The 912,538-nt window shown below is 68.8% G+C and carries 858 protein-coding genes, 3 tRNA genes, 3 rRNA genes, 6 pseudogenes and 2 riboswitches (1 of these 872 running past the window's edge); of the genes and pseudogenes, 395 read left to right on the forward strand and 475 right to left on the reverse strand.

The window, feature by feature from the left end; translation table 11 throughout:
• Positions 1–2: 2 nt before the first annotated feature.
• A complete protein-coding gene (glnA, locus tag ACQP06_RS20180; RefSeq protein WP_433666075.1) occupies positions 3–1,439 on the reverse strand; it encodes a type I glutamate--ammonia ligase in 1,437 nt (478 codons plus the stop codon).
• A 331-nt stretch (positions 1,440–1,770) separates the two neighbouring features.
• Here glnA and ACQP06_RS20185 point away from each other — a divergent pair, with 331 nt between their 5' ends.
• The 4 genes from ACQP06_RS20185 (at position 1,771) to ACQP06_RS20200 (ending at position 8,670) form a co-directional block, all read left to right on the forward strand.
• A complete protein-coding gene (locus ACQP06_RS20185) occupies positions 1,771–3,534 on the forward strand; it encodes an AMP-dependent synthetase/ligase (RefSeq protein ID WP_433673377.1) in 1,764 nt (587 codons plus the stop codon).
• Positions 3,535–3,544: 10 nt separating this feature from the next.
• Positions 3,545–4,762, forward strand: coding sequence for a PucR family transcriptional regulator (locus ACQP06_RS20190; RefSeq protein WP_433666076.1), 1,218 nt, complete (start codon positions 3,545–3,547; stop codon positions 4,760–4,762).
• 261 nt (positions 4,763–5,023) lie between these two features.
• Positions 5,024–7,084, forward strand: coding sequence for a CocE/NonD family hydrolase (locus ACQP06_RS20195; protein ID WP_433666077.1), 2,061 nt, complete (start codon positions 5,024–5,026; stop codon positions 7,082–7,084).
• Between the two features lie 101 nt (positions 7,085–7,185).
• Entirely contained in the window at positions 7,186–8,670 is a 1,485-nt protein-coding gene (locus ACQP06_RS20200; RefSeq protein ID WP_433666078.1) for an ABC1 kinase family protein, read from the forward strand.
• Here ACQP06_RS20200 and ACQP06_RS20205 read toward each other — a convergent pair.
• Both ACQP06_RS20205 and ACQP06_RS20210 read right to left on the reverse strand, forming a co-directional pair.
• The gene (locus ACQP06_RS20205) at positions 8,600–10,153 is read right to left on the reverse strand and encodes a glycosyltransferase family 39 protein (protein ID WP_433666079.1); all 1,554 of its coding nucleotides are present in this window, start codon (positions 10,151–10,153) and stop codon (positions 8,600–8,602) included. The two genes, ACQP06_RS20200 and ACQP06_RS20205, sit on opposite strands and share 71 nt — an antisense overlap.
• 231 nt (positions 10,154–10,384) lie before the next feature.
• Positions 10,385–11,623 carry an alpha/beta hydrolase gene (locus ACQP06_RS20210; protein WP_433666080.1) on the reverse strand — a complete coding sequence of 413 codons (1,239 nt, stop codon included), beginning with the start codon at positions 11,621–11,623 and terminating at the stop codon, positions 10,385–10,387.
• Positions 11,624–11,799: 176 nt separating this feature from the next.
• Between ACQP06_RS20210 and ACQP06_RS20215 the strand changes: the two genes are divergently transcribed.
• Entirely contained in the window at positions 11,800–12,303 is a 504-nt protein-coding gene (locus ACQP06_RS20215; RefSeq protein ID WP_433666081.1) for a nitroreductase/quinone reductase family protein, read from the forward strand.
• A gap of 54 nt (positions 12,304–12,357) precedes the next feature.
• Here ACQP06_RS20215 and ACQP06_RS20220 read toward each other — a convergent pair whose 3' ends face one another.
• Positions 12,358–12,741, reverse strand: a complete 384-nt coding sequence (locus tag ACQP06_RS20220) for a nitroreductase family deazaflavin-dependent oxidoreductase (protein WP_433666082.1) — start codon at positions 12,739–12,741, stop codon at positions 12,358–12,360.
• A 197-nt stretch (positions 12,742–12,938) separates the two neighbouring features.
• On the opposite strand from ACQP06_RS20220, the gene ACQP06_RS20225 reads away from it, so the two are divergent.
• On the forward strand, positions 12,939–13,457 hold the full coding sequence (locus tag ACQP06_RS20225; protein WP_433666083.1) for an NUDIX hydrolase: 519 nt from the start codon (positions 12,939–12,941) through the stop codon (positions 13,455–13,457).
• A gap of 7 nt (positions 13,458–13,464) precedes the next feature.
• Here ACQP06_RS20225 and ACQP06_RS20230 read toward each other — a convergent pair whose 3' ends face one another.
• The 4 genes from ACQP06_RS20230 to ACQP06_RS20245 form a co-directional block, all read right to left on the reverse strand.
• Positions 13,465–14,862, reverse strand: coding sequence for a lipase family protein (locus ACQP06_RS20230; RefSeq protein WP_433666084.1), 1,398 nt, complete (start codon positions 14,860–14,862; stop codon positions 13,465–13,467).
• A gap of 403 nt (positions 14,863–15,265) precedes the next feature.
• Positions 15,266–16,300, reverse strand: a complete 1,035-nt coding sequence (locus ACQP06_RS20235) for a TIGR03842 family LLM class F420-dependent oxidoreductase (RefSeq protein WP_433666085.1) — start codon at positions 16,298–16,300, stop codon at positions 15,266–15,268.
• Positions 16,301–16,329: 29 nt separating this feature from the next.
• Positions 16,330–17,751: a dihydropyrimidinase gene (gene hydA, locus ACQP06_RS20240; RefSeq protein ID WP_433666086.1), complete on the reverse strand. Its 1,422-nt coding sequence runs from the start codon at positions 17,749–17,751 to the stop codon at positions 16,330–16,332.
• Complete coding sequence (locus ACQP06_RS20245) at positions 17,748–18,584, reverse strand: nitrilase-related carbon-nitrogen hydrolase (protein WP_433666087.1); 837 nt, start codon at positions 18,582–18,584, stop codon at positions 17,748–17,750. Before ACQP06_RS20245 ends, hydA begins: the two co-directional genes overlap by 4 nt.
• 121 nt (positions 18,585–18,705) lie before the next feature.
• Between ACQP06_RS20245 and ACQP06_RS20250 the strand changes: the two genes are divergently transcribed.
• Together ACQP06_RS20250 and ACQP06_RS20255 are read left to right on the forward strand one after the other, a co-directional pair.
• A complete protein-coding gene (locus ACQP06_RS20250; protein ID WP_433666088.1) occupies positions 18,706–19,137 on the forward strand; it encodes a nuclear transport factor 2 family protein in 432 nt (143 codons plus the stop codon).
• Between the two features lie 43 nt (positions 19,138–19,180).
• Positions 19,181–19,588: a hypothetical protein gene (locus ACQP06_RS20255; RefSeq protein ID WP_433666089.1), complete on the forward strand. Its 408-nt coding sequence runs from the start codon at positions 19,181–19,183 to the stop codon at positions 19,586–19,588.
• A 75-nt stretch (positions 19,589–19,663) separates the two neighbouring features.
• On the opposite strand, the gene arc is transcribed toward ACQP06_RS20255, so the two are convergent.
• On the reverse strand, positions 19,664–21,424 hold the full coding sequence (gene arc, locus ACQP06_RS20260) for a proteasome ATPase (protein WP_357085391.1): 1,761 nt from the start codon (positions 21,422–21,424) through the stop codon (positions 19,664–19,666).
• 332 nt (positions 21,425–21,756) lie between these two features.
• On the opposite strand from arc, the gene ACQP06_RS20265 reads away from it, so the two are divergent.
• Positions 21,757–22,113: a hypothetical protein gene (locus ACQP06_RS20265; RefSeq protein WP_433666090.1), complete on the forward strand. Its 357-nt coding sequence runs from the start codon at positions 21,757–21,759 to the stop codon at positions 22,111–22,113.
• A gap of 78 nt (positions 22,114–22,191) precedes the next feature.
• Here the strand turns inward: ACQP06_RS20265 and ACQP06_RS20270 are convergent, their stop codons facing one another.
• Positions 22,192–23,025 carry a tRNA (adenine-N1)-methyltransferase gene (locus ACQP06_RS20270; RefSeq protein ID WP_433666091.1) on the reverse strand — a complete coding sequence of 278 codons (834 nt, stop codon included), beginning with the start codon at positions 23,023–23,025 and terminating at the stop codon, positions 22,192–22,194.
• Between the two features lie 101 nt (positions 23,026–23,126).
• Here ACQP06_RS20270 and ACQP06_RS20275 point away from each other — a divergent pair, with 101 nt between their 5' ends.
• Positions 23,127–23,984: a RecB family exonuclease gene (locus tag ACQP06_RS20275; protein WP_433666092.1), complete on the forward strand. Its 858-nt coding sequence runs from the start codon at positions 23,127–23,129 to the stop codon at positions 23,982–23,984.
• 13 nt (positions 23,985–23,997) lie between these two features.
• Here the strand turns inward: ACQP06_RS20275 and hisG are convergent, their stop codons facing one another.
• The 6 genes from hisG to ACQP06_RS20305 all read right to left on the reverse strand — a co-directional run bounded on the left by hisG (position 23,998) and on the right by ACQP06_RS20305 (position 30,397).
• The gene (gene hisG, locus ACQP06_RS20280) at positions 23,998–24,849 is read right to left on the reverse strand and encodes an ATP phosphoribosyltransferase (protein WP_433666093.1); all 852 of its coding nucleotides are present in this window, start codon (positions 24,847–24,849) and stop codon (positions 23,998–24,000) included.
• A 91-nt stretch (positions 24,850–24,940) separates the two neighbouring features.
• On the reverse strand, positions 24,941–25,204 hold the full coding sequence (locus tag ACQP06_RS20285) for a phosphoribosyl-ATP diphosphatase (RefSeq protein ID WP_357085381.1): 264 nt from the start codon (positions 25,202–25,204) through the stop codon (positions 24,941–24,943).
• Positions 25,205–25,247: 43 nt separating this feature from the next.
• Positions 25,248–27,050 (reverse strand): choline/carnitine O-acyltransferase, encoded by a 1,803-nt coding sequence (locus ACQP06_RS20290; protein WP_433666094.1) that lies wholly within the window; start codon positions 27,048–27,050, stop codon positions 25,248–25,250.
• Between the two features lie 210 nt (positions 27,051–27,260).
• Entirely contained in the window at positions 27,261–28,628 is a 1,368-nt protein-coding gene (locus ACQP06_RS20295) for an NAD(P)/FAD-dependent oxidoreductase (protein ID WP_433666095.1), read from the reverse strand.
• Between the two features lie 63 nt (positions 28,629–28,691).
• Positions 28,692–29,522 (reverse strand): class I SAM-dependent methyltransferase, encoded by an 831-nt coding sequence (locus ACQP06_RS20300; protein ID WP_433666096.1) that lies wholly within the window; start codon positions 29,520–29,522, stop codon positions 28,692–28,694.
• 14 nt (positions 29,523–29,536) lie between these two features.
• The gene (locus ACQP06_RS20305) at positions 29,537–30,397 is read right to left on the reverse strand and encodes a HalD/BesD family halogenase (RefSeq protein WP_433666097.1); all 861 of its coding nucleotides are present in this window, start codon (positions 30,395–30,397) and stop codon (positions 29,537–29,539) included.
• 178 nt (positions 30,398–30,575) lie between these two features.
• Between ACQP06_RS20305 and ACQP06_RS20310 the strand changes: the two genes are divergently transcribed.
• Positions 30,576–31,490: a toprim domain-containing protein gene (locus ACQP06_RS20310; RefSeq protein WP_433666098.1), complete on the forward strand. Its 915-nt coding sequence runs from the start codon at positions 30,576–30,578 to the stop codon at positions 31,488–31,490.
• 1 nt (position 31,491) lies between these two features.
• Here ACQP06_RS20310 and ACQP06_RS20315 read toward each other — a convergent pair whose 3' ends face one another.
• A complete protein-coding gene (locus ACQP06_RS20315) occupies positions 31,492–32,451 on the reverse strand; it encodes a helix-turn-helix transcriptional regulator (RefSeq protein WP_433666099.1) in 960 nt (319 codons plus the stop codon).
• 117 nt (positions 32,452–32,568) lie between these two features.
• Here ACQP06_RS20315 and ACQP06_RS20320 point away from each other — a divergent pair, with 117 nt between their 5' ends.
• Positions 32,569–33,693: an epoxide hydrolase family protein gene (locus ACQP06_RS20320; protein WP_433666100.1), complete on the forward strand. Its 1,125-nt coding sequence runs from the start codon at positions 32,569–32,571 to the stop codon at positions 33,691–33,693.
• 5 nt (positions 33,694–33,698) lie between these two features.
• Here the strand turns inward: ACQP06_RS20320 and ACQP06_RS20325 are convergent, their stop codons facing one another.
• The 4 genes from ACQP06_RS20325 to metH form a co-directional block, all read right to left on the reverse strand.
• Entirely contained in the window at positions 33,699–34,070 is a 372-nt protein-coding gene (locus ACQP06_RS20325; protein WP_433666101.1) for an MmcQ/YjbR family DNA-binding protein, read from the reverse strand.
• 52 nt (positions 34,071–34,122) lie between these two features.
• On the reverse strand, positions 34,123–34,812 hold the full coding sequence (locus ACQP06_RS20330) for an HAD family hydrolase (RefSeq protein ID WP_433666102.1): 690 nt from the start codon (positions 34,810–34,812) through the stop codon (positions 34,123–34,125).
• A gap of 100 nt (positions 34,813–34,912) precedes the next feature.
• Complete coding sequence (locus ACQP06_RS20335) at positions 34,913–36,580, reverse strand: serine/threonine-protein kinase (RefSeq protein ID WP_433666103.1); 1,668 nt, start codon at positions 36,578–36,580, stop codon at positions 34,913–34,915.
• Positions 36,581–36,658: 78 nt separating this feature from the next.
• Positions 36,659–40,237 carry a methionine synthase gene (metH, locus tag ACQP06_RS20340; RefSeq protein ID WP_433666104.1) on the reverse strand — a complete coding sequence of 1,193 codons (3,579 nt, stop codon included), beginning with the start codon at positions 40,235–40,237 and terminating at the stop codon, positions 36,659–36,661.
• A 242-nt stretch (positions 40,238–40,479) separates the two neighbouring features.
• On the opposite strand from metH, the gene ACQP06_RS20345 reads away from it, so the two are divergent.
• Complete coding sequence (locus ACQP06_RS20345; protein ID WP_357085358.1) at positions 40,480–41,373, forward strand: PAC2 family protein; 894 nt, start codon at positions 40,480–40,482, stop codon at positions 41,371–41,373.
• Positions 41,374–41,487: 114 nt separating this feature from the next.
• Here ACQP06_RS20345 and ACQP06_RS20350 read toward each other — a convergent pair whose 3' ends face one another.
• The gene (locus ACQP06_RS20350) at positions 41,488–41,793 is read right to left on the reverse strand and encodes a hypothetical protein (protein WP_357284077.1); all 306 of its coding nucleotides are present in this window, start codon (positions 41,791–41,793) and stop codon (positions 41,488–41,490) included.
• A gap of 192 nt (positions 41,794–41,985) precedes the next feature.
• Here ACQP06_RS20350 and ACQP06_RS20355 point away from each other — a divergent pair, with 192 nt between their 5' ends.
• On the forward strand, positions 41,986–43,176 hold the full coding sequence (locus ACQP06_RS20355) for an XRE family transcriptional regulator (protein WP_433666105.1): 1,191 nt from the start codon (positions 41,986–41,988) through the stop codon (positions 43,174–43,176).
• A 59-nt stretch (positions 43,177–43,235) separates the two neighbouring features.
• Complete coding sequence (locus ACQP06_RS20360; RefSeq protein ID WP_433666106.1) at positions 43,236–44,036, forward strand: DUF2127 domain-containing protein; 801 nt, start codon at positions 43,236–43,238, stop codon at positions 44,034–44,036.
• Between the two features lie 188 nt (positions 44,037–44,224).
• Here ACQP06_RS20360 and ACQP06_RS20365 read toward each other — a convergent pair whose 3' ends face one another.
• Together ACQP06_RS20365 and ACQP06_RS20370 are read right to left on the reverse strand one after the other, a co-directional pair.
• Positions 44,225–44,470, reverse strand: coding sequence for a hypothetical protein (locus ACQP06_RS20365; RefSeq protein WP_433666107.1), 246 nt, complete (start codon positions 44,468–44,470; stop codon positions 44,225–44,227).
• Positions 44,471–44,525: 55 nt separating this feature from the next.
• Positions 44,526–46,598 (reverse strand): alkyl/aryl-sulfatase, encoded by a 2,073-nt coding sequence (locus ACQP06_RS20370; RefSeq protein WP_433666108.1) that lies wholly within the window; start codon positions 46,596–46,598, stop codon positions 44,526–44,528.
• Positions 46,599–46,789: 191 nt separating this feature from the next.
• Between ACQP06_RS20370 and ACQP06_RS20375 the strand changes: the two genes are divergently transcribed.
• Positions 46,790–47,383 carry a TetR/AcrR family transcriptional regulator gene (locus ACQP06_RS20375; protein WP_433666109.1) on the forward strand — a complete coding sequence of 198 codons (594 nt, stop codon included), beginning with the start codon at positions 46,790–46,792 and terminating at the stop codon, positions 47,381–47,383.
• A gap of 69 nt (positions 47,384–47,452) precedes the next feature.
• Here ACQP06_RS20375 and ACQP06_RS20380 read toward each other — a convergent pair whose 3' ends face one another.
• A complete protein-coding gene (locus tag ACQP06_RS20380; protein ID WP_433666110.1) occupies positions 47,453–47,779 on the reverse strand; it encodes a DUF202 domain-containing protein in 327 nt (108 codons plus the stop codon).
• The gene (locus ACQP06_RS20385; protein ID WP_433666111.1) at positions 47,776–48,135 is read right to left on the reverse strand and encodes a YidH family protein; all 360 of its coding nucleotides are present in this window, start codon (positions 48,133–48,135) and stop codon (positions 47,776–47,778) included. Before ACQP06_RS20385 ends, ACQP06_RS20380 begins: the two co-directional genes overlap by 4 nt.
• A gap of 470 nt (positions 48,136–48,605) precedes the next feature.
• On the opposite strand from ACQP06_RS20385, the gene ACQP06_RS20390 reads away from it, so the two are divergent.
• Both ACQP06_RS20390 and ACQP06_RS20395 read left to right on the forward strand, forming a co-directional pair.
• A complete protein-coding gene (locus ACQP06_RS20390) occupies positions 48,606–48,962 on the forward strand; it encodes a phosphotransferase (RefSeq protein WP_433673378.1) in 357 nt (118 codons plus the stop codon).
• Positions 48,910–50,092 (forward strand): annotated as a pseudogene (locus ACQP06_RS20395) (acyl-CoA dehydrogenase family protein); the annotation flags it as partial. The gene ACQP06_RS20390 and the pseudogene ACQP06_RS20395, both read left to right, overlap by 53 nt.
• Before the next feature lie 4 nt (positions 50,093–50,096).
• Here ACQP06_RS20395 and ACQP06_RS20400 read toward each other — a convergent pair.
• A complete protein-coding gene (locus tag ACQP06_RS20400) occupies positions 50,097–50,729 on the reverse strand; it encodes a response regulator (protein ID WP_433673379.1) in 633 nt (210 codons plus the stop codon).
• 5 nt (positions 50,730–50,734) lie between these two features.
• Entirely contained in the window at positions 50,735–51,889 is a 1,155-nt protein-coding gene (locus tag ACQP06_RS20405; RefSeq protein ID WP_433666112.1) for a histidine kinase, read from the reverse strand.
• 209 nt (positions 51,890–52,098) lie between these two features.
• Here ACQP06_RS20405 and ACQP06_RS20410 point away from each other — a divergent pair, with 209 nt between their 5' ends.
• From ACQP06_RS20410 to ACQP06_RS20430, 5 genes are all read left to right on the forward strand, one after another.
• On the forward strand, positions 52,099–52,671 hold the full coding sequence (locus ACQP06_RS20410; protein WP_433666113.1) for a GlcG/HbpS family heme-binding protein: 573 nt from the start codon (positions 52,099–52,101) through the stop codon (positions 52,669–52,671).
• A gap of 217 nt (positions 52,672–52,888) precedes the next feature.
• Positions 52,889–54,439: a TIGR02677 family protein gene (locus ACQP06_RS20415; RefSeq protein ID WP_433673380.1), complete on the forward strand. Its 1,551-nt coding sequence runs from the start codon at positions 52,889–52,891 to the stop codon at positions 54,437–54,439.
• Positions 54,439–55,881, forward strand: a complete 1,443-nt coding sequence (locus ACQP06_RS20420; RefSeq protein ID WP_433666114.1) for a TIGR02678 family protein — start codon at positions 54,439–54,441, stop codon at positions 55,879–55,881. Before ACQP06_RS20415 ends, ACQP06_RS20420 begins: the two co-directional genes overlap by 1 nt.
• Positions 55,881–60,287 (forward strand): SbcC/MukB-like Walker B domain-containing protein, encoded by a 4,407-nt coding sequence (locus tag ACQP06_RS20425; RefSeq protein ID WP_433666115.1) that lies wholly within the window; start codon positions 55,881–55,883, stop codon positions 60,285–60,287. Before ACQP06_RS20420 ends, ACQP06_RS20425 begins: the two co-directional genes overlap by 1 nt.
• 222 nt (positions 60,288–60,509) lie before the next feature.
• A complete protein-coding gene (locus ACQP06_RS20430; protein ID WP_433666116.1) occupies positions 60,510–61,712 on the forward strand; it encodes a hypothetical protein in 1,203 nt (400 codons plus the stop codon).
• A 122-nt stretch (positions 61,713–61,834) separates the two neighbouring features.
• Here the strand turns inward: ACQP06_RS20430 and ACQP06_RS20435 are convergent, their stop codons facing one another.
• The 4 genes from ACQP06_RS20435 to ACQP06_RS20450 all read right to left on the reverse strand — a co-directional run bounded on the left by ACQP06_RS20435 (position 61,835) and on the right by ACQP06_RS20450 (position 64,896).
• On the reverse strand, positions 61,835–62,197 hold the full coding sequence (locus tag ACQP06_RS20435) for a hypothetical protein (RefSeq protein WP_433666117.1): 363 nt from the start codon (positions 62,195–62,197) through the stop codon (positions 61,835–61,837).
• 78 nt (positions 62,198–62,275) lie between these two features.
• Positions 62,276–63,655 carry a metallophosphoesterase gene (locus ACQP06_RS20440; RefSeq protein WP_433666118.1) on the reverse strand — a complete coding sequence of 460 codons (1,380 nt, stop codon included), beginning with the start codon at positions 63,653–63,655 and terminating at the stop codon, positions 62,276–62,278.
• A 134-nt stretch (positions 63,656–63,789) separates the two neighbouring features.
• The gene (gene cynS / locus ACQP06_RS20445; protein WP_357085320.1) at positions 63,790–64,260 is read right to left on the reverse strand and encodes a cyanase; all 471 of its coding nucleotides are present in this window, start codon (positions 64,258–64,260) and stop codon (positions 63,790–63,792) included.
• A 27-nt stretch (positions 64,261–64,287) separates the two neighbouring features.
• On the reverse strand, positions 64,288–64,896 hold the full coding sequence (locus tag ACQP06_RS20450) for a carbonic anhydrase (protein ID WP_379271526.1): 609 nt from the start codon (positions 64,894–64,896) through the stop codon (positions 64,288–64,290).
• A 90-nt stretch (positions 64,897–64,986) separates the two neighbouring features.
• Here ACQP06_RS20450 and cynR point away from each other — a divergent pair, with 90 nt between their 5' ends.
• The gene (gene cynR / locus ACQP06_RS20455) at positions 64,987–65,946 is read left to right on the forward strand and encodes a transcriptional regulator CynR (RefSeq protein ID WP_433666119.1); all 960 of its coding nucleotides are present in this window, start codon (positions 64,987–64,989) and stop codon (positions 65,944–65,946) included.
• 12 nt (positions 65,947–65,958) lie between these two features.
• Here the strand turns inward: cynR and ACQP06_RS20460 are convergent, their stop codons facing one another.
• From ACQP06_RS20460 to ACQP06_RS20470, 3 genes are all read right to left on the reverse strand, one after another.
• A complete protein-coding gene (locus ACQP06_RS20460; RefSeq protein ID WP_433666120.1) occupies positions 65,959–66,528 on the reverse strand; it encodes a M15 family metallopeptidase in 570 nt (189 codons plus the stop codon).
• Between the two features lie 108 nt (positions 66,529–66,636).
• The gene (locus ACQP06_RS20465; protein ID WP_433673381.1) at positions 66,637–67,074 is read right to left on the reverse strand and encodes a M15 family metallopeptidase; all 438 of its coding nucleotides are present in this window, start codon (positions 67,072–67,074) and stop codon (positions 66,637–66,639) included.
• A 192-nt stretch (positions 67,075–67,266) separates the two neighbouring features.
• Positions 67,267–68,943, reverse strand: a complete 1,677-nt coding sequence (locus ACQP06_RS20470) for a fumarate hydratase (protein WP_433666121.1) — start codon at positions 68,941–68,943, stop codon at positions 67,267–67,269.
• 216 nt (positions 68,944–69,159) lie between these two features.
• On the opposite strand from ACQP06_RS20470, the gene ACQP06_RS20475 reads away from it, so the two are divergent.
• From ACQP06_RS20475 to ACQP06_RS20505, 7 genes are all read left to right on the forward strand, one after another.
• A complete protein-coding gene (locus tag ACQP06_RS20475) occupies positions 69,160–69,660 on the forward strand; it encodes a MarR family winged helix-turn-helix transcriptional regulator (RefSeq protein WP_433666122.1) in 501 nt (166 codons plus the stop codon).
• Positions 69,661–69,825: 165 nt separating this feature from the next.
• On the forward strand, positions 69,826–70,719 hold the full coding sequence (locus ACQP06_RS20480) for an STAS domain-containing protein (RefSeq protein ID WP_357284127.1): 894 nt from the start codon (positions 69,826–69,828) through the stop codon (positions 70,717–70,719).
• A gap of 14 nt (positions 70,720–70,733) precedes the next feature.
• Positions 70,734–71,123, forward strand: coding sequence for an STAS domain-containing protein (locus tag ACQP06_RS20485; protein ID WP_357085279.1), 390 nt, complete (start codon positions 70,734–70,736; stop codon positions 71,121–71,123).
• Positions 71,113–71,526 carry an ATP-binding protein gene (locus ACQP06_RS20490; RefSeq protein ID WP_357085914.1) on the forward strand — a complete coding sequence of 138 codons (414 nt, stop codon included), beginning with the start codon at positions 71,113–71,115 and terminating at the stop codon, positions 71,524–71,526. Before ACQP06_RS20485 ends, ACQP06_RS20490 begins: the two co-directional genes overlap by 11 nt.
• Entirely contained in the window at positions 71,519–72,172 is a 654-nt protein-coding gene (locus tag ACQP06_RS20495) for a SpoIIE family protein phosphatase (protein ID WP_433666123.1), read from the forward strand. Before ACQP06_RS20490 ends, ACQP06_RS20495 begins: the two co-directional genes overlap by 8 nt.
• A gap of 7 nt (positions 72,173–72,179) precedes the next feature.
• Positions 72,180–74,489 carry a SpoIIE family protein phosphatase gene (locus ACQP06_RS20500; RefSeq protein ID WP_433666124.1) on the forward strand — a complete coding sequence of 770 codons (2,310 nt, stop codon included), beginning with the start codon at positions 72,180–72,182 and terminating at the stop codon, positions 74,487–74,489.
• Positions 74,490–74,637: 148 nt separating this feature from the next.
• Positions 74,638–74,967 (forward strand): STAS domain-containing protein, encoded by a 330-nt coding sequence (locus ACQP06_RS20505; RefSeq protein WP_433673382.1) that lies wholly within the window; start codon positions 74,638–74,640, stop codon positions 74,965–74,967.
• 101 nt (positions 74,968–75,068) lie between these two features.
• Here ACQP06_RS20505 and ACQP06_RS20510 read toward each other — a convergent pair whose 3' ends face one another.
• Complete coding sequence (locus ACQP06_RS20510) at positions 75,069–76,106, reverse strand: LLM class F420-dependent oxidoreductase (RefSeq protein ID WP_433666125.1); 1,038 nt, start codon at positions 76,104–76,106, stop codon at positions 75,069–75,071.
• A gap of 169 nt (positions 76,107–76,275) precedes the next feature.
• Here ACQP06_RS20510 and ACQP06_RS20515 point away from each other — a divergent pair, with 169 nt between their 5' ends.
• Together ACQP06_RS20515 and ACQP06_RS20520 are read left to right on the forward strand one after the other, a co-directional pair.
• Complete coding sequence (locus tag ACQP06_RS20515) at positions 76,276–76,914, forward strand: cyclodeaminase/cyclohydrolase family protein (RefSeq protein WP_433666126.1); 639 nt, start codon at positions 76,276–76,278, stop codon at positions 76,912–76,914.
• 229 nt (positions 76,915–77,143) lie between these two features.
• The gene (locus ACQP06_RS20520; protein WP_433666127.1) at positions 77,144–77,890 is read left to right on the forward strand and encodes a L,D-transpeptidase; all 747 of its coding nucleotides are present in this window, start codon (positions 77,144–77,146) and stop codon (positions 77,888–77,890) included.
• Positions 77,891–78,001: 111 nt separating this feature from the next.
• On the opposite strand, the gene ACQP06_RS20525 is transcribed toward ACQP06_RS20520, so the two are convergent.
• Positions 78,002–78,850, reverse strand: a complete 849-nt coding sequence (locus ACQP06_RS20525) for a bifunctional 5,10-methylenetetrahydrofolate dehydrogenase/5,10-methenyltetrahydrofolate cyclohydrolase (RefSeq protein ID WP_433666128.1) — start codon at positions 78,848–78,850, stop codon at positions 78,002–78,004.
• Between the two features lie 283 nt (positions 78,851–79,133).
• Between ACQP06_RS20525 and ACQP06_RS20530 the strand changes: the two genes are divergently transcribed.
• Positions 79,134–79,994, forward strand: a complete 861-nt coding sequence (locus ACQP06_RS20530) for a YdcF family protein (RefSeq protein ID WP_433666129.1) — start codon at positions 79,134–79,136, stop codon at positions 79,992–79,994.
• 57 nt (positions 79,995–80,051) lie between these two features.
• Positions 80,052–80,912, forward strand: a complete 861-nt coding sequence (locus ACQP06_RS20535) for a putative protein N(5)-glutamine methyltransferase (protein WP_433666130.1) — start codon at positions 80,052–80,054, stop codon at positions 80,910–80,912.
• Between the two features lie 57 nt (positions 80,913–80,969).
• Here ACQP06_RS20535 and ACQP06_RS20540 read toward each other — a convergent pair whose 3' ends face one another.
• From ACQP06_RS20540 to ACQP06_RS20555, 4 genes are all read right to left on the reverse strand, one after another.
• On the reverse strand, positions 80,970–83,399 hold the full coding sequence (locus ACQP06_RS20540) for a sulfatase-like hydrolase/transferase (RefSeq protein ID WP_433673383.1): 2,430 nt from the start codon (positions 83,397–83,399) through the stop codon (positions 80,970–80,972).
• Between the two features lie 189 nt (positions 83,400–83,588).
• The gene (locus ACQP06_RS20545) at positions 83,589–84,089 is read right to left on the reverse strand and encodes a hypothetical protein (RefSeq protein ID WP_433666131.1); all 501 of its coding nucleotides are present in this window, start codon (positions 84,087–84,089) and stop codon (positions 83,589–83,591) included.
• Positions 84,090–84,110: 21 nt separating this feature from the next.
• A complete protein-coding gene (locus tag ACQP06_RS20550) occupies positions 84,111–85,412 on the reverse strand; it encodes a hypothetical protein (RefSeq protein ID WP_433666132.1) in 1,302 nt (433 codons plus the stop codon).
• A gap of 636 nt (positions 85,413–86,048) precedes the next feature.
• Positions 86,049–87,233: an SPFH domain-containing protein gene (locus ACQP06_RS20555; protein WP_433666133.1), complete on the reverse strand. Its 1,185-nt coding sequence runs from the start codon at positions 87,231–87,233 to the stop codon at positions 86,049–86,051.
• Between the two features lie 424 nt (positions 87,234–87,657).
• Here ACQP06_RS20555 and ACQP06_RS20560 point away from each other — a divergent pair, with 424 nt between their 5' ends.
• On the forward strand, positions 87,658–87,873 hold the full coding sequence (locus ACQP06_RS20560) for a hypothetical protein (protein ID WP_379277067.1): 216 nt from the start codon (positions 87,658–87,660) through the stop codon (positions 87,871–87,873).
• Positions 87,874–87,996: 123 nt separating this feature from the next.
• Here ACQP06_RS20560 and ACQP06_RS20565 read toward each other — a convergent pair whose 3' ends face one another.
• The gene (locus ACQP06_RS20565; protein ID WP_433666134.1) at positions 87,997–88,650 is read right to left on the reverse strand and encodes a hypothetical protein; all 654 of its coding nucleotides are present in this window, start codon (positions 88,648–88,650) and stop codon (positions 87,997–87,999) included.
• Positions 88,651–88,668: 18 nt separating this feature from the next.
• Here ACQP06_RS20565 and ACQP06_RS20570 point away from each other — a divergent pair, with 18 nt between their 5' ends.
• Positions 88,669–88,821: a hypothetical protein gene (locus ACQP06_RS20570; protein ID WP_433666135.1), complete on the forward strand. Its 153-nt coding sequence runs from the start codon at positions 88,669–88,671 to the stop codon at positions 88,819–88,821.
• A gap of 18 nt (positions 88,822–88,839) precedes the next feature.
• Here ACQP06_RS20570 and ACQP06_RS20575 read toward each other — a convergent pair whose 3' ends face one another.
• The 3 genes from ACQP06_RS20575 to ACQP06_RS20585 all read right to left on the reverse strand — a co-directional run bounded on the left by ACQP06_RS20575 (position 88,840) and on the right by ACQP06_RS20585 (position 92,476).
• Positions 88,840–89,730 (reverse strand): class I SAM-dependent methyltransferase, encoded by an 891-nt coding sequence (locus ACQP06_RS20575; RefSeq protein WP_433666136.1) that lies wholly within the window; start codon positions 89,728–89,730, stop codon positions 88,840–88,842.
• 312 nt (positions 89,731–90,042) lie between these two features.
• Positions 90,043–90,870 carry an SDR family NAD(P)-dependent oxidoreductase gene (locus ACQP06_RS20580; protein WP_433666137.1) on the reverse strand — a complete coding sequence of 276 codons (828 nt, stop codon included), beginning with the start codon at positions 90,868–90,870 and terminating at the stop codon, positions 90,043–90,045.
• Between the two features lie 34 nt (positions 90,871–90,904).
• On the reverse strand, positions 90,905–92,476 hold the full coding sequence (locus tag ACQP06_RS20585; RefSeq protein ID WP_433666138.1) for a succinic semialdehyde dehydrogenase: 1,572 nt from the start codon (positions 92,474–92,476) through the stop codon (positions 90,905–90,907).
• Positions 92,477–92,565: 89 nt separating this feature from the next.
• On the opposite strand from ACQP06_RS20585, the gene ACQP06_RS20590 reads away from it, so the two are divergent.
• On the forward strand, positions 92,566–93,267 hold the full coding sequence (locus tag ACQP06_RS20590) for a TetR/AcrR family transcriptional regulator (RefSeq protein WP_433666139.1): 702 nt from the start codon (positions 92,566–92,568) through the stop codon (positions 93,265–93,267).
• A 72-nt stretch (positions 93,268–93,339) separates the two neighbouring features.
• On the opposite strand, the gene ACQP06_RS20595 is transcribed toward ACQP06_RS20590, so the two are convergent.
• Positions 93,340–94,575 carry a glycosyltransferase gene (locus ACQP06_RS20595; RefSeq protein WP_433673384.1) on the reverse strand — a complete coding sequence of 412 codons (1,236 nt, stop codon included), beginning with the start codon at positions 94,573–94,575 and terminating at the stop codon, positions 93,340–93,342.
• Positions 94,576–94,828: 253 nt separating this feature from the next.
• On the opposite strand from ACQP06_RS20595, the gene ACQP06_RS20600 reads away from it, so the two are divergent.
• A complete protein-coding gene (locus ACQP06_RS20600) occupies positions 94,829–95,797 on the forward strand; it encodes an EamA family transporter (protein WP_433666140.1) in 969 nt (322 codons plus the stop codon).
• Here ACQP06_RS20600 and ACQP06_RS20605 read toward each other — a convergent pair.
• A complete protein-coding gene (locus ACQP06_RS20605; protein ID WP_433666141.1) occupies positions 95,751–96,251 on the reverse strand; it encodes a DUF2199 domain-containing protein in 501 nt (166 codons plus the stop codon). The two genes, ACQP06_RS20600 and ACQP06_RS20605, sit on opposite strands and share 47 nt — an antisense overlap.
• A 151-nt stretch (positions 96,252–96,402) precedes the next feature.
• Here ACQP06_RS20605 and ACQP06_RS20610 point away from each other — a divergent pair, with 151 nt between their 5' ends.
• Positions 96,403–97,182, forward strand: coding sequence for an ankyrin repeat domain-containing protein (locus tag ACQP06_RS20610; protein WP_433673385.1), 780 nt, complete (start codon positions 96,403–96,405; stop codon positions 97,180–97,182).
• 12 nt (positions 97,183–97,194) lie between these two features.
• Here the strand turns inward: ACQP06_RS20610 and ACQP06_RS20615 are convergent, their stop codons facing one another.
• The 5 genes from ACQP06_RS20615 to recC all read right to left on the reverse strand — a co-directional run bounded on the left by ACQP06_RS20615 (position 97,195) and on the right by recC (position 108,678).
• Positions 97,195–98,640 (reverse strand): flavin-containing monooxygenase, encoded by a 1,446-nt coding sequence (locus ACQP06_RS20615; protein ID WP_433673386.1) that lies wholly within the window; start codon positions 98,638–98,640, stop codon positions 97,195–97,197.
• 54 nt (positions 98,641–98,694) lie between these two features.
• Positions 98,695–99,537, reverse strand: coding sequence for an alpha/beta fold hydrolase (locus ACQP06_RS20620; protein ID WP_433666142.1), 843 nt, complete (start codon positions 99,535–99,537; stop codon positions 98,695–98,697).
• A 144-nt stretch (positions 99,538–99,681) separates the two neighbouring features.
• A complete protein-coding gene (gene recD, locus ACQP06_RS20625; protein WP_433666143.1) occupies positions 99,682–101,568 on the reverse strand; it encodes an exodeoxyribonuclease V subunit alpha in 1,887 nt (628 codons plus the stop codon).
• The gene (locus tag ACQP06_RS20630; protein ID WP_433666144.1) at positions 101,565–105,278 is read right to left on the reverse strand and encodes a UvrD-helicase domain-containing protein; all 3,714 of its coding nucleotides are present in this window, start codon (positions 105,276–105,278) and stop codon (positions 101,565–101,567) included. Before ACQP06_RS20630 ends, recD begins: the two co-directional genes overlap by 4 nt.
• Positions 105,279–105,327: 49 nt before the next feature.
• Positions 105,328–108,678: an exodeoxyribonuclease V subunit gamma gene (gene recC / locus ACQP06_RS20635; protein ID WP_433666145.1), complete on the reverse strand. Its 3,351-nt coding sequence runs from the start codon at positions 108,676–108,678 to the stop codon at positions 105,328–105,330.
• Positions 108,679–108,856: 178 nt separating this feature from the next.
• On the opposite strand from recC, the gene ACQP06_RS20640 reads away from it, so the two are divergent.
• The 5 genes from ACQP06_RS20640 (at position 108,857) to ACQP06_RS20660 (ending at position 113,282) form a co-directional block, all read left to right on the forward strand.
• Complete coding sequence (locus ACQP06_RS20640; RefSeq protein ID WP_357277243.1) at positions 108,857–109,063, forward strand: hypothetical protein; 207 nt, start codon at positions 108,857–108,859, stop codon at positions 109,061–109,063.
• A 121-nt stretch (positions 109,064–109,184) separates the two neighbouring features.
• Entirely contained in the window at positions 109,185–110,063 is an 879-nt protein-coding gene (locus ACQP06_RS20645; RefSeq protein WP_433666146.1) for a tat pathway signal sequence, read from the forward strand.
• A gap of 217 nt (positions 110,064–110,280) precedes the next feature.
• Positions 110,281–111,732: an NAD(P)/FAD-dependent oxidoreductase gene (locus ACQP06_RS20650; RefSeq protein WP_433666147.1), complete on the forward strand. Its 1,452-nt coding sequence runs from the start codon at positions 110,281–110,283 to the stop codon at positions 111,730–111,732.
• A gap of 120 nt (positions 111,733–111,852) precedes the next feature.
• Positions 111,853–112,845 (forward strand): hypothetical protein, encoded by a 993-nt coding sequence (locus tag ACQP06_RS20655; protein ID WP_433666148.1) that lies wholly within the window; start codon positions 111,853–111,855, stop codon positions 112,843–112,845.
• 188 nt (positions 112,846–113,033) lie between these two features.
• Positions 113,034–113,282 (forward strand): hypothetical protein, encoded by a 249-nt coding sequence (locus ACQP06_RS20660; RefSeq protein ID WP_433666149.1) that lies wholly within the window; start codon positions 113,034–113,036, stop codon positions 113,280–113,282.
• A 155-nt stretch (positions 113,283–113,437) separates the two neighbouring features.
• Here the strand turns inward: ACQP06_RS20660 and ACQP06_RS20665 are convergent, their stop codons facing one another.
• The 4 genes from ACQP06_RS20665 to ACQP06_RS20680 all read right to left on the reverse strand — a co-directional run bounded on the left by ACQP06_RS20665 (position 113,438) and on the right by ACQP06_RS20680 (position 115,767).
• Positions 113,438–114,088: an urease accessory protein UreD gene (locus tag ACQP06_RS20665; protein ID WP_433673387.1), complete on the reverse strand. Its 651-nt coding sequence runs from the start codon at positions 114,086–114,088 to the stop codon at positions 113,438–113,440.
• On the reverse strand, positions 114,078–114,785 hold the full coding sequence (ureG, locus tag ACQP06_RS20670) for an urease accessory protein UreG (protein WP_357085201.1): 708 nt from the start codon (positions 114,783–114,785) through the stop codon (positions 114,078–114,080). Before ureG ends, ACQP06_RS20665 begins: the two co-directional genes overlap by 11 nt.
• Positions 114,786–114,851: 66 nt before the next feature.
• Positions 114,852–115,484, reverse strand: a complete 633-nt coding sequence (locus ACQP06_RS20675) for an urease accessory protein UreF (protein WP_433666150.1) — start codon at positions 115,482–115,484, stop codon at positions 114,852–114,854.
• Between the two features lie 61 nt (positions 115,485–115,545).
• Complete coding sequence (locus ACQP06_RS20680; protein WP_357277261.1) at positions 115,546–115,767, reverse strand: hypothetical protein; 222 nt, start codon at positions 115,765–115,767, stop codon at positions 115,546–115,548.
• Positions 115,768–115,934: 167 nt separating this feature from the next.
• Between ACQP06_RS20680 and ACQP06_RS20685 the strand changes: the two genes are divergently transcribed.
• A complete protein-coding gene (locus tag ACQP06_RS20685; protein WP_433666151.1) occupies positions 115,935–116,912 on the forward strand; it encodes a zinc-binding dehydrogenase in 978 nt (325 codons plus the stop codon).
• On the opposite strand, the gene ACQP06_RS20690 is transcribed toward ACQP06_RS20685, so the two are convergent.
• Positions 116,901–117,797 carry an SDR family NAD(P)-dependent oxidoreductase gene (locus ACQP06_RS20690; protein ID WP_433666152.1) on the reverse strand — a complete coding sequence of 299 codons (897 nt, stop codon included), beginning with the start codon at positions 117,795–117,797 and terminating at the stop codon, positions 116,901–116,903. The genes ACQP06_RS20685 and ACQP06_RS20690 overlap by 12 nt on opposite strands.
• 114 nt (positions 117,798–117,911) lie before the next feature.
• Here ACQP06_RS20690 and ACQP06_RS20695 point away from each other — a divergent pair, with 114 nt between their 5' ends.
• Positions 117,912–118,751, forward strand: coding sequence for a hypothetical protein (locus tag ACQP06_RS20695; RefSeq protein ID WP_433666153.1), 840 nt, complete (start codon positions 117,912–117,914; stop codon positions 118,749–118,751).
• Here ACQP06_RS20695 and ACQP06_RS20700 read toward each other — a convergent pair.
• Positions 118,748–120,247, reverse strand: a complete 1,500-nt coding sequence (locus ACQP06_RS20700; protein WP_433666154.1) for an MFS transporter — start codon at positions 120,245–120,247, stop codon at positions 118,748–118,750. The two genes, ACQP06_RS20695 and ACQP06_RS20700, sit on opposite strands and share 4 nt — an antisense overlap.
• A 127-nt stretch (positions 120,248–120,374) precedes the next feature.
• On the opposite strand from ACQP06_RS20700, the gene ACQP06_RS20705 reads away from it, so the two are divergent.
• Together ACQP06_RS20705 and ACQP06_RS20710 are read left to right on the forward strand one after the other, a co-directional pair.
• Positions 120,375–121,043 (forward strand): TetR/AcrR family transcriptional regulator, encoded by a 669-nt coding sequence (locus tag ACQP06_RS20705; protein WP_433666155.1) that lies wholly within the window; start codon positions 120,375–120,377, stop codon positions 121,041–121,043.
• A 231-nt stretch (positions 121,044–121,274) separates the two neighbouring features.
• Complete coding sequence (locus ACQP06_RS20710; RefSeq protein WP_433666156.1) at positions 121,275–123,626, forward strand: arylsulfatase; 2,352 nt, start codon at positions 121,275–121,277, stop codon at positions 123,624–123,626.
• 148 nt (positions 123,627–123,774) lie between these two features.
• Here the strand turns inward: ACQP06_RS20710 and ACQP06_RS20715 are convergent, their stop codons facing one another.
• Positions 123,775–124,185: a YchJ family protein gene (locus ACQP06_RS20715; RefSeq protein ID WP_433666157.1), complete on the reverse strand. Its 411-nt coding sequence runs from the start codon at positions 124,183–124,185 to the stop codon at positions 123,775–123,777.
• A gap of 4 nt (positions 124,186–124,189) precedes the next feature.
• Positions 124,190–124,597 carry a hypothetical protein gene (locus tag ACQP06_RS20720; RefSeq protein ID WP_433666158.1) on the reverse strand — a complete coding sequence of 136 codons (408 nt, stop codon included), beginning with the start codon at positions 124,595–124,597 and terminating at the stop codon, positions 124,190–124,192.
• An 89-nt stretch (positions 124,598–124,686) separates the two neighbouring features.
• Between ACQP06_RS20720 and ACQP06_RS20725 the strand changes: the two genes are divergently transcribed.
• Positions 124,687–125,229 (forward strand): PadR family transcriptional regulator, encoded by a 543-nt coding sequence (locus ACQP06_RS20725; protein WP_433666159.1) that lies wholly within the window; start codon positions 124,687–124,689, stop codon positions 125,227–125,229.
• 4 nt (positions 125,230–125,233) lie between these two features.
• Here ACQP06_RS20725 and ACQP06_RS20730 read toward each other — a convergent pair whose 3' ends face one another.
• The 8 genes from ACQP06_RS20730 to ACQP06_RS20765 form a co-directional block, all read right to left on the reverse strand.
• On the reverse strand, positions 125,234–125,905 hold the full coding sequence (locus ACQP06_RS20730; protein ID WP_433666160.1) for an O-methyltransferase: 672 nt from the start codon (positions 125,903–125,905) through the stop codon (positions 125,234–125,236).
• 67 nt (positions 125,906–125,972) lie between these two features.
• Positions 125,973–127,694, reverse strand: coding sequence for an urease subunit alpha (locus tag ACQP06_RS20735; RefSeq protein ID WP_433666161.1), 1,722 nt, complete (start codon positions 127,692–127,694; stop codon positions 125,973–125,975).
• Positions 127,694–128,005 (reverse strand): urease subunit beta, encoded by a 312-nt coding sequence (locus ACQP06_RS20740; RefSeq protein WP_433666162.1) that lies wholly within the window; start codon positions 128,003–128,005, stop codon positions 127,694–127,696. Before ACQP06_RS20740 ends, ACQP06_RS20735 begins: the two co-directional genes overlap by 1 nt.
• Positions 128,006–128,011: 6 nt before the next feature.
• Positions 128,012–128,314, reverse strand: coding sequence for an urease subunit gamma (locus ACQP06_RS20745; protein WP_357277307.1), 303 nt, complete (start codon positions 128,312–128,314; stop codon positions 128,012–128,014).
• Positions 128,315–128,441: 127 nt separating this feature from the next.
• Positions 128,442–128,831, reverse strand: coding sequence for a PaaI family thioesterase (locus tag ACQP06_RS20750; protein ID WP_433673388.1), 390 nt, complete (start codon positions 128,829–128,831; stop codon positions 128,442–128,444).
• A gap of 349 nt (positions 128,832–129,180) precedes the next feature.
• A complete protein-coding gene (locus ACQP06_RS20755) occupies positions 129,181–129,651 on the reverse strand; it encodes a hypothetical protein (RefSeq protein WP_433666163.1) in 471 nt (156 codons plus the stop codon).
• 95 nt (positions 129,652–129,746) lie between these two features.
• Positions 129,747–130,715, reverse strand: a complete 969-nt coding sequence (locus ACQP06_RS20760; RefSeq protein WP_433666164.1) for a hypothetical protein — start codon at positions 130,713–130,715, stop codon at positions 129,747–129,749.
• 61 nt (positions 130,716–130,776) lie between these two features.
• Entirely contained in the window at positions 130,777–131,616 is an 840-nt protein-coding gene (locus tag ACQP06_RS20765; RefSeq protein WP_433666165.1) for a helix-turn-helix transcriptional regulator, read from the reverse strand.
• Between the two features lie 915 nt (positions 131,617–132,531).
• On the opposite strand from ACQP06_RS20765, the gene ACQP06_RS20770 reads away from it, so the two are divergent.
• Positions 132,532–133,491, forward strand: a complete 960-nt coding sequence (locus ACQP06_RS20770) for a helix-turn-helix domain-containing protein (RefSeq protein WP_433666166.1) — start codon at positions 132,532–132,534, stop codon at positions 133,489–133,491.
• Positions 133,492–133,495: 4 nt separating this feature from the next.
• Here ACQP06_RS20770 and ACQP06_RS20775 read toward each other — a convergent pair whose 3' ends face one another.
• Entirely contained in the window at positions 133,496–134,533 is a 1,038-nt protein-coding gene (locus tag ACQP06_RS20775; protein ID WP_433666167.1) for a helix-turn-helix domain-containing protein, read from the reverse strand.
• A gap of 209 nt (positions 134,534–134,742) precedes the next feature.
• On the reverse strand, positions 134,743–135,447 hold the full coding sequence (locus tag ACQP06_RS20780) for a hypothetical protein (RefSeq protein WP_433666168.1): 705 nt from the start codon (positions 135,445–135,447) through the stop codon (positions 134,743–134,745).
• Positions 135,448–135,581: 134 nt separating this feature from the next.
• Between ACQP06_RS20780 and ACQP06_RS20785 the strand changes: the two genes are divergently transcribed.
• The 12 genes from ACQP06_RS20785 (at position 135,582) to ACQP06_RS20840 (ending at position 149,957) form a co-directional block, all read left to right on the forward strand.
• On the forward strand, positions 135,582–136,619 hold the full coding sequence (locus ACQP06_RS20785) for a FecCD family ABC transporter permease (protein ID WP_433666169.1): 1,038 nt from the start codon (positions 135,582–135,584) through the stop codon (positions 136,617–136,619).
• A 125-nt stretch (positions 136,620–136,744) separates the two neighbouring features.
• Complete coding sequence (locus tag ACQP06_RS20790) at positions 136,745–137,770, forward strand: FecCD family ABC transporter permease (protein WP_433666170.1); 1,026 nt, start codon at positions 136,745–136,747, stop codon at positions 137,768–137,770.
• 37 nt (positions 137,771–137,807) lie between these two features.
• A complete protein-coding gene (locus tag ACQP06_RS20795) occupies positions 137,808–138,599 on the forward strand; it encodes an ABC transporter ATP-binding protein (protein WP_433666171.1) in 792 nt (263 codons plus the stop codon).
• A gap of 78 nt (positions 138,600–138,677) precedes the next feature.
• Positions 138,678–139,079 (forward strand): BlaI/MecI/CopY family transcriptional regulator, encoded by a 402-nt coding sequence (locus ACQP06_RS20800; protein WP_357200740.1) that lies wholly within the window; start codon positions 138,678–138,680, stop codon positions 139,077–139,079.
• Between the two features lie 43 nt (positions 139,080–139,122).
• Positions 139,123–140,064 (forward strand): M56 family metallopeptidase, encoded by a 942-nt coding sequence (locus tag ACQP06_RS20805; RefSeq protein ID WP_357085127.1) that lies wholly within the window; start codon positions 139,123–139,125, stop codon positions 140,062–140,064.
• 172 nt (positions 140,065–140,236) lie between these two features.
• Positions 140,237–141,742, forward strand: a complete 1,506-nt coding sequence (locus ACQP06_RS20810; protein WP_433673389.1) for a DEAD/DEAH box helicase — start codon at positions 140,237–140,239, stop codon at positions 141,740–141,742.
• 213 nt (positions 141,743–141,955) lie between these two features.
• Positions 141,956–142,339, forward strand: a complete 384-nt coding sequence (locus tag ACQP06_RS20815) for a hypothetical protein (protein WP_433666172.1) — start codon at positions 141,956–141,958, stop codon at positions 142,337–142,339.
• A 284-nt stretch (positions 142,340–142,623) separates the two neighbouring features.
• The gene (locus ACQP06_RS20820; RefSeq protein ID WP_433666173.1) at positions 142,624–144,060 is read left to right on the forward strand and encodes a GuaB1 family IMP dehydrogenase-related protein; all 1,437 of its coding nucleotides are present in this window, start codon (positions 142,624–142,626) and stop codon (positions 144,058–144,060) included.
• Positions 144,061–144,418: 358 nt separating this feature from the next.
• The gene (locus ACQP06_RS20825) at positions 144,419–145,795 is read left to right on the forward strand and encodes a hemolysin family protein (protein ID WP_433666174.1); all 1,377 of its coding nucleotides are present in this window, start codon (positions 144,419–144,421) and stop codon (positions 145,793–145,795) included.
• Positions 145,788–146,852, forward strand: coding sequence for a hemolysin family protein (locus tag ACQP06_RS20830; protein ID WP_433666175.1), 1,065 nt, complete (start codon positions 145,788–145,790; stop codon positions 146,850–146,852). The genes ACQP06_RS20825 and ACQP06_RS20830 overlap by 8 nt, the downstream gene beginning before the upstream one ends.
• The gene (locus tag ACQP06_RS20835; protein WP_433666176.1) at positions 146,849–147,748 is read left to right on the forward strand and encodes a 3-methyladenine DNA glycosylase; all 900 of its coding nucleotides are present in this window, start codon (positions 146,849–146,851) and stop codon (positions 147,746–147,748) included. Before ACQP06_RS20830 ends, ACQP06_RS20835 begins: the two co-directional genes overlap by 4 nt.
• Before the next feature lie 415 nt (positions 147,749–148,163).
• Entirely contained in the window at positions 148,164–149,957 is a 1,794-nt protein-coding gene (locus ACQP06_RS20840; protein WP_433666177.1) for a C39 family peptidase, read from the forward strand.
• 99 nt (positions 149,958–150,056) lie between these two features.
• Here the strand turns inward: ACQP06_RS20840 and ACQP06_RS20845 are convergent, their stop codons facing one another.
• Complete coding sequence (locus ACQP06_RS20845; RefSeq protein WP_433666178.1) at positions 150,057–150,332, reverse strand: hypothetical protein; 276 nt, start codon at positions 150,330–150,332, stop codon at positions 150,057–150,059.
• A gap of 235 nt (positions 150,333–150,567) precedes the next feature.
• Between ACQP06_RS20845 and ACQP06_RS20850 the strand changes: the two genes are divergently transcribed.
• The 3 genes from ACQP06_RS20850 to ACQP06_RS20860 all read left to right on the forward strand — a co-directional run bounded on the left by ACQP06_RS20850 (position 150,568) and on the right by ACQP06_RS20860 (position 151,804).
• Positions 150,568–151,191 (forward strand): hypothetical protein, encoded by a 624-nt coding sequence (locus tag ACQP06_RS20850; RefSeq protein WP_433666179.1) that lies wholly within the window; start codon positions 150,568–150,570, stop codon positions 151,189–151,191.
• Positions 151,192–151,265: 74 nt separating this feature from the next.
• On the forward strand, positions 151,266–151,670 hold the full coding sequence (locus ACQP06_RS20855) for a PaaI family thioesterase (RefSeq protein ID WP_433666180.1): 405 nt from the start codon (positions 151,266–151,268) through the stop codon (positions 151,668–151,670).
• An 11-nt stretch (positions 151,671–151,681) separates the two neighbouring features.
• Complete coding sequence (locus ACQP06_RS20860) at positions 151,682–151,804, forward strand: hypothetical protein (protein WP_433666181.1); 123 nt, start codon at positions 151,682–151,684, stop codon at positions 151,802–151,804.
• 47 nt (positions 151,805–151,851) lie between these two features.
• Here the strand turns inward: ACQP06_RS20860 and ACQP06_RS20865 are convergent, their stop codons facing one another.
• The gene (locus ACQP06_RS20865) at positions 151,852–152,352 is read right to left on the reverse strand and encodes a hypothetical protein (RefSeq protein WP_433666182.1); all 501 of its coding nucleotides are present in this window, start codon (positions 152,350–152,352) and stop codon (positions 151,852–151,854) included.
• 144 nt (positions 152,353–152,496) lie between these two features.
• On the opposite strand from ACQP06_RS20865, the gene ACQP06_RS20870 reads away from it, so the two are divergent.
• On the forward strand, positions 152,497–153,039 hold the full coding sequence (locus ACQP06_RS20870; protein ID WP_433666183.1) for a DUF6817 domain-containing protein: 543 nt from the start codon (positions 152,497–152,499) through the stop codon (positions 153,037–153,039).
• On the opposite strand, the gene ACQP06_RS20875 is transcribed toward ACQP06_RS20870, so the two are convergent.
• From ACQP06_RS20875 to ACQP06_RS20895, 5 genes are all read right to left on the reverse strand, one after another.
• The gene (locus ACQP06_RS20875; protein WP_433666184.1) at positions 152,939–153,523 is read right to left on the reverse strand and encodes a DUF1353 domain-containing protein; all 585 of its coding nucleotides are present in this window, start codon (positions 153,521–153,523) and stop codon (positions 152,939–152,941) included. The genes ACQP06_RS20870 and ACQP06_RS20875 overlap by 101 nt on opposite strands.
• A gap of 33 nt (positions 153,524–153,556) precedes the next feature.
• Complete coding sequence (locus tag ACQP06_RS20880; protein WP_433666185.1) at positions 153,557–154,279, reverse strand: alpha/beta fold hydrolase; 723 nt, start codon at positions 154,277–154,279, stop codon at positions 153,557–153,559.
• On the reverse strand, positions 154,276–154,923 hold the full coding sequence (locus ACQP06_RS20885; protein WP_433666186.1) for a hypothetical protein: 648 nt from the start codon (positions 154,921–154,923) through the stop codon (positions 154,276–154,278). The genes ACQP06_RS20880 and ACQP06_RS20885 overlap by 4 nt, the downstream gene beginning before the upstream one ends.
• A gap of 186 nt (positions 154,924–155,109) precedes the next feature.
• Positions 155,110–156,246, reverse strand: coding sequence for an NAD(P)/FAD-dependent oxidoreductase (locus tag ACQP06_RS20890; RefSeq protein WP_433666187.1), 1,137 nt, complete (start codon positions 156,244–156,246; stop codon positions 155,110–155,112).
• A gap of 97 nt (positions 156,247–156,343) precedes the next feature.
• Positions 156,344–156,949 (reverse strand): DUF4232 domain-containing protein, encoded by a 606-nt coding sequence (locus ACQP06_RS20895; protein ID WP_433666188.1) that lies wholly within the window; start codon positions 156,947–156,949, stop codon positions 156,344–156,346.
• Positions 156,950–157,213: 264 nt separating this feature from the next.
• Between ACQP06_RS20895 and ACQP06_RS20900 the strand changes: the two genes are divergently transcribed.
• From ACQP06_RS20900 to ACQP06_RS20915, 4 genes are all read left to right on the forward strand, one after another.
• Entirely contained in the window at positions 157,214–158,791 is a 1,578-nt protein-coding gene (locus ACQP06_RS20900) for an LVIVD repeat-containing protein (RefSeq protein WP_433666189.1), read from the forward strand.
• 83 nt (positions 158,792–158,874) lie between these two features.
• A complete protein-coding gene (locus ACQP06_RS20905; RefSeq protein WP_433673390.1) occupies positions 158,875–159,447 on the forward strand; it encodes a DUF305 domain-containing protein in 573 nt (190 codons plus the stop codon).
• Positions 159,448–159,494: 47 nt separating this feature from the next.
• A complete protein-coding gene (locus ACQP06_RS20910; protein ID WP_433666190.1) occupies positions 159,495–160,496 on the forward strand; it encodes an adenylate/guanylate cyclase domain-containing protein in 1,002 nt (333 codons plus the stop codon).
• A gap of 123 nt (positions 160,497–160,619) precedes the next feature.
• On the forward strand, positions 160,620–161,342 hold the full coding sequence (locus ACQP06_RS20915) for a PaaI family thioesterase (protein WP_433666191.1): 723 nt from the start codon (positions 160,620–160,622) through the stop codon (positions 161,340–161,342).
• Between the two features lie 61 nt (positions 161,343–161,403).
• Here ACQP06_RS20915 and ACQP06_RS20920 read toward each other — a convergent pair whose 3' ends face one another.
• The 3 genes from ACQP06_RS20920 to ACQP06_RS20930 are packed head-to-tail and all read right to left on the reverse strand — an operon-like array spanning position 161,404 to position 164,080.
• Complete coding sequence (locus ACQP06_RS20920; RefSeq protein ID WP_433666192.1) at positions 161,404–162,693, reverse strand: acyl-CoA dehydrogenase family protein; 1,290 nt, start codon at positions 162,691–162,693, stop codon at positions 161,404–161,406.
• Between the two features lie 2 nt (positions 162,694–162,695).
• Entirely contained in the window at positions 162,696–163,337 is a 642-nt protein-coding gene (locus ACQP06_RS20925; RefSeq protein ID WP_433666193.1) for a TetR/AcrR family transcriptional regulator, read from the reverse strand.
• Entirely contained in the window at positions 163,334–164,080 is a 747-nt protein-coding gene (locus ACQP06_RS20930) for an SDR family NAD(P)-dependent oxidoreductase (protein WP_433666194.1), read from the reverse strand. The genes ACQP06_RS20925 and ACQP06_RS20930 overlap by 4 nt, the downstream gene beginning before the upstream one ends.
• Before the next feature lie 182 nt (positions 164,081–164,262).
• Here ACQP06_RS20930 and ACQP06_RS20935 point away from each other — a divergent pair, with 182 nt between their 5' ends.
• Positions 164,263–166,455: a malate synthase G gene (locus ACQP06_RS20935; protein ID WP_433666195.1), complete on the forward strand. Its 2,193-nt coding sequence runs from the start codon at positions 164,263–164,265 to the stop codon at positions 166,453–166,455.
• Positions 166,456–166,597: 142 nt separating this feature from the next.
• Positions 166,598–167,101 (forward strand): hypothetical protein, encoded by a 504-nt coding sequence (locus tag ACQP06_RS20940; protein WP_433666196.1) that lies wholly within the window; start codon positions 166,598–166,600, stop codon positions 167,099–167,101.
• A 297-nt stretch (positions 167,102–167,398) separates the two neighbouring features.
• On the opposite strand, the gene ACQP06_RS20945 is transcribed toward ACQP06_RS20940, so the two are convergent.
• Complete coding sequence (locus ACQP06_RS20945; protein ID WP_433666197.1) at positions 167,399–168,901, reverse strand: MFS transporter; 1,503 nt, start codon at positions 168,899–168,901, stop codon at positions 167,399–167,401.
• 89 nt (positions 168,902–168,990) lie between these two features.
• Between ACQP06_RS20945 and ACQP06_RS20950 the strand changes: the two genes are divergently transcribed.
• A complete protein-coding gene (locus tag ACQP06_RS20950; protein WP_433666198.1) occupies positions 168,991–169,647 on the forward strand; it encodes a TetR/AcrR family transcriptional regulator in 657 nt (218 codons plus the stop codon).
• 125 nt (positions 169,648–169,772) lie between these two features.
• Here ACQP06_RS20950 and ACQP06_RS20955 read toward each other — a convergent pair whose 3' ends face one another.
• The 3 genes from ACQP06_RS20955 to ACQP06_RS20965 are packed head-to-tail and all read right to left on the reverse strand — an operon-like array spanning position 169,773 to position 171,303.
• The gene (locus tag ACQP06_RS20955; protein ID WP_433666199.1) at positions 169,773–170,735 is read right to left on the reverse strand and encodes an NAD(P)-dependent alcohol dehydrogenase; all 963 of its coding nucleotides are present in this window, start codon (positions 170,733–170,735) and stop codon (positions 169,773–169,775) included.
• Positions 170,732–170,959, reverse strand: a complete 228-nt coding sequence (locus tag ACQP06_RS20960) for a helix-turn-helix transcriptional regulator (RefSeq protein WP_433666200.1) — start codon at positions 170,957–170,959, stop codon at positions 170,732–170,734. The genes ACQP06_RS20955 and ACQP06_RS20960 overlap by 4 nt, the downstream gene beginning before the upstream one ends.
• Positions 170,953–171,303: a hypothetical protein gene (locus tag ACQP06_RS20965; RefSeq protein ID WP_433666201.1), complete on the reverse strand. Its 351-nt coding sequence runs from the start codon at positions 171,301–171,303 to the stop codon at positions 170,953–170,955. Before ACQP06_RS20965 ends, ACQP06_RS20960 begins: the two co-directional genes overlap by 7 nt.
• A gap of 174 nt (positions 171,304–171,477) precedes the next feature.
• Between ACQP06_RS20965 and ACQP06_RS20970 the strand changes: the two genes are divergently transcribed.
• From ACQP06_RS20970 to ACQP06_RS20980, 3 genes are all read left to right on the forward strand, one after another.
• Positions 171,478–172,695, forward strand: coding sequence for a cytochrome P450 family protein (locus ACQP06_RS20970; RefSeq protein ID WP_433666202.1), 1,218 nt, complete (start codon positions 171,478–171,480; stop codon positions 172,693–172,695).
• Positions 172,696–172,968: 273 nt separating this feature from the next.
• A complete protein-coding gene (locus ACQP06_RS20975; protein WP_433666203.1) occupies positions 172,969–173,283 on the forward strand; it encodes a hypothetical protein in 315 nt (104 codons plus the stop codon).
• A gap of 28 nt (positions 173,284–173,311) precedes the next feature.
• Positions 173,312–173,890, forward strand: coding sequence for a hypothetical protein (locus tag ACQP06_RS20980; protein ID WP_433666204.1), 579 nt, complete (start codon positions 173,312–173,314; stop codon positions 173,888–173,890).
• A 25-nt stretch (positions 173,891–173,915) separates the two neighbouring features.
• On the opposite strand, the gene ACQP06_RS20985 is transcribed toward ACQP06_RS20980, so the two are convergent.
• A complete protein-coding gene (locus ACQP06_RS20985; RefSeq protein ID WP_433666205.1) occupies positions 173,916–174,728 on the reverse strand; it encodes an amidohydrolase family protein in 813 nt (270 codons plus the stop codon).
• 271 nt (positions 174,729–174,999) lie between these two features.
• On the opposite strand from ACQP06_RS20985, the gene ACQP06_RS20990 reads away from it, so the two are divergent.
• The 4 genes from ACQP06_RS20990 to ACQP06_RS21005 all read left to right on the forward strand — a co-directional run bounded on the left by ACQP06_RS20990 (position 175,000) and on the right by ACQP06_RS21005 (position 178,244).
• The gene (locus ACQP06_RS20990) at positions 175,000–175,545 is read left to right on the forward strand and encodes an HNH endonuclease (RefSeq protein ID WP_433666206.1); all 546 of its coding nucleotides are present in this window, start codon (positions 175,000–175,002) and stop codon (positions 175,543–175,545) included.
• 57 nt (positions 175,546–175,602) lie between these two features.
• Positions 175,603–175,869, forward strand: coding sequence for a WhiB family transcriptional regulator (locus ACQP06_RS20995; RefSeq protein WP_379280559.1), 267 nt, complete (start codon positions 175,603–175,605; stop codon positions 175,867–175,869).
• A 272-nt stretch (positions 175,870–176,141) separates the two neighbouring features.
• Complete coding sequence (locus tag ACQP06_RS21000) at positions 176,142–177,743, forward strand: VWA domain-containing protein (RefSeq protein WP_433666207.1); 1,602 nt, start codon at positions 176,142–176,144, stop codon at positions 177,741–177,743.
• A 90-nt stretch (positions 177,744–177,833) separates the two neighbouring features.
• Complete coding sequence (locus ACQP06_RS21005; RefSeq protein ID WP_433666208.1) at positions 177,834–178,244, forward strand: DUF7144 family membrane protein; 411 nt, start codon at positions 177,834–177,836, stop codon at positions 178,242–178,244.
• 83 nt (positions 178,245–178,327) lie between these two features.
• On the opposite strand, the gene gcvP is transcribed toward ACQP06_RS21005, so the two are convergent.
• From gcvP to ACQP06_RS21040, 7 genes are all read right to left on the reverse strand, one after another.
• The gene (gene gcvP / locus ACQP06_RS21010; RefSeq protein WP_433666209.1) at positions 178,328–181,174 is read right to left on the reverse strand and encodes an aminomethyl-transferring glycine dehydrogenase; all 2,847 of its coding nucleotides are present in this window, start codon (positions 181,172–181,174) and stop codon (positions 178,328–178,330) included.
• Positions 181,175–181,334: 160 nt separating this feature from the next.
• A riboswitch (glycine riboswitch) is annotated at positions 181,335–181,430 on the reverse strand.
• Positions 181,431–181,481: 51 nt separating this feature from the next.
• Positions 181,482–182,048 (reverse strand): MerR family transcriptional regulator, encoded by a 567-nt coding sequence (locus ACQP06_RS21015; RefSeq protein WP_357200843.1) that lies wholly within the window; start codon positions 182,046–182,048, stop codon positions 181,482–181,484.
• A 205-nt stretch (positions 182,049–182,253) separates the two neighbouring features.
• Complete coding sequence (locus ACQP06_RS21020; RefSeq protein ID WP_040807814.1) at positions 182,254–182,727, reverse strand: bifunctional nuclease family protein; 474 nt, start codon at positions 182,725–182,727, stop codon at positions 182,254–182,256.
• A gap of 67 nt (positions 182,728–182,794) precedes the next feature.
• Positions 182,795–183,580 (reverse strand): transcriptional regulator FtsR, encoded by a 786-nt coding sequence (ftsR, locus tag ACQP06_RS21025; protein ID WP_433666210.1) that lies wholly within the window; start codon positions 183,578–183,580, stop codon positions 182,795–182,797.
• A gap of 44 nt (positions 183,581–183,624) precedes the next feature.
• Positions 183,625–184,092, reverse strand: coding sequence for a glycogen accumulation regulator GarA (garA, locus tag ACQP06_RS21030; RefSeq protein ID WP_213555026.1), 468 nt, complete (start codon positions 184,090–184,092; stop codon positions 183,625–183,627).
• 186 nt (positions 184,093–184,278) lie between these two features.
• A complete protein-coding gene (gene gcvH, locus ACQP06_RS21035) occupies positions 184,279–184,677 on the reverse strand; it encodes a glycine cleavage system protein GcvH (RefSeq protein WP_379272402.1) in 399 nt (132 codons plus the stop codon).
• 63 nt (positions 184,678–184,740) lie between these two features.
• Complete coding sequence (locus ACQP06_RS21040; RefSeq protein WP_357085007.1) at positions 184,741–185,358, reverse strand: CDP-alcohol phosphatidyltransferase family protein; 618 nt, start codon at positions 185,356–185,358, stop codon at positions 184,741–184,743.
• A gap of 131 nt (positions 185,359–185,489) precedes the next feature.
• Between ACQP06_RS21040 and ACQP06_RS21045 the strand changes: the two genes are divergently transcribed.
• Together ACQP06_RS21045 and ACQP06_RS21050 are read left to right on the forward strand one after the other, a co-directional pair.
• Complete coding sequence (locus ACQP06_RS21045) at positions 185,490–187,175, forward strand: GMC oxidoreductase (RefSeq protein ID WP_433666211.1); 1,686 nt, start codon at positions 185,490–185,492, stop codon at positions 187,173–187,175.
• Positions 187,176–187,258: 83 nt separating this feature from the next.
• Positions 187,259–188,152 carry a nuclease-related domain-containing protein gene (locus ACQP06_RS21050; protein ID WP_433666212.1) on the forward strand — a complete coding sequence of 298 codons (894 nt, stop codon included), beginning with the start codon at positions 187,259–187,261 and terminating at the stop codon, positions 188,150–188,152.
• On the opposite strand, the gene ACQP06_RS21055 is transcribed toward ACQP06_RS21050, so the two are convergent.
• The 3 genes from ACQP06_RS21055 to ACQP06_RS21065 all read right to left on the reverse strand — a co-directional run bounded on the left by ACQP06_RS21055 (position 188,121) and on the right by ACQP06_RS21065 (position 191,557).
• Positions 188,121–188,795, reverse strand: a complete 675-nt coding sequence (locus ACQP06_RS21055) for a phosphatase PAP2 family protein (protein WP_433666213.1) — start codon at positions 188,793–188,795, stop codon at positions 188,121–188,123. The genes ACQP06_RS21050 and ACQP06_RS21055 overlap by 32 nt on opposite strands.
• Entirely contained in the window at positions 188,792–189,484 is a 693-nt protein-coding gene (locus ACQP06_RS21060; RefSeq protein ID WP_433673544.1) for a hypothetical protein, read from the reverse strand. Before ACQP06_RS21060 ends, ACQP06_RS21055 begins: the two co-directional genes overlap by 4 nt.
• Before the next feature lie 165 nt (positions 189,485–189,649).
• Positions 189,650–191,557 (reverse strand): acyl-CoA dehydrogenase family protein, encoded by a 1,908-nt coding sequence (locus ACQP06_RS21065; protein ID WP_433666214.1) that lies wholly within the window; start codon positions 191,555–191,557, stop codon positions 189,650–189,652.
• Positions 191,558–191,670: 113 nt separating this feature from the next.
• On the opposite strand from ACQP06_RS21065, the gene ACQP06_RS21070 reads away from it, so the two are divergent.
• The 3 genes from ACQP06_RS21070 (at position 191,671) to ACQP06_RS21080 (ending at position 196,416) form a co-directional block, all read left to right on the forward strand.
• Complete coding sequence (locus tag ACQP06_RS21070) at positions 191,671–193,086, forward strand: threonine/serine ThrE exporter family protein (protein WP_433673391.1); 1,416 nt, start codon at positions 191,671–191,673, stop codon at positions 193,084–193,086.
• A 115-nt stretch (positions 193,087–193,201) separates the two neighbouring features.
• Positions 193,202–195,469, forward strand: a complete 2,268-nt coding sequence (locus ACQP06_RS21075) for an MMPL family transporter (protein ID WP_433666215.1) — start codon at positions 193,202–193,204, stop codon at positions 195,467–195,469.
• 140 nt (positions 195,470–195,609) lie between these two features.
• A complete protein-coding gene (locus ACQP06_RS21080) occupies positions 195,610–196,416 on the forward strand; it encodes a tyrosine-protein phosphatase (RefSeq protein WP_433666216.1) in 807 nt (268 codons plus the stop codon).
• 67 nt (positions 196,417–196,483) lie between these two features.
• Here the strand turns inward: ACQP06_RS21080 and ACQP06_RS21085 are convergent, their stop codons facing one another.
• The 3 genes from ACQP06_RS21085 to ACQP06_RS21095 all read right to left on the reverse strand — a co-directional run bounded on the left by ACQP06_RS21085 (position 196,484) and on the right by ACQP06_RS21095 (position 199,280).
• Complete coding sequence (locus tag ACQP06_RS21085) at positions 196,484–197,212, reverse strand: TetR/AcrR family transcriptional regulator (RefSeq protein ID WP_433666217.1); 729 nt, start codon at positions 197,210–197,212, stop codon at positions 196,484–196,486.
• 74 nt (positions 197,213–197,286) lie between these two features.
• On the reverse strand, positions 197,287–198,513 hold the full coding sequence (locus tag ACQP06_RS21090; protein ID WP_433666218.1) for a cytochrome P450: 1,227 nt from the start codon (positions 198,511–198,513) through the stop codon (positions 197,287–197,289).
• Positions 198,514–198,605: 92 nt separating this feature from the next.
• On the reverse strand, positions 198,606–199,280 hold the full coding sequence (locus ACQP06_RS21095) for a hemerythrin domain-containing protein (RefSeq protein ID WP_433666219.1): 675 nt from the start codon (positions 199,278–199,280) through the stop codon (positions 198,606–198,608).
• Between the two features lie 102 nt (positions 199,281–199,382).
• Here ACQP06_RS21095 and ACQP06_RS21100 point away from each other — a divergent pair, with 102 nt between their 5' ends.
• Together ACQP06_RS21100 and ACQP06_RS21105 are read left to right on the forward strand one after the other, a co-directional pair.
• Positions 199,383–202,658 carry a BTAD domain-containing putative transcriptional regulator gene (locus ACQP06_RS21100; RefSeq protein ID WP_433666220.1) on the forward strand — a complete coding sequence of 1,092 codons (3,276 nt, stop codon included), beginning with the start codon at positions 199,383–199,385 and terminating at the stop codon, positions 202,656–202,658.
• A gap of 74 nt (positions 202,659–202,732) precedes the next feature.
• The gene (locus ACQP06_RS21105) at positions 202,733–203,188 is read left to right on the forward strand and encodes a nitroreductase/quinone reductase family protein (RefSeq protein ID WP_433666221.1); all 456 of its coding nucleotides are present in this window, start codon (positions 202,733–202,735) and stop codon (positions 203,186–203,188) included.
• Positions 203,189–203,247: 59 nt separating this feature from the next.
• On the opposite strand, the gene ACQP06_RS21110 is transcribed toward ACQP06_RS21105, so the two are convergent.
• Entirely contained in the window at positions 203,248–203,415 is a 168-nt protein-coding gene (locus tag ACQP06_RS21110) for a hypothetical protein (protein WP_433666222.1), read from the reverse strand.
• Positions 203,416–203,554: 139 nt separating this feature from the next.
• Here ACQP06_RS21110 and ACQP06_RS21115 point away from each other — a divergent pair, with 139 nt between their 5' ends.
• The gene (locus ACQP06_RS21115; protein ID WP_433666223.1) at positions 203,555–204,013 is read left to right on the forward strand and encodes an alpha/beta fold hydrolase; all 459 of its coding nucleotides are present in this window, start codon (positions 203,555–203,557) and stop codon (positions 204,011–204,013) included.
• A 62-nt stretch (positions 204,014–204,075) separates the two neighbouring features.
• On the opposite strand, the gene ACQP06_RS21120 is transcribed toward ACQP06_RS21115, so the two are convergent.
• From ACQP06_RS21120 to ACQP06_RS21130, 3 genes are read right to left on the reverse strand one after another with little or no spacing between them, the layout of a single operon-like run.
• Positions 204,076–204,615 carry a hypothetical protein gene (locus tag ACQP06_RS21120; RefSeq protein WP_433666224.1) on the reverse strand — a complete coding sequence of 180 codons (540 nt, stop codon included), beginning with the start codon at positions 204,613–204,615 and terminating at the stop codon, positions 204,076–204,078.
• A gap of 32 nt (positions 204,616–204,647) precedes the next feature.
• Entirely contained in the window at positions 204,648–204,857 is a 210-nt protein-coding gene (locus ACQP06_RS21125) for a DUF397 domain-containing protein (RefSeq protein WP_433666225.1), read from the reverse strand.
• A complete protein-coding gene (locus ACQP06_RS21130) occupies positions 204,847–205,746 on the reverse strand; it encodes a helix-turn-helix domain-containing protein (RefSeq protein ID WP_433666226.1) in 900 nt (299 codons plus the stop codon). The genes ACQP06_RS21125 and ACQP06_RS21130 overlap by 11 nt, the downstream gene beginning before the upstream one ends.
• A gap of 234 nt (positions 205,747–205,980) precedes the next feature.
• On the opposite strand from ACQP06_RS21130, the gene ACQP06_RS21135 reads away from it, so the two are divergent.
• On the forward strand, positions 205,981–206,295 hold the full coding sequence (locus ACQP06_RS21135) for a hypothetical protein (RefSeq protein ID WP_433666227.1): 315 nt from the start codon (positions 205,981–205,983) through the stop codon (positions 206,293–206,295).
• A gap of 43 nt (positions 206,296–206,338) precedes the next feature.
• On the opposite strand, the gene ACQP06_RS21140 is transcribed toward ACQP06_RS21135, so the two are convergent.
• On the reverse strand, positions 206,339–210,814 hold the full coding sequence (locus ACQP06_RS21140; RefSeq protein ID WP_433666228.1) for a caspase, EACC1-associated type: 4,476 nt from the start codon (positions 210,812–210,814) through the stop codon (positions 206,339–206,341).
• A 114-nt stretch (positions 210,815–210,928) separates the two neighbouring features.
• Complete coding sequence (locus ACQP06_RS21145; RefSeq protein WP_433666229.1) at positions 210,929–212,440, reverse strand: sugar transferase; 1,512 nt, start codon at positions 212,438–212,440, stop codon at positions 210,929–210,931.
• 521 nt (positions 212,441–212,961) lie between these two features.
• Here ACQP06_RS21145 and ACQP06_RS21150 point away from each other — a divergent pair.
• Genes ACQP06_RS21150 through ACQP06_RS21165 form a run of 4 tightly spaced genes read left to right on the forward strand, consistent with a single transcriptional unit; the run spans position 212,962 to position 216,684 of the window.
• Positions 212,962–214,218: a methyltransferase domain-containing protein gene (locus tag ACQP06_RS21150; RefSeq protein WP_433673392.1), complete on the forward strand. Its 1,257-nt coding sequence runs from the start codon at positions 212,962–212,964 to the stop codon at positions 214,216–214,218.
• Positions 214,219–214,223: 5 nt separating this feature from the next.
• Positions 214,224–215,006, forward strand: coding sequence for a glucose-1-phosphate cytidylyltransferase (locus tag ACQP06_RS21155; protein ID WP_357084950.1), 783 nt, complete (start codon positions 214,224–214,226; stop codon positions 215,004–215,006).
• Positions 215,003–215,653, forward strand: a complete 651-nt coding sequence (locus tag ACQP06_RS21160; RefSeq protein ID WP_433666230.1) for a PIG-L deacetylase family protein — start codon at positions 215,003–215,005, stop codon at positions 215,651–215,653. The genes ACQP06_RS21155 and ACQP06_RS21160 overlap by 4 nt, the downstream gene beginning before the upstream one ends.
• Before the next feature lie 2 nt (positions 215,654–215,655).
• The gene (locus ACQP06_RS21165) at positions 215,656–216,684 is read left to right on the forward strand and encodes an NAD-dependent epimerase/dehydratase family protein (RefSeq protein ID WP_433666231.1); all 1,029 of its coding nucleotides are present in this window, start codon (positions 215,656–215,658) and stop codon (positions 216,682–216,684) included.
• Here the strand turns inward: ACQP06_RS21165 and rfbC are convergent.
• Positions 216,668–217,237: a dTDP-4-dehydrorhamnose 3,5-epimerase gene (rfbC, locus tag ACQP06_RS21170; protein WP_433666232.1), complete on the reverse strand. Its 570-nt coding sequence runs from the start codon at positions 217,235–217,237 to the stop codon at positions 216,668–216,670. The genes ACQP06_RS21165 and rfbC overlap by 17 nt on opposite strands.
• Positions 217,238–217,251: 14 nt before the next feature.
• Between rfbC and ACQP06_RS21175 the strand changes: the two genes are divergently transcribed.
• Both ACQP06_RS21175 and ACQP06_RS21180 read left to right on the forward strand, forming a co-directional pair.
• Entirely contained in the window at positions 217,252–218,373 is a 1,122-nt protein-coding gene (locus tag ACQP06_RS21175) for a class I SAM-dependent methyltransferase (protein ID WP_433666233.1), read from the forward strand.
• A 245-nt stretch (positions 218,374–218,618) separates the two neighbouring features.
• Complete coding sequence (locus ACQP06_RS21180) at positions 218,619–219,245, forward strand: MspA family porin (RefSeq protein ID WP_433666234.1); 627 nt, start codon at positions 218,619–218,621, stop codon at positions 219,243–219,245.
• A 96-nt stretch (positions 219,246–219,341) separates the two neighbouring features.
• Here ACQP06_RS21180 and ACQP06_RS21185 read toward each other — a convergent pair whose 3' ends face one another.
• From ACQP06_RS21185 to ACQP06_RS21195, 3 genes are all read right to left on the reverse strand, one after another.
• Positions 219,342–220,181: a glycosyltransferase family 2 protein gene (locus ACQP06_RS21185; RefSeq protein WP_433666235.1), complete on the reverse strand. Its 840-nt coding sequence runs from the start codon at positions 220,179–220,181 to the stop codon at positions 219,342–219,344.
• The gene (locus ACQP06_RS21190; RefSeq protein WP_433666236.1) at positions 220,178–221,569 is read right to left on the reverse strand and encodes a polysaccharide pyruvyl transferase family protein; all 1,392 of its coding nucleotides are present in this window, start codon (positions 221,567–221,569) and stop codon (positions 220,178–220,180) included. The genes ACQP06_RS21185 and ACQP06_RS21190 overlap by 4 nt, the downstream gene beginning before the upstream one ends.
• Positions 221,570–221,714: 145 nt before the next feature.
• The gene (locus ACQP06_RS21195) at positions 221,715–223,313 is read right to left on the reverse strand and encodes a serine/threonine-protein kinase (RefSeq protein WP_433666237.1); all 1,599 of its coding nucleotides are present in this window, start codon (positions 223,311–223,313) and stop codon (positions 221,715–221,717) included.
• 342 nt (positions 223,314–223,655) lie between these two features.
• Here ACQP06_RS21195 and ACQP06_RS21200 point away from each other — a divergent pair, with 342 nt between their 5' ends.
• From ACQP06_RS21200 to ACQP06_RS21250, 11 genes are all read left to right on the forward strand, one after another.
• Complete coding sequence (locus ACQP06_RS21200; protein ID WP_433673393.1) at positions 223,656–224,717, forward strand: glycosyltransferase family 4 protein; 1,062 nt, start codon at positions 223,656–223,658, stop codon at positions 224,715–224,717.
• Positions 224,714–225,904, forward strand: a complete 1,191-nt coding sequence (locus tag ACQP06_RS21205; RefSeq protein WP_433666238.1) for a glycosyltransferase family 4 protein — start codon at positions 224,714–224,716, stop codon at positions 225,902–225,904. Before ACQP06_RS21200 ends, ACQP06_RS21205 begins: the two co-directional genes overlap by 4 nt.
• A 445-nt stretch (positions 225,905–226,349) precedes the next feature.
• A complete protein-coding gene (locus tag ACQP06_RS21210; RefSeq protein WP_433673394.1) occupies positions 226,350–227,633 on the forward strand; it encodes an oligosaccharide flippase family protein in 1,284 nt (427 codons plus the stop codon).
• Positions 227,630–228,634, forward strand: coding sequence for a CgeB family protein (locus ACQP06_RS21215; protein ID WP_433666239.1), 1,005 nt, complete (start codon positions 227,630–227,632; stop codon positions 228,632–228,634). Before ACQP06_RS21210 ends, ACQP06_RS21215 begins: the two co-directional genes overlap by 4 nt.
• A gap of 86 nt (positions 228,635–228,720) precedes the next feature.
• Entirely contained in the window at positions 228,721–230,097 is a 1,377-nt protein-coding gene (locus ACQP06_RS21220) for a hypothetical protein (RefSeq protein ID WP_433666240.1), read from the forward strand.
• Entirely contained in the window at positions 230,088–231,389 is a 1,302-nt protein-coding gene (locus tag ACQP06_RS21225) for a Wzz/FepE/Etk N-terminal domain-containing protein (RefSeq protein ID WP_433666241.1), read from the forward strand. The genes ACQP06_RS21220 and ACQP06_RS21225 overlap by 10 nt, the downstream gene beginning before the upstream one ends.
• A 77-nt stretch (positions 231,390–231,466) precedes the next feature.
• Positions 231,467–232,795, forward strand: coding sequence for a glycosyl hydrolase family 28-related protein (locus ACQP06_RS21230; protein WP_433673395.1), 1,329 nt, complete (start codon positions 231,467–231,469; stop codon positions 232,793–232,795).
• Entirely contained in the window at positions 232,792–234,096 is a 1,305-nt protein-coding gene (locus ACQP06_RS21235; protein WP_433666242.1) for a GNAT family N-acetyltransferase, read from the forward strand. The genes ACQP06_RS21230 and ACQP06_RS21235 overlap by 4 nt, the downstream gene beginning before the upstream one ends.
• Positions 234,089–235,408, forward strand: a complete 1,320-nt coding sequence (locus ACQP06_RS21240) for a glutamate-1-semialdehyde 2,1-aminomutase (protein WP_433666243.1) — start codon at positions 234,089–234,091, stop codon at positions 235,406–235,408. Before ACQP06_RS21235 ends, ACQP06_RS21240 begins: the two co-directional genes overlap by 8 nt.
• 13 nt (positions 235,409–235,421) lie before the next feature.
• Positions 235,422–236,600: a glycosyltransferase gene (locus ACQP06_RS21245; protein ID WP_433666244.1), complete on the forward strand. Its 1,179-nt coding sequence runs from the start codon at positions 235,422–235,424 to the stop codon at positions 236,598–236,600.
• Positions 236,601–236,680: 80 nt separating this feature from the next.
• On the forward strand, positions 236,681–237,541 hold the full coding sequence (locus tag ACQP06_RS21250) for an amidohydrolase family protein (protein WP_433666245.1): 861 nt from the start codon (positions 236,681–236,683) through the stop codon (positions 237,539–237,541).
• A 45-nt stretch (positions 237,542–237,586) separates the two neighbouring features.
• Here ACQP06_RS21250 and infA read toward each other — a convergent pair whose 3' ends face one another.
• Positions 237,587–237,820, reverse strand: coding sequence for a translation initiation factor IF-1 (gene infA, locus ACQP06_RS21255; RefSeq protein ID WP_433666246.1), 234 nt, complete (start codon positions 237,818–237,820; stop codon positions 237,587–237,589).
• On the reverse strand, positions 237,817–238,587 hold the full coding sequence (locus ACQP06_RS21260) for a GNAT family N-acetyltransferase (RefSeq protein WP_433666247.1): 771 nt from the start codon (positions 238,585–238,587) through the stop codon (positions 237,817–237,819). The genes infA and ACQP06_RS21260 overlap by 4 nt, the downstream gene beginning before the upstream one ends.
• A 296-nt stretch (positions 238,588–238,883) precedes the next feature.
• On the opposite strand from ACQP06_RS21260, the gene ACQP06_RS21265 reads away from it, so the two are divergent.
• The 5 genes from ACQP06_RS21265 (at position 238,884) to ACQP06_RS21285 (ending at position 244,422) form a co-directional block, all read left to right on the forward strand.
• Complete coding sequence (locus ACQP06_RS21265; protein WP_433666248.1) at positions 238,884–239,276, forward strand: VOC family protein; 393 nt, start codon at positions 238,884–238,886, stop codon at positions 239,274–239,276.
• 4 nt (positions 239,277–239,280) lie between these two features.
• A complete protein-coding gene (locus tag ACQP06_RS21270; protein ID WP_433666249.1) occupies positions 239,281–240,204 on the forward strand; it encodes a sigma-70 family RNA polymerase sigma factor in 924 nt (307 codons plus the stop codon).
• 88 nt (positions 240,205–240,292) lie between these two features.
• Positions 240,293–241,612: a GDSL-type esterase/lipase family protein gene (locus ACQP06_RS21275; RefSeq protein ID WP_433666250.1), complete on the forward strand. Its 1,320-nt coding sequence runs from the start codon at positions 240,293–240,295 to the stop codon at positions 241,610–241,612.
• Between the two features lie 208 nt (positions 241,613–241,820).
• Entirely contained in the window at positions 241,821–242,024 is a 204-nt protein-coding gene (locus ACQP06_RS21280) for a hypothetical protein (protein ID WP_433666251.1), read from the forward strand.
• A gap of 337 nt (positions 242,025–242,361) precedes the next feature.
• On the forward strand, positions 242,362–244,422 hold the full coding sequence (locus tag ACQP06_RS21285; RefSeq protein ID WP_433666252.1) for an SDR family oxidoreductase: 2,061 nt from the start codon (positions 242,362–242,364) through the stop codon (positions 244,420–244,422).
• A gap of 247 nt (positions 244,423–244,669) precedes the next feature.
• Here ACQP06_RS21285 and ACQP06_RS21290 read toward each other — a convergent pair whose 3' ends face one another.
• The gene (locus tag ACQP06_RS21290) at positions 244,670–245,317 is read right to left on the reverse strand and encodes a cutinase family protein (protein ID WP_433666253.1); all 648 of its coding nucleotides are present in this window, start codon (positions 245,315–245,317) and stop codon (positions 244,670–244,672) included.
• A gap of 268 nt (positions 245,318–245,585) precedes the next feature.
• Between ACQP06_RS21290 and ACQP06_RS21295 the strand changes: the two genes are divergently transcribed.
• Positions 245,586–246,986, forward strand: coding sequence for a WS/DGAT/MGAT family O-acyltransferase (locus ACQP06_RS21295; protein WP_433666254.1), 1,401 nt, complete (start codon positions 245,586–245,588; stop codon positions 246,984–246,986).
• 22 nt (positions 246,987–247,008) lie between these two features.
• On the opposite strand, the gene ACQP06_RS21300 is transcribed toward ACQP06_RS21295, so the two are convergent.
• Complete coding sequence (locus ACQP06_RS21300) at positions 247,009–247,929, reverse strand: alpha/beta fold hydrolase (protein WP_433666255.1); 921 nt, start codon at positions 247,927–247,929, stop codon at positions 247,009–247,011.
• An 84-nt stretch (positions 247,930–248,013) separates the two neighbouring features.
• Positions 248,014–248,916 (reverse strand): expansin EXLX1 family cellulose-binding protein, encoded by a 903-nt coding sequence (locus tag ACQP06_RS21305; RefSeq protein WP_433666256.1) that lies wholly within the window; start codon positions 248,914–248,916, stop codon positions 248,014–248,016.
• 216 nt (positions 248,917–249,132) lie between these two features.
• On the opposite strand from ACQP06_RS21305, the gene ACQP06_RS21310 reads away from it, so the two are divergent.
• Positions 249,133–249,990 carry a cyclopropane mycolic acid synthase family methyltransferase gene (locus ACQP06_RS21310; protein ID WP_433666257.1) on the forward strand — a complete coding sequence of 286 codons (858 nt, stop codon included), beginning with the start codon at positions 249,133–249,135 and terminating at the stop codon, positions 249,988–249,990.
• On the opposite strand, the gene ACQP06_RS21315 is transcribed toward ACQP06_RS21310, so the two are convergent.
• Positions 249,974–250,555, reverse strand: a complete 582-nt coding sequence (locus ACQP06_RS21315; protein WP_433666258.1) for a TIGR03086 family metal-binding protein — start codon at positions 250,553–250,555, stop codon at positions 249,974–249,976. The genes ACQP06_RS21310 and ACQP06_RS21315 overlap by 17 nt on opposite strands.
• A gap of 131 nt (positions 250,556–250,686) precedes the next feature.
• Between ACQP06_RS21315 and ACQP06_RS21320 the strand changes: the two genes are divergently transcribed.
• Positions 250,687–251,295 (forward strand): TetR-like C-terminal domain-containing protein, encoded by a 609-nt coding sequence (locus ACQP06_RS21320; RefSeq protein WP_433666259.1) that lies wholly within the window; start codon positions 250,687–250,689, stop codon positions 251,293–251,295.
• Here the strand turns inward: ACQP06_RS21320 and ACQP06_RS21325 are convergent.
• From ACQP06_RS21325 to ACQP06_RS21400, 16 genes are all read right to left on the reverse strand, one after another.
• Positions 251,268–252,302, reverse strand: coding sequence for an HD domain-containing protein (locus ACQP06_RS21325; protein ID WP_433666260.1), 1,035 nt, complete (start codon positions 252,300–252,302; stop codon positions 251,268–251,270). The genes ACQP06_RS21320 and ACQP06_RS21325 overlap by 28 nt on opposite strands.
• A gap of 10 nt (positions 252,303–252,312) precedes the next feature.
• A complete protein-coding gene (locus ACQP06_RS21330; RefSeq protein ID WP_433666261.1) occupies positions 252,313–252,966 on the reverse strand; it encodes a TetR/AcrR family transcriptional regulator in 654 nt (217 codons plus the stop codon).
• On the reverse strand, positions 252,963–253,676 hold the full coding sequence (locus tag ACQP06_RS21335; RefSeq protein WP_433666262.1) for a TetR/AcrR family transcriptional regulator: 714 nt from the start codon (positions 253,674–253,676) through the stop codon (positions 252,963–252,965). The genes ACQP06_RS21330 and ACQP06_RS21335 overlap by 4 nt, the downstream gene beginning before the upstream one ends.
• Positions 253,616–254,227: a G1 family glutamic endopeptidase gene (locus ACQP06_RS21340; RefSeq protein ID WP_433666263.1), complete on the reverse strand. Its 612-nt coding sequence runs from the start codon at positions 254,225–254,227 to the stop codon at positions 253,616–253,618. Before ACQP06_RS21340 ends, ACQP06_RS21335 begins: the two co-directional genes overlap by 61 nt.
• A 14-nt stretch (positions 254,228–254,241) precedes the next feature.
• Entirely contained in the window at positions 254,242–255,192 is a 951-nt protein-coding gene (locus ACQP06_RS21345) for an MlaD family protein (RefSeq protein ID WP_433666264.1), read from the reverse strand.
• Complete coding sequence (locus ACQP06_RS21350; protein ID WP_433666265.1) at positions 255,192–256,202, reverse strand: MlaD family protein; 1,011 nt, start codon at positions 256,200–256,202, stop codon at positions 255,192–255,194. Before ACQP06_RS21350 ends, ACQP06_RS21345 begins: the two co-directional genes overlap by 1 nt.
• Positions 256,199–257,119 carry an MCE family protein gene (locus tag ACQP06_RS21355; protein WP_433666266.1) on the reverse strand — a complete coding sequence of 307 codons (921 nt, stop codon included), beginning with the start codon at positions 257,117–257,119 and terminating at the stop codon, positions 256,199–256,201. The genes ACQP06_RS21350 and ACQP06_RS21355 overlap by 4 nt, the downstream gene beginning before the upstream one ends.
• Positions 257,120–258,130, reverse strand: coding sequence for an MCE family protein (locus ACQP06_RS21360; RefSeq protein WP_433666267.1), 1,011 nt, complete (start codon positions 258,128–258,130; stop codon positions 257,120–257,122).
• Positions 258,130–259,137, reverse strand: coding sequence for an MCE family protein (locus ACQP06_RS21365; RefSeq protein WP_433666268.1), 1,008 nt, complete (start codon positions 259,135–259,137; stop codon positions 258,130–258,132). The genes ACQP06_RS21360 and ACQP06_RS21365 overlap by 1 nt, the downstream gene beginning before the upstream one ends.
• The gene (locus tag ACQP06_RS21370; protein ID WP_433666269.1) at positions 259,134–260,162 is read right to left on the reverse strand and encodes an MlaD family protein; all 1,029 of its coding nucleotides are present in this window, start codon (positions 260,160–260,162) and stop codon (positions 259,134–259,136) included. Before ACQP06_RS21370 ends, ACQP06_RS21365 begins: the two co-directional genes overlap by 4 nt.
• A gap of 3 nt (positions 260,163–260,165) precedes the next feature.
• Positions 260,166–261,035 (reverse strand): MlaE family ABC transporter permease, encoded by an 870-nt coding sequence (locus tag ACQP06_RS21375; RefSeq protein ID WP_379273091.1) that lies wholly within the window; start codon positions 261,033–261,035, stop codon positions 260,166–260,168.
• Positions 261,035–261,796 carry an MlaE family ABC transporter permease gene (locus tag ACQP06_RS21380; RefSeq protein ID WP_433673396.1) on the reverse strand — a complete coding sequence of 254 codons (762 nt, stop codon included), beginning with the start codon at positions 261,794–261,796 and terminating at the stop codon, positions 261,035–261,037. Before ACQP06_RS21380 ends, ACQP06_RS21375 begins: the two co-directional genes overlap by 1 nt.
• A gap of 368 nt (positions 261,797–262,164) precedes the next feature.
• Positions 262,165–263,415, reverse strand: a complete 1,251-nt coding sequence (locus ACQP06_RS21385) for an NAD(P)/FAD-dependent oxidoreductase (protein ID WP_433666270.1) — start codon at positions 263,413–263,415, stop codon at positions 262,165–262,167.
• Entirely contained in the window at positions 263,412–263,597 is a 186-nt protein-coding gene (locus tag ACQP06_RS21390) for a rubredoxin (protein ID WP_357084824.1), read from the reverse strand. Before ACQP06_RS21390 ends, ACQP06_RS21385 begins: the two co-directional genes overlap by 4 nt.
• Position 263,598: 1 nt before the next feature.
• Positions 263,599–263,778 carry a rubredoxin gene (locus ACQP06_RS21395; protein WP_357278151.1) on the reverse strand — a complete coding sequence of 60 codons (180 nt, stop codon included), beginning with the start codon at positions 263,776–263,778 and terminating at the stop codon, positions 263,599–263,601.
• Complete coding sequence (locus tag ACQP06_RS21400) at positions 263,778–265,004, reverse strand: alkane 1-monooxygenase (protein ID WP_433666271.1); 1,227 nt, start codon at positions 265,002–265,004, stop codon at positions 263,778–263,780. The genes ACQP06_RS21395 and ACQP06_RS21400 overlap by 1 nt, the downstream gene beginning before the upstream one ends.
• 108 nt (positions 265,005–265,112) lie before the next feature.
• Between ACQP06_RS21400 and ACQP06_RS21405 the strand changes: the two genes are divergently transcribed.
• The gene (locus ACQP06_RS21405; protein ID WP_433666272.1) at positions 265,113–265,718 is read left to right on the forward strand and encodes a TetR family transcriptional regulator; all 606 of its coding nucleotides are present in this window, start codon (positions 265,113–265,115) and stop codon (positions 265,716–265,718) included.
• 45 nt (positions 265,719–265,763) lie between these two features.
• Here ACQP06_RS21405 and ACQP06_RS21410 read toward each other — a convergent pair whose 3' ends face one another.
• The gene (locus ACQP06_RS21410; RefSeq protein WP_433666273.1) at positions 265,764–267,713 is read right to left on the reverse strand and encodes a GMC family oxidoreductase; all 1,950 of its coding nucleotides are present in this window, start codon (positions 267,711–267,713) and stop codon (positions 265,764–265,766) included.
• A gap of 126 nt (positions 267,714–267,839) precedes the next feature.
• On the opposite strand from ACQP06_RS21410, the gene ACQP06_RS21415 reads away from it, so the two are divergent.
• The 5 genes from ACQP06_RS21415 (at position 267,840) to ACQP06_RS21435 (ending at position 277,566) form a co-directional block, all read left to right on the forward strand.
• A complete protein-coding gene (locus ACQP06_RS21415) occupies positions 267,840–268,319 on the forward strand; it encodes a pyridoxamine 5'-phosphate oxidase family protein (RefSeq protein ID WP_433666274.1) in 480 nt (159 codons plus the stop codon).
• Positions 268,320–268,431: 112 nt separating this feature from the next.
• Entirely contained in the window at positions 268,432–269,097 is a 666-nt protein-coding gene (locus ACQP06_RS21420) for a respiratory nitrate reductase subunit gamma (protein ID WP_433666275.1), read from the forward strand.
• Between the two features lie 159 nt (positions 269,098–269,256).
• Entirely contained in the window at positions 269,257–273,456 is a 4,200-nt protein-coding gene (locus tag ACQP06_RS21425; protein ID WP_433666276.1) for a TIR domain-containing protein, read from the forward strand.
• Positions 273,457–273,536: 80 nt separating this feature from the next.
• Positions 273,537–274,424 (forward strand): DUF4231 domain-containing protein, encoded by an 888-nt coding sequence (locus ACQP06_RS21430; protein ID WP_433666277.1) that lies wholly within the window; start codon positions 273,537–273,539, stop codon positions 274,422–274,424.
• A gap of 133 nt (positions 274,425–274,557) precedes the next feature.
• Positions 274,558–277,566, forward strand: coding sequence for an alpha-mannosidase (locus tag ACQP06_RS21435; protein ID WP_433666278.1), 3,009 nt, complete (start codon positions 274,558–274,560; stop codon positions 277,564–277,566).
• Between the two features lie 21 nt (positions 277,567–277,587).
• Here the strand turns inward: ACQP06_RS21435 and ACQP06_RS21440 are convergent, their stop codons facing one another.
• A complete protein-coding gene (locus ACQP06_RS21440) occupies positions 277,588–278,019 on the reverse strand; it encodes a hypothetical protein (protein WP_433666279.1) in 432 nt (143 codons plus the stop codon).
• Between the two features lie 260 nt (positions 278,020–278,279).
• On the opposite strand from ACQP06_RS21440, the gene ACQP06_RS21445 reads away from it, so the two are divergent.
• Positions 278,280–278,501, forward strand: a complete 222-nt coding sequence (locus tag ACQP06_RS21445) for a hypothetical protein (protein WP_433666280.1) — start codon at positions 278,280–278,282, stop codon at positions 278,499–278,501.
• Between the two features lie 105 nt (positions 278,502–278,606).
• On the opposite strand, the gene ACQP06_RS21450 is transcribed toward ACQP06_RS21445, so the two are convergent.
• From ACQP06_RS21450 to ACQP06_RS21460, 3 genes are all read right to left on the reverse strand, one after another.
• Entirely contained in the window at positions 278,607–278,957 is a 351-nt protein-coding gene (locus tag ACQP06_RS21450; protein ID WP_433666281.1) for a hypothetical protein, read from the reverse strand.
• 116 nt (positions 278,958–279,073) lie between these two features.
• A complete protein-coding gene (locus ACQP06_RS21455; RefSeq protein WP_433666282.1) occupies positions 279,074–279,310 on the reverse strand; it encodes a hypothetical protein in 237 nt (78 codons plus the stop codon).
• A 113-nt stretch (positions 279,311–279,423) separates the two neighbouring features.
• Positions 279,424–280,791 carry an ABC1 kinase family protein gene (locus ACQP06_RS21460; protein ID WP_433666283.1) on the reverse strand — a complete coding sequence of 456 codons (1,368 nt, stop codon included), beginning with the start codon at positions 280,789–280,791 and terminating at the stop codon, positions 279,424–279,426.
• Between the two features lie 234 nt (positions 280,792–281,025).
• On the opposite strand from ACQP06_RS21460, the gene ACQP06_RS21465 reads away from it, so the two are divergent.
• Positions 281,026–282,576 carry an acyl-CoA carboxylase subunit beta gene (locus ACQP06_RS21465; protein WP_433666284.1) on the forward strand — a complete coding sequence of 517 codons (1,551 nt, stop codon included), beginning with the start codon at positions 281,026–281,028 and terminating at the stop codon, positions 282,574–282,576.
• A gap of 16 nt (positions 282,577–282,592) precedes the next feature.
• Here the strand turns inward: ACQP06_RS21465 and ACQP06_RS21470 are convergent, their stop codons facing one another.
• Positions 282,593–283,981, reverse strand: a complete 1,389-nt coding sequence (locus ACQP06_RS21470; protein ID WP_433666285.1) for a lipase family protein — start codon at positions 283,979–283,981, stop codon at positions 282,593–282,595.
• A 198-nt stretch (positions 283,982–284,179) separates the two neighbouring features.
• Positions 284,180–285,013, reverse strand: coding sequence for an acyl-CoA thioesterase domain-containing protein (locus tag ACQP06_RS21475; protein ID WP_379273116.1), 834 nt, complete (start codon positions 285,011–285,013; stop codon positions 284,180–284,182).
• A gap of 143 nt (positions 285,014–285,156) precedes the next feature.
• Between ACQP06_RS21475 and ACQP06_RS21480 the strand changes: the two genes are divergently transcribed.
• The 3 genes from ACQP06_RS21480 to ACQP06_RS21490 all read left to right on the forward strand — a co-directional run bounded on the left by ACQP06_RS21480 (position 285,157) and on the right by ACQP06_RS21490 (position 286,772).
• Complete coding sequence (locus tag ACQP06_RS21480; protein ID WP_433666286.1) at positions 285,157–285,741, forward strand: hypothetical protein; 585 nt, start codon at positions 285,157–285,159, stop codon at positions 285,739–285,741.
• 116 nt (positions 285,742–285,857) lie between these two features.
• Complete coding sequence (locus ACQP06_RS21485) at positions 285,858–286,211, forward strand: hypothetical protein (RefSeq protein ID WP_433666287.1); 354 nt, start codon at positions 285,858–285,860, stop codon at positions 286,209–286,211.
• A gap of 312 nt (positions 286,212–286,523) precedes the next feature.
• Positions 286,524–286,772, forward strand: coding sequence for a hypothetical protein (locus tag ACQP06_RS21490; RefSeq protein ID WP_213554958.1), 249 nt, complete (start codon positions 286,524–286,526; stop codon positions 286,770–286,772).
• A 130-nt stretch (positions 286,773–286,902) separates the two neighbouring features.
• Here ACQP06_RS21490 and ACQP06_RS21495 read toward each other — a convergent pair whose 3' ends face one another.
• Both ACQP06_RS21495 and ACQP06_RS21500 read right to left on the reverse strand, forming a co-directional pair.
• Positions 286,903–287,790 (reverse strand): helix-turn-helix domain-containing protein, encoded by an 888-nt coding sequence (locus ACQP06_RS21495; RefSeq protein ID WP_433666288.1) that lies wholly within the window; start codon positions 287,788–287,790, stop codon positions 286,903–286,905.
• An 86-nt stretch (positions 287,791–287,876) separates the two neighbouring features.
• Positions 287,877–288,107 carry a DUF397 domain-containing protein gene (locus tag ACQP06_RS21500; protein ID WP_357277604.1) on the reverse strand — a complete coding sequence of 77 codons (231 nt, stop codon included), beginning with the start codon at positions 288,105–288,107 and terminating at the stop codon, positions 287,877–287,879.
• Positions 288,108–288,492: 385 nt separating this feature from the next.
• Between ACQP06_RS21500 and ACQP06_RS21505 the strand changes: the two genes are divergently transcribed.
• Positions 288,493–288,684 carry a hypothetical protein gene (locus tag ACQP06_RS21505; RefSeq protein ID WP_357084766.1) on the forward strand — a complete coding sequence of 64 codons (192 nt, stop codon included), beginning with the start codon at positions 288,493–288,495 and terminating at the stop codon, positions 288,682–288,684.
• Between the two features lie 133 nt (positions 288,685–288,817).
• Positions 288,818–289,114, forward strand: a complete 297-nt coding sequence (locus tag ACQP06_RS21510) for a hypothetical protein (protein WP_433673397.1) — start codon at positions 288,818–288,820, stop codon at positions 289,112–289,114.
• A gap of 81 nt (positions 289,115–289,195) precedes the next feature.
• On the opposite strand, the gene ACQP06_RS21515 is transcribed toward ACQP06_RS21510, so the two are convergent.
• Positions 289,196–289,972: a GntR family transcriptional regulator gene (locus ACQP06_RS21515; protein WP_433666289.1), complete on the reverse strand. Its 777-nt coding sequence runs from the start codon at positions 289,970–289,972 to the stop codon at positions 289,196–289,198.
• 174 nt (positions 289,973–290,146) lie between these two features.
• On the opposite strand from ACQP06_RS21515, the gene ACQP06_RS21520 reads away from it, so the two are divergent.
• The gene (locus ACQP06_RS21520; RefSeq protein ID WP_433666290.1) at positions 290,147–292,153 is read left to right on the forward strand and encodes an APC family permease; all 2,007 of its coding nucleotides are present in this window, start codon (positions 290,147–290,149) and stop codon (positions 292,151–292,153) included.
• A 21-nt stretch (positions 292,154–292,174) separates the two neighbouring features.
• Here ACQP06_RS21520 and ACQP06_RS21525 read toward each other — a convergent pair whose 3' ends face one another.
• Entirely contained in the window at positions 292,175–292,534 is a 360-nt protein-coding gene (locus ACQP06_RS21525) for a winged helix-turn-helix transcriptional regulator (RefSeq protein ID WP_433666291.1), read from the reverse strand.
• A 59-nt stretch (positions 292,535–292,593) separates the two neighbouring features.
• Between ACQP06_RS21525 and ACQP06_RS21530 the strand changes: the two genes are divergently transcribed.
• Positions 292,594–293,358, forward strand: coding sequence for an SDR family oxidoreductase (locus tag ACQP06_RS21530; protein WP_433666292.1), 765 nt, complete (start codon positions 292,594–292,596; stop codon positions 293,356–293,358).
• A gap of 30 nt (positions 293,359–293,388) precedes the next feature.
• Here ACQP06_RS21530 and ACQP06_RS21535 read toward each other — a convergent pair whose 3' ends face one another.
• The gene (locus tag ACQP06_RS21535; RefSeq protein ID WP_433666293.1) at positions 293,389–294,048 is read right to left on the reverse strand and encodes a LysE family translocator; all 660 of its coding nucleotides are present in this window, start codon (positions 294,046–294,048) and stop codon (positions 293,389–293,391) included.
• A 168-nt stretch (positions 294,049–294,216) separates the two neighbouring features.
• On the opposite strand from ACQP06_RS21535, the gene ACQP06_RS21540 reads away from it, so the two are divergent.
• The gene (locus ACQP06_RS21540) at positions 294,217–294,567 is read left to right on the forward strand and encodes a hypothetical protein (RefSeq protein WP_433666294.1); all 351 of its coding nucleotides are present in this window, start codon (positions 294,217–294,219) and stop codon (positions 294,565–294,567) included.
• 4 nt (positions 294,568–294,571) lie between these two features.
• Here the strand turns inward: ACQP06_RS21540 and ACQP06_RS21545 are convergent, their stop codons facing one another.
• Together ACQP06_RS21545 and ACQP06_RS21550 are read right to left on the reverse strand one after the other, a co-directional pair.
• On the reverse strand, positions 294,572–295,888 hold the full coding sequence (locus ACQP06_RS21545) for an oxygenase MpaB family protein (RefSeq protein WP_433666295.1): 1,317 nt from the start codon (positions 295,886–295,888) through the stop codon (positions 294,572–294,574).
• 4 nt (positions 295,889–295,892) lie between these two features.
• The gene (locus ACQP06_RS21550; protein ID WP_433666296.1) at positions 295,893–296,924 is read right to left on the reverse strand and encodes an oxygenase MpaB family protein; all 1,032 of its coding nucleotides are present in this window, start codon (positions 296,922–296,924) and stop codon (positions 295,893–295,895) included.
• 66 nt (positions 296,925–296,990) lie between these two features.
• Here ACQP06_RS21550 and ACQP06_RS21555 point away from each other — a divergent pair, with 66 nt between their 5' ends.
• On the forward strand, positions 296,991–297,650 hold the full coding sequence (locus tag ACQP06_RS21555) for a TetR/AcrR family transcriptional regulator (protein WP_433666297.1): 660 nt from the start codon (positions 296,991–296,993) through the stop codon (positions 297,648–297,650).
• A gap of 12 nt (positions 297,651–297,662) precedes the next feature.
• Here the strand turns inward: ACQP06_RS21555 and ACQP06_RS21560 are convergent, their stop codons facing one another.
• The 5 genes from ACQP06_RS21560 to ACQP06_RS21580 all read right to left on the reverse strand — a co-directional run bounded on the left by ACQP06_RS21560 (position 297,663) and on the right by ACQP06_RS21580 (position 302,632).
• A complete protein-coding gene (locus ACQP06_RS21560; RefSeq protein ID WP_433666298.1) occupies positions 297,663–299,054 on the reverse strand; it encodes a hydroxysqualene dehydroxylase in 1,392 nt (463 codons plus the stop codon).
• A 166-nt stretch (positions 299,055–299,220) separates the two neighbouring features.
• Positions 299,221–300,627, reverse strand: coding sequence for an amino acid permease (locus ACQP06_RS21565; RefSeq protein WP_433666299.1), 1,407 nt, complete (start codon positions 300,625–300,627; stop codon positions 299,221–299,223).
• 185 nt (positions 300,628–300,812) lie between these two features.
• Positions 300,813–301,256: a pyridoxamine 5'-phosphate oxidase family protein gene (locus ACQP06_RS21570; RefSeq protein ID WP_433666300.1), complete on the reverse strand. Its 444-nt coding sequence runs from the start codon at positions 301,254–301,256 to the stop codon at positions 300,813–300,815.
• A 70-nt stretch (positions 301,257–301,326) separates the two neighbouring features.
• Positions 301,327–302,298: a non-homologous end-joining DNA ligase gene (ligD, locus tag ACQP06_RS21575; protein ID WP_433666301.1), complete on the reverse strand. Its 972-nt coding sequence runs from the start codon at positions 302,296–302,298 to the stop codon at positions 301,327–301,329.
• 142 nt (positions 302,299–302,440) lie between these two features.
• Positions 302,441–302,632 (reverse strand): hypothetical protein, encoded by a 192-nt coding sequence (locus ACQP06_RS21580; RefSeq protein WP_433666302.1) that lies wholly within the window; start codon positions 302,630–302,632, stop codon positions 302,441–302,443.
• Positions 302,633–302,767: 135 nt separating this feature from the next.
• Between ACQP06_RS21580 and ACQP06_RS21585 the strand changes: the two genes are divergently transcribed.
• The 3 genes from ACQP06_RS21585 to ACQP06_RS21595 all read left to right on the forward strand — a co-directional run bounded on the left by ACQP06_RS21585 (position 302,768) and on the right by ACQP06_RS21595 (position 304,410).
• On the forward strand, positions 302,768–303,241 hold the full coding sequence (locus tag ACQP06_RS21585) for a hypothetical protein (RefSeq protein ID WP_433666303.1): 474 nt from the start codon (positions 302,768–302,770) through the stop codon (positions 303,239–303,241).
• A gap of 11 nt (positions 303,242–303,252) precedes the next feature.
• Complete coding sequence (locus ACQP06_RS21590) at positions 303,253–303,405, forward strand: hypothetical protein (protein WP_357084681.1); 153 nt, start codon at positions 303,253–303,255, stop codon at positions 303,403–303,405.
• A gap of 87 nt (positions 303,406–303,492) precedes the next feature.
• A complete protein-coding gene (locus ACQP06_RS21595; protein ID WP_433666304.1) occupies positions 303,493–304,410 on the forward strand; it encodes a 2-hydroxyacid dehydrogenase in 918 nt (305 codons plus the stop codon).
• Positions 304,411–304,444: 34 nt separating this feature from the next.
• Here ACQP06_RS21595 and ACQP06_RS21600 read toward each other — a convergent pair whose 3' ends face one another.
• Positions 304,445–305,113, reverse strand: a complete 669-nt coding sequence (locus tag ACQP06_RS21600) for an Rv1733c family protein (protein WP_433666305.1) — start codon at positions 305,111–305,113, stop codon at positions 304,445–304,447.
• Between the two features lie 159 nt (positions 305,114–305,272).
• Between ACQP06_RS21600 and ACQP06_RS21605 the strand changes: the two genes are divergently transcribed.
• The gene (locus ACQP06_RS21605) at positions 305,273–306,493 is read left to right on the forward strand and encodes an MFS transporter (protein WP_433666306.1); all 1,221 of its coding nucleotides are present in this window, start codon (positions 305,273–305,275) and stop codon (positions 306,491–306,493) included.
• Here ACQP06_RS21605 and ACQP06_RS21610 read toward each other — a convergent pair.
• Together ACQP06_RS21610 and ACQP06_RS21615 are read right to left on the reverse strand one after the other, a co-directional pair.
• A pseudogene (locus ACQP06_RS21610) lies at positions 306,470–306,667 on the reverse strand (DUF1330 domain-containing protein); the annotation flags it as partial. The gene ACQP06_RS21605 and the pseudogene ACQP06_RS21610 overlap by 24 nt on opposite strands.
• A 115-nt stretch (positions 306,668–306,782) precedes the next feature.
• Positions 306,783–307,751, reverse strand: coding sequence for a hypothetical protein (locus ACQP06_RS21615; protein WP_433666307.1), 969 nt, complete (start codon positions 307,749–307,751; stop codon positions 306,783–306,785).
• A gap of 221 nt (positions 307,752–307,972) precedes the next feature.
• Here ACQP06_RS21615 and ACQP06_RS21620 point away from each other — a divergent pair, with 221 nt between their 5' ends.
• On the forward strand, positions 307,973–308,185 hold the full coding sequence (locus ACQP06_RS21620) for a hypothetical protein (protein WP_433666308.1): 213 nt from the start codon (positions 307,973–307,975) through the stop codon (positions 308,183–308,185).
• 426 nt (positions 308,186–308,611) lie between these two features.
• Here ACQP06_RS21620 and ACQP06_RS21625 read toward each other — a convergent pair whose 3' ends face one another.
• From ACQP06_RS21625 to ACQP06_RS21640, 4 genes are all read right to left on the reverse strand, one after another.
• Positions 308,612–313,021, reverse strand: a complete 4,410-nt coding sequence (locus ACQP06_RS21625) for a TIR domain-containing protein (RefSeq protein WP_433666309.1) — start codon at positions 313,019–313,021, stop codon at positions 308,612–308,614.
• Positions 313,022–313,478: 457 nt separating this feature from the next.
• The gene (locus ACQP06_RS21630; protein WP_433666310.1) at positions 313,479–314,897 is read right to left on the reverse strand and encodes a phytoene desaturase family protein; all 1,419 of its coding nucleotides are present in this window, start codon (positions 314,895–314,897) and stop codon (positions 313,479–313,481) included.
• The gene (locus ACQP06_RS21635; RefSeq protein WP_433666311.1) at positions 314,894–316,711 is read right to left on the reverse strand and encodes a DUF3556 domain-containing protein; all 1,818 of its coding nucleotides are present in this window, start codon (positions 316,709–316,711) and stop codon (positions 314,894–314,896) included. Before ACQP06_RS21635 ends, ACQP06_RS21630 begins: the two co-directional genes overlap by 4 nt.
• Positions 316,712–316,742: 31 nt before the next feature.
• Positions 316,743–318,200 carry a class I adenylate-forming enzyme family protein gene (locus ACQP06_RS21640; protein ID WP_433666312.1) on the reverse strand — a complete coding sequence of 486 codons (1,458 nt, stop codon included), beginning with the start codon at positions 318,198–318,200 and terminating at the stop codon, positions 316,743–316,745.
• Between the two features lie 186 nt (positions 318,201–318,386).
• Between ACQP06_RS21640 and ACQP06_RS21645 the strand changes: the two genes are divergently transcribed.
• From ACQP06_RS21645 to phaZ, 4 genes are all read left to right on the forward strand, one after another.
• Positions 318,387–319,664, forward strand: coding sequence for a PucR family transcriptional regulator (locus tag ACQP06_RS21645; protein ID WP_433666313.1), 1,278 nt, complete (start codon positions 318,387–318,389; stop codon positions 319,662–319,664).
• 164 nt (positions 319,665–319,828) lie between these two features.
• Complete coding sequence (locus tag ACQP06_RS21650) at positions 319,829–321,538, forward strand: PHA/PHB synthase family protein (protein ID WP_433666314.1); 1,710 nt, start codon at positions 319,829–319,831, stop codon at positions 321,536–321,538.
• A 10-nt stretch (positions 321,539–321,548) separates the two neighbouring features.
• Positions 321,549–322,001 (forward strand): MaoC family dehydratase, encoded by a 453-nt coding sequence (locus ACQP06_RS21655; protein WP_433666315.1) that lies wholly within the window; start codon positions 321,549–321,551, stop codon positions 321,999–322,001.
• Entirely contained in the window at positions 321,998–322,840 is an 843-nt protein-coding gene (phaZ, locus tag ACQP06_RS21660) for a poly(3-hydroxyalkanoate) depolymerase (protein WP_433666316.1), read from the forward strand. Before ACQP06_RS21655 ends, phaZ begins: the two co-directional genes overlap by 4 nt.
• A gap of 28 nt (positions 322,841–322,868) precedes the next feature.
• On the opposite strand, the gene ACQP06_RS21665 is transcribed toward phaZ, so the two are convergent.
• Positions 322,869–323,435 carry a type 1 glutamine amidotransferase domain-containing protein gene (locus ACQP06_RS21665; RefSeq protein WP_433666317.1) on the reverse strand — a complete coding sequence of 189 codons (567 nt, stop codon included), beginning with the start codon at positions 323,433–323,435 and terminating at the stop codon, positions 322,869–322,871.
• Between the two features lie 186 nt (positions 323,436–323,621).
• Here ACQP06_RS21665 and ACQP06_RS21670 point away from each other — a divergent pair, with 186 nt between their 5' ends.
• Positions 323,622–323,777 (forward strand): hypothetical protein, encoded by a 156-nt coding sequence (locus tag ACQP06_RS21670; RefSeq protein ID WP_433666318.1) that lies wholly within the window; start codon positions 323,622–323,624, stop codon positions 323,775–323,777.
• A 186-nt stretch (positions 323,778–323,963) separates the two neighbouring features.
• On the opposite strand, the gene ACQP06_RS21675 is transcribed toward ACQP06_RS21670, so the two are convergent.
• On the reverse strand, positions 323,964–324,368 hold the full coding sequence (locus tag ACQP06_RS21675) for an STAS domain-containing protein (protein WP_433666319.1): 405 nt from the start codon (positions 324,366–324,368) through the stop codon (positions 323,964–323,966).
• Between the two features lie 145 nt (positions 324,369–324,513).
• On the opposite strand from ACQP06_RS21675, the gene ACQP06_RS21680 reads away from it, so the two are divergent.
• Positions 324,514–325,035 (forward strand): nuclear transport factor 2 family protein, encoded by a 522-nt coding sequence (locus tag ACQP06_RS21680; RefSeq protein WP_433666320.1) that lies wholly within the window; start codon positions 324,514–324,516, stop codon positions 325,033–325,035.
• A gap of 7 nt (positions 325,036–325,042) precedes the next feature.
• Here the strand turns inward: ACQP06_RS21680 and ACQP06_RS21685 are convergent, their stop codons facing one another.
• Positions 325,043–326,935, reverse strand: coding sequence for a potassium transporter Kup (locus tag ACQP06_RS21685; RefSeq protein WP_433673398.1), 1,893 nt, complete (start codon positions 326,933–326,935; stop codon positions 325,043–325,045).
• A gap of 238 nt (positions 326,936–327,173) precedes the next feature.
• Between ACQP06_RS21685 and ACQP06_RS21690 the strand changes: the two genes are divergently transcribed.
• Positions 327,174–327,503, forward strand: a complete 330-nt coding sequence (locus ACQP06_RS21690) for a plasmid stabilization protein (protein WP_433666321.1) — start codon at positions 327,174–327,176, stop codon at positions 327,501–327,503.
• Between the two features lie 90 nt (positions 327,504–327,593).
• Here ACQP06_RS21690 and ACQP06_RS21695 read toward each other — a convergent pair whose 3' ends face one another.
• Entirely contained in the window at positions 327,594–327,791 is a 198-nt protein-coding gene (locus tag ACQP06_RS21695) for a hypothetical protein (RefSeq protein WP_433666322.1), read from the reverse strand.
• Between the two features lie 272 nt (positions 327,792–328,063).
• On the opposite strand from ACQP06_RS21695, the gene ACQP06_RS21700 reads away from it, so the two are divergent.
• Positions 328,064–328,732: a PAS and ANTAR domain-containing protein gene (locus ACQP06_RS21700; RefSeq protein ID WP_433666323.1), complete on the forward strand. Its 669-nt coding sequence runs from the start codon at positions 328,064–328,066 to the stop codon at positions 328,730–328,732.
• A 28-nt stretch (positions 328,733–328,760) separates the two neighbouring features.
• Here ACQP06_RS21700 and ACQP06_RS21705 read toward each other — a convergent pair whose 3' ends face one another.
• Entirely contained in the window at positions 328,761–329,360 is a 600-nt protein-coding gene (locus tag ACQP06_RS21705) for a TetR/AcrR family transcriptional regulator (protein WP_404204505.1), read from the reverse strand.
• 77 nt (positions 329,361–329,437) lie between these two features.
• On the opposite strand from ACQP06_RS21705, the gene ACQP06_RS21710 reads away from it, so the two are divergent.
• A complete protein-coding gene (locus ACQP06_RS21710) occupies positions 329,438–329,824 on the forward strand; it encodes a DUF4383 domain-containing protein (RefSeq protein ID WP_433666324.1) in 387 nt (128 codons plus the stop codon).
• Here ACQP06_RS21710 and ACQP06_RS21715 read toward each other — a convergent pair.
• On the reverse strand, positions 329,811–330,650 hold the full coding sequence (locus ACQP06_RS21715) for a COG4705 family protein (RefSeq protein WP_433666325.1): 840 nt from the start codon (positions 330,648–330,650) through the stop codon (positions 329,811–329,813). The two genes, ACQP06_RS21710 and ACQP06_RS21715, sit on opposite strands and share 14 nt — an antisense overlap.
• Positions 330,651–330,770: 120 nt before the next feature.
• Here ACQP06_RS21715 and ACQP06_RS21720 point away from each other — a divergent pair, with 120 nt between their 5' ends.
• Positions 330,771–332,138, forward strand: coding sequence for a sensor histidine kinase (locus ACQP06_RS21720; RefSeq protein WP_433666326.1), 1,368 nt, complete (start codon positions 330,771–330,773; stop codon positions 332,136–332,138).
• 3 nt (positions 332,139–332,141) lie between these two features.
• On the opposite strand, the gene ACQP06_RS21725 is transcribed toward ACQP06_RS21720, so the two are convergent.
• Entirely contained in the window at positions 332,142–332,855 is a 714-nt protein-coding gene (locus ACQP06_RS21725) for a response regulator transcription factor (RefSeq protein ID WP_433673399.1), read from the reverse strand.
• Positions 332,856–332,926: 71 nt separating this feature from the next.
• The gene (locus ACQP06_RS21730) at positions 332,927–334,255 is read right to left on the reverse strand and encodes a cryptochrome/photolyase family protein (RefSeq protein WP_433666327.1); all 1,329 of its coding nucleotides are present in this window, start codon (positions 334,253–334,255) and stop codon (positions 332,927–332,929) included.
• Between the two features lie 129 nt (positions 334,256–334,384).
• Between ACQP06_RS21730 and ACQP06_RS21735 the strand changes: the two genes are divergently transcribed.
• The 4 genes from ACQP06_RS21735 (at position 334,385) to ACQP06_RS21750 (ending at position 337,457) form a co-directional block, all read left to right on the forward strand.
• On the forward strand, positions 334,385–335,008 hold the full coding sequence (locus ACQP06_RS21735) for a carbonic anhydrase (protein ID WP_433666328.1): 624 nt from the start codon (positions 334,385–334,387) through the stop codon (positions 335,006–335,008).
• 178 nt (positions 335,009–335,186) lie between these two features.
• Positions 335,187–335,459, forward strand: coding sequence for a hypothetical protein (locus ACQP06_RS21740; RefSeq protein ID WP_433666329.1), 273 nt, complete (start codon positions 335,187–335,189; stop codon positions 335,457–335,459).
• Positions 335,460–335,733: 274 nt separating this feature from the next.
• The gene (locus ACQP06_RS21745) at positions 335,734–336,693 is read left to right on the forward strand and encodes a hypothetical protein (RefSeq protein WP_433666330.1); all 960 of its coding nucleotides are present in this window, start codon (positions 335,734–335,736) and stop codon (positions 336,691–336,693) included.
• A gap of 5 nt (positions 336,694–336,698) precedes the next feature.
• Positions 336,699–337,457 carry a murein transglycosylase gene (locus ACQP06_RS21750; RefSeq protein WP_433666331.1) on the forward strand — a complete coding sequence of 253 codons (759 nt, stop codon included), beginning with the start codon at positions 336,699–336,701 and terminating at the stop codon, positions 337,455–337,457.
• 22 nt (positions 337,458–337,479) lie between these two features.
• On the opposite strand, the gene ACQP06_RS21755 is transcribed toward ACQP06_RS21750, so the two are convergent.
• Together ACQP06_RS21755 and ACQP06_RS21760 are read right to left on the reverse strand one after the other, a co-directional pair.
• Positions 337,480–337,692: a hypothetical protein gene (locus ACQP06_RS21755; RefSeq protein WP_433666332.1), complete on the reverse strand. Its 213-nt coding sequence runs from the start codon at positions 337,690–337,692 to the stop codon at positions 337,480–337,482.
• A 158-nt stretch (positions 337,693–337,850) separates the two neighbouring features.
• Entirely contained in the window at positions 337,851–338,660 is an 810-nt protein-coding gene (locus ACQP06_RS21760) for a hypothetical protein (RefSeq protein WP_433666333.1), read from the reverse strand.
• Between the two features lie 406 nt (positions 338,661–339,066).
• On the opposite strand from ACQP06_RS21760, the gene ACQP06_RS21765 reads away from it, so the two are divergent.
• Genes ACQP06_RS21765 through ACQP06_RS21780 form a run of 4 tightly spaced genes read left to right on the forward strand, consistent with a single transcriptional unit; the run spans position 339,067 to position 342,739 of the window.
• Complete coding sequence (locus ACQP06_RS21765) at positions 339,067–339,351, forward strand: hypothetical protein (RefSeq protein WP_433666334.1); 285 nt, start codon at positions 339,067–339,069, stop codon at positions 339,349–339,351.
• A gap of 9 nt (positions 339,352–339,360) precedes the next feature.
• Positions 339,361–341,361, forward strand: coding sequence for an aconitate hydratase (locus tag ACQP06_RS21770; protein ID WP_433666335.1), 2,001 nt, complete (start codon positions 339,361–339,363; stop codon positions 341,359–341,361).
• A gap of 25 nt (positions 341,362–341,386) precedes the next feature.
• Positions 341,387–342,301, forward strand: a complete 915-nt coding sequence (locus ACQP06_RS21775) for a DoxX family protein (protein WP_433666336.1) — start codon at positions 341,387–341,389, stop codon at positions 342,299–342,301.
• A gap of 33 nt (positions 342,302–342,334) precedes the next feature.
• Positions 342,335–342,739 (forward strand): hypothetical protein, encoded by a 405-nt coding sequence (locus ACQP06_RS21780; protein WP_433666337.1) that lies wholly within the window; start codon positions 342,335–342,337, stop codon positions 342,737–342,739.
• Here ACQP06_RS21780 and ACQP06_RS21785 read toward each other — a convergent pair whose 3' ends face one another.
• Positions 342,740–343,510: an RNA polymerase sigma factor SigF gene (locus ACQP06_RS21785; RefSeq protein WP_433666338.1), complete on the reverse strand. Its 771-nt coding sequence runs from the start codon at positions 343,508–343,510 to the stop codon at positions 342,740–342,742.
• Between the two features lie 249 nt (positions 343,511–343,759).
• Between ACQP06_RS21785 and ACQP06_RS21790 the strand changes: the two genes are divergently transcribed.
• Both ACQP06_RS21790 and ACQP06_RS21795 read left to right on the forward strand, forming a co-directional pair.
• Positions 343,760–343,915 carry a hypothetical protein gene (locus ACQP06_RS21790; RefSeq protein WP_433666339.1) on the forward strand — a complete coding sequence of 52 codons (156 nt, stop codon included), beginning with the start codon at positions 343,760–343,762 and terminating at the stop codon, positions 343,913–343,915.
• A gap of 110 nt (positions 343,916–344,025) precedes the next feature.
• A complete protein-coding gene (locus ACQP06_RS21795; RefSeq protein WP_433666340.1) occupies positions 344,026–345,531 on the forward strand; it encodes a bifunctional phosphatase PAP2/diacylglycerol kinase family protein in 1,506 nt (501 codons plus the stop codon).
• Here ACQP06_RS21795 and ACQP06_RS21800 read toward each other — a convergent pair.
• Together ACQP06_RS21800 and ACQP06_RS21805 are read right to left on the reverse strand one after the other, a co-directional pair.
• On the reverse strand, positions 345,494–345,970 hold the full coding sequence (locus ACQP06_RS21800) for an anti-sigma factor (protein WP_433666341.1): 477 nt from the start codon (positions 345,968–345,970) through the stop codon (positions 345,494–345,496). The genes ACQP06_RS21795 and ACQP06_RS21800 overlap by 38 nt on opposite strands.
• Positions 345,971–346,062: 92 nt before the next feature.
• Positions 346,063–347,208: a lipase family protein gene (locus ACQP06_RS21805; protein WP_433666342.1), complete on the reverse strand. Its 1,146-nt coding sequence runs from the start codon at positions 347,206–347,208 to the stop codon at positions 346,063–346,065.
• A 114-nt stretch (positions 347,209–347,322) separates the two neighbouring features.
• On the opposite strand from ACQP06_RS21805, the gene ACQP06_RS21810 reads away from it, so the two are divergent.
• Both ACQP06_RS21810 and ACQP06_RS21815 read left to right on the forward strand, forming a co-directional pair.
• Positions 347,323–348,003, forward strand: coding sequence for a TetR/AcrR family transcriptional regulator (locus tag ACQP06_RS21810; protein ID WP_433666343.1), 681 nt, complete (start codon positions 347,323–347,325; stop codon positions 348,001–348,003).
• Positions 348,004–348,062: 59 nt separating this feature from the next.
• Positions 348,063–348,488: an SRPBCC family protein gene (locus ACQP06_RS21815; protein WP_433666344.1), complete on the forward strand. Its 426-nt coding sequence runs from the start codon at positions 348,063–348,065 to the stop codon at positions 348,486–348,488.
• On the opposite strand, the gene ACQP06_RS21820 is transcribed toward ACQP06_RS21815, so the two are convergent.
• Complete coding sequence (locus tag ACQP06_RS21820) at positions 348,485–349,318, reverse strand: SAM-dependent methyltransferase (RefSeq protein ID WP_433666345.1); 834 nt, start codon at positions 349,316–349,318, stop codon at positions 348,485–348,487. The genes ACQP06_RS21815 and ACQP06_RS21820 overlap by 4 nt on opposite strands.
• A 115-nt stretch (positions 349,319–349,433) precedes the next feature.
• Here ACQP06_RS21820 and ACQP06_RS21825 point away from each other — a divergent pair, with 115 nt between their 5' ends.
• From ACQP06_RS21825 to ACQP06_RS21835, 3 genes are all read left to right on the forward strand, one after another.
• Positions 349,434–350,213 carry a M50 family metallopeptidase gene (locus ACQP06_RS21825; RefSeq protein WP_357084602.1) on the forward strand — a complete coding sequence of 260 codons (780 nt, stop codon included), beginning with the start codon at positions 349,434–349,436 and terminating at the stop codon, positions 350,211–350,213.
• Positions 350,214–350,383: 170 nt separating this feature from the next.
• Complete coding sequence (locus ACQP06_RS21830) at positions 350,384–351,193, forward strand: SAM-dependent methyltransferase (protein WP_433666346.1); 810 nt, start codon at positions 350,384–350,386, stop codon at positions 351,191–351,193.
• A 33-nt stretch (positions 351,194–351,226) separates the two neighbouring features.
• On the forward strand, positions 351,227–352,498 hold the full coding sequence (locus tag ACQP06_RS21835) for a diguanylate cyclase domain-containing protein (RefSeq protein ID WP_433666347.1): 1,272 nt from the start codon (positions 351,227–351,229) through the stop codon (positions 352,496–352,498).
• Between the two features lie 18 nt (positions 352,499–352,516).
• Here the strand turns inward: ACQP06_RS21835 and ACQP06_RS21840 are convergent, their stop codons facing one another.
• Positions 352,517–353,308 (reverse strand): 3-oxo-5-alpha-steroid 4-dehydrogenase, encoded by a 792-nt coding sequence (locus tag ACQP06_RS21840; protein ID WP_433666348.1) that lies wholly within the window; start codon positions 353,306–353,308, stop codon positions 352,517–352,519.
• Between the two features lie 159 nt (positions 353,309–353,467).
• On the opposite strand from ACQP06_RS21840, the gene ACQP06_RS21845 reads away from it, so the two are divergent.
• Positions 353,468–354,436, forward strand: coding sequence for a TY-Chap domain-containing protein (locus tag ACQP06_RS21845; protein WP_433666349.1), 969 nt, complete (start codon positions 353,468–353,470; stop codon positions 354,434–354,436).
• Between the two features lie 39 nt (positions 354,437–354,475).
• Here the strand turns inward: ACQP06_RS21845 and ACQP06_RS21850 are convergent, their stop codons facing one another.
• On the reverse strand, positions 354,476–355,894 hold the full coding sequence (locus ACQP06_RS21850) for a cytochrome P450 (protein ID WP_433666350.1): 1,419 nt from the start codon (positions 355,892–355,894) through the stop codon (positions 354,476–354,478).
• 70 nt (positions 355,895–355,964) lie between these two features.
• Between ACQP06_RS21850 and ACQP06_RS21855 the strand changes: the two genes are divergently transcribed.
• Positions 355,965–356,630 (forward strand): TetR/AcrR family transcriptional regulator, encoded by a 666-nt coding sequence (locus ACQP06_RS21855; RefSeq protein ID WP_379275439.1) that lies wholly within the window; start codon positions 355,965–355,967, stop codon positions 356,628–356,630.
• A gap of 6 nt (positions 356,631–356,636) precedes the next feature.
• On the opposite strand, the gene ACQP06_RS21860 is transcribed toward ACQP06_RS21855, so the two are convergent.
• Together ACQP06_RS21860 and ACQP06_RS21865 are read right to left on the reverse strand one after the other, a co-directional pair.
• A complete protein-coding gene (locus tag ACQP06_RS21860) occupies positions 356,637–357,941 on the reverse strand; it encodes a phytoene desaturase family protein (RefSeq protein ID WP_433666351.1) in 1,305 nt (434 codons plus the stop codon).
• Positions 357,942–357,963: 22 nt separating this feature from the next.
• Entirely contained in the window at positions 357,964–358,827 is an 864-nt protein-coding gene (locus ACQP06_RS21865; protein ID WP_357084579.1) for an SDR family oxidoreductase, read from the reverse strand.
• Positions 358,828–358,942: 115 nt separating this feature from the next.
• On the opposite strand from ACQP06_RS21865, the gene ACQP06_RS21870 reads away from it, so the two are divergent.
• A complete protein-coding gene (locus ACQP06_RS21870; protein WP_433666352.1) occupies positions 358,943–359,947 on the forward strand; it encodes a 1-aminocyclopropane-1-carboxylate deaminase/D-cysteine desulfhydrase in 1,005 nt (334 codons plus the stop codon).
• 18 nt (positions 359,948–359,965) lie between these two features.
• Here the strand turns inward: ACQP06_RS21870 and ACQP06_RS21875 are convergent, their stop codons facing one another.
• A complete protein-coding gene (locus tag ACQP06_RS21875; RefSeq protein WP_433666353.1) occupies positions 359,966–360,757 on the reverse strand; it encodes an SDR family oxidoreductase in 792 nt (263 codons plus the stop codon).
• Between the two features lie 125 nt (positions 360,758–360,882).
• Here ACQP06_RS21875 and ACQP06_RS21880 point away from each other — a divergent pair, with 125 nt between their 5' ends.
• A complete protein-coding gene (locus ACQP06_RS21880) occupies positions 360,883–361,722 on the forward strand; it encodes an NAD-dependent protein deacetylase (protein WP_433666354.1) in 840 nt (279 codons plus the stop codon).
• 14 nt (positions 361,723–361,736) lie between these two features.
• On the opposite strand, the gene ACQP06_RS21885 is transcribed toward ACQP06_RS21880, so the two are convergent.
• Positions 361,737–365,087, reverse strand: a complete 3,351-nt coding sequence (locus ACQP06_RS21885) for a BTAD domain-containing putative transcriptional regulator (RefSeq protein ID WP_433666355.1) — start codon at positions 365,085–365,087, stop codon at positions 361,737–361,739.
• 77 nt (positions 365,088–365,164) lie between these two features.
• Here ACQP06_RS21885 and ACQP06_RS21890 point away from each other — a divergent pair, with 77 nt between their 5' ends.
• Positions 365,165–366,043, forward strand: coding sequence for an alpha/beta fold hydrolase (locus ACQP06_RS21890; protein ID WP_433666356.1), 879 nt, complete (start codon positions 365,165–365,167; stop codon positions 366,041–366,043).
• On the opposite strand, the gene ACQP06_RS21895 is transcribed toward ACQP06_RS21890, so the two are convergent.
• Positions 366,040–366,627 carry a TetR family transcriptional regulator gene (locus ACQP06_RS21895; RefSeq protein WP_433666357.1) on the reverse strand — a complete coding sequence of 196 codons (588 nt, stop codon included), beginning with the start codon at positions 366,625–366,627 and terminating at the stop codon, positions 366,040–366,042. The two genes, ACQP06_RS21890 and ACQP06_RS21895, sit on opposite strands and share 4 nt — an antisense overlap.
• 122 nt (positions 366,628–366,749) lie before the next feature.
• Between ACQP06_RS21895 and ilvD the strand changes: the two genes are divergently transcribed.
• The gene (ilvD, locus tag ACQP06_RS21900; protein WP_433666358.1) at positions 366,750–368,603 is read left to right on the forward strand and encodes a dihydroxy-acid dehydratase; all 1,854 of its coding nucleotides are present in this window, start codon (positions 366,750–366,752) and stop codon (positions 368,601–368,603) included.
• Between the two features lie 33 nt (positions 368,604–368,636).
• On the opposite strand, the gene fmdA is transcribed toward ilvD, so the two are convergent.
• A complete protein-coding gene (gene fmdA, locus ACQP06_RS21905; protein ID WP_433666359.1) occupies positions 368,637–369,890 on the reverse strand; it encodes a formamidase in 1,254 nt (417 codons plus the stop codon).
• A gap of 17 nt (positions 369,891–369,907) precedes the next feature.
• Entirely contained in the window at positions 369,908–370,186 is a 279-nt protein-coding gene (locus ACQP06_RS21910; RefSeq protein WP_379275419.1) for an FmdB family zinc ribbon protein, read from the reverse strand.
• Between the two features lie 256 nt (positions 370,187–370,442).
• Here ACQP06_RS21910 and ACQP06_RS21915 point away from each other — a divergent pair, with 256 nt between their 5' ends.
• Both ACQP06_RS21915 and ACQP06_RS21920 read left to right on the forward strand, forming a co-directional pair.
• Positions 370,443–372,125, forward strand: a complete 1,683-nt coding sequence (locus ACQP06_RS21915; protein ID WP_433666360.1) for a purine-cytosine permease family protein — start codon at positions 370,443–370,445, stop codon at positions 372,123–372,125.
• A gap of 130 nt (positions 372,126–372,255) precedes the next feature.
• Complete coding sequence (locus ACQP06_RS21920; RefSeq protein WP_433666361.1) at positions 372,256–372,690, forward strand: MarR family winged helix-turn-helix transcriptional regulator; 435 nt, start codon at positions 372,256–372,258, stop codon at positions 372,688–372,690.
• Between the two features lie 93 nt (positions 372,691–372,783).
• Here ACQP06_RS21920 and ACQP06_RS21925 read toward each other — a convergent pair whose 3' ends face one another.
• On the reverse strand, positions 372,784–374,736 hold the full coding sequence (locus ACQP06_RS21925) for an MFS transporter (RefSeq protein ID WP_433666362.1): 1,953 nt from the start codon (positions 374,734–374,736) through the stop codon (positions 372,784–372,786).
• Between the two features lie 261 nt (positions 374,737–374,997).
• On the opposite strand from ACQP06_RS21925, the gene ACQP06_RS21930 reads away from it, so the two are divergent.
• Positions 374,998–376,053 (forward strand): ParB/Srx family N-terminal domain-containing protein, encoded by a 1,056-nt coding sequence (locus ACQP06_RS21930; protein WP_433666363.1) that lies wholly within the window; start codon positions 374,998–375,000, stop codon positions 376,051–376,053.
• A gap of 64 nt (positions 376,054–376,117) precedes the next feature.
• On the opposite strand, the gene ACQP06_RS21935 is transcribed toward ACQP06_RS21930, so the two are convergent.
• On the reverse strand, positions 376,118–376,444 hold the full coding sequence (locus tag ACQP06_RS21935) for a hypothetical protein (protein WP_433666364.1): 327 nt from the start codon (positions 376,442–376,444) through the stop codon (positions 376,118–376,120).
• Positions 376,445–376,564: 120 nt separating this feature from the next.
• Positions 376,565–377,680, reverse strand: coding sequence for a serine hydrolase domain-containing protein (locus tag ACQP06_RS21940; RefSeq protein ID WP_433666365.1), 1,116 nt, complete (start codon positions 377,678–377,680; stop codon positions 376,565–376,567).
• A 271-nt stretch (positions 377,681–377,951) separates the two neighbouring features.
• Between ACQP06_RS21940 and ACQP06_RS21945 the strand changes: the two genes are divergently transcribed.
• The 6 genes from ACQP06_RS21945 (at position 377,952) to ACQP06_RS21970 (ending at position 385,188) form a co-directional block, all read left to right on the forward strand.
• On the forward strand, positions 377,952–378,758 hold the full coding sequence (locus tag ACQP06_RS21945; RefSeq protein ID WP_433666366.1) for a hypothetical protein: 807 nt from the start codon (positions 377,952–377,954) through the stop codon (positions 378,756–378,758).
• Positions 378,759–378,900: 142 nt separating this feature from the next.
• Positions 378,901–381,108: an MMPL family transporter gene (locus ACQP06_RS21950; RefSeq protein WP_433666367.1), complete on the forward strand. Its 2,208-nt coding sequence runs from the start codon at positions 378,901–378,903 to the stop codon at positions 381,106–381,108.
• A 109-nt stretch (positions 381,109–381,217) separates the two neighbouring features.
• Positions 381,218–382,468, forward strand: coding sequence for a sensor histidine kinase (locus tag ACQP06_RS21955; RefSeq protein WP_433666368.1), 1,251 nt, complete (start codon positions 381,218–381,220; stop codon positions 382,466–382,468).
• Complete coding sequence (locus ACQP06_RS21960; protein WP_433666369.1) at positions 382,465–383,139, forward strand: response regulator; 675 nt, start codon at positions 382,465–382,467, stop codon at positions 383,137–383,139. Before ACQP06_RS21955 ends, ACQP06_RS21960 begins: the two co-directional genes overlap by 4 nt.
• Before the next feature lie 83 nt (positions 383,140–383,222).
• Positions 383,223–384,437, forward strand: a complete 1,215-nt coding sequence (locus ACQP06_RS21965) for a hypothetical protein (protein WP_433666370.1) — start codon at positions 383,223–383,225, stop codon at positions 384,435–384,437.
• Positions 384,438–384,465: 28 nt separating this feature from the next.
• Positions 384,466–385,188 (forward strand): hypothetical protein, encoded by a 723-nt coding sequence (locus ACQP06_RS21970; protein WP_433666371.1) that lies wholly within the window; start codon positions 384,466–384,468, stop codon positions 385,186–385,188.
• A gap of 51 nt (positions 385,189–385,239) precedes the next feature.
• Here the strand turns inward: ACQP06_RS21970 and ACQP06_RS21975 are convergent, their stop codons facing one another.
• Positions 385,240–386,340, reverse strand: a complete 1,101-nt coding sequence (locus ACQP06_RS21975) for an alpha/beta hydrolase family protein (RefSeq protein WP_433666372.1) — start codon at positions 386,338–386,340, stop codon at positions 385,240–385,242.
• A gap of 186 nt (positions 386,341–386,526) precedes the next feature.
• A complete protein-coding gene (locus tag ACQP06_RS21980; RefSeq protein WP_433673400.1) occupies positions 386,527–387,348 on the reverse strand; it encodes a DUF4184 family protein in 822 nt (273 codons plus the stop codon).
• Between the two features lie 156 nt (positions 387,349–387,504).
• Here ACQP06_RS21980 and ACQP06_RS21985 point away from each other — a divergent pair, with 156 nt between their 5' ends.
• Positions 387,505–387,750, forward strand: coding sequence for a hypothetical protein (locus ACQP06_RS21985; protein WP_433666373.1), 246 nt, complete (start codon positions 387,505–387,507; stop codon positions 387,748–387,750).
• Between the two features lie 378 nt (positions 387,751–388,128).
• Positions 388,129–391,983: an AAA family ATPase gene (locus ACQP06_RS21990; RefSeq protein ID WP_433666374.1), complete on the forward strand. Its 3,855-nt coding sequence runs from the start codon at positions 388,129–388,131 to the stop codon at positions 391,981–391,983.
• 56 nt (positions 391,984–392,039) lie between these two features.
• Here the strand turns inward: ACQP06_RS21990 and ACQP06_RS21995 are convergent, their stop codons facing one another.
• The 11 genes from ACQP06_RS21995 to ACQP06_RS22045 form a co-directional block, all read right to left on the reverse strand.
• Positions 392,040–392,327, reverse strand: coding sequence for a hypothetical protein (locus tag ACQP06_RS21995; protein WP_433666375.1), 288 nt, complete (start codon positions 392,325–392,327; stop codon positions 392,040–392,042).
• 65 nt (positions 392,328–392,392) lie between these two features.
• Positions 392,393–392,818 (reverse strand): GNAT family N-acetyltransferase, encoded by a 426-nt coding sequence (locus tag ACQP06_RS22000; protein ID WP_433666376.1) that lies wholly within the window; start codon positions 392,816–392,818, stop codon positions 392,393–392,395.
• Positions 392,815–394,320, reverse strand: coding sequence for a hypothetical protein (locus ACQP06_RS22005; protein ID WP_433673545.1), 1,506 nt, complete (start codon positions 394,318–394,320; stop codon positions 392,815–392,817). Before ACQP06_RS22005 ends, ACQP06_RS22000 begins: the two co-directional genes overlap by 4 nt.
• 165 nt (positions 394,321–394,485) lie before the next feature.
• The gene (gene iolD, locus ACQP06_RS22010; protein WP_433666377.1) at positions 394,486–396,336 is read right to left on the reverse strand and encodes a 3D-(3,5/4)-trihydroxycyclohexane-1,2-dione acylhydrolase (decyclizing); all 1,851 of its coding nucleotides are present in this window, start codon (positions 396,334–396,336) and stop codon (positions 394,486–394,488) included.
• Positions 396,333–397,223, reverse strand: a complete 891-nt coding sequence (gene iolB, locus ACQP06_RS22015) for a 5-deoxy-glucuronate isomerase (protein WP_433666378.1) — start codon at positions 397,221–397,223, stop codon at positions 396,333–396,335. Before iolB ends, iolD begins: the two co-directional genes overlap by 4 nt.
• 39 nt (positions 397,224–397,262) lie before the next feature.
• The gene (locus ACQP06_RS22020; protein ID WP_433666379.1) at positions 397,263–398,156 is read right to left on the reverse strand and encodes a Cgl0159 family (beta/alpha)8-fold protein; all 894 of its coding nucleotides are present in this window, start codon (positions 398,154–398,156) and stop codon (positions 397,263–397,265) included.
• Positions 398,147–399,085: a 5-dehydro-2-deoxygluconokinase gene (gene iolC / locus ACQP06_RS22025; RefSeq protein WP_433666380.1), complete on the reverse strand. Its 939-nt coding sequence runs from the start codon at positions 399,083–399,085 to the stop codon at positions 398,147–398,149. Before iolC ends, ACQP06_RS22020 begins: the two co-directional genes overlap by 10 nt.
• A complete protein-coding gene (locus ACQP06_RS22030; protein WP_433666381.1) occupies positions 399,082–399,864 on the reverse strand; it encodes an ATP-binding cassette domain-containing protein in 783 nt (260 codons plus the stop codon). Before ACQP06_RS22030 ends, iolC begins: the two co-directional genes overlap by 4 nt.
• Complete coding sequence (locus tag ACQP06_RS22035) at positions 399,861–400,919, reverse strand: ABC transporter permease (protein WP_433666382.1); 1,059 nt, start codon at positions 400,917–400,919, stop codon at positions 399,861–399,863. The genes ACQP06_RS22030 and ACQP06_RS22035 overlap by 4 nt, the downstream gene beginning before the upstream one ends.
• Positions 400,920–400,939: 20 nt before the next feature.
• The gene (locus ACQP06_RS22040) at positions 400,940–401,938 is read right to left on the reverse strand and encodes a sugar ABC transporter substrate-binding protein (RefSeq protein ID WP_433666383.1); all 999 of its coding nucleotides are present in this window, start codon (positions 401,936–401,938) and stop codon (positions 400,940–400,942) included.
• Between the two features lie 15 nt (positions 401,939–401,953).
• Complete coding sequence (locus ACQP06_RS22045) at positions 401,954–402,865, reverse strand: TIM barrel protein (RefSeq protein WP_433666384.1); 912 nt, start codon at positions 402,863–402,865, stop codon at positions 401,954–401,956.
• Between the two features lie 229 nt (positions 402,866–403,094).
• Here ACQP06_RS22045 and ACQP06_RS22050 point away from each other — a divergent pair, with 229 nt between their 5' ends.
• The 3 genes from ACQP06_RS22050 (at position 403,095) to ACQP06_RS22060 (ending at position 406,078) form a co-directional block, all read left to right on the forward strand.
• Complete coding sequence (locus ACQP06_RS22050; RefSeq protein WP_379275271.1) at positions 403,095–404,099, forward strand: LacI family DNA-binding transcriptional regulator; 1,005 nt, start codon at positions 403,095–403,097, stop codon at positions 404,097–404,099.
• A 30-nt stretch (positions 404,100–404,129) separates the two neighbouring features.
• Positions 404,130–405,140, forward strand: coding sequence for a Gfo/Idh/MocA family protein (locus ACQP06_RS22055; protein WP_433666385.1), 1,011 nt, complete (start codon positions 404,130–404,132; stop codon positions 405,138–405,140).
• A 104-nt stretch (positions 405,141–405,244) separates the two neighbouring features.
• On the forward strand, positions 405,245–406,078 hold the full coding sequence (locus ACQP06_RS22060; RefSeq protein WP_433666386.1) for a hypothetical protein: 834 nt from the start codon (positions 405,245–405,247) through the stop codon (positions 406,076–406,078).
• Between the two features lie 9 nt (positions 406,079–406,087).
• Here the strand turns inward: ACQP06_RS22060 and ACQP06_RS22065 are convergent, their stop codons facing one another.
• Positions 406,088–406,642: a LysE/ArgO family amino acid transporter gene (locus ACQP06_RS22065; protein ID WP_357085875.1), complete on the reverse strand. Its 555-nt coding sequence runs from the start codon at positions 406,640–406,642 to the stop codon at positions 406,088–406,090.
• Between the two features lie 134 nt (positions 406,643–406,776).
• Between ACQP06_RS22065 and ACQP06_RS22070 the strand changes: the two genes are divergently transcribed.
• The 4 genes from ACQP06_RS22070 (at position 406,777) to ACQP06_RS22085 (ending at position 410,190) form a co-directional block, all read left to right on the forward strand.
• Positions 406,777–407,673 (forward strand): LysR family transcriptional regulator ArgP, encoded by an 897-nt coding sequence (locus ACQP06_RS22070; protein WP_433666387.1) that lies wholly within the window; start codon positions 406,777–406,779, stop codon positions 407,671–407,673.
• Between the two features lie 124 nt (positions 407,674–407,797).
• Positions 407,798–408,883 (forward strand): S-(hydroxymethyl)mycothiol dehydrogenase, encoded by a 1,086-nt coding sequence (locus ACQP06_RS22075; RefSeq protein ID WP_357277906.1) that lies wholly within the window; start codon positions 407,798–407,800, stop codon positions 408,881–408,883.
• Complete coding sequence (locus tag ACQP06_RS22080; protein ID WP_433666388.1) at positions 408,883–409,509, forward strand: MBL fold metallo-hydrolase; 627 nt, start codon at positions 408,883–408,885, stop codon at positions 409,507–409,509. The genes ACQP06_RS22075 and ACQP06_RS22080 overlap by 1 nt, the downstream gene beginning before the upstream one ends.
• A gap of 138 nt (positions 409,510–409,647) precedes the next feature.
• Positions 409,648–410,190: a DUF4333 domain-containing protein gene (locus tag ACQP06_RS22085; protein ID WP_433666389.1), complete on the forward strand. Its 543-nt coding sequence runs from the start codon at positions 409,648–409,650 to the stop codon at positions 410,188–410,190.
• A gap of 58 nt (positions 410,191–410,248) precedes the next feature.
• Here the strand turns inward: ACQP06_RS22085 and ACQP06_RS22090 are convergent, their stop codons facing one another.
• Positions 410,249–411,337 (reverse strand): carboxylate-amine ligase, encoded by a 1,089-nt coding sequence (locus tag ACQP06_RS22090; RefSeq protein ID WP_433666390.1) that lies wholly within the window; start codon positions 411,335–411,337, stop codon positions 410,249–410,251.
• 131 nt (positions 411,338–411,468) lie between these two features.
• Here ACQP06_RS22090 and ACQP06_RS22095 point away from each other — a divergent pair, with 131 nt between their 5' ends.
• The 6 genes from ACQP06_RS22095 to ACQP06_RS22120 all read left to right on the forward strand — a co-directional run bounded on the left by ACQP06_RS22095 (position 411,469) and on the right by ACQP06_RS22120 (position 418,813).
• The gene (locus ACQP06_RS22095; RefSeq protein ID WP_433666391.1) at positions 411,469–411,804 is read left to right on the forward strand and encodes a TfoX/Sxy family protein; all 336 of its coding nucleotides are present in this window, start codon (positions 411,469–411,471) and stop codon (positions 411,802–411,804) included.
• A 155-nt stretch (positions 411,805–411,959) separates the two neighbouring features.
• Positions 411,960–412,766, forward strand: a complete 807-nt coding sequence (locus ACQP06_RS22100) for an amino acid-binding protein (protein WP_433666392.1) — start codon at positions 411,960–411,962, stop codon at positions 412,764–412,766.
• A gap of 148 nt (positions 412,767–412,914) precedes the next feature.
• Positions 412,915–414,279, forward strand: coding sequence for an ABC1 kinase family protein (locus ACQP06_RS22105; RefSeq protein WP_433666393.1), 1,365 nt, complete (start codon positions 412,915–412,917; stop codon positions 414,277–414,279).
• Positions 414,280–414,310: 31 nt separating this feature from the next.
• Positions 414,311–415,846 carry a flavin-containing monooxygenase gene (locus ACQP06_RS22110; protein WP_433666394.1) on the forward strand — a complete coding sequence of 512 codons (1,536 nt, stop codon included), beginning with the start codon at positions 414,311–414,313 and terminating at the stop codon, positions 415,844–415,846.
• Positions 415,847–415,874: 28 nt separating this feature from the next.
• Positions 415,875–418,427: an SDR family NAD(P)-dependent oxidoreductase gene (locus tag ACQP06_RS22115; protein WP_433666395.1), complete on the forward strand. Its 2,553-nt coding sequence runs from the start codon at positions 415,875–415,877 to the stop codon at positions 418,425–418,427.
• Entirely contained in the window at positions 418,415–418,813 is a 399-nt protein-coding gene (locus ACQP06_RS22120) for a RidA family protein (protein ID WP_433666396.1), read from the forward strand. The genes ACQP06_RS22115 and ACQP06_RS22120 overlap by 13 nt, the downstream gene beginning before the upstream one ends.
• Positions 418,814–418,834: 21 nt before the next feature.
• Here the strand turns inward: ACQP06_RS22120 and ACQP06_RS22125 are convergent, their stop codons facing one another.
• The gene (locus ACQP06_RS22125) at positions 418,835–419,491 is read right to left on the reverse strand and encodes a lysophospholipid acyltransferase family protein (RefSeq protein WP_433666397.1); all 657 of its coding nucleotides are present in this window, start codon (positions 419,489–419,491) and stop codon (positions 418,835–418,837) included.
• Positions 419,492–419,691: 200 nt separating this feature from the next.
• On the opposite strand from ACQP06_RS22125, the gene ACQP06_RS22130 reads away from it, so the two are divergent.
• Positions 419,692–419,967: a hypothetical protein gene (locus tag ACQP06_RS22130; RefSeq protein WP_433590717.1), complete on the forward strand. Its 276-nt coding sequence runs from the start codon at positions 419,692–419,694 to the stop codon at positions 419,965–419,967.
• A 116-nt stretch (positions 419,968–420,083) separates the two neighbouring features.
• Entirely contained in the window at positions 420,084–421,496 is a 1,413-nt protein-coding gene (locus ACQP06_RS22135) for a DUF1254 domain-containing protein (RefSeq protein ID WP_433666398.1), read from the forward strand.
• Here the strand turns inward: ACQP06_RS22135 and ACQP06_RS22140 are convergent.
• Both ACQP06_RS22140 and ACQP06_RS22145 read right to left on the reverse strand, forming a co-directional pair.
• Positions 421,493–422,812: a sensor histidine kinase gene (locus ACQP06_RS22140; RefSeq protein WP_433666399.1), complete on the reverse strand. Its 1,320-nt coding sequence runs from the start codon at positions 422,810–422,812 to the stop codon at positions 421,493–421,495. The genes ACQP06_RS22135 and ACQP06_RS22140 overlap by 4 nt on opposite strands.
• Positions 422,813–422,883: 71 nt before the next feature.
• On the reverse strand, positions 422,884–423,546 hold the full coding sequence (locus tag ACQP06_RS22145) for a response regulator transcription factor (protein WP_433666400.1): 663 nt from the start codon (positions 423,544–423,546) through the stop codon (positions 422,884–422,886).
• A gap of 75 nt (positions 423,547–423,621) precedes the next feature.
• Between ACQP06_RS22145 and ACQP06_RS22150 the strand changes: the two genes are divergently transcribed.
• The 3 genes from ACQP06_RS22150 (at position 423,622) to ACQP06_RS22160 (ending at position 428,304) form a co-directional block, all read left to right on the forward strand.
• A complete protein-coding gene (locus tag ACQP06_RS22150; protein WP_433666401.1) occupies positions 423,622–425,574 on the forward strand; it encodes a glycoside hydrolase in 1,953 nt (650 codons plus the stop codon).
• Entirely contained in the window at positions 425,571–426,494 is a 924-nt protein-coding gene (locus tag ACQP06_RS22155; protein ID WP_433666402.1) for an endonuclease/exonuclease/phosphatase family protein, read from the forward strand. Before ACQP06_RS22150 ends, ACQP06_RS22155 begins: the two co-directional genes overlap by 4 nt.
• An 82-nt stretch (positions 426,495–426,576) precedes the next feature.
• Complete coding sequence (locus ACQP06_RS22160; RefSeq protein ID WP_433666403.1) at positions 426,577–428,304, forward strand: N-acyl-D-amino-acid deacylase family protein; 1,728 nt, start codon at positions 426,577–426,579, stop codon at positions 428,302–428,304.
• 4 nt (positions 428,305–428,308) lie between these two features.
• On the opposite strand, the gene ACQP06_RS22165 is transcribed toward ACQP06_RS22160, so the two are convergent.
• Positions 428,309–429,433 (reverse strand): AraC family transcriptional regulator, encoded by a 1,125-nt coding sequence (locus ACQP06_RS22165; protein ID WP_433666404.1) that lies wholly within the window; start codon positions 429,431–429,433, stop codon positions 428,309–428,311.
• Between the two features lie 132 nt (positions 429,434–429,565).
• Here ACQP06_RS22165 and ACQP06_RS22170 point away from each other — a divergent pair, with 132 nt between their 5' ends.
• Together ACQP06_RS22170 and ACQP06_RS22175 are read left to right on the forward strand one after the other, a co-directional pair.
• Complete coding sequence (locus tag ACQP06_RS22170) at positions 429,566–429,703, forward strand: hypothetical protein (protein WP_379280525.1); 138 nt, start codon at positions 429,566–429,568, stop codon at positions 429,701–429,703.
• A gap of 10 nt (positions 429,704–429,713) precedes the next feature.
• Positions 429,714–430,529, forward strand: coding sequence for an SDR family oxidoreductase (locus tag ACQP06_RS22175; protein ID WP_433673401.1), 816 nt, complete (start codon positions 429,714–429,716; stop codon positions 430,527–430,529).
• Positions 430,530–430,702: 173 nt separating this feature from the next.
• Here ACQP06_RS22175 and ACQP06_RS22180 read toward each other — a convergent pair whose 3' ends face one another.
• Both ACQP06_RS22180 and ACQP06_RS22185 read right to left on the reverse strand, forming a co-directional pair.
• Positions 430,703–432,175 (reverse strand): DUF222 domain-containing protein, encoded by a 1,473-nt coding sequence (locus tag ACQP06_RS22180; RefSeq protein ID WP_433666405.1) that lies wholly within the window; start codon positions 432,173–432,175, stop codon positions 430,703–430,705.
• An 81-nt stretch (positions 432,176–432,256) separates the two neighbouring features.
• On the reverse strand, positions 432,257–433,414 hold the full coding sequence (locus ACQP06_RS22185) for an acyl-CoA dehydrogenase family protein (protein ID WP_433666406.1): 1,158 nt from the start codon (positions 433,412–433,414) through the stop codon (positions 432,257–432,259).
• Between the two features lie 109 nt (positions 433,415–433,523).
• Here ACQP06_RS22185 and ACQP06_RS22190 point away from each other — a divergent pair, with 109 nt between their 5' ends.
• Positions 433,524–433,922 carry a hypothetical protein gene (locus ACQP06_RS22190; protein ID WP_433666407.1) on the forward strand — a complete coding sequence of 133 codons (399 nt, stop codon included), beginning with the start codon at positions 433,524–433,526 and terminating at the stop codon, positions 433,920–433,922.
• A 50-nt stretch (positions 433,923–433,972) separates the two neighbouring features.
• Here the strand turns inward: ACQP06_RS22190 and tuf are convergent, their stop codons facing one another.
• The 3 genes from tuf to ACQP06_RS22205 form a co-directional block, all read right to left on the reverse strand.
• Complete coding sequence (gene tuf / locus ACQP06_RS22195) at positions 433,973–435,148, reverse strand: elongation factor Tu (RefSeq protein WP_357084438.1); 1,176 nt, start codon at positions 435,146–435,148, stop codon at positions 433,973–433,975.
• A 218-nt stretch (positions 435,149–435,366) separates the two neighbouring features.
• Positions 435,367–436,911: an MFS transporter gene (locus ACQP06_RS22200; protein WP_433666408.1), complete on the reverse strand. Its 1,545-nt coding sequence runs from the start codon at positions 436,909–436,911 to the stop codon at positions 435,367–435,369.
• A gap of 111 nt (positions 436,912–437,022) precedes the next feature.
• Entirely contained in the window at positions 437,023–437,175 is a 153-nt protein-coding gene (locus ACQP06_RS22205) for a hypothetical protein (protein ID WP_433666409.1), read from the reverse strand.
• A 230-nt stretch (positions 437,176–437,405) separates the two neighbouring features.
• Between ACQP06_RS22205 and ACQP06_RS22210 the strand changes: the two genes are divergently transcribed.
• Entirely contained in the window at positions 437,406–440,288 is a 2,883-nt protein-coding gene (locus ACQP06_RS22210; RefSeq protein ID WP_433666410.1) for a BTAD domain-containing putative transcriptional regulator, read from the forward strand.
• Between the two features lie 190 nt (positions 440,289–440,478).
• On the opposite strand, the gene ACQP06_RS22215 is transcribed toward ACQP06_RS22210, so the two are convergent.
• Together ACQP06_RS22215 and ACQP06_RS22220 are read right to left on the reverse strand one after the other, a co-directional pair.
• A complete protein-coding gene (locus ACQP06_RS22215) occupies positions 440,479–441,555 on the reverse strand; it encodes an acyl-CoA dehydrogenase family protein (protein WP_433666411.1) in 1,077 nt (358 codons plus the stop codon).
• A gap of 21 nt (positions 441,556–441,576) precedes the next feature.
• Positions 441,577–442,761: an acyl-CoA dehydrogenase family protein gene (locus tag ACQP06_RS22220; RefSeq protein ID WP_433666412.1), complete on the reverse strand. Its 1,185-nt coding sequence runs from the start codon at positions 442,759–442,761 to the stop codon at positions 441,577–441,579.
• 100 nt (positions 442,762–442,861) lie between these two features.
• On the opposite strand from ACQP06_RS22220, the gene ACQP06_RS22225 reads away from it, so the two are divergent.
• The 6 genes from ACQP06_RS22225 to ACQP06_RS22250 all read left to right on the forward strand — a co-directional run bounded on the left by ACQP06_RS22225 (position 442,862) and on the right by ACQP06_RS22250 (position 449,282).
• Positions 442,862–443,557, forward strand: coding sequence for a hypothetical protein (locus ACQP06_RS22225; RefSeq protein WP_433666413.1), 696 nt, complete (start codon positions 442,862–442,864; stop codon positions 443,555–443,557).
• A gap of 141 nt (positions 443,558–443,698) precedes the next feature.
• A complete protein-coding gene (locus ACQP06_RS22230; protein ID WP_433666414.1) occupies positions 443,699–444,685 on the forward strand; it encodes an LLM class flavin-dependent oxidoreductase in 987 nt (328 codons plus the stop codon).
• 25 nt (positions 444,686–444,710) lie between these two features.
• Positions 444,711–445,982, forward strand: coding sequence for a condensation domain-containing protein (locus ACQP06_RS22235; RefSeq protein ID WP_433666415.1), 1,272 nt, complete (start codon positions 444,711–444,713; stop codon positions 445,980–445,982).
• Positions 445,979–447,229 (forward strand): glycosyltransferase, encoded by a 1,251-nt coding sequence (locus tag ACQP06_RS22240; protein WP_433666416.1) that lies wholly within the window; start codon positions 445,979–445,981, stop codon positions 447,227–447,229. Before ACQP06_RS22235 ends, ACQP06_RS22240 begins: the two co-directional genes overlap by 4 nt.
• Positions 447,230–447,353: 124 nt before the next feature.
• On the forward strand, positions 447,354–448,538 hold the full coding sequence (locus ACQP06_RS22245; protein WP_433666417.1) for an MlaD family protein: 1,185 nt from the start codon (positions 447,354–447,356) through the stop codon (positions 448,536–448,538).
• A gap of 225 nt (positions 448,539–448,763) precedes the next feature.
• Positions 448,764–449,282, forward strand: a complete 519-nt coding sequence (locus ACQP06_RS22250) for a L,D-transpeptidase (protein WP_357084405.1) — start codon at positions 448,764–448,766, stop codon at positions 449,280–449,282.
• A gap of 71 nt (positions 449,283–449,353) precedes the next feature.
• On the opposite strand, the gene ACQP06_RS22255 is transcribed toward ACQP06_RS22250, so the two are convergent.
• Positions 449,354–449,758, reverse strand: coding sequence for an SgcJ/EcaC family oxidoreductase (locus tag ACQP06_RS22255; protein ID WP_433666418.1), 405 nt, complete (start codon positions 449,756–449,758; stop codon positions 449,354–449,356).
• Positions 449,759–449,902: 144 nt separating this feature from the next.
• Between ACQP06_RS22255 and ACQP06_RS22260 the strand changes: the two genes are divergently transcribed.
• Complete coding sequence (locus ACQP06_RS22260) at positions 449,903–450,850, forward strand: sigma-70 family RNA polymerase sigma factor (protein ID WP_433666419.1); 948 nt, start codon at positions 449,903–449,905, stop codon at positions 450,848–450,850.
• Positions 450,851–450,853: 3 nt separating this feature from the next.
• On the opposite strand, the gene ACQP06_RS22265 is transcribed toward ACQP06_RS22260, so the two are convergent.
• Positions 450,854–453,916, reverse strand: a complete 3,063-nt coding sequence (locus ACQP06_RS22265; RefSeq protein WP_433666420.1) for a helix-turn-helix transcriptional regulator — start codon at positions 453,914–453,916, stop codon at positions 450,854–450,856.
• Between the two features lie 100 nt (positions 453,917–454,016).
• Here ACQP06_RS22265 and ACQP06_RS22270 point away from each other — a divergent pair, with 100 nt between their 5' ends.
• Together ACQP06_RS22270 and ACQP06_RS22275 are read left to right on the forward strand one after the other, a co-directional pair.
• Positions 454,017–455,186, forward strand: a complete 1,170-nt coding sequence (locus tag ACQP06_RS22270) for an epoxide hydrolase family protein (RefSeq protein ID WP_433666421.1) — start codon at positions 454,017–454,019, stop codon at positions 455,184–455,186.
• A 186-nt stretch (positions 455,187–455,372) separates the two neighbouring features.
• Positions 455,373–456,632 (forward strand): PucR family transcriptional regulator, encoded by a 1,260-nt coding sequence (locus tag ACQP06_RS22275; RefSeq protein WP_433666422.1) that lies wholly within the window; start codon positions 455,373–455,375, stop codon positions 456,630–456,632.
• On the opposite strand, the gene ACQP06_RS22280 is transcribed toward ACQP06_RS22275, so the two are convergent.
• From ACQP06_RS22280 to ACQP06_RS22305, 6 genes are all read right to left on the reverse strand, one after another.
• Positions 456,563–457,888: a lipase family protein gene (locus ACQP06_RS22280; RefSeq protein WP_433666423.1), complete on the reverse strand. Its 1,326-nt coding sequence runs from the start codon at positions 457,886–457,888 to the stop codon at positions 456,563–456,565. The two genes, ACQP06_RS22275 and ACQP06_RS22280, sit on opposite strands and share 70 nt — an antisense overlap.
• Positions 457,889–457,913: 25 nt before the next feature.
• Positions 457,914–458,975 (reverse strand): esterase/lipase family protein, encoded by a 1,062-nt coding sequence (locus ACQP06_RS22285; protein WP_433666424.1) that lies wholly within the window; start codon positions 458,973–458,975, stop codon positions 457,914–457,916.
• A 147-nt stretch (positions 458,976–459,122) separates the two neighbouring features.
• Positions 459,123–459,779: a TetR/AcrR family transcriptional regulator gene (locus tag ACQP06_RS22290; RefSeq protein ID WP_379274619.1), complete on the reverse strand. Its 657-nt coding sequence runs from the start codon at positions 459,777–459,779 to the stop codon at positions 459,123–459,125.
• 154 nt (positions 459,780–459,933) lie between these two features.
• The gene (locus ACQP06_RS22295; RefSeq protein WP_433666425.1) at positions 459,934–460,200 is read right to left on the reverse strand and encodes an Ada metal-binding domain-containing protein; all 267 of its coding nucleotides are present in this window, start codon (positions 460,198–460,200) and stop codon (positions 459,934–459,936) included.
• A gap of 2 nt (positions 460,201–460,202) precedes the next feature.
• Positions 460,203–460,922 carry a 2OG-Fe(II) oxygenase gene (locus ACQP06_RS22300; protein ID WP_433666426.1) on the reverse strand — a complete coding sequence of 240 codons (720 nt, stop codon included), beginning with the start codon at positions 460,920–460,922 and terminating at the stop codon, positions 460,203–460,205.
• Entirely contained in the window at positions 460,922–461,407 is a 486-nt protein-coding gene (locus tag ACQP06_RS22305) for a methylated-DNA--[protein]-cysteine S-methyltransferase (protein ID WP_433666427.1), read from the reverse strand. Before ACQP06_RS22305 ends, ACQP06_RS22300 begins: the two co-directional genes overlap by 1 nt.
• 124 nt (positions 461,408–461,531) lie before the next feature.
• On the opposite strand from ACQP06_RS22305, the gene ACQP06_RS22310 reads away from it, so the two are divergent.
• From ACQP06_RS22310 to ACQP06_RS22330, 5 genes are all read left to right on the forward strand, one after another.
• Entirely contained in the window at positions 461,532–462,551 is a 1,020-nt protein-coding gene (locus tag ACQP06_RS22310; RefSeq protein ID WP_433666428.1) for a helix-turn-helix domain-containing protein, read from the forward strand.
• Complete coding sequence (locus tag ACQP06_RS22315; protein ID WP_433673402.1) at positions 462,506–463,450, forward strand: alpha/beta hydrolase; 945 nt, start codon at positions 462,506–462,508, stop codon at positions 463,448–463,450. The genes ACQP06_RS22310 and ACQP06_RS22315 overlap by 46 nt, the downstream gene beginning before the upstream one ends.
• A gap of 37 nt (positions 463,451–463,487) precedes the next feature.
• Positions 463,488–463,940, forward strand: a complete 453-nt coding sequence (locus tag ACQP06_RS22320; RefSeq protein WP_433666429.1) for a MarR family winged helix-turn-helix transcriptional regulator — start codon at positions 463,488–463,490, stop codon at positions 463,938–463,940.
• Between the two features lie 65 nt (positions 463,941–464,005).
• Positions 464,006–464,287 (forward strand): isochorismatase family protein, encoded by a 282-nt coding sequence (locus tag ACQP06_RS22325; RefSeq protein ID WP_433673403.1) that lies wholly within the window; start codon positions 464,006–464,008, stop codon positions 464,285–464,287.
• Between the two features lie 107 nt (positions 464,288–464,394).
• Positions 464,395–464,739 (forward strand): NADH-quinone oxidoreductase subunit A, encoded by a 345-nt coding sequence (locus ACQP06_RS22330; protein WP_433666430.1) that lies wholly within the window; start codon positions 464,395–464,397, stop codon positions 464,737–464,739.
• Positions 464,740–465,041: 302 nt separating this feature from the next.
• Here ACQP06_RS22330 and ACQP06_RS22335 read toward each other — a convergent pair whose 3' ends face one another.
• Positions 465,042–465,266, reverse strand: coding sequence for a hypothetical protein (locus tag ACQP06_RS22335; protein ID WP_433666431.1), 225 nt, complete (start codon positions 465,264–465,266; stop codon positions 465,042–465,044).
• Positions 465,267–465,302: 36 nt separating this feature from the next.
• Here ACQP06_RS22335 and ACQP06_RS22340 point away from each other — a divergent pair, with 36 nt between their 5' ends.
• The 8 genes from ACQP06_RS22340 to ACQP06_RS22375 all read left to right on the forward strand — a co-directional run bounded on the left by ACQP06_RS22340 (position 465,303) and on the right by ACQP06_RS22375 (position 473,203).
• A complete protein-coding gene (locus ACQP06_RS22340) occupies positions 465,303–466,124 on the forward strand; it encodes a hypothetical protein (protein ID WP_433666432.1) in 822 nt (273 codons plus the stop codon).
• On the forward strand, positions 466,117–467,037 hold the full coding sequence (locus ACQP06_RS22345) for a complex I subunit 1 family protein (RefSeq protein ID WP_433666433.1): 921 nt from the start codon (positions 466,117–466,119) through the stop codon (positions 467,035–467,037). Before ACQP06_RS22340 ends, ACQP06_RS22345 begins: the two co-directional genes overlap by 8 nt.
• A gap of 16 nt (positions 467,038–467,053) precedes the next feature.
• Entirely contained in the window at positions 467,054–467,617 is a 564-nt protein-coding gene (locus ACQP06_RS22350; RefSeq protein WP_433666434.1) for an NADH-quinone oxidoreductase subunit J, read from the forward strand.
• On the forward strand, positions 467,614–467,916 hold the full coding sequence (gene nuoK, locus ACQP06_RS22355) for an NADH-quinone oxidoreductase subunit NuoK (RefSeq protein WP_357084349.1): 303 nt from the start codon (positions 467,614–467,616) through the stop codon (positions 467,914–467,916). Before ACQP06_RS22350 ends, nuoK begins: the two co-directional genes overlap by 4 nt.
• 4 nt (positions 467,917–467,920) lie before the next feature.
• Complete coding sequence (locus ACQP06_RS22360; RefSeq protein WP_433666435.1) at positions 467,921–469,822, forward strand: NADH-quinone oxidoreductase subunit 5 family protein; 1,902 nt, start codon at positions 467,921–467,923, stop codon at positions 469,820–469,822.
• A 28-nt stretch (positions 469,823–469,850) separates the two neighbouring features.
• Complete coding sequence (locus ACQP06_RS22365; protein ID WP_433666436.1) at positions 469,851–471,347, forward strand: complex I subunit 4 family protein; 1,497 nt, start codon at positions 469,851–469,853, stop codon at positions 471,345–471,347.
• A 19-nt stretch (positions 471,348–471,366) separates the two neighbouring features.
• Entirely contained in the window at positions 471,367–472,788 is a 1,422-nt protein-coding gene (locus ACQP06_RS22370; protein ID WP_433666437.1) for an NADH-quinone oxidoreductase subunit N, read from the forward strand.
• Between the two features lie 61 nt (positions 472,789–472,849).
• Positions 472,850–473,203, forward strand: coding sequence for a VOC family protein (locus ACQP06_RS22375; RefSeq protein WP_433666438.1), 354 nt, complete (start codon positions 472,850–472,852; stop codon positions 473,201–473,203).
• 12 nt (positions 473,204–473,215) lie between these two features.
• On the opposite strand, the gene ACQP06_RS22380 is transcribed toward ACQP06_RS22375, so the two are convergent.
• Entirely contained in the window at positions 473,216–475,396 is a 2,181-nt protein-coding gene (locus tag ACQP06_RS22380; RefSeq protein ID WP_433666439.1) for an MMPL family transporter, read from the reverse strand.
• A gap of 96 nt (positions 475,397–475,492) precedes the next feature.
• Here ACQP06_RS22380 and ACQP06_RS22385 point away from each other — a divergent pair, with 96 nt between their 5' ends.
• From ACQP06_RS22385 to ACQP06_RS22425, 9 genes are all read left to right on the forward strand, one after another.
• Positions 475,493–476,188 carry a TetR/AcrR family transcriptional regulator gene (locus ACQP06_RS22385; RefSeq protein WP_433666440.1) on the forward strand — a complete coding sequence of 232 codons (696 nt, stop codon included), beginning with the start codon at positions 475,493–475,495 and terminating at the stop codon, positions 476,186–476,188.
• Positions 476,189–476,569: 381 nt separating this feature from the next.
• Positions 476,570–477,832, forward strand: coding sequence for a hypothetical protein (locus tag ACQP06_RS22390; protein WP_433666441.1), 1,263 nt, complete (start codon positions 476,570–476,572; stop codon positions 477,830–477,832).
• A 5-nt stretch (positions 477,833–477,837) separates the two neighbouring features.
• Positions 477,838–478,797 carry a glutamate ABC transporter substrate-binding protein gene (locus ACQP06_RS22395; protein WP_433673404.1) on the forward strand — a complete coding sequence of 320 codons (960 nt, stop codon included), beginning with the start codon at positions 477,838–477,840 and terminating at the stop codon, positions 478,795–478,797.
• Positions 478,798–478,805: 8 nt separating this feature from the next.
• The gene (locus tag ACQP06_RS22400) at positions 478,806–479,987 is read left to right on the forward strand and encodes a hypothetical protein (protein ID WP_433666442.1); all 1,182 of its coding nucleotides are present in this window, start codon (positions 478,806–478,808) and stop codon (positions 479,985–479,987) included.
• Positions 479,984–482,404 carry a tetratricopeptide repeat protein gene (locus ACQP06_RS22405; RefSeq protein WP_433666443.1) on the forward strand — a complete coding sequence of 807 codons (2,421 nt, stop codon included), beginning with the start codon at positions 479,984–479,986 and terminating at the stop codon, positions 482,402–482,404. Before ACQP06_RS22400 ends, ACQP06_RS22405 begins: the two co-directional genes overlap by 4 nt.
• Positions 482,401–483,504: a PP2C family serine/threonine-protein phosphatase gene (locus tag ACQP06_RS22410; protein ID WP_433666444.1), complete on the forward strand. Its 1,104-nt coding sequence runs from the start codon at positions 482,401–482,403 to the stop codon at positions 483,502–483,504. Before ACQP06_RS22405 ends, ACQP06_RS22410 begins: the two co-directional genes overlap by 4 nt.
• Entirely contained in the window at positions 483,501–484,790 is a 1,290-nt protein-coding gene (locus ACQP06_RS22415) for a vWA domain-containing protein (RefSeq protein WP_433666445.1), read from the forward strand. The genes ACQP06_RS22410 and ACQP06_RS22415 overlap by 4 nt, the downstream gene beginning before the upstream one ends.
• Positions 484,790–485,494 carry an FHA domain-containing protein gene (locus ACQP06_RS22420; protein ID WP_433666446.1) on the forward strand — a complete coding sequence of 235 codons (705 nt, stop codon included), beginning with the start codon at positions 484,790–484,792 and terminating at the stop codon, positions 485,492–485,494. The genes ACQP06_RS22415 and ACQP06_RS22420 overlap by 1 nt, the downstream gene beginning before the upstream one ends.
• Before the next feature lie 62 nt (positions 485,495–485,556).
• The gene (locus ACQP06_RS22425; RefSeq protein WP_433666447.1) at positions 485,557–486,555 is read left to right on the forward strand and encodes a phosphatidylinositol-specific phospholipase C; all 999 of its coding nucleotides are present in this window, start codon (positions 485,557–485,559) and stop codon (positions 486,553–486,555) included.
• Positions 486,556–486,679: 124 nt separating this feature from the next.
• Here ACQP06_RS22425 and ACQP06_RS22430 read toward each other — a convergent pair whose 3' ends face one another.
• The 7 genes from ACQP06_RS22430 to ACQP06_RS22460 form a co-directional block, all read right to left on the reverse strand.
• A complete protein-coding gene (locus tag ACQP06_RS22430; RefSeq protein ID WP_433666448.1) occupies positions 486,680–486,904 on the reverse strand; it encodes a hypothetical protein in 225 nt (74 codons plus the stop codon).
• Positions 486,905–487,226: 322 nt separating this feature from the next.
• Positions 487,227–487,634, reverse strand: a complete 408-nt coding sequence (locus tag ACQP06_RS22435) for a hypothetical protein (RefSeq protein WP_433666449.1) — start codon at positions 487,632–487,634, stop codon at positions 487,227–487,229.
• 104 nt (positions 487,635–487,738) lie between these two features.
• Positions 487,739–487,942 carry a hypothetical protein gene (locus ACQP06_RS22440; protein WP_433666450.1) on the reverse strand — a complete coding sequence of 68 codons (204 nt, stop codon included), beginning with the start codon at positions 487,940–487,942 and terminating at the stop codon, positions 487,739–487,741.
• 171 nt (positions 487,943–488,113) lie between these two features.
• A complete protein-coding gene (locus ACQP06_RS22445; protein ID WP_433666451.1) occupies positions 488,114–489,133 on the reverse strand; it encodes an AraC family transcriptional regulator in 1,020 nt (339 codons plus the stop codon).
• Between the two features lie 69 nt (positions 489,134–489,202).
• Positions 489,203–490,069 carry a MinD/ParA family ATP-binding protein gene (locus tag ACQP06_RS22450; protein WP_433666452.1) on the reverse strand — a complete coding sequence of 289 codons (867 nt, stop codon included), beginning with the start codon at positions 490,067–490,069 and terminating at the stop codon, positions 489,203–489,205.
• A 352-nt stretch (positions 490,070–490,421) separates the two neighbouring features.
• Entirely contained in the window at positions 490,422–492,797 is a 2,376-nt protein-coding gene (locus ACQP06_RS22455) for a beta-glucosidase family protein (RefSeq protein ID WP_433666453.1), read from the reverse strand.
• Positions 492,794–493,636, reverse strand: a complete 843-nt coding sequence (locus ACQP06_RS22460) for an alpha/beta fold hydrolase (protein WP_433666454.1) — start codon at positions 493,634–493,636, stop codon at positions 492,794–492,796. The genes ACQP06_RS22455 and ACQP06_RS22460 overlap by 4 nt, the downstream gene beginning before the upstream one ends.
• A 151-nt stretch (positions 493,637–493,787) precedes the next feature.
• On the opposite strand from ACQP06_RS22460, the gene ACQP06_RS22465 reads away from it, so the two are divergent.
• Positions 493,788–494,387, forward strand: a complete 600-nt coding sequence (locus ACQP06_RS22465) for a TetR/AcrR family transcriptional regulator (RefSeq protein WP_433666455.1) — start codon at positions 493,788–493,790, stop codon at positions 494,385–494,387.
• Between the two features lie 45 nt (positions 494,388–494,432).
• Here ACQP06_RS22465 and ACQP06_RS22470 read toward each other — a convergent pair whose 3' ends face one another.
• Positions 494,433–494,930, reverse strand: a complete 498-nt coding sequence (locus tag ACQP06_RS22470) for a hypothetical protein (protein WP_433666456.1) — start codon at positions 494,928–494,930, stop codon at positions 494,433–494,435.
• 219 nt (positions 494,931–495,149) lie between these two features.
• Between ACQP06_RS22470 and ACQP06_RS22475 the strand changes: the two genes are divergently transcribed.
• Positions 495,150–497,378: a protein kinase domain-containing protein gene (locus tag ACQP06_RS22475; protein ID WP_433666457.1), complete on the forward strand. Its 2,229-nt coding sequence runs from the start codon at positions 495,150–495,152 to the stop codon at positions 497,376–497,378.
• Between the two features lie 8 nt (positions 497,379–497,386).
• Here ACQP06_RS22475 and ACQP06_RS22480 read toward each other — a convergent pair whose 3' ends face one another.
• Positions 497,387–498,844 carry a PLP-dependent aminotransferase family protein gene (locus ACQP06_RS22480; RefSeq protein WP_433666458.1) on the reverse strand — a complete coding sequence of 486 codons (1,458 nt, stop codon included), beginning with the start codon at positions 498,842–498,844 and terminating at the stop codon, positions 497,387–497,389.
• Between the two features lie 46 nt (positions 498,845–498,890).
• On the opposite strand from ACQP06_RS22480, the gene ACQP06_RS22485 reads away from it, so the two are divergent.
• Positions 498,891–500,063 carry an MFS transporter gene (locus ACQP06_RS22485; RefSeq protein WP_433666459.1) on the forward strand — a complete coding sequence of 391 codons (1,173 nt, stop codon included), beginning with the start codon at positions 498,891–498,893 and terminating at the stop codon, positions 500,061–500,063.
• A 19-nt stretch (positions 500,064–500,082) separates the two neighbouring features.
• Here ACQP06_RS22485 and ACQP06_RS22490 read toward each other — a convergent pair whose 3' ends face one another.
• From ACQP06_RS22490 to ACQP06_RS22500, 3 genes are all read right to left on the reverse strand, one after another.
• Positions 500,083–500,241 carry a hypothetical protein gene (locus ACQP06_RS22490; protein WP_433666460.1) on the reverse strand — a complete coding sequence of 53 codons (159 nt, stop codon included), beginning with the start codon at positions 500,239–500,241 and terminating at the stop codon, positions 500,083–500,085.
• A gap of 382 nt (positions 500,242–500,623) precedes the next feature.
• Positions 500,624–502,213, reverse strand: a complete 1,590-nt coding sequence (locus tag ACQP06_RS22495; RefSeq protein ID WP_433666461.1) for a GMC oxidoreductase — start codon at positions 502,211–502,213, stop codon at positions 500,624–500,626.
• Between the two features lie 45 nt (positions 502,214–502,258).
• Positions 502,259–503,587, reverse strand: a complete 1,329-nt coding sequence (locus tag ACQP06_RS22500; protein WP_433666462.1) for a lipase family protein — start codon at positions 503,585–503,587, stop codon at positions 502,259–502,261.
• Positions 503,588–503,658: 71 nt separating this feature from the next.
• Here ACQP06_RS22500 and ACQP06_RS22505 point away from each other — a divergent pair, with 71 nt between their 5' ends.
• Together ACQP06_RS22505 and ACQP06_RS22510 are read left to right on the forward strand one after the other, a co-directional pair.
• Positions 503,659–504,336 carry a TetR family transcriptional regulator gene (locus ACQP06_RS22505; RefSeq protein ID WP_433666463.1) on the forward strand — a complete coding sequence of 226 codons (678 nt, stop codon included), beginning with the start codon at positions 503,659–503,661 and terminating at the stop codon, positions 504,334–504,336.
• A 122-nt stretch (positions 504,337–504,458) separates the two neighbouring features.
• Positions 504,459–504,535 (forward strand) — tRNA-Pro (locus ACQP06_RS22510).
• Positions 504,536–504,575: 40 nt separating this feature from the next.
• On the opposite strand, the gene ACQP06_RS22515 is transcribed toward ACQP06_RS22510, so the two are convergent.
• Positions 504,576–504,956: a tyrosine-type recombinase/integrase gene (locus ACQP06_RS22515; RefSeq protein WP_433666464.1), complete on the reverse strand. Its 381-nt coding sequence runs from the start codon at positions 504,954–504,956 to the stop codon at positions 504,576–504,578.
• Between ACQP06_RS22515 and ACQP06_RS22520 the strand changes: the two genes are divergently transcribed.
• Positions 504,886–505,044, forward strand: coding sequence for a hypothetical protein (locus ACQP06_RS22520; RefSeq protein WP_433673546.1), 159 nt, complete (start codon positions 504,886–504,888; stop codon positions 505,042–505,044). The genes ACQP06_RS22515 and ACQP06_RS22520 overlap by 71 nt on opposite strands.
• A gap of 406 nt (positions 505,045–505,450) precedes the next feature.
• On the opposite strand, the gene ACQP06_RS22525 is transcribed toward ACQP06_RS22520, so the two are convergent.
• Positions 505,451–505,834 carry a hypothetical protein gene (locus tag ACQP06_RS22525; RefSeq protein ID WP_433590774.1) on the reverse strand — a complete coding sequence of 128 codons (384 nt, stop codon included), beginning with the start codon at positions 505,832–505,834 and terminating at the stop codon, positions 505,451–505,453.
• 702 nt (positions 505,835–506,536) lie between these two features.
• On the opposite strand from ACQP06_RS22525, the gene ACQP06_RS22530 reads away from it, so the two are divergent.
• From ACQP06_RS22530 to ACQP06_RS22540, 3 genes are all read left to right on the forward strand, one after another.
• Positions 506,537–507,667 (forward strand): Fic family protein, encoded by a 1,131-nt coding sequence (locus ACQP06_RS22530; protein ID WP_433666465.1) that lies wholly within the window; start codon positions 506,537–506,539, stop codon positions 507,665–507,667.
• A gap of 250 nt (positions 507,668–507,917) precedes the next feature.
• Entirely contained in the window at positions 507,918–508,589 is a 672-nt protein-coding gene (locus tag ACQP06_RS22535; protein ID WP_433666466.1) for a hypothetical protein, read from the forward strand.
• A 40-nt stretch (positions 508,590–508,629) separates the two neighbouring features.
• Positions 508,630–509,169 carry an ATP-binding protein gene (locus ACQP06_RS22540; RefSeq protein WP_433666467.1) on the forward strand — a complete coding sequence of 180 codons (540 nt, stop codon included), beginning with the start codon at positions 508,630–508,632 and terminating at the stop codon, positions 509,167–509,169.
• A gap of 19 nt (positions 509,170–509,188) precedes the next feature.
• On the opposite strand, the gene ACQP06_RS22545 is transcribed toward ACQP06_RS22540, so the two are convergent.
• Positions 509,189–509,941, reverse strand: coding sequence for a DUF4253 domain-containing protein (locus ACQP06_RS22545; RefSeq protein WP_433666468.1), 753 nt, complete (start codon positions 509,939–509,941; stop codon positions 509,189–509,191).
• A gap of 141 nt (positions 509,942–510,082) precedes the next feature.
• Between ACQP06_RS22545 and ACQP06_RS22550 the strand changes: the two genes are divergently transcribed.
• From ACQP06_RS22550 to ACQP06_RS22570, 5 genes are all read left to right on the forward strand, one after another.
• Positions 510,083–510,661 (forward strand): NUDIX domain-containing protein, encoded by a 579-nt coding sequence (locus tag ACQP06_RS22550; RefSeq protein WP_433666469.1) that lies wholly within the window; start codon positions 510,083–510,085, stop codon positions 510,659–510,661.
• On the forward strand, positions 510,661–511,176 hold the full coding sequence (locus ACQP06_RS22555) for an AAA family ATPase (RefSeq protein ID WP_433666470.1): 516 nt from the start codon (positions 510,661–510,663) through the stop codon (positions 511,174–511,176). The genes ACQP06_RS22550 and ACQP06_RS22555 overlap by 1 nt, the downstream gene beginning before the upstream one ends.
• Before the next feature lie 221 nt (positions 511,177–511,397).
• On the forward strand, positions 511,398–512,714 hold the full coding sequence (locus ACQP06_RS22560; protein WP_433666471.1) for a GH25 family lysozyme: 1,317 nt from the start codon (positions 511,398–511,400) through the stop codon (positions 512,712–512,714).
• 66 nt (positions 512,715–512,780) lie between these two features.
• A complete protein-coding gene (locus ACQP06_RS22565; protein WP_433666472.1) occupies positions 512,781–513,173 on the forward strand; it encodes a nitroreductase/quinone reductase family protein in 393 nt (130 codons plus the stop codon).
• 103 nt (positions 513,174–513,276) lie between these two features.
• Positions 513,277–514,536 (forward strand): lipase family protein, encoded by a 1,260-nt coding sequence (locus ACQP06_RS22570; protein ID WP_433666473.1) that lies wholly within the window; start codon positions 513,277–513,279, stop codon positions 514,534–514,536.
• A gap of 23 nt (positions 514,537–514,559) precedes the next feature.
• Here the strand turns inward: ACQP06_RS22570 and ACQP06_RS22575 are convergent, their stop codons facing one another.
• On the reverse strand, positions 514,560–515,024 hold the full coding sequence (locus ACQP06_RS22575) for a hypothetical protein (RefSeq protein ID WP_433666474.1): 465 nt from the start codon (positions 515,022–515,024) through the stop codon (positions 514,560–514,562).
• 142 nt (positions 515,025–515,166) lie between these two features.
• Here ACQP06_RS22575 and ACQP06_RS22580 point away from each other — a divergent pair, with 142 nt between their 5' ends.
• Positions 515,167–516,327 (forward strand): hypothetical protein, encoded by a 1,161-nt coding sequence (locus ACQP06_RS22580; protein WP_433666475.1) that lies wholly within the window; start codon positions 515,167–515,169, stop codon positions 516,325–516,327.
• 6 nt (positions 516,328–516,333) lie between these two features.
• Here ACQP06_RS22580 and ACQP06_RS22585 read toward each other — a convergent pair whose 3' ends face one another.
• The 3 genes from ACQP06_RS22585 to ACQP06_RS22595 form a co-directional block, all read right to left on the reverse strand.
• The gene (locus ACQP06_RS22585) at positions 516,334–517,257 is read right to left on the reverse strand and encodes a LysR family transcriptional regulator (RefSeq protein WP_433666476.1); all 924 of its coding nucleotides are present in this window, start codon (positions 517,255–517,257) and stop codon (positions 516,334–516,336) included.
• Between the two features lie 29 nt (positions 517,258–517,286).
• The gene (locus tag ACQP06_RS22590; protein WP_433666477.1) at positions 517,287–517,982 is read right to left on the reverse strand and encodes a TetR/AcrR family transcriptional regulator; all 696 of its coding nucleotides are present in this window, start codon (positions 517,980–517,982) and stop codon (positions 517,287–517,289) included.
• Between the two features lie 125 nt (positions 517,983–518,107).
• On the reverse strand, positions 518,108–519,331 hold the full coding sequence (locus ACQP06_RS22595; protein ID WP_433666478.1) for an oxygenase MpaB family protein: 1,224 nt from the start codon (positions 519,329–519,331) through the stop codon (positions 518,108–518,110).
• 420 nt (positions 519,332–519,751) lie between these two features.
• Between ACQP06_RS22595 and ACQP06_RS22600 the strand changes: the two genes are divergently transcribed.
• The 4 genes from ACQP06_RS22600 to ACQP06_RS22615 all read left to right on the forward strand — a co-directional run bounded on the left by ACQP06_RS22600 (position 519,752) and on the right by ACQP06_RS22615 (position 521,913).
• Positions 519,752–520,138: a hypothetical protein gene (locus tag ACQP06_RS22600; RefSeq protein ID WP_433666479.1), complete on the forward strand. Its 387-nt coding sequence runs from the start codon at positions 519,752–519,754 to the stop codon at positions 520,136–520,138.
• A gap of 48 nt (positions 520,139–520,186) precedes the next feature.
• On the forward strand, positions 520,187–520,777 hold the full coding sequence (locus tag ACQP06_RS22605) for an Rv1733c family protein (protein ID WP_433673405.1): 591 nt from the start codon (positions 520,187–520,189) through the stop codon (positions 520,775–520,777).
• Between the two features lie 297 nt (positions 520,778–521,074).
• Entirely contained in the window at positions 521,075–521,329 is a 255-nt protein-coding gene (locus ACQP06_RS22610) for a three-helix bundle dimerization domain-containing protein (RefSeq protein WP_357095524.1), read from the forward strand.
• 62 nt (positions 521,330–521,391) lie between these two features.
• Positions 521,392–521,913 (forward strand): hypothetical protein, encoded by a 522-nt coding sequence (locus ACQP06_RS22615; protein ID WP_433666480.1) that lies wholly within the window; start codon positions 521,392–521,394, stop codon positions 521,911–521,913.
• Here the strand turns inward: ACQP06_RS22615 and ACQP06_RS22620 are convergent.
• Positions 521,885–523,135 (reverse strand): family 1 glycosylhydrolase, encoded by a 1,251-nt coding sequence (locus tag ACQP06_RS22620; RefSeq protein WP_433673406.1) that lies wholly within the window; start codon positions 523,133–523,135, stop codon positions 521,885–521,887. The genes ACQP06_RS22615 and ACQP06_RS22620 overlap by 29 nt on opposite strands.
• A gap of 168 nt (positions 523,136–523,303) precedes the next feature.
• On the opposite strand from ACQP06_RS22620, the gene ACQP06_RS22625 reads away from it, so the two are divergent.
• From ACQP06_RS22625 to ACQP06_RS22650, 6 genes are all read left to right on the forward strand, one after another.
• A complete protein-coding gene (locus ACQP06_RS22625) occupies positions 523,304–523,669 on the forward strand; it encodes a BlaI/MecI/CopY family transcriptional regulator (RefSeq protein ID WP_379279439.1) in 366 nt (121 codons plus the stop codon).
• Positions 523,666–524,613 carry a M56 family metallopeptidase gene (locus ACQP06_RS22630; RefSeq protein ID WP_433666481.1) on the forward strand — a complete coding sequence of 316 codons (948 nt, stop codon included), beginning with the start codon at positions 523,666–523,668 and terminating at the stop codon, positions 524,611–524,613. The genes ACQP06_RS22625 and ACQP06_RS22630 overlap by 4 nt, the downstream gene beginning before the upstream one ends.
• A 54-nt stretch (positions 524,614–524,667) precedes the next feature.
• Positions 524,668–526,596 (forward strand): peptidase, encoded by a 1,929-nt coding sequence (locus ACQP06_RS22635; protein WP_433666482.1) that lies wholly within the window; start codon positions 524,668–524,670, stop codon positions 526,594–526,596.
• A 130-nt stretch (positions 526,597–526,726) separates the two neighbouring features.
• Complete coding sequence (locus tag ACQP06_RS22640; RefSeq protein ID WP_433666483.1) at positions 526,727–527,593, forward strand: alpha/beta fold hydrolase; 867 nt, start codon at positions 526,727–526,729, stop codon at positions 527,591–527,593.
• 85 nt (positions 527,594–527,678) lie between these two features.
• Complete coding sequence (locus ACQP06_RS22645; protein WP_433666484.1) at positions 527,679–528,866, forward strand: AI-2E family transporter; 1,188 nt, start codon at positions 527,679–527,681, stop codon at positions 528,864–528,866.
• A gap of 93 nt (positions 528,867–528,959) precedes the next feature.
• A complete protein-coding gene (locus tag ACQP06_RS22650) occupies positions 528,960–529,799 on the forward strand; it encodes an IclR family transcriptional regulator (RefSeq protein ID WP_433666485.1) in 840 nt (279 codons plus the stop codon).
• A gap of 6 nt (positions 529,800–529,805) precedes the next feature.
• On the opposite strand, the gene ygiD is transcribed toward ACQP06_RS22650, so the two are convergent.
• Positions 529,806–530,651, reverse strand: a complete 846-nt coding sequence (ygiD, locus tag ACQP06_RS22655; protein WP_433673407.1) for a 4,5-DOPA dioxygenase extradiol — start codon at positions 530,649–530,651, stop codon at positions 529,806–529,808.
• Between the two features lie 23 nt (positions 530,652–530,674).
• Positions 530,675–531,712: a hypothetical protein gene (locus tag ACQP06_RS22660; RefSeq protein WP_433666486.1), complete on the reverse strand. Its 1,038-nt coding sequence runs from the start codon at positions 531,710–531,712 to the stop codon at positions 530,675–530,677.
• Positions 531,713–531,904: 192 nt separating this feature from the next.
• Here ACQP06_RS22660 and ACQP06_RS22665 point away from each other — a divergent pair, with 192 nt between their 5' ends.
• Together ACQP06_RS22665 and ACQP06_RS22670 are read left to right on the forward strand one after the other, a co-directional pair.
• Entirely contained in the window at positions 531,905–533,098 is a 1,194-nt protein-coding gene (locus ACQP06_RS22665; RefSeq protein WP_433666487.1) for a cytochrome P450 family protein, read from the forward strand.
• A gap of 64 nt (positions 533,099–533,162) precedes the next feature.
• Positions 533,163–533,741, forward strand: a complete 579-nt coding sequence (locus ACQP06_RS22670; RefSeq protein WP_433666488.1) for a TetR/AcrR family transcriptional regulator — start codon at positions 533,163–533,165, stop codon at positions 533,739–533,741.
• 12 nt (positions 533,742–533,753) lie between these two features.
• Here the strand turns inward: ACQP06_RS22670 and ACQP06_RS22675 are convergent, their stop codons facing one another.
• A complete protein-coding gene (locus tag ACQP06_RS22675; protein WP_433666489.1) occupies positions 533,754–534,542 on the reverse strand; it encodes an SDR family NAD(P)-dependent oxidoreductase in 789 nt (262 codons plus the stop codon).
• Positions 534,543–534,702: 160 nt separating this feature from the next.
• Between ACQP06_RS22675 and ACQP06_RS22680 the strand changes: the two genes are divergently transcribed.
• From ACQP06_RS22680 to ACQP06_RS22700, 5 genes are all read left to right on the forward strand, one after another.
• Positions 534,703–535,905, forward strand: a complete 1,203-nt coding sequence (locus ACQP06_RS22680) for a cytochrome P450 (RefSeq protein WP_433666490.1) — start codon at positions 534,703–534,705, stop codon at positions 535,903–535,905.
• Between the two features lie 320 nt (positions 535,906–536,225).
• Positions 536,226–537,923: a 2-succinyl-5-enolpyruvyl-6-hydroxy-3-cyclohexene-1-carboxylic-acid synthase gene (gene menD / locus ACQP06_RS22685; protein WP_433666491.1), complete on the forward strand. Its 1,698-nt coding sequence runs from the start codon at positions 536,226–536,228 to the stop codon at positions 537,921–537,923.
• Positions 537,923–539,095 carry an AMP-binding protein gene (locus tag ACQP06_RS22690; RefSeq protein ID WP_433666492.1) on the forward strand — a complete coding sequence of 391 codons (1,173 nt, stop codon included), beginning with the start codon at positions 537,923–537,925 and terminating at the stop codon, positions 539,093–539,095. Before menD ends, ACQP06_RS22690 begins: the two co-directional genes overlap by 1 nt.
• On the forward strand, positions 539,088–540,185 hold the full coding sequence (locus ACQP06_RS22695) for a chorismate-binding protein (RefSeq protein WP_433666493.1): 1,098 nt from the start codon (positions 539,088–539,090) through the stop codon (positions 540,183–540,185). The genes ACQP06_RS22690 and ACQP06_RS22695 overlap by 8 nt, the downstream gene beginning before the upstream one ends.
• Complete coding sequence (locus ACQP06_RS22700; RefSeq protein ID WP_433666494.1) at positions 540,185–541,357, forward strand: thiolase family protein; 1,173 nt, start codon at positions 540,185–540,187, stop codon at positions 541,355–541,357. The genes ACQP06_RS22695 and ACQP06_RS22700 overlap by 1 nt, the downstream gene beginning before the upstream one ends.
• Before the next feature lie 31 nt (positions 541,358–541,388).
• Here the strand turns inward: ACQP06_RS22700 and ACQP06_RS22705 are convergent, their stop codons facing one another.
• Positions 541,389–541,838, reverse strand: coding sequence for a MarR family winged helix-turn-helix transcriptional regulator (locus ACQP06_RS22705; protein WP_433666495.1), 450 nt, complete (start codon positions 541,836–541,838; stop codon positions 541,389–541,391).
• A gap of 141 nt (positions 541,839–541,979) precedes the next feature.
• Here ACQP06_RS22705 and ACQP06_RS22710 point away from each other — a divergent pair, with 141 nt between their 5' ends.
• Together ACQP06_RS22710 and ACQP06_RS22715 are read left to right on the forward strand one after the other, a co-directional pair.
• On the forward strand, positions 541,980–542,315 hold the full coding sequence (locus tag ACQP06_RS22710) for a DMT family transporter (protein WP_433666496.1): 336 nt from the start codon (positions 541,980–541,982) through the stop codon (positions 542,313–542,315).
• A gap of 47 nt (positions 542,316–542,362) precedes the next feature.
• Positions 542,363–542,677, forward strand: coding sequence for a DMT family transporter (locus ACQP06_RS22715; protein ID WP_379104754.1), 315 nt, complete (start codon positions 542,363–542,365; stop codon positions 542,675–542,677).
• Between the two features lies 1 nt (position 542,678).
• On the opposite strand, the gene ACQP06_RS22720 is transcribed toward ACQP06_RS22715, so the two are convergent.
• The 3 genes from ACQP06_RS22720 to ACQP06_RS22730 all read right to left on the reverse strand — a co-directional run bounded on the left by ACQP06_RS22720 (position 542,679) and on the right by ACQP06_RS22730 (position 546,602).
• The gene (locus tag ACQP06_RS22720; protein WP_433666497.1) at positions 542,679–544,364 is read right to left on the reverse strand and encodes an enoyl-CoA hydratase-related protein; all 1,686 of its coding nucleotides are present in this window, start codon (positions 544,362–544,364) and stop codon (positions 542,679–542,681) included.
• Between the two features lie 192 nt (positions 544,365–544,556).
• Positions 544,557–545,720, reverse strand: coding sequence for a lipase family protein (locus tag ACQP06_RS22725; protein WP_357095774.1), 1,164 nt, complete (start codon positions 545,718–545,720; stop codon positions 544,557–544,559).
• A gap of 234 nt (positions 545,721–545,954) precedes the next feature.
• Entirely contained in the window at positions 545,955–546,602 is a 648-nt protein-coding gene (locus ACQP06_RS22730) for a TetR/AcrR family transcriptional regulator (protein WP_433666498.1), read from the reverse strand.
• Positions 546,603–546,842: 240 nt separating this feature from the next.
• On the opposite strand from ACQP06_RS22730, the gene ACQP06_RS22735 reads away from it, so the two are divergent.
• From ACQP06_RS22735 to ACQP06_RS22745, 3 genes are all read left to right on the forward strand, one after another.
• Positions 546,843–548,027 (forward strand): LLM class flavin-dependent oxidoreductase, encoded by a 1,185-nt coding sequence (locus ACQP06_RS22735; RefSeq protein WP_433666499.1) that lies wholly within the window; start codon positions 546,843–546,845, stop codon positions 548,025–548,027.
• Between the two features lie 4 nt (positions 548,028–548,031).
• The gene (locus tag ACQP06_RS22740; protein ID WP_433666500.1) at positions 548,032–549,099 is read left to right on the forward strand and encodes an alcohol dehydrogenase catalytic domain-containing protein; all 1,068 of its coding nucleotides are present in this window, start codon (positions 548,032–548,034) and stop codon (positions 549,097–549,099) included.
• 146 nt (positions 549,100–549,245) lie between these two features.
• Positions 549,246–550,094 carry a ParA family protein gene (locus ACQP06_RS22745; protein WP_433666501.1) on the forward strand — a complete coding sequence of 283 codons (849 nt, stop codon included), beginning with the start codon at positions 549,246–549,248 and terminating at the stop codon, positions 550,092–550,094.
• Between the two features lie 60 nt (positions 550,095–550,154).
• Here the strand turns inward: ACQP06_RS22745 and ACQP06_RS22750 are convergent, their stop codons facing one another.
• Positions 550,155–550,799: a hemerythrin domain-containing protein gene (locus ACQP06_RS22750; protein WP_433666502.1), complete on the reverse strand. Its 645-nt coding sequence runs from the start codon at positions 550,797–550,799 to the stop codon at positions 550,155–550,157.
• Between the two features lie 93 nt (positions 550,800–550,892).
• On the opposite strand from ACQP06_RS22750, the gene ACQP06_RS22755 reads away from it, so the two are divergent.
• On the forward strand, positions 550,893–551,450 hold the full coding sequence (locus ACQP06_RS22755; protein ID WP_433666503.1) for a TetR/AcrR family transcriptional regulator: 558 nt from the start codon (positions 550,893–550,895) through the stop codon (positions 551,448–551,450).
• A 38-nt stretch (positions 551,451–551,488) separates the two neighbouring features.
• Here the strand turns inward: ACQP06_RS22755 and ACQP06_RS22760 are convergent, their stop codons facing one another.
• Entirely contained in the window at positions 551,489–552,037 is a 549-nt protein-coding gene (locus tag ACQP06_RS22760; RefSeq protein ID WP_433666504.1) for a hypothetical protein, read from the reverse strand.
• Between the two features lie 241 nt (positions 552,038–552,278).
• On the opposite strand from ACQP06_RS22760, the gene ACQP06_RS22765 reads away from it, so the two are divergent.
• The gene (locus ACQP06_RS22765; RefSeq protein ID WP_433666505.1) at positions 552,279–553,637 is read left to right on the forward strand and encodes a DUF222 domain-containing protein; all 1,359 of its coding nucleotides are present in this window, start codon (positions 552,279–552,281) and stop codon (positions 553,635–553,637) included.
• Positions 553,638–553,930: 293 nt separating this feature from the next.
• On the opposite strand, the gene ACQP06_RS22770 is transcribed toward ACQP06_RS22765, so the two are convergent.
• Entirely contained in the window at positions 553,931–554,896 is a 966-nt protein-coding gene (locus ACQP06_RS22770) for an NAD(P)/FAD-dependent oxidoreductase (RefSeq protein WP_433666506.1), read from the reverse strand.
• A gap of 82 nt (positions 554,897–554,978) precedes the next feature.
• Here ACQP06_RS22770 and ACQP06_RS22775 point away from each other — a divergent pair, with 82 nt between their 5' ends.
• The gene (locus ACQP06_RS22775; protein WP_433666507.1) at positions 554,979–555,563 is read left to right on the forward strand and encodes a helix-turn-helix domain-containing protein; all 585 of its coding nucleotides are present in this window, start codon (positions 554,979–554,981) and stop codon (positions 555,561–555,563) included.
• A gap of 20 nt (positions 555,564–555,583) precedes the next feature.
• Here the strand turns inward: ACQP06_RS22775 and ACQP06_RS22780 are convergent, their stop codons facing one another.
• The 6 genes from ACQP06_RS22780 to ACQP06_RS22805 form a co-directional block, all read right to left on the reverse strand.
• Positions 555,584–556,207 (reverse strand): TetR/AcrR family transcriptional regulator, encoded by a 624-nt coding sequence (locus tag ACQP06_RS22780; protein WP_433666508.1) that lies wholly within the window; start codon positions 556,205–556,207, stop codon positions 555,584–555,586.
• A 72-nt stretch (positions 556,208–556,279) separates the two neighbouring features.
• On the reverse strand, positions 556,280–557,773 hold the full coding sequence (locus ACQP06_RS22785; protein ID WP_433666509.1) for a flavin-containing monooxygenase: 1,494 nt from the start codon (positions 557,771–557,773) through the stop codon (positions 556,280–556,282).
• Entirely contained in the window at positions 557,770–558,627 is an 858-nt protein-coding gene (locus ACQP06_RS22790) for an SDR family NAD(P)-dependent oxidoreductase (RefSeq protein WP_433666510.1), read from the reverse strand. Before ACQP06_RS22790 ends, ACQP06_RS22785 begins: the two co-directional genes overlap by 4 nt.
• Positions 558,611–559,513 carry an alpha/beta fold hydrolase gene (locus tag ACQP06_RS22795; protein WP_433666511.1) on the reverse strand — a complete coding sequence of 301 codons (903 nt, stop codon included), beginning with the start codon at positions 559,511–559,513 and terminating at the stop codon, positions 558,611–558,613. The genes ACQP06_RS22790 and ACQP06_RS22795 overlap by 17 nt, the downstream gene beginning before the upstream one ends.
• Positions 559,510–560,916 (reverse strand): cytochrome P450, encoded by a 1,407-nt coding sequence (locus tag ACQP06_RS22800; protein ID WP_433666512.1) that lies wholly within the window; start codon positions 560,914–560,916, stop codon positions 559,510–559,512. The genes ACQP06_RS22795 and ACQP06_RS22800 overlap by 4 nt, the downstream gene beginning before the upstream one ends.
• A gap of 113 nt (positions 560,917–561,029) precedes the next feature.
• The gene (locus ACQP06_RS22805) at positions 561,030–561,689 is read right to left on the reverse strand and encodes a TetR/AcrR family transcriptional regulator (RefSeq protein ID WP_433666513.1); all 660 of its coding nucleotides are present in this window, start codon (positions 561,687–561,689) and stop codon (positions 561,030–561,032) included.
• Positions 561,690–561,825: 136 nt separating this feature from the next.
• On the opposite strand from ACQP06_RS22805, the gene ACQP06_RS22810 reads away from it, so the two are divergent.
• Entirely contained in the window at positions 561,826–562,770 is a 945-nt protein-coding gene (locus ACQP06_RS22810) for an oxygenase MpaB family protein (protein WP_433666514.1), read from the forward strand.
• A gap of 6 nt (positions 562,771–562,776) precedes the next feature.
• Here ACQP06_RS22810 and thpD read toward each other — a convergent pair whose 3' ends face one another.
• From thpD to ACQP06_RS22865, 11 genes are all read right to left on the reverse strand, one after another.
• Positions 562,777–563,661: an ectoine hydroxylase gene (gene thpD, locus ACQP06_RS22815; RefSeq protein WP_433666515.1), complete on the reverse strand. Its 885-nt coding sequence runs from the start codon at positions 563,659–563,661 to the stop codon at positions 562,777–562,779.
• 9 nt (positions 563,662–563,670) lie between these two features.
• Positions 563,671–564,060, reverse strand: coding sequence for an ectoine synthase (locus ACQP06_RS22820; protein ID WP_433666517.1), 390 nt, complete (start codon positions 564,058–564,060; stop codon positions 563,671–563,673).
• 1 nt (position 564,061) lies between these two features.
• Positions 564,062–565,342: a diaminobutyrate--2-oxoglutarate transaminase gene (gene ectB / locus ACQP06_RS22825; protein WP_433666518.1), complete on the reverse strand. Its 1,281-nt coding sequence runs from the start codon at positions 565,340–565,342 to the stop codon at positions 564,062–564,064.
• Complete coding sequence (gene ectA, locus ACQP06_RS22830) at positions 565,339–565,875, reverse strand: diaminobutyrate acetyltransferase (RefSeq protein ID WP_433666519.1); 537 nt, start codon at positions 565,873–565,875, stop codon at positions 565,339–565,341. The genes ectB and ectA overlap by 4 nt, the downstream gene beginning before the upstream one ends.
• Before the next feature lie 94 nt (positions 565,876–565,969).
• Positions 565,970–566,695: a response regulator transcription factor gene (locus ACQP06_RS22835; protein ID WP_433666520.1), complete on the reverse strand. Its 726-nt coding sequence runs from the start codon at positions 566,693–566,695 to the stop codon at positions 565,970–565,972.
• A 251-nt stretch (positions 566,696–566,946) separates the two neighbouring features.
• Positions 566,947–567,633, reverse strand: a complete 687-nt coding sequence (locus ACQP06_RS22840; RefSeq protein ID WP_433666521.1) for a L,D-transpeptidase family protein — start codon at positions 567,631–567,633, stop codon at positions 566,947–566,949.
• Positions 567,633–568,175 carry a YaeQ family protein gene (locus ACQP06_RS22845; protein ID WP_357095638.1) on the reverse strand — a complete coding sequence of 181 codons (543 nt, stop codon included), beginning with the start codon at positions 568,173–568,175 and terminating at the stop codon, positions 567,633–567,635. The genes ACQP06_RS22840 and ACQP06_RS22845 overlap by 1 nt, the downstream gene beginning before the upstream one ends.
• Positions 568,176–568,203: 28 nt before the next feature.
• Positions 568,204–568,707, reverse strand: coding sequence for a winged helix-turn-helix transcriptional regulator (locus ACQP06_RS22850; RefSeq protein WP_433666522.1), 504 nt, complete (start codon positions 568,705–568,707; stop codon positions 568,204–568,206).
• Complete coding sequence (locus tag ACQP06_RS22855; RefSeq protein WP_433666523.1) at positions 568,704–570,956, reverse strand: molybdopterin-dependent oxidoreductase; 2,253 nt, start codon at positions 570,954–570,956, stop codon at positions 568,704–568,706. The genes ACQP06_RS22850 and ACQP06_RS22855 overlap by 4 nt, the downstream gene beginning before the upstream one ends.
• A 41-nt stretch (positions 570,957–570,997) precedes the next feature.
• A complete protein-coding gene (locus ACQP06_RS22860; RefSeq protein ID WP_433666524.1) occupies positions 570,998–571,642 on the reverse strand; it encodes a pentapeptide repeat-containing protein in 645 nt (214 codons plus the stop codon).
• 65 nt (positions 571,643–571,707) lie between these two features.
• A complete protein-coding gene (locus ACQP06_RS22865) occupies positions 571,708–572,190 on the reverse strand; it encodes a MarR family winged helix-turn-helix transcriptional regulator (protein ID WP_433666525.1) in 483 nt (160 codons plus the stop codon).
• A gap of 84 nt (positions 572,191–572,274) precedes the next feature.
• On the opposite strand from ACQP06_RS22865, the gene ACQP06_RS22870 reads away from it, so the two are divergent.
• Positions 572,275–574,062 carry an ABC transporter ATP-binding protein gene (locus tag ACQP06_RS22870; RefSeq protein ID WP_433666526.1) on the forward strand — a complete coding sequence of 596 codons (1,788 nt, stop codon included), beginning with the start codon at positions 572,275–572,277 and terminating at the stop codon, positions 574,060–574,062.
• Between the two features lie 97 nt (positions 574,063–574,159).
• Positions 574,160–574,942, forward strand: coding sequence for a VOC family protein (locus ACQP06_RS22875; RefSeq protein ID WP_433666527.1), 783 nt, complete (start codon positions 574,160–574,162; stop codon positions 574,940–574,942).
• Positions 574,943–575,006: 64 nt separating this feature from the next.
• Here ACQP06_RS22875 and ACQP06_RS22880 read toward each other — a convergent pair whose 3' ends face one another.
• The 3 genes from ACQP06_RS22880 to ACQP06_RS22890 all read right to left on the reverse strand — a co-directional run bounded on the left by ACQP06_RS22880 (position 575,007) and on the right by ACQP06_RS22890 (position 580,722).
• On the reverse strand, positions 575,007–576,143 hold the full coding sequence (locus ACQP06_RS22880; protein WP_433666528.1) for a lipase family protein: 1,137 nt from the start codon (positions 576,141–576,143) through the stop codon (positions 575,007–575,009).
• Positions 576,144–576,312: 169 nt separating this feature from the next.
• Positions 576,313–579,849, reverse strand: a complete 3,537-nt coding sequence (gene car, locus ACQP06_RS22885) for a carboxylic acid reductase (RefSeq protein ID WP_433666529.1) — start codon at positions 579,847–579,849, stop codon at positions 576,313–576,315.
• A 174-nt stretch (positions 579,850–580,023) separates the two neighbouring features.
• Positions 580,024–580,722 (reverse strand): alpha/beta hydrolase, encoded by a 699-nt coding sequence (locus ACQP06_RS22890; protein ID WP_433666530.1) that lies wholly within the window; start codon positions 580,720–580,722, stop codon positions 580,024–580,026.
• Between the two features lie 82 nt (positions 580,723–580,804).
• On the opposite strand from ACQP06_RS22890, the gene ACQP06_RS22895 reads away from it, so the two are divergent.
• On the forward strand, positions 580,805–581,743 hold the full coding sequence (locus tag ACQP06_RS22895; protein WP_433666531.1) for an AraC family transcriptional regulator: 939 nt from the start codon (positions 580,805–580,807) through the stop codon (positions 581,741–581,743).
• Positions 581,744–582,002: 259 nt separating this feature from the next.
• Here ACQP06_RS22895 and ACQP06_RS22900 read toward each other — a convergent pair whose 3' ends face one another.
• Both ACQP06_RS22900 and ACQP06_RS22905 read right to left on the reverse strand, forming a co-directional pair.
• Positions 582,003–582,233: a hypothetical protein gene (locus ACQP06_RS22900; RefSeq protein ID WP_433666532.1), complete on the reverse strand. Its 231-nt coding sequence runs from the start codon at positions 582,231–582,233 to the stop codon at positions 582,003–582,005.
• Complete coding sequence (locus tag ACQP06_RS22905; RefSeq protein ID WP_433666533.1) at positions 582,220–582,423, reverse strand: TetR/AcrR family transcriptional regulator; 204 nt, start codon at positions 582,421–582,423, stop codon at positions 582,220–582,222. The genes ACQP06_RS22900 and ACQP06_RS22905 overlap by 14 nt, the downstream gene beginning before the upstream one ends.
• 99 nt (positions 582,424–582,522) lie before the next feature.
• Here ACQP06_RS22905 and ACQP06_RS22910 point away from each other — a divergent pair, with 99 nt between their 5' ends.
• Positions 582,523–582,942: a DUF6463 family protein gene (locus ACQP06_RS22910; protein WP_433666534.1), complete on the forward strand. Its 420-nt coding sequence runs from the start codon at positions 582,523–582,525 to the stop codon at positions 582,940–582,942.
• A 373-nt stretch (positions 582,943–583,315) separates the two neighbouring features.
• On the opposite strand, the gene ACQP06_RS22915 is transcribed toward ACQP06_RS22910, so the two are convergent.
• Positions 583,316–583,639 (reverse strand): hypothetical protein, encoded by a 324-nt coding sequence (locus tag ACQP06_RS22915; protein ID WP_433666535.1) that lies wholly within the window; start codon positions 583,637–583,639, stop codon positions 583,316–583,318.
• 34 nt (positions 583,640–583,673) lie between these two features.
• A complete protein-coding gene (locus ACQP06_RS22920; RefSeq protein WP_379096298.1) occupies positions 583,674–583,895 on the reverse strand; it encodes a hypothetical protein in 222 nt (73 codons plus the stop codon).
• Between the two features lie 688 nt (positions 583,896–584,583).
• On the opposite strand from ACQP06_RS22920, the gene ACQP06_RS22925 reads away from it, so the two are divergent.
• Positions 584,584–584,742, forward strand: a complete 159-nt coding sequence (locus ACQP06_RS22925) for a hypothetical protein (protein ID WP_433666536.1) — start codon at positions 584,584–584,586, stop codon at positions 584,740–584,742.
• 296 nt (positions 584,743–585,038) lie between these two features.
• On the opposite strand, the gene ACQP06_RS22930 is transcribed toward ACQP06_RS22925, so the two are convergent.
• Complete coding sequence (locus ACQP06_RS22930; protein ID WP_433666537.1) at positions 585,039–585,410, reverse strand: SRPBCC family protein; 372 nt, start codon at positions 585,408–585,410, stop codon at positions 585,039–585,041.
• A complete protein-coding gene (locus ACQP06_RS22935; protein WP_433666538.1) occupies positions 585,391–585,708 on the reverse strand; it encodes a VOC family protein in 318 nt (105 codons plus the stop codon). The genes ACQP06_RS22930 and ACQP06_RS22935 overlap by 20 nt, the downstream gene beginning before the upstream one ends.
• Before the next feature lie 141 nt (positions 585,709–585,849).
• On the opposite strand from ACQP06_RS22935, the gene ACQP06_RS22940 reads away from it, so the two are divergent.
• Together ACQP06_RS22940 and ACQP06_RS22945 are read left to right on the forward strand one after the other, a co-directional pair.
• Positions 585,850–586,425: a CGNR zinc finger domain-containing protein gene (locus ACQP06_RS22940; protein WP_433666539.1), complete on the forward strand. Its 576-nt coding sequence runs from the start codon at positions 585,850–585,852 to the stop codon at positions 586,423–586,425.
• A gap of 393 nt (positions 586,426–586,818) precedes the next feature.
• Entirely contained in the window at positions 586,819–586,995 is a 177-nt protein-coding gene (locus ACQP06_RS22945) for a hypothetical protein (protein ID WP_433666540.1), read from the forward strand.
• Between the two features lie 182 nt (positions 586,996–587,177).
• Here the strand turns inward: ACQP06_RS22945 and ACQP06_RS22950 are convergent, their stop codons facing one another.
• Together ACQP06_RS22950 and ACQP06_RS22955 are read right to left on the reverse strand one after the other, a co-directional pair.
• Positions 587,178–587,642, reverse strand: coding sequence for a nuclear transport factor 2 family protein (locus ACQP06_RS22950; protein ID WP_433666541.1), 465 nt, complete (start codon positions 587,640–587,642; stop codon positions 587,178–587,180).
• A 191-nt stretch (positions 587,643–587,833) separates the two neighbouring features.
• Positions 587,834–588,241: a VOC family protein gene (locus tag ACQP06_RS22955; protein ID WP_433666542.1), complete on the reverse strand. Its 408-nt coding sequence runs from the start codon at positions 588,239–588,241 to the stop codon at positions 587,834–587,836.
• A 25-nt stretch (positions 588,242–588,266) separates the two neighbouring features.
• Between ACQP06_RS22955 and ACQP06_RS22960 the strand changes: the two genes are divergently transcribed.
• Positions 588,267–588,500, forward strand: coding sequence for a helix-turn-helix domain-containing protein (locus ACQP06_RS22960; RefSeq protein WP_433666543.1), 234 nt, complete (start codon positions 588,267–588,269; stop codon positions 588,498–588,500).
• 171 nt (positions 588,501–588,671) lie between these two features.
• A complete protein-coding gene (trpS, locus tag ACQP06_RS22965; RefSeq protein WP_433666544.1) occupies positions 588,672–589,724 on the forward strand; it encodes a tryptophan--tRNA ligase in 1,053 nt (350 codons plus the stop codon).
• Here the strand turns inward: trpS and ACQP06_RS22970 are convergent.
• Genes ACQP06_RS22970 through ACQP06_RS22980 form a run of 3 tightly spaced genes read right to left on the reverse strand, consistent with a single transcriptional unit; the run spans position 589,721 to position 593,014 of the window.
• On the reverse strand, positions 589,721–592,102 hold the full coding sequence (locus ACQP06_RS22970; protein ID WP_433666545.1) for an ATP-binding cassette domain-containing protein: 2,382 nt from the start codon (positions 592,100–592,102) through the stop codon (positions 589,721–589,723). The genes trpS and ACQP06_RS22970 overlap by 4 nt on opposite strands.
• Before the next feature lie 43 nt (positions 592,103–592,145).
• A complete protein-coding gene (locus ACQP06_RS22975; protein WP_433666546.1) occupies positions 592,146–592,559 on the reverse strand; it encodes a VOC family protein in 414 nt (137 codons plus the stop codon).
• Between the two features lie 5 nt (positions 592,560–592,564).
• Positions 592,565–593,014: a helix-turn-helix transcriptional regulator gene (locus tag ACQP06_RS22980; protein ID WP_433666547.1), complete on the reverse strand. Its 450-nt coding sequence runs from the start codon at positions 593,012–593,014 to the stop codon at positions 592,565–592,567.
• Positions 593,015–593,211: 197 nt separating this feature from the next.
• Between ACQP06_RS22980 and ACQP06_RS22985 the strand changes: the two genes are divergently transcribed.
• Positions 593,212–594,225 (forward strand): alpha/beta hydrolase, encoded by a 1,014-nt coding sequence (locus tag ACQP06_RS22985; protein ID WP_433666548.1) that lies wholly within the window; start codon positions 593,212–593,214, stop codon positions 594,223–594,225.
• A gap of 66 nt (positions 594,226–594,291) precedes the next feature.
• Here ACQP06_RS22985 and ACQP06_RS22990 read toward each other — a convergent pair whose 3' ends face one another.
• The 6 genes from ACQP06_RS22990 to ACQP06_RS23015 all read right to left on the reverse strand — a co-directional run bounded on the left by ACQP06_RS22990 (position 594,292) and on the right by ACQP06_RS23015 (position 600,082).
• Positions 594,292–595,170: a GNAT family N-acetyltransferase gene (locus ACQP06_RS22990; RefSeq protein ID WP_433666549.1), complete on the reverse strand. Its 879-nt coding sequence runs from the start codon at positions 595,168–595,170 to the stop codon at positions 594,292–594,294.
• Positions 595,171–595,229: 59 nt separating this feature from the next.
• Positions 595,230–596,333, reverse strand: a complete 1,104-nt coding sequence (locus ACQP06_RS22995; RefSeq protein ID WP_433666550.1) for a PrsW family glutamic-type intramembrane protease — start codon at positions 596,331–596,333, stop codon at positions 595,230–595,232.
• Positions 596,330–596,899, reverse strand: a complete 570-nt coding sequence (locus ACQP06_RS23000) for a hypothetical protein (protein ID WP_433666551.1) — start codon at positions 596,897–596,899, stop codon at positions 596,330–596,332. The genes ACQP06_RS22995 and ACQP06_RS23000 overlap by 4 nt, the downstream gene beginning before the upstream one ends.
• A 263-nt stretch (positions 596,900–597,162) precedes the next feature.
• Positions 597,163–598,011 carry a lysophospholipid acyltransferase family protein gene (locus ACQP06_RS23005; RefSeq protein WP_433666552.1) on the reverse strand — a complete coding sequence of 283 codons (849 nt, stop codon included), beginning with the start codon at positions 598,009–598,011 and terminating at the stop codon, positions 597,163–597,165.
• A 353-nt stretch (positions 598,012–598,364) separates the two neighbouring features.
• Positions 598,365–599,132: an ABC transporter permease gene (locus tag ACQP06_RS23010; RefSeq protein ID WP_433666553.1), complete on the reverse strand. Its 768-nt coding sequence runs from the start codon at positions 599,130–599,132 to the stop codon at positions 598,365–598,367.
• Positions 599,132–600,082, reverse strand: coding sequence for an ATP-binding cassette domain-containing protein (locus tag ACQP06_RS23015; RefSeq protein ID WP_433666554.1), 951 nt, complete (start codon positions 600,080–600,082; stop codon positions 599,132–599,134). Before ACQP06_RS23015 ends, ACQP06_RS23010 begins: the two co-directional genes overlap by 1 nt.
• A gap of 104 nt (positions 600,083–600,186) precedes the next feature.
• Between ACQP06_RS23015 and ACQP06_RS23020 the strand changes: the two genes are divergently transcribed.
• Together ACQP06_RS23020 and ACQP06_RS23025 are read left to right on the forward strand one after the other, a co-directional pair.
• Entirely contained in the window at positions 600,187–600,912 is a 726-nt protein-coding gene (locus ACQP06_RS23020) for a TetR/AcrR family transcriptional regulator (RefSeq protein WP_433666555.1), read from the forward strand.
• A 117-nt stretch (positions 600,913–601,029) separates the two neighbouring features.
• Complete coding sequence (locus ACQP06_RS23025) at positions 601,030–601,977, forward strand: alpha/beta hydrolase family esterase (RefSeq protein ID WP_433666556.1); 948 nt, start codon at positions 601,030–601,032, stop codon at positions 601,975–601,977.
• Here the strand turns inward: ACQP06_RS23025 and ACQP06_RS23030 are convergent.
• Complete coding sequence (locus ACQP06_RS23030) at positions 601,948–603,339, reverse strand: MFS transporter (protein WP_433666557.1); 1,392 nt, start codon at positions 603,337–603,339, stop codon at positions 601,948–601,950. The two genes, ACQP06_RS23025 and ACQP06_RS23030, sit on opposite strands and share 30 nt — an antisense overlap.
• Before the next feature lie 115 nt (positions 603,340–603,454).
• On the opposite strand from ACQP06_RS23030, the gene ACQP06_RS23035 reads away from it, so the two are divergent.
• Entirely contained in the window at positions 603,455–604,342 is an 888-nt protein-coding gene (locus ACQP06_RS23035) for a LysR family transcriptional regulator (protein ID WP_433666558.1), read from the forward strand.
• An 86-nt stretch (positions 604,343–604,428) separates the two neighbouring features.
• Positions 604,429–605,727, forward strand: coding sequence for a hypothetical protein (locus ACQP06_RS23040; protein WP_433666559.1), 1,299 nt, complete (start codon positions 604,429–604,431; stop codon positions 605,725–605,727).
• On the opposite strand, the gene ACQP06_RS23045 is transcribed toward ACQP06_RS23040, so the two are convergent.
• Positions 605,724–607,997 (reverse strand): bifunctional serine/threonine-protein kinase/ABC transporter substrate-binding protein, encoded by a 2,274-nt coding sequence (locus ACQP06_RS23045; RefSeq protein WP_433666560.1) that lies wholly within the window; start codon positions 607,995–607,997, stop codon positions 605,724–605,726. The two genes, ACQP06_RS23040 and ACQP06_RS23045, sit on opposite strands and share 4 nt — an antisense overlap.
• Positions 607,998–608,276: 279 nt before the next feature.
• Here ACQP06_RS23045 and ACQP06_RS23050 point away from each other — a divergent pair, with 279 nt between their 5' ends.
• Positions 608,277–608,900 (forward strand): hypothetical protein, encoded by a 624-nt coding sequence (locus ACQP06_RS23050; protein ID WP_433666561.1) that lies wholly within the window; start codon positions 608,277–608,279, stop codon positions 608,898–608,900.
• Between the two features lie 108 nt (positions 608,901–609,008).
• A complete protein-coding gene (locus ACQP06_RS23055; protein WP_433666562.1) occupies positions 609,009–609,761 on the forward strand; it encodes an SDR family NAD(P)-dependent oxidoreductase in 753 nt (250 codons plus the stop codon).
• 64 nt (positions 609,762–609,825) lie between these two features.
• Here the strand turns inward: ACQP06_RS23055 and der are convergent, their stop codons facing one another.
• The 11 genes from der to steA all read right to left on the reverse strand — a co-directional run bounded on the left by der (position 609,826) and on the right by steA (position 623,012).
• Positions 609,826–611,241, reverse strand: a complete 1,416-nt coding sequence (der, locus tag ACQP06_RS23060) for a ribosome biogenesis GTPase Der (RefSeq protein ID WP_379271710.1) — start codon at positions 611,239–611,241, stop codon at positions 609,826–609,828.
• Positions 611,238–611,906 carry a (d)CMP kinase gene (gene cmk, locus ACQP06_RS23065; protein ID WP_433673408.1) on the reverse strand — a complete coding sequence of 223 codons (669 nt, stop codon included), beginning with the start codon at positions 611,904–611,906 and terminating at the stop codon, positions 611,238–611,240. Before cmk ends, der begins: the two co-directional genes overlap by 4 nt.
• 65 nt (positions 611,907–611,971) lie before the next feature.
• Entirely contained in the window at positions 611,972–612,787 is an 816-nt protein-coding gene (locus ACQP06_RS23070; RefSeq protein WP_433590861.1) for a pseudouridine synthase, read from the reverse strand.
• Between the two features lie 801 nt (positions 612,788–613,588).
• Positions 613,589–614,248: an SMC-Scp complex subunit ScpB gene (scpB, locus tag ACQP06_RS23075; RefSeq protein WP_433673409.1), complete on the reverse strand. Its 660-nt coding sequence runs from the start codon at positions 614,246–614,248 to the stop codon at positions 613,589–613,591.
• 356 nt (positions 614,249–614,604) lie between these two features.
• A complete protein-coding gene (locus tag ACQP06_RS23080; RefSeq protein ID WP_433673410.1) occupies positions 614,605–615,510 on the reverse strand; it encodes a segregation and condensation protein A in 906 nt (301 codons plus the stop codon).
• Between the two features lie 233 nt (positions 615,511–615,743).
• Positions 615,744–616,640, reverse strand: a complete 897-nt coding sequence (locus ACQP06_RS23085) for a ParA family protein (RefSeq protein ID WP_357095788.1) — start codon at positions 616,638–616,640, stop codon at positions 615,744–615,746.
• Positions 616,641–617,188: 548 nt separating this feature from the next.
• Positions 617,189–618,109 carry a site-specific tyrosine recombinase XerD gene (gene xerD, locus ACQP06_RS23090; protein ID WP_433666563.1) on the reverse strand — a complete coding sequence of 307 codons (921 nt, stop codon included), beginning with the start codon at positions 618,107–618,109 and terminating at the stop codon, positions 617,189–617,191.
• 79 nt (positions 618,110–618,188) lie between these two features.
• The gene (locus tag ACQP06_RS23095; RefSeq protein WP_433666564.1) at positions 618,189–618,842 is read right to left on the reverse strand and encodes an NUDIX domain-containing protein; all 654 of its coding nucleotides are present in this window, start codon (positions 618,840–618,842) and stop codon (positions 618,189–618,191) included.
• A 172-nt stretch (positions 618,843–619,014) separates the two neighbouring features.
• Positions 619,015–620,742 (reverse strand): CTP synthase, encoded by a 1,728-nt coding sequence (locus ACQP06_RS23100; RefSeq protein ID WP_357095729.1) that lies wholly within the window; start codon positions 620,740–620,742, stop codon positions 619,015–619,017.
• A gap of 132 nt (positions 620,743–620,874) precedes the next feature.
• Positions 620,875–621,792, reverse strand: a complete 918-nt coding sequence (locus tag ACQP06_RS23105; protein WP_433666565.1) for a copper transporter — start codon at positions 621,790–621,792, stop codon at positions 620,875–620,877.
• 8 nt (positions 621,793–621,800) lie between these two features.
• Complete coding sequence (gene steA, locus ACQP06_RS23110; protein ID WP_433666566.1) at positions 621,801–623,012, reverse strand: putative cytokinetic ring protein SteA; 1,212 nt, start codon at positions 623,010–623,012, stop codon at positions 621,801–621,803.
• 182 nt (positions 623,013–623,194) lie between these two features.
• Here steA and ACQP06_RS23115 point away from each other — a divergent pair, with 182 nt between their 5' ends.
• Positions 623,195–623,614: an SRPBCC family protein gene (locus tag ACQP06_RS23115; RefSeq protein ID WP_357287026.1), complete on the forward strand. Its 420-nt coding sequence runs from the start codon at positions 623,195–623,197 to the stop codon at positions 623,612–623,614.
• 78 nt (positions 623,615–623,692) lie between these two features.
• Here the strand turns inward: ACQP06_RS23115 and recN are convergent, their stop codons facing one another.
• From recN to ACQP06_RS23135, 4 genes are read right to left on the reverse strand one after another with little or no spacing between them, the layout of a single operon-like run.
• Positions 623,693–625,474 carry a DNA repair protein RecN gene (gene recN / locus ACQP06_RS23120; protein WP_433666567.1) on the reverse strand — a complete coding sequence of 594 codons (1,782 nt, stop codon included), beginning with the start codon at positions 625,472–625,474 and terminating at the stop codon, positions 623,693–623,695.
• Entirely contained in the window at positions 625,452–626,417 is a 966-nt protein-coding gene (locus ACQP06_RS23125) for an NAD kinase (protein WP_379271696.1), read from the reverse strand. Before ACQP06_RS23125 ends, recN begins: the two co-directional genes overlap by 23 nt.
• Positions 626,414–627,304 (reverse strand): TlyA family RNA methyltransferase, encoded by an 891-nt coding sequence (locus tag ACQP06_RS23130; protein WP_433666568.1) that lies wholly within the window; start codon positions 627,302–627,304, stop codon positions 626,414–626,416. The genes ACQP06_RS23125 and ACQP06_RS23130 overlap by 4 nt, the downstream gene beginning before the upstream one ends.
• A 1-nt stretch (position 627,305) precedes the next feature.
• Complete coding sequence (locus tag ACQP06_RS23135; protein WP_357095750.1) at positions 627,306–627,563, reverse strand: hypothetical protein; 258 nt, start codon at positions 627,561–627,563, stop codon at positions 627,306–627,308.
• 228 nt (positions 627,564–627,791) lie between these two features.
• Here ACQP06_RS23135 and ACQP06_RS23140 point away from each other — a divergent pair.
• A pseudogene (locus tag ACQP06_RS23140) lies at positions 627,792–628,004 on the forward strand (SAM-dependent methyltransferase); the annotation flags it as partial.
• Between the two features lie 116 nt (positions 628,005–628,120).
• On the opposite strand, the gene ACQP06_RS23145 reads toward ACQP06_RS23140, so the two are convergent.
• The 8 genes and pseudogenes from ACQP06_RS23145 to ACQP06_RS23180 all read right to left on the reverse strand — a co-directional run bounded on the left by ACQP06_RS23145 (position 628,121) and on the right by ACQP06_RS23180 (position 639,801).
• Positions 628,121–629,014: an HAD-IIA family hydrolase gene (locus ACQP06_RS23145; protein WP_433666569.1), complete on the reverse strand. Its 894-nt coding sequence runs from the start codon at positions 629,012–629,014 to the stop codon at positions 628,121–628,123.
• Between the two features lie 259 nt (positions 629,015–629,273).
• Positions 629,274–630,293: pseudogene (locus ACQP06_RS23150) on the reverse strand (hypothetical protein); the annotation flags it as partial.
• Between the two features lie 1,119 nt (positions 630,294–631,412).
• Positions 631,413–631,529: ribosomal RNA gene (gene rrf / locus ACQP06_RS23155) — 5S ribosomal RNA — on the reverse strand.
• 101 nt (positions 631,530–631,630) lie between these two features.
• A 23S ribosomal RNA gene (locus tag ACQP06_RS23160) occupies positions 631,631–634,736 on the reverse strand.
• A 332-nt stretch (positions 634,737–635,068) separates the two neighbouring features.
• A 16S ribosomal RNA gene (locus ACQP06_RS23165) occupies positions 635,069–636,585 on the reverse strand.
• Together the 16S, 23S and 5S rRNA genes form the textbook arrangement of a ribosomal RNA operon.
• A 558-nt stretch (positions 636,586–637,143) precedes the next feature.
• Positions 637,144–638,427: a tyrosine--tRNA ligase gene (gene tyrS / locus ACQP06_RS23170; protein ID WP_433666570.1), complete on the reverse strand. Its 1,284-nt coding sequence runs from the start codon at positions 638,425–638,427 to the stop codon at positions 637,144–637,146.
• Between the two features lie 163 nt (positions 638,428–638,590).
• The gene (locus tag ACQP06_RS23175; RefSeq protein ID WP_433666571.1) at positions 638,591–639,013 is read right to left on the reverse strand and encodes a DoxX family protein; all 423 of its coding nucleotides are present in this window, start codon (positions 639,011–639,013) and stop codon (positions 638,591–638,593) included.
• A gap of 116 nt (positions 639,014–639,129) precedes the next feature.
• Entirely contained in the window at positions 639,130–639,801 is a 672-nt protein-coding gene (locus tag ACQP06_RS23180; RefSeq protein ID WP_433666572.1) for a FadR/GntR family transcriptional regulator, read from the reverse strand.
• A gap of 217 nt (positions 639,802–640,018) precedes the next feature.
• On the opposite strand from ACQP06_RS23180, the gene ACQP06_RS23185 reads away from it, so the two are divergent.
• Complete coding sequence (locus ACQP06_RS23185) at positions 640,019–641,623, forward strand: 2-isopropylmalate synthase (protein ID WP_433673411.1); 1,605 nt, start codon at positions 640,019–640,021, stop codon at positions 641,621–641,623.
• Positions 641,624–641,633: 10 nt separating this feature from the next.
• Here ACQP06_RS23185 and ACQP06_RS23190 read toward each other — a convergent pair whose 3' ends face one another.
• The 5 genes from ACQP06_RS23190 to ACQP06_RS23210 all read right to left on the reverse strand — a co-directional run bounded on the left by ACQP06_RS23190 (position 641,634) and on the right by ACQP06_RS23210 (position 645,473).
• Positions 641,634–642,179, reverse strand: a complete 546-nt coding sequence (locus ACQP06_RS23190) for a Clp protease N-terminal domain-containing protein (RefSeq protein ID WP_433666573.1) — start codon at positions 642,177–642,179, stop codon at positions 641,634–641,636.
• 89 nt (positions 642,180–642,268) lie between these two features.
• Positions 642,269–642,892, reverse strand: a complete 624-nt coding sequence (locus ACQP06_RS23195; RefSeq protein ID WP_433666574.1) for a DNA-3-methyladenine glycosylase — start codon at positions 642,890–642,892, stop codon at positions 642,269–642,271.
• 77 nt (positions 642,893–642,969) lie between these two features.
• Entirely contained in the window at positions 642,970–643,263 is a 294-nt protein-coding gene (locus ACQP06_RS23200) for a DUF3761 domain-containing protein (protein WP_433666575.1), read from the reverse strand.
• Positions 643,264–643,361: 98 nt separating this feature from the next.
• The gene (locus ACQP06_RS23205) at positions 643,362–644,273 is read right to left on the reverse strand and encodes an RNA polymerase sigma-70 factor (RefSeq protein ID WP_433666576.1); all 912 of its coding nucleotides are present in this window, start codon (positions 644,271–644,273) and stop codon (positions 643,362–643,364) included.
• Positions 644,274–644,288: 15 nt separating this feature from the next.
• Positions 644,289–645,473 (reverse strand): NAD(P)/FAD-dependent oxidoreductase, encoded by a 1,185-nt coding sequence (locus ACQP06_RS23210; protein ID WP_433666577.1) that lies wholly within the window; start codon positions 645,471–645,473, stop codon positions 644,289–644,291.
• Between the two features lie 176 nt (positions 645,474–645,649).
• Here ACQP06_RS23210 and ACQP06_RS23215 point away from each other — a divergent pair, with 176 nt between their 5' ends.
• On the forward strand, positions 645,650–646,369 hold the full coding sequence (locus ACQP06_RS23215) for a DsbA family oxidoreductase (RefSeq protein WP_433666578.1): 720 nt from the start codon (positions 645,650–645,652) through the stop codon (positions 646,367–646,369).
• A gap of 23 nt (positions 646,370–646,392) precedes the next feature.
• Here the strand turns inward: ACQP06_RS23215 and ACQP06_RS23220 are convergent, their stop codons facing one another.
• The gene (locus ACQP06_RS23220) at positions 646,393–647,601 is read right to left on the reverse strand and encodes a low temperature requirement protein A (protein ID WP_433666579.1); all 1,209 of its coding nucleotides are present in this window, start codon (positions 647,599–647,601) and stop codon (positions 646,393–646,395) included.
• Positions 647,602–647,787: 186 nt separating this feature from the next.
• Here ACQP06_RS23220 and ACQP06_RS23225 point away from each other — a divergent pair, with 186 nt between their 5' ends.
• Together ACQP06_RS23225 and ACQP06_RS23230 are read left to right on the forward strand one after the other, a co-directional pair.
• Positions 647,788–648,486, forward strand: coding sequence for a response regulator transcription factor (locus ACQP06_RS23225; RefSeq protein ID WP_433666581.1), 699 nt, complete (start codon positions 647,788–647,790; stop codon positions 648,484–648,486).
• On the forward strand, positions 648,476–649,510 hold the full coding sequence (locus ACQP06_RS23230; protein ID WP_433666583.1) for a sensor histidine kinase: 1,035 nt from the start codon (positions 648,476–648,478) through the stop codon (positions 649,508–649,510). The genes ACQP06_RS23225 and ACQP06_RS23230 overlap by 11 nt, the downstream gene beginning before the upstream one ends.
• Here the strand turns inward: ACQP06_RS23230 and ACQP06_RS23235 are convergent.
• The 4 genes from ACQP06_RS23235 to ACQP06_RS23250 are packed head-to-tail and all read right to left on the reverse strand — an operon-like array spanning position 649,434 to position 652,485.
• The gene (locus ACQP06_RS23235; RefSeq protein WP_433666585.1) at positions 649,434–649,889 is read right to left on the reverse strand and encodes a hypothetical protein; all 456 of its coding nucleotides are present in this window, start codon (positions 649,887–649,889) and stop codon (positions 649,434–649,436) included. The genes ACQP06_RS23230 and ACQP06_RS23235 overlap by 77 nt on opposite strands.
• A complete protein-coding gene (locus ACQP06_RS23240) occupies positions 649,886–651,085 on the reverse strand; it encodes a molybdopterin-dependent oxidoreductase (RefSeq protein WP_433666587.1) in 1,200 nt (399 codons plus the stop codon). Before ACQP06_RS23240 ends, ACQP06_RS23235 begins: the two co-directional genes overlap by 4 nt.
• Before the next feature lie 27 nt (positions 651,086–651,112).
• The gene (locus ACQP06_RS23245; protein ID WP_433666589.1) at positions 651,113–651,826 is read right to left on the reverse strand and encodes a TIGR04282 family arsenosugar biosynthesis glycosyltransferase; all 714 of its coding nucleotides are present in this window, start codon (positions 651,824–651,826) and stop codon (positions 651,113–651,115) included.
• Positions 651,823–652,485, reverse strand: coding sequence for a glycosyltransferase family 2 protein (locus ACQP06_RS23250; RefSeq protein WP_433666591.1), 663 nt, complete (start codon positions 652,483–652,485; stop codon positions 651,823–651,825). Before ACQP06_RS23250 ends, ACQP06_RS23245 begins: the two co-directional genes overlap by 4 nt.
• A gap of 125 nt (positions 652,486–652,610) precedes the next feature.
• Between ACQP06_RS23250 and ACQP06_RS23255 the strand changes: the two genes are divergently transcribed.
• Complete coding sequence (locus ACQP06_RS23255; protein ID WP_433666593.1) at positions 652,611–653,996, forward strand: hypothetical protein; 1,386 nt, start codon at positions 652,611–652,613, stop codon at positions 653,994–653,996.
• A 15-nt stretch (positions 653,997–654,011) separates the two neighbouring features.
• Here ACQP06_RS23255 and ACQP06_RS23260 read toward each other — a convergent pair whose 3' ends face one another.
• Positions 654,012–655,070 (reverse strand): NAD-dependent epimerase/dehydratase family protein, encoded by a 1,059-nt coding sequence (locus ACQP06_RS23260; RefSeq protein WP_433666595.1) that lies wholly within the window; start codon positions 655,068–655,070, stop codon positions 654,012–654,014.
• Positions 655,071–655,246: 176 nt separating this feature from the next.
• Here ACQP06_RS23260 and ACQP06_RS23265 point away from each other — a divergent pair, with 176 nt between their 5' ends.
• The 3 genes from ACQP06_RS23265 to ACQP06_RS23275 are packed head-to-tail and all read left to right on the forward strand — an operon-like array spanning position 655,247 to position 657,380.
• On the forward strand, positions 655,247–655,981 hold the full coding sequence (locus tag ACQP06_RS23265) for an ABC transporter ATP-binding protein (RefSeq protein WP_433666597.1): 735 nt from the start codon (positions 655,247–655,249) through the stop codon (positions 655,979–655,981).
• Positions 655,978–656,766 carry an ABC transporter permease gene (locus tag ACQP06_RS23270; protein WP_387309581.1) on the forward strand — a complete coding sequence of 263 codons (789 nt, stop codon included), beginning with the start codon at positions 655,978–655,980 and terminating at the stop codon, positions 656,764–656,766. Before ACQP06_RS23265 ends, ACQP06_RS23270 begins: the two co-directional genes overlap by 4 nt.
• The gene (locus ACQP06_RS23275; RefSeq protein ID WP_433666599.1) at positions 656,763–657,380 is read left to right on the forward strand and encodes a TetR family transcriptional regulator; all 618 of its coding nucleotides are present in this window, start codon (positions 656,763–656,765) and stop codon (positions 657,378–657,380) included. The genes ACQP06_RS23270 and ACQP06_RS23275 overlap by 4 nt, the downstream gene beginning before the upstream one ends.
• Before the next feature lie 18 nt (positions 657,381–657,398).
• Here ACQP06_RS23275 and ACQP06_RS23280 read toward each other — a convergent pair whose 3' ends face one another.
• From ACQP06_RS23280 to ACQP06_RS23290, 3 genes are read right to left on the reverse strand one after another with little or no spacing between them, the layout of a single operon-like run.
• The gene (locus ACQP06_RS23280; RefSeq protein WP_357097016.1) at positions 657,399–657,620 is read right to left on the reverse strand and encodes a Trm112 family protein; all 222 of its coding nucleotides are present in this window, start codon (positions 657,618–657,620) and stop codon (positions 657,399–657,401) included.
• 10 nt (positions 657,621–657,630) lie between these two features.
• Positions 657,631–658,110, reverse strand: coding sequence for a GtrA family protein (locus tag ACQP06_RS23285; RefSeq protein WP_433666602.1), 480 nt, complete (start codon positions 658,108–658,110; stop codon positions 657,631–657,633).
• Positions 658,107–660,341, reverse strand: a complete 2,235-nt coding sequence (locus ACQP06_RS23290; RefSeq protein WP_433673412.1) for a hypothetical protein — start codon at positions 660,339–660,341, stop codon at positions 658,107–658,109. The genes ACQP06_RS23285 and ACQP06_RS23290 overlap by 4 nt, the downstream gene beginning before the upstream one ends.
• A 422-nt stretch (positions 660,342–660,763) precedes the next feature.
• On the opposite strand from ACQP06_RS23290, the gene ACQP06_RS23295 reads away from it, so the two are divergent.
• From ACQP06_RS23295 to ACQP06_RS23305, 3 genes are all read left to right on the forward strand, one after another.
• Positions 660,764–661,795: a glycosyltransferase gene (locus ACQP06_RS23295; protein ID WP_357097148.1), complete on the forward strand. Its 1,032-nt coding sequence runs from the start codon at positions 660,764–660,766 to the stop codon at positions 661,793–661,795.
• Positions 661,792–662,931: a dTDP-4-amino-4,6-dideoxygalactose transaminase gene (rffA, locus tag ACQP06_RS23300; protein WP_433666604.1), complete on the forward strand. Its 1,140-nt coding sequence runs from the start codon at positions 661,792–661,794 to the stop codon at positions 662,929–662,931. The genes ACQP06_RS23295 and rffA overlap by 4 nt, the downstream gene beginning before the upstream one ends.
• Before the next feature lie 186 nt (positions 662,932–663,117).
• On the forward strand, positions 663,118–663,540 hold the full coding sequence (locus ACQP06_RS23305) for a hypothetical protein (RefSeq protein WP_433666606.1): 423 nt from the start codon (positions 663,118–663,120) through the stop codon (positions 663,538–663,540).
• 65 nt (positions 663,541–663,605) lie between these two features.
• Here ACQP06_RS23305 and ACQP06_RS23310 read toward each other — a convergent pair whose 3' ends face one another.
• The gene (locus tag ACQP06_RS23310; protein WP_433666607.1) at positions 663,606–664,514 is read right to left on the reverse strand and encodes a LysR family transcriptional regulator; all 909 of its coding nucleotides are present in this window, start codon (positions 664,512–664,514) and stop codon (positions 663,606–663,608) included.
• A gap of 70 nt (positions 664,515–664,584) precedes the next feature.
• Between ACQP06_RS23310 and ACQP06_RS23315 the strand changes: the two genes are divergently transcribed.
• Positions 664,585–664,992, forward strand: a complete 408-nt coding sequence (locus ACQP06_RS23315) for a nuclear transport factor 2 family protein (protein WP_433666608.1) — start codon at positions 664,585–664,587, stop codon at positions 664,990–664,992.
• Between the two features lie 103 nt (positions 664,993–665,095).
• Here the strand turns inward: ACQP06_RS23315 and ACQP06_RS23320 are convergent, their stop codons facing one another.
• On the reverse strand, positions 665,096–668,059 hold the full coding sequence (locus ACQP06_RS23320) for an AMP-binding protein (RefSeq protein WP_433666609.1): 2,964 nt from the start codon (positions 668,057–668,059) through the stop codon (positions 665,096–665,098).
• Positions 668,060–668,404: 345 nt separating this feature from the next.
• On the opposite strand from ACQP06_RS23320, the gene ACQP06_RS23325 reads away from it, so the two are divergent.
• The 4 genes from ACQP06_RS23325 (at position 668,405) to idi (ending at position 672,901) form a co-directional block, all read left to right on the forward strand.
• Complete coding sequence (locus ACQP06_RS23325) at positions 668,405–669,811, forward strand: family 2B encapsulin nanocompartment shell protein (protein ID WP_433666610.1); 1,407 nt, start codon at positions 668,405–668,407, stop codon at positions 669,809–669,811.
• Positions 669,812–669,826: 15 nt separating this feature from the next.
• On the forward strand, positions 669,827–671,338 hold the full coding sequence (locus ACQP06_RS23330; protein WP_433666611.1) for a family 2 encapsulin nanocompartment cargo protein terpene cyclase: 1,512 nt from the start codon (positions 669,827–669,829) through the stop codon (positions 671,336–671,338).
• Positions 671,339–671,441: 103 nt separating this feature from the next.
• Positions 671,442–672,314, forward strand: coding sequence for a geranyl diphosphate 2-C-methyltransferase (locus ACQP06_RS23335; RefSeq protein WP_433666612.1), 873 nt, complete (start codon positions 671,442–671,444; stop codon positions 672,312–672,314).
• Positions 672,311–672,901: an isopentenyl-diphosphate Delta-isomerase gene (gene idi / locus ACQP06_RS23340; protein ID WP_433666613.1), complete on the forward strand. Its 591-nt coding sequence runs from the start codon at positions 672,311–672,313 to the stop codon at positions 672,899–672,901. Before ACQP06_RS23335 ends, idi begins: the two co-directional genes overlap by 4 nt.
• Before the next feature lie 72 nt (positions 672,902–672,973).
• Here the strand turns inward: idi and ACQP06_RS23345 are convergent, their stop codons facing one another.
• The 3 genes from ACQP06_RS23345 to ACQP06_RS23355 all read right to left on the reverse strand — a co-directional run bounded on the left by ACQP06_RS23345 (position 672,974) and on the right by ACQP06_RS23355 (position 676,358).
• Positions 672,974–674,221, reverse strand: a complete 1,248-nt coding sequence (locus ACQP06_RS23345; protein ID WP_433666615.1) for an FAD-binding oxidoreductase — start codon at positions 674,219–674,221, stop codon at positions 672,974–672,976.
• Between the two features lie 8 nt (positions 674,222–674,229).
• Positions 674,230–674,688: an RrF2 family transcriptional regulator gene (locus ACQP06_RS23350; RefSeq protein WP_433666617.1), complete on the reverse strand. Its 459-nt coding sequence runs from the start codon at positions 674,686–674,688 to the stop codon at positions 674,230–674,232.
• Between the two features lie 179 nt (positions 674,689–674,867).
• Positions 674,868–676,358, reverse strand: coding sequence for an NCS1 family nucleobase:cation symporter-1 (locus ACQP06_RS23355; protein ID WP_433666619.1), 1,491 nt, complete (start codon positions 676,356–676,358; stop codon positions 674,868–674,870).
• 217 nt (positions 676,359–676,575) lie between these two features.
• Between ACQP06_RS23355 and ilvA (ACQP06_RS23360) the strand changes: the two genes are divergently transcribed.
• A complete protein-coding gene (gene ilvA / locus ACQP06_RS23360) occupies positions 676,576–677,799 on the forward strand; it encodes a threonine ammonia-lyase (protein ID WP_433666620.1) in 1,224 nt (407 codons plus the stop codon).
• Positions 677,800–677,814: 15 nt separating this feature from the next.
• Here the strand turns inward: ilvA (ACQP06_RS23360) and ACQP06_RS23365 are convergent, their stop codons facing one another.
• On the reverse strand, positions 677,815–678,138 hold the full coding sequence (locus ACQP06_RS23365) for a DMT family transporter (RefSeq protein ID WP_213554672.1): 324 nt from the start codon (positions 678,136–678,138) through the stop codon (positions 677,815–677,817).
• 26 nt (positions 678,139–678,164) lie between these two features.
• Complete coding sequence (locus tag ACQP06_RS23370) at positions 678,165–680,987, reverse strand: ATP-binding protein (RefSeq protein WP_433666621.1); 2,823 nt, start codon at positions 680,985–680,987, stop codon at positions 678,165–678,167.
• Positions 680,988–681,143: 156 nt separating this feature from the next.
• Between ACQP06_RS23370 and ACQP06_RS23375 the strand changes: the two genes are divergently transcribed.
• The 5 genes from ACQP06_RS23375 to ACQP06_RS23395 all read left to right on the forward strand — a co-directional run bounded on the left by ACQP06_RS23375 (position 681,144) and on the right by ACQP06_RS23395 (position 683,611).
• On the forward strand, positions 681,144–681,491 hold the full coding sequence (locus ACQP06_RS23375) for a VOC family protein (protein ID WP_433666622.1): 348 nt from the start codon (positions 681,144–681,146) through the stop codon (positions 681,489–681,491).
• A gap of 48 nt (positions 681,492–681,539) precedes the next feature.
• Positions 681,540–681,998 (forward strand): iron chaperone, encoded by a 459-nt coding sequence (locus tag ACQP06_RS23380; RefSeq protein ID WP_433666623.1) that lies wholly within the window; start codon positions 681,540–681,542, stop codon positions 681,996–681,998.
• A 101-nt stretch (positions 681,999–682,099) separates the two neighbouring features.
• A complete protein-coding gene (locus tag ACQP06_RS23385; RefSeq protein WP_433666624.1) occupies positions 682,100–682,648 on the forward strand; it encodes an RNA polymerase sigma factor in 549 nt (182 codons plus the stop codon).
• A gap of 79 nt (positions 682,649–682,727) precedes the next feature.
• Positions 682,728–683,198, forward strand: coding sequence for a peroxiredoxin family protein (locus ACQP06_RS23390; protein ID WP_433666626.1), 471 nt, complete (start codon positions 682,728–682,730; stop codon positions 683,196–683,198).
• Between the two features lie 179 nt (positions 683,199–683,377).
• A complete protein-coding gene (locus tag ACQP06_RS23395) occupies positions 683,378–683,611 on the forward strand; it encodes a hypothetical protein (RefSeq protein ID WP_433666628.1) in 234 nt (77 codons plus the stop codon).
• 71 nt (positions 683,612–683,682) lie between these two features.
• Here ACQP06_RS23395 and argH read toward each other — a convergent pair whose 3' ends face one another.
• The 3 genes from argH to ACQP06_RS23410 are packed head-to-tail and all read right to left on the reverse strand — an operon-like array spanning position 683,683 to position 687,278.
• Positions 683,683–685,104: an argininosuccinate lyase gene (argH, locus tag ACQP06_RS23400; RefSeq protein WP_433666630.1), complete on the reverse strand. Its 1,422-nt coding sequence runs from the start codon at positions 685,102–685,104 to the stop codon at positions 683,683–683,685.
• Positions 685,101–686,027, reverse strand: a complete 927-nt coding sequence (locus ACQP06_RS23405; protein ID WP_433666632.1) for an SAM-dependent methyltransferase — start codon at positions 686,025–686,027, stop codon at positions 685,101–685,103. Before ACQP06_RS23405 ends, argH begins: the two co-directional genes overlap by 4 nt.
• A gap of 48 nt (positions 686,028–686,075) precedes the next feature.
• The gene (locus ACQP06_RS23410; protein ID WP_433666634.1) at positions 686,076–687,278 is read right to left on the reverse strand and encodes an argininosuccinate synthase; all 1,203 of its coding nucleotides are present in this window, start codon (positions 687,276–687,278) and stop codon (positions 686,076–686,078) included.
• 237 nt (positions 687,279–687,515) lie between these two features.
• Here ACQP06_RS23410 and ACQP06_RS23415 point away from each other — a divergent pair, with 237 nt between their 5' ends.
• Positions 687,516–688,301: a trans-aconitate 2-methyltransferase gene (locus ACQP06_RS23415; protein ID WP_433666636.1), complete on the forward strand. Its 786-nt coding sequence runs from the start codon at positions 687,516–687,518 to the stop codon at positions 688,299–688,301.
• 8 nt (positions 688,302–688,309) lie between these two features.
• On the opposite strand, the gene ACQP06_RS23420 is transcribed toward ACQP06_RS23415, so the two are convergent.
• Genes ACQP06_RS23420 through argC form a run of 6 tightly spaced genes read right to left on the reverse strand, consistent with a single transcriptional unit; the run spans position 688,310 to position 694,172 of the window.
• On the reverse strand, positions 688,310–688,840 hold the full coding sequence (locus ACQP06_RS23420; protein ID WP_357097067.1) for an arginine repressor: 531 nt from the start codon (positions 688,838–688,840) through the stop codon (positions 688,310–688,312).
• Positions 688,837–689,781, reverse strand: a complete 945-nt coding sequence (gene argF, locus ACQP06_RS23425) for an ornithine carbamoyltransferase (RefSeq protein ID WP_357097069.1) — start codon at positions 689,779–689,781, stop codon at positions 688,837–688,839. The genes ACQP06_RS23420 and argF overlap by 4 nt, the downstream gene beginning before the upstream one ends.
• On the reverse strand, positions 689,778–690,971 hold the full coding sequence (locus ACQP06_RS23430; RefSeq protein ID WP_379276844.1) for an acetylornithine transaminase: 1,194 nt from the start codon (positions 690,969–690,971) through the stop codon (positions 689,778–689,780). The genes argF and ACQP06_RS23430 overlap by 4 nt, the downstream gene beginning before the upstream one ends.
• A complete protein-coding gene (gene argB, locus ACQP06_RS23435) occupies positions 690,968–691,867 on the reverse strand; it encodes an acetylglutamate kinase (RefSeq protein WP_433666639.1) in 900 nt (299 codons plus the stop codon). The genes ACQP06_RS23430 and argB overlap by 4 nt, the downstream gene beginning before the upstream one ends.
• Positions 691,864–693,066 (reverse strand): bifunctional glutamate N-acetyltransferase/amino-acid acetyltransferase ArgJ, encoded by a 1,203-nt coding sequence (argJ, locus tag ACQP06_RS23440; RefSeq protein ID WP_433673413.1) that lies wholly within the window; start codon positions 693,064–693,066, stop codon positions 691,864–691,866. Before argJ ends, argB begins: the two co-directional genes overlap by 4 nt.
• A gap of 32 nt (positions 693,067–693,098) precedes the next feature.
• The gene (gene argC / locus ACQP06_RS23445) at positions 693,099–694,172 is read right to left on the reverse strand and encodes an N-acetyl-gamma-glutamyl-phosphate reductase (protein WP_433666640.1); all 1,074 of its coding nucleotides are present in this window, start codon (positions 694,170–694,172) and stop codon (positions 693,099–693,101) included.
• 88 nt (positions 694,173–694,260) lie between these two features.
• Here argC and ACQP06_RS23450 point away from each other — a divergent pair, with 88 nt between their 5' ends.
• Complete coding sequence (locus tag ACQP06_RS23450; protein ID WP_433666641.1) at positions 694,261–695,997, forward strand: LCP family protein; 1,737 nt, start codon at positions 694,261–694,263, stop codon at positions 695,995–695,997.
• Between the two features lie 66 nt (positions 695,998–696,063).
• Positions 696,064–696,840, forward strand: a complete 777-nt coding sequence (locus ACQP06_RS23455) for an isocitrate lyase/PEP mutase family protein (protein ID WP_433666642.1) — start codon at positions 696,064–696,066, stop codon at positions 696,838–696,840.
• Between the two features lie 16 nt (positions 696,841–696,856).
• On the opposite strand, the gene ACQP06_RS23460 is transcribed toward ACQP06_RS23455, so the two are convergent.
• Positions 696,857–697,756: an RNA polymerase sigma-70 factor gene (locus tag ACQP06_RS23460; protein WP_433666643.1), complete on the reverse strand. Its 900-nt coding sequence runs from the start codon at positions 697,754–697,756 to the stop codon at positions 696,857–696,859.
• A gap of 89 nt (positions 697,757–697,845) precedes the next feature.
• Between ACQP06_RS23460 and ACQP06_RS23465 the strand changes: the two genes are divergently transcribed.
• From ACQP06_RS23465 to ACQP06_RS23475, 3 genes are all read left to right on the forward strand, one after another.
• Positions 697,846–698,331: a nitroreductase/quinone reductase family protein gene (locus tag ACQP06_RS23465; protein ID WP_433666644.1), complete on the forward strand. Its 486-nt coding sequence runs from the start codon at positions 697,846–697,848 to the stop codon at positions 698,329–698,331.
• Between the two features lie 272 nt (positions 698,332–698,603).
• Entirely contained in the window at positions 698,604–699,482 is an 879-nt protein-coding gene (locus ACQP06_RS23470) for an alpha/beta fold hydrolase (protein ID WP_433666645.1), read from the forward strand.
• A gap of 2 nt (positions 699,483–699,484) precedes the next feature.
• Positions 699,485–700,600 (forward strand): GlxA family transcriptional regulator, encoded by a 1,116-nt coding sequence (locus ACQP06_RS23475; RefSeq protein ID WP_433666646.1) that lies wholly within the window; start codon positions 699,485–699,487, stop codon positions 700,598–700,600.
• On the opposite strand, the gene ACQP06_RS23480 is transcribed toward ACQP06_RS23475, so the two are convergent.
• The 4 genes from ACQP06_RS23480 to ACQP06_RS23495 form a co-directional block, all read right to left on the reverse strand.
• Positions 700,576–700,806, reverse strand: a complete 231-nt coding sequence (locus ACQP06_RS23480; protein ID WP_433666647.1) for a hypothetical protein — start codon at positions 700,804–700,806, stop codon at positions 700,576–700,578. The two genes, ACQP06_RS23475 and ACQP06_RS23480, sit on opposite strands and share 25 nt — an antisense overlap.
• 4 nt (positions 700,807–700,810) lie before the next feature.
• Positions 700,811–701,242, reverse strand: a complete 432-nt coding sequence (locus ACQP06_RS23485) for a hypothetical protein (protein ID WP_433666648.1) — start codon at positions 701,240–701,242, stop codon at positions 700,811–700,813.
• Positions 701,243–701,346: 104 nt separating this feature from the next.
• Complete coding sequence (locus tag ACQP06_RS23490; protein ID WP_433666649.1) at positions 701,347–702,387, reverse strand: hypothetical protein; 1,041 nt, start codon at positions 702,385–702,387, stop codon at positions 701,347–701,349.
• Positions 702,388–702,411: 24 nt separating this feature from the next.
• Positions 702,412–702,921 carry a PspA/IM30 family protein gene (locus tag ACQP06_RS23495; protein WP_433666650.1) on the reverse strand — a complete coding sequence of 170 codons (510 nt, stop codon included), beginning with the start codon at positions 702,919–702,921 and terminating at the stop codon, positions 702,412–702,414.
• A 207-nt stretch (positions 702,922–703,128) separates the two neighbouring features.
• Between ACQP06_RS23495 and ACQP06_RS23500 the strand changes: the two genes are divergently transcribed.
• Positions 703,129–704,301, forward strand: a complete 1,173-nt coding sequence (locus ACQP06_RS23500) for a transcription termination factor Rho, short form (RefSeq protein WP_433666651.1) — start codon at positions 703,129–703,131, stop codon at positions 704,299–704,301.
• Here the strand turns inward: ACQP06_RS23500 and ACQP06_RS23505 are convergent.
• From ACQP06_RS23505 to pheS, 3 genes are all read right to left on the reverse strand, one after another.
• Positions 704,288–705,073, reverse strand: coding sequence for an alpha/beta hydrolase (locus ACQP06_RS23505; protein WP_433666652.1), 786 nt, complete (start codon positions 705,071–705,073; stop codon positions 704,288–704,290). The two genes, ACQP06_RS23500 and ACQP06_RS23505, sit on opposite strands and share 14 nt — an antisense overlap.
• Before the next feature lie 64 nt (positions 705,074–705,137).
• A complete protein-coding gene (pheT, locus tag ACQP06_RS23510; RefSeq protein WP_433666653.1) occupies positions 705,138–707,639 on the reverse strand; it encodes a phenylalanine--tRNA ligase subunit beta in 2,502 nt (833 codons plus the stop codon).
• A gap of 32 nt (positions 707,640–707,671) precedes the next feature.
• Positions 707,672–708,730 (reverse strand): phenylalanine--tRNA ligase subunit alpha, encoded by a 1,059-nt coding sequence (gene pheS / locus ACQP06_RS23515; protein WP_433666654.1) that lies wholly within the window; start codon positions 708,728–708,730, stop codon positions 707,672–707,674.
• 185 nt (positions 708,731–708,915) lie between these two features.
• Here pheS and lipB point away from each other — a divergent pair, with 185 nt between their 5' ends.
• On the forward strand, positions 708,916–709,587 hold the full coding sequence (lipB, locus tag ACQP06_RS23520; RefSeq protein ID WP_433666655.1) for a lipoyl(octanoyl) transferase LipB: 672 nt from the start codon (positions 708,916–708,918) through the stop codon (positions 709,585–709,587).
• 62 nt (positions 709,588–709,649) lie between these two features.
• Here lipB and ACQP06_RS23525 read toward each other — a convergent pair whose 3' ends face one another.
• A complete protein-coding gene (locus ACQP06_RS23525) occupies positions 709,650–711,101 on the reverse strand; it encodes an MFS transporter (RefSeq protein ID WP_433666656.1) in 1,452 nt (483 codons plus the stop codon).
• A gap of 102 nt (positions 711,102–711,203) precedes the next feature.
• Between ACQP06_RS23525 and ACQP06_RS23530 the strand changes: the two genes are divergently transcribed.
• On the forward strand, positions 711,204–711,776 hold the full coding sequence (locus ACQP06_RS23530) for a TetR/AcrR family transcriptional regulator (RefSeq protein WP_433666657.1): 573 nt from the start codon (positions 711,204–711,206) through the stop codon (positions 711,774–711,776).
• 27 nt (positions 711,777–711,803) lie between these two features.
• On the opposite strand, the gene ACQP06_RS23535 is transcribed toward ACQP06_RS23530, so the two are convergent.
• The 4 genes from ACQP06_RS23535 to infC all read right to left on the reverse strand — a co-directional run bounded on the left by ACQP06_RS23535 (position 711,804) and on the right by infC (position 714,122).
• Positions 711,804–712,607, reverse strand: a complete 804-nt coding sequence (locus ACQP06_RS23535) for a TrmH family RNA methyltransferase (RefSeq protein WP_433666658.1) — start codon at positions 712,605–712,607, stop codon at positions 711,804–711,806.
• Positions 712,608–712,714: 107 nt separating this feature from the next.
• The gene (rplT, locus tag ACQP06_RS23540; RefSeq protein ID WP_040807291.1) at positions 712,715–713,095 is read right to left on the reverse strand and encodes a 50S ribosomal protein L20; all 381 of its coding nucleotides are present in this window, start codon (positions 713,093–713,095) and stop codon (positions 712,715–712,717) included.
• Positions 713,096–713,164: 69 nt separating this feature from the next.
• Positions 713,165–713,359 (reverse strand): 50S ribosomal protein L35, encoded by a 195-nt coding sequence (gene rpmI, locus ACQP06_RS23545; protein WP_040856904.1) that lies wholly within the window; start codon positions 713,357–713,359, stop codon positions 713,165–713,167.
• Positions 713,360–713,423: 64 nt separating this feature from the next.
• Positions 713,424–714,122 (reverse strand): translation initiation factor IF-3, encoded by a 699-nt coding sequence (gene infC, locus ACQP06_RS23550; protein WP_433673414.1) that lies wholly within the window; start codon positions 714,120–714,122, stop codon positions 713,424–713,426.
• 332 nt (positions 714,123–714,454) lie between these two features.
• Here infC and ACQP06_RS23555 point away from each other — a divergent pair, with 332 nt between their 5' ends.
• Entirely contained in the window at positions 714,455–714,823 is a 369-nt protein-coding gene (locus tag ACQP06_RS23555) for a DUF1844 domain-containing protein (RefSeq protein WP_213560615.1), read from the forward strand.
• A gap of 79 nt (positions 714,824–714,902) precedes the next feature.
• Here the strand turns inward: ACQP06_RS23555 and ACQP06_RS23560 are convergent, their stop codons facing one another.
• Together ACQP06_RS23560 and ACQP06_RS23565 are read right to left on the reverse strand one after the other, a co-directional pair.
• Positions 714,903–715,511 (reverse strand): TetR/AcrR family transcriptional regulator, encoded by a 609-nt coding sequence (locus ACQP06_RS23560; RefSeq protein ID WP_433666659.1) that lies wholly within the window; start codon positions 715,509–715,511, stop codon positions 714,903–714,905.
• Between the two features lie 6 nt (positions 715,512–715,517).
• The gene (locus tag ACQP06_RS23565) at positions 715,518–716,354 is read right to left on the reverse strand and encodes a class I SAM-dependent methyltransferase (protein ID WP_433666660.1); all 837 of its coding nucleotides are present in this window, start codon (positions 716,352–716,354) and stop codon (positions 715,518–715,520) included.
• Positions 716,355–716,757: 403 nt separating this feature from the next.
• Here ACQP06_RS23565 and ACQP06_RS23570 point away from each other — a divergent pair, with 403 nt between their 5' ends.
• The 4 genes from ACQP06_RS23570 (at position 716,758) to ACQP06_RS23585 (ending at position 722,454) form a co-directional block, all read left to right on the forward strand.
• Positions 716,758–717,588: an LppX_LprAFG lipoprotein gene (locus tag ACQP06_RS23570; RefSeq protein ID WP_357097123.1), complete on the forward strand. Its 831-nt coding sequence runs from the start codon at positions 716,758–716,760 to the stop codon at positions 717,586–717,588.
• Positions 717,589–717,800: 212 nt separating this feature from the next.
• Complete coding sequence (locus ACQP06_RS23575) at positions 717,801–719,285, forward strand: fatty acid desaturase (RefSeq protein ID WP_433666661.1); 1,485 nt, start codon at positions 717,801–717,803, stop codon at positions 719,283–719,285.
• An 82-nt stretch (positions 719,286–719,367) separates the two neighbouring features.
• Positions 719,368–720,564: a type III polyketide synthase gene (locus ACQP06_RS23580; RefSeq protein ID WP_433666662.1), complete on the forward strand. Its 1,197-nt coding sequence runs from the start codon at positions 719,368–719,370 to the stop codon at positions 720,562–720,564.
• 36 nt (positions 720,565–720,600) lie between these two features.
• A complete protein-coding gene (locus ACQP06_RS23585) occupies positions 720,601–722,454 on the forward strand; it encodes an ATP-binding cassette domain-containing protein (RefSeq protein ID WP_433666663.1) in 1,854 nt (617 codons plus the stop codon).
• Between the two features lie 59 nt (positions 722,455–722,513).
• Here the strand turns inward: ACQP06_RS23585 and uvrA are convergent, their stop codons facing one another.
• The gene (gene uvrA / locus ACQP06_RS23590) at positions 722,514–725,501 is read right to left on the reverse strand and encodes an excinuclease ABC subunit UvrA (protein WP_433666664.1); all 2,988 of its coding nucleotides are present in this window, start codon (positions 725,499–725,501) and stop codon (positions 722,514–722,516) included.
• A gap of 146 nt (positions 725,502–725,647) precedes the next feature.
• Complete coding sequence (locus ACQP06_RS23595; protein WP_433666665.1) at positions 725,648–726,484, reverse strand: sigma 54 modulation/S30EA ribosomal C-terminal domain-containing protein; 837 nt, start codon at positions 726,482–726,484, stop codon at positions 725,648–725,650.
• Between the two features lie 262 nt (positions 726,485–726,746).
• On the opposite strand from ACQP06_RS23595, the gene ACQP06_RS23600 reads away from it, so the two are divergent.
• Entirely contained in the window at positions 726,747–727,394 is a 648-nt protein-coding gene (locus ACQP06_RS23600; protein WP_357097132.1) for a response regulator transcription factor, read from the forward strand.
• Between the two features lie 71 nt (positions 727,395–727,465).
• Positions 727,466–729,211, forward strand: coding sequence for a GAF domain-containing sensor histidine kinase (locus ACQP06_RS23605; protein ID WP_433666666.1), 1,746 nt, complete (start codon positions 727,466–727,468; stop codon positions 729,209–729,211).
• A gap of 30 nt (positions 729,212–729,241) precedes the next feature.
• Here the strand turns inward: ACQP06_RS23605 and ACQP06_RS23610 are convergent, their stop codons facing one another.
• Positions 729,242–730,387 carry a beta-ketoacyl synthase N-terminal-like domain-containing protein gene (locus ACQP06_RS23610; RefSeq protein ID WP_433666667.1) on the reverse strand — a complete coding sequence of 382 codons (1,146 nt, stop codon included), beginning with the start codon at positions 730,385–730,387 and terminating at the stop codon, positions 729,242–729,244.
• A gap of 176 nt (positions 730,388–730,563) precedes the next feature.
• Between ACQP06_RS23610 and ACQP06_RS23615 the strand changes: the two genes are divergently transcribed.
• Together ACQP06_RS23615 and ACQP06_RS23620 are read left to right on the forward strand one after the other, a co-directional pair.
• Positions 730,564–731,898, forward strand: coding sequence for a diguanylate cyclase (locus ACQP06_RS23615; protein ID WP_433666668.1), 1,335 nt, complete (start codon positions 730,564–730,566; stop codon positions 731,896–731,898).
• Between the two features lie 158 nt (positions 731,899–732,056).
• Positions 732,057–734,342, forward strand: a complete 2,286-nt coding sequence (locus ACQP06_RS23620; protein ID WP_433666669.1) for a HelD family protein — start codon at positions 732,057–732,059, stop codon at positions 734,340–734,342.
• Positions 734,343–734,406: 64 nt separating this feature from the next.
• Here ACQP06_RS23620 and ACQP06_RS23625 read toward each other — a convergent pair whose 3' ends face one another.
• The 3 genes from ACQP06_RS23625 to ACQP06_RS23635 form a co-directional block, all read right to left on the reverse strand.
• Entirely contained in the window at positions 734,407–734,859 is a 453-nt protein-coding gene (locus tag ACQP06_RS23625; RefSeq protein ID WP_357097823.1) for a universal stress protein, read from the reverse strand.
• A 349-nt stretch (positions 734,860–735,208) separates the two neighbouring features.
• A complete protein-coding gene (locus ACQP06_RS23630) occupies positions 735,209–735,628 on the reverse strand; it encodes a DoxX family protein (protein WP_433666670.1) in 420 nt (139 codons plus the stop codon).
• A gap of 89 nt (positions 735,629–735,717) precedes the next feature.
• A complete protein-coding gene (locus ACQP06_RS23635; protein ID WP_433666671.1) occupies positions 735,718–736,581 on the reverse strand; it encodes an AraC family transcriptional regulator in 864 nt (287 codons plus the stop codon).
• A gap of 56 nt (positions 736,582–736,637) precedes the next feature.
• On the opposite strand from ACQP06_RS23635, the gene ACQP06_RS23640 reads away from it, so the two are divergent.
• Entirely contained in the window at positions 736,638–737,120 is a 483-nt protein-coding gene (locus ACQP06_RS23640; protein WP_433666672.1) for a VOC family protein, read from the forward strand.
• A 146-nt stretch (positions 737,121–737,266) separates the two neighbouring features.
• On the opposite strand, the gene uvrB is transcribed toward ACQP06_RS23640, so the two are convergent.
• Positions 737,267–739,432, reverse strand: a complete 2,166-nt coding sequence (gene uvrB / locus ACQP06_RS23645; RefSeq protein WP_433666673.1) for an excinuclease ABC subunit UvrB — start codon at positions 739,430–739,432, stop codon at positions 737,267–737,269.
• A gap of 563 nt (positions 739,433–739,995) precedes the next feature.
• On the opposite strand from uvrB, the gene ACQP06_RS23650 reads away from it, so the two are divergent.
• Positions 739,996–740,373 (forward strand): DUF402 domain-containing protein, encoded by a 378-nt coding sequence (locus tag ACQP06_RS23650; protein ID WP_433666674.1) that lies wholly within the window; start codon positions 739,996–739,998, stop codon positions 740,371–740,373.
• An 83-nt stretch (positions 740,374–740,456) separates the two neighbouring features.
• On the opposite strand, the gene ACQP06_RS23655 is transcribed toward ACQP06_RS23650, so the two are convergent.
• Complete coding sequence (locus ACQP06_RS23655; protein ID WP_357097840.1) at positions 740,457–740,933, reverse strand: hypothetical protein; 477 nt, start codon at positions 740,931–740,933, stop codon at positions 740,457–740,459.
• 209 nt (positions 740,934–741,142) lie between these two features.
• Between ACQP06_RS23655 and ACQP06_RS23660 the strand changes: the two genes are divergently transcribed.
• A complete protein-coding gene (locus ACQP06_RS23660) occupies positions 741,143–741,667 on the forward strand; it encodes a DUF402 domain-containing protein (RefSeq protein ID WP_357097843.1) in 525 nt (174 codons plus the stop codon).
• 78 nt (positions 741,668–741,745) lie between these two features.
• On the opposite strand, the pseudogene coaE reads toward ACQP06_RS23660, so the two are convergent.
• Positions 741,746–742,690 (reverse strand): annotated as a pseudogene (gene coaE, locus ACQP06_RS23665) (dephospho-CoA kinase); the annotation flags it as partial.
• Between the two features lie 294 nt (positions 742,691–742,984).
• Here coaE and ACQP06_RS23670 point away from each other — a divergent pair.
• On the forward strand, positions 742,985–743,203 hold the full coding sequence (locus tag ACQP06_RS23670) for a hypothetical protein (RefSeq protein ID WP_433666675.1): 219 nt from the start codon (positions 742,985–742,987) through the stop codon (positions 743,201–743,203).
• A 115-nt stretch (positions 743,204–743,318) separates the two neighbouring features.
• On the opposite strand, the gene ACQP06_RS23675 is transcribed toward ACQP06_RS23670, so the two are convergent.
• Together ACQP06_RS23675 and rpsA are read right to left on the reverse strand one after the other, a co-directional pair.
• Positions 743,319–744,842 (reverse strand): phospholipase C, encoded by a 1,524-nt coding sequence (locus tag ACQP06_RS23675; RefSeq protein WP_379280556.1) that lies wholly within the window; start codon positions 744,840–744,842, stop codon positions 743,319–743,321.
• A gap of 181 nt (positions 744,843–745,023) precedes the next feature.
• Positions 745,024–746,490 carry a 30S ribosomal protein S1 gene (gene rpsA / locus ACQP06_RS23680; protein WP_357097851.1) on the reverse strand — a complete coding sequence of 489 codons (1,467 nt, stop codon included), beginning with the start codon at positions 746,488–746,490 and terminating at the stop codon, positions 745,024–745,026.
• Positions 746,491–746,716: 226 nt separating this feature from the next.
• Between rpsA and ACQP06_RS23685 the strand changes: the two genes are divergently transcribed.
• Entirely contained in the window at positions 746,717–747,589 is an 873-nt protein-coding gene (locus ACQP06_RS23685) for a class I SAM-dependent methyltransferase (RefSeq protein ID WP_433666676.1), read from the forward strand.
• Between the two features lie 36 nt (positions 747,590–747,625).
• On the opposite strand, the gene ACQP06_RS23690 is transcribed toward ACQP06_RS23685, so the two are convergent.
• The 3 genes from ACQP06_RS23690 to ACQP06_RS23700 all read right to left on the reverse strand — a co-directional run bounded on the left by ACQP06_RS23690 (position 747,626) and on the right by ACQP06_RS23700 (position 750,156).
• The gene (locus ACQP06_RS23690) at positions 747,626–747,790 is read right to left on the reverse strand and encodes a hypothetical protein (protein ID WP_433666677.1); all 165 of its coding nucleotides are present in this window, start codon (positions 747,788–747,790) and stop codon (positions 747,626–747,628) included.
• Positions 747,790–748,665, reverse strand: coding sequence for an SPFH domain-containing protein (locus ACQP06_RS23695; protein WP_433666678.1), 876 nt, complete (start codon positions 748,663–748,665; stop codon positions 747,790–747,792). The genes ACQP06_RS23690 and ACQP06_RS23695 overlap by 1 nt, the downstream gene beginning before the upstream one ends.
• A gap of 126 nt (positions 748,666–748,791) precedes the next feature.
• The gene (locus ACQP06_RS23700) at positions 748,792–750,156 is read right to left on the reverse strand and encodes an FAD-binding oxidoreductase (RefSeq protein WP_433666679.1); all 1,365 of its coding nucleotides are present in this window, start codon (positions 750,154–750,156) and stop codon (positions 748,792–748,794) included.
• Positions 750,157–750,227: 71 nt separating this feature from the next.
• On the opposite strand from ACQP06_RS23700, the gene ACQP06_RS23705 reads away from it, so the two are divergent.
• Positions 750,228–751,169 (forward strand): LysR family transcriptional regulator, encoded by a 942-nt coding sequence (locus tag ACQP06_RS23705; protein WP_433666680.1) that lies wholly within the window; start codon positions 750,228–750,230, stop codon positions 751,167–751,169.
• Here the strand turns inward: ACQP06_RS23705 and ACQP06_RS23710 are convergent.
• Entirely contained in the window at positions 751,127–751,582 is a 456-nt protein-coding gene (locus tag ACQP06_RS23710) for a DUF4383 domain-containing protein (RefSeq protein ID WP_433666681.1), read from the reverse strand. The genes ACQP06_RS23705 and ACQP06_RS23710 overlap by 43 nt on opposite strands.
• 136 nt (positions 751,583–751,718) lie before the next feature.
• Here ACQP06_RS23710 and ACQP06_RS23715 point away from each other — a divergent pair, with 136 nt between their 5' ends.
• Both ACQP06_RS23715 and ACQP06_RS23720 read left to right on the forward strand, forming a co-directional pair.
• Complete coding sequence (locus ACQP06_RS23715; protein ID WP_433666682.1) at positions 751,719–752,144, forward strand: helix-turn-helix domain-containing protein; 426 nt, start codon at positions 751,719–751,721, stop codon at positions 752,142–752,144.
• Positions 752,141–752,980, forward strand: a complete 840-nt coding sequence (locus ACQP06_RS23720) for an alpha/beta fold hydrolase (protein ID WP_433666683.1) — start codon at positions 752,141–752,143, stop codon at positions 752,978–752,980. Before ACQP06_RS23715 ends, ACQP06_RS23720 begins: the two co-directional genes overlap by 4 nt.
• Before the next feature lie 49 nt (positions 752,981–753,029).
• On the opposite strand, the gene ACQP06_RS23725 is transcribed toward ACQP06_RS23720, so the two are convergent.
• The 4 genes from ACQP06_RS23725 to ACQP06_RS23740 all read right to left on the reverse strand — a co-directional run bounded on the left by ACQP06_RS23725 (position 753,030) and on the right by ACQP06_RS23740 (position 756,954).
• A complete protein-coding gene (locus ACQP06_RS23725) occupies positions 753,030–753,782 on the reverse strand; it encodes an amino acid ABC transporter ATP-binding protein (RefSeq protein ID WP_379279564.1) in 753 nt (250 codons plus the stop codon).
• Positions 753,783–753,866: 84 nt separating this feature from the next.
• On the reverse strand, positions 753,867–754,805 hold the full coding sequence (locus ACQP06_RS23730; protein ID WP_433666684.1) for an amino acid ABC transporter permease: 939 nt from the start codon (positions 754,803–754,805) through the stop codon (positions 753,867–753,869).
• A gap of 6 nt (positions 754,806–754,811) precedes the next feature.
• Positions 754,812–755,717, reverse strand: a complete 906-nt coding sequence (locus ACQP06_RS23735) for an ABC transporter substrate-binding protein (RefSeq protein WP_433666685.1) — start codon at positions 755,715–755,717, stop codon at positions 754,812–754,814.
• Between the two features lie 151 nt (positions 755,718–755,868).
• Positions 755,869–756,954 carry an isocitrate/isopropylmalate dehydrogenase family protein gene (locus ACQP06_RS23740; RefSeq protein WP_433666686.1) on the reverse strand — a complete coding sequence of 362 codons (1,086 nt, stop codon included), beginning with the start codon at positions 756,952–756,954 and terminating at the stop codon, positions 755,869–755,871.
• A 102-nt stretch (positions 756,955–757,056) separates the two neighbouring features.
• Between ACQP06_RS23740 and ACQP06_RS23745 the strand changes: the two genes are divergently transcribed.
• Positions 757,057–757,563, forward strand: a complete 507-nt coding sequence (locus ACQP06_RS23745) for a 2'-5' RNA ligase family protein (RefSeq protein WP_433666687.1) — start codon at positions 757,057–757,059, stop codon at positions 757,561–757,563.
• 77 nt (positions 757,564–757,640) lie between these two features.
• The gene (gene trxA / locus ACQP06_RS23750) at positions 757,641–758,009 is read left to right on the forward strand and encodes a thioredoxin (RefSeq protein WP_433666688.1); all 369 of its coding nucleotides are present in this window, start codon (positions 757,641–757,643) and stop codon (positions 758,007–758,009) included.
• 70 nt (positions 758,010–758,079) lie between these two features.
• Here the strand turns inward: trxA and ACQP06_RS23755 are convergent, their stop codons facing one another.
• Both ACQP06_RS23755 and polA read right to left on the reverse strand, forming a co-directional pair.
• Positions 758,080–758,511, reverse strand: a complete 432-nt coding sequence (locus ACQP06_RS23755; protein WP_433666689.1) for a 2-keto-3-deoxygluconate kinase — start codon at positions 758,509–758,511, stop codon at positions 758,080–758,082.
• Positions 758,512–759,050: 539 nt separating this feature from the next.
• On the reverse strand, positions 759,051–761,786 hold the full coding sequence (gene polA / locus ACQP06_RS23760; protein WP_433666690.1) for a DNA polymerase I: 2,736 nt from the start codon (positions 761,784–761,786) through the stop codon (positions 759,051–759,053).
• Between the two features lie 121 nt (positions 761,787–761,907).
• On the opposite strand from polA, the gene ACQP06_RS23765 reads away from it, so the two are divergent.
• Positions 761,908–761,980 (forward strand) — tRNA-Trp (locus ACQP06_RS23765).
• 77 nt (positions 761,981–762,057) lie between these two features.
• On the opposite strand, the gene ACQP06_RS23770 is transcribed toward ACQP06_RS23765, so the two are convergent.
• From ACQP06_RS23770 to ACQP06_RS23795, 6 genes and pseudogenes are all read right to left on the reverse strand, one after another.
• Entirely contained in the window at positions 762,058–762,753 is a 696-nt protein-coding gene (locus tag ACQP06_RS23770) for an ABC transporter ATP-binding protein (RefSeq protein ID WP_379278071.1), read from the reverse strand.
• A gap of 138 nt (positions 762,754–762,891) precedes the next feature.
• Positions 762,892–763,749: pseudogene (locus ACQP06_RS23775) on the reverse strand (ABC transporter ATP-binding protein); the annotation flags it as partial.
• An 80-nt stretch (positions 763,750–763,829) separates the two neighbouring features.
• A complete protein-coding gene (locus ACQP06_RS23780; RefSeq protein ID WP_433666691.1) occupies positions 763,830–765,062 on the reverse strand; it encodes a branched-chain amino acid ABC transporter permease in 1,233 nt (410 codons plus the stop codon).
• Positions 765,059–766,099 carry a branched-chain amino acid ABC transporter permease gene (locus ACQP06_RS23785; RefSeq protein ID WP_433666692.1) on the reverse strand — a complete coding sequence of 347 codons (1,041 nt, stop codon included), beginning with the start codon at positions 766,097–766,099 and terminating at the stop codon, positions 765,059–765,061. Before ACQP06_RS23785 ends, ACQP06_RS23780 begins: the two co-directional genes overlap by 4 nt.
• A gap of 79 nt (positions 766,100–766,178) precedes the next feature.
• Positions 766,179–767,411, reverse strand: coding sequence for a branched-chain amino acid ABC transporter substrate-binding protein (locus tag ACQP06_RS23790; RefSeq protein WP_433666693.1), 1,233 nt, complete (start codon positions 767,409–767,411; stop codon positions 766,179–766,181).
• 229 nt (positions 767,412–767,640) lie between these two features.
• Positions 767,641–768,264: an ANTAR domain-containing response regulator gene (locus tag ACQP06_RS23795; protein WP_357097904.1), complete on the reverse strand. Its 624-nt coding sequence runs from the start codon at positions 768,262–768,264 to the stop codon at positions 767,641–767,643.
• Between the two features lie 222 nt (positions 768,265–768,486).
• On the opposite strand from ACQP06_RS23795, the gene ACQP06_RS23800 reads away from it, so the two are divergent.
• Positions 768,487–768,573, forward strand: a tRNA-Leu gene (locus ACQP06_RS23800).
• Positions 768,574–768,599: 26 nt separating this feature from the next.
• Here ACQP06_RS23800 and ACQP06_RS23805 read toward each other — a convergent pair.
• Both ACQP06_RS23805 and ACQP06_RS23810 read right to left on the reverse strand, forming a co-directional pair.
• Entirely contained in the window at positions 768,600–769,361 is a 762-nt protein-coding gene (locus tag ACQP06_RS23805; RefSeq protein ID WP_433666694.1) for a ferritin-like domain-containing protein, read from the reverse strand.
• Between the two features lie 46 nt (positions 769,362–769,407).
• The gene (locus tag ACQP06_RS23810; RefSeq protein WP_433666695.1) at positions 769,408–770,343 is read right to left on the reverse strand and encodes an NAD-dependent epimerase/dehydratase family protein; all 936 of its coding nucleotides are present in this window, start codon (positions 770,341–770,343) and stop codon (positions 769,408–769,410) included.
• 106 nt (positions 770,344–770,449) lie between these two features.
• On the opposite strand from ACQP06_RS23810, the gene ACQP06_RS23815 reads away from it, so the two are divergent.
• From ACQP06_RS23815 to ACQP06_RS23830, 4 genes are all read left to right on the forward strand, one after another.
• Positions 770,450–770,890, forward strand: a complete 441-nt coding sequence (locus ACQP06_RS23815; RefSeq protein ID WP_433666696.1) for a hypothetical protein — start codon at positions 770,450–770,452, stop codon at positions 770,888–770,890.
• 86 nt (positions 770,891–770,976) lie between these two features.
• Positions 770,977–771,489, forward strand: a complete 513-nt coding sequence (locus tag ACQP06_RS23820) for a monooxygenase family protein (protein ID WP_433666697.1) — start codon at positions 770,977–770,979, stop codon at positions 771,487–771,489.
• A gap of 194 nt (positions 771,490–771,683) precedes the next feature.
• Positions 771,684–772,379 carry a low molecular weight phosphatase family protein gene (locus ACQP06_RS23825; protein WP_433666698.1) on the forward strand — a complete coding sequence of 232 codons (696 nt, stop codon included), beginning with the start codon at positions 771,684–771,686 and terminating at the stop codon, positions 772,377–772,379.
• Positions 772,380–772,534: 155 nt separating this feature from the next.
• On the forward strand, positions 772,535–772,936 hold the full coding sequence (locus tag ACQP06_RS23830; RefSeq protein WP_357099926.1) for a hypothetical protein: 402 nt from the start codon (positions 772,535–772,537) through the stop codon (positions 772,934–772,936).
• Positions 772,937–772,991: 55 nt separating this feature from the next.
• On the opposite strand, the gene ACQP06_RS23835 is transcribed toward ACQP06_RS23830, so the two are convergent.
• The 12 genes from ACQP06_RS23835 to ACQP06_RS23890 all read right to left on the reverse strand — a co-directional run bounded on the left by ACQP06_RS23835 (position 772,992) and on the right by ACQP06_RS23890 (position 785,117).
• Positions 772,992–773,903 carry an acyl-CoA thioesterase gene (locus tag ACQP06_RS23835; protein ID WP_433673415.1) on the reverse strand — a complete coding sequence of 304 codons (912 nt, stop codon included), beginning with the start codon at positions 773,901–773,903 and terminating at the stop codon, positions 772,992–772,994.
• Between the two features lie 13 nt (positions 773,904–773,916).
• Positions 773,917–775,341 (reverse strand): pyruvate kinase, encoded by a 1,425-nt coding sequence (gene pyk, locus ACQP06_RS23840; protein WP_433666699.1) that lies wholly within the window; start codon positions 775,339–775,341, stop codon positions 773,917–773,919.
• A gap of 90 nt (positions 775,342–775,431) precedes the next feature.
• Complete coding sequence (locus tag ACQP06_RS23845) at positions 775,432–776,100, reverse strand: amino acid ABC transporter permease (protein WP_433666700.1); 669 nt, start codon at positions 776,098–776,100, stop codon at positions 775,432–775,434.
• Positions 776,101–776,120: 20 nt separating this feature from the next.
• Positions 776,121–776,876, reverse strand: coding sequence for a transporter substrate-binding domain-containing protein (locus ACQP06_RS23850; protein ID WP_433666701.1), 756 nt, complete (start codon positions 776,874–776,876; stop codon positions 776,121–776,123).
• A gap of 214 nt (positions 776,877–777,090) precedes the next feature.
• Positions 777,091–777,591 carry a TM2 domain-containing protein gene (locus tag ACQP06_RS23855; protein WP_357285843.1) on the reverse strand — a complete coding sequence of 167 codons (501 nt, stop codon included), beginning with the start codon at positions 777,589–777,591 and terminating at the stop codon, positions 777,091–777,093.
• A gap of 55 nt (positions 777,592–777,646) precedes the next feature.
• Positions 777,647–778,117, reverse strand: a complete 471-nt coding sequence (locus tag ACQP06_RS23860) for a hypothetical protein (RefSeq protein ID WP_433666702.1) — start codon at positions 778,115–778,117, stop codon at positions 777,647–777,649.
• Positions 778,118–778,246: 129 nt separating this feature from the next.
• Positions 778,247–779,443 carry a prolipoprotein diacylglyceryl transferase gene (gene lgt, locus ACQP06_RS23865; RefSeq protein ID WP_433666703.1) on the reverse strand — a complete coding sequence of 399 codons (1,197 nt, stop codon included), beginning with the start codon at positions 779,441–779,443 and terminating at the stop codon, positions 778,247–778,249.
• A gap of 116 nt (positions 779,444–779,559) precedes the next feature.
• Complete coding sequence (trpA, locus tag ACQP06_RS23870; RefSeq protein ID WP_433666704.1) at positions 779,560–780,360, reverse strand: tryptophan synthase subunit alpha; 801 nt, start codon at positions 780,358–780,360, stop codon at positions 779,560–779,562.
• Positions 780,357–781,643 (reverse strand): tryptophan synthase subunit beta, encoded by a 1,287-nt coding sequence (gene trpB, locus ACQP06_RS23875; RefSeq protein ID WP_433666705.1) that lies wholly within the window; start codon positions 781,641–781,643, stop codon positions 780,357–780,359. The genes trpA and trpB overlap by 4 nt, the downstream gene beginning before the upstream one ends.
• A gap of 8 nt (positions 781,644–781,651) precedes the next feature.
• Positions 781,652–782,470: an indole-3-glycerol phosphate synthase TrpC gene (gene trpC, locus ACQP06_RS23880; protein ID WP_213560553.1), complete on the reverse strand. Its 819-nt coding sequence runs from the start codon at positions 782,468–782,470 to the stop codon at positions 781,652–781,654.
• A gap of 149 nt (positions 782,471–782,619) precedes the next feature.
• Positions 782,620–783,498 carry a TIGR02234 family membrane protein gene (locus ACQP06_RS23885; RefSeq protein WP_433666706.1) on the reverse strand — a complete coding sequence of 293 codons (879 nt, stop codon included), beginning with the start codon at positions 783,496–783,498 and terminating at the stop codon, positions 782,620–782,622.
• 65 nt (positions 783,499–783,563) lie between these two features.
• On the reverse strand, positions 783,564–785,117 hold the full coding sequence (locus ACQP06_RS23890; protein WP_433666707.1) for an anthranilate synthase component I: 1,554 nt from the start codon (positions 785,115–785,117) through the stop codon (positions 783,564–783,566).
• A gap of 150 nt (positions 785,118–785,267) precedes the next feature.
• Between ACQP06_RS23890 and ACQP06_RS23895 the strand changes: the two genes are divergently transcribed.
• From ACQP06_RS23895 to ACQP06_RS23910, 4 genes are all read left to right on the forward strand, one after another.
• Complete coding sequence (locus tag ACQP06_RS23895) at positions 785,268–785,573, forward strand: hypothetical protein (RefSeq protein ID WP_433666708.1); 306 nt, start codon at positions 785,268–785,270, stop codon at positions 785,571–785,573.
• Positions 785,574–785,765: 192 nt separating this feature from the next.
• Positions 785,766–786,221, forward strand: a complete 456-nt coding sequence (locus ACQP06_RS23900; protein ID WP_379275708.1) for a peroxiredoxin — start codon at positions 785,766–785,768, stop codon at positions 786,219–786,221.
• Positions 786,222–786,305: 84 nt separating this feature from the next.
• On the forward strand, positions 786,306–786,899 hold the full coding sequence (locus ACQP06_RS23905; RefSeq protein WP_433666709.1) for a permease: 594 nt from the start codon (positions 786,306–786,308) through the stop codon (positions 786,897–786,899).
• A gap of 181 nt (positions 786,900–787,080) precedes the next feature.
• Complete coding sequence (locus tag ACQP06_RS23910) at positions 787,081–787,587, forward strand: MarR family winged helix-turn-helix transcriptional regulator (RefSeq protein ID WP_379275730.1); 507 nt, start codon at positions 787,081–787,083, stop codon at positions 787,585–787,587.
• A gap of 3 nt (positions 787,588–787,590) precedes the next feature.
• On the opposite strand, the gene hisI is transcribed toward ACQP06_RS23910, so the two are convergent.
• From hisI to ACQP06_RS23940, 6 genes are all read right to left on the reverse strand, one after another.
• Positions 787,591–787,962 carry a phosphoribosyl-AMP cyclohydrolase gene (hisI, locus tag ACQP06_RS23915; protein ID WP_433666710.1) on the reverse strand — a complete coding sequence of 124 codons (372 nt, stop codon included), beginning with the start codon at positions 787,960–787,962 and terminating at the stop codon, positions 787,591–787,593.
• Positions 787,959–788,732, reverse strand: coding sequence for an imidazole glycerol phosphate synthase subunit HisF (gene hisF, locus ACQP06_RS23920; protein WP_357097965.1), 774 nt, complete (start codon positions 788,730–788,732; stop codon positions 787,959–787,961). Before hisF ends, hisI begins: the two co-directional genes overlap by 4 nt.
• The gene (locus ACQP06_RS23925; RefSeq protein ID WP_379275702.1) at positions 788,729–789,547 is read right to left on the reverse strand and encodes an inositol monophosphatase family protein; all 819 of its coding nucleotides are present in this window, start codon (positions 789,545–789,547) and stop codon (positions 788,729–788,731) included. The genes hisF and ACQP06_RS23925 overlap by 4 nt, the downstream gene beginning before the upstream one ends.
• A 6-nt stretch (positions 789,548–789,553) precedes the next feature.
• The gene (gene priA / locus ACQP06_RS23930) at positions 789,554–790,285 is read right to left on the reverse strand and encodes a bifunctional 1-(5-phosphoribosyl)-5-((5-phosphoribosylamino)methylideneamino)imidazole-4-carboxamide isomerase/phosphoribosylanthranilate isomerase PriA (RefSeq protein ID WP_357097970.1); all 732 of its coding nucleotides are present in this window, start codon (positions 790,283–790,285) and stop codon (positions 789,554–789,556) included.
• Positions 790,286–790,373: 88 nt separating this feature from the next.
• Positions 790,374–791,117 (reverse strand): SDR family oxidoreductase, encoded by a 744-nt coding sequence (locus tag ACQP06_RS23935; protein ID WP_433666711.1) that lies wholly within the window; start codon positions 791,115–791,117, stop codon positions 790,374–790,376.
• 57 nt (positions 791,118–791,174) lie between these two features.
• Positions 791,175–791,630 (reverse strand): MarR family winged helix-turn-helix transcriptional regulator, encoded by a 456-nt coding sequence (locus ACQP06_RS23940; RefSeq protein ID WP_433666712.1) that lies wholly within the window; start codon positions 791,628–791,630, stop codon positions 791,175–791,177.
• 99 nt (positions 791,631–791,729) lie between these two features.
• Between ACQP06_RS23940 and ACQP06_RS23945 the strand changes: the two genes are divergently transcribed.
• From ACQP06_RS23945 to ACQP06_RS23955, 3 genes are all read left to right on the forward strand, one after another.
• Positions 791,730–792,197, forward strand: coding sequence for a nuclear transport factor 2 family protein (locus ACQP06_RS23945; RefSeq protein WP_433666713.1), 468 nt, complete (start codon positions 791,730–791,732; stop codon positions 792,195–792,197).
• Positions 792,198–792,276: 79 nt separating this feature from the next.
• Positions 792,277–793,467 carry an NAD(P)/FAD-dependent oxidoreductase gene (locus tag ACQP06_RS23950; RefSeq protein WP_433666714.1) on the forward strand — a complete coding sequence of 397 codons (1,191 nt, stop codon included), beginning with the start codon at positions 792,277–792,279 and terminating at the stop codon, positions 793,465–793,467.
• A gap of 10 nt (positions 793,468–793,477) precedes the next feature.
• A complete protein-coding gene (locus tag ACQP06_RS23955; protein WP_433666715.1) occupies positions 793,478–794,431 on the forward strand; it encodes a sigma-70 family RNA polymerase sigma factor in 954 nt (317 codons plus the stop codon).
• A gap of 14 nt (positions 794,432–794,445) precedes the next feature.
• Here the strand turns inward: ACQP06_RS23955 and ACQP06_RS23960 are convergent, their stop codons facing one another.
• Positions 794,446–795,225 (reverse strand): alpha/beta fold hydrolase, encoded by a 780-nt coding sequence (locus ACQP06_RS23960; protein WP_433666716.1) that lies wholly within the window; start codon positions 795,223–795,225, stop codon positions 794,446–794,448.
• Between the two features lie 59 nt (positions 795,226–795,284).
• Here ACQP06_RS23960 and ACQP06_RS23965 point away from each other — a divergent pair, with 59 nt between their 5' ends.
• Positions 795,285–797,051 (forward strand): GNAT family N-acetyltransferase, encoded by a 1,767-nt coding sequence (locus tag ACQP06_RS23965; RefSeq protein ID WP_433666717.1) that lies wholly within the window; start codon positions 795,285–795,287, stop codon positions 797,049–797,051.
• 42 nt (positions 797,052–797,093) lie between these two features.
• On the opposite strand, the gene hisH is transcribed toward ACQP06_RS23965, so the two are convergent.
• From hisH to sigJ, 7 genes are all read right to left on the reverse strand, one after another.
• Complete coding sequence (gene hisH, locus ACQP06_RS23970) at positions 797,094–797,732, reverse strand: imidazole glycerol phosphate synthase subunit HisH (RefSeq protein ID WP_433666718.1); 639 nt, start codon at positions 797,730–797,732, stop codon at positions 797,094–797,096.
• Complete coding sequence (hisB, locus tag ACQP06_RS23975; protein ID WP_379275685.1) at positions 797,729–798,361, reverse strand: imidazoleglycerol-phosphate dehydratase HisB; 633 nt, start codon at positions 798,359–798,361, stop codon at positions 797,729–797,731. Before hisB ends, hisH begins: the two co-directional genes overlap by 4 nt.
• Positions 798,358–799,503 carry a histidinol-phosphate transaminase gene (locus ACQP06_RS23980; protein WP_433666719.1) on the reverse strand — a complete coding sequence of 382 codons (1,146 nt, stop codon included), beginning with the start codon at positions 799,501–799,503 and terminating at the stop codon, positions 798,358–798,360. The genes hisB and ACQP06_RS23980 overlap by 4 nt, the downstream gene beginning before the upstream one ends.
• Positions 799,500–800,837 (reverse strand): histidinol dehydrogenase, encoded by a 1,338-nt coding sequence (gene hisD, locus ACQP06_RS23985; RefSeq protein ID WP_433666720.1) that lies wholly within the window; start codon positions 800,835–800,837, stop codon positions 799,500–799,502. Before hisD ends, ACQP06_RS23980 begins: the two co-directional genes overlap by 4 nt.
• A 126-nt stretch (positions 800,838–800,963) precedes the next feature.
• Positions 800,964–801,779: a membrane protein insertase YidC gene (gene yidC, locus ACQP06_RS23990; RefSeq protein ID WP_433666721.1), complete on the reverse strand. Its 816-nt coding sequence runs from the start codon at positions 801,777–801,779 to the stop codon at positions 800,964–800,966.
• Between the two features lie 100 nt (positions 801,780–801,879).
• Positions 801,880–802,176: a DUF6412 domain-containing protein gene (locus ACQP06_RS23995; protein WP_433666722.1), complete on the reverse strand. Its 297-nt coding sequence runs from the start codon at positions 802,174–802,176 to the stop codon at positions 801,880–801,882.
• A gap of 74 nt (positions 802,177–802,250) precedes the next feature.
• Complete coding sequence (gene sigJ / locus ACQP06_RS24000) at positions 802,251–803,126, reverse strand: RNA polymerase sigma factor SigJ (protein WP_433666723.1); 876 nt, start codon at positions 803,124–803,126, stop codon at positions 802,251–802,253.
• A 72-nt stretch (positions 803,127–803,198) separates the two neighbouring features.
• On the opposite strand from sigJ, the gene ACQP06_RS24005 reads away from it, so the two are divergent.
• From ACQP06_RS24005 to ACQP06_RS24020, 4 genes are all read left to right on the forward strand, one after another.
• Positions 803,199–804,080, forward strand: coding sequence for an alpha/beta fold hydrolase (locus ACQP06_RS24005; RefSeq protein ID WP_433666724.1), 882 nt, complete (start codon positions 803,199–803,201; stop codon positions 804,078–804,080).
• Positions 804,081–804,365: 285 nt separating this feature from the next.
• Complete coding sequence (locus ACQP06_RS24010; protein WP_433666725.1) at positions 804,366–804,608, forward strand: ferredoxin; 243 nt, start codon at positions 804,366–804,368, stop codon at positions 804,606–804,608.
• On the forward strand, positions 804,605–806,014 hold the full coding sequence (locus ACQP06_RS24015; protein WP_433666726.1) for an NAD(P)/FAD-dependent oxidoreductase: 1,410 nt from the start codon (positions 804,605–804,607) through the stop codon (positions 806,012–806,014). The genes ACQP06_RS24010 and ACQP06_RS24015 overlap by 4 nt, the downstream gene beginning before the upstream one ends.
• 116 nt (positions 806,015–806,130) lie before the next feature.
• On the forward strand, positions 806,131–807,282 hold the full coding sequence (locus tag ACQP06_RS24020; protein ID WP_433666727.1) for a cytochrome P450: 1,152 nt from the start codon (positions 806,131–806,133) through the stop codon (positions 807,280–807,282).
• A gap of 141 nt (positions 807,283–807,423) precedes the next feature.
• On the opposite strand, the gene ACQP06_RS24025 is transcribed toward ACQP06_RS24020, so the two are convergent.
• From ACQP06_RS24025 to ACQP06_RS24035, 3 genes are all read right to left on the reverse strand, one after another.
• A complete protein-coding gene (locus ACQP06_RS24025) occupies positions 807,424–808,092 on the reverse strand; it encodes a class I SAM-dependent methyltransferase (RefSeq protein ID WP_433666728.1) in 669 nt (222 codons plus the stop codon).
• Between the two features lie 108 nt (positions 808,093–808,200).
• Positions 808,201–808,488, reverse strand: coding sequence for a putative quinol monooxygenase (locus ACQP06_RS24030; RefSeq protein WP_433666729.1), 288 nt, complete (start codon positions 808,486–808,488; stop codon positions 808,201–808,203).
• A gap of 31 nt (positions 808,489–808,519) precedes the next feature.
• Entirely contained in the window at positions 808,520–809,566 is a 1,047-nt protein-coding gene (locus ACQP06_RS24035) for an aldo/keto reductase (RefSeq protein WP_433666730.1), read from the reverse strand.
• 147 nt (positions 809,567–809,713) lie between these two features.
• Between ACQP06_RS24035 and ACQP06_RS24040 the strand changes: the two genes are divergently transcribed.
• Positions 809,714–810,565 carry a helix-turn-helix transcriptional regulator gene (locus ACQP06_RS24040; protein ID WP_379275667.1) on the forward strand — a complete coding sequence of 284 codons (852 nt, stop codon included), beginning with the start codon at positions 809,714–809,716 and terminating at the stop codon, positions 810,563–810,565.
• 78 nt (positions 810,566–810,643) lie between these two features.
• On the opposite strand, the gene ACQP06_RS24045 is transcribed toward ACQP06_RS24040, so the two are convergent.
• The 4 genes from ACQP06_RS24045 to ACQP06_RS24060 form a co-directional block, all read right to left on the reverse strand.
• A complete protein-coding gene (locus ACQP06_RS24045; protein WP_433666731.1) occupies positions 810,644–812,218 on the reverse strand; it encodes a protein kinase domain-containing protein in 1,575 nt (524 codons plus the stop codon).
• 267 nt (positions 812,219–812,485) lie between these two features.
• The gene (locus ACQP06_RS24050) at positions 812,486–813,361 is read right to left on the reverse strand and encodes an arylamine N-acetyltransferase family protein (RefSeq protein ID WP_433666732.1); all 876 of its coding nucleotides are present in this window, start codon (positions 813,359–813,361) and stop codon (positions 812,486–812,488) included.
• A gap of 100 nt (positions 813,362–813,461) precedes the next feature.
• Positions 813,462–814,406 carry an NAD-dependent epimerase/dehydratase family protein gene (locus ACQP06_RS24055; protein WP_433666733.1) on the reverse strand — a complete coding sequence of 315 codons (945 nt, stop codon included), beginning with the start codon at positions 814,404–814,406 and terminating at the stop codon, positions 813,462–813,464.
• A gap of 134 nt (positions 814,407–814,540) precedes the next feature.
• Entirely contained in the window at positions 814,541–815,515 is a 975-nt protein-coding gene (locus tag ACQP06_RS24060; RefSeq protein ID WP_433666734.1) for an alpha/beta hydrolase family protein, read from the reverse strand.
• Between the two features lie 120 nt (positions 815,516–815,635).
• On the opposite strand from ACQP06_RS24060, the gene ACQP06_RS24065 reads away from it, so the two are divergent.
• The 3 genes from ACQP06_RS24065 to ACQP06_RS24075 all read left to right on the forward strand — a co-directional run bounded on the left by ACQP06_RS24065 (position 815,636) and on the right by ACQP06_RS24075 (position 817,786).
• A complete protein-coding gene (locus ACQP06_RS24065) occupies positions 815,636–816,814 on the forward strand; it encodes a winged helix DNA-binding domain-containing protein (protein WP_433666735.1) in 1,179 nt (392 codons plus the stop codon).
• A 191-nt stretch (positions 816,815–817,005) separates the two neighbouring features.
• A complete protein-coding gene (locus tag ACQP06_RS24070) occupies positions 817,006–817,518 on the forward strand; it encodes a tellurite resistance TerB family protein (protein WP_433666736.1) in 513 nt (170 codons plus the stop codon).
• A gap of 85 nt (positions 817,519–817,603) precedes the next feature.
• The gene (locus ACQP06_RS24075) at positions 817,604–817,786 is read left to right on the forward strand and encodes a hypothetical protein (protein ID WP_433666737.1); all 183 of its coding nucleotides are present in this window, start codon (positions 817,604–817,606) and stop codon (positions 817,784–817,786) included.
• Positions 817,787–817,858: 72 nt separating this feature from the next.
• Here ACQP06_RS24075 and nadC read toward each other — a convergent pair whose 3' ends face one another.
• From nadC to nadA, 3 genes are read right to left on the reverse strand one after another with little or no spacing between them, the layout of a single operon-like run.
• Positions 817,859–818,719, reverse strand: a complete 861-nt coding sequence (nadC, locus tag ACQP06_RS24080) for a carboxylating nicotinate-nucleotide diphosphorylase (RefSeq protein ID WP_433666738.1) — start codon at positions 818,717–818,719, stop codon at positions 817,859–817,861.
• 28 nt (positions 818,720–818,747) lie between these two features.
• Positions 818,748–820,457: an L-aspartate oxidase gene (locus ACQP06_RS24085; RefSeq protein WP_433666739.1), complete on the reverse strand. Its 1,710-nt coding sequence runs from the start codon at positions 820,455–820,457 to the stop codon at positions 818,748–818,750.
• A gap of 33 nt (positions 820,458–820,490) precedes the next feature.
• Positions 820,491–821,522 carry a quinolinate synthase NadA gene (nadA, locus tag ACQP06_RS24090; protein WP_357095208.1) on the reverse strand — a complete coding sequence of 344 codons (1,032 nt, stop codon included), beginning with the start codon at positions 821,520–821,522 and terminating at the stop codon, positions 820,491–820,493.
• Between the two features lie 77 nt (positions 821,523–821,599).
• Here nadA and ACQP06_RS24095 point away from each other — a divergent pair, with 77 nt between their 5' ends.
• The 3 genes from ACQP06_RS24095 to ACQP06_RS24105 all read left to right on the forward strand — a co-directional run bounded on the left by ACQP06_RS24095 (position 821,600) and on the right by ACQP06_RS24105 (position 823,460).
• Complete coding sequence (locus ACQP06_RS24095) at positions 821,600–822,358, forward strand: NUDIX hydrolase (RefSeq protein WP_433666740.1); 759 nt, start codon at positions 821,600–821,602, stop codon at positions 822,356–822,358.
• Between the two features lie 95 nt (positions 822,359–822,453).
• Positions 822,454–822,948 (forward strand): hypothetical protein, encoded by a 495-nt coding sequence (locus ACQP06_RS24100; RefSeq protein ID WP_433666741.1) that lies wholly within the window; start codon positions 822,454–822,456, stop codon positions 822,946–822,948.
• 23 nt (positions 822,949–822,971) lie between these two features.
• On the forward strand, positions 822,972–823,460 hold the full coding sequence (locus tag ACQP06_RS24105; protein WP_433666742.1) for a nucleotidyltransferase domain-containing protein: 489 nt from the start codon (positions 822,972–822,974) through the stop codon (positions 823,458–823,460).
• Positions 823,461–823,483: 23 nt separating this feature from the next.
• Here the strand turns inward: ACQP06_RS24105 and ACQP06_RS24110 are convergent, their stop codons facing one another.
• On the reverse strand, positions 823,484–824,005 hold the full coding sequence (locus ACQP06_RS24110) for a hypothetical protein (protein ID WP_433666743.1): 522 nt from the start codon (positions 824,003–824,005) through the stop codon (positions 823,484–823,486).
• A gap of 139 nt (positions 824,006–824,144) precedes the next feature.
• Between ACQP06_RS24110 and ACQP06_RS24115 the strand changes: the two genes are divergently transcribed.
• The 3 genes from ACQP06_RS24115 (at position 824,145) to ACQP06_RS24125 (ending at position 825,496) form a co-directional block, all read left to right on the forward strand.
• Positions 824,145–824,639: a hypothetical protein gene (locus tag ACQP06_RS24115; protein ID WP_433666744.1), complete on the forward strand. Its 495-nt coding sequence runs from the start codon at positions 824,145–824,147 to the stop codon at positions 824,637–824,639.
• Positions 824,636–825,055, forward strand: a complete 420-nt coding sequence (locus tag ACQP06_RS24120) for a hypothetical protein (protein ID WP_433666745.1) — start codon at positions 824,636–824,638, stop codon at positions 825,053–825,055. The genes ACQP06_RS24115 and ACQP06_RS24120 overlap by 4 nt, the downstream gene beginning before the upstream one ends.
• A gap of 75 nt (positions 825,056–825,130) precedes the next feature.
• On the forward strand, positions 825,131–825,496 hold the full coding sequence (locus ACQP06_RS24125) for a DUF1801 domain-containing protein (RefSeq protein ID WP_433666746.1): 366 nt from the start codon (positions 825,131–825,133) through the stop codon (positions 825,494–825,496).
• Positions 825,497–825,500: 4 nt separating this feature from the next.
• Here ACQP06_RS24125 and ACQP06_RS24130 read toward each other — a convergent pair whose 3' ends face one another.
• The 4 genes from ACQP06_RS24130 to bioB all read right to left on the reverse strand — a co-directional run bounded on the left by ACQP06_RS24130 (position 825,501) and on the right by bioB (position 827,875).
• Positions 825,501–825,683 (reverse strand): hypothetical protein, encoded by a 183-nt coding sequence (locus ACQP06_RS24130; RefSeq protein WP_433666747.1) that lies wholly within the window; start codon positions 825,681–825,683, stop codon positions 825,501–825,503.
• An 88-nt stretch (positions 825,684–825,771) separates the two neighbouring features.
• The gene (locus ACQP06_RS24135; protein ID WP_433666748.1) at positions 825,772–826,482 is read right to left on the reverse strand and encodes a DUF2567 domain-containing protein; all 711 of its coding nucleotides are present in this window, start codon (positions 826,480–826,482) and stop codon (positions 825,772–825,774) included.
• Complete coding sequence (locus tag ACQP06_RS24140; protein WP_213561023.1) at positions 826,482–826,697, reverse strand: hypothetical protein; 216 nt, start codon at positions 826,695–826,697, stop codon at positions 826,482–826,484. The genes ACQP06_RS24135 and ACQP06_RS24140 overlap by 1 nt, the downstream gene beginning before the upstream one ends.
• A 140-nt stretch (positions 826,698–826,837) precedes the next feature.
• Positions 826,838–827,875 carry a biotin synthase BioB gene (gene bioB / locus ACQP06_RS24145; RefSeq protein WP_357095183.1) on the reverse strand — a complete coding sequence of 346 codons (1,038 nt, stop codon included), beginning with the start codon at positions 827,873–827,875 and terminating at the stop codon, positions 826,838–826,840.
• Between the two features lie 110 nt (positions 827,876–827,985).
• Between bioB and ACQP06_RS24150 the strand changes: the two genes are divergently transcribed.
• The 4 genes from ACQP06_RS24150 to ACQP06_RS24165 all read left to right on the forward strand — a co-directional run bounded on the left by ACQP06_RS24150 (position 827,986) and on the right by ACQP06_RS24165 (position 831,659).
• Positions 827,986–828,570: a TetR/AcrR family transcriptional regulator C-terminal domain-containing protein gene (locus ACQP06_RS24150; protein ID WP_357095181.1), complete on the forward strand. Its 585-nt coding sequence runs from the start codon at positions 827,986–827,988 to the stop codon at positions 828,568–828,570.
• Between the two features lie 41 nt (positions 828,571–828,611).
• Positions 828,612–828,745, forward strand: a riboswitch (cobalamin riboswitch).
• A gap of 34 nt (positions 828,746–828,779) precedes the next feature.
• Complete coding sequence (locus ACQP06_RS24155) at positions 828,780–829,811, forward strand: FecCD family ABC transporter permease (RefSeq protein ID WP_433666749.1); 1,032 nt, start codon at positions 828,780–828,782, stop codon at positions 829,809–829,811.
• Positions 829,808–830,623 (forward strand): ABC transporter ATP-binding protein, encoded by an 816-nt coding sequence (locus ACQP06_RS24160; protein WP_433666750.1) that lies wholly within the window; start codon positions 829,808–829,810, stop codon positions 830,621–830,623. The genes ACQP06_RS24155 and ACQP06_RS24160 overlap by 4 nt, the downstream gene beginning before the upstream one ends.
• Before the next feature lie 16 nt (positions 830,624–830,639).
• A complete protein-coding gene (locus tag ACQP06_RS24165) occupies positions 830,640–831,659 on the forward strand; it encodes an ABC transporter substrate-binding protein (protein ID WP_433666751.1) in 1,020 nt (339 codons plus the stop codon).
• Positions 831,660–831,692: 33 nt separating this feature from the next.
• Here ACQP06_RS24165 and ACQP06_RS24170 read toward each other — a convergent pair whose 3' ends face one another.
• The 6 genes from ACQP06_RS24170 to ACQP06_RS24195 form a co-directional block, all read right to left on the reverse strand.
• Entirely contained in the window at positions 831,693–832,844 is a 1,152-nt protein-coding gene (locus ACQP06_RS24170) for an alpha/beta fold hydrolase (RefSeq protein ID WP_433666752.1), read from the reverse strand.
• 95 nt (positions 832,845–832,939) lie between these two features.
• Positions 832,940–833,407 (reverse strand): SRPBCC family protein, encoded by a 468-nt coding sequence (locus ACQP06_RS24175; RefSeq protein WP_433666753.1) that lies wholly within the window; start codon positions 833,405–833,407, stop codon positions 832,940–832,942.
• A gap of 31 nt (positions 833,408–833,438) precedes the next feature.
• Positions 833,439–834,740: a sensor histidine kinase gene (locus tag ACQP06_RS24180; protein ID WP_433666754.1), complete on the reverse strand. Its 1,302-nt coding sequence runs from the start codon at positions 834,738–834,740 to the stop codon at positions 833,439–833,441.
• Positions 834,737–835,417, reverse strand: a complete 681-nt coding sequence (locus ACQP06_RS24185; RefSeq protein ID WP_433666755.1) for a response regulator transcription factor — start codon at positions 835,415–835,417, stop codon at positions 834,737–834,739. Before ACQP06_RS24185 ends, ACQP06_RS24180 begins: the two co-directional genes overlap by 4 nt.
• Before the next feature lie 90 nt (positions 835,418–835,507).
• Positions 835,508–836,197, reverse strand: coding sequence for a dethiobiotin synthase (gene bioD / locus ACQP06_RS24190; RefSeq protein WP_433666756.1), 690 nt, complete (start codon positions 836,195–836,197; stop codon positions 835,508–835,510).
• Positions 836,194–837,348 carry an 8-amino-7-oxononanoate synthase gene (locus ACQP06_RS24195; RefSeq protein WP_433666757.1) on the reverse strand — a complete coding sequence of 385 codons (1,155 nt, stop codon included), beginning with the start codon at positions 837,346–837,348 and terminating at the stop codon, positions 836,194–836,196. Before ACQP06_RS24195 ends, bioD begins: the two co-directional genes overlap by 4 nt.
• A gap of 105 nt (positions 837,349–837,453) precedes the next feature.
• Between ACQP06_RS24195 and ACQP06_RS24200 the strand changes: the two genes are divergently transcribed.
• Positions 837,454–837,747: a hypothetical protein gene (locus ACQP06_RS24200; RefSeq protein ID WP_379106386.1), complete on the forward strand. Its 294-nt coding sequence runs from the start codon at positions 837,454–837,456 to the stop codon at positions 837,745–837,747.
• Positions 837,748–837,776: 29 nt separating this feature from the next.
• Here the strand turns inward: ACQP06_RS24200 and ACQP06_RS24205 are convergent, their stop codons facing one another.
• Positions 837,777–839,069, reverse strand: coding sequence for an adenosylmethionine--8-amino-7-oxononanoate transaminase (locus ACQP06_RS24205; RefSeq protein ID WP_433673416.1), 1,293 nt, complete (start codon positions 839,067–839,069; stop codon positions 837,777–837,779).
• A gap of 114 nt (positions 839,070–839,183) precedes the next feature.
• On the opposite strand from ACQP06_RS24205, the gene ACQP06_RS24210 reads away from it, so the two are divergent.
• From ACQP06_RS24210 to treY, 3 genes are read left to right on the forward strand one after another with little or no spacing between them, the layout of a single operon-like run.
• Positions 839,184–840,167 (forward strand): bifunctional helix-turn-helix transcriptional regulator/GNAT family N-acetyltransferase, encoded by a 984-nt coding sequence (locus ACQP06_RS24210; protein ID WP_433666758.1) that lies wholly within the window; start codon positions 839,184–839,186, stop codon positions 840,165–840,167.
• Between the two features lie 10 nt (positions 840,168–840,177).
• Entirely contained in the window at positions 840,178–842,289 is a 2,112-nt protein-coding gene (gene glgX, locus ACQP06_RS24215; RefSeq protein ID WP_433666759.1) for a glycogen debranching protein GlgX, read from the forward strand.
• 56 nt (positions 842,290–842,345) lie between these two features.
• The gene (gene treY, locus ACQP06_RS24220; RefSeq protein WP_433673417.1) at positions 842,346–844,709 is read left to right on the forward strand and encodes a malto-oligosyltrehalose synthase; all 2,364 of its coding nucleotides are present in this window, start codon (positions 842,346–842,348) and stop codon (positions 844,707–844,709) included.
• Between the two features lie 18 nt (positions 844,710–844,727).
• Here the strand turns inward: treY and ACQP06_RS24225 are convergent, their stop codons facing one another.
• The 4 genes from ACQP06_RS24225 to ACQP06_RS24240 form a co-directional block, all read right to left on the reverse strand.
• Positions 844,728–846,227 (reverse strand): serine/threonine-protein kinase, encoded by a 1,500-nt coding sequence (locus tag ACQP06_RS24225; RefSeq protein ID WP_433666760.1) that lies wholly within the window; start codon positions 846,225–846,227, stop codon positions 844,728–844,730.
• Positions 846,228–846,301: 74 nt separating this feature from the next.
• A complete protein-coding gene (locus ACQP06_RS24230) occupies positions 846,302–847,486 on the reverse strand; it encodes a DUF2235 domain-containing protein (RefSeq protein WP_433666761.1) in 1,185 nt (394 codons plus the stop codon).
• A 292-nt stretch (positions 847,487–847,778) separates the two neighbouring features.
• The gene (gene ilvA / locus ACQP06_RS24235; RefSeq protein ID WP_433673418.1) at positions 847,779–849,104 is read right to left on the reverse strand and encodes a threonine ammonia-lyase IlvA; all 1,326 of its coding nucleotides are present in this window, start codon (positions 849,102–849,104) and stop codon (positions 847,779–847,781) included.
• A gap of 110 nt (positions 849,105–849,214) precedes the next feature.
• On the reverse strand, positions 849,215–849,652 hold the full coding sequence (locus tag ACQP06_RS24240; RefSeq protein WP_433666762.1) for a nitroreductase family deazaflavin-dependent oxidoreductase: 438 nt from the start codon (positions 849,650–849,652) through the stop codon (positions 849,215–849,217).
• Positions 849,653–849,739: 87 nt separating this feature from the next.
• Between ACQP06_RS24240 and ACQP06_RS24245 the strand changes: the two genes are divergently transcribed.
• Positions 849,740–849,961 (forward strand): hypothetical protein, encoded by a 222-nt coding sequence (locus ACQP06_RS24245; RefSeq protein ID WP_433666763.1) that lies wholly within the window; start codon positions 849,740–849,742, stop codon positions 849,959–849,961.
• A 75-nt stretch (positions 849,962–850,036) separates the two neighbouring features.
• Here the strand turns inward: ACQP06_RS24245 and dnaE are convergent, their stop codons facing one another.
• Complete coding sequence (dnaE, locus tag ACQP06_RS24250) at positions 850,037–853,588, reverse strand: DNA polymerase III subunit alpha (protein ID WP_433666764.1); 3,552 nt, start codon at positions 853,586–853,588, stop codon at positions 850,037–850,039.
• 124 nt (positions 853,589–853,712) lie between these two features.
• A complete protein-coding gene (locus ACQP06_RS24255; protein WP_433666765.1) occupies positions 853,713–854,957 on the reverse strand; it encodes a serine hydrolase domain-containing protein in 1,245 nt (414 codons plus the stop codon).
• A 171-nt stretch (positions 854,958–855,128) separates the two neighbouring features.
• Here ACQP06_RS24255 and ACQP06_RS24260 point away from each other — a divergent pair, with 171 nt between their 5' ends.
• Both ACQP06_RS24260 and ACQP06_RS24265 read left to right on the forward strand, forming a co-directional pair.
• On the forward strand, positions 855,129–856,523 hold the full coding sequence (locus ACQP06_RS24260) for an alpha/beta hydrolase family protein (RefSeq protein ID WP_433666766.1): 1,395 nt from the start codon (positions 855,129–855,131) through the stop codon (positions 856,521–856,523).
• A gap of 71 nt (positions 856,524–856,594) precedes the next feature.
• Positions 856,595–857,209: a class I SAM-dependent methyltransferase gene (locus ACQP06_RS24265; RefSeq protein ID WP_433666767.1), complete on the forward strand. Its 615-nt coding sequence runs from the start codon at positions 856,595–856,597 to the stop codon at positions 857,207–857,209.
• Between the two features lie 3 nt (positions 857,210–857,212).
• Here the strand turns inward: ACQP06_RS24265 and ACQP06_RS24270 are convergent, their stop codons facing one another.
• The 3 genes from ACQP06_RS24270 to ACQP06_RS24280 all read right to left on the reverse strand — a co-directional run bounded on the left by ACQP06_RS24270 (position 857,213) and on the right by ACQP06_RS24280 (position 860,177).
• Positions 857,213–857,617 carry a VOC family protein gene (locus tag ACQP06_RS24270; protein ID WP_357287451.1) on the reverse strand — a complete coding sequence of 135 codons (405 nt, stop codon included), beginning with the start codon at positions 857,615–857,617 and terminating at the stop codon, positions 857,213–857,215.
• Positions 857,618–857,769: 152 nt separating this feature from the next.
• A complete protein-coding gene (locus ACQP06_RS24275; RefSeq protein WP_433666768.1) occupies positions 857,770–858,453 on the reverse strand; it encodes a response regulator in 684 nt (227 codons plus the stop codon).
• Positions 858,435–860,177 carry an ATP-binding protein gene (locus tag ACQP06_RS24280; RefSeq protein ID WP_433666769.1) on the reverse strand — a complete coding sequence of 581 codons (1,743 nt, stop codon included), beginning with the start codon at positions 860,175–860,177 and terminating at the stop codon, positions 858,435–858,437. The genes ACQP06_RS24275 and ACQP06_RS24280 overlap by 19 nt, the downstream gene beginning before the upstream one ends.
• A 158-nt stretch (positions 860,178–860,335) precedes the next feature.
• On the opposite strand from ACQP06_RS24280, the gene ACQP06_RS24285 reads away from it, so the two are divergent.
• From ACQP06_RS24285 to ACQP06_RS24295, 3 genes are read left to right on the forward strand one after another with little or no spacing between them, the layout of a single operon-like run.
• Entirely contained in the window at positions 860,336–861,214 is an 879-nt protein-coding gene (locus ACQP06_RS24285; protein ID WP_433666770.1) for an ABC transporter ATP-binding protein, read from the forward strand.
• On the forward strand, positions 861,204–862,103 hold the full coding sequence (locus tag ACQP06_RS24290; RefSeq protein WP_433666771.1) for an ABC transporter permease: 900 nt from the start codon (positions 861,204–861,206) through the stop codon (positions 862,101–862,103). Before ACQP06_RS24285 ends, ACQP06_RS24290 begins: the two co-directional genes overlap by 11 nt.
• Positions 862,104–862,106: 3 nt before the next feature.
• Positions 862,107–863,159, forward strand: a complete 1,053-nt coding sequence (locus ACQP06_RS24295; protein WP_433666772.1) for an ABC transporter substrate-binding protein — start codon at positions 862,107–862,109, stop codon at positions 863,157–863,159.
• Between the two features lie 49 nt (positions 863,160–863,208).
• On the opposite strand, the gene rarD is transcribed toward ACQP06_RS24295, so the two are convergent.
• Complete coding sequence (rarD, locus tag ACQP06_RS24300) at positions 863,209–864,135, reverse strand: EamA family transporter RarD (RefSeq protein ID WP_433673419.1); 927 nt, start codon at positions 864,133–864,135, stop codon at positions 863,209–863,211.
• Between the two features lie 208 nt (positions 864,136–864,343).
• Here rarD and ACQP06_RS24305 point away from each other — a divergent pair, with 208 nt between their 5' ends.
• Together ACQP06_RS24305 and ACQP06_RS24310 are read left to right on the forward strand one after the other, a co-directional pair.
• On the forward strand, positions 864,344–866,815 hold the full coding sequence (locus ACQP06_RS24305; RefSeq protein ID WP_433666773.1) for an HAD-IC family P-type ATPase: 2,472 nt from the start codon (positions 864,344–864,346) through the stop codon (positions 866,813–866,815).
• 138 nt (positions 866,816–866,953) lie between these two features.
• Positions 866,954–867,781, forward strand: a complete 828-nt coding sequence (locus ACQP06_RS24310) for a PhzF family phenazine biosynthesis protein (RefSeq protein WP_357095111.1) — start codon at positions 866,954–866,956, stop codon at positions 867,779–867,781.
• 8 nt (positions 867,782–867,789) lie between these two features.
• Here ACQP06_RS24310 and ACQP06_RS24315 read toward each other — a convergent pair whose 3' ends face one another.
• Positions 867,790–868,701, reverse strand: a complete 912-nt coding sequence (locus ACQP06_RS24315; RefSeq protein WP_433666774.1) for an ADP-ribosylglycohydrolase family protein — start codon at positions 868,699–868,701, stop codon at positions 867,790–867,792.
• 219 nt (positions 868,702–868,920) lie between these two features.
• On the opposite strand from ACQP06_RS24315, the gene ACQP06_RS24320 reads away from it, so the two are divergent.
• Genes ACQP06_RS24320 through ACQP06_RS24330 form a run of 3 tightly spaced genes read left to right on the forward strand, consistent with a single transcriptional unit; the run spans position 868,921 to position 870,480 of the window.
• The gene (locus tag ACQP06_RS24320) at positions 868,921–869,715 is read left to right on the forward strand and encodes an acyl-[acyl-carrier-protein] thioesterase (RefSeq protein WP_433666775.1); all 795 of its coding nucleotides are present in this window, start codon (positions 868,921–868,923) and stop codon (positions 869,713–869,715) included.
• Positions 869,715–870,308 carry a pyridoxamine 5'-phosphate oxidase family protein gene (locus ACQP06_RS24325; RefSeq protein ID WP_433666776.1) on the forward strand — a complete coding sequence of 198 codons (594 nt, stop codon included), beginning with the start codon at positions 869,715–869,717 and terminating at the stop codon, positions 870,306–870,308. Before ACQP06_RS24320 ends, ACQP06_RS24325 begins: the two co-directional genes overlap by 1 nt.
• Positions 870,289–870,480 carry a hypothetical protein gene (locus ACQP06_RS24330; RefSeq protein ID WP_433666777.1) on the forward strand — a complete coding sequence of 64 codons (192 nt, stop codon included), beginning with the start codon at positions 870,289–870,291 and terminating at the stop codon, positions 870,478–870,480. Before ACQP06_RS24325 ends, ACQP06_RS24330 begins: the two co-directional genes overlap by 20 nt.
• A gap of 305 nt (positions 870,481–870,785) precedes the next feature.
• Here the strand turns inward: ACQP06_RS24330 and ACQP06_RS24335 are convergent, their stop codons facing one another.
• From ACQP06_RS24335 to lspA, 3 genes are read right to left on the reverse strand one after another with little or no spacing between them, the layout of a single operon-like run.
• Entirely contained in the window at positions 870,786–871,472 is a 687-nt protein-coding gene (locus ACQP06_RS24335; protein ID WP_433666778.1) for a hypothetical protein, read from the reverse strand.
• A 12-nt stretch (positions 871,473–871,484) separates the two neighbouring features.
• Complete coding sequence (locus tag ACQP06_RS24340; protein ID WP_357095098.1) at positions 871,485–872,411, reverse strand: RluA family pseudouridine synthase; 927 nt, start codon at positions 872,409–872,411, stop codon at positions 871,485–871,487.
• The gene (gene lspA / locus ACQP06_RS24345) at positions 872,408–873,067 is read right to left on the reverse strand and encodes a signal peptidase II (RefSeq protein WP_433666779.1); all 660 of its coding nucleotides are present in this window, start codon (positions 873,065–873,067) and stop codon (positions 872,408–872,410) included. The genes ACQP06_RS24340 and lspA overlap by 4 nt, the downstream gene beginning before the upstream one ends.
• A 266-nt stretch (positions 873,068–873,333) precedes the next feature.
• On the opposite strand from lspA, the gene ACQP06_RS24350 reads away from it, so the two are divergent.
• On the forward strand, positions 873,334–874,233 hold the full coding sequence (locus ACQP06_RS24350) for a hypothetical protein (protein ID WP_433666780.1): 900 nt from the start codon (positions 873,334–873,336) through the stop codon (positions 874,231–874,233).
• Positions 874,221–874,934, forward strand: a complete 714-nt coding sequence (locus ACQP06_RS24355) for a hypothetical protein (RefSeq protein ID WP_433666781.1) — start codon at positions 874,221–874,223, stop codon at positions 874,932–874,934. The genes ACQP06_RS24350 and ACQP06_RS24355 overlap by 13 nt, the downstream gene beginning before the upstream one ends.
• A gap of 132 nt (positions 874,935–875,066) precedes the next feature.
• Here ACQP06_RS24355 and ACQP06_RS24360 read toward each other — a convergent pair whose 3' ends face one another.
• The 3 genes from ACQP06_RS24360 to ACQP06_RS24370 all read right to left on the reverse strand — a co-directional run bounded on the left by ACQP06_RS24360 (position 875,067) and on the right by ACQP06_RS24370 (position 880,456).
• The gene (locus ACQP06_RS24360; protein ID WP_433666782.1) at positions 875,067–878,366 is read right to left on the reverse strand and encodes an arabinosyltransferase domain-containing protein; all 3,300 of its coding nucleotides are present in this window, start codon (positions 878,364–878,366) and stop codon (positions 875,067–875,069) included.
• A 92-nt stretch (positions 878,367–878,458) separates the two neighbouring features.
• Positions 878,459–878,959: a hypothetical protein gene (locus ACQP06_RS24365; RefSeq protein ID WP_433666783.1), complete on the reverse strand. Its 501-nt coding sequence runs from the start codon at positions 878,957–878,959 to the stop codon at positions 878,459–878,461.
• 174 nt (positions 878,960–879,133) lie between these two features.
• Positions 879,134–880,456: a DNA polymerase IV gene (locus ACQP06_RS24370; protein ID WP_433673420.1), complete on the reverse strand. Its 1,323-nt coding sequence runs from the start codon at positions 880,454–880,456 to the stop codon at positions 879,134–879,136.
• Positions 880,457–880,686: 230 nt separating this feature from the next.
• Here ACQP06_RS24370 and ACQP06_RS24375 point away from each other — a divergent pair, with 230 nt between their 5' ends.
• Together ACQP06_RS24375 and ACQP06_RS24380 are read left to right on the forward strand one after the other, a co-directional pair.
• Positions 880,687–881,565, forward strand: coding sequence for a UTP--glucose-1-phosphate uridylyltransferase (locus ACQP06_RS24375; RefSeq protein WP_357095085.1), 879 nt, complete (start codon positions 880,687–880,689; stop codon positions 881,563–881,565).
• A 196-nt stretch (positions 881,566–881,761) separates the two neighbouring features.
• Positions 881,762–882,847, forward strand: a complete 1,086-nt coding sequence (locus tag ACQP06_RS24380; RefSeq protein WP_433673421.1) for an alpha/beta hydrolase — start codon at positions 881,762–881,764, stop codon at positions 882,845–882,847.
• Between the two features lie 41 nt (positions 882,848–882,888).
• On the opposite strand, the gene ACQP06_RS24385 is transcribed toward ACQP06_RS24380, so the two are convergent.
• Positions 882,889–883,335, reverse strand: a complete 447-nt coding sequence (locus ACQP06_RS24385) for a MarR family winged helix-turn-helix transcriptional regulator (protein ID WP_433666784.1) — start codon at positions 883,333–883,335, stop codon at positions 882,889–882,891.
• Between the two features lie 55 nt (positions 883,336–883,390).
• Here ACQP06_RS24385 and ACQP06_RS24390 point away from each other — a divergent pair, with 55 nt between their 5' ends.
• Positions 883,391–884,425, forward strand: a complete 1,035-nt coding sequence (locus ACQP06_RS24390; RefSeq protein WP_433666785.1) for a hypothetical protein — start codon at positions 883,391–883,393, stop codon at positions 884,423–884,425.
• Here ACQP06_RS24390 and ACQP06_RS24395 read toward each other — a convergent pair.
• A complete protein-coding gene (locus tag ACQP06_RS24395) occupies positions 884,422–884,961 on the reverse strand; it encodes a TetR/AcrR family transcriptional regulator (RefSeq protein WP_379272550.1) in 540 nt (179 codons plus the stop codon). The two genes, ACQP06_RS24390 and ACQP06_RS24395, sit on opposite strands and share 4 nt — an antisense overlap.
• A gap of 112 nt (positions 884,962–885,073) precedes the next feature.
• Between ACQP06_RS24395 and ACQP06_RS24400 the strand changes: the two genes are divergently transcribed.
• On the forward strand, positions 885,074–885,487 hold the full coding sequence (locus ACQP06_RS24400; RefSeq protein ID WP_433666786.1) for an organic hydroperoxide resistance protein: 414 nt from the start codon (positions 885,074–885,076) through the stop codon (positions 885,485–885,487).
• A gap of 6 nt (positions 885,488–885,493) precedes the next feature.
• Here the strand turns inward: ACQP06_RS24400 and ACQP06_RS24405 are convergent, their stop codons facing one another.
• Both ACQP06_RS24405 and ACQP06_RS24410 read right to left on the reverse strand, forming a co-directional pair.
• Positions 885,494–886,045, reverse strand: coding sequence for an NlpC/P60 family protein (locus tag ACQP06_RS24405; protein ID WP_433666787.1), 552 nt, complete (start codon positions 886,043–886,045; stop codon positions 885,494–885,496).
• A 245-nt stretch (positions 886,046–886,290) separates the two neighbouring features.
• On the reverse strand, positions 886,291–886,554 hold the full coding sequence (locus ACQP06_RS24410; RefSeq protein ID WP_433666788.1) for a hypothetical protein: 264 nt from the start codon (positions 886,552–886,554) through the stop codon (positions 886,291–886,293).
• 132 nt (positions 886,555–886,686) lie between these two features.
• Here ACQP06_RS24410 and ACQP06_RS24415 point away from each other — a divergent pair, with 132 nt between their 5' ends.
• Positions 886,687–887,265 (forward strand): TetR/AcrR family transcriptional regulator, encoded by a 579-nt coding sequence (locus ACQP06_RS24415; protein ID WP_433666789.1) that lies wholly within the window; start codon positions 886,687–886,689, stop codon positions 887,263–887,265.
• On the opposite strand, the gene ACQP06_RS24420 is transcribed toward ACQP06_RS24415, so the two are convergent.
• The 22 genes from ACQP06_RS24420 to ACQP06_RS24525 form a co-directional block, all read right to left on the reverse strand.
• Positions 887,206–887,451, reverse strand: a complete 246-nt coding sequence (locus ACQP06_RS24420; protein ID WP_433666790.1) for a type II toxin-antitoxin system Phd/YefM family antitoxin — start codon at positions 887,449–887,451, stop codon at positions 887,206–887,208. The genes ACQP06_RS24415 and ACQP06_RS24420 overlap by 60 nt on opposite strands.
• A 108-nt stretch (positions 887,452–887,559) precedes the next feature.
• Positions 887,560–890,739, reverse strand: coding sequence for an isoleucine--tRNA ligase (gene ileS / locus ACQP06_RS24425; RefSeq protein WP_433666791.1), 3,180 nt, complete (start codon positions 890,737–890,739; stop codon positions 887,560–887,562).
• Between the two features lie 321 nt (positions 890,740–891,060).
• Positions 891,061–891,267 carry a hypothetical protein gene (locus ACQP06_RS24430; protein WP_379280280.1) on the reverse strand — a complete coding sequence of 69 codons (207 nt, stop codon included), beginning with the start codon at positions 891,265–891,267 and terminating at the stop codon, positions 891,061–891,063.
• 129 nt (positions 891,268–891,396) lie between these two features.
• The gene (wag31, locus tag ACQP06_RS24435; protein WP_379280279.1) at positions 891,397–892,227 is read right to left on the reverse strand and encodes a DivIVA-like cell division protein Wag31; all 831 of its coding nucleotides are present in this window, start codon (positions 892,225–892,227) and stop codon (positions 891,397–891,399) included.
• A gap of 72 nt (positions 892,228–892,299) precedes the next feature.
• Positions 892,300–892,602, reverse strand: a complete 303-nt coding sequence (locus tag ACQP06_RS24440; protein ID WP_213560475.1) for a YggT family protein — start codon at positions 892,600–892,602, stop codon at positions 892,300–892,302.
• 225 nt (positions 892,603–892,827) lie between these two features.
• The gene (locus ACQP06_RS24445) at positions 892,828–893,622 is read right to left on the reverse strand and encodes a cell division protein SepF (RefSeq protein ID WP_433666792.1); all 795 of its coding nucleotides are present in this window, start codon (positions 893,620–893,622) and stop codon (positions 892,828–892,830) included.
• 104 nt (positions 893,623–893,726) lie between these two features.
• Complete coding sequence (locus ACQP06_RS24450; protein ID WP_433666793.1) at positions 893,727–894,500, reverse strand: YggS family pyridoxal phosphate-dependent enzyme; 774 nt, start codon at positions 894,498–894,500, stop codon at positions 893,727–893,729.
• Positions 894,497–895,237 (reverse strand): peptidoglycan editing factor PgeF, encoded by a 741-nt coding sequence (gene pgeF, locus ACQP06_RS24455; protein WP_433666794.1) that lies wholly within the window; start codon positions 895,235–895,237, stop codon positions 894,497–894,499. The genes ACQP06_RS24450 and pgeF overlap by 4 nt, the downstream gene beginning before the upstream one ends.
• Before the next feature lie 123 nt (positions 895,238–895,360).
• Positions 895,361–896,620, reverse strand: coding sequence for a cell division protein FtsZ (ftsZ, locus tag ACQP06_RS24460; protein ID WP_433666795.1), 1,260 nt, complete (start codon positions 896,618–896,620; stop codon positions 895,361–895,363).
• A gap of 320 nt (positions 896,621–896,940) precedes the next feature.
• Positions 896,941–897,813: a cell division protein FtsQ/DivIB gene (locus ACQP06_RS24465; protein ID WP_433666796.1), complete on the reverse strand. Its 873-nt coding sequence runs from the start codon at positions 897,811–897,813 to the stop codon at positions 896,941–896,943.
• 6 nt (positions 897,814–897,819) lie between these two features.
• Positions 897,820–899,265, reverse strand: coding sequence for a UDP-N-acetylmuramate--L-alanine ligase (gene murC, locus ACQP06_RS24470; RefSeq protein ID WP_433673422.1), 1,446 nt, complete (start codon positions 899,263–899,265; stop codon positions 897,820–897,822).
• Between the two features lie 77 nt (positions 899,266–899,342).
• Entirely contained in the window at positions 899,343–900,866 is a 1,524-nt protein-coding gene (ftsW, locus tag ACQP06_RS24475; protein WP_433666797.1) for a putative lipid II flippase FtsW, read from the reverse strand.
• Positions 900,863–902,305: a UDP-N-acetylmuramoyl-L-alanine--D-glutamate ligase gene (gene murD / locus ACQP06_RS24480; protein ID WP_379106660.1), complete on the reverse strand. Its 1,443-nt coding sequence runs from the start codon at positions 902,303–902,305 to the stop codon at positions 900,863–900,865. Before murD ends, ftsW begins: the two co-directional genes overlap by 4 nt.
• A gap of 49 nt (positions 902,306–902,354) precedes the next feature.
• Positions 902,355–903,431, reverse strand: coding sequence for a phospho-N-acetylmuramoyl-pentapeptide-transferase (gene mraY, locus ACQP06_RS24485; RefSeq protein WP_213560470.1), 1,077 nt, complete (start codon positions 903,429–903,431; stop codon positions 902,355–902,357).
• Entirely contained in the window at positions 903,428–904,912 is a 1,485-nt protein-coding gene (locus ACQP06_RS24490) for a UDP-N-acetylmuramoyl-tripeptide--D-alanyl-D-alanine ligase (RefSeq protein WP_433666798.1), read from the reverse strand. Before ACQP06_RS24490 ends, mraY begins: the two co-directional genes overlap by 4 nt.
• Entirely contained in the window at positions 904,909–906,594 is a 1,686-nt protein-coding gene (locus ACQP06_RS24495) for a UDP-N-acetylmuramoyl-L-alanyl-D-glutamate--2,6-diaminopimelate ligase (RefSeq protein ID WP_433666799.1), read from the reverse strand. Before ACQP06_RS24495 ends, ACQP06_RS24490 begins: the two co-directional genes overlap by 4 nt.
• A gap of 140 nt (positions 906,595–906,734) precedes the next feature.
• Positions 906,735–908,690, reverse strand: a complete 1,956-nt coding sequence (locus tag ACQP06_RS24500) for a peptidoglycan D,D-transpeptidase FtsI family protein (protein WP_433666800.1) — start codon at positions 908,688–908,690, stop codon at positions 906,735–906,737.
• 46 nt (positions 908,691–908,736) lie between these two features.
• Entirely contained in the window at positions 908,737–909,426 is a 690-nt protein-coding gene (locus tag ACQP06_RS24505) for a hypothetical protein (RefSeq protein WP_433666801.1), read from the reverse strand.
• Between the two features lie 181 nt (positions 909,427–909,607).
• Positions 909,608–910,582, reverse strand: a complete 975-nt coding sequence (rsmH, locus tag ACQP06_RS24510; protein WP_433666802.1) for a 16S rRNA (cytosine(1402)-N(4))-methyltransferase RsmH — start codon at positions 910,580–910,582, stop codon at positions 909,608–909,610.
• Between the two features lie 201 nt (positions 910,583–910,783).
• Positions 910,784–911,215 carry a division/cell wall cluster transcriptional repressor MraZ gene (gene mraZ / locus ACQP06_RS24515; RefSeq protein WP_213560465.1) on the reverse strand — a complete coding sequence of 144 codons (432 nt, stop codon included), beginning with the start codon at positions 911,213–911,215 and terminating at the stop codon, positions 910,784–910,786.
• Between the two features lie 461 nt (positions 911,216–911,676).
• Entirely contained in the window at positions 911,677–912,102 is a 426-nt protein-coding gene (locus tag ACQP06_RS24520) for a DUF3040 domain-containing protein (protein ID WP_357286701.1), read from the reverse strand.
• A gap of 125 nt (positions 912,103–912,227) precedes the next feature.
• Positions 912,228–912,538, reverse strand: the 3' portion of a protein-coding gene (locus ACQP06_RS24525) for an SAV_6107 family HEPN domain-containing protein (protein WP_379106485.1). Its footprint extends 130 nt past the window's final position; 311 of the gene's 441 nt are visible here — the last part of the coding sequence; its start codon lies off the right edge, out of view; it ends in the stop codon at positions 912,228–912,230.

Raw genomic sequence — 912,538 nt, forward strand, 5'->3', positions numbered from 1 at the left:
ACTTAGACGTCGTAGTACAGCTCGAATTCGTAGGGGTGGGGGCGGAGGTTGATTTCGGCGATCTCGGTGTCGCGCTTGAGGCGGATCCAGGTGTCGATGAGGTCCTCGGTGAACACCCCGCCCTGGGTGAGGTAGTCGTGGTCGGCCTCGAGGCGGTCGATGACCGCTTCGAGGCTCGCGGGGGTCTGGGTGACCTCGGCGGATTCCTCGGGGGTGAGTTCGTAGAGGTCCTTGTCGACGGGCAGGGCGGGCTCGATCTTGTTGGTGATGCCGTCGAGTCCGGCCATCATCATGGCGGCGAAGGACAGGTACGGATTGCCCGAGGAGTCGGGGCAGCGGAATTCGAGGCGTTTGGCGCGGGCATTGGTGCCGGTCACCGGGATTCGCACGGCGGCGGAGCGATTGCGCTGGCTGTAGACCAGATTCACCGGGGCCTCGTAGCCGGGGACGAGACGCTTGTAGGAGTTCACCGTCGGGTTGGTGAAGGCCAGCAGTGAGGGCGCGTGGTGCAGCAGCCCGCCGATGTAGTGCCGGGCCAGGTCCGACAGTCCGGCGTAGCCCGCCTCGTCGTAGAACAGCGGGGCGCCGTCCTTCCACAGGGATTGGTGCACGTGCATGCCGGACCCGTTGTCGCCGAAGAGCGGTTTGGGCATGAAGGTGACGGTCTTGCCGCCCGCCCAGGCGGTGTTCTTGATGATGTACTTGTAGAGCATCAGGTCGTCGGCGGCGGCGAGCAGGGTGTTGAACCGGTAGTTGATCTCGGCCTGTCCGGCGGTGCCGACCTCGTGGTGGCCCTTCTCCAATTCGAATCCGGCCTGTTGCAAGTGCGTGCACATGCGGTCGCGCAGATCGACGTCGGCGTCATAGGGGGCGACGGGGAAATAGCCGCCCTTGGGCCGGACTTTGTAGCCGCGGTTGGGAGTTCCGTCGGGATTGATTTTCGCGCCGGTATTCCAGTCCGCCGACGACGAATCCACTTCGTAGAAGGCCCGGTTCATGGTGGTGTCGTAACGGACCGTGTCGAAAATGTAGAACTCGGCCTCGGGGCCGAAATAGGCGGTGTCGGCGATTCCGGTGGAGCGCAGGTATTCCTCGGCCTTGCGGGCCACATTGCGGGGATCACGGCTGTAGGCGGCGCGGGTGTGCGGGTCGTGCACGAAACAACTGATATTGAGGGTCTTGGCGGTGCGGAACGAATCCAGTTGCGCGGTCCGCAGATCCGGCAGCAGCAGCATGTCGGATTCGTGGATGGCCTGGAAGCCTCGCACCGAGGAGCCGTCGAAGGCGATGCCGTCCTCGACCAGTTCCGGGCCGAACATGCTCGCCGGGATCGAGAAATGCTGCTGGATGCCGGGGACGTCGCAGAAGCGGACGTCGACGTATTGGACTTCCTCGGCGTCGATGTAGTCCTGTACTCCATTGGTGGTAGGGGTGATCACCGCTGCCTCCTCGTGGCCGCGCACGCCTACCCGATCGGACGGCCCGGTCGGGGTCCGGCGGTCCTGTTCGTGCTAAACACGATACGTCGCGGAGATACCCGCACGGACGCGAATGCGCTTGTGTACCAAGATCATTCGACAGCATGATCGGCGCGCGGAGGGTGGCGCGGGATTCACGGCTCCGACCTGCCCTGCCCACTCCCCCGCTTTTGGCACAGTGCACAAATCGCCTGTCACAGTTCTTCTCCATTGCCCCTGGTCCGCCCCATATGCTGTGCGATCTGCTGGAACCGTGAGTTCAACATCGGTAGCGGGAACGACCCCGCGCACCATGGTCGAGGCGTTCCAGGCCACCGCTGCCCGCTATCCGGACGCGGTCGCGTTGCGCACGCTCGGCGGCGCGGTCTCCATCACCTGGCGCGAGTACGCCGACCGGGTACGCGCCATCGCCACCGGCCTCGCCGCGCTCGGCGTCGGCCGGGGCGACACGGTGGCGCTGATGCTGACCAACCGGCCCGAATTCCACCTGTGCGACACCGCGATCCTGCACACCGGCGCGACCCCGTTCTCGGTGTACAACACCAATCCGGTGGAGGTGCTGGCTTACCAGTTCACCAATGCGGGCAACCGGGCCGTGATCTGCGAGGCGCAGTTCGCACCGCAGGTCCGCGCCGCGGTGGCACTGGCCGCCGAGCGGGGCGCGACCGTGGAGCACGTGATCTGTGTCGACGAGGCGCTCGCGGGGTGCGTCGCGCTGACGGAGATCGAGGCCACCGAGCCGGGCGGCGTCGACTTCGAATCCGCCTGGCGCGCCGTGGCTCCCGGGGATCTGCTCACCATCGTCTACACCTCGGGCACCACCGGCCCGCCCAAGGGCGTGGAGCTCACCCACACCAACTTCCTCGAGAACGCCCGCGTGGTGGACGAATTCGGCGGCGGCTCCCCCGCCGACCGGGTGATCTCCTATCTGCCCGACGCGCACGCCGCCAATCGCTGGCTCTCGCACTATCTCTCGATCCTGACCGGCGGCCAGATCACCACCTGCCCGAACCTCACACAGGTCGCGGCCGCGCTCTCGGAGGTGCATCCGACGGTGTTCCTGGGTGTGCCGCGGGTGTGGGTGAAAGTCAAAGCGGCGCTGGAGGAACGCTTCGCCGCCGAACCGAGCCCGATCAAACGCCGCCTCATCGCCTGGGCGATCGCGAGCGGCCGGGCACGAGCCCGCGCGGCATCGGACGGACTCACGCTGAACATCCTCGACACCTGGCAGTTCCGGCTGGCGGATCGCCTGGTGCTGTCCGCCGTTCGAGAGCAGCTGGGACTGGACCGGATTCGCATCGCCGTCACCGGCTCCGCCCCGATCCCGAAGGACACCCACGAGTTCTTCCTCGGTCTGGGCCTGCCGCTGTGCGAGGGCTACGGCATGACCGAGTGCACCGCGGGCGCGACCATGGACCGCCCGGCGCGCATCAAGATCGGCACGGTCGGCACCGCGTTCCCCGGCACCGAGGTCGCCATCGCCAAGGACGGCGAGGTGCTGGTGCGCGGCGGAAGCGTGATGCGCGGCTATCGCGGCGAGCCCGCCAAGACCGCCGAGACCGTGGACGCCGACGGCTGGCTGCACACCGGCGATATCGGCGAACTCGACGCCGAGGGCTTCCTGCGGATCGTGGACCGCAAGAAGGAGCTCATCATCAACGCGGCCGGCAAGAACATGTCGCCGACCAATATCGAGAACACCGTCACCGAGCACACGCCCCTGGCGGGTGCGGTGGTGGCGATCGGCGAGGGCCGCGCCTACAACACCGCGCTCATCTGCCTGGACCCCGACCTGGCCGCCGCGTTCGCCGAACGCCACCAGCTAACCGAGCGGGACATCGCGGCCCTGGCCCGCGATCCGCGCGTGCTCGCCACCCTGCAGGACGGCGTGGACGCGGCGAACGACAAGCTCTCACGGGTGGAGCAGATCAAGAAGTTCGCGGTGCTGCCGGATGTGTGGGCCCCGGGCTCCGATCACCTCACGGCGACCGGAAAACTCAGGCGCAAACCGATAGCTATCACCTACGCCGCTACTATCGAGTCGCTGTACGGGTAGTAGGAGAGTTATGCACGCGCGATTACGGGATCGGACGCTCGAGGAGCTGTACCAACGCGCCGTCGTGGCGCGCGCGGAATTCCCCGCTCTCGCGCCGCCCTACCCGAAGCTCCCGGAATCCCTGGTGACCAGCGGTTTCGAGCGCGGCACGGCTTTGAACGTGGACCTGTTCTTCGAATTCCTGCGCACCGGCGTGCCACCCTCGCCCGAGGACACCGCCGAGGTCGTGCAGATCGCGTTGAGCCGTATCCGCGACGGCGAGACCCTCGAGGAAGTGCTCAACCGCTACAGCCTGGGCGCGGAGCTGATCTGGTCGCGGGTGCGCGAGACCGCCCACGGACCCGAACGCGAACTTCTCGACGATGCCGCGATCTCGCTGCTGCGCTACATCACCCTGCTCACCACCCGCATCGCCACCGCCTGCGTGCAGCGCGCCCACGACCCGCGCTGGGAGTTGCTGGAACGCCGCCGCGCCATTGCCGACGCGCTGCTCACCGGCCGCGACCCCGTCGAGTGGGCGGGCGAACCCGCGGTGGCGGTGCCCGACGCGTTCCTGCTCGCCGCCTTCCGGCTCGGGTCCGCCCGCGGCGGCGACACGAGCGAACTGCGGCACCGCATCGAAGCCATCCCGGGCGTGTTCCTGCGCCTGGACAGCGGCGGCTGGACGGCCCTGCTGCCGCTGCACTCCGGCGACGACGGCACGGCGACCCTGGCGGCGCTCGCCGCGCGCCTGCCCGGGCCCGGCCGGCTCGCCCTCGGGCAGACTGCACAAACCGAGCAGCCGCGTTCGGCCGCGCCCGCCCCCTTCTGGGTCGGCGTCGCCACCGCGGTGAGCCGCGCCGCGATCCCCGAGGTGTTCGCCGAGGCGCGCACGCTGGCCGAGCTCGGCCGCTGCCTGGGCCGCCCACAGCCGGTCTGCCGACGCGCGGACCTGATGTTCGAATACACCGTCGCCGCGGGCGGTTCCGCGCGCCCCGGGCTGGCGGCGGTGCTCGAGCCGCTCGACAGCCAGACGGTGCTGACCGAAACCCTGGACGTCTTCGTCGACACCGGCTTCAACCAGCTGGCCACGGCTCGCCTGCTCAACGTCCACCGCAACACCGTCACCTACCGCCTGGCGCGCGTGCACGAGCTGACCGGTCTGGATCCGCACCGCCCGACCGATGCCATGACCCTCTCGGCCGCCCGCATCGCCCGGCGCCTCGAAACCGCCTGCTTCGCACCGTAGTTCGCGACCGCCCGCCCCTCACGCGCCGCGTTGGCCACTGCCCGCGGCGCGCCGCGTCCTGCTCGCCTGCCCCGGCACGCCCGGGTGGCGGTCGGCCCGGGGTTTGGTCGGCTGCACAATGCCCTCGTCCGCACTCTTGGCGATTGCCGATACCGGCGCGCGGGCTCTGTGCGGTGTGCTGAACACCGACGACGAGGTCATGCGGCGCGGCATCCGGTCCGCGCCCGCCGGGACCTCCCGACCATCCGCAGAGGTACTTCGTTGAGTAGCACCTTCCGGCCGCGCCGCTGCCGCCTCGCCCCCTGGGCAGTGGCCGGCTTCTCCGCGCTGGCCATGACCATCGCCGCCACCACGCCGACGGGGGCCGCGCCCGTGTTCGGGCCGGTGCCCGACGCGCCCGCCAATTTCGGCCTGCCCTCGGACTACCAGCCCACGCCGGCGCGGTACGGGGTGGGTTATCAACTGGGACAGGTGGTTTCGCTGTCCGACGGCACCCAGTTACAGGCCGAGGTGCGGTATCCGACCGATCCGGCGACCGGGCAGCGGGCCGCCGGCGAGTTCCCGGTGGTCGTCAATTTCACCACCTACGGCGCGGTCGCCAGCGCGCTGACCGCCGCCATCACCTCGGTCATCGACGAACTGCACATCCAGCTGCCCGATCAGCTGAAGGACGCCCGCCGGGTCGTCAATCAGGCCACCTCCATGCAGGACGTGCTGGTCCGGCACGGCTACATCGAGGTGACCGCGGACGTGCGCGGCACCGGCGGCTCGACCGGGGCATGGAGTCCGGCGTCGCAGCAGGACGGCAAGGACGGTGTGGAGCTGGTGGACTGGGCGGCCAAGCTGCCCGGCTCCAACGGCAAGGTCGGCATGTACGGCTACTCGTTCCCGGGCCTGTCGGCCATGCGCACCGCCGAGACCATCGGACCGGATTCACCGTTGAAGGCGATCGTGCCGTTCGCGGTGCCCAACAATATCTTCGACGAGGTGCTCAATCACGACGGCATGATGAGCCCGCTGCTGCTGACCGTCATCTCGCTCATGGTCCCGTACCTGAGCCTGATCGGCCCGTTCCTGACCGCGCCGCTGTCGCCGCAGACCTTCCTGAAGTCCCTCGGCGATCACCTCGCCGCGCTGGTCGGCCCCGGCACCAGCACCGTGAAACTGCTCTTCGACGCCTACACCGGCGGCCCCACCGCCTACGACAACTCCTGGTGGCGCGAGCGGCGTTTCGAGACCGACCTGCACAACCTGGTGGACAACGGCATCGCCATGTACCAGGTGGACGGCTGGTGGGACCTGTATCAGGAAGGCGCGGTGCGCAATTACGCGCAGTTGCAGAACCTGGCCGCCGGACGCGACCAGTTCGCCCCGATGGCCGCCGACCAGCCGGCCGATGGGCGCTACCAGTTGCTCATGGGCCCTTGGTATCACGTGGGCCTCGGCCTGGGCCCGGGCTCGCGGATGGACACCGACCAGATCACCCTGGCCTGGTTCGACCGGTGGCTCAAGGACATTCCCAACGGCGTCGACCAGACCCACACGCCGTTGCACGTCATCGACGCGAACAACACCGCCGCCGACACCGCGCGCTACCCGTTCGAGCAGACCTCCGTCGAGCAGCGCTACTTCGACGGCGACCGCCTCGTCGCGGACAGACCGACGGCCGTCGACGCCTCGGATCGACTGAGCTACACCGGCATCGACACCATCTGCAATCGCGAGACTCTGGGTCAGTGGGCGGCGGGGCTGTTCGACTTCGTGTTCCGGGTCTTCACCGTCTCCAATCCGTGCACCGAGTGGGTGCAGAATCCGACCGCCGGGCTGCGCTACACCATGGACCCGGTGACCGAGCCGACCATGCTGGCCGGGCCGTCGGCCGTCACCCTGTACGCCTCCTCGACCGGTTCCGACGCCGCCTTCCAGGTGTGGCTCGACGATGTCGCGCCGGACGGGACGGCCGTGAACATCACCGGCGGTTCGCAATTGGCCAGTCAGCGCACCCTCGACGACGGCAAGACCTGGCGCAGTGGCGACGGCACGGTGTACGCGCCCGAGCACACCGTGCTGAAGGAGAACGAGCAGCTGCTCTCCCCCGGCGACGTGGTGCGGATGGAGATCAAGATCCGCCCCGCCTTCCACCGCCTGGAACCCGGCCACGCGCTGCGTCTGCGCATCACCAGCGGCACGTTCCCGTCGACCATCCCGAACCCGGCCGATCTGGGCCGCCTGCTGGGCACCTCGCAGCAGATCCAGCGCACCGCCGCGTACCCGTCCGCGCTGGTGGTGCCGCTCGGTCCGGCCGCGGCGTTCGGGCACTAGGCCCGTCGCGGTGGCCGGTCCGGTCCTTGCGGTCACCGCCGCCCAGCCGCGAAGATCGACACCGTGACACAGTGAGGCTCTCGACGTTTCGGAGGTTCTCGATGCTCGAACCGCGCCAGGGCGGTTTCCAGCGGGCGCGCCGCCGCTCGACCGGCTCGGCCGACGGCCTGCCGACCCGTTCCGCGGCCCGCACCGCCAAGATCACCGCACTGCCGGTGGCCTATGCCGCGCGCCGGGTGGGCGGGCTCGGGCGGCGGGCGCTCGGAACACCGTCCCGCGAGGTCGAACTCGATATCCAGGCGCGCACCGCGCAGCACATGTTCGAGGTGCTGGGCGAACTCAAGGGCGTCGCGGCCAAGCTGGGTCAGCTGCTGGCGCTCTACGAACTGGCGTTGCCGCCGGAGCTGGGCGAGCCGTATCGGGAGGCGTTGACGCGGCTGCAGGATGCGGTGCCCGCGATGCTGCCCGCCGCGGTCGAGCGGGCCATGGCGGCGTCCATGGGCGACGAGTGGCGGGATCGGTTCGCCGAGTTCGACACTCGCGCGGCGGCCGCCGCCTCGGTGGGCCAGGTGCATCGCGCGGTGTGGCCGGATGGGCGGCGGGTCGCGGTGAAGCTCATGTATCCCGGGGCGCGGGCGGCGGTCGCGGCGGATCTCGAGCACATGCGCCGGCTCGCGCCGCTGGCCAAGGTCTTCGCCCCGGACCTCGACACCCGGGCGGTGACCGAGGCGTTCGCCGCCTGCATCGGCGCGGAACTCGACTACGCCGAAGAGGCCGCCACCCAACGGATCTTCGCCGCCGCCTTCGCCGACGACCCCGACTTCCACATCCCGGCGGTGGTGGATCAGCAGGGCGACGTGCTGGTCACCGAATGGCTCGACGGCATCCCGCTGCACCGGGTGATCGCCTCCGGCACCCCCGCCGAGCGCACCCGGGCGGGACTGCTGGTGGCGCGTTTCGTCATGGCGAGCTTCGCGCGGACCGGGCTGCTCTACACCGATCCACACCCGGGCAATTTCCGGATGCTGCCCGACGGCCGCCTGGGCGTGCTGGACTTCGGCGCGTGCTCACCGTTCCCGGCCGAATTCCCCACGCTGGTGGGCGATATCGGCGAGGCGGCCCTCAACGGCGGCCCCGCCGATCTGGAGGCGGCGCTGCGCACGCACGGATTCGTGCGCCCGGAACGGGAATTCGCGATCGCCGACCTGGTCGGCATGGTCGACCCGATCGTGGACCTGTACCGGCACCGCGACGCGCACCTGACCCAGGCGTGGCTGCGCGCCCAGGTGCGGCGCGCCACCGAGCCGAGCCTGTCCAATGTGTCGCGCCACCTCACCACGCCGCCGGAGTACGCGCCGATCGGGCGCACCATCCTGGCTGTCACCGGCGTGCTCTGTCAGCTCGGTCTGCACGGTCCGCTGAGTGACGAACTGGTCGCTCCGCTCCCGCGATTGGCGGCGGCGGTGCGCACCTGCCGCGAACGCGAGGCGGCCGCGGCGGCGGTGGTCCGGCCGATCAGAGGTGCATCCACTGCGGCCACACCTGTGACCACGGCTTCTTCCGGCCCGAGCACTTCCAGATGGTGACGTCCTGGGTGTTGCCCTTGAATCCGAGGCGGGTGTCGACCTTGCCGACCGGGTCGACGTGCTCGAACTGGCTGCGCAGCACCGCCTCGTAGCCGCCGACGGCCAGCACCGCCGAGGCGTCGTCGGGCGGGGTCCCGAAGTAGCCGAAGCCGCGGCTGGGACTGTAGAGCGGCGGCAGGTGCGTGCGGCCGAACTCGTCCAGAGCGCTGGCCTGCCAATAGGTGTCGGTGATGATGACGGCGCGCTCACGCTCGGCGGGGCTGAGCGCCTCGTGGGCGCGGGTCACCTCGTCGGTGAGCTCGTGCCAGCCGAAGGACCCGTAGACGCCGATATTGATCGCCGCCTCGGCATCGTCCTTGGGCGGATGCACCTCCTCGGCGGGCCGCCACGGCGTCGAGTACAGCGTGAAAGCCGTTGCGCCCACGGCGAGTACGGCGATGCCCGCGGTCAGCACCCGCCGCCACGGCGGTGCGATGCGCTCGGCGGTGCCGACCACGCCGACCGCGCCCGCCGCGAGCATGACCGCGTACATGCCCGCCGCGTAGTAGATCCGCCCGCCGGTGACCAGGAAGGCCGCGAACAACAGCAACAGCGTCACGCCCAGGAACCGGTAGGGCCGCAGCACATCCCAGCGCAGCAGCACCCACAATCCCCACAACAGCAGCAGCGCTCCGAGGTATCCGGCCAGGCTGATCGACATGGGCAGGAACAGCAGCCGACCGCCCAGGATCCCCTGTTCGGAACCGATCACCCCGCCCATCTTCAGCTGCGGCCACGCATGGCGTTCCTGCCAGACGAGTTCGGGCACGGTTGCCAGCACCACGATCGCGCCACCGGTCCACAACAGCGGCCGGCGCACCAATTCCCGCGGCCCGCACAGCATGCTGCTGATCACGACCGCGATCCAGAAGAACGGGATCAGCCACTTCACCTGCATGTCCACGGCGGTGACGAGGGCGGCGGCCAGCAGCAGCCAATCGTTGCGGGTCCGCACCCAGCGCACCACCAGCCAGGTGATGATGACCCACAGCGCGGTATCGACGGCATTGGTGGTGAGCATGGTGCCCTGCAACAGCAGGAACGGTGAGCTCGCGTAGCCGATGGCCGCCAGCAGCTGCGCCCAGCGGCCGCCGTCGAATTCACGGGCCAGCAGGGCGCACAACACGATCGCGGTCACCGTCAGCGCGACCGCGGGCAGCCGCAGCACGAAATAGGACTCCGGCGCGATGGTGTCCATCAACCGCGCCAGCAGGGGCAGCACCGGACCCTGGTCGGCATAGCCGAACGCCGGGCGGCGGCCCGCGGCCAGGAAGTACAGCTCGTCGCCGAAGTAGCCGTAGCGCCGCGCCGACAGCAACAGCACCACGGCGGCGGGCACCGCGACCGCGGCCACGCTCAGCCACGCGAACGGCGGCCGCTCCGCGGGCTTGGCATGCCGTCCACCACCGTTCGACCGGGCCGGTCGATCCACCACATCGGTCACCGCGCGCTCCTCGCCACCGGATCAAGCTGCGAACACTCGAAATCTACAGCTTCTTTACAGCAAATTTCGGACGTGGCACCGCGCCGTTCGCCTGTTTCAGAAACGCGACCGTGTCGCAATGCCCGCTCTCTGGGTACCGTGGTTACGTGAAATAGCCGGACGCTCTGAGTGGCAATCCCCTGCGGCGAAGAGTCACACGGATCGAACAGACTCCTGCACTGAGCGCGGCGGTCATGGTCGTGGCGGGTGAAGGGTGTACGGCGGCGGCGGATTCTTCGTGCACGCCAGGTCCACGGCGTTCGGGTCGGCGAAGAAGGAGGCGATGATCGTGCTCCCGCACGGTTCCGCCCACGAGCCGTGGCCTTCTCCGGGCACGACGGCGACGGTGGATCGTGAGAGATTCTTCGCGATGTAGTCGCCCCACACCGCGCCGGTCCGAGCGTCGTAACTGCCGGACAGCACGAGGGCGGGCAGGTCGCTCACGGTGATGTCGCGGATGGAGGCCGGGCCCCTCGGCACGTTCCAGGCGTCGCAGGCCTCGCGCAGGAAAGCCAGTTGCGGCGCTTGGGCTTTCACCGAGTCCGGGAAGCTCGGGAACGCCTTGTTCGCTTGCGCCAACTGGTCGTCCCGAGTCTCGAAGGGCACCCATTCCCGGCACCAGATGCTCAGGGCCAGGCCCCAGGCGAAGACGCTGACGGGTACGGGGGTGGCGAACGCCATGGCCATCTGCTCGGCCATCGGCCGCGGATTGCCGTGTGCCAGTTCGTCGATCACGAACGGGAAGTCCGCGGGCAGGTGCGTCGCCACCGGTACGAACCACGCGAGCATCGAGCCCCCGTCGATGACGACTTGCGTGTCTCCGACGGTCGTGGTGACGGGATTCGCCTCGACCTCGCCGACCAGCCGCACGAAGGTGGCCTCCAGGTCGGGATAGCGCTGCGCGCAGCCCGGCTGATCGGTGCACGCCCGCACCATGGCGTCGAGAGCCTGCCGGGCGCTGGCCCACGTCCAGCCCAGGGCCGCCACCGACGGCGGTGTCACCCCGTCGAACGCGACCGCGCTGACGGCCGCCGCGTCCGAGCGCAGATAGATCAGGGCCAGATCGGTGCCGTAGGAATGGGAGAACACACTCCACTTCCCGATCGCCAGGGCCTTGCGCAGATCGATGAGGTCGGCGGTGCTTTCGGTGGAGTTCATGGCCGTGAGGTCGGTGCCGCGGGCCAGCCGGTCCCGGCACTCCCGCACCGCCTGGACGTACGCCTCCCCCGTCGCCGGTGCGTCGTAGCGCATCCCGATCCGGCGCGCGATGAACCGGTCCAGCTCCGGGCAGATCATGTTCCGGCTCGAGGTGATGTCCCCGCGCTGCCCCATCAGGATCAGGTCGCGGTCGCGGTTGATGCCCACGTCGGCCGGTACCGGCGGATCGGCGATCGCGTCTGTCGGCCGCGCATACCCATCACCAACCGTCATCACAGTCGATCGGTTCGGCTATTGCTCAGAGGTAGATCGTCGCACAGCGGGCGTCCTCGCAAAAGATCTTGTCAAGGTGGAGCCGAGCGACGATGGTCCGGCCCACTCGGCCGCGCCGCCTATACTCGATGCCGGGTGTGACTGCCGTGCAACGCATTTCAGCGAAGGAGGTCGGCATGACCGACCAGAAGCCTGCCACCGATCCCTACGGAACCCCGAGCACCACCGGCCCCGAGCCCATCCGCGGGCATCAGAACCTGCTCAATGCCTTCATCCGCGGCCTGCTGCGCGTGCCGGTCCTGTCGGGTCAGGTCGGCAAGCGGTTGTGCGTGCTGCACGTGGTGGGCCGCAAGTCGGGCAGGCAATACGACGTGCCGCTGGCTTACACCCGCCACGAGGGCGAGATCCTGATCGGCACCGCCAAGCATCCGTGGGTGAGCAATATCCGCAAGGACGTCCCCCTGAAAGTGTCGTTCGGGGGCCCGAAGCGCATCGCCGACGCGGAGGTGCTCGCTGACGAGGACACCGTCGTCCGACTCTCCGAGGCCATCGCCCGCCACAACAAGCAGTGGGCGAAGTTCAACGGCATCGGATTCGACGCCGACGGCAATCCGAATCGGGCCGACGCCTACCAGAGCTGGCAGCAGGGCTGCGTCATCATCCGGCTCCGGGTGCGCTGAACGGTCGCCGCCCCGCCTCGAACCACCCCCGGCAAATTTCGAGCATGCCGCCCGTCAGCGGTCCACGGGCCGGGCCTGGACATAGTCCGCGGCGTTCAGGCCCACCAGCACCTGCCGCACCAGCGGCGGCGCCCAGGACGCGCTGGCGTCGTGCCCGAGCACCGGATCGGTGAGGGTGACGGTGCGCCCGCGGGTCTCGAACTCGAAGCTGCCCGCGGCGCGAATGTTCTTCAGCCAGTCCGCGTTCCGCCCGTAGGTCAGCGCGATCCGGTAGCCGTCCTCGCGCCGGAAGACCATGACCGGGGACCGGTACACCCGCCCCGACTTGCGTCCCCGGTGCACCACGACCCCGAACAGCGGCGTGACGCGAGCCGCGATCCCCAGCACCGGATTACTGATCCGGCGATTGATCCTCGCCAGTGTCCGCGGCAGTGGCATGGTCTCGTCCTCCCTGACGAAAACGGTTGCGCCCCTGAGGCTACGCCGCCGCCCGGGCCCCGGCGGCCCCCTCACGACAGCCGGTGGAACCGCGGCGCGCCGGATACCCGACCGTATCGCTCGCCCGCCCGGCGGCATCACTAAAGTGCTGTTCAGAGCGCCGGGTCCCGCGGCGCGGCAGCGAGGAGGGCCCGGAGATGCCGGAGATGATCGCGGTGTACGACGCGGTCGGACACGAGGTCGGCGCACAGGAGCGCGCCGCGGTGTACGAGCAGGGCCTCTGGCATGCCAGCGCGGGGGTGCTGGTGCGGTCGCTCGACGGGTCGAAGGTGTACGTGCACAAGCGGACCGACACCAAGGCGGTCTTCGCGGGCATGCACGACTGCCTGGCCGGCGGTGTGCTGGGGCCGGGCGAGGATCCGGCCGAGGCCGCGGTCCGCGAACTGGGCGAGGAACTGGGCATCGTGCTGGGCCCGCACGACGACCGGCCGCTGCCACTGGCCGCCGCGGCCTGGGACGGCGAGTGGGAGGGACGGCCGATGCGCTGCCACCTGTTCGCCTACGAGCTGCGCTACGACGGCCCCATCACCCATCAGCCCGAGGAGATCGTGGACGGCTGGTGGTGGAGCGACGAGGAGCTGCGCTCCTACCTGGAGGACCCGCACTGGCCGTTCGTCCCCGACACCCGGGTGCTGATCGGAGATCTGCTGCGCTGAACCGGCGTCATCGGCCGCCCGCGGGCGCGGCGCAGTCTCCCGTGGCAGGCTCGCCGCGCAGGCGTCGATCCAGCCAGTCCATGGTCGCGCCGTAGGAGCTGACATAGGCGGCGAGGTGCTCACCACCGACGATGTTCTTCGTCGCCGCCACCCCCAGCCCGCACTGCTCGCGCCACAGTTCCTCGGCCTCCGACACGGGGACCCACGGATCGTGGACGCCGTGGTAGATGAACAGCGGCACACCCGATTTCCGGCCCTGCATGCTCAGCTGCTGGAACACCGATTCGGCCGCCGCGCTGTCCAGGGGCTTGTCGACCTTGGCCATGATGTCGACCGGGATGGGCGCGATCCCGAGCGCACCGAAACTGCCGCTGCAGTTGTCCTTGATCGGCGAGGTCGCCAGCCACTGCGCCGCGTGGTTCATGAGGCCGAGGATCTCCGGGTGCTCCCGGCCGAGCGCGAGCACGGTGCTGAGTAGGAACGCGGAGATGTAGGAGCCGTCGAAGGTGTGGGCGAAGCGGCGATAGTCGCTGACCAGTCCCCCGAAGCTCGCACCCGCGTAATACGGGAGCAGCTCCGGCGCGTAGTCCGACACCAGCATGGCCGCGGCGTTCGACGCGATCGCCCCGCCGGAGTAGCCGGTCGATGCGAAACGACTGCTGCCGAACTGATCCGGGGCGAAGCCGCGCACCGCGCGCATCGAGTCCAGCACATTGTGCCCGGCGACCGACGGCTCCGAGTAGGCCATCAGCGGCCCCTCGTGGTCGGGGATGATGAGCGCGTACCCGTGCTCGAGCGCCCAGGTGGTCGGTGACGGCGTGAAGTCGTTGCCGGTCGGCACCTCCATGCCGTGGGCCATCACGTACCCGGGGGTGCACCGCTTGTTGAGCGAATTGGTGGCGGGCGCGTTCACCAGCACCGGCTGCGGCCCGGGCCCGGCCCATTCCTTCGGCGGCAGGACCAGGGTGGCGGTGCCGATCGAGGGCTCGCCCGCGGAGTTGGTGGTGCGGAACTTCAGGAGCGTGGCGCGCGAGATGCCGGTGAGGTTCAGCAGCAGCATGGTCGGCCGCGCCGAGTCCGTCACGTCCCGCGAATCCAGAATCTCACCGGGCTCGTAGCGGGCGAGATCGGCGGGCCAGGCGTCGAACAGCGGATCCCCGGTCGGCGGGGACTGCACGGCGCTCCACAACGCCGTCAGCTCGGGCGGCAGATCCTCCGGCGCCGCGACCGGCCGCGACGCGCGCGGAACCATGTTCAGCGGCGCGGGCACGTGCTCGTCGATCCACTGCTGTAGCGGATTCGGCACCCCGGCGGACGGCGCCACCACCCCGGGCGGCGGCGGATCGGTCTCCGCTCTCGCGGAGACCTGCCCCAGGGTTGTCGAAAGAACCAGAACCACTGTCACTGCGGTCAGCTTCTTCACGAGTGATCAAGCTACGACATGACACCCCGAGAATGCGGGAGGCGGCCGCGGAAATGCCGAAAGCCCACCGAATCCCGCGCGATTCGATGGGCCCTCGGTTTCTTGCTACGTTCAGGCGGTCGGCTGGGTGCTACCACCGGCGCTGCCGCTGAACAGACCCGTGATGGTCTTGATCAGAACTGCAGCCAGGAAATCCTCAGCGGATCCGGTCACTTGCTACTCCTCATCTATCCATGACATGTCGGGCATGTGAATCATCCACGGTTCACAATCAAAGGGAAGGCCTTTGTCCGGGGAACTTTCAGCAACCCGACCGGAGTTACACGGTAGAACGTGTTCCATCTGCGTTTATATCGGTTTGATAAAACTGTGATCTACATCACAATCAGTCGTGGACTGTGGCATCGGTCGCGGGCGCGAGGCGCGGCAGGACCGATTCGCCGTACGCGTCGAGGGTCGCGGTCTTGGCGTCGTGCTGCAGATAGACCGCGAACTGGTCGACGCCCAGCGCCTCGAGTTCACGCAGGCGGGCCAGGTGCTGGTCGGGGGTGCCGAGCACGCAGAACCGGTCCACGATCTCGTCGGGCACGAAATCGGCGTGGGTGTTCCCGGCCCGGCCGTGCTCGTTGTAGTCGTACCCGTGGCGGCCCGCGATGTAGTCGGTCAGCGCGGCGGGCACCTCGGAGTGTGTGCCGTAGCGGGCCACGATCTCAGCAACATGGTTGCCGACCATCCCGCCGAACCAGCGGCACTGCTCGCGCGCGTGGGCCAGAGCCTCGGGCGTGCCGTCGGTGACGTAGGCCGGGGCGGCCACGCAGAGGGTGATCTCGGCCGGATCGCGGCCCGCGCGTTCGGCGGCCGCGCGCACGCGGGCGATGGTCCAGGCGGTGATGTCGGGATCGGCGAGCTGCAGGATGAACCCGTCGCCCACCTCCCCGGCGAGTTCCAGGGCGCGCGGCCCGTATCCGGCCACCCACACCGGCAGCCGCGACCGGCTCGCCCACGGGAAGTGGATCACCGTGTCCCCGATCCGCGCGCTGCGGCCATTGCCCAATTCCCGGATGACCCCGATGGATTCGCGCAGCGTCGCCAGGTTCACGGGCCGGCCGCCCAGGGTGCGCACGGCCGAATCGCCGCGGCCGATCCCGCAGACGGTGCGATTGCCGAACATGTCGTTGAGGGTGGCGAAGGTGGACGCGGTGACCGTCCAGTCGCGGGTCGCAGGATTGGTCACCATGGGCCCGACCACGACACGCCGGGTGGCGGCGAGGATCTGGCTGTGGATGACGTACGGCTCCTGCCACAGCAGGTGCGAATCGAAGGTCCACACGTGCGAGAATCCGTGCGTCTCCGCGATTCTGGCCAGTTCGATCACCCGGGAGGCGGGCGGGTTGCACTGCAACACCACACCGATGTCCATGCCGGAACTCTCCCCTCGTAGCCGATGGGTCAGATGAGACTCTGCGACAGACCGCGTTTCAGGAATCGGCCGTGCCCGGCGCTGCCCAGGTACTGCCCGCCGTCGACGATCACCCGGCCGCGCGCGAGCACGGTGTCCACGTGGCCGTCGATCTCGAAGCCCTCGTAGGCCGAGTGGTCCATGTTCATGTGGTGGGTCTTGCCGACCCCGATGCTGGTGTGCCCGTTCGGGTCATATATCACCACATCGGCGTCCGCGCCGGGGCTGATCACACCCTTGCGCGGGTACAGCCCGAACATCCGGGCCGGGGCGGTGCAGCACACCTCCACCCATTTCTCGAGCGAGATCCGACCGTCCTTCACGCCCTGGAACATCAGGTCGAGGCGGTGTTCGACGCCGCCGATCCCATTGGGGATCTTGCTGAAATCGCCGAGCCCGAGTTCCTTCTGGTCCTTCATGCAGAACGGGCAGTGGTCGGTCGCGACGGTGGAGACGTCGCCGGTGCGGATGTAGCGCCACAGCTCGTCCTGATGCCCTTCGGCGCGGGCGCGCAGCGGGGTCGAGCACACCCATTTCGCGCCCTCGAATCCCGGTGCGTCCAGGTTCTCCTCCAGGGACAGGTACAGGTACTGCGGGCAGGTCTCGCCGAACACGTTCTGCCCCTTGCCCCGCGCCTCGGCGATCTGTTCCAGGGCCTGTTTGGCGGAGACGTGCACGACGTAGAGCGGCACACCGGTCAACTGCGCCAGCATGATCGCGCGGTGCGTGGCCTCCTCCTCCATCTGCCACGGCCGAGTCAGGCCGTGATACACCGGGGCGGTCTCGCCGCGGGCGAGGGCCTGCGCGACGAGCACGTCGATGGCGATCCCGTTCTCCGCGTGCATCATCAGCATCGCGCCCAGGTCACCGGCGGTTTGCATGGCGCGCAGGATCTGCCCGTCGTCGGAGTAGAAGACGCCCGGGTAAGCCATGAACAGTTTGAAACTGGTGACGCCCTCGGCCACCAATTCGCTCATGCCCTTCAGGGATTCGGCGTCCACCGAGCCGACGATCTGGTGGAACCCGTAGTCGATGGCGCAGCGCCCGTCCGCCTTCTCGTGCCACTGCGCGAGGCTGTCCTGCACCCGCTCCCCCGGTTTCTGCACCGCGAAGTCGACGATGGTGGTGGTGCCGCCCCACGCCGCGGCGCGGGTCCCGGTCTCGAAGGTGTCGGAGGCCTCGGTGCCGCCGAAGGGCAGCTGCATGTGGGTGTGCGGGTCGACGCCGCCGGGGATCACGTACTTGCCGGTGGCGTCGATGACGGTGTCGGCGGCCGCGGCCAGGTCGGCGCCCAGCGCGGTGGAGCCCGGCCGGACCACCGCGGCAATGGTCTTGCCGTCGATGAGGACGTCGAGGGGTTGGGTTCCGGTGGCGGACACCACGGTTCCGCCGTGGATGAAGGTGATGCTCACGGCTCCACCAGCTTTCCGTAGGCGTCGGGTCGGCGGTCGCGGTAGAAGGCCCAGCGGTCGCGCACCACCTTGATCAGGTCCATGTTCAGATCGCGCACGAGGAGTTCGGGCGCGGTGTCGGAGGCCACCTCCCCCACGAATTGGCCCTCCGGGTCGACGAAGTAGCTGGTGCCGTAGAAGTCGTCGTCCCCGTATTCCTCGATGCCCACCCGGTTGATGGCCCCGATGAAGTATTCGTTGGCCACCGCCGAGGCGGGCTGCTCGAGTTTCCACAGATAACTCGACAGGCCGCGCGAGGTGGCCGAGGGGTTGAACACGATCTCCGCGCCCGCCAGGCCCAGCGCCCGCCAGCCCTCGGGGAAATGCCGGTCGTAGCAGATGTAGACGCCGATCCGGCCGACCGCGGTATCGAAGACGGGCCAGCCCAGATTTCCGGGCCGGAAGTAGAACTTCTCCCAGAATCCGTTCACGTGTGGAATGTGGTGTTTGCGGTATTTGCCGAGATAGCTGCCGTCGGCGTCGACCACCGCCGCGGTGTTGTAGAGCAGGCCGGGCTGTTCCTGTTCGTACACCGGCAGCACCATGACCAGGCCGAGTTCGCGGGCCAGCGCCGCGAATCGCTCCACGGTCGGGCCCGGCACCGATTCGGCGTAGTCGTAGAACTTGGTGTCCTGCAATTGGCAGAAGTAGGGCCCGTAGAACAACTCCTGGAAGCAGATCACCTTCGCCCCGGCCGCGGCCGCCTGACGCGCGTAATCCTCGTGCGCCTTGATCATCGACTCTTTGTCGCCGGTCCAGCTCGTCTGCACCAGCGCCGCTCGCACATTCGCCATCTCCTGATGTTCCACCTCCCGCGATGGCGGGCAGGTAAAACACGGCGACATTTGGGGAACAGTTTCCCGGCCAGTGGGCCGGATCGAATACCGGGCGACCGAACGAGCGTTAGGAAGGGACATGGACAATCTGCCCGACCGCCTCGCCCTGCGCGAACTGACCGAGCGTTATGCGGCCCATGCCGATCGCCGCCGCGACGCCGCCATCGCCGAACTCTTCACCGAGGACGGCACATTGGTCATCGACTGGGGATCCGGCCGGCCCGCCACCACGGTCCGCGGGCGCGCCGGGATCGAGGCGGCCATGGAACCCCTCGACCGCTACCGCGTCACCCAGCACCTCATCGCGAATCAGCTGCTGGACTTCGCCGGCGACGCGGTTCGCGGCGAGACGTATTGCACCGCCTCCCATGTCTACGACGACGCCACCGGTTCCCGGATTTTCGTCATGAACATCCGCTACGCCGACACCTTCGCCCGCGACGGCGAGCGGTGGCTCTTCCGGGAACGCCGCCTGCACGTGGACTGGACCGAGGATCGCGCGCTGGTGTGATACTGATGCGCGCAGTGTCTATCGACGTTCCATGGAGGGGTACATGAACACGATCACCCGCAGCGTCACCCGGCTGGCCACGGCCGCCGTCGTCACCGGAGCCGCCTTCACCCTCGGCGCCGGCACCGCCTCGGCCGACGATTGGCCGGTCCAGCAGCCGAACAGCGCGATCTACGTCTTCGAAGCCAAGGGCTTCCTGACCCCCAGCGACCTCGACTACTGGAACCCCCTGGTCGACCGCGCCCGTCTGACCTCGCCCTTCGGCAACTCGACCCGGATCGTCTGCTCCGGTTTCCACGGCGTCACCACCAGCTGCTTCCAGGCCGACGCCGACGGCAACCCGCACCAGCTCAAGCGGCTGTCGATGAACTTCCCCAATGTCACCGGCTACCTGGCCCCCGGCGGCGGGGTCAGCCACTGGGTCTACCCGGGCTTCGTCCCCGGAAGCTGAGCCGCGGCTTCGGCTTCCCCGCAGACGAAGAGGCCCGCCTCCGAAAGGAGACGGGCCTCTTGGCTTTTCCGAACCCTACAGGTACTGACCCGTGTTGGACTCGGTGTCGATGGCACGGCTGGCGCTGGCGTTCTTCCCCGTCACCAAGGTGCGGATGTAGACGATGCGCTCGCCCTTCTTACCCGAGATGCGAGCCCAGTCATCGGGATTCGTGGTGTTGGGCAGGTCCTCGTTCTCGGAGAACTCGTCCACGATCGAATCGTAGAGATGCTGGATGCTCAGACCCGGGTTGCCGGTTTCCAGGACCGACTTGATGGCGTACTTCTTGGCCCGGTCCACGATGTTCTGGATCATGGCGCCGGAGTTGAAGTCCTTGAAGTACAGGACTTCCTTGTCACCGTTGGCGTAGGTGACCTCCAGGAAGCGGTTGTCGTCGCTCTCGGCGTACATGCGGTCCACCACGCGTTCGATGGTGGCCTGCACGCACTTGCCGCGATCGCCGTCGAACTCGTTGAGATCGTCGGAGCGCAGCGGGAGCGTCTCGGTCAGGTACTTGGAGAAGATGTCCTGCGCCGCTTCGGCATCGGGCCGCTCGATCTTGATCTTCACGTCCAGACGGCCGGGCCGCAGGATCGCGGGGTCGATCATGTCCTCGCGGTTGGAGGCGCCGATCACGATGACGTTCTCCAGGCCCTCGACACCGTCGATCTCCGAGAGCAGCTGCGGCACAACGGTGGTCTCCACGTCGGAGGAGACGCCCGAACCGCGGGTGCGGAAGATGGAGTCCATCTCGTCGAAGAACACGATCACCGGGGTGCCCTCGGACGCCTTCTCGCGGGCCCGCTGGAAGATGATCCGGATGTGGCGCTCGGTCTCACCCACGAACTTGTTGAGCAGCTCGGGGCCCTTGATGTTGAGGAAGAACGACTTGGCTTCCTTGGCGTCCTCACCGCGCGCCTCGGCGATCTTCTTGGCGAGCGAGTTGGCGACGGCCTTGGCGATCAGCGTCTTACCGCAACCGGGAGGACCGTAGAGCAGCACGCCCTTGGGCGGGCGCAGCGCGTATTCGCGGAACAGATCCTTGTGCAGGAACGGCAATTCGACGGCGTCGCGGATCTGCTCGATCTGGCGGGACAGGCCACCGATGTCCTCGTAGTTGACATCCGGGACCTCTTCCAGCACCAGGTCCTCGACCTCGGCCTTGGGGATCCGCTCGAAGGCGAAGCCGGCCTTGGTGTCGACCAGCAGCGAATCACCCGGGCGCAGTTTGCGAATCGGGCGATCCGGGTCCTCGAGGTCGTCCACGTCCACCAGCGCGGACAGCGGACCGGAGAGCCAGACCACGCGCTCCTCGTCGGCGTGCCCGACGACCAGGGCCCGGCGGCCGTCGTCGAGAATCTCACGCAGCGTGCCGATTTCGCCGATGGCGTCGAAGTGCCCAGCCTCCACCACGGTCAGCGCCTCGTTCAAGCGAACGGTCTGGCCGTAGGTGAGGGTGGTGGTGTCGATGTTCGGCGAACAGGTCAGCCGCATCTTGCGTCCGGAGGTGAACACATCGACCGTCTGATCGTCGTACACACCGATGAGAACGCCGTAGCCCGAGGGTGGCTGGCCGAGGCGATCCACTTCCTCACGGAGAGCGACCAGTTGCTGGCGCGCTTCCTTGAGGGTGTCCATCAACTTGGTGTTGCGAATCGTCAGCGAATCAACACGCGCTTCCAATTCCCGTGTGCGATCGGGCGTGTCGGCGAGTTGCCTCCGGAGTGCAGCTGCCTCGGCACGTACGGCCTCGAGTTCCCTCCAGGCTGCCGAATCCGAATGTTCGATGGGGCTCATGATGCTGCTCCTCCCAGTCCCGGTCTATCAACGCTACCGGGCTCTAACCGTTCCCGCTTTCCGACATGGTTTCGTCGTGATCACATCTAGGCTGCGGCCCACGGGCCGGACAGGCATGTTAGCCTGCCCTAACCTGTTTCCGGCGAGTTAACGCCGGCCCGAGCCGAAAGGTGCCGTTGATGCTCCTTCCCACCAGTCGTACTCCTGGTATGCGCAACGTCTCCCGGACGCTTCGTGTTTCCCTGGCTACCGTGGCGGCCCTCGCGGCCGTTACCGCAACTGTGACCGCATGTAGCTCCGACGACAAGGGTTCGTCGCCCACGAATACGTCCGTGTCGTCGGCCGCCGCCGCGCCCGCGCCGACCGCGGAGAGCCTGCAGAGCGTCCTCACGGCCTTCGCCGACCCGGCAAAACCGGCCGCCGACAAAGCCAAACTAGTCGTCGACGGCGACAAGCGTCTCGGAAATATCGAGACCATGAACCAGGGACTCGCTCATTACCAGGTCAGTTTCACTGTCGGCGAGATCAAACAGGACGGCACCAAGGCCGACGCCAAGGTCGGCGTGACCTCCCCGCACGGCACCATGCCCGACGTCCCGATGGCGTTCCAGTACTCCGACGGCGCCTGGAAGCTCTCCGACGCGGGCGCCTGCACCGTCCTCGGAATGGCCCGCGCCGCCTGCCAATAACGGCAGGCCGGCAAACCGATGGCACCTCGGGGCGGGCATCACGTGATGCCCGCGCCGAGGTGCCATCGTGCGTTCGAATCAGCCCTTGGACGGGCGGCGCTGCGGGCGCGGCGCGGTGACGCCCTCGGCCAGGCGGCGGGCCTTCACCAGGAAGGCGGTGTGGCCCTGCATGCGGTGCTCGGGGCGCACGGCCAGGCCGACCACGTGCCACGGGCGGACCATGGACTCCCACGCGGTGGGCTCGGTCCAGCAGCCCTGGCGGCGCAGACCCTCGACCACCTCGGACAGCTGCGTGGTGGTGGCCACGTAGGCCAGGAAGACACCGCCGGGGATGAGCGCCTTGGAGACCGCCTCGAGGGCCTCCCAGGGCTTGAGCATGTCCAGGACCACCCGGTCGACCTGCTCACCGGCGTACTCGGTCACATCGCCCAGGGTCAGTTCCCAGTTCTCGGGGCGTTCGCCGAAGAATCGCTCGACATTCTTGACGGCGTGCTCGGCGTGGTCCTCGCGGATCTCCCAGGAGATGACCTTGCCCTCGGGGCCGACCGCGCGCAGCAGCGAGCAGGTCAGCGCGCCCGACCCGGCCCCGGCCTCGAGCACCTTCGCGCCGGGGAACATGTCGCCCTCGTGCACGATCTGGGCGGAGTCCTTGGGGTAGATGACCGCCGCGCCGCGCGGCATAGACAGCACGTAATCGGTGAGCAGGGGGCGCAGCGCCAGGTAGGGGGTGTTCTTGGCGGAGTTCACCACACAGCCCTCGTCGGAACCGATGAGGTCGTCGTGCTTGATGTGCCCGGCGTGGGTGTGGAACTCCTTGCCCTCCTCCAGGATCACCGTGAACTTGCGCCCCTTGGCGTCGGTCAGCTGTACCCGGTCACCGATCTGGAAAGGGCCGGTCCGTCTGGCCGTCATGAAACTCCGTTCTGCGTGTTGTCGTGAAACGTGCGTCGCTGCGATTGTGCTGCGGCGAATTCGTGCGCACCTTGTCGGTGCCTGCGTTTAGCCTGCCAGGTATGTCGGTCGACGCGATCAGTACCCCGGAGACAGAGCGGTTCGCGCCGCGGGGACCCGCGCTGTCCCCTTCGCGCGCAATCGATTTCAAGCAGTGCCCGCTCAAGTACCGGCTGCGGGTGATCGATCAGATCCCCGAGCCGCCCTCGCGGGCGGCGGTGCGCGGCACGGTGGTGCACGCCGTGCTCGAGGCGCTGTTCGGGCTGCCCGCCACCGAGCGGGACGTGGCGGCCGCGGCCGCGCTCGTCGAACCCGCCTGGACCGGGGTGCGCCAGTCCCGGCCCGAGGTGGAGTCGCTGATCCCGGACGAGGAGCTGCCCGGGTTCCTGGCCGAGGTGCGCAAGCTGGTGGACGTGTACTTCCGGCTGGAGGATCCGGCCGGGTTCGAGCCCGAGTCCTGCGAGACCTTCATCGAGGCCGATCTGCCCGACGGCACCCCGCTGCGCGGCATCGTGGACCGCATCGACCGCTCGGCCGACGGTGAGCTGCACGTCATCGACTACAAGACCGGCCGCGCCCCGGGCCTGGCGTACGAGACCCGGGCGCTGTTCCAGCTGAAGTTCTACGCCCTGGTCCTGCTCCGCACCCAGGGCCGGGCCCCGGCGCAGCTGCGGCTGATGTACCTGGCCGACGGCGTCACCCTGACCTACGCCCCGGATCCGGAGGAGCTGCTGCGCTTCGAGCGGATCCTGTCGGCGCTGTGGGCGGCCATCGTCACCGCCGCCGAGACCGGCGAGTTCCCGCCCAGCCCGGGCTGGATGTGCCAGTACTGCGATTTCAAGCGACTATGCCCCGAATTCGGCGGCACGCCACCGCCTTTCCCGTCCGGTCAGGACGAGCCGGAACCCGGCCCGGCCTGACCCGGCTGCGGGATCAGAAGGCGCGGCAGGACCGGATGTCGGTGGCCAGGATGGCCTTGGCGCCCAGGTCGGCGAGCCGGTCCATGAGCTCGTTGCCGTTCTTGCGCGGCACCAGCGCGCGCACCGCGACCCAGTCGGGGTCGGTGAGCGGGGACACGGTCGGCGACTCCAGGCCGGGGGTGATCTCGACGGCCCGGTCCAGTAGCGCCTTGGGGCAGTCGTAGTCCAGCATCAGGTACTGCTGGGCGAAGACCACGCCCTGGATGCGGGCGACGAGCTGGTTGCGGGCCTTGTCGTCCTGGTCCGCGCCCTCGGCCTCGATCAGCACGCCCTCGGAGTCGCACAGCGACTCGCCGAAGGCGACCAGGTTGTGCTGGCGCAGGGTGCGGCCGGAGCCGACCACGTCGGCGATGGCGTCGGCGACGCCGAGCTGGATGGAGATCTCGACCGCGCCGTCGAGGCGGATGACCTCGGCCTCGAGGCCGCGCGCCTTCAGATCGCCCCGGACCAGGTTCGGGTAGGAGGCGGCGATGCGCTTGCCCTGCAGGTCCTCGACCTTCCATTCGCGCCCGGCGGGGGCGGCGTAGCGGAAGGTGGAGCGGCCGAAGCCCAGGGCGAGGCGCTCCTGCACCGGGGCACCGGAATCCAGGGCCAGGTCGCGGCCGGTGATGCCGAGGTCGAGCTCGCCGGAGCCGACGTAGATGGCGATGTCCTTGGGCCGCAGGAAGTAGAACTCGACCTGGTTGACCGGGTCGAGCACGCTCAGTTCACGGGAGTCGGTGCGCTTGCGGTAGCCCGCCTCGGTGAGGATGCCGACGGCGGATTCGGACAGGGCGCCCTTGTTCGGGACTGCGACGCGAAGCATTGGGGAGGTCCTTTCGGAATGGGAAGGGAAGACGGGGCCGACGGGGGACGGAACGGTCGCTCCGCACGGGGTGTGCGGAGCGACCGGGGCGTCACAGATGTCGGTACACGTCCTCGAGCCGCAGCCCGCGGCCCACCATCAGCACCTGCACCCAATACAGCAGCTGCGAGATCTCCTCGGAGAGCTCGTCGTCGCTCTGGTACTCGGCCGCGATCCAGACCTCGCCGGCTTCCTCGAGCACCTTCTTGCCCTGCGCATGCACGCCGGCGTCCAGGGCGGCGACGGTGCCCGACCCCTCGGGGCGGTTGGCGGCACGATCCTGCAGCTCGGCGAACAGGGCTTCGAAAGATTTCACGGGGAGTGATTCTCTCAGACGAGCGCACACTCCCCGCAATCGGTTATACGGTGAGCAGTTCGGTGAGTTCGGCCACGGCCACCCGCAGCTGGTCGGCGAACTCGTGCATCTGCCGCGCGACGTGCTTGGGCGTGGCCAGGTAGAGGTTCCAGCGGTCGGGCAGCAGCACGTAGGCGATGCCGATGCACTTGGGGCTGGTGGAGCCGAAACCGAAGTACTGGATGTTCACCGACGGCGCGGAGCTGGTGCTCAGGTAGTCGTCGCGAGTGATGGTCCAGCCGGGGCTGTCGAAGAACGGCATCGCCTCGGTCGCGCCGAGCTGTTCGCCGCGGCGGCGCTGGATCCACTGCAGCTCCCACAGGTGCTGTTCGGGGGCCTCGCCGCGCTGGCATTCCTGGGCGCGACGCACGTGCGCCTCGGCGGCGGTGCGCAGGGCCACCAGTTTGCGGTCCCGGTCCACGGACGGATCCTCCATGGCCGCAACGAAATCCAGCATTTCGTGGGTGATGACGCGCATGGCCTCGGTGCGGCCGTTACGGAACTGGCGGGTGGCAATGGACTCGTAGGTCGCCCCGTTGAGGCCCTTGCTGCGGCGGTGCGCGAGCTGGTAGCTCAGCTGGGCCAGCGCGTCCGGGGAGATGCCGAGCTTCTTGGCGCGCTGGGTGCCGAAGTCGAACGACACCGTGGAGGTGGCGGTGTCGGCGGCGAACTGGGCGAACGAGGCGGCGGCCGAGGCGATCTCGGTGCGGGCCTCGGGGCCGAAGGTGAACTCGACGGGTTCGACGGCGGGCAGGCCCTGCGCCTGCGCCCCGGATTGCGCGGCGTGGTCGCCGACGGGCGCTTCGAGCAGGGTGTCGACGAAGGACAGGATGGTGGTGCCGTCCAGGCCGCAGTGCTCGACATTGATGCCGGCCTCGCCGTCGGCGAAGACGATGAACGACACCGCCTTGTCGAACCAGCGGTTGCCGCTGTCGCCGTGCAGCAGCTGGTCGCAGGCGTGCAGGGTGTCGCGGGGCGCGAAGTCCTCGAGGCAGACGCAGAACAGCGCAGTCTCGATGGTCTCGAAGGCGGCGGCGTTGGCGGGGCGCAGGGCGGTGTACAGCGGGGCCCAGTCGGCGCGCGCCATGGTGGTGAGGTGCCCGGCGGCGGAGTTGGTGGCGGCCCGCCGCGCCCCGGCCTTCATGACCGCGCGCAGGCCGTCGGTGAGGTCCTCGGGGGTGTGCGGGACGCCGCCGGCGCCGATGACGTCCATCCGGAACATGTTGCCGCGGTAGAAGACCACGATGTGGCGGGCTTCGGAGTGTCCGGGCCAGTCGTCGCTGTAGGGCACGCGCACGGTGTCCTGCGGTGCGCCGGGAATACGCGTTTCGGAGAACAGGAACTTGTTCTGCGCCATATTGAGTCGCGTGCCGCGCTGGGTGGCGGGCGGGATCTCCTCGGCGTCCAGGCGCAGCTTGTAGTTCACCGCCGCCGAGATCAGGGCCGCGGCGCGTTCGCTCTGCTCGGCGCCGGTGGAGCTGGCCAGCGCGGTGTCATCGCGGAACAGGAAGAAGAAGTTGGCGTTCAACGCGATTCGGTCGCGGCGGCCCAGATAGCGGGAGGGCCAGAACTCGTCGAGCCAGCTGCCGACGCCCGGGGTGGCGTCGAAGCGCTCCAGGTCCGCGTGCAGGGTGCGGGCGGGGCCCTCGGGGCGCAGCAGGTCCTCGACGGTGGCGGCGGTGGCCGCGTACTCGTCGGAGGTCAGCAGCGGCGCGCACCAGTGCAGGAAGCGGGTGCAGCTCTCCTCCAGGGTGGGCAGCGGGACGCGGGGCAGCTGCTCGTCGAAGGCGAAGGTGCTGTCGCTCAAGGGGTGTCCTCATGGTCGATGGGGTTGGGGCAGCCTGGCTGTGCACACGTGTCACCGTCCCCCGGCGGTCACGCCACCATTCTTGCCATCGTTGCCGTCCGGGCGCCACATTTTCGCGCGAAACCGCCACGGACCGACCAGGATGTGGTTTTACTGCGCGACAACAGTTTTCATGCGGCTATCCGGTTCGCCCGAACCGACCGGTCTCGTTCACACCGGGTCGCCCAGTTCCTTCACCACCCGCGGCACCTCGTCGGCGGGCAGGTAGCACCCGGATTGTTCGAAGCCGCCGATGGTGTGGACCTTGTGGTCGGCGTACCCGATGCGCAGGAAGTCGTCACCGGCCAGACCGTGCACGGCCCAGTCGAAGGCCACCCGGGCGCGGGCGACGATGGTGCGCAGCGCCATGAGGTGGTAGCCGCGCGCCACGAATTGTGCCGGCACGCCACGCAATCCGAGGCCGAGCGGCCGGGCCAGCGCGTCGCGCCCGCCCAGATCGACCACCATGCCCAGGTCCGGATGACGGTAGGGCGAGGGCGTTTCGCCGCGCAGCGTGGCGACCAGGTTCTTGCCCAGGTGCCGTCCTTGGCGCATGGCGTGCTGCGCGGTCGGCGCGCAGACCTGACCGTCGCCTTCGACGGTGTCGGGGACGGCGGCCGCATCACCCATGGCCCATACGCCGGGCAGGCCCGGGACCGTCAGGTCGGCCTGGGCGACGATGCGGCCCTTGTCGGTTTCCGCGCCCAGATGCGCGGCCAGCGGGCTGGGCGCGACCCCGGCGGTCCACAGCACCGTGCGGGACGGGATGAATCGGCCGTTGGTGAGTTTCACGCCATTGGCGGTGACTTCCGCGGCGGAGGCGCCGGTGATGAGTTCGATGCCGCGTTCGGCCAGAATCCTTTTCGCCTCCGCGCCGAGCTTGTCGCCGAGTTCGGGCATGATGCGGTCGCCGCGGGTGACCAGGTGCCAGCGCACCATCCCCGACTCGACCTCGGGGAAGAAGCGTCCGGCGGCGGCGCGGCAGACCTTGTTGAGGACGGCGGCGGTCTCGGTTCCGGCGTAGCCCGCGCCGATGGTGACGAAGTTCAGCCGTTCCTGGTCCTCGTCGAGGCCGCCGCGCATGGCGGCGATATCCAGCTGCCGCAGTACGTGGTCGCGCAGGTACATGGCCTCGGCCAAGGTCTTCATGCCGAACCCGTGCTCCTGCAACCCCGGAACGTCCATGACGCGGGTGATGGAGCCGGGCGCCAGGACGAGATGGTCGTATTCGAGGGCGGTTTCGACACCGGAGGTGCGGGTGCGGCGCACCACCACCCGCCGGGTGCCGGGCTCCACGCCGACGGCCATGCCGGGCACCACTTCGGTGCGGCGCAGCAGCCGGCGCAGCGGCACCGACACCGAGCGCGGGTTGAGGGTGCCGGAGGCGACCTGCGGCAGCAGCGGCAGATACAGCAGTCCGGCGTCCGGCGAGACGAGTTGGACGAACGCCTCCTCGGGCCGGAGGCGTCGCTCCAGATAGCGGGCGCATTCCACGCCCGCGAATCCACCGCCGATGATCACGATCTTCGCTGGTGCCACGACTTCACCGTAGCTCGCCCCGCCCGTTTCGAGGTGAATCCCGCGATTTCCGGGTCCGCGGGATCAGTCTTCGCGCTCGGTACCGGGTTTCGGCCGCGACAGGTACAGCTGGGCGTAGAGCCAGCCGTCGGATTCGGCGTCGGCGGTGTCGATTCCCTTGTCCGCCAGGGCGTTCAGCACCCGCGCCTGTTCGTCCGGGGAGGCGAAGCGGCGCTGCCGGTACGCGCCGGGGGCCCGTTCGGTGTGGTAGCCGAGGGTCTCCAGGTGGGCGGCGATCGGGTCGAAGGCGAACATCCGCAGCACGAAATGCGCCATCCACGGGAGTTTCCCGCCGTGGGCGCGGGCCACCCGCAGCAGGGTGTGCTCGGTGATGTAGCCGACGCAGCCGGTGGAGATGATCAGGTCGGCCCCGGCCAGCGTCTGCCGCTGGGCTTCGGTGGGTTCGGCCGATTCCAGGTCGGCGTGCACGACCTCGTCGAGGAAGCCCGCGGCGCGGCCGTAGTCGAGGGCGGGGCGGGAGGCGTCCATGCCGATGAAGCGGACTCCAGGCAGCCGGTCGCCGGAGCGCAGCAGGGTGCGGTCCCGGTCGATCAGGGCGGCGGTGTCGTCGGCGTCGCGGCCGCGGTAGTGCCCGGACAGTTCGGTCATGGTGGTGTCGAGACGCAGCAGGGCCGCGTTGACGCCGTAGGAGCAGCCGAGGTCGAGGACCGCGGGGGCTGCGATGCCGGTGGCGGACCGGTATTCGTCGAGCAGTTTCTGGAAGTGCGGCTTCGCCAATTCCGGTATCTGGTAGTCCAATTCGGCCATGCGGGCGTAGTACTGGCGAGGATCGGGCCGATCGTAGATGTCGTCGAAGGAGGCTTTTCCGGTGGAACTGTGCAACGAAACCGGCACGCGCTGGTCCCCTCTCAGTCGAGCAATCGGTCGCCGCGGATCTCGCCGACCGCCAGATGATCCGGCGTCACCCGCCCGAACAGCTGCCGGGTCCGTTCGGCGGTGCCGATCAGTCCCGGACTGTCGCTGTAGGCGAAGATCGCCGAATGCCGTTGCACCGCACCGTGTACCGGTGCGACCCGGTGCAACGAGAACCTTCCCTGGAACAACTGCAGGTCGCCGGGCCGCAGGGCCAGCCGGCGGATGAACCGTTCCCCGTCGCCGGTGAGCACGGCGCGCACGTCGGCGAAGTTCTCCGCCTCCCGCGACCGGATGCCCGGGCAGTACTCGAACACCCCACCGTCTTCCGGCTCCTGGGTGAGCATGCTGACGGTGAATTCGTTGGTGTCGAAGTGCCACGGATGCGACTGGCCCGGCGCGACCACATTGAGGCACAGTCCCGCCAGCGGATCGCTGTACTCGTGTAGTTCGGCCAGCCCGAAGCAGTCGGCCACGAACCGCTGGAACCGGGTGTCGACGTAGAGCCGATGGATCAGCGCCTCACGTGGAATGAGATCCCGTGCGACGAAAGCGTTTCCACGCTGCAGCACGATCCGCCCCGGATGATCGGTGGGCAGCCCCGCGTCGAAGGGAATGTTGTACGCGTTGACGTTCTCGACGGTGTAGTGCGCCCGCGGAGCCAGCTCCTCCCCCTCGCTCCGCAGCGTCTCCACCAGCTCGGGCCGGATGAACCCGCGCAGGACGCAACATCCCCCCGCCGCCAGCTCGGCCCGCGCCCCCTCCACCGCCCGCAGCCACCCGTCACTCCCCGGCGAATCCAGTGGATACCGCCCGACATCCACCCCCGGTACGCTCCCCTGCCCAACCGCAACCATGGGCCCATTCTTACGAACCGACCGCCCGACACGCCCGAAAAGCTCCCCGATTGTGAATTGCCACTTTTCCTGCGCCCCACCAGTTTTGATGTGGTATTGGCACCGCAGGGCAACGTGTCGCACACCGTTTGACAACCGCGTTCAGAGGGGTACACCGGTTAGCGAGAGGACCGGTCGCATGGGCAGTCACGGATCGTGGGAGACCGTCAACCGGGCACTGAATCGGGTGTCCGGGCCGGGGAGGCGCGGGACCGAGTGGACGACCTATCTGTGCCCGGTGCACGAGGCGGACGGGCGTCGGCATCGGGCCTCGCTGGGGGTGGTCTACAACCTGTCGAGGCAACGGACGGTCGTGCGGTGCTTCGCCGGATGCTCGGATGTGGAGGTGTTGGCGCGCATCGGATTGCGGGTGCGGGATCTGTTCGACGCGCCCCCGGAGCCGAGGACGGGACAGCGGCGGAGCGCACCGGAGCCGGCCGTGGCGGATCGGGCGATTCTCGCTGCGGGGCTGGCGCTTTCGGTGCATCGGAAGGACCTCGGGCCGCCGATCGGGAGGCCGCGGCGAATGGCGGCGTACGTGTATCGGTGGCCGGACGGGAGTGCCGCCGGGTGCGTGGTGCGGGTGCGGACGTTGCATCGGCAGGGGTATGTGAAGTCGTTCTATCAGCGGCGGCTGACCGAGAACGGATGGGAATTCGGAGGTTTCGAGCGGCTGCCGTTCCATCTGCCGGAGGTGATCGAGGCGGTGGCGGAGGGGCGGGACATCTTCGTGTGCGAGGGCGAGGCGGATGTGTTGACCGCGACGCGGGCGGGGTTGACGGCCACCTGCAATGCCGGGGGTGCGAGCGGGTGGTATCGGGAGCACGCGGAGTGGCTGCGGGGCGCGCGCCGGGTGTGGGTGGTGGCGGATCGCGATGCGCCCGGGTATCGGCACGCGGCGCGCGTGGCGGAGTCGCTGGTCGATGCGGTGGCCCGGGTGCGCGTGGTGCAGGCGCGGGACGGGAAGGATCTGACCGATCACTGCAATGCGGGGCATCTGGTGTCGGAGTTGGATCCGGTTCCGGTGCTGGACGCGCATTTTCGCGGGGAGTGAGTCAGCCGGCGGTGGTGACGGCGCGCTGGTAGCGGGTGATCAGGGTGCGCAGGGCGGTGACCAGTTCTGGGGAGTCGACGATGTCGAAGTCGGCGTCCAGCAGGCCCAGGTAGAGGGCGAGCATCTCGGGGTGGTCGGAGCCGGGCTCGAAGGCGCAGCGCCGCTCGTCGAGTTCCTCGATGTCGATAGGGATCGGGATGCGGGCGCGGACGTGGGCGGCGGGCGCGTGCACGATGACACGGGCACGGAAATGCCAGGTGGCGGAGCCGATTCCGCGTTCGACGAAGGCGGCGATCTCCGGATCGGGCGGCAGCGGGCGCGGGGTGAAGCGGGGGCCCGCGGGGGTGCGGGGGTCCATGCGATCGACACGGAAGGTGCGCCAGTCGTCGCGGTCGAGGTCCCAGGCCAGCAGGTACCAGCGCTGGCGGTGGTTGACCAGGCGGTAGGGCTCGACCGAACGGCGGGAGGCAGCGCCGCCGTGGGTGCGGTAGTCGAAGCGGAGGCGTTCGTGGTCGCGGCAGGCGGCGGCGATCGTGGTGAGCGCGTCGGGGCTCACGCGCGGACCGCGCAGCGGGACGGGCAGGGCGTGCTGGAAGGCGCTCACGCGGTGACGCAGTCGCGACGGGAGGATCTGCTGGAGTTTGGTCAGCGCCCGCAGTGAGATCTCCTCGATACCGAGGATGGAACCGCTTGCCGCGGTGCGTAATCCGATCGCCACGGCGACGGCCTCGTCATCGTCGAGCAGCAGCGGCGGCAGCGCCCCGTCGTGCCCGAGGCGGTAGCCGCCGTCCACGCCGGGCCGCGCCTCCACCGGATACCCGAGTTCGCGCAACCGGTCCATGTCCTTGCGGATGGTGCGCGCGGTGACCTCGAGGCGGGCGGCGAGTTCGGACCCGGTCCAGTCCCGGCGGGATTGCAGCAGCGAGAGCAGTCGCAGCAGGCGGGCGGAGGTTTCCAACATGCGCCGATCCTATCCGCCTATTGCGGAACGAACCGTTCCTCAATTGCTCCTACCGTGGGTGCCAAGCGCAAGATGAAGAGCCTCGGAAGAGATCTTCCCAGTGATCGGAACACCTTTATGAGCACCGAGATTCGCCCCTTCCACCTCGATGTCCCCCAGTCCGAGATCGACTATCTGCACGATCGTCTGGATCGCGCCCGCTGGGCCGCCCAGCTGCCCGGCACCGGCGGGGAGCGCGGCATCCCCGAGGCCCGGCTGCGTGAGCTCGCCCGGTACTGGCGCACCGAATTCGATTGGCGGGCACAGGAAGCGAAGCTCAACGCCTTCCCCCAGTTCACCACCGAGATCGACGGCCGGAACATCCACTTCCTGCACGTCCGCTCGCCGCGCCCGGACGCCCGTCCACTGCTGATCACCCACGGATTCCCGAGCTCGGTCGCCGAATTCCTGAGCCTGATCGGCCTGCTCACCGATCCGGCCGAGGGCCCGGCCTTCCACGTGATCGCCCCCTCGCTGCCCGGATACGCCCTGTCCACTCCGCTGTCGGGAACCGGCTGGACCATGGCGCGCACCGCCCGCGCGTGGATCGAGCTGATGGCCCGCCTGGGTTACGACCGCTACGGGGTGCACGGCGGCGATGTGGGCAGCGGGGTGTCGGGTCTGGTCGCGGCGCTGGACGGCGAGCATGTGACCGGCGTGCACGTGGTCACCGATCCGCTCACCGCTGCGAATGTCGCCACCTTCCTGCCGGGCATGGCGGAGGGCCTGGACCCGAACGATCCGGTGGACAAGGTGGTCCTGGATCGGATGGACGCCTTCCGCCGGGAGGGCTCGGGCTATCTGGCGATCCAGAACTCCCGCCCGCAGACCATCGGGTACGGCCTGGTGGATTCGCCGCTGCTGCAATTGGCTTGGATCGCCGAGAAGTTCGAGGCGTGGACCGATCTGCCGATCGACCGCGATCAGCTGCTGACCACGATCAGCCTGTACTGGTTCACCGGTTCGGGCGTCTCGGCCGCGCACACGCTCTACGAGCAGGCGCATTCCTCGGAGTGGGGTGCGCCGCCCGCGGTGCCGCAGGGCTTCGCCATCTTCGGCGCGGATGAGACCGTGCGCCGGGTCGTCCCGGCCCCGGCCGATGCCCACTGGTCGGAATTCGAACGCGGCCTGCACTTCCCGGCCATGGAGGACCCGGCCGGCCTGGCCACCGATCTCCAGGCCTTCTTCGGCCCCTTGCGCTGAGCCGCTCAGGTGGCGGCGATGCGCCGATCCAGTTCCGCGATCAGGCGTTTCGTCGCCACCGTCCGGTAGGCGTCCTCGACGATCTCGGTGATTTCGTCCCAGTCCACGTCGACGTCCAGATACACCCCGAGCCATCCGCGATGGCCCACGTACGGCGGCCGGTAGAACCGTCCGGGCTCGGCCGCCACCAGTTCCGCCTGCACCCCGGCCGGTGCGGCGCACCAGAATCCGACCCGTTCGTCGTGGTGGTGGTCGGCGAACATGACGAACATCTTCTTCCCGCCCGCGAACCACGCGGGTTCGCCGTGGCTGACGCGTTCGCCCACCTCGGGCAGCCCGGCGCACACGCCGCGCAGCGATTCCAGCACCCTGTCCATATCCGCAGGGTAGGCGACCCGGCCCGGCCCGCCTTGGACGAATGGGAACGGGTCAGGAATTCGCGCGCACGAGGTCCTTCAGGTGCGCGAGCTCGAGCCCGACCAGGCTGTCGCGGAAGGTGCGGCCGGGCGCGTCCGGGACCGGGACCTCGCACGGCACCACCAGCAGCGCGCAGCCGGCTTCCTGCGCGGCGATCGATCCGGTCGGCGAATCCTCGATGGCCACGGTGAATTCCGGTGTGACACCGAGCAGCCGCGCGGCCCGCAGGTACACGTCCGGCGCGGGTTTGCCGTGCGGCACCTCGTCGGCGCACACGGTGGCCCCGAAGTATTCACGACCTATGGTGTCGAGCCCGTACTCCGCCAGCGACCGCTTGGTATTGGTCACCAGGGCCATCGGCACCCCGGCCGCCCGCAGCAGATCGAGGGCTTCCCGCGCGCCCGGCCGCCACGGCACCGGCCCCTGGAACAGCTCGGTCACCCGCGCTTCCATCCACTCCGAGGCCCGTTCGACCGCTTCGGGGGTGTGCTCGATGCCGAGCCCCTCGAACAAGATGCGGTACGCGTTCGGGCCGGACGCCCCGATCAGCGCGTGCCGCACCGCGTCGGTCAGCTCGCGCCCGTACTCCCCCGCCAGCTCCCGCAGTGCCATGTCCCAGAGCTTCTCCGAGTCCAGCAGCGTTCCGTCCATATCCCACAACACCGCGTCCAACCGCGCCACCGACCCGAGCTCCTTCCGCACACCCTCATCCAGGAGCGACCGCAGAACGCGGCGCACCGGCCCCGCCGCGCGCGGAGCCGGTCCAGCCTATCGGGGCGCGATCACCGGCCCCGGGCCCGCGCTACAGGCCCGACGCCGCGATCGTCAGATGCCCGCCCGAGGAGTCGGTCTGGATCCAGCGATTCTCGGAGGACACCTGCCCCGACTTCGACACATAGGTGAGCGCGACCACCGCGCGATTGTCGCCCTGCGGCGTCACCGCGCCCACGCTCACCGAGCGAATGCCGCCCCAGAACTGCGCGTAGCTGTTGTAGCCGCCGGTCGACGCCTGATAGCCGGGCGACAGCATCGCCCACGCGCCGCTGACATTGCCGGGCAGCATGCCGTAGTAGCCCTGGATGAACGAGGCGACCGAGGCGGCGGACGGCGGACCGGCCGGCGTCGTGGTGGCCGGGGTCGTCGTCGGATGCGCCGAGGAACTCGGGGCCGCCGACGAGGACGGGGCGGGCGTGGTGCCCGGGGCCTGGGTGGCCGCGCCCGCGCCGCTGTTGCGGGTGGGCTGCTGCCCGCCGTCGGCCGGGCCCAGGTTCTCCGGCGAGGTGGCCGGGATCGACGCCGGGGCCGAACCGCCCTGGTCCGCCTGCGGCGTGCCGCCGCCGCCACCGTTGTTGACCGCCAGGGCGATCACGACGGCCAGCACGATCGCGCCGACGACGCCGACCGCGACCAGCACCAACTGGCGCGGATTGCGTTCCCCGCCACCGGTTCGCACACCCGAGCCGATTCCCGGCGGCGGCACGGTGCCACGCCCGCCGGTCGACATGTCGACGTGCATGGTGGGGTCGGCCGCATTGCTCGGCGCACCCGTCCGCGAGCCCGGCAGCACGGTCGTGGCCGCCGAAGCGTCCACGGCGGCAACGGCATTCACCGACGGCAGCACCTTGGTCGGCTGGACCGGCACGGCCGGAGCCCGCCCGTCGGCGACCGCGTGCAGCCGTTCGGCGGCCTGTTCCATGGTGGGCCGGTCGGCCCCGTCGGCGGCGAGCAGATCCATCAGCACCGGCGCGAGGGTCGCGGCGTGCGCGGGCCGCGGCACCTGCGCCCGCGCCACCGAATGCAGTACCGCGAGGGGGTTGTCGCCCTCGCCGAAGGGCGGCTTGCCTTCCACGGCCGCGTACAGCGTCGAGCCCAGGGCGAAGACGTCGGAGGTCGGTTCCGGGTTCTCCCCGCGCGCCACCTCGGGCGAGAGGTAGGCGGGAGTGCCCGCCAGGAACCCCGTCGAGGTGACGGTCACGTCGCCGGTGGCCCGGGAGATGCCGAAGTCGGTGATCTTCACCGTCCCGTCGTCGGCGACAAGGATATTGGCGGGCTTCACATCGCGGTGCACGATGCCGGCCTTGTGGGCCGCGGCCAGCGCCTCGGCGACCTTGGCCCCGATCCGCGCGACCTCGACCGGCGGCAGCTGCCCCTTCTCCCGCATGCGCGCGGCCAGGCTGGCCGCGTTCACGTACTCCATGACCAGCCAGGGCTGGCCGTCCTCCTCGGCCACGTCGAACACGGTGACGGCGTTGGGGTGGTGCAGGCGCGCGGCGATGCGCCCCTCACGCATCGCCCGCATCCTGGCCTCGACGGCCTGCGACCGGGTCAGGCCCGGCGTCAGCAGCAGCTGCTTGACCGCGACGGTGCGTCGCAGCCGAACGTCGGTCGCGCGCCACACGACCCCCATCGCACCGGTGCCGATCGGATCCGTTAGTCGGTACCGCCCCGCAATCAGCCGGTCTGAGCTCATGTGGTTGTACCCCTCCTGCTGGCTGTCGCGCCGGGCGCCCTGCCACCCTGCGCGAAAGCCCGAAACCTGGTGAAGATATTAAGCGTTGAAGTACTTGGCTTCCGGATGCAGCAGCACGAACGCGTCGGTCGACTGCTCCGGATGCAGCTGCAGCTCCTCGGAGAGAATCACGCCGATTCGGTTGGCGTCCAACAACTCCACGAGCTTGGCCCGATCCTCCAGTTCCGGGCAGGCCCCGTAACCGAACGAGTACCGTGCGCCACGGTAGCCGAGTTTGAAGTAGTCGAGCACATCGGCGGGGTCCTCGTCCGCGACAGAATGTCCGTCCAGAGTCAGTTCTTCCCGGATGCGGCGGTGCCAAAACTCCGCGAGCGCCTCGGTGAGCTGCACGCCGATGCCGTGCACCTCGAGGTAGTCGCGGTAGTTGTCCTCCTTGAACAGGACATTGGCGAAGTCCGCGATGGGCTGGCCCATGGTGACCAGCTGGAACGGCATCACATCGACCTGGCCGGTCTCCAGCGCGCGCTCACGCGAGCGGATGAAGTCGGCGATGCAGAGGAACCGGTCGCGTTGCTGCCGCGGGAATGTGAACCGGAAGCGTTCCGGCGCATCGGGTTTCGGCTCGGTGAGAACAATCACATCGTCGCCCTCGGACACCGCCGGGAAGTACCCGTACACCACCGCGGCGTGCTGCAGCACACCCTCGGCGATCAGCCGGTCCAGCCAATACCGCAGGCGCGGACGGCCTTCGGTCTCCACCAGGTCCTCGTAGGACTGGCCCTCGACGCCGCGCTGCCCGCGCAGGCCCCACTGCCCCAGGAACAGCGCCCGCTCGTCGAGCAGGCCGGAGTACTCGCTCAGCGACAGACCCTTGATGATGCGCGAGCCCCAGAACGGCGGCGTCGGCACCGGCAGGTCCGCGGCCACATCGGAGCGCTCGGGCACCACGACCGGCGCCTCGGCGGCCTTGCGTTCGGCGGCGATGCGCTTGGAACGCTCGTGCCGCGCCTTGCGTTCGGCGGCCTTCTCCCGTTCGGCGATGGCCTCGGGCGAGTTCGGATCCAGACCGCCGCCCCGCTTGCGAGTCATGATCTCGTCCATCAGGTGCAGGCCCTCGAAGGCGTCACGCGCGTAGTGCACGTCGCCGGCGTAGACCTCGGTGAGATCGTTCTCCACGTACGCGCGGGTCAGCGCCGCACCACCGAGGAGCACCGGGAACTGCTCGGCGACACCGCGCGAGTTGAGCTCCTCGAGGTTCTCCTTCATCACCACGGTGGACTTCACCAGCAGCCCGGACATGCCGATCACATCGGCCTTCTTGTCCACGGCGGCGTCGAGGATGGTCGAGATCGGCTGCTTGATGCCGAGATTGACGACCTCGTAGCCATTGTTGGACAGGATGATGTCGACCAGGTTCTTGCCGATGTCGTGCACGTCGCCCTTGACGGTGGCGAGCACGATGCGGCCCTTGCCGGAGTCGTCGGTGGCCTCCATGTGCGGTTCCAGGTAGGCGACCGCGGTCTTCATGGTCTCGGCGGACTGCAGCACGAAGGGCAGCTGCATCTGACCCGAACCGAACAGCTCACCGACGGTCTTCATGCCCGACAGCAGCGTCTCGTTGATGATCTGCAGCGGCGGCACCTGCGCCATCGCCTCGTCGAGATCGGCTTCCATCCCGGCCTTCTCGCCGTCGACGATGCGCCGCGCGAGCCGCTCGAACAGCGGCAGCGCCGCCAGCTCCTCGGCCCGGGAAGCCTTGGAGGAGGCGGTCGAGACACCTTCGAACAGCGCCATCAGCTTCTGCAGCGGGTCGTAGTCCTCGGTGCGGCGGTCGTAGACCAGATCGAGCGCGACCTGCCGCTGCTCCTCGGGAATCCGCGCCATCGGCAGGATCTTGGAGGCGTGCACGATCGCCGAATCCAGACCGGCCTGGACGCACTCGTGCATGAACACCGAGTTCAGCACCTGCCGCGCGGCCGGGTTCAGGCCGAAGGAGATGTTCGAAAGACCCAGCGTGGTCTGCACATCCGGGTGCCGCTTCTTGAGTTCGCGAATGGCTTCGATGGTTTCGATGCCGTCGCGGCGCGACTCCTCCTGACCGGTGCCCAGGGTGAAGGTCAGCGTGTCGATGATGATGTCGGACGCTTCGAGGCCCCAGTTGTGGGTGATGTCCTCGATCAGCCGCTCGGCGATGGCCACCTTGTGCTCGGCGGTGCGGGCCTGGCCCTCTTCGTCGATGGTCAGCGCGACCACGGCCGCACCGTGCTCGGCGACCAGCGCCATGGTCTGCTGGAACCGCGAATCCGGTCCCGCGCCGTCCTCGTAGTTGACCGAGTTGATGGCGCAGCGGCCACCCAGATGCTCCAAACCGGCCTTCAGCACCGGGGTTTCGGTGGAGTCCAGCATGATCGGCAGCGTCGAGGAGGTCGCCAGCCGGGAGGCCAGCTCGGTCATGTCTGCGGCGCCGTCACGGCCCACGTAGTCCACGCACAGGTCGAGCATGTGCGCGCCGTCGCGAGTCTGGTCCTTGGCGATGTCGAGGCACTTCTGCCAGTCGCCGGCCAGCATGGCGTCACGGAAAGCCTTGGAGCCGTTGGCATTGGTGCGCTCACCGATCATCAGAATCGAGGCGTCCTGCTCGAACGGGACCGCGGAGTAGATCGAGGACACGCTCGGCTCGTGGACCGGGTTCCGCTTGGCCTGCTCGACCTCGCGGACCGCCTCGGCCATCTGCCGGATGTGCTCGGGCGTGGTGCCACAGCAGCCGCCGACCAGCGACAGTCCGAACTCGGACACGAACTGGGTCATCGAGACGGCCAGATCCTCGGCGCTCAGCGGGTACTCCGCGCCCTTGGCGCCCAGCACCGGCAGACCGGCGTTCGGCATCACCGACACCGGCAGCTGCGCGTGCTTGGACAGATGGCGCAGGTGCTCGCTCATCTCGTCCGGACCGGTGGCGCAGTTCAGCCCGATCATGTCGATGCCGAGCTTCTCGAGCGCGGTCAGCGCCGCCCCGATCTCGGAACCGACCAGCATGGTGCCGGTGGTCTCCATCGTCACGTGCGTGATGATCGGAATCCGGCGACCGGCCTTCAGCATGGCGTTGTGGCTACCGGTGACCGCGGCCTTGACCTGCAGCAAGTCCTGGCAGGTCTCGATGAGAATGGCGTCGGCGCCGCCGTCGAGCATGCCGAGCGCGGCCTCGGTGTAGGCGTCACGCAGCGAGACGTAAGGCGCGTGACCCAGTGTGGGCAGCTTGGTGCCGGGGCCCATGGAGCCCAGCACGTAGCGCGGGGTGCCGTCGCCGGAGGGGCCCATCTCGTCGGCGACCTCGCGGGCCAGGCGGGTGCCGCGCTCGGACAGATCGCGGATCCGGTCGGCGATGTCGTAGTCGGCGAGGTTGGGCAGATTGCAGCCGAAGGTGTTCGTCTCGACGGCGTCGGCACCGGCCTCGAAGTAGGCGCGGTGGATGTGTCGCAGCACGTCGGGGCGGGTTTCGTTGAGAATTTCGTTGCAACCCTCGAGGCCGCGGAAATCGTCGAGGGTGAGATCCGCGGCCTGTAGCATCGTGCCCATCGCACCGTCCCCGATAACGACACGCCGTCTGAGCGTGTCCAAGAAGGTGGTGTCGAATTCGGCGCGGCTGCGTACAGACATGTACTCAAGAGTAGTGGGAAGCAGCGACAAGCTGAATTTGACTGCCTCCGCTCCGCTCCGGCGGGTTCGCGGCCCTGGAGGTCTCGTTCTTCCCTCCCTCCGCTCCTCCGCTTCGCTCCCCCGCCCCACTCAGTCCAGAACGAGACGGGCCGCGAACCACCGGGCGATCAGGAGGGACAGCGGCCATTGTGCGATTGCGCGTCGCATGCACACCGGGTCTGCGTACACCGTAGGCTGACCGGGTGAACGCCAGTGAATCCCCGGTGCCACCCGAATCGGACCTGCCCACGCTGCGGGATCCGGTGCTCGTGGCCGCCTTCGAAGGCTGGAACGATGCCGCCGACGCCGCCAGTGGCGCGGTCGAACATCTGGAACTGATCTGGGACTCCCAGCCGCTGGCCGAGCTCGATTCCGAGGACTACTACGACTATCAGGTCAACCGCCCGACCGTGCGCCAGGTCGACGGTGTGACGCGCGAGATCGTCTGGCCCTCGGCCATGCTCTCGGTCTGCTCTCCCCCCGGCAGTGACCGGGACGTGGTGCTGCTGCGCGGGGTGGAACCGAATATGCGGTGGCGCAGCTTCTGCAATGACATTCTCGAGTTCGTGGAACAGCTCGGGGTGTCCACGGTGGTGATCCTCGGCGCATTACTGGCCGATACCCCGCACACGCGGCCGGTTCCGGTCACGGGGACCGCCTATAACAAGGAAGCCGCGGAGCGCTTCAACCTCGAGCAGACCCGCTATGAGGGACCGACCGGTATCACCGGGGTGCTGCAGGACGCCTGCGTGCGTGCGGGTGTGCCGGCCATCTCCTTCTGGGCCGCGGTGCCGCACTATGTGTCGCAGCCGCCCAACCCGAAGGCGATCATCGCGCTGCTGCACCGGGTCGAGGACGTGCTCGATGTGGAGGTGCCACTGGGCGCGCTGCCCGAGCAGTCCGAGGAGTGGGAGGTCGCGGTCAACGAGATGACCGCGGGCGACGAGGAGATCGCGGAGTACGTGCGCTCGCTCGAGGAGCGCGGCGACGCCGAGGTCGACATCAACGACGCGATGGCCAAGATCGACGGCGACGCGATCGCCGCCGAGTTCGAGAAGTACCTGCGCCGTCGTGGTCGGGGTGGCTTCGGCCTCTGACCCCTTCATCCCACTATGTCCGCTTCAGGGTGAATGTCCCGAAGTAGCTCGAAAATCATTGCCGCACCCGCGTTCTCGACGCGGGTGCGGCCGCGTTTCGGGCGGTGTGCCGAGCTAGTGCTCGACGGTCCAGACCTGAGCGGAAGCCTCGTGGGCCAGTTTCGCGATCAATAGGTCACGCGGAATGGTCTGCCCCGCAAGGTGTTCGAGCGACGGCACCACCACGTGGTGCGCGTCGGCCCGCTTGAGTTCGGCGGTCAGCTCCGCGAACGCGGTGCCATCGCCGGCGGTCGATTCATGGAAGGTCGCGGCGAAGCAGAGGCCCGCGGACTGAGCGAGCCCGCACATGGCGTTCTCCAGCTCGTCGCTGCGGCCGTCGGCCAAATCGTCACGCACGTACCCATAGATCAACGCTTCCACCCGAACCTCCGTTGGATTGGGGATCGCTGTCCTGATGTGTGCCCTGGTAAACAGTTTGGCGTTTTTGCGAATGCAATTGCAGATGTCAACCCACTGACATCCAGATGCCCTATCCGGGTCCATCCGCCGTTAACTGGTGAGATACTACAACTCGTGTCCGCCGGTGACGATCGACCTGTCTGGGCTGTCCGAATGCGTGCCGAACGTGATGCTCGGGGGTGGTCACAAGCCGACGCGGTGCGCGCGATGCGCGCCAAGTCGAGCCACAACCTCCCCACCGACAGCACACTGTTACGTAACTGGCGGCGTTGGGAATCCGGGGAATCGCGGCCCGACGATTTCTACGCCCCGATCATCGCCGCCTCTTTCGACACTGTGACGGCGGCGTTCTTCCCCAAGACTCGGCCCAATCGGGACGACGAGATGCTCTCGGCAACCGGACTGGACACCCTGGAATTCATTGGGCGGCTACGAATGTCCGATGTGTCGGCTTCCACACTGGACGCCATCCGCATCACCGCCGACCGGCTCTGCTCGGACTACCCGTGCGCCGATCCGCACGAACTGCACGCCGAGGGCACCGCCTGGCTGCGCCGCATCACCTCGCTGCTGGACGGCAGACTCACACTGGCCCAACACCGCGAGGTGCTGGTGCTGGCCGGATGGGTCGCCCTGCTGGTCGGCTGTGTCGACTACGACCTGGGCTGGCGCACCGCCGCCGAGGCCACCCGCCGCGCCGCGCTGTCGCTGGGCCAGGAGGCCGACCACGCCGAGATCATCGGCTGGGGAGCGGAAATGGCCGCCTGGTTCGCCCTCACCCAGGCCAACTACAAGGGCGCCATCGACGCGGCCGAGGCCGCGTACGCCACCACCGGCCACCTGGGCGTGGGTGTCCAGCTGGCCGCCCAGCGCGCCAAGGCCTGGGCCCGCCTGGGTGACCGCCGCGAGGTGGAAAAGGCGCTCACCCAGGGCCGTTCGATCCTCGAGGCGATCGAGCACCCGGCCAATCTGGAGAACCACTTCGTGGTGGATCCGCAGAAGTTCGACTTCTACGCCATGGACTGCTGCCGGGTCGCCGGGGACGACCGGCTCGCGGAAACCCATGCCCGCCAGGTGATCGCGACCTGCACCCGCCCCGACGGCAGTATCCGCAAACCCATGCGAGTGTCCGAGGCACATCTGACCCTGGCCGTGGTCGCGGTGCGCGATCGCAATCTGGAACTCGCGGTGGACGAGGGCATGCGCGCCTTCACCGGCAAGCGGCGCTCGCTGCCCTCGCTCATGTGGATCGCGGGCGAGGCGGCGCGGGAGATGGTCGCGCGCTTCCCCGGAGATCCGCGCACCAGAACCTATCTCGACCAGCTGCGCTCGCTCGCGGGCTGACCGCGCGCCCCGGCCGTGTTCCACGGCGGCTGTCGCGGGGCCTGGGTACGCTCCAGCGCATGGACTTCAGTCTCTGGACCTGCGCTGCCCGAGGGCACGAGACCTACGCCCCGACCGAGCCCGAGCTGAAGGCACGACTCCACGTCGCCACCCCGGCGGGCGAGTCCTGGCGCTGTCTGCGCTGCGGCGATTTCGTGCCGGGCGAGCCGCGCCGCAGCGGTCCCGCCGACGACGCGCCGGAGGTGCCGCGCGGGCACCTGCTGCGCGACCGCATCATCATGCGACTGCTGGCGGCCGAGCGGGTCGGCCGCGCGCTGGTGCTGATCCTGCTCGGCGCGGGCGTGCTGAAGCTGCGCGGTTCGCGTGAGCACTGGAAGGCCAGCTGGGACAAGGACCTTCCGCTCATCCGCCAGCTGGCCGACCAGATCGGTTTCAACCCCGACCATTCCAAGATCATCCGGGGCATCGACACCGCCTTCACGCTCTCGCCGACGATTCTGATCTGGATCGCGGTCGCGCTGTTCGCCTACGCCACCATCCAGCTCGTCGAGGCCGTGGGCCTGTGGCTGGTCAAGCGCTGGGGCGAGTACTTCGCGGTGGTGGCCACCAGCCTGTTCCTGCCGCTCGAGGTGTACGAGTTGACCGAGAAGGTCACCTTCCTGCGGGTGGCCGCGCTGCTGGTGAACCTGGCCGCGGTGATCTGGCTGCTGTGGAGCAAGTCCCTGTTCGGCCTGAACGGCGGCGCGGCCAAGTACTACGCCGAGCACCACTCCGAGAGTCTGATGACCGTCGAACGCGCCGCCGTCGCAGCCGAATCCGACCCGCATGCCGCGAAGGCCGGTGCCCCACAGCGGTCCTGATCAGGCGGGCAGGTCCAGTCCCTTGGCCGGCACCGGCCAGGACTTCAGCAGTTCGTCGCGGAATACGCCTCAGGAGTGGGTGCCGTTGGCCGGCAGGTCCACCGTGGCCGGAATGCCGAGTTCGGTGAGCTTGGCGGCGAGGTTGCGGGTGCAGTAACCGGTGGCGGCCTCGATGGTGCCGTCGTAGATCAGGCGTCCAGGTGCACCGTCTTGTCCATGGCCGCCGAGTACACCTCGAGCGACAGGTTGCGGTCGTCGACGATGTCCGCGCTCACCACTTTCGACGCGTCGACGGTGGTCGCGGCGGTCAGCTGCGCCGCGGTGTCGGCGATGGCGCCACCGGCCGCATCGGGCTCCGCGCCCGCCGTCCCCGGCACGGTCGCGGCGATCGCCAGACACCCGACGACCACCGCGTTCCGCAGTCGATTCCGCACAGCCACTCCCACTCTCGTCGAGCAGTGAGCGGGACTCTGCCATATCCGCCCGCGATCAGGGCGTGACGATGTTGAAGTTGGGGTCGGGCTTGTCCATCACGTCCACGAGCTGCTTCAGCTTGGCCGGATCACCGGTGGCCTTGATCGCCCCGGAGGCGACCTCCTTCACGAAGTCCTTGCTGCGCGTCATCACCGCGATGAGTTCGAGGCGCGGCAGGGTGAAGGTGGCGTCGGCGGCCGGGCCCTTGAAGTCCGGCGGCACCACGTAGTGGATGAGCACGCCGTTGCGCAGTTCGGTGCGGTAGGTCTTGTTCTCCTCCGGGATCACCCAGTCGTTGACCAGGTGCAGGTCCCACGCCTTGGGCCCGTTGATCTGGAAGGCCGCGGCGTCGAAGACCTGGTCCACGCTCAGCGCGCTGATCATCGACGCCGAGTTGGCCTTGGTCGGGGTGCCGAAGTTGCCGTTGCGCAACTCGTAGGCGCCGGAGAGGAAGAAGTTGCGCCAGGTGCCGTTCTCGGAGCCGTAGCCGAGCTGCTCGAAGGCGCTGGCCTGCAACATCTTCGCCTTCTGATTGTCGGGCTCGGCGAAGATCAGGTAGTTGAGCACCTGGACGCACCAGCGGTAGTCGCCGTCGGAGTAGGCCTTGCGAGCCACCTTCAGCACGCCGCTCGCGCCGCCCATGGCGTCCACGTGCCGCTTGCCCGACTCGACCGGCGGGTGCTCCCACAGATGCGCGGGATTGCCGTCGAACCAGCCCATGTAGCGCTGGTACACGGCTTTCACGTCGTGGCTGACCGACCCGTAATAGCCGTGGTTGTACCACTTCTGCTCGATGGCGGGCGGCATCTGGATCTGCTCGGCGATCTCGATGCCGGTGTAGCCCTGATTGAGCATGCGCAAGGTCTGGTCGTGCAGGTAGGCGTAGGTATCGCGTTGCAGCGACAGCCATTCGGTGAGCTTGTCCGACCCCCAGGTGGGCCAGTGGTGCGAGGCGAAGGCGACATCGGAGACGCCCGCGAACATGGTGAGGGTCTCGGTCAGGTACTGCGACCACACGTGCGCGTCGCGAACCAGCGCGCCGCGCAGGGTGAGCAGGTTGTGCAGGGTGTGGGTGGCGTTCTCGGCCATGCACATGGCCCGGAAGTCCGGGAAGTAGAAGTTCATCTCCGAGGGGGCCTCGGTGCCGGGCGTGATCTGGAAGACCATGCGCACCCCGTCGATGGTCTCCTCCTGCCCGGTGCGGGTGATGTCGCGGTTGGGCGGGACCAGGCTCACGGTGCCGGTGGAGGTGGTCATGCCCAGGCCCGCGCCGACCTGGCCCTTGTCCCCGCGCGGCAGGGCCGCGCCGTACATGTAGGCCGAGCGGCGCGCCATGGCGGTGCCCGCGAAGATGTTCTCCGCGACCGCGTGTTCGACGAAGCCCTGCGGGGCGAGCACCGGAATGCGGCCCGAGGCAGCGTCTTCGGCGGTGATGACGCCCAGCGCGCCGCCGAAGTGGTCGACGTGCGAGTGGGTGTAGATCATGCCGGTGACGGGTTTGTGCCCGCGGTTGGCGAAGTACAGGTCCATGCCCGCCTTGGCGGTCTCGGTGGAGATCAGCGGGTCGATGACGATGACGCCGGTGGCGCCCTCGATGATCGTCATGTTCGACAGGTCCAGGCCGCGGATCTGGTAGATGCCCGGAACCACTTCGTAGAGGCCCTGTTTCACCACCAGCTGCGACTGCCGCCACAGCGACGGGTGCACCGAGTTGGGACAGCTGCCCTGCAGGAAACCGTAGGAATCGTTGTCCCAGACGACATTGCCCTTGGCGTCGGTGACCCGGTCGGGTTGCAGCTTGGCGATGAAACCCTTGTCGGTGTCGGCGAAATCCTGGGTGTCGGAGAACGGCAGCGAGGACTGCGCCTTCGAGTGCTGATCGGTGATGTGACCGCTGGGATCGACCGAATTCTTGGACGCTTTCTCGGCGGCGGACCCGTTGTCGCTGTCGCTGTCGCAGCCGGTCACGGCCGCGCCGACACCGACCACCGCCAGCGCCGCCGCGCCTACCCCGAATACCCCGCGTCGGGACACCGTGAATCGGCCCTGCGTGGTGTCCCCGTGGTCCGTGCGGTTGTTCTCGGTCATCGGCGCGCTCCTGTCTCCATCCGGCTGACGTGCGTGGCAAGATCGGTTAGCTGAATATTCGCCAACCTTCTGGCCCGAGCCTCAGCCTACCTCGCTATTGCAGTAACACTGCAATATCATGGCCGTGTGACCTGACCCATACGCCGGGACCTGCGCGTGAGTGGCCCGGCCCGATGTGATCGGATTCCCCCATGAGCGAGGGCAAAGGCGACGGCCCGCGGCGCCGGCGCAATCCGCCGCAGACCCGCAGGGCCATCATCGAGGGCTTGCTGTCGGCGGTGCACGAGGGCGAGTTCGACCCCACCACCCGCGATATCGCCGAACGGGCCGGGGTGTCCGAACGCAGTATCTTCGTGCACTTCCCGTCCCGGACCGCGCTGCTCACGGCCGCGGTCGACCAGCAATCCGAGCAGGTCGAGGCGTTGATCGCCGACATCGATCCGGACCGGCCGCTGGAGCAGCGCATCGACGCGGTGGTGCGGCAGGGCGAGGCGATCTTCCGGTTGCAGCGCGAGCCGCGGGTGCTGGGCCTGATCGAGTCACTGCGCACGCCGGCGGTCGATGAACGGATGCGGCTGACCGACAAGCGGATTCGCGAGGCGCTGGCCCGCGGCTTCGCCCCCGAACTGGCCGCCGATACCAGTGAACAGTTGCTCGACCTGCTCGACGCCACCATCGGCTGGCCCTACCGCCACCACCTGATCGACCGGCGCGGGCTGTCGGCGCGGGCCGCGTCCGAGGCGGTCCGCCGCACCCTCGCCACCCTGCTCACACCAGCAAACTGAACCGACCGTTCGGATTCCGTGGCGTCCGAACAGGTTTCGCCCCCGCCCGAGTGGTCTCGACCCACCTGCCTAAGTGATAGCCGGAGGTGCGCCGGGGACGAAGAACGCAATGAACACGGACACCACGCACACGATCAGGACCACCACCGTGGCCATGGCGATGGCGCGCGGCCCGTGCTCGCGATGCCCGTGGTGCAGGGAGTTGTTGCGCGCGAAGCTGATCCCCGCGAGGAACAGCAGCCCGACCGCCGCCAGCGCGGGACCGATGGCCGCCGGCCGCCAGCCGCTGACGACCGCGTGGTTCACGAACAAGCCGGCGGTGCCCATGGCGGCGATGGCGGTGCGCCGCCAGGCCAGCGCGGTGCGCTCGGAGTAAAAGGTGGGTGCCTCGGTCATGTCCACACCGTCGCGACGGCCGCGAAGATCGACACGATGGCGATGCCGCCCGCCAGGATCGGCACCAGCAGCGTGTTCCCCAGCGCGTCGCCGCGGGTCATGCGGGCCTGCACGTCCCGCCAGTGCGTGTACGCCCCGACCGCCAGCGTGACCGCGAGCACGATGCAGCTCAGCGAGAGCGCGCGCCGGATCCCGGCGTGGTGGAACGACTGCACCAGGGTGTGGACCGCGACGCCGGCGGCGAGCAGCCCGAGCGAGGTGCGGATCCATGCGAGGTAGGTACGTTCGTTGGCGAGGGTGAAGCGGTAGTCGAGCGGCTGCTCCGCCTCACTCGCCGGCTGGCCCTGGTCTTCCACCCTCACCACCTGTCCGATAGCGCTGTCGCGGTCGTGGCGCACGAGCCCGCCGCCGACCCGATCATGACACGAATCGGGGCGAAAACGACGACACCGCAACTGCGGGCATTCGCCCGCAATTCGGGGCCGGGGCGCGTCGCGATCCCGTACGATCCCGATTTACCTGCCGAACAACCGATTTCACGGCGGAGGCACGCCATGCAGTATCGGCCCACCGCACCACAAGTGCTGACGGCGCTCGCGGAGCTCCTCGAATCGAGGCTGCTGCCCGCCCTGCCGCCGGAGCTGCGCCATCAGGCCCGGGTCGGTGCGCATCTGGCCCGCGTGCTGGAACGGGAGCTCACCCTCGCGCCGCCTCCCGAATCCGACACGCCGGTCGACGAGTTCGACGACGCGGCGCTGTGGGCCGCGCTGGTTCCCGTGGTGCGCGCCGATCTGGCCGTCGCCAAACCCGGTTACGACGCGTGCCCGTGGAGGTCGAGGCGGGCGTCCGCGAAGTGGCTCGCGAGCACGGCGTTCCGGTCCCGCACGTGCTGGCGGTGTGTACCGATACCGGCTATACAGCCGAGCCGTTCCTGCTCTCCGAGCGTCTCGACGGTGAGACCGTGCCGCGGCGGGTGCTGCGCCTGGTCCACGACGCCGGGATCGGGGACCAGGTGGCCGGGCAGCTGGGTGCGGCGATGGGGCTGCTGCACGCGATCGACCCGGCGCGGGCCTCCCCCGCCCTGCCCGGCGACCCCGACGGCCGTCCCTCGGAAGCGTTTCTGGCGCAGGGTGCCGCTGGAACGGTCCGGCGACAACAGGCGCTTCTTCGACCACCGTCGTGAGGACGCCCGCACCGACTGGGAGCGCGGCGGCCTGCCCAGCGCCGAATGGGAGGCGCTGCTGGCCGAGGCCCGCCACCGCGCCGACGGGCATCTGCGCTACGCCTATCCCGCCGAGTACGGCGGCCGGGACGGCTCCAATCTCGATATGGCCGTGATCCGGGAGCATCTGGCCCGTCGCGGCCTGGGCCTGCACTGTGATCTGCAGACCGAGCACGCGGTCGTCGCCAACAATGTGGCTGCTGCTCATGCACGAATACGGTTCGCCCGCACAGAAATCGGCGTGGATCGACGGTCTGGCCACCGGCGACCGGTTCTTCGGCTTCGGCATCACCGAACCCGCCCACGGCTCCGATGCCACCTTCATGGAGACCACCGCCGTCCGCGACGGCGATCACTGGATTCTCCACGGCGAGAAGACCTTCAATACCGGCATGCATCACGCCGAGGCGGACCTGATCTTCGCCCGCACCTCCGGCAGTCCCGGCGACGCCACCGGCATCACCGCCTTCCTGGTCCCGGTCGGCACCCCCGGCTTCACGGTCGCCGAATTCCTGTGGACCTTCAATATGCCCACCGACCACGCCCACGTCGTCCTCGACGATGTCCGAGTCCCCGATACGGCCGTCTTCGGCCGGGAGGGTCGCGGCCTGGCCGTGGTCCAGCACTTCTTCAACGAGAACCGGCTCCGCCAAGCGGCATCCAGTCTGGGCGCCGCCCAGTACTGCATCGACGCGTCCATCGCCTACGCCAACCAGCGCACCACCTTCGGCACTCCCCTGTCGGCCAACCAGGCCATCCAGTTCCCGGTGGTGGAGTTGAGCACCCAGTGCGAGATGCTGCGCACCCTGATTCACAAGACCGCCTGGTCCATGGATCTGCACGGGCCGTTCACGCAATCCGCGCAGGTCTCCATGTGCAACTACTGGTCCAACCGCCTGTGCTGTGAGGCCGCGGACCGCGCCATGCAGATCCACGGCGGCCTCGGCTACTCCCGCCACACCCCGTTCGAGCACATCTACCGCCACCACCGCCGGTATCGAATCACCGAGGGCAGCGAGGAGATTCAGATGCGCCGCGTCGCGGGTTACCTGTTCGGTTTCATGCGCCAGTCCGCCCCCAAGGGCGTCTGACAAGCTACTTCAGCAGCCGCTGTTCGTTGGCGACCGCGACCGCCGCGGCCCGGGTGTCGACGCCGAGTTTGTCGTAGATGCGGCCCAGGTGGGTCTTCACCGTCGCCTCGCTGACGTGCAGGGCGCGCGCGATCTCGCGATTGCCCAGACCTTGGGCGAGCTGGCCGAGGATGTCGAGTTCGCGGGCGGTCAGCGCGGGCTGCGGGTTGCGCATGCGCTCGAGGACGCGGTCGGCGATCGGCGGGGAGAGCGCGGTGCGGCCCTGGGCGGCGGCGTGGATGGCGGCGAAGAGTTCTTCGGGCCGTTCGGCTTTGAGCAGATAGCCGGTCGCGCCCGCGGCGATGGCGCGGGTGATGTCGGCGTCGGTGTCGAAGGTGGTGAGGACCAGGATGTAGGGGGCGGGCCGCACGGTGGTGGTGATGCGGCGGGTGGCCTCGATGCCGTCCATGTCGCCGCCGAGCTGCAGGTCCATCAGGACGACGTCGGGGTGCAGGCGTTCGGCGAGAGCCACGGCCTCGGGGCCGCTGCCCGCCTCACCGACCACCTCGATGTCGGAGGCGCTGCCGAGCAGGGCGCGCAGACCCGCCCGGACCACCGCGTGGTCGTCGCAGAGCACCAGGCGGACAGGGGTTTTCACGTCGGTCACGGCCGCTCCAAGGGGACTTCGGCGGAGACGACGGTGCCGTCCCCGGGGGCGGATTCGACGGTGAGGACACCGCCGAGCTGGCGCAGGCGGGCGCGCATGGCGGGCAGGCCGTGGCCGCGGTCGGCGGCGATGGGCAGCGTCGCCGGGTCGAAACCCGTTCCGTCGTCGGCGATGTCGAGGACCAGGCGGTCGCCGAGATCGGTGAGGGTGATGGTGACGGTGTGCGCGTCCGCGTGCTCGCGCGCATTGGCCAGCGCGCCCTGCGCGATCCGCAGCAGCGCCGCCTCCACCCCCGCGGGCAGGCCCACCGCCGCGCCCTCGACGTGCACGCGCACGGTGAGGGTGTCGCCGCCCTCCCGCCGCGCCATCGCCTCCAGTGCCGCGACCAGGGAGCCGCCCGCGGCGAGGTCGGTCGGCGCGAGGTCGTGGACGAAGCGGCGGGCCTCGGCCAGATTGTGTTCGGCCACCCCGGCCGCGCCGCGCACGTGCTCGCGAGCCGCGCCCGGGTCGCTGTCCCAGATCCGGTCGGCGGCCTGCAACAGCATGCGCTGACTCGAAAGCCCTTGCGCGAGGGTGTCGTGGATCTCCATGGCCAGGCGCTGGCGTTCGGCGAGGGTGCCCGCGCGGCGTTCGGTGGCGGCCAGTTCGCGGCGGGTCGCGCGCAGGTCGTCGATGAGCGCGGCCTGCCGTTCGGTGGTGCGCAGCAGGCCCAGGAACAGCGCGGTGGTCAGGGCGGCGACCGCGGGCGGGGCCAGCAGCAGGTTCGGGTCGATCCAGCCCGCGAGCTTCAGCTGCGCCCACACCACGAACGCAGTCAGCCCGGCGACCAGGGCCAGCGCCACCCGCACCGGCAGGATCCGCAGCCCGGTGTAGAGCAGCGGGACCGCACACCACGCGAAACTCGGTGCGAGCACGACCAGTACCGCCCAGCCCGACACCAGCAGCGCGAACCACACCAGCCGTTCGGAGGCGCGCAGTTCGCTCACCACGTAGAGCACGGCCAGCGCCAGCGAGAGCCCGATCACCCACGGCATGCGCGGACTCTCGGGATGCCGCAGCACGAATCGCAGCAGCGACGCGGCCAGCAGCACATAGAAGGCGCTGTGCACGATGGTGCCCAGCAGCCGGGTGTCGTCACGGGACGACGGCATGCGAACACCTCCTCGGCGACAGCGACGGGCAGACACCCTCATTCTGCCGTGCACGCGCGGCCGTCCGGGTCATCCGATCGGTTGATACGGGGTTCGGCCGGACCGCGCGCCGAATCCCAGCCGGTGCGCCGATGTGCCGGGACGTTCCGGGCCGCACGCTGGATGACGAACCGAGCGAACAGCTTTCACCGGAATCCCAGGAGGATGTCATGACCCCCGAGCAGCCCGCGAACCCCACTCGCAAGCGCCTGATCATCGGCGGCGCGGTCGCGGCCGTCGCGGCGGCCGGGGTGATCGGCGTGGTGTCGGTCAACGCCCAGGATCCCGACCCGGGCACGAAGACCCCGGTCGCGGCCGATGTGGCCAATGGCAACCTGGCGCAGAGCACCCACCTGACCATCGCCGCCGCCACCAAGGCCGCGCAGGCCGCCCTGGACGCCGCGGTCAAGGAGAACCAGCACGTGACGGTCGCGGTGGTGGACCGCGACGGCAATACCGTCGTCACGCTGCGCGGCGACGGCGCGGGCCCGCAGTCCTACACCTCCGCCCAGCAGAAGGCGTTCACCGCGGTGTCCTGGAACGCCCCGACCTCGGTGCTGGCCAAGCGTCTCGACGGCGCGCCGCACCTGGCCGACATCGACGGCACCCTGTTCCTGGGCGGCGGCGCGCCGGTCACCGCCAAGGGCGGCGCGCCGATCGCGGGCATCGGAGTCGCGGGCGCGCCGAGCGGCGATCTGGACGAGAAGTTCGCGCAGGCGGGCGTCGCCGCGCTGGGCAACTGATCGTCCGGATCACACCTCGCCATCAGGACCGTGAGCAGCGGAACCGGTCACCCCGGCCGGATCGGGCGCGCCGACACTCGGCACGATTCCGAACCGGTCGGCAGGGGGTACTAACCTTCTCCCGGTGACCGAGTCCGCTGACGGATTGCTGCCCGACCCGAAGGGGGCCGGGTCCGAGGAGATTCCAAGCGCGGAGAGGCGGAGCGACGTCGACCGGCTGCGGTTGTTCTCCTTCGCCACCGCCGAGAAGCGGGCCGACTACCTGTGGGTTCTCCGGGCCTTCGACACCGCCCGCGCCGCCTATGTGGTGCTGCTGCACGCCTCCGACGTGGCCGACACGCTCGAACGTTGCCCGGGCGCGACCGCGCTCACCGCCACCGAGGTCGGGCCGCTGCTCGAACAGCTGCATCACTGGGGCGTGCTGGAACGCAGTTACGACGGCACCCGCGCGGCCACCCTGGCCGAGTACCGGAACCGGCACTTCGTCTACCAGTTCTCCCAGGCCGGATATCAGGCCTTCCGCGCGGTGTCCGACGTGCTCGACGCCCGGCTCGACGAGGCCGCGCTCTCGCGGCTGGTGCTGCCGGAACTGCTCGCGGATCTGCACACCCTGGCCGAGGCCAACAAGAGCGCCGACGCCCCGCGCGTCTACCGGGTGCTGAACCGACTCGACCGGGCGCTCACCGATCTGGCCGAACGAGCCGCGCACTTCTATCTGACCCTGGGCGATCTGGTCCGCACCACCGAGGCCACCCCCGAGGCGTTCCTCGCGCACAAGGACGCGCTGCTGGCGCACATGCGCGAATTCTCCATGGACCTGGCGCGTTTCGCGCCCCGGCTGGCCACCGCCATCCGCGAGGTCGAGGACACCGGAGTCGAGGACCTCATCGAACGCGCCGCCCGCTGCGACGAACGGGTGCTGCTCGACCCCGAAGAACGCCAAGCGGATTGGCGAGCCCGCTGGCAGGGCCTGCGCGGCTGGTTCATCGGCGACGACGAGGGCGGGCTCACCGAATGCGAGCGGCTGCGCGAGGCCACCATGAGCGCCATCGCCGCCGTGCTGTCGCTGCTGCGCCGGGTGACCGAGACCCGCAAGGGCGGCGTCAGCCGCGAATCCGCGCTGCGGCACCTGGCGGGCTGGTTCACCGCCGCCCCCAGCGCGGACGCCGCGCACGCCCTCTACGACGCGGTGTTCGGTCTGGGACGGCCACGGCACCTGGCCATGCAGCATCCCGACGCCGGCGTGATCCCGGCCATCCGATCCTGGTGGGACGCACCGCCGTTGGAGATCGCCCGCACCCTCGCCGAGACCGGGCGGCCGCCCACGCCGGGCGCGCCCGCGCGGCTGCAACGCAATGACGCCGGCATCCGGCGGCTGCGCCAGGCCCAGCTGGACGCTCAGCGCGCCCGCGCCGAGGCCGCGCGCTCGTTGGCCACCGCCGACCTCTACGACCGCGAACTCGACGAGGGCGAGACCGAGGTCCTGCTGAAACTGCTCGACGCCGCCTCCACCGCGTGGGTGCCGGTGAGCGGCCGGGTGCCCGGCACCTCCGGTTCCGACAACGGCGTCACCCTCACCGTCTCCGAACACGAGGGGTCCACGCTGGTCCGCACCTCCAAGGGCGTGCTCTACCTGAACAACCGACGCCTGGAAGTGCGCGAGACGGCCTCCCTGCGGGGACGCAAATCCCCTGCGGTGCAGAAGGATCGGATCGACTCACCGCCACCGGGCGACGAGCCCGGCGGCCAGGGCGGGGAGGTCCGCTGATGCACGCGCGCACCATCGATTCACTGGCTCTGGACAGCTACCAGCGCGCCGCCCGGGTCATCCTGGCCAACCATCTGGTCACCCGCACCTACCCCGATCGGATCGCGCTGCCGCTGTTGCGGCGGTGGGCGACCGAACTGCGCGAGGATCTGGCCGAACTGTTCGGCTATCGCCTCGAGGTCACCGAGACCACCGCGCGTCTGTTCCCGGTCCTCGACGAACTCGACGCGGGCCGTCCCGCCCGCACCACCGGCGACCGCGTCTTCGACCGCCGCCGCTACGCGTACCTGGCGCTGGCGCTGGCCGCGCTGGGCCGCGCCGGGGATCAGATCACCTTGTCGGAGTTGGCCGATCAGGTGGCCGCCTACACCGAACGGGTCGACGGGCTCGAGCTCGCACCGGACCGGGCCGCCGATCGGGACGCCTTCGTCGACGCGGTGGGCTGGCTGGCGGCGCGCGGCGCGGTGACCCTCGCCGACGGTGACGCGGGCGGCTGGGCCAGCGACCCCGAGGCCGGGGAGGCGCTCTACGACATCGACCGGTCCATCGTGTTCGCCCTGTTCCGGCCGCCGCGCGCGCTCCAGCACCTGCAGAGCGTGACCGGGCTGCTGTCGGAGGCGGCGGGCGGCGGGGCCGAAACCCGTTCCCCCGCACAGGCCGCCGCGGCCCGCCGGGTGCGCCGGGCGCTGGTCGAGAAGCCGGTGGTCTACGCCGACGAACTCGACGAACCCGAACGGTCGCTGCTGGCGCAGGAGAAACTGGTCACCGAGGTCGAGTCCCTGACCGGGCTGAAGGCCGAGCGGCGCGCGGAAGGCGTTGCGCTGATCGACAGTTCGGGCCGGCTCTCCGATGTGCGCTTCCCCGGCACCGGCACCCTCGCCCAGGTGGCGCTGCTGCTGGCGGGTGAGATCGCGGACCTGGTCCTCGACATCGACAATCCGGTCGAGCGCAGGCCGCGCCCCGAGCGTCCGTACACCGATCTGGTGGAACAGCTCGACAGCGCCATCCCCGCCAGCACGGTCTTCGCGCCGCTCGCCGATCCCCTGGATGTGTTCGGCGCCCAGGAGGATTCGGACGAGCCCGCCGAGGAGCCCGAGATCCCGGAGTTCCCGTTCCTGGAATCCTCGTGGATCCGCGACACCGTGAAGATGCTCACCGACCGCTACGGCAATACCTTCGCCGCGCAGTGGCAGGCCGATGTCGCGGGGCTCACCGGCGAGGTGGTGTCGCTGCTGGAACGGCTACGCCTGGTGGAGCTGGTCGACGGCGGGCTGCTCATCCTGCCCGCGCTGGCCCGCTACCGGGGCGCGATCGTGACCATCCGCACCCGCGCGGAGTCCGAATTGTTCCTCTCCCCCACCGAACTCGGCGCGGACGACGCGCCCACCGACAGCACCGCGGGCACTGCGCCCGACAGCACAGCGAAGGGATCGGGGAACTGATGGCCGACCACATTCACGGTGGAGTGCGCTTCGTCCCGACCCGGGCGGGCATCATCAACCTCTGGGACTACCGCGACCAGGAATTCTGTTTCGCCGACGGCCGCCTGGTGCTGCGCGGCCCCAACGGCTCCGGCAAGACCAAGGCCCTCGAGGTGCTGTTCCCGTTCGTGCTGGACGGCCGCATCGAGCCGCGCCGCCTCAACCCGTTCGCGGGCGAGGAACGCACCATGAAGTCGAACCTGCTGTACCGCAAGCAGGAATCGGCCTACTCGTACGTGTGGATGGAGTTCGCGCGCGGTGACTGGGACTCCCCCGAGACCGTCACCATCGGCATCGGCATGCGCGCCACCCGCTCCAACGACAAGGTGACCCGCTGGTACTTCGTCGCCGACGGCCGTGTGGGCGTGGACTTCTCACTGCTGGGCCCCGACGACCGGCCGCTGACCCGCAAGCAGCTGGCCGAGCAGATCGGCTCCGACACCATCGTGGACCGGCCGGTCGAGTACCGGGCGGCCATCGACGCCCGCATGTTCGGGCTCGGGCAGCAACGCTACGACCAACTGATCAATCTGATCCTGACGCTGCGCCGCCCACAGCTGGCCAAGAACCTGGACCCGCGCGGACTCTCGCAGGCCCTCACCGACGGCCTGCGCCCGCTCGACGAACAGCTGATCCTCGACGCCGCCCGCTCCTTCAGCGATATGGAGGAGGTCGGGCGCACCCTCGAGGGGCTGGTGCAGGCCGACACCGCGACCCGCGATTTCGTCACCGTCTACCGGAAATACCTGGCCGTGCAGGCGAAGACGGACGTCGACCAGGTGCGGACGCGTCTGGACACGGTCACCCACACGGGCACCGCCCTGCACGCCGCGGCGGCCCTGCGCACCCGCCGCGACACCGAACGCGGCGCCGCCGAGACCCGCGCCGAGGACGCCGACCGCGCCTACGAACAGGCCCTCGCCGACCGCGAGACGTTGCAGCGCTCCAGCGCCTACGAGGGCAAACAGCAGCTCGACGACCTCGCCGACGCGGTGCGCCGCCTGGAGACCTCCGCAGCGGTCCACCACGACAAGGCGCTGAAATCCCGTCAGACCGTGGACCAGCGGCTCGAGGAGGCCGAGCGGGCGCAGGCGGCGGTCGCCCATGCCGGCTCGGCGCTGTCGCGCGGCGAGGACGAATTGCGTGCGGTCGCCGAGGAAGCCGGCATTCCCTGGACCACGCTGCCGGAATCGGCGCGCGCCGACCATCTCACCACCACGGTCCGCTCGCACGCCGAGGAACGCGACGGCGACGTCCGCGCGGTCCGGCGGGCGCTCACCCTGGTCGACCAGGCGGGCACCGAACGCACCCGCGCCGAGCGCGCCTCCGGCCGCGCGGCCGAACTGCGTGATGCCGCGGCGGCCGAGCTCGCCGAGGCCGAAGCCGCTGTCGCGCTGGCCCGTTCGAATACCGCCATCACCCTGCGCGACTGGTGGGACACCCATCGCGAGGTGTACACCCCCATCCGCACCGGGCTGTTCGAGTCGCTCAACGAGGCCCTCGGTGAAGTCGGCACCGAACCGCTCACCCGCGGTGGCGGCGCACCGAACGGCCGCGCCAAGAAGACCAAGAACACGTCCGGCACCGAGACCACCGCGACCGGCGAATCCGCCGGGGCCGCACCGGGTGCCGAGGCCACGCTGGAAGACCTCCCCGTCCCCGCCACCCCGGCGGAGGTGCTGGCCGAGCGCACCGAACCGCTCACCGAGGAGATCCGCGGCCGCCGCCAGGAGGCGCGCGCCCGCGCCGCCCAGGCCACCGCCCGCGCGAGCGAACTGCGGGCCGAGCGGGAGCGGGTCGCGGCCGAACGCGACGACGCGCCACCGGCTTTCGCGGCCCGTACCGACGCGCGCGCGGAGCGTCCCGGCGCGCCGCTGTGGCGTCTGGTCCGCTTCGCCGACGGTGTCGCGCCGCAGCAGGCCGCCGGGCTCGAGGCGGCGCTGCAGGCCGCGAACCTGCTCGACGCGTGGGTCTGCGCCGAGACCGAACTGCCGCCGCACGCGTCCGACCAGTTCCTGGTGCCGCTGCCGCCCGAACAACGGCCCGGCGGGCGCACGCTCGCCGATGTACTGGTTGTGGAGGACGATTCACCGTCACTGACGGTTCCCCGGGAGACCGTCGCCGGGGTGCTCGCCTCCATCGCCCTCTACGAGTCTCCGCACGCGGCGGCCATCGGCGCGGGAGCGGACAAGGCGCACATCGTCTCCGGCGCGGCCGCGCAACCGGTCGGCGTCGAGGGGCAGCTGACCATCGCCACCGACGGCCGCTATCGCCAAGGCGTCCAGTCGGGTCGGCACGTCAAGACCGACGCCGAATTCGTCGGCACCACCGCCCGCGCCCGCCGCCGCGAATCGCGGCTGGCCGAATTGGCCGCTGCCATCGAAACGGCCGTCGCCGAGGCCGAGACCGCCCAGACCGATGAGCAGGCCGCCACGGCCGAGCTGGGCCGGATTTCGGCCGCCGCCAAGGCGCTTCCGCGCACCACCGCCGTGACCGCCGCCCTGCGCGGCGTGGCCGAGGCGGCGGGCATGCTGCGCTCGCGCTCGGAGGCGGCCGCACAGGCCGAGCGGGATCTCGATCAGGCGGTGGCCGAATACACCAACGCGGACAAGAAGGTCCGGGCCATCGCCGCCGACCACCGCGCGCCCCGCGATCCGGTCGAGCTGGACGCGCTGGCGGCCGCGGTGCGGCACTTCGAGAACGCCGGAACCGCGCTGCTGCGTCTGCGCGGCGACCATCAGCGCGAACACGAGCGGGCCCGCGAGGCCGGGGACCGCCTGGACGAATCCAAGGATCTGGCCGAGGCGTTCGCCGAGGAGGCCGAGGCCGCCCGCTCCGGATACGAAGAGCAGCTGCGCAAACTGGAGACCCTGCGCGAGGCGCTCGGCGCCGGAGCCGCCGACATCGATCGCGAACTGGAACTGGCCCACGAACGCATCGACGCCGCCCGGACCGAGCAGAAGGCCGCGCGCAAGGCCGCCGCCGAGGCCATCGAAGCGGTCGGCGCCGCCGAGGGCGCGCACCGCGCCGCCCACGACACCCTGGGCACCGCGCTCACCGAATTGCTCGCCGACGTCCGCCATCTCGCCCCCTACGCGCGCCCGGACCTGCTCAGCCTGCTGGGCGCGCCCGCAGACAGCCGCTGGCCCGCGAGCGACGCCGCCTGGTCCACCCCCGAGCAGCTGCTGTACCGCATCGAGAACGGCGATCCCGAGCAGGAACCGGCCGTGTTGCCCGCCGAGGTGGCCGCGCTGTTCGAGAACCTCGCCACCGCAACCGCTTCGGTGCGCGCGGGCGAGGCGGCCCGCAAGGCCACCCGCAGCGCCGTCACCACCGCCCTGCAGGAGTTCGACGCCGCGCTCGCCGCCGCGCGCCAGGACTACCGCCTGCACTGGGACGCCGCCGACGGCCTCACCGTGGTGCAGGTGCACGACGACCACGGACTGTCCTCGCTGGCCGATTTCGCCGAGCGCATCGGCGGGGCGCGGCGCGATCAGGAACTGCTGCTCACCGACGCCGAGCGCCGCATCCTCGAGGACGCGCTGCTGACCGGGCTGGCCCAGCAGATCCACGAACGCACCTCCGACGCCCGCGATCTCATCTCCCGCATGGGCGCGGAGATGAAGCAGCGCCGCATGTCCTCGGGCAACACCATCGGCGTGCACTGGGTGCTGGCCGACAACCTGTCCGAGCCGGCGCGCGCGGTGTGCAAGCTGCTCGACCGCGACTCCGCCGATCTCACGCCGGAGGACCTGTCGACCGTCCGCGCCTATTTCGCGGCCGAGATCCGCACGGCCCGCGCCGCGCACCCGGAGCGCTCGTTCCCCGAGATCCTCGCGGCCACCCTCGATTACCGCACCTGGCGGGTGTTCTCGTTCACCATCCTCACCGCCGACGGCACCGAGGACCGCCTGACCGTGGCCCGCCACAGCGCGCTCTCGGGCGGCGAACAGTCGGTCTCGCTGCACCTTCCGCTGTTCGCTGCCGCGCACGTGATGCTCGACTCCGCCGACCCGCAGGCGCCGCGCCTGCTGGCGCTGGACGAGGCGTTCGCGGGCGTCGACGACAACGGCCGCAGCGAACTGCTCGGGCTCTCGGTGCAATTCGACCTCGACCTCTTCATGACCGGCTACGACCTCTGGATCACCTACCCGCACGTGCCCGCCTGCGCGCACTACGATCTCGCGCACTCGGCGGCCGAGAACACCGTCAGCGCCACACTGCTGGTGTGGGATTCGGACGATCTGCTGGCCGAGCACGACGGCACCGACCTCACCTCCGCGCTCGGCTCCCCCAACCGACGGCGCCTGCCACACGGCCTGGAGGGCGCGATCCCGATGGACGAGGAACTCGAGCTGACCGATTGACCCGATCCGGGCGTCGGCAACCCCACTGGACACCGGCCGCGGCGGCTGGTTCGTCCTGCCCGGACGGACACCCCAATCCGCGTGTCGCAGTGCGGCGCGCCGTAAGGATTGGACCAACGGCAAACCAACAGTTTCGCGGTTGGGCGTGTATCGACTAGAAATGTCTTCCGTGCCTACCGGAATCACGTGCCAGCCATCGGGAGTCCCTGGACGGGGGACCAATTGACGATCGACAACCCGCGCGAGGACGACGTCACCCAGCTGGCCCTACGGGTCGAGAAGGCCCGCGGCCGGCTGGCCTACCAATACGATCCCGCGCTGACCGACGCGCTCTCGGAGAACGAACTCGTCGCCGAGCGTGAGCTGGCCGAACGCATTCGCGAACAAGAGCGCGCGCAGCGCTGGAAGTACGCCGAAGCCACCGCGGCCGCGGCGGATCGCGCCCGCCAGACCACCACAGAGATTGAGAAGGCCGACATTCGCGACTTGCTGCTCGCCCGCAAGGCGATCGCCGCACAACGGCGGGAATCGAGCCCGCACGCCAAACTGGCGTCGCTGTACAAGCATCGGGCGTGGAGCCAGCGCGCGCTCGCCGGTGTCGTCGCGGCCGGCATGCTCTGGTCCGCGGTCAACGTGCAGCACAACATCGCCCCCGGCGGCCCCTCCGATCCCCTCTACTGGTTCAGCTACCTGCTCGAAGGCATGATCTCGGTCTGCCTCGTGATCATCATGATCGGCACCAACAAGGTCGCCGAGTGGGGCGTGATCGACAGCCGCCGCCAGGTCGTGGTCGCCGAGATGGCGCTGCTGAGCCTGACCGTCATCCTCAACACCTACCCGTACCTGAAGAACGGCAGCTGGTACGACGTGGCCGTGCACGCCATCGCGCCGGTGATGATCGGTGTGGCGCTGCTGATCCACAATGCCGCGGCCTCCCGGTACGGTCTGGCCATCGTGCGCGCCACCGACCAGATCCGGGACCTGCCCGATCCGGGTGAGCAGATCCGGCGCGCCATGCCGACCGTCGTAGCCTGGCCGACCCGCCCGACGCCGCCGTCGGCCGGCGGCACCGCTACCGGGCCCGCCGCGCTGACCGCGGGGCCCGCCGAGGCCGAGAAAACCGTTGACGCAGAAGCACAAGTGGTCGAACCTCGGCCCACCGCCAAGGCCGAAAGCCAGGCGGAACCCGCGAAGTCTGCGGACAAGGAGCGTCGCTCGGCGACGGGCAAAAGTCGCAAGCCCGACGAGGACGAACGGTCACCGCTCGCCGATCTGACCGATCCCGTCCCTCCGCTGAATGTCTATGACACCGGCCAGTTCCGGATCGCCGAGACCCTGGAGCAGGAACTCGCCGAACTGCAGGCCGCCCGCCGCCGGGCTCGCGCCGCGTCGCGCCCCCGCAATGGCACCGCCGTCGACGACTGAGACGCGAACGACCGCGCTCGTGACCTGACGAACGACATCGACCCCGGTACCGCCGATGCGGCGCCGGGGTCGATTCTCTTGCGGATCAGGTGGATCGGATGATCGGGATCCCGCCGATCGGATCAGTGCCCGCCCGGCCGGGCCGGATCGACCGGCACCACGACCGCCGAACGCGGCTGGGCCGGGGTGCCCACGTGCTGGAGGTACCCGAGCCAGCCGGTGCCCACGAAGACCGCGAGCAGCACCGCGGTGGGGAGTTCGAAGAACAGCCAGCTGGTGGCGAAGAAGATGTCTCTCCACGGGTGAACGGGTCGCTGAGCGATGCGGACGGGCGGGCGCTGGTGCCGGAGCGTGCCGTGATTCGAACGGTACTGCCTGCCCTGCCTGCCCACCGTGCCTCCGTTGCTGAAGAAGTGCCGAACCAGGATGTCGAGCCCGCGCCGTGCGCACACCGGTGAACGAGCCGTCGCCGTGCGCACTCGCACCAGGCAGTATGCCGAACAGAACGAACATTCGGGTCGTAATGACCGAATATTCCGGTGCGTCGGACGGATTGCTCCCAGCTAACCGGACAATCCCGAAAAATTGCGCAGGACAACGTGATTACGATCGGCACAACTGCCCAGCGCGTGATCCGGGTGCAGTCCAAGATATTGGCTGCGCGTGCGAGTGCTCCAACGCCGCGCCGCCTCGGACCGCGTCTTGTAGAAGTTGACCGCGTAGCCGCCCTCGTAGACGCGGATCAGGGTGTACCCACCCGGATACTCCTTCACCGCACCCACTTCCAGGAATTCCACGCCGATCCCGGAATCCGGGCGGGTGCGCCGATTCCGGTGAGTGTGCCCGCTGTGGTGCAGGAACACCCCGGGCGCGCTCGCGTACAGGGCGTGCAGCGCGGCCGCGTTGGAGCGGTCCAGCACGAACCCGGGCCCGCCCGGATTGCTCACGGCCGCATGCCGGGTGACCGGGTGGTGGCCGAAGATCAGTGTCGGCCGGTCGGGTTCACCGCGCAGCAGTTCGCGCAGGTGGGCCAGTTGCGGCGCGGCGAGGGTGCCGCCCGCGCCGCGCACCCGGGTGGTGTCGAGGCCGACGAGCCGCAGTCCGCCCGCGAAGTACTCGACCAGCCGGTCGCGCGGCTGGAAGACCTCGCCCCAGTGGTCGGGCTCCTCCGGCGGCCGGACATCGTGATTTCCCCGGCACACGAAGTAGTCCCGGCCCAGCTCGCCCCATTCGTCGAGGCGGGCGCGGACGCCCCGCGACTGCTCGGCGGTGCCGGAATCGGTCAGGTCGCCCGCCACCACCAGCTGATCGGCGGCCCGGTCGGGCAGGCGCAGATCCTCGAGCAGAGCGGTGAGCATGAAGTCCGGATATTCGTCGGTGCCGTGGCGCAGGCCCTCGAACAGGCCCGCGAACAGCCCGCTGGCCGGTTCGCCGTAGTGCAGGTCGTTGGCGAGGGCGATGGTGCGGATCAGCCGCCCGGGCGGCGGGGTGGCGGTGGTGAAAACACCGGTGGATTCGGGTGTTCCGGAACGCCGGGTCACCAGGGTGCGGGCGGGCACGGCCCGGCGGCCGTCGGAGTACGCCTCGAACCGATAGGCGCGGCCCGGTTCCAGGCCCCGGATCTCCGCGTAGTGGTAGGGAGTCCGGCGCCCTTCGGACAACCAGGTGCGCGGTTCCCCGCGTCCGTCGGCGGGGGCCAGGCGCACCTCGGTGTCGGCGGGGACCGGCCGCAGCCGCCCGGCGCGGTTGCGGGCCCGGGTGGTCCAGGTCAGGATGGCCGAATCAGCGGTCACCGTCACCAGTTCCAGATCCGAGGCCACCACCGTCTCCTGCGGTGTCCGGATCCGGTCGGCGAAGATCGGGCGCGGTGTGCGCACGGCGACCGCCGCCGCCCCGCTCGCCGCATTGGCCAGCCACATGGTTCGAAGTCGCGGTTCCAGCATCACATCTCCGTCCGCTGTGCTCCCCCACGGACGACGGTAAGGCGGCCAGTTGAACCGCCAGATGCCCGGACATGACCGAACGGCTTCCGATTCCGGACATTCAGGCCATGTCCCGGCAACGGGGACGTCGAGCGTCAGAACGGCTTGGTCGGCAGGTACTTTCCGTCCAGGGTGATGACCGCGCGCTCGCCGCCCTCGGGGTCGGCGACCTTCTTCACGTCCAGGCGGAAGTTGATGGCGGAGATGATGCCGTCACCGAACTGCTCGTGCACCAGGGCCTTCAGCGTGGTGCCGTAGACCTGCAGCATCTCGTAGAAGCGGTAGATGGTCGGGTCGGTGGGGACACCGCCCGGGATCGAGCCGCGCAGTGGGATGGTCTGCAGCAGCCGGGCCGCGTCGGCGTCCAGGTCCAGCAGCTCGGCCACGGCCAGCGCCGACTTCTCCGGCAGCGGGTGCTGGCCCAGGATGGCGGCGGTGGTGAAGGCGGGCGAGAGCCCGGCGGCGTCGGCGATCTGCTGCCAGGTCAGGTCCTTGGCGATCTTGGCGGCGACGGCGGCGTCGGCCAGGGCTTCGCGGGCGGTGGGATCGAACTGTGCGTGCACCATGGGAGGTTCCTTTCGAAGGGAGGGGAATCAGGCGGCGAGAGTGGAGAATTCGCCGGCGGCATCGAGCGCCTCGACGCGCCCGGAGCCGATGTCGTACACCCAGCCGTGCAGGGTGAGGGTGCGTCGGGCCAGAGCCCGGGCCACCGCGGGATGGGTGGCGAGATTGGCCAGTTGCGCCACCACATTGTGGCGAACCAGCGCGGATACCGCTGCGGCGCCGGTGATCTCGGGATCGACGGCTGCGCGGGCGGCGTCGGCGTGCCGCAGCCAGCCCGCGACCGCGGGCAGACCGGACAGGTCCTGGCCCTCGGCGAGCGCGGTCATCGCCCCGCACGCCGAGTGGCCGCACACCACGATGTCGCTGACCCCGAGCACGCCCAGCGCGTACTCGATGCTGGCGACCACGCCGCTGGCCGCGCCGGGCGTGTGCGGCGGGACCAGATTGCCCGCGTTGCGGATGACGAACAGCTCACCCGCTTCGGCGGAGGTGATGAGTTCGGGCACCACACGGGCGTCGGAGCAGCCGATGAACAGCGCACCCGGGCGGTGGTCGCCGGCCAGGCGGGCGAACAGCCCCGCCTTGCCGGGGAAGACATCGCGCTGGAACCGTCCGAGACCGTCTGCGAGGTTCGGCACAGGAACTCCTTCCGAGTGTGGCGGCCCCGTTCGGGCCGATGCCATTCACCCTGCCCGACCTGTGGCTATAGTGTCCAAGACTTGATATCGATGGACATCATTGCTGTCATCTATAGTCGTGCTGTGACCCCGGAACTCCGGCATCTGCGCTACCTGCTCGCCGTCGCCGAGCACGGCAACTTCACCCGCGCGGCCGAGGACCTGCACCTGTCCCAGCCCACACTCTCCCAGCAGATCCGTCAGCTCGAACGCCTGGTGGGGGTGCCACTGCTCGACCGCACCGGACGGTCGGTCCGCCTCACCGACGCGGGCGCGGTGTACGCCGAGCACGCCCGCCGGGCGCTGCGCGAGCTGACCGCCGCCGACCGCGCGGTCCACGATGTCGAGGACCTCGCCCGCGGCACCCTGCGCCTCGCGGTCACCCCGACCTTCACCCCCTACCTGGTCGGCCCGCTCATCGCCGAATTCCGCGCCCTCCACCCCGGCATCACCCTGGAGGTCAGCGAAAACGCCCAGGAGGCCATGGAATCCGCGATTCTCGCCGATGACATCGACCTCGGCATCGCCTTTCTCGGCACGACCCCACCCGGCGTCGAGGCCACCCCGCTGTTCGAGGAGGATCTGAGTCTGGTGGTCGGCGAGCACGATGCCGCCCGTTCCCCGATGCCGATCGCCGACCTCGCCGACGCCGAATTGGCGCTCCTGAGCCGCGATTTCGCCACCCGCGGCCACATCGACGACTATCTGCGCGCCCACGGCGTGACCCCGCGCATCGCGGTGCAGGCCAATGCCGTCCAGTCCGTGATCGAGATCGTCCGCCGCACCGCCCTGGCCACGGTGCTGCCACCCGCCATCGCCGCGGCCTACCCCGGCCTGCGCGCGATCGACCTCGATCCCCCGATGCCGACGCGCACCGTCGCCCTGCTCCGCCGCGACCAGGCCTACCGGACGGCCGCGACGCGCGCGTTCACCCGGCTGACCACCGCGTGGGTCCGCGACCGGCTGCCACCGCCGCGAATTCCGCAGCAGCAGAACGACACCAGCCGCTGAGGGAAGCCTCGGTCAGCGCTGACTGGCGTCCGGCAGACGGGCCGGGCAGGGGCCGTCGGGGACGGTGGCCAGTTCGAAATGCCACCACTCGTTGTCGTACATGCGGCACAGGCCCCAGTGGGAGCCGTTGGCCTCCAGCCACGCAGCGCCCTCGATCGGGCCCACGTCGATGGCCTGGCCGGTGACATGGGTGGATTCGCCGGGCGGCAGCACCCAGCGGCGCGCCGCCTCCGGGCTGCCGTAGGTCTGTAAACCGTCCTCCCAGAGGGCTTCCTGCTCGCCGGGCGTCCGGTAGCCGGAGGTGATCCAGAGGGTGACGCCGGCGGCGTCGGCATCGCGCGCGGCGGCGGCGAAGGCAGCAGCCAGCCGGGGGTCCAGGCCCTCGGTGCCCGCCGCGACGGCCTTGGCGGACGGGATGCCCTCGAGGGCCTGGTCCGGAAGCTGCTCGGCGGCAGCGCGGGTCGCGGTCACCACCGTGACCGAACCGCCGACCAGTCCCGCGCCGGCGAGCACGGCCAGGGCCGCCGCCCGGCGGGTTCCGGCGGGCCGTCGCCGCCGCTCGACCAGGTCAGGACCGGCCACTCGCATCCACACGCCTCCAGGTTCGAAGTTCAACCTCGGGTATACCCGAACCTGCCATCCGATTCGATCGCTTCGCGAATTTTCCTACCCGCCAGTCGATTCCGCGATTCAGCGCTGACTCGCGTCGGGCAGCCGCGCGGGGCAGCCGAAGCCGGGCACGGTCGCCAGCTCGAAGTGCCACCACTCGTTGTCGTACATCCGGCACAGCCCCCACCGATTCCCGTTGGCTTCCAGCCACGCCGCGCCCTCGCGCGGCCCGACATCGATGGCCTGCCCGCTCACGTGTGTGGACTCGTTCGGCGGCAGCACCCACCGGCGCGCGGCCTCCGGACTCCCGTAGGTCCGAATCCCGTCCTCCCACAACGCTTCCTGCTCGGCGGGCGTCCGATACCCCGACACGATCCACAAGGGCACGCCCTGCGCCTGTGCCTCGCCCTGCGCGAGCCGGTAGGCGAACGCGAGCAGCGGATCGAGACCGTCGGTCTCCGCCGCGACCGGGGCGACCGATGTAGTGGACGACGCGACAACGCCTGCGGGAGCGGTCATGTCGTCCGGGGCGGCGTGGGCGACCGCCGGGGTCAGCGCCGCCACTGTCAGCGCGGCGGCGCACCCGAGCAGGGTGGCCCCGCGCCGGAAGGATCGGGGCCCGAGGGCGGCGGGTGCGGTGGCCGTGCGCCCGGCGGTGTTCCACCGGGGCTCGAGGTTGTCCGAATACCGCATCCGCCTGCCTCCTGCTGGTTAGACGCGCTCCTTGGAGCGCTCGCGCACGCGCAACGCGATCGGCTTCGAGGTCTCGGCGAAGAAGTCGTTGCCCTTGTCGTCGACGACGATGAAGGCGGGGAAGTCCTCGACCTCGATCTTCCACACGGCTTCCATGCCGAGCTCAGGGTATTCGAGGACCTCGACCGACTTGATGCAGTCCAGCGCCAGGCGCGCGGCGGGGCCGCCGATGGAGCCGAGGTAGAAGCCGCCGTGCTCCTTGCACGCCTTGGTGACCTGCGCGGAGCGGTTGCCCTTGGCCAGCATGACGTGCGAGCCGCCCGCGGCCTGGAACTGGTCGACGTAGGAGTCCATGCGGCCCGCGGTGGTGGGGCCGAACGAGCCCGACGCGTAGCCGTCGGGGGTCTTGGCCGGACCGGCGTAGTAGACGGCCATGTCGCGCATGTACTGCGGCATGGGCTCGCCCGCGTCGAGGCGCTCCTTGATCTTGGCGTGCGCGATGTCGCGGGCCACGACCAGCGGGCCGGTCAGCGACAGGCGGGTCTTGACCGGGTACTTGGAGAGCTCGTCGCGGATCTCCGACATCGGCCGGTTCAGGTCGATCTTGACGACGTCGCCGCCGAGGATGGCGTCGGTCTGCTCCGGAAGGTACTGCGCCGGTTCACGTTCCAGCTGCTCCAGGAACACGCCCTCGGGGGTGATCTTGGCCAGCGCCTGACGGTCCGCCGAGCAGGACACGGCAATGGCGACCGGGCAGGACGCGCCGTGGCGCGGCAGGCGGATGACACGCACGTCGTGGCAGAAGTACTTGCCGCCGAATTGCGCGCCGATGCCGAAGGACTGGGTCAGCTTGAAGACCTGCTCCTCGAGCTCGAGGTCGCGGAAGCCGTGCGCGGCCATCGAGCCCTCGGTGGGCATGTTGTCCAGGTAGTGCGCCGAGGCGTACTTGGCCGTCTTCAGCGCGAATTCGGCCGAGGTGCCGCCGATCACGACCGCCAGGTGGTACGGCGGGCAGGCCGCGGTGCCCAGCGAGCGGATCTTCTCGTCCAGGAACTCCAGCATGCGATCGGGGTTCAGGATCGCCTTGGTCTCCTGGTACAGGAACGACTTGTTGGCCGAGCCGCCACCCTTGGCCATGTACAGGAACTTGTAGGACGGCTGCGCGGGATCGCCCTGGTTGGAGTACAGCTCGATCTGCGCGGGCAGGTTGTTGCCGGTGTTCTTCTCGTCCCACATATTGATGGGCGCGAGCTGCGAGTAGCGCAGGTTCAGCTTGGTGTAGGCGTCGAACACACCGCGCGAAATCCATTCCGCGTCATCGACTCCGGTGAGCACACCCTCGGACTTCTTGCCCATCACGATGGCGGTGCCGGTGTCCTGGCACATGGGCAGGATCCCACCCGCGGAGATATTGACGTTCTTCAGCAGATCCAAGGCCACGAACCGGTCGTTGCCGCTGGACTCCGGATCGTCGATGATCTTGCGCAGCTGCGCGAGGTGCGCGGGCCGCAGGTAGTGGCTGATGTCGTGCATCGCCTCCGCGGTCAGCATCCGCAGCACCTCGGGATCGACCTGCAGGAAGGTGCGCCCGTTCGCCTCGAACGTGCTCACGCCCTCGGTGGTGAGCAACCGGTACGGCGTGTCGTCCTTACCGATGGGCAGCAGATCCGAGTACAGGAAATCAGGCGCGGTCACGAATCGGACTCCTCGAGCAGGGCTGGGGCTGGTCAGCCGACGGTTCAAGCACAGTGACTCTATCCAGCACCCGCCGCGCCCCCGCCGACAGGTACGGGTTGCGGGCCCCGCACAGGTACAGGTTGCACCTTCAACCGAGCAGGTGTTACCTGTCCATGATGTGCTTGTCGGCGGCGGGGAGGACTTAGCATGGTGGCGGAACCCTGGAGTGGAACTGTGGCGCAGACCCGTTGGCTCGATGATGTCGAGATGCGCGCGTGGCTCGGATTCGTGTTCACCCGCGATCTGATCGCCGCCGCGGTCGGACGCGATTCCCTACGCGAATCCAATCTGACCTATGTGGAGTACACCGTGCTGGCCCGGCTCGCCGACGCCCCGGATCACCGGCGCTCCTTCGCCGAGCTGGCAGCGGTGCTGGAGTGGTCGCAGAGCCGGTTGTCGCATCAGATCACGCGGATGGAGAAGCGCGGGCTGGTGGCGCGCGAGTCGATTCCCGACGACGCGCGCCGCACCGCGGCGGTGCTCACCGACAAGGGTGTGCACGTGCTCGATTCGGCCGCGCCCGCGCACGTGGACAGTGTTCGCCGCCACATGGTGGATGTGCTCGATCGTGGCCAGCTGGCCGCATTGGCCGACATCTACGACACCCTGCTGGCCCATCATCGCGGCACCGAACCCTCACTCGGCCGGGCCGAGACCCGTGAGCAGCACACCTGACACGAAATCGCCTGCCCACCTCGGTTTGGTTTGGCACCCATCGGGTAGTGGGTAAGACTAGGCTCGGCACCGGCTTCCCATGTGGGTCGGCACCGAGCACACGGCTGGCTACGGTCGTGGAAGTGAGCACCCGACCTGGCCTTAGCGAAAGGGGCAGGAGTTTCCATGTCCGACGTGTCCATCGGTCTCTCGGCGGATTCGCTGCCCGCGAATTCCGTCGACAATCTGCTCCCGCAGCTCGTCGAGCACTTGCGGCAGAACCGCACCGAACTGCGCGAGGAGTGGGCCCGTCGCATCACCGATGCCCAGCTGCTCACCGCCATGACCCCCGAGGAGATCTTCTCCGAAGCGACCTCGGTCTACGACAACTACGTCGAGGTGCTCGAGACCGGTAGCGTCGAGGCGCTGCAGGCCTACGCGCGCGACCTGTCCGAACGCATCATCCCCCGAGGCGTCGAGACCGACGAGGTCGTCGGAATCGTGCTCCTGCTGCGAGACGTGCTGGCGCGCAGCCTCTTCGAGAAGTACCAGTCCGACTTCGAGCTGCTCAAGCTGGTGCTCGACGCCTACGAACCCGCCGCGAACCGGATCGCCAACACCGTGGCCGTGTCCTTCGTGCAGGAGCGCGAGCGCGTCATCCGCCAGCAGCAGGAGGCGATTCGCGAGCTGTCCACCCCGGTGCTCCAGGTGCGTGAGCAGCTGCTCATCCTCCCCATCATCGGTGTGCTGGACTCGCAGCGCGCCCGGCAGCTCACCGAGCAGCTGCTGCGCGCCATTCGCGCCAACCGCGCCAAGGTCGTCGTCATCGACATCACCGGTGTGCCCGCGATCGACTCCACGGTGGCCAACCACCTGGTGCAGACCGTCGACGCGTCGGGCCTGATGGGCGCCAATGTCATCATTACCGGCCTGTCTTCGGAGATCGCGCTTACCCTGGTCACCATCGGCCTGGATCTGTCGAAGATGAATGCCGTCGGTGACCTCCAGGGTGGCATCGAGGAAGCGGAGCGGCTGCTCGGCTACGAAGTGTCGCGCGTCACCGACCGCGACGGACGGTAACCAGGGCGGGGCACATGCCGGTACCCATTCTGAAGCAGGGCACCTATCTCATCGCGTCGGTGCAATCAGCGCTCACCGATGCCGATACCGAACGCCTGCAAGACGATTTGATGACCTATGTCAGCAGATATCGCGCACAGGGCATCATCGTCGATGTCACCGCAATCGACGTAATGGACTCCTTTGCCGCCAGATCGCTGCGTACCATCGCCCACATGACCAAGCTGCGCGGCGCGGAGACGGTCATCGTCGGCCTGCAACCCGAAGTCGCTTTCGCCATGGTGCAATTGGGACTCACCTTCGAGGGCATGCACACCGCGCTGGACCTCGAAGAGGGCTTGTTCTGGCTGAACGACAAAATCAAGGGCAGAGGTCAACGAGACGGTCGTGATCGTGGCCGCTGACGACGTGGTGATCGCGGTGACCGTGTCCAACGACATCGTGACCGCTCGGCAAGCGGGGCTGGAGTTGGCTGCCAAACTCGGCTTCTCGCTCTCCGATCGCACCATGATCGCGACGGCCATTTCCGAAGTGGCGCGCAATATCACCAGTTACGCCGGCACCGGGGAGATCCGGCTGGCCGTACAGGATCGGGACGGCCGGCGCTCGATGGTGGTGCAGGCCAAAGACAATGGTCCCGGCATTCCCGACATTCCACGTGCCATGGAGGACGGTTATTCCACCGGACGCGGTCTGGGCCTGGGCCTTCCGGGCTCACGGCGCCTGATGGACGGCATGGTCATCAATTCCCAGCCCGGCCAGGGCACCCTCGTCGAGATGTGGAAGTGGGTGCCCAACGGTGCGTGAGGACGGTTACGTCGGCGCGGTCGAATGGGCCGTCGCCGGACGCGCCCTACCCGGGCAACGGGTTTCGGGCGACCGCTCGGTGGTGCTGGACGCGGGCGGCGGTTCCGTGCTCTTCGCCGTGCTGGACGGTCTGGGCCACGGCGCGGCCGCGGCGGACGCCTCGGATCGGGCCGCGCAGGTGCTCTCCGAGAACCGCGCCGAGCCCCTGGACGTGCTGATGCTGCTGTGCCACCGGGCCATGAGCGACACCCGCGGCGCGGCGGTCTCGTTGGCGCTGTTCGATTCTCGCGACCGGGTGCACTGGCTCGGGGTCGGCAATGTCGAATCCCGCATCGTGGCCGCGGCTCCCGGCAAGCCCGCCATCCGGGCGACGGTCCTGCTCTCGGGCGGCATCGTCGGCTATCTGCTGCCGCCGAACCTGCAACCGCAGACGGTGCCGGTGCGACCCGGCGACTTGCTGCTGATGTCGACCGACGGCATCACCTCGAACTTCGCCGACGCCGTCGACCTGTCCAAGCCGACCTCGGAGATCACCGCCGAGATCCTGGCCCGCCACGCCAAGGACACCGACGACGCGCTGGTGCTGGCGGCCCGCCACCGCGGGCAATCCCATCCCTCCCAACCCATTCCGAGTGTGAAGCCATGAGGCCGTAGTGAGCGCGGTACTGGCCGCTTTCCGCGAGGCGTACGCCGCCGCGCTGCGACTGCACCTGCGCGCCCCCGATCAGAACACCCTGGCCGAGGGCTACGAGCTCGGCCGCCGCGCACTGGTGGAGGGGGTGAGCATCCTCGACCTCACCGAGCACCACTACCGGCTGCTCGAACAGGAGGGGCTGGGTCCCGCGCCGGACGGCACCGATCGCGGTGAGGCCGCCCTGGAGTTCCTGCTCCAGACCATGGCGGCGCTCGACGTGGCCACCCGCGGCTTCCTCGACGGCACCCGCCGCTACGAGCAACAGCGTTCGCGCGCCGACGATCTCGCGGGCCGCGACGCCTTCCGGACCGCGCTGGTGGAGTCGCTGCAGGACGGGTTCTTCGTCGTCGACGCCGAAGGCACGCTGATCGAGGTCAATTCGGCGTTCGGCGCGCTCACCGGCTACGGCCCCGACGGCATCCCGTACCCGCTCCCCCATCCCTGGACCGTCCCCGAGTCGCCGCGCTACCCGGACCTGGGCACCGAGGCCGCCCGGTTCGTGATGCCCATCCGGCACCGGGACGGGCGGCAGCTGTGGCTGGCGGTGTCGACGTCCTCACTGGTGAAACCCGAGAACGGGGAACGGGTTTTCGTCGGCACGCTGCGTGACGTCACCGCCGAGCACGACGCCCAGGCCCGCGATCAGGCGGTGTCGCGGCTGGCCACGGCGGTCGGCGCGGCCACCAGCGTGGTCGAGGTGCTCACCGTCGGGCTCGAGGAGCTGCGCCGCGCGGTCGGCGCGGAGGCCGCGGTCGTCTCGGTGTGGCCCAGTCACCACACCGGGCCGGAACTGTATGTGTCCGAGGACAATCAGTACACCGCGACGGGCCTGGCCCCGCACATCACCCAGCCCATCCGGCGGCCCGGCAGCGGCGACGCGGAAACTCTCGGCGGCGCCGAGTCGCGCCGCGTGCTCGACGCCCGCGCCCGCGCCCTGCTCGACCGGGCCCGATTGCAGCCCGGCCGCAGCATGTTCGCGATCCCGGAGGACGTGTCCAGCTCCGAGGGCATCGTCGCGCCGCTGGGCGAGAGCGCGGATTCGGCGCTGTGGCTGCGCTTCTCCGCGCCGCGGGTGATCACGCCCGGCGACTGGGCGCTGTTCTCGCTGCTGATCGGGCATCTGAGCCTGGCGGTGCAGCGGGCCCGCAACTTCGACCAGGCCCGCTCCACCTCCCTGACCCTGCAACGCGCCATGCTCGGCCCGATCGAACTGCCGCCGCGGTTCTCGGTGCACTACGAGCCCGCGCTGCCGCCGCTCGAGATCGGCGGCGACTGGTACGACGTGGTGCGGCTGGAGGACGGCGCGATCGGCGTGGTGGTCGGCGACTGCGTCGGACGTGGCCTGTCCGCGGCGGTGGTGATGGGCCAATTGCGAACTGCCGCACGAGCCCTGCTCCTGCGCGGCGCGGGCCCGGCGCAGCTGCTGGCCGAACTCGACACCGTGGCCGCCCGGATTCCCGGGGCCATGTGCACGACGGTGTGCGCCGCCATCCTGGATCCGGTGCGCGGGCTGGTGCGCTACTCCAATGCCGGGCACATGCCGCCGGTGCTGGCCGAGCCCGGCAAGCAGGGCCGGCTGCTGGAGGGCGGACGCGCGTTCCCGTTGGCCACCTTCGACATTCCGCGCCGCCCGGAGGCCACCACCGCCATGGCGCCCGGCGCGACGCTGGTGCTGTTCACCGACGGTCTGGTGGAGCAGCGCGGCGTCGACATCGACGACCGCTTCGTGGAACTGGCCGACGAATTGTCGCGTGTGGCAGCGCAATTGCCGCGCGAGGTGTCCGATTCGGTGCTGTCGCGGCTGCGCCCCACCGGCGGCTACGACGACGACGTCGCCATGGTGGTGTACCGGCAGCCGCCCAAGCCGCTGCGCTTGGACGTGCCCGCCGACGCCCGGGAGCTGTCGCAGCTGCGGCGCGCGCTGCGCACCTGGCTGACCGCCGCGGCCGTTCCGCACGATCTGGCCGTGGACCTGGTGTCCGCGGCGAACGAGGCGTGCAGCAACAGCATCGAGCACGCGTACCTGGGCGGCGAGCCCGGCCGGGTCCGGCTGTGCGCCGACAGCGGCGTGGACACCCTCACCATCGAGGTGTCCGACACCGGCGTGTGGCGGCCGCTGCCCGCGGACCCGGGCAACCGCGGCCGCGGGATCGCCATGATGCGGGCGCTCACCGATCAGCTCGATATCGACCATTCCGGGCCGGGCACGCTGGTCCGGATGTCGGTGAGACTCGTGGCCGCGTCCTTCTCCGCGGCCGGGAGAATGTGAATCAGGGCCTGCCGTCACGCCTTCGGCAGGCGGCCCACCTGCGAGCCAGTGCCGATGTGGCAAACGATGCAGCACGAACGGACGGATCATGGCAGATTTGAACAACGTGACCACTAATTCCGCAGACGGCCACCCCTTCGCCGAAACGATGACCACCTCGGTCACCCGCACCGACGAGGCCACCGTCCTCACCGTGACCGGCGAAGTCGACCTGGCGACCGCCTCCGCTCTGGAGAGCGCCCTCGACACCGCCCTGGCCGCCGCGCCCGCCGCCCTCGTGATCGACCTGACCGCCGTCAGCTTCCTCGCCTCGGCGGGGATGGCGGTCCTGGTCAGCGTGCACAAGCGGGCGGGCGGCACCCGCCTGGTCGTGGTGGCCGACGGGCCCGCCACCAGCCGGCAGCTGAAGATGACCAGCCTGGACCAGGTGTTCACGCTGCACTCCACCCTCGACGACGCGCTGGGTTCGCTGCGCTGAGCCGGTGCGCCCGGCGTGTGTGGCGCGGGCGCACCCCTCCTCCGAACGACGAAGCCGAGTCCGGATCACCCGGACTCGGCTTCATTGTTCATACGGAGCTGTCAGAGGAGCTCGCGCAGCTGCTCGATGAGCTTCACCCGCTCGGCGGGGGTGCCCGCCATCGGCACCACATTGAGGACGGTGACGCCGGCCTCGCGGAACGCGGCGACCCGCTCCTTCACGAACCCGGCCGAGCCGATCAGGTTGACGTCACGGACCAGATCGTCCGGCACCACCTTGGCGGCCTCTTCCTTGCGGCCCGCCAGGTACAGCTCCTGGATGCGGTCCGCCTCGGCGCCGTAGCCGTACTTGGTGGCCAGCGCGTGGTAGAAGTTCTTGCCCTTGGCGCCCATGCCGCCGATGTAGAGCGCCAGGTGCGGCTTGATGCCGTCGCGCCAGCCATCCACATTGTCGCCGATGGCCAGGGCCGGACCGGCGTAGATGTCGAGGTTGCCCAGCGCCGGATCACGCTTGGCCAGACCGGCTTTCACCGAGTCGCCCCAGACCGCGTCGGCCTTCTCCGGCAGGAAGAAGATCGGCTGCCAGCCCTCGGCCATTTCCGCGGCCAGCTCGACGTTCTTCGGGCCGAGCGCGGCCAGCAGCACCGGAATGTTGTCGCGCACAGGGTGATTGATCAGCTTGAGCGGCTTGCCCAAGCCGGTGCCCTCGCCCTCGGGCAGCGGGATGTTGTAGTACTTGCCGTTGTATTCCAGGCGCTCGCGCTTCCACACCTTGCGGCAGATCTCGAGCACCTCGCGGGTGCGGCCGATCGGCGCGTCGTAGGGCAGGCCGTGGAAGCCCTCGATCACCTGCGGGCCCGAGGCGCCCAGGCCGAGGATGTAGCGGCCGTCGGAGACGTAGTCCAGGCCGGCCGCGGTCATGGCGGTCAGCGTGGGGGTCCGGGTGTAGAGCTGCAGGATGCCGGAGGCCAGCTGCACCCGCTCGGTCTTCGCGGCCAGGTAGCCCAGCGCGCTCACCGCGTCGAACGAATACGCCTCGGGCACGAACACGATGTCCAGGCCCGCCCGCTCGAGGTCGGCGACCTCGGCGGCGATCTCCTTGAAGCCGTCGGTGTAATTGATCGACAGTCCGATACGCATGGTCCGGACAATACCCAACTATTTGCATACCCCGAGCGGGCGGGTCGCCGTATTGGCGAAGTGACAGCGGGCGGGTTGCCGACGGTGGCGCGGCGGCCGGTAGCGTGGGCGGCGAAATCACCCGAATTCCGGGTATTGCCAGCAGGACTGCCAAGGGAGGCCACCCCGCATGACTCAGGACACCACCACGTTCGGTGACTCGACACTGCGGGGGTACCTGGACCAGCTGGCCGCCAAGGTGCCGGCGCCCGGCGGCGGCGCGGTCGCGGCGCTGCACGCGGCCCAGGGCGCGGCCCTCGTCGCCATGGTGGCGCGCTACACCACCCGGGCCAAGGACGCCGACAATCGCCCGGTCATCGACCGGATCATCGCTGCGGCCGACACCGCCCGCGAGCGCTCGCTGGCGCTGGCCGACGCCGACGCCGCCGCCTTCACCGCGGTCGGGGCGGCCTACAAGCTGCCCAAGGAGTCCGAGGCCGAGCAGGCCGCCCGCGGCGAGGCCATCACCGCCGCGTTGCTGCAGGCCGCCCGGGTGCCGGCCGCCGTGGTCACCGAGGCTGACGAGATCGTCTCCCTCGCAACGGAACTGCTGCCCATCGGCAACCCGAACGTGGTGACCGATATCGGTGCGGCGGCCGACTGCGCGCGTTCGGCGGCCGCCAGCTCGCAGCTGAACATCGCGATCAATGTAGCTTCGCTCGACCCGGGCGCGGGCGCGGAGTTCGCTCCGGTGCTGAAGCAGATCGAGGAAGTCATCGCGCGCGCCGACGCGCTGCACGACGACGTTGTGGCGGCCATCACCCGCTGACCACGCGAATCCGCCTGTAGCGGTGCCCCGTTCCGAGCCGGAACGGGGCACCGTTTCGTTGCACCACCTGCGCGGTTGCTTCCGGACCCTCCACTACCCCCCTACCCGAAAACGACAAAATACCCACGCCGGTACAATTGTCACGAACCGGAAACATTTCCGGATGGAACTCAAGATCAAGTCATAGTCTGAGTAACCAAGCCCCACACCCTCTCGAAGGGACGGAAGAATGCGGAAAGCGATTCGCTCTCTGTTCGTCGCAAGCCTTGTCGCCGCGGCGGCCGCGTTCGGTTCCGGAGCCGCCGGCGCGGCCCTCCCGGCATCCAATCTCCCAGCGGTCCAGGCGATCTCGCCGGGCCCCGGCCAGGTGGTCGGTATCGCAGCTCCCGTGACAGTCCAGTTCGCGGAAGCCGTCACCGACCGCGCCAAGGCCGAACGCTCGGTCGACGTGAAGGCCGAGAATTCCCTCGCGGGACAGTTCTCCTGGCTCGACGACCGGCAACTGGTGTGGACCCCCACGCGCTATCTACCCGTGTCCTCGCCGATCACGGTCTCGGCAGGTCACGATCACATCAAGTTCCAGACCAATGGCGGCACCACCGCGGACGCCGACATGTCGGCGCACACGTTCACGGTGTGGGTCAACGGCGTGGCCCGCACGATGCCCGCGTCCATGGGCAAGCCAGGCCGTGAGACCCCGGTCGGCACCTTCCCGGTCATGTCGCGCGAGCGGTCGGTCACCTTCGACTCGCGGACCATCGGCATCCCGCTCAACGATCCCGAGGGCTATCTGATCACCGGTGAGTTCGCCGAACGGCTGACCTCCGGCGGCGTGTACGTCCACTCCGCCCCCTGGTCGGTGGACTCGCAGGGCAACTCGAACGTCAGCCACGGCTGCATCAACCTCGCACCCGCCGACGCCGAGTGGTACTACGACAACGTCTCCGTCGGCGACCCCGTCACCACCCACTGGTGAGGCACCACCTCTAGAAACGAGTTCAGGGAGCGCCCGGCGCGCGGAATCGGACCGATTCCCGCGCCGGGCGCTCCCTGATTTCTATCCGGGATCAGCGGCTTCCGCCCGGGATCAGCGGCCGGATTCGGCGGCCTGGACCACGTGGCGCATGAGCAGCGCGGTGGTGACCGGGCCGACGCCGCCGGGGACCGGGCTCAGGGCCGCGGCCTTGCCGGTGACCGACTCGGCGTTCACGTCGCCGGTGATATTGCCGTTGTCGTCCTCGTTGGTGCCGACGTCGATGACGACCGCGCCCTCGCGCACGTGGTCGGCGGTGATCAGGCCCGCGCGGCCGACCGCGGCGACCACGACATCCGCGGCCGAGGTGACGGCAGGCAGGTCGGTGGTGCGGGAGTGCGCGATGGTGACGGTCGCGTTCTCGGCCAGCAGCAGCTGCAGCAGCGGCTTGCCGACCACGTTGGAGCGGCCGACCACCGCGACGTGACGGCCTTCCAGCGGCACCTGGTGGAACTTCGCCAGTTCCACGACCGCCTCGGAGGTGGCCGGCGGGAAGCCAGGCAGACCGGCGGCGAGCAGGCCCAGTGACAGCGGGCTCACGCCGTCGACGTCCTTGCCCGCGGCGATGGCGGAGCTGACGTCGTCGAGGCCGACGCCCTTGGGCAGCGGGGTCTGCAGCATGATCGCGTCGACCGAGGCGTCCCCGGAGAGCTCGATGAGCTTGGCGCGGATCTCCTCGGCGGTGGCGTCGACGCCGAGATCGATGTTCTCGCAAGTGATTCCATTGCGCTCGGCGGCGCGGTTGAGCGACTTCACGTACCAGGCGCTGGCCGGGTCGTCGTTCGGGATCACGAGCGCCAGGCGCGGTGCGGCGCCCTGCTCGGCGAGGGCGGCGGCGCGCTGCTTGGTGTCGGCGTTGATGGCGGCGGCGAGTTCCTTGCCGATGAGCGAAGTCGTATCCACGGGTGCACAGCTTATCCGGCGCCGGGACCGTCCCCGTCCCACGTGTCCGCAATGTCCGTCCGGAACGCCGATATGTCCGGTCCGGTGCGTCCGCATTGTCCGGAGCGCGGGCGGCGCGTTCCCGGGCCCGCCGGGACCGAACTCGCGAATTCAAATGGGCAAATACCCGACAACCGCCGTGTTCAGTCGTATCGTGTCTCCATCCAGCACTGGGCCAATAACTAGCTACTTCATTGATTTGCCAGCAAACGCATGCGTGACACCCTCCGAAAGGTCGACAGCAGTGCAGATCGCCAGGCGCTTTCCCACCCTGCTCGCGGCAGCGGCCGCGACCATCGCCATCCTCGGCACCGGCACCGCGCACGCGGATCCCGCGGCGCTGTTCAACTCCGCACAGGACAACTTCACCAGCGGCAACGAGGCGGCCGGCCTGGCCGACCTGCGCCAATTGCTCGGTGAATCACCGGATGACGCGCAGGCGCTGGCCCTGCAGGCGATCTGGTCGGACTACGCCGGCGACATCATCACCCGCGAGCTGGCGATGAACCGCCTCAACGGCGTCGACGGGCGACTCGCCGACGGCACCCGGAACCTGTTCCGCGCCATCGGCGCCGCCGTCGGCACCCTGCCCAACCCGATCCCGGCCATCGCGGGCCCGCAGACCGGCATCGCGGTGCTCGGCTACGGCCTGCTCCCCGACGGGGCCATGCGCCCCGAACTGGTGAACCGCCTCCAGGCCGCCTGGCTGCAGGCCCTCGCCTCCCCCTTCTCCCCCATCCTGGTGACCGGCGGCAACCCGCAGAGCGGCGTCACCGAGGCGGCGGCCATGCAGGGCTGGCTGATCGGCCACGGCATCCCCGCCAACCGCATCCTCACCGACCACCGCGCCGGCTCCACCGTCCAGAACGCGCTGTTCGGCGTGCAGATGCTGCGCGACGCGGGCGCGACCAGCGCCATCGTGGTCACCTCCCCCAACCACATCCGCCGCGCGGTCGCCGACTTCATCGTCGCGGGCATGCCGGTCGTCGGCGCCACCACCTCCCTCGAGCAGCTCGTCTCCCAGCTGCCGCCGCCCGCCCGCAGCGGGCAGCGCGGCATCTACCTCGACACCACCCGGACCCTGCGCATCCCCACCGAACGCTGACCCTCCCGTCCGGACCCGCTCGCGCGCCGCGCGGGTCCGGACGTGCACAATGACGCGGTGACCGCTTCCGACACCGACACCCTGGTCGCACGCCTGCGTGCGGCCGGTTGCGTCTTCGCCGAGGACGAGGCCGCCCTCCTGCTCGGCGCGGCAACCGACGGCGACCACCTGGAAGCGCTTGTCGCCCAACGCATCGCCGGATTCCCCCTCGAACACCTGCTCGGCTGGGCCGAGTTCCGCGGCCTCCGCGTCGCCGTCGCCCCGGGCGTCTTCGTACCCCGCCAGCGCACCGGATTCCTCGTCGAACAGGCAGTAGCTTTGGGCCGCACCGTCATCCGATCCGACCGAGTCGGCGCCGCTGCCGACGAGCCGCTGATCGCGCTCGATATGTGTTGCGGCTGTGGGGCGCTCGGCATGTCCTTCGTGAGAGAGCTCGCGGAGCAAGGGATTCGGGTCGACCTCACCGCATCCGATATCGAACCGGCGGCCGTGGCCTGCGCGCGGGAGAACCTCGCGACGGTCAGCGCGCGCGTGGTCGAAGGCGACCTCTTCAACGCGGTCCCCTCGGATCTTCGTGGGCGCGTCCACATCCTGCTCGCGAACACGCCCTACGTGCCCTCCGAGCACATCGCCGGGATGCCGCCGGAAGCCCGGGATCACGAACCTCGCCGGGCCCTGGACGGCGGCGAGGACGGGCTGGATGTCCTGCGACGCATCGCGACCGTCGCGCGCGACTGGCTCGCTCCCGGCGGCCATCTACTGGTCGAGGAGAGCGAGGAGCAGGCTCCGGCCGCCGCGGTGATCATGCGAGAGCACGGCCTCACCGCTCGAATCGCGGAGTGCGAAGACATGGGCGCGACCGTGGTCATCGGCACCCGGGCACCGCGTTCGGCAACCGATCCGGCCATGAAACGCTAGCCGGCGACGTACAGGCCGCCGGCCGGCGGTGTCGTTCGGCCCGGATCCGTTCGTCGCTCAGTCGGTTTCGAATGCTCTGGCCGCGTCGCGCTGCAGGTCGCTGTAGGACTCCTTGCCGACACTCACGATGACGCGGTAAACGGTGCCTCCGGTGAACGTCCCTGGGTGCCGGTATTGCTGGGAGACGTTGTCCCCGCTGTCGTAACCGACGCAGAGCCCGTCGCCGGTCAGGGTGAAGGTGCCGGCCTGGGCCCGCATCGGTCCGGTCGCAACCGGCTTGTCGTCGACGTAGAGCGTTGTGGTGCCCAAGGATTCGCCGTGCTGGCCGGCCTTGTCCCGCACGAATTCCATGCCCACCGTGTGTTTGCCCGTCGGCAGCGGTGGCGAGACGAAATCCTGCTCGGGCGGGATGCCGAGGAAGTTGTAGACGTAGTGCAGCACACCGTCCTTGACGAACAGCACATGCCCACCGAACCGGGAACCGTGCGCGAAGATCACCCCTTCGGACTGCGGGGTGAGATCGACATCGGCGACGATCTTGTAGGACTTGCCGCGGATATTCACCGCGATGGCCTCGGGCACGGGCGCGGCATCGGGGTAATAGGTGTAGGTGTCGCGGGGCGGCTCCGGATTCGGCCGCTCGACGGCCAGGAGTTCGGTCGCGGTGCGATCGTCGAGGGGCAGGACGAAGTTGTCCCTGGCCTCCTCATCCCAGGCCGCGATCAGCTCCTTCAGCTTGTCCGGATGCTGATCGGCGAGGTTCTTCGATTCCGAGCGGTCCTCGTCGACGTGGTACAGCTCCCACTTGTCCTGGTCGAAGTGCCCCTTGTCGCTGATCGGCGCGTGCAGCGCCGATGCCCGCCAGCCGTTCTCCCAGATACCGCGGGTGCCCAGCATCTCGTAGTACTGACGTTTTCGGGTGGTGGGTGTGTCGGCGTTGTCGAAGGTGTACCGCATCGAGACACCGTTGAGCGGGTACTGCTTGACACCACGGTATTCCTTCGGCATCTCCAGTCCGATGACATCCAGGATCGTGGGCGTGATGTCGATCGCGTGATGATATTGGTGCCGGATCTGCCCCTTGGCCTTGATTCCTTTGGGCCAGTGGATGATCAGCGGGTCGCAGGTGCCGCCGGAGTACTCCGAATAGCGCTTGAACATCTTGAACGGGGTGGAGAACGCCACCGCCCAGCCGGTCGGGTAGTGATTGTAGGTGGCCGGGGTGCCCAACTGGTCGAGCAGCGCCATGTTCTCGGCGAGATCGTCGGGATAGCCATTGAAGAATTTGTTCTCGTTCACCGAGCCGTTCGGCGAGCCCTCACCGGAAGCGCCGTTGTCCGCGCAGTAGAAGATGAGGGTGTTGTCCATCTGGCCGGTCTGCTCCAGATAGTCGATGATGCGCCCGATCTGCGTGTCGGTGTATTCGGAGAATCCGGCGAACACTTCGGCCATGCGGGAGAACAGACGCTTCTCGTCGGCATTGAGGGTGTTCCACGGCCGCATCGCGTCCGCGGGAACCGCCACGTCCTCGGGTAATGGGTTGATCGGGGTCATCGCCGTGCCCTTGGGCATGATGCCCTTGTCGATCATCCGGGCCAGCACCCAGTCGCGGTAGGCCTCGTAGCCGTCGTCGAACTTGCCCTTGTATTTGTCGGCCCATTCGGTGGGAACTTGGTGCGGCGCATGATTCGCGCCCGGGCAGAACCACATGTACCAGGGCTTCGACGGATTGGTCGACCGCTGGTCGCGCAGCATGCGGAGCGCGTTGTCGGCGAGGTCCTTCGACAGGTGATAGCCCTGCTCGGGGCTGTAGGGCTGGTCGATGAACCGGTTGTCCTCGACCAGGTCCGGGTACCACTGGTTGGTTTCGCCGCCGAGGAAGCCGTAGAACCGGTCGTACCCTTTCTGCAGCGGCCATTCCGATTTGCTGCCACCACTGGAGACATCTTCTATAGGCACGTTGTGTTCCTTGCCGAGCCAGAAGGTGCTGTAGCCGTTGTCCTGCAGGACCTGCCCGATAGTGGCGCATTGGGCCGGCAGCCGCGCGGCCGAGCCGGGGAATCCGGTAGAGCCCTCGGTGATCGACGCGAAACGGTTGACGTGATGGTTGCGGCCGGTGAGGAAGCAGGACCGGGTGGGCGAGCACAGCGCGGTGGTGTGCCACTGGGTGTAGGTCAGGCCGTTGTCGGCCAGCTTCTGCAGGGTCGGCATGTTGATCCGCCCGCCGTACGGCGACCAGGACGCCAGACCGGTGTCATCGAACAGGATCACCAGGATGTTGGGTGCGCCATCCGGGGCTTTCTTCAGCTCGAACGGCTTCCAGTCCGGTGTGGAGTCGCGGACGTCGAGTTCGATCTTGCCGTCGAAGCCGTCGTTGATCCCGGTCCCGTATCCGGGTGGCCCGTCGCTTTTCGAGTTGCCGCAGGCGGCGAGCAGTGGTCCTGCAACCGCGGCGCCCGCCCCGGCCGCCGCGATACCGCGCAGCATCCCGCGCCTGGACACTTTGGCGCCCGGATCCCCGGTCTCGCGGCCAGATCGGACCTCTGGGTTCTGATCCTCATCGCTCGGCTGCATTACTGCAGGCTAGAGGCGAATCGGAAGCAAGCGTGCAAGGCACACCGGGTGGTTCGGGTAGTGCAATGGTCGTCCCCGGCTGGAGACGGTGTGTCCGCTGCTTCAGCCCGCCTCGAGGGATTTACGGATCTCGGCCTGGATGTCGAGTTGCGCCCGCGCCGCCGTCAACCCCGCGTTCACCTCGGCCGCGGTGCGCTGGGTGGCGGCCGAAACATATTGCGCCACAGCGGCTTCGATGGATTCGACGGCCTGGGTGGCGGTCGCCCGTTGCTCGGTCAGCGCGGCGGCGGGCAGGGCCGCCATGGCGACCAACCGGTCGTCCCAGGCCAGTGCGGCCTGCTCGAGTTCGGCGCGCAACACGATGGTGGTGGCGTCGTCGAGGGCGTCGGCGGTGTGCAGGGCCCGGATGGCGTCGCGCAGGCGACGGTGCAGGCGCGGCTCCGGGTCGTGCGAGCCCGCCCACGAGGCCGGGGCCCGGGTCGGCATGCCCGGCACCACCTGGTTGGCGGTGGCGGTCGAGGCCCGCTGGCTGCGCGACACCAGGACGATGCCACCGGCCACGGCCGCGATCAGGATCAGCGCGACGGCTACGAAGATCAACACGGTCGGTTCCGCTCTGCTCGGCTATCGATGGGTGGTGGGGCGCGTGGGCACGACGGTGGAGTGGCTCGGCCCGCTCGGATGACGGCTCGGCGTGTGATGCCCGCGCGCGACCGCGAACGCCACCACCACCGCGACGATCACCGCGAGCACGGCCACGATCGCGGCGATGATCTTCGCCTTGCTCCACGGCCGGTCGCCGGACACCTGCCCGGTCAGGCCGTTGATGTACACCTGGTAGGTCTTGTCCATGTAGACGACCGTCAGCAGCCAGATCGGCAGCAGCACATGCTTGTACGCCAGCCAGTTCCAGTTGGTGTTCAGCTCGTGGATGCGCTGATGGTCGCCGCCGATGTCGGCGCGCACGCTCGACTCGATGGCCGACTCGATCCGCTGCTGCGCCTCCGGGAACGACTCCTCGGCGTCCTTGTCGTAGGTGCGGCACAGGTGCCCGGCCACGAACTCCGGCGAGTAGGCGCGCGCCTGCTCCACCGGCCACGGCTCCAGCGACCGGATCCGGTCCCGGTTCAGATTCTCGTTGGCCAGCACCGGCAGATCGGCGAACTCGTTGCCGACCTCACCGGCCACCGAATGCCATCGCGTGTGGGTCTCGTAGATCGGATCGCCGTCCTCGTCGGTGCCGACCCGCACCTGATAGTCGTCGCCGCGCTCACCCTGATACCAGCTCGCGGTATCGGCGTCATAGGTGAAGTACGCGGTGTACAGACTCGAGAAGGCCCCGATCCGCCGGTACTTCCGGAAGTTCGACGGCGCGAACCACCGCTTCGACACCCACTTCTCGACCAGTTCCCGAGCCTGCTTCTCCCCCACCAGGAACGGCACGACACCGTCCACCGGCAGCCGGGCGGGCGCATTGTGCACGTCATCGCGCTGAATCGGGGTCGCGCAGTAGGGGCATCGAGTGGCGGTCAGACTCCCATTGAATCCCGTGGTCCCACCGCAGTTCTGACACTTCACCTCCCACTCGCCGGTCACCCGCGGCCCCGCCGCCTGCCCCTGCAACTCCCGCAGCGCCGCCATCGCGGGCCCCAACTCCCGAGCCTGCACCGGCACGTTCGGCGCGGTCACCGGCGACCGGTTCCCGCAACTCGGGCACAACAAATCCTGGCCCGCCGGATCGAACACCAGCTGCGCCCCGCACGCCGAACACGGATACGTCCGAGTCATCTCGGTGCCGTGCAACATGGCCCGATCCGGCGCCACCGGCTGCGCCTGCGGCCCAGGACCTCCCGCCCCCTGCTCGGGCTCGCCCACCGCGGGAACGAACACCGGAGCCACGACCATCGGCTGCGGCATCGCACCCATCGGCGCCTGCATCGGCGTATGGGGCGCGAATCCACCTGGAAGCGGCGGTGGCACTGCTCCCCCCTGGGCCATCGACGGAACTCCACTGTGGCCGACTCCCGAGCTCGGAAGCGGCGGGGGCACAGGGGATCCCGCTGTCCCCGGCAGGGGCGGAGGGGCGACGGCACCGTGCGGGGGCATCCCGGCACCCTGGGGCATGGGCGGGACACCGGTCGCGCCGCGCGGCGGAAGCGGGGGCGGCACAGGGTTTCCCGCGCCGGGCATCGGCGGTGGCATCGTCCGTCCGGGCTGTGCGGCGCCCGGGAGGGGCGGCGGGCCGGACGGGGTCGCCGCGTCGCCGGGGTCGGCCGCGACGGGAGGGGTCCAGTGGCGGGGTTCGGCGGTGTGCGGGGCGGCGTCGCCGCCGGGGAGCGGGGGCGGGCCCGTGGGGCGCTGTGGGGGCTGGTGGTCGTTCATGTGCGCTCACTCGGTGCGGCGGACTCGACGGTCACGCCATTGCGGTGGAAGGTGTTTCGGGACGCACCGAGTCGTCGGGCGTTCGATCGGGCGGGTGACCGGATTCGGGTACGGCGAACCGACCCGTCGGCTGTCAGGGCCGACGGGTGGTCCGGGCGGATCCGGGTGCGGTGGTCGCCGTTACTGCGGGGGCAGCGGCGGCGGAGTGCCGGGCAGCGGCGGCGGGGTCGCGAAGAGCGACTGCAGCGCGGGGACGGTGGCGGCCGGGGCCCAGCCCGGCATGCCCTCCGCCCACACATTGGTGTCGCGGGTCAGCTGTCCGCCCGAAACGTACTGGCGTAGCTGGTCGATCGGGAACGGGCCCGCGGCCTGGCCGCCATTATCGAAGTGGAACTGCTGCTGGCCCGGCAGCGGCGGCGGGGCCTGCTGCGGCGCGGGCTGGGCGTAACCGCCCTGCTGGGGCTGGCCGTAGCCGGGCTGCGGCTGCATGCTGCCCTGCATGGCGCCCGCCATCTGCCCGCCGAGCACGACACCCATGCCGGCCTGCATGGCGGCTCCCATTCCCCCGCCGGGGTTCTGGGCGGCGGCGAGCATGGCGTCGGCGGCCTGCATCTGCTGGTACCGGTTGAGGTCGACATTGTTCATGAACCCGCCGGCCTCGACACCGCGCGCGACGCCGCGCGTCATGGCCTGCTGGATCTCCTCGGGCAGCGAGATGCTCATGGTGACGCCCTCGACCCCGACACCGAAGCCGGACAGTCGCTGGCCCACGAATTCGCGCAGCTTGTCGGACAATTCGACCTGGCGGCCCTGCAGGTCGATGGCTCCCAGCCCGCTGGCCAGCACCATGTCGGAGAACGCCAGCGCGACATTGGCCCGCAACTGCTCGCTGAGCGCCTCGGCGTCGACCTCGGCATTGGTGCCGATCATCTGCCGCAGGAACACCTCGATATCGGTGACCCGCACGTTCGCGGTGCCGTTGGCGCGGATCTGCACCATCCGGAAGTCGGGGTCGCGCACGGTGACGGGCTGCGGTGTGCCCCACCGCATATCGGTGACCGCGCGGGTATTGACGTAGTACACCTCGGACCGGAACGGCGAGTTGAACCCGTGCCGCCACCCCTGCAGGGTGGACATGATCGGCATGTTCTCGGTGGTCAGCGTGTAATGCCCGGGACCGTACTTGTCGGCGAGCTGACCCCGATACACGAAGACGGCCTGCTGCCCCTCCCGGACGATCAGCTCCGCGCCGTTCTTGATCTCGTTCTCATACCGCGGAAACCGCCACGCCAGCGTGGTCCGGCTGTCATCCAGCCATTCGATGATGTCGACGAATTCGCCGCGAATCATGTCGAACAGACCCATCGAGTTCTCTTTCCTCCCTCGGGCGCGGCCCTCCGCCCCGGCCGAGTATGGCACAGGACGGCGACGCGCCAGTCACCGTCACGTGGCTATCGAGCGAACCACGGGCAGCGTTAATGATCCCGTACGACCCTGTGCCCCACACCCTTTCCACCCGGGTCGCCTATCAGTGCCCGCGCGTCGACGCGGACACGGCCGATCCGGATCGAGCACCTCGCCGGGGCATACCCACCGATGGCCTGTCACCCGCGGTTGATCGCGGTGTAGACACTGGCGAGTGTCAACACGGACAAGAGACAGAGAAACTTCTCAGCAACCCATATTTCCGGTGTTAACGTAGCGCTCACGGCCCTTTTGGCCTGTCATACGCCACTGACAGCAACCATCTGGCGCCGCCATAGTCGCGACCTGGAGGAGTAGAACCCAGATGCTGGCATCCATCGCCCGCTCGGCAGCAGTAGCCGCACTCGCAGTTCCGCTGCTGACCCTCGCAGCCCCGTCCGCCTCGGCGGCCGAGCCCGCTGCCCCGGCCCCCGCCCAGCCCGCGGCGCTGCAGAACATCGACGCCCCCTACATCTCGATCACCATCTGCCTCCACATCCCGACCCCCGGCTCCGCCACCCTGGACTGGTGCTGGCCGTAACCCCGACTGCCGCACCTGCGACGGCCCGCCCGATTCCGATCGAGCGGGCCGCCGTCATTCCCGGACCAACCCGCGACCGCCGGAACACCGTGCGGCAGCGACCCGTTCGTGGCGCGGGCGCGATCAGGGGGTGGGTACCTTCACCTCGATTTCGCCGCCGAGGTGGTAGCCGTCGGCGAGACGGAGGTTGTCTCCGCTCCAGAACCTGCCCGGGTCGTACCAGTTCGGACGCTTCTCCGGCAGGAGACCCATGGCCTGGTAGGTCATGGCGACGATCTCCGCGCAGTACGCGTTCTCCAGTCCCGCAGTGGTTTCGGGCGTACCGGATCGTTTCGGCCGGGGGACTCGGCCGCGCAGCCACCGGCCAGCGAGCGCGGTCGTGGAGGGAAACGGCATGCCATCGAGCCGGGCCACCGTGCGCAGCGCGGCGTCTTCCATCTCGCGGGTGACCGGGCGATCCAACTGCCGGGTCCAGGCCTGCTGCTCATAGTCGTTGCCCCAGCGCATGACCGCGGCCCGCAGGTCGTGCAGCTGCGCGCCGCGGTGGTTGTTTCCGGACCAGACGTCGGGCAGCGACCGGCCGAGCTCGGCGTGCCAGATCAGCGCCGGAAGGTCGTCGATGACCACCGCCATGCCCACGTGGTTGACGGGGCTGTTGGTCAGTCCGCGGATCGCGCGGTCCGCACCGGAATGCCCACGGAACAACCACAGATCCCCGGTCCTGGTGAGTTCCGCCGCTTCGTCCAAACCGATACTCGACACCGCTTCGCGTGACACAACAGCTAGCCTAGGCGCATGCGATGGTGGAAGGTGCTCGGCTTGGCCGGAGCCGCGGGAGTCGCCGCGACCGGAGTGGTGATCGTTCGCTCCGAACGCAAACGCCGCGCCTACACGCCCGACGAGATCCGCGACCGGCTCCACGCCCGCCTCAACGATCGCCCCGAATAGGGCCGAGACCGTTCTGGTTCACCGCTTTTCGGCGCGCGCGTAGTGCGCTTGGCGCATGAGGTCGAGCAATTCGGCGGGCATGTCGGTGATCGGGTGGGCGTAGTCGGCGGCGAGGTCGACCGGTGTGGTCATGTGGACCGTCCAGCCGTGCCGCGCCAGCCAGTCGCACGGATCGGCACGGGCGTCGTCGTACAAGAGGTCGCTGACGTCCAGGCTGCCGAACGGGTTGCTGCCGAAGAACTTCTCCTCCGTATCGGCGAAGTTCTGCGGGTCCACGGTGCGGGCGAAGTCGTCGGTGGCCACGCTGCTGCCGGGCGCGGACAGCGCGTCGATGCGTTCGAACAACGCGTCGTGCGCGGGACCCGGCAGGAACGGCAACAGCCCCTCGGCCGACCACGCCGTCGGCTGACCCGGATCGAATCCGGCGGCAGTCAGCGCGGCGGGCCAGTCGTCGCGCAGATCGACCGCAACCACGCGGCGATCGGCCTTGGCCACCGCGCCGTGCTCGGCGAGGACCCGGTCCTTGAACTCCAGCACCCGAGGCTGATCGATCTCGAAGACCACCGCGCCCGCGGGCCAATCCAGCCGGTACGCCCGCGCGTCCAGACCGGACGCCAGGATCACCGCCTGCCGCACACCCTCCTGGAACGCCGCGGCGAAGAACTCGTCGAAATACCTGGTCCGGACACCCATGAACCGCCCGAACCGCCGGACATCGCCCACCGACTCCGGGTCGGCCAGGATGCCCAGAAAGTGCGGTTCACCGGCCGCTTCGACGAACCAGGCCGCGTAGTCGTCGCGGATCATCGGCTCGGGATCGATCGTCTCGAGCGCGCGGAACGTGGCGACGCCCAAGGCGGTCAGGCCCACGCTCGTCACAATGTCCCAGCTGTCCCCGTCGGTTCGCATCAAGGTCACCCCACTGGTGTCAGAGATCGTCCGAACTAGCCCGGGCGAGGCATCGCCCGATCACCACCCAGTCGATTCTGCGCCCATACGGAAGCTCCGGCAACCGACTGGACACCCACCGCGGCCAGATCTCGTGCGATCCGATACGGAATTCAGCAATATTCTGGCAATCTGCACGATGGGAGGCGTGCGAGGCCCGGGTGCGTTCCGTATCGATCCATACCGGGACCTGATAGCGAACACCACCCGACCTGACGGACGGGTGGTGTCGGTGCGTCGCGCCGCAGCGCGTTCGTCGTTCGGCGCGAATCCCTACTTGCGCCCGGTGAATTCGTCCATCGAGTGATAGACGCCCACCGTGTTGAGGTAGAAGTCGCGCAGCTTCAGCGGCAGCAGGCCGGAAATGGCGCGGTTGAGGCGGGAGGTCCAGGGCAGGACCACCAGGGCGGAGCCCTTCTTCATCTCCGACCAGGAGGTGTCGACCACTTCCTCCTGCTCCAGGATCGGGGTGAACCAGAAGCCCTTGGCGCCGTCGAACATTCCGGTGTTGATGTAGGTCGGGCAGACGGTCGTGAACCGCACGTGGTCGGTGCCGGACTGCTCGAGTTCCAGGCGGACCGAGTCCGACCAGCCCAGCGCCGCCCACTTGGAGGCGGCGTAGACGCTCATGCGCGGGTTGGAGACCAGGCCCGCGGAGGAGGCGATATTGAGCACGCGCGCCTCGACGCCGGTGTTGGCGACCATGGCGGGCAGGAACTCGAGGGCGATGTACATGGGGGCGAGGGAGTTGATCGCCATGGTCTTGTCGATGTCGGCGCGGTTGTCGGTTTCCCAGAAGTAACCGTTGCCGCGCACGATGCCCGCGTTGTTGACCAGCACGTCGATGCCGCCGACCTCGGCGCGCACCGCCGCGCCCGCCTCGGTGATGGCGTCACGGTCGGACACGTCGACCACGTAGTGGTGGATGCGGCTGCCACCGAGGGCCGCGAGCTCTTTCGCGGTCTCTTTCAGCGTCACCTCGTTGATGTCCCACAGCACCACGTCGGCGGCCTGTTCGGCCACCGCCCGCTGCGCGAACGACTTGCCCAGACCCATGGCGGCGCCCGTGATCAGGACCCGCTTTCCGGCAACGGTCTTCATAACCCCTTGTTCCCCTGTCGAATGGTCGGCGGAATCACTTCTGCCGCAGTGCCTTCATGACGTTCAGGTAGAGCGTCATGGTCTTGGCCCACAGCTGCTCCGACATGCCCGGCAGCGGCGCGATGGGCAGCACCCGCTGCACCGCGATGGTCTGGGTGTCGATGTACTTCAGCAGGCCCTCGGGTCCGTGGCGGCGACCCGTGCCGGAGATGCCGAGCCCGCCCGACGGCGCGGCGACCGAACCCCAGGCGGCGATGAAGCCCTCGTTCACGTTCACCGATCCGGCGTTGACGCGGGCGGCCACCTCGCGGCCGCGGGCGATGTCGCGGCTCCACACGCTGGCATTGAGGCCGTAGGCGGTGTCGTTGGCCTGCGCGACGGCCTCGTCGTCACTGTGCACGCGGTACAGCGACACGACCGGTCCGAAGGTTTCCTCGCGGTAGACGGTCATGCCTTCGCGCACGCCTTCGAGGATGGTGGGCTCGTAGAAGTACGGGCCCAGGTCCGGGCGTGCCTTGCCGCCGGCGAGGACGGTCGCACCCTTGGCGACGGCGTCGTCGACGTGCGTGGAGACATTGTCGATCTGGCGCGGGAAGGTCAGCGACCCGATCTCGTAGCCGAAGTCGAGGGTCTTGCCGAGCGTCAGCTCCTTGGTGTGCCCCGCGAATTCGCGGACGAACTGGTCGTACACCTTGTCGTGCACGTAGATTCGCTCGATCGACTCGCACAGCTGCCCGGCGGAGGCGAAGCAGGCGCGCACCGCGATCTTGGCGGCGGTGGAGACATCGGCGTCCTCGAGCACCAGCAGCGGGTTCTTGCCGCCCAGTTCGAGCGAGTAGCCGATCAGCCGCTCCCCCGCCTGCTGGGCGATGGTGCGGCCGGTGGCGCTGGACCCCGTGTAGTCGACGTAGTCGGCGCGCGCGATGACCTCGGTGCCGACGACCGCGCCACGCCCGAGCACGGCCTGCCACAGGCCCTTGGGCAGACCCGCCCGCTCGGCGATGTCGATGGCCCACAGCAGGGTCAGCGCGGTCTGATTGTCCGGTCGCCCGATGACGGCGTTACCGGCGAGCAATGCGGGCAGCGCATCGGAGGCGCCCAGGGCGAGGGGGTAGTTCCACGGCGAGATGACCGCGACCACGCCCTTGGGCCGGTTGCGCACCTCCACCTGGGTGAGCACCGGCATGACGCCGCGCGGCTTACGGTGCGCCAGAATCGATTTGCCCTCGGCGGCGTAGTAGCGGGAGTTCACCGCGACATCGGACACCTCGTCGAAGGCGTGCACCCGGGACTTGCCGGTCTCGAGCTGCACGATGTCGAGGATGGTGTTCTGCTCGGCCAGCACCAGATCGTGGATGCGGCGCAGCAGGGCCGCCCGTTCCCCGACCGGCACCTTCGCCCATTCGGCCTGCGCGGCGCGCGCGGTGGCGAAGGCGGCCTCGATATCGGTGACCGAGGATTGCGGCAGGTCGGCGATCTTGGCGCCGGTTGCGGGCGCGAACACCTCGACCGAGGGCGCACCGCCCGCGACGGCATGGCCGAGCAGGCGCTGGACCAGGTCAAAAGGCAGCGCATCGGCAGTGGCGAGCTGCGGGGCAGTCGTCATTGGTCGCCCTCTCGAAGAGTCGGATCCGGTGGAGCTCACTATTAACTGAACACCAGTGTTACATGAACACCAGTGTTAGATTAATAGACGTGACGCATGCGATGTCAAGCCCTTCGGCGGACAAGGCCGCCCCCGCCCGCCGCGGCCGCCCCCCGCAGACGGAGCAGCAGGCCGACCAGGTGCGCGCCCGCATCGTGCTGGCAACCGCCGAGGTGTTCGCCGCGCACGGGTCCCGCGGGCTGAGCGTGGCCCGCATCATCGAGCAGGCCGGACTGGCCCGGCCGACCTTCTATCGGTATTTCGCCAATGCCACCGAACCGCTGCACGCGGTGCTCACCGTCTCCAACGACGACCTCGTCGGGGGTATCCGGTCGGCCCTGGAGCGCACCGAGGAGCCGGTCGAGCTCGGTATCAACATGATCGAGGCGTATCTGCACTGGGCGGGCGGGCACGGCTCGATGCTGGCTCCGTTGTTCGCCGAGCTGCACGATCCGAGTTCGCCGGTGTCGGAGTACCGGAATCGGGTGGTCGACGACATTCGGGTTCTCGTGCGCAACAAGATCACCGGGCTCGGGCGGCCCGCCCCTACGGACCTCGATCTCGATACCGCGCTGCACACGTGCGAGTACGTCGTCTTCCGCATCTCCGCGGCCGCCCCCCACGGCGAACCCGATCAGGCCACCATCGACGCCGCGCGGTTGACCATGATTCGCGCCGTACTCACCACGCTCGGCACCCGCCAGGACGTCGAGTACGCGCTCACCGTTCCAGGATTGTTCGAATCCGCCTGATCCGGGCCATCTCGTTGGTTGACCCGGGCCGGCGGTCGAATGACGTACGCACTGAACCGATTCGAAGCGGGTTCAGTAGGCGTCGAGGTGGGCTTCGATGGCTTTGACCGCGGTGCCCGCACCGTCCTCCTGGGCGATCTGTTCCGCGAGCCGGGTGGCGTTGTCGCGGTAGAAGCTGTCGGCGGTCATCGCGTGCAGGGCGGCGACCAGGCCGTCGACCGAGAGGTCCCGCTGTGCGATGGTCGCCGGGCTGACGCCGAGTTCGCGCATCCGCCGCGCCCAGAAGCCCTGGTCCGCCTGGCCGGGGACGGCGGCGAAGGGCATGCCCGCGCGCAGGCTGGCCGAGGTGGTTCCGGCGCCACCGTGGTGAATGGCGGCGGCGACCTGCGGGAACAGCCAGTCGTAGGGCACGCTGCCGATGGTCATGACGTCGTCACCGCTGATGTCGAGGTTCATCCAGCCCGTCTGCACGAGGGCGCGGCCGCCGAACCGCCGCAGCGTCTCGTTCAGCAGCTCCGAGAATTCGGCGCGACGGTCGCGACCTTCGGTGGTGCTGCCGAATCCGACGAACACCGGGGGCGGTCCGGCTTCGAGGAAGTCCACGAGTTCGGTGGGCGGCTCCCAGTCGAGGGGCCGCGGCGGCCACCAATAGCCGGTGACCTCGAGCCCCGGGCGCCAGTCCGCGGGCCGTGGTGACACACTCGGCGAATAGCCGTGCAGCACCGGCCATTCCGACGCGGTGCGCCGACGCCGCAGTGTGCGGGCGGACACCTTCGGCAGCCCCAGATCCCGCCGGAAGTCGGCGACCGGGCCGCGATACACGGTGTCGAAGACCCATGCCCCGACGTCGGCCGTCAGCCGGTTCCGGAACCCCCCGAAGTCCTTGTCCCCGACCAGACTCGGCGGATGCTGCGTGGTCGCCGACAAAGGGAACAGCCGCAATCCGATCGCCGGAATCCCCTTCGCCTCGGCGAGCTGGAATCCCGAGAACTCGGTGATCGGACTGAGCAGCAGCGCATCCATCGGCTCGTCGATGAGCGCCTCGATCAATCCGTTCCCCAGAAACCGCTGCCCCTCCGGCCAGGCCAGCTTCTCCGGCACCACCAGATCCTCGTGCCCGCTCAGATCCACATTGAACGGATCCGACTCGTCCACCTTGACATCGGCCCCCATCAGCCGAAATTCGAGCCCCGCCTCGGTAATCAACTCGCGGAACAAACAATGCGCGGCAACCACTACCTCATGCCCCGCATCCCGCAACCGCAACGCCACATCCAACAGTGGCGCAACGTCCCCCCGGGTCCCCATCGCCGCAATTACCAACTTGCTCACGCGTCAACTCCTGCCCGACGAGACCCGATCGATTTCACCCCTCGAATATCGAATGCGCACTGCCACTTGGCAACTGATCGAACGCCCCAGTCATGCGCGCATCTGGAACCCGCCACCACCGGCCCGTCCACCGCTCGCCGCCGGTACCCCTGGCGGGGGTATCCGCGGACGACGAGCACCCCTGGAAATCCACTGGCCGAGCTCGTGGTGCCGGGTTCACAATCCAGCCGTGGCCATCACGGAAAGGACAGGCCGGATTTCGATCCGCGTTCAGGCGACCGGGTGGAGCCTGCTGTCGTGGGTGTTGTTCGCCGGCTCGGGCCCCTTGGCCAAAGCCATGATGGTGTCCGGCTGGAGCCCGGCGGCCGTGACATCGGCGCGAATCGTCCTGGCCGCGGCGCTGCTGTTGCCGATTGTGGCCTGGCTGCGTCCGCACGCGCTCCGGTTCCCACGGTCGGACCTCTGGCTACCGTTCGCTTATGGGCTGCTCGGTGTTGCGGGCGTTCAGCTCTTGTTCTTCGTCGCGGTGGCCGAAATCCCGGTCGGAGTGGCGATCGTTCTCGTCAACCTCGCCCCCACATTCGTCGCCTTGTGGATGCGCATCGCCCGCGGCGCGCGCCTGCGCGGGTCGGTATGGGCGGGAATCGCATTCGCCATTGCCGGATTGGCCATCGTTGCCCAACCCTGGCAGTCGGCCAGCCTGAATGTCGTCGGCCTCATGGCAGGACTCGGTTCGGCGATGTGCTCGGCTGCCTACTTTCTTCTCGGTGAGTACGGCGCCCGCCGGACCGACCCGTCCGGGCTCACCGCGACCGGGCTGCTGGTCGGAGCTGTTGCGGTGTCCGTGATCGCTCCTCCGTGGGCCGTCCCTTTCGACCTGCTCACAGCCCCCACCGCGCTCGGCGACCGGCACCCGCCCGCATGGCTGGTCCTGCTGATCCTGGCCGCCTTCGGCACCGCCGTGCCCTACCTGGCGGGGCTCCGAGCCCTCCGGGAGCTGACTCCGATCGCGGCCAGCGTGCTGGCCGTGGTCGAGCCCTTGGCCGCCGCCGTCCTGGCGTGGCTACTCCTGGGCCAATCCCTCCACCCGGCCCAGGTCATCGGCGCGGTCATCATGGTGATCGGCGCGACGGCGGTGCAGGTCGGCGGTGTCAGTGGCGGAGTTGTTCGGCGATCGACTGGACCCGGGCGCGGGTGATGCCGGTTCTGTGCTCGACGGCGAGGGGGTGGTCGGTGGGCTCGAGTTCGACGAGGGGTCGGGTTCCGAGTGGCTGGGTGTGGAGTTTGGTTTTCAGGTTGATGGTTGTCGGGGCGTAGATGGGGATTTGAGTGGATAGCCAGCCGAAATAGGGCGGTTCGTCGACTCGGGCGGGGTCGTCCCATAGTTCGGGCATGCGGTGGAAGTTCTGTTCGCTGAGGGAAATCCAGACGCCCCAGACGAATTCGTCGTCGCTGTCCAGGATGGGCAGGACGATGCGTGCGCGGACGAAGAAGTGTTCGCCGGCGATGACGCACTGCTCGTCACCCAGAACACTGCCGGGCGCTTCGGCTACCTCGTCGTTCCAGTAGGCCGGCGCGGGAAAGGTGAAGCTGAGCGGCGGGCCGTCGTGGAGTTCATCGCAGCAGGTGCAGGTGAAAGTGGAGCTGGTCACGACAGGAAGCGTAGGCGGGTCAGCCGATCGGTTGATGTGGGTGTCGGCCGGATGGGGGTGGGAGAAGGAGCCGGTGCACCGATTCGGGGGTGGGTGGGGGTGCGGAGCATGGGAGGGGAAGGCGATTCGGTCGACGGATGGAGCTGCGGTGATGGGGACCTTGTGGTGGCGTGCTCGGGGAGTCCGGGTCGGGGTGGCGGTGGTGGCCGGGGCGGTGGTCGTGGCCGCGTGCTCGGCTGAGCCGGGGGCGAAGGATGGCGCGGAGACGAGTCGGCAGACGCAGAACGGATCGGTGATGATGTCGGACAACAGTGGTTCGGGGCCGGTCGATGTGCCGGTGGAGCAGGCGAACAAGGCGTTGCTCGAGGCGGCGAAGGACGGGGACGCGGACGGGGTTCGGGCGGCGTTGAATCAGAAGGCGCAGGTCGAGACTCGGGGTGGGTCGGGGCGGACTCCCTTGATGATCGCCGTGCTGGATGACAATGTGCCGGTGGCCAAGGTGCTGATGGAATTCGCGGCGGATCCGGACGCGAAAGATGATCGCGGGGAGAGCCCCTGGGTGAATACCGGGGTCACCGGCAGCGTCGCCATGATGGAGTTGCTGCTGCCCGCGCAGCCGGATCTGACATTGCGGAATCGGTTCGGCGGCAACGCGCTGATCCCGGCGGCGGAGAAGGGGCATCTCGACTACGTGCGAGAGGTGTTGCGGCAGAACGATATCGACATCGATCACGTCAACGATCTGGGCTGGACCGCGCTCCTCGAAGCCGTCTACTACGGCAATGGCAGCGCGGTGTACCGCGATATCGTCCGGGCGCTGGTGGACAATGGCGCGAACGTCTCGATTCGTGATGCCAAGGGCCGCACGGCTTATGACCACGCGGTGCGTCGCGGATTCACCGAGATCGCGGCACTGGTGAAACCCCGGTGACCCCACACGACACTAGGCGCGCTCGAAGTGGATGGCGGGGTCGGTGATCTTGCCGTAGCGGAGGGCGGGCAGGTCGCGGAGGTAGTTCATGTGGAGCTTCCAGGGGGCTCGGGTGCCCTGTTTGGGGAGGACGTCGAGGGAGCGGAGCACGTAGCCGGGCTCGAAATCGAGGAAGGGGGCCGGGCCGACGGCGGGGTCGCGGACCGGGGTGGCCTTGGTGTAGCCCTCGGCGTCCATATGGCGCAGCAGGCGGACGACGTATTCGCACACCAAGTCCGCTTTCAGGGTCCATGAGGCGTTGGTGTAACCGATGATGAAGGCGAAATTGGGGATGCCGGAGAGCATCATCGCCTTGTAGGCCATGGTGTCGGGCAGGTTGATGTCGTGGCCGTCCACGGCGAGGGCGACACCGCCGAAGGGGATCAGATTGAGGCCGGTGGCGGTGATGACCATATCGGCGTCGATGTCGCGGCCGGATTCGAGGCGCAGACCGGATTCGGTGAAGGTGGCGATGCGGTCGGTGACCAGGTCCAGCTTGCCCTGGCGGATGGCCCGGAAGAAGTCGCCGTTGGGTGACAGACACAGCCGCTGGTCCCACGGCTTGTAGCTGGGGTTGAAGTGGGTGTCGATGTCGAAACCCTCGGGGAGCCAGCGCTGCTGCCAGCCGCGGATCCACGCGCGCATACGCGTCGGATAGCGTTGCGACAGTTGATACATCGCGGTGCTGAGGGCGACGTTCTTGGCGCGGGCCACCGCGTACGCGGCGTGGGTGGGCAGGAGTTTGCGGGCGCGGTCGGCCAGGCCGTCGCGGGCGGGCATCGAGATGATGTAGGACGGGGAGCGTTGCAGCATGGTCACGTGCGCGCCCTGCTCGACCAGCGCGGGACCGAGGGTGATGGCGGTGGCGCCCGATCCGATGAGAACGACCCGTTTGCCCGCCACGTCGACCGACTCCGGCCAATGCTGCGGATGGATGATCGGTCCCGAAAAGCGTTCCGTGCCCGGGAAATCCGGGGTGTAGCCCTCGTCGTAGCGGTAGTAGCCCGAGCAGCTGAACAGGAAGTCCGCGGTCAGGGTGACCGGTTCCCCGTCGTGGTCGGCGGTCACGGTCCACCGGTTGCGCGGCGAGGACCATTCGGCCCGCACCACCCGATGCCGGTATCGGATGTGGCGGTCGATGTCGTTCTCGGCCGCGGTGTCGCGCAGGTACGCCAGGATGTCGTCGCCGTCGGCGATGGCCTTCTCCCCCAGCCACGGACGGAATCGATAGCCGAGGGTGAACATGTCGGAGTCCGAGCGAATGCCCGGATAGCGGAACAGGTCCCAGGTGCCGCCACTGGCCTCCCGCGCCTCCAGCACGGCGTAGGTGCGCCCGGGAAAGGCGCGCTGCACATGGTAGGCGGCATCGATGCCGGACAGCCCGGCCCCGACTATGAGCACGTCGACGTGCTCCGGCATGGTGGCCATTCCCCCAGCGTATTCTTCCCGCCGCGAGCGCAGTGCCCGATGCCGCTACGAACGCGACAAGAATTCCCCGATCACGCCCGCCACCCGGTCCGGCGCCCCCTTGTCGATACCGAAGTGGTCCAGCCCGGGCACGGTGACGCGCTCGTTGTGCGGGATCACCGAGGCGAGTAGCTCCTCGTCGGAGGCGGTCCATGCCCGCCGGTCCCTGTCCCCGTAGACGAGCAGCACCTCGGCGCTGATCTCCGCGTAATTCCGGTACGTGCTGTCGAACCTCTCGTACTGCCGATGCTCGACCAGATTCTGCGGGAGCTGCGCGATGACCTCGTCCTTCTCGGGCGCTTTCATCATGATCGGCATCATGCGCCGGAACATCCACCGCGGCGTCTTCCGGACGGCATCCGGCCCGATCGCCCGCAGGAACTCGATGAAAGCCTCGAGGGGTTTGTCCTGGGAGAGGTATTTCTCGTAGGCGTCCATCCATCCCAACGGCATGGACCCGTTCACCGACAGTCCCGGCTCGTACACCGCGACCTTCGCGATCCCCGTGTTCTTCCGCGCCGCCTCGAGCGCCACGAATCCCCCGTAGCTGTGCCCGACCAGAAATGCCGCGCCCGTCTTGTCCTGGAGCGCTCGCACATCCGCGCAGTCGTCCTCGACCCCATGCCCGGGGCGTTGCGGCCCGCTCTCCCCGTGCCCCCGCCGCTCGATGGTGTGCACGGTGAACGCGCCGGCCAGGGCCGTCGCGAACCGCTCGTATCCGCTCGCCAGGGCCAGCACTCCCGGAATCACGATCACGGCGGGCCCGCTGCCCCTGCTCAGGTACGTGATCCGGGTCCCGTCCTCCGACACCACGGAGTCCACGCTCGGTTCGGCGTCGAAATCGACCATGACAAGCCCTCCCCTTGTCGGGCCGCCCGGCTCAGAAGGACCACGGCGACAGCGGCATCGAGCACCGCTCACGCTACGCCGCCCCGGCCGCCGCGCCCACGCCCGGGGAAACTTCGCACCCCCGCAGCGTGTCCCGGCCCGGGATCACTCCCGATTGCGCAAGCCGCTCGCCCGCAGGACCCGGCGCGCGATGCCCGACCGGATGGATTCCTCGGTCCCGAGGATCCGCACATGCTTCCGGGCCCGGGTCACAGCCGTGTACAGCAGCTCTCGCGTGAGCAGCGTCGATTCGGGCCCGGGCAGCACCGTCGACACGGTGTCGTACTGGCTGCCCTGGCTGCGGTGAATCGTCATGGCGTACACGGTGGTCACCCCGGGGAACTGGGTGGGATGCACCAGGTACGGCTCGGTGCCGCGCTGCAGCGCCGCGCGCAGCGTCCCGTCGGGCACGCGCACGATGACACCGGTGTCGCCGTTGTAGATCCGCGCCTCGTGGTCATTGGCGGTGACCAGCAGCGGCTGCCCCGGATACCAGTGCCCGGCACCGGGATCGGCGCTGATCCCAGCCCCGATCACCCAGCCCGCGGCCAGCCGGTCCCAGCGTTCGACACCGGCCGGACCCTGCCGGTGCGCGCACAGCAGTCGATGCGATTCGAGGGCGGTGAGCGCGGCGGTCGCGTCACCCTCCAGCGCCGCGTCGGTGGCTTCGCGGGCGGCCCGCAGCACGTCCGCGCGCACGCCGGCGATGTCGTCGGGCGCGTGCAGCGACAGTTCGTCACCGCCGTCGGCGAGCAGGGCGAGCGCGCCGTCGGCGTCACCCGCGCGAATGGCGACCGCCAGCTCCGCGATCCGTCCACCGAAGCGGCGACCGCGCGTCAATCGGACGATGCCGCCGCGCAGCCGTTCCCGTTCGCGCCCGGAGAGCGCGTCCGGATGCGCGGCCGTCGCCCGCAGGTCCCCGCCGAGAATGCGATCGAGCGCCGGATTCGCCTGTCCCGGAACCGGTCCGGCCACCAGGTCGGCGAGCACCGCGCCCGCGTCGACCGATGCCAGCTGGTCCGGGTCACCGACCAGTACGAGCCGCGCGTCCGGCCGGACCGCGGGCAGCAGCCGGCTCATCATGGTCAGCGACACCATGGAGGTCTCGTCCACCACGATCACGTCGTACGGCAGCCGATTGAACTCGTTGTGCTTGAACCGTCCCGCGCCGCCACGCTGCCAGCCCAGCAGCCGGTGCAGCGTCGCGGCCGTGAGCTCGGGCAACCCGATCGCCCCGGCCTGTTCGCGCACCGCTTCCTGCATGCGTGCCGCCGCCTTGCCGGTCGGCGCGGCCAGCGCGATCCGCAAGGCGGGGGCGCCGGGCACGGCCTGCTGGTGCGCCACCAGCAGCGCCAGCACCCGGGCGATGGTGTGGGTCTTACCCGTACCGGGCCCACCCGCGACCACGGTCGTCCACTGTGTGGTGGCCAGCGCAGCCGCCAGCCGCTGCCGATCCGGCGGCTCGCCGGGCCCGCTGTGATCCGGGAACAGCCGATCCAGTTCGCGCCGCACCAGTTCCGCGTCCACCATCGGATGGGAGGCGGCCCGCTCGGTGAGCACCCGCCGGATGGTCTCCTCCTGCCGGAAATACCGGTCGAGGTAGAGCAGCGGCCCGGCATCACCCGGCGCGTCGATGAGCCGCAACGGCCGCAACGGCCCCGCCGGACTACCCGTCACCAGCGGACTCACCCGCAGCGCCGCGATCACGGACTCGACTTCGGGCCATGGCAGCGTCGCCGGATCGATGGCCGATTCCTCGGTCCCCTCGGCGTCCACGCCGATCTCGTGCATGCGCCGTACTTCCAGGCACACCGACCCGGATCGCACCGCGCGGACCGCCAGCGCGGTCGCGAACACGACCGCCTCGGACCGTTCCCTGCCGAGCCGCGCCAGCCGCAACGCCACGTGCACGTCCGCCGCCGAGAGCACCCCGGCGGCATTGAACACCTGCAGCAGTCCGGTGCCGCGCTGCGCCAACTGAATCGAGGTCATCGCACCACTCCCGTGTCACCGGCGAGCAGCGCCGACAGGTCCTCGACCAGGGCGGCGGGCGGATGCCAGTCGAAAACGCCGCAGCCGTCCGGGGTGTGGGGCCCGACCATGCCGCGCACGAACAGGTACCGGATGCCGCCCAGGTGCCGCGCCGGATCGTAGCCGGGCAGCCGCCACCGCAGATACCGGTGCAGCGCAACCGAATACAGGATCGCCTGCAACGGATAGTGCGAGCGCATCATCTCCGCCGCCATGCGCTCGCGGGTGTAGTGCGCCACCGTCAGATCACCGACGCCGAGCCGGTTGGTCTTGTAGTCGACGACCAGGAATCGCGGCCCGTCCGTCCGCAACACGGCGTCGATACTGCCGGTCAGGTAGCCGCGCAACGGGGTGTCGTCGAGGTGCGCGAGCTGGTCGGCGTAGGGCGCGAACACGTCGTCGTCGGGCAGGTGCCGACGCAGCAGATCGGCGATGCGCGGCACGGTCACTCGCGCGGCGACCGGATCGTCGCCTCCGGCGAGCGGCAGCTCGAAATCGAGTTCGCTCAACCGATCCCGCGCCGAGAACCCGGCGAGCGTCCCGTCCCCGATCGGCGTGTGCATGACCGCCAGCAGCGCCCCCGACAGCACCTCGGGGTCCGCGTCGAACATCTGCTCGTTCACCGCGTGCAGGCAGCGGGCCCGGATCTCGGCGGCCAGGTCGGCGGCGTCGGTGTCGACGTACTCCAGCACCTCGTGCACCAGGGTGCCGAACTCCGCGCCGTAGGGCAGCGAATTCATCAGCGACGGCGCGGCTCCCGCGAACGCGCTCAGATCGTCGGCGAGCACCGCCGGGTCCGCCGGTTCGTCGGAGACACCGCCGCCCTCGGGCAGATCGGCGGCGGGCAGCGCGTCGTGCGCGCCCGCGGTCAAGGCCGAATAGGAGGTGCGCCGCCACGCCTGATCGAGCGCCCGGTCGAAGCGGGCGGCGGCCAAGGGCTCGGAGGCCGTGGTCGTATCGTCGTGCGGCAGCCGGGCGCGGGCGATCTCCCGCACCGGCTCGACGGCGATGACGCCGGGTTCGGCGGTCGACGCCCAGTCCCGGATGCGTTCCAGCACTACCGAATCCGCGGGCACCGGCACCTTGTCCGCGACGGCGGGGCTGCCCGGTTCGCGCCCCAGCAGCATGCGGTGCAGCGGCGCGGTCTGGGTGTCGTAGGCCGGCGCCCACCACGCCACCACCTGTGCGCCCGCCCGCGTCAATGCCACGTACAGCAGCCGCAGTTCCTCGGCCTGCTCCTCGGTTTCGGCGCGCAGCCGCCGGGAGTTGTAGCCCGGCGCGTCGGAGCCGCCGACATCGAGGACGCGGCGGCCCTGCTCGTCATGGAACAGCAGCGTCAGCGGATTGCGCAGTTTGGCCGCGTCCCACGCGAAAGGCAGGTACACGACCGGGAATTCGAGCCCCTTGCTGGCGTGCACGGTCGCCACCTGCACGGCCGCGGCGTCGCGGTCGAGCCGACGGCTGCGATCGGCGACGCTTCCGGAGGCCGGGTCGCGTACGCGGTCGGCCAGCCAGCGGGTCAGCGCGGACAGGCCCAGGCCCTCGCGCAGGGCCGCGTCGTCGAGCAGCTGCGCGATCTGCCGCAGATCGGTGAGCTGCCGTTCCCCGCCTTCGAGGGCCAGCAGGCGCGGCGCCAATCGGGTTTCGGCACTGAGCTTCTCGGCGACCGCCGCGAACCCGGCGCGAGCGAACAGCCGGGCCGCGTCGCGCAGATCCGCGCTGAGCCGGCCCACCAGATCGGCTCCCCCGGCGTCGATGTCCGCCGCGCTCACCCCGAGCAGCGCCGTCCCGGCCGCCAGCCGCACCCGGTCCCCGCGATGCGGCTGCTCCACCGCCCGCAGCACCCACAGCCATTCGGTGGCCGCGGGCGTCCCGAACACACTCGCGCCGCCGGCCAGCACCGACGCGACCCCGGCCGCCTCCAGCTCGGTCCGCACCATCTCCAGTTGCGCGCGATTGCGCACCAGCACCGCGATATCGCCGGGCCCGATGGCCCGTTCGCGGGGAGTCCCGGCATCGATGAGCACCCCGGACCCGAGCAGCCCGACGATATCGGCGGCCACATCGACGGCGACCCGCTCCCGCTGCCGCCCCACCGTCGGATACCCGGACTTGTTGAGCGGTCCCGCCCCACTGCGCGGCAGGCACCGCAGCCGCAGTGGCGTCACCCGCTCGGGCGCACCCGACAGCCGCGAGAACGGCCGCGTCGCCGCCACGCGGTGCACGGTGATCTCCTTGTGCCCCAGGGCCGCACCGCCGTGCACGTGCTCGAGCGCGGCCAGCAGGCCCGCGTCACTGCGCCGGTTGGTGGTCAGTTCCCGCTTGCTGTCGGCGTGCGCCACCGCGTCCAGGTAGCTGAGCACCTCCGCGCCGCGGAAGGCGTAGATGGCCTGCTTCGGGTCGCCGACCAGCACCAGGGTGGCGTGCCCGTGGAAGGCGCGGCGCAGGATGTCCCACTGCAGCGGATCGGTGTCCTGGAATTCGTCGACCAGCGCCACCCGATACCGGTCCCGGATCCGCGCGCAGGCGCGCGGGCCGTGCTCGGGATCGGCGAGCACCTCGTGCAGCAGCACCAGCAGGTCGTCGAAGTCCCGCAAGCCCGAAAGCCGTTTGCGCCGAGCGGTTTCCACCCGGACCGCCGACGCGAACGCCACCCGCTCGGCGGCGGGATCGTCGTCGTTCTCGGCCTCCGGCATCAGCAGCGCGTGCGGGTCGCCGACCGCCGCCGCGGCCAGCCGCTGCGCGTCGGCGGGCCCGAACACCGATCCGCTGCGCGCGTACCGGCTCAGATACAGGTCGTCGGCGACCGTGGACACCACATCGGCGACGCTCTCGACCAGCCGCACGCCCGGGTCCTGCTCCCCCGACAGCCCCAGTTCGTCGAGCATTCGCTGGCAGAAGCTGTGCGTCGTGGCGATGGTTCCGGCGTCGAAGTCCGACAGCGCCGTCAGCAGCCGCTCCCGCCTGGTCGCGATCTCGCCCGGGTTGCCCTGCGCCAGATGCCGGATCAGCTCGTCGCCCGACGCGAGCGCCCGATCCGGCTCGGCCAGCGCGGCCGCCACCGCGACGAACCTGTCCCGGGTGCGCTCCCGCAATTCCTGGGTCGCGGCCCGGCTGAAGGTCACCAGCAGCAGCTCCGAGACATCCACGCCCAGTTCGGCGACGAATCGCACCGCCAATCCGACGATGGCGTACGTCTTTCCAGTGCCCGCGCTGGCCTCGAGGACGGTCGTCCCCGTCGGCAGCGGCCCGGTCAGCTCGAATCGGTTCCCCGAATCCGCGAAAGTCCCTGGTGCGTCGGCGGTTCCGGGCTTAGCGCCCTCAGGCACCGCACCGGCGTCTGAACGCGGCGCCGCCGAGGCGTCGTCCCACAACCCTTGTCCTGCTAATTCATCACCCGAACCCGGAGAGACGCTAGCGTCCACGGCATCCGAATCGTGGTTGGGCTCCGACGGATCAGCGAGGTGCGATTCCTGCCGGCCGGTCACCTCAGGAGCGGCGGCCCACAGCCCCTGCGCCCCGCCGGAATCGGCCTCCTCGGAGACCGTTTCGCGCACGTCGGCACCGGAGTCCAGCCCGCCCGGCAGTGTCGGTTCCGCCCGCAGCAGCCTGCGCGGCGCGGGCCGTGGGGCCAGGTCGGGATCGGTGAACGAGAACAGGTCGTCGGTCATGCGGGGCTCCCGGGGACGGTCACGGGCAGGAGAGTCCTCCTCGGGGTGGTCATGGCTGACCCTGATTCTCGTTGGTCAGCAGGGGATTCCAGAGGCGACGCGCCAGCTCACCGAAACGCGTCGGTTCGGATTCGACACCCGGCGACACGGCTGCCGCGGCCTCGGTCAGCTGATCGAAGCGCGGCGACCGGCCCAGAATGTGCCGGAAGTAGCGGTCGGTGTGTTCGCCGAAGCGATCGTCGAAGTCCTGGCTCGCCGCGTGCAGCGCGTCCTCGGGCGACGCGCCCGCGAGCCGACGCTCGGCATAGGTGGCCGAAGCCGACGGCGCGATCGGCAGCGGTTCGGTGAGACCCTCGTCGCGCAACAACGCCAGCTCCCGCAACAGCCCCCGGGCCAGGGGCGCGGGCGGCGCGGTGAGCGTCGACTGCCAGGCCGGACGATGATGCTTGCCGCGCCCGATGGTGATCGCGCGCCACGACTGATGGGTCCCGGTGGCGGCCAGCGCCAGCAGGCGAATCCACGCCGCCATCCGATGCTTCGGGGCCAGCCGCGAGAACGTCGTGCGCAACAGCGCGTCGTCGTGGACATCGGGCACGGTGCCGGTCAGCCGACGCCCGTCACCCAGATCCACCGCGATATCGATAGTGCGCGAAGGGATCTCGTGCAACGGCCGCGCCACCCGTACCAGCTGGTCGACGGTCCCCTCGACCTCGTCGAGCACGGCCGCGCCCATCCCGAACGGCGGCAGCGTCCCACGCCGCCACTCCGCGGCCCGCAGCACATTCGGGTCCACGCCGGTGAGCCGCGCCGACAGCATGCGCTCGCCCATATTCCACTTGGTCAGCCCGTCGAGTTCGATGGGGAGCCGGTCGGCGATCTCCTCCTCGTCCTCGGGCACTCGAATTCCCAAGCGCTGCCACAGGAACGCCCGCACCGGATGCTCGGCGAAGGACACCAGATCGGCCAGCTCCACATCCCCGGGCTCGCGGGCCGGCAGCGTGGCCGGCAGGAACAGCGGCCGTGGCTCCGGCGCACGGCCCGCCGCCACCGCCCCCGCCAGCGCGACGGTGTCGAAACTGAACGGATTCTCCGGCCGGAAGTTGCGGCGATCGAAGGGCTGCAACGGATGCCGCGTCACCACCTGGTCCATCGCTCCCGCGCCGATGTGCGCGCGCACGGTGTCGAGGAGTTCGGCCAGCGGGATCGCGGGCGGACGGTGCGCGCCCGAGACCGGATCGGATCCGGTGTGCAGCAACACCAGCCGCTCCCCCGCCGCCATGATCGCGTCGAGCAGCAGCTGCCGGTCCTCGCTGCGTGGATCCCGATCCCCGGGGCACCGGTGCCGGGCCAGCACATCGTCCCCGTCCACGCCGCCCGCGCGCGGGAACACCTCGTCGTCGAGACCCAGCAGCACCACCACCCGGTGCGGCACCGACCGCATCGGCACCATGGTGCACACCGTGAGCTCCCCGGTGCGGAAGTTGGCGCGCGAGGGCCGCCCGGCCAGCCTGGCCGTGAGCAGTGCGCCGATATCGCTGAGCCGCAAGGGAATCGAACCCGCCGGTTCCAGCGCCGTCGCCAGTTCGCGACGCGCCTGCACCGCCATCCAGCCCTGACCGGACGGCACCTCGGTCAGCAGATCCAGCGCGCGTCCCAGCACGGCGGCCCATTCCGACGCGGGCCGCGCGCTGCCCGCGGGCTCGTCCAGGGTGGAGCCCCGCAGGTCGCGCAGGCACACCGCGAGCCGGTCCACGAATTCGGCGAACCGGCCGCCCAGATCGATGTCATTGCTGTCCACGTCGTCCAGCGGCAGCACCAGATCCAGCCAGTCCTCACTGGATTCGCCCGCCGCGACCCCGAGCAGGATCCGGTCCACCGCGGCATTGAGCGTGTTCTGCGGGAAGTCGCCCAGCCCGAACGCCTGCCGCTGCCGCTGCCCGATCCCCCAGCGCGCCCCGGTCTCGGCCGCCCACTCCCGCAGCCGCTCGATATCGTCGTCGTCGAACCCGCAGCGCACCCGAACCGGTTCGGACGCACACAGATCCAGCGCCTCGGTCACGGTGACGCGGCCGTCGGCCAGCTCCAGCAGCGTGCCCACCACGTCCAGCACCGGATTGACCGCGCGCTGGGCGCGATCGGCCAGCCGCACCCGCAGCCCGTGCGCGGGATGCCCGGGCTCGGCCCCGTCGAGGGACCACTGCCCGAACGCCGCCCGCACCAGCGGCGCGTAACTCTCCACGTCGGGGCACAGCACGATGACATCGCGCGGTTCCAGCGTCGGATCGGCGGCGAAGACGCTCAGCAGCGCATCGCGCAACACCTCCACCTGCCGCGACGGCCCGTGGCAGGAGTGCACGGTGACCGTCCCGTCGGCAAGGCCCGGGTCGGGCATGAGCGACCAGCGGTCCTGACGCACCGCGGACTGCAGCTCCGACAGCAGCGTGCGCGGCCCGATCTCGTCCGGTCCGGGGTGATAGGTGTCGATGTGGTCGTAGCCCCCCAGCCGCTCCTGCAGCTCCCGCACATCGCGTCCCAGTGCCGCCAGCAGCGGATGCCGCACGCGCACACCGGAATTCGGGATGACCTCGGCGTCGGCCAGCTTGGTCCACAGCGCCGGGCTGGGGTGCACCAGCCACAGGTGCACCTGCCGCCCGGCCGACAGCGCCGACAGCACCTCCAGCTGATCGGTGGTCAGCCGCGTCACCCCGAACAGCGAAATCCGTTCCGGCACCGACACGATCGACGGCTCGGCCCGCAGCCGCGCGCACGCCGCCGCCAGCCGCTCGGCGGGACTGGGCACCCCGACCACGCCGCGCACCCGCCGCCACAGCATCGCCTGCCACACCAGATCCGGCGGGAGGTCGTGCCCCGCGCCGTCGGTGTCGCCGCCCGCGGCCCACTCGGTGATCATGGCCGGGCGCTGGGTGCCGTAGCTGTCGAACAGGGCCGCGATCCGCGCCGCCGTCGCGTACCGCCGTCCGACCCGGTGCCCGCCCGCGTCGCCGTGGCCGAGGTGGCGGGCGAGCACCGCGCTCCACGGTTCGGACAGCACGTCGTCGAGGACCGGCAACAAGGTCCAGACCAGTCGCTCCGGCGACCACGGATCCTGCTCCGGATCCACGCCGGTCGCCTCGGCGAGGATCGCCGACACCAGCGCCGCCGGATCCGCGAAGTCGATATTGGCCGAGATCCCGTCGGTACCGAGCCCACCGGCCGCACCGCGGCCAGGGCCGCCGCCCGCGCCGAGTACCGTGGCCAGCCGCTGGGTGAGCCAGCGCTCGATCCCCTTGGCGGGAACCGCGACAACTTCCGGGGTGAACGGATCGCCGAGCGGTTCGATCAGTAGCCCGGCGAGCGCGTCGGCGAGCGTGTCCGCTCGTTCCGCCCGGTGAATGTGCACGACCTGTGTTTATACAGTCGGCGAACGACATGCAAACACCGGGCTGTGCGGCTCGCCGGGTGACACCTGCCACACGCCGGATATTTGCTAGGGCGCGTCACTGCGAATTTCGAGTGTGGTATGCGACAGTGCCTTTCGGGGTGGTTCTCATTTCTCGCTGAAAGGCTGGTCCGCGTACATGTCTGCGTCGGTGATTCCCCTGGTGCCCAGAACCGGGTTCACGGTGCGACGGGTGGGAGAGCGCTGGGAGTTGGTCAACTCCCGACATTACGGACGCGGCGTGGTGCTGCAGTCCTGGCCGCGCGACCGCCACACCGAGGCCTTCGAGCATTGCTACCGGCTCAATGGCCGCGGGATCGAAGAGCTACGGGCAGCTTTTCGCTGATCCGGACGAAACTCGCAAGCCGTACACGAAAATCCGTGCGACAGTGTCGATTCGATAACAGACAACCCGATCACCTGCAAGACGTGCGAATCGGGCATTGTCCCCTCTATTGTGATCCCTCGTGCGTTCCCCCAAGGCCCGGCGCGTGGCCTCCTCCGCTTGTGTCCTCGCGGCCGCTGCCCTGATTCCGGCCGCGCCCGTCCTCATTCCCGTCGCCGGCGCGGTCCCCGCGCACACGCAGGGCCCGATCACGGGATTCGACGCGGATATGAGCAGACGCATCGCCGCGGTCGACGACTATCTCGCCACCCGCCCCGGCGTCACCGGTTATGTGATGCGCGACCGCGTCACCGGCGGCATTTACCGGAATGGCAACGCGGACACCAACTTCTGGACCGCGTCCACCATCAAGCTGGCGATCGCGGAGGATCTGCTGAATCGCGCCCGGGTCGGCGCCATCGTGCTCGGTCCCGACGACCGCGCGCTCATGGAGTCGATGCTGGCAACCTCCAACGACAATGCCGCCGACATCCTGTGGAACAAGTTCGCGGGCTTCGACCGCATGGCGTTCAACAACGCCTTCCGGGCCAACGGCATGGTCGGGCTGATCCCGCTGCCGCCGACCACCTCCATCGAGCAGATCAAGCTGTTTCCGGACTGGGGCTTCCAGCAGTGCTCGCCCGCCGACCTGGACCGGCTGATGGACAACATCCTCACCCGCATGCACCCCGACGACCGCGCGTACCTGCTCGACCGCATGCGCCGCGTCGACACCAACCAGCACTGGGGCGTGTGGGGCGCGGGCGCGGCCATGAACCCGGGCCTGAAGAACGGCTGGTCCGACGAGCAGGGCGGCTGGGTGGTCAACTCGGTCGGCTTCGCCGGACCCGGTGAGCGCTACACCCTGGCGATCATGACCGAGCAGGGCAACCAGGGCGGATATCTCGAAGGCTCCGAAACCACCACGCGCGTCGCGCAATTGCTCTTCCAGGGACGCTGAGCCGCCTCCCCCGATCACGAGCGCGGGCGGCCGCCCCGGCCGCCCGCCACCGGGCTCGCGCCAATCCGCACTGAACGACCGCCCATATTGTATTTTCGGGTCAGCTGTCTGGAAGGTCTGTTTTCGGTCGGTCCTGATTGGGCTGCGCTACTCACACTGCATTACCGTTGTGCGTGAGTTGTCGTAGTTTCACCGTCTGGCGAGGAGCAGGAACTAGATGAACGCCGAGAATTCCGTCGCGCAGCGCCATCGGGTGGTGGTGATCGGGTCCGGGTTCGGTGGACTGTTCGCCTGCAAGCACCTGCGCAAGGCCGACGTCGACATCACACTCATCTCCAAGACGTCCACGCACCTGTTCCAGCCACTGCTGTACCAGGTCGCGACCGGCATCCTGTCCGTCGGCGAGATCGCCCCGGCCACCCGCATCGTGCTGCGCAAGCAGCAGAACACGCAGGTGATCATGGGCGAGGTCACCGATGTCGACCTCGAGGGCGGCACCGTCACCTCGCGCCTGCTCAACCGGGACTACGTCACCCCGTTCGACAGCCTCATCGTGGCCGCGGGCGCGCAGCAGTCGTACTTCGGCAACGACCACTTCGCCACCTACGCCCCGGGCATGAAGACCATCGACGACGCCCTCGAACTGCGCGCGCGCATCCTGGGCTCCTTCGAGGAGGCCGAGCTGGCCACCGACCAGGAGACCCGCGACCGGTTCATGACCTTCGTCGTGGTCGGCGCCGGCCCCACCGGCGTCGAGCTGGCCGGGCAGATCGCCGAACTCGCCGACCGCACCCTGGACGGCACCTTCCGCAATATCGACACCCGCGACGCGCGCGTCATCCTGGTCGAGGGCGCGGGCGCGGTGCTCGCCCCGATGGGCCCCAAGCTGGGCGCCAAGGCGCACAAGCGGCTCGAGAAGATGGGCGTGGAGATCCAGCTCAACGCCATCGTCACCAATGTCGACGCGCGCGGGGTCACCGTCAAGGACAAGGACGGCTCCGAGCGCCGCATCGAATCCGCCTGCAAGGTGTGGTCGGCGGGCGTGCAGGCCAGCGGCCTGGGCAAGATCCTGGCCGACAAGTCCAAGGGCACCGAGGTGGACCGGGCCGGACGCGTCATCGTCGAACCGGACCTCACCATCAAGGGCTACCCGAACGTGTTCGTGGTCGGCGACCTGATGTCGGTGCCGGGCGTGCCCGGGCAGGCCCAGGGCGCGATCCAGGGCGGCACCTACGCCGCCAAGGCCATCAAGGCCGAGACCGAGGGCAAGCAGAAGGTCGAGGACCGCAAGCCCTTCAAGTACTTCGACAAGGGCTCGATGGCCACGGTGTCGCGGTTCAGCGCGGTCTGCCAGGTGGGCAAGCTGGAGTTCAGCGGCTTCTTCGCGTGGCTGGCCTGGCTGGGTCTGCACCTGTGGTACCTGGTCGGCTTCCGCAGCCGCTTCGTCACGGTGCTGGAATGGTTCGTGTCGTTCCTGGGCCGCCACCGCGGTCAGATGGCGGCCACCGAGCAGTGGGTGTTCGCGCGGCTCGCGCTCGAGGCGCTCGACGATCCCGCCGAGGCGCTGGAACTGGCCAAGCAGATCGGCGCGGCCGAAAACGCCTCCGGCAACGGCAAATCCGTGGCGAATTCCGAATCGGCGAAATCCACCGAACAGCGCGCGGGCTGACGACTCGGCCCGGCCGTCCTTCGAATGAGGGTCTGACCGGGCGGCGTGTCCAGACCAATCCGGCGCACCGGCCGGATCCGAATGTTCGGCGTCTGTCGATATTCGGAAGAAAGGTCATTCATGGGCAAACGCCAACCGGTCGATACTGTTTCGCCGCGGCGACGGCGCCTGGGCACACTGGCGGTCGCGGGCGCGCTGCCGCTGGTCGCCGCCCTCGCCGCCGCCGGAACCAGTGCGGCGGAACCGGTTTCGTCCGACGACACCCAACCGGCGGTGGTCGACAACCAGCCCGGCACCACGCTGCCGGGCGGCGCCGACACCCAGCCGGGCGTGGTCGTCGACACCCCGTTCGGCAAGCTGGCCGTGCCGATGCCGCAGGCCATGGCCGACGGCGCGCACACCTACCTGTCCGCCACCGCGGCCGAGGTCGGCCCGGACGAGCTGATCGAGCCCGCCGCCGAGGTCGTCCTCCCCGTGCGGGTCGGCCGCAACGCCACCACCGGCCTGCGGGACATCCCCGACGCGCCGCTGACCCCCGTCGACAACGGCAAGCTGCGCCTGGGCGACCCGCTGGCCGCCCCCGAGGTGGCGCCGATCGCGGCGCCCGAGGGCAAGCTGCGCCTGGGCGACACCCAGCTCGACATCCCGGTCTGGCTCGACGCGGACCAGGCCGCCCAGGTGAACGCGCTCGCCGCGGGCGCCGAGGCCGATCTGGCCCGCACCTACGACTCGGCCGGCTTCGAGCCGAGCCGGTCGGACCGCATGGCCGCCGCGACGGTCGGTTCCGCCGCCGTGGGCGCGGCGGTCGGCGTGGGCGTGGCCGCCCCGCTCGAGGTCGCCGGTGCGGTCATGGGCGGTGTCATCGGTGCGATCGCGGGCACGCCGTTCGCTCCGGCGGGCTGGGCCTTCGGCCCGGCCGCGGGCGCGACCGCCGCCGTGAGCCTGATCGCGGTGCCGGCGGCGACCGTCGGGGCCGTCATCGGCGGCGCCGTCGGCGCGGTGAACGGGTACCTGGCTCCGGCCACCCCGGGCGCCGTGGACCGGGCGACCGGCATCGACGGTGCTACCCCGGCCGACGCGCCGAACGCCGATGAGGCGTCCGTTCAGGAGTGATCGCCGAGCTAGCGAGGCCGGAATCCATCACCAGGATTCCGGCCTCTTCGCTATTCGAAACCCGCTTGAATGGCTACTTTTCGGTTATCTAACGGATTCTCGGTCGTCCATTCAGCTCACCAATCCAGGTGGTCGGTGGGTTCGAATGTCGGTCGTCCCGATGTTCCCCCTGACCAGAGAGGTCATGTATGGCCGGAGGTAAGCACCGCGCGCTCAACCCGCACCGGAACAAGGTCGGCAACGTGGTGGCAGCGGGTGCCGTCCCGCTAGTCATGGCGATCGTCGGATCCGGTGCCGCCAACGCCGCCCCGTCCGAGATCGCTCCCGGAGTGACGCAGCGTGACGACGCGCCCAAGGCCCAGTGGCCGGCGGCGGCGTCCCCGAATGTGATCGCGTTCAACGGATTCAACGCACCGCCCCGCGTCGTCGGCGACTGATCCCTCCTCGACGAGGCCGCTCGACCAGGTAGATGTGCGCACGCGGCGGGAACCGGCGGTGAGGTTGGTTCCCGCCGCGAACGCGACCCGCCGTGTGCGGATGGCTGTGCGCAGGGTTCGAAGTTCTTGCGCGACAGCGGTTTCCGATGTGCCGGTCAGGCCGTCAGCAGTCGACCGGTCCGCGTGAACAGTGTGCCGCCCGCGGCAAGCGGCAGCAGCGCCTGATCCAGGCCCGCCGTATCCGCCGGGCGATCGTCGGGATAGGTGAGCACACTCTCCAGTGCCCGCGGCTCCGACAGCGCGTCGTCGGTGATCGCCTCGGAGCCCAGTTCCAGACGGTGCCGCAGCAGCGGAATCGCACCGACATCCGCGATCAACTCCCCGGTCCAGTGACCGTGATCCTCGCCGGTGCGGCCGATCTGCACCCGTTCCCGAAGTCGCAGCCGCGCACCGTCTTCCAGACGCACCGTGGTGAACGTGTCGTGTTCCGCGCCGCCCGCGACCACGGTCGGTTCCGGATCGAAGTCCAGCTCCCCGCCCGCGGCCACCTCGAAACGCCAGTGCGCCACCGACTTCCGGGTCTCACGGCCCGGCAGCGCGATGGTCGCGGCCACCGACCGCACCCGCAGCAGCGCGCCCGCGCCGACCGAGATCGTGATGTCCAGGACGTCACCGCCCAGCGGTGTGGCGGCGGTGCCGATCAGGTGCACCGTGTCCGGGCCCGTGTGCCGCGCCGCCAGGCCGCCGACCGCGTGGATGCGCGGCAGCGTCCCGGCGGACGCGATGATGCGGAGCTCAGTGCGAATGGGCAACGCCCGCATCCTGTTCGGCGGCCAGCCGCAGCTGCTCGCGCACCCAGGCCAGCACCGGCGTCGCGGCCGGGTCCTGGGTGAGGGAGGTGAACACGAACGGCCGGCCCTCGCGCACGGTCGTCGAATCGCGTTCCATGACCGACAGATCCGCGCCGACCATCGGGGCCAGATCGGTCTTGTTGATGACCAGCAGATCCGACCAGGTGACGCCCGGGCCGCCCTTGCGCGGCACCTTGTCGCCGCCGGCCACGTCCACCACGAAGATCTGGGCGTCGATCAGGCCGGAGGAGAAGGTGGCGGTGAGGTTGTCGCCGCCGGATTCCACCAGGATCAGATCCAGCGGCGGGTTGGCCTCGATCAGGTCGTCGATGGCATCCAGGTTGGCGGTGATGTCGTCGCGGATGGCGGTGTGCGGGCAGCCGCCGGTCTGCACGGCGGTGATGCGCTCGTCCGGCAGCACCGCGTTGCGCCGCAGGAAATCGGCGTCCTCGGTGGTGTAGATGTCGTTGGTCAAGACGGCCAGCGACAGCTCGTCGCGCAGCTGCCGGCACAGGGCCGCGGTCAGCGCGGTCTTGCCCGATCCGACCGGACCGCCGATCCCGATCCGCACCGGTTCCCCGGGCGTCCGCTCCCGCTTGGGGCGGTCGTGACTGTGATCGTGCGGTTCCCCGTCGATGAGGTGAGGTGGCATGTGCGCTCCTTTCACCCCCATCCTGACCCAGTCACGTAAACCGGGTGTTACCTGGCCCGTGACCGGCTACGACGCGAACAGCGGCATGTCCCGGCGGGGGTGACGTTCGGCGAGCACGTCCTGCAGCGGGTCGGAGAGCGCGGCCAGCGATTCGGTGGCGGCGCGGGCGGTGGCGTCGCACACCGGGGCGAGGCGGATGGTGCAGGCGGCCACGGCGGCCGGATCGAGGGCGAGCAGGCGCTGCGCGGCGGTGGCCGCCCCGGTCATGGTGGTGTAGACGGTGACGGCGGCGATATCGGCGGGGGTGGCCTCGCACACCGTGCCCACCACGCCGAACACGGTCGACAGATGGGGGCGGGTGCCGAGCGCGCGCCACTCGGCGTGCGGCCAGACCTGTTTGGCGAGCCGCAACAGGCCGCGGCCCTGGGCACGGGAGGCGGTGCGGGCGGCCGGGGACGGGGTCCGCGCGTCGGCCTCGAGTTCGGCGCGCTGCGGGTCGAGGGTGCCGGCGCAGACGGCCGCGGCCAGCGAGGCCGCCACCAGTCCCGAGGTGCGGATGCGCCGCCGCAGGAACAATTCCACGCTGGGCACGTCGCGCAGCAGTCCGGAGGCGATGGCCTCCTCGACGCCGCCGGAGTGCACGTGCCCGCCGATCGGCAGCCGGGAGTCGGCGAGGGTCAGCAGGGTGGCCAGGCTCATCGCCGCACGTCCGGGTGTCGCATGGGTCGATCCTAAGCGGCACCCGGCGCGGCGGTGTCGACTAGGTGAGCAGGCAGGGCATGGCCGCCGAGATGCTCTGCAGCGCACAGGTGATGGAGTTGGACAGCCCGGCCGAGCCGGTCATGGGCACCAGTCCGGCGACCGGGGCGGCGCCGGTGTCGGTGACGGGCACCAGCTCGACCGGGGCGGCCATGGCCGGGGCGGCACCGATGCCGGAGGCGATGGCGGCGACGGCAAAGGCTTTCAGTGCAACGTTTTTCATGAATATCCCTTTCTCACACAGCATCCTCACAGGATGTGATCGCAGCGAGACTAACCCACGTTCCACAGGTGTGAACGGTGTTTGTTTCAAAATGCGTGATTTGACCTGAACATTAGTTGAGGTTTCAGACTGGGCGGGCAGAACGTCACCGAGGTAGAGGAGTCGCCGTGCACGCCATCCGTCTTCACGAGTTCGGGCCCGCCGAGAACCTGCGGTACGAGACCGTCGCGGACCCCGAACCCGGGGCCGGGCAGGTCCGGATCGCCGTCCGCGCCGCGGGAGTGCACCTGCTGGACACCTCGATTCGGCAGGGCGTGGCGGGCGGCCCGCTGCCCCTGCCCGAGCTGCCCACGATTCCGGGCCGCGAGATCGCCGGGACCGTGGACCGGGTCGGGCCCGGCGTCGACGAAAGCTGGCTCGGGTGTGCGGTTGTCGCGCACATCGGGCAGGCGCCGGGCGGGTACGCCGAGCTCGTGGTCACCGAAGCCGAACGGCTGCACGCGATTCCGGACGGCCTCGACGCGGGCGCGGCGGTGGCGATGATCGGCACCGGCCGGACCACACTGGGCATTCTGAGTTTCGCGGAGGTGGGCCCGGAGACGGTGGCTCTGGTTCCGGCCGCGGCGGGCGGCATCGGCACCCTGCTGGTGCAGTATCTGGTCGCGGCGGGCGCGACCGTCATCGGGCTCGCGGGCGGCCCGGTGAAGACCGACCAGGTGTACGAGAACGGCGCGGATCTCGCCCTGGACTATCTCGATCCGTCCTGGCCCGAGGCCGTGCGCGCCAAGTACGGGGACCGGCCCGCGACCCTGCTGTTCGACGGGATCGGCGGAGACGTCGCGCGCACCGCGGCCGAGCTGCTCGCCGACGGCGGCGTGCGCCTGGTGTTCGGCTGGTCCGGCGGTCAGATCGACCTCGACGAGCAGGCCCTGGCCGCGCGCGGCATCACCTCGCAGGTCGTGCTCGGTCCGCCGCTGCTGCAACGCGGGGGCGGCTTGCGCGCCTTGGAGACTCGCGCGCTGGCCGAGGCCGCGGCGGGCCGGTTGCGTCCGGCGGTGCAGTCATTCCCGCTCGCCGAGGCGGCGGCCGCGCACCACGCCCTGGAGACCCGGGCGACCACAGGCAAGGTGGTGCTACTCCCCTGACCTGCGCCCGAGGCTGCGTTCCATGAACCGTTGCGCGGCCCCGCGGCGCAGATCCGTCCAGGCCTGCACTGGGCCGGTCCACCAGGGCGAGATCTCGAGGGGCCGGGCGACCACGGCGTGACAGACCAGGTTGGCGGCCTCGTCGGCGGTCAGCCCGGGCACGCCGGAGAAGTCGGTGGGCGCGCTCATGCGGGTGTGCACCAGCGGCATGTACACCGAGGTGGTGGTGACGCCGTCGGCGGCGATCTCAGTGGCCACCGTCCGCAGCCAGATGTCGAACGCGCCCTTCGACGCGCCGTACGCCGACCAGCGGGGCGCGGGCGGCATGCGCAGGCCCCAGGTGGAGATGTTCACGATGTGCCCGCGGCCGCGTTCGCGCATACCGGGCAAGAGGGTCAACAACAGCCGCACCGGGCCCAGATAGTTGACGTCCATGGTGCGGGTGAAATCGTGGAAGCGGTCATAGGATTCGTCGATCGGGCGGCGGATCGAGCGGCCCGCGTTGTTGATCACCACATCCACGCGGCCGTGCTCGGCCAGCACCTGGCGGCCGAGCTCTTCGACGGCGTCGAATTCGGTGATGTCGGACTGGTAGACGTGCGCGATCCCACCCGCGGCGGTGATCTCGGCGGCCACGTCCTCGAGGTCCTCTCGCGACCGCGCGACCAGCAGGACCGTCGCGCCCGCCGCGGCCAGTTTCCGGGCGGCCGCCTTGCCGATGCCGTGCGAGGCTCCGGTCACCAGGATCACCGTGCCCGATACCGCCTCGCGCAGGGCTTTCTCACGCGGCCGGGAGGTCGGGTAGAAGATTCGGGTCGCCACGCGTTCGGCCAGCGGTCGGCCGTTCGGCTCGGCCGGCTGGTTCGGGGCGTCGTGCTCAGCCACGTTTCCGAGCCTAACCGCCGGACCGGTATGTGATCGCGAATGAGTGGAAATACCCTGGCCGCACTGCGGATTCCTGCACCAGGATGAGGACCATATCCCGGGGGAAGGAAACCGATGACGACTACTCGAGCGCCGGAGCGGCCGACGCCGGAGCAGGTGACGTTCTGGGGCTGGTGCGCCCGCGCGGTGGTGCTGGTGGTGTTCGTGCCGCCGCGACTGCTGTGGGAGGGGATCACCCGCCTGCCGCGGCTCATCGCGGCGGCGTTCCGGCTGTTCACCGATCATCTCGCGAAACCGCTCGCGATCCTGTTCCGGGACTGGGTGTTCCGGCCGCTGCGCAATTTCGTGCGCGATTACCTGTGGCATCTGCTGATCCAGCAGCTGTTGTTCGGCATGGTGCTCACACCGATCGGCGCGTTCCTGCTGGCGTATTTCCTGCGCCCGATCCAGCGCGCCATCGAGGAATGGTTGTGGCGGCGGGTGCTGAAGCCCGGCATCCCGTGGCTGTTCCGCACGTTCGTGAAACCCATTGCCGAGGCCATCGTCTGGACCGTGGCGAATCTCTGGAAATGGCTTGTCGCGGTGCCGCTCTCGGCGCTGTGGCGGTATGTGCTGAGCCCCGGTGGCCGCTGGCTGGTGACCGCCGTCATCGAGCCGCTGGTCGAGTGGCTGATCGTGTGGCCCGCGAAGCAGCTGTGGCGCCGGCTGCTGCGGCCTCTCGCCTACGCGATCGTCGCGGTGATCGTGTTCGGCTGGCGGGTGGCCACCGCCGTCGTCGCGGTCACGGTGGTGGCTCCCTGCCGATGGCTGCGTCGCGCGGTCCTGCGACCGTTGTTCGCGGCCATCGCCCGGGCGTGGCGGGCCCTCGCCGATCCGGTGCGCCGGCTGTATCAGCGGGTGATCATGCCGTGGCGCGCCCGGATCACCGAGGTGTGGACCGGTCTGTTCGGCTAGTGCGCGGAACCGGCTTTCACCGCAGCGTCTTTCGCGGGTGTCCCGGTCTTGGCGAAGAACGCGACCGCGGCCATCGCGGCCAGCAGCACCGCGCCGGTGGTCGTGGCCACGTGCATGCCGGTCACGAACGACTCGCGCGCCGAATCGATCAGGGCGGTGTCGCCCCCGGCCTCGGCGACGGTCTCCCCCAGCGTGGATCCGAAGTCCCCGCCGGACCGGAACACCAGCGCGGCCAGCGAACCCAGCAGCGCCAGGCCCAGGCCGTTGCCCAGTTCGAAGCTGGTCTCGGAGATGCCGACCGCCGATCCGGCGCGTTCGGGCGGCACCGAGGACACCGCCACCTCCGACACCAGGGTGAAGGCGATGCCGAAGCCCGCGCCCGCGACCACGGATCCGGCCACATACCAGCCGATTCCGCCGTTCACGCCGACTCCGAGCAGCATGAGGTTGCCGAGCGCGGCCATGCCGAGGGCGAGCACGAAGGTGGTCTTGGTGCCGAACACGCGCCCGATCCGCGCGCCGCTCATGGAGAACACGAACACCACGACCGCGCCGGGAATCCCGAGCAGCGCCGCGGCCAGCGGGTCGCGGCCGGTCACCGATTGCAGGTACACGCTGGTCAGGTAGCTCATCCCGGCCAGAGCGAGCATGCCGACCGTGCTGGAGCCGATGGCCACCGAGAACAGTCCGCGCCGGAACAGGCTCAGATCGAGGAGCGGTTCGTCGAGGTGGCGCTGACGGCGGACGAACGCGGTCAGCAGCAGCGCGCCGACGATGCCGATGCCCACCGCGGGCAGGTCGAAGCCCTCGGCGGCCAGGCGCTTGATGGCGTACACGATCGGCAGGATGCCGCCGATCGACAGCAGCACGCTCACCCAGTCGAGGGGTCCGCGCGCGGCGGCGCGGTGTTCGGGGAGCAGCAGCGGCCCGAAGACCAGCAGCACCACCAGGACCGGAGCGTTGATGAGGAACACCGAGCCCCACCAGAAGTGGTGCAGCAGGACGCCGCCGATGATCGGCCCGACCGCCGAGCCGCCCGCGAAGAACGCCGTCCACACGCCGATCGCGGTGGCGCGGGGGCGGTCCTCGGGGAACAGGGTGGAGATCAGCGCCAGCGAGGAGGGCAGCAGGGTCGCGCCGCCCAGGCCCATGAGCGCCCGCGCCGCGATGAGCACGCCCGCGCTGGGGGCGAAAGCGGCCAGCGCCGAGGCGATTCCGAAGACGGTGGCCCCGGCCAGCAGGATATTGCGTCGCCCGATGCGGTCACCGAGATTGCCCATGGTGATGAGCAGGCCGGCGATCATGAAGCCGTAGATGTCGAGGATCCAGAGCTGTTGGGTGGCGGACGGATCCAGGTTCTGGGTCAGGGTGGGCATGGCCAGGTAGAGCACCGACATGTCCATCGAGACCAGCAGCACCGGGAGCAGCAGGACGGCCAGACCCACCCAGGCGCGGCGCGGCGTCTTCGCGCCGGGGCGCGCGAGGGTACTCGTCATGACCTATCCTTCGGGCTGCTCGGGGCCCACCGGGCCCTGTCCATGGAATGCGCCCGGGCGTACAACGTACGCTCGAGCGCGGGTACAGTGTACGCACACCCCGCGCCGGAAGGGAACAATTCGTCCGATGACCGAGGCCAAGCTCACCCGGGCCGCCATCGTCGACACCGCCATCGCCCTCGCCGACGAGTCCGGACTCGACGCGCTGTCCATGCGCCGCATCGCCGAGCGGATGAACGCCGGGGCCATGTCGCTCTACCGGCACGTCCCCAACAAGGACACGCTGCTCGCCGCCATGACCGACGAGGTCGCCCGCCGCAACCCCTACCCCCCGGCCGAGGGACAGGGCTGGACCTGGCGTGACCGGGTGCACATCGCCGCCGAGGTGGATTGGCGGCTCTATCAGCAGCACCCCTGGGTGCTGTTCACCTTCGCGGTGCCGCGCTACAACTTCGGCGAGCACAGCCTCACGGTGCTGAGCTGGCTGGTGGAGGGCTTCGCCGAACTCGGCGTCGACGCCCGCGAGGCGACCCGCATGTCGCTGTCGGTGTGGAGCTATATCGCCGGGGTCGCCCTGCAGGAGGTCAGCGCCCGGCTGCTGCAGGGCCGTGACAGCAGCGCCGACGAACGCTCCGGGCTCACCGCCCTGCTCGACGGTGACCCGCGCTGGCCCACCCCGCCCTCGCTGGCGGGTCTCGTCGGCAGCGGTGACATCGCCCTGCTGGATCCGGAGCACCTGCTCGACACCGGGCTCACCGCACTCTGCGACGGTTTCGAGGCGCGCGCCGCGCTCTGACCCGACCGAGACCGTTGTCCGCTCGAAAACCGTTCGGCATCGGGCTCGTTCAACCCCCGCCACAAGTACATTCCGGTCGGTACTCTTTGAGAGGTGCGAAAGGTGGGTGATCCGCACGGGTTCCGGACGCCGAGTCCCGGAACCGCGTGGTCACCGACGCGTCGATGAACTCCCAGCGGTCACGCCGGAGCTGGGTCCCTACCAACGATTCTCCTTTTCCGAGGTGAATGAATGGCCAGGAAGTTCGAAGGACATATCGCCCTCGATATTCGTGATTCGGTCGCCGACTGGGGACCGTACGCGGAACCGACCGCCCCGCCGGGCGCGCCCAATGTGCTGTATCTGGTGTGGGACGACATCGGCATCGCCACCTGGGACTGCTACGGCGGCCTGGTCGACATGCCGAACATGAAGCGGATCGCCGACAGTGGCGTGCAGTTCACGCAATTCCACACCACCGCACTGTGTTCACCCACCCGCGCCTCCCTGCTGACCGGGCGAAACGCGTCGTCGGTCGGCATGGCGACCATCGAGGAATTCAGTGACGGATTCCCGAGCCTGTCGGGACGCATCCCCGCCGACACCGCCTTGTGCTCGGAGGTGCTCGGCGAACGCGGGTGGAACACCTACGCCGTCGGCAAATGGCATATGACGCCGTTGGAGGAGGAGAATCTCGCGGCATCGAAGCGGCACTGGCCGCTGGGGCGCGGATTCGAACGGTTCTACGGTTTCTTGGGCGGCGAGGCCGACCAGTGGTATCCGAATCTCGTCTACGACAATCACCCGATCGCGCAGCCGTATTCGCCGGAGGACGGCTATCACCTGTCGAAGGACCTGGCCGACAAGTCGATCGAGTTCATTCGCGACGCCAAGGTGATCGCCCCTGACAAACCGTGGTTCATGTACCTGTGCCCGGGCTGCGGGCACGCCCCGCACCACGTCGCCCAGGAATGGGCGGATCAGTACCGCGGCAAGTTCGACATGGGCTACGAGAAGTACCGCGAGATCGTGCTCGACAACCAGAAGCGCATGGGCCTGATTCCGGAGAACACCGAGCTGTCGCCCATGAACCCGTACAGCGATGTCACCAGCGCCGACGGCAAGCCGTGGCCGGCGCAGGACACGGTACGCGCCTGGGACTCGCTGTCGGAGAACGAGAAACGGCTCTTCGCCCGCCAGGCGGAGGTGTTCGCGGGATTCCTGTCCTACACCGACGCCCAGATCGGCCGGGTGCTGGACTACCTCGAGGAGACCGGTCAGCTGGACAACACCATCATCGTGGCCTTCTCCGACAACGGCGCCAGCGGCGAGGGCGGCCCGAACGGCTCGGTCAACGAGATGAAGTTCTTCAACGGTTACATCGACACGATCGAGGACAGCCTGGTCAAGCTCGACGAGCTGGGCCTGCCGACCACCTACAACCACTACAGCATCGGGTGGGCGATGGCCTTCAACACCCCGTACAAGCTGTACAAGCGGTACGCCTCGCACGAGGGCGGCATCGCCGATCCCTGTCTGATGGCGTGGCCGGCGGGCATTCCGGCCCGCGGCGAGATCCGCCACCAGTACCTCAATGTCTGCGATGTCACCCCCACCGTCTACGAACTGCTGGGCATCACGCCGCCGGACACGGTGAAGAACGTGCCGCAGCGCCCCCTCGAAGGGGTCAGCTTCCGGGCCCTGTTCGAGGACGCCGACGCCGATGTCGGCAAGCACACCCAGTTCTATTCGATGCTGGGCACGCGCGGCATCTGGCATCGCGGCTGGTTCGCCGACACCGTGCACGCGGCCTGCCCGTCCGGCTGGGGACACTTCGATCAGGACCGCTGGGAGCTGTTCCATATCGATCAGGACCGCAGCCAGATGCACGACCTGGCCGCGGAGCATCCCGAGAAGCTGGAGGAAATGAAGGCGCTGTGGTTCTCCGAGGCGGAGAAGTACAACGGGATGCCGCTCAATGATCTCGACATCGTCTCCGCGCTGGTGCGCTTCCGGCCGACATACGCCAGGGGCATGGACCGTGCCGTCTACTACCCGGACAGCGCGGAGGTCGGGCCGGGTGCGGCGCTCGAGATTCTGGGCCGCTCGTTCGCGCTGCTGGCCGAGACGACGATCGTCAGCCCGGACGCCGAGGGCGTGCTGTTCGCCCACGGCGGGCGGCTCGGCGGGCACGCCCTGTTCGTCCAGGACGGTCACCTCTGCTACGTCTACAACTTCCTCGGCGAGGAGGAGCAGGCCATCGTCTCCGACTGCCGGATACCGCTCGGCGATCACATCCTCGGGGTGCGCTACGAACGGCACGGCACCCGGCCCGACCATTACACGCCCACGGGTGAGGCCGTCCTCTACATCGACGAGAACCCGGTGGGTTCACTCGATGACATGCGGATCCAGCCGACCGTGTTCTCCGGTGTCGGGGAGGGCGTCCGGGTCGGCCGGGACACCGGGCAGTCCGTGTCGGCCCGGTACCACTCACCGTTCCCGTTCACCGGCGGAACCATGCACCAGGTGATCGAGGACGTGACCGGAAAGCCGTACCGGGATCTGGAAATGGCTGCGGCCGCCGCGTTCTCGCGCGACTGAGCCGCGCGCTCGGGGCGGTGTTCCCGTCGGAACTTTCCGCTGGTCGCCGCCCCGAGCGCAGCCGTCGTGGCACGCTGTGCACGATTGCCGATCGTGCACAGTCACGCGGTGTGCGAATACGCAGGGGCGGCAAGGAGTTACGGCTCGGTCAGCGCTCGATGTCGCCGTCGAGGTACACCCACTTCCCCTCGTCCCGGCGAAATCGGCTGTTCTCGTGCAGTTCTCCCGCCGCCCCGTGCGCGCGGTAGTGGGCCCGGAATTCCACGGTCCCCTCGGTGTGGAACGGTCCCCCACCCGTCGTGCCGAGGATCTCGAGCCGATCCCAGCGCATGCCCGGATCGAAATCGACCTCGGCGGGCCGGGTTTCGGGGTCCCAGCTGCGCAGCAGGTACGCCTCGTCCTGGACCGCGAAGGCGCTGAATCGCGACCGCATCAGTTGTTCGGCGGTGGTGGCGGACCGCTCGCCGCGGTGCAGCCGCCCGCAGCAATCGGCGTAGGCGGCGGGCAGCCCGCACGGGCAGGCCTCGGGCGCGGGACGGTTCTCGCGGCGCTTCGACATGGGCCTAAGCGTAGAAGCTGCGTCCTTCGGCCCCGCCGGACACCGACCACACCTCCACGATCTGCCCGTTCTCGGCGCGCAGGATGTCGGTGCCGCTGAGTTCGCGCACGATGGTTCCATCCGGCGCGGTGATCCGCGCGCCGTAGGGGCGGGCGATGATTCCGGTTCGGGTGTCGTCCATTTCGACGACCGGGGTGCCCTGCGTGGAGAACTCGAGGCCCAGCCGCTCGGCCCGGAAGGTGTCGATGGCGGCGGCGAAGGTCGCGCGGTCCTTCACGCTGTCGTAGGCGTCCGCGCCCGGCTGGGCGTAGCGCAGGGTGAAGGCGGGGGCCATGATCTCGTCGGCCAACGCGAGGTCGCCGTTCCACATCTGGGTCCAGCGGTCGAACAGGTCGATGGCGTAGTCGCGCATTTCCACTCCAATAGTCTCATTGATACCGTATGACTGGCACCAAGGTATAGTCTCAGCGATACGGTGTCAAACGAGAGAGGGGATTCCGAATGGCCGAGCTAGGCCCGCAGGACCACATCGTGCTGGGGCTCATCGCCCGCCACGGACCGCTGACCCCCTACGACATCAAGGCGCGGCTGGAGGAGAGCGTCGACAAGTTCTGGCCCATCCCCCACGCGCAGCTCTACCGCGTCCCCCCGCGCCTGGCCGATCAGGGCCTGCTCCGCGAGGAGGCCGAGGAGTCCGGCCGCCGCCGGCGCATCTTCCACCTCACCGACGCCGGGCGCGCCGAATTGACCCGCTGGCTGGGCGATCCCACCTCACCCCAGCCCGAGACCCGCGACCCGGCGCAGCTGAAACTGTTCTTCGCCGATCTGGGCGAGCCCGGCGACGTGGTGGCCTTGGCCCGCAATCAGGTTGCCGAGCACCGGCATTGGCTGGACCTGTACCGGGCGCTCTACGACGAGATCGACGCCACCGACAGCATCCGCGCCACCTCGCGGGCCCGTATCCTGCGCCTGGGCATCATGCACGAGCAGGCGTACGTGGACTATTGGGAGGAATTGGCCGCGAACCCCGATCCGCGGCCGTGACCGATCAGTCGTCGTCGCCGACCACGACCGCGTACGCGAACCCGTCCCAGCCCTTGCCGCCGACGGTCTGCACCACGGTCCCGTCCAATCGCGGCTCGGCGGCGATGAATTCGATGACCTCCCGGCTGGCCCGCACCGCCGCGTCACCCGAATCCGCGTCCACGATCCCGCCGTTGCGCACCACATTGTCGACGACGATCACCGACCCGGGCCGGGTCAGCCGCAACGCCCACCGCACATAGTTGGTGTTGTTGACCTTGTCGGCGTCGATGAACACCAGATCGAACGGCTCGGGCCGCTCGGCCTCGAGCTCGGGCAGCGAGTCCAGCGCCGCGCCGACGCGAATCTCCACCCGATCCCCCACCCCGGCCCGATCCAGGTTCTCCCGCGCGACTTCCGCGTGCAGCGGCTCGAATTCGAGCGTCACCACCCGCCCGGACTTCCCCACGGCCCGCGCCAGCCACGTGGTGCTGTACCCGCCGAGCGTCCCGATCTCCAGCACCCGCCGCGCGCGCACCGACTTCCCGAGCAGATACAGGAACTTCCCCTGCGGCGGCGACACGTCGATGGCGGGCAACCCCGCCGCCGCGTTGGCTCGCAACGTCCCCGAATCCTCGTCCCCCACCAGGGTTTCGACGAGGTAGCGATCCACTCCGGCCCAATCGGCAGTCGTCATACCTCGCAGTCTGCCAGCAGTTCCCTCGGCTGCCCAGGATTGAGATCACGCCGAGGGATACCCGTCCTCAGAACAGGAAGTAGCGCTGGGCCATCGGGAGTTCGGTGGCGGGTTGCTCGCTCCAGACCTCGCCGTCGATGCGGACGGTGAAGGTGTCGGGTTCGACCTCGATGCGGGGCATGGCCTCGTTGTTGGGGAGGTCGGCCTTGGTGCGGCGGCGGACATTGGCCACGGGGACCAGTTTCCGGTTGACGCGCAGGCGGTCGGCGAGGCCGTCCTCGATGGCCTGCTCGGAGACGAAGTGCAGGGACGTCGAGGCCGTCACGCTCGGGGCGGCGCCGAACATCGGGCGCGGGAGGACCGGTTGCGGGGTCGGGATGGAGGCATTGGCGTCGCCCATCGCGGCCCAGGCGATCGCGCCGCCCTTGATGACGGCGTGCGGGCGGACGCCGAAGAAGGCGGGCTCCCACAGCACCAGATCGGCCAGTTTGCCGACCTCGACCGAACCGATCTCGGCGTCGAGGCCGTGCGTCACCGCCGGGCAGATGGTGTATTTCGCGACATAGCGCTGCACACGGTTGTTGTCGGCGGCGCCGTCGTCGGGCAGGGAGCCGCGGCGGCGCTTCATGACGTGCGCGGTCTGCCAGGTGCGCATGACGACCTCGCCGATGCGGCCCATGGCCTGGGCGTCGGAGCCGATCATGGAGATCGCGCCCAGGTCGTGCAGGAGGTCCTCGGCGGCGATGGTCGAGGGGCGGATGCGGGACTCCGCGAACGCCAGGTCCTCGGGGATGGACGGGCTCAGGTGGTGGCACACCATGAGCATGTCGAGGTGCTCGTCGAGGGTGTTGATGGTGTGCGGCCGCGTCGGGTTGGTGGAGCTGGGCAGCACGTTGAGATGCGAAGCGACGGTGATGATGTCGGGCGCGTGGCCGCCGCCCGCGCCCTCGGTGTGATACGAGTGGATGGCCCGGCCGCGGATCGCGGCCAGGGTGTCCTCCACGAAACCGGCCTCGTTCAAGGTGTCCGAGTGGAGAGCCACCTGCACGCCGGAGGCGTCGGCGACGGTGAGGCAGCGGTCGATGGCGGCCGGGGTGGTGCCCCAGTCCTCGTGCAGTTTGAAACCGCCCGCGCCGCCGCGCAATTGCTCCCACAGCGCGTCCTCACGCACCGTATTGCCCTTGCCGAGCAGCAGGATGTTCACCGGCCACGAGTCGGTGGACTCCAGCATGCGGGCCAGATGCCAGGCGCCCGGGGTGACGGTGGTGGCCTTGGAGCCCTCGGCCGGGCCGGTGCCGCCGCCGACCAGGGTGGTGATGCCGCCCGCCATGGCCTCGTCGAGGATCTGCGGGCAGATGAAGTGCACGTGGCAGTCGATGGCTCCGGCGGTGACGATGCGGCCATTGCCGGCAATGATCTCCGTCGACGGACCGACCACCAGGTCCGGGTGCACACCGCTCATGGTGTCCGGGTTCCCGGCCTTGCCGATGGCGACGATGCGACCGTCGCGAATACCGATGTCGGCCTTGATGATTCCCCAGTGGTCGACGATCACCACACCGGTGATGACGGTGTCCGGGGTGCCCTCGGCGCGGGTGGCGCGGGCCTGGCCCATGGATTCGCGCAGCACCTTGCCGCCGCCGAACACGGCCTCGTCACCGGCGAGTCCCGGTCCGCCGCTGCGGTCCTCGGTGATCTCGATCAGCAGGTCGGTGTCGGCGAGCCGGATGCGGTCGCCGACGGTGGGCCCGAACAGTTCGGCGTATCGGGCGCGAGAGAGTTCGGCCATCAGGCATCCAGCTTTCCGGGAGGGGTGAGGCTGATTCCGTGCACTTCGCGGTCGCCGCCGAGCGGGACCAGCGAAACCCGCTGCCCCAGACCGGGTTCGAAACGCACCGCGGTACCGGCCGGGATGTCGAGACGGTGGCCGTGCGCGGCGTCGCGGTCGAATTCGAGCGCGGAGTTGGCCTGCGGGAAATGCACGTGCGAGCCGACCTGCACCGGCCGGTCACCGGTGTTCACGACATCGAGTTCGACGCGATCCGCGCCGGCGTTGAGCTCGATCGTGCCCTCGGCACAAAGGTATTCACCAGGAATCATCGCGCGTCATCCGATCGGGTGGTGGACGGTGACGAGCTTCGTGCCGTCGGGGAAGGTGGCCTCGACCTGCACGTCGTGGATCATCTCGGGAATCCCGTCCATGACGTCGTCGCGAGTCAGCACGGTACGCCCGGAGGCCATCAGTTCGGCTACCGTGCGCCCGTCCCGCGCCCCCTCGAGCACATGATCGGTGATGAGCGCGATCGCCTCGGGATGATTGAGTTTCAACCCGCGCGCCTGCCGCCGCCGCGCCAACTCGGCCGCGTAACTCAACAGCAGGCGTTCCTGCTCGTGCGGCGTCAGTCGCATGCGGGCTCCTCGGCAATCACGGGGACGGATCGTCGGTCATTCTGGCACGACCCGCGTTACCAGCATGTTTCGGAGATATACGATCTTCCGTCCCGCGTCCGGACCGCCGAATCCGGCTGCGCCCGACTCAGTTCTGCGGAGTGAGGTTCTGCAACCGCACCTGCCCGCGAGCCACCGTCCGCTCCTGCTCATCGGTGATGACGACCTGCCACAACTGCTGCGACCGCCCCCGATGAACGGGCGTCGCGACCCCCGTCAACTTCCCCTCGCGCACCGCCCGCAGGAAGTCGGTGTTGTTGTTGACCCCGACGACGGTCCCGCGATCCCCCAGCCACGCGCCACCGGCCACACTCGCCAGGGTCTCGATGACCGTGCAGTACACGCCACCGTTCACGATCCCCGCAGGCTGATACAGCTGCGGCGTAACCACCCATTCCGCCGCCACCCCATCCCCGCTCAACTCCGTGAACTTCAGCCCGATGAGGTCGGTGAACGTCCCCTCACTGAGCTTGTTCATCAGCTCGGGCGTCACATCAGCCAGCGATTTGATCGAAGAGAAGTCGTCGCTCATATGCACACATTTGCACATCCGCGCGACCCACCCGCTACCGGGGACCCCGGGCTCGGGCGCAACTAGAGCCGCTTGCTAGTTAGGTAAGCCTGACCTATACTCGGTTGCGGCGTCAGGATCGTGGGAGGCCCCGAGGGCTGCGGTGGCCCCCGATCCCCTGCCGGTGGTGGGTTCTGTCGAGAGTGATCGGTCGACAGAGCCCACCACCTTCGTATTGGGGTGGCGGCTGAGCCCGGCCATCCGAAGCGTTACCGGGGAACTGACGCATCTCGAATGCCGGCCAGTTCTTTTCGCGTCAGCCGAAGATGCTGGGCAAGCAGCCGAAGCTGCCTGTACTCGTGGCCGGGCCGACCTGCACGGTCAACGGCACCAAGGGCTCCGAGAGGGGGCCGCTCTGCGCCGTTCCGGTGAGAACGTGCTGCCCAGCGGTTTTCGGAGTCCACGACACCTTCGCCTGACCCCACCCGTTCGGGTCGCCACCCACCGTGCCGGTGCCGATGGTGACCCCATCGTCGAAGAAGGTGACCGCAAGGCCGCCACCCGCGAAGTTGTCCCTCGCCTGGTCACCGGCACGCAACCGGTACAGGGAACCGCTGTTCACCTCGTAGGCGCATCCGACCTGCAGATTCGACTGCTTCATGGTGACCTCCCCCATGGTGGATCCGGCCGTGGCCGGGGCGGCGAACACCAGTACCGGGGCCGATACCGCAGCCAAAGCCCTAACGCCCCAACCGATCCGGCGGTCCAGCCCAACACGTGAAGTCATCTGCGCCTCCTGTACTTCGACCTCGAACGACGAGTCCGAAGAAAGCTATCCCCACAGGAAGTGAAAAGCTCTAATTTCAACAAATCGGCTTGCCCCTACTTCCCGGGGCGCGCCGATCCGGCATCGTGTCCGCCGTGGGCGCGATCGGTGATCGATACGACGAGAGTGAGTCGGCCGGCGGGCGTCCACGCGCCGATGGCGACTTTCCCCGAACCCAGAGGGGTGAAGCTCTCGATCTCCCCCTCGTCGACGAAGTCGATCGGCAGTGGGATGCGTTCGGGCGAGCCGAGGTTCTCGTCGGTGAGGATCAGTGCGTCCTCGGTCGCGTACACGGCGGCTCGGTCGTCATTGATCCAACATCCGGCGAGCCCGAAACCGCACTCGGCGTCGACATCACTCGCCTCGAGCCGTGAGATCTCCTTCAGATCCGGCCACGACAGCATCCGCACGGTCTCCGGATCACTGGGATACGGGGTGATGAGAAGCCTTGCGCCCGAGGGGCTGAAGCCCCCGATCACCGGGTCTTCTCCTGCGAGGATCTCGGTCATATGTAGGCGCGAACCCTCGACATCGACGCGATAGGCGAGAACGCCATCCTGCCCCATCGCGAGCTCGAGAATCGCCGTGTCCTCGACTGGATGAAGATGCAGGAAAGCGCGAGCATCATCGGCGTCGATCGCCTGGTCGTCGAGGATCGCCCCGGTCGCGGGATCGAGCGCGAGCAGCCGGTGTCTCTCGCCGTTCGGGACAGCTACGGCGAGTAGACCGCCCAGCAGCGCAGCCGCGTCGGCGGGTATTCCGGCCACCGTGACGACTTCACCTCCGGCGATGACGAGCCCACCGGAGGAGGAGAGTACGAGCAGATCCAGTCCGGACGCCGCAAGGACGCGGACGTCACCCTCCAGAGGGAGCACCCGCTGCGCGTTCTCGGCGAGTCTGTCGTCGAGCAGACGCACCGCCCCGTCTCGCCACACCGCGAAAGTCGGACGCCCGCCCGCCTCGCCGGCGAAGACGAGACCCGACATCGGGTCCAGGATGTCGAGCACGTCAGCGGAAATGAGCATTCGAGCACTGTATCGAGCACGCGCGGTCATCGACTGGACCAAAGACTTTGCCAGCCACGCCCTAGTCGGCGTCGAGGTCGGTCATGCCCCAGAGCATGCGGATCCAGCCGGGGTACCGGGCGCTCTCGACGTCGTAGAGCTGGACGTCGACGGGAATGGACGTATCCATGCGATCACGTAATCGGACGATGCGGTCACCGGGGGACTCGAGGTCCTGGGATTGCGACCACAACCGCCGGAATTCCGGGCTCCGGCCGAGTTCGGCGAGGAACTCCCCCGACCAGTCGGGGACGTCGAACGCCGCGAGGCGGGCCCGTAGGACCCCCACCGAGGCACGCGCCGCCGCATCCCGATCCAGCAGGGCGGTCCTGGCGCGGGGGTCCGCCAGCAGCCAGGTCAGCCAGTTGCCGCCGACGGTCAGTCCCGGAAAGGCCTGGCGGGCGGCGTCGTTCAAGGCCAGCACATGCCAGCGGGCGTCGAAGTATCCGGCGGGATCCGGTCCGAGCCGGTCGAGCCGGCGCAGCTTCGCCGGGGTGATGGCCGCACGCAGCTCGTCGAGTTCCGGCGCGGCCGGGTCCGGCAACCCGGCCAGGTCGAACAGGAAACGACGCGAGCGGTGCGAGACCGGGTGGACTCGATTCAGGCAGCCGAACAGGGCCTCCACCACGGCTTGGGTGGGCCGACCGCGGCGGCCCAGTTCCAGGTGGGTGATGTAGCTGGCGCTGACGCCCGCCGCCATACCCAGCCGCTCCCGTGACACCCTGCGTTCGTCCCGCAACCGCCGCAGCACCGCACCGAAGCTGGGCGGTTGCACAGCGGCGCGGTCGACATCCGATACCAGTAGGCCCCGCAGCTCCGGCTGCTCGATCGAAATGGCCACTACGCCTTGCCTGTTCGTCATGCTTCTCCCGCTTCTCTCGGCCATGACTGTGACCCCGACCACGAACCAAGTTATGTGCACGCCCCGGGAGGAAAGGGTGCTGTACGTGCCAGCCAATCGGCTGACAGCGACAGAACGGTTTGACACCGGGCGCGGCTGGGGAAACGAATGGCGCGCAGACACTCTGAGTCGAAATCTGTGCACTGACGGTCATGGGCACCCGTGGCCGCGAACCCTAGGGTCGAATCCGGGCGGGCGACGCAGTGAGCCGCCTCCCCGCCCGGTTCCACCCCCGCGGCCGGCCGTCGGTGAAGACCCACCTGCAGGGGTCCATCACCCGGCCGGCCGCGAGAAGAACCCCGCGTGGAATGTTCTCCACGCGGCGGGCATCGACGCCCTGACATCGGCCCGACCTGGTCCGCCCTCCGGATCCCGCGGAAGCACTCGAACCGATCGAGTTCCGCACCGGCACAGCACGATCCTCACGGATCAACCCGCCGTACTTCGGCCCCATCATCATCCGGAACAGGGGCCGCTGCGCGCCCTGCGGTCGCTCGGGCGTCCCCGGTCCGGACCGCGCGGCGGGCGTGCCCTGCCTGCCTCGAATCGGCCCACAGCGCACGCGAATCGAAGGCTCACCAAGCGTTAGCTGACGCATATTTCGACACGTCGGACGCCGCCCGCAGTTTTGCTGTGGGCGCACGATTGTCGCCTCTGCGTGCCGCGCACGTGGCACCGAGAGCCGATTCTCCGGCGCGAATTCACTGGTCGATTGACCGGCAGGTCCTTTTTGCACGACTTTTCAGCACTGCGGTCCTCGTAATGCCCCTCTCACGCATGCATGGAGTTTGCCGTGAACTTTCTAAAATCAGGCGGTTCGCAATTGTTCAGCACGAAACTGGGACTCGGGAGGGGCGGGTTCCGAGGGGAGTTGAGATGGCTGTCCTTTTGGACGCGCAGTCGTACCCGATCGAGAATCGGCACGGCCTGGTCACCGACCTCGCGAAATCGGTCGCTCTCCAGGTCGACGCCGAACTGCTCGATCCACCCGAACGCGTCATCACCCGCCACGAGAAGTGGCGGCTGGGCGTGGCCACCCTGCACCGGATCCAGATCTCCGCGGTCCGCGTGCGGCGTACACCCGCGCACGTCCATCGGACACCGTCGTCCGCGGTCGCGGTCGTCCTGCAGAAGCAGGCGGTCCGGCATCACTACCAGAACGGCCGCCACACCGTGACCGCCCCGGGCGAATGCGCCCTGTGGGACTTCGCCACCCCCTTCGAGGTGGGCTGGGACGGCATCGGCGAATCCTGGTGCATCGCGGTGCCGCGGGATCGGCTGGGACTGTCCACCGAAACCCTGGCCGCCGCCACCGGACGGCTGCGGCACAGCCCCCTCCACGATATGGCCGCCGGGCAGATCACCGAGCTCATCGAGGGCGCCGAAGCCCTGGAACGCGACCCGGCCGCGGTCATGGTCGGCCAGTGCTGCGTGGAAATGGTGCGGGCGCTGCTGCTCTCGGCGTCCGGACCCGCCACCGGCGACGAGACTCCCGCGCATCAGCAGGCCGTGGTCCGCGAGGTGCAGAACTATGTGCGCCGCCACCTCAACGATCCGGACCTGCGGGTCGAGCAGATCGCGGCGGCCCACAACATGTCGGCCCGGTACCTGTACCGACTGTGCGCGACCGCCGGAATCCGCTTGGAGCAGTGGATCATCGGCGAACGCCTCGCCGCGGCCCGCGCCCTGCTGGTGGATCCGGCCCACGGCGGACGCACCATCAGCGCCATCGCCCACACGGTCGGCTTCCGTGACGCCACGCATTTCACTCGCCGGTTCCGGGCGGCGTACGGCATGACCCCGCGCGACTGGCGCTACGCCGCCGCGACCGCCTGAGCGGCTAGCTCACCGACCCGCCGACACCCCGTGCCTCGGCCCGCCATTCGCTCGGGCCGACGCCGTAGGCGGCGCGGAAACGGCGGGTGAAGTGGCTCGCGTCGCGGAATCCGGAAGCGCGCGCGATCCAGCCGATGGTGCGCTCCGCGTGCCGCGGATCGGCGAGCATGCGGCGCGTCAGCTCCAGGCGCTCCCCGATGATCCACTGCTGCATCGACAGCCCCTGATCCGCCCACAGCCGGTACATCCGGCGCACCGAGATGTGGTGCGCGGCGGCGACTTCCGCCGCGGTGAGGTCGCGACGGCGCAGGTTCAGTCGCAGGTAGGTCTCCATCTGGCGCAGCAGCAGTGGAGCGGGCAGTCCCGCCCCGATCCCCTCCACCGGCTCGGCCCCGGCCGCCGACAACAGCAGTGCGCGAGCGATATCCACGCCCGCGCGCCCCAGATCGACAGCGCCTGGATCGTTCTCGATCGTGTCGGCGCGTGCCACCAGATCGGCCATGAATGACGACACCAGCGAGCACAGCGGACTGCGGCGCAGACTCAACGCCGCGCTGCGCACGATGTCGCCCGGCAGCTCCAGCTCGTCCACCGACATGCGCAAGCTCACGCTGATCGAGGCGCCGCGCATCACCGATACGAACGGGTTGTCATGGTCGACAGCCCCGCAATCCCCCGGTGCCAGCGCCTCTTGAATGCCGAAATGCTCGTGGATACGCGTGCCGCCGACCTGTCTGGTCACCGAGAACAGGCCCGCCGGGCTGGTCCGGACATGTTTGGGGGTCCGGAGCACGTCGAGCCCCGTGGTCTCGGCCCGCAAGACTTCCAGCGGCCCGAACAGCCACGATTCCATGCGCCCGTGGGCCCGGCCGCGATCGGCGAAGCGGACGTCGGCGGCGGCCACGGTCTCCGAGGCGACGGCGGCCAGGGCGTCCGCGCGCTCGTGCCGGGCCAATGCCGCGGTATCGAACACGACCGCCATCCACGCCTCCACCAGTTCGATCCGACGACGCGGTGCGGGCACCCCTCGGGATACCCGCACCGCGGTCGGAACAGTAGCAGCGGCAAGTGGGCAGCACACCATCGTGCAGATGGCCCGCCCGTCCTCGGCCACGGTCCACGAATTGCACCGTCAATGCATCAAGATCGATTGCCGCACAGTCTACTTGCGAGACCCCGGCGGGCGCGATGCATGATCAAATCGACGGCTACAGCAAACCGGTGGCGTGGCTTTCGGGCGGACCGGCAGGCCTACCTGACGCACACCCGGCGCACCGGTAGACCCCGGTCCTCGAAGGCCGCCAGCATGGCCTGGCCACGACGCGCGCCCTCGGTGGAGGACGTATTGGCCAGGGCCGGAACGTAGGTCGCCGCACCGACCACCGATTCCGCGACCAGCCCCCAGAAGCGCCGCACGCTCAGCCCGGAGCAGTGCGTCATCGCCTCTTGGATGAGGGTCAGCGCGGGCAGGCAGCGGTGCGCGAGCCAGACGTAGAGCGCCGGCTCGCACGGCAGCGCCACCACACCGTCCTCGCCGACGAGCCGGTTGCCGTCCAGCACACGAATGGTGGTGTCGGACAGACCGGCCCAGTCGATGCCGCCGTCGTTGTCGGTGTGGATCCACAGGTTCTCCAGGCCCGGATCCCAGGCGCGGCCCTCCGACACCACCATGGCCATCACCCGGCCCACCACCGCGTGGATCAGCGCGGTGGCCACCACCTCGGCGGCGATGTCGGCGTTGCTCATCTCCGCGGCGTGGCGCCGGTACATCAGCTCGATGCGGCCCTCACGGATGCCGTCGGCGAGTCGCCACCATCTGCGTTTGCCCTGGTCGACCATGGCGGCGACGGCGTAGACACGCGGGTGGTCGGGTTGCAGGGCGCGCAGGCGGTGGCAGGCCGTCCCGAAGGCGAGCCTGGAATCGCGCGGCGGGCACACGGTTACGGGTTCGAGCATCGAACCTCCTCATTCATCGACTATTCGGCCAATGTGGGGACCAAAGGCGTGGAGCATGGACAACGCGTACGAGAAGATAGGTTAGGCTTACCAGACTTATCGACCATAGAACGTGTCAGGAGTAGTTCGTCACCGTGCCCGCCGTAGTCACCACCAGACGGCGACGTCTGTCCGGACTTCTCGTTCTAGCCGTGCTCCTGCTCGGCGCACTGGCCGCCAGCATCGCCCTGGGTACCCGCAATCTGGGACTCGGAACCGTCTACGACGCGCTCATCTGCCCTGGTGGACTGCCGCTTTCGTGCCCGGCCACCGACACCGCCGCCCAGATCGTGCGCGAATTGCGGCTCCCCCGAACCGGACTGGCCCTCATCACCGGACTCGCGCTCGGCATGGCCGGGGCGCTCATCCAGGGCTACACCCGAAACCCCCTCGCCGACGCCGGATTACTCGGCATCAACGCGGGCGCGGCGTTCCTCGCGGCGCTGAGCATCCACCTGCTCGCCCTCACCAGCCCGGCGCAGTACATCTGGTTCGCCTTCGCGGGGGCGCTGCTCGCGGGCGCGGTCGTCTTCGGCATCTCCGCCCTCGGCGGCGGTAAGGCCAGCCCCCTGAGCCTGGTCCTCGCGGGCGCGGCCGTGACCGCGTTCCTGCAGGCCATGACCAATATCGTTGTCCTGCTGGACGGGACGGCCCTCAACACCTACCGCTACTGGGTGGTCGGTGACGTGGCCGGGCACGACGCCACCACCTTCCGGCAGGTCCTGCCGTTCCTCGTGGTCGGCGCGATCCTGGCCCTGACCTGCGCTCCGACCCTGAACCTGCTCGGCCTCGGCGACGACGTGGCCCGCGGTCTCGGCGTCGACATCACCCGCAGCCGCGCCCTCGGCCTGGTCGCCGTCGTCCTGCTCGCGGGCGCGGCCACCGCCGCCGTCGGACCCATCGCCTTCCTCGGCCTGATCGTCCCCCACCTGGCCCGGGCGTTCACCGGCCCCGACTACCGCTGGCTGCTCCCCTACTCGGCGCTGCTCGGCGCGATCGTCCTGCTGCTGGCCGACACCGCGGGCCGATTGATCGCCCGCCCCGGCGAACTCCAGGCCGGAGTCACCCTCGCCGCCCTCGGCGCACCCTTCTTCCTCCTGCTCGTCCGCCGCCGAAAGCTGGTGAGCCTGTGACACTCCCGACACCTCCCAATACCGCCCCCGACGCTGTGAGCTCGGGCGACTCACCGGCAAACCCCGCAGCAGCGGACGGATTGCGGGCGGTTCGACCCGCCGTCCGGGCGGGCGGATTCTCGTCCGTGCTGCGTCCGATGGCGCTGATCACCGTGATCTCGCTGGCGGCCTTGCTGTTCGGATTGTTCGCGCTGGACATCGCGGTGGGCGAGTTCCGGATTCCGGTCGGGCGCGTGCTGGATGTGCTGGGCGGCGGGGGGACTCGGGCGCAGCGGTTCGTGATCATGGATTCGCGGCTGCCCCGCGCGCTGACCGCCGTGGTGGTCGGGGCGGCGCTGGGGCTGGCGGGCGCGGTGACGCAGTCGATTCTGCACAACCCCCTGGCCAGCCCGGATCTACTCGGGATCACCTCGGGTGCGAGCGTCGGCGCGGTCGCGGTGCTGGTCGGACTCGGCGGGGCCGGGACGGGGACGGCTGCGGCACTCGGAGTTTCGGGGGCGGCGTTGGCGGGCGGGCTGCTGACCGCGGTGCTCATCTACCTGCTGGCCTGGGGACGGACCGCGTCCGGGGACGCCGGGGTGATGGGATTCCGGTTGGTGCTCATCGGCATCGGCGTCAACGCGGCGCTGCTGTCGGTGGTGAGCTGGCTGTTGACGCGGGCGACGCTCACCGACGCCGCGCATGCCCAGCAATGGCTGACCGGGTCGCTGAACATGGCCGACTGGTCGAGCCTGATCCCCGCCTCGATCGGCTTGGGTGTGGCGCTGCTCGTCACCGCCGGGTCGGCGCGCACGCTGGCCGCGCTGCGGTTCGGCACCGACACCACCCGCATTCTGGGCGTCCGCATCCAGACCCAGCAGGCGATCCTCATCGCCGCCGCGGTCGGCTGCACCGCACTGGCGACCGCCGCGGTCGGCCCGCTCGGCTTCGTGGGCCTGGCCGCGCCGCAGATCGCGCGGCGGCTGCTGCGCACACCCGGTGAACCGGTCATCGCGTCCGCGCTGGTCGGGGCAATCGCGGTGGTGGGCGCGGACCTGCTCGCGCGCACCGCGTTTCCGGTGTCGCTGCCCGTCGGTGTGGTCACCGCGGCCGTCGGCGGACCGTTCCTGCTGTATCTGCTCGTTCGCACCAACCGGAAGGCGACACTGTGACTTCGACGTCGGCTCCCGCGACTTCTAAGGTGGCACTGTGACTCTCGCTGCGGAATCCCTCACTCTCGGCTACGGCGAGCGGATCATTGTCGACGGACTCTCGGTCGACATCGAGCCCGGTCTCATCACCACCGTCATCGGCCCCAACGGCTGCGGCAAGTCCACCCTGCTGCGCTCCCTGGGCCGGCTGCTGCGCCCCAAGGCGGGCCGGGTCCTGTTGGACGGCAAGGCCATCGCCACCATGAAGACCAAGGACATCGCCCGCGTGGTCGGCATGTTGCCGCAGACGCCGGTCGCGCCCGAGGGTCTCACCGTCGCCGACCTGGTCGCCCGCGGCCGCCACCCGCACCAGTCGTGGCTACGGCAGTGGTCCGCCGACGACGAGACCGAAGTGCTGGCCGCGCTCGAACAGACCGGCATCGCGGACCTGGCCGGGCGCACCCTCGACGAGCTCTCCGGCGGCCAGCGCCAGCGCGCGTGGATCTCCATGGCCCTGGCCCAGGGCACCGACATCCTGCTGCTCGACGAGCCGACCACCTACCTCGATCTCACCCACGCCCTCGAGGTGCTGGACCTGGTCGACCGCCTGCACGACGACCTGGGCCGGACCGTGGTCATGGTGCTGCACGACCTGAACCTGGCGATCCGCTACAGCGACCGCCTGATCGTCATGCGCGACGGCCGCATCGAGGCCCAGGGCGCGCCGACGGACATCATCAATGCCGAGCTGCTGCTGGATGTGTTCAATCTGCGGGCCGAGGTGCTCGAGGATCCGGTGTCCGGGCGGCCCATGATCGTGCCGATCGGCAATCGTCACGTCATCGTATGAGGAATCCCACACCAGCAACCCGCCGGTTACGACGACCTGTAGTACGCATTGCTGTCGTTGCCTCCGTAAGCTGGTGGGATGGCAGGTCTTGGTGAACTCGAGAAAGCGGTCATGGACCAGTTGTGGTCGGCCGACGAACCGCAAACGGTCCGGCAGGTCCATGAAGCCCTCGCTGAGCGTCGTGAACTCGCGTACACCACGGTGATGACCGTTCTGCAACGCTTGGCGAAGAAGAACCTGGTGGTCCAGCAGCGCGACGACCGCGCACACCGGTACGCACCCGTGCACACCCGCGACGAACTCGTCGCCAGCCTCATGTTCGACGCCCTGCAGCAGGCGGACGAGGTGGGCAGCCGCCGCGCCGCGCTCGTGCACTTCGTCGAGCAGGTCGGCGCCGACGAGGCTGACGCATTGCGGGCCGCACTCGCTAAGCTCGAAGCCACCGAGGTGGCGCGCAAGGACAAACCCGAGTCCAAATAGCTGTACCCTCGGCCCGAGCCCCACAACGCAGTGAGCTGAGGACATGGACTGGACAGCGCCGGTATTCGCCGGTCTCGCCTTGTTACTGGCGGGACCGGTACCAGCGCTGCTCTCCCGGGCCACCTGGCCCTTCCGCAGTCCCCGTGCCGCTCTGGTGCTCTGGCAGGCCATCGCGCTGGCCGCGGTGCTCAGCGCCTTCGGCTCCGGCCTCGCCATCGCCTCCCGCCTGCTGGTCCCCGGCCCCGACGGCCGGCCGACCACCACCCCCAGCAAGGAAATCGATGTCCTCGGCCTGCCGCTGTGGCTGGGCCTGGTGCTGGTGTTCGCGCTCACCCTGCTGGTCGGGGCGCGGCTGATCTGGTCGGTGATCCGGGTCGGGATCCACACCCGTCGCCGCCGCGCCCGCCACCGCATGCTGGTCGATCTGCTCGATCAGTCCAGCGTGCAACGCAAATCGGCCGATATCCGGGTGCTCGCGGCCACCGAACCGATCGCCTACTGCCTGCCAGGGCTGCGCCGCCGCGTGGTGCTCAGCCAGGGCACGGTCACCAATCTGACCGACGAGGAACTCACCGCCATCGTCAGTCACGAACGCTCGCACCTGCGCGCCCGCCACGACCTGGTGCTGGAAGCCTTCACCGCCGCGCACGAGGCCTTTCCCCGCGTGGTCCGCTCCAAGTCCGCGCTGGACTCGGTGAAACTGCTCATCGAACTGCTCGCCGACGACTCCGCGGTCAAGGTCACCGGCCCCACCCCGCTGGCCCGCGCGCTGGTAGCCTGTTCGAATTCACCCGCGCCGCAGGGCGCGATGGCCGCGGGCGGACCCAGCACCCTGATCCGCATCCAGCGCCTCGCCGGTCCCATCGGCGACCTGCGCATCGCCGTCGCCGCCTACCTGGCCGCCGCCGCCATCCTCGTCGTGCCGACCCTCGCCGTCGCGATCCCCTGGCTGGTCGAGGTCAGCCGCCTGGTCAGCCGTGCCTGAACCCGCTCCACCCGCCCGCGAATCCGACTCGGGCGCGGACGGTTCCGCCGTGCCCGCCGAACGGTCCGGCAGCACGCCGAACCCGACACCCACCCGCCGCGGGCCCGCGGCGACGCCGAATCCCGATCCGGAGGCCACCATCCACACCGACCCGACATCCGCACCGACATCCATGGCGCCGACCCGATTCGCGGATCTCGGTCTGCCACCGGTGCTGGTGCAGGCGCTGCGGCGGGGCGGGATGGATACGGCGTTCCCGATTCAGGCCGCGGTCGTTCCCGATATTCTCGCGGGCCGCGACGTGCTGGGCCGGGCCGCGACGGGGTCGGGCAAAACGCTGGCGTTCGGATTGCCGATGCTGGTGCGGCTGTTCGGTGCGCCGAGCGCCCCCAAGCGGCCGCGCGGTCTGATCCTCGCGCCCACCCGGGAACTGGCGATCCAGATCGAGGCGGCACTGGACGAACCCGCGCTGTCGCTGGGCCTGCGCCTGGCCACCGCGGTCGGCGGGCTCCCGATCAAGAAGCAGGAGGAGCGGCTGGCGCGCGGCGTGGACGTGGTCATCGCGACGCCGGGCCGGTTGACCGACCTGCTCGGGCGGAAAGCGGTGCAGCTGGCCGACATTCGCGTGGTCACCGTCGACGAGGCCGACCACATGGCCGAACTCGGCTTCCTCCCCCAGCTCACGGCGCTGCTGAACAAGGTGCCCGACGACGCGCAGCAGCTGTTGTTCTCGGCGACGCTGGACGAGACCGTCGACGGGCTGGTGCAGAAGTATCTCCGCGATCCCGCCACCCACGCGATCGGCGCGACCACGGGGAACGTGGCGAATACGGCTGCGGCAAGCCGGGATTCAGACGCGCTCGCGGCGGATTCCGCGTCGGGCGCGCAATCGGCGGCGCTGGTCACAGGTTCGGCCACCTCGAGCACGGGAGACAACACACCGGGCACCAGGTCGGCGGCGGACTTGCCGGTCGGCACGGTCACGGGCGACCTCGGGAGAGTCGCCGCAGGACCGACGATCGCGCACTACGCCCTGCACGTCCGGCGACCCGACAAGCGCGCGGTGGTCAGTGAGATCGCCGCGCGGCAAGGCCGGACGCTGCTGTTCGTGCGCACCCAGCACGGAGCCGACAAGCTGGCGCGCAAGCTCCGCGAGATCGGGATCGGCGCGGTCGCCCTGCACGGCGGCAAGGCGCAGAACCAGCGCACTCGCATGCTCGCGGCCTTCGCCGACGGAACCGCCCCGGTGCTGGTCGCCACCGATGTGGCCGCCCGCGGGCTGCACATCGACGACATCTCGCTGGTCGTGCATGTCGACCCGCCCGCGGATCCCAAGGACTACCTGCACCGCACCGGCCGTACCGCCCGAGCGGGCGCCTCGGGCACGGTCGTCACCATCGTCACCCCCGATGACCGCGAGGAGGCGGCCCGGCTGGCGGAGCGCGCCTCGGTGACCCTCACCGACGTCGAGGTGCGCCCTGGTGATCGCCGCCTCGTCGAGATCACGGGAGCCCGCCGCCCGAGCGGCCGTCCGATCGCCGATCCCTCGGCCCCGCCCGCACCCGAGCGGAAGGCCGACAAGGAGCAGCCGCGCTTCCGGCAGCAGCGACCACAGGGCGAGAGCCGCGTGCACAACAAGAAGCGCAAGCCGGGCGCGGCCCGCCGTTCGTCCCGATGAGGGCGACACGTTTGTAGGTTCCTACGACACGCGGACACAAAGGGCACGACCTTTCCGGCAAATCCGACGAGATTGAGATAACTCGGAGCCGGAAAGCAGGCTCGGCAAATTTCTAGCAAACGTCAATAGGACCTGTGTAGTGCCTCAGGAATCGCCCTCTCCATTCCCAGCGGGGAATCGCGCACCAGGCGGCGAACGGCGAGCATCGAGACCATGCCCGAGCGAAACACCCTGCGCTACACCGTGATCACCTCCACCCCGGACGGCGGATCGGCCTTCACCGATGCCGAAATCCCGCTGGCCGATCGGACTCTCGCCGCCGGCGTGCCCGCCATGGCGGTGGGCCCGGTGCCCTCGATCCCGGGCGTGTCCTATCTCCGCAGCGGCGGCTTCGACAGCGCGCCGCATCCGGCCCCGACCAGGCAATGGGTGGTCATGTTGCGGGGCGCGATCGAGGTGACCACCACCGACGGCGAGCGCCGGCGGTTCGCACCCGGAGACCTGGTGCTGGCCGCCGACACCGAGGGCCTCGGTCATACGACCGTCGCGGTCGGGGCACCACCGTTCGAGGCGCTGTTCATCCCCACCCCGTCCTGAACCGACGGGATCAGATCAGGCCGGCGGTGCTGTCGACGACCTTCAACCGGTATTCGAAACGGTCGATGCGCCAGCCCTTTTCGGTCGCCGCAACCCCAGCACGTGGCTGCCGACGAACCACCGGTGGTGCCGCCGGTGGCATCGGTCTTCACTTGCACGGCGACGGCGTCGGCGTGCGCCGGCACGGTGTCGCCGGTGATCTCGATGAGCTGGTTGCCCGCGGCAATCGGAATTTCTTGGCAAGTCGCTGGCGAACGCACAGCATTCAGCTACCATGGTCCAACGTGCAGTTTCTTCCCGGGCAGACCCCGCCCTATGACCTGACCTACGACGACGTCTTCCTCGTCCCCCGCCGGACGGATGTGGCGTCCCGTTTCGATGTCGACCTGTCCACCTCGGACGGGACCGGCACCACCATCCCCCTCGTGGTCGCGAACATGACCGCTGTCGCCGGCCGTCGCATGGCCGAGACCGTGGCCCGCCGCGGCGGCATCGTGGTGCTCCCGCAGGATCTGCCGATCGCCGCGGCGTCCGACACCATCGCCTTCGTCAAGAGCCGCTCGCTCACCGCCGACACCCCCGTCGTGCTGGATCCCGAGCAGTCGGTCTCCGACGCGCTGGCCCTCATCCACAAGCGCGCCCACGGCGCTGTCGTCGTGGTCGAGAACGGCAAGCCGGTCGGCGTCGTCACCGAGGCGGCCTGCGCCGACGTGGACCGCTTCGCCCGGCTGAGCACCGTCGCCAACGACGACTTCGTCTCCGCCCCCGCCGACGCCTCCCCACGCGACGTCTTCGGCCTGCTCGAGGCCCGGCACGCGCACCTCGCGGTGCTGGTCAACCCTGACGGCACCCTCGCGGGCGTGATGACCCGCACCGGCACCATCCGCGCCGGCATCTACACCCCGGCCACCGACTCCGACGGCAAGCTGCGCATCGCCGCGGCCGTCGGCATCAACGGCGACATCCCGGCCAAGGCCAAGGCTCTGGTCGACGCGGGCGCCGACGTGCTGGTCATGGACACCGCGCACGGCCACCAGCAGAAGATGCTGGAGGCGCTGCGCTCGGTCGCCACCCTGGATCTGGGTGTGCCGCTGGTCGCGGGCAATGTGGTCGCCGCCGAGGGCACCCGGGACCTGATCGAGGCGGGCGCGGACATCATCAAGGTCGGTGTCGGCCCCGGCGCCATGTGCACCACCCGCATGATGACCGGCGTCGGCCGCCCGCAGTTCTCGGCCGTCGCCGAATGTGCCGCGGCCGCAGCGGAATTCGGCAAGCACGTGTGGGCCGACGGCGGCGTCCGCCACCCGCGCGACGTGGCCCTGGCGCTGGCCGCCGGCGCCTCGAACGTGATGATCGGCTCCTGGTTCGCGGGCACCTACGAGTCGCCCGGCGACCTGCGTGTCGACCGTGACGGCAACCGCTACAAGGAGTCCTTCGGCATGGCGTCCAAGCGGGCCGTGGCCGCCCGCACCGCCACCGACTCGGCGTTCGACCGGGCCCGCAAGGCGCTGTTCGAGGAGGGCATCTCGTCCTCGCGCATGCGGCTGGATCCCGAGCGTCCCGGTGTCGAGGACCTGATCGACCACATCACCTCCGGTGTGCGCAGCTCCTGCACCTACGCGGGCGCGCGCACCATCGGCGAGTTCCACGAGCGCGCCCTGCTGGGCATCCAGTCGGCCGCCGGTTTCGCCGAGGGCCGTCCGCTGCCCTCCGGTTGGTGATCGTCTCCCGCTAGTACTGCACAGCCCGAACCCGGCGGGTCCGCTCGGATCCGCCGGGTTTCGCGTGTGCGGACCCCTTTCCGCGTGTCACCGCCGGGTCGGCGCCGGATGATTCCCGGCGACCGTCCACTGTGATACGGCCCCGCTGTGCGGAAACCGGCGAAGCCGCCCGGTAGCATGGCCTGACCGGACCCAGGCACTGGGTATCCGTGGCGTACTCCGCCAGCAACCCCTGCGAAAGGAACCAGTTGTCACCCGCGTCCAAGGGCGCTTCACAGGAGGGCTCCTCTACCGAGCCGGGTGACAAACCCGGCTTCCCCGCAATACCGGCTTCGGAAACGGCCGGGTGGTGCTGACCGTGTCGGTTCTGCTCACCATTCTCAGTCTGCTCGGATTCATCGCTCTGACTGCCGGCACGGCCTTGTTCGTGGCCGCGGAATTCTCGCTCACCGCTCTGGAACGCTCCACCGTGGAGGCCCACGCCCGTGACGGCGACCGTCGGGCCCGGCAGGTGCGCCAGGCGCATCGCACCCTCTCGTTCCAGTTGTCGGGCGCTCAGCTGGGCATCACCATCACCACCCTGATCACCGGTTACATCGCCGAGCCCGTGCTGGCCCGGCTGCTGGAGCCGATGTTGAGCGCGTTCGGGCTGGGCATCGGGACCACGAAGGGCATCTCCCTGGCGCTGGCGCTGATCATCGCGACCTCGCTGTCGATGATCTACGGCGAGCTGGTGCCCAAGAACATCGCCATCGCCTCCCCGCTGGAGACCGCGCGCTGGACCGCGGGCCCGATGATCGCCTTCTCCAGCGTCTTCAAGTGGATGATCAATTTCCTGAACGGGGCCGCCAACTGGGCGGTGCGCCGAATGGGGATCGAACCGGCCGAGGAACTCCGGTCGGCGCGCTCACCGCAGGAATTGGGTTCGCTGGTGCGGACTTCCGCACTGCACGGGGCGCTCGATCAGCGCACCGCGCAGGTGGTGGATCGGTCGCTGCAGTTCGGTGATCGCACCGCGGAGGAGTTGATGACGCCGCGCATGACCATCGAAACCCTCGATCAGGACTGCACTCTCGCCGACCTGATCGACGCCGCGCGCGAAACCGGGTACTCGCGGTTCCCGGTGGTGGACGGCGATCTCGACAACACGCTCGGGTTCGTGCACATCAAGCAGACCTTCGTGCATCCGGTGAAGGACCGCCGCCAAATCACCTTGAAGTCCATCGCGCAGCAGGTGCCGGTGGTGCCGGCCAGCCTGGACGGCGACGAGGTGCTCGAGCGGGTGCGCCGCGACGGCATGCAGGTGGCGCTGGTGGTCGACGAGTACGGCGGCACCGCGGGCATCGTCACCATGGAGGACCTGATCGAGGAGATCCTCGGCGACGTGCGCGACGAGCACGACGAGGAGGAACTCGATGTGCGCCGCACGGCCAACGGCTGGAACTGCTCGGGCCTGATGCGCATCGACGAGGTGTCCCGCACCACCGGATACGACCCGCCCGAGGGTGAATACGAAACCTTGGGTGGCCTGGTCCTGACCCGTCTGGGCCGGATCCCCGAAACCGGCGACGAGGTGCTGCTGCCCGAACCCGGCAACAGCCAGCTCGAGCACACCCACACCCGGGGCGGCTGGATCGCCACGGTCGAGCGCATGGACGGGCGGCGCATCGACCGCGTCCTGATCCGGCCGATCGACGCCGAGGCCCTCGCGATCTGGGAGCAGACTCATGGGTGACCTGTACGCCGTCCTGTTGACGTTCCTGCTGCTGTTGGGCAACGCGTTCTTCGTCGGCGCGGAGTTCGCCTTGATCTCCGCGCGCCGCGACCGGCTCGAAGCGCTTGCGGCGCAGGGCAAGCGCAGCGCCAATACCGTCATCGAGGCGGGCCAGAACCTGTCGATGATGCTGGCGGCGGCGCAGCTGGGCATCACCATCTGCTCGATCCTGCTGGGCCGGGTGGGTGAGCCCGCAGTGGCGCATCTGCTGGAGAAGCCGTTCGATCTGGTGGGCGTGCCGGATTCGCTGCTGCATCCGGTCTCGTTCGCGCTGGCGTTGACGATCGTGGTGATCCTGCACATCCTGCTCGGCGAGATGATTCCGAAGAACATCGCGCTCGCCGGTCCGGAGCGCATGGCGCTGCTGCTGGTTCCGCTGCACCTCATGTGGCTGCGGCTGGCCAAGCCGTTGATCGCGGTCTACAACTTCGCGGCCAATATCTCGCTGCGGGCGTTGCGGATCGAGCCGAAGGACGAGCTGGATTCGACGGTGTCGTCGGACGAGCTGGCCGAGATGTTCGGTGAATCGCGCTCCGAGGGTCTGCTGGACGAGGAGGAGCATCGTCGCCTCACGCAGGCGCTGGGCTCGAGCGACCGGATCGTCGCCGATGTGATGGTGCCGCTGGCCAAGGCCCGCTCGGTGCCGTTGCGCGGCGACGGGACCACCCTCGGTGACATCGAATCCGCTGTCGCCGAGACCGGGTTCTCCCGTTACCCGGTTCGGGCGGACGACGGTTCGCTGGTCGGCTACCTCCACGTCAAGGATGTGCTCGACCTGACCGCCGACGAGGACGCGGGGCCGGGCACCCCGATCCCGCGCACCGATATCCGTCCGCTGCCCACCGTCAGCATGGGCACCACCTTGTTCGAGGCGTTGGCCCGGCTGCGCCGCACCAACTCCCATCTGGGTCGTGCGGTGGACAGTCGCGGCAATACCGTCGGCATCGTGGCGCTGGAGGATCTGGTGGAGGAGTTCGTGGGCACCGTCCGCGACGCCACCCACCGTCTCGCCGAATGATGAACGCCCGCATCGATTGCTCCGTGCTGTCCGGTCCCGCGTGGCGGGACCGGGCGGCCGCCCACCGCGCCCGCGTCGACGCGCTGCTCGGGCCGTACCTCGACCGGCGCGCGGCGGGCACCAAACACCCGGTGATCGACTTCCTGTTCACCTATTACGGCAACAAGCCCGCGCAGCTGAAGCGCTGGCATCCTGGTTTCGGTGTGGCGCTGACCGATGCCGAGGAGTACACGGGGTCCCGCGGCTACCGCCAGATCTCGGTGGACTCCCCCGACGGTCCGCCCGTGACCGGCTGGACCGCCGACCCGGCCTTCCTCGAAAAGCGCCGCGACACGGTCGAATTCGTCGTATCACTGCTCTCCGCGACCGCGGCCCGCCCCGCGCAACTGTCCTGCTTCGGCCTCCACGAGTGGGCCATGGTCTACCGCACCGACGATGTCCGCCACCAGCAGGTCCCCCTCCGTCTGGGCTCCTCCGGCACCGACGCCGTCGTCGAATCCATGCAGATCCGCTGCACCCACTTCGACGCCTTCCGCTTCTTCACCCCCGCGGCCGTCCCCCTCAATATCGAGCCGCTCACCCGCGACTCCCAGATCGCCCGCGAGCAACCCGGCTGCCTCCACGCGAATATGGACATCTACAAGTGGGGCTTCAAGCTGACCCCCTTGATCAGCTCGGATCTGCTGTTCGACGCCTTCGAACTGGCGTGCGCCGCCCGCGAGCTCGACATGAAGGCCAGCCCCTACGACCTGCTGGACTACGGCTACGAGCCCATTCGCATCGAAACACCTTCCGGCAGAGCTGAATACGTGCGCGGCCAAGCCGATATCGCGGCTCGATCGGAACTCCTGCGCACTCGCCTGCTCGACGCCGCCCGACAGCTGCTGAGCAGATAGCCGCGAATGACATCCCGGATTCGATGCGTTTGCAAACAAATGATATTCGTGACCGTTGTGACGGATTAGTCCGGCTTCCGAATGGCGCTGACGTGCACTATTATCAGAAAATCTCGACTGCACACTGGCCGATTGGCACATTCGACTACAGGTTCGGACGGCTAAGGAATTTGGGGGGCAGGGTTGGATAGGGCACCCGGTCGGCGCATCTGACAGGAATAGTGCCACGTATCCGTCCCAGGTCGGCGGATCGGTCACACTCGTCGTCATCTTCGACAGTTCCTGGTGTCGCCCGCGCGCGCTCACGCCCAATTAGAAGACCGACTGGCATCGTTCACGAACGACGGGGGGGATCACGGGGGCTCCGAGGTGCTGCCCCACCTCGAAATGCAGCCCAATAAACGGAATATGCGACATGCCGTTTATTCAGAATGCTCGTTCGGCGACGCACGCAACGGAATCTTTTCGCGATCACGCGAATTCTCGAAGGGTGCGCATCTGCTTTCGACATAGGAGGGGCAAAGCTATGACACGGGATCAAGTCGCCCAAGCGATTATCGTGGAGGGGCAGCGACGCGGAATCAGTCAGCGCGGCATCGTGATCGCACTGGCGACAGGGCTCGTCGAGTCGAACTTGACGATCTACGCGAATCCCGCGGTGCCGGAGTCCATGCAGCTCGAACACGATGCCGTGGGGACCGACGGCTACTCGGTGGGCGTGTTCCAGCAACAAATCCGGCAGGGCGACAACGGCGAGTACTGGTGGGCGGATTGCGCGACCTGCATGAACCCGACCACGTCGGCGGGGCTGTTCTACGAGCGGCTCGCGAGGCTGGACTACAACGGTCCGGATTCACCCGGTTCGTATGCCCAAGAAGTGCAGCGGTCGGCATTCCCCGATCGGTACGACGAACGCATGGCCGACGCCCAGGAGATCTATGACCGGCTGGCTTCGGTATCGCCGGGTGGGGTACCGACGGAGAAGGAACTCCCCTACGACAGGTCGATCGTCCCGCAGGAGAGGTTCTTCTGGTGCGGTCCGGCGGCGACCCAGATCGTGTGCAATTCGTGCGGGGTGAATCTCTCCGAGCAATATTTGGCCACCGAGATCGGGACCACCGAGAACGGGACCGATTACGTCGGTTTGATCACTCCGGTGTTGAACAGGATTCTGCCCGCCGCGAAGTATGTCGACACGTACATGCACGATGATCCGCCGACCGGCGCTCAGAAGGATCGATTGTGGAACGACATCGTCAGTTCGATCGACGCCGGCTTCGGTGTGGTCGCGAATATCGATGCCCCGCCGAACAACTACCCGCAAGGCGTCAAGGGTTCGGTATCGCCCGTCTACGGCGGCGGTGAAGTATTCCATTACATCGCGTTGATGGGCTATGACAGCGCGTTCCCGCGTGCGGTGTGGGTCGCCGACAGCGGATTCAGCCCGTACGGGTATTGGATCGGCTTCGATCAGCTCGCGACACTGATCCCGCCGAAGGGCTATACCTCGGCTACCGCGGCCCCGATGCCCACGTTGCCGATCGGAGACGTGTGGATCCAGCTCTTCGGCGACGGCGGCAACAACGCACCCGGAACGGGTTGGCCCCAGCTGGGCGGGCGAACCGTCGTCGACGAATTCGCCGCGATCGGCCAGAAGCTGAAGATCAGCGGCTTCGCGGCTCCCACCGCCGCGGTCAACGTGCCGTTCCCGGTGGGCGTCGACGGTCAGGTCCGCGACGTGTGGATCCAATTCTTCGGCGACGGTGACGACTTCACACCGGGAACGGGATGGCCGCAGCTCGGTGGCCACACCCTCGTCGACGGTGTCGCCGCCATCGGCCAGAAGCTGAAGATCACCGGCTTCGGCGCTCCCACCGGTGCGACCAATGTGCCCTTCCCGACCGGCGCCGGGGGGCAGATCCCCGACGTGTGGATCCAGCTGATGGGTGTGGGCGGCACCGGCTGGCCGCAGCTGGGCGGGCGGACGTTGGTCGACGGCGTGGCCGCCATCGGCCAGAAGCTGGCAATCGACGGCTTCGCGCCTCCTCCCGGCCCACCCCAGGTCTCCTTCCCCTCCCGGATCGCCGACCAGGTCAGGGACCTCGAGATCCAGTTCATGGGCGTTACCGGCAATGGATGGGAACAGCTGGGTGGCCACACCCTTGTCGACGGTCTCGCCGAGATCGGAAAGGCGACCAAAACACCCTGACGCGCACGACGTAGTACTGCTCGAGCGAGGCGGCCGTCCGAGGCAGCGGCCGCCCCGCACGAGAGCTGCTATCCGGTGAAACCCACTGTCACTCAGCAGTCATCGCGCGACGTCCTCCCCCATCCACCACGCTTGGAGTTCGTCCTCCTCGTAGTACTCCGGCGGCGGGCGCAGCCCGGAGGGCAACTCGAGTGTCGTCGCTCCCGTCCGCACCGCGATCGCCCGAATCTCCCTGAGCGCGGGCATCTCCCAAGGCTCCTCGGTATAGAAGTCCGGCAGCAGAGCGGTCGGCCCCAACGCGTGCCACGTGCCGATCACCCCGACCTCCCCCTCGGCTTCGGCCGCGACCACGACCTCACGAACCACATCGGCCAACGCCACTCGACATGAAGGGCGGCCCCTACGACCTCCTCCGCACCCGCCTGCTCGACGCTTCCGCGAGCTCCTCACCACCGAGCACTAGACCGTGTGCCGACCGGTCTCGTTGTTGCGGTGCTCACGAATTACGTTTGTTTACAAACGATCTCGTGATTTTCGGATGAAACAACGCCACCCGTTCGAGCGATTCACTGAGCACGTTGCTGTTGTGTCGATACAGGGGGAGGCCGGCATGATCGAGGTTTCAGCAATCGTCGCCTACCTTGCGGGTGCAGCCGGACTCGCCGGCGGGCGCTGGGTAGATAAGCACTTCGATCTCGCGCTCACAGCACTGACCGACGCCGTGATCCGGAAGATTGGGCGGCAATCTGTCTCACAGCTACGTGAGAACCCCGATAGTGTCAGGGCCCGCAACCAGGTTGCCGATGCGATCACCCGTGAAGCGGCAACCGACGAGAAGTTCGCTCAGGAACTGAGTGACATCCAGCGAAGGCTCGACAGCCTCGACGGACGGTCATGGATCGCACACATCGACAACTCGACGCACACCGTGTCCCAGACCGTGCACACTGGTTTCGCCGTCGGCAGGGACAACCACCAAACCGTCAACAACAACGTCGACATCCCAGACCCTGATGACCTGTCAAGGGCTCCGCACTGGACGCGAGTACTCATCTGGATCGGCTATATCATCGGCTTCTCCGGCTTCTTCTTCATGATGGCCTCGATGAACCACAGCGCCACAGACAGCGACAGACAAACAGGATTCGCGATCTTCGCCGTAGGTGCGGTCATAGTCGCGTTCGCCCAACTCGGAGCACAAACGTCCAAGCCGCGACGGAGAGACCGGCAGTAGCCTCGAGCTTCGATGCGCCCAAGGCGACTATGCCGACTCAGCCCGCGCGGTCCCGGGCGTAAGCTCCCGACGATATGACGAAACCTGTGAATCTCGACGGCGGCTTCGGCGCGCTCATCGGTTTGGATATGGTCGAATTCGATCAGCCCGGCGCACGCAGTGTCTGCCGGATCGCCGTCGCCGATCAGCACCTCAACCCGCACGGCGTGCTGCACGGCGGGGCGATGTATTCGATGGCCGACCAGGGCATGGGCGCGGCCGTGTACTGCGTGCTCGCCGAGGGCGAATCCTGCGCCACCATCGAGATCAAAATCGTCTACCTCGCCGCCGTCCGCGACGGCGTCGTCGAATGCGAATCCCGCGTGATCAACCGAGGCCGACGCGTCATCACCCTGGAATCGGAAATCCGAAACGCAGGCCGCCTGGTGGCCAAGGCCCTGGGCACCTACGCCGTCTTCCCCGCTAAAGTGCGCGACTGAGCCCGAGGCTCTTGTCGGACCCAACCGACGCCTGCCGCGGCGGGGGTCAGCACATGCCCGACCTCACCCCGTTGCGAGACGTCGACAACCTGCACTTGGCCCGCGCCCTCGCGGATTTCGACGCCCGGGCGTGAGACCGGGCCGGGCGTGGTGCCCGGCCCGGTTGCTCGGCTAGCCGGGTTCAGCCGCAGGCCGGGGAGGTTTGGTTGGCCAGGGAGAGGAGGTTGCAGATCCAGTCTTTCTGGACTTTCCATTTGCCGTCTTCGGCGACGAAGGGGACGACGGCCTGTTGGGGAGCGCCGCCGCCGATGGCGGCCTGGGCGTCGGCGGTGAGGGTGCCGTTGCCGAGGTCGACGACGTTGGTGACGGTGATGGAGGCGTTGTTCTGCTTGTAGGCCTCGATGATTCGGGTCGGGAGGCTCGGGTCGGCCTGCATGCCCTGCATGAGGTCGAGCTTCTCGGCGTCGGGGACGGCGGGGTCGAGGACCTTCTGCATGGCGGTGTTCAGCTCGGTGGCGGACGGGGCGGGCGGGTATGCCTGTCCGGAGGCCGTTTTCGACGTCGAGGACTTGGCGGGGGTATGGCCCGGGTGCTTCTCACCACTGCCACATGCCGACAGACCGAGCACGGTCACGACAGCCAACGCCACCACGGCGAGACGTCCACTCAGACGGAGCTTCACTACACATCCTTCACACATTCCGAATACTTCCGTCACACAAGATGACTGGGAGAAGCTCCCGGAACAAGTCGAGGGGGGCGCTTTCAGTCCGAACCCTCATAATTGCCGCTGATCATCGCGACCGACCCCGGGTAGGTTGGAGCGGTGGCGGTTGAACGGGAACAGGTCGAGCTTTTCCTCCGCGATCTGGGCGCGGAACAGATTCCGCACCCCGGGGGCACACTGATGACGCATCTCGCGCGGGTCGCCGACCTGCTGGCCCGGTGGGGCGCGGACGCTGATGTCCAGTACGCGGGGCTCTGTCACGCGATGTACGGCACCGACGGATTCGATCGGTCACTGCTCGAGGTGTCGGAGCGGGCGAAGCTGGCCGCCCTGATCGGTTCGCAGGCAGAGGAACTGGTCTACCTTTACGGCAGTTGTGACCGGTCCGCGGTGTACCCGCGGTTGGGCGCGACGCCCACCGTGTTCACCGACCGGTTCACCGGCCGGGAACACGACGTGGACGACGACGCGCTACAGGCGTTCCTGGAGATCACCGCCGCCAACGAACTCGATGTCATGGTGCACAACACCGAGCTCGCCGCTATGCACGGAGCCGCTCTGTATCAGCTGTTCGCGCGAACGGCGGATCATCTGTCGCCGGCGGCCCTGCAAGCGTGGCGAAACCGGTTCGGGCCACGGTGATCCGAGGCGCTTCCGTCGCGGGTGCCGTGCAGAGCCGGAACAGCAGCAGGAACAGGCAGTCGATGAGGAACGGGACTGCCAGGAATGCCACCGCGGGGAACGCGATCAGAAGGAAGCGCAGCCATTCGCGGACTCCGGCACCCGCCATGCGCCCGCCGAAACGGACGGCGGCCCACATCATCCACCGCTGAGGCGTCGAGACACCGCATTCGCGGAGCATGCGCCGGAAGATGCCGTCGGCATCGGAACGGCCGACGGGCGCGACCTCGCACAGGTAGTCGTGCAGGATCGCCGCGCGGGTGTAGGCCCCGTAGCGGGGGATCAGCCAGATCAGGGGCCTGGGGACAGAGGCGAAGTCGGTGATGAAACCGACTGGCACGCTGAAGGTGTCGGCGACCGCGCGGTAGGTCAGCGGTGCTTGCAATCGCCACCGGAGCGCGTCGACCTCCTCGACGACCACGGCTTGTTCACCGAGGAACGGCATCGAATCCTCCTCGCCACGATGCGGTGCGGTCGGTCATCGCGGCAGCTCCTGGTTCAGAGCGTCGGCGAGCGCTTTGCAGTGGCCCTCGGCGAGGTAGGCGGTGGTGTGGCGGCCGTCGGTGAAGTAGCCCTTCATCCAGGCCAGCGCGCCGCCCCAGTCCTGCCATCGATCGACGTTCCACCACGGCTGCATGCTGCGGTTCGTCGCGGTGTCGATCATGTGCTGCGCCCAGCGCGTGGCGGCTTCGGGGGAACTCAGCGAATAGAACTCGGTCATATCGGCCAAGCTGCGCAAGGGATTTCCCGCCGGGAGCGACGTGATCGGGTCGCCGGCGGCGGCGACCCACCAGGTCGGCAGGCCGGTGTCGCGTTCGCCGGAGATCCCCCAGCCGCCCGGGTCGATACCGACGCAGCGACCGCGCGGACGGGACGGGTCGGCGATCAACGCCACGCCGCGCACATCCAGTTCCGGATGCTGTCCCGCCGAAATCTCGGCCGCGACATCGCCCGCGATCTGCGCGCCCTGCGAATATCCGCCGAGCACAACGGGATTCGGGCTCGCACCGATCGCGCCGAGCAGCGCCTCACGGCCCGCCGCGCGGCTGTCCGCGTAGGTGCCGGGACTGCCGTACTCGGCGGGATAGTCGACGATGCGGGTGGTGAATTCCGCGGGGTCCAGGTCGCGCAGGAACTCCTCGCTGATGTTGTCACCGCCGTGCGGGCAGAATGTGCCGGGCACCATGAGAACGTCGATCATGACCGCACTCCGGTTCGCGCGGTGACGATTCCGCAGGCGGCCGCCAATTCGTCGGGCGACAAACCGTCGGCGCTGTTCATGTCACACGGCCCGAACGGGTCGCAGCCCTCGGGCAGTCCGCCACCCCACCCCTGTCCGTCGGTGTATTGATGCGCGACCTGTCCCGGCAGTTGCGGATCGTTGCCGTAGCCCGCCGCCACCACACGCAATCCCTCGGGCCGGGTGGGCCACATGGATGCGAAGTCGGAGGCATTGGCGTACCCGATGACCCGGCGCGGATCACCGAGCCAGTCGGCGGCCGCCCAATAGGCGCGATTGACCCCGTCGGATTGGTCGCCGGACGGATTGCCGCCCTGTTCGACATCGAGCATCACGATCATCCGCGGGTGCGGTCCCCCCGCCTCGGTGACCATGTCGATGCAGGTCCGCACCGTCTCCTGCCAATTCGGACGCCAGTAGAAATAGACGATGAAGCACGCGAGTCGCCCGGAATCGGCTGCGGCGGTGGCCCATCGATAGTTGTGCGCGAAGTGGTCGTCGCGGAATGTGCCGTCATTGCTGCGAAACGACAGCACTTCGTACGGATAGTCGTCGTTGACGGGCGCCTGAAAAGTGGACACGTCAGCGAACAAGGTGTCGGTCATGAAGTTCTCCCCCAGTACAGATCGGCGGTCTCTCCCACCGCCGATCACGAAGGTAGAACCCGATGCCCCCGATCCACCACGCATTTATTCCGAACCATCGAAAAAGACGCGGTCACACCGCTTTTCCGAGTTTCCGGACCGGACGAATCCGGCGGGGACCATGCCCGCCGCACCGGTCCCGCGGAGTCAGGAACCGAACCAGCGCCGCCGCCGAGCGGCCGCGAATTCGGCTTTCTCCTCGGCGAATTCGGCGGATGGCCCGAGGAATGGGGCGACGGGCGCTGGGCCGGAGAGGAAGTCCGCTTCGACTTTCCCGACGAGGCCCCCGCCGAACTCGATGTGGCACGTGCCCTGTCCCAGATACCTGCCGTCGCGGGGACTGTCGTGCAGGCGGGCGATGATGTCGGCCGCGACGGTTCGGGCCGCCGTCTCGGCGAATACGCCCGCGCGGGGCACGGGGGCATCGGCGCAGTCGCCCAGTGCGTACACCCCGGGGTAGGGGGTGGCCAGGGTGGCCGCGTCGACATGGATCCAGCCGTCCACTCCCCCGGCGGTCAGCCCGGACACCTGCACGACCTCCGGAACCCGGTGCCGGGGAATGCCGATGAACAGGTCGTAGGGCAGGTCCCCGGCTCGCGTCGACGCGGTGTGCGTCGCCGGGTCCAGGGCACGTACCCGCGTTCCGGGCGTGTACTCGATGCCACGGTCGGCGAGTGCGCCGAGGATCGCGGTATTGGAGCTCGGCGACACCGGAATGGGTGAGTCCATCGGGGTGATCAGTCGCATGCGGGTGGCCTCGCGCAGGTCGCGTCGCACGAGCTCCTCATGGAGCAGCAGCGCGCCTTCGTACGGTGCCGGCGGGCACTTGAAAGGGACGCTCAGGATCGACATCAGGATGGTGCCGCCGGTGAAGGCGTCGAGGCGTCGCCGCAGCCGGTGGACGCCCGCGAGCGAGTAGTACTCGTGACCGTCCTCGACGAATCCGGGGGTGGCGGCGCAGTCGTACTCCGCACCCAGCGCGACGACCAGCGTGTCCGGCGCGTACCCACCTCGATCGGTGGTGACCGTGCGGCGGGCGGGGTCGATGGCGGTGACCGTTTCACGCCGGAACTCCACGGCCGGAAGGTCGATGGCGTCATAGGGAGTCCGGACCTCGTCGACGGTGCGCCCCCGGAACAGGACGTCCAGCTTGGCGAAGCCGAAGACGAACCCTTCGGCGCAATCCAGCAAGGTCACCCGGACCTCGTCCGGTACGGACCCGGACAGACCCGCGGCGAGTTCGAGCCCACCGAACCCCGCACCGAGGATCAGAACGGTGTGCATCGTTCGAGTATGCGCCCGATCGCGTCGACCGTGTGCTCAGAATTTGCGGTACATGATTGCCGGCCCGTGATCACCGACGATGACGCAGCCTGGCGGCCTAAGCCGTGACCGGGTGGATCTTCAAGTTGCAGGTGTCGAGGGCCTCGTCCACCACTCGGGTGTCGGTCGAGTTGGGCGGGGTTACTTGGGTTTTGACGACCTTGGATTCAGGTTTGCCGTAGACACCACAGGCCACCGATTCGGCGATGGCTTTGGCGGGGTGACCGGACTTGACGACCACGGTGGGTTCGGGGTCGCCGGAGGGTTGCGGGCTCATGTATCCGGAGGCGGTGCGTTCGGCGTGGATGACCTCACCGGTGGAGGTGGTGAGGTCGAGCCCGGGGTAGCCCTTCAGGGTGCAGGCCTGCGCGGGATTGGCGATGGAGAAGGTGAGGGTGATGCCGTGGTGACTCATGGCCGCGCCCAGCCCGGTGGCGGTGACGTCGACCTGTCCGGGGGCGCAGGCGGCGATCGGGGTGTCTGCCGGCGCGGGGTTCCCGGTGGGGGCAGTGCCGGGGTTTCCGGCACTCGGACTGCCGGCACTGGGTGAGACGGCCGGGATCGCCGAGCTCGGCGTCGCGGTCGGGGTGGCCCCATCCGTGCAGCCGGTGACGCCCGCGATCACCGTGCAGGCCAAGAGCATCGCGAATCCCGTAGAGCGCATCGCCCACCTCCGTCGTCGAATCATCGCAGCCTTTCAAGATCGACTGGGCGACCGGCTCTGTTAACCGCTGCGGCAACGGGTTTCGGATGCGCGCGACGGACCCGAGCACCCACTGGCAGCGACTGTCACAGACAATTTTCCCTCCGGATCTACCGAGCGGTCAGTTTATGAGTTAGCGTTCGAGATGTAACCGTGACCACATCGCACAGGAAATGTGCCTCCGGTCACTGTCGGTCGAGCACGCGAGAAGACGGGGGTACCGCGATGGGGCGGTTCACGAGTATCCGGCGGTCCAAGCCCGCCGTGGTGCTGGCGGTGACGCTGATGGGGGCGGCCGTGCTGCCCATGCACGGGGCGTCGGCGGATCTGCAGTCCGATATCGCCAATCAGGTGCAGCAGTTCCTCGATGTCGGGCGAACGTCGGTGCCGCGCGCCGACTGCGGACCGGACTCGCTGCCGGAAACCGGTATGCAGGGCGATGTTCCGGCCGACGACCGCAACAGCGGGCGCAGCACGCTGGGGTATCGGTGCAATATGTCGTTCGTCGGCGGGTACGTCGGCAAGGGCGCGGGCATCACCTCGACCACCTACGACCACTGCTCCTACACCGGATCGCTGTTCCCGGGCAATATCCTCGGTCCCGCCCAGGGCGTGCAGGTGCTGGACGTGTCGGATCCGGCGAATCCGGTGGAGACCGGCAGCCTCACCGAGCCCGCCATGCTCGCGGGCACCTGGGAGTCGCTCAAGGTCAATGCCGAACGGAAACTGCTGGTGGGCACCGGTGTTCCGGTCGGCATCGGCGCGGGATTCCTGTCGGTGTACGACATCTCCGACTGCGCGCACCCGCGACTGCTGAACCCCGGCCCGGGCACGAATCTGATGATGCCGCTGCCGATCACGACCCACGAGGGCGGCTTCTCCCCCGACGGGCGCACCTATTGGGCCTCGGGCATCGCCCCCGGTTTCGTCAGCGCTGTCGACCTGACCGATCCGACCAACCCGCACGTGATCTGGCAGGGCCTCACCGGCATCGAGGCGCACGGGTTCGGCATCAGCCCGGACGGCAACCGTATGTACCTGTCCGCCCTGGGCGGCTTCACCGTCCTCGACATCAGCGCCGTGCAACGCCGCGACCCGAATCCGCAGGTCCCGCACCTGGGCCGGGTGTTCTGGACCGACGGCTGGGCAACCCAGCACAGCATCCCGGTCACCTACGACGGCAAGCCCTACCTGTTCACCGTCGACGAGGGCGGCGCGGGCGGGGTGAAGCTCATCGACGTCTCCGACGACACCAATCCGTCGGTGGCGGCCAAGCTGAAGCTGGAGATCAACCTGCCGGAGAACCAGGATTCGGCGATGGCCTCGGCCATGGGCGGTTCGGTGTTCTCCTACGACGCCCACTACTGCGCCGCCGACCGCCCCAACGACCCGACCGCCCTGGCCTGCGCCTGGGAGGAGTCCGGCATCCGGGTGTTCGATGTGCGGGATCCGTTCCACGTCAAGGAGATCGCCTACTTCAACCCGCCAGCACGCAAGGGCCGCAACCTGGAGTTGTGGAACTCGCCGCACGCGCTGGCCTCGATCATCGGCGTGCCGGTCATGGAGTTCCCGTCGGCGGCGCGGGCCATGCTGGAGGGCAAGTTCGATCCGAACCAGGCGCTGTCCTCGCGGACCGGCATGCTGGCCTTCGGCGACCTGTCCACCGACTGGTGCTTCTCACCGCCGGAGTGGCACGGCAACCAATTGTGGGCCACCTGCAACGACAACGGCTTCATGGTGCTGCAGCTCGCCGACGACGCGTACACCCCGCCCGCCGACCAGCACTCCGTGGTGGGGTCGTGACGGAAAGTCCCGCACCACTGCGTGATCGAGCACGGCGGCCGCTCTCGATCGCCGTGCTCGCCCTGGCCCTGCTCGCGGCCGGGATGCTGTTGCGGCCGCTGCTGATTCCCGAGAGCCATTCCGCCGCACCGGTTCTCAACCCGGTCGAGATCGGATTCAGCCAGGACATGTGCGCGCACCACGAGCAGGCCCTGATCATGGTCCAGCGCCTGGATTCCGGGGTCGACCCGACGGTGCGTCAGCTGGCCCAGCAGATCGCCGACGCCCAGCGTCTGGAGATCGGCACCCTGCTCGGCTGGCTGCGCCTGGCCAATGCCGCACCGCAGTCCTCGCATCCGATGACGTGGATGACCACGGATTCGGTGGCGGCGCACGATCATTCGGCGATGGCGGACGGCGCCTCGATGCCCGGGATGGCCACCCAGGCCGAGCTCGACGCCCTCGCCACCGCCCGCGGCAAGGACGCCGAGGTGCTGTTCCTGCAGCTCATGCTGCGTCATCACCGCGGCGGCGTGGCCATGGCGAAGGCGGCCGATCAGCGGGTCGCGTCGGGTCCGGTGAAGGAGTCCGCGCGCGGCATGATCGCCTCGCAGTCGCAGGAAGCGGGCCTGATGACGATCATGCTCGCGCAACGCAATGCCCAACCGCTGTCGTGAGATTCCCGACCGCCCCTCGCGGCCGCGTCGTGTGCTGTACTGACCGCATGATCGAATCCGGTGGGTCGACCGAGATCGTCGACGCGGTGGTCGAGCGGTCGCTGTTGGGCGGGCCGCGCCGGTACACCCGCACCCAGGTCGCCGAACTGTCCGGAGTGCCCGTCGAGCAGGCCCGGAAATTGTGGGTGGCCCTGGGTTTCCCGGCCGCCGCCAGTGACGACGAGGTGGCGTTCACCGACAACGACGTCGCCGCGGTCCGCGCCTTCGCGGCCCTGAGCGCGGCCTCGCTGACCAATGAGCAGAGCCAGGTCGCGGCCGCCCGCACCATGGGCCAGGCGATGGCGCGCCTGGCCGAGTGGCAAGCCGATCTGATCACCCGCGAGGTCGGCGGCCGGCTCGCCGCCGCCAATGGCGCGACACCGGAGGCGAGCCGGGAAGCCACCGCGCACACCATCGCGGTGCTGGCCGAACTGCACGACTACGCCTGGCAGCGGCACCTGGCCGCGGCGCTGAGCCGCGCCCACGAATCCGGTACCGCCACAAGGCCGTTGCTGGTCGGGTTCGCGGACATGGTCGGCTACACCCGCCTGTCGCGGCACCTCGACCCGGACGAGCTCACCGAACTGCTCGACGCCTTCGAGACCACCACCACCGAGGTGATCACCGCCCACGGCGGCTGGGTCATCAAGAACGTCGGCGACGAGGTCATGTTCGCCGCCGAGCACCCCCGCGCCGGCGCGCGCATCGGCCTGGACATGCAACAGGCGATCGCCCGTGCGGCCCAGACGATCCCGGAGATGCCGCAGATCCGCGTCGGCCTGGCCTACGGCCCGGTCCTGACCCGCTTCGGCGACCTCTACGGCACCGTCGTCAATGTCGCCGCCCGCCTCACCGGCGTGGCCCGCCCCGGCACGGTCCTCGCCGACGACGGCGCGGCCGCCCAGCTCGACGCCGACCCCGACCTGACCCTGCGCCACCTGCGTAGCGTCCGCGTGAAAGGCATCTCGCGCCTGCGTTCCCACGTGGTCCGCGAGCGCAAACGCCGCTAGTCCCCGAGCGGCCACGGCTCACCTCGCCGGGTGTGAAATGTCACGGGAACGCGTGATCGCGGCCTGGGTATCGTCAGTCGTGATGATCGGCCACGGCGGCCGGGAAAGGCTGGGCCTCCCACGATGACGCAGGCGCAAGCGCTCACCCTTCCCGCGCACATCCACGGCTACCCGCAGATCGTGTTCGGCGGCTACCTCGCGGGCCTGCTGGCCGAGCGGTCCGGCGCGGACACCGTGCGCGTCGACTTCCGGCGCCCGGTCATGGTCGGCACCCCGATCCTGCTGTCGCGTCCCGAGCACGGTCACGCGATCTGCACCGCCACCGACGACACCTTGCTGGTGGAGGCCACGCCCACCACCCTGGCCCTCGACCCGCCGCCCGCCCCGTCGTGGGCGGCGGCGAAATCCGCTGTCGAGCTCAGCCTGTCGGGCGATCGGACGGTCACCGACTGCTACGGCTGCGGGTTGGCCTGCGAACCCGGCCTGGGTCTGCGCTTGTTCCCGTCGGAACTGCCCGGGCATCAGCAGATGGCCGCCACCTGGACTCCCGACGCGCGGCTGGCCGACGAGTCCGGCGAGCTCCCGCCCGAGGTGGTCTGGTCGGCGCTCGACTGCCCCGGCGGGCGCGCCGCGTTCGTGTTCTCCCACATGCGCGGCGGCGCGTTCACCGCCGCGCTCAGCGCGACCCTGCTCCGGCCCGTGTACGCCGGGAACGACTACATCTCCCACGCCTGGGTCATCGCCCGCGAGGGCCGCAAACACACTGTCGGAGTGGCGCTCTCGACCGCGGACGGCGACCTGTGCGCCGTCTCCGAGGCGCTCTGGATCGAACCGCGCCAGGACTGATCGCCACCCCGCTCCACGGAGACAGCGACGGGGCGGGCAAGTCGCCCGCCCCGGCACCGGATCAGAGGTTGCCGACGGTGTGTTCGAGCCGTTCGGCGACCAACTGACGCGCCTTCTCGCGCAGGATGGGCCGATATCCGCTGGGGTACACCGGATCCGCGGGCGCGTACCCCTTCAGCACCTCCTTGGCCAAGGTGATCTTGTGGACCTCGGTCGGCCCGTCCGCGATGGCCATGATCTGCGCGTAGGTCATCATGTCGGTGAACGGCAGGTCGGTGCTGACGCCGATCGCACCGTGCAGGTGCATGGCCCGCTGGGCGATGTCGTGCATGACCTTCGGCATGGCGACCTTGATGGCGGCGATGTCGTGACGCACCTTGCGGTAGTCCTGCTCCTGGTCGATGCGCCACGCGGTGCGCAGCACCAGCAGCCGGAACTGCTCCATCTCGATCCAGGATTCGGCGATCTTCTCCTGCGTCATCTGCTTGCCGCCGAGATTGCCCTTGCCCATCGGGCGGGACACGGCGCGCTCGCACATCATGTCGAAGGCCTTGCGCACCAACGCGACCGTGCGCATGGCGTGGTGGACGCGGCCGCCGCCCAGACGTGTCTGGGCCACGATGAATCCGAGCCCCTCCGCGCCCAGCAGCGAGTCCGCGGGAATGCGGACATCGGTGAACCGCAGGTGCCCTTCGTGCTCGCTGAAACCGGGCACCGTGAAGTTCTTCACGATCTCCAGGCCGGGGGTATCGGCGGGCACGATGAACATCGACAGCCGCTGATGCGGCGGCGCGTCCGGGTCGGTCACCGCCATGACGATGTGGAAGGTGGCGAATTCGGCGGCGGAGTTGAACCACTTCTCGCCGTTGATGACCCACTCGTCGCCCTCCCGCACCGCGCGGGTCCGGAACGCCGTCGGATCCGACCCGCCGGTCGGTTCGGTCATGACGTAGCAGGAACCGATCTCGCCGTCGAGCAACGGCCGCAGGTACTTCGCCTTCTGCTCGGGCGTGCCGAAGTGCGCGAGGATCTCGGCGTTCCCGGAATCCGGCGCCTGACAGCCGAACACCAGCGGCGCCCACTGCGAGGTCCCGAGCACCTCGTTGAGCAGCGCCAGCTTCAACTGCCCGTAGCCGGGGCCGCCGAGTTCGGGCCCCAGGTGGCAGGCCCACAGCTGCTGTTCCTTCACCTTCTCCTGCAGCGGCTTCATGAGCGCCCGGATCTCCGGGTCGGTGCGGTCGTATGGGTTCGGGTAGATCAGGTCGAGGGGTTCCACCTCGGTCCGGACGAACTCCGCGACCCAGTCCAGTTTCTTCTGATACTCCGGATCGGTGCCGAAATCCCAAGCCATGGTCAGCCTTTCGTGGTCTTGCGCGGTTGGATGAGTCCGTCCAGGACGGTGGTGCAGAGGATGCCGGCGATCTCGTCGGGCGTGTGCTGCCCGCCGGGCCGGTACCAGAAGGTCACCGAATTGAGCATGCCGAGCACGCCATTGGTGACCACGTGGTCGGCGGTGCGCAGCACGCCCGCCGCGGTGCCCGCGTCGATGACCTGCTGCCACAGGTGCTGGATGCGGTCGCGCAGGTCCTGGAGTTCGCGCGCCCGATCACCGTTGAGCGCGGACACGTCGCGCAGCTGGATGGCGACGGCGGCGCGGTTCGCGATGATCATCACCACGTGCGAGTGGATCAGTCTGCGCAGCTTGGTGACCGGATGGTCGGGACCGTGCGCGATCTGCTCGGCCTCGCCCAGCATGAGCCGGGTGTAGTCGCCGAGGATCTGCCACAGCAGCTCCTCCTTGGACCCGATGTGGTAGTACAGCGCCCCGCGCTGCACCCCGGCCCGATCCCCGATCTCGGCGACGCCGGTGCCGTGGAAACCCTTCTCCGCGAACAGCTCCAGCGCCGCGCGCACGATCCGCTCCCGGGTCTCCCCCGGCCCGGCCTCGGAGGCGGGCGGGCGGCCGCGGCGGCGGGCCGGGACGGCGGCGGTCACCGGAATCCACCGTCCAGGGCCAGTGTCGCGCCGGTGCAGTAGGCGGAGGCGTCGGAGGCGAAGAACAGCGCCGCCCCGACCATGTCGGCCGGGACCCCGAGGCGGCCGAGCGCGGTGTGCCGCGCCAATTCGGTGCGCATCTCCGCGGGCCAGGCCTTGGCGATATCGGTGTCGAAGGGCCCGCAGCGAATCGTGTTGACCCGCACCGCCGGTCCGTAGGTGTGGGCGAAACCCCCGGTCAGCGTCTCGAGCCCGGCCTTCGCGGCTGCGTAGGGCACCGCGAGCGGTTCGGGGTGGGCGGCTTCGATCGAAGATATATTCACGATCGATCCCCCGCCCGCCGCCGCCATGCGCGCGCCGATGAGCGCCGAAAGCCGGAACGGCCCCTTCAGATTGGTGGCGATCACCTTGTCGAACATGGCCTCGGAAACCTGGTCCAAGCTGGGATAGAGCAGCGACATCCCGGCGTTGTTGACCAACACGTCGACACGCCCGAACTCCTCATGGGCCGCGTCGGCGAGCGTCTCGCACTGCCCCCAATCGCCCACATTGCAGGCCACGGCCAGGACGCGCTGCCCTGTGGCGTCGCGCACTTCCCGTGCCAGTTCCTCACACGCGTCGAGCTTGCGGCTGGCGATCACGACATCGGATCCGGCGGCCGCGAACGCCCGCACCATCTCCCGCCCGAGCCCGCGGCTGCCGCCTGTTACCACAGAGACCTTGCCCGACAAGGCTTTTCCCATGAATCGCACCTTCGCGTCGCGCCCCCGGAAAATGTTCCACCCAGTACATTAAATGTACCGATCGATACAAACAACCCCCATCGCCCGAGGCCTCCACCCCGAGGCCGGGGAATAACGCCCCGTACCGGCGAGTAATATGACGGGCGTACTTTTTCACCCGGCTTCTCGAAATGAGGCAGTAGATGACAGAGCGGATTCAGGTCGGCGGGCTGCAGGTTGCCAAGGTGCTCCACGATTTCGTGGAGAACGAGGCCCTCCCCGGCACCGGAGTTGATTCCGCCGCGTTCTGGTCGGGTGCCGAGGCCGTCATCAATGACCTCGCCCCCCGCAACCGCGCACTGCTGGCGGAACGCGACGACATCCAAGCCAAGATCGACGAGTGGCACCGCGCGAACCCGGGCGCAGGCTACGACAAGGCTGCCTACAAGCAGTTCCTCACCGAGATCGGCTATCTCCGTCCCGAACCGGCCGACTTCCAGATCGGTACCGAGAACGTGGACGCCGAAATCGCCACCCAGGCAGGACCGCAGCTGGTCGTGCCGGTGATGAACGCCCGCTTCGCCATCAATGCCGCGAACGCGCGCTGGGGCTCGCTCTACGACGCCCTGTACGGCACCGACGCCATCTCCGAGGCCAACGGCGCGGAGAAGGGCTCGGGCTACAACAAGGTCCGCGGTGACAAGGTCATCGAGTGGGCCCGCAACTTCCTCGACGACGCGGTGCCGCTGATCACCGGCTCGCACGTCGGCTCCACCAAGTACTCGATCGAGGACGGCGAGCTCGTGGTCGGCCTCGAGGACGGCACCGAGATCGGCCTGGCCGACAACGATGTTCTCGTCGGCTACCTGGGCGACCCGGCCAACCCGACTTCGGTGCTGCTGAAGCACAACGGGCTGCACATCGAGATCCAGATCGACCCGTCCTCCCCCATCGGCTCCACCGACACCGCCGGTGTCAAGGACCTGGTGCTGGAGTCCGCGGTCACCACGATCATGGACTTCGAGGACTCGGTCGCGGCCGTGGACGCCGAGGACAAGGTCCTCTGCTACCACAACTGGCTGGGCCTGATGAAGGGCGACCTGGCCGAGACGGTCACCAAGGTCGGCAAGACCTTCACCCGCACCATGAACCCGGACCGCGTCTACACCGCGATCGACGGCGGCGAGCTCGTGCTGCACGGCCGTTCGCTGCTGTTCGTGCGCAACGTCGGTCACCTGATGACCTCCGACGCGATCATCGACGCCCAGGGCAACGAGATCCCCGAGGGCATCATGGACGGCCTGATCACCGTCCTGATCGCCAAGCACGCGCTCGACGCCGCGGGCGACGAGTCCGCGAAGCGCAACACCCGCACCGGCTCGATCTACATCGTGAAGCCGAAGATGCACGGCCCGGACGAGGTGGCCTTCACCAACGAGCTGTTCGGCCGCATCGAAGAGGTCGTGGGCCTGCCGGTCAACACCCTCAAGGTCGGGATCATGGACGAGGAGCGCCGCACCACGGTGAACCTGAAGGCGTCCATCCACGCCGCCAAGGACCGCGTGGTGTTCATCAACACCGGCTTCCTGGACCGCACCGGCGACGAGATCCACACCTCCATGGAGGCCGGGCCGATGGTCCGCAAGGCCGAGATGAAGGGCCAGCAGTGGATCAAGTCCTACGAGGACTGGAACGTCGACACCGGTCTGGCCACCGGCCTGCCCGGCAAGGCGCAGATCGGTAAGGGCATGTGGGCCATGCCGGATCTGATGGCCGAGATGCTCGTCCAGAAGATCGGCCACCCGAAGTCGGGCGCCAACACCGCCTGGGTGCCCTCGCCCACCGCCGCCACCCTGCACGCCACCCACTACCACCTGGTGGACGTGTTCAAGCGGCAGGCCGAGATCGCCAAGGGCGGCCCGCGCGCCACCGTCGACGAGATCCTCGAGATCCCGCTCGCCCCGAACACCGACTGGTCCGCCGAGGAGATCCAGCAGGAGCTGGACAACAACTCGCAGGGCATCCTCGGCTACGTGGTGCGCTGGATCGACCAGGGCGTCGGTTGCTCGAAGGTGCCCGACATCAAGGACATCGGCCTCATGGAGGACCGCGCCACGCTGCGCATCTCCAGCCAGCTGATGGCCAACTGGCTGCGCCACGGCATCGTCACCGAGAAGGACGTCATCGCCTCGCTCGAGCGCATGGCCCCCGTCGTCGACCGCCAGAACGCCGGCGACTCGTCGTACTTCGCCATGGCTCCGGACTTCAACGCCTCCATCGCCTTCCAGGCGGCGAAGGAACTGGTCCTCGAGGGCACCACCCAGCCCAACGGCTACACCGAGCCGATCCTGCACCGCCGCCGCCGTGAGGCCAAGGCGTTCAACAAGAGCGTGTAGGAATCAGCCGCTTCGGCGCATGACAGGGAATCCCCGGTCGACCACGGTCGGCCGGGGCTTCCCCCTTTTCCCGGACCTGCCCCTGAAATCCGGGGCGGCCGAGCCAGGTGTGAAAAGCGTTGATTCCAAATATGATCCGGCGATGATCAACTCCTCGCGGATCGCTCGCGCCGGGCTGCTCGGCGCGCCGGCGCTCGCGCTGCCATTGCTGTTGACCCCGACCGCCCATGCCGCCATCGACTCCTTCGGCGCCGACTGCGGGACACCCGCGGTTCCCTGCAAGGTGTTCATAACGACCAAAGGGACCGACCGGCTCAGCCCGGTGACCTTGACGGTCAACGGCACCGTAATCGGCCAGGACACTCCGTACACCAGCGCGGACGGGCTCAATGGGTTCGCGCAGATCACCTGGACCCCACCGGCTGTGGGCGCGTACGCCCTGACAGTCACCCAGGGCGCCTCCTCGCGTTCGGTCAATGTGAGCATCTGCCCGAAGAATCCGTCGACCTATCCCGACATCTCGTTCTCGCCGGGATCCGCCGTGTCGAGCGCGTGCGGCATCATCGGCAGCGCCGTGAACTCCGGCTCCGCGTCGGGTTCGGCCGCGGCCGTGCTGCCGATCTTCAGCGGCTCCGCGGGCATGTGATCGCGCTTCGACTTCGTTTGAGCTGCAACGGAATCCCCGGTCGATCCCCGTCGACCGGGGATTCCCCATTTCGGAGCAGGTCGGATACGCTGCGCAGCGTCAATCACCCCGAGCATGAGGATTTATCGATGGGTTCTGCCGTTCTCGAGATCGTCAATGTCATCCTGACCCACGTCAACGCGACCGTGTCGTGGTTCACCTCGGGCTCGGCGGGCCCGATCCCGCTGTAAGACCGCGCGGACGACAGCGCGAACCCCTCCACCGTACGGACGGCGGAGGGGTTCGGGCGTTTTCGGATCAGAGGGCGGCGGAGGCGGTGGCGAATTCGCCGGCGGAAGCCAAGGCGGCGTCCTCCTCGACCTCGTGCGGGGTCAGGCGGCGGCCGGTGTGGCCGAGGCCGAAGCCGGCCAGCAGCGCTGCCACCGCGAAGAAGGCCGCACCCGTCAGGAAGGCGATGCGGTAGGCCTCTTCGGCAGGGAGCGCGATCACCGCACCGTTGGGCAGGGCGTGGCCGAGAGTGTCGCTGGTGAGGATGGTGACGACCAGTGCGCTGCCGATCGCGCCGCCGACGGTGCGCATGATCGAGTTGATCGAGTTGGCGATGCCGGTCTCGTGCGGCGCCACATTGGCGACCAGGAGAGCGGGCATGGCGGCGTAGGCGATCGCGATGGCGGCGTTCGCGATGATCAATGCGACAACGACTTCCGAGCTGGTCGTGTGCAGCAGCGCCAGGGCGGTGAGCGCGAACAGGCCGATGACGCAGGCGAGCAAGAGGACGTAGCGCGCCCCGATCCGCCCGACCAGGCGGCCGGCGATCGGGCCCATCACGACCGAGACCACCGCACCCGGCAGCATGAAGGCCACGCTGGTGCGCAGTACGGAGGCGTCGAAACCGAAGCCCGCCAGCGCCCGCGGCGTCGCCACGAAGTAGGTCGCCCCGAGGAACACGCTGAACATCGCGAAACCGACGCAGAAGCTGGCCAGATTGGTCACCGCGACCGGGCGATGCGCCAGCAACGAGGTCGCCACCAGCGGCGAACGCAGCTTGGACTGCAGCACCAGGAACCCGGCCAGCACGACCACCGCGGCGATGAACAGTCCGATCACCCGGGCGCTGCCCCAACCCCATTCGTGGCCTTGGGAAATCGGCAGCAGCAAGCAGACCAGACCGACACCGAGGACGGCGGCGCCCACATAGTCGACGCGACCTCTCTGGCCCGCGCGCCGCGGCAGGGTGAAGAACGCCAGCGCCAGCACCACCACCGTCAGCACGACGCACAGCCAGAAGATGCGACGGTAATCCGCGCCGCCCTGCGTCAGCAGACCCGTGGCCACCAGCGCGACACCGCTGCCCACACCCAGCGTGGACGCGGTGACGGCCAGCGCCCCGGTCAGGCGCTCGGCGGGAAGTTCATGGCGCAGCACGCTGATCGCCAGCGGGAACAGTCCGAAACTGGCCCCCTGCAAGGCCCTTCCGACGATGAGCAGATCGATGCTGTGCGCCGAGGCCGCGATCAAGCTGCCGGCCAGCGTCACCGCCAGCGTCGCCAGGATGACCGGCTTGTGTCCGTAGACATCCCCCAATCGCCCGAGCAGCGGCGTCAGCGCCGAGGCGGCCAGCATGGTCGCGGTCGTGACCCATCCGACGGTGGTCGCCGAGACACCGAGCTGCACACCGATCTGCGGCAGCGCGGGCACCGGCAGGGTCTGGGCCATGGCCAGAAGGAACACGGTGCTGGCCATGGTCAGCATGATCGCGGTCGGCGAGGGGGAACGCCGATGCTCGAGCGGGGAGGTCATTCGTGAAACCCTACGACGGAATCGACACAGTGTCGATTATGATAGACGCCACGTCCATTGCAGGAATGGAACTCGAATAGGGTGAACACATGGCGCAGCAGGGCGGACGCAAGGTGAACCAGACCCGAGTCACGACCGAAGGACTGCGCCGCCGCGGCGCCGTGTCGAAGGGTGATCAGCGCGAGGCCGAGATCCTCGACGCGACCCGCCGACTGCTGACCGAGAAGCCGATGGCCAACTTGACCGTCGACGACATCACCACCGCGACAGGCATTTCGCGCACCAGCTTCTACTTCTATTTCCCGTCCAAACACGCGGTTCTCGCGCGCCTGATGGAGGACGTGAGCGACGGCTACGCCAAGACCCACGTCTGGCTGCCGTCCGCCGGCCCGCAGCGCGAACTCCTGCGCACCCAACTCGCGGGGACGGCCGCGATCTGGCACGACAACAGCACGATCCTGGTCTGCTCACTGGAGGGTTACGACAACAACTACCCGCCACTGACCGAATTCATCGCCACCATCCAGAACCGATTCACCAGCGCGCTGGCCGCCAAGATCGAGCGCGACCGCGCGGCCGGCCTCGCACCCGAGGGCATCGACTCGGCAACGCTGGCGACTCTCGTCACCCTGATGCGCGACGGCCGGCTGTCGCAGTTGTCCGCGGCGCCCCCGAACGAGGTGACTCGCGGCCTCGACGACCTGACCGAAGCGATCCTGCGCCTGATCTACGGCCGACTGGACTGACCCTGCCGACGGATGCCCCCGATGGCGTCTATCAGGACCACGGCCCCGCGCCAGTCCGCCGACCTTGCTGATTCACCTGTGCGCCGGGCAGTGTCATGGCCGGAGCCGATCGGCCGTTTTCCGAGTCAGCTGACCACGATGACCGATTTGCCGCGCGAGTGGCCGGCGGCCAGGTGCGTGATGGCGGCGGGCGCTTCGGACAGGGCGTAGGTGCGGTCGATGTGCGGGACGACCGCGCCCGCGGTCGCGAGTTCGGCGAGCGCGACCAGGGCTTCGGGCTTGGGCAGGACAAGCAGGGCGCGCAGACGCTGCCGCGCGAAGGGCGAGAGCAACTCGGCACGCACCGAACGGCCCAGGCCGCCGAAGAAGCGGCCGCCGCCCTCACCACCGCCGAGCACCAGGGTGCCGGTCTCGGTCAGCAGGGAGCGCAACAACGCCAGCGGGCGGTTTCCGGCCATATCGAGGATGAGGTCGTAACGGCCGCTGAGCTTTTCGGTCCGGTAGTCGATGACGTGATCGGCGCCGAGCCCGGTGACGAAGCCCGCGGACGCGCCCGAGCACACACCGGTCACCGCCGCGCCGTAGTGCTTGGCAAGCTGGACCGCCAGGTGACCGACACCGCCGGAGGCGCCGATGATCAGCACGCGCTGACCGGCTTCGATGCGGCCCGCGTCGCGCAAACCGGTGAGCGCGGTCGTGCCCGAGATCGGCAGCGCCGCAGCCTGTTCGAAGCTCAGGTTTGCGGGCTTGTGTTGCAGCTTGGCCGCGGGGGCGGCGGCGAATTCGGCGAACGAACCGGGGACCGTCCCGAAGACCTCGTCTCCGCGCTCGAATGCGGTGACCTGCGGGCCGACCGCTTCGACGATGCCCGCGACGTCCCAGCCGCGCACCCGCTCCCGAGGTTTGCCGGGGCCCAGCGCGAGCCGGGCGACCAGCGGTTCGCCGGTCATCATGTGCCAGACACTGGGGTCCACACCCGCGGCGCGGACCCGGACGAGAACCCCGTCCGGGCCCGCCTGCGGGGTGGGAATATCACTGTAGGACAACACATCAACGGTGCCGTAGACGTCCTGGGTGATAGCTTTCACGACTCTTCTTCTTCCGGATACTCGAAGATCTCGTCCAGTGGTGCACCGAACACCCGGGCGATCTGGAACGCCATCTCCAGCGACGGTGAGTACTTGCCCTGTTCGATGGCGTTGACGGTCTGCCGGGTCACGCCGAGCCGGTCGGCCAGCTCGGCCTGGGTCATCTCGCCATGCGAGAACCGCAGGGCGCGAATGTTGTTGGTGACCTTCGTGGGTTTCACCATGGCCACATCCCCCGCCGGTAGGCGACGAGTTTGGCGGTCGCGCCGACGACCGCGGACAGCGTGAACCCGAGGTAGATGACATTGGCGATCCAGAATCTGTCGCCGTTCGCCAGGGCCAGCACCAGCGCCGCCACCGCCCCGAGTACGACGAAGGCCTGGCCGATATGCGCTCCACGCAGATCGATTTCGCGGTCGCGGTCGTCGCGCCGGTCCCGATCCCGGGATCCGATCGCGACGGCGATACCGGCCACGATCGAGGCCGCGACGGAGCCGCCGATCGCCCACAGCATGGGCGAGACATAGGCGACGTCCACCAACGCGGTCTGCCGCGCCCGCGCCAGCACGACGATCAGGTAGATCGCATACGAGACGACGGCCGCGACACCAGGATCCAGGTTCGCTTCTCCTCGTAGGGCATGGCATGAGTGTAAAGAAAATACGACACTATGTACAGAATTCTTTACATAGCCGCGAAACAGCCTTCGCCGCAACAGATTCCATCGGCTACTGTCGAAACCATGGCCGATCTCGAAGCCCTGGACCGTATCGAATCGCTCGGTCCGGAATTCTTCGCCGACCCGCACGCCCACTACCGTCGCTGGCGCGAGGACGGCCCGGTGCGGCAGGTGCGATTCCCGGACGGGATCGTGCGGTGGGTCGTGCTGGACTACGCGGCGGGGCGGGCCGCGTTGAACGATCCGCGGTTGCACAAGGCGGCGGCGGTCAACGACGAGCTGCTCAGCCGCAAACGCGGTGCGCCGCCGTCGGATCCGAAGCAGCTGGCGGTCCTCACCCACATGCTGAGCACCGATCCGCCGGGGCATACACGGTTGCGGAAGCTGGTGACCCGGGCGTTCACCCCGCGGCGGGTCGCCGAGCTGGCGCCTCGAATCGAGGAGATCACCGACGGGCTGCTGGACGCGCTGGCGAGCCGGGACGAAGTGGATCTGCTGCGCGAGTTCGCGGAACCGCTGCCGATCACGGTGATCTGCGAGTTGCTGGGAGTGCCGCTCGGGGATCGCGACGATTTCCAGGAGTGGACTCGGGCGCTCGTCGCGGTGGCGGGGCTGGAGGAGAATCGGGCCGGCGCCGCGGCGGCCATGGCGGACTATCTGACCGGGCTGGTGCGGGCGAAACGGGAACGCCCCGAATCGGATCTGCTGTCGGCGCTGGTGCTGCCGGCCGACGATGGCGACACCCTGACCGAGACCGAACTGGTCGGGATGGCCACGCTGCTGTTGATCGCGGGCCACGACACCACCGTGAACCTGATCGCGAACGGCACCCTCGCCCTGCTGCGCAATCCGGAACAGTTGCGCGCCTTACAGACCGATCCGGAGGCGATTCCGGCCGCCATCGAGGAGTTCCTGCGCTTCGACGGACCGGTGAACATGAGCACAGTCCGCCACACGGCCGAACCGGTCACCATCGCCGGAACCGACATCCCCGCAGGCGAATTCGTCTTCGTCGCACTCCCCGCCGCCAACCGCGACCCGGAGCGCTACCAGGAACCCGACGCCCTGGATCCGACCCGCGACACCGGCGGCCATCTGGCCTTCGGCCACGGCATCCACTTCTGCGTCGGCGCTCCCCTGGCCCGGCTGGAAGCGCGAGTCGCCTTCTCGGCCTTGCTCTCCCGATTCCCGGATCTGCGGCTGGCGCGGCCGGCACAGGAGCTGGAATGGCATCCGAGCACCCTCATGCACGGGCTGAAGGAGCTTCCCGTCCAGCTCTAGACGGGTCCATAGGCGGCCGCGCGGATCGGGGATTTCCGCGCGACTCGCCCATCGCCGAAGCGACGAGCATCACAAAACTGGTCGGTCGACCATAGTTAATGAGCGGCGAATGACGAGGCCGGGCGAGAAAACGCCGCGATCCATGCGCGACAGAACAAACCGAGTGGTCACCTTTCGATAAAACTTCACCTTCCGAAACCGTTCGATGCGCTAACGTCACTCAGGCCGTACTGGTGGGACCGCATTTTCGGACGATGTGGAGGTGTCGCAAGAATGGTCGGGACAGCAACGCCGCCGAGGGAAAGCCAGCGCTTCGCTGCATGGTTCGACGCGGTCAAGCAAGCCCCGCCACAATCAATATTATTTGCTATTGGTTTGCTGTCTTTAATACCGGCGCTCCTGACCAGCGGTCCCATTCTGGCGGCCATCGCGATCTGGTACCACAGCAGCCGCAGTCTCGAGGCCAGCGCGACGCTGTTCTTCGCGACGCTGATCCTGATGGCGATGTTCGCTGTCTCGGCGCTGTCTCTCGGCGCGGCCTGGCGCCGCAGCCGCACCACCCCGATGCCGGCCGACGTGCAGGGTTGACCCCGCCGCGAAGAGAACGAGCTGCCTCATGACCGTAGTGATTGTTCCTTCCGCTCCCCGCCCGATCGCGCTGCCGCCCTACCGGCGGATCACGCTCAGCTTCCAAGCCGAGCAGACCCGATTGCGCGACACCGCCTCGCGGCTCGCCCTCCTGTGCCACCGCCGCTGGCTGGGCCGCTCCGACTTCGACATGTTCCCGCCGCTGCACCGCTGGGGCGCGGTCCCCACTCTGCCGTTGCCGCAGGGACTTCCGACGCCGCACAGCCTGATCAGCGCGGCGGCCCAGGGCGCGCGGCTGGCCGCGGCCACCCCGGTCGAATTCCTGGCCGCCGCGATCATGCTGTCCACCGGCTGCCCGGCGGCCGCGACCACCGACCCCCTCGCTCCCACGCCGGGACCGAGCCTGACCGCGCAACCGCTGAGCCTGTCGATCCTGGCCATGGACGAGGACGATGCCGCCCTGGCCGTCGACCTCGCCGTCACGGCCATCGCCGTCGCCGGCGGGCGGATCTCGCAGCGGCACGAGGACTGGATTCCCCTCGACGAGGAGCTGCCCCAGCACACCGGGACCCACGGCTCGGTCGCCGGTCCGGCGCCCGCCGCCTGATATCGCACGACCCCCGCGCGCCGCGTCAGAGCCCGAAGACGCGACGCGCGTTGCCGTCCAGATACAGCTCGCGGGTCTCGTCGTCCAGGCCCAGCGCGTCCAGACCGTCGAGAGCGTGCTGGGGCAGGATCATCGGATAGTTGGTGCCGAACAGCACCTTGCGCCGCCCGCTCGCGGACGTCAGATACGAGACGAGTTCGGGCGGCAGCCTTTTCGTGGTGTAGGCCGAGGTGTCGATCACCACGTTCTCGTGTTTGCGGGCCACCGCGATCATCTCCTCGGTCCACGGATAGCCGACGTGACCACACACGATGGTCAGCTCCGGGAAGTCCAGGGCGACGCGGTCGATATAGGGAATCGGGCGGCCCGGCTCCGAGGGCCGCAGCGGACCGGTGTGCCCGACCTGCGTGCAGAACGGGATCCCGAGGTCCACGCAGGCGGCGTAGAGCGGATAGAAGCGGGCGTCGGTCGGCGGCACCTCCCACAGCCACGGCAGCACGCGGACCGCCGCGAAGCCCTCGTCGCGCACCCGATGCCGCAGCTCACGCACCGATTCCATGGGTTTCCGCAGGTCCACCGAGGCCACGGCGGTCAGGCGGTCCGGGGCCTCGGCCACCCACGCGGCGACCTCGTCATTGGAGATGAGCGTGCCCTCCGGCGCGCACCACGCCGAGATGAGCGCCCGGTCGATGCCGCCCGCGTCCATGGCCGCCAGCGTCGCCTTCAACGGGATCTCGCCGGTGGGAATCGCTCCCCCGGTCCACCGTCGCAGCGAATCGAAGATGTCGCGCGCGAGAAACCGCTCCGTCGGATGCTGAGCCCAAGCGTCGATCGTCACCTTTCCAGTGTGGGGAACAAACGGCCGTCGCGGATCGTTCTCCATGCACCGGGGGCGGAAAAAATCAGCCGACAACGCAGCGTCGTTGTGCCACCATGTGATTCATCGAAGATCAGCCGACCGACACGGTCGTGACCAGCAGGAAGGGGGAGACGGCTTTGAATCCGAGTATCGACGAACAGTACCGGGGCTTCGGCCGTCTCCGGGCCCATTCGTAACCGGCCGGCCCCCTTTTCCTGTTCGATCCCTTTCACGAAACATGGTGACCCCCATGCTGTTCCGTCATGCCGAAGACCCGGAGATAACCACCGACAATTGGATACACGCCGGAGTGCTACTGCTCAACGCCTCCTACGAGGCGCTGACCACGATCCGCGCCGAGCGCGCGGTGGTGCTGCTGCTCGGCGGGGCCGCCGAGACCGTCGCCGAACGGCAGCCGCACTTCCCGATCCGCTCGCGGCACGTGGAGGTGGCGCTGCCGGAGACCGTCCGGCTCACCCGCTACATCTACCTCGAGCACCGGATCCTGACGCACGACGACGACAGCCGCGCCACCCTCCCGGCGGTGCTGCGCCGCGACCGGTACCGCTGCGGGTACTGCTCCGGCTGGGCCCGCACCGTGGACCACATCCGCCCGCGGTCGAGGGGCGGGCCCAATACCTGGGCCAACCTCATCGCCGCGTGCGGTCCCTGCAATACGTACAAGGCGGACCGGACTCCCGCGGAGGCCGGCATGCGCCTGCTGTGGGAGCCCAAGGCCCCCAATGACAGAGAGCGGGCCCAGCGCCAGATCTGGAAGGAACTGGCGGCTTCCTGACTCGAGGAACGACACACAGCCATCACGCGTGATCGGACATGAAAGGAGCGAGATCCGATGACGAACATTGCACTGCAGGAGCAGACCCTGGCGGATCTGCTCCCCATCTCCGACTCGAAGGACTACTGGGCGCGCGCGGCCTGCAAGGGTGACCCGAACCACGAGGCGTGGTTCCCGTACCCGTCGCAGGACTTCGACTACGCCCGCGGCATCTGCGCGGGCTGCCCGATCCGCCGTGACTGCGGTGACTTCGCGGCCCGCACCGGCCAGTCCGGCGTCTGGGGCGGGCACGAGTACGACCGCGGCAAGATGATCCGCGACTAGCCCAACTCTCGGGACTCTCAGGGCTTCGCCCCCGAACCCCCGGGGACTGCGGGGGCTCTGCCCCTGAACCCCCGATGTGGGAGTTGGTAGCACGGGCGGTCACCTCGCCAGAACGGGGTGGCCGCCCGTTCTCGTGCCGGTCGGGATGGGCGTTACCGGCTGGAACCGGTGGGGTGGTGGGCGTCAACATAGGATGGGCGCTCGTGGGTACTCATCGCGCCGCGGGCGGGTCACGAGGTGTCAGCAAAGGACCGGTTATCGCAGTCGTCGCGGTGATTGTCTTAGTGCTGGCGGTCGTCGGCTGGGCCTGGTTGTCGAATCGGTCGAAGGAGAAGGACAGCCGGGCCGCGTCGTCGTGCGTGGAGGGGACCGCCACGCTGGCGGTGACCGTCGATCCGGACATTCTGGCACCGGTGAAGGCCGCCGCGGATCGGTTCAATGCCACCGCGCCGCATGTTCGCGATCACTGCGCGCAGGTGGCGGTGACCGCACAGCCGTCGGCGGCGATGGTGGCGGCGTTCGTCGCGAACAAGTGGGACCCGGCCTTGGGTCCGCAGCCCGCGCTCTGGATCCCGCAGTCCTCGCGATCGGTCGAGCAGATGCGGGTGCCGGGTTTGATCGCGGGCACACCGGCCCCGGTCGCGGTGAGCCCGGTGGTGCTTGCCGTGCCCGAGGAATTGCGCCAAGCCCTCGATACCTCGAAGGTGCACTGGGCGGATCTGGCCAGGCTGCAGACCGGTTCGCTGGCCGATGCCGGGCTGCCCGCGTGGGGCAAGCTGCGCCTGGCCATGCCCGGCGGTGACACGACGGTCGCCGTCGCGGCCGCGGTCGGGTCGGGCGTCTCCGGTACCGATCCGCTCGACGAGAAGGCGGTCGCCACCGGACAGGTCGTCTCCGCGATCTCCGGTCTGGCCGCGAGCGCGCCCGCCGTGAAGGACGCTTCCGGTGCGCTCGCCGATCTGGCCGGCGCGGCCGACGCCGCCGGGCCGGTGCACGCCGTGCCCGCCACCGAACAACAGATTCGCGCCCACGCGGGACTGACCGCCTACCGTCCCGACAACGCGGGCCCGGTGGCCGATTTCCCCGCCGCACAGCTCACCGGCCCCTGGGTCGACCAGACCCAGAACCTCATCGCGGGCCTGTTCTCCGACTTCCTGCGCGCCCCCGACCAGTCGAAACTGTTCACCGACAACGGTTTCGGCGCGGCCGCCCCCGCGACCACGAAGGCACCGTCGAAGGCCGTCCTGGACAAGGTGAATCAGATCCTGGCCCACCCGGTGCTGGGCGTGCAGGCGACCGTCCTGCTCGACGTCTCCTCCTCCATGTCCACCACCGAGGGCTTCGGCACCCGGCTCGGCAATGCCGTGGCCGCGCTGTCGTCCACGATGACCGTGATGCCACCGGAGTTCGGGCTCGGCGTGTGGGAGTACTCCAAGAACCTCGACGGCGCGAACGCGCACAAGGTGCTGACCCCGACCGCGCCGCTGACCGACGCCCAGCGCAACGCCCTCGCCCAGGGCCTGACCACGGTGACCGCGAGCCAGTCCAAGCAGGACCGCACCTACCCCACCCTGGAGGCGGCCTACAAGAGCGTGCTCGCCAACTACGCCGCCGCGCGCACCAATTCGATCCTGCTCATCACCGACGGCCCCGAGGACGACTCCCCCGTCACCGGTGACCAGCTGCTCGCCGATATCGCCGCCGCGACCGATCCGGCGCATCCGGTGCGCATCGACGTGATCGTGGTCGGCGGCGCGGGAACCCAGACCCTGCAAACGCTCACCCAGCGCACCGGCGGCACCTACACGAAGGTCAACACCACCGCGGATCTGCCGTTCGGCACGGCGGTCTCGCAGGCGCTGACGACGCCCTGACCCAGCGGGCGGATCCGGACCGAGCAACAGCACGGCAACACATGGCCGTAATGTCCGGATCCGCCAGCTAATTCGTGGCATATTCGGCGGATGGCACACAGTACGGGTCCCGAACCCACATTGAAGCAGGGCCTGGCCGCCGGAACGACCATCGGTGCCGGCATTCTGCTGCTCGTCATCGGCGTGCTCTCGGTCCTGCAGGGCATTTCCGCGGTGGCGTCGGACGATCTGCTGGTCGTCGGCTACGACTACATCTACAAGCTGAACACCACCGGCTGGGGCTGGATCCACATCGGTGTCGGCATCGTCCAGATCATCGTCTCGATCGGCCTGTTGAAGGGCTCCACCTGGGGCCGCACCGCCGCCCTCGTGCTGGCGGCGCTGTCCATCGTGGAGAACTTCCTCTGGATCCCCTACTACCCGGCCTGGTCGCTCCTCATCATCGCCCTCGACGTCGTGGTGATCTGGGCGATCTCCACCTACAAGCCGGTCCACGCCTGACCCGTTTCACCTTGCGCCACAACGACGAGCGCCCCATCGGTTCGGTAAACCGATGGGGCGCTTGCCTGTTCAGCCGGGGCGGATCACTCCGCGTCGGCGTAGGAGTCCATCGGCGGACAGGAGCAGACCAGGTTGCGGTCGCCGTAGGCGCCGTCGATGCGGCGGACGGACGGCCAGACCTTGGCGCGGGTGTGCTTGACGCCCATCGGGTACACGGCGGTCTCGCGGGTGTAGGGGTGGTTCCAGTCGCCGACCAGGCATTCGGCGGTGTGGGGGGCGCCGCGCAGCGGGTTGTCCTCGACGGGCCAGACGCCGGCTTCGACCTGGTCGATCTCGCCCTTGATGGCGATCATGGCCTCGATGAAAGCGTCGAGTTCTTCGAGGTTCTCGCTCTCGGTGGGCTCCACCATGAGGGTGCCTGCGACGGGGAAGCTCATGGTGGGGGCGTGGAAGCCGTAGTCGGCCAGGCGCTTGGCGACGTCGTCGACGGTGACGCCGGTGCGCTTGGTGATCTCGCGCAGGTCGAGGATGCACTCGTGGGCGACCATGCCGTTGTCGCCGGTGTAGAGGACCGGGAAGTGCGGGTCCAGCTTGCGCGCAATGTAATTGGCCGACGCGATGGCGGTGAGAGTGGCGCGGCGCAGGCCGTCGGCGCCCATCATGCGGATGTAGGCCCAGGTGATCGGGAGGATCGACGCCGAACCGTACATGGCCGCCGACACCGCGTGCGAGCCCTTCACCAGCGGGTCGCCGGGCAGGTACTGGGCCAGGTGCTCGCGCACCGCGACCGGGCCGACGCCGGGACCGCCGCCGCCGTGCGGGATGCAGAAGGTCTTGTGCAGGTTCAGGTGGCTGACGTCGCCGCCGAACTTGCCCGGACGGGCCAAGCCGACCAGGGCGTTGAGGTTCGCGCCGTCGACGTACACCTGGCCGCCCGCCTCGTGCACCAGGCCGCACAGCTCGGCCACCTCGTGCTCGTACACGCCGTGCGTGGACGGGTAGGTGATCATGATGCAGGCCAGCCGCTCGGCGTGGTCGGCGATCTTGGCGCGCAGGTCGTCGAGGTCGATATCGCCGTTGGGGCTGGTCTTGACGATCTCCACCCGCATGCCGACCATGGCCGCGGAGGCGGCGTTGGTGCCGTGCGCGCTGGACGGGATCAGGCACGTATCCCGGTGGGAGTCACCACGATCCAGGTGGTAGCGGCGGATCGCGAGCAGGCCAGCGTACTCGCCCTGGCTACCGGCGTTGGGCTGCAAGGAAACCCGGTCGTAGCCGGTGACCGCGCACAGCCAGCCCTCGAGGTCCTCGATCAGCTTGATCAGGCCGGGCGCGTCCTCGACCGGCGCGTACGGGTGGACCCGGTTGAAGCCGGGCCAGGTGATGGCCTCCATCTCGGCGGCCGCGTTGAGCTTCATGGTGCAGGAGCCGAGCGGAATCATGCTGCGGTCCAACGCGATGTCCTTGTCCGAGAGCGCGCGCAGGTAGCGCAGCATGGCGGTCTCGGTGCGGTACTTGGTGAACGCGGGCGCGGTCAGGTATTCGGAGGTGCGGACCTCGATGTGCGGGCGCTGCTTGCCGTGGAACAGCGCGCCCTCGGGACCGACCGGAACCTCCGCGCCGAAGCAGTCGAGCACCGCGACCACGTGGGTGTCGGTGGTGACCTCGTCGCAGGCGACGGCCACGTGGTCGGCGTCGACGAGACGCAGGTTGATGCCCTCGCCCTTCGCCTTGGCCACGACGGATTCCGCGCCGCCGGGCACGTTCACCAGGACGGTGTCGAAGTAGGTCTGGTGCACCACCGCGTCGCCGAGACCGGCGGCCAGCCACTGCGCGTGCCCGTGCACGCGGCGCGCGATCGACCGCAGCCCGTCCGCGCCGTGGTAGGAGGCGTACATGCCGGCCAGGATCGCCAGCAGCACCTGCGCGGTGCAGATGTTGGAGGTCGCCTTCTCGCGGCGGATGTGCTGCTCACGGGTCTGCAGCGCGAGCCGGTAGGCCAGGTTGCCGTCGGCGTCGACGGAGACGCCCACCAGACGGCCGGGCAGCTGCCGCGCGTGCGCGGTGTGCACGGCGAGGTAGCCCGCGTGCGGCCCGCCGAAGCCCAGCGGCACGCCGAAGCGCTGCGTGGTGCCGAAGCAGGCGTCCGCGCCCTGCTCGCCGGGCGGGGTGACGAGGGTCAGCGCGAGCAGGTCCGCGCCCACCGCGACCAGCGCGCCGCGCTCGTGGGCGGCCTCGATGACCGGGGCCCAGTCCACGATCCGGCCGGACGCGCCCGGATGCTGCACGATGACGCCGAAGAAGTCGCCCTCGGGCAGCCCGCCGTCGGCCAGGTCGGCCTCCACGATCTCGATGCCCAGCGGCTCGGCGCGGGTGTAGAGCAGGGTGCGGGTCTGCGGGAACAGGTCGGTGTCGATGAGCAGCCGCTCGGACTTGGACTTGCGGTTGGCCCGCTGCAGCAGGGTCATGGCCTCGGCGGCGGCGGTGGCCTCGTCGAGCATGGACGCGTTGGCGACCTCCATGCCGGTGAGGTCGCCGACCATGGTCTGGAAGTTGAGCAGCGCTTCGAGGCGGCCCTGGCTGATCTCGGGCTGGTAGGGGGTGTAGGCGGTGTACCAGGCCGGGTTCTCGACGAGGTTGCGCAGCAGCACCGGTGGGGTGAGGGTGTCGTAGTACCCGAGCCCGATCATGGAGGTGGCGACGGTGTTCGAATTGGCCAGTGCCGCAAGCTCGGCCAGCGCGTCGTGTTCGGAGACGGCGTCGGGCAGCACGGTGAGGCCATTGCCCTCGGGGGCGTCCAGGATGCTGGCGGGCACGGCCCTGGTGGCGAGTTCGTCCAGCGACTCGACGCCCACGGTCTCGAGGATGCGGCCGGTTTCGCCGCTGTCGGGGCCGATGTGGCGGTCGGCGAAGGATCGAGTCCAGATCACGGCTGCTCCAAGGGGTGGGCGGGGGTCGACCATGGGGTCGACGTGTCGTCTGCCCTCCCCCTCTGTCCTCGATGCCTGAGAGATTCGGACCCCGGCCTGGCGACCGGTGACCTTTCACCATGGGCGGACGGCACGCGGCCATCACTTTCCAGAGGCGTCGAAACTCCGCACGGTCCCTTGTGCCTGAGAGATTGACGGGGAGGTGCTGCTCCTTCGGCGTCCGAGACTATCCCCGGAACTCTCCCGCACGGCTGCGACGCACTGTCAGTCTAAGCGGCCGCAGGTTACAAGAATGTTGCCGACCGGACTAACCGGTCTTGCTCATCCGCGCCTTGCGCCGGAACGAGAGCTCGTCCTCGGGGCGATCCGTGGCGGACGCGGTCTCCGCGCGCTCGGCCGGGAAATTGGCGATCGCTCCGGTGAGCTCGCGCATGGCGCCGCTCACGGCGATGCCGAACACACCCTGGCCACCCTGCAGTAAATCGACCACCTCTTCGGCGGAGGAGCATTCGTAGACCGTGGTCCCGTCGCTGAACAGGGTGATTCCGGCGAGATCCTCGACACCGCGGCTGCGCAGGTGGTCCACGGCGATGCGGATGTTCTGTAGCGAGATACCCGCGTCGAGCAGCCGCTTGACGATCTTGAGGACCAGGATGTCCTTGAACGAGTACAGCCGCTGGCTGCCGGATCCGGTGGCGCTTCGGATGGAGGGGACGACCAGTCCGGTGCGGGCCCAGTAGTCGAGCTGCCGGTAAGTGATTCCGGCCACCTGGCACGCGCTGGGCACGCGGTAACCGACGAGTTCGTCGGGCACAGTGTCATCGGGGAACAGCCCTGGCTGCACCACATCGCGAGGTTGCGGTTGATCTCCCACTGACTTACTCCCTTACTGCGCGCCTATCAGGGCTGGGCTCTTGATCGACTCTGGAGCGTTGGCCTAACAATCGAGGCTACTCCCCTGATTGTGGCCGCAAAATCGGCACCGTTAAAGCATGGCCGAGCGCGTGTTTCTCACCCTAAAGCTGAGGTAGAGACTAGGAAATGTCTCATTTCGGATGCTTTGCCCGGTCAAGAGTTGGTCAGCTGTCCGTGGCCTTGAAATCGTCCGGCGATACCGATTCGAGAAACTCCTTGAACTTCTCGACTTCGTCCTCGCGCTCGTCGGGCATGACCAGTCCGGCCTCCTCGAGCACCGGCTCCTCGGCATAGATCGGGCAGCCCACCCGCAACGCGATGGCGACCGAGTCCGAGGGCCGCGCGGAGATGCGCAGATCGTTCTCGAAGACCAGGTCGGCGTAGAAGGTGCCCTCCTGCAGATCTACGATCCGCACCTCTTTGAGGGTGTGGCCCAGCTCCTTGATCAGGATCTTGATCAGGTCGTGGGTGAGCGGGCGGATGGGCGTGACGCCCTCCTGCTCCAGCACGATCGCGGTGGCCTCGGCCTGCCCGATCCAGATCGGCAGGTACCGGTCCCCGGACACCTCACGCAGCAGCAGCACGGGCTGATTCTGTGGCTGTTCGACACGGATGCCGATCACACGCATTTCGCTCATCGCACTGCCTCCCAGATCCTCACCAGGCCGCCCAACCCGGCTGTATTACCGAGTCTAGGCGAAGAATTCAGCCGCCGAGGGAAGCGCGCACCGAGGTCTTCACGAGGCAGGTGTGCAGCGTCAGCGACAGTGCGGCCAATTCCCGGACCGTCTCCTCGGCGCGAGCGCGGGCATCGGCGTCGCGACTCTTGGCGATCGGCGCGGCGATCTGGGCCACCATGGCGGCCTCACGGTCCGCGGCCAGCTTGAAGGCGCGCAGATGCCTTGCCTCCAAACCGAATTCGCTCAGCGCCTTGGCGGTGCGAGCGAGCGTGACGGCGTCGCCGTCGAAGTACCCGGCGGCGCCGGGGGTGATCAGGTTGGCCCGGATCAGTTCGGTGAGGAACTTCTCGTCGATGCCGGCCTGATCGAGCAGATCCGCCCGGGTGATCCGGATTTCGTGATCGAACCGGAGTTCCTCGGGCGACACCTCACCGGGCACGGCGTTCAACCGGCGTAGCCGGCCGCTCCCGTTGCCGGACAAGGCATCCGGGGTTTCCGGGATGCCTCGGGATTCGGGCACGATGCCTCCCACGGCGTTCGCCCGGGCCCGCGCTTCCCGGACTCCGAGCGTCGCCGCCCCACTGTCGATCGCTTCGAGCTGTTCCTTGATCACCTTCAACGGCAGGTACTGGTCCCGCTGCGCGGTCAGCACGAAGCGCAGGCGCTCGACATCCGCCACATGGAAGCGGCGGTATCCCGAGGGCGTGCGCTCCGGGCTGATCAGGCCCTCCGATTCCAGGAATCGGATCTTGGAGATGGTGATGTCCGGAAAATCCGGACGCAGGAGATCCAGCACGGAGCCGATCGACATGCCTCCGCGCGTCCACTGCGCTGCGCCAGTCATTCCGCTCGGTCCTATAGCGCCGAGTCGCTCGTCGCCGGTCGCGGACCCGTCAGGAAGACCAGACGGAACTTGCCGATCTGGACCTCGTCGCCGTTCTGCAGCTCCGAGGAGTCCACCGGCTCACGGTTGACGTAGGTGCCGTTGAGGCTGCCCACATCGACGACCTGGAAGGTGTCGTCGTCCTGGCGGAATTCCGCGTGGCGACGGCTGACCGTGACATCGTCCAGGAAGATGTCGCTGTCGGGATGGCGTCCCGCCGAGGTGGTCGGCTGGTCGAGCAGGAAGCGCGAACCGGCGTTCGGACCACGCTTGACCACCAGCAGGGCCGCGCCCGCGGGCAGACCCTCCACCCCCTGCACCGGCTGCTCGCCGGTCTGCTCGGTGCGCGACGTGTCGACCTCGTTCAGGAAGTCGGCACGGAACACCGAAGTGGTCTCTGCTGCCGTTTCCTGGTAACCCGGGTCCTTGTTCTCGCTCACCCTTGCTCTCCTCCTCGAACCGAATAATCCATGCAAGCAATTGATGCCCTCAGCGATGCGGCGCTCCGGCCGCTCCCCGCCTCGGGTGGGTTCCGGAAATTCCGGGCACCGGCTGCGCGCACTTCTGTTGGCATTGACCGTACCCTGCCAGGGCGTACCCGTGCAGGTAGAACTGTGAAGGCTGCTTCAGCCTCCGATAACTCCTTGATAACCTGCGGCATCGAGGAGCTCGCCGAGCGCCGCGTCGAGGGCTTCGGCCGAGTCCGTCTCGATGTCGAACAGCCAGCCGTCACCGTAGGCGTCGGAGTTGACCGTCTCGGGCTCGGCGTCCAGAAGCTCGTTCACCGCAACGACTTTGCCCGACAGCGGCGCGTAGATGTCGGACACGCTCTTGGTGGATTCGATCTCGGCGATGCTGTCGCCGGACTTGACCTCGGAGTCCACCGCGGGCAGCTGCACGAACACGACGTCACCCAACTGCGACTGCGCGTAATCGGTGATGCCCACCCGCACCCGGGTCGGACCCACCTTGCTCACCCACTCGTGCTCCTCGGAGTAGCGCAAATCCTCGGGTACTGCGGTCACTGGCAGTGTCCTTTCAACGGGCGGTTCCTCTCGGGATCGTCGTCGATCCGTCCGCCGCACACCCTATCGGGAGTGATCATGGTGTGGCACGGGCGGTATCGCTCGGGCCACGGCGAGGGCTTTGCCGAGGTACAGGATTCCGGTCCAGACGTAGACCGCCGTGCCCCAGATCAAGAATGCCCCACCGAAGGCACGGCCGAAACCCGCGGCGGCCCAGTCCATCTGCCCGGCCAGCAGCCAGGGCAGCGCCGACATGAGCGCGAAGGTGGCGGCCTTGCCCAGGTAGATGACCTCGGGCGGGGGCAGGTCGCGGCGCTTGTAGATGCCCAGGGTGAGGGTCAGGATGCCGTCGCGGGCGACCAGGATCAGCACCACCCACCAGGGCAGGATGCCGCGAATCAGGAAGCCGCCCAGCGTCGCCAGCAGGTAGAGCCGGTCGACCAGGGGATCCAGGATCGCGCCCAATTTGGACGACTGATCCAACAGCCGGGCCAGCTTGCCGTCGAGGAAGTCGGTGAAACCACTGGCGACCAGCAGCGCGAAGGCCCAGCCGTCGGCCTTCTCGACCAGCAGCAGCCACAGGAACACCGGTACGCCGATCAGCCGCACCAAGCTGAGCACATTGGGCACGGTCAGGATGCGGTCGCTGTACACCGGTTCGGCGTTCCGCTCGGTTGTCACAGTCCCCGTCCTACCCCAATCGGCGCGCCATCACCATCCGGGCACGCCGCCGCGCCGGACGCGAACCTACTCCCTGAGAGAGTTGTGTGCAATCCTTCTCACATCTGGTTGGGACCGCGAGAGGAAAGACCATGCCCGACTTCGACTATGACGTCGTCGTGATCGGCTCCGGCTTCGGGGGCAGCGTCAGCGCGCTGCGCCTGAGCGAGAAGGGCTACCGCGTGGCCGTACTGGAATCCGGCCGCCGCTGGAACGCCGAGGACATCCCCAAGACGAACTGGAATGTGCGCAAGGCGATCTGGGCCCCACGGCTGGGCCTGACCGGCACCCAGCGGATCAGCGTGCTGGGCAAGTGCGCGGTGTTCTCGGCGGCGGGCGTGGGCGGCGGGTCGCTGATCTACGGCAATACCCTCTACGAGCCGCTCCCGGCCTTCTACACCGACCGCCAGTGGGCCCATATCACCGACTGGCGCTCCGAGCTCGCGCCCTACTACGACCAGGCCCAGCGCATGCTCGGCGTGACCGAGAACCCGCGCATGACCCCGGCCGACGACGTGATCCGTTCGGTGGCAGCCGATCTGGGGGTGAGCGACACCTTCCACCCCACCCGGGTCGGCGTGTTCTTCAACGAGGCCGCCCCGGGCGAGGAGGTCGAGGACCCCTACTTCGGCGGCGCGGGCCCGCGGCGCAGGGGCTGCATCCACTGCGCGCGCTGCTTCACCGGCTGCCCGCACAACGCCAAGAACACCACCCCCAAGAACTACCTGTACCTGGCCGAGCAGGCCGGCGCCCACGTGTTCGAACTCACCACGGCCACCAAGGTGCGGCCCATGACCGGCGGCGGCTACGCCATCGAGACACAGCGTTCGGACCGCTGGGTCCGCAAGGGCCGCAAGGTGTTCACCGCCGAGCAGGTGGTGTTCGCGGCGGCCGCGCTGGGCACCCAGAAGCTGCTGCACAAGATGCGTGACGAGGGCGTGCTGCCGAACCTGTCGCCGCGGCTGGGCGAGCTGACCCGCTCCAACTCCGAGGCGATTCTCAATGTGGTGAGCAAGTCCCGCGACGATTTCGCCGAGGGCATCGCCATCACCTCCTCCATCCACCCCGAACCCGACACCCACGTGGAGGTCTGTCACTACGGCAAGGGACAGAACGGCCTGTTCCCGCTGTCGGTGCCGATCGTCGACGGCGGCGCGTTCCGGTTCCTGCGCTTCCTGCTGGCCATGCTGCTGCATCCGGTGGTGTTCGCGCGCAGCCTCAACGCGCGGCGGGCCTCGGAGCGCTCGGTCATCCTGCTGGTGATGCAGTCGCTGGACAATTCGCTGACCTCGTTCCGGCGCTGGGGGCAGCTGAAGACGAAACAGGGTATGGGCAAGCCGAATCCGACCTGGATCCCCTTGGCCCACGAGGTCGGCCGCCGCTTCGGCGAGCACGTCGACGGCGATGTGCAGATGCTGGCGATGGACGTGTTCAACATTCCCGCCACCGCGCACTACATCGGCGGCTGCGTCATCGGTGAGGGGCCGGAAAGCGGTGTGGTGGACCCGTATCAGCGTGTGTTCGGTCATCCGGGCCTGCACGTGGCCGACGGTTCGGCGGTCACGGCGAACCTGGGCGTGAACCCGTCGCTGACCATCACCGCGCAGGCCGAGCGCGCAATGGCGTTCTGGCCCAACCGAAACGACGTCGATCCGCGACCGCCACTGGGCGCGGCGTACCGTCGGATCAGCCCGGTCGCACCGAAGTCGGCGGCGGTGCCGGAGTTCGCCCCGGGCGCGTTGCGGCTGCCGATTTTCCCGGCGGACCACCGGAACTGAGCGCGGCGGCGCGCCCGGCGGTAGTTTGGGGCGTTGTGCCCGTACCATTCGCGGTACCGATCCGACGAGGAAGGTGAGAGCCGATGCTCGTCCGTGTGCAGAACGCCGCCGGCACGCACGCCGAGAGGGTGCTGATCGACTGGCTGCGAACCTGGAAGGGCAGCACCGACCCCCAGGGTGTCGCGACCGTCAATTGCACTCTGTTCCACGGAGATAAGCTGCATCCCTTCGACGCGGTGGTGTGGACGCCGACCAGCTGCGTGGTGATCGAGGCCGAGGCGCTGGGCGAGCGTCTCGACGGCGAGCTGCAGGTGCCGGTCAACGGCCCGTGGCGGGTCGGAGACCGGATCGTCACCTTCGAGGGCGGCGACAAGCGCAGCCCCCTGGACAAGTCCCGCGATCACACCTTCGCATTGCAGACCTGGCTGGCCGAGCGGGGACTCGGGCAGCGGGTCATCCACGGCATCGTGCTCGTGGTGCCGCCGCCGGGGTCGAATCTGAAGGTCACCCAGTTGTGGAACGACCCGAGCTTCCAGGTGCTGCTGGGCGACGAGCGGCGGCTGCGCGACCACTTCACGGGTCTGCTGTCGCGGGGGCGCCCGCAGTGGTCGGCCAATGACGTGGCGTGGGCGTTCCGCGGCCTGGGGATCCTGCCGTATCTGCCCGCTCCGCAGGATCTGCTGAACGAGGGCTTCCTGGGTCCGGTCGATCCGACCCTGTGGCACGGCGGCCCCCAGCAGGCGCAGGCCGAGGCGTACGCCCTGGAGCAGGCCCGCTTGGAGCAGGAGCACGCCTCGGCGGGCCGCGGTTTCGTCATGCCCTCGCCGTGGTTCAGCCCGTGGAAGCTCTATCCGCGCCGCAGCGACCGGATCGAGGTGGGGCGCGGGGCCATGCGGGTGATGCTCACCCTGGGCTTCATCATCGCGGCGCTGTGGGTGGTCTGGTTCATTCTGGCGGGGGCGGCGTCGCTGTTCTAGCCGCCCGCCCCGCGGTGGTTGCCGCGAGGTAGCGGCACGGCAGGTAGAGGGCCGTCACGAGCGCCACGGCGGCCGCGGTGCCGCCGACCACATCGGTCGGATGGTGGTATCCGAGACCGACCATGCCGATCATGACGGCGGGCAGCACCACCGCCATGACGACCACCGTGCCCCGGCGCACCCGCGCGGATTCGGTCACGAGCGCGAACGCGGTCACCACGGCGACCAACTGCACGGTGTGCCCGCTCGGGTAGGCCAGATAGTGCTCGAGCTTGCGTTCCCAGAACGGTTTGAGCGCATAGGTATTGACCGCCACCACCAGTTCCGGGGCGATCAGCGCGAAGCCAGCATGCCACCACAGCCGCTGGTAGGCCAGCCACGCGGCGGACACGGCCAGCAGGGTCAGCACGACGGGACTGTTACTGGGGAACACCAGCACTCGGTACACCCAGGTGTGGGCGTCGAGCGCCGAGTGGATTCCGTTCTCGAGGGTCAGGTCCGCGCTCGTGGAGCCGCCGCCGGACGGAAAGGTCAGCGGCACAAGCAGGGTGACGATCACCCCCGCCAGGATCACGGCGGGCAGGGTGGCCGGGTGGGGCCGGGCCGCCGGGAGCTCGGGGACGGGGGTGGTCGGTCTGCTCACGTCTGCACGATAGCGTCCGCGCTCATTCCCGCAGCGCGGCCCGTTCCAGCAGCGGCCGCGACAGGGGCGGGGCCCACCAGTTCGCGGTGCCCATGACCCGCATGAACGCCGGGACCAGCACCATGCGCACCAGGGTGGCGTCCATCAGCACGGCCAGCGCCAGCCCCCGGCCCAGCATTGCTGACGCCGTCGTGGGTGCCGGTGAATTCGTCGGCGAGGTCGCGGGCCGCGCCGGGCGAGACGTTCTCGTCGCCGCGCACATTGGCCACGATCAGCCCGATCCGGCCGTCGGTGCTCAGCAGCGCCGTGGACAGCGTCGGCTCGGTCCACGGCGAGACCGCCTTGGAGATGCGCGAGTCACCCTTGAGCCGTTGCGCGATGTCCTTGCCGCGGGCGGCGGTCGCGGGATCGTGTGCGCCGCCGGGTGATTCGACGGTGAGCACGAGTTGCATGCCGGACAGGCCGTAGTCACGTTCCAGGATCCGGCCGACCTGGGCGGATTCGGAGTGGGTGGAGACGAAGCCGCCGTTGGACAGGCGCGCGGCGGCCTGGGTGCCGATCGCCCCGCACACCACGAAGGCGATGGCGATCAGGGCCAGCACCAGTTTCGGTGTGCGGAGCGCCGGTGCGATCAGTTTGTCGATCATCGCCTGGCCCTCGGCGGGCGGGCGAGAACCTACCGGGATCATGATTCCCCCTCGCAGCGTTGCGAATTGCCGTCCGTACCGGACGGCCCGAATCACATCCTCAATTACGACAGCATGTAGTAGAGGCGAGTGTGGGCAACCTCTCAACGAGGCAGCGCCGGGGAAAGGTCCAGTGCGGCAGGCCGGTTCAGCCCAGCCATGCTGTTGTCAGCCCAGCATCGCCGCGCGCAGCAGACCCTCCGGCACACCCAGGCCCTCGACCAGCGTGAGCGCCTGCGGCCGTAGCCGATCCACGAGTTCGTTCACCCCGCGCCGCACCGACTTGGCCCGCTCCACCGACATGAACCGGTGCATGATGTACCAGGCCTGATGCTGCTCGATGGCCGAGTACACGAACAGATCGCAGACGGTGTCGGCCAGCGCCCGCGCCTCCGGATCCTCGATGGCGGCGATGCCGTCGATGAAGGCCTCCAGCACCAAGCGCTCGATGTGGGCCGTCCCCGCGGCCAGGATGTGATCCTGCGCGTTGTTGAAGGCCTCGAACGGCCCGGTCTCCTTCGCGCGGGCGCGCAACCGGTGTCCGGCCGTCCGGACCAGGTAGTCCTCGCGGTCGGCGAACAGCTGCAACTGGATCGAGCGCCGCGACAGGTCGCCCTCGTCGACGGTGTCGTCGCCGCGGTCGCGCAGACGCTGAATCATCTGGCGCACACCGGATCGCTCGCGCACCACGTCACGGGCCATGGTGGCGGCGAACTTCACCCAGCCGAGCGCGTCGAGATCGCGGACCTCGTCGGCGTAAGCGGTCAGCAGATCCTTGGCCACCAACTGGGTCAAGACGACATTGTCGCCTTCGAACGTCGTGAACACGTCGGTATCGGCCTTGAGGCCGACCAGGCGGTTCTCGGTGAGATAGCCCGCGCCGCCGCAGGCTTCGCGACATTCCTGAATGGCGGCGGTGGCGAATCGGGTCTGCGCCACCTTGAGTCCGGCGGCCCGGTTCTCCAGCGCGCGCCGAGCCTGCGGGTCGGTCTCCTGCCCGGTCTGCACCAGATGCATGCGGTACACGAGGTCGTTCTGCGCGAAAGCCAGTGCGTAGGAGCGGGCTACCAGCGGCAGCAGGCGGCGCTGATGACTGCGGTAGTCCATCAGCACCGTCTCCTCGCCGGTGTCGGGGTCGGCGAACTGCCGGCGCTGCTCGCCGTAGCGGACCGCGATGCTCAGCGCGACCCGGGCCGCGGCGGCCGCCGCGCCGCCGACGCTGACCCGCCCGCGCACCAGGGTGCCCAGGGTGGTGAAGAAGCGGCGGCTGGGGTTCTCGATCTCGGAGCTGTAGGTGCCGTCCTCGGCCACGTCGGCATACCGGTTGAGCAGGTTCTCGCGCGGAATCCGGACCTGGTCGAACAGGATTCGGCCATTGTCGACGCCGGGCAGGCCGCCCTTGTAGCCGCAGTCGGAGGTGGTCACGCCGGGCAGGTCGCCGCCCGCCTCGTCGCGGATGGGGACCAGGAAGCAGTGCACGCCCTGGCTCTGCCCGCCGGTGATCAGCTGCGCGAAAACCGCTGCCATGCGGGCGTGTTCGGCCGCGCCGCCGATGTAGTCCTTGCGCGCCGAGGGAGTCGGGCTGTGCACCACGAACTCCCGGGTGGCCGGGTCGTAGGTGGCGGTGGTCTCCAGGTTGGCGACATCGCTGCCGTGACCGGTCTCGGTCATGGCGAAACAGCCGAGCAGTCGCAGCGGGATCAGCTCGTCGAGGTACTCGCGGTGCCGCTCGGTGCCGAGGTTCTCGACCGCGCCGCCGAAAAGCCCCCACTGCACACCGCTTTTCACCCACAGCGACAGATCGGTGTAGGCGAGCATCTCGAGCGCGGTGACGACCCCGCCCGCGTCACCGGGGGTGCCGTCGGCGTGGCGGAAGCCGGATTCGACCCAGCCGAAGGAGGAGACCAGCCCCATCTGCTCCAACACACGTGCTCGCGCGGCTTTCAGATCGAGGCTCGGATCGCCGAACAGGCGGTCGTCGTCGAGGACTGCGCGGGCCCGTTGGCGAACCTCCCGCCAGGGGCCGTCGAGTGCCGTGCGTAGCTCTTCGGAGATCGAAACGCCGCTCGTCGCCATACCCAAAACACTACTGCCACGGCTGTGCTCATCCAGGTGATCTGGATCGCCCGTGTACGTTTCTTACTGTGAGCAATGAGGTGGCCGTCGAGTCACCGGGTCTGCCCGCGGGGCTGCGCACCCGGTGGTGGCGCCGCCTGCTCACCACCGTCTCCGATCACGTCGTCGCTGATCAGCGCGCCACCGTGGACACCGTCGTGGAGGCGCCCGCCCCGGTCCAGCCGATCGATCTCACCGACGACGCGACCGTGACCGAGGTGCTGGATCTGGCCGAGCGGGTCGGGGAAGTCGTGCTGGCCTCGGGCACGGCGGTGATGGACACCACCACCCAGATCGAGTTCATCGCCGCCACCTACGGGCTGTCCAACTGCGATATCGACGTCACCTACAACTCGATCCGTATCTCCGCCGACCGCGGCACCCGGCTGCCGCCGGCCACCACCATGCGGGTCGTGCACTACCGGTCGCTCGACTTCACCCGGCTCGCCGCGGTGGACCGGCTGACCCGGCGCATCCGCAGCGAACTGGTACCGCCGCAGGACGCGCTGTCCGCTCTCGACGAGATCACCTCCGCGCCGCACCCGTACCCGCGGTGGTCGGCGACGCTGGGCTGGGCGCTGATGGCGGCGGCCGTGGCGCTGTTGCTCAACGGCGGCTGGCTGATCGGGCTGCTGAGTTTCGTGACCACCATGCTCATCGACCGCACCAACCGGCTGCTGAACCGGCGCGGGCTGCCGTTCTTCTTCCAGCACATGATGGGCGGTGTCATCGCCGCGACGCCCGCGGTACTGGTGTCCACCTTCGCGTCCGGGTTGCATCTGGACCCGGCGCTGATCATCGCGGCCGGAATCGCGGTGCTGCTGGCCGGTTTACAACTGGTAGGCGCGGTGGAGGACGCGATCACCGGGGCGCCGGTGACCGCGTCGGCGCGCATGCTGGAAGTGATCATGATGACCGTCGGGATCATCGGCGGGATCGCGCTCACGCTGCGGGTGGCGGAGGTGTTCGAGGCGACGGTCCCGACGGTCGAGATGATCTCGACCCGCGACCTGACCAATCTGCCGCTCAAGCTGTTCGCGGGTGCGGTGACCGCCGGCGCGTTCGCGCTGGCCTGTTATGCCGAGCAGCGGGCGCTCGCGGCGGCCGCGTTCAGCGGTGGCGCGGCGACCGTGGTCTATCTGCTGGCCCAGCATTTCGGGTTCGGGCCGGTCGTCTCGTCGGGTGTGGCCGCCACCGTGGTGGGTCTGGCCGGTGGTCTGCTCGCCCGGCGCGCGCTGACGCCCCCACTGGTGGTGGCGGTCGCGGGCATCACTCCCCTGCTGCCGGGTCTGAAGGTCTATCGCGGCCTGTACGCGTTGCTCAATGACGAACTGCTGATCGGGCTGAACCAATTGTTCAGCGCGTTCGCGGTCGGTCTGGCGCTGGCCGCCGGCGTCACCCTGGGTGAATGGATGGCCCGTGACCTGCGGCGTCCGCGCATCATCCGGCGCATGGGCTCATTGCGCCGCCCCCGGCTCGCGGCCGGTTGATTCGCGACCTCGATAAATACCTTTCATCTATCATGAAATCACGTTTCGTGTAATTCTAATTGTATTGCCAGACAAGGCTTTTAATTAATTCTGATCATGCCTGTTACCGTGCAGTATGACCACGAGCCGCCGCCCGCGCGAACGCGATGTCTTCGCGCTATGGGGACAACTCGTCGCCCGCTATCGCTTCCTCGTTCTGGCCGCGGTCGCGGCCGCCCTGCTGGCCCTCGGCGCGTACTCACTGGGGTTCGAGGGTCGCCTCAGCGCGGGTGGTCTGGACGACCCGAATTCGGAGTCGGTGCAGGCCGCGGAGCTGGCGGCCGGCGCGTTCGGGCCGAACCACGCCGCGGACATGGTCATCATCTATCACTTCCCCGACGGGACGACGGTCGACGACCCGACCGTGAATCAACCGGTGGTGGACAGTCTCAACAGCCTCACCACGCGGTTCCCCGACGCGGTGCAGGCGGTCAACGCCACCTACTGGCCCGGGGTGACCACGACCCTGGGCTCGCAGTCGGGCCTGGCCACCAAGGACAAGACGCGCGCGGTCGCCTCCATTGCCCTCAAGGGTGAGACCGGTGATGCGCTGTCGGCGCACTACGTGCAGGTGAAGAACGCGTTCGCGGTGCCGGGCATCGATGTGAAGGTCGGTGGGCTGCAACCCATCGGGACCGCGCTGACCGACACCATCTCCGCCGACACCCATCGCATGGAATTGCTGGCGATCCCGGCGGTCGCGATTCTGTTGTTCTTCATCTTCGGCGGCGTGGTCGCGGCGGCGCTGCCGCTCATGATCGGTGTGCTCACGATTCTGGGCGCGAACGGCATCGTGCGGGGGATCACCAATATCGCCGAGGTGAATTCGTTCGTCGCTCCGGTCGTTTCGATGATCGGGCTCGGCTTGGCCATCGACTACGCGTTGTTCATAGTGAGCCGCTTCCGAGAAGAGGTGGCCGCCGGGTACGACACCCCGACCGCGGTGCGGCGTTCGGTGACCACTGCGGGCCGCACGGTGGTGTTCTCGGCGACCATGATCGTCGCGAGTCTGGCCGGGATGCTGCTGTTCCCGCAGGGTTTCCTGAAGTCCATCGCCTACGGCGCGATCGCCACGGTCAGCCTGGCCGCGTTCACGGCGGTCACGATTCTGCCGGCGATGCTGGCGATCCTGGGCCCGCGGGTGAACGCCCTGGGCATCGAGCGCTTCCGGCGTGCCGACGCGGCCCGCGATGTGGAGCAGAGTTTCTGGGGCCGCTGCACCTCGTGGGTGATGCGGCATCCGCGCAAGATCACCGCGCTGCTGATCCTCGGCCTGCTGGTGCTCATCCTGCCGGTGCGCAATATCGCCTTCGGCGGTTTCAGCGAGAAGTATCTGCCGCCGGACAATGCGGTGCGGGTGGCCCAGCACGAGATCGACACCTATTTCCCGCTGCGCAAATCCGACCCGATCGAATTGATCATCGTCACCGGCGACAGCACCGAGGTGGGCCCGTTGGTCGAGCGGGCGAGCTTCGCCCCCGGTCTGCTGCCCTCTGGTTTCGAGATCCCGACCCGGTCCCAGACCGATCCGACGATCTACAAGACCCAGGCGTATCTGGTCGATTCCAGTAAGTACGACAAGACGATCGACTTCCTGCGCAATCTGGAGACCGCCGACGGCACCACCCTCATGGTGTCCGGCGTCCCCACGGTCCAGCACGACACCATCGCCGCGCTGCTCAACCGTCTCCCCCTGATGATCGCGCTGGTCCTGGCCGCGACCACGATCCTGATGTTCCTGACCTTCGGCTCCCTGGTGCTGCCGCTGAAGGCCGCGTTGATGAGCGTGCTGGGCCTGGGCTCCACCCTCGGCATCCTCACCTGGATCTTCACCGAGGGTCACGGCGCGACGCTGCTCAACTTCACGCCGCAGCCGATTCAGGCGAACATCCTGTTCCTCATCATCGCCATCATCTACGGCCTCTCCACCGACTACGAGGTCTTCCTCCTGTCGCGCATGGTCGAGGCCCGCGCCCGCGGCGCGAGCACCGAGGAGGCGATCCGCTCCGGCACCGCCCACACCGGTCGCATCATCACCGCGGCGGCGCTGATCCTGTTGGTCGTCACCGGCGCGTTCGCCTTCTCCGACCTGGTCCTCATGCAGTACATCGCCTACGGCATGATCGCGGCCCTGATCATCGACGCCACCGTCCTGCGCATGATGCTGGTCCCGGCGGTTATGAAGCTGCTGGGCGACCGCTGCTGGTGGGCCCCGGCCTGGATGAAGCGCATTCAGCAGCGTATCGGCCTGAGCGAACCCATCCTCGACGACGAGCGCGCCCCCGCCGAGCCCCCGGTGGCCGACATGGTCGGCGCGGCAGGAGGTTCACGCCTCAGCGTCTGACGCTGACCTTTTCGGCCACACCCGACGTTCGCTAACAAACTATCCATTCGATAGACACGGTGTCAGCTAGGCTCCCGGCTGTCCCGGCCCGGTGTTGTACGCACCGGCGGGTGCCGGGGCGTCTATCGAAGGGAACACCCATGATTCGACCTCGTACGATCGGCGCGACCGTGGTACTGGCCGCCGCCTTGACCTTCGGGGTTTCGCCCGGCCTGGCGCTCGCGGTCGATCCACCGGTCGCGACCGCCAATGTCCTGCTCGATCCGGCCGCGCGCTCGCTGAACCTGTCCGGTGTGCAGAACGCCCGCGACGCGGGCGGGTACCGGACCACAGACGGTCACAGCGTCCGCACCGGTGTGGTATTCCGCACCGCCGCACTGAGTTCGGCGACCACCGCTGACGTCGCGTCGCTGGCCGCGCACAATGTGGTCTCGGTGCACGATCTGCGCACCGGCTACGAGCAGTTGCTCGCGGGCTCGGACAAGATCCCCGCCGGAGCGGCCGAGCACCATGACGACGTCCTGGGCGGGCTCTCGCCGATATCGGGGCTGAGCACGGCGTCGTCGGCGGCGAACGCGTATCCGCAGTTCATCACCGCTCCGGGCGCGAACGCCGGCTTCGCCGACGTGATCCGCGACATCGCCTACAACAACGGCGGAGTCCTGTTCCACTGCACGGCGGGCAAGGACCGCACCGGCTGGGCGGGCGCGGTGCTGCTGACCCTGCTGGGGGTCGACAAGGACACCGTGTACTACGACTTCATGCTGTCCAGCTACTACCGCGACGCCGCCCCCGGCGACGTGAACAACGGCGTGACCACCGCCGAGCTCGACTCGGCCTTCGCCCAGGCGAACAAGTCCTACGGCAGCTTCGCCAACTACGTGAGCAACGGCCTCGGGCTGACCGCGGCCGATATCGCCGCGCTCAAGGCCAAGATGCTGGCCTGACCGCGGCGACCGACCAGTGGCCCGTAACCGGATCGGTTGCGGGCCACCATGGTTCCTGACGCCAGGGTCAGCGCGCCACGAGGCCGATGCCGCGGCCGATATCGGCCAGGGTGGAGTCGAAGAGCACGTCGGGGTGCGAGATCTGGATCGGGTAGTTGCCGAAGACCTCGAGGGTGACGTGGCCGTAGAGGCGCGCCCAGAACTGGATCATGACGTAGCTGACACCCAGGTCGAGTTTCTCGGCGGGGAACTTCTGGCCCGAATCCGCCAGCACGCGAAGCAGTTCCGTTTGGAAGGTGATCAGGTCGTCGCGCAGTTCCGGCGGGATCAGCTCGGTGGGGGTGGTCACGACCTGGTAGTCGGTGAGCAGGCGGCCCGCGGCCCCGAGGAAGATGCGGCCGACCGGTTCGCCGAATTGCTGCATGGCGCTGGTGATTCCGGCGGTGACCGGGGAGGCGAAGACCAGGGTGAATTCGCGCGAGTGGGTCAGCGCCCAGCGGCGGAAGCCGCGGCAGATAGCGAAGAAGCGGACCCCGGCGTCGTCGGGGAGACCCTCGACCGACGCCTCGAGATCCTTGGCCAGGTCGAGGCAGACGTCGGTGCGGACGGCCGCGACCAGGTCGTCGCGCGATTCGTAATAGCGGTACAGCGCGGGGGCGGTGATGCCCAGTTCACGGGCGATGGCCCGGAGCGTGATCGCGTCCGGGCCGTGGTCGACCAGTAGTGACCGCGCGACGCGGCGGATATCGGCGTCGCTGACCGCCGGCGCTCGTCCGCGTCGGCGAGGTTCACTCATGGTTGACTCCAATGTAGAAACGAGCAGGGCCCCGGATGGGGTATCAAAAGTTACCGCGTCCGGGGCCCGATCGCTCACTCGTAGGCGACTTCCCAGCTCTTGATGCCGTTCAGCCAGCTGGAGCGCAGGCGAACCGGCTCCGAGACCTGGCGCAGATTCGGCATCACGTCGGCGATCGCGTTGAAGATCAGATCCAGCTGCAGGCGGGCCAGGTTGGCGCCCACGCAGTAGTGGGTGCCGGTGCCGCCGAAGCCGACGTGCGGGTTCGGGTTGCGCAGCACGTTGAACTGCTTCGGGTTCTCGAAGTGCTTCTCATCGAAGTTGGCCGCGCTGTAGAACATTCCGATGCGCTGCCCCTTCTTGATCGAGGCGCCGGACAGCTCGAGGTCCTCGGTCGCGGTGCGCTGGAAGGCGATGACCGGGGTGGCCCAGCGGACGATCTCGTCGGGAGCGGTGCGCGGACGCTGCTCCTTGTAGATCTCCCACTGATCCGGGTTGTCCACGAACGCCTTCATGCCGTGCGTGGTGGCGTTGCGGGTGGTCTCGTTGCCGGCCACCGACAGCAGGATCATGAACCAGGCGAACTCGTCCGAGGCCATGGACTCGCCCTCGAGGTCCGCCTGCAGCAGGGTGGAGGCGATGTCGTCCATCGGGCAGGCGCGCTTCTGCTCGGCGAGGTTGTAGGTGTAGCCCATGACCTCGGCGGTGGCGACCTTGTGGTCACCGTCGAACTCGGGGTCCTCGTAGCCGATCATCTGGTTGGACCAGTCGAAGATCTTGCGGCGGTCTTCCTGCGGGATGCCGATGAGCTCGGCGATGGCCTGCAGCGGCAGCTCGCAGGCGACCTGCTCGACGAAGTTGCCGGAACCGTTCTTCTTGGCCTCGTGCACGATTCGCTCGGCGCGCTCGCGCAGGGCGTTGCGCAGCGACTCGACCGCGCGCGGGGTGAAGCCCTTGGAGATGATGCGGCGCAGCTTGGTGTGCTTGGGCGGGTCCATGTTCAGCAGCAGGTAGCGCTGCACCTCGATCTCTTCGCGGGCGATGTCGCCGTAGAAGCGGATGACCGAGGTGTTCTCCTCGGAGGAGAACTGCTCGGGGTTCTTGGAGATCTCCTTGATGTCATCCATCTGGGAGATCGCCCAGTAGCCGCCGTCGTCGAAGCCGGTCAGGCCATCGGCCTGCGGCACCCAGAACGGAGCGGCTTGCTTGCGAAGAGCTGCGAACTCCTCGACCGGCAGGCGCTCGGCCAGCAGGTCGGGGTTGGTGAAGTCGAAACCGTTGGGAATGGACGGCGCGGACACGGAACCTCCTTTGGAACACGTTCGACGTCGAGTGAACCACACCACAGGCCGGTTTGTGAACACGTATTACTAAATAGCGTTCATTTGATCTGTCACCAGTTCGGCGCGATGCCGTAGACCTGGCGATATTCCCGGTCGAAGGTGCGACGGCCGAGCAGCCGCCACGCCAGGCGCGCGGCCCTCGGGAGCTCCGCGAGAACCTTGCGCCGATCGGGCGCGGAGGCGGCGTGCAGGAGGAAGCCGAGGAAGACCAGCTGGCGATCCTTGGGCATGTGCGCGCGGCCGCGTTCGCCGAGCGCCCGCCACTCCGGCACGGTCATGACCTGCTCGACGACCGACAGGATGTGAGTCTCCTCCTCGGCGAGGTGCTCGTCCAACGCGGCCGCGAGGGCGGTGGCGGTGGCGGCGAACCGGTCCCGCGCGGCGGGGTCGGCGGCCGTGGCGAACTCGGCGGCGTCGCGCTGCGCGCGGGCCGAGAGTTCGGCGATGCGTTCGTGCTGTTCCTCGAGGCGCAGGACGAGGTTGGCGGCCATGGGGGCGCGTTCGAGCAGCAGCGGCCACATCAGTTCGTCCTCGCCGGTGTGATGGCTGTGCAGCCCGGTGCCCAGCTCGGCGAGGAAGTCGGCGAGGACGCGGGCGCGCTCGACATCGCCCGGGGCGACGGCCGCCGCCAGGGCGGGCAGGGCGCGGAAGTGGCGGCGAAAAGCGTTGTGCACGACCACCATGTCGTAGGTGTCGGGCCGGGCCTGCGCGATGTCGGTGTTCATGGCTGCTCCTGTCGAAGTCGGTGATTGCGACGAGAGTGCTTCGGCGCGCTTGGAATCGACTCGAGGCGGACTTGGGGGCGGCCGTCCTAGACTTACGCGATCATGGTTCGGATTCGGGTACTCGGCGCACTGACCGCGACCGGCGAGCGCGGGGAACTCGATCTCGGCGGGCCGCGGCAACGTGGCGTGCTGGCGCGACTGCTGGTCGCCGGGGGCGATGTGGTGCCGGTCGATCGGTTGATCGATGACCTGTGGCGCGGCGAGCCGCCGCCCCGGGCACTGGGCTCGCTCCAGGCTTACGTCTCCAATCTGCGGCGGCTGCTGGAACCGGATCGCGCGCCACGGACACCGGCGACGGTGCTGATCAGCCGAGCTCCCGGATACGCGCTGCGACTCGACACCACCGAGGTGGACGCGTGGGCGTTCGGCGCCGACCTGGACGCGGCGGCACGACTGGACGATCCGCGCGAACGGCGGCGCGCGCTCGAGCGGGCGCTGGCCGCGTGGCAGGGACCGGCGTACGGGGCGTTCGCGCAGGAGTCCTGGGCGAACGCGGAGGCCGTGCGACTCGAGGAGCTGCGGCTCAGCGCGCGCGAACAGCTCGCGGTGGCGCTGCTCGAACAGGACGAGCCGGCGTTGGCGGCGGCCGAGGCCGAGGTGCTGTGCCGGGAGCATCCGTTGCGGGAGGAGGCGTGGCGGCTCACCGCGCTGGCCCGGTATCGCGCGGGCCGTCAGGCCGACGCGCTCGCGGCGCTGCGGCAGGCGCGCGAGGTGCTCGCCGAGGAGTTGGGCATCGATCCGGGACCGGCCCTGGCCCGGCTCGAAGCCGACATCCTGGCCCAGCGAATCCCGGTGCAGGAGCAGGTGATCGCCGTTTCCGCGCCGCCGCGCGATCCGGTTCCGGGTCGGGCGGTCCCCGAGTTCCTCGGGCGTGCAACCGAACTCGCGTCCCTGCATGCGGCGGCCGCAGCCCCCGGTCCGCGGACGGCGACCGTGGTGGGTGAGGCGGGCAGTGGCAAGTCCTCGCTGCTGCGCCGACTGCGCGACGACCTGCGGGACTCGGGTTATCGCGTGGTGCTGGGTCATTGCCCCGAGGACGAGGCCGCGCCCTCGGCGTGGCCCTGGGTCGAGATCCTGCGCGCCCTGGCCGCCGAGCACGACCCCGCCGGGCTCGCGCCCACACTCGCTCCCCTGCTCACCGACGCCGCGGGCGCACCCGAGACCGACCGCGCGCACGGCCGGTTCCTGCTGCACCGGGCGGTGTGCGACTACCTGACCGCCGTCGCGGCCGAGGGACCGCTGGCGATTCTCTTCGACGACGTGCATCGCTGTGATGCCGAGACCGCGGCCCTGCTCGCCGCCGCGGCCACCCGGGCGCCGGTGTTCGTGGTGATCGGCTTCCGGCCCGACGAGGCGCCGCCCGCACTGACCCAAGCCCTGGCCGGTCTCGCGACCACGATCCGGGCGCGAATCCAGTTGCGCGGTCTGGGCCTCGAGGACAGCGCCCGGCTCGTCACCGCGCTGACCGGGAGCGCCCCGGCGGACTCGGTGCTGGCGACCCTGCACGAACGCACCGGCGGCAACCCCTTCTACCTCACCGAGACCGCGCGGCTGCTGCGCAGCGAGGGCGAGCTGGTCGCCGCGTCGGAGGTTCCCGAGGGCGTGCGAGATGTGCTGCGCCGCAGACTGTCCCGATTGCCGGAGACCGATGTGGCGTTGCTGCGCCTGGCGGCGGTGATCGGCCGGGAGTTCGATCTCTCGGTGCTGCTGCGGGCCGCGGAGGTGGGTGAGGAGGACGTGCTCAACGCGGTCGAGGCGGGCAGCGTGGCGGGTCTGCTCGACGAACCCGCCAGCGGCCGTGCCCGTTTCACCCACGTCCTGGTCCGCGACACCCTGCTCGGGGATCTGTCGCGGGTGCGCCGCGATCGCTGGCATCGCCGGATCGGGGCCGCGCTCGAGGAGATCGCTCCGGACGATCTAACCGCTCTTGCGCATCATTTCGGCGAATCGGTGACCCCGGAGACGGCGCGGCGGGCTGCCCGCTACGCGGTGGCGGCGGCCGACCGCGCCGAGCGGCGATTCGCCTACGACGTCGCCGCGACCGGTTACGAACGCGCGGTGGCCGCGCTGGAGCGACTCCCCCGCGACGAGACGGTCGACGAACGAGTCGCGTTGCTGGGCAGGGCCGGTCACGATCACCTCTCCGCCGGGTCCGCGCTGGCCGCACGCGCCGCCCGTGACCGCGCGGTGCGGCTGGCCGAGGACGCCGATCGGCCGGACCTGGTGGTGCGGGCCTTCACCGCCTGGGATGCACCGACCCCGTGGATGAACCGTCAATACGGCGTTGTCGAGCACCCGATCGTCGCCCGGTTGGAGAACGCGCTGCGCTTGCCCGGCCTGTCCCCGGCGGATCGCTGCCGATTGCTGGTGGCGCTGGTCGACGAGATCGGCGGCGAGGCAGGCGAACAGGCGAGCCCGGCGGCGGCCGAGGCCGAGGCGATCGCCCGTGAACTGGGCGACGACACCCTGCTCGCACCGGTGCTACAGGCCCGGGCTTCGTTGTACGACAACCCGGATCGCGGCGCGCTGGGCGCCGAGCTGATCGAGATCGGGCGGCGTACAGGCGATCACACGTATCAGCTGCTGGGCCACACCATCGCGCTGCAAGCTGCCGCCTCCGCCGGGGACCTGGCCGCGGCCCGCGAGCATCTCGAGGCGACCACGGTGACGGCCGACCGCTACCAGTGGCGGCAGGCTCAGCTGGCCAACGCGATGGCGCGCGGGCTGCTGGCGCTGGCCGCCGGTGACCCCGACGACGCCGAGCGCCATTACCTGCGCGCCGGTGAATTGCTCGCCGGCGCGGGCATTCTCAATGCGGACGGCATCGTGCTGATGGCCATTTTCACGGTCTATCTGGGCCGCGAGCGGCTGGGCGAGCTGGCGCCGGTGATCACGACGTTCGTCGAGCAGGCCGACGCGGTGTCGTTGGACGCCGTCGTCGACTTCCATGTGCTCGTCCTGCTCGCCGCCGGTGATCGCCCGGCCGCCGAATCGCTGTGGCGCCGAGCGCAACCGATCCGCCACGACCGGTTCCGCTCGTTCTTCCTCACCCTGCGCGGCATGGTGGTCGCGGAATTGGGCACGCCACAGGAGGCGCACGAGACCTACACCGACCTGCTGGTCTACCGGGGTCGACTGGGTGGCGCGGACACCGGCGCGTATGTCGTCGGTCCCGTCGACGCCGTGCTCGGCGATCTGGCGGCCCGCCGTGGCGAAGCCGCCCTGGCCGCCGAGCACCACCGCGCCGCCCTCGATATAGGGCGGGCGTGCGGAAACCCCACCTGGGTGACCGCCGCCCGGGCGCGCCTCCGCCACTGACCGGTCACTGGTCGTCTACTAGTGGGTGGCTCGATCGTTGTTCCCGACCGTCCCACCGACCCGAGGAGCCCGCCGTGCCCGACCTCCACCGCACCGCCACCGAGCTGTTCCTGAAGACCTCGACCACCCTGCACCGCCGCCTGATCGACGTCACCGCCGGCAAACTCGGCACCCGCTTCAAGAACATGCCCACCCTCACCCTCACCACCACCGGCCGTCGCACCGGCCGCTCCCGCACCGTCGTCCTGACCGTCCCGATCGTCGACGGCCCCCGCTACCTGATCGTCGCCTCCCGAGGCGGCGACGAAATCTCCCCCGCCTGGTTCCACAACCTGTCTGCCAACCCCTCGGTGGACGTGTCCTTCCAGCACGGCCCGTCCCAGCCCATGACCGCCCGAGTCCTCCCCGCCGCCGAACGCGAAGCCCGCTGGCCCCAAATCCTCCAGGCCTACCCCGGCTACGAGACCTACCAGAACCGCACCACCCGAGTGATCCCCGTCGTCGAACTGTCCCCGCGCACCGGCCACTGAACCGCGTTCAACGGCACAGTGATTCGCTGAACATGACGCTCGGCGATCTGCGAACGAGGTCATCGGCGGGTCGGGAAGCCGTGGTGGCGGGCAGCGGCCGTGATGGTCAGGGCGAGGGCCAGCAACGCCGGGGCCGACCAGGGCAGAGAGCCCGGGCCGGTGTGGTCGAGCAAGACGCCGCCGGCAAACGCGGCGGCGGCGATGCCGAGGTTCCAGCAGGTGACCAAGAGGGACTGAGCAAGATCGGCGGCAGTGCCCGCGGCGTCGGCGACGGCGGTCTGCAGCAGGGTGGCGGCAAGTCCTTCGGCGGTCAGCTGACGCGGGCGGTGACGGCACAGTACGGGGAGCAGGTGCTCGGCGCTGCTGGTGCCGGTGGTGCGCTGGGGCGACGACCGGACTCTGCCCGGGGAATCGGTGCTGGAACGCGACGAGGAACTGCTCGACCGCCTCCCGGCCGCCGACCGCGAGCTCTTCGGCTACGTCATGGCCCACCTGGACAAGCCCGGGTGGGAGCTGTTCGAGCGGTACGTGCTGCCCGGCTGGCGGGCCCACGACAAGGCGGCCGCCGCCGAGCTCGAGACCGACTTCCTGCTGCCGCATTGGCCGGAGCACCAAGCCGCCGTGCACCACGGGCGCCATCTACTGGTCACTACGCGGCAGGACGCCCTGGTGGGCTGGCGCGACCAGTTGGCTCTGCTCGACCACTACCCCCGGATGGCCGCGACGGTGCTCGATGCCGCCGGGCACAACCCACAGGTGGAGCGCGCCGAGACGGTACGGGCCCTGGTCGGGCACTGGCTCGACGGAATCACGCGCCCCTGCTGAACATTTCGGCGATCGCGTACCGACACCTAGCGTCCCTCGGTCGAATCAACGGTCACGATCGCTCAACGGCACAGGGATTCGATGAACGCCGAGAAGCCGGGGAACTCGTCGCGGGCATCGGCCACAATCTGTGCGGTCGGACGGCCTGCCCCCGGCGCGTGACGCTCGGCGATGGCACGGAACTCGTCGTTCGGCTCGGTGTCGATACTCGGGTAGAGGTACGCCTCCGCCGGCCCCGAACCGTTGGCGAAGATCCAGAGCAGGTCGCCGAGATTCCGTGCGATCACAGCCGTTTCACCCTCGGAGCCGACGTAGACGATGGGCTGGTCGGCGAGCGGCGCATCCGGCCGGATCAGCCAGCAACCAGCGTAGTCTCCGGCACCGGTGGAACCGAAGAACCGGAATTCGCCACCGTCGACCTCGTCGTTGCCCGTCCAGAGCCGGAACCACCACGCCGTACGATCGGGCGCTTCGAATTGCTCATACGGTTCGAAGTCGCAGCCGGTGGTTTCGTCGGTCTCCTCGTCCCAGTTCCACTCGAATCCGATGGCGAAAACCTCCGCCAGGGCAGGGGGCAGGGTCAGGTCTGCGATATCGGGCACTGCGACAGCATATTTCGCGGCGCGAGGGTCCTTCATTCCGAACCGTCGAGCGCACCTCCGATCACGCCGGCTGTGAAGGCATCCCACTCCCCGGCGCTGAACACGAGGGCCGGGCCGGTCGGGTTCTTGGAGTCACGGACTCCGACCCGGCCTGCGGCAAAGAACGCGACCTCCACGCACTGGGATCCGGTTTCGCTGTAACTGCTCTTGAACCAGCGGCCCTCGGTCGAATCAACGGTCACGATCGAACTCCCTTGCTACCTGGCGGATCAGATCTCTGGTTCGTACTTCATCCAGGGTTTCGGCCCGGATGGCCTGGGTCAACTCGACGTAGCGTTCGACGTCCTCGCGCCTCTCGACGTACAAGTCACTGGTCAGCCGGCCCTCGACGTAGACGATCGGCGGCTCGATCTGGGTGTTCCTTGCGTCGACACCGAAATCCAGCAGCACGAACGGACCGTGTTGGAAACCCCACATGTACCCGGACGTGTACGGCTGAACCCGCACGGTCACATTCGGCCGGGTGCTCGCGTCGGCGAGATGCTGTAGCTGCGCAGCCATGACACGCTTGCCGCCGACTACGCGACGCAGCGCCGCTTCGTGCAGCAGCACTTCGACAGTGAGCGGATTGGCCTTGCGGGTCACGATGATCTGACGTTTCGACCGAATCTCCACACGTCGCTGGATGTCTTCCTCGTTCTCGAAGCCAGGGAAGGAACGGAAGACCGCGCGCGCATAGTCGGCGGTTTGCAGGAGCCCGGGTATCTGCTCCTGGTAGGTGATCAGGCGTCGGGCGGATCGTTCCATGCCGACATACATGTTGAACGCGTCGCTGAAAAGCCCACCGAGGGAGAAGATCCCACCCTCGTCCTTGGCGGTGGCCGCACGGAAGGCCAGACCAACCGCCCGCTCGGTGTCGTTGGCGTCCACCTCGTAGAGCATGCACAGCTCTCGCACATCCTGCCGTCGCGGCTTGACCGTGCGCCCCGTCTCCAATCGCTGTAATGCGTTGAAGCTGAGCTGAACCTGGACTGCCGCCTGCTCGAGGGTCAACCCCGTGGCCTGACGGCGTTCACGCAGGAATCTGCCCAGTTGCCGCCGCAAGAGGGTCGGCGATACGTCCTCCACCATGGCTGCTCCCCTGAAAAGTGAATACAGCTGACAACGGAATCCGAATGTTGATGCAACTACACCTCGGGTGCGGGGTTGACACCTGTCTGGTGCGATCGCGTGCACGAGACGCCCTCGTGGCGGCGGGACGGATGGTGCTCGACAAACGGGCCGTTCGGTCCCCCGCTGAGGCGAGGCGTTCGTTGTCGACGATCGTGCGAATGGCGATAGTGGGCTGCGGTGCACTGTTTTTGGGTGGTCACCATGCCTTGCGATGACTTCGATGCAATCGAGATTCAGGTCATCCAGGATGTTCTCGACATTGTCGAGGCACGGCTGCGTGAAGGTGAACGGTGCGGCCGGCGGTTGACCGTTCCACGGTCGCGGGTTCATGCCGCCGTGTTGCACGCCGTCATCGCCAGCGCGCGGGAGTCCTACGGATGCCGCGCCACGCTGGACCGCGCCGGGATTCTCGACGCGATTTTCGACGGTGTCGAGTCCACCTCTGCGACGAACGCCATGGACCCGGTCGACTCAGCCATCGAGCGGCACATGGTCAATACGAACTGAGCGTTCGTCGAGCGGACCCACTCTGGTTGCCGCTGTTCGACGTTCAGGGATTGGTCACGCGTTCCAGGGAGTCCAGGCGCAGGGCCTCGTCGGTGATGCCGACCAGGAGGACCGGGTCGAAGCGGGCGACGGTGTCCAGCACCGAGGACCAGGGGGCGACGCTCCAGGCTTCGGCGAGGAGGCGGCGGATGCGGCGGCGGGCGAAGCCCTGGGTGGCGGGCGGTACGTCGGGGTAGGTGCGGACCAGGGTGTCGGCGATGCGGGTGAGGAGGTGGCCGCGGATTTCGCGGGTGGTGCCGCGGGCGAGGTCGACTGCCTGGTCGAGGGCGCCGATCGTGAGGGCGGCGTCCACGAGGCGGGCGGCGGCGCGGTCGCGGGTCTCGGCCGGGGGGAGTTGGGAGAGGAGTTCGGTGGCGGATGCGAGCGCGGTCTTCGAGCGTTCCGAGCGGTCGCCGTCGGCGAGGGCCGGGATCGCTTGTGCCATGGCGTGGATTCGTTCTCCGGTCACCGGAATCGAGTGGCGGCGGGTGAGCACGTTGGGTTCGCGGCCCGCTTTCACCTGGGCGGCCAGGATCTCTCGATAGGCGATGGATCGGGCGAGGTCGCCGGTGAGTTGTTCAGCGACCTCCAGTGCCCGGTCCACCGTGCCGGCGCGGGCGGTCGAGCCGGCGAGCATGGACAGCACGCGTTCTTCGCCGAGCGGGGTCATCCATCGGGTCGCAAGGAGACTGGCCACCGCGTCGGCATCGCCGAGGGCCGCGGAGAACAGGGCGCTGATCACACGATTCGTCAGCAGGTCGGGTGAATCGCGTGCGGTGGCGTCTCTTTCGGCCTCGTCGCGCACTCGGGCGGTGACCAAGGCGGCGAGGTCGCCGCTGCCGTCCTCGACGACGGTTCGCAGCGCGATCGCGATCTGCTCGGCATCGTCGAGCAGTTCCGCGACGGTGGCGGGTTCGCTCCAGATCGCCGCGCCCGCACGGATTCGCGAGGTCAGCCAGACCGGGAGCAGGGTGATCCCGTCGATGAGCTCGCGAGCCATTTCGAGCTGCCCGCTGTCGGCGAGCAGCACCGCGAGGCCGCCGAGCCCTGGAGCCAGACCGTCGACCGGATCGAGCGAGCCGTGATACATCACGACGAGGTGGTCGATCAGATCGCGCACCCGCTCGACCGCCGCATCGGCCAGCAGCGCGCTAACGAGCGCGGCCAGCGGCGTGCTCGGCCGCGGACCCGCGGTGCCGCCGAGCCAGTCGGTGGCGAAGACCGTGGTGAGGAATGACCGGTCGGTCCGCAGGTAGCCGCCGTTCGGCAGCGTGGTGCCGACGCGCATGGCGCTCATCGCTCGTTCGAGGAAGACGCCTCTGCTGGTTGCGGATTCGGATGAATGCGTCGCGAGATAGGTGAAGGCGAGGATCCGGTGGTCGTCGCCGTCGATCCGGTCGGCGATCGCGACAGCGCGGGTCATCTCGCCCGCGACGGCCAGCGCCCGCATCATCGTGTACAGGACCAGGTCGCGTTCGCGCGGGTCGATGCTCTGGTACGCGCGGAGTTCGATCTCGGTGACGAGCCGCCGGGCATCGGCCGTCCGATCCGCCGCGAGCAGGGCGGTCAGCGCGCGGACCGCCACCTCGAGTCCGCCTGTCCCCCGGGTGAATCGGCGAGCCAGCACGACCACTCGATCGGCTTCCCCCAACGCGACGAGGCACTCGGCCAGCTGCACGACCGCGGCCTCGATATGACCCCACGGGTAGTCGGAGATGCCACTGATCGCGTCGTTGAACGCGGTCTCGAACCCGGTGTCCGACGCCTCCAGCTGGGCGAGCCAGGCCTCGATGTCGACCAGCACGGCGTCGGTCTCCGCGCGCAGTACCTCGCCGAATCCGGCCGCGACGAGATCGTCGGCGATGGCGGCCAGCACGTGCGATCGGACCACCTTGCTGCTGATCGGCGCGAGCTCCGACCGGATCGACCGCACGTGCGGGGCTGCCGATTCGGTGTCGCCCTGCGAGACGAAGGAACGGGCGATCGCAGCCAGGGCGACCACTCGCACCCCGACGGATTCGGTGGCGCCGCTCAGCTCTTCGACGCGGTCGTGATCGTCGAGCGCCGCGTAGGCGCGCACCGCGGGCCGCAGGATCTCGTCGCGTTCCGCGGTGCGCGCCCACACCACGTGGCGGTCGATCTCGGTCTTCGCGGCCTCGATCGCCTCGTGAGAGCCGATCGACCGCCAGGCCGGAATCAGTCGCGCGAGCACCCGAACCCGTTCCACGGGTGTGGTGATCTCGTCGGCCAGCAGTTCGGCGCTCTCGATATCGGGGACGGCGATGAGGGCGTCGACCAGGCGAGCGAGGTCCGCGTCGCGCACGATGGAGGTCTCCGACTCCCGCAGCGAGTCGATCACGGCCCGATTGTGTGGCGGATCGTCGCGGAGAAACTGAGTCGAGGCGACGCCGATCCGGGCGCGCAGGCGGCGGTGCGGGTCCAGCAGGCCGTCCGCCAGGCTTCGCGCGCGCACGAGTTCACCCATGTCGGCCAGTGCCGCGGGCAATTTCGCGGGAATGTCGCGTCCGCGCCGGGTCAGCCGGTGCCGCCGCAGGGCGAGTTCGCCGACGGCGACCAGGTCCGGATCCCGCTGTTCGAGCCAGACACCCGATACGGTCGCGATCTCGGTCCGCGCGATCTGGTCGCTGCCGGAGAGCAGCAGCAGCCGATCGTGGCGGGCGGTGTCGAGCGCGAGTTCGGTCATCCGCACCATGTCGCCGTGCCTGCGCAGCATCGAGAAGTATCGCGTCAGCAGATAGGTCGGCGTCTCCACCGGCCACCCGCGGTCGCGGAAGCGGTCGGCCCAGGCGTGGAAGCGGTTTCGGTATTCCGCGAGCAGCGCGCGCCCCAGCGTCGCTTCGGCCTCACGTTGCAGGGTCTCGTGCGCGAGCAGGTACACGTGGTCGGACCCGAACCGGCTGGTCCGGACCCGGAAGGTGCGCCCGGTGACGCCCGAGAGAATGGTCTCGATGCGGAACGGCGGCCACCCGGTCAGATCCTCGAGCTCGGCGCGGGTCAGCCCGCGCGCGGCCGTCACCAATCCGAGAATCTGCTGGTCCGCGTCGGAGCGTTCCAGAATCCCCCGCAGTTCCAGCTGCGCGGCGTCGCGGATGTCGAAGGCTTTGGCCGACGGTCCGAGTTCGCGGCGGCGGCAGTGCCGGAGCGGATGGTTGGCGGGAACATCCAGCGGGAGGGTGGGATTCGGCCGCCCGGAGACCAGGACCCGCAGGCCGGGTCCGGGGTTCTTCGGCAGCAGCGAGGCGATGCTGGTCCGCCCGCGATCCTCGTCGAGCCCGTCCACCAGCAGCACGATCCGATGCCCGAGCTCCGCGGCCCGTTCGCCGGCCAGCGCGAGCATATGGCGGCGCAGCCCGTCCCGGCTCCCGGTCGCGCTGGCCACGGTGGCGGCCTGATCCGGCAGCAGGGCCGAGAGCTGTTCCAGCACAGCGTCGGTGAACGCCCGATGATCGTCCTGGTCGGCCATGCGCGAGGTTATGAAGAAGGCCACCACCCGTACCCGCGGCGGCGGATTCAGGGCGAACCAGGACATCAGGGCCGTCTTGCCCGCCCACGGTCCGGCCCGCCACCACAGGTACGCCTCGTCGCCGGTACAGAAGTCGGCGAGCTCGGCCAACTCCGCGTCGCGATCGGACAGGCCCTCCGCGGGCGCTATGTCGCGGATCGTCGCCCGGTACGGGGTATCGCCGATACCGGGGAGCGCGGCGGGTTCGGTGCGACCGGTCCATGCGGGATTGGCGGCCAGCGCGATTTGCCCCGCCGTGCCCCGTTCCAGCGCTTTCGGTTTCGGCATGTTCGCGGCGGGCAGCCGCGTGCGGAGCTCGCGAAAGAGGACGGTCATGGTGAGGTACCGCTCGGCTGTCGGCACCCCGGCGCGCAGGGTGTCGAGCATCATGCCGGTGAAGGCGGTGCGGCCGCCGCCTCCGGTGGCCCGCGCGAACTTGGACTTCTCGTCGGTGGCGGTGAGGACGAACGCGCCGTCGATATCGGTGGCCTCCCGCAACGGCTCGCCCTCCCCGGCGAGAACGTCACGGCCGAAGGCTCTTCCGCTGTGGCAGCAGTCGAGGATCACGACGACGGGACCGCGCGCGTTGGACCTGATCCGCGACCGCAGCACCGGATACGGCAGCGCGGTGACGTCGGCGTCGGCCGAGCGCGAACCCGTGTGGGTCAGATGCAACTGGTTGTCGACCGCGACCCCGTGGCCGACGTAGTAGACGAGCAGCAGCCCGGTCGCGGCGCGAGCGGCGGCGGTGACCCGGGCCGCGATGGTCGTACTGTCCCCCGGATCGAGAACCACATCGATGTGATCCGCGGGCAGTCCTGTTTCACCGCGCAGGAATTCGGCGAAGTCGAGCAGGCTGCGCTCCACCTCGGGGAAGGACTCGAAGCCCGAATCCGGAGCGTAGCGCGCGGTTCCGATGAGGATCGCGCGCGCGGCGACCGGATCTGGAAGCGTCATCCTCCCCTTGCCCTTCCCCCCGAACGTGACTGTTCCAGAGAGTCTGCCACGGGTTGCGGACGAAAGGCGCGCACCGCTGGATGCGATGCGCGCCTTATATATTGGTCGCTTGCCTCAGTACGCGCCCTCGCCGCGGGTCACCGCGCCGATCGTCTTCGCGATCAGCAGCAGATCCAGCACCATGGACCAGTTCTCGACATAGGACAGGTCCAGGCGCATGGCGTCCTCGGGCGTGAGGTCGGAGCGGCCGCTCACCTGCCACAGCCCGGTGACGCCCGGCTTCACCAGCAGACGCCGTCGCATGACGCCGTCATAGGAGTCCACCTCCCGCTGCACCTGCGGCCGGGGGCCGACGATGCTCATCTCACCGCGCAGCACATTGAAGAACTGCGGCAGTTCGTCGAGGGAGTACTTGCGGATCACCTTGCCGACGGTGGTGACGCGCGGATCGTCGCGGACCTTGAAGAACAGCGGGTTGCCGCCATTGCTGTCGATGAGCGCGTTGATGTGCGATTCGGCGTCGACGTACATGCTGCGGAACTTGATCATTCGGAACGGTTGCCCGTCCCGGCCGATCCGCTCGGACAGGTAGAAGATCGGGCCCCGGCTGGACAGCTTCACCGCGAGCGCGATCAAGACCAGCGCGGGTGCGATGGCCAGCACGGCGGCGACGGCGAAGCAGAAGTCGAACACGCCCTTGCGAATCGACTTCGCCCGGTCGTATTGCGGCTTCTCCACGTGCAGCATCGGCATGGACGCGACCACCCGGTGGGTGAGCCGGGTGCCCGCGATGTCGACCAGTCCGGGCGTGACGATCAGCTCGGCCCCGAGTTCGTCGAGCTCCCATGCCATGCGGCGGAAGTCGGCGGGCCCGAGATTGTCCGTAGCGGTCACCGCGACGGTGTCCGCCCCGGTGCGCCGCACGGCGTCGATGACACCGTGATCGCCTGCGACCACGGGGATTTCCCGGCCGCCGACCTCGAGCACCGATTCCGCCGGCTGCGCCTCGGCGCGGGTGCAGACCCCGATCACCTGATAGCCGGAGTCACGGTCCAGGGAGAAGGCCGACACCATCGCTCGCGCCGCCTCGGGACTGCCGACCACGAGCATGGCGGTGCGGTAGGCGCCGCGAGCGCGCCGGCCCGCGACCCAGCGCCGCCAGATCCGCCGTTCCACCATGAGCAACACCATGCCGAGCGGCAGGGCGATGGCGAGGTATCCGCGAGCGATATCCACGCGCAGCAGCAGCGAAACGATAGCTATTCCACCGAAGAGCTTGAGTGACGCGGACACCACGCGACGGTATTCCTCTGTGCCACTGCCGATTACGCGCGGCGAGCGGGTACCGCTGAGCGCCAGCGTCACCGACCAGGCGAGCGCGAGCACGGCGGACACCATGGTGTAGCGAACCTCGAGCGGCAGCTGGGATGCCAACGGGGGCTCCGCACCGGATCCGCCGAAACGAATCCACTGGGCGAAACCGACGGATAGGATTAATACGCAAAGGTCGCTGATAAATAGCCGACTGGCGTAATCTGCTTGCCAGCGTTCACGATCCGAGCGCGGCTCGGGACGCGGCGGCCGGTGCACGCGCACGGCGCGACCGGCAGAAATTTCATAAGACATGAAACGAACGCACCTCCCCCACGGGAGAACTCGGTTCCGATCCCCGCTGATCAGTTCCACGACCAGGCTGACGCCGGTTTCCCAAGGGCTTTCAGACCATGACAACCGATGATGCCGTCGAGTCTTTCGGCGGCCAGAAGGCGAATGTTACACACCCCGGATGTCATACACCCCCAATCTCGTACGGCCTCAACGTTTCCGGAAAGTAACGGGTAGGAACCTGACCGGTTCCCCCCATCGATCCCCCTATTTCCCCTATTCGCAAAATCGCAGGTTGAACTACGCAAGCCACACGGTGTGAGCTGGTCGAAACCCTTGCAGCGCAAGGCCCGACGGTTTGCCGTCCGGACGCCCGGTTCTGCGGGTCGCAAATTTACAGTTGTTTTGGCACTATCCGTCCGTCGTCGGGCCCCGAAGCACCGCTCAATCCTGTTGTAACGTAAGGCCGGACCGAGCCGACCCACTGGTCATCCGGTGCTGCGCGGGCAGCCCCGGACTCGGTGAAAGATGGGGAAAACTTCGTGCAATGCCGTCTTTGCGATTCGAATCGATTGCTCAGCGTTCTTGATCTGGGTGCCACGCCGCCCTGCGAGAAATTTCTCACCGCCGACGAGCTGGACCTGCCCGAAGCGACATATCCGCTGCACCTGCGGCTCTGCGAAAACTGTCTGCTGCTACAGATTCCGGCGCTGATCACCCCGGAAGAAACATTCACCGAATACGCCTACTTTTCGTCGTTTTCCGACAGCTGGGTCCGGCACGCAAAACTCTTCGTGGACCAGGCTATCGAACAGCTAAAACTGAACGACAATTGTTTCATAATTGAGGTGGCGAGCAACGACGGCTATCTCCTGCAGCACGCGGTGGCCGCCGGCATCCCGTGTCTGGGCATCGAGCCATCGGTGAATGTCGGTGCGGCAGCACGGAACAAAGGCGTACCAACCGAAACGGGCTTCCTCGACGAGGAGCTGGCCGCCCGCCTGGTGGCCGAGCGCGGACCGGCGAATCTGGTGGTGGCCAATAATGTCTATGCCCATATCCCGGATCTGCTCGGCTTCACCCGCTCGCTGCGCGCGCTCATGGCCGACGACGGCTGGCTGTCGATCGAGGTGCACCACGCCCTGAACCTGGTGGCGCTGGCCCAGTTCGACACCATCTATCACGAGCACTTCCAGTACTACACCCTGCTGTCCGCCCAGCGCGCCCTGGCCACCGCCGGGCTCGAGGTGGTCGACTGCGAGCTGATCGGCACACACGGTGGCTCCCTGCGCATCTGGGCTCGACCGCAGGGTGTGGGCACCCTCACCGATCGGGTCGCCGAGGTCCTGCGCCTCGAGGCCGACGCCGGGCTGCACGAGGTCGCCGGCTACCTGGAGCTGCGCCCCGACACCGAGCGGGTGCGCCAGGACCTGCTGCGATTCCTGTTGGACGCCAAGGCCTCCGGCAAGCGGGTCGTCGGCTACGGCGCCCCCGGCAAGGGCAACACCCTCCTCAACTACTGCGGCATCCGGACCGACCTGCTGGAGTACACGGTCGACCGCAACCCCTACAAGCACGGGCGGTTCACGCCCGGCACCCGCATCCCGATACACGAACCGGAGCGGATCGACGCCGATCGCCCCGAGGTGGTGCTGGTGCTGCCGTGGAATCTCGAGCGCGAGATCACCACGCAACTGCGTCACGTCCTCGAGCGGGGCGGCGAGATCGTCTACCCGCTCCCCCATCTTCATCATGCGACGCTCGACGACGCCGCCGCATCCACACCTGCCGAAAGGTAAAGCTCGTGAAGGTCGTACTGTTCTGCGGCGGTTACGGCATGCGCATGCGCAACGGAACCGAGGACGTCATCCCCAAGCCCATGCAGATGGTGGGCCCGCGCCCGCTGATCTGGCACGTGATGCGCTACTACGCGCACTTCGGGCACAAGGACTTCGTGCTGTGCCTGGGCTACGGCGCCACCCACATCAAGAACTTCTTCCTCACCTATCAGGAGTCGGTGTCCAACGACTTCGTCATCCGCGGCGGCAAGGTGGAGCTGCTGCAGTCCGACATCAGCGACTGGACCATCACCTTCGTCGACACCGGGGTGGAGTCGCCGATCGGCGAGCGGCTGCGCCGGGTGCGCGGCCACCTCGAGGGCGAGCCGTACTTCCTGGCCAACTACGCCGATGTGCTGACCGACGCCCCGCTGGACGAGATGATCGGGCAGTTCCAGGATTCCGGGGCGGCCGCGTCGATGATGATCGTGCCGCCGCAGTCCTCCTTCCACTGCGTGGACGTGAACTCCGCGGGCGAGGTCAAGAACATCACCCCGGTCTCGCAGCTGCCGATCTGGGAGAACGGCGGCTACTTCGTGCTGACCCAGGAGATCTTCGACCACCTGCCGCCCGGCGGGGACCTGGTGGAGGACGCCTGCGGCGCGCTGGCCGGGCAGGGCCGGCTGTTCGGGTATCAGCATCACGGCTTCTGGAAGCCGGCCGACACCTTCAAGGAGCGCGCCGAGCTCGACACCGGCTACCAGCAGGGCGATCGCCCGTGGATGGTGTGGGAGCGTCCCGGCGCATGATCGGCTTCGACACCGGCGCGATCACCGAGATCGCGCTACTGGCCGCGCATTGCGACGATCTGGCCATCGGAATGGGCGGCACCCTGCTGACGCTGGCGCAGGCGCGGCCGGGCCTGCGGGTGCGGGCGCTGGTGCTGACCGGCGCGGGCACCGAGCGGGCCGAGGAGGAGCGTGCCGCGCTCGAATCCTTCTGTCCCGGAGCGGAACTCGAACTCACCATTCTCGACATCCCCGACGGCTACGCCCCCGCGCACTGGGCGCGGGCCAAGCAGGCGGTCGCCGCGCTGGCCCGCGGCGGCTCGGCGCAGGTGGTCTTCGCGCCGCATCGCGGCGACGCCCACCAGGACCACCGACTGCTGGCCGAGCTGGCCCCCACGGAGTTTCGCGACCACCTGGTGCTCGGCTACGAAATACTCAAGTGGGAGAACGACACTCCCCAGCCGTCGGTGTTCCATCCACTCGCCGAGGGGCTGGCCGAGACCAAGGCCGCCCTGTTGCTGAAACACTATCCCTCGCAACACAATCGGGACTGGTTCGATGAGCAGTCCTTCCTGGCCCTCTCGCGGCTGCGCGGGGTGCAGTGCCGCGCCCGGCACGCCGAGGCGTTTCTGCTCGAGAAGGCCGTCATCACTTTCGGAGGTGCGTAGTCATGCGGGTGCTCGTCACCGGACATCAGGGGTATCTGGGGACGGTCATGGTGCCGTTCCTGCAGCAGGCCGGGCACGATGTGACCGGTTTGGACATCGGCTATTTCGCGGACTGCGTGCTGGGCGACGCTCCGCCCCCGCCGCCGGCCCTCGCGGTGGATCTGCGCGAGGTGACCGTCGATCAGCTCGCCGGGTTCGACGCGGTGGTGCATCTGGCGGCGCTGTCGAACGACCCGCTGGGCGCGCTGGCGCCGCGGATCACCTACGACATCAACCATCACGCGTCGGTGCGGCTGGCCCGGTTGGCCAAGGAGGCCGGGGTGCGCCGGTTCCTCTACGCCTCCACGTGTTCGGTGTACGGCGCGGCCGGTGACGGCCTGGTGACCGAGGACGCGCCGCTGCGTCCGCTCACCCCGTACGCCGAGTCCAAGGTGCGGGTCGAGGACGATGTGGCCGCCATCGCCGACTCCGGCTTCTCGCCGGTGTTTCTGCGCAATGCCACCGCCTTCGGCTTCTCACCGCGACTGCGCGCCGACATCGTGCTCAACAACCTGGTCGGGTACGCGGTGCTGACCGGCGAGGTGAAGGTGCTCTCCGACGGCACGCCGTGGCGGCCGCTGGTGCACGCGCAGGACATCGCGCTCGCCTTCGCCACCTGCCTGGACGCCCCGCTCGAGGCCGTGCACTGCCGCGCCTACAACGTGGGGACCGAGACGAACAATCTGACGGTCGCGGAGATCGCGCGGGCGGTGGTCGACGTGGTCCCGGAGTCCACGCTGGCCATCACCGGTGAGAGCGGCGCGGATCCGCGCTCCTACCGCGTCGACTTCGGGTACGCCCGCAAGGAACTGGGCTTCGAGGCATGCTGGAGCATTCCGGACGGCGCGGCCGAGCTGTATCGCGAGTACACCGCGCGCGGGCTCACCTCGGAGGCCTTCTTCCAGCGCTTCACGCGCCTGGCGCACCTGACGTCGCTGAAGGAGGCCGGGGTGCTCGACGACGAATTGCGCCGGATCAGGACCGGGGTGTGAGCTGATGGGCGGCGAGCAACTCGCGCCACGATCCCGCACCCGCGTCCCGCTCCGACACCACCGTGACCGGCTGCGGCCAGGCGATGGCCAGGTCGGGATCGTCGTAGGCGACACCCAGGTCCTCGGCCGGGTCGTGCGGGCGGTCGATGCGGTAGCAGACGTCGGCGACCTCGGTGAGGGCCTGGAAGCCGTGCAGGAAGCCCGGCGGCACGTAGAGGTGCCGGAAGTCGTCGTCGTCCAGCAGGAAGGCCTGCCGCACACCGAAGGTCGGCGATTCGGGCCGGATGTCGACGAGCACGTCGTGCACGGCGCCGTGCGCGCACCGCACCAGCTTGGCCTCACCGCGGCCGGAGCGCCCGTGCATTCCGCGCACCACACCCCGGCGCGAGCGCGACTGGGAGTCCTGCACGAAGCTCGCGGCCAGGCCCGGCCGGCCCAGGTGCGCGTCGAATTCCTCGGCGTCGAAGGTGCGGGTGAACAGGCCGCGATCGTCGCGGAAGGGTTGCGGGGTCAGCAGCAGGACGTCGGCGAGGCCGGTCGCTTCGATACGCACCAGGCCATGCTGCCATGAGCGGGACGGCGGCGGAGGCCGTGCGGACGGAACCGGCCCGGGGGTGCCGCGGCTGCGGGCACGGCCCGCTGGTGCGGGTGCTCGATCTCGGGAAAATGCCTGCGGCGGACGACTTTCCGAGTCTGGACTCGATGTCCGGCGGCGACGAGGCGGCGCATCCGCTGGCCATGGACCTGTGCGCCGGCTGTGGGCTGGCGCAGCTCGCCGAGGACGACACCGTCACCGCCGAACCGCGCGGCGTGGAACCGCGGGCGCTGCGGGATCAGGCCGCGGACGCGGTGTCCCGGGTGGCCGCCGGGGGCTGGTTGCCCGGCGGCGGCACCGTGCGCGAGTTCGGCAGCCCGCACGGCGGCAGCTGGCTGCCGCTGCTGACCGACCGCGGCTACTCCGTCACCGAGGGCCCCGCCGACGTGGTGATCGACTGCTTCGGCATCATGCACGAACCCGATCAGCGCGCGGCCTTCGCGCGGCGGGCGGCGGCCGTCGCGCCGGGCGGGGTGCTGCTGATGCAGTTCCACTCGCTGCGCGCGATCGTCGATCAGGGGCAGTGGAACGCGTTGCGGCACGGGCATTTCGCCTACTACTCGATGGACTCGCTGCGGGCCTTGCTGCGGTCGGCGGGCCTGGCGGCGGTGACGGCGTGGGAGTTCGAGCTCTACGGCGGCACCGTCCTGGTGGCCGCGGTCCACGCCCCCGCCGACGCCGATCCGGCGATCGCCCGGATCCGCGTCGCGGAGGCGGCGGTCGCGGACCCGGCCGTGGTGCGCGGACTCCAGTCGGCCGCCGATGAGCAGGCACGGGCCCTGCGTGCCTGGCTGGAATCGGAGAACGCTTCCGGCAGCACCGTTTACGCCTACGGGGCGGCCTCCCGCGCGGTCGCCCTGCTCCATCTCGCGGGCGCGCACCGCGGACTGCTGGCCGGGGTGGCCGACGCCTCCCCGGGCAAGCAGGGCCGCCGCATGCCCGGAACCGACATCCCGATCCTGTCGCCCGCCGAACTCGTTGCGGCGCAACCGGATCGGGTCATGCTGACGCTGCCGGACCTGCTCCCCGAGGTTTCCTCCCGGTGGCCCGAACTCGACGGGAAGTGGGTGATCGACGTGCGGGAATCGCTATGAAACCCAGCAACTCTCGTCCGGCGGCCGCCTGAGGGGCGCCGCGCACGCGACACGTCGGTCAGTGAGCGCGATCATGCGATCGCGGCCGCACGCAGGGTAATCGAGTGGGATAGTCTCAGCGTGGGGTAGATCACCGGCCGAGGGGGACGGGTGGACGTTCACCCGTGCCCCTGAGTGCACAGGGGAATCATCAAGCGAGCGTACGCAATTACGCAGCAATACCTGATGAGGGAATGAGAAGTATCATGCGCAACACCAAGTCCGTGCTTTCGCGCACCGCGGCCGTGGCGGTCGCGAGCACCATCGGCGTCGTCCTGAGCGGCGGCGCGTCCGACGCCGCCATCGACGGCAACAATTCCGTCGTCGATCAGCAGGGCCGGACCGTCGAGGCCCTGTCGGCGGACACTCGTATCGATTTCGTGCCGCCCCTCGACGGCAATCCGCTGACCCGGGAGTGGTTCCACAGCGGCAAGGCCTGTTTCAAGGTGGCCCTGCCCTCCGGCGATCCGTGGAGCGGCCACCTCACCATGGGCTACCAGGTGGGTTACCCGGCCACCCTGTCCGGCAAGATCTCGTTCCAGTACCAGACCCCGGGCCTCGAACTCGAGATCGGCGGGGACGGCCCCAAGCTCGACATCTACAACCTGATCCCGACGCTGGGCATGCAGCTCGATGTCGGGTTCGGCCCGGGCATCCAGTCGGTCGACGTGGCGGGCGGCGATGTCTCCGGGTCCGACGGCTGCATCATGATGTCCGGCTTCCACGGCACCGTGACCGGCGTGCTGGGCACCACCACCATCCGCCCGTTCGTGCGCTTGATCAGCAGCGCCGGCGACACCGTGGTGGCCTACGGCCCGCTGGCCCGCATCTGATTCCCCGGGTCCGGGCGGTCTCGCGCTTCGCGACCGCCCGGATCCGCGGAGCGGATCATGGTGCGGCACACCGTTGTCCGCGCGCCTTGCCCTCGCTCAGTGCAGGAGATCGGGGCGGCGCAGCGCGGTCGCGACGGTGCGCACCCGGACGCGTTCGGCGGCGGCGCGGGCCAGCCGCCAGTCCCCGCCGAGCACCGCGCCGCGGCCCACGTATTCCGGGTATTCCGACCCCAGCCGGTGGTGGAAGCGCAGCATCTCGGTGAGCTTGCTGACCGTCGAGGTCTGGCTGCACAGGTTGAAGCTCGAATTGCGCCAGGCCGCCAGGATTTCCGCCGTGCCGAAGAAGTCCCCGAAGGCGCTGACGCGGGCGAACAGGTCCACGTCCATGGGGAAGACCAGGTCGCCGCGGAAGCCGCCGACCCGGTCGAAGTCCTGACGGCGGAAGACGGCCGCGGCGGTGGGCCCGAAGTCGGCGGGGCCGCGGTGCACGATGGTGCGCATGAGGGCGCGGGCGTCGCGGCGGCCCAGTAGATCGGGCAGACCCAGATCGCTCTCCTCGACGCGGCCGTTCTCGTCGATGACCTGGAATTTCGAGGAGCAGATGGCGATGCCGTTGTCGCCCATGATCTCCAGCTGCTTGTCCAGCGAGCCGGGCAGCAGGATGTCGTCGGCGCAGACGACCTTGACGAAGCGGCCCGAGGTCAGCGAGACGGCCTTGTTCCAGTTCTCGCCGATGGGCAGGGTTTCCTGATTGCGGTGGATGACCACCCGCGGGTCGTCGAAGGACTTCGCGATGGCGCCGGTGTCGTCGGTGCTGGCATTGTCCAGGACGACGACCTCGATGTCGGTGTCCTGGTCCAGAATCGAGCGCAGCGTGGTCTCCAGGGTGCGGCCGGAATTGTAGGCCGGGACGCACACCGAAAGGTTCTTCATCATTCCCCCTGAACTGGTTCGGCCGGTTCGCCGGGTGAGCCCTCACCTCCCGCCACGAGCCGGAACACCCGATCCAGGCCCGCACGGCCGGCGTCGATCTGCTCAACTGCCTTCTGCTGCAGGGTATCCCGCAGCTCCGGCGCGGACTCCCACAACTGGCGAATCGCACGTGTCAACTCGGCGTCGAGATTGTCCACGTCCAGGTGCACGATGCGCAGTCCGGCGGCGGTGTCGGCGTCGAACATGTCGGCCAACCCATAGAATTTGTCGTCGTAGTACTGCGAGGCCGTTACAGCGACGGCCGGAATACCCTGGGAGAGCGCGAAAACCGCGAGGTGGTAGGCGCTGGTCACCAGGACCCGGCAGCGTGAGACCTGTCGCGCCACGTCCTGGGCGGTGCCCGCGCGGCCGATGACGGGCCGGGTGCGGGCGGCGCCCTCGAGCAGCGGCAGCGTGTGGCGGCGGTCCTCGTCGTCGTATTCGGAGATGATGAGCGGGGCCAGCGCGGTGTGCAGGGCGGCGGCCTCGCGGCGCAGCACCTCGCCGAGGGTGTCGCGGGCCGAGTCGGTCACCTTGGAGTAGTCCGAGATGCGCAGGCACAGGCCCAGATCGGTGCCGATGCCCGGGCGGCGCAGCCGGTAGGAGAACTCCACCGCGTCGTCGCCGGTGACCAGGATCTTGTCCTCGGGCACGCCGAGCTCGGCCAGCAGTTTGGGCCCGCGCCGACCCTCGCGCAGGGCGATGAGATCCGCTCCCGGCAGCACCTCGGCCGCGCGGCGCAGCAGGTCGGCGTCGCGCATGGGGCCCAGCCCCTGCCCGATCATGACGTTCGGAATGCCGTGGCGCTGCGCGGCTTCGAGCAGGTTGAGGGTGCGATGCGCCTGGTACAGGTCGACATCGGTCATATAGCCGCCGCCCTGCGCGATGACCAGGTCCGCTCCGGCCAGCGCGGCGGGCACCGGCGGTAGTTCCGGAATGCCGGTCGGTTCGGGCCCGGGCTCTCCGGTGGCGAGCGCGTGAACTTCCTTGCGCGCCCAGTTCTTCACGCCGCGCAGATAGTGTTTGGGCACCTCGGTGGCCGATCGCCAGCGCAGCGCCGCCGGGCCGAGCACGTGCACTCCGGCGGTCTCCTCGAGCCGTCCCGCGAGCCCGTCGCGCCCCCACGGCCCGCCCGCGTGCGCCACCACCGGCTCGGCCTGCGGCAGCACCCCGCGCAGAATGTGCGGCTCGTCGGTCAGCATGCCGATGCGGGCGTGCGGCCAGTGTTCCCGCAGTCGTTCCACGGTCATCACCATCATGGCGATGTCACCGCGATTGCGGAGCCAGTACTCGCCGTTGTCCACGAGCACCTTCAACGTCCCGGCACCATCCCCCGCGCCAGAGTTCCCCACGCGATTCCTTCCGACGCCCGTTCCGAGCACGAATCCGGTGCGAATCTATCGCACGACCAGGCCTTCGCGCTACACGAACGCAGCGCCCGCGCAGCGCGAAATCGATTCGCCCGCAAGATCATAACTGGGCGCACGACCATTTAGATCAGCTCGGAAACAGGGGGCTGACCCACTTGCTGCACAGCCACTTTCCGTCCGCGTAATCCATCGACATGGTGATGTTCTGGTGCTTGGCCTTGCCGGGGGTGTTCTTGGTGGCGGCGGTCAGCTCGGTGATGTCCACCGCCAGCTCGTAGTGGGTTCCGCCGCCGGAGGTCACCGTGCATGCCGCGGTGTCGGACCAGGTGTGCTCGGCGTCGTTCTCGAGCAGCAGCCGGATGGTCGGCAACAGCGTCTGGGCCTGCGACTTCCACTGGCCGGTCGCGCCCGCGATCACCTTGGCCTGCCAGCCGTCGCCATTGCTGTAGTCGTAGGAGCTCATGAGCTTGCCGTAGTCACAGGCTGCTTGGACCGCGGCCTCCTTGGACGCGGCCGCGGGCACCGGCGTCTCACCGATCGAGCTGCCACCGCCGGTGGCCACGGAACGGAACGCGCCGGTGCCGAATCCGAGGCCGACGCCACCGGCCACCACGAGCGCGACGGCGAAGGCCGCGATCAGTCGCTTCCGACCGCGACTCGGGGCGGGCGCACCCGTCGCGAACCTATGTGGGGCGCCATCCATTTGATGCGGTCCGCTGCCGCCCACGATCGGATAGTGCGGTCCCGACCTTGCACCGAGCTGGGTCGGCAGCTGCTCGAACCGCTCCCGCGTCGACCCGGGCTGTCCGATCGGGCTGGGCTGGGTCGTCGCCCCGGTGAAGGTGACGGGAACCTCCTGCCGCACCCACGGCCCGTGCGCCGTGCCGGTGGCGGTCAGCGCCGCCTCGGCCGCGGCGGCCAGTTCACCGCAGCTGCCGAAGCGGTGGTCGCGGTTCTTCGCCAGCGCGCGTTCGATGACCGCGTCGAAGGCCGGGGGCACGGTGCCGTGCACCTGGCTCGGCCGCGGAATCGGCGCGCCCAGGTGGGCCGCGACCAGCTGCGCGGTGCTCTCCCCCGGATACGGCAGCTGTCCGGTGAGCATGTGGAACAGCGTGCAGCCCAACGCGTACACGTCGGCGCGGTGGTCGGTGTCGCCGCGCAGCTCGAACTGTTCGGGGGCGGCGTACTGGAAGCTGGCGTACATCTCACCGGTGCGGGTGAGCGTACTGGTGTGGTCGACCGCCTTGGCGATCCCGAAATCGGCCAGGAAGACCTGCTGTTCGGTCCCCCAGGCCAGCAGGATGTTGGCCGGTTTCACGTCGCGGTGCAGCACACCCGATCGATGCGCGTGGTCCAGCGCCCGCGCGGTCTCGCCGATGATCCGCACCGCGTGGTCGGGCCGCACCGGGCCGTCGCGCAGGATGGCCGCCGCGTCGGTGCCCTCGACGTACTGCATGGCCATCCAGAGCCGGTGGTCGTCGTTGCCGCGCGCGTACATCGCGACGATGTTCGGATGCGACAGCCGCGCGGCGGTATCGGCTTCCCGCAGGAAGCGGGCCCGGACCTCGGGATCGTCGGCCTTGCCCGCGGCCAGCAGTTTCAGCGCGACCGATCGGGGCAGATCGCGGTCCGTCGCGAGGTACACCTCGCCCATTCCGCCGACGCCGAGCAGCCGTTCGATGGTGTACCCCGCGAATACCTGCCCTTGCGCGAGTGTGCGCCCCACAGCCTGCCTGCCCTCTCCGACCACATCATTCCCGCCGATCACCGTAACCCAGATCTCGTTCGGCGACGCGCGCGTTAATCACCCGGGACGCTTTTCCGGATGGAAACGAATTACTTATTCTGTGTCACAACATAATTCGTAATTCGTTCCGGCCGACCTCGGCGCGACTTGATCTTTCTCGCCATACGGACTGGTCAGTCGCAGGATAGCCGTTCGTTAGCCCTCCTCCACCCCCGGATTGGCATACACTTGCGCTGCAAGGGCGTTCGGATCGGGATGTCGGTCCGAATGTGGGTGACGGACCCGGGGGTGAGGGTTTTGACACGGCCCATTCGGGTGTTCATGACGGGGTCGGAGTGGTTCACGACCGCTCACGGGGGACTGAATCGGTACTTCACCGATCTCTACGAGGCACTCGCCCGCGACAGCGGAATAACGCTCAGTGCAAGAGCTTTCGGCGACGCCCCGGCCGGGGCGCGCTCCTGGGGACCGACGGGCGGCTCCACCCTCGATCGCGCCCGCACCGCCTTCCTCGATCGGGACGCGCTCACCCGCGACACCGTGATCGACCGGCACTTCTGCCTGTACGGTCCGGCAGCGGTGCGGAACCCGCTGGTGGTCCATTTCCACGGACCGTGGGCCGCCGAGAGCCGCATGGCGGGCGAGGGCCCGCGCGCGGTCCGGGCCAAGTACCTCGTCGAGCGTGTTCGGTACGCCCGCGCGGACCGATTCATCGTGCTGTCCGACCATTTCCGGCGTTTGCTGGTCGGCGACTACGGCATCCGGGCGGACAAGGTCCGGGTGATTCCGCCGGGCGTCGATCTGGACCGCTTCACCGCCACCGAGCCGGACACGGACTCCGGGATCGTGCTGTGCGTGCGGCGGCTGGAGAAGCGCATGGGCATCGACGTCCTGCTCCGCGCCTGGTCCGCGGTCGCCACCCGGCATCCGGACGCGCGGCTGGTGATCGTCGGAACCGGTACCGCCGAGGCCGAATTGCGGGAACTGGCGGCGAACCTGTTCGGCGACGACGCGCACTCCCCCGTCCGCTTCACCGGCACGGTGTCGGACGCGGAACTCACCGACCTCTACACCAGGGCCGATCTCACCGTGGTGCCGTCACTGGCCCTCGAGGGCTTCGGCCTCATCGCCCTCGAATCCCTCGCCGCCGGACGCCCGCCCGTCGTCTCCGACTGCGGCGGCCTGCCGGACTCGGTCCGGGAGCTCGATCCCTCGCTCATCGTCCCGCCGGGCGATGCCGAAGCGCTCGCCGCCCGGCTGGTCGCGGCCCTGGACGGGGTGCGACCCGACCCGAAACAGTGTCGCGCCCATGCGGAGACCTTCTCCTGGGCCGTCGCGGCCCGGCGGCACCGTGACCTGTATACGGAGCTCACCGCGCGATGACCCTGAAGGCCGTCTTCCTGGCACACACCGCCGCCCCCTCGGGGGCCGAACTGGCGACCCTGCGCCTGGTCTCGGCCATGCCGGCCGGTCGCACCGCCGTGGTGTACACCGAGGACGGCCCGATGCTGCGGCTGATGGCCGAGCGCGGTATCGAAACCCGCGTCGTGCGCAATGGTTTCGACTCCCGCGCCATGACCATCGACAAGGCCGGGGTCCGCAGCTTGCTGGTCGGCGCGACGGGCCTACTGCGCCTGGGCTGGACTCTGGGCGGAACCGTGCGCGAACTGGAGGCCACGGTTCTGGTCGCGGGCAGCACCAAGGCGATGCTCATGGGCGCGGTGGCCGCGCGCCGGGCCGGGGTGCCCCTGGTATGGCATGTGCACGACCGGGTTTCCCGCGACTACTTCGGCCGCGTACTGGCGCTGATCATCCGGGTGCTGGGCTGGGTGGTGGCTCACGGCGTCATCGCCAACAGCCGCGGCACTCTCGCCTCGCTCTACACCTGGCGACGCCGGGCCGTGGTCGCCTACCCGGGCGTCGAATTCCCCGCCGGTGACGAATCAGGGGAATCCGCTGCCGATTCGGGGATCCTCGGCGACGCCCGCCCACAGGGTCAGCGTCCCGCCACCGAGACCGTCATCGCCGTGGTCGGCCGTCTCGCCCCGTGGAAGGGCCAGGACCTGTTCCTGCGCGCCCTCGCCGACGCGACAACCCTGCCGCGCGAGGTGTTCCTGGTCGGCGGCACCTTCTTCGACGAGCAGTCCTACCGCGCCGAACTCGAGGTGCACGCCACCGCCCTCGGCCTCCCGGTGACCTTCACCGGCCACGTGGACGACCCGGAATCCTATCTGCGCCACGCCGATATCCTCGTGCACTGCTCGGTGCTGCCCGAGCCGTTCGGGCAGGTCGTGGTCGAGGGCATGCGGGCGGGCTGCGCCGTCATCGCGACCCGGCCGGGCGGCCCGGAGGAGATCGTCGATCCGGGCGTGAACGGCCTGCTGGTGACCGCCGGCAACCGCGGCGAACTCACCCGCGCGCTGGATCGCCTGATCGCCGATCGGGAACTGCGCACCAAACTGGCCGACGCCGCACGACTGCGCGCACGGGACTTCGACGTGGCCGCCTCGGGCCGGACCGTCACCGCTTTCCTGACCGGCTTGCCCGGAAAGCGGTGGCGTCGTGGATGATCCGACCGACCCGTTCCCCTACGACCCGCCCACCGTGCAGATGGAGAGCCTCGGCACGCTGGGCAAGTTGCGGCAACGCCGCCACCTGCGGCACCGCATCCCCGAAGTCGACCAGCAGGCCGCCGCCTTCGAACACGACGAATCACGCCACGACCACGGCCTGGCCGCGCACCGGCCCGCCCACCCGGCCGGATTCGACCGCGGGCCCGCGTTCGGCCGGGCATCGTTCGAGGAGACCCGCGCCGCCCGCTACGCGGCCCCCGCACGGGGACCGGTGCTGCCCACGTTCTACGGCGACCCCATCGAACCGCCGACCGTCCGGCTGCCCGTCATCGTCCCGCAGCGCGACGCGTCGGGCGCGTACCGCCCCGCCGACGGCGAATCCGATTCCGCCGCAGATCATTCCACCGATACCGGTAAACACCGTAAACAATCGTCCTCGGGCCTGGGCGGCGTCGGCGGCATCATCCGCGACATCGGACTGGTGACCTTCGGCAAGTACGGCCAATACGTCATCACCCTGGTCACCGTCCCGCTGCTGGCCCGCATGCTCGGCCCGCACGGCACCGGCCTGCTGGCCATCGGCATGTCCTCGTACTTCATCGGCTCGCTGGTGGTCGACCTCGGCGTCACCTCGTTCCTGGCCGCCAAGGTCCCCGAGGACGATCCGGGCCACCGCGAGGTGAACCGGCTGCGCGGCACCTATCTCGCCATTCGCGCCACCACCCTGACCATCATCGGCGCGGCCCTGTTGGCCACCATGACCGTCGGGGTCTCCCCCAAACTGCACATGGTGCTGCTGGGGCTGTTCGCCGGCGGCTTCTGGTCGGTGTCGGAGGACTGGCTGCTGATCGGCCAGGGCAGGTTCGGGACCTCCACCATGTATCAGGGCGTGGGGCGCATCGGCTATCTGGCACTGCTGGTCGGACTGTTACCCCGCTTCCCGAGCGCGTCCATGGCCGTGCTGTGCCTGCTCATCTCCTCGATCGCGACCGTGTCGCTGACCTGGTGGGATTCCTTCCGCAGGTTCGGCCCGCCCGCCCGGCCCTACGGCGTGAAGGCCGTACTGCGCATGGCGGCACCGATTTTCACCTCCCGGCTGCTGGTCACCGGTTACGGCCAGGGGTCGGCCGCCGTCTACGGCGCGGTGCTCGAGGCGGCCTCGCTGGGCCTGTACTCCGCGGGCGACCGCCTGGTCCGCGCCATCCAGTCCACCCTGGACCCGATCGGATTCGCCCTGCTGCCGCGCATGGCCCGGCGCAGCGGCGACGATCAGTTCTGGCGCAATCAGATTCAGATGATCGTCGGCTGCGTGACCCTGGCCTGCCTGGCGGTGGTCGCCGTCTGGATCATGGCGCCGACCCTGATCCACCTGATCTACACCGACGACTTCACCGGCGCGATCTCGCTGCTTCGCGTGGAGATCCTCATTCTGCCCGCCACCACCATCACCTCGTATGTGACCACCGCCGTGCTGCCGGTCAAGGAGGACACCATGGGCGTGCTGATCGGCGCGATCATCGGCACCTGCGTCGCGGCGACGGCCCTGGTGGTGGCCATGCGGACCGGCTCGGTGTGGAGCCTGGTCTATGGCACCGTTTGCGCGGAATTCGGTGTCGCGCTGTGGTACATCATCCGGGTGCGCTGGCTCATGGTCCGGGAACGGACCCGGCGGGACAGGCCGATCGAACCGGCCACCGCATTGCTGACCAAGGGGGATGTGGCGTGAAGGTGCTCTTCGTCGGGGATGACTGGGTGGGCAGCAACGCGCGCTCGCTCGCCGACGGATTCCGGCAGGCCGGACACGAGGTGGTCGTCATCGACACCACCGCGGTGACGCTGCCCGCACGGCTGTCGCCGCCATGGGTGTACTCGAAGTTCGCGCACCGCCGCGCCCCCTGGGACGTGGAGGCCTTGCACCGCGAGATCGACAGCGCCGCACAGGCATTCGCACCGGATGTGCTGTTCGCGTTCAAGTCCGTGCACCTGGATCAGCAGCGGCTGCTCACGGCCCGCGCCGGCCTGCATGTGCACTACAGCCCCGACGACGTCTCCAATCCGTACAACACCAGCCCGGACTACCTGGCACACGAGTCCGAATGGGACCTCATCGTCACCACCAAGTGGCACAACGTCCCCGAGCTCACCGCGCGCGGCGCACAGAACGTGAAATTCGTTCGTAGTGCTTATGATCCGGCGCTGCACCACATCACCGCCCGGCGCACCGTGCGTCCATATCTACTCGGCTTCATCGGCGCGGTCCGGCCCGATCGGGAAGACCTCCTGGTCTCCCTGGCCCGCGAACACCACGGGGACATGCTGCTGCGCGGCCCCGGCTGGCGGCGGGTGCGCGCGCTGTGGCAGACCGGCGCGGACGTCGGCGGCGCGGTCTACGGCGAGCACTTCTCGGCGGCCGTCGCCGCGGTCACCGCCAACCTGGTGCTGCTGAACTCCGACAACCGCGACACCCACACCTGCCGCACCTTCGAAGTCCCGGCCGCCGGTGGGCTTTTCGTCGGCGAACGCACCGACGAGCACGCCGAACTGCTCCAGGACGACGCCGAGTGCTACCTGTTCTCCGGTCCCGCCGAACTGCGCGAGATCCTGCGCCGCTGCACCAAGTATCCCGAGCAGGCCGCCAAGGTCGCCGAGGCCGGGCACCACCGGATCATCTCGGGCGCGCACAGCTACGCCGACCGCGCCCGCGAGATCGTCGACGCCCTGGTATGAACCGCGCGGTCTCGGCGAAAAAGACCTTCCCGCAAGCGGGTAACGCCGTGGCACGCCCGGCGACATAAGGGGGTGATGGGAGAGTGATGGCCTCCGCTCAGTTCGCCGTATTCCTGGTCGCCGCCGCGCTGGCGGCAATCGTCGTGGCCGCGATGTTCCTGCCCGGGGTGGCCCGGGTGTTCCTCATCGCGCAGACCGCGCACTGGTCGCTGTCGTTCATCGCGCGGCCGGTGGTGCTGCTGTGGGTCAAACCCGTGCCCGGCTTCGGCGACAATGTGCCCGATCCGCGGCTGTACGAGTACGGCTACGACGACGGCATCGCCGCGGTGCTGCAGCCGGTGATCTTCGGCCTGTGGTTCTACGCGGGCCTGATCATCGCCTACGTCCTGTGGGTGCGGTCGCGGCCGCCGCGGAACCCGCCGCGCACAGCGCCTTTCGCGGGCGACCCGGTCTTCACCCAGACCCTGTTCCTGCTCTACGGCATCGGCACCCTGGGCCGGCTGGCCGCCTACGCCACCGGCTCCACCGGCAAGGCCGGCGAACTGGAGAGCCCCAACCCGCTGATCAACCTGGTCACCATTCTGGCCACCCTGGGCGCGGTCGGCCTGATCGTGTTCTTCCGCAGCGACTCCGGCCGCACCACTCTGCTGGTGGTCGGCGCGCTCGTCGGCGGTGAACTGCTGTGGACCGCGACCGTGCAGTCCAAGACGCCGATCATGGGCGCGGCCCTGGCCATCGCCGTACGCTTCGCCATGACCGGCTGGACCCGCCGCAATGTGATCGGCGTGCTGAGCATCATCGCCCTGGCGCTGGGCGGCTTCGGCTGGCTGCAATCGCTCAAGACCGATTCCGCCGCCAAAGCCGAAGCGGCGCAGGTGGATGCGCAGTATCCGACAGTGGTGCACCCGTTCCTGAGCATGCTGCGCCGCTTCGATCTGCTCGAGGCCGCCACCGACGCCTGGTTCGCGGGCCCCCACTCGTGGCTCACGCCGCAGCAGGTGGCGGTGCACGCCTTCCAGAGTCTGATCCCCACCCAGCTGCTGGGCGCGGAGAAGTTCCGCTCCGGCGCTGCCTGGGCCGAGCAGGTGCGCGGCGGGTCGGTGGACATGTCGACGGTCGAGGTGTCACTGGCCGAGGGCAATATCAACGAGGGCTATGTGCTGGGCGGCTACATCGGGGTGGCGGTGGGGGTCACCATCACGTTCGTGCTGCTGCTGATCTGGATCCGGGCCCTGTACAGCAAGTACCTGGCCATGGCCATTCTCGGCTTGTCGGTGATCGAGGTGCCGGTGCTGTTCGAGCGCGGCGTCCTCGGCACCGTCGAGATGCTCGGCAAATACCTGCAGGCCGTGGTGCTGGCCTGGACGGCGTATCTGGTTGTTGGTGAATTCCGAAGACGAGTGGAGCAGCCGCCGGGGGCCGGTGTTCCATCCGGGAAAACGAGGACAGCGCAATGGGTTTGATCGACTACTGGCGACTGCTGCGGCGGCGCTGGCCGATAATCGTCGCCGCGGTGGTGATCTGCACGGGGGCGGCCTACGGCTACGCGAGCACCCTGCCGACCGAGTACACGGCGACGAGTTCGGTGTACGTGTCCATGGCGACCGGAACCTCGGTCAACGACTCCTATCAGGGTGGGCTGGCCGCGCAGCAGCGGGTGCGCTCGTATGTCGACCTGGCCAACTCCGTCACCGTCGCCACCTTCGTCCACGATCAGCTGGGCCTGAAGGCGTCGGTGAATGATCTGCGCGGCCGCATCTCCGCGGTCTCGCCGCCGGCCACCACGATCATCGTCATCACGGTGAAGGACTCCACCGCGGGCGGGGCGCGCACCCTGGCCGACGAGGTGGTCTCCCAGTTCCGCGCGCTGGTCTCGCGGCTCGAGGTCACCCAGACCGACGCCGCGCCCGCGGCCCGCGCCGAGGTGATCGACAAGGCGCAGACCCCGACCCAGCCCAGCGCCCCGCAGAAGAAGCGCTTCTACATCCTCGGCGTGCTGGCCGGGCTGATGCTGGGCCTGGGCGCGGCGGTGGTGCGCGACAAGCTCGACAAGCGGGTGCGCACCTCCACCGAGCTGGAAGCCTTTCTCCCGGTGCCGATCCTGGGCATCGTGGACGACGGGCGGCCCGGCGCGGCCGGGGAGCTGCGGCGGCTGCGGACCCGGCTCACCGAGGATCCCGAACTGGTCAGCCTGCTGATGACCTCGCTGACCCCGCATTCGGAACCGGACGTGTCGATCGGCCTGGCCCGCACCTTCGCCGACACCGGCGCGCGGGTGGTGCTGGTCGACGCCGACACCACCGGGCACGGCTCCACCCGGCGCACGCCCGCGGCCGCGGCGGCCGGGCTCTCGGAACTGTTGCGCAGCAACGGGAATCCCTCGGCCGCGGTCATGTCCTGGCCCGAGGTGGGGATCAATGTGCTGCCGCTGGGCGGCGTGGATTTCCGCACCCCCGACCTGCTCGACTCGGAGCGGTTCGCCGACATCATGTCCAAGCTGCGCAGCGAGTTCGACCACATCGTCGTGGAGTGCGCGCCGGTCACCGCGGCGGCCGACGCCATCGCGCTGGCGCGACGTTGTGACGGCACCATCGGCGTCATCGAACTCGGCCAGACCACCTCCAATCAGGTGCGCGGCGCGGTGGCCACCTTCGGCCTCGACAACAAGCGGATGATCGGGACCGTGGTGTTCTCGCGGCCGCACAAGAGCGTCGGCGAGCTGGTCCGGCATCCCCTCGATCTGGTGAAGCGGTGATCGAGGGCGGCGGGGGGACGGACCAGGCCGGCACGGACGGCGAGGCGAATACCAGCAGCGGCGTGCGGCGTCGGCGCATGCTCATGGCCGGGCTGGGGGCCGCGGCCATCCTGCCGGTGGCGGCGGCGTGCTCGAGCGGGGATTCCGGGGACGGCACCGAGTTCCGGTCCCCGCAGGTCACCGATCAGCCCTCCGCCCGCAATGTCAAGGACTTCGGCGCGGTCGGGGACGGGAAGGCCGACGACACCGAGGCTTTCGAGAAGGCCGCGGCGGTGAGCGGGCGGCCGCTGGTGCTCTACATTCCGGCCGGGCAGTATGTGCTCACCCGTTTCCCGGCGCTGTCGGACTACGCGACGGTGCTGGGCGACGGCGCGGACGTGACCACCATCAACTACGACGGCGATGACACCTTCATCGCGTTGCAGCGCAAGCAGCGGGTCCGCTTCTCCCGCCTGGGTTTCTACTTCTCGGGCGCGAAGGTGACCGCCGTGCGACTGTCGGAGTGCTTCCGCTGCACCTTCGACTCGGTGGTGCTGCGCGGCAATCACCTCAGCGACAACGCGCCCCGGTTCCAGGAGCAGCGGGGGCTGGTGCTGGACCGCAATACCGGCGGCACCACCGTCATCAACTCCGACATCAACAATTTCGGCTACGGCATCGTCACCTCCTGCATCCAGAACTATGTGACGTCGTCGAAGCTGACCAACAATCGCATCGGCGTGCTGGGCACCGGCGGAGACCACAATGCCGGATTGGCCATGGCCAATGTGGAATTCGTCTCCGACAACGACCCCCGCACCACCGACAAGCACGTATTCGTCGACGGCCCGGCCAATGACTGGTGGCTGACCAATGTGTGGTTCGAGGGGGCCGACACCGCGCTCGCCATCGGCGGCCCGGCCGGCGGGCCCGCCCAGTTCGGTCTGGTCAACTGCAAGGTGGCCGCACGAAAGGTGTGCCTGGACCTGATCCGCTGCCGCCAGCCGTATCTGGCCAATGTGCAGTTCGATCCGGATCTGGACGCGCCGCCGATCGAGGTGCGGGTCGATCCCAAGGGCGTGGCCGAGGGCACCGCCATCAATCTGATCTCCGGGTCGTTCGAGGACGTGGACCCCAAGTCCTTCCCCGACGGCTGGCATGTGATCGGGCGCGGGGCGATCCACGGGGCGCGCTTCGCCGGAACCACAGTGGCGCAGGCCTTCCAGCCCGGCGCCGACATCTTCCAGGTCCAGGACCGCGACGGCACGGTGTTGTCGGCCGTATTGAACAGTGGGGCTTATCTTTCCGATCGCAGCGAAGGGGGAATCGTGTTGAAGGATGCGGCCGGGGTGTACTGGCGGATGTCGGTGGGGACCGACGGCGCGGTCAAGACCACCTCGCTGGGAAAGCAGCGGCCACACTCGTGAGCGGGCAGCCGACAGCACTGCGCCTGGGACCGGCGCGACTACACGGCAGCACCCTGCTGCTGCGGCTGCCGCGCTACACCGACTTCCCGCAGTGGCGGGCGCTCCGGCTGCGGGATCGGGCGTTCCTGGAACCGTTCTGGCACACCTCGCCGCTGTGCTGGGCCGAACGGCACACCGAGAAGGCCTGGGTGCGTGAATGTCTGGAGGCGGCCACCAATGCCCGCACCGGGCATCGCGTGGCCACCGTGATCGAGATCGACGGGCGCTTCGCCGGGCAGGTGGAGATCGGCAATATCGACGATCGGGCCAAGCAGGGCGAGATGGGGATCTGGATCGACGCGCGGCTGGGGCGGCACGGCTTCGGCGGCATCGCGGCGGGGCTGATCCTCGACTTCGCCTTCGACGCACTCGGTCTGGAACGCGTCAACGCGCCCATCTCGCCGGGGAACGCGGCCGCCACCAGTGGCGCGGTGCAGATCGGGTTCGTGCGGGAGGGCCGGATGCGGCTGCACTTCGACGTCGGCGGGGCGCGGGCCGATCACGATCTGTGGTCGATGACGCGGGCGGAGATCCCGCCCAAGGGGTTCACCGAGATGTGGACCGAACGGACCCTCGAACACCGCACCCCGCCCGCGCCGCCCTGTAAGCCCGAAGATGCTCTGCCGACCCCGGTAATGCCCGATACCGCAATGCTTTTCGGCGTCGAGGCACGCTATCGCGCCGGACAGATATGGCGGGCCGCACAGCGACTGCTACCCGCCCGGCGGGTGACCTTGCGGCTGCCCGGTCACGACGGGATGGTGCTTCGCTCCGCGCGGCCCGCCGACGGCCCGATGCGGGCCACGGCAGTGCGTAACGCGGGACCCGTGGCCGCCGACGGAATCGGTAGCAGCGGAACGGCGTGGCTACGCGAAATCGCCCTCAGCGCAGCGGGTGTCCGCTCCCCCGCCGGTCTGCTGTTCGTCCTCGACGTCGCGGGCGCCTACGCCGGCACCGCCCGGCTGTTCGACCTCGACCTGTTCGATCGCAATGCCCGGATCCAGTTGTGGACCGATCCCGCCCGCGCCGATGACGCCGTGCGCACGGCCGCCACTCGGGCACTGCTGGCCTACGCCTTCGACCGGCTCGGACTGTTCCGGGTCAGTACGGCCGTGGCGGCCGGGGACACCGCGTCCGCCGCCGTCGCCGCCGACGCGGGCCTGCACAAGGAGGGAACCATGCGCAGCTACACCGGACTCGACGGACACCGCGGCGACCACGACCTGTGGGCCATCACCGCCGGGGGTGATCACCATGCGTGACTACCGGCGCAGCACCGCGATGCAGGCGCGCCTGCACGAACTGGTGCCGGGTGGCGCGCACACCTACGCGCGCGGCGCGGACCAGTATCCCGAGGACATGGCCCCGATCCTGGTGCGCGGCAACGGCGCCCGGGTCTGGGACGCCGACGGCAACGAGTACGTCGAATACGGCATGGGCCTGCGCTCGGTGACCCTGGGCCACGGCTTCGCGCCGGTGGTCGAGGCGGTCGCGCGGACCATCGCCGACGGCGTCAACTTCTCGCGGCCCACCGAGCTGGAACTGGCGGCGGCCGAGGACTTCCTGAGCCTGGTGCCGGGCGCGGACATGGTGAAGTTCGCCAAGAACGGCTCCGACACGACCACGGCGGCCGTGCGGCTGGCGCGCGCGGCGACCGGGCGGGAGAAGGTCGCGATCTGCGATCAGCCGTTCTTCTCGGTGGACGACTGGTTCATCGGAATGACGGAGATGAACGCGGGGATCCCGGCGGCCCCGACGGTGAAGTTCCGGTACAACGACCTGGAATCGCTGGAAGCCGTGCTGCGCGGCGAGGACGTCGCGTGCGTGATCCTCGAACAGGCCACGGCCCTGGCCGATCCCGCGCCCGGCTTCCTCGAAGGCGTGCGCGCCCTGTGCGACGGGTACGGCAGCCTGCTGATCTTCGACGAGATGATCACCGGGTTCCGCTGGTCGGCCGGTGGGGCGCAACAGCTCTACGGCGTGGTGCCGGACCTGTCGTGCTGGGGCAAGGCCATGGCCAACGGCTTCCCGCTCTCGGCGCTGGCCGGGAAACGCGAATACATGGAACTGGGTGGCCTGCGCACCGACGCGGACCGCGTGTTCCTGCTGTCCACCACGCACGGGCCGGAAACCGCGTCGCTAGCGGCCTTCCGGGCCGTCGTCCAGGCCTACCGCGACGGTGATCCGGTGGCGCGCATGGAGGCTTCCGGCCGCCGGCTGGCAGCCGGGGTGAACGCCATCGCCGCCGACCTGGGCATCGCCGACCATCTGGAGGTGGCGGGCCGGCCGTCGTGCCTGGTGTTCCTCACCCGCGACCCGGAAGGCGTTCCGTCCCAGCCGTTCCGGACGCTGTTCCTGCAGGAGCTGCTGGATCGCGGGGTGCTGGGCCAGTCCTTCGTGAACTCGGCCGCCCACACCGACGCCGATATCGACCACACCGTCGACGCCTGCCAGTCGGCGGCCAAGACCTACCGCAAGGCGCTCGAGCAGGGCACGGTCATGGGGCTACTCGCCGGGCGGCCGGTGGCTCCGGCGCTGCGGCGCACGGCCGCACCGCGCCGGCTCGCGGATTGATCGAGGAGTTCAGATGTCGGCACCCCGGATCGCGCTGGTCCACGAACGCTTCACCGAATACGGCGGCTCCGAGGCGGTGGTCGCGGAGTTCATGAAGACCTGGCCCGGCGCACCGGTTTTCGCGCCCATCACCGACCCGCGGTGCACGCGGACGCTGCTGGAGGCCGCGGGACTGAGCCCGGAGACTCCTGGCGCCGGTGGGCCAGGGGCCATGTCCTCACCGGCGAGCGAGTTGGTGCGCGACACCTGGCTGTCGCGCGCGTACGCCGCCAGTGGGCGGCGCTCGCACGCCCCGCTGCTCCCGTTCGCGCCGAGGGCCTTTCGCACCCTCCCCCTCGACGACGCCTACGACGCGGTCGTGGTGAGCCACCACGCCTTCGCGACCCAGGCCGCCTTCGCCACCACCGCACCGGTCATCGCCTACGTGCACAGTCCGGCCCGCTGGGCCTGGGACAGCGCGTTCCGGGCCCGCGAGGCGGGCGGCCGGGCCGGGCAGGCCGTGCTGACCGGACTGGGCGCGCTGGCCCGGCGCAACGAACTGCGCGCCGCGCCCCGGCTCGCGCACGTGGTCGCCAATTCCCAGGCGGTCGCCGATCGGGTCCGCGACTGGTGGGGTCTGCCCGCGTCGGTGGTGAATCCGCCGGTGCGCGTAGCCTGTTTCGCCCCCGATCCGAGTATCGAGCGCGAGGACTTCTTCCTCTTCGCGGGCCGCCTGGTGCCCTACAAGCGACCCGACCTCGCCATCGCGGCCGCCCGGCGCGCCGGGGTGCGGCTGGTCATCCTCGGCGGCGGCCGCTACCGCCAGCAGCTCGAGGCGATGGCGGGCCCGGAGACCACCTTCCTGGGCGCGGCCTCCGACGACGTCCTGCTCGACATGTACCGGCGCTGCCGCGCGCTGCTCATGCCGGGCGTGGAGGATTTCGGCATCGTCCCGGTGGAGGCCATGGCCTGCGGCGCGCCGGTGCTCGCGGTCGGCGCGGGCGGCGCGCTGGACACGGTGGTGCCCGGCATCTCCGGCGAGCACGTCCCGGCCGGGACCGACGCGGAGGTGACCGACGGATTCGCGAGCGCCATGCGCGATTTCGACCCGGCCGCCTATCCCGCCGACACCATCCGCAAGCATGCCGCGACGTTCTCCCCGGAGGCGTTCCGCACCCGAATCGCCGACATTGTGTCGCACAATTCCCGCTGACCGACTATTCATGGATCTGCAACAGCCATCGCGCTCGATAGCGTCAGCGCCGGCGTCATCATGGTCCAGGAGTAGCGAACATGCCCACCGTCCCCCTCGTCGATGCCCACATGCACCTGTGGGACACCAGCGCACACGCCTGGTACCCGAGTTTGGCGAGGTTCGTCGATGCCGGAAAACCCGAGATCGCGCAGAACTTTCTACCGGCCGACTTCGACCGCGGCCTCGGCGACATCCGGGTGGACGGGCTGGTGCACGTGTCCGCGACCACCGCGCCGCACGCCTATCTGGCCGAAACCCGGTGGGCCGACGGCATCGCCGACGCCGACCCGCGACCGTTCGCCCTGGTCGGCGGCATCGACCCGACCCTGCCCAAGGACGAGCTGATCGACCACCTCGACCAGCAGGCCCGCACCCCGCGGCTGCGCGGCATCCGGGCCTTCGCCGGGCTGTCGCCGAACACGCCCGCCGCCGACACCATCGCGGGCTGGCTGCAGGAGCACGACGCGGTCTTCGACCTGGTCGCCCAGCCCGGCGAGATCCTGGACTGGATCGACTTCCTGGCCGGCTACCCCGATCTGCGGGTGGTGCTCGAACATCTGGGCTTCCCGCAGGGCCGTTCCTCCGAGGCCCGCACCGCCTGGCACAACGCGATCTCCCTGGCCGCCAAGGAGACCCAGTGGTTGTGCAAACTGTCCGGGTTCGGGCTGATCTGCCGGGACCTGTCCTGGCCGACGGTCGAGTACTGGCTGGAATCGAGTGTGGCGCTGTGGGGCTGGCGGCGACTGATGTTCGCCTCCAACATGCCGGTGGACTCGATGGCGGGGACCTACACCGAGCTGGTCACCACCATCGATCAGGCCGTCACCACCGATGCCACCGAGCAGGAGGCGGAGTACTTCTACCGCACCAACGCCCTGGACACCTACCGGCCGCAATAGACCCGGGGTCGACGGGGCGGCGACTCGACGCCGCCCCGTTGCCCGTCAGGTCCTGTACCGGAACAGGATTCGTCCCCTGGTGAGGTCGTAGGGGCTCAGCTCGACGAGCACCCGGTCCTCGGGCAGGATCTTGATGTAGTTCTTCCGGATCTTGCCGCTGATGTGCGCCAGGACCCGATGCCCATTGGGCAGTTCCACCGTGAACGTGGCATTGCGCAGGCACTCGACCACGGTGCCCTGGATCTCGATGCCCTTTCCTCTCTGACCAGGATTCGTCATCGCAGCACCAGTTCCAGGTTGCCGCCGACCCGACGCGCGCCGACGCTGTCGAACAGCGCCAGGGCCGCACCGTTGGATTCGTTCACTTCGGCTGTCGCGGTGGTTATTCCGCGATCGTGCAACGCGCCCAGCGCCTCGGACAGCATGGCCCGGCCGATGCCGCGACGCCGCGCATCGGCCCGCACCGCGATCAGTCCGATGCGCGGCAAGCGCGTCACCTGGACCACGCGCAGCAGTCCGACATAGCGATCGACCTGCGCCGCGGCCACGTACAGCTTCGGATCCACCACGGTGTCACCGCCGGGGCCGCGCAGGATCTCGGCGGGCATCTCCTGCCAGCCGATCGTCGATTCGACTTCCTCGCGAATGAACCGGTCCACGACGCGCAGCGGTTCCTTCTCCGCGCTGCCCGCGGGCACCACCGCGATGTCCGGGGGCGGTGTCACGGCCCCCAGTCCGGTGGTGGCGGGATCAGTGGGCACGAGATACTCCCACTCCCGCCTGCGGGTCACGAAACCCGCTCGGCCCCAACAGGACAGCAGTCCATCGTCGCCCTCGTCGACCACGGTGTGCAGCGGCCGTCGCAGGGTGGCCAGCATGGCCGCCGCGATCTGATCGAAGACGTCGTCGTGCCACGCGTCGATACTGGCGAACAGCCGCCCATCGGGCCGTCGCGAAACCTCGCCGGACGCGACCACCAGGTCGTTCTCGACGGCTTCCCACCGCGTCAATTCGACCCGGCGGATATCTACAGAATTAGTGTTCATCGGTCGTCACCTTTCGGGATTGCCTACGCAGAGAGGCGCTCCCGGCGACGACTAGTTCGTTCGCCCATCCGCGACCACGAGGGGGAGCCCCCACATCGGTACTGTCTGCACGGGTCTCACCTCCTCGCCTGATGTCACGGTGTCCAGCACGCTAACAGGCCGCCCCCACACCTGCCCACCGATTTTTCTACCTGCGGCTTTCCCGGCCCGCGGCGATCGCGTTACCTTCGCGCCGCGGCTTCCGTCATAGGAGAGACGGCCGAACGCGGTCGTCGAACCGATGAATGGAGGACTCGATGCTGACCGACATCATGTACGTGACGGTCTACGTGACCGATCAGGACCGCGCGCTGGCGTTCTACACCGACGGCCTCGGACTCGAGAAGCACAGCGACTATCCGGGTCCCGACGGCCGCTTCCTGACCGTGCGCGCCCCCGGGAGTCCGGTGGAGATCATCCTCTGGTCGCACCCGTCCGCCGCCGGGCAGCCGGGCGGCGGCCCCGAGGTGCTCGCGCCGGGCCCGGTTATCCTCGAGTCCGATGACCTGCGGAAGGACTTCGAGGTGCTGCGTGGCCGAGGCGTGACGTTCCTCGACGAGGAACCCGAGGAGTACCCGTTCGGGATGCGCGTCGAGGCCGTGGATCCGGACGGCAACCGGATCTCGCTGCGGCAGCGCCGGGGGCGGTAGGGATATGGCCGAATCCGGTTCGACGGCCGAATCCCCTTCGGGGACTGTGGCCGAGGCGTTCGAGGCGCACCGCGACCGGCTGCGGGCGGTCGCGTTCCGCGTGCTCGGCTCGCACGCCGACGCCGAGGACGCGGTCCAGGAAGCCTGGCTGCGGCTGGCCCGCCAGGATGCCGCGACCATCGACAATCTGGCCGGGTGGCTCACCACGGTCGTCGGCCGGATCAGCCTGGACACGCTGCGCGCGCGACAGGCGCGGCCCGAGGTGTCCCACGACGGCACGCCCGCGTTCGCCGTCACCGCCGACGACGGCCCGGAGCCGGGAGACGTTGCCGCCGTGGCCGATTCGGTCGGGATCGCACTGCTGATGGTGCTGGACTCACTGGGACCGAGCGAGCGCCTCGCGTTCGTGCTGCACGACATGTTCGCGGTGTCGTTCGCCGAAATCGGCCAGATCCTGGGCAAATCCGCCGACGCCACCAAGATGATCGCGAGCCGCGCGCGTCGCAAGGTCCGCGCCACCGACCGCCCGGTCGCCTCGCGCCGCGAGCACCGGGCCGTTGCCGAGGCCTTTCGCGCCGCCGCGATGGGCGGGGACTTCGAAGGACTGCTGCGCGTCCTCGATCCCGATGTCGAGCTGACCGTGGCGACCCCAGGCGGCGTATTCGTCACCCTCGGGGCCACCGACGTCGCCACCCGGGCACGGATGTTCTCCGGTGAGGTGGTCCGCCACCAGCCGGTCCTGGTCGACGGGCTGCCCGGGTACATCTCGTGGCGGGCGGACGGCACCGCCCAGTCGGTCATGTCGTTCACGGTCACCGGCGACCGCGTCACCGCCATCGCACTGCTCGTCGACCCGGCCCGGCTCGCCGCGCTGCGACCTGCCCCGGCCCCGACCCCGACCGGCGACCGGGAGGGCACCGAAGGCTGATAGTCATTCGCCGGAATCGGCCCCGCGGTTGATCTTCGGCCGATACGTTGGCCGAAATGTCCATTTGGGTCGGGTGATGGTGGTCGCTATGGCGTCTCGTGGGTGGGGTGTGTGCAATGCCGGTGTCGCGGCGTCGGTCGCGGTGGCCGCGATAGCGGTCGGCGGACCGGCGGGGACAGCCGCGGCCGAGACACCGGGATGCGATGCGCCGCAATGGGTGAGCGGATGGATGGCCGCGCCCTCGGACGCCTTCGGGGCGGTGGATCCGTCGATGGTGCCGCAGGCGCACGTGGGCGGGCAGACGTTCCGCCTGGTCGCGACACCGCACCTGGGCGGGTCCGTGGTGCGGATTCACCTGAGCAACCAGAATCGGCCGGTGCCGGTCGAATTCGCGCACGTCACCATTGCCGAGCAGGCCGCGGGCCCGGCGGTGCGCGCCGAGACGCTGCGGGAGGTGAGCTTCGACGGGAGCTCCCGTGTCACCGTGCCCGCGGGCGGCGAGGTGGTCAGCGATCCGATCGAGTTGACGTTCGAGGCTTTTCAACCGCTGGCGGTGAGCGTGTACGCGCCGGGACTGGCGGTGCTGCCGACCGAGCACTTCAATGCCAATGCCACCAGCTACTACAGCCTGCCGCTCGCGGGCGACGCCACCGACGAGCCGTCCGGTGCGGCCCTGCCGCTGCCGACCACGTCGATGCCGTTCCTGTCGGGCCTCGACGTCCAGGCGCCCGGCACCACGTCGACCATTGTCGCGTTCGGGGATTCGATCACCGACGGCTATGTCGGCGCGACCTACCTGAGCGTGCCGCAGGATCCGACCGTGGTGGACCGCAATGTCCGCTACCCCGACTTCCTGCAGCGCCGCATCGACCAGGCGGGCCTCCCGTTCACCGTCGTCGACGCCGGGATCAGCGGAAACCGGGTCACCCGAAACGGATTGATCCCGCAGTTCGGCCCGGCGGGCGTGACCCGGGTGCAGCGCGACGCCATCGCCAAGGCCGGAGTCACCGACGTCATCATCCTCGAGGGCATCAATGATCTCGGCGTCCCGATCGGCGTCGATGCCGACCAGCTGGTCGCGGGCTACACCGACCTGATCGCGCAGCTGCACGCCGCCGGGCTGGCCGTGCACCTCGGCACGATCATGCCCGCGGGCAACGCGCTCTCCGACGGCATCGCCACCCTGCCCCTCGCCGGGCCGGTGCGGCAGCGGGTCAACGCGTGGATCCGCGCCCAGACCCTGTCGGACAGCGTCATCGATTTCGACGCCGCCCTGCGCGATCCCGCCGACCCCGACGTCCTCGCGCCCCGCTACGCCGGCGCCGACAATCTGCACCCCAATCCGGCCGGATACCAGGCCATGGCCGAGGCCATCGATCTGAGCGCCTTCCGCGGCCGCTGCCGCTGACCCCGCGCCGCCCTCCCGTGTGACTCGAATCATGGCGGGACGGCGGCCGTTCCCCGGTCGCGGCAAGTGTGACTCTTGTCGGCTTCACTCCGTAGTAGACCGATCGTCATACTGAACTCGGTACCTACTGATGAGTAACACCGAGGAAAGGTGGAGGTCGATGAATCGCCGTCGAGTGGCGACCGGGATTGTTGTCACTGGTATCACGTTGAGCGCACCCCTGCTGGGCGCGGGCTCCGCGGGAGCGACTCCGGTGAGCGCGAGCTGCCATTCCGGCGACCGCGTGCCGACCTCCGATCCGCACACCTACGACTCGTGCATCGAGGGCGAGTGGGGCAACCTCCGCCAGTGTCCGCCCTTCACGATCGTGACCCAAGCCGCCGACGGCGACGTCCGTTGCGTCAACGAATAACCGCAATCAATTCGCAATCGAAACAAGTGAGCGGCCGCTCAGGACAATTGACCAGTTGCCTGTGAATTGCCGAGTGCGCCTCCGAGTTACATCAAACCCTTTGTTACACACACCAACTCGAATTGCCCCGAGGTGACCAGTCACACAGGGCCGGAACGGCTATTCGGCTTGAATGGCAATTCGCGGAACCGTAAAGTTACCGACCAGTTAGGCACGATGGTGTTCCTACCTCGGCCCGACATTCTGCTAGGGGGCCGATCACACAACGTCCGCATCCACCGACGCATGTCGGACGAACCCCGTTGGGTATCAACAGGTTCGTAATAAGGAGGGGACGATGACTTCCTACATCGTCACGGGCGGAACCGGATTCCTCGGTCGGCGGCTCATCGCCGGACTGCTGGAACGCGACCCGGAGGCCGTGGTCCACGCACTGACGCGGGAGGCCTCGGTGGCCAAGCTGCGCGAGATGGCGGCGGGCTGGGGGGCCGAAGACCGCGTGTTCCCGCTGGTCGGCGACCTGACCGCGCCCGACCTGGGACTGATCGACGACGCGCCCCGCGCCGACCACGTGATCCACCTCGGCGCGGTCTACGACATGACCGCCGACCCCGAGGTCACCTACGCCGCAAATGTGCGGGGCACCGCCTCGGTGATCGCGCTCGCCCGCGAGCTCGGCGCGGTCCTGCACCACGTGTCCTCGGTCGCGGTCGCGGGCGATCACCGCGGCAAGTTCTTCGAGGACGACTTCGATCTGGGCCAGGGCCTGCATTCGCCCTACCACCGCACCAAGTTCGAGGCCGAGAAGATGGTGCGCGAGGCCGCCGACCTGCGCTGGCGGGTGTACCGCCCGGCCATCGTGGTCGGCGATTCCCGCACCGGCGAGATGGACAAGATCGACGGTCCCTACTACTTCTTCCCCGCCATCGCCGGACTGGGCGCGCTGCCGTCGGAGCTGCCGGTCCCGATCCCGGATCTGGGCGCCACCAATATCGTTCCGGTCGACTACGTGGTCGCGGCCATGCTCGAACTCATCGCCAAGCCGGGCCTGATCGGCCGCACCTTCCACCTGACCAACCCGGAACCGCAGCCATTCACCGAGATCTACAACGCGCTGGCGCGCGCGGCCGGGGCCCCCACCGCGATCGGCACCGTTCCGGGCTCGCACACCGCGCTGCACGCCCTCGGCGGCCTGCCGGGCGTGCCCACGGTGCGCGATTTCCTGTTGGAGCGCTTCGGCATTCCCGCCGAGGTCGCCCCGCACACCGCCTTCGAGTCGACCTTCGTCTCCGAATCCACCCGAGCCCACCTGCGCGGCACCGGTATCGAGGTCCCGGCCTTCGAGGACTACGCCGAGACGCTGTGGTCGTACTGGCGCACCCATCTCGACCCCGACCGCGCCCGCCGCCACCACGGCGGCCTCGGCGGCCGGGTCGTGCTGATCACCGGCGCGTCCAGTGGCATCGGTTTGGCCACCGCGCACGCCGTCGCCAAGCGCGGCGCGACCGTGCTGATGGTGGCGCGCACCGAGGAGGACCTGGAGGCCGCGGCCGCCGCGGTGCGGGCCGACAGCGGTGCGGCGCAGGCGTACGTCTGCGACATCACCGAGGAGAAGTCGGTGGAGCTGCTGGTCAAGCAGGTGCTCGCCGACCACGGGCACGTCGACTACGTCGTCAACAATGCCGGGCGCTCGATCCGCCGTTCGGTGCTCAACTCCACCGACCGCATGCACGACTTCGAGCGGACCATGGCGGTCAACTACTTCGGCGCGGTGCGGCTCATCCTGGCGCTGCTGCCGTCCATGCGGGAGCGCCGCTTCGGGCACTTCGTGAACATCTCCTCGATCGCGGTGCAGACCAAGGTGCCGCGTTTCGCCGCGTACGTGGCGAGCAAGTCGGCGCTGGACAACTTCAGCGAGATCGCCGCGGTCGAGAACGCCGACGCCGGAATCACCTTCACCTCGGTGCGCATGCCGCTGGTGCGGACCGCCATGATCGCGCCGACCGATCTGTACAAGTCGATTCCGGTGCACAGCCCGGATCAGGCCGCCGACATCGTGGTGCGGGCACTCGAGCACCGGCCCAGCCGCATCGACACCCCGATCGGTACCTTCGCGCAGTTCGTGGACACGGTCATGCCGTCGGTGAAACGCGCCATCCTGCACCAGGGTTACCGGATGTTCGGCGAGTCCAAGGCGGCGCGTTCGCAGCCGAAGACCGGGCACCCGGCGGTGGACGCCGAATCCAGCACGGCGACCGGCGAGAGCGCGGCGGAGGTCACCGCCAAGCCCGAGTCCCGCAGTCCGCTGCTGGCGCTGGCCCCGATCGTGCAGCCGCTCATGGGCCTGCCCGCGCCGGCGGCGCGGATCACCAACCGGATTCCCGGCCTGAACTGGTGATCCCTCTGTCCGGCAACGGTATTCAGATCCGTTCGGCGGAGTAGTAGCGCCTCACACAGAGTTCGGCCCGGTGCGGGACAGCGCACCGGGCCTACTCGTGCGATACCCGCGGCTCACTGTGGGATGAGGCCCCGAGTGCCGTGACACCCGACGCCCCGCGAACCGCGGGTACCCGGACCCCGCTCCGGGGTCTCGCGGGCGGGTCCGCCGAGACCGCCCGGGAGCCGGGCCCTTCCCCTCCCCGGGGTCAGATGTGGTCCGCGGCGAAATTGGCCGCGGCCACCAGATCACTGCCGTAGGCGACGTGCGCGTTGGCATTGAGGCCGGAACCGCATACCGGGTCGCCGCCGACGCACCAGTCCCCCGTGCGGGACAGGAACTCGCCCGGCACATTCCAGCCCAGGCCGCGGACGGGGTCGCCGAAGAGCAGGACCGCCGCCACCCGATCGCCGAGGTAGCCCGGCAGCTGGACGCGGCCCGGGTACCAGGACACGACGCCGGTGCCCAGCGCGGCCTGCACGACCGCCGCGCCCTGCGAGTAGCCGACCAGGACGAACTGCTGACCCGGGCAGGCGGCGGCGCGAATGATCAAGTGCCGCACCAGATCAGCGCTGCCCGCGCCGACGTCGAAGCTGTAATCGGCGGGGTAGTTCACGCGGTAGGCGGACATCGAGACGGGCAGCCGGTCCTGCAGGACGCCGAAGAGGGGGTCGCCGATCTGATCGCCGAGCCAGCCGGGTTCGCCTGTGCCCCTGGCCACTACGACGTCCACATCGGCGCAGCCCTGCGCGTGGGACCTCGGTTGCGGCACGAACACGGTCGCGATCGTCAGCATGATCGCGAAACCCCACGCCGTACGCCATCTTCCGGGCAGCAGCACCTTCCGGTCGCCCATCGTCCTCACCTCTCACGTCGTTGTGAGAAGTCCGGTGACTCTTGTCATTGACTAGAGACCGATCACCGGACCATGTGACCCACGGTAAGAACGCTCCGGAAGGGCGGCAACGAATTCCACTGGAGAGACACCTGATTGGTACCCAACCGTTTCATCATGAAACTTGTTATCTACGTGCAACTTTGGGGCAACAAAACGAGCTCGGACCGGTTCCGGAGCGCACCGCGAACCGCACGCAAAATACAACCGGTTCTCATAGTGTGTTGGTATGGAACGACTTACCGGGCTCGACGCGAGCTTCCTCTATTTCGAAACAGACACCCAACTCCTGCACGTCTGCGCATTGCTGATACTCGACCCCGCCGCCGACGGGGTCACCTATGAGCACGAGGCGTTCAAGGCCGAACTCGGCCGGCGGCTGCACCTCATCCCGGCCATGACGCGGCGGCTGCACGCGGTCCCGTTCAACCTCGATCATCCGGTCTGGGTACGGGATTCGAACTTCGACCTCGACTACCACGTGCGCCGGCTGGCGCTGCCCAGCGGGGCCGGGGACCGTGGGCTGGCCGAACTGGCCGCCGACATCGCCGGACGCCCCCTCGACCGCGCCCGCCCGCTGTGGGAGATGTGGGTGGTGGAGGGCCTGCCACACGGCCGGGTGGCGGTGGTCTCCAAGTACCACCACGCCATCGTGGACGGCATCACGGGCACCAATATGATGATGCACCTGTGCGATATGCAGCCGGGCGTGACCTACACCCCGCCCGCCGAGGACACCACCGCCGAGGCCGAACCCACCGATCTGCAGCTCGCCGGTGAGGCGCTGCTGAACCTGCCGGGGCGCCTCGGCATGGTCGGCATGGTGCCCAAGACGGTCGGCATTCTGGGCGGGCTGGTACAGCGGCGGCGCGAATCCGGCAGTCGCGGTATGCCGTTGCCGTTCACCGCGCCCCGCACGCCGTTCAATCGGGCAATCACCCAGCATCGGGCAATCTCCTTCGAACAGACCGAGTTGTCGGATATCAAGGAGATAAAGACCGCCTTCGGGGTGAAGGTCAACGACGTGGTGCTCGCCGTGGTCGGCGGCGCGCTGCGCAGCTACCTCGAACTGCACGACGAACTGCCCGAAACCTCGCTCATGGCCTCGGTTCCGGTGTCCACCCACGACACCTCACGCCACGAGGAGGGCACCAACAAGGTGTCGACCATCTTCGCCCGGCTCTACACCGAGATCGAGGATCCGGTGGCGCGGGTGCTGGCCATCGCCGAGGACAATCGCGGGGCCAAGGAGGAGCACAACCTGATCGGCGCGGACTTCCTCCAGGATTGGGGAAAGTACGCCCCGCCCAACACCTTCCAGCTCGCCGCGCGGGCGTACTCCTCGCTCAAACTGGCCGATCACCACCCGGTGGTGCACAACCTGGTGATCTCCAATGTGCCCGGACCCAACTTCCCGATGTACTTCCTCGGGGTGCGGGTGTCGTCGATGTATCCGTTCGGACCGGTGTTCCACGGCGCGGGCCTGACCGCCACCGTGATCTCCAACAACGGCCACCTGGACTTCGGCTTCATCGCCTGCAAGGAACTGGTCCCCGATGTCGACAAGATCGCCGACGCCGTCCCCGAGGTGATCACCGCGCTGCTCAAGGCCGCGCGCGAAAAGGGCTGAGCCCGAACCGAGTGGCTACCGTCTAGAGCCGCTCCGCCACCGACTGCACGGCCTCGAGGAACACCGGGACAAAGACGTCCGCCTCGAGTGCGCAGGCCGCGTGGCCCGCCCTGGCGAGGAAGATCTCCGCTCCCGGAATCGCTTTCGCCATCTCCAGCTGACGGAACACGGGCAGCGCCCGATCCCGCGTGGTGATCACCACCGCCGTCGGCATCTTCAACGTCGGCAGCCATTCCGACGCGTCGAAACGCCCCAGCACCGCGAGCGCCTGCGCGAGCGCCCAGCCGCTGGTGGCCCGCAGTTCCGCCATCGCCCAGCGATCCATCCGGCCCACCGGCCACGAGGACTCCGGCAGCGTGGGCAGCTTGTCGCGACGCAGCTCCGCCCGGCGGAACGACCACTCCGAGAACAGGGCGGCGGTCGCCGACCAGCCCCGATGGAAGGCGCGCTCGCGCCACTTCTCCTGGAAACGGTAGGTGGTCGCGGCCAGGACCAGCCCGCCCACCCGTTCCGGGTGCCGGTGCGCGGCCAGCTGGGCCACCACGCCGCCCATGGAGTAGCCCGCCAGGATGGGGCGCTCGACGCCCACGGCGTCGGCGACGGCGATGACGTCGTCGGCCAGATCGTCGAGATCGAAACGCTCGGAACGGATTCCGTGGCCGTGCCAGCGCTGATCGAACAGGACCACGCGGTAGTGGGCGTTCAGCTCACGCAGCGACGGGAACCAGTTGAGCATGGCGGTGGTGGCCATGCCGTGCAGCAACAGGACCGTCGGCGAATCCGCGGCCGGGCCCGGCAGGTCCACCACGTAGGTGGCGCCGCGGCCGGGCAGCTCCACCATCTCGCCCTGCGGCACCTCGGTCAGCCGGGAGATGCGCGGTGACAGGCGGCGACCGCGGCGCGGCACGGCAGTCGTGGTCGGATCCGAGCTGGGGTTCGTCATCGAGGGCCTCCCGGCACACCGTCGCGGCGGTCGAACTGGAACACGTTTCACTCGATGATGCCATACCGCGGGCGCGGCGGCGGGTTACGGCGTGCAGGGCGCGGGGGCGGCGACCACCGTGGTCACGACCACCGGGCCCGGGGGCTCGGGCGGGGCGGGGGACGGCTCGGCAGTTATGTCGTAGAGCTGAATTCCGGTGCGGCGCAACTGTCCCGGCTCGATCGCGACCCCAGGGACGTACGCGACGTGGCCGTAGATGTCGGTCACCTGGGCGGTGAACGGGCCCCTGCCGATGCCCGACACGGTCCAGTAGTTGTCGTAGCCCCGGCGCATCGGGCGGTAGTCGCCGCCGGAATCCGGGCGCAAGGCTACTTGCGCGAGGGGATTGCCGGTGCCGGAGAACAGGATTCCGATCCAGCTGGTCGAGGAGCTCTGCTGGACGCGGTAGAACAGCTCCGGCGCGGGGTTCGGGTCGCGAACGGTGGTGATCTTGACCGGCGCGACGCCGTCGACGGAATTGGCGATCGCGTCGAAAGCCGAACGGCTCAAATCGTATTGGTCCGGGCCGCAGCCGGGGCAGTGGTCGACGACCTGAGCGCGGACGCTGCCGAGCGGGCCGTCGATATCGACGTAGGAGCCGCAGGGGGCGGAGCCGTCGTAGCGATTGGTCGGCACCCCGACGTAGTAGCCGTCCAGCGGCAGGTCCGGCAGTGAGCAGGCGCCGCCCTGACCGAAGGCGTAGAACCGGGCCTCGGCCCGTTCCTGCGGCGGTTGCGCGTCCACGGCGTGCATCTGCTGAGGAGTAACCGAAATCGGCGCGGGTGCGGCGGGCAGCATGACGACGGTCGTCGTCGGCTCGGCCACGCTGCAGCTCAACGACTGCGGTCTGATCCACCACGTGGCCAGTCCCACCACCACCGCTCCCACCAGAATCGTCCACAACCACGGCCTGCCAGGATGGACCTCTTCGTGTCCGGTGCGGTGCATGGCCGGTCCCCAACCCTCCGAATTGTGTTTGCTGAAACGATGCTGAACTCCCCTTCAGGAAAGCAGCCGGGGCCGCTACGCTGAGGTCGAATGGCAATTTCGGAATGAAAAGCGCGGCGTGTTGGCGGTGTGTCCGCGATGTAGAACCCAGGGCCGACCGCTACGTATATCCGGATGTCCAGATCTCCGACGTCACCACACCCGGGGAGAGATGCCATGGCCCAGCTCGCGCCCTTCTACCGGCAGGTCCAGGCTCACTACGACCTGTCCGACGACTTCTACGCGCTGTTCCTCGACCCCTCCATGACCTACAGCTGTGCCTACTTCGACCGTGCGGGCCTGACCCTGGAGGAGGCGCAACTGGCCAAGATCGATCTGGCACTGGGCAAATTGGGTCTGGAACCCGGTATGACCCTGCTCGATGTCGGCTGCGGCTGGGGTTCCACCATGATCCGCGCCGTGCTCACCTACGGTGTGCGCGTCATCGGACTCACCCTGAGCCGCAACCAATTCGAGTACGTCCGCACCCAGCTGCGCGAACTCGGCATCTCCGAAGCCGAAGTGCGCCTACAGGGTTGGGAGGAATTCGACGGCAACGCCGACCGCATCGTCAGCATCGGCGCCTTCGAGCACTTCCGCAAACAGCGCTACCCCGAGTTCTTCACCCGCTGCCACCGCATGCTCCCGGCCGGCGGGCGCATGCTGCTCCATACCATCATCGGCCACAGTCTCGCCGACCTGCGGGCCGCCGAGATTCCCGTGACCCGTGAGGACGCCCTGTTCCACATCTTCGTCAAGCGGGAAATCTTCCCCGGCGGCCAACTCCCCCAGCAGAGCACCGTCCCCCAGGAGGCCGAGGCGGTCGGGTTCCGCACGACCCGCATCCAAGCCTTGCGCCCCCACTACGCGAAAACCCTTGATCTGTGGGCCGAATCCCTCGCCGCCCACCATGCCGAGGCCGTCCGGCTCACCTCCGAAGAGGTCTATCAGCGCTACATGAGATACCTGACCGGGTGTGCCCAGCACTTCCGCGCGGGCCACCTCGACGTCATGCAGTTCACGCTGCAGAAGTAGGCCGGCCGAGGAAGGCCAGCAGCCGCTGGTGAGCGGGCGCATCCGCGGACGACGGTTGCGCCAAGCCGAACATGCCCGGGCGACGGAAGGCGTCGAAGTCCATGGATCGCATGACGGTGAACAGGTAGTCGGCCTGCCGCTCGTCGACGAGGTGCTGCTGCCCGGTGACGACGGCCAGATCGATTCCGTGGACCAGGATCTCGGTGAGGTGGATCAGGGCGGCCATGGGGCCGGGTACCGGTCCGAAGCCGAGCCGGACGGTGGTGTCCAGCGCACTGGGGCGTGACCAGGCGTCGCGGTCGAGGTGCGCGGCGGCGGCGTAGGCGGTGCGGTGGTGGGTGCCGAGCCAGTCGTCGTGGTGGTCTCCGCCGGGATCGGTGTGGGTGAGTTCGGCGGCGAAGACGCGCAGGCCGCCGACCAGATGATTGAGCTCGAATCGGACGTCCCAGCCGGGGCAGAGCGAGGGCAGACCGAGCTGCGTGTCGTCGATGCCGGCAACGATCGCGCCGGTGGTGTCGAGGGCGTCGTGGATTCGGTCGACGAGGGTGGGGACCACGGTGTTCATGGTGGTGTCTTTCGATCGGAGGACCGCTCGAGTCCATCGAGTCGGAACGGTTCCGTCTCGGCTATGTCGAGAACGGTACAGCCCGGTCCAGTCGATACGCAACCGTTCCGTCTCGTGTTAGCGTGGATCACATGCCCCCTTCCCCGCGCCGCACGTCCGGTGGCCCGGTCCTACAGGACGACCTGACCGAGGCGCTCACCACCGCCTTCTTCGAGGAGCTCGCCGCGGTCGGCTACGGCCGCCTCTCCATCGAGGCCGTGGCCCGCCGCGCGGGCGCGGGCAAGGCCGCCGTCTACCGCCGCTGGCCCTCCAAACAAGCCATGGCCACCGACCTCATCACCAAGGTCGCCGTCGACGCCGCCGACACCCCCGACACCGGAACCCTCCGCGGCGACCTCCACGCCTTCCTCGCGGCAGCCGCCGAAGGCCTCCGCCACCCGTTGGCCTCGAAAATCATCCCCGACCTCCTAGCCGAAGCGGCCCGCGAACCAGCCCTCGCCGCCACCCTCACCACCGGCATCGCCACCACCCGCCGCGACCGCGCCACCACCCTCCTCCGCCGCGCCATCACCCGAGGCGAACTCCCCCACGACCTCGATCTCCCCCTCGCCCTGGACTTCCTGGCCGGCCCCCTCTACTGGCGCCTCACCATCACCGGCATCCCCCCCGAACCCGCCTACCTCGACGACCTCACCACCATGCTCCTGACCGCCTACCGCGCCCGCATCTTGTCGACGTAGCGGCGCCGCATGACCTCCAGCACCGCCGGATCAGCGGGAGCGATGGTCACATCCTGCGGCGAGTTCCGCGGGAAGGTCCAGGTCAGCTCCAAAGTGCTGGTGGCAACCACGAATTCCGCATCGAGCGTGACGTGATGGAAGGGATTGGAGGTCCCCGACACCGCGATCCACCGAAGCGTGTTCTGCTCGTCATCGTCGGTCAACGCGACCCACCCGATGCTCCCGTGCGACGCCGACTCCCCCACCATCGCGCGGCTACCGTCGTGCACCGCCGTGTCGAACGTCGGGTCCACGTCGATCCACTCGGCAGCCGACCAAGCCGTAGCCCGAAAATCCTCCTGCCAGTACCACTTGTCCGGATTCGGCGGCTCACCCTTCGGCTGATGGAATCTGCTCCGCACCAACGCCATCGTCACCAGCGTCCCGTCGGCGAACACGATCGAGTCCCCATCCGGAGCCTCCCGCGCCCGCCACCGCTCGAGCACCTGCCGCGCCGTCGCGTCTCGACTGTTCATCGCCAGCGCCCCTTCGAGCCTGGTCCACATCTGGCCGACAGCAGTCTCGCCCGCGAGGATCGGCCCGAGGTGTGCTCGAAATGCCTGCTGTTCAGCGGCATACATCGCAAACCACCGCGTCCCGGCACTGGCCTCGACGTTCGCGATCCGATCGGCCAGCTTCAGAATCACCGCCGACGGACAGCCCGCGATCTTGCCGTAGATGTCTCGGTTCCGCTCCTCCCGCGTCCCCCCGATCCCGGTCACCGCCCACACGAGTTCGGTGACCCCCGCACCGAATGCCGTCTCCAGTTCCACCCGGGTAACGGCCGTGTCCTCCAGCACGTCATGCAGCCACGCTGCCACCCCCAGATCCCCCGCGAAACCGAAGTCGTCCAGCACATCCCGCACCGTCGCCAGATGAACTGAATACGGTGCGCCACCGTATTTTTGGTCACCGTGAGCCGCTCGCGCGAAGCACCGCGCGGTCTCCTCGATGTCGTCGTCGATCATGAAGTCGAAGCTACCCGTGCGGGTCGGCGAAGGCGGTGCGGAGGAAGGCGACCAGTTGGGTGCGGACTCGGGGTTGGGTGAGGCCGTCGGTGCCGGCGCGGAGGGCTGAGAGGAGGGCGGAGACGAGGAGGGAAAGGAGGACTTCGCCGGCTATGGCGGGGTCGAGGGTGGGGTCCAGGTAGCCGTGGGCGATGCCCTCGCGGATGCGGGCCACGGATTCGGCGGCGTAGGCGCGGGCGTTGTGGAGGCAGCGGTCGAGGACGGCGTCGTCGATCGAGGAGGCTTCCAGGAGAAAGAAATTCACCAGGCCGGGTTCGGTGGCGACCAGGTCGTAGCAGCGGTCGATGACTCGGGCGTAGCGGTCACAGAAGGCGTCCATGGTGGTGGGGGTGACGTCGCCCTCGGGGCCCAGGAGGAGGTCGCGGATGTGGAGGAAGCTGTGGTCGATGACCGCGTCGAGGATGGCGCGTTTGTTGGGGAAGTAGTTGTAGAAGGTGCCGTGGCTGACGCCCGTCGCGGCGGCGATGTCGTTGACGGAGATGGTGCGGAAGCCTCGGGTGACGACCAGTTCGTAAGCGGCGGTGACCAGTTCGGCGCGGCGGCGGTCGGCTCGGGACAGGCGGGGGCGGTCGCGGTGGGGGTCGGGAGCCGGGGCGGCGGTCATGGGGGCGGGCTCGGGGGCGCCAGGGGGCGCAGGGTTCGGTCGAGGTAGGCGAGGACCGCGGTCATGCTGCGGTCGCGGATGGCCGGATTGCCCGCGCCCAGCAGTTCCCGCATGAGCCACGGGCCGACCAGGGTGGGGATGGTGTGGCCCAGCACTTCCGGATCGATGTCGGGACGGATCCATCCTGCCTCCAGGCCGCGGGTGAGTTCGGCGGCGATCAGGGAGGCGGTGAGGGCCTCCAGGCCGAGCAGGCGGTGCGCCAGTTCGGGATCGATGGCCCCGGCCTCCACCACCAGCAGCCGCAGTACGCGCGGCTCACGTTCGAGCAGGTCGTAGAGGCGGGCCACGGCGGCGCGGACCGCGGCCACCAGGTCGTCCACGGTGTCGGCCGCGCCGAACACGGTGTGCAGTCGCATGGCGTCGGTCACCTTCTCGATGCCGAGATCGATGACGTGGTCCAGGATTTCGCGTTTGCTGCCGAAGTAGCGGTAGACGGTGCCCTGGCCGATGCCGGCGCGGGCGGCCACCTCGGAGATGGCGGTGGCCTCGTAGCCGTGCGCGGTGAACACCTCGTAGGCGGCTTCGATGATCTCCCGGCGGCGGCGCGCGGGGAGTTCGCGCTGCGGCGGGCGGCCGATGCGTGCCGAGGCTATTTCGCGGCCCCGCCCTTCACACCGGCGTCCTTGGGGCCGTAGTCGGTGACCAGCCACTCGCCGTCGTGCCCGGCCACCGTCACCACCAGCAGGTTCGGGACCGTCGCCGGATCGGGCTGCTGCACGTTCTGGGTGCGCTGGGTGGCATACACCGTGACCGTGTACTGGTCGTTGTCCTTGGCCTCCACCGAGGTGCCCACCACGTCGCCGGACGCCACCACCTGGGCATCGGTCATGATCTTGGCGAGGGTGTCGTGGAACTGGGTGTACTTGTCGCGCAACGGATCCGATGCTCCCCGCTGCACGCCGTCGAAGAAGGCGGGCAGGTTGCGGTAGTCGTAGGTGAGTGAGCGCAGCGTGTAGTCCTTCGCCACCTGCGCCGCGCGATCACGATCGGCGGCGCCGGCCTTCAGCGCGTCGTAGTCACCCGAGGCGTTGTGCCACAGCACCCCCAGCACCACGGCCGCGATCGCGAAGACCGCCGCGGCCGCCGCCACGAACGGATTGAGTAGTTCACCGATCCCCTTCGGGGACTCCGCCTTCGGAGAATCCTCGACGGTCTCCTCCGCGTCGGGCTTGTCGGTCTCGGTCTGCTCGGTCTCGGTCACGGTCTGCCTTCTCTCTAGCGAGGAATCTCGATGCCCACGTGCGCCGCGCCGTCGCCGGGGAACACCGCGGACAGCAGGTCCACGATCGATCCGGCGTCCACGCGCAGCGGTTTGATCACGCTGGTGGCGGGTTTCAGGACGGTGGCGATCTGCCCGAGGTCGGGCCCGATCAGGCGCAGGTATTCGTCGATCTTGATGACCAGCGGCCCGATCGGATCGTCGAAGATGTGCTCGCCGATGTAGGAGTAGTTCTGGAACGCGGCAATGATGTGCAGCAGTTCGGGCAGCGCGGTGGTGAGATCCCCGGCGGCCGCGCTCAGCATGGGCGCGCGCCCGTCGAACTTGTCGCCGAGGGTCTGCACGTTCGAGTACAGCCGCCCGATGGCTTCCCGCTTGTCCCGCAACAGATTCGCGGTCCCGACCAGCGCCGTGGTGAGGTTGGCGACCTCGGCGTCACGACCCTCGAACCCGGCGGCCACGGTGGTGGCCAGATTCCGCAGCTTCGCCGGATCCAGTTGCGCGGTCAGGGCATCCAGTTTGGCGAGCGCGTCCCCGACGGTGGTCGCGACCCGCACCTGGCGGTTGGGCACCACGCTGCCGTCGCGCAGGAACGGCCCGGCGGTCCCGGTGGGCCGGAAGTCGAGGAACTGCTCCCCCGCCGCGGACAGGTTGGCGATCTGCACGACGCTGTCCACCGGAATCCGGTACTTGGCGTCGTATTCGAGGGTGACCGCCAGTCCGTGCGCGGTCGCCCCGATATCGCGCACCTTGCCGATGGGCAGCCCGCGCAGCGTCACCTGGGAGGTCTTCATCAGCCCGCCCGATCCGTCGAGCAGCACGGTGACGGTGTTGTTCTGGCGGCGTGGATCCAGATTCAGCACGCCGACGGCCATGTAGCTGCCGCACACGAAGGTCAGCACCAGCAGCATGACCAGCGACACCGGCCCGGACAGTGAGAGCTTCATCAGGGCACCATCCCGATCCCGCGCAGCGTGCCGATCAGCTGATCGGCCTGCGCGTCGGCGGCGGATACGTTGCGCACCTTCACATCCGGCGCGTTCAGGAAGGGAATGATCTTCTCCTTCAGCAGCGTGTGGAAGATGTCGAGATTCGCCGCCAGCGTCAGGTCGGCGTATCCGGCCGTCACCGCGGTCGGCGCGAGCACCGACACGATCGACCGGAAGTCGCCGATGTGCGGCAGCAGCAGATCCCCGGCGTTCTTGGCGAGCGGGCCGCCGCTGATGATCAGATTCACCACGGCCAGCAGCACATCCGACAATCCGGCCGCCCGATCCGGCCCGAGCGTGAGGATCCGGTCCACCGCCCCGCGACCGGATTCCAGCTTCGCGGTGATCTGCTGCGCCGAGGTGAGGATGCGATTCAATTCGTCGGTGTGGGTGGCCATATCGTGCAGCGCCGCCCGCCCGGCCCGGTTGACCCGGTCCAGTTCGGCCGGGTCCGACGGGAACGCGGCATTCACGTCGGTCACCAGCTTCTGGATGTCCGACCAGCGCCCGCCGGTGATGATGTTCGACAGCGCTCGCAGAATATCCTCGACATTGGTGGCCGGAATGGTCTGCGACACCGGAATCACGTCACCGTTGCCGAGCAGCGTGCCGCCGGCGTTCTTGGGCGCCTCCAGCGCGATATGGATATCGCCGAGAATGGTCGACTGCCGCAGTTCCGCCGTCGTGGATTTCGACAGTTTGGCGTCGGTGTGCAGTTTCACCGTCGCCACCGCGGTGGTCCCGATCAGCTCGATGTGGTCGAGCATGCCGACCTCGACACCGTCGGAGATCACCTTGGCGCGGTCGGGCAGATTCAGCACCGACCCGAATTCGATACGCACCGAATAGGTGTCGCCGGAGGGATAGGTGCCGGGAATCGGGATATCGGTCGCCTTCACCCCGCAGCCGGTCAGGACCAGCGCGGCCGCGGTGACCACCGGCAGCAGCCGGACGACCGCCCGCCTCACCGCGCACCCGCCTGCGGAAGCTGCGCGGCCAGCGGCGGCAACGCGGTGAGCAGCGAGGTGATGTCCCCCTGATGCTGCTGCACGAAGGTGTGCGCCTGCGGCAACACCACATCCAGCAGGCTGTAGATCTGCTGATCGTATTTCCCGGCATTGCGCGCGATCACCGGCAGGAATTCGACCGCGATATCGACAGCTCCGGAGAATTCCGCCGAGAACTGCCCGATCAGTTGCAGGCCGTTGCGCAGATTGTTCAGCACCTGGGCCATATCCGGCCAGTTGGTCACGAACATGGTGGTGAGCTGGTCCAGATTGTCGACCAGCCGCCGGAACGCGGCATCCTTCTGCGCGGGGTCACCGACGACCGCGGACAGCCGCTGCAGCAATTGATTCCACTGCTGCCCGGTCCCGTCGATGGCCTTGTCGGCCGCGGTCAGGGTGTCGTCGAGCAGCGAATCCGGTGTGCCGCCGCCACCGGTCAGGTCACCGGCCAGCTTGCCCATGGCGTCGAGCGCCTCGCTGATCCCGATGGGCGTCTTGGTCCGTGCCAGCGGAATGCACTTCGCGGTGTCGAATCGCGTGCCGCCGGTGTACGGCTTGGTCAGTTCCACGTGCCGGTCGGTCACGATGGAACTCGACATGGTGACGGCCGCGATATCGGCGGGCAGTTTCACCGAGTCCTTGACGCTCATGGTGACCCGCATGCGGTCGCCCAGCGCCTCGATCTTCGACACCGTGCCGACCTCGACGCCGAGCATGGTCACGCTGTTGCCTTCGTACAGTCCGACGGTGTCGGTGAACTCGGCGCACACGTTCTGTTTCGGATCGCGGACGGTCGTCGCCCACGACACCCCCACCGCCCCGGCGGCCACCACCACGACGGCGACACCCGCGGCGAGTGCTGTTCTGCCCCAGTTCATTCAGCACGCCTTGCCTTCGAAGGGAATGCACAGCCGGACGCCGGCGGCCGGGTCCGCGATCTGCACCTGAGTGCCCAGCAGCCCGCTGAGCCGGTTGATCACCTCGCGCATCCCGTTGATCACGGTGTCGAGCCGGTTCGGGTCCTCCATGAGCTTGGAGAACAGCTGCTCGAACTGGGTGACCGACGGCTCGATGCTGTCGTAGGCCATGAGCGGCCGGTGCAGCACGATCAGCAATCGCTCGAGCAGGGCGAACATGCTCACGATGTCGTTCTTGCGGTTGCCCAGCCGGTCGGCGACCGTGCCGAGCTGTTTCACGAAGTCCGCCAGCAGCGCCTTGTCGTCGGCGATGGCGGCGATGTACTCGTCGGAGACGGTGAGCGCGCCGTTGAGCTGATCGGTGCGCTCGGCCAGCATCCCGGTGAGCTCGTTGGCATTGCCGATCACCCCGCGCAGCGCGTCGGGCTGTTGCGCCAGCGCCGAATTCAGCTGCCCGATGGTGTCGCGCATGGTGGTGGCGTCGACCTTGCCGAACACCGGGGTGCCCTTGTCGAGAATGTCGCTCAGCTCGAACGGGGTGGTGGTGCGCTCGGGCGGGATGTGTTTCGACGCCAGGTCCTTGTCCCCGGCGGGGGCCAGCGCCAGGTAGTGGCCGCCGATCGGGGTCAGCATCTTGACCTCCACCGCCGACCGGTCCCCCACCCGCACATCGCGGTTCACGGTGAACGCGACCTCCACGTGATCCCCGACCAGGTCCACGGCGCGGATCTTGCCGACATTGATGCCCGCCACCCGCACCTCGTCGCCGGGCCGGGCCCCGCCGGAGATCCGGAAGTCGGCCACGTACGTGCGCTGCCCGAACGGGATCACGTACACCGCTCCCGCGACGGCCAGCGCGATGACACACACCACGACCCCGGCGATACCCCAGCGCAATTGCGTGTTCTGGTCCCCGCGACCGGTGAGCACGTCCCGGATCAGCTCGCCCATCCGGGCGATCAACGCTCTCATCAGTTGCACACCACCAGGTTCTGGTTGGACAGGATGACCCCGGCCACTGCGGGCAGCGCGGCCTCACCGTGGGAGCAGGTGATGCGCGGCTTGAACCCCTGCCCGGGAACCGTCTGATTCAGCCCGGTCACCAATTGCGGTGCGAGAGCGAGGATCTGGGTCAGTTCGTCGGTCTGCGGCACCAGTCGCCGGAGCAGGCCGTCGACCGGACCGTAGGCGGTGTCGTAGGCGTCGCGGGTCTCCTCCAGCAGCGGAACCACGGGCGCCAGCAGGGTTTTCGCGGTGTCGACCGCGCTCAGCATGGCCTGGGTCTTGGCGGTGAACTGATGCAGGATGCCCGAGAGCTGCTGCACCAGGTCGCCGACCGCCTTCGACTTGCCGCCGATGGCGTCCGCGACCACGCCCAGATTGCGGATGAGCAGCACGATCACGGCCTCGCTGTTGCGGGCGTGCTTGGTGAGCGTGTCCACGTCCGCCAGCACCGGCCCGATCCCGGAGCCGTCGCCCTGGATGACGCGCAGCAGGTTGGTGCCGAGCTGGTTGAGCTGCGCGGGATCGAGCGTGTCGAACATCGGCTTGAAGCCGTTGAACAGCTTGGATACGTCGAAGCTCGGGATGGTGCGCTCGACCGGGATCGTCGTCCCGGCGGCGATTTTCGTGCGCCCCGGCCCGTCGGTGAGCAGTTCGACGTACCGCTGGCCGATGAGGTTCTGGTATCGCACCGCGACCTTCGTGTTGTCGTACACCGGCCGCTCCCGATCCACGGTGAAGTGCACCCGGGCCCGGCTGCCGTCCAGCGACACCGTCTCCACCTTCCCGACCGCGACACCGGACATGCGCACCGAGTCTCCGGCGAACAGGCCCGACACATCGGTGAACACGGCGTCATAGGTGACCTTGTCGCCGGGAATCGGCGTCCGCAGCGCGGTCACGATGAAGGTGGTGCACCCGGCCACGACCAGCAGGAACACGACCAGCTTGAGAGCAGATCTGGTGACCTCGCTCATTTGGCCCCTCCCCCCAGCGAATCCGCCAGGTACGGCATGGTTTTCGCGATCAGTTCCACCTGCAGCTGCACCCGGCCGTCGACCACAGGGAAGGCCCCGTCCATGGCCCGCAGCAGATTCGGGACCCGATTGTGGGCCGCGGCCACCGAGCCCACGGACACGCTGATCGGCACCGCCACGTCGAGAATGCCGTCGAGGATCTGCTCCAGCTCCGGATTGTTCTGCTGCAGCAGATTCGAGATCCCCACCAGCACGGCGTCGTTCACGCCATTGGTGGCCCGGTTGGTGCGCGCCCGGTTCTCCGGATCCCCGAAGTAGGCGCTCTGCTCGAGCACCGCGAGGATGGCGTGCCCGGCCGCGGGCGTCACGTCCCGGAACGCGCCGGTCATATCGCCGCCGATGCGCAGGTAGTGCGCGAGGCTGTTCTGCTGGCCGTCGGCCAGGGTGCGCGCGGTCTCGAAGAACGACCGCAGCACCGGGCCCATGCTGGCGGCATTGTCGAGCATCAGATCGAAGAGCCGGTGCACGGCCGCCGAATCCAGCACCTGGGTCAACCGCGCCGCCCGCCGGAACACTCCGGCGACGGTGGCGTTGGTAGCGCCCTCCCCGATCTGGAGCACCGCGTGCTCACGCAGCTTCTTGCCGTCGGTGCCGGGCACCAATTCGATGGCGCTGGAACCGAACACGTTCGACGAGGTGAACCGCGCGGTGACATCGTCGGTCAGGGCGTCGGCCTGTCGCCGGTCGATCCGCAATCCGATGCGCTGATGCCCGTAACCCACGGTCTCGACGGTCGCGACCGTCCCGATCGCGTACCCGCGGAACTTCACCTCCGCGCCCGGCGCCAGCCCCTCGCCGAGGGTCGCCGCGTCCACGGTGACCTCGAACCGATCCGCGAAAGAGCCTCGGGCATAAGAACTCACGACAATCGTCACAGTGACGAGGACGACGGCGACCACCAGACCGCGCAATCGCAGAAGCCACGGTCCGGCGCTACGGCCGGAATGATCCTTGAAGACGGCCATGTTTCACCCCGAGATCCGGATGCCGACATCCAGGCCCCAGATCACGATCGTCAGGATCATGTCCAGGATGACCACCAGCACCAGGCTGGCGCGAATGGCGCGACCCGAGGCCCGGCCCACGCCCTCCGGTCCGCCCGAGGCGTAGAAGCCCTGGTAGCCGTGGATGAGAATGATGGTGACCACGAAGATCGTCGCCTTGATCAGCGAGGCGATCACGTCGCCGGGCTGCAGGAAGGCGTCGAAATAGTGGTAGTAGGTGCCCGAGGACTGCCCGTGCAGGACGTTCACCACGGTCGCGCACGACAGGTACGACAGGATCAGGGTCAGCAGGTGCAACGGCACGATGGTGATCGCGCCCGCGATCACACGGGTGGTCACCACGAAGGGCATGGGCCGGATGCCGATGGCCTCCAACGCGTCGATCTCCTCGGAGATGCGCATGGCCCCGATCTCGGCCGTCATCCGGCAGCCCGCCTGCGCCGCGAAACCGATGGCCGCCACCATGGGCGCCATCTCGCGGGTATTGGCGTAGGCGGAGACGAACCCGGTCAGCGGGCCCATCCCGACCATGTTGAGCGCGGTGAAACCCTCCACGCCGATGGACCCGCCGACCGCGATGCCCAGGAACGCCAGCACCGCCACGGTGCCGCCGCCGACGATGAGCGAGCCGGAGCCCCAGGTGATGTCGGACAGGATGAGCATGGTCTGCCGCCGGTACACCCGCAGCGTGTGCGGGACGGCAGCCAGCACCTCGTAGACGAAAGTCGCTTGGTGGCCCAGGGATTCGATCAGGGACATCGGCGCCTGCGCCGAAGCGCCGATCGCCCGCCCCGCGGTTCCGAGTGGCGTGTACTTCGCCGGTACCTGGGTCATCAGCCCACCTGCGTCGGGATGAACATCGACACCAGCTGCGTGATCACCAGATTCACGCCGAAGGCGGCGATCACGCCGATCACCACCGCCGCGTTCACGGCATTGGCCACGCCCTTGGGGCCGGCGGTGGCCTCCAGCCCGCGCTGGCACGACACGACGAGCACGATGACGCCGAAGATGATCGACTTCACGATCGCCACCCACAGGTCGCTCATCTTGGCGAAGGCCGCGAACGCCGACAGGTACGAGCCGGGCGTCACGCCTTGGAAGCCGACGGCGATCACGTAGCCGGTGAACACGCCCATGAAGATGATCAGCATGCACAGCAGCGGCGTCAGCGCGATCATGGCTGCCAGCCGCGGGGCGACCAGCCGCCGCACGGGGTCGATTCCCATGACGCGCAAGGCGTCCACCTCGTCGCGAATGGTGCGTGCGCCCAGATCCGAGGAGATGGCCGACCCCGCGGCACCGCCCAGCAGCAGCGCGGTCACCATCGGCGCGCCCTGCCGGATGACCCCGAGGCCGCCGGCCGCGCCGGACACCGAGCTCGCGCCGACCTGCTGGGTCAGGCTCCCCACCTGCACCGCCACGATCACGCCGAACGGAACCGACACCAGCACAGCGGGAATCGCCGTCACGCTGACGATGAACCAGCCCTGCTGGAGAGTGTCACGCCAGGGATGGCGAAGTTTGACGATATCGAGGATCAGGAATCGGAACGCCGCGATCGCCAGCTGAATGGTGCGGCCGAACGTGCGCAGCCCCGAGAGTACGAATTCGACTGCCTGCCATAGCGATTCCGGCCCCCGAGCAACTTTCTCGACCAATGTTCACCACCCCACAGCCCCTACTGTTTGGCCGATGCCGACCGGTCCCTCTGTTGACCCGGTTCCGACTGACCGAGACAGTAATACAGATTTCGGACTGACGTGTCAGTCTTCACCGAAATAACCAGGGCCTTGACAGGGGTCGCGAAGGCGGAGAAAGATACACGCGCCGCGCGAATAGCACGTATTACCAGCACTTTTCAGCAATGAGTCGGCAAATGCGAAATGCCACCGGACCATTCGGTTGGCCCGGTGGCATTTCAGATATTGCGAGGTGTTAGCTCAACTGCGGGCGTCTGCCCTCACGACTGTCCGGACAGTGCGAGCGCCTCGGCCAGCGGCAAGGATTCGTCGGCGCACGCCCCCGCGTCCAGCGCCACTCCCCGGCCGATCAGGTCCCGCGCGACCCGGAACTCCGCCGGGCGGGCGATCGCCACCACACCGACCGGACGGCCGTCGCGCAGCGCCAGCACCGTCGCGTCACCGGACTCCGCGCTCCCCCGCACGATCAGCTGGTCCTCGGCCTGAATCATGCCCGCGAACTGCACGTTCCGGCCGTACTGCATCGACCAGCCCCACGGCACCTCCGCGGTCAGGGCGGGCAATCCGAGCATCGATCGCGCCGCGGCCGCACCCTGCGCCTGCGCGCTGTTCCAATGCTCCTCGCGGCGGTAGCCACCCGATTTCGGATCCAGTCGATTCACCGCGTCACCCGCGGCGAACACCCCCGGAGCCGACGTGCGATACCGCTCGTCCACCCGGATACCGTCGTCCACGGCCAGCCCGCCGGTGACAGCGAGCCGAGTGTCCGGGACAGACCCGATCGCGACCAGCACCGCCGCGGCGGTCCAGGTGCGGTCGTCCTCCGCCACGGCGACCACGTCGTTGCCGGTGTAGGCCAGGTGCGAGAGCCGCACCTCGGTCGAGATGGCCACCCCGTTGTCCGCGTGCAGCTTCCGGATGTAGTCGCCCACGACGGCGGGCGCGACCCGCTCCAGCGGCGCGGTCCCGGCATCGAGCACCGTGACCTCCGCGCCCAGACCCCGCGCGGTGGCGGCGACCTCGCAGCCGATGAGCCCGGCCCCGATGATCAGCAGCGACGGATCCCGCCCGAGCGTCGCCCGCAGGGCTTCGGCCTCGGCCCGGCCCCGCAGGGTGTGCACCGGGAACGCGGCGTCGGGCGCCACGGACCGGTCCGCGGTCACCGCCAGCTGCCGCGACCGGGCGCCGGTGGTCAGCAGCAGCGAGTCGTAGCCGATGGCGGTCCCGTCGGCCAGCCACACCAGACCCGGTCCGGGATCGATGGATTCGACCGGCACGCCCACCCGCAGGTCGATGTCGTTGCCCGCCCAGAAGTCGACGGGATGCAATAGCGACCGCCGGTCCTCGACCGCGCCGGCCAGCAGCTCCTTGGAGACCATCGGCCGCCGGTAGGGCGCCACGGGTTCCGCGCCCAGCAGCACGATCTCCCCGGTGTAGCCCTCGGTGCGCAGGGTGCGCGCGGCGGTGGCCCCGGCCACGCCCGCGCCCACGATGACGATGCGCCCGCTCACGCGCGGCTGACCTCGACCATCTCGAAATCGCTCTTGGCCGCACCGCAATCCGGGCAGGACCAGTCGTCGGGGATGTCATCCCAGCGGGTGCCGGGCTCGATGCCGTCCTCGGGCCAGCCCAGCGCCTCGTCGTATTCGAAGCCGCACTGCAGGCAGCGGAAGAGTTTGAAGTCGGTGCTCATGTCAGTGTCCCTTCTGAGCGGAAGCGGGTTCGAAGTCGATCTTTTCGCGCACCCCGCAGTCGGGGCAGCACCAGTCGTCCGGGACGGCGGACCAGGCGGTACCCGCCGGGAAGCCCTCGCGCGGCGCGCCTTTCGCCTCGTCGTAGACGTAATCGCAGATCGGGCAGCGGTAGGAGGCCATCACGCCACCACCCCGTACTTGGCGAACACGCGGTCGCGCTTGCGGGGCTGGACATTGGCGCGGGTGATGTCACCCGAATAGTGCTCGAGCACGCGGTGATCCATCACCTTGCGCCACAGTGGCGGGAAGTAAGCCAGCGAGATCATGCTCGCGTAACCGCTGGGCAGGTTCGGGGCACCGTCCATACTGCGCAGGATCTGATAGCGGCGGGTGGGGTTCGCGTGATGGTCGCTGTGCCGCTGCAGGTGGTACAGGAAGATATTGGTGACGATGTGGTCGGAGTTCCAGCTGTGCTCCGGGGTGCAGCGCTCGTAGCGGCCGCCGGCGGTCTTCTGCCGCATCAGGCCGTAGTGCTCGAGGTAGTTCACCGTCTCCAGCAGGGCGAAACCGTAGATCGCCTGGATCACCAGCCACGGCAGCACCGCCGGGCCGAACACCGCGGCCAGCACGCCGAACAGCACCACCGACATCAGCCACGCGTTGAGCACGTCGTTGCGCAGCGTCCACGGACGCTTGCCGAGCCGCTCCAGGCGCTTGGCCTCCAGCTCCCACGACGAGCGCAGGCTGCCCCACACACTGCGCGGCAGGAAGCCCCAGAAGGTCTCCGCGAAGCGGGCGCTGGCCGGATCCTCCGGGGTGGCGACGCGGACGTGGTGGCCGCGGTTGTGCTCGATGTAGAAGTGGCCGTAGAACGTCTGGGCCAGCGTGATCTTGGACAGCCAGCGCTCGAGCTCGTCCTTCTTGTGGCCCAGTTCGTGCGCGGTGTTGATGCCGACGCCACCCATCACGCCCATGCTCAGCGCCAGGCCCAGCTTGGAGATCAGGCCCAGACCGCCGTCGACGCCCAGCCAGGACAGGTCGCTCGCGGTCCACAGGTAGCAGGCCACGGTCAGGCTCAGCAGCTGGAACGGGATGTAGGCGTAGGTGCAGTACCGGTAGTACTTGTCGTTCTCGAGGTACTCCATCACCTCGTCGGGCGGATTCTGCCCGTCCGGGCCGAAGAAGCGGTCCAGGATCGGCAGCAGCACGTACACGATCAGCGGGCCGATCCACCACCACACCGGCGAGACCGCGGTCCAGCCGAACTCGTTGAAGGCCCAGACCAAGGCCATCGCCAGGAACAAGGCCGTCGGGGGAACGAGACCGAGCAGCCACAGATAGCGCTTGCGGTCACGCCACTGCGGGCGTGCCGTGGCCTCTTCCGCGCTGAAATGAGACGTCGTCATTGCCGTACTCCTAGCGTTTACACTTTCTCAAGAACTGTATTCATTAGATACACTGTGATCCAGTCTGTCAACGACGAGACGAAAGTTGAGCCCATGTACGATCGGGACGTGGTTGAAGCACCGAACTTCCAGACCGAGATGCGGCTGTTGCTGCGCGAGCGGATCATCGAAGCGGGCCGGCGCATCGTCATCACCGAGGGCTGGGGCGCGGTGAACATGTCGCGGCTCGCCAAAGAGGTGGGCGTGAGCCGTCCGGTGCTCTACAAGGAATTCGCCAACAAGCACGAGCTGGCCGAAGTGGTGGTGCAGCAGGAAGTCGACGGCTTCCTGGTCGGCATCGCCGAATGCCTGGCCGCGCATCCGACCGAGGTCGCGACCGGGATGACCGCGGCGGCCGAGTTCACGCTGCGGACCGGCGCCGACAACACACTGATCAAGGCGGTGCTGGCCGGACGATCGGAGAACGACAGTTCACTGCTGCCGGTGCTGATGACCGAGACCGAGCCGGTGCTGGGCCGCGCGGTCACCGCACTCTCGGCGGGCATCCGATCGCAGTACGGACTGCCGGCGATGAGCGACGCCGAACTGACCTCGATGACCGAGGTGCTGGTCCGGCTCGCGCTGAGTCACCTGTTCCAGCCGACCGGGCCGATCGACCGAGCCGTGGGGCAGATCAACAAGGTGATCGTCGGGGCCTACGGCTCGGTGCTGTAGCGATGGCGCGGCACGCGAAACTGCCTGCCGCGCCGCCGAATCGGGCTACGCGAGCCGCGCCGCCAGGCGGGTCGCGTTCATGTAGGCGATGGCCTCGATGCTGACCATCGGGTTCACCCCCGACGAGGTCGGGAAGCAGGAGGCGTCGGCCACCACGATATTCGGCACATCCCAGGTGACACCGTCGGGATTCGTCGCCGAATCCGCGGCGGAACCGCCCATCCGGGCCGAGCCCATGATGTGCAGCGCGCCCATCGAGCAGCGGCCCGGCGCGTACCCGGCGGCGGCCGCCCGGGCGGCGAAGTCCTCGTGGCTGCCCTCGACGCCCGGCGCGTAGCCGACGCCCGCCTGGTGTCCGGAGGAGATCCGCTGCGCGCCCGCCGCCTCCAGAATGCTTGCGGCATTGACGATTCCGGTGTGCATGTGGGCGGCGTCGCGGGCCGAGAGCCGGTAGCGCACCACGGCCTCGCCCTGCTTGTCGGTCTCGACCGAGCCGTGGTCGCGGTCGCGGGTGATGACGCCGACGGCCACCGTATCGGCCAGTTTCAGCATGCGGTCGCGATGCGCGGCCGCGCCCGTCCAGGCCTGGAAGCCCACCGACATGCCCGGGGTCATGGGCCCGGTCTCGTAGATGACGCCGTAGCCCTTGCCGTCCAGGTCGCGGTCCTGTTTGGAGTAGCGGGTCTGCAGGCCGCCCTCCCACGGGCGGATCTCCTCGTCGAAGACGCCGAACACCGCGGTGGCCGGATGCAGCCGGAGATAGTCGCCGATGGCACGATTCGTCAGGCCGGAGCGGCGCAGCAGGGCGGGGGTCTGGATCGCCCCGGCCGCGACCACCACCGCGCGGGCGCGCACCCACACCGAATGCCCGTCCGCCGTCACGGCTTCCACGCCGGTCGCGGTGCCATTGCTGACCTCGATGCGCCGCACGTCGGTGCCGACGAACAGGCGTGCGCCCGCCGCGGCCGCGTCCGCCAGCCAGGTCTTGACCGCCGACTGCTTGGCTCCGATGCGGCAGCCGAAACCGCAACGCCCGCATTCGATTCCGGCATCGCAGTCACGGACGTTGCGGGGCAGCGGCTCGACGTGCCAGTCCAGCTTGCGCAGGCCGCGTTCGAGGATCTCGTCGCGGCGCGAGGCGGGCGAATGGTCGAGGTTCACCCCGAGCCGGGACACCACCGCGTCGAGGGCGTCGGTGTACTCCTGCTCGGCGAACTGGCTCGCACCCAGCCCGGCCCATTCCGCGCGCACGTCGTCCGGGGTGCGGAAGGAGGTGGTCCAGTTGACCACCGTGCCGCCGCCCAGCGCGCTGCCCGCCACCAGGCTCAGCTGACCTTCGGCGGTGGCGGCCGGGCCCGGCGCGTACAGCTTCAGGAACCCTTCCTTCTCGCCGATCCCGAAGTCCGGGTCGTCGAGGTAGTCGCCGCGTTCCAGCACAACGACATCCAGGCCCGCCTGGGCCAGGACCGCCGCGGCCGTGCCACCGCCCGCGCCCGACCCGATCACGACCACATCGCACACGACGGTCGTGTCGGAGTCCGGCCGCTCCGGGCTGAGCCCGCGTTTCGCACCCTCCACCGGGCCGAACGCGGGCGGGAAGCCCATCTTCTCCCACATCGGATTCACCCCGGTCGGCCCCGGCGTCAGGTAGTAGGAGGTGACCGCCGCCCCCTTCAACGCCTGGAACAGCGCCCGCTTCTGCTCGATCCGGGAGTTGGCCATCCCGAGCAGCATTCGCTCCCGTTCCTCGGCGCCGAGCCGCGAGAACTTGCGCCACCCCGCCCCGTTGAGCGCCCCGAACACCCGCGAATCCCACACGCGCATGAGCAGTTCGAACTGCCGCCGCTCCGCCTCCCGAGGATTGCGTCCGAGCAACTCGGTGACCGTGTCGACGACCCCCAACGCGGAAGCCGCCGCCACCTCACCCCCGTCCCCCGGCGCGAAAGTGTCACAAACCATCTCGAGTACGGCCCGCCGCGCCGCATCTGAACCCATACCGCCATCATGCGCTACCCACCCGCCCCTGTCCCGGCAATTGCGGCACACCGCCCTCACATGCCGACCGCCCGCATCCACCTACTCTCGAATCGTTCAGTCAGCCCCTATCGAACAGGACCGGTCGTGACCCTCGAACAGAACTGGGATCGCATCCGCGAGACCGTATCTCGCGCCGCCCACTGCACCCTCGCCTCCACCGATCCGGACGGCACGCCGACCATCGCACCGATCGGCACGGTGTTCCTGCGCGACGACACGACCGGCTTCTACTTCGACCAGTACGCCGAGGCGCTGGGCCGCAACCTGGACCGCGATCCGCGGGTCTGCCTGCTGGCCGTGAACGGCCGTGGACTGTTCTGGTTCCGTTCGCTGCTGACCGCGCGCTTCCCGTCGCCGCCCGGAGTCCGGCTCTACGGCACCGCCGGGCCCCGACGCGCCGCGACCGAGGACGAACTGCGGCGGGTGCGGGCGCGAGTGCGACTTCCCGCGCGGCTCCCGGGCGGGAAATTGTTGTGGTCGGACTTCTCCCACGTCCGCGACATCAACTTCACCGACTACCGACCGGTTCGGTACCCGCACATGATGTCCCACCTCTGGCAATAACGCGCCGTCCGCTGCGCGGAGTTGGCACGAATCGACACTTCTCCGGCGCACGCCGGCGTGCGACAGTTGCTCGGCCAATGCTGTCGGTGCCGACCGAATGTGGGTTGAAGGCATGCTTATCGCGATCTGGGTGGTACTGCCGTATGCGGCTGTCGTGTCGTGCGCGGTCGGTCACCTATGGCGGTACCGGCGCGACGGTTTCCGCGGTTATCTGTACGGGCCGCACATCGACAAGGCGCAACGGATCGGGATCGCGGCTGTACGTATCGGATTCCCCGTGGTGTTCGCGGTACGGGTTGCGGAGATGCTCGCATCAGGACCACATACGCGGCCCGAGCACAACATTCACGTACTGCTGTCGGCGATCCAGATCGTGGCCGCGCCCGTCACCGTCGCCGGAGTGGCACTGATCCTGATCCCCCCACTGATCTCCGCCGACATACGACACCGAGTCACCCCCCTCGACCGGCTCACGCTGCCCCTGCTCAGCGCCGCACTCCTCTCGGCAGTCCTGGTCACCTTCGACGGCAGCGCCACCGACGGCCGCTACCGCGCCGCCGAAACCCTCTTCCCGTGGGCGCGTTCACTGCTCGCCCTGCACCCCGATCCCTCCGGCATGGATCACGCACCACTCCTCTACCAGGCACGTGGACTGATCGTGGTGGCGATCATCGCGATCTGGCCGTACACGCGCCTGGCCGGCATCCTCAGCGTCCCGCTGCTGCGCGTCGCCCGCCAGGCCGCAGCCGCCCCGTATCGGTCCGCGCCAACGGCCTGATCCCTCCCACACCGCGATGTCCGGGAGGTAGCTCCCATTCCTCAGAACGGCCCTTGCGCGCTCGGCAGATCGATTGCTCGAACATGCGCGTGCCATCACCTTGAATGCGAGTAATGCGGTACTCATGAAGTTGCGGGCGGAAGCGCCAACACTCGAGGAATGGCGCGCATATTCCTCAGCCATTCCAGCCGGGACAACCGGCAGGCCATTGCGCTGAAGGCCTGGCTCGTCGCACAGGACCCCGCTCTCGCCGACGAGATCTTCCTCGATCTGGACCCGGACACGGGGATAGCCCCCGGAGTTCGATGGAAAGACGCCCTGGTCCGAGCTACTTCTCGCTGCGAGGCCGTGATCTGCCTGCTGTCGGAGAACTGGGATTCCTCGCCGGAATGCCGCGCCGAGGCGCGGACTGCGGAGAATCAAAACAAGCGGATCTTCGCCGCCCGCCTGGAACCGTTCGTGAGCCGCGAATCCACCCGGGACTGGCAGCAATGCGACCTCTTCCCCACCGGACCGACAACAGCGATACCCGTCACCGGGGGCCCGCCCGTCGAATTCTCGACCGACGGGCTTCGACTGCTGCGGCGGGGTTTGCTGGAAGCGGGAATCGGAGCCGAATATTTCGAGTGGCCGCCGGACGATGACTCCGGGCGGGCGCCCTACCGGGGATGGGCCCCGTTCGAAGCGGTCGACGCGGCCGTGTATTTCGGCCGGGACGCGCAGATCGTGCGCGGCCTGGACATGCTGCGCGGCATGCGGGCCTCCCGCGTGGAGAACCTGTTCGTCATCCTCGGCCCGTCGGGCACGGGCAAATCGTCGTTCCTGCGCGCCGGACTACTCCCCCGCCTGCGGCGCGACGACAGGCACTTCCTGGTGCTCGACATCGTCCGCCCCGAACGGGACGCGGTCACCGGCCCGGTCGGCCTGGCCGCATCCCTGTACGCGGTGCGCCGGCGGCTGAGACTGGCGAAACCAACCCTCGGTGCGATCAAGGCGGCCTGCGCGGCCGACCCCGCGCAGGTCACCAGCTGGCTGCGGGAAGCGCGGGACGCCGCGACGGCGGCGACGCCTGATTCCAGCGACACCGTGCCTCCGACGATCGTGCTCCCGGTAGATCAGGCCGAGGAGCTGTTCGGCAGTGAAGCCGGCCGCGAGGCCGGTCTGTTCCAGTCGCTTCTCGCCCATCTGGTCGACGACGGCCTGGATATCATTGTCGCACTGACCATTCGGGCCGATCGCTACGAACCGCTTCAGACCTCACCCGCCCTCGCCTCGGTGAAGAGCGTGGTGTTCGACGAGTTGCGACCCCTGCAGCCGGCGCGGTTCGCCGAGGTCATCCAAGGGCCGGCGGAGCGCGCCACCGCAGCGGGCAATCGGCTCGCGGTGCGCGAGGATCTCGTGGAACGACTGCTCGCCGACTGCGCGGACAGCGCCAACCCACTGCCACTGCTGTCCCTGACACTGTGGCGGCTCTACCTCGACTACGCCGCCGCCGGCGCACTTACCAGCGCCGACTACACGGCCATGGGCGGGATGGCGCACGTGGTCGAATCGGAGATCGATTCCATACTCGCCCAGGACGATTCGGAGAAGCAACAACAACTCGCGCACTTGCGCGCGGCCTTCGTGCCCTGGCTCGCCACCATCGCCGCGGACAATGATCAGCCGCTGCGGCGGATCGCGCGCCTCGCCGACCTGCCGGCCACCAGCCGCCCGCTCATCGCCGCGTTCGTCGACCACCGCCTGCTGGTCCAGGACGAACGCCGCGGCGAGACCACCATCGAGGTCGCGCTGGAAAGCCTGCTGAGCGAATGGCCCGCACTCGCCCAATGGTTGCGCGAGGAGGCCGCCGATCTGCGGACCGCCGACGGCCTCGACCGCGCCGCCACCGAATGGGAGAGCAGCGGGCGCGACGACGCCTGGCTGATCGAAGGCACCCGGCTGAGCGAGGCCGAGAAGGTGTCCGCCACTCCGGGTTTCGCCGATCGCCTGGCCTGCGCTCGCGAGTACCTCACCGCCTCCCGCCAACGGCAGGACGCCGAGGACGCCGCCGAACGGCAGCGGCGCGAGAAGGAACTGAACGACGCCCGCGCCTACGCCGACGGGCTGCGCCGACGGACGCACATCCTGCGGGCGGTCCTGGCACTCACCGTCATCGCGGCCCTGGTCGCCGGATTCTTCGCGGTACGAACCACGCTGGCACAGAACGAGGCCGATCGGCGGCTGCACGAAGCGACCGCCCTGCGCCTGGTCTCCGAAGGGCAAGCCATGCTCGCCGGGATCCGGCCCGGTGGTGACACGCGAGCCATCCAGCAGATCCTCGCCGCACGCCGGATCGGATCGCACCCCGACGACGGCGCGGTCCTCGACGCGCTGACGACCGCGGCCGACACCGTGAAGATATTCGACACGCCCGCACCGAGTTTCAACTCGGCATTCACTGTCAGTCCCGACGGACGGCACGCGGCATCGGCAAGTAGCGGAACGATACAGCTGCGCGACGGCAGCACCGGGCAAGCCACAGGGGCGCCATTCACTGCGCGCAACAGTCAGGTGGACAACTTGGCATTCAGTCCGGATGGGACCCGCCTCGCGTCGGCGGGCAATGGCGGAACCATCGACGTGTGGGATACCGAGAACGGCTCGCATGTCGCTGGTCCGTTGGAGACTGGAGAGACGTCGGTCGTGTCGGTGTCCCTGAGTCCGGACGGGCGCCGCCTCGCCGCGGGGATCAACCCCGGCACGATTCAGATCTGGGATGTCGTTACCGGACGACAGCTCCACGTGATTCGTACTACCTCAGCACCGTTACAGACGACCTTCCTGTCCGGAGGAACGCGCCTGATCGCCACCACAGACTTCGGACTGGACAGTTGGGACATCGAGACGGGCGGCGTGGTCGCACGAACTCCAGATCAGAAGGACGCTTCCCCATTCGCCGTCACAGTCGATCCGAGCGGAAGCGTGATCATCTCGGGCGGCACCGACCAACTCGTTCACTTCTGGGACGCAACAACGTTGCAGTCGGCGGGCCCGGCGTTGAGCGGCCATGGAAACGCCGTGGGAGCCGTGGCGTTCAGTCCGGATGGGCGTCGCGTGGCGTCCGGCAGCTACGACGGATCGGTCCGGGTGTGGGATGCCGTGTCCCGCCAGCCGATCGGACACCCTCTGGTCGGACATCGCGGCAGCGTCACCGGCGTGGGTTTCAGCAGCGACGGGCGCGAGGTGCTGTCGGGTGGCGATCACAGCGTCCGGGTATGGGACGCCGATGCCGCCGCCATCATCGGCACCGTCCTGACCGCCGACGATGACGCGGTGATGTCGGTTCACTACAGCGCCGACAGCACTCGCCTGGTGTCAGCCGGCACTCGACACAATCCGGATTCGGGTGTCCCCGGCGTCATTCGCCTGTGGGACGCCCGCACCGGAACGCTGCAAAAGACCATCGCAACCGACCCGACGATTCCCTACGATGCGTCTCTCAATCCGGACGGCAACCGAATCCTCGCGTACGAAGTCGGAAGTACGGTGCCATCCGATCGTGTTGTAGCCGACTTCGGCATGCATCTCACGTACGCCCTAGCCGCCTTCGACGCCAACACCGGCGCACCACTGAACAAATGGAGTATCGATCCTCAGAAGTCCCGCAGTGCCACGGCGCTGAGCGCGGACGGCTCGATGCTCGCCACCGTCGGCGACGCGGTGCAGGAGAACACCCCTACGGAGGGGAGCCGGGCGGACAACCAGAATTCGCCGCCATCGAGGTTCGATTTCAGTGTCTACCTGTGGGATTCGAACACCGGAATGCGCCTCGGCACTCCAATCGATAACCATTCGTTGGTCACTGCGGTAACGTTCAGTCCGGACAGTCGGCGCATGGTGACCAATGGCGGAGTATCCAAACTCCGGATGTGGGATGTGGCATCCCATCGTCAGATCGGCGAGCCATTTGTCGACACCGACCTTCCCACGGTGCTCGCGTTCAGTCCCGATGGCCGCCGACTCGCCACGGCGGGAGAGGAATCCATCCGCCTGTTCGATATCGACTCCCGCAAAGTTGTCGGCGATCCGGTACGAGACCCCACGTTGAAGATCAATGCCATGTCTTTCAGCCCCGACAGCCGGTACCTGATCGCGGCTGCGGGCAAGACGATTCGGATCTGGGATGCGACCACCGGTCTACCCGTCGGAAAGCCGATCATCGGCCCTGCTGACCCCATCACCGCATTGGCCGTCAGCCCCGACGGCCGCCAAGTGGTTACCGGCAGCGATACGGCGGGAATCATCGATGTCTGGCCGGGACCCTCCGTCTGGACGGACCGCTTGTGCGACAAGCTCACCGCGAACATGAGCCACTAGGAGTGGAACGAATGGGTGTCCCCGAACATCCCTTACCGCAAGGCCTGCGACAACCTGCCGATCGCATCGGACGCCGGCACGTGAGAGAGGACGCCGATCAGGTCGTCGCCGAATTCTGGGCCGATCGATTGCGCTGGTCACAGGCGGCTGGTCGGCTCAAGCGCAGGCTCGATCGAGCGCGGATCACGGCGTTCACGGCCAGCACCATCGGCGCGTTGTGCACGACCGCGGCTGCGACGGTGGTGCATTCGGGCGGTGCGGTGCGGACCTGCGTCGCGGCGGTCGGCGCGGTGTGCCTCGCCCTGGCAGCCTTCGTCGGCTTCCAGTATCTGACCCCGGATGCCGTCCGAGCGTGGACGCGGGCGCGTGCGACGTCGGAGGGCATCAAACGCGTGATCTTCGAGTTCCGTGCGGGCGCCGAGACCAGCGTCGATGCCCTGCGCCACGAGATGACCGAAATCGTCACCGCTGCGGCAGATCTGCTGCCGTACGTCGACGACGCCACGGCACAGCCGACCCCGCCCCCGCCCACCCTGACACCGGAAACATATGTCCGGCAAAGAATCCAGGGGCAGATCGAGGACTACTACCGGCCGATGGCGCGTCGATACACTCGGTGCGGGGCGCGCTGGCGCAAGTTCGCCATTGCACTGGGTATGGCGACCGCGCTCGTCGCGGCCGCGGCGGCCATCGCCCCCGGTACCGGACCCACCTCCATGGCCCCCTGGGTCGCGGTCCTGACGACCGCCACCGCCAATATCGCCGCCTACCTGACCGCCCAGCGCTACGACTACCTCGCCATGACCTACCTCACCACCGCCCACCGCCTCCACGCCCTCGCCGACGAGTGGGCGGCCGGAGCACTCTCCGACTGGCCCGCGTTCGTCTCCGCCTGCGAATCGGTGATCGCGACCGAGAACACGGCCTGGATGGCCAAGTGGACCGAGAGCACCACCGCTGCTTCCTGATCGCACTCCCGGCCCGAGTCACATGGTCCGAACTGCCCACGCCAGCGGTCCGATCATTCCCGGAGGCGGGCCCCGTGGCGGCTAGAGTCGGGCGGAGACGGTTCGCCGGTCACGCCCGATGGGAGCCACCGTTATGCACGATGACCGCCGGTTGATCGAGGGCAGGCTCGGGCGGGTGCTCGACCGCATCAAACCCGCCGTATACCCGGAATCGACGCCGATGCGGGTATCGATCTGGGAGGCGCCGGGCGAACCGGTGCCGGTGGCCGAGGGGATCGCCGCGCCGCGCACGCCGACCGCGCCGGGCACCCCGTGGGGCGCACCCTGGGGCACCAGCTGGCTGACCGTCGAGGGCACGGTCCCGCCGGAGTGGGCGGGACGCACCGTCGAGGCCATTATCGACCTCGGGTTCGATGCGAACCAGACCGGATTCCAGTGCGAGGGTCTGGTGTATCGGCCCGACGGGACACCGGTGAAGGGGCTGCATCCGCGTAATCAGTGGGTGCGGATCGCCGCCCCGGCGCGCGGCGGCGAGCAGGTGCTGTTTCATGTGGAGGCGGCGTCGAACCCGATCATCCCGTTCTTCGGGCCGACCGGGCTCGGCGACCTCGCCACCGCGGGCAGCGGTCCCCAATACCGTTTGGGGCGAATGGATCTCGTCGTCTTCGATGACGATGTGTGGCAGCTGGTCCAGGATCTCGAGGTGCTCGGCGAGCTCATGCACGAGATGCCCGAGGACCCCGCTCGCCGGTACGACATCGTGCGGGCCATCGAACGCGCCCTCGACGCCATCGACCTGCAGAACGTGAACGCCGGGGCTGCGGCCGCCCGCGCCTGCTTGACCGAGGTGCTCGCGCGCCCGGCCGTGCCGTCCGCGCACCTGATCTCCGCGGTGGGGCACGCCCACATCGACACCGCCTGGCTGTGGCCGCTGCGCGAGACCGTGCGCAAGGTCGCGCGGACCACCGCCAATATGACCGCGCTGCTCGACGCCGAACCCGACTTCATCTACACCATGTCCCAAGCGGCGCAATACGACTTCCTCAAACAGCACCGGCCCGAGGTGTACGCCCTGGTCAAGGAGGCGGTGGCCGACGGACGCTTCGTGCCCGCCGGCGGCATGTGGGTGGAATCGGACACCAACATGCCCGGCTCGGAGGCCATGGCCCGCCAGTTCGTGCACGGCAAACGGTTCTTCCTCGAGGAATTCGGCGTCGAGAACGACGAGGCGTGGCTGCCCGACACCTTCGGCTTCGCCGCCGGACTGCCACAGATCATCAAGGCCGCCGGATCCAAATGGCTTCTCACCCAGAAGATCTCGTGGAGCCAGACCAACACCTTCCCGCACCACACCTTCCTGTGGGAGGGCATCGACGGCACCCGGATCTTCACCCACTTCCCGCCCGTCGACACCTACAACTGCTCCATGCAGGGCCGCGAAATCGCCCACGCCGCCAAGAACTTCAAGGAGAAGGGCCGCGCCAACCGGTCCCTTGCCCCGACCGGCTGGGGCGACGGCGGCGGCGGGACCACCCGGGAGATGATCGCGCGCGCCGCCCGACTGCGCGACCTGGAGGGCTCACCGAAGGTGACCTGGGAGCGGCCCGCCGACTTCTTCGCCGCCGCCGAGGCCGAATACGCGAACCCCGCCGTCTGGGTGGGCGAGCTGTATCTGGAACTGCACCGCGCCACCCTGACCAGTCAGGCCAAGACCAAACAGGGCAACCGGCGCAGCGAGCACCTGCTGCGGGAAGCCGAACTGTGGGCGGCCACCGCGGCCGTCCGCACCGACTTCGAGTACCCCGTCGCCGACCTGGACCGGCTCTGGAAGACGGTGCTGCTGCACCAGTTCCACGACATCCTGCCCGGCTCGTCCATCGCGTGGGTGCATCGGGAAGCCGAGGCGACGTACGCGCGGGTGGCCGCCGAACTCTCGGCCATCATCGAACGGGCGCAATGGGCGCTCGGCGGGGAACGGTCCGGCTCCCACGTCTTCAACCCGGCCCCGCACACCTGGCGGGGCGTCCCGGCCGGCGGCGCGGGACCGGTGGTGCCCGGCCGCGGCGCCACGGTGACCGAGCGGCCGGACGGCGGATTCGTGCTCGCCAACGACCGGACCCGCGTCGAGGTCGACGCGCGCGGACTGGTCGTGTCGGTTTACGACCTCGGGCAGCGGCGCGAGACCCTGCCGCCGGGCGCGGCCGCCAATCTGCTCCAGCTGCACCAGGATTACCCGAACTCCTGGGACGCCTGGGATGTCGACCAGTTCTATCGCAATACCGTCACCGACCTCACCGAGGTGGACTTCCTGGTCGCGGAGTCCGGCGCCACCACCGACGTCTCCCTCCGCATCGGCCGCTCCTTCGGCTCCTCCGCCGTCGAGCAGGTCCTCACCCTGCGCCCGGACACCGGGGCGCTGGAGATCGCCACCACGGTCGACTGGCACGAGACGGAGAAGTTCCTCAAACTCGCCTTCCCCCTGGACATCCACGCCGACCGCTACGCCTCCGAAACCCAGTTCGGGCACCTGTACCGGCCCACGCACACCAACACCAGCTGGGAGTACGCCAAGTTCGAGGCCTGCAATCACCGCTTCATCCACCTGGCCGAACCCGGCTGGGGCGTGGCCCTGGTCAACGACTCCACCTACGGCCACGATCTGACCCGCGCGGTGCGGCCCGACGGCGGCACCACCATCACCGTCCGCGCGTCCCTGCTGCGCGCGCCGCGGTTTCCCGATCCGCAGACCGACCACGGCGCACACCATTTCCGGCACGCGCTGCTGCCGGGCGCCTCGATCACGGATGCCGTGCGCTCCGGGTACCGGATCAATCTGCCGCCGGTCACCCCGGGCGTCGCCGAACCCGTGGCGCCGCTGTTCACCGTCGACAATGACGACGTGGTGACCAGTGCCGTCAAATTGGCCGAGGACGGATCCGGTGATGTCGTGATCCGGCTCTACGAAGCGGGCGGCGGTCGCGCGACCGCTTTGCTCACACCGGATTTCGGGTACACCGGTTATCGCCGCTGCGACCTGCTGGAGCGGGCTTTACCCGAGGAAAACGTCACGGAATCCGCCGAGGAGGGAATTCGACTGCGCCTGCGGCCTTTCCAGCTCGTCACGCTCCGATTCACCCGGTAAACCATTGCCGTCACCGGCTTTTCAGGCGGACCTCACATAATCGAACCGGCGGCTGCTCTGATCCAGTGAGCGGAAATTCCCGACCTGCGTTCCCTGGGTCGGGCAGAGGAGGATCGTGCTCTTGACCATCGAGGTCGTATTCTCGGGCCGCGCCGCGTCTTCACCGCTGTCGGCCATGCGCAGGGTGGCGGTGAATCCGCCCGACGGAATGACCGCGTACAGGCCCTCGCCGTTCCCGAACCGGGCGCTGTGAAAAGTGAGACCGCCCGCTCCGTCGAAACTCAGCACGGTCCCGGGTTCACCCTCGACGGCGAATTCCCCGCGGTAGTCCCCCAGGCTCGATCCGCAGGTGCCCACGGCCGCGCTCATCGGCGCGTTCGCGGTCACCGCGGCGGAAACCGCCAGCATGAGCGCCGCCGCGACGGCGATCCTCGAACCAGGTCCAGCAGCCATCGTGCATCCCTCCCGGTCGGGTCCTCCCGGCAGTCCACAATAGAAGCGGACGAAACACCCTCAGACACGCCGGTTCGTAACCGAAACGTGGTCTGGCACAGTCCATAACACAAAGGACTGAAAACACGCCGTTCCGACCGATTAGTTTGTCTGTGCCACAGTGGAATTCACCGAACTATCCACACGATCAGCAGGTCGCGACATTCCGGTGATTCGGCAATACCACCAATTGCTCGGAGCTGGTTGTAGCGTCGTACGACATGACGCAAAAGAAAGCGATCGGCCTGCTCGTCAGTGCGTTCGTTTGTGCGGCCGTATTCACCATGAACCCGTCCGCGGCATGGGGATCCGGCGACGTCGGGACCCCCGCGGCTCCCGGAGCAGTAGCGCCCAACGGCCCGGCCGGACCCGCCGGAGTCGCCCCGGAGCGGATCGTCCCGGCCCCGCCGCCCGCCGGTGCCTTCCTCTGCCCGACTCCCTGATATCTTCGTCCACCACTACCCCCGAAAAGTCCACCCAGACCGGCTCGTGCCGCGCCCGCCAGAAATCGGGTCCGCGGCACGAGCCATTCGGGTTCTACGGGGAATTCAGGCCGCCAGGGCCGACGACAACCGCCGCAGCTCCGCGGCCGGTTCGGCTACATCCACCACCAGGCGCGTGAAATCCGCGCCCGCCAGTTCGATCAGCACGCCGTGACCGTCGAAACGGGTGTCCCAGAACTCCTTGCGGCCCTTCCCGCGGAAGATGCCCGCGGCGATCACGCCCGGGAAGAACGTGCCCGGCGTCCGCAGCCACGGCGGGCGCAGATCCACGGGGGCGGGCGCGACGGCGGTGACCTGGGCCAGGTCGAAGCTCACGTGGTCGCGCAGCGCGAGCAGTTTGTGCGCACCGGTGACCCGCGCCGTCACAGTGGTTCCGGTGACCTCGAATTCGACCATTCCGCACCTCGCACGCTCGCCCGACACTGTCTGCCATCCACATTGCCGGGCGAATCTGGTCGTAGCCTGAGGGTTTCCTGACGCTTCTCTCAGGCTTGCCAGACCCGCCCGGGCGTTCACCCCCGGGCGGTCAGATCCGCGACCAACCGCTTCGCCTGGGCCCGCGCCTCGGCACGCAACTCCTTGACCTCGGCCCGGGTCAGGTGCGCCGGCATCGCTCGCTCGTCGGCGGCCGCCTGGGCCAGAGCACCGGCCCGGGCCACCGACGCGGCCCGCATGCTGCGCTCGGCGCGGGTCCTGGCCTCGGTCAGGTGGCCCGAGATCAGGTCCGCGAGCACGTTCTTGTTCGACATCGTCGTTCTCCTTCTCCGGCGCCGGAACGGGTGCTTCCGGCTATGAAAAGAACGATGACGGCCGCCGCTGACAGACCGCCGACAGTGCGCCGACAGCCCGCTCGGGCCCGCTGTCAGTCGGTCGGCAGGGTGATGTTCTCCGCGGCGGCCTTGGCGGCCACCTCGGCGGGGAAGATATTGCGGAACAGGTACAGGTCGCGGCCGAGCTTCCAGCCCGGCGCGAGCGCTACCGCGTACCGCTCGAAGTAGCCGAGCTGCTTGCCCATCAGCACCAGCTGCTGCGGGCCGGACGCGCCGCGGCGCTTGCCGAACTCCAGCAGCCGCGCCGAGACCAGGCCCAGATCCAGCTTGTCCAGGCTGCCCGAGAGCACCGGGCCCAGCGCCGTCGCGAGCTGACGGCCGATGGTGGCGTCGTCGCCGCTGTCGTCGGCGACCAGGTCCAGTGCGCGCAGCGCGCGAGCCACCGGGCGGAAGTCGTTGTCGATGGAGCTGGCGTAGAACAGCGCGCGCACGAACTCGCGCCACTCGGCCTCCATCCGGCCCACGATGCCGAAGTCGAGCATGGCGACCCGGCCGTCGTCGAGCAGCCACAGGTTGCCCGCGTGCACGTCGCCGTGGAAGACCCCGTGCACCGCAACCGATTCCATCCACGCCTTCACCAGGCGGCGGATCAGCAGTTCCGGTTCCGGGTGGGCCTCGCGGATGTCGTCGAAGCGGTCCAGCGGCATGCCGCGCATGCGCTCCATGCACAGCACCCGGGGGGCGCAGAAGTCCCAATACACCTCGGGCACGGCCACATTGGTGTTGTCGCCGAAGGCCGACAGGTGCTCGCGAGCGCGGGCCTGGTTCTCGGCCTCGATCAGGAAGTTCAGTTCCGCGACCGTGGCCTCGTACAGATCCCGCACCACCGCTTGGGTATTGGCGACCCGGGCGTTCTCCGACCGCCTCTCCAGGGCGCGCGCCAGCTTCATGGCGGCGCGCAGGTCCACGATCATGCGACGGGCGATCTCGGGCCGCTGCACCTTCACCACCGCGGGGCGGCCGTCGGGCAGCACGCACGCGTGCACCTGGGCGATGGAGGCGGCCGAGAGCGGTTCGTCGTCGAACTCGAGGAACAGCTCCGAGATCGGCTTGCCCAGATCGGCCTCGATGATGGCGCGCGCGTCCGCGGCCGCGAAGGGCGGGACGTCGTCGAGGCAGCGCAGGCAGGCGTCGGCCAGCTCGCGCGGGAAGGCGCCGGGCGAGGACGCGATGAGCTGGCCCAGCTTCACGAACATCGGGCCGAGCGTCTCGAAACCGTTCACCACGCCCTCGGCCGCGGCCCGCTTGCGCTTGGCCGGGCGCAGGCCCCCACGCAGCACACCGGCCACCACCGAGCCGCCCAGCACCGCGCCGACGACCGCGGTCCGCCGCCACTCCGAGAATCCGAAGGTGTCCAGGTCTGGCCGGATCACCTCGGGCGTTCCCGATCGCACAGTCATAGGTGAGCTCACGGGCGGCAGTGTATCGCTGACGGCGGCGGAGTTCGCGTCACGGGCGGGGCCTGGCGCGGCATGAGACCGAAGCTCGACCGGCGCGAGACCGGGCACATTACCCAGGCGTTCGCTGGTTCGGAAGGGGACACGCACGGTACCGTGGGCGGTCGAGTCGCGATCCGGCTCGACGCGGGCGCCGATCGAGCCCGGCCATTGAAGGTGAAAGGCAAGACCTACGTAATGACGGGTACAGCGGAAAAGCTGGCGGAACTGCGCAAGCTCCTGGAGATCGCCGAGGAACCGACCGGTGAGAAGGGTATCCAGAAACGACTTGCCAAAGGCGTCGCCAGCGCCCGAGAACGGGTGAACATACTGCTGGACCCGGGCAGCTTCGTCGAAATGGGCGCGCTCATGCGCTCGCCGGGCCAGCCGCACGCGCTCTACGGCGACGGCGTGGTCACCGGTCGCGGCCTGATCGACGGCCGCCCGGTCGTGGTCATCTCCCACGACTCGATGGTGCAGGGCGGTTCGGTCGGCGAGACCTTCGGCCGCCGCGTCCGCCTGGTCATGGAGTTCGCGTACAAGAACGCCTGCCCGGTCGTGGTGATCAACGACTCCGGCGGCGCCCGCATCCAGGAGGGCGTGACCGCCCTGGCCTGGTACGCCACCATGTGCCGGTTGCAGGAGGACCTGTCGGGCTTCGTTCCGATGGTCGCGGTCATGTTCGGCAAGTGCGCGGCCGGCTCGGTGTACGGCCCGGTCAATATGGACGTGCTGATCGCCACCGACGACTCCTACATGTTCGTCACCGGCCCCGAGGTCATCAAGGGCATCACCGGTGAGGACATCAGCGCCGAGGAGCTGGGCGGCGCGGCCGTGCAGGCCCGCAACGGCCTGCTGCACCACGTGGCCCGTACCGAGGTCGACGCGCTCAACTGGGCCCGCGAGTACCTCAGCTACCTGCCCAGCAGCTGCATCGAGGAGCCGCCGGTCATCAACCCGGGCCTGGAGCCCGAGATCACCGACTCCGATCGGGAACTGGACCGGATCATCCCGGACTCCGATCGCCAGGGCTACGACATGCACGAGGTGCTGCTGCGCATCTTCGACGACGGCGCTTTCCTCGAGGTCGGAGAAGCGGCCGCGCAGAACCTGATCACCGGATTCGCCCGCGTGGACGGCCGCCCGGTCGGCGTCATCGCCAACCAGCCCATGGTGCTGGGCGGCGCGCTCGACGCGGCCTGCTCGGACAAGGGCGCGTACTTCATCCGCCTGTGCGACGCGTTCAACATTCCGCTCGTCTACGTCGTCGACACCCCGGGCGTGCTGCCCGGTGTCGAGGAGGAGCGCAACGGCGTCATCAAGCGCGGCGGCCGCATGTTCCGCGCGCTGATCGAGGCGACGGTCCCGATCGTCACCATCGTGACCCGTAAGGCGTACGGCGGCGGCTACGCGGTCATGGGCTGCAAGCAGCTCGGCGTGGACATCAACCTGGCGTGGCCGACCGCCCGCATCGCGGTCATCGGCGCCGACGGCATGGTGACCGTCACCGGCAAGAAGACCCTCGCGGCCACCCCGCCCGAGCAGCGCGAGACCGTCCGCAAGCAGATGGTCGACTTCTACAACGCGCTCATCGACAACCCGTGGGTGGCGGCCGAACGCGGCTACATCGACGCGGTCATCGAGCCCTCGGCCACCCGCCTCGAGATCCGCAAGGCCCTGCGCCTGCTGCGCGACAAGAACGCGGTCCGTAAGCCCAACCCGCGCAAGCACAACCTCTTCCCGATGTGAGAAGGGCTGCCCGCGTTCAACATTCGTTGGGCGCGGGTACGCCTTGCAATCTCTCGTCGAGCCAGGTCAGGGATTCGGGGTAACCGGTGAAGGCGGCGATGAAGTGTTCGCCGAGGACGCTGCGGTAGACGGCGGGCACGCCCAGGTCGCACTGCTCGCGGTAGAGGTTCTTCGCGCCTTCGGCGGGGACCCAGAATTCCTGTTCGCCGTTGAAGATGAACAGCGGCACGGGTGACTTCTTGCCGTCCATGCGGGTGATGGCGTAGATCTCGTGCGCCAGCTCGCTGTCGAGCGGATCGGGGATATTGGCGGCGATGTCGATGGGCAGCTGCAGCACGCCCGGGATCCCGAACACCTCGCTGCACTGACTGTTGATCAGCTGCGAGGTCGTCACCCATTGCGCCAGATGGTTCATCCGGGCCAGGATCTCGGGCCGCTCGCGGCCGATGCCGAACACCGCGCCCAGGAACACCCCCGAGGCGAGATTGGCGTTCATCGAGCGCGCCAGGATGCTGAAGTCCGCGGGCACCCCGCCCAGCGCCGCGCCGACCACCACCTCCGACAGTTCGGGGGCGTACTCGGACATCAGCTTCACCGCTCCGTTGGTGGCGATGGCCCCGCCGGAGTATCCGATCATCCCGAACCTGCTCTCGCCCAGCTCATCCGGCAGGTAACCGCGGGTCGCGCGGATGGCGTCGAGGATGGCGTGCCCGGCCACCGTCGGCTCGGCGTAGGCCATGCGCGGGCCCTCGTGGTCGGTGATGAGCACGCCGTAGCCGCGCAGCAGCGCCAGCTGGGTGGTGGGCAGGGCGTAGCCGGTCAGGTTGGCGGCCCGGGTAAACCCGTGCGCGAGCGTGTATCCCGGGTTGCAGTCTCGGCCCAGCGCGTCGATGGGCAGGTTGTTCATCACCACCGGCCGCTGTCCCGGCCCGGTCCACTCCCCGACCGGCAGCACCAGGCTGGCGATCGCGTAGGACGGCTCGTCGTGAGAGTCGTTGGTGCGGTACTTGAACTGGAGCACCTGGCGCACCGGCACGATCAGAGTCGGTGCGGCCGTGGCGGTTACGTCGCGCACCGCGACCATGCCGCCCGGGTCCAGGGCGTCGAGGCCGGCGGGCCAGTCGTCGATGAAGGGATCACCGATCGGCGCGGGCATGGTGGCGGCCCGCAGCGCCGCCAGATCCGGTGCCAGCTCCGGAGTGTCGACCAGTGGCGACTCCGCGGGGGCCGGGGGGAGAGCGGGCGCCGGGAGCAGCTGATCGATCCAGCGCTGGATATCGGGCAGGGAGATGCCGGGCGGGTTCGGCGCGGTTCCGGGCTCGGGTGGTTGCGCGAAACCCGGTGCGGCGCAGTACGTGACGATCACGCAGCAGCCGATCGTCAAGGCGGCGGCCAGTCTTCGCAAGCGGCGCGGCACAACACCCCCCACGGATCTGTCGGTCGGTGGTCCGCGAAGCCTACGGGGAAGCACCACTGCGACACTCGGGAGTGGTCGGTTCGACGCCACTTCGAGACCGGTCCGTGCCCTGACCGGACCGCGTGTCACGCCCATCCCGTCATCGATCCGCGATCTCGCGGACCGATTGCCGAGGGCGCGAGCGGGTTACAGCCGCTTGCGCATCACCATGTCGAGCTGGGCGTTGCTGATCTGGCGGCCCGCGTTGGACACCGAGGTCACCATGCAACTGCCGAACGAGCCGAGCCGGTCGAACAGCGTGGCCACACCCACCGCCAGGCCGTGCTCGCTGAAGTGGCTGTCGGCCTCCACACCGATCTCGGTGCCCTCGGGCTGCCGCGAAAGGCCCAGCGTCATATCGGTATTGATGAACCCGATGCCCTTGTCGCCCCAGTTGGTCATCATGCTGGTCGCCTCGGCCACCACCGCGACCCGCACGAACGGGCTCAGCTCCTCCCCGGTCACCACCCGGATCGGGTTCTGCCAGGTGCGCTTGCGGTCGGCGTTCTCGTGGTCGGTGGGCACCGAGTTCCAGACCGGCGAGCCCTCACCGCTGTTGAACAGCGGCGTCTGCGGCAGCGCCGAGGGCGGGGCGACCTCGAGCGAGGGCGGCTGCGGTTCCCGCTCCCGCCGCCACAGCTCCCCCGGCGGCTGTTCGGACGGCTGCAGCAGCACGGCGGTGGCGCGCGCGGCGACGGTGCCGCCCTGCACCACGCTCACGTCGGCGACGCGGATCCGCTTGCCGTCGCGCACCCGCACGACCGGCGTCGTGGTGTGCTCGAAGCGGGCGGCGCTGAACAGGTCCACGGTCAGCCGGACGGGTACGAAACCCTCGGTGGCCTGGGTCCGTTCGAGCTCGCGCGCCAGCAGGCCGGTCAGGGCCGGCCCGACCACCTGCGCCGAGGACCACTGGCTGGCCGCGAACGACGTCGGGAAGAACCCGCCGTCCACCTCGTCGAAATACGCGGGCACATCCACCACGGCACCGGCTCCCGTCCACTCGAATCGATCAATCCACTGTTTTCAGAGCTAACACAGGCGTAAAACCCGTTTCAATCCGGGGCCCGCTGGGTGGGTGATCGAGTCGCGGATTCAGCGGGCCGGGGCACGGGTACGCCATCGACATGGTCCGCGCCATCGACCGGCTACTCGACACCCTGACCCTCGCCGTACAGACCCTGCAGGACAACGACATTCCCTGCGCCCTCACCGGGGAGTGCGCGGTGTACGCCCGTGGCGGTCCGGTGACCGACACGCCTCCGGAGGTCGACGTGCTGCTGCGCCCGGCCGACCTGCCGCGCGGGGTGCTCCTGCTGTCCGCCGCCGGCCTGCGGCCGCCGCACGGCACCGAGGCCGAGCGGGCCACGCTCTACGACGGCGGGGTGCGGTTGGATCTGGTGTTCGGCACCGATCACCGGCCCGTCACCGACGCGCTCCTGGCACGCGCCGAGCGGCTGCCCATCGGGCCGATCGCGGCGCCCGTGGTGACGGTGGCCGACTTCCTGGTGGACGAACTGACCGTGGCCGATCCGCAGCGGCTGGATTTCACGCGGCTGCTGCACATCGCACGGGAGTTGCGCGCACAGGTCGACTGGGAGCTCGTCAGGACCGGGACCGCGGTCTCACCCTACGCAGGCGCGTTTCTCGGCCTGCTGGACGATCTGGGCATCACTGACGGCCACGACGGTGTGCGGGCGGGCCTGTTGTGATGGCCGCGCGGCCGGGGGGTGGTTGTGCACAGGGAGCGATACCGCGTGATTCGGCCGCACCTGGCCGGGTATCCGCTTGTTATCGGTTCTGCATTACTTCCGGAGAAAGGACAGTGATGTTGCCTGTCACTCCGTACGCCTACCCCGTCGCCCACATTCCGCCGGGTGGCGCCCACATTCCTCGCGGCGGCACCCGCAATCGGCCGGGCGACACCGGCCGGCCGCCGGACCGGACCCCCTATCGACCACCGGCCATCCAGAATCTGCCGGGCCCGATTCTGACCGCCGCCGGAATCGTGTCGATCGCATTGACTTTGACCACCGCCGGGTACGGTGAGCTCGCCTGGAGCGTGCTGTGCGGGCTCACCGGGGCGCTCTGCCTGCGTTTCGGAATCGGCCTGATGGTCCTCGAACAGGACCGGATCAAAGCTGCGAAGGCCCAGAACAGGGCTGATCACGGCGATATTTGATCTTCAGCGAATTCCTGGATAAAGCGGAACAGTCGTTCCCCTCCAGAACTTTCGATCGGAAGTACTGGGAAAGCCCTGTTCGGGGCGCATTACAACCTTTCGCCAACCATGGTTTCGCAAACTCATAGCATCCCGAAAAGCACTCTGACACTGCGAATTCGATGTTGCAGATGTACTTGCATCTGCGCAACGCACGGTCATAGACTCGTCGTTGCAAGGCACCAATAAGGGGACAACCAGAGAGCCGAGCGGTGAATCACCGGCGATTCTTCGCCCACGGTCAGCCGTCGGCCTGGCGTCAGGGGCGTTCGAATGAATCAGCCAATCAACCTCAGCCGACTCGGGTTTGCCGACAGAAGTCAGCCGGAGCAAACCTATTCACGCGAGACGGCAACCGCTTTCGTCATCCGCCAGGTCGAATCCACTGGAGCGGCCACTCGGTATGATTTTGACATCGAGCGGATCGTCACCACGGCTCACGCCATGGTGAACGACTGGGATCTGCACCATATGCAGCCGGAGGCATTCTGGCGGATCGCTTCCAGCTTCATCAGGCAGTAACCGAATCCGGCCGTGCCGCAGACCCACCCGGTCCGCGACACGCTGATAGGGGCCCCGAGAGGGGCCCCTTATCCGTCTGCGGGGGTATCCGCAGGGCAGCCGGCGCTGGTCCTAGGGACCAGCGCGGCGGTCAGTCGAGCTTCTCGGCGATCTTCGCCAGCTCTTTGCGAGAGCGCTCCGGCGGCTCCGCCTGCACGCTCAGCTGGTCCATCACCTGCCGGTACAGCTCGAGGTCCTCACGGCGGTCCAGGTACAGCGCGCTCGTGAGCTGCTCCAGATACACGATGTCGGGCAGTTCGGACTCGGCGAAGCGGAGCATGGTGAACGAGCTTCCCGCAGCCGCGTGGCCGCCCGCCCCGTACGGCAGGAACTGGATGGTGACGTTCGGTCGCTTGGAGATCTCGATGAGGTACTCGATCTGACCGCGCAGCACGCCCGGCCCGCCCACGGGACGGTGCAGGACCGCCTCGTCGAGCACGGCCCAGAAGCTGGGCGCGCCATCGCGGGTCAGTAGCTCCTGCCGACGCCGGCGCAGCGAGACGCGGCGCTCCCCATCCACATCGTGCCCGAGGGCAACGATCGAGCGAGCGTAGTCGGGGGTCTGCAGCAGACCCGGAACCAGCTGTCCCTCGTAGGTGCGAATGGATTTCGCCGCGTGCTCGAGCCCCAGATAGGTTTCGAACCAGGAAGGCAGCAGATCGCTGTAGCGGTGCCACCAGCCCGGCTGATTCGCCTTGCGCACCAGGTCCAGGAACTGCTCGCGCTCGCCGGGATCGTCAACGCCGTACAGCGTCAACAGATCCCGGATATCGCGCTCCTTGAATCCGGTTCGCCCGAGTTCCAGGCGACTGATCTTGGCGTGGGAGCCGCGGATGTGTTCACCCGCGGCCTCCCGCGTGATTTTGTTGAACTCCCGCAGCTTTCGTAGCTGGCTGCCCACCGCGATCCGCAGTGCGGTCGGGCCGCGTTCGGCGACAGCGGAATCCGCCTGCAGGTGGGCAAGGGGTTCTGCGATCATGAGGTCCACTCCGATGCTCGGGTTTGCCGGCAGTGGACTCACAACGGCTAGTCGCGAACCACCGCGCCGATTGCCAATGCTACCGCTCAGCGCGCGAGGTCGTCGAACTCTCCACTCTTCGCGCCTTGCAGGAACGCATCGATCTCCGGGCGCGTGTACACGATCAGCGAGCCTTCGGGGTCGCGCGAGTTGCGCACTGCGACCTGCCCGTTGGCCAGCGGGGCGAGTTCCACGCAGTTTCCACTGGGATTGCTGAAGGTGCTCTTGCGCCACAAGAGATTCGAGCGATCGATCGAGGTTGCCGAGATGTCCGTCATTTCAGACTCCTTGCCAGTACCGCCCGCAGACGGTGGTCCCAGTACTTGCAATTGTTCGATCAGATGTACTTACAGTTGCAACCGCAAGCACGACGATAGCACGCAGGTAGCCCATGATCGATGGCCTCGGGGAGGCACATCCTTTGCAACACAACAGATTTGATCTTGGAACCCGCGCCCAAGAGCGAAGTTGCGAAGGGGGAGCGGAGAATTCGGGTCAGTTCGCCCCGTTCGCCCGATTGTTCCGGAACCCCATGCCCGAAAGGTCACGTGACGCCGGAATCTCTCCTCGATACCCGTGACGAGCGTGCAGATGTGCTTGCATCTGCACGATCCGAGCTCCTAAACTCGGTGCACCAATCCCCCACTCGGCCAGAGGCATCCCATGACGCAGATGCTCGTCCGTCCCACCGATGCCGCCGCTCGCGGCGACCAATCCGGTGACTGCGAGGCGGAACCACGCACCCTCACCTACCGCCAGGCCCGCGCCGTCCTCCGCGCGCACGACCAGCACTTCGCCTGCCGGCAGTATCTGGCGGCAATAGCGTACCTGTCCGCCGACAACGACGTGGACTGATCGCATCGGGCGCGCGCACTATTGCGTTCGCGTCGATGCCCGATGACGAACAAGAACACGACTTCCCTTGCGTGACAGTGGGTCCGGCGAGTACCCCGGAGGGTGAATTGCCCCCGTGTGGAAGAGCGCCGAGATGTTTCTTCTTATTGCCGCCCACGAGCTGCTGACCCAGATTCAGCACGCGCAGATCGTCGATCCCACGCCCGAGACCCCGCCCGCGGCCGACAAGCTGATGCGGCTGGTCCGGTATTTCACCTGGTTCGTGCTGCTTTCCGGAGTCCTCGCCATCACCTACGCGGGCGGTCGCTTCGCGTGGGAAAAGTGGAGCGGCAGCGGTTTACAGTCGCCCAAACAGGTGGCCGGCGCGCTCGTCGGCGGCATCGTGGCGACGAGCGCGGGCACCATCATGAACGCGGTAATCGGTCAATAGCTCCCAATTCGGGCGCTGAAAATTACCGAGAACTCTGCCAAGAGGGGTTGTCTGAGACGAGACCGACCCGTCGGCCCGAACTCACGCGGTCGCGGCCACCACACCGGCGGCGCCGGATCCGGCCGCACCGACCAGTTCCTCGAAGCGCGCCACCACTTTCCGGTGGTACATGCCGAAAAGATCCTCGAACAGCGCCAGTTGCGCCTCACTCGGACCGGCGTCGGATTCCCACACCGCCACCAGCGCCCGCCACACCAGCACGTGCAGATCCGGGGAGACCGCGAAGTACGCCTCGACCGCCGCCGGCACCTCGAGCACCATCTCACCGATCGAGTTGAGCACCGCGCGCTGCACCGAGAGGCCGAGCGCGGTGAGCATCCGGCGCAGCAGCCCGAGTTCGATGCTCAGCATCCGATGGGGGTCCGGGTCCGTGCCGCGCGCAAGGGTTTCCAGTTCGTCGATCTCGGCCTTGAGTTCGGCCGGATCGAGCGGGCGTTCGCTGCCGGTGTAAGCGAGCAGCGCCTCGAGCGCGATCCCGCGTTCCTCGTCGACGATATTGCCGAACATCTCCGCGGCGATCTCCGGTTCCGGCATGGACAGCCGGAACAGCCGCCCGTACACGTCCACACCGCCCTCGGAGCGCACATCGCGGATCACGAATCCCTTGCCGCGGTGGGCGTCCACGAAGCCATAGGACTCCAGCCGGCCCAGAATCAATTGCGCTGTCGCACGATTGAGGTCGAACTCCTCGGCGACCTGGCGGACGGACGGCATCAGACCACCGGGCTCGTACTCCCCGGATGCCACGCGGCGCGCCAATTCGTCGGCAACGTCGGCGACGACCGTCCGGTCTCCCATCGTGTCACCTCTCCAAAAACCCTCGATTACGTCCCAGACAGTCTAGGTGGTTGTTCGATCAACCGCACAAGTCTTCGAATCCGCAGGCAGCGGGGCCGGACAGTTCGGTATCTTTACGAATTCTCTACGGCATGGGGCTCCGATTCGACCGGTTTCCAGACCTAGGCTGCGAGCGTGGTTTCACCGATCGACGTAGCCAAACGACTCGTGCTCGGACGGCCGTTTCGCAGCGATCGGCTCGGCGAGACCCTGCTGCCCAAGCGGCTCGCACTGCCGATCTTCGCCAGCGACCCGCTGTCCTCGGTCGCCTACGCCACCCAGGAGATCCTGCTCATCCTGACCCTGGGCGGGCTGGCCTACCTGCACCTGACCCCGGTGGTCGCGGCGGGCGTGGTGGTCCTGCTGGCAGTCGTGGCGCTGTCGTATCGGCAGGTGGTGCAGGCGTATCCGTCCGGCGGCGGGTCCTACGAGGTGGTGGCCGAGAACCTCGGCGCGCTGCCCGGCCTGGTGGTGGCGGCCGCGCTGCTGGTCGACTACGTGATGACCGTGGCGGTGTCGGTGTCGGCCGGCGTGGACAACATCATCTCGGCGGTGCCCGACCTGAACGCCTACCGGGTGGTCATCGACCTGGGGTTCATCATCTTCCTGACCGCCATGAACCTGCGCGGCGTGCGAGAGTCCGGCCGCGCCTTCGCGATTCCCACCTACGGATTCGTCCTCGGGGTGTTCGCGCTCATCGTGGTCGGGCTCGGCCAGACGCTGCTCGGGCACACCCCGGTCGCGGAGAGCGCCCACTACGAGATCCACGCCGAGCAGGTGGGGCTGTCCACCGCCGGGGTCGCCTTCCTGCTGCTGCGGGCCTTCTCCTCCGGGTGTACCGCGCTCACCGGCGCGGAGGCCATCTCCAACGGGGTGCCGGCCTTCCGCAAGCCCAAGGCGCTCAATGCCGCGCGCACCATGACCGCCATGGGCGTCATCGCCATCGCCATGTTCTCCGGGGTGACGGCGCTGGCCATGATCACCAAGACCCGGGTCACCGAGAACACCTGCGACATCATCGGATTCGCCGGGGACTGCCACAACGACGCGCAGAAGACCGTCATCGCGCAGATCTCGGCGGCCGTGTTCGGCGGCAATTCGCTCGCCTTCTACTACCTGATGGTCACCACGGCGCTCATCCTCATCCTGGCCGCCAACACCGCCTACAACGGCTTCCCGCTGCTGAACTCGATTCTCGCGCAACACCGCTACATGCCGCGCCAGCTGCACACCCGCGGCGACCGGCTGGCCTTCTCCAACGGCATCATCCTGCTGGCGGTGGCGGCGGGGACGCTCATCTACGCCTTCGACGGGTCCACCACCCGGCTCATCCAGCTCTACATCATGGGTGTGTTCACCTCGTTCACCCTGTGCCAGACCGGCATGGTGCGGCACTGGAACCGGGAGCTGCGGACCGCGCAGACCTCCGGCGAGCGGCTGCGAATCCACCGGGCGCGCTTCATCAATGCCTTCGGCGCGTGCTTCACCGGCGTGGTGCTGGTGGTCGTGATGATCACCAAGTTCACCCACGGCGCGTATCTGGTGGTCATCGCCATGCCGATCCTGGTGGTCATCATGTGGTTGATCCACCGGCACTACACGTCGGTGCGCGGCGAGCTGGCCATCGATCCGCACGACACGGAGATGCTGCCGGGGCGGGTGCACGCGCTGGTGCTGGTGTCGGGCTGGCACAAGGCGACCCAGCGGGCGGTGCAGTTCGCGCGCGCGACCCGGCCGGACACGCTGATGGCGGTGACGGTCAATGTGGACGACGCCGATACCCGCGACCTGGCTCGGGACTGGGAGCGCTTCGGGGTCGGCATCCCGCTCAAGGTCATCGAATCGCCGTACCGGGAGATCACCCGGCCGGTGCTGGACGAGATCAAGCGGCAGCGCAAGTCGCGGCCCCGGGATGTGGTCAGCGTGTTCATTCCCGAATACGTGGTGGGTCGCTGGTGGGAGAACCTGCTGCACAACCAGAGTTCGCTGCGATTGAAGGCGCGGCTGCTGTTCGAGCCGGGAGTGATGGTGACCAGCGTGCCCTGGCAGCTGCATTCGTCGCGCTTCCGCGCCGTACCGCGCGAGGAGCACACGCCGGGTGAGATCCGGCGGGGCATCACCGGATCCGGCGACCGGGTCTGATCTACCGGCGCCGCCGAGCCCTTACCCGCCTTCGGTGTCGCGTGTGCCCTCGAGATTGTCGGCCCACCGCTCCGACCACTCCCACACGCCTTCCAGCGCGCGGCCCAACTCCGTACCGGCGGTGGTCAACTCGTAGGACTTGTCGGGCCGCTTGAGCACGACCCCCGCGTCGGCGAGCCGCTGCAGGCGCACCGACAGCATGCTCGACGAGCAATTGCCCATGCGCCGGCGCAGTTCCAGGAAGCCCAGTGCGCCCGGCTCCAATTCCCAGATCACGCGCAGGATCCAGCGCTGGCCGAGCAGGTCCATGGCGGCCAGGAGCGGGGCGGCCGAGTCGTCGGCGCGGCTGTTGGCGGGCGGTGGCTGACTTGCGCTTCTCATTTCGAAGTACCAATGTAGTACTTCTGAATTAGAAGCACTCTGGTGGATGGAGGTCGCGCATGACTACGACGACAGGGACCGGGCAGCGCATCGTGCTGGTCACCGGGTCCTCCCGCGGGATCGGCGCGGAGACCGCGCGGGTGCTGGCGGGCCGGGGCGACCACGTGGTCGTGAACTACCGGGAGAAGCGCAAGCGGGCCGAGACGCTGGCCGCCGAGATCGCGGCCGCGGGTGGCAGTGCCTCGGTGGCGGGCGCGGACATCGCGGATCCCGAGAGCGCGCGGGCGCTCGTCGAGGGCGTGGTGGCCGAGTTCGGCCGCCTGGATGTGCTGGTGCTCAACGCCTCCGGTGGTCTGGAGCGCGATGCCGCGCCCGACTACGCCATGCTGCTCAATCGCGACGCCCAGACCGGGCTGGCCGCGCTCGCGCTGCCGCATCTGCCGTCGGGCGGCCGGATCGTGTTCGTCACCAGCCACCAGGCCCACTTCTCCCCCACCCGCCAGGCCCCGCCGGGCTACGAGCAGATCGCCGCGAGCAAGCGAGCCGGTGAGGACGCGCTGCGTGCCATGACCGGTGAGTTCGCAGACCGCGGAATCGGTTTCACCGTGGTGTCCGGCGACATGATCGACGGCACCATCATCGTGCGACTGCTCGAACGCCGCGACCCCGACGCGGTCACCGAGCGTCGCGACCAGGGCGACCTGCCGACGGTCGAGGAATTCGCCACCGCCGTCGCCGACGCCACCACCCTGGACGCGCCACTGGGCCACACGGTCTACGTCGGCGGCCGGGACTTCCTGTCGACGCCTGCCGCACCCGGCTGACCTGGGCTCGGCGGCCCGGTGCGGGTCAGGTCAGCGGGCGTCGGCCGCGAGGCCCAGGCCCAGCGCGACCAGGATCGCGGCCAGGGTGCGTTCGATGCGGTGGCGAATGCCGGTGCGGCGCAGCCAGGTTCCGGCGCGGTCGGCGGCCAGGACGACGCCGACGCACCACAAGGTGTCGATGACCAGCTGGATGGCGGCCAGGATGAACACCGTCGGCAGCACCGGGCCGCTGCCGGGTAGGAACTGCGGCAGGATCGTCAGGCCGAAGACCGCGGCCTTGGGGTTGGCCGCGATGGAGATCAGCGAGGCGCGGAAGGCGGCCGCGGGCGTGCGGCCGCCGGGCAGCGCGGCGGTCAGCGCCGCACCGAAGGCGTCGTCGGCCCGGGCCCCGCGATCGCCGCGGGTGCCACGCCAGGCCTGGATTCCCAGCCAGATCAGGACCAATGCGCCGATCAGGTGGATGCCCACGTTCAGGATCTGGTTGGCCACCAGCAGCGCCGACAGTCCCGCGCCTCCGGCGACCGTCCACCCGAAGATGCCGATCTCATTGCCCACCACGGCCGCCAGCCCCGCGGCCCGACCGTCGCGTACCGACCGCTGCAGGAACAGCGCGGTGGCCGGTCCGGGCAGCGCGGCCAGGATGAGCGAGGCCAGGGCGAAGGCGGGCAGCACCTGAATCCAGTGGGGCATGCCTCGATGCTGACATACGACCCCACCGCCTCGGCCAGCGGTTTTCGCCAGAATGCCGTACTTCACACCCCTGATCGGCTGGTCGGGGCGTGCCACGCCGCCGTCGCGGGGACGATCATGGTGGTATCCAGCGCGGAACGGGTAACGCCAGGGTGAGGAGGTGCGGCGATGGTCAACGACGTGGAGAAGCGGTGGAACGATCCGGAGATGCTGCGGCAGGCCACCCGTTATGTCCTGAGTGTGCTCGGGATCGCCCTGGCAGCCGGCGTGATCGTGCTGGTGTGGGCGTCGGCCCGAGACAGCTGTCTGAACGCCGGATCGGTGCTGTGCGACGGGACCTCGAAAGTGGTGGTGGGCCTGGTGCCGGGCGGGGTCCTGCTCGCCGGTGGCATCCTCGCGCTGGTGCTGGCGTTCCGCGCGTGGCGGGCCGGGCGGGCGTGGCCGATCTGGCAGGGCGTGGGCTGGTTCCTGTTCACGGTGATGGTCGTGTATCTGGGCATCGTGGGGTCGCAGGGCTGACCGATCACACCGGGCAGCGCACGGTGTCCGCGGTGCTGTCGTGGTGGTCGAACGGAGTGCCGCGGATGCCGGCGCGGGCGGCGAGGTAGCGCGCGACGCGGGTGTTGCGGTCCCACATGGGGTCGATGTGGAGGGCGCGCCGGATCATGCGGGCGCGAGCGCCGGGCAGCCGGTCATCGAGCGCGCGGAGCCGGACCTGTGTGGCCGCGGCGAGCGCGGTGAGCCGCGAGAAGGGTTGCAGTGGGACCGAATTCAAAGGCGTGTCCGCGAGCAGAGCCCGGACCAGAGGCGCGCCGCTGTAATAGGCAACTGCGCCCAGCAGCGGTGCGGTGGCGGCGATTTGGAGGCGACCGATCGGTGTGCCGGTGGTGAAGCGCCGGGTGGCTGCCCCGGCCATGGCTGCGGTCCACTGCGGAGCCACGCCCGCGGTGGCGACCATGTAGTCGGCCTGCTCCATCCCCTCGGCCGCCGTGCGCGGGATGAGTTCGTCGGCCACACCGAAGACGTGCGCGATATAGGCCCAGTAGTGCATGACCGCGTCGAGCTGCCGGGTGGTGCTGTGCCGCCCGTGGGCGTGGTCGAAACAGATGGGCGACAGACCGAAGGTGACCGCCGCGCCCATGGTGGTGGCGTTGGAGATGGGATTGCCGTGCTCGGCGAAATGCTCGTCGCCCCAGGTGCGCCGGAGCATGGCTCGCACCTGGGCGTGCATGAGCCGAACCCGCACGGTGTCGTGGAAGATCGGGTTGCGGCGGTCCAGGGCTCCGGGTGCGGTGACGCTGCGAAACCAGACCGAGGATTCCAGGCCGCGCCGGTACGGATCCCGCACGAACCGCCCGGTCTGACCAACGGCGGAGGCGACTTCCGCACCGACGAAGGTGCCCATGAAGTCCTGCACGCCCATCGCCATCTTGCCCGCGAGCGATACGTTGATCCAGAGCCGGCGACCGTATTCCCACAGGTCCGGGTCGTACCAGTCGGGCGGATCGTCCAGCAGCGCGAACAGATTCACCAGTTCCGGCAGCGGGTCGTCGAGGCTGTCGATGCCGTGGGTGAGGGCCTGGTTCAGCATGCGGCGACCGCCCGCGGAGCCGAGGCGGCCGAACGCCGCGACGAGCGCGTCCATCGGTTCGTCGCCCTGCCACAGATGATCGGCCATGAGCCGGGTGCGTGGCGTCTCGACGGGTTCGCGGCGCACGTCGATCCACGCGCCCAGCAGGGCTTTCCGCGGTTCGAACCACAGGTCGGAGGCCACGGCCCGCGGCGGCGCCGGGCGCAGCGGCATCCCCGGCCGGTAGTAATAGTCGTACGGGTGAGTCATGGCGTCACAACCCTGTCAGCTGGCGGAATCTGGTGATCGGGTCCGAGCCCCGATCGGCGTGGACCGGGCAGTAGTGCTTGCCCTCGGCGCGGTGTCCGGCGGCGGGCCACAGCACTTCGGGTGCCTCGGGCGGCGCGAGCCAGGCCGGGCGTCTCCCCGCGATTCGGCGGCGGGCGGCGTGGATACGCGGGAAGAAGTACTTGACCGCGTCGGGTGTCACCCGGTTCATGGCCGACAGCGTCCGGCAGAGGCGCTCGAACCGCCGCTGGTCGTGGTCGGTCCAGGTGAAGCCCATGGTCCGGCGAATCTCCGGATCGCACAGCCCGATCGTCACGAACCGATAGAACTGCCCGCCCGCCGGCCGGACGAGATGTTCCCACAGTGGTTTCGGCAGCCGTCGCACCAGCGGGAACGGTGGTACGGGCACGGTGTCGACGAGGTGGAAGACGTCGCGGGCGGCCTTGGTCGGTTCCAGGGTGTCGCGGCACATGTCGGCCCAATAACGTTGGAAGGCGGGCCAGCTCGTCGGCACCACCCGCATGCTCATGCCGTACAGCTCGTACCAGCGATAGTGCTCGCGCCAGAGCTGTACGCGCTGAGCCTCGCTCAGGCCGCCCATGAAAAAGTCGGCGGCACGCAGGTTCTGGACGAAGAACACCGCGTGCGCCCAGTAGAAGGTGCCCGGGTCCAGCGCGTGGTATCGGCGGCCCTGCCCGTCGACGCCCTTGATGTCACGGTGATAGCCGACGATCTCCCGTGCGGTCCGCCCGGCGCGCTCGCCGTCGAACACCACCCCATAGATCGGGTACAGCGACCGCAGAATCCGTTGATAGAACTCGTCGTGGATCTCGGAATGGAATTCGACTCCCGCCCCGAGCCCCGGGTGCATGTTCTGCACCATCCCGACGAACAGCGCGCTGGGCAGGAAGTACAGCGACCCGAAGGTCTTCCAGGTCAGCGAGTCCGGTCCGAGCGGGCCCGCGGGCTCTCGGATCTCCTGCGGCCCCTGGTCCGACACCGCGTTGTGTGACACCATGTCCCAACGCTGACACGACTTTTCGCTCGCCTTCAATTCGCATTTCCGGATCTCGCACGAATCGCCATGACATCGAAACGCCGCACCCCGAAATCACCGGTGCCGCCGCCGCGCCGGACCCCGCAGCAGGATCGTTCGCGCGCCATGGTGGCCCGCATCGTCGACGCGGGCCAGCGGGTGCTGATCACCCACGGCTACGACGGCGCGTCGACCAATCGCATTGCGGCGGCAGCGGATATCAGTCCGGGCTCGTTGTATCAGTACTTCCCGAACAAGGACGCGATCGTGGCCGCGGTGATCGAGCGCTACACCGGCGAGGTGGCCGAGCGGGTCCGCGCACGAGTGCTGTCGAATATCGGCCGTCCGCCGGAAGTGTCGGTGCCGGAGACGATCTCGTATCTGATGGATGCCCTGGGCAATGACCGTGAGCTGTTGCGGGCCGTGGTGGAGCAGACGCCGCGGCTGTCGGCGGCGGGCCCGGTGGTGGCGTTCGAGCAGCAGATCGGCGAGCTGGCCCGCGTCGCGCTGTCCATGCGGCAGTACCCGATTCCGGCCGAGGTGGATGCTGATGCGGCGGCGTGGATGCTGGTGCGGACGGTCGAGCATCTGACCATCCGCTATCTGCTGGACGGCCCGCCCATTCCGCGTGAGCGCTTCCTCGCCGACATCACCCGGCTGATCCTCAACTACTTCCGCGAGCCCGTGTCGCGAGCCGAACGCGAGTGATGGTTCGCCGCCTCAGCGCCGCATGACCTTGCGCCGATTCTGGGTCCGGACGGCGGGGAGGGCGAGCAGCAGGTCGACGGCCTTGGCCGCGCTCTGCGCCGCGCTCTCCATGGTTGCCGACCAGTCGGTCCGGGTCCAATCCCCCGCCAGCACCAGCGTGGGCACCGAGGTAGCCTGGTCCGGCCGCAACCCGTCGGTGCCGACCACCTGCGAGAACGTGGCTCGCGGCATCGGAACCACCTGCGCGTGCAGCACTTTGGCTTCCTCGGCGGCCGGGTAGTAGCGCCGCAGCAGCGCCATCTGCTCGTCGACCACCTCGTGGTGCGGTTTGTGGATCTGCTCGTACGCGCCACTGGTGGTCAGGCAGTACAGCCAGCCGTTGAGCGTCCCGCGCCCGTGCATGCGCTGCCGGTCGAAGACCTCGTCGATGACACCGGTCCCGCCGATGAGGGCCTCCATGGCGGCCTTGGTGCCGAGCGCGCGGTCCAGGTACAGGTTGGTGCTGACAATCGGCGTGTAGCCGAGTTTGTCGGCGGCCGAATAGATGCGGTCGTGCTCGGGCAGCTCGTCGAGCAGTCCGCCGATGTAGGAGTTGGGGACCGCGCACACCACCGCATCGGCGGGTTGCACCTCGCCCCCGGCCAATTCGACGCCGGTGACCGTGCCGTCGGCGATGTGGATGCGGCGCGCCACGGCCCGGTACTTCACGTCCACCCCGTGCCGGTCGAAGACCCGCTGCGCGCCGGAGACCAACAGGGTGTCCAGGTCGGTGGTCGGGTAGCCGATGGTGACCGGCCGCATCCGCTTGACGCCCAAGCGGATTCCGGTCGCCAGCACGTCGGCGAACACCTTGGCCGATTCCTGCCGCACCGGTTCGGCGGCGATGCCGAGGGCCAGCCAGTCCCACAGCGCCTCGCGGGCGGTGTCAGGCATGCCGAGGCGGCGGAACCATTGGTCGGTGGTGAGGTCGGCCAGATCGCCGGGCTGGCGCAGACTCTGCCAGCCCATCTTGACGGTGGCGGCGGCCGCGCGCACCCGGTCGGCGGCGCTCGCGTCGGGGTGGGCGCCGAGCAGGGCGCGCACGGCGGGAAATCCGGTGGTGCCCATGATCGCCGTGCGCCCGCCGGGCCAGCGCAGCACGCCCTGCTGCGGGAAGCTCACGTACTGCCGGGTGCCGACGCTGGTCAGGTATCGGAACAGATGTTCGTAGCCGCTGGCGATCACATGCTGGCCGTTGTCGGGAATGTCGCGCAGCGGAGCGACTTCCAGCGAGTGCGTGCGCCCGCCGAGCCGTCCGCGGCGTTCCAGGAGCGTGACCTGTTTCCCGGCTTCGGCGAGCCAGACCGCGGAGGCCAATCCAGCCAGTCCCCCGCCGATGACAACGTAGCGTCGCGGATCGTTCATGTTCACCCCTGGAACTAGCCTGCACCAAGCAAGCTACGCCCGCCGCGCGCTCCGCATGCCCGGATTTCATTACCTCGCACAGGGAATGAGACCCGGGGCGAAACGACGACGCCCGCCCGGCCACCTGTAGGTGGCGGGGCGGGCGTCGTCTCGAACCCGTCCGGAGTTACTGGTGGACAGCGTTTTCCGCGGATTTGCGGGCCATCAACGGGTAGGCCGCGCACACCAGCAGACCCCACACCGCGCCGACCACGAGCGCGCTGCGGCCGTCCTCGGTGAAGAACAGCAGCACCACGACCAGCGCCAGGAACGCCAGCGCCAGCGCCGTGGTGATCGGGGCGCCCGGCAGCCGGTAGTCACTGCCCGGCAGCACGCCCTGCTTGACGCGGACCCGGTAGATCAGGTGGCAGATCAGGATCATGCCCCACACGAAGATGATGCCCATGGTGGACACCGAGGTGATGTAGCCGAACGCCTTGTCCGGCGAGAAGTAGTTCACGGCGACGCCGATCACCATGACCGCCGCCGAGACCGCGATACCGGCCGCCGGCACCGACCGGCCGCTCAGGTTCGCCAGCGGGGGCGGCGCGTCCTGGCGCTGCGACAGGCTGCGCAGCATGCGACCGGTCGAGTAGATGCCCGAGTTGCACGACGACAGCGCCGCGGTGAGCAGCACGAAGTTGATGATCCCGGCCGCGCCCGGAATGCCGATCTGCTCGAAGACCTCCACGAACGGACTGCGGCCCGCGTGGAAGGTGCGCCAGCTCGACACCGACATGATGACCACGAGCGCGCCCACATAGAACAGGCCGATCCGCAACGGCAGCGAGTTGATGGCCTTGCGCAGCGTGCGCTTGGGGTCGCGGGCCTCACCGGCGGTCACGCCCACCAGCTCCACGCCGACATAGGCGAAGACCACGATCTGCAGGGCCAGCAGCGCCTGCCCGAAGCCGTTGGGGAACACGCCGCCGTCGTTCCACAGATTGGTGACGGTCGGGTTGGTCGCGTGGCCGAGGTGGAAGATCAGCACGCCCAGGCCGAGCACGATCATGGTGACGATGGCGGTCACCTTGATGGTGGAGAACCAGAACTCGCCCTCACCGAACAGTCGCACCGACACCAGGTTGGCGACGAACATGATGCCCAGCACCACCAGCGCGGTCACCCACTGCGGAATGTCGAACCAGTACTGCACGTACTTCCCGGCCACCGTGATCTCGGCCATGCAGGTGGCAACCCAGACCGCCCAGTAGGTCCAGCCGGTGGCGAAGCCCGCGAAGCGGCCCAGGAATTCGTGCGCGTAGTCGGCGAAACTGCCCGCGACCGGGCGGTAGGTGAGCAGTTCGCCCAGCGCCCGCATGATCACGAAGATGGCCAGACCGGCGGCCAGGTAGCACAGGATGAGCGCGGGACCGGCCTTCTGGATCGCGCCGCCCGCGCCGTAGAACAGGCCGGTGCCGATCGCGCCGCCGATGGCGATCATCTGGATGGTGCGCGGGGAGAGGCCGCGCGAATATCCCTCGTCCGTGGGTGCGGCGCCGGTGTCCGGTAGCTGCCGTTCCGAGGCTGTCAAATGGTGTTCCTTCCGCGTGCCGGCGGCCGGAACCCCCCTGTTCGCACCTGCGAGACACCGGCCGCGTCGAGCTTGCCGACGAATTGCGACGCTCGATCCAACGGCGTGTCACGCTACCGGAGTGGTCCGCGGCTCACAGTGACCCCGGCGCGTGGTGTCGGATCAGCGCGGTGCGGTGTGCCGGATCAGCGCGGCGCGGGGCGCTGGGGCGCGGTCCAGTCGCCCTCGTCGATCAGCTCCAGACCGGTGACGATCTCGGCCTCGATGCGGATGACGTGGTCCATCGGCATATTGATCCACGGGTCCAGCAGCGTCTCGTAGCGCTGCACCTGTTCGGGATCCATGACCACCCGCGCCACCCCGGTGACGATCACGCTCCAGCCCTGCCGGGTGTGCTCGTCGAACGAGTCGGCCTCGTACGCCACCACCTGACCGTCACCGCGCAGCAGGCTGGCGCCCAGGTGCGCGCGCACCACGACGACATCCTCCTCGACGATGTGATTGACCGGCCGGATGATCGGAAGTCCCCGGCGCGAGTAGACGATTCGCCCGTATTGCGCGCCCGCCAGTCGTTTCAGTGAATCGGCAGCCGAAAGCTCGCGTAGCTTCCGTGCCCCTACGCCGCCCATCCCTCCGATTGTGGTCGATCGCTACCGATAACGCCAATTGCCTTGCCCCATCGCGAGGTTCGCACGGGTGTCAGCGCCGTGGCGGGACCGATACCAGGGCGGGCGGTTTGTCGGTGCGCAACCCCTTCCAGCTGGGCATGCGCAGGCGTTCGCCGGAGTATTCGCGATATTCGACGTCGGCGACGAGGATCGGATCCACCCAGCGCCAGCCCGCCCCTGCCGCTTCCGGTGGCGGCGGGTCGAAAGGGGCTGCGGAGATGGCGATCCCCTCGAGTGCGCCGCGCAGGACGCGGCGGGCGGCCTGGGTGAACCCGGTGCCGACATTGCCGATATAGACGAGCCGACCGGTCTCGTCGTGCGCGCCCATGATCAGCGAGCCGAACGTGGTCCCGAACGCGCCCGCGCCCGGCGTCCACCCGGCCACCACGACCTCGGTGTTCTGCCGCAGCGGCGTCTTGATCCAGGCCGGTGACCGGCGGCCGGGCAGATACACCGAATCGGTCCGTTTGGACACGATGCCCTCGATCCGATGCTCCCGCGCCACCTCCAGCAACTGCGTCGCATCCACGTCGAGCCAGTGTGGGGGCGCCGAGAGCGGTTCGTTCAGCGGCAGATCGGCCAACCGCTCCCGGCGCTGGAGGTAGGTCTCGCCGGTGACGTCGAGGTCGTCCACGCGGAGCACGTCGAAGACGAAGAACCGCACCGGAACCTCGGCGATCAGCTGCTCCCCCGGCCGCACCACGTGCATGCGCCGCTGCAACCGCCCGAACGAGGGCGCTCCCTCGCGGTCCGGCGCCACGATCTCGCCGTCCACGATCAGAGATCCCTTGCCGGACAGGTCTTTCAGCGCCGTCACGATCTCCGGATAGGCCGCGCTGACATCATTGCCGTTGCGGCTGAGCAGCGCGCATTCCCCGCCGTCGCGGATCGCGATGATGCGGACCCCGTCCCACTTCATCTCCACCGCCCACCCGGGCCCGCCCGGCGGCGGTCCCCCGGTCGCCAGCATGGGCGACGGGCCGCGGCGGACCGAGGCGGCCACCCGGGCCGCTATCCGCGCCGATATCCGGGCGAACGGGACATGCCCGAGAGTTTGCTATCGAGTTGCCTTCCCGCCGCCGCGGCACGCCGGGGACGCCCGGTTCGTTATGGTCCGCGGGCCCGGCGGGTTACCGGGCCGGGCGTTACTTCGCCGACAGGCCCTGGCCCCGGATGGCGTCGAGCACCTCGCCGTAGGTGAGCGAGGAGGTGACCGTGATGGTCTCGGCCGCCCGATCGACGGTGACCGCGCTGGTGGAATCCATACCGCGCAGGGCACGTTCGGCGAGGGTCGCCTCGGAGGCGAAGTGCGGCATTTCGTATGCGTAGGTCGACATCGGGTCGCTCCCGTTCCTAGTGCGTGAGTTCGTATTCCGGGCTTAGCCACGGATTCGGCGGACAAACGGGCAGGACTCGCCGGACAACCTGCCGAATCGGGGTTTGGCCTGGGCGACAGCGGGCATTGCCCCGATATGTTCACAATCATCGGGCTCATCGCTCTGCTGGGTGCTGTGACCGTGGGTGTGGCCGGGGTCGCGGCCAACAGCGGTGACTCGCACGCACTTCCCAACGGCTTCACCGTATTCGATCACACCTATCACGGCTCGAGCGGACTGTTGTTCGCGTACGGGATGGCGATCGGCGCGGCCGGCGCGGCCGGAACGATCCTGCTACTGGCCGGAATCTGGACCACCTCACGGCGCGGGCAGGTGGCGCGGCGCGAGCTGCGTCAGTCGCGGCGGGAAATGGCCGCCGCGCGAAAGGAACTCACGAAACCAGCGCCCCCGTCCAAGCCCGCGGGTACCGTGGAGCCACCTCGGAAGCCGGTGGTTCCCCTGGCCAAGATGGCGCCGAAACGTGCCCTCTCGAAGCCGAACTGGTCGGTCAACCGGTTCCTCGGTCGTCCGAGCGGGTCCCCCGCACCGAAAGAATCCGCCGCCAAATAGGAACCCTCCGAATGTTCGTCGTGCTCGGCCTGGCGCTGCTCGACGCCGGCTGGCTGCTCGCCACCCCGGCTCTGTCCTCGCTCGGAATCATCGCCATGGCCGTCGCCCTGTTCCAGTGGCTGATGGGTGCGCCCGCCCGCTGGCTCGCGCACCCGCGCTATTGACTCGCGCACCCGCGTCATAGACCGGACACCGAGGTCCGGTGCCACCACGCCGACCGGGATCCCGCCCGGTCGGCTAGCGTCGTTTTCATGACGGTGACGGTGCTGGTGCCCGACGAACACGGCTTCGCGGCGGTCTCCCGGCTGCCCGGTGCGCGGCCGCTGCGCTACACGCTCGGCGAACCGCTCCCCGCCGGGGCGGACGAGGCCGAGGTGTTCGTGCCCGCGTTCCTGGCCAGCCGCCCCGAGAATCTCGAACTGGCCCGCGCGCTGCCCAAACTGCGCCTGGTGCAGCTGCTCACGGCGGGCGCGGAAACCTGGGTGGGGCGGCTGCCCGAGCACGTCATGATCTCCACGGGCCGCGGGGCGCACGGGGCCAGCACGGCGGAGTGGGCGATCACCGGATTGCTCACGGTCTACCGGGAATTCACCGAATTCGCGCTCGCCCAGCGTGAACACCGCTGGACCCAGCACCGCACGGATACCTTGCACGGCAAGCGCATTCTGATCGTCGGCGCGGGCGACCTCGGCACCGAAATGCAGCGCATGCTGCTGCCTTTCGGCACCACGGTCGAACTGGTCGGTACGCGAGCCCGCCCGGGTGTCCACGGCATCGACGAACTTCCCGCCCTGCTCCCGCATTTCGACGCGGTCATCCTCATGGTTCCGGTCACCTCCGACACCATCGGCATGGTCGACGCCGCCTTCCTGTCCCGAATGGCCGACCGCGCCATCCTGGTCAATGCCGCCCGCGGCCCCGTGGTCCGCACCGACGACCTGCTCGCCGAACTGCGATCCGGCCGCCTGCGCGCCATTCTCGACGTCACCGACCCCGAACCACTTCCCGCCGACCACCCGCTGTGGGACGCACCGGGCCTGCTGCTCACCCCGCACGTCGGCGGCAGCAGCACCGGAAACCTGGAGCGCGGCTGGACCATCGCCACCGCCGAGATCGCGCGCTACCTCGCGGGTGAGCCGCCGGAGAATCTCGTCAGCGGCGAATACTGAACTCGCACTGGGGATTCCCTGGCAGTCGCGAGAGCTACAGCGTGTCCTTGCCGATCGGCCGATTGATCCCGCGCCACTCCCGCTCCCAGCGCGCATACCGCCGGGCGTCGAGCACGGTCCCGGTGAACCACACGGTCGCCGCCGCCGCACACCAGGTTTCGACGAGTATCGCCAGCCCGGTCCCGATCCCCTCCGCGGCCGCGGACCCGGGCCGCGACGGCGCGACGGTCGGCTGCCCGTTCTTGGTCCACAACGTCACCGTGGCCCCCGCGACCTGCGGCCCCGGCACATCCACCGTCGCGGTCGCGATCTTCCCGCCGTTGTCCCACTGCACGGGCGCCTGATACCGCACCTGATGCGTCGCGTACCGATCCGAATCGGGCACCCGCACCGCATCCGCGGTCTCCGTGGCCACCACCCGGACCTTCCCCGAGTCCTGCGCCACGATCCGGGCCTCCGCCCCCGTATAACTGACGGTCCCCACCGCCCCCGCCACCGGCACCGCCGCGGCCACCACCACCACGGCCAGCGCCCGCAACACCACCTCCGCCCGATCCGACACACGCATCAGCGGACTGGAGTTCCACGGGCGCACTCGCCACAGCCGCGCCGGCCACGAAGGACGCATCGACACCTGGACCACCTCTCCCCACGCGCCGTCGTACCGCTTACATCGGTAGCTGTACCCAGAGGGATACGCCATGAACCAATGAACGTCAAGGTCAACGCATGGTCACGTCCGATGCCGTAGCGCAGCAGGACGACCTGCGGTTCTCGCCCGGCGGTAGCGCCCGGAGTCGCGGGAACTATAGGGTCCGATTTCCGCCGGACGCGTGATCACGGTGTTTCTAGCGTCGGAATCATGGAACTCGATGTCATTCCGTCCTCGCGGGAACGGGTGCTGCGGACACCCACGGTGTGGTTCATGGCCTTCGCGGCCGCGCTCGGGACCGCGAGCATGTATCCGCTGCATCCCGCGATCGCCGAGTTGGCCGGATCGCTGCATGCTTCGACAGCGGCCGTGGGCACGGCCCTGGCGTGCGGGCCGATCGGATACCTGGTGGGGCTGGCGTTGCTGGTGCCGCTGGTCGATCGGTACGCGGCGCGCGCGGTGGTCTCGGTTCAATTCGCTGTGCTGGCAGCGGTTCTGGCCGCCACGGCCGCGGTCGGTTCGCCGTGGCTGCTCGGTTTCGCGGTGGGCCTCGTCGGAGCGGGATCCTCGATCGGCGCGCAATTGAGTTCGGTCGCGGGAAGATTCGCGGCCTCGCACGAGCGGGCCACGGTGCTCGGGATCGTGACGGCAGGCATTTCGGCGGGCATCCTCGCGGGCCGAATCATCGGCGGCTGGCTGACCGATCTCCTGGGATGGCGGGGAATGCTGCTCGTGTTCGCCGCGGCGTGCGTCGCCTGTGCGGTCGCCGCCCGCGTCGCCCTGCCCGCGGCGGCGGGCACGGCCACTTCGAGCTATCTCGCGACCCTGCGCGGCATGCCCGCCCTGTTCACCCGGCATCCGGCGTTGCGCCTGGCGGCGATCCGAGGCTCCCTCTGGTTCTTCGCTTTCTGCGCGATCTGGGCCGGACTCGCGGTCGCCCTGTCCCAGCCGCCGTTCTCGTACTCCCCCGAACGGATCGGTCTGTACGCCTTCGCCGGACTCCTCGGCATTATCGCCACCCGAATCGCGGGAACCTGGACCGATCGCATCGGCGCACGCCGGGTGATTCTGCTCGGCCTGCCGCTGGCGATCGCCGGCACCGCGATCCTCGCCGTCACCTTGTCGAACACGGCGCTGACCCTGCTCTGCCTCGGCCTCTTCGACGCCGGACTGTTCGCCGCCCAGGTAGCCAATCAGAGCACCGTCCTGGCCATCGACCCCACCAGCCCGGCCCGTTTCAACAGCGCCTACATGGTCGTCTACTTCATCGGCGGCAGCCTCGGCACCGCGTTCGGCGCGGCGGCGGTCGGCTGGTTCGGCTGGACCGCCACCGCGATGGCCGCCGCCACGGCGACCATCCTGGCCGCGGCCATCACCGCCCGCACCGGACGGGACAGCACACGGCCGTCATCCCTGAAGCGCCTTCACTAGCACCACCGCCGTCTCGACGCCGGCTCGGCGGTCTTCCGAGATCCGTTGATAATCATCCGATTCCGCCCACTCCCGAAACGCCGGCTCGTCGGGAAAGCTCATCAACACCACCTTGTCCCGATCCCACTCCCCTTCCACGACCCGCGGCGCCTCATCCGCCACCAGCAGCGAGCCATTTCACCGAATTGCTCACCCACATCGCCGTACACACACCGGTACACGACGCCTCTGTAGGCCCGTTCTGACGCGCTTGCAAGACTGTTTTCACGGCCCGCGAGCCGTCAGTACGTCAAGTCCAGGTTCTCAATGCGCTGTGAACTGCTTCAACTCGCATTGGAAGATTGGACTCCCCTGTTCTGACCGGAACTTGGAAGACAACCGAGCTGTGCTTTGCGTCGCGCTTGTCTCCCCCCAGGACGATGAACGGCAGTTTTGCAGGATCCTGCCGTGGAACGAAGATGCCGAACACCTCCCCCAGAGCGCTGGCCGTACGGCACATCCGTAACCCCTCGACACCTGGAAACACCAACGTATCGATCGCTTTTCGGTACCGTGCCTCCGCGCCACGGTCGATGTCGCAGCCGCCGACCTCCGCGAGGATATCGCGCCCGAGCACGTCCTTGACAGTGCGTACCCCTATCGCGAGCACTCCACCTTGGCCCGAATTAGCAAAGGAAGCAACGTCGATGGCCAACTCGAGGTGCCCGTTCTCCCTCTTCGCGTAGTGAGTTCGCTTGGCATCGAGCACCGACGATTCCGCGACACCGATGAGCGAGTCGACATCTCCTCGTTCCAGACAAGCGAACAGCTCCTCGCTCGAGGCAAACACTGGTGAGGCCATGACGACATCACGAAGCAGGCACGCTGCATACACCAGCTCCTCCAGCGTCGAGTCCAGGTCGGGCAGCACCTGTACCTCGCAGTTCTCGCTGTTGGATTCCTTCGGAAACAGCTTTAGCGCAACGAATGTCAGCCCGAAGCGTGCAAGGTGCGGCAGCAACAGGCTCTCCACCGTCGTTGCATCGCGCACGAGTGAAGCCGGAACGATCACCCCGATCTCGGCGGTAAGTGCCTGGTTCTTACGTTTGATCACCAACACGTCGTCACAGTCACCGACATAGCTCGCTGCCCAAGCCGAGCGCCGTACGCGTACGTCTGCCGGTTTGAAACCGATTTCCAATGTTGCCGATTCTCGGTGTGCGTTTCTGGACCCAGCGGTCCGTTCTGTGTCGAGAAGGGCGGCATCGATGTCGCGCATCCACACACGTCGGCATCGGTCGAAATCCAGTGTGTGATCGTCGCTGCTACTCGGCACGATCACGGACACACCCTCTGGCCCGACAAACGTCTTCCTCGACTCCGACCAGCGAAACGATCCGCGATCTGCCGTCATTCGTTGTACCACCTCGGTCGGTGTGCGGAGGGAATCTTCGCCAGCGAAACACTGTGCCCGGCAACAATAGAGTTGAGCAAGTCTGCGTGGAACCGGATTTCAACATCGCCCGGGTATGCAGCTTCGACGATCGATCCGAACATCTGCGCGATCGGTCGGTGTCCGCCGAGTCTGGTTTCGTCTGCGCCAGCATCGTTGATCTAGCAGCCGGATTGAGTCAGGGAACGTTCAGTCAACTTCCGATCGGTGCGCCCAGGTCCGCGCCGACCACCGAGACCCATTCCGGCAAGGTGCGCTAGTAAAGGGCAATGGTGCCGACGTCATGGAAAAGAACAGCCGGGCCTTCTCCAGCTACCCTTCACCGACGTAGGGCCCTGGCTACCGCCCAACCCCTCAGCGGGACGCCGCGGTGGGCGAGGCTGAGACAGCACTGTCGACTGTCCGGTATTCACGTTCGTCACGTACCGATGCGTACCGTCGTTGTCGCCGAACTCGCTCGGCGGAACGATCACGGACCTCTCGAGTACCTCACCATTGAGGTAGGCCTCGTCGAAATCGGCCTGTTCATGGAAACAAGGCGCGACGTAGTAGACATCGCCGAGTTGTCGTCCAGCATGATCCGGCCGGTTCAAGACCATCGGCGAGAAGCGCTCACCGCCGCGGCAGCGAACGCACCGAGAACGGGCACTGGGATCCTCGGTGCTGTGGCACAGCAATTCGCGCCATCAGGGGTGGGCGGGTGCGCTTTTGTGGCATGTGGGCTCGTATCCGATCTTGTCCGATACCCATTCGGACCACTGCTGATCGGTCACCTCGGCGGTGAGTTTCGAACACAGCTCGTCCACCCAGGCCGCAGGGCCGGGCCACACGTGGAAACCGGTTTGCGAGCCGTTGACCGACTGCCAGACGGTACGCACCGTCCGACCATCGGGCGCGATGCGGATTTGCAGAATCCAGCCATTGCTGCCCTTCAGCGGATCTCCGACCGGCTCGCCAGTGTCGGCACTCCAGAATCGCAGCGTCTGATCCGCGCCGCCGGAGAGGATGTACCGATTGTCGGGTGTGACCGCGAGGCCCGTGACCATCGCATCGGTATGACCTTGCATCGGTCCGCCGATCCGGTTGCCGGTGAGTGCGTCGAAACGCTGAAGCTCGAGGCCCTGTGCGACGACGAAGAACCGCCCACTCGGGCTGATCGCAAACTGGTCGACAGTGAAGGTTGCGTCGGTCCGCGAGACCTGCCGTCCGGAGTCTGCATCCCACAAGGTCACAGAGCCTCCGCCGCCGGCGATGACACGCCGTCCGTCGGCGCCGAACGAGAGGTACTGGACATTCCACTTCTGACCTTTCAATGGCCCGCCGATGAGGCGGGCGGAATCCAGGTCCCAGATCCACACCGACTTGTCGGCATCCGCGACCGCGAGCCGGTCCTCGTTCGGGCTGAACGCCAGCTTTTTCACGGCCCCTGCCAGTCCGGTCAGTGGTGCGCCGATCGGCTCTCCGGACTCGACGTCCCATACCTTCACCGACTTGTCCTCGCTGCCCGCAGCGATCCGACGACTATCAGTGCTGAGTTCGAGTGTCGAGATCGCGCCGCCGAAACCTGTTGTTATGGTGCGAACCACCTGCCCGGAGTCGGCGTCGAACACCACGATCGACTGGTCATCGAGGCCGACTGCGATGCGGCGGCCGTCTTCGCTGTAGTCGGCATCGACGACAGTGCCGTGGCGGGTGGACGCCTGCGCCCTCACCATGGTGCCGCGGTCGAGATCGACCACCGACATGCCGACGCCGCTCGGGTCGGCCACCATCATGCGCCGCCCGTCTGGTGCCATCACCACCATGCGTCCGCCCGGGGGACCGACGGACGCGAGGCGCGATTGGTCCCATTCAAATCCGGCGCCGTCCTGCCGGTCGTCGCGCCACACCCGCATCGTTCCGTCCCAGGCCGCCGAGACGATGCGGCCGCGCCCATCGATGGTGCCGTAGGCGACGCTCTTGACGGCTCCGGTGTGCCCGCGCAGGTCGGGTCCGATCTGCTTACCGGTCTCGACGTCCCAGAGGCGCACGCTGTCGCCGGTCCCTCCCGAGACGATTCGGTGGCTGTCCGGGCTGAACGCCAGACTGGTCACGGCGCCGAAAGGGCCCTCCAGGGGCTGCCCGACCAGTTGGTGGGATTCGGCGTCCCAAAGCGCGATCGACTCGGTGATTCCGCCGGGTATGCCCGACGCGACGCGGTGACCATCGCCACTGAACGCCACGGCCATGACCCCGTTCCGATCCGGTGTCGAAGAATGAATCTCCGTCCGTTGCCGCATCGGCTCACCGACCTGTTCTCCCGTGTCGAGGTCCCAGATCCGGACCGTTCCGTCGGCGCCGCCGGAGACCAGTCGATTGCCGACGCCGCTGAACGCGATACTGTGGATGGCACCGTCGTGGCCCTTCAGCACCGGACGCGGCAGGCGGGTCGCCACATCCCACACCCCGATCGTTCCGTCGGTGCCCGCAGCCGCGACACGATGGCCGTCCGGGCTGAATGCCACGGCTTCCGCGGGCGACTTTCCGGTGCTGATGGATTCCCCGACTGTCATTCCCGTGTTGGCGTCCCACAGCTGGATGCTGCCCTCCCCGAGGGGGGTGCTCGCGATTGTGCGCCCGTCCGGACTGTATGCGACGGCACCCGCTCCATGTTCCGTGCGGAATGGGAGATCCACACGCGCGCCTGTATCGGCGTCCCACACACGCAGTTGCGTTCCGCCGGTTGCGATGCGGTGACCGTCGCGGCTGAGTGCAACGCTCATAACAGGTTCGGCGACTTCAACCGCACGCCTGATTTCTTCGACCGGCGGAAGGAAGGTTGGCTTGTATGGCAGACCTGTCTTGATGATTTTCTCGGTCGGCGCCAGTGCGTTTACGGTGCGGAGTAGCGCACCGGGATCGGCACTCGACGATATCCGCTGTGCCGCGAGCACCTGCTCGATTGCACGCACATCGTCTCGGCCTTTACCGCCATTCAGCATGAGGCCGGCGTCGGAGACGAGCCTAGCGGCGGTCGCCTCCCGGAATCGGCCCTGCGCCTCCCGTTCCGCGCTGCGTGCCCCGACGAAATTGACTGCGGCGACCAAGGCGACGACCAGTGTCGTGGCCAGCAGCGCCTGCAGGATCCGCGCGCGCGTGCGCAGCGCCTTTGCATGACTGATGGCCGTCTCCAGCTCTGCCTCTTTGCGGCGCCGTTCGGTGTCGGCCTGCTCATCCTCACGCGCCCGCGACGCGCTCAGGTACGTGTGCGCGTCGGCGAGCCGCGCGCCATAGCGGGGCTTGTCAACGAGGGCTTCGGCGTCGGCCAGGCGGGTGCCCTGCAGGAGCCACGCATCGTCGTGCCCGCTGCGTTCCCAGCCGTCGGCGGCCCGCTCGATGGAGTCGGCAGCCTGGAGGTCTTCCCGTTCGTCGCGCAGCCAATCGGCCAGCGTCTTCCAGTGGCGCAGTAGGCTTTCCAACGCGACCTCGACGACGGTCGAACCCTCCCGATCGTCGCTGATGAGCAGCCGTCTCGCCACAAAAGCGTCGATGAGCGGCCGGGCGTCCGGTGGCAGCTCGGACAAGCGGGCGACCCGCCGCCGAGGCTGATCGGTGTCAGGATCGATGCTCGCCAGCCAAGGGACGAATGTCTCGTGCAGCAACTGCAGCTCACCCGCTCGTGTTGCCTCGTCGCGGGAGAGAATCGAGTCGATCTCCGATTCGACGACGCGCGCCATCCCACCCATTGACTTGTAGTCCGCCACGGTCAACTCGCCGCTGCTGCCGTAGTCCGTATACAGCCTGGCCAGCGTGAGTGAGAGCAGTGGCAGCGGGTCGGCGCTGGCCTCGCACTCCCGCAACAGCCGCTCGATGAGGTCGGGGTGTACCCGCAGCGGCGAACCCGATTCCGTCGCACGGGCGGCGGGCCCGCGGATTACATCAGCGAACTCGGCGGGCATGAGCGGCCGTAACTCGTCGAACACCGCCCGCTGCAGCGTCGCGAGCGCAGGGGCGGTCTGCAGCGGTTCGTAGCGGTCGGCCCGGATCGTCATTGCGACGATCAGGTCCAGCGGCGAATCCGCGTCACCGATCAGCTCCGCCAGAATCCGCAGCAGTCGTTCGGCTTCGGGACCGGCGTCGGAATTGAACAGCTCCTCGGCCTGATCGATCGGCAGCACCAATGTCGGAGGGACGGCGGGGAGGTCGAGCTGACGCTCGGTGGCCGCGCCACGGGCCCGCAGTAGCATCGATCGGATCGCGCCGACGTCCGACATGCAGGCATCCTTGATGCTGCCCAGCGTCGGCGCCCGCACGCCCAACCGCGCCGCCAGAGTGTGCACGGCATGCGCGAACCCACGAGGCCCGGTGATGGCCGCCCGCTCCGGCCGGACGATGTCGAGTACCAGGAATCGGCGATCGTCGCGCGCGAGCCGTGGCAGTAGTCCGGACCGCAGGAACGACGACTTGCCCACACCCGATGGGCCGAGCACGACGAACAGCTTCTCCACACCCGTCGAACGCATGCCGCGAAGTGTGTCCATGCCGCGCACGATCTGGGTGTCGCGACCGAAGTACACCGCGGCGTCCGCGGCGTCGAAGGGCTCCCACCCGCGATACGGCGCACGGGTCGGGTCCTCGGCAGGCGGCCACGGGAAGTGCTCCGCGCTGATTCCGGCCGCCTGCAAGGCATCCCAGAGTCGTCGCAGGCCCTCGGTCCGGAACTCAACCACGTCCCCGGATTCGATCCGCACCGCCGTTGTCGGCCCACCGCCGAACAGATCGACCTGCTGCCAGTCACCGGCGGCCTCACGGCTGTCGAGCTCCTCCAGCCGCAGGCAGTAAATCGGTTTGTGCAGGCTCTCGGCGGTGCGGAACTCGGTCCGGCACTCCGGCGAGGCTTCCCAGTGACGCGACAGCAGACAGACCACGGCCTCGCACCGGGCATTCGCCAGGGTGAGCGCGTCTTTCCACCTTATGCCCGGCCGAATTCCGCTTCGGCGATCGAGATCGAGGAACACCTCGTCGGCGAGCGTAGGGTCTTGTTCGGCCATCCACTGCTTGAGCGCGATCGCGGCTCGGTTGTCCCGGCTGGAATGGCTCAGAAATATTCGCGTCACGGCTCGAGTCCTCCGCATAAAGGGTGGTGCAGCGGATCGTGCACTACGGCCACGATGTAACTCGTCGTCAGTGTGGCGCTGATTCGCACCTTCGGCGCGGGTATCGCACTACTCGAATCCGGGCAATTTCCTGATGGCGCTGGGTCTGCTTCTACGCATTCGGCGGCAGAGCTCCGCCGTCATAATGCGCTGCGCTTCTCAGTCGGTATCGACCCGCCACCTGCCGCGCACGCGGTATCCGGTGTGGGGACACCGGCGTGACAATTCCCGGGGCCCTGTTCAGTAGGTCCCCACCGCCGCCCCGCCCCGGCGAAGAACTTCTCGCCGCCCGCGACGTCTGCCCCGCGACAGCCTGCTCGCGCTGGTGGCCAAATCGCGGAACCGCAAGGCCGACAACCTGCGCCGCTAACACGGCCGCTGCGAATCTGCCGCTCACGATTTCGTGCCCGCCGCTCCCTCACCGCGTTTTGAGGTGGGCGAGCGCCACATCGGCGGCGTTCGCGCCGCACATGCCGTGCGCGCCGGGTCCGGGCGGTGTCGCGGCGGAACAGATGTACATGCCGGGGATGCCCATCGTGTACGGGGACAGCGTGATTCGGGGGCCGAAGACGAGCTGGCGGATGTCCTTGGATCCGGTCATGATGTCGCCGCCGGTGAAGTTCGGGTTGTGGATGGCGAACTCGCCGGTGGGGCGGACGGTGTAGCCGATGACGCGATCGCGGAAGCCGGGTGCGAACTGCTCGATGCGGGCGATGATCGCCGCGGTGGCGTCGCCGGTGTAGCCGTGCGGGACGTGCGCGTAGGCCCACACCGGGTGGATGTCGCCCGCCGAGCGTTGCGGGTCTGCCAGGTACTGCTGGCCGACCAGGACGAACGGGCGTTCGGGCAGACGTCCGGCGTGGGTGTCGCGCTCCCCGGCAGCGATTTCGGCGTAGGGACCGCCGAGATGGACCGTGCCGGCGCGGCGGGCGTCGGGGTTGGTCCAGGGCACGCCGTCGGACACCGCGAAGTCGACTTTGAAGACGCCGGGTCCCCGCCGGAATCGCCGGTAGGCGTTGGCGATTCGTGATGGCAGCCGGTCGCCGAGGATCGCGGCCACCGATTCCGGCGCGAGGTCGAACATGGTGATGTCGGCTTCCGGCAACTCGACCGCGGTCCGCACGCGGACGCCGGTCTCGATCTTGCCGCCGAGGTCCGAGAGCAACAGGGCCAGTGCCCGGGTGATGGATTGCGAGCCGCCCGCGGCCACGGGCCAGCCGTATCGATGGCCCGCGGTGAGGATGCCCATGCCGATCGCCGAGGTCAATGGCAGGTGCAGCGGCCGGAAGGCGTGCGCCGCAACACCTCCGAACAGAGCGCGTGCCTCCTCGGTCCGGAAGTACCGGGCCAGAGCCGAGGCGGGCAGTGGGGTCGGTGCGCCGAAGCGGGCCAAGGTCAGCGGGTGGGTGGGGATCCGCAGCAGGGGTCGCAGGATGTCCTCGGCCAGGGCGTCGTAGCGGGCGGAAGGCTTGCCGAACAGGGTTTTCCACCGCTGTCGGTCGCGGCGGAGCCCGACGGCGGTGTCCTCGACCGAGCGGTGCAGCACTCCCGCCCGCCCGTCGGCGAGCGGATGCACGCAGTCGATCTCGGATGTGCACCAGGACAATCCGTAGTCCTCGAGCCCCAGACCGGCCAGGAACGGTGAACCGACGGCCATGGGGTGCACCGCCGAGCACTGGTCGTGCAGCAGGCCCGGGACGATGGCTTCTACGGTGCGGGTGCCGCCGCCGACCTCGGTGTCGGCCTCGAGCACGGTGACCCGTACGCCTGCCCGGGCGAGGGCCACGGCGGCGGCGAGTCCGTTGGGCCCGCCGCCGACGACGGTCGCGGTGCTCATGCCAGCGCTCCGTGTCCGTGATCCTGGCGCCGGTCTCGCATCTCGGCCACGGGCCGGGCGTTCGGCGTGGTCCAGGTGACGGTGAGCGGGATGGGCCCGTTGGGCAGCCACGGCTGTTCGGCCACGGCGTCGGCCACCCGCCAGGTGCCACGCTCGATCACCCCGAGCGCCGCGTCGATGACCTGGTAGTGCTGCACCGCGCTGCCCCACGCCTGGGACTCGACCCACACGACGACCGCCTCTCCGGGTTCGAAGCAAGCCTCGCGCTGCACAGCGGCGATGAAATCCGCGTTGTGCAGGTGGCCGTCGCCGAAGTTGAAGCCGATCACCGAGTTGCACAGGAATTCGCCTTCGCGCACGGTGCGGGAGTCGATGTCGGGCAGGTTCTTCAGCAGCACCGAGAACAGGCCTCGACCCTGGCTGTGCATGGTGCGCCAGGCGGTGACCTGTTGCATGGTCACCTCGGCCCACTGCGGTTCGTACCCGAATTCGACGAACTGGTCGACCTGGTTCTTCGCGGTGCGCGTCACCCGATCCAGTTTGCCCTCCGCGCCGGGGGTGAAGGCCCACACCGCCGAGGCCCAGTTTCCGGCGTACTGCCGCATCGACGGCAGGAACGAAACCTTGTCGGGCCGGAAATTGCCCAGAATCGGGAAGAACAGCAGCCCCGCGATCAGGGCGGCCGCCAGCCACGGCGAGGAGATGTCGAACAGGCCGTAGCCCTGCCAGTTCGGGAAACCCAGGAACAGGAACACCGTCGCGTAGGCGAACAGCACATTCCATTCCAGGGGCACCGCCAGCGGGAAGGTCGACACGATGAACAGGTGGAACACCACCATCACCGCGACCGCGGCCAGGGTGAGCCAGCGGTTGGTGGAGAACAGCAGCACCAGCGGGGTGATCACCTCGACGGTGGTGCCGCCCACGTGCGCCATCACGTCGGCGATGCGGGACGGGCGCAGATCGCGCGGGAAGTCGCGGTAGTGCGCGCGTTTGAACCAGGTGAACGGCACCGACGGACTGTTGCTCACCATCGGCGGCACCACCAGCGCGAAATGCTTGCCGAACTTGGACACGCCCGCGCCCACCCACACCACCACGATGAGCAGCTTCAGCGCGATGATCATGTCGACGAAGGGCAGCACGACGAAGAAGAACAGCGCGGGCAGGTACTGTTCGCCGCGGGCGCCGAGGAAGATCGTCTTGTCCCGCAAGCCATTCAGGATCAGCAGCACGATCGGCGCGATCAGCAACACGGGATTCACCAGACCGGAGGTGTTGTCCGGCACCGCCGCCGACAGCGAATCACTGTGCACGCCCGGCGAGACCAACGCGACGATCACACCGACGAGCAGACCCGCGTACAGGGTGATGTCGAACCAGCCGCGCCGATCCCCCGCGGTGAACGGCACCCAGGCCCAGGGCCGCAGCCGGATGGTGCGCGGCCGTGCCCAGAACAGGATGCCGCCGGTCATCGGTTTCACCTTGCCCGCCAGCGGACCCCACGACCCGGCGATGCCGATGCTCTCGAGCAGAACGGTCCACAGGATGGCCTTCTGGTAGACGATCGGCTGGTTCCACCACTGGCTCACGTGCCAGAACGCGGGCAGGTGCGAGGTGGTGGTGGCGACGACGATGCCGCCGAGGGCGTACAGCACGATCAGTTTCAGGATGTAGATCGTGTGCACCATGCGCGGTGAGCCGAAGCCGTGTTCGGCCCAGTTGACGGCCAGAATCCGCATGCGCTCCATGAGCGGCAACCGCAGGAACTGTTCGGGTTCGACGGCGGGCAGATCGGGTTCGATGAATCCCATGACGATGCTCCTTGCTGAATAGTGTCGGGAATCAACGCGTTTGCGCGTCGAGGTGACGGAGCGCGGGTTTGTCGATCTTGCCGACCGCGTTCTTGGGCAGTTCGCCGAGAATCGTGATGGCGACCGGCAGCTTGTATTTCGCCAGTCCCGTGCGGGTGTGCTGGTGAATCCGGTCCGAGTCGAGGATCACACCGCTGATCGGCGCGACGAACAGGATCGGCTCTTCGCCGAAAACGGGGTCGGGCCGGCCCACCACGGCCGCCTCGGCGATCTCGGGCAGCTGGTAGACGACGGTCTCGATCTCCTTGGGGTAGATGTTCTCGCCGCCGCGGATGATCATGTCTTTGGCGCGGTCCACGAGCACCAGGTAGCCGTCCTCGTCCAGTCGCCCGATGTCGCCGGTACGCAGCCAGCCGTCGATCACCGTGGCGGCGGTGGCTTCCGGACGGTTCAGGTAGCCGCGCATGATGTTCGGCCCCGCGATCACGACCTCTCCGGACTCCCCCGCCCGTGCGTCGCCGCCGTCGGCGCCCAGGATCCGGACGCGCTGACCCGGCAGCGGCAGTCCGACGGTTCCCGGCTTACGGTGTCCGGCAATCGGATTCAGTGTGCTGGCGCAGGTGCCCTCGGACAGGCCGTAGCCCTCGGCGATCGGAATGCCGTAGCGCGCCTCGAAGGCCGCGAGCAGCCCGGCGCTCGCCGGCGCGGCCCCGCAGATGCCGAAACGCACCGACGAGGTGTCCGGCCGGACGTCGGAGGGCAGCCCGGCCAACATCGCGTACATGGTCGGGACGGCGGAAAAGTAGGTGGGCCGGGCCTTTTCGATCCGCTCGAAGAAGGTGCGCGCGTCGAACCGGCCCGCCACGGTGGTGCGCCCGCCCGCCAGCAGCGGGGACAGCACACTCACCACGATGCCGTTGACGTGGAACAGCGGCAGCACGAGCAGGCTGTGGTCGGTGTCGTCGAGGGCGAGCGCGTCGATGACCATGCCGCACATGGCGAGCAGGTTGGCGTGGTCGAGCATGACGCCCTTGGGCTGCCCGGTGGTGCCGCTGGTGTAGATGACCATGGCCAGCGCGTCGGGACCCGGGTCGACCGGCGCGGCGTCGAGACCCGGACCCGCGAGCAGCTCGCCCACGGGCACGATCTCGCAGTCCACTCCCTCGCACACCGTGTCGGTGATCAGCGCCTTCGCCCCGGCGTCGGCCACTTGGTAGGCGATCTCGGCAGCGACCAGCGCTGGATTCACCGGCGTGACCGCCGCGCCCAGCCGCCACGCGGCGAACAGCGCTACCACCAGATCCGCGGTATTGGGCAGTTTCACCGCGACCACGTCACCCGCGCCGACGCCGTGGCCGTGCAGGGTCGCCGAGGCCCGCCGCACCGCCGTCAGGAAGCCGGTGTTGTCGAGAGCGATGCCATCGTCGGCCAGGGCCGGGGCGGTCGGATCGGCGGCGGCTCTGCGGTCGGGTAGTGCCTGAAGATTCATGAGCGGTGTCCTTGCCGGGAGGGAAGCGCTGGGTCTGGAGGGAAATCGATGCCGACCACGGTAGGAATCGGCGTGCCTCACGCCACCGTCGTGCGTGAACGAACTTCCTGCCCGCCCTTGTCGCCAAGAGACAAACCGCCGGGCGAATCCGCCGCCACCGCGGGCTGCCGGAACTACCGTGGAGGGGTGACGATTGCGCGGCGCGACGGTGATGTCGCGGTGGGCCGCTATGTGGAAGCGATCGCCACCCGGCTGAGCACCAGGGTGACGCAGGTGAGCGCCGCCATCCGCGATGCGCTCGAGGACGACATCCTGGATCTGCGCGGCGATTCCCGCACGGTGGATCTGCTCGGCGCGAGCGTCGAGTCCAATGTCGACACCCTGCTGCACGCCATGCGCCACGACATCCCGGTGGACCGCATCCAGGCGCCCGGCGCGGCCGTCGAATACGCCAGACGCCTCGCGCAGCAGGGCGTTCCGTCCAACGCGCTGGTGCGGGCGTATCGGCTCGGACAGCGCCGCATGATCGAGATCGTGTTCGCCGAGCTGCACGCCATGGACATTCCGGCGGCCGAACGCGTCACCGCCATCGAGCGAATGTCGGCGATCCTGTTCGAGTACATCGACCGCATCACCGAGCAGGTCGTGGTGATCTACGACGAGGAACGCGAGCGCTGGCTGGAGAGCCGGAACAGTCTGCGTGCGGTCCGCGTTCGCGAGCTGCTGACCAGCCGCAAGGCCGTCGACACCGACGCCGTGTCCACCACCATCCGGTATCCGCTGCGCTGGCATCACGTGGCGCTCGTGCTGTGGGTCTCCGGCTCCGAGGACGACGAGATCCCGCGGCTGCAGCAGTTCGTGCGCGAGCTCGGCCAGGAGCTGGGCGTGGAGTCGAGTCCACTGTTCGTCGGGACCGACCCCGCCGGGGGGTGGGCGTGGCTTCCCTACCGCACCGACCCCGGCGACCTGGTCGCGAGAGTGCGTACCTGGGTCTCCCGTCGACCCCATCCGCCCGGCATCGCGATCGGTCCCGCGCGCCCGGGTCTCGACGGGTTCCGCGCCTCCCACGCGCAGGCCGAGCGGGTCCACAGCGTCGCTCTGGCCCGCGGATTGCCGAATCCGTTGCTGGCCGCCTCGGAGCCGGGCCTGATGACGGCGGCCTTGCTCGGCGGCGACCTCGCCGACGCCCGCGACTGGGTGGACGAGGTGCTGGGCGAGCTGGCTCTCGACACCGACCATGACGAGCGCCTGCGCGAGACACTGCGCGTCTTCCTGTGCACCGGTTCGAGTTTCAAGGCCGCGGCCGGCGAACTCGGCCTGCATTTCAACTCGGTGAAGTACCGCGTGGGGCGGGCCATCGAACGCCGTGGCCGACCGATCACCGCGGATCGGCTCGACGTCGAACTCGCACTGCTGCTCTGCCACTGGTACGGCCCGGCGGTGCTGCGGCCGCATCAGGGCTGACCACCGCGAGCCGGAGACAAGTCCGGAGCCGATCTTCGTCTTCCCGGAACAATGGCAGCCGCTCTCGCGCGGCCTACCTTTCTCGGCATCAACCAACGCGGGGACAGCACACGACAACGCCGTCACACGCCCCGAATCCCCCGAATTCGAGGAGAAGTGAACTCATGGTGACCCATTTCGACCACGCCGACGGCCCGAACCCGGCCGACGAACTGGCCACGCCGCTGGATCTGCTGCTGACCGGATCGGCCCTCGGCATGGGCCGGCGCATGCTGCCCAACAACTCCTGGGCCCGGCTGGCGGTGCACCTGGCTCAGCGGCCCCGCGTGGTCGGGGCGCGGGCGTCCGCCCTGCGCCACGAACTGACCGATATCGCGTTCGGCCGTTCCCGGCGGGCTCCGGTCAAGGCGGACAAACGCTTCGCCGATCCCGCGTGGCAGGGCAATCCGATCCTGAAACGCAGCATGCAGGCCTACCTGGCCGCCGGTGAGACCGCCGAAGAGCTGCTCACCGACGCGGGATTGGACTGGAAGGACGAGCAGTGGATGCGCTTCGTGATCGACAACATCCTCGAGGGACTGTCACCGAGCAACAACCCGCTGCTGAATCCGCTGGGCTGGAAGGCGTTGGTGGAGACCGGAGGCGGTAGCGCCATCCGCGGGCTGCGGCGCTTCGCCGGCGATATGGCCAGTGCGCCGCGGGTTCCCGCCATGGTGGAGCCCGACGCGTTCACCGTCGGCTCGGACGTCGCGGCCACGGCGGGCTCGGTGGTGTTGCGCACCGAGGTCTTCGAGCTCATCCAGTACACGCCGCGGACTCCGCGCGTGCGGACGGTGCCACTGCTCATGGTGCCGCCGGTGATCAACAAGTTCTACATCATGGACATCGCGCCGCACCGCAGCATGATCGAGTACTTCCTCGCGCAGGGGCAGCAGGTGTTCGCCATATCGTGGCGCAATCCCACCGCCGCGCAACGCGATTGGGGCTTCGACACCTACGGGCAGGCGATCATCGACGCGCTCGGCGCCGTCGAGACGATCACCGGAAGCGACCGCACCCACCTGCAGGCTTCGTGCTCGGGCGGCATTCTCGCGGCCATGACCGCCGCCCATCTCACCGCGATCGGGCAGGACCACCGTCTGGCCGGGCTGACCCTCATGGTGACCGTTCTCGACCAGGCCCGGGCTGGATTCGCGGCCGCCGCTATCGACGAGGAGACCGCCAAGGTGGCCATCGCGGCTTCTCAGCGCAAGGGCTACCTCGATGGCCGATCGCTGGCCGAGGTGTTCGCCTGGCTGCGCCCCACCGACCTGGTGTGGCGGTACTGGGTCAACAACTACCTGCAGGGCCGCGCGCCCGCTGCCTTCGACGTGCTGTTCTGGAACGCCGACACCACCCGGATGGCGGCGGCCCTGCACCGCGACATGGTGCTGATGGGGGTGCACAATTCGCTCACCGTCCCCGGCGCGGTCAGCATGCTCGGCACACCTGTCGACCTGTCGACGGTGACCGTGGACAGCTACGTGGTCGCCGGGCTCGCGGACCATATCTCGCCGTGGCAGGCCTGCTATCGCAGCGCACGACTGCTGGGCAGCAAGGACTCCCGGTTCGCGCTCTCCACCAGTGGCCACATCGCCGCCCTGGTGAACCCGCCTGGGAATCCGAAGGCCGCCTACCGGATCGGAGCGCCCGCCGCGGCGGATCCGACCGCCTGGGTGGATGACGCCGAGCAGCGGTCCGATTCGTGGTGGCCCGATTTCGCGGGCTGGCTCGCCGACCGCAGCGGACCCGAGCGCGACGCACCGGCCGCCCTCGGATCCGCCGAACTCCCGCCCCGTGAACCCGCCCCCGGCACCTACGTGCTCGCCCACTGAAAGACACGCCATGACAACACGACTCGACTCCCCCGCCGACCTGATCGGCCTGACCGGACAGCAACTCGGCACCACCGACTGGATCGACGTCACCCAGTCGCAAGTGGACCTGTTCGCCGACGCCACCGGAGACCACCAATGGATCCACACCGACCCGCGGCGCGCCGCCTCGGGGCCGTTCCAGGGCACCATCGCCCACGGCTACCTCACGCTCTCCCTCGCACCGGTCGCCATCGCCGACGTGCTCGAGATCCGCGAGCTCACGGCGGCGCTCAACTACGGGCTCGACAAGGTGCGCTTCCCCGCGCCGGTGCCGGTGGGCTCCAAGATTCGGGCGGTGGTGACGCTGAATACCGCCCAGCGCAAGACTTCCGGAGTGGAGGCGGTCTTCGGACTCACCTACGAGATCGACGGGCGCACCCGTCCCGCCTGCGTCGCCGACGTCGTGGTGCTCTACCCGTGAGCACTCCGGACTCCGGTGAGGCCGCGTCGCACCGTCTCATCGCCGCACTGGGACAACAGATCCGGGTGACGGTGCGTCGCGGCGAGGGTGTTCCCCTGGTGCTGTGCAATGGGATCGGGGCGGCGTTCGAGGTGCTGGATCCCTTGGTCACCGCCCTGGACCCGAGGACCACGGTCGTGCGTTTCGACGTCCCGGGCACCGGCGGATCGCCCGATTCGCCACTCCCGTACGGCTTTCCGTACCTCGCTGCGGTCCTGGGCGATCTGTTGAGCCGGCTCGGCTTTACCGGGCAGGTCGACATCCTGGGTCTGTCCTGGGGCGGTGCGCTGGCCCAGCAGTTCGCCTTCCAGTATCCGCGCCGGTGCCGCGCCCTGATCCTGGTCTCGACCGGCACCGGCGCCCTCATGGTCCCGGGCCGTCCACGCATCCTGCTGAAGATGCTGACCCCGCGCCGCTTTCTCGACCACGGGTACGCCGCCCGGATCGCCGGTGACCTCTACGGCGGCACCGCCCGCCACGACGCCGCCCGGGTCGCGCGGCTCTTCGACCGTCAGCTGATGGCCGGTTCACGCATCGGCTACCTCCACCAACTGCTGGCGGGCTCCATCTGGACCAGTCTGTTCGCCCTCCCGCTCATCCGGCAGCCCACCCTCATCCTGGCCGGCACCGACGACCCGATCATCCCGATCGCCAACGCGCGTATCATGGCCCGCCTGCTCCCGCACCCGACCCTGCACTTGCACCCGGGCGGACACGTCGACCTAATCACCAATGCCCGCGAACTCGCACCGGTCATAGACACCTTCCGCGCCGACCTCGAGTTCGTCGATGAACCGTGATGCGCCGCAACGAGACCGGCGATTGCTGTCAGGATGTGCGGACACTGAATTCCGCGGTGATGGCGTCGATGAAATCGGGGAGATCGTCGGGTTTGCGGGAGGTGATCAGGGTCCAGCCTTCGGCGTCGCTGCGGACGACCGGCGCGTCGACCCAGGTCGCCCCCGCGTTGACCAGATCGGTGCGCAGCGAGTGATAGGAGGTGAGGGTTTTGCCGGTCACCACCGCTGCCTCGACCAGCAGCCACGGGCCGTGGCAGATGGCCGCGACCGGGCGGTCGGCGGCGATCGCGGATCGGACGAGTTCTCGTGCCGTGGCATTGGTTCGGAGTTTGTCGGCATTGACCGTGCCGCCCGGAATCACCATGGCGTCGAACGAACGGGGATTCACATCGTTCAGCGACATGTCGGGCCGCACGGGTTCGGAGGGGATGAGGTCGTGCCGAAAAGTGTGCACGTCGATATCCTCCGCGGCCGCGTGGGTCACGTGCGCGCCGCGAGCGCGTAATTGGTCTCGGGGAACCAGTAGTTCGTCCCGCTCCACCCCGGTATTGGAGGTGACGATCAGGACGCGAACACCGTCGAGTTCTACTGACACCGATCTCTCCTCTCGCCCTCGGATTCGCGATTCGCGCGGACCTCTCCATTCAGACACCGTCGCAATACCCGCGTGCGGACGTCTCAACCCTTTCCCCGAACGAACTTCCCGGCTTCCCGAACGGTTTGAAGACCGATACGCCGGGAATTGCGTGAAGGCCAGACTTGTCTCCACGAAGGAATTGTCATGATTATCCTGGGCCTCGTTCTGCTGATCCTGGGGCTGGTTCTCGGGATCGGCATCCTCACGACCATCGGCGTCGTTCTGCTGCTCATCGGCGCGGTTGCCTGGCTGCTCGGAGCGGCCGGACGGCCGATCGGCGGCCGCGCTCACTACTGGTGATCAGCCGATCCGCAAGGCGCACCGCGACTTCCGACATCTCCCAGCCCGTTCTGTCAGCGGACCGGGAGATGTCGACTCGTCAATCACTTCGATGTGCGAGGCGCAACGCGATCCAGACGCGGCTACCGAAGCTGTTCGGCTGCCTGGACTCCCGATCGGACGCCCGGACTCGCGGTGTTACGCCACTCAGGGCATCGGCGTACAGGCGGCGCCGATCGTCCGTGCGATTTCCAGCTCGGAGTCCTGGCCACAGACCTCCAGCAGCCGGTCCACGCACCGAGTTCCGGTGACCACCCGCAGTACTCGCCGGCGGCCACGAGCGTGGTCGTCGGCATCCAGAATGGCCTGCAGCCCGGCGATGCCGAAGAAGGTCAGCCGCGACAGGTCGATCACCACGAGCCGAGTACTGGTGGCGATCGCGTAATCGAGGTGTCCGCGGAATTCTCCGACGTTGAAGTAGTCGATCTCGCCGGTGGCGGTCACCACCGTCGTGGTCGGCGATGGTGTGCTGTGCGTGATTCCCAGTAGCGCGTGCTGTCCGCGCCGCTCGACGATCGCCGGTCCACCAGCGACGATGAATGAAGTCGGCATCAGGATCAGATCCTTGTCCGTATTCATGCGGCGTGCCCGAGCCTGAGGCCGTCGCATCATGAGACGCCCCTGCCGCAGGGCACAGGCTGGGCTGCTGGTTTTCAACCGTGACCTCAGGGTACCCACCCCGCCGCGAGATACACCTATGACCGGTTCCAGGCCTAGTGCACGAACTCCAGGCGGTTGCCGTCGGCATCGCGGACATTGGCGGCGTAGTAGCCGCGCGCGAAGTAGGTTCGGTCGGCTCGCGATCCGCGAACTGGTCGACGCGTACGCGCATTGCGCGGATCGCCGTGACGCCAAGGGCCAGCGCGATCTGTTCACCGCCGACACGCATTTCGTGGTGTACATGGACGCCACCTCGGATCAGCCGTCCCAGGACCTCCACGGCCGCGATGCGCTGATTCCCGTCTTCGACAACCTGAACACCTACACCGCCACAACACATTTCAACGGGCAGAGCACCGTCCACCTCGACGGGGATCACGCATCCGGCGAAAGCTACTGCCTGGCCCATCACGTCTACACCGACTCGTCGGGGCAGCGCATGCTGATGATCGCCTCGATCCGCTACCCCGACCAATTCGTCAAGCAGGACGGCGAATGGCTGTTCGCCGAACGCCGCCTCATGGTCGACTGGACCGATACCCGCGTCTCCCAGCCGTGACGGTTCGTCAGACCTCGATGCGCTCGCCGAGGGTGACCGTGCGGTGGCGGGGCAGGCGGAAATAGTCGGCCACATCGGCGGAGAGGTGGCTGGTGGCGATGAAGAGCCTTGTGCGCCAACGGGACATGGTGGGGTGGTCGGCGGGGCGGAGTTCCACTTCGGAGAGGAAGTAGGAGGCGTGGGGTAGGTCCAGTTCGCCCTCGGTCTCGTCGGTGTCGAGTCCGGCCAGGGCGGCGGGGACGTCGGGGGGTTCCATGTAGCCGACCCGGACGGTGACGTGGAAGATGCCGTCGTCGCGGTAGTCGAGGTGGTCGATGCGGACCCGGTCGTCGGGTGAGATGCGGGGAACGGGTTCGGTTTCCACCGAGGCGATGACGGTGTGGCGGTGGCGGACGCTGTTGTGCTCGACATTGGCACGCAAGGCCAGGGGGACACTCTGCTTGCCTCGGTTGAGGAAGACGGCGGTGCCGTCGACGATGGTCAATCGTGCGGGGTCGTGCCACAACTCGTCGACGAACTCGCGCAGGGAGCCCTCGAGGCGGTCGCGCTCGTCGGCCACCACGGTGCGCCCACGTTGCCAGGTCGTCATGACCGTGAATGTGGCCAGGCCGATCAGCAGCGGCAGCCAGGCGCCGTGCAGGAGTTTGGTGAGGTTGGCGGCGACGAACAGCAGGTCCACCGTCAGTAGCGGGATCCAGACCACGATGACGAGCCACAGCGGTAGTCGCCACATCGCGTGGGCGAGGTAGCCGAGCAGCAGCGTCGTGATGGTGATCGTGCACGTGACCGCCATGCCGAACGCGAAGGCCAGAGCGGTCGAACTGCGGAAGGCGAGGACCAGGGTCAGTACCGCGACCAGCAACAACCAGTTGACCCACGGCACGTAGATCTGCCCGGGCGTCGACTCCGACGTGTGCGCGATGCGCAGTCGCGGCAGGTAGCCGATCCGCGCGGCTTGGGAGGCCACCGAATACGCGCCGGTGATCACCGCCTGCGACGCGATGACCGTCGCCGCGGTGGCGAGGGCGACCATGGGCAGCCGACCCCAGTGCGGGACCAGCAGGAAGAACGGGCTCGCCACGTGGGCGCGGGTCCCGAGGACCAAGGCGGCCTGCCCGAAGTAGCTGAGCACGCAGGCGGGCAGCACCAGCAAAAGCCAAGCGGTGGTGATGGATCGGCGGCCGAAGTGCCCCAGATCCGCGTACAGCGCCTCGGCTCCGGTGACCGCCAGCACGATGGCCGCCAGCGCGAAGAACGCGATGGTGAAGTGCCCGGAGAGGAAGCCGAGCGCGTAGCCCGGCCACAGCGCCTTCAGAATCGCCGGATGCTGGCGGATTCCGCCGATCCCGCAGGCGCCGATCGCCAGGAACCACACCACCATCACCGGCCCGAACAGCCGGCCCACCGATTCGGTACCGCGATGCTGAAAGACGAACAGCAGCACGATGATCAGCGCCGTAGCCGGCACGATCGCCTTGGCCAGAGACGGTTCCACCACCTCGATCCCCTCCACCGCGGACAGCACCGAGATGGCGGGGGTGATCATGCTGTCGCCGAAGAACAGTGCCGCGCCGAAGATTCCGAGGGCCGCCAATAGCGCGGCGGGACGGCGGCCGCGGGCGGCGAAGCGCCGAACGAGCGTGATCAGTGCCATGATCCCGCCCTCGCCGTCATTGTCGGCCCGCATGGCCAGCAGCACGTAGGTGACGGTCACGATGATCATCACCGACCAGAACACCAGCGACGCGACGCCGCACACGTTCGCGGGCTCCGCCGGGACCGGATGCGGATCCGATGGATCGAACACGGTCCGCAGCGTGTAGATCGGACTGGTCCCGATGTCCCCGAACACCACTCCCACCACCCCGATCAGCAGACCGGGCCGCACGGCGTCGCGCATCGAACCGCGAGGGCCCGGCGCACCGGACTGCCCGGCCGACCCCTGGTCGTCCGACACCGTCGAATCCTGGCGCTCGGGCATCCCTCACCACGCCCGATCGTGTGCCGAATCGACCCCGATCGCCGGGTTCGGCCCGCCGCTTCCGGGTACTGCGACCATGTCCCTACCCTCCTCGCCGAGTGCTGATGCCTTCGGCGTACCCGCTCACAGAGCGGAGACACAGCATCGGAGAAGTCCCATGCCCAAGGAATGGACGAAGAAAGAGGAACGACAGTACGAGCACATCCGCGACTCCGCCGAGGAGCGTGGCGAACGCCCGGCCCGGGCCCGCGAGATCGGTGCGCGGACCGTGAACAAGAATCGTGCCCGCGCGGGCGAGACCAGGACCGCCAGTCGCACATCCTTGCAGGGCAAGTCACCGCAACAGCGCGGCGGCGAACGCTCCGGCCGGCGCGGGCCCGAGGGCCCGACCAAGGACCAGCTGTACAACGAGGCCAAGCAGCGAAACATCAAGGGCCGCTCGGGAATGTCCAAAGCGCAGCTCGCCCACGCGCTCGGCCGAGCCTGACTCGCTCAGCAACGGTTCGCCATGACCGAAGTCTTGGCGGCGCGACTGTCGAGCAGTACCCCGCTGGGCCGGACACAGGCGAATACCAGGTTATTGACTGGGTTGCGGCACATCGACGTGGCAGTCGGCGATCTTCGGGTTCAGACCGAGATAGTTCAGCGGACCCGCCACGATCGTCACCGCGATTGTCCCGGCGCTCGCGCAGTTCGTCGGCGCGCTGTCGTAATAGTGCCGCTGCCCGGCGGCCACGGCTCCGATGATCAGCCAGGCGACCACCACCAGCAGCATCAGGCTGCTCGCACGCGTACGTCGCCCGCCGCGCCACACTCGACGGTCATTAGTGAAAGTTCTCATTTCTCATCACGCCTTCGATGCCTTCCCGGGGTCCGCTCTTGTCGTGCTCTGACATGGGATATACCTCCGTATATCGATTTCAGGGACATTCGGGACCTACCCGGGTCTTCGCACCCGAAACAGGCTGTCGGTCAATTCGTTTCGAGGCGAGGAAATCGGCTGCCGGGCGATGGCGTTGATCAGGCGGCGAGGCGGATAATGGGGCGATGGAGTCTTCGGCCGAACTTCCCGCGGAATCGCTGGTGTGGGCCGCGGGGAAGTATCCGGGCCCGCGGACGGGGAGCTTCCGGTTCTGGTTCGCCACGCAGCGCTGGGAGTGGTCCGCGGAGCTGTACCGCATGCACGGCTACACGCCCGGCGAGATCGAGCCCACCACCGAACTCCTTCTCGCCCACAAACATCCCGAGGATCGCGGCAAGGTCGCCGAGGCGATCACCCGCTCGGTCTCGCTGGGCGAGCCGTTCTCGAGCCGGCACCGGTTCATCGACACCCACGGGCACGAACACCACGTCATGGTGGTCGCCGACCGCATCCTCGACCAGGGGCGCGCGGTCGGCACCGCGGGGTTCTACATCGATCTGGCCGGCACCCTGATCAGCGCTCAGCGCGAGGCGCTCGAAGAACGGATGCCCGAGATGGTGGAGGCGCGAGCCGTGATCGAGCAGGCCAAGGGCGTGCTGATGCGCATGTACCGCATCAATGACGAGCAGGCCTTCAAACTGCTGGTGTGGCGGTCCCAGGAGACCAACACCAAACTCCGCTCCTTGGCCGAACAACTCCTGCGCGAACTGCCCAATATCCCGCCCGCGCAGCCCGGAACCGTGTCGGCGTTCGATCACATCCTGCTGACCGTGCACGAACGCATCCACGAGTGACCTCCGCGGCCCGGCCGTAGATCGAAAGCTAGCGGTGCACCCCGAGGGTCCGTTCCCAGATCGTCGACAGGACGTCCACGAGTTCGGTGAGCTCGGCGTCGTCGGCGTCCGGGCGCAGGTCGAGGAGCATGTGGATGTTCATGGTGGCCAACGCGAGTGCGCTGCCGCGGGGATCGGGCAGCGGCGCACCGACTTCGGTGATCTTCTCGGTCGCCACGTCGACCACCGCCGCGACGAGGCCGTCCCGTACCGAGCGCACCTCCGGGTCGTCGGTTCCCGACCGGAAGATGGCGCGCAGGACCGCGCCGTGGCGGCGGTAGGTCCGGGCGGCGGCGAGTAGGGCCGCGCGACCCCCGGCGACCGGGTCGTCGGAGTTCCGCCAGTCGGCCAGCCCCGCATCCGCCTCGGCGCGCAGGGGCTGGATCAGGGTGGTGAGCAGCTCGGAGCGATCACGGAAGTACACGTAGAACGACTTTCGGGACAGCGTCGTGCGTTCCATGATCGCCGCCACCGTCGCCTCGTGCGCGGGGCGCGTCCGGAGCAATTCCGTTGCCGCGTCCAGGATCTCGGCGCGGGCCTCCTGCGGTTGCCGTCGACGGCGCGGTTCTCGACCGCTCGCTACTGCCACAGTGGCAGTATAGTGGTGCCCGTTAATGCCACCGTGGCATTAACGGGCAGTCACGCACCTGCAGAACGGGTTTCACCATGAGTCGATTACGACCGACCACCTGGTATTGCTTGCTCGTCACGATCTTCCTGACCGTCCGCGCCACCACGACTCTCGCGGCCGGACCACAGTTCTCGATGCCCGGCACGGGCTGGCGAGCGGCCTGGCAGCTGCTACTCGCCGCCGTACTGCTCGCCGGTTTGCTCCGCCCGCGCATCGCCCGCACCGCCGTCACCCTGGTCGCGGCGACCTATCTGCTCGCGACCATCAGCGAGGCGCTCAACCCCGCCGATCTGCTCGGCTTCATCCCCGTGGACATGCGTGACCGGATAGTCCATCCGGCCCTCGCGGCGGCGGGCCTGGCGTGCGTCGCCGCGAATACAGCACTCACCCGTACGCGCCGAATCGGGTTCACTTCCCGTTGATTACGACGCTGTTCCTCGCTGTCGACGGTCGCGGCGATTCCACGGTGCCTCGTTCCCTACGGATTCGGCGGTAGCCGTACAGAATTCCGGCGACCAGGACGGCGAGCAGCACGGCGGACGTGCCCCACGTTCCGAACCCCAGACCGCCCTTCACGTGGGGTTTGGACAGCAGATCGCCGACGGTGGCGCCGAGCGGGCGAGTGAGGATGAAGGCCAGCCAGAACAGGAGGACACCGGAGACGCGGGTCAGGTAGTGGGCAGCGAGCAGGGCCGCCATGATCGCGGCGATGAGGGCGGCGCTGCCCCAATATCCGAGGCCACTGGTGTCGGACAGGTAGTCGCCGAGCGAGGTGCCCAGCGTGTTGGAGAGCAGAATGGCTGTCCAGTACAGGATTTCGCCGCGCACACTGCTGATGCCGGTGACGTCGTAGGTCTGTCCGCTGAGCTTCCAGACCGCGAAGACGATGGCCAGCCCGGTGACGAGGATGGCCGCACCGGCGCCGTAGCCGATCCCGCCGTCGGTGGACGTTCCCGAGCCCGGCCCGCGGTTGAGGAAGTCGGAGATGGTGGTGCCCGCGGTACTGGTCGCGGCGATCACCGTCCAGTACAGCGCGGGGTGGAAACGACGCGCCCGCAACTGCGCGATCAGGCTGACCGCGAAGATCGTCAGGAACAGCACCGAGGCGGTGGCGTACCCCAGGTCCAGCGTCTGCGCGATCAGGTCGCCGCCGGTCTCGCCGAGAGTGGTGGCGGCGATCTTCAGAATCCAGAACAGCGCGGTGATCTGTGGAAGCTTGTAATCGGTACGGGCGGACGCCGAGTCCATGCCGGATTTCCCATCTCGATGGAGGCGAACGAGCAGGTCGCCACGCAGCCTGCCAGCCGATCGCTGAGAACACGCTGAGATCGTTTTCTCGTAGCCGGCGCCGTGTCCGATGATGAGCGAGTGAAAGGGCTCACGAGGTGGCTCGCGCCGGCACGCTGGGGCCTGCGCCTCAGATCCGCGTTGGCGGCCGCGCTGGTCGTGGGTGCGGTCGTCGCCGTCGCCGCGGCGGCGATGCTGTGGGTGCTGCAGCGGTCCCTGATCAGCGAGGTCGACACGGCCGCCGAATTCCGGGCGAATCAGATCGCGGCGGAATTGCGGCGCGAGCCGGCGACCGCGCTGCCCGAGACACTGCTCGACGCGGACCGTCAGATCGCCGCCGTGCAGGTCTTCGATTCGACCGCACACCAGGTCGCGGCATCGCGCCACGCGCTGCCCACGCCATTGACCGGCTTGCCCATCACAGCGGCGAACGATCTGCCCGCGGCCGCCGGCTACGACGAGGATTGGCGCATCGTGGCCCGGACGGCCGACACCTCGGCCGGAACCTTCACCGTGCTGGTCGCGGCCGACACCGAGAACAGCGAGCGTGCGGTGAAGAAGGTCGCCGCGCTGCTGGCACTGGGCGCCCCCGCGGTGGTCGCGGCCGCCGCCGCCGCGACCTACCTACTGGTCGGCCGGTCCCTGCGCTCGGTGGAGGACATTCGGACCCGAGTCGCCGGGATCGAGGCCAGCGACCTGTCACGACGAGTGCCGATCCCGCCGACTCGCGACGAAATAGCGGGATTGGCCCGAACCATGAACGAGATGCTCGCACGCGTCGAAGCCGGTCACCGAGCGCAGCGGCGGTTCGTCGGCGACGCGTCGCACGAGTTGAGAAGCCCGCTGGCGACGCTCACCGCCGCACTGGAATTGGCCAGTCACCGCCCGGAAGCCCTCAACCAGGAGTTGATCGACGCGACGCTGCTACCGGAAGCCGAGCGCATGCGAAATCTGGTGGACGATCTCCTGACCCTGGCGGCCGCGGACGAACACGGTCTCGAATTGCGGATCGGCGAGGTCGATCTCGACGACCTGGTCGCCGAGGAAGCCGCCGCGCTCCGGTTGCGTGGCACCGTGACGGTCCGGACCGTCGTGGAGCCGGTACGCGTCCTCGGCGATCGGCTGCGCCTGAAGCGGGCGCTTCGCAATCTGGTCGACAATGCCGCCGCCCACGCCCGCTCCACCGTGATCCTTCACCTCGGCCGCCACGACAGGCGAGCTCGCATCATCGTGGACGATGACGGAGCGGGAATTCCCGCTACGGAACGGGTTCGGATCTTCGACCGGTTCGTGCGCCTGGAGGACGACCGCGCGCGAACCAGCGGCGGATCGGGTCTCGGCCTGGCGATAGTCACAGAAATCATGGCCGCGCACCACGGTTCCGTTGTCGTCACCGAATCACCCTCCGGCGGAGCACGATTCATTCTCGATCTGCCCGGAGTCGATTGACGGTCAAGCGTGTTCCGGTACCCCGGATCCGGTGGCCGGCCCGGCGTCCGGGTCGAGAAGTCGGTAACCGGCACCCCGAACGGTCTGAATGCTGGCCTGCCCGAAGGGCGCGTCGATCTTCTTGCGCAGATAGCCCACATAGACCTCGACCACGTTTCCCGGGCCGTCGTAGTGGGCGTCCCATACGTTCCGGAGAAGGTCGGTCTTGGTCAGCACGATGCCTTTGTTCTGAAGGAAATACTCCAACAGCGCGAATTCCCTGGGCGTCAGCACCAATTCGGTGTCGCCACGGTGGGCGGACCGGCGGCTCGGATCCAGCGTGAGGTCGCCGGCGGCCAGGATGGTCGGCCGCTGTGGTGCGCGCCGGCGCAGCAGCGCGCGCAGACGCGCGATGAGGACCACGAACGAGAACGGTTTGGTCAGGTAGTCGTCAGCGCCCAGGTCCAGGGCGTCCACCTGGTCGTAATCGCCATCCTTGGCGGTCAGCATCAGTACCGGGGTCGCCACGTCGTGGGCCCGCAGCCTCCGCAAGACCTCGTAGCCACTGAGTCCCGGCAACATGAGATCGAGCACGATCACATCGAAATCGTCCTCGAGCGCCCACCAGAGTCCGTCGGTGCCGGTGGCGGCGAGCTGTACGACGAAGCCTTCGAGCTCGAGGCCTCGTCGCAGGGTGAGAGCCAGCCGTTCCTCGTCCTCCACCACCAGTGCTCGCACCGCACCAGCATGCACGAGGGCGTCGTGGTGCCGGTGCGTCGCCCTGGCGGTCACCGTTCCGACGGTCGCGTTCACATCCCGTTGAATTCGACGATCGGTGGCGGATAGTCGGCGGCGAGGACGCCCGCCCGCCACGGGCGTTGGATCTCGGCGCCGGGCAGTTGGGCGAGTTCGGGGAGCCAGCGGCGGACGTAGTCGCCTTCGGGGTCGAAGCGGTCGGCTTGGCGCAGGGGGTTGAGGACGCGGCTGGAGCGGGTGTCGGTGCCGGTTCCGGCCATCCACTGCCAGTTCAGGCGGTTGTTGGCGACGTCGCCGTCGACCAGCCAGCGTTCGAAGTGCTCGGCGCCGATGCGCCAGTCCACGCGGAGGGTTTTGACCAGGAAGCTGGCGGCGATCAAGCGGGCCCGGCCCGGCATCCAGCCCTCGGCGAGCAGTTGCCGCATGCCCGCGTCGACCATGGGGTAGCCGGTCTGCCCGGCCTGCCAGGCCGCTACGCCACGCGGATCGGACCGCCAGGGCTCGGCTGACACCGCCTTGTAGTCGGCCACGGCGACGCGGGGTTCGTCGGCCAGGACCTGGTGGTAGAAGTCGCGCCAGGCGAGCTGACGGAGGAAGGCGAGGGCGCCGGGGTCGGTGGCGGGGGTGCGGGTCACGATCTCGGTGACGGACAGGCAGCCGAAATGCAGGTAGGGCGACAGGCGCGAGGTGCCGTCGGCAGCGGGGACGTCCTTCTCCTCCTCGTAGCGGCGGACCGGGCCGGACAGCCACTGCTCGAGCAGTTTTCGACCGGTGGTCTCACCACCGACCGCCAAATGCGGCGACCCGGGACCCGCGTCGAGATCGGCCGCGCCGGGGATCGCCTCGCTCTCCACCTCGGGCACGGTCACGGTGACCGGTGGCGGCACCGGACGACGCAGTGGCGTCTCCAGCCAACGGTTGAAGTACGGCGTGAAGATCGCGTAATGCCCGCGTCCGGTATCCGGCCGGATCGCACCGGGATCCACGGCGGTGATCGAGCGGCCGTGCACACGGAGCTCACATCCGGCCGACGAAAGCTGTTCCCGCAGCGCGTCCTCCCGCTTCCGGCTGTACGGGGTGCCGTCCGCCGCGAGGTGCACCGCCTGCGCCCCGACCTCGCGCGCGGCCCGCACGACCTCGTCGACCACCCGGCCGTGCCGCACCACCAGCCGCCCGCCCCGCGCACCCAGCTCGTCGTCGAGCTCGCTCAGCGCCGAGCACAGGAACCGCAGCCGGTTCGCCGCGTCCCCGATCCGGGCCAGCAGATCGGTGTCCAGAACGAACAAGGGAACCACCGACTTGTCCTCGCGGCACGCGGCCGCCAGCGCCGGATTGTCGTGGACCCGCAGATCCCTGGTGAACAACACGATCGACGTCGTCATGCCCGCACCCCGCCTCCTGATCGATGGTTGCCTGATCGATGCGACAGTACGGTCCGGCGGCCCGGCTCGCCCGTCCCGCAACGCAGGGCCGGTCGACGCGGATCATGATCAGCGTGCAGAATCGGACATATGCCTCACTCAAATCCGATCAGTGCCTGGAAATCGCTCCGCGACGGCAACGACCGCTTCGTGTCCGGCAGTCAGGTCCACCCCTCCCAGGGCTCCGGTCACCGCGAAGAACTGGTCGCGGGCCAGCACCCCACCGCCATCCTGTTCGGCTGTGGTGACTCCCGGGTGGCCGCCGAGATCATTTTCGACCAGGGCCTCGGCGACATGTTCGTGGTCCGGACCGCGGGTCACGTCATCGACTCCTCGGTGCTGGGTTCCATCGAGTACGGCGTACAGGTCCTGAACGTGCCGCTGATCGTGGTGCTCGGCCACGACAGCTGCGGCGCGGTCAAGGCCACCCTGGACGCCCTGGACGGCGGCGCGGTGCCCGGCGGGTTCATCCGCAGCCTCGTCGAGCGCGTCACCCCATCGATCCTGCTGGGCCGCCGCGAGGGTCTGAGCACCGTCGACGAGCTCGAGGCCCGCCACGTCGCCGAGACCGCGCACGTTCTCATGGAGCGCTCGCAGATCATCTCGCAGGCCGTCGACGCGGGCCGCCTGGCCATCGCCGGCGTCACCTACCAGCTCAGCGACGGCCGCGCCCACCTCAACCAGGTCATCGGCAATATCGGCGAACAGCCCTGAGTTCGGTCGTGCGGAAATCGACAATTCCGCATTGAAATACCAACGGGTCCTGAGGCTTTCGCCGTGGTCACCGCGATAAAAGGGCGGCGCTATTCCGAATCCAATTTCGGGATAGGCGCCGCCTTTTTCTGCGTACACTCTCCCGCGATAGCCGACACCTATACAGCAGGGCTCAACAATGACAAAGCTCGACTGGACCACCACCGTGACGACCGGCCCCGGCGGCATCCGCACCGAGGAAGCCGGAACCCTCGACGGTGAGATCACCCTCCGCACCTTCTGGTCCGACACCGACAACCTCGCACTGGTCACGGTGCAACACAATGAAATCCGCGAGTGGTACACGGTGGCGGGCAGCCCCGTCCCGGCCAACTCGAAAGAACTCGCCGAGGGCGTCCACCAGGCCGCCGTGGCCGCCGCCCGCGAGGGCGGCGACGCCACCGCCGGGTAGCAATTCCCCAGAGCGCCCAATCCACCACGGTTTTCGCCCGCACATCAATTCCCATGGCTCGCCCGACGGGTTCGGCGGCGAAGACCTGGTGGATCAAGGTGGAACAGATTTAAGTCAGATGCATTCGCGCGCCTGATCATTCGACATGTGTCGATCTGTTCACCCGTGGAACATCCTGTAGCTCCGGAACATTGGGTTCGGCGCTACGAGGCGCCTCCAGGATATGCCGGTCCTGGCAGAGGCCCAGGTCGGTGATGTTCCAGGAGGATTCGTGGTGACGATGCGCGACGCGCGCCGGTATCTGCCCAATACAGCGGCCACCATGGCATTGATCGCGCTCGCGGTCGGCGGGGTCGCGATCACGGCGGATTCGCCGCAGAACGACCGGGCGGGCACTGTCGTGGCGTCGTCGAAGGTCTCCGATACCTCCACCGAGGCGGACCCGGCCACCGAGACCGGACCGGTCACCGAGCTCGCGGACGTGACCGAGACGCCGGAGGACGGGACCGTGCCGGACGATACGCCGGTCGCGGACACTCCCGATGGCGGAGACGTGCCCGGGACCGAGACACCGATTCCCGACACCACCGATCCCACTACCAGCACGCCGGTCACGACGACGACCGAAACTCCGACCACGAGCCCGTCGTCGGGTCCGACCATCAATGTGAATGTGAGTGCGAGTCTGGGGATTTCGGCGCAGGTCTCCCCGCCGACCGACGTCGTCACGACACTGACGCCCGGCCTCACCACGGTGACGACGACTCCCACGCCGACCACCACGACCACCGACCCGGCTACGCCGATGCCCGTCGCGGCAACGACTACCACCACGACCACCCCGGTCCCTGCCGCCGCCGTGACGACCACGACAACCCCTGTCCCTGCGGCACCGACGACGAGCATCACCACGACCCCGGTTCCTGCCACCGCGACGACAACGACCACCCCGGTCCCTGCGACCACGACGACCACCACCGTCCCGCCCGCACCGACACCGGCCAAGGCGACGACGACCCCGACTACGGTCCGCACGACCACCCCGTCCGCCAAGCCGACGACACCGCGCCGCAGCACCCCGCCGTCGACCACGGCCACCAAAACGACCGCGCCCAAGCCGGTTCCGTCCTCGGCCCGCCCGACGGTCGCGCAACCGCCGACCACGACGCACCGCCCGGCGGCGACGACCACGACAGTGGCTCCCACCACGCCCAAGCCCCTCCCGGCCAAGTAGCACCGATGGCGATGACAGCGCGTCCGGCGCTGCTGGTGGCCGCGGTCGCGGCAGTACTCGCGGGCTGCGGCGTCTCCGGCGAATCGTCCGATCCGCTGCCGCCGCGCGCGAGCGAGTCGATTCCGGCGATCCGCCTCGACGCGGCCGAGTCTCCGATCGACCAGCTCCGCGAGTGGGCGCGTGCGCGTTCCGAAACGAGCGGCATCCCGATGCGGGCCCTACAGGCGTACGGCTATGCGACAGTGGCCATGTCGAAGGCCCAGCCTGGTTGCCATCTCGGCTGGGTGACCCTGGCCGGTATCGCCCGCGTGGAAAGCAATCACGCCCGTTTCGGCGGCGCGACCATCGCGGCCGATGGATCGGTGCGCCCGCCGATCCGAGGGATCGCGCTGGACGGCACCGGCGGCAATGCGCAGATCGTCGACCCCAATGCCACCACCCGAGCGGGTCATACGGTGTACGCGCGCGCGATGGGCCCGTTCCAGTTCATCCCCGATACCTGGAAACGCTGGGGCGTCCACGCGGCCGTAGGCTACAACACCCTCGCCCCCACGCTGAAGGCCGCCAAACCGGCTGCCACCAGCGGCCTTTCGGGCAGCCCGGACAATATCGACGATGCGGCCCTCGCGGCCGGTCGATACCTGTGCGCGGCGGGCGGCGATCTGGCCACGGCGCACGGCTGGCGGCAGGCCATCCTGGCGTACAACCACTCCGCCGTATACGTCGATCAAGTGCGCAGCACCGCGCTCGGCTACCAGAAATAGCCGAGCGGCGGGAACCGGACCGTCAGCCGGCCTTGGGGGTCGTGGTGGTCCGGCCGGTCGATGTCGGGGTCGTCGTCGGCATGTCGATCACGTCCGGCAAGCGACCGCCGCCGAGGACGGGTACCGCGCTGGTCGGGGACGGCGGGACCAATGGGGTGCTGCGGTGATCGCCGCATCCCGTGATCGCCGCCGCCACCATCGCTATCGCCGCCACCGTGATCAAGTGCTTGGGCACGAGTCAACCTTTCGAAGAGGGACCACCAATTCTGGTACACCCGCGGCGCAAATGTGGCGCGAAAGATCAACTTAGGCACGCAAAGTCGGCCCCGGTGGCACAGCGACGCCCGATTAGTTCCCCGAGTCCGGTTCTCCGACAGCTAATTTCGTGGCGAATCAGCAGCGAACGCCAGTGATGGTGAACCGTTCGACGTCGGCGACGTGACCTCCGGTGGCCGCGACGATGGTGAGCGTGGCCGGACAAGCATCGGACACGGACACCGTGGCACTCCAGGGTGATTCGGTACCGCCCGCGGGAATCGGAGCGGATCGACCGACGGGCTGATCCCGATCCGAGCGCAGAATCCGGACCCGGATGCTCTCGTCCACGCCGGTAATGGTCCCGCCCACGGCCACCGGCGACGAGACCGCGCCGCCGTAGCGCGGCGTGGTCAGCTGGAAGGTGGTGTCGTCGGTGCCGACGACCTCCCACGGCGCGGTGTCACCGTGCCCCATCCGGGCCAGATGCACGACGGCCGCGACAACGGGCACACCGTTCGGATTGTCGAACCCGACGCTGACCCGCGACTGGTCCCCGTCGGTGGCCACCTTCACGATCTTGTCCAAGCTCGAGAACCCGAGGTAGTGCTGGGTGAAGGACTGCGCGGTGGCGGCGGGGTCGAGATGCCAGGGTTGATGCCCGGACCCGGCGTCCCGCTGCCAGGCCGCGGCTTCGGCGCTGTCGCGGAACGGCCACAGCGGTTGGTAGGGAAAGTCCGCGGCCGGGGAGGTCGTGGGGGCGCCCGACCCGCTGCTCGCCGGCGCGGAACTGCCCGGTGCGGTGGTCGTGGACGCGCCGCCCGGCGCGGCGGTGGTGGTGGCCGAGGGCCCGCCTCCGCTGGAACAGGACAGCACGACCGCCGCCGGAATTGCGGCCATCGCGAGGAGGGTCCGGCGGCGATGCCCCCGAGAAGTTTCCGTGGTCATGCCCGGCCTCCTACCAAGAATGGGCCCTTTGTCGGATTATCGGATGAATCCCCGGTGATCGCCATGATTCCGCGAGCATGTCCGGAACCGAATACCTCGGGCGTCGCCGGGTATGCGGGCGGTATGGAACCTCAGAACGTCGGATCCGGTATCGGGTCGGACGGAACCCCGGTTCCTCCGGTGCGACCGCCGGAACCGGTCCCACCGCTGGAGCCGGGCGAACCTGTCCCGGAGCCCGTTCCGCCCCTGCCCCTGCCGACACCAGGCCCGCCGATCCCCCGGCCCCCGGATCCGATTCCGGACCCGCAGCCACCGCTGAGACGTTTCGGTCCGGCGCAGCCGGTTATTCGACCGACTGCCGGCAGTCCGTCCGGCACTCACGACAGCGGAAGGAAGACCTATGCTGATGCTCACCCCCACTGCCGTCGAGGCGGTACGCGGTATCACCTCCGGGGAAGGCGCCCCGCGCGACGCCGGACTGCGGATCACCACGCCGGATGACGCCGAGAGTTTCCAGCTCGCGGTGACGGACGGGCCGTCCGAGGACGACGCGGTCCTGACCGCCGAAGGCGCGCGGGTCTACATGGACCGCCGGTCCGCGGAATTCTTCGACGACAAGATTCTCGACGCGGGCCTGGATGCGACGGGCAACGCCACCTTCGTCGTCGGCCCGCAGGCCACCAGCGGCTAGTCACACGTCATGCCCGGCAATCTGGCGCGCACGCTGATCGCCTCGCACCTGGTGTCGGGTGCGATGACGCCGGGCACCGAGATCGCGATCCGGATCGATCAGACGCTGACCCAGGACGCCACCGGCACCGTGGTGATGCAGGAGCTCGAGGCCCTGGCCCTCGATCGCTCACGCACCGAGGTGAGCGTCCAGTACGTCGACCACAATCTGTTGCAGACCGACGAGAAGAACGCCGAGGACCACGAGTATCTCCGCACGGCCGCCCAGCGCTTCGGCCTGTGGTTCTCCAAGGCGGGCAACGGCGTCTCCCACCCCACCCATATGCAGCGTTTCGGGGTGCCAGGCAAGACGCTCGCGGGATCTGATTCGCACACGCCGGCGGCGGGCTCGCTGGGCATGCTCGCCATCGGCGTGGGCGGATTGGAAGTGGCGCTGGCCATCTCGGGTCAGCCGCTGCGCCTGCGGATGCCGAAGATCTGGGGTATCCGGCTCGAAGGCGAACTGCCGCAGTGGTGTTCGGCCAAGGACGTGATCCTGGAGATGCTGCGCCGGCACGGCGTCAGCGGCGGGATCGAGCGCATCATCGAATACCACGGGCCGGGCCTGGCGGGACTGTCCGCGATGGACCGGCATGTGATCGCGAACATGGGCGCCGAACTCGGCGCCACCACCACGGTTTTCCCGAGCGACGAGGCCGTCCACGCGTTCCTGCGCGCGGAGGGCCGCGAGGACGACTGGGTCGAACTGGCCGCCGACACCGACGCCGAATACGACATCGAGGAGACCATCGACCTGTCCACGCTCGAACCCCTCATCGCGCAACCGTCGTCGCCGGGCGCCGTGGTGCCGGTGCGCGAGGTGGCGGGCACCGAGATCGCGCAAGCGGTGATCGGGTCCAGCGCCAATCCCGGACTGCGTGACTTCGCCATGGCGGCGGCCATGGTGGCCGGGCGGCAGACCGTGCCGCAGGTCAGTTTCGACGTGAACCCCACCTCCCGGGAGATCCTCACGGATCTGACCCGGATGGGCGCGGTCACCGACCTGATCGAGGCGGGTGCGCGCATCCACCAGGCCGGATGCCTGGGCTGCATCGGCATGGGCCAGGCCCCCGCGGTGGGCCGCAATTCGCTGCGCACCATGCCGCGCAATTTCCCGGGCCGTTCGGGCACCAAGGAGGACTCGGTCTGGCTGTGCTCGCCGGAGACGGCGGCCGCCTCCGCGCTCACCGGTGTGATCACCGATCCGCGGGAGTGGGCGCGCACGGTCGGCATGGACTACCCGAAACTCGAACTGCCCGTGCGGGCCTCGGTCAATACGGCGATGCTGGTCCCCCCGCTCGAGCCCGAGCGGGCACGGCTGGTGCGGCCGGTGAAAGGGCCCAATATCTCCGGTCTGCCGGAATTGACACCGCTGCCGGACCGGATCATCGCGCCCGTGTTGTTGAAGGTCGGCGACGATATCTCCACCGACGCGATCTCCCCCGCCGGAGCCCGCGCCCTGCCCTACCGATCCAATATCCCCAAGCTGGCGATGTTCGCCTTCACCGCGATCGACGAGACCTATCCCGAACGGGCGCAGCGGGTTTCCGACACCGGGCACATCGTCGTCGCGGGCGAGAACTACGGTCAGGGTTCCTCACGCGAGCACGCGGCCATCGCACCCCGCTACCTCGGTCTGCGGGTGGTCATCGCCAAATCCTTCGCCCGCATCCATTGGCAGAACCTGGCCAACTTCGGTGTCCTGGCCCTCGAATTCGAGGATCCCACCGACTACGACCGTATCGACCGCGATGACGTGCTGCGACTGCTCGATCTGCACGCCATCGCCCGCGTCACCACGCTCGAGGTGCTCGATATGAGCAAGGAATCCACTTTCACCGTGCGACACCGGCTTTCGCCGCGTCAGGTGCGAGACGTCCTGGCCGGTGGCCTCATCCCCCGGCTCGCGGCGCGCGACCTCGCGTTTGAGGACGAGGACGCCGGGAACAGCGACGACATCAGCGCCTGCTGAGACAGCCTTCCGGAAAGGAATCACCATGCTGCGACGCATTGCCCACCCCCTGCTGGCGACCGCTTTCGTCGCCGACGGAATCGACACGCTCACCCACCCCGATCCCCGGATCAAGACCGCGAACGAGGCGGTGCGGCAGGGCGAGCAGCGGTTGCCGGCCAAGCTCGCGGCCTATCTGCCCGACGATCCGGCCACACTGGTCCGGATCAACGCGGCGGTCCGCGTCGGCGGCGGCGCGCTGCTGGCCCTGGGCAAACTGCCCCGGCTGTCCACCGCCGTGCTCGCCGCGACCGTGATCCCGGCGGCCCTGACCGAACCGGGGTTCTGGACCGAGGAGGACCCCGAACGGCGTTCGGCCCGGCGCAACGCGCTGCTCAAGGACGTGAGCCTGCTCGGCGGACTGCTCATCGCCTCGACCGATCGGCAGGGCAAACCGTCGCTCGGCTGGCGTGGCCGCCGGGCCCTGGAGAAGCTGCAGGCCGACGACTCCGCCCCCACCCGGCTCGCCGACGCCGCGAAGGTCCACGGACCCGAACTCGCCGCGGCGGTGCGGACCCGCGGTGAGCACCTGGCGGAGACCGCCCGCGAACGCGGACCCGAACTGGCCGCGGCGCTGCACGATCGCAGCGAGCGACTGGCCGACGCCGCCCAGCACCGCGGCGCGCAGCTCGCGGAATCCGCCCGCGAGCACGGACCCGAACTCGTTGCGGCACTGCACGATCGTGGCGAGCGACTGGCCGAGGCGGCCCAGCATCGCGGCACCCAACTCGCGGGTTCGGCCAGGGAACTCGGCGCACAATGGGGCGATGTCGCCGCCGACCGCGGTGGTCATCTCCTCGACACCGCCCGCGACCAGGGCGGCCACCTCGCCGAGAAAGCCAAGCGGCGCGGTGAGCGGCTCGCGGACGCGGCCCGCACCGCCGCCGACCACCGACGCTGAAGACAACCGAGCGCACTGAAAGGGCCCTCCGTCATGGCATCTCAGCACTCTCGCGCCCGCTGGCCGGTCGTGGCCGTGACGGCGGCCGCGCTCGCCGTGGGTTGCTCGAACAGCACCGAACCCGGTGTTCCGGGAACCGGTTCGCCGCAGCAGAGCTCCGGGTCACCGACCATCTCCGCGAACGCCGCCAAGCAGCTGTGCGACATGATGCGGCCCGAAGTCGACAAGTGGCGCGCCGAGGGCCCCACCGAGGCCCGGCTGAAATTCAATATCACCGTGCAGGATTGGGCGCTGCGCAACAATGGCGTCAATATCGCGGTGATGCGCAATCGCTCGGTCATCGACCAAACCACCACCGCCGCGTGCCCGGACGTGCGGGACGCGGCGGTGCAGGCGATCCGGATGCCGGATCTGGCCTCGGGTCTGGCAGGATTCTGATCAGATGGCCAGCGCCTCGGCGCGCAGCCGGCCGAGGGTCTTCGCCAGGATGCGTGACACCTGCATCTGCGAGACCCCCAGCCGCTGCGCGATCTGGTTCTGGGTCATCGAGTCGAAGAAGCGCATGGTGAGCACCCGCCGCTCCCGTTCGGGCAGTTCCGCGATGAGCGGGCAGACGGCGAGGTACTGGTCGACGTGTTCGAAGCCGGGCTCTTCGGCCCCCAGCGCGTCCAGCATGGCCAGCGGAGTGTTTTCCCCGTCATCGGGACAGGCGGCTTCCAGCGACGAGCTCTGGTAGGCGTTGGCGGCCAGCAAGGCCTGGGTCAGCTCGGACTGGTCCACCTCCAGTTCGGCGGCCAGTTCGCGCGCCTTGGGCATGCGGCCCAGGCGCTGGGCGAGGATTTCGACGGCGGCGCCGACGCGGATCTGGGTCTCCTTGACCCGGCGCGGTACGCGCACGGCCCACGTGCTGTCGCGGAAGTACCGTCTGACCTCGCCCATGATGGTCGGCACCGCGAAGGACAGGAACCGCGAACCACGCTCGACGTCGAACCGGTCGATGGATTGCACCAGCCCGAGCCGGGCCACCTGCACCAGGTCCTCGAACGCCTCGCCGCGCCCGGAGAACTTGCGCGCGATGTGGTCGGCCAGTGGCAGACACCGGTCGATCGCCTCTTCGCGCAAGGCCTTTCGCTCGGGAGCATCGGTTTCCACGGCGACGGCAAGCTGTTTCAGCAGCGGCTCGATATCGTCATAGCTGTCACCCGTCATCGGTATCACCCCGTATTCGGCTGAACTGCATAACAATGGTGTACCCATTTCGGCCGCTGGGGAACCCGTTTTCACCGGCCGACTGCGGTGTTCACCGCATCATCGCGCGATCCGCCAGGTCAGAGACGTATTGCCACAGAATGATTCGCACGGACCCATGCGACACCTCATCGTGCTCCAGGGGCGTTTGACGGCCGATTCAGCGGGAACTGCGGGAATGTCACAATCGCTCCCCACAAAGGAATAATCATGATCGTCCTGGGCCTCGTAATACTGATCCTGGGAATTATCTTCGGCATCCATATCCTCACCACCATCGGGGTCATCCTGATGCTGATCGGCGCGGTCGCCTGGCTCCTCGGCGCGGCCGGACGCCCGATCGGCCGACGCTCCCACTATTGGTGATCCGGTCAGCGATTGGTGAACTCCCTTACACCAGCATGCATTTCACCCGTCACACGACAGTGGGCCGGCCGCAGCCGCTTTCCGGAGCGGCCGGCGAATTGTCCTCGCCGATGGCAGGACTCGCGCGACGGTTCCACCGCGTCGGCCGCATCGATCGCGCCGTCACCGCCGCGGTCGCGCGCATACCCGCCTCCGCGCTGGATTCGGGCCTGCTGCGGCTGACCCGCGGCGCGGATTTCGGCGCGCTCTGGCTGGTCATCGCCCTCACGTTGGGAACCCGTGGCGGCGAGTACCGGCGGGCCGCGATCCGTGGCGTCGCCGCCCTCGCCGCCACGGAGGCGATCGTGAACGGCGGTCTCAAGCCGATCATCACGCGCCGCCGCCCCGCCGCCGAGCTGCTGCCCGCATCTCGGCGATTGGACCCGCGGCCCGTCTCGTCGTCGTTCCCCTCGGGCCACAGTGCCGCGGCGGCCGCGTTCGCCACGGCGGTCGCGGTCGAGACTCCCCGGGCCGCAGCGGGTCTCGTCCCGCTGGCGGGACTCGTCGCCTACTCGCGGGTGCATACCGGCGTGCACTGGGGCAGTGATGTGCTCGCGGGCGCGGTGATCGGTTCGACCATCGCCCTGGCCACCCGGCACTGGTGGCCGGCCCCGGCGCCGGCGACCGCCCGCGAGCGGCATCAGGGCACGCCCGCGCTTGCCGACGGGAACGGCCTGCTGGTGCTGGTCAACCCGGCAGCGGGTGATCCGTCCGTCGATCCGTGCGAGGTTCTCGCGGCGCTGTTGCCCGCGGCCACCCTCGTCCGCACCGAACCGGGCGACGATCCCGCCCGGCGGCTGGAACTGGCGTTCCGCGCCTGCGTTCCGCGGCCGATGGCACTGGGTGTCGCGGGCGGTGACGGCACCCTCGCCGCGGCGGCCACGGTCGCCCTGCGGCGCGGTCTGCCCCTGGCGGTGTTCCCCACGGGCACCCGCAATCATTTCGCCCGCGATCTGGGTGTGCGCGACACGGCCGAGGCGGCCGCGGCCGTCGAATCCGGCGATGCCGTGGAAGTCGACATCGCGCGCGTCCGCTTCGACGACGAGGACGGAGAGCGCACCCGGCACGTGCTCAACGTGGCGAGTGTGGGCGCCTACCCGGACATGGTGCGGCTGCGGCGGAGATGGCGTTCGCGATGGGGTCGGCGGCTGGCCTTCGCGGCCGCGTCGGTGGCCGCGGTGGGCCGGGCCCGGCCCCTCACGGTGGAGGTCGACGGTGAGCGCCGCCGGGTGTGGGTCCTGTTCTTCGGCAACGGTTCCTATCATCCGCGGCGCTCCACCCCGGCCGTTCGCGACCATCTCGCGGCGGGGCTGCTCGACATCCGATGGCTACGCGCCGACGGGCCGTGGTCCCGTCCCCGGATCATCCTGGCGGCCGGGCTCGCGGCCCTGGGACGCACCCGCCTGTACGGCGAATGCCGCCGGCCCGAGCTGACCGTCCGGCTCACCACGCGCGAACCCCTCGCCGCCGACGGCGAGGTGATCGGCACGGCCACCCGGATTCACATGACGGTGGCCGGGCGCCTCACGGTGTATCGCCTCATTCCGGCTCCGCGTCGTCCTTCCGTTGCCGGGTGAATTCCACGACCACCGGGTATCCGCGTTGTACGACGTCGAACTCGTCGGTGTCGACAGTTATCGAATCGGTCAGGGATTCCACGAAATGCCAGCCGAAACTGTGCTCGATCAGGCCGCCGCCGGTGCCGATCACCGACGTCACGCGAATCCGGACCCGCTGCTCGTCGTAACGGAATTCGCAGTCGAGTCCGGCCGACGGCACGGCCGCCAGGATCATCGCGGTCGCCACCTGATCCAGCGCGACCCGCATGTCGATGGCCACGTCGATGGTGAAATCGGCTGTGAGCATGACGGTTTCGGCTATCGCGCGCAACATTTCCAGGTGTCCGGCGTCGGCGCGCACCCGTACCCCCACGTCACCGGACAATCGCGGTGATTCCGGCTCCGCGTTGTCGGTGCGTATGCGCGCCTTGCCATCACCCAGTGGCGATTCACTCATCACTCACCACCCATCCAGCCCCCATCGCGATCTTTCCCCCGCAATGTTCGCTTACCCGATGCTGCCGGAGGGAAACCGCCCAAAAGTCAGGATTATCGGAGCGGGAGCACGCGGTTCAAGAAGTCCTGAGCCTCGGAGTCGGCGAATTTCAGGATGGTGAAGTGGGTGGCGGGGGCGTGCAGCACCAATTGACTGTCCGTACCGGCCGACCGGAGCTGTTGTAGCAGCAGCACGGTGGTCGGAACGGGCTGAATGGTGTCGGATCCGCCCTGCAGCAGGACGACCGGACCGCGGTACCCGGTGGCGGGCACCGACAGGTAGTCCCGCAGCGCCGAAATGACCGAATCGGGCAGGGCGGTGGTGAACAACTGGCCGACCGACTTGCCCGTGACGGCCGCCTCCAGGGAAGCCAGGCAATCGTTTCCGGCCCGCGCGATGGCGAGGACTTCGTGGCCGTGCGGTGACAGGTAGTCGGTGACGCCGAGTTCGGGGCGGGCGTGATCGAGGCCCGCGAGGATCATGACGAGCCGGGCGTGCAGGCCGTCGAGGCCGGGGAGCACGGGCACGCCCGGACGGCTCAGCACGGCGATGATGTCCTCGACATTGCTGGTCGGCGCGTAGGCGAGGGTGCCGCGCAGATCGAGGTCCGGCGCGTAGCCCGCGGCCATCCCGGCCGCGGCGAGCACCGACTGCCCGCCGATGGAATGCCCGGCCAGCACGAAGGATTCGGACAGCCCGGCATCCACGACGTGGCCCGCGCGCACGATGTCGAGGACCGCGTGGCCCGCCGCGCGCCCGGCCAGATACTCGTAGACGCCGTCCGCGCCCAGGCCGATGTAGTCGCTCGCGGCCACCACGTAGCCGCGCGCCAGATACGTTGACAGCTGCGGTGTCTCGTCGAACTTGTCCGCCATGCCGCCATTGATGGTAGGCGCGCAGCCGGCCGTCATGCCGCTGGTCCCGTGCGCCCACGACACCATCGGCCGACCGCCCGCCGGGGTCGCGCCTTCGGGCACATAGATCGTGCCGCCACTGACCTCCGCCTCGCCGTTCTGGCCGGTCGTCCGGTACGTGATGCGATACCCGCTCGCCGCGCCGGGAATCAGTTCGCCGGCGTCAAGGGGCCGTGACGATACGACCGCGCCCGGCGCTCCTCCGGTATCCGGTTGCGCCACAGCCGATCCGGTCGCCGCGGCCGAGGACAGGGCGGCGATCGCCGCCAGGATCAGGTATCGCACGGGAAGCTCCTCCGGGACGAGTCGCCGACGCCCGTCGACGACTTTGCGAACACGTTCCGAAAGTAGCATCCGCAGGTCACGCTGTCGAGAGCGGAACAGGGCATGATGGCAGACATGTCCCGACCGACCGCCTCCTCCGGCCGCACCGGCCGCCCGCCCGTCACGTCCCGCACGGAGATCCTGACCGCGGCCCGCCGGTTGATCGACCGCGACGGCTGGGAGCGGCTCACCATTCGCGGCCTGGCCGCCGAGGCCGGAATCGGCGCGACCACGGTCTACCGCCACGTCCAGGACAAGGAGGATCTGCTGGTCCTGCTGCTCAACCACTACGCCGATCAGACCGAACGCCCGGAGCTGCCCGAGGATCCGCGGGACCGGATCGTCGCGGCCGCCACCGCCATGCACGATCTGCTGGCGAGCTGGCCCTGGGCCGCGGAGGTCCTCACCGTGGACGGTTTCGTCGGCCTGCTCGACGAATCCGCGCTGTGGACGGTCGAATCCATCCTCGCGGCCGCCGAATCCAGCGGCCGCACCCCCGAGCAGGCCGCCTACATCTTCCGCTCGATCTGGTACTACACCGTCGGCGAGATCCTGGTCCGCACCCACTCCCAGCGCCGCGGCGGCCCGGCCGCCTCCGGCCGCGCCGCCTTCGGCGATCTCGATCCCGATCGCGTTCCCCGGCTGGCCGCGATCGGCGAACGCTGGCCCGCCCTGGCCGCCCGCGACACCTACGGCCAGGGCTTGCGCGCCTGTGTCGACGGCCTGCTGGCCCAGACCGGCCCCGCCGAATCGTGATGCCGCACGACCGGTTCCGGCCCCGATCCCCCGCCGCGGGTGACCGCTAGAGTGCGGACATGCCGGAAAAGATCATCCGTAACACGTTCACCGTCCCCGCCTCCCCCGAGGCCGTCTACGACCACCTGATCCGGCCCGAGAACTACATCGGTCTCTCCCCGCTGGTCGTCGCCGTCGAGGACGTCCAGGACGGTTCCTACCTCGCCGTCGAACGCTTCCGCTTCCTGGGCCTGAAGCACGACAACCGCATTCGCGTCGCCCTGCTCGGCACACCCGGGACAGCGGTCTGGGGCGAGGTCGACAGCCCCGGCGGCGTCCGCATGGGCTACCGCTTCGACCTGACCCCCACCGCCGAGGGCACCCGCGTCGACGACGAGCTGCGCCTGCGAACCCCCATCGGCCTCATGGCCTTCGCCTCCGGTCAGGCCCGCAAGGTCCAGCTCGCCCGCGCGGGCATCCTCGCCGACCGCCTCGCGGCCGTCTAGGGCTTGAAGCCGACGCCGCCGGCGATGCAGTGGCGGACCGGGCTCAGCGGCGTGAGTTGCGGACCGTCGGGCCACCATTCGTCGCATAGGACGAGGCCGGGTTCGATCATGGTGAGATTGCCGAACAGGGCGTGGATCTCGTCGCGGGTGCGGAAGCGGCCCGAGCCCATGGGGCTGTGCACGAACTTCTCCTCCATCTTGCGCGCCAAGTCGCTGTGTTCGGCGGTCTCCGGGTCGAGGAAATGGGCGATGGCCACATACGAGCCGGAGGGCAGCACATCGAGGTAGCTGCGCATCACGGCGGCGACATCGTCGGCGGCGTAGTGGTGAAGGGTGCCGATCTGGAACAGCGCGATCGGACGGCTGAAGTCCAGTTCCTCACGGATATCGGGGTGTTTGACCACCTCGAACGGACGGAAGATATCGGCTTCGACGATAGTGGTGCGCGGATTGCCCGCCAGCAGGGCGCGCGCGTGCGCCAGCACCATGGGGTCGTTGTCCACGTAGACCACCGAGGAACCCGGGTCCACGCGCTGCACGACCTGGTGGGTGTTCTCCGCGGTGGGCAGCCCCGAACCGAGGTCCAGATATTGGTCGATGCCCGCCTCCTTGGCCAGGAAGCGGCATACGCGGATCAGGAAATCCCGGTTCGCCCAGGCCAATTCGGCGACCCCGGGCGCGACCTCGCGCACCTGGTCCAGGACCGCGCGGTCGACTTCGAAATTGTCCTTACCGTTCAATGCGGCGTCGTAGACGCGGGCGATGCTGGCGCGTGTGGTGTCCACCCCAACCGGCGCCGCACTCGGGTAACTCTGCACTGACTCGGACATCTCACGCTCCCCTGACAATCGATTCGCTCCGGCCCCGGCCCACAGCAAGTCTGTCGCATACGCGATGATTTGGGACCGGATCGCCAGGTCCGCGCCGAATCGGTAGGGTGCGGCCGTGGATACAGCGGAATTCGTTCAGCGCGGCAGCACCATCGTGGACCGGTTGTCCACGACGCAGACCCCGCCGCCGTGGCAGCTGGTGGTGGGCACCGGCGTGGTGGCGCTGATACTGGTGGCGTTCCGCCCGACGTGGCGCATTCTGCGCAATGCGGTCACCATCGCCCACGAGGGCGGGCACGCGTTCACCGCGCTGCTGACCGGCCGCCGCCTCAATGGCATCCGATTGCATTCCGACACTTCGGGACTCACCGTGTCGAGCGGCAAACCCTATGGGCTCGGCATGATCCTGACCATGGCGGCCGGGTATCCGGCGCCGGCGCTGCTGGGGCTGGCCTACGCCGCGCTGCTGGGCGCGCACCGCATCACCCTCATGCTGTGGTTGACCATCGCGCTGCTGCTGGTGCTGCTACTCAAGATCCGCAACTGGTACGGCCTGCTGTCGCTGCTGGTGACCGGCGGCGTGGTGTTCGCGGTGTCCTGGTTCGGCAGCGACACCACCCAGGCGGCGCTGGCGTACGCGGCGTCCTGGTTCCTGCTGCTGGCCGCGGTGCGCCCGGTGATCGAGTTGCAGCGCAATCGCGCGCACGAGCCGAATTCCGACGCCGACCAGCTGGCCCACCTGACCAGGATCCCGGGCCTGCTGTGGGTGCTGGCCTTCGGCGCGATTGCGCTGTGCTCGCTGGTCCTCGGGGCGCGCCTGCTGCTGGCCGACGTGTCGGGGGTGTGTGTGCCGCCGCTCACGCACAGCACCTGCGCGGCGTCAACCGCCGGGTGAGCATTGTCCCACCTCAGGGCGAGAGTGGTATCGCTGCAAGGATTCTGGCCAACGGGGACTACCATTCGGTTTGCACCGTCCGGGTGATCGGAAACACCGGATTTGCCCGGATCTCGGCCCGCTCGTACCACCGGCGGGCGTTCGACCGTTGCGGCTAGGAGGGTTTGGGGATGGACAGACCGGAATGGGCACCGGAAGGCGTCGACATGAACCGGGCGAGCCCGGCGCGCATGTACGACGCGCTGCTGGGCGGCTCGCACAACTTCGAGGTCGACCGGCAGGCCGCGGAGGCGGGTAAAGCGCTGGTCCCGGACCTGCCGCGACTGGCCTTGAGCAATCGCGCGTTCCTGCGCCGCGCGGTGCGGTACCTGGTGGACCAGGGCGTGCGGCAGTTCCTCGACATCGGGTCGGGCATCCCGACCGCGGGCAATGTGCACGAGGTGGCGCAGGCGATCGACCCGGAGTGCCGGGTGCTCTACGCCGATATCGACCCCGTGGCCGTGGCGCACGCGCGCGCCATCCTGAAGGGCAATGACCGGACCGCCGCGATCGAGGCCGATCTGCGCGAGCCCGAGGCGCTGCTCGCCCAGGCCCGCGGGACCGGCATCATCGATTTCGACCAGCCGGTCGGAGTTCTCCTCATCGCGGTCCTGCACCTGATGAGCGACGACTATTCCCCCGCCGACAAGGTCGACGCCCTCTACGACGCGGTGCCGGCCGGCAGCTACCTGGCCCTGTCGCACCTCACCTCGGCCACTCGCCCCGACGACGCCGCCAAACTGGTGGAGAACTCGCGCGACGTCAGCAGGATCGGCCTGCAGTTCCGGACCCGCGAGCAAATCGCGGCCCTGTTCGGCAAGTGGGAGCCGATCGAGCCGGGTGTGGTGGAATTGCCGTTGTGGCGGCCGGAATCCGACCGTGACCAGCACGAGGCGCCCGGCCGATCACTCGGTCTGGCGGGTGTGGGCCGCAAGGCCTGAGCAGGGGCACGAGGCAGGGGCAGGGGGTAGGCGGTGGGAGCACACGAGCTGGCGGTCCGATGGGCCGACGCTCTCGAGGGCGCGGTGGCGCCGACGATCACCCGGTCGCAGGTCGAGCAGTTGCTCGACGGGTTCGGCGACCGGCTGATCGCGGCGGTGCGCGGCACCGAGGACATGTCGGTGGCCCGGGACGCCGCCCGCGCCCTGGTGGGCGCCAACTACCGGGATCCGTTGACCGTGCACCGGTCGGTCCTGGTGCTGTGCAAGGACCTGGTCACCGACGCCTGCCCGGACCCCGGCTGCGAGGACTACTGGCCGGTGCGCGATCGCGCGATCGAGCTGGCCGCCGAGTTCGCGGCCGAGTTCACCGCCGGACTGCGCAATGTGGCGTTGTCGGAACAGGAGAAGACCCTGACCGCGGCGCTGACCGCCGCGCGCGAGGCCGACGCCCGCAGGCAGCTGTCCGAGGCCCGCTTCCAGGCCATCTTCGAGGGCGCGTCGGTGGGCATCGGCACGGTCGACATCACCACCGGGCAGGTGGTCGACGTCAACAACGCCATGGCCGAGACCCTGGGCGTCCCGGCCGGGCAGATGCCGGGCCGTCCGGTGGCCGACATACTGGGCCCGATCAATATCGGCGAGGCGTTCGGTCTCTTCCAGCGTTTACTGTCCGGCGAGATCGACCGCTTCCGCTTCGAGACCGAACACACCAAACCCGACGGTTCGCACACAATCATCGACCTGTCCATGACGGTGGTCCGCGACAGCGATGGCAAGCCGCGCTTCCTGGTCGGGGTCACCGTGGACGTCACCGACCGCAAGGAACTGGCCGACCGGCTCTGGTACGACGCCCACCACGACTCGCTGACCGGTCTGCCGAACCGGCTGCTGTTCTTCGACCGGCTCGCGGCCGCCACCGGCCAGGTGGGCGTCTGCTACCTGGACCTGGACGGCTTCAAGGAGGTCAACGACCGCCGCGGCCACACCGCGGGCGATCAGGTGCTGTGCGAGGTGGCCCAGCGGCTGCGCCAGGCCGTGCCGCCGCACGGGGTGGCGGCCCGGCTGGGCGGCGACGAGTTCATCGTGCTGGTCGAAAGCTGCTCGGGCCCGGAGGAATTGGACTCGGTGTCCGAGGACCTGCTGGCCGCGCTGCACGACCCCTTCGATGTGGCGGGACTGTCGGTGCGGGTGGGCGCGAGTATCGGGACCGCGCTGGTGGACACCGACTCCACCGCCGTCGACGAGCTCATGCACGCCGTGGACACCGCCATGTACCGCGACAAGGCGCTGCGGCACGGTCGGTGAGACCGCGCCGCACAGCCGCTAGATCACGAACGGCACCAGGGCCTTTCGCTCCGCGGGGTAGTCGGAGAACTTCTCGCGGTACCAGGTGTGGGTGGCGAAGGCCCGGGGCACCAGATTGCCGAAGGTGATCAGGAAGATGACCACGCCCGGCAGCGCCCAGGTGAGGATGGCGAACCCGGCCCACGCGATGAGCTCGCCGAGATACGTGGGGCTGGTGACGAATCGGAAGCCCAGACCGAACGGAATCTTGTATTCCGTTGCGCCCGGATTGTTCTTATCGCGAAGATTCCGCACGATCCACTCGGAACTGGTGAGCAGCGCGAAACCGCTGAGGTAGATGATCGATCCGATGATGAATCGCGGGTCGGTCAACCAGCCGGTGCCGTACTGACCGAAGTAGTCGTGGCTGAACAGCGCGCCGTTGAGGTAGCCGTGCATGGCGGTGACGAACATGCCCATGCCGAGCACCGAGATGTTGAAACTGCTGGTCTTGCCGGGCACTTGGCGAATGGAAAGGGGGAAGAACCAGCCGCGGTTGGCGTAGTGGAGAATCCAGATGGCCGCCAGCACCAGGGAAGTCGGCTCGAAACGGTGCGGCCCGCTCAGGTACGCGACCGCGAAGACCACGGTGGCCGGAATCTCCATCAACCACCAGCCGAGTTTCGGGTTCAGGTTCAGTCCGAGCTTGGCGGTGGCGAACCGACCGTACGGGCTCTGCTGGAACAGGCCCCCGATCAGGACGAAGGCAGCGAAACCGAAGGCGATCGTCAGCACGGTGTCGTAGACGGTATTGCCGGTGTACCAGTTCATTCGTGGCCCTTCAGGTGAAAAACTAGAACAGGTTCTACCACAGCCCGAGCCCGACCGGTACCCAACGGCGGGCGTGGACGGTGACCGGCGGGTAGGTTGGCGAGAACCCCGGAGGGAGGCAAGGTGGGTTCGCAGGGATGGGATGTGCTGATTCAGTGGATGCCGTTTTTTCTCGAGGAGGACGAGGACGCGGACGAATCGGGACTCGGCTGGAATCCCCGTTTCATTCAGGTCCGTGACGAACTCACCGGCCGCCGAGCGCATTTCGCGCAACAGGGCACCGAGATCGAGGTGCTGGTCGCGGTCCCGGAGAACGCCGACGAGGCCGACCGGTTGCTCCGCGTGATCGGCGAGCAGTCCGACGGCACCTGGGATCCGGTCCCGCTGCCGTCCGAATCCGATGCCACCGCACCGGATCCGCAGTGGCGGGCCATGCAGCGCGTGCACCAGCAGCCCCGCCTGGCGCGGGAGTGGAGCACCGGCTGGCAGCGCGAGGAATCGGTCGACCACCGCCGCGGCGTCGCCGAATCCGTGGTCACCGTGCTGCGCGACGGGCTCGGGATGGACGGCGGCCGGTTGCGCTTCGCCACCTGGAGCATGGACGCGCCCGGCACCGGCAGCTACGGCCTGCCCGCCGACCGGCCCAGCGAACGCGGCAAGCCCGTGGTGTGCACGGACTGGGACGATTTCGAGGCGCGGCTGGCCTGGGCGCTGACCACCCTGCCCTGGGACGGCGTCATCAACCTCAGCACCCCGCACCCCGGCCCGGACCCGTGCTTCGTCCAATTCCTGCACGGCAGGCAGCTTTTCAACGAGGCCAGCGGCTGGGACGTGGCCGGACTCGGCGCGAGCGAGTTCGACCGCCGCATGCGCGAGCTGGGCTGGAGCTTCGCCCCGCACAGCGTGCCCGGCGGGGCGGCGCTCATCTGGGAGGGGCCGCTGGCCAAGGCCGGATTCAATCCGAGCCTGTGCGGCGCGCCGCGGCGGACGGTGAAGACCTTCACCGAGGTGTTCACCGTCGGGCATCCGCAGGATCTGGTGTTCCGGGCCTTCCGCAACGGTCGCCGCCGGGATCCGGAATTACGTTATCTGGATATCGAACTCGGGATTCCGCGCGACGTGCGGTGAGCCGCGCGGCATCGTGTCAGGGGCGGCCCGAGGACGGCCTCAGAGGCGACGCAGGTGGATCGGCAGTCCGTCCGCGGGTGTCGGTCCGGTTCCGGCGATGAGGGGCACCTCGTAGCCGTCCGGCACGCTCCAGCGGTACCCGAGCAGCATCCGGTGCATGGTCGCCTTGACCGTCATGCCGCCGAAGTACCGGCCGATGCACTTGTGCGCGCCGCCGCCGAAGGGCGGCCAGGCGAAGCGGTGCGACTTGTCCTCGGCGCGCGCGGGATCGAACCGCTCGGGATCGAAGGTGTCCGGATCGTGCCAATACTCCGCATTGCGCATCATGGAGTACGGACCGACCATGAGCAGCGCGCCCTTGGGGATGAAATAGCCCGCGATCTCGGTGTCCTCCAGGGCTTCTCGCACCATCTGCCCGACCGGGGCGTACATGCGCAGCGTCTCGCGGAAGGCCATCTCCAGGGCGGGCAGCCGGTCCAGGTCGGCGTAATCGAGGGTCTGCTTGCCCAGCGCCGTCGACTCCGCGCGCAGCCGCTCCTGCCACTCCGGGTGGCGGCCCAGCTCGTAGGCCAGCATGGAGATGGCCAGGGTGCTGGTGTCGTGGGCGGCCATCATCACGAAGATCATGTGGTCGACGATGTCGGCGTCGGTGAAGGACTCGCCGTCCTCGGTCTCGGCGTGGCAGAGCACGCTGAACAGGTCCTGGCCGTCACCGGCCCGCTTGGCGGGCAGCTCGCGGCGGAAGTAGTCTTCGAGCAGCCGGCGGCCGCGCAGGCCCCGATTCCACACGCCGCCGGGCATATTCGTGCGGACGATGGCCTTGCCGCCGTGCACGGCGTCCTCGAAGGCGTGGGAGAGGGCGGTGGCCTCGGGGCCGAGTTCCGCGCCCGCGAACACCACGGTGGCCTGTTCCAGCAGCATCCGCTTGACGTGGTCGTAGAGCGGGAAGTCGGGGGCGGGCAGCCAGGAGTCGACGCCGCGCACGATGCGGGGCGTGGTCAGCTCCAGGTAGCCGATCAGCCGGGGCCGGGTGAACGCCTGCTGCAGGATCCGCCGGTGGTAGCTGTGATCGTCGAAGTCGCGCAACAGGATTCCGCCGCGGAAGAACGGGCCGATCAGGAACTCCCAGCCGCGTTGCGCGGACAGCACATGCTTGCGGTCGAGCAGCACCTCCTCGGTGGCGGCGGGGCTGCCGATGCCGACCACCTGCCGGCCGAACACGCCCATCCACTGAACCGGGCCGTAGCGGCGCATGCGCTCCCGGCTGAAGGTCAGCGGATCGGCGAGGGTGCTCACCACGTAGCCGATGCCGGGCGGGCCGTAATCGCCCATCACCGGTTTCAGCCCGCTGCCGGGCGGCGGCGCGGCCAGCGGTCGCGGCACGGTGGGGTACCGCTGCAGCACCCCGGCGGCCCGGCATTGAATTCGATGATTCACCACGGCTTTTCGTACAGCCATGCCTCCACGGTAGCGGAAACGTTAGTTTCCGTAAACGGTCGTTTCCCGATTTCTGTGCCAAGCTGACAGGGTGACGCGAGCTGCCAATGGGACCTATCGCGGCACCACCACCGACGAGCGGCGCGAACAGCGCCGCCGTCGGCTGCTGGACGCGGCCCTCGACATCGTCGGCACGCAGGGGCTGGCCGCACTCACGGTGCGCGGGGTGTGCGAACAGGCGAAGGTGGGGCCGCGTTTTTTCTACGAATCGTTCACCGACCTGGACGCGCTGGCCACCGCCCTGCTAGACGAGGTGCAGGGCGAGGCCCTGGAACAGGCCCGCACCGCCATGACCGACACCCCCGGCGACCCGGAGGCCAAACTGCGCGCCGGGGTGGCGGCGCTGATCATCGGCGTCACCGACGACCCGCGCCGCGCCAATATCGCCTTCGCCCAGGCCTACGGGTCCGAACTGCTCATGCGCCGCCGCTTCGAGGGCATGCGGCGGGTGGCCGAGCTGCTCATCGAGCAGACCCGCGTGCTGCTCGACATTCCCGAAGGCGACGACACCGCACTGACCGCCCTGGCCCAGCTCATCACCGGCGGCGCGGCGGAGCTGATCCTGGTGTGGCTCGACGGCGGCCTGAAGGTCGAGCGACCGGTACTCATCGGCATCGTCGCGGATTACGTTGTGGCCATGGTGGATCGACTGCCCGGCATGCGGTCCCGCCTCCCCGAGACTTCAGCGCCGGACTGAGAGCCGTCAGGTTCCGGAACGACCGATTCCGCTGTCCGCTATCTCCTCGACGACGATCTTCGCCGTCTCCATACAGGCGGTGATGCCGCCGTTGGCGTACTCCTTGACCGCGTCGCCGACATTCCAGAGATTGGCGATCGGGGTGTCGTGGGGCAGGTCGTATCCTGCGACGGCCCGCTGGGGTGGCCAGTCGTCGCGGGTCACGGCGATGGACAGGATGCGGGCCCGCTCGAAACCCGGGATCTCCTCGCGCAGATCCTGGAGCACGAGCGCGGTCTCGGCCTCGGCGTCGAAGGTGCCGACCGAGGGTTTGGGCACGCCGGCGCCGACGTAGAGATGCCAGCCCTCGGGCGCCATCTCCGGGCAGGTCGCGGTGAAGTTCGCGACGTAGCACAGCCGCCGGGTGCGGGCGAAGCTGAGCAGCCCGGGCGCGTCGATCAGCGGTTCGCGGCTGGCGAAGTTGACCGAGATCATGGCGCAGGGCAGGTCGCGCTGGAGCACGCTGCCCACGTAGTCCGACGGGAAGTGCTCCGGGCCGACCAGATCCATGGTGGCCGACGGCCCGATGTCACTGACCGCGAAAGCGCAAGTGATGTCCGAGATTTCGCCGTCGTGGCTGATCCGCGCCCCGGTGATCCGATCGCCCTCGACGTGCAGTTGCCGCACCTCGCTGCCGAGCCGGACCTCTCCCCCATTGCGCTCCACCACCTCGGCGAGGGCCTTCCAGATGCCGATGGTGCCCTCGGGGCAGAAGCCGAACTTCTTGAACGCCGCCTTCCGCGTGAAGTAGGTGAGGAACACCCGCGCGGGCAGCTCCTCGGAGCCGACCGCGAAGATGGAACCGCACATATTGCGGAAGATGCCTTGCACCGCATCGTTTTTGGTGTAGCGGCGCACCCAGTCGGCGGTGGACAGCTCCCGATCCGGCAACTCCCCCTCCGCGCGGGCCGACCCGCCGAGCAACTGGGCGCCGTGGCGGGTCAGCTGGGAGATGAGCAGTCCCCAGCCGCCGGTGGCGATGTCCACGTCGCGGCCGTTGATCCGGTAGAGGATCGGCGGATCCGCCGGGCGCACTTCGAATTTCGCCCCGACCTCCTCGAAGGTCTGTTCGGTGATGCCGCCGAGTTCGATGACGACAGCGCCGGTGTTGATGGTGAATCCGTCGAACTCGGCGGTGGAAGCCCGCCCGCCGACTCGGTCGAGACGTTCGGCCACCAGGGTCCGATAGCCCCGGTGCGAGAGCCGGGCGGCCGCGCACAGCCCGCCCGCTCCGGCTCCGACAACCAGTGCGTCCCACGCGTTCTCGCTCATGGCGAGGCTCCTCAGAGCAGGCTCAGCCCGCTGGGTTCACCCCGGGCTGAGCGTCGGACATATCAGTAATACGGCTCCAATTCTCTCGCACCTGATCCACGCTCGGGACCTCACTGAAGAACACGGGCTTGTTCGCGAACAACTGGGCGCGTTGCACCGAGCCGCCGCCGACCACCAGCACCATGCCGGAGTCGGTGCAGTCCTCGCCCATCAGGTGCGCCACGATCGGGGCGACCTGGGCGGGCGGCAGCTTCTCGAGCATGGCCTCCGAGGCGATGTCGGCGGTCATGCGGGTGGCGGCCATGGGCGCCACGGCATTGACGGTGATGTCGTACTTGCGGCCCTCGATGGCGAGGGTGTTCATCATGCCGACCAGGCCCATCTTGGCGGCGCCGTAGTTGGCCTGACCGAAGTTGCCGTACAGGCCCGAGGTGGAGGTGGCCATGACGACGCGGCCGAAGCCCTGCTCACGGAAGTGCGGCCAGGCGGCGTGGGTGACGTAGAACGAGCCGAACAGGTGCACGCGCTGCACGGCTTCGAAGGCCTCGGGGGTCATCTTCACGAAGCTCATGTCGCGCAGGATGCCCGCGTTGTTCACGATGCCGTGCACCGCGCCGAAGCTGTCGATCGCGGTCTGCACCAGCGCCTTCGCGCCCTCTTCGGTGGCGACGCTGTCGTAGTTGGCGACCGCGGTGCCGCCGGCCGCGCGGATCTCCTCGACCACGGCGTCGGCCATATTGTGCCCGGATCCCGAGCCGTCGCGCGCGCCGCCGAGGTCGTTGACCACGACCTGAGCGCCTTCGCGGGCGAGCAGCAGCGCGTACTCGCGACCCAGACCGCCACCGGCTCCGGTGACAATGATGACGCGATCGGTTACACCAGGCATGAATTCTCCTTGCCGTATCTAATAGCTTTTCAGAAGTTAGCAGCAGGGATGCTCCGTCCCTGTGCTACCCGCCACACTCGTCGAGTAACTGGACAATCGATAGGTTGGAGTGGTGATGCCGCACCTGTACCGCCTCCATCCCGAACTCGAGGCGACTCTGCCGCACCTGGCACTGGGCACGAGCCCCACACCGGTGCGACGACTGGACGCCCTCGACACCGCCTGCAAGGGCGGCGCGGAGATCTGGCTCAAGGACGACAGCGTGTTCGGCGACGGCGGCTGGGGCGGCAACAAGGTGCGCAAGCTGGAATGGCTGCTGCCCGACGCGCTGCGGCAGCGCCGCACCACCATCGTCACTGTGGGCGGGCTCGGCACCAATTGGGGGCTGGCCACCGCGCTCTATGGGCGCGAGCACGGACTGAAAACCGTTCTGGCACTGATCGATCAGCCCGAGGACGACCATGTGCGCGCCCAGCTGAAGCGGCTACGGGACTCGGGCGCGGAGCTGCACTTCACCCACTCCAAGGCCCGGACCATCCTGAGCGCGCCGTACCTGCTGGCGCGGCATTTCACCGGATTCCGGCCGCCGTACTTCCTGCCGGCGGGCGGGTCGTCGGCGGTGGGTGCGATCGGATACGTCGAGGCGGCACTGGAATTGGCCGAGCAGGTCCGGGCCGGGGAACTGCCGGAACCGAGTCACATCGTGATCCCGGTCGGTTCGGGCGGGACGGCGGCGGGGCTGTCGCTGGGATTGCGGCTGGCGGGGCTGCAGACCCACGTGGTGGGCGTGGTCGTCAACGACACCCTGCGGCTGGACGAGCCGACGCTGACCGGGCTGGCCGGGCGATGCGCGAAGCTGCTGCGCGCACGCGGCGCGCGGATCCCCGAGAACATCTCCCCCGCGGGCAATCTGGATATCGTGACCGAGTATCTGGGCCCGGGCTACGGCTATCCGATGCCGGAAGCCGCTACCGCACAGGCGCTCTCGGCCGATCGGGAGCACATGACCCTGGAGCCGGTCTACACCGCCAAGGCCATGGCCGCGCTGCTGGACATGAACGCGCACGGCCGGTTCGGCGACGGTCCGGTGGTGTATCTCAACACCAACGGACCGCGCTGACACCGGATTTCGCGTCCCTCACGCGGTCGCCAGCTTGGCGGCCAGGAAGTCCTCCCAGGTGCGCTGTCCCACGGCGTGCTCGGGGGTCAGGTTCGCGCCCGTCGCGTACACCCGGGCCGCCTTGCCGGGGGCCTTCACGGTGAACACCGGGCGGCGACGGCCGGTGGCCGCCAGATAGCTGCGCTCGAGTTCCTTCATGGTGTAGATGCGCGGGCCGCCGATCTCCTCGACCAGTCCGGCGGGCTCGCCCTGCACCAGTTCCACCAATCGCGCTGCCACCTCACCGGTTTCGATGGGCTGGAAGCGGAAATCGAACGCGGGCACCACCGGCATCTTGCCCATGGCCGACACCATCGTGAAGAGCAGGTCGTGGAACTGGGTGGCGCGCAGCGTGGTCCACGGCAGGCCCGAGTTCTCCACCACCAGTTCGGCGTCGCGCTTCGAGGCCATGTAGCCCATCACCTGCCGGTCGATGGCGCTCTCCACCGGGACCCGCTCCGCGCCGACCACCGAGATGTAGACCAGGTGCGGGAACGCCCCGGCGGCATTGATGGCGTCGACCAGGACGCGGGTCTTGTCGCCGTCGCCCTTGGTGGTGCCCGCCAGGTGCAGCACGGTGTCCACGCCCGCGACCGCCTCCGCGATGCCCGCGCCGGTCTCCAGGTCGCCGGCCACGAACTCGATGCCGTCCTTCGCCTCGTGCGCGCTGCGGCTGAGCACCCGCACATCCAGTCCGGCCTGCCGCAGCAGCGGAGTGACCAGGCTGCCCAGGGTGCCCGTGCCGCCGGTGACCAGAACCGTCTTCGCCATGATGACCATCTCCTTCGTCTCGCGCCGCCGCTGTGGTGGCGTCCTGCCTTGATGACGACGCGGGGCCCGCGGGTGTGACACGACGTGACCGGCGGCACAGCGCGGGCGGGTCGTAGGCTGGCCACATGCCCGATCCCGGTTCCCCGCAGCGGTTCGAGCGACTGCTGGAGCTGGTCTCCGGCCGCCGCGTCGCGGTGCTGACCGGCGCGGGCATCTCCACCGACAGCGGCATCCCCGACTACCGCAGCCCCGGCGCACCGCCGCGGACCCCGATGACCTATCAGCAGTTCGTCGGCGATCCGGTGTTCCGCCAACGGTATTGGGCCCGCAACCACGTCGGCTGGCGGCGCATGGACGCGGCCCGGCCGAACCCCTCGCATCACGCGCTGGCCCGGCTGGAGCGCGCGGGCATCGTGACCGGGCTGCTCACCCAGAACGTGGATCTGCTGCACACCAAGGCCGGCCATCGCCGGGTGATCGACCTGCACGGCGTCTACGCCCGCGTCCGCTGCCTGTCGTGCGAGGCGCTGACCTCGCGCATGACCCTGGCCGACCGCCTCGAGGCCGCCAATCCCGGCTTCGCCGAATCGGTTCCGCTCGACGGCCTCGAGGTCGCCCCCGACGCCGACGCCGTGGTGGCAGACACCTCCTCCTTCCGCATGGTCGACTGCCTGACCTGCGGCGGGCTCCTCAAGCCCGACATCGTCTACTTCGGCGAATCCGTGCCCAAGCCGCGCGTCGCCGCCTCGTTCGAGCTGGTGGACGACGCCGACGCCCTGCTGGTCGTGGGCTCCTCGCTCACGGTCATGTCGGGCCTGCGGTTCGCCCGCCGTACCGCCAAGTCCGGCCGCCCGGTCGTCATCGTCAATCGCGGCCGCACCCGCGCCGACGATCTCGCGGCCCTGACCCTCGACACCGGTTGCGCCCCGGTCCTCACCGCCCTCGCCGACGCCCTGGTCGCCTGAAGCCGGGCCCTGCCTCAGGTGAGGTGCCGATCGAGCAGGGCCAGGTAGTAGAACACCGGTTCGAGGGTGAGCAGGCCGGTGCCCGCTCCCGCCAATTCGGTCGCGGCCGGCGCCAATTGGTCGCGCAGACGCGCGATCAACGGTTGCTCGCCGAGGGCGACGGCGGCTCGGGCGAGCAGGCACAGGCGCAGTTCGAACAAGAGATCGCGGGGCGGCGCGGGCAAGGCCAGCAGGGCGGCCCGGGCCGCGGCGGAGTCGCCCCGGTCGAGCAGGACCAAGGGGCGGACCCACGGGGCGTGCGCGCCCAGGTCGGAGAGATCCTCGCGGGCGATCGGTTCGCCGTGGCGCAGGCGCAGGCAGAGGAGGGCCAAGGGGAGCAGTCCACGCTGGACGCCCGGCATGGCGGTGCCGGAATGGGCGGCGCTGGCCGAGCGGTAGGCGGCTTCGGCCTCCTGCAGGGTTGCGGTGATCGAGGTGCGCAGGGCCGCGTACCAGCGGGTGAAGAAGGGCACCAGCGGGAGTTCGTAGCGGTCGGCGAGGGCGTCGGCGGCCTCGGCGTGCTGGTCGGCGGCGTCGAAATCGGCGGTGGCGCTGAGGGCCTGGATGCGCACGAGGTGGCCCAGGACTTCGAAGGTGACCAGACCCGCGGCCTGGGACACGGCGATCAGTTCCGCGCCGAGGGCGGCGCGTTCGGGAGCGAGGCCCGCGCGGTCGAAGGTGTTCAGGAAGCGGGCGTTCAGGGTCAGGGCACGCAGCGTGGGGTTGTTCAGGTGGGCCGCGAGTGCTACGGCGGACTCCGCGGCGGCGCGGCCCCGGGCCGGGTCGGTGGCGCGTAGTTCGAGGGCGATGGTGGTGAACAGCCGGCAGCGCAGTTCCGTGTCGGCGGTGGGCATCTCGCGCAAGACTCGTTCGGCGGCGGCGACCACGGTGCGGGTGAGCTCCGGGTCGTCGGGCTCGGTCCAGACGGTCGGGACGTCGAAGGCGACGATCACCCGCGCGGTCAGTTCGGGATCACCGAGTTCTGCCGCAGATCGAATCGCCTCGGCCCGTAAGCTGCCCGCCTCCGGAAGCCGGCCGATCACCGCCAGCGCGCGCACCAGGCCCATGGTCGCCTCGAGTCCGGCCCGCACATCCCCGGCGCGCCGGTACCCGGTCACCGCGTCCGACCAGAGCCGGGCCGCCTCGTGCGGGGCGAACACCCGCTCGGCGGCGGAGGCGGCGCGGCGCGCGTACTGTCCGGTGCGGGCGGCGGTCGCGCGGGTCGCCGCGCGGCCGAAATGGTGTGCCAGGACGGCGGGATCGGCCGTGCCGGTCGCTTCGAGCAGCGTCGCGATCCTGGCGTGCCATGCCGAGCGGCGGGGTCCGGGGATATCGCCGTAGACGACCTCCCGTACCAGGGCGTGCGCGAAAGATGTTCCCGCCGTCTCGGATTCGTCGAGGAAGCCTGCACGCAGGGCCGCGGTGACAGCCGCATCGGTGAGCTGCTCGTCACCGGTCAGCGCCGTCAGCACCTCGAAGTCGAGCTCGGGCCCGGCGACCGCGGCTTGCTCGAGCACCGCCCGGTGCGGCTCCGCCAGTCGCTGTACCCGGTGCCGCACCACATCCCGGACTCCGGCGGGGACCGCGGCCAGAGCGGTCGCGCCCTCGTCGCGCCACAGCCGCGCCAGCTCCCGGAGGTAGAACGGATTTCCTTGTCCGCGAGCATCGATCCGGCGCAACGCACCGGCGTCGATCCCGGGTCCCGCGACCTCGCGGACCAACTCCGCGACCGCTTCCCGGTTCAGTCCGCCCAGTTGCACGCGTACCGGCTCAGCCCGGGCCAGGCGCGCCAACGCCGCCGCCAGCCCCGGCTCCACATCGGTGCCGCGATACGTGGCGACCAGCAGCACAGGACCCGAGACCGGTGTGGTCGCCAACGCCGTGAGCAGCTCCAGGGTCTCCTCCCCCGCCCAGTGCAGGTCGTCGAAGACGACCAGCACCGGCGCGTTGCGGGCAACCGTGCCCAGCTGGTCGACGGCCGCGTGCCGGGCCCGGAAGCGCTCGACCGCCGGGTCCGCGATCCCGCTGTTCGCGCTGGCGATCCCGGCCGGCGTCTCGGCCTTCGACACCGTGTCCGTCGTCGACACCGTCGCCGCATACCCGGCCGCGGCGAGCTGGGCAGTGATCCGGATCCACGGCCAGTTCGGTGGCGCGCCGCGATCCGCGGGACTCGATCCCCACGCGACGATCCAGCCGCGCTCGGCCAGCACCGCCGAAACCGTCTCGGCGAGAGCGGTTTTCCCAGCGCCCTCGATCCCCGAAACCAGCACCAGCTCCGCGCGGCCGGTCGCCACGATCCGTGCCGCCGTCTCCGCGATCCGCCGCCGTTCATCCGAGCGTCCCACGAAGATCCCCCGAGCGCCTGGGCTCGCCTGGGCCGCACTCGCGCCGCCGAGCACCGATCCGCCGACAGCTGTTCCCACGGATGCGGCGGCGGCACGGTGCTGTTCGACAGAAGCCGTATCGCCGAGATATGTGTCCGCAGCGTCGATCTGCGTTGCCCGAGCGGTGAGATGTGATGCCTGGGCGTCGAGATGCGGTGCCTGCGCGAGGATGTCGGCTTCCAGGCGACGCAGCGCCGGACCCGGATCCACGCCGAGTTCGTCGCGGAGGTCGCGGCGGACAGCGCGCAGCGCGGCGAGCGCGTCGGCCTGGCGACCCGACCGGTAGTGCGCCAATGCCACGGTGTGCCAGGCCGGTTCACGCAGCGGATGCTCGTGCAGGTGCGCTTCGAGCGCGAGCACCGCCTCGGTCTGGCGGCCGAGGTCACTCAAAGCCCGGGCGCGGAGTTCGACTGCCTGGGAACGCGCTTCGCCGAGCCGGACGATCTCGGCCCGCGCCCAGGACCGGTCCGCGAGTTCGGCGTACGCCGGGCCCCGCCAGAGACCCAGGGCCGTTTCGAGATCCGATAGTGCCGCGGCCGGGTCGGCGGGCGCGTTCGCCGCGGCGGCGCGAGTCAGTGCCGCGAAGCGATCGGCGTCCACCTGGGCGTCGGTGGTTCGCAGCGCGTACCCGGGCGCCGAGGTGACCAGCAGCCGGGCGGGCGCGCGGGGCGGGCGCTCCGGTTCGAGGACGCGGCGCAGGTCGGAGACGAAGGTCTGAATGGTTCCGGTCGGGTCGCGGGGCGGCCGCTCCCAGAGATCGCCGACGAGTTGCGAGACCGGGACCACGCGGCCGTGCGCGATCAGCAGCCGAGCCAGCAGGGCTCGGTGCCGCGGGCCCTTGAGGGCCAGCGGTCCGTGCGCGTTCTCGGCCCGGAGCGGTCCGAGAACCCCGAAGGTCACCACGTCCGCCGACTCTATCGCCGGGTCCGGCGAACCCGGCACTGAGCCGATGCTGACCGGCTGCTGAGCGGGTCGCGACAAGCTCGGCCGGTACCGAGCACCACCTGGAAAGGACCACCATGAGCCCGCGCATACCCGGATTCGACTACCAGCGCGTCACCGTCGCCGACGGAGTCGCACTGCATGCGGCGGTCGCCGGATCCGGCAGCCCCATCGTGCTGCTGCACGGCTTCCCGCAGACCCATCTCATGTGGCGGCACGTGGCCGCGGACCTGGCCGCCGACCACACCGTCATCTGCCCGGATCTGCGGGGCTACGGCGAGAGCGACAAGCCGGTCGACAGCGACGGCGACACGTACGCGAAGCGCACCATGGGCAATGACATCGTCGCCCTGGCACAGGCTTTCGGCCACGAGACCTTCGCGCTGGCCGGGCACGACCGGGGCGCGTTGGTCGCCATCCGCACCGCGCTCGATCATCCCGGGCACGTCACCCACCTGGCGTCGCTGGATGTGCTGCCGACCCTCGACATGTGGGATGTCCTGCACGGCGTGACCGGCGCCATCGGTTTCCATCTCTACCTGATGGCCCAACCGGCCGGACTGCCCGAACAGCTCATCGGCGCGAGCCCGGACGCCTTCTTCGGCCACTTCCTCGACAGCTGGACCCAGCGCCCCGACGCCATTCCCGGCGAGATCCGCGCGGCCTACCTCGCCGCCTGCCGCGCGGCGGTCCCGTCGATCGTGGCCGACTGTCGCGCCTCGGCGAATATCGATCTCGCACACGACCGGGCCGACCGCGAGGCGGGCCGCACCCTGCGCATGCCGGTGACCGTGCTGCAGCAGGACTGGGGTTCCTTCCTCGGCTTCGACGCCGCCGCCCTGTGGCGGGCCTGGGCACCGGACCTGCGTCACGACACCGTCGGTTGCGGCCATTTCATGGCCGAGGAAGCGCCCGACGACATCGTGCGCGAGCTGCGTGATCTGATGCGACGCTAGTCCCGGACCTCGAGGCGGCGGACCAGCGCGACCAGCGCGGCGCGCAGGGTCTCGGGATTGTCGGTGTCCGCGCCCAGGATCATCCGGACCACCTGCGGCGCGGCGAACCACCAGGCCGCCAGCGCCGCGACGGCGTAGAGCAGATAGCCGGGCGCGACATCGTCGGGCAGCGTCCCGGCCCGTTGCGCGGATGCCAGCGCGGCGACCTTGTCGGCGTAGTGCGAGGCCCGGGCCGACTCCGCGGGCAGCTCGCCGGCCTGTGGCTGTAGGCCCTCCCAGTACATGAGCCGCAGGAACTGCGGGTGGGTGTGGTGGAAGTCGAAGACGTGGCCGGCGTACTCGGCGAGGTCCCCGGCGGTGCCGGCGGAGAGCGGGCTGGCCGCGGCGAGCTGTTCCAGCTGGTCGGTGAGGACGGCTTCGAACAGGCCGCGTTTGTCGCCGAAGTACTGGTAGATGCGTTCCTTGTTGATGCCGGCGCGGGTCGCGATGGCATTGACCCGGGCGCCGTCGGGCCCGCGTTCGGCGAACTCGTGGACGGCCGCCTCGAGCAGCAGTCGTCTGGTTCTCTCGGTATCCCACGCCATGGGGTCCATCCAACCATCTCCAACCGGATGGTTGCGGTTGGGCTCGCGGCTGTGGCAAACTCCAACCATTCAGTTGCAACCGTTTGGTTGCGGATGGTCGAGGCGAAGCAGGAGGTGGCGTCGTGCCCGAGTTGCGCTCACGCACGGTCACGCACGGTCGGAACATGGCGGGGGCCCGCGCGCTCATGCGCGCCAGCGGAGTCCCGTCGGCCGATATCGGCCGCAAGCCGGTGGTCGCGATCGCGAACAGCTTCACCGAGTTCGTTCCCGGCCACACCCATCTCCAGCCGGTCGGGCGGATGGTGTCCGAAGCGGTGCGCGCCGCGGGCGGCATCCCGCGCGAGTTCAACACCATCGCCGTCGACGACGGAATCGCCATGGGGCACAGCGGAATGCTGTACTCGCTGCCGTCGCGGGACCTGATCGCGGACTCGATCGAATACATGGTGAACGCGCACTGCGCCGACGCTCTGGTGTGCATCTCCAACTGCGACAAGATCACCCCGGGCATGCTGATGGCCGCGCTGCGGCTGAACATCCCGACCGTGTTCGTCTCCGGCGGCCCCATGGAGGGCGGCAGCGCGGTGCTGGTCGACGGCACCGTGCGCAGCCGCCTGGACCTCATCACCACCATGGCCGACGCGGTCTCCCCCGACGTCTCCGACGCCGACCTCGCCCTCATCGAGGAGAACGCCTGCCCCACTTGCGGCTCCTGCGCGGGCATGTTCACCGCCAATTCGATGAACTGCCTGACCGAGGCACTCGGCCTGGCCCTGCCCGGCAACGGCACCACCCTGGCCACCCACACCGCCCGCGCCGAGCTGTACCGCGACGCCGGGCGCACGGTGATGGAGCTGACCCGCCGCTACTACGACGAGGACGACGCCGGGGTCCTGCCCCGGAACATCGCCTCCCGCGACGCCTTCGACAACGCCATGGCCCTGGATCTGGCCATGGGCGGCTCCACCAACACCGTCCTGCACCTGCTCGCCGCCGCGCACGAGGCGGGTCTGGACTACACCCTCACCGAGATCGAGAAGATGTCGCTGCAGGTGCCCTGCCTGTGCAAGGTCGCGCCCAACGGCGAGTACCTGATGGAGGACGTGCACCGGGCAGGCGGCATCCCCGCGCTGCTGGGCGAGCTCGACCGAGCGGGGCTGCTGCACCGCGATGTGCGTGCGGTGCACGCGGATTCACTCGGCGCGTGGCTGAACGACTGGGACGTGCGCGGGGGCCGGCCGTCCGCGGCGGCGCTCGACCTGTTCCACGCCGCGCCGGGCGGTAAGCGGTCCGCCACCGCCTTCTCCCAGTCCGAGCGGTGGCATTCCCTCGACCTGGACGCGGCCCAGGGGTGCATTCACGATGTGGCGCACGCCTTCTCCCGCGACGGCGGGCTGGCGGTGTTGCGCGGCAACCTGTCCCCCGACGGCGCGGTGGTGAAGTCGGCGGGCGTGGCCGCGCACATGCACACCTTCACCGGTCCGGCCCTGGTGGTGGAGTCGCAGGAGGACGCCGTCGAGGCGATCCTGTCGCGCCGCATCAAGTCCGGTGACGTGCTGGTCATCCGCTACGAGGGTCCCAGCGGCGGGCCGGGCATGCAGGAGATGCTGTACCCGACGTCGTATCTGAAGGGCCTGGGCCTGGCCGGGGAATGCGCGCTGATCACCGACGGCCGCTTCTCGGGCGGCTCCTCGGGCTGCTCGATCGGCCACATCTCCCCCGAGGCGGCGGCGGGCGGCCCGCTGGCGCTGGTGCGCGACGGCGACTCGATCACGATCGACATCCCGTCCCGCACCCTCACCATGGACGTGCCCGACGCCGAATTGGCCAGGCGGCGCGCGGAACTGGAGGCGACCGGCGGCTACCGGCCGCGGCACCGCGAACGGCAGGTCTCCCCCGCCCTCAGAATCTATGCGCTGCTGGCCACCTCGGCGGACCGGGGAGCGGTGCGCGACACCACGCTGCTCCCCGGCTGAGCCCGCACTGCGGCAGCTCCACCCGCTGGGCGATCAGCGGGTGGAGCGGGGGGCTCCGATACCGGGGTCGATGCGGGCGGGCCCGGCGGCACTGGGAGTGATCGGGAAGTCGAAGATCGCGGTCGGGATGTAGACGGTGGCACACGAGTTGGGGATGTCGACCACGCCGGAGAATCGGCCTTCCACGGGAGCGGCGCCGAGCAGCAGGTACGCCTGCTCCCGCGAGTAGCCGAAGTTCGTCAGGTAGTCGATCGCGTGCAGGCAGGCCCGTTCGAACGCCAATTGCGAGTCCAGGTACCGCTGTTCGCCGTCGAGGGTCACCGAAGTGCCGGAGAAGGCGAGGAATTCGGAGTAGACCGGCCCTTCGTTGCCGGGCAGGAACACCGCGTTCTCGGTGACGCCGTACAGCTGCATCCCGTTCTTGATGACGTCCACGCGCAGGTCGATGAACCCGCCCATTTCGATCGCGCCGCAGAAGGTGATCTCGCCGTCGCCCTGGGAGAAGTGCAGGTCCCCCACCGAGAGGTTCGCGCCGGGCACGAAGACGGGATAGAAGACGCGGCTGCCGCGGGTGAGGTTCTTGATGTCCTGATTGCCGCCGTTCTCGCGGGGCGGGGCGGTGCGGGCGGCTTCCCGTGCGACACGGTCGTATTCGGCTCCGAACAGGGCGCCCAGGACGGCGTCACGCGGTTCGGGCGGCAGAGCCAGCGGGGGCACGCGTTCAGGGTCGGTGGCGATGAGGGCGGCCTCGCGAGAATTCCAGGTGGACAGCAGCCCCGCCGAGGGCGCGGTACCCATCAGCCCGGGATGCATGATACCGGTGAACTTCACGCGCGGAATGTGCCGCGAGGTGGTGGTGTGGCCACTGAAATCCCAGATGGCCTTGTACGCGTCGGGGAAATGCTCGGTGAGGAAGCCGCCACCGTTGTCGGTCGGGAAGATGCCGGTGTAGCCCCAGCCCTGCCCGGCCAGCGGGCCCGCGTCCTCCTGCGGGATCGGGCCGATATCGAGGATGTCGACGATGAGCAGGTCGCCCGGTTCCGCGCCCTCGATCGCGAACGGGCCCGACAGGCAGTGCACGGTGCTCAGTGGGGCGTCGCGGACGTCGTCGGCGGAGTCGTCGTTGCGGATCGCGCCGTCGAACCATTCGCGCACATGCACCCGGAACTCCGTGCCGGGGGTGACGGTGACGACGGGCGGGATGTCGGGATGCCAGCGGTTGTGGCCGACGAACTTCTGGTCGGTGAACTTCTTGGTGGAATCGAGCGGGTACAGCAGTTCGGGCATGGGTGGACTCCTCGGTGTCAGGGACGGGGAAGCTTGCGGTGCAGGGGGTTTCGGCTGACCGGGGTGCGGCCGCCGCCGGGCGGGGCCGACACCACCGGCGGTCGCGACGCGGTGGCCGCGGTGGCGTCGAGCAACCGCATGGCCGGTGTCGAGCCGTGCAACAGCACACCGCCGCCGATCCGCCGCCGCGCCGGCCGGCCGCAGTGCGGACAGGGCGACTCGGCCGGCACGTCGGCCATGGAGTGCACGCGGTCGAAGGCGCCGCAGTCGCGGCAGGCGAACTCGTAACTGGGCACGCGGGCGCTCCTTTCTCTCCGGCGGCCACGCCGGATTTTGTTTTCATATGTAGCTATTTCAGTTGACCACGATACGGAGCGCTGCGGATCGCGGCGGCGAAACCACTGGGTTAACTGGTAGTTACGGGATATCCCGCCGGTATCCGGGATGTTAAGTTTCATTTGCACTATCTTCAAATGAAACTATTCGACATATGGTCTGTTCTCGTTGCGTACCCGAGGCCCCGAGGAGCCTCGACACCGAGGAGAACGACACATGAGCACAACCCGATGGCAGCGGTTCCAGACCTGGGCCGCGCGCGACGACATCGAGGACTACTCACTGCGCTACGCGCCCAAGTCCTTCCGCCGCTGGAGTCCGATGGCGTGCTCGATCACCGCCCTGGGCGGCATCGCCTATCTCGCCGACTATTCGATCGGCGCGTCCATCGCGGTGACCCACGGCTCGGCCAGCGCGATCGTCGCCATCCTGGTCGCGGCGGCGACCATCTTCCTGACCGGCATCCCGATCGCCTACTACGCCGCCAAATACAACCTGGACATGGACCTGCTCACGCGCGGAGCCGGTTTCGGATACTTCGGCTCGACCCTGACCAGCCTCATCTACGCCAGCTTCTGCTTCATCTTCTTCGCACTGGAGGGCTCGATCATGGCGCAGGCCATGAAGCTCGCCTTCCACATACCGCTACCGCTGGGCTATGTGATCGGGTCGCTGATCATCATCCCGCTCGTGCTGTACGGCATGTCGGCGCTGGCGAAGTTCCAGGTGTGGACCCAGCCGCTGTGGCTGATCCTGTTCGCCGCGCCACTGGTGACCATCGCCGTCGGCGACCCGTCCGGGTTCGACGGCTTCGTGTCCTGGGCCGGCGACGGCGGCACCGCCCGGGTGACCGCGATCGGAGTGGGAGCCGGTGCGGGCGTGGCCCTGTCGCTGATCGCGCAGATCGGCGAACAGGTCGACTACCTGCGATTCATGCCCGAGAAGTCGGAGACCTCCGCGTGGCGCTGGTGGTCGGCGGTGCTGGCGGCGGGCCCGGGCTGGGTGATCCTGGGCGCGGCCAAGCAGCTGTGCGGCGCGTTCCTGGCGTTCTATGTGGCCGGGCAGGTCGGCTTCGCGCGGGCGACCGAACCGATCGAGCAGTTCCTCGGCGGGTACGGCGCACTCATCCACAATCACGCCGTGGCCTTGACCATCGCGACGGTGATGGTGCTGCTGTCGCAGATCAAAATCAATGTCACCAACGCCTATTCGGGCTCGCTGTCGTGGTCGAACTTCTTCAGCCGGGTACTGCACCTGCACCCGGGGCGCGTGGTGTGGCTGGCCCTGCACATCGCCATCGCGCTGGCGCTCATGCTCGGCAATATGTTCACCGTGCTCAACACCATTCTCGGGTTCTATTCGAACGTGGCCATCGCCTGGGTGGGCGCGATCGTGGCGGATCTGGTGATCAACAAGGGGATTCTGAAGATCAGTCCGCCCTACATCGAATTCAAGCGGGCCTACCTGTGTCCGATCAACCCGGTCGGATTCGTATCCATGCTCGCCGGGTCCGGTCTGTCGATCGTGGCCTACTTCGGCGGGTTCGGCGCGTTGCTGCAGGCCTGGTCGCCCTACCTGGCCCTGGCCGTGGCCATGGCGCTGACCCCGATCATCGCCCTGGTCACCGGCGGCAAATACTATCTGGCCCGGCCGAATCCACTGCGCGAGGAGATCGAGAAGGAACCGTTGTGGGCCGGACAGACGCTGCTGGACGTGGTGGACGGCAAGCGCTACGAACTCCCCGACATGGTGCACGACTGCCCCTTCCACGGCGGGCCGGTGTCCTCCCTGAGCTGCACCCTGACCAAGAACTGTGCCGAGCAATGCCAGAAACCGGCATACGACGACACGGTCGGCGCGGTCGAACTGAATTTGATCCCCGCGAGAGCCGTCGACTGACCGGTACCGGCGGCAGGCGGGACCGTAATCGGTTCGCCTGCCGCCGCTTTCGGTAATCGACCGGCGCCGAGCGAACCCTCCCAGTATTTGCAGGTGAAAACATTTCAGGTGACGCTGTAGAGTGCTGGGTGTGGACGACAGCACCGCCCTCGCCGCTCTGGACGATCTCGCCCGGCTCGTCCGACGGGCATCACAGGAACTGGACCGGGCGATCGCGACGTGCCTGGGCGAATCCTCGGCCGCGCGCTGGCATGTCCTCACCGCGGTGGCCGGCGCGGAGGGCCTGTCCATGTCGCAACTCGTCGATGCCACCCTGCTCAACGCCGCCACTCTGACCCGCCTGATCGACGCCATGATCGCCGACAACCTGGTGCTCCGCAAGGTCGACGAAACCGATCGCCGCCGCGTGCTCGTCTTCCCCACCCGCCGCGGCCTGCTGACCCGCAAGGTGATGGATCAGACGCTGACGGCCAGCGGGCTGACCGAGATCGCGAACACCACCTCCACGAAAACCCTGGCGGCGCTGGTCGATCGCATCGCCTCGACCGAACCCGCGCCGCTGTGATCAGGGACCGGGGGTAAGCCTCGGACCGGGAGGTCGGCGAGCGCGGCGACCATGGGGAGCGGTGCGAGAATCCGCATCACCCCCCGGCCGATATCACTGCGGCAGCGTGGCCAGCTCGCGCTGGACGGCCGCGTCGTGTTCGGCGGCCTCCTCCGCGGCCTTCTGGGGGCTCCAGTGTCCGGCCATGATGAACACGAACGGGATGAAGCAGATCTGGGCGATCAGGCAGATCCACCACCAGGTCTTCCACTGCTGCGGTGAATCCTTCTGCGCCTGCTGGACTTCCTTGCCATGCTCGGACAGGTAGGCCAGGTCGTCGGCGGGGATCGCGCTCACGGCCTTGAGCTTGGCGCTCGCGGCGGTCAGGGCCGGGCCGGTCTGGGAGGCCACGGCCAGCTGATCGACGGGCACCTTCCCGGCCGCCGCGATCCGGGCTCCCGCCTGATCCGGCGGGACCCCGAACTTCTGGGCGACCTGCCCGACCGCGGTGGCCTGAGCGGCCTTGTCATTGGGGTCGGTCAGGAGTTTGACCAGCACCTTCTGATCGATGGCCTGCAGGGTGGCCAGTTCCTCGGGGTACTTGGCGTTGAGCTCGACCGTGGTCTTGATATCGGCCGGGGAATCCCCGGTCAGCTTCACCAGCGCGGCGACCTGCGCGCCGACGTCGTTCGGGTTCTTGCCGAGGGCGGTGAGCGTGTCCTCGCCGACGGTCTGAATGGTCGCGATCTCCTCGTGGTACTTGGCGTTGATGGCCTGCAACCGCGGCCCGTAGTTGACCAGCGTGCCCGCCGCGGTCACCACCAGCAGCAGCCCCAGCAGCACGAATGTCACCACCGTGCGCAGCACGCCGCCCCACACCGCGAGCCCGACCGCCGTGGCCGCCGGATTCCGCTTCTCCACGGTCTCGGTGAAGCTGGCCATCCAGGTCGAGTAGGCGATGCCGGTACCGACCGCGGTGAAACTCATGACGATGGCGAAGGTGTAGTAATCGGTGCCGGGTTTGTCGGTGTAGCCGAGGAATACGAAGGTCCCGATGATGCTGATGATCGCGCCGAACACCATGAACGGTTTGCGGACCTTCATCTTGTCCGACACGATGCCGGTGATCACCAGCGAGAAGGCGCTCGCGATCCAATACCAGTTGCCCAGCGCGTTGGCCTGGGCGGCGGTGAACCCGAAATTGGTCGCCATGTAGACCGGCAGGAACGACACGATCGTGTAGAAGAACGCCAGGAAGATCGAGATGGCCAGCGCTGAGCCGACGATGTCGAGGTGCATCATCTGCTTCCACTGATTGCGTTCCAGCGCACCGACATCCAGCCCGCGCGCCCGCGCCTCGATCAGCGCCTTGTCCCGCAGCGACACCATGATCTGATCCCGCAGCCGGGGGCTGAGCTCACGCAGCCCGACCAGGCCGACGAGCGAGATCGCGAGGCAGATGACACCCGCTAGCCGGTAGTGGTACTGCCAGTCCGGGTGCGCGTCGAGGGTGTGCGTTGAGATCTCGGTGGTGACGAGCGCGCCCAGCACCGGCCCGAGGGTCCAGAAGCCCATGGCCGAGGCGCGGTCCAGCTGCGGGGAGAAGTCGCGCACCAGCGCGGGCGTCGCCACCAGCACGGCGCCCTCGACGATGCTGATGACGCAGTAGATGGCCAGGAACGATTCCTTGGTCGTGCACTGCGGCTGCGCGAACAGGGTCAGCAGCGAGGTCAGGACGGTGCCGTAGGCGACGATATTGGCGCGGCCCCAGCGGTCCAGGACGCCGGTCACCACCGAGGCCACGGCGCCGAAGGCCGCGCCGATGATGAAGATCCCGACGAAGTAGCGGAAGGTCAGGTGGAAATCGGCGATCAGCTGGTTGCCGACGGCTCCCGACACGAACAGCTGGTAGTACAGCGCGACGGAGACCACGACGACGAGGAAGAGATACCAGGACCGGGCGGGCGTTTCCGGATAGTGCGGGAGCTTGCGCTGCCAGAGTCCGGTGACCAGCGTCGGCGGGGGGAATTCCGCGGCCGGAGGCACCGCGGTCGGTGTGCTGCTCATGTTCGAGACGCCTTTCTCCCACGGCGTTTCGCGCAGCCACAGGCCCTTGGTTCGCGGCGCGAGCAACCGGGTGACAACAGGGTAGCGGCCATGAGTGACTCAGATCACTGTTATCGGTCTCAGTGCCCGCACACCTGGGTCGCGCCCGTTCACCAATTGTTGGCCGAGACAACAGCATCTGGCCGTCGGGACATCGTGGGCCGGTCATCGGCGCTGGTCACCGTAATGCGGCTTGTATCACCGCATGAATTCGAGGATTCGATGTCGAACACCACCGTCGCGCGGGGCCGCCTGGTCGCCGCGTTCGCGGGCGCGCTGATGGCCCTGACCAGTGCCGTCGCGGTCGCCGCTCCCGGAGACCCGGGCGAGCGGCCCTCCTTCTGCGACCACGATCAGCGGTCCACCCCCGGCGCGGCCTACCTGTGCGCCAAGACCGACGATCTGGTCGACGTCCGCATCGGCGATGTGCTGCCGACCCAGCCGTCGCTGGGCTACGACGAGGTGTTCTACAAGCTGGGCCGCTACACGCTCGGCAAGGACGCGGTGAACAAGAAGTTCGACGACTGGTGCGAGGCCAACGGCCAGGTCGCCGCCGCCACCGTGAACCCGGGCGCGCAGCTGAAGGATTCGTCCTCGTTCACCTGCAAGGTGGCGATCGGCTCCGAGACCGCCGACTCCATCGCGCCGATGAAGACCGTGGTGATCGGCCCCCAGGGCCGGCTGTACCTCACCGACGGCCACCACACCCTGACCTCGTTCTTCGAGACCCCGGACGGCGGCGCGGACACCCACGTGCGCCTGCGCGTGCTCGGCAACCTGAGCACCCTGCCCGACGGCAAGTTCTGGGACACCATGAAGCAGAACCGGTGGACCTGGCTCAAGGACGTCAACGGCAACGAGATCAAGGAGCACCAGCTCCCCAAGTCGGTGGGCCTGGCCAACTTCGCCGATGACAAGTACCGCAGCATGATGTACTTCGCCCGCGACATCGGCTTTCACGAGGGCACCCTGCCCTTCGAGGAGTTCTACTGGGGCGCGTGGATGCGCGACAACAAGGTCGGCGGCGACTGGAACCGCAACGACTTCGCCGCCTACCTGGCCGCGCTGAAGACCGTCACCCAGGCACAGGTCGCGCTCGGCCCGAACACCGTGGTGGCCGAGGGCAAGACCGCCTCGCAGCTGGATGTGCTCCCGGCGTGGAACGGCGGCAGCGCCGAGGACAAGGGCGAGTTCGGCAAGATCTCCAAGCCGTACTCCGACGCCAAGCCCGGCAAGCTCGGCTACGCGATCGAGTACCGCCTGCGCACCGGTCGCTGATCACCGGACCGCGACGACAAAGACCTCGGGATCGCCTGACGCGATCCCGAGGTCTTTCGTTCGATCAGGGGTAGGCCTGAACGATCTCGACGTTCACCAAGGCGTTGAACGAGTCGCAGCTGGCCCACGACTGGTTCTGCCCGTACTGCATGGGCCCGTACTTCCAGTAGGTGAAGGGGACGGGCCAGGCGACACAGGTGAGCTTGACCTGATGCCAGGTCGGCAACTCGCAATTGGACATTCCGCCGGTATTGAAGATGTTGTACAGGTGGCAATTCGCCTGCCACACCGGCACATCGTCGGCCTGGGCCGTTCCGCCACCGGCGAGCACCATGCCCGCGGCTGCGGTGGCGACGACGGCACTGGCAGCAAGCCGCTTCGCAGACTGCATTCCGACCTCCTGAATTGGTGTTGTCCTCGAGCAAATCGCATTCTGGCGCTACTTGTTACGGAAAACAAAACAATTGATTATTTCGGAGGGTTGTCCTTTATTCGGAATTGCACTGTTCGATCAGGGAATCGGGGGCGGTCGATCCGGGACCAGAAGGGTCGCAAGGGCAGTGCCGATGGGGATCGCGTTGTTCGTGTCGGCGTTCGCGGTGGCGCCCAGGGTGGCGTAGACGACGACGGTGGTGGCGGTCCTGGTGTCGTAGAACGCGACTCCGTTGTAGCCGCCGTAGGACGGGTTCATGAACAGCCAGTCGCCCATGTGCGGAACGCCGAAAGCGAAGTACTTCTGCGCGGTGAGCGGACCGAGTCCGGCGGTCGAGGGAGCCATCATCTGCTGAAACCGGTCCGCGGGGAGCATTTCTCCCTTGCCCAGGGCGCGGACCCAGCGGCCGACGTCGGTGACGGTGGAGTTCATATTGCCGCTGTGCAGGAATGCGGTCGGATTCCAGAAGGTGGCGTCCTCGAAGATCTTTCGCTCATCGGTGTAGCCGTGCAGGATCGGCTCGTCCACCTGGGCGGTGAGCATGACCTTGCTTCTCTTCATGTCGAGCGGGACCAGGACGTAGTCGGATATCAGCTCGCCCAAGGGTTTTCCCGACGCCTTCTGCAGAACTTCGCCGAGCACGACCAGATCGCTGTGGGCGTAGGCGAAACTCGTGCCCGGATCGAACAGCGGTGGGCGGGCATTGGCCAGATCGAACAACTCCTGGGCGTTCCAGGTGTGAAACGGGTTGTCGCCGAATCGTTTCAGGAATTCCGGATCGGTGACATAGTCGGAGATTCCGGAGGTGCTGCTGGCGAGCATTCTCGGAGTAATGCGTTCGGCGCGTGGAAAATTCGGCAGCCATCGGGCAATCGGCTCGTCCATCTTCAGCGTGCCGTTCTCGTCCAGCCGCCAGAGCACGGTCGACACCATCGGTTCCATCGGCTGACCCACCCGCAACTGCATATCGGTGGTCGCCGGAACACCGAGCGGCGAGTCGCCCACCGCGCCGACGACCACTTCCTTACCGTCACGCCAGGCGCCGAACACCGCCGCGGTGAGATCGAGCTCGCCGAGCTTCGCGCGAACGATATCGGTGATCTGCTCGGCTTCCTTCGACAGCGGAGCCGGACTGCCGGAGCCCGAACCCCGATCCGACCCGCACCCGCCGACGACCAGACTCAGCGCGACCATCAGCCCCGCACCTGCGCGCCATCGAGCAGACACACTCATCACCGGGTCCCTTCGCCGAAGAAGACGGGCTGAGCAGCGTTCATCAGAATCTACGCCGGTAGCCGAACCATAGCCACGATCGCCGATCCATAACCCGCGCGTCCCGGTCGTGGGCCCGAATCACGGCCCCGAAAACCCGGGGCATGCGGCCCGTCGCCGATCGGTGAACAGTGCTATTCGCAAATGATCATCCCGCTCTAATCAGCGTTGCCGAATCGAGAACCCCCGCATCATGCGTACTTCAGTCCGCACCCTCGCCGCGGCCGGAATCACCGCCACCGCCTCCGCCCTGACCGCGCTCTCCGCCGGACCGGCAGCCCACGCCGACGTCACCGGCACGGGAATGACCGTGCAGGGCAGCAACTTCCAGGTCGGCCAGACCTACAATGTCGTCGTCCCGGTCTCCGACTGCACAGGCGGTGATCTCTCCGACACTTCCAACGGCGTCACCGTCCGCTCCAGCTGGAACGGCAAGTCGAGCATCGCGGGCCAACCCTGCATGGGCACCACCTCCACCTGGACTTTCCAGTGGACCCCGCGGACCCCCGGCACCCACGTTCTCGGCTTCGGCTACGGCAACGGCGATACGACCCTCCCGCCGTACACCAACATGGGCTCCGCCACCGTCCAGGTCAGCGGCACCGGCAGCACCGACCCGCAGGCCTGCGGCGCCTCCTCCTCGCCCTGCACCACGGTCCACGGCACCCCCGAGGTCGGCTGCACCCTGACCGTGACCATGTCCGGTATTCCGGCCTCCCTGGTCACCTCGTCGGGCTCGGGCGTCCTGCAAACCCTCAGCTCGGGCGTCCCGACCCGCAACGCCTGGTTCGACGACAACAACACGGCCACCGGCACCACGACGATCAACGGCAGTTCCGTCACCATGAAGTGGACCCCCACCACCACCGGCTACCACCACCTGAGTGGCCAGTACGACACCGGCGCCCTGGCCGGCTTCCCCGACGGCATCGTCCTGCCCGGCTACGCGGGCGACATCTGGCTCCAGGTAGCAGCCGCCGGAACCCAGCCCTGCGCCTGATCCAGCCCACCCGCCCCATGCGGGTCCGGCCGAGGTTCTGCCAATCGAGTAGCGAGCGGGCGCGGGTACTGCGTTCGCAGTACACCGGACTGCCGTCACCGGGACGATGCCGACTACAAAGGCGTCGAACCAGCATGGCTACATGGCGAAATTCCTGTACCGGGTCGGCCGGTTCGCGTTCGAGAAGCGGCGGCTCGTCGTGCTGCTGTGGGTGGGGCTGATGGCCGCGCTGGTGGTGGGAGCCGCCAGCGCGCCGCCCGCGCCACCGGATACGTTCTCGATTCCGGGGACCGAGTCCCAGCAGGCGTTCGATCTGCTGGAGCAACGGTTCCCGGGCACCAAATCCGATGGGGCGCAGGCGCGGATCGTGTTCGTCGCGCCCGAGGGGCAGCAGATCGGTTCCGACGCCAACAAGGCGGTGGTGGAGCGGATCGTCGCCGACGTCGCGGGCGGCACGCAGGTGAAGGGCGTGCTCGACCCGTTCCAGACGGGCGCGGTCAGCAAGAGCGGCACCACCGCGTACGCGACCGTCAGCTACGGCGCCACCGGTGACAACCTCACCGATGCGACGAAGGCCGCGCTGACCGACGCGATGGACACCGGTAAGGCCGCCGGGGTCACCGTGGAGATCGGCGGGTCCGCGCTCCAGGCGAAGCCGGAGATGGCCGGGGCGACCGAGGCCATCGGCATCGCCATCGCGGCCGTCGTGCTGATGATCACGTTCGGCGCGTTCGCGGCGGCGGGCTTGCCGCTGATCACCGCGCTGGTCGGGATCGGCGTCGGGATCGCCGCGATCGTGGCGATCGGGATGTCCACCACCACAACGACCCTGGCGATGATGCTCGGACTCGCGGTCGGCATCGACTACGCGCTGTTCATCGTGTCCCGCTACCGCACCGAACGCGCCGAGGGGTACAGCGCGGCGGAGGCCGCGGGACGGGCTGTCGGAACCGCCGGATCCGCGGTGGTTTTCGCCGGGCTCACCGTGGTGATCGCGCTCGCCGGACTGGCCGTGGTCGGGATTCCGGCCCTCACCAAGATGGGATTGGCCGCCGCGGGCACCGTCGCCGTCGCCGTGACCATCGCGTTGACGCTGCTGCCCGCACTGCTGGGCTTCTTCCAGAACGCGGTGCTACCCACGGCTTTCCGTAAGCAGCCGGATCGCGACAGTCTGCCCGCCGCGTCGATGCAGGAGGACAGGCCCGGGATGGGCACGCGCTGGGCGCGATTCGTCGTCCGCCGTCCGGTGGCCGTGCTGTTGATCGGGCTGGTCGGCATGGGCGCGCTCGCGCTGCCGATGACGAGCCTGGAACTCGGGATGCCGGGTGAGGAATCGCAGCCGACGTCCACGACGCAGCGCCGCGCCTACGACGCCCTCGCCGAGGGCTTCGGGCCCGGCTTCAACGGGCCGCTCACGGTCGCACTGGATGTCAAGGGCGTCGGTGACCCGCAGGCCGCGGTGGAACAGGCGACCAGCACGCTGGCCGCGACCAAGGGTGTCGTGTCGGTGTCGCCCGCGATGTTCAATCAGGCCGGTGACGCGGCCATGATCACCGTGGTGCCCGCCACCGGTCCCTCGACCACCGCCACCAAGGACCTCGTGCACACCCTGCGCGGTGAGGCCGGCGGTCTGCGGGCGGCGACCGGCGCGACCATGCTCGTCACGGGTGCGACCGCGATGAATATCGATGTCTCGCAGAAGATGTCGGACGCACTGCTCCCCTATCTCGCCGTGGTGGTCGGGCTCGCGATCCTGCTGCTGATGGTCGTGTTCCGTTCGATCGCCGTGCCGATCAAGGCGGCCCTGGGCTTCCTGTTGTCGGTGGGCGCGGCCTTCGGTGTGATCGTCGCGGTCTTCCAGTGGGGTTGGCTGGCCGGTCTGATCGGCGTGCACCAGACCGGACCGGTGATGAGCATGATGCCGATCTTCCTGATCGGCGTGGTGTTCGGTCTCGCCATGGATTACGAGGTCTTCCTCGTCACCCGGATGCGGGAGGCCTTCGCGCACGGCGAGAGCGCCCGCGAGGCCATCGTCACCGGATTCCGGCACAGCGGCCGGGTGGTGGTGGCCGCGGCCGCCATCATGATCGCGGTGTTCGCCGGATTCATCGGCGGCGGGGAACCGATGATCAAGATGATGGGCCTCGGGCTCGCCGCGGCGGTGTTCTTCGACGCCTTCATCGTCCGTATGACGCTGGTCCCGGCGGTGCTCGCGCTGCTCGGCGACAAGGCGTGGTGGCTGCCGGGGTGGCTGGCCAAGATCCTGCCGAACGTGGACGTGGAGGGTGAGAGCCTGAACCGGCCGGTGGCCGTCGAACCGGAGCGGGAACTCGAATCCGCGCGCGCCTGAGCCGCGGGCCGGATCTGCGACAGGTATCGGTAGGCCGTCCCGAGCGGGCGGCCTACCGGTCGGTTCGGGACCTGCCGATTACTGTTCTCGACGACGAGAAGGAGGGCCGATGACCACCGAATGGTCGCAGTGGCCGCGCCGGCACAGCCGGGCGGTCGATGTGGTGGTGGCCATCCTGCTGTGCGCGCTGGCCACCTACGCGAGCCGGTTCATCGACACCGCGAACGGGCAGGGTCCAGTGGCGGTCCGGCCGATTTCGCCCGGGGTGTTCGCGCTGTCGGCGGCGGCCTCGATCGCCTTGCTGTGGCGCCGGGCGTATCCGCGCGCGGTCCTGGCGATCACGACGGCCTGCGGTATCGGGATCGGCGCCTTGGGTTTCGAGGTGTCGGTGTTCACCGCGGGTGCAGCGTTCGTCGCCATGTACTCGCTGGGCCTGTGGTATCCCGATGCGCGCACGGCCAAGCTCGCGCCGGTGATCGCGGGCGCCGCGCTGCTGCTCACCTCGCTGGTGCACGACTTCAGTCCGCTGCTGACCGGCGGACGCATCACGCTGGTCGCCGGTGACCTGCTGGCCGGTGCGTTCGCCGAGGCCGGGCGCAATCGGCGCAACTATCTGGCGGCCCTGCACGCGCGCGCCGAGCTGGCCGAACGGACGCGGGAGGAGGAGGCGCGGCAGCGGGTCGGCGAGGAGCGGGTCCGGATCGCGCGGGAGCTGCACGATATCGTCGCCCACCACATGGCCTTGGCGCACGCGCAAGCCTCCACTGCCGCATACCTGTTGCGCAGCCAGCCCGACCAGGCGCAGGAGATGCTCGACGAGCTGGCCGGCACCACCTCCGCGGCGCTGCGCGAACTCAAGGCCACGGTGGGCCTGCTGCGGGAGGACGATTCCGATGCCCCGCTCGAACCGACGCCTGGTCTGGCTCAGCTGTCGGAACTGCTCACGTCTTTCGAGCGAACCGGTTTGACGCTGTCGCTGTCGATCACCGGTGTGCCGAGACCGCTCTCGCCGGGCGCGGATCTGACGGCGTACCGGATCATCCAGGAGGCGCTCACCAATGTCACCAAGCACGCGAGCACCGCGACCGCGACCGTGCGCCTGGTCTACTCGCGCCTGCTGCTGACCATCAGCGTCAGCGACGACGGCGGCGACGGTCCCGACACTGTTCGCGGTGAACAGGATTCGGTCGACCGGGAATCGAATACGCAAGGCTACGGCCTGATCGGCATGAACGAGCGCGCCGTCTCGGTCGGCGGCCACCTGCGCGCCGGCCGCAAGCCAGGCGGCGGTTTCGAAGTCACCACCGAACTTCCCCTCGAACCCCCGAAAACCCCCGACGACGAGGACGAGACGCCATGACCATCCGGGTACTGCTCGCCGACGATCAAGCCCTGCTGGCCGGCACCTTCCGCCTGCTGATCGATTCGGCCGAGGACATGGAGGTGGTCGGCATCGCCGGAAACGGCCGGGAGGCCGTCGAACTCGCTCGAGCCACCACCCCCGACGTGGTCGTGATGGACATCCGGATGCCCGGCACCGACGGCCTCACCGCCACCCAGGAGATCTGCGCCGACCCCGCCCTGCGCGACACCCGCGTCATGATCCTCACCACCTTCGAACTCGACGAGTACGTGGCACAAGCCCTCCGCGCCGGAGCGAGCGGCTTCCTCGGCAAGGACGTGGGCCCCGAGGAACTCCTCCGCTCCATCCGCGCGGTAGCCGCCGGCGACGCCCTCCTCTCCCCCACCGCGACCCGCACCCTCATCGCCCGCTACCTCTCCCGCCCCGAAAGCCGCATCACCGCAGCCGATTCCCTCGACGTCCTCACCGCCCGCGAACGCGAGGTCGTCGCCATGGTCGCCGAAGGCCTCTCCAACGAGGAAATCGCCGAAAAGATGTACGTCAGCCCCCTCACCGTCCGCACCCACGTCCAACGCGCCATGTCGAAACTCGGCGTCCAGAACCGAGCCCAACTCGTAGTCCTCGCCTTCCAATCCGGCCTGGTCCGCGTCGAACCACCCCGCCCCTGACCGATCACGCGGACTTTGCGGTTAGGTTCGAGTGGTGACTCGGATCAGCAGTCACGTCGAAGGGCCGTTGGGGGAATCGCTTGATGGACACGACAGAAGCTCGCATCGAAGATGCGGGCAATATCCTGGTCGCGCCTGCCGGATTGCAGGACAACGACTTGCTGAAGGATTTCTTCGGGTCCACGATCACGCCGGAGGACCTGGCTTCCGGATCACCTGATCTCGTGCAGAAGAGCGTCTACCTGTGTGGTGATGTTTCAGCGATCAGCGACCGGCAACTGCGGGACGCTGCTCGGGTGTTCGTGATCCGGGAGTTGGCGGACGGTCACCGCGAGGATGTTGATGACTCGTGGCCCCTCATCGACCTCGGCCGGGTTCCCGTGCGCATTCGCGGAGTCGGCGTGTACTACCGTCGCTTCTTCGACCTCGACGACGACTACTTCAGGCGGATCCGCGCGGAGCACGCGTTCCAATCCCTGACCGAGTCCACCAAACCCGGGACAGCTCATCGCAGTGGCATCTACTTGACGCCAGTTACCCGAAGCGGTGACGAACTACGCTTCCACCTGCTCCGCTGCTCCACGAACCTCTCGGGGCCGACCGAGAATTTCCGGACTACCGACACGAGAATCGTCGAGTCCCTGAATCGCGAGGCCGCCAGTATCTTTCGAGGCCAGGCACCGCTGAACCACGTCCTCGCCCAGATCTACCACAATACTTACGCCACAGCGGAGCGGAAGCAGTCCAAGGCCAAGATCTCGGCGCACGCCGACAAGACCAAGGACATGCCCGTCAACGGGATCATGGCCTTCTGCACCTTCTACGACGGACTCGACAAGCTGCGACCCTTGGCTGAAGACCCCTTCGACCATGGCGTGAAGAATGCCAGCGGGCTGACCAGTCTTCGCTTCCGCCTCAAGGATTCGGCCGAAGCGCGCACCGGCCTGCCCGCGCAGTTCGACCTGACGCTCTACCCGGGCTCCGTCTTCTTCATGCCGCTGTCCACCAACCGCCTGTACACCCACGAGATCCGGCCCTCGGTATTGGACGCCGAATTGCTGCCGACCCGACTGGGATACGTGGTGCGCTGCTCGAGCACCGAAGCGGTTCACAAGAACGGCCGGACATTCCTCGACAGAGCCGGGGGCTTGGTTCAGCTAGAGCCGCCCACACAGGAGGGCATGGACGAACTGCGGAGGCTGTACGCCGAGGAGAACAGGACCTCGTCCTTCATCGACTACGGCGACCGATTCCTCTTCAGCATGAACACCGGAGACTATGTTGCCCCTCGAGCCTAGGATCCCGGACGAAATCCTCTCGTACACTTTGCCGTTCGAGGAGGACCTTTTCGCACAGCTCTCCACGTCAGCCCTCTTCGAAGACGTCGGAAAGGGCCGCCGAGGCGCCACACTCGCCAAGACCGACAATGCAGGCCGTGTGCCGCTGGTCCGCACCACCACCCGCTACGCCACCCCGACGCAGCACTTCCGGCCGGTGCACGACCGCCTGGCACAACACATCCAGACCCGAGCCGGATTCTCGAAACCGTTCAACAACGCCCTCATCGAGACCTACACGAACGCATACGCCAAGATGGGCAGCCATTCCGACCAAGCCCTCGACCTGGCCGACGAGTCGTTCATCGCGCTCTTCTCCACCTACCGGCACCCCGAACCGATCCCGCCAAGGAAGTTGATCTTCGAGCGAAAGGGGTCCAGCGAGAAGTTCGAGATTCCTCTCGCCGACCACAGCGTCATCATCTTCTCGGTCGCCTCGAACCGGCAGCTCAAGCACAAAATCGTGCTGGACAACCCCGCCCATACAGCCGAGAACGAATGGCTCGGCGTAACTTTCCGAACGTCGAAGACCTTCATCCACTTCCGCGACGGCCACCCATACCTCCCGCAGGGCACCCGCCTCACATCAGCCGACGAAGATCAGCAGCACGAATTCTTCCAACTACGCCGACGCGAGAACAACGAAACCGACTTCGCCTACCCCGCACTGACATACACCGTCAGCGACAGCGACCTGTCCCCACCCGTCTGACCTCGTGTACTTCTTGCCAGTCGGAGGGATCTGTCGAGCCACGAATGACGGTCAGAGATGTGGGAGCATTTCGGGCTGCGCGAGCCGCTTGATGGTTTCCGCGGGGCTGGTGTCGCTGCGGCCGAAGACCGCGTCGAAGTAGGCCAGGAGGTAGGAGCGTTGGAGATCGACCGAGCGGATTGCGTCGATCGAGCCGATCGCGACGTTCTTCACTTCATCGTTCAGCAGGCCCGCGGTGTCCAGTCGGGCCACGATCACCTGTTCATCGGTGAAGGACATGTGCCGGGTGCCCGCGATGCGAAGGGGCAGTTTCAAACCGGTGTTGGTGGCCCAGTACGGTTCCCAGCCCGGGTTCCCGAACCAGGGTGACGTGTCGCTGGCGAGCATCAGGAGCGGCCGAGCGAGGCCGTCGGTGGAAACGGAGCCGAGGATTGGGCCGTCGAGATTGACGCCTGCGGCGATCCTCGAATCGTCGTGCATGGTTTGAGCGGTGGTCGACCCGCCGAGAGAATGGCCGAACATGCCGACCTTTGTCAGGTCCAGATCGTCGGCGAGGTGTTGCGGCAGTGCAGGACCCGCATCGGTGGAGTGCCCGGCTGTGGCAGAGAGTTGATCGAGAACGAATCGTGCATCGGCGACGCGGATCGGAACCAACATGTCGGACAGGACGTTCAACGCCGAATCCAGCGGCACTGCACTACGTTCGGTACGTCCATCAGGGAATTGAACCGCGAACGCTTCGTGGGTGTGGTTGATCGCAACCACCACGTAGCCGTGGCTGGCGAGATCCTCGGCTTGAGCAGTGCTCAGCCCGGTCGTGTCGTCCAGCCCCGGGGAATACAGCAGGATCGGAAACTTCCCGCGGCCTACCCGTGCCTGCGCTTCGCTACGACTATGACTGGGCGCGAGCGCCCAGCTGTCAGAGGCAACACCAGCCTGGGTGAGGCCGAAGCGCTGTTCTTCCAGGCCGCCCGGCGGCATCCACGGTGCCATGGGTGCGGGATCGGCATCGTCAGCCGGATACCAGATCTGCACCATCAGTTCGCGTCGGCGGCTGGTGTCCCATGGATCAGCACGATTGACATCGATGAGATGCCATTCGGTCACGCCAACCGCATCGGGACCGGTCGGAGCGGGCAGATTGATGGTCACAGCCGTATCCGGCGGTATGCCGGGGCTTGCCTCTGCGAGACCGGCGACAGCAGTGGCCGCCATCGATACTGCGGCTACGGCAATGACATGCCGACGTAATCCCCTGCGTTCCACGACAATTCCCCCGAGTCGGTGTGCTACTCGATGGGCCACCATACAAGATCGACAAAGGGCATGGGCGATACCTCAGCGGGTTGATCGTCCACTTCCCGTGCCGGGGGACTCGGTCAGCCCTGGACTCGACGGGGAATCGTTGCCTGATTCTGGACCGAACAGACGCATCGACGCTGCCCCTGCCAGCAACGACAGCGCCCCGACATAGAGCAGCCGGACGCCCACCACGAACGGCTGAAATGCCAAAGGCATCAGTGGAAGAAGCGACAAGCTCAATGCGGCGACCAGTCCGGCCGCCAGCCAGAACCGCTTCGGTGCGCGCCGAGTGGCAGGCGGGTCGCCGTGCCAGGTCCGAAGCAATCCACGCCGACCGATGTAGTAGAACAACCCGACCACCAGTACCCCACCGAGCAGTGTCGATGTCTGCTGCAGCAAGTACCACCAGGGCCTACCGAGCAGGCCTGGCTGCAACAGCACAGGGAATCGGGCTACGCCCCAGCCGTGCCCACCAGCTGGATCATGCGTGAACCCGTCCCAGAAGATATGAGTGACTGCGCCGATCAGAATCGAGTATCCGGTGACATACCACCGATATCGCACGGTGCTGAGCACGCCATAGGCGGGCAGATCGAACGCTCCGAGCCGTGGCAGATGGGCGGCGATATCCGCGGCACCCCAACGGATCACCCCCGTCGCGATGATTCCCATCGGCAGACACCACCACAGCAGCGCGAGAAGTGTGTGCGTCTCAGGCATCGAAAAGAACCCTGCCACCGGATACGAGGCATCCGGAACCGCGGCACCGACCACCAAAGCGACACCATCCAGATGGCGTGGCCACCGGAGCTTCAACGGGATTACTGCCAACGCATGCGAGGGAAAGGTAAGCGGCACGGCCAAGTCTATCCACTGCTGCCTCGACCGGTTCTGGAGCTCGAATCCAGGTGTCGGTTGTCGCGATTCACGCAGGGCCGACTCAGCTCCGCCTGTAACGGACGACGCCTGCCCGCCGACTGATCGTTGAAGGCTCCAGCGCGGTAGGGGGCGGACATGCCTGACGTATCCGGCTCGTTGGCGCAGTCGGCGTGGGAACTGTGGTCAAGCGTCGTGCGACCAATCGCCGGCGCTTCCGCAGCAGTAGTGCTGATCATTGTGGGCCTCGTGCTGTTTCCCGACGATCCCTCACCCGAGCCGATCGGGAGTCGCATGGTGTTCCCGGTTCTGATCAATCCCCTGCCGCAGGAATCCTTACCAACCACGATGCGGGTCAGCGGGTCTGCCACACCGCCGAAATGACTCCGGCCGGCAACTCGCCTTCTGGGATCGATCAGCTCCCGAAATGTACCTGATTCTTGATCTTTCGGATGTCCGCGCTGGGGCTCAGTTTGCTCCCGCCGCCAGCGGCAACATCGGTTCAGCGAGGTGAACACGCGGTCGCCGCCAGCACGTCAGCGAAGCAGTGGGCTGATGAGCCAGAGAGTCAGCCGGTTTCGCCAGCCGACACTGCCCAGGCAGAGTTTCACGCTCGCACGCCGCCTCGCGTTGGCAGCTGGCAAAGGTGCAGCAGGGCGCCCAGTTGATGGGTTCAGTCAGGTTCGAGGCCTCGTTCACGGCCAGGGTTGAGACGATTGCTGCATAATCCAGTGGCGGTTGCGGACGAGAGGGGTGTCTGGAGTGAATGATCGGCAGGCGGCGCGAATCGCCAAGCTGCAGAAGTTGATCGCTCGCGGCCGAACTGAAGACGCTGCCGCACTACTCGAACGGGATCTCACGTTGACCCCAGAGCAGAGGAAGCAGATCGAGCAGGAGATCTCCGCCGCTGGCAAATCACTGGACAAGGGCACCGGTGTCGCGGCTCTGGCCAACAAATACGGTCCGGTCGATGGCTTCCGGGAGTTGCCGCAGGCTCACCTTTCGGTACGGATTCCCTGGCACGACACGGACTGGACTGGGCACGTCTGCGCGGACCCCAGCGCAAACCACTTCTGCACTGTCTTGAAGAACATCAAAGACAACAAGAACGACGATGACGAAGTCGCCGACGCTGGCCGTGCATGGTCGTCGCTGCCCGCCAAACGGATTCCACCGTGTGTGGTTGAGCGCGGTGGCTTTATGCGCGTCGATGCTTTCGACGTCCAGCGTGTACATGCGTACGCCGGTGGATGGACGGCGTCGCACGCGCATTTCGCTCCGACCGCGCAGCGCATGCCGCCGTACAGTGTCGAGGCCACGCCCTATCGATGGACGATGCGCGAGCACGCGCCCTTGATCGCCGAAGCGTGGGGCATCGCGTACAACGCTGAGCTGGAGGCTCGCGCCGACGCCGTGCTGGAGACCAAGCGTTCAACTGCCTGGGTGCAGGACCATCGCAACCAGGCGGCGATGCTCGATTCCTTCTTCTCGGCTCTGGTTCCGGGTCGGTCGTTGATGTTCCTCTACGCCAAAGATGTTCCGCTGCTGGAAGATGCTCCTGCCGGTACGCGTGTGCTCGTCGGGGTAGGCCGGGTGACAGGTGTTGGCGACCTGGTCGAATGGAACTACAGCGACAAAGGGCCACTGCGGTCGGTGATGTGGGAGCGCTCTGTAAAGCACTCGATTCGCACGGACTCCATCGACGGATTTCTGTTGCCATATCAGACCCTGCTGGCCTCGAAGTCCCTGCGTGGCACAGACCTATCGACATTCGTCGCGACTGTCGCGCCAGAGCATTTCGAACAGTTCTCCTACGTCTCCGAACTCGTCGACCACGACGCGGCAATCGCCGCGTTGTTGGAACTAACTCGGGTAGTTGACCTGCTGCCGGGTGTCGTCGATGGACCGTGGCACCAAGCGGCAGCGTGGCTGTCGGAACGTGTCGCCGAGATATGGGAGCAGCGCGGACCCTATCCCGGCCTCGGGGCCGTGCTGACCGCAGCCGGGGTCGCCCGCGGTGGTCTAATCGCCTACCGAGCTGTCCAAGGTCTGGACGACTCTGCTGACCTCTGGCCCGCTGTCGAGGCAGAGGTCGAGCAGCACGGTCGCGTGGCCCGCAAGACATGGGCGCACCTGACCGGCGATGAGGAGCAGTTCGCTCTTGTGCGACTCCTCGCGAGGTTCCCGTTGACCACCGCCCAAGCGCGGCGGCTGCTCGAACGATCAACCGGTCAGGTGCTTGAGAACCCATATCTGCTCTACGAGGACGATCGAGGCCTCGAGGACGCCGTTACTTTCACTACGATAGACCGCGGAATATTCAACCAATCAAGTTTCGCCGCAGCCGTGTTCGACGCTTACCCGATGACAGACCCAGTCGACGATCCGGGCGACGATAGACGAATCCGTGCCGCGTGTGTACAAGTGCTGGAGACCGCAGCGACCGAGGGACACACCCTGCTGGACGAGCCGATGCTACGGCGCAGGCTGGCGGCATTGCCGGTAAGTCCGCCGTGCGACCCACCCAGTACGCTGTTCGAGATCGCGGTCCGTGACTTCCCGCCCGTGCTGTGCGAACACCGGGCACAAGACGGCTCGCGGGCCTGGCAGCTGCAACGGCTGTCGATCGTGAGCGACGTCATCCAGGCCGAGGTCGATGCGCGCGTCAATTCAGGCCCACTGGATGTCGAATGGGAATGGCGAGGCGAGATCGACCGCGTCTTCGATGAATCACCGTCGGCGGACGACATCGACGAACATGCAGCTCGTTCAGAAAAGGCCACCGCGCTGGAGGTCCTCGCACGTTCGCGATTCAGCGTCCTCGTCGGCCCCGCGGGCACCGGCAAGACGACCCTGTTACGGGCATTGTGCACCCACCCCGATATTTCTCATCGTGGTGTGCTGCTCCTGGCCCCCACCGGCAAGGCCCGCGTCCAGCTTGGCGACCGCGCTGGTGTGCAAGCGCAGACGCTCGCGCAATTCCTGCGGTCAGCGCAACGCTGGGATCCCCACCTGGGTTACAGAATCAATCCCGACAAGCCGAAGATCAGCGGCTATACGACAGTCATCATCGACGAAGCATCCATGCTCACCGAGGAGATGCTCGCGGCGCTGTTCGATACTCTACTCGGCGCTCAGCGCCTCATTTTGTGCGGAGATCACCGCCAATTGCCGCCTATCGGCGCCGGACGGCCCTTTGTCGATATCCTCAGCTACCTCCGTAACGACCGGGCCTGTCAGTCTGGAGTCGGCTTTGCCGAACTGACGGTGAGCCGACGCCAACGATCGGTGAAACACGGTGCACGGGACGACCTTTCGGTTGCGAGCCTGTTCTCCACCGATGACGCCTCGCCTACCGCCGACGAAGCGTTGGCACGAGTCCTCGCCGGCGCCGGGGACGCCACCATCTCCATCCACACCTGGACCGATCGACATGAATTACGTGATGCTCTGGACATGCTGCTCGGCGCAGATCCCGATATCGCGCTCGACAGAAGGGACCGTGACAGCCTCCTCAGGTCACTGGGCGCCAGCGGCGAATACAACGGGCGACCGTCCTTCGTTCGCGGCATGAGCGGCGATGGGGCGGAGAACTGGCAACTTCTTTCGCCCGTCCGCGCCCACGACGGCGGCGTCCACTGGCTCAACGACTTCATTCGGGAGACGTACCGCCCCGGCGCTGTACGCGCCGCTCGAAACCGCGGTCTGCCCCCGCTCGGCAACGACCAGATACTGCGGCACGACAAGATCATCTGCATCCGAAACCACTTCCGTCAGATGTGGCAACCAAGTACCCGAGAAGCGTCCAAAGTGGGTGTCGCCAACGGTGAAATCGGCATCGCGACCGAAGTCGTGCAACACCACGGGCTCAAGATTGAATTCGCGGCCCGGCCCGACGCCCAATTCACCTTCTGGGAATCCGAACTCAACTCCGATGCGGATAATGCCGATATCTTGGAATTGGCCTATGCGGTGACCGTGCACAAGTCACAAGGATCACAATTCGGTGTCACGTTCGTCATCGTTCCTCAACCATGCGCATTGTTGTCCCCCGAGTTGTTGTATACCGCGCTGACCCGACAGCGCCACCGGACTGTACTGCTGTTGCAGGGCACGACGAATGACTTGTGGGCGCTCACCGATCCGCAACGATCCGAGACCGCACGACGACTTACCCGCCTGTTCCACAACCCAGACCCGATCCCCACGCACCACGGCAGCTACCTTGACGGCGGTCGGATACATCGCACTGCTGCCGGGGAACTCGTCCGATCCAAATCCGAGGTAATCGTTGCGAATACGCTGCGACACCTCGGAATTCAGTACAAATACGAACAACCGCTAGTCATGGCTGACGGGACCCGACGCCTTCCCGACTTCACCATCCATCGCTCCAACGCTGTTCCGACGTACTGGGAGCACCTCGGAATGCTCGCAAGCCCGGGCTATCGCGCAGACTGGGAAGCAAAGAAGGCATGGTACCGAGCACACCAAATCCTCCCATTCGACGAAGGCGGCGGCAAGAACGGCACACTTGTGTGGTCCGACGAGGAAGTCCGCAACCCTGGCATCGCCGCTGACTACATCGAATCGCTCGCAAGACGAGTCTTGTTCTAGGAAGACATCAACCGTAACCATCGGACCATCCCGTAGCCGACGTCAGAGAGCCCTCGTCAGTCGAACACCACGCTGCGCAAGCGAGCGGTGTATTGGGCTGCCCGCTCCATGGCGTCACCGGCAGCGTCCAATTCGATCAGCGCTTCCTCCAGCACTTCCCGTGCGCCGGCGACGCAGTAGCCGGGAGTGGTAAGTGCACCGGTGCCGACGGTGTCGATGATCAGACCTGACTCCGGTAGAGCTGCGTATCCATCGGACAGTTCCGCCACCGCGCGGCGCAGCTCGGTCAGCTGCGCCAGCAGGTGTCCGCGCTTACCTTCGAGCTCGATCGGATCTGCCACCATGCGCCACAGTCTGCCCCAATCTGAGACTGCTGGCAGCTCAGGTCAGGCGGATCGGGGCGGTTTGGTCAGCCTTCGGCTGCAAGGACCATCCAGTGCTCTGGGTTCGGGAGTGGGGCGAAGCCGAGTTGGGTGTAGAGGCCGTGGGCGTCGTGGGTTGCGAGGAGAATGCGCTTGAGCTTGTAGGGGGCGAGGTGGTCTCGGGCTGCGGTGACGAGGGCTCGGCCTAGGCCGGTGCCTCGGTGGTCTCGGGAGACGTAGACGTCGCAGAGCCAGGCGAAGGTTGCGAGGTCGGTGACGATTCGGGCGTAGGCGACCTGGTCGCCGACGGCGTGGTAGGCGCCGATGTTTATCGAACCGTGGATTGCCCGCTCGACGATGTCACGTTCGCGGCCGAGGGCCCAGTAGGCGTCGGTGGAGAGCCAGTGGTGGACTCGGTCTACGTCGATGCGGGTGGTGTCGACGGCGATCTCGTAGGCGTTGGGGTCGCTCACGCTTCGGTGGGGTTGCGGAAGTAGAGGGTGTTGGTGCCGTGGGCGGAGAGGGGGGCTGCTTCGGCGGCTTGGCGGATGCCGCTGCCGGGGAGGCAGGTGAGTTTGGTGAACATGGTGGTGTTGCCGAAGGCGGAGCGGACCTGGGTTTCGGAGGCGTAGTCGGCGCCGTAATCGGAGAGGGCCTTGAAGTCCAAGGGGGCCAGGGGCTTTTCCAAGGGGATTTGGGCGGCGGGGAGGCCGAGGCAGGCGTATTGGGTGGCGGCGCCGCCCTCGTACCAGCACAACTCGTAGGACATTTGCTCGGTGGTGGTGACGCTGACCACCGGCCATTCCTGGGAGAGGCGCAGGGCGAGGGGGTGGCGGCCTACGGGGGCCACTTCCCAATTGAGGCTTTTGACCGAGACCCAGTGTTCGGAGACCTTCTCGATGAGGACGACGTCCTCGCCGAGACGCTCTGCGCGGTTGGGTTCGGGTTCGGGTGTGCTCCAGTGCTTCTTGTCGACGCCGAGGTAGGCGGAGCTCTGGACCGGTTCGGCGCCGTCGGCGGTGTAGGCGGCCAGGATGGCGGCGCGGACCAGGGTGACGGCATTGCGGGAGGAACAGCGGACGCTCAACGCGCCGAAGGAGGTGCTGATCTCGACCGGCTTGGAGGGCTGGTCGGGGAGGGCGCCCGCGGCGATCGGCTTGAGGCCGACCAAGGCGAGCTGCCAGTTGATCTCCTCGATGGTCGCCAGGTCACCAGCCGTCTGGTACAGGATCTGCTGCTGAGTCAGATAACCCGCGCGTTCGAGGGTCGCGCATTCGAGTTTGCGCAGCGCGGTGACGGTCTTGCCGGTGAAACCGATATCCTCGACCCGGATTTCGCGCAACCGCTGCGTCATACCCGTGGAGGTGACCTTGGCGTAGCACTCGCGGTACATGGCCAGGGCCTGCTTGCGCTGACGGCCCACCATGAGGGTGCGCAGCAGGGTGTTCAGGGTCGACAGGTAGCGGTTGGCCTGGTCGGGATCGGCGGCGAACAGGCTCGCCCGGATCCGCACCGCGTCCTCGCCCGCCGCGACGGCGGCCTTGGGGTCGAGGCGGCACAGCCAGACACTGCACTTGGACAGCGCGTCGGCCGACGCGCCCGCGGCGAGAGGATAGGTCTGCGCCACATGCCGATACGCCTGACAGGCATTGCGGATGGTGGAAGTGGCCAGCTCACGGTGGCCGATGGTGCGGGCCGCCTGCTCGAACAGTCGCAGCGCCTCGGTCACCTCGGCGGCGAACGGGGCGGTCACGTGACCGCTGGTGAGCCAGCGCAGACGGAGGAGCACGGCTTCCTGCGCGGGTTCCAGCGCCGATGCGGACCGGTCCCGCGAATCCGGATCGGTCTTGGTCGCCATCAGCGCCCGGGCCAGCTCGCACAGCGAGGTGGCCAGGGCCAGCTCCGTCTCGAGCGTCCGATCCCGTGCTGCCCCGCGATCCGCGGCCACTTGCCGCTCGATGGCGCTGAGATCCATTGCGACCTTCAAACTCTCATACCCCGTACTACCTCGATCAATACAACCGTTGATCGCCCATCGACCGACCGCGTGTTTGCGCCGAGTCTGCCATAAATCGCGCGTGCGGGTCGGGCGTCCGCCGGTATGCCCGGATTTCGGGCGACCGGCGCGTCGCGCCCGCGATCAGGCCGGATGCGTGTAGCGCAGCTGCCCCGGTTTCGCGCGATCGTACTCGGCGCGGCCCGAGAGGTGCTGCGGCACACCGACTTCCCACCACGCGCCCGCCTCGGTCCACGCGGAGGGCTGGGTGCGGACCACGACGACGGCCGGCCGGGACTCCGTCCGTGCGGCTGCTCTGGCGGCGGAATAGGCGTCGCGGAAGTCGCCGAGTTCGACGGCGGTGAAGACCGAACAGCCCAGCGCACGAGCGTGCGCGGCGAAGTCCACGCGCGGCGGGGTGGCGTGATTGGTGCGGCAGTCGGCGTAGAAGTTGTTGAACGCCGTGCCGCCCTGACCTTCCTGCAGACGGGCGATCACCGCATACCCGTCGTTGTCGCACACCACCGCGACCAGCGGGTGACCGGCGAAGGCGGCGGAGAACAGTTCGGAGTTGAGCATCAGGTAGGAGCCGTCGCCGAGCAGGGTGGTGACCAGGCCCTCGGCGTCGGTCCGCGCGATCGCCGCACCCCAGGCTCCGGCCAGCTCGTATCCCATGCAGGAGAAACCGTATTCGACGTCCATCGTCGGCAGCCCGCCGGTCGCGCGCCAGCCCCCGACGAGTTCGCCGGGCAGGCCACCCGAGGCGGTCATGACATAGTCCGACGCCTCGCTGAGTTCGTTCACCACGCCGACGATCTGCGCGTAGCTGGGCGTCCCGGGCGTGGGCGCGCGCAGTTTGTCGATACGCGCGTCCCAGTCCGATCGAACCGCCGCAGCGCGCGCGGTCCAGTCGGGATCGGCAGACCACTCCCCCAGTTCGGGTCCGAGATCCCGCAGAGTCGTGTCGGCGTCTCCGACCACCGCCAGCGCCCCGTGCTTGACCGCGTCGAACCGCGCCGTATTGATGTGCACGAGACGGACTTCCGGCGCGAACACCGTCCACGACGCGGTGGTGAAGTCCTGCAGGCGAGTACCGACGGCCAGCACCACGTCCGCCGCCGCGGCCAGCGTATTCGCCGAGGCCGCGCCCGTGATCCCGAGCGGACCGGCGAACAGCGGATGGTCGTGCGGCACCAGCGTGCGCCCGGCGGTGGTCTCGGTCACCGGAATCCCGTGCCGCTCAGCGAATTCCAGCGCTTGACCACCCGCCCCCGAATACCGAACGCCACCGCCGAGAATCAGCAGCGGACGCTCAGCGGCCCGCAGCACCCGCGCGGCCTCGGTGACACCGCGCCGATCGGGTCGCGGGCGCGGAACATGGTGCACCACAGGCTCGAACAGCGCGTCGGGGAAGTCGTAGGTCTCGGCCTGCACATCCTGCGGCAGGGCCAGGACCACCGGCCCGGTGTCGGCGGGATCGGTGAGTACCCGCGCCACCTGCGGCAGCGTCGCGATCAGCTGCTCGGGCCGGGTGATGCGGTCGAAGTAGCGACTCACCGGCCGGAACGCGTCGTTCACGGTGGCGGTCGGATCGCCGAAATGCTCCACCTGCTGCAACACCGGATCGGGGGCCCGGCTGACGAAGGTGTCACCGGGCAGCAGTAGGACCGGCAGCCGATTCGCGTGCGCCACACCGGCGGCCGTCACCATGTTCAGCGCGCCCGGCCCGATCGAGGAGGTCGCGACCCCGACCTGTCGCCGCTGCGTGGCCTTGGCCAGCCCGACAGCGGCCAGCGCCATGCCCTCCTCGGTGTGCCCGCGCCACAACGGCAGCGCGTCGCGATGCTCGGCCAGCGCGGTCCCCAACCCCAGCACATTGCCGTGCCCGAAGATGCCGAAAGCCGCCGGGAACAACGGCACTTCGACGCCTTCGAGGGTTTCCGAGCGCTGAGCGACGAGCCAGGCCACCAGCGCCTGCGCGGTCGTGAGCTTCATCCGAGCCGTCCTTCGTGGGAGGTGACCGGGCACCGCGGGTCCGCCGCTTCCGACGCCCAACTCGCCCGCACCCAGGCGTGCGCGGGGTCGTCGCAGAAGGCCATGGACCGTTCGGGCGCGGGGCCGGCCAGCACATTGAGGTAGTACATGGGGTAGCCGGGCGCGGCCACGCAGGGACCGTGGTAGCCGTGCGGCACCAGGAAGACATCGCCGTCACGGACGGCCACGTTCTCATCGAGTGCGCCGTCAGGGGTGTAGGTGCGGTGGAATCCGAAACCTTCAGGGCTCGTGGTGATTCCGTCGCGCCCCGCGATGCGGAAGTAGTAGATCTCCTCGTTCACGACCTCGCACTCGGAGGCTTCGTCGTGCTTGTGCGGTGGATAGGAGGACCAGTTCCCGTCCGGGGTGATCAGTTCACAAGCATTGAGCTTGTCGGCGTGATCCCACACGCCGGGCGTGCCGAAGTTGGTGACCTGCCGGGTAGCGGGACCGGCGCCGCGCACCTCGACCGGAACCTGCTCGGCCGGACCGTATTTCGGCTCCAGCCGCCTGCCGCAGCGCGCCATCGGTAGCGCGACCTCCAAACCGTCCACCGTGGACAGCTCCACCTCGGCGTCGCGCGGCACATAGGCGAAGTCGGTCACCCGCGTGAACACCGAATCCCGCCCGGCCAGTTCGAAGGTCATCCCGTCCACCCGCACCGTGCACGCCCCGGCCAGCGGCAGCACGAACGCCTCGAACTCCCCCGTGGAGATCATCCGCCGCTCCCCCGCCGCCAGCCGCAGCACACGGAGCCCGGCGTGAGACCACCCCGCGACCTCGGGCGTCAATAACACGGGATCACCCGCGTCAGCCAATACTCCCGCCCGCCGATGGAGATCAGTCATCTCCCCTCCCGCCGTGCGTGGCCGCCCGGGCGTGGCCGCTCATCGCGCCGCCTCCAGTACCCGCGCCGCCGCCCGCACCGCACCCGCGACATCCCCGTCGGGCGGGTACAGCAGGCTACGCCCGATCACCAGGCCGCGCGCCACATCGTGACGCAATGCCGCGCCCCAGGACGCCAGGTCCGCTTCCAGCTCCCCGGATGGCGCGCCACCGAGCACCAGCACCGGCAGTGTGGTGGCGTCGAAGACCGACACATCGTCGGGCGCGGGGATTTTCAGCCAGGTGTACGCGGATGTCACGCCCAGCCCCGAGGCGACCGTGATCGCGCGTTGCAGGGAGGCCGAATCCTTGTGCATGGCCAGCGCCCCGCTGTGGTCCCGGGCGTACGGCAGCGGCTCCACCATGGCCATGAGCCCGTGCTCGGCCAGTTCGGACACCGCGCGGGCGCACGCTTCCAAGGTCGGGATGGTGCCGGGATCCGAATCCACCAGGCGCAGCAGCATTTTCCCGCCGTCGAGGCGATACTTCACCAAGGATTCGGCGTCGTACCCGGTGAATCGGTCGTCGATCTCCCAGTCCGCTCCGGCCAGCCCGCCCCGGTTCATGGACCCGATGACGATCTTGTCGTGGACGGCGTCGAGCAGCAGCAGCTCTTCCACGATGTCGGGCGACCCGAGCACCCCGTCCACGGCCGGATCGGCCAGCGCGATGAGCAGGCGTTCCAGCAACATGCGGCGGTCGGCCATGGCGGTGCGGTCCGCGCCGACGCCCAGCGCTCCCCGAGCCGGGTGGTCGGCGGCGACCAGGAACAGGGTCCCGGTGCCCGACAGCAGGTTCGGGCGGCGGCGCCGGTCGGCGTAGGCGCGGCGGATGGCCTCGGGGTCGGTGGCGCGGGTGCGCAGCAGGTCGTACCAGCGCGCGTCGTTCAGGTGCACAGCATCTCCTCGATCTCGGCGTCGGTCGGCATGGCGTCCGCGCAGGCCAGCCGGGACGCCACCAGCGCGCCGGCGGCATTGGCGTAGGCGGCGACGCGGTGCGGGTCCCAGCCCGCGAGCAGCCCGTGGATCAGCGCGCCCCCGAAGCCGTCGCCCGCGCCGAGTCCGCACAGCACCCGCACCGGGCACGGCGGCACCGTCCAGCGCTCGGATTCGGTGGCGATGAGCACGCCCTCCGCGCCGCGCTTCACCACGGCCAGCCGCACCCCGCGCGCCAGCAGCCGGTCGGCGGCCTCGTCGGGATCGGCGGTGCCGACCGCCACCTGCACCTCGGTTCGATTGCCCACCACCACGTTCACGTGATCGACCATCCAGCCGATCTCGGCGCGCGCGGTGTCCACGTCCGGCCAGAACATGGGCCGATAGTCGAGATCCAGCACGGTGTGCCCGCGCCGGGCCCGGCGTTCGAGGATCGCGCGCTGGGTGGTGCGACCGGGTTCGGCGCTGACGCCGGTGCCGGTCACCCACAGCAGCGGCACGGAATCCACCACATCCCAGGGGATCTCGTCCTCGGTGAGGGTGAGGTCGGGCGCGATGGGCGACCGATAGAACATGAGCGGCGGGTCGGCGGGCGGGTTCAGTTCGCAGAACGCCACCGGCGTCTGGAGCCCGTCCGCCGTCCCGACATACCGGGACATGACGCCGAACCCCTCCAGCGCGTCGCGGACGAAGTCGCCGAACCCGTCCGGCCCGACCTTGGTCAGCACCGCGGTCCGCCGCCCCAGCCGGGCCGCGGCCACCGCCACATTGGTGGCGGTGCCGCCGAGGAACTTGGCGAAGGTCCGCACCTGCGCGAGCGGCACCCCGCTCTGCTCGGGATACAGGTCGACGCCGACCCGGCCGATCGTCAGGGCCTCGAGCTCGGTCACGGCACCACCCGCTCCAATTCGTGTTGCAGCGCCTCGAGTTCCGCGCCGCCCGCCATCAACCGGGTCAGCTCGGTGAGGTCGATCTGCGACTTCTCGTAGCTGCCCAGCGCGGACCCGCGTTTGAGCAGCAGGAACCGATCCCCGACCGGGTAGGCGTGATGCGGATTGTGGGTGATCAGCACGACCCCCAGCCCACGGTCGCGGGCCTGCACCACGTACCGCAGCACCACCCCGGCCTGCTTCACGCCCAGCGCCGCGGTCGGCTCGTCGAGGATCAGCACCTTGGCCCCGTAGTGCACCGCGCGGGCGATGGCCACGCACTGCCGCTGCCCTCCGGAAAGCGTACCCACCGGCTGTTGCAGATCGGGAATGTCGATCCCCATGTCCGCCAGCCCTTTTCGGGCGATGTCCTGGGCGCGTTTGCGATCCAGCAGCTCGAACGGCCCGTAACGTGTGACCGGTTCGGAGCCGAGCACGAAATTGCGCCACACGCTCATCAGCGGCACGACCGCCAGATCCTGGTACACGGTGGCGATGCCGAGGTCCAAAGCCTCACGGGGCGAGGACAATCGCAGCTCGCGGCCCTCGATCCGCAGTTCCCCGCTGTCGTGCTGGTGCACGCCCGCCAGAATCTTGATCAGCGTCGACTTGCCCGCGCCGTTGTCGCCCAGCACGCAGGTGACCTCGCCCGCGTTCACCACCGTCGACACCTCGCGCAGCGCGACCACGCCGCCGTAACTCTTTCCGATGCCGACGGTTTCGATCAATGGCACGGTCATCGGCGTACCCTTTCGGCTCGCTTCTTGAATGCGTTGTTGACCAGCACCGCCGAGAACAGCAGCACGCCGAGGAACAACATGAACCAGTCGCTGTTCCAGCCCGCCAGCACGATGCCCTGCCGCGCCATGCCGAAGATGAGCGCGCCCACGGCCGCACCCACCACCGACCCGAAGCCACCGGTGAGCAGGCAGCCCCCGATCACGGCGGCGATGATGTACTGGAACTCCAGGCCCACACCCTGATTGGCCTGCACGCTGGCGAACCGCATCAGGTTGCACGCGCCCACGATCCAGCCCGCGAACGCGGTGGTCATGAACAGCAGGATCTTGGTGCGGGTGGCGGGCACGCCGACCGCGCGGGCGGTGGGCAGCGAGCCGCCGACCGCGAAGATCCAGTTCCCGAACCGGGTGCGGGTCAGCACGATCGCCGCGACCGCGGTCACCACGATCCACCACACCACCGATGCCTGGACACTGGCGCTGCCGATCTTGGTGGTGGAGGCGAAAACCCAACCGGCGGACTGATATCCGTCCGCCGACCGCACCCCCGACACCTGCACGGTACCGGTGGCCCAGCGGGTCACGCCGAGGTTCAGGCCCTGCAAGGCCAGGAAGGTGCCCAGCGTGACGATGAAGCTCGGCAGCCCGGTGCGCATCACCACCCAGCCGTTGAGCGCCCCCACCGCGAGCGCGAACACCAGCGACACCGCCAGCGCGAGCCACACGTTCCAGCCCGCGTGCACCGCGAGCAGTCCGGTGATCAGCGCGGTGGAGGCGGTCATCACGCCGGTGGACAGGTCGAACTCCCCGCCGATCATGAGCAGCGCGACGGCCACCGCCATGATGCCGAGCGTGGAGGCGTCGTCCAGCCACGTCGAAATGCCCAGGGGCTTCAGGAATTTGGTGGTGACGATGGTGAAGAACACGAACACCACCACCGCGCCCAGCAACGCGCCCACCTCGGGGCGGGCCACCAGCCGGTTGAGGATGGCGAGCCGGTCGGGCGGGGCCACCGCGGTCCCCGAGGTCTCGGATGTCGTTGTCGTCGTAGTCATGTCGGCGTCTCCCGGCCCGTTCACCGCGTACCCCGGCCGACCAGCGCGGCGACGGCATCGACGGTGGTCTTGTCCACGAACGCCGGCCCGGTCTGCACCGGATGCCCGCCGCCCACGGTATTGAGGTTCGACTTGTACAGCTTCAGCATGACCACGGGCAGATAGCCCTGCTCGTACTGCTGCTGGTCCACCGCGAACACGAGGTTTCCGGCCCGGATCGCGCTCACCACATCGGAATTCAGGTCGAAGGTGGCCACGGTAGTGCTCGCCTTCGACTCCTTCACCGCGTCCACCGCGCGGGCGGCGATCTGCGAGTTCAGCGTCAGCACCGCGTCGATGGAACGATCGGCTTCGAGCGCGCCCTTGATGCGGGACTGCACATCGGTGGGATTGTTGATGTCGACCTGCAGCGTGGTGGCCGACCCGAAGCCCTGGATCGCGCCCGCGCACCGCTCATTGGCCCCGACATTGCCCGCCTCGTGAATCACGCACAGCATCTTGTGTTTTCCGGCGTCGGCGAGGCGTTTGCCCGCGGCCTCACCGGCCTGGCGTTCGCTCTGGCCGACATGCCCGATGGCCCCGAACTTCGCACTCTCGGCCTCACCGGAGTTGATGGTCACCACCGGAATGCCCGCCGCCACCGCCTTCTCCACCGAGGGCCGCAGCGCGTCCGGATTGGCCATGGACACCACCAGCCCGTCGACGCCCTGCGCGACGGCATTGTCGATGAGCTTGGCCTGCTGGGTCGGATCGCCCGCCGAGTTGTACTCGACCCGGATGCCGAGATCCTTCCCGGCGGCCTCCGCGCCGTTCTTCACCACGTTCCAGAAAGCGTCGCCGGGCGAGCCGTGCGTCACCACCGCCACCGATCGCACGGTGCCGACCGTGACGGGCGCCGCGCCGGGACCGGTGGCGTCGGAACCCGGGCCGCTGCAGGCGGCTAGCACGGCCGCGGCGGCCAGCCACGGCGTCAGACGCAGCCGGCGGAGGCGGCGGAGGCGGGAGAATGCGGACATCATCGTCGTCACCTCCCACTAGATCCGAGCCGAGGCGAGACCGGCGGCGATCTCGGCCAGGTGTCGCAGACTTTGCCGAGCGGCCGCCGTCGGGCCCTCGGCGGTCTCGCCGGGGTCCAGCGCGGTGTCCTGCTCGATCACGTACCAGCCGCGGTAGCCACCGGCGTGCGCCTCGCGGATCAGGGCGGTGATATCGACATCGCCCGCGCCGAGCGGAACGTAGAGACCTCGCTTGACCGCCTCGCTGTATTCCACTGTGCCGCCGCGTACTTCGGCGGCCATCGTCGCGCGGACGTCCTTGAGGTGAATGTGCCCGATGCGATCGGGGTGGCGGCGGACCAGTCCGACCGGGTCGGTGCCGCCGATGAGCAGGTGCCCGGTGTCGAGGCAGAGGTCCAGATCGGAGTCGGCGAGAAAGCGCTCCACCTCGGCCGACGTCTCGACGTGGGTGCCCACGTGCGGGTGCAGCACCGGGCGCAGGCCGTGTTCGACGACGATGTCGCCGACGGCGGCCGCGGTCTCGAGGAGTGTGCGCCACTCGCGATCGTCGAGGGGTGTGCGGGCGTCGTAGCCGTGCTCCCCGGTCGCGGCGGCCAGCACCAGCACGGCGGCCCCGGCGGCCTCGAACCGTGCGGCGGCCGAGCGCGCGATCTCCAGAGCATGGCTCGGTTCGCGATGCAGGGTGAGGGCGAGGAAGCCGCCGACCGGCGCAATACCGTAGTCGCGCAGGGTCTTCCGTAGTTCGAGCGGATCGTCCGGTAGGTATCCGGGCGGCCCGAATTCGGTGGCGGACAGGCCGAGGCCCGACATCTGCGCCAGGACGGTGGCCGGGTCGAGGACATGCCCCCAGCCGGGGACCTCGCAGACTCCCCAGGAGATCGGCGCGGCGGCGATTCGTAATGGACGCAAGGGATGGAGCGGTTCGGTCATCGGCACTTCCCAGACCCGTCGTTGGCCATCGTGAGGCTCGCGATTGGAGCGCTCCAACAATGTAACCCGGCTCACTCGGGTGTCAAGATCCCGACATGCGCCGAAAAGTAGCGAGCACGCTCGGAAAACACTGCCTTGCAGGGAGAATCACGAGAACCGGCGGTGGCTGAAAAGTCCGATTAGAGCGCTCTATTGCCCCGGCCCGCGACCACGCGGTAGCGTGCGTCGCATGACCCGACCCACCATGGAGGATGTCGCCGCCCGCGCCGGCGTCTCCCGGGCCCTGGTGTCGCTGGTCATGCGCAACTCCCCCAAGGTCAGCGCCCACCGCCGCGACGCGGTGCTGGCGGCCGCGGCCGAACTCGGCTACCAGCCGCACGCCATGGCCCGCTCGCTGGCCAGCCGCACCTCCAATATCGTCGGCGTCATGGTGTCGGACCTGCGCAATCCCTTCTTCGCCGACGTGGTCGAGGGCATGGACCAGGCCGCCCAGGAGGACGGGCTCGAACTCATCCTCAATACCGGCCGCCGCAGCGCGGGCCGCGAACGCGCCGCTCTGGAGAGCCTGCTCGCCTTCCGCCCGGGCGGGGTGATCCTGCTGTCACCGGTGCTGCCCGCCGCCGCCATCCGCGACGCGGCCGCGCGCTGCCCGGTGGTGCTGGTCTCGCGCACCTCCACCAGCACCGCGGTCGACACCGTCAACGACGACGGCGAACTCGGCGCGGCGCTGGCCGTGGATCACCTTGTCACACTGGGCCATCGGCGCATCGTGCATTTGGACGGTGGGGCGGCCTTCGCGGCCCCGCCGCGCCGCAAGGGCTATACCGCCGCCATGGCCCGCTACGGCCTCGAACCCATGGTGATCCCGAGCGAGCACACCGACACCGCGGGCGCGGCCGCCGTCCGCAAACTGCTGAACATCTTCTCCCCCAGCACCTTTCCCACCGCACTGGTGTGCGGCAACGACTTCAACGCCGTGGGCGCGGCCGCCGCGCTCGAAGAGGCGGGTCTGCGTGTGCCCGAGGACGTTTCGATCGTCGGCTACGACAACACCTCGCTCGCGGCGCTGCGGCACGTCGCGCTCACCACCATCGACCAGCCGCGCAATCGCATCGGGCGGCTGGCCCTCACGGCACTGACCGAACGCCTGCGCGAAGGCCGGACCGAGCCGGTGCGCCAGCGCCTCGAGCCGTCCCTGGTCGTCCGCTCCACCACCGCACCACCCCGAGTCTGACCCCGCACCGCGACTGACAGGAGCTTCGCCATGTCCCCGATCACTGTGGGCCTCGCCGGCACCGGCCGCATCGGAACCTCCCACGCCGAGACCCTCGCGACCCTGCCGGGCGTGGCCCGGGTCATCGTCACCGACGCCGACGCCGAGCGCGCCCGCGCCACCGCCGACAAGCTCGGGCTGGAATACGCGCCCGACATCGACGCGCTGTTCGACGCCGGGATCGACGGCCTGGTCGTCGCCACCGCCACCGACTCGCATCCGGCCCTGATCACCGCCGCCGTCGACCGCGGCATCCCGGTCTTCTGCGAAAAGCCCATCGCCGCCGACATTCTGGGCACGCTGCGCGTGGTCGAGCACCTCGAGCGCTCCGAGGTCCCGGTCCAGATCGGCTTCCAACGGCGCTTCGACGCCGGATACCGGGCCGCCCGCGCCGCCATCGCCGCCGGGAACCTGGGCTGGATCCACACGCTGCGGGCCACCACCCTGGACCCCGCGCCCCCGCCCGCGGACTATATTCCGCGCTCGGGCGGGCTGTTCCGTGATTGCGGCGTCCACGATTTCGACATCATCCGCTGGGTCACCGGGCGCGAGGTGGTGGAGGTCTTCGCCACCGGCGCCAATCGCGGGGAGGCGTTCTTCGCCGAGTCCGGCGACGTCGACACCGCCGCGGTGGTGCTGCGCCTCGACGACGGCTGCCTGGCGAATGTCTCGCTCAGCCGCTACAACGGCGCGGGCTACGACGTGCGGCTGGAGGTGCTCGGCTCGACCGGCAACGCCATCGTCGGCCTCGACGAGCGCGCCCCGCTGCATTCGGTGGAACCCGGCTACCCGCCCTCGGCGCTGCCGGTCTATCCGGGCTTCATGGACCGCTTCCACGGCGCCTACGTCGAAGAGCTCGCGACCTTCGTGGATGTGGTCACCGGGAAGGTGCCCAATCCGTGCCCGCCCGCGGACGCCCTGGAGGCCTTCTATATCGCCGAGGCCTGCGAACTGTCCCGGCATCGAGGCACCCCGGTGCGGCTGGCCGACATCCGTCGCTGATCGGGCGCCGCCGCCAAAACTTCGGCTATCGCGCGGGCCCACTCGCCGTTTACCCTCTGTGTGCCCGGTGATCACAGCGGGACCACCGAACGAGAGTTATTGGCATGAGCGGCAATTCGATACCACCGGGCTATCACCCACAGGACGAGCTGTGGACGCAGGACACGGTGGTCTTCGACGCGGTGCAGGACGACCAGGTAGAACTGCCCGCGAACCGCCCCGGCGGACTGGCCGGATTGCTGGGCGGAACCCAGACCACGCGGTACGTGATCATCGGTCTGACCGCGACAATTGCGGTGTCGTTGCTCGCCATCGTGGGCCTGCTCGTCTCCGGCCACAGCAGCTGGGAGGCCGCCCCGAACGCCGCCAAGACCACCGCCCCGGCCCGGGTCCTGGTCACCACCTCCGTGCGGCCGACCCCGACCACCGCCGCCCAGGAAGCCGACGTCACGACCGCGCCCGAGCGGACCACCACCACGACGACGACGAGCTCGACCACGACCACCACGACCTCGACGACAACCACCACGGTCAGTCCGGTCGTCGGCATCCAGATGCCCTGCGAGCAGGTCGGCATGACCGCCACGACCTCCGACGGCACCGTCCTGACCTGCGACGCCACCGGCGGGGCGAGCCCGCACTGGCTGCCCATCACCCGGCCCGCGATCGGATCCCCGTGCAACGCGGGCGAAGCCGGCAGCTTCGGCTACACCAGCGGCGGCAGCCAGCTGGTCTGCACCCGCCGCCCCGGCGGCAGCTCGACCCCGTCGTACGTGTGGGACAGCCCCGGCACCCTGACCTCGGGCAAGCACGAGCCCGGCCAGGTCTGCAATCTCAAGAAGGACGGCATCGCCCAGTCCTCGAGCGGCCGGGCCGTCTACTGCCTGCCCGCCGACAACAGCAACAGCCCGATCGGGGTGTGGAAGCAGGTGTACTGACCGCGGCGGTCAGCTCACCAGCAAACCGACGGCGAGCCCGGTCATCACGAGCGCGATCAGCGAGTCCAGCACCCGCCACGCCTTCGGCTTCGCGAAGACCGGGGCCAGCAGGCGCGCACCGAAACCCAGCGACAGGAACCAGATCAGGCTGCCCGCGATGGCGCCCGCGGTCAGGAACCAGCGGTCCGGGGTGGCGTAGGTATTGGCGAAAGAGCCCAGCAGCACCACCGTGTCCAGGTAGGCGTGCGGGTTGAGCCAGGTGACGGCCAGGCAGGTCGCGATGGCCGCGCCCAGCGCGATCGGGGCGCCGCCGCCCGCCGACAGCGCCGACGCGGACAGCGCGCGCTTGGCGGCGAGCGCCGCGTAGCCGAGCAGGAAGGCCGCGCCCGCGTACTTCGCGACGGTCATGACCATCGGCGCGGAGTTCACGATCGCGCCGAAGCCCGCGACGCCGAGCGTCATGAGCACCACATCGGAGCCGATGCACACCGCGACCACCGGCAGGACGTGTTCGCCGCGGATCCCCTGTCGTAGGACGAAGGCGTTCTGCGCGCCGATCGCCATGATGAGGGAGAGTCCGAAGCCGAGTCCCGAGATGGCCGCCAGGGCCGCCGATGATGCGTTCACCCTTCGAAAGTAGGCAACCGTCCAGCACCAGGCCAGCTAAAGATTCTGAGGTGCCATTAGAATCTCTTACCGTGGATCTGCAGCTCGACCAACTGCGCGCCCTCGACGCGGTCATCGGTGAAGGCACCTTCGACGCGGCCGCCCGCAAACTCAGTGTCACACCCTCGGCAATCAGCCAGCGCATCAAGGCGCTGGAGGACGCGGCGGGCCGCATCCTGGTGCAACGCACCAAACCGGTGCAGCCCACCGAATCCGGGCTGGCCGTACTGCGCCTGGCCCGGCAGATCCAGTTGCTCACCGGCGACACCGCCCGCGAACTCGGCGAGGCGCATCAGCCCGCCGATCGGCCGGTGGTCATTCCCATCGCCGTGAACGCCGACTCACTGCACACCTGGGTGGTGGCCGCGCTCGGCCGGGCCAACGCGCTCCAGCCCGGCGCGACCGGACTCTCGTTCGAGATCCATCGCGAGGACGAGGAGCACACCACCCGCCTGCTGCGCGACGGCACCGTGATGGCGGCCATCACCTCCACCGCCGCACCCGTACAGGGCTGTACCGTGCGGCGTCTGGGAGCCATGCGCTATCGCCCGATGGCCCATCCCGAGTACGCCCGCACCTGGTTTCCCGACGGCGCGAACGCGAAGGCGTTCGCACACGCGCCCGTAGTGCTCTTCGATCGCAAGGACGATCTGCAGTTCCGCCTGGTCCGCCACTACACTCGCAAGCCGGTGGATCCGCCGCGTCATTACATCCCGTCCTCGGCCGCGTTCAACGACGCCGTGCGCGTGGGACTGGGCTGGGGCATGATCCCCGACCTGATGATCCGTCCCGAGGACGGCCTGGTTCCGCTGGACGACAAGGTCTTCGTGGACGTGCCGCTGTACTGGCAGCAATGGCGACTGGATTCACCCGCCCTGACAGTCGTCGCCGCGACCATAGCCGAGGCCGCGGAGCAATCGCTGCTGTGATAGGACACTGTTCTTGTGATCGGACACAAGGGGATTCATTGTGCGTGACCCGGGGTAATAGATGACGTGGGCGGAACCGGATGCAATAGTCGGAGGCATTGCGTTTAGCCAGGAAGGAATTTCGTTGTCCCAAATTGTGCGCGGCGTTGTCGCTCGCTCGAAGAACGCGCCCGTCGAAGTCACCGAGATCGTGATCCCGGACCCGGGTCCCGGCGAAGCCGTGGTCCGGGTGCAGGCCTGCGGTGTCTGCCACACCGACCTGCATTACCGCGAGGGCGGCATCAACGACGAATTCCCGTTCCTGCTGGGGCACGAGGCCGCCGGCATCGTGGAATCGGTGGGCGAGGGCGTCACCGATGTGGAGCCCGGCGATTTCGTCATCCTGAACTGGCGCGCGGTCTGCGGTTCGTGCCGCGCCTGCCGGAAGGGCAAGCCCCAGTATTGTTTCGACACCTTCAATGCCGCTCAGCCGATGACGCTGACCGACGGCACCCCGCTCACCCCGGCCCTGGGCATCGGCGCGTTCGCCGAGAAGACCCTGGTCCACGCCGGGCAGTGCACGAAGGTGGACCCGAGCGTGTCCCCCGCCGCCGCGGGCCTGCTGGGCTGCGGCGTGATGGCCGGCCTGGGCGCGGCCATCAACACCGGCGGCGTGAGCCGCGGTGACTCGGTCGCGGTCATCGGCTGCGGCGGTGTCGGCAATGCCGCGATCGCGGGCGCCAAGCTGGCGGGCGCGACCACCATCATCGCGGTCGACATCGACGAGCGGAAGCTGGAGTGGGCCACCGGTTTCGGTGCCACCCACACCGTCAATGCCGCCAAAGAGGATGCGGTCGAACGGGTTCAGGAACTCACCGACAGCTTCGGCGCGGACGTGGTGATCGACGCCGTGGGCCGCCCGGAGACCTGGAAGCAGGCGTTCTACGCGCGCGATCTGGCCGGCACCGTGGTGCTGGTCGGCGTGCCGACCCCGGACATGACGCTCGAGATGCCGCTCATCGACTTCTTCTCGCGCGGTGGGTCGTTGAAGTCCTCGTGGTACGGCGACTGCCTGCCCTCGCGCGACTTCCCGTACCTGATCGAGCTCTACAAGCAGGGCCGCCTGGACCTGGACGGTTTCGTCTCGGAGACCATCGCGCTCGACGAGGTGGAGGCCGCCTTCACCAAGATGCATCACGGTGACGTGCTGCGCTCGGTGGTGGTGTTCTGATGGCGCACATCGACCACGCGGTGACCGTCGGCACCTTCTCCCTCGACGGCGAGACCTTCGACGTCGACAACAATGTGTGGGTGGTGGGCGACGATCTGGAGTGCGTCGTCATCGACGCCCCGCACAATGTCGAGGCCATTCTCGACGTGATCGGCACCCGCGAGGTGAAGGCCATCCTGGTCACCCACGCGCACGACGACCACGTCCGGGTCGCGCCCGAATTGGCCAGGGCCACCGGCGCTCCGATCCTCATGCACCCCGAGGACATGGTGCTGTGGCAGCAGACCCACCCGCAGGTCAGCCCCGACGGCGAGCTGGCGGACAAGCAGATCATCGCGGTCGGCGGCACCGAGCTGCACGTGCTGCACACGCCGGGCCACGCGCCCGGTTCGGTCTGCTTCTACTCCCCCGACCTGGGTGCGGTGTTCACCGGTGACACGCTGTTCCACGGCGGTCCGGGTGCGACGGGCCGGTCGTACTCCGATTTCGGCACCATCGTGGAGTCGATCGCGGACCGGCTGCTGACCCTGCCGCCGGAGACCCTGGTGCACACCGGCCACGGCGAATCCACCACCATCGGCGCGGAGCTCCCGCAGCTGGAGGAGTGGCGCTCCCGGGTCGGCTGATCCTTCGGCAGTGGTCCGAGCCGGTCACCCGCGCAGACCGGACCGGATCACTGCCGGAGCCCCTAATCCGTCCCCCAAAGCGGCGGAGCGCTTCTCGTTTCCAGGATTTTCCGGACGATTCCGCGCCTAGAGTTGTCCATGAGAAAACTGACAGCCGTTCTGGCGCTGGCCTCCCTTCCCCTGCTCGCGGTGGGCTGTTCCGTGTCCGCCGGTTCCTCGTCCGTGAACAAGAGCGATGTCCAGACCAAGGCCTCGAGCTTCTACAAGGACAAGGCGCACGAGGACGCGAAATCGGTGTCCTGCGACGGAAGTCTGGCCGCGAAGGTCGACGCCACCCAGACCTGCACCGTCACCGCGGCCGACGGCCAGAACTGGGTGATCGACACCAAGGTCACCAAGGTCGACGGCAACGACGTCTACTACGACCTGACCTTCGCCGACGCCTATGTCGCCCCCGACGACGTGGCGTCCACCATCGCCGACACCTACCGCCAGAAGTTCGGCATGTCGCCCCAGTCCTCCACCTGCAACGGCCTGCTACGCGGCGCCACCGGCGCCTCCATCCGCTGCGTCGTCACCGAGAACGACGGCACCCGCTGGGGTTTCACCGCCAAGACCACCAATGTGGAGGGCACCAAGGTCAACTACGACATGATCGTCGACGACCAGCCCCTCCCGTAATCCCCGACATCCGAATCGATCCCAGCACTCGTACCCGAACGCCGGTCGTCCGTCGGGTCTACCGGCACGTGTACAGGGTCGCGTCGGCGAGTTCGGCCACGACGTCCGAGACGTCGCCGCGGGCGCGAAAGGCGTTGAGCTGCCGTCGCGCTCCATTGCCGCGGGACAGGAGGGCGGTGATCGTGTCGGTGACGAAGGGGAGGTCGCCCAGGTGTTCGAGGGCGGGCCGGATGAGGGTGACGAAGTGGTCCAGCAGTTCGGGGACCTGGATCGGGCGGCCGGTCACGGGGTCGATCACGGTGCCGTCCAGGCCCTCGTGCGCGGCGCGCCAATAGGCCGCGCGGAGTGCGGGTTCCGGGACCGGGGGCCGGGGTTCGGCGGTATCGGCGGTCATGGCGGCGGCTCGGACCAGGGTCGCCAGCAGGGCTGATTCCTCGACGGTGGCGGGGACGTCGCTGACCCGCACCTCGACCGTCGGGAACGTGGAGGAGGGGCGGACGTCCCAGTAGATCATCTTGCGGTCGAGGATCACGCCGAGCGCCAGCATGGATTCCACCGCCGCCTCGTACTCCGCGACCGACGCGAAGTAGGGCGGCGGACCGGCGCTGGGCCAGCGCCGCCACATGATGTTGCGCCAGCTGGCGTAACCGGTCTCGCAGCCGCGGTAGATGGCGGAGTTGGCGGTCAGGGCCAGCAGGACCGGCAGCCAGGGGCGCAGGAAGTTGCTGACCCGCAGGGCTTCGGCGCGGCCGGGGACCGCGACGTGCACGTGGCAGCCGCACAGGCCCTGTTCGCGGGCGAGCCTGCCGAATCGTTCGGCGATGCGGCTGTAGCGCGGGGTGCTGGTGATGGCCAGCTCCTCGGGGACCGAGGGCGGTACCGCGGCGGCCAGCAGCAACGCGTCGTTCTTCTCGGCACAGACGGCCGCGGCGCGGCGGAGCTCCCGCAGCTCCCGGAGCAGGTCGTCGGTGGTGGTGTGCACGCGGGTGGTGGTCTCGACCTGGCAGCGCATGATCTCCAGTTGCAGGTCCATGCCCAGATCCGCCGCGGTCCGGGCGACGTCGGCATTCTTGCCGACCGGCGCGCCGGTGCGCGGATCCACGAGGAGGAACTCCTCTTCGACACCGACTGTAGGAGGGGCTTCCACATCGGCGGTATACCTCCCCGGCGCGACTCCACACCTACCGGAGCGGTCTCTCCGGGTCCACCCGGACTTCGCCCCGGTCATCGGCGGGTCGGGTCCCCAGAATTGTCGGTGGGTGGGGTCACACTGTCGTCATGGCATACGACGAGGAGCTGGCCGACCGGATCCGCGACGCCCTCGGGCCCGAGGTGGCCCATGTGATCGAGAAGAAGATGTTCGGCGGCCTGGCGTTTCTGGTGGGCGGCAATATGGCCGTCGCGGCCAGCGGCAAGGGCGGGCTGCTGGTGCGCGCCGACCCGGACACCGCCGGGGACCTCCTGCGGGCCGGTGCGGTCGAGCCCATGGAGATGGGCGGCAAGAAGATGACCGGGTGGCTACGCGTCACCGCCGAGACGGTCACCGACGACGACGCGCTCGACGAGTGGGTGCGCCTCGGGGTCGGCTACGCCAAGACGCTGCCGCCGAAATAGCCGCGAGGCAAATCTGTGCCGCGCGGCACAGCGCGAATGCCGCTGTGTCCGGCTTCACCCAATTGTGAGCTGCCACAACAGCTTCGCCGCGACTTGTCATGCCGTCTTTACACCGCACCACAGTGCGGAAACCTGCGTCGCGCACTGTGGTGAACATGAGGCAAACCGAGATACATGCACTGGCATGCGAGGTCTGTGGTCGTCTGCCCCATCCCACGCGCACCCGGCTGGCCCTGGCCAAGCTCGCCGCGGTCTTTCCCGTCGAACTGGCCCTGCACGCCCTGGTCATCCATCTCGAGCTGCCGTACCTGGCGACGGTGGCGATTCTGGCGGTGACCGCGACCATCCTGGTCATCTGGGTGGTCGAGCCGGGGGCGATGCGGTACCTGAGCCGCTGGCTGCACGCCCCGGAACTGCGGCACCGGCACCGCCTCGACAGCGCCGAGCGACTCTGGCGCATCCGCGTGCGCCTGGACAACAAGCCCGGGCGATTGGAACTGCTGGCCAAGCAGCTGGCCGATCGGCGGGCCAATATCCTCGCGATGCACGTGCACCATCTCGAGAACGGCGTGCTCGACGAACTGGTGGTCTCCACCCCCGCGGAGGTGCTGCCGCAGCGCCTGACCCACGCGGTCGCCAAGGCGGGTGGCGTGGCGATCGGCATCTGGCCCGCGTCGGCGCTGACCCTGGTCGACGGCCAGACCCGGGCGCTGGGCCTGGCCGGGCGGGTGGCCGCCGATCCGGGTGAGCTGCCGCTGGCCATCGCGGAACTGCTGGGCGCGCAATACCTTCCGGATCCCGATCCGGCCCGCGTGCCCGGTGGCACGCTGCTCGAAGTCGAGGCCGAATCCGACCGTGCGGCCATGACCTTTCTGCGTACCGGGGAGCCGTTCACGCCCGCCGAGGTGGCCCGCGCGCATCGGCTCATCGACCTCGCGGTGGTCGCTTCCCGTCAGCCGTAACCGTCTCGACCTGCGGATTTCCGTCGCGCGATCCAGCTTTCGACCACTCGAACCGAGCCGTTCCGATTTTCACACCACACGGTTTCACTTCGTGGCAGACTCGCTCGTGCGCGTTCGCTCGAAACGCGCTCGAGGGGTTGGTTGATCGATGAGCGTTCGACGGGCAGGGATCGATATCGGCGGGAATCCGCCCGCCCGCAAGGCGGTTCGCACCGCCAAACTGGCGGCGGTCCCGCTGTCGTTCGCCGGACGGCAGGTGGCCGGAGCCGGCCGGCGCGTACTGGGCCGGCCCGCTGGCGAGATCGATCGCGAGATCCAGCTCCGCACCGCCGAGCACATGGCCGACGTACTCGGCGAATTGAAGGGCTGCGCCGCCAAATTGGGGCAGATCCTGGGCGTCTACGAGCTGGCGCTGCCCGCCGAGCTGGCCGAGCCGTACCGGATCGCGCTCGGCCGTCTGCAGGATGCCGCGCCCGCCATGCTGCCGCGCACGGTGCACCTGGTGCTGGCGGAGTCGTTCGGCCCGGACTGGCGCGACAATTTCCGCGAGTTCGACGATCGCCGGTCGGCCTCGGCCAGTATCGGGCAGGTGCATCGCGCGGTCTGGCACGACGGCCGCCCGGTGGCGGTGAAGGTGATGTATCCGGGCGCGCGGGCCGCGATCGACAGCGATCTGCGGCAGTTGCGCGGATTGGCATGGCTGACATCGGTGTTCGCGCCGCACGTCGACGGCCACGCGGTGGTCGACGAGCTCGCCGAATCGCTGCGCGCGGAAATGGATTTCGAGGCCGAGGCCCGGAACCAGCGGCGTTTCGCGGACGCGTACGCCGGTGATCCCGATTTCGTGGTGCCGCGGGTCGTGGCCCAGCGCGGGGACGTGATCGTCTCGGAGTGGCTGGACGGGATTCCGCTGTCGCGCTTGATCACCACCGGTTCGCGGGCCGAGCGGGATCGGGTGGGCATGCTGGCCGTCCGGTTCTTCTGGTCGTCCGCGCCGAAGTCGGGCCTGCTCTACGGCGACCCGCATCCGGGCAATTTCCGGGCCCTGCCCGACGGCCGTCTGGGTGTGGTGGATTTCGGGGCGTGCCCGGTCTGGCCGCCCGCGCAGTTCCCGGCGCTGGTGCACGATCTGGCCGACGCGCTCATCCACGGCGGCCCGGCCGACCTGGACGCCGTGACCCAGCGGCACGGTTTCACCGACGCGGAGCGCGGCCTGGACAGCGCGGCGCTGGCAGCGAAGCTGCTGCCGTTCACCGAACTGCTGCGCCACGAGACGTTCCGGGTGGATACCGACTGGTTGCGTGGCCGCACCCGGGATGCCCTCAGCCCCAAGCTCGACAATGCCTACCGGCAGCTCGGCGTCCCCGCGTATCTGATGCCGTTCCAGCGCGCGCTGATCACGCTGCTCGGGCTGGTCGCGCAACTGGGCACCACGGGTCCGATGCGCGCGGAGATCCTGCGCTGGTCACCGGAATTGAGCGCGGTGATGGATCGCTGCGCACCCACCCCTTGATCACTGTCCCAGACAGATCTACGCTGGAGTGATGGGCGCAGAGCGGCTTTCGGCTCCGGACCACGAGGTCGTGGTGATCGGTGCGGGCCCGGGCGGGATCGCCGCCGGGGTCGAGCTGAAGCGGGCGGGGGTGCGCGACTTCGTGATCCTGGAGCGCGCCGACGAGGTCGGCGGCAGCTGGCACGAAAACCATTACCCCGGACTGGAAGTCGATATCCCGTCGCTGGCCTACCAGTACTCGTTCGCGCGAAATCCGGACTGGAGCAGGCTGTTCGCCTCGGGCGCGGAGGTGAAGCGGTATCACCTCGCGGTGGCCCGCCGCTTCGGGCTGTACCCGCATGTGCGGTTCGGGACCGAGGTGGCCGCCGAGGAGTGGGACGAGGACCGGCACTGCTGGTCGCTGCGGCTCGCCGACGGCAGCGTGCTGTCCGCGCGGTTCGTGGTCAGCGCGGTGGGCGCGTTCATCAGCCCCAAGGTGGATCCCGGGATTCCCGGACTCGCCGACTACCGCGGCCGCATCCAGCGCCCCTCGGACTGGGACGACGGCTACGACCCGGCCGGGCAGCGGGTCGCCATCATCGGCACCGGGGCGAGTTCAGTCCAGATCACCCCCGCCATCGCGGGTGAGGTCGGCAGCCTCGCGGTCTTCCAGCGCACCCCGGTCTGGTGCCTGCCCAAACCGAACCCGCGGATCCCGCGCGCGGTGCGGCTCGCGCTGCGCGTCCCGGGCGTGCAGGCGGGCGTGCACGGTGCGGCGCTGGTGGCGGTCGACGCCGCCCTCCGGACCATGTCCAGCGCGCCGCTGCCCGTGGTCCGCCCCGCGCTCCGCGCCATCGACGCCACCGCCATCCGCGGTTATCGCGGCCTGCTGCGACTCATGGTGCGGGATCCGGAGATTCGCGAACGCCTGGCCCCGGACTACGGCCCGATCGCCAAGCGCCCGACCCTCAACACCGGCTACCTGCTCGCCTTCAATCGCGACAATGTCGACCTGGTGACCACGCCGATCGAGCGGTTCACCGCGCGCGGCCTGCGCACCACCGACGGCGTCGAGCGCGAGTTCGACATGATCGTGCTGGCCACCGGCTATCACGTCTTCTCCGATCCGGAGACCTACACGCCCGGTCTGGTGGTGGGCCGCGACGGCCTGGATCTGGGCAAGTACTTCACCGAGAACGGCCTGCAGGCCTACGAGAGCGTGGCGCTGCCCGGCCTGCCCAATCGGTGGACCCTGGTCGGCCCGTATTCGTGGACCGGCAGCGGCTGGCACGCCTTCGTGGAGATGACCGCGGCCCACGCGGTGCGCGCCATCTCCGAGGCAAGGCGGCGCGGCGCGACCTGTGTGACGGTGCGCCAGGACGCGCACGACGCCTATCACCGCCGCGTCTACCGGCACGGCGCCGCCATGCGCTACTACCTGGCCGAACTGAACGCGCACGTGCCGACCTACTACCGCAATTCGCAGGGCGACTCGACGTACATCCGGCCCACCGGGTTCTTCTCAGCGCGCCGGGCGCATCACCGATTCCCGTTCTCGGACTACGACTTCGGCCGTCTGCCCGCCTGACCGTTCCCGCTCTCGAGGATCCGTGCCCATGATCGAACTGCCGAAATCGGTCCGGATCGCGCTCGGCGCGGCCGGCTACGGCATCAGCGACCGCCGTCTCGCACCGGCCGTCACCGGTTCGGTGATCCTGGTGACCGGGGCCTCCTCGGGTGTCGGGCGCGCCACCGCGCTGCGGCTGGCCGCGAATGGGGCGACCGTGCTCGCGGTGGCCCGCAGGGCGGCCCTGCTCGAAGAACTGCGCATCGAGACAGCGGATTTCCCGGGCCGGGTCTACGCCTATCCAGCGGACCTGTCCGACACCGATGCCTGCGCCGCGTTGATCGAGCGGGTGCTCGCCGATCACGGGCGGGTGGACGTCTTCGTCAACAACGCGGGCAAGTCGATTCGCCGCTGGCTCTCCGATTCCCTGGACCGCTGGGACAATATCGACGACACCGCCCGCATCAACTTCCTCGGCCCCGCGCGGCTGGTCATGAGCCTGCTGCCGTCCATGCGGGCCCGGCGGCAGGGCCACATCGTGAACATCAGCACCGCCGGAGTGCACGGCCCCGGCGTGGGCTGGACCGCCTATATCGCGTCGAAGTCGGCGTTCAATTCCTGGATGCGCGGCGCCGCACCGGAATTGCGGGCCGACGGCATCGACGTCACCACGGTCCACCTGCAATTGGTGCGCTCGGAGATGCTGGGCCCCTATCGGATCTACCGCTACACCCCGAGCATGTCGACCGAGGAGGCGGCGAGCCTGGTGTGCCGGGCGATCGTGGACCGCCCCTTGGCGATTCGCCCGTGGTGGGAACGGGTGAGCGCGCCCCTGTCGTACGCGCTCGACAGTTCCCCGGCAGCGCAACGCATGCTGACGCTGTACGCGAAGGCCGGGAACTGGAACAACCGTCCGGTGGATTGGGCCGGTCCGCTCGGCCGCCTGGAACGCACGGTCAATCTGCTCGACGACGCGGTCACGGTGGCCGGGTGGATTCCGGCCAGTGGCGTGCTGGAACAGCTGCCTCCGACCCGGATTCCACAGCTGGCCATGGCATTACGCGACGGGGTCGGATTGGCCACGGCGCTGTCATTGTTCGCGGCGCGGTTCCCGGACCGGCCCGCCATGGTCGACGACGACGGCCCGATCACCGCGGCCGCGCTGGATCGGCAGGTGCGGCAACTGGCGGCGGCGCTGCGGGCGCGCTGGAAGATCGGGCGCGGCCAGCGGGTCGGGGTGCTGTGCCGCAACCATCGCGGATTCGTACTGGCGGCCTACGCGGCCGCGCGGCTCTCGGCGGATCTGGTGCCGCTGAACTACGGTTTCGCCGGGCCGCAGATCGGCGAGGTGCTCGATCGCGAGCGCGTCGAATTGCTGCTCTACGACGGCGAATTCCACGACGAGATCGAGAAGGCCGGGTACGGCGGGCGGCGCGTGGTGGTCCGGGGCGCGGCCGGTGGCCTGCCGACGGTGGCGGAATTGGTGGCGGCGGGTGGACCGCCGGTGCGCGAGCCCGCGTCCGGGGGCACGCTGATCCTGCTCACCGGCGGAACGACCGGGGTGCCCAAAGGCGCGCCGCGCACCTTCGGCGGAGGCCCGGCCGGATCGATGAGTCCGCGCATACTGCTGGCCATCGGCGATCTCGCGAGGGTCGCGCCGATCCCGCGTCTGGGTCAGCCCATGGTGATCGCGCCGCCGCTGCATCACACCTACGGGTTCCTGGCCACCGCCGGTGCGTTCCTGCTGGGTTCGACCGTGGTCGTGCACGAGCGTTTCGATGCCGCGACCCTGCTCGCCGATATCGAGCGGCATCGCGCGCAGATCGTGTGCGTGGTGCCGACCATGCTCGGCCGCGTGATGGCGCTGCCGCCCGAGGTGCGCGGCGGCCACGATCTGTCGAGCCTGCGCATGATGGTGTGCGGGGCCGCTCCCCTGCCGCCGTGGCTGGCCACCGCGTTCCAGGACGAGTTCGGCGAGGTGCTGTTCAATGGCTACGCCTCCACCGAGACCGGTGCCGGAACCTTCGCCACGCCCGCGGATCTGCGGGCCGCGCCCGGCACCGTGGGCCGCCCGCTCGCCGGGATCGTGGATATCTGCATCGTCGACGGCGACGGCCGACAACTGCCCGCCGGCGTCACCGGCCGGATCGTCAACAAGAACCCGAGCCTGTTCCACGGCTACAGCGACGGCCGGACCAAGGAGATGGTCGGACAGCACATGGACTCCGGCGATCTCGGCCATTTCGATGCCGAGGGCAGGCTGTTCGTGGACGGCCGTTCCGACGACATGATCGTCTCCGGCGGGGAGAACGTCTTCCCGCAGGAGGTCGAGGAGGCGCTGCTGGCGCATCCGGCGGTGGCCGACGCGGGTGCGGTCGGGGTACCCGACGACGATTTCGGGCAGCGGCTCGTCGCGGCCGTCGTGCTGGAGCCGGGCGCGCGGGTGAACGCCCGCACCTTGCAACGGCACATCAAGACGACGCTGGCCGGCTACAAGGTGCCGCGGGACATCGTCTTCGTCCCGGAACTGCCGCGCACCACCGCGGGCAAGTTACGGCGGCAACAACTTCCGGCGATCATCGATGCACAATGGGGCGCATGACGCAGCGACAGAATGTCTCCTCCGGCGCGCAGTGGGAACCGATCGTGGGTTATTCGCGCGCGGTCCGGGTCGGCCCGTGGATCTCGGTCGCGGGAACCACCGCGGTCGATCCGGACGGCGGCGCGGTGGGCGGTAACGATATCGCCGAGCAGACTCGGGAAGCCTTGCGCCGAATTGTGGCCGCGCTGGCGGAAGTCGGTGCGACACCCGAGAATGTCGTGCGCACCCGTATTTTCGTCACCGATATCTCTCGCTGGGAAGAGGTCGGCAAGGCGCACGGCGAAGTCTTCGCGGCGATCCGCCCGGCGGCGACAATGGTCGAAGTGAGCAGCCTGATCGATCCCGCGCTGCTGGTCGAAATCGAGGCCGACGCGATCGTGCCGTAAAACGCTCGAGCGCATCGTTTTTCAGCCGCGCAGGCTCTCGATTTCGTGCCGCAGAACATCCAGGAGTTTCTCGGGGTTATCGAATTCCGCTGGGTCGATGGGTGTTCCGAAGTGGATGGTAACTGGATGGTGGCGGTTGAATCGCTGGCCGGTGTTCCCGCGGCGCATCGGTAGCACCCCGTCGGTGCCGGTCGTGGCGACCGGGATGATCGGAACACCGGTCGCCATGGCCAGCGTCGCAACGCCCGATTTGTACGGTTCTCGCTCGCCGGCCGGGACCAGGCGACCCTCCGGGTAGATGATGAGCACGCCCCCGAAGCGCAGCACCTGCGCCGCGCGGCTCACCGCGGTGCGCCCGGAGTCGGGGTCGCGCCGGACCACCGGAATATGACCCAGCAGCCGGACCAGCCGTCCGACGACCGGCCAGGTCCACAGCTCGGCCATGGCGATGGCCACCGCGCGCCGCCGCAGCGCACCCCACAGGAAGACCGCGTCGAGCAGGGAGATGTGGTTGCTCGCGATGATCACCGGACCGGTCACGGGCACCCGATCGCGGTTGAGCACGGTGACTTGGACGAAGCGGGACCAGGCCAGGGCGCGCAGCGTCCGGCGGACCAATTGCGTTGTGAGCCAAGCCCGTTTGCCCAGTCCACGGGGTCGTCGCGCATCGGGGTTCATGGCCCTCCCGGATCAATGGTTGTGACAACGGTTTTCATCCTCGTTCGGTGACCGATCGGAGAACACCGCAGAACTACTCAGCCGCAACCGCGTATTTCGCGAAATAGCCTATGGCTATCAAGACCTTTTGGGCGTAGCCTGGTGGTTGCTGTACTCACGGCAATATCACACCGAAACTTCTGCGGAGGTCGTGTGCTGCCATGGTCGGAAACTGGTGGCGTAACACCGTTTTGCTACAACTGCGTCGATCCCCGGCAAGCGCGGCGGTGCTGTTCGTCGTGGCCGATGACGGGACCCCGGTCATCACATTCCCGAGACTCAATTGGGCATGGGTGGCGATCGCTTCCGCGACAGTCCTGTTCTTCGGGATCACTGTCGCAATGTTGGTGAGCCTCGCCTATTTCGACGAGCCCACCAGCACCGTGCCGGAGGCTCCGGCATCCTGTGAACCGTTCTGCGGCGCATCGACACCCTAGAGTGGTTGCCGCGCCACGCCCACAAATGTTCAACTCCCCTGTCATTCCGATCGGTAGCGTCTCCACATGCCGAAGTCGGCTCCGGCGAAATGGAGTCATGACATGTGGGAGAGCGAATGAGGTTCTGGAAGGTCTCAGCCGTTTGTCTCTTCGCGGCGGTCACCGCGGTGGCCGCCGGTTGCGGAACCAAGTCTGACGATAAAGCTACCGGTTCGGACGAGGTGCGCGCGATAGCCAAGGAGGCCTATACCTACGGCTTTCCGATGGTCGACATGTACCGCATCGAGAATTCGTATGTGGTGGACAAGAACAGCAGCCAGTACATGGGCGACTGGAACCAGCTGCACAGCATCGCCCGGGTTTTCACCCCGGCGGACACAGCGGTCCAAACGCCCAATTCGGACACACCGTACTCGTTCCTGGTCGCTGACCTGCGGACCGAGCCGCTGGTACTGACCGTGCCCCCGATCGAGGAGAAGCGCTACTACTCGGTCCAGTTCATCGACAACTACACCTACGTCTATGACCTGCTCGGGAGCCGGACCACCGGGAACGACGGCGGCACTTACCTGCTCGCCGGTCCCGGCTGGAAGGGCGACAAGCCCGCCGGGGTGGACAAGGTCATCACCTCGGCGACCGACTTCTCGATGGTGCTGTACCGGACCCAGTTGTTCGATCCGGCCGATCTGGACAACGTCAAGAAGATCCAGTCCGAGTACCAGGTCAAGCCGCTGTCGTCGTTCGAGAACAAGGCGGTGCCGGCCGCCGCGCCGACGGTCGACTTCATCAAGCCGCTGACCCCGGAGGAGGAGCAGACCTCGCTCGACTTCTTCAAAGTCCTCAACTTCACCCTGAGGTACGCGCCGGTCCAGCCGAACGAGAAGGAGATGCGCGAGCGGTTCGCGAAGATCGGCATCGGCCCGGACGGCGATTTCGATCCCGCGAAGCTGAGCGCCGATGACCGCAAGGCCTTCCAGGACGGCATGGCCGACGCCTGGTCGGACCTGCACAACTTCCAGAAGAACGAGCTGGAGACGGGCAAGGTGAACTCCGGTCAGCTGTTCGGGTCCGCCGAGCAGCTGAAGGGGAACTACCTGTACCGCTTCGCCGGCGCGGTCATGGGCATCCTGGGTCTGCCGGGCGCGGAGGCCATGTACTTCCCGCTCACCAACGACACCACGGGCGCGAAGCTGAACGGCGCCGACAACTACACCCTCACCTTCCCCGACGGGAAGCTCCCGCCGGTGAAGGCGTTCTGGTCGGTGACCATGTACAAGCTGCCGGAGATCCTGCTGGTGGAGAATCCGATCAATCGCTACCTGATCAATTCGCCGATGCTGCCGAACCTGGTGCGCAACCCGGACGGCGGGATCACGCTCTACCTCCAGCAGACGTCGCCCGGCGCGGACAAGGAGGCCAACTGGCTCCCCACTCCCCCCGGTGATTTCGAGATGATCCTGCGGACCTACTGGCCCGAGCAGGCCATCTCGGATGGCAGCTGGACCCCGCCGAAGGTGACCAAGGCCTAGGCCTGGTCGTCCGACGGGAACGACAGAGTGACAACGGTGCTGCCGGGCGAGGACTCGATCTCGGGCCTCGCCCCGTGCAGCGCCGCCACCTGTGCCACGATGGCCAGCCCGAGGCCGTGGCCGGGAGTGGAACGTGCCGCGGAGGACCGGTAGAAGCGGTCGAAGACGTGCGGCAGATCATCGGGCTGGATGCCGGGACCGTTGTCCCGCACCGAGATTCGGTTCGCGGCGACAGTCACGCTGACGGTGCCACCGGGCGGGCTGAACTTGGCGGCATTGTCGAGGAGATTGGTGACCGCCCGGACCAGTCGCGCCGGGGCACCCTGCACGGTCACGGGACGCAGATCATCAGCGAATGTTATTCCGGGCCAATGCTTTCGAGCCGTCGCCACACAGTCTGCGGTCAGCAGATCGAGGCGCAGGTCTTCCAGTGATTCGGGAACGGCGTCGGGGTCGTCGGCCCGCGCCAGATCGATGAGATCGGTGACCAGTCCCGACAATTCGGTGGACTGCACGCTCAGCGCGGACACGGTCTCGTCCAGTTGCTCGGGGGTCAGGCGGTCGGCGCGGCCCAGTAGGTCGATATTGGTGCGCAAGGCCGTTAGCGGGGTCCGCAATTCGTGCGAGGCGTCCGCGACGAGTCGCTGTTGCGCGGCGCGGGAGTGACGTTCGGCGGTGAGCGCGCCGTCGAGTTCGTCGAGCATGGTGTTGACGCTGACGGCCAGACGGGACAACTCATCGGAGCCGGTGACGGCGATGTGGTGACTCGGATCCCGGGTTCTGGCCACCTCTTCCGCCGCCTCGGTCAGCGCGGCCACCGGTGCGAGGGCGCGCCGGGCCAGCATGGTGCCGATCGCGCCGGCCAGCAGCAGCCCGGCGGCCGCCGCGGCGAGTAGGACGAGGCCGACGCGCCGGCGGCCGTTGTCGACGAAATCGGAGCGTTGCGCCACCTGCACGGCGGCGCCGGGTTCGAGCTGGGTGGTGTACATCCGCATGGGATAGCCGTCGAGGGTGAGGTCCCGGAAGAACGCGTCCTCGGAACCCGCTGCGACAGCGCGAACTTCGTCGTCCACGGGGAGAGAGCTGCCCGGCAGATGCTCGGATCGGATCTGCCCGTCCGCTCCGACCACCTGCACGCAGCTCGGAGCCGCCAGATACTCGCAGGGTCCGGACACCGCCGCGACGGTCGGCTCCACCGGAAACTGCCGCACGATGCGGGTGGCTTGGCGGCGCAGGCCTACATCGAGGGTGCTGTTCAGCTCATGGCCTGCCACCACATAGGCGGCCGCGGCCATCCCCGTCAGGGCCAAACCCATTGCCAGCACGAAGAATACGGCGATCCGACCGCGCAACCCGAGTCGTGCCCACACTCCGTGCCCGGGCCGGGTCACGACGGGCCCAGCCGGTATCCCACGCCGCGCACGGTGTGGATCAGCGCGGGCTCCCCGCCCGCCTCGATCTTGCGTCGCAGGTATCGGATGTAGACCTCGAGCGAGTTCGACGACTGCCGCCCCCACACGCGATCGATGAGCGTCTCACGGGGCAGCGCCTGCCCGGCATTGCGCAGCAATACCTCCAGCAGCGCGAATTCGGTTCTGCTGAGCTCGATTTCGCGGTCTCCTCGCCGAACTCGCTGTGCGGTGGTGTCCAGTACCAGGTCTGCTGTCGAGAGCACCGCACCGTCGTCGGGGTAGGTGCGCCGCACCAGAGCCCGCACCCGCGCGAGCAGTTCGTCCAGGTCGAAGGGTTTGACCAGGTAGTCGTCCGCGCCCGCGTCGAGGCCCTCGATCCGGTCGGCGACCGCGTCGCGGGCGGTGAGCATGAGGATGGGGGTGCGGTCGCCGCGTCCGCGCAGGGTGCGGCAGGTGGTGAGCCCGTCCATGAACGGCATGAGCACATCCAGGACGACGACGGCGGGTTGCCAGCGGGCAACCTCGGTGAGCGCGGTCGCGCCGTCGGCGGCGCCGCGACTGTCGTAGCCCTCGGTGGCGAGGGCGCGGACCAGCGCGTCCCGCACCGCGGCTTCGTCGTCGACCACCAGTACCCGCATCCCACGGATCATACGGACGACCGCCACCAGGGCTTTCTCATCGGACTCTCATCCCTGTCCGTGAGCGTGGGGACCATGAGATTTCGGATTCCCCCTCGTGCGCCCGCCGCGCTGGCTGTGCTCGGGGTCGCCGCCGCCGGGCTCACCGCCTGCGGGAAGGCCGCCACAATCCCCGCACCGCAGGTGAAGGGCAACAGCGTGGTTATCCCGATCGACGGCGGATCGGCCGAGGTGGACACCACGAATCTGACCATCACCGCACGGGCCGACGGCACGACGTACACGCTGTCCGCGCCGGCGGAGGACACGCTCGGGACCACCGGTCCGGTCGAGGTCGATGGCTCGACGGCGACCTGGACCTATCCGGATCGCGCGCTCGCGGTGTCGGCGACCGCCGAGGACGGACGGCTGCGGGTCACCGTGCGCAGCAGCCGGGACGGCTCGCTGCGGTGGCCGATCACGGGTACGGATTCGGCGGCGGCCGCGGTGCAGATCCCGCGCGGTGAGGGCCTGTCACTGCCGGTGCGCGACACCTTCTGGAACGGCCCCGACACCGGCCTGATCGGTGAATCACTGCCGCTGACTTCCGGATTGACCATGCCGTTCTGGGGCTACAGCGTCGGCGACCGCGGCGTCGGCTACATCGTGCCCACCGACATCGGCAGCACGCTCACAGTCGCCTCCGACCAGGGACGATTGATCGCTCGCGGCGCCCACGATTTCGCCGATCACGCGGGTACCCGCGACTACACGGTGGATTTCGCGCTCACCGACGCGTCCCCGGTCGCCGCGGCCCGCGACTATCGCGGCTGGCTCCTGCGGCACGGCGAATTCCGTTCCCTGCGTGACAAGATCGCCATCAATCCCGAGGTCGCCAAGCTCGAGGGCGCTTTCCACGCCTACCTGTGGGGTGACGGCCGCACGCCCGAGGCGGTACAGCAGATGAAGAACCTCGGCCTGTCGCGCATGTGGCTCGGCTACGACGCCGGCGACGACCCCATGTCCTCGGCGGCCATCACCGCGGCCAGGGACGCCGGATACCTTGCGGGCCCTTATGATTCGTGGGCCAATGCGCAGGACCCCGCCACCGCGGACAACCCGTCCTCACGCTGGCCGGGCACCCTGTGGCCCGACGGCTGCGTCCGGGACGAACAGGGCACGCCGGAGACCGGATTCGGCGGTCGCGGCTGCTATCTGAGTTCGCGAGTGCTGGCGGAGAATCCGCACCTGTACGAGAGCCGGTACGCGGCGATGACCGCGAATGGGGCCGACACGTACTTCCTCGACGTCGACGCCGCCGGCGAGTTCTTCGACGACCACTCCCCTGAGCACCCCATGACCCAGAGCCAAGACCGGGAGTATCGCCTCGCGCGGATGCGCTGGCTGGCCGAAAACCGCAAGACCGTGCTCGGCTCGGAGTCGGCCGCCGCCTGGTCCGCGCCGGTGCTCGCCTTCGACCACGGCGCCCAGACCCCGGTGTCGGACAACCTGTGGCGCGCGCAGCGCGACAAACAGACCTGGGGTGCCTGGTACCCGGACAACGCGCCGAAGATGTTCTTCCAACCGGTCGACCTGCCCGCCGACCTGGCGACCGCCATGTTCGATCCGGTCTACCGGGTGCCGCTCTACGAGACGGTCCTACACGACTCGCTGGTCAATGTGGACCGATGGGAGCTGTCGTATTACAAACTGCCGCAACAGCAGACGATGCGCGCGCTGACCGCGATCCTCGACAACACGCCGCTCAACTTCGTGCTGGACCGCGCCACGCTCACCGAGCACGGCCCCGAGATCGCACGGCTGCAGCAGTTCTTCGCGCCCTTGCACGACCGTGCCGCGACGCTGCCGATGACCGACTTCCGCTGGGTGACCGATGACCATCTCGTGCAGCGCACGGTCTTCGGCAAGGACGAACTCACCGTCACCGCCAATTTCGGCACGAGGGAGGTCGACGGCTTGCCGGGCGGCTGTGTCGACGCTCAGCTGAAGGGTGACATCAGCCCGCGCAGATTGTGCCCCGGCCGATGAAACCTATCCGCACCACTGTTTTCGTCACCGCCGCAGCGCTTCTCACCCTGCTGGTGAAAGCGCACGACCGGGTGCCCGACATCATGGGGTCGGGTGTCCTGCTCGACACTGCGGCACCTTGGCTGATCCTGCTCGCACCGGTCCTGGCCGCCCTCGCCCTGATCTGCCGCTGCCCGGCGGGAGCCGCCGCGACGATCGCCCCGATCCTCGTGTGGGCCTATACCTTCGGCTCCTGGTGGGCCCCGACGGCCTCGGCTGCCACACCGACGGCGGACACCCTCAGCGTCGTCTCGCAGAACCTGTACGCCGGGAACACCACCCCGCTGACCACAGCCCGCGCGCTGGCCGCGACCGGTGCGGACCTGGTGGCGGTGCAGGAGCTCGCGGGCGCGGACCGTGCCGCCGTGCATCGGATCCTGGACCTGTCCTACCCGTACAGCGAGGAGCGTGGCACGGTCGCCCTGTGGAGCCGCTACCCGACGTCGGGGACCACGGTCGCCGATGTCGGGATCGGCTGGCAGCGTGGCCTGCGCACCACGGTCGACACCCCGCACGGCGAGCTGGTGGTCTATGTCGTCCATCTCCCGTCGCTCCGCCCTGGTGACACACGGACCCGCGACGCCGGGCTGGCCGGACTCTCCCGCCAGCTGGTGGCCGACCCGGCCGCGCGGATTCTGGTGGCGGGCGACTTCAATACCGCGTCGACCGATCGCAACTGGCGCTCCTTCGCCCCCGGCTTCATCGACGCACAGTCACTGCCAGGCGCGGGTCCCGGCTTCACCTGGCCCACGTCACGACCTCTGGCCCGCCTGGACCACCTCCTGGTCCGCGGCCTCACCCCGGCGTCCGCGTCCGTACTCCGTCTCCCCGGCCCCGACCACCGCGCGCCCACGGCCACCGTCGCGTTCTCGCCACGGTGACCTGCCACAGGCGGATACTGCACTTATAACGTGTACAAGCCACCCGCCACGGGGCGGGACCGATCCACGGGGGTGAACTGCGATGACACGGTTCGATCTGGTGATTCGCGGGGGCACGGTGTACGACGGGACGGGCGGGCCCGGGGTGCGGGCCGATGTCGGGGTGACCGACGGCAAGGTGACCGTCATCGAGGGCGGCGGACTGCCCGACGGGGAGCGGACGGTCGACGCCACCGGCAAATGGGTGATGCCCGGCATGCTGGACGTCCACACCCACTACGACGCCGAGGTGCTGGGCAGTCCCGGCCTGGGTGAATCGGTGCGGCACGGTGTCACCACGGTGGTGTTCGGCAACTGCTCGCTGTCGACGGTGTACTCCGAGGCCGAGGACTGCGCCGACCTGTTCGCGCGCGTCGAGGCGCTGCCGTGGGACGCGGTGCACTCGGCGGTCAAGGAGCACAAGGACTGGGACGATCCGCAGTCGTACCGGAAGTCGCTCGCCGACCGGCCGCTCGGCGCGAATGTCGCCGCCTTCCTGGGACATTCGGATATGCGCGTGGCGGTCATGGGCCTGGGCCGGTCCGTGGACGCGCAAGTCCGCCCGACGCCCGCTGAGCTGCACCGCATGTGCGCCATGCTGGAGGCGGCGCTGGATGCCGGATTCCTGGGGCTGTCCACGATCCGCAGCTCGTTCTCGAAGCTGGAGGGCGTACGGTTCCCGACCCGGCAGCTGCCGTCCACGTACGCGACGTGGCGGGAGTACCGGGCGTTGAACGCTGTGCTGCGGCGGCGCGGCCGGGTGCATCAGAGCACCCCGAACCTGACCAGCCGCGCCGAACTGGTGAACTACTTCGCGCAGAGCGCGGGCCGGTTCCGCGCGCCGCTCAAGACGACGCTCATCGCGGGCATGGACGTGAAGGCCGACCGCACCACCGCGCGGGCCGCCATGGCGTCGGCGTGGATCGCGAATACCGTTGGCGGAGCGCGGTTCCGGTGGCAGCATCTGCCGGTGCCGTTCGAGGTGTACGCCGACGGGGTGGATCTGGTGGTGTTCGAGGAGTTCGGCTCCGGCAGCGCCGCGCTCAATATCCGGGACGCCATGAAGCGCGGCGAGCTCCTGGCCGACGAGGACTACCGCCGACGGTTCCGCAAGGACCTGGCCAAGAAGTACGGGCCGCGGGTCTGGAACCGCGACCTCTATGACGCCGTGATCGTCGCCTGCCCCGACGCGGACGTGGTCGGGAAGTCGTTCGGCGCGGTCGCCGACGAACGCGGCATCGATCCGGCCGACGCCATGCTGGATCTGACGGTCGAGCACGGCCCGGCCTTGCGGTGGCGCACCGTCATCGCCAATGACCGCGAGGAGGTGCTCGACCGGTTGCAGCGCTCGCCCATGATGCAGGTCGGGTTCGCCGATTCCGGTGCGCACCTGCGGAATATGGCGTTCTACAACTTCGGGGTGCGGATGCTGGAGCGGGCGCAGCAGCGCGGGTTCCTGCCGATCGAGACCGCGATCCACCGGCTCACCGGCGAGCTCGCCGATTGGTACAGCCTGGACGCCGGGCGCCTGCGGGTCGGCGGGCGCGCCGATATCGCGGTCGTCGATCCGGCGGGGTTCGACGGCACGTCCAGCGCGTACGCCGAAGCGCCGTTCCCCGGGGTCGCGGGGTTGCAGCGCATGGTCAATCGCAATGACCGGGTGGTCGCGGCCACCGTGGTCGGCGGCCGCGTCGTCTACGAATACGGTGAATTCGCACCGGGATTCGGCACCACCCTGCACGCGGGCAGCTTCCTGCCCGCGCAGGGGTGAGGCCCTAGACGAGTTCCGGGGTGCGCCCTCGCGCGCGGTACTCCTGCGGTGGGCAGCCCTGCCAGCGCCGGAAGGCGCGGATGAAGGACGCCGCCTCGGCGTAGCCCAGGCGGGCCGCCACCTGTTCGGTGGTCATGTCGGTGCGGTCCAGCAGTTCCTCCGAGAGGGCTTGGCGCACCTCGTCGAGCAGGGCGCGGAACGAGGTGCCCTCCTCGTTGAGCCGACGCGACAGGGTGCGCGGGCTGACGAACAGCCCGGCCGCCACGGCCGACTGATCCGGGATCACGCCCGGATCGCGGATGAGGACGCCGCGTACGACGGCCGCGAAACCGGACCGGACGTAGCGGCGCGCCAGCAGTTCCTGGCACATCTGTTCGCAGGTGCTGCGGGCCTGTTCGGTCGGTTGCGGCAGGACGACGTCCAGGTACGACGAGTCGAAGGCGAGTTCGTCGACGTTGGTTCCGAACAGCGGCTCGACGCCGAAAACCGACCGGTAGCGGCTGGTATCGGGCGGTGCGGCGTGCCGGAAACTGACGCGGCGTACCGGTACGTTCACCGAGTACAGCTCACGGCCGAGCATCTGGATTCCGGCCAGGACCCGTTCGGCCAGGAAGCCGCGCACGTCCTCGGGAACGTCCCGGTCGTCGAACCGCAGCCGCCCTTCACCGTCTACTTCCTCGAAGGTCACCTGCCCGAACGTGAAGGCCAGCTCGACGTATCCCGGCGCCACCACGATCGCGTCCCGCATGGTCCGGCTGGCCAGCAGGGCCAGACCCCAGGGCCCCGACAGCGACACGTGATACCGCGTCCCCGCCTCCACGCCCAGTCCCGATTCCCGGCCGAACCGGGCGAGGAGATTCCGCACCACCGCAAGTTCTTGCCGCGCCGTCACTTCCGTGGTCTGTTCGACCACCGATTCAGGCGCCAGTCCCGCTCCGGCGAGGCACTCCCCCGCCGGCATCCCTCTCTCATTGGCGAGCCGGGTCAAAATGTGCACGCCGGCCGTGTGCCTGGCTAGATCCCAGTCGAGCATGTGCGCTTTGTCCTCTTCGACTACTCCCGACCCAAATGTCTGTTCCCCATCGGGTTGGCGCAACATATCAACGAGAGACCGCCCGGTGTGGCGCATCCGACATTTTTGATCGCGCAGCGGTGATGCGCGCGACGCGCGGAACACGATTCGTCACGTAACAGCCGATGCGCCGGTGCGATTCACCCACAACCGGTTCGGACGACGACCAGCAATCGAGGTCTGCCCACCATGAGTTCCACCGCGATCCTGCTACTACCCATGCTCGCGGCCCCCGCATTCGGCGTCGGCATCTGGCTCGGCATTCGCTCGGTTACCGACGAATGCGCCTCCGAACGCCGCCAAGCACGCTGCCGACGCACCCGATAACGTGCACGGTATGAGCAGCTCATCGACCCGCACCGTGGTCGTCACCGGCGCGTCCTCCGGCATCGGCAAGGCCACCGCCGCGGCCTTCGCGGCCCGCGGACACAAGGTGATCGGCACCAGCCGCAATCCCGACAACCTCGCCGAGGCCGACCGGGTGCCCGGCGTCGAGTACCGTGCGCTCGATATCACCGACCTGGAGTCGATCGAGCGGTTCGCGGCCGAGCTCGGGGCGATCGATGTGCTGATCAACAATGCCGGGGAGAGTCAGGCCGGGCCGCTGTCCGACCTGCCCCGTGAAGCGATCGAAAGACTGTTCCAGCTCAATGTTTTCGGGCCTGTGGCGTTGACCCAGGCGGTGTTGCCCGGCATGCGTGAGCGTGGGTATGGGCGGATCGTCATGGTCGGCTCCATGCTCGGGAGCTTTCCGATGCCGTACCGCTCGTCCTACGTGGCGACCAAAGCGGCCGTGCGCGGGTTCGCGACCGCCGCGCGGTTCGAGGAGTCTCCGTTCGGTGTTTGGATCACTACCGTCGAGCCCGGTCAGATCGATACCGGGCTGAGTGAGCGTCGGGCCAAGTACATCGCCGATGGGTCACCGCACGCCGCGGACTTCACCAAATTCATGGCCCGCCTCGATGCTCAGATGAGCAAAGGCATTGCGCCGGCCCAGGTGGCGGAAACCATTGTGGCGGCGGTGAACTCCGATCGGCCGAAGCCGCTGTACGCGGTGGGAAGCAATGCGCCATTGATGTTCGCGATTCGTCGGGTGCTTCCGCGGGGCGTTATGGAGCGTGTGATTGCAGCGGCTCAAGGGCTCAAACGGTAAGAGACCAAAGACAAAAGACGCCTGGAGAAGGAAGAGGGTGGCCGAGCTTGCGAGGCCCCCTCACCTACCAGCCCCACTCACGGCTCGGCCGCGCATCATCCCGGGGAAAACGAAGGGATGGGTTGGTGGACGCAGCCCGAAGGGCCCCACCTTTGGTGAGGCTCGGACTGGCATCAGCGGCGTGACCACCATTTGACCGGTGGGCGGGTGCGGTCGCGGAGGCGCGCGAGGGAGGCGGCCATCAGCTCGCCCGCGTGGTGGCGGTCGTTGACCTGCGGGGTTCGGCTGGGATCGATGTGAGCTGGCGGTATCCAGCCGGTGCGGCCCGCGTGTTCTGAATCCTTGGGCATGGCAACGGTTTTCCAGCCGCCCGGTCCGTCGTGGATCAGGGCGTGGCAGGCATCGCAGGCCAGGGTCAGGTTTTCGATGTCGGTCTTGCCGCCCTTGTTCCATTCGGTGACGTGGTGAACCTGGGTCAAGGTGGCGGGGGCACTGCAGCCCGGGCGGGTGCAACCGCGTTCGGTGGCGATCAGGGCCATGCGCTGGGCGGCGTTGGCGAGGCGCTTGGCGCGGCCCAGGTGCAGGGGGCGTCCGGCGTGATCGAAGATCGCCAGGAACGGCTTGGACTTCTGGGCGAGCTGCAAAGCCTCTTCCAGCGGAACGGTCCCGCCCGAGGCGGTGGTGGCAACACCGGCGGCGGCCTCGACCTCCGCGAGCGACATGGTGATGATCGTGGAGACGGGCAGGCCCCGGTGCTGACCGGTGTTCTCCGGACCCATTTCGGGGCGCAGGAACGCCAGCAGCGCATCGTGGTTGCGCTGAGCGGCCGTACGAGGATCTCGCCGTGCGGCCCGCTCCAACCCAGCAAGGGCTTCGTCGTCGAGCCCTTCTGTGGTCCAAGGGCTTTCAGCATCATCACCATTGCACATGCCCGGCCGGGCCAGGCTGGCGAAGATCGGGTCCAGCACAGCACGCAGCGCGGGCGTCACTTGCGCGCTGATCACCGACATCCCGTCCACACCCTGCTTGCCGAGCGTCAGCCCACGACGCCGCTGCCGATCCACCTCCCGGGTGAACCGGCCATCCGGGTCGAGGTACCCGAGGATCCGGTCACCGATCTTGGGCAGGTCATCCGGCGTGGACTGCGCGGCGAAGCTCGCCAACTCGAATTCGGCGAGATCCCGATCCTCGACGTCGATTTCGGCGGGAATGCGGTCCATGATCTGCGCGATCCGCCGCGCGGAATCCACCGACACCATGCCCATCTGCTGATAGGCGGCAGTCCACGGCAGCCGGGGCTCCAACACCTCACCACCGGTCTGCCGCATCCCGAGCTGTTCCGCCGCACGCACCCGCGCGCACGCTTCGGCGTGGCCGAGGCGCAGAGTCTGTTCGAGGTACTTCGAAACCCTTTTCACCCCGGCCTTCTCGGGCAGGTTCCGAGTCTCGATCTCCCGAACCAGCTTGTGCTCGAACGCGGCCATCCGACGGCGTGTGGTCTCCCAATCCCGCATCAATTCCACGAGATCCTCATCCGAGATCGGATCAAGGGAGTCATTGAGCAGGACGTCCACAGCATCGAACACCACACCGGTGGCATCGCCCACCGTGATGTCCTCGCTGAGATTCGGCCCGCCCGATTTCATGCCTCTATTCTATCAATTGCACCCTTCATCTGTGATCGAATTACCATGTGTAGCAGGTCTTTTGAGATTTCCAACGAACTATTACGACCGTTCGGTAAGCCGCAAACCCCGTCCGATAATCTCCCGCATGATTTCGGAAGTCCCGCCGTACACCCGAGTGATCCGCGCATCCGCAGCCATCCGCGCGATCGGGTACTCGCGCATGTACCCATAGCCTCCGAACAGCTGCTGGCACCGGTCGATGCACCGGAATTCCATCTCCGAGGCCCACAGTTTGGCCTTGGCGGCATCAGCAGGCGTCAACCGCCCCGCATTCAACTCCAGCACGCACTTGTCGATGAACGCTTCCGCCACCGACACCTCGGTAGCCACGTCGGCGAGCGTGAACTTGGTGTTCTGGAACGCCCCGATCTGCTGCCCGAAAGCCTCACGCTCCCCGACATATTCGATAGTCCTCCGCAAGGCGACCCGGGCTCGCGCCAGACAGGCGACGGCGATCTGCATCCGTTCCTGCGGGAGGTTCCGCATCAGGTAAGTGAATCCGCGCCCCACCTCCCCGAGCACGTTCTCCTTGGGCACCCGGACATCGGTGAAGCTGAGCTCGGCCGTGTCCTGCGAGTGCAAACCGAGCTTGTCGAGGTTGCGGCCACGCTCGAAGCCCTCCATGCCGCGCTCGAGCACCATCACGGTCACCCCCGCGTGGCGTTCGGCCGAGGTCCGGACCGCCGTGATCACCAGATCCGCGTTGATGCCGTTGGTGATGAACGTCTTCGCACCGTTCACCACGAAGTGATCGCCCATATCGACTGCCGCCGTGCGGATTCCGGCGACATCCGATCCCGCGCCCGGTTCGGTCATGCCGATGGCCGCGATCCGGGTTCCCGCCACGAACCCCGGCAGCCACCGCTCCCGCTGTTCCTCGGTCGTCAGATCCACTAGGTACGGCGTGCAGATGTCATTGTGCAGCGCGAAGTTCAGGCCGACTCCCGCGCAGTCGGCTTCCATGAATTCCTCGATGAGGATCTGGTTGAACCGGAAGTCCGCGACGCCCAGCCCGCCGTAGCTCTGCGGCACCGCGAATCCGATCAGACCCAGGTCTCCGGCCCGCGCGAACACCGACCGCGGCACGATCCCGGCCTCTTCCCATCCCAGGTAGTGCGGCGCGACTTCCTTGCGCACGAATCCCCTCGCCAGCTCGGCGAATGCCAGATGATCGTCACCGTAGTGCCCTCGTTCCATGGACCCATGGTTGTGGACGATCGCGGCGCCGGACCAGAGAATCCCGGCCATTCCTCGGCCGTTAGTGGTTCGTTGGTCGCGGGTTGGCGGGTGCGCGGACCCTCGCGGTATGAAGCAGAAGTTCCTGATGGCGGCCGCGGTCCCGATCGCGGCGCTGGGTATGACCATGCTGCCGGCGACGGCTTCGGCCGGTCCCGGCACGTTCGAGGGCGATGTCATCGGCTGCCCGTACGACCGGCCGTGCATCACCGAGCTGTGGGCTCGCGACGGGGTGATCCACGTCGCCTGGAAGGGCGATCACGGCTACGACGTCTACAACTTCCGCTGGGGTCGCCCGGGCCGCGCGGAGTCGCAGTACGAGCGCGGCAGCGGCCGCTACGGTTCCACCACGATCAACAACGGCCACAGCAACACCACGTACACGGTGAAGGTTCAGGGCTGCACAACCCACTGGTACGGGTCCTCGGACTGCTCCCAGTGGAACGAGGCGCACATCCACATCGGGTGATCGTGGTCGAGGACGGATTCGATCCGCCCTCGACCACTCTCACGCGCCGCCTACCCGTCGACCGTGAGCACCGTGCCCGCGGCGACCGTCAGGTTGCCTTCGCGCACAGCGAATCCCAGCCCCGGTTCCAGCGGGACCGCGCGGTCCAGGGTCACCGCCAACTCGACGGTGTCGCCCGGCATGGCGCGCCCCTCCGGCAGCGTCACCTGCCCGGAGACGTCGCCCGTGCGGACGAAGAACTGCGGGCGGTAGCCGCTGGCGATGGGCGTGCGCCGGCCGCCCTGCGCGGCGGTCAGCAGCCGGACGCGCGCGGTGAACCCGGTGTGCACGGCGATGCTGCCCACCGCCGCGACCACCTGGCCGCGCGCCACCTGACCACGCTGCACGCCGCGCAGCAGCAGCGCCACATTGTCGCCGGCCTCGGCCGATTCCATGGTGCGGCCGAAGGTTTCGACGCCGGTGACCACGGCTTCGATCGCGCCGCCGTAGCCCAGCACCGCGACCTTGTCGCCCATCCGGACCACGCCGCGCTCCACCGCCCCCGTCACCACGGTGCCGCGGCCGGTGATGGTGAGGACGTTCTCCACGGGCATGAGGAACGGCGCGTCGAGGTAGCGCTCCGGCATGGGCACGTACTCGTCGACGGCGTCGAGCAGCCGCACCAGTTGGTCGGACCAGTGCGGGTCGCCCTCCAGCGCCCGCAGCCCGGATACCGGCACCACGGGTACGCCGTCGCCGTCGTAGCCGTTGGCGGACAACAGCTCTCGCACCTCCAGCTCGATCAGCTCCAGCAGCTCGCCGTCGGCGACGTCGGACTTGTTGAGCGCGACGACGATGTGCTCGACGCCCACCTGCCGCGCCAGCAGCACATGCTCGGCGGTCTGCGGCATCACGCCGTCGTCCGCCGACACCACCAGGATGGCCCCGTCGAGCTGGGCCGCGCCGGTGATCATGTTCTTCACGAAGTCGGCGTGCCCCGGCATGTCCACGTGCGCGTAATGCCGTGTCGCCGTCTCGTATTCGACGTGGGCGATATTGATGGTGATGCCGCGCTCGATCTCCTCCGGCGCCCGGTCGATGCGGTCGAAGGGCACGAAGGCGGTGCCGCCGCGCTCCGCCAGCACCTTGGTGATGGCGGCGGTCAGGGTGGTCTTGCCGTGGTCGACGTGACCCATGGTGCCGATGTTCAGGTGCGGCTTGGTGCGGACATAGGCCTGCTTGGCCATGATGAATTCTCCATCCGGGATGTTCGAGGGGACCTCAGCAGCGAGCCGACCTTCCCCGTCTGAGGTCCCGGGACGTCCCGGAGAAGGTCAGCGTCGTGCGCCGTCGAATGCGGATGCCACCAGGGCAGCAGCCATCGCACCCGCGACTGCGGGGTATGCGGCGATGGACTGCGGGAACATGCGAGACATGCTGCCTGGCGGAAGCTGTCTCGCGCCAGTTATTTTCGTACCGGACCGAAGCGGCTGACGGCTACGAAGACCGCCGCGGCCAGGATCATCACGGCCGAAACCAGCAGTGCCACATCCAGTCCGTGATGGAAGGCGACCGTCGCCGTCTGCAGAACCTCGTTCACGTGCGGGGCGTATTTCAGCGCTGTGGCCAGGTCGACGCCTGCGGGGATGCGCCCACGTTCCACCGCGTCGATGGCGATCGGCTGCAGGTTGTCCGGCAGCCCCAGCTCGGTCATACGAGCGCGGAGGTCGGCGGTGAGGAACCCGTTGACCAGCGACCCGAGTACCGCGACCCCCACGGCCGCGCCTACCTGCCGCATGGTGTTGGTGGCCGCAGCAGCCATCCCCGAATGCTCGGCGGGAACCCCGGTCAGCACAGCCGAGGTCAACGGCACCACCGCGATCCCGAACCCGAGCCCGGCCACCGCCAGCGTGATCGCGAGCGGCGTGAATTCGACCGTGCCGTCCAGCGAATGCCGGGTCAGCAGAATCCCGCCCGCCCCCAGCACACACCCCACGATCATCGGCATCCGCGCCCCGCTGCGCGCCACCCAGAACCCCGCCGCCAGCGACCCCGCCACGATGGCGACCGCCATCGGCGCGAACACCGCCGCCGTGCGCCCGGCCGAATAGTGGATCATCACCTGCAGATAGAGCGCGGTGAAGAAGAAGATCGAGAAGACCCCGAAGTACACCGCGAACGCGACCACCAGCGCACTGCGCACCGGCGGCAGCCGCAGATACCGGAAATCGAAGACCGGGTTGCGGACTCGCGTCTCGACGATCAGGAACGCCACGAACGCGACCGCCCCCACCACGAACAGCGCGATGACCGACGGCGCGTCATACCCCTTGCTCTCCCCCGTGATCGCCGCGAAGATCACCGCGCTCAGGAAGATCGCGCCGAGCAGCGATCCGAGCCAATCCATCTGCCCCGGTTGCGGATCCGCGCTCTCGGGCACGTACCGCAGCGCGGCCGCCAGCACCACGACCCCGATGATCAGGTTGAACCAGAAGATCGACCGCCACCCCCACGCCCCGACGAGCGCCCCGCCGAGCACCGGCCCCGCGGCCAGCGCCAGCCCGGACACCGCCGCCCACACTCCCAGCGCCTTCGCGCGGATTCGGGCGTCGGGGAACACCTGCCGCAGCACCGACAACGTGCCCGGCTCGGACGCGGCCGCCCCCACGCCCATGACCGCCCGCCCGAGAATCAGCACCGGCACGCTCGTGGCGAGCGCCGAGATCACCGATCCCGCACCGAAGATCACCAGGCCGATCACCATCACCCGTTTGCGGCCCCACCGGTCGCCGAGTGATCCGGCGGCGAGCATCAGGCTCGCGAACACCAGCGTGTAGGCGTTGACGACCCATTGCAGCAGCTGGACATCGGTGCTCAGATCCGAGCGGATGTCGGCCAGCGCGACGCTGACGACGGTCGTGTCGAGGAAGGTCACGAACAGGACCGCGGTGACCGTGGCCAACGCGATTCCGGGCCGCGCCGCACCGCGCGACGTGTCACCGATTGCCACCTCCCCAGATTACGGGGCACCGATAGGGGCCGTCCGGTTTCGATCGGCGTGGCGGACGACCGCGCGATATCGGTTCGGCGACAGTCGATCACTCGGTGGTGGCCACGAGTGCTAGCGGCCGCGCTGCTGGTCGACCATCGGGTCACCGGTCACCGCGGGCGTGCCGACGCCGCCGGGACCGGTGGACGTGTGCCCCGCCTCGCAGGCGGCCATGCCCAGCGACAGGGCGCAGACGGCGATGACGGCGGCGGACTTCAACCGCATGGGATGCCTCCAGGGATTCGGGGGCGTCCGGTTCGTCGCCCACGATCAGAGTCGGTCCGGCGGCTTGGAACCGGCCAATGGCCCACCAATCGGCCTGGTGGCGCGCAGGATGTAGGCGGTCTGCGGCGGCGGGCCCGGTTCCGGAGCGACGAAAGGTGAGGATCGGTGCAGGACAGGCGGCTGATCGACGGCGGCTCGGCCCCTCTAGACTGCCGAACGGGGAGGTCGGTTTGCTGAGGTTCTCGGTACTGGGCGAGGTCCGCGCATGGCGCGGGGACACGCCCCTGGATCTGGGCCCGCCACAACGGCGGGCGGTGCTCGCCGCACTGTTGCTGCGCGAGGGCAAGGCGGTCACGGCCGCCGAACTCGTCGAGGGCATCTGGGGCGAGGACCCGGTGCTGCGCGCCGTCCCCGCGCTGCGCACCCACGTCGCCAAACTCCGCCGCGAACTCGAACCCGACCGCGCCAATCGCGGACCCTCCAGCCTGCTGGTCTCCGTCGGCGACGGCTACGTGCTGCGACTACCGCCCGGCCGCACCGACATTCACGACGTCGCGGGCCAGGTCGCGGCCGCCGAACGACTGCGGCACGAGGACCCCGACAGCGCCCGCGGCACCCTCGATTCGGCGCTGTCCCGCTGGCAGGGCGCGGCTCTCGGCGGTCTGCCCGGCCCGTACGCCGAACGCCAGCGCGCCCGGCTCGAGCAGTGGCGGCTGTCCATCCTCGAGGACCGGCTCGCCCTCGACATCGAAACCGGCCGCAGCGCCGAGGCGGTCGCCGAACTGGGCCCGCTCATCGAGGAACATCCGCTGCGGGAACGCTTCCGCGCGCTGCTCATGACCGCCCTCTACCACTGCGGCCGCCAGGCCGAGGCGCTCGACGAATACGGCCGCGCCCGCCGCGCTTTGGTCGACGGCGTCGGCGTGGAGCCCGGCCCGGAACTGAGCGAGGTGCACGCCCGCATCCTGCGCGCCGACCTGCCGAGCGTGGCGCGCCCGGCCCCCGCCCGGCTCGCCCCGGCCCAATTGCCGCCCGACATCGCCGATTTCACCGGTCGTTCCCGGGTGGCCGAACAGATCGCGGCCCAGCTCACCGGCGGCGGGCCGGCGGTGGCCATCTCCGCGGTCGGCGGCATGGGCGGGGTCGGCAAGACCACCCTGGCCCTGCACGTCGCCCACCAGGTGCGCGACCGATTCCCCGACGGCCAGCTGTATGTGAACCTGCGCGGCGTGGACCCCGACCCGCTGCCCACCGGCGACGCCCTGGGCGGATTCCTGCGCGGCCTCGGGGTCGCCGAGGGCGATATCCCGCCCGCCGTCGACGATCGGGCCGCGCACCTGCGAACCCTGTTGAGCGACAAGCGGATTCTCATGGTCCTCGACAATGCCCGCGACGTCGCCCAGGTGTCGCCGCTGCTGCCCGGCACGCCCGGCACCGCGGTCCTGATCACCAGCCGCTCCGCGCTCACCGAGCTGCCCGCGGTCCGCCGCACCCGCCTCGACGTCCTCGAACCCGTCGAGGCCATGACCCTGCTGACCCGCATCCTCGGCGCCGAACGCGTTGCCGCCGAACAGGACGCGGCGTTCGCGGTGATCGAGCAGTGCGCGTGCCTGCCACTGGCGGTGCGGATCGTCGGCGCGCGGCTCGCGGTGCGGCCGCAGTGGACCATCGCCTCCCTGGTGGCGCGGCTGGCCGATGAGAACCAGCGGCTGGAGGTCCTGCAGACCGGCGACCTCACCTTGGAGGCCGCCTTCCGGCTCGGGTACGGCCAGCTGAACACCGAGCAGGCCAGAGCTTTCCGTACTCTCGCCCGCGCGGATGTGCCCGACTTCCCGGTCGACGGGGCCGCCGCGCTGCTCGGTGTCCCGGTGCCCCAGGCCGAGCTGGTGTGCGAATCCCTGGTCGATCTGAGCCTGCTGGAGACTCCCGCGCCCGGCCGCTACCGCTTCCACGACCTGCTGCGACTGTTCGCCGCACGCCTGGCGGGCAGCCACGACGCCGGTGAGGGCGAGGCCGAGATCGTGGCCCGCCTGCTGGACTACTACCTGGCCAGCACCAAGAACCTGCTCGGCGCACTGGATTACAGCAACACCACCCTGCTGCTGGTGCCCACCACCGTCCCGGGCCACACCTTCGCCGGCGGCGCGGAAGGCCAGTCCTGGAACGATATCGAGCGCCCGGTGATCATCGCCCTGTACCGGCAGGCGGCCCGGCTGGGCGGCCGGGCGGTGGCGCTGGCCGCGGATCTGGCCTGGGTGATGGCCGAGCTGATGGACACCGGCAGCCGCGCCCGCGAACTCGCCGACGGCCTGAAAGCCCTGCTGGACACCGCGGTCCGGGACGACGACCACGCCAGCTCCCGGCGGCTGCGGGTGGCGCTGGGCGCCATGATGCAGATCGGGCTCGGCGAGGTCGAGGCCAGTCTCGAATTCCTGCAACCCATCTCGCAGCCCGCCGACGACGCCGAGCGGCGGTTGCAGGTGCTGGCCGAGATCCTGCTCGGGGTGGCGGATCGGCGCGTCGGCAATACCAAGGACTCGCACCGGCACTACGCCAATGCCATCGCCTGGACCCGGGCGCTCGACGACCGCTCGCTGGAAGCCTGGATCCTGGCGCTGGCCACCCGCACCCTGTGCGAATCCGGGCAGTACGCCGAGGCGGTGGCGGTGGCCGAGCGGGCCATCGCGCTGGCCCAGGAGTCGTCCAACGCGGTCGCACTGGGCTGGGCCACCCACGAATTGGCGGCCACCCGTTCCATGCTCGGCGACCACGAGCTCGCGCTCGAGCTGGCGGCCGACGCGGTGCACATGACCCACCGCAACGGCGTGCGCCTGTGGGAGGGCTGGGCGCGGACCCGGCTGGCCCAGATCCACCTGCGCGCCGGGCACGACGCCGCCGCGGAATCCGAGGCGACTCAGGCCCTGCGACTGCTGAGCAAGGCGGCCGACCCCCTCGACCGGGCCCGGGCCCTGTTCCTGCGCGCCACCGCCCGCACCGGCGACGCCGAGGCCGCCGCCCGTGAGCACGCCGACGCCGCCGAGATCTTCCGCCGCGCCGGACTGCCCGCCCCGACCCCCGCGACCCTGTTCTCACCAGGGCCCGACCCCTCATAGAGAACGTTTATTCGCTTTTTATCGGCCCGTGGGAACCTGCATCCACGCGGGCGCCCCGGAGCTGCAACCTCCGGGGTTCCCGCGCGCGATGAGGTCATGTCCGCGTGCGTCACGAGGGGTGCGCATTCGGTTCATGCGGGTCGGACGGCCGTCGCCCACCGCGGCGACGGCTCCACCGCATCACCCGCGATCACACCGGGACATCCAGGGCCAGACCGAGGCCGCGCAGGTGCGCGGTGGCCGTCCCCGATTCGAACTCGGCTCGTTTGGCGGCCGTGAAATAGCGCTGCATCGGATAGTCGAGGTAGATGCCGGTGCTGGCGTGCACGTGGACGGCCGTGTGCGCGACGCGGTGACCCGCCTCGGACGCCCAGAACTTCGCCACGTCGATCTCTGATTCCGCTGCCAGGCCGTGCGATTCCCGCCAGGCGGCCTGCCACAGGGTCAGGCGGACGGCCTCGACATCGATGTAGGCGTCGGCCAGGCGCTGACGCACCGCCTGGAACGCGCCGATCGGCTTGTCGAATTGCTGTCTGGTGCGGGCGTATTCGGCCGTAATCTCCAGCGCCCGTTCGAGGACGCCCAACTGGTGGGCGCAGACGGCCAGGGCCGCGCGGCGACGGGCCCACGCGGGCGCTTCGGGCGCTGAGATCGCGTCGGCCCGCGGGATCAGGACGGCATCCAGTTCCAGCAGGGCCGCGTCGGTGCCGTTGACCGCGTGCTGCCGGGTGACCGTGACACCCTCGGCCTCCCGATCCACCAGGAGCAGAACCGAGTCCGCCCCGCTTCGAGCCTCGATCAGGTAGCCGTCGGCGAAGGCTCCCGCCGCGACCACCGAGTGGGAACCCCGCACCCGCCAGCCCTTCTCGCCACGCTCGGCCTCGAAGGACGCGAAATCGCGGGCGAGTGCGGGCGCGAGCGTGCTCTCACCTCGCAATATCGGCCGCAGCCGACGCCGCACCTGCGAGTGGTCGCCGAATTCGGCCAGCGCCGCCGCGACCACGGCGATGCTCGTGGCATACGGTGCGGGCGCGACGGTCCGGCCGATCTCGATCAGCACGCTGCACTGTTCGAGCAGCCCGTACCCGCCGCCGCCCGCCTTCTCGGGCAGCGCCGCGTCCAGCAGTCCCGCGCCGGCCATGGCGCCCCACAGCTCCGCGTCGAACCCGGTGTCATCGGGGCGGAGATGCCGTCCGGCCCAGTCGGTGAGCAGTTCGCGGGCCAGTCCCGACAGGTCCCGCTGCGCCTCGGTGTATTCGAAATCCATTGTCCTGCTCCTGTGTTCGGCTCAGCGGGTGACGGGCAGCCCGAGGGCGTTCTTGGCGATGATGTCGCGCTGCACCTCGTTGATCCCGCCGCCGAAGGTCAGGATGAGCGCGGTGCGATGGAACCGTTCGAGTCGTCCGAGCAGCAGTGCGCCCGGGGAATCCGCGCGCAGCACGGCCGCGGCCCCGAGCACCTCCATGAGCAGGCGGTAGCCCTCGATGGCGAATTCGGTGCCGAACACCTTGGTGGCCGAGGCGTCCGCCGGGCCGAGCTCGCCGCGATCGGCAGCCCACGCGGTCCGCCAGTTCCGCAGCTTCAGGTACTCGGTATGGGCGTGCACGCGGGCCAGGTGCAGACGCACCCATTCGGCGTCCATGACCCGGGTCCCGTCCGGCAGCGTGGTGGCGCGCGCCCACGCGACGACCTGCCGCAGCGACTCCTCCAGCGGTGCGGCCGAGGCCAGCGCCACCCGTTCGTGATTGAGCTGATTGGTGATCAGCGCCCAGCCCCGGTTCTCCCCGTGCACCAGGTTCGCCGCGGGCACCCGCACATCGGAGTAGTAGGTGGCGCTGGTGCCGACACCGGCCATGGTGTGCACCTTCGTCCACGAGAACCCCGGCGCGGTGGTCGGAACGATGAAGATCGACAGCCCGGCGTGCTTGCCCGCCGCCGGGTCGGTGCGCGCGGCCAGCCAGATGTAGTCGGCGTATTCGATGAGGCTGGTCCACATCTTCTCGCCGTTGACCACCCACTCGTCGCCGTCACGCACCGCGCGGGTGCGCAGCGAGGCCAGGTCGGTGCCCGCGTTCGGCTCCGAATAGCCGATGGAGAAATGCAGGTCGCCCCGCGCGATCCGCGGCAGGAAGTAGGCCTTCTGTTCCTCGGTGCCGTAGCGCATGATGGTCGGCCCGACGGTGTTCACGGTCAGGTACGGCAGCGGCACGCCGGCGGCCGCGGCCTCGTCCAGGAAGATGAGCTGGTCGAGCATCGAACGTCCTTGTCCGCCATGCTCTTCCGGCCACCCCAGCACCAGCCAGCCGTCCGCGCCCAGCCGGCGCACCACCTCCTTGTAGACGGTTCCGTCGCCGTGCTCCCCGCCCGGCCCCGACCGCAGCGCCGCCCGCACGTCGGGGGTGGCGAGGTCGGCGAAATACTCGCGCAGCCGCTTGCGCAGGCGGTGCTGTTCTTCGCTCAAACTGATGTGCATAAATGGAAGGTAGGAATCGGCCGGGCCGGATCCGCCCCGCTGGCAGGAAGCTGCCAGATTCCAGGGAAGCCCCCGGTCACCTGCCAGGATCGGGGAAGTGATGCAGCGACAGCCGACCGGCGTGACCGGGCAGCCAGCCACCGGGATCGTCCGGTTCAGCCAGGACGGGCACTGGGACCAGGACGTCCACCACCTGCTCCGCTGCGCCCGGCGCGAGGCGGTGGTGGCGGTCTCGAACCCTACCCACTCCACCGATCATCTCCGCCTGGGTCAGGTGGTCGTCGACGACCTGCTGGCCGCGGGCAAGGAGGTCCGGCTCCTCTACTCCCCCGACTATCTGGAGATCCGCGACCACCAACCGCTGCTGCGCCAATCCTCGCTCGGCGCGCAGATCCGCGTCACCGACAACGACTTCCACAACGTCCTGATCCTCGACCGCGCCGTCGCGGTGCTGTGGAGCGGCGCCGGAGCCGACCACCCCTACGCCTACCTGGTCCGCGAACCGGCCCTGCTCCGCGCCCTGCACCAATTCGCCCTGCTCAGCTGGCAATCCGGCCACGGCCTCGCCGGCCGCGTCCACACCGACCCCATCGAACTGAGCCCCACCGCCCGAAGGGTCCTCAACACCCTCAACCTGGGCCTGATCGACGAGACCGCCGCCCGCCGCCTCGATATGTCCCTGCGCACCTACCGCCGCCACATCGCCGACCTCATGATCCGCCTCGACGTGCGCAGTCGCTTCCAGATCGGGGCGCGCGCAGCGCAACTCGGCCTGCTCGACGAACCCCGGGAGTAGTCGCCACACCGGCGAGTACCCCCATCGGTGGCAGCGCCACGCCGCGCACCTCTGCCGGTGGTGGCACCCCCGGGCACGGCACTTGACTGGGGCTTCTCCGCAGGTTGTCCTGGGGCACTGGGTCATTCGATATTGCTTGGCATGAACGTGGTGGCGGCGCTCAAGCTCAATATGACCAATGTCGACGACCCTCGGGCCGGGAATCACGAGCGGTATCGGGCCGCGCTCGAGATGGCCGAGTACGCCGAGCGGGTCGGGTTCGCGGTGGTGAATGTCGAGGAGCATCACGGGTCGGGCACCGGGTGGTTGCCCGCCCCGCTGCTGATGGCGGCGGCGGTGGCGGCTCGCACCGAGCGGATCCGGATCAGTATCGGGGCGTTGATCGTGCCGCTGTACGACCCGGTGCGGCTGGCCGAGGATCTGGCGGTGCTCGACAATCTGGCGGGCGGGCGGCTGACCATTCTCGCCGCGATCGGGTACCGACCGGCCGAATATGCCGCGCTCGGAAGGGATTTCACGCGCCGCGGCAAGCTCATGGACGAGGCGCTGGAGATCATGCTCGCGGCCTGGCGCGACGAGCCTGTCCACCGAGGCGGGCAGTCCTTCGATGTCACGCCCAAGCCGTTCAGCAAGCCGCATCCGCATCTGCTCATCGCCGGAATGAGCCCGGCGACCGCCCGGCGGGCCGCGCGCTTCGGGCTCGGACTGGCGCTGCCCTTGCCCGCACCGGAGGTCGAAGAGCTCTACGAGCGGGAGCTGATCCGCTGCGGCACAAGCGGTTACATCCACAAGCCCGAGCCCGACAGCCGCCACACCCTGCTGCACGAGGACCCGGATCGGGCCTGGCACGACTTCGCCCCGCACATTCTCACCGAGATCCGCGAGTACGCGTCGTGGGGTCGCGAGGGCATTCACCGCCCGCACGACGCCGTGCCGGATTCGGTCGAGTCCCTGCGCGCCCACGGCTATCTGGAGATCCTCACCCCGGCGCAGCTGCGCGACCAGATCGCGGCCGGGCGCACCGAGATCCTGATGAACCCGCTGATCGGCGGCCTGCCGATCGAGGCGGGCTGGGACAGCCTGCGCCTGCTTGGCGAGGACGTGCTGTCCCTCACCACCGTTCGATGACCCGACAACCGGCAAGAGGAAGTTCATGACAGATCTGCGCCCCGGGCGGCTGACGGCCGCCGCCAAGAAGTTCCTGACCTGGGACGAGAATCCCGCCGTCTTCGGTGTCACCATCCCCTGCCCGGTTCCGGTCGGCATGGGCCTCGAGGACGCGCGGAAGCTGATCAACACCCTGATCGACACCCACGAATCGCTGCGCAGCCGATACAGCTACGGCGAGAACGCGTCCTGCGAGATCGAGCCCGAATCCGGCGGCGTCATCGACCCCGCCCGCGTCGACGTGCGGGCCATCGACATCGAGGACCTCGACGCCGAGGCGCTCGCCACCCTCATCCAGGAGCAGTCCGCCGCCGCCAATCTGCGGCTGGACCCCACCGCCGGGAAGATCGTCACCGCGGTGCTGCTCACTCGCTCCTTCGACGTGAACATCCTGCTGTTCACCGCCCACCACATCGCCATCGACGGCATCTCCATGTGGGTGCTGTGGGAGGACATCGCCACCTACGCCCGGCAATGGGAAGCGGGCGAGGAGATCGCGCTGCCGCCGGAACCGATCACCGGATCGGAGTGGGCGGAATTCCTCGACGAGTACGCGAAGACCCGGGTCGGCGAGCGCGACTACTGGCTGGCCGCCTCGGACATCGAACCGACCACCCTGGACCGGCCCGCCACCCCCAAGTCGGCGCACTTCGACGGCGTCATCGACGGCGCGCTGGCACAGCGCCTGCTGGTCGAACTGCCCGAAGCACTGGGGGCCAGCTACACCCGGATCCTGCTCGTCACACTGGGTTTGGCCATCGAGGACGCGACCGGCGTGGCCCGGCCCATCACCGTGCAGAAGCACGGCCGCTACAGTCGCCTGCGGCCCGGCACCGACCTGTCGCGGACGGTGGCCTGGATCTCCGACGACTACCCGTGGCTGTTGCGCCCCGCCACCGGGACCCTCGGTGACCGGCTGCACGACGCCCTCGACGGATATCCCACGCACCCCGAGGATTTCACGCTGCTGCGCTGGCATCACCCCGAAAGCTGGTCGCATTTCCTGACCTTCAACTCGCCGAAGTTCTACTTCAATTTCCTCGGTGACGTGGGCGTGTGGATTCCCGACGCCCATTCGCGGGAGCAGGCCCGGCTGAGGATGTTCGACATGAGCCTGTTCCTGGGCACCAGCAAGCCCGAAGGCGTGGAACAGGTGCACTATTCGGTGCACTCCCCCGACGGCGGCATCGGCGCGGATCGGATGCGGGCCATCGTCACCCGCTGGCTGACCATTATCGAGAGTGTGGAGGTCCGATGAGCAGGATCATTCTGGTCGGCATCGGCAGTCGCGGCGATATCGCGCCGCTGACCGGGCTGGGCGTGGGGCTGCGCGACGCGGGGCACGAGGTGGTGGTGGCCGCGCACACCCTGTTCGCGGAGCAGATCACCGGATGCGGGCTCGAGTTCCGGGAGATGACCCACGATATCGACATCGACATGACCGATCCGGATGTCAATCGACTCTCCGCGGGCTGGAAGTTCTCCTCCCCCAAGGGAGTTCGCAGTCTCGGACTGGGCATGATCCGGGCGCTGCTCGACGAGCCCGCGGATGTCCTGTTGCTGCCGCCGCCGACGGAATACGCGGGCCTGGCACTGGCCGAAGCCAAGGGCATCCCCTCGATCGGGCTGCGATTCCAGCCGTTGTCCGCCACCGCCGAGCACGCTCCGTCCGGCTACGGCGCTTACGATTTCGGCGCGCGCGGCAACCGGCTGGCCGCCGATTTCGGGGCCTGGTTCAACGACCGCTTCTACGCGGGCACCGTCGCCTTCTTCCGGCGCGAACTCGGGCTGCCGCCGATCTCGGTGTACGACCTGCGCCGGGCCCGGACCGCGGCGGGCTGGCCGATGCTCAACGGCTACTCCCCCAGTGTCGTACCGCGCCCGGCCGATTGGCGGACCGGGCTGGAGGTCACCGGCTACTGGTGGCCGCCGCGCCCCGACGGCTGGGAACCCCCCGCCGAACTGACCGAATTCCTGGCCGCCGGTCCGCCGCCGGTGTTCATCGGCTTCGGCAGCATGGCCGACAGCAAGGAAGGCACCGCCCGCACCGGCCGGATCATCGCCGGGGCCCTGCGCCGGGCGGGGGTACGCGGCGTCGTGCAGAGCGGCTGGCTCAACCTCGACGTCAGCGGCGACGACGTGCTGACCATCGGTGAGGCCCCGCACGATTGGCTGTTCCCGCGCATGGCCGCGGTGGTTCACCACTGCGGCGCGGGCACCACCGCCGCGGGCCTGCGCGCCGGCGTCCCGGCCATCGGCGCGCCCGTCTACGCCGATCAGCCGTTCTGGGCGCAGCGCCTCATCGATCTGGGCGTGAGCCCGGCGACCATTCCGTACTCGAAGATGTCCGAGGACCGGCTCACCGACGCCCTCCGCCGCGCCACCACCGATACCGCGCTGCGCGACAACGCGACTCGGGTGGCCGCCCGGATCGCCGCCGAGGACGGGGTCGGCCAGGCTGTGAAGGCCATCGAGGCGCACCTGGGCGCGCTGCGAAAGGGGTGAGGTTGTAACTCGCCCCGCCCGGACCACCCGCCCCGCCGGGTTCAGCGGCCCGACTGTGGTTAGATAGCGCGCAGTTTCGCCTGGTAGTTGCTGTGCATCGAACCCTATTGGCTGCTATTCAGCGGTGGAGGCGGGCCTCTTGAGCGTGCTGCGCGGACATAAACTGCTCTACTCGAATCTGGCTCTGATCGTGCTACTCGCGGTCGGAGCCGGATATCTGTTGATCTCGGTGGCCCGGGTGCACAGACCGGGCAACACCTACTCGGTCACCGTGCAACTGGATCGCTCCGGCGGTTTGCAGGCCGGTAACGATGTGACCTGGCGCGGGTTCCGGGTCGGTTCGGTCCGATCGGTCGACATCATCGACGGCGGGGCCGGGATCGCGGCGACGGCGGACATCGACAGGAAATACCAGATTCCGGCCGACACCGAGATCGCGGTGGCGGCGTTGTCCGCCGCGGGCGAGCAGTACATCGATTTCCGCCCGCACACCGACGCGCCGCCGTTCCTGCACGACGGGCAGGTGGTGCGGTTCGACCCGAGCAAGATCACCACCCCGACGCCGGTGTGGCAGACGCTGACCAACAGCAATGAACTCATCGCCTCGATCGATCCGGACAAAGTGGGCGTGATCCTCGATCAGCTGGATATCGCGCTCGGCGGCGGACCCGATCAGCTGCGCGGGCTCATCGAGGGCTTGAGCGTGGCCACCACCGGATTGGACAACCGGCTGCCGCAGACCGTCAGCCTCTTGCAGAACCTGCAGGTCATCGCCGGAACCACCTCGCTCGCGCAGCCGGATCTGGGCACGCTGACCCGCAATTCGTCGATCCTGGTCGAACAGGCCCGCGCCGCCGACCGCGAACTGCGCGGGGTGCTCGATCGCGCGCCCGAGCAGATCGCCGTCCTGGACCGCACCCTGGACCGGAACCTGGATCCGATCCAGAGCCTGGCCACCACCATGCAGGCCATCGTGCAGGCGGCGCTGCTGCGGCTGCCCGCGGTGCGGGCACTGTTCCCGGCCCTGGTCATCGGCACCTCCGCCATGGGCGTGCCCGCGCACGACGGCGAGTTCTACACCATCGTCGACATCTGGACCCGGCCGTGGTGCCAGTACCCGGTCCCGGCGGTGGCGGCGTTCCTCGCCACCGACCGCACCTTCGGACGCTGGAACTACTGCAACAATCCGCCCGACGACCAGCAGATTCGCGGATCAGCCAACGCGCCGCGCCCGAACATTCCCAACAATGGCGCGCACCGGCCGACCGGCGTCGACCCGCAGGAACGCACTCTGCCGCCGGTCAAATGACCCCGCCGCCACACCCGGGAGCGGGGCGGATTCGGCGTGCCGTGCATTTCGGACGGGCGTGTCGGCGTGCCTGACGCGGTTTATCCCGCGAATCGCCCGCGGCACCAGTCAGAATGATCTACCGGTACCCCTTGGTCCCGTGCTTGTGTCAACGGAAGCGTCCCTTCGCCCTGGCAGGCGAGTTCGAACAGGGCGGTGGGCAAGGCTAGGAGAGGGTCGAACGCGATGAGCAGCAGAAGTTCCCTCGGTTTGGCGGCGCGATCGGCGGTCTTCGCCGGTGTGGCGGCCGCAGGACTCGCGGCGGCGCCCGCGCAGGCCGAACCATTGTGGCCCGGTGGACCGGATGTGCCCGGTATTCCGGCGATCATCCCCGGCATCGCCCCCGGCGATGTCAACGCGCCGTGTGCGACGGCCGGCGCGCGCGCCTGCCTCAAGCTCAGCACCAACGAGGCGTGGCTGATGGACAACGGCAAGGTCATCTTCGGCCCCACCCCCATCTCCCACGGCATGCCCGGTTACGAGACTCCGCCGGGCGTCTTCCACGTCGCGTTCAAGAAGCCGTTCCACTGGAGCACCATGCACAACGCCCCGATGGAGTACGCGGTCTTCTTCAACGGCGACATCGCCTTCCACATCGGACCGGTCGACAAGAAGTCGCACGGGTGTATCCGCATGACCCCGGACGGCGCGCGGGAGTTCTTCAACTACCTGAACCCCGGCGACATCGTGGAAGTGGTTCCGTAGCAACACCTTCCGGTGGCACATCGACACGGAACCTCCCGTGCCGGTGTGCCACCGGTGTTTTCGGCGACGGATCAGGCGGCGCAGTTGTGGTACGCCGTGATCAGCCAGCGGTCCTCCCGCCGGACCAAGGTCCAGGTCGCGAGCACCCAGCGGTCGGCCGGAGCCTCGGTCTCACCGGCCATGAGAATGGCGGCGCGGCTGACCACCACGGCGGTGTCCGGCGCCGGGAACCGCACCTGCTGGGGTTCGTCCAGGACGCTGGAGCCGCGCAGCGGGCCCGCGAATCCGGCGGCCATGCCGTCCCGCACCGCCGCGCGGCCGCTGCGGAACACGCCCGGCAGGATCGAGGTGGCGTCGGGGTCGTAGTCGGCGACGAAGGCGTCGGCGTCATTGGCGGCCCAGGCGACGTAGAGGTCCTTCAGGACGGTCAGGACGGCGTCGCGGTCGGTGGTCTCGCGGACGGCGGTGTCGTTCATGGTTACTCCTCGGTCGACGGCCGCCCGGTATAGCGGCTCACGAGTACCTACCGGCGAGGTGTGCCCGATTCATCGCTCGCGGTGTAGAAAGTTCCGCAGGGCCCTGTTTCGACCGGTGGGGGCTGGGTTTCGAGGAGTGAGAGCATGGCGGACACCGACTTCGCGGCGCGCACCGACCGATATCGGCGCGAATTGCTGGCCCATTGCTACCGCATGCTCGGGTCGGTGCAGGACGCCGAGGATCTGGTGCAGGAAACCTATCTGCGGGCCTGGCGCTCCCGCGACAGCTACGACGAGACCCGGGCCGGGATGCGGACCTGGCTGTACCGGATCGCCACCAATGCCTGCCTGACCGCGCTCGAACAGCGCGGGCGGCGGCCCATGCCGTCGGGGCTCGGGCACGCACCGGGCGACGATCCGCGCGAGGAGCTCGTGCACGGCGGGGAAATCCCTTGGCTGCAACCGATTCCGGATGTGCTGCTCGGCGATCCCTCCGACGCCGCGGTGGCGCAGGGCAGTCTGCGGCTCGCCCTGGTCGCCGCCATGCAGCAGCTGCCCGCGCGGCAGCGGGCGGTGCTGGTGCTGCGCGAGGTGCTGGACTGGCCCGCCGCGGACGTGGCACAGGCTCTCGACATGACTCCGGCGGCCGTCAACAGCGCCTTGCAGCGGGCACGGAAGACTCTCGGCCAGAACGGTATTCGCGAGGACGAGGTGACCGAGCGGGCCGAACAGCGGGCCGTGGTGGACAACTACGTCACCGCCTTCCGCAACGCGGACCTCAGCGCCCTCGAGAGGCTGCTGTCCCATGACGTGATCATGGAGATGCCGCCCATGCTCAATTGGTACCTGGGCCGCGCGGCGTATGTCGGGTTCATGGCGCGGGTGTTCGAGTGGAAGGGCTCCGATTGGCGATTGGAGCCGGTGTGGGCCAACGGCCAGCCCGGGTTGGCGGCCTACTCCCGCGACGGCGACGGGTACGAGCGGCACACCTTGCAGGTCTTCACCGTGCGCGACGGACTCATCACGAATCTGATCGTCTACCAGCTCGACGCGATCTTCGATCTGTTCGGCATGCCGCCCCGGCTGCCCTGACCCTCAGTCGTTCTCACCGGCGGTCAGCAGACCGTGCTCGTGGGCGAAGGCGGCGGCCTCGGTCCGGCTGGCGACGCCCAGCTTGGTGAGGATCCGCGAGACGTGCACGCCGGCGGTATTGGCGCTGATGAACAGTTCCGCCGCCAGCGCGCGATTGCTCAGGCCCTTGGCGACCAGGTGCAGGACGTCCAGCTCACGCGCGGTCAGGCCGTAGCGGCCGGACATGGTGCCGCTCTTGGCTTTCGGGGCCCGCTCGGTGGATCCGTCGAGCGGAAGGCGGGCTCGCTCGGCCACCGCCGTGGCGGCCGCGGCCAGCGGGACCGCGCCCAGCGCGGCGGCGATATCGAGCGACTCCCGCAGCGCCGACACCGCCTCGACCCGATTGCATTCGGCCGCAGCCGCTTCCGCGAGACCCAGCAGCGCGATGGCCACATCGTAGGGACGTCCGACGCCGCGCCAGGCCGCGACGGCCTCCGACCAGCGGGCCGCGGTGCCCGCCAGGTGCGCCGTGAACGCGGCACGCTGGGCGGCATCGACCGGCGACGCCGTGGGCAGCGTGTCCCCCAGTGCGAGCAGTTCCGGTGGCGCTCCGGTGATTCGAGCGCCGAGCACCACCAGCGGCCACGCCTCGTGCGGATGCGCGAACAGCGTGCCGACCCCGTCGCCGCCTTCGAGTACCCGGATCAACTCCGTCGCCGCCGCGCCCTCGTCGTCTCCCACCAACGCCAGTGTGGAGTTCAATGCCGCCAGTTCGAATCGATACTGCGCCGCCCATCGACTGTCTCCCAGCAGCCGCGCGGCCGTGACGGCTCCCTCCCTAGCCGCCCCGAAATCCCCGGTGGCCAAGGAGATCCGTCCGAAGCACACCAGCAACGCCGCCCGGCTCAATGGCGGCAGTTGCTCGAGCTGCGTCTCGTCGACCACCGCCCGCGCCTCGTCCCACCGACCCAAGGCCGCCAGCGCCTGCCCCCACTTCACGAACAGAATCGGCGCCGACTCCGCGAACCGGAACGACTCGTGCGCCGCCCGCAACCCCTGCCGCACCGCCGCGATCGCCGCCTCGTACCGCCCCGCCCCCACCAGCACCGCCGACTCCCACGTGGCCACATCCACCACGATCCGCGCATCCCCCGCCAGCGCCGCCGCCCGATGCGCCTGCGCGAAATGCTCCAGCGCCCATTCGGTTTCGCTGTCCGCGCCACCACTCCGCGTGTGCTCTCCGGACCCGAAATCTGCCCAATCCTCGGTCGATTCCGCTTCCAGCGAGCCGCCGGCGGCGGCAGCGCCCGCCAGTCCCAGATGCGCATGTGCTCGCGCGACCAGCGCGTCCGCGCCGATTCGCCGCGCGATGGCCAATGCCTCTCGCGCGTGGGCCGCCGACCCGGCCGCGTCTCCCTGGAAGACTCGCGCGGCCGCCGACTGCACCAGCGCCTCGGCTCGTTCCACGCTGTCGGGCGCGTCCGACATGAGCGCCAGCGCCCGCTCGAGGTCCGCTCCCGGCCCGGCCCCGGTCGTCGCACGCAGGTAGGCCCGTCGCCGGTACATTCGGGCCGACCGCTCGGGATCGGCACCGGCATAGTCGATTTCGCCGTTGCCGCCGGAGACGGTCACACGGTCCCGGGCTGCCGAGAGCTCGCCGACCGGGTCGTCCTGGCTCCACACCGGCAGCGTGGCGGGTGCGGCGGCGGCCGCGGGGGCCAGGAGGGCGAGGGCCGCGTCGGCGGCGGCGATGCCGCGCTCGGTGGCTCCGCAGGCGACGGCGACGTCGACGATCTGTTCCAGGACCGACAGTTTGGTGGTGGGGAGGATTTCGGTGGGGGCGGGTACTCGGTCCCAGAGGGCGAGGATTTGTTCGAGGAGGCGGAGGCGTTCGGGGTGGGTGGCGGGGACTCCGGCGATGGCGGACCAGTAGGCGCGCAGAGCGCGGTCGAGGTCTCCGGCGGCGCGGGCGTGGCGGGCGAGGTCGGCGTGGGATTCGGGGTCGAGGGCGTCGCCGCGGGCGTGCAGGGCCGCGGCGGCGCGGGTGTGCAGGCGGGTGCGCTCGATGGGGAGCAGGTGGTCGTAGATGGCCTGGCGGATGAGGCCGTGGCGGAATTCGTAGCCGGTGTCGGTGGTGAGCAGCAGATGCCGGTCGACGAGTTCGCGTAGCGCTCCGGGTAGTTCGTCCGGGGGTAGGTCGACCGTCGCGGCGAGCAAGTCGTGGTGGATCGGCGAGCCGAGGACGGCGGCGGGGGCGACCACGGCGAGCGCCTGCGCGGACAGCCCGGTCTGGAATCCCAGCAGCAGGTCGGCGAGGTCGGCGGGGAGTTCGTCGGGGCACTGGCCCAGCGCCTCGACGAACAGCGGGTTGCCGCCGCTGCGGTCGAAAACCTTGGTGATGAGCTCGCTTCCGGGTTCGCGCCCGAGCAGGGCGGCGAGCTGGCGGCCGACCTCGTGCCGGGTCAGCGGGTGCAGTTCCAGCACCCGCACGCCCGGGTTGCGGCGCAGTTCGGCGACCAGTCCGCGCAGCGGCCCCGCCTCGCCCGGCCGGTAGGTGCCCACCAGCAGGGCATTGGCGTCGGCGAGATTGGCGGCCAGGAAGGTGAGCAGTTCCCGGCTGGCGTCGTCGGCCCAGTGCAGGTCCTCGAGCACCAGCACCACCGGCCGCGCCATCGCCAATTGCTCCAGCAGCGTGAGGATTTCGCCGAACAGCCGGATCCGATCGGCCTCGGGCGCCGCGCCGCCGGTGTGGACGGCCAGCTGCGGCAGCCAGTTGGCGAGCGCCGGATGTGGCGGCAGCAGCGTCGCCACGGCCTCGCCGCCGAGTCGTTTGACGAGTCCGCGCAGCACGGTCAGGAACGGCGCGTAGGCGACACCCGCGGCGCCGAGTTCGGGACATCGGCCCAGCAGTACCAGCGCGTCGCCGCCGAGTCGTTCGGTGAACTCCGCGACCAGGCGGGACTTCCCGATCCCGGCCTCGCCCGCGATGAGCACGGTCTGCGTGCCGGCATCACCGACCGCCTCGACCACCGCGGACACCTCCGCGGCGCGACCGACCAGGACACTGCTGCCGGGGACACTCACCACGCCACGATCATGCCGCACCTTCGCATTTCGCCCAGCCGGGACACAAAATAACGAATTATCGTGATGTGGCCACCCGGTCTTTATCGGAAAACTCGATGGCATGAGCGACACCGAGAACCGCGCCATCCACCCCTTCCGCATCGACATCCCGCAGGACGATCTCGACGACCTGCGCGACCGCCTGACCCGCACCCGCTGGATCGACGAGGTCCCCGGCACCGGCTGGGAGCGCGGCGTGCCCACCGCCTACCTGCGCGAGCTCGCCGCCTACTGGGCCGAGAAGTTCGATTGGCGCGCGGTGGAGGCCGCGCTCAACGCGCACCCGCAATTCACCACCACGATCGACGGCCAGCGCCTGCACTTCCTGCACATCCGCTCGGCCCGCCCGGACGCGACCCCGCTGCTGCTGATCCACGGCTGGCCCGGCACCCCCGCCGACTTCCTGGACCTGATCGGCCCGCTGACCGATCCGGCCGCCCACGGCGACCCCGACGCCCCGGCCTTCCACCTGGTCATCCCGACCCTGCCCGGTCACGGCTTCTCCGGCCCGCTCACCGAAACCGGTTGGCACGACGGTAAAGTCGCCGCCGCCCTGGCCGAGCTGATGGCGCGTCTCGGCTACGACCGGTACGGCGTGCAGGGCGGCGATCACGGCGCGTTCGTGGCCCCGCGTCTGGCCCGCGAGCACGCCGACCAGGTGATCGGTGTGCACGTGAACGCCCTGGTCACCTTCCCGACCGGCGATCCGGCGGATATGGCCGCGCTCGGCGAGGCCGACCGGAAGCGACTCGCGGGCATGAAGCGGTTCCAGGACGACGGCTCGGCGTACATGAACCTGGCCGGTTCCCGCCCGCACACGCTGGCGCAGCTGCTGGCGGATTCGCCCGTGGGACAGCTGGGCTGGATCGTGGAGAAGTACCAGGAGTGGACCGACGAACGTCACGAGCTGCCCGAGCAGGCCATCGACCGCGACCGGATCCTGACCACCGTGGCCGTCTACTGGCTCACCGACACCGCGCGCAGCGTCGCCGACTACTACTTCGAGCGCTTCCACGACCACACCATGTTCACGCCCAAGCCGAGGGGCACGGTGCCGACCGGCGTCGCGGTGTTCGCCAACGGCGACTACGCGATTCGGCGCTTCGCGGAGCAGGCCCACCATGTCGTGCACTGGTCGGAGTTCTACTCCGGCGGCCACTTCCCCGCACTCGAGGTGCCCGACCTGCTCGCGGGGGACATCCGAGCCTTCTTCGCGGGCCTGACCAGCTGATCCGGTAGCGGCGAGACACCTACGGCCACACCGCCGCCGCGATGACCGCACTGTCGCCCCAACGCGCAGTGCGGTATTCGCCGTTGTGAGGACCGGTCACGCATATTGCCGCGAAACGTGACCCCGGCTACAGTTACGGTCCAGTAGGAACGCCAGCGTTCCCAGACTGCTGTGGAGGCAACGCGCATGATCAAGGCAACGCAACCCCTCACGGCGGCACCGATTTCCGGACCCCTGCGTGACGCGCGCGGTCTCTCGGCCACCCTCGTCGCGCATTTCGCCGAACACGTGGCCCGCTGCGGCACCCTGCCCGGGGACGCGCTGCGCGGTGAGGTCACCACCGTCACCCGCACCTGCCTGGAACTGGCCGCCGGCGTCCTCGAGGGCCGGGACGTGAGCGCCAAGATCGAACGGCTGCAACGCGCGGGCGCGGACTGGGCGCGCGAGGGCATTCCGATCGGCACCATCCACCGGGCGGTGCACGACGGCTTCGCCCTGGGCTTCGATCTCATCGTCGACGCCACCGGCCCCGAGGACTACGCCCGGCTCGCGGTGACCGCGCGCCGGCTGTTCGAGGTGCTGGCCATGGTGGATTCGACCTTCGCGGTGGCCTATGTGCGCGAGCACCGCGCGGTGGTGGCCGAACACCACACGGCGGTGCACACCGTGGCCTCCGCGCTGCTGGCCGGACATCCCGCCTCCACCATGGCGCGCGCGGGCGGCATCGAGATCGACGAGTCGTATCACGTGCTGGCCCTGAGCATTCCGCCGCATCCGGGGGAATCCGACACCCGCGTGGACGGCGAGGTGGTAGCGCGGCGCAAGCTGCGGCGCATCCAGTCCGAGCTGGCCCGCCGCGGCGACGGCCGGGCGCTGTCGCTGCTCAGCGCCGACGGCGGCACCGTGCTGCTCCCCGCCTCCGCCGCGACCGGCGACGAACTGGCCGACCTGATCTCCGGATTGTCCACGGCCGCACAGGTTCCGGTGACCGCCACGGTGATCCACGCCGAGACGCCACGCATCCCCGAGGCCGCCGAGCAGGCGCACGAACTGCTCGACATGGTGCACCGCCTGGAATGCGTGCCCGGTCTGCACCGCTTCGACGACCTGGCCATGGAATACCAGCTGACCCGCCCCGGCCCGGCTCGCGAATACCTCGGCACCCTGCTCGACCCGCTGGACGCGCATCCGGAACTGCTGGAAACCTTGCGCCGCCATATCGGCAACGACCTGAGTCGCCGGCATACGGCGCGTTTGCTGGGCGTGCACACCAATACCGTCGACAATCGGCTCAAGCGGATCGGGCAGCTGACCGGATTCGATCCGGCGCAGCCGTCGGGGCTGTGGTATCTGCGGTCGGCGCTGGTGGCGCGCAGTTATCGGAAGTCCGATCGGGTGCGGATCGGGCGGCCCGAGACCATGGTCGCGACCAGCGCCGCCAAATGACCGTGCTCGCGCGCGGCGCGGCGGGAGGCGGCGACCGACCACACCGTGCGCACCTCGGACGGCGGTAGCGGGCGATCGGCGAGGCGATCGGCCAGCCATTCCACCATCACCGGAATGGAGATGAACTGCAACGGCAGATGGGTGCTGAGCCGGTCGCGCAGGTAGCGCACGTGGGCGCCGCGCTCGTGGTAGCGCCGCACGTGGGCGTCGACGTCGGCGACCGCGATCACCTCGTCGTTGACGCCCTGCACGACCAGCAGCGGCATGGCGGGAGCCTGGGCGCCGGGGCGGATGTCGTCGAGGACGGCCCGCATCTCGGGGCGGGTCAGCAGCGCGCCGAGCCCACCGCGAATGTGCCGGTTGGCGTTTCGCCCGGCGTAGCGGGCCAGCAGCGGGAAGGTGGCGATGGATTCGGCGTCATCGAGCAGACGCAGGTACTCCTGCGACACCAGGCCGCGCACGCAGCCGTCGAGTTCCGGGTAGGCGCGACGCAGACCGGAGGTGAACACCATGGCGAACCCGGCGAAGGGCGAGCCGTTCAGCCGGACGAACGCCTCGGCCGGATCGCCCACCGGTGACCCCACGACCGCGCCGACGATGTCGAGTTCGGGCGCGTAGCTCGCCGCCAGCTCCGCGGCCCACACGGTGGCCAGTCCGCCACCGGAGTAGCCCCACAACCCGATTCGGGTCCGCGGCCCCAGGCCCAGCGGCTCGAAGCACAGGGCCGCGCGCAGGCCGTCGAGGGCGCGGTGGCCGGGTTCGCGGGCCGCGCCGAAGTGGCCGTTCAGGCCCTCGTGGTCGGGTACCGACACCGCCCACCCGCGGGCCAGGGCCGCGGCGATGAGCGGGAACTCCACCTGCGGGATGGCGCCGAGCGCGCGGGCGCGGTGCCGTAAAGCGTAGGAGGGGAAGCATTTCGGGGCGACCGCGTCGATGGCGCACTGGAACGACACCAGCGGCCGGTCCACGGCCGGATCGGCGTCCCACGGCAGCAGGACGGTGGTGACCGTCGCCTCGGGCGCGCCGTCGAGATCGGTGCTGCGGTAGAGCAGTTGCCAGGCTCGGACGCGCTGCGGAATGCGTCCGAACAGGGCCAGCCGCACCGGCCGCGACCGCAGGATGGTGCCCGGGGCGACGGACGCCGGGTCGATCGGCGATCGATAGAACGGATCCTCCCCCGGAAGCAGCGGTCGTCCGCCGACCGCCTCCGGTTCTGTTGTGACACTGCTCGTTTCGACCGCATCGCCGATCGTCATCGTCGTCCTTTCCGTACCGCAGCGCCTAGATGTGGCCGCTGCCGCCGATCATCCAGGGGTTGAAGGTGCAGACCAGGGCCGGGTGCGCGGCCGGGTCGAGGGCGCGCAGGGCGATCGACGCCGCCCGCGGCGAGTACATCACGGTCAGGTGGTCGGAGACGTCCTCGGGGCAATCCTGTTGCAGCGTGATGTTTTCCACGCTCGCATCGGGGCCGGGGGTGAGGAAGGTCCACTCGTAGGGGTTGGAGATCTCGTCGTGGCGGGTGCCGACGGCGGTGTACTCGACCCCGGGCACGGTGTCGCCGTCGGCATTGAGCCTGGCGTAGAACGGCGAGCCGACGACCTGCTCGGTATTGGCCTGGCCGATCAGCGGCTGATAGAAGCCGAGAATGTTCACCCCGAGGTTGGTGATCACCCGGCCCAGCGTGGCGATGCCGAGCAGCGAGGTGCCGTGGCTGGTCGCGCCGAAGCTGACGACCTTGCGCACCTTGCCCTGGCCGCCTTCGAATTTCAGGTACTGGCTGGTGACCGGCCCGCCCTGCGAATGCGCGATCACGTCCACCGCGGGCGCGCCGGTGGCGGCCAGGACGCGATCCACGAACCCCGCGAGCTGCTTCGCCGAATCCCCCATCGGCCCGACGCCGAAGCGGCCCGGCAGGATCGGCCCGATGCCGCCGCCCCCGAGGGGCGTCTCCCGGCCGAAATTGAAGGCGAAGACACAGAATCCGGCCCGCGCGACCCGCGGCGACAGGAACGCGAAGCTGTCGTAGGTATTGAGCCAGGTGCCGTGCACCAGCACCACCGGCCGCGGATGTTCGACGCTCGGCTTGCAGTTCCAGTCGTTGGCGCCGGGCGGCGCGGCGTCGGGGTGGGTCAGGCCGTACGCGAAAGCGGCCAGATAGGCCGACATCTCCGGACCCACGCCCACGGTGTCGGTGGCGGTGCTGACCACCGCCGAGCCCGAGGAGCTGCCCGCATCGGGCACGGCCTCGGGTTCGGAGCTGGCCACACCGGTGGCGAAGGCCACGGCGAACGCGGTGACCGTGGCGAACACGGCGCTCCCGCGGGTACGGATGGTCGGTCTCATGAACTCTCCCCTACGGTTCGAACCCGACCGAACGCGTCGAATTCCCTTGCGACCGTAAGAGCGGGCCACCGCCCGTGTCACCGGCGTTGTGCCAGGTGACAGCGTGTGCCGTCCGGGCTGCCCGAGGATTGTGGCGGGGAACAGCCGTCAGGGCGCCGGGGTGCTCGCGATGGTGACCGCGGTGCGGGTGAACAGCGGCACCAGTTCCGGCAGCGCCTGCGCGCCCTTGGTGTGCAGGCAGGCGCGCACCCGGTCGTCGATCCCGCCGAGCAGCATGTCCACCATCTCCCGATCCGGTTCCGCCACCAGATCGCCGTCGCGTACCCCGACCTGCGCCACCGCCATGATGTAGTCGGCGAACCGCTCGTGCACGCGCAGCCGGTGGGCCACCAGTCCCGGTCCGGCCGCGAGGGTTTCGACATACAGCGCGCGGGCCGCGCCGGGCTGGACGGCGAGGAAGCCGAGATAGATCTCGAAGGAGATCCGCACCCGGTCCGCGAAGGTGACGCCTTCGAGCCCGGTGACGGTTTCCTTCAGCTGTTCCAGCGCGGCCCCGACCGCGAGATCGTAGGCGGCGGCGAAACATTCGTCCTTGCCGCCGAAGACGGAGTAGAAGGTGCGGCGCGCCACCTGGGCGCGGGTCACGATATCGGCGACGGTGGTGGCCGCGAAGCCGAGCTCGCCCACCGCTTCCAGGACGGCGGTGCACAAGCGCCGGTATTGCGAGGCCTCCACCTGCTCGCGGGTCAGCCCGTGCCGGCCACGCGGCAAGGGTCCCGGTTCACCGATGGTTTCCACACTCACGTCCCCAGAATAGGTTTCCACGTCACCGAGCGACTAACGGTCCGGCCGATACCACAGCGGTTCGTCCATGATTCCCTGTCGGACGACGGTGGCAGGCATGGGGTCCAGAGTATAGGTACCGACCGGTCTTGATTGTTGGTCGAGGTGGACGGGCTCACCCGGCCCGGCCGGCGCGCCATTCCCGGTAGGCAGGCCGGGAGCACACCGCGCACGGGCGGTAACCGGCCGCGATCGCGGTCGGCTCGTCGGCGAAGAACACGCGATGCGAGACGTAGCCGCCGCGGGCCAGGGCGCGCAGGGCGGCCGGGCAATCGAGGCGGCCGTAGATCTTCAGGCGGCGGTGGCCGCCCAGGGCGCCGGGCGTGCGGCTGCGGTAGGGGCGGCCGTCCGCGCCGAGCAGGACGTACTCCGTGTCGCCCATGGTCAGGCGTCGTGGAAGACGAGGCCGAGGGTTCTCCGCCGCCCGGATCGCACCAGGCTCACGCCGTGACGCATGGGCGCGGCCGACCAGCCTCGGGAGCCGCGGACCGGACGGTCGCGGGTGGTGAAAACCAGACCGTGCCCCTGCGGCAAGGCCATTGCCGCGCCACGGGATTGGGCACGGGGCCGCTGCTCGACCATGAGGAACTCCCCGCCGGTGTAGTCCACGCCGGGGACATCCAGCCCGATCACGACCTGGAGCGGAAACACCATGTCCCCGAACAGGTCCCGGTGCAGGGCGTTCCAGTCGCCGGATCCGTAGCGCAGCAGGATCTGCGAACCCTTGGTCTGCCCGGCCCGGTGGCACTGGGCGATCCAGTCCTCGAGCCGGTCCGGCCAGGTGCCGGGCCGTCCCAGCCGGGCGGCCCAGTCCCGGGCGATGGGCAGCAGCATCGGATAGAGGGCGGCCCGCAGTTCCGCCACGGGCTCGGGCAGGTCGTGGGTGAAGTAGCGGTACTCGCCGGAGCCGAACCGGGGCCGGGCCATGTCGACCGTCGACCGGAAGTGGTCGTCCACGTCGTACAGCGCCGCGAGCGTGCGGCATTCGTCTCCGGTGAGCAGTGGCCCGGTGAGCGCGTGCCCGTACGCGTCGAGCTCACCGGCCAGGGCCGCCCAGTCCTGGTCGGCGACCCCGGCCGCGATACCGCGGAGGACGGCGGTCATCACGCGGCCCGCTCGAGCTCCAGCAGCAGCTGCTTGCGTTCGATGCCGCCGGCGTAGCCGGTCAGCGACCCGTCGGCCCCGATCACGCGGTGGCAGGGCCGCACGATGAGCAGCGGGTTCGCCCCGATGGCCGAGCCCACCGCGCGCACCGCCGCCCGGGACGCCCCGATCCGGTTCGCGATCTCCCCGTAGGTGACGGTGACGCCGTACGGGATCTGGTCGAGGGCCTGCCACACCCGGCGCTGGAAATCGGTGCCGCGGCCGCCCATCCGGAGGTCGAAACTGTCCCGCTCCCCGGCGAAGTAGGCCGTCAGCTGGTCGACGACGTCGGCGAAGGCGTCCGGGTCGGCCTCCCAGTCGCCCTCCACCAGAAGGCTTTTGCTGCCCGCCATCGATACCGCGGTCAGCTCCACCCCGGTCCCGCGCCGCTCGCCCGCGAGCAGCAGCTCGCCGACCGGGCTGGCCATTGTCGTGTACACGCTCATCGCTTCCTCCTGTGTCGTCTCGTTCGTTTCCGCTCCCTACTCTGTCGCAGCCGATCGGCGATGACCGGCGGGAATCGGCCATCGCGTTTCCGGCCTCGGCGCGGGCGGCTCGTACCATGGGGCCATGGCTGCCGATTCGGTCGTTGTCGCCGGGACCTTGGTGGATGTCACCGTGCCGACACTGCCGGGCCGCTGCCCCGGGGTCAGCATGGCCGGGTTCCAGGGGCGCGCGGCGGGCCCGGACCATCTGCCGGTGGTGCCGTTCCCGGCGGTGACGATGTTCATCGATCTCGGGGACATGGCGATGGTCGAGGATGCCGGCGGGAGCCGGGTCGCGGGCAGCGGTGTGGTGGGCCTGTGCCCGATCGGGGTGTACGGGCAGGCGCAGACCGTGGATCTGCTGCAGGTGCGGCTGTCACCGGTGGTGGCGTACGCGACACTGGGCGGCTCGCCGGAGGTATCCGGTGGCGTGATCGGGCTCGACGAGCTGTGGGGGCATGAGGTCGAACTGCTGCGCGAGCGAATGCACGAGAGCCGTTCCTGGGACGAGAGATTCGCGATCCTGGACGACGCCCTGACCGCGCGGCACCGGAGCGGACCGGCGGTCGACCCTGAGGTGCGCTACGCCTGGCGGCGAATCATCCTCAGCGGCGGGCAGATTCGCGTCGAAGCGCTGGCCGACGAGATCGGGTGGAGCCGGAAGCGATTGTGGTCGCGCTTCCGAACCCAGATCGGCCTGACGCCCAAGCGGGCCGCGCAACTGGTCCGATTCGACGACGCCACCCACCGACTAGCCGCGGGGAGCAGCGCCGCGCGGGTATCGGCGGAGAGCGGGTACGCCGATCAATCGCATTTCAGCCGGGAGACGATGACCTTCGCGGGACTGACGCCGACGGCCCTCGCGGACGCGCCGTGGCTGGCGGTCGACCCGGTCGCGTGGGCGGGCGGGCGCGCGCTGAGTCGCGCCGGGAACATTTCTTCAATACACCCCGGCGACGCCCGCCGATGCTGGGATCCATGTCCAGACACGACGGTGAAAACCAGACCCGGCCCGGCAAATACGACCAGCCACCGCGCGGAATCCGCATCCTGCACTCATTGCGCAAGGACCCGGACTGGGAGTCCCTCACGCCCGAGGAGCTGACCGCCCACGTGGCGGGGGCGAATCGGCTGGCGGGATCGAAGTTCATGCGCGTGGTCACCGGGCTACCGGCGCGCGGCGTCAGCATCGAATGGCAGCAGGTGACCTTCCCCGATCGCGCGGTCCCGATCCGGGTCTACCGTCCGGTCGGAGAGCACGCGAACGCCCTACCGCTCGTCCTCCATGTGCACGGCGGCGGCTTCGCGGGAACCGCGGCCCAATGCGATTGGGGCAACAGCCATCTCGCCGCCGAGCTGCCCGCCGTGATCGTCTCCGTCGAGCATCGCCTGATCGCGCCGGACACCCCGCTGACCGCCGCCGTCGACGACGACTGGGATGTGTTGCGGCACATCCTGGATCACCCCGGCGAATGGGGCATCGACCCGGCGCGCGTCATACTCGCGGGCGAGAGCGGCGGCGCCTTGATCAGCGCCCTGACGGCGATCCGCGCCGCCGCGAGCGGCCTGCCCCTGCTGGCGCAGGTGCTGATCAACCCGGCCTTCGACCTGACCGACACCATGTTCGACTACCCGACGATGACCCGCTACGCCGAGACCCCGACCTTGAATCTGCCGCGACTGAAACTGTTCCGGCGCTTGGCCGTCCCGCCGGGCGAGGACCCGCACCCGCTCTCGCCGCTGTACGCCGACCTCACCGGCCAGCCGCCCGCCCTGGTCGTGATCCCGACCCTCGACCCGCTGGCCGACCAGGGCCGCCGCTACGCCGAACGCCTCCACGACTTCGGCATCCCCGTCCAGCTGTCCGAATACCCGGGCGCGCCGCATGCCTTCATCGCCTTGCCCGGCCTGGTGCCGCAAGCCAAGGCGGCTCGCACCGACATCACCGCGTTCCTCCGCACCCGTCTGTCCGACTCGATCACCCGCAGTAAACTCGACAGGTAAACTTGCCAGTCTTCCTGCCTTGCGCCACCCTGGGAGGGTGAGCTCGAACGCAGAGGCCGGTCCATCGGCCGACGTCGCGGCCGCCGCGGGCGAACTCCGCGTCGTGGCCAGTCGGCTGCTGCGCCAACTCCGCTCGGCGCGAGCCGGTTTCGAGATGACACCCTCCCAGGCCGTGGCGCTGAGCCGCCTGGGCCACGAGGGCCCCCTCTCGGTCGCCGACCTGGCCCGCGCCGAGCGGGTGCGCCCGCAGTCCATGCGCACCACCCTGGCCGCCCTCGAAGACCGCGGCCTGGTCACCCGCGCCCCGCACCCCACCGATCAACGACAGATCCTGCTGTCCCTGTCGGCCGAGGGTGAACGCCTGCTGCGCCTGGCCCACCACGCCAAGGAGGACTGGCTGTCGACCGCCATCACCACCAAACTCTCCCCCGCCGAACAGGATTCGCTGATCGCCGCGATCCCCCTGCTGGCCCGCCTCGTCGAGGACTGAACCCATCCCCCACTCCCACCGAAGGATCCCGCTGTGACGGACACTCTCCTGGACCCGACATCCGAATCACCAAGCACCAGTGGGGCGCCTTCCACGGCACCGATCTCGACCTCCAACTGCGCCGCCGCGGCATCACCACCATCGTCCTGGGCGGCATCGCCACCAGCATCGGCGTCGAATCCACCGCCCGCGCCGCCCACGAGCACGCTTACAACGTCGTGATCGCCACCGACGCCACCTCCGACCGCGACCCCGCCTCCCACGCCCACTCGGTGGAGAAGATCTTCCCCCGCCTCGGAGTCACCGCCACAACCGAGGAAATCCTCGCCGCCCTGCCCATCCGGTGAGCCGGCCGCCCTGGCGACCCGGCTGCGATCCACCCTCGTCAATGCCGGATAACTACGTAGTCGGCTAGTAGTCTGCTTCGCGACGGGCACGGAAGGTGGTCGGGCGCGTGGTGGCGAATCTGGCTGTTCTGATCGGTGTGGTGGCGGTGTCGGCCGGGGTCTTGTTCGCGGGCGCTCGGGCGGTGCGGGTTGCCCCGGAGGCTGTCGAACGGATGCCCTATCTGTCGGGGGCCGCGGCTGTCGAACACGCGGTGTCGCGATTTCATGTGCGCTGGTACACGATCACGATGATCTTCCTGGCGTTCGACATGGAAATGGCGTTCATGTATCCGTGGGCCGTGGTCGTGGGCGAGATCGGGGCCTCCGCCGTGGTGGAGATGTTCGGGTTCCTGGCGGTGCTGATGGTCGCGGTGCTGTACGCGTGGCGGGAGGGGGCGCTGCGATGGATGTGAACGGGTGGCTTCGGCGGCGGATCGCGGTGGTTCCGCTGGTGGCGGTCGCGCCCGGGGGCACGGAGACTCGGCTCGCGATCGAGCGGGTGCTCCGCGAGAACGGGTGGCGGCAGGCCGAAAGCCCGGCTGCCGCAGATCTTCTGGTCGTCTCCGGAAGTGGCGGGGGTGAGTTCGAGGCTGCGGTGGCGCGAATCCACGAGGCCATGCCGCTGCCTCGACTACGCATCGACATCACCGACCCGGCCTCGGCCGCAGCCGCTCTCACCACAGCGGCGACAGACCTATGCTCGCTCCGCGCGGCATCACCGGGTGAGCACGGCGAACACCATGGCTACGAGCCGCCCGGGGATATGGCAGACCACAGTGCGCATGCGGAGCACGACGAGCACGCCTCCCACCAACAGCACTCCGCACATGACATGCCCGACGCGCACGCTGGGCATTCGATGGCCATGGGTGAGGCCGACGACCATGGCGCGCACGGTGGCGATATGGACCACGGCGGGCATGCGGACCACAGTGGACACGAGTCACATGGCGGGCATGGCGGGCATGGGGGTGGCATGCCACTGCCGGGTGGGTTGGTGATGGCGGATCGGGAGGCCGATCGGGACGGTCTCGCGCTGGATGTGTTGACGGTTTCGCTGGGGCCGGTATTGGTGGATTGGCCGGGCGGGTTGGTGGTGGGGGCGCGGTTGCAGGGGGATGTGGTTTCGGGGGTGACGGTTTCGGTGGTGGGGGCGGGGCACGGAGATGAGCCGTATTGGCTCCGTCCGTGGTTGCGCGCCGAGGGTGGGGAGGCGGTGGGTGAACGGGAGTTGCGGGGGTGGCGGGCCGCGCGGGCGTTGGATGTGGTGGCGACGTTGCTGGAGGTGGCCGGGTGGGAGGACGCCGCGGCCGCGGGGCGGCGGTTCCGGGATGACGTGCTGGCGGGTCTGGGGAGTCCGGGCGCGCAGCAGCACGGGCACGGGGCGATGGATCAGTCGCCGGAGTTGTTGGACAGCAATCTGTTCGCGGTCGATGCGGGGCTGGATCGGTGGGCGCGGCGGGTTGCCCGATCTCGGGTGCTGCGGTGGTCGTTGCGGGATGTCGGGCAGGTCGATGGGGGCGAGGGGGTTCCGCCGGGGTTTGTGGGTGATACCCATGATCGGCTGCTGGCCTGGGTGGCCGAGGCGGTCGGGGGTGGGCGGGTCGCCGATTTCTCTTCGGAGGCAAAGGAATTCGTCGCGGCTGAACGGGCGCGCAATCGGTGGATCGTAGAACACCTCCCGCGTCTGCTGACCGGGGCGGAGTTGGGGGAAGCGCGGTTGATCGTGGCGGGGCTCGGGGTGGATGTCGATGTGGCCGTGTGGGACGCGGCCGGGGCGGGGGTCGCGCATGGTTGAGCTCGCGCCGTGGTGGATGGCCGCGGTTCTGCCGGTGCTGGTGCTGGTGCTCGTATGGGGTGTGGAGACCGCGGAGGCGCTGGCTCGGGCGAGAGTCTCCGGCGCGGACGCTGCGGTCGCAGCCGTCGCACCGCTGCGGTCGGTGGCGTTGCGCCTGGTCCAGCAGCGGCGGCGGATCGTCGGGTCGGATGTATTGCTGGGGCGCGCCGCTGGTTTCGTCTTGCTCGTGGCTGCCATCGGCGCTGCCGCGCTGGTTCCGATCGGCGATCGTGTGGTGCTGGATTCCACCGTGAGCCTGGCGTGGTTCAATACGCTCGAGATCGGGTCGTGGGCGGCGGTGTGGCTGGCCGGGTGGGGTGCGAATTCGGCGTTCTCACTGGTCGGCGGGTATCGGTTCGTCGCGCAGGGGCTGGCTTACGAGTTGCCGCACATGTTCGCGCTGATCTGCGCGGCGGTCGGGGCCGGGTCGCTGAGCGTCGCCGATATCGTTGCCGCGCAGCAGGATCAGTGGTTCGTGGTGACCATGCCGGTGGCGTTCCTGGTCTATCTGCTGTCGGTGCCCGCGATGTCGTTCAGTCCGCCGTTCGCCGGCGCGCTGGGCCGGGATATCGCCGGTGGCGCGGTGGCCGAGTTGTCGGGTCCGGATCGGCTGCTCGTGACCCTGTCCCGCCGGGCGCTTTTCGTCGCCGGGTCGGCCATGACGGTGCCGTTGTTCCTGGGTGGCGGCGCGGGGCCGTGGCTGCCGGGCTGGTTGTGGTCGCTGGTGAAGACGGTGGCCGTGCTGGCGGTGCTGCTGTGGGTGGGACGCCGGTTCCCCGCGATGCGGATGTCGCGCTACATGGAGGTCGCGTGGATCGTGCTGCTGCCGCTGATTCTGCTGCAGGCCCTGGTCGTTTCGGTCCTGGCCTTGTGAGACGGGAGGGCGCGACGTGTGGTCCCAGGTGATCTTCTGGCTGTGCGCGGTGGGCGCGGTGGCTTCGGGGATCGCGGTGTTCCGGGTGGATTCCATGGCGCGCGCGACCTTCGCGCTGCTGTTGTCGTTCGTGTTCGTGGCGGGCACGGTGCTGCTGGTGGATCTGGCCTACCTGGGCGTCCTGATCATCCTGATGATGATCATGGAAATGCTGATCATGGTGGTCTTCATGATCATGTACATGATGAACCCGGCGGGTCTGATGCCCATGACCATGGTGCACAACCGCACAGGCGCGCTGGCCATCTCGGCCACCGTCTTCGCCGCATTGACCGCGGTGGCACTGCTGGTCGACTGGCCGACCCGCGACCGCCCACTCCCGCCGGACCCGACCGCGTCGCTGGGCGAGGCGATCATGGGTTCCGAGATGCTGGTGATGATCATCGTCGGTCTGGTGCTGTTCACCACGATCGTGGCCACCGTGGTGCTGGCCACCCATCGCGGCCGCTACGACCGGTTCGGCGATCGGCTCGACCGCCGGGTCCCCGACGATCCCGTCGACGGAGGTGTCGGCCGGTGAATCTGCCCGAATTCCTGGTCCTGGCGGCCGCTCTGTTCAGTGTCGGACTGTTCGGAGTGCTGTCCCAGCAGTCCATCGTCATGATCATGATGGGCCTGGAACTCATGATCAACGCGGTCATCGTGGCCGCGGCCGCGTTCTGGTACTTCGCCTGGCCCACCGCCGACGCCCAGGTCCTGGTGCTGGTCGCGGTCACCGCCATGGCGGTGGAGATGGCGGCGGGTTTCGCGGTGACCACGGCCATCTTCCGGGCCCGCGATGTCGACATGGTCGACTCGGCCGCTGATCTGAAGGGCTGAGCCCGTGCTGTGGGGACTGATCGCGGTTCCAGTGCTGAGCGGAGTCTCGCTGCTGCTGTGCGGCCGCCGCGCGGACCGGATCGCCCCCGCGGCGGCGGTGACGGTCGCTGTAGCGACACTGGGCCTGGCCATCACGAATGCCGTTCACCGCGAGGAGGTCTCGGCCCCGTTCCTGACGGGCGCACCGATCCGCCTGGGCGTGGACGGGCTGTCGGCGGTCCTGATCGTCACCGTGGCCGCGGTCGTGCTCTGCGTCCTGCTCTTCGCCGCGGGTGATCTCGCCCCGCACGAACCCCGGGCTCGATTCCACGGCCTGATGCTGATGTTCGCCGCCGCCATGCTCGCCACGGTGACCGCGCAGACCCTGCTCACCCTGCTGTTCGCCTGGGAGCTCATGGGCGCGGCCTCCTACGCCCTCATCGGTTTCCATTGGCGCGACGAGCAGCGCGCGGCCTCGGGTCTGGTGGCGTTCCTGACCACCCGCACCGGCGATCTCGGCATGTACCTGGCCGCCGGCGCGACCCTCGCGGGCGGTTCGGCGGCGCTCGCGCTGGACGCCCTGCCCGCCCTGCCGCACGGCTGGCGTGACGCCGCGGCGGCGGGCATCGTGCTGGCGGCGCTGGGCAAATCGGCGCAACTGCCGTTCAGCTTCTGGTTGTCGCGGGCGATGGCGGGCCCGAGTCCGGTGTCGGCCCTGCTGCATTCGGCGACCATGGTCGCGGCGGGCGCGTACCTGCTGATTCGCCTGGAACCGCTGCTGGCCTCGACCGGCTGGGCCGGTCCGGTGACCGCGTGGGTCGGTGCGCTGACGGCGGTGGCCCTCGGCACGGTCGCGGTGTGCCAGCGGGATCTCAAGCAGTTGCTCGCCGCCTCCACCTGCGCCCAGGTCGGCTTGATGGTGCTGGCCGCCGGGTCGGGAGCGATGGTCGCGCGCGAGGCCGCCAACGTGACGGCCGACGGTGGCGGAATCGCCGCGGGCAGTGGCCATCTGGTCGCGCACGCGGCGGTGAAGAGCCTGTTGTTCCTGGCGGCGGGCGCGTGGCTGACGGCCCTGGGCACCAAGCAGCTCGCCGGGCTGCGTGGCGCGGCCCGCGCGTATCCCCTTGTGGGCGTGCCCTTCACGATCGGCGCACTCGGTCTGGCCGGCGTGCCGCCGTTCGCCCTGTGGCCGACGAAGGACGCCGTGCTCGCGGTGTGCCGCGAGATCTCGACTCCGCTCTCTGTGGCGGGTTTCGCCGCCACCATCCTGGGGGCGGTCTACGCCGCCCGAGCCCTCACCCTGGTGTGGCTGCCGAAAACCCCCGACAGCGAGAAGGCGTGGGACACCGAGGAACCCGGTACCCGCACGGTGAATCCGGCCGAGTGGCTGCCGCTGGCGGCGCTGGCGATCGCCGTGATCGCGGGCGGCGTCGCCGTCGCGCCCCGCGTGCACGACCGGTTCGCCCGCATCGTGCACACCGGCGCGGCCCCGGCCACCACGTGGTCCGAACTCGTCCTGTCCGGCGCGGTCGCGATCCTGACGGTGGCCGTCGTCGCCACGCTGATCCGCCGCCGCGGCGACCTGCCCGCCCCCGCCGCGCCGGCGAACTGGCTCGGTCTGGAAGCCGCCGCCCGGAAACTGGTGGCCACACCGACTCTCGCGCTCGCGAACCTCCTCGCCGCCTTCGACGACCGCGTCCTCGCCCGCGGCATCCACCTCGCCGCGACCTCCGGCCTGGCCGCCGCCCGCACCGTCGACCGCCGCGTCGAGGGCGCGATCGAGGCCACGGTGTCCGGCATCGCCACCGCGTCCCGCGACCTGGGCCGCTGGGCGCGCCGCCCGGAAACCGGTCTGGTGCACCAGTACTACGCGCAGGCGGTGGTCGCCCTCATGGTGCTGGCGGTCGTGCTGATGGTGCTGCGGTGACCCCGCCCCGACGAGAGACGAGGTGAACGTGCTCAGCGTTCTGGTGTTCCTGCCGCTGCTGGCGGGCGCGACCCTGCTCGCCGTGCCCCGGCTGGGTGACGGCGTCGCCCGCGCCGCGTGGGTGGGCGTCGGCGGCATCGAGGTCGCGCTGACGGTGGCGCTGTGGATCGGGTTCACCCGGAACCCGCCCGCCGCGGGCGAATTCGCCGACGAGGCGCACCACACCTGGATCCCCACGCTGCGCTCCGGCTACCACATCGGCGTCGACGGCCTCAGCCTCCCGCTGGTCTCGCTCACCACCGTGTTGTTCCTGGCCTGCGCGTGCTACGCCTGGCGTCGCCGGGATCGGCTGCGCTGGTTCGCGGCCCTGTTCCTGTTCCTGGAGTCGGTGTGCCTGGGCGTGTTCGTGTCCCTGGACCTGGTGCTGTTCTTCGTGTTCTTCGATCTGACGATCGTCGGCATGTACTTCGTCATCAATGGCTGGGGTCACGAGCGGGCCCGGCAGGCCGCGTTGCAGTTCTTCCTCTACACCTTCATCGGTTCGCTGGCCCTGCTGCTGGGTTTCATCGTGCTGTACCTGGCCGCGGACCCGCACACCTTCGACATGGTCGAGTTGACCGCGGCGAATCCGCTGGCGGGCAATACGGCTCGCGGCGCCGTGGCACTGGCCGCCATCGTCGTGGGCCTGGCGATCAAGACGCCCACGTTCCCGTTCCACACCTGGCTGCCGCTCGCGCACACCGAGGCTCCTTCCGAGGGCTCGGCCATCCTGGCGGGCGTCCTGCTCAAGCTGGGCACCTACGGTTTCCTGCGGATCGCCATGCCGCTGCTGCCCGAGGCGTGGCGGCGCTATGCCCTGGTCCTGGTGGTCATCGGCGTGATCAGCGTGCTCTACGGGGCGCTCGTCGCGATGGCGCAGCGCAATGTCAAACGCATGATCGCCTACACCTCGGTCAATCACATGGGGTACGTGGTGCTGGCCGTCGGCGCGGCGGGCCTGGTGGCGGGCAATTCCGAGCACGCGCGCACCCTCGCGATCACCGGGGCGGTCACGCAGATGGTCAGCCACGGCCTGATCACCGGCGCGCTGTTCCTGCTCGCCGGAGTCCTCTACGAACGCCGACACACCTACGACCTCGACGCCTTCGGTGGACTCGCCGGGCAGGCGCCGGTGTTCGCCGCCGTCACCGCGGCCGCGTTCTTCGCCTCGCTGGGCCTGCCGGGCTTCTCCGGATTCATCGCCGAGTTCCAGATCTTCGTCGGATCCTTCGCTCCCGCACCGGTGTTCACGGCGCTGGCGTTCCCGGGCATCCTGATCACGGCGGCGCTGCTGTTGCGCGCCTATCAGCGCCTGTTCCTCGGCGTCCCGCGCACGGAGGCGAGCTTCACCGATTTCACCGCGCCCGAGGCGATCTCGGCCATTCCCCTGATGGTGCTGTCGGTGGCGATCGGCATCGCGCCGCGCGTGCTGCTGGATGTGGTGGAACCCACCGCCCGCACCCTCGGTGTCCTGGTGGTGCGCTGACATGGGTGGGATGGGACCGATGTCCGAGGACATGATGGTCCAGGACCTGCTCACCCTGATTCCCGAAGCGGCGCTGGCGCTTTCCGCGGTCCTGGGACTGGTCCTGGGTTCCTTCCTGCCCCGGGACAGGCAATGGCCGGTGCGCCTGCTGGCCGCGGCGGGCGCGGTGACCGCGATCGTCCTGACGGTGAAGATCTGGAACGACCCGGCGAAGATCATCTTCGACGGCAGCTACAGCATCGACGTCGGCACCGATGCCATCCGCGTGACCGTCGCGGCCTCCCTGCTGATCCTGCTCGCCCTGTCGCTACCCGGAACTCGCGCCGCCGCAAGGGAATCCGAGTTCATCGTGCTGCTCACCCTGACCGGGGTCGGCACAATCCTGCTCGCCGGAGCCACCGACCTGCTGATCCTCATCAGCGCATACCTGCTGGCCAGCATTCCGCTGTACGCGCTCACCGGCTTCGGCAAGGACGCGCTGGGGACCGAGGCGGCCCTGAAGTTCTACCTGTTCGGCGCGCTGTTCGGCACCACCATGCTCTTCGGCGCGGTCCTGGTCCTGGGCGCGGGCGGCGCGACCGCCTACCCGATGATCGCGCAGACGGCCGCCGCCGCGCCGCGCGCCGCGCTGGGGATCGGCGCGCTCGCGGTGCTGGGCGGACTGCTGTTCAAGGCGGGCGCGGTCCCGGCCCACTTCTGGGTTCCCGATGTCACCCAGGGCACCCGCCCGGAGGTCGCGGCCCTCGTCACCACGGTGCCGAAACTCGGTGCGGTGGTGGCCATCTACCGGCTCGCCGCCGAAGTCCTCGACGCCGGGGACCTGGACTGGCGCATCCTGATCGCGGTGATCGCGGCCGCCACCATGACGCTCGGCAATTTCGCGGCCTTCTTCCAAACCGATGTCCGCCGCCTGCTCGGCTATTCGACCATCTCCCAGGTCGGCTATCTGCTGGTCGGTGTCGCCGCCGCGAACCGCTCCACCCTGGCCCTCGGCGGCGTCCTCCTCTATCTCGCCGCGTACGCGCTCACCAATCTCGGTGCGTTCGCGGTCGTCTGCGCACTCCCCCAGCTGCGCACGCTCTCCGACTACACCGGGTTGCTGCGCGCCCGACCCGGACTCCTCGTCGCACTGGTGGTCTGTCTGCTCGGCCTGGTGGGCACGCCGCCGACGGGCGTCTTCCTCGGCAAGCTCACCGTCTTCACCGCCGCGTTCGACGCGGGCCTGGGCTGGCTGGTAGTGATCGCCGTCCTCAATGCGGTGGCCAGCGTCTTCTATTACCTCCGCTGGATCATCCCGGCGCTGAAGGGACCTGCGGACCTGCCCGACTCCGCACCGATCCCCCGCGTCACGGCCTACCTCGCCGCAGCGGGCTCCATCGTCGTCGGCCTGCTCGCCGGTCCCCTCCTCCATGCCTTCGAAGCCTCCCCGCTCGCACACTGATGCACCGAATCGCCCGGAGTGGCAGTCGCCTCCCCTGCCCCCGGCCCGGCAAGATGGCCTCATGGAACGAGTGCTCGGCATCGGCGGTTACTTCCTGCGCGCGAAGGACCCCGAGGCCCTAGGCGCCTGGTATCGGGAGAACCTCGGCCTCGACGCCGACGAGCACGGCCTGTGGCGGCAGGAACCCGGTATGACCGTCTTCTCCACCTTCCCGGCCGACACCGATTACTTCGGCTCCCGTGACCAGCAGACCATGCTCAACTTCCGGGTCCGCGACCTGGACGCCATGCTCGCGCAATTGCGGGCCCAGGGCGCGAACGTCGCCGAGGGGACCGAGGACATGGAGGGTGTGGGCCGATTCGGCTGGGTCACCGACCCCGAAGGCCACCGAATCGAGTTGTGGCAGCCGGCCTGACCCTCCGCCCGGTCAGACCGAGACCGGCTCGGGCAGGCGCTCTTCCGCACGCCGCACCGGCTGTTCCTCCTGCGGCCCTTCGATATTCAGTTCCGGCAGGATCCGGTCGAGGCGGCGCGGCAGCCACCACGCGGCCCGGCCCAGCAGGGCCAGCACGGCGGGGACCAGGGTCAGCCGCACCGCGAACGCGTCCACGAGCACACCCACCGCCAGCGCGAAGGCGATCGGCTTGATCATGGCGTCATCGGTGGGCACGAACGAGGCGAAGACCACGACCATGATGGTGGCCGCCGCGGTGACCACCCGGGCATTGTGCCGGGTGCCCTCCACGATCGACGCCGTCGCGTCGCCCTCACGCAGCCACTGTTCGCGGATCCCGGAGACCAGGAACACCTCGTAGTCCATGGCCAGCCCGAACAGCACGCCCACCAGGATGATCGGCAGGAACGCCACCACCGGACCGGTCTTGGCGACACCGAGAAGATCCGCCGCCCAACCCCATTGGAACACCGCCACCGTCACCCCGAGCGCGGCCGCGACCGACAGCAGGAAGGTCAGCGCCGCCTTCACCGGCACCGCGATCGAGCGGAACACCACGACCAGCAGCAGGAGACTCAACCCGACCACGACGCCGAGGAACGGGAGCAGCGACGCCGAAAGCCGTTGCGAGACATCGATGGTGACCGCCGTGTCACCGGTGACGGCAACCCGGGCGTCGGGGACCGCGGCGGGCGCCTGGCCGCGGATCGCGTGCACGAGGTCGGCGGTGTGCCGGGATTCCGGCGCACTCGCCGGAACGACCATGAGCAGCGACTGCCCGGTCCGCTGCGTCGGCTGCGGCGGCGCCACGAAGGCGACATCCGGCAGCCCGCGCACGGTCTCGGCCACCCGCGCGGCCGCTCCGGTATCACCGCCGGCGTCGACGACCACCACGAGCGGGCCGTTGAATCCGGGACCGAACTTCTCGGCAATGGTGTCGTAGGCCTGTCGCTGTCCGGTCACGGCGGCCGCGGATCCATTGTCGGGCAGCGCCATTCGCAGGGATGCCGCGGGAATCGCCAGCACGATCAGCGCACCCGCCACCGCCACCACCGTCAGGATCGGCCGCGCGGTGACCAGACGAGCCCAGCGCGCGCCCATGCTGTTCGCGCCGGTGGCCGCGGCCCGGCGCTCGGCCCGCGACCCGGTGCGCGGCGCCAGCCGAGGACCGGCGAATCCGGCCAGCGCGGGGAGCAGCGTGATCGCCACCGCGACGGCGACCAGCACCGCGCCCGAGGCGGCCAGGCCCATGACGGTCAGGAACGGAATCCCGATGACGCTCAGCGCCGCCAGCGCGATGATCACCGTGGTTCCGGCGAACACGACCGCGCTGCCCGCGGTCTGATTGGCCCGCACGACCGAGTCCCGGGGCGAGAGCCCCGCGGCCAACTGCGACCGATGCCGCGACAGGATGAACAACGCGTAGTCGATCCCGACCGCCAGCCCGAGCATGAGCGCCAGTGTCAGGGCGGTCGAGGACACCGGCACGACCGCGGCCACCCCGAGCAGCCCGCCCACCGTGACGGCGATGCCGAAGATCGCCGACAGCAACGGCATCCCGGCCGCCAGCAGCGATCCGAAGGTGATGAGCAGGACCAGCACGGCCACACCCAGGCCGAGGACTTCGGTGATTCCCGGTTGCATCTGGCCGACGCCGTACACGGTGCCGCCGACCGACACGTCCAGTCCGGCGTCCCGCGCCGAGTCCGCCGACCGCTCGACGGTGGTGCGGGCGCCCTCGCTCACCTGGGAGCGGTCACCGGTGAAGGACACCATCCCGATCGCGGTCCGCTGATCGGGTGAGATCGTTCCCGCCTGCTGCGGCGTCGTGACCCCGACCGCGCCCGGCGCGGTGCCGGCGACCTCCAGGGTGTGCGCGATGGCCGCGCGGTAGGGCGCTTCCGAGATGAGGTGACCCGGCGGCGCGGTGAAGACCAGTTGGGCCGTGGCCCCGGCCGCGCCCGGCGCGGTCTCGGCCAGGGTGTCCAGCGCGTGCTGCGATTCGGCCCCCGGCACGGTGAACCGGTCGTCGAGGTGGCCACCGCCGACGGCGGCGCCACCGATCACGGCGATCAGCAGCGCGATCCAGATCGAGACGACCAGGCCACGGCGTCGGAAGGCGAAGTCGCCGATCCTCCCCAGCACTGCGCTCATGGTTGCTTCCCCTCGTGCAGACACGAATGTTGACGGGTGTGAACTTTATGGGTGTTAACTTGCCACCGAATCTGTACAGGTGTCAACATCAATGTCGTGGCCATCACTGAAGACGCGCCGCAACGACCCGGTCGCGAGGCCCCCTATCACCACGGGGACCTGCGCAACGCCCTCGTTCGCGCCAGCGCGGAGCTCGCCGAGATCGGCGGGCCCACCGCCGTCACCGTCCGCGCCGCGGCCCGTGCGGTCGGCGTGACGGCCACGGCCGCCTACCGCCATTTCAAGGGGCAGGAGGAGCTGCTGGCCGCGGTCCACGATCGGGCGGCCGAGGCGCTGTTCGAGGCCCTCGACACGGCGATGAAAGACGTTCCGCAACAACCGGACCCGACCGCCACCGCCATCGCCCGGCTGGCGACCGCCGGCAGCGCCTACATCGAGTACGCCGACCGCGAACGCGGCCTGTTCCGAACCGCCTTCTGCACCACCGACATCGACATCGACAAGGACGTCACCGAGGACCCGATATTCCAGCTGATCGGCGTCGGCCTGGACGCCCTGGTCACCGTGGGCTTCATGGATCCCCGCCAACGCCCCGGCGCCGAATTCACCGCCTGGGCGGCGGTCCACGGCCTGGCGACGCTCCTCATCGACGCCCCCCTGGCCGATGCCACCGACGCCGACCGGGAGGCGGCCATCCACCACGCGATCGCCACCATCCTGCGCGGCCTGGCCACCGGTCCCGACGCCGAGCCCTATCGCTCGAACGACCCGCACATCGCCCTTCCGGCCTGAACCGGCATGCCGCGCCGGGCAGCGGCGTCGGGATCAGCGGCACGAAAGTCGGCCACACCTCGAAACTCATCCGCTTCCCGATATTCGAAGTCTCGGATTGCGGGAATTGGGATACTGTGGCATCAGTCCCGAACTGATGACGTTGTGACATAAGGTGTCTGAGTCACACCAAGTGAATCGCCCGTTGCGCCGGAACGTTTCCCGGCGATTACCAGCGGTGAAATCTGGATTTCACGGTCCGGTCACGAATGCGCGGACATTCGAAATCGGCTCCCGAACAATCGAATTCCAACCGTTCGGAACTCGATCGACAGCATGCGATCGCTCCCGTACGATCTGGCCATACGGGGAGTACCGGCCCGTCGAACGGGGGAATCGGAGTTGAGGAGTCGCTTACCGGCGACCATTCGCAATGCCGCGGAATGGACGCGACGCCTGGCGCGCACCGCACCGGGTGTCATCGGCGCGGTGGGCGCGGCCCTCGCCCTGCTCGCCTTGATCGGCGGCCTGGTGACGGCGAATCAGCAGAGCGCCAAGCTCTCTCGCCACGACACCGTGCTGGCGCACACCGAGCCGCTGGCGAATGCCGCGCAACGCCTCTATGTGGCGCTGTCGACCGCCGACGCCGCGGCCTCCACCGCGTACCTGTCCGGCGGCATCGAGTCGCCCGAGGTCCGGATGCGCTACGAGAACGCGCTCACCGACGCGGCGGCCGCGCTGGCCGAGGCCACCACCGGCGCCTCGGACAACGAGACGCGCACCATCCTCGCCAAGATCTCGTCCGAATTGCCCAGTTACACCGGCTATGTCGAGGCGGCCCGCGCCAATAACCGCCAGGGCCTGCCGGTCGGTTCCGCCTACCTGCGCCAGGCCTCGGCCCTCATGCAGGGCTCGCTGCTGACGAACGCGGCCGAGCTGGAGGGCATCCGCCTCGATCAACTGCACCGCGACCAGCGCGCCATCACCGGCCTGCCGCTGTGGAGCGTGGGCCTGCTGGTTCTCTTGCTGGCGGCCTGCGGCTACGGCTCCTGGCTGCTGGTGAACCGCACCAACCGCTGGATCAATCCGGGCGTGGTAGCCGCCGCGGGCCTCACGACGATCGCCCTGCTCTGGATTCTGACCACCACCATCGCGGCCTCCGCGTCGATCAACACCGGCGCGACCGCCCGCTTCGAGAAGATCGCGCAGGCCCGGATTCTGGCCCAGCAGGCCCGCACCGAGGAGACCCTGCAGCTGATCACCCGCAGCGACAGCAAGTCCAGCGAGGACCGCTTCGCCGCGGGCAGCGCGAAACTGCGCGCCGATCTGGGTGATCTGGTGAGCCCGGACTCACCCGCGTCCAAGGCCTTCTCCGGCTGGCAGGACGGCCATCAGAAGGAAGTGGCCGCCTATTTGAGCAATAACTATCGAGGCGCGGTGGACCAGACCGTGAAGGCCGACGGCACCGGATCCGCCGCGCAGTTCGCCGCGCTCGATGCCGCCTTGAAGACCGAACTCGAGCGCACGCGCCAGGAAGTGCGCGACGATGTGAACACGGCCGGAAATGCTCTCACCCTGAGTCCCCTGGGCACGCTGGCGCTGCTGCTGGCGGCGGCGGGCTCGATCGTCGTCGGGGTGTGGCCACGGTTGAAGGAGTTCTTGTGAAGCGGATGCGGATCATGGTGCTGGCGGCGGTGGCGCTGCTGGCCGCCGCGTGCGGTTCGACGCCGGAGGCCCCACCCTTCCAGCTGCCTCCCGACAACCGGCTGCCCGCCGGGGCGAAGGTGCTGACCGCCGGCCCCAACCAGCGGATCGACCAGTCCTGCAACCCGACCGCGAGCCTGCGGCCGCAGGGCGCGCAGCCGCAGCCGGGTTCCATGCCGGCCGGATCGACCATGGCGGCCATCGTCGCCAACGGCAAGGTCCGGGTCGGGGTGAACCAGAACGAATTCCTGTTCGGCTACCGCAATCCGGCGACCGGCGAGATCGAGGGCTTCGATATCGATCTGGCGCACGAGGTGGCCCGGGACCTGTTCGGCGATCCTGACCGGGTGGAGCTCAAGCCCATCGAGACCGCGAACCGGGTGCAGGCGCTGACCAAGGGTCAGGTCGACATGGTGGTGCAGAGCTTCACCGCGACCTGCGCGCGCCGCAAGGACATCCAGTTCTCCACGGTCTACTTCGAGACCGACCAGCGGGTTCTGGTGACCAAGGGCTCGGGTATCCGCTCGGCCGCCGACCTGGGCGGCAAGAAGGTGTGCGGCATCCCCAACTCGACCACCCTCGACGCGGTCTTCGCGCTCCCGCAGCGCCCCATCGTGATCGGCATCGACAACTGGCTGGACTGCCTGACCGCGCTGCAACAGGGCGAGGTCGACGCCGCCAGCACCGACCTGCCGCTGCTGTACGGCCTGAAGATCCAGGACCCGAATCTCGAGGTGGTCGGCGACGCCATGGCCTCGGACAACTACGCCATCGGGATCCAGCAGCAGGCCACCGATTTCGTACGCTTCGTCAACGGCGTCCTGGAACGGGTGCGCAATGACGGCACCTGGCAGCGGCTCTACAACAAGCGGCTGAGCGTGCTCGGGCCGTCCAACGGTCCCCCGGCGCCCAAGTACAGCGATTGAGCTCGGCCATGCAACCGAATCCGGGGCACATTCTCAGCGTCGCCGAGATCGATCGCGACATCGCCGAGCGCGCCCGCGAGATCGAGATCATCGCCGCGACCCTGGTGGAACTGGACAAGCATCCCGGTCTGGTCCTGCTGCGGCGGTTCCCGCCCACCGGCGTGACCGAGCAGCGCTGGGCTCCGGCCCGCGCGGCGCTGGAACTGCTGTGGGAGGACTTCGGCCGCCTGGGCACGGTGCTGGATCGCGCGCGGTCCGCGCGGGCCCGGCGGCGACTGGACGCCCTCGACCGCGAGGAGCTGACCCGGCTGCTGCGCGGGCAGCCGATCGAGCTGGCGCGCACCGCGATACCCATGTCGCAGCGCGCGCTGGGCGGGCCCCGCGAACAGGTCCAGCTGATCGGGATCGCCGAACTGCTCGAGCGCATGCACGCGGCCTTCCCGGTCGTGGTGCGGGTGCTCGAGGCCGTGGAGGCGGTCAACGATCGGGTGATGGCCGAGGTCGCGCCGCTGCGCGCGGAACTGGATCGGGCCGGCTCGGCGATGCCGCAATTGCGTTCGCTGGCCGTCGATCTCGACGAACTGTCGGTCCAGGTCGCCACCGATCCGCTCGCGCTGGCGCCGGACGCCCTGGACCGCCGGTTGACCGAGCTGTCGCGCCGCATGCGCGAGGCCGCGGCCGTCCTGGCCGATCTGCGGGCCATGTCCGCGGATTGGGACACCGCGGTCGAACGCGTGCGGACGCTGATCGACGTGCTGCGCAAGACCTATGAGCGCGCCGACCACGCGCGCGCCGAAGTGGAGAGCATCATCCTGGCCGCGCCCCTGCCCCGCCACGCCGACGACAGCTCCGTCTACAGCGCGGAATTGACCGCGCTCGACGCCGAGCAGCCCACCCCGGCCGCGCTGTGGGAGCTGCGCCAGCGCATCGCCGCCGCCCTCGACACCGCGACCCACAACGAGCAACTGGCCCAGGGGCTGCTCGACCGGCGACTGGAACTGAAGGGACGCTTCAGCTCCTATCGTGCCAAGGCCGCGCGCCTGGGGGTCAGCGAGCAACAGGATGTGCTGGCCTCGAGTCGCATCGCCGCCGGACTGCTGGCGCGCCGGCCCTGCGACCTGGCCGCGGTCACCCGCGCCATCACGGACTACCGCCAGCTCATCGCGCAGAAATCGGGGAGGCGATCATGAACTGCACCGAGCCCGGCTGCACCGGGACCATCGAGGACGGGTACTGCACCGTCTGCGGCACCGCCCCGAGCCCGGGGGCGGCCACACTGAGCACCGGGGGTGCGGCGACCGGCAGCCCGGTCACGAGCACGGGCATCCCGGCCGGCGCGAGCGGCGCGGCGTCCGACAGCTGCACCGAACCCGGTTGCACGGGAACGATTCTCGACGGCTACTGCGATGTCTGCGGCAGCGCTCCCGCCCCGGTCTCGGCACTCGCCACCACCGCGCAGGCCAGTAGCGCGACCACCGGCACCGGATCCACGGCTACCAGCCGGGCCTCCCGCAGCGGGCGTTCGGTCCGCACCGGCCGCTCCGGTTCCTCCGGCGCGAGCCGCGGCCGCCTGGGCGCGGGCATGGTGAAGGTCCCCTCGGTCCCCCGCCGCGATCCCACCGAAGCGGTCCTCGCCGACCCGGAAGTGCCCGAGCACCACCGTGACTGCGGCAAGTGCGGCCGCCCGGTGGGCCGCAGCCGCAATGGCGAGCCGGGCCGCGCCGAGGGGTTCTGCGCGCACTGCGGCACCCGCTTCTCCTTCACCCCCAAGCTGTCGAGCGCCGATCTGGTCGGCGGCCAGTACCAGGTGCTGGGCCCGCTCGCGCACGGCGGCCTGGGCTGGATCTACCTGGCGGTGGACCACAAGGTCGACAACCGCCCGGTGGTGCTCAAGGGCCTGCTCAATACCGGTGACGCCGACGCCATGCGGGCGGCGGTGGCCGAGAAGCGGTTCCTCGCGCAGGTCGATCACCCGAACATCGTGCGGATCTACAACTTCGCCGAGGACACCGGTCCCGACGGCAAGCCGGTCGGCTACATCGTCATGGAGTACGTGGGCGGCAAGTCGCTCAAGCAGATCCTGCGCGAGCAGCGCACCGCCGATCAGCAGTACCTGCGGCCCGCGCGCGCCATCGCCTACATCCTGGAGATGCTGCCCGCCCTGGAGTACCTGCACGATCGCGGCCTGGCCTACTGCGATTTCAAGCCCGACAACGTGATGCAGACCGAGGAGCAGCTCAAGCTCATCGACCTGGGCGCGGTGATCGGCCTGCACGATCAGACCGAAACCATCTACGGCACACCGGGTTATCAGGCCAAGGAGATCGCCCGGACCGGGCCGACCGTGGCCTCCGAGGTGTACACGGTGGGCCGCACACTGGCGGCGCTGATCATGCGGATCCCGCCGGTGAACAACGAGCTGGGCCCGCTGCCCGGTCCGGACGCCGAACCGCTGATGGCCCGCCACGAATCGCTCTACCGATTCCTGCTGCGCGCCACCGACATCGACCCCGACGCGCGGTTCACCTCGATGACCGAGATGGGCGATCAGCTCACCGGCGTGCTGCGCGAGGTGCTGGCCCGCGAGGACGGACGGCCCCGGCCGGGCCTGTCCACCCGGTTCGGCCCGCCGCGCGGGGTGTTCGGCGTCGGTGACCGGCTGCCCGACGACCCGCGCGACATCATCGCCGCGCTGCCGGTCCCGCTGATCGATCCGGGTGACAGCGGCGCCGCCCTGCTCGCCTCGACCAGCGCGGTCACCCCCGAGGACCTGGAGCGCGAGATCAACGCGGGCCTGCAGTCGGTGGTCACCGGCCAGTCCGAGTCGGTCGAGATCCCGCTCCGATTGATCCGCGCCGCACTGGAATTCGGTGACGCCGACGACGCCCTGCGCCGCCTCGACGAGGTGGAGTCCACCCTCGCCGGGGACTGGCGGCTGACCTGGTTCGCGGGTCAGGCCCGCCTGCTGCAACGCGATTGGGCCGCCGCCACCGCCGAATTCGACGCCCTCTACAGCGCGCTGCCGGGTGAGGCCGCCCCGAAGCTGGCCCTGGCCGTCACCGCCGAACTCCTGGCCGCCGACGGCGCCGAGGCCGAAGCCGCCCGCGCGGAAACCTATTACGACCTGGTGTGGCGTACCGACCGCACCTTCACCAGCGCGGCCTTCGGCGCCGCCCGCTCGCGTCGCGCGGCCGGTGACGGCCCGGGCGCGGTCGCGGTGCTGGACCAGGTCGACGCCGCTTCGGCGGTGCACACCGAGGCGGGTGTCACCGCCGTCGAGACCTTGCTGGCCGTGAACGATCCCGCCGAGCTCACCGAACAACTGGTGCGCGACGCGGGAACCCGGATCGGCAAGCTGACCCTGGACTCGAAACGCCGTGCCGCCCAGGCCCGGCTGCGAGTCCTGGACGCGGCGCTGCGCTGGCTGCGCCTGGGCAGGGTGCCCACCGACCACTCCCCGCTGCTGGGGGTGGCGCTCGATCAACAAGGGGTACGGACCGGTTTGGAACGCTGCTATCGCGATCTCGCGCACGAGACCGACGACATGTGGGAGCGCATCGCCCTGGTGGAACAGGCCAATGCCGTGCGCCCGAGGACGCTGCTGTGACGGCCCGCTGCCCGCGCTGCGGCACCTTCGCCGCGGACACCGACCGCTTCTGCGAGGCGTGTGGGAGCAAACTCGGGGTCCGGCTGATCGCGCTGCCGCCCACGGAGTTCCGGCCCGGGTCCGGCTCCACGGTGCCGGTGGCCGACGCGGCCCGCAACGCGCGCCGCGAGGGCGGCGACGGCACCGGTTTCGCGGCGGGTCCCGCGCCCGACTGCCACGGCTGCGGGGGCACGGCTTTCGATCCGGACGGGTACTGCGCCAGTTGCGGTGAGCTGGGCCCGGAGCGCGATCGCTTCGAGGCGGATCTGGGCACGGCGTGCCTGGTCACCGATCGTGGTCTGCTGCATGCCCGCAACGAGGACGCGGTCGCCGCGGCCGTGCTCGACAGCGCGTCGCCGGATCGTCCCGCCACCGCGGTGATCGCGGTCTGCGACGGGGTGTCCACCTCCGAGGATCCGCAGGCGGCCTCGGGCGCGGCGGTCCGCGCGGGCCTGGACGCCACCCTGGCCGCGCTCGCGGCCGGCCGGTCCGCCGAGGACTGCGCCCTGGTCGGGCTCACCGCCGCCGCCGACGCGGTCAAGGCCGTGGGCACCCCGGACGGCAAGTCCCCGTCCTGCACCTACGTCTCGGCGATCGTGCAGTTCCAGCCCGACGGCGGCGCGGCCGTCACGGTCGCGAACGTCGGTGACAGCCGGGCCTATTGGCTGCGCCCGGGTGACGACTCCGAACGCCTCACCGTCGACGACACCCTGGCCCAGGCCATGGTGGACAACGGCCTGCTGGACGCGGCCACCGCGATGGACGGCCCGCACGCGCACGTGCTCACCCGCTGGCTCGGCGCCGATTCCGAGCACCAGTGGTCCCCCAGCTGCGTGCGCACCCTGCGCACCAGCGAACCCGGCGTTCTGCTGCTGTGCAGCGACGGCCTGTGGAACTACCTCCCCGAGGCGGCGGCCCTGTCCCGCTTCACCAGCTCGCAGCCCGCCCTGCTCGCGGCGCGCGCCCTGGTGGAGCACGCGCTCGGCGCGGGCGGCAAGGACAACATCACCGTCGCGCTCGTCCCCGTCCCCTCCCTCGCACCGTCAGGAGACACCCCGTGACTTCCGCTGAGAACCAAGGCCTTTCGGTCGCCGTCGATCAGAACGAATTCCTCGCCGAGGGCGCGCGCACGGTCGACGCCATCGTGACCGTGGAGGCCACCGACGATCTGGTGGTATCGGTGGCGCCCGCGCCCCGGGTCGAGATCCTGATCATCGACACCTCGGGCTCGATGGGCGGCGCGGGCAAGTTCGCGGGCGCGCGCCAGGCCACCCTGGCCGCCCTGGACGTCATGCCCGACGGCACCCGGTTCGCGATCGTGGAGGGCACCGACAAGGCGCAGGTGGTGTACCCGCACAGCGGCGCGTCCGCGGTGGCGAGCCGGCAGGAGCGCGCCAATGCCCGTCGCGCCCTGGACAAGCTGTCCCCGCACGGCGGCACCGCCATCGGCACCTGGCTGGGCCTGTCGCGGCTGATCGCCAAGCAGCATCCGGACGCGATGGTGCACGCCATCCTGCTCACCGACGGCCGCAACGAGCACGAGACGCCGGAGCGGCTGGCCGAGGAGATCCGGTTGTCGACGGGCGTCTTCACCTGCGACTGCCGCGGCGTCGGCGCGGACTGGGAGGTGAACGAGCTGCGCGCCATCGCCTCCGCGCTGCACGGCACCGTCGACATCGTGAAGACCGCGGACCAGCTGGCCCAGGATTTCGCGGCCATGATGGAAACCTCCATGGAGAAGGCGATTCCGGAGCTCACGCTGCGGGTGTGGACGCCGGTGGGCGCGCGGATCGCGTTCATCAAGCAGGTCGCGCCGTTCATCGAGGACCTCACCGCGCGCCGCGTCGAGGCGGGTCCGCAGATCGGCGAGTACGCGCTGGGTTCGTGGGGCGCGGAGGATCGCGACTACCACGTGCAGCTCGATGTGGAGCCCGCCGCAGCCGGTCGGGAGAAGCTGACCGCGCGGGTGAGCGTGCTGGCCGACGGCGAGATCCTCGGGCAGGGTCTGGTCAAGGCGGCCTGGACCACCGACACCGACAAGTCGGCGATCATCAGCCGCCGCGTCGCCCACTACACCGGGCAGGCCGAACTGGCTCAGACCGTGCAGGAGGGCCTGGCCGCGCGCAAGCAGGGCGACTTCGCCACGGCCACCGCCAAACTCCAGCGCGCGTACCACCTGGCCACCGAGTCCGGCAATGAGAACACCGCCAAGCTGCTGCTCAGTGTGGTCGACGTGGTCGACGAGCGCACCGGCACCATCCGGCTGCGCAACAAGGTCGATCCCGCCGACGAGATGGCCCTCGACGTGCGCTCCACGAAGACGGCCCGCGTCCGCAAGGAGCCGTGATGGCGTTCTGCACCGACGGGCACGAGACCACCGCCAGCGACTATTGCGACACCTGTGGCGCACCGGTCGGGGACGGGCCGGCCACCGCCGCACCGCCTCCGGCGCTGTGCCCGTCCTGCGGGGTGCCCGCCGAGGGGCGGTTCTGTGAGAACTGCGGACACGATTCGGCGCTGCCGCCGCCACCGCCCGCGCCGACCGCGTCGAGCGGGGACGAGCAGTCGGCGGGGACCGTCGGGGAGCCCGAGGGGTCGACCGCGCAAACCGAGGGCGAGACCCGGGAGAACCCGAACGGCGGGCCGGTCTGGGTGGCGACGGTGACCGCCGATCCGGGGCACTACGCGCGCATGCAGGCTCAGAAGGGTCCGGACCTGGACCGGGTCGACTTCCCCGACTACTACCCCGATCGCCGAATCCCGTTGCGGGGGCCAAATATCCTGATCGGGAAGCGCAGTGTCTCGCAGGGCGTGCACCCGGATATCGATCTGTCGGTCGCGCCCGCCGATATCGCGGTGTCGCGGTCGCACGCGATCCTCCATATCAGTGGCGGCACGCTGACCGTCACCGATCTCGGGTCCACCAACGGCACCTGCATCAACGAGAGTCCGACCCCGATCGCGCCCAAGACCGCCATTCCCCTGCGGGACGGCGATCGCATCCATGTGGGCGGCTGGACGACCATCACGTTGAGCACGGAACAAGGCTGACCCACACCGATTCGAGCAATTCGGTGATCTTGGACCGTCGTCCAGGTTAGGCTCCCCGCTCTATGAGCCTGACGCGCCGAGACTTCGCCCGCACCACCCTGGCCGCCGTCGCCGGCACGGTCGCCACCGGCCTGACCGGCGCTGCGGCCCAGGCGATTCCGCACGCCCGGACCGTGGCGGCAGCCCCGCAGGCGTGGATGGCGGCGCTGGCCGACACCACCCCGCTGCTGCGTCTCACCATTCCCGGCACCCACGATTCCTGCGCCACCGATCCGGCCAACGGCACCGAATGGTCCCACACCCAGAACTGGTCGCTGCCCGACCAGTTCTCCCACGGCATCCGGTTCCTCGACATGCGCTGCAACGGCCTGCAGGACCACACCACCGACTCCTTCGGCGTCTACCACAGCGGCTTCTACCAGGGCATCACCTTCGACACCGTGCTCGATCAGTGCCGGACCTTCCTGGCCCGCAATCCGGGCGAGGTCCTGATCATGCGCGTCAAGAAGGAAGACGGCACCAATAACGACGTGGGCTCGAACTTCGAGCGAATCTTCAACGGCTACCTGGACGCCAAGGGTTACCGCTCGCTGTTCTGGCTGGAGAACCGCTTCCCCACGCTCGGCGAGGCGCGCGGCCGGATCGTGCTCATCGCGCAGTTCGCGAACTCCCTGGGCTGTCTGCAGTGGCCGGGTGGCGACAACGGCGTGTTCAGCACCGATCGCATCTATTTGCAGGACCGGTACAAGGACCGCGGACTGGCCGGACTGGATTCGGGCTCCTCGAACTTCGGTTCCTCCGGCGGCGACAAATTCGACTACGTCCGCGACTGTTTCGACAAAGCCGCGGGCGATCCCGCCAACACCGTCGAATACATCAACTTCACCAGTTTCGCCGACAACGCCTGGCCCAAGGACAATGCCGCGGCCATCATGCCGAAGGTCGACGCCTACCTCACCGCGCACCGCGGCCAGGCCGCGCACTACGGCATCGTGCCCATGGACTTCCCCGACCGCTACCCCTCGGTGGTCACCCAGTTGATCGAAAAGAACTTCGCCTGAGGCGATCTCGCCGGGCGAACCGGGAGGCCGACCTCCCGATCCGGGTGGTCGTCCTCCACAGTTGCCTGGCGGTCCCCACCGTGGCCGCCGTGGTGACGGCGGATCCGTGATCCCGCAATCGATCTCAGCGTCGTAGCAGCGTCCAGAACATCCACCCGCCCGCACCCAGCGCGAAGGCCACCACGAGCGCCATCGCGATCAGCGGGACGAACGTCGTGAGGTCGGCGGGTCCCCCGGCGCTCGCCTGGATCAGGAATCCGGCGGCGACGGGCCCGATGAGCAGCAGCCCGATGAAGGTCAGCAGCAGGGCGGCGATGCCCAGGGTTGGCAACTTACCGGCATTCTTCATCTGTCCTCGAATCCATGTCTCGTGAGATGCATTCGAACAAGATCAACGCTAACAGTTTCTGCATGTCAGAGTGGACACCGAAACGCAAAGGTCGCTTCGACCGACATCTGGCGACAGCCGGTGCGACCTCGGGTGACACCCGACTCCGACATTCTGCTAATTTTCAGCAAATCAACCTCGCATTATCAGCGCTGCGCACGCAGCGTGCGATGGAGAATAGTGCGCAACTCCCGCGCTTGGTCGGCGCCCCCGGCACCGGTCAAATCCTCGGGCAGCCGGTGCAATTGCCGCAGGGTCCGGCTGGAGTGCGTCTCTGAGGCGATCACGAGCGCGTGCCGGGCCGCCTCCAGCGCGTATCGGCCTGACCGGTCCGCGACTGCGCCACCGCCAGCAGGGCCAGATCCCGCCCCAGATCGCGGCGATCCTCGATCTGCCACAGCGGCAGCGCTTTCAGCAACGTCTCCACCGCCGCTTCCGGCTTGCCGAGGTGCACCCAGCTGTTCGCGGCTTCCATGCGAAGGAACTCCGGTGTGCAATAGCCGGCCAGATCACCGTCCCCCGCCACGCAATCGGCGGTAGCCTCCCAGGCCTGTCCGATGGCCCGATCGGATTCGCTGCCCTCCTTTCGCAGCGCGTGCCCGTGCGCCAATCGCAGCAGCGCCAGGGTGCGCAGCCGGGGCAGCTCGGCGGAATTGCGCAGCGCCGCCCGCGCGGATACACGATTTCGCACCTGAACTCACCCGCATCCCACCTACCTGCCGAATCCCGACGATCGAACGGATGGCGCGTACCCGAGCAACCATTCGATGCTAACGGACCATTCGGACACCCAGATCATTCACTGTGCACCCGCACCAAGGGAATTCCCGCCGCCCCGGCCGGGGGTTCGACGACGAAGGCCACGTGCTCGCCGGGATCCTCGAGGTGATCTAACGTGACGACCTCTGCCACACAGTCGACTCCGCGGCGCAGTGCCACGCGCACCCGGGCCCGCACGGTCGCGATCGGGGCCGTCGTCGTCCTGCCGAGCTTCAGCAAATCAGCACTCCCGCGGTTACTCGTGTCCGTTCATTCTGATGCCGCACGAAATGGGAGTCACGCTAATACTCCGCAATCTTTCAGCAGTCCCACAGCAATCTAGCGGTCATCGCTACCGCCAACGGGTGACACGCCAACGCCGACGAGTGACATGCGATCGGCGACAGGCCATTACGCCGAGAAGCTACCCAGCGGCACACCCACCGGCGGATGCACCGCCGGGCGCACGGACAGCACGTGGTCGCGGTATTCGCGGGGAGTCAGACCGGTCTCGGCACGGAACACGCGATAGAAGTTTCGGTCGCCGGTGAAGCCGCAGGCGACGGCGATCGCCGCGATGGTGCGGTCGGGGGCCGCGACCAGCAGTTCGCGGGCGCGCTCGGCGCGCATGCGGCGCAGCAGCATCATGGGCCCGCCGTCGATATCGGCGAAGAGCCGGAACAGCTTGCGCCGCGAGAGTCCGCAGGCGACGGCGATCCGGTCGGGTGTCAGCTCCGGGTTGCCCAGGTGCGCCCTCAGGAAGGCGATCACCCGCTGGCGTAGGAGAGCGTTCGCGGCCGATTCGTCGGGCAGCTGGTCGCCGCCCAGGGCCAGTCCGGCCGCGAGCAGTCCGATGCCGGAGTTCAACATGGCCGTATTGCCCAGCGCCGCGGGCGACAGGTGCACCAGCCGCCGGAAGAAGTCGATCACCAGGGCTTCGTGCCCGATCGGCTGCAATCGTCTGGCGAGCGGGAATTGGTCGTCACGCAACCCCGCGGCGCTCAGCAGCAGGTCGCGCCGGACCCGGATCAGGATGCCCTCGTACCCGGTGGTGATGGCCTCCTGCGGCCGCTCGCCGTCGACCAGGAACATGGTGCCCACCGGGGAGCGCAGATAGGTTCCGCCGCAACGGACGTCGCAGACGCCCGCGGTGGTCAGGCAGGCCAGCACGTACGGCTCGCCGGAGGCCGCGATGTGGCGCTGGGTGCGGCGCGCCAGGGTGTCCGAATTCGCCACTCGGGCAATCGATATCGGTTCCGAGCGCACGCAGGGCTCGAGGACGCCGTGGAACGGGTCGTCGGCGAGCGGTTCCATCGAGCATTTCATCATCGATTCGCTCAGGATGGACGCCCAGAGGTCGAACGCTTCCTGCGCGGAGGCCCCGGCGGTCGAGATGCGCGGGCCACCCACCGTCACGTCGTAGGCATTCATGGGGCAATCTTGCCAGCAACCCTCGCGCCGCGGGCCGACCCGGCAAACGAACCGAATGGTCTTGTGCGGCTAGCGAAGTAGATTGACCAATTGCCGGTAGGCGGCGCGGGTCGGCGGGGCCAGCCGCCGCCAGGTGACCGGGCCGCCCGAGCCCAGGTGCGTGTCGTAGGGAATCTCGGCGACCGCGCGGACCACGTCGCCCAGATACTTGCGCACGTGTTCGGTGACCAGCGGCCCGTCCTTGGGATGCTGGCGGGTGACCACGATGACCGCGTCGGCCAGGTGGTACTGGCTGTAGTTGTCGTCGAGCCAGATCAGCGCCGGTTTCAGCCGGTTCACCGCATCGGGGCGGGCGGCCAGGGTGATCACCAGCGAGATGCGCGAATCGCTCAGCAACGGCGCGACCATGCGGCTGGTGACCGGCGCGCCACCGTCGTACACCGGCAGGCATCCCGCCTCGACCAGGTCCCGGTGGACCGAGGAGTAGGTCTCGCGACGGGGCAGCGCTTCGGGCCCGCGCGGCAGAACGCCTACGCCGGAACTGTTTTCGCCGCAGCTGTCGATGACCGTTGACGGCAGGCTGCGGTGCGCCATGTTCAGCCAGGACTGGACCGTGCCGGCGGCGTCGATGGTGTCGCACCCGCGCGCGGCGAGGTCACCGCCGGTGGTGGTGGCGTCCACGACCACCGGCGAGTGCTCGCCGTAGTCGTAGGCGGCCGCGCCCGCGATGCCGAGCGCGGTGGTGGTCGCGCCGGAGCCGCCGGAGCTGCCCAGCACGAGCACGGGCGGCAGGTCGGCCCACAGCAGGTAGCCGTTGCTCGGATGCATGCGCACCATGTCGGTGGGCCCGCCGGGCGGGGCCGGACGCAGCAGCAGGGAGAGGTCGGTGGGTGTGGAGGAAAGGGCCGAGGGATGATCCGGGAAGTTTTCGGACATCGCTAGATTCCTTTGGTGCGAGCGGCAGTCGATACTGCGGAATCCGTGTGGTCACCACGTCGCGCGCAGCCGGCCCCTGCGTCTCGCCATCAACGCCCCCACCGCGTCGACGAGCTGCCCCTGCGCTTCGACATTTTTCGAAGCCTGAAGTCGATTTCCCCCCGATACCCCCTACCGCCCTGAAGTCGATCAAGAGTGCAAAAAGGGTTGCTGTGCAGCCCCTTTCGATGTCGCCAGATATTACATGATCTTGTCAACAATGCATCCGGATCGATAGCCCTGCAGAATCGCTGGCACTGAATGTCAGAGGTCCGGCCGCGAACGGCCGGACCTCCTTGGTGGATGCGGGTTTTCAGCCGACGTCGGCGGTGAGCGGCAGCGCGGTCACCGAGGTGCCGACGTGCAGGGTGAAGGAACCGGGTTCGACGGCCCAGCCGTCGGCGGTCCAGTGCTCGAACGCGCGCCTCGGCAATTCGATGGTGGCGCTGACGGATTCACCGGCGCCCGCCTCGATCACCGCGAATCCGGCGAGCCAGCGCACCGGGCGATCGACGGCGCTGTCCGCACGCGACAGGTACGCCTGCACGACCTGACGACCGGCGCGCGCCCCGGTATTGCGGACGGCGACGGTCGCGGTGCGGCCGGACACCGTCAGCTCGTCGAGCTCCCAGGTCGTGTAGCCGAGTCCGTGGCCGAACGGATAAGCCGGGGCCACACCGGATTTCAGCCACGCCCGGTACCCGATGTGAATGCCTTCGGAGTACGGCAGCGCGTTGTCGGGTCCGGGCTTGGTGTCCAGCACCGGGACATCGGCCATCGTCACCGGCCACGTGGTCGGCAGGCGGCCGCCGGGTTCGGAGGCGCCGGTCAGCACGTCGGCCAGCGCCGCGCCGAACTCCTGTCCGGGGAACCAGGTGAGCAGGACCGCGGCGACATCGTCACGCCACGGCATCTCCACGGGGGAACCGGAATTCACCACCACGACGGTGCGCGGGTTGGCCGCGGCGACGGCGGCGACCAGTTCGTCCTGGCGGCCGGGCAGCCGCAGCGTGGTGCGGTCGAAGCCCTCGGATTCGATCTGCTCGGTGGTGCCGACCACGACCACGGCCACGTCGCTGGTGCACGCCAGGTCGATCGCGGCGGCGAATTCGTCGTCGTCGGAGCGGCGCGGGCGGCCGACCGCGCAGGTGATGCCCATGGCGGGGAAGCCGCCGCCGGGCACCATGCGCACCAGGATCTCGATCTCCTGCCCCTCGGCGAGGGTGCGGGTCACGAAGCGCTGCGGCGGATTCAGCAGCATCTCGACCGGGTCGGCGCCGTCGGGCAGCACGGTCTCCTCGAGCACCTGCTCGCCGTCCAGCGCCAGGGTCAGCGCGCCCACGCCCGCGAAGCCGATCCGCCACTCCCCCGCCATGTCGGCGCGCAGCCGTCCGCGCAGCTCGATGGCCTCGGCCCGCACCGCGTTCGGGTTGCCGAACAGCATGAGGCTGCCCGCGGTGCGGTGTTCGGTGTCGAGCACGGCGCCCTCGCCGAGGTACCGCAGCGACAGCCCGGGCTCGCCGGTCTCGGGATCGGTGACCAGGTCCAGCGGGATCGGAATCATGTTCTCGCTCAGGTGGACACCGGGGGTGTACACCACCGGCAGCACCTCGGAGAGCCCCTCCAGCGGGGAGGTGGTGTGCGCCGGGATCACGGTCGCGCTGCCGCCGCCCATGAACCGCGGTTCGGCGGCGGCGGAGCCGAGCAGCGCCACCCGGGCGGGCGCGCGCAGCGGCAGGGTGCCGTCATTGCTCGCCAGCACCATGGCCAGCGCGGCGGCCTCACGCACCAGCTGCCGGGACTGCTCGTCGGTGAATGCCGGGACGGGCGTGGGGGTTCCGTTCAGCGCGCCGACCCGTTCGGCGAAGCGCAGGATGCGCCGCACCTTCTCGTCGATCGCGGATTCGGGGACCCGACCGTCGCGCACGGCCTGTTCCAGCGGCGCGCCCCACAGCTCCCACGGGCCCGGCATGGCCAGGTCGTTGCCCTTGGCCGCGCCCTGGGTCGAGCGGACGGCGGTCCAGTCCGAGACCACCACGCCGTCGAAACCCCACTCGCCCTTCAAGGGTTCGTCGAGCAGGTCGTTCTCGGTCATGGTGGTGCCGTTGACGGAGTTGTAGGCCGCCATCACCATCCACGCGCCGGCCTCCACGGACCGCTCGAACGGGTACAGGTAGAGCTCGCGCAGAGTGCGCTCGTCGGCGATGACGTCGGCGGTGAAGCGCTCGGTCTCGGAGTCGTTGGCGACGTAGTGCTTGGGGCACGCGCTCACCCCGTGCGCCTGCACGGCGCGCACGTAGGCGTCGGCCATCTCGGCGGTCAGCATCGGATCCTCGGAGAAGCATTCGAAATGCCGTCCGCCGAGCGGGGATCGGTGCAGGTTGATGGTCGGGCCCAGGACCGCGTACACGTCCTTGCGGCGGGCCTCGGCGGCGATGAGCGCCCCGATGTCGGTGAGCAGGTCCCGGTCCCAGGTGGCGGCCAGCGCGGTGCCCGAGGGCAGGCTCACCGACGGGTCGCGCTCGTCCCACTGCTCGCCGCGCACGCCGGACGGGCCGTCGGAGACCGGCATATCGGCCAGGCCGATGCTCTCGTCACCGGCGAAGCGGAAGAAGTTGGCTCCCGAGACGAGCCGGATCTTGGCGGGCAGATCCAGTTTCGCGAGCAGGTCGTCGATGGCGTCGGTCATGCTCGTTCCTTCCAGAAGGTCACCAGGTCCGCGCAGACCCGGTCGGGGACGTCCTCGTTGGGCACGTGGCCGGAGCCGGGGTAGACGGCGGTCTGCGCGCCCAGCTGGGCGGCGAAACGCTCGTGCACCTCGGGGGCCCACAGGTCATTGGTGTCGCCGTAGGCCACCAGCAGCCGCACGCCCGAATCCCGCAGCACCGCGGGATCTTTCACCGGCGGCTCGGCCATGCAGGTGAGGATGCCGACGATATTGGCCTTCTTGGTGCGCAGGATCCGCTCACGCAGGAACTCCTGGCGCTGCGGCGAGGGCTGCTGGTCGGCCTGCGCCATGACCGCGCTCATCTGCTGCCAGATCACCTCCTGCCCACCGGCTTCCACCATCTGCGCGATCAGCAGTGGCGGCGGGAAGTTGATGTCCTCCACCGAGGACGGGCCCGAGGCGAGCAGGGTGAAGGTGCGGAACCGTTCGGGGCGCTCGATCACCGCGACGCGGGAGACGTAGCCGCCGAAGGAGTGCCCGACCAGATGGATGGGCTCGTCGGGTGAGATCTGGTCGACCACGCCCTGGAGGTCGCCGACGAAGTCGGCCAGGGTGTAGCCGGAGACCTCGTCGGGGCCCTCGGACTCCCACTGCCCGCGCTGGTCGTAGGCGACGGCCCGATAGCCCGCGTCCGCCAGTAGCGGCAGCATGTCCTCGAAGTCCTCCTTCGAGCCGGTGAAGCCCGGCACCAGCAGCGCCGTCCCGCGGTATTCGGTCCCGGCGGGCGGCGCGGCCTCCCAGGCGGCCAGTTTTCCAGCGGCTCCCCGCAGTGTGAACGGCGTGATCAGGGCCTGACTCATCCGGCGATCCTTCCCTCGTACTGCCTTGTACGGCTGGCCCCGAGTGTGCCAGCGGATATCGCGTTTACCGAGTGGTCATTAGGTAACGTTATCGTTTCGTTACCCTAGTCGGGTTTTGCCTGCTCAACACGCTTGACTAGTGTCCCACCACATGACGCCCCATCCCCGACGCCGCGGCCGGGGCGACGACCGCCGCGAGCAGATCATCGACGAGGCCCTCGAGGCCTTCGCGGACAACGGCTATCGCAGCACGTCCATCGCCGAGATCGCCGAACGCTGCGGCCTGTCCCAGCCCGGGGTCCTGCACTACTTCCCCAACAAGGCGGCGCTGCTGTCCGCGGTCCTCGACTACCGCGACCGCCTCGACTACGACCGGCTGGGCTTCGATCAGCAGCTGCGCGGCAAGGACGCCCTCGTGCGCCTCGCGCAGCTGGTGGATCACAACACGCACGTGCCGGGCCTGGTCCGGCTGTTCACGGTTCTCACCAGCGAGGCCGTCACCGTCGACCATCCCGCGCACGGCTGGGCCCAGAACCGGTACCGGCGACTCCAGGACTACTTGGGCGCGGCGCTCGAGGCGGGGCAGGCCGACGGCAGCGTGCGCGCCGACATCGACCCCGCGGCGGTCGCCCGGCAGGTCTTCGCCATGATGGACGGCCTGCAACTGCAGTGGCTGGTCGACCCGGACGGGGTCGACATGGCCACGCTCTTCCGCGCCTACATCGACGAGCTCATCGCCTGGATCTCGTAGGGGCGCAGACAAATCCGGCACAGGCGCCGGAAGCGGCGAATCGGGCTAGGCCGAGTCCGCCGCGTACTGGTATTTGCCGCGGTCCAGCTTGCGGACATTGCTGTTGTCGCGCTGCGCCATTCGACCCAGCGCCACCGCGACGTGGTGACGGGCGCTGATCGGCAGCTCCACGCCACGACCCTGCAACGCCGCGATCACCTCGGCGGGGGTCCAGGTCTGCTCCGGGTGCTCGGCGAGGAAATCCGCGACCACCCGCGGCAGCGAGCGGTTCTGCTCCGGCGCGGGCCCGCCCGGGTCGGACGACGGGGCGTCCTGGTACTGCTCGTCGCGGGCCGTGTCCAGCCAGTTGGCGACGGTCAGCAGTTTCGAGCAGGCCGCACGCAACTCCGCACCCGGCGAACGGATGTCGCCGAGGTTGTACATCGCCTGGTAGTAGCGCCCGATGTTGGTGAGCATCTCGATGACCTGCTGCTCGGTGTCGGCGACGATGGCTTCGCTGCTGCGACCCGATTGCGCGGCCGCCGCCACTGCTCCCACGTCCACGTCCGGCGTTCCCCTTTGCTGTTGACCGGTTGCTTCCAGTACCCGGTGGATGCAAGACAGCCCAGACAGTAGCCGGGGCCGCCCACCGAATTGTGAAAGACTACAAGGTCATTGCCACGTCCGGCGACCCAACGGCAGGACCATGATCGAAAAGCCCGACTCGCGCGAGCGCGACACGCCGAACGTTTCGGAGCGAGCGTCTATCGCGATATCACCTCCATGGGAGGCACGCTCGAACCCGGTGAGAACTTCGCCGGCTACCAGATCTTGCGAAAGCTGGGGGCCGGCGGAATGGGCGCGGTCTATCAAGCCCGAGACCGCGACCTGCCACGATTCGTGGCCCTGAAACTGCTGACCCTGCCCGGCGGCGAACGCGAACACCGGGCCCGGTTCCAGCGCGAGGCCGATACGGTTGCGCGCCTGCAGCATCCGAACATCGTCACCGTCTACGCGCGCGGCGAGGACGACGACCGGCTGTGGATCTCCATGACCTTCGTCGACGGCAGCGACGTGGCACGGGCGCTGCGCGAGGGACCCATGCACCCGGCACGGGCCGTGCGCATCATCGCCGAGACCGCGGCGGCGCTCGACCACGCCCACGACACCGGCATCCTGCACCGCGACGTGAAACCGGCCAATATCCTGCTCGCGGAGGGACGTCCGGAACGCGCCGTGCTCACCGACTTCGGCATCGCCAAATCCCTCGACGAGAGCCGCCAGCTCACCCAGAACGGGGAGATCCTGGCCAGCTTCCAGTACGCGGCCCCGGAACGGCTCACCCGGCCCGAGGAAGCCGATCGGCGCGCCGACGTGTACTCGCTGGGGTGCACGCTGTTTCACATGCTGACCGGGGAGGCGCCCTACCCCGGGCAGAACGTCGGGCAGATCATCTACGGGCACGCCTACGAGCCGGTGCCGATGCCCTCGGACCGGAACCCCACGCTGCCACGGGGTTTCGACGAGCTCATCGCCCGGGCCATGGCCAAGGACCCGGAACGGCGGTTCGACACCTGCACGCATCTCGCCTGGGCGGCCTCGCGAATCCTGCGTCAGCCGGGGACGCATCGGACCGCGCCGGCGGGGACGGTGCACGTCAGCGGGCCCAGATCCGGTGCGGGACAACCCGAACGCAACGCCACCACCATGCCTCCGGCACCGCTGCCGATTCCGATCCGGCCTGGTCACGGTCCCGCCACCACGCGGCCCGGGCCGGAGCCCACGCGACTGAACAGCGGTCCGGGAGCTGCTCGCGGGAACAGCGGACCGGCTCCGGCTCGCCTCAACAGTGGGCCCGCGCCTACTCGGCTGAACACCGGGCCCGCACCCGGTCGGGCGAATGCCGGGCCCGACCAGGCTCGTTTGAATGAAGGACCCGCACCCACCCGGGTCGATACCGGTCCCGCGCCGATCAATCCGAATACGGGACCGGCACCGGCCCGCGCGAATTCCGGTCCCGGTCCGGCCAATTCCGGTTTCGCGCCGACGCGTCCTCAGACGGGTCCCGCGCCGACTCGGCTGGTGACCGGACCCCCACCCAGGCGCGAGACCACCGGCCCCGCGCCTGGTTCGAGCAGCACCGGGCCCGCGCCTACCCGCTTCGTGACCGGACCCACGCCGTCCGATCTGAGCGGGCCCCACGAGGTCCCGGGCACCCGTACCGGATTCGACCTGGGCACCGGGACAGGTACGGGCGCAAGCGTTCCCGGCAAACGCCGCGGGCCCGGCCGGATTCTGCTGGCCCTGGCCTTGGTGGTCACCGTGGCGGTCCTCGGGTACCTGCTGGTGCGCGCGGGCGACGGCCATTCCGGACCGAGCAATGCGGCGGCCTCGAACCCGCCCACCATCACAGCCACGACCACCGGGGCGGTCACGACCGAACCGACCACCACCACCACCGAGGTTCCGCAGGTCACGACCACGCCCTACACCCAGCCGACCACGGCGGCCCCGTACACGCCGCCTCCGGTCACATCCCAGCAGCCGAAAACCGTTCCGGTGCCGGATGTCGTCGGGTCCGCGATCGCGCAGGCGAAGGCGCGTCTGGAGAACGCAGGGTTCGTCGTCGAACAGGCTCAGCGTGAGGACAAGAGCGCGAAAGGCACTGTCCTGGAGACCTCCCCGGCCGCCGGGACCGCGAAGCCGGTCGGCTCGACGGTCAAGGTGACCGTGTCCTCCGGTCCCCCGACCACCACGACCATCACCGTGCCCACCCTGATCGGCCTCTCCCCCGCCGCCGTCACGTCTGCTCTGCAGGCTCTCGGCTGGCACGGCAGCATCGCGAAATCCACCGGGCCGACCAAGGATTCCACCAAGGACGGCAAGGTGATTGCCCAGAACCCGGCAGCCGGAACCTCGGTGACCGCGGACCAGGCGATCACCATCACCGTCGGCGCCTACACCATCACCTCCAGCAGCCCCGTCAGCTCGACGGCCCCGCCGGCCGGCTGAATCTCGGGTCAGCCGTCCGCATCCCGCGTGGCGTCGGGCGGATCGGGCAGGGCCAGGCAGAGGGCTTCGAGCGCGGCGGTGAAGCCGTGGTCCGACGTTGTGGCGTAACCGATCACCAGGCCGTCGCGGTCGGGCATGGGGCTGCCGGGATGCCGGTAGCGCCGCAGGCCGTCGAGGGCCAGACCCTGGCGGCGGGCGGCGTGCACGGCGGAATCCTCTGTGCCGGGCGGGAGTTCGAGGACCGCGTGCAGTCCGGCGGCGATGCCGCCGACCCGGATGTGCGGGGCGCGCTCGGCGAGGGTGCGCACCAGCAGGTCCCGGCGGCGGCGGTAGCTGATCCGGGTGCGACGCAGATGCCGGTCGTATGCCCCGGTGGTGAAGAAGTCGGCGAGGGTCAGCTGGTCCACGACGCTGACCTGCATCTCCCGGGATCCCTTGGCGGACAGGACATCGTCGACCAGACGGGCGGGCAGGGCCATCCACCCGACGCGCAGGGCCGGGGACAGGCTCTTGCTGACCGATCCCAGATAGACGACGCGGTCGGGGTCCAGGCCCTGGACGGCGCCGACGGGTTGGCGGTCGTAGCGGTATTCGCCGTCGTAGTCGTCCTCGAGCAGGACGCCGCCGCTGGATCTGGCCCAATCGATCACGGCCGCACGGCGTTCCGGATGCAGGGGGCCGCCGGTCGGGTATTGGTGGGCGGGGGTGGGCAGGACCGATCGGGCGTCGGTGGAGGGCAGTTCCTCGATCCGCGCGCCGTGGGAATCGACGGTCAGCGGGATGGTGCGTTTCCCCGCACCGTGCAAGATGTCGCGGTAGAAGTCCAGTCCGTAGGCCTCCATGGCCATCGGGCCGTCCAGGACGGTCGCCAGCAGCCGCAGCCCGTGGGCGAAGCCGGAGCAGATCACGATGTGCCGGGGGTTGGTGCGCACGCCGCGGGCGCGGGTCAGGTATTCGGCGAGGGCGGTGCGCAATTCGGGGCGGCCGCGCGGATCACCCACGCCGAAGGCGTCATTGGGGGCGGCGTTCAGGGCGCGACGGGTGGCCGCGATCCAGTCGGCGCGCGGAAAGGCCGCCGCATTGGGTGAACTGGGCTGCAGATCGTGGTGAACCCGGCGCGGGCCGGGGCGGAACGGCCGCCCGGCGCGCTCGTCCGGGGCGGGGGCGGCCCGTTCGGCCACCCGCGTGCCCGCACCCTGGCGGGCCGTGAGCCACCCCTCCTCCACCAGCTCGGTGTAGGCGGCCGCCACCGTATTGCGGGCCATCCCCAGATCGACCGCGAGGCTGCGGTACGGGGGCAGACGGGTTCCCGGGGCCAGCCGCCCGGAGCGAATGGCCTCTCGCAACGCGGCCATCAGCCGGATGCGGCGATTACCCGTGCCGCTCAACTCCAGATGCAGGTCGACGCCCTGATCGGTTTCAACCGGCGCCGCTGTCCCGCCGGAATTGACCCATCTTTCCTCCATGGAATTGCACCCTATACGTGGGTCTTTCCGGCCCTACGTTTATGTCATGACAACGATTCGGATCGCCGAGCGCGAGCGCACCCCGGTCCGGGGATGGCTCGCCGTCCTGGCCGTGGCCCTGGGCATCTTCTCCCTGATGACCTCCGAACTGCTGCCCGTCGGCCTGCTCACCCCGGTCGGTGCGGCGCTGCGCGTCTCCGAAGGCGCCGCCGGACTGATGGTCACGGTGCCCGGCCTGGTGGCCGCGTTCTCCGCGCCCCTGATCACCGTCCTCACCGGCCGCGTCGACCGCAGGCTGATGCTCATCGCGCTGATCGCCCTGATGGGCGCGGCCAACCTGGCCTCCAGCATGGCGACCAGCTTCGCGGTCGTCCTGCTCGCACGGTTCCTGATCGGCATCGCCGTCGGCGGATTCTGGTCCATCGCAGGCGGTATCGCGCTGCGCCTGGTCCCCGAACATCAGGTCGGCCGGGCCACCGCCGTCATCTTCGGCGGCGTCGAGACCGCGTCCGTCTTCGGCGTCCCCACCGGCACGTTCATCGGCGACCTGGGCGGCTGGCGCGCCGCCTTCGCGGTGGTCGGGCTGCTCGGCCTGTTCTCGGTGGTGGCCATGGCGTTCCTATTGCCGCGCCTGCCCGCCGAACACAGCTTCACCTTCGCCGATCTGCCGAAGGTGTTCCGCGGCAATGCCGCCCTGCGCTCCGCCCTGGCCCTGACCTTCCTGGTGATCACCGGTCACTTCCTGGCCTACACCTTCGTCCGGCCGATCCTCCTCGACCACGGCGTCGGCGACAGCACCATCGGTCCCCTGCTGCTGGTCTTCGGCATCGCCGGGATCACCGGCAACTTCGCCGCCGGCGGCCTGGTGTCGAAGAGCCTGCGCCGCACCGCCACCGCCATCGCCGCGGCGCTCACCCTGGCCATGCTGACCCTCGCGGTCGCCGACCACACCACCATCACCGCCGCGGCCGCCCTGATCGTCTGGGGACTCGGTTACGGCGCGGTCCCCGTCACCTTCCAAACCTGGATCATGCGCGCTGCCCCCGACACCACCGAGGCCGCCTCCTCCCTGTTCGTCTCCACCTTCAATATCTCCATCGCCTTGGGCGCCCTCTGCGGCGGCGTCATCGTCAACGCGCTCCCGATCACCGGCGTCCTCTGGATCGGCGCGGGCCTGATCCTGCTCGCCCTGCCCATCATTCACCGCTCCCGTCTGTGACCGATCCGCGTACGGGCGGCTACCAGATGTTCCAACTGGACCGCCCGCGCATCGACTCGATCTCCTTGGCGATTGTCTCGAGCCGGGGCACCAGTCCCTGGAAATACCGCCGCGCATCACAACTCTCGCCGCACCCCTGATGCACGGTCAAACCCCGCTGCGCCGCTTGCAAATTCATGACCGGATAGTCGGGCGCGTCGTGCGAAACCACCCTCACGCCCGCACCCCCATCCGCTGCGCCGCCGCATTGATCACGGCAATTGCCTGACGTTTCCTGGCGCACACTGACATCGGGCATCCCTCGTGTACCCGCAACACGTCCCGCGCGGACGCGGTAGTCATCATGGTCACCGCTTCATGGCTCTCGATCGGTATGCGGAACATGCTCGACTCCGATTGTCGGCGTGGATGTTTGAGTTCCCCTTCGTTGGGGTGCGTCAAGTAGACCACTTATCGAATCGCGAGTGGAAAGTTTCCGACGCGACGGTGGTCCGTAATTCTCTCCATTCCGAAACAACGCACCACCGATAGCGAGACTGAGGGAATGACCCGTTCGGTTGTCAGATCACGTGTCCCACATCGGTTTTCACCAATCGATCCAGGGCGCGCTCGGCGAGGGCGGCGATCGTCATCGACGGATTACAGGCCGCGGTATTGCCGGGCATGAGGGCGCCGTCGAGGACATAGAGGCCGGATTGGCCGAGGACCCGGCCGTCCAGATCGCACACCGCGCCCATACTGGCGCCACCGAGCGGGTGCCAGGTGGAGGGGAACGCGAGGTTGGTGTCGAGCAGGGTGCTCGACGGGCCGGCGATGCGCTGGACGGCGGGGCCGATGTGGTTGTTCTGGATGGCGGCGTCGCCGTCGGCGGGCCAGTGCAGGGTCGCGGCGTCGGCGGCGGAGTCGTAGCGGAATTCGCCGCGGCCGGTGCTGACGCCGTAGCCGACCATCATGGTGCTGCGCGCGTCGACCGACAGCGGCGGGATGGAGGCCTGGATGACGGTGTGCGCGCCGTGCGGGTCGTCCCAGTTCAGGCTGCCGTAGACGACGGGTCCGCCCTGGGCTAGGCCGAATTCCTCGGTGGGCGCGGTCCAGACGTAGATGCGGTCGGCATTGGTGCCCCAGCCGCGGCCGAGTTGGTCGGGCAGATCGGGGATCTGGCCCTTGGCGGCCGCGCGCACCAGCAGGCGGGTCGTATTGAGGCTGCCCGCCGACAGCACCAGGGCATTGGTGGTGAGGATCTTGTTCTCCAGCACCGTGCCCGCGGTGTCGGTGCGGTTCACGTGCACGGTCCAGCGGCCGTCGGGGGCGCGCTCGATATCGGTGACCTCGTGCAGGGTTTGTACGGTGACCCGGCCGGTGGCCTCGGCGGCGGCCACGTAGGTGACGTCGACGGTGTGTTTGCCGCCATTGTTGACGCCGAGGGAACCGGCCCCGTTGGTGTAGGAGGCGGCCATCTCGCCGCGCAGTTCGGCGAGCGCGTAATTCCAGTCGATGGGCATGGGGATCTTCGACACGGGGAGCCCCGCGTTGCGGGCGTGCTCGGCGAAAACGCGGGCGGCCTTGTAGTTCGGCGTCTCGACGAGTTCGTCGGGTGCCACCGCCAAGCCCAGCATGCGCGCGACGCGGGGGTAGTAGACGCTGTCGAGCGCCGCCCAGTCGAGGCCGCCGGGGAAGTGGGCGCTGAACACCGCCTCGGTCGGCTGCAACGACATACCCTGGTAGACCAGCGATCCGCCGCCCAGTCCGGCCGCGCACAGGGCCGTCATGTTCTCGCCGGGCACCGCCTCCACCAGACCGGTGTACTTGTCGAAAGCGACCGGCCTGCCGAACAATTCGGGACTCGACCGATGCCACAGCATCCGCTTGTCCGGCGCGGTGGCATTGGGGAAGGTGGTGGCGTTCGGACCGGTCGGCCACCGCATTCCGCGTTCCAGCAGCAGCACGGGCACCCCGGCCTCGGCCAGGCGCAGCGCGGTCACCCCGCCGCCGAACCCCGAGCCGATGACGATGACCCGATGGTCCTCCCGGGTGAGCTCGACCCGGTTGATCCGGGCGGCGATGCCCGCGCGGACGGTGGGCGCGGTCGCGAGCAGGGTGGCGGTGGCGGCGACTCCGGACAGCAGGGAGCGACGCGAGATTTCAGACATGGAACACCTGTGTGATCGGCGAGAAGGGAACGGCGGCGGGAATTCTCAGGCGAAGGCGCAACCCGAGAGCGGTGTGCCGTTGAGCCGGTCCATCAGATAGCCGATCGCATTGTTGGTGCCGAAACCGTCGATCAATTCCGGACCGAAGTGATTGGGAATCGTCGCGCCCGACAGGATGGGCGGCAATTCGTTGGTGCGGAAGCTGACCGTCGCGCCCGCGGCGCACCAATCGGTCGCCAGCTGCTTGGCCTGACCGTAGGGAACGGTGTCGTCATTGACGCCGCTGGTGATCAGCACCGGGCTGGCCGGGGTCAGCGATCCGATCCGCTGCTGCCGCAGAATGTCCTGGATCGACGGGATTTCACGCATGTGGTCGACAAGCGGACGCTGATCGACGGTGAAGGCGTTGGTGCGCAGGAACGGATGCAGCGCGATCACATCGCCGATGCACGCGTTCGACAGTTCGCTGAGGAGACCCTGCCCGGCGGGCGTCACCCGAGAATTGAATTCGGGGCCTAGGTCCGGATACCGGTCCAGGAAGCCGTTGAGCGCGAACCCGACCGCGCCGCCGATCAGACTGCCCTCGATCCGGTCCAGGATCGCCGACAGATCCGCGGTCGGCGCGCCCGCCCAGGTGCCCTTCAGGTTCAGTTCCGGCGCGTAGCCCGGCTGCATCTCCGCGGCGGCCGCGCTCGCCCCGCCGCCCTGGGAGTACCCCCAGAATGCGAGCGGCGTGTCCGCACCGGTGCCCGCGAGCCGGTTCGCGGCGCGGGCGGCGTCGAGCACGGCGTGCGCCTCCTCGATCCGGTTCGCGTAGGTGTGGATGCCGGGCGTGCCCATCCCGATGTAGTCGGTGACGAAGACCCGCGCGCCGAGCGCGTTCCAGGCGAAAGCGGCCAGGACCTCCTGGTTCGCCGAGAAGGTCGGCGGGGTCAGACTCGCGTACATACCGGTCGGGAAGGCCAGCGACAGCGCGCACTGGTCACCCTGTCCGACCGTGCCCGGCGCGATCAGCACCGTCGGGCGCGGGCCCTGCCCCTGCCACGGGCGGCTGGAATCGATGAACGTGCCGGTCACGGCGACGGGCGTGTCGTCCTGGGTGCGGGAGGTGTACATGACCCGCTGCGCCGCCAGCGGCCAGGTCCCGTCGGCAGCGGGCAGCGCGGGCAGCACCGACATGGCCTCAGTCTTGATCACCGCGCCGGGAGCGGAATCGAATTGCTGTGGCGGGTAATAGAAGTCGCTCACCGGATCGGCCGCGGCGGGCGGCGCCGCGGCACAACTGGCCACGACCGCGAGCGCCGCGACGGCGACTTTGACGAGGCTGATCGGCTGCCGGGCAGCCTGGATGGGCGAGTACTGCTGACGAGGCATAGTGCTCTTTCTCCACGGAAGTCACACCCCAAGTAACCGGGTTACTCGAGTAACGGCGTTACTGTAGCGGCATGGCGAAGGAGACGGAAGAGGCAATACGGGCACGAATCCTGCACGAGGTACGCGCCCTCCTGGAGTCCGAAGGTCCCGACGCCGTCCAGCTCCGCGAGGTGGCCCGCCGCGCCCGCGTCTCCCTCACCACCATCTACAAGTTCTTCCCCACCCGCGATGACCTGCTGGTTTCCGCCATCGAAGCCTGGATGGAAGACAACACCTACCTCCCGATGGAACCCCCACCGCCCGGTGAACCCCTCCGTGACGGCCTGCTCCGGGTCATGCGCCACGTCTTCGACCCGTGGGAGCGCCACCCCACCATGCTCACCGCCTACCACCGCGCCCGCACCGGCCCCGCCCGTCACCGCCTCGACAATCACGGCCTCGACGCCGTCTTCCCCATCGCCGCCGCCGTCCTCGCCGGCGCCACCCCCCGCTACCTCGAAGACATCGCCGTCATCCTCGCCAACCTCACCTCCTCCCTCCTCGCCCAATGCGCCGACGGCACCCTCCAGGTCCCCGAAGTCCTCCCCATCCTCGAACGAGCCATCCACCGCCTCACCACCAACAACGAACCCGAAGCCGCCGAAGCCCTCACCCGCCGCGAAGCCACCACCCCCTACCCCCTCTCCCCCGACGTAGCCGCCCCCTTCGTCCGCACCCCCACGGAAACCCCTGCGCCAGAACAACCCTGACCTCACCCACCCCTCCCCCCACAACCCCCAGCAACCCCACCCACACGCCGATAACCAGCCGATTTGGATATAGAGGGGGGTAGTGGGGTAATCTCGTCGAGCACGAGCGAGAGCGAATGCAACGGGCTGTGGCGCAGCTTGGTAGCGCACTTGACTGGGGGTCAAGTGGTCGCAGGTTCAAATCCTGTCAGCCCGACCAAGAAAAATCCCCTCCGACCTCGGTCGGAGGGGATTTTCCGTTATTCGATCACCCGCAGATTTGGGGCCACTCGGTTCCGCACGCGGATAGTCCGGTCCCATGAGGGCCAGTAGCTCGGATATCTGGGGACCCCCGTGCGCCAGGTAGCGTGCCAACAGCTGTCGCCTTGCAGAGCCCTGATGTTCGGATGCAGATATCGCTGGGTTATCCGAGGATCGGTGTGCCCGGCGATTCGTTGAAGCCGATGCAGCGGCACTCCGGCATCCGCGAACCAGGTCAGCCCGGTGTGCCTCAGATCGTGCCGCCGGAGATGCTCGAACCCCAACCGCGCCACCACATCATCCCAATGTGTGGCATCGCGCAGCCTCGCCACCCTGCGTCGGTGGCGGCGCGGCCAGCCATTGGAGGGACCGGGTTTCATCCAGATCTCCGAACGCGTCGCGAAATACCCCGAGCACGATCTCGAGGTGTATCTAGCCGCCCGCCATATCGTTCCGTCCACGGAGTAGCCGATCTCACCGTGAGGCTCGCATCCGCTGGCCTGATCCGCATACCCACGCACGGCTGTCGAAATCGGAAGTGTTCGAAACCGAAGCCCAAGCCCAAAATTGGATCGACAGGCTCAAACGGCTCGCCGCACGCGATATCGACCCAGTGCTCGCGTGCACGAGCCTGCAGCAGTACGGGACCGACAACATGGACCTCGCACTGGCCGGAATCGAAGGAAAAACCAAGGATCCCTACCTGTCCGGCTGGCGCAAACGCGTCGTACCGACATTGGGGCACCTGCCGCCACCGATCATCACCAGCGGCATGATCGACCGCGCTGTCGTGCAATGGATCGTTCGGGCACGGTTCCCGCTGCCCGCACCCGTCGGGGAGCGGGAACCGATCAGAGTCCTAGCGCGCCGGGAGCTACGCGCTACCGGTACCCGCGCAGTTGCCCGGCTTCGCGGGCACGCTCGTCGTACCGTCCGCGAGCGGCACCACGTTGACGACAATGGTCTTTCGGCTGCCCTCGTAGGTGGCGGTGAGAGTGTGCTCACCGACAACACTCGGGGTCCAGTCCACGGACGCGAGACTCGAGTACGACGGCTTGGCCGAACCGACACAGACCCCGTTGTCCTCGAACACCACACCGCCGGGAACGAAAGGCAACATCGCCACCGATCCCATGGCGCCGCCGGTAGCCGTCGCGCTCAAAGCGTAGGTTCCGCCGACGAAGAGGGTTCCGTTGCTGAACCCGATTCCCAGGTCGATCACCTCGGCCGCCGAGGCCGGCGCGGCACTCAAAGCCACAGCCGCACCCGATGCCACCAAACACTGTGCGCCCCAGCCAATTCTACGGCCCAGCATGCTTCCTCCACTCACGTAGCCACTCCATCCTTCACCCGGAAACCCCGGTCAACGAACACTATCGTTCGCAAGTGACTAGGTGGTACCGCCGCTGCGCCCTGAGTTAAGGGGGCACGCACACCGAACCGACAACCGCAAGATCAAAGGTCGACGTGTTCGTCAACGTCACCTCTACCAGCGCGCAGACCCCGCAGGGCACCACGACCACCATCACCGAACCCGGCGTCTCATCGGCCGCGACACCACCGGAAACCCAGCCCACCAGGACTGCGGCGCAAGCAAAGACAACGCGACATCCTGTCAGCCCGACAGAATGCAGGTCAGAGCCGGTTTTCGAACCGGCTCTGACCTGTTTTTAGCCATCGGCTTCTCTCGAGTACCCGATTCCGGACAGATTCAAATCGCCTCGAACAGGGGTTTCTCCGCCCCAAGAACACTTGACCGCAGTCAAGCGGGCCTGGCAATGAAACACATTGCGCCCCTGGAGCTTCCAAGGCCTCCTCATTGACATGCGCGAACTTGTGGACCAATCCCGGTCCGTGATTGGTCCACAAACGGCCATTGAGCCAATGAACCGCCCACCAGCTGCAATGCATTACCCCAGATTTGCTTGACGCAATGACTACGTCACCCTATTGTTGTGTCATGCTGTTCCCCACGCCAGCACTAACCGCCGCCGATACCCACGTCCTGGCCGAGGTGGACCGGATGCGCGAGCAACTACGTCATGAGTTGCAGGCCAAGCCCGGTAAATGGGCAGGTGGGCTCCGCAAGTTCCTCACTGCGGACTCAATTGCCGCGTCGAACTCCATCGAAGGGTTCAAAGTCTCCACCATCGATGTGGAAGACCTCATCGCCGGCGAACGAGACGTCGAGGTTTCCGAGGGGGACAAGGCCGAGACACTGGCCTACAAGCAGATGATGACCTACATCCAGACCCTGCACAACACAGACGATTTCGCCTACAGCAAAGGGTTCCTCAACGCACTGCACTGGATGCTGCAGGGTCACCGGCACACCGAACGTCGTCCAGCCGGGCAATGGCGTCCAGGCCCCGTGTACGTCACCGATGCCCGCGACCCGAGCATCGCCGCCTACACCGCCCCCGACGCCGAACACGTGCCGGCATTGACCGAAGAACTTGTCGATTGGCTCAACACCGACGACGGCACACATCCACTCGTCCGCGCGGCGATGGCACACCTGCACCTCGTGTCCATCCACCCCTGGGCCGACGGCAACGGACGCATGTCCCGATCGCTCCAAACGCTGATGATCGCGAGGGAAGGTGTTCTCGCACCGGAGTTCTCGTCCATCGAAGCCTGGCTCGGCAGGCCGGGTAACACGTGGGAGTACTACCAGGTCCTCGGCCGCCGCGGCAGCACCTACCGCCCGGATCAGGATGTGTCCGAGTGGATTCGATTCAGCCTGACCGCCTACCACCAACAGGCCCAAACCGTGCACGCCCGCTGGGTCCGATCCGGAACCGTGTGGGCAATGCTCGAGGAGTACGTCGCGGGCATCCGATTGGACGAGCGCGTCATCAGCGCACTGCATGACGTCGCGATGTCCGGAAGAGTCCGTAGAACCCGCTACGAACAATCCGAAGGTCTGAGCCTGCAACAAGCGCAGCGCGACCTACGCGACCTCGTCGCACTTCGCGTGCTCGAACCTGTCGGCAAGACCCGAGCCCGCTTCTACACCGCCGGACCGGCCTATCCAGCCCCAGCGTTGGAAGTCGCAGGCACACCAACCACCCTCGAAAACCCCTACTAGCTAGTCTTGCGTTGAATCGACGCGGACGCGGCACGGAAAGTCATTGGGAGCCGGAGTTCAACCTATCCCCAAATGCCTCCGACCGCCCCGTTTGCCATTCGCCGAGTTAACGAAATATGTTCCGGCTCAGTGACTTTCGGCCCCATCGGGACTGCAAAAGCCCCGCTACCCTCAGCAGAGTGACCACAGTCGCGGTCCGGGGAGTCGGGTGGCCCTGGATATTCGGGAGTATCGAGAACGGGGCTTATCGATGACAGGTCCGACACGACACGCGCTGCGCGCCGCATTGGCGACGTTCGTCTTGGTGTTCACCGCGCTGGGACTCACCGGCGTCCCCGCGCACGCATCACCTACGAAAGCCGCCTACCTGCACAGCAGTTGCGTGGTGAAATCGATGGTCCCCAAGGGCGGCCCCAAGGGTGATGGGTGCGATGTCTGGGGGATTCCGCAATGGATCGGCCCGGGGCAGGAACCTCAGCCGTTCCCGCAGCCGGTCGTCGATCTCATCGTCGGCTGTTCTGTGCACGGGAGTTTGGAGCTGGTCAAGGAGGCCGACCTCATCGAGGCGGTCCCGCCGGGGTGGATGAAGTACGGTGCCGGCGCGATCATCTTCGCCGCCGGATGTGTCGAGAACACAGCCGAGGCGCTGATAGACCTCGGCCTGAACGCGAAGTCGCCGAGCAACGATGCGAGCCTGGGCGGTTTGAACCTCAACGACTACTGCGCCCGCAAATTCAGCGGCGCCACAGCACATGTGCGCGATGAACACAACGCGTTCACCTGGGAATGCGTGCACGGCAAAACCAGTGCCGGAGGGATCGACATCGACGACCAGTGTCGCCACCAGTACGGCTCGAACGCCGTGTCCGGACTCCGCGAGACCGGCAATGCCTACACCTGGTACTGCCGGAAGAAGAGCTGACGATCCCAGCTCGCAACACCATCCGAATACGCTGGGCCCCATGATTATCTGGCTGAACGGAACATTCGGTGCCGGAAAGACAACGACCGCGCAGGAATTGATCGCGCTCCTGCCCGACTCACGTGTTTTCGACACCGAGGAAGTCGGGATCATGCTTCGTCATGTCCTGTCCAGCGAGAAGGTTCGGGACTTCCAGGACTGGCAGCCTTGGCGCGGGCTCGTCGTCGCAGCCGCGGCGCAGATACTCGACTACGTCGGCGGAACACTGGTTATCCCTCAGTCGGTTCTCGTCCAGCAATATTGGCAGGAGATCCACGAAGGGCTCTCCAGCGCTGGGATCCCGCTACAGCATTTCGTCCTTCACGCCGAACGGGATGAGCTGCTGCGCCGAATCGAATCCGACCCGATCATGCCGAACTCCTCGTGGCGCCTCGCGCACCTCGAGGACTACGACGCGGCGCGCTCCTGGCACCGCCGAGTGGCCCGCGTCATCGACACCACCGATCTGCGACCCCAGGAAGTCGCAATGCGGATCGCGACCGACGCTGCTCGGACATCGCCGCCTTCATGGAACGACTGACCTACTGGTCGCACGTTGCTCAGTCCCACCAGAATTGCCAACTGCCGCGGTTGATCAGCGTATCCGCGTATGTGCCGAGGGTGTCATCGGCGAAGTTGTCCGGGCACAATGCTTGATGTTCGATGGCCAGGTGCAGGGCGTGCGCGTGGGTGCGGGGAGGGGCGGACACAGACAGTTCCAGCGTGTCGAAACCGATCCCGACGACGCGGGCCCCAAAACGGTCCTCCCATGATCGCAGGACCGACGAGATCACTGCGCTGCTGTTGTAATAGTTCGCTGCGCCTTGCCAACCGCACAGCGTGACAGCATCGGCTCCGCGCTTTGCCGGGACGAGACCTATCAGCCAGTTGGACTCACCTACCAGCTCCTGCGCCAGCCAGCGGGCGACGTCATCCGGTTCGTCCTCGTCAGGAATGCCAGGTGTCGCTAATCCTGGCCACTCGAACGGTTTCAGCGGGTCGTACTCGATGTCGTCATCGGTGACGAACCATAGTCCGCGCAATTCGAGATTCGGATCGAGCGCATCGATGCTCTCCTTGGGCGTGAAGCCGAGTTCTCCACTGCGCCAAGGGCGAGGTGGTGGCGAACCGACAACCCTCGGGGCATCGAGAAGCAATGGATACAAGCCGGTGGTCGCATGCTGGTCGTAGAGCCGACTCCAGATCACGCCCGCATCGGGCTGACTGACATCGGAGGTCCACAGCACTTCGCGTCCGTCCCACCGTCCGCCCTGCGCAGTGACCGTGCCGCCAGGCGGCAGACCGTCAGGCACAGGGGGAAAGACGAATGAGTCCCTCACGACTGGAGAATCTACGGACTCCCTCCGACAAGGATTCTGGGCTGCATCAATGGCGAAGGCTGCAGGTGTCCGACGCGAGGGAGTTGTCGGACCGTCGGTGTATGGTCCCCCGGTATGCAGCCCGCGACCGCCGTGGTCACGAACATCGTTGGGAACCTCTCGCCGTTCGATGATCTCGAACGGCGGCATATCGCAACGACTTTGGAGTGGTTGGCGTGGACTGACGACATCTTTCGGCGTGCCAAACCTGCGACGCCCTCGCCTCATCTGGTCGCCTACGTCGTCCTCGTCCTTGTCGATCCGGACAACCGCGGGGTTTACCTCGGACTGCACCGTATGGCGGGGCTGCATCTACCGATGGGCGGACATGTTGAACCGCAGGAGCATCCGCTGGAGGCCGCGCGCCGCGAGGCGGGCGAGGAGCTCGGTATCGAGCCTGTGTTCGATGTGGTTGGTGAGTGCCCGCTGTTTCTTACTCGGACGACCACGGTTGGTCTGACGGCCGGGCATGTCGATGTATCGCTCTGGTTCGTGATCCGTGGGGATCGTGATCGCGGATATCCGCTCGATCCAAGTGAGTTCGATGGCGCTCGGTGGTGGGACCTCACGCCCAGCCGGCTTCCGGCGACCGACCCACATCTTCCGCGGTTCATCCGCAAGCTCGAAAGCGTTCTGCGGCCACGGAGTCTGTAGTGAGTGTGCTGGTGGTGCTCCGCGGCAACTCCGGGTCGGGGAAGTCGACAGTTGCGCGCGCTGTGCAGCAGCGGTTTCCTCGGGCGCGGTGTTTGGTGGTGCCGCAGGACACCGTGCGGCGGAACATGCTCCGGGAGCGTGACACGGCCGCGGCGCTCAATATCGAACTCATTGAGCATGTCGCCGCGTTCGGGCTGGCACGCGGGTTGGTGGTGATCGTGGAGGGGATCCTCGACGCTGATCGATACGGCGGGATGCTCGAGCGCCTTGGTCGATCAGCGGCCCGTGCGCTGCACTACGGGTTCGATCTCTCCTTCGACGAAACGGCGCTGCGGCACGCCGGGCGGGCTCAGGCCCGGGAGTTCACCGCTGAGCAGATGGCGGAGTGGTATCACGGGTGGCAGCCTCTCCCGTTCGCCAACGAAGTCCGGATCGATGGCGCGTGGGGGCTGGACGCGATCGTGGACAGGATCGAACAGGACATTAGGTTGCAGGTAGCGGACTACTTGCTCTGACGTCAGCGTGTCTCGTGCCGTGGTTCGGGGCGGCGGGGGCTGGCTGGCCGGTCGGCTGAGATTTCGTGCCGGATCAGGCGAAAGGCACGTAGTAGAACACTCGTTACAGTGCTGAATCCCGATGCAATTCTTTGATTCTCACAGCACGTCGGTCGCCGTGAGCGGCGGAAATCGCCCTGGTTTCCGCGGTCTTTCACACCATCCGTACCGAGGAGAGAGTCATGGCCATACAACAGTTTCCGGGCGTTGTGCTCGGTCCTCTGGGCAAGAGGATGGTGAAGTTTCTCGAGACCTATCCGAGAGCCGACGAGCTGCGGATCACCAGTGGGATGGACGGGGATCACGGGCTGCAATCGCACCATTACGGGTTGTCCTACGATGGCTCGCCGACTGCGGCCATCGATATCGGCTGCGATCGTGATGACGTCAAGATGCGGGACTTCGCCAAGTGGATGTACGACAGGTATTGGAACTACACCGTCGAGCTCATCCATTCGACGCCGTTCGCCGACGATGACGGGTTCTACGTCAAGAATCAGCAGAAGTTCCCCGGCGGCGGACCCTACGGCCCGCCCTCGTCCATCGGCCACTTCGACCACACCCACTGGGCGACCTCGGCCGCTCTGATGACGCAGCTGGAGCACCTCGCCGGCGGGTCCGCGCCGGACCGGGTCCATCCGGAGATCACCGGGACGCCCGCCACGGCCGTCACCACCACCGTCGCCAACACGGCACCCGTCTGGGGTTGGGACGCCTCCGACTACGACTTCGGCCGCGGGCCGATGAATATGGTCGCCGCTCAGAACGACGGGATCTCGTTCTTCATCTACAAGACCAGTGAAGGCAGCGACTGGCGATCCCAGCACTACCAGACGGTCCTGGAGCGGGCTCGCGACGCCGGAATTCCGGTGCTCGGCAGCTACCACTTCCTGTGGCCGGGAGACATCGAGGAGCAGGTCGATTTCTGGGTGAGCTGTGTCGACGAGCAGACACCGTGGTGGAAGGAAAGGCCGTGGATCTGGCAGGTCGACGCCGAACAGTCGACGAATGCCCCGCGCCCGCCCAGCGCCGACGAGGTGCGGCAAGCGGTGGAACTCACCGAACAGAAGCTCGCCGACCGGGGCGCCCCCGGGTACGTCATCGGGTACACGCCGTTCTGGATGTACAGCAATTCGCTCACCGGTGATTACGACATCTGGGCCAGCAATTACAACGGCTCCGGCGCGCCCCGCCCGTTCAAGGAGCAGTACCAGGGCGTCGGCGACCATGCCGTGGGCTGGAATGTGATGTCCGGACGCAAGCCCACCATCCTGCAGTTCGCCTCCGACGGGGTGGTCGGCAATCAGCACACCTGCTGCGTCGACAAATTCGACGGTGACCTCTTCGACCTCATCCGTAAGTGCGGTCGTGAACCCCAGCCGGCGGCGGACGCCCGGGCGGTATCGGTCGCACTCACCCGGCCGGTCGGACGGCGTCAACCGGCGACCTCGCCGATCCTGGTTCCGGATACCGACGGGGCTCACCTGCCCGTCCGGTAGCTCGAATCGCGGGCAGCAGCCTGCGGCCACCGCCGCAGGCCGCTTCGGCGGTGCTAACGTCAGGGCATGGCCAACCGGCGCGAGATCCAGCATGCTGTGGTGACGGGATTCCAACGGAGAGTGGGGAATCCGATTCTGGGGCGATTGCCGATCCAGACGCTCTTGGAGACGAAAGGGCGGGTCAGCGGGCAACCGCGGATCACGCCGATCGGCGGGCGGCGCAGTGACGGCGCGTTCTGGTTCGTGTCGGAGTTCGGGCGGCGGTCGCAGTACATCCGGAACATCGAAGCCGACAATCGGGTTCGGCTGCGGATTCGCGGCCGGTGGTTCACCGGTACCGCGCACCTGATGCCGGAGGACGATCCGGTGGCTCGGCTGCGGTCGTTGCCGAAGGCGAACAGCACGGCGGTCAGGGTGGTCGGTACTGATCTGATGACCGTTCGCATTGATTTGGACTGACTCCGGCGGCTGACCGGGAGGCTCTCCCACGCCGGACAATCCAGGCGCGACACACCGCCTCCGGACCGCTTGACCAGCCAAGACAGCGGATACTGTGCTTGCGATGCGGAAGACCATGAGGCGCCGCACGTCATGCGGCATTGTGCAGAAGACCGCCCGGCACGCCCTGTTCCTCGGCGCGCTCGTTCTCGCGTTCACTACCGCCATCTCCTCCGCGGTGGCTGCCCCCGCGCCCGTGCCCGAAGCCGATCCGTTCTACAGCACACCCGCCGACCTCGGTGCTCACAAGAGTGGGGACCCCCTGGCCTGGCGCAGCGTGAAGCTGTTCGGGTTGGCAACGCCGCTGCCCATCACGGTGTGGCAAATCCAATATCTGACAACGGATTCCGAGAACAAGCCGATCACCACGATCGCCACAGTCATCGAACCGACCTCGCCCTGGCGGGGCCCCGGTGCCCGGCCGTTGGTGGCCTTCGCCAGCGCCGAGGACGCCCTCACCACCGCCTGCGCTCCGTCGGCCACCCTGCGTGCCCCCATCAACATCAACAGCCAAACCACCTTGGACATGCCGTTTCTCGTGGGTCCGCTGCTACTCGGCTATGCGCTGGTGATCCCCGACTACGAGGGCCCGCAGTCCAGGTTCCTCGACGGCGTGATATCCGGCCACGCCCTGCTCGACGGTATCCGCGCCGCACGCCGCTTCCCGTCCACCGGACTCGCCAACAGCCCCACCGGGATCTGGGGCTATTCCGGCGGCGCATACGCGGCTCTGTGGGCGGGGCAACTACACGCCACCTACGCTCCGGAACTGCCGCTGACCGGCATCGCCGCCGGCGGCATCCCGGCCGACATCCCCGCCATCGCCCGCGCGGCCGACGGCGGCCCGAAAGCAGCCCTGGCCCTGCTGATCGCGGCGGCCTTGATTCGCAACGAGCCGAAGGCCCAGATCGAGGGCCTGCTCAACAAGCGCAGCACCGGCATGCTCGCCGACGTAGGCAAACGCTGCGGAACCGGCCTCCTACAGACCTACTCGGGAACCCACGTCCGCGACTACTCCCTCGCAGCGGACCTCTTCGCGCACCCGACGGTCGTGGCAGCCGCCCAACGCCAGGAACTGGGCTCCATCACCCCGGACGTCCCGCTGTACCTCTACCACAGCAACGCTGACGAAATGATCCCCGCCCCCGGCGTCCACGCCCTCATCAACCGCTACTGCTCCATGGGATCGACTCTCACACAACACTTCTCGAATATCCCCGGCCACAGTGGCGCCGCCATGGTCGAAGCCGTAGGCGCCCTCCGCTACCTCGGCGACCGCTTCGCCTCCGGCCCACCCACCCCAGGCTGCGCCGCCGCCTCCTGATCGGGTAGCCGATCGTGGCGCGCTCAGTGGACCAGGTCGGCCAGAGGTCCTCGGGCGCTCCACAACACCACGAAGGCGAGCATGAAGGCTGCGCTGGTGAGGTGGTCGCGGAGGATTGATCGGGCCAGGCGGGATTGTTCGGGGAGGGAGTCCGTGCGGGTGCCGAGGCGGACGGCGTTGGGGACTGTCCGGATGATGGCCGGGGCGATGGCGGCTGCGGCTAGCAGGGTTGCGAGTGGGGCCAGCCAGAGTGGGTCTTGCCAGCGGATTGTTTCGATTATGAGGCCGCCGAGGAGGATTGCCATTACGGCGGCGATCAGGTGGGGCATCGGGCGGGAGGTCGTGGTGGCTCGGTGGTAGTAGGTGGCGATGGAATTCAGGACGGGCTCGGGTAGTTCGGGGTCGTGGCGGTGGCGGAATTGCTGGGTGTCGAAAATCAGGTCCATCCAGAGAATGGCCAGGAGAAATCCCCCGCAGGCGGCGAGCATGGGCGCATCGTACCGAGGATGGAGAACGACAACAGGCGGGTTGGGTTCACGGGCGTTTCCACAGAGATTCCTCACGAGTCGGAGGGTTCAAGGGTCCGTCTCTGCCCCGTAGTGTGCACGCGGGATGAGAGGAGATCGGGATATGACCGGCGGACGTCATGGGTTTCTGCTGCTCGGAGGGGTGGCGGCGGTGGGGGCCGGGGGGTTGCATCTGTTCGCGGCGGGGTTGCATACCGAGCATGCGACGTTGGCGCGATTGATGGTCGTGCTGGCGGCGGCGCAGTGTGCGGTGGGGCTGGCGGCGATGGTGAGTGCTCGGAAGGCTGTGCCGGTCATGGTGATCGGGGTCAATGTGGTGGCGGTGGCGGTCTGGGCTTACACGCGGTTCGCGGGGTTGCCGTGGCCGGATGGGCTCGATGTGGCCGAGGCGCCGCAGTTCCTGGACAGCACGTGCGCGGTGCTGGGGGTGGTCGCGGTTGCCGGGGCGGCGGTCGCGTTGGTGCGGCCCGAGGCGAAACTGGGGGTGCCGCAGGCGGCGACGGCAGCCGGGATGTCGGGTGTTCTCGCTGTCGCGGCGATGCTCGGCGGGGCCGGGCATGTGCACAGCCATGGCACCGGGGATCACTCCCACGCGGACGGCGATCACACCGCTCACGACCATGGGACGGGGAATGCTTGGCCACGGCCGTGGGATCCGGCGAAGCCGATCGATGTGTCCGGGGTGCCGGGGGTGACCGCCGCGCAGGAGCAGCGGGCGACCGCGTTGATTCGCGGCACGCTGGACGACCTGCCCGCCTTCGCCGACGTCCATTCCATCGGCGCGCTGGGCTACCGATCCATCGGCGACTCGGTCACCGGATACGAGCACTTCATCAATACGGCCTATATCCGCGATGACCTGTTCCTCGATGCCAAACATCCGGAGTCGCTGGTCTATCGGGTCGACGGCGACAATCGGACCCTGGTGTCGGCGATGTACATCGCGAAGGGCAAGAAGATCGACGACCCGGATCTGGTGAACTATGGCGGCGCATTGATGCAGTGGCACGTTCACGACAACCTCTGCTGGAAGGCCGGCGACGGTGGCCCCCAGGTCGCCGGAGTCACCGACGCCCAGGGCAATTGCCCGCCCGCCTCGATCAATCCCGGCGCGGGTAATCCGATGGTTCACGTGTGGATCACCGCGAACCAGTGCGGGCCGTTCGCGGCCTTGGAAGGCCACGGCGCCGGTCAGGCGGCCACCACCCCGGGCGGCAGTCGCAAGGACACCTGCTCACACGACCACTCGGGCGGACACCGCTGAGTTACGTTATGCCACTTCGCCTTTCACGAAGTCGGTGGCGATGGCGGCGAGGCTGCGGGTGAGGTCGGAATCCGCGCCTCGGCGCCAGACCAGGGCCCAGCGGGCGGGCGGGGCATCGGGCATGGGGATATAGGTGACGTCGGGGCGGGCGTAGTGGCGGCTGGCGTGGGCGTGGACCGGAGTGATGGCTTTGCCGGCGGCCAGTTGGAGGATCATGTCCTGGAAGTTGTCGACGTAGGCGACGCGGGAGATGGTGCGCCCGGAGGGGGTGCTGAAGGGGGTGATGGCACTCTGCCAGTAGTCGGGGGGCTGGTTGGCGGGATCGGTGCCCGCGCCGAAGACGCCGTAGTCGGCCAGGTCCTCGTAGGTGGCCGAATCCCGTTCCGCCAGAGGGTGATTCGCGCCGACGAGCAGCATGAACGGTTCCTCGTAGAGCATCGGGCCGACAATCAGGTCGGGTTCCTCGATAGGGAGCCAGCTGATCAGGAGGTCGATCTCATCGGCCCGCAGGGCGCCGAAAGGGTTGCCGAAATGCACGTGTTCGAGGTGCACGCTCGTATTCGGGTGGCGAGCCTGGAAGATGTCGAGCAGCGGGCGGATTTCCTCGAGGCTGCTACTGGTGACGCCGATGCGCAGCAGGCCGTCGTCGCCGTAGCGGGCCGAGCGTTCGGCGCGGCCCAGGCTGGCGCACAGGTCGCGGTAGTTGACCTGCAGGTCTTCGAACAGCCGGCGGCCGATCGGGGTGAGCGAGACGGTGCGACTGGAGCGGTCGAAAAGCTTTCCGCCGATCCGGCTTTCGAGTTTCCGGATCACCTGACTGACGCGGGCCTGCGACAGGTACAGGCGCTCGGCGGTGCGGCCGAAATGCAGCTCCTCGGACAGCGCCAAGAAGATCTCGATATCGCGCAGTTCGATATCGCGCGGGTCCATACGGGTCGTCCCTATCGATCGGTTCGGGGCTACCGACCCGGCGGGTCGAGCATGGGAAGGAGGAATTGGCGGGCGATCATCGCGAGTTGCTCGTCGTCGTCGAGATCGACGACTTGACTCGGGATCGCCAGGAAGGACGCGCAGATTCGGACCATCAGTTCCGCGACCAGCTCGACCCGCAGGTCCGCGGAAATGGTGCCGGCCCGCTGCTCTTGCCGGAGTTGCCGGGCGACGAATTCACGCACCATCGCCACCGCCCGGCCGCCGTCGCCGACCAGGGAACCCACGAAATAGTCGGGTTCGGCGGTGATCAGGGCGCCGATCAGCGGATTGCCGCGCAGCGCGCGCAGCGAGCTCACGAAGCCGACGACCACCCGCTCCCCGACGTCGGCCGCCGCCGCGATATCCACCAGGAAGGTGTCGAAGTACCGGCGGAATTCGCGCAGGATGACGCGTTCCACCAGTTCTTCCTTGGTGCTGAATCGCCGGTAGACGGTGATCCGCGAAACCCCCGCGGTCCGCGCGACGTCCTCCATCGTCGACCGCTGCACGCCCCAGCGCCGGAATTGCTCGTCGGCCGCGTCGAGGATGCGGGTGCGCATACTGTCGGTGTCATCGACCTGTTCGACGGCTTGCAGGTAGGCGCGTTCGATCAGAGACTTGCCGGGCGGGAGGTCCTTCGCGGGCGGCGCGGGTTCCACGGCGTCCTCCTGATCGCGTTTCACGTCTCCACATCGTTGCCGATACAGCGATACGTTAGCTGTTAACTTGAATCCGGAGGTTCGTGGGCGACGGCGAGCCTCGGCTCGCCGTCCCCGTCAGTGTGTGCCGCCGGGCCCGAAGAGGCGAATCACCGGTTGGTGAGCGGGATTTCGATACTCAACGGCATCCGCAGTTCGGCCATGTACCAGAGCACGAACTGCCGCAGGAACTCGTCGAACATCCAGTAGGGGGCGTCGACCACCGGAGCCACCGACAACACGCCCTCCCGCACCGCGACGTACGGGCCCCACGCCACCTCCAGCAGCGGACTCCACACCGGCTCCCGCGGGATGGCGAGCCAGTCGGCGACCTTGTCCCCCATGATGAATCGGGTGAACGCGCCCAGAATGCCGTGACTGAGCAGCGTCAGATCGAGATCCGCGCCCAGATTGAGCAGCTGATGGGCCAGATCGGTGCCCTCGGCGGTCGGGGCGAGGATCGGATCGAGTTGCTGCGCGGCCTGCGCGTTGGCCTGGTCCCAGGTCGAGGGGATGTACTCGTCGCGGATACCGAGCAGGTGCGCAGCCAACTGCCAACTGTGCAGGTAGCCAGTCGATTCCGCGGCCGGGATGGGCAGCTTCCACGCGGTCAGGGTGCGCATGATGGTGGTGGCGAGACTGTGCCAGGTGACCATCATGTCCTCCTGGCTGATCGGCGTGACATCCGACGGCCAGTGCGGCGACTGCGGCAGCAGATGCCGCACCGACGCGTGGATGATCCGGGTCTTCACGCAGGTGACGACCATTTCGCCGCCCTCGCCGTAGGCGTTGACCGTGCCGATGTCGTACCCGAACTTCGCGGTCTTGGCGATGCGCTCCTTGAGATGCGACCCGCCGCGCGAGTAGTACACCGCCCGCGCCTCGTGCGGGATGACCGTCGACATCATGCCGCTGGCGAACGCGTACAGCACGCCCAGATAGGTCCCCCGCTTCTTGGTGAATTCGAACGAGCTGGCCAGCTTGCCCTGATCGGTCCAGGACGGCAGCTGCCGCGCGTCCTCCATGAAGTCCGCCAAGGACTTCGGCAGCCCGGCGGGCAGGGGTTGATCGTTGTAGATCCAGGTCGCCAGCAGCCGGTTGATCTGCGGGACGTCGGCGTGGTCGATGATGTCGGCCAGCACGGAGTCGGCGTCGGGGTCGTAGACGGTCATCGGGTCCGCCCCGCCGCCGACGCCGACCACCGAATCGGCCGGCGACCACTTCCAGGGTTCCGCGCGCACTGTGCGCGGCGTCAGCGCCATGGCGCCGACGACTCCCAGTAGGCCGCTTCCTGTCCTCAATGCGTCGCGCCTGCTCAGACGGTGTGCATCCATAGCCGTGAATCCTCTTCGATTGGGCCTGATACACAGACACAGTTAGCGTATCTGTGTATCTTGATGAGACCACACCGTGACGGCAGTCACAACCACCTGCCGCGGATCTCCGAAAGAAGGACCAGCCGATGAACCCGTACGTCGTCATCCAGAACCTGCTCAACCACCTCGACACGGGGTCGGCGGGCAGCAGCGGACCGGTCGCCTTGCCGCTCAGCGGTTTTCGGCGCCCCTAAGGCAGCCGGCTGATCCGGCGGCGATAATCGAATAGATCGGTCGTCCAAATCAATGCCGGACGACCGCTGTTCGAAATACTCTCGCGGGCAGCCGATTCGAATTCATTGGAGACTCTCGAACCAGATCACGGTAGATTTGATCAATACGCCTGAACATGTCATCTCTCCGACTGAGGAGGACCACATGATGCACAGTTCCGATTCAGGCTCCTACCCGTTCCGGGAACAGAAAACTCGCCGACGCCGCACCAGGCGGTTCATCGTGCTCTGCGCGGGCGCGGTCGCCGCCACCTATCTCTTCTACGCCTGGCTGTTCGGCAGCATTCTGTGGGTGTTCACCGGCCCCGGCTCGATTTGGGTCCCCGGCAGCTACGGCGGCCTCGGCCAGCGCTTCGAGACACAGAAACTCGCCGACGATTACGCCTACCAATGCGGAGAATCCTCGTCCCTCCCCTTCCCCGGGGTCTCCTATTGCCGACAGGAGCCCGAGGAGGCTTCCTCGGTCATCGTCACCTGGTACAACGGCGACAAATACATCTTCGACAACCAGGACCCGCTGGGCAGCTTCTGACCGTTTGAGGCGGCCGCCACGGGGTACCGCGCCAACGTGCGGAAGCTCGTGCGGCGAATCTGCCGGACGGCTCCCTGGAGCCGGAACCGGCTGATGCGACGGTCCGATCGATTCCAGGCGGCGTGGCGCATGCTCGCCGCGCTGCTGGTCGCGGCGTGCGTCCCGCTCGCGATCATCGCCGGGTTCAGAACCGCCGATACCGCCGCCGCCCGCATCCACGCCGCCAACGCGACCAAGACCTCGGTCACGGCGACCGTCGTCTCCGATCCGATCCGGCTCCCCCGCGCCGCGGGCCAGAGCGTGGCGCCCGGTGCGCCGCAGGCCATGGTGCAGTGGACTATCCACGGCCAGACCAATATCGCGCTCGTCAACGTGCCGGGGACCGCCGAGCGGGGCGACAAGGTCGTGCACTGGGTCGACGCCACCGGGCAGGACACCACCCCGCCCCGCTCCTACTCCGACGCCGTGGCGCAGGGCGTCAGCACCGGCGTCCTCATCGTCCTCGGGGCCGCCTGCGGCGCGGCATTTCTCGCCTGGTGCGCCGACCGGTTCCTGGCACGGCGGCACAGTGCCGAGTGGGCCGACGAATGGCGGAAAATCTCGCCCACCATCGGCCCCAACCACCCCGAGCGGTCCTAGGAACCAGCCGTTAACCAGCCCTTTTCTGGCATTGCGGAGGAAATTCCCCATTGCGCGCGAAGTGTGCGTGAAAGTCACTGTTGCAGATGTACTTACATTTGGTCCTTTCACTGTGCCTAGTCGCTGACAACCAGTGCCAAATAGTGATTTGCGGGAGAAACGCTCGTTTGAGTGCCGTAACAATCGAGAGGCACGGTCCGGAGCCGCAGGGCTCCGGGCCGTTGTCCACTTCGCTGGTCACCCGCAGGGCGGTACGGGTGCCGGCATCGAACACCGCGATGCAGGAGGGCTGGAGGCATGACGCATTCCGACGAAGAGCAGCAGATCAGTGAACTCGTCGCGCGGTTGGCCGCTCGGTTTCCCGATTTGACGGTGCGGTTCATCGGGGAGGTCGTGCACGGGGTCCATCGCGATTTCGAGGGCCACCGTGTCCGTGAGTTCATTCCCCTGCTGGTGGAACGGATCTCCGAACGCCATCTGCACCGACGCATGGACTACGCCACGGCCGCAATGGATCTCGACGATCTGCTCCGGACCCCCACCAGGGCCTAGACTCTTCGGAGCGGGTGCCGGACCGAGATCCGGCACCCGATTTCAGGCGACCGGGGGCAGTAGTGGCATTGGAATGGTTGGCGGTCGTCGGGACGCTGGGAGGGGCGGTCGTCGGGGCCGCGACCACGCTCGCGATCGATACGACGCGGGCGCGCCGGGAGAAGTCCCAGCGGTTCGGTGACACCAAGCGTGAGATCTACGTGAAGTACCTGACCACACTCGTGCAGACCGATACCGCCATGCAGGCGCTGGGATTGCACGAGCCGACACCCTTGGACCGGGAGGCCGTGACCGCGGCCTTCCGGTCCTTCTCGTTGGTGGCGGTGGGGTACGAGCTGGATCTGGTGGCGGCCAGGGCGGTCCGGGAGGACGCCGCGGAGGCGTATCGGAAGCTGCGCGATATCCGGGAAGCCCTGATCGAGACCAGCATGACCGTCGGGCGACGGCCCGCTGGTTCACCGGAGTGGCACGCGGTCCACGAGCCCTTCCTCCGGGCGCTCGATCGACTCCGGCAGACGATGCGACACGAGTTGAACGCCCACGACGGGGACTGGGTCAGCGACCCGGAGCCGCTACGGGGTTGACGCAGCTGGAGGGCAGGTCCTGGATGGAGCACAGGGCCGGAGCCCGGGTGGGTACGTAGCCCGCGGGGACGCCGCCCGACAGGGCGATGTCCCGGAATGCCGGAACCGCGGGCGTGGGGCGGCGGGACAGGCCGGGATCGCTGGTCACGTCCACGGTGTACAGGCCGAAACGCGGTGCGTAACTGCCCCACTCGTAGTTGTCGGTGATGCTCCAATAGTTGTAGCCGATGACGTTCATGCCGTCGGCCTTGGCGCGTTGCACCCAGTAGACGGTGTCGCGCAGGTTGTCCGCGCGGGTCATGCCGTCGGTGGTGGCCGATCCGCCGTAGGTGGGCATGCCGTTCTCGACGACGTAGAGGGGGCGGCCCGGGAACCGGTGGGCGTAGCGGCGCAGCGCGTAGTAGATGCCGTCGGGCTCCAGGATGAGGGGCGACGGCTGGTTGGTGAGCTGCGCGAGCACATTCGGCGGGTTGCTCAGCGATCCGCCGTAGTAGTAGTCGACGCCGACGTAGTCGATCTTGTCCGCGATCCGGTCGATGAAGGACGCGTCGGCCTGGTCCGCGCCGACCGAGGTGAAGGCGATATTGCTGGTGACCATCGCGCCGCCCTGCCGGGCGTGGATGTGGTCGTAGATCGCGCGGTGCGCCGCGATCATCCGATCGATCATGGGCACCACGTCGCCCGCGCCGATATCGCCGATCTCCTGCTCCTTGCCGACGTAGGCGAGGGGCTCGTTGAAGGTGACCCACAGCGGGTCGGCGCTCGCGTAACGGTCCACCACCGCACGGGCATTGGTGAGCCAGTCCTCGACCATTCCTGGATTGCGCCAGCCGCCGCGATCGACCGCCCAGCCCGGGAACACCCAGTGGTCGAGCGTGATCATCGGCCGCATTCCGGCGCCGCGTATCCGCGCAATCATGCTGTCGTAGAAGGAGAAATCCCATTCGCTGGGATTGGGTTGCACGCGTGCCCATTCCACGCTCACGCGGTAGACGCCGACACCCAAGTCGGCCGCATTCTGAATATCTTCGCCGTATCGATGCAGGAAGTCGACGGAGTTCCCATATCCTTCGGCGCGACCGGATCCGGCGAACCGGCTCCAATTACTGTCCGGCGCAAAGCCTTCGCTCTGGAATCCGGAACTGGACACGCCCCAGAGGAAATTCCCGCCCACCGGGGGTAACCACGAATCGGCGGTGGCCTTTCCGGGCGTGACGACCACACCCCAGGCCGCCAGAACGATACACACGAGCGAGAACAGCACACGTTGTCCCACCGCATCGAGAGTACCTGTCGGAGAGCCGTTTCCGTGGCGTTCCGATAGAGGATGGGTATCACGCCTCGGGAAACTATGGCGAATAGTAGATTGGCCGTCGAACCGAGGAGGGTGATGAAAGGACTGGGCGCACTCGAGAGCCGGGTGATGGCCGTGCTGTGGGACAGTTCCGAGGCGCTGTCGGTTCACGACGTGGTCGATCGGCTCAGCGACGACCAGCGAGTTCCCGCGTACACCACGGTATTGACGGTATTGACCCACCTGTGGGAAAAGCAGTGGCTGCTGCGCGAGAAGGTCGGCCGCTCCTACCGCTACCGCCCCAGCCGCACGCGCGCCGAGGCGACCACCGACCTGCTGCGCGAAATCCTCGACGCCAGCCCCGACGCGCCGGCGGTGCTCCTGCATCTGGCCCGCACCGCCAGCGCCCACGAGGTCGAGGCGCTGCGGCGGGGCCTGTCCGACGACGAGCACCGCCGGTGATCCTGATCGCGGCCCTGCTGGTGGCCGCCGGCGCGGTCGCGGTGGCCACCCCGGCGGCGTTGTCCCGCATCGATTTCAGCGCCGCCCCCGCGATCGGGATGGCGGCCTGGCTGGGTGCGTTCGCCGCGGCGCTCGGGTACGTCGCGCTGGCATTGATCGCGCTGGCGTGGCCGGGTTATCCGCCGGGCGAGACTTTCGTCGGCAGTGCCCTGACGTGCCTGGGCGCGCTCGAGCCGATCGTCGTCACCTGGACGGCGGGGCTGGTCGCGCCGGTGACCGCCATCGGATTCACCGCACCGACCGGTCAGCTGGCGCGGATCGCCCTCGGGCATCGGGAACGCGGAGCGGCCCTGCGCCGCAAGCACAATGAGCTGGTCGAGGTGCTGGGCCGCGCCGACACCGCCCGCGCGGACCTGGTGTGGCTCGAACATCCGGTGCCGCTGGCCTACAGTGTCGCGGGCCGCGGCGGGTATGTCGTGGTCACCGACGGTCTCGCACGGTGTCTGACCGAGGCGCAGTGGCGGGCGGTGCTCGCCCACGAGCACGCGCATCTGCGCGGATTCCATCATCAGATCCTCGGCGTCTGCCAGGTTTTCGCGCGCGCGTTCCCGTGGATCCCGCTGTTCGCCGCCGCACCGGCGGCCATGGCCACGCTGATCGAGCTCGCCGCCGATCGCGCGGCCGCGGCCGAGGCCGGCCCGCAGGCACTCGCGGCCGCGTTGCGGACGGTCGCCTCACGCACGACCACCGCGCTGGACCTGGTCGACAAGTCGCTGGAGCTGCGGCTGCAATGCCTCTCGGCCCCACCGGAATCCCGCGCCGCCGGGCGCCGCCGGGCGCCGCCGGGCGCCGCCGGGCGCTGCTCCTGGTCGTCGGGACGATTCTGCTGGCTCCCGCAGTCTCGGTCGTCGCCATCGGATCGATCACCGCGGTCGCCTATCTGATCATGATCTGAGATTCATCCGCGAAAAACTATGCTGCATAGTATTTTCGTCGGCGTGAAGTACCTACCAGCCCTCGCCACGGTTCTGCTGGCCGCGGGAACCCTCGGCCCCGGCACCGGTTTCGCGACCGCTGACCCCGCCCCCGATCCGTCGCAGACCCGCTACTCCCTGGTCAACGGCTGCTACCGCATCGACACCCCCGCAGGACCGTTGGCGCCGGCCGCGGGACCGTTCCGGATGCACGCGACCACGCTCGGCGAGTACCTGCTGTACGGACGGACCAAGGAGGTCGTCGACGCCTCGGCGGGCTCGATCCACCCCGCGAAGAATCCGTCCGTCACCGCGGTCTGGAAGGTGGAGGGTTCCGGCACAAGCGGATTCACGCTCTCGAACGCCGCGACCAAGACCAGCACCCCGGCCACATTCGTCCTCGACACCGGCTGCGCGGACTTCCCCGAAGCCCAGGACAGCGCCACCGGCACCCCCGGCCGAAGCGTCGGCGCGGACGGTTCGATCATCGGCACCATCGACGCGCACGTGCACGTCTCCGCCTACGAATTCCTGGGCGGCGACTTCCATTGCGGCCGCCCGTGGCACCCCTACGGCGTGACCTACGCGCTGCCCGACTGCGCGTCCGACCGCACCGGGTCCAACGGCCTGGTCGCCGATTTCCTCGACTACGGCGGCCCCCGCGCATCCGACACCGCCGGGTGGCCGACCTTCCGGGACTGGCCCAAACCCTCCAAGCTCAGCACCGAGGGCACCTACTGGACCAGCATCCAGCGCAGCTGGAAGGCGGGCCTGCGGGTGATGACCGTGGACCTGGTCGACAACGAGTCGCTGTGCACGATCATGACCGACCGCCGGAACCCGTGCGACGACATGACTTCCGTGCGCACCCAGGCCGCGGACATGCGCGCCCTCCAGGACTACATCGACGCCCAGGCGGGCGGCCCCGGCCAGGGCTTCTTCCGCATCGTCACCGATCCCGCGCAGGCGCGTCAGGTGGCGGCGTCGGGCAAGCTCGCGGTGATTCTCGGCATGGAACTGTCCGACCCGATGGGCTGCGGCGTCTTCCTCGGCCAACCCAAGTGCGGCACCGCCGATGTCGACCGGTGGCTGGGCGAACTGCGCGCGCTCGGCGTCAGCAGTTTCTTCCCGGTCCACAAGTTCGACAATGCCTTCGGCGGCACCAAGATGGACAGCAACACCACCGGCCTGCTGGTCAACGCCGGAAACTTCCTGCAGACCGGCACCTTCTGGAATGTGCAGCCCTGCACCGGCCCCGGCCACGACCAGCCGCAACCGTCGGTGCCGATCGCCGGTGACATCAACCAGCTCCTGGCCAAGCTCACCGGTCCGCTGCTCGGCGGCGCCCCGCTCCCCCTGTACCCGGCCGGAACGCATTGCAACGCACGCGGACTGACCGAGCTGGGCAGATACCTGATCAACAAGATGATCGACCAGGGCTTCCTGATCGAGATCGATCACCTGAGCGAGGCCACCGCGGACGAGGTCATGTCCATCATCGAGGCCCGGCACTACGCGGGCGTGTTGTCCTCGCACGGCTGGGATTCCGACCGCACCACCCAACGCGTCTACGCGGTAGGCGGATTCGCCACCCCGTACGCGGGCGGCCCCGCGGGATTCGTCAAGGCCTGGAAGGAGGCCCGGGCGATGCAGCGCCCCGGTGATTTCGGGTTCGGCTTCGGCTCGGACATGAACGGACTCGGCGGTCAGGGCGCGCCGCTGGGCGCAGGCGTGATCCAGTACCCGTTCACCTCCCACGACGGCGCGGTGACCTTCGACCGGGAACGCTGGGGCGAGCGGACTTTCGACATCAATGCCGACGGCACCGCCACCTACGGCAACTACGCGGACTGGCTCGAGGCGGTCCGGGTGCTCGGCGGACCGGAGATCATGACCGACGTCTTCCACGGCGCGGAGGTCTATCTGCGACTGTGGTCGCAGGTCAGAGGGTAAATCGCCGGAGCGTGACGGCGATCACACGGCGAATTCGGCGCGCGGCGGAACATACCCGGGCTCTCTAACCTTCTATCAATCGATAACCGGTTAGAGAGACTGATCGGTACGAAATCGGAAGGCCGAGAACATGACCGCCGTGCGCCACCGCACCATCGAGATCCAGGGCATGCCCGTCTTCTACCGCGAGGCGGGCGACCCCTCCAAGCCCACCCTCGTGCTGCTGCACGGATTCCCCAGCAGCTCGGCCATGTTCCGCACCCTGATGCGCGACCTGGGCGACGACTTCCACCTGATCGCGCCCGACCACATCGGCTTCGGCCGCTCGGCCATGCCGCAGGCGCACGAATTCGACTACAGCTTCGACAAACTCACCGAGATCACCGAGGGCCTGCTCGATGCCCTCGGCATCGACCAGTTCGCCCTCTACATCCACGACTACGGCGCGCCGATCGGCCTGCGCATCGCCGCCGCCCATCCCGAGCGCGTCACCGCGATCATTACCCAGAGCGGCAACGCCTATCTCGAGGGCTTCACCCCGTTCTGGGACATTCTCTTCGCGCACGCCAAGGACCGCGCCGCCAGCGAGCCGGGCGTGCGGAAGTTGCTCGAGGCCGACGCGACGCGGTGGCAGTACCTGCACGGCGTCCCGGCCGATCGGCAGGACCTGGTCAGCCCGGACAGCTGGACCATCGATCAGGCGTATCTGGATCGCCCGGGCAACAAGGAGATTCAGCTCCAGCTGTTCTGGGACTACCAGTTCAATCTGGACGGCTACCCGGCCTTCCAGAAGTACTTCGCCGAACACCGTCCGCCGGTGCTGATCACCTGGGGCGAACACGACGAGATCTTCGGAGCCGACGGCGCCCGCGCCTATCTGCGCGATCTGCCCGACGCCGAGCTGCACCTGCTCGACGCGGGTCACTTCGCCCTGGAAACCCACGGCCCCGAGATCGCCGCGCTGATCCGGGAATTCCTCACCCGCACGGTGTCCTGACCACCGTGGCCGCACCGCCGCATTTCCCAGCAACACGCGGCGGCGCGGCCGGGTTCGCGGGGCGGGTCGCCGCTAGGTTGGCGGTGTGGCCGCTGAGAAATCCCCCGCCGGAGACGGCGAGACCAACGCCCGGGACGCGAAATCCGAGGACACCGCCGCGAAGGTCCAGGACGCCGACGACGCGGGCGTCCGGCCCGACGCCCTGGTGGCCTCGGTGGTCCCCGCCTGGCTGCCGCGCGCCTACCTGCTGGCGGCGGCCACGGTCGCGGGCATCGTGGTGACCTTGTGGGCGCTGACCCGGCTGCAAGGGCTGCTGACCGTGCTGGTGGTGTCGCTGTTCCTGGCCTTCGCGATCGAACCCGCGGTGAACTGGCTGGCCGCGCGCGGCTGGAAGCGCGGGGCGGCGACGGGGGCGGTGTTCGCGATCGTGACCGCGGTGCTGGTCGGATTCGTCTGGACCATGGGCGAATTGGTGGTCGGGCAGGTGTCTTCGCTGATCGAGAACCTGCCGCACGATACCCAGAGCGTGGTCACCTGGATCAACGACACCTTCCACACCGACCTCTCGGTCGCCGACATCACCGACCGCACCTCGGAGCTCAGCGCCAAGCTCCAGACCTGGGCGCTGGACCTCGCCGACGATGTGTGGGGCATCGGCACCACCGCGCTCGGCGTGCTCTTCCAAGGTCTGGGTGTCCTGCTGTTCACCTTCTACTTCGCCGCCGACGGCCCGCGCTTCCGCAATACGGTCTGCTCGCTGCTGCCGCCGAAGCGCCAGCGGCATGTGTTGCGCGCCTGGGACATCGCCGTCGAGAAGACCGGCGGCTACCTGTACTCCCGCGCGCTGCTCGCGGCCTGCTCGGCCCTGGCGCACTACGCCGCCATGCGAGTCCTCGGGATCCCGTCCGCCTTCGCCCTGGCACTGTGGGTCGGCGTCGTCTCCCAGTTCATCCCGACCGTCGGCACCTATCTCGCGGGCGCGCTCCCGGTCATGGTCGCCCTGGCCCACGAGCCGCGCACGGCGCTGTGGATTCTCGGATTCATCGTCGTCTACCAGCAATTCGAGAACTACGTCCTGCAGCCGCGCATCACCGCGACCACCCTGGACATGCACCCGGCGGTCGCCTTCGGTGCGGTCCTGGCGGGTGCTGCCCTCTTCGGCGCGACCGGCGCCCTGCTCGCGATCCCGGTCACGGCCACCGCGCAGGCCTTCCTGTCCGCCTACGTCCGCCGCTACGACGTGGAGACGCCGGCGCCGACCGCGCACGACTGATCCCTCGGCCGGACCAATCGGTCGGCTCGTATTCCGCCCGGCTCGCCCGCGTCGTACGCTGCGGTGGAGCGAAGCTTGGTGAGAGGACAGTGCATGACGGTGACGGACCAGCCGCCCGTCGGCGGCGACACCGCCATTCGGGAATCGCGCTCCGGGGTCATCGAGCGGATGTCGGCCATTCTGGACGCGTTCGACAGTGGGCGGGAGTGCCTGCGGCTCGAGGACATCACCGATCGGACCGGGCTGCCGCGATCCACCACCTTCCGGCTGGCATGCCAGTTGACCGAACTGCAGTGGCTCGTGCACGACGAGCAGGGGTATCGACTGGGCGCGCGGACGCGGCGGCTCGCGCGGATCACCGACTTCGAGGACATTCGGGCCGCGGCCTCGGCGGCCTTGTCGGATCTGCATGTGGCGACCGGGGCCGTCGCGCATCTGGCGGTGCTCGAGGGCAATACCGTCCACTACCTGGACAAGGTGGGCGGACCGCACGCGGCGTCCATTCCGTCGCGGGTCGGGGCGCGGCTGGACGCGACGCAGACGGTGTGCGGGCTGGCGCTGCTGGCCTCGATGACTCCCGAGGACGCGGACCGGGTGTTGCGACTTCCCTTGCGCAGCTCCACCGTTCGGCCGATCGCGCGCCGGCGGGCGGTCCAGGCCGACCTGTATCGGGTGCGGCAGCGCAATGGGCTGGCGGTCTCGCTGGGGACCACGTGCGAGATGGGGATCAGCGCCGTCGCCGTGCCGGTGCTGGGTCCGGACGGACCGGTCGCCGCGATCTCGCTGGCCACCCGGGGCGAGCTGGAACTGCGGCGGATCGCGCCGCTGGTGTTCACCGCCGCCCGACGCACCGCCGCGGAGATGTTCGCCGACGGGTCGATGGGGGCCGAGCCGCTCGAACCGCCGTTGCGGACGCGCGCCCGGCTGGCCTGAGGCCGGTCAGCTGTTGGTGCCGTCGGCCGGGATGCCGTCGGGCAGTTCAGCGGCCCCGCCCGAGCCGGAATCGGCTCCGGGACAAGAGATTCCGAGCGAATAGGCCGTCATGGACAGCGAGCCGTAGCTGTAACCGTCGACCAGCGTCTCGGTGTCCTCGGACGCGGCGGCGGCCAATCCCGCGAGATACAGCAGCGGGATGAAGTGGTCGGGGGTCGGCACCGCGAGGGAGTAGTCGCGCTGGTCGGTCAGCGCCAGGATGTCCGCGGGCCGGTTCAGCATGAGGTTCTGGGCGGCTTCGTCGAAGCGGCGGGCCCAGTCGAAGCCGGTGTCGGGTCGGCTGGGGTCGATGCCGCGCAGATTGTGCACCACATTGCCGCTGCCGACGATGAGAATCCCGCTCTCGCGCAACGCGTGCAGCCGGATGCCGAGCTCGAGATGGTACTCGAGGGGCTTGTCGGCATTGATGCTCAGCTGCACGACCGGGATGTCGGCGTCAGGGAAGGCGTGCCGCAACACCGACCAGGACCCGTGGTCGATGCCCCAGCTGTCGGTGTCCGCGCCGACCCAGTTCGGCTTGACCGCCTCGCTGACCTCCTCGAACAGCGCGGGCAGCCCGGGTGCGGGGTACTGGACGGCGAACAGTTCGGGCGGAAAGCCGTAGAAGTCGTGGATTGTCCGCGGGCGCGGCATCACGGTGACCGCGGTCGCGTTGATGTACCAGTGCGCGGACACGATGAGGATGGCGCGCGGGCGGGGCACGCTGCGGCCGAACGCCTCCCACGCCTGCGTGTACCGGTTGCTCTCCAGCGCGTTCATCGGGCTGCCGTGGCCAAGGAACGCGGCGGGCATGAGGGTGGCCGGGTCGGCGGCGGTCATCGCGGATCACCGACCTCCGACGCCGGGGCGGGGCGCGGGGGCTGTGGTCCGCGGGTACGGGTCCGGCCGTGGTTGTCGACGGCGGCGTCGAGCGAGAGGTTGATGTCCATCAGCTGGTCGATGGTGTCGCCGTGCAGCCGGACGAACTCCTCGCGGGCCCTGCCGCGCCGGAAGGAGATGAACGACCGGTCGGATTCGAGCTGCCAGGTGTACCAGAACAGGTACGGCACGGTGAGCACGAAATTGACTATGCCCCAGACGATCCAGACATCGTTGTCGAACCAGCCGTCCGAGGGCATCACCTTCGGGAAGAGGTTGTAGATGGCGATCACCAGCATCAGCACCGGCAGCGTGTAGATGCGCGCCATGATGTAGAGCTCGGGCCGCCGCTTCACCAGCGGATAGATCTCCGCGACCGCGAGAATGCAGACGCTGGCCGCGAAATGCTCCTCCTCGGGCGGATATCCGCCGAAGGTGAAACACAGATTCCAGGTGGTGTAGAGGAAGTTCCACGCCATGGTGGTGTAGGCGACGAGCTCGGCATTGCGGCCCGGCAGGATCTCCCAGAACCGCGGCGAGTACGGGATCGTCAGGCACAGGCCGAGTCCCACCGCCGCGTTCCAGTAGTTCCCGATCTCCGCGTCCCGCAGCGTGGCCTCGGCGATATTGAGGAACAGGATCGCGTACGGGAACCACAGGAACCGCGGATTGCGTAGGAGGTCCCAGAACCGCCCCACCCGCTGCTCGGCCACCGCGACGCGCATCAATCCGACGATGGTCAGCGGAATCAGCACCGACAGGATCTTGGCCCACGAGAACCAGTTCACCAGCCCGATATCGCGCCCGGGTCCCCAGATCCACAGCGGGAACGTCAGCAGCGACAGCCCCCACACCCAGGTCGCCGGACGCGGGTGCACCCGCATGTAGTCGACGATCACCCAGAGGATCGCGCAGAACACGAGCATGGACACCGCGGTCACCCAGGTGAATGGGGCCGGGTTGCCCGAAACCGCCTCCGAGGCCGCACTGATCACAGCGATCCCGCCTTCCCACGAACGGACTGGCAACAACTCAGCAATCACCGATTCTCGTCATCGTGCCTCATACGCGTCCGATTCCCGCCGCAACGCGCCACAACCGCCGGCCAGCGCCTACCCTGGGTGACAGGTCCGTCCCCGTCTCGGACCGGTTCTCCGCTACGGACGCATACACCTCCGGGGGTTGTCTTGATCGACGAGCGGCTGATCGTGTTGACCGATGAGTTCTTCCAGGACCCGCACGCCGTCTACGCGCGGCTACGCGAGCTCGGGCCGGTCCATCACGTGCAGTTCCCGCACGGCGTGATCGGTTGGCTCGTAACGGATTACACTGCCGCGCGGCAGGTGCTGACCGCCCCGACAGTCAGCAAGAACCTGCAAGCGGTGGCCGACGACGATCGGCTGGTGGCGGGTGCGACCGTCGCGGATCCGGGCAACAGACAGCACATGCTCAATGCCGATCCGCCGGACCACACCCGGATGCGCAAGCTGGTCGATCGGGCGTTCACCCCGGCCGCCGTCGCCGCGCTCGCGCCGCGCATCACCGCCATCGCCGACCAACTGCTCGACGCCATCACGCCCGGCACGACGGTGGATCTGCTGCGGGAGTTCGCCTTCCCGCTGCCGATCACCGTCATCTGCGAACTGCTCGGCGTGCCCGCCGCCGACCGCTCCGACTTCCAGCGCTGGTCGAGCGAAATGGTCAGTGCGCGGAGTCACGAGTCGAAGGCCGATGCCAATGCGCAATTGGCGAAGTACTTCGACGATCTGATCGCCGGCCACCGGGCCGACGGCGGGACCGATGTGCTCTCGGCGCTGATCCGCGCGGCCGAGGAAGGCGATCGGCTCACTTCCGACGAGCTCCGGTCCAATGCCCTGCTGCTGCTCGTCGCCGGACACGAGACGACGGTGAATCTCATCGGCAGCAGCGTCCTCGAACTGCCCGACGATCCCGAAGCCCGGACCCGGATCGCCACGGATCCGGTGGCCGCCAAGACTTTCCGGGAAGAGGTCCTGCGCTTCCACAGCCCGGTCAATATCGCGACCTTCCGCTACACGACGGCGCCGCTCACCCTCGGCGAGGTCCGCATCGAGGCCGGCGAGTTGCTCATGGTGGCCCTCGGCGCGGGCAATCGCGACCACACCCGCTTCGACGATCCCCACACCTTCCACGCCGACCGAATCGACAACCACCACATCGCTTTCGGCTACGGAGCCCACTTCTGCCTGGGCGCGCCGCTGGCCCGGCTCGAGGCCGATATCGCCCTGGCTCGTCTGCTCGCCCGGTTCCCCGCGCTCACCGTCGAGGATCGCGAGCGGTTGCGCTGGCGGCCGAGCCTGGTCATCCACGGTCTCAGCGAACTACCGGTCACCTGCCGCTGACCGATCGGGTGGATGGGAGACTGTCGGGACCATTCACCCGATCCGGCGAGGAGGTCCCGGCGCTGTGCCGAAGATCCGGGCGGCGACCGTCGCCGAACACCACGCGGCCCAGCGGCGCGCGCTGCTCGACGCGGCGAGGGATGTGCTGACGGCCGGGCAGGTGCCCACGCTGACCGAGGTCGCGACCCGGACCGGGCTCGCGCGGCCCAGCGTCTACCAGTACTTCAAGTCGCGCGACGATCTGCTGATCGCGGTGATGGAGGACGCGTTCCCGCGGTGGAGTGCGCGCATCGCCGAGCAGATGGGCCGGGCCGCGACTCCGGCGGAGCGGGTGCTCGAATACATCACCGCCAATATCGATCTCGTGGTGGAGGGCGAGCACGCGGTGGCGCGGGCGCTCGCGTCCGCCCTGCCGGACAACGACATGGCCGGGCGCGCGCGGCAGTTGCACGACGGGCTCACCACGCCGCTCACGGCCGCGCTGGCGGAGCTGGGGGCGGCCGATCCGGAGCTCACCGCCGAGCTGGTGAACGCGATCGTGCACGCCGCGACCCGGATGGTCGAGGCGGGCACCGAGCCGACGGTGGTCGAAGCGCGGGCGCGGGAGCTGGTGGCCCCGTATCTCGCGGCGCTGCCGGGCTAGCGGGCGCGCGGTCTACGGCAGGATCGAGTCGACGTAGCCGCCGTCGACCCGCAGCGCGCCACCCGTGGTGGCCGAGGCGAACGAGGAGCTGAGGTAGACCACCATGTTCGCGATCTCCTCGGGCTCGATGAGTCGCTGGATCAGCGATTGCGGCCGGTGGGCGCGCATGAACTCACGCTGCGCCTGATCCCACGGCAGCTCGGGGTCCACCAGCTGGTAGACGAAGTCCTCCACCCCGGCGGTGTGGGTCGGCCCGGCGATGACCGAGTTGACCGTGACCCCGCTTCCGGCAGCGTCTTTCGCGAATCCGCGCGACAGCGCCAGCAGCGCCGTCTTGGACACCCCGTAGTGGATCATCTCCTCGGGGATCACGATGGCCGAGTCGCTGGCGATCTGCAGTGCGCGGCCCCAGCCCCGGTCGATCATGCCCGGCAGGTAGGTGCGGATCAGCCGGGCCGCGGCCAGCACATTGACCTCGAAGTAGGCGCGCCACTGGGCGTCGGTGATCTCGCGGGCGGGCACGGCTCCGAAGATCCCGAGATTGTTCACCAGGATGTCGACGGCGGGCAGTTCGTTCAGCAGCCGATCCACGCCCTCGGCGGTGGCGACGTCGGCGGTGACGCCGTGCGCGTCGGCCCCGGTGATCCGCAGTTCGGCGACGGCGGACTCGACCCGGTCGGCGGTGCGGCCGTTCACGGCGACCCGCGCACCACTCCGGGCCAGTCCGGCGGCGATGGCCAGCCCGATGCCCTGGGTGGAGCCGGTGACGAGTGCGGTCTTGCCGGTCAGATCGATGTTCACGAGCGACACTCCTTCGCAGGGGACGACCGCGCGGCCGTGGTTCGCGCCGTGGCCGAGTCTATGGTCGCGGCCGGAGCCGATCAGGCAGCGAGACGTCGTTCGGCGAGGCGCGAAGGTGTGCGGACAACTAAGGTCACGTCCCAAAAACAGGGAGTACCGCGTGACCGCACACACCGAAGCCCGCACCTACCCGTTCGGGGAGCCGGTCCGGCTCGATCCGCCGCCGCTCGCGGCGAAACTGCAACGCGAGGAACCGATTTCGCGCATCCTGCTGCCGTACGGCGGCGAGGCCTGGCTCGTCACCCGCTATGCGGACGTGCGCTCGGTGCTCAGCGATCCCCGCTTCAGCCGTGCCGCCACCGTGGGGCGGTTGGATGTGCCGCGGGTGCGGGAAACCCCTGCGCTGCCGAACATTCCGACGAGCATGGACCCGCCGGAGCTGACCCGGCTCCGCAAACTCACCATGACCGCCTTCACCTCGCGCCGGGTCCAGCAGCTGCGCCCGCGCGCCGAACGCATCGTCGAGGACCTGCTCACCGCCATGGAGGCCGCGGGCTCCCCCGCCGATCTGGTGGCGGCGCTCGCGTTGCCGCTGCCGGTCACCGTCATCTGCGAAATGCTCGGTGTCCCAGCCGAAGACCAGCATCGCTTCCGTGATTTCTCCGACGCGATCATGTCCACCACCGCCGTCAGCGATATGGAGCGCGCGATGGCCTACGCGGCCGTCGCGGGGTATCTGACCGAGCAGATCGCGGTGCGCCGCGAGCGACCGGCGGACGACCTGCTGGGCGCGCTGGTGGCGGCCCGCGACAACGAGGACCGGCTCAGCGAGGAGGAGCTCATCACCCTCGGCATCACCCTGCTGGTCGCCGGGCACGAGACCACGGCGAACCAGATCGCCAACTTCACCTACGTGCTGCTCACCGAACCCGGCGAATGGGAACGCCTGCACGCCGATCCCGGACTGGTCCCGACCGCCATCGAGGAGCTGCTGCGCTACATCCAGGTCGGCAACGGCGGCGCGTTCCCCCGTATCGCCACCGAGGACGTCGAACTCTCGGGCACGCTGATCCGGGCCGGGGAGTCGGTCTTCGTCGACCTGCAGGCCGCCAATCGCGACGAGACGGTGTTCCCCGAGCCCGACACCCTGGACCTTTCCCGGCATCACAACTCGCACTTGACTTTCGGTCACGGATTCCATCACTGCGTCGGCGCGCAGCTCGCCCGACTCGAATTGGACGTCACGCTGACCGCGATGCTGCGCCGATATCCGACATTGCGCTTGGCGATTTCGGCGGCCGATGTCGAATGGAAGACCGGCATGTTGCTGCGCGGCCCGAAGTCGCTTCCGGTGGCGTGGTAGCCGAGTGAATACGCGCTGCCGGGACAGACAAATCTGGCTTACGGCAGCGCGACAACGGCATTGACAGACAAGTCTGTCCACCCGCCCAGATCACACCCCCGGAGAGTGGCCGAATCGCTCTGAGCTGCAAGGCTGTTGAGAGCGAAGGCTCACATTGACAGCATCTGCCACGTCCCGATAGCGTGTTGCCATGGCGTTGCGGGTCAGCTGACCAACAGCGGATAATTGTCGGGGTCGCGCTGTCGGGGTTGTTTTGTGATTATTTTTCAAAAGGTTCCGCATTCGCGCGGGACGACATCATTTCAGTTTGGAAATACCTCATGCCAGCGGTGATCTCGGCCGTTGTCATCGATGAACTCATTCGAAATGGCGTGCACTGGTTCGTGTATTGCCCCGGGTCTCGCAACGGCCCGATCGGATTCGAATTGGCGCGGCGCGCGCGGGCCGGAGAGATCGAACTCCAGGTCCGGCTGGACGAACGCTCGGCAGCCTTTGTGGCACTGGGGATCACGAAGGCGACCGGCCGTCCGGCGGTCGTGGTGACCACCTCCGGCACGGCGGTGTCGAACCTGCTGCCCGCGGTCACCGAGGCCAACTACTCGGATCTGCCGCTGGTGCTGGTGACCGCGAATCGCCCGCCCGACGTGCTGGGCACCGGCGCGTCGCAGACCGTGGACCAGACCGCGCTGCTCGCCTCGCAGACCCGTCACGTGCAGCAGACCTGGTCCGGCGGCGCGGTCGACGCGACCGCCAACGGCGTCCTGCGGTCGCAGGTCTGCCGCACACTGGGCATCGGCACCGGCAAGCTGGTCGGCCGTCCCGGCCCGGTGCAGATCGACGTGCCGCTGTCGTCGGGCGTGCCCCCGCAGCCCGAAACCACTTCTCCCGCAGGACGTCCCGGCGGCGCCCCATGGATCGCCATGCCCGAGATCCCGGGTCCGGCGCACCCGGACGTGGTCGAGCTCGACCTGCGCCGGTCCACCCTGGTCATCGCCGGCGACGGGGCGGATCCGGCCGCCCTGCCGCCGGTGCCGGTGATGGCCGAGCCGACCGTCGCGGTCGGCGACCGGCAGCGTCTGCACCCCTGGGTTCTCGATCAGGTGCGGCCCGAGCAGGTCGTGGTCTACGGCCGTCCGACCCTGCACCGCAATGTGGGCCGCCTGCTCGCCCGGCCCGGCGTGCGCACCGTGCTCGTCGCCGGCGGCGGCGACTGGCTCTACGCCGCGCCGGATATCGAACTGCTGTCCCGGAATCCGCGCTGGACGGGCACCCTGGCGCCGGACTGGATCGACGAACTCGGCCACGCCGACGAGACCGTGCGCGAGGCCTGGTCTCGGACCATGGCCGAGCCCGCCAACCGCCGCACCGGGGTCGGCGTGGCGCACGCGGTGCTCGGCGCCCTGCGCCCCGGCGACCTGCTGTGGCTCGGCGCGTCCAACCCGATCCGCGACGTCTCGCTGACCGGCCCGATCCCGCCCGGCGTGGACGTGCTGTCCAATCGCGGGGTCGCGGGTATCGACGGAAACGTCAGTGCCGCAATCGGAGCCGCGCTCGCCCACCCCGATCGGCGGGTCGTCGCGCTGCTGGGCGACCTGACCTTCGCCTACGACGCGTCCGGGTTGCAGACCGGGCGGCTGGAACGCGTGCCCGCGAACCTGACCATCGTGGTGTCCAACGACGCCGGTGGCGGCATCTTCGCCCTGCTCGAGCAGGGCGACGCCCGCTACAAGCGCGAACCCTACGGCGACACCTTCGAACGGATCTACGGGACGCCGCAGAACATCGACATCGCTCACCTGTGCCGCGCCTACGACGTCGCGCACGCCACGGTCGAGATCGACGATCTGCCCGCGTCACTGGGTCACGCCCAGCGGTCCGGTCGACTGTCGGTACTCGAAATCCCTGTAACCCGAACCGATCTGCGTGATGTGCACGCCCGCACCCGCCAGGCGGTGGAGGCGGCGTTCGACGCGACCGCCGTCTCGGCGCTGAATCTCGAGCTGGAGCTGCACTCCTGATGTCACACCCGTCCGAGGCCATACCGCTGACTCCCCTGCTCGTGCCCGAGGATCCCGACGCCGCGGTCGACACCGTCCACCGTGCCATCGAGCTCGCGTACCGCGGCGGCGAGGCCATCGCCCCGATCACCGATCCCGTTCAGGCACACGGACTTCCGCCGACCGTGCCCGCCTCCACCGCGGTGGTGCTGTCCACCTCCGGGTCCAGCGGCGTCCCCAAGCGAACCCTGTTGTCCCGCACCGCCCTGGCCGCCTCGGCGCAGGCGAGTTCGGAGCGGCTCGGCGGCGCGGGCGACTGGCTGCTGTGCCTGCCCGCGGGATTCGTCGCGGGCTTCCAGGTGATCTCGCGGGCCACGCTCGGCGGCACCCGGGTGACGACGCTGCCCGGCGGCCACTTCGATCCGGCCGCGTTCGCCGCCGCGGCCCGGCGGCTGCCCGCCGGTCGCCGCTACACCTCGCTGGTGCCCACCCAGGTCACCCGGTTGCTCGCCGACGCCGAATCCCGTACCGCCCTGGCGGTTTTCGACAAGATTCTGATCGGCGGCGCCCGTCTCGACGACGAGACCGGCCGGGCCCTGCGCGAGCTGACCGACGCCGTGGTCACCTACGGCATGACCGAGACCTGCGGCGGCTGTGTCTACGACGGCACGCCGTTGCGCGGTGTGCGGGTCGAGATCATCGACGGCATAATCCATCTCGGCGGCAGCGTGGTCGCCGACGGCTATCTCGATGCCACCGGCGAGCAGCCCTTCTACCGTGAGGGCGGCACCCGCTGGTACCGCACCTCGGACCGCGGGCACTGGTCGCAGAAGCTGCTGGTCCCCACCGGCCGCGTCGACGACCTGATCAACACCGGCGGCGTGAAGGTATCCGCGGTCGCAATCGAACAGGCCCTGACCGGCGTGCCGTGGATCGAGTCCGCGGTGGTCATGGGCGTGCCCGACCGCGAGTGGGGCGAACTCGTCGGCGCGTATCTCGTGACCCGCCAATCGATTCCGGACCCCGACCTGGAGCCGCTGCGCGAACGCGTGCGGCAGCGGCTGGGCCGGGCCGCGGTGCCCAAGCGCTTCGTCCTCGGCGCCGAGCTGCCGTTGCTGCCGAACCAGAAGATCGACCGCCGCGCCGTGCGCGACCGACTGACCACCACCGAATCGGAGCACTCCCATGCATGATCCCGTGCGATTCCGCCTGGCCGGCGCGAACGGCCCGGTAGGCCTGGAAGGGCCGCTGATCTGCTATCACAATCTCGCCGAGGCGGAGGCCGCGGTGCGGGCGGGCGCGTACGGCAATGTGGTGGCGGGCGCGATCCCCTTCGACACCGAGCTCGCCGAGTCCTCGCTGTACCTGGGCTGGCGCACCGCCGAGCACCGCCCGAGCCCGCGGCTGCCCGGCCGGCGTCCGGAGTTCCGCGCCGACGTCGAGTTCAACGACGCCGCCATCGCGAACTACCTGCGCCACATCGACGACGCGCTGACCCTGCTGCGCGCCGCCGAACCCGAGCTCGAGAAGATCGTCATCTCGCGCTGCGAACGCTACTTCTACGACGGTGTGGTCGATCCGCTGGCCCTGTTCGCGCGGATCACCGAGCTGTACCCGAACGCGCGCAGCTACTTCGTCGAACACCTCGACCATCCCGGCGTGTACACGATGGGCGCGAGCCCGGAGCTGTTCCTGGCGAAATCCGGGGCCACCATCACCATGACGCCGCTGGCCGGAACCGTGCTGCGCGACACCCGGCTGCCCGAATCCGCGGACCGCGAACGTGCCCGCGCCCTGCTTTTCGACGACAAGTACCTGACCGAGCACCGGCACCTGGTCGACTTCATGGTGAAGGGCCTGTCCGCGTTCTGCCCCGACCTCGACTATCCCGACGATCCCGAACTGGTGACCGCTCCGGGCCTGTGGCACTTGGGAACCCCCATCACGGCCCGCCTGCTCGACCCCGAGATCCCAGTGACCGAGCTGGTCGCCGCGCTGCACCCCTCCCCCGCGGTGTGCGGGGTGCCGCAGACCGGGTCGCGGCGCATGATCGCCGACTACGAACCGGCCCGCGCCTACTACGGTGGCCTGGTCGGCTGGATCGACAGCACCGGCGACTGCGAGTTCCACATGGCGCTGCGCGGGCTCGAACTGGATTCACACCGCAGCGATCTCACGCTGCGCACCGGCGGCGGCGTGGTGTCGCGCAGCCGGATCGACACCGAGTTCGCCGAGACCTCGGCCAAGCTGGCGACCATGCGCCGGGTGCTGGGGATCCCGTGATGCGTGACGCGGTCATCGTCGCGGCGGTACGCACGCCGATCGGACGGGGAAAACAAGGCGGCGCGCTCGACGGCGTGCACCCGGTGGACCTGATGGCGCACAGCCTGCGCGCCGTGGTCGAACAGGCGGGTATCGATCCGGCGCTGATCGACGAGGTCATCGGCGGCGTGGTCAGCCAGGTCGGCGAACAGGCCACCAATGTCACCCGGCGCGCCTCACTGGCGGCCGGGTTCCCGGAATCGGTGCCCGCCAGCACCATCGACCGGCAGTGCAGCGCCAGCCAGCAGGCGCTGCGCTTCGCCGCGCACGCGGTCATCGCCGGGGACTGCGATCTGGTGGTGGCCACCGGCGTGGAGTCGGTGAGCCGGATCCCGATGGGCACCAGCCTGCTCGACGTGGACAACCTCACCGGATCGGCGTTCCTGGAACGCTATCCGCAGGGCGTGCCGTGGCAGGGCATCAGCGCCGAACTCATCACCGCGCGATGGGGATTCGGGCGCGGCCAGCTCGACGACTACGCGCTCGAGAGCCACCGCCGCGCCGCCGAGGCCACCAAGCGCGGCGGGTTCGACGCCGAACTGACCCCGCCGATCAATGGCCTGGCCCGCGACGAGACCATCCGGTTCGACGCCTCCGCAGCCGGACTCGGCGCGCTGTCGCCGTCGTTCTACAACGACGCCATCGCCCAACGCTTCCCGGAGATCGCCTGGCACATCACCGCGGGCAATGCCAGCCAGCTCGGCGACGGCAGCGCGGCGGTGCTGGTCACCACCAGCGAGCACGCCAAACGGCTCGGGCTCACCCCGCTGGCCCGGATTCGCAGCCACATCGCGGTCGGCGACGACCCGTTCCTCATGCTGACCGCCGTGGTGCCCGCCACCGAGAAGGTGCTCAAACAAACGGGATTGACGCTGGACGACATCGATCTCATCGAGATCAACGAGGCGTACGCCAGCGTCGTGCTGGCGTGGGCGCGCGAAACCGGGGCCGACCTCGACCGGGTCAACGTCCACGGCGGCGCGATCTCGCTCGGGCATCCGCTCGGGGCCAGCGGGGTGCGGCTCACCGCCACCCTGGTCCACGCGCTGCACGAACGCGGCGGCCGCTATGGGCTGCAGACCATGTGCGAATCCGGCGGTCAGGCCAATGCCATGATCCTGGAAGCACTCTGACGCAGCCCGCCCGTTACGCGCCGCGCCCGGCTCAGTGCGCGGCGCGGGCGGCGGCCAGGATCGCGGCGATCGCCGGGTCGCCCGCCGCGACCTCGGCGAACGCCGCGGCGAGGGTGTCCTCGTAGGTGGTGCGGGCCTCGCGGTAGCGGTCGCGCCCGGCGTCGGCGAGCACGGTGTACACCCCGCGCTTGTCGTCGGGACACAGGTCGCGGTAGGTGAAGTCGGCCGCGTTCAGGCGGCTGACCAGCCGGGTCACCGAGCTCTGGTTCAGGCCCAGCTTGTCGGCGAGTTCCTGCATGCGCAGTTCGCTGTCGGGGGCCTGATCGAGGAAGCTCAGCGCCCGGTACTCCGACAGTCCGAGCCCGTGGCGACGTTGCAGGGCCGTCGCGAGGCGGCTCTCCACCTGCGCGTGCAGGATCAGCATGCGGTTCCAGAGTTGGGCGTCCGCACCGGTTTTCACGCTCTTGGCCTGCGACGGCATCGACTCACTCCCTCGATCTGGCGGTGGCCGGACGAGACGTCGGCCACCGGGGCTTGACACAAGTTTACATGTACATGCATGCTCTTCTTCGCGAGCATTTACTTGCACGTACATACAATCACATGAAGGGGTGCAGCTCCCATGGCCTGGGTCTATCTGCTGATCGCGTCCGTATTCGAGATCGTCTTCGCGCTGGCGACCAACGCCACCCACGGGTTCACCGTCCTGGGCCCGTCCCTGCTCACCGCCGCGGCCGCCGCGGGCGGAATCTTCTTCCTCAGCCTGGCCCTGAAATCCCTCGACGTCGGCGTCGGCTACACGGTGTGGACCGGCATCGGGTCGGTCGGCACCGTGCTGTTCGGGGCGGTGGTGTTCGGCGAGCAGTTCACCCTCGCCAAGGTCCTGGCCTTCGTGCTCATCATCGGCGGCGTCCTGGGGTTGAAGATCGCCGACAAGCTCACCGGCGCTCCCGCCTGATTCCGACGACTCACGTTCCCGCTCCACCCTTTTCGAGGAGAACCGTCATGTCCTGGGTATACCTGCTCATCGCCGCCGTCTTCGAGGTCGCCTTCGCCCTCGGCACCAATGCCACCAAGGGGTTCACCCGCCTGTGGCCGTCGGTGTTCACCCTGGCCGCCGCGGCGGCGGGAATCTACACGCTCAGTCTCGCCCTGCGCACCCTCGATGTCGGGGTGGGGTACACGATCTGGACGGGCCTCGGCTCGATCGGCACCGTCGTCCTGGGCGCGCTCATCTACAAGGAGAAGATCAACGCGCCCAAGGTGATCGCCTTCGGGTCCATCATCGCCGGGGCGCTGGTGCTGCGACTGGCCGCCTGACCTACCCGAGCAGGTAGGCCGGGGTGCTCGGCGGGCCGGACTTGGTCACGAACTCGTGGCGCAGGCGGTGGAACGGCGAGGCGGGATCGAACACCTCCTCGGTGAGGTGTCGGAGCTCCTCGGAGCGGTACGCCGCCAACGGTTTCACCGCCTCGTCGGCCGCGCGGCGGCGCTGCTTCTCGTGGATGCGGGCGGGCAGGTCGAGGTCGGCGGCCAGGGCGGCGGCCGCGTGCCGGACCCAGGTGCGGAACTCCGCGGGATCGCCGGGCACCGCGTGATCCACCAGGCCCAGCGCGGCGGCGGCGCGGGCGCCGATCGGGAGCGCCTCTCCCGTCAGGCGATCGGCGCACACCGCGCCCACCCGGCGGGGCAGGGTGTAGGTCCAGTACTTCGAACCGCGCAGGCCCGACACCCGGTAATGCGGGTTCAGCACCACCGATTCACGGCACCAGACCTCATCGGCGGCCAGGGCCAGCATCACGCCGCCGGCGGCGGCATTACCGGGCAGCGCGGAGATCACGAGCTTGTCGGTGGTGGTCAGGACGGCCTCGACGAGGTCGTTGAAAGCGTTGATATTGCGCCAGGATTCGGCGGCTGGATCGGGGGCCGCCTCGATCACATTGAGCTGGATGCCATTACAGAAGAAGTCTCGGGCCGGGCCGAGGACCAGCACCTTCACCGCGCGGGTGCACGCCTGACGGTAGGCCGCCAGCAGGCGTTCACACTGGCGGGTGCTCAGAGCGCCACCGGCATAGGTGAATCCGAGGTAGCCGACCTCGTCGTATTCGTAGTAGCGCAGTTCCGACCAGGTGACGCGCACGGCCGCTTCGCAGGGACTCACCGGCACGTCGGGAATATCGGCAAGTAACTCGGGGCCGAGTACGTCGGTGGCGGGCAGTTTGAACGTCGGCGGGCCGTCGGGATGCGGGTGGGCCCGCAGCTGCGGGATCCACACCGCGCCGTCGACGGTGGCGCGGCAGATCGCGCCGTCGCGGGTGGCGATCACCGTGCCCGGAACGCCACGCAGCCGGTCCTCCAGATGACCGCCGTAGAGGAAGTACTCGCCGCCGTACAGCTCGTCGAGCACGCCCGGATTCGAGTCGGCGGCACGGAGTTTGCGCAGCACCGTGGTGGTGCTGTCGTGGGCCCAGTCGATGCGGCGGAAGTACTGGGCGTAGCGCGGGTGCGGCGGCGCGGTCACCTCGGTGCGCGGGTCGATCGGTGCGGCGCCGTGCTGTTCGAACCGGTCCAGCGCGCGCAGCAGGGCGGCCACCGCGGCGTCGGCGACCTCGGTGCGGTACAGCTCGCTCTTGGAGCACATGCGCATCGGGAACGATTCCGATGCCCAGACCGGACCCAGGCCGGGCGCGTCACCGGCGCGCTGCACGGTGACGCTCCATGACGCGGCATTGGTGCCGATCGCCCAATCCAGTGACGACGGACCGTGATCGCCCTCCGGTCCCGGCTGCACGACCAGCACCACGTGCCGGGCGCGCAGGTCCGCCGGGACCGGTTCGGCGAGCATGAGACCGACCACGAGGTCGGGCCCGAAGGCCGCCGCCCCGGCCCTGATCGCGTCGTCACCGAGCGCCAATTCCACCCCGATGAGATGACCCCGCTCGGCCAGCTCGATCCGGATGCGCTGCGTCAGGCTGTCGAAAGCGTCGGCCACGAGCAGGATTCGCATCGGACTTCTCCCCTTGAAACACGGCTCAGCGTTGAGCCAGCTAACTATTTCCATCTAGAAATAACTGATGGAACAGCGCTTGACAAGTTTCGGGATCAAGCTGTTACCAACGGAAATTCAGAAGGGAAGCAATCCATCTCTTCCGTTGGATCAACGCAATCAGGGTGGCGCAGCACACAATTGGTTAATACATCAACAGCTGGTCGGAACCGGATCCCCGCGGAAACGCGACTCCACGTAGTTCCAGGCATCCGGGAAACCCGCCACCGCCGTGGTCATGTGCTCGGCGATCTCGAAGGGCCGGAACATCACCGGCGCGCCCGCCTTGCAGTAGCGGTCGGCCACCTCGGCCACCGGATCGAACGACGTCAGCTCGTCGAACCGGCCCTGCCAGAAGTAGGTCGGGGCGCCAGGGACGGCGGTGTCGTAGCGCAGGCTGTTCTCACGCAGTACCTCGTGCGCCACCGGGCTGTCCATCAGGCTCTTGGAGGCGGCCATCTGCTCGGCATTGCGGAAGATGCCGTGGAACAGCAGGAAGCGACGGCAGGCATCGTGGGTGAACTCGCGGAACCACAGGCCGTTCTCATTGAGTTGATCCGAGATCGGCAGGCGGTCCGGGTATTCGCGCTCCAGGCCCATGGCCGCGGCGAAGGCCAGGCCGAAGCCCGGGTGCGGGGCGAAGCCCAGCGACAGCGCCATCTGCTCCAGGTCGGCCGGAATGCCGCCCGCCACCACGGCGTCCAGCTTCAGGTCGGGAGCGTACTCGGGCTGCATGGCCCCGGCCCACGCGGTCGCCATGCCGCCGCCGGAATACCCCGCCAGCGCCACCGGCGAATTGCCCAGACCCAGCTCGGCGACCTTGCGGACCGCCTTCACGCTGTCCAGGGTGACCATGCCGCTCAGCTTCGCCGCGCCGTAGGCCACGTTCGGGCCCAGGTAGTCCGGCATGGAGATGGCCCAGCCGCGCCCGATCGGCAGCATGGCGCCGGCGCCGTCCTGCAGTTCGCCGTTGAACAGCGAGCGCGACGGGTTGCACTGCGAGCCCAGGGAATTGATCAGGGCCTGGTAGGAGACCAGCGGCGGGTTCTTGACGCCCTTGGGCATCAGCACCGTGGTCATGCCCAGGATCGGCCGACCCTGGGAATTGGTGGAACGGAAGGCGACCTGCCAGCCGTCGGTGCCCACGTACAGGCCCGGGTCGATGCGCCGGGTGCGGACCACGTCACCGGGCGCGAAACCGCCCAGATCGGCGGGCGGGCTGTAGAAAGGATCGGGATCCTGTGTGGGATAAAGGGGTTGAGCCGATACGGGGGCGCACACCGACCCCGCGGTCAGGATGCTCAAAGCCAGGACCACCGCCCTGGCGGATCTTGCGAACAACGACGTTCCCTCACACTTCAGCCGTTCGAGTCTCGCGCCCCGACTGCACGGCGAACGAACGGTCGACCAACAAGCAACGGATTGGCATGCGGCACAGCCGCGCCCATGAACCGGAAGAGGACAGACAGCAAGCCTCTCGCGAATCGTCCAGTGACGCTACAGCTAACCTGGTCTAACGTCCAGACATACGGACAAACCAGGCGCGAACTGTCAGCGGCCAGTCCCGCTCAGCAGACGATCGAGTCCACCGATGAGGAAAACTACCTGATCCTCGTACAAGTCCGATAATTCCTGCGCGGGTGGAGGAGTCGTGGCCGGGTGCCAGTCGTCGGCACGACTGAGCGCCTGCAGGAAGCCCATGAGCGCAATGGCCCAGCGGGCTTCCAGGCGATCGGGATCCGAGCCCGGGAAGGCGCGGCGCAGCTGGACGTGCAACTGATCGGGCAGATCCTGCTCGGCGGTCGTCAGCGCCGGATGCGAGACCAGCGAGAGCTGGGTGACGATCTTGATCCACCGCATGCCGCGAGTCCGGTGCGCCAGCAGCAGGTCTCGATAGGGCTCGGTGACCGCGCGCACCAGCGTCTCCGCGGTCGGCGGCTCCGGGCGCGCCGCCAGCGCGTCGGCATTGGCGCGGATGCGGTCACGCACCGTGGCGCCCAGATCCAGCAGCACCGCGGCGATCAGATCGTCCTTGGTGCCGAAGTGGTAGTTGACCGACGACGGACCCAGACCCGCCGCGGCATTGACCGCGCGCACCGACACCGCGTCCACACCCTGGGCGGCGAACAGGCGCTCGGCGGTCTTCACCAGCCGGGTGCGGGTCGCATTGCCCTGGCGGTTCTGCATCGGGACGGTCACGCCACGAGCTTCGCACATCGGCGCGGCGGGCCCGTCAGCACGGGGTGCACAACTGGATCGACAGACCGATTTCCGGACGCCGAAACCGCCCATTATCGGGGCGCGATCAGTGCTTCCACCTGAGTTTTCGAATCATGCCCACTCACCGGGACGACCGCATTTCTGGATCACTTGATCCAGGTTTACTCGGGGAACCGCTCCGGGCGACGAAGCCCGGCGCACTGGGTAAGGAGATCCCGCATGTGGACCGCTGAATCGATGAAGTTCGGGGCGTTCCTGGCCCCGTACCACCCCCTCGACGCCGACCCGGCCCTCCAGCTGCGGCGCGACATCGATCTCATGGAACACCTCGACCACCTCGGCTTCGACGAGGCCTGGATGGGCGAGCACCACTCCACCGGCGCCGAGATCGTGCCCGCGCCCGACGTTTTCATCGCCGCCGCCGCCGAACGCACCGAACGCCTGCGCTTCGGCACCGGCGTCATGTCGCTGCCCTACCACCACCCGCTGGTCACCGTCGACCGCATCACCCAGCTCGACCTGCAGACCCGCGGCCGGCTCATCTTCGGCACCGGACCCGGCAAGATCCCGCTCGACGCGCACATGATGGGCATCAACCCCTCCGACCAGCGCCGCCGCCAGGGCGAGGCCCTGGACGCGATTCTGGCGCTGCTGCGCGGCGAGGTCGTCAATATGACCACCGACTGGTTCACCCTGCGCGACGCGCGCGCCCAGCTGCCCACCTACGACCCGGCCGGGATCGAGGTCGCCACCGCCTCCACCATCTCCCCCAACGGGTCGGTACTGGCCGGCACGCACGGGCTGTCGCTGCTGTCACTGGCCGCCAGCTCCCCCATGGGATTCGAAGTGCTGGACCGCAATTGGGGCGTCTACGAGAAGGCGTGCGCCGAACACGGGCACGTCGCCGACCGGTCGCGGTGGCGGCTGGTCAACCCGATCTTCCTCGCCGAGACCCGCGAGGAGGCCGAGCGCGCGGTGAGCCGGCGCATCGGATCCATGGCCGCCTACGTGAACCGGCAGACCGGCGAGAACCCGGCCTGGGCCGACACGCCCAAGGGCATCATCGACCAGTGGCGCAATGACAACCTCGGCGAATTCGGGCAGGCCATCATCGGCACGCCCGACGAGGCCATCGAGCGCATCGAGAAGCTGATCGAGAAGACCGGCGGCTTCGGCACCATGCTCGTGCTGCACGTGGACATGGCCAGCTGGGAGGACACCAAGCGCAGCTACGAGCTGTTCGCCTCGGAGGTGATCCCGCACTTCAAGAATCGCAACCGCCGCCGCGAGGACAGCCTGCAGTACGCCGCCGACAACCGGGACCTGCTGATCGGGCAGCTGGTCACCGCGATCACCAAGGCCCACACCGACTACTACGGCGAAGCCGCCGCGACGGGAGCCTGACACCATGCGCGCCACACAGTTTCTGAACGGCGAGTTCACCGCCACCGAGGTGGCCGAGCCGCCCGCCCTCGGACCCGGCCAGCTGCGCATCGCGGTCGCCGCGTGCGGCATCTGCGGCAGCGACCTGTCGATGTCCAAGGACCCCTGCCGATTCGTGCAGGTGGCCACCGACAGCGGGTATCCGCTGGCGACCTTCGACACCGAACGGCCGGTGGTGCTCGGGCACGAGTACGCGGGGACGGTCAGCGAGATCGGTTCCGGGGTCACCGATTTCGCGGTCGGGGACCGGGTCGCCGGGATCGGGCTGGCCACCGAGACCGCCACCGGGATCCCGACGATCATCGGCTACTCCAACGACTATCACGGGGCGTTCGGCGAGAGCATCGTGGTGGACTCGTGGTGGGTGCGGCACGTGCCCGACGGGTTGTCGCTCGAACACGCGACTCTGGCCGAGCCGCTGCACGTGGGCGAGATGCACGTGCAGCAGTCGGGGCTGACTCCCGAGGACTCGGCGCTGGTGATCGGTTGCGGGACAATCGGACTCGGGGCCATCATCGCGGCCAAGGCGCGCGGGGCGCGGCTGGTGGTCGCCTCCGAACCCTCGCCCAAGCGCCGCGAGCTGGCGCGGGCGGTCGGCGCGGACATCGTCGTCGATCCGAACGAGCAGGACCCGATCGCGGCCTGGATGGCGGCGGTGGCACAGCAGGATTCGGTGGTGGGGCAGTCGGGCACCGGCATTCTCATCGCCTTCGAATGCAGCGGTCGCGCCGGAATCCTCGGCACGCTCATGCGGACCATGCCGTTCAATTCGCGTATCCAGGTGGTGGCCGCGCCGTTCGCGGACGAGCCGATCATTCCGGTGGTGGGCCAGTTCCGTCGGATCGCCATCAATTTCGGGCACGGGCCGTACGAGAACGCCTACGAGATCACCCTGGACCGACTGGCGTCGGGGCAGATCGACGCCGAGGCGATCATCACCGGCCGGGTCGGGCTCGACGGCGTGGCAGAGGCGTTCACCGCGCTGCGGGACCCAGAGGAGCACGTGAAGATCCTGGTGCTGCCGGGGCGCTGAGCTGCCGGTTCCGCCCGATCCGGGGGTGGAGGGCGACATGGGTTGGGGCCCTCCACACCGGGTTTGGCTAACGTCCAGCGATTTCGAGACAAAGCGCCCCGGAGCGGGTCCGCCAGTTCCTCCACGTGACAGGTTATTCTGGCGAAATGTCGGCAAACAATGCTGTTGAGGAGGACGTGGCGACCACGGGCGAGGCCCAGGTGATTGCCCTGTGCAATCAGAAGGGCGGCGTCGGAAAGACCACCTCGACGGTCAATTTAGGTGCCGCGCTTGCCGAGTGCGGTCTGCGGGTGCTGCTGGTCGATCTCGACCCGCAGGGCGCGCTCTCGGCGGCGCTCGGCGTGGCCCACCACAACCTGGAATTGACCGTCTACGACCTACTGAGCCCCAACGCTCCGCCCATCGACGATGTCGTGATCAAGACCGCCGTCACCAATCTGCATCTGCTGCCCAGCAATATCGACCTCTCCGCCGCGGAGATCCAGCTCGTCAACGAAGTCGGCCGCGAACACTCCGTGAGCCGCGTGCTGGACCCCATCCGCGACCGCTACGACTACATCCTCATCGACTGCCAGCCGTCGCTGAGCCTGCTCACCGTGAACGCCCTGGCCTGCGCCGACGGCGTCATCATCCCCATGGAGTGCGAGTTCTTCTCGCTGCGCGGCCTGGCCCTGCTCAACGACACCATGGAAAAGGTGCGCGAACGCCTCAACCCGCGTCTCGAACTGTCGGGAATCGTGGTCACCATGTTCGACTCCCGGCTGCTGCACTCGCGCCAGGTCCTCGACCGCGTCGCCGACACCTTCGGCGAACGCCTCTACGACACCATGATCTCCCGCACCGTCCGCTTCCCCGACTCCACCATCGCCGGCGAACCCCTCACCACCCTGGACCCCAAATCCAAAGGCGCCGAGCAATACCGGGAACTGGCCCGAGAATTCCTCAAGCGCTCCGGCCGAGACGCGGCCCAGTCCTCACTGCCGTTTCCGCAGTAGGCGGGCCGTGCAATAACGGTGGTGCCGTGGTCTCCCCTCCGGAGCACGACACGCACTGGCTCAATAGTTGTCGCCGAAAGCGGCCCGCTGGGCGCGTTCCAGCCAGCCGCCGAACAGCCTGCCCAGCAAGGGAACCGGGACGCCTGCGGCATCGTCCGGACCGGCGACCGCCAGCAGCCAGGCGGGCATGAAGCGCAGGGTCCACAGCGGGGCCGTACTTCGCATGTGGTTCTCGAAGCCCTTCCACGTGGGCTCGTCGAGGACGGGGGCGAGGCGGCCGAGCAGTTCGCGTTCCTCGTCCGCGGCATGCGCGGCGAGTTGACCGCGGACGGCGGTGGTGAGCTCGGACAGGCGGTTGGCAGCCGCTGAGTCGGAGACAGGCGTCGCGCCGAACTCCTGCCACACGCTCAGCAGGGTGGCGAGCTCGGAGTGTTCCGCAGCAAGGATTTCCAGGGCCTGCTCATCGGCGCCGGCGTCACGCAGGCGCGGCCACAGGAACTCGTCCTCGCCCTCGTGGTGATGATGGATCACCGCGGCAAGCTTGCCCAGGTATTCGGCCAGCGCCTTGGCGCGCACCGGATTCGGCGTCGCCGCCAGGTCCAGAGCGGTCCGCTGGACCCGATTCAGATCTCGAATCATGGCCCGGTGGGCCAAGAGCATGGTCTTGTGCCCGCGGGGCAGACCGGCAACGGATGACACGGGCATGATGGCTCCTCGACGTGTGGCAGTGACGCCACGTCCCGACGCTACACTACATTCATAGTGTCGGACACTACAGACATAGTGCAAGGAGGAGTGATGTCCCGCCGGGAGCAGGTACTGAACGCGGCGATCGAGGTCCTGGCGACCGAAGGGCCCCGCGGCCTCACCTTCCAGGCCGCCGACAAGGCCGCCGCCGTTCCCGCCGGCACCGCCTCCAATTCCTTCCGCACCCGCGACGCCCTCCTCATGGGCATCGTCACCCACCTGGTCGAACTCGACCGCCGCGACTGGGAAGTCGTCAGCGGCCTACTCCGCCCCGACACCCCCGCCGCCCTCGTGGAAGCCCTCACCGCCATCACCCGCCACGCCCTGGGCCCGGCCCGCAACCGAACCCTGGCCCGCTACACCCTCTTCCTCGAAGCCGTCGCCAACCCCGACCTCCTCGAACCCCTGGCGATCGCCCGCACCACCATCACCACCTGGCTCGCCCCCTGGCTCGAACGCATCGGCTCTCCCACCCCCGCACCCCACTGCCGCACCCTCCTCGACCACCTCGACGGCCATATCCTCCACCAGATCACCTGGCCGGAGCCGGAATTCGACCCCGAACCAGGAATCCGAGCACTGGTGAACGGCCTACTGAGCATCCCCTGACGGCACCAAACCATCAGGGTAGGAACACATTCCACACGCTAGATGCGCCGCCTGCCGAGCAGTCTCGCCTGCTCGGCCTTCAGGCGGGCGAACCGATCTCTGGTGTACTCGTGCAATTCCCGGGCTGGGAACTTGATGATCGAAACGTAGTCACCCAAATCACCCTCCGACCATCGGGCAAGCGTGACTTCGTAGCCGGATACATGTGCGCAGAGCTCGAGCAGGACGGTCGGCATCTCCGCCTCGAGGAGGAGATCAGCCTTGGCGACTACGACATCACGCATCGCCCTGATGTTCGGAATGAACACATTTGTCGCCCAGAATCGCCACTCAGCAAGGTCTTGCTCGGACGGTACGGGAACATCGCAGATGGGACACCTGCCGTCCGCCAGCGCGAAGTCCGAATGGAAGGCATCGAAGGTCCGTTGATTCGCCTCCATCAGCGCGAGAAGCGGGCCATAGAACTCGCTCAACTGCTGATTGATTCGCACAAGTCGGGCCTGCCGTTGGCCCAGACGAAGTCCGTTCAGATACGTGGCCATATAGCCGACGAATGCCAACCCAACGGTCATCCCCACAGTGACCATAGGAGCGATGGTAGTGGCATTCACGCACCGTCGGTACCACGCGAGGTGAACCGGCAAGGCCCGTGCCGATCTTGGCAGTTGTCGAAATATATTGCGATACTGGACATTTCGGGTTCCTAGAGTGATCGCGCGGGCGTAAAATAGGGGCATGGATTCGAATGGGGTGACACTCGACGACTGCGGTATCGCCGAACTGGCGGCCGCGGTCTCAACCCTGACCGAATCCGTGCAGAGCGGGAAGATGACCGGCTTCTCCGACGAGGATGTCGTGTCGTTGATGCAGCAGCTCGAAACGTGCAAGCGCCAACTCGCCGCACTCGATACGCGTCTGATCATCGAAGCCGGAGAACGGTCCCTGCATTCACGCAGCGGGGCCGGGAAGATGGTGCCATTCCTGCGCCACACCCTCGGACTCTCGCGGTACGACGCCTCAGTACGGGTGAAGATCACCCACCACTGCGGCGAATTCGTCCAGCAGACGGGCCATATCGCGCCGCCGGTGCTGCCGGTTGCGGCGGAAGCATTCGCCGCCGGGGATATTTCCCGCGATCACGTGCGTCACATCCTGGACGTGATGAACCACCTGCCCGTCGACGTGCCCACCGAGGCGCGGGCCGAGGCCGAGCAGATCCTGGTCGACTACTCGCGCAACGGGTGGCCCGATGACTTGTTGAAGATCGGGCGCGACATCCTCGCCCGCTTGGATCCCGATGGGAAGGTTGTTTCCGACGCTGACCGTCGCCGCCGTCGCGGGATCACGCTGTGTCGTCCCGGTGTGGATGGGATGACGCGGATCGAAGGGTGGATCACTCCTGAGCTGCGTGCGTGCTTGGATGCGGTGTTCGCGAAGCTCGCGCGGCCTGGGATGTGCAATGTCGAGGACCCCGAAAGCCCCTCCGCGACCGGTGGATTCATCGCCGATAGCGTGCTCGATGCTGCCGCGCGTCGTGATCGTCGTGATGCCGGGCAGCGGACCCACGACGCTTTGCTGGCGTTGGTGCAGCCCGGGGTGAACATGCGGACCCTGGGCATGCACCGTGGCCTGCCCGTCGAGGTCGTGCTCACCATGAGCCTCACCGACCTCGAGAACGGCACCGGCGTCGCCACCACCGCGTCCGGCACTCAGATCTCCATCAACGAAGCCTTGAAGATGGCCGAAGGGACCCGACCGGTGATCGCGGTCCTCGACGGGGACGGGATGCCGTTGTTCCTGCGTCGCTCCCGCCGCACCGCCAACCGCGCCCAACGCCTCGCGCTCCTGGCCCGCGACAGGGGATGTACTCGACCGGGTTGTGAACAACCCGCCAACATGTGCGCCGCCCACCACGTCACCGACTGGGCCACAGGCGGGCCGACCGACATCAACAACCTGACATTGGCGTGCGACCACTGCCACGCGCTGGTCAACGACAGCCCCGATGGCTGGAAAACCGTTGTGATGGGTAAAGATTCGCCCCACCCCGGTCGGACAGGGTGGATTGCACCGAAGAGTGTTGATCCCACCGGCACCCCACGCGTCAACGACCGCCATCACGTGGGGCAGGCGATCGCCGCTGCCATCGATTCCAGCTGCCGAACGTGGCGCTCACGGGCAGCATGACACCGAGCTGCTCGTGTCCTGCCGGCGTGCGCAGAACAACGGGGAGTGTGGTCACCTCGCCTGCTCTGCCGGACCTGGGCTGACGCCGGGCTGGGATCCGCTACCCGCCGATCCCAGCCCACAGACTGCACGCATCACCTACCAGAGACCAACCGCTCCGGCGTCTTGTGCTCTCGGCTCTTCTTCTTTTGTCTTTTCTTCTCTTCTCCAGGCGTCTTTTATCTTTGGTCTTTGGTCTTTGGTCTTTGGTCTTGGTCTTTGGTCTTTGGTCTTTGGTCTCGTCTTGATCCCGACTACAGCAGGGCGCGCGCTCGATACGTCTCGACGGCCTGACGGGTTTCCTCGTTCACCAGGTCGGCGTTGATGTGAGCTCCAGCCAACGCGCCAGCGGCGGCGGATGCGCCGACCTGGGCGGAGAGGTCGGAGACGTTGCCGGCGGCCCAGACGCCGGGGACATCGGTGCGGCCGGTGGGGTCGGCGGGGATGTATTCGCCTGCGCCGGAAGGGTGTACGGCGGGAGTCAGCCCGAGGTTGGAGAGGAAGGCGGCTCGGGCCAGCATGCGGGTGGGGGCGACCAGGACCTCGCGGGGGACGATGGCGCCGTCCGAGAGACGGACACCCGTGATGCGGTCGTCGGTGATTTCAACGGCGGCCAGTTCGCCGGGGACGACGCGGATCCCCCTGGCGGCTAGTTGTTCCAACTCCTCCTCGGTGGGCGGTGTATTGGTGTGGGCGAAGTAGACGATGTCGTCGCTCCACTGGCGGAACAGCAGCGCGAGGTGAATCGCCATGGGGCCCAAGCCCAGGACGCCGATCGGGCGGTCGCGGACCTCCCAGCCGTGGCAGTAGGGGCAGTGGATGACGTCGCGGCCCCAGCGCTCGCGCAGACCGGGGATCAGCGGGAGATCGTCGACCAGGCCCGAGGTCACCAGGACGCGACGAGCGCGGGTGGTGCGGGCACCTGCCAGAGTGACGACGAAATCGTCACCGTCCCTGGTGATTCCGGACACCTCGCCGTCGATCACCTGACCGCCGTAGTCGCGGACCTCCGCGCGGCCGCGAGTCAGTAGTTCGGCGGGCGGGACGCCCTCGCGGGCGAACAGGCCGTGCACCCGGTCGGCGGGGGCGTTGCGCGGGGCGCCCGCGTCGATCACCGCCACCGTGCGGCGGGCCCGGGCGAGCATGAGGGCTCCGTTCAGGCCCGCGGGTCCCCCGCCTACCACCACCACGTCGTAGCTGTCGTTCAGCTGATCGGTCATTGATGACCACCTCCTGCCTACGACCATGCGGACCGCGCGGGCATATCGGCAACCTTCTTTGCCGATGTGGCAAACTGGAGGCATGACCGAGGATATCGACGCAGCCCTGGAAGGGGTGGGCCTACGACTCCGTGAGCTGCGTAAACAACGGGAAACCACACTGGCCGAGCTGTCCACGGAGACGGGGATCTCGGTCAGCACACTGTCACGGCTGGAATCCGGGGCGCGGCGCCCCACCCTGGAGCAGCTGCTGCCCTTGGCGCGCGCCCACGGCGTCACCCTCGACGAGCTGGTGAACGCGCCCGACACCGGGGATCCGCGGGTCCACATGCGGCCGATCACGCGCGGCGGGATGCAGATGCTGCCGTTGACCCGGCGGGCGGGCGGGATTCAAGCGTTCAAGATCATCATGGATCCGAGATCCGGTCGCGCCGAACCGAATCCGCAGACCCACGAGGGCTACGAGTGGCTCTACGTCCTCAACGGCCGGTTGCGGATGATCCTCGGCGCGCACGACCTCGTGTTGGAGCCGGGCGAGGCCGCCGAATTCGACACCCGCGAACCCCACTGGTTCGGCGCGGCCGACGATCGGCCGGTCGAATTCCTCAGCCTGTTCGGCAAACAGGGCGAACGCGCCCACTTCCGCGCCCGCCCCCGCAGGGACTGATCAGGCCCCGCAGGAACCGATCAGGCCGGGTAGCGCGGACCGATCAGCGCCAGCGCGGTTTCCACCGCCACCGGAATGATCTCGGTGATGTCGCGCCCGTCCTCCACCGTGGAGGCGATGAGCTCGCGGAACCCGCCGTAGAGGATGGTCGCCATCTGATGCGTCGGCGGATGCAGGCCAGCGCCCTGGAATTCCGTTGTGCCGGTCAGGGTTTGGATCAGCGTGATGAACGCGTTCGCGGCGTCGCGCTGCAGGTCCCGGGCTCGCTCCCCCAGCGCCGGGATGTCGCGGATCCAGGCCAGCGTGATGGGGGTGTCCTCGCGCGAGGCCCCGATCCACGCCTCGATCGCCTGATGGATCTGGGTGTCCCACGGCGCGGACACGTCCACGGCGGCGTAGATCTGCGCGATGGTGTCATTGTTGCGTTCGGTCAGCAGCGCCACGAAGCAGTCCTGCTTGTCGTCGAAATGCTCGTAGAAGGTGCGTCGCGAGGTCTTGGCCAGGCGCACGATGTCGGCGACCGTGGTGTCGCGGTAGCCGCGCTCGCGGATCGCGTCGGCCATGGCATCGAGCAGCCGACGCCGGAAGCCGGACTCGGCGGCGGTGTCGGCGCTGGTGGCGGAGTCGGCGCGGGTCACGAGCATCAGCGTAGTTTGCCCGGATCTCGGTGGGCGCCGCGACGGCCGGTGTGTTCGCCGCAGCGCTGGTCACCGAGGTCAGGCGGTCACCGGTTCCGGCCCGCGATCGACGCTCGCGGCGCGCACCGAACGGCGGCCGAAGCGGATGGTGCCGTCCTCGATTCGCCCGTGCCGCAAGGTGATCACGTCCTGCGCGTAGTTCATGCCCAGCCGCCACGGCGGGCGCGATCCGGCCTTGGGGAAGCGGTCCATCGACCGCAGCACGTAGCCGGCCTGGAAGTCGAGCAGCGGCGTGGTGGTCACCGCAGGGTCCGGCCAGGGCGTGGCCTGGCTGTAGCCGTGCTCGTCGAGGTGCCGCAGCAGCCGGCAGACGAATTCGGCGACCAGGTCGGCCTTGAGCGTCCAGGAGGCGTTGGTGTAGCCGATGGTGAAGGCGAAATTCGGGACGCCGCTGAGCATCATGCCCTTGTAGGCCATGGTGTCGGAGGCGGCGATCTCGCGGCCGTCGACGGTGAGCGCGATGCCGCCCAATGCCAGCAGATCCAGTCCGGTCGCGGTCACCACGATGTCGGCGGGCAGTTCGGTCCCGGATTCGAGCCGAATGCCGTCCGCGGTGAACCGTTCGATGCGGTCGGTGGCCACCGAGGCTCGTCCGGCGCTGATCGCCCGGAACAGATCCCCGTCCGGAACCAGGCACAGCCGCTGATCCCACGGGTTGTAGCTGGGATTGAAATGGGTGTCGACGTCGTAGCCGTCGGGCAGCTGTTTGATGGTGAGGTTGCGGAAGAACTTGCGCATCATGGCGGGTCGCCGCTGGCTGAGCTGGTAGATGACGGTGCCTATGGCCACGTTCTTCCAGCGGGTGACGGTGTAGGCGCGCCGCTCCCCCAGCCATTGCCGCAGCTTGGTGGCGACGGCGTCGACGCTCGGCGCGGACATGATGTAGGTGGGTGAGCGCTGCAGCATCGTGACGTGCGCGGCGGTCTCGGCCATGGCGGGCACCAGCGTCACCGCGGTCGCGCCGCTGCCGATCACCACGACCCGCTTTCCGGCGTAGTCGAGTTCGGCGGGCCAGTGCTGCGGATGCACGACCTGTCCTCCGAACTCGTCCAGACCGGCGAACTCCGGGACATAGCCCTCGTCGTAGCGGTAGTACCCGCTGCACAGGTAGAGGAAGTCGCAGGTGATGGTCGAGGCCCTGCCGCCGTGCTCGTATCCGACGGTCCAGCGCGCTTCCTCCGAGTCCCACGAGGCCCCGGTCACGCTGTGCCCGTACCGGATTCGCCGGTCGATGCCCGCGTCGGCGGCGGTGTCGCGAATGTAGGACAGGATGGCGGGCCCGTCCGCGATGGCCTCGGCGGCCACCCACGGCCGGAACCGGTACCCGAGGGTGTGCATGTCGGAGTCCGACCGCACCCCCGGATACCGGAACAGATCCCAGGTCCCGCCCATGGCCTCGCGGGCCTCGAGAATGGCGTAGCTCCGGTCCGGGAACGCGTCCTGCAGATGATGCGCCGCCCCGATACCCGACAGTCCGGCGCCGACGATCAGCACGTCCACGTGTTCGGTCATCGTCCCGCTCCCTTCGCGGCCCGGGTCCGCACCAGGCCCATCACGACCGACAGCACGTCGAAGTAGTGCGTCGGGGTCACCCGGGTGAGGGTGTCGAACAGATACGCGTCGGGTCCGACGAGGATGCGCGCCTTGCCGCGTTCGACTCCGCGGCAGATGATCTCGGCCGCCTTCTCCGGGCTGGTCATGGTCATGGCCTCGAATTCGGCGGCCATCTGCTCGTGGCTGCGGCCCCTGCCCTCGGGGTCCTGCCGGACGCGTCCGTTGCGGGCGATATTGGTGCGGATGCCGCCGGGGTGCACGGTCACCGCCGAGACGCCGGTCCCCCGCAGTTCCTGCCGCAGCGCGTCGGTGAATCCGCGCACCGCGAATTTCGCCGCGCAGTAGGCGCTCTGGTACGGCATGCCCGCCAGCCCGAACACGCTGGAGGTGTTGACGATCGCGCCGCTGCCCTGTTCGACCAGGATCGGCAGGAAGGCTCGCGTCCCGTTCACGACGCCGTCGAAGTTGATCTGCCGCAGCCATTCGTCGTCCGCGGGCACGGTGTCGAGCACCGAGGAGGACACGGCCACACCGGCATTGTTGAAGACCGCGGCCAGGGGTGCGGTCAGCCACGCCCGCACTTCCTCGGCGAACGCGAGCTGGTCGGCGGCGTCGCGCACGTCCAGTACCCGGGTCAGCACCGGCCCGTTCAGTCCGGCCGCGGTCTGCTTCAATCCGTCGGCGTCGATATCGGCGATGGCCACCGGCGACCCACGGCGGGACAGCAGTTGAGCCAGCCCCCGCCCGATTCCCGAGGCCGCGCCGGTGATCATGACCGGGTGGCCGGACAGCGGCCTAGAGGTTCGGGGCATCGGAACTCCTGGATTCGACGGTGCTGATGTGGGTGTCGATGAGGTCGGCGAAGGTGGGCCAGAGCGCGACCGGCAGATCGTGGCCCATGCCCGGCACGGTGTGCAGGCGCGCGCCCGCGATCGCGGCGGCGGTCACCGCGCCGCCGGTGGGGTTCACCATCGGGTCGCGGTCGCCGTGCACCACCAGGGTGGGCGCGGTGATGGTCCGCACCTCGCGAGTCCGGTCCCCGGACTTGAGGATTCCGGCGAGCTGCCGCCCCACGCCCGCCGCCGGGCGCGGATCGCGATCCCAGGTGAGGCCCGCCGTGGCCCGGATCCGCGGCTCGTCGAGGGGATATCCGGCCGACCCGATGTGCCGATACATGCGCACCGCGCCCTCGACGTGCTCCTCCCGGGTGCGAGCGGGCTTGGCGAACATGCGAATCCAGGTGGACGGCGCGGGCCGCCCGACCCGCGGCGCGCCCGTGGTGGAGAAGATCGACGTCAGCGAGGACACCCGCTCGGGATAGCGGGCGGCCACGGTCTGGGCGATCATCCCGCCCATGGACATGCCGACCAGATGCGCCGACCGCCAGCCGAGGATGTCGAGCAGTCCGGCGGTGTCGGCGGCCATGTCCCCGAGATCGTATTGCTGTGCGTCCCAGCGCTTGCGGGCCATGGCGAGACCGCCCGGCGGCCGGAACCCGGCGTGGGTGGAGGCGCCGACATCGCGATTGTCGAACCGCACCACGTCGTAGCCACGGACCACCAGCTGCGCGACCAGACCGTCGTGCCATTCGTGCTTCTGCTGTCCGAGCCCGGCGATGAGCAGCAGCGGCACACCCGCGCCCTGCCGCTCGTAGGTCAGGGTGATGCCGCGCCCGACCTCGGCGACCCGCTCGCTCACGCGGTCACCTGCTCGCCGCGCGCGTCCCGGGAGCCGGCGGATTCGTTTGCGACAGTCCTGGATTCGACCGATACCGCGCCGGATTCCACGTCCGTGGTCGACCGCGGCGTCCTGCGGTACACGACCGCGCGCCCCTTCTTCGCGGGAGCCAGCGCGACCCCGCGGAAATGGGTGCGCTCGTCGGGCGCGTCGGTGGGCGCGAGGGTGAAGTCGCGCAACAGCACCCGCAGCACCACGTTCATCTCCATGGTCGCGAACGCCGCCCCGATGCACCGGCGCGCGCCGCCGCCGAACGGGATCCAGTTGAACGTCCCCGGCCGCGCGTCGAGGAACCGGTCCGGGTCGAAATCGCGTGGGTTGGCGAACAATTCCGGGTTGTCGTGCATGAGCCGGATGCTGACCAGGACGTGCTGGCCACGCGGCAGGGTCCAGCGGCCCAGCTTGAAATCGTCCACCCGCACCTTGCGGGCGGTGGCGTCGATGACCGGGCGCACCCGCTGGACCTCGAGCAGCGCCGCCTCGCGCAGCGCGGAGCCGCCCGCGTCGGTCTCCTCGACCAGGCGCGCCAGGATGTGCGGGTGCCGGCGCAGGCGTTCGACGGTCCAGGCCAGCGAGGTGGCGGTGGTCTCGTGGCCCGCGGTGAGCAGGGTGAGCAGCTCGTCGGCGATCTCGCTCTGCGTCATGGCCGAGCCGTCGTCGTAGCGGGCCTGCAGCAGCATGGCCAGCACGTCGTCGCGGTCGGCCAGGTGCGGGTCGGCGGCGGCGCGGCGGATGAGCCGTCCCACGATCTCGTCGTAGCTCGCGCGGTGGGTCTGGAACCGCGCCCACGGCCCGAAGCGCCCGAACAAGCCCTGCGGCACCGGCAGTGCCGCCAGCGCGGAGGCGACCAGCACCAGTTTCGGGATCACCTCGCGCAGTTGCTCGAATTCGGCTCCCTCCGCACCGAATACGGCGCGCAGGATCACATTGAGCGTGATGCGCATCATCGAATCCATGGTCGCGAATTCGCGCCCCGAGGGCCAGGTGGCCATCTCGCGGACGGCCTCCTCCTCGATCAGCGATTCGTAGACCGCCAGTCGCCGCCCGTGGAAGGGCGGGGTGAGCAGTTTGCGCTCCTTGCGATGCTCCTCACCGCGCCGCGCGAACAGCGAACCGGGGCCCAGGAATTGGCCGAGGTTGATATCGAGATTGTCGACCAGATCGGTGTGAGTGGTGAACAGCGCCTTCACCTCGGCGGGGTCGGACAGCACGACGGTGGGCCCGAAGCGCGGCATCGACACCACGAACGCCGACCCGTAGCGCTGATGCAGCCGCCGCCAGGCCCGGGTGCGCCCGGCCAGGATCTCGATGCCCTGCACGAAGCCCGGCGTCGTCGGTCCGTCGGGCAGTGTCACTGTGGTCATGCGCCATCTCCCAGCGTGGTACCTCTGCGTACCAGCGCGACGGTACGCCCGTGTACCACGGTGTGGCAAGGGTCACTTTCGCGACGTCAGGGGCGATGGGGTGGCGTTTCCGCTTACTGGCCGGTGCCGACGAGCAGCGCGACGATGGCCTGGACGAATCCCTCGATGCGTTCACGGGGGTATACATCCGGTTCGCTGACCGCCATCCGGCCCAGCATCTCGGCGATGGTCAGCAGCGAATCGGTGAGCAGGCCGGAATCGATTCCGGCCCAGCGGGAATCGGTGATCAGGCCCATGCGGACCAGGGCCTCGGCCTGGTCGAAGATGCCCGCGCGGGAGCTGCGGATGGCCTCGCGGTATTCGTCGGGGGCATTGCCGGGGCCCGAGAGCAGCAGTCGCCAGCGGGTCGGATTGTCCAGGGCCACATCGACGAACGCGCGGACCGAGGCGGAGGCCGCGACCACCGGATCCGCGCCGAGCAGGTCGGTGGGCAGGGTGTCGGCGACCTGTTCGAGGGCACGTTCGCGTTCGCGTTCCAGCAGGGCGGCGACGAGCTCGGCGCGAGTCTTGAAGACGGTGTACAGCACGGGTTTTCCCACGCCGGCCTCGGCGGCGACGGCCTCCATGCTGAGCTCGTGGAGTTCGGCCTTCTCCAGGACCGCGAAGGCGGCGTCGAGCAATTGCGCGCGGCGTTCCCCGGGTGGCAGCCGGGGCGCGTAGCGCCGCCGCGGGCGGTCCGCCGTCATGCCCTCATCCCCTGCCTCCACCTTCATCGGCCCCATTCTGTCATCCCGGATCGCGAGGTCACGCGCCCGTCCAGGGTAAAGCTACGCAACCGTTGTATTCATTCCCGGCAATTGCTACGGTGGCGTTGTATTCCATGGGATCGAACCTGTAGAGGAGCCCCCAGTGACCTTCGATCCGACCACCCTCCGCCGCGACGACTACGGCTTCTTCGGCCCGGATTCCCCGAGCTGGAAGGTGTGGACCTCCCCCACCGCCGTCATCGGATTCCAGCGCGCGGTCACCCTCGAGCACTTCGATCCGTTCCTGACCGCGGCCGTCGCCGACACCGGCAAGATCTACTCCGAGCCGCGCGACCGCCTCGACGCCACTTTCGCGTACTTCCTGATCGTGGCCATCGGCGATTCCCGCACCGCCATCCAGGCCTCGGAGCATCTGATGACGGTGCACGCCAAGAACACCGGCATCGAGCCGATCAGCGGTCAGCGCTACAGCGCCAACTCCCCCGAGACCCAGCTGTGGATCCACATCACCGGCTGGCAGTCGGTGCTCAAGGCCTACGAGATGTTCGGGCCCGGACTGACTCCCGAGGAGGAGGCCCAGTACTGGCGGGAGTGCCGCGTCGCCGCCGAGCTGCAGACCTGCAAGCCCGAGGACGTGCCGATCACCCGCGAGGGCGTGCGCCAGTACTACGCCGATGTCCGTGCGCGCCTGTGCACTTCGGAGGCCGCCCAGGACGGGATGCGGCAGCTGCTGTTCACCTCGCCCAAGAACGGCGCGGGCTGGACCTATGCGCTCGGCGCGCGGCTGCTGTCGTTCGCTTCGATCGCGACCCTGCCGAAGTGGCAGCGCAAGCTGGGCCAGTTCGACCGGCCCGGGTTCGTGGATCTGATGGTGCGCCCGGCGGGCCGGATCCTGGTGTGGCTGTTCAGCCTTTTCAACAAGAAGGGCCTGATCATGGCCGCGCCGATCATCGCGCCGATGGCCGGGCAGATCCTCGAACAGCACATCAAGGGTGACCTGCCCGCGCGGCTGGAGACGGTGACCCCGGCCGATGCCCGCCGCCTCTACGGGACGCGCGGGCATCGGACCGTCACCGCCGCAAGCTGATCCGAGTCAGATCAGCGGTGTGAAGTCGCGGCTGGCCAGGTACTCCGGCCGCGGACCCGGCGCGGAGTACGGATCGCGCAGGGTGTTCTCGACGCTGTTGAACACCAGGAACAGATTCGAGCGCGGGAACGGCGTGATGTTGCCCGAGGACCCGTGCATCAGGTTCGAGTCGAACAGCAGCGCCGAGCCCGCCGGACCGGTGAACTGGGTGACGCCGTGCTTGCCCGCCAGATCGGTGAGCGCCTCCTGGGAGGGCACGCCGATCTGCTGCTCCCGCAACGACACCCGGTGATGGTCGGTGGGCGTCTCGCCCTGACACGGCACGAACGTGCGGTGCGAGCCGGGCATGACCATCAGGCTGCCGTTGAACGGGTAGTTGTCGGTCAGGGCGATCGACAGGCTCACCGCGCGCGGGGCGGGCATGCCGTCCTCGGCGTGCCAGGTCTCGAAGTCGGAGTGCCAGTAGAACCCGGCGCCGGTGAACCCGGGCATGTAGTTCACCCGGGCCTGGTGCAGGTAGACATCCGAGCCGAGGATCTGGCGGGCCAGACCCGCGATCCGGTCCTGGCGCACCAGTTCCCCGATCATCGGGCTGAACCGGTGCACGTCGAAGACCGAGCGCACCCGATGCGAGGCCCGCTCGATGATCACACGCTCGTCGAGCAGCAATTCGGGATCGCTGGTCAGGTGCTGCATCTCGGTCGCCACCGCTCGCACCTCGTCCGGGTCGAGCAGCATGTCCAGCACGGCGTAGCCGTTGTCGTCGAACTCGGCCAGGCCGTGGGAGTCGATCGGGCCCCAGACCGTCGGGTCGTCACGCTCGATGGGCGGCGTCCCGGCGACCGTGCGGGTGCGGTAGCGGTCGATCAATCCGTAGTCGGACAGGGTCATGCGAATCTCCTAGTCGACGGCGACCAGCGGGTAGACACCGTTCTCGTCGTGGACCTCCTGCCCGGTCACCGGCGGATTGAACACGCACAGCATGCGCATCCGGCTGCGGGCGAACAGGCGGTGGCGTTCGTGGCCGTCGAGCAGATACATGGAGCCGGGGCCCAGCTCGTAGGTGACGCCGTGGTCGAGATCGACCAGGGTGCCGTCGCCCTCGACCAGCCAGACGGCCTCGACGTGATTCTGGTAGTGGAACTCGTGGACGGACTCGGCGTCGATGGTGGTCTCGTGGAACGAGAAACCGACCCGGTCGCCGCCCAGCACGATCCGCTTGCTGCGCCAGCCCGGACCCGCGACATCGCGGTCGGTGCCGGTGATCTCGGCGGTGGTGCGCACGATCATGTCAGCGACCCCGTCCGCTGCCGAGGGCGTCCAGCGAGGAGGCCAGCAGTTCCAGGCCGTGATCGAGCTCGTACTCGGAAATGGTCAGCGGCGGAAGCAGTTTCACCACCTCGTCCTCGGGACCGGAGGTCTCGACCAGCAGTCCGCGCTGGAAGGCGGCGGCGCATACCTTCTCCGCCTGCGAGGCGTCGTCGAAGACCAGGCCGTGCACCAGGCCGCGCCCGCGGGCGCTCACGCCGTCGAAGGCGGCGGCCATGCCGGTCAGGGCGCGCTCGATGCGGGCGCCCTTGGCCCGGGTGGCCGACTCCAGGCCGTCGTCGGACCAGTAGTGCTCAATGGCGGTGCGGGCGGTCACGAAGGCCGGGTTGTTGCCGCGGAAGGTGCCGTTGTGCTCGCCCGGCTTCCACTGGTCCAGTTCGGGTTTGAACAACACCAGCGCCATCGGCAGGCCGTAGCCGCCGATCGACTTGGACAGGGTGACGATATCCGGTGTGATGCCGGCGTTCTCGAAGGAGAAGAACGGGCCGGTGCGGCCGCAACCCATCTGCACGTCGTCCACGATCAGCAGAATCTCTCGCGCGGAGCACAATCCGGCCAGCTTGCGCAGCCATTCCACGCTGGCGATATTGACCCCGCCCTCACCCTGCACGGTCTCGACGATGACCGCGGCCGGGCTGTCCAGGCCGGAGGAGGCGTCGTCGAGGACGCGCTCCATCCATTCGAAGGAGTCGCCCTCGGTGCCGGACAGGTAGCCGTCGAAGGGCATCGAGGTGGCGTGCTGCAACGGCACGCCCGCGCCCGCCCGCTTGGCGGCATTGCCGGTGACCGACAGCGCGCCCAGCGTCATGCCGTGGAAAGCGTTGGTGAAGTTGAGGATCTCGGTGCGGCCGGTCACCTTGCGGGCCAGTTTGAGCGCCGCCTCCACCGCGTTCGCGCCGGTGGGTCCGGGGAACTGCACCTTGTAGTCGAGGCCGCGCGGCCGCAGGATGCGTTCGCGCAGCGATTCCAGCAGTTCGCGTTTGGCGACGGTGGACATGTCCAGGCCGTGGGTCAGGCCGTCGCCCGCGATGTAGTCCAGCAGCGACTGCTTGAGCACCGGGTTGTTGTGGCCGTAGTTGAGCGCGCCCGCGCCGGCGAAGAAGTCCAGGTATTCGCGGCCGGTCTCGTCGCGCAGCCAGGCTCCCGAGGCGGTGTCGAACACCGTCGGCCAGGAGCGGCAGTAGCCGCGCACATTCGATTCCAGATCCGCGAACACGGACAGGTCGGGGGTGGTGGTGATCATCGCGGTTCCTCCTGAGTGGTCACCGGTGCGATGCGGTAGAGATCCTCCGGCTGATGCCCGCCGGGGAATTGATCCGCCGAGAACAAGGTCGTGCGGGTCAGAGCCGCGCCCCGGCGGCGGGCCAGGGCGGCGAACATGGCCACCGACGCCGGATTGTCCGGCGAGATGGTGGTTTCGAGCTGGGTGATGCCGTGCGCGGTGGTGCGTTCCAGCAGTGCGTCGAGCATGTCCACGCCCAGTCCGTGCCCGCGGTGTGGCTGGTCCACGGCCACCTGCCAGACGAACAGGACATTGGGCCACGACGGCCGGGTGTAACCGATGACGAAACCGGCTACCTCACCGTCGATCTCGGCGACCATCGACGTGGCCGGGAAATCGCGGCACCACAGCAGATAGGCGTAGCTGGAGTTGGTGTCGAGTACCCGGGAGTTCTCGGCGATCTGCCACATGTGCGCGCCGTCGGCGAGCTCGGGTTCCCGGATCTGGATGGTTTGCTGGGATATCGCGTCAAATTTGCTGATTGGGATCTGCATGACCATCCCAGCCTGACCAAGCAACGTTGAGGTCTTCCATGCGAACTCATTGCGATCTCATGACGATCCGATGACTCCGCCCGGGACTCGGGCCTCAGCGGGGCATGTCGAGGCGGTAACCGAGCCCGCGCACCGTCACCACGATGCGGGGATCGGAGGGGTCGGCCTCGATCTTCGTGCGCAAGCGGCGCACATGGACGTCGACGAGTCGTTCGTCGCCGAAGAAGCCTTCGTCCCAGGCCCTTTCGAGCAGCAGGGTGCGGGTGAGCACGCGGCCCGGATTCGCGGCCAGCTCGCACAGCAGCCGGAATTCGGTGATGGTCAACGGAATCTGCTCCTCGCCCCGGCGCACCGCGCCGCCCTCGGGCGAAAGCACCAGCGGCGCAGCGTCGTCGGGGTCGAGCACGATCTCGGTGAGCGCTTCGGTGACCGATTCGTCGGGCAGTCCGCCCAGGTGTGGGCGCCGCCGCAGCGCCCGCATGCGCGCGCTGATCTCCTTGATCTCGAACGGCTTGGTGACGAAGTCGTCGGCCCCCGCTTCCAGGGCGGCGACCACGTCGTGGGTGTCGTTGCTGGCGCTGACCACCATGATCGGCACCTCATGCGCGCGGCGGACCTCACGAATACAGGTGAAGGCGTCCATTTCACCGGACAAGAGGTCCACGACCATCACGTCCGGCGCGCCGTTCACACGCAGCTGTTCCAGCGCGGCCTCACCCGCGCCCGCCTCGGCGACCTCGTATCCTTCCTCTTCCATCGCCGCCCGCAAGGAGCCGCGGACCCCGTAGTCGTCCCCCACGATCATCAGGCTCGCACCCATGTTTCAATTCCTTTTCGCGTTCGACAAAGTCGAATACCCGAACCTTAGTTGCCCGAAACATGCTGGCTTTTGCGGTGTGCACGCGATAGCTGGCGCGCTTTGATGGAATTGCCACACGTCAAACGTGCTTTTCGTGCGACTCCGGAGGACGCCGCGGCTATTCACCCGGTCCGGTAACCCGCAGGTCGCATGTGCGACATTGTGAGAACAGGCACAAGGTGTTTCGAATGCGAAATCGCGGTTTTCGGGTGTTATTCCCGGACGGCGATATCGATGACCGGCCCGCGTGCCGGATCCAGCCAGCGCATGAGCCGGTCCAGGTCGGCGGCGGGAACCGCGACGCAGCCCGCGGTCGGGTGGCCGTCGCCGACGTGCAGGAAATAGGCCGATCCGGCCCCCGCGACCACGGGAGCGCGGTTGTAGTCGATGACGACGGCGTGATCGTAGGCCGGGCCCGCGCTGCCGAGATCCTCACCGGCGGATTCGTCGAACGGGCAACTGCCCGGCGCGCAACTGTAATGCGTGTTGTAGTACCGCGACGCAGTGTCCGACACCCACCAGTCCGAGGTCGTCACCCGCCGGTACGGCAGCCGGGTGCCATTGTCGGCTGCGATGCCGAAAGCCTCTGTCAGTGACCAGATTCCGCCGGGCGAACGGGTCGCCGATTCGCTGGCGGGGCCGATGCCCTGCGCGCCGACATCGGCGCGCAACGGTCCGATCGCCCGAACCCACTGCGCCCCAACCCGATCCCACGCGCTGAGAGTGGCGGTGGTCGCGTCGGCCGACTCGGAGGTCACGGTGATGACCTGCCCGGCCGGGCCGCTGTAATCGGGTCGATCATCGGTCTCGGCGTGCCGTTGGCCGCAGCCGACCGTCACGGTCAGCAGGGCCGCGGTGACCGCGGCCGTGCTGAGCAGGCGTCGACGGGAGGCGGCCATCAGGACAGGCGGTGCTCTTCGATATCGGTCGACAGCGTGTTGCCGTTCAGCTCCAGATACAGGTGCCGGTCGGTGATCGAGAGCGTGAGCGCGTTGCGGCGCTGCAGGAACGGGGTCGCGTCCTCGATGAAGGTGGGGTCGAACGAGTAGACGCGGATCTCCGAAGCGTGGTGAATCCGCTTGGCCGGGAGCTGGGCGAGCACCTTGACCGGGTCCCGGTGGGTGTAGATGACCACGCGATCGGCCAGCTTGCTGCCCCGGTGGATCCGGGCGGCCTCGGGCGCGCCCACATCGATCCAGGCGGTCATGCGGGTGGTGAGATCACGGATCATCACCGGCGGCTCATCGGTCGAGGAGACCCCGCCGACACTGAACGCGATGCCCTCCTCGTATTCGAGGCAGTAGGCCAGCACCCGGGTCAGCATGTATTCGGCCGTCTCCGAAGGATGCTGGGCGACCCGCAGGTCCAACTCCTCGTACACCCCCCGATCGATATCGGACAGTTGCACGGCGAAGGTGTGGAGAGTCGCGTTCAGGGCCATAGTGCTTGCAGCTTAGAACACCCCTGGTTCAGGGCTCGTCGGCGAACCGGCCCGTCGCCAGCGCGGCGTCGCGCAGCCGCGCCGGGAAGCCCGGGCCCAGCCGGGCGGAGATGTCCTCGTGGCGCAGCGGTTCCCGGCAGTGCGCGCACACCACCTCGGCGTGGGTGTCGTGGTCGCAGGCGGTGTGGTGGAGCAGGACCGGCTCCCCGGATTCGGGGGCCAGATAGCGGTCGCCCCAAGCCATCATGGCCGCGATCACCGGGAAGAAGTCGCGGCCCTGGGTGGTGAGCCGGTATTCGTGGCGCACCGGGCGGTCCTGGTAGGGGACCTTGTCGAGCAGGCCCGCCTCCACCAGCCGGGTCAGCCGCTGGGTGAGGATATTGCGGCTGAGCCCGAGGGTGGACTCGAAATCGTCGAAACGCTTGGCGCCGTAGAAAGCTTCGCGCAGGATCAGCGGCGTCCACCAGTCGCCCAGCAGGTCGACGGTGCGGGCGACGGTGCACGGCCAGTTCGCGAAACTCGTACGTTTCATGTGGTCACGGTATCCAGGCGGGCGGGAACGTACTTGTGCCAGGGGGTGCCGACCCATTCGTCGCGATCCTCGACCGAGGTCAGTTCGTTGGGCGCGGTCCCGGTGGTGACCGGGGTGCCGTCGGCGTCGGCGACCGAGAGGCCGAAACCGTTGGGCAGCGACAGGTGGCCCGAGCGCATCCGGTCGGTGGGTTCGACGGGCACGCGGGCAGTGCCGCGGCGGGTGGTGACCTGCACCAGGTCCCCGGCGGCGAGCCCGAGCCGTTCGGCGTCGCCGGTGCTGAGGCGCAGGGTTCCGGCCGCATCGCGCTTGCGCCAGGCCGGGTCCCGGAAGATGGTGTTGGCGGTGAAGGCCCGCCGCTCGCCGGCGGAGAGGACGAACGGCCAGGCCGCGGCGTCGTCGGCGTCGGGCTCGGGCAGGGTGGCGACCACGTCCAGCAGTTCGGGCACCTCCAGGCGGATCACCTTGTCGCGCACCCGGTTCCAGGTCTCCTCGTAGTCGTCCTCGGAGATCACGATGCCGTGCTTGCCCGTCAGGATCGCCTCGAACAGCCGCTCCCCGGCTTCCAGTCCGGTGCCGTACCCGGCGCGTTCGACGCTGGCCGGGAACTTGCGGACCATGTTGTAGGCGGCCGCCCAGAGCAGCGCCGCCGACGCCGCGCCGTCGGGCAGGGTCTCCCCCAGCGTCCGGTACAGCAGCACGGGAGCCAGTTTCGAGCGCGCCGGATCGCCCAGAATGCCCAGGAAGGCCATGGCGAACGCCTCGCGGCCCTGGGCCAGTGCGGCCCGCAGCGGCGCGTAGTCGGCCTCGCCCAGCACGCCCGCGGCCTCGACCAGGCGGGCGTGGATCTCGGGTTCGGGCAGAACGCCCTCGGGGGCGGGCAGCACCGGGTGGCGCAGGTGGAAGATATTGCGCGGGAAGTCGAAGTTGAAGAAGGTGGCCTCGAACTTCTCGAACTGGGTGGGCGCGGGCAGCACGTAGTCGGCCTCGCGGGCGGTCTCGGTCATGGCGACGTCGATGACGACCACCAGTTCCAGCGCCCGCAGCGCCTCGCGCATCCGGGCCGAATCGGCCAGGGAGTGCGCGGGATTGGCGCTCTCGATGAACATGGCCCGGTAGCGCGCGGGGTGGTCGGTGAGGATCTCCTCGCTGATCACATTGCACGGCACCAGCCCGCTCACGATCGGCGCGCCCGCCACCGGGCTCTTCGGACCTTCGCCGGCCGGATGGCCGCGGTCATGGCCGAGATTGCTCAGGCCGGTGAAAGCGTATTGGGTGCCGGGCTTTCCGACATTGCCGGTGAGCAGCCACACCAGCTTCTCGACATAGCTGACCACGGTCGAGTATCGGTTCATCTGCACGCCGAGGTCTTCGAGCGCCGCCACCGACTCGGCCGCGGCCAGCCGGTGCGTCGCCGCGGTCACCAGCTCCGGATCGACATCGGCGATGGCGCAGTACTTCTCGATCGGCACCGCCCGCAGCACCTCGAGGACGGCGTCGAGGCCGGTGGTGTGGGCGGCCAGCCACTCCTCGTCGAGGAGGTCGTCGCGCACCAGGATCGCGGCCATGGCCGTGAGCAGGTAGACGTCGGTGCCGGGCTTGAGCTGCAGGTGGAAGTCGGCCAGTTCCGCGGTCTCGGTGCGGACCGGGTCCAGCACGATCATGGACCGGGCGGGATCCTTGGCGATCTCCTTGAGCACCGTGCGCGCCCGGGGGAAGCCGTGCGACTGATAGGGATTCTTGCCGATGAAGAACGCCACCTCGGCGTGCTCGACATCGGCGCGCATCGGGTAGCCCGTCATGCGCGCGCCCACCCAGAAGTCGCCGGTCTTCTCCTGCGCCAGCGCGCTGGAGCGGTACTTCATGCCGTAGGCGGCCATGGTCGCCGGGGCGTACGCGCCGCCCAGGTGATTGCCCTGACCGCCGCCGCCGTAGTAGAAGATCGACTCCCCGCCGAAGTGGTGGCCGATCTCGAGCAGCCGGGCGGAGATCTCGGAAATCGCTGTGTCCCAATCGATTTCCTCGAAGCTGCCGTCGGCGCGACGGCGCAGCGGCGAGGTCAGACGGCCGGTGCGCCCGTTCTGGTAGCGGTCCAGCTGCAGGGCCTTGTTGCAGGTGTAGCCCTCCGAGGCGGGATGCAGCTTGTCACCGCGGATCTTCTCGAAGGACCGGCCGTCCGGGCCGAGCAGCACCTGGATGCCGCAGTTGCACTCGCACAGGATGCAGGCCGTGGGCCGCCACTCCGTCATGTGAGCAGCGTAACTCGAGTCAGTTCACTTGCGCTACTAACTCAGAGATCCTTGACCACGATCCCGAACGCGTGCGCGAACACCGGGGCCAGCTCGAGCAGCTGATGGTTGGTGACCAGCGCGCCCGACAGCGATTCGACACCGCTGGAGACGCCGATCGACCGAGCCTGACGCAGATCCACCTGCTTCAGCTTCGCGTTGCGCAGCGACAGCCCGGAGATCTCCGAGCCCGGGAAGCTCACCGAGGTCGCCTTGGCCTCGCTGATGTCCACATCGCGCAGCACGCAGTCCACGAACGAGACGTCGGTGAGCGTCGCGCCGCGCAGATTCACCGAATCGAACTTGCAGTTGTGGAAGCTCACCCGGCGCAGCACCGAACCGAACGCCTCCACCCCCGACAGCGCGGCCATCACGAATTCCGCGTCCATCCAATTGGTTTCGGACAGATCGGTGCGGATCCAGCGGGTGCTGTTGAGCCAGACGTCGTTGAAGCGCGAATACCGGAAGAAGCCGCCGTTCACCGTGGTGGCCGAGATGGCGCACTCGGTGAAGGTGACCCCGCGCAGCTGCGGGTCGTCCAGGGACAGGCCGTCGAAATGCGCGCAGTCGTACGCGCCTTCGTCGCGCAGCGCGTCCTGCGGCTCCAGGAAACGGGCGAAGGGCAGGTCGGCCAGCTCACGCGGCATTATCGGGCTCCTTGCTGATGACGATGACGAGCTCGGATCGGCGAACACGCCCGACTGTATGCCCGTCAGCGCGGCGCGGATTCGCCGGAGGTCAGTGCGGCGAGCAGATCGCGCAGGGTATAGCGCTGCTCCGGGGTAAGGGCGGCGAACATCTCCTCGGCGGCGTCGCGCCGGGCCGCGAACATGCGGTCGAGCGCGTCGCGACCGGCCGCGGTCAAGGTCACCAGGGTGGCGCGGCGATTGGCCGGATCCGCTTCGCGGACAACCAGACCCGCGGCGACCAGCGCGTCGACCACGGTGGTGGCCGAGCGCGGCACGATGCCCAGGTGCTCGGCGAGCGCGGACATGCGCAGCGGTTCGTCCGCGTGCTCGGCGGCGCGGCCGATGATGCGCAGCGCGCGGGCCTGGGCGGGGGTCAGGCCGAGCGGGGACAGCCGCGCGGACTGGGTGCGGTGCAGGCGTTTGGTCGCGCGCAGGAACAGTTCGGCGAGGTCGTCCTCGCGGGGTTCCCCGGCGGCGCGCGGCTGGTCCGCGGGCGTGCTCGACATGATTCAGAGCATAACTCATTGTCCTCGGAACAATAATGAGTCAGACTCAGTTACAGCGTGTGACTCCCTGCGAAAGGAGGCGCTATGGCTTCGAAAGACACACAGACTCCGGAAACGGAACTTCGCCGGATCGTCCGGCTCTTCCAGCCCTATCGGGGACGTCTGGCCCTGGTCGCGGCCCTGGTCGGCCTGGCCTCGCTGGCCGGTCTGGCCTCCCCGTTCCTGCTGCGCGGCATCATCGACGACGCCCTGCCCGGCGGCCGCACCGGCCTGCTCACCCTGCTGGCCGCGGGCATGATCGCCGTGGCCGCGCTGAACAGCGTGTTCGGCGTGCTGCAGACCTACATCTCCACCGGCGTCGGCCAGGACGTCATGCACGATCTGCGCTCGGCGGTCTACGCGCGGCTGCAATCCATGCCGCTGTCGTTCTTCACCGCCACCCGCACCGGCGAGGTGCAGTCGCGCATCGCCAACGACATCGGCGGCATGCAGTCCACCGTCACCTCGACACTCACCTCCCTGGTCTCCAACTTCACCTCCGTCGTCGCGGCGGTCATCGCCATGTTCGCGCTCGACTGGCGGCTCACCCTGGTCTCGCTGGCCATGCTGCCGCTGTTCGTGTGGATCAGCCGCCGGGTCGGCTCCGAGCGCCGGCGTATCACCGGGGAGAAGCAGCGCAAGCTGGCGGGCATGTCGGCGATCGTGGAGGAATCGCTGTCGGTGAGCGGAATCCTGTTGGCGCGCACCATGGGCCGCTCCCCCGCCCTGGTCGAGGACTTCACCCGGGAATCGCGCGGGCTGGTGGATCTCGAGATCCGCGCCAGCATGGCCGGGCGGTGGCGGCAGTCCACCATCTCCATCGTGATGGCGGCCATGCCCGCGGTGGTCTACTGGGCGGCGGGCATGACCGTGGCCTCGGGGCATCCGCTGGTGTCGATCGGCACCCTGGTCGCGTTCACGACGCTGCAGAGCGGTTTGCTGCGGCCGTCGGTGATGCTGCTGTCGACCGGCGTGGACATCCAGAGCTCGCTGGCGCTGTTCGGGCGGATCTTCGAATACCTGGATCTGCGACCCGAGATCGAGGAGCCCGAGCGCCCCACCCCGCTGCCCGAGCGGGTGACCGGTGCGGTGCGGTTCGACCGGGTCGGCTTCGGCTACGACGCGGACCGGGACGTGCTCAGCGACATCGACATCGACGTGCCCGCCGGGACCAGCCTGGCCATCGTCGGCGAAACCGGTTCGGGCAAGACGACTCTCGGCTATCTGGTGGCGCGGCTCTACGACGTGACCGCCGGACGGGTCATCGTCGACGGGGTCGACGTGCGGGATCTGTCGTTCGCCGACCTGTCCGCGGCGGTGGGCGTGGTGTCGCAGGAGACCTATCTGTTCCACTCCTCGGTCGCCGACAACCTGCGCTTCGCCAAACCCAATGCCACCGAGGACGAACTGCACGCCGCGGCGCGCGCGGCGCAGATCCACGACCACATCATGAGCCTGCCCGACGGCTACGACACCGTGGTCGGCGAGCGCGGCTACCGGTTCTCCGGCGGCGAGAAGCAGCGGCTGGCGGTGGCGCGGGCGATCCTGCGCAATCCGCCGATCATGGTGCTCGACGAGGCGACCAGCGCACTGGACACCCGCACCGAGCGGGAGGTGCAGGCGGCCATCGACACGCTGTCGGCGAATCGGACCACCATCACGATCGCGCACCGATTGTCGACCATCCGCGACGCCGATCAGATCGTGGTCCTCGACCGCGGCCGAGTGGTGGAGCGCGGGACGCACCGGGAACTGGTCGAGCGCAATGGGTTCTACGCGGAGCTGCTGGCCCGCGACACTTTCGACGACGTGGTCGGGGCGTTGGACGTCTGACCTGGACGGATCGCACCGATCACGGCGACCAATCGGTATTCTGGGTCCGGCCGACCGCAGCGGCCGGCCCACACCGACCGTTATCGGGAGGATCCGGATGCCCACGACAGACAAGGTTTGGCCGCAAGGAACTCCGTGTTGGGTCGACTGCTCGGTCGACGATCCCGCCGCCGCGCGGGACTTCTACTCCCAGCTGCTCGGCTGGGAAGTCCTCGACAGCCCGCCCGAGGCCGGCGGCTATCTGATGGCCATGCTCGACGGCAAACCCGCCGCGGGCATCGGACCCAAGATGGGCCCCGACCCCATGCCCTCGGTATGGACCACCTATTTCGCCGCCGACAGCGCCGACGCGATCGCGGGCGCGGTGACCAAGGCCGGCGGCGCGGTCTTCATGCCGCCCTTCGACGTCATGGACGTCGGGCGCATGTTCATCGCCGGCGACACCGCGGGCGCGGTGTTCGGCGTCTGGGAAGCCAAGGCGCACACCGGCGCCGGGATCTTCAACGAGCCGGGCGCGTACTGCTGGAACGACCTGCACACCAACGGCTACAAGCCGTCCCAGGACTTCTACAACGCGGTGTTCGGCTGGTCGTACGACGAGATCGGCAACGACCAGATGCCCTACGCCACCTTCGCCGGTCCGGACGGACGGCCGATGGGCGGCATGGCCGACAGCACCGGGCAGCCCGGCGGCGGCCCCAACTACTGGCTGACCTGGTTCCAGGTCGCGGGCGCGGACGCCGCGCTGGACAAGGCGACCTCACTCGGCGCGACCGTGCTCATGGGCGCCTCGGACAGCCCCTTCGGACGCATGGGCATCGTGGCGGGCCCGCAGGGTGAGGTGTTCGGCCTCATCGACACCACCGTCACCAGCGGCTGATATCCGGAGCCGACGAAGGCCGAGTGGCGCTGCGCCACTCGGCCTTTCGCTTTCTCGGGGGTCGTCAGGCGAACAGTCGGGCCACGAAGGGCACGCTGTCGGCCAGCGAGGCCAGCATCGCGCCGCTGTGGTCCTTGCCCGGGTAGACGTGCACCTCGGGGAAGGTGCCCGCCAGCGCCATGTCGGCGACCAGCTTGGCGGTCAGCGGCGCGGGGACGTCGGTGTCATTGGTGCCCTGACCGATGAACAGCGGCCGGTCGTAGCCGGTCAGCGGCACATCCATGACCGAGCGCGCGGTGGGCACGAAATCGCCCTGGGCCAGCGGGCGCGACAGCAGCTGCCCCAGCGTCAGCCCGTCGGCGCGTTCGGCCAGCGGCGTGAAGCACAGCGTCTTGGCGTCCTCGACCAGGTCCTTGCCCTCCGGGCTGAGGTAGCTGTCCAGGTCGAAGTCCGGGCGGGCCGCCTTCAGGCCGTCGAGGACGTAGGTGGCGTAGGCGGTGATGTGCGGGGACCCGACGGCGGTGCCCGGGCCGATCAGCGTGGCGGCGTCGACGATATTGGAGGCCGGGCCGGTGGCGACCGCGCCGCGGTAATCCAGTTCGGGCGCATAGCGAGTCGCGAGCGAGGCGGTGAACACCGCGGCCCCGCCGCCCTGCGACTGACCGATCGCGACCCACTTCGAGGCCAGCGACCGGTCCACCGCGCGGGCGGCGCGCACCATGTCGATGGCGGCGTGCGCCTCGGCGCGGCCGTCTAGGTAGGCGTGCACGCCGGGGGTGCCGAGCCCGATGTAGTCGGTGGCGACGACGGCGTAGCCCTGCCGCAGCCAGGTGGCCAGGAAGCCGTTGTCGCGCTCGGAGCGACCGGTCACCGACGGCGCGCAGTCGTCGCCGATGCCGACCGTGCCGTGCTCCCACGACAGCACCGGCCAGCCGCCGGGCGGCGGGGTGCCGGCCGGAGTGAACACGACGCCGGTGGACAGCGCGGGCTGATCGGCCGAATCGCGGGTCCAGTAGGTGAGTTTGCGGGCCGATCCGGTGCCGTCGAGCCACAGGTGTTGCGGCAGCGCGTCATCGCCGACGACCGCGCCCGGGGTCGCGCCCTCGGCCCGCGCGGGCGGGTCGGCCAGGGCGGCGGCGGTGAGCGGGCCGGTGGCCAGCATCGCCGCCGAGACCAGGGTCATCACGGTGCGTCGCGTCATCGAGGAGTCCTCTCGTACTCATCTCGCTCGGGTGTCGCAGAGCGACATTCCGGTCAGACTATGTGATCGGCCCCGCGCCGCGGCCGTTCACGTGCCGCGGGTCAGCGCAGCGCCGCGCCCAGCGCGCGCATCAGCTCGCCGACGCGACCCGGGCCCGAGGGCGGCGGCGTCAGGACGGCGGGAGCAGGCCGCGCAGGCGCAGGTCGGCGGCGTACTTGTCGATGAGCCCTCTGGTCAGGTGCGGGATGTCTCCGGTCGGGCCGAGTTTCGCGTGCTGGACCGCGGCCTGGAAGCGCTTGGCCGGGAGGGCCGCGCCGGGGATCGGGGGCGCGGGGCGGCGGTAGGCGTGCAGCAGCGGGAGCACCGAGTAGGAGCGTTGTTTCTCCGGTAGCGCGCGCAGGGCGGTCTCGAAGCGGGTGAACCAGTCGCGGTACGAGTCGATGCGGTCGATGGGATGGCCGGATTCGATGAGCCAGTCCACGAATTCGTCGAGGGAGATCCCGTCGTCGTGCGGGTTGAGCACGTCGAAGCTGTCGAAACCCTCGGTGACGCGGGCGCCGAGGGCGGTGATGGCGGCGGCGGTGAAATCGGCGGGCAGACCGTCGTAGTGGGCGCGCTGCCGTTCGCCGCGAGCGTCCAAGGCGTAGAACGACTTCGGAGCCAGGCCGGTGGCGAGCACGCTGAGCAGCAGGCGGGTGAACATGTCGGGCAGGTTCAGCTGACCGGCGAAGGTGGTGTGCGCCAGGATCATGTCGGAGCGGAACACCGCCACCGGCAGCCCGCACAGATCGTGGGCCTCGCGCAGCAGGACCTCACCGGCCCACTTGCTGTTGCCGTAGCCGTTGGCGTAGCCGTCGTCGAGGGAACGCACCGGGCTGATATCGCGGATGTCGCCGTCCTCGGTGAAGACCGCGGGATCGATCTGGGCGGCCACGGCGACCGTGGACAGATAGGTCACCGGCTTGCGGACCGTGGTCAGGGCCAGCCGGATCACCTCGGCGGTGCCGACCACGTTCGGCGCGAAGAGCTGGTCGTAGGGCAGCACGTGATTGACCAGGGCGGCAGGGTGCACGATCAGGTCGACGGTGGCGGCCAGGTCCTGCCATTCCTGGTGGTCCAGGCCGAAATACGGGTCGGCGATATCACCGGCGAGCACACGCAGGCGGCGCGCGGCGAGCTCGCGGTAGCGCGCGAGCAGCGCCGGATCGCCGCTGTCGAAGACCTCGTCGAGCCGCGCTCGCGCGGACTCGGCGTCGCGGCCGCGGATCACGCAGATCAGGGTGCCGTCCGAATCGTCCAGGCGCTCCAGCCATTCCAGGCACAGGAACCGGCCCAGGTAGCCGTTGGCGCCGGTGAGCAGCACCGTGCGCGGCGGCTGCGGGGCGAGCGGCAGATCGGGGGCGGCGGCGAGGGTCGGCGCGTCGAGGAACTTGTCGAGGGTGAGGTCGGCGGCCCGGATCTCGTTGCCGCCGTGCACCGTCGCCGCGGTCGGGCGGATGTCACCGGCGCGCGCGGCCTCGATGTACGCGGCCAGCCCGGTGAAGTCGTTGGCGGGACTCACGATGACGCCGACCGGCACCTCGATGCCGAAGATCTCCCGCAGCAGCGTCGAATACGACAGCGCCGAGAGCGAATCCCCGCCCAGATCGGTGAAGTGCTCGTCCGCCGCGGGATCAGCGCCGCCGAGAATCGCGCACACCGCCTTGCGCACCGTCTCGACCACCGGCCGGTCCACGGCCGCGACGCGCAGCGCGGCCAGCTCGACCTCCTGCCGCCGGGTCTGGGCCCGATAGAGCTCCTCGAGCCGGTCGCCGTAGCGTTCCCGCAGCTTGGGCCGCAACAGTTTCCCGATCCCCGACAGCAGCCCGTTGTCCTGGGTGAAGGGCTCGGATTCGAGCAGGAACTCGCGCGGGATCTCGTAGGACTCCAGCTCGGCGTCCTTGGCCAGCTGCCGCAGCGACTCGGCGATGGCGGCGGTGCGCGCGGCGGGCTCGAGCGCGCGGGCCGCGTCGGTGGGCACGATGACCGCCAGCAGATGCGAGCGCTCGCTGGAGCCGTGCACGAAGATCTGGGAGATGAGCGGGCTGGTGGCGTAGACCGCCTCCAGCTTGGCCACCGTCACGAACTCGCCCTGCGACAGCTTGAGCACATTGTTGCGGCGGTCGACGTAGACCAGGTGGTCGGGGCGGACCTCGGCGACGATGTCGCCGGTGCGGTAGAAGCCGTCCTCGTCGAACATCTCCGCGGTCAGCTCGGGCCGCTTGAAATAGCCGGGGACCTGCAGGATCGACTTCACCAGGAACTCGCCGCGCGGATATGGCTTGTCGGTGGCGAAATAGCCGAGCTCGGGCACGTCGACGAGCTTGTAGTCGAGCACCGGGGGCCGGCGGATCTCGTTGTCGATGAGCAGGCCGCCGCCCGCCTCGGTGGAGCCGTAGCCGTCGATGAGCGGCTGATCCAGCACCGAGTTCATGAACTCCTTCATCTCCGCGGAGATGGGCGCGCTGCCGACCATGACCCGGGCCAGGCGCTCACCCAGGAAGTCCTGTCGCAGCGCGGTTTTCGCGGCCGCCGCGGCCTCCTCGGCGGACGCGCCCGCGGCCAGGCGGCGCTGCGATTCACTCTGGTAGCGCTGGAACACCATCTCGCATACGCGCGGCACGAAGAACGCCTCGGTGGGCCGGGCCAGCCGGAAATCCTCGAACAGGGTCGACATATCGCCCGACGCGGTGCAGTAGGCGGTGCCGCCGCGGGAGAAGGTGCCGTTCACCACCATGCGCCCGGCGACGTGGCTCATCGGCATGTAGCAGAAGTTCAGCACCGGGACCGGAATCTGGGCCGGGCCCTGCCACATTCCGGCCACCAGGCGATGGGTGTAGATCGCGCCCTTGGGGGTGCCGGTGCTGCCGGAGGTGTAGATGAGCAGCGCGGGCTCGTCGGGGTCGGCGGGCACGTGCGGCGGGACCGGCGGCAGGTCGCGGCCCCGATCGATCACGGCGGCAAGGGTTTCCAGCGTCAGCGCGGCGCCCGACTCCGCGATGCGGCGTTGCGCGGCGGCGTAGGTCTCGGCCTGGTCGTCGTCGCCGGGATCGAAGTCGAAGACCACCAGCGATTCCACCGGGGTGCCGTCGAGGACGCAGTCGAGGGCGGGAGTGAGCAGTTCCAGGCTCACCGCCAGCGTCCGCGCGCCGGTCTCGGCGATGATCGAATGCCATTGCGCGGCAGGGGCACTCGCCTGCAATGGCACGCTCACCAGGCCGAGCCGGACGGTCGCCAGCTCGACCGCGGTGAGGTCGCCGCTGACCAGGCCCAGCGAGCACAGGAAATCACCGGGGCGCAAGGGATTCCGCGCATCCGCCTGCCAGGCGGCGGCGAGTGCGCCCGCGCGCGACCACAATTCGCGATACGTGATGGCGCGATACTCGGGCAGCAGCCGCCGGGTGCGCCGGCCGTCCGGCCCGGTGACGATCTCGGCGGCTCGCTCGGCGATGGCCGGACGGTCCGCGTACCCGTCCATGAGGATCGCCACGACCTCGGCCATCGCCAGTCCGGGCCGCTGGGCCGCGGCCGCGATCTCGGGCGAGGGCACCAGCGCGCGGACCTGATCGTCGACCAGCAGCGCCTGGAAGCGCCGGGCGGCCTCGGCGCGGGCGAGCCGATCCGCCACTCGCTGGGTCAGCTCCGCACGCGCGGCGTCCTCGACCATCACTGCCTCCCTGGCTCTCCGGTGACCGCACGCCCCGAATCCGGTTCGGGCGCCGGGATTTCTCCCAATCGCTTAGCTTCGCTAAGTATCCTTACGATGCGGGCGCGGAGCAGGAAAGTCAAGACTCCGCGGTGCATCCCCCAACAACAGAATGCACCGCGCGTCAGTTGGGGGCTAGCGGTAGCCCAGATCCGCCACTGCGACATCGATCAGATCCGCGATCGCGCCCGGCTGCGAGGCCAGCGAGGCGTGGCTCGCGGGCAGCTCCACGATGCGACGCGGGCCCATGCGCTCGGCCATCCGCCGCTCGTTGTCCGGGTTGATCATGCGGTCCTCGGTGGACACCTGATACCAGGTCGGCTTGGCCTTCCAGGCCGGGGCGGTGACCGCGTCACCGAAGGCCGAACCCACCGGGGCCTTCTGGGTGACGGCCATGACCAGGGCCTCGTCCTCGGTCAGGTCCTGACAGAAGCTGTCGTGGAACTTGTCCTGCGCGATCCACAGGTAGCCGTCCGAATCCGGCGCGATGGCCGCGACCGCCGCCGGGGGCAGCTCCTCGGTGATCTGACCGGGACTCTCCCCCGCGTCCGGCGCGAAGGCCGCGACATAGACCAGACCCTCGACATTGGGCAGGTCACCGGCCTCGGTGATGACCGCGCCACCGTACGAATGCCCCACCAGCAGGACCGGCCCGGCGATCTGGCGCACCATCTTCTGGGTCCGGGCGGCATCGTCGGCCAGCCCGGTGAGCGGGTTCTCCACCGCGTACAGCGACTCGTAGCCGCGCCGCCGCAGTTCCACGATGACCTTGGCCCAGTGCGCCGCACCACCCCAGAATCCGTGTACCAGAACGATCGCAGGTTTGTCCGCCATGGCGTATCTCCTCTCGAAGTACTGATCTCGTGTGCTTCCCGGGTTGCGAGATCTACGCTATTCGGATGATGGAGCAAAGACCATGACGGAAACACCGCAAAACTTTGCCGAATCACCGGACGCCGCCGTGCCGGCCCCGGCGGAGCTCGCGGGACTGGACGCCCTGTCGGAGATTCTGGAGACGGTGCGGCTGCGCGGCGAGACCGTCGCCCGGCACACCGCCGAATCCGCGGCTCCGGTGCGGGTTCCGGCCGGCAAGCGGGTGCTCCACATCGTCGAGCAGGGCGCCGTCGAGATCCGGGTGGACGGCGAATCCGGCCCCACCACAGCGCATTCCGGCGACATGGTGGTGCTCGCCCGCGGCGACGGCCACACCGTGACGCCGCTGACCGCCGACACCCGCTGGGTCACCGGCTCGTTCCTGGTCGACGAACCCCAGGCCGCCCCACTGCTTTCCGTGCTCGCCCCCGCGATCCACATCGACGCCGCCGGTCGCGCCCGCGACTGGCTGCCGTTGAGCCTGAACCTGCTGATGGTCGAGGTCACCGATCCGCGGCCGGGCGCGGCCGCCATGATCTCGCGCATCCTGGACCTGCTGTTCATCCACGCGCTGCGCGCTTGGTCCACCGAGACCGCCGCCCCCGGCTGGCTGACCGCCGCCCTCGACCCGGCACTCGCCCCCGTCCTCACCGCCGTGCACCGCGCGCCCGCCGCCCCGTGGACGGTGTCGGATCTGGCGGCGCTGGCGTCCATGTCGCGCACCACCTTCACCGACCGCTTCACCCGCAGGCTGGGCCGCGCGCCCGCCGCCTATTTGGCCGACCGCCGCCTGGCGCGCGCGGCAACCCTGTTGCGCACCACGGCGATTCCCATCGCCGCGGTCGCCCACCAGGTCGGCTACGACTCCGAGGCCGCCTTCAGCCGCGCGTTCCGCCGCCGCTACGACACCCCGCCGCTGCGCTACCGCAAGGGCGACACCCCGCCCCACATACCTGCCCCGCACCGCGCCCCGCTTGTGTGACGACAGGTCATAGTTGACACCATCGCTTGATGCCGACCTGCGTCATCACCGATATGCGCAGACCATGGTTGTCACCGATTGCAGGTTGCAGTTGTTACCGGAAGCGCGCTACGGGGAGTGGCTGCGCCGCCGCCGTCGAGATGCCCGCGACCAATTGCACAGCTCACGTAGCCTTTTCACACACCCGGGCACGATCGCCTATGCCGCCTGCACGGACGCCGAACTGGCCGGAACCGGTGCACGAGCCCGGCAGCTTCAGTCACGCGAGCTTGCGGCGGCCGACGTCCGATGGTGAGCCCGGGACGGGGCTGTAGGTGAAAAGTACCTGGTCGGGATCGTTGATGATGTCGAGACGTTCGCTGTGGAGCACGATTTCGCCGACCAGCGGATGGCGGTCGCGGCGGATCCTGCCGTTGGAGACATCGACTACCTGGGTGGCCCAGATCTGACGGAATTCGGAGTTCGCTTCCGCGAGTTCATCGATCAGCATCGGTGGTGCTCTGTTGCTCCCATGCGTCCAGCAGGGCGTCGCGGTCGGCGAAGTACCCGTAGAACCCGCCCTTGGTCACGCCGAGCGTCTTGGCCAGGACCTCGACCCGCACGGCGTCCAGGCCTCCGTTTGCCAGCGCCGCCAGTCCTGCGTCGATCCATTTGCTCTTCGGTGTATGGGCTGTGCCCATGATGTTGCCCCTCATCACGCTCCAAGCATCTATACGGAACCGTATATCAGGGTCTAAGCTCGGCGTTATACGCTACCGTATAACTTCGGAGGGACCGCAATGGAGCAGACCAGTGCACATCGGATGATCGAATGGGCGGGCCGCGTTCTCGCGGTCGTGGGTGGCGGGCATCTCACCGTCGGACTATTGATCAGTTCGGCCCATTTCGGGGACTGGTTTACGTTGCGGCTTTGGGGCCACTGGTGGGAGGACACCGGGCCGGCAAACGCCTTCTGGGCGAACCCAGCCGGTTTCGGCCTGCCGTTGTTGCTCGTCGGCTTACTCGTGGTGTGGATGGCCCGGCGCGGCATAGTGCCGCCGATATTCCTGGCCTGGACGGTGCTGACCTGGGGCGCCCTGTGCGCTGTCATCGTCGAGCCAACCCCGGGTCCGGTGGTGGTGATCACCGCCGTCCTGCTCCTGCGCGGCATCCGCCGCGCCACCGAGCGTGTCGAACCACATCGGATCGTGCCGGTGTGAGGGGTGCCGGATTCGTCAGCGCACATGACACCAGCGACCGGTCGTCGCCACCGCCACCGTTCGGTGATCGACCGGCTGGGACGCTTCGTCGGTGAGGTGTTCGTGCGCTGCTTCGATGGCCACTGGTGCAGCATGCTCGATACCGCGCCCCCGAAGTCGAGATAGCGCTCGCCGAGGGCCGCCCCGGCGGCCCGGCCGTACCTGTTCGGAAAACGATCGCTTTCGAGATCCGTTGTGTGGCAGCCAGCTTCGCTGGATGGACCGGTCTTGGAACCCCGTCTCCGAATCAACGTTCCAGCGCCCGGGCCGCGGGCCACGCTGAGGCCGTTACGGCCCATGTGGTCCGGTCGAGGGAGGCGCGGGCCGCGTTTCGTCAGCCGACCGAGCCTGTCGGGAACAGATTCGAGGATCCGGTGTCGGCGACCTTTGTGATGTCGACGGTGATGGTTTTGGTCGATGCGCCCTGGGTCGCGGTGAGGGTGTAGGCGCCCGTGGTGGTGGGCGTCCAGTTGTATGACAGCAAGATGCTGCCGTTGTCGTTCCTTGCGACCACGCGGCCGTTGATGCTCAGTGATACGGGGGTGTACCGGTCATCACCCACCAACAGGGCGCTGACCGAGCAACTTTTCCCGGCGGTGGTGCAGGGGACGAGGATGCCTAACTCGGAGTTGCCAGCGTAAAGCGTATCGGCGGTCAAATCGCCGATTGCCGCTGGCGGCGCGCCGGCGGTGCTACACGTTGCCGCCGCCCGTGTTGGCGGTGCAACCGGTAGGCGTGAATATGCACGCCAGGAGGGCGAGGGGGAAGTTGAGGAGACCGACCGATCCGCTGGAGGAACCGGTCTCCGCGACCGGGGCCGGCGCGTCGGCGAAGGCCGGCGGCGCGGCCACCGCCTGCCCGGCTCCGACGGTCAGCGCGGTGGCAATGCCGACTGCCGCAAGGAAAGTGCGCATGCAGGAGAACCCTTCGGTCGAGCGCGGGCCCGAACCGCTCGGCCCCGTCGGCGAAGAGTTAATCATTTCCATTTCAAAACATCCGGCGGATTCAGTGCGCCGAGAGCCCCGAATTCCATGGGGTTGGGCGGCGATTTCTGGAGGTACCCGCGCCCCTTCCGATGGCGGTCGGGCTGTTCGGAAAACGATGGTCAGCCGACCATCCTCGCGCATTCGGCCGTTCTCATTCTTCGCGCTGCAGTAGTGAGGCAAGGATCCTCCGAGCTTCATCGCGGACACCGGGGTCGTCGTCTGATGTCAGCTTTCGCAGCTGCTTGATCAGTCGGTCGGCACCCTCAGCCGTCATCCAGTCCACTTCGTCATTCCGCCCCTTGTCACGGGCCCAGTGTCACGCCCTCCTGTCACATCGACGGGGCTTCTCGGACCGGTCCCTCATTTTCGTGTGCAAAACCGGACCCTGTACGCGCCCGGCGGCTGCCGGCCTGGGGTACAGCCCAGTATCGGCGTTGTCCGCCGAGGCTGACGCTTCGCGCAGCTCCTGTCGAAATGGAGCCCGCCGGAGGAGTTCTGACTGCCGACGCGGGCCCGCACCAGCACGCCCCGGTCGAGGAACTGCGGGATCCCGCAAAGCTCAGCGAGTGGATCAAGCTATTTCCCTGGCTCGACGCCGGCGAGGGACGACTCCCTCATGGAGGACATCCTGGGACGTTGCATGATCGACGGGCGTTTCAGTGCGTTGCTGCGCCAAGGCGGTGCGGACGTGACCCAGGTCCAGGTCCTGTTGTGGGGCATGGGCTGCTGGAACCGCAGGCTGCTACTTCCGGGCCGGGGCCGCAGAAACCTGTGAGGCAGTCATGGCTGCTCCTGTATTTGGCTGTCGGTGCGTTTATTTGGCTATCGGTGCGTTGTTGCTGATGTTCTTCGAGTTGGAGGCCTGCTTCCGGGTCGGGCCCGGGGAGCTGCCGCCGGTTTCCCTGCCCAGCTTCAGAGCCATCGGGAAAACTGGCCGCGAGTAAACGAGCACAGCTGGTCGCCGGACCGGGCAAGACCGGCCTGCCGTCGATCGGTGGGGCACCCTCGTCCGGCCATACTGCCGGCCGCAGTCCCCGGGGAAGGACCGCGACCAGCGATGACGCGACTGTCCTAGCTGAGGTGCTCGCTGGCGGATTCCACGGTCTGCTTGAGGAGGCTCAGACCGTGGTCCATGACGGCGCCCATCGGAATGGTGAGCTCGTCCGGTTGCACGTCGTGGATCCAGACGAACCGGGTGCGGCCGTCCTCATGCGGGAAGACTTGCATCGACGCGTTGTCGTGTGTCGGCTGCATGGTGTCGCCGATGATCGAGAAGACGAGACGACGCCGCTCATCGTCGAACGCGATGAGCGGCTCCCGCGCCACGGTCCCGTCGGCGAACGTGACGACCCTGACGTCGGGTTCCTCGAGCCGGCTGCCGGTGACCAAGCCGGGCGCCATCCGGACAGGCCCGTCGGTGAAGTCACCGATGATCGCCCACACGGCCGCGGGGTCGGCATCGATGATGATCTCTTTGTGCGGTCGCGCCGAGGGCCCGAATCCGGTCGACCTCGTCCGCCAGGTCATCGGCGAACAGGTCCAGATGCAGCCGATTCTTGCCCTCCCGACCTTCGGGCACGACCTGCAGGGACAGGCCGGCACCGACCTTGTTCGAGTCCTCCAGATAGGTGGTGCCTTCGTCCGAGGACGCAACCTGGTACCCCGTGACCGCCTGCCAGAAGGCCGTGCTGCCTGCCAGGTCGTTCGTGTCGATACAGATGTTGCCAATGCTGACGCTCACCAGCGAGCCCTCTCATCTAACTGACGTATCGGTTACGTCAGTTAGGTAACCTACCATGGCCATTAGCCGGGTAGGCTGCGAGAGGTGAAGAACGAGCGGACTGCCGATCTTGTGCCAGACCTCGCAGCCGGGACGGCGCCGATGCCGCTGCGCGTGATCGAGAAGTTCATCAACACCCGCCGCCGCGACAGCGACGAGATCGCAACCCCGCCACAGCTGGCGAAGTGGTTGCACGCCAACGGCCTGACACCAGTCGAGATGATGGTGAACGCCGAGCAGCGCGACCGTGCCGAACGGATCCGCGAGGGACTACGTGCGCTGATCGCGGAGAACAACACCGAGCCGGTCTCGAGCCCACGCCCGGACGGCCTCAACCCGGCCGCTCGTGCCGAATTCGCCGAACTCACCCGAGACTTCCCGTTGATGCTCGACGTGACCGTTTCCCCGCCCCGGCTGGTCGCCTGCGCCCGGACACCGGTCGATGCGGCGCTGGCCGGGCTTCTCGCCATCGTGGCCGAGGCTGCGGCGGAAGGCACGTGGACGCGGCTGAAGGCGTGCCGGGAGCCGAGCTGCCGATGGGCCTACTACGACCACTCACGCAATCGCCGCCGAACCTGGTGCTCCATGGACCTTTGCGGCAACCGCGCCAAAGCCCGCGCCTCACACCACCGCAAGTCCACCACGCCCTCGACCGCGGGCCGGTCCACCAATCGATAGGTCCGCGCCGTCGACCTGGCGATCTCACGCTGCCATCCGAGGCAGGCGTGGAGCGGCGTCGCGCAGCTCTGGTCAGCCCGCCGCCGAGCACATCGTCGTGTCGTGCGAGTCCTGCACCAGCGCATGGATATCGACCGCTGCCGCAGTATGGTCGGGGCGTGATCGATGAGCGCAGACCGCTCCTGTTCCTGACTTCGGTTGCGCTGTCCTCGATCCCGTTCTTCATGGTGGGTGCAGTCACCGGCGAAATACAGCTGGGCGCAATGCGGCTACCCGCGAGCGCAGCCATGTTCATGATTCCCGTTGCCGTCGCCGCGGCACTGACCTGGCGAGATTCCGGTGCTGCGGCGGTGCGTGCTGATCGTGTGGCTGCACGATCGCACAGGGCATGGAGTGAGCGCGGCGATCCTGATGCACGTCTCGTTCAATGTCACCGCCGCCTACACCCCGGGGCTGGACCGGCCGATCAGCGTGATCACCACCGGCGTCCTCACGGCGGCGCTCACCGCCGGTCTGATGTGGGGCAGCACATCTCGGACTCCGCGGGCAATCGACGCGTTGACGCACTGAACCACTCCCACGGGCGTGACCGGCGCATATCGCGTGGCTGCATCAACCCGTCACGGGGTGGCCGATGCCCGCGAAAGCGAGGGTTGCGAGCATCGGAATCGTAACGGCCACACCGAGTATGGTCGTCAGGCTCACGATCGCCAGGCTTACGGTGGAGCGGGAGGGGACTGACATACGCCCTCTTACCGGATCGACGAGACCTCGGTTTCGATGACGCCGCCGCCGGCGGCCGTCCCGTCGAAGACATCACGATGTCCACGTGCGGTGTCCATATATTCACGCACTCTGTGGATGAGACCGCCCCTCAACTCGAAGACGAAGCAGTAGTCATTGCGGTACGCGTTCCCGTTCGCCAGCGTGGCGCTCATTGTTTCCTCCACGATCACCCGATCCCCATCGGCGTAGAAGCCGCGGAAATCCACGGCGACGTCACTGACGAACAACCGCGAGAACTCCTGTGCGAGAAAGTGTGTGATGGCCTGCCTGCCGATCATGTGACTCGGAGCGTCGAGCGCGACCGCGGTCGCGTTACCCACCGGAGCAAGCCATTCGGCATCCGCGGTGAAGAACGCCGCGATCCGCTCGCTCTCGTGGCTGGCAAACGCACGCCAGGCCGCCTGGACGATGGCTTTGTTGTCGGTAGTCATGGCTCGACGGTACAGACGCCCACACCTGCCACTCTGGCGGAAAACGGACGAGATCATCCACGCTCGGACCGGCCGCCCCGCGCATAGGACCGCGAAACGTATGTTCTTGCCACTGGTCACGCTGGACGGAGCGACCGGAGCGAGGTCACCTGAGACGCACCATCATTCGATGGCATGTGGGCTTCGACGGATCACACTGCTGCCGGTTCGGGCGGCCCGAGCAGATCCCACCGGTTTCCCGCGATGTCGAGGAAGACAGCAACCCGCCCGTACGGTTCTGTTCGCGGCTCGGTGACGAACTCCACGCCGGCATCGACCAACCGGCCGTACTCCCTGGAGAAATCCTCAACTCGGAGAAAGAAGCCGACCCGCCCAGCGATCTGCTCTCCGATTGCGCGACGTTGCCTGTCTCCATCCGCCTGTGCCAGGAGGATGCCGGTGGTCGCGGCGGGTGGACGAACAACAACCCACCGTTTGGGTCGTCCGTCGTTGGTCAGGGATGGCGAGTCTTCGATCAGATCGAAACCGAGTGTCTCGACGAAGAACTCGATGGCCGAGTCGTACTCCTCGACAATGATCGTAATCAACTCCAGGTGCACTCAGCGAGCCTAGAACGTGCCAACTATGCCGTCCACCGCGCTGGACGCCGGCCGGGCGGCCTCTGTGCTGGAACAATTCACCCGCAGGCTGGGCCGCGCGCCCGCCGCCTATCTGTTGCGCACCACCGCGATTCCCATCGCCGCAGTCGCCCGCCAAGTCGGATACGACTCCGAGGCCGCCTTCAGCCGCGCGTTCCGCCGCCGCTACGACACCCCACCGCTGCGCTACCGCAAGGGCGACACCCCGCCCCGCCCCTGACCCGCACCGCGCCCCGCTTGTTATGGTGGACAGGTGATTCACATCCGGCAGGCATGGCGCTGGTCGCAGTAGCGGCCCGCTGAACCATGTCCACGGGCTGTACGCGGCCCGTGCTTCCCGACCGGAACACCCTGCTCGTGCAGCCCTCCATGAACTTTCAGGAGTTGTACGGTGACCACCCTGTCAGATTCCTTCGCCGCCACCCGCGACCGCAGCGACGGCCTGGCCGCCGAGGTGGCCGCCCATCCCGGCCGCTTCCGCGTCCTCACGGGTGAACGGCCCACGGGCAGACTGCATCTGGGCCACTACTTCGGCACCATCCGGGAACGGGTGCGCTTGCAGGGGCTGGGCGTGGACCTGTGGGTGATCCTGGCCGACTACCAGGTCATCACCGACCGCGACACCCTCGGCCAGGTCCGCGACAACGTGGTGAACGCGGTGCTGGACTACGCGGCCGCCGGGATCGACACGAGCCGGGCCACGGTCTTCACCCATTCCGCGGTTCCGGCTCTCAATCAGCTGATGCTGCCGTTCCTGAGTCTGGTCACCGAGGCCGAGTTGCACCGCAATCCGACGGTGAAGACCGAACTCGCCGCGTCGGGACGGGCGCTGAGCGGGCTGATGCTCACCTACCCGGTGCATCAGGCCGCCGACATCCTTTTCTGCAAGGGCAATCTGGTGCCGGTCGGCAAGGATCAGCTGCCCCACCTGGAGCTGACCCGGGTCATCGCGCGGCGCTTCAACGAGCGCTTCGGGCCTGTGTTCCCCGAACCGCAGGCGCTGCTCACCTCCACCCCGGAGATCCCCGGCCTGGACGGGCGCAAGATGAGCAAGAGCTACGGCAACGCCATCTCGCTGTCCATGACCGCCGACGAGACCGCGGCCCTGATCCGCCGCACCCCCACCGACGCCGACCGGCGCATCACCTTCGATCCCGACGCCCGCCCCGGCGTGTCCGCGCTGCTCACCACCGCGGCGCTGTGCCTGGGCAGCGACGAGGTGCCCCTGGCCGACAAGCTCGGCGACGGCGGCGGCGCGGCGCTCAAGAAGCTCGCCACCGACGCGGTCAACGACTGCTTCGCCGCCCACCGCGCCCGGCGCGCGGAACTGGCCGCGGACCCGGACTTCGCGATCGGCCTTGTCCGTGAAGGCAATCGGCGCGCGAACGAGATCGCCGAACGCACCCTCGACGAGGTGCGCGCGGCGATGGGGACGGTGTACTAGGAGCCGATGTACGCGGCCAGGTGCTCGCCGGTCAGGGTGGATCGCGCGGCCACCAGGTCCGCGGGCGTGCCCTCGAAGACGATCCGGCCCCCATCGTGGCCCGCGCCCGGACCCAGGTCGATGATCCAGTCCGCGTGCGCCATGACGGCCTGGTGATGCTCGATCACGATGACCGTCTTGCCGGAATCGACCAAGCGGTCCAGCAATCCGAGCAGGTTCTCCACATCGGCCAGGTGCAGACCGGTGGTCGGCTCGTCCAGGACGTAGACGCCGCCCTTCTCGCCCATGTGGGTGGCCAGCTTCAGGCGCTGCCGCTCACCGCCGGACAGCGTGGTCAGCGGCTGGCCCAGGCTCACATAGCCCAGCCCGACCTCGTGGAGGTGTTCCAGGATCTTGTGGGCGGCGGGGATTTTCGCCTCACCCTCGGCGAAGAAGCCCAGGGCCTCGGCGACCGGCATGGCCAGCACCTCGCTGATGTCGCGCCCGCCCAGCTTGTATTCGAGCACCGCGGCCTGGAACCGCTTGCCCTCGCACTCCTCGCACACGGTCGCGACCCCGGCCATGATGGCCAGGTCGCTGTAGATCACGCCCGCGCCGTTGCAGGTCGGGCACGCGCCCTCCGAATTCGCGCTGAACAGTGCGGGTTTCACGCCATTGGCCTTCGCGAAGGCCTTGCGGATGGGTTCGAGCAGGCCGGTGTAGGTGGCCGGGTTGCTGCGCCGCGACCCCTTGATCGCGCCCTGATCGACCGAGATCACACCCTCACCGGCGGGAATCGAGCCGTGCACCAGCGAGCTCTTGCCCGAGCCCGCCACACCGGTGATGACCACCAGCACGCCCAGCGGAATGTCGACATCGACCTTCCGCAGGTTGTTGGCGGTCGCGCCGCGAATCTTCAACGCCCCCTTCGACTCGCGCACCGCGTCCTTGAGCGCGGCGCGGTCGTCGAAGTGGCGGCCGGTGATGGTGCCGCTGGCGCGCAGTCCGTCGACGGTGCCCTCGAAGCAGACGGTGCCGCCGCCAGAACCCGCGGCCGGGCCGATGTCGACGATGTGGTCGGCAATGGCGATGGTCTCCGGCTTGTGCTCGACCACCAGCACGGTATTGCCCTTGTCGCGCAGGCGCAGCAGCAGATCGTTCATGCGCTGGATGTCGTGCGGGTGCAGGCCCACGGTCGGCTCGTCGAACACGTAGGTGACGTCGGTGAGCGCGGACCCGAGATGGCGGATCATCTTGACTCGCTGGGCCTCTCCGCCCGACAGCGTGCCCGAGGCGCGGTCCAGGCTCAGGTAGCCCAGCCCGATCTCCACCAGCGAGTCCAGCACCTGCCGCAACGCCTCCAGCAGCGGCGCGACACCCGGATCGCGCAGCCCGCGCACCCAGTCGGCCAGATCGCTGACCTGCATGGCGCACGCGTCGGCGATGCTGATCTTGTCGATCTTCGAGGAGCGGGCCAGCTCGCTGAGCCGGGTGCCGTGGCAGTCGGGGCAGATCTGGAAGGTGACCGCGCGCTCGACGAAGGCGCGGATGTGCGGCTGCACCGAGTCGATGTCCTTGGACAGCATCGACTTCCGGATCTTGGGGATCAGACCCTCGTAGGTCAGGTTGATGCCCTCGACCTTGATCTTCGTCGGTTCCTTGTACAGCAGATCGGCGATCTCGCGCTTGTTGTACTTCTTGATCGGCTTGTCCGGATCGAAGAACCCGCTGCCCATGAAGATGCGCCCGAACCAGCCGTCCATGCTGTAGCCCGGAATCGTGAACGGCCCCTCCCGCAACGACTTCGAGTCGTCGTAGAGCTGGGTCAGGTCGATGTCGTTGACCGAGCCGCGGCCCTCGCACCGCGGGCACATGCCGCCGGTCACCGAGAAGGTGCGCCGCTCCTTGACCTGCTTGCCGCCCTTCTCCACGGTCACCGCGCCCGCGCCGCTGATCGAGGCCACATTGAACGAGAACGCCTGCGGCGAACCGATATGCGGCTGACCGAGGCGGCTGAACAGGATGCGCAGCATGGCCATGGCGTCGGTCGCGGTGCCGACGGTGGAGCGCGGATCGCCGCCCATGCGCTGCTGGTCCACGCTGATCGCGGTGGTCAGGCCGTCCAGCACGTCCACGTCCGGGCGGGCCAGGCTCGGCATGAAGCCCTGCACGAACGCGCTGTAGGTCTCGTTGATCAGCCGCTGCGACTCCGCGGCGATGGTGTCGAAGACCAGCGAGCTCTTGCCCGAACCGGACACGCCCGTGAACACGGTGAGCCGCCGCTTGGGCAGGTCGACGGAGACGTCCTTGAGGTTGTTCACCCGGGCACCGACCACCCGGATCAGATCGTGGGCGTCGGCGGCGGGCAGGGCGTTCTTCGTGGACTTGCTCGGGGCCATGCGTGTCTCCATCTGAGGGCGGACCGGTCGGGCGGGAAAGCGGTTAGGGCACCTGCTGGATACGGACCATATTGCCCGCGGGGTCGCGCACCGCGAAGTCGCGCACGCCGTAGGGCTGGTCGGTCGGCTCCTGGACGATCTCGACCGCGTCGTTCGCCTGCAACCGCTCGAAGGCCGCGTCCACGTCCTCGGCCGCCAGCAGGACGCTGCCGTAGGTGCCCTTGGCCATCATCTCGACGATGAGCTTGCGCTCGTCCTCGGTGATGCCCGGATCGACGGCGGGCGGGTGCAGCACGATGGAGGTTCCGGGCTGATCGGGCGGGCCCACGGTGAGCCAGCGCAGGCCGTTGTAGCCGACATCCTTGCGCAGCTCGAAGCCGAGCGCGTCGCGGTAGAACGCGAGCGCAGCGTCCGCGTCATTGTGCGGGAGGAAGCTCGAGAGAATGGTGATGTCCATGTCGATCAGGCTAGTTGCGAGCCGCTTGCCTGGGCTTCTCGATTCCTGATCGGTCGAGTCACCTGCTTCTCCACACACGACGGCATCCCTTCGGGCGCGTCGGCCATCTGCTGCTTGTACACACTCGGCGGCACACCGACCAGTTCGGTGAACCGGGTGCTGAACGTGCCCAGCGACGAACAACCCACCGCGAAACAGATTTCGGTGACGCTCAGATCCCCGCGCCGCAACAACGCCATGGCCCGTTCGATGCGCCGCGTCATCAGATACGCGTACACCGACTCGCCGTAGGCCGCCCGGAACTGCCGGCTCAGATGCCCGGCCGAGATGTGCGCGTCGCGCGCGAGCGCCTCCACATCCAACGGCTGCGCGTACTCGCGATCGATCCGGTCCCGCACCCGCCGCAGGCGCGCCAGGTCGCGTAGGCGCTGCTCCTCGTCGGGTTTGCTCGTCACCCCTCGATGGTCGCACGCTGGGCCGACAGCCCCGGGACGACGTGCCCGGCGGATTGGGGACTACCGCCCGGACGATTTGTCAGGTAACAGTTTTGCCTTGACACAAGACATAGCGTGCGGGGAACCCGGGACATCCGGGACCCGGCACCGATCTACATGCGGCCGTGCACGGCCCGAGAACTGGGACCAGCTCTTCGATGAAGCTCTCTGCACTACGTAACCGGACCGCCCTGCGCACCGCCGCGGTCGCCCTCTCCGCAGTCCTGTCCGTGGCCCTCGCGGCCGGCACCGGATCGGCCGACCAGGACAAGGCCTCCTCGGTCTCCTCGGTGACCAAGGAGGGCCGCACCTGGCATCTGAAGGTCTACTCGGCGGCCATGGGCAGGGACATCACCGTCGACGTGCAGCGTCCGGTCGACGAATCGCAGCCCGCCCCCAACCTGTACCTGCTCAACGGCCTCGACGCCGGCGAGGGCACCGCCAGCTGGTCCGCGCAGACCAACGCGCTGGGCTTCCTGTCCGACAAGCAGGTCAATGTCATCCAGCCGATCGGCGGCCGCGGCAGCTACTACGCCGACTGGATCCAGACCGACCCGCAGCTGGGCGTCAACAAGTGGACGACGTTCTTCACCCAGGAACTGCCGCCGCTGCTGGACGCCGCCCTCGGCTCCACCGGCCTGAACTCGCTGGCGGGCCTGTCCACCTCCGGCACCTCGGTGCTGCAGCTGGCCGAGGCCAAGCCGGGCCTGTTCAAGTCCGTGGCCGCCTACAGCGGATGCGCGCAGATCGCCGACCCGATGGGCCGCCAGTTCGTGAAGCTGGCCGTCGAGACCTGGGCGGGCGGCAACACCGCCAATATGTACGGCCCGGCCGACAGCCCGCTGTGGGCCGCCAACGACCCGGTCATCAATGCCGAGAAGCTGCGCGGCACCCAGCTCTACGTCTCCAGCGGCAGCGGCATCCCGCTCATGCGCGACGTCGAGTTCTACACCAAGTCCGCCCCGGGCGTGCAGGGTGACGTGAACCTGGCGCTGGGCATGATCATCGAGGGCGCGGTCAACGCCTGCACCCACAACCTGCAGAGCAAGCTCGACTCGCTGCAGATCCCGGGCACCTTCCGCTACGACCCGGTCGGCACCCACTACTGGCCGTACTGGGAAGAGGCCCTGCACGACTCGTGGCCGATGCTGGCCTCGGGCATGGGCATCTGACCCACGCTTCCACGCGGAACGCCGCATACCGACGATCGGTATGCGGCGTTCGGCGTTTCGGGGTGACTACATGGCCGCGGCGCCCGGAACGCTCATCGGCGTGCGGACGATGCGGCCGCCCAGCCGCTCGTTGACCGAGAACCCTTGGTGGCGGCACCATTTCGCCAGCACCGGGACGGCGGAGTCGTCGTCGCGGAAGGTCGGGACCAGCTGGCCGACGATGTACAGGTGATGGGCGTCCGCGGCCCGGCACAGGTGCTGCAGGATCGCGGTGCCCAGGCCGGTGCCGCGCAGTTCCGGATTGACGGTGATGTTGTCGAGCTTGATGGTGTCGGCGTAGACGTCGAAGACCACCTCGGCGAGGTTGTCGTCGCGGCGCAGCGACTCGATGTCGGACGGCACCGGCCGCAGGACGCCGGGCAGGTGATCGGAAAGCCGTTGCCGCGCGGCGTCATCGGGGGCGGAGCGGGTGATGGCGAGCAGCTCCTCGGTGAGGTCGGCGACCACGGCCCGATCCCCCACCGCGGCCATCGGGCGGGCCTCCCCGGTCGCGCGCGCCAGCGCCTCCAGGCGGCGTGTCCAGTGCGGGTGCTCGGCGCTGTGGCGCTCCGTCAGCTCGGCGAGGGTGTCCTCCAGGCACAGCGGCGCGCCGAGACTGCGCACGAATCCGCCCGACAGCACACCCCAGCGATGATCGTCCGCGCCGACACCGTGCACGGCCAGATCCCGCATCAGCGCGTCCCGGCGAGCCGTGGCGCGAGCGGTCGGCGAGCCGGGCAGCTTGCTCAGCCACTTGTGCCACCCGTTCAGGTTCGCGCGGATCCGGGTGCCGGCGATGTCGGCGCTCGCGTCGAGGTAGTTGCACAGCGCTTGCTGACGACGCTCCAGCAACTCGTCCACCGGCCGACGCGCGGGGTCGGCGGGCGGCGTCTGACCCTCACTCATACTGACCCACGCTAGCGTCCAGTTATCTCGACGCAGGTCACCGGCACGCGTTAAAACGCTTACCAGTGGTAACGGACCACCCTGCCCTGCGGGAACCCGCCCGATCCGGGACCGACATCACCTGTCAACCGGGGTTGCCCGGAGGTATCCAAATCGGTGATGCGATCCACCAGATCACGCTCGTACACCAGGGCCTGCTTGCGCGTCCAGCCGGTCGAATGCCGCAGCGCCGCACGGGCTTCGCGGCGGCGGTGGTAGGTGAGCAGCGGGGCCAGCGCCGCCTCCGACCCGATGGCGCGCGCGGCCGGGCGGGCGATGAGCCCGCGGAACCAGCGCCGCTCGCTCGCCAGCACCCAGGCGTACGCCAGGGCGAAAATGACCAGGTCGATGAGGATCGGCAGGTAGGTCGAGACCAAGGGCGGGCCCGGCGGGCGCGGGGCGTCGAAGAGCACGTGCATGGTGAACGCCAGCCCGTAGAACACGGCGAACACCCCGAACCGCCACAGCCACGACCGGTCCGAACGGACCAGCGCCACCACGATCCCCACCCCCGCCAGCGCCGACATGGCCCAGTGCGAGGTGAGCGCGGTGACCAGCCGCAGCACCGCCACCAGCAGCACGTCCGCCACCGGCGTCTGCGGCGACGACAACGCGGTCTGCGTGCTGTAGAGGCAGTCCTCCGCGATCTGCGCGCCCAGCCCGACCGCCGCGCCCAGCAGCAGTCCGTGCATGGGCCGGGTCAGCCGCGACCGGAACAGCAATGCCAACACCGCGATACCGATCGCCTTGATGTACTCCTCGTCGATCGGCGCGGTGATCGCGGCACTCCAGCTGATCGCGAACCGGTCCCCGAACAGATTCGTGACCGCCCGGCTCAGATGGTCATTGGCCCACATGGCCAGCCCGGTCCACACCGTCGCACCCCAGATCGCGCCCATCACCAGGGGAGCCATCAGGTGGCGCCGCGCCCGGAAAGGGTCCAGCGCGAACAGGATCCGCCCGATCACCAGCAGGGTGAGCGCCGTGATCGGCAGCGCCGCCAGCGCCGCCGCCCCCGCGAACCACACCTGCCCCGCCGCCTGCAGCAGGAACAGCAGCGGACCCATCACCACCGCCACGCAGTAGACCCAGAACAATGCCGAACGCGGCTGGAACCAGCTCATGCCTCCACCGCCTTGCCGGAGCTCAGCACCTCGGTGATCAACTGGAGGCCCGCCTCGCGGGTGGGGCCGGTGGCCAGGAGGGTGACGCCCACGTCGCCGCTCGCAACCACCGCGCACACGCCACCCGGCTTGTCGGGCAATTCGCAGGTGAGACCGTGGAATTCGCCTTCGTCGACGACTCCCCCGTCGAAGCGCGCGGCCACGCCCGCCGCGCGCAGGGGTAGGAGCATGCGGGGTGCGGCCGTGGGGAAATCGGTGATGCCGTCGGTCACCGACACCGACAGCCGCCGCTCGCCGTCCTCGGATTTCAGGATCACGACCGATTCGTCACCGGTCGCCTGCCGCCGCATCGGCTCGGGCACCCGGAAGAAGACGGCGTTGGCGGGATCGTCGCCGCCGTGCACCGCGCCTATGCCGGAGGCGGTCAGCGTGATGCCGGTCCCCTCGGCCAGGTCGGTCACACGGGTCGGCACGGCGTCCGACAGCAGGGGCGGCACCACCAGCGCCACCGCGAGCGCCCCCACCGCCGCCAGCGCGGGGCCTACCGAATGCACAAGGCGCGCCATGTCTTCCACCCTCTCGGCTCCCTGAGGCAACGTCCGGGGACGGTGGATGCGTTCCGGACGCCCGGCTCGAGGCCCGGGCAGTCGCCGCCCGGGCGCTTGCCGCGAGTTAACCACATCGGGCGGCCGGAGCGTGTCCGCAGCGCCGGAGCGAAGCCGGGGCCGAATACGAGACGAGGATGCCGCCCGCGGCTCCGGCCCGCGTACGGCATCCTCGATGGCTCATCCGGCGAAATCCGCTGTCCCCCTACAGCGAATCCGCGCGCTCACAGCAGGTCGGCGAGACCCTTCAGCGGTCCGGGCAGGCCCGCCGCGTGCTTCTTGAGGCCCGCGACCACCGGGTTCGGGGTCTCGGTGCGCAGCCGGTCCAGCTCGGTCTGCATGGTCGAGACCGTGCGGGTGTAGTAGTCGTCGACCGTAGCGGTGTCATCCGGGTCGCCGGGCTCGGTGGACCAGTCCAGGGCGGGCAGGAAGCTGACCGTCACCGAGGCCGGCAGCGGCAGCTGCGGCAGGATCGGGGCGATGCCGAAGGGCAGGCCCAGCGTGTACGGAAACACCTTGGCGCGCACCAGCTTGTCGAGCTGCAGCAGCTTGGCGGTGCGCTCGCCGCGGCTGAGCACGAAGATCGAGTCGTGGCCGCCGTTGGCTACCGCGGGAATCACCGGAACCCCCAATTCCAGTGCGAGCCGGATGAAGCCCTTGCGATCGGCGAAGTCGATCTTGCCGCGATCGGTCCACGGGCGGCACGCCTCCCAGTCGCCGCCGGGGTAGACCATGACCGCGCCGCCGTCCTTGAGCCCCTTGGCGGCGGATTCCTTCGATGCCGCGATGACGCCGAACTGGCGCAGGCTGTCACCGAGAACCGGTGCGCGCAGCAGGATGTCGTGGGCGACGCCGTAGCTGGGCTCGTCGGGGCGGTGCTCCAGCATGGCCATGAAGGTGATCCACACCTCCGGGGCCCAGTAGATGGACGAGTGATTGCCGATCACCAGCGCCGGGCCGGAAGTCGGCAGATTCTCCACGCCGACCACGGTGGGCGTGAAGTAGTCGGTGTAGGCCCGCGCGAGCGGAAGCAGCGGGTGGTTCGGGTCGGGGATTACCTTGTTCTCGGTCATGAGCCATTCCTGTCGATTGCTTTGCCGGGGACGGGCAGCACGCAACGACATCGCACGACGCTTTCGAAACAACGTCGAGCCGAATTGAATTGCCCCCGGGTCAGATCCCCATTGATTAGCTCCGACGGCCGCGCATGCGCGGTCCGGTTCAGCGTACGGACGTCGCTGCGTTGCGACAGATGCCCGTCACCGTCCTCCTGCACCATCGACGTTATCAACCCAAGCGTTTGCTTGTTAGGAAGTGTGCGAAACCCAACATTCATCTCACTGCCCCGGTTCCGCACACCGCATTCGCCTTAAGATGGCTCACCCGAGATGCCATGCGTAGATGCGCATATCGGCGTAGACATATCTCAGGAGGTGGTTCGGCGACGGGACAGCGCGCCCGCCGCGAGGTACCCGGCCAGGGCCAGACCCGCGCACCACGCCAGCGCGGTCGGCGCGGAATCCCCCACCGGCGTACCCATCAGCAGACCACGCACCGTCTCGGTGACGGAGGTGACCGGTTGGTGCGCCGCGAAACCGCGCAGCCAGCTCGGCAGGGTCTGGGTCGGCACGAACGCGCTGCTCACGTAGGGCAGGAACATGAAGAAGAACATGAAACCATTGGCCGCCTCGGGATTCGAGGCCAGCAGCCCGAGCGCGGCCGCGATCCAGGACAGCGCCACCACGAAGCAGGCCAGCACGCCCGCCACCGCCAGCCAGCGCAGCGGGTCCGCGGTGGGCCGGAAGCCGAGCGCCACGGCCACCAGCACCACCAGCGAACTGGTGAGCAGATTGCGCAGCACGCTCTCCAGCACGTGCCCGGTCAGCACCGAGTTGCGGGAGACGGCCATGGCGCGGAACCGGTCCACGATGCCGCTGTGGGTATCGGTGGCCACCGCCACCGCGGTCGCGCCTGAGCCGAATCCCGCGCACAGCAGAATGATTCCGGGCACCACGTAGTCGATATAGGACCCGCCGACATTCATCGCGCCGCCGAATACGTACACGAACATCAGCAGAATGCTGACCGGCACGGCGATGGTCATGATCATGGTGTCCGGACTGCGCAGGGTGTGGCGCAGATTGCGGCCGACCATGGTGGCGGAGTCCTGGGCGGAGTGCACGAGAGTACGCATTACGCAGCGCCTTTCACGGTATTGCCGGTGAGGGCGAAGAAGACGTCGTCGAGATCGGGTGTGTGAATGGACAAGTGGTCGATGGCCACGGCGTGATCGTCGAAATGGTCGAGCAGCTTGCGGATATCGCCGACACTGCCGTCCGAGGGCACCCGCAAGGCCAGCTCCTCGCCGTCGATCTCGGCCACCGGCAGCGCTCGCGCGGCCGCCGCCAGCCCGTGCTCGTCGGCGAAGCCCAGCCGCAGATGCCCGCCCGGCACCAGGCGCTTCAGCTCCTCGGCGCGCCCGTCGGCCACGATGCGGCCGCCGTCGAGCACCGCGATGCGGTCGGCCAACTGGTCGGCCTCCTCCAGATACTGGGTGGTGAGGAAGATGGTGACGCCGTCGGCCACCAGGCCGCGGATCACCCGCCACAGTTCGCGGCGGCTGCGCGGGTCCAGTCCGGTGGTGGGCTCGTCGAGGAAGACGATGCGGGGCTGCCCCATCAGGCTCATGGCGATGTCGAGGCGTCGCCGCATGCCGCCGGAATAGGAGCCCGCGCGCTTGCCGGCGGCCTCGGTGAGCTCGAACTGCTCCAGCAGTCGCGCTGTGCGCCGGGCGGTCTCGCGGGATCCGAGGTGCAGCAGCCGCCCCATGAGCCGCAGGTTCTCCGCACCGGTGAGGATCTCGTCGACCGCCGCGAACTGCCCGGTGACGCCGATGGCCGCGCGCACGGTGTCGGCCTCGCGCACGGTGTCGTGGCCACCGACCCGCAGCACTCCCCCATCGGCGCGTTCGAGGGTGGTGAGGATGCGGACCATGGTGGTCTTGCCCGCGCCGTTGGGGCCGAGCAGGGAGAACACCGTCCCGGCGGGCACGGTGACGTCGATGCCCCGCAGTACGGGCTGGTCGCCGAAGGCTTTGACGAGGCCGCTCACCTCGATGGCGGGCCCCGATCCGGATGTGGTCATGGAGAGCTCCGTTCATAAACTGTGTATGCCATACACTCTGTTTATAGGCTACACAGTTTCTTCGATGCCGCAAGATGGAAACCGAACCCACGACAGGAGGTCCGATGACGCCCGAGCCGCAAGCCCTGCCCAAATCGGTGAAACTGCTCTGGGATCTGGACGAGGCGGGCAGCCGGGGACCCCGGCGCGGCATGAGCCTCGAGCAGATCCTCGCCACGGCCATGACCATCGCCGACACCGAGGGCTACGCGGCGCTGTCCATGGCGCGGGTCGCCAAGGAGCTCGGCTTCACCACCATGTCGCTGTACCGCTACGTCGACAGCAAGGAGACCCTCGTGGTGCTGCTGTACGACCGCATCTTCGACCACACCCCGGAACTGCCCGCGGGCTGGCGCGCCGGACTGGAAGCCTGGGCCTGGGCCGAGTTCCACGCCATCCGCGCCCACGACTGGTGGCTCGACATCCCGATGACCACTCCCCCGCTCGGCCCGAACAATATGGCCTGGCTGGAGACCGGCATGAACGCCCTCGCCGAGGTCGACATCCCCGAGGCGCTCAAACTCCAACTGCTGGTGAACCTCTCGATCTACGTGATCGGCCGCACCCGGTTCCTGCGCGACGCCATCCGCCAGAGCGAGGATCAGGACTACACCGGCATCCTCACCTCCGTCCTCGACCCGCGGCGCTTCCCCGCCGTCACCAGCGCGCTCACCAATCGCGCCTTCGAGAGCGACGACATGCACTGGGAGGAAGCCGATTTCGGGTTCGCGCTGGACCGGCTGCTGGACGGTTACCAAGTCTTCATCGACGCGAACACCGGCGCACGGTAGGCCATCGGCCCGTGCCGGCGCGCTAGCAGATTCCAGCTATATCAGCTCGAGAGCCTGAACGAAAAGATCTCTTGTCGCTACAGTCCCACGAAACTGCTTGACAGACAGGTGATTACAGTGAGGCTCAGATTCAGAGCGCTGGCGATGGCCGCGGTCGGAGCACTGTTCGCACTCTCGATGACCGGTGTCGCGGCCGCCCCCGCGAACGCGGTCGGCCTGCCCCCGTGCGGTCTGACCTGCGACGACCCCTTGCCGCCTTCACCCGCCGGATGCTCGAGCGCGGCCACCGGCGGCACCCTCGCGCTGACCCTGCCCGACAAGAGCGGGGTCGACCGTCCCTTCCGGCTCTTCGTGCCGTCCGGGCTGAGCGGAGCCGCGCCGCTGGTGGTCGCGCTGCACGGCGGTCAGGACAATCCGACGCACTTCGAAACCGCCACCGGCTGGACCGCGGTCGCGCAGAGCAAGAAGTTCATCGTCGCCTACCCCCAGGGCGGCAAGAACGACGGCGCGGCGGACAAGTGGGCCTGGGAGTTCAGCGCCTCCAACCCCGCCAACGACGTTCCGTTCCTGCGCAGCCTGGTCCACGCCATCGGCAACGACTACTGCGTGAACCCCAAGCGCGTGCACTTCATCGGGCATTCCAACGGCGGGCAGATGACCTCCCGGATGGCGTGCTCCGCCTCGGATCTGGTGGCCTCGGCCGCGGTGTGGGCCGGGCCCAGCGGCGCGTGGGACGCCAACGACTGCCCGACCACCCGCAAGCTGTCGTTCGGCGTGATGCTCAACGACAACGACCCCATCGTGTGGCAGATCGTCGCCGAGCAGCATCGAGACCTGTGGCGTACCAAGGACGGTTGCGGAGCCACCCCGGCCTCGGAGACCGGCACCGCGGTGGTGAAGGGCGAGCGCTACTCGTGCGCGTCGGGCACCCAGGTGCTGTACCGGCTGTACCACACCACCGATGACGCGGCGAAGGCTCACCTGTGGCCCACCCCGGGCTCGGCGGCCGCGACCGACGTCAACAACCGCATGTGGTCACTGCTGAACGCCAACCCGCTGCCCTGACAGCCGCGGCTCCGGGGTCCCGGCACGCTCGGGGCCCCGGGGCGACAGCGCGGCGGTGAGCAGCGCGGCGACCGCGAAAAGCACTGCCACGCAAGCCACCAGGCCGATCCAGCCGCCCGCCGCGTAGGCGATCCCGGCCGCGCTGCCGACCACCGCGCTGCCCAGGTAGTACGCGAACATGTAGAGAGACGATGCGGCGCCGCGGTTCTCGGCCAGCGCGCCGACCCAGGCGCTGGCCGCGGTGTGCGCGCCGAAGAACCCGGTGGTGAGCAGCAGGATGCCGATCAGCACCGTGCTCAGGTGGTCCGGGATGGTCACGGCCAGGCCGACGACCATCAGGGCCAGCGAGACGACCAGGATCCGGTGGTGGCCACGGCGATCGGCGAGCCGGCCCGCGTAGGCCGACGCCGCCGTGCCCGCGAGGTACAGCACGAACACCAGACCGACCACCGCCTCGGACAGGCCGAAGGGGCGGTGGGTCAGCCGGTAGCCGAGGTAGTTGTAGATCGACACGAAACTGCCCATGAGCAGGAAGGCCAGCCCGAACAGCGCGGCCGGGCGTGGAGCGCGCACCTGCCGGGCGAGATCACCGAGCGGCGTCCCGAAACCGGCCGGGCGAGCGGCGAATCCGCGTGAGGCGGGCAGCGTCCGCGCGAACCACACCGCGCCCGCCGCCACCGCCAGCGACACCGTCAACTCCGCCCACCGCCACGACGTCAGCCCGAGCGCGAGCGACGGGATCAACCGGCCCGACAGTCCACCGATACTCGTCCCCGCGATGTACACCCCCATCGCCGAACCCAGCCCGCCGGCGCCGACCTCCTCGGCCAGATACGCCATCGCCACCGCGGGCACCCCGGCCAGCGCGACACCCTGCACCGCGCGCACCGCCAGCAGCGTGTCCAACGTCGGGCACAACGGCAGCAGCAGCCCGAGCGCCGCGGCCGCCACCGCCGACCCGATCAGCACCCGGGTCCGGCCGATCCGCGCCGACAGCACACCCACCGGAATGATCGCCAGCGCAAGGAATCCCGTGGTCAGCGACACCGCCAGCGCCGCGTGCGCGGGCGGCACCGCGAACGCCGCCGACAGGCTCGGCAGCAGCGACTGGGTGGAGTACATGGCCGCGAAGGTGGTCAGCCCGGCCGCGAAAAGCGCCACGGTGACCCGCTTCTCGTGGGCTCCGGCGAACTCGGCGGACCCGTCCGGCTCCGGGCGTTCGCTGGAGGCGACGTGTTGGTCCGACGGGATGAGCTCGCGCTGGGCGATGGACCCCGGATCGGGCGCGGGCGCGATGGTCACGGCGGCCGTGGGGGCGCCGATCGGACGCGGTGTGCTCGATGGCTGATCGGCGCTGGTCATCGGGTCCTCCCACGGTGGATCGGTTACGGATCCAGGGTGGGTGACCGGCGCTTAGATCGGAAATGCATGATGGTCGGTAGGCTCATGCCACTGCGGTATATAGCGAGGAGGCGGTGTGCTCGGCGCGGATCTGGAGTGGTTCACGACACTCGCCGAAACCGAGAATGTGAGCGGGGCGGCCGACCGATTGCATCTGGCCCAGCCGACGCTGTCGCGGATGCTCGCCCGGTTGGAGCGGCGGCTGGGCGCTCCCCTGTTCGATCGGCACGGGAAGCGCATCCGGCTCAACGAGTACGGCCGCCTGTACTACGAGCACGCCCGCCGCGCCCGCGCGGAACTGCGGGCCGGGGAGCAGGCCGTCGCCGACCGGGTCAATCCGGCCAAGGGGGTGGTGCGGCTGTCGTTCCTGCATTCCTTCGGCAGTCGGCTGGCGCCGGAGTTGATCGCCGAATTCCGGCGCGGGGCCGGACGGGTCGACTTCGGGCTGTTCCAGGGCGCGGCCGAGACGATCACCCGCCAGGTCCTCGACGGGGAAGCCGATCTGGCGCTGGTGTCGCCGCGGCCGAGCGAGCCCGGCATCGGGTGGCACACGCTGCTGAATCAGCCGCTGGTGCTGGCGGTTCCCGCCGATCACCGGCTGGCCGGGCAGCGCCGGACCCGGCTGAGCGAGCTCGCCGACGCCGAATTCATCACCATGCATCCGGGATTCGGGATGCGGCGCATCTTCGACGACCTGTGCGCGGCGGCCGGGATCCGGCCGCGCATAGCCTTCGAGACCAGTGACCTGGTGACGGTGCGGGGACTGGTGGCGGCCGGGCTCGGGGTGGCGCTGGTGCCCGCCGAGGAACCGTCGCCGCCGGACCTGGCCGTCGTCCCGCTCGCCGACGCCGGGGCTTCGCGCGATGTGGGGCTGATCTGGTCGGCGACCGCGACACCGTCGGAGGCGGTACGCCGGTTCCGCGATTTCGCGGTGGACCGGGCGGCCCGCCGCCCCGCCCGCTGAGCCCGCGCACTGTCCCGGCGAGCCCACGCACTGTTACGGTTGCCGCACGGTAACTGTTCTGTCACTTCGACTCCAGGGAGCCGCCCGTGCAGCGCTATCGCGCGGCCCTCGACACACTGGGCGGAGGCATCGCCGCCGCGGTCGCGGGCATGGCCTTGATCGTGCCCTACGACGCCGGGTGCGGCACCGACTCGTCCGCCATGCAGATGACGGTGCTGACCATCACCGTGCCCCGGGCCACCGCCACGGGCGCGGTGTTCGCCGTGGTGGCCGCTGTCCTCGTGCGCATGCTCGGCGACCGGACCGCATGGGCCACCGGCGCGTTCGCGGCGCTGGTCCTGGCCACCGACCACCTGCTGGTCAGTTCCACCTCCGCCACCCTGGCCACCGCCAACTTCCTCGACTCGCTCGCCGGCGGCGTGCTGCTGGGCGCGGCCGGGGCGGCGGCCCTACGGTACCGGCCGCCCGCGGTCGGCTACCTGCTCGGCGGGCTCACCGGTGTCCTGCTCGGACGCCACATCGAGACCATCGCCGCCGAGAACGGGAACCTGTCGGTGCTCGAACGCGCCTTCGTGGATCTGCCGCCGGACTGGCTGGCGGTGCTGGCGGCGGCGTTGCTCGCGGTGTGCGCGGTGGTCTGCGGACGGACCGGCGCCACGCATCCGACGTCCGTGCAGCTGCCGTTCGCGCCGATCGTGGCGGCGGCGGTGGTGATCACGACCATCGCGGTGGTCTCCGAACGCCTCACCCCGGGCACCAAGAGCTGGATCGCCATTACCGCCTGGCTCGTCGCCGTGGTCGCGGCCGCGCTGATCGCGGCCCTGTTGCTGCCGGGCCGCGACGGCACCCTCACGCTGCTCGCGGTATCGCTCACCGCGACCGGCGGCGCCCTCGCGACCGTCCACGCCCATTGGAAACTCGCGCCGGTGCTCGTGATCATGGCGCTCGGACTGTTCGCCGGCGTCCTGCTGCCCCGGCCGCAGCCGGTGGCCGCCGTCGCGGCGAGCATCGGGCTGTCGGTCTTCGCGCTGCTGGCTTCCGGCGCGCAGCACCATGATTCGTGGGCCGCGCTGCTCGGCGCGTGCCTCTACGCGGGACTGGCGGGATACAGCTTCGGCGCGGTCACCACCCGCCTGGCCGCGAGCACCGTCCTGGGACTGGGCGTCGTGCTGGTCCCGACCGCGGCGCTCACCCTGGAATACCGGGGCTGCGACGTGCTGCCGTCCTTGCCCGACCGCGTCAGCACGGCCGGTGACCGCGCCGCGTGGACGGCCATCGGCCTCGGCGCCGGCTGCCTGGCGGCCATGCTGCTCCTGCGCCGCCTGCGGCCGGAACGCGACGAGCCGCCGAAACCCCTTGCCCCCGAATCCGAGCGAACGGACTAGGCGAGCCGGTACAGCCAGATCCGCGGCTCGGCCGGTTCGCCGCCGGTGGACCAGGCATACGTGTGGGCCAGGCCGTCGCCGTGATAGCCGTGCAGGTAGTCACGCAATTCGGTGCGGCCGCCGTGCCCGGACACGATGCCCCGCAGCACGATCGCGGTGAGGTCGTAGGCCTCGACGGCGTACGGATTCGCGGCGGTCCCGGTGGCGTCGCGATACTCGTCGAGGAAGCGCTGCGTGGTGGGCCCGCACTGACACGCCACCACGGTGCCGGAGGCCGCCGACCCGGCGGCGGACTTGAACGCGGGGTCGTAACTGCCGTCGCCGAGGACGAAAGTCGCTGTGACATCGGCTTTCCGAAGCTTCGCCAGCAGGGTCGCGGCGGCGGCCGGATAGCCCGCGTAGAACACCGCGTCCGGGTTCACGGCGGCGATGGCGGACACGGCCTGCTGGGTATCGCCGCCGAGATCGACGCTGACCTCGCACGCCGGCACCGAGGCCGGGCCGAGGCCCTCCACCACCGCGCCCGCCAGCGACACCCCGAAACCGCCGCCGCTGTCACGGACCACGCAAACCCGGGAGAACCGGGCGGTATTGGTGAGGTATCGCCCCAGCGCCGGGCCCTCGGCATTGTCATTGGCCAAGCCGCGGAAGAAGCCGCTCCACCCCGACTGCGCCAGCAGCGGATTCGTCGCGACCGGGGTGAGGAACGGCAGCCCGGCCGCGTCGGAGGTCTTCCCGGCGGCCATGACCTCCTTCGACAGCGCCGGACCGATCACCGCCACCACCGAGTCGTCGGCGGCGATCTGCTCGGCGACCCGCGCCGCCCTCGCCTGATCCCCGGCGGTGTCGAACTCGCGCACCGTGATCGGGCAGACCTTGTTGCCGCCCTGCGGGTTTCCGCCCTTCACGAACTGATCGACGGCCAGCTTCACCGCGCCCAGCACAGTACGGCCGAGCGCGGCGTCCGAGCCGGTCAACGGGAGCGCCGCCGCGATGGTCGCCGCGTCGCACGGCAGGCGGCCGTCATTGGCGGGGTCGGCCACCGACACCGGCGCGGCCACCTTGGCGCCGAGCCCGTCGATCTGGGTCAGCGGCACGAAACCCGGGTAGGTGGCCGTGAAGGGACCGGCCACGCTCACCGGATCGGCGCGGCCGGACGGCCCGGAACCCTGTGCCGCCCAGATGATTCCCGCCGCCGCCGCCACGGCGACCACCAGCGCGCCGACTCCCGCCGCCAGCCATCGACCGGACCGCACCCGGGCGGCGGTCACCGGCTCCGGTCGCAATCGCGGATCGTCGAGCATGGTGGGGTCGCCGCCGCGTGACAGCGTGACCGTCGCGGCCGTGGCATCCGTCGAACCGATCGTCGCCGCTCCCGGCCGCGGCGTCCCGGCCACCGTCCGCGGCGGGACGGTCGACTCCGAGACACCCGAAAGCGCTTGCGCCGCAGCGTCGGCGAAGTCCCGGCAGCTGTCGAACCGATCCTCCGGCCGCTTGGCCAGCCCCCGCGCGAACACCGCGTCCAGCGCGGCGGGCAGCTCGAGCCGCCGATCGGTCACCTTCGGCACCGGATGCTGCAGGTGCCCCGCGACCACCGCGGCCGCCGTCTCCGCCTGATACGGCGTGGACCCCGTGAACAGCCGAAACAGGGTGCAGGCCAGCGAATACTGGTCCGACCGCTGATCCAGCGCGGCCCCGGACAGTTGCTCCGGCGACGCATAGGTGATGGTCGCGGACAGCATCCCGGTGCGGGTAATCTGCGCGGAATCGTCGCGCAACCGCCCGATTCCGAAATCGGTCAGCAGAATTCGGCGTTCCTGCCCGGCGGCGTCGCGGCTGAGCAGGATATTGGCGGGCTTCACGTCCCGGTGGATCACGCCCATCGAATGCGCGTAGTCCAGCGCCTTGGCCGTCTCCCCGATGATCCGCACTGCCTCGGCGGCGGGCAGGGTGAAGGGGTCCAGCGCGGAGGCGTCGCCGCCGTCCACATACTGCATGGCGATCCACAGCCGCCCGCCCGACACGCCGCGATCCAGCACGCCCACGATATTCGGATGATCCAGCCGCGCAACGAGTTCGGCTTCCCGCTCGAACCGGGCCCGCGTCTCGAGCTGCGTCACCAACTCCCGCGCCAGCACCTTGATCGCCACCAGCCGGGGCAGCCGCGGATGCCGGGCGAGAAAGACCTCCCCCATCCCGCCCCCGCCGAGCTTCCGCTCGATCAGATACCCCGCGAATTCCGTACCCGCACGCACAATTCGGCCCTTCACACCCCGCACATTCCCCCGAACCTTACCCGCTCGAACCCGCCGGCTCAGCTCCCCGGCGCGGGTTCGCGCGACGCCCGGGAGGGGTTCGGCCGACGCCGCGGACCACGGCGATGCCGCCGTCCGGCGCTCGCCCGGCGCACCCGGCGACAGGCCGCGCACCCCGTCCGTTTGCTCCAGGTATGCCCCGGTATTGCCACGGCGAACGGGCTGGAGCAGGCTGGGAGGCGTCGGTGGCGTCACCCCGGGCGCTGCCCCCGTAACCGAGGAGGTGGATCGAACGTGTTCGCACGCTCTAACACGATTCAAGCGCAGCTGTCCTCTATCGATCCCGGGATTGCGTTCATGCGCGATGAAGTGATGTCCGAACTGGCCGGCATGCCCGGCTGGGTGGGTCTGTCGCTGCTGGTGGACCGTGAGTCCGGCCGCTGCATCGTCACCACCGCGTGGGAGTCCGAGAACGCGATGCACGACAGCGCCAGCCGGGTGCGCCCGCTGCGCAACCGCGCGCGGGACTACTTCGGCGGCGACGGCCCCCTCATCGAGGAGTGGGAGATCTCCACCCTGCACCGCCTGCACCACTCGGAGGAGGGCGCCTGCGCCCGCCTGACCTGGACCCGGGCCGACGCCGATCGCATCGATTCGGCGATCAACGTCTTCCGTTCGATGGCAATACCCTCGATGGAGCAGATGGACGGCTTCTGCAGCGTCAGCCTGCTGGTCGACCGCACCGCCGGGCGCGGCGTCTCCTGCGCCACCTTCGAGAGCGCCGAGGCCCTGGCCCGCACCGCCCAGGCAGCCGCGGACCTGCGGGCCGCCGCCACCGCCCAGGCCGGCATCGCGGTCACCGAGGTCGCCGAGTTCGAACTGGCTCTCGCCCACCTCCGCGTCCCCGAACTGGTCTGACCCACACCCCGGATGGCGCGGTCGCCCCGGCCGCGCCACCCGGCTAATTTAGAACCCGTTTCAGCGGGCGGCGGCTTCCGGCCACCCGGCGATCGATGGGAGACGGGTATGTCGGGCAATGGTGGCGGTCGATTCGACGGCAAGGTCGCGGTGGTGACCGGAGCCTCCTCCGGCCTCGGCCGGGCCGTGGCGCAGCAGCTGATCGCGGGCGGTGCGCGCGTGCTCGGCGTCGGCCGCGACGAGGCGCGCCTGAAGGACACCTTCGACGGACCCGACACCGCCTGGCACGCCGCCGATCTCGCCGATCCGGCGGCGGCCGATCAGGTGGTGCGGGCCTGCGTCGACCGCTTCGGCGGCCTCGACATCCTGGTCAACGCCGCGGGCGCGCACACCATGCGCCACACCGGTCAGGTCACCGACGAGGAATGGCAGCACGACCTCGCCGTCAACCTCAGCGCGCCCTTCTTCCTGTCCCGCGCCGGCCTCCCCCACCTGCTCGAACGCACCGGCTGCATCGTCAACGTGGCCTCCATCGCGGGCGTGGAGGGCCAGGCCTATTCGGCGGGCTACTGCGCCGCCAAGCACGGCCTCATCGGCCTCACCCGGGCCATGGCGCTGGAGTTCGACGGCGCCGGCATCCGCATCAACGCGGTCTGCCCCGGCGGCATGATCACGCCGATGCTCGAGAACTTCACCTTCCCCGACGAGCCCGACTACCAGCTCATCCTGAAGACCGCCAGCCCCCGCGGCCTCATGGAACCCGCGCAGGTCGCCAATATCATCAGCTTCCTGTGCTCCGATGAAGCCTCGGCCGTGCACGGCGCCGTCTACACCGTCGACAACGGCAAGATGGCCCTCTAGACAGACGGATCGGCCCGGGCGACGCGGATGCCGTCGCCCGGGCCGATGCCGAGGGTGGGTCGGGTTACTTCTTGCGGTCGCGCTTCTCGCGGACGCGTACATTGACCCGGACCGGCGACCCGTCGAAGTTGAACTCCTCGCGCAGCTTCCGCTCGATGAAGCGGCGGTAGCCCGCCTCGAGGAAGCCGGTGGTGAAGAGCACGAACGTCGGCGGCCGGGTGGACGCCTGGGTGGCGAACAGGACTCGCGGGAGGCGGCCGCCGCGCATCGGCGGCGGCGTGGCGGCGATGACCTCCTTGAGCCAGTTGTTCAGGCGGCCGGTGGAGATGCGCTTGTCCCACGACTCCAGCGCGGTCTCCATGGCGGGGACCAGCTTCTGCACCGCGCGACCGGTGTGCGCGGAGATATTGACGCGCTGGGCCCAGCGGACCTGGACCATCTCGCGGTCGATCTCGCGCTCGAGCATCTCGCGGCGATCCTCGTCGACCAGATCCCACTTGTTGTAGGCGATCACCAGGGCGCGGCCGGTCTCGGCCACCATGGAGATCACCCGCAGGTCCTGCTCGGTGACCGGCTCCGAGGCGTCGATCAGCATGACCGCCACCTCGGCCGCCTCGATCGCGCCCTTGGTGCGCAGCGAGGCGTAGAACTCGTGGCCCGAGGCATTGCTCACCTTGCGGCGCAGACCCGCGGTATCCACGAAACGCCACGGCTTGCCGCCCAATTCGACCAGCGAGTCGACCGGGTCGACGGTGGTGCCCGCGACATTGTGGACCACCGACCGTTCCTCGCCGACGAGCTTGTTCAGCAGCGACGACTTGCCCACGTTCGGCTTGCCGACCAACGCCACACGGCGCGGACCGCCGTGCAGACCCGTGCCCTCGCGGGGAGTCTCGGGCAGCTTCGCCAGAATCTCGTCCAGCAGATCACCGGTACCGCGACCGTGTGCGGCCGAGATCATGTGCGGCTCACCCAGACCCATCGACCACAGCTCGGCGGCGTCGGCCTCCAGCTTCTGGTTGTCGACCTTGTTGGCGACCAGGATGACCGGAGTCTTGCTGCGCCGCAGCGTCTTCGCCACCGCCTCGTCGGCGGAGGTCGCGCCGGTGGTCACATCCACCACCACGACGATCGCGTCGGCGGTGTTCATGGCGACCTCGGCCTGCCGGGCCACCGACTGCTGCAGCCCCTTGGCATCGGGCGACCAGCCGCCGGTGTCCTGCACCAGGAATCGGCGACCGGCCCAGGTGGCCTCGTAGGAGATCCGGTCCCGGGTCACGCCCGGAATGTCCTCCACGACCGCCTCGCGGCGGCCCAGGATCCGGTTCACCAAGGTCGACTTGCCGACATTGGGGCGGCCGACAATGGCCACCGTCGGCAGCGGAACGTGCTCGGCGTCCTGCTCGCCCTCGAATTCGGCGATGTCCCAGTCGGATTCGTCCGACCAGATCCCATCACCGGCGAAGGTGTCCTGCGTCACTGCGCGCCTCCCGCCGAAATCCGTGCGGCCACCACGCGATACAGCTCGTCGATGACCTCGTCCTTGTTCAGTTCGCTGGTGTCGACCAGCTCCGCGTCCTCGGCGGGACGCAGCGGCGACACCTTGCGCGTCGAGTCCAGGGTGTCGCGGCGCTGCACATCGGCCAGCACGCCCGCGAAATCGTCACCCCGCCCCTCGGCGATGTTCTGCGCGTTGCGGCGCTGCGCGCGGGCCTCGGCCGACGCGGTCAGATAGATCTTCACGTCCGCCGCGGGCAGCACAGTGGTGCCGATGTCCCGGCCCTCCACCACGATTCGACCCGCCGCCGCCGTCAGCTCCCGCTGCAACGCGACCAGCTGCTCGCGCACCTCGGGCACCGCCGACACCGCGGACACCGCCTGGGTGACCGCGTTGCCGCGGATCTCACCGGAGACGTCCTCACCGTCGAGCAGGATGACCTCCCGACTCGGATCGGTGCCGATGGTCAGCGGCAGTTCCTTCACCGCGATCGCGATGGCGGCCGCGTCGTCCAGGTCCACGCCGCTGCGCAGCACGCGCAGCGTCGCCACCCGGTACATGGCGCCGGTGTCGAGGTAGCTGGCCTCGAGCCGGGTCGCGAGCATGCGCGACACGCTCGACTTGCCGGTGCCCGACGGGCCGTCCATGGCCACGACCAGCTGCGCGGAACCGGTCAGCGCGCCGGCCGTATCGATCAGAGATCCCACACCGTTCACAACGACACCGCCTCGTAGAGCTTCCCGACCTCGTCCCGGCCCAGCACGCGCAGCGTGCCCGGCCGCTGATCACCGAGCGCGATCGGCCCGACGTGCGTGCGCACCAGCGCGGTCACCGGATGCCCGACGGCGTCCAGCAGGCGGCGCACGATGTGCTTGCGACCCTCGTGCAGCACCACCTTCACCAGCGACTTGCCGTTGCCGACCTCGAGCACCTGGAACTTGTCCACCGACGCGGGCCCGTCCTCGAGCTCGACGCCGTCCTTGAGCTGCTTGCCGACCTCGCGATTGCGGACCTCGCCGTTCACGGTGGCCAGGTAGGTCTTGGACACCTCGAAGGAGGGGTGCATGAGCCGATGCGCCAGATCACCGTCATTGGTGAGCAGCAGCAGGCCCTCGGTGTCGGCGTCCAGCCGGCCGACGTGGAACAGGCGCTGACCGGCGGCGATCCGCTCGGCCACGATATCGCCCACGCACGGGCGGCCCATCTCGTCGGACATGGTCGACTGCCAGCCCTTGGGCTTGTTCAGCGCCAGGTACACCTGCTCGGAGCGGATCACCACGCGCACGCCGTCGACCCGGACCACCGCGGTCTCGGGATCGATGCGCAGACCCTGCTCACGCACGATCTTGCCGTCCACCTCGATGCGACCGGCGTCGATCATGTCCTCGGCCACGCGCCGCGAGGCCACACCGGCCTTGGCGAGAACCTTCTGCAGGCGCTCACCCTCACCCCACGGCAGCTTCTTCGGAGCGCGCTCCTCGAAGTCCACGTGCTGGTGCCGGGCGGGCTTGGCATTGCTGATCAGCACCGGCGCGACGATCTTGCGCTCCGGCTTGGCGGTCTTCTTCTTGCCGGTGGTGTTCGGCGAGGTGTGCGGGGCCAGCGGGCGACCGCCGCCGATACCGCGAGACTGGTTGCCGCGCGCGGAGTTACCGCCCTGGCCACCGAAGCCGGAGCCCGAGCCGCCGCGAGCGGGCGCGCCGCCACGGGAACCGCTTGCGCCCCACTGGCTTTCGCCGCGGGGAGCGGAACCGCCACGCGAGCGATCGGAGTCACGACCGTACGAACCGGCGCCACCGCGCGAACGGTCGGAGTCACGGCCGAACGAACCGGCACCGCCACGCGAACGGTCGGAGTCACGGCCGAACGAACCGGCACCGCCACGCGAACGGTCGGAGTCACGACCGTACGAACCGGCGCCACCGCGCGAACGGTCGGAATCACGACCGTACGAACCGGCGCCACCGCGCGAACGGTCGGAATCACGACCATACGAACCGGCGCCACCGCGCGAACGGTCGGAATCACGACCATACGAACCAGCGTCACCGCGCGAACGATCCGAGTCACGGCCGTACGAACCCGAGCCGCCGCGGGAGTCACCGCGGGAGTCACCGCGGGAATTGCCGCCCCAGGAGGGCGAGTCGCCGCGCGAGCCGCGCGACGTGGAGCCGCCACGGGCTCCGCCATAAGAATTGCCGCCGCTGGACCGGTCTTCTCCGGTCCGGCCTCGGGCGGCGCGGGAACCGCCGCGAGGCGGTTCGCTGCCACGTTTCCTACGATCCGGTGTGCCATCTCGGCGAGCGGGTGTATTCACGTTGTCCTTGTTTCAGTCCTCGGTGCCGAGGTCGATATCCGCCTCGGCCGGTTTCTTCAGCCTGGTGTACCGGGGGTCGGTATCCAAGCTCTCATTGATCTCGTCGATCAGGTCGACGCCCGGGAGCAGCGGGGCCAATGGCGGCAGATCCGCCAGTGACGCAAGCCCGATCCGTTCCAGGAACAGCTCGGTGGTGATGTACAGAGTGCCGTTGGTCTCCGGGTCCGATCCGGCCTCCGCGATCAGCCCCCGCGCCAGCAGGGTCCTGATCACGCCATCCACGTTCACGCCGCGCACCGCGCTCACGCGTGCTCGGGTAACCGGTTGACGGTACGCGATCACCGCCATGGTTTCCAAAGCCGCGCGAGTCAGTTTCGATCGTGCGCCGTCCAACAGCATACGTTCCACATAGGGAGCGAATTCCGTCCGCGTGTAGTAGCGCCAGCCGTCGCCGACGAACCTGAGATCCATGCCACTGCGCCGCGCGGTCAACTCCGCCGACATCTCCCGCAGCGCCGCCTCCACCCGGACCGGGTGATCCCGCAGTGCCGAGGCCAGCAGTTCCGTCGGCGCGGGCGCGTCGACCACCAGCAACATGGCCTCCAGCGCGGACCGGAACTCCGCCTCCGACAGCTCGTCCTCGTCGTCGAACTCCTGCGGATCGACCGCCAGGACGGGTGGCGCGGGGGCCTCCTCCGCCTCCGCGGGCGCGGCGACATCGTCCGTGGGTGCCGTGACTTCGTCCGCGGGCACTGTGACCTCGCTCGCGGGAACTGTGACTTCGGCTTCGGCCGGTGTGATTTCGGCCGCTGTCCCGGTGATTTCGGCGTCCGGCGCGGACTCGGCGGGCTCGACGGCAGCCGCGGGCGCGGGTGCAGCCGCGGCCTCGGTTGTATCCGGTCCGGCCGCGCGGGCCTTGGCTGCCGCGGCCGCTTCGGCGATGATCTGCTCGGCCAGGGTCGGCTGGGGTGCGGGCTGGCTGCCGGCGGGCTGGTCCTGCACGTCGTCATCCATGTTGTGCACCTCGGTCACCCGTAGTCCTCTTCAATCGTCACCGGTTGGGCGGGTTGGTCCTCGAGCTCGCCGATCCAGCTGACGGACAGCGGGCCCAGCGGGTCGGGCTGGTCGAACTCGATGGTCTTGCCGCGGTAGAGCTCGAGCAGCGCGAGGAAGCGGGCCACGATCTGGATCGGCAGCTCGCAGTCGGCGCAGAGTTCGTGGAAGGTCGTCCAACCGCCCGCGCCCGCGTTCTTGAGCATCTCCAGCACCAGCGCGGCCTGCTCGGCGATCGAGATGGCGTGGGCGTGGATGTGATCCAGCCCCACCCGCGGTCGCGGACGCGGCCGGAACACGGTGGCCGCGACCTCCGCGAATCCCGCGGCGTCCACCCCCAGCGTAACCTCGGGCAACAGCGCCAGATACCGCTCCTCCAGCGACACCGCGCGCGGATACCGTTGCAGCGCCGCCGCCTCCAGCTCGCCCAGCAACTCCGCGACCCGTTTGAACGCGCGGTACTGCAGCAGCCGCGCGAAGAGCAGGTCGCGCGCCTCCAGCAACTCCAGGTCTTCCTCGTCGGACACCTCGCCCGAGGGCAGCAGCCGGGCCGCCTTCAGATCCAGCAGGGTGGCCGCGATGAGCAGGAATTCGGTGGTCTGGTCCAGGACCTTGTCCGCGCGCAGGCCCTTCACCTCGGACAAGCGGGCGGTGAGGGCCTTGGTGTGGGCGATGAACTCGTCGGTCACCTTGTGCAGCGAGATCTCGGTGACGTCGAGGCGTCGCGAGCTGATCAGTTGCAGCAGCAGGTCGAAGGGGCCCTCGAAGTTGGCCAGCTTCAGATGGAATTTGCCCGCATTGTCCGAACTTTCGGACGCAACAGCGGCGGCAGACGGCGCGGCGGGCTCTGCTACAGCGCCGGATCCGGCGATATCGGACACCACCGACGAACCCGGCGCGGCCGTGCTCTCGGAGGTTTCGTCCGCACCCGCCCCGGCGATGTCCGCGACGACACCGGCCGGGTCCTCACCGGCCGGGTCCGCATCCGCGACGTCCGCACCGGCGATGTCCTCACCAGCGCCGACGATGTCGCTCACTACCGGCGACCCGTCCCCGGGCATGCCGGTAGTCGCGTCCGCGGGGTCGTGGCCGGACGCCGAGTCGAGAGGATCGCTCAACGGCCCGACCGCTGGATGACTTCCCGGGCCATGGCCCGATAGGCTTCCGCGCCACCGGATTTCGGCGCCCACGTGGTGATGGGCTCACCCGCGACGCTGGCGTCGGGGAAGCGGACGGTCCGCGAGATCACGGTGTCGTACACGAGGTCGCCGAACACCTCGACCACGCGCGTCATGACCTGGCGCGAATGCAATAGGCGGGCATCGAACATGGTGACCACGATGCCGTACAGGGTCAGCGCCGGATTCAGCCGGTCCCGCACCTTCTCCACGGTGTCGTTGAGCAGGGCCAGCCCGCGCAGCGAGAAGTACTCGCATTCCATCGGAATGATGACGCCGTCGGCGCAGGCCAGGGCGTTCACGGTGAGCAGGCCCAGCGACGGCTGGCAGTCGATGAGGATGTAGTCGTAACGGTCGCGCAGCGGCGCCAGGGCGCGGCCCAGGGTCTGCTCGCGGCCGACCTCGTTGACGAGCTGGATCTCCGCGGCCGAGAGGTCGATATTGCTGGGCAGCAGATCCATGCCGTCGACTTTGGTGTTCATCAGCACGTCGTCGGGATTCACCTTGCCGGGCCCGACGAGCAGGTTGTGCACGGTCACGTTCAGATCGTGATGCGCCACACCGAGTCCCGCCGACAGCGCGCCCTGCGGATCCAGGTCCACCAGCAGCACCTTGCGCCCGTATTCCGCCAGCGCCGCACCGAGATTGATGGTCGAGGTGGTCTTGCCGACGCCGCCCTTCTGATTGCACATGGCGACGATCAGCGCGGGGCCGGTGTGGTCCGGTTCGGGCGGTTCGGGGATCTCGCGCAGCGGGCGTCCGGTGGGACCGACCTGCTTCGCGTCGTGCACCACATCGGGTGCCTCCCACAGGGTTTGCGCGGCGGTTTCGATCCGCTGGCCCGCACCACCGGTAGTCGTCACGTCCGCTGCTCCTTCGACGTTCCTGCCCTTGCCTCGCCCATCGGCCTGGAATGGACGACGCACCCGGCCGCGTGTGCGATCGGGTTCCTCCTAGACGCTACCGCCTGTTCGCGCGAGACCAACGTTCGGACACGCACCCTAAACCTGCACTTCAGACCCGGTACAGACGCCCGAGCCGGGCCGAGGACCGGTCCGAGACGTCTCGTTGCACTGTGGCACAGCAGGTTACGGGTTCAGGGTCATGTTCCGCGCCCGAAGCACCGGATAAACCGGAATCGGCGGATTTGGAGGATCCGGGTATGGCGCAACTGCGCCGTGAGCCCGGGCAGTGGAGTCCATTGGAGGACAGTGCGCTCGCCCGGGTGCCATCCGGCGTCCACGAGTGGCATCCGGCCGCCCGACCCGTGCGCGCCACGCGCCCGGACCGCAGATCGGGCGGGAGAGCCTCGGGGCGACAATGTCTTTCGGGGCGACAATGTCTCTCGGGACCACGGTCTTTCGAGGCCCGTGCGGCGCTCTCACCGGGCACGCGGGTGCGCGGTCGCCCAGACCTCGTGCAGCGTGCCGACCGTGACGAGGGTGTAGATCTGGGTGGTGGTCACCGAGGCGTGGCCCAGCAGTTCCTGCACGACCCGGACGTCCGCGCCGCCATCCAAGAGGTGGGTCGCGAACGAGTGGCGCAGGGTGTGCGGCGACACCTGCGCGGCGATGCCCGCGCGTTCGGCGGCGGATTGCAGGACCTGCCAAGCGGTCTGGCGGGACAGCCGGCCGCCACGATGGTTGAGGAACAGGGCGCTGTTGCCGCGGCCGCGCGCGGACAGATCGGGGCGGCCCCGGACCAGGTAGTTGTCCAGGGCGGCCAGGGCGGGACGGCCGATCGGGACCATGCGCTGCTTGCCGCCCTTGCCGCGCAGCACGACCGCGCGTTCGGGGGTGTCGATGTCGTCCACGTCCAGGCCGACGATTTCGGAGATGCGCGCGCCCGTGGAGTACAGCAATTCCAGCAGGGCCCGGTCCCGCAGCCCGCGCGGGCCGTCGGCGATATCACCGCCGGCCGCGTCGAGCAGCCGCGAGATCTGGTCGTAAGGAAGGGCTTTCGGCAGCCGGCGGGCGGGCGTCGGCGGTTTCACCGGATGCGCCACATCCGCGTCGGTGATCCCCTCCGCCGTCGCGAACCGGTGCAGCCCGCGCACCGCGACCAGAGCCCGTGACGCCGAGGACGCCGCCAGCGCGGGATGCTCGGCGTCGCCCGAGCGCAGCGACACCATGTAGTCGGCTATGTCCGATTCGGCCACGCGCGCAAGCGTTTCCACGCCGCGCTCGGACAGGAAGTGCCGATATCGCCCCAGATCGCGGCGGTAGGCGCTGAGCGTATTGCGCGCGGCGCCGCGCTCGACCGCCATATGGTCGAGGTACGCGTCGATCTGCCGCTTCAGCACGGGTCACATCATTGCAGCAGCCACCGACGAACTTCCCCAGCCAAACCCCGGCAAACAGAACAAGTTTCCCAATCGGGATCTACTCCGCGCGCCCCCGCGCCTTGCGGTCCAGGAACGCGGTCGGCATGCCGGGCCACGGCGCGTCCGCGGGCCGCAGCACCGCCCCGGAGGCGCGAGCCGTCATCAGCGCGGTGACTCCGGCGACTGCGGTGGCATTGGTGATCTCCCCCGCCAGCGCGGCCTGCACGGCCTCCGCCAGGGGCATCCGCAGCAATTGGAGGTCGGCCTCCTCCATTTCCGGGTCAGGCCGGTCGGTTTCGTACAGCCCCGTGGCGAGATACACCCGCAGCGCCTCATCGGTGAACCCCGGCGACAGCGCCACATCCACCAGCACCGCCCACTCCCGCGCCGCCAGCCCCGTCTCCTCGGCCAACTCCCGCTTGGCCGCCTCCAACGGATCCTCGCCCTGCTCGTCCAGCAACCCGGCGGGCAATTCCAGCAACCGCCGCCCGATCGGATGCCGATACTGATTGATCAGCACCAGATTCTCGTCCTCGTCGAGCGCCGCCACCGCGACCGCCGCGTGGTGCTCGATCACCTCCCGCTCGGCCACCTTCCCGCCGGGCATGACCACCTGGTCGAGCCGCAGCGCGAGAATCGCCCCCGAATACACGGTGCGACTGGACAGAACATCGAATTCGTGTGAACCGGGAACCGGACCGGAGGACGTCATCCCAGAACCGTAGCGCGAATCCCCGCCCCGCCCGGCCACACCCGACCCGCCACCCGCGCTGCCGTGGCCGACACCACGCCGGCTCTCGATCAGAGCGAGCAGTGCCCGGAACCCGACACCGCCCGGGCGTGCTGGACGCTCGGGCGGTGTCGGGTGGCAAGCCGGCGGAGGGCTACTTGGAGACCTTCTCGCCTTCGGGGGCCGGGGCCTCGGCCGGGATCTCGACCGGGAGCCGTTCGGCGGCCTTGTAATCCAGCGCCGCCGAGATGAGCGCCGCGAACAGCGGGTGCGGGCGGGTCGGGCGGGACTTGAGTTCCGGGTGCGCCTGGGTGGCGACCAGGAACGGGTGCTGGTTCTGCGGGTATTCCACGAACTCGACCAGGTGGCCGTTCGGGGAGGTGCCGCTGAACTTCAGGCCGCTCTTGGCGATCTTGTCGCGGTAGGTGTTGTTGACCTCGTAGCGGTGGCGGTGCCGCTCGGAGACCTCGGTCTCGCCGTAGGCCTGCGCGACCAGCGAATCCTTCTGCAGCACAGCCGGATACGCGCCCAGTCGCATGGTGCCGCCCAGGTCGGCCTCACCGGCCACGATCTGCTCCTGATCGGCCATGGTGGAGATGACGGGGAACTTGGTGTCGGGCTCGAACTCCGCCGAGTTGGCGTCCTTCATGCCCACCGAGCGCGCCGCCTCGATGACCACGCACTGCAGGCCCAGGCACAGGCCCAGCAGCGGAATCTTGTGCTCGCGGGCGAAGCGGATGGCGCCCACCTTGCCCTCGATGCCGCGGATGCCGAAGCCGCCGGGGATCAGGATGGCGTCGACATCGGCCAGGTGCGAACGGGCGCCGGCCTCGGTCTCGCACTCGTCGGACTGCACCCAGCGGATGTTCACCTTGGCCCGCGAGGCGAAACCGCCCGCGCGCAGCGCCTCGGTGACCGACAGGTAGGCGTCCGGCAGGTCCACGTACTTGCCGACCAGCGCGACGGTGACCTCTTCGCGCGGGTTGTGCACGCGGTCCAGCAGATCGCCCCAGACCGTCCAGTCCACGTCGCGGAAGGGCAGCCCGAGCTTGCGGACCACGTACGCGTCCAAGCCCTCCCGGTGCAGCACCTTCGGAATGTCGTAGATCGACGGCGCGTCCGGCGTCGAGATGCAGGCGTCCACATCCACGTCGCACATGAGCGCGATCTTGTTCTTCAGCGGCTGCGGCACATCGCGGTCGCAGCGCAGGATCAGCGCGTCGGGCTGGATACCGATATTGCGCAGCGCCGCCACCGAGTGCTGGGTGGGCTTGGTCTTGAGCTCGCCCGACGGACCCAGGTAGGGCACCAGCGTGACGTGCAGGAAGAAGCAGTTCTCGCGACCCACCTCGTGGCGGATCTGACGCGCCGCCTCGAGGAACGGCTGCGACTCGATATCGCCGACGGTGCCACCGATTTCGGTGATCACCACATCGGGCGCCTGCCCGTGCAGATCGGGACCGGTCATCGCGAGGATGCGGCTCTTGATCTCGTCGGTGATGTGCGGGATCACCTGCACGGTGTCGCCGAGGTACTCGCCGCGACGCTCCTTGGCGATGACCTTCGAGTACACCTGGCCGGTGGTGACATTGGCGTCCCCGGACAGATCGCGGTCCAGGAACCGTTCGTAGTGACCGACGTCGAGGTCCGTCTCCGCGCCGTCCTCGGTCACGAACACCTCACCGTGCTGGAAGGGGTTCATGGTGCCGGGATCGACGTTCAGGTACGGATCCAGCTTCTGCATCGTGACGCGCAGACCGCGCGACGTCAGCAGCTGACCGAGGCTGGAGGCGGTCAAACCCTTACCGAGTGAAGAGGCGACACCGCCGCTGACGAAGATGTGTTTCGTGGCCGCGCGCGCCGGAATCCGTGAATTACCCACGGGTCTTCACGGTAACACGGATTGCGGAGGCTGATCGCATGCCACGCGTGTTCGGCTGCCCGCGATCGACTCGGTTCCGCGTGTCGCGGGCAACCTTTCCGGTGCTCGGCGTTGGCTTTGTGTTCACCGCGGTCAGTGCGGCATGGCGGCGACTGTGAGCGAGGTCGCCTTCGCACCCGTGCCGTAACGACCGGTACCGCCGTTCAGCTGCTCGGTGAGCCCGAGCACGGTGGTGATCCGCCCGATCTCGCGATCGGCGTTGTCGACGGTGGTGACGGCCGCCAGCCCGAGCTCGGACCGGGCCACCGCGATCGCGCCCGGTCCCTCGGCGGCTCCGTAGCGACCCGCCAGCACCACACCGGCGCTGTGGGACCGCAGCCCGCCCGAGAATCGGGCGATGATGGTGCCCCGGTTGTTCTCCTCGGCCCGCGCGCCGTCCCCGGTGACCACCACGGCCAGCTGGGCGGGCTGCACGTCCCCGACTGGGGTCAGGAAGCCGCCGCCGCGCAGCGTCTCCAGGACGAGGCCGCGCTCCTGCTGGGTGCCGCGCGGCTGCCCGCTCCCCGGATCGACCAGCAGCACCTGCCCGAGCAGATCGCCCGCGAGGCTGCCCTGATCGACCGCCTCGACCTCGAGCTGCGCGCCCGCGGGCACCATGTTCACCAGCGCGGTGCGCAGCCGATCGCCCTCGGAGGAGTCGGTGAACGCGCCGGAGAGTCCGAGCCGCCCGGTGACCGCGGCCCCGGCGGTGGTGAGCGCCGCGCTGACCGCGTCGACGTCGCCGCTGTCGGCGTCGGGCGTGGTGAAGATCAGAACCGACCGATTGGCCAGAGCCCCGGTCAGCAGCTTGCCGGACGCGCCGGACAGGAAGGCGTCGGCCGCCTTCACTTGTTCGGTCAACCGCCCGTTCTCGGCTCGCAGGTCGCCGACCTGCTGCCGATCGCTGGAGAACAACCCGTTGCCTTGCGCCCGGGTGCCCAGCACCACGCCCACCGCCAGGGCCAGGAATACCGCGGCGATCGAAATCGCGTGGTGGCGAAAAGAAATCATTCGGTCCTCTACCTCTGCCGGTCCGATAGCCGCTCCACCCAGTGCCATCCGCGATCCCAGGTGTCGGACATCCAGGTCACCGCTTCACCGCCCATGTGCGTGGCCAGCACCGCGACCACCAGGGCCACCAGCGCGGCCAGCACCACCAGCGCGATCGCCCAGCCGGATCCCCGGTGCCGGTACAGCGAGGCCACGGCCTTGGCGTCCATGAGCTTGGTGCCCATCTTGAGACGGGTCAGGAAGGTCGCCGGGTTGGAGTCGCGGCGACCGCGGTCGAAGAAGTCGTCCAGCGAGGCCGCCGCGCCGACGGTCACGATCAGCGACGCGCCGTGGTGGTCGGCCAGCAGCAGCGCCAGATCCGAGGGCGCGCCCGAGGACGGGAAGGTGGTCGCGCCGATGCCCAGATCCTGGATGCGCTCGAGCCCCTTGGCGTCGCCGTCGGTGTCGGCGGGCAGGATCACCTCCGCGCCGCACTTGAGCGTGGTGGCGGTGATCTCCTCCGGATCGCCGACGATCAGGTCGGGGCGATACCCGTGGCGGGTCAGGGTGTCCGCGCCGCGGCCCACGCCGATCAGGATCGGGGCGTACTCCTTGATGAACGGCTTGATGCGCTTGAGGTCCTCGATGTGCTCGGGACCGTCGGCCACCACCACGACATGCCGCTTCTTCATCTCCACCTCGACATCGGGCACGCCGATGCCGTCGATGAGCAAGGAGGACTCGGTGCGGATGAACTCTATGGTGTTGCCGGAGAACGCTTCCAGATGGTCGGCGAGCCCGTTGCGGGCCTCGATCATGCGCTCGGCGATGGTCGTCTCGGTGAGTTCGATGCCCTCCACGAGGGCCTCGGGCTCCTTCTTGGCGAGCTTGTCGGCGTAGACCACTGCGCCCTCGACGCGCACCTTGGTGCCGTCCTTGATCTTCTTGAACACGTCCGAGCTGACCGCGTCCAGCAACTGAATGCCGTTGGCCACCAGCACTTCCGGTCCCAGGTTCGGGTATCTCCCGGAGATCGAGGGCGAGGCGTTGACCACCACCGCTACCTGGGCCTCGACCAGGCGGTCGGCGGTGAGCCGGTCGAGGTCGCACTCGTCGAGGACGACCACATCCCCCGGACCCACGCGCTGCAGCAAACGCCTGGTATTGCGGTCCACCCGGGCCATCCCGGTCAGACCCGGCAGCGTTTCGGTATTGCGCGACAGCAGGCCCATCATCTTCATAGCGACCGATGATCACCCCAAACTCTCAACCACTGGTGGAGGCGCGCCGGTCAGCATCGTCATTTGATCGCCGAAATGTTGCTCGAGTCCCGGCGTCCGCAGGTTGTCCGGTTCGCGGCTATCTTCTTACCGGCCGGTAAGGATATGCTCCGAGCACCGGCACGAAAGGAGACAATGCCGTCATGGCCAGCACCACGGTCGACACCGTCATTCCCGCCCCCCGCGACGTCGTGTACAAACTCTTCTCCGAGCGCGACAGCCTCAATCCCTTTCTGCCCATCAAGATCTCGCTGAAGAAGCCGGGCATCGGCAGCCCGTCCGGCGTCGGCGCCCAGTACCAGCTCGGCATCGCCGGCATCGGCCCGACCGAGGAGACCACCGAGCTCGTCCCCGGTGAGCGCATGGTCTACCGCGTCATCGCGGGCGCCCCGGTCAAGCGGCACGTCGGCACCATCGCCTTCTCCGACGCGCCCGGCGGCACCCGGGTCGTCTACACCATGGAATCCGAGCCGAGCCTCCCGCTGCCGGCCCAGATCCTCGAGCCCGGCCTGCGCGCCCTCACCAACGCCCTCATCGGCGGCGTGCGCAAGGCCGTGAAGTAGGACCAGCGCGACGAACGCACGAAAAACCGGCCGGACCCTTTCTTCGGGTCTCGGCCGGTTTTCTGTTCGGGGGACGCGTTATTCGCCCGAGGCTGCCGCGCCGACCTTCTCGGAGTGCGCGGTGGTGAGCAGCTCCCACGCGTGCGCGCGACCGGTCTCGGTGTCGCCCATGCCCGCCAGCATGCGCGCCAGCTCCACGACGCGTTCGTCCTGGGTCAGCGCCTTCACGCCCGACTTCACGGCCTGGCCGTCATCGAGCTTGTCGACCACCAGGTGGGTGTCGGCGAAGGCGGCCACCTGCGGCAGGTGGGTCACCACGATGACCTGATGGGTGCGCGCCAGGCGCGCCAGGCGACGCCCGATCTCGACCGCCGCGCGACCACCCACACCGGCGTCGACCTCGTCGAACACCATGGTGGTGCCGTGCTCGGAACTGGCCAGCACCACTTCCAGCGCCAGCATGATGCGCGAGAGCTCACCGCCGGAAGCGCTGCGGCTCAACGGCAGCGGATGCGCGCCCGAGTGCGCGGCCAGCCGGAACTCCACCTCGTCGACACCGGTCGATCCGGCGTGCAGTTCCTGACCGTCGATGACCAGCGGCGCCGAATCCTGCACGCCCGCCAGGATCGGACCGACGCCGACCTCTAGGCGTGCGCGGCCCATAGCGAGGCCGCCCAGTTCGGTGCTCACCGCACTGGCCAGTTTGCCGGCGGCCTTGCCGCGCGCGGCGGTCAGCTTGCGGGCAGTCTCGCGCACCTTCTCGGCGGCGGTCTCGACATCGGCGGCCAGGCCGGCCAGGGCTTCCTCGGACACGTCCAGCGAGGACAGCCGGGTGCGCGCCTCGTCGGCCCACTTGATGACGCCGTCGATATCGGGCGCGTACTTGCGGGTCAGCGTCTTGAGCTCGGCCTGCCGGGTCAGCATGGACTCCAGTGCGCCCGGATCCGACGGCAGATCCGACAGATAGGAGCTGAGCTCGGTGGTCAGGTCCACCACCACCGAGATCGCCTCGCCCAGACGGGGAGCCAGCGCCGTCAGCTTCGGGTCGTCGGAGGATTCGATGCGCGCGCGGGCGGTGCCGAGCAGATCCAGCGCGCCCGCCGCCTCGCCCGGCGAATCGGCCGGACCGGCCAGCGCGTCGTGGGCGATGGAACCGGCCTCGCGCAGCGAGTCCAGGTCCGAGAGTCGCCGCACCTCGCCGACGAGATACTCGTCCTCACCGGGTTCGGGTGCGATGGCGTCGATCTCGGCCAGCGACTGGGTCAGATGATCGGCTTCCAGCGCCAGCTCCCGGCTGCGCGCGGTGCGCTCGAGCAGCTGATTGCGCTTGTCCAGCCAGGCCTTTCGCGCCTTCTGGTACTTGGCCAGCAGCGGGGCCACCGCATCGGAGGCGAACTGGTCCAGCGCGTGCAGCTGCTGGTCCGGTCGCTGCAAGCGCAGCTGGTCGTTCTGGCCGTGCACGGTCAGCAGCGGACCGGTGAAATCCGAGAGCACCGAGGCGGGTACGGACCTGCCGCCCAGGTGGGCGCGGGAGCGGCCGTCGCTGCCGACGGTGCGGACGGCGATGATGCTGCCGTCGTCATCGCGTTCGGCCCCGGTGGATTCCAGCACCTCCTCCACCTCGCCGATGGCGCCGTCGTGCACCTCGTCGACGGTGAAACGGCCCTCCACCACGGCTCGCGACGCGCCCAGGCGTACCCGGCCCGCGTCGGCGCGGGCGCCGCTGAGCAAATGCAGGCTCGTCACCACCATCGTCTTGCCCGCACCGGTCTCACCCGTCAAAACGGTCAGACCTTCGTGGAATTGTGCGGTGGCGGTGGAAATTACGCCCAGCCCGTCAATCCTGATCTCTGTCAGCACTCGTGCTCTCCGTCCGCTGTCGGCCTCTCCAGCCTGTCACGGGCAACTGGAATTTGCGCACCATCCGATCGGCGAACGGCGCGGAATCGAGCCGAACCCACCGCACCGGTTCGGTCCCGCGGACCGTCTCGACCCGGCCGCCCCGCGGCAATGCGAGGGTGCGTCGGCCGTCGAGAAAAACAATCGCGTCGTGTCCGGTCGCCACCGTCTCCACCGCGATCAGCGAATCCGGGCTGGTCACCAGGGGTCGCGCGAACAAGGCGTGGGCATTGGACGGAATCACCAGCAGCGCTTCGAGTTCCGGCCACACCACCGGACCGCCGGCCGAGAAGGCGTAGGCGGTGGACCCGGTCGGGGTGGCGATGAGCACACCGTCGCAGCCGAACGCCGACACCGGGCGGCCGTCGACCTCGAGGACCACTTCGAGCACGCCCATGCGGGCCGCGTTCTCGATGCTGGCCTCGTTCAGCGCCCAGCCGCGTTCCACCACCGTGTCGTCGACGCGCACGGAGACGTCGATGGTCATCCGTTCCTCGACGGTGTAGTCGCGCCGCACCACCTGCGAGAGCGCCTCGTCGAGGTGTTCGGCCTCGGCTTCGGTGAGAAAACCGATGCGGCCCAGGTTGATTCCGAGTACCGGCACCGATGCGGCGCGGGCGAGTTCGGCCGCGCGCAGGAACGTGCCGTCGCCGCCGAGCGCGAGCACCATCTCGGTGCCGACCGCGGCGACCAGGTCGTGCGTCATCACCCGCATCGGGTAGCCGTTGGAGGTGCCGTCGTCGTCGAGGTCGAAGCGGGTGCTGTAGGCCTCGTCCTCGAGCACCCGCAGCCCGATCCCGGCCCCGCACAGGATCTTCGCGACCCGGTGCGCGGTATCGGTGATCTCCGGGCGTCCCGGATGCGCGACCAGCAGCACTTCTCTGGCCGGGCTCGCCGCGTTCACTGTGGACCCTCCTGCACCGCACGCTCGATCAGCGCCGCCACACGCGCCGCCTCGTCAGCATCGTAGGCGGCCGCACCGACGCCCGCGGCGTCGCCGGTCGCCACCGCTTCGGCCGCGTCCGGCCCGACCGGCGCGGACTCCTTGCGCAGCCACAGGAAATACTCGACGTTCCCGGACGGACCGGGCAGGGGGCTGGCCGTCACGCCGCGCGTGCGCAGCCCGAGGGCCGCTGCCGCGGCGGCGACTTCGCGCACCACCTCGGCGCGCAACGCCGGATCCCGCACCACGCCACCGGAACCCACCCGTTCCTTGCCCACCTCGAACTGCGGCTTCACCATCGGCAGCAGATCCGCGCCCGGCGCGCAGCAGGCGGCCAGCGCCGGCAGCACCAGCCCCAGCGAGATGAACGACAGGTCCGCGACCACCAGATCGACGGTGCCGCCGATGAGTTCGGGCGTCAGCGCCCGCACATTGGTGCGATCGTGCACCCGGACGCGGTCGTCGTTCTGCAGCCGCCAGATCAGCTGGCCGTAGCCGACATCGGCGGCCACCACCTCTTTCGCGCCCTTCGACAGCAGCACGTCGGTGAAACCACCCGTGGACGCGCCCGCGTCCAGACAGCGCTTGCCGTCCACCGACACGCCCTGCGGCTCGAACGCCTCGAGCGCGCCCAGCAACTTGTGCGCACCCCGCGAGGCCCACTGCACCTCGTCGGGCTGTTCCCGCACCAGCAGCGGGGTGCTCGTTTCGACTCCGGTCGCCGGTTTGGTGGCGACCGACCCATTGATCAGGACGCGGCCCGCGTTGATCAGCTCGACCGCGTGTTCCCGCGACCGCGCCAATCCGCGGCGAACCAGTTCCGCGTCCACCCGCGCGCGCCTGGCCACCTCAGATCTTGTCCACCGTGGCCAGCGCCTGCACCAGCACCTCGTGCGCCTGTTCCAGAATCTTGGCCCGTCGCACGATGTCGGTGCCCTCCGAGTGCACGCTCGGCGCGCCCGGAAAGCCCGGATTCGGCGCGCCCGCCGACAATTCGGCCAGCAGCGCGTCCACCTCGGTCCGGACCCGATCCGGGTCGGCGAACTCCTGATTCGCGCCCGCCAGATGCTGTCCCGGCAGCGGCGCGCCCGGGCGGGGACCCGGCATACCGGGGTGCGCTCCGGGCGTGCCGGGGTGTTGTCCCGGCGCGGGAATCGGCGGTCGAGGCGTGGGCATAGTCATCGTGGCGATAACGCTACCCGAACCCGCATTCGAACACACGTACCCCGCCGCATCCCGATCCGCCCGCCGACCGGGGCGGCCACGACGACCACCGTCGGGGGTGGCTGACAGGACGAGGCAAATGGACAGCGACTTCGAGGAATGATCGCCGAGGCCGCCGTGTTCCCGCCGACCATGGTCGCCACCGAATCGTGGCCGCCGAATCCGGCCGAGGCGACCCAGCTGCTGCATCCGCGTGGCGCGGTCGTGGTCGCCGACCCGGACGAATCGCCGCTGCCGTTCGCGGACGCGGCCTTCGATCTGGTGACGAGCACGCATCCCGCCACCGTCCGGTGGAGCGAGATCGCGCGGGTGCCGAGTATCGGGACCGTCTGCACGACCCGCATCGGCGGATCGTGCAGGACGGCCCCTTCGTCGCGCATTCGGCACGCGCCTTGTTCGAGGCGCGAAAACCGTTGTGAGGCTTGATACCTCGCGGCGTGTCAGACGGATCGGATGGTGATCGCGCGGCCGGGCGCCTTGGCCAGGCAGTCGGCGATCGCCTCGGCGATATCACCCTCCCCCGGCACCACCGGGTCGAGGTCGGCCACCGGATGGTTGAGGGCGTCCAGGGATTCGGCGATATAGGTCGGCATGCGATCGGCGGGCTGGGCGCGCAGATCCTCGAGCGTGCTCACGCCCGTGAGGACCATGAACGACTCCAGTCCGGTGGTGTGCGCGCCGTCGATGTCGGTGTCGAGGCGGTCGCCGACCACGAGCGCGTCACGGGTGCCCGCGCGTTCCAGCGCGTCCTCCATCAACGGCGCGTACGGCTTGCCCGCCACGATCGGCTCCAGCCCCGACGCGTGCCGCAATGCCGCGACCATGGACCCGTTGCCCGGCGCCAGACCGCGTTCGGTGGGCAGCGTGGCATCGGTATTCGCGGCCACCCACAGCGCGCCCTGCCGCAGCGCGTAGGCGGCCTCGGCCAGATCCGGCCAGCCGGTCTGCGGCGAATGGCCCTGCACCACCGCGCTGGGCAGTGCGCCGTCGAAGCGACGGATCGCCTGCAGGCCCACGTTCTCCACCTCCGACATGAGGTCGTCGGTGCCGACCACGAGCACGGTGGACCCCGGCGGGATCCGCTGCGCCAGCAGCCGCGCGGCCGCCTGCGCGCTGGTCACCACCTCGTCCTCGTGGGCGTCGAAACCCAGTTCGCGCAGATGCAGCGCCACCGCGTCCGCCGAGCGGCTCGCATTGTTGGTGACGTACATCAGCCGCTGTTCGGGCGCGCCCGCCGACAGCGCTTCCGGCGCACCGGGAATCCGCTCGTGGCCGCGGAACAGCGTCCCGTCCAGATCCAGTAGCAAGGCCTCGAACCGATCCCGCAATCGCATTACGCCGTCCCTCTCACTGTGCACAGAAACAGAAACGACCGTGCGGCTGCGCTGTGGCGCTGCCGCACGGTCGAGTTCATTGCCGGTCCTAGTTCTCGGAGCCCTCGGCGGGCTTCGCCGACTTCTCCGGTCCATCGTCTTCGGAATCCCGCTCCGCCGCAGCCGAATCCGATTCGCCCTCGGCGTCCTCGTCCTCGTCTTCGGCGTCTTCGGCATCTTCGTCGAAGGCCGCGGTCCAGTCCGCGCCGTCGGCGTCACCGTCGCCGGAGAGTTCGGCGGCGCGTTCCTCGGCGTCGGTCTCGCCGTCGTGGTCCGCGGAGGCCGCGTTCATGAACCAGGTCAGCGCCTCGTCCTCGCGACCGGCGGCCAGCAGAGCCTCGGCGTAGGCGTAGAACAGCCGCGCCGCGGCCGAACCCGAGCGCGCGGGATCCAGTTCCGCGGTCTGCAGCGTCACCACGGCCTGGTCGAACTGACCCAGGTCCATGCGCGCGCCGGCCACCACGATGCGCAGCTCGGTCGCCTCGTCGCCCTGCAGGGCGCGGGCCTCGTCGCTGCGGCCCAGCTCGATGGCGCGCTCCGGACGGCCCAGGCCGCGTTCGCAATCCGCCATGACGGCCAGCAGGCCCGAACCACCGGACATGCGCCGCGCGGTCCGCAGCTCCGAGAGCGCCTCGGCCCACTCACCCGCGTGATAGGCCGCGACACCGGCGGTCTCGCGCACCACGGCGATCCGGCCGGCCCGCTGCCGCGCCGCCCGCGCGTGCTCGAGCGCCAGCTCCGGATCCTCGTCCAGCAGCTGCGCCACCATCACCAGGTGCCGGGCCACCGTCTCGGCATTGCTCTTGTCCAGGCTCAGCAGATCGCGTCGCACCGCGGGCTCGAGATCGGAGGGCTGCACGTCGTCCGGCAGACCCGGCTCGTCGGGACGACCCGACCGCCGCTCGCCCGGCCGGCCGCCACCGGCCCTCGCGCCCTCGCCGCCCCGGCGACGGTCCTCACCGCGATCGAACGACCGCTCGCCCGAACCGTTCCCGGCCCGCTCGAAATCCTTGTCCTCGCGGGCGGTCTCACCGCCGGTCGCGTCGACGTCGTCGCGCGCGAAGCTCTTCTTCTCCTCGCGCGGACCACGATCGCGATCGAATCCCCGTCCGCCACCACGGTTCTCGCCGCCGCGGTTGAACCCGCCCTCGCGACGATCCCCGCGGTCACCACGGTCGAATCCGCCTTCACGACGCTCGCCGCGGTTGAAGCCGCCTTCTCGACGGTCACCGCCACCACGGCTGAAACCGCCCTCACGACGGTCACCGCCACCGCGATTGAAGCCACCCTCGCGACGATCGCCACCGCGATCGAAACCGCCCTCGCGACGATCGCTGCCGCCACGGCTGAAACCGCCCTCGCGACGCTCCCCACCGCGGGTGAACCCACCTTCGCGACGATCGCTGCCGCCACCACGGCTGAAGCCGCCTTCGCGACGTTCGCCGCCACCGCGGCTGAATCCGCCTTCGCGACGCTCCCCACCACGGTTGAAACCGCTCTCACGACGGTCACCACCGCGATCGAGACCGCCCTCGCGACGATCGCTGCTGCCGCCGCGGCTGAACCCGCCCTCGCGACGTTCGCCGCCACGGTCGTAACCGCCTTCGCGACGATCGCCACCGCCGCGGTTGAAGCCACCCTCGCGGCGCTCCCCACCACGACTGAAGCCACCTTCGCGACGGTCACCGCCGCCACGGTTGTAACCGCCTTCGCGACGCTCCCCACCACGATCGAAGCCACCTTCGCGACGGTCACCGCCGCCACGGCTGAATCCGCCTTCGCGGCGCTCGCCGCTACGGTTGAAACCGCCCTCGCGGCGGTCACCGCGGTCCCGGTTGAAACCACCGTCGCGGTCGCCACGGGTGTAACCGCCCCGGCTTCCGCCGTCACGATCGGAACCGGTCCGGCTCTCGCCCCGATAGCCGCCGCGATCGCGGTCGCCCTCGGAGCGGTTGAAGCCGCCGCGTTCATTGTCCTTGCCGCGGTTGAAGCCGCCGCCGCCACCGCGGTTGAAGCCGCCCTCGCGGCTGCCGCCGCCTTCGCGACGCGGACCACCGCCGTACGACGGCCGGCCCTGGTCGCGGCGTCCGCCGTCCTCGCGTCGACCGTAGCCGCCCTGTCCGGATCCACCGTCATTGCGGCGGAAAGGTTTGCGGCCGTCGTTCTGCTCCGCCACGGTGATCCCTCTCTGTACTTTGTAGCCTGCGGTACCCGGCCACGGCGCTGGAGGGCGCGTGAGGAGGGCGGGTGGGCGATCCACCTACCCCAAATTCAATCACGTGCCCTCGAGCTGCTGCGCAGCACAGGGTGGTAAACGCCGAAAGGGGACCCAAGATTGGGTCCCCTTTCGCGAAGGATGTTCCGGCGGTGTCCTACTCTCCCACACCCTGTCGAGTGCAGTACCATCGGCGCAGGTGGCCTTAGCTTCCGGGTTCGGAATGGGACCGGGCGTTTCCCCACCGCTATAGCCGCCGTAACTCTATGAAACTATCCACGCGGTGCGACAAGGACTTTCGTCCTCCGCAACACATGTCGTGTGTTGTTTCAGATACTGCACAGTGGACGCGTAGCTTCTTTGTTGGTAAGTCCTCGGCCTATTAGTACCAGTCACCTACATCTGTTACCAGACTTCCAGTTCTGGCCTATCAACCCAATGGTCTGTTGGGGGCCTTACCCCCTCGAGGGGGTGAGAAACCTCATCTTGGAACAGGCTTCCCGCTTAGATGCTTTCAGCGGTTATCCCTTCCGAACGTGGCCAACCAGCCGTGCTCCTGGCGGAACAACTGGCACACCAGAGGTTCGTCCGTCCCGGTCCTCTCGTACTAGGGACAGCCTTCCTCAAGTTTCTAACGCGCGCGGCGGATAGAGACCGAACTGTCTCACGACGTTCTAAACCCAGCTCGCGTGCCGCTTTAATGGGCGAACAGCCCAACCCTTGGGACCTACTCCAGCCCCAGGATGCGACGAGCCGACATCGAGGTGCCAAACCATCCCGTCGATATGGACTCTTGGGGAAGATCAGCCTGTTATCCCCGGGGTACCTTTTATCCGTTGAGCGACACCGCTTCCACTTGCCGGTGCCGGATCACTAGTCCCGACTTTCGTCCCTGCTCGACCTGTCGGTCTCACAGTCAAGCTCCCTTGTGCACTTGCACTCAACACCTGATTGCCAACCAGGCTGAGGGAACCTTTGGGCGCCTCCGTTACATTTTGGGAGGCAACCGCCCCAGTTAAACTACCCACCAGGCACTGTCCCTGAACCCGATCAGGGTCCGAGGTTAGAGGTCCAATACGATCAGAGTGGTATTTCAACGATGACTCCACGAACACTGGCGTGCCCGCTTCACAGTCTCCCACCTATCCTACACAAACCGTACCGAACACCAATACCAAGCTATAGTGAAGGTCCCGGGGTCTTTTCGTCCTGCCGCGCGTAACGAGCATCTTTACTCGTACTGCAATTTCGCCGAGTCTGTGGTTGAGACAGCTGAGAAGTCGTTACGCCATTCGTGCAGGTCGGAACTTACCCGACAAGGAATTTCGCTACCTTAGGATGGTTATAGTTACCACCGCCGTTTACCGGGGCTTAAATTCTCAGCTTCGCTCCGAAGAGCTAACCGGTCCTCTTAACCTTCCGGCACCGGGCAGGCGTCAGTCCGTATACATCGTCTTACGACTTCGCACGGACCTGTGTTTTTAGTAAACAGTCGCTTCTCACTGGTCTCTGCGACCCCACCCAGCTCCAGGAGTAAATCCTTTCACCAGGCGTGGTCCCCCTTCTCCCGAAGTTACGGGGGCATTTTGCCGAGTTCCTTAACCACAGTTATCTCGATCGCCTTAGTATTCTCTACCTGACCACCTGTGTCGGTTTGGGGTACGGGCCGTGTACCAACTCACTAGAGGCTTTTCTCGGCAGCATAGGATCACTGAATTCGCCTCAATCGGCTACGCATCACGTCTCAGCCACATGGGATACGGATTTGCCTATACCCCGGCCTACACGCTTACACCAGGTATTCCATCACCTGGCCCAGCTACCTTCCTGCGTCACCCCATCGCTTACCTACTACAGCCAGGGTCATGCGCAGCCGCGTTCCCTCTCGCCCGAAGGCTCGATAAGACCGCATTTGGGCACTTAGCACAACTGATTCGATATTTGGCGCGGATACACGGGTACGGGAATATCAACCCGTTGTCCATCGACTACGCCTGTCGGCCTCGCCTTAGGTCCCGACTCACCCTGGGCGGATTAACCTGGCCCAGGAACCCTTGGTCATTCGGCGGACGAGTTTCTCACTCGTCTTTCGCTACTCATGCCTGCATTCTCACTCGCATGGCCTCCACGGCTGGATCACTCCGCCGCTTCCCTGGCCATACGACGCTCCCCTACCCATCCAGACTCCTGGCCCGAAGGCGGGATAATGTCTGAATGCCGCGGCTTCGGCGGTGTACTTGAGCCCCGCTACATTGTCGGCGCAGAATCACTTGACCAGTGAGCTATTACGCACTCTTTCAAGGGTGGCTGCTTCTAAGCCAACCTCCTGGTTGTCTTCGCGACTCCACATCCTTTTCCACTTAGTACACGCTTAGGGGCCTTAGCCGGCGATCTGGGCTGTTTCCCTCTCGACTATGAAGCTTATCCCCCACAGTCTCACTGCCGCGCTCTCACTCACCGGCATTCGGAGTTTGGCTGACTTCGGTAAGCTTGTGGGCCCCCTAGGCCATCCAGTAGCTCTACCTCCGGTGAGAAACACGCGACGCTGCACCTAAATGCATTTCGGGGAGAACCAGCTATCACGGAGTTTGATTGGCCTTTCACCCCTACCCACAGCTCATCCCCTCAGTTTTCAACCTAAGTGGGTTCGGGCCTCCACGACGTCTTACCGTCGCTTCACCCTGGCCATGGGTAGATCACTCCGCTTCGGGTCCATAGTGTGCGACTCGGGGCGCCCTATTCGGACTCGCTTTCGCTACGGCTCCCCCACACGGGTTAACCTTGCCACACACCGATGACTCGCAGGCTCATTCTTCAAAAGGCACGCCATCACCTATTACAGCTCTGACGGATTGTAAGCGCACGGTTTCAGGTACTATTTCACTCCCCTCCCGGGGTACTTTTCACCTTTCCCTCACGGTACTAGTCCGCTATCGGTCACCAGGTAGTATTCAGGCTTATCGGGTGGTCCCGACAGATTCACAGCAGATTTCACGGGCCCGCTGCTACTCGGGTGCCCACCACATGAGCCAAGATGTTTTCGTCTACCGGACTCTCACCGTCTACGGTTGGCCATCCCAGACCAATTCGACTAACAACTTGGTTTCTTACTCATGCCCAATTCGGCAGAATTGGGAAGATGGGTCCCACAACCCCGGCTATGCAACGACTGCCGTCTATCACACACAACCGGTTTAGCCTCTTCCGCTTTCGCTCGCCACTACTCACGGAATCACTGTTGTTTTCTCTTCCTGTGGGTACTGAGATGTTTCACTTCCCCACGTTCCCTCCACACGCCCTATATATTCAGGCGCGGGTAACACGACATCACTCGTGCTGGGTTTCCCCATTCGGAAATCCTCGGATCTCAGCTCGTTTGACAGCTCCCCGAGGCTTATCGCAGCCTACTACGTCCTTCATCGGCTCCTGGTGCCAAGGCATCCACCGTACGCTCTTACACACTTACTAACAAAGATGCTCGCGTCCACTGTGCAGTTCTCAAACAACACACAAGTCCGAATCCGTGTTTCAGCACCAGCCCGAGCAAGCTCGGCGGTATGACTGAGGATTCAGTCTCGTCGTTTTTGATTCCTAGAAAGAATCGCTTTCGCGTGTTCTTTCAGGACCCAATAGTGTGTCGGTATATTCACCGCGCTCGAAGACATGGCTTCGAGCTAGGTGCGATGAAGGTTGTCAGTGTTCCACCCATGAGCGTCCGCGGTCCTTCAGATGAGGACTCAAACGGTCTCTGCCACAACCACTTTCACCTGTGTGAAGCGTCGTGGAGAAGTGCTCCTTAGAAAGGAGGTGATCCAGCCGCACCTTCCGGTACGGCTACCTTGTTACGACTTCGTCCCAATCGCCAATCCCACCTTCGACAGCTCCCTCCACAAGGGTTAGGCCACTGGCTTCGGGTGTTACCGACTTTCATGACGTGACGGGCGGTGTGTACAAGGCCCGGGAACGTATTCACCGCAGCGTTGCTGATCTGCGATTACTAGCGACTCCAACTTCACGGGGTCGAGTTGCAGACCCCGATCCGAACTGAGACCGGCTTTAAGGGATTCGCTCCACCTCGCGGTATCGCAGCCCTCTGTACCGGCCATTGTAGCATGTGTGAAGCCCTGGACATAAGGGGCATGATGACTTGACGTCGTCCCCACCTTCCTCCGAGTTGACCCCGGCAGTCTCTCACGAGTCCCCGCCATTACGCGCTGGCAACATAAGATAAGGGTTGCGCTCGTTGCGGGACTTAACCCAACATCTCACGACACGAGCTGACGACAGCCATGCACCACCTGTACACCGACCACAAGGGGGGCCATATCTCTATGGCTTTCCGGTGTATGTCAAACCCAGGTAAGGTTCTTCGCGTTGCATCGAATTAATCCACATGCTCCGCCGCTTGTGCGGGCCCCCGTCAATTCCTTTGAGTTTTAGCCTTGCGGCCGTACTCCCCAGGCGGGGTACTTAATGCGTTAGCTACGGCACGGATCCCGTGGAAGGAAACCCACACCTAGTACCCACCGTTTACGGCGTGGACTACCAGGGTATCTAATCCTGTTCGCTACCCACGCTTTCGCTTCTCAGCGTCAGTTACTTCCCAGAGACCCGCCTTCGCCACCGGTGTTCCTCCTGATATCTGCGCATTTCACCGCTACACCAGGAATTCCAGTCTCCCCTGAAGTACTCTAGTCTGCCCGTATCGACTGCAAGCTTGCAGTTGAGCTGCAAGTTTTCACAATCGACGTGACAGACCGCCTACAAGCTCTTTACGCCCAGTAATTCCGGACAACGCTCGCACCCTACGTATTACCGCGGCTGCTGGCACGTAGTTGGCCGGTGCTTCTTCTACAGGTACCGTCACTTGCGCTTCGTCCCTGTCAAAAGAGGTTTACAACCCGAAGGCCGTCATCCCTCACGCGGCGTCGCTGCATCAGGCTTTCGCCCATTGTGCAATATTCCCCACTGCTGCCTCCCGTAGGAGTCTGGGCCGTGTCTCAGTCCCAGTGTGGCCGGTCACCCTCTCAGGTCGGCTACCCGTCGTCGCCTTGGTGGGCCGTTACCCCACCAACAAGCTGATAGGCCGCGGGCCCATCTCGCACCAGTAAACCTTTCCAACAGCCCCCATGCAGAGGCTGCTCATATCCGGTATTAGACCCAGTTTCCCAGGCTTATCCCAGAGTGCGAGGCAGATCACCCACGTGTTACTCACCCGTTCGCCGCTCGTGTACCCCGAAGGGCCTTACCGCTCGACTTGCATGTGTTAAGCACGCCGCTAGCGTTCGTCCTGAGCCAGGATCAAACTCTCCGTTGAAGACTCTAGAATCACCCGAAGGCGAATCAGAAGTATCTCGAACCAGAGTCCGAAAACCTAGCAAATCGTCGGCTGGAAAATTAGCCGACTTAAATGTCCAACCACCCTCACGGGGGTGAGAATGATTGGAACCAAATATAATATTTGGCACTGACATTCATCGACACACTATTGAGTTCTCAAAGAACACACGCACACGCCATCGAACCTGAAGTTGATCAGATTCCCCTGCGAGGCAACTTTTCCAGCCTAGTCATTGAACCCGACTGATGTCAAGAACTTTTCTTCTGACTGGAAGGTGTTCATGTCCGGCGCTCCTCGTCCAACCTCGTTTTCCGTTTCCGATTTCCAGCCTCTGAGCTGGGAGTTTCGGTCCCGGTCGGTGTCCGTGTCGCTCTGACCTGGACTAAGTTACGCGGCGGATAACGCCAGGTCAAATCCGCTGGTCACCGAGACGTTTGCGCAGGTGAACGGGCTTCGGATCGGGCGAATCGGGGGCCTGAGCCACCGGCTTGTGACTCAGGTCATTTCGATCTTGTTCGCCTATCGAGGATCGCGTCAGGCGTCCGCGCGGCGCACGCCGGCGAAGTTCTTCTTGCCGCGACGCAGCACCAGCCAGCGTCCGTGCAGGTAGTCGGCCTCGGCGGGGATCCACTCGGGGTCGGCGACCTTCTCGTTGTTGACCGCCGCGCCCCCCTCGTTGACCGCGCGACGAGCCGCGCTGCGGCCCTCGCACAGACCGGAGTCGACCAGCAGATCGACGATGGTCGAGGTGGGGGTGGCCTCGGCGAGCTTGCCGTCCACCGCGGATTCGGCCAGCGCCGCCGACAGCGTGGACTCGTCGAGTTCGCGCAGGTCGCCGCGACCGAACAGGGCCTGGCTGGCGAGCTGCACCGCGCGGGTGTTCTCCTCACCGTGCACCAGCGTGGTCATCTCCGCGGCCAGGCGCTTCTGCGCCTCGCGGGCGAAGGGCCGCTCGGCGGTGGCCTTCTCCAGTTCGTCGAGTTCCTCGCGGGACAGGAAGGTGAACCAGCGCAGGTAGCGGACCACGTCGGCGTCGGCGGTGTTCACGAAGTACTGGTACCAGGCGTACGGGCTGGTCATCTCCGGGTCCAGCCACAGACTGCCGCCACCGGTGGACTTGCCGAACTTCTTGCCGTCGGCCGAGGTGACCAGCGGGACGGTGAGCGCGTGCACGTGCTCGCCGTCGACGCGGCGGTTGAGCTCGACGCCGGCGATGATGTTGCCCCACTGATCGGAGCCGCCGACCTGCAGCGTGCAGCCGTACTCGCGGCGCAGCTGCAGGAAGTCGTTGGCCTGCAGGAGCATGTAGCTGAACTCGGTGTAGGACATGCCGTCCGACTCCAGGCGGCGCTTGACCGTGTCACGGGCCAGCATGACGTTCACCGAGAAGTGCTTGCCGATGTCGCGCAGGAACGAGACCGTGCTGAGCGGTCCGGTCCAGTCCATGTTGTTGGCGATGATCGCCGCGTTGTCGCCGCCGTCCAGATCGACGAAGCGTTCCAGCTGGGCGCGGATGCGGCCCGCCCACTCGGCCACGGTGTCGGTGGAGTTCATGGTGCGCTCGCCGACATCGCGGGGATCGCCGATCAGGCCGGTCGCGCCGCCGGCCAGCACCACCGGGCGGTGGCCCGCGCGCTGGAAGCGCTTGAGCGCCAGCAGCGGGACCAGGTGGCCGGCGTGCAGGCTGGCCGCGGTCGGGTCGAACCCGGCGTAGAGGGTGATCGGGCCCTTGGCCGTGGCCGCGCGCAGGGCGTCCAGATCGGTGGACTGCGCGATCAGTCCGCGCCAGGTCAGTTCATCAATGATGTCGCCGCTCACGCTTCCATCTTTCCGCACGTGAATATGGCGGTTGCAGAGGGTTGAGCCGTCGCGGCGGATCGGTACAAGCCCGGACCGATCCGCCGCGTCGGCGGGTGGAACTACCGGAGACGCCCGTAAGCCCGTCGCCGGGGCGACGGGCCGGGGGCCTGCGGTAGTTCGATCACTTCACCAGGTCGGTGAAGGTGGCGAAGGAGGCGCGGCGCTCGTAGGCGATCCAGGCGAAGACACCGACCAGGACCAGCGGGAAGATGGCCAGGCTCGGCGCGCCGAGCAGGAAGGCCTGGGTGGCGGCGGCGCACACCATGGTGATGGACAGGCCCGCGGCGGCCGGGCCGGACAGGCGGGGGATCATCAGGCCCAGGCCGCCGGAGACCTCGACCAGGCCGGTGAGGTAGCGGAACCAGTCGCCCCAGCCGATCTCGTTGTAGATGCGCACGGCGTCGGCCTGGCCCACGAACTTCGGCAGGCCGGAGGCGATGACGAAGAACAGGCCGAGGACGATCTGCAGGGTCCACAGCACGCGGTTGCGGAGCTTGCTCGGGGCGGCGACGGTGATGGTCGGGGTGGCGGCGATGGTGGTCATGTCGAATGTCCTTCCGGGGCTTGTCGGTTCGGTTTCGAACCGCTTGCTGGATAGGACGGGGGCCGTCGCGAAAACTCATCGCGGTCGCGAAAGTTTTTTTTCCCGCGCAGGTCAGACTAGGTGTCGAAGGCTGCTTTGAGGGCGCTGAGGTGCACTCGGCTGGCGGTGGCGGCGGATTCGGGGTCGCGGGCGCGGATGGCGTCGTAGAGGTGTTCGTGCGCATCGTGGTCGCTCTGGGGCGCGCGCATGGGTCGGATGCGCAGCATGTCGATCATGGCGTGGCGCGAGCGTGGGACGAAGGCGTTGAACAGCTCGAGCAGGATGTCGTTGTGGGCGGCGGCGACCACGGTGCGGTGGAAGGCGGTGTCGGCGTCGACCAATCCCTCGACGGTGTCGCCGCTTTCGGCGCGGGCGGCCAGGGCGCGCAGCATGGCGCGCAGGTCGGCGGGGGTGCGGCGGCGGGCGGCGAGGGCGGCGCCCTCGGCCTCGATGGCGATGCGGGCCTCGATGACGGTGACGATGTCGCTGCGGCGCAGCACGGTGTCCCAGTCCTCGGCGGTGTCCAGGGCAGTGACGAAAACGCCCGCGCCCTGGCGGCTTTCGAGCACCCCGCGACCGGCGAGTTCGCGGATGGCCTCGCGCAGGGTGGAGCGGCCGACGCCGAGCTGGGCGGCGAGGGTGGTCTCGCCGGGCAGTTTGTGGCCCAGCTGCCACTCCCCCGCACGGATCCGGGTGAGCAGCACCTCGGCGGCTTGCGCGGCGAGCGGATGCCTCTGGACCTGCGCCACTTGTCGCCGTCCTCTCTACTTGTCTGAGGAGTTGTTTCCCTCTAGTCTAGTCCACATGCTGACCGGTGCCCTGCTTCTCCTTCGCTGCCGCGACGGGGTCTGATCGACCGGCACCCCGTCAGCGGGCTCGCGGTGCTGCGCCGGTCACCTCCTCCGACGCGAAAGCGATTGCCCCGTGAGCACTCCCCCGATCTGGAATCGCCAGCAGCCCTCCGCCATGCCGTCGCATCGGTATCGCGATGTGTACCAGCGTGTTCCGGTGCCGTTGACCGAACGCGACTGGCCGTCCAACCGGATCACCGCAGCCCCGCTGTGGGTGCCGGTGGATCTGCGCGACGGCAATCAGGCGCTGACCGAGCCGATGGATCCCGTCCGCAAGCGCCGGTTCTTCGGTCTGCTGGTGGCCATGGGCTACAAGGAGATCGAGGTCGGATATCCCAGCGCCTCGCAGACCGACTTCGATTTCGTGCGGCTGATCGGCAGCGAGCGGCTGGCTCCCGACGACGTCACCATCGTCGTCTTCACTCCCGCGCGCCGCGATCTGATCGAGCGGACCGTCGAATCGGTGCGCGGCATCCCCAATGACGTGGTGATCCACCTGTACACCGCCACCGCGCCGACCTGGCGGAACGTGGTGCTGGGCAAGACCCGCGACGAACTGGCCGAGCTGATCGCCACCGGTGGGCGCGACGTTCTGGAGCTGGCCGGCGATATGCCGAATGTCCGGTTCCAGTTCTCCCCCGAGGTATTCATGCTGACCGAGCCGGACTTCGTGCTCGACGTCTGCGACCGCATGACCACGCTGTGGGACGCCACCCCCGGGCGGCCGGTGACGCTGAACCTGCCCGCGACGGTCGAGGTGGCGACGCCGAACGTGTACGCCGACCAGATCGAGTACATGCACCGGAATCTGGCGCGGCGCGAGGCGGTGATCCTGTCGGTGCATCCGCACAATGACCGCGGCACCGGCATCGCGTGCGCTGAGTTGGCGGTCTTGGCCGGGGCGCAGCGGGTGGAGGGGTGCGTATTCGGCAATGGCGAGCGCACCGGCAATGTGGATCTGGCGACGCTGGCATTGAATCTGCACGCGCAGGGCGTGAATCCGATGATCGACTTCTCCGATATCGACGAGGTGCGCCGCACCGTCGAGTACTGCACCGGGCTGCCGGTCCACGACCGGCACCCGTACGCCGGGGATCTGGTGTACACCGCGTATTCGGGCACCCACCAGGACGCCATCCGGAAGGGCTTCGCCGAACATCGGGAGCGGGCGGCGCGGCTGGGTGCGCCGGAACGCGAAATCGCTTGGGAGGTACCGTATCTGCCGATCGATCCGGCGGATGTGGGCCGTTCCTACGATGCGGTGATCCGGGTGAATTCGCAGTCCGGCAAGGGCGGGATCGCGTATCTGCTGGAGTCGGAGTACGGGCTGGAGTTGCCGCGCCGCCTGCAGATCGATTTCGCGCGTCACGTCCAGCGCCACACCGATCGGACCGGGACGGAGGTGTCCGCGCGGACGCTGTGGGAGCTGTTCGAGACCGCCTACGCGGGTGCGATCGTGGCGACCACGCCCGGTATCCGCGCCGACGCGACGGTCGAGGAGGCGGTGGAACTGCTGGGCCGCCACGGCCATTCGGTCGAGGTGCTGTCCATGACCCACCAGACCGTGGACCGGGCGGGGTCGGCTCCGGCCGTCACATACCTGGAGTACCGCACCGCCGAGGGCCCGGCCTGGGCTTTCGGTTCCGGTGAGACGGCGGCGCGAGCGACGATCGCGGCCCTGGTGGCGGCGGCCGGGTCGCGCAGCACGGTGCTCATCTAGGCAGCGGTGCTCATCCAGCCTGGGCGCCCAGTAATCGCTCCAGTTCGGTGACCCGGGCCTCCAGCTCCGCGATGCGCCGGCGCAGATCGGATTCGGGGGCCTGGGCGGAGCCGGCGAGCGGGCCCTCTGCGACGCGGGAGATGCGGGTGCGGATGTCGGCGGGCTCGGCGCCCAGGCTGATCAGGATCTGCGGGGCGATGCCGTCGCCCTCCTCGATCAGGGCGAGCAGGATGTGCTCGGGCCCGATGTAGTTGTGCCGCAGCCGCATCGCCTCGCGCAGTGATCCCTCGAGGACCTTCTTGGAGCGCGGGGTGAAGGGCACGTGCCCGCTGGGCGGCTTCTGCTCGTGTTCGCCGACCGCCTGCCGGATGCGTTCGCGCACGCTGGAGACGTCGAGGCCGAGGTCGCCGAGGACGCGGGCCGCGACCGGGTCGTCGCCGGCGAGGACGCCGAGCAGCAGGTGCTCGGTGCCTATCCAGTCGTGCCCGAGCGCCCGGGCTTCCTCCTGGGCGAGCACGATGGCGCGGCGGGACGCATCGGTGAACCGTTCGAACATGGGGCTTCCACCTAGGGGTGAGCTGTCGATCAATCCACCGTAGTCCTCCGGGCCGCCCTACCGATACGGGCTCGGCCCGAGAGCGCGGTCTAGGCGGATCGGTCCAGTTTGGGGGCGCGCGGACTGCGCCGGTAGACCGACACCGCCGGGGAGTCCGGCAGCCACAGTCGCCACGGGCGGTCGGCGGCCAGGCTGACCCCCACCCGGGGTCCCACCGAAACGGCGGCGGGATCGGTGATTTCGGGTCCGAGTTCCAGCCGGATCGGCGCGTCCGGATCGAACAGGCGGGTTCCGTAGTCGTCCAGCCCGATTCCCAGGGCGCTGCCGACGTTGCCGGGCCCGCGGGCCAGATCGGCGTCGGTCCTGGCGGCGGGGCGGCGACCGCGGGCGACGTCGTGCCCTTCGATGATCTCCCCCGCCCGGACGAGCACGGCGCTCGCGGTGCCGTCGGGCCCGCTGACCACATTCACGCAGGTGTGCATGCCGTAACTGAAGTAGACGTACAGCACCCCGGGCGGCCCGAACATGACCGCGTTGCGCGGAGTCCGGCCACGCCCCGAGTGCGCCGCCGGATCGTGCCAGGGCCCAGCGGGATCGCCGCCGTAGGCCTCGACCTCCACGATGCGCAGGGCCACCGGGCCGGATCGCAGGACCCCGCCGAGCAGTCGCCGCGCCGCACGCAGCGGTTCGACGGCTAGCTCTTCGGCACTCACGGCGGATCATTCTTCCGCACGGTCGTCCCGGGCGCGGTGCCGGGACGACCGGGGGAGCTACCCGCGAGTGCCGCGCGCTAGAGCCATTCGGCGACGCCGTGGTGACCCGAGCAGGTGCCGCGGCGGTGCTGGCTGAAGCTGTAGCTGCCGTCCTTGCAGCGGGCGGTGGCCCCGTCGGGGACGGTGGCCGACTGTTCCGGACGGTGCACACAGGCGCCGTCGGAGTTCTCGTATTCGCTTGCGGTGCAGGCGGCGTGGAGGACCGGCGCGGCGACCGCCGGTCCGGCGAGCACGGTGCCCGCGCCGAGGAAGGCCGCGGCGGCCCAGGGCAGAATGTGGCGCGCCACGCGGCGCGTTGTCCAACCGTTCACTACGAAATCCCTTGCACAAGAGCGTTGTCGACACGGGGGCGGTTGCCCCCGCCGAGCGCCGAATAGTACGGACCCGCGCGGCGGTACGGCCGGGTTCTTTATTCGCCTACCGATCCGGCGGCCGATTCGCCGGTGCCCACCGGCCGCTGGATACCGGCCAGTTTGTCGGGGTTGACCTGAAAGCGAATGTTCTCGATGTGGCCGTCGCGGATGTCGTAACTGAGGGCGCCGACGCGGAAGTCACCGAGCAGGACCATGACGCCGAGTTCACCATTGAGGCAGGCGGATTCGAGACGGACACCGGTGAGGACCGGTTTGGCCAGGACGCCCAGGATCCAGCGGGCCACGTGGTCGGGGCCGTGCAGGGGGCGGCGGGCGGCGGTGACCTTGCCGCCGCCGTCGTTCCAGAGGGTGACGTCGGGGGCGAGGAGTTCCATGAGGGCGTTGACGTCGCCGCCGTGCGCGGCGGCCAGGAACTTGTCGGTGATGTCGGTGCGGGTGGCGAGGTCGGTGTCGAAACGCGGCCGGCGCGAATGGACGTGGGAGCGGGCGCGATGGGAGATCTGCCGGACGGTGGCCTCGGGGCGGTCCAGGAAGCCCGCGATCTCGGCGTGCGAGTAGCCGAACACCTCGCGCAGCACGAAGACCGCGCGTTCGACGGGGCTGAGGGTTTCGAGGACGACGAGCATGGCGGTGGAGACCGTATCGGCCATATCGGTCTCCTCGGCGGCGTCGGCGGTGGTCGTGAGCAGGGGTTCGGGGAGCCACGGGCCGACGTAGGTCTCGCGGGTGGCGCGGGCGGAGGTGAGGCGGTTGAGGGCCAGGTTGGTGACGGTGCGGACCAGGTAGGCCTTGGGGTGGGTGACCGAATCCCGGTCCACCTCATGCCATTTGATCCATGCGTCCTGCAGGACGTCCTCGGCGTCGGTCACGGTGCCCAGCATCTGGTACGCGGTGCCGAACAGCAGCCGCCGGTGGGCGACGAAGGGGTCGATCGGATCGTCCTGCATGGACACATACCTACCTCACGCCAGGCCGCGGGTCGCGCGGCCGCCGTTGCTGAGCTGCGCGCCGACGGTCATGTGCTTGCTCATCTTGTAGCTGGGCACCGGGCTGGCGCTGACCATCTCCTTGTAGGCGACGGCGGCGCGGCCCTTCAGGTACCAGCGTCGCGGGGTGTCGTCGGCATTGGTGAACTGGATGACGGCGTCGCGGCGGCCCAGGCTGACCGGCTGGTGCACGTAGCCGAAACGGAAGGGCTTCACGGTCTTTCCGCGCAGGCGGCGGGCGACGGCGTCGGCGGTGTACGCGCCGGTGGGGATGCCGCTCTGGCAGGTGCCGTGCAGGACGCCGAAGGGCATGCGGATCGCGGCGGCGTCGCCGATGGGCAGGATGTCGGGGTGCGAGACCGACCGCAGGGTGGTGTCGGTGAGGATCAGGCCGCGGTCGTTGACGGCGATGCCGGCCCGCTCGGCCAGCGGCGACACCCGCACGCCCGCGGTCCACAGGGTCAGGTCCGAGGCGAGGAGTTCGCCGGTGGTCAGGCGGACGGCGTCGGGCAGCACCTTGGCGACCTGGACGCCGGTGTGGCGGACGATGCCGAGGCGGTCGAGAGCGCGGTTCAGGTGGGCGCGGGCCTTGTCGCCCATCATGTTTCCGGGCTCGGCGGCGCTGACCAGGGTGACGGTCAGGCCCGGGTGGGCCTCGGCGATCTCGGTGGCGGCCTCGATGCCGGTCAGGCCGCCGCCGACCACGGTGACGGTGCCGGCGGTCGCGGCGATCTCGGTGAGGCGCTGCGCGAAGCGGCGGGCCCGGCGCGGGTCGTTGAGGGTCCAGGCGTGGTCGTCGGCGCCGGGGACGGTCGAGGTGTCGGTGTTGCTGCCCAGCGCGTAGATCAGGGTGTCGTAGCGCAGTTCTTCGCCGTCGTCGAGGGTGACGACACGGGCGGCGGGGTCGATCGCGACGGCGGCGCCGCGGCGGAAGGCCACACCCGATCCGGCCAGCACGTCGGGGATGCGGTGGTCGGCCAGTTCCTGTCCGGCGGCGACCTGGTGCATGCGCAGGCGCTCGGTGAATCGGTCCGAGGGGTTCACCAGGGTGATGCGGACCTCGAGCTTGCGGGTGCGGCGGGCGAGGCGGGCCGCGGCCATCATGCCGGTGTAGCCCGCGCCGAGGATGACGATCTCGTGGGTTGTGGTGGTGGCGTTCATGATCGGCTCCGTGGGTTCGTTCCTGCTGGGTCGGCTATGGGACAGGACAGCCCCCGCGAACGTGACAATCGGGCGGTGTGACGTAGGTCACCATGGAACATTCGGGTCCGGTGACCGGTTGGGAGAGGGGATGGCCGGGCCCCCGGCCTGCGACAACAGCGTCGGAGTGAGGTGTGATGGCCGTACAGGTCGAGATCTGGACCGATATCAACTGCCCGTTCTGCTACCTGGGCAAGCGGCGATTCGAGGAGGCGCTCGACGCCTTCCCGCACAAGGACGCCGTGACGGTGGTGCACCGGTCCTTCGAACTGGACCCGACGCTGCCCAAAGGTCACAGCGACGCGGTGGTCCCGCACATCGCCGAGAAGTACGGCATCAGCGAGGCGCAGGCCGCCGCCAACGAGCGCGGTCTCGGGGCGCAGGCCGAGGCGGCCGGGCTGAACTATGTCACCTCGGGCCGCGATTTCGGCAACAGCTTCGACATGCACCGGCTGCTGCACTTCGCGCTGGAGCAGGGCCGTCAGGAACAGATGCTGGACGCTCTGTACGCGGCCAACTTCGCCGAGGAGCGGGCGCTGTTCGGCGATACCGAGCGGCTGGTCGAGGTGGCGGTGTCGGCCGGATTCGACGAGTCGGCGGTGCGGACGGTGCTCGCCGATCCCGACGCTTACGCGGACGCGGTGCGCGCCGACGAGGCCGAGGCGGCGCGGCTCGGGGCGCGCGGCGTGCCGTTCTTCGTGCTGGATCGCAAGTACGGGGTGTCGGGCGCGCAGCCGCCGGAGGTGTTCGCGCAGGCCCTGGAGCAGGCCTGGAGCGATCACGCGCCCGCGCTGGCCATGGTCGCGGACGGGGACGCCTGCGGACCCGACGGTTGCGCTGTGCCGCAGCGGGATTGAGCCGATCGCCGCGGCGGTGAGCGTCAGCGCCCGTTGCCGCGGTGCATCCGGAAGCCGACCGCGTCCACCGTCGGAATGTAGGCGCTGCGCTCGCCGGAGCGGAGGCGCAGGACGTCGTCGGCGATGACGAAGCCGTAGGCGACGAATACCAGCAGCACCAACTGCCCCCACGCCACCCAGGCGATGCCCAGCGGCGTGGTGGCCAGTACCGCGACCGCCCCGACCAGCCGCAGCCAGGCCCGGGGAATGCTCAGCGCCAGCCGGAACAGGGCCTGGCCGACGAAGAACACGGCGACGCCGCCCGAAAGGGCCAGGGCCGCGGCGGTACTCGCGGGTTCGTTGCCGTGCGCGATGGTCATCGAGATGCCCGCGGCGGTCAGGATGATGCCGAGGATCAGCACGAACAACGAATAGCCGTAGGCATAGACGGCCGGGCGGATGCGGGCCGGACCGGGCAGCGCGTGCAGGGCGTGTTCGCCGCGTTCGTCGTCGAAGCCGAAGTAGGCCCACCACAGCACATAGCCGAGGGTGAGGCCGAGGCCGGCGGTCGCGACCAGGCCGACGGTGAGGTCCATGCCGGTCAGGTTCGCGCCGATGGCGATGACGGATTCGCCCAGCGCGATGATCACGACCAGGCCGTGCCGTTCGCAGAAGTGGCTGGGGCGCACCGCGAATCCCTCGGCGCGGATCAGATACGGCGACACCACCTGGATCACGACGGCGACCATCCAGAGCACGGTCCGCAGGCCGCCGTGGGTGATGCCGCCCGCCAGCACCAGCAGCGCGGACAGGCCGTTGAGCGGCGCCAGCCGCCACATCGCCGAGCTGGCTCCCTGGCCGCCGGAGGTCGCGAACATGAAGCTGTGCACCGTGTTCACCAGCAGGTATCCGAGTCCGAACGCCAGCCCGGAGCCGCCGAACGCGCTCGGGATGGCGATGGCGATGACGAAGAACCCGAACATGCCCAGCAGCAGGAAGGTGCGCCGGGAGGAGCTGTTCGGCGCGACCTCGTTGGTGAGGAACACGTACCCGCTGTACATCCACCAGATCAGGGCGAACATCAGCGCCACGTGCCCGAGTTCGGCCCAGCCCGGGTGATGGGTGAAGGCGTGGGTGAGCTGGGTGATGGTGAAGACGAACACGAGGTCGAAGAACAGTTCCAGGGTCGAGGCCCGGACCTGTCCCCCTTCGGCCTCGAGCTCGCGCGCCGAACCGGACATTTCGCTGGTCACGTGCAGATCGTAGAGCCGTACCGCCTCCCCCGCCGCATTTGCCGCGCCCACGGCCGCCCGGCGTGAACCCGTCGGGATGACGAAACCATGACGCGTGCGGTGAGATGGCCGCGACCAGGTGGTTTCGGTGTGGCGGCCGCCTAGGGTGGAGTGCGGGGTGGCAGGTCGATCGGGAGTTGTGAGGCGATGCGGATTCTGGTGGCGGACGACGATCCCGTGGTGCGGGAGGTGGTGCGGCGGTATCTGGAGCGGGATGGGCTCGAGGTGGTGGAGACCGCGGACGGGGCGGCCACCGCGGCGGCGTTGGCGCGCGACGATGTCGATCTGGCGGTGCTGGATGTGATGATGCCGGGGCCCGACGGGATCGAGTTGACGCGCGCGGTGCGGGCGGGGGCGCGTCCGGAGCTGCCGATCATCTTGTTGACCGCGCTCGGGGAGGAGGACGACCGGGTGATCGGATTGCAGGCGGGCGCCGATGATTACGTGACCAAGCCGTTCAGTCCACGGGAGCTGGCGTTGCGGGTGGCGTCGGTGCTGCGGCGGTCGCATCCGCAGCCGGTGGCCGAGGAGGTGTTGCGCGGTGACGGGGTGGAGCTGGATCGGGCGGCGCGGACGGTGACGGCGGGCGGGGCATCGGTCGAGCTGACCGCGCGCGAATTCGATCTGCTGGCTTTCCTGCTCGCGCATCAGCGGCGGGTGTTCAGCCGTCAGGAGCTCCTCGCGGAGGTGTGGGGCTGGAACTTCGGGGATCTGTCGACGGTCACCGTGCACGTCAAACGCTTGCGGGCCAAGCTGGGTGCCGCGCATCGCATCGAGACGGTGTGGGGCCGCGGATACGCTTGGGGCCGAGCCGATCTCGGCGCGGAGGCCGGCGATGCCGACTGATACGCCCGGCCTGATCGGGTACGCGCTGGCGGGCACGCTGCCGGTGGTGGTGATCGGCGCGCTGCTGCTGCGCTACACCCGCGGTCGTGCCATGACCACGAGTATGGCCGTGCTGGTGCTGATTCCGACGCTGGCCACCCTGTGCGGGGTCGTCGCGGTGAGCGGTCTGATGTTCGGCGCCGAATTCGAGCGCACCGCCGTGGTGCTGGCGGTGGTCACCGCGGTGACCGTGCCGGCGGCGATCCTGCTGGGCCGCGAGCAGGCCCGCGCCACGGTGTGGGAGCGCGAGATGCTGGAGCAGGAGCGCGCCGCCGAACGGTCGCGGCGCGAGCTGGTGGCCTGGGTCAGCCATGATCTGCGGACGCCGCTGGCGGGGATCCGCGCCATGGGTGAGGCGCTCGAGGACGGGGTGGTGACGCGGCCGGAGGAGGTGCGCCGGTACGCGGATCAGATCGTGCGCGAGACGAATCGGCTCTCTTCCATGGTGGACGACCTGTTCGAGATGTCGAAGATCAACGCCGGGGCGCTGCAACTGCATTTGGAGCCGGTGGATCTGCGCGAGGTGATCGACGAGGTGCTGGCGACCAATCAGCCCACCGCCGCCCGCGCCGGAATCACCTTGTCCGCCACCCAGCCCGCCGACAAGCTGCTGGTGGCGGGCAGTGAGCGGGCGCTGGGCCGGGTGCTGACCAACCTGGTGGCCAATGCCATCGCGCACACCCCGCCCGGCGGGCGCATCGACATGTCGGCGGGCGCCGCGGACGGGCAGGCGTGGGCGCGGGTCGACGACACCGGGCCGGGCATTTCCGAGACCGATCTGCCGCGCATCTTCGAGGTCGCCTATCGCGGCAGTTCCGCCCGCTCCCCCGGCGCCGCCGAATTGGGCAGCAGCAGCGGGATGGGGCTGGCCATCGCGGCCGGGCTGGTGGCCGCGCACCACGGGGACATCACGGCGCGGAACCGTCCGGAGGGGGCGCGATTCGAGATCCGGTTGCCGCTGCTGGAGTCCGCCGGGCGGCGGTGAGCAGGCAGGCGGCGGCCACCGCCCAGACCACGGTCAGCGAGATCAGCAGGCCGACGGTGTAATTCCGGTCCAGGATGGTGTCGTTGCCGGGAACCGCGCCCTCGCGGCCGAGGACCGGGATCGCGAGCAGGATCAGGGCGAGGCTGACGAACGCGCCGACGGTGAAGACGGGCCACCAGCGGGCGGGGAGCGCGGAGTGGCCGAGGGTGCCCGCGAGGGCGGCGACCGGGCCGAAGATCAGGTTCTCGGCCAGGATCGCGCCGACGAACCACAGCGCGATCGATCGCAGGTCGGTGGTGCTCATTGTCAGCAGCAGGTCCACACCGTAGGCGGCACAGGCGATTCCGAACGCGCCCAGCAGGATCCGAATGGCTGTCATGCGATTTCCTCGATGGTCCTCAGCCATTTGGTCTGCAGTACGCCCGGCCGGTTCGGGGCGATGAGACGGCAGGGGTAGCCGTGGTCGAGGGCCAGATCCTCGCCGTTGAGACGCAGCGCGATCAGGGTGGCGGCATCCACGACGTGGGTGTGCGGCAGCACGGAGGAGCCGTAGATGCCGGTGGTCTCCAGCGACACGAAACGCACATCGCCGCCGCCGTATTCACCGGCCCGGGCCAGCAGGTCGCGCAGGCGTACGCCGGACCAGCGGCCCTGGGCGCTCCAGCCCTCGACGCAGGCGATCGGTAGCGCGCTGTCGTACTGCGGCAGGGCTTCGAGCTCGGCGCGGGAGAAGACGCTTTCCCGGCCACCGACTTTGACGGTCAGTGCGTACCGCGGCGAGCGAGCCGTCTCGGTGACGGCCGCCGCCGCTGCCGTCCTGTTGATCGGAATTCCCTGCGGTCCTTCGCCACTGCGCGGGGCCAGCAGCGACGCCCAGCGCAGGAACGGAACCGATTGCCCGACCACCGCGATACCGGTCACCACCGCGCCCAGCCCGGCAGCAGCCAAGACGGCTCGGCGCGAAATACCGTGGGGTACTTCCTCATCAATGGGCTCGTCGACAGGTCTCGACAGTGCCTGACGCACGACGGGAAGCTTGACCGCCAGGTGTACGGCGACGGCCCCGAAAGCCACGTAGGCCATGGCGTGATGCGTGGTGGTGAAGAAGAACTTCCACGGGTAGTACTGAGCGGTATTGAACAGGCCCGTCACGATCTGGAACAGCACCGCGCCGATGAGCACCGCCACCGACAACCGCTCCAGCGCCTCCGGGAGTCCGCGCCGCAGCGACGGTTTGATGAAGAACCGCGGATACACCGACCAGAGTTTCACCAGCAGCAGCGGGATCATCATGACCCCGACCGTGACGTGCGTGCCCTGGGTGAGCCGATACAGCCACACCGGGTGGGCGGGCCACCGGAACCAGTCGGGCGGATGCTGGATCAGGTGGCTGATCAGCCCCGTCACGAACAGGATGGTGATTCCGGCCCCGAGTGCCAGGCCGGTGCGCGCGGCCACGGCCGTCGAGCGGCCCGGACTCCACCGGCGGGAAAGCCTCTCGGGGAGTATCAGTTCGGGCCGCTCGATCGGGTCGGGACCGGCGTCCGCGGTTTCGGTGGGCTGGCTCGGCGACACCGCGGGCTCCTTTCGAGAAATGAATTATCAGAGTGGGACAGGCATTTTCGCGGTCACCAGCTCGGTGACGGCGCGAGCGAAGCGACCTCGGGACACCGCCGCCACCGAGACGGCGTCGGCGTAGGTGTCGACGTCGGTGAGCGTGGGCAGCGCGTGCACCCGTAATCCGCTGTGCCGCAGGGCCGTCGCGGTGAGTTCGCCGGTGCGGTCGGTCGACATGGGGATGTCGGCCAGCAGGTGCGCGGCTCGCGGACTGGACAGGCCCAGCGCCCACCAGCCGCCGTCGGTGGCCGGTCCGAGCACGGTGTCGCCGGTGGCGACCAGGCGGGCGGCCGAGCGGGCGAGCAGGACCGGGTCGGCCTGCGGGGTGTCCATGCCGATCTGCAGCACCGGCACGCCGAACTCGGCGGCGTCGACGTGGGCGTGGGCGAGGCGCTCGCCGAAGCTGTCGCCGCGCTGCGGGATCACGGTCACCTCGCGCAGGGCGGCGTTCAGTTCGACCGAGCGCTCGGCCCGGTCCAGGTCACCGGTCCAGGCGACGACGGGGTGGCGGATGCCGCTCTCGCGCACCGCGTCCAGGGTGTCGAGCAGGGCGCAGGCCGCCAGGTAAGCGGCGTCGACCGGCGAGAACTGCGGGGTGAGGCGGGTTTTGGCGAAGCCCGGAATGGGTGATTTGGCCATGATGAGCAGGGCGGCGGGGACGGTGTCGTCGAGCGGGGCATGGTCTATCTCGGTGGTCATCGCACACTCCAGAAGTCGCGGGCGGCCCGCAAGGTGCCGCGCCAGGAACCGGAGACCTTGGACTCGCCGTGAGTCCGCGGCCGATAGGTGATGTCGCGCTCCAGCACCAGCCAGCCCGCACGGGCCGCGCCGGTGAGCAACGCCAGCGGATATCCGGACCGGGAGTGCAGGTGGCCGAGCGCCTGCAATCGGTCGCGGCGGGTGACGCGCATGGCGGCGATATCGTGCACCGGCAGGCCGTACCGGCGGCGCAGCCGGAAAGCGAAGGCCCAGTTGCCGATTCGAGCGTGCACCGGCAGCGCGCCGGGGACGGCGCGGCGGCGGCCGACCACCATGTCGACGCCGGGAACGAATTCGGCCACCAGCCGGGGTAGTTCGCCGGGGTCGAGGGAGCCGTCGCCGTCGAGGACGGCGACCAGTTCGGTGCGGGCGGCATCGACGCCGGCGTGGACGGCGCTGCCGTATCCGGGCTTCGATTCGGTCACCACGGTGGCGCCCGCCGCGCGGGCCACCGCCGCGGTGCCGTCGGTGGAGCCGTTGTCCACCACGATCACCCGGTACCCGATGGGAATTGCCGACAGTACGCCGGGAAGGGCTTCCGCCTCGTCCCGGCAGGGGATCACCACCGTGACCCCGGGCTCGGAGTCCAACTCGGTCATGGCCTCGACGGTAAGCCCAATCGGGGCGTTCGACCCCCGGGACACGCATGACGAAAGTATGACGGGAGCAGCAAGAATGGCGATCCGGACAGTTCCGGCGGGTTTCGGGGCCTATGGTTTCCGGCATGGCGAACGCTTCCGCGACGAGGGTCGCGCGCTACGTCTCCACTCGCGTCGACGGCTACGGCGCACTCGCGGCCTTCGTTCTCGTCCTGGCCGCCTTCCTGATTCCGCGAATCGAGGGCAAACCCTGGCGGGACAAGCTCTATGCCGGGGCCGCACCGCTCTTCGGCGGCTGGCTCCCACATCTGGGCTGGGGCACGGTCCCCGCGGTGGCCATCGCGGCGGCGGTGGTGCGGTTCGGACCGGAGCTGGCGCGGCGGCTTTCGTTCGGGCGGCTGCTGCTGGCGACTTGGGCGACGGCGGCGGCGTGGGCGTTCGCGCTGGCCATGATCGACGGCTGGCAGCGGGGCTTCGCGGGGCGGCTCACCACCCACGACGAATACCTGCACGAGGTCGGCGGGGTGCACGACATCGGGGCCATGGTGCGCGGATTCTCCGGCCGCATCCTGGATTTCCAGCCCGACTCGTGGACCACGCACGTGTCCGGGCATCCGCCGGGGGCGCTGCTGGTGTTCGTGCTGCTGGACCGGATCGGGCTGGGCGGCGGGGCGTGGGCGGGCCTGTTGTGCCTGGTGGTGGGGACGAGCGCGGCGGCCGCGGTGCCGTTCACCTTGCGGGCCTTGGGCGCCGAGCATCGGGCGCGCGCGGCGACGCCTTTCCTGGCCCTGATGCCCGCGGCGATCTGGATCGGGGTCTCCGCCGACGGCTTGTTCGCGGGCGTGGCGGCGTGGGCGGTGGCGCTGCTGGCGCTCGCCACCCGGCTGGAGCGGGGGTGGATCGCGGCCGCGCTGGGGTCGGGCGTGCTGTTCGGGTTCACCGTCTTCCTCAGTTACGGCCTTGTGCTGATGGCGATTCCGGCCGCGGCGGTCCTGCTGGCGCGCTCGCTGCGGCCCGCGCTGCCCGCGCTCGCGGGTGCGCTGGCGGTGGTGGCGGCTTTCGCGGCGGCCGGGTTCTGGTGGTTCACCGGCTATCACCTGGTGGTGCAGCGGTACTACCAGGGCATCGCGCACGAGCGGCCGTACGGGTACTGGGTGTGGGGCAATCTGGCCGCGACGGTGTGCGCGGTGGGTCTGGCCACCGCCGCGGCCGGCTGCCGGGTCCTGGTCGAGCTGGAGATCCCGCCGCTGCGTCCGCTACGGGAATGGTTGTCGCGCTGGCGTTCTCACGTCGATCCGGCCGCGCTGATGGCGGGGGCCGGGCTCACCGCCATCCTGATCGCCGACATCAGCGGTCTCAGCAAGGCCGAGACCGAACGCATCTGGCTGCCGTTCGACGTGTGGGCGCTGGCGGCGACCGCGCTGCTCCCCCGCCACAGTGCCCGGTTCTGGCTCGTGGCGCAGGCGGCGGGGGCGCTGATCGTCAATCATCTGATCCTGACGAACTGGTGACCGCGGCACGCGGATTCACCGCCAGGTGGGCGCTCCGTCCCCGCAGGCGGCACGCAAGGGCGCGGACGAGAATTCGGCCAGGCCCGCGGTCGGGGTGACGGCGGCGGTGAAGCCCAGCGCGCGCCGTGCCCGTTCGGGTCCGGCCACGATGTGGCGGACATCGCCGGAGCGGTATTCCCCGGTCACCACCGGCTGTTTGCCGCCGCACGCGGTGGCCAGGGTGGCCGCCACGTCGCCGATCGTGATGGGAATGCCCGAGGCGATATTGAGCGGGGTGAACGCCGTCAGCGGCTGTTCGAGGGCGGACACATTGGCGGCGGCGATATCGCGGACGTGCACGAAATCGCGGGCCTGGGTGCCGTCCTCGAAGACGCGCGGGGCCTCACCCGCCTCGAGCGCCGACCGGAAGATGGCGGCGACACCGGAATACGGTGTGTCCCTGGGCATGTCGGGTCCGTAGACATTGTGGTAGCGCAGGGCGGTGACGGTGCCGCCGGTGGCCGCGGCCCAGGCCGTGGCGTAGTGCTCCTGCGCGACCTTGGAGGCGGCGTAGAGGCTGCGCGGCCGCAGCGGCGCGTCCTCGTCGATGGGCGCCCAGGACAGCGGACGCCCGTCGGGGCCGCGGTGGTCGAAACGCCCGGCGTCGAGGTCGGCGCGGGTGCGCGGGGCCGGGTCGACCGGGTCGCCCGCGGAGTCGACGTAACGGCCCTCGCCGTAGACCACCATGGACGAGGCCAGCACCAGATGGCGGCAGCGGGCCCGGTCCATGGCGGCGAGCAGGACCGCGGTGCCGAGGTCGTTGTGGCTGGCGAAGGCGGGCGCGTCCTGCGCGCTCACCCCCGCCCCGACCACGGCCGCCTGGTGGCAGACCGCGTCGACGCCGGTCAGCAGCTCGGCCAGGGCGTCCGGGTCGCGGACGTCGGCCGGGACGATGCCGGGCGGCGGGACGGCGTCGCGGCCGTGGGCGGCGGCGAGCATGAGGTCGACCGGGACGACCTCGTGGCCGGCGGCGAGCGCCGCGCGGTGGATGTGCGAGCCGATGAATCCGGCTGCGCCGGTCAGGAGTACACGCATGCGGCGATTCTGGCCGCACTGCCGCCGGAATGCGCCCGGACCGGCCGAGGTCGCCGGGTTCGTCACGATTTGGTCAGATCGCGGCGGGCCGACACGCGGGGGTCTTGCCTCGCGTCGCCGACCGGCGCACAATTCATCACGTAGTGAATTCAACACTCGATGAATTGAGGGTGACCGTGACGGCACCAGCGACAACCACCGACGCCATCGCCATCGAGCACCTGGAAGTGCGCCGCGGCGGGCATCAGGTGCTGCAGAACATCTCCCTGACCGTGCCCAAGGGCAGCATCACCGGACTCCTCGGACCGTCGGGGTGCGGCAAGACGACGCTCATGCGCAGCATCGTCGGCACGCAGATCATCGAATCCGGCACCGTGCGGGTGCTCGGCGACGAGGCCGGATCGCGCACGCTGCGGCGGCGGGTCGGGTACGTGACCCAGGCGCCCAGCATCTACGACGACCTCACCGTCGCCGACAATGTGGCGTATTTCGGCGCGCTGTACGGCGCCTCGCGCGCCGAGGTCGCCACCGCGCTGGCCGCGGTCGGTTTGAGCAGTCACTCCGGCCATCGCGGCAGCGAGCTGTCGGGCGGACAGCGCACCCGGGTGTCCCTGGCCTGCGCGCTGGTGGCCGATCCGGAACTGCTGGTACTCGACGAGCCGACCGTCGGCCTGGACCCCGTGCTGCGCGCGGATCTGTGGGAGCAGTTCGACGCGCTCGCCGAACAGGGCCGGACCCTGCTGGTGTCCAGTCACGTCATGGACGAGGCCGAACACTGCGACCGGCTGCTGCTCATGCGCGAAGGCCGCCTGCTGGCCCAGCTCACCCCCGCCGAATTGCGTTCCGACACCGGCGAATCCAGTCTGGAGAACGCCTTCCTGAAGCTGATCCGGATGGGAGAAGAGCTGTGACCGCGACCCTTTCGCGCCCGGCGGGCCCGCGCCCGCTGGGCTGCTACACCGCCACCACCGTGCGCATCCTGCGGCAGTTGCGCGCCGACCACCGCACCGTCGCCATGATCGTGCTGGTGCCCGCGCTGCTCATGACGCTGCTGTATTTCGTGTACAAGAACTATCCGATGATGCCCGGCGCGCCCCGGCTGTTCGACCGGATCGGCATCACCATGCTCGGCATCCTGCCGTTCGTGGTCATGTTCCTGATCACCGCCATCGCCATGCAGCGCGAACGGGTCTCGGGCACCCTCGAACGGCTGATGACCACCCCGCTGTCCAAGCTGGATCTGCTGGCCGGGTACGGCACCGCGTTCTCCATCGCGGCGGCCGCGCAGGCCGGGGTGGCGTGCCTGGTGGCGTTCTGGCTGCTGGGCCTGAACGCGGCGGGCAGTCCCGCGCTGGTGGTGCTGATCGCGGTGATCGACGCGGTGCTCGGCGTCGCGCTGGGCCTGCTGGCGAGCGCGTTCGCCCGCACCGAGTTCCAGGCCGTGCAGTTCATGCCGGTGATCGTGCTGCCGCAGTTCTTCCTGTGCGGGCTGCTGGTGCCGCGCGGTCAGCTGCCGAGCTGGCTGGAGGCGATCAGCAATGTGCTGCCGCTGAGCTACGCCGTCGACGCGCTCGAGCAGGTGTCGACGCACACCGGAGCGACCGGCCAGATGTGGCGCGACATCCTGATCGTGGCCGTGTTCGCCGCGGTGGCACTGGTGCTGGCGGCCGCGACCCTACGTCGGCGGACCGCGTGACGGGTAGTTCCGGCACACGCAGCGGCCGCCGGCCCGGCAACTCCGGCACCCGGGAGGCGATTCTCGACGCCGCCCGGGTGCGGTTCGCCGAGGTCGGCTTCGACAAGGCCTCCATCCGGTCGATCGCGACGGCGGCCGCCGTGGATCCGGCGCTGGTGCACCACTATTTCGGCACCAAGCACCAATTGTTCGCGGCGGCACTGCAATTGCCGATCGACCCGCAGGAGATCCTGGCCGGATTCGCCGTGGTCCCCCTGGAACAGCTCGGCGAGCACATCATCCGGACGGTGGTCGGCATCTGGGACTCCCCCATCGGGATGCCCGCCGTCGCCGCCTTCCGCAGCATGCTCGCCAGCGACGATCCCACGCTGGCGCGCACCTTCCTGCTGGAGGTGGTGCTGAAAGAGATTCGCCCGCGCGTGGATTCGCCGCCCGGCACCGGCGCGCAACGCGCGGTCCTGGCGGCCTCGCAGCTCGCGGGGCTGCTGGTGACCCGCAAGATCCTGCGGCTGGAACCGATCGCCTCGATGCCGATCGACCAGCTGGCCACCACCATCGGTCCCACGCTGCAGCGCTACTTCACCGCGGACCTCGACGGGCTCACCGCGGGCTGAGCGAACTCCGGGCCGGGATCAGTCCTGACCCAGGAACAGGGTGTGCTCGTCGTCGGAGACGTCGCGGGCCTCGTCCACGAGCAGGACCGGGATGCCGTTGTCGACCGGGTAGGCGCGGCGCAGGCGGGGGTTGTAGAGCACGGTGTCACCGGTGGCGGTGTGGACCAGCTGCAGGGGGCCCTTGTCCTGCGGGCAGGCCAGCAGGGTCAGCAGGGTGGGGTCCAGGATTTCCTCCGACATGTCCGACAACCTACCGGTCGGGCGGCGCGGCGACGGAATCGGCGGGGCGGCGGAAGCTGATGTGGCGGTGGCCGAAGAAGCTGGCCACCGCGACCAGGCTCATGACCACGACCGCGGCCGGTTTGGCCGGGGCGTGCAGCAGCGAGACGGCCAGCTGCAACAGCACCATGTTCAGCACCATGCCGACCGCGTTCACGCCGACGAAGGCCACGAAGTCGCGCAGCAGGTGGCCGCGCACCCGGAACACCAGGGTGCGGTGCAGGGCGAAGGCGATCACCATGCCGACCGCGTAGGCCAGCGCCACCGACAGGGCGGCGGCGACATCCTTGGACACCGCGTCGCCGAGCACGGTCAGCCAGAAGATGGTGAGCACCATGCCCATCAGCGTGTTGAACCCGCCGACCAGCGCGAAGGCCACCTCCTGGCGGCGCACCAGCCGCAGCAGCGGCCCGGCGGGCGCGCCCTCGGCGGGCAGCTGGGTCTCGGTCACCGCCCCGAACCCACCAGTTCGCGATCCTGGTCGTCGTCGAGCTGTTCGACGGCGGGCGCGTCCGCGCCGCGGCGGCGGGAGCGGATGTAGAGCCACTGCAGCAGGCCCACGCCGACGAGTCCGGCTCCGGCGCCGGCGATTCCGATCTTCCAGCCCGGCGGGCGCCAGCTCAGTTCCAGTTCGGCACTGTCGGTGCCGGCCGGAATGTCCACGGCGACGAAGACTTTCGACACGGTGTGGAACGGGATGGTCTTGCCGTTCAGAGTGACCCGGTAGCCGGGCCAGCCCAGGCGGGCGAAGGTGACGCGGCCGCCGGTCTCCGAGGACACGCGCACCCGGCTGGTGGTGTCGGTGTCCTCGATCGAGGTGGCGGTGACATCGTGGGCGTCGCCGACGCGGCCGTTGACCGTGGAGATCGGGCCGTTGTCGCGTTCGAGCACCCAGATGTACTTCTCGTGGCCCGGGACGTCCACGAAATGCCAGCCCTCGGGGGCGGGCTGGTCACCGGCGTCGGGGAGCATGGCCTTCTGCAGCACCACCCGGTCGATGAGCATGAGGTCGGCCAGAATGCGGCCGGTGGTCGACTCGGGGCTGAACAGGCGCTTGTAGGCGTCGGGGCAGACGCTGGAATCCCACCGCATGCAGAGCATCTCGCCGAAGTAGAAGTGCCCGTTGGGGGTGTACCCGTTGACGTAGTCCTTCTCCAGGTCCTTGGCGTAGTTGCCCCACACCAGCGATCCGTACGCCCCTTCGAGGCTCTTGTCGGCGGGCTGCAGCAGGCCGCGTTCGGCGAGCTGAATGGTGGTGCCGCCGGAGAACTTCGGGAACGCGGCCATGGCCTCGCTGCGGTTGGCGGGCAGGTTCCACGACATCGGGGTGGGCTGCACCCACCACACCTGGAACCACGCGATCGGCACCATGGCGGCGATCACCAGTGCCGCGGCCCCGGACGCGCCGCGGGTGCGGCCCAGCCACACCACCCCGAAGCCGAGCGCGATCACGACCGCGGCCGAGCCCAGGTGCCACAGCACCTGGTGCGGGTCGGCGGAGAAGGTGCGCACCCACAGCGCGAGAACCAGCACCAGCGCGGCGATGATCCGGTTGTTGCGGTCCTTCAGCGTGGCGAAGCGACCCAGCAGCACGCACACCAGGACCAGCAGCCCGAGCGCCAGCATGGGCAGCACGCGGGCGGGCCAGCGCAGCGGGCCGACGGTGCCGGGCCCGGCGGTCCACATCAGCGCCATCAAGGCGAACAGGGCGATGGCGACGAACTGCTTCCAGTGCTTCTGCGCCGCCTTCCAGTCCACGAAGGCCAGCGCCGGGATCAGGAACCAGGCGATGTAGGTCATGGGCAGCGGCTGCACATAACCCCACCACGAGTTGAACGCGGGCATGGTGGTGGGCAGGCTCGCGTTCAGCGACTCCGACCACGGCACCGTCAGGAACTGGTCGTTATTGATCTGCGAATTGCCGCGCCAGCTCACCTGCGCCGACAGCATCGACGGCAGGAAGGTCAGCAGGCCCGCCGCGCCCGCGCAGCCCGCGGCGGCGGCCAGGCGCAGCAGCGGGGCGAACGCGGCGCGCCACTGCGGCCAGGTGCGCGGTCCCCGGCACACCAGGAAGCCGACGGCCACCGCGATGAGCATGAGCACGGCCTCGACCGCGGGGAACACGTACTGCACCGAGATGGCCAGGTACAGGTAGACGAAGACCGGGATCGGACCGCCCTGGCCGCGCAGGTAGCGCTCCGAGGACGCCCAGGCGTGGATCATCCACGCGGTGCCCGCCATGGCGGTGAACCAGCTGGCCTCGTCGAAGAACAGGAAGAATCCGGTGAACGGCATGGCCACGCCGGCGACCGCCGCCCACTGCGGGCGCGCGCCGTACGCCAGGCAGACGCGGTACACGCCGAGCCCGGTGATGATCGCGTAGATCGCCTTCACGATGGTGGCGTAGAGGGCCAGGTTCGGCACCGAGGGCGCGATCAGGTCGATCAGCAGCTGCGGCGGGTTGAACAGTCCCGCTTCCTCATTGGTGTAGTTGCCGGTCATCCACTGCTGGGGCTGCAGCAGCGGGAAGTGGCCGTCGCGGAAGGCGCGGCCGAAGAACACCCACAGTCCGGTGTACTGGGATTCGGTGTCGTCGGTGAAGAAGTGGCGGGGGTTGGCCAGCACCACGGCCAGGTAGCCGAGGATCACGCCGAGGACGGTCACGCCGCCCCAGCGATACATCTCACGCCGGGTCGCGCGGCGCGCCGCGTCGTCTTCGTCCGGCCCGGATTCGGCGGCCCCGACCGCCTGGGAAACTGAGCTGTCCACCACGAGTTCCAGACCCTACAGGGCGGTGCTGTCGATGGCACTTACGCCGTGGCGGCGGGGCACTTCCGACGGCGGCCCGAGCGGGCGGGCGTCCATCCCGCTTACGCCGATCCGTCGCCTCCGGCGGGGATGGGGAATGATGGGCGGATGTCGACACTTCGCGCCGAATGCCGCGCCGAGCAGCGTGTTAGAGTTCACGGCGGCTCGGGCTCCGGTTTCCGGTGTGGAGTTCCGGCGCACTCCGTCATCGAAAGTACATTCAGCTGATGCCGATTCCGTCCGCCCGCACCTACGCGAGCGACCCCAGCGTGACCTCCGGCGAGCGCCCGGCGCGGGTGCACGCGGTCTCCGTCGTGGTGCCCGTGTACCGCGGTGAGGACACCATCGCCTCGCTGGTCAGTGAACTGGACAAGCTCGGCGAGCCGGTGACCACGCCGCGCGGCGCGAGCTTCCGGGTCGAGGAGATCGTGCTGGTGCACGATCACGGCCCCGACCGCTCCGATGTGGTGCTGCGCGAACTCGCCGAGACCTACCCGCAGGTGCGGGTGGTGTGGCTGAGCCGTAACTACGGTCAGGACGCCGCCACCATCGCGGGCATGGCCGCCGCCCAGGGCGACTGGACGGTCACCATGGACGAGGACGGTCAGCACGATCCGGCGTTCATCGCCGACTTCCTCGACGCCGCCCTCACCGAGCGCGCCGATCTGGTCTACTCCAAGCCGGTCAACACCCGCCCGCACGGCTTCCTGCGCAACATCACCTCGCGCGGGGCGAAGTTGGTGCTGGCCACCCTGTTCGCCTTCCCCGACTCGACCCGCTTCGAGAGTTACCGGCTGATCCGCGGCGACATCGCGCGGCAGCTGGCCCGGGTGGCCTCCAACGGCGTCTACCTGGACGTGGCGCTCACCTGGGTGGTGGGCGAGGTGGCGCAGGTGCCGGTGCAGCTGCGCGCCGAGGGCCGCGACGAGTCCGGCTACAACTACCGCCGGCTGTTCTCGCTGTTCTGGAAGATGGTGCTGTGCAGCGGAACTCGCGGCCTGCGCCTGGTCAGCATGCTGGGCGTGACGCTCGCGCTGGGCGGGCTCGGCATGGCGGGCTGGGTGGTCTACCACGCGCTCACCAACAGCGGCCGGGACCCGGAGGGCTGGGCGTCGCTGATGACGGTGCTGCTGCTGTGTTCGGGCGCGGTGCTGTTCTCGCTGGGCCTGATCGCCGAATACCTCGGGGTGGCACTGCATGTGCTGGTCGGTAAGCCCCTGTATCTGACGGTGGATTCGCCGACGCCGCGCCCGGAGCAGGGCGTGGGCGCCGGAATCCGCCACACCGCAACTCGTTTCGACGGTATCGAGGGGGATCCCCGCGCGTGAGCAGTGACCGCATCATCTTCAGCCGCCCGTTCCGCGCCGCGCGCGAGCTGCCGAATGTGGAGGCCGTGCTGACGTCGGATCACAGCCACGGCGACGGTCCGTTCACCGCCGCGGCGACCGCGAAGCTGCGCGACATCACCGGCGCGCCGCACGCGCTGCTGACCACGTCCTGTACGCACGCGCTCGAAATGGCCGGGCTGCTGCTGGAACTCGGGCCCGAGGACGAGGTGATCGTGCCGAGCTTCGCGTTCACCTCGACCGCCACCTCGATGGCGTTGCGCGGCTCCACCGTGGTGTTCGCCGACATCGATCTCGCGACCGGCAGTCTGGACCCGGAGTCGGTGGCCGCGGCGGTCACGCCGCGCACCAAGGCCGTGGTGGTCATCCACTACGGCGGTGTGGCCGCGGACATGGAAGGGCTGCAACGGCTGGCGGACGCGCACGGCTTCGCCATCATCGAGGACAACGCGCACGGTCTGGGCGGTTCCTACCGCGGCCGTCCGCTGGGCAGCATCGGCACGGTCGGCGCTCTGTCGTTCCACGACACCAAGAACGTGCACTGCGGTGAGGGCGGCGCGGTGCTGCTCACCGACGAGATCCTCATGGCGCGCGCGGAGATCATTCGCGAGAAGGGCACCGACCGGGCGCGGTTCCTGCGCGGCGCGGTGGACAAGTACTCGTGGCAGGACATCGGATCCTCGTATCTGCCCAGTGAATTGAACGCGGCGGTGCTGGACGCGCAGCTGGCGGAGTTCGACACCATCCAGCGCAACCGGCACCGGGTGTGGGACCACTACGCGGCGACGCTGCCGGACTGGGCCGCCCGCAACGACATTCGGCTGATGTCGGTGCCGTCGGACCGGGAGCACACGGCGCACCTGTACTACCTGCGGGTCCCGACGGAGGACCGCCGGGACGCGCTCATCGCGCATCTGTCGGGTCTGGGCATCGTGGCCCCGTTCCACTACGTGCCCCTGGACTCCTCCCCCGCCGGTTTGAAGCTGGGCCGCACGCCGAACCCGTGTGTGCGCAGCGCCGAGTTCTCGGCCACCCTGGTCCGGCTGCCGCTGTGGCCGGGGCTCACCGAGGCACAGCTGACCCGGGTCGTCGAGGGCGTCACGAGCTTCGCCGTCTAGCGCCCGGCAGCGACCGGAATCGGCTATCTGGTACCGGAAGTCACACCCCCAACCTGGGCGTATGACCAACTCTGAACCGAAAACTTTGTGAGAGAATTTTTCTCGAAATCGCTCACAGGAAGTGTGGAGCAGATACCTTTCACATCCAGTCGGCGCGTCTGGCCGACAGGATTGAGAGGTAAACCTATGGGCAAGATGCAGCGAGCCGGTTACGGTGCGGGCGCGTTCGGCGCCATGGCGGCTGTCGCGGTTTTGGCGGCGCCGTCCGCCAGCGCCGTCATCAACAATGTGGTCGTGGCGAGCACCAACCCGGTGGTCGGTTGCTCCTACCTGGTCACGGCGAACACTTCGCTGCTGGGCAGCGTCTTCACCGTCACCTTCCTCGACAACGGCGTCGAGTTCGGCAAGTCCAGCGTCGTCCTGGCCGCGAACCAGGCCACCATCAACTGGACCCCGAAGAGCGCCGGCAAGCACACGATCACCGCCAAGCAGGAGCTGATCAGCAGCCAGTCGGTCGACGTCAACGTCTCCGAGCAGAGCATCGTGTCGAAGCTGCTCGGCACCGGCAGCGCCTCCTGCACCTCGCAGAGCAGCCTGAGCGCGCAGTAACCCGCCGCATCGGCTCGACGCCCCCGGAGACTCCTTCCTCCGGGGGCGTTCGCTGTTTCCCGGGGTCACTCCCGCAGGCGGGCACGTACTTCGGCGGCAAGCGTGGCGGCGGAGTCGCGCAGGGCCTCGATCATGGGGTGATCGGGGGCGGTGGTGTCCCGGCGGTAGGCGAGGACCGTCGCGCGGCGGGCGGCCGGATCATCGATGCGGACCACGGAAATCCGTGCGGGCAGCGCGGATACGACGAGCCCCGGAACCACGGTGACGCCCAGGCCGGCCGCGACCAGACCCAGTTTGGCGACCCAGTCCCGGGCGGTGTGCGCGACGCGGGGCCGCCAGGAGGACCCTGACCACGCACCCAGCAATGTATCGCCGGGGTCCGAGCTACCGGTGATCCACGCTTCGGCGCGCAGCTCGGCGATCGGGACACTGGCCCGGCCCGCCAGGCGGTGAGCGCCGTGGACGGCGATGAACAGTGAATCGTCCAGCAGCGGTTCGACGTTCAGGCCTTCGGGACGGTCCGGACGACCCGACAACACGGCCAGATCGATGCGCCCCTTGCCGAGAGCGTTCGACAGCGCGGGCGTGGTGCCTTCGCGTAGGTGTACGCGCACACCGGGATGACGGGCGGCGACCGCGGCGATGGCGCCGGGAACGAGGGCGGCCATGGCGGTGGAGAACGCCCCCACCCGTATCCGTCCGGTGGGCAGCGGGTTGCACAGTTCGTCCCCGGCGGCGGCGAGCGCGTCGAGCACGGTGTCGGCGTGGCGCAGGACTATCCGGCCCGCGTCGGTCGGGTGCACGCCGCGGGCCCGCCGTTCGAACAGAGGAACTCCCGCCACCTGCTCCATGAGCGTGATCTGACGCGAGACCGCCGACTGGGTATAGCCGAGCCGTTCGGCGGCGCGTGTGAAGGACCCCGATCGCGCGGCCTCGCGGACCACCCGCAAGCCGGTCACCGTGAACTCGCCCATGCGGTCCAGTCATACCTGACATGCGAGATCCTCGCTGGTCGCATGCCCGCGCGGGCCGTAGTTTCCAGACATGAGCACGCTGGAGAACAAGGAAACGATTCGCGCCGTCTTCGCGGAGATGGCGAACGGCAACGGCCGCGCCCTGACCGACGCCATGGCCGACGAATGCCGCTGGGTCTTCCCCGGCGTCTGGTCGTGGGCCGCGGTGTGGGAGCCGAAATCCGCTGTGGTGCAGGGTCTGCTGCGCCCCTTGATGGCGCAGTTCGCGGGCGACTACCGCATGGTGGCCGACAGTATTCTCGCCGACGGCGACCGGGTGGTGGTGCAGGCGCATGCCACCGGCACCACCCTCGCGGGCGAGCCCTACCCGCAAACCTATTGCCTGGTCATGCGATTGGCGGGCGGGCGAATCATCGAGATCGTCGAACACTGCGACACCGCCCTCGTCGAACGGGTCCTGACGCCGCTCGTGCGGTAACGATCGGCGAATCTCGTTACGGTTCGCGGAGATCGGAGTGACTACGCCCTGAACCGAAGAAAGCGCCCCGGCACGGATGCCGGGGCGCTTTTCCAGAAATCGATCAGGCGAACAGGCGCGACGCCAGTTCCGGGGTGAGCACCTCGTAGGCGTCGGTGGTGCGGTTGTACCACCAGGTGCGGTCGTCGGGCTCTGCCCGGCCCGCGGCCTGCACCGCCCGGGTGGAAGGCCGGAAGGTGGAGCTGCGCGGAATGTCGTCGACCACGTAGACGATGTCGGGCCGCTGCTCCGGAGCCAGGGCCCGGACCGCCTCGGTGACATCCTTGGGGGCCAGGCTGAAGCCCTGGCGGACGCTCACCGCGGCCACCGCCAGCACCCGGTCGCGCGCCGGGATGGCGAAGGCCACCTCCATGTCGACCGCGGTGATGTCGTTGAGGACGTCCACGATCGGCTGGGTGTAGACCGGACCGCGCGGCGTCGGGATCACCGTGTCGCGGCGGTCCATCAGCCAGTAGTCGCCGTCGCTGTCGCGGCGGAAGAGGTTCTCGGTCGGCATCCAGGCGTCGCCGGGGGTGAACACCCCGCGCAGGCCGCCCGCGGACAGGTCGACGGTGTCGGTCACCGTGCCGATCAGCAGGCCCACCTCGTTGTCGGCGCAGCGCCGGGCGAAGCCGCTGTCCTCGGTGAGGATCTCGTCGGTCAGCGGGTCGTAGGCGATGAGTTCCACCTTCGCGGTGCCCGGCACCGGACGGCCCTTGGAACCGATCTTCGCGCCGGCCACATTGGCCAGCACCACGTCGCCCTCGATGGAGGCGTAGAACTCGACCACCTTGGCGGGGGTGAAGCGTTCCTCGGTGCGCCGCCACAGGCCCGCGGGCATGCCCGAGCCGATGAACAGGCGGATCGGGTGCGGGTGCCCGGCGACGAAGGTGTCGGTGTCGAGGATGTCGCGCAGCATGGTCCAGGTGTAGGTGACCACGGTGACGCCGTAGCGGTGCACCTCCTCCGCGAACCGGGCGGGCTCGAGCGAGCGGGCCAGCGCGATCCGGCTGCCACCGGCGACCGCGCCGCCCAGACTCACCAGCAATCCGGACGAATGATGCAGCGGCGCAAGGCAGTACACGGTGTCGTGCCGGCCCAGGTTGGCGGCCGAGGCGGTGCCGAAGGCCGACAGCGCCCAGCGGTGGTTGGTCACGTACTTGACGTCGAACTTGTCACCGGTGCCGGTGACCAGGATGAAGGCCAGCTCCCGGGCCAGGCCCGGATTCGGGCGGTACCAGGCGGGCAGCTCCACCTTGTCGGGGTCGATCTGCTCCATGTCGATCACGTCGGCGCCCACCGGGACGTCCAGTTCGCGGGCGTCGCCGCCGCCCAGCACCAGCACCCGGTGCCCGGTGGCCGCGGCGCTGGCCAGGTTCTCCGGATCGGCGAGGATCAGCTTGGTCCCGGTCAGCTCGGCGATCTTGGACAGTTCACTGCCCGGCGCGAGCAGCACCGCGACCGCGCCCAGGCGCGAGAGCGCGGCGATGGCGGCCAGCGCGCTGGGCCGGGTCTCCATGACCACGCCGACCCGGGTCGCGGGACGCACGCCGACCGAGATCAGCCCGCGCACCACATTGTCGATGCGCTGGTTGACCGCTTCCTGGGTGTGCACACGGTCGTCGAACAGGAACAGGTCCCGGCCCGGCGCGCGAGTCGCCTGCTCGGCGAGCAGACGGCCCAGCGAGATCCGGGTGTGCGGCTGGATCATGCCCAGCCGGGTCAGCCGGGGCAGCGCCCGGGCGGCCTCGCTGGTCAGCTCGACGGTGCCGCGCAGGGTCTGCCCGGCCACGCCCTCGATGGTCTTGCCGACGCTGGTCCCGGCCTCGGCCAGGGTGCCCAGGGCGTGCACCACCCTGGTCAGACCGGTGCGCGGGCCGCCGCGGACCACCTCGGTGCTCATTCGCTCGACCTGCTCGGGCAGGACCCCGCGGCCGCTGACGTGGTTGACCCAGTCGCGGACCACGGGCCAGGTCTGCTTGGTGGCGGTGGATCCCGACACCAGTCCGAAGTGCCCGGCCACGATGCTGGTCTCGTACACCTCGGCGTTCGGGGCGGCGCGCACGATGCCGCGCACGGCGGCGGGCTGGCCGATGTCGTCGACCTCGCCGACGAAGGCCAGGATCGGGCACTTGATCTCGGCCAGCGAGATGAGCTGGTCGCGGATCACGAAGCCGCCCAGCATCATTCGATTGTGCTTGACGAACTGCTGCAGCAGGTCGGTGAGCGCCGGGCCGGGATAACCGAGCCAGCCGTCGACCTCGAGGAAGCGGCGCTGGCGCTCCTTGGGCAGCAGCGCCTCACGGTTGTGCAGCTGGCGCAGGAAGTCCAGCCGGGCGCGCACCGTCTTGACCGGGTCCAGGGCCTGGAAGCCCAGGCGCACCATGGAATCGGTGATGGGCAGCCGGTTCAGCACGTGGTCGGTGAGGAAGTCCGCGGCGTCGGCGGCCAGCCCGTGCGGCAGGCCGAACGGCATGCCGGCCACGGCGTCGACCGGGCTGCCGAAGGTCACGATGGACTCGATGCCCTTGCCGTAGCGGTAGGCCGCGGTCTGATACGCGAACATGCCGCCCTGCGAGTAGCCCATGAGATGGACGGCGCGCCCGGTGATCTCGGTGACCGTGTCGATGGCGCTCGAGACCGCCAGCACGTGGTCGGCGAGGTCGCGGTCCCAGCCGCCCTCCTCGGTGGCGGGCGAGCCGAAATCGACCACCCAGCAGTCGATTCCGCCCTGGTGCAGAATGCCGACCGCCCCATCGGCGGCATTCACGTCCCAGATCTCAGCGGTCACCATGATGGGCGGCACCAGCACCACCACGGGGCGCTCGGCCCCGGTGTCATCGGGGAAGTAGTGCCGCAGGCGGTACATCCGCTTCCGCTCCACCACTTCGTACGGTGACGATTCGATGTCGTGAACCAGCCCCCCGAACCGGATCACCTCCAGGCCGTTCTGCGCGGTCGCTACCAATCGCTCGATCGGACCCACGACGGACCTCGTATTGAATTTCACGGCTTCTCTCCCAGACATTTCCTGGCCTTGACCAGCGTCACCCGCCCCGACGCGTCCCGATGAGCTTGCCATACCCCCAGCCTACTGCGCTGGCGCTGTGACCAGCACCATGCGAGCTAATCGTGGCTAACCAAACCGGGCGTTCGGGGTTTACGGGATACAGCAACATTCCAGGCATCATGTTTTGCCTTTTCGGTCCGCCGCACCCAAGCGACCTCTACCATCGGTATCGCTGGAACGCAGTGTCGCGCTTGTCAATTCACTCACTTGTCTAATTTCTGCAGGCCTTTTCCCGGCCTGCCGCTCTGCCGTGGACTCCACCGCTCTATGACCGCGGTGGCCCTTCGAGGTGAGGACCGCAGCATGACCATCGAATTGCCCATCGAGCTCACTAACGGCCAACGCAAGTCCCTCAGCACCGCCGCGGCCAGCCAGCTGGCCCACACCACCAAATCCGAACCGCAGATGCAGGGCATCAGCTCCCGCTGGCTGACCCGCTCCCTGCCGTGGACCCAGGTGAAGGGCGGTGTCTACCGGGTCAACCGCCGCCTCACCCACACCGTCGGCAACGGCGAGGTGGAGTACATCATCAACGGCCCGCACGCCCGTGTCATCCCGCTCGAGCTGCAGGAGCTGCCGCAGCTGCGCGGCTTCGACGACGAAGAGGTGCTGGCCGCCGTGGCCGGGCGCTTCGAACAGCGGGATCTGCCCGCCGGCACCGTGGTCGCCGAATTCGGCAACCCCATGGACCAGGTGCTGCTCATCGTGCACGGCAAGCTCTCCAAGATCGGCGCCGGCGAGTACGGCGAGACCACCAAGCTCGGCATGCTCGGCGGCGGCGACTTCTTCGGCGACGAGACCCTCACCAGCGGCGACGCCATCTGGCCGGTCACCATCAAGACGGTCACCCCGACCACCATGCTGGTGCTGGCCCGCTCCACCGTCGAGCAGCTCACCGAGAACATTCCGGCACTGGCGGAACACCTTTCCGCCGTGGCCACCGCGCCCGCGCTGCCGCAGAACAAGTACGGCGAGGCCGAGATCCTCATCTCCTCCGGCCATTCCGGGGAGCCGATGCTCGAGGGCACCTACGTCGACTACGACGACCAGCCCCGCCAGTACGAGCTGAGCCTGGGCCAGTCGGTGCTGCGTGTGCACACCCGCGTCGCCGACCTGTTCAACGATCCGATGGATCAGATCGAACAGCAGCTGCGCCTGACCACCGAGGCCCTCTACGAGCGCCGCGAATACGACCTGGTCAACAACCCGGACTTCGGTCTGCTCAACAACTGTGACCTCAAGCAGCGCATCTACACCGAATCCGGTGCGCCCACCCCGGACGACATGGACGACCTGCTGTCCATGCGCCGCAGCACCAAGCTGTTCCTGGCCCACCCCAAGGCGATCGCCGCGTTCGGCCGCGAATGTTCCAAGCGCGGACTGTATCCGGACCCGGTGGAGGTCGACGGCCATCGCGTGCCGGCCTGGCGCGGCGTGCCGATCTTCCCGTGCGGCAAGATCCCGGTCTCCGACACCCAGACCACGTCCATCCTCGCCATGCGGACCGGCGAGAAGGATCAGGGCGTGATCGGCTTGCACCAGACCGGAATTCCGGACGAGTACGAGCCCAGCCTGAACGTGCGATTCAAGGGCATCGACGATCAGTCGATCATCTCCTACCTGGTCAGCTGCTACTACTCGGCCGCCGTCCTGGTCCCCGACGCGCTCGGCATTCTCGACAATGTGCTGGTCGCCCGTCAGTCCGACTGAGCGAGGTGTCCACCCATGTCGGTGCTCTCCCGCGCCGCGGCCCCGCCTGCCACCCATGAGGTGGCGGCGGCCGTCGCCGCTCTGCTGACCAATCTCGACACCACCGCACCCGAGACCCTGTTCGCCGCCGCCGAAGCCGCGGCGGCCCAGGGTGATCGATCCCTCGGCCTCGCCGATCCCGGCCTCGGCACGCCCGAGGAGCTCTCCCCCCGACGGCTGCTCGGCCCCTCGGGCCTCGGGGCCCCGAGTCTCCGCGTGAACCTACCCACCCCCCAGGTGATCACGGAGCTCGCGGGACAGGCATCGCGTCCGCCGTCGCCTGCCGGCGGCGCGGTGCCGACGCCGCGGCCGCCGATCTCCCCGGCCCGGCCACGGGGTCCCATCCCCCGGTCCCTGGGTTCCGGGCGGATTCCCGCTCCGCCCGCCGAACCGGTCACCCCGGTCTCCGGTGCGGCGCCGAATTCGGTTGAGCCCCGCCGGTTCTCGCACGGACCGACCGGTATCGGGACAGCCTCCACCCATCGGGGCCAGCCGCGCGGTTCGATGATTCCCACGCTCTACTGTCCGCCGCCGGTGCGGGACAACCCCGCGCTCGCGGAGGCGGTGAACGTCGGAATCATCGCGTGGGCCGAGGAGATCGGGCTCTACGAGGGCCGGCTCGACGAACTCCGCAAGGCCGACTTCGGCCGGTTGATCATGCTCGCGCATCCGGACTGCGACGATGCGGACCGATTGCTGGCCGTCGCCAAATGCGCGGTCTCGGAGTGGTCGGTCGACGACTACTACTGCGAGGAGGACGCCAGCGACATCGCACCGGACGGCAGCAAGTCCAGTGCGGAGGCCGAGCTGGGGCCCCGGCTCGAATTGGCCGCCGCCGCCATGGATCCCGTGCACCTGCCACCCCACTACCAGGTCAAGGTGGAGGAGGCGATGCGCGCCGATCCCATCCTGCGTGCCTTCCGCACCTCCTTCGAGCACCTGTCGCGGTTCGCGACCCCGGCCCAGGTCGCCCGGTTGCGCACCGAGATCGCGGGCTGGTTCATCGCGCTCGGCGCCGAGGCGGGCTGGCGGGCGGCCGGCCGGATGCCGCCGGTGTGGGAATACCTGCTGAACCGGCAACCGCACAGCTTCCTGCCGTGCATGGCCCCGCTGGACGCGGTCGGCGGGTACGAGCTGCCCGCCGCGGAGTATTCCGATCCGCGGGTGCGGCGGGTGGTCACCACCGCCGCGCTGGCCAGCCAGATGGTCAACGACCTCTACTCGATGGCCCGCGAGGACCTCTCGGGCGGACGGGAATTCAACCTCCCGACCGTGCTGGCCGCCGAGGAGAACTGCTCGCGCCGCGAGGCCGTGCGGCGCACCGCCGAGGTCCACGACGAACTGGTGCACCGCTTCGAGGCCGAGGCGGGTGCGCTCGCCGCCACCGGATCCCCGGAGCTGCGCCGCTTCCTGACCGGGCTGTGGTCCTGGATGGGCGGCAACCGCGCCTGGCACGCGGACAGTCGCCGCTACAACGACAATCCCTGAGCCGCTTCGCATTTCACGCGATCGGTGTTCCCGTCCCGCACCGGTGTGTTCGTTCGCGCAGTACTTCCAGCGTCATATCACCCATTCGAGAGGATGACCTGCCATGACCGCGCTTCACCCCCAGACCGACGCCGTCCTGAAGACCGAGTACCAGAAATCGGTCGCGTCGTACTGGAACAACAACCCCAACGACGACCGGGTCAACACCAAACTCGGCGAGGTGGACGGGCTCTATCACCACCACTACGGCATCGGCGCACCCGATCTGTCGGTCCTCGAGGGTCCGGAGGAGACCCGCCAGGAACGTCTGGTCAAGGAGCTGCACCGGCTCGAGACGGCCCAGGCCGACGTACTGCTCGACCAGCTCGGCGACGTCCGCCCCGGCGACGCGCTGATGGACGGCGGGTCCGGTCGCGGCGGCACCAGCTTCATGGCCAACCAGCGCTTCGGCTGCCGGATGGACGGCGTCACCATCTCCGAGTACCAGGTGGGCTTCGCCAACGACCAGGCCCGCGAGCGCGGCGTCTCGGACAAGGTGCAGTTCCACTTCAAGAACATGCTCGACACCGGGTTCGAGACCGGCTCCAAGCGCGGCATCTGGACCAACGAGACCACCATGTACGTGGACCTGTTCGAGCTGTTCGCCGAGTTCTCCCGGCTGCTCGAGCCGGGCGGGCGCTACGTCTGCATCACCGGCTGCTCCAATGACGTGTTCGGCGCCCGCTCCTCCTCGGTGAGCTGGATCGACGCCCACTACGGCTGCAACATCCACCCGCGCAGCCAGTACTTCAAGGCGCTGGCGGCCAACAACCTGGTGCCGGTCGCGGTCCGGGACCTCACCCCGGACACCATCCCGTACTGGGAGCTGCGCACCCACTCCGAGCTGGCGACCGGAGTCGAGAAACCCTTCCTGACCTCGTACAAGGAGGGCAGCTTCCAGTACCTGATGATCGTCGCCGATAAGGTGGGCAGGTGACCGGCACCCTTGACGCATCCGGCACCACCCCGGTGGCGGATTCCGACGCCACCCCGGTGGCCGACCGTGAGACCCTGCTCGTCGAACTCGTCGACGAGCAGGGCCACGCGCGCGGATCACTGTCGGTGGCGGCGGCGCACACCGCGCCCGGACAGCTGCATCGAGCGTTCTCGGTGCTGCTGTTCGACGCCGGTGGGCGGGTGCTGTTGCAGCAGCGGGCCGCGGTGAAGACCCGCTTCCCGCTGCTGTGGACCAATACCTGCTGCGGACATCCCGAGCCCGGGCAGCCGGTGCTGGAGGCGGCGGCCAAGCGGCTGCACGAGGAGCTCGGCGTCACCGCGGAACTGTCCGAGGTGGGCGCGTTCACCTACCAGGCCACCGACCCGAACACAGGCCGCGTCGAATTCGAATACGACCACGTCGTGATCGGACGGCTGGACGAGACCGTCCCGCACCCGAATCCGGACGAGGTGGCCGATACCGCGTGGATCCGGCCGGACACCCTGGCCGAGGATGTGGCGAACGAGCCCGCCCGCTACACCCCCTGGCTGAGCGGCGTCCTGGAGGTCATCGCCGCGCGCCGCTAGGCGCAGCGCCCGACGGAAGCGCCGGCGGTCGGCCGGAACGGCGGCCCATCCGGCCGATCGCGGCGGGTCCGGTCAGGCCATGGCGGGCTGCTGCTCCGCGTCGAGCAGCCAGTCGTTCGGCGCGAAGAGCTCGAAATGGACTTGGTCCGAAGGGATTCCGGCAGCCGCGAGCTGGGCGCGCACATGCTGCAGGAAACCGGTGCCACCGCACAGGTAGTAGTCCGCACCCTCGGGGAGCTCGACCTGGGTGACATCCAGCAGACCGTGATCGTCGGCCTCGTACCAGGCGCGGACGTACACGTCCGACAGGCGGCGGGACAGCTCGGCGACCGTCTCACGCAGCGGGTGCGAGGTGCTGGAGCGGTCGGCGTGCAGGACGACCGTTCTGCGCGTCGGGGTTTCAGCCGCCAGGTATTCCAGGATTCCGGCCATCGGGGTGACACCGATGCCCGCGGAGATCAGCACGACGGGCGTTTCGGCCTCGGTGTCGATGGTGAGATCACCGAAAGGAAGGGTGATCTCGAGGGTGTCGCCGGGCTGGATGTTGTCGTGCAGCCAGTTCGACACCTCACCGGCGGGCACATCCGAGTCCGCGGGCACCGCGCGCACTGTGAAGGCCAGGCGGCCGTCGCCGCCTCGGTTGACGAGGCTGTACTGGCGCAGCTGGCGCGCGCCGTCGGGCAGCCGGGCGCCGACCGAAATGTACTGTCCGGGTACGAACCCCGGCAGCGGCCGGGTCGGGTCGACGGATTCCACAGCGAAGGTGACCACGCCCGAGGGATCAGTGATGCGCTCCACCACCCGCGTCTGACGGAAGACGTCACCGGGCTCGACCCCGGCCTGGTCGTACAACTCGCGTTCGAAGTCGATGAGAGTCTTGGCCATCAGCCAGTACACGCGATCCCACGCGGCCGCGATCTGCGGACTCACCACGTCCGCGCCCAGCACCTCGACGATGGCGGCGAACAGGTGCTCGTGCACGATCCGGTATTCGGGTTCGGTGACGGCGAGCGAGACGTGCTTATGGCCGATGCGGGCCAGCAACTCACGCGGGTGCGGCAGCGCCGGGTCGACCAGGTGGGTGGCGAAGACGGCGATGGAGGCCGCCAGCGCCTTGGACTGCCCGCCCTGCTTCTGATTACCGCGATTGAAGCGGTCGCGCAGCAGTTCCGGATGCGCGGTGAACATCTTGCGGTAGAACAGCTGGGTGATCTGATCGATGTTCGCCGCCACCAGCGGTAGCGTCGCGCGAATCACCTCGGCGTGCTCGGGTTCCAGTTCGGGGACGGTGTTCAGGGTGGAATCCGGCGCGAGCCTCATGAGGTCTCCTAGATTTCGGTGAGTGCGACTGCCGGGAAGACCGGCATGTGCAGCAGTTCCACGGTGCGCTGATCCACCAGATCGGCCAGGACGTACCGATCGAGTTCGGCATAGAAGGCGTTCTGCGCCTTCGCGAGGACTCCCCGCAAACGACACGCATTCGCAATGGGACACGGATTGTCACCGATGCAGTCGACGACTTCGTTATCACATTCCAGCTGTCGCACAATAGTGCCGATGGTAGTTTTTCGGCCGGCATCGGTCAGGAAAATCCCGCCGGTGCGCCCGCGCTGGGACTCGACATAGCCGAGTTCTGCCAGCTTGGAGACGGCCTTGGCGACGTAGTTCTCCGAGGCGTTCACCTGCCGCGCAATGAGTTTGACGGTGACGCGCTCGTCGGCCCCACTGCTGACCGCCAGGCGCATGAGCGACCGCAAGCCGAGATCGGTGAACCGGGAGAGCTGCATGAGATCCACCGTACTAATTGCGATTAAGAAAAGCCGAATATTTTGACTGTGCCGTCTAATACGCGAAATCGTGCGGATTATGTAAGCCACGCCACATTTCTCAGCGCTTCTTCATCATCGAATGGCAAATCCCTGGCAGCGTCCGGCACCGCTGCCAGGGATTTCGGTGAGGGATGGCCTCAGGCCGCGACCATCAACTGGGTGCGCGTGGCCAGCCCGTAGTAGATCACCAGCGCCAATCCGCAGCCGATGAACCAGCTGTACTGGGCCGCGGTGTGCATGCCGTACACGTCCTTGGCCAGCACTGGGAACACCGCCGCGATGGCGCCGATCACAGTGGCGATCACCGCGACCGGGTTGAATCCCTTGCGGTACCAGTACTTCCCGGTCTCGGCCATGGTGAACAGCTCGTCGACCACGATGGTCTTCTTGCGCACCAGGTAGTAGTCGGCGATGAGCACGCCGAACAGCGGTCCGATGAACGCGCCCAGCACTTCCAGGGTGTAGTGGATGACGTCCGGGTTGTTGTACAGGTTCCACGGCGTGATCAGCACCGACCCGACCGCCGCGATCATGCCGCCCATCCGCCACGAGATCTTCTGCGGGCTCACGTGCGAGAAGTCGAAGGCGGGCGAGATGAAGTTGGCGACGATATTGATGCCGACCGTGGCGATGGTGAAGGTGAGCGCGCCGAGCACGATCGCGAAGGTGGAGTCGATGCGCGAGACGGTCTCGACGGGATCGGTGATGAGCTCGCCGTACACCGGGATGGTCAGCGACGCGGTGATCACCACCAGCAGCGAGAAGGCCAGGAAGTTGACCGGCAGCCCGAGCAGGTTGCCGCGCTTCACCGCCTCCAGGGACTTGCTGTAGCGGGAGAAGTCGCCAAAGTTCAGCATGGGCCCGCAGAAGTAGGACACCACCAGCGCGATCGCGCCGAGCAGCACCGGCAGCGCGTCCCAGCCGTGGTACTTCACCGCGCCCAGCTGCAGGTCGATCGCGCCCCAGCCGGCCTTGTAGATCAGGTAGCCGCACAGGAAGAACATGACGACATAGACGGCGGGACCGCAGAAGTCGATGAACTTGCGGATGGACTCCATGCCCTGCCAGAACACGGCGGCCTGCACGATCCACAGCACCAGGTAGGCGCCCCAGCCGAGCAGCGACAGGCCGAGGAAGCCGTAGTCGCCGGACTTGGCGTAGGGGGCCAGGCTCGGGAAGAGCTTGACCGCCACCACGATCAGCGCGGCCGAGGCCAGGTAGGTCTGAATCCCGTACCAGGCCACCGCGATCAGGCCGCGGATGATGGCCGGGATGTTCGCGCCCTTCACGCCGAAGGCGCTGCGGCACACGACCGGGTACGGGACGCCCGCGCGCTGGCTGGGCGCGGCCACCAGATTGCACAGGAAATATACGATCGTGATGCCGATGAGCAGGGCGACCAGCACCTGCCAACCCGCCAGGCCGAGCGCGAAAAGGCTACCGGCGGTGACGTATCCGCCGACGCTGTGCACATCCGACATCCAGAAGGCGAAGATGTGGTACGAGCCCCAGGTCTGTTTCTTCAGGGGGGCGAGATCGTCATTGGTGAGCCTGAGGTCGTAGTCTGGAGCGGGCGGCGGTGCCGCTGATTCCGCACCCGCCGCTGCGGGAGTGACGATGTCGGTCATGGGGTTGCATCCGATCCGAAAGCCGATGAGTGTGCTCAAGGTAGGAATCAGCCGTTCCCCATGGATTGCTTTTCGGTTTCCGGGCCATTGCGTGATCCGTATATCTTTTCCGACCAGCCCGTTCACACGTGCTTCACATTTCTCGGGCGCTGCGTGCGGGATTCGCTATTATCCGCCGCGCCGCGCCACCCCGCGGGTGAGGTGAATTCCTGGCAACATGGCGCGCATGGAGCTCATGGCGCGGATCGAGGCGGCGGCGACTCTGCTCGAACCGGTGATCCGCCGGACGCCCGTGGTCGGTTCGCGGGTGCTGGCGGAGCGGGTCGGGCACCCGGTGTGGCTGAAGTGCGAGAACCTGCAGCGCACCGGATCGTTCAAGCCGCGCGGCGCCTACAACCGGATCGCGAATCTGTCGCCCGCCGAGCGGGAGCGCGGCGTGGTGGCGGCCAGCGCGGGCAATCACGCGCAGGGGGTGGCTTGGGCGGCGACCTCGCTGGGTCTGGACTCCACGGTGTTCATGCCGGTCGGCGCGGCCCTGCCGAAGCTGGTGGCCACCCGGGCCTACGGCGCGACCGTGTACCAGGTGGGCGACACCGTCGATCAATGCCTGTTCGCGGCAAAGGAATTCGCCGATCGCACCGGGGCGACGCTGGTGCACCCGTTCGATCATCTCGACATCGTGGCCGGGCAGGCGACGGTGGGGCTCGAAATCCTCGAGCAGCTTCCGGATGTCGGCACCGTGCTGGTCCCCACGGGTGGTGGCGGCCTGCTCGCGGGCGTCGCGGCGGCCCTGCAACGGCTGCGCCCGCAGGTCCGGGTGATCGGGGTCCAGGCCGCCGAGGCGGCCGCCTGGCCCGCCTCCCTAGCCGCGGGGAAACCGATTGCCTTGGAACAGATGTCCACCATGGCCGATGGCATCGCGGTGGGCCTGCCCGGCGAGGTCCCGTTCGAGCACGTCCTCGACTCCGCGCCCACCATCGTCACCGTCGACGAGGACGCCCTGTCCAGGGCGCTGCTGCTGTGCATGGAACGGGCCAAGCTGATCGTCGAGCCCGCGGGCGCGGCCGGTGTCGCCGCCCTGATGGCCTACACCGCAGCGGAACTCGCCCTCGACGGCCCGGTCTGCGCCATCCTCTCCGGCGGCAATATCGACCCCCTGCTGCTGACCCGCGTCATCGGCCACGGCCTCAGCGCCGCCGGCCGCTACCTGGCCGCCCGCATCACCATCTCCGACCGCCCCGGCAGCCTGTCCCGCCTCCTGTCCGAGCTGAGCCGCACCGGCGCGAGCGTCCTCGACGTCGCCCACTCCCGCACCGGCGCCTGGCTCGGCATCGACGAGGTCGAGGTCCTCCTCACCCTGGAAACCCGCGGCCCCGCCCACCGCGACGAGGTCCTCACCACCCTCGCCGACGCGGGCTACGAGGTCCGAGTCCAGGACTGAGCCCCTGCCCGAACCTCAGTGCGCCCCACCGAGTTCCAAGGCCAGCACCCCCGCGATCACCAACACGATCCCCCCGATCTGCACCGCCGTGATCCGCTCGTCCAGGAACAACGCCCCGATGGTCGCCACCGCCACCACCCCCACCGCCGACCAGATCCCGTACGCCACCCCGATCGCCATCCCCCGCTTCAACGCCTGCGACAAGAAGTAGAACGCCGCCCCGTACCCGATCACCACGATGATCGAGGGCACCAGCTTGCTGAACCCCTCGGAGATCTTCAGCGACACCGTCGCCGTCACCTCACACGCGATCGCCAACGCCAGCAACAACAAGGTCATAGCCGCACAATAGCGAGGCTGACCCGCTACAGGTGCACCAGCGCGGTCATCGGGGAAACGCCCAGGGTGGTCAGCATCGCCGTGCCGTCGGTGGCATCCGCGCCACCGGCCAGCACCCGGGTGCGGGCCGCCTGATAGACGCACCCCGCGGCATCGAAAGTGGCCGCGGTGGACAGCAATCGGTCCCGATCCTTGGTCAGCAGCGCCTCGGCCCGGTCGATGATGGCCGCGGCGACCGGGTTTCCGGCGGCGGTGAGGCGCGCCTGATCGAAGTCCTCTGACGCATCGCTGTTTCCGGCCAGTACCGCGGCCTCGGCATGCAGGGCGAGGTACCAGGGGAGCCAGGCGCCCGGGACGCGGGTGGTCGCTTCGCCCGGGGTGAGTTCGGTGCGTTCGAGGGCGTCTTCGGGCTGGCCGTGGTGGAGCATCAGGAGGGCGTCGAAGACGGCCTGGTAGCCGTCGGCGTCGGCGGGTGGGGTGCCGAGTTGCTGGAGGACGCCGGTCCATTCGCGTTCGGCGTCGAAGTCGTCGCGGAGGCCGTGGATCATTCGGACGCCGGCGACGGCGGCGCCGAGGGCGGAGCGGGCGGGGCGGTCCTCGCGGTGCCAGGCCTCGAGGAAGCGGGCGCCGTGGGCGAGGACGTCGTCGACATTGCCGGCCAGGGCCTCGGCGACCAGGAGGCGGCTGGTGGCGGTGTGGCCGACCTCGGCGAGCATGGGGTGTTCGGCCAGTTGCCGGCCCCAGCGCCGGGCACCGGCGAGATCGCCTGCGCCGAGGCCGAATTCGGCGGCCTGGCCGAGGGCGTCCATCAGTTCGTGGGTGCCCACCGGGTTGTCGGGAGTGGTGGACAGCAGCCGGATTCGCTTGCGGGCCGTGGCGGCGGCGGCCCTGACGTCCCCGGCGGCGCTCTGGGCGGCGGCGAGGGCGTCCAGTGCGGCGGATTCGGCGAACAGGTCGCGGGTGGCGTGGGCCAGTTCGACGGCCTGCTCGACCTGCGACATCGCTTCGGCGGCAGTCACTTCGGCGGTGCCCTGCGGCGCGTTGAACGGATTGGCGAAGACTGTCGCCTCGGCCGAGGCGATGGCGGACCGGGCCGCCGCCACCCGGGTGTCATCCCCGCCCGCGGCGGTGTCGGCCAGCTGCCGGGCCTCGGTGATGAGCGCCGCCGCGTCCTGCCGGGTGGGGAGCTGCACGAACTTGCCCCAGAAGCGGTAGGCATCCGAGGCCGCGGTGGCCAGGTCGATGGCCGCGGCGGCGGGATCACCGGCGCGCTGGGCGAATTCGGCGGCGGAGCGGTGCAGGCGGTACATGTCGTCGCCGTTGCCGCCGCAGCCCGCCGCGGCGGCCGACTGACGGAGCAGGTCGGCGGCGACAGCGGGGTCATCGGCGAGATAGGCGGCTTGTTCGTGGCGCCATTGGGATTCGCCGGTGTGATGGCGGGCGAAGAGCAGGTGTCCGAAGCCACGGGCCAGGGCGAAAGCGTCGGCCCGCTGGTCCGGGCGTTCGAAGGCCCAGCCGAGGGCGGCGCGGAAATCGTCCGCGGCGATATCGAATCGGGGCCGCCAGCCGTCGCGAACGGAAACCAGCTCGGTGGCCTCCGCCGCGCACCAGCGCAGGTGGGCGGCGCGGGCGTCGTCGATCTCACCGGCGGCGTCGAGCTGTTCGAGGCCGTACTGGCGGATGGTCTCGAGGGCGCGGAACCGGGTTCCGGTCGGGGTGTCGGTGACGACCAGCAGGCTCTGCTCGGCCAGCCGCGCCAATCCTGCCGCGACCGTGCCTTTGTCGAGGTTCGCGGCCGCGGCGGCCCCCTCGACGGGGAAGGCGGCCATGAACACCGAGATCCGGCGCAGCAGGGTGCGGTCCTCGGGTTCGAGCAGGGCGTGGCTCCAGTCCAGGGCGGCGCGAACCGAGCGGTGCCGGTCGTCGGCGCGGGCGCCGCCCGACAGCATGCGCAGCTGGTCGTCCAAACCCGCGGTGAGGCCGTCCAATCCGAGGGAGGTCCAGCGGGCGGCGGCCAGTTCGATGGCCAGGGCCACGCCGTCGAGGCGACCGCAGAACGCGGCCACCTGGTCGCGCAGCGCGTGGTTGGGCGGCCAGCCGCCGGCGGCCGCGCGGTCCATGAACAGGGCGACGGCGTCCGAATCACCTTCTCCGGCAAGCGACATGGGCGGCACGGTGTAGGCGTGTTCGAACGGCACCAGCAGGCGGGCGCGGCTGGTGGCCAGCACGCGCATGCCGGGACAGGTGGCCAGCAGCTCTTCGATGAAGGGGGCCACGCCGTCGCGGACGTGTTCGCAATTGTCCAGGACCAGCAGGGCATTGCGGTCGGCGAGCGCGGCCAGCACGGCGCGGTCGAAGGGGCGGCCGGGCTGTTCGCCGACGCCGAGGGCCATGGCGACGGTGCCCGCGACCACGCAGGTGTCGGGGCTGGCCAGCGGCACCAGGTCGACGAACCACACGCCGTCGGCGAAATCGGCGGCCAGCTCGGCGGCGACGGCGAGGGCCAGCCGGGTCTTGCCGACGCCACCCGGTCCGACCGCGGTCACCTGACGCTGGGTCCGGAGCAGTTCGGCGAGTTCGGCGCGTTCGCGGGTGCGGCCGATGAACGAGGTCAACGGTTTCGGCAGCACGGGCGCGGCCTGCGGGCTCGCGGTGCGGGTGGCGGCCGCGTGCTGGGCCAGGGCCCGGCGGTCGGGCACGTCGAGTTTGCGCAGCAGCGAGGAGACGTGGCTCTCCACCGTGCGCACCGAGATGAACAGTCGCGCACCGATCTCGGCATTGCTGAGGTGCTCGCCCACCAGGGCCAGCACCTCGGCTTCGCGGGTGGAGATTTCCAACGTCACAGCCATGAACCCAGTCTGCCGTATGGGATGGGCCGCGGCGGTACGGGCGGGCTCGGTGTCGCTCTCCGTGGTGGATTCCGTGGTCGCCACGGATGTGACCGAGGGGCCCCGGAGGCGAAGCTGGAAGCACACCGAACGAACACCCTCTCACCAGGAGAAACAATGACCACCCAGGGCATCAAGACCGTGCTGCACCCCGTCGCCGACCTGGCCGCCGCCAAGACCGTGTACGCCGCTCTGCTGGGCCTCGAGCCGCAGACCGACTCCCCCTACTACGTCGGCTTCGAGACCGAGGGCCAGCACATCGGCCTGGTCCCGGCGGGCAGTCCGCAGAGCCCGGAATCCCCCGTCTCCTACTGGCACGTCGCGGACATCGAGGCCAAGGTCGCGGCGCTCACCGCCGCGGGCGCCACGGTGCAGCAGGCCGCCCGCGAGGTCGGTGGTGGCCGCCTGGTCGCGACCGTGACCGACCTCGACGGCAATGTCCTGGGCCTCATCCAGGACAACTGATCCTCCCCCACTCCCAGTTCTCCCCCACTCCCGCAAAGGAATCCAGACATGGCCACCAAGAACCCCGCCGAGAAGACCGCCGTCGGTTTCAGCGCCGACGAGCGCGCCGCCATGAAAGCCCATGCCGAGGAACTGAAGACCGCCGCCCGCCGCCGTAACTCCCGCTCCGCCAAGGCCGACGGCGAGCAGGACGTGCTGGCCAAGATCGCCGAGATGGACGACGCCGACCGCGCGATCGCCGACCGCCTGCACGCCCTGGTCAAGTCCATCGCCCCCGAGCTCGGCGCGAAGACCTGGTACGGCATGCCGTCCTACACCCGCGACGGCAAGATCGTGTTCTTCTTCCAGCCCGCCGCCAAGTTCAAGTACCGCTACGCCATCCTGGGCTTCAACGATGCCGCCAACCTGGACGACGGCGAGATGTGGCCGGTCAACTATGCGCTGACCACCATGAACTCCGCCACCGAGGCTCGCGTCACCGAACTCGTGCGGCAGGCCCTGAGCTAGCCCTCGCAGCGTCGAAACACCCACGGGCGAACTTTCCCCGGCCGGATTCGAATCCTTTTCCGGCCGGGGACGCTCTTATGGTGGTGACTGTACGAATCCCAGTGAGAGAGCAGGACGTGGAACGCGGCTGGGCCGGTGAGCAACTGGTGACGGCGGCCCAGAACGGTGACCGGGAGGCGATCGCCGCCGTCGTGTACGGCGCGCACCCGCATGTGCGCAGGTTCGCGCAGCACCTGTGCGCCTCCGACACCGATGCCGAGGACGCCACGCAGGAAGCGCTGATCATCCTGTACCGCAAGATCGGCACGCTGCGCGCGACCACCGCGCTGGCGTCGTGGATGTTCCGCATCGTCCGCAACGAGTGCCTGCGCCGGGCACGCCGAGTCCTGGACCACGCGCCGCGGATCGAGGCCGGCGACGTCGTCCTCTCCGCCGAGGACGAGGTGCTGCGGCGGCTGGACGCCGACCAGCTGGCCGAGGCGATCACGGCGCTGCCCGAGGTGCAGCGCCGGGTGCTGATCATGCGCGATGTGCTGGGCTATCCCGGCCGCGCGACCGCCGACGCGCTCGGATTGAGCACCGCGGCAATGAAATCGCAGCTGCACCGCGCCCGCGCCGCGGTCCGCCAGGGTCTCGACGACCTCCGCTGACCGCCGGGCCGAACGCGCCACCGGTCATCGCACGCCATCCGGCCATCTCGTACCACCCCATGCGAAGGGACGCTCCGTCATGCTCACCACCGAACACCCCGCGCCGAACCTGGACCTGATCGATACCGCCGGACAGCCCTGGCGGCTGTCGGACAGCCGCGACGCGCGCGGCACCCTGCTGTATTTCATGCGCTCGACCTCGTGCCCGATCTGCAACCGGCACGTCCGTGATCTCATCGCGCGGCGCGACTTCTTCGACGACGAGAACATCCGGGTCGTGATCGTCGTGCCCGAGGATCGCGACACCGCCCTGGCCTGGAAGACCAAGCACGCCATACCGTTCGCCGTCCTGACCGGTTCGAACGGCGACCCGCACGAGTCGGTCGGCCTGACCCGGCGGATGTTCGGTTCGATGCGGCAGTCGGGCACGGTGCTCGTCGACTCCCGGGGCACCGTCCGCCACGCCCACGGTGCGACCATGCCGGTCAGCAGCTACGACCGGAAGGGCATCACCGCCGCCGTCCTCGCCCTGCGGGACACGCGGAATTAAATGGGATGCGGCGGATGCGGGCCTGTGGTTAGAGTGCTCGGCATGTGGCTGTTCCTGTTCTCCTGAGCGCGATTCGCGTCTGACGCCCGGCGGTCTGTCGTCTCGACCGCCCGTGGCTTTCCCGATTCCGACCGGCATCCGATCCGGTTAGTCGGTCACGCATATTTCTAGGAGGACTTGTGCCCGAGCACTTCTCGCTGCCCGAAAACGCTGCGTCGCCTGCAATTCCCGCGTCACCTGTAATTCCCGCGTCGCCCGACATCCCTGTCGAGGCTCCCGCGGAGCGTCAACTCTCGCGGGCCGAACGGCGCGGCAAGGGCGCACGCAAACAACACGATCGCGACGGCAAGGTGCACGACTCCGGTCGCGCGTCCGTGCCCGCCGCGAAACACATGAATTACCGTCGCGGATGACGAACGGCCCGTGGGGTTCCGGAAAAGGAACCCCACGGGCCGTTTCGTCGATCAGCTGTCGCCCGGGTGGGTCAGCCCAGCCAGGCGCGCTGGGTGGCGGCCGTGCCGCGCACCTCTTCGAGCTGCTTGGCGACCTGGGTTCCGGCGGTGCCGCCGCGCGCGTTGCGGGAGGCGATGGAGCCCTGCACCGTCAGCACCTCACGCACGGCGGGGGTGAGCCCCGGGTCGACGGCCGCGAACTCCGCGTCGGTCAGCTCGTCCAGGCCGACGCCGCGCGCCTCGGCGGCGCGGACGCAGCCGCCCGCGGCCTCGTGCGCGACGCGGAACGGAACGCCTTGGCGGACCAGCCATTCGGCGATGTCGGTGGCCAGGGTGAAGCCCGCCGGGGCCAGCTCGGCCATGCGGTCGGTGTGGAAGGTCAGGGTGGAGACCAGGCCCGCGATGGCGGGCAGCAGCAGCTCGAGCTGGGCGACCGAGTCGAAGACCGGTTCCTTGTCTTCCTGCAGGTCACGGTTGTAGGCCAGCGGCTGCGCCTTCAGCGTGGCCAGCAAACCGGTCAGGTTGCCGATGAGGCGACCGGCCTTGCCCCGGGTCAGCTCCGAGACGTCGGGGTTCTTCTTCTGCGGCATGATCGACGAGCCGGTGGACCAGGCATCGGCCAGCGTGATGTAACCGAATTCCGGTGTGCTCCAGATGATCACCTCTTCGGCCATGCGGCTGAGGTCGACGGCGATCATGGACAGCACGAACGCGGCCTCGGCGGCGAAGTCGCGCGAGGAGGTGGCGTCGATGGAGTTCGCGGCCGAGGAGTCGAAGTTCAGTTCGGCGGCGATGGCTTCCGGATCCAGGCCCAGCGAGGAGCCCGCCAGCGCGCCGGAACCGTAGGGCGACACCGCGGCCCGCTTGTCGAAATCGCGGATCCGGTCGATGTCGCGCAGCAGCGGATGCGCGTGCGCGAGCAGGTGGTGGGCCAGCAGCACCGGCTGGGCGGCCTGCAGGTGGGTCTTGCCGGGCATGACCGCGTCGGGGTGCGCGGCGGCCTGCGCGACGATGGCGTCGACCACGTCCAGCACGCCGGCGGCGATGTGCCGCACCGCGTCCCGCAGCCACATGCGGAACAGCGTGGCCACCTGATCGTTGCGGGAGCGGCCCGCGCGCAGCCGCCCGCCGAGCTCGGTGCCGACCCGGTCGATCAGGCCGCGCTCGAGCGCGCCGTGCACGTCTTCATCCGATTCCAGCGGCCCGAACGCACCCGACGCCACATCGGCAGCCAGCTGATCCAGCCCGGCCAGCATGCCCTCCAGATCCGGCGCCGAGAGCAGCCCGGCCTTGTGCAGCACGCGCGCGTGCGCCTTGGAGGCGCGGATGTCGTACGGCGCGAGCGCCCAGTCGAAGTGTGTCGACTTGCTCAGCGCCGCCATCGCCGCGGCGGGACCGGACGCGAAGCGTCCACCCCACAGCGCGCCTTCATTGGTGCTGCCGCCCTGGCTCATAGCGTGTCGTCTCCTCGGGGTCGGAGTGCGGTCATCAGAATGTGGTGGCCCATACCGGCCTTGGCCGTCTCCGGGACGGTACGGCCGCGGTCCTCGAGCAGCGTGACCGGGTCGCCCTCGGTCACCAGCCACTGGTGCATGGCGAACCAGGTGCGGGGGTCCTTGCGGTCCTCCCACGGGTAGAACAGGTTTTCCAGGTCGATCTTCACCCCGGCGTCGGCCATCACCTTGGCGCGGCGTTCCCGGAACTGGTCGGCCATGTCCTTGTCGGTGCCGAGGTTCAACGCCACCCGGCTGCCGGGCGCGCTGAGTTCGGCCACCTGCTCGAGCAGCTTGTCCTGGGCGTGGCCGGGCAGGTACCGCAGCAGCCCCTCCGCCAGCCAGGCGGTCGGCTCGCCGGGTTCGAAACCCTTGTCCAGCAGGGCTTTCGGCCAGTCCTGCCGCAGGTCGATCGCCACTTCGCGGCGGTCGGCGGCGGGTTCGTCGCCGGCCAGCGCTCGGGCCTTGAACGCCAGTACCTTCGGCTGATCCAGTTCGAAGATGCGGGTGCCCTCGGGCCATTCGAGCCGGTAGGCGCGGGCGTCGAGCCCGGCGGCCAGGATCACGATCTGCCGGATCCCGGCGCGCTGGACGGCGGCGAAGTACTCGTCGAAGTAGATCGTGCGGGCGATCAGGACGCTGCCCATCGACCAGTTGCTCAGGTCGGTGTCCTCGCCGCCCTGCTCGCTGTCGCCGAGGTCGCGCATCCCGGCCATGAGGTTGTTCCAGCCGTCGGAGCCGACGGCGCTCACCAGTTTCGCGGCGTACGGATCCTGGAACAGCGCGTCCTCGCGCCCGCTCTCGTGGGCGCGCAGGGCGGCGACGCCGAGGGCGGTCGCGCCCACACTCTCCGTGATGTCCCAACTGTCGTCATCGGTTCGCATGGGCGCGTCTCCTTCGGCCGGGTGCGTGCACTGCCCGGATCGACGCTACTACTTGCTGTTGAGGTCCCGTCGGGCCGCGACCTTGGAGGACAGGCCGTGGATCTGGACGAAGCCCTTGGCCAGCGACTGGTCGAAGGTGTCGCCCTCGTCGTAGGTGGCCAGGTTGAAGTCGTAGAGCGACTCGTCGGAGCGACGGCCGTTGACGACCACGCTGCCGCCGTGCAGCACCATGCGGATCTCACCGGAGACGTGCTGCTGGGTGTCCTGCACGAACGCGTCGAGGGCGCGCTTGAGCGGGGAGAACCACAGGCCGTCGTACACCAGCTCGCCCCAGCGCTGCTCGACCTGGCGCTTGTAGCGGCCCAGCTCGCGCTCGACGGTGACGGCTTCCATCTCCTGGTGGGCCGCGATCAGCGCGATGGCGCCGGGCGCCTCGTAGATCTCACGGCTCTTGATGCCGACGAGCCGGTCCTCGACCATGTCCAGACGGCCCACGCCCTGACGGCCGGCGCGCTGGTTCAGCTCGGTGATGGCCTCGAGCATGGTGACCGGGCGGCCGTCGATGGCGACCGGGACACCCTTGTCGAAGGTGATGATGAGCTCGTCGGGCGCCTCGAAGTTGACGGTCGGGTCGACGGTGTAGTCGTAGACGTCCTTGGTCGGGGCGTTCCACAGGTCCTCGAGGAAGCCGGTCTCGACCGCGCGGCCCCACAGGTTCTGGTCGATGGAGAACGGCGACTTCTTGCTCACGTTGATCGGCAGCTTGTTCTCGCCGGCGAACTCGATGGCCTTCTCACGGGTCCAGGCGTAGTCGCGGACCGGGGCGATGACCTTCAGGTCGGGGGCGAGCGCGCCGATGCCGACCTCGAAGCGGACCTGGTCGTTACCCTTGCCGGTGCAGCCGTGCGAGACGGTGTCGGCGCCGTGGTACTCGGCGGCCTCGACCAGGTGCTTGACGATCAGCGGCCGGGAGATGGCCGAGACCAGCGGGTAGCGGCCCATGTAGAGGGCGTTGGCCTGCACGGTGGGCAGGCAGTACTCGTTGGCGAACTCGTCGCGGGCGTCCACGACGATGGACTCGACCGCGCCGCAGTCCAGCGCGCGCTGGCGCACGTCGTTCATGTCCTCGCCGCCCTGGCCGAGATCGATGGCGACGGCGACGACCTCGGCGCCGGTCTCCTTACCGATCCAGCTGATGGCGACCGATGTGTCCAGTCCGCCGGAGTAGGCGAGTACGACGCGCTTGGTCATAGTCCGTGTGCTCCTCATTAGTCCGTTTAGGCCCTCGGCCGGTGCGCTGCCCGCGGTCCCTACCCGGTCCCCTGGTGCGCTCCGTCGTCCTGCAAATGATTATGCATGACGATGCAATCCCATTCATAACCGGGGTCCCCGCCTGCGCCTATCGCGGCCAGGAGTCTTGCACCGACCCCCGAACAGGAATACAGTACGTACGTACGGTTTGGTAAATTCGACGATGCGGAGGAACCCATGTGGGACCCGGCCACCTACCTCGCCTTCGACGACCTGCGCGCACGCCCGTTCTTCGATCTGGTCAACCGCGTCCGAGCCGACCGCCCCCGCCGCGTGGCCGACGTGGGCTGCGGCCCCGGCAATCTCACCGCCGCCCTCCCCGAGCGCTGGCCCGACGCCACCATCGAAGCGTTCGACTCCTCCCCCGAAATGGTCGCCGCCGCACGCGAACACGGCATCGACGCCACCGTCGCCGACGTCCGCGACTGGCACCCCGCCCCCGACACCGACGTGGTGGTCACCAACGCGGTCCTGCAATGGGTCCCGGACCACCTTGCCCTGCTGCCGAAATGGATCGACGCGCTCCCCGGCGGCGCGTGGCTGGCCCTCCAGGTGCCCGGAAACTTCGACGCCCCTTCGCATGTCGCGATCCGCGACGTCGCATCCTCACCACGCTGGCGCGAGCGGCTGTCGGCCGCAGGCATTCTCGACCGCCACGCCGTCCCCGACGCCGCCGGATACGCGTCCGTCCTGGCCGCCGCCGGCTGCGCGGTCGACGCCTGGGAAACCACCTACCTCCAGCCCCTGACCGGCGAAGACCCGGTCCTGCACTGGATTACGGGCACCGCCCTGCGCCCGGTCCGCGACACCCTCGACGACCGCGAATGGCAGGACTTCCGCGCCGACCTCGCCCCGATCCTGCGCGACGCCTACCCGCGCAACCCCGACGGCACGACATGGCTGCCGTTCCGCCGCGTCTTCGCGGTGGCGCACAAGGTCTCCGCGGTCGCGCACGAAGGCTGAGTGACCGCTCAGGCCAGCTGTTCGATCTTGGCGGCGAGTTCGGCGCCGGTCATGGGTTCGCGGGCGATGACGGCGATGGTGTCGTCGCCGGCGATGGTGCCGACGACCTCCGGAAGGGCGGCCCGATCCAGCGCACTCGCCAGGAAGTGGGCCGCGCCCGGCGGGGTGCGCAGGACCGCGATATTGCCGCTGGCGTCCGTGGAGACCAGCAGGTCGCCGAGGAGTTTCGAGAGGCGTTCGGTACCGCCGGTGACGCCGCGGACGGGGCTGCCGTCCTCGGGGACCACGTAGACGCCCGCGCCGCCGTCGGCGGCGCGGAGCTTCACCGCGCCCAGTTCGTCGAGGTCGCGGGAGAGGGTGGCCTGGGTGGTGTCGATGCCCTCGCCGGAGAGCAGCGCCGCCAGTTCGGACTGGCTGCGGACCTCGTGCTGAGCGAGGATGGCGACGATGCGGGCTTGCCGGCCCGCGCGCGTGCGTGCGATGGCCGCACCGGACTTACCCGAAGCCGGTGCGGCCGTGCGTCGTTCGCCGCTGCTCACCTGTCGCCTCGCGCGAATCGTTCCAGCAGCCAGACCAGCAGGGCCTTCTGGGCGTGCAGGCGGTTCTCGGCCTCGTCCCAGACCGCGCTGTGCGGGCCGTCGAGGACCTCGTCGGTGATTTCCTCGCCGCGGTGGGCCGGAAGACAGTGCAGCACCGTCACATCCGCGGCCGCGCGGGCCAGCAGCTCGGCGTTGACCTGGAACGGGCGGAACGGGGCGACGCGGTCGCGGCCGTCGTTCTCCTGGCCCATGGAGGTCCAGGTGTCGGTGACCAGGGCGTCGGCGCCCTCGACGGCGGCGAGCGGGTCGTGGGTGAGGGTGATGGTCGCGCCGGTCTCGGCGGCCCGCTTCTGGGCGGCGTCCACGATCCAGCCGAAGGGCTCGAAACCCTCGGGGGCGGCGATGGTGACGTTCATGCCCGCGGTGACGCCGCCCAGCATGAGCGAGTGCGCCATATTGTTCGCGCCGTCACCCAGGAAGGTGAGGTTGCGGCCGGTCAGGTCGTCGCCCTTACGCTCGCGCAGGGTCTGCAGGTCGGCCAGCACCTGGCACGGGTGGAACTCGTTGGACAGCGCGTTGACGACCGGAACCGTTGCGGCGCCGGCCATCTCGTCCAGACGGGCCTGTTCGAAGGTGCGCCACACGATGGCGTCGACGTAGCGGGAGAGCACGCGGCCGGTGTCGGCGAGGGTCTCCTCGCGGCCCAGCTGGGTGTCGCGGCCGTCCACCACCACGGCGTGACCGCCGAGCTGGGCGATGCCCATCTCGAAGGAGAAGCGGGTGCGGGTCGAGTTCTTCTCGAACATCACCGCGACGCCGCGCGGGCCTTCCAGGGGCTTGCGGGCCAGCGGCGCGGCCTTCAATTCCGCGGCCAGGGCGAGGATCTCGGCCTGTTCGGCGGGGGTGACGTCGTCGTCGCGCAGGAAATGCCGGATGGTCACTTGGACTCCTTCTGGGCCTGGGCGGCATCGAGGATGCCGGGCAGGTCGGACAGGAAGTTCTCGGCCTGGGTCTCGGTGAGCACCAGGGGCGGAGCGAGCCGGATCACGTTGGGCTTGGCGGGATTCAGCAGATATCCGGCCTCGCGGGCGGCGAGATCGACCTCGGCGGAGACGTCGTCGGTCAACTGGATGCCGATGAGCAGGCCCGCGCCGCGCACGTGATCCACCAGCGGGTGCCCGAGGTGCTCGATGCCGTCGACGAGGATCTTGCCGACCTTCTCCACGTGCGAGAGCAAACCCTCTTCGTCGATGGTCCGCAACACGGCGAGAGCGGCCGCCGCGCACACCGGGTTGCCGCCGAAGGTGGTGCCGTGCATGCCCGGCTGCAGCAGATCCGCGGCCGGGCCCTGGGCCAGCACCGCGCCGATGGGCAGACCGCCGCCGAGTCCCTTGGCCAGGGTGATGACGTCGGGGACGATGCCCGCGGCCTGGTGGGCGTAGAACGCGCCGGTGCGGCCGATGCCGGTCTGCACCTCGTCCAGGATCAGCAGCGCGCCTTGGTCCTTGGTGATGGCGCGGGCCTTGGCCAGGTAGTCGGCCGGGGGCACCACGACGCCGCTCTCGCCCATGATGGGTTCGAGGAAGACCGCGGCGGTGTCCTTGTCGACGGCGGCGGCCAGCGCGAGCGCGTCACCGTAGGGCACGTGCACGACGCCGGCGGGCATGGGCTCGAACGGTTCCCGCTTGGACGGCTGGCCGGTGAGCGCGAGCGCGCCCATGGTGCGGCCGTGGAACGCCTCCTCGCAGGCGACGATCTTGGTGCGCCCGGTCAGCCGCGCCATCTTGAACGCGGCCTCGTTGGCCTCGGTGCCGGAGTTGCAGAAGAACGCCTTGCCGTGACCGTCGCCGAAGTGCGCGAGCAGCCGCTCGGCGAGCTCGATGACCGGTTCGGACGCATAGAGATTCGACACGTGGCCGAGGGTGCCCAGTTGCTGGGTGACGGCCGACAGGATGGCCGGGTGCGCGTGGCCGAGGCTGTTGACCGCGATGCCGCCCAGGAAATCGAGGTAGCGCTTGCCGTCGGCGTCGTAGACCACCGCGCCCGCGCCGCGCACCAGCGCGACCTTCGGGGTGCCGTAGTTGTTCATCAGGGCGGTCTGCCACCGCTGCTGAATGTCGGCTGTACTCATGAGATCTCCTGTGCGGGGGTGACCATCGTGCCGATGCCCTCCCCGGTGAACAGTTCCAGCAGGACCGAGTGCGCGACACGCCCGTCGATCACGTGCGCGGTCGGGACGCCGCCCTCGACGGCGCGCAGGCAGGCTTCCATCTTCGGGACCATGCCCTCGTCCAGCGACGGCAGCAACTTGACCAACTCGTCGGTGTCGATGCGGCTGGTCAGCGAGGACCGGTCGGGCCAATTCGTGTACAGGCCCTCGACATCGGTGAGGATGACGAGCTTCTCCGCGCCGATGCCCTCGGCGAGCGCGGCCGCGGCGGTGTCGGCGTTGATGTTGTGCACCACGCCGTCCGCGTCGGGGGCGATGGTGGACACCACCGGAATCCGGCCCGCCGCGATCAGATCCAGCACGGCCGAGGGTTCCACGGAGGTGACGTCGCCGACCAGCCCGATATCGGTGGCCTCGCCGTCGACCTGCACGGTGCGGCGGGTGGCGGTGAACAGGTGCGCGTCCTCACCCGAGATGCCGACCGCGTACGGGCCGTGGGCGTTGATGAGCCCCACCAGTTCCCGGCCCACCTGCCCGAACAGCACCATCCGGACCACGTCCATGACCTCGGGGGTGGTGACCCGGAAGCCGCCGCGGAATTCGCCGGTCATGCCGAGCTTCTTCAGCATGGCGCTGATCTGCGGCCCGCCGCCGTGCACCACCACCGGGTGCACGCCGACCGTGCGCAGGAACGCCATGTCGGCGGCGAAGGCGCGCTTGAGGTCGTCGTCGATCATGGCGTTGCCGCCGTACTTCACGACGACGATCTTGTCGCGGAACTTCTGCAGCCACGGCAGCGCGTCGGCGAGGACGTGCGCCTTGTCGAGGGCCGAAAGCTGTTTCACCACATCGCTCATGAGCTGTAGGCCGAGTTCTCTTCGACGTATCCGTGCGACAGGTCGGTGGTGCGGACGGTGGCCTCGCCGTCGCCGAGGTTCAGTTCCACCAGCACCTGGATGTCGGGGCCGGACAGGTCCACCTCGCGCGCGCCGGGCGCGCCCGCGCCGTCGATGCACACCGGGGATCCGTTGAACGACACCGAGACCCGGTTCGGATCCAGTTCGATGGGCGCGATGCCGATCGAGGCCAGCACCCGGCCCCAGTTCGGGTCGGAGCCGAAGAAGGCGGTCTTGACCAGGCTGTCGCGAGCCAGGGCCCGCGCGCCGATCAGCGCCTCGTCCTCGCTGATCGCGCCCTTGACGGTGATGTGCACGCGCTTGGTGACACCCTCCGCGTCGGACATGAGCTGCTCGGCGAGGTCGTCGCAGACCGCGAGCACGGCCGCGTTCAGGTCGGCCTGGCTCGGGGTGACCCCCGACGCGCCGTTGGCCAGCAGCAGCACGGTGTCATTGGTGGAGCAGGAACCGTCCACGTCGAGGCGGTCGAAGGTGTAGCGGGTGGCGTTGCGCAGCGCCTCGTCCAGCTGGTCCGGGGTGGCGGCCGCGTCGGTGGTGAGCACCACCAGCATGGTGGCCAGCGACGGCGCGAGCATGCCCGCGCCCTTGGCCATACCGCCGACGTTCCACTTGTCCTGGTGGTGGAAGGCGGTCTCCTTCGGCACCGTGTCGGTGGTCATGATGGCGCGCGCGGCCTCGGCGCCGCCGGACAGGCCACCGCCCATCTCGTGCACGATCTCGGTGACGGCGGGGATCAGCTTGTCCATGGGCAGCCGGTCACCGATCAGACCGGTGGAACAGACGGCGATCTCACCGGCGCCGGTCTCGGTTCCCCAGTTGCTCAACGCCTTCGCGAGTTCCTCGGCCGTGGTGTGGGTGTCCTGGAAGCCGCCGGGGCCGGTGCAGGCGTTGGCGCCGCCGGAGTTCAGGATGACGGCGCGCAGATGCCCGCCGGTCAGCACCTGCTGCGACCACAGCACCGGTGCGGCCTTGACCTTGTTGCGGGTGAACACGCCCGCGGCCGCGTAATCGGGGCCCTCGTTGAACACGAGCGCCAGGTCGGGCTTGCCGCTCTTCTTGATGCCCGCCGTGATGCCGGCCGCCCGGAAGCCCAGCGGCGCGGTGACGCCCTGCGACCGCACCAGCTTGCCGTTCCCCACAGCCTCGCTGTCGTTGCTGACGTTGTCGTTGCTCACGGTGCCACTCCTACGGTGGAAAGTCCTGCGGTCTCGTCGATTCCGAGGGCCAGGTTCATCGATTGCACCGCGGCCCCGGCGGTGCCCTTGGTCAGGTTGTCGATCGCGCCGATGACCACCAGCAGTCCGGCGTCGGTGTCCACGGTGACCTGGAGGGTGACGGCGTTGGAGCCGAGCACCGAACCGGTCTGCGGGAGCACGCCTTCGGGCAGCAGGTGCACGAAAGGCTCGTCGGCGTACGCCTTCTCGTAGACGGCCCGGGCCTGGGCGGCGTCCACGGTGGTGGGGGCGGTGCAGGTGGCGAGGATGCCGCGCGGCAGCGGGGCCAGCACGGGGGTGAACGACACGCTCACGTCGGCATCGGCTGCGCCTCCGGACAGCTGGGCGGCCTTCAGGTTCTGCGCGATCTCGGGGGTGTGCCGGTGCGCGCCCGCGATGCTGTAGGCCCGCATCGAGCCCATCACCTCGGAGCCGAGCAGGCCCACGTCGAGTTTGCGGCCCGCGCCCGAAGTGCCGCTCACCGCAACCACATTCACCCGAGGTTCGATGATGCCCGCCGCGACGGCCGGGGCCAGCGCGAGACTCGACACGGTGGGATAGCAGCCGGGGACGGCGATCCGGGTGGCGCCGCGCAGCTTGTCGCGGCCGCCCGGCAGTTCGGGCAGCCCGTAGGGCCAGTGGCCGGCGTGCGGGGTGCCGTAGTACTTCTCCCAGGCCGCGCCGTCGGTGAGCCGGAAGTCGGCGCCGCAGTCGATGATGATCGTGGAGTCCGGCAAGGCCGTGGCGATCGCCGCGGACTGGCCGTGCGGCAGGCCGAGGAAGACCACGTCGTGGCCGGAGAGTTCCTCGACGGTGGTGGGCGCGAGGACCCGGTCGGCGAGCGGCAGCAGGTGAGGCTGCAGCTCACCGAGGGTGGTGCCGGCGTTGGAGCCCGCGGTCAGCGCCCCGATCTCGAGGTGCCCGCTTCGGTAGGCGGGGTGTCCGAGGAGCAGGCGCAGCACTTCACCGCCCGCGTAGCCGCTCGCACCAGCTACCGCGACCCGTAGGGGCCCGTTCGAGGTATCCACCATGTGATGATTATGCACGACTGTGCAAGCTCATTCACAACCGGGCGGAAATCTGACAGGACGCGCCGCTTACGGCACACTCGACAACGCCATGTACGACGACGCCACCCAGCCGCTGCCGGTTGTCGGCCCCCAGTCGGGCCGCTCTCACCGGGCACCGGAGACGCCGAATCCCGCCCCCCGCCGCTCGCGGCGCGCCCAGGGTGACTCGAAGCCCCCGCGCGCGGGCCGCCGTCGTACCGAGGGTCGGAGCGGCGGCGGCGAGAAGCCGGGCAGCGGCGGCAACCGCCGCGAGCGCACCCCCGCCGAGCGCGAGCGCGACAAGAAGCTGCGCCTGGCCGGACGCGGTGCCATGGCCATGGTCGCGGCGGGCGTGATGGGCATCACCGGTGTCGTCTGGTACGGCGAGACCACCCTGGACCAGGGCTTCACCCGCTCCGGCGCGATTTCGCCCGAGGACGTGAACCTCGACGGCGACATCAACATGCTGCTGATCGGTCTGGACACCCGAAAAGACCTGAACGGCAACGATCTCCCCAAGGAGATCCTCGACCAGCTGCACGCCGGCGACGGCACCGAGGGCGGCTACAACGCCAATTCGCTGATCCTGGTGCACATTCCGAAGGACCTCAAGCACATCGTCGCGTTCTCCATCCCGCGCGACGACTATGTGCCGGTGCAGGGCATTCCGGGCTACGACCACGCCAAGATCAAGGAGTCGTACGGCCTCAAGAAGTACACGGTCGAGGAGAAACTCAAGGCCAAGGGCATGGCCGAGGGTCCCGAACTGGAGCGGCAGGGCCGGGAAGCCGGGCGTGCCAGCATCGTTCAGACCGTGAAGGCGCTGACCGGCGTCCCGATCAACCGGTTCGCGGAGATCTCGCTGGCGGGGTTCTACGATCTGGCGACCGCGCTCGGCGGCGTCGACGTGTGCCTCAACCATGCAGTGGACGACAGCTACTACTCGGGCGCGCAGTTCCCGGCGGGACCGCAGCACCTGGACGGTTCGGACGCGCTGGCGTTCGTGCGGCAGCGGCACGGCCTGGAGAACGGCGACCTGGACCGCACCCACCGGCAGCAGGCGTTCCTGACCTCGGTCGCGAACTCCATGAAAAGCTCTGGCACGCTGACCAATCCGGGTCGGCTCAAGGCGCTGATCGATGTGGCGCACAAGGACGTGGTGCTCTCCGACGGCTGGAGCCTCACCGACTTCGCCACCACCCTGGGCCGCGCGGACTCGCCGTCGGTGGAGTTCCGCACGCTGCCGGTGCTGCGCTACGACAATGTCGACGGCCAGGACGTGAACGTCATCGATCCGGTGGCGATCAAGAAGACGGTGCGCGAGGCGTTCGGCGTCTCGACTCCGGCCGCGCCCAGCGCCCCGCTCGTCACCCCCACCTCGACGCTGGACGTGGTCAACGCCAGCGGCACCCCCGGCCAGGCGGCGAAGGTGTCGAAGCTGCTGACCGCCAAGGGATTCCCGGCCGGTGAGGTCGCCAACGCCTCCTACGCCGACGGCACCAGCTCGACCGTGTATTACGGCACCGGCGGCGACACCGACGCCAAGCAGGTGTCGGAGATGTTCGGCGGCCTACCGGTCAGCCCGTCGACGTCGGTGTCGGCGGGGCATGTGAAGCTGGTCGTCGGCAGCGACCTCGAGATCCCGACGTCCCTGGACCCGACGGCGACCGCCACCACCCCGACCACCACCGCCAACGGCTCCAGCACCAGCCAGGCCGCGACCTCGGACACGACCACCTCGGACGCGCCCGACTCCGGCAAGCCGGTGACCACCACCATCGGCTCGAAGATCCCCTGCGTGAACTGATCTCACCCGCGTGACCTGATATCGCCGCGACCCGCGTGACCCACCGTCGACGAACGGAGTGCCGCCATGACGAAGACCGAGCTCTTCCGCAGTCTGCACCACGGTGACCGCCCGCTGGTCCTGCCCAACGCGTGGGACTACGGGTCGGCGGCCATGCTCGCCGAGGCGGGATTCCCGGCGCTGGGCACCACCAGCCTGGGCGTCGCCGCCGGGGCCGGACTGCCCGACGGCACCGCCGCCACGCGGACCGAAACCCTCGCTCTGGCCCGGCGGCTCGGACGGCTGACCATCCCGGTCACCGTGGACATCGAGGGCGGGTTCAGCACCGACGCCCGCGAGGTGGCCGAGTTCTGTGCGGAGCTCGCGCACGCGGGGATCTCGGGAATCAATCTGGAGGACAGCCGATCCAATACGGCGTTGGCGGATCCTCGCGAGCAGGGCGAGCTGATCGCGGCGGTGAAGGCTCGCGTGCCCGAGTTGTTCGTCAACGCGCGCACCGACACCTACTGGCTCGGCATCGACGCGGACTCCACGCTGGAACGGGTCCAGCATTACGAGAAGTGTGGTGCGGACGGCATTTTCGTGCCGGGGATCACCGACGCCGAGGGGATTCGTGCCCTCACGGCGGCGTTGAGCGCGCCGTTGAACATCCTGTTCTCCCCTGCCGGGCTGACGGTGGCCGAGCTGGGCGGCTTGGGTGTCCGGCGCATCAGCACGGGGTCGCTGCTGTACCGCGCGGCACTGGCGGCCGCGGTGCATACGGCGGAATCCGTGGCCCACGGTCATCCGCTGGTCGCCGAAATACCCAGTTACGCAACGATTCAGCGCGTCCTGGAGCCTTAGGCTCCGCAGCGAGCGGTCACCGAGCGAGCACGCGCGTCAGTTCAGCGGTCCGCAGCTTGTCCGGATTACGGATCGCATACAGCCCGGTGATGCGGTCGCCGCTGGTTTCGATCAGCTGCACGGTGTCGAGTAGTCCATCCGTGGTGCACAGTAGGACGGCGGGCAGTGCGTTGTACGTGCCGAACTCGACGGTCATGTCCGCGATGCCGTTCCGCGCCAGCCGCACCAGGTAGATCGCGACCCGCTCCGCGCCCGCGACGGGCTTCCGGGCCGCGGTGACCTTGCCGCCGCCGTCGGAGATCTGCACCACGTCCGGCGCGAGGACATCCATCAGCGTCTGCGTATCGCCGGTCTGTGTGGCCAGCAGGAACCGTTCGATCACCGCCCGGCTCGTCTCGGTGTCGGGTTCGAACCGCTTGCGGCGTTCCCGTACGTGCGCGCGAGCCCGATGCGCGATCTGCCGCACGGTGGCATCGGATTTGCCCACCATCCCGGCGATTTCGACGAAACTGTGCCCGAACACTTCCGACAGCACGAACACCGCCCGCTCGGTCGGCCCGAGGGTTTCGAGCACCAGCAGCATGGCCATCGACACCGATTCCGCCAGCAGCACATCGTGTTCGGTGTAGGCGTCGGTGCGGATGGGTTCGGGCAGCCAGCTGCCCACGTATTCCTCACGCCGCCGGCGCACCGTCCGCAGATGGTTCAGCGCCTGCCGTGTCACGACCGTGGTCAGATACGCGCGCGGGTTCTCGACTCGTTCCCGGTCCGTGTCCCGCCACCGGAGGTAGCTGTCCTGCACCACGTCCTCGGCGTCGGCGGCGCTCCCGAGCAGTTGGTAGGCGACCGTGAACAATAACGGTCGCAGCCCATCGAACTCGTCCACTCCGGCCGGCCGATCCGTGTCCGTCCCCATCCCCGAAGCCTAGCCAGTAGGCCTCGCGTCAACTCGCTGGACACCATGTACAGTCAGTTTCGAACGCCCACCGTCCCGAGGGGAATCCAATGACCGGCGCCGATCCCGGCAAGCTGACCCTGATGGGCCGCTTCAACTTCTACTCCAGCACCTATCTGGGCGGGGTGGCCCGCTTCTACGCTCGCGTGCACCGTCGTCTCTACACGCGTTTCGGCGGCACCCGGTTCGCCACTCTCTTCGGCGACCCTGTCTTCGAGCTGACGGTGCCCGGCCGCAAGTCCGGCGAGCCTCGGCCGGTCATGTTGATGCTCGTCCGGTCCGGCGATGATCTGCTGGTGTGTGGTTCCAATGGTGGTAACCCCGGTGTGCCCAACTGGTGGAAGAACCTTCTGGCCACCGACAAGGCTCAGGTTCGGATCGGGCGCGAGAGCTTTCCGGTCACGTATCGGGTGGTTACCGATTCCGCTGAATACGACGCGCACTGGCGCACTCTCGCTGCCACCTACCCCCACTTCGATACCTACCGGGCGCTGAGTCCGCGGCAGTTCCCGATCGCTGTTCTCAGCCGTGCGTAGGTAAGACTGACGCCCGCATCGCCCTGGGCCGCAAGGGTGGCCGAGCCCGCGGACACGGCGGAGTCGGCGCTGCGGGACGCGCTCACCGCCTGGTTCGAGCCTCCGAAACGGCGACGACCGAGGTGCGGGTCGGGGCGGTCAGCGACTGACCGGATCGGCCACACCACTGATCCGCCCTGCCCGGCCCCTCGGCCGAACCCCGGTTCCGGCGTTCAATTCCTGCATGCCGCCCACCGCGGCAGCGGAGCGAAATCGCTTGGAAGGAACTGGAAATGACCGAGTATGTAGAGCTCGAGCACGGGCGGATCGCGTGTGACGTGACCGGTGACGGGCCCTTGGTGGTGTTGTCGCACGGGATGGGGACCTGGCGGCGGGACTTCCGTCATCTGGTCGCCCCGCTGGCCGCCGCCGGGTACCGCGTGGTCAATGTCGATATGCGCGGGCACGGCGAGTCCAGCGTGGACTGGCCGTCGGTGACCGGGAAGGCCGCCATCAGCCGCACCGACGTGGCCCTCGACTTGCTCGGAGTCATCCGGCATTTCGGGGGTCCGGCGGTGATCGTCGGGCACTCGCTGTCGGGCGGTTCGGCGACCATCGCGGCGGCCGAGGCGCCGGAGCTGGTGTCGGCGATCGTCGAGATCGACCCCTTCACGCTCACCCAGGGCGTGGATTTCGGAGCGCTGTGGGCGGATCGCCGTCACCGGCGCGGCATGCTGGAACTGATCGGCACCCAGCTGTTGAAGTCGCCGCGTCTGTGGTTCGGGTACCTCGACGGCGTGGCCTACCCGACCGCGCCCGCCGATCACGACGGCTACCTCGCCGAACTGCGGACCCAATTGGAGCGCCCCGGCCGCTGGGCGGAATTCATGAAGACCGGCAGAACCACCCCGGCCGACGCCGCGGCCCGGCTGCCCGAGGTCCACTGTCCCGCACTGGTGATCATGGGCGCGGACGATCCGGACTTCCCGCACCCGGAAGACGAGGCCCGGGCGATCGTGGCCGGTCTGCCCAGCGGGCTCGGCCAGTATGTGCTGGTCGAGCAGGGTGGGCACTATCCGCACGCCCAGTTCCCCGAGCTGGTGGCCGCGCTGATGATCCCGTTCCTGGACCGCCACACCACCCGCGATCCGGCCGGATCGATCAGCAACTGACCGTGACAGCCGCCTGCGCCGACTGCGATGATCGGGAGGTGCCCGCGCCTCGCACCGTCGTCTTCGTCGTCTTCCAAGGCATGCAGATCTCCGAACTGGCGGGACCGCTCGATGTGTTCGCACTCCTCAACACCATCGTCGAGACGCCGCCGGATCGGCTGCCACCGGAATTGCGTGGCCCGGCCGGCGCCCTCGGCGAGACCGCTGACGCCTCGGACGGCGACTCCCCGGCACTGCCGTATCGGCTGCTGACGGCGTCGCCGGGCGGGCTGCCCATCGAGGCCGATGGCGGACTGACCCTGTCGGTCGCGCATTCGCTCGAGGACATCACCGCCGGAGACGACTTCGACACCCTCATCGTGGTGGGCGGCGATGTCCACGGTCCCGGGGCGGCGGCGGTGGTCCCCGCTCTCCCCGCCCTCGCCCGCAAGGCCCGCCGGGTGACATCGGTGTGCGCGGGCGCGCTGCTGCTGGCCGCCGCGGGCCTGCTCGACGGCTACCGCGCCACCACCCACTGGGGTTCGACCGCCCTACTCGCCCAGCGCTATCCGCGGGTCACGGTCGAACCGGATCGCATCTACGTCCGCGACCGCAATCGCTGGACCTCGGCGGGCATGTCCGCGGGCGTCGATCTGGCGCTGGCTCTGGTCGAGGACGACCACGGTCGCGAGACAGCCGCCATGATCGCGCGGGTGTATGTGGTGTTCACCCGTCGTCCGGGCGGTCAGGCCCAGTTCAGCGCCCAGTTGCGCAGTCAGCCCGCCCGCACGCCCGCCATCCGGGCCGTGCAGCAGTGGCTGCCCGATCACCTCGGCGACGAGCTCACCGTGAGCGGGCTGGCGGCCCGCGCGGGCATGAGCGAACGTCATTTCGCCCGCGCCTTCCGCACCGAAACCGGCTGCACACCAGCGGCATTCGTGGAGGATCTGCGAGTCGAGGCGGCCCGGCGACTCCTGGAGTCCACCGAACTGACCATCGGCGCGATCGCCCGCCAGGTCGGCTACCGCCACGGGGAGACCCTGCACCGGGTGTTCACCCGCCGCCTGGCCACCACACCCGAACGCTACCGCCAGCATTTCGCCCTGAGCCCGGCTCAGCCGACCGGCACCGGCGAGTAGATCCACCACGGCCGCTGCGGCAGTTCGAATTTGAAGAGCTGCACGTGCATGCTCACCCATTCGCCGGTCTCGGATGAACGCACCCGGATGGGTCGGCGCTCCATATCGGCGGGCGACGACACCTCTGTCGACCACAGCCGCACCCATTCCGGGTGCGGCACTGCGGAAGCGCGGGTATCGCCTGTCGCGCAATGTTTTTCACCCACGCCGTCAGGCGACGGCGATGTGCTGGTGGTCGGTGCGGATGCGGCCGTCCTCGTCGAGCGCCAGTACGTCCAGGCCGCCGCCGACCACGGCGCCGTCCTCGGTCACCATGGACCAGGTGATGGCGATGACATGGTTCAGCAGCGCCGTCGTCTCCCCGCGCTGCACGAAACGGTGGCCGGTGCCGATGAACATGTCGTAGGCGCGTTCCACGCGACGTTCCAGTGCGTGGTGGCCACGGACCTCGAGGGCCGGGATCGGGAAGTTCAGCTCGGCGGCCGCGGTGCGCATGGCCTCGGGCGGATCGACGAGGATCTGCGCGCCGTCCTCGGCCCACAGGTCGCGGATGAGCTTGCGGCGCGCCTCCGGATCGGATTCGTTCCACTGGGCCAGGTAGCGGGCGGCGATGTCGTTCAGGTCGATGCCGTTGTTCGTCATGACCATGAGTCTGCGAGGAATCGATACGCTGCGCGATTCCCTCCAGGGAATGACGCGGGGCCGCACACGATCACCGCGTACGGCCCCGGATCGAGTCTCGGGCGTCAGTTCCCGGCGAGCACCGCCAGCACCGGCTCGGACAGGAAGAACGGCTCCAGCCGCTCGCGGATCAGCTTGGCCAGCACGCCGTTCCGCTTGGCGGCCTCCACCACGGCGGGGCCGTAGCGCAGGATCTCCTCGGCGATGATCGCCTCGGACAGGCCCAGCTCGGGCAGCATGGCGGCCAGGGTGTGGTCGCCGTACTTCTCGAAGAACACCTCGACGCCCTGGTCCACCAGCACGCCGACGTATTCCTTGTTGCGGGTGGTCACACCGATCCGGTGGATGATCAGCGCCAGCTCCTTCAGGTCCTGCTGCGACAGGTACTCGCGCAGGCCGCTGACGGGTTCCCCGGCGTGCAGGTCCCAGAACTCCATGGCCGCGTCGTGCACCGGCGCGTCGCGCAGCATCTCGCGGATGGCGTTGTTGGTCCGCTTGAGCGCGAATTGCGCTCCCTTCCCGGCCATTTCGCCGATGAAGGTGCCGCCGGCCTTCTCCGCCGCCTTGCGCGCGGTCTTGGCGGCATTGGTGCCCATCGACACCAGCGAGCCGACCCCGGGAATCTTCGAGGCCATCTGCTTGTTGGTCTCCATCAGATCGTCGACCAGCTTGTCCACGAACTTGGCGGCCACGGTCGCGATCAGGGGGCTCTCGGTGAGGCGTTCCAGGATCCGTTCCTGCGCCTGGTGCATGCCGAAGAGCTTCTCCAGCAGCTGTTCGACCGGTTCGCGGTCGACCACGTCACCGAGGGTGTACTCGGTGTTCCCGGCGATGTCCTCGTAGAGCGTGTCGGCCAGCGTGCCGACCATCTCGCCCAGCACCGGGCTGCCGCCGATGAGGTCGATGACATTGGCGACGGTCTGCTTGGCCTGATCGATCTCGATCACGTCGCGGAAGATGATGGTGTCGGCGACGCCGATCACCGCTTCCACATCGCGGGCGATCACTTCGGCGAAGCGATCGCCGGAGACCTCGGCGACAATGAAGTCGACCTGGAGATCCAGCAGTTTCTCGGCAATTTCGCGCGGCTCGGTCAAAGGTTCCACCCAATCTCAGACGGAACGCCGGACCTACTCGGAATCGTTGCCCTGCATCGATTTTCGAATTTGATCCAGTCGTTCCCGCGCGGCCTCGGCTCGCGCATCCCACTGTTCCTCTACGCTACGGCCCACTGGTGTCTGCCGATCGAGCTCGCCCATCCCCTGCGAGGTCCCGTAGCGCTGCTCGACCTTATCGCGAACTGACTCGAAAGTAGGGACCCCGGCGGAGGTATAGCCGCCGACCGAGGGTGCGGTGGGGATACCCGCAGGCGGTACCGGTATCCCGGTCGCCACCGGACCCGCTCCGACCTGCCCGGATCCCCCGACCGTCTCAGACTGTGAATAGCCATCCACCGGCAGGGTGTCAGGAGTCACATCGATGACATCCGGGGCATGACCGAGGGTGTCCGCCAGGGATCGCGCCACCGCGTGCAGGGCGGCCAGACCGGCCCGGCCCTCGGTGGCGGCCCCGACCACACCCGCGAGTTCGGCATCCGGCAGCTGCGCCAACAGCGCCGCGAGTTCCTGGGCATCGCTCATGGGTTCCAGGCTACGCATTGACCGCGCCCCGCGGGGTGACGTACCGTGGTGGCGTCGCGATCCCGTGGACGCAGGTAGACGCAGAGTCCCTCCCACCGCGATTTCCTTCCTCACCGAGCAGATCCCGCCTATGCGGTGATCCCTCGACATTCATCCGCGGTCATCCACCGCCCTCGGCCGTATCCGGCCACACCAAGGAGAAACACCATGACAACCACCGAAATCCGGCCCCCGGTCGTATCCACCGATCCGACCCGGGCCCTCGACCACATCGAAACACTCACTCCCGCAACGGGAATCCTGGATCTGCACGGCCAGACCGGCGTCCTGCGCCGCGACGGCTACCTGCCCGGCCCGCACGACGTCCACGTCCCGGCCCGCCTGATCCGCACGCACGGACTGCGCCGCGGCGACCTGGTCGCCGGACTCGCGCAGCCGAGTCCCAAGGGCGGCAAGCAAGCTCCCCTCGTGCGCGTCGACACCGTCAACGGCCGATCGGCCGCCGAGCTGGGCGCGCGACCGCACTTCCGGGAACTGACCCCCATCCACCCGAACGAGCGGCTGCGGCTGGAAACCCAGCCGAACAAGCTCACCACCCGCGTCACCGACCTGATCATGCCGATCGGCAAGGGCCAGCGCGCGCTCATCGTCGCACCGCCGAAGGCGGGCAAAACCTCTGTGCTGCAGTCGATCGCGCATGGCATCGCCGTCAATCACCCGGAGGCGCACCTCATGCTGGTGCTGGTCGGCGAGCGCCCCGAGGAGGTCACCGACCTGTCCCGCGGCGTCCCCGCCGAGGTGGTCGCCGCCACCTTCGACCACTCCCCCGCCGAGCAGACCGCGTTGGCCGAGCTGGCCATCGAGCGGGCGCAACGCCTGGTCGAGGAGGGCCGCGACGTCGTCGTCCTGCTCGACTCGCTCACCCGGCTGGCCCGCGCCTACAACACCTCCGGACCGGCCTCGGGCCGAATCCTCTCCGGCGGTGTGGATTCCACCGCGCTGCTGCCGCCCAAGCGGTTCCTGGGCGCGGCCCGCAATATCGAGAACGGCGGCTCGCTGACCATCGTGGCCAGCGCGCTCGTCGAAACCGGTTCGCTCGCCGACACCGTCATCTTCGAGGAGTACAAGGGCACCGGCAATGCCGAGCTCAAGCTCGACCGCGCCCTGGCCGGCCGCCACGTCTTCCCGGCGGTGGACATCGCCAAGTCCAGCACCCGCCGCGATGATCTGCTGCTCGATCCGGCCGAACGCCAAGCCGTCGCCACCCTGCGCCGGACTCTCGCCGATCTCGACGATCAGCGCGCCCTCGACCTGCTCCTCGACGGCCTGCGCAAGACCGGCGGCAATGCCGAGTTCCTCGCCAACATCATCCGGAAATGAGCCGCTTGGGCGGTAGTACGCCCGCCGCCCAGGACGCGACCCGCTCGGCCCAGCCGGGGAATCCGATCAGATTGTTGTGCAGCCCGCCCGGATAGATCACCAGCTCCTTGGGCTCCGGCGCCGCCGCGAACAACTCCCGACCCATCCGCACGGGCAACAGCTCGTCCGCGTCACCGTGCATGATCAGGACCGGGCAGGTCAATCGCCGAATCCGCTTCAGACTCGGATAGGCGTTGGGCACGAAGACCTTCGGCAGGAACGGATACACCGTCGTCGCCGCGTCCCGCATGTTCGTGAACGTCGACATGAGCAGCAGTGCCGCGGGCGGCACCGCGTTCGCCAACTCCAGCATCACTCCCCCGCCGAGCGACTTGCCGAGATACACCACCCGTTCGGCATCCACCCCGGGCTGCGCCAGCAACGCCTCCCGCGCGGCCCGCACATCCCGATAGGTTCCGCTCTCATCCGGCCGCCCGGTACTGCGTCCGTACCCCCGATAGTCGAAGACCATCACATCGAATCCGGCCGCCGCCAGCATGGCCAGCATCGGCGACCGATCCCCGAGGTTCCCGCCGTTCCCATGCGCGAACAGGATGTGCCCCACCGGTTCCCCCACCGCACGCACGAACCACGCGTTGACGGTCTCCCCGTCGGAGGTCCGCAAGTACAGGTCGTCGTAGGCGAACCCGTACATGTCGGGAGTCATCGCGATGCCCCGCTCGCCCGGTTGGTAGCTGAGCGCGTTGAGGACCGCCGTCGCCGGATGCCACATGGTTCATTCATACCGAAAGGGCCCCGATCCACCAGGATCGGGGCCCTTTCGGTAGGGACTGGGATCAGCCGCGCAGCACCGCGCCCACCGCGTCCGCGGCGCGAGCGACCGCCGCGTCACGGGCGGCGCTGGCCTCGTCCTCGGTGAGGGTGCGGTCGGTGGCCCGGAAGCGCAGGGCGTAGGTCAGCGACTTGCGGCCCTCACCCGCCTGCGCGCCCTCGTACACGTCGAACAGCGAGATGTCCTCGAGCAGCTCGCCCGCTCCGGTGCGCAGCGCGTGCTCCACCGTCACGGCGGCAACGGCCTTGTCGACGCTGACCGAGACGTCCTGCAGCACCGCGGGGAACGCGGAAACCACCGGGGCGGGCCGGATCTCGCGCAGCGGCAGGGCGTCGAGGTCGAGCTGGAAGGCGCAGGTGCGCGGCGGCAGGCCGGAACGCTCCAGCACGGCCGGGTGCAGTTCACCCGCGTGGCCGACGACGACGCCGTCCACCAGCAGCTCGGCGCAACGGCCCGGGTGCCACGGAAGGAACTGCGCCGCACGGCGTTCGATGGTCAGACCGGCGGCCTCGGCGATCGCGTCGACCAGGGCGAAGGCGTCCGACGCCTCGACCGGGCGGCCGGGGCCCCACGGTCCGCGCGGCTCACGACGGCCGGTGAGGACCGCGCCGACCCGGGTCGGCTGTTCGGGCAGCGAGTCGAGCAGGACCTGGATCTCGTCGTCGGTCGGGCGGCGATCCACGGGCAGCAGCCCGACGGGCGCGGTCCGCTCGGTCGGCAGGGTGACCTGGCCGATCGCGTAGATGGCGAGATCGCGCTGGCCGCGAGAGATATTGCGGGCCGCGATCTCCAGCAGACCGGGCAGCAGGGTGGTCGACAGTTCCGCGCGCTCGACGTCGAGCGGGTTCAGCACCCGCAGCGTGTTGCGGCGCGGGTCGTCGGCGTCCAGACCCCAGGTGTCGAAGACACCGGCCTGCATGAAGACCGGGGCGGGCACCTCGACACAGCCCTCGAACGCCAGCGCCTTGCTCACGGCACGACGACGCAGCTGGGCGGCGGTGAGGCCGCGGCCGGCGGGAGCGGTGGGCAGCACCGACGGGATCTGATCCAGACCCTCCAGGCGCAGCACCTCCTCCACCAGGTCGGCGGGCTGGGTGAGGTCGGGACGCCAGGACGGCGGGGTCACGATCAGCTGCGGGTGGCCCGCGTCGCTGACGCCGACCTCGATGGCGCAGCCGACCTGCTGCAGGCGGCGGGTGGCCGCGCCGGGCGCGTAGTGCACGCCCGCGGTGCGGTCGGCCAGATCGATGTCCATGGTGATCGGCCGCACGGCCGGGGTGAGCACGCGCACGTCGGTCAGCACGGATTCGACGGTGCCACCGGCGATCTCGGCCAGCAGGGTGGCGGCGCGATCGAGGGCGGCGATATTGACCTCGGGGTCCACGATCCGCTCGAAGCGGCGGCTCGCCTCGGAGCCCAGCTTGTGGCGGCGCGCGGTGCGGGCCACGGCCACCGGGTTCCAGGTGGCGGCCTCGAGCAGGATGTCGGTCGAGGTGTCCGACACCTCGGTGCTCGCGCCGCCCATGATGCCGGCCAGCGAGATGACGCCGGACTCGTCGGCGATCACCACGTCCTCGGCGTCGAGGGTGCGCTCGGCCTCGTCCAAGGTGCGCAGGGTCTCGCCGGTGTTGGCGCGGCGCACCACGAATCCGCCGCGCACCTTGGCGGCGTCGAAGGCGTGCAGCGGCTGACCGAGTTCGAGCATCACGTAGTTGGTGACGTCCACGGCCGGGGAGATCGGGCGCACGCCCGACAGCAGCAGGCGGCGCTGCAGCCACCACGGGCTCACGGCCTTCGGGTCGATGCCGGTGACGCGGCGCGCCGCGAAACGCGTGCAGCCCGACTCGGGGTCGATCTTCACCGGCCACGCCTCGACCTCGGAGTCCGGCAGCAGCCGCACGGCCGGATCGCCGTACTCCAGGTCGAAACCGCAGGCCAGCTCACGCGCCAGGCCGCGCGCGGAGAACGCGTAACCGCGGTCGGGGGTGATGGCCAGCTCGATGATGGTGTCGCCCAGGCCCAGCAGCTCGTTGGCGTCCGCGCCGGGCTCGGCGGTGCCGGGCTCGAGCACCAGGATGCCGCTGTGGTCCTTGCCGATGCCGAGTTCGGCGACCGAGCAGATCATGCCGTTGCTGGTGTGGCCGTAGGTCTTCCGCGACGCGATCTTGAATCCGCCGGGCAGCTCGCCACCGGGCAGCACCACCACGACCAGGTCGCCGACGGCGAAGTTCCGTGCGCCGCAGACGATCTCCTGCAGTTCGGGGTTACCGACGTCGACCTTGCAGAAGCGGATCGGCTTCTTGAACTCGGTCAGCTCGGTGATCTCGGCGACCCGGCCGACCACCAGCGGCTTGTCGATGTCACCGCCGATGGGCGCCAGATGGTCGACCTCTTCGACCTCGAGACCGACCCGGACGAACCCCGCGTCGAGCTCCTCGGCCGTCACCGACCACCCGGGGGTGGTCCGCTGCAGGATGTCCGTCAGCCAGGACTGAGCTACTCGCACTTGACGTTTCGCTTCCTCGTATCGGGGTCAGGTCAGGACTGGATGCCGAACGGCAGCGTGAACCGCACATCGCCCTCGACGATGTCGCGCATGTCCGGCAGGCCGTTGCGGAACTGCAGGGTCCGCTCCAGGCCCATGCCGAACGCGAAGCCGCTGTACACCTCGGGGTCGATGCCGCTGGCGATGAGCACCTTCGGGTTCACCATGCCGCAACCGCCCCACTCGACCCAGCCGGGGCCGCCCTTCTTGTCCTCGAACCACACGTCCACCTCGGCGGACGGCTCGGTGAAGGGGAAGAAGCTGGGCCGCATGCGGGTGGTGGTGTTCGGGCCGAACAGCGCCCGCGCGAAACCGTCCAGGGTGCCCTTGAGGTGGGCCATGGTCAGGCCCTTGTCGATGGCCAGGCCCTCGATCTGCGAGAACACCGGGGTGTGGGTGGCGTCCAGCTCGTCGGTGCGGAACGTGCGGCCCGGGCACACCACGTAGATCGGCAGCTCGCGAGACAGCATGGTGCGCACCTGAACCGGCGAGGTGTGGGTGCGCAGCACCTGCCGCGAACCCTCCGGCGCGATGTGGAAGGTGTCCTGCATGGTGCGGGCCGGGTGGTCGGGCAGGAAGTTCAGGGCGTCGAAGTTGAAGTGCTCGGTCTCGACCTCGGGGCCTTCGGCGACCTCCCAGCCCATGGCCACGAACACGTCCGCGACCCGCTCGGACAGCACCGAGATGGGGTGCCGCGCGCCGGTGGCGCGCCGGTCGGCGGGCAGGGTCACGTCGATGGTCTCCGCCACCAGGACCGCCGCGTCGCGCTCGGCGAGCAGCTCGGCCTGGCGCGACTCGTAGGCCTGCGACACCCGGCCGCGCGCCACGTTCACCCGCTTGCCGGCGTCGGCCTTCTCTTCCTTGGGCAGCGTGCCCAGCGACCGCTGCGCCAGCGAGATCGGCGACTTGCCACCCATGTACTCGGTCTTGGCCGTGGCCAGCTCGTCCAGGGTCGAGGCCGAGGCGAACGCCTTCTCCGCGGCTTCCGCGGCGGCGGAGAGCGATTCCTCGCTCAACGCGGCGGTCTGCTCGGCACTGTTGTCATCGGCCACGATGGTTCGTCACTCCCCAGGCTGGTTACGGGTCGGGCGGAAAGTCTTATCGGCAATGGTTGCTGCCCACCCATTCTTGCTGGTCGCATCGTAAACCTTGTAATCAGCCCACCTCACCTGGATTTTCCCAGCTCGGGCCCACCCTTCGGCGTGGTGGTGACCACAGCGGTGGTACCAATGGACTCGTGAAGTCCCGGCCGCTGACCTTGATCGACGACTCCGACCGCCTCATCGAGTACGCGGCGGCGATGGACCGCATGCAGCAGATGTGGGAGGAGCGCGTCGCCGACCAGCGGCCCGACACGCTGTGGCTGCTGAGCCACGAACAGACCTTCACGATCGGCCGCCGCACTCCCGAGGAGCACCTGCCGGCCCCCGAGACCGACATCCCGGTCTTCACCACCAACCGGGGCGGCCAGCTCACCTACCACGCGCCCGGCCAGCTGGTCGGCTATCTCATCGTGAAGCTGCAGCCCGGCGAGGGCGTCGTGGATCTGATCCGCGATGTGGAACTGCGCATCGTCGCGGCCCTGGCCGACCTCGGCATCCCGGCCGAGCGCCGCGTCACCCCGCCCGGCTCGGAGCTGCTCACCGGCGTCTGGACCCGCGACACCGGCCGCAAGATCACCTCGATCGGCATGCGCGTCGGCCGCAATGTCTCCACCCACGGCTTCGCCCTCAATGTCACCGGCGACCTGTCGCCGTGGAAGCTGGCCGTGGCCTGCGGGCTGCCCGATGTCGACATGACCTCGGTGGAAAGGGAACTGAACACCGACGAGGCCCCGACGATGGATCGCGTCGTCGCGACCATCGCCGGGGCCTTCGAGGCGAGCGCTACCCCGTCTCCCCTGCCCTGACCGGAACCCGCCGGATCGCGTGCACGATCGGCGCCGATGCGTCTCCTTTGATTCGGTCCGGCTCAGTGCGCGAGAACGGTTGCGCCGGAACCCGATTCGGCCGTGGCGCGACGTCCGGGCAGCAGCAGCGCCACGAACGCGCCCAGCGCGACGATGACCGAGCCGACCTTCACCGCGGGGATCAGGCCGTCGACGTAGTCCGCCGGGCTCATGTACGAGCCGTGCGAGGCGAACACCGAGGCCAGCACCGCGACACCCATGGCCACACCGACCTCACGGATGGTGTTGTTGGCGCCCGAGGCCATGCCCTGATCCGCCGGTGACGCATTGGCCATGACGACCGTCGCCGTGGGCGCGAAGGTCAGACCCATGCCCACACCGCCCAGGATGAACGGCAGCACGAAGTGGCTGTAGGACACGTCCACGCTCGTGGTGAGCGCCATCCAGAGCAGCGCGGCCGCCAGCAGCGCCTGCCCGATCGACACCAGCACCCGTGCGCCGACCCGGTCCACGATCAGTCCGGCCAGCGGGGCCACCACCATCGGGGCCATGGTCCACGGCAGCGTCCGCACGCCGGAAGCCAGCGGCGAATAGCCCTGCACCACCTGGAAGTACTGGGCCAGCAGGAAGATCGAGCCGAAGGTGCCCAGCGAGAAGGTGAACGACACCACGTTGATGACGTAGCCGCGCTTGCGGAACAGGCGCAACGGCAGCATCGGATCTGTGGTCCGGCTCTCCAGGATCACGAACGCCGTGAGCGCGATCGCGCCGCCGATCAGGCCGGTCAGCACCTTGGCCGAGGTCCAGCCGTCGTCGGCGCCGTGGATGACGCCCCACACCACCGCGAGCACGCCGCCCGCCGACAGCAGCAGGCCGAGCAGGTCCAATCGCCGTGCGCCGCCGAAGGATTCGTTCAGCACGCGGGCGACCAGCGGCACCGCGATCAGGCCGATCGGCACGTTCAGCCAGAAGATCCACTGCCAGTTCAGGCCGTCGACCACCGCGCCGCCGACCACCGGGCCCAGTGCGATGCCCAGGCCGGAGATGCCGCCCCAGATGCCGATGGCGGCGCTGCGCATCTTCTCCGGCACCGCCGCGGACAGCAGCGTCAGCGACAGCGGCATGACCGCCGCCCCGCCGAAGCCCTGGGCCGCGCGGGCGGCGATCAGCATCCACGGTTCGGTGGCCAGCGCGCACGCGGCCGAGCCGAGCGTGAACAGGGCGATGCCGCCCAGGTAGACGCGCCGGCGGCCGAGCCGGTCGCCCAGCGCGGACGCGGTGAGCAGCAGTGAGGCGAAGGCCAGGGTGTAGGCGTTCACGAACCACTGCAGGTCCGAGAGCGAGGCGTGCAGTTCGGTGCGGATCACCGGCAGCGCGTTGGTCACCACGAGGTTGTCGAGCGTGACCATGAACATCGGAATGCCCACGGCGGCGAGGACGGCGGCGAGCGGGCGCTGCCGGGCCTGTGCGGCCACCTTTCCGGTGAGCGAGGAGGTTTCGAGTGTCTCAGTCATGTCCGATCCCCTTGTTGTAATCGACTGATAACTAGAGAGTATGCATCGACTGATAACATGTCAATGGCAAGGATGATTCCCCCACGAGGAGGCGCTGCCACCATGACCAGGACCCGGATGACGGCCGAGGAACGCAGCGAGGAAGTGCTGCGCGCGGCGATCTCCGCATTCGCCGAATCCGGTTACGCGGCAACGAAAACCGATGAGATCGCGCGCCGCGCGGGGGTCTCGCAGCCGTATGTCATCCGCCTGTTCGGCACCAAGCAGCAGCTGTTCCTGGCCGTCCTGGACCGGGTGTGCGGCCGCATCGAGGACCTGTTCCGCGCCGGCGCCACCCAGGCCGAGCCCGACGCCTCCCCCAAGGACCGCCTCGACACCCTGGGCTCCCACTTCGGCGAGTACTTCCTCACCGAACGCGAGCTGCCCCGGGTCTTCCTGCAGGGCATCGCGGCGGCGGCCGAACCGGCCATCGGCGAGTGCATCCGGGAGAACTTCGGACGGCTCTACATCCTCGCCAAAGAACTCACCGGCGCGTCGACCTCCGAGGTCCGCCGCTTCTTCGCCACCGGCATGCTGCTCATCGACCTCACCGCGCTCGGCGTCACCGAACTCGAGGCCGAGACCCCGCCCTGGGCCGCCGAGATCCTCGAGAACCTCGGCGAGGACGGCATCTGACCGGCGGGCCGGAACCCGCCGCGGACCTCACTTCGCGTGCTGGACCCGCGAGCTCGAGTAGAGGCAGATAGCCGCGGCGGCAGCCAGATTCAGGCTCTCGGCGCAGCCGTGGATGGGAATCCGGATCCGGTGGGTGGCGCGGGCGGCGATGGCCTTGTCCAGGCCGTGCGCCTCGTTGCCGAACAGCCAGGCGACCGGGCCGCTCAGGATCTCGTCGGCGTCGTCGAGGTCGACCTCACCCTTGGCGGTGGTGGCCAGGATCGCGATGCCGGCCGCCTCGAGCGCGTCGAGGGTGGCGTCGATATCGCGGGAGCGGGCCACGGGGACGTGGAAAAGGCTTCCGGCACAGGCGCGTACGCATTTGCCGTTGTGGGGGTCGACCGAATCACCGGCCAGCACGACGCCGTCCGCACCGACGGCGTCGGCCACGCGGATCAGGGTGCCCGCGTTGCCCGGGTCGGCGATCTCGACGGGCACGGCGAGCATGCGCGGCGACGCGTCGAGTACCTCGCGCAGCGGCACGTCCACCAGCCGGCACACCGCGACCAGCCCGGGCGGAGTCACCGTCTCCCCCAGCATCTCCGCGGCGCGGTCGGTCACCATCGTGGTCCGCACCCCTTGGGCGGCGGCCCCGGCGACCAGCGCGTGCTCGCGTTCGGCGGCCTTCTCCGAGAAGAACAGTTCCTCGACCCGGCCGGTGTCCAGCGCCGCCTCGACCGAGTTCGCGCCCTCGGCCAGGAACAGGCCGGTCTTGCGACGAACCGGACTGCGGTGCAGCTTGACCGCCGACACGATCCGGGAGTTACGCCAGTCGATGGAATCAGCGCTCACGGCCACCCTGCCCCTCGGAGTTACGCGGAGATAAGAGAAGAAACGAAACGACCCGCGGACCATCGTCCGCGGGTCGTTCCGGCTATTGCTTTGTCACGCAGACCGAATCAGGCGGCCGGGGCGTTGACGTCGGCCGGCAGGGCAGCCTTGGCGGCCGCGACCAGCTGGGCGAAGGCCTCGGCGTCGGAGACGGCGAGCTCGGCCAGGATCTTGCGGTCCACCTCGATGCCGGCGGCCTTGAGGCCCTGCATGAAGCGGTTGTAGGTCATGTCGTTCAGACGCGCGGCGGCGTTGATACGAGTGATCCACAGCTGACGGAAGTCACCCTTCCGCGCCCGGCGGTCCCGGTAGGCGTAGGTGAGCGAGTGCAGCTGCTGTTCCTTGGCCTTGCGGTACAGGCGCGACCGCTGACCGCGGTAGCCCTTGGAGGCCTCGAGAACGGAACGGCGCTTCTTCTGAGCGTTGACGGCCCTTTTGACGCGTGCCACTTTTCAGTCCTTGATCGAATAGGGGGTGCGGCGATCGCACCCGGAGGTTGGTCGGTCGGCTCAGCCGAATTACTTGGCGAGCAGCTTCTTGACGCGAGCGACGTCGGCCTTGGCGACGACCTCCACGCCGTCCAGACGACGAGTCCGGGTGGACGGCTTGTGCTCGAGCAGGTGGCGACGGTTCGCCTGCTGACGCAGCAGCTTGCCGCTGCCCGACACCTTGAATCGCTTCGAGGCGCCGCTGTGGCTCTTCATCTTCGGCATGGATTCCTCAGTTCTGTCGTGCCGGAGGCGCGCGGATACCACACGCCTCCGGAGCTTCTCGTTATTACTGCTGCGGGGTGACCGATTCGGCAGCCGGGGCTGCGGTCTCGGCCGGGGCCGCCTCGGCGGGAGCCGGCGCGGGCGCACTGCTGCGCTGCTGCGTCGAGCTCGCGTCGTTCTGGGCCTTCACCCGCGTCTTCGCGCCCTTGTGCGGCGCGAGGACCATGGTCATGTTTCGGCCGTCCTGCTTGGCCGAGGTTTCGACGAATCCGAGGTCGGCGACGTCGGCGGCCAGTCGCTGCAGGAGCCGGAACCCGAGTTCGGGGCGCGACTGCTCGCGACCACGGAACATGATGGTGACCTTGACCTTCGACCCGGCCTCCAGGAAGCGCATCACGTGGCCGCGCTTGGTGGCGTAGTCGTGGTCATCGATCTTCGGGCGGAGCTTCTGCTCCTTGATCACGGTCTGGACCTGGTTCTTCCGGGACTCACGCGCCTTCTGCGCGGTCTCGTACTTGAACTTGCCGTAGTCCATGATCTTGCACACCGGCGGGCGTGCATCGGGCGCGACCTCGACCAGGTCGAGGTCAGCTTCCTGAGCGACGCGTAGTGCATCTTCAACACGCACGATCCCAACCTGCTCGCCGCCGGGTCCGATGAGTCGGACCTCGGGAACGCGGATGCGATCGTTGATGCGGGTCTCAGTGCTGATGGGGCCTCCTAGGTCAAGCGGTTCGTCAACGACCGCAAGCAATAACTGCAACCCCAATTTCAACACGAAAGCCCCGCTCCGGTATTTCACCAGCACGGGGCCCGAGTCGACCGATCCGCGACGCAAACAGCTCGCATCGCACCGCACGCAGGAAAAACCCACGCGCAGAACCCATCACGTGAATGATGGGCGACCGGACCGTTCAACCCGGCGCTGTCAGCGCTGGTTGACGGTGGGAGTCGGGCTCCACTTGATGCCCCGAGTCGGTTGCAGGAACCAGTCCGGGGCGGTCGTCGCGGAAGAGTCTAACACTCATAGCGGGGAGCTCCGAATCGGCCGCCCCCACGACCAGCCCCGACGCGCGCGATGGCATTCTCTAGCCCATGAGCGAGGCTACCTTGAACGACGATTCCGCCCTCATCGACGGCGAGGTCGTGCGCGAATTGGCCGAGATCCCCGCGGTCGAGGTCATCAGCCGCGCCGCCGTCATGCTGATGAGCTCCGCGGCCGAGAAGCTGGGCCTGGGCGAACCCGACCCGGCCAGCAGCCCCCACCTGGACCTGGACGAGGCGCGCCGCGTCATCACCGCGCTCGCCGGCCTGGTCACCGCGTCGGTCGAGTACCTCGGCCCGCACGCCGGTCCGATCCGCGACGGCCTGCAGTCGCTGCAGCGCGCGTTCCGCGAATCCTCGGAGTACCCGGACGCCCCCGGTGCGGGCCCGGGCGAGAAGTACACCGGCCCGGTGTACTGATCGGACGCCCTGACGTCATCTGTCGAAAACGGCCCGCCCGAGTTCTTTCGGGGCGGGCCGTTCTTCGTTCGGGCAGCCGCTACGCCCTGGGGCCGATGCCGTCGAGGAGTATGGCGACGACCGCCGCGGGCTCGATGGCGGGCGGTGACATGCCGGGCAGCACCGCGTTGAGGACCCGGTCGTGGCAGATGCCGACCAGGACCGCCGCCGCGGCGGCGATGTCGGCGTCGGGGGCGAGGCGGCCGAGTCGCCGCTCACCGGCCAGATAGTCGGAGAGCAGCACGCGCCAGTCGGGCTGATCCGTCGGCAGTTCGGCGAACCGATCCAGCACGGCCGGGGCGGACAGCAGGCCCGCGAAGACCGGCAGCACCGCGCGGTGCAGATCGAGGCCCGCGCTCAGATATATACGGAGATTCTCCGCGACCGTCGCTTCCCCCGGGGCGGGCAGTGAGCCGAGCGCGCGGTGCGCGGCGTCGACGTGCGCGCGGACCGCGGCGGCAAGCAGGGCGTCCTTGTCCGGGAAATGGTTGTAGAGGACGCCGTCGGCCACCCCGGCCGCGCGCGCGATGGCGCGCACGGTCAGGGTCGCGGCCGAGCCGTCGGCGAGCAGGCGCTGCGCGGTGGCGACGAGGTGATCGCGCAGGGTGTCGTCGGTGGCGCGCAGCGCCGCGGCCTTACGGGGGGACATGGATGGTTACGGTAGCGGGGTCGCGGCCGTGACGAGCCAGGCCGACCCGCGCAGCGCGATGCCGCCGGGAGTGGCGTAGGGAGTCAGGGCCGTGGAGATCGCCTGGCGGACTTCGTCGTCGGTGGCGAACCCGGCCAGGGAGCGGTGGTAGCGGACCGGGCCCCAGCCCATGATGAATTCGGTGGCGTCGGCGATGTCGTCGCCCCAGATGCCTTCGGCCTCACGGTATTCGACGCCGATCTCATGGAAACCCGCGGCGGACAACAGGTCCCGGATGCGGTCGGGCTCGGAGAACGGGCCTTCGGCGGGGCTGACCGTGAAATCGCCGAGATGGGCTGCGGCGGCGCCGAATACGGCGCCCAGGTCGGTGCCGGGCAGCGGGGTCATAGCGGCGAAGGCCAGGCGGCCGCCGTGGCGCAGGGCGCGGGCGATATTGGCGAAGGCTGCCACCGGGTCGGTGAAGAACATGATGCCGAAGCGGCTCAGCGCGGCGTCGTAGGCGGCGTCGGGGAAGGGATGAATCTGGGCGTCGCCCTGTTCGAAGCCGACATTGGGGACGGCTTCGGCGGCGGCCCGTTCACGGGCGCGGGCGAGCATCGGTCCGGACAGGTCGACACCGGTCGCGGAACCGGCGCCGGCGCGGCGGGCGGCGGCGCGGGTCAATTGGCCGTTACCGCAGCCGATGTCGAGGACCCGGTCGCCGTCGGTGATGCGGGCGGCGGTCAGCAGGGGTTCGTCGAAGCCGTGGTTCACGGCGTCGTAGCGGTCGTAGTGGCCTGCCCAGTGTTCGCCTTCGTAGCCGTTCCAGGCTTCGGACTGGGCGGTATTCACGATCTCGGTCATGCTCGGCTCCTGTTATGAACGGGTGTTCATGAACGTATGTTCATATTGCGCGCGTCCGAAGGCGCGTGTCAATACCCGCCCCGGGTAACGAATTACGCTGAACGTTCAGCGACCAACCGGCAAACGTCCAGCGACGGAGCGGCATCCGGAGAATCGGCCGCTCCGGCCTGCTGGGATCTCGGCCGGATTGTTAACGCGCGGCCGGACCTGCGACATAGCTGGTTGCGGGCTGATCGCCTGTGCGGCTGGATGATCGAAACAGCGTGGCGACATCGAGCCGGTGCTGGTTGGATGCCGGAGTATCGCACCGATCGGCGCGAGCGCGGGCGACGTCCTGCATACTACGACGGGCAGCGGCAAGGCTGCCCTCACTACGAGATCGAATGGACTTCGGGGGTTGTACATGAATGACCTGATATCCCAAGGGAACCGCACGTCCGGCAGCCGGATTCGGCGCGGCGTGCTCCCGATCATGATCGCCGCGGCCGCGACCGCCGCGCTCGTGTCGGGCTGCACCTCGTCCTCCAGCTCGGACAGCAAGGCCACCACCTCGCAGGCGGCCCCGCCGTCGCAGCTGCCCGAGGGTGCGCAGATCGTCGCCGAATCGGCCAAGACCACCCAGACCCTGCAGTCGGTGCACGTGGTGCTGGACGTGAAGAACCTGCCCACGCTGTCGGTCAAGAGCATCAAGGCCGATGTCACCAACCAGCCGCAGGGCCAGGGCCAGGCCATCGGTGACGCCGAGGTGAAGGTCAAGCAGGACGGCGACTTCACCAAGACCAAGTTCATGGTCGTCGACAAGACCCTCTACACGGGTGACGGCACCAAGTACTCCCCCGTCGGCCCCGCCGAGAAGATCTACGACCCAGGCGTCCTGCTCGACAAGGACAAGGGTCTGGCCTACGCCATCTCGCAGGTGAAGAACGCCAAGGCCGAAGGCCGCGAGAAGATCGACGGCGTCGACACCGTGAAGGTCAGCGGCACCATCTCCGCCGACGTCATGGACCCGGTCGTCCCGCAGATCGGCAAGGACGGCGGCGAGTTCCCGATCACCCTGTACATCAAGGACGTCGCGCCGCCGAGCGGTGCGGGCACCACCCTGCCCTCGACCGCGGCCTCGCCGGGCACCGGCCCGAACCTGGTGCGCGCCATCGTCACCAAGGACGCGGGCACCGTCACCGTGACGTTGTCCGACTGGGCGAAGCCGGTGCACGTCACCAAGCCCGGCGGCTAAACACGCGCCCGTCTGTCCTGTGAGTTGGGAGCCGGTTCGGGGAACGAGCAACGGCGGCAACAGCTGTCGTCCGACCCCGGCCGGCTTTCGCATTTTTTCCGGGCTGCTGTTAACAAAAGCCCACTTAAGAGATTGTTCAGTGAATTGCAAGCCGCAACGCCGACGATTCCATCCGTAAGTTCGAACGCGGTGTGTGCGTGTGGAGGAAAGCTATGACGATCGAACGGCCCGAGGCCGAGGCGACGATCGAACGGCAGGCGCCCGAAGGTGAATTCCGCCGGCCCCCGCTCGACGGACCGCCACCCATCTCCAACGTCTGGGTCTACGACGGGAAAGCCTACGACCTCTCCGACTGGATTTCCAAGCATCCGGGCGGCGAGTTCTTCATCGGCCGGACCAAGAACCGCGACATCACCTCGATTGTCGGCTCGTACCACAAGAATCCGGAAGCCATCGGCAAGATTCTGAAGAAGTACGCGCTCGACCGTGACGCCCTGCCCGAGGACATCCACCCCAAGGCCAACGCGCCCGCGTTCCTGTTCAACGAGGGTTTCGACAGCTGGCGCGACACCCCGAAGTTCAGCTTCGACAACAAGGACGACCTGCTGCACAAGGTGAAGGCGCGGCTCAAGGAACCCGAGCTGGCCGCCCGGATCCGGCGCATGGACACCTATTTCAACATCGTGGTCGCCATTCTCGCGGTGGCGTACTTCGCGGTGCAGGGCCTGCGGCTGTTCGAGCGGTCCTGGATGCCGTTGCCGGTCTTCGTGATCGCGATGGTGCTGCTGCGCAGCTCACTGGCCGGGTTCGGGCACTACGCCATCCACCGTGCCCAGAAGGGCATGAACAAGATCTACACGAACGCCTTCGACTTCAATTACGTCGCACTGGCATTCGTGACCGCGGACGGCCACGCCCTGCTGCACCACCCGCACACCCAGAGTGAAGTCGACATCAAGAAGAACGTCTTCACCATGATGATGCGGATCCCGCGGCTGTACCGGGTGCCGATCCACACCCTGCACAAGTTCGGTCACACCATCACCGGCATGACCTTCCGCCTGCTCGACGTCTGCCGCCTCACCCGCAAGGTGGGCATCAAGGACATGTACGGCACCTGGGGTGGGGCGCTGCCGCACTTCATCGGGTCGTTCGGCGCGCGGTTCCTGCTGCTGGGCGAGCTCATCGCCTTCACCGTGATGGGCGACTTCTGGGCCTGGGCCCTGCAATTCGTGATCACCCTGTGGGTCTCCACCTTCCTGGTGGTGGCCAGCCACGACTTCGAGGTCGAAACCGAGGAACTCGAGCACAACTCCGAGGACTGGGGCGTCGACCAGATCGAACAAGCCTACGACCTCACGGTGGTCGGCAACCGCTACCTGGACTGCTTCCTGTCGGCGGGCCTCAGCTCGCATCGCGTCCATCACGTACTGCCCTACCAGCGCAGCGGTTTCGCCAATATCGCCACCGAGGACGTGCTGCGTGAGGAGTCGGCGAAGTTCGGCGTGGAATGGCTTCCCGCCAAGAGCTTCTTCACCGACCGCTTCCCCAAGCAGATCCGCACCTACATCCTCGCGCCGTCCGACGACGCGGTGGAGCGCAAGTGGGGGTTCGTCAAGGAGCACTTCTCGCCGCTCGCCCTGAAGACCTGTGTCGTCTACACCGCGCAGGGCTTCACCGGAATCGGCACGGTCTGAACCGATTCCGAACACCGCGGCGCGCCGGAACATGCGCCGGCCGCACCGCGGGTTCCACCAAAGAATACGAGGGGAGTCATTCGTGTCCATCACCATCGACGAAGGGGCCGCCCGGCCCGCAGCCCGGTTCGCGGGAGGCGAACCCGGCTACGACTTCGCGCCGACCCCGATGCCGCCGGCCCCGCCGACCACCGTCGGCGTGATCGAGTCCATCGCCACCGGCGCGCCCGCGCAGATCTTCGCGCAGGCCGACGCCGCCGCCCAGGTCGCCGGACTGTTCACCGACCCGGCCCAGCAGGCCCGGATCCCGCGGATCTACCAGAAGACCCGGGTCACCACCCGCCACCTCGCGGTGAACCCGATCGACCCCGAATTCCTGTCCTACAGCCGGGAATCGGGCACCATCCGCGACCGCATGAACACCTTCTACGACCACGCGGTGCCGCTGGCCGTGGACGTGGCCGGCCGCGCCGTCGCCCACCTCGAGGACCCGGCCGCCGAGATCGGCATGCTGGTCTTCGCCACCAGCACCGGGTTCATCGCGCCCGGCGTGGACGTGGCCGTGGTCAAGCAGCTGGGCCTGTCCCCCACCGTCAACCGGGTCGTCGTGAACTTCATGGGCTGCGCCGCGGCCATGAACTCCGTGCGCGCCGCGACGGATTACGTGCGGGCGCACCCGGACAAGAAGGCGCTGGTCATCTGCATCGAGCTGAGCTCGGTCAACGCCGTGTTCGACGACAATGTCAACGACGTCATCATCCACAGCCTCTTCGGCGACGGGTGCGGCGCGGTGGTCATCGGCGCCCGGCAGGCGCACCAGCAGCTGCCGGCCGGATCCATCGTCATCCGGGACAGCTTCAGCTACCTGTTCGACGACGCCGAGGACGGAATCGTGCTGGGCGTCAACGACAACGGCATCACCTGCGAGCTGTCGGAGAACCTGCCGCAGTACATCCTGCGCGGCGTGGACCCGGTGGTGACCGAGGTGCTCGCGCGCCAGGGCCTCACCAAGTCCGACATCGATCTGTGGGCGATCCACCCGGGCGGCCCCAAGATCATCGAGGAGTCGGTGCGCTCGCTCGGCCTCGGCGCCGAAGAGGCCGCCACCAGCTGGGACGTGCTCGCCGAGTACGGCAACATGCTCAGCGTCTCGCTGATCTTCGTGCTCGAGCAGATGGTCGCGCAGTCGGCGTCCCAGCCGATCTCGACGGGCGTGGCGTTCTCCTTCGCGCCCGGCGTCACCCTCGAGGGCGTCGTGTTCGACGTCATCCGTTCCTGACCAGCCCGACCCGTCCAGTCCAGAGAGCCAGCAGTCATGCAACTCATCAGATTCCTCATCTCCATCTCGTGGATGCGGATCGCCGGCGTCATCGCCTCCGGTCTCGTCTGCGGTGCGGCCAATACCTACCTGGTGACATTGATTCGGGGAGTGGTGTCACCGGAACCGCACCCGGGCGTCACCGTCCAGGCGTTCGTCGCGACCGCCCTGGTCATCCTGATCAGCGGCGTGATCTCGCAGGTGCTGCTGATCCGGCTGGCCCAGGACGCCATCTACCGGCTGCGCGCGGACCTGAGCTCGCGCATCGTGTCCGCGCCGCTGGAACACCTGGAGCGGCTGGGCCAGCACCGGCTGATCGCCACCCTCACCGAGGACGTGCGGGCCCTGTCGCAGGCGGTGACGGCCATCCCGAGCATCTGCATCGACCTGGCCACCATCGTGGGCTGCTTCGTGTTCCTCGCGGTCGTGTCCGGGCCGATCTTCGCCACCACGGTGGCGGGCACGCTGCTCGGAATCGCCTGTGTGGAACTGGTTCTCAAGCGGGTGCGGGCGCTGTACCAGTCCGCACGGGAGAACGAGGACGGGCTGCTGCGCTCCTTCCAGGCGGTGTCGCTGGGCATCAAGGAGCTCAAGCTGCACCGCGGCCGGCGACGCGACTTCATGGACAAGCACCTGCTCGGCTCCGCGGAGACGCTGCGGGCGCAGAACATCGACGCCGGGTCGAAATTCACCGTGGCCCAGGGGTTCGGGCAGCTGCTGCAGCTGGCCACCATGGCGCTCATCCTGTTCGGGCTGGCGCGGGCGCTGGAACTGCCGCAGAACGTGATGGTCGGCTACGTGCTCGTCACCACGTTCCTGGCGATGCCGATGCAGAACTTCATGCACCGCATCCCGGACCTGCTGCGCGGTGACGTGGCACTGGCCAAGATCCGGTCGCTCAACCTGTCCATCCAGACCGCGCACGACGAATCGCGGCTGCCCTACACCGAGCGGGCCGCCGTCACCGCGGCGCGGCTCGAGCTCAACGACGTCGGCTACAGCTACCTGACCGAGGCGCCGCCGGCAATCCCGCCGCTGCCCGGCACCGGACCGCACCCCGGCCCGGGTCCCGGACAGCGCCCCGGCGGGGGCCGGCCGCATCCCGGCGGCCCGCCCCCGGGCCACGGCCCGCAGGGTGTCGACCGGCCGGATGTCAACGGGCACAGGTTCGTCGGCCACGGCGGGCACCCGCTGCCCAACGGCGGGCCCATGGCCCCGCCGCAGGCCGACGGCTCCGGCTTCCACCTGGGCCCGCTGGATCTGACCTTCGAACCCGGCCAGATCAGCTTCATCGTGGGCGGCAACGGCAGCGGCAAATCGACGCTGGCCAAACTGATCACGGGCCTCTACGTCCCGCAGCACGGCCACCTCACGCTCAACGGCGAGACGATCGACCACACCAATATCGAGTGGTTCCGGCAGAACAGCTCGGCGGTCTTCACCGACTTCCACCTGTTCGAGGACTACCTCGGCTTCGAGGACGGCGTCGACGACCAGGTCCGGAAGTACCTGAAGGAACTCCGGATCGATCACAAGGTGACCGTGGAGAACGGCCGCCTGTCGACGATCGACCTGTCGCAGGGACAGCGCAAGCGCCTGGCGCTGCTGACCGCGCTGCTCGAGGACCGGCCGATCTACCTGTTCGACGAGTGGGCCGCCGACCAGGAGCCGAAGTTCCGCGACGTGTTCTACCGCGAGATCCTGGTCTCGCTGAAGAACCGCGGCAAGACCGTCATCGTCATCACCCACGACGACCGGTACTTCGACTGCGCCGACCAGCTCGTCAAACTCGACTTCGGGCACATCGCCGAGGTCAAGGAACTCGAGCCGCCGCTCGCGGCCGCCGAGTAGGAGCGAAAGCCGAAGGCCCCGTACCGATTCCGGTACGGGGCCTTCGCGCTGTGGGACGGTCAGCGCAGCGCGGCGGCCTTGCGGCGCGCCGCGGCGGCCTTCTTGGTGGCCGCGGCCTGAGCCTCGGTCTTCGGGGCGGCCTTCTTGGCCGCCGCCTTCTTCGCGGGCTTCGGCTCGGCGAGGGCCGGCGGCTGGGCCTCGAGCACGGCCTTCAGGAACTGACCGGTGTAGCTGTCCGCCACGGCCGCAACGTCTTCCGGGGCGCCCTGGGCGATGACCATGCCACCGCCGGAACCGCCCTCGGGGCCCATGTCGATGACCCAGTCCGAGGTCTTGATGACATCGAGGTTGTGTTCGATGACGATCACCGTATTGCCCTTGTCCACCAGGCCATTGATGACGGCCAGCAGCTTGCGGATGTCCTCGAAGTGCAGGCCGGTGGTGGGCTCGTCGAGAATATAGATGGTGCGGCCGGTGGACCGCTTCTGGAGTTCGGCGGCCAGCTTCACGCGCTGCGCCTCACCACCGGACAGCGTCGGAGCCGACTGGCCCAGGCGGACATAGCCGAGACCGACGTCCACCAGCGTCTTGAGATAGCGGTGGATCGAGGTCACCGGCTCGAAGAAGTCCGCGGCCTCCTCGATCGGCATGTCCAGCACCTCGGCGATGGTCTTGCCCTTGTAGTGGACTTCCAGGGTTTCGCGGTTGTACCGCGCGCCGTGGCAGACCTCGCACGGGACGTACACGTCCGGTAGGAAGTTCATCTCGATCTTCAGGGTGCCATCACCCGAGCACGCCTCGCAGCGGCCGCCCTTCACATTGAAGGAGAACCGGCCCGGCTGATAGCCGCGCACCTTGGCCTCGGTGGTGGCCGCGAACAGGGTGCGGATCTTGTCGAAGACGCCGGTGTAGGTGGCCGGATTCGAGCGCGGGGTGCGGCCGATCGGCGACTGGTCCACCTGCACCAGTTTGTCCAGGTGATCGAGGCCGTTGACCCGGGTGTGGCGGCCCGGCACCTGACGCGCGCCGTTCAGCTTGTTCTGCAGCACGGTCGCCAGAATGTCGTTGACCAGCGTCGACTTACCCGAACCGGAGACGCCGGTGATCGAGGTGAGCACGCCCAGCGGGAAATTCACGTCGATGTCGCGCAGGTTGTGCTCGGTCGCGCCGACCACGGTGAGCTGCTTCTTCTTGTCGATCGGCCGCCGCACCAGCGGCAGGTCGATGCGCTCGCGCCCGGAAAGGTAAGCGCCGGTGAGGGAATCCTTGTCCTTCAGCAGCCCCTCGTAGGGACCCGAGTACACCACCTGACCGCCGTGCTCACCGGCCAGCGGGCCGATGTCGACGACCCAGTCCGAGGCGTGGATGGTGTCCTCGTCGTGCTCGACCACGATCAGCGTATTGCCGAGACTCTTGAGGCGCGTGAGGGTTTCGATCAGGCGGCGGTTGTCGCGCTGGTGCAGGCCGATGGACGGCTCGTCCAGCACGTACAGCACGCCCACCAGGCCCGACCCGATCTGGGTGGCCAGGCGGATGCGCTGCGCCTCACCGCCGGAGAGGGTGGCGGCGGCGCGCGAGAGCGTCAGGTACTGCAGGCCGACGTCGAGCAGGAAGCCCAGGCGCGCCTGGATCTCCTTGATCACCTGCGCGGCGATGGCGGCCTGCCGGTCGTCGAGGGTGAGGGTGTTCAGGAAGTGCGCGGCATCGCCGATCGACAGATCCGAGATGTCGGCGATGGAGCGGCGTTCCGTGCCGGCCGACAGCGTGACCGCGAGGATCTCCGGCCGCAGGCGCGCGCCGGCGCACACCGGGCACGGGATGTCGCGCATGTACCCGTCGTAGTGCTCCTTCATCGCCTCCGACTCGGTGGCGTCCATGCGCCGCTGCAGGAACGGCATCACACCCTCGAAATCGGCGTAATACGAACGCTTGCGGCCGTAGCGGTTGGTGTAGGAGACGTGCACCTGCTCGGAGCTGCCCTCCAGCACCGCCTTGCGGGCCTTGAGCGGCAACTGACTCCACGGCGTGTCCATGGAGAAGCCGATGGCCTCGGCCAGGCCCGACAGCAAGCGGGTGAAGTACTCGGCGGTCTGCCCGCGCGACCACGGCGCGATCGCGCCCTCGGCCAGGCTCAGATCCGGGTCCGGCACAACGAGATCCGGATCGACCTCCTTGCGAATACCGAGACCGGTGCAATCCGGGCAGGCGCCGTAGGGCGAGTTGAAGGAGAACGACCGCGGTTCCAGATCCTCGATGTCGAGGGGGTGCCCGTTCGGGCAGGCCAGCCGCTCGGAGAAACGTCGCTCCCGATCGTGGGCGTGCTCGTCGCGGTCCACGAAGTCCAGCACCACGATGCCGTCGGCCAGCCGCAGCGCGGTCTCGATCGAATCGGTCAGGCGCTGTTTGGAACTCGGCTTCACGGCGAGGCGATCGATGACCACCTCGACATCGTGCTTCTCCTGCTTCTTCAGCTTGGGCGGATCGGTCAGCGGATGCACCACGCCGTCGACCCGGACGCGCGAGTAGCCCTGCGAGTTCAGCGACTCGAACAGGTCCACGAACTCACCCTTACGGGTGCGCACCACCGGCGCGAGCACCTGGAACTTGGTGCCCTCCGGCATGGCCAGCACCTGATCCACGATCTGCTGCGGGCTCTGCTTGGCGATCAGGTGACCGCAGACCGGGCAGTGCGGGGTGCCCGCGCGCGCGAACAGCAGACGCAGATAGTCGTAGACCTCGGTGATGGTGCCGACCGTGGACCGCGGGTTGCGGTTGGTCGACTTCTGGTCGATGGACACCGCCGGGGACAGGCCCTCGATGAAGTCCACGTCCGGCTTGTCCATCTGACCCAGGAACTGCCGGGCGTACGCGGACAGCGACTCCACGTAGCGGCGCTGTCCCTCGGCGAAGATGGTGTCGAAGGCCAGCGACGACTTTCCGGACCCGGACAGACCAGTGAAAACGATGAGGCTGTCACGGGGTAGGTCGAGATCGACCCCCTTGAGGTTGTGCTCCCGCGCTCCGCGCACCGTCAGGCGATCCGCCACCTGGCCATCCTTCCAACGTTCCGGCATCCAGACATACCCCCGACGCCATGCTAGGGGCACCCACCGACAAGTTTGGATACGCCGACTGAAACGCTGGTCACAGTGTGTTTATTGCGACGGGCGAGAGTGATCTCGCCCGCACCGGCTCAGACCGACTTCTCGGTGATCGCCGTGGCGGCCCCGGCCACGCTGGGCAGCGCCCGGCGCACGCAGCTCGAGAGCACCCGCGGCTGCCGCGCCCGCTCCCGATCGCGGGCGCGATCCTCGGACCCGGCCGCGGTGACCAGGGCCAGGTCACCGTCGAAACGGCGGTAGAGCAGCCGCCCACGGCGGACGTCGGCGTCGATGAAGAACAGGTACGGCAGCCCGCCCAGGCACAGCCGCGCCACCGCCTCGTCCTCGAGCAGCATGGGCACGCCGTCGCGCGGACGGCCCAGCGTGCGCACCCCGAGCGGCCCGGTCCAGCAGACCACCGCCTCGGATCCGGTGTCGGCGTCGATGAACAGGTGCGCGTCGTAGTCCATGGCGTCGAGCACCCGCGCCGCCGCCGCGGGCGTGGCCACCTGTAGTCGGCAGTCCTTGCGCCGCACGATCGGCCGCGGCTCGGTGATCGCGGACAGCGACGGGCGCGCGGGATCCGGCCAGGGCCGGGACAATTCGTCCGGCGGGCAGCCCAGTCGCAGGTCCAGCCGTTCCAATGCGAAGGTGGCGGCGAACCGGCCGGGCCCGGCGACCTGTACCCGGAACGCCTTCCCCAGCGCTCGGACACTCGCCTGCGCGAGGGTGGTGCCGTCCTCGGGATCGCCGTCGTCGGGATCGGGCCAGTGCAGGCGTGCCCGCACCGGCCCGACGACTCCGTGGCGGCGCAATACCCTGCCCAGTCCGCGCGCCACCCGGGTCACCTCCCCCGACGGGACGGGCCCGTGCGTGGTCACCACGAAATCCGGATCGATTCCACTCGACCACACATCGAACGCGCCCATAGCCGACCCCGCTCTCCCTGTCTCCGACCCGGCAACCGAACTCCATGGCAACACACGTCACGTGGGCCCGACAGTGCCGAAAGTCCCGAAACAGACCACTTTCGGGGAAAAGTCTCCGACAAAAGATCTCGGGCCCGCCGATTCGCCTGGAGATTAGGGACCTTCGGCGGTATCCCGTTGCCGCGCCGCGAGTTACGTTGGCCGGGACCGTTCGCGCACGCGCGCGAACCGACCGCGCATCACCGACATCCTGGAGGCCGTCGTGATCAAAGTCTTCCTGGTCGACGATCACGAGATCGTCCGCCGCGGTCTGACCGACCTGCTGGAGGAGGACCCCGAGCTGACCGTGGTCGGCGAGGCGGGCGACGTCGCCCAGGCGCTGGCCCGGATCCCGGCGCTGCGCCCCGATGTGGCGGTGCTCGACGTGCGCCTGCCCGACGGCAACGGCATCGAACTGTGCCGGGACCTGTTGGCCGACATCGACGATCTGCGCTGCCTGATCCTCACCTCCTACACCGACGAACAGGCCATGATGGACGCCATCCTGGCCGGCGCCAGCGGCTACGTGGTCAAGGACATCAAGGGCATGGAGCTGGCCAAGGCCATCAAGGAGGTGGGCGCGGGCCGCTCGCTGCTGGACAATCGCGCGGCCGCCGCCCTCATGGCCCGGCTGCGGCGCAGCACCGAATTCGACGGCCCGCTGGCCGGTTTGACCGATCAGGAACGCAAGTTGCTCGACCTGCTCGGCGACGGCCTCACCAACCGGCAGATCGCCGAACGGATGTTCCTGGCGGAGAAGACGGTCAAGAACTACGTGTCCCGGCTGCTGGCCAAACTCGGGATGGAACGCCGCACCCAGGCGGCCGTCCTGGCGTCGAAATTGCGTACGGGACAACCACGTTCGGCATGACAACCGCACGGCAACCCCGGCGCGCATAGAATCGCGCTGACGTCGCGTATCCGCCGGACCGCAGGACATACATGCACGACATCCCCCGCACCGGCCCTTACTCGGTGCGTGAAACGCTGTCGCAGCTGCGATTACGCGAGTTGCTCACCGAGGTCAAGGACCGAGTCGAACAGATCATCGACGCCCGCGATCGGATCGACGGGCTCGTCGAGGCGATGTTGCTGGTCACCTCCGGGCTGGACCTGGAGCAGACGCTGAGCACCATCGTGCGCGCGGCCACCATCCTGGTCGACGCCCGCTACGGGGCGCTGGCCGTGCTCGGGCACGAACAACAGCCCAGCCAGTTCATCTTCCACGGCATCGACGAGCAGACCCGGGTCAAGATCGGGGCGATGCCCGAGAGCCACGGCGTGCTCGGACTGCTGCTCGACAAGCCCGAACCGCTGCGCCTGGACGATCTCACCCGTCATCCCGCCGCCGTCGGCTTCCCCGAGCATCATCCGGAGATGCGCACCCTGCTGGGCATGCCGGTGCGCATCCGCGGCGAGATATTCGGAAACCTCTACCTCGCCGAGAAATCCGGCGGCCACCCCTTCACCGAGGACGACGAGGTGCTGCTGCAGGCGCTGGCCGCTGCAGCCGGTATCGCCGTCGACAATGCCCGGCTCTACGAGCAGGCCCGCACCCGGCAGGCGTGGATCGAGGCCACCCGCGACATCGCCACCGAATTCCTCGCCGACACCGAACCCAACAAGGTGCTCGCCCACGTGGTGGCGCACGCACGCGAACTCACCGCCTCCCAGCAGGCGCTGCTGGCCGTGGTCGCCGATCCCGAGGAAGCGCCCGAGCGGGTCACCGAGCTGGTGGTGGCGCAGTGGTCCGGGCCGGGCGAGCCGCCCGCCGGGCACGCGGTGCGCACCGTCGAGACCGCGGTCGGCCAGGCCCTCACCACCCGCACCCCGCTCCGTTTCGACGACGGCCGCCACATCGACCTGGGCACCCCGATCGCCGATATCGGCCCGGCCCTGGTGCTGCCGCTGCACACCCCCGATTCCACCCTGGGCGTGCTGATCACGCTGCGCTCGGCCGAATCCGCGCCCTACTCCGACGAATTGGTGGAGCTGATCGCCGCCTTCACCGATCAGGCCGCGCTGGCCATGCAGCTGGCGGTGGCGCAGCGGCGCATGCGCGAACTCGACATCCTCACCGACCGCGACCGCATCGCCCGCGATCTGCACGACCATGTCATCCAGCGGCTGTTCGCCATCGGGCTGGCGTTGCAGGGCACGGTGCCGCGCGCGCGGGTGCCCGAGGTGCAGCGCCGGCTCGCGGACGCGATCAACGATCTGCAGGACGTGGTGGAGGAGATCCGCACCTCGATCTTCGACCTGCACGGCGGCGACGGGCACAGCAACCGGCTGCGACAGCGCATCGAGCGCGCGGTCAAGCAGCAGACCACCGCCACCGACATCCGGGCGCTCATGCACATCACCGGCCCGCTGTCGGTGGTCGAGCCCGCGCTCGCCGATCACGCGGAAGCCGTTGTGCGCGAGGCCGTCTCGAACGCGGTCCGGCATTCGGGGGCCGACACCATCACCATCGACATCGGGGTGGCCGACGATCTCACCATCGTGGTCGCCGACAACGGCCGCGGGATCCCGGATTCCATCACGCCCAGCGGGCTCACCAACCTGGCGCGCCGGGCCGAACAGTCGGGCGGGCGGCTGGCGGTGTACCCGCGCCGCGACACCAATGGCGACGACGAGGACATCACCACCACGGGAACCAAACTGCACTGGTCGGTACCGCTGCACTGAATCAACGCCACCCGACCGCACCGGCCGGCGTCAGGTGAGCGGGCCGAGCACCACCGCACTGTTGTTGCCGCCCATGCCGAGCGCGGTCTTCAGGGTGAGGCCGCGGATGCCCGGTCGCACGCCGTCCACCAGACGGGCGTACGCGGGCGCGACGATCGGCGCGGACACCAGCACCCCGCGCTCGTAGCCCATGGCCGCGGCGGCGATCTCGATTCCGGCCGAGGCGGCCTGGCAGTGCCCGGCCAGCGGCTTGAGCGCCGTCACCTGCGGGCGGTCGTCGAAAATCCGGGCCAGCAGCGCGGTTTCGGCCGCGTCGCACTGGGCGGTGCCGGAGGCGTGGGCATTGAGGCAGGCGATCTCCTCGGGGCGGACGTCCGCCGCGGCGAGGGCGCGGTGCACACAGTCGTAGATCTGCTCGAACGACGGCTCGACGGAGACGACGTGGTAGCCGTCGCTGGTCATGGCCCCGCCCAGCACCGCCGCGTAGGGGCGGTCGGCGTCGCGGGTCAGCATCAACGCGACCGAGGCCTCACCGAAGACGAAACCGCGGCTGCCCTCCTGGAACGGCCGGCACGCCTCGAGCGGATCGGCGTCGAAGACCGCGGCGCCCAGATTCACGAACGCCTGCACCATGTCGGGTGAGGCCGACAGGTCGGTGGCCACCACCAGCACGTCGTCGGCCACGCCGTGGTCCATCCATAGTCGGGCGGTGACCAGGGCCACGTTGAGTGAGGAGCAGGCGGCGCTCACGTTCATGGCCGGACCGTGGAAGCCGAACTCGTTCATCAGCATCGACACCGGGGTCGAGGGGATCAGCCGCAGATAGTCGCGCGAGCGCCGCTGTCCGCCGTCGACGGTGAAGAAGTCCTGCCATTCGTCGAGGTTGCCGAGCACGATCGCGTGCAGCAGTCCGACGGTCCGGCCGGGCCGCCAGCCGCGGCCACGGGCGTCGGTGACCGCTTCGCGTGCGGAGTCCAGGACCGCGCGGAGGTAGCGGCTCGGCGGTAAGTCCGGATCGCCGCCTTCGGGAATCCGCGCAACCCACCCGTGCCGATCGCGTCCGGGCCCGTACCCTGGATGTAGCCGGGCCGCGGACTTGCCGCTCAGCAAACCCTCCCAGAGGGTTTCTCGGCCCCAGCCGTACCCGGTCACGGCACCGATACCGGCAATCGTCATATGATCTTGATGCTGACCGTCGGCAATCGAGACGGGGTTGGCGCCAGGCATTGCATCGCTCCTCTCCAGCACTTCATTCAATACGCTCGGCAAGCTGCACCAGCAAATTTTCAGATAACAGAATGGTGCCGTGCTCCATCGACGTGTTCCGCACCGACGATCAGGGGGTGAACGAAATGGTGGGTAACGATCGGGCAAACCTCCCGTCCGACACCGAACAGCTGGCCCAGCGGTACCGGTCCCTGGTGGACTTCAGCCCGGACGGCATCGTGGTCCACGAACGCGGAATGATCGTCTACGCCAATCCGGCGCTCCTGCGCATGCTCGCCGCCGACGACCCCGAGGACGTCATCGGCCGGCCCGTCACCGATTTCGTCTCACCGCCGTCGGTCGCGCCCATGCTCGACCGCATCCGCCGGCTCACCATCGCCGGCACCGCCTCCGACCCCACCGAGATGACCCTGCTGCGCTGCGACGGGAAAACGCTGGAGGTCGAGACCGTGTCGGTGCTGACCGCCTGGCACGACCATCTGGCCTATCAGGTCGTCGTGCACGACCTGACCCCGCAACGCCGCGCCGAGGCCGCCCAGCGGCAAGCCGAGCAGTTCTTCACCTCCGTGGTGTCGCAGCTGGAGGAGGGCGTGGTGGTGATCGACCGCGACGGCCGCATCGAATCCGCCAACCCGGCCGCGCGCCGCATCTTCGGCTACGACGCCAAGGACCTGATCGGCACCCACATCGACGACCTGCCGCTGTGCCTGCTCGACGCGAACGCCCAGCCCATGCCCTCGACCTGGTATCCGATCATCCGCACCCTGGCCACCGGCGAGGACGTGACGCGGTTCGTGTTCGGGCTGGACCGGCCCGACGGGCAGCGGCGCTGGCTCTCGGCCAACAGCCGCCTGCTCAACCCCACCGACCCCAACTCCCCCGCGGTGTCGTCGTTCAACGACATCACCGAATTTCGTGCCAGCCGAAGGCAATTGGAGTACCAGGCCACCCACGACCCGCTCACCGGGCTGGCCAACCGGTCGCTGGTGCTGTCGAAGCTGGCCGCGGCGGTGGGCACCGCCGAGACGCTGCCGGTGTCGAGCGTGCTGTTCATCGACCTGGACGGATTCAAGACCATCAACGACACCCTCGGCCACGCCATCGGCGACACCGTGCTGCAGATCGTGGCCCAGCGGCTGCAGCGCGGGCTGCGCGCCGACGACGTGGTGGGCCGCATCGGCGGCGACGAATTCCTGGTCCTGCTGTCGGGGCGCACCCTGGGCGACGATCTGGACGTCCTCATCGCCCGGCTGCGGCAGGCCACCTCCGAGCCGATCATCGCGCGCGGACACCGCATCCAGGTCGACGCCTCCGTCGGCGTCACCCACCTGCACGCCGGCGACACCCGCACGCCGGAAGCCGTGCTGCACGACGCCGACCTGGCCATGTACCGGGCCAAGCCGCCCAACCACCACAACACTCCGCTGACGCGGCGCACCGACAGCACCCACGCCTCGTAACCCGGGCACCCACGCCTCGTCACCTGGCGATACGGCGCGGGCAAGCCAGGCGCACTAGACTCGACAACTCTGTTCTCGATGCTTCGCGCGCCGTCCCCGCACGGCGGACGTGGTGAACAAGGAGTTCCGTCTTGCCCGACCTCACCGAGGAGCGTTCTGTGCCCGATTCCGCTGACGCGGTATCCCCGGACCTGGAACGCGAGCAGCAGTACCTCACGAAGCTCTACGAACAGCTCGACGGCATGCGCGCCTACGCCCAGCGGCGGCTGCGTACCGTGCTCCTGGAGACCGGCGGCACCCCACAGGCGCGCAGTGAGCGCGAGTCGTTCACCCAGCTCTACTCCGAGGACCTGTCCAAGTACGACGCCGCCGAACACGGCCTGTGCTTCGGCCGCATCGACATCGCCCCGGGCGAGAACGACGGCGACGGCGAGAACCGCTACATCGGCCGTATCGGCATCCTCGACGAGAGCGCCGACTACGAGACACTGCTGCTGGATTGGCGCGCTCCCCTGGCCCGGCCGTTCTACCTGGCCACCACCGCCGCCCCCGACGGGGTGACCCGCCGGCGCCACATCCGCTCCCGCAACCGCAACGTCACCGGCGTCAACGACGAGTACCTGAGCCTCGAGGCCGCCCAGGCCGCCGGCGTGATCAGCGCGGACGGCGGCGTCGGCAGCGAGAGCGCGCTGCTGGCCGCCCTCAACGCCGCCCGCACCGGGCACATGAACGACATCGTCGAGACCATCCAGAGCGAGCAGGACGCGATCATCCGCTCCGAGCACAAGAGCGTGCTCGTGGTGCAGGGCGGGCCGGGCACCGGCAAGACCGCGGTGGCGCTGCACCGCGCGGCCTACCTGCTCTACACCTACCGCCAGCAGCTGGACAAGGCCGGTGTGCTGATCATCGGGCCGAACTCCACCTTCCTCGACTACATCGGCCAGGTGCTGCCCTCGCTCGGTGAGACCGGCGTGCTGCTCTCCACCGTAGGCAACCTGTACCCGGGAGTGCGAGCGACACTGGAGGATTCGCTGCGCGCCGGGGAACTCAAGGGTTCCCTCGACATGCTCGAGGTGCTCAAGAAGGGGGTGCGCGACTGGCAGGACGTGCCGCGCGAGACCATCCCGCTCTACTTCGACGGGCACCAGCTCGAACTCGACCGCAAGATCGTCACCAAGGCCCGCGGCCGCGCCCGCTCCTCGCGCCGCCCGCACAACCTGGCCCGGCCCATCTTCGCGGCCGCGGTGGTGGACGCGCTCACCGACCAGCTCGCCGCCGCCATCGGCTCCAACCCGCTGGGCGGTCGAAACCTGTTGAGCCAGACCGATCTCACCGAGATCCGCGACGAGATGCGCGCCGACGCCGAGATCCAGCGCGCCATCGCCGGACTGTGGCCGATCCTCACCCCGCAGGAGGTGCTGGGCGGGCTGTGGGCCGACCCCAGGCGCCTGGCCAACGCGGCCGGACAGCTCAGCGCGGCCGATCGGGCCGAATTGCAGCGCTCCGACAGCGGCGAGTTCAGCGACGCCGACGCGCCGCTGCTCGACGAACTGGCCGAACTGCTGGGCATCGACGACAGCGAGGAGCGTGAGCGCTCCCGCCGCCGCTGGCGCGCCCAGCTCGCCGAGGCGCAGGACGCCCTCGACATCCTGACCGGTTCCGCGCCACAGGATCTCGAGGACGACCTCGACCCCGAACTGCTCATGGCCTACGACCTCATCGACGCCTCCCAGCTCGCCGAGCGCCAGCAGGTCCGCACCCGCCAGACCACCGCCGAACGCGCCGCCGGGGACCGCACCTGGACCTACGGGCACGTCATCGTGGATGAGGCGCAGGAGCTTTCGGCCATGGCGTGGCGGATGGTCATGCGCCGCATCCCGAATCGGTGGATCACCGCGGTCGGCGATGTCGCCCAGACCGGCGATCCGGCGGGCGCCTCGTCGTGGCAGCAGGTGCTGGAACCGTATGTGGCCAAACGCTGGAAGCTCACCGAGCTGACTGTCAACTACCGCACGCCCTCGGAGATCATGGCGGTGGCCGGGGACGTGCTGGCCGCCATCGATCCGGCCGCGCCCGCGCCGCGCTCGGTCCGCGACTCCGGTTTCGAACCGGCCGCGACCCTGGTGACGGCGGGCGAGCTGGCCGACGAGGTCAAGCGGCTGATCGCGGCCGAGGCCGAGCATCCCGGCACCACGGCGGTCATCGTGCCGCACGATCTGGCCGCCGAACTCGGTCACCTGTCCGATGATTCGACGCGGGTGCTGACCGTCCACGACGTGAAGGGCTTGGAATTCGACGCGGTGATCCTGGCCGAACCGCACCGCATCCTGAGCGAATCGCCGCGCGGCCTCAACGACCTGTACGTGGCGCTGACCCGCGCCACCCAGCGGTTGGCCGTCGTGCACACCGAGGACCTGCCGCAGGTCCTGCACCGGCTGCGCTGACCCGCGAACGGAGAAGCGGCCGGGTCCCGATGGGGCCCGGCCGCTTCTCTTCGTTCTTCGAGCGTCAGCGCACGGTGTGCACGATCAGCACGTCGCAGCGCGACTTGCGGGCCACGTCCGAGGGCACCGAGCCGAGCAGGCGACCGGCCAGGGTGTTGAGGCCGCGGTTACCGACGACCAGCAGGTCGGCCTCCACGTCCTTCACCAGGTCCAGCAGCGACTCGACCGGCTCGCCGACGACGGGCTTCTCCACGACGTTCACCGCGCCGAGGGCGACGGCCTTGTCACGGGCGACGCGCAGGATCTCGCTGGTGGGCGCGGAGCCGCGCACCTGGTAGGCCTCGTCCTTCAGCACGTCCGCGGCCGCGGCGACATCGCGGTCGTCGGTCGGGAAGTAGGCGCAGGCGATGTACAGCGTGGCGCCCTCGTCGCCGGCCAGAGCCGCGGCCCGCTCGACGGCGACGTACGACGAGTCCGAGCCATCGGTACCGACGACGATCGTCCGGTAGGCGGTCATTTCTCCTCCAAGTACAAGGGTCGGGGCCGCGGATTCCTCGACAGTGGGGTTTTCACCGCGGCAACTTCGCCTGACAATAGCGGCATAACCGGCGGAAATATTCGATATCGCAACACATCACACCGCGTGGCGGGATCGGCGACTGTGACATTCCCGGCACGCTCCGAACACGGCCCCGGCTACCAGCGAATTTCCCGGCGATCGCGACGCGGAACACACAATGCCAACGGCCTTGCACGCCTGGGAGATTCGTCACAAGCCCGAAATGTCCGCGGGCCGTTCGTTGTGCCACGTCACAACGAACGGCCCGGGAATCAGTGACTTCGTTTTGCCCGTCGCCGCGGATTTCCTAGGAGAGGTCGAAAAGCGGTCCGGTGAGCGTCAATCCGAGATCGTGGCCGACGTGGGCGAAGAAGGCGAACAGCATGAGCGACGCGCCCGCCAGTGCGATGTCCTTGTTGAAGTTCACCATCTCGCCCTGCTTCGCCTCGGGATCGGTCTCCTTCCAGAAGGCGTGCATGAGGAAGGCGGTCGGCACCAGGAACAGGATCAGCAGCAGTGCGCCGAGGTCGGCCCAGACGCCCAGCAGCACGCTCAACCCGCCGGCCAGCAGCAGCACGCCCGAGGCGGGCACCGCCAGCGTGGGCATCGGTATGCCCTTGAACTGCGCGTACTGCGCCATCGACTCACGCTGCGCCAGATGCCCGAAGCCCGAGCCGAGGAACAGCAGCGCGAACAGGATCCGTCCGATCAACACCAGCACGTCCATGGCCCGCTCCTTCGATGATCGATGTGCCATTGGGTGATATGGCAACCAACTTCATCAGGTCCACTGCTATTCCCGTACCAGTCAGTTCGTCAGGATGGTAGCGAGATGCGGGCGTATTCGAGCGGAGGCATTCCGATCTCCTTGGCGAACTCGTTGGAGAAGTGCGCCTGATCGAAATAGCCGAGCTCGAGGGCCAGCGCGGCCAGGTCCGAGGTCCGGCCCTCGGCCAGCAGGTGCGCGCCGTCCTGCAGCCGATAGCGGCGCAGGACCCACTTCGGACCCGCCCCGACATAGCGGCGGAAGAGACGCTGCAGGGTGCGGATCGGGATGCCGAAACGCTCGGTGACCTGGTCCACCCGGGTCAGGTCGCGATCGTGCTCCATGGCCTCGATGATCATCAGGACCTGGCGGTAGGCGCTCTGGTCGCCCTCGGCGCCCTGAGCCGCCACCAGGAAATCCTCGATCAGCTCGCGGCGCAGCAGCGTGTCATCGGTGGCGAGCACGGCCTCGGCCAGGGTGTCGGCGGCGGGGAAGATCTCGGCTGCCGGGACCGAGGTGTCGCTGAGCGCGCCCACGTCCAACCCGGTGAACGCGCCGAAGCCGCCGGCCCGGAACTTCACCCCGAACGTCTCACCCGCCCCGGCCAATTCGCGCACGTACTTGGTGGTCCACACGCCGGTGACGAAGGCGCCGGTGCGTTCGTGGGTGCGCTCGAAGGTCAGGTTCACGCACGGATACGGCAGCACCTCGGCATGGAACGGCGGCTCGCCGCGGCGGTCCCAGCGGACCGCCCAGTACCACTCGACATAGCGCGACACCCGTTCGCCCGCGGGCAGGCGGGCGTGATTGTTGGCGGCGTTCTGCTGGCGCGGCCGCAGGATGCCCTTGGCGGTCTCCGGCGGCGGCACCGGCCGTGGCGCGAACCGGTTTTCGGGATTGTCAGCGCTGGTCATCGCCCCTGTCGCATTCTTACAAGACCATCGCGGCCGCGCCGAGGAGGGTAGTGGTCATGAGCGAAACCGTGAATCCGATCCCGCAGGACTACCACTCCATCACCTGCTTCCTGGCCGTCCCCGACGCCAATGCGGCCATCGACTTCTACAGCGCCGTGTTCGGCGCGAAACTGCTGAGCCGCAACGATCTTCCCGACGGCCAGGCCGCGCACGCCGAACTGCTGATCGGCGACTCCACCATCCAGGTCGGCATGCCGATCCCCGACGAGGGCCTGCGCGCCCCCGCCGACGACTGGGTCCACACCAGCGTGGTGCACTACTGCCCGGACGTGGACGCGGTCTCGAAGTTGGCCACCGAGAACGGAGCCCGCTTCGTCTCCGAGCCGCAGACCTTCGTCACCGGCGACCGCTACGGCCGCGTCATGGATCCGTTCGGCCACCGCTGGATCGTCATGACCCGCGTCGAGGACGTCTCCCGCGAGGAGGCCGAACGCCGCGTCAACGAATGGATGGCTAATTCCGCCTCCCCGAGCCTGTAGCGGACAGCTCTGAGCCGCCGGCACTTGGCAACCCGTGCCGGCGGTCGGGTGCCAACCCGATTTCGGGCGTGCCCGACGAGTTACCCCCATCGACCCGAAATCAGTTGTCGCGCTGGCATTCGCATTGCCGCCGAGGGGTTTCCGCCTCACGACAGACCGGCGGCATCCATGCCGCGTAGTTCCTTCTTCAGGTCGGCGATCTCGTCGCGGAAGCGACCGGCCAGCTCGAACTGCAGCTCCCGGGCGGCGTTCATCATCTGCGCGGTCATGTCCTTGATCAGGTCGGCGAGTTCGGCGCGCGGCATGTTCCGCACGTCGCGGCCCTCGTAGACACCGGCGCTCACCGCCCGTCCGGGCTCGCCCTGGGCGCGGCGGCCGCGGCTGGCATTGCGGCCCGAGCCGCCCACCTCGACCTCGGTCTCCTCGGCCTCGCGGTACACCTGGTCCAGAATGTCGGCGATCTTCTTGCGCAACGGTTTCGGATCGATGCCGCGCTCTTCGTTGTAGGCGACCTGCTTGGCCCGGCGGCGCTCGGTCTCGTCGATGGCGTGGCGCATGGAGTCGGTGATCTTGTCCGCGTACATGTGGACCTCACCGGACACATTGCGCGCCGCGCGGCCGATGGTCTGGATGAGACTGGTGGAGGACCGCAGGAAGCCCTCCTTGTCGGCGTCCAGAATGGCGACCAGCGATACCTCGGGCAGGTCCAGGCCCTCGCGTAGCAGGTTGATGCCGACCAGTACGTCGTATTCGCCCAGACGCAACTGCCGCAGCAATTCCACGCGGCGCAGGGTGTCGATCTCCGAGTGCAGATACCGCACCCGCACACCGAGTCCCAGCAGATAGTCGGTGAGGTCCTCGGCCATCTTCTTGGTCAGCGTGGTGACCAGAACGCGTTCGTCGCGTTCGGTCCGCAGCCGGATCTCGTGCACCAGATCGTCGATCTGCCCCTTGGTCGGCTTGACCTCCACGTGCGGGTCCACCAGACCGGTCGGGCGGATCACCTGTTCGACGAACTCACCGCCGGTCTGGCCCAATTCGTAGGGGCCCGGAGTGGCCGACAGGTACACCGCCTGCCCGATCCGCTCGGCGAACTCTTCCCAGGTGAGCGGCCGGTTGTCCACCGCCGACGGCAGCCGGAAGCCGTACTCGACCAGGTTGCGCTTGCGGGACATGTCGCCCTCGTACATGCCGCCGATCTGGGGCACGGTCACGTGGGATTCGTCGATGACGAGCAGGAAATCGTCGGGGAAGTAATCCAGCAACGTGGCCGGCGCGGAACCCGCGGGCCGCCCGTCGATATGCCGCGAGTAATTCTCGATACCCGAGCAGAAACCGACCTGCTTGATCATCTCCAAGTCGTATTGAGTGCGCATCCGAAGCCGTTGCGCCTCCAGCAGTTTGCCCTGCTTCTCCAAATCCGCGAGCCGCGTCTCGAGTTCGGCCTCGATGGCGCGCACCGCGCGTTCCATACGGTCGGGACCCGCCACATAATGGGTGGCCGGGAAAATCCGGACCATATCCACCTGGCGCACCACATCACCGGTCAGCGGGTGCAGATAGTAGAGCGCCTCGATCTCGTCGCCGAAGAATTCGATGCGCACCGCCAATTCCTCGTACGAGGGAATGATTTCGACGGTATCGCCGCGCACCCGGAAACTGCCGCGGGTGAACGACATGTCGTTGCGGGTGTATTGCACGTCCACCAGCAGGCGCAGCAGCCGGTCCCGATCGATCTCGGTGCCGACCTCCAACTGCACCGACCGGTCGAGGTAGGACTGCGGGGTGCCGAGGCCGTAGATGCACGACACCGACGCGACCACCACGACGTCGCGGCGCGAGAGCAGGCTCGAGGTCGCGGAGTGGCGCAGCCGCTCCACGTCATCGTTGATCGAGCTGTCCTTCTCGATATAGGTGTCGGTCTGCGCGATGTACGCCTCGGGCTGGTAGTAGTCGTAGTACGAGACGAAGTACTCGACCGCGTTGTTCGGCAGCATCTCGCGCAGCTCGTTGGCCAGCTGCGCGGCGAGGGTCTTGTTGGGGGCCATGACCAGGGTCGGCCGCTGCAACCGCTCGATCAGCCAGGCAGTGGTCGCCGACTTGCCGGTACCGGTGGCGCCCAGCAGCACCACGTCCTTCTCCCCCGAGCGGATGCGCCGCTCGAGCTCGGCGATGGCGGCCGGCTGGTCACCGGCCGGAACGTGCTCGCTGACCACCTGGAACTGGCTGTCGGTCCGCTCGACCTCACCGATGGGCCGATGCTCCGAATGGGCCAGCGGCAGGTCGTCCGGGATCTCGGTTGCGAAAGCCATGGCACCAGCCTAGGACGGACCACCGACAAGAACACTCAGCGGCGAGCCTGTTCACCGAGGGCGGACCCGGCCGTGACCCCGGCCACGGCCGGCGGTGCCCGCGGTCACGTCGCCACGCGATGGCTGCCCGCGCGGGGCACACCCGTCCAATCGCGCAGCGGCTCCGAATTCTCTAGTCCGGTACTCATTTCGGTAAAGGGCTTCCAATGTCCGAATTTACCTTTACCCCAACGGATTTCAGGCCGTCCAGGCCGATCGGTGTCGCGTAGATCTCAGTCCGTTCACGACGGTTTGAATACCAGGTTCCAGGTGTACTCTGAGCTCGCTGGTCGCACGATTCGAGAGAAGGCATGGCGATGACCGGTTTGTTTACGCCACAGCGGAATTCCACCAATGGCGCGCGTCCGCACCGGACGACCGACGGCACCCCCGCGGTGTCCCCGCATCGCCCCAGACTCGAGTATTTCAATCTCGCGGATCTGTCGTGGACCGATTATCGCGGGTTTCTGCACCCCGTGGAGCGTTTACACGCCGAACCGTTCGGTCTGTATATCGAACGGACAGTGGATAATCCGCGGTACCACTATGTCGAGTCCTGGCTGCTGCCCGAGCTGTCGCTGCGCGCCACGGTGTATCACCTGCGCCCGGGCCACGATCGGACCCAGACCCACTTCCTCGACATCGGCGAGTACGGGCCGTGCGAGGACAAGAAGTGGCGCGCCGAGAGCCACTATCTCCACGTGGTGGCCCGCCCCGGCCGCGCGCCCGAACTGCTCGGCATCGACGACCTGCTGACCGCGCACGCGGCCGGCCAGTTCGACACCGCGCAGACCCACCGGGCCATCGAGCGGGCGGCCGCCGTGGTCGACGGCCTCGGCGCCTGCGGGCACGATGTCGACCGGTGGCTCGCCACCCAGGGCGTCACGCTCACCTGGCTCTGACCCGGCACCGCCCGGGGAACGCGAACGCCCGGTCCGGATGGATCCGGACCGGGCGAGGTCTTGCGGGTATCTCCGCCCTCCGACTAGCCGGAGATGCTCGGCAGCAGGCCGTTCAGACCACCCGACAGGCTCGGGAACAGGCTGCTCGAGCCGCTGCTCAGACCGCAGCCGACGCTACCGGTGCTGGTCAGCGGGTTGGCCTCGGCCACGTCGACGTCGATCGACTTCGAGATCAGGGTCTGGGTCACGGTCAGCGTGTGCTTGCCCGCGGTGCTCGGGGTCCAGTTGATGGTGACCTTGCCGCTCAGCAGCGACGGGGTGACCGGGCTGCCCGGCAGCTCGGTGCCGTTGTCACGGAAGGCCACCGACAGCAGCCGGTCGACGTCGATGGACGCGGTCAGCGTGTAGGAGCAGCCGACATTGTGGCTGGTGCCGGAGACCTCGAGGCCGGTCGGCCACGCACCGGCCTGGGGCGCCGCCAGGACGATGGTCCCAGCCACCGCGCCGAAGGTCGTGAGGCCCATGCCGACCCGGCGGGCACGGGTTTTCTGTTCGCTCATGCAGGTATTCCCTTACGGTTGATCCCGCCCACGAACGGCGGGTAGTCGTGCGCGACGATACAGCGCAATCGAACAATAGCGAAACATGTTCGCTTCAAATAGAGTTTTCGGGATATTCGCCCCGCTCCACGCCGGATTCCAGCAATCTGCGAGCGACGCCACCCCCGCTCCCCTGGACGGCCGCCGCTCGACAGGCGATGCTGAATGACATGACTCGGGCGCCCGCGGTGGATCTGCACCGACCCAAGGTGGAGTACTTCAATATCGACGAGCTCACCAATATCGATCCCAAGGGTTTCGTGCGGCAGGTGGAGCGCTACCAGGTGGAGCCATGGGGCCTGTACATGGCCCGCACCTCGGACCATCCCGAGTTCCACTACATCGAATCCTGGCTGCTGCCCACGGTGTCGTTGCGCGCCACCGTCTTCCACTTCACCCCCGCGCATCTGCGCGACCAGGACTACTACATCGACATCGGCGAGTTCGCGCAGGTCGGGCCGAAGCGGTGGAAGTCGGTGGACCACTACCTGGACCTGGTGGTGCGGCAGGGCCGAGAGGTGGAGCTACTCGACGTGGACGAGCTGCTGGCCGCCCACGCCGCCGACTACCTGACCCTGGCCGAGGCACAGCAGGCCATCGAGTCCGCCACCGCGACCATCGACGGAATCGCCGCGCACGGACACAGTTTCGAGGACTGGCTGGCGGCCCAGGGCATTACGCTCACCTGGATGTAGACCGAGAAACCAGGGGCCGTCCGCACCGAGAGGCGCCGACGGCCCCTTTTTCGTCGGCTAGGCGCCGATGATCAGGGTGACCGCCCGGCCCGGATCGGCATTGGCGTGCAGTCGCTCCCCCGCCGCGAGCTCGACGCCCGCGGCGAGCGGATCGCCGGCGGGAACCGGCGGAAAACCGATGTCCGCCAGTCGATCCCGCAGCGAGTCGGGGTCCACCCCGGCCGCGACCGTGATCCGGATGTCGAGGACGTCGGCCGCGGGCTTGCCCGCCACGGCGGTCGCCCCGACATGTTCGATGCTCGCGGCGTCGGCGGCGCACGCCAGGGCCAGGCGGGCGATCACCCGCCGCGCCTGCGCGGGCCATTCCGGATTCGTTTCCACCACGGGCAGTTCCGGCCGCGCGGCGGGCGTGCGGGTGCGCAGATTGCGTTCGAAGGGCACGAGGCGCTCGTCCCACAGCCGATGCACCTCGGCATCGATCAGGCCGGTCGCGCCATTGTTGTCGAGCAGGACGTCGGCAGTGGCGCGACGCTGGGCGTCGGTGGCCTGGGCGGCGATGCGGGCGCGGGCGTCGGCCTCGTCGATGCCGCGGAACTCGACCAGGCGGCGCAGCCGGGTCTCCTCGGCGGCGTCCACGATGACCACCAGGTTCATGAACGGCGCCAGGCCGTTCTCGACCAGCAGCGGAATGTCCTGCACCACAATGCCGTCGGCGGGCGCGGCGGCGATGAGTTCGGCGGTGCGCTTGCCGACCAGCGGGTGGGTGATGCCGTTGAGGGTGGCGCGGGCCTCGTCGGTGGCGAAGGCCTTGGCCGCCAGGGCGGGTCGGTCGAGGCTGCCGTCGGCGGCGAGGATGTCGTCGCCGAACGCGGCGACCAGGGCGGCCAGGCCCTCGGTGCCGGGGGCGACCACCTCGCGCGCGATGACATCGCTGTCCACGAGCACGGCTCCGCGCTCGGTGAGAATGCGGGCCACGGTGGACTTGCCCGCGCCCATGCCTCCGGTGAGACCGATTCGCAACATTCGACCAGTCTCGCATCGTTGCCGGTTCCGTCGCGTGCCAGGGTTACCCACTCGACCCTGGTCAGGATTACCCACTCGACCCGGTCGTTTCACCTGCAAGCACAGTCCTTGCCCGTTCCGTGATGCCGGTGAGATCATTTCGCAACTTTTCCGGCCAATCCCGACCGTTTGTCGGCAACATTCCGACACGCCGGGGCGCACGCCCCGCAAAATTCTGTGACTCACACTTTTGTTCGGCTATTGTTCGCCGCAGGCGATCTTCAGGCCGGTTAACACGCAAGAGAAGGAACATCAGTGAGCACCAAGAACCTCCAGACGGGTCGCCACCGTCTGGGCCTGGCGGGCACCGTGCATTGCATCGAGATCCCCGCCGTCGCAGCCGCTCTCGCCGAGCACGGACGGTCCTGGCTGACCGCGGTGTTCAGCCCCGCCCGGCACAGCGCGACCACCAGGCGAAAACAGTCACCCGAGTCCGGCGTCGTCCGCCGCTGGGTGCCTGCCACCGTCGGCTGATTCCGCCGGAACTTCCAGCACCGCTCCCTGATTCGCCACATACATACGCAGTGGCTCGGTCCGAACCGGACCGAGCCACTGTGTTGTGCGCGTGTCTCCTTACGCGGCAGCGGAATTACACGATGCCGCTGGGCTTGCGCCGGGTGCCGGGATCCTGGCGCGGCATGGAGTTCGGCGGCACCGGATACGGGGTGCCGACAGTCGCGGTCCCGAGGGCGATGTTCGGGCCGCACTGCGCGATGGCGTCGTTGACCTTCCGGTCCGCCGGGGCGAACACGGGCTTGGACGCATCGGGGCCGGAACCGAAGTCGAAGGCCGAGGTCATGTCACCGGTGACGCTGCGCCGCCACGCCGTCAGGTTCGGCACGTCGACTCCGAAGCGGCGCTCCAGGAGTCGCAGCTGCGAGGTGTGGTCGAAGGTCTCCGAGGCGACCAGGCCACCGCGGCTGTAGGGCGAGACGACCAGGCCCGGGACGCGGTAGCCGAGACCGATCGGACCGGTGATGCCCTCGTGCTTCTTGTCGATCGGCACCGTGACGTACTCCCCCGGCGTGCCCGCGGGCGCGGTCGGCGGGGTGACGTGGTCGAAGAAGCCGCCGTTCTCGTCGTAGCTGATGATCAGCGCGGTCTTCTCCCAGACCGCCGGGTTGGAGGTGAGGATGTCGAGCACCTGCATGATGCCGACCGCGCCGAAAGCCGGTGGCAGCGCGGGGTGTTCGCAGTTCAGCAGCGACGGGATCACCCACGACACGGCGGGCAGCTGGTTGGCGGCGACGTCGGCGGCGAAGTCCTGCGGATAGGCCGGGGCCTTACCCCGCCGGGCCAGTTCGGAATTCGGGTCGGCGGCCTGCTTGAAGCAGCCCATCATGCCGTCCAGGATCACCGACGACAGCGGGCCGACGTCCCGGTTGTTGTAGATCTTCCAGCTGACGCCGGCATCGGAGAGGTTCTCCGGCATGGTCCGCCAGCTGTAGGCGTTCTGCGGGATCAGAGTCGGCGTCTCGAGCAGCGGGCCGCCGTTGCGCCCCTCGGGGTCGATGGTCGCCGACATCCAGTACAGCCGGTTGGGGTCGGTCGGGCCGAGCACCGAGCAGTGGTAATTGTCGAGCAGGGTGAAGGCATTGGCCAGGTCCCAGTGCACCGGAATGTCGGCCTGGGTGTAGTAACCCATTGCGGCGGGCGCGTTTCCGGGCCCGACCGAGGCGATCGACATGGGCATCCAGCCGTCGTTGCGGCCGTTGTTCCACGCCTTGTGCATGGCCGCCCAGCTGTGGTCCGGGTCGTTGATGCACTCACCGTCGAGGCTGGCGCCGCGGGTGGTGTCGAGGCGGAACGGGTTCAGGAAGCCGTCCGCGGTGGGGCCGACGCCGGGGGTGTACCCGTACTGGTTCCAGGCCGGGGACGGGTCGTCGAACCCGCGCACCCCGGACATGGTGCCGAAGTAGTGGTCGAAGGAGCGGTTCTCCTGCATGAGCAACACGAAGTGCTCGATGTCGCCGAGTCCGCCCATACCCGCCGGGTCTGCGGCGTAAGCCTTTTCGATGATCGGTCCGGCGACCGACGCGAGCGCGCCCGCACCGCCCGCTGCCATGGCTTTCGCCAGAAATTCCCGCCTGTTGACTCCGGCGAACACGCCCATGCTCCGGTGGTGCCTTCCCGCTAGAAGTGACAGTGAAGGGACGGTGCCGACACGGATCGGTCGCACGTCCAGTTCGTATCCAACCTGCGCATCATGACAGCTCAGCGAACCGCTGGTAAACGAAAGTCCCCTGGTCGAGGACCAGGGGACTTTCGTTTATCGCTTAACGCGGATCAGCGAATCAGGCGTTGCCCGACAGCTTCTCACGCAGCGCGGCCAGCTGCGCGTCGCTCGCGAGCGAGCCACCGGCCGGCGCGTCCGAGGAGGAAGCGGCAGCCTGCGAACCGGACTCCGAGGAGTAGTTCTGCGGTCCACCGTTGGCAGCCTCGGCGGCGGCGTCGGCGGCCATCTTCTCCATCTGAGCGGTGTGCATCTTGTGGCGACGCTCGGCCTCGGCGTACCGGGTCTCCCACTCTTCACGCTGCTTCTCGAAACCGTCGAGCCATTCGTTGGTCTCGGAGTCGAAGCCCTCGGGGAAGATGTAGTTGCCCTGGTCGTCGTAGCTGTCGGCCATGCCGTACTTCGACGGGTCGAACTCGGCGGTGTAGTCCTCGTTGGCCTGCTTCAGCGACAGCGAGATACGACGACGCTCGAGGTCGATGTCGATGACCTTGACCATGGCGTCGTCGCCGACGGCGACAACCTGGTCCGGGACCTCGACGTGGCGCTCGGCCAGCTCGGAGATGTGCACCAGGCCCTCGATGCCCTCTTCGACGCGCACGAACGCACCGAACGGAACCAGCTTGGTGACCTTGCCCGGCACGATCTGACCGATCGCGTGGGTGCGGGCGAACTGACGCCATGGGTCTTCCTGGGTCGCCTTGAGCGACAGGGAGACACGCTCGCGGTCCAGGTCGACGTCGAGAACCTCGACGGTGACCTCGTTGCCGACCTCGACAACCTCGGACGGGTGGTCGATGTGCTTCCAGGACAGCTCGGAGACGTGCACCAGACCGTCCACGCCACCCAGGTCCACGAAGGCACCGAAGTTGACGATGGAGGAGACCACACCCTTGCGGACCTGGCCCTTCTGCAGCTGGTGCAGGAACTCGCTGCGGACCTCGGACTGGGTCTGCTCGAGCCAGGCGCGACGCGACAGGACCACGTTGTTGCGGTTCTTGTCGAGCTCGATGATCTTGGCCTCGATCTCCTTGCCGACGTACGGCTGGAGGTCGCGGACACGGCGCATCTCGACCAGCGACGCCGGGAGGAAGCCGCGCAGACCGATGTCCAGGATCAGGCCGCCCTTGACGACCTCGATGACGGTGCCCTTGACGGCCTCGTCCTTCTCCTTGAGCTCCTCGATCGTGCCCCAAGCCCGCTCGTACTGAGCGCGCTTCTTCGACAGGATCAGGCGGCCTTCCTTGTCCTCCTTGGTGAGAACGAGGGCCTCGACCTCATCGCCCACGGAAACGACCTCATTGGGGTCGACGTCGTGCTTGATGGACAGTTCGCGAGACGGGATCACGCCTTCGGTCTTGTAACCGATGTCGAGAAGGACCTCATCGCGATCGACCTTGACGATCGTGCCTTCGACGATATCGCCGTCGTTGAAGTACTTGATGGTCTTGTCGATGGCGGCGAGGAAGTCCTCGGCAGTGCCGATGTCGTTGACGGCAACCTGCGGCGAGGTGACAGTGGTGGGCATGTGTTGGGAGGCTCCGGACGGATTGTGGTCGGTAGTGGACATGTGGACTTTCGGTTTTGCTGCGGACAGCGGGCAATGGCTCTAATGTTGCACAACGCAGCACGACTATCTGCTCTACGCGGCTCGAGAAACCGGGTACAGAAGACACTCGCGGAAAACAGCGTACGCGACGGGTGTTGTACCAAGCAAACATGGGTCTCATCGCAAGCCTCGCTAGGGTGTGCCCATGTCCGAAGATCACTCTGCCACCCCCGACGACGCCCGGCACGCCCAGGCCAATGCCCTGCTCGGCACGGTGGGAGTGACACGTGCCAAGGTCGATTCGGAGTCGAGTCAGCGCGCCAGCCGCAAGTGGTGGGACGCCGACGCGGCGGCCTATCACGAGACGCACGCCGACTTCCTCGGCGTGGACTCCCCCGCCGGCGAGTTCGTGTGGTGCCCGGAGGGGTTGCACGAGGGTGACTGGCATCTGCTCGGCGATATAGAGGACAAGCGGATCCTGGAGATCGGCTGCGGCTCGGCCCCCTGCTCGCGCTGGCTCGCCTCGCACGGCGCGCACCCGGTCGGCCTCGACATCTCCCGTTCCATGCTGGATCGCGGTCTGGCCGCCATGGCTGCGGGCGGACCCCGCGTCCCGTTGATCCAGGCGGGCGCGGAGGATTTGCCGTTCGCCGACGAATCGTTCGATCTGGCCTGCTCGGCCTTCGGCGCGGTCCCCTTCGTCGCCGACTCGGCGCGTGTCATGCGCGAGGTCCACCGTGTCCTGCGTCCCGGCGGCCGCTGGGTCTTCTCCGTCAATCACCCGATGCGCTGGATCTTCCCCGACGATCCGGGTCCCGGCGGCCTGCGCGCCACCATTCCCTATTTCGACCGCACGCCCTATGTGGAGCTCGGCCCCGACGGCGAGCCCACCTACGTCGAGCACCACCGCACCATCGGCGACCGCGTTCGGGAGATCGTCGCCGCGGGGCTGATCGTGAAGGACATCATCGAACCCGACTGGCCGGAATGGCTCGACCGCGAATGGGGCCAGTGGAGCCCCCTCCGCGGCGAGATCTTCCCCGGCACAGCCATTTTCGTCACCGAGAAGCCGAGCTGACGGCTTCCGGATCAGGGTGCCGACCGCGGGTCGCGACTACTTCGGTTCGCGGCCCGCTTGTTTCAGAGCCATCCGGAGCGCGTATTCGATCTGGGCGTTGATGCTGCGCAGGTCGTCGGCCGCCCATTTGGCGATGGCGTCGTGGACGGCCGGGTCCAGGCGCAGCAGCACGCGTTTCGGCTCGCGTTTGGCGGCGGACATCAGGCGTAGAGGGTGCCGGCGTTGACCACGGGTGCGGCGGAGCGGTCCCCGCACAGCACGACCAGCAGATTGGACACCATCGCCGCCTTGCGCTCCTCATCCAGATCGACCACGCCCTGTTCCGCGAGCCGGTCCAGCGCCATGCCGACCATACCGACCGCGCCTTCGACGATGCGGCTGCGGGCCGCGACCACCTGGGCGGCCTGCTGGCGGACCAGCATGGCCTGGGCGATCTCCGGCGCGTAGGCGAGGTGGGTGATGCGGGCCTCGATGATCTCGATGCCGGCCAGTTCGGTGCGGGCGCGCAGCTCCGTGGTCAGCTCGCCCGCGACCTCCGCGCCGTCGCGCAGGCTCGAGGTGCTCGCGTCGTCGGTCTGGTACGGGTGGGTGGTGGCCAGGTGCCGGACCGCGGTCTCGGACTGGGTGCGCACGAAGTCCTCGTAGTCGTCGACGGCGAAGGCGGCCTTGTAGCTGTCCACCACCTGGTAGACGACGACCGCGGCGATCTCGACCGGGTTGCCGTCCAGGTCGTTGACCTTCAGCTTCTGGGTCTCGAAGTTGCGGATGCGCAGCGAGATGCCGCGCCGGCTGGACAGCGGGGTCACCCAGTGGAAGCCGGACTCGGCGACCGAGCCGATGTAGCGGCCGAAGAACTGGATCACCTTGGCCTGGTTGGGATTCACCGTGATGAAGCCGCTGGCGGCGAGCACCGCGGCCACGATGGTGACCGCCAGCGCGATGCCGATGACGGTCCGCGCACCTCCTTCGGCGCCGCTGCTCAGCGCGTGCGACTCCAGCACGATTCCGACGACCAGCAAGATGAAGACCCCCAGCATGAGGAACCCGTTCAACCGGAAGGCCCGACGCATCTCCATGACACTCTCCTAGTATCGAAGTGATATCACGACGATAGCGCGGGCAGGCTTGCGCGGCAAGCTCGAAAAGCAGCTCGCCCCGCCGCGCAAAGGTGCGGCGGGGCAAAGGGCTTCGGGTTCAGGCGATCAATTCGCGCGGATATTGCGGTTGTTGCGGAACAGGTTGGCGGGGTCGTACTTCGCCTTGAGCGCGGCCAGCCGGTCGTAGGTGGCGGGGCTGTACCCGGCCCGGGTCTGCGCCTCGTCGGCCTGGTCGCCACTGCCGTAGAGGAAGTTGAGGTTGTGGCCGATGGTCCACGGCCGCAATGTCTTTCGCACCAGCGCCAGCTGGTCGCGTACCGCCTCGACGGTGTCCGGTCGCGGCATGGCCAGCACCCGCGCGATGTACTGCGCGTCGCGGTGGTCCATCGAGATCCCGTGCGGGCCCGGACGGCTCAATGCCCCGCCCAGGTGCCGGAATCCGGCCACCGTGGGCAGCGCGGCCTCGGGTCCGGTCGCCGCCAGGAAAGCGTCGGCGGCGTCGGCGGGCAGGTCCGAGAGCAGCGCGTTGGTGGCGGTGTAGGCGTGCGGGTGATCCGGATCCCGGTAGATGGCATGGCTTTCCGTGTAGGGCATCATCCGCAGGTCGTCGGTCATGCGCTCCCCGACCGCGCGCAGCGGCGCGACGAGGCGTTCACCTTCCGCCTCGGTACCGGTGAAGGCGATATTGATGGTCGCCACGTACCGCCCGCGCAGGTGCGGGGGCAGCTGCGGGATATCGGGGAAGGTCAGCATGGTGATGGCCGAGGTGACGGTCTCGGGCACCTCCCGGGTCCACCGACGCCAGGCCTCCAGCGCCGGGGCGACCAGCGCGGTGTCGAACTGCAACTGGCCGCCGTAGACCCGGGTGACGGGCAGCAGGTCCAGTTCCAGCGCGGTGACCACGCCGAAGTTGCCGCCGGTGCCCAGCACCGCGCCGAACAACTCGTCCGCGGGCGTCAGGCGGCGCAGGCGGCCGTCGGCGGTGACGATCTCGACGGCCCGCACATGCTCTGCGGCATAACCGTATTCACGCGCCAGGATGCCGACCCCGCCGCCGAGAATGTAGCCGACCACGCCGACCGAGAGCGAGGAGCCGTTCAGCGGCGCCAGGCCGTGCGCGGCGGCCGCCTCGATCAGGGCTCCGGCCCGCACGCCCGCCCCGACGCGGGCGGTGCGCGCGTCCGCGTCGACGCGGATGTCGGTGAGGCGGCCGGTGGTGATGAGCACGCCGCCGTCGGCGGCGACCGACAGTCCGTGCCCGGTGGCCTGCACGGCGACCGGAAGTCCGTGCCGCGCCGCGTATTCCACGGCGGCGCGGACGTCCTCGGCGTGCGCCGCGGCCACCACGACGGCGGGCCGGTGGGTGTACGCGGTTTGGAATCCGGCGATCTCGGCGTCGTAGCCGGTGTCGCCGGGCTGGAAGACGGGTCCGGTGGTGGCGGGCAGTTCGGTGATCACTGTCTTCGTCATGTCTCCCACCCTGCTCGCCCCGGAACAATAACTCCAACAGATAGTTCTTCTCGTAGCTAGAATCACCAGTTATGGAACTGCGTCAGCTGCGCTACTTCGTCACGGTCGCCGAGGAGGCGAACTTCACCCGCGCGGCGGCCCGCCTGCATCTGGCCCAGCCCGGTCTCAGCGCGCAGATCCGCCGGCTGGAACGCGAACTGGGACAGCCATTGCTGGATCGGACGAGCCGCTCGGTCACGCTCACCCCGGTCGGCGAGGCGGTGCTGCCGATCGCCCGCGCGGCCCTCGAACACGTCGAGCGCATCACCCACACCGTGGACGAATTCACCGGCCTGCTGCGCGGGCACGTGCGGGTCGGCTTGATCTCCGGCGCGGCGGGCGAGGAGATCGACATCGCCCAGGTGTTGTCCGACTTCCACCGCGATCACCCGCAGATCGGCATCTCCCTCACCGAGGACACCTCCGACGCCATGTACGGCGCCCTGCGTCGCGGCGAGCTGGACATCGGCCTGCTCTCCATCTCGGAGGATCTGGACCCGAGCATCGGCACCGAGCTCATCTACGAGAGCACGATCGTGGCGGCGGTGCCGGTGGCGGCCGAGGGCTACGGCGACCGGATCACCCTGACCGAACTGTGCGAGCACCCGCTCATCTGCCTGCCCACCGGCACCGGGCTGCGCGCGCTACTCGAAAACGCCTGCGCCGCGGCCTCTCTGACACCCGATGTGGCGTTCGAGGCCGCCGCACCCCCGCTGCTGATCCGGCTGGCCGCCCACGACCTCGGCATTGCCGTCATTCCGCGAATCCCGGCGGACGAGGCCACCCGCCTCGGCATCCGCACCCTGGAGATCGATCCGGCGATGTGCGGCCGCCTGGTGCTGGCGTGGAGCACCGAACGCCCCCTGAGCCCGGCCACGAAAGTCCTGCTCGGCCAACTCCGTATCGCGCTCGCGACCTGGAAGACGCCGGGTCAGGCGAATACGGCCCGCAGGCCGCGGTCGCGGACGGCCTGAATCCCGACCAGCGCCAGCAGCACGACGCCGGTCACGATGTGTTCGATGGCGTCGCTCCGGTGATTCGGGAAGCTGAACATCAACACGTTGTGCGCGAACAGCGCCCAGATCCCGACCACGAATCCGCCTCCGACAGCGGCGATCACGCAGTACCAGGCGGCCCAGCGCTTACGCAGGGCGGCGAGCAGCGCGGGGGTGAACAGCAGCAGGCCCGCGAGCCCGTGCCAGCCGTTGTAGTCCATGCCGAGAACCGGTGTGGCCGGGGCGTGTTCGCCCATCGCAAAGCTGGGTTCGGCGATCCAGCCCACGATCGCCCACACGATGTGGACGACGCCGACCGCGAAGACCGCTCCTTGCAGAAAGCTCCATCGCGCCCGCGCAACCGGACGCTCCCCTGTCGCCGTCATCGCCATGTCGCCGCCTCCCAACGGTGCGACCGAATATCTACTACAAACTGTAGTTGACTTGACGGCTCCGCGTAAGTGCCATCACATAATTACCTAACCTTCCCTATTGCTACTCGCAATAGGGAAGGTTAGGGTAGTTTTTGTGACCGATCGTCTCTACTCCGTCGAGGAAGTCGCCGAACGCCTCGGCCTGCACGTGCGCACAGTCCGTGGGTACGTGCGGGAAGGAAAGCTGCCCGCCACCCGCATCGGCAAGCAGTACCGCATCACCCGGGCGGATCTGGAAGCCTTCACCGGCCTGCCCGCCCCCGAGGGCGGATCGACTGCCCCGCAACGGTATTCGGAGGTGTCCAGCATCATCGAGGTCGATGCCGCGGATCCCTCGATCGCCGACCGGGTCAGCACGCTGCTGACCGCGGCGGCGGGCACCCACACCGGCGACTGGCAACCACTGCGGGTGCAGACCTTCTACGACCGCGAACGCGCCCGCCTGAAGGTCATTCTCGTCGGCGGCCTGGGCGATACCGCCCGGCTGCTCGAATACATGGAAGGAGTTCTCGCGTCGTGAACGCGATCTACAAGTCCGAGGCCGGACGGGCCGCCATCCAGGCCCGCTACCAGGAACTGGTGCGCCGCTGGCCGGTCGCGGTGGAGCAGTTGCACATTCCGACCCGGGAGGGCGACACCTTCGTGCTGGCCTCCGGCCCGAAGGACGCGCCGCCGGTGGTCCTGCTGCACGGGTCCGGGGCCAACTCCGCCACCTGGCTCGGCGATATCGCCTCCTGGGCAACCGATTTCCGCGTCTACGCGGTCGACATGGTGGGCGAGCCCGGCGGCAGCGCCGAGTCCCGCCCGGCGCTCGGCTCGGACGCGGTCGCGTCATGGCTCGACGATGTCCTTGCCGGACTGGGCGTTTCCGCCGCGGCCTTCGTCGGCATGTCGCTGGGCGGCTGGACCGCCCTGGATTACGCGGTCCGCCGACCCGACGCCGTCACCAGGCTGGCGCTGCTGTGCCCCGGCGGGATCGGCAAGCAGCGCTTCGGCTGGATCTTCAAGAACCTGCTCGACCACCTGTTCAGCAACCACGACCTGCGCCGCTCGGCCGCCATCGTCACCGGCCTGAACCTCACCGACCACGCCGAGATCCTCGACGACGTGACGCTGACCTTCACCCACTTCAACCCGCGCACCGGCAAACTGCCCCTCTTCACCGACGCGCAGCTGAGCGCCCTCCCGATGCCGGTCCTGGTGATCGTGGGAGAGGACGACGTCATGTTCAAGTCCGCCGACACCGCCCACCGCGCACAGCAATCCATCCCGGACGCGACCACCCGGGTGCTCCCGGGCGTCGGTCACGCCATCCTCGGTCAGACCGCGCCCGTGCTGGAGTTCCTCCGCAAGTAAAAAGATCAGGGAGCCCTCGCGCCGAGGGCTCCCTGATCTCGTTGTGGGACTACAGGATTCGCGAGAGGAACGCCTTGGTCCGGTCGTGCTGGGGATTGGCGAGCAGCTCACGCGGATCGCCCGCCTCCACCACGACACCGCCGTCCATGAAGGCCAGCTGGTCGGCCACCTCACGGGCGAAACCCATCTCGTGGGTGACGACCACCATGGTCATGCCCGAGGCCGCGAGTTCGCGCATGACGCCGAGCACCTCGCCCACCAGCTCCGGGTCCAGCGCCGAGGTGGGCTCGTCGAAGAGCATCAGCTTGGGGTCCATGGCCAGGGCGCGCGCGATGGCGACACGCTGCTGCTGACCGCCCGACAGCTGGGCGGGGTAGGCATCGGCCTTGTCCGCCATACCGACTCGGGCCAGCAGATCCCGGGCGCGGGCCACCGCGTCGGCCCGCTTGAGCTTCTTGACCTGGGTCGGCGCCTCGATGATGTTCTCCAGCGCCGTGCGGTGCGGGAACAGGTTGAAGTGCTGGAACACCATGCCGATATCGCGGCGCTGCTTGGCGGCGTCGCGCGGGTGCAGCTCGTAGAGTTTGCCGTTCTTCTCGCGGTAGCCGACCAGATCCCCGTCCACGTACAGCCGTCCGGCATTGACCCGCTCGAGGTGGTTGATGCAGCGCAGGAAGGTGGACTTGCCGGAACCGGACGGGCCGATCAGGCACAGCACCTCGCCGCGCTTCACCTCGAGGGTGATGCCCTTGAGCACGTTCAGCGCGCCGAAGCTCTTGCACACCCGGTCGGCGCGCACCATCGGCACCGCCGAGGGCGGCAGCGAGCCGTCGATCAGCGGCGTGGATTCCTTGGAGAACGACATCGAATCCTCGGACATGTTCACCTATCCCGTTCCGCCGGCGACCTGCGCCTGGGCCAAGGCGCGCAACTGTTTCGCGGTCAGCTGCCGGGAGGAACCGCGCGAGTAGTACCGCTCCAGGTAGTACTGGCCGATCATGAGCACGCTGGTGACGGCCAGATACCAGGTGGCAGCGACCAGCAGCAGCGGGATCGGCTGGAAGTTCACGCTGTAGATGTCGCGAGCCCGGCCGTAGAGGTCGGTGGTGAGCGGGATGGCCGTCACCAGCGAGGTGGTCTTCAGCATGGAGATGAGCTCGTTGCCGGTCGGCGGGATGATCACCCGCATGGCCTGCGGCAGCACCGTGCGGGTCATGGTCTGCGACCACGACATGCCCAGCGCCACCGACGCCTCGCGCTGCCCCTCGCCCACCGAATTGATTCCGGCGCGGACGATCTCGGCCATGTAGGCGGCCTCGTTGAGACCCAGGCCGATCATGGCGAAGAAGAACGGCGCCGACCAGTGCTGCACATCGAAGTGCGTCAGCGACGGCCCGAACGGCACACCCACGGTGACGGTCTTGTACAGCGACGGGAACAGGCCCCAGAACACCAGCTGCACATAGACCGGCGTCCCGCGGAAGATCCACAGGTACGCCCACGCCACCGAGCGCAGCACCGGGTTCGGCGACAGGCGCATGACCGCCAGCAGCACGCCGAGCACCACGCCGATCAGCATGGCCAGCACGGTCAGTTCCAGAGTCACCAACGCGCCCTGGGCGATTCGCTTGTCACCCAGGTACTTGAAGTAGGTGTTCCAGTGGTAGGCCTCGTTGGTCTTGGCGCCCCAGATGAACAGGGCCAGGGCGATCAGGATGATCGCGGCGGCGATCCACCGGCCCGGCCGTCGCAGCGGAATCGCCTTGATCGGCTCGGGCTCGGAGCTCTCGACCGGCATCGAGAGGTGGTTCTTGTCCTGCGACATAGGAGGTCAGCTGGCCCCGTTGATGACGGACTTGGTGATCGCGCCCTCCTGGACACCCCAGTTCTCGGCGATCTTCTTGTACTGGCCGTTGTCCATCAGGTACTGCACGGCTTCCTGCAGCACCGGCGCCAGCGTGGAGCCCTTCTTGACCGGCCAGCCGTACGGCGCGGAGTCGAAGATCTTGCCCGCGGGCTCGATCTTGTCTCCGGCCTGCTTGATGGCGTACGCGGTCACCGGGGAATCGGCGGACATGGCGTCGACCTGGCCCTGCACCAGCGCGTTGGCGGCGGCGGACTGCTCGTCGTAGGCGACCTTCTGGATCTCCGGCTTACCCGCGGCGACGCACGCCTTGGACTTGGCCGGGATCTCGTCGGTGTCCTGAACGGTGGTGCGCTGCACCGCGACTCGCTTGCCGCAGGCATTGTCGGGGTCGACGGTCTTGCCCTTCTGCTGGGCCCACTGGCTGCCCGCGGAGAAGTAGGTGACGAAGTCGGCGGTGGCCTCGCGCTCCTTGTTGTCGGTGAAGGAGGACATGCCGAGGTTGTAGGTGCCGGCCTCGATGGAGGGGATGATCTTCTCGAAGTCGGCTTCCTTGTAGTCCGCGTTCAGGCCCAGCACCTTGGCGACCGCGTCCATCAGGTCGACGTCGAAGCCGACGATCTTGCCGCTGGACGGATCCCGGTACTCGTTGGGCTGATACGGAACGTTGACGCCGACGGTCAGCTTGCCGGAGGACTTGATGTCGGAGGGGACCTTGCCCGCGATGGTGTCGACCTTGGCCACGTCGACCTTGGCCACCTCGGGACCGCTGGACTCGGAATTACTGGTACAAGCGGTCAGTGCGAGAGCGCCACCGGCGACGACGACAGCGGCTCGCAGGGCACGCCCGCGAAAAGAGTTACGAACAGACACAGCAGTCCTCCACAGTTCGGGTGCGCGACATCCGTGGGTCGCCCGCCGTTTGAAATGTAAGCGAGTGACACCGTCCGCGTCGGCCGGTAACCGAAGATTAATCGGCGACACGCCAGAGCGGGGCCGAACACGCCCGGCCCGGAATGCGCGCTCACCAGCGGTGCAGCCGTGCGCGCACCTGCTCGGTGAATTCGGAGGTAGAGGCTAGCCCACCCAAATCGGACGTTGCAACACCAGCTCGCAACGTGTCAGCAACCGAGCGTTCGATGCGGTCGCCGACCCGGCGCAATGCGCTGTAGCGCTGGGTGCGACCCATCCAGTGCAGCATCGCCGCCGCGGAGTTGAACAGCGCCACCGGATTCGCGCGATTGCGCCCAGCCAGGGTCGGGGCCGCGCCGTGCACCGCCTGCGCCATGATCTGGGTATCGGAGCAGTTCACCGAGGCGGCCATACCGAGCGAACCACTCAATTCGCCCGCCAGATCGGACAGGATGTCGCCGAACAGATTCTCGGTGACGATCACGTCGTAGTCGCGGGCCGCGCGGACCAGATGCGCCGCCGCCGCGTCCACGTGCTCGTCGTCGATCTCCACGTCCGGGTAGTCCGCGGCCACCTCGTAACAGATATCGCGGAACATGCCCATGGTCATGGGCAACACATTGGCCTTGTGCACCACGGTCAGCTTCTTCGAACGCTCCGACGCGATCTCGAACCCCAGCCGCGCGATGCGTTCGATCGCGGCCCGGGTGAACACGCCGACCGACAGCGCGACATCCCGCGACGGCTGGAACTCGCCCGACCCGGCGGCCATATTGCGGTCGGCGTAGAGGCCCTCGGTGTTCTCGCGCAGGATCAGCAGATCCATGTCCTGGGCCAGCGCGCGCACCCCTTCGAGGCTGCGGGCCGGGCGGATGTTCGCGTAGAGACCGAAGCGCTTGCGGACCGCGCCCGCGGGCGGCAGGCCGGTGCGGTGTTCGGGGGCGTAGGAGGCGCTGTCGTGCGGGCCCATGATCCAGGCGTCGAGTTCGGCCAGCGCGGCGAGCGTCTGCTCGGGCACCGGGTTGCCGAACTGTTCGATCGCCTCGTGCCCGAGCGGCAGCGGGACCCACTCCACCGGCGGCAGGCCCGTGGTCTCGAAGGCGTCGTCGACCACATGCCGGGTGGCACGGACGATTTCGGGGCCGATACCGTCGCCCTCCAGCAGGCCCAGCCGGATTCGAGTCTCGCTCTCGCTCATGGCAGTCATCCTCGCGCAACCCCTGCCGCCGTCGCGCCCCGGCACACGCTGCCACGCCTGTTTCGAGACCTGGACGAGGATCGCGCGTAAGTTCAGGACACCATGGTGCAATCGGTGGAACTGGTGCTCGACGAGGCGTCCGAGACCGCGGTGCGGCGGCAGTGGGCGGCGCTGAGCGAACTCGGCCTGCACACGCCCGGGCCCTGGTACCGGCCGCACATCACCGTCGCGGTGGCCACCGAGATCTGGCCCCGGCTGGACAAGGTCTTGGCGCAGCAGGACTTCCACCCGTTCCCCGTGCGCCTGGGCGGACTACTGGTCTTCGGATCCCGTGCCGCCGTACTGGTTCGGGCGGTGGTGCCATCCGAACCACTGATCTCCTTGCAGCACAGGCTGTTCCGGGTGGTCGCCGACTGCCCGGGCATCCCCGGCAATGTCCGGCCCGACAACTGGACCCCGCACGTCACCCTCGCCCGCCGGCTGAGACCGGGCCAGTTCGACGCCGCACTGGGCGCGGTGGGCTGGGACAAGGACGTGCGGGCTACCGTGGAGGATATCCGCCGATGGGACGGTGACCGGCGCGCCGAATGGTCGGTGACCCGCCGGTGACCGGCCCACCCGGTAGCGCGGGGAAGATAACCGCAGGGCCCGGTGTTGGACCGGGGACATCGATACGAGAGGAAGCCATGGCCACCCAGACCCTGACCGAACAGAACTTCGACGAGGTAGTCACCGGTAACGACGTGGTTCTCGTCGACTTCTGGGCCTCGTGGTGCGGTCCGTGCCGCAGCTTCGCCCCGACCTACGAGAAGTCGTCCGAAACCCACCCCGACGTGGTGCACGGCAAGGTCGACACCGAGGATCAGCAGGGACTGGCCGCGGCGGCCAACATCCGCTCCATCCCGACCATCATGGCGTTCCGCGAGGGCGTGCTCGTCTTCGCGCAGCCCGGCGCGCTGCCCCCGGCCGCGCTCGAGGATCTGGTCACCCAGGTGAAGGCTCTCGACATGGACGAGGTGCGCAAGCAGCTCGCCGAGCAGGAGTCCGCCAAGTAGCCGCCTCCCGCCGCAGCGTCAGCGCCGCAACTCCCGAAGGAGTTGCGGCGCTTCGCTTTTCACGGATGAATCAGAAGTGCGAGCCGAGGTGGTTGATGCCCGCGATCATGGCGCGGATGGTCGACTCGGCGGCGTCGTCGGCGAGGGCCGCGCCCCAGCCGCGGCGGCCGTTGAACTCGCACTGCACGAAGGTGGCGGTGCCGTCCGGAGTGCGGCGCTGATGGAAGGCGAGGATCTCCACCGGGTAGCCCTCGTCGTAGAGCGCCGAGGTGAGCGCGGCCACCGGGCTGCCGGTCGCCACGACGGTGCGCAGGTGGGAGGCGATTTCCAGGGTGGCCGTACCGGCGCGGTCGCCGATCGGCGTCCAGTCGCTGAGCTTGACCGGGCCCATCGGGTCGCAGTAGCGGTCGTGGAACTCGGCGGGGGTCAGGCCGGTGCATTCGGCCCGCAAGGTCGCGGGAGCGGCGGCGATGAACATGGCGGTATCCAGGGTGATGGTCATTGAACTAGGTCTTCCCGACTTCTTCCGAAGAATTGACAGAGGGGACCAGCAAAAGAAAGTTCTATCGGCCGCAGCGAGGGGCCGGTCCGAATCAGACCCCGCTACGGCGGAGAACTACGAGTACGCGATCGCCGGCCACATTCGCGGTAAGCGAAATAAGCGCTGCGCGGTCGCGGTCTGCGACGTCGAGCGCTGCGCTGCGGCTGTTGGCGGGATTCGGCACGGGGTCGAGCATAGGGGGGAGCTCACGTAATGGCAACCATATTCGTGAGGGACCCACGGGTAACTTCGTCGCAGGTCACCGCCGATGCGACGGGCGCCACACGACCCCCGGCGCGGCCGCGAGCAAACACTGTGGGCCCGGCAAACATCCGATTCGTGAACATCCCCAGGTCGACGCAATTCCGGCAACCCGTACAGCGGGTTGCGGGCGGGTGCCGGCGCGCGCGGAGAGGGCGTCCGAGACACAAACCGCCCGCACCGAAACCCAGTGCGGGCGGTCCGCGTGTCGCACGACTCGCGAGTGCGTGTCGAGTTCCCTAGTGCGCGGCCGAATCCCAGCTGCGGCCCACGCCCACCGACACCTCCAGCGGCACCGACAGCTCGATGGCATTGGACATGTGCTCGCGCGCAAGCGATTCCAACCGCTCCCGCTCCCCCGCGGCGACCTCGAAGACGAGTTCATCGTGGATCTGCAGCAACATGCGGGATTTCAGGCCCGCCTCCCGGATCGCCTTCTGGGTGTCGATCATGGCGACCTTGATGATGTCGGCCGCGGTGCCCTGGATGGGGGCGTTGAGGGCCATGCGCTCGGCGGCCTCGCGGCGCTGCCGGTTGCTGGAATCCAGGTCCGGCAGGTAGCGGCGGCGGCCGAACAGGGTCTCGGTGTAGCCGACCTTGCGGGCCTGATCGACCGCGTCGTGCAGGTAGTCGCGGATGGCGCCGAAGCGGTTGAAGTAGATGTCCATCTGGACCTTCGCCTCGTCGGCGCTGATCTTCAACTGCTGGGACAGGCCGTACGCGGACAGACCGTAGGCCAGGCCGTAGGACATGGCCTTGATGCGGCGGCGCAGCTCCGGCTCCACCTCGGCGATCGGGATGTCGAAGGCCTTGGAGGCGACGAAGTTGTGCAGGTCCTCGCCCGAGTTGAAGGCCTCGATGAGGCCTTCGTCCTTGGACAGGTGGGCCATGATCCGCATTTCGATCTGGCTGTAGTCGGCCGTCATCAGCGACTCGTAGCCGGGGCCGACGACGAAGGTGTCGCGGATGCGGCGGCCCATGTCGGTGCGGATCGGGATGTTCTGCAGGTTCGGCTCGGTCGAGGACAGGCGGCCGGTGGCGGCGACCGTCTGGTTGAAGGTGGTGTGGATGCGGCCGTCGTCGGCGACCGACTTGAGCAGGCCGTCGACCGTCACCTTGAGGCGGGTGGCGTCGCGGTGCTCGAGCAGGTGCTGCAGGAACGGGTGCTGGGTCTTCTCGTAGAGGCCCTCGAGCGCGTCGGCGTCGGTGGTGTAGCCGGTCTTGGTGCGCTTGGTCTTCGGCATGTCGAGCTCGTCGAACAGGACCACCTGCAGCTGCTTGGGCGAGCCCAGGTTGATCTGCTTGCCGATGACGCCGTAGGCGGCCTCGGCGGCCTCGGCGACGCGGTCGGCGAACTCGCGCTGCAACTGCTCGAGCTGGGCGGAGTCGACCGCGACGCCCGCGGCCTCCAGGTCGGCCAGCACGCTCAGCAGCGGGAGCTCCATATCGCGCAGCAGTGCGGTGGACTCGATCCGCTCGAGTTCGGCGTCGAAGGCGTCGGCGAGGTCGTAAACCGCTCGGGCGCGCAGCATCTGGGCATTGGCGGCCTCGGCGTCCACCTCGTCCTCGTCGTCGAGCAGCGACAGCTGGGTCTCCCCGGCATTGTCGACGCGCAGCTCCCGGCTCAGGTAGCGCAGCGACAGGTCCTCCAGGTTGAAGGTGCGCTGGCCCGGCAGGATCAGGTAGGCGGCCAGCGCGGTATCGCTGGTGAGCCCGGCCAGCCGCCAGCCGCGCCCGCGCAGGGCGTGCATGGCGGTCTTGGCCTCGTGCAGCGCCTTCGGCGTCGCCGGGTCGGCCAGCCAGTCGCCGAGCGCCTTCTCGTCCTCGGGGGTGAGGGTGTGCACGTCGATGTAGGCGCCCTCGCCGTCGGCGGCGGCCAGGGCGATGGCCTGGGTGTCGCCGTGCGTCGGCAAGCCGTTGCCGACCACGGAAACCCCGTGCCGCACACCGGTTCCGGCGTGCTCGGCCAGCCAGGCGGCGACGGTGCCGGCGGCCAGCGCGCTGCCGCTGATCTCGAAGCCGGACTCGGCCTCGGGCTCGACCGGGGCCAGGGTGTCGAACAGGCGGTCGCGCAGCACCCGGAATTCCAGCTCGTCGAACAGCCGGTGGATCTTGTCCCGATCCCACGGCTGCACGGCCAGCTGGTCGGGCGTGTAGGGCAGCGGCACCGTCTTCACCATCTCGGTGAGCTGCCGGTTGAGCACCACGCTGGACAGGTTGGCGCGCAACGCGTCTCCGACCTTGCCCTTCACCTTGTCCACCTGGTCGACCAGGGTGGCCAGGTCCCCGTACTCGCGGATCCACTTGGTGGCGGTCTTCTCCCCCACGCCCGGAATGCCCGGCAGGTTGTCACTCGGGTCGCCACGCAGCGCCGCGAAGTCCGGATACTGCGCGGGGGTGAGCCCGTACTTCTCCTCGACCGCGGCCGGGGTGAACCGGGTGAGCTCGGAGACGCCCTTCTTCGGGTAGAGCACGGTGACGTTGTCCTCGACCAGCTGCAGCGAGTCACGGTCACCGGTCACGATCAGCACCCGGAACCCCTGGGCGACGGCCTGCGTGGTGAGCGTGGCGATCAGATCGTCCGCCTCGTACCCCTCGATGGCCATGACCGGAATCCCCAGCGCGCCCAGCACTTCCTGGGTGGTGTCCACCTGCCCCTTGAACTCGTCCGGGGTGGTCGCCCGATTCGCCTTGTACTCCGGGAACGCCTCGGTCCGGAACGTCTTGCGGCTCACGTCGAACGCCGCCGCCACATGCGTCGGCTTCTCGTCCCGCAGCAGGTTGATCAGCATCGCCGTGAATCCGTACACGGCATTGGTGGTCTGCCCGCTCTGCGTCTTGAAGTTCTCCGCGGGCAGCGCGTAGAACGCGCGATAAGCCAGCGAATGCCCATCCAGCAACAGCAGGGTCGGCTGCTCCCCGGGCACGGCTTCGGACGCAACAACAGGACGCTGATCAGTAGAGGCAGGGGTCACCCGCAAGAGTCTAGGTACCGCCCCCGACATCCGTGGGCAGCGGGCGCACTCGGCCCGTCGCCCCAGGTCAGCGAAACCGATTTCATCCTCGACCCGCTACCTGGTAGCGTTGCCCCCGCCAAGGGGTGTAGCTCAATTGGCAGAGCAGCCGTCTCCAAAGCGGCAGGTTGCAGGTTCGATTCCTGTCGCCCCTGCTTGAAGGTTCGGGCCGGTCACCGGAAGGTGACCGGCCCGAATGCTTTTCGGGGTGGGTGGGGCCGGCCGCCGCCGGTCAGCCGACGCCGAGGTAGGCGGACTTGACGGCGGGGTCGGTGAGCAGGGCTCGGCCGCCGCCGGTCTTGGTCACCTCGCCGGTTTCCAGGATGTAGGCGCGGTCGCTGCGGGTCAGGGCCTGCTGGGCGTTCTGTTCGACCAGCAGGACCGTGGTGCCCTGGGCGTTGATGTCGGCGATGATCCGGAAGATCTGCTGGATCACCATGGGGGCCAGGCCCATCGACGGCTCGTCGAGCAGCAGCAGCTGCGGGCGGGCCATGAGGGCGCGGCCGATGGCCAGCATCTGCTGCTCGCCGCCGGAGAGGGTGCCGCCCACCTGGCGGCGGCGCTCCAGCAGGCGCGGGAACAGCTCGAAGACCCAGTCCAGGGTTTTCGCGTAGTCCGCCTTCGACGCGAACGGCCTTGCGTGGCAACCCATGTCGAGGTTCTCCTGGACCGTCATGCCCGGGAAGACGCCACGGCCCTCGGGGGCCTGGATCAGGCCCGCCACCACGCGTTCGTGGGCCTTCATGCGGGTGATGTCGCGGCCCTGGAACATGATGCGGCCGCGGGTCAGCGGCAGCAGGCCCGACAGGGCCCGCATGGTGGTGGTCTTGCCCGCGCCGTTCGCACCCAGCAGGGTGACCAGCTCGCCCTGCCCGACCTCCAGCGAGATGCCGTGCAGCGCTTGGATTCTGCCGTAGTTCACGACCATGTCCTCGACCGTCAGCAGCGGCTCGCCGGTCGAGGCGGTGGGCGCGACGGAACCGGGCGCCTGCTTGGTGAGATCCGGAACCGGTTCGGCGGCAATGCTTCGCGCCTCGGCCGCGTCCTCGGCCGACTCGGCGTCGGCCTCGTCGGGCACGCCCAGGTAGGCGTTGATCACCGCGGGATCCTGGCGGATCTGCTCCGGCAACCCGTCGGCGATCTTGCGGCCGAATTCCAGCACCACGATGCGGTCGGTCACGCCCATGACCAGTCGCATGTCGTGCTCGATGAGCAGCACCGTGTAGCCGTCGTCGCGGATCTTGCGGATCAGATCCATGAGCGCGGACTTCTCGCTCGGATTGAACCCGGCGGCGGGCTCGTCCAGGCACAGCAGTTTCGGCTCGGTCGCCAGCGCGCGGGCGATCTCCAGGCGGCGCTGATCGCCGTAGGAGAGGTTGCGCGCCTTCTCGACCGCGTGCGGCGCGATGCCGACGTACTCCAGCAACGCCATGCCCCGCTCGAGCGAGTCCTTCTCCTCCTCGCGGTGCCGCGGGGTGCGGAAGAGCGCGCCCGGGACCGAGGTCTTGTGCCGGGCGTCCGCGCCGACGACCACGTTCTCCAGCGCGGTCATCTCCCCGAAGAGCCGGATGTTCTGGAAGGTGCGCGCGATGCCCAGCCGGGTGATCTCGTTGCGCTTGGTCTTGGTCAGCGGCTTGCCGTCGAAGTAGACCGTGCCGTCCGACGGGCGGTACACCCCGGAGATGGCGTTGAAGCAGGTCGTCTTGCCCGCGCCATTGGGCCCGATGAGTCCGAGGATCTCGCCGCGGCGGATCTCGAAGCTCACATTGTCGAGCGCGGTGAGACCGCCGAACCGCATGGTCAGCCCGTCGGTGCGCAGCAGCGGCGCGCCGACCGCGGTCTCGATGTCCCGGTGCGGCGCAACGACTTCCGCGACCACCTCGGGGTCCTTGTAGACGGGCAGCACCTCGGTCACGTCGAGCATGCCGGCGCTGGGCTCCACCTCGGGCCGCGCGTACCCGGCCGCCATGTCCTCGTTGTCGAACAGCGCGTCGCCCGGCCCCGTCACTGTGCAGCTCCCGTCGTCTGCGCGGCCACCGCCGGCCGTCGCACCGCCCGATAAACCTGCCGCCCGTAGGTCAGCAGTTTCTGCCGCGCCGGGAACAGACCCTGCGGCCGGAAGATCATCACGACCACCAGCGTGAGACCGAAGAAGAGGTACTTGTAGTCACCGAGCGACTGCCCGCCCACGTTCACGCCCATGAACCGGTTGGGCAGGTACACGATCAGGAAGGCGCCCACGATCACGCCGAGCTTGTTGCCCTGCCCGCCCAGCACCACCGCGCACAGGAACAGCATCGAGTTGATGACGTTGAACCCCTGCGGATTCACGTACTGCACCTGACCCGCGTACAGCGCGCCCGACAGACCGCCGATGGCCGCGCCGATCATGAACGCCCACAGCTTGAACTTGAAGGTGGGCACGCCCATGATCTCGGCGGCGTCCTCGTCCTCCCGGATGGCGACCCACGCGCGACCCACCCGGCTGCGCTCGAGATTGCCGACCAGCATGAGCACGGCGACCACCAGGACAATGCCCAGCCAGTACCACCAGGTGCCGGAGTTGGCCCGGTCCAGCACATTCCAGGTGTGCACGTCACCGAGATTGCCGGAGGAGAAGTAGCCGCCCGGATGAGTGTCGGACTCGCCGACGTGCGGGTACTGGATGCGGGACAGGCCGAGGCTGCCGTTGGTGATCTCAGGCAGATTGTCGGCCAGCAGCCGGACGATCTCACCGAAACCGAGGGTCACGATGGCCAGGTAGTCGCCGCGCAGGCGCAGCGTCGGCGTGCCCAGGATGAGACCGGAGATCGCGGTCGCCAGGATCGCGATCGGGACGCATGCCAGCCACGCCCACTGCGGATCGAGCCAGCCCCCATTGGTCTGGTTCCACGGACTGTTCGGACTGGTCAGCAGGCCGACCGAGTACGCGCCGACCGCGTAGAAGCCGACATAGCCCAGGTCGAGCAGACCCGCCTGCCCGACAACCACATTCAGGCCGATGGCGATGAGCGCGTACATGGCGAACTGCGCCATCACCCCGCCGAAACTGGTGCCGGGCGTGTCCAGCAGCGGCAGCTTGAACAGCGGCAGCGCGGCCAGCACGATGACCGCGGGAATGCCGAACGCCCATTGCGCCGGTCGCGAGAGCCCGGCCCACCAGGTGCGGATGGCGTCGCCGACGCCCCGTCCCGCGGGTGAACTGTGCGGCGCGGGAGTCGTTTTCGTGTCGGTCATGCGCGCGCCCTCCCCAGGCTCTCCCCGAGAATGCCGGTGGGCCGGACCATGAGCACCGCGACCAGCACCACGAACGCGACCACGTCACGCCACTGATCGCCGAAGAGCACCTGGCCGTAGTCCTCGGCCAGGCCGAGCAGCAGACCGCCCAGCAGCGCGCCGCGCAGGTTGCCGATACCGCCCAGCACCGCGGCGCTGAAAGCCTTGATGCCCAAAATGAATCCGCCGTTGTAGATGATGCCGTTGGGGATCTTGAGCGTGTACAGCAGCGCGGCGGCGCCCGCGAGCACACCGCCGATGAGGAAGGTCAGCATGATGACCCGCTCCCGGGAGACGCCCATCAGCGTCGCCGTGTCGGGGTCCTGGGCCACCGCGCGAATGCTGCGGCCGAATTTGGTCCGGTTGATCAGCAATTCGGTGGTGAGCGCCAGCGCCACCGCGGCCAGCACGATCACCAGCGCGATATTGGTGACCGACGCGCCGAAGAGCTTGAACTGCTCGGTGGGCGTCACCAGCTGGATCGGCTGCTGCGCGTTGGTGCCGCCGAGCTTGTTGCCGGTGAGCTTGGGCAGGATGTAGTGCACGAATTCCTGCAGCACGAACGACATTCCGATCGCGGTGATCAGGAAGATCAGCGGTTTCGCGCCGCGTTTGCGCAGTGGCCGGTACGCGACTCGCTCCAGCGCCACCGCGGCCGCGCCGGAAACCAACATGCCGAAGACCATGGCCGCTGCGAGGTAGACCACGGTCAGTCCGACACCCTGGGAGTACGTATCACCACTGGCCGCGAATCCGAACACCATCAATCCGACCAACTGGCCGAAGGTGCCGAGCATGAATACTTCCGAATGGGCGAAATTGATCAGGCGCAACACACCGTAGACGAGTGTGTAGCCGACCGCGACCAGGGCATAGATCGAGCCGTAGGTCAGTCCTTCGACGGTGAGCCGCCAGAATTGATCGGCGACCCCGGACAGATCGAACTTGATGGACCCGCTCGCGAGGAGGGTCACATCGGCCAAAGCGGGTGCAGACATTCGTTACTTTCCGCTGTCGTGGAAAACAGCGTGTGCCGAAACGAATTTCGGCACACGCTGTTCCGATTAACAGTGATCGCTACTTGACCTGATACATCCAGATCAACGCGTTGGCCAATTCACCCGTGGAACCCCACTTGTACTGACGCGCCAGACCCTGGCCGTCGTAGCCGCGCACGTATTCGACCAGGTCGGGGCGGGTGACCTTACCGGCCTCGATGCCCTTGAGCACGATCGTGGTCAGGTCGTAGCCCTCGGTCGAGTAGGTGCCGGGCTCGTAGTTGTTGAACGCCTTGTAGGCGGTGGCGAACTTGTCACCGGCCGGACCACACGGGCAGGAGAGCAGCGCGTCCTTGGACTTGCTGCCGGCCTGCTTGGTGAACTCGACGTCCTTGGTGCCGTCGTCGGAGATGAAGGTCGCGGTCACGCCGCCGTCGCGCAGCTGGCTCACCAGCGGGGCGGCCTCGGCGTAGTAGCCCGCGTAGAAGATGCCGTCCGGCTTGGCCGATGCCATCTTGGACACGGTCGCCGAGAAGTCCTTCTGCTTCGCCTTCACGCTGGCCGCGCAGCTCGGGTCGGCGATCGGACCCAGACCCTCGGTGACCGTCTTGGCCAGGCCGGTGCCGTAATCCGAGTCGTCCTGGATGACGCAGATCTTCTTGAACTTGCCGGTGCCCTTGAGGTATCCGGCCACCGCCGGGCCCTGGATGCCGTCATTGCCCAGACCGCGGAAGAAGTTGGTCCAGCCGTTGGTGGTGAGGGTGACATTGGTGGCCGACGGCGTCAGCGACAGCAGGTTGGCCTGGTTGAGGATCGCGCCGGTCGCCTTGGTCTCACCGGAGAAGGTGGGGCCGATCAGCGCCACGATCGACGGGTCGCTGACGATGGTCGGAATGACCTGGGTGGCCTTCTGCGGGTCGCCCTCGGTGTCGAATTCCTTGACCGAGACCTGGCAGCCGGGGTTGGCCTTGTTGTGCTGGTCCAGCGCCAGCTTCACACCGCGGATGATGTTGAGGCCGAGGTTGGCGTTGTCGCCGGTCAGCGGGCCGGCCATCGCGATGGTCTGCGGGGCGCACTTGCCCTTGCCGTCACCGGCGGGGTCGGCGGCCGCGCTGGAGTCCGTGACCGGGACCTCCTTGCCCTGCGAGTCCACCTGCACCAGGGGCGAAATGGTCAGATTCGACCCGCCTCCGCCCGAATTGTCCGTCGATTTGCTACTGCAGCCGGCACTGCCCAATGCGAGTACGGCCGCGGCCCCGACGACAAGCATCTTGACCGTGCGACTGTGCCGCAGGGTCGACGTGCGCGTCATTGAACCAAGCACGATTCACCTCATGTTCTGTGCGCCCCCGGGGTGACCGAGGAGGGCCGCCCCATCGATCGGCCCGCACAGAAACATAGTCGGGCCACGTTAGGTCCGCATCACATTCGAATCATTCATGTGACATCGCAACTAAAGTGGAACGCCCTGTTGTTACCGCACTGTTAATTTCCTCAGTGCATTAGTGGCAACAACAGGGCGACGACCCGGCAAATGCGACTTACTTCGGTGCGAGGTTCTCCAGCACCACTTCCGCGACCGCCTTCATAGTGGTGCGACGATCCATGGCGGTGCGCTGAATCCACTTGAACGCCTGCGGCTCGGATAGCCCCTGGGTCTGCATGAGCACACCCTTGGCACGCTCCACCAGCTTGCGCGTCTCGAGCCGGTCGGTGAGGTTCGCGACCTCGCTCTCGAGCGCGGCGATCTCATGGAATCGCGATGCGGCCAATTCGATGGCCGGCACCAGATCCGACTTGGTGAACGGCTTCACCAGGTACGCCATCGCCCCCGCGTCGCGTGCCCGTTCGACCAGGTCGCGCTGACTGAAGGCGGTCAGGATGACCACCGGCGCAACGCGTTTCGACGCGATCTCGGCCGCCGCGTCGATGCCGTCCCGGCGCGGCATCTTCACGTCCATGATCACCAGATCCGGACGCAGCTCCACAGCGAGGTCCACGGCCTGCTGACCGTCACCCGCCTCACCCACCACGTGATAGCCCTCTTCGGAGAGCATCTCCACCAGGTCCATCCGGATGAGCGCCTCGTCCTCGGCAACCACCACCCGCTTGGGGGCGGACGCCGCAGCGTCCTTCTTCGAACCGCCCCCTGCTGTCGTTCCCATAGATGAACCCCTGTCGCTTCCGAAATCCGATACCCGATGCCACCTCGTCTTGCGCCACCCTCACAGGACCAGCACGCACCCGAGTCTCCCAAAGAGTACCGTTCACCCGGCCCTACAACCCACGTACCCAGGGCAAACCGACCAGTATCACAACGATGTAGTCGCCCGACCACCTCGATTTCTTGGTTTGCCCCACCACCCGCTATCATTTCCCTCCGGTGCGCCGAGTTGGCGGAATTGGCAGACGCGACGGTCTCAAAAACCGTTGCCCGGAAGGGCGTGTGGGTTCGATTCCCACACTCGGCACCATGGGAGATCCCGGATCCGGAGATCGGTCACCCAATCACTTCCCCCGCGCTTCGTGGATTCGCCGACGGCTGCGCGTGGTCCGGGCGCGGTAGGGCGGTCGCACAGATCGGGCCGAACAGGGCGCGTGCGGTGCGGGCGAATTCTCTTCGGGTACAGCCCAATCGACGTAACGCCCGGCCGTGATCGACCAGCACCACCGCGATCGCAACGTGCAGGATTCCCCGCCAGACAGCGCGGACGAGGGGGCGCAACCCGGGCGGTGTGGCAGCGAAGGCGAGGCGCAGACGCTGCGCGTGGAACGGAATGTGGCGTTGCTCGTCGGCCAGGATGAGGGCGGCGGTGCGGGTGGCGAGCGGATCGCGGGCGCCGTCGCGGAGCGCCGAGTAATAAGGGATGGCGATGACCTCGGCGATCGACAGCACCATGAGTTCCAGCCGCAAGCCCAGGCCCCGGCGCAATGCGACGAAGACCGCGTCGGTCCAATGACGCGAGATCGGCCGCTCCCCCGCGGCCTGCAGGAGGTTCAGCAGCAGCCGCGCGTGGTTTGCCTCCTCGGCGACGAACAGCCGAACCGCCGCAGCGTAAACCGGATCCCCGGCGGCATCGGCCTTGGCGATGAGATGCGCCCCGTCACCCGACTCCCCCACCTGAAAACGCTGGATACTGCGCACGAGGGCGGGATGCAGGGTCGCGCCGGCGCTCCAGTCCGGGTCGCCGGTCCGAGCCCGGGCGTGAGCCTTGGCCTCGAATTCCGTAGTCCACCGGGTGAATTCATCCGAGTCGCGCATGCGAACCCTCCGTTCTCCAAATGCTCGGGCCGTTCGCACACCGACACTAGGAACCGGATGTGCGGTCCCGGCGGACACCGTGTGGAGATTCTGTGGCCGTATCGCGGATAATCGCGTCGATGGTGGAATGAGTTGGTTTCCAATCCATTTCGGCGATTGCCTTGGATGGGTCGACGACCAGGGCCGCCGGTTCCGGGGCCGGGGGCCGGTGGTCGAGCGCGACCCGACGACCGGTCACCCGTTCCACCGAGGCGACCACCTCGAGGATGCTGGTGCCGCGACCGCTGCCGATGATGTAGCGGGCGACCGCGCCGGGGGCCGACAGGTGGTCGACGGCTGCCGTGACAGCGCGGGCGGCATCGTCGACGTGCAGGTAGTCGCGGACGGCGGTGCCGTCACCATTCACCGCCAGGGGTGAATTCCCCGATGCCGCAGCCAGTGCGCGCGGGATCAGGCGGGTCGGATCGGGGTCGGCGCCGCCGGCGATATTGGACAGGCGGAGGATCACCGCCGCCAGATCACCGGCCTGGGCAGCGCCTTCGATGGCCAGTTCGGCGGCCAGCTTGCTGCGGGCATACGGGTGCGGTGGGGCGTCCGGGAGGTCTTCGGCCATCGGCTGACGGTCAGGAGTCCCGTAGATCGCGGCGGTCGACGCGAAGACGAGCCGCGGGACGCCGGCGGCGGACATGGCCTCGAGCAGCGTGAGGGTCGCGGTGGTGTTGCCGCGGAAGTAGCGCAGCGGCTCGGACAGGGACTCGCGGGCGCGGGTCAGGCCGGCGAGATGGCAGACCGCGTCGACGTCGCGCAGGGCGCGGGCGAGGGCGGGTTCGTCGAGCAGATCGGCGGTGCGGACCTCGGCGGCGCCGGGGATCGGCGGGGCGGCGGCGCGGATCATGGCGACGGGTTCGTGGCCCGCGGCGGACAGGGCCGCGACGACGGCGCGGCCGAGATATCCATTCGCTCCGGTAACCAGTACACGCACTCGGTCATCATGGCGCATGATCGGTGGGCCGTTGTTCCGGAAGCAGTATGGAGGCCGTATGCGAATCCCGAAGACCTCGATGGCGAGAGGCGGGTGGGGCCTCGCCGTGGGCGTGATGATCGCGGGGCTCATCGGGGGATGCGGATCGGAGACGGACGGGCACGCGATGCCCGAGACGACACAGACGGGGACGACGAGCGTGCGACAGAATTCCACGACCACGAATTCCGCGAAGGACACCACGAAAGCCTCGGGCGGATTACCCGCGGCGGCGAATGGGACCGATCTGGGAGCCTGTTCGAAAGGTAATTGCGAAATTCGGATCGACGGGCCCACGACCATTCCGGTCCCCGGATATTCGCGGATCGGCGGCAGTGTGCGGATCGGGGAGATCAGCGCGCTGTCGACCACGGCGTCCACCACGGTCTTCGGGCTGCCGGTGAGTGGATCCACCGGGGTCGGCGGGACCATTTTCCTGAATGGCCTGACCGTGAAGATAGTTGCTGTCCAGGGCAGCTCGGCCGTGTTGCGGTTGAGTACGTCGTAGACTCGATTCACAGGACCGCGTTTCGAACCGCGGGCACGGGAGCCACGTAGACCCGCACAGAGCAGCCAACCGTGCGGAGGTCACGAATGCCGGTGAAGAGAATGACCGCCGACCTGGCCGACTATCCGGACCTGGTCGTCATCCTGCTCGGCATGCGCGTGCGCAGGCCGCGCGGGATGCTGCGGCTGCTGGGCCTGGGGCCGCGGTTGTACAAATCGCATCACGATCGGCCCGACGGGCTGCTGTCCCACGAGGACGTGGTGTGGTCGCTGTTCCCGCCGCACTGGGGCGCGCGACAGTACTGGCGGGACCTGGAGAGCCTGGAACGGTGGACGCGGTCGGAACCGCATCGGGACTGGTGGCAGCGGTTCCTGCGGGACTCCGGCGGGACCGGCTTCTGGCACGAGGCCTATTTCGCCGGGGGCGGAATAGATTCCGTGTACGACGACATGTCCGCGAACACCGGACTGGCGCGATTCGCGCCGATCGTCCCGGCCCGCGGGCGGCTGTTCTCCACGCGCGGGCGCACACGCGGCGCCGCATCCGAAATCGCGCCCGTGGTAACGGAATCCGCGTTGTACGGCACGACCGACGAATAATCGTCGAGCTATTGATTCGGCGTGTGTGAAAAGGCATGATCGTCCGCGATGCCGTTGGCCCGCCGGACACTCCGGTAAACGCCCGCCGACAACAGGTGAGCGACATCCGGCCACCGCATGAACAATGCGGTTGAAACGTGTGATTCGGTCACGGAACTGTTTCGAATCGACAACGGCGGGCATAGGTTGTCCGCATGCACGTCCTGTTCGTCTGCAGCGGAAATGTTTGCCGATCCGTCATCGCCGAACGCCTCACCTTGGCGGTGGCCGCCGACCACGGACTACAAGAGCTCACCGCCGAGAGCGCCGGCGTGCGCGCCCTGGTGGGCTTCCCCGTGGAACCCCTGGCCGCACAGACGATTACCGGCCTCGGCGGTGACGCCTCCAACTTCAAGGCCCGGCGGCTCAAGGCCGAGATGGTGCACCGCGCCGACCTGGTGCTCACCATGACCGAGAAGATCCGCGACCAGGTCCGCGAACTCGTGCCCGCCGCGCTCCCCCGGACCTTCACCCTGCTCGAGGCGTACCGGATCGCGAAGGTCAGCGGTGCGCGCACCGTGGTCGGCCTGCACGCCGCGCGCGACGACCTGGCCTACGTCGGCCGCGAGAACATCTCCGACCCGGTCGGCCTGTCCCCGCAACAGTATTGCGATGTCGGCGACAAGATCGCCGAGGCGCTGGTGCCGCTGCTGCTGGCGATGCACGCGCATCAGCATCCGCAGGCCACGCTGCGTCCGCGCAGCGCCCCCGACGGGCAGCCGCCGCTGCTGGTGATAGACGGCGGACGCGGCGAATCTCCCCGAACGGCAGCGCAATCACCGCGACCGGCCGCGCAATCGCCCCATCCGGCACCGCGCCCGGCCCGCCGCGCGGCGGAATCCGCCGGATAGCAGGCGAACCCGGCAAACCGGCCGGTCGGAGTCCGCGTGTCAATACACCTTGCTGCCGCGATGGTCCGGTAAGGGATTACACTCTCGCGCGGAACACTTATCCGTTCCGCCGAACGCCACTGCCGGTGGTTCGACACAAGAACAGGACCAAGGACATGCCGAAGCGCATTTCGGATGTTTCGCTCCATGTTTACGTGACACCCCACACCCTGCGCCGCGTCACCGAGACGGTGTGCCGGGTGGTCGACGAATACGTCGCCGATCGAGACATCTTCGCGTGGCGCTTCACCCTCCCGGTGGAGTGCGACGATCCCGCCCACACGGTGCTCGAAACCCAATGGCGGCTGGATCATCCCGCCGCCGAGCCGGGCGAGCGCCGCACCTACGAGATCGCGCTCAGCCTCGTCGGGGAAGCCCGCCAGCTCACCAAAGCGGGTATCGCCAAACTGGAGCAGCGGCTACTGCTCGAGCTCTCCGCGGGCGAGCCGATCCCCTACATCGTGCACGCCCTGCAGCGCGAGAACTTCGACCTCGAAGAGAACCGGGAACTGATCTAGCCCCGGACGTGACAACGGGCCGCACCCCGAGGGGTACGGCCCGCCTTCGCGTGTCTCAGCGGCGTGCCGGGAAGTGGCGGATCACGCCTTCCTGGACCGTCGTCGCCAGCAGGTCGCCGTTCGTGGCGTAGAAGTGCCCGCGAGCCAGGCCGCGCGAGCCCGCCGCCACCGGCGACTCGGTCGCGTACAGCGACCAGTCGTCGAAGCGGAAGGGCCGGTGGAACCAGATGGAGTGGTTCACCGTCGCCGCGATGATGCGGTCCCAGCCCCACGACAGCCCGTGCGTGGTGATGATCGAGTCCAGCACCGTGGTGTCGGACGAATACGCCAGCGCCGCAACGTGAATCAGCGGATCGTCGGGCAGCGCGCCGTCGGTGCGCATCCAGACCCGGTTGTGGGCGAGGCTCTCGCCCTTGCCCTTGAGGATCCAGGCCGGGTCGTTGGTGTACCGCATCTCGATGGGATGCGGTGCGTCCACGAACATCTGGAGCTTGTCCTCCATGCCCGCGAACGACTCCTCCACGCGCGGAAGACCTTCCGGCCCCGGCACGTCGGGCAGGGGCGTGCCGTGCTCGAGCCCCTTACCCCAGTCCTGGAAGGCCGCGAGCATGACGAACAGCTCCTGCCCGTCCTGGTACGCGGTCACCGTGCGGTTGGCGATGGAGCGGCCGTCGCGATGCCGATCGACGTGGTATTCGATCGGCTGCTTCGGGTCGCCGCCGCGCACGAAGTGCGCGTTCACCGCGTGGATGGGCCGTTCCGGTCCCACGGTCCGGCCCGCGGCGATGATCGCCTGTGCGACCAGCTGGCCGCCGAACGTGCGGCTCCACACCTTCTCGGGGTGATGTCCGAGGAAGATATCGGGGCCGTTCTCCTCGAGATCGAGCAGACGCAGCAGCACCCGCAGATCATCCGATAGCCCGGCCCCCTCGGGGTCCGCGACGACGTCCGCAGACGTCTCGTCCAGCGACGCACTCAAATTAGTGGTCCTCCTCGCCGATGCGATGCACGTGGATCAGGTTGGTGGACCCGACAGTACCCGGCGGGGAGCCCGCCACGATGACCACGAGATCACCCTTGCTGTACCGCCCGATCGACAGCAGCGCGTTGTCGACCTGGTGGATCATCTCGTCGGTCGTGCCCACCGGAGGAACGATGAACGTTTCCACGCCCCACGTCAAGGCCAGCTGACTGCGAATCGCGGACTGCGGGGTGAAGGCCAGCAGCGGCAGCGGGGTGTGCAGGCGAGCCAGGCGGCGCACCGTGTCGCCGGACTGCGTGAACGCCACCAGCGCTTTGGCATTGAGGCGCTCGCCGATGTCGCGGGCGGCGTAGGAGATGACACCGCGCTTGGTCCGCGGCACGTGGGTCAGCGGCGGCACCCGGGTCGAGGACTCGGACTCCACCGCGTGCACGATGCGGGCCATGGTGCGCACGGCCTCGATCGGGTAGTCGCCGACCGAGGTCTCGCCGGAGAGCATGACCGCGTCCGCGCCGTCGAGCACGGCGTTGGCCACGTCGGAGGCCTCGGCGCGGGTCGGGCGCGAGTTGGTGATCATGGATTCCAGCATCTGGGTGGCCACGATGACCGGCTTGGCGTTCTCGCGCGCCATCTGCACGGCACGCTTCTGCACCAGCGGCACCTGCTCGAGCGGCAGCTCGACGCCGAGGTCGCCGCGGGCGACCATGATGGCGTCGAAGGCCAGCACGATGGCCTCCAGATTGTCGATGGCTTCGGGCTTTTCGAGCTTGCCGATGACCGGCACGCGGCGGCCCACGCGGTCCATGATGTCGTGCACCAGCTCCACATCGGAGGGCGAGCGCACGAAGGACAGCGCGATGAAGTCCACGCCCAGCTTCAGGGCGAATTCCAGGTCGTCGATGTCCTTTTCGGACAGCGCGGGCACGGACACGTCCATGCCGGGCAGCGAGACGCCCTTGTTGTTGGAGACGGGGCCGCCTTCGGTGACCTTGCAGATGACATCGTTGTCATCGACGCTCAGCACGGTCAGCCCGACCTTGCCGTCGTCCACGAGCAGTCGGTCACCGGGCTTGGCGTCCTTGGCCAGGTGCTTGTAGGTGGTGGAGACCCGGTCGTGAGTGCCGATGATGTCGTCGACGGTGATCCGGACTTCCTCGCCGGTGTTCCACACCGTTTTGCCGTCGCCCTCGAACCGGCCCAGCCGAATCTTGGGGCCCTGCAGGTCGGCGAGGATGCCGACCGCGCGACCGGCGGTATCGCTGGCCGCACGCACCTTCTTGTAGTTCTCGGCATGATCGGAGTGCTCGCCGTGGCTGAAGTTCAGGCGCGCAACGTCCATGCCACTTTCGACGAGCTCACGAATCCGGTCCTCGGATGACACTGCGGGTCCGAGGGTGCACACAATCTTCGTTCGTCGCATCACGCGTTCAACCCTAGACCTGTGGTAAGGCTCATGCCGACCCCGGCACACACATATACGGTTCTTGTAAGCACCCGTTCAGCTATCGGCAGGTCACCGAGCGACGTGCCTGGCCAGACGGGTCTCCAAGAAGGTTTGGAAGAATCCCAGGATGAGGCAGACAACCCAGTAATAGATGGCGGCCACGCCGTAGAGGGCGAAAAAATCGAAGGTGGGCGCGGCGGCCATCTGCGCGGTGCGCAGCAACTCGGTGACCAGGATGGTCGACGCCAGCGAGGTGTCCTTCACCAGTGAGATCAGCGTGTTGGACAGCGGGGGCACCGCGATGCGGGAGGCCTGGGGCAGGACCACCAGCCGCAGCGCCTGGGCGTAGCTCATGCCGACCGAGTACGACGCCTCCCACTGTCCCTGGGCGACCGAAAGGATCGCGGCGCGAATGATTTCCGCCGCGTACCCGCCGACATTGAGGCTGAACGCGATGATCGCCGCCGGGAACGGCTCCAGCACGATGTCGAACGCCGGCAGGCCGAAGAAGATGATGAACAGCTGCACCAGCAGCGGCGTGCCGCGAATGATCGAGATGTAGACGCGTGCGGCCGCCGACAGCGGCCACACGCTCGACATCCGCGCCAGCGCCACGAACAGCGCGATCACCAGTCCGATCAGGAAACTGACGGCGGTCAGCGGCAGCGTCTTGTTCACCGTGGCCTCGAGCATGGGCCACAGGTTGTGCCGGATCAGCGCCCAGGTGGCGTCGTCCATGTCGAAATGCCCCGCGCCGCTTACTTGCTGACGTCGGTGCCGAAGTACTTCTCGGAGATCTTGGCCAGGGTGCCGTCGGCGCGCAGCTCGTCGAGGGCCTTGTTCACCTGATCGGTGAGGGCCTGGGAGTCCTTGCGGGCGGCGAAGGCCTGCTTGGAGGTCTCACCGGTCTTCCCGGCGACCTGCACGATGCCCGCGCCCTGCTGCTTGGCATAGGCGTTCACCGCGAGGGTGTCGTTGACGGTGGCGTCGGCGCGACCGGTCTTGAGCAGCTGCACCGCCTCGACGAAGCCGGGGATGGCCTCGACCTTGCAGCCCGCGCCGCGCGCGACCTCGGCCCAGTTGCTGGTCTCGGACTGGGCACAGGTCTTGCCGGACAGGTCGGTGAGGGCGTGGATGCCGCCGTTGCCGGTCTTGGTGACGATGACGCCCTCGGAGACCGTGTAGGGCTGCGACAGCGAATACTTCTGCTCGCGTTCGGGTTTGACGGTCACCTGGTTGGCGACGAGGTCCACGCGCTTGGATTCCAGGGCGGCGAACAGCGAGTCCCAGGGCGCGGTGGTGAACTCGACCTTCTTGCCGAGCTTGTCGCCGACGGCCTTGATCACGTCGACGTCGTAGCCGGTGAGGCTGCCGTTGTCCTGGTAGGTGAAGGGAGAGTAGTTGCCCTCGGTGCCCACCTTCAGGGTGTTCGCGTCGTCCTTGCTCGAGCTGCAGGCGACGAGCCCGGCTGCGGCGACGACGGCGAGCAGGGTGGCGGCTAGCTTGTGGCGCACGACGGGGACCTCTCCTCGGGCGTGTGGAGTGAACACGCGATAAACAACCGACAAAGGGTACGCCGCGGACCGACCGGGCGGCACGGCAACCATCACGATGCGCGAAAACCTGGATCCGGCTCCGGCCCGATGATATGCGCGAAACGGCCGCCACCCGGTCGAGTGACGGCCGCCGACATGCGGAGTGTCGCGCTCGGTCGCGCAGCGGTGGCGCTCAGTCGCGCAGCGGACGCCCCTGGAGATCGGGCACCTTGCCGGTGAGGATCAGGATGCCGTCGATCAGCGCCCAGATACCGCAACCGCCACAGGTGACCAGCTGCAGCACACCGATCGTGGTGTAGCCCAGGTAGAAACGGCCGATCCCGAAACCGCCGGCGAGCAGCTGCAGCAGACCCGCGGTCAGCTTGCTCTTGTCCGACAACGGAACTCCGAACGGATCCCGGCCGAACGGGGCCTCCGGGTCCCCGCCGTAGGGACCGTACGGGCCGGGCGCGGCGAACTGCTGCGGCTGGCCGTAGGGCTGGCCCGGCTGCGCGAACTGCTGGGGCTGGCCGAACTGGTCGCCCGGCTGGCCGAACTGCTGGCCGGGCGCGGCGAACTGCTGGGGATCCGGATAGGGCTGCTGGCCGTAGGGCTGTCCGTACTGCGGGCCCGTGCCGGGCGCGCCGTACTGCGGGCCGTCCTGCGGCGGCTGTTTCTGGAAGGGATCGGTCACGCAGGAATTATCGCGTGCCATCGCGGATTCGTTGCCGGGCGAAGCGAATCGACCGCTACATGGCGCTGAGTGTGCGCGCGTAGTTCACCTGGTGCATGACCATCGGGAAGGTGGATTCGTTCCGCACCGCGATCATCGCCGAGTGGAACCGGCCCGCGCTGTTCACGGTGACCTGCACGTATCCGGCGACCACCTTCTGCTTGATGAGCAGGAACAGCAACCCGAGGAAACAGAAGGGCAGGAACAGGATCGCCAGCACGATGGCGTACGGCGGGGTCCGCTCCGAGGACTGCGACATATCGGTCGCGGTCCAGATCGCCCCGCGCAGCGGGAAACTGCCCGACGGGGTGGTGATCAGACCCTCCGAGACCGCGATATCGCCGATCGCGATCAGGAACCCGGGTTGCTGCGGCACGGCCGCGGGCATCGGAGCCGGGAGGCCGTACTGCTGCCCCGCCGGTCCGGTTCCCGGTGGACCGTACTGTGGCCCACCGAAACCAGGTTGCTGCTGATACGGACCGGTCACTCGCCCCTCCTGGCATGCGTACGGGTCCTCCCGCCGACCCGTTCCCCCTACGGCCGCACCGGCGGCCGTCGATGCCCGATTGTCTCCCGAATCACCGCGCCGCGCTACGGGATTCGCGCGATTCCATGATCAGGAATCGCTCTTGCTGTCCGCCTTGTCCGCGGTGTCGGACTTCTTGGCGACCTCGACCTTCTCCGGCTCCGCGGCGGTTTTCGCCTTGTCCGCGGGCTCCGCGTCATCGTCAGGCACCGGCTTGTCGGCGGATTCGGATTCGGCCTCGTCAGCGGATTCGGCCTTGTCGGTGGATTCGCCGGCGCCGGACTTCTCGTCAGCGGACTCGTTCGCCGCGGCACTCGCGCTCGGAATCGCGGATTCGGTCGCGACGGCCGCCCCGTAGGCGCGCAGTGCGCCGAACTGCCACGGCCAGGGGCGTTCCGCGCCCGCCCGCACCTGTGCGGGAGTCTCCCGGCCCTTGGTGGCGAGCAGGAAATAGGCCACGGCGCAGACGAAGACGATCGCCGAGGTGAACGTGTTCACGCGCAGGCCCGCGATGTGGGTGGCCTCGTCGTCGCGCAGCAGTTCCACGAAGAACCGGCCGAAGCAGTAGATGGCCACGTACAGGGCGAACAGACGGCCGTGGCCGATGCGGAACTTGCGGTCCACGTACAGCAGGATCGCGACGCCCAGCAGGTTCCACAGCAGCTCGTAGAGGAAGGTCGGCTGCACGACGTGCACCACCACGCCATTGGAGACGCCGTTCATCGGGTCGGAGCCGCCATTGGCGTCGAAGCGGTCGAAGATCTCCAGACCCCACGGCAGCGTGGTCTCGCGGCCGAAGAGCTCCTGGTTGAAGTAGTTGCCCAGACGTCCGATGGCCTGCGCCAGCAGCACGCCCGGCGCGATGGCGTCACCGAAGGCGGGCAAGGGGATTCGATAGTGGCGGCAGCCGATCCAGGCGCCGAACGCGCCCAGCAGCACCGCGCCCCAGATGCCGAGCCCGCCCTGCCAGATGGCCCACCAGTGGGCGTCGGCCTTGCGATGCGGGCCGAAGTACTTCTCCCAGTCGGTGGCCACATGGTAGAGCCGCCCGCCGATCAGGCCCAGCGGCACCGCGAACATGGCGATGTCGAGCACCGCGCCGGACTCGCCGCCGCGGGCCACCCACCGCTTCTCGCCCAGCCAGATGGCCGCGACGATGCCGATGATGATGCAGATCGCGTAGGCGCGCAGCGGGAACGGCCCGAGGTACCACACGCCGCGAGGCGGACTGGGAATGTAGGCCAGGACATCGGCGCCGGTGCTCTCGGCAAGGGCTCGTATGGTCACGAGTCCCCACCGTAGCAGTGTTCGAGCGACCCCTCCGTACGGCCACGGGCAGGTTCACGGCCAAAAAGAAAGGTGTATACCGAATTCGGTACACACCTCTCGAAAAGGTCCTTCGGTCAGGAAGCGACCGCCGCCGAGCGGACGCCCTGCGCCAGCTCCTCGGTCAGCGTCCGGATCGCGTCCAGACCCTGCGCCGCTGCCGTCACCAGGGCCGAGCCCACGATGACGCCATCGGCGTAGGAGGCGATCTCGGCGGCCTGCGCGCCGCTGCGCACTCCCAGGCCGACGCCGATCGGGATGTCGGAGTGGGCGCGGATGCGGGCGCACAGCGCCGGAGCCATGGACGACACGGCGTCACGCGCGCCGGTGACGCCCATGGTGGAGGCCGCGTACACGAAGCCCTTCGAGGCCTCGAGGGTCTTGACGAGCCGCTCCTCGGTCGAGGACGGCGCGACCAGGAAGATGCGGTCCAGGTTGTGGGTGGAGGACGCCACGAACCAGTCGTCGGCCTCCTCCGGAATCAGGTTGGGGGTGATCAGGCCCAGACCGCCCGCCGCCGCGAGATCGCGGGAGAAGCTGTCCACGCCGTACTTCAGCACCGGATTCCAGTAGGTCATGACGACGGCCTTGCCGCCCGCCTGGGAGATGGCCTCCACGACCTTGAACACGTCGCGCACCCGCACGCCACCGGCCAGGGCCTGTTCGGCGGCGCGCTGGATGGTGGGGCCGTCCATCACCGGATCGGAGTAGGCGACGCCGACTTCGATGATGTCGCAACCGGATTCGACCATCGCCTTGCACGCGTCGATCGAGCCCTGCACGTCGGGGTAGCCCGCGGGCAGGTAGCCGATGAGCGCGGCGCGGTTCTCCTCGCGGCAGGCCGCGAAGGTGTTGGCGAGACGGGACTGCTGGCTCACTTGTCGTCCCCCTCGGGCTTGTCGAACAGCCCGAACCACTGGGCGGCGGTGTCCATGTCCTTGTCACCGCGGCCGGACAGGTTGACCACGATGATCTTCTCCGGGCCCAGCTCCTGACCGAGCTTGATCGCGCCCGCCACCGCGTGCGCGGACTCGACGGCCGGGATGATGCCCTCGGCGCGGCTCAGCAGCAGGAGCGCGTCCATGGCCTCGGTGTCGGTGACCGGGTAGTACTCGGCGCGCCCGATGTCCTTGAGGTAGGCGTGCTCCGGGCCGACGCCCGGGTAGTCCAGACCCGCGGAGATGGAATGCGATTCGATGGTCTGCCCGTCCTCGTCCTGCAACAGGTACGAGTACGCGCCCTGGAAGGCGCCCGGGCTGCCACCGGTGAAAGTGGCGGCGTGACGGCCGGTTTCGACGCCGTCGCCGGCGGCCTCGTAGCCGACCAGGCGCACGGCCGGATCGTCGAGGAAGGCGTGGAAGATGCCGATCGCGTTGGAACCGCCACCGACACAGGCGGTTACCGCGTCGGGCAGACGGCCGGTGTGGGCCTGGATCTGCTGCCGCGTCTCCAGGCCGACGACGCGCTGGAAGTCGCGCACCATGAGCGGGAACGGGTGCGGGCCCGCGGCGGTGCCGAAGCAGTAGTAGGTCTGCTCGGCATTGGTGACCCAGTCGCGCAGCGCCTCGTTGATGGCGTCCTTGAGGGTCTGCGAACCCGTTGTCACGCTGATGACTTCGGCGCCGAGCAGGCGCATGCGGGCCACGTTCAGCTGCTGGCGCACGGTGTCGACCGCGCCCATGTAGATGACGCACTCGATGCCCAGCAACGCGCACGCGGTGGCGGTGGCGACGCCGTGCTGGCCCGCGCCGGTCTCGGCGATGACGCGGGTCTTGTTCATGCGCTTGGCCAGCAGCACCTGACCGAGCACATTGTTGATTTTGTGAGAACCGGTGTGGTTCAGGTCTTCCCGCTTCAGGAAGATGCGCGCGCCGCCCGCGTGCTGCGACAGGTTCTTGCACTCGAACACCGGCGAGGGACGCCCGGTGTAGTCGCGCTGCAGCCGGTCCAGCTCGTCGAGGAAGTTCGGGTCCACCCGGCACTTGTCGTATTCGGCGGTGACCTCTTCGATCACGGCCATCAGCGCCTCGGGTACGTGGCGGCCGCCGTAGACGCCGAAGTGGCCGCCCACGTCGGGTTCGTGACTCTTGTGCGCGACACCGTCGCTGGCCTGGGGCAGGCCGAGAGTGTTCTTGCCGGACAGCTTTTCGGTCTGTGTCATCGCTTCTTTCACCGTCCCCGGCGAACCGGTTTCGGGCAGGACGGGTGGGTTCCGGCGGTCACCAGCTCGGCCACCGCGGCGCGCGGGTCGCCGCTGGTCACCAGGCCCTCGCCGACGAGCACGGCGTCCGCGCCCGCGCCGGCGTAGGCCAGCAGGTCGGCGGTGCCGCGAATGCCGGACTCGGCCACGCGGATCACTTCACTGGGCAGACCGGGGGCGATGCGCGCGAACACATCCCGGTCCACCTCGAGGGTCTTCAGGTTGCGGGCGTTCACGCCGATCACGCTGGCCCCGGCCTCGAGGGCGCGGTCGGCCTCTTCCTCGGTGTGCACCTCGACCAGCGCGGTCATGCCCAGCGATTCGGTGCGGTCGATGAGCGCGGAGAGCACGTCCTGCTCCAGCGCGGCCACGATCAGCAGGATCACGTCGGCGCCGTGCGCGCGGGCCTCGTGGATCTGGTAGGGGCCGACGATGAAGTCCTTGCGCAGGACCGGGATGTCGACCGCGGCGCGGACCGCGTCCAGGTCGGCCAGCGAACCGCCGAAGCGGCGCTGCTCGGTGAGCACGCTGATGATGCGGGCGCCGCCGTCCTCGTAGGCGCGGGCCAGGTCGGCGGGGTTGGGGATGTCGGCGAGCGCGCCCTTGGAGGGGCTGGCCCGCTTCACCTCGGCGATGACGCCGATGCCCTCGGCGTGCAGGGCGGCCTTGGCGTCACGCGGGGACCGCGCCGCCGCCGCGGCCGCTTTCACGGCCTGGAAATCCAGAAGGGCTTCCCGCGCGGCCACGTCCGCACGGACCCCGTCGAGAATCGAGTCGAGTACCGTCATCTGGCTCGAATCCTTTCTGGGGAGACGGACTTGCTGCCTGAGAATCCCCCCAGGCGCTGTCTCACCGCTGCTGATAAAGAGTAAATGGCTATGTTCCCGGTCTTGACGGCGGGGCTGGAAGCGGCGACGCTGCCGCTGTCCGGCCCAGCTCAGTGGTGTTCGCCGCGCGGGGCCCCGGAACCCGGATCGTCCTGCGCGGCAGAGTGATCGGCGTCGTCGGCGGTCGGATCCAGGCCCTCGTCGAGCGCGTCCCACAGCACACGACCCGACAACTGCTCCTTCGACGGCGACTGTGACCCGGATTCCGCGGGTCCCCGGTCGGCGTGATGCTGGGCAACCTGCTCGGCCGCCGCGGACTTACGCACGGCCGGGCTGTCGTACTTGCCCGACATGCGGGCCGTCTCACGGGGCATGCGCACCAGCAGCAGCCCGGCCACGAACGCCGCCACCGCCCCGAACAGCGTCAGCACGGCCGGCAACGACGCGGTGGTGACGGTTCCGGGGTGCTCCCAGCCCCGCAGCTCGGCCAGCCGGGCGGCCCGGTCACCGGTCCTGCCCTGATGGACCAACAGGGCGTAGGCGGGCACCGCGGCCACCGCGGCGAGCACCGCGACCACCACGCCCACGCCACGCCGCCACCAGCCGTGGGTGGCGAACACCGCCGCGATGGTGGCCAGCAGGACCAGGGCCAGCGGCGTCAGCGCGCCGAACCAGGTGCTGCCGTTGAGATGGGCGGTGCGCGGCGGACCGAGCTCGCTGGTCACCTCGAGGGTCACCCAGGTCATCCGCGAGGACGCCCACAGCAGTGCGGCGGCGACGGCCAGCAGGGCCACGGCCAGGTAGGGCCGGGGGCGCTTCCGAGCGCCCTCGGCGACCGCGGCCCGGGCGTCGGCCTCGGCTTCGCGGGCGTCCGCCTCGGCGGCACGCGCATCGGCCACCGCCTGCGCGGCATCCGCGTCCGCCTCGGCTCGATCCGCCGCGCCCGCTCCGCCGGACCTCTGATCAGACTGCGGCACAATGGGTTTCACGCCGGACGAGCCGTCTCCCGTTTGCGCGGCAGGATTCCTCGGCGGGGTATCGGGACCGGAATCGGTCATTGCCCGGTGCCGTTCGGCCGGTAGGCGCGTACGGTCTCCGCCGCAGCGACGGCCTTGAGCACCGCCATGGCCTTGTTGCGCGATTCGACGTCCTCGTACTCGGCGTCGGAGTCGGCGACGATGCCCGCGCCGGCCTGCACGTAGGCGGTGCCGCCCTTGAGCAGTGCGGTGCGGATGGCGATCGCGGTGTCGGCGTCACCGGCGAAATCGAGGTAGCCGACCACGCCCGCGTACACGCCGCGGCGGGTGGGCTCGAGCTCCTCGATCAACTCCATGGCCCGGACCTTGGGCGCGCCGGACAGCGTGCCGGCCGGGAAGCAGGCCTGGACCGCGTCGAGCGCGACCTTGCCCGCCCGCAGCCGGCCCGACACCGTGGACACCAGGTGCATGACGTGCGAGTACCGCTCGACGTGCCGGTACTCGGTGACCCGCACGGTGCCCGGCTCGCAGACCCGGCCCAGGTCGTTGCGGCCCAGGTCGACGAGCATGAGGTGCTCGGCGTTCTCCTTCGCGTCCTCGAGCAGGCCCTTCTCCAGCAGCAGGTCGTCCTCCTCGGTGGCCCCGCGCCAGCGGGTGCCCGCGATCGGGTGCGTGGTGGCCACGCCGTCCTTCACCGTGACCAGCGATTCGGGGCTGGAGCCGACGATGGAGAACGCGGTGCCGCCGGAGCCGTCCGGGATGTGCATGAGGTACATGTACGGGCTCGGATTGGAGGCGCGCAGCATGCGGTAGAGGTCCAGCGGGGTGCCGTGGTAGTCCATCTCGAAACGCTGCGAGAGCACCACCTGGAACGCCTCGCCCGCCTCGATCTCCTTGACCAGGCGGCGCACGCCCGCGCCGAACTCCTCGGAGGTGCGCTGGCGGCGGTAGTCGGGCTCGGGCCGGTCGAAGACCGAGACGGTGGACTCGGCGGGCGCGGCCAGGGCCTCGGTCATGCGGTCCAGGCGGGCGACCGCGTCGTCGTAGGCCTCGTCGACGCGCTCGTCGGTGCCGTTCCAGTTCACCGCGTTGGCGATCAGGGTGATCGCGCCCTCGTGGTGGTCGAAGGCGGCCAGGTCGGTGGCCAGCATCAGGACCATCTCGGGGACCTGGAGGTCGTCGGTGGCCAGGCTGGGCAGGCGTTCGAGCCGGCGCACGGTGTCGTAGCCGAGGTAGCCGACCAGGCCGCCGGTCAGCGGCGGCAGGCCGGGCAGGCGCTCGGTGCGCAGCACCCGCAGCGACTCGCGCAGCGCTTCCAGGGGGTCGCCGCCGACGGGCGCGTCGGCCGGGGTCTGCCCGAGCCAGGCGGCCTGGTCGTCGACCACGGTGAGCGCGCTCGGGCTGCCCGCGCCGATGAACGACCATCGCGACCACGAGCGGCCGTTCTCCGCCGACTCCAGCAGGAAGGTGCCGGGCCGGTCGGCGGCCAGTTTGCGGTAGGCGGACAGCGGAGTCTCGGAGTCCGCCAGCACCTTTCGGATCACCGGGACCACGCGGTGATCGGCCGCGAGCGACCGGAACTGCTCCCGGGAGGTGGTGGTGTCGATTGGCAAACCGTGGGCGCCGTGCATTGCCCCATCATTCCAGGCCCACCGGGCGGGATCTAAATCGCTCTCCCCGCCCAGCCGAGCGGGCCGCTGCGGCGAATACCTGAAGCGGTCTCACTACGCTCGCGGCGGTAGCACGCGGTATCCCCCATTTTCGAGAGGAGATCAACACAGATGTACCCCTCGCAACCGGTGGCTCCGGAGGGTCCACGGCACGCAGCTCCGCAGATGGCCCCGGGCGTCATGCCCGGTCAGCTGCCTCGGATGATGCACATGAACCCCGGCGGGAAGTACTCCGCCATCTCCTCGTTCGTCACCTACGTGAAGGCGCTGGAGTCGCTGGATCCGGGCAACTTCCCCGACGAGTACGCCGAGCACACCGATCGCATCAAGGAACTGAAGCCGTTCCTGCGCGCCCACGGCATCCTCGACGTGATGAACATCAAGAACCCGGAGGTCGCCGCCCTGATCGGGGCGTGACGCCGCACCGACACCGCGTGTCGGGGGTGGTTGGGGCTCCGGGGGCCGCCCCCCGGACCCCCAGGCAGGGAACCGGCCGACAGGCCGGCGGTGGGCACTCGCCAAGCCCACTGCCCGGCAAGGGATTCCGACCGGGCGGTCACCGCCTCCCCGAATAGCTCGTGCACGATGAATTGGGGGTAGGGTACGGGCATGAAGGTCGGTCAGCTCGCACCCAATTTCGAACTATCGGATCAGTCCGGCACCCCGCGTTCGCTCGAGTCACTGCTCGCGGACGGCCCGGTGGTGCTGTTCTTCTATCCCGCGGCGAACACGCCGGTGTGCACCGCCGAGGCGTGCCACTTCCGGGATCTGGCAACGGAATTCAAGGCCGCCGGGGCGAGCTGCGTGGGCATCAGCGCGGATTCGGTCGAGGTGCAGTCGGGATTCGCCGAGAAGCAGGGACTGGGCTACCCGGTGCTCTCGGACCCGGGCGCGAAGGTCGCCGCGGAGTTCGGCGTGAAGCGCGGCCTGCTGGGCGCGATCGTGCCGGTCAAGCGGACCACCTTCGTGATCGACCCGGATCGGACCGTGGCCAAGGTGATCACCAGCGAGATGCGCGCCAACGTGCACGCCGACGAAGCCCTGAAGTTCCTGCGCGAACGCTGACGGACCGCTCCCGCTCGGTCCCGGCCGCGCGACCTCGTCGCGTCGGTGCTTCGCCCGCCGACAATTCGGACATACGCTGGGCGCATGACTACGGCCGGCACCGAGCAGGAGCGAAAGTCTTCAACCTTCGTCACGTGGCGCAATCGCATCATTGCCGCGGTCGTGACCCTGGCGGTGTTGTGGCTGTCCTATCTGATCCTGGCCGCGTTCATTCCGCGGTGGTGGGCACAGCGCCTGGGGGAAATGGTCGGCTCGAGTTTCGCCAAGGGCATCTGGTACGGCCTGTTGATGGGGCTGATTTGCACAGCGGTGCCACTGTTCCTGTTCCTGGCGGCGGGTCTGTCCTGGCGTAAACGGGCCGGAAAGTTCGTCGCGGGCGGGGCCGCCGTACTGGCCCTGGTCTTCGCCATCCCGAATTTGATGACGCTGACCATCGTGTGGGGCAACTCCAGTGCCGCGCACGCCGGGGAACGCATTCTCGACGTCGACGCCCCGGGATTCCGCGGCGCCTGCCTGGCGGGCGCGATCATCGCCGCCGTGCTGTTCCTGCTGGCCGCATTTCTCTTGGTGCGCAAGCGATTCCGCCGCCACCGCGCCGACAGACAGCGAAACGAACCGGAAAAGCCGAGCGTGTCGCCGGAAACTCCGGCAAATCCTCCCGAAGTCGGCACGAACTAATTCCGCGCGCAACACGCGTGATCGATGTCACGTCATTCGGCAACACCGTGACTGACGAGCGAAGTCGTGGCAAACTTTGACGTGCGAGTGACTTGTTCGATGCCATGACACGGGCTCTCGAACGGTCGGGGACCAACCGTCACTCGGGTGGTACGAGAGGGCGCGCACGGTGACCAAGTCGATGAATCCCCAAGAACAGCGAGCTTGGCGAACCCTGATCGCGCTCACCACCCGACTGCCCGCCGCTTTGGATACCCAACTGCAACGCGAGTCCGGGATTACCCATTTCGAATACTTCGTGATGGCCTTGCTCTCCGAAGAACCCGATCACCGCTTGCAACTCAGCGACCTCGCGCAAAAGGCAAATGCATCGCTATCACGGCTCTCGCATGTGGTGTCCAAACTCGAGCGGCTCGGCTGGGCGCAACGCGTGGCGCTGACCGGCCGTCGCGGGGCCCAGGCCGTGCTCACCGACGCGGGATATCGCAAGGTCAGCGATGCCGGGCCCGGCTATCTGGAGTGCGTGCGCGGCCTGGTGTTCGACGGCCTCGACGCCGATCAGACCGAGCAGCTGCTGGCACTGGGTGAAACCCTGGTGGCACAGCTCGACAAGGGCATGACCCGCGGGCTCGGCCGCTCGGGGCGGCCCAGCTCGCATCTGGGTCTGGATCCCGCCGAATCCGACTGAGACTCAGCCCTCGTCGGACAGCAGCCGATCGCCCTGCGACAGCAGCACGTCGGTGTCGAAGCAGGTGTGGGTGCCCGTGTGGCAGGCCGCGCCCTCCTGGTCGACGATGAGCAGCACGGTGTCGCCGTCACAGTCCAGCCGCACCTCGTGCACGTACTGGGTGTGGCCGGAGGTCTCGCCCTTCACCCAGTACTGCTGCCGCGAGCGCGAGTAGTAGGTGCCCTTGCGGGTGTCGAGGGTGCGGGCCAGCGCCTCGTCGTCCATCCACGCCATCATCAGCACGTCCCCCGTGCTCTTCTCCTGGGCGATGGCGGCGAACAGGCCGTCGGCATTGCGCTTGAGGCGCGCGGCGATCGCGGGATCCAGGGCGCTCATCGAACCGTGATCCCTTCCGTGCGCATGGCGTCCTTGACCTCGCCGATGGTGAGATCGCCGAAGTGGAAGACGCTGGCGGCCAGCACCGCGTCCGCGCCCGCCTGCACGGCCGGCGCGAAGTCGGCGACCTTGCCCGCACCGCCGGAGGCGATGACCGGCACCGACACCGCGGCGCGCACCGCGCGGATCATGGTCAGGTCGAAGCCGGCCTTGGTGCCGTCGGCGTCCATCGAGTTCAGCAGGATCTCCCCCACGCCCAGCTCGGCGCCGCGCACGGCCCATTCCACGGCGTCGATGCCGGTGCCGCGCTTGCCGCCGTGGGTGGTGACCTCCCAGCCGGAGGGGGTGGGGTCCTGGCCTGCGGGCACGGTGCGGGCGTCGACCGACAGCACGATGCACTGCGAGCCGAACCGCTCCGACATCTCGCGCAGCACCTCGGGGCGGGCGATGGCGGCGGTGTTCACCGACACCTTGTCCGCGCCCGCGCGCAGCAGCCGGTCCACGTCCTCGACGGTGCGCACGCCGCCGCCGACGGTGAGCGGGATGAAGATCTGCTCGGCGGTGCGGGTGACCACGTCGATCATGGTGCCGCGGTCGCCGGTGGAGGCGGTGACGTCGAGGAAGGTCAGCTCGTCCGCGCCCTGCGCGTCGTAGGTGGCCGCCAGCTCGACGGGATCGCCCGCGTCCCTGAGGTTTTCGAAGTTGACGCCCTTGACCACGCGCCCGGCGTCGACGTCCAGGCACGGAATCACGCGTACTGCCAGTGTCACTGCTCTGCCTCTCCTCGGACCCGATCGGCGGTGTCGGCGATCAGTTCCAGTAGTTCCTCGTGCACGCCGGGCGCGGCGGCCAGCACCGAACCGGATTCGATGGTCCAGTCCGCGCCCAGCAGATCGGTGACGACCCCACCCGCGGCCCGGACCAGCACCACGCCCGCGGCGTTGTCCCACGGGTGATGTCCGAACACCACGGCCCCGCCCAGAATTCCGGACGCGGTGTAGGCCAGGTCGATGCCGGTGGAGCCGTACATGCGCTGCCGGCCCGACAGCCGCGACAGCGCGCCCAGCAGGTTGAAGCGGAAGATGCCCGGAATCCGGCCCGCCCCATCGATATTGAAGCTGCCGAACCCGATCATGGCGGTGGCCAGTTTGGCCGGGGCCAGCCGCGGCAGCGGGGTGCCGTTGAGCAGCAGCGGCCCGCCGTCGACGGCCGCGTAGCGCTGGCCCAGGATCGGCAGCCAGGTCAGCCCGATGACGGGGACGCCGTCACGCACCAGCGACAGCAGCATCCCGCACATGGGGCTGCCCGCCGAGTAGTTGAAGGTGCCGTCGATCGGGTCGAGCACCCACGCGGTGCCCGAGGTCAGCTGCGGGCCGCCGAATTCCTCGCCGTGCACCGGGATTCCGGTGCGCTCGGCCAGTCGCTGCGAGATGGTGCGCTCGAGTTCCAGGTCGAGTTCGGTGGCGAAGTCGTTGCGCCCCTTCTCGACCGCGCTCGGCGCCCCGATGCCCTCGACGAAACGCGGTGCGGCGGAGTCGAGCACCGCGCTGGCGATGCCGAGCAGTTCGGCGAGTTCGGCGGCCATCGGCGGTTATCGAACCGCGGCCAGGGCTTCGGGCAGGGTGAACCGGCCCGCGTACAGGGCCTTACCGATGATCGCGCCCTCGACGCCCTCGTCCACCAGGGTGGCGATGGCGGTCAGGTCCTCGAGCACCGAGATGCCGCCCGACGCGATGACCGGCGCCTCGGCCGCGTTCGCGACCTGGCTCAGCAGATCCAGGTTCGGCCCGGTCAGGGTGCCGTCCTTGGACACGTCGGTGACCACGTAGCGCGAGCAGCCGTCGCGTTCGAGCCGCTCGAGCACCTCCCACAGGTCGCCGCCGTCAGTAACCCAGCCGCGGCCGCGCAGCCGCCACTCGCCGTCGATGAGCTTCACGTCCAGGCCGACGGCGACCTTGTCGCCGTACTCACCGATGGCGCGGGCGCACCACTCCGGGTTCTCGATGGCCGCGGTGCCGATATTGACGCGCGCGCAGCCGGTGGCCAGCGCCGCCTTCAGCGACTCGTCGTCACGGATTCCGCCCGACAGTTCGACCTTCACATCGAGTTCGCCGATGACCCCGGCGATGATGTCGCGATTGGACCCCTTGCCGAACGCGGCGTCCAGGTCGACCAGATGCACCCACTCCGCCCCCGCCTGCTGCCAGGCCAGAGCGGCGTCGCGCGGCGAACCATAACTGGTTTCGCTGCCCGCCTCCCCTTGAACCAGGCGCACAGCTTCACCATTGGCGACATCGACGGCAGGTAGCAGCACAAGACTCACGGGGTAAGCCTAGTGGTTGCCCGGCGTCACACCGTTCGCAGGGTGAACCGAGTCGCGGCGGCGCGGCCGGGCCGCCCTCCGTCCCGATTCACTGCCGGGCGAGCCAGTCCGAGAGCCGGGTCGGGGCGAGTTCCGCGCCGGGGCCCGGCACCAGGCTGTCCGGACCGAGCAGGGTCCCGAAGTACCGGGCCTGCGGGTCGGTGACCACGTCGCGCGGGTCGGATCGGGCGGTGAGCACGGTGCGGATCCACTGGTCGAGGCCGAACTTCTCGGGTCCTCCGACGTCGAGTGCGCCATTGCGGGGCGGGTCCAGCGCGGCTCGCGCCGTCACGGCGGCGACATCGTCGGCGGCCATCGGCTGGACGCCGCCGTCCGACATCCGGACGACACCCTCGGTGGTGGCCGAATCGGCTATGCCACCGGCGAATTCGAAGAATTGGGTGGCGTGCACGATCGTGTACGGGAGGCCGGAGCTCTGAATCATTTCCTCCTGCGCCGCCTTCGCCCGCAGGTATCCCGATTCCGGCAGGCGGCCGGAGCCCACCACCGACAAGGCGACATAGTGGCCGACGCCCGCGCTCCGCGCCGCGTCGAGCAGGTGCGCGGTCGAGGCGCGGAAGAACGCCATGACGTCGTCGTCGGCGAACGACGGCGAATTGGAGACGTCGACGACGACGTCGGCCCCTTGCAGCACCTCCTTGACGCCCACTCCGGTCACGGTGTCGACGCCCTTGCTGGGCGAGGCCGGGACCGCCTCGTGGCCGCTCCGGCTCAAACGGTTGACGACATTCGAGCCGATCAGGCCCGTTCCGCCGATGACGACGATCTTCATGTCCGCTCCTTCCGTTGTCGCACTGCCTCGGCTTCCACCATCCCACCGAGGCGGGTTTCAGCTGTCGGCGGCGTGCGCTTCGAGGATGCGATTGAGGGTCAGGACGAAATGCGCGCGGTCGACGGCGGTGAAGCCGGGCAGCAGTTGCCGCTGGGCCGCTTCCAGCCGTTCGTCGAGGTCGGCGAGGTGGGCGCGGCCCGCGCGGGTGAGGGTGAGGGTGTTGCGGCGGCGATCGGCGGGGTCGGGGGTACGGGTGAGGAGACCGCGATCGGCCAGGTCGTTGACGGTGGCGACGACGTCGCTGCGGTCGATGCCGGTGCGGCGGCCGGCCTCGGCCTGGCTGAGCGGGCCGTGCTCGTCGAGGGTGGCGAGCAGCGCGTAGTGGTAGCGGCGGGAACCCGTTGGTTCCAGGGCCTTCTCGGTGCAGCGGTTGGCGATGATGCCGACCTGGCCGATCAGGCGGGTGGGAAGGGCGCGCAGTCGACCGGAGGCTCCCTCGGGCGCGGTGTCCATGAGGCGAATCTACCAACACTTGTTGGGAGCACCCACGATCGGTTACATTGGTTTCACCAACGTTGGCCCAACCAACAAATTCGTCGAAAGACTGCCACCATGAACGCGATCGACATCAGCACCGGGCGAATCCAGGAGCTGGCGGACAAATTCGAGATCACCGAGCTGGTGCACCGGCTCGGCCGCGCCCTCGACGAGGGCGACTGGAACGAACTCGGCACGCTGTACACCCCCGAAGCCACCGCCCAGACCCCGGGCGGGCTAGCCGTCGGCCGCACCGCCCTGGTCGCTCAGGCCAGCCGAAATCACTCCCCCGACAAGCACATTCAGCACATCATCACGGGAGTCATCGTCGATCTGGACGGCGACACCGCCCGCGTGCGCGCCAACCTGCTGGCCGTCTTCGCCTGGGGGCCCGCCCAAGACCCCACCCTCGGCTCCCGACCCCGCCTCACCCTCGGCGAGGTCTACCGCTTCGAGGCCGCCCGCACCCCGGACGGCTGGCAGCTCGCGGGCGTCGCTTCGTCCCCCGTCTGGTCCGTCGGCGCTCGCCCGACGCGGGAGTGACCCACGTCACCGGCGGTGCTGTCAGGAATCCGCGCGCTGTCTCGTTCAGAGGGCACGCGAACCAGACAGGAGCGAAATCATGCAGCACCGCATCGTCGTCCTCGGGGCCGGCTACGCCGGCGCCTTCACCGCCGGATACCTGGCCCGCACCCTTGATTCCCGCGACTTCGAGATCACCGTGGTCAACGCCGAACCCGATTTCGTCGAACGGCTGCGGCTGCATCAGCTCGCGGCCGGACACGCGCTGCCGCACCGGCCGCTGGCGGAGGTGTTCGCGGGCACCGGCATCCGGCTGCGGGTCGCGCGGGTGATCGGTGTCGACGCCGACCACCGCAGCGTCACCATCGCCGATGCCGAAGGCACACACCGCATCGAATACGACACCCTGCTCTACGCGCTCGGCAGTACCGCCGCCGTGCACGACGTTCCGGGTGCCGCGGAGCACGCGTTCAACGTCGCCGGACGGCCGTCCGCGCTGGCTCTGCGCGCCCGTCTGGACGAGCTCGGCGAGCAGGGCACGGTGCTCGTGGTCGGCGGCAATCTGACCGCGATCGAGACCGCCACCGAGATCGCCGAAGCCCGTCCAGGACTGCGGGTCCAGCTGGCCACCAGCGGTGAACTGGGCGGCTGGCTGGGTCCCAAGGCCCGCCGTCATCTGCTGCGCGCGTTCGATCGATTCGGGATCACCATCCACGAGCGCACCGCCATCGCGCGGGTCGAGGCGCGGCGGGCCGTCGCCGACGATGGGACCGTCTTCGCCTCGGACGCGATCGTGTGGACCGCGGGCTTCGCCGTCCATCCGATCGCCGCCGACAGCGGCCTGGCGGTGGAAGCCAACGGGCAGATCACGGTCGACCGGCAGATGCGGTCGGTCTCGCACCCGGAGGTGTACGTCGCCGGTGACAGCGTCTTCGTCATCGGCGAGAACGGTCGTCCGCTGCCGATGTCGTGCGCGTCGGCGGGATTCACCGGCATGCAGGCGGCGGCCGCGATCCTCGGCGACCGGACCGGGCGCACCGTCAAGGCGACCACCCTGAGCTACGTCGGCAACCACATCAGCCTCGGCCGCGAGGACGCGATCTTCCAGCTGGTCGACGGTGCCGGGCAGGCGAAGCCCGGGGCCCTGTGCGGCCGCCCGGCGGCGCTGGTCAAGGCGGCGATCGTGGCGGGCAGCGGTTGGAGCATCGGCCACCCGACCTTCGGAATGCCAAGCCGCACACGCCGCTCGGCGCCCGCCCGCCCGCACCCCGTGGATGCGGTCACCGCATAGGGTGACGCTCATGGATGCCGCCACCGTGGCGTGTTTCGAGGCCAGCCGCAACCGGCTGGCCTCGCTCGCCTACCGTCTGCTCGGCTCGGCCGCCGACGCCGAGGACACGGTGCAGGACGCGTTCCTGCGGTGGCAGGCGGCCGACCGGGACTACATCGAGGTCCCCGAGGCGTGGCTGACGAAGATCGTCACCAACCTGGCGCTCGACCGCCTCCGCTCGGCGCGGGTCCGCCACGAACGCGCGGTCGGCGCCTGGATGCCCGAACCCTTGCTCGACGGCGATCCGATGCTGGGCCCCGCCGAAACCGCCGAACAACGCGAATCGGTGACCGTGGCGGTCCTGCTGCTGATGGAGCGCCTGACCCCGCTCGAACGAGCCGTTTACGTTCTGCGCGAGGCCTTTTCCTACACCCACGCCGAAATCGCCGACATCCTCGCCATCACCGAATCCGCCAGCCAGCAGCACGCCCACCGAGCCCGCCGTCGAATCACCTTCTCCGCCAGCAACACCGGCAGCGACCCCGCCGCCGCCCGCGGCATCGTCCAGGCTTTCGTCGACGCCGCCGCCTCGGGCCGCACCGACCACCTCGTATCCCTGCTCACCGCCGACGCGACCGCCACTTCCGACGGCGCGGGCGGCTCGGCGCCCAAGCTGATCCACTTCCGCACCCCCGAACGCGTTGCCATCGCAGTCCGAGCCGGCTTCACCCCCACACCCGCGAAACTCCGCCAGTTCAACGGCTCCCCCGCAATCCACGCCGCCGTTCTCAACGGCTGCCCCGCCATGCTCATCACCCTCGACGACCGAATCCTCAGCGTCACGATCCTGGAACTGCGCGACGACAAGATCGCCGCCCTGCACGGCATCGGCGCGCCGGCCCGCCTCCACCGCCTCACCGAGCAATGGCGACGCCGCGACCACGACGCACCACTCGTCGAGCTGTGGAGCCGGACTCCCGAGTAGCGCGGCCGTCGTGCCTATCCGTGTCGTGCCACGTCCTCGCACAGGATGCCCGGCCAGCGAGCGAGATCGGCCGGTGTGTACGCCACCTCCAGTGTGGCCTTCGGCAGCAGGTCCACCAGCGCCTCGGCGGTCGACACCGGATGGGCGGGGTCGTCTGTCCAGGCCAACACCGTGGTCGGCACGTCGATCGCGGCGATCGCCTCGGGGGCGGGCAGGTCGCTCATCGCCGCCCCGCGGAACAGTGCGGGCAGTAGGTGCTCGGCGACATCCGGCACGGTTTCCGGCGTTCCGACGGTGGCCGGCGGGCGAGGCGCGGTGAGATCGGCGCCGAGGAAGGCGGCGAGTCCCTGCTCTTCGATCAAGCGGGCATTCTTGCGGTAGATGTCGGCCTTCGCGGCTCGGGTGCGCCACGCGGTCGCGGGCACGAGCAGGGTGAGGCCGGCGAATCGGCCGGGATCGCGGACGGCGGCATGCAGCAGTGTCCCGGTACCCATCGACGGACCGACACCGTGCACCTGTTCACCGGGGAACCAGTGGTCGAGCAGGTTCAGCAGGTCATCGGCCAGAACCGGCCACCGATAGTCCTCGGGGACGGCACGACCCGTCGAGTGGCCGTGGCCGCGCGCGTCGTACCGCAGCAATCGGGTTCCGCTGAGTCCGCGGCCGAGATCGAGGTCCATCAGACGGTCGCGGTGGCGGCTGGAGGTGAGGCCGTGGAGTTGGACGACCGGGTGGCCGCCCTCGTCGCTCAATTCCACGTCGATGTCAGCGCCGGAAACGCGGAAGGTCGGCACGGTGGCTCCAGGGTGCTGGTGAGACGGCGATCGCTCGAGAAGGAGCCTAGGATACCGGCATGCGGCTGACCAACGTCGCGCACCTGCGCCTGCCGTTCGGCCGCCTACTGGGCTTCGACGTCACCGCGGGGCGGGTGGGCCGGGCTCTTCCCGTGTCCTTCGACCAGCGACGCCATGTCGGCGCCGGCGACCGAGCGGGATCCTGGATGGCGTTGTCCTTCAAGCTCTCCGCGCCGGTACCGCCCGACGAGCTCGCGGCCGCGTGGATGGCGGTGATCGAGCGGCACGGCACGCTGCGGTCGGTCTTCGTGCCGGGCGCGGACGGCGAGCCTCAGCTGTACGAGGTCGATATCGTCCCCGGCGGCTGGGTCGAGCATGTGATCGCTCCGGGGCAGGCGGTCAACGATGCGCTCCGCGCCGTGCTCGACCATGCCTGTTCACCGTACAGTCGCCCGTCGCATCGGCTGTGTGTACTCGAGACCGCGGTCGGGCCGACCGTGGTGGTCGCCGCCGACCACTCGCACGTCGACATGTGGTCGATGCTCGTGATCGCGCGTGACCTGCTCGCCGCGCTGGCCGCGGTGCAGCAGGGTCGTTCACCGTCGTTACCGCCCGTACCCGCCTTCGCGGAGCACACCCGCGCGCTGCGGGACCGCCCGCCGGCGCCCGCCGAGGTGCACCGCCGCTGGGCAGAGGTGCTGGCGGGCAGCGGCGATGTGATGCCACGGTTCCCGCTGTCGCTGGGCGAGGCGACATTGCAGCAGGAGCGCGTGGAGGTGCGCGATGTCCTCGACGTCGACGACAGCGCCGCGTTCTCGGCGCAGGCCCGCGACGACGGCGTCTCGACCTTGGCGCTGGTGGTGGGGGCGATGACCGAGGTGACCCGCGAGCTGGCCGGCACCGCACTGCGGGCGGTGTTTCCGGTGCACAGTCGGTATGACACCACCTGGCACGACTCGGTGGGGTGGTTCATCACCAACTCGGTGCTCGAGTCGGCCGACTCCGATCCCCGTGCCAGTGCCGAGGCGGTGAAGGAGGCCGTCCGGATGGGGTCCTGGCCACTGGAGGACATCCTGCGTCCGTGGGGCGGGATGCCCGAGGCGCCGGGGATGTTCGCGATTTCGTGGCTGGACCTGCGCCGGCTGCCGGTGCGAGTCGACGCGACCGGATTGGAGGCGCAATACGTCGGCGCGACGATTCGGACCGACGGCGTGATGCTCTGGTTCGTCCTCGACGAGACCGGGCTGCACCTGCGCTGCCGGTACCCGGACACTCCCGAGGCCCGGCGGCACGTCGGCGCCTGGCTGGACACGCTGATCGCCCGGCTGCAGGCCCGGGCACGGGCTTCGGTCGGTGGCCGGCTCCGACTCGGCGACCGGATCTATCGTGTGCAGCGGGCGGCGCGGGCCGACGTTCCGGCGCTGGTCGCGCTGCTCGCCGATGACGAGATCGGCCGTGCCCGTGAAGGTTCCGAGATTGCCCGCTACGAGGAGGCGTACGACGCCATCACCAGGGATCCCTCGCACTATCTGGCCGTGGTCCGGGACGAGGGCGACCGGATCGTCGGCACCATGCAGCTCACCATCATTCCGGGCCTGTCCCGCGGCGGCGCCACCCGTCTCCAGATCGAGGGAGTTCGGGTCGCCGCCGCGGAACGCTCTCGCGGCATCGGAACCGCGATGCTCGAGTGGGCGCACGACCACGGCAGGCACCGAGGCGCGACACTCGCGCAGGTCACCACGGACCGGGTCCGCACGCGGGCGCACGCCTTTTACGCGCGGCTCGGGTACGACAACAGTCATGTCGGGCTGAAGCGGGCGCTCTGACGGATTCGCCGCGGAACCGGGGGTTTGGGCGAGCGCGGTCGATCAGATCGAGTCGACCCAGTTCCGGAGGAGGTGGGCTCCGGCGTCACCGGACTTCTCGGGGTGGAACTGCGTCGCGGAGAGAGGGCCGTTCTCGACGGCCGCGAGGAAGGGGACGCCGTGTTCGGCCCAGGTGAGTTTGGCCGGGGCGAGGTGGCCGCCGCCGTCGTCGGTCCAGCCCCAGTGCTGGGCGGCGTAGGAGTGGACGAAGTAGAAGCGGGTGTCGGCGTCCATGCCCGCGAACAGCACGCTGTCCTCGGGAGCCTTGACCGTGTTCCAGCCCATGTGCGGCAGGACCGGCGCGTCCAAACGCTCGACGGTGCCGGGCCATTCGCCGCAGCCGTCGGTCTCGACGCCGAACTCGACGCCGCGTTCGAACAGGATCTGCATGCCGACGCAGATGCCCAGGATCGGGCGGCCGCCGGAGAGCCGCTTGCCGATGATGCGGTCACCGCGCACGGCGAGCAGGCCCGCCATGCAGGCCGCGTAGGCGCCGACGCCGGGGACCACGAGACCGTCCGCGTTCAGGGCGGTTTCAGCGTCGGCGGTGATGATCACCTCGGCGCCGGTGCGGGCCAGGGCGCGGCTCGCCGAGTGCAGGTTGCCCGAACCGTAGTCGAGCAGGGCGATCTTCTTGGTCACAACGAACCCTTGGTGGACGGGACCCCGGACACGCGCGGGTCGTATTCGACCGCCGCGCGCAGTGCCCGCGCGACGGCCTTGTATTCGGCCTCGGTGATGTGGTGCTGGTCGCGGCCGTAGAGCACGCGCACGTGCAGGGCGATGCGCGCGTTGAGCGCGATCGACTCGAACACGTGGCGGTTGATGACCGTCGAATAGGACGCGGTCGGGGCGACGCTCGGAATGATGGTGTGCAGCATGTGATCCGGCTCGCCGGTGTGCACGCAGTACGGCCGGCCGGACACGTCGACGACGGCGTGGGCGAGGGTCTCGTCCATCGGGATGAAACAGTCGCCGAAGCGGCGGATGCCCTTCTTGTCGCCGAGCGCCTGGCCCAGGGCCTGGCCGATGACGATGGCGGTGTCCTCGACGGTGTGGTGGGCCTCGATCTCGATGTCGCCCTTGGCCTGGACGGTGAGGTCGAAGCTGCCGTGCTGGCCGAAGGCGGTCAGCATGTGGTCGTAGAACGGGACGCCGGTGGAGATGTCGGTCTTGCCGGAGCCGTCCAGGTTGAGCTCCACCACGATGCTGGACTCGCGGGTGGTGCGCTCGACCCGGGCGATGCGGTCGGCGGGACGTTCGGTGGTCATCGGGCGATCAGCTCCTCGGACGCCAGTTTCGCGCTGACGCGCAGGAATTCGTCGTTCTCGGCGGCCAGGCCGATGGTGGTGCGCAGGTAGCCGGGGATGCCGACATCGCGGATGAGCACGCCCTCGTCGAGGTAGTGCTGCCAGGCGCGCGCCGCGTCGGCGAAGCGGCCGAACAGTACGAAGTTGGCGTCGGACGGGATCACGTCGTAGCCCAGTTCGGTCAGCGCCGCCATCACGCGGTCGCGCTGCGCGGCCAATTCGTGGACGCTGCCCAGGGTTTCGTCCGCGTGCCGCAGCGCCGCCCGCGCCGCGGCCTGGGTGACCACGGACAGGTGGTAGGGCAGGCGCACCAGCAGCATGGCGTCGATGACCGCGGGCGCGGCCACCAGGTAGCCCAGCCGTCCGCCCGCGAAGGCGAACGCCTTGGACATGGTGCGGCTGACCACCAGCTTGGTCGGGTACTTGTCGATCAGGCCGATGGCGCTGGGCGCGGAGGAGAACTCGCCGTACGCCTCGTCGACCACCACGATGCCGGGGGCGGCGTCGAGGATGCGCTCCAGGTCCGGGATCGGGATGCTGTGCCCGGTCGGATTGTTGGGGCTGGTCACGAAGACCACGTCGGGGTTCTTCTCCCCCACCGTGAGCACCGCGAAGTCGATGTCGAGGGAGAAGTCGCCGTTGCGCTTGGCCTCGATCCACTCGGTGTCGATGCCCTCGGAGATGATCGGGTGCATCGAGTACGAGGGCACGAAACCCAGTGCGCTGCGGCCGGGTCCGCCGAACGCCTGCAACAGCTGCTGCAGGATCTCGTTGGAGCCGTTGGCCGCCCACACATTGGCCACGTCCACCGCGACGCCGGTCTGCCGGGTCAGGTAGGCGGCCAGGTCGGTGCGCAGGCCGACCGCGTCACGGTCCGGGTACCGGTGCAGGTCGGCGGCGGCCGCGCGCACGGACTCCGCGACATCGTCGACCAGGTCCTGGCTCGGCGGGTGCGGGTTCTCGTTGGTGTTGAGCTGGACGGGCACCGTCAATTGCGGTGCACCGTACGGGCTCTTGCCGCGCAGGTTGTCGCGCAGCGGCAGGTCGTCGAGCGAGATCTTCGAACCGGGCACAGTGCCTTCCAGGCCGGCCTGGGCGCTCACCGCAGTTCTCCGAATCGCGCCTGCACGGCCTGGCCGTGCGCGGGCAGGTCCTCGGCGTTGGCCAGTGCGACCACGTGCCCGGAGACGTCCTTCAACGCGGCCTCGGTGTACTCGACGACGTGGATGCCGCGCAGGAAGGTCTGCACGCTCAATCCCGAAGAGTGCCGGGCACATCCGGCGGTGGGCAGCACGTGGTTGGAGCCGGCGCAGTAGTCGCCCAGCGACACCGGCGACCAGGCGCCGACGAAAACCGCTCCGGCCGAACGCACCCGGGCGGCCACGCCCGCGGCGTCGACGGTCTGGATCTCGAGGTGCTCGGCCGCGTAGGCGTTGACCACGCGCAGGCCCTGCTCGATGTCGTCGACCAGCACGGTGCCGGACTGCTTGCCCGACAGCGCTTCCGCGACCCGGTCGTGGTGCTTGACCACGGCCATCTGCGCGGTGAGCGCCGCGTCCACGGCGTCGGCGAGTTCGACGCTGTCGGTGACCAGGACGCTGGCGGCGAGCACGTCGTGCTCGGCCTGGGAGATGAGGTCGGCGGCCACGTGCGCCGGGTCGGCGGTGGCGTCGGCGAGGATGGCGATCTCGGTGGGCCCGGCCTCGGCGTCGATGCCGACCAGGCCGCGGCACAGCCGCTTGGCGGCGGTGACGTAGATATTGCCGGGGCCGGTGATCAGGTCGACCGGTTCCAGCTGCGCGCCGTCGGTGTCGACGCCGCCGTAGGACAGCAGCGCCACGGCCTGCGCGCCGCCGACCGCCCACACCTCGGTGACGCCCAGCAGCTGGGCGGCGGCCAGGATGGTCGGGTGCGGCAGGCCGCCGAACTGGGCCTGCGGCGGGGAGGCCACGACCAGCGACTCCACGCCCGCGGCCTGCGCCGGGACCACGTTCATGACGACCGAGGACGGGTAGACGGCATTGCCGCCGGGCACGTACAGGCCGACGCGCTCGACCGGCACCCACCGCTCGGTGACGGTGCCGCCGGGCACCACCTGGGTGGTCTTGTCGGTGCGGCGCTGGTCGTTGTGGACCTTGCGGGTGCGTTCGATGGCGACCTCGAGGGCCGCGCGCACGGCGGGATCCAGCTCGGCGAGCGCACGCTCGAGTTCGGCGGCCGGCACCCGCACCGAGGCGGGGCGCACGCCGTCGAACTTCTCGCTGAACTCCTGCGCGGCCTCGACGCCCCGATCGCGGATCGCCTCCACGACGGGCCGCACATGATGCAGCACCGAGTCCACGTCGACGCCCCCGCGCGGCAGAGCCGCGCGCAGTTCGGCAGCAGTGGGAGTACGTCCGCGCAGGTCGACGCGGGCGAGCTCGATGCGGCTGGTCATAGCGCTGTGCAGTCCTTGTCTGTGCTGATTCGAGGGGGTTCGCGACGCAGCCGAAACCGCTTGCGACCAGCTACCAGCCTATCCGGTCACCGCCACCGCTTTATCCGCGCACCACCCGAGCGCCCGCTATTCGTGGGCGACCGCCGCCGACCCGGCGCTTTCGCCGCGTCCGCCCCGCTCGGCGCGGTCGTCGCCGAAGCGGGTCGCCACCACGTGTTGCTGGGCGAATGTCCAGGCATTCTGGGTGACGAAGTACAGCAGGATCGCGATCGGCATGACCGGGCCGACCACCAGCGCGCCCGCCGGAAACACCCACTGCGAGAGCGTGTTCATGATGCGCGCGGTCGAGGCCGCCGGGCCCTCGGCCGGCGCGGGCTGGCGGGCGATGGCGGCGCGGGCGGTGAAGTGGGTGGCGATCGCGGCGATCACCATGAGCGGAATCGCGGCCGCGGCAATGGTTCCGAACTCCGAACCCGCCCCGGACAGCGTGGCGGCCAGCGGCGCGCCGAACAGTTTGGCGTCCAGGAACGACTGCACCTGTCCGGCGCCGAACACGTAATTCTGGGTGTGACCGGGCTGGAAGGACCGCAGCACGTGGTAGAGCCCGATGAACACCAGCGCCTGGCCGATGATCGGCAGGAACCCGGTCAGCACATTGACCCCGGACTCCTTCTGCAACTCCTGCATGGCCAGCGCCTGCTGCTCACGGTCGCCCGCGTGCTTGCGCTTGATCTCCTGGATCTGCGGCTGCATCTCGGCCAGCTTCCGCGAGAACCGCAGTTGCGCCACGAACGGCTTGATCAGCAGTGCTCGCAGGGTGAGCACCAGGAACACGATGGCCAGCACCCAGGCCAGGCCACTGGTCGCGCCCAGCACGGACGCGAAGGCGGTGTGCCACAGCCACAGCACGGCGGACACGGGGTAATAGATGAAATCGAGCACGGGAGAACCTCGCTGCGCGGCGCCCGCACACGCGTGCGGGCGAAGGGAATTCGGGACGCGAAGCACCCGACCCGGCTACGACCGCACGGCCGTACGCGGGTCAGGCCGCGAGAACTCCCGGCGCTCGCGGCCGCGGCCGCCCCGGCGCATCCGGATTGCTCTGCCGCAGAAACGCTCCCCGCCGCCGCTTGCCGGCCGATTCCGCCGGTCCGGCACTCACCCCGGCCACCCGCAGCGGCCCGCGCGCGGACAACACCGCCGCGGTCACCGCGACCAGTGCGACCGCGCCGAGCACGATCAGCGAATCAGGATGTGCGGCACCCAGATACAGCACCGCCCACGCGGAGACCACGAGCGCGCACACCAGCAGCGCCGCCGTCCGAATCCGCGTGATCATGCGCCCGACAGTACCCGCGTTCCTCCCCCGCGGCACCCTGTGTTTCGCACCACGGGCGCCCCACATGTCTCGTTTCAGCGAGCGTTGAGGCGTGCGAGCTTGTCGGGATTGCCGATGGCGCGGATCGCGACCACGTGGTTGTCATGGGACTCCAACGCGATCACGACCATGACCTGGCCCGCGAGTGACACGACCACCCCCGGCTCGCCGTTCACCGACACGACCCGGAAGTCGGCGCCCGCTCCGAACAGAGTTCTGGCGAGCGTGACGCCGACCAGCTCGGCGCCGACCAGTGGTCCGAGGGGGGCGCCGGCGACTCGCCCGCCGGAGTCGAATTCGCCGACCACGTCGTGAGCCAGTACCTCCATCAGTGCCGCCAGGTCGCCGGTGGTGCAGGCGTGCGCAAATCTCTCGGCGACCGCGCGCGCCTGTACCGGTGAGACCTCGAACCGCGGCTCAGGGTTGTCGCGCAGCGCGGCTCGAGCACGACTGGCCAGCTTCCTGGCCGCGGCCGGTGAGCGGCCGACCACCCCGGCGATCTCCTCGAAGCTCACTCCGAAGACATCGTGGAGCACGAACGCGACGCGTTCGGCGGGGCTGAGGGCGTGCAGCGCCGCCAAGAGCGCCAGGCGCACGCTGTCGTCGAGGGTGACCTGATCCGCCGGGTCGGGATCGGTGCCGGCCGGCTCGACGAGCGGTTCGGGCAGCCACGGCCCGACGTAGCGGGCCCGGGTGCGGTCGGCGCGCAGCCGGTCGAGGCAGACTCGGCCCGCGACGGTGACCAGCCAGCCCTCGACATCGTCGATGCCCTCGCAGCCGTGGCGGGTGAGTCTGGCGAAGGTCTCTTGCACGGCGTCTTCGGCGTCGACGAGGGTGCCGAGCATGCGGTAGGAGACGTCGAGCACCCGCCGCCGGTGCAGGTGCCAAGCCTGCTCGATGATGTCGCTCATACCTACCTCCGACGAATGAGCCCGGTGAAGTGTGACCGTCACACACGACCCCGCCGACACGTCCTTAGAGATATGACCCTTACTACCGAACCCACGCGGCCTGACTGGCTTACCGCGCAGGATTGGCCCCACCCGCTGTACGCGTTCGACCTCGACGGGCGCCGCGTCGTCTACACCGATACCGGCGGTGACCGTCCGGTCCTGCTCATGGTCCACGCCGGACTCTGGTCGCTGCTGTGGGCTGATCTGATCAGCCACCTCGAGGACCGGTACCGGTGCGTGACCCTCGATCTGCCTGGAACGGGCCTCTCCGATCCCGGCGAGGCCACGGTGGCATCGGCCGCCCACACGATCACATCATTCATCGACCATCTCGGCCTCGACGCCGTGACACTGGTCGTACACGACCTCGGGGGCCTGGCCGCACTCGCCGCTGTCCACGATCGAGTCGACCGCGTGGCCGCTCTGGTGGCCATGAACACCTTCGGCTGGCAGCCCCGCGGCATACTGTGGCTCGCACTGCGATTCTTCGGCTCGGAGCTGATGCGGGAGGTCGACGCATGGCTCGGGTTGATCGCCTGGGTGAGTGCGACAAGGTTCGGTGTCGGCAGACGATGGAACCGCACCCGTAAGACCGCGTGGCGACGTGGTCTGCGCGACCGCGACCGTCGCCGGTTCTTGCACCGAATGTTTCGCGACGCGACCCGCGACCGCGCCACCGCCGCACGAGCGGCAAGCACGGTCACCGCGCTGACCGGCCGGCCGATGATGACGGTATTCGGCCGACTCGGCGACTACTTCTTCTTCGTTCGCCGTTGGCGGCGTCTGTTCCCGTACCTGACCAGAGTCACCGTCCCCTGGGGGCTGCACTTTCCGATGGCCGACAACCCGCAGCTCGTGGCCGAGGCCATCGACTGCTGGCACCGCGGCTGTGTGGTTCGTGCTCGACAGTGAATCCAGATCCCTCTGCCCGGAATCCAGGTGGCGTGGCGGTGGTGCGGTGCCTTTGTTGGATGGGAAGCTGAAGTGGCGGGTGGTTGCCGGTTGGCACATGGCAGAACCTCGGCCTCGGGTGCTCCGAGTCCTGTATGAGGGGCCCACCCGGCATCGGCACTTCAGGGCGTGATCGTCTTCTGAAAGTTCACGTCAACCTCTGAGGGCGTACGTGTTTCGGGCCCGCAGCGGTTTCGCAGGGGATGACCACATCGGGACATGGGGTTCGGATGAGGAGCTGAGCGAATGCGCATCGTGGTCGATCTGAACAGGTGCCAGGGGTACGCGCAGTGCGTTCCACTGGCGCCGGATGTGCTCGAGATGCTGGGTGAGGAGGCGCTGGCGTATGACCCCAACCCTGATGACGCGCAACGCCGGCGCGTGTTGCGGGCGGCGGCGTCGTGCCCGGTCCAGGCGATCGTCGTGGAAACGTACACCCCCGACGGGTCGGAGCCCGTTATCCCCGAGGGGCCGGAGCCCGCGGCATGAGCACCGCGTCGCTGGCCGCGGACCTGGTCAGGACGTTTCGGGCCGAGGGGCGGATCGTGATCGTGGGGGCGTCACTGGCCGGGCTTCGCGCCGCGGAGGCCTTGCGGGACAAGGGCTTCCACGGTCCTTTGACTCTCATCGGTGATGAGCCGCACGAACCGTATGATCGCCCGCCGTTGTCCAAGCAGGTCCTCGAGGGCTGGGTTCGCGCCGATCACACCAAGCTTCCCCGGATGCGGGCCATCGACGCACAGTGGCGGTTGGGTGTGGCCGCGACCGGTTTGGACCGGGTGAACAAGCAGGTTGTGCTGGCCACCGGGGATACGGTGCCCTACGACCGGCTGCTCATCGCCACCGGTGTCCGGGCACGACCGTGGTTCAACCCGGCCGAGGCCGCACTGGAGGGGGTCTTCACGGTGCGCACCTGCGATGACGCGGCCCGGCTGCAGGCGGCGCTGCATTCGAACCCGAAACGGGTGCTCGTCGTCGGCTCGGGGTTCGTCGGCTCCGAGATGGCTTCGGTGTGCCGCGAGCTGGGGCTGCCGGTGACCGTCGCCGAACGTGGAGGCGGGCCGCTGGTAGGGCCGCTGGGCGGGGTGATCGCCGACATCGCCGCCCGGATGCAGCGCGACGCCGGCGTCGACTTGCGCACCGGCGTGTCGGTGGAAGGGCTCGATGGCGACGCCGACGGGCATGTGCGCCGGGCCCGGCTGTCGGATGGGACCGTGCTGGATGTGGATGTGGTGGTGGCGTCCTTGGGGTCGATCCGTAACGTCGAGTGGCTGGCGGGGGCCGGGTTGGCCGCCGGCTTCTGGGGAGTCGGTTGCGATGCGGGCTGCCGGGCGTTCGACGTCAACGGGGTGGTGACCGACAACATTTTCGTGGCCGGGGATATCGCGCGCCAGCCGCACGTGCTGTACGAGTATCAGTTCATCTCGATGGAGCACTGGGACAACGCGGTGTTCGGGGCGCAGGTCGCCGCGAACAACATGATCAGCCTGGAGACCGAGCGCCGACCACATTTGCCGCTGCCTTCGTTCTGGTCCGCGCAATTCGGGGTGAACATCAAAGGGGTGGGGGTGTGCTCGTTCGGCGATGAGATCGTGTTCACCCAGGGCTCTCCCGAGGACTATCGCTTCGCCGCGGCTTACGGCCGCCGCGGCCGCATTGTCGGGGCGGTGACGTTCGATCATGGCAAATGGCTGCCGTACTACGCGGCGATGATCGAGCGCTCAGCACCGTTCCCGCCACCGCCGCCGGGCTACGACCGAGCACCCGACCCGTCACCGATGCCGGCCCGCTTCCCCGACCCGCGAGTGCCGACCGAGATTCCCGACGTGGTGCTGACCGGCCACGACCCCACCTCACGGGGCGCCGAGTTCCACTGGACAAGGGAGCCGGCATGACTGCAGCAACCGCCTGGGCGGAGGCGATGAAGTACGAACACCGCGCCGACCCGTATCCGTTCTTCGACGAATTGCGCCGAACCCCCGTCGCGCGAGTGGCCGAGAATCTATATGTCGTGACCGGCTACCAGGAACTGCTGGCGCTGGCGCACGACCCCCGGATCAGCTCCGACATCAGCCGCAGCCCGCTGGGCGCTGCCCTGAGCGCGGGCACCGGCCCGGAACCCGGCGCCGAGGATATGCGGGCCTACGGGCGCCGGCCGAGCATCATCGTCTCCGATCCCCCCGAGCACGATCGAGCGCGTCGGCAGGTCATGCGCCACTTCGGCCCACCGCATGCGCCCGATGTCATCCCCGGCATGGAACCGAGCATCGTCGATCTGTGCAACCGACTGCTCGACCGCATCAAGGCCGGTGGCAAGACCCGGATGGACGTCGTCGAGGATTACGCGTACCCCGTGCCGGTGATGGTCATCTGCAAGATCCTCGGGGTCCCGCTCGCCGACGAACCCATGCTCCATGCCTGGATCAACGACATGTTGACCGGCGTGGATCTGGGTCCGGACGCGACCACCGAGGAAGGCCAGGCCCGTGCCGCGAAGTCCCGTGCAAGCCGTGACGCACTCATGCACTATCTGGCCGACTTGATCGAGCAGCTCCAGCGCGAGCCCGGGCCGGGCTTGTTGTCCGAACTGATCCATGACGACGGCCCCGATGGTCCGATGCCCGCTGAGCAGGCATTGTCGAATGCGCTGCTGCTGCTCGTCGCCGGTCACGACTCGACGGTCAACACCATCGCCAATTCTGTGATGACGTTGCTGCGCAACCCCGGGTCCTACGACCAGGTACGCCACCGACCGGAGCTGCTCCCACGCGCGATCGAAGAGGTCCAGCGGCTGCAGGCCGCAGTGCAGTTCTTTCCCAGCCGCAGCGCTACCGCCGATATCGACATCGCCGGCACCGTCATCCCGAAAGGGGCAGCGGTGCATCTGATCTACGCCGCCGCCAACCGCGACCCGAACCGATTCTCCGACCCGAACCGATTCGATATCCAACGCCCCGACAACGAACACTTCGGCTGGGGCAGCGGCATCCACACGTGCCTCGGCGGTCCGCTCGCACGACTCGAAGTCAACCTCGCGATGGAGACCTTCCTACGCCGCGTCGCCACACCCCGCCTGGTCGTCGATCCGCCACCCTATCGGCGAAGCCAGATCTTCCGCGGCCCCCGACACCTGCTCATCGACTTCGACCACATCACCGACTGAGCAGCACACGACATCGGATACATCCGGCGCCGAACGAGTGTGGACTCGCTGGCCGATAAGTATCCACCGCCGTGCGGGCGTCGGGATATCTCACCAGGAAAGGACTGGCAGGCCCGCTGGAACATTCACTCCTGGCCGCAATCAGATTTCGTTTTTGGTGGCCACGCCCGTGATCAGCGGTCGAACAATCGGGGGCATGGCCCGCCACGACATTTCTTGCACGTCTTCGACCTTCAGCCCCGACGCCCGGAGCAGCTCGAGGGTGGCGCGGTTGCAATGACAGCCCTCTGCGAACCGGCGCCAAGGGCCGGCGAGGCGGTCCTGCCAAAGGGAAAGCCGAGGCGAATCGGAGCGGACGTGCTCGAGAAACAGCAGCCGGCCGCCGGGACGCAACACCCGTCCGATCTCCCGCAACACCGGATCAGGGTCATCGACGGTGCACAATACGAGCGTTGAGACGACCGTATCCACGGTTTCATCCGCGAACGGCAAGTGTTCCGCCGTTGCGTCGAGCACGCGTGCGCGAAGGCGGCTCCGACTCAGCCTCCGCGCCAACCGCGTACGCATCGCGGCCTCCGGTTCGGTCAAGATCAGCTCGTCGAGGCCGTCCGGGTAGTACCCCAGGTTGAGGCCGGTACCGCTGCCGAGTTCGACTGTCCGCCCCCTCGCACGGCTGAGCAAATTTCGCCGACGAGTGCTCATACCCGCCTTCTCGCCCATCCACAGCAGAGGGTCGTACAGTGCCGCGAAAGCCCGGGCCCACAGGTCCGAGCCTTCAACCCCTGCCGCGGGAACGGCGCCACTGCTCACAGACTTGACGGTACGCCTAGCGGCATCGTCGCATAAGTCCGGCGCGTCGAGCAGGACTCGACGGCCGTGCCCCCGCCGTGGAGTGCGGGGGCACGGGCTTCGCGACCGCTATTCGGCGACCAGGCGGCGGATGATCATCGGCTCGGCGACGATGCCCTCCAGAACCCCCGCCACGTGCTGGAAGTGGTCGGTGGCGAAGTGCTTCTCGAGGGCGTCGGCGTCCTGCCATTCCTCGACCACGACCATGTGGGCGGGGTCGTTGGGGTTGGTGAAGGGCTGGTAGGACAGGCAGCCGGGTTCGGCCAGGGACGGTTCGATCATGGCTTCCAGGGCGGTGCGCAGGCGGTCCTCGTTTCCGGCGGTGACGCGCAGTTCGGCGACGACGTGCAGGGTCATGGTGTGCTCCTCTGGTTCGGTGTGGGGTGTGTCAGTGGGTGATCGGGCCTTCGCCCGCGCCGGTGGTGCGCAGGGCGGTGGCGATGGTGTCGAGGTCGGCGGGGGTCAGGTCCAGTGTGGCGGCGTCGATCCAGCCGTCGACCTGGGCGGGGGTGCGGGCGCCGACGATCGCGCCGGTGACGCCGGGCCAGGTGAGGGTCCAGGCGATGGCGAGGGCGCCGACGGTGGTGTGGTGGGCGGCAGCGAGGGGGCGCAGCGCTTCGACCAGGGCGAGGTTGCGGTGGAGGTCGGTGGTGAATTCGGGGAAGCCCTTGCGCCAGTCGTCGTCGGGCAGGGCGGCGACGCGTTCGGCGGAGAAGGCGCCGGTCAGCAGGCCGGAGTGCTGGGGCTGGTAGACGATGCCGCCGGTGTGATGGGCTGCGGCCCAGGCCAATTCGCCCGCGGCGGCGCGCTTGATCAGGGAGAACTGGGGCTGGATGGCGTCGACGTGGGCGATGGACTCGGCGAGTTCGAGCTGTCCGACGTCGTGGTTGGACAGGCCGATGGCGCGGACCTTGCCCTCGGTGACCAGGTCGGCCATGGTCTGCCAGTACTCGTGCAGCGGGGTGACCACGGCGTCGGCCACGCCGTCCGGGTCCGAGAAGTCCAGGGAGGCACCGGTGTCGGGCCAGTGCACCTGGTACAGGTCGATGCGTTCGACGTCCAGTCGCCGCAGCGAGTCCTCGATCTCGCGGCGCACGCTGGCGGCGGCCATGATCCGCCGGGGCGCGGCGGCGCGGTCGTTCTCGTCCCAGACCAGCCCGGCCTTGGTGAAGACGAAGGGCCGGTCGGCCTCGGACAGGTCGCCGATCGCCTTGCCGACCACTTCCTCTGAGTGGCCGAGCCCGTAGACAGCGGCGGTGTCGATCCAGTTCACGCCCGCGTCGATGGCGCGGCGCAGGGTGGCGATCGAGCCGGCGTCGTCCTGCGCGCCCCAGGCGTAGCGCCAGCCCGCGCCGCCGAGTGCCCACGCGCCGAAACCGATTCGGCTGATGCGCATGTCGGTGGTCCCGAGCTGACGGGTCGGAAGGGAGGTCATGCTGTGCTCCTCGGGAGTCGGTGTCCGCCGTGGTGTGCGGCGCTGAGCACTACAGTCGTCCGATCCGGGCGCGGCAAACAGTGCGGCGTCTGCCTGGGCACGGCATGACCAGGATGAAACCCGGGGCCCGCGTGGTTACCTGGTTCCATGACCCTGGACCGTCGCGCCGAACTCGGTGAATTCCTGCGCTCCCGCCGCGCCCGGCTGAGCCCGGAGGAGGTGGGCCTGGTCTCGCACGGGGCCCGCCGCCGGGTGCCGGGACTGCGGCGCGAGGAGCTGGCGCTGCTGGCCGGGGTGAGCGTGGATCACTATGTGCGCCTGGAGCAGGGACGCAGTCTGCAGTTCTCGGAGTCGGTGCTGGACGCGGTGGCGCGGGCGCTGCGCTTGAACCAGGTCGAGCGCGACCACCTCTACCTGCTGGCCCGCCCGTGGTCGGGTGAGGAGCCGCCCGCCGCGCAGCAGGTGCGCCCGGGCTTGCGGCGGCTGCTGGACGCCGCCCACGACGTGCCCGCCTACATCGTGGGCCGCGGGGTGAGCGTGCTGGCGTGGAATCGCCTGGCGGCGGCCCTGATCGGCGATTTCGGCGCGATCGCCCCCGAGCAGCGCGACTTCCTGCACCTGGTGTTCCTGGACGAGGGCGCGAAGGACCTCTACGAGGACTGGGACGACAAGGCCGCCGACACCGTGGCGTATCTGCGGGTGGACGCCGCCCGCAATCCCGGCGACCCCCGCATCACCGCGCTGATCGCCGAAATGAACTCCGCGAGCCCCGAATTCGCCGCTCTGTGGGAACGCCACGAGCTCAAGGACAAGACCCACGGCCGCCACATCTACCGGCACCCGATCGTGGGCCGCCTCGATCTGGGCTACGAAACCCTGCGCCTGCCCGACGATCCCGATCAGGCCTTGGTCGCCCATCACGTCGAGCCGGGCTCCCCCAGCGCCGACGCCCTGCGCCTGCTGGCCTCGCTCGCCGCGGATCCGGCCACCCACCACTAGCCGACCCGGGCAGGACCCCCGGAAAGCACTGCGCCGCACCGGTGATCCGGTGCGGCGCAGGTGGTTCGAGCGATCGGGCTACTTGGTGTCGCTGTCGATCAGCAGGGAGCCGCCGCTGTCGACGACCCGCAGCGTCACCGACTTGCTGCCGCTGTTCTTGGTGCTCAGGCTGGCCAGCGAGATGTCCACGGAGCCATCGGGATTGTTGCTGTCGGTCCCGCGGGCGCCCTCGATGGTCGAGTAGCGGCTGATCGGATTGTTCGTCCAGTAGGTCTGGAACGCCGTCGCGCTGCCGTACACCTGCTGCGCGGCCGGGGTGAGCCGGGTCCACGCCTCCTGGTACCGCTGCGAGGTGAGGGCGTCGTAGAACTTGTCCACGGCGTCCGCGCCATTGCCGACGCTCACGGTCGAGGCGCTCTTGGTCTGGCCCAGGCCCGAGGGCGTGCCCTTGGTGGAGCTGGCCGAGGTCGAGGCCTTCACCGAGGTGGTGGCGCCGCCCGCGCCGGGCGAGTCGTTCGAGCCGGAGTCGCTTATCATGCCGTAGACGATGCCGCCGGCCACCACGACGACCGCGGCGAGCAGGATCCAGACCAGCTTCTTCTTGCCGCCGGGCTCCGAATCCGGTTCCGGCGCGGGGTGATTGCGGGTCGGCGGGCCGCCGTTGGGGACCGGCCGCGGCGGCGGGGTCTCGAGCAGCTGGGCCTGGCTCATGGCGCCGGTCGGGATGTCGGCGTTGGCCGACGAACGGCGTTCCATCTGCCGGGTCTGCTGGCGCGGCGCGGCGCTGCCCTGCGGGGTGATCGGGCCGGAGCGGCGGGCGGCGAGCACGCGGGTGGCCTCGGCGTCCGGGCCGACCTCGGCGAATTCGGCCATGATGTCGCGCACGTCGAGCATGCTCGGCCGGTCCTCCGGCTCGAAGCTGAGCAGGCTGAGCAGCAGGTCCGACAGCGGCCCGGCATTGCGCGGCTCGCTGATCTGACCGTTGGCCGCGGCGTAGAGCAAGGCCAGCGGATTCGGGTTGGTGCCGTAGGGCGGTTCGCCTTCCAGCGCGTGGAAGAGCGTGGCGCCCAAGGCGAAGACGTCGGCGGCCGGGGTCGGTTCGGCGCCGCGGGCGACCTCGGGGGCGAGGTAGGCGGCGGTGCCGGAGATGAGCCCGGTGGCGGTGAGGGTGACGTCGCCCTTGGACTTGGCGATGCCGAAGTCGGTGATCTTCACCGCGCCGTTGTCGCCGAGCAGGATGTTGCCGGGCTTGACGTCACGGTGCACGATGCCGGCGCGGTGCGCGGCGATCAGCGCGGAAGCCACCTGTTCGCCGATGCGCGCGCACTGCGGCAGCGGCAGCGTGCCCTGCGCGGACAGCACCACGGCGAGGCTCTGCGAGGGCAGGTACTCCATGATCAAGCACGGGTCGCCCTCGTGCTCGGTGATGTCGAAGACGACGATGGCGTTCGGATGCTGGAAGCGGGCCGCGTTGCGCGCCTCGCGCGCGGCCCGCTGCTTGACGATGTCCTTGTCCGCGTCCGACAGGCTCGGCTGGGTGAGGATCTGCTTGATCGCGACGGAACGTTCCAGCCGCTGGTCGACGGCTCGCCAGACGACACCTGTGCCGCCGCTACCAATCCGTTCGACCAGGCGGTAATGCCCTGCGATCACTTGGCCGGTTTCGATGGCACTACTCCGAGGTTCTTCGAGATGACTGTGACAATGCGGTTGCCCGCGCGTTTCCCCGCACGAGTGTAGCGGGCGACGCGCGGATCGCCGACGTCAGCGTGAGATATGGCGGAGATCTCGATGAGATCTGCGCCGCCCGTCGGCGACCCGCTTGTGACCGGGTCGGCGTATGCGCTGGTCGCGACCCATACATGACCAGACATAGACCGATCGGTTTGGTGCGTGTTTGCTCCCACACACCGATCGAGTTCAGCTACTTTTCACCGCCGCGGCCCACTCCGCGCGGACCAACCGGGCGGCGTCGTCGGCATCGAGCTCGATATCGAAGACCTCCGCGAGCACCTTGGGCAGCTCGGCGACCTCTAGCTCACGCACCTCCTCCGACCCGTCGGGATGGTGCGTGGTCCAGGTGGTGCCGTCGATCTGGTGGTGCACGTCGGGCAGGAAGCGCTGCACGAAGGGCCGCATGGTGAACGGCGAACGCGCCGAGGTGGACACGTAGTGGTTCCCGACCGCGAAATCGACCCGATACTGCGGGGTGATGGCGAAGGTGTGCCGGTCCACCCAGCCGTCCTTCCCGAACTGGTACAGCGTCCACAGCTCGCCGCCGACCGCATCGGTGGTCCGCTCCAGCCGGAAACGCCATGCGCCCGCGCCGAATTCACCGCGGTCGGGGGCCAGCTCGATCGGTTCCAGGGGGCCGAAGCCGAAACCGACGTCGCACAGCCACAGCCGGTCGTCGTCGGCGGTCTTCACCCGCAGCAGCGCGTGGGTGGGCGGGCGCAGGCCGGTCGCTCCCAGCGTGACCCGGCCGGACATGGCGGTGAACTCGAAACCGAGCCGTTCCAGCGCGGCCGCGAACAGTCCGACGTTCTCGTAGCAGTAGCCGCCGCGCCGCCGCCGGATCAGCTTGTCCTGCAGCGCCTCCACGTCCAGGGGGATGCCGCGGCCGAGGATGATCTCGAGGTTCTCGAACGGGATCGTGGTGGTGTGGGCGCGCACCAGGGCGCGCAGGGTCTCCAGGGTGGGCGTGCGCGCACCGGTGAATCCGATCCGGTCCAGGTAGGCGTCGAGGTCGAGCTCCGCGCCCAGCCAGGTGTAGGTGGGGTCCGCCGGTGTGTTCATCACTGCCTTCCTTCGCGCCCGATTCGCGTGGATCATCCGTCTTCCGTGGTGATCAACGGTAGTGGGCGCGGCTGTGTTCCGACGCGACCGGACCGCCGGGTCAGGCGTGGACGCGCGCCAGGGTGCGCAGTCCCTCGCGGTAGCTCGGATAGCGCGGCGCCCAGCGCAGTTCGGCCCGGGCCTTGGCATTGGAGGGGCGGAGCGAGAAGTCGAGCATCTGGGCCGCGGTCAGCGGGGAGGTGATGCGCATCAGGCGCGGCGGCACCCGCAGCGGCGGGCGCGCGCCGACGGCCGCGGCGGCGGCGTCGAACATGGCCTCCCAGGTGGCGGGCTCGTCGTCGACGATGTTGTACGCCTGGCCGGGCACGCCGCGTTCGAGCGCGGCCACGGTCGCGGCGGCGGCGTCCTCGACGTGCACGAAGCCGGTGTGCCCGGTGGTCGCGCTGGGCAGCGGGAACAGCCGTCGCCGCAGGGCGCGGGTGAAGGACGCGGACGCGCCGGGTCCGTAGAAGACGCCGTAGCGCAGCGCGATTCCGTCGATGCCGGGCGCCCGCCAGGCGTGGCATTCGGCCTCGTGCAGCGCCCCGATGAGGCCGTCGTTGACGTCGCCGGGGATGCGGCCGAAGGGGTCCTGCTCGGTCACCGGCCGCGGGCCGTGGTCGCGCATGCCGTAGCCGAAGATCACCGATTGCGTCAGGTACCGGCGCGCGCCCGCGCGCTGGGCCAGTTCCACCAGGTGCTTGCCGCCGGTCTCGCGTAAGGCGTTGGTGCGCAGCAGGCCCGGCGAGTGGTAGTGGGTGGGCGGCGAGTTCCGGTAGGCGGTGAGCTCGTGGATGACCGCGTCGGCGGTGAGCCGTTCGGTGGCGCGCAACAGCTCCGAGCGATCCATCACATTGGCGACCAGCGGGGTGGCTCCGAGCGTCCGCGCGACCTCCGCGCCGCGGCCGTCACGGGTGAGCGCGTACACCTGGTGCCCGCGGGCGCGCAGCGCCGTCACCAATGGCCGCCCGATCGCCCCTGTCGCTCCCGCCACCACGACTTTCATTGCGCTTCATCCCGTCTCGCCCTGCCGATGCCGGGGCCGAGCCTAGTGTTCGGCGCCCGATCGTGTGGCACGGCGGTCGGCCCACGCGGGGCGCGACGCCGGGAGCGGTAACCGGTTGCGCGCGGGACCGGCTGTCAGGCCGCGCATTTGGCGTTCGCCGGGGCCGGCGGGGCGGTGTTGACGCCCGCGCCGACATCGATGGTGTAGTCGTGGTCGCCGCCGAGGGGTTCGGTGCCCTGCAGCAGTCGCATGACCGCGCAACCGGATTCGAAGAACACCGGATTGATGCCGTGCTCGCCGGGCACGACGCGGCCGTCGAGATCGCGGCCGCTGACGACGGTGTACATGGACACCCGCTTGCCCGCGAGCATCAGCGCGGCGCGCATCTCCATCGAACTGGTGTAGGGCACCACCGTATCCGCGGTGCCGTGCACCAGCACCGCCCGCTGGACGTCGATGCGGCCGGGCATGAGCACCGGCGAGCGGTCGATGTAGGCCTGCGGGCAGGTCAGCGGAATACAGCCGCCCGCATCGCGTTCGATCTCCGGCCGCAGTTGCTTGCCGGCCAGGTTGGCTTCCAGCCAGGCGGTGAGATCCCCGGCGTGGCCGAAGGTGTCGACCCAGTAGTCGTAGGTGCCGGGCGGGGCGTAGGCGGCGGCCAGTCCGCTGGTGACGCCGCCCTGGCTCCAGCCCCACAGCACGGTGGGTCCGAGGCCGGGGTGTGCGCCGCGGTACCACTGGGTGGCGGCGACGGTGTCGCGCCAGCCCGCCCACACGTTCCACTCCCCCGTGCGCCACGCGCCGGAGTCGGAGCGCTGGTCCATGGTGACCAGGGCGGCGCCAGTGTTGTTGACGATCGAGGCCATGTAGTCGGGGAAGTCGCTCGCGCTGCCGTCGTGGCCGTGCACCGCCACGATGAGCGCGCGGGCCCCGCCCTCGGGTTCGTAGACGCGGCCGGTGGCGGTCTCGCCGTCCACGGTGAGGCTGATCGGCCGCATGGACACGCCGTCGTCGGCCGCGCCCGCGATGCCCGGTAGCCCGACCATGGCCGCCGCCACCACACTCGCGACCGCACCGATTACCCGCAACCCTCGCCGATGAGCACGCACGTCCGGCATCGTCGCATGTCCGGGCGGTCCGGTCGGGAACCCACGCCGGGCCGGTCGGCGCGCCGGAACGGATGTGCCGGGGTGTGCCCGAATCAGGCTGCCGGCGGCTAGGATTCGACCATGCGTTCGATGGATGCCGCGGAGCGGCGGGCTCGACTCGGGGTGCGGCACCGGCTGGCGGCGGCGGAACGCGGCGACACGGTCGAGTCGATCGTGCGGTCCCTGGTGGTGTTGCACGCGACCGACCCGGCCACCGTGTACCTGTCGGTCGCGGCGCGCTCGGCGGACCTGGAGACCGGCCACGTGGAGAAGTCGCTCTACGACGACCGGATCCTGCTGCGCATGCTGGCCATGCGGCGCACCATGTTCGTCGCACCCGTCGATCTGGTGCCGGTGCTGCAGGCCGCGGTCGCCGACGCGCTGGCGCACAAGCAGCGCAAGACCTATGGGCGCTATCTGGAACAGTCCGGCGCGGTGCCCGGCAATGTCGTGAAGTGGTGGAACGCGGTCGAGTCGAAGACGCACGACGCCTTGCTGGCCCGCGGGGCGGCGACGGGAGCGCAGCTGAGCAAGGCGGTGCCCGAGCTGCGAACCCAGGTGGACACCGCGCCGGGCAAGCCGTACTCCAAGCCCACCAATATCACCACCTGGGTGCTGGTCACGCTCGGCTGCGAGGGCCGAATCGTGCGCGGCCGTCCCAATGGGACCTGGTCCAGCAGCCAATACACCTGGGCGCCCATCGAATCCTGGCTGCCCGATGGGATCGCGGTCATGCCGGTCGAGGAGGCTCGCGCCGAGCTGGTCCGGAAGTGGTTGCGCGCCTTCGGTCCCGCGCCGGTGAGCGATCTCAAATGGTGGACCGGCTGGACGCTGGGCGAGGTCCGCAAGGCGCTGGCGCTGGTGGACACGGTCGAGGTGGACCTGGGCGGGGAGACCGGCCTGGTGCTGGCCGACGATCTGGAGCTCACACCCGCCCCGGAACCGTGGGCGGCGTTGCTGCCCGCGCTGGATCCCACGCCGATGGGCTGGCAATCGCGCGACTGGTATCTGGGACCGCATCAGCCCGCCCTGTTCGACCGCAACGGCAATATCGGCCCGTCGGTGTGGTGGGACGGTCGCATCGTCGGCGGCTGGGCGCAGCGACCGGACGGCGACATCGCCTGGCGGCTGCTCGAGGATGTCGGCGCCGACGCCGAGCGCGCCATCGCCGCCGAGGCGGACCGGCTGCGCGGCTGGTACGGCGAGGTCCGCCCGATCCCCCGCTTCCGCACGCCGCTGGAACGCGAACTGTCCGCCTGACCGTCCGGCCCCCGCGCACGGCGCGCCCGATGATCACGGGCGCGCCGAACGCGGTTGCTGTGCGCGAGTATTCGGAGAATTTCTGCGGGCCCCGCCACGGCGGACTGTTACTGTCGACCGTGTTGTTCGCACGATCCGGGCCCGGACTCGGGGAGGTCCACGGGTTCGGCCATTTCTTCGGAGTGTGTGTCATGGCGTTCTCGAATCGGCTGGTCTCCCCGGCTGCCCCGCGCACCGATCCGGCCGCCGCCGCGCCCGCCGGATCCCCGGACGCGCGGCCCGCACCGCATCTCACCAGGTTGCCGGGAGGGCTCGACGAGCAGTGGGGCGATGCCTTCCGAGATGCGGCGCTGGGCATGTGCGCGGTGTTGTCCGCGACCGACGGCCGTATCGATCCGGCGGCGCGGATGCGGGTCGCGCAGATGGTCGGGGCGCACGAGGTGCTCGGCCGCCGGCCCGCCGAGGACCTGCGAAACCGGTTCGAGGACAACTGCGCCCGGCTCATCATGGATCCGGCGTTCGGCCACGCCTACGTGATGGCCCAGATCGCCAAGGCCACCGAGTATCCCGACCAGGCGGCCGCCGTGCTGCGCATCGGATTGACGGTGGGGCGAACCGATGGCGAACTCGGAGCACACGCGGCCACGGTGATTCGCGAGGCATGTCAGGTGCTGCGGTTGGACCCAAGGGAATTCGGTCTGTAAAGCCCCCCTGGCTTTTGCTGGACATTGCCCGGAGCCGACGCGCATTCTTGGGTCGTTTGCTGCCCAGCGAGGGGATCCACTCTGCATGGCGATCCAAGGGTTTCTCAATATCCTGCTCGACACCGTCCACCCGAATCGGGGCTGGCGGTACTGCGGATGGTGCGAAGGCACCGGGGCCGCAGGCTATTCCGAGGCGGGTTCGGCCATCCTGTGCACCGGCTGCGGGGGCATCGGCTGGCTCGTCGACCCGCCCCTTCCCCGGGCCTGAACCGGCTCCGAGCAGCGACGCGGCCCCGGGCGAATGACACCCCGGGGCCGCGTCGACGCAACGGTTTCCGCGCTACATGTCCAGGCCGAGATCGAGCACCCGGACCGAGTGGGTGAGCGCGCCCACGGCCAGGTAGTCGACGCCGGTGCGCGCGTAGTCGGCGGCCATGTCCAGCGAAAGCCCGCCCGAGGACTCGAGTTTGGTGCGCGGCGACCGGGTGTTGCGGCGCTGCACCGCCGCCTGGGTGGCCCACAGCGGGAAGTTGTCCAGCAGTACCAGTTCCACGTCCTCGGCGAGCACGGCGTCGAGCTGTTCGAGGCTGTCCACCTCGACCTCGCACTCGATGTCCGGGTCCAGCTCCCGCACGGCGCGCAGCGCGGCGACCACCGAGCCCGCGGCCACCACGTGGTTGTCCTTGATCAGCGCGGCGTCGCCGAGACCCATGCGGTGGTTCACGCCGCCGCCGACCCGCACCGCGTACTTCTGCAGCGCGCGCAGGCCCGGCAAGGTCTTGCGGCTGTCGCGGATCCGGCATTCGGTGCCCTCGACGGCGTCCACCCACTGGGCGGTCGCGGTGGCGATGCCGGACAGGTGGCACACCAGATTCAGCAGCGTGCGTTCGGCGGTCAGCAGCCCGCGCGTCGGCGCGACCAGGCTCAGCACGGTGTCGCCCGGCTGCACCCGGGTGCCGTCCGGCACGCGCCCGGTCACCTCGTAGTTGCCCGCCCCCAGCACCTCGTCGAGCACCAGCAGCCCGACGTCCAGCCCGGCGACGGTGCCCGGCTGCCGGGAAGCCATGCCCGCCTTGGCCACCGCGTCCGCGGGCACCGTGGCCAGGGTGGTGATGTCCGGGCCGTACCGCAGATCCTCGTCGAGGGCGGTGCGGATCAACGCGACCAGTTCGTCGCGATCGAGTCCGGCATCGAGGGTCATGACAGCACTCCTTGTTCTCTGACGCCGCTCACGACGCGGCGGGGATAACGTCGCGGCCCCACGTGGGCGCCGCCTCCGCGTCCTCGGTGACCAGCTTCGGGCGGCCGTCGGAACCCAGCCGCACGGTGGTGCTGCGGCGCAGCTCCTCCCGCGGGTCCGGATAGTCCGAGCGGGTGTGGCAGCCGCGGCTCTCGGTGCGGGCCGCCGCGGCGACCAGCAGCGCGCGGGCGGTGAGGGTGAGGGCCGAATCCTCCAGGTCGCGCAGGAAGGCCGCGGCCGCGTCGGCGGGCACGCCCGCCCGATCCACGCGCGCCGGGTCGTCGGACCCGTCGGCCTCCGCCGCCCCGCGGTTCAGCGCCCACTCGACGGTGATGTCGGGAGCCTCGTTGTCGGAGACCAGGCCGAGCATGCGCAGGATGGCGGCGCGCAGCCCGTCGCCGTCGCGGACCACCCCGGCGCGTTCGGTCATCAGCTCCTGCAACAGTTTCCGGTCCGCGCGCGGGAACCGCAGCGGGCCGACCTCGGAGATCGGGGCCGACATGCCCTGCCGTTCCGCGGCGGCCGTACCCGCGCGCTCGCCGACCACCAGGCCCTCGAGCAGGCTGTTGGAGGCCAGGCGATTCGCGCCGTGCAGCCCGGTGCGGGCCACCTCACCGGCGGCGTACAGGCCGGGCACCGTGGTGCGGCCGGAGGTGTCGGTGAGGATGCCGCCGCACTGGTAGTGGGCGGCCGGCGCGACCGGGATCAGGTCGGTGGTCGGGTCGATGCCCGCCGCCCGGCACGAGGCCGTGATGGTCGGAAAGCGTTGCGGGAAGCCCTCGAGCGCGCGGGCGTCGAGGTAGACGTGGTCGTCGCCGAGCTCGTGCATGCGGGCCGCGATGGCCTTGGCCACCACATCGCGCGGGGCCAGGTCGCCGAGCGGGTGCACGCCCGCGGTCACCGAATCGCCCCGGGAATCGACCAGGATCGCGCCCTCGCCGCGGACCGCCTCGCTGATCAGCGGGCGGCGGCCGAGACCGCCGGGGGTGAACAGCACGGTCGGATGGAACTGCAGGAACTCCAGATCCGAGACCAGCGCCCCGGCCCGCAACGCCAGCGCGATGCCGTCGGCGGTCGCGCCCGCGGGATTGGTGCTGCACGCGTAGAGCTGGCCGAGGCCGCCGGTGGCGAGCAGGACCGCGGGCGTGTGCACGATGCCGAAGCCCTTGTCCGACAGCGCGATCACGCCGCGCACGCCCTCGGGTCCGGTGACGATGTCGAGGACGGCGGCCCCGAAGATCACCGGCAGTCCGGCGGCGTTCAGGGCCCGCTGCACCTCCGCGCCGGTGGCGTCGCCGCCCGCGTGGATGATGCGGCGGGTGCTGTGCCCGCCCTCACGGGTGCGCGACACCTCGCCGTCACGGCCCAGGTCGAAGACCGCGCCCAGGTCGGTCAGCGCGTCGACCGCCTGCTGACCGCCCTCGACGATGGACCGCACCGCCTCGACGTCACACAGTCCGGCGCCGGCGACCACGGTGTCGTGCACATGGGATTCCACCGAATCCCCGTCCGGCGCGACCACCGCGATCCCGCCCTGCGCGTACTGGGTCGAGGTGTCGGTGGGTCCGCCCTTGCTCAGGGTCAGCACCCGCAGCCCGTGCCGGGAGGCGGTGCGCGCGGCGGTCAGCCCGGCCACGCCACCACCCACCACGACGAGGTCGGCCTCGGCTTCCCAGGTGACCGAAATCGATGTGTTCACTTGCTCATCCCTCCCCCGACGGGGCGGGCGTGGCTACTCGCCGCCGCCCGGGTTGCCGATCTCGATCATGCGCTGCACCGAATTGCGGGCCAGGGCGGCGGTTTCGGGATCGACGTGGACCTCGTCGCGGTTCTCCACCAGGCAGCGGAGCAGGGCGGCGGGGGTGATCATCTTCATGTACTTGCAGGACGCGCGGTCGTTGACGGCCTGGAAGTCGATGCCCGGGGCGGCCTTGCGCAGCTGGTGCAGCATGCCGACCTCGGTGGCGACCAGGACCTGACTGGACTTGGCGGCCTTGGCGGCGTCGATCATGCCGCCGGTGGACAGGATGTGCACCCGGTCGGCCGGGAACTCACCCGCGCCCGCCAGGTACAGAGCCGAAGTGGCGCAACCGCATTCGGGGTGCACGAACAGCTCGGCGTCGGGGTGGGTGCGCGCCTGCTCGTTGAGCTCGTCGCCGTTGATGCCCGCGTGCACGTGGCACTCGCCCATCCAGATGTGCATGTTCTCGCGGCCGGTCACGCGCTTGACGTGCGCGCCCAGGAACTGGTCCGGCAGGAACAGCACCTCGCGGTCGGGGTCGATGGAGGCGACCACGTCGACGGCGTTGGAGGAGGTGCAGCAGATGTCGGTCAGGGCCTTCACCGCGGCGGTGGTGTTCACGTAGGAGACCACCAGCGCGTCCGGGTACTCGGCCTTCCAGGCGCGCAGTTCGTCGGCGGTGATGGAGTCGGCCAGCGAGCAGCCCGCCCGCTCGTCCGGGATGAGGACCGTCTTCTCCGGGCTGAGGATCTTGGCGGTCTCGGCCATGAAGTGCACACCGCAGAAGACGATGGTGTCCTCGGGCGCCTCCGCGGCGATCCGGGACAGGGCCAGGGAGTCGCCCACATGGTCGGCGATGTCCTGGATCTCCGGCAGCTGATAGTTGTGCGCCAGGATGGTGGCATTGCGCTCGCGCGCCAGCCGCTTGATCTCCGCCGCCCAGTCCGGGGTGGCTTCCACACCGGTGTACCCCGACGGCCCGTCGGCGATGCGCTCGGTCAGCGTGCCCACTGCTGCAGCCATGGCATGGCTCCTTCTCTCATGCGCCCGGCAACTTCGCCGATTCGCATCCACACGGTTTTCGACTTAGAATCGAAAACGTGGCCCATCGTAGCACCATCCACGAAACGCTCACCGCCGTGTTCCAGGTTCGTCGCTTCCCGGAAACCATCGGTGCAGGTGAGAGCGCTAGGGACCGGCGCAGCGCGGTCACGGATCGGTGCCCGCCCGGCCAGCGCACCGAACTCGCGGTCCTGTTGTGGGAGCGCGCCCTCGACCCCGCCAAGGACACCTGGTCACTTCCCGGCGGCCGCCTGCGCGACGGCGAGGACCTCGACGCCTCGGCCGCGCGCCAGCTCGCCGAGAAGGTCGATGTGCGCGAGCTGACCCACCTGGAACAGGTGTGGGTGTTCAGCGATCCCGACCGGGTGCCCGGCGACCGGCGCATCGCCTCGGCGTACCTGGGTTTGGTGCCGTTGACCGCCGAACCGGTGCTGCCGCCCGACACCCGCTGGCATCCGGTCTCGAACCTGCCGACCATGTCCTTCGACCACGGCACCGTCGTGCGGCACGCGCGAAACCGGCTGGCCGCCAAGCTCTCCTACACCAATATCGCCTTCGCGCTGGCGCCCGCCACCTTCACCATGTCCACGCTGCGTGAGATCTACTGCGCGGCACTGGGATACGACGTGGACACCACCAACCTGCAGCGGGTCCTGACCCGCCGGAAGGTGATCACGCCGACCGGCGAGACCGCCTCCCCCGGCCGGGCCGGCGGCCGCCCCGCCGCGGTCTATCGCTTCACCGACTCCGAGATCCGGGTCACCGACGAATTCGCGGCCTTCCGCCCGCCCGCCTGAGGCCCCCATTTTTGGTGGCAGCGGCGGCGGGTAACCCGAAAAGCGCTGCGCCCGATAGTGGAATGAACGTCCAAGATCACTATCGAAGGAGTGCCATGTCCGCATCCGTGCGCATCGGAACCGCCCTCGCCGGGGCCGCCCTGACCGCGGCCGCCGTGTCGATCTCGGGATCCGCGGTCGCGTCCGCCGAGACGGTGGTGGCCGATCCGAACGCCTATCTCGTCGGCGACACGGTCTATTTCAGCTACTCCAACCTCGCCAACTGCGCGATCAAGCCGACCGGCGACGTCGGCTGCGACGCGACCAGTATCGATCTGCGCTGGTACGGCCTGCCGGTCACCAACCTGACCATCGACGCCGCTTTCCTGCCCGCCCATCCCGCGATCGGACCGATCGGCGTGCACGGCCGCCCGGGCAGCCCGCTGCTCACCGGCGGCGGCCCCACCCCCGGCTCGAACTCGCCCTACGGTCCCGACGCCACCATCACCTACGCGGGCACGACCTGCAACGGCAGCGGTTTCCGCGGCGCGATCTCGTGCAACGCCAAGGGACACCACTTCACCTTCGGCTTCGTCACCGACTACAACTGAGCCGCCGGCCTAGGCTGCGTCCCATGCGAGCCGCCGATGTCCTGGCCCTGCACCACGCCTGCTCTCGATCCGGGCTCACCGTCTGGATCGACGGCGGCTGGTGCGTGGACGCCCTCCTGGGCGAGCAGACCCGCCCGCACCATGATCTCGACATCGCGGTCCATCGCCGCGACGCCGACCGAGTCCGCGAAATCCTCACGGACCTGGGCTATCTCGCCTCCCCCACACCCGACGACACCCCGTGGAACTTCGTCCTGGCGAAGGGCCCGGACGCCTCGGTCGACCTGCACGTCTTCGAACACGACGCCGACGGCGCGGTGAGCTACGGCATCGCCTACCCCGTCGAATCCCTCACCGGCACCGGCACTATCGACGGTGAACGGGTCGACTGCATCGCCGCCCGCTGGATGTACACCTTCAAGACCGCCTACCCTCCCGCCGCCAAAGACCTCCACGACGTCCGCGCCCTGGCCGCGAAGTTCGGTTTCCCACTACCGGACGTGTACCGATAACCCCGACACCGTCCGCTGATCGGCTACCAGCGCAGCATGGGCAGCGGCCGCAGCGGGTGAGTGACGGCGTACGCGACACCCCGACGCGCCAGGAAGGCGTGGAAGCCCTCGTACGGGAGTTGGGCCACAACGGATTCGACGTCGGCGCGGGCCAGCGGACGCCGGACCAGGCCGCGACTGGCGTCGATCCGGTCGGCGACGCGGAAGGTCTCGACGAGGCGGTCGTCGACGGCGCGGAGCCGGTGATGGTCGAGGACCAGGCGGCGCGCGGTGCCGACATCGGTGATACCGAAATCGGCGGCGTGCACGGTGGCCAGGTCGGCGGATGGATCGAGATAGTCCCAGGTCCCCGCGGTCCACACACCGAGGTCGTGCACGGCCCACACCAGGGCCGCCACATCGGGAACCGGCTCCCCCAGCAGCAGTCGCTGGTAGTTCAGGCTGCGCAGAACGTGATTGCGGTAGGCGGGAAACGACGCGCCGAGCTGTTCGCGATGGCGGTCGAGCACCGCATCGACGATCGGATGATCGGTCTGTATCCGCATGGGCTCCCCTGGTGTGTCATCCGGACTTCAGCGGACACTACACCCGGCATCGCACCGCGGGCGGACGAGCGACCCCCCGAAAACCTGGGTCCCCGAAAGTCCTTGTGAAACAATGGTTATTCAAAAATACTTCTCGGCCATGAACACCAAGAAGGCCGGTCGCTACGCCGCGGTGGGGGCCGCGCTCGCGGCCGCGGCGGTACAACTCTCGACCGGAACGGCCACGGCCGCGACGGGCCACGTCTCACTCTGGGTGGGCGGCGGAACGGACCTGCTCGCCTGCCGGGCGACGGCGCAACAGTGCCAGGTCATCGGGTACGCCTACGACATGACCACCCCGATCACCCTCAGCGTCAACGGGAAAACGATCGCCTCCGCCCTGCCGACGCCGACATCGGGCACGATCGAACCCGGGGAGCTGAAGATCCTGTGGGTCCCGCAGACGGCGGGCCCGAACATCATCACCGTGCAGCAGGGCAGCGACTCGCAGTCGGTCACCATCCAGATCATGGACAACAACTCGCTGGAAGCCTTCGCCCAGCGAACCGAAGCGTACCTGCGGACCCTCCCGTGCAAGACGGGCAGCGCCACCATCTCCGCCGGTTGCCAGTTTCCCGCAGGGGACGTCCATTGAGAACGACCACCCGCGCCGCACTCGGAGCCGCCCTGCTGACCGCGGCGATCCCGCTGTCGACCGGAACCGCGGCCGCCCAGGACTTCCAGATCGACCTGATGCAGATGGACCCCGGCCGCTACAGCTGTGAACTGTCCACCGAAACCTGCTGGATCTCGGTCGTACTCCTGACCGACCTCACCACGCCCGTCACCATCAGCGTCGACGGCACCGTCATCGCCACACCCACGCCCTCGACCAATTGCTGGTGCACCAACGAAACCGCGTGGATCCCATCCAAGGGCGGCCGGTACACCCTGACCGCCAAGCAGGGCGACCGAACCGCCGCGCGCACAGTCACCATCGGCGACTACAACGGCGTGCAGGGGATCCTGGAGCGCTACCTCGGAATCAATACCGGCAGCGGCAGCAGCTAGGAGTCATGTCGATTTCGCACCGCCGGACGCCTATCACCGACCCCATTCAGCTAACCATCGGCATACTCTGAGCCCATGCCACGGAGTACTGCGAGCACCGTCGACGACTACCTCGGTGAGCTGGCCGAGGACCGGCGACCGGCCCTGACCCGGCTGCGCGAACTGTGCCGGGAAACCCTCGTCGGATTCCACGAGGACATGGATTTCGGCATGCCGGTCTACGAGCGCGACGGCATCGCCGAGATCGCGTTCGCCAGCCAGAAGCAGTACATCTCCTTCTATCTCATGCGCGGCGACATCCGCGAGGCCTTCGCCGAGCACCTCGATACCAAGGACATGGGCAAAGGCTGCCTGCGCTTCCGCAAACCCGAAGCCATCGACTTCCCGCTGCTGCGAACGATTCTCGAGGCGACGGCCGCGAGCCGCGGCGCCGTCTGCTGATCGGCTAGTCGCCCCGGGAACGGTCGCGGTGCTTGGTGGTGCGCCGGTAGCGGCGGCCGCTCGGGATCGGCTGGGACGCATTGGATCTGCGGAGTTCGTGGCGGTGACGCCAGGCGGTGAGGTCCGGGCGCTCTGCCGGTGCGGCGGCGTCGGGCGGCGCGGACTTGCCCGGCGGTGCGGTCTTCATGGGGTCCCCCTGGGTGGTGCGAATCCGTGGTCGCGAACACGGTAGGGGGTACAACAAGCGTGGTCCAGCGATTATTGCCGGATTCGGGTCAGCGGGGGGCTTCGGGTTCGGGGGCTTCGAAGGGGACCGCCGGGCCGTGGGGCGCGTGGGGTTGCGGCGCACCGGAATTGCCGGGGTAGGGGCCGTAGAGGATGGCGGAGCCGTACTGGGACGGGGCGACGATCACCGGGTCGGGGCGCGCGCCGCCGAAGGGTAGGTACTCGCCGGTGCCCAGATCGTCGGAGGTGCTCAGCGCCGCGAGCAGCAGGATCACCACCGCGGCGGCCAGGGGCTGCGCGATGAGGGCGGCCCAACCCTCCACGGAGGGCGCGAATTCCACGATGGTGTGGATCGGCGGATGGCTCGGGCGGACGTGGCGCTGCTCGGCCACCGCCTCGCCGACCACCTTGGTGAGCAACGCGCCGAGCGCGGAACCGAGAATGATGCCGGTCAGCAGGACCGGGCCCCGCACCCGCCGCCAGCGCCAGGCCGCGACCGTCCCGAGCACGCCGAGCACGATGCCGATCAGCACGAAGATGGCGAGCGCGTCGAAACGGTGCAGGCTCTCACCGGTCAGCGCGGTGCCGCGATCGGGTTCGACCACCAGCAGTTGTTCCGCCGGAGCGAGATACGCCCAGGCCACCCCGGCCAGAGCGCTCACCGCGGCGAGCGCGGCACACACCGCCGCCGCCGCACGCACTTCCCGCATCAGTACATCGACGCGTAGTCCGCCCGGCTCGGCGGCGAATGTGGCTGCCACTAGCGGTGTTCCAGGCTCGTGGAGTCGAGCACCCCGTGGCGCGAGCACTTGGCCCACCAGCCGTCGGGGCTGACCTGCACGATCATGCGGCGTCCGCATTGTTCACAGAAGCGCGGTGGCTCCAGGCCCAGGGCCGCCGCGGGGGGTACCGGATCGTCCAGCCCCGGCACGACTCGCTTGCCCGTGAAAGGGTTGTAGCGCTCCTCGATGTCCACGACCACCTCGATGGATCCTTCGCGTATCGAACTCGGCGGGCAGATCAGGTCCAGGGGAATGCAAACCCCCGCACCCCTACCGTACGAGACGGGTTCGGGGCATTGGCCCCGAACCCCCTTTTTCTCTCAGTGGATTTCGCTCAGAGCGTTTCGTTGAGCGCCTTGATCGGCATCTTGAGTTCGCCGAGCAGATCGATGTCGGACTCGGCCGGACGACCCAGGGTGGTCAGGTAGTTGCCGACGATGACGGCGTTGATGCCGCCCAGGATGCCCTGCTTGGCGCCCAGGTCGCCGAGGGTGATCTCGCGGCCGCCGGCGAAACGCAGGATGGTGCGCGGCATGGCGAGACGGAAGGCTGCGACGGCGCGCAGCGCGTCGGCGGCCGGGAGCACCTCGAGGTCACCGAAGGGGGTGCCCGGGCGCGGGTTGAGGAAGTTCAGCGGCACCTCGTCGGGCTCCAGCGAGGCCAGGTCGGCCGCGAATTCCGCACGCTGCTCCAGGGATTCGCCCATGCCGAGGATGCCGCCACAGCAGACCTCCATGCCGGCCTCGCGCACCATGCGCAGGGTCTCCCAGCGCTCGTCGTAGGTGTGGGTGGTGACCACGTTCGGGAAGTGCGAGCGCGCGGTCTCCAGGTTGTGGTTGTAGCGGTGCACGCCCATGGCGGCCAGCTGGTCCACCTGCTCCTGGTTCAGCATGCCCAGCGAGCAGGCGACCTGGATGTCGACCTCGTTGCGGATGGCCTCGACGCCCGCGGCGACCTGCGCCATCAGGCGCTCGTCCGGACCGCGCACCGCGGCCACGATGCAGAACTCGGTGGCGCCGGTCTTGGCGGTCTGCTTGGCCGCCTCCACCAGCGAGGGGATGTCGAGCCAGGCGGCGCGCACCGGCGACTGGAAAAGGCCGGACTGCGAACAGAAGTGGCAGTCCTCGGGGCAGCCGCCGGTCTTGAGCGAGATGATGCCCTCGACCTCGACCTCGGGGCCGCACCACTTCATGCGGACGTCGTGCGCCAGGCCGAGCAGCTCCTCGAGCCGCTCGTCGCCGAGCCGCAGGACCGCGAGGGTCTGCTCCTGGGTCAGGCCGACGCCGCGCTCGAGCACCTGCTCGCGAGCGATGGCGAGGATGTCATCGCCTGCGTTGGTACCGGCTTCGGTGGTGACGGCTACCTGGGTCATGTCCGCGGGAATCCCTTCGTCCGGCCGTGTGGCCGAGCAACTTGAACGGTGTTCAGGGTAGGCTAGCAGCCCGGAACGTGAGCCGGAACACGAGAGGGTCGGATTCTTCAGTGCAACTCCATCGCACGGACGTGGTCGACGGGGCCATCGCCATCCTCGACCAGTACGGGCTGGCGGATCTCACCATGCGCCGCCTGGCCACCTCGCTGCACGTCCAGCCCGGCGCGCTGTACTGGCACTTCCCCAACAAGCAGGCCCTGCTCGGCGCGGTCGCCGACCGCATTCTCGCGCCCATGGACGAACCGGTCCGGGCCGAGGAATGGTCCAAGCAGATGACCGAACTCGCGCACCGGCTGCGCGAGAGCCTGCTCGCCTACCGCGACGGGGCCGAACTGGTCTCGGCCACCTACGCGTCCCGCCTCACCACCAGCAAGGGCCGGGAACGACTGGCCAGCGCCGCGATTCGCGCCGGCATGACGCGTGAGGAGGCCGAACTGGCCGCCTACACGCTGCTGTACTACGTGCTCGGGCAGACGGTGGACGAGCAGTCACGCATCCAGATGGACTCCGCGGGCGCGCTCACCGAGGAGAACTCGCCGCTGTACGACATGCCCGACGCCACCGCGCGATTCGACTTCGGATTGCAGCTGTTCGTGAGCGGCGTGCGGCATCTGCTCGGTTCGCGGATCCGCTGACCTTCGCGGACACCGGGATGAACCGACCAGTCGGAACCGGCGAAGGTTCCGGACGGTAGGGTTCCCCTCGTCAGTATCGGCGGGTGCGGGAATCCGGTGGGAATCCGGAGCGGTCGCGCCACTGTGAGCACCGGATCCCGGTGCGAGTCAGACCTCCCCCGCCGCGCAACACTCTGGAGAGGCCGCGTCATGCCCGAGGAGCTACCGCGATGAGCCGCGCGCGGACTTCGCTCGCCCTGCCCGTCATGGGAGCGCTGCTGGTCGTGGCCATGATCGTCGCGACCGGATTCGGCGCGGAGACGATCCCGGTGCGCGAGGTGCTCGCGGTGCTGCGCGACCGGCTGACCGGCACCGCGCACACCGATCTCGGGCTCGACACCATCGTGTGGCAATTGCGGGTGCCGCGAACCGTTCTCGCCGCCATCGTCGGCGCGGGCCTGGCGGTCGCCGGGGCGGCCATGCAGACCCTGGTCCGCAATCCTCTCGCCGACCCCTACCTGCTGGGCGTCTCCTCCGGCGCGGGCGTCGGCGCGGCGGCGGTCATCACCTCCGGGGTGTTCGCCGGGGCCGGACTGTGGGCGCTGTCGGCGGGCGCGCTCGCCGGGGCCTTCGCCGCCGCGGCCGCGGTATTCCTCATCGCCCTGGCCCAAGGCGGGCTCACGCCACTGCGTCTCGTGCTCACCGGCACGGTGCTGGGCTCGGCCTTCGCCGCCTTCAGCAGCTACCTGATCTTCCGCAGCAGTGACCCGTCCGCCGCCCAGTCGGTGCTGTTCTGGCTGCTCGGCAGCCTCTCCGGCGCGGACTGGACCCGAATCCTGTTGCCCGGCTGCGTGGTCGCGGCCTGCCTGACCGCCCTGCTGCTCGCCGCCAACTGGCTCGACGCGCTGAACCTGGGCCCGGACACGGCGGCCTCCATCGGAGTTCCGGTGCGCGAGTTGCGCATCGCGCTGTTCGTCCTGCTGGCGGTCCTGGTCGGCGTGCTGGTGGCGGTCTCCGGCGGCATCGGTTTCGTCGGGCTGGTGGTCCCGCACGCCGCCCGGCTCCTGGTCGGGCCGCGCCACCGCGTCCTGCTGCCCGCGAGCGCCCTGTGCGGGGCCACCTTCCTGGTCGTCGCCGACGCCGCCACCCGAGTCCTGGTCCGCCCCACCGAGATCCCGGTCGGCGTCCTCACCGGCCTCATCGGAGCCCCCGCCTTCCTGCTCCTCATGGGCCGCCGCACCTACCGATTCGGTCCGGCGTGAGGCCCCGCCGGGCCGGGTCGCGTCACCGGGGCGCGGGCGAGCTGCGGGCCGCCGGACTGGCCTGCGCGGCGGGACGGCGCACGGTGGTCGCGCAGGTCGACTTCACGGTGTCGCCGGGCGAGACGGTGGGCATCGTCGGGCCGAACGGCGCGGGCAAGACCACGCTGTTGCGGACCCTGGCGGGGTTGATCGCACCGGTCGAGGGCGGTGTCGAGGTGGATGGCCGTCCGGTGCACCAGGTTTCGGCGCGGGAGCGGGCGCGGCTGGTGGGTCTGGTCGGGCAGGACGAGGTGCCGCCCACCGATCTGCTGGTGGGTGAGCTCGTGGCGTTGGGCCGGACGCCGTACCTGCCGCCGTGGGGCGCGGGCGGGCCGGGCGAACGGGCGGCCGTCCAACGGGCGCTGGGTCGGGTGGATCTGGCCGGGTTCGAGGGGCGCGCGGTCGGGCGGCTGTCCGGCGGGGAACGGCAGCGGGTGCTGCTGGCGCGGGCGCTCGCCCAGGACACGCCCGTCCTGCTGCTAGACGAGCCGACCAACCATCTGGATGTCACCCATCAGCTCGAATTGCTGGCACTGACCCGGGAATTGGAACGGACCGTCGTCATGAGCCTGCACGACCTGACCCTCGCGGATCGGTTCTGCGACCGGGTGCTGGTGCTCGACGACGGCCGGGCCCGCCCCCTCGAACCGCCCGGCACCGCGCTGCGGCCCGAGGTGCTCGACGAGGTGTTCGGCGTGCGGGCGCGCCGGATACCGGATCCCGACACCGGTGATTCCCATCTGCTCATCACGGCTCGAACGGCACAGTCTTGACTCGAAAGGCACGGTCTTGAACAGGATCCTTCCGCTCGTCGCGGTCACCGCCATCGCGGGAGTGCTCACCGCCTGCGGATCGCCGCAGGCGGCGACCGGGAACATGACCGTGCGCAATTGCGGTGCGGAACAGCGGTTCCCGTCGCCCGCGCAACGCATGTTCGTCAATGACGGGAACCTGATCTCCATGGTGCTGGCCCTGGGAGCCCAGGACCAGACGGTGGCGGTGTCGAGCCTGAAGCGGGACGCGGACACGCTGCGCAAGCATTACGGGGACGGCGTGGACCGGCTCAATTCCGTTGCCCCCGACTATCCCTCGCGGGAGACGGTGCTGGCCCAGCGCCCCGACGTGATGGTGGCGGGCTGGAACTACGGCTACTCGGAGTCGGCGAATCTGACGCCGGAGTCGTTGCGGGCGGCCGGCGTCGCGCCGTACGTGCTCACCGAGAGCTGCCGCCGGCCCGGCGGCGAGCGGGGTGTGGTGGATGCCTGGACCGCGCTGCGCACGGATCTGACCGCGCTGGGCGCGATCACCGGGCGCGCGGACCAGGCGGCACGGGTCACCGGGGATCTGGATCGCCGAGTGTCCACCCTGCTGGCAGCGCCGCAGCCCGAGCGGCGGCCGACGGTGTTCCTGTTCGACAGCGCCTCCGACACCGTCTTCTCCAGCGGGCAATACGGTGCGCCGCAGGCGATCCTGGAGGCGGCGGGCGCGCGCAACGCGCTGTCCGATGTGGCCGACACCTGGACGGCGGTGTCGTGGGAGCGGCTGGCGGCGGCCGACCCGGACGCCATCGTGTTCGTCGACTATCCGCCGCAGACCTTCCAGCAGAAGGTGGATCTGCTGCGCGGCAAGCCGGGCATCCAGAATCTGCGGGCGGTCACGCAGGGCCGTTTCCTGAACCTGCCGTACGCGCTGTGGACCAGCGGGCCGTTGAACATCGACGCCGCCGAGCAGGTGCGGGCGCAGCTGGAACGCTGGAACCTGGTGCCCGCCTCGGGCATTCGCCCCGCCGCCGACGACGCGGTGCGCTAGGCGGACCACGCCGAGCCCACCGGCGCGGCCCGGTCAGTGGCCCACCGCGGCGGCTCCGGACTGATCCCGCCACAGCTGCCGCACGAACGGCACCACCTGCTGTTCGATGACGGTGTTGTACTCCTGCGGCCGCTCGATCGGATTGGCGTGCCCCGTGGTTCGCGTGGTCACCACCAGCAGGGTCCCGCGCACCCCGCCGACCCGGTCGATGAGCACCTGGTGCGAGTACTCCACGTCCACCACCGGATCGTCGTACGGGTCGTGCGGCCGGATGAACACGATGGCCGGGCGTGGTTTGCCCGCCGCGGGTTTGGCCAGCGCCCGCAGGTCGTCCACCGCGCCGCCCGCCACGATGGCCTTGAACTGCGCCTCGATCAGACCGTTGCTGGCGGCGTCGGTATTGAGGATCTTGGACCGCAGCACATCGTCGACCGCGCGCCGGAACTCGCCGCCGCGGATCACGTAGCGCCCGCCGACGAAACGGTCATGGCGCGCATACACTTCCACGGCCAGCCGCAGCATGCGGCTCTCCCGCGCCCCGGGCACCCAGCCCATCCAGCGCAGCATCTCCTCGCCCTGGTCGCGGCTCTCGGGCCGCACCGCGTTCAGATCCACCGGCGTGCAGTCCAGGATCACCGCCCGCACCCGTGTGCCGTCGCTGTCCTCGTGCAGGTGCTTGGCGATCTCGAGCGCGATGACCCCGCCCATACTGTGCCCGGCCAGCACCACGTTCGGCACCTTGGCGGCGGCGGTGACCTTCACGATGAGGTCCGCGATCACCTTGGTGTCGATACCGGTGTTGTCGTAGCGGACCGCCCACACCGACCCCAGCCGCGACAGCGACGGCAGCGCCCGCGCGGTGTCCCCGGCGTCGAGGACGCCCAGCCCGACCAGGTCGAAGACGGCGGTGTCGGTGGCCTGCAGTTCCGCGGGCGCGGCGATGGGCAGCACCGAGGGTTCGGTGCGGGCCAGCCGATCCTGTTCGGGGAGTACGTCCAGGCCGATGTACTCGACGAACGCGCCCAGCGCGACCAGCGGAACCAGGCCCAGTCGCAGGGCCAGCAGCCGGGCCCGCCGGAAGCGACCCCAGCGCGCGCCGAGCCGGGTGGACCGCAGGCGGGCGCGCCGTCGCCGATCGTCGTGGTCGGCGGCGCCGGACGGATACGGGAACCCCGGCAGGGCCATCAATCCACTGTACGAATTTCCGGCTCGTCATCCAGGCTTGTGCTGCGCGTCATCCGCTGGTACCGCGCGCGTCACCTGCGCGTGCCGCGGCGGAATCAGTGTCCCTCGGCGCGTTCGGCGAGGGCGGCGAGATTGTGCAGGGCCGTGCGGAAGCCGACCTCGTTGTCCTCCGGGGACAGCCCCGGCGGCAGATTGTCGTGCTGGGCGGTGACGCGGGTGCCGCCGGGCGCGTCGTCGAGGGTGTAGGTGACCGTCATCTCGCCGGTCAGTTCCGGATTGTCGGTCTCGAACTCGATGGTCTGCACCACCTCCCGGTCGGGGACGACGCGGGCGAAGACCCCGTGGAAGGTGTCGGTGTGCGGGCTCGTCTTGCCGGCCTCGGCGGGCAGGTCGTAGGTCAGCGAGATGCGGAACCGCCCGCCGACGCGGGCATCGAATTCGTGGACGCGGCTGGTCATTCCGTCGGGCACCATCCAGGTCCGGACCGAATGCGCGTCCAGGAGGGCGCGGAAGACACTGGGACGCGGAGCACCGACGAACTTCTCGACTCGAGTGGAAGGCACGGGCGCCACCCTACGCTCGCTGTGACCAAGATCACGACAGCCCCGGCGCAGCCGTGCCCGCGTCGTCCGGCGCGACCGGCAGGGTGAGGGTGGCCAGGGTGCCGCCGCCGGGCGCGGGAACCAGTGTCACCGAACCGGAATGGACCGCGGCCACCCACTGCACCAGCGACAGTCCGATGCCGTGCCGACCGCCCACGCCGACCGCGCCGCGCCGGAACGGGTCGGTGAGCGCGGGATCCAGCCCGCGCCCGTGATCGCGCACGGTCACCTGCCCCGCCGCGACCCGGACCTCCACCGGCGGCCCGCCGTGCACCAGCGCGTTGTCGACGAGATTGCGCACGGCCAGGGCCAGCAGCTCCGGGTCCGCCCACACCGCGGTGGGTTCGGTATTCAGCCCGATCTCGCCGCCGCAGTCGGCGACCACGCCCTCCACCAGTTGATCCAGGAACAGCCGCTGCCGATCCAGTTCGCCCGCACCGGTTTCCGCGCGGGTGCGGGCCAGCAGCCCGGCGACCATGCGGCCCATGCGATCGGTGAGCGAGCGCGCGTCGGTGACCGCGCGGCGGGCGTCGGCCGGATCCCGCAGCGCGGCATCGAGATAGAGGCGCAGGGTGGCCAGCGGCGTGCGCAATTCGTGCGACGCCTCCGACAGGAACCGTTCCTGCTCGTCGAGCATCCGCACCGCCGGGCGCATGCTCACCCCCGACAACAGGTGCCCGGCCAGCGCCGCGAGCGCCACCAGGGCGAGTCCGCCGCTCCACAACGCCACCACCAGCCGGCGGTGGTCACGGGCGCCGGGCTCCGGATCACCGCCCGCGACGACGACGGCCCCGACGGTGGCGTCGTTGTCCCAGGCGGGAGCCACCGCCAGCCGCACCGGATCCCCGTCCCGATCGGCGGTGGTGTGCCACTGCGTCTCCTCGGCGTCGGCGGACCGCCGCACCAGTCCGGTCAGGTCGGCGGGCAGCCCGGAACGCTTGTGTACGAACAGTTCCCGCCAGCTGTTGTCGGGCTGCCGCACCAGGATGGTGACCGCGTTGACGCCCCCGACCAGATCCTCGTCCCCGCGCACCGTCTCCAGATCGACGCTGCCGTCCTCGTTCCAATACACCTCCCGCGCCACCCCGGTCACGACCCGATCCACCCCGGCGTCGAGATCGTGTTCGCGGGAGTGCGAATCGATGGAGGCCGCGATCGACGCGAGCACGACCAGGCACAGCGCGGTCAGCCCGGTGAACAGCCCGGTCAGCAGCCACCGCGTCCGTCGCAACCGGCCCGGCGAGGTCGGAGTTCCCGGTCCGCGCCAGGACGCGAGTCGCTGCCGGATACTCATGGCGCGATGGTGAATCCGGCGCCGCGGACGGTGTCGATGAGCGGCGGCGCGCCGAGTTTGCGGCGCAGCTGGGCGATCACGACATCGACGACATTGGAGGCGGGCTCGGCCATTTCGTCCCAGCAGCATTCGATGAGTTCGGCGCGCGTCACGACGGAACCGGCCCGGGCGGCGAGGAGTTCGAGCACGCCGAATTCCTTGGGCGTCAAGGTGAGCAGCGTGCCCGCGCGGTGGACGCGGCGGCGCGGGCGGTCCACGATCAGGGTGCCGACGACGGTGCGGGTGGGCGCGGGCAGTTCGCGGCGGCGGCACAGCGCGCCCACGCGGGCGGCGAGCTCGTCCATGGCGAAGGGTTTCACGACGTAGTCGTCCGCGCCGTGCGCGAACCCGTCGAGCCGGTCGGCGAGCGCGTCGCGGGCGGTGAGCACGACGACCGGGGTGCGCCGCCCGGCCTCACGTTGCGCGCGCACCAGGTCGAGCCCGTCCCCGTCGGGCAGTCCCCGGTCGACGACCAGGCAGTCGTAGCTGTTGACGGCGGTCTTCAGGTCGGCGTCGGCGTAGTCGCGGGCCAGATCCACCGCGAATCCCGCCGCCCGCAGGCCCGCGGCGACCTCGTCGCCCAGGTTGCTGTCGTCCTCGACCACGAGTACCCGCACCTGCGCCATTACAGCATCCATACCGGTCATCCGGCCACGACTCCCGGCGCGCTCATACCGTCACCGTGGCAGAACGCCCGTGAGGAATTCGTTAGGGCGGGCGGCTACCGGTCAGGGTCGCAGATACCGATCGGTCCAGTCCGGGTCGAACCAGCCCGGCGCGGCCGCGGTGAACTCGGCCCGGCCCCAGGCCCCGGCGCCCGCGGGCAGCGAACCCACCAGGTCGACGCCCGTGACGGCGGGCAGGTCGGTGCGATTGCACTCGGACGCGAGATCGGGTGCGGCGGGCCAGGATCCGATGACCAGGCCCGCGCAGTCGACACCGGCCGCGGCCAGCGTGCGGGTGGTGAGCTCGCTGTGGTTGAGGGTGCCCAGCCCGGCGGCGGCCACCAGCAGGACCGGGGCGCTCATCTTCTGGGCCAGGTCCAGCAGGGTGAACTCGCCCATGCGCACCAGCAGCCCGCCCGCTCCCTCGACCAGGATCAGGTCGGCGTCGGCGCAGGACTCGATCCCGGCGACCGTCTCGGCCAGGGTGAGCAGCGGTTGACCGCAGCGGCGCGCGGCGGTATCGGGGGCCAGCGGGTCGGGGTAGCGCGCGAATTCGAGGGTGCGGGTCACGCCGCTGAGCCGCGTGATGTCGGCCAGGTCGCCGGGCTCGCCGGGGGCCATGCCGGTCTGCGCGGGCTTGACCACCGCGACCTCGGTTCCGGCGGCGCGGGCGGTCGCCGCCAGCGCGGCGGTCACGATGGTCTTGCCGACATCGGTCGAGGTGCCGGTGATGAACAGCAGGTTCGCGGTCATACCGAAACGACCTCCCGCCCACGGGCTTCGGCCAGCACCTCGCCGAGAACGGTGGCGATGGTGGCCAATTCGGCCTCGGTGAGATCGGCGCGCGCGGTCAGGCGCAGGCGCGAGGTGCCCTCGGGCACCGACGGCGGCCGGAAGCAGCCGACGCTGAGGCCGCGCGCCCGGCAGGCCTGGGCGGCGTCGTAGGCGACCTGCGCCTCGCCGAGCACGACCGAGACGACCGCCGACTCCGGGTTCCCGACACCGGCGATGCGGGCCAGGTCGGCGGCGCGGTCGAGGACCCGCTGGGCCATCTCGGGCTCGCGGCGCAGCAGCGCCAGCGCCGCGCGGGCCGCGCCGACGGCGGCCGGAGCCAGGCCGGTGTCGAAGATGAAGGTGCGGGCCGCGTCGATCAGATGCGCGCGCACCCGCTCACTGGCCAGCACCACACCGCCCTGCGCGGCAAAGGCTTTGGAGAGGGTCGCGGTGATGATCAGGTCGGGTTCCCCGGCCAGCCCGCACTCGTGCACCAGGCCGCGCCCGCCGTCGCCGCGCACACCCAGTCCGTGCGCCTCGTCCACGATGAGGACCGCGCCGTTGGCCCGGGTGACGCGATGCAGTTCGGTCAGCGGCGCGAGGTCGCCGTCGGCGCTGAACACCGAATCGGTGAGCACCAGCGCGCGTTCCTCGGTGCGCTGCGACAGCAGCCGATCCACGGCGGCGGGATCCTTGTGCGCCGCGATCTCCACCCGCGCCCGCGACAAGCGGCAGGCGTCGACCAGGGAGGCGTGACTGCCCTCGTCCGAAACCACCAGCGCCCCACGCCCGGCCAGCGCGGTGACCACACCCAGGTTGGCGGCGTAGCCGGAGGCGAACACCAATCCGGCTTCCGCGCCCACGAATTCGGCGAGTTCGCGCTCGAGCTGTTCGTGTTCGACGGTGGTCCCGGTGACCAGTCGCGAACCGGTGGAGCCGGTGCCCCAGTGCCGCACCGAGGCGACCGAGCCCTCGACGACCTCGGGGTGGCGGACGAGCCCGAGGTAGTCGTTGGAGGCCAGGTCGATGTTCGCCGCGTCGGAGGTGCGGGGTCGCAGTTCACGGCGCAGCCCCGCGTCGACGCGTTCGGCGGCGCGGGTGTCGAGCCAGCTCAAGGGATCGGCAGTCACAGCTCGGAAGCATACTTGAACGCCGTTCAGGTGGCCATGGGTGTCGGTGGACGGCGCTATGCTTGAGGATCGTAAGGAGGCTGCGCGATGCCACGATGGGCAATAGTGGTCGAGCAGACGACCGGCTTCGGCGACTCCAAGACCTGGAGTCCGAAGATCCTCACCGAGGTGGTGGGAACCCGCGAACAAGCTCTCGCGAAGGTCCCTGACCTCGTCTCGAAATTCATTCCCGATCATCCGAAGTTGATCAGCCGCCGCACGATTCTGCGCGACGGCGACACCTTCATGCTGATCGCACGTGGCTGGTCCGATGACTATCACTGCGTGTTCAAGGTCTGGGAAGTCCTGTCAGACAGCGACAATGCAGACAAAGCACGCGAGAAACGGGTCAACCGCTAGGAATTCGGCATCCCGGCGGTAGTCCAGGATCAGGCCGCGGCAGCCGCGAGCATGGCGGCGGTGATCCGGCGGACGTCCTCCGAGGTGCTGATGAACGGGGGCATGGCATAGACCAGGTTGCGGAAGGGCCGCAGCCAGGCTCCCGCGTCGACGGCGGCGTGCGTCGCCGCGCGCATGTCCACCGGGTGATCGAGCTCGATCACCCCGATGGCACCGCGCACCCGCACGTCGGCGACGCCGGGCAGGTCCCGCGCCGGGGCCAGACCGGAGTTCAGCTCGGCCTCGATCCGGGTGACCTCGCCCTGCCAGTCCCGCGAGAGCAGCAGTTCGATCGAGGCGACCGCCACCGCGCAGGCGAGGGGGTTGCCCATGAAGGTCGGGCCGTGCATGAGACCGCCGTGCGAGCGGCTGATGGTCTCGGCGATCTCCGCGGTGGTCAGGGCGGCGGCCAGGGTCAGGTAGCCGCCGGTGATGGCCTTGCCGACGCACATCACATCGGGGCGGACCCCGGCCTGGTCGGCGGCGAAAAGCGTTCCGGTGCGGCCGAATCCGGTGGCGATCTCGTCGAAGACCAGCAGGACGTCGTGCTCGTCGCAGAGGCGGCGCAGTTCGCTCAGGTAGCGCGGGTCGTGGAAGCGCATGCCGCCCGCGCCCTGCACCACGGGTTCCACGATGACGGCGGCCAATTCGTGGGCGTGCTCGGCGATGGTCCGTTCCAGTTCGGCGACGTACTCCGGCCGGAAGTCCGCGGGGGGCGCGCTCGCGAAGATCTGTGGGACCAGCACGTCCGACCACAGCGAGTGCATGCCGCCCTCGGGGTCGCACACGCTCATGGGGGTGAACGTGTCGCCGTGGTAGCCGCCGCGCCAGGTCATCAGCCGGTGCTTGCCGGGCCGACCCAGCGCGCGCTGGTACTGCAGGCACATCTTCACCGCGACCTCGACCGACACCGAGCCGGAATCGCAGAGAAAAACCTTGTCCAGACCCTCGGGGGTGAGCTCGACCAGCAGCCGCGACAGCCGCACGGCGGGTTCGTGGGTGAGCCCGCCGAACATGACGTGACTCATCTTGCGCGACTGCGCCAGCAGCGCCGCGTCCAGCACCGGATGCTGATACCCGTGCACGGCCGCCCACCAGGAACTCATGCCGTCCACCAGTTCCCGGCCGTCGGCGAGGGTGAGCCGGGTGCCCGCCGCCGAGGCCACCACCAGGGGTTCGGTGCCGGCCGGGAAGCCGCCGTAGGGATGCCACACGTGGGCGGCGTCGAGGGCGGTGATCTCGGCGGGCGACAGCGCGGCCGATGCCGTCAAGGGGTCGGTCAATGCCACAGGTGGTCCTTCGAGGAGCGGGCTTGAACGGCGTTCAAGTTACCAGAACCGCCCTACGACCCGGCAAGCGCGCGTAACCTTTGACTCGGTCAAAGGATTGGAGCCCGGATGGCCTCGGAAACGACCGATCGCCTGGTCGAAGCCCGTCACATCGCCGCGGTGCGCGCCTTCAACCGGCACTACACCCGCGTCATCGGAGTCCTGCAGGGTGGGATGCTCGGCACCGAATACTCGCTCACCGAAGGCCGGATCCTGTTCGAGCTGACCCACTTCGGGGCCGCCGAAGTCGTGGATCTGCGGCTGTCGCTGGACCTGGACGCGGGCTATCTGAGCCGCATCCTGGCCCGCTTCGAGGAGCGCGGGCTGGTGGCGCGGCGCCGGTCCGAGGCCGACGGGCGGCGGCAGGTGGTGGAGCTGACCGAGGCGGGCCGCGCCGCGTTCGACCTGCTCGACCAGCGCACCCGGCAGCAGATCGGGGACCTGCTGGTCCCGCACTCCCCCGTCGTGCGCACCCGGCTGGTCGGGGCCATGCGGACCATCGAGCGAATCCTCGACGGCGAGACCGAGCAGAGTCCCGACGCCGATCCCGACGCGGTCACCCTGCGCGCCCCGAAGCCCGGCGAGCACGGCTGGGCCATCGCCCGCAATGCCGTGCTCTACGCCGAGGAGTTCGGCTGGAACCACGAGTACGAGGCGCTGGCCGCCAAGATCATCGGCGACTGGCTGAATTCCCATGACCCGCAGCGCGAACGGGCCTGGATCGCCGAATACCGGGGCGCGCCCGTCGGCTGCGTCTACTGCATGCGCGAGGACGACCACACCGCGCGGCTGCGGCTGCTGCTGGTCGAGCCCTCCGCGCGCGGGCTCGGCGTGGGCAGCGCGCTGGTCGGCGAGTGCCTGCGCTTCGCCGCCGCCGCGGGCTACACCGAGATGGTGTTGTGGACCAACAGCGTCCTCGACTCCGCCCGCCACATCTACGAACGCGCCGGATTCGCACTCGCCGAATCGAATCCGCACCACAGCTTCGGCGTCGACCTGGTCGGCCAGACCTGGCGGCGGGCACTGCGATCGGCGGCCGACCCCGGCCGATAGGGTTCCGGATATGGCTCCCGCGACTCCCGGCACCACCGGGCTCGGTGTCTGGCCCGGGACCGCCTACCCCCTGGGCGCGACCTACGACGGCGCCGGAACGAACTTCTCGGTCTTCTCCGAGGTGGCCCGGCGGGTGGAGCTGTGTCTCATCGACGCCGAACACCGGGAGACCCGGATCGAGCTCGAGGAGGTCGACGGGTACGTCTGGCACGCCTACCTGCCGGGGATCGGCCCCGGGCAGCGCTACGGATTCCGGGTGCACGGCCCCTTCGAACCGGCCGAGGGCCTGCGCTGCGATCCGAGCAAACTGCTGCTCGACCCGTACGGCAAGGCGTTCGAGGGCGACTTCGGCACCGCCATCGCGCCCTACAACTACGGGCAGAACTCGCTCGGGCACACCATGACCGGGGTGGTCATCAACCCCTGGTTCGACTGGGCCGACGACCGCGCGCCGAAACGGCCGTACCACGAGACGGTCATCTACGAGGCGCACGTGAAGGGCATGACCGTCACCCACCCCGAGGTGCCGCCGGAGCTGCGCGGCACCTTCGCGGGCATGGCGCATCCCGCGATCATCGACCACCTGCGCGGACTCGGCGTGACGGCCGTGGAACTCATGCCGGTGCACCAGTTCCTCGACGACCGCATCCTGCTGGATCGGGGACTGCGGAACTACTGGGGCTACAACAGTTTCGGCTACTTCGCACCGCACCGGGGCTACGCCGCCGGGGCCTCCCCCGCCGCCGCGGTCCCCGAATTCAAGGCCATGGTGCGCGCCTTCCACGCCGCGGGCATCGAGGTGATCCTCGACGTGGTCTACAACCACACCGCCGAGGGCAACGAGTTCGGGCCGACGCTCAGCTTCCGCGGCCTCGACAATGCCGCGTACTACCGTCTGGTGGACGGCGATCCGCAGCACTACATGGACTACACCGGCACCGGCAACAGCTTCAACATGCGGCATCCGCACGCCTTGCAGCTGATCATGGACTCGCTGCGGTACTGGGTGCTCGACATGCACGTGGACGGTTTCCGTTTCGACCTGGCGGCCACCCTGGCGCGCGAATTGCACGACGTGGACCGGCTTTCCACCTTCTTCGACCTGGTGCACCAGGATCCGGTGGTGAGTCAGGTCAAGCTGATCGCCGAACCCTGGGATGTCGGGGAGGGCGGCTACCAGGTCGGCAACTTCCCGGTCGCCTGGACCGAATGGAACGGCAAATACCGTGACACCGTGCGGGACTACTGGCGCGGGCAACCGGCCACCCTGGGCGAGTTCGCGTCCCGGCTCACCGGCTCCTCGGACCTGTACGAGGCCACCGGCCGCCGCCCCAGCGCCAGCATCAACTTCGTGACCGCGCACGACGGGTTCACCCTCACGGACCTGGTGTCCTACAACGAGAAACACAATGACGCCAACGGCGAGGGCAACCAGGACGGCGAAACCTACAATCGCTCCTGGAACTGCGGCGTGGAAGGCCCCACCGACGACCCGGAGATCCTGGCCCTGCGGGCCCGGCAGCGCCGCAACCTGCTCGCCACCCTGATGCTCTCGCAGGGCACCCCGATGTTGTTGCACGGCGACGAGTTCGGCCGCACCCAGCACGGCAACAACAATGTCTACTGTCAGGATTCGCCGCTGTCGTGGATGGACTGGACCCGCATGGACGCCGAGGCCGAGCTGCTCGAATTCACCAGGCGCACCGTCGCCCTGCGCGCCGCGCACCCGGTGTTCCGGCGGCGGCGCTTCTTCGATCCCGCGCCCGCGCCGGAGGGGCTCGGTGACATCGCCTGGTTCACCCCCGGCGGCGCGGCCATGACCGACGCCCACTGGGAGACCGGTTTCGCGCGCTCGCTCGCGGTGTTCCTCAACGGCGACGGCATCGGCGAACCGGGCCCGCGCGGGCAGCGCGTCACCGACGACTCGTTCCTGCTGTGCTTCAACGCCCACGACGCGGCCCTCGACTTCACCCTGCCCGACGGCCGCCACGGCCGGGCCTGGACGGTGGCGCTGGACTGCTCCACCCCGACCGGCGAACCGGCAGGCAGCGACCCGCACGGCGCGTCGGCCACGGTGCAAGTGCCCGCACGCTGTCTCGTCGTACTGCGCCGTACGGCATGATCGGTAGCGACATGACCAGCTCGCCCGAACACACCACCGGCCCCATCGCCCGCCAGATGCCCGTGCGCAGCACCTACCGCCTGCAGCTGCGGCCCGACGCGCTCACCTTCGCCGACGCGCGCGGTATCGCCGAATACCTGCAACAGCTGGGCATTTCGCATCTGTACCTGTCGCCCGTCATGAGCGCGGCCCGCGGCTCCACCCACGGCTACGACGTCATCGACCCGACCACGGTGTCGGCGGGGCTGGGCGGTCCGACCGGGCTCAAGGCCCTCGCCGACGAGGTGCGCAGCCGCGGTATGGGACTCATCGTCGACCTGGTCCCCAACCACGTGTCGGTGGCCGATCCGCGGCAGAACCAGTGGTGGTGGGAGGTGCTGCGGGACGGCAGGGACTCGCCCTACGCCACCTGGTTCGACATCGACTGGACCTCCGGCAACGGCGCGGGCGGGCGGATCGCGCTGCCGGTGCTGGCCGGCGAGAACGATCCGGCCGCGCTGACCGTGGACCGGTCCGGGCCCGAACCCATGCTGGCGCTGCACGACATGCGCTTCCCCATCGCGCCGGGCACCGACGGCGAGAACGCGCTGCGCATCCACGATAAACAGCACTATCGGCTGGTCAACTGGAAATCCGGGCTGTGCGGGTACCGGCGCTACTTCACCGTCGGCGGGCTGGCCGCGCTGCGCCAGGAGGACCCGGCGGTCTTCGAGGCCACCCACCGCGAACTGGCCGCCTGGTGCGAGCACGACCTCATCGACGGTGTGCGCGTGGACCATCCCGACGGGCTGGCCGAACCCGCGCAGTACCTGCAGCGGCTGCGACGGCTGATCGGACCGCAGCGGCTGCTGCTGGTGGAGAAGGTGCTCTCCAACCGGGAGCCCCTCGACGCCACCCTGCCCATCGACGGCACCACCGGCTACGACGCGCTCGCCGACATCGGCGGGGTGCTCATCGACCCGGACGGCGAGAAGCAGCTCACCGATCTGTCGCGGCAGTTCACCGGGCACGGCAGCGACCGGGCCTGGTTCACCGAGCAGGAGCACCGGATTCGTCGCGCGGTCGCCGAGACCATGCTGGTGCCGGAGGTGCGGCGGCTGGTGGCGGCGGTCAAACGCGACGCCCGCGCCGACGTGTTCGACACCATGGCGCTCACCAACGCCGCCATCGAGGTGCTGTCGTTCATGCCGGTGTACCGCACCGACTACGCGCCGCTGGCCGGGATGGTCGGCGCGGTGGTCGCGGAGGTGGCGCGCCGCAATGCCGAACTCACCGCCCCGCTGCAGGTGCTGGTGACCGCGCTCGCCGTGGGCGGCGAGGCCGCCACCCGCTTCCACCAGGTGGGCGGGGCGATGAGCGCGAAAGCGGTGGAGGACACCATGTTCTACCGCGCCGCCCGGCTGGTGTCGCTGCAGGAGATGGGCGCGGACCCGGCCCGGTTCGGCTGCTCCCCCATCGAATTCCATCTCGCCAACGCCGAACGCGCGGCTCGCTGGCCCGCGACCATGACCGCGCTGTCCACCCACGACACCAAGCGCGGCGAGGACGTGCGCGCCCGCATCGGCATGCTGTCGCAGGTGCCCGACATCTGGGCGCGGTCGGTCAGCACCTGGGAGGAGATCGCGCCCGGGCCCGACGGCGCGACCACGCTGTTCCTGCTGCAGAACATGTTCGGCGTGTGGCCCGCCGACGGACGGCCCGCCGCGAGCGTGCCCGGGCTGCGGGAACGGCTGCACCAGTTCGCGGAGAAGGCGGTCCGCGAGGCGGGCACCCAATCCTCGTGGGAGGAACCCGATATCGAGTTCGAGACGGCGGTGCACCGCTGGATCGACGCCGTCATCGACGGACCGGTCGGCGCGGAACTCGGGGAGTTCGTCAACGATCTCGCCATCCACGCCTGGACCGACTCCCTGGCCCAGAAGCTGCTGCAGCTGTGCGGCCCCGGCATTCCCGACATCTACCAGGGCTGCGAACTGTGGGAGGACTCCCTCGTCGACCCCGACAACCGCCGCCCGGTCGACTTCACCCACCGCTCCCTGCTGCTCCAATCCCTCACCGGCACCCCCGACCTCGACCCCACCGGCGCGGTCAAGATGTGGATCGCCGCCTACGCGCTGTGGCTGCGCCGCGAACGCCCCGACTGCTTCGTCGGCGGCACCTACACCCCCCTCTTCGCCTCCGGCGACCGCGAACACCACCTGCTCTCCTACGCCCGCGGCCGCACCGGCGAATCCCCCGAGATCATCGTCGCCGTCACCCGCCACAGCATCCGCCTCGACGAGGCCGGCGGCTGGGGCGACACGGTCCTCGACCTTCCCCAAGGCCACTGGACCGATCGCCTCACCGGCCACACCTTCTCCGGCCGCGCCCGACTCGAGAAACTCTTCGCCCGCCTCCCGGTCGCCCTGCTGGTGCGCTGACACCCTTGTCGGTGTCGCTCAGATACCGACTGTGCGGCATGGCGGTTGGGGGGTGCCGTCGCCGGCGGTGGTGGGCCAGGTCATGGCGGCGGAGGTCTGGGGACCGAAAACGCCGTCCTTGGTGACGGTGTGGCGGTCCTGGGCGACGAGGACGGCGCGCTTGGTGTCGGGACCGTAAATGCCTTCGGGGTCGTTGATTTCGGCTTGATAGCAGACCCGTAGGGCGGCTTGCAGGGTCGTGACGCCCGCCAACGGGCCCTGCGCGGCGTCCTTGGTAGAGAGCACGCAGCGGCGGCCTCCGTCCGCGGTCGCGGGGACTACGACGGGGCGGTCGGGGGTCTGGGGGACGGTGGCCGTGTACTGGCAGCGGGCGGTGATGGGGGCGGAGGGCACGGTGGCTTCGGGACGGGCCGAGTCCGAATCCCAGCGCAGCACACCGGCGATCACCGCGGCGCCCGCCACCGCACCGACCACACCGGTGGTGGCGATGCGCCACCAGGCCGATCGGCGCGAACGGTACGCGAGCGCGCTCGCTCCGGGGTTCGCGTCCACGGTCTCCGCCGAATCCGCGGCCAGCAGGCGGGCGATGTCGGCGTCGTCGAGCCGCATCGGCGTCGATTCGAGGCGGTCCGGGCTCGATTCGGTGGGGGCGGTGTCGAGGACGTCCGCACGGCCGGGGGCGGGCGGGGCGAACGCCAGGGGTGGCCGGTCGGAGTCGCGCAGGCGTAGGGCGGCTTTCGCGGCGGCGGCGAAGTCGCCGCAGCCGGGGTAGCGGTCGGCCGGTTGCCAGGCGGTGCCCTTGGCCAGCACCACGCCGAGCAGGCCGGGGAGGCTCGGATCCGTTGCGGGGATCGGGATCTCGCGCGGGAGGTGGCCGGTGGTGAGCTGGTAGAGGGTGACGGCCAGGGCGTGGACGTCGGCGGGCGGGCCGACGGTGCGGCCCGCGCACTGTTCGGGTGGGGCGTAGGGCTGGGAGAAGGCCCAGCGGCCGGTGGCGGTCCGGGTTTCCTCGGCGGCGAGGCTGCGGGCGATGCCGAAGTCGCCGATCAGGACCCAGTCCGCGCCCGCGGTGCCGGTGGTGCGGAAGATATTGGCGGGCTTGACGTCCCGGTGGATGACCTGGTGGGCGTGCGCGTAGTCGAGGGCGGCGGCGACGTCGACGACCATGCGGACCGCGCGGTCGGGGTCGATGCCGAGGGGGTTGGCCTCGATGAGGTCGGCCAGGTCGCCGCCGGGAACGTACTGCATGGCCATCCACAGCGTGCCGTCCGCGTCGCCGAAGTCCTTGACGTCCACGATGTTCGGGTGTTGCAGATTGGCCACCAGCTGCGCCTCGCGGCGGAACTGGGCGGTGCCGGCGGTGCCGGTCTTCATGGGGGTGAGCAGTTTCAGCGCGACGGGCATGTCCAGCGCCCGGTGCCGGGCCAGGTAGACCGTGCCCATCCCGCCCGCGCCGAGCCGGCGCTCGATGACGTATCCGGCGAAGACCGACCCCGCGGCCAGCTCGGTTGCGTCCACCGTCCGCGCACCTCCTCCCGGAGCCCGCCGATTCGAGGAGGATAGCGCCGTCACGCCGGTCCGGCAGCCCATTATCAGGCGGCGGATTCCGCCGACCCGCTCCCCTCGTCGATGCTCACCGGATGCCGGGGCAGCGGAACCAGGTCGACCGTCTCGATCAACTCCGGCGGGACGGGGCCGGGGCGGTGCTCGCACCAGCGCCGAATATTGTTCGGGCGGTAGCCTTTTCGCTCCTCGACGGTGGAGGCCAGGAAGCTGTCCTGGTCGCCGGGCTGCAGCAGTTTGCGCCACGAGTCCCAGTAGAAGCGCGAGCTGCGCCAGGTGGTGGCCATGCGGGCGACATTGAGGATCCGGAAGCCCGGGCTCAGCGAATCGTGCAGGTGCGGGGCGTCGAACGGGCAGCCGCGCAACAGGTCGTCGAGTCGATCGTGGTCGAAGGCCAGGCCCTCGGCCTCGGCTTCGGCGATCATCCAGCGCAGCGTGATGTCGGACAGGCCGCAGTCGGCGTAGCCGCCGCCGATATCGCAGTGCACGCCCTCGAACCAGACCTGCTTCACCCGGTCGGGCCGGTCGGCGTAGAGCTCGCGCTGATCGTCGGGGACCTCCCACAGGCAGGGTGAGAAGGCGCGCCGCCGCTCGTCGATGGCCAGCGCCTGCCGCGCGCACAGCACGATGCGGGAGAGCCGCACATCGTGGAAGCGGTGCAGGCGCGCGGTGATGCCGGGGACGCCCATCGCACCCACCGTGTCGAAGACGCCCAGCAAGTTGATGGTCGGGGCCTCGGGGTGGGAGTTCCGGGCGCGGAACTCGGCCCATTCGGGCGGGTCCGGATCGTCGGCGTGCTTCTTGCGTGTCCGGTAGATCTTCAAGGCCTTGGGGTACTGACCGCCGATCATGGCCTGGTAGGTCAGGATGCCGAGCCGGTTGATCATCCCGGCCAGGCTGCGGGCGGTGTACGCGCCGCGACTGAAGCCGAAGATGTAGATCTCGTCGCCGGGTTCCCAGTTCAGGGCCAGCTGCCAGTAGGCGGCCGACAGGTTGGCTTCCAGGCCCAGCCCGAAGGCGCCGCCCATGAGCTTGTCGGACATGAAGCCGCGGGAGCCCGGCCCGGGGACGTAGTTGATGCGCTGGCCGACGCGGTTCCCGTCCCGATCCGTCCCGGTCAGCGCGACCGTCTCGGCGATCTTCACGATATTGGACACCGCCGAGCTCGATTCGGCCTGCCACGTGCCGTCGCAACACACCACGAGTCTTTTCATGAACGCCAGCCTCCCGTTCTGACCGCCCGGTTTCCTGCGTAGCGAACTACTCGAATAATCGCGGCCCCGCCGCGCGCCCGTTAACCCCGCGCGCGCCCCCATAAGTACCCGCACCAGCGCCGTTAACGCGCCGGGTGCGGCCCGCGATCGGTCATGAATCGTTCACGATCAGCGTGGCACCGTGAGCCCATGTCCCCACCGCCGCGGTCCCCTGCTGCACGCCTGAAAACCCCACGGGGGCAACCGGTCCCGTGTGATCCGAACGAGGGGTCGGATCACACGGGTCACCGGGTCAGGTCAGATACCGGTAGGCGGGCGAGTTCGGGTCCAGCCGCTGGCCCTGGATCGGCGAGGCCTCCAGCCGTGCGATCAGCGGCTCCAGGCAGTCCGGGCTGCCCAGTTCGATGCCGACCAGCGCGGCCCCGGTCTCCCGGTTGTTGCGCTTGACGTACTCGAACAGGGTGATGTCGTCGTCGGGACCGAGCACCTCGTCGAGGAAGCGGCGCAGCGCACCGGGCTCCTGCGGGAAGTCCACCAGGAAATAGTGTTTCAGGCCCTGATGCACCAGCGAGCGCTCGATCACCTCGCCGTAGCGGGAGATGTCGTTGTTGCCGCCCGACAGCAGGCACACCACCGTCGAGCCCGGCGCCACGTCGATCTCGCGCAGCGCCGCCACCGACAGCGCGCCCGCCGGCTCGGCCACCACGCCCTCGTTCTGGTACAGCTCCAGCATGGCTGTGCAGATCGCGCCCTCGTCCACGTGCATCATGCGGAAAGTGCCCGCGCCGGAATCGGTTTCGGTGCTGGTCAGTAAAGGCAGCGAGGCGTGCGAACGAACCAGGCCGCCGAAGCGCGACACCGCGGTGTAGGGCACCGCGCCGATCCGGCGCACGGCCGCGCCGTCCACGAACGGATCGATCTCGGGCAGCGTGACCGGGCCGCCCGCCACCAGCGCGGCGGTCATGGACGCCGCGCCCGTGGGCTCCACACCCAGGATCGCGGTCTGCGGCGACCGCTCGCGCAGGTAGGTGCCGACCCCGGCCAGGCAGCCGCCGCCACCCACCGGCACGATCACCAGATCGGGTGCGCGGCCGAGCTGTTCGAGGAATTCGGCGGCGATGGTGCCCTGCCCGGCCGCGGTGCGCGGATCGTCGAAGGGCGGGACCATGGTGGCCCCGGTGCGGGCCGCATCGTCGGCGGCGGCCGCGGCGGCCGCGTCGTAGGTGTCGCCGACCGCGATGAGTTCCACGAATTCCGCGCCGTGCACGCGGATCCGGTCGCGCTTCTGCTTCGGGGTGGTGCGCGGCACGTAGATGCGCCCGCGCACGCCCATCGCCTTGCACGCGAAAGCCACGCCCTGGGCGTGGTTTCCGGCGCTGGCGGTGACCACGCCGGCGGCCTTCTCGTCGTCGGTGAGCTGCGCCATCAGGTTGTAGGCGCCGCGCAGCTTGTAGGACCGGACGGCGGTGAGGTCCTCACGCTTGAGGTAGACCTCCGCGCCGGTCAGCGCCGACAGCCGCGGAATCCGCTGCAGCGGCGTCGGCTCGATAATGTTCGAAATTCGCTTGGCAGCCGCGTCGATCTCGTCCGCCGTCAATTCGGGCAGCGGACCGGACACTTTCTCTGCTACTGCAAGCGGATCAGACACCCGAACATGCTAGCCGGGCGCGTGCGCCCCGGTGGAGGCAGCGCCCATTTCGGGGCCGCCTCCGGGATCGGTACGGCGTGTCAGGCGCGTGGCGTGAGGACGAACAGCGGGATCTCGCGGTCCGTCTTCTTCTGATAGGCGTCGTAATCGGGCCAGACCTCGGCGGCCCGCTTCCACCACACCGCCTTCTCGTCGCCGGTGGCCTCGCGCGCGTCGTAGTCCTTGACCACGTCGCGGTCGCGCAGTTCCACGTGCGGGTCGGCCTTGATGTTCCAGTACCAGACCGGATGCTTGGGCGCGCCGCCCAGCGAGGCGACCACCGCGTACTCGCCGTCGTGTTCGACGCGCATGAGCGGGGTCTTGCGGAGTTTGCCGGACTTGTTGCCGCGGGTGGTCAGCAGGATGACCGGCACACCCTGCAGGGTGGTGCCCGTGGCTCCCCCGGAGTTCTCGTACTTCTCGGCCTGCTCGCGTGCCCAATCGGACGTGCTGGGTTCGTACTCTCCGTGAAGTGGCATACGACCAGCAACGGCCCGGGCTCGTGTGTTGTTCCCGACAGAAAGTTTCGGTTGCCCGAACTTTGGTTCGACGTCTACCCTGACCATATGGCAGTGGTTCACCCTACGGACACCGAACGCGTGGTCGCGCGCGTCGCCGCCGTGGATATCGCCGGGACGGCGTGGCCGGTCTACAAGCTGGAAGCCTTGTTCGCCGGTGTGGTGGTCGCCCTGACCCTCTCCCTGATCACCGGGTCCGCGCAGGCCGCCGTGCTCGGCGCGGCCGTGATCGCGGCCCTGCGGTGGATCGCCGGTTCCGTCCGGCGCTGACAATCTCGTGTGCCCCTCGCTGACGCGAGGGGCACCCAGGGCAAGAAGGGGTGGGTAATCCCGGCCCGTGGCCTGTCAGCCCGCGAGGCAGCCCGGGCCCAGGAGGGCCTTGAGGTCTCCCATGAGCGCCGAGGACGGCGAGACGCGCAGGTTGTCGGCGACCTTCAGCTTGGTGGTGCGGTCGCGGGAACCGACGTGCTTGATGTGCACGTCCGCGGTGCCGGGGTGGCGGGACAGGACACGCTTGAGCTCGCCGATCTTGTCGGGCGTGCACAGGCGGGTGGGGATGACCACCTGCAGCGGCTTGTCGACGCCGATCGACGAGAGATCCGGCACCACAAGGTCGTTGGCGATCAGCGAGACCCGGTCGTCGCGGGCGTTGACGCGGGCCTTCACCAGCACGATGGCGTCCTCGGTGACGTCCATGCCGTAGACCGAGTAGGACTGCGGGAAGAACAGCACCTCGATGCCACCGGTGAGGTCCTCGAGCTGCGCCGAGGCCCAGGGCAGGCCGTTCTTGTTCACGCGGCGGGTGACATTGGCGAAGATGCCGCCGATGGTGACCTGCGAACCGTCTTTGATGTCGCCTTCGAGGATGGCCGGAATATTGGTGTCCGACTGCGCCGTCAGCACGTGCTCGACGCCGTTGAGCGGATGCCCGGACACGTAGAGCCCCAGCATTTCCCGCTCCAGGGCGAGCTTGTGCTTGGTCTCCCACTCGTCGTCGGGGACCTTCACATTGAAGACGCTCGCGATCGAGTCGTCACCCTCGTCCAGGCCGCCGAAGAGGTCGAACTGGCCGATGGCCTCGGCCTTCTTGGTCGACATGCAGGCGTCGATGGCGTCGGAGTGCACCAGCAGCAGGCCCTTGCGCGGATGCCCGAGCGAGTCGAAAGCGCCTGCCTTGATGAGGGATTCGGTGACCTTCTTGGTGCAGGCGATGGCGTCGATCTTGTTCAGGTAGTCGGAGAAGTCGGTGAACTTCGACTTCTCCTTGCGCGCCGCGATGATCGAGGCCACCACGTTCGCGCCGACATTGCGGACCGCACCCATGCCGAAGCGAATGTCATTGCCCACCGAGGCGAATTCGAGTTCGGACTCGTTGACGTCGGGCGGCAGCACCTGGATGCCCAGGCGGCGGCAGTCGGCCAGATAGACGGCGGCCTTGTCCTTGTCGTCACCGACAGAGGTGAGCAGACCGGCCATGTACTCGGCGGGATAGTTGGCCTTGAGGTAGGCGGTCCAGAACGACACCAGGCCGTAGCCGGCGGCGTGCGACTTGTTGAACGCGTACCCGGCGAACGGAAGAATGGTGTCCCACAACGCCTTCACCGCGGGCTTGGAGAAGCCATTGGCCACCATGCCCTCCTCGAAGCCTTCGAACTCGGCTTCCAGGATCTCGGCCTTCTTCTTACCCATGGCGCGACGCAGAATGTCTGCTCGACCCAGCGAGTAGCCGGCGACCTTCTGCGCGATCTGCATGATCTGCTCCTGATACACGATCAGGCCGTAGGTATCACGCAGGATGTCCTTGAGCGGCTCTTCCAACTCAGGGTGAATCGGCTTGACCTCTTGCCGCCCGTTCTTGCGGTCGGCGTAGTCGTTGTGCGCGTTCATGCCCATGGGGCCGGGGCGGTACAGCGCGAGCACGGCGACGATGTCCTCGAAGCCGGTGGGCTGCATACGGCGCAGCAGATCTCGCATGGCGCCACCATCGAGCTGGAACACGCCGAGAGTGTCACCGCGCGCGAGCAATTCGTAGGTGGCGGTGTCTTCGAGCGGCAGGGTGTCGAGGTCCAGGTCGATGCCGCGGTTGGCCTTCATGTTGACCAGGCAGTCACCGATGACCGTCAGGTTGCGCAGACCCAGGAAGTCCATCTTCAGCAGGCCGATGGCCTCACACGACGGGTAGTCCCAGCCGGTGATGATGGCGCCGTCCTGCGCGCGCTTCCACACCGGGATCGCGTCGGTCAGCGGCTCGGACGACATGATGACGGCACAGGCGTGCACACCGGCGTTGCGGATCAGACCTTCGAGACCGCGGGCGGTTTCGTAGATCTTGTTGACGTCCGGGTTGGTGTTGATGAGCTCGCGGACCTCGGCGGCCTCTTTGTACCGCTCGTGCTCCGGGTCCATGATGCCCGAGAGCGGAATGTCCTTGGCCATGATCGGCGGCGGCAGCGCCTTGGAGATCTGGTCGGCGATCGCGAAGCCGGGCTGGCCGAACTGCACGCGGGCCGAGTCCTTCAGCGCCGCTTTGGTTTTAATCGTACCGAAGGTGATCACCTGGGCGACTCGGTCGCTGCCCCACTTGTCGGTGGCGTAGCGGACCATCTCACCGCGGCGGCGATCGTCGAAGTCGATATCGATATCGGGCATGGACACGCGCTCGGGGTTGAGGAAGCGCTCGAACAGCAGACCGTGCGGAATCGGGTCGATGTTCGTGATGCCCATGGCGTAGGCGACCAGCGAGCCGGCCGCCGAACCACGGCCCGGGCCGACATTGATGCCGACCGAGCGGGCGTAGGTGATGAGGTCGGCGACGATGAGGAAGTAGGCGGGGAAGCCCATTTCGTTGACGACGCCGATCTCGTAGTCGGCGCGGGTGATGTAGTCGGCCGGAACGCCGTTGGGGAAGCGCCGATCCAGGCCGCGCATGACCTCCTTGCGCAGCCAGCTGCCCTGGGTCTCGCCCTCGGGCACCGGGAAGATCGGCATGCGGTCGCGGTGCGCCCAGACGTCGTCGTAGGACTGGACGCGCTCGCCGATGAGGACCGTGTTGTCGCACGCGCCGGGGACTTCCGCGTCCCAGATGGCGCGCATCTCCTCGGCGGACTTGAGGTAGTAGCCCGAGCCGTCGAACTTGAAGCGGGTCGGGTCCGAGAGCGTCTTGCCGGTCTGAATGCACAGCAGCGCTTCGTGATTGCCTGAGTCGTGCTCGTGCACGTAGTGGCAGTCGTTGGTGGCCAGCGGCGGGATGCCCAGCTGCTTGCCGACGTTCAGCAGGCCCTCGCGCACCCGGCGTTCGATGGACAGGCCGTGGTCCATGATCTCGAGGAAGAAGTTCTCGGGACCGAAGATCTCCTGCCACTTGGCGGCGGCCTCGAGGGCCTCGCGCTCATGGCCCAGGCGCAGGCGGGTCTGCACCTCGCCGGACGGGCAGCCGGTGGTGGCGATGATGCCCTCGGCGTGCTCGGCGATGATGTCGGCGTCCATGCGCGCCCACTTGCCCAGCTGGCCTTCGATGGAGGCGAGGCTGGACAGTTTGAACAGGTTGCGCAGACCGGTCGCGTTCTCCGCGACCATGGTCATGTGGGTGTAGGAACCCGAACCGGAGACGTCGTCGCCCTTCTGCGACGGGTCGCCCCACAGCACGCGCTTGGTGTTGAACCGGGACTCGGGCGCGATGTAGGCCTCGATGCCGATGATCGGCTTGATGCCCTGCTTCTTGGCGGAGTTGTAGAACTCCGAGGCGCCGTACATATTGCCGTGGTCGGACATGCCGACGGCGGTCATTCCCAGCCGGGTCGCCTCTTTGAACAAGGGCGTGATCTTCGCCGCGCCGTCGAGCATCGAGTACTCGGTGTGGTTGTGGAGATGGACGAATGATCCCGACGAGGCTGACACCCGGACATACTATGCGGCCCCACCGACGAGTTCCGCAGCCACGCGGGGGCGCCTCCGATGATCGGCGTGGCGGGCCCTGCGTGTCGTGGCAGAGGTCACGCGGAGCCGCTCGCGGGCATCGGAATCAGGCGGCGGCGGGCCGGGCGAGGGTTGTGGTGCGGCGCGCCGCGTTGGCGCCCCGCACCGCCAGCGGCAGCACCCATGCCGACGCGATCTGGTCGAGGCTCATGGCCCCGATGCCTAGCCGATTGTGGACGAATCCGACCGACAGGCCCAGCCGGGGTTCCGCCCAGCCGAAGGACCCGCCCAATCCGATGTGCCCGAAGCCGGCGCGCGCGCCCGGCACCGGCAGCGAGTGATAGCCCATGTGCCACATCATCGGGATGTAGAACAGCGCGTGGTCGAGCCGATAGCTCTCCACCTGCCGCATGGCCGCGATGGTCTCCGGCGAGAGGAACTGGCGGCCCTCGTGCATGCCCTCGTTGGCGAGCGCCCCGTACACCGTGGCCAGTCCGGTGGCGGTGCAGACGCCGTTGCCCGCGCCCAGTTCGGTGTGCAGGATCGGCGGGTCCTCGCCCTCGAGAAGTTGGTCGAGGCCGGGCAGGAACAGCGCCCGCGCCGCCGCGCCGACCGCGCCGGGCAGTGAGTACGCGCGGCCGAGCACCAGCGAAACGTAGTTGGCGCCGACGGCCGACAGCTTGTTGCCGCTCAGCACCGCGGCGCTGGTCGGCGATCCCGCCGGGGGCAGGCCCAGGTGGATGCCCTCCGCGCCCAGCGGTTCGGCGACCTCGGTGCGGATCAGTTCGGCCATGCCGCGCCCGGTGACGGCGCGGGCCAGCCCGGCGAGCAGCCAGCCGAAGGTGAGCGCGTGATAGGTCGGGACGCCCAGCAGGTGATCGGGTTTCGCGGCGGCCAGCTGGTCTTCCATCATGCGATGGTCGAGCACGTCGTCGAGGCCGCGCGCGATCTCGGGCAGCCCGTAGAGCCCGGCGCGATGGGACAGCAACTGCCGCACCGTGATTCGGCCCTTGCCGTTGGCCGCGAACTCCGGCCAGTAGTGGGCGACGGGGGCGTCGTAGTCGAGGAGACCGCGGTCGGCGAGCCGGTGGATGACGGTGGCCGCGATGCCCTTGGTGGCGGAGAAGACGATGGCCCCGGTGTCGGCGTCCCAGGCCCGGCCCGGCGCGGCCTCCCCCGTCCAGATCCGCACCAGCGGCTCCCCGCGCAGGTACACCGTGAGCGCGCCCCCGGCGCCAGGGTGACCGCCGACCATGCGGGCAAAAGTGCGAACCAGCGGGCCGAATTCGGCGGCCGCGTAACCACCCACCGTGGAGGGCAGGTCGACGAGCCCCGTAGCGTCATTGCTCACGTAATCCACGGTACGAGTGACCAGTCACCGAGGGCAATGACGACACCGGGAGAGTTACTGTCGTTGGCCCAGTGGTTATTTCGAAGTGGCCGGGTAGTGACCCCGGCGTTATCGACGCGAGGTCTATCGAGATCAGCGGGGTGACGGTGGCGCGTCGGTAGGCTGAAGCGCATGCGGAAGCCGTGGTCGATGGTTGCGGCGGCGCTGGTCGTGATCGCCGCGCTGGTCGCCGGATGTTCGTCGTCGAAGCAGGAGAGCGCCCCTCCGATCACGCTGACCGGGGACTGGCACGGCACGATCGAAGTGCCCGATCAGCCGCTGGCGGTGGGAATCAGCTTCACCGCGGAGGGCACGGCCACCATCGACATTCCGGCGCAGGGCGTGGTGGACGGACCGTTGAGCGACGTCCGGACCGGCGCGGATGCCGTGACCTGGACGATCACCAAGATTCCGGGCACGCCGTCGTTCCAGGGCGTCTACGACCAGGGCTCCGACAGCATCAAGGGACAGTTCACCCAGTCGGGGCAGTCGTTCCCGCTGACCCTGACCCACGGCAAGGTCGAGGGGCCGCCGCGACCGCAGGAACCGAAGCCGCCGTTCCCGTACAAATCCGAGGATGTCAGCTATCGCAGCGGTGACATCACGATCGCGGGAACGCTGACCGAGCCGCAGTCGGGCGGGCCGTTCCCGGCGGTGCTGCTGATCAACGGCAGCGGAGCCAATGACCGCGATGAGGAACTGCTGGGCCACCAGCCGTTCCTGCTGCTCGCCGACACCCTCACCCGCGCGGGGTACGCGGTGTTGCGGACCGACAAGCGCGGTGTCGGGCAGACCGGCGGGCGGCTGAACAGCGCGACCTACAGCGATCTCACCGGCGACATCGCCGCCGGAATGACCTTCCTGCGCGGCCGTTCCGATATCGACGCCCAGCGGATCGGGCTGCTCGGGCACAGCGAGGGCGGGTATCTCGCACCGCTGTACGCGCGGCGACCGGACAGCGGGGTCGCCTTCGTGATCATGATGGCGGGCCCTGCGGTGCCCGGTTCCGAGGTGCTGCTGGAACAGAATCGGCTGATCCTGGCCGCGCAGGGGGCGACGCCGGAGCAGGTCGGCAAGCAGGTCGGGTTCACCTCGACGCTGTCGTCGGTGCTGTGCAAGGGCGATCTGGTGGCCGCCAAGGACTATGTGCGCCAGCACAATGACACGCTCCCCGCGGACGAACGGCTCTCCGAGGAGGCCATGGACGAGATGGTGTCGCCCTACATGGCGGCGCTGGTCTGCTACGACCCGGCCCCGGCGCTGTCGGCGCTGCGGGTTCCGGTGCTGGCGTTCTACGGCAGCAAGGATCTCCAGGTGCCGGCGGCCCAGAACGAGGGCCCGGCGCGGACGCTGCTGGCCGCGGATCCGGACGCGACCGTGATGGTGTTCGACGGTCTCAATCACCTGATGCAGCCCGCCGACAAGGGCACGCCGGACGAGTACGCCCGGATCGAGACCACCATCGACCCGCAGGTGCTGACCACCGTGACCGGCTGGCTGACCCAGCGCTTCCCGCCCGGCCACTGAACCACCCGTCCGAATCGCCCGTATGGACCGAAAGAGTGGCGGACGAGCCAACCGATTGCGAGAGTGGTGTCGTGGGATTCTACGAGGATCGAGTCGTGCCCCGGCTGGTCGACCTGTGCTGCGGCGCGAAGAACATGAACGGCGAACGCAAGCGGGTCTGCGCCGGACTTCAGGGCCGGGTCGTCGAGATCGGCTTCGGATCCGGGCGCAATGTGCCGTTCTATCCGGAGACCGTGAAGTCGGTGAGCGCGGTCGAGCCCGCCGAACTCGGCTGGCGGATGGCCACCGGACGGGTTGCCGCGTCGACGATTCCGGTCGAACGCGCCGGCCTGGACGGACAGGCACTGCCGTTCGCCGACAACAGTTTCGATTCCGCGCTGTCGACGTGGACGCTGTGCACGATTCCCGATGTCGAGGCCGCGCTCGCCGAGGTGCGCCGGGTGTTGGTGCCGGGCGGCACTTTCCATTTCGTCGAGCACGGTTTGGCGCCGGATCCGGGTGTCCGGAAATGGCAGCACCGGCTGGACCCCCTCGAGCAGAAGGTCGCCGGTGGCTGCCATCTCAACCGCGATATCCCCGGACTGATCGAAGGCGCGGGTTTCGAGATCCGCGATATCGACCGGTATTACCAGCAGGGCCCCAAGCCCTGGGTGGCGTTCTCCCTGGGCACCGCGGTCGCCCCGTAGCGGTTATTCCGCCTGCGGCCAGCCGCCGTACGGGACGGTGATCAATTCCAGGTAGTGGCCGACGGGATCGAGGAAATAGATCCCCCGGCCCCCGTCATTGTGATTGATCTCGTTGACGCCCTGCTGGCGCGGATCGGCCCAATACGTCATGCCGTACCGCTTGATCTTGGCGTATGCCGCATCGAACTCGTCCTCGGAAACCAGGAACGCGTAATGCTGTGGCTGCGGTTCGCCCTCGAAACCCGGTGGCAGATCGGCGAAGTCGAAGGTGACTCCGTTCCCGACGGAAATCGGAATGAACGGCCCGTACGGCTTGCCCACTTCCACCCCGAGGATATCCGCCCAGAATTCGGCGGAAACCCGATTGTCCGTGCACGCGACAATGGTGTGGTTGAACTGGATAGTGATAGGAATTCTCCTGTGTTCGTGGCGATCCCGACCCTGGACCGGTACAAGTCGGCCGACAGGAGCACCGCCACTGACTCGACGTTAACCACGTTCCCGAGAATTCGCCAAGGGCGGTGTGTCGACCGTCACACACGAGGTCCGCGCCCGAACGGTCATGCCCGCCGGGGCGCGGAGTACTCCTGTTCCGGGCGGCCGGTGCTGCCGTAGCGCAGCTGCATCCGCAGGTCACCGGCACCGACCAGGTTCGCCAGATAGCGTTGCGCGGTGGCGCGGGAGATGCCGATGGCGGCCGCCACCTGAGCCGCCGACATGGCCGCGGCGGCGTCGCGGACCGCTTGCAGCACCAGATCTTTCGTCGGCGAGGCGGCCGCCGCCGCGCCGGTCGACACGCCGGCCGGGGATGCCGCGGGGCGCAGCGCCGCCAGCGCGGCATCGACATCGGCGGCGGTCACCTCCGGGCCCGAGAGCAGTCGCCGATAGCGCGCGTAACCGGCCAGCCGGGTGGCGAGCGCCGCGTGATCGAACGGCTTCACCAGATACCCGAGGGCGCCAGACGACAGCGCGGCCCGCACCGTGGCCGATTCCGTTGCGGCGGTGAGCATCATGGCGTCGCAGGTGAGCTCGCGGACCAGGTCGACGCCGGAGCCGTCGGGCAGGTAGACGTCCACCAGCGCCAGATCGAAGGCGTCCTCGGCCAGTGCGGCGCGGGCGGCGGCGATCGAGTTCACGGTGGCTCCGACCGCGAATCCGGGGAGTGCGGAGACGATTCCGGCGTGCAGGTTCGCGACGCGGAAGTCGTCGTCGACCACCAGGACGGTCAGTTCTCCTCGGCCCACGCCGGCTCCTCCTCGGTCAGTGCGCCCGGCATGCGGGCGATGAACTCCGCTCCCCGCAGCCGGGACTCCTCGTCCCCTGAATCGTCGCCCACCCCACCGGGGTCGCCGAGCAGTACCTCACCGCCGCGGGCGCGCGCCACCTGGCGCGCGAGTGCCAGACCCAGGCCGCGTCCGCCGGTTCCGCCACCGGATTTGGTCGAGACTCCTTCGGCGAAAATCGAATCCGCGAGCCCGGGCGGTACGCCCGCCCCGCTGTCGGCCACCGCGAGGTGCAAGGTGTCGCCGTCGCGCACCAGCTCGACCTCCACCACGGGTTCGCCGCCGGGAGCCGGGGCGCTGCCCGCCGCGTCGATGGCGTTGTCGACGAGATTGCCGAGCACCGTCGTGACGTCCACGGGGGCGGCGAGATTCGCGTCGACCCAGGTGTTGGGGCCGAGGCGGAGGTGGACGCCCTGTTCACGGGCGTGGGCGGCCTTGGCGGCCAGGAAGGCTTGCAGGTAGGGGTCTCCGATGGTGTCGATGCCCGGCAATGTGGTGCCGAGAGGTCCGGATCCCAGCAACTCCTCGAGGTAGCGGGCGGCCTCGTCGGGGCGGCCGGTGTGGAGGAGGCCGTTGAGGAGGTGGAGGCGGTTGGCGAATTCGTGGCGCTGGGCGCGCAGGACGGTGCTCATGGTGGAGACGGCGTCGAGCTGGCGGGTGAGGGATTCGACGTCGGTGCGGTCGCGGACGGACAGGACCGCGCCGAGGGCGCGGGCGTCGCGGGTGACGGTCCGAGCGGTGACGACGACGATGCGGTCACCGACGGCGGCCTGGACCGGGGTGCCGTCGGCGGCGCGGAAGGCTTGCAGGACACGGGGAGTCAGGCCGATGGAGTCGATGCCGCTGCCGGGCGCGGGATCGATGCCGAGCAGGCGGCGGGCCTCGTCGTTGACGACGGTGATCCGGGATTTCGCGTCGGCGGCGACCACGCCCTCACCGATGCCGTGCAGGACGGCGTCCTGCTCGCGCACGAGGTCGGCCAGATCGGCGGGTTCGAGACCGAGGGTCAGGCCGTGCCAGCGACGGGCCAGCAACACCGATCCGGCAATGCCCGCCAGCAGCGCGCCGCCGACCAGCAGACCGGCCCGGCGCAGATCCCGCAGCAGCTGTTCGTGCACGGCCGCGGTCGAGATGCCGACGCTCACCTCGCCCACGACCCGGCCGGGACCCGGCTGCCCGCCCGGCGAGCCCTGCGGATCCGGTTGCAGGACCGGAACTTTCGCCCGGACCGATTCGCCGAGGGTGCCCTGTTCCTGGATCACGACCTCGCCGCCGCCCAGGGCGCCGGAGGGATCGGTGCTGACCATCTCGCCGAGGCGGGCGCGGTCGGGGTGGGCCAGGCGGATGCCCGCGTCATCGGTGATCACGACGAACAACGCACCGGTGCGCAGCCGGGCGCTGTCCGCGATCCGCTCGAGTTCTCCGTCCGCGAGTTCCGTCTTCAGTCCCGGGCCGGTCGGAAGCGGGCTGTCCGCGTAGTGCGTGACGCCGGCACGGACCTGCGGGTCGGAGGCGACGGTGCGGGCGATGGCCAAGGCGCGCTGCCCGTATTCGCCCGAGAGGCGGTCGCCGCCGACGTAGGCGAAGACGCCGAAGGCCAGGCCGACGGTCAGACCCACCACCGCGATCTGCAACAGCAGGATCTGTGTCCGGAGCCGGACGGAACGCGGGCCTGGCGACAACACGACGCCAGTGTAGACAACCCTCGGCAAACGCCTGAGCAGAATGCGCAAAACGGTCGAATCGCTGCTTGTGTGACTTGCGCGCACAACCGGGTGGAGTGTGACCCGGCACACGTAGCTTCGCTTCGACGCCGCAGCGGCGGCACTGGAACGGAGCGGTAATGAGCACAACGACCACGGAGCGCGGTGGCACGACGCCACCGATCGAGCCGGCACCCCTGATCGAACTGCGCGGCGCGACCAAGCGGTTCCCCGGTAACAACGGCGGCATCCACACCGCGGTGCGCGACCTGAACTTCACCGTCGCCGCGGGTGAGTTCGTCGCCGTCGTCGGCCCCACCGGCTGCGGCAAGTCCACCACCCTGTCGCTGGTGTCGGGCCTGGAACCGGCCTCGGCCGGTCGAACCCTGGTGCGCGGCAAGGATGTCCGCGGCATTCCGGACGGCGTCGGCTACATGTTCCAGCAGGACGCGGTGCTGCCGTGGAAGTCGGTGCTCGAGAACGTGGCGCTGGGCCCGAAGTTCCGGGGCGTCGGCAAGTCCGAGGCGCGGGAGCGGGCGGCGCGCTGGGTGCACACGGTCGGGCTCGGCGGGTTCGAGAACTACTTCCCGCATCAGCTGTCCGGCGGTATGCGCAAGCGGGTGGCCCTGGCCCAGACCCTGGTCAACGATCCCGAGATCATCCTCATGGACGAGCCGTTCAGCGCCCTGGACGTGCAGACCCGCCAGCTCATGCAGGACGAACTGCTGCGCGTGTGGTCGGGCTCGGACGGCTCCGAGAGCCGGGAGAAGGGCCGCGCGGCGGTCATTTTCGTGACCCACGACCTGGAGGAGGCCATCGCCCTCGCCGATCGGGTCGTCGTCATGACCGCAAGTCCCGCGACGGTGTGCGGCGATTTCGAGGTCACGCTGGACCGGCCGCGCAATGTCGAGGAGGTGCGGCTCACCGAGGAGTTCCGCGACCTCTACAAGGAGATCTGGGAAACGCTGCGCGATCAGGTCGAGGCGGCTCGCACGAAGGGAGCGGCCCGTGTCGCTTGACGCATCGACGCTCGATGTCATGGACAAGACCGCCGCCGCACCGGAATTCGAGGTGGAGACCGAGGAGCAGATCCTCGCGCGGGTCCGCTCGCAGGCCCGCCGGAACAAGATCCGCACCTGGGGTCTGCGCGCCCTGATCGTGGCCGTGTGGCTGGGTTCCTGGCAGCTCACCGCCACCTACTGGATCGACCCGTTCTTCTACTCCAAGCCATCGCTGATCTGGGACCGCCTGGTCGAATGGTTCACCGAGGGAACCCAGTTCGGTTCGATCTGGCTGCAGCTGTACACCACCGTGCAGGAGGCGGTGCTGGGCTTCGCCATCGGCACCATCGCGGGCATCGTGCTGGGCGTGCTGCTGGGCCGCTCCCGCTACTGGGCCGATGTGCTGGCCCCGTTCATCAAGGCGCTCAACGCGGTCCCGCGCATCGTGCTGGCCTCGCTGTTCATCATCTGGTTCGGGCTGGGATTGCAGTCCAAGGTGGCCACGGTGGTGGTGCTGGTGTTCTTCGCGGTGTTCTTCAACGCCTTCACCGGCGCGCGTGAGGTGGACGGCAATGTGATCAACAATGCCCGCATCCTGGGCGCGAGCCGCCGTCAGGTGCTGGGCTCGATCGTGCTGCCCAGCGCCACCACCTGGATCCTGTCGTCGCTGCACACGGCGTTCGGTTTCGCGCTGATCGGCGCGGTGGTCGGCGAGTACGCGGGCGCCAGCAAGGGTCTGGGCCTGCTGATCAGCAATGCCCAGGGCACGTTCGACGCGGCGGGCATCTACGCGGGCATGATCATCATCACCGTGGTGGCGCTGGTCGCCGAATGGCTGATCGGGCTCGCGGAGAACCGGCTGCTGAAATGGCGTCCGTCGCAGGCCGGTTCGGGACACGGGATCTGAGCCATGAAGTACCGCAAGCATATCGCCGTGATCCTGCTCGCCGTCGGCTCGCTGCTGCTGGCGACCGGCTGCCGCGACTCCCGCACCATTCCGACCGCGAACGGGCGGCCGCAGATCACCATCATGGTGGGCGGCCTGGAGAAGGTCATCTACCTGCCCGCCATGCTGACCGAGCGGCTCGGCTTCTTCCGGGCCAACGACCTCGACGTGCACCTGCTGGGCGAGCAGTCCGGCGCGAACGCCGAGACCGCGCTGCTCACCGGCGACGTGCAGGCCGTGGTCGGCTTCTACGACCACACCATCGACCTGCAGGCCAAGGACCAGTGCCTGAAGACCGTGGTGCAGTTCGCGGACGTGCCGGGCGAGGTGGAGCTGGTGTCCAAGGACGACGCTGCCGCCATCAAGTCGCCGGCGGACTTCAAGGGCCGGAATCTGGGTGTCACGTCGCTGGGTTCGTCCACCGACTTCCTCACCCAGGCGCTGGCCGGGCAGGCCGGGCTGGGGACCTCCGACTACACACGGGTGAAAGTCGGTGCGGGACAGACCTTCATCGCGGGCATGAACCACGACGGCATCGACGCGGGCATGACCACCGATCCGACGGTCGCCAAGATGGTCTCCTCCGGGGACGCCCGGGTGCTGGTGGACATGCGCAACGAGCAGGGCACCCGGGCGGCGCTCGGCGGACTGTATCCGGCCGCGTCGCTGTACATGCGGTGCGAGACGGTGCAGGCGCATCCGGACATCGTGCAGAAGCTCGCGAACGCGTTCGTGGAGACGCTGCGCTGGATCAAGGCCCACTCCCCCGAGGAGATCGCCGCCGAGATGCCCGCCCAGTACGCGGGCGGCGATCCGAAGCTGTACGTCAAGTCCATCACCGACTCGATCAGCATGTTCAACGGTGACGGCCTGATGAAACGCGAAGGCGCGGAGAACGTCCTGCGCATCCTCGGCCAGTACTCCCGCAATGTGGCACCCGTCAAGGACCGCGTCGACCTGGACGCCACCTACACCAACGAGTTCGTCGGCAAGGCCCAGGGCGCACACCGGCCCTGACCCGGCCGCCCGGAACCGCACACCGCATGAGGGGGTGTGCGGTTCCGCGCTAGGCGGAGGTCTTCGCGGCGCGGCGGGAGCGGCGCAGGGCGTCGGCGGTGAAGATGGCCAGCGCCAGCCAGATCAGCGCGAAACCCGCCCAGCGGGAGGCGGGCATCGGTTCGTGGCCGACGGCGACACCCCAGGTCAGCTGGAGCGCGGGCGTCAGGTACTGCAGGATTCCCATGGTGGACAACGGGACTCGCGGGGCGGCCAGCGCGAACAGCACCAGCGGGACCAGGGTCACCGGACCGGTCAGCATGAGCAGTCCGGTGTGCCCGGCCGAGGAGCCGAAGGTCGCGTTGCCGGTGAGCGCGATGGCGATGACCGCGATCAACGCGAACGGCGCGGCCGCCAGCCCCTCCGCCGCCAGCCCGGGCAGCGCGTCCAGCCGGATCACCTTCTTGACCAGACCGTAGGTCGCGAACGAGCAGGCCAGGATCAAGGCGATCCACGGCGGCCGCCCGTAGTCGACGGTCAGCACGATCACCGCGGTCGCGCCCAGCCCGAGCGCCACCCACTGCGGGGTGCGCAGCTTCTCGCGGAAGATGAGGACGCCGAACGCCACCGTCACCAGCGGGTTGATGAAATAGCCGAGCGCGCACTCCACCACGTGATGCGAGATGACCCCGTACACATAGGTGCCCCAGTTCAGCGAGATGGCGGCCGAGGCCACCGCCGCCAGCCGCCAGGTCCGCGCGTCGATCCGCCGCAACTCCCCTAGCCGCCCGGCGACCAGCAGCACCAGCAGCGCGACGACCAGGGTCCACAGGATCCGCTCGGCCAGCACCTCCCCCGCGCTGGCGAAGGACAGCAAACCGAAGAACGCGGGGAACAGACCCCACAGGAAGTACGCGCCGATCCCGAAAGCGATCCCGGTGTCCCGCTCGCCGTCGTGCCGCGTGAAGCGGCCACGCCACCCCCGCTCGGCCGTCACCGTCGCGGCGCCCGCGGCCGGGTGCGGGGCGGGGGACTTCGGATGCTGATGTCCTTCGGCCACTCAATTACGTTAGCGTGCGCAACAAGTCCTTTTCTCGATGTCCGATTTGTCGGATTTGCCTGTGACCTGGCACAGCGCGCATTTTCGACACCTCCGATTTCAGCTACACCTGGGTTAACGGCCCGGAAGGGCTAGCCTGGTCGGCATGTCGATCACCGCGCAGGCAGCGAGTCCGCCGAGCCCACCCGCGCTGGGGCTCACCTCCGCCGAGGTGGAGCAGCGGCGGCGGGACGGGCTGACCAATGACGTGCCGGAACGGGCCAGCCGGTCGGTCAAGGACATCGTCAGGGCGAACGTCTTCACCCGGATCAACGCCATCCTCGGCGTGCTGTTCATCCTGGTGCTGGCCACCGGATCGATCATCGACGGCATGTTCGGCCTGCTGATCGTCGCCAACAGCGCGGTGGGCATCATCCAGGAGATCCGGGCCAAGAACACCCTCGACAAGCTGGCCATCGTCGGACAGGCCAAACCGGTGGTGCGCCGCGACGGGCAGGCCACCGCGGTCACGCCGCAGGAGGTCGTGCTCGACGACATCATCGAACTCGGCCCCGGCGACCAGATCGTCGTCGACGGCGAGGTGATCGAGACCGAACTCCTCGAGGTCGACGAGTCACTGCTCACCGGCGAGGCCGACCCCATCGACAAAACCCGTGGCGCGCAGATCATGTCGGGCAGCTTCGTGGTGTCCGGCAGCGGCGCGTACCGGGCCACCAAGGTCGGCAAGGACGCCTACGCCGCCAAACTCGCCGACGAGGCCAGCAAGTTCACCCTGGTCAAGTCCGAGCTGCGCAGCGGTATCGACACCATCCTGAAAGTCATTACCTACCTGCTGATTCCGGCGGGCCTGCTGTCCATCTACAACCAGCTGTTCTCCTCCAAGGAATCCTGGCGGCCCGCGGTCAACGGCATGGTCGCCGCCCTGGTGCCGATGGTGCCCGAGGGCCTGGTGCTGATGACCTCCATCGCCTTCGCCGTCGGCGTGGTCCGGCTCGGCGCGCGCAAGTGCCTGGTGCAGGAGCTGCCCGCCATCGAGGGCCTGGCCCGGGTGGACGTGGTGTGCGCCGACAAGACCGGCACCCTCACCGAGAACGGCATGCGGCTGGCCGAGATCCGGCCGGTCGACGACAGCGGGCGCGCGGTGGACCCGGCGAACGACGGCCAGGCCCCCGAGGAGTTGCGCCGCGCGCTGGCCGCCCTCGCCGCCGACGACCCGCGCCCCAACGCGTCCGTCCTCGCCATCAAGGAAGCCCTGCCGGACGCCCCCGGCTGGCAGTCCACCGGTCTCGCGCCGTTCTCCTCCGCCAAGAAGTGGAGCGGCATGTCCTACGGTGAGCACGGCAACTGGCTGATGGGCGCGCCCGACGTGCTGCTGGACCCGGACACCGAGATCGCCGCCACCGCACAGGAGATCGGGGCCAAGGGCCTGCGCGTACTGCTGCTGGCCCGCAGCGACCGCCCGGTCGACGCGCCCGACGCGCCCGGCCAGGTCACTCCGGCGGCGCTGGTGGTGCTGGAGCAGAAGGTGCGGCCCGACGCCAAGGGCACCCTCGAATACTTCGCCTCCCAGCATGTTTCGACCAAGGTCATCTCCGGCGACAACGCGGTGTCGGTCGGCGCGGTCGCGTCCTCGCTCGGGCTGAGCGGCGGCGACGATCCGGTCGACGCCCGCACGCTGCCGACCGATCAGAACGAACTCGCGGACGTGCTCGACGAGAAGACCGTCTTCGGCAGGGTCCGCCCGGATCAGAAGCGCGCCATGGTCGGAGCGCTGCAGTCTCGGGGTCACACCGTCGCCATGACCGGCGACGGCGTCAACGACGTGCTCGCCCTCAAGGACGCCGACATCGGCGTCGCCATGGGCTCGGGCAGCCCCGCCACCCGCTCGGTGGCACAGATCGTGCTGCTGGACAACAAGTTCGCGACCCTGCCGTACGTGGTGGCCGAGGGCCGCCGGGTGATCGGCAATATCGAGCGGGTCTCCAACCTGTTCCTCACCAAGACCGTCTACTCGGTGGTGCTGGCGTTCCTGGTCGGCATCGCGGGCATCGGGTCGCAGATCTTCCACTACAAGGCGATCGGCTACCCGTTCCTGCCCCGCCACGTGACGATCGCCGCCTGGTTCACCATCGGCATCCCGGCCTTCATCCTGTCGCTCGCGCCCAACAACGAGCGCGCCCGCACCGGATTCGTCGGCCGCGTCATGCGTTTGGCGATCCCGTCCGGCGTGGTGATCGGCGTGATGACGTTCATCTCCTACCTGATCGCCTACCGGGGACCCGATGCCGGAGAGACCGCGAAGGTGCAGGCCGGCACGACGGCGCTGATCACGCTGCTGATCATCGCGGTGTGGGTGCTGGCCATCGTGGCCCGGCCGTGGAACTGGTGGAAGATCCTGCTGGTCGCGGGTTCCGTTGCGGGATACCTGATCCTGTTCGCGGTGCCGTTCACGCGGCACTTCTTCAAGCTGGATCCGTCCAATGTCGCGCTGACCACCTCGGCGGTGGTGTGCGGCGCGATCGGCGTGGTGCTGGTCGAGGTGGCGTGGTGGCTCAGCGCCAAGTATCTCGGCGACACCCCGCACAACGCACCGGCCCTCCTGGACGAAAACGACTGAATCGCACGATGTTCCGGAGCGGCGGCGCACCCCACGGTGTGCCGCCGCTCCGCTGTTTCCAAACTGGTCGCATGGTTTGGCTCGCCGGGTGGTCGGCCGTCCTGGGCAGCGGTCGAAATCGCAGGTACCTTGTGCCCCATGGAGGTCTTGCTGCATCAGCTCGACGCATTCGCCGACGCGCCGTTCTCCGGCAACCCCGCGGCGGTCATGCCGCTGCTGTCGTGGCTGCCCGACGAGCTGCTGCAGCGGCTGGCCGAGGAGAACAACCTCGCCGAGACCGCCTTCTACACCTCCGCATTACCCGTGGAAGCGGGTGTGCCGCCGGACAACTCGCCCGCCTTCCACCTGCGCTGGTTCACCCCCACCGTGGAGGTCGACCTCTGCGGGCACGCCACCATGGCCACCGCCGCCCAGATCCTCGACGACATGCACCCCGGCGCGGACCGGGTGCACTTCTACACCCGCAGCGGCTGGCTGCGCGTCGACCGCGACCGCGACGACCTGGTGCTGGACCTGCCGTCGGTGGCATCGGTGGAAATCGATGCGCAGGAGGAACTTCCGCACCGGCTCGCCGAGGCGCTCGGCGTGCGGCCGCTGCGCGCCTTCGAGGGCACCGACGTGGTGCTGGTCGTCACCGCCGAACACGAAGTGCGCGAATCCCGCCCGAACTTCGCCGCCTTCCCCGACCTGAAACGCGCCGCCATCCTCACCGCCGAAGGCACCGAGGTGGACTTCGTCTCCCGCGTCTTCGCCCCCGGCCAGGGCATTCCCGAAGACCCCGTCACCGGTTCCGCGCACGCCCAGCTGACCCCGCTGTGGAGCCGCGAACTGGGCCGCACCAGCCTCACCGCCCGACAGCTCTCCCGCCGCGGCGGCTCCCTGCGCTGCACGCTGACGGGCGACCGCGTCCGCCTGACCGGCCGCTGCCGCCGCTACCTCGACGGCGTCGTCCGCATCCCGGACTGAGAGCCGCGTCAGCGCGCGACGATCTGCCGGGTGAGCGTGTCCAGGTCGTCGGCCCGGTAGCCGGGGTAGCCGTGCATGATCTCCCGCCACTCCGCGGGCACGGCCGACGCGCCCCAGCGGGCCCCGAGCAGGCCGCCCGCGATGGCCGCGGTGGTGTCGGTGTCGCCGCCCGCGCGGACCGCCAGTTCCAGTGCGGCCGGGAGGGTTTCGGCGTGGGTGATCGCCCACCACGCGGTCTGCAGGGCGTGCACCACCCAGCCGTTCTTGGCGAAGTCGGCCGGGACGCCGGTTTCGGCCTTGTCCAGCAACGGTTCCCAGAATCCGGTGTCCACCTGCGACAGCGCCTCCCGCAGGCCGTCGTAGGTGCCGAACAGCACGGCGTGGCGGATGGCGAGGGTCCAGAGTTTGCACGCCTGCATGGCCTGCATGTCGTAGTGGGTCAGGGAGCTCACCAGTTTGGCTGCCTTGCCGCACTTCTCGGCATCGTTGAGGTAGGCGAGGGCGACCGGGGCGGTCCGCATGAGCGACCCGTTGCCCGCCTTGAGCCCCGGCAGATCGTGCGCCCGCAGCTGCATGGCCCGGCCGGTCCGATCGCGGTGCTCGAGCACCTGCCGCGTCTGGTTCCCGATATCGACGGGCTTGGAGTCCCACCACGCTACGAATTCGGCGGCCACCGCGTCCAGCCCCTCGGGGCCGCACAGGTCGCCCGCCACCGCCGCCGCGCGGGCCACCGCGACCGCCATGGCGGTGTCGTCGGTCCACTCCCCCGGCGCCCACCGGAACGCGCCGCCGCCCTTCATATGGATCTCCACGTCGGGACCGGGATGGGTGAACTCGTATCCGGCACCCAGCGCATCCCCCGCCGCGGTCCCCACCAGCACGCCCAGGGCCCGATCAGCCTGCTCCGGCGTCAATTCCATCCGCAATCGCCTCTTCCGCTCCGATGCCGTCGGCATCGATCCGCCACGCGTATCCGATCCACCACGACGTTACCCACCCCGGGGCCACGCCGAACCGGGCATCCGCGGTCTTCACGGGTTCTGGACTACCCTCGGAATCACTCCGGTGCAGTGTCGCCGCCGCTGTTGTTCCGTGCACTCCCTCCCGCGACTCGGATGCAAGATCCGGAGGTTCTGCCGATGAAGAACCAGCTCGCCGGCCATTCCGACCGGGCCGCCGCGGACCCGCTGTCCGCGCCCCTGGCCCCCGTCCCGGGCTCCGGCCACATCTTCGACGTCGACCGCCGCCTGAGCACCGTCGACATGGACGAGAACCGGAAGATGCGCATCGACGGCATCGCCCGCCATCTCCAGGACGCCGGGGTCGACCATCTGATGCACATCGGCTCGCTCGAATCCCACCCGCACTGGATCGTGCGGCGCACCGTCATCGACGTGCTGCGCCCGATCGCCTGGCCCACCCGGCTCCGTGTCCGTCGCTGGTGCTCCGGCGTCTCCCCGCGCTGGTGCACCATGCGCGTCCGCATCGACTCCGAGGCCGGCGGCCTGGTCGACACCGAGGGCTTCTGGATTCACGTGAACAAGGCAACGATGAGCCCCTCCCGCCTCACCGACGAATTCTTCGAACTCATGGCCACCACCACCGACGACCACCGCCTGCGCTGGCGCCAGTGGCTCGACGCCCCCGCCCCCGCGGCCGAGGGCACCCGGTACACCTTCCGGCGCGCCGACACCGATCACTTCCGGCACATCACCAACACCGCGTACTGGCACGCCGTCCACGAATTCGCCGCCGACACACCCGGACTCACCCGCGGCCCGCACCGCTACATCCTCGAGTACAACAAGCCGATCCGCTTCGGTGAACCCCTCGACATCCACGCCGTCGACGCCCCCGGCGCGCTCACGCTCTGGTTCACCGTCGACCAGGAGACGCGCGCCATCGCCCAACTCCGCCCACTGGAGGACGACTGATGCTCCCCACCCCCGTTTCCGCCGAGGATCTCAATATCTACGGCCAGGCCGACCTGCCCTGGGACCGCGTCCTGAAGGCACTCGACATGGCCATCGGCCTCCCCGAGACGGCCGAATTCCTCAGCACCGTAAGCCCTTCCGGCAAGCCCAGCTCCGCCGGAATCGGCTGCGTCGAAGCCGACGGCCGGCTCTACTTCACGAGCGGACCGGCCACCAGGAAGTCCCGGAACCTGGCCTCGAACCCGAATTGCACGCTCTCACTCCGCCTCCCCGGAGTGGACCTGGTCCTCTCCGGGGAGGCTCACCGAGTTTCCGGCACGGTCGAACTCGACCGCGTCACGGCTGTCTACCGCGCGGGCGGATGGCCCGCGGAACGATCGGGAGACGAGGTCACCGCCCCCTACAGCGCCCAGAGTGCGGGTCCCGCACCATGGCACCTGTACCGCTTCACCATCCACTCGGCCGTCGGGGTGGCGCTGACCGATCCACACGGGGCAACCCGCTGGCAGTTCGCGCACCGAGGGATGGCGCTGTCACAGGAGCACTCAGATGCACCAGATGACGCTACCGAGGTTGAAACACCACGCAGCTGATCCGAACGATCCGTCGATCGGCGTGGCGGAGGTCGCCGGAGGCGCCGGAGCGGTGGCGTCGGCGCCGGCCGCGGGTGCGGCCAAGACCAGCAAGGGCGCCGCAAATACTGTCGCCGCTACGGTTTTCATGATCTTTCTGGACATTTTGCTTCCTTACCACGAGCTTTTGTGATGTCCGCGTCTACCAGGCTGCGTTGCCGAGCTACCGGACCTGACCACGATCGCGTCGCACGCCGAATCGGCTCTGCGACACCCGATTGGCTCTTTGGTGAAGTAGTAAACCTTGTGAAGCACATGCGACGTCCCGATCGGAACGCGCATTGTGGCCGGCCGAGAGCTACCGCATCGACCTGACCGGAAAGGACGTCATGTGGAACGACGCCAGGTAAGAGCATACCCCTGGCTATCAATCGATTCGGACGGAGCGAGCAGATTTAGTTGATGAAGATTCTGCAAAGTCGAGCGTCCAGGAACCGGTCAGCCGGCGGGGACGGGGCCGTCGTCGGGGCCCGGGACCGCGGCCTCACGCTGCTCGGGCAGGAGCGGCGAGACGGCGAAGACGGCGGCGGAAGCGTCGGCCGGTAGCGCTTCGACCGCGCGGATTCCAGGACGGGTGGCCACGGTTCGCAGCTGGGAGAGGGAGCCGTGGACGACGACGCCCACGACGCACGTGCAGTCGGCGCGCAGCCGGGCGGCGACGAGGTCCTTGACCTGCGTGGAGCGGGTGTCGAAGGTGGTGGTCGATTCCATCTGGGCGGCGGCGGATTTCACCGAGGCGACCGCGACGCCCTCCCCCGATGGCACACCGATCGCGATGATGGGCGTCGCGACCCGGTCCACCCACACGTGGTAGTCGACCTCCGAGACGCGCAGGCCCGCACTGAATTCGGGGATGCGGTCGGCGGTGACGCCCTCGGTGAAGGACAGCAGGGCCCAGTGGCCTCCGGAGTCGCTGCCTTCCAAGGACTTCCGGGCGCGGGTCAGGTAATCGGCCACCGGCTCACCGCTTTCCGGTCCCAGCCGGTCGGTCGCGATGATCCCCGCCCGCGGCGGGTTCGCCCAGCCCAGGACGAGGATCAGGACGACGAGAAGCACCGCCGCCGTGGCGATCCCGGCGCGGCGCGGGGCCGAGCCCGCCACGCCGCGCGGCCGCGGTGCATCCACTCGGAGCTCCGATCAGTGCTGACGCAGGACGTCGAGCGCGTGTTCCAGGTCGGCGGGGTATTCGCTGGTGATCTCGACCCAGCGGCCGTCGGCGGGATGGTTGAAGCCCAGCTGGCGGGCGTGCAGCCACTGCCGTTCCAGACCCAGCCGTTCGGCCAGGCGCGGGTCCGCGCCGTAGGTGAGGTCACCGCAGCAGGGATGGCGCACGGCCGAGAAGTGCACACGGATCTGGTGGGTGCGGCCGGTCTCCAGGTGGATGTCGAGCAGGCTGGCGGCCTGGAAGGCCTCGACCGTGTCGTAGTGGGTGACCGACGGGCGGCCGTCGGCGGTGACCGCGAACTTCCAGTCGTTGCCGCGGGCCCGGCCGATCGGAGCGTCGATGGTGCCGCTCGACGGATCCGGATGGCCTTGCACCAGAGCGTGATATCGCTTCTCGACGGTGCGGTACTTGAAGGCGCGCTTGAGCTGGGTGTAGGCGTGCTCGGACTGCGCGACCACCATCACGCCGGAGGTGCCGACGTCGAGACGGTGCACGATGCCCTGGCGCTCGTGCGCGCCCGAGGTGGAGATGCGGTAGCCCATCGCGGCCAGACCGCCGACCACGGTGGGGCCGGTCCAGCCGACACCGGTGTGCGCGGCCACGCCGACGGGCTTGTCCACGGCCACGATGTCGTCGTCGGCGTAGAGGATCTTCATGCCCTCGACGGGGGTCGCCTCGACGGTGAGTTCGCGCTTGGGCTCGGGGAATTCGACCTCCAGCCACGCGCCGGCGGTGAGCCGATCCGACTTTCCGGCCGCGACGCCGTCGAGCTGCACCGAGCCGTCCTCGGTCATGGCCGCCACCGCGGTGCGGGACAGGCCCAGCAGGCGCGAGAGCCCGGCGTCGACACGCATGCCGTCCAGGCCGTCGGGCACGGGCATGCTGCGGGTCTCCCTCATGCCGCCTTCCCCTCCGCGGTCGTCGCGGACGCGCGGTGCATGCGGGTGCCGTCGGGTTCGAAACCGAACACCGTCAACGCCACCAGCAGGATCGCGCCGCACACGATGGCCGAATCGGCCACATTGAACACCGGCCACCAGCCGACCGCCACGAAATCCACCACGTGACCCTGCAGCGGGCCGGGCGCTCGGAACAGGCGATCGATGAGGTTGCCGAGCGCGCCGCCCAGCACCAGGCCCAGGCCGATGGCCCACGGCAGCGAGCGCAGGGTGCGACCGATCCGGATCACGCCGATCACCACGGCGGCGGCGATCAGGGTCAGCAGCCAGGTCATGCCGGTGGCCATGGAGAACGCCGCGCCCGGGTTGCGGACCAGCGACAGCCGCGCCCAGTCGCCGATCAGATAGATCGGCTTGCCGGGGGTCATGGTGGAGACCACGATCGTCTTGGTCAGCAGATCCAGGCCGAGCACCACGGCGGCGAGCACCAGCAGATTGCGCAGGCGCAGCGGCTGCGACGCGGTCTCGGCGGGAGCGCTGTCCGACTCGGCGGGTTCGCCGGCGGGGGAGGCCTCGGCATCGATCGCGGGAACGGTCTCCCCTGGCGACTTGTCTGGTTCCTCAGCGCCCGTTTCGCGCGGCCGGTCGGTACTCACCCTGACATCATTCCTTATCCACGCCCGCGGACTCCGAACGGTCCGGGCCGGGCGGCTCCGAACCGCCGCGCGGGCCGACCCGGGGCCCGTCCCGGCGGACCGAAACGGCGGCCGCACAGGATCCCAGCTGTTTTTCAGGAACCCGTCGTAACCTGTTCGACGTGACGGTGTTGTCTTCCTCCCCCAGCTCGGCGAACGCCACCGCACCCTGTTCCGGAGCCCCGCGACCGCCTCGCCGCGGGAGCGCCCGCGGCCACCGTTCCGGGGTGCTGCTGCTGGTCCTCGCGGTCACCCTGACCGCCTTCGGCGTCGGCTGCAGCGACTCGTCGGAGACCACGGCCGAGGGCGACGGCACCGAGCCGGTGGGCATCAACAAAGAGGTCACCATGCCCATCGAGGCCGTGACCACCACCGTCGTCAACCCGGGCGCCGAACCCCGCTCCCCACTGCGCCGCACCCTGGAGCCGGGCACCAGCCAGCAGGTGACGTTGAGCACCGAGCACCACATCGAGCAGCAGATCAATCAGCAGGCGCAGCGCGACATCTCCCCGCCCGCGGTCACCATCCCGCTGACCGCGCAGGCCGAGGCCGACGGCGTCGAACTGACCGTCGGCAATGTCACCTCCCCCGACCCGGCCCTCGCCGCGGCGCTGACCCACGCCGACGGCTCCCACGTCGGTTTCGACGTGAGCGAGCTGGGCGCGATCACCGCGCTCAAGCTGGCCCCCAAACCGGCCACCTCCGACGCCGCGCGCGCCGCCCTGGAGCAGTCGTTCTATCAGGCCGTGTACCAGTCCATCGCCTTCCCGACCGAGGCCGTCGGCGTGGGCGCGGTATGGACCGTGCGGCAACAGGTTTCCGGGAGCGTCCCGCTCGAGCAGGTGACCACCTGCACCCTCACCGCTCGCGAGGGCAACGAGCTCACCATCGAACTGAACGTGGTGCAGAGCCCGAAGTCCGCGGTGTGGCATCTGCCCAACGAGGCGGGCCAGCTCGAGATCGTCGACTACCTGATGCACGGCACCGGCACCATCGCCGTGGATCTGGGCCTGCCGCTGCCGGTTTCCGGCCAGGTCGAAGTCGGCGGCAACCAGACCTACCGCGACCCGCGCAGCGCGGTGACCCTGCGCCAGACGCTGCGCACGGAGGTGCAGTGGGGAGCCTGACACGGCTGGCGTTGCTGGCGGGCGCGCTGGCGCTGACCGCCACCGCCTGCGGGAACAGCAAGGACTCCGGGGGCCCGCTGCCCAGCCTGGGCCCGGCCGTGCAGCCCACGCAGTCGCCGGGCGGCGCACCGGTTCTGGACGAGTACACACTGCGCTCGGATCTGCTGGATCTGACGGCCATGCCCGCGGGGTTCACCGCCCTGGACGATCCGCCGCCCGGCGCGTCGGGCGGTGCGGGCGCGAAGACCGATCCCGCTCAGTGCGCGAAGGTGCTGGAAGCCATCGCGGTGCAGGCGCCCGGCGCGGCGGCGCGCGCGGCGGCCCAGTTCGGCGGTATGAACTTCGCCAGTGTCGACATCGACGCGGCGTCCTATGCGAACGGCGGCGCGGCCCAGGCCTTCTCCGCCGCCCAGTCGCTGCTGACCGGGTGCACGAAGTACTCGGGCACCGATGCCGACAACACCAAGGTCGAGTTCCGGCTGGGTGGTTTGAATCAGCCGCAGGCCGGCGACGGATCGACCGCGTTCCAGGTCCGGACCACCAGCGAAGGCCTCACCCTCTACACCGACGTGAGCATCACGCTGGTGGGCTCGACCGTCGTGCAGATCGCCTACTCCGACGCCAAGGAACCCGATCCGCAGCAGCTCAGCGCCATGACGGCGGCCCAGGTGCGGAAACTGCGGGGAGCCGCGGGCCCCTAGCTGCCGCCCTGTCCGCGGCGCGCAGGAGCTACAGGCCCCGCGGCCATGCAGGGCTGAGTCCCCCAGAACGACACCGCCCCCGCTTCCGATCGGAAGCGGGGGCGGATCGCGGTCACGGTGTGACGGCCGAAGCTACTGCCAGCCGGTCACATTGATCGGCCCGGGATTCCACATTCCCGTGTGACTCTCGACGGTCACCGACGGCTTGGCGGTCTGGGCGGAACTGTCGATCCGCTCGAACCGCTGCAGCTCGCCCCAGTCCCGGCGCGGGTCGTTGTCCAGGAAGGTGGCGATGGTGACCGGACGCAACAGCATCGAGCTCCAGCCCAGCGCGCCGCCGCCGTCGTGGCTCTGCCACAGCGTGGTCATGGCCGCGCCGCCGCGGTCGGGCAGGATGCGGTACTCGGGCACCTCGGCGATGCCGTCGAGGTGATCGAAGGGCCGCTGGCACGGGAACTGCAGGCCCACTTCCCAATCCAGCAGCACGGGCTTGGCGCTGCCGACGTACTCCTGCAGCGTCACCGTGTGCGGGATGCGCGGCGGGGTGAGCGCCACCCACTGCTTGGGGTCGCTGTCGCGATCGGTGGCGACCACGCGAATCGCGGTGGCGGCGGCCGGGATCTCGCTCAGCGGCGTCCGCAGATTGCGCCAGGTCGGGGCGGGACCGATATCGATCGGCGTCACCCGGCCCTGCGCGACGGGCACGCCGTCGGCGCCGGGCACACCGTATTCGACCTCGACCGACTGGCCGGGGGTCACGATGCCGTCCTGGTCGACCGAGCGGATGCGGCCCGCGGCGGCGATCGCGATGATGCCGGAGCGATCCTTGGCCGCGGGCAGCGTGTACCAGCCGGTGGTCAGGGTGGAGATCGCCTCGGAGCTGTTGTAGCTGCCCAGCACCGGGGTGCTCGCGTCCAGCCCGAAAGGCAGTGGCGCGGTCGTGGTTCCGTCGGCGGTGCCGCTGCTGCGCCCGCTGACCGCGCTGGCGACGCTGCCGCCGGTGTCGAGGTCGTCGTCGGGGCGCAGATCGGTGGCGACGCCCTTGGGCGAGAAGCCGGTGGCCTCGGCGCCGAAGGCGCTGTGCGCGTCGCCGGTCAGTGGCGGCAGCATGCCCGCGTTGGGCTGCTCCTCCACCCGCACGTCGCGGGCCAGGCCGCACGGCTTGCCCAGCACCGCATCGATATTCGAGCGAGCCAGCGAGTACGCCGGGTACTGCACGACCGCGCCCTTGGCGAGCATGGCCACCTCGAACACGACCATGAAAGCGGCCGCCACCGTCAGCGGCGGGATCGCGATGAAACGCCAGCCCAGCTTCGAGATCCGGTGCGGGCCCGGCTTTTCGGGCGCGCGCACATGGAACCAGCCGGCGAGCGCGAGCAGCGCCAGTGCGATGCCCAGGAAGATCTTCGAGACCAGGAACCCGGCCAGCACCACCGGCTTGTCATTCCAGGAGATCGACCAGTTCGACACGTACCACCAGCCGTTGATGCTGGCGAACGCCGCGGCCAGCGCGAACGCCACCACCGCGGCGAACAGCGCCCGGTTGCGCGGCGACCGCATCACCCGGGGGCCGACCGCGACCGCGGTGAGCACCGCGACCACACCGGCCAGTCCGGCGTAGATGCCGTTGTGGTGGGTCCACTTGGTGGGGGTCAGCATCATCAGCAGGATGACGCCGACGCCGGTGCCCAGCACGCGCCGGGCCGGGCCCGAGGCGGTGAACGGGATCCGGCCGCCCTTGCGCAGCAGCACCGCCGCGCACACCGCCAGGCCGATCCAGAACACGAACATGCCGAAGCGCCGGGCCAGCGAACCGTCGATGGTGGGCATGAAAAGGTACTGGTAGCGAATATATTCGCCGTCCCAGTGCACATCCGGGCCGACCGCGGTGTGCACCCGGCTCATCTCGAACATCGAGGCCAGCGGCTGATCGCAGAACATGACCGCCAGCACCACGGCGCCGGCCGCGGCCACCGGAGCGGCCAGCGTGAGGTACGCGCCGAAGCGGGCCTTCAGAATGGTGAGCGCGCTCGCGTCGGGCGGGGTCGGCTTGCCCAATTCCGTTGCGCGCCGGTTGAGGATCCGCCAGATCGGCCGGATGCCCGCCAGCAGCGGAGCGAAACAGATGATGCCGGACGGGCCGACGGTACAGGTGAACGCGCCGATGCTGACGGCGATGCCGTAGGGCAGCAGCCGCCCGGTCGCGATGGCCCGCTCCACCGACACCCAGGTGAGCAGCACACCGAGAGCCACCAGCGGTTCCGGCCGCAGGCCGTTGTTGTAGGCCAGCCACACGGCCAGGAAGCCCAGCGCCCCGGTCCACACCGCGATCCGGTCGCGGCGCACCCGCGCGCCCAGGCGCGGGATCACCTCGCGGCTGAGCACCAGCCAGATCAGCACGCCCGCCGCCAGCGCGGGCAGGCGCATCCACACGCTCGCCGGGCTGACCTGCGCCATATGGCCGATCAGGTCGTAATACGGTGTGCCGACCGGAGTTTCGGGGACACCGAAGTAGCCGAAGTAGTTGGCCATGTATCCGGCGTGCAGGGACGCGCGGCCCATACCGAACTGGTAGCCGTCGTCGGAGGTGGTGGCGCCGATGAAGTGCCACAGCACCAGCGTGCCCAGCACCACGGCGTCGACCGGCTGGAAGGTCCACCAGTGCTTGGGCAGGAAGCGGCGGCTGCGGCGGCCGTCGAGGCGGTCCAGCCCGAACAGGGCGCCCAGCGCGACGAGGGTGCCGGCGATGGCCGTCCAGATGGCGATCCGCTTGAGCGGACCCGGGGTGGAGGTGAAGCGGCTGTCCACCGCCGCGGTGACCTTCGCGCCGTCGGAGACGGTCAGATCGCTGAAGATCCCGACCAGCTGCGGCCGGTAGTCACCGTTGAGGGTGACCGGCTCGACCGAGGAACCGGTCAGCGTCGCGGTAGAGGAGGTGAAGTCCGAGTGCACGGTGAGCGCGCAGCCCGCGCCCAGCTGGTCCACGGGCACGCTGAGCAGCGTCTTGTGGTGCAGGATCGCTTCCAGCTTGCCGGGCGTGGTGACGCCGTCGGCGGTGGTCGCCGCGGTGACGCGGGCCACGAATCCGTACTTCTCGAGGTCCGGCGCGCCATTGGGTCCGGTGGCGGCCAGGGTGCCGCCCTTGGCGCCCAGCTGGGCCACGGCGGCGCAGGGAATGGTGGCGTCGAAGCTCTGCGGCGCGTAGCTGATCAGCGGGGCTTCGACGCTCTGCGTCGAATTGCCCTGCGGCCAGGTCAGAGTGGTGTGGTCCACACGCACCGGCAGGAACGGCACCGCCAGCGCCGCGAGCACCGCGATCAAACCGGCGATCAGGGCGACAGGGCGTGCCCAGCCCCCTCGAGTCCGTCTCTCGGGTTCGGCACCAGCACTCCCGGCGGCATCCGGCCCCGCCTTCTCCAACACGTCCGTCACGACCGCAGATCCTAAGCGGTCCTCATCATCGACCGCCAAGAAGAGGACGAACCCGGCATTCCGCTAGGGGATGCCGGGTCCGCTCGAGACGACTAGCCGCAGGCCGGGGAGGTCTGGTTGACCAGCGAGAGGGCGTTGCAGACCCAGTCCTTCTGGACCTTCCACTTGCCGTCCTCGGCCACGAACGGCACGACGGCCTGCTGCGGCGCGCCACCGTTGACCGCGAACTGGGCGTCGGCGGTGATGGTGCCGTTGCCGAGGTCGGTCACATTGGTGACGGTGATGGTGGCGTTGTTCTGCCGGTAGGCCTCGGCCAGGCGGCCGGGCAGGGCCGGGTCGGCGTTGGCGCCCTGCATCATGTCCAGCTTCTGCGCGTCCGGGATGCTCGGATCCAGCGCCTTCTGCAGCTGGGCATTCAGGTCCGCCACGGACGGAGCCGCCGGGTAGTTGTTCTGCGCGCCGGTGACCTTGGAGGTGGTGGCCTTGGTGGGCTTGGTCTCCTTCTTGTCACCGCTGCCACACGCCGACAGCCCGAGTACGGTCACGACAGCCAGGGTGGCGACCGCGATACGTCCAGTCTTCTGAAGCTTCAACTGCTCGTCCTTTGCGTTCGAGTAGGTCCGTTCGACAAGTGACAGCTACACCGCGGCGGCGCTGCCCGACTGGCGACACTACCAACGCCCGGTCGCGGAAACCGCGTCCGAGGGCGGTGGCGCGGCATATTCAGGCCGAATCCTCATAATTCGCGCATTCGGGTCTTAACGCCTTCAGCGCAGGCTGCCCAGCGGATCCGCCCTGGTGAGAGCCGGATCCGCGGCGGCGAAGGTGCGCGTGGGACCCGGTCCGGTGGAACGGGTCTCGAAGCGGACCGTCACCACCCCGTGCCCCGCGCCCTGCACCCAGCCGTGGCCGAGATCGGGGTGCTCGACATCCAGTCCCGGATACCAGGTTCCGATCGCGAAGGAGCGAGTCGCGGGCGGTACCAGCGGATCCGGACCGCCGGGCGCGGCCAGCGTGGGCTCCTCGGCGACCGCGTCGGCGTCCACCGTCTGATCCAGTTCCGGGAACAGCGATTCCTGCCGGATCTCCGACAGCCCGGCGAAACCCACGCCCACCAAGCGAATCGGACCGATCTCGACCGGGTCCAGCGCCGAGCGCTGCGCGGCGGCGGTCAGGGTGACCAGGTCCTCGGTGGCGTAGGGCAGCGTGGAGGATCGGGTCACGATGCTCATATCGGTCTTCTTCAGCTTGAGCACCACCGTGCGCGCCGCGCGCCCGTCCGCGCTCAGCCGCCGGTGCGCCGAGGACGCCATGGCGTCGATGGCCGGGCGCAGCTGGGCGAGGGTGAGAATGTCGGTCTCGTAGGTGGTTTCGGCGCTGATCTGCTTGGCCTCGGCGCGTTCGGCCACCGGTCGGTCGTCGATACCGCGGGCCAGCCGGTGCAGCGCCACCCCGATGCTGCCGCCCAGGATCGAGGCCGCCTCCGATTCCGGCAGCGCCGCCAGCGCCCCCACCGTCTCGATTCCCAAGGAGCGCAAACGACTCTCGGCCACCGGCCCGATCCCCCACAGCTTGCGCACCGGCAGCGCGGACAGGAAGCCATCCTGCTCGACCGCCGGAATCACCCGCACCCCATCGGGTTTGGCCAGGCCGGAGGCGATCTTGGCGAGCTGCTTGCCGCTGCCCGCCCCGACCGAGGCCACCAGCCCGGTGCGCTCGCGCACCGCCGTCCGCAGCTCCTCGCAGAATTCGAGCACCCGCTCCGGCGTCGCCCCCGCCAGTTCCGCGGGTTCCCCGAACGCCTCGTCGAACGACAGCGTCTCCAGCACCGGGATCCGCGACCGCAAGGCCTCGAACACCTGCCCGCTCAGTTCCCCGTACACCGCGCCGCGCGGTGGTATCACCACCGCCGACGCGCCGACCAGCCGACGCGCCTGATGCATGGGCATGGCCGACCTCGCGCCGAACACCCGCGCCTCGTAACTGGCCCCGGCCACCACGCCGCGCCCGCCCATGCCGCCGACCAGCACCGGCCGACCGCGCAGGGTCGGCCGGGTGAGCTGTTCGACCGAGGCGAAGAAGGCGTCCATATCGATGTGCAGCACCCAGCGCCGCTGGCCCCGGCCTCCGGCGGGGCTGAGGGGTTGCCGTGAATCCGCCACGGCGCCCACCGGCCCGCCGCCCGGTGCCGCCGCCCCAGCACAACCGGCCTCACCAGGCACGATGCCCGGGTTCGCGGGGCCGGCGGAGGTGGTCACAGAGGGAAATCTACAAGCCGCTACCGACAGGTATGGGCAGGAACCTGTGTGAGAATTCGTCCATGACGATTCGCAAGGCCGTGATTCCCGCCGCTGGCATCGGCTCGCGCCTGCTGCCGTTGACCAAGGCGATCCCGAAGGAAATGCTCCCGGTGGGCGACAAGCCGGTCATCGAGCACACCGTCCGCGAACTCGTGGCCTCCGGTATCACCGACATCACCATCGTGGTCAGCGGTGGAAAGTCGTTGATCCAGGACCACTTCCGCCCCAATCCGGCGCTGGTCGCACAGCTGCGCGCCGACGGCAAGACCGCTTACGCCGACGCGGTCGAGGAGGTCGGTGAGCTGGCCCGGGCGGGCCACATCACCTACCTGGACCAGCACGGTCCCTACGGCAACGGCACGCCGGTGCTGAACGCCGCCCGCCACCTGGGCGACGAGCCCATGCTGGTGCTGTGGCCCGACGACGTCTTCGTCGCCGAGGTGCCGCGCGCCCAGCAGCTCGTCGACGCCTACGCCAAGACCGGCGCGCCGGTGCTGGCGCTGATGCCGATGGACCCGGCCGAATCCTCGCGCTACGGCGTGCCGGTGGTCGAGGAGACCGAGGGCAACGGCCTGATGCGGATCAGCGGCCTCAAGGAGAAGCCCAAGCCGGCCGACGCGCCGTCGGAGTTCGCCGCGATCGGCGGCTACGTGGTCACGCCCGGCATCATCGCCGAGCTGCGCCGCCAGGTCGACCACTGGTACACCCATCGCACCGGCGAGGTGTACCTGACCGACGCCATCAATATCTTCGCCGCCGAGAACCCGGTGTACGGCCAGGTGATCCGGGGTCGCTGGTACGACACCGGCAACCCGGCCGACTACCTGACCGCGCAATTCGCCTCCGCGCTGGCGCACCCGGAGTACGGTCCGCTGCTGCGCGGCCTGGTCGCCGAGTAGGAGCACCGCGACACGCGCTGAACCACAGCCGATCCGCATAGCCCGGCGCACAAGTGCCGTGTGCCACAAGCACGCCGACCCCGATATTGTCGAAACCTGAAACATTGGGGCACGAGTCGGCGATCATGCGCATGGGTCGGGACACCCTGTGGATCGAAGGTCGGTTTTGCTAGGCGGATTGGGCACTCGGGCAGCACTGCTCGCGGCGGCAAGTTGTTCTCTTGTCACTACGTTCACCACGGTCGTGCCCGCGGGCCCGGCCTTCGCCGCCCCTCCCGACCCGATAACCGGCAGCGCCGCACTCGCGGCGACAACGGTCTCCGAGGACGGATCGTCGATCGAGAGCTTCGAGATCCACGACGCGCGCAACCTCACCCTGCTGGTGCACTCGGCCGCCATGGACGCCGACATCACCGTGGAGGTGCAGCGGCCCGCCGATCCCTCGCGACCGCGGCCGGTGCTGTACATGCTCAACGGCGCGGGCGGCGGCCAGGACACCGCGACCTGGAAGCGCAATACCGACGCCACCCAGTTCTTCATGGACAAGAACGTGAACGTGGTGATGCCCATCGGCGGCGCGTTCACCTACTACACGGACTGGCGCAACGCCGATCCCAAACTGGGACAGCCCATGTGGAAGACCTTCCTCACCGAGGAACTGCCGCCGCTGGTGGACGCGGCGCTCGACACCGACGGCACCCACGCCATCGCGGGCATGTCCATGTCGGGCACCTCGGTGCTGCAGCTGGCCATCGCCGCGCCGGGCCTGTACCGGGCGGTCGCCGCCTACAGCGGGTGCGCGCAGATCTCCGATCCGGTCGGGCAGAAGTTCGCGAACCTGGTGATCACCATCGGCGGCGGCAATCCGGTGAACATGTACGGGCCGATGGACGATCCGGAGTGGGCCGCCAACGACCCCTACGTGCACGCGGAAGCCCTGCGCGGCATGGAGATCTACGTCTCCAACGGCAGCGGCCTGCCCGGCAAGCACGACAATGTGGCCGATGTGCGCAGCCTGGGCCCGGCCGACGGCGGTCTGCCGCAGCAGATCCTGGTGGGCGGCATCCTGGAGGCGGCCAGCGACTGGTGCGCGCGGAATCTGCGGACGCGGCTGCGGGACATGAGCATTCCCGCGACCTTCGACATCACCCAGGCGGGGACGCACTCCTGGGGGTACTGGCAGGACGCGCTGCGCGCCTCGTGGCCGGTGCTCGCCAAGGGCATGGGCCTGCCCGACGAGGAATGGGCGCCCGAGACCGCGCGCTCGGACGGAACCAACTGAGGCGCTCCGACGGAACCGACTGAGCCGGGCCGGGTTCGGGCCTAGCCCGCGTCGGCGGCGTTGTAGCGCACCAGGTATCCCGCCAGCCGCTCCACATCGGCGTCGTCCCAGTCCTGGAAGCGTTCGGTGAAGGCGGTGGCGCGGCTGCGGGCCGCCGCGCGCGCCACCCGGCGGCCCTCGGCGGTGGCGTGCAGCACCAGGTTGCGGCGGTTCGTCGGGTCCACTTCGCGTTCCAGGTAGCCGTCGCGTTCGAGGGCGGCGACCTGGCGGCTGACCGTGGACTTGTCGAGGTGGAAGTGGCCGGCGAGATCGGCGGCCAGGCAGCCGTTCCGCTCGATCACCAGGTCCAGGATGCTGGAGGCCACCAGCGACAGTTCCGGGTGGAGTTCACTGGCCCGGCCGCGAGCGCGGCGGGCGAAGGCGGTGAGCTCGCGCTGTATGACCTCGATCGCATCGGCGCGGCCGGGGAATGCGGATTCACTCTTCATGGTTGTAGACTACAACCTCGCTTGGTTGTATTTACCAACTATTGGAGAAGACTTCATGGCCACCCAACAGATCCGGCACGTCGCCGTGCACCTGCTCACCCCGCTGCTCATGTGCCTCGGCATGGGCCTGGCCTACCTGGGCGCGTTCCACCAGCCCGAGCCCAACCACCTGGCGGTGGCCGTGGTCGGCGACAACGCGCAGGTCAAGGTGCTGGCCCAGTCCCTGAAGGACAAGGGCGGCAACGCCCTCGACGTGATCACCGTGCCCACCCGCGGCGACGCCGTCGACAAGCTGCGCCACCGCGATCTGGCCGGGGCGTACGTGCCCGACCCGCGGCAGCCGGAACTGCTGGTCGCCAAGGCCGGATCCGACACCACCGCCATGGCCGCCGAGGCCGTGTTCGGGCAGGTCGCCGGATTGCAGAACACGCCGCTCACCGTCACCGACGTCACCACCCCCAGCTCCGGCGACCCCACCGCGCAGGGCATCTTCTTCCTGCTGGTCGCGCTGAGCATCGGCTCCTACGGCAGCGTGGCCGCCATCAGCGCCGCGGGCGCGGGCCTGCCGCTGTGGCAGCGCGGGATCATCGGACTGGTCACCTCGCTGCTGGTGAGCCTGATCGGCCTGGCGCTCGCGGGCCCGGTCTTCCACATCGTCGACCACGATCTGGGCGCGATCTGGGGCATGTCGTGGCTGTACGCGGCGGGCATCCTGAGCATCGGCATCGGCCTGCACACCTTCCTGAAGCGCTGGACCACCCTGGCCATGATGGTGCTGTTCGTGATGCTGAACTTCACCAGCTCCGGCGGCGTCTACAGCCCGTGGCTGCAGAACGACTTCTTCGGCACGCTGCACCGGTTCTGGAACGGCGCGGGATTCGTGGAGGGCGCACGCAGCCTGCTCTACTTCGACGGCATCGGACTGGGCAGCCGGATGGCGAGCCTGGTGCTGTGGCTGGCCGCGGGCGTGGTGCTCATGGCCGCCGCGGGCCTCGCCGAGAAGCGGCAGGCCGCGCCGAAGCACGCCGCGCCCGAGCCCGCCGCGGGCGACGCCGCCGAGGAGGAGATGGAGGAGGCGGTCGGGGTCTAGCGAATACCCCACTGCGACAAGGCGGTCCGGATGCCCACCCGGACCGTCTCCGCGTCGCCCACTCCCCCGCTGATGGTCACGCCGTCGCGGGTCAGCAGCAGCGCGCGGGCGGCGTCCTCGACCTGCGGGTGACCGGCGGCGCGCAGCCGCTCGGCCATCAGGTCGCGGAACCAGGCGCGGTACTCGTCGACGACCTTGCGCACGGCGTGGTCGGAGTTCGGGAACTCCACGGCGGCATTGAGAAACGGGCAGCCCCGGAATCCCGGGCCACGACTGAGCTCGCCGAGCCGCTCGAAGATGCCGACGATGGACTCGGAACCCGAACCGGGGATGGCCTCCAAGGTCTCGCGCTGACGGCCGTATTCGCGGACCAGGTAGGCGACGACCAGATCTTCCTTGGTCTTGAAGTGCCGGTAGAAGGTGGCCTTCGCGATCCCGGCCTCGGCGATGATCCGGTCGATGCCGACCGTGTGGATCCCCTCGGCGTAGAACAGCCGGGTCGCGGTGTCCAGCAGGCGCTCGCGGGCTTCGCTCATGGCTTGACCTGCTCTCCTTCTCCCTGATCGGGGCTATGTATTGACGATAGCAGACAGATCTGTCTACCCTGGGACTCGGACGTGAACAGACAAGTCTGTCTAGGAGATATCAATGCCCGCACTCTTCACCTCATCCGCTACCTCCGTCGGCCGCGAGGGCCGCTCGGTCAGCTCCGACGGCTACCTCGACCTCAAGCTCGCCCAGCCCAAGGAGGCGGGCGGCAACGGTGACGGCACCAACCCCGAGCAGCTCTTCGCCATGGGCTACTCGGCCTGCTTCGCCGGCGCGCTGCAGGCGGTGGCCCGCAGCCAGGGCGTGAAGCTCGGCGACACCTCGGTGACCGCCGACGTCACCCTGAACAAGGACGACGAGACCGGCTTCGGCATCTCCGTGGTGCTGCACGTGGAACTGCCCGCGGAGCTGCAGAACGAGCAGGGCCACGCGCTGGTCGAGGCCGCCCACCAGGTGTGCCCGTACTCCAAGGCCACCCGGGGCAATATCCCCGTGGAACTGGTTGTCGAGTAAGGCGATTCAGAAGAATCGGCGAATGGTGTAGATGTCGAACTCGCTCAAGGGCGTCAGTCCGACGGGCACACCCCAGTTGTACGCGTTCAAGACGTTGCCGCCGCCCGCGTAGATCCCTTCGTGGGAGGCGTCATCGTTGAGGATCAGCACATCCCCGGGCTGCAGCGCCCCGAACGGCACCTCGAGACCGACCTCGGCCTGCTGCCAGGTGGTGCGCGGCAGATTGATGCCGACGCTGCGGAAGGCCCACTGCACCAATCCCGAGCAGTCCCAGGCATCCGGACCGGTACCGCCCCACTGGTAGGGCTTACCGGTCTGGGTGCCTGCCAGCGCCAGCGCGACCATGGCCCGCGGGCTCGCGATCGGCAATTGCGCCGAGCCGCTGGCACTTCCGGAGAACGACCCGGTCCCGCTGCCGGAGGAGGATCCGGACGCGGAGCCCGAACCCCCCGACCCGGTGTCGGCATGCGCCGCGCCCGCCCACATCGCCCCTGTCATCGCCATCGCGGCCACCGTCGTGGCCAAGGTTCTGAGCCTGCCGAGCCGCTTGCGAGCCATGGGGCGCCCCTTCATCGGTGGTACCGCGGGAACAGCTGTGAACAAGATCGGTTAGCTAGCTGATAGCCGTTCTATCGCACCTGCCACAGCAGCCACAAGAGAACCAGGGCTGGCGTGTCTCGAGCCGCTGCCGCCTCCCCCGAAGAAACTCCTGGTCAATCGATCCAGACCCCACATAACAAAAAGAGCGCCTCCCCGATCGGGGAGGCGCTCCGTGTTTGCTGGAGTCTCGCGCCGTGGCCGGCTCAGCGCCGCGCCCACACCGTCAGCCGCTGGTTGGCCTTCATCAACAGCGGAACCAACAGGTACGCCGACACCGGAACCACGATCACGGTCAGGATCAGCGTCTTCACGAAGACCGGCAGCCCGCCCATCTCGGGGCCGAGCAGGGCCAGCGCGAGGGTGATGGTCGGGTACACGGCCAGCCAGGTGATCAGCGCGCGCCGGTGCACCGACGGCATGGCGGCGGGGGTGGCGACGACAGCGGCGGGGGTGGTGATGGTGGTCATTGTTCGCTCCTAGCGACCGTGTTCCCATTCTCCGGCGAGACGGTCCGTCTCGTCTCATGAAGTAAGTTAGCGCGCCGCCGAAACTCTGTCAAGACGAGACGTACCGTCTCGTTTGCGGAGTATGCTGGACCCATGCCCCAGCCGCCCAACCCCGAACTGCGCAGCGCCAAGTCCCATCAGGCGATCCTCGACGCCACCTTCGAGCTCGCCGTGCGCAACGGCTACGGCAAGCTCACCATCGAGGCCATCGCCTCGCACGCGGGTGTCGGCAAGCAGACCATCTACCGCTGGTGGCCCTCCAAGGGCGCGATCGCCCTCGAGGCCATCAACGATCAGGTCGGCTCCGCCACCGACTTCCCCGACACCGGCGACATCGCCGCCGACCTGACCACCCAGATCACCGCCCTGTCACACATGCTCGCCGGCGACGCCGGCTGCGTCTACCGCGGTGTCATCGCCGAGGCCCAGAACGACCCGAATCTCCTCCAGATGGTCCGCGAAACGTTCATCGAACCCCGCGCCCGCATGGCCGGCCACCGCCTCGAAACCGCCATGCGCGCCGGCCAGATCCGCGCCGACCTCCCCCTCCTGACCATGACCAACATGCTCTACGGCCCGGTCTACCTCCGCTTCCTCCTCGGCGCGGGCGAACTACTCGACGTCCCGACCCTGGTCGAGCCCGTCCTCGAAGGCCTGCGGCCCCGAAACTAGGCGCAGGGCATCAACCCTGTCGGCGTGCTCGTGCAGTCGTTCGTAATCGGCGACCGAGATGACGACCGCTATCTCGCTGCCGCCGTCGGTGATGATCGCTTCCTCACCGGTAGCTGCCACACCGCGCACGATCGCCTCGAGCCGCGTCCGCGGATCGTTCAGGCCGTATATGTTCGCGCCCTCCATGTTCGGTCATTCGGGGGCCGCCGCGACGCGGATCGGAGCGACACGACAGCGCGCCGATACGACAGCGGCGCGGACCCGGAGGTCCGCGCCGCCGGCAGGTGAATTCGGTCAGGCCTTGGTGATCGAGGCCTTGACGCCGCCGACGATCTCGGCGGCGTCCGCGGGGGCCGCGCCGAAAGTCAGTGTGGTGGCGAGGATCTCGCCCGCGATCAGGTCGCGGTGGGTTTCGGCCCAGGCGAGGCGGTCGCCGGGGACGTCGAGGACCACGGTGATGCGGTCGGAGACGTCTAGGCCGAGGGACTTGCGGGTTTCCTGGAGGTCGCGGATGAGGTCGCGGGCCCAGCCCTCGGCCTCGAGTTCCTCGGTGACCACCGAATTCAGCACCACCAGACCGGCATTGCCGGGCAGGGCGGCGGTGGATTCGGGCTCGGCGGCGACCAGGCGCTGGGTGTACTCCTCGGGGAGCAGGGCGATGCCGGCGGCGGTCACGGTGCCGTCGGCGGCCTCGGTCCACTCCCCCGCCTTGACGGCCTTGATCACCGTCTGGACGTCCTTGCCGATGCGCGGACCGGCGGCGCGCGCATTGACGACCAGTTCGAAGCGGCCGTGGGCGGCCACGTCGGCGGTGAGGTCGACCTTCTTGACGTTGACCTCGTCGGCGATCAGATCCACGAAGGGGCGCAGGCGTTCCGCGTCGGCGGCGGCCACGGTGACCTCCGAGAGCGGCAGGCGCACCCGCAGGTTCTGGGCCTTGCGCAGGCTCAGCACCGTGGAGCAGGCGGTGCGGACCTCGTCCATGGCCGACACCAGGTCGGCGTCGTGCGGCAGGACGTCGGCGGCGGGCCAGTCGGCCAGGTGCACCGAACGCTCACCGGTGAGACCGCGGTAGATCACCTCGGAGATGAGCGGCAGCAGCGGGGCCGCGAGCCGGGTCGTCACCTCGAGCACGGTGTGCAGGGTGTCGATGGCGTCGCGGTCCTCCTCCCAGAAGCGCGAACGCGACCGGCGCACATACCAATTGGTGAGCGCGTCGGCGAAGGTGCGCAGCTCGTCGCAGGCGGTGGCGATGTCGTAGACCTCGAGCGCGTCGGTCATGACGTCGCGGGTGGCCGCCAGCTTGGCCAGGATGTACCGGTCGAGCACGTTCTCCGAGTCGGTGCGCCAGGCGCCGGGCTGCGAGGCGTACAGCTGCAGGAAGGTCCAGGCGTTCCACAGCGGGCGCAGCGCCTGGCTGACACCCTCGCGGATACCGCGCTCGGTGACGATCAGGTTGCCGCCGCGCAGCACCGGGGACGCCATGAGGAACCAGCGCATGGCGTCGGAGCCGTCACGGTCGAAGACCTCGTTGACGTCGGGGTAGTTGCCCTTGGACTTCGACATCTTGAGGCCGTCGTCGCCGAGCACGATGCCGTGCGCCACAACGGACTTGAACGCCGGGCGGTCGAACAGCGCGGTCGAGAGCACGTGCAGGTTGTAGAACCAGCCGCGGGTCTGGCCGTTGTACTCGACGATGAAATCGCCGGGGCTGTGCGGAGCCGCGACGGCGGCGCCGTCAATCGACTCCGTCGAGGTGCCCTCGAACCACTCCTTGTTCTCGAACGGGTAGTGCACCTGCGCGTAGGGCATGGAACCCGACTCGAACCAGCAGTCGAGGACCTCGGGGGTGCGCCGCATCATCGACTTCCCGGTCGGGTCATCGGGATTCGGCCGCACCAGGTCGTCGATCATGGGCCGGTGCAGGTTGTCCGGGCGCACGCCGAAGTCCCGCTCGAGGGCGTCGAGCGAGCCGTACACGTCCACGCGCGGGTAGGCCGGGTCGTCGGAGATCCAGACCGGGATCGGCGCGCCCCAGTAGCGGTTACGGCTGATGTTCCAGTCGCGCGCGTTCTCGAGCCACTTGCCGAACTGGCCGTCGCGGATGTGCTCGGGGACCCAGGTGATCTCCTTGTTGAGCTCCACCATGCGGTCGCGGAACTTGGTGACCGCCACGAACCAGGACGGCACCGCCATGTAGATCAGCGGCTGGCCCGAGCGCCAGCTGTGCGGGTAGGAGTGCTCGATGGTCTCGTGCCGCAACAGCTTTCCGGCGGCCTTGAGGTCCTTGATGATGACCGGGTTGGCGTCGAAGACCATCAGGCCCTCGTACGGCGGCACCATGGAGGTGAACTTGCCGCCCGCGTCGAGGGGCTGCACGATGTCGATCCCGTTGGCGGAGGCGACATCCATGTCCTCCTCACCGAAGGCGGGGGCCAGGTGCACGATGCCGGTGCCGGAGTCGGTGGTGACGTAGTCGGCGTTGAGCACGCGGTGCGCGCGCGGGTGGCCGAGGAAGAAGTCGAAGGGCGGCAGGTAGTTCAGGCCCTCGAGCGCGGCGCCCGAGTGCTCGGACAGCACCTGCGGCTCCTCGCCGAACTCACGGGTGTAGTGCGACACCCGCTCGGCGGCAACCACATACCGCTTGCCGTCCTTGCCCTGCACGTGCGCGTAGGTGACGTCGGGGTGCACGGCGATGGCGAGGTTGGACGGCAGCGTCCACGGCGTGGTGGTCCAGATCAGCGCGTTGGCGCCGTCGAGGTTGTGCAGCGGGTGGTCGGCCGGAACCCGCAGCACCATGTCGACGGTGACCGCCGGGTCCTGGCGCATCCGGTAGGAGTCGTCGAGACGCGCCTCCTGGTTGGACAGCGGGGTCTGCTCGTACCAGCTGTAGGGCAGCACCCGGAAGCCCTGATAGATCAGGCCCTTGTCGTACAGCGACTTGAACGCCCACATGACCGACTCCATGAAGTCGAGGTCGAGGGTTTTGTAGTCGTTGTCGAAGTCGACCCAGCGCGCCTGACGGGTGACGTAGTTACGCCATTCGTTCGTGTAGCGCAAGACCGAAGATTTACACGCGGCATTGAATTCCGCGAGACCCATGGCATCGATCTGTGATTTGTCCGTGATACCGAGCTGCTTCTCCGCTTCGATTTCCGCGGGCAGCCCGTGAGTATCCCAGCCGAAACGCCGTTCGACCTTCTTACCGCGCATGGTTTGGAAACGCGGGATCAAATCCTTCACGTATCCGGTCAGCAGATGACCGTAGTGCGGCAACCCATTGGCGAAGGGCGGGCCGTCGTAGAAGACGAATTCCTCTGCCTCGGAACGGTTCTCGATGCTGGCACGGAAGGTGTCGTCGGCGGCCCAGTAGTCCAGGACCCGCTGCTCCAGCTCGGGGAAGGAGACCTGCCCGGTGGTCCGGCTCAGGTCCGCGCGGGGGTATGCGCTTCGGGTGCTGCTGTCGTCCGCCATGGCGGCCTCTCGTCTCCTCGTGCCTGCGTCGTGGGCACGGGGACGATCCCGGCGCTCGGCGCGCCGTAACCGCGGTACCACCCCGCTTGCCCGGACCGCAGGAGCTGTGAAAACCCTTGCGAGACCGAGCCTCTCGTTGCGAGCTGTGACGGGCTCACCCGTTCGGTTCTAGTGGGCGATACCCGCGCGGAGCAGGTCACGCCGTTCTTCCGAAGGCTCCCCGGTGATGGCCGGATCGACGCCGTGGTGCTGTCTACATACTAGCGGGGCGGGTCCAGGGGATATTCCCCGGACCCGCCCCGAAGCGAATCGTGTGAGCCGCTAATGCCTGGCGTGCCGTCCGCCCGGTGGTGGCGAGGACGCGTCCTCGTCATCGGTCCGCAGCGACAACGCACTGACGAGCAGCAGCACCGCGCCGATCACGCACACGATGATGCAGCCCCATGCCCAGATCACCGAACCGGTGGTCAGTGCGGTCACCAGCAGTCCGAAACCGACCGCGGCGAGGCCGAGTGTCACTGCGAGCAAGTGCACCATCCCCTCGTGTGTCTTCGGCGGCGAAGGCCACCGGAGGTCGCTTCGAAAGGTTGGCGACGATGCCGTGCCGCCCGGGATCGGGTCCCGTGCGACATGGCATCGCAGGCCGTGGTTACGACTTTACTTGCTGCCCTTGAGGAGTGCGCCGTTGCCGGAGGCATCCTGGCCGAATTCGCCGCCGTCGACCGGGACCGCGGAGCCGCGGTTCTCCAGCTCCTCCAGCTGCGATTCCAGGTAGGACTTCAGGCGCACGCGGTACTCGCGCTCGAAGGTCTTGAGCTGCTCGATGCGGCTCTCCAGCACGCTGCGCTGCTGGGTGATGGTGGCCATGATCTCGGTGTGCTTGCGCTCGGCGTCGGCCTGCAGGGCGTCGGCCTTCTCCTTGGCCTGGCGCAGCTGGGAATCCGAGCGGGTCTGCGCGTCGGACAGCATGGCCTCGGCCTTCTGGCGCGCGTCGGCGATCATCGCCTCCGAGCGGGTGCGAGCGTCGCTGACCAGGCGCTCGGAGTTGCCTCTGGCGTTGGCCAGCAGCGACTCGGCCTCGGTCTTGGCGTCCGAGGTGAGGCGGTCGGCCATCTCCTGGGCCAGCGAAAGCACCTTGGCGGCCTGCAGATTGGCGTCCGCGGAGGGGGCCTCGGCCTTGACGGGGGCGACCGGGACCGGGGCCGGCATGGGGGCCGGGGGCACCGGCGGCGCGGCCTTGATGGGCTCCGGCGCGACCGGGGCCTTCACCGGCTGGACCGCGGGGCCGCGGTTCTTCTTGGCGTCGGACAGTTCCGCGTCCAGCTCGGCAACGCGCTGGCGAAGATCCGCGTTCTCCTCGATGAGGCGTGAGAGCTCCTGCTCGACCAGGTCGAGGAAGGCGTCGACTTCATCCTCGTTGTAGCCGCGCTTCCCGATCGGCGGTTTGCTGAACGCGACGTTATGAACATCGGCGGGGGTCAGCGGCATGGAACGATCCCTTCACGCTTCGTATGGAGATCTAGCGGTAGATCTGGGCAAGCATTCTTTCGGCTCATTCTGTCACACCTGAGCTACCGACTGCCCTATCTGGCCTGTGATCGACATGAGGATGAACACGATAAACAGCAAGACCATAATCGACAGATCGAGCCGAATTCCCCCAAGATTCACTGGGGGTATCAAACGCCTCAGAAGTTTCACCGGGGGGTCGGTGATCGTGAAGATCACCTCGAGGATGACCACGACGAAGCCGGTCGGCCGCCAGTCGCGCGCGAAGCTGCGGATGAACTCGACGATGACTCGGCTGATCAGCAGCAGCCAGAAGAGGAACAGCAGGAGGTTCAACACCTGGAACAAGGCCACCGCACCACTCTGCCTGACAAACCATGATCGGCAAAACAGAAACACGGATCGTGCCGGTCACATCCGGTGTTGACGCGGCATGGCCGCAAGACTCCCCCATGATCCCCCGCGACCCTCGGTCGCAACCCCCTGGACGCGGCGCATTGCGCCGCCGCCGTGCGTGTTCGGCGCTGATGTGCGCCGGCACCGGCTGACGCCGCCGTTCCCCACGGCAGCGGCAGCTGGCTACTTCTGGTTGTAGAAGCCGTTCTCGGCGATGCGGCGGCGCTCCTCGGCGGAGACGTCGACGTCGGCGGGCGAGAGCAGGAACACCTTGGTGGCCACCTTGTCGAACGAGCCACGCAGGGCGAAGGCCAGACCGGCGGCGAAGTCCACCAGGCGGCGGGCGTCGGAGTTGCTCATCTCGACCAGGTCCATGATCACCGGGGTGCCGTCACGGAAACGCTCACCGATGATGGCGGCCTCGGCGTAGGTGCGCGGGCGCAGCGTCGTGATCTTGGACAAGGTGCCTCCGTCCTCGAAGATCTGGGGACGGCGGGCCGCCTCGATGCGGCGCTCCTGCTCCCGCAGCTCCTCGATGCGCCGCTCGGCGTCGGTGTCCATCGCCAGCGCGCCGCGGGTGCTCGCACCGCCGCCCATGGACCGGGTGCGGCTGGAGGGGGCGGCGTCGATGCGGGTGGGGCGACGCGGGGCGTCGTAGCGGGCGTCGGCGTCGTAGCGGTCGCGCTCACGGTGATCGCGCTCGCGCTCACGGTGATCGTCGGCGTAGTCGTCACGGCGGGAGGCGCTGTAGGCCGGCTTGTAGGGGGCCTTGTACGACGGCTCGTAGGCCGGCTCGTCGTCGTAACGGTCCTCGCCGTATCGGTCGTAGTCACGCTCGCGTTCGGCGTAGGGCCGGGGACGACGCTGGCCACGCTCATCGGCGCTCCGGGCGGCTCCGCGGTCGTCGACGTAATCGTCTTCGTAATCCTCGAGCGGAACCATCCCGAAGTACGCCTTGAACTTGTGCAGCGTGCTCATCTGGTCGACCTTCCTTCGGCCCCGGTTGGCCTGGGGTGTTGTCCTGCTCAGTCCTCGTCTGTCACCAAGCATATGTTTCAAATGTGACTGGTGAGGTTTCTTTGCTACGCCGAGGTTATCGGTCGCGCGCCCATAAGCGCAGTACCGACACGCACGCACGTACTGCCGTGGCGGATGGCCGACTCCAAGTCGCCGGACATGCCCGCCGACAGTTCTTTCGCCTCGGGGTGAACAATCGTTAATACAGAGTGGATGCGGGCCAGTTGCTCGAAGGCCGCATCGGGCTCCACATCCAGCGGCGGGATCGCCATCAGGCCCGCGAGCTGCAGCGATTCCGAGGCCGCGACCTGATCGGCGAGCGCGCGCAGCGCGTCGTCGCGGACGCCGCCGCGGGCCGGGTCGGCGTCCAGCGACACCTGCAGCAGCACGCGCAAGGGGGCCGAACGCGCGCCCTCGTCCAGCGCGGCCTGCGCACCGGCCTCGAGCGCGCTCGCGAGCCGCTCGCTGTCCACCGAGTAGACCGTATCCGCCCAGCGTGCAACGGCTTTCGCCTTGTTACGCTGAAGCCGTCCGATGAACTCCCAACGGACCTGGGACAGGTGTCCCAGCTGCGCCACCTTGCCCGCGGCCTCCTGTTCACGGGATTCCCCGAACTCCCGGCGGCCCAGGTCATAGAGGATCTCGATATCCGAGGCGGGGAAGTACTTGGTCACCGGCAGCAGCCGCACCGACCCGGGTTCGCGGCCCGCGGCCGCGCACGCTGCGTCGATTCGCTCGATGAGTGCCGACAGCGCGGTTTCGAGCTCGGCGACACGACCTCCGCCGGACGTGACGTGCGCCGCATCGGATCCCGCTGCGGCGGTGAAACTTTCGGTCATTCTGAAACCCCCTCGGGTGACATCCAAATCACACCGGCGAGTCGGCCTGTCGGCGCGCCGCGGCGGTGGGAGAACAAGGTCTTGTCCTCGATGGTGCACCGCGGGTCCATCGCGACGGCGCCGACACCGGCGGCCTCCAGCTGCCGCCGGATGCCCGCGCGCAGATCCAGGCCGGGCGTGCCCTTGACGGTGGTGGTCGCGCTGCCCGGCAGATGCGCCTCGACATCGGCGCGCATGGCCGCGGGCACCTCGTACTGGCGGCCGCTGGCGGCCGGGCCGAGGAAGGCCCCGATCCGCTCCGGCTTCGCGCCGACCGACACCATGGCCTCGAGCACCCGGGGCACGATCCCGATGCGCGCCCCGATCCGGCCCGCGTGCACGGCCGCGATCACCCCGGCCTCGTCGTCGGACAACAGGATCGGCACGCAGTCGGCGGTGAGCACCACCAGCGCCAGGTTTCGCTGGGTGGTGACCAGCGCGTCGGTGGCGGGCACCGGCTCGGAGCGCGGTCCGTCGACGATCTCGACGTTGCGGCCGTGGATCTGTTCCATCCACACCAGCCGGTCCGGCGTCAGCCCGATGCTCTCCGCGAGCCGAACCCGATTGCGCCGCACCGCCTCCGGATCATCGCCGACGTGGTCGCCCAGATTGAACGAGTCGTAGGGCGCTTGCGAGAATCCGCCCGCCCGCGTCGTCACGACCCGTCTGGTCCGGAAAACAGGTGCCGCTGAAGTCATGCTACCGAGGGTAGTAGCCACCGCGGGGCAACCCGGAATCAGACAGCTACTGCGGCCGGAATCACGAACGCGCCCACCCTCTCGGGCAGGCGCGTTCGAATCGCGTTCCGTGACAGCGCGGTGTCAGCCGCGGCGCATGAAGTCCGGCACGTCGACCTCGTATTCGTCGGTGTCCGGAGGCTGGATGTGGCCGCGGTTGTTGCTCGCCACCGTCGGGTCCACCACGGGCCGGGGCGCGCTGTAGGACGGGGCCGGACCGCGTTCGGCGATCGGCTGTGCGACGGGCGCGGGCTCCGGGCGGGCAGCCGGGGCGGGCTCGACCGCGCGGGCCGGGGTGTATTCGGTAGTGCGGCTGACGCTTCCGGCGCTCGCGGTCGCGGTGCTCGACTGGGTGCCGGGGAACCGGCTGACCGCGGGTTCGATGCGGCGGGCGGGCCCGCTGCCGTCGAAGCCGGCGGCGATCACCGTGACCCGGACCTCGTCCCCGAGCGAGTCGTCGATCACCGTTCCGAAGATGATGTTGGCCTCGATGTGCGCGGCCTCCTGCACCAGCGAGGCGGCCTCGTTGATCTCGAACAGGCCCAGATCCGAACCGCCCGCGATGGAGAGCAGCACGCCGTGCGCGCCGTCCATGCTGGCTTCCAGCAGCGGCGAGTTGATCGCCGCCTCGGCCGCCTTCACCGAGCGGCCCTCGCCACGCGCGGAGCCGATGCCCATGAGGGCCGAGCCCGCGCCGGACATGACCGACTTGACGTCGGCGAAGTCGACATTGATCAGACCCGGGGTGGTGATCAGGTCGGTGATGCCCTGAACACCGTTGAGCAGCACCTCGTCCGCGGAGCGGAAGGCGTCCATCAGGCTCACCGCGGCGTCGCCGAGCTGCAGCAGGCGGTCGTTGGGGATGACGATGAGGGTGTCGCAGGACTCGCGCAGGGCCTGGATGCCCGCCTCGGCCTGGTTGCTGCGGCGCTTGCCCTCGAACGAGAACGGCCGGGTGACGACACCGATGGTGAGCGCGCCGAGCTTGCGGGCGATGGAGGCCACCACGGGCGCGCCGCCGGTGCCCGTGCCGCCGCCCTCGCCGGCGGTCACGAAGACCATGTCGGCGCCCTTGAGGACTTCCTCGATCTCGTCCTTGTGGTCCTCGGCGGCCTTGCGGCCGACCTCCGGATCGGCGCCGGCGCCGAGACCGCGGGTGAGTTCACGGCCGACATCGAGTTTCACATCGGCGTCCGACATCAACAACGCCTGCGCGTCGGTGTTGACCGCGATGAACTCGACTCCCTTGAGTCCCTGCTCGATCATCCGGTTGACGGCGTTCACGCCGCCGCCGCCGATACCGACGACCTTGATCACAGCAAGGTAGTTGTGCGGGGGCGTCATGGGCTCTCGCCTTCCTTCGATCTGAAACAGCTTGTCGTCTTCGGTTACTCGACATGAAACGACACAATGGTCTCGGTCCGATAAACCCTCAACCATAGCTTCAGCGTTATGTCAAGTATCCGACTGGTGCCGAACGGTATTCGCAGCCACCGCGTTACGGGCGCAGGCGCGCCGAAACGAGTGTCAGAATCTTGTGTGATTCGCCTCGTCCGACCCACCCGAGCATCGTATCGTGGACGGTTGCCCTTCGGTCCTGGATCGGAACCGACGGTGCCCTTCCGGCAAACCACCGAAAATTTCGGCGGCCCAATGGGTATCGCTCACTTTACCGTGACCAGATTCGGACTCGAAACATCGAATACCTTGCCCGGCTGGGAAAGCAGGGGGCCGACCACCGCGGCCTTGCGCGAGGAATCCACGGTTCCGCCCCACAGCACCGTGCGACCGTCACGCAACTCCAGGGCAATGTCCGAAACCGAGCGGGCCACAACCGCTCCCACGCCGACCTGATCGCGCAGCGGAATCGGAATGGCGGCCATCACCGCCACCGCCGCCTTGGTCACCGGGTCCGTTCCGCCCGGATGCTCGGTCACGAGTTTGGGCACCCCGAGGCCCGGCGGCTCGATGGCGAATTCCACGCTGTCGCAATCGAGCAGATGGGCGCCGTCGGGACTGTCGAAATACAGCACCGGGGTTCGCTCGGTGACCGTCACCCGCACCGTGGACGGGAACACCCGCTGCACCCGCACCGAGCGGACCTTCGGCAACCGGGAGACCTGTTCGGCCAGGGCGTCGGTGTCCAGCCGCAGGATGGACAGGCCGTCGGGCACCTGCAGGGCTTGCCGCACCTGCTCTTCCGGCACCGCGGCCAGTCCGTCGACCTCGACCGTGCGCACCGACAGCATGGGAGTGAACCAGGCGACCAGTCCGAGCGCGATCAGGGCCACCACACCCGCGAGCACCCCGATCCGCACCCCGCGCGACCGCCAGGCGATCGCGATCCGCGACTCCCGCGGCTCCCGGCCACGTCTGAGCCGGGCCCGGCGGGCCGCCGCCCGTTCGCCGGCCCCGGTGTCCTCGGTGGCCGGCTCGGCGGAATCGGTACCGCGCGTGCCGCTATCGGCAGCGGCCGTGTCGTAGGCGTCGTCCGCGGCCGGAACCGACCGCTCCAGCTCTCCCCCACCCGAGCCCATCGGCGCTCACCGCCCGTGCGAGGGTCGTGCGCGCAGCCCGTCCAGAATCTGGCTGCCCAGCATGGTCACATCGCCCGCGCCCATGGTGATCACCACGTCGCCGGGCCGCGCCAGCGCGCCCACCTGCTTGCCGACCCGCGACATATCCGGCTGGTAGTGCACGGGTTTGGTGACCGCGCTCGCGACCATCGCTCCGTTCACGCCCGGCAGCGGCTCCTCCCGCGCGCCGTAGACGTCGAGCACCACGACCTCGTCGGCCAGCGACAGCGCCGTCCCGAACTCGGTCGCGAAAGTGGCGGTGCGGCTGTACAAGTGGGGCTGGAACACCACGATCACCCTCCCCGGCCGCGACCGGGCGCCGTCGCGCGCCTCCTGCGCGACCAGTTCGGCGGCCGCGGAGAGCACCGCGCGCACCTCGGTCGGGTGGTGGGCGTAGTCGTCGAAGACGCGCACGCCGTTCTCGCGCCCGGTGAGCTGGAAGCGGCGGTGCACACCGCCGAAACCCTCCAGGCCCTGGATGATTTCGCCCAGATCGGCCCCGGTGGCGCGGGCGGCCAGCAGCGCGCCGAGCGCGTTGAGCGCCATGTGCCGGCCCGGCACCGACAGCCGCAGGGTGCGCGGCGCGGACTCGTCGGAGAGCTGGAACACCGCGACACCGCCGACATCGCGCGGCTCCCACGACAGCAGTCGCGCGCCGACCGTCAGACCGGACTCCGCGAAATCGCCGGAGCCGTAACCGATCACCTGGATCCCGCGCGAATCCTCGGCCAGCCGGGCCGCCGAACGCTGCGCCAGACCCAGCGAGCCCGGGTCGTCCAGGCACACCACCAGGCGGCCGCCCTGTTCCAGCCGGTCCACGAAGTCGTCGAAGACCTGCACGTAGGCCTCGTCGGTGCCGAAGTAGTCCAGGTGGTCGGATTCGATATTGGTGACCACCGCGACGTCGGGCGCGTACTGCAGCAGCGAGCCGTCGCTCTCGTCGGCCTCGGCCACGAAGATGCCGCCGGTGCCGTGGTGAGCGTTGGTGCCCGCCTCGTTGAGCTCGCCGCCGACCGCGAAGGACGGGTCGAGTCCGCAGTGCTGCAGGGCCACCACCAGCATGGAGGTGGTGGAGGTCTTGCCGTGGGTGCCCGACACCAGCAGCGTCTTGTGCCCCTGCATGAGCGAGGCCAGCACCGCCGGGCGCAGCAGCACCGGCACCCCGCGCCGATGGGCTTCCACCAGTTCGGGATTGGTCTTGGGGATGGCGGCGTAGGTGGTCACCACCGCGGTGGGTCCGCCGGGCAGCAGGTCCAGCGCCGAGGCGTCGTGGCCGATGCGCACCTGCGCGCCGCGCGCCCGCAGAGCCAGCACGCCGCGGCTCTCCTTGGCGTCGGAACCGGACACCATGCCGCCGCGCGACAGGAGAATTCGGGCGATACCGGACATACCGGCACCGCCGATGCCGATCATGTGCACGCGCCGCAGATGCTCGGGTAGATCGGTGTGAGCTTCCGCGGTACCCACATCACTGTCCGGCCGCTCCACTGTCACCTCGAATTACCCCGTTCCCTGGCGTGTTTCATCGGATAGTTGGGCTCCCAGGCCCGGGTGCTGCGCCACGATTCCGTGGAGCGGCTGGTGCGCCGGGCCGAATCCGAATCTACCGACCGCCGCGAGGATGTTTCCGCCGAGCCGCCCCGGCCCCGCCCCGAGGGTAGCGCGCGCTTCTGCGGCGCGGACTTCACCTTCGCGTTCGCCTTGGGCTTGGGCTTGGGCTTGCCGGTCGCCTTGGACTTGGCGCGGGCGCGCGCGGCCCGGGCGGGCGAGTAGATGTCGGGTGTGGGCAGCCGCAGCAGACGGCTGAAGCGGCCGTCCTGTCCGGCGTGCAGGGCCGCCACCGCCTCCGGCTCGTGCCGGGCGGCATTGGCGATGATGCCGAACATGAACAGGGTGATGGCCAGCGAGGAGCCGCCCGCGGAGACCAGCGGCAGCTGCAGACCGGTCACCGGCAGCAAACCCACCACGTAGCCGACATTGATCAGCGCCTGCCCGGTGATCCAGGTGGTGGCCGAGGCGGTCAGCAGCCGGATGAACGGATCCACCGACCGCGAGGCGATCCGCAGGCCGGTGTACACGAACAGCGCGAACAGCCCGAGCACCAGCGCGCAGCCGAGGAAGCCGAGCTCCTCGCCGATGATGGCGAAGATGAAGTCGTTGTGCGCGTTGGGCAGATAGCTCCACTTGGCGCGCGACTGGCCCAGGCCGCGACCCCAGATACCGCCGTCGGCAAGGGAATACATGGCCTGGCGGGCCTGGTAGCCGATGCCCTGCGGGTCGTCGCCCGGATTGAAGAAGGCGCGCATGCGGTCCGAGCGATACCCGGCCGAGAGCGCGAGGATGGAGGCCGCCACCGCACCCGACACCGCGATGGTGACGAACATGCGCAGCGGCAGCCCGCCGAACCACAGCAGCGAGGTCAGCACGATGCCGAGCGCGATGGTGGTCGACAGGTTGGGTTCGAGCACGACCAGCAGGCAGACCAGCAGTCCGGCCGGCACCAGCGGCATGAGAATGTCCTTGTACCCGGCCTTCTCGGACTGCCGCGACGCCAGCAGGTGCGAACCCCACACCACCAGCGTCACTTTCGCGATCTCCGAGGGCTGCACCGACACCACGCCGAGGTCGAACCAGCGCTGCGAGCCCTGCACCTTGGTGCCGACGCCGGGGATCAGCACCAGCACCAGCATCACCACCGACAGCGCGAACACCGGGAACGACAGCTGCCGCATCACCCGCATGGGAATGCGCAGCGCGATGTAGAACAGCACCGCGCCGACGGCGGCCAGCACCGCCTGGGTGAAGAACAGCGAATAGGCCGAGCCGCCACCGGCGTAGGACTCCACGCTGGAGGCCGAGAGCACCATGACCAGGCCGAGCACGGTGAGCAGTACCGCGATCGCCACCACCAGGTGGAACGACGCCAGCGGGCGGGCCAGCCACGCAACGAACCATCCGGTTCGCAGACGCTGTGGACCCTTGTTCCCGGCCCGCCGCGGCGTCGCCGTCGTCATTCGGTTCTCCCGATGTCCTTCTCGTCCAGGGCCTGCACGGCGGCCGCGAAACTGCGACCGCGGTGCGTGTAGTCGGCGAACATGTCCAGGGATGCCGCGGCCGGAGCCAGCAGCACGGTATCGCCGCGATGGGCGAAACCGGCCGCCACGCGGACCGCGCGCGCCATCACCGCTTCGGGCTCGATCTCGGTGAAGGGGTCACCCATTCGAGCATCGTCCCCCGAATTCAGCTCCACCACCGGCACATCGGGGGCGTGTCGCGCGAGTGCGGCCGCGATCACGGCCGCGTCCTGCCCGAACAGCACGGCCGCGACCAGGTGTTCGCGGCACTCCTCGATGAGGTCCTCCACGCCCGCACCCTTGAGCTGACCGCCGGCCACCCAGATCACGTTGGGGTGGGCCAGGATCGACGAACGCGCGGCGTGCGGGTTGGTGGCCTTGGAGTCGTCGACGAACTCCACGCCCGACAACTCGCGCACGAAGGCCGCCCGGTGCGGGCCGACCCGATGCTCCTGCAGTCCCTCCTTGACGAACTGCGGGGCCACGTCGATGGATCGGGTGAGCGCGGCCGCGGCCAGCGCGTCGGCCACGCCCGCCGGACCCTGCGGGCTGATGTCGCCGGTCTCGGCCAGGATGGCGGCCTTGGTGAAGGCGCGGTCGAGCAGCTTGCCGTCCACCACGCCCAGCTCGCCGTCGGCGGGCACGCCGATGCGGAAGCCGACCGTCCGACGCGCCTTGGACTTCCGGGCCAGCGCCGCGGCCACCTGGTCGTCGAGGCCGACCACGCCGACCCGGCCGGTCAGCGCGCGCGCCTTGGCGGCGGCGTAGGCGTCCAGGCCGCCGTGCCAATCCAGGTGATCCTCGGCCACATTCAGCACCACCCCGGCCTCGGGGCGGACCGACGGAGCCCAGTGCAGCTGGAACGAGGACAGTTCCACGGCCAGGATCTGCGGGCCGGGATTGCGGCGCAGCGCGTCCAGGATGGGCAGCCCGATATTGCCGCAGGCCACCGACGGGATGCCGGCGGCGCGCAGGATCGAGTGCGTCATCTGGGTGGTGGTGGTCTTGCCGTTGGTGCCGGTGATCACCAGCCACTTGCGGACCGGACCGTAGATGCGGGCCTGATCGACCCACCACGCGAACTCGACGTCACCCCACACCGGGATGCCCTCGGTCACCGCGGACGCCAGCACCGGCGAATCCGGCCGCCAGCCCGGGCTGGTGATGACCAGCGCGAAGCGCCGCAGCGCATCCGGTTCCAGCAGGTCCGCACTGGTGGCGGTGCCCAGACCCAGTTCGGCGGCCTCGGCCAGTGCCTTGGCGCCGCTGTCGGTGACCACCGGCCGCGCACCGATATCGCGCAGCGGTTCGATCAGCGAACGCCCGGAGACACCCCACCCGGCGACCAGCACATCACGGCCACGCAGGAATTCGAGCATGGGCCCCGGCGACCGCAGGACCCTCGGAGAATGTTCGGCCATTGCTGTCTCACCCTGCCGCAGAGAGGTATTCGCTGTAGAACAGGCCCAGTCCGATCGCCGACGCCATACCGGCCAGCAACCAGAACCGGATGATCACCGAGGTCTCGGCCCACCCGCTCAGCTCGAAGTGATGATGGAACGGTGCCATCTTGAACAGACGATTGCGGGTCGCGCGGAACACCGCCACCTGCAGCACCACCGAGGTGGTCTCGGCCACGAACAGCGCGCCGATGACGACCATCAGCAGCTCGGTGCGGGTGGTGATGGACAGGCCCGCGAGCAGACCGCCCAGCATCAGCGAACCGGTGTCGCCCATGAAGATCTTGGCGGGCGCGGCATTCCACCACAGGAAGCCGATACAGGCCGCACCGCCCGCCGCGCACACCAGCGCCAGGTCGAGCGGATCACGCACCTGGTAGCAGCCCGCCACCGCGTGCGCGGAGCAGGAGTTACGCCACTGCCAGAAGGTGATGATCATGTACGCGCCCAGCACCAGGCTCATCGAGCCCGCGGCCAGACCGTCCAGGCCGTCGGTCAGGTTCACCGCGTTGGACCAGGCCACCACGATGAGGCAGACGAACGCCAGGAAGACGATCACGCTCATCGACAAGGTATTGATGTCGCGGGTGTAGGACAGTCGCTTGTCGCCCGGCGTCAGGCCGTGAATGTTCTTGAACTGCAAAGCCAGGACGCCGAACACGATCGCCGAGGTGAGCTGGCCGATGTACTTCCCGGCCGCGGTCAGACCCAGGTTGCGCTGCTTGCGCAGCTTGATCAGGTCGTCGGTGAAGCCGACGAAACCCAGCGCGGTGGCCAGGCCCATGACCAGCAGGCCCGAGGCCGAGGGGCCCGGCTCGCCGTAGGTCATGGAGATCAGGTGCGAGCCCAGGTAACCGGCCCACATGCCGATGATGATGGCGACGCCACCCATGGTCGGGGTGCCGCGCTTGGCCTTGTGGCTCTCCGGGCCGTCGACCCGGATCTCCTGGCCGAAGCCCTGCTTGGCGAAGTAGCGGATCACCACGGGGGTGAGCAGAATCGAAACGGTCAGCGCGATCGCGGCCGACAAGAGAATCTGGGTCATCGAGCGGCCTCCTGGTCCGCACCGATCAGGTGTTCGGCGACGGTCCACAGACCGACGGACTTGGATGCCTTCACCAGCACCACCGCGCCCGGCTCGAGTTCTTCGTCGAGCAGCGCGATGGCCGAGTCGATATCGGGCACGTGGATGGCTTCCTCACCCCACGAGCCCTCCTGCACGGCGCCCTGGAACATGGCGCGCACCGGACGACCCTGACCGACGACGATCAGCCGGTCCACGTCCAGCCGCACCACCAGGCGGCCGATCTTGTCGTGTTCGAGAACGGATTCCTCGCCCAGTTCGCCCATTTCGCCGAGCACCGCCCAGCTGGGCCGCGGCTCGGCCCCGGCGCGGGACATGGTGACCAGCGCCTTGAGCGCGGCACGGACCGAATCCGGGTTGGCGTTGTAGGAGTCGTTGACGACGGTGACGCCGTCGGCACGGGTGCGCACGTCCATGCGGCGGGCCGAGGCAGCGGTCGCGCCGGCCAGCGCCGCCGCGACGGTCGCGAGATCCGCGCCCTGGTCGAGGGCGACGGCGGCGGCGGACAGGGCGTTGCCGACCTGGTGCTCACCGGACACGGCCAGCTGGACGTCGACCGATTCGCCGTTGGCGTGCAGCGTGAATCGGGCGCGCGCCTGCTCGTCGAGCACGACGTCGGCGGCGCGCACATCGGCCGAGGACGCCAGGCCCACGGTCACCACCCGGGCGGCGGTGCGCCCGGCCATCCGCGCGACCAGGTGGTCGTCGGCGTTCAGCACCGCCAGCCCGGAGGCCGGAAGCGCCTCGACCAGTTCACCCTTGGTCTGCGCGATCACCTCTCGGCTGCCGAACTCGCCCAGGTGCGCGGTGCCGACGTTCAGCACGACGCCGACGCTGGGCGGAGCGATCTCGGTGAGCGCCTTGATGTGTCCCGGGCCGCGAGCCGACAGCTCCAGCACCAGGAACCGGGTCTGCGCGTCGGCGCGCAGGGCCGTCCACGGGTGGCCGAGCTCGTTGTTGAACGAACCGGGCGGGGCCACAACGGATCCCAGCGGCGCGAGCACGGCCGCGATCAGGTCCTTGGTCGAGGTCTTGCCGGACGAGCCGGTCACCCCCACCACGGTCAGGCTCCCGGCCTGCACGAGCCGGTCCACGCTGGCGCGGGCCAGTGCGGCCAGCGCGTCCAGCACCGCCGCGCCGGAGCCGTCGGTGTCGTGGGCCAGTGCGATGGCGCGGGTGTTCCCGGGGTGGGGCTCCACCACGATGGCGGGCACCCCGACCGGCCGCGCGGCGAGCACCGCGACCGCGCCCTGCGCGACGGCCCGCGCCGCGAAGTCGTGGCCGTCGGCGCGCTCACCCGGCAGCGCCAGGAACAGGTCACCGGAACCGATTCGGCGCGAGTCGAATTCGGCCGAGCCGGTGACCTTCGCCTCGGGATCGGCGACGTCGTGCAGCGTGCCGCCCACGACCTCCGCGATCTCCCGCAAAGTCATCTCGATCATGAATGCGTCAGGTCCCTCGTCTTTTCCGACAGGGCGGCCGCGAGTACCTCGCGGTCGTCGAACGGCTGCTTCACGCCTGCAATCTCCTGCCCTGTCTCATGTCCCTTGCCCGCGACCAGCACCGCGTCCCCGGGCCGCGCCCAGTTCACGGCGGCGTGGATCGCGGCCGCCCGGTCCCCGACCTCCCGGACCTCACCGCGTTCCGCGTCCGGCACCTGTTCGGCCCCGGCGAGCACCGCGGCGCGGATGGCGGCCGGGTCCTCGCTGCGCGGATTGTCGTCGGTAATGATGGCCAGGTCGCTGCCGCGCGCCGCCGCCGCACCCATGAGGGGCCGCTTGCCGGCATCGCGATCACCGCCCGCGCCCACCACGACCGCCAGACGTCCCGTCCCAGCCCCGGGGAGGCGGGGGCGGTCGGCCAACCACGTGCGCAAGGTGGCCACGACCGATTCGATCGCGGCGGGCTTGTGCGCGTAGTCCACCACGGCCAGAAACTCCTGACCCCTATCCACCCGCTGCATGCGGCCCGGCACGTCCACCTCGCCGAGCGCCGCCGCGGAAGTCTCGATATCGGCGCCCGCCGCCGCGCAGACCGCGACCGCCAGGAGCCCGTTGGCGATGTTGTACGCGCCCGGAAGCCGCAGCCGCACATCCACATTGACGCCCGGCCCCGCCGCGGTGAACTCCTGGGTGCCGCCGGTCCCGGCGGTCGCCGCGCCCGCGGTCCAGTCGGCGGGCGCGCCCGCGCGGGTGGCCACCGTGCGCAGGCGGCCGGTGGTATCACCGGATTCGGCTGCCAGGCAGTCGGATACGTCGCCGGCCAGGCGCTGTCCCCACTCGTCGTCCACGCAGATCACCGCGGTGCGCGCGGCCACCGAGGGGCGCGACGCGGCGGCGGTGTCCGGGCCGTCGGGAATGAACAGGCGGCGCTTGGCCGCGAAGTAGTCCTCGAAGTCGGCGTGGAAGTCGAGGTGGTCCTGGGACAGGTTGGTGAACGCGCCGACCGCGAAGCTCACCCCGTCCACCCGGCCCAGCGCCAGCGCGTGACTCGACACCTCCATCACCACGGCGTCCACGCCCTGCTCGACCATGACCGCGAACATGGCGTGCAGCTGCGGGGCCTCGGGGGTGGTGAGCGCCGAGGGCACCCGGACCCCGCCGATGCGGGTCTCGATGGTGCCGATCAGCGCGGTGCGCAGCCCGGACGCGGCGAGCCCGGCCTCCACCAGATACGAGGTGGTGGTCTTGCCGGAGGTGCCGGTGATACCGATGATGCGCAGTTTGCGAGACGGATCACCGTAAAGGGCCGAGGACAACTCGCCGAGAATCGTGCGCGGCGCGTCGTGCACCAGCACGGGGACGGCGATCTCGCCGATCAGCTCCGCGCCCGCCGGATCGGTGAGGACCGCGACCGCGCCGCGCGCCACCGCGTCCGCGGCGTAGCGCGCGCCGTGCGAATGCCCACCGGCCAGACCGGCGAACAGATCTCCCGGCAGCACCGCGTTCGACCGCTGCTCGATACCCGTGACCTGGATGTCCTGCAAACCTGCCGCGGGCCCGGCGGGCGTCGCGCCCGTCAGCTCCGAGACCGTGCGCAAGCTGGTCGCCGCCGGTGCGGCGGGCCGGAACACCTGCGGGCTGGACTGCGCGGGCACGAAGCTCCTCTCACGGGTGGGTTTCATATGTAGAAAAGATCCGGACGACCGGATCGACGTGTCAGGTTACCTGTGTTCGATTGCCGTGCGATCGGCACGGCGCAGTTCGGTCACCCGCCGGTAGTGGTATCGGCGGCGGCGTGCGTCACGACCATCCGTTCCCTGCGCTAACTCGCCTGCAGAATCAGCTGTTTGGCGGGCGGTGACGGCGGGATCCGGTCCCGCTGCAGCAGCCACGACGCGATGCTGTGGAACAGGGGTGCGGCCGACCCGCCACCGCTGCCGTCCGAGCTGCGCACGGGCCCGTCGAGCATCATGCCGATCACGTAGCGCGGATTGTCGGCGGGTGCCATGCCCGCGAAGGTGATCCAGTAGCGATCGCTGGAGTAGCAGCGGCACTTGGGATCGATCTGCTGGGCGGTGCCGGTCTTGCCGGCGATCTGATAGCCCTCGATCGAGGCCGGGCTGCCGGTGCCGGACTGGATGCCGCGCGGATCCTTCTGCACCACGGCCTGGAACATCTGCTGCAGGGTCTTGGCGGTCTGCGGGCTCACCACCTTCACCCCCTCCGGCGGCTCCTCCTCGGTGCGCGCGCCGTCCGGGGCGATCTTGGCCTTCACGATGCGCGGCGGAATCCGCACGCCATTGTTGGCGATGGCCTGGTACATCCCCGTCATCTGCAGGGTCGTCATCGAAAGACCCTGGCCGATGGGCAGGTTGGCGAAGGTGGACCCCGACCACTGGTCACGGGAGGGCACCACGCCGCTGCTCTCGCCCGGCAGGCCGACGCCGGTGCGCTGACCCAGGCCGAACTTCTTGAGCATGTCGAAGTAGCGGTCCTCACCGACCCGCTGCGCCAGCATCAGGGTGCCCACGTTCGAGGACTTCCCGAAGACGCCGGTGGTCGTATAGGGGGCGACGCCGTGGTCCCAGGCGTCGTGCACGGTGACCCCGCCCATGAAGATGCTGCCCGGAACCTGGAGCACCTCATCGGGGTTGGTGAGGCCGTACTCGATGGCCGAGGCCGCGGTGACGATCTTGTTCACCGAGCCGGGCTCGTACACCTCCTGCACCGACGGATTGCCCAGATCGGTGGTGGACCAGAAGCGCGGCCCCATCGCGGGATTGAAGGTGTTGTCATTGGCCATGGCCAGCACCTGGCCGGTGTGCACGTCCAGCACCACCGCCGAGGCCGCGCTCGCGCCCGACAGATCCTTGGCCTGCTGCACCTGCTGCTGCACGTAGTACTGCAGATCCGAGTCCAGGGTCAGCTCCACGCCGAACCCGTTCACCGCGGGCTGGCGGTCACGCCACGAACCCGGGATCACCGCGCCGTCCGAGCCGCGGTCGTAGGTCATCGAGCCGTCCGAACCGGCCAGCAGCGCGTCCATCGAGGACTCCAGGCCGATCTGCCCGTGCCCGTCCCAGCCGGTCGCGCCGATCACATTGGCGGCCAGCGCGCCACCCGGGTACTCGCGCATGTCCTGGCGTTCGAGCCCGACCTCCGGGAATTTCAGCGTGATGTCGGCGGCGACCCGCGGATCCACATTGCGCACCAGATAGACGAACGGCTCGTCACTCTTCAGCTTGGCCAGGATGTCCTTCTGGGGAGCGTCCTTACCCAGCTTCTCGTGTAGGTATTTGGCGATGGCGGCGAGCCGGTCGTCCGGATCCGGAGCGGTCTTCGGCTGCTTCTCGCGCTCGTCGGCCAGATCCTTGCGGACCCGCACCGGCTGGAAGGTCAACGCCTTGGCGGCGATGGTGAACGCCAGCGACTTCCCGTAGCGGTCGGTGATCGGCCCCCGGGTGGCGGGATCGGCCAGCTTCACGGTCCGCTGACTGGCCGCCTCCGAGGAGAGCTTCGGCGCGGAAATGCTCTGCACCCACAGCAATTGGATGGCGGCCACGACGATCGCCACCAGCATCACCAGCCGGCCCACCCCGAACCGGAACCGCGTACTCGAATCCAGTCCCGGAGCCGGCCGTGGTCTGAACTGCCGGCCCGGACCCGAACCCGCGCGCCCCGACCCGGACTTCGCCCGTGCGACGGCGGCGCGCCCCCGGCCGGAATCGGAACGGCCCCGGCCGGAATCACGCCCGCGCCCCGCGCGGGTAGGGCTCATCGACCAACCCCATTCGCCTGCGTCGTGGTCGTCGTCGAACGTTCGATCATCGCGGCACGCCGTTCGCCTGGACCGCCGGGTTCTGCGGCGTCGGAAGCGGGGACGCCGGAACGGGATTCGCGGCCGAGGTGGTCGGCGGTGCCGGGGCCGTCGTGGGCGGCCCCGCCGGGGTGGTGGTCACCGGAACGACGCGCTCACCCTGCGTCTGCGTCTGCGACTGCTTGGGCGGGGCCGCGGCCGGGGTGGTGTTCAGCGGGGGAGCCGGAGCGCCCTGCGCGGGCTGCGGATTACCGACCACGGTCACCTGACCGTCGGGGGCGATGATCAGGCGGGCCGGGTCCTTGGCCGGGATCATGCCGAGTTCGGCGGCGCGCTGGGCCAATTCGGGCGCCGAGTCGGCCGCGGCCACCTCGCGCTGCAGCGCGTCGCGCTCGTCGGACAGCTTCTGATTGGCGCGGCGCTGATCGCCGAGCTGGTAGCTGTCCTCGGTGGCGCGGGTGGTGAGCAGCAGAGTCAACGCCAGACCGCAGCCCAGCAGCGCGATGATGGTGGCCACGAAGGACATCCGGCCGCGCGGGATGGATTCACTGCGCCGGCCGCGGCGCATCCCGGGCAGCTCCACGCCGCCCTCGCGATTGCGGCGCCGGGCGTAGGCCCGTTGCGCCGCACCCGATTTGACCCGCTCGGCGGCCTGCGCCCGGCGGGCCCCCCGGCTCACCTGCGTCTTGATCGTCATAGCGCGGCTCCGATCTCTCGGGTCACGGCCCGGAACCGCCCGCCGCGCCGGCGCTGTCGCGCCCCGTCACGTCGTCTCTGGTTCATGCTGTGCCGTTCTGAGGCATGAGCGGAGCGCTCCATGGTTACGCTCCGCAAGCGCTGGATGATGGAGCGACGCCTCCGCGCCCGACCACTCATGCCTAATCCTCCCCTGCGATACGTTCCGCCGCCCGCATGCGCACCGGAGCGGCTCGCGGGTTCTCCTCGATCTCCTGCTCGGTCGCCTTCTCCGCACCGCGGGTCAGGATCTTGAATTCCGGTCCCATGCCGGGCAATTCGACCGGCAGATCCAAGGGGGTGCGCGAAGCCGACCGCTTGGCCAGCGCCACCTTCACCACCCGGTCCTCGAGGGACTGATAGCTCATCACCACGATGCGGCCGCCCGGGGCCAGCGCGTCCAGCGCGGCGGGCAGCGCCGCCTCGAGCGACTCCAGCTCACGGTTCACCTCCACCCGCAGGGCCTGGAAAGTGCGCTTGGCGGGATGCCCGCCGGTGCGCCGGGCGGCGGCCGGGATGGTGTCGTAGAGCAGCTCCACCAGCTGGGCGCTCGTGGTGAACGGGGTGCGCTGGCGGCGCCGCAGGATCTCCGAGGCGATCTTGCCCGCGAACCGTTCCTCGCCATAGGTTTTCAGCACCCGGGCCAGTTCGCCGTGACTGTAGGTATTGAGCACGTCGGCCGCGGTGGGACCGGTGCTGGAATCCATCCGCATGTCCAGCGGCGCGTCCACCGAGTAGGCGAACCCGCGATCGGCCTCGTCCAGCTGCATGGAGGACACGCCCAGATCCATGAGAATGGCGCTGACCGAACCCTTTTCGGGCAGACCGGCCTGTTCGAGCGCGGCGGGGATCCCGTCATATCTGGTGTGCACCAGGGTGATCCGGTCCCGGAACGGCGCCAGTCGCTCCCCCGCCAGCTTCAGCGCGGCGGTGTCGCGATCCAGGCCGACGAGTCTGATGTTGGGGTAGGTGCGCAGGAAGTGCTCGGCGTGACCGCCGAGACCGAGCGTGCAGTCCAGGTACACGGCGCCCTCGGAATGCAGTGCGGGACCGAGGATTTCGTCGGCGCGATGCAGGAGAACCGGAACATGGCGGGGGCCGTCATTGCTCTGGTTCACCTAGGACCTCCCGGAATTCACTGCCTCACGTTCATTCGCACGGCCACATCGGATAGCGCGCGACGGTGGCCTTTTTCACAAACGACCTTCGAATTAGGGCGAATGCCCCGTGGTCTCTGACCGAAGCACCGCACCTGGCGTTGGGGAAGTACGTCAGGGTCGGCGTCGGGCAGAGGCCGCAGGGCACTCGCCTCGCACGGGCTAGAAGATCTCGCCCAGCGACTCGTCTCTGGCCTGCGAGTAGTCCTCCTCGTGCTCGGCGAGGTAGGAATCCCACGCCGTCTTGTCCCATATCTCGAGGAAATCGACCGAGCCGATCACCACGCAATCCTTGGAGAGATTCGCGTAGCGGCGATGCTCTGCCGACAGCATGATCCGGCCCTGTGCATCCGGACGTTGCTCATCGCTGGAAGCCGCCAAGGCCCGGACGAATGCTCGGGCCTGCGGGTTCGATCGGGACGCGGCCGCGGCTCTCCGCGCGAGCGCGGTGAACTCGTCCTTGGGATAAACGGCAAGGCTGTGGTCCTGTCCCTTCGTGACCATCAACCCTCCCGCCAGCTCGTCCCGGAACTTCGCAGGCAACGTCAGTCGCCCTTTGTCGTCCAATCGAGGGGTATAGGTCCCGAGAAACACGTCTCGACACCTCCTGCCGGATCACCCTCTCGACTGTTCGGCCTCCTGTAGTGCGGGCTCCACATTACCCCACTTTCCCCCACTTTCAATCGAAAGCGCCGGTGATCTCGGTCCCCGCTTGGCGAACTTCGCAGGTCACACCAGCTATCACGATGGTGGGGAAGATTTCGCGCAGTTCCCCCGACACGCGCGACGCGCGCCGGCGGGTACCCGACAACCGCCAGCAAACCCGCAGATAGCGTGCATTTCCGGCACATGTGGGGCGCGGTGGGGCACCCCCGTGGGGAGGTGTGGGGGATCGTGGCCGACACTCGACACGCCGATCCCCGACCAACCAGAAACGCCGTGACGCCACACCTCAAATCGGTGTGGCGTCACGGCGTGTCGTGAAGATCTTCAGTTGGTCGATCGTGGTCCGCTACCGTGCCGGTCCGAAAGCCGTCGGCCGCACGGTAGCCCGGTCAACTGTCCTGTTCGAACCTCTTGCGGAACCGGTCCTCCATCCGCGCGGAGAACCCGCCCTGCTTGCGGGGCTTGCCGCGGCCGGCGCCGGGAGCGCCGCCCTGGCTGGGATGAGCGTCCGAGGCCCGACCGGCCGAACCGCCCATGCGGGGGCCACCGATCAGCAACAGCACACCCGCGCCGAACATGACGATGAAGCCGACGAGACTGATGATCGGGAAACCGCCGGGCTTGAATGGCGCGGCGATGCCGGCCACCAATAGAAACAGGCCGAGGACGAACAAGGCCGCCGCCTGGAGTCTGCGCCGACCGGTGGCAGAACGTAACCGTCCGCCCCGAACAGTCGAGGCGAACTTCGGATCCTCAGCATAGAGCGCGCTCTCGATCTGTTCGAGCATGCGCTGCTCGTGCTCGGAGAGTGGCACGGTACCTCCCCCGGCACTAGGTGGTGGCTGTCGCCTCCGGGTAGACGACGGGTAGCCGACCTTGGCGGCTATCTGCCACCAATAATACGAGTTCGATCAGAACCGGACCACCTACTCGCCGATACTCACGCCAGCATTCCGTTCACCCACCCTGAACTGGGCCGGAGCCGCGACGCGGCGGCCAGCAGATCGGCCACGTCGTGCAGGAATGCGCCTACCCGCGAAGCGAACTCGTCGGCGCGGTGGTCGTCGATGGGCCGGGACAGGCCCGCTTCGAGCGCCGCGCGGGTCTCGGACTGGCCGGTGAAATAGTCCGTCCACATGACGAATTCCGGTGCCGCGCGCTGCATCAGGACCCAGGCGTTGCGCGAGCGGGCCCGGGGCGCCCGGTCGGCCCCCGTCAGTGCCAGCACCGCGCCCGCCCCGCGTAGCGCGG

Origin of the sequence: Nocardia sp. CA-136227 (assembly GCF_050955695.1) — a bacterium.
Lineage (GTDB): Bacteria > Actinomycetota > Actinomycetes > Mycobacteriales > Mycobacteriaceae > Nocardia.

What these genes read in the sequence shown, in the direction of transcription:
- murD (WP_379106660.1), bottom strand. Translation starts at nt 902,305, where the DNA reads ATGCTCGAATTCCTGCGTGGCCGTGATGTGCTGGTCGCCGGGTGGGGT.
- ACQP06_RS24305 (WP_433666773.1), top strand. Translation starts at nt 864,344, where the DNA reads ATGTCGATCACCGCGCAGGCAGCGAGTCCGCCGAGCCCACCCGCGCTG.
- glgX (WP_433666759.1), top strand. Translation starts at nt 840,178, where the DNA reads ATGGCTCCCGCGACTCCCGGCACCACCGGGCTCGGTGTCTGGCCCGGG.
- ACQP06_RS20610 (WP_433673385.1), top strand. Translation starts at nt 96,403, where the DNA reads ATGGGGACCTTGTGGTGGCGTGCTCGGGGAGTCCGGGTCGGGGTGGCG.
- ACQP06_RS22740 (WP_433666500.1), top strand. Translation starts at nt 548,032, where the DNA reads ATGCGCGCCACACAGTTTCTGAACGGCGAGTTCACCGCCACCGAGGTG.
- ACQP06_RS20305 (WP_433666097.1), bottom strand. Translation starts at nt 30,397, where the DNA reads ATGGTTGCGGTTGGGCAGGGGAGCGTACCGGGGGTGGATGTCGGGCGG.
- ACQP06_RS20680 (WP_357277261.1), bottom strand. Translation starts at nt 115,767, where the DNA reads ATGAAAAACGTTGCACTGAAAGCCTTTGCCGTCGCCGCCATCGCCTCC.
- ACQP06_RS22720 (WP_433666497.1), bottom strand. Translation starts at nt 544,364, where the DNA reads ATGCGAATCCTGCTCGTGGCCGACGCTTTCGACAGCCTGACGCAGCGC.
- ACQP06_RS24245 (WP_433666763.1), top strand. Translation starts at nt 849,740, where the DNA reads ATGGCAGTGGTTCACCCTACGGACACCGAACGCGTGGTCGCGCGCGTC.
- iolB (WP_433666378.1), bottom strand. Translation starts at nt 397,223, where the DNA reads ATGACTGATCTCCATCGGCGGGCGGGAGTATTGGCTGACGCGGGTGAT.
- ACQP06_RS22640 (WP_433666483.1), top strand. Translation starts at nt 526,727, where the DNA reads ATGACCGCCGTGCGCCACCGCACCATCGAGATCCAGGGCATGCCCGTC.
- ACQP06_RS20905 (WP_433673390.1), top strand. Translation starts at nt 158,875, where the DNA reads ATGCTGTTGCGGCCGCTGCTGATTCCCGAGAGCCATTCCGCCGCACCG.
- ACQP06_RS23610 (WP_433666667.1), bottom strand. Translation starts at nt 730,387, where the DNA reads ATGACGATTGCCGGTATCGGTGCCGTGACCGGGTACGGCTGGGGCCGA.
- ACQP06_RS23900 (WP_379275708.1), top strand. Translation starts at nt 785,766, where the DNA reads ATGAAGGTCGGTCAGCTCGCACCCAATTTCGAACTATCGGATCAGTCC.
- ACQP06_RS24100 (WP_433666741.1), top strand. Translation starts at nt 822,454, where the DNA reads ATGTCCGCATCCGTGCGCATCGGAACCGCCCTCGCCGGGGCCGCCCTG.
- ACQP06_RS23235 (WP_433666585.1), bottom strand. Translation starts at nt 649,889, where the DNA reads ATGACAGCCATTCGGATCCTGCTGGGCGCGTTCGGAATCGCCTGTGCC.
- ACQP06_RS20235 (WP_433666085.1), bottom strand. Translation starts at nt 16,300, where the DNA reads ATGGACATCGGTGTGGTGTTGCAGTGCAACCCGCCCGCCTCCCGGGTG.
- ACQP06_RS23770 (WP_379278071.1), bottom strand. Translation starts at nt 762,753, where the DNA reads ATGGTCGTGAACTACGGCAGAATCCAAGCGCTGCACGGCATCTCGCTG.
- ACQP06_RS23910 (WP_379275730.1), top strand. Translation starts at nt 787,081, where the DNA reads ATGAATCCCCAAGAACAGCGAGCTTGGCGAACCCTGATCGCGCTCACC.
- ACQP06_RS20595 (WP_433673384.1), bottom strand. Translation starts at nt 94,575, where the DNA reads ATGGGGACCCGGGGGGACGTTGCGCCACTGTTGGATGTGGCGTTGCGG.
- ACQP06_RS21490 (WP_213554958.1), top strand. Translation starts at nt 286,524, where the DNA reads ATGAATCAGCCAATCAACCTCAGCCGACTCGGGTTTGCCGACAGAAGT.
- hisG (WP_433666093.1), bottom strand. Translation starts at nt 24,849, where the DNA reads ATGCTTCGCGTCGCAGTCCCGAACAAGGGCGCCCTGTCCGAATCCGCC.
- ACQP06_RS20930 (WP_433666194.1), bottom strand. Translation starts at nt 164,080, where the DNA reads ATGGGAAAAGCCTTGTCGGGCAAGGTCTCTGTGGTAACAGGCGGCAGC.
- arc (WP_357085391.1), bottom strand. Translation starts at nt 21,424, where the DNA reads ATGAGCCCCATCGAACATTCGGATTCGGCAGCCTGGAGGGAACTCGAG.
- ACQP06_RS22240 (WP_433666416.1), top strand. Translation starts at nt 445,979, where the DNA reads ATGAGCAGGATCATTCTGGTCGGCATCGGCAGTCGCGGCGATATCGCG.
- ACQP06_RS24370 (WP_433673420.1), bottom strand. Translation starts at nt 880,456, where the DNA reads ATGGACGCCTTCTTCGCCTCGGTCGAACAGCTCACCCGGCCGACCCTG.
- ACQP06_RS21840 (WP_433666348.1), bottom strand. Translation starts at nt 353,308, where the DNA reads ATGAACTGGTACACCGGCAATACCGTCTACGACACCGTGCTGACGATC.
- ACQP06_RS24155 (WP_433666749.1), top strand. Translation starts at nt 828,780, where the DNA reads ATGAGCCGCGCGCGGACTTCGCTCGCCCTGCCCGTCATGGGAGCGCTG.
- ACQP06_RS23615 (WP_433666668.1), top strand. Translation starts at nt 730,564, where the DNA reads ATGGTGGGTAACGATCGGGCAAACCTCCCGTCCGACACCGAACAGCTG.
- ACQP06_RS23405 (WP_433666632.1), bottom strand. Translation starts at nt 686,027, where the DNA reads ATGCGAACCGATGACGACAGTTGGGACATCACGGAGAGTGTGGGCGCG.
- ACQP06_RS22185 (WP_433666406.1), bottom strand. Translation starts at nt 433,414, where the DNA reads ATGGAACGAGGGCACTACGGTGACGATCATCTGGCATTCGCCGAGCTG.
- ACQP06_RS21800 (WP_433666341.1), bottom strand. Translation starts at nt 345,970, where the DNA reads ATGAGTGAATCGCCACTGGGTGATGGCAAGGCGCGCATACGCACCGAC.
- ACQP06_RS21325 (WP_433666260.1), bottom strand. Translation starts at nt 252,302, where the DNA reads ATGATCGACGACGACATCGAGGAGACCGCGCGGTGCTTCGCGCGAGCG.
- ACQP06_RS20220 (WP_433666082.1), bottom strand. Translation starts at nt 12,741, where the DNA reads ATGCCACTGCCGCGGACACTGGCGAGGATCAATCGCCGGATCAGTAAT.
- ACQP06_RS21785 (WP_433666338.1), bottom strand. Translation starts at nt 343,510, where the DNA reads ATGACGGGTGACAGCTATGACGATATCGAGCCGCTGCTGAAACAGCTT.
- ACQP06_RS22585 (WP_433666476.1), bottom strand. Translation starts at nt 517,257, where the DNA reads ATGGACCCGCGCGATATCGAACTGCGCGATATCGAGATCTTCTTGGCG.
- ACQP06_RS22710 (WP_433666496.1), top strand. Translation starts at nt 541,980, where the DNA reads ATGGCCTGGGTCTATCTGCTGATCGCGTCCGTATTCGAGATCGTCTTC.
- ACQP06_RS20225 (WP_433666083.1), top strand. Translation starts at nt 12,939, where the DNA reads ATGCCGGAGATGATCGCGGTGTACGACGCGGTCGGACACGAGGTCGGC.
- ACQP06_RS21985 (WP_433666373.1), top strand. Translation starts at nt 387,505, where the DNA reads ATGCCTGACGTATCCGGCTCGTTGGCGCAGTCGGCGTGGGAACTGTGG.
- ACQP06_RS24465 (WP_433666796.1), bottom strand. Translation starts at nt 897,813, where the DNA reads ATGGGCTCGGGTGGGGGAGAGCTGGAGCGGTCGGTTCCGGCCGCGGAC.
- ACQP06_RS23410 (WP_433666634.1), bottom strand. Translation starts at nt 687,278, where the DNA reads ATGACCAAGCGCGTCGTACTCGCCTACTCCGGCGGACTGGACACATCG.
- ACQP06_RS21690 (WP_433666321.1), top strand. Translation starts at nt 327,174, where the DNA reads ATGCCCAAGGAATGGACGAAGAAAGAGGAACGACAGTACGAGCACATC.
- ACQP06_RS22145 (WP_433666400.1), bottom strand. Translation starts at nt 423,546, where the DNA reads ATGCGGGTACTGGTGGTCGACGACGAAGCCGCGGTGCGGGACGCGCTG.
- ACQP06_RS22085 (WP_433666389.1), top strand. Translation starts at nt 409,648, where the DNA reads ATGAGAAAACTGACAGCCGTTCTGGCGCTGGCCTCCCTTCCCCTGCTC.
- ACQP06_RS23185 (WP_433673411.1), top strand. Translation starts at nt 640,019, where the DNA reads ATGCCGTCGCATCGGTATCGCGATGTGTACCAGCGTGTTCCGGTGCCG.
- ACQP06_RS21525 (WP_433666291.1), bottom strand. Translation starts at nt 292,534, where the DNA reads ATGAGAAGCGCAAGTCAGCCACCGCCCGCCAACAGCCGCGCCGACGAC.
- ACQP06_RS22625 (WP_379279439.1), top strand. Translation starts at nt 523,304, where the DNA reads ATGAAAGGACTGGGCGCACTCGAGAGCCGGGTGATGGCCGTGCTGTGG.
- ACQP06_RS23500 (WP_433666651.1), top strand. Translation starts at nt 703,129, where the DNA reads ATGACAACCACCGAAATCCGGCCCCCGGTCGTATCCACCGATCCGACC.
- ACQP06_RS22030 (WP_433666381.1), bottom strand. Translation starts at nt 399,864, where the DNA reads ATGACCGTGCCATTGATCGAAACCGTCGGCATCGGAAAGAGTTACGGC.
- ACQP06_RS21630 (WP_433666310.1), bottom strand. Translation starts at nt 314,897, where the DNA reads ATGAGCACCGCGACCGTCGTCGGCGGCGGGCCCAACGGACTCGCCGCC.
- ACQP06_RS22530 (WP_433666465.1), top strand. Translation starts at nt 506,537, where the DNA reads ATGCTGTTCCCCACGCCAGCACTAACCGCCGCCGATACCCACGTCCTG.
- ACQP06_RS20200 (WP_433666078.1), top strand. Translation starts at nt 7,186, where the DNA reads ATGCTCGAACCGCGCCAGGGCGGTTTCCAGCGGGCGCGCCGCCGCTCG.
- ACQP06_RS22155 (WP_433666402.1), top strand. Translation starts at nt 425,571, where the DNA reads ATGAAACCTATCCGCACCACTGTTTTCGTCACCGCCGCAGCGCTTCTC.
- ACQP06_RS21495 (WP_433666288.1), bottom strand. Translation starts at nt 287,790, where the DNA reads ATGATCGCAGAACCCCTTGCCCACCTGCAGGCGGATTCCGCTGTCGCC.
- ACQP06_RS20355 (WP_433666105.1), top strand. Translation starts at nt 41,986, where the DNA reads ATGCGTGCCGAACGTGATGCTCGGGGGTGGTCACAAGCCGACGCGGTG.
- ACQP06_RS22505 (WP_433666463.1), top strand. Translation starts at nt 503,659, where the DNA reads ATGGCGAAGGAGACGGAAGAGGCAATACGGGCACGAATCCTGCACGAG.
- ACQP06_RS22985 (WP_433666548.1), top strand. Translation starts at nt 593,212, where the DNA reads ATGAAGCTCTCTGCACTACGTAACCGGACCGCCCTGCGCACCGCCGCG.
- ACQP06_RS22450 (WP_433666452.1), bottom strand. Translation starts at nt 490,069, where the DNA reads ATGTCCGAAAACTTCCCGGATCATCCCTCGGCCCTTTCCTCCACACCC.
- hisI (WP_433666710.1), bottom strand. Translation starts at nt 787,962, where the DNA reads ATGAGCGCCCTGGATCCCGCGATCGCCGCGCGCCTCAAGCGCAATGCC.
- ACQP06_RS22920 (WP_379096298.1), bottom strand. Translation starts at nt 583,895, where the DNA reads ATGCGCACTTTCCTTGCGGCAGTCGGCATTGCCACCGCGCTGACCGTC.
- fmdA (WP_433666359.1), bottom strand. Translation starts at nt 369,890, where the DNA reads ATGCCCGAACTGCTGTACCCGCTCGATTCCACCAAGAAGTTCACCGAC.
- ACQP06_RS21550 (WP_433666296.1), bottom strand. Translation starts at nt 296,924, where the DNA reads ATGGTGTCACACAACGCGGTGTCGGACCAGGGGCCGCAGGAGATCCGA.
- ACQP06_RS20935 (WP_433666195.1), top strand. Translation starts at nt 164,263, where the DNA reads ATGACAGAGCGGATTCAGGTCGGCGGGCTGCAGGTTGCCAAGGTGCTC.
- ACQP06_RS20695 (WP_433666153.1), top strand. Translation starts at nt 117,912, where the DNA reads ATGACGACTACTCGAGCGCCGGAGCGGCCGACGCCGGAGCAGGTGACG.
- ACQP06_RS20370 (WP_433666108.1), bottom strand. Translation starts at nt 46,598, where the DNA reads ATGACCGAGAACAACCGCACGGACCACGGGGACACCACGCAGGGCCGA.
- ACQP06_RS24410 (WP_433666788.1), bottom strand. Translation starts at nt 886,554, where the DNA reads ATGACCACCATCACCACCCCCGCCGCTGTCGTCGCCACCCCCGCCGCC.
- ACQP06_RS21275 (WP_433666250.1), top strand. Translation starts at nt 240,293, where the DNA reads ATGGCGTCTCGTGGGTGGGGTGTGTGCAATGCCGGTGTCGCGGCGTCG.
- ACQP06_RS22235 (WP_433666415.1), top strand. Translation starts at nt 444,711, where the DNA reads ATGACAGATCTGCGCCCCGGGCGGCTGACGGCCGCCGCCAAGAAGTTC.
- ACQP06_RS22285 (WP_433666424.1), bottom strand. Translation starts at nt 458,975, where the DNA reads ATGAGACCGACCATCCGTACCCGCGGGAGCGCCGTGTTCGCCACGGTC.
- ACQP06_RS23315 (WP_433666608.1), top strand. Translation starts at nt 664,585, where the DNA reads ATGAGCACGCTGGAGAACAAGGAAACGATTCGCGCCGTCTTCGCGGAG.
- ACQP06_RS22295 (WP_433666425.1), bottom strand. Translation starts at nt 460,200, where the DNA reads ATGGGCGACACGGAGTACGTCCTGCTCGGCGCGGACGGCCGCCCCTAC.
- ACQP06_RS22960 (WP_433666543.1), top strand. Translation starts at nt 588,267, where the DNA reads ATGCCGTCCACCGCGCTGGACGCCGGCCGGGCGGCCTCTGTGCTGGAA.
- ACQP06_RS21445 (WP_433666280.1), top strand. Translation starts at nt 278,280, where the DNA reads ATGACGCAAAAGAAAGCGATCGGCCTGCTCGTCAGTGCGTTCGTTTGT.
- ACQP06_RS21180 (WP_433666234.1), top strand. Translation starts at nt 218,619, where the DNA reads ATGCGCAACACCAAGTCCGTGCTTTCGCGCACCGCGGCCGTGGCGGTC.
- ACQP06_RS21510 (WP_433673397.1), top strand. Translation starts at nt 288,818, where the DNA reads ATGTTTCTTCTTATTGCCGCCCACGAGCTGCTGACCCAGATTCAGCAC.
- ACQP06_RS20830 (WP_433666175.1), top strand. Translation starts at nt 145,788, where the DNA reads ATGGGTGACCTGTACGCCGTCCTGTTGACGTTCCTGCTGCTGTTGGGC.
- tuf (WP_357084438.1), bottom strand. Translation starts at nt 435,148, where the DNA reads ATGGCCAAGCAGGCCTATGTCCGCACCAAGCCGCACCTGAACATCGGC.
- ACQP06_RS20320 (WP_433666100.1), top strand. Translation starts at nt 32,569, where the DNA reads ATGAGCACCGAGATTCGCCCCTTCCACCTCGATGTCCCCCAGTCCGAG.
- rpmI (WP_040856904.1), bottom strand. Translation starts at nt 713,359, where the DNA reads ATGCCGAAGATGAAGAGCCACAGCGGCGCCTCGAAGCGATTCAAGGTG.
- ACQP06_RS22925 (WP_433666536.1), top strand. Translation starts at nt 584,584, where the DNA reads ATGGAGGACATCCTGGGACGTTGCATGATCGACGGGCGTTTCAGTGCG.
- ACQP06_RS23705 (WP_433666680.1), top strand. Translation starts at nt 750,228, where the DNA reads ATGGAACTGCGTCAGCTGCGCTACTTCGTCACGGTCGCCGAGGAGGCG.
- ACQP06_RS20255 (WP_433666089.1), top strand. Translation starts at nt 19,181, where the DNA reads ATGAACACGATCACCCGCAGCGTCACCCGGCTGGCCACGGCCGCCGTC.
- ACQP06_RS21530 (WP_433666292.1), top strand. Translation starts at nt 292,594, where the DNA reads ATGACTACGACGACAGGGACCGGGCAGCGCATCGTGCTGGTCACCGGG.
- ACQP06_RS20440 (WP_433666118.1), bottom strand. Translation starts at nt 63,655, where the DNA reads ATGCTGGAACCGCGACTTCGAACCATGTGGCTGGCCAATGCGGCGAGC.
- ACQP06_RS22175 (WP_433673401.1), top strand. Translation starts at nt 429,714, where the DNA reads ATGAGCAGCTCATCGACCCGCACCGTGGTCGTCACCGGCGCGTCCTCC.
- ACQP06_RS21695 (WP_433666322.1), bottom strand. Translation starts at nt 327,791, where the DNA reads ATGCTGCTGGTGGTGGTCGCCTGGCTGATCATCGGAGCCGTGGCCGCC.
- ACQP06_RS22780 (WP_433666508.1), bottom strand. Translation starts at nt 556,207, where the DNA reads ATGCTCGTGACCCGCGCCGACTCCGCCACCAGCGCCGACACCGCCGCC.
- ACQP06_RS22095 (WP_433666391.1), top strand. Translation starts at nt 411,469, where the DNA reads ATGGCATACGACGAGGAGCTGGCCGACCGGATCCGCGACGCCCTCGGG.
- ileS (WP_433666791.1), bottom strand. Translation starts at nt 890,739, where the DNA reads ATGGCGGACGACAGCAGCACCCGAAGCGCATACCCCCGCGCGGACCTG.
- ACQP06_RS23320 (WP_433666609.1), bottom strand. Translation starts at nt 668,059, where the DNA reads ATGTCTGGGAGAGAAGCCGTGAAATTCAATACGAGGTCCGTCGTGGGT.
- ACQP06_RS20770 (WP_433666166.1), top strand. Translation starts at nt 132,532, where the DNA reads ATGGCTGTCCTTTTGGACGCGCAGTCGTACCCGATCGAGAATCGGCAC.
- ACQP06_RS21420 (WP_433666275.1), top strand. Translation starts at nt 268,432, where the DNA reads ATGCTTATCGCGATCTGGGTGGTACTGCCGTATGCGGCTGTCGTGTCG.
- ACQP06_RS23225 (WP_433666581.1), top strand. Translation starts at nt 647,788, where the DNA reads ATGCGGATTCTGGTGGCGGACGACGATCCCGTGGTGCGGGAGGTGGTG.
- ACQP06_RS20975 (WP_433666203.1), top strand. Translation starts at nt 172,969, where the DNA reads ATGGTCGGGACAGCAACGCCGCCGAGGGAAAGCCAGCGCTTCGCTGCA.
- ACQP06_RS20620 (WP_433666142.1), bottom strand. Translation starts at nt 99,537, where the DNA reads ATGGTCGATTTCGACGCCGAACCGAGCGTGGACTCCGTGGTGTCGGAG.
- ACQP06_RS24390 (WP_433666785.1), top strand. Translation starts at nt 883,391, where the DNA reads ATGGCCACCCAACAGATCCGGCACGTCGCCGTGCACCTGCTCACCCCG.
- ACQP06_RS22340 (WP_433666432.1), top strand. Translation starts at nt 465,303, where the DNA reads ATGCCACTGCCGGGTGGGTTGGTGATGGCGGATCGGGAGGCCGATCGG.
- ACQP06_RS21700 (WP_433666323.1), top strand. Translation starts at nt 328,064, where the DNA reads ATGGAGTCTTCGGCCGAACTTCCCGCGGAATCGCTGGTGTGGGCCGCG.
- ACQP06_RS23280 (WP_357097016.1), bottom strand. Translation starts at nt 657,620, where the DNA reads ATGTCGGAGGAAATCCTGGACCCCACCCTGCTGACCCTGCTGGCCTGC.
- ACQP06_RS21685 (WP_433673398.1), bottom strand. Translation starts at nt 326,935, where the DNA reads ATGCGCGACGCCGTGCGGCCCGGTCTGCTGATCGGGGTGGTGGGAGTG.
- ACQP06_RS23820 (WP_433666697.1), top strand. Translation starts at nt 770,977, where the DNA reads ATGCCGGTGAAGAGAATGACCGCCGACCTGGCCGACTATCCGGACCTG.
- ACQP06_RS21455 (WP_433666282.1), bottom strand. Translation starts at nt 279,310, where the DNA reads ATGTCGAACAAGAACGTGCTCGCGGACCTGATCTCGGGCCACCTGACC.
- ACQP06_RS21485 (WP_433666287.1), top strand. Translation starts at nt 285,858, where the DNA reads ATGTTGCCTGTCACTCCGTACGCCTACCCCGTCGCCCACATTCCGCCG.
- nadC (WP_433666738.1), bottom strand. Translation starts at nt 818,719, where the DNA reads ATGACCCTCGATGCCGGACTCGATCGCGACGAACTGGTCGCGTTGATC.
- ACQP06_RS22460 (WP_433666454.1), bottom strand. Translation starts at nt 493,636, where the DNA reads ATGAGTCAGGCCCTGATCACGCCGTTCACACTGCGGGGAGCCGCTGGA.
- ACQP06_RS23335 (WP_433666612.1), top strand. Translation starts at nt 671,442, where the DNA reads ATGACCGCGCTTCACCCCCAGACCGACGCCGTCCTGAAGACCGAGTAC.
- ACQP06_RS20335 (WP_433666103.1), bottom strand. Translation starts at nt 36,580, where the DNA reads ATGAGCTCAGACCGGCTGATTGCGGGGCGGTACCGACTAACGGATCCG.
- ACQP06_RS20380 (WP_433666110.1), bottom strand. Translation starts at nt 47,779, where the DNA reads ATGACCGAGGCACCCACCTTTTACTCCGAGCGCACCGCGCTGGCCTGG.
- ACQP06_RS20745 (WP_357277307.1), bottom strand. Translation starts at nt 128,314, where the DNA reads ATGCGACTGACGCCGCACGAGCAGGAACGCCTGCTGTTGAGTTACGCG.
- ACQP06_RS22760 (WP_433666504.1), bottom strand. Translation starts at nt 552,037, where the DNA reads ATGGTCACTGTGGGGATGACCGTTGGGTTGGCATTCGTCGGCTATATG.
- ACQP06_RS23000 (WP_433666551.1), bottom strand. Translation starts at nt 596,899, where the DNA reads ATGGCGCGCCTTGTGCATTCGGTAGGCCCCGCGCTGGCGGCGGTGGGG.
- ACQP06_RS22495 (WP_433666461.1), bottom strand. Translation starts at nt 502,213, where the DNA reads ATGTCTGAAATCTCGCGTCGCTCCCTGCTGTCCGGAGTCGCCGCCACC.
- ACQP06_RS20510 (WP_433666125.1), bottom strand. Translation starts at nt 76,106, where the DNA reads ATGCGTATCGGACTGTCGATCAATTACACCGACGGCTTCAAGGAGATC.
- ACQP06_RS20730 (WP_433666160.1), bottom strand. Translation starts at nt 125,905, where the DNA reads ATGACGACTGCCGATTGGGCCGGAGTGGATCGCTACCTCGTCGAAACC.
- metH (WP_433666104.1), bottom strand. Translation starts at nt 40,237, where the DNA reads ATGTCTGTACGCAGCCGCGCCGAATTCGACACCACCTTCTTGGACACG.
- ACQP06_RS21635 (WP_433666311.1), bottom strand. Translation starts at nt 316,711, where the DNA reads ATGGGATTCATCGAACCCGATCTGCCCGCCGTCGAACCCGAACAGTTC.
- trpB (WP_433666705.1), bottom strand. Translation starts at nt 781,643, where the DNA reads ATGACACAGACCGAAAAGCTGTCCGGCAAGAACACTCTCGGCCTGCCC.
- ACQP06_RS22150 (WP_433666401.1), top strand. Translation starts at nt 423,622, where the DNA reads ATGAGATTTCGGATTCCCCCTCGTGCGCCCGCCGCGCTGGCTGTGCTC.
- ACQP06_RS23995 (WP_433666722.1), bottom strand. Translation starts at nt 802,176, where the DNA reads ATGATCACGCGGATTCGGACGGCGGCGCTGCTGGTGTGCGCGCTCGTG.
- ACQP06_RS22850 (WP_433666522.1), bottom strand. Translation starts at nt 568,707, where the DNA reads ATGAAACGTACGAGTTTCGCGAACTGGCCGTGCACCGTCGCCCGCACC.
- ACQP06_RS22835 (WP_433666520.1), bottom strand. Translation starts at nt 566,695, where the DNA reads ATGGGTGCGAGCCTGATGATCGTGGGGGACGACTACGGGGTCCGCGGC.
- ACQP06_RS20710 (WP_433666156.1), top strand. Translation starts at nt 121,275, where the DNA reads ATGGCCAGGAAGTTCGAAGGACATATCGCCCTCGATATTCGTGATTCG.
- ACQP06_RS22115 (WP_433666395.1), top strand. Translation starts at nt 415,875, where the DNA reads ATGATCGAACTGCCGAAATCGGTCCGGATCGCGCTCGGCGCGGCCGGC.
- ACQP06_RS21290 (WP_433666253.1), bottom strand. Translation starts at nt 245,317, where the DNA reads ATGGGCGACCGGAAGGTGCTGCTGCCCGGAAGATGGCGTACGGCGTGG.
- ACQP06_RS24065 (WP_433666735.1), top strand. Translation starts at nt 815,636, where the DNA reads ATGCGTTCGATGGATGCCGCGGAGCGGCGGGCTCGACTCGGGGTGCGG.
- ACQP06_RS20270 (WP_433666091.1), bottom strand. Translation starts at nt 23,025, where the DNA reads ATGACGGCCAGACGGACCGGCCCTTTCCAGATCGGTGACCGGGTACAG.
- ACQP06_RS20580 (WP_433666137.1), bottom strand. Translation starts at nt 90,870, where the DNA reads ATGAAGACCGTTGCCGGAAAGCGGGTCCTGATCACGGGCGCCGCCATG.
- ACQP06_RS20810 (WP_433673389.1), top strand. Translation starts at nt 140,237, where the DNA reads ATGGCGCCGACCCGATTCGCGGATCTCGGTCTGCCACCGGTGCTGGTG.
- ACQP06_RS21075 (WP_433666215.1), top strand. Translation starts at nt 193,202, where the DNA reads ATGACCACGAGCCGCCGCCCGCGCGAACGCGATGTCTTCGCGCTATGG.
- ACQP06_RS23935 (WP_433666711.1), bottom strand. Translation starts at nt 791,117, where the DNA reads ATGAAGATCGTCGTCATCGGCGGAACGGGCCTGATCGGCTCGAATGTC.
- ACQP06_RS21310 (WP_433666257.1), top strand. Translation starts at nt 249,133, where the DNA reads ATGGCCCAGCTCGCGCCCTTCTACCGGCAGGTCCAGGCTCACTACGAC.
- ACQP06_RS22905 (WP_433666533.1), bottom strand. Translation starts at nt 582,423, where the DNA reads ATGGGCACAGCCCATACACCGAAGAGCAAATGGATCGACGCAGGACTG.
- ACQP06_RS21790 (WP_433666339.1), top strand. Translation starts at nt 343,760, where the DNA reads ATGATCGTCCTGGGCCTCGTAATACTGATCCTGGGAATTATCTTCGGC.
- ACQP06_RS21240 (WP_433666243.1), top strand. Translation starts at nt 234,089, where the DNA reads ATGCGTGACTACCGGCGCAGCACCGCGATGCAGGCGCGCCTGCACGAA.
- ACQP06_RS24325 (WP_433666776.1), top strand. Translation starts at nt 869,715, where the DNA reads ATGCTCCCCACCCCCGTTTCCGCCGAGGATCTCAATATCTACGGCCAG.
- ACQP06_RS21640 (WP_433666312.1), bottom strand. Translation starts at nt 318,200, where the DNA reads ATGAATCTTCAGGCACTACCCGACCGCAGAGCCGCCGCCGATCCGACC.
- ACQP06_RS24005 (WP_433666724.1), top strand. Translation starts at nt 803,199, where the DNA reads ATGACCCTTACTACCGAACCCACGCGGCCTGACTGGCTTACCGCGCAG.
- argC (WP_433666640.1), bottom strand. Translation starts at nt 694,172, where the DNA reads ATGGTGGATACCTCGAACGGGCCCCTACGGGTCGCGGTAGCTGGTGCG.
- ACQP06_RS20675 (WP_433666150.1), bottom strand. Translation starts at nt 115,484, where the DNA reads ATGAGCCTGGCCACCCTGCTGACCCTCGCCGACTCCCGGCTGCCGATC.
- ACQP06_RS21945 (WP_433666366.1), top strand. Translation starts at nt 377,952, where the DNA reads ATGCGTACTTCAGTCCGCACCCTCGCCGCGGCCGGAATCACCGCCACC.
- ACQP06_RS20615 (WP_433673386.1), bottom strand. Translation starts at nt 98,640, where the DNA reads ATGCCGGAGCACGTCGACGTGCTCATAGTCGGGGCCGGGCTGTCCGGC.
- ftsW (WP_433666797.1), bottom strand. Translation starts at nt 900,866, where the DNA reads ATGACGACGGCGACGCCGCGGCGGGCCGGGAACAAGGGTCCACAGCGT.
- ACQP06_RS22490 (WP_433666460.1), bottom strand. Translation starts at nt 500,241, where the DNA reads ATGAATTTGCAAGCGGCGCAGCGGGGTTTGACCGTGCATCAGGGGTGC.
- ACQP06_RS23905 (WP_433666709.1), top strand. Translation starts at nt 786,306, where the DNA reads ATGACTACGGCCGGCACCGAGCAGGAGCGAAAGTCTTCAACCTTCGTC.
- ACQP06_RS20650 (WP_433666147.1), top strand. Translation starts at nt 110,281, where the DNA reads ATGAACGCCGAGAATTCCGTCGCGCAGCGCCATCGGGTGGTGGTGATC.
- ACQP06_RS22425 (WP_433666447.1), top strand. Translation starts at nt 485,557, where the DNA reads ATGAGCCTGACGCGCCGAGACTTCGCCCGCACCACCCTGGCCGCCGTC.
- ACQP06_RS20940 (WP_433666196.1), top strand. Translation starts at nt 166,598, where the DNA reads ATGATCAACTCCTCGCGGATCGCTCGCGCCGGGCTGCTCGGCGCGCCG.
- ACQP06_RS22975 (WP_433666546.1), bottom strand. Translation starts at nt 592,559, where the DNA reads ATGGACATCACCATTCTCTCGAGCTTCCTCCCGCACAATGACGCGGAC.
- ACQP06_RS22950 (WP_433666541.1), bottom strand. Translation starts at nt 587,642, where the DNA reads ATGACTACCGACAACAAAGCCATCGTCCAGGCGGCCTGGCGTGCGTTT.
- ACQP06_RS21580 (WP_433666302.1), bottom strand. Translation starts at nt 302,632, where the DNA reads ATGTCGACCTACGCATACGAAATGCCGCACTTCGCCTCCGAGGCGACC.
- ACQP06_RS21315 (WP_433666258.1), bottom strand. Translation starts at nt 250,555, where the DNA reads ATGAACACCGTGGTCCCCACCCTCGTCGACCGAATCCACGACGCCCTC.
- car (WP_433666529.1), bottom strand. Translation starts at nt 579,849, where the DNA reads ATGGTCGAGGACGCCGCGCGTGCGGAGCTGACCCAGCGAGTGGCGGAT.
- ACQP06_RS22420 (WP_433666446.1), top strand. Translation starts at nt 484,790, where the DNA reads ATGGCGTTCTGCACCGACGGGCACGAGACCACCGCCAGCGACTATTGC.
- ACQP06_RS24210 (WP_433666758.1), top strand. Translation starts at nt 839,184, where the DNA reads ATGGCCTCGGAAACGACCGATCGCCTGGTCGAAGCCCGTCACATCGCC.
- ACQP06_RS22040 (WP_433666383.1), bottom strand. Translation starts at nt 401,938, where the DNA reads ATGATGTCCGCATTCTCCCGCCTCCGCCGCCTCCGCCGGCTGCGTCTG.
- ACQP06_RS23505 (WP_433666652.1), bottom strand. Translation starts at nt 705,073, where the DNA reads ATGTGGCATCCGGCGACGGCGGTCCTCAACGCGCTCAGCTACCAACCG.
- ACQP06_RS24110 (WP_433666743.1), bottom strand. Translation starts at nt 824,005, where the DNA reads ATGCGGATACAGACCGATCATCCGATCGTCGATGCGGTGCTCGACCGC.
- ACQP06_RS21740 (WP_433666329.1), top strand. Translation starts at nt 335,187, where the DNA reads ATGACAAAGCTCGACTGGACCACCACCGTGACGACCGGCCCCGGCGGC.
- bioB (WP_357095183.1), bottom strand. Translation starts at nt 827,875, where the DNA reads ATGACCCAGGTAGCCGTCACCACCGAAGCCGGTACCAACGCAGGCGAT.
- ACQP06_RS21175 (WP_433666233.1), top strand. Translation starts at nt 217,252, where the DNA reads ATGAGCGGGACGGCGGCGGAGGCCGTGCGGACGGAACCGGCCCGGGGG.
- ACQP06_RS22050 (WP_379275271.1), top strand. Translation starts at nt 403,095, where the DNA reads ATGACCCGACCCACCATGGAGGATGTCGCCGCCCGCGCCGGCGTCTCC.
- ACQP06_RS22580 (WP_433666475.1), top strand. Translation starts at nt 515,167, where the DNA reads ATGACCGGCGGACGTCATGGGTTTCTGCTGCTCGGAGGGGTGGCGGCG.
- ACQP06_RS23115 (WP_357287026.1), top strand. Translation starts at nt 623,195, where the DNA reads ATGGCCAGCACCACGGTCGACACCGTCATTCCCGCCCCCCGCGACGTC.
- ACQP06_RS22300 (WP_433666426.1), bottom strand. Translation starts at nt 460,922, where the DNA reads ATGACCGCCGTCCTCCGCGGTATCGCGGCCGGGGTCGCCGACCAGGAC.
- mraY (WP_213560470.1), bottom strand. Translation starts at nt 903,431, where the DNA reads ATGACCCAGATTCTCTTGTCGGCCGCGATCGCGCTGACCGTTTCGATT.
- ACQP06_RS23460 (WP_433666643.1), bottom strand. Translation starts at nt 697,756, where the DNA reads ATGGGGACGGACACGGATCGGCCGGCCGGAGTGGACGAGTTCGATGGG.
- ACQP06_RS24010 (WP_433666725.1), top strand. Translation starts at nt 804,366, where the DNA reads ATGCGCATCGTGGTCGATCTGAACAGGTGCCAGGGGTACGCGCAGTGC.
- ACQP06_RS22875 (WP_433666527.1), top strand. Translation starts at nt 574,160, where the DNA reads ATGCCCACGACAGACAAGGTTTGGCCGCAAGGAACTCCGTGTTGGGTC.
- ACQP06_RS22755 (WP_433666503.1), top strand. Translation starts at nt 550,893, where the DNA reads ATGTCCCGCCGGGAGCAGGTACTGAACGCGGCGATCGAGGTCCTGGCG.
- ACQP06_RS24405 (WP_433666787.1), bottom strand. Translation starts at nt 886,045, where the DNA reads ATGGCTCGCAAGCGGCTCGGCAGGCTCAGAACCTTGGCCACGACGGTG.
- ACQP06_RS22765 (WP_433666505.1), top strand. Translation starts at nt 552,279, where the DNA reads ATGACCGGCTTCTCCGACGAGGATGTCGTGTCGTTGATGCAGCAGCTC.
- ACQP06_RS22060 (WP_433666386.1), top strand. Translation starts at nt 405,245, where the DNA reads ATGAGCGGCAATTCGATACCACCGGGCTATCACCCACAGGACGAGCTG.
- ACQP06_RS23955 (WP_433666715.1), top strand. Translation starts at nt 793,478, where the DNA reads ATGGATGCCGCCACCGTGGCGTGTTTCGAGGCCAGCCGCAACCGGCTG.
- ACQP06_RS23755 (WP_433666689.1), bottom strand. Translation starts at nt 758,511, where the DNA reads ATGACCATCACCCTGGATACCGCCATGTTCATCGCCGCCGCTCCCGCG.
- ACQP06_RS23310 (WP_433666607.1), bottom strand. Translation starts at nt 664,514, where the DNA reads ATGGGCGAGTTCACGGTGACCGGCTTGCGGGTGGTCCGCGAGGCCGCG.
- ACQP06_RS22865 (WP_433666525.1), bottom strand. Translation starts at nt 572,190, where the DNA reads ATGTCGAGCACGCCCGCGGACCAGCCGCGCGCCGCCGGGGAACCCCGC.
- ACQP06_RS22860 (WP_433666524.1), bottom strand. Translation starts at nt 571,642, where the DNA reads ATGCCGCGTGAGCTGGCCGACCTGCCCTTCGCCCGTTTCCTGGAGCCG.
- ACQP06_RS21355 (WP_433666266.1), bottom strand. Translation starts at nt 257,119, where the DNA reads ATGAACTGGGGCAGAACAGCACTCGCCGCGGGTGTCGCCGTCGTGGTG.
- ACQP06_RS22705 (WP_433666495.1), bottom strand. Translation starts at nt 541,838, where the DNA reads ATGCCGTCGCAGGCCAAGAGCGTGAAAACCGGTGCGGACGCCCAACTC.
- ACQP06_RS23635 (WP_433666671.1), bottom strand. Translation starts at nt 736,581, where the DNA reads ATGACCAGCGCTGACAATCCCGAAAACCGGTTCGCGCCACGGCCGGTG.
- ACQP06_RS20425 (WP_433666115.1), top strand. Translation starts at nt 55,881, where the DNA reads ATGGCCGACCACATTCACGGTGGAGTGCGCTTCGTCCCGACCCGGGCG.
- ACQP06_RS22125 (WP_433666397.1), bottom strand. Translation starts at nt 419,491, where the DNA reads ATGAACCCCGATGCGCGACGACCCCGTGGACTGGGCAAACGGGCTTGG.
- ACQP06_RS21560 (WP_433666298.1), bottom strand. Translation starts at nt 299,054, where the DNA reads ATGAACGATCCGCGACGCTACGTTGTCATCGGCGGGGGACTGGCTGGA.
- ACQP06_RS21940 (WP_433666365.1), bottom strand. Translation starts at nt 377,680, where the DNA reads ATGGTCGCGCTGAGTCTGGTCGTCGGCGGGTGCGGGTCGGATCGGGGT.
- ACQP06_RS21440 (WP_433666279.1), bottom strand. Translation starts at nt 278,019, where the DNA reads ATGGCTGCTGGACCTGGTTCGAGGATCGCCGTCGCGGCGGCGCTCATG.
- ACQP06_RS20210 (WP_433666080.1), bottom strand. Translation starts at nt 11,623, where the DNA reads ATGACGGTTGGTGATGGGTATGCGCGGCCGACAGACGCGATCGCCGAT.
- ureG (WP_357085201.1), bottom strand. Translation starts at nt 114,785, where the DNA reads ATGCCACCTCACCTCATCGACGGGGAACCGCACGATCACAGTCACGAC.
- ACQP06_RS20840 (WP_433666177.1), top strand. Translation starts at nt 148,164, where the DNA reads ATGCCGTTTATTCAGAATGCTCGTTCGGCGACGCACGCAACGGAATCT.
- ACQP06_RS22080 (WP_433666388.1), top strand. Translation starts at nt 408,883, where the DNA reads ATGGCGCACATCGACCACGCGGTGACCGTCGGCACCTTCTCCCTCGAC.
- ACQP06_RS22230 (WP_433666414.1), top strand. Translation starts at nt 443,699, where the DNA reads ATGAACGTGGTGGCGGCGCTCAAGCTCAATATGACCAATGTCGACGAC.
- ACQP06_RS21770 (WP_433666335.1), top strand. Translation starts at nt 339,361, where the DNA reads ATGCCCGGCAATCTGGCGCGCACGCTGATCGCCTCGCACCTGGTGTCG.
- ACQP06_RS21765 (WP_433666334.1), top strand. Translation starts at nt 339,067, where the DNA reads ATGCTCACCCCCACTGCCGTCGAGGCGGTACGCGGTATCACCTCCGGG.
- ACQP06_RS23625 (WP_357097823.1), bottom strand. Translation starts at nt 734,859, where the DNA reads ATGACCGCCTACCGGACGATCGTCGTCGGTACCGATGGCTCGGACTCG.
- ACQP06_RS21995 (WP_433666375.1), bottom strand. Translation starts at nt 392,327, where the DNA reads ATGGTGGCAGATCCGATCGAGCTCGAAGGTAAGCGCGGACACCTGCTG.
- ACQP06_RS23530 (WP_433666657.1), top strand. Translation starts at nt 711,204, where the DNA reads ATGACCAGGACCCGGATGACGGCCGAGGAACGCAGCGAGGAAGTGCTG.
- ACQP06_RS21365 (WP_433666268.1), bottom strand. Translation starts at nt 259,137, where the DNA reads ATGAGCGAGGTCACCAGATCTGCTCTCAAGCTGGTCGTGTTCCTGCTG.
- ACQP06_RS23945 (WP_433666713.1), top strand. Translation starts at nt 791,730, where the DNA reads ATGAACGCGATCGACATCAGCACCGGGCGAATCCAGGAGCTGGCGGAC.
- ACQP06_RS23845 (WP_433666700.1), bottom strand. Translation starts at nt 776,100, where the DNA reads ATGGACGACGCCACCTGGGCGCTGATCCGGCACAACCTGTGGCCCATG.
- argB (WP_433666639.1), bottom strand. Translation starts at nt 691,867, where the DNA reads ATGAGCGATGTGGTGAAACAGCTTTCGGCCCTCGACAAGGCGCACGTC.
- ACQP06_RS24490 (WP_433666798.1), bottom strand. Translation starts at nt 904,912, where the DNA reads ATGATCGAGATGACTTTGCGGGAGATCGCGGAGGTCGTGGGCGGCACG.
- ACQP06_RS21815 (WP_433666344.1), top strand. Translation starts at nt 348,063, where the DNA reads ATGCCGGAAAAGATCATCCGTAACACGTTCACCGTCCCCGCCTCCCCC.
- ACQP06_RS22170 (WP_379280525.1), top strand. Translation starts at nt 429,566, where the DNA reads ATGAGTTCCACCGCGATCCTGCTACTACCCATGCTCGCGGCCCCCGCA.
- ACQP06_RS21895 (WP_433666357.1), bottom strand. Translation starts at nt 366,627, where the DNA reads ATGGCGTGGGATACCGAGAGAACCAGACGACTGCTGCTCGAGGCGGCC.
- ACQP06_RS21060 (WP_433673544.1), bottom strand. Translation starts at nt 189,484, where the DNA reads ATGATCCCGGTAGGTTCTCGCCCGCCCGCCGAGGGCCAGGCGATGATC.
- ACQP06_RS21860 (WP_433666351.1), bottom strand. Translation starts at nt 357,941, where the DNA reads ATGAGCGAGAACGCGTGGGACGCACTGGTTGTCGGAGCCGGAGCGGGC.
- ACQP06_RS23730 (WP_433666684.1), bottom strand. Translation starts at nt 754,805, where the DNA reads ATGTCGCAGGACAAGAACCACCTCTCGATGCCGGTCGAGAGCTCCGAG.
- ACQP06_RS24170 (WP_433666752.1), bottom strand. Translation starts at nt 832,844, where the DNA reads ATGGCCCTGCCGGGGTTCCCGTATCCGTCCGGCGCCGCCGACCACGAC.
- ACQP06_RS20970 (WP_433666202.1), top strand. Translation starts at nt 171,478, where the DNA reads ATGGCCGATCTCGAAGCCCTGGACCGTATCGAATCGCTCGGTCCGGAA.
- ACQP06_RS23330 (WP_433666611.1), top strand. Translation starts at nt 669,827, where the DNA reads ATGTCGGTGCTCTCCCGCGCCGCGGCCCCGCCTGCCACCCATGAGGTG.
- ACQP06_RS22100 (WP_433666392.1), top strand. Translation starts at nt 411,960, where the DNA reads ATGAGGCAAACCGAGATACATGCACTGGCATGCGAGGTCTGTGGTCGT.
- ACQP06_RS21130 (WP_433666226.1), bottom strand. Translation starts at nt 205,746, where the DNA reads ATGGTGGAGGACGTATCGCCGACCCTCTTGCGGCGGCAACTGGGCAGA.
- ACQP06_RS24495 (WP_433666799.1), bottom strand. Translation starts at nt 906,594, where the DNA reads ATGAAACCCACCCGTGAGAGGAGCTTCGTGCCCGCGCAGTCCAGCCCG.
- ACQP06_RS21250 (WP_433666245.1), top strand. Translation starts at nt 236,681, where the DNA reads ATGCCCACCGTCCCCCTCGTCGATGCCCACATGCACCTGTGGGACACC.
- ACQP06_RS20900 (WP_433666189.1), top strand. Translation starts at nt 157,214, where the DNA reads ATGGGGCGGTTCACGAGTATCCGGCGGTCCAAGCCCGCCGTGGTGCTG.
- ACQP06_RS21880 (WP_433666354.1), top strand. Translation starts at nt 360,883, where the DNA reads ATGCCCGATCCCGGTTCCCCGCAGCGGTTCGAGCGACTGCTGGAGCTG.
- ACQP06_RS21670 (WP_433666318.1), top strand. Translation starts at nt 323,622, where the DNA reads ATGATTATCCTGGGCCTCGTTCTGCTGATCCTGGGGCTGGTTCTCGGG.
- ACQP06_RS22805 (WP_433666513.1), bottom strand. Translation starts at nt 561,689, where the DNA reads ATGAAGGTGGAGGCAGGGGATGAGGGCATGACGGCGGACCGCCCGCGG.
- ACQP06_RS21265 (WP_433666248.1), top strand. Translation starts at nt 238,884, where the DNA reads ATGCTGACCGACATCATGTACGTGACGGTCTACGTGACCGATCAGGAC.
- ACQP06_RS22130 (WP_433590717.1), top strand. Translation starts at nt 419,692, where the DNA reads ATGGTCGGAAACTGGTGGCGTAACACCGTTTTGCTACAACTGCGTCGA.
- ACQP06_RS22260 (WP_433666419.1), top strand. Translation starts at nt 449,903, where the DNA reads ATGGCGGACACCGACTTCGCGGCGCGCACCGACCGATATCGGCGCGAA.
- ACQP06_RS22220 (WP_433666412.1), bottom strand. Translation starts at nt 442,761, where the DNA reads ATGCACATCAGTTTGAGCGAAGAACAGCACCGCCTGCGCAAGCGGCTG.
- ACQP06_RS22305 (WP_433666427.1), bottom strand. Translation starts at nt 461,407, where the DNA reads ATGAGCGTGTACACGACAATGGCCAGCCCGGTCGGCGAGCTGCTGCTC.
- ACQP06_RS24400 (WP_433666786.1), top strand. Translation starts at nt 885,074, where the DNA reads ATGCCCGCACTCTTCACCTCATCCGCTACCTCCGTCGGCCGCGAGGGC.
- ACQP06_RS22695 (WP_433666493.1), top strand. Translation starts at nt 539,088, where the DNA reads ATGCATGATCCCGTGCGATTCCGCCTGGCCGGCGCGAACGGCCCGGTA.
- ACQP06_RS21435 (WP_433666278.1), top strand. Translation starts at nt 274,558, where the DNA reads ATGCACGATGACCGCCGGTTGATCGAGGGCAGGCTCGGGCGGGTGCTC.
- ACQP06_RS20720 (WP_433666158.1), bottom strand. Translation starts at nt 124,597, where the DNA reads ATGCGCGACTACGCCATCGACCTGTTCGACCGCTGGACCCAGATGTGG.
- murC (WP_433673422.1), bottom strand. Translation starts at nt 899,265, where the DNA reads ATGATCGGCATCGGCGGTGCCGGTATGTCCGGTATCGCCCGAATTCTC.
- ACQP06_RS24420 (WP_433666790.1), bottom strand. Translation starts at nt 887,451, where the DNA reads ATGGAGGGCGCGAACATATACGGCCTGAACGATCCGCGGACGCGGCTC.
- ACQP06_RS21165 (WP_433666231.1), top strand. Translation starts at nt 215,656, where the DNA reads ATGCGGGTGCTCGTCACCGGACATCAGGGGTATCTGGGGACGGTCATG.
- trpC (WP_213560553.1), bottom strand. Translation starts at nt 782,470, where the DNA reads ATGACGGTACTCGACTCGATTCTCGACGGGGTCCGTGCGGACGTGGCC.
- ACQP06_RS23415 (WP_433666636.1), top strand. Translation starts at nt 687,516, where the DNA reads ATGTGGGACCCGGCCACCTACCTCGCCTTCGACGACCTGCGCGCACGC.
- ACQP06_RS21585 (WP_433666303.1), top strand. Translation starts at nt 302,768, where the DNA reads ATGTTCACAATCATCGGGCTCATCGCTCTGCTGGGTGCTGTGACCGTG.
- ACQP06_RS23685 (WP_433666676.1), top strand. Translation starts at nt 746,717, where the DNA reads ATGTCCGAAGATCACTCTGCCACCCCCGACGACGCCCGGCACGCCCAG.
- ACQP06_RS22250 (WP_357084405.1), top strand. Translation starts at nt 448,764, where the DNA reads ATGAGCAGCAGAAGTTCCCTCGGTTTGGCGGCGCGATCGGCGGTCTTC.
- ACQP06_RS23950 (WP_433666714.1), top strand. Translation starts at nt 792,277, where the DNA reads ATGCAGCACCGCATCGTCGTCCTCGGGGCCGGCTACGCCGGCGCCTTC.
- ACQP06_RS23145 (WP_433666569.1), bottom strand. Translation starts at nt 629,014, where the DNA reads ATGCGATTGCGGGATCGGTTCGAGGCCTTGCTACTGGATCTGGACGGG.
- cmk (WP_433673408.1), bottom strand. Translation starts at nt 611,906, where the DNA reads ATGGACGGCCCGTCGGGCACCGGCAAGTCGAGCGTGTCGCGCATGCTC.
- ACQP06_RS20520 (WP_433666127.1), top strand. Translation starts at nt 77,144, where the DNA reads ATGCGGAAAGCGATTCGCTCTCTGTTCGTCGCAAGCCTTGTCGCCGCG.
- ACQP06_RS24310 (WP_357095111.1), top strand. Translation starts at nt 866,954, where the DNA reads ATGGAGGTCTTGCTGCATCAGCTCGACGCATTCGCCGACGCGCCGTTC.
- ACQP06_RS23005 (WP_433666552.1), bottom strand. Translation starts at nt 598,011, where the DNA reads ATGACCGAGAACAAGGTAATCCCCGACCCGAACCACCCGCTGCTTCCG.
- ACQP06_RS21545 (WP_433666295.1), bottom strand. Translation starts at nt 295,888, where the DNA reads ATGACTCACCCGTACGACTATTACTACCGGCCGGGGATGCCGCTGCGC.
- ACQP06_RS23745 (WP_433666687.1), top strand. Translation starts at nt 757,057, where the DNA reads ATGGTGCAATCGGTGGAACTGGTGCTCGACGAGGCGTCCGAGACCGCG.
- ACQP06_RS21795 (WP_433666340.1), top strand. Translation starts at nt 344,026, where the DNA reads ATGGCAGGACTCGCGCGACGGTTCCACCGCGTCGGCCGCATCGATCGC.
- ACQP06_RS23740 (WP_433666686.1), bottom strand. Translation starts at nt 756,954, where the DNA reads ATGAGCGAGAGCGAGACTCGAATCCGGCTGGGCCTGCTGGAGGGCGAC.
- ACQP06_RS21020 (WP_040807814.1), bottom strand. Translation starts at nt 182,727, where the DNA reads ATGAGCGAAATGCGTGTGATCGGCATCCGTGTCGAACAGCCACAGAAT.
- ACQP06_RS21305 (WP_433666256.1), bottom strand. Translation starts at nt 248,916, where the DNA reads ATGCACCGCACCGGACACGAAGAGGTCCATCCTGGCAGGCCGTGGTTG.
- ACQP06_RS23825 (WP_433666698.1), top strand. Translation starts at nt 771,684, where the DNA reads ATGCACGTCCTGTTCGTCTGCAGCGGAAATGTTTGCCGATCCGTCATC.
- ACQP06_RS22560 (WP_433666471.1), top strand. Translation starts at nt 511,398, where the DNA reads ATGGCCATACAACAGTTTCCGGGCGTTGTGCTCGGTCCTCTGGGCAAG.
- ACQP06_RS21615 (WP_433666307.1), bottom strand. Translation starts at nt 307,751, where the DNA reads ATGCGCGACATCGATGCCGCCCTTCTCGACACAGAACGGACCGCTGGG.
- ACQP06_RS20185 (WP_433673377.1), top strand. Translation starts at nt 1,771, where the DNA reads ATGGTCGAGGCGTTCCAGGCCACCGCTGCCCGCTATCCGGACGCGGTC.
- ACQP06_RS22550 (WP_433666469.1), top strand. Translation starts at nt 510,083, where the DNA reads ATGCAGCCCGCGACCGCCGTGGTCACGAACATCGTTGGGAACCTCTCG.
- ACQP06_RS22845 (WP_357095638.1), bottom strand. Translation starts at nt 568,175, where the DNA reads ATGGCCCTGAACGCGACTCTCCACACCTTCGCCGTGCAACTGTCCGAT.
- ACQP06_RS23355 (WP_433666619.1), bottom strand. Translation starts at nt 676,358, where the DNA reads ATGACCGACATCGTCACTCCCGCAGCGGCGGGTGCGGAATCAGCGGCA.
- ACQP06_RS23230 (WP_433666583.1), top strand. Translation starts at nt 648,476, where the DNA reads ATGCCGACTGATACGCCCGGCCTGATCGGGTACGCGCTGGCGGGCACG.
- ACQP06_RS21820 (WP_433666345.1), bottom strand. Translation starts at nt 349,318, where the DNA reads ATGTCCGAGTCAGTGCAGAGTTACCCGAGTGCGGCGCCGGTTGGGGTG.
- argH (WP_433666630.1), bottom strand. Translation starts at nt 685,104, where the DNA reads ATGAGCCAGGGCGGCAGCACCAATGAAGGCGCGCTGTGGGGTGGACGC.
- ACQP06_RS21185 (WP_433666235.1), bottom strand. Translation starts at nt 220,181, where the DNA reads ATGATGAAGAACCTTTCGGTGTGCGTCCCGGCCTACAATTCCGGCCGC.
- ACQP06_RS20245 (WP_433666087.1), bottom strand. Translation starts at nt 18,584, where the DNA reads ATGGCGAATGTGCGAGCGGCGCTGGTGCAGACGAGCTGGACCGGCGAC.
- ACQP06_RS20420 (WP_433666114.1), top strand. Translation starts at nt 54,439, where the DNA reads ATGCACGCGCGCACCATCGATTCACTGGCTCTGGACAGCTACCAGCGC.
- ACQP06_RS23305 (WP_433666606.1), top strand. Translation starts at nt 663,118, where the DNA reads ATGGGCAAGATGCAGCGAGCCGGTTACGGTGCGGGCGCGTTCGGCGCC.
- ACQP06_RS20885 (WP_433666186.1), bottom strand. Translation starts at nt 154,923, where the DNA reads ATGACCGACACCTTGTTCGCTGACGTGTCCACTTTTCAGGCGCCCGTC.
- treY (WP_433673417.1), top strand. Translation starts at nt 842,346, where the DNA reads ATGCCCGTGCGCAGCACCTACCGCCTGCAGCTGCGGCCCGACGCGCTC.
- ACQP06_RS23560 (WP_433666659.1), bottom strand. Translation starts at nt 715,511, where the DNA reads ATGTCCCCCCGTAAGGCCGCGGCGCTGCGCGCCACCGACGACACCCTG.
- ACQP06_RS21100 (WP_433666220.1), top strand. Translation starts at nt 199,383, where the DNA reads ATGGTTCGGATTCGGGTACTCGGCGCACTGACCGCGACCGGCGAGCGC.
- ACQP06_RS21760 (WP_433666333.1), bottom strand. Translation starts at nt 338,660, where the DNA reads ATGACCACGGAAACTTCTCGGGGGCATCGCCGCCGGACCCTCCTCGCG.
- ACQP06_RS21950 (WP_433666367.1), top strand. Translation starts at nt 378,901, where the DNA reads ATGGCGAAATTCCTGTACCGGGTCGGCCGGTTCGCGTTCGAGAAGCGG.
- ACQP06_RS23570 (WP_357097123.1), top strand. Translation starts at nt 716,758, where the DNA reads ATGAATGACCTGATATCCCAAGGGAACCGCACGTCCGGCAGCCGGATT.
- ACQP06_RS24295 (WP_433666772.1), top strand. Translation starts at nt 862,107, where the DNA reads ATGAAGTACCGCAAGCATATCGCCGTGATCCTGCTCGCCGTCGGCTCG.
- ACQP06_RS20325 (WP_433666101.1), bottom strand. Translation starts at nt 34,070, where the DNA reads ATGGACAGGGTGCTGGAATCGCTGCGCGGCGTGTGCGCCGGGCTGCCC.
- ACQP06_RS21160 (WP_433666230.1), top strand. Translation starts at nt 215,003, where the DNA reads ATGATCGGCTTCGACACCGGCGCGATCACCGAGATCGCGCTACTGGCC.
- ACQP06_RS20570 (WP_433666135.1), top strand. Translation starts at nt 88,669, where the DNA reads ATGCGATGGTGGAAGGTGCTCGGCTTGGCCGGAGCCGCGGGAGTCGCC.
- cynS (WP_357085320.1), bottom strand. Translation starts at nt 64,260, where the DNA reads ATGGTGCACGCACAGTTCGATCCCACCGCCCGCGAAGCCCTGGCCGAC.
- ACQP06_RS21375 (WP_379273091.1), bottom strand. Translation starts at nt 261,035, where the DNA reads ATGACCCAGGTACCGGCGAAGTACACGCCACTCGGAACCGCGGGGCGG.
- ACQP06_RS24030 (WP_433666729.1), bottom strand. Translation starts at nt 808,488, where the DNA reads ATGACCCTGCACGTCGTCGCCGAACTGCGCGTCACCGCCGGAAACGAG.
- ACQP06_RS21085 (WP_433666217.1), bottom strand. Translation starts at nt 197,212, where the DNA reads ATGAGTGAACCTCGCCGACGCGGACGAGCGCCGGCGGTCAGCGACGCC.
- ACQP06_RS21345 (WP_433666264.1), bottom strand. Translation starts at nt 255,192, where the DNA reads ATGAAGCTCTCACTGTCCGGGCCGGTGTCGCTGGTCATGCTGCTGGTG.
- ACQP06_RS23565 (WP_433666660.1), bottom strand. Translation starts at nt 716,354, where the DNA reads ATGACCGAGATCGTGAATACCGCCCAGTCCGAAGCCTGGAACGGCTAC.
- ACQP06_RS23525 (WP_433666656.1), bottom strand. Translation starts at nt 711,101, where the DNA reads ATGACTGAGACACTCGAAACCTCCTCGCTCACCGGAAAGGTGGCCGCA.
- ACQP06_RS20630 (WP_433666144.1), bottom strand. Translation starts at nt 105,278, where the DNA reads ATGACCGACGACCTGTTCTCGTTCACCGATCCCGACCTGGCCCCACGG.
- ACQP06_RS22135 (WP_433666398.1), top strand. Translation starts at nt 420,084, where the DNA reads ATGAGGTTCTGGAAGGTCTCAGCCGTTTGTCTCTTCGCGGCGGTCACC.
- ACQP06_RS20740 (WP_433666162.1), bottom strand. Translation starts at nt 128,005, where the DNA reads ATGATTCCTGGTGAATACCTTTGTGCCGAGGGCACGATCGAGCTCAAC.
- ACQP06_RS21590 (WP_357084681.1), top strand. Translation starts at nt 303,253, where the DNA reads ATGTTCGTCGTGCTCGGCCTGGCGCTGCTCGACGCCGGCTGGCTGCTC.
- ACQP06_RS20855 (WP_433666180.1), top strand. Translation starts at nt 151,266, where the DNA reads ATGACGAAACCTGTGAATCTCGACGGCGGCTTCGGCGCGCTCATCGGT.
- ACQP06_RS22895 (WP_433666531.1), top strand. Translation starts at nt 580,805, where the DNA reads ATGACGGAAACACCGCAAAACTTTGCCGAATCACCGGACGCCGCCGTG.
- ACQP06_RS22940 (WP_433666539.1), top strand. Translation starts at nt 585,850, where the DNA reads ATGCCGCTGCGCGTGATCGAGAAGTTCATCAACACCCGCCGCCGCGAC.
- rpsA (WP_357097851.1), bottom strand. Translation starts at nt 746,490, where the DNA reads ATGCCCACCACTGTCACCTCGCCGCAGGTTGCCGTCAACGACATCGGC.
- ACQP06_RS23605 (WP_433666666.1), top strand. Translation starts at nt 727,466, where the DNA reads ATGCACGACATCCCCCGCACCGGCCCTTACTCGGTGCGTGAAACGCTG.
- ACQP06_RS22855 (WP_433666523.1), bottom strand. Translation starts at nt 570,956, where the DNA reads ATGACGGAGTGGCGGCCCACGGCCTGCATCCTGTGCGAGTGCAACTGC.
- hisB (WP_379275685.1), bottom strand. Translation starts at nt 798,361, where the DNA reads ATGACCACCGAACGTCCCGCCGACCGCATCGCCCGGGTCGAGCGCACC.
- ACQP06_RS23345 (WP_433666615.1), bottom strand. Translation starts at nt 674,221, where the DNA reads ATGAGGCTCGCGCCGGATTCCACCCTGAACACCGTCCCCGAACTGGAA.
- ACQP06_RS20890 (WP_433666187.1), bottom strand. Translation starts at nt 156,246, where the DNA reads ATGCACACCGTTCTGATCCTCGGTGCGGGGTTCGGTGGGCTCGAACTC.
- ACQP06_RS20780 (WP_433666168.1), bottom strand. Translation starts at nt 135,447, where the DNA reads ATGCTCGAACCCGTAACCGTGTGCCCGCCGCGCGATTCCAGGCTCGCC.
- ACQP06_RS23585 (WP_433666663.1), top strand. Translation starts at nt 720,601, where the DNA reads ATGCAACTCATCAGATTCCTCATCTCCATCTCGTGGATGCGGATCGCC.
- ACQP06_RS21515 (WP_433666289.1), bottom strand. Translation starts at nt 289,972, where the DNA reads ATGGGAGACCGGACGGTCGTCGCCGACGTTGCCGACGAATTGGCGCGC.
- ACQP06_RS23135 (WP_357095750.1), bottom strand. Translation starts at nt 627,563, where the DNA reads ATGCCGGGTCCCCGCCCGGGCGCGCCGCTGCCGGGACAGCATCTGGCG.
- ACQP06_RS20995 (WP_379280559.1), top strand. Translation starts at nt 175,603, where the DNA reads ATGACGAACATTGCACTGCAGGAGCAGACCCTGGCGGATCTGCTCCCC.
- hisD (WP_433666720.1), bottom strand. Translation starts at nt 800,837, where the DNA reads ATGACCAGCCGCATCGAGCTCGCCCGCGTCGACCTGCGCGGACGTACT.
- ACQP06_RS21680 (WP_433666320.1), top strand. Translation starts at nt 324,514, where the DNA reads ATGACCGGTTCCAGGCCTAGTGCACGAACTCCAGGCGGTTGCCGTCGG.
- ACQP06_RS20555 (WP_433666133.1), bottom strand. Translation starts at nt 87,233, where the DNA reads ATGGGTCTGTTCGACATGATTCGCGGCGAATTCGTCGACATCATCGAA.
- ACQP06_RS24040 (WP_379275667.1), top strand. Translation starts at nt 809,714, where the DNA reads ATGACCCTGGACCGTCGCGCCGAACTCGGTGAATTCCTGCGCTCCCGC.
- ACQP06_RS21915 (WP_433666360.1), top strand. Translation starts at nt 370,443, where the DNA reads ATGAGCACAACCCGATGGCAGCGGTTCCAGACCTGGGCCGCGCGCGAC.
- ACQP06_RS23660 (WP_357097843.1), top strand. Translation starts at nt 741,143, where the DNA reads ATGACTCGGGCGCCCGCGGTGGATCTGCACCGACCCAAGGTGGAGTAC.
- ACQP06_RS22455 (WP_433666453.1), bottom strand. Translation starts at nt 492,797, where the DNA reads ATGACCGACGCCATCGACGACCTGCTCGCGAAACTGGATCTGCCCGCC.
- ACQP06_RS22785 (WP_433666509.1), bottom strand. Translation starts at nt 557,773, where the DNA reads ATGACCGAACACGTGGACGTGCTGATCGTCGGCGCCGGACTGTCGGGT.
- ACQP06_RS22310 (WP_433666428.1), top strand. Translation starts at nt 461,532, where the DNA reads ATGGCTGCCGATTCGGTCGTTGTCGCCGGGACCTTGGTGGATGTCACC.
- ACQP06_RS23555 (WP_213560615.1), top strand. Translation starts at nt 714,455, where the DNA reads ATGAGCGAGGCTACCTTGAACGACGATTCCGCCCTCATCGACGGCGAG.
- ACQP06_RS20360 (WP_433666106.1), top strand. Translation starts at nt 43,236, where the DNA reads ATGGACTTCAGTCTCTGGACCTGCGCTGCCCGAGGGCACGAGACCTAC.
- ACQP06_RS22735 (WP_433666499.1), top strand. Translation starts at nt 546,843, where the DNA reads ATGTGGACCGCTGAATCGATGAAGTTCGGGGCGTTCCTGGCCCCGTAC.
- ACQP06_RS22900 (WP_433666532.1), bottom strand. Translation starts at nt 582,233, where the DNA reads ATGCTGATCGATGAACTCGCGGAAGCGAACTCCGAATTCCGTCAGATC.
- ACQP06_RS23290 (WP_433673412.1), bottom strand. Translation starts at nt 660,341, where the DNA reads ATGTATCGCTGGGGCGGCGTGACCGTCCTCGGCGTGATCCTCGGCTAC.
- iolD (WP_433666377.1), bottom strand. Translation starts at nt 396,336, where the DNA reads ATGAAGCTCACGACCGCGCAGGCGCTGGTGGCCTGGCTCGTCGCTCAG.
- ACQP06_RS20515 (WP_433666126.1), top strand. Translation starts at nt 76,276, where the DNA reads ATGACTCAGGACACCACCACGTTCGGTGACTCGACACTGCGGGGGTAC.
- ACQP06_RS20805 (WP_357085127.1), top strand. Translation starts at nt 139,123, where the DNA reads ATGGACTGGACAGCGCCGGTATTCGCCGGTCTCGCCTTGTTACTGGCG.
- ACQP06_RS22595 (WP_433666478.1), bottom strand. Translation starts at nt 519,331, where the DNA reads ATGGATGCACACCGTCTGAGCAGGCGCGACGCATTGAGGACAGGAAGC.
- ACQP06_RS20765 (WP_433666165.1), bottom strand. Translation starts at nt 131,616, where the DNA reads ATGACGAACAGGCAAGGCGTAGTGGCCATTTCGATCGAGCAGCCGGAG.
- ACQP06_RS22105 (WP_433666393.1), top strand. Translation starts at nt 412,915, where the DNA reads ATGAGCGTTCGACGGGCAGGGATCGATATCGGCGGGAATCCGCCCGCC.
- ACQP06_RS22465 (WP_433666455.1), top strand. Translation starts at nt 493,788, where the DNA reads ATGACGCCCCATCCCCGACGCCGCGGCCGGGGCGACGACCGCCGCGAG.
- pgeF (WP_433666794.1), bottom strand. Translation starts at nt 895,237, where the DNA reads ATGACTTCAGCGGCACCTGTTTTCCGGACCAGACGGGTCGTGACGACG.
- ACQP06_RS21400 (WP_433666271.1), bottom strand. Translation starts at nt 265,004, where the DNA reads ATGACGACGTCTCATTTCAGCGCGGAAGAGGCCACGGCACGCCCGCAG.
- ACQP06_RS24115 (WP_433666744.1), top strand. Translation starts at nt 824,145, where the DNA reads ATGAACACCAAGAAGGCCGGTCGCTACGCCGCGGTGGGGGCCGCGCTC.
- ACQP06_RS22745 (WP_433666501.1), top strand. Translation starts at nt 549,246, where the DNA reads ATGTCGGCAAACAATGCTGTTGAGGAGGACGTGGCGACCACGGGCGAG.
- ACQP06_RS23710 (WP_433666681.1), bottom strand. Translation starts at nt 751,582, where the DNA reads ATGGCGATGACGGCGACAGGGGAGCGTCCGGTTGCGCGGGCGCGATGG.
- ACQP06_RS20540 (WP_433673383.1), bottom strand. Translation starts at nt 83,399, where the DNA reads ATGCTGCGCGGTATCGCGGCGGCCGGGGCGGGCGCCGCGGTTGCAGGA.
- ACQP06_RS22215 (WP_433666411.1), bottom strand. Translation starts at nt 441,555, where the DNA reads ATGGATTTCGAATACACCGAGGCGCAGCGGGACCTGTCGGGACTGGCC.
- ACQP06_RS23485 (WP_433666648.1), bottom strand. Translation starts at nt 701,242, where the DNA reads ATGACGAACAACGGCATCGACCTGAACGACATCGCCGCCCGCTACCTG.
- ACQP06_RS23630 (WP_433666670.1), bottom strand. Translation starts at nt 735,628, where the DNA reads ATGGACGTGCTGGTGTTGATCGGACGGATCCTGTTCGCGCTGCTGTTC.
- ACQP06_RS20575 (WP_433666136.1), bottom strand. Translation starts at nt 89,730, where the DNA reads ATGCGAACCGACGGGGACAGCTGGGACATTGTGACGAGCGTGGGCCTG.
- ACQP06_RS23255 (WP_433666593.1), top strand. Translation starts at nt 652,611, where the DNA reads ATGGCGAACGCTTCCGCGACGAGGGTCGCGCGCTACGTCTCCACTCGC.
- ACQP06_RS21300 (WP_433666255.1), bottom strand. Translation starts at nt 247,929, where the DNA reads ATGACGAACCCCAGCTCGGATCCGACCACGACTGCCGTGCCGCGCCGC.
- ACQP06_RS20705 (WP_433666155.1), top strand. Translation starts at nt 120,375, where the DNA reads ATGACCGAGGCCAAGCTCACCCGGGCCGCCATCGTCGACACCGCCATC.
- ACQP06_RS23785 (WP_433666692.1), bottom strand. Translation starts at nt 766,099, where the DNA reads ATGTCTGCACCCGCTTTGGCCGATGTGACCCTCCTCGCGAGCGGGTCC.
- thpD (WP_433666515.1), bottom strand. Translation starts at nt 563,661, where the DNA reads ATGACCCTGTCCGACTACGGATTGATCGACCGCTACCGCACCCGCACG.
- ACQP06_RS20585 (WP_433666138.1), bottom strand. Translation starts at nt 92,476, where the DNA reads ATGACGACTGCCCCGCAGCTCGCCACTGCCGATGCGCTGCCTTTTGAC.
- nadA (WP_357095208.1), bottom strand. Translation starts at nt 821,522, where the DNA reads ATGGCTGCAGCAGTGGGCACGCTGACCGAGCGCATCGCCGACGGGCCG.
- ACQP06_RS21850 (WP_433666350.1), bottom strand. Translation starts at nt 355,894, where the DNA reads ATGGCTGTACGAAAAGCCGTGGTGAATCATCGAATTCAATGCCGGGCC.
- ACQP06_RS21605 (WP_433666306.1), top strand. Translation starts at nt 305,273, where the DNA reads ATGGAACTCGATGTCATTCCGTCCTCGCGGGAACGGGTGCTGCGGACA.
- ACQP06_RS21425 (WP_433666276.1), top strand. Translation starts at nt 269,257, where the DNA reads ATGGCGCGCATATTCCTCAGCCATTCCAGCCGGGACAACCGGCAGGCC.
- ACQP06_RS21270 (WP_433666249.1), top strand. Translation starts at nt 239,281, where the DNA reads ATGGCCGAATCCGGTTCGACGGCCGAATCCCCTTCGGGGACTGTGGCC.
- ACQP06_RS24395 (WP_379272550.1), bottom strand. Translation starts at nt 884,961, where the DNA reads ATGAGCGAAGCCCGCGAGCGCCTGCTGGACACCGCGACCCGGCTGTTC.
- ACQP06_RS24320 (WP_433666775.1), top strand. Translation starts at nt 868,921, where the DNA reads ATGAAGAACCAGCTCGCCGGCCATTCCGACCGGGCCGCCGCGGACCCG.
- ACQP06_RS24415 (WP_433666789.1), top strand. Translation starts at nt 886,687, where the DNA reads ATGCCCCAGCCGCCCAACCCCGAACTGCGCAGCGCCAAGTCCCATCAG.
- ACQP06_RS23675 (WP_379280556.1), bottom strand. Translation starts at nt 744,842, where the DNA reads ATGGGCGTGTTCGCCGGAGTCAACAGGCGGGAATTTCTGGCGAAAGCC.
- ACQP06_RS22575 (WP_433666474.1), bottom strand. Translation starts at nt 515,024, where the DNA reads ATGCTCGCCGCCTGCGGGGGATTTCTCCTGGCCATTCTCTGGATGGAC.
- ACQP06_RS21145 (WP_433666229.1), bottom strand. Translation starts at nt 212,440, where the DNA reads ATGTCTTATGAAATTTCTGCCGGTCGCGCCGTGCGCGTGCACCGGCCG.
- ACQP06_RS23380 (WP_433666623.1), top strand. Translation starts at nt 681,540, where the DNA reads ATGGCCACCAAGAACCCCGCCGAGAAGACCGCCGTCGGTTTCAGCGCC.
- ACQP06_RS21600 (WP_433666305.1), bottom strand. Translation starts at nt 305,113, where the DNA reads ATGGCGTATCCCTCTGGGTACAGCTACCGATGTAAGCGGTACGACGGC.
- ACQP06_RS20875 (WP_433666184.1), bottom strand. Translation starts at nt 153,523, where the DNA reads ATGCCGTTCCTCGGTGAACAAGCCGTGGTCGTCGAGGAGGTCGACGCG.
- ACQP06_RS22990 (WP_433666549.1), bottom strand. Translation starts at nt 595,170, where the DNA reads ATGAGTGAGGGTCAGACGCCGCCCGCCGACCCCGCGCGTCGGCCGGTG.
- ACQP06_RS21480 (WP_433666286.1), top strand. Translation starts at nt 285,157, where the DNA reads ATGGTCCGCGCCATCGACCGGCTACTCGACACCCTGACCCTCGCCGTA.
- ACQP06_RS21460 (WP_433666283.1), bottom strand. Translation starts at nt 280,791, where the DNA reads ATGACTGTGCGATCGGGAACGCCCGAGGTGATCCGGCCAGACCTGGAC.
- ACQP06_RS23055 (WP_433666562.1), top strand. Translation starts at nt 609,009, where the DNA reads ATGTCGGGCAATGGTGGCGGTCGATTCGACGGCAAGGTCGCGGTGGTG.
- ACQP06_RS22255 (WP_433666418.1), bottom strand. Translation starts at nt 449,758, where the DNA reads ATGAACGACACCGCCGTCCGCGAGACCACCGACCGCGACGCCGTCCTG.
- ACQP06_RS21925 (WP_433666362.1), bottom strand. Translation starts at nt 374,736, where the DNA reads ATGAGCAGCACACCGACCGCGGTGCCTCCGGCCGCGGAATTCCCCCCG.
- ACQP06_RS21935 (WP_433666364.1), bottom strand. Translation starts at nt 376,444, where the DNA reads ATGCAGTCTGCGAAGCGGCTTGCTGCCAGTGCCGTCGTCGCCACCGCA.
- ACQP06_RS22790 (WP_433666510.1), bottom strand. Translation starts at nt 558,627, where the DNA reads ATGCCCCGAACCTCTAGGCCGCTGTCCGGCCACCCGGTCATGATCACC.
- ACQP06_RS23965 (WP_433666717.1), top strand. Translation starts at nt 795,285, where the DNA reads ATGCGGCTGACCAACGTCGCGCACCTGCGCCTGCCGTTCGGCCGCCTA.
- ACQP06_RS24450 (WP_433666793.1), bottom strand. Translation starts at nt 894,500, where the DNA reads ATGACCGAAAGTTTCACCGCCGCAGCGGGATCCGATGCGGCGCACGTC.
- ACQP06_RS21650 (WP_433666314.1), top strand. Translation starts at nt 319,829, where the DNA reads ATGGTGACCCATTTCGACCACGCCGACGGCCCGAACCCGGCCGACGAA.
- ACQP06_RS24180 (WP_433666754.1), bottom strand. Translation starts at nt 834,740, where the DNA reads ATGAGTATCCGGCAGCGACTCGCGTCCTGGCGCGGACCGGGAACTCCG.
- ACQP06_RS21555 (WP_433666297.1), top strand. Translation starts at nt 296,991, where the DNA reads ATGACATCGAAACGCCGCACCCCGAAATCACCGGTGCCGCCGCCGCGC.
- ACQP06_RS21955 (WP_433666368.1), top strand. Translation starts at nt 381,218, where the DNA reads ATGACCACCGAATGGTCGCAGTGGCCGCGCCGGCACAGCCGGGCGGTC.
- ACQP06_RS20980 (WP_433666204.1), top strand. Translation starts at nt 173,312, where the DNA reads ATGACCGTAGTGATTGTTCCTTCCGCTCCCCGCCCGATCGCGCTGCCG.
- ACQP06_RS23655 (WP_357097840.1), bottom strand. Translation starts at nt 740,933, where the DNA reads ATGAGCGAACAGAAAACCCGTGCCCGCCGGGTCGGCATGGGCCTCACG.
- ACQP06_RS21540 (WP_433666294.1), top strand. Translation starts at nt 294,217, where the DNA reads ATGGTCAACGACGTGGAGAAGCGGTGGAACGATCCGGAGATGCTGCGG.
- ACQP06_RS22370 (WP_433666437.1), top strand. Translation starts at nt 471,367, where the DNA reads ATGTCCGAGGACATGATGGTCCAGGACCTGCTCACCCTGATTCCCGAA.
- infA (WP_433666246.1), bottom strand. Translation starts at nt 237,820, where the DNA reads ATGACGAATCCTGGTCAGAGAGGAAAGGGCATCGAGATCCAGGGCACC.
- ACQP06_RS20485 (WP_357085279.1), top strand. Translation starts at nt 70,734, where the DNA reads ATGCCGGTACCCATTCTGAAGCAGGGCACCTATCTCATCGCGTCGGTG.
- ACQP06_RS23690 (WP_433666677.1), bottom strand. Translation starts at nt 747,790, where the DNA reads ATGTCCGCCGCCAAACGCGAGCCGAAACGCGTGCTGCTGCGCCTGGAC.
- ACQP06_RS23700 (WP_433666679.1), bottom strand. Translation starts at nt 750,156, where the DNA reads ATGACGAAGACAGTGATCACCGAACTGCCCGCCACCACCGGACCCGTC.
- ectA (WP_433666519.1), bottom strand. Translation starts at nt 565,875, where the DNA reads ATGCAGATCCCAATCAGCAAATTTGACGCGATATCCCAGCAAACCATC.
- ACQP06_RS22750 (WP_433666502.1), bottom strand. Translation starts at nt 550,799, where the DNA reads ATGCCCGTGTCATCCGTTGCCGGTCTGCCCCGCGGGCACAAGACCATG.
- ACQP06_RS21875 (WP_433666353.1), bottom strand. Translation starts at nt 360,757, where the DNA reads ATGGCGAAGACGGTTCTGGTCACCGGCGGCACGGGCACCCTGGGCAGC.
- ACQP06_RS22375 (WP_433666438.1), top strand. Translation starts at nt 472,850, where the DNA reads ATGGAACGAGTGCTCGGCATCGGCGGTTACTTCCTGCGCGCGAAGGAC.
- ACQP06_RS20815 (WP_433666172.1), top strand. Translation starts at nt 141,956, where the DNA reads ATGCCCGAGCGAAACACCCTGCGCTACACCGTGATCACCTCCACCCCG.
- ACQP06_RS22610 (WP_357095524.1), top strand. Translation starts at nt 521,075, where the DNA reads ATGACGCATTCCGACGAAGAGCAGCAGATCAGTGAACTCGTCGCGCGG.
- ACQP06_RS23015 (WP_433666554.1), bottom strand. Translation starts at nt 600,082, where the DNA reads ATGACCACATCCGGATCGGGGCCCGCCATCGAGGTGAGCGGCCTCGTC.
- ACQP06_RS24035 (WP_433666730.1), bottom strand. Translation starts at nt 809,566, where the DNA reads ATGACCTCCCTTCCGACCCGTCAGCTCGGGACCACCGACATGCGCATC.
- ACQP06_RS21450 (WP_433666281.1), bottom strand. Translation starts at nt 278,957, where the DNA reads ATGGTCGAATTCGAGGTCACCGGAACCACTGTGACGGCGCGGGTCACC.
- ACQP06_RS21845 (WP_433666349.1), top strand. Translation starts at nt 353,468, where the DNA reads ATGCCGTTTTTTCTCGAGGAGGACGAGGACGCGGACGAATCGGGACTC.
- ACQP06_RS20960 (WP_433666200.1), bottom strand. Translation starts at nt 170,959, where the DNA reads ATGGTGAAACCCACGAAGGTCACCAACAACATTCGCGCCCTGCGGTTC.
- ACQP06_RS20315 (WP_433666099.1), bottom strand. Translation starts at nt 32,451, where the DNA reads ATGTTGGAAACCTCCGCCCGCCTGCTGCGACTGCTCTCGCTGCTGCAA.
- ACQP06_RS23350 (WP_433666617.1), bottom strand. Translation starts at nt 674,688, where the DNA reads ATGCAGCTCTCCCGGTTCACCGATCTCGGCTTGCGGTCGCTCATGCGC.
- ACQP06_RS23640 (WP_433666672.1), top strand. Translation starts at nt 736,638, where the DNA reads ATGAGCGAAACCGTGAATCCGATCCCGCAGGACTACCACTCCATCACC.
- ACQP06_RS21225 (WP_433666241.1), top strand. Translation starts at nt 230,088, where the DNA reads ATGGGTTTGATCGACTACTGGCGACTGCTGCGGCGGCGCTGGCCGATA.
- ACQP06_RS24315 (WP_433666774.1), bottom strand. Translation starts at nt 868,701, where the DNA reads ATGGAATTGACGCCGGAGCAGGCTGATCGGGCCCTGGGCGTGCTGGTG.
- ACQP06_RS22485 (WP_433666459.1), top strand. Translation starts at nt 498,891, where the DNA reads ATGACAACGATTCGGATCGCCGAGCGCGAGCGCACCCCGGTCCGGGGA.
- ACQP06_RS21045 (WP_433666211.1), top strand. Translation starts at nt 185,490, where the DNA reads ATGCCCGACTTCGACTATGACGTCGTCGTGATCGGCTCCGGCTTCGGG.
- ACQP06_RS23925 (WP_379275702.1), bottom strand. Translation starts at nt 789,547, where the DNA reads ATGGCCGCCGAACTCGCCGAACTGCTCGGCATCGCCAGCGCGGTGCTC.
- ACQP06_RS23780 (WP_433666691.1), bottom strand. Translation starts at nt 765,062, where the DNA reads ATGACCGACACGAAAACGACTCCCGCGCCGCACAGTTCACCCGCGGGA.
- ACQP06_RS22995 (WP_433666550.1), bottom strand. Translation starts at nt 596,333, where the DNA reads ATGAGCTGGTTCCAGCCGCGTTCGGCATTGTTCTGGGTCTACTGCGTG.
- ACQP06_RS21065 (WP_433666214.1), bottom strand. Translation starts at nt 191,557, where the DNA reads ATGGCGACGAGCGGCGTTTCGATCTCCGAAGAGCTACGCACGGCACTC.
- ACQP06_RS23470 (WP_433666645.1), top strand. Translation starts at nt 698,604, where the DNA reads ATGACCGAGTATGTAGAGCTCGAGCACGGGCGGATCGCGTGTGACGTG.
- ACQP06_RS20800 (WP_357200740.1), top strand. Translation starts at nt 138,678, where the DNA reads ATGGCAGGTCTTGGTGAACTCGAGAAAGCGGTCATGGACCAGTTGTGG.
- ACQP06_RS20275 (WP_433666092.1), top strand. Translation starts at nt 23,127, where the DNA reads ATGTCGGTCGACGCGATCAGTACCCCGGAGACAGAGCGGTTCGCGCCG.
- ACQP06_RS22205 (WP_433666409.1), bottom strand. Translation starts at nt 437,175, where the DNA reads ATGCGGTTGAAGTCCGCCGCCGTCATCGCCGTCTGCGCCCTGTCGCTG.
- ACQP06_RS22110 (WP_433666394.1), top strand. Translation starts at nt 414,311, where the DNA reads ATGGGCGCAGAGCGGCTTTCGGCTCCGGACCACGAGGTCGTGGTGATC.
- ACQP06_RS22190 (WP_433666407.1), top strand. Translation starts at nt 433,524, where the DNA reads ATGAAGCAGAAGTTCCTGATGGCGGCCGCGGTCCCGATCGCGGCGCTG.
- ACQP06_RS22225 (WP_433666413.1), top strand. Translation starts at nt 442,862, where the DNA reads ATGCAGCGACAGCCGACCGGCGTGACCGGGCAGCCAGCCACCGGGATC.
- ACQP06_RS22405 (WP_433666443.1), top strand. Translation starts at nt 479,984, where the DNA reads ATGAACTGCACCGAGCCCGGCTGCACCGGGACCATCGAGGACGGGTAC.
- ACQP06_RS22650 (WP_433666485.1), top strand. Translation starts at nt 528,960, where the DNA reads ATGACGGTGACGGACCAGCCGCCCGTCGGCGGCGACACCGCCATTCGG.
- ACQP06_RS23455 (WP_433666642.1), top strand. Translation starts at nt 696,064, where the DNA reads ATGACGAAGACCGAGCTCTTCCGCAGTCTGCACCACGGTGACCGCCCG.
- ACQP06_RS21050 (WP_433666212.1), top strand. Translation starts at nt 187,259, where the DNA reads ATGCTCGTCCGTGTGCAGAACGCCGCCGGCACGCACGCCGAGAGGGTG.
- ACQP06_RS22480 (WP_433666458.1), bottom strand. Translation starts at nt 498,844, where the DNA reads ATGGAGGAAAGATGGGTCAATTCCGGCGGGACAGCGGCGCCGGTTGAA.
- ACQP06_RS20215 (WP_433666081.1), top strand. Translation starts at nt 11,800, where the DNA reads ATGACCGACCAGAAGCCTGCCACCGATCCCTACGGAACCCCGAGCACC.
- ACQP06_RS21395 (WP_357278151.1), bottom strand. Translation starts at nt 263,778, where the DNA reads ATGGCCTCCTACCGCTGCCCGATCTGCGATTACGTCTACGACGAGGCG.
- ACQP06_RS23365 (WP_213554672.1), bottom strand. Translation starts at nt 678,138, where the DNA reads ATGACCTTGTTGTTGCTGGCGTTGGCGATCGCGTGTGAGGTGACGGCG.
- ACQP06_RS20660 (WP_433666149.1), top strand. Translation starts at nt 113,034, where the DNA reads ATGGCCGGAGGTAAGCACCGCGCGCTCAACCCGCACCGGAACAAGGTC.
- bioD (WP_433666756.1), bottom strand. Translation starts at nt 836,197, where the DNA reads ATGACCGCGAACCTGCTGTTCATCACCGGCACCTCGACCGATGTCGGC.
- ACQP06_RS22690 (WP_433666492.1), top strand. Translation starts at nt 537,923, where the DNA reads ATGTCACACCCGTCCGAGGCCATACCGCTGACTCCCCTGCTCGTGCCC.
- ftsZ (WP_433666795.1), bottom strand. Translation starts at nt 896,620, where the DNA reads ATGACGCCCCCGCACAACTACCTTGCTGTGATCAAGGTCGTCGGTATC.
- ACQP06_RS23030 (WP_433666557.1), bottom strand. Translation starts at nt 603,339, where the DNA reads ATGACCAGCGCCGATCAGCCATCGAGCACACCGCGTCCGATCGGCGCC.
- ACQP06_RS22700 (WP_433666494.1), top strand. Translation starts at nt 540,185, where the DNA reads ATGCGTGACGCGGTCATCGTCGCGGCGGTACGCACGCCGATCGGACGG.
- ACQP06_RS20950 (WP_433666198.1), top strand. Translation starts at nt 168,991, where the DNA reads ATGGCGCAGCAGGGCGGACGCAAGGTGAACCAGACCCGAGTCACGACC.
- ACQP06_RS21230 (WP_433673395.1), top strand. Translation starts at nt 231,467, where the DNA reads ATGCTCATGGCCGGGCTGGGGGCCGCGGCCATCCTGCCGGTGGCGGCG.
- ACQP06_RS22160 (WP_433666403.1), top strand. Translation starts at nt 426,577, where the DNA reads ATGACACGGTTCGATCTGGTGATTCGCGGGGGCACGGTGTACGACGGG.
- ACQP06_RS20410 (WP_433666113.1), top strand. Translation starts at nt 52,099, where the DNA reads ATGACCCCCGAGCAGCCCGCGAACCCCACTCGCAAGCGCCTGATCATC.
- ACQP06_RS21410 (WP_433666273.1), bottom strand. Translation starts at nt 267,713, where the DNA reads ATGGGTTCAGATGCGGCGCGGCGGGCCGTACTCGAGATGGTTTGTGAC.
- ACQP06_RS22045 (WP_433666384.1), bottom strand. Translation starts at nt 402,865, where the DNA reads ATGACCGAACCGCTCCATCCCTTGCGTCCATTACGAATCGCCGCCGCG.
- ACQP06_RS21330 (WP_433666261.1), bottom strand. Translation starts at nt 252,966, where the DNA reads ATGACCGCCGCCCCGGCTCCCGACCCCCACCGCGACCGCCCCCGCCTG.
- ACQP06_RS22565 (WP_433666472.1), top strand. Translation starts at nt 512,781, where the DNA reads ATGGCCAACCGGCGCGAGATCCAGCATGCTGTGGTGACGGGATTCCAA.
- ACQP06_RS22800 (WP_433666512.1), bottom strand. Translation starts at nt 560,916, where the DNA reads ATGACCACAGTGACACTGCCCGACGGACCGACGACGCCGGGCTTCGTG.
- ACQP06_RS21870 (WP_433666352.1), top strand. Translation starts at nt 358,943, where the DNA reads ATGCCGCACCTGTACCGCCTCCATCCCGAACTCGAGGCGACTCTGCCG.
- ACQP06_RS22870 (WP_433666526.1), top strand. Translation starts at nt 572,275, where the DNA reads ATGGCTTCGAAAGACACACAGACTCCGGAAACGGAACTTCGCCGGATC.
- ACQP06_RS22715 (WP_379104754.1), top strand. Translation starts at nt 542,363, where the DNA reads ATGTCCTGGGTATACCTGCTCATCGCCGCCGTCTTCGAGGTCGCCTTC.
- ACQP06_RS22180 (WP_433666405.1), bottom strand. Translation starts at nt 432,175, where the DNA reads ATGAAATCGGGCGGGCCGAATCTCAGCGAGGACATCACGGTGGGCGAT.
- ACQP06_RS23575 (WP_433666661.1), top strand. Translation starts at nt 717,801, where the DNA reads ATGACGATCGAACGGCCCGAGGCCGAGGCGACGATCGAACGGCAGGCG.
- ACQP06_RS22270 (WP_433666421.1), top strand. Translation starts at nt 454,017, where the DNA reads ATGAGCGACACCGAGAACCGCGCCATCCACCCCTTCCGCATCGACATC.
- ACQP06_RS21730 (WP_433666327.1), bottom strand. Translation starts at nt 334,255, where the DNA reads ATGACGACGTCGATCGTGTTGTTCACCAGGGATCTGCGGGTCCACGAC.
- ACQP06_RS22515 (WP_433666464.1), bottom strand. Translation starts at nt 504,956, where the DNA reads ATGAAACCCGGTCCCTCCAATGGCTGGCCGCGCCGCCACCGACGCAGG.
- ACQP06_RS23895 (WP_433666708.1), top strand. Translation starts at nt 785,268, where the DNA reads ATGTACCCCTCGCAACCGGTGGCTCCGGAGGGTCCACGGCACGCAGCT.
- ACQP06_RS23695 (WP_433666678.1), bottom strand. Translation starts at nt 748,665, where the DNA reads ATGGAGATGCGTCGGGCCTTCCGGTTGAACGGGTTCCTCATGCTGGGG.
- ACQP06_RS22005 (WP_433673545.1), bottom strand. Translation starts at nt 394,320, where the DNA reads ATGGATCTCAGCGCCATCGAGCGGCAAGTGGCCGCGGATCGCGGGGCA.
- ACQP06_RS23830 (WP_357099926.1), top strand. Translation starts at nt 772,535, where the DNA reads ATGCCGAAGCGCATTTCGGATGTTTCGCTCCATGTTTACGTGACACCC.
- ACQP06_RS20405 (WP_433666112.1), bottom strand. Translation starts at nt 51,889, where the DNA reads ATGCCGTCGTCCCGTGACGACACCCGGCTGCTGGGCACCATCGTGCAC.
- ACQP06_RS22280 (WP_433666423.1), bottom strand. Translation starts at nt 457,888, where the DNA reads ATGACGATCGGCGATGCGGTCGAAACGAGCAGTGTCACAACAGAACCG.
- ACQP06_RS23245 (WP_433666589.1), bottom strand. Translation starts at nt 651,826, where the DNA reads ATGACCACCGAGATAGACCATGCCCCGCTCGACGACACCGTCCCCGCC.
- ACQP06_RS22890 (WP_433666530.1), bottom strand. Translation starts at nt 580,722, where the DNA reads ATGGCGGACAAACCTGCGATCGTTCTGGTACACGGATTCTGGGGTGGT.
- ilvA (WP_433666620.1), top strand. Translation starts at nt 676,576, where the DNA reads ATGGCGCGCATGGAGCTCATGGCGCGGATCGAGGCGGCGGCGACTCTG.
- trxA (WP_433666688.1), top strand. Translation starts at nt 757,641, where the DNA reads ATGGCCACCCAGACCCTGACCGAACAGAACTTCGACGAGGTAGTCACC.
- ACQP06_RS22770 (WP_433666506.1), bottom strand. Translation starts at nt 554,896, where the DNA reads ATGACCGATCAGCTGAACGACAGCTACGACGTGGTGGTGGTAGGCGGG.
- ACQP06_RS21750 (WP_433666331.1), top strand. Translation starts at nt 336,699, where the DNA reads ATGGCGATGACAGCGCGTCCGGCGCTGCTGGTGGCCGCGGTCGCGGCA.
- ACQP06_RS24070 (WP_433666736.1), top strand. Translation starts at nt 817,006, where the DNA reads ATGGCGTTCTCGAATCGGCTGGTCTCCCCGGCTGCCCCGCGCACCGAT.
- ACQP06_RS20480 (WP_357284127.1), top strand. Translation starts at nt 69,826, where the DNA reads ATGTCCGACGTGTCCATCGGTCTCTCGGCGGATTCGCTGCCCGCGAAT.
- ACQP06_RS23890 (WP_433666707.1), bottom strand. Translation starts at nt 785,117, where the DNA reads ATGCACGGCGCCCACGGTTTGCCAATCGACACCACCACCTCCCGGGAG.
- ACQP06_RS24075 (WP_433666737.1), top strand. Translation starts at nt 817,604, where the DNA reads ATGGCGATCCAAGGGTTTCTCAATATCCTGCTCGACACCGTCCACCCG.
- ACQP06_RS23940 (WP_433666712.1), bottom strand. Translation starts at nt 791,630, where the DNA reads ATGGACACCGCGCCCGAGGGAGCCTCCGGTCGACTGCGCGCCCTTCCC.
- ACQP06_RS20725 (WP_433666159.1), top strand. Translation starts at nt 124,687, where the DNA reads ATGGCCGAGCTAGGCCCGCAGGACCACATCGTGCTGGGGCTCATCGCC.
- ACQP06_RS21965 (WP_433666370.1), top strand. Translation starts at nt 383,223, where the DNA reads ATGGACACGACAGAAGCTCGCATCGAAGATGCGGGCAATATCCTGGTC.
- ftsR (WP_433666210.1), bottom strand. Translation starts at nt 183,580, where the DNA reads ATGTCGATCGGCTCCGTGCTGGATCTCCTGCGTCCGGATTTTCCGGAC.
- ACQP06_RS21675 (WP_433666319.1), bottom strand. Translation starts at nt 324,368, where the DNA reads ATGCCGACTTCATTCATCGTCGCTGGTGGACCGGCGATCGTCGAGCGG.
- ACQP06_RS20850 (WP_433666179.1), top strand. Translation starts at nt 150,568, where the DNA reads ATGATCGAGGTTTCAGCAATCGTCGCCTACCTTGCGGGTGCAGCCGGA.
- ACQP06_RS22775 (WP_433666507.1), top strand. Translation starts at nt 554,979, where the DNA reads ATGACCGAGGATATCGACGCAGCCCTGGAAGGGGTGGGCCTACGACTC.
- ACQP06_RS20755 (WP_433666163.1), bottom strand. Translation starts at nt 129,651, where the DNA reads ATGACTTCACGTGTTGGGCTGGACCGCCGGATCGGTTGGGGCGTTAGG.
- steA (WP_433666566.1), bottom strand. Translation starts at nt 623,012, where the DNA reads ATGAAGATGATGGGCCTGCTGTCGCGCAATACCGAAACGCTGCCGGGT.
- ectB (WP_433666518.1), bottom strand. Translation starts at nt 565,342, where the DNA reads ATGATCACCACCACCCCCGACCTGTCCGTGTTCGCGGATCTGGAATCG.
- ACQP06_RS21505 (WP_357084766.1), top strand. Translation starts at nt 288,493, where the DNA reads ATGACGCAGATGCTCGTCCGTCCCACCGATGCCGCCGCTCGCGGCGAC.
- ACQP06_RS21140 (WP_433666228.1), bottom strand. Translation starts at nt 210,814, where the DNA reads ATGACGCTTCCAGATCCGGTCGCCGCGCGCGCGATCCTCATCGGAACC.
- ACQP06_RS20700 (WP_433666154.1), bottom strand. Translation starts at nt 120,247, where the DNA reads ATGACGAGTACCCTCGCGCGCCCCGGCGCGAAGACGCCGCGCCGCGCC.
- ACQP06_RS20990 (WP_433666206.1), top strand. Translation starts at nt 175,000, where the DNA reads ATGCTGTTCCGTCATGCCGAAGACCCGGAGATAACCACCGACAATTGG.
- ACQP06_RS24105 (WP_433666742.1), top strand. Translation starts at nt 822,972, where the DNA reads ATGCGAGCCGCCGATGTCCTGGCCCTGCACCACGCCTGCTCTCGATCC.
- ACQP06_RS22380 (WP_433666439.1), bottom strand. Translation starts at nt 475,396, where the DNA reads ATGAGCGCAGTGCTGGGGAGGATCGGCGACTTCGCCTTCCGACGCCGT.
- ACQP06_RS24340 (WP_357095098.1), bottom strand. Translation starts at nt 872,411, where the DNA reads ATGAGGGAGACCCGCAGCATGCCCGTGCCCGACGGCCTGGACGGCATG.
- ACQP06_RS22395 (WP_433673404.1), top strand. Translation starts at nt 477,838, where the DNA reads ATGCGGATCATGGTGCTGGCGGCGGTGGCGCTGCTGGCCGCCGCGTGC.
- ACQP06_RS21295 (WP_433666254.1), top strand. Translation starts at nt 245,586, where the DNA reads ATGGAACGACTTACCGGGCTCGACGCGAGCTTCCTCTATTTCGAAACA.
- ACQP06_RS24240 (WP_433666762.1), bottom strand. Translation starts at nt 849,652, where the DNA reads ATGCCACTTCACGGAGAGTACGAACCCAGCACGTCCGATTGGGCACGC.
- ACQP06_RS23805 (WP_433666694.1), bottom strand. Translation starts at nt 769,361, where the DNA reads ATGCGCGACTCGGATGAATTCACCCGGTGGACTACGGAATTCGAGGCC.
- ACQP06_RS22120 (WP_433666396.1), top strand. Translation starts at nt 418,415, where the DNA reads ATGGGGCGCATGACGCAGCGACAGAATGTCTCCTCCGGCGCGCAGTGG.
- ACQP06_RS20880 (WP_433666185.1), bottom strand. Translation starts at nt 154,279, where the DNA reads ATGATCGACGTTCTCATGGTGCCCGGCACATTCTGCCCGCACGGCGGT.
- ACQP06_RS21080 (WP_433666216.1), top strand. Translation starts at nt 195,610, where the DNA reads ATGATTCGACCTCGTACGATCGGCGCGACCGTGGTACTGGCCGCCGCC.
- ACQP06_RS23210 (WP_433666577.1), bottom strand. Translation starts at nt 645,473, where the DNA reads ATGAACGCCACCACCACAACCCACGAGATCGTCATCCTCGGCGCGGGC.
- ACQP06_RS24130 (WP_433666747.1), bottom strand. Translation starts at nt 825,683, where the DNA reads ATGAAGACCGCACCGCCGGGCAAGTCCGCGCCGCCCGACGCCGCCGCA.
- ACQP06_RS22035 (WP_433666382.1), bottom strand. Translation starts at nt 400,919, where the DNA reads ATGACTACGACGACAACGACATCCGAGACCTCGGGGACCGCGGTGGCC.
- ACQP06_RS23260 (WP_433666595.1), bottom strand. Translation starts at nt 655,070, where the DNA reads ATGCGTGTACTCCTGACCGGCGCAGCCGGATTCATCGGCTCGCACATC.
- ACQP06_RS22445 (WP_433666451.1), bottom strand. Translation starts at nt 489,133, where the DNA reads ATGAATGCCTACGACGTGACGGTGGGTGGCCCGCGCATCTCGACCGCC.
- ACQP06_RS22430 (WP_433666448.1), bottom strand. Translation starts at nt 486,904, where the DNA reads ATGAAGAATGCCGGTAAGTTGCCAACCCTGGGCATCGCCGCCCTGCTG.
- ACQP06_RS23370 (WP_433666621.1), bottom strand. Translation starts at nt 680,987, where the DNA reads ATGGCTGTGACGTTGGAAATCTCCACCCGCGAAGCCGAGGTGCTGGCC.
- ACQP06_RS23725 (WP_379279564.1), bottom strand. Translation starts at nt 753,782, where the DNA reads ATGGTGCGCGCCGACCGGGTGTGCAAGAGCTTCGGCGCGCTGAACGTG.
- ACQP06_RS24185 (WP_433666755.1), bottom strand. Translation starts at nt 835,417, where the DNA reads ATGGATGCTGTAATGGCGCAGGTGCGGGTACTCGTGGTCGAGGACGAC.
- ACQP06_RS21285 (WP_433666252.1), top strand. Translation starts at nt 242,362, where the DNA reads ATGACTTCCTACATCGTCACGGGCGGAACCGGATTCCTCGGTCGGCGG.
- ACQP06_RS22910 (WP_433666534.1), top strand. Translation starts at nt 582,523, where the DNA reads ATGGAGCAGACCAGTGCACATCGGATGATCGAATGGGCGGGCCGCGTT.
- ACQP06_RS23450 (WP_433666641.1), top strand. Translation starts at nt 694,261, where the DNA reads ATGTACGACGACGCCACCCAGCCGCTGCCGGTTGTCGGCCCCCAGTCG.
- ACQP06_RS24375 (WP_357095085.1), top strand. Translation starts at nt 880,687, where the DNA reads ATGACGATTCGCAAGGCCGTGATTCCCGCCGCTGGCATCGGCTCGCGC.
- ACQP06_RS23390 (WP_433666626.1), top strand. Translation starts at nt 682,728, where the DNA reads ATGCTCACCACCGAACACCCCGCGCCGAACCTGGACCTGATCGATACC.
- ACQP06_RS24505 (WP_433666801.1), bottom strand. Translation starts at nt 909,426, where the DNA reads ATGACGATCAAGACGCAGGTGAGCCGGGGGGCCCGCCGGGCGCAGGCC.
- ACQP06_RS24385 (WP_433666784.1), bottom strand. Translation starts at nt 883,335, where the DNA reads ATGAAGAGTGAATCCGCATTCCCCGGCCGCGCCGATGCGATCGAGGTC.
- ACQP06_RS21830 (WP_433666346.1), top strand. Translation starts at nt 350,384, where the DNA reads ATGGACAGACCGGAATGGGCACCGGAAGGCGTCGACATGAACCGGGCG.
- ACQP06_RS22880 (WP_433666528.1), bottom strand. Translation starts at nt 576,143, where the DNA reads ATGACGCGACGCACCGTGATGACCCTGGTCTCGGCGGCGATGCTGGCC.
- ACQP06_RS21595 (WP_433666304.1), top strand. Translation starts at nt 303,493, where the DNA reads ATGACGGTGACGGTGCTGGTGCCCGACGAACACGGCTTCGCGGCGGTC.
- ACQP06_RS22500 (WP_433666462.1), bottom strand. Translation starts at nt 503,587, where the DNA reads ATGCCTCGTCAGCAGTACTCGCCCATCCAGGCTGCCCGGCAGCCGATC.
- ACQP06_RS20505 (WP_433673382.1), top strand. Translation starts at nt 74,638, where the DNA reads ATGACCACCTCGGTCACCCGCACCGACGAGGCCACCGTCCTCACCGTG.
- ACQP06_RS20465 (WP_433673381.1), bottom strand. Translation starts at nt 67,074, where the DNA reads ATGACCGCTCCCGCAGGCGTTGTCGCGTCGTCCACTACATCGGTCGCC.
- ACQP06_RS23105 (WP_433666565.1), bottom strand. Translation starts at nt 621,792, where the DNA reads ATGATTTCTTTTCGCCACCACGCGATTTCGATCGCCGCGGTATTCCTG.
- ACQP06_RS20560 (WP_379277067.1), top strand. Translation starts at nt 87,658, where the DNA reads ATGCTGGCATCCATCGCCCGCTCGGCAGCAGTAGCCGCACTCGCAGTT.
- ACQP06_RS20715 (WP_433666157.1), bottom strand. Translation starts at nt 124,185, where the DNA reads ATGTCGAAGCGCCGCGAGAACCGTCCCGCGCCCGAGGCCTGCCCGTGC.
- ACQP06_RS21205 (WP_433666238.1), top strand. Translation starts at nt 224,714, where the DNA reads ATGACCCTGAAGGCCGTCTTCCTGGCACACACCGCCGCCCCCTCGGGG.
- ACQP06_RS24285 (WP_433666770.1), top strand. Translation starts at nt 860,336, where the DNA reads ATGAGCACAACGACCACGGAGCGCGGTGGCACGACGCCACCGATCGAG.
- ACQP06_RS21005 (WP_433666208.1), top strand. Translation starts at nt 177,834, where the DNA reads ATGGCACACAGTACGGGTCCCGAACCCACATTGAAGCAGGGCCTGGCC.
- ACQP06_RS22840 (WP_433666521.1), bottom strand. Translation starts at nt 567,633, where the DNA reads ATGGCCGCCTCCCGTCGACGCCTGCTCAGCACGGCCGCGGTCACCGCG.
- ACQP06_RS24230 (WP_433666761.1), bottom strand. Translation starts at nt 847,486, where the DNA reads ATGAAAAGACTCGTGGTGTGTTGCGACGGCACGTGGCAGGCCGAATCG.
- ACQP06_RS21465 (WP_433666284.1), top strand. Translation starts at nt 281,026, where the DNA reads ATGACGGGTACAGCGGAAAAGCTGGCGGAACTGCGCAAGCTCCTGGAG.
- ACQP06_RS20735 (WP_433666161.1), bottom strand. Translation starts at nt 127,694, where the DNA reads ATGGCCGAACTCTCTCGCGCCCGATACGCCGAACTGTTCGGGCCCACC.
- ACQP06_RS22400 (WP_433666442.1), top strand. Translation starts at nt 478,806, where the DNA reads ATGCAACCGAATCCGGGGCACATTCTCAGCGTCGCCGAGATCGATCGC.
- menD (WP_433666491.1), top strand. Translation starts at nt 536,226, where the DNA reads ATGCCAGCGGTGATCTCGGCCGTTGTCATCGATGAACTCATTCGAAAT.
- ACQP06_RS22140 (WP_433666399.1), bottom strand. Translation starts at nt 422,812, where the DNA reads ATGGGTTTGGCCCTGACGGGGATGGCCGCGGCCGCCTATGTGGTGGCA.
- ACQP06_RS21960 (WP_433666369.1), top strand. Translation starts at nt 382,465, where the DNA reads ATGACCATCCGGGTACTGCTCGCCGACGATCAAGCCCTGCTGGCCGGC.
- ACQP06_RS21810 (WP_433666343.1), top strand. Translation starts at nt 347,323, where the DNA reads ATGTCCCGACCGACCGCCTCCTCCGGCCGCACCGGCCGCCCGCCCGTC.
- ACQP06_RS20640 (WP_357277243.1), top strand. Translation starts at nt 108,857, where the DNA reads ATGTCTGCGTCGGTGATTCCCCTGGTGCCCAGAACCGGGTTCACGGTG.
- ACQP06_RS24050 (WP_433666732.1), bottom strand. Translation starts at nt 813,361, where the DNA reads ATGAACACACCGGCGGACCCCACCTACACCTGGCTGGGCGCGGAGCTC.
- ACQP06_RS20550 (WP_433666132.1), bottom strand. Translation starts at nt 85,412, where the DNA reads ATGGGTGCGATGCCGCAGCCGATGGTCGTGGCTCCGGTGTTCGTTCCC.
- ACQP06_RS22820 (WP_433666517.1), bottom strand. Translation starts at nt 564,060, where the DNA reads ATGATCGTGCGCACCACCGCCGAGATCACCGGCACCGACCGCGATGTC.
- ACQP06_RS20375 (WP_433666109.1), top strand. Translation starts at nt 46,790, where the DNA reads ATGAGCGAGGGCAAAGGCGACGGCCCGCGGCGCCGGCGCAATCCGCCG.
- ACQP06_RS20310 (WP_433666098.1), top strand. Translation starts at nt 30,576, where the DNA reads ATGGGCAGTCACGGATCGTGGGAGACCGTCAACCGGGCACTGAATCGG.
- uvrB (WP_433666673.1), bottom strand. Translation starts at nt 739,432, where the DNA reads ATGGCTTTCGCAACCGAGATCCCGGACGACCTGCCGCTGGCCCATTCG.
- ACQP06_RS23495 (WP_433666650.1), bottom strand. Translation starts at nt 702,921, where the DNA reads ATGAGCGATGCCCAGGAACTCGCGGCGCTGTTGGCGCAGCTGCCGGAT.
- cynR (WP_433666119.1), top strand. Translation starts at nt 64,987, where the DNA reads ATGGACATCATTGCTGTCATCTATAGTCGTGCTGTGACCCCGGAACTC.
- ACQP06_RS22345 (WP_433666433.1), top strand. Translation starts at nt 466,117, where the DNA reads ATGGTTGAGCTCGCGCCGTGGTGGATGGCCGCGGTTCTGCCGGTGCTG.
- ACQP06_RS23430 (WP_379276844.1), bottom strand. Translation starts at nt 690,971, where the DNA reads ATGAGTACAGCCGACATTCAGCAGCGGTGGCAGACCGCCCTGATGAAC.
- ACQP06_RS23790 (WP_433666693.1), bottom strand. Translation starts at nt 767,411, where the DNA reads ATGACGCGCACGTCGACCCTGCGGCACAGTCGCACGGTCAAGATGCTT.
- ACQP06_RS21570 (WP_433666300.1), bottom strand. Translation starts at nt 301,256, where the DNA reads ATGGGCGGCGTAGGGGCACGGAAGCTACGCGAGCTTTCGGCTGCCGAT.
- ACQP06_RS23465 (WP_433666644.1), top strand. Translation starts at nt 697,846, where the DNA reads ATGACCGGCGCCGATCCCGGCAAGCTGACCCTGATGGGCCGCTTCAAC.
- ACQP06_RS21780 (WP_433666337.1), top strand. Translation starts at nt 342,335, where the DNA reads ATGGCATCTCAGCACTCTCGCGCCCGCTGGCCGGTCGTGGCCGTGACG.
- ygiD (WP_433673407.1), bottom strand. Translation starts at nt 530,651, where the DNA reads ATGCCCGCCGCGTTCCTTGGCCACGGCAGCCCGATGAACGCGCTGGAG.
- ACQP06_RS23175 (WP_433666571.1), bottom strand. Translation starts at nt 639,013, where the DNA reads ATGACCACCATCGCCGCCACCCCGACCATCACCGTCGCCGCCCCGAGC.
- ACQP06_RS21245 (WP_433666244.1), top strand. Translation starts at nt 235,422, where the DNA reads ATGTCGGCACCCCGGATCGCGCTGGTCCACGAACGCTTCACCGAATAC.
- ACQP06_RS21500 (WP_357277604.1), bottom strand. Translation starts at nt 288,107, where the DNA reads ATGACGGACATCTCGGCAACCTCGATCGATCGCTCGAATCTCTTGTGG.
- ACQP06_RS21320 (WP_433666259.1), top strand. Translation starts at nt 250,687, where the DNA reads ATGCCCCCTTCCCCGCGCCGCACGTCCGGTGGCCCGGTCCTACAGGAC.
- ACQP06_RS21390 (WP_357084824.1), bottom strand. Translation starts at nt 263,597, where the DNA reads ATGAGCACCGACTTCAAACTCTTCCGCTGCCTGCAGTGCGGCTTCGAA.
- ACQP06_RS24500 (WP_433666800.1), bottom strand. Translation starts at nt 908,690, where the DNA reads ATGAGCCCTACCCGCGCGGGGCGCGGGCGTGATTCCGGCCGGGGCCGT.
- ACQP06_RS23795 (WP_357097904.1), bottom strand. Translation starts at nt 768,264, where the DNA reads ATGGGAACGACAGCAGGGGGCGGTTCGAAGAAGGACGCTGCGGCGTCC.
- ACQP06_RS20945 (WP_433666197.1), bottom strand. Translation starts at nt 168,901, where the DNA reads ATGACCTCCCCGCTCGAGCATCGGCGTTCCCCCTCGCCGACCGCGATC.
- ACQP06_RS21370 (WP_433666269.1), bottom strand. Translation starts at nt 260,162, where the DNA reads ATGGCCGTCTTCAAGGATCATTCCGGCCGTAGCGCCGGACCGTGGCTT.
- recD (WP_433666143.1), bottom strand. Translation starts at nt 101,568, where the DNA reads ATGACCTCGATTCAGTTGGCGCAGCGCGGCACCGGACTGCTGCAGGTG.
- ACQP06_RS22970 (WP_433666545.1), bottom strand. Translation starts at nt 592,102, where the DNA reads ATGGCCCCGAGCAAGTCCACGAAGAACGCCCTGCCCGCCGCCGACGCC.
- ACQP06_RS20835 (WP_433666176.1), top strand. Translation starts at nt 146,849, where the DNA reads ATGATGAACGCCCGCATCGATTGCTCCGTGCTGTCCGGTCCCGCGTGG.
- ACQP06_RS24260 (WP_433666766.1), top strand. Translation starts at nt 855,129, where the DNA reads ATGCGGAAGCCGTGGTCGATGGTTGCGGCGGCGCTGGTCGTGATCGCC.
- ACQP06_RS23595 (WP_433666665.1), bottom strand. Translation starts at nt 726,484, where the DNA reads ATGGGCGCGTTCGATGTGTGGTCGAGTGGAATCGATCCGGATTTCGTG.
- ACQP06_RS20895 (WP_433666188.1), bottom strand. Translation starts at nt 156,949, where the DNA reads ATGCGCTCTACGGGATTCGCGATGCTCTTGGCCTGCACGGTGATCGCG.
- ACQP06_RS21775 (WP_433666336.1), top strand. Translation starts at nt 341,387, where the DNA reads ATGCTGCGACGCATTGCCCACCCCCTGCTGGCGACCGCTTTCGTCGCC.
- wag31 (WP_379280279.1), bottom strand. Translation starts at nt 892,227, where the DNA reads ATGCCGCTGACCCCCGCCGATGTTCATAACGTCGCGTTCAGCAAACCG.
- ACQP06_RS23020 (WP_433666555.1), top strand. Translation starts at nt 600,187, where the DNA reads ATGACGCCCGAGCCGCAAGCCCTGCCCAAATCGGTGAAACTGCTCTGG.
- ACQP06_RS22570 (WP_433666473.1), top strand. Translation starts at nt 513,277, where the DNA reads ATGCGGAAGACCATGAGGCGCCGCACGTCATGCGGCATTGTGCAGAAG.
- ACQP06_RS21715 (WP_433666325.1), bottom strand. Translation starts at nt 330,650, where the DNA reads ATGGACTCGGCGTCCGCCCGTACCGATTACAAGCTTCCACAGATCACC.
- ACQP06_RS23215 (WP_433666578.1), top strand. Translation starts at nt 645,650, where the DNA reads ATGGCCGTACAGGTCGAGATCTGGACCGATATCAACTGCCCGTTCTGC.
- ACQP06_RS22275 (WP_433666422.1), top strand. Translation starts at nt 455,373, where the DNA reads ATGATCAAGGCAACGCAACCCCTCACGGCGGCACCGATTTCCGGACCC.
- ACQP06_RS22065 (WP_357085875.1), bottom strand. Translation starts at nt 406,642, where the DNA reads ATGGCGATCGGCGCGCAGAACGCCTTCGTCCTACGACAGGGGATCCGC.
- ACQP06_RS22600 (WP_433666479.1), top strand. Translation starts at nt 519,752, where the DNA reads ATGATGCACAGTTCCGATTCAGGCTCCTACCCGTTCCGGGAACAGAAA.
- ACQP06_RS21735 (WP_433666328.1), top strand. Translation starts at nt 334,385, where the DNA reads ATGCCTCACTCAAATCCGATCAGTGCCTGGAAATCGCTCCGCGACGGC.
- ACQP06_RS23250 (WP_433666591.1), bottom strand. Translation starts at nt 652,485, where the DNA reads ATGACCGAGTTGGACTCCGAGCCCGGGGTCACGGTGGTGATCCCCTGC.
- ACQP06_RS23205 (WP_433666576.1), bottom strand. Translation starts at nt 644,273, where the DNA reads ATGCAGGACGATCCGATCGACCCCTTCGTCGCCCACCGGCGGCTGCTG.
- ACQP06_RS24015 (WP_433666726.1), top strand. Translation starts at nt 804,605, where the DNA reads ATGAGCACCGCGTCGCTGGCCGCGGACCTGGTCAGGACGTTTCGGGCC.
- ACQP06_RS21200 (WP_433673393.1), top strand. Translation starts at nt 223,656, where the DNA reads ATGACGGGGTCGGAGTGGTTCACGACCGCTCACGGGGGACTGAATCGG.
- ACQP06_RS22165 (WP_433666404.1), bottom strand. Translation starts at nt 429,433, where the DNA reads ATGCGCCACACCGGGCGGTCTCTCGTTGATATGTTGCGCCAACCCGAT.
- ACQP06_RS21930 (WP_433666363.1), top strand. Translation starts at nt 374,998, where the DNA reads ATGTCGAACACCACCGTCGCGCGGGGCCGCCTGGTCGCCGCGTTCGCG.
- ACQP06_RS21655 (WP_433666315.1), top strand. Translation starts at nt 321,549, where the DNA reads ATGACAACACGACTCGACTCCCCCGCCGACCTGATCGGCCTGACCGGA.
- ACQP06_RS21535 (WP_433666293.1), bottom strand. Translation starts at nt 294,048, where the DNA reads ATGCCCCACTGGATTCAGGTGCTGCCCGCCTTCGCCCTGGCCTCGCTC.
- ACQP06_RS21260 (WP_433666247.1), bottom strand. Translation starts at nt 238,587, where the DNA reads ATGAACACTAATTCTGTAGATATCCGCCGGGTCGAATTGACGCGGTGG.
- ACQP06_RS24445 (WP_433666792.1), bottom strand. Translation starts at nt 893,622, where the DNA reads ATGAGCACGCTGCACAAGTTCAAGGCGTACTTCGGGATGGTTCCGCTC.
- ACQP06_RS20910 (WP_433666190.1), top strand. Translation starts at nt 159,495, where the DNA reads ATGATCGAATCCGGTGGGTCGACCGAGATCGTCGACGCGGTGGTCGAG.
- sigJ (WP_433666723.1), bottom strand. Translation starts at nt 803,126, where the DNA reads ATGAGCGACATCATCGAGCAGGCTTGGCACCTGCACCGGCGGCGGGTG.
- ACQP06_RS21710 (WP_433666324.1), top strand. Translation starts at nt 329,438, where the DNA reads ATGAGTCGATTACGACCGACCACCTGGTATTGCTTGCTCGTCACGATC.
- ACQP06_RS20655 (WP_433666148.1), top strand. Translation starts at nt 111,853, where the DNA reads ATGGGCAAACGCCAACCGGTCGATACTGTTTCGCCGCGGCGACGGCGC.
- ACQP06_RS24125 (WP_433666746.1), top strand. Translation starts at nt 825,131, where the DNA reads ATGCCACGGAGTACTGCGAGCACCGTCGACGACTACCTCGGTGAGCTG.
- ACQP06_RS23375 (WP_433666622.1), top strand. Translation starts at nt 681,144, where the DNA reads ATGACCACCCAGGGCATCAAGACCGTGCTGCACCCCGTCGCCGACCTG.
- ACQP06_RS20760 (WP_433666164.1), bottom strand. Translation starts at nt 130,715, where the DNA reads ATGCTCATTTCCGCTGACGTGCTCGACATCCTGGACCCGATGTCGGGT.
- ACQP06_RS23325 (WP_433666610.1), top strand. Translation starts at nt 668,405, where the DNA reads ATGACCATCGAATTGCCCATCGAGCTCACTAACGGCCAACGCAAGTCC.
- ACQP06_RS23095 (WP_433666564.1), bottom strand. Translation starts at nt 618,842, where the DNA reads ATGACGTCCTCCGGTCCGGTTCCCGGTTCACACGAATTCGATGTTCTG.
- ACQP06_RS22540 (WP_433666467.1), top strand. Translation starts at nt 508,630, where the DNA reads ATGATTATCTGGCTGAACGGAACATTCGGTGCCGGAAAGACAACGACC.
- ACQP06_RS22535 (WP_433666466.1), top strand. Translation starts at nt 507,918, where the DNA reads ATGACAGGTCCGACACGACACGCGCTGCGCGCCGCATTGGCGACGTTC.
- ACQP06_RS20920 (WP_433666192.1), bottom strand. Translation starts at nt 162,693, where the DNA reads ATGGCTTGGGATTTCGGCACCGATCCGGAGTATCAGAAGAAACTGGAC.
- ACQP06_RS21095 (WP_433666219.1), bottom strand. Translation starts at nt 199,280, where the DNA reads ATGAACACCGACATCGCGCAGGCCCGGCCCGACACCTACGACATGGTG.
- ACQP06_RS21360 (WP_433666267.1), bottom strand. Translation starts at nt 258,130, where the DNA reads ATGAGAGCGTTGATCGCCCGGATGGGCGAGCTGATCCGGGACGTGCTC.
- ACQP06_RS20915 (WP_433666191.1), top strand. Translation starts at nt 160,620, where the DNA reads ATGACGCAGGCGCAAGCGCTCACCCTTCCCGCGCACATCCACGGCTAC.
- ACQP06_RS20750 (WP_433673388.1), bottom strand. Translation starts at nt 128,831, where the DNA reads ATGAACAAGCTCAGTGAGGGGACGTTCACCGACCTCATCGGGCTGAAG.
- ACQP06_RS24055 (WP_433666733.1), bottom strand. Translation starts at nt 814,406, where the DNA reads ATGAAAGTCGTGGTGGCGGGAGCGACAGGGGCGATCGGGCGGCCATTG.
- ACQP06_RS22055 (WP_433666385.1), top strand. Translation starts at nt 404,130, where the DNA reads ATGTCCCCGATCACTGTGGGCCTCGCCGGCACCGGCCGCATCGGAACC.
- ACQP06_RS23010 (WP_433666553.1), bottom strand. Translation starts at nt 599,132, where the DNA reads ATGCGTACTCTCGTGCACTCCGCCCAGGACTCCGCCACCATGGTCGGC.
- ACQP06_RS20250 (WP_433666088.1), top strand. Translation starts at nt 18,706, where the DNA reads ATGGACAATCTGCCCGACCGCCTCGCCCTGCGCGAACTGACCGAGCGT.
- ACQP06_RS23190 (WP_433666573.1), bottom strand. Translation starts at nt 642,179, where the DNA reads ATGTTCGAACGGTTCACCGATGCGTCCCGCCGCGCCATCGTGCTCGCC.
- ACQP06_RS21865 (WP_357084579.1), bottom strand. Translation starts at nt 358,827, where the DNA reads ATGCCTGGTGTAACCGATCGCGTCATCATTGTCACCGGAGCCGGTGGC.
- ACQP06_RS22475 (WP_433666457.1), top strand. Translation starts at nt 495,150, where the DNA reads ATGGGAGGCACGCTCGAACCCGGTGAGAACTTCGCCGGCTACCAGATC.
- ACQP06_RS20190 (WP_433666076.1), top strand. Translation starts at nt 3,545, where the DNA reads ATGCACGCGCGATTACGGGATCGGACGCTCGAGGAGCTGTACCAACGC.
- ACQP06_RS21220 (WP_433666240.1), top strand. Translation starts at nt 228,721, where the DNA reads ATGGCCTCCGCTCAGTTCGCCGTATTCCTGGTCGCCGCCGCGCTGGCG.
- ACQP06_RS21890 (WP_433666356.1), top strand. Translation starts at nt 365,165, where the DNA reads ATGAGCCCGCGCATACCCGGATTCGACTACCAGCGCGTCACCGTCGCC.